The organism is Nitrosopumilus ureiphilus (genome assembly GCF_013407185.1).
GTDB classification, from domain to species: Archaea; Thermoproteota; Nitrososphaeria; order Nitrososphaerales; family Nitrosopumilaceae; genus Nitrosopumilus; species Nitrosopumilus ureiphilus.
The window spans coordinates 1,078,112-2,000,857 of sequence record NZ_CP026995.1 but is presented as its reverse complement, the minus strand read 5'-3'; the positions used below and the strand labels follow the sequence as shown (position 1 = coordinate 2,000,857).

Annotated in this window: 1092 protein-coding genes, 15 tRNA genes, 2 rRNA genes and 7 pseudogenes (2 of these 1116 only partly in view); 618 read left to right on the top strand and 498 right to left on the bottom strand. The window is 33.9% G+C overall.

What is annotated here, in order from left to right; translation table 11 throughout:
• The 3 genes in view from C5F50_RS11910 to C5F50_RS11900 are tightly spaced (at most 57 nt apart) and all read left to right on the top strand, a layout consistent with a single transcriptional unit that may run on beyond the window.
• Positions 1–48, top strand: the end of a protein-coding gene (locus C5F50_RS11910; RefSeq protein ID WP_179371522.1) for an acyl-CoA thioesterase. 441 nt of this gene lie to the left of the window's left edge; 48 of the gene's 489 nt are visible here — the last part of the coding sequence; its start codon lies off the left edge, out of view; it ends in the stop codon at positions 46–48.
• A gap of 52 nt (positions 49–100) precedes the next feature.
• Entirely contained in the window at positions 101–511 is a 411-nt protein-coding gene (locus C5F50_RS11905; RefSeq protein ID WP_179371521.1) for a hypothetical protein, read from the top strand.
• Positions 512–568: 57 nt separating this feature from the next.
• Positions 569–730, top strand: a complete 162-nt coding sequence (locus C5F50_RS11900; RefSeq protein WP_246282062.1) for a hypothetical protein — start codon at positions 569–571, stop codon at positions 728–730.
• Between the two features lie 144 nt (positions 731–874).
• Here C5F50_RS11900 and C5F50_RS11895 read toward each other — a convergent pair whose 3' ends face one another.
• Positions 875–1,288, bottom strand: a complete 414-nt coding sequence (locus C5F50_RS11895; RefSeq protein ID WP_179371519.1) for a hypothetical protein — start codon at positions 1,286–1,288, stop codon at positions 875–877.
• 48 nt (positions 1,289–1,336) lie between these two features.
• Between C5F50_RS11895 and C5F50_RS11890 the strand changes: the two genes are divergently transcribed.
• Positions 1,337–2,095: a hypothetical protein gene (locus C5F50_RS11890; RefSeq protein WP_246282061.1), complete on the top strand. Its 759-nt coding sequence runs from the start codon at positions 1,337–1,339 to the stop codon at positions 2,093–2,095.
• Positions 2,096–2,106: 11 nt separating this feature from the next.
• On the opposite strand, the gene C5F50_RS11885 is transcribed toward C5F50_RS11890, so the two are convergent.
• The gene (locus C5F50_RS11885) at positions 2,107–2,790 is read right to left on the bottom strand and encodes a hypothetical protein (RefSeq protein WP_179371518.1); all 684 of its coding nucleotides are present in this window, start codon (positions 2,788–2,790) and stop codon (positions 2,107–2,109) included.
• Positions 2,787–3,170 carry a hypothetical protein gene (locus C5F50_RS11880; protein ID WP_179371517.1) on the bottom strand — a complete coding sequence of 128 codons (384 nt, stop codon included), beginning with the start codon at positions 3,168–3,170 and terminating at the stop codon, positions 2,787–2,789. Before C5F50_RS11880 ends, C5F50_RS11885 begins: the two co-directional genes overlap by 4 nt.
• A 143-nt stretch (positions 3,171–3,313) precedes the next feature.
• On the opposite strand from C5F50_RS11880, the gene C5F50_RS11875 reads away from it, so the two are divergent.
• Positions 3,314–4,372, top strand: coding sequence for a DUF5679 domain-containing protein (locus tag C5F50_RS11875; RefSeq protein ID WP_179370584.1), 1,059 nt, complete (start codon positions 3,314–3,316; stop codon positions 4,370–4,372).
• A 34-nt stretch (positions 4,373–4,406) separates the two neighbouring features.
• On the opposite strand, the gene C5F50_RS11870 is transcribed toward C5F50_RS11875, so the two are convergent.
• Together C5F50_RS11870 and C5F50_RS11865 are read right to left on the bottom strand one after the other, a co-directional pair.
• The gene (locus C5F50_RS11870) at positions 4,407–4,883 is read right to left on the bottom strand and encodes a hypothetical protein (protein WP_179371516.1); all 477 of its coding nucleotides are present in this window, start codon (positions 4,881–4,883) and stop codon (positions 4,407–4,409) included.
• A 222-nt stretch (positions 4,884–5,105) separates the two neighbouring features.
• Positions 5,106–5,384 (bottom strand): hypothetical protein, encoded by a 279-nt coding sequence (locus C5F50_RS11865; RefSeq protein WP_179371515.1) that lies wholly within the window; start codon positions 5,382–5,384, stop codon positions 5,106–5,108.
• Between the two features lie 105 nt (positions 5,385–5,489).
• Here C5F50_RS11865 and C5F50_RS11860 point away from each other — a divergent pair, with 105 nt between their 5' ends.
• The gene (locus C5F50_RS11860) at positions 5,490–5,699 is read left to right on the top strand and encodes a hypothetical protein (protein ID WP_179371514.1); all 210 of its coding nucleotides are present in this window, start codon (positions 5,490–5,492) and stop codon (positions 5,697–5,699) included.
• A 297-nt stretch (positions 5,700–5,996) separates the two neighbouring features.
• Here the strand turns inward: C5F50_RS11860 and cyoE are convergent, their stop codons facing one another.
• The 3 genes from cyoE to asd form a co-directional block, all read right to left on the bottom strand.
• The gene (gene cyoE, locus C5F50_RS11855) at positions 5,997–6,926 is read right to left on the bottom strand and encodes a heme o synthase (RefSeq protein WP_179371513.1); all 930 of its coding nucleotides are present in this window, start codon (positions 6,924–6,926) and stop codon (positions 5,997–5,999) included.
• 2 nt (positions 6,927–6,928) lie between these two features.
• Complete coding sequence (locus C5F50_RS11850) at positions 6,929–7,336, bottom strand: Lrp/AsnC family transcriptional regulator (RefSeq protein ID WP_246282225.1); 408 nt, start codon at positions 7,334–7,336, stop codon at positions 6,929–6,931.
• Between the two features lie 131 nt (positions 7,337–7,467).
• The gene (gene asd, locus C5F50_RS11845; protein ID WP_179371512.1) at positions 7,468–8,544 is read right to left on the bottom strand and encodes an aspartate-semialdehyde dehydrogenase; all 1,077 of its coding nucleotides are present in this window, start codon (positions 8,542–8,544) and stop codon (positions 7,468–7,470) included.
• A gap of 83 nt (positions 8,545–8,627) precedes the next feature.
• On the opposite strand from asd, the gene cobD reads away from it, so the two are divergent.
• The 5 genes from cobD to C5F50_RS11820 are packed head-to-tail and all read left to right on the top strand — an operon-like array spanning position 8,628 to position 12,810.
• A complete protein-coding gene (gene cobD, locus C5F50_RS11840; protein WP_179371511.1) occupies positions 8,628–9,707 on the top strand; it encodes a threonine-phosphate decarboxylase CobD in 1,080 nt (359 codons plus the stop codon).
• Positions 9,704–10,543, top strand: a complete 840-nt coding sequence (locus C5F50_RS11835; RefSeq protein WP_179371510.1) for a cobyric acid synthase — start codon at positions 9,704–9,706, stop codon at positions 10,541–10,543. Before cobD ends, C5F50_RS11835 begins: the two co-directional genes overlap by 4 nt.
• Positions 10,540–11,511 carry a cobalamin biosynthesis protein gene (locus C5F50_RS11830; protein ID WP_179371509.1) on the top strand — a complete coding sequence of 324 codons (972 nt, stop codon included), beginning with the start codon at positions 10,540–10,542 and terminating at the stop codon, positions 11,509–11,511. Before C5F50_RS11835 ends, C5F50_RS11830 begins: the two co-directional genes overlap by 4 nt.
• Positions 11,504–12,229, top strand: a complete 726-nt coding sequence (gene cobS, locus C5F50_RS11825; protein WP_179371508.1) for an adenosylcobinamide-GDP ribazoletransferase — start codon at positions 11,504–11,506, stop codon at positions 12,227–12,229. Before C5F50_RS11830 ends, cobS begins: the two co-directional genes overlap by 8 nt.
• The gene (locus C5F50_RS11820) at positions 12,226–12,810 is read left to right on the top strand and encodes an NTP transferase domain-containing protein (protein WP_179371507.1); all 585 of its coding nucleotides are present in this window, start codon (positions 12,226–12,228) and stop codon (positions 12,808–12,810) included. The genes cobS and C5F50_RS11820 overlap by 4 nt, the downstream gene beginning before the upstream one ends.
• Here C5F50_RS11820 and C5F50_RS11815 read toward each other — a convergent pair.
• Positions 12,793–12,990 carry a 30S ribosomal protein S27e gene (locus C5F50_RS11815; RefSeq protein WP_179371506.1) on the bottom strand — a complete coding sequence of 66 codons (198 nt, stop codon included), beginning with the start codon at positions 12,988–12,990 and terminating at the stop codon, positions 12,793–12,795. The genes C5F50_RS11820 and C5F50_RS11815 overlap by 18 nt on opposite strands.
• A complete protein-coding gene (locus C5F50_RS11810) occupies positions 12,987–13,268 on the bottom strand; it encodes a 50S ribosomal protein L44e (RefSeq protein WP_109877403.1) in 282 nt (93 codons plus the stop codon). Before C5F50_RS11810 ends, C5F50_RS11815 begins: the two co-directional genes overlap by 4 nt.
• A 118-nt stretch (positions 13,269–13,386) precedes the next feature.
• Between C5F50_RS11810 and C5F50_RS11805 the strand changes: the two genes are divergently transcribed.
• Genes C5F50_RS11805 through C5F50_RS11795 form a run of 3 tightly spaced genes read left to right on the top strand, consistent with a single transcriptional unit; the run spans position 13,387 to position 17,673 of the window.
• Entirely contained in the window at positions 13,387–15,102 is a 1,716-nt protein-coding gene (locus tag C5F50_RS11805) for an adenine deaminase (protein WP_179373018.1), read from the top strand.
• 44 nt (positions 15,103–15,146) lie between these two features.
• Complete coding sequence (gene thsB / locus C5F50_RS11800) at positions 15,147–16,757, top strand: thermosome subunit beta (protein WP_179371505.1); 1,611 nt, start codon at positions 15,147–15,149, stop codon at positions 16,755–16,757.
• A 49-nt stretch (positions 16,758–16,806) separates the two neighbouring features.
• Positions 16,807–17,673: an ROK family protein gene (locus C5F50_RS11795; protein ID WP_179371504.1), complete on the top strand. Its 867-nt coding sequence runs from the start codon at positions 16,807–16,809 to the stop codon at positions 17,671–17,673.
• Here C5F50_RS11795 and C5F50_RS11790 read toward each other — a convergent pair.
• From C5F50_RS11790 to C5F50_RS11770, 5 genes are read right to left on the bottom strand one after another with little or no spacing between them, the layout of a single operon-like run.
• A complete protein-coding gene (locus tag C5F50_RS11790; protein ID WP_179371503.1) occupies positions 17,670–17,933 on the bottom strand; it encodes a DUF2024 family protein in 264 nt (87 codons plus the stop codon). The two genes, C5F50_RS11795 and C5F50_RS11790, sit on opposite strands and share 4 nt — an antisense overlap.
• 14 nt (positions 17,934–17,947) lie before the next feature.
• Positions 17,948–18,301: a hypothetical protein gene (locus tag C5F50_RS11785; protein ID WP_179371502.1), complete on the bottom strand. Its 354-nt coding sequence runs from the start codon at positions 18,299–18,301 to the stop codon at positions 17,948–17,950.
• A gap of 8 nt (positions 18,302–18,309) precedes the next feature.
• Positions 18,310–19,833, bottom strand: coding sequence for a glutamine-hydrolyzing GMP synthase (guaA, locus tag C5F50_RS11780; RefSeq protein WP_179371501.1), 1,524 nt, complete (start codon positions 19,831–19,833; stop codon positions 18,310–18,312).
• A gap of 4 nt (positions 19,834–19,837) precedes the next feature.
• On the bottom strand, positions 19,838–20,413 hold the full coding sequence (locus tag C5F50_RS11775; protein WP_179371500.1) for a hypothetical protein: 576 nt from the start codon (positions 20,411–20,413) through the stop codon (positions 19,838–19,840).
• Positions 20,414–20,448: 35 nt separating this feature from the next.
• On the bottom strand, positions 20,449–21,186 hold the full coding sequence (locus C5F50_RS11770) for a 6-hydroxymethylpterin diphosphokinase MptE-like protein (protein WP_179371499.1): 738 nt from the start codon (positions 21,184–21,186) through the stop codon (positions 20,449–20,451).
• A gap of 33 nt (positions 21,187–21,219) precedes the next feature.
• Here C5F50_RS11770 and folP point away from each other — a divergent pair, with 33 nt between their 5' ends.
• The 4 genes from folP to C5F50_RS11750 all read left to right on the top strand — a co-directional run bounded on the left by folP (position 21,220) and on the right by C5F50_RS11750 (position 25,922).
• The gene (folP, locus tag C5F50_RS11765; protein ID WP_179373017.1) at positions 21,220–22,086 is read left to right on the top strand and encodes a dihydropteroate synthase; all 867 of its coding nucleotides are present in this window, start codon (positions 21,220–21,222) and stop codon (positions 22,084–22,086) included.
• Positions 22,087–22,116: 30 nt separating this feature from the next.
• Entirely contained in the window at positions 22,117–23,547 is a 1,431-nt protein-coding gene (gene guaB, locus C5F50_RS11760; protein WP_179371498.1) for an IMP dehydrogenase, read from the top strand.
• A gap of 125 nt (positions 23,548–23,672) precedes the next feature.
• Positions 23,673–25,142, top strand: a complete 1,470-nt coding sequence (locus C5F50_RS11755; RefSeq protein ID WP_179371497.1) for a hypothetical protein — start codon at positions 23,673–23,675, stop codon at positions 25,140–25,142.
• Between the two features lie 297 nt (positions 25,143–25,439).
• Positions 25,440–25,922 carry a hypothetical protein gene (locus tag C5F50_RS11750; RefSeq protein WP_179371496.1) on the top strand — a complete coding sequence of 161 codons (483 nt, stop codon included), beginning with the start codon at positions 25,440–25,442 and terminating at the stop codon, positions 25,920–25,922.
• Here the strand turns inward: C5F50_RS11750 and pheA are convergent.
• Complete coding sequence (pheA, locus tag C5F50_RS11745; RefSeq protein WP_179371495.1) at positions 25,919–26,734, bottom strand: prephenate dehydratase; 816 nt, start codon at positions 26,732–26,734, stop codon at positions 25,919–25,921. The two genes, C5F50_RS11750 and pheA, sit on opposite strands and share 4 nt — an antisense overlap.
• 3 nt (positions 26,735–26,737) lie before the next feature.
• Positions 26,738–27,289, bottom strand: a complete 552-nt coding sequence (locus C5F50_RS11740) for an exosome complex RNA-binding protein Csl4 (RefSeq protein WP_179371494.1) — start codon at positions 27,287–27,289, stop codon at positions 26,738–26,740.
• Between the two features lie 110 nt (positions 27,290–27,399).
• Between C5F50_RS11740 and C5F50_RS11735 the strand changes: the two genes are divergently transcribed.
• Entirely contained in the window at positions 27,400–28,479 is a 1,080-nt protein-coding gene (locus C5F50_RS11735; protein ID WP_179371493.1) for a zinc-binding dehydrogenase, read from the top strand.
• A 2-nt stretch (positions 28,480–28,481) separates the two neighbouring features.
• Entirely contained in the window at positions 28,482–29,081 is a 600-nt protein-coding gene (locus C5F50_RS11730; protein ID WP_179371492.1) for a tetratricopeptide repeat protein, read from the top strand.
• On the opposite strand, the gene dph2 is transcribed toward C5F50_RS11730, so the two are convergent.
• Positions 29,082–30,077, bottom strand: a complete 996-nt coding sequence (dph2, locus tag C5F50_RS11725) for a diphthamide biosynthesis enzyme Dph2 (protein WP_179371491.1) — start codon at positions 30,075–30,077, stop codon at positions 29,082–29,084.
• Between the two features lie 82 nt (positions 30,078–30,159).
• On the opposite strand from dph2, the gene C5F50_RS11720 reads away from it, so the two are divergent.
• Positions 30,160–31,488, top strand: a complete 1,329-nt coding sequence (locus C5F50_RS11720) for a tRNA(Ile)(2)-agmatinylcytidine synthase (protein WP_179371490.1) — start codon at positions 30,160–30,162, stop codon at positions 31,486–31,488.
• A gap of 1 nt (position 31,489) precedes the next feature.
• Here C5F50_RS11720 and C5F50_RS11715 read toward each other — a convergent pair.
• A tRNA-Met gene (locus tag C5F50_RS11715) sits at positions 31,490–31,599 on the bottom strand.
• 82 nt (positions 31,600–31,681) lie between these two features.
• Between C5F50_RS11715 and C5F50_RS11710 the strand changes: the two genes are divergently transcribed.
• From C5F50_RS11710 to C5F50_RS11700, 3 genes are all read left to right on the top strand, one after another.
• Positions 31,682–32,773: a PQQ-dependent sugar dehydrogenase gene (locus C5F50_RS11710; protein ID WP_179371489.1), complete on the top strand. Its 1,092-nt coding sequence runs from the start codon at positions 31,682–31,684 to the stop codon at positions 32,771–32,773.
• A gap of 89 nt (positions 32,774–32,862) precedes the next feature.
• Positions 32,863–34,017: an RNA-guided endonuclease InsQ/TnpB family protein gene (locus C5F50_RS11705; RefSeq protein WP_179371488.1), complete on the top strand. Its 1,155-nt coding sequence runs from the start codon at positions 32,863–32,865 to the stop codon at positions 34,015–34,017.
• Between the two features lie 16 nt (positions 34,018–34,033).
• A complete protein-coding gene (locus C5F50_RS11700; protein WP_179371487.1) occupies positions 34,034–35,302 on the top strand; it encodes a hydroxymethylglutaryl-CoA reductase, degradative in 1,269 nt (422 codons plus the stop codon).
• Here the strand turns inward: C5F50_RS11700 and C5F50_RS11695 are convergent.
• On the bottom strand, positions 35,297–36,157 hold the full coding sequence (locus C5F50_RS11695) for a hypothetical protein (protein ID WP_425340046.1): 861 nt from the start codon (positions 36,155–36,157) through the stop codon (positions 35,297–35,299). The genes C5F50_RS11700 and C5F50_RS11695 overlap by 6 nt on opposite strands.
• Positions 36,158–36,213: 56 nt before the next feature.
• Here C5F50_RS11695 and hisG point away from each other — a divergent pair, with 56 nt between their 5' ends.
• From hisG to hisF, 8 genes are read left to right on the top strand one after another with little or no spacing between them, the layout of a single operon-like run.
• Positions 36,214–37,191, top strand: a complete 978-nt coding sequence (hisG, locus tag C5F50_RS11690) for an ATP phosphoribosyltransferase (protein WP_179371485.1) — start codon at positions 36,214–36,216, stop codon at positions 37,189–37,191.
• On the top strand, positions 37,191–38,462 hold the full coding sequence (gene hisD, locus C5F50_RS11685) for a histidinol dehydrogenase (protein ID WP_179373016.1): 1,272 nt from the start codon (positions 37,191–37,193) through the stop codon (positions 38,460–38,462). Before hisG ends, hisD begins: the two co-directional genes overlap by 1 nt.
• Complete coding sequence (hisC, locus tag C5F50_RS11680; RefSeq protein WP_179371484.1) at positions 38,459–39,529, top strand: histidinol-phosphate transaminase; 1,071 nt, start codon at positions 38,459–38,461, stop codon at positions 39,527–39,529. The genes hisD and hisC overlap by 4 nt, the downstream gene beginning before the upstream one ends.
• Positions 39,526–40,500 (top strand): HAD hydrolase-like protein, encoded by a 975-nt coding sequence (locus tag C5F50_RS11675; RefSeq protein WP_179371483.1) that lies wholly within the window; start codon positions 39,526–39,528, stop codon positions 40,498–40,500. Before hisC ends, C5F50_RS11675 begins: the two co-directional genes overlap by 4 nt.
• 24 nt (positions 40,501–40,524) lie before the next feature.
• Positions 40,525–41,112, top strand: a complete 588-nt coding sequence (locus C5F50_RS11670; RefSeq protein WP_179371482.1) for an imidazoleglycerol-phosphate dehydratase — start codon at positions 40,525–40,527, stop codon at positions 41,110–41,112.
• Positions 41,112–41,717: an imidazole glycerol phosphate synthase subunit HisH gene (hisH, locus tag C5F50_RS11665; protein WP_179371481.1), complete on the top strand. Its 606-nt coding sequence runs from the start codon at positions 41,112–41,114 to the stop codon at positions 41,715–41,717. Before C5F50_RS11670 ends, hisH begins: the two co-directional genes overlap by 1 nt.
• Complete coding sequence (gene hisA, locus C5F50_RS11660; protein WP_179371480.1) at positions 41,714–42,421, top strand: 1-(5-phosphoribosyl)-5-[(5-phosphoribosylamino)methylideneamino]imidazole-4-carboxamide isomerase; 708 nt, start codon at positions 41,714–41,716, stop codon at positions 42,419–42,421. Before hisH ends, hisA begins: the two co-directional genes overlap by 4 nt.
• Positions 42,418–43,221 carry an imidazole glycerol phosphate synthase subunit HisF gene (hisF, locus tag C5F50_RS11655; RefSeq protein WP_179371479.1) on the top strand — a complete coding sequence of 268 codons (804 nt, stop codon included), beginning with the start codon at positions 42,418–42,420 and terminating at the stop codon, positions 43,219–43,221. The genes hisA and hisF overlap by 4 nt, the downstream gene beginning before the upstream one ends.
• Positions 43,222–43,256: 35 nt before the next feature.
• On the opposite strand, the gene C5F50_RS11650 is transcribed toward hisF, so the two are convergent.
• On the bottom strand, positions 43,257–43,610 hold the full coding sequence (locus tag C5F50_RS11650; protein WP_179371478.1) for a type II toxin-antitoxin system PemK/MazF family toxin: 354 nt from the start codon (positions 43,608–43,610) through the stop codon (positions 43,257–43,259).
• A complete protein-coding gene (locus C5F50_RS11645; protein WP_179371477.1) occupies positions 43,585–43,845 on the bottom strand; it encodes an AbrB/MazE/SpoVT family DNA-binding domain-containing protein in 261 nt (86 codons plus the stop codon). The genes C5F50_RS11650 and C5F50_RS11645 overlap by 26 nt, the downstream gene beginning before the upstream one ends.
• Before the next feature lie 102 nt (positions 43,846–43,947).
• On the opposite strand from C5F50_RS11645, the gene C5F50_RS11640 reads away from it, so the two are divergent.
• Both C5F50_RS11640 and hisI read left to right on the top strand, forming a co-directional pair.
• Complete coding sequence (locus tag C5F50_RS11640) at positions 43,948–45,144, top strand: RNA-guided endonuclease InsQ/TnpB family protein (RefSeq protein WP_179371476.1); 1,197 nt, start codon at positions 43,948–43,950, stop codon at positions 45,142–45,144.
• Between the two features lie 37 nt (positions 45,145–45,181).
• Positions 45,182–45,505 carry a phosphoribosyl-AMP cyclohydrolase gene (hisI, locus tag C5F50_RS11635; protein ID WP_179371475.1) on the top strand — a complete coding sequence of 108 codons (324 nt, stop codon included), beginning with the start codon at positions 45,182–45,184 and terminating at the stop codon, positions 45,503–45,505.
• Positions 45,506–45,512: 7 nt separating this feature from the next.
• On the opposite strand, the gene C5F50_RS11630 is transcribed toward hisI, so the two are convergent.
• Positions 45,513–46,094 (bottom strand): hypothetical protein, encoded by a 582-nt coding sequence (locus C5F50_RS11630; protein ID WP_425340045.1) that lies wholly within the window; start codon positions 46,092–46,094, stop codon positions 45,513–45,515.
• A 208-nt stretch (positions 46,095–46,302) separates the two neighbouring features.
• Here C5F50_RS11630 and C5F50_RS11625 point away from each other — a divergent pair, with 208 nt between their 5' ends.
• The 8 genes from C5F50_RS11625 (at position 46,303) to C5F50_RS11590 (ending at position 61,950) form a co-directional block, all read left to right on the top strand.
• Complete coding sequence (locus tag C5F50_RS11625) at positions 46,303–47,517, top strand: threonine synthase (RefSeq protein ID WP_179371473.1); 1,215 nt, start codon at positions 46,303–46,305, stop codon at positions 47,515–47,517.
• Entirely contained in the window at positions 47,517–48,860 is a 1,344-nt protein-coding gene (locus tag C5F50_RS11620) for a ThiF family adenylyltransferase (RefSeq protein WP_179371472.1), read from the top strand. Before C5F50_RS11625 ends, C5F50_RS11620 begins: the two co-directional genes overlap by 1 nt.
• 203 nt (positions 48,861–49,063) lie before the next feature.
• Positions 49,064–54,301 (top strand): hypothetical protein, encoded by a 5,238-nt coding sequence (locus tag C5F50_RS11615; RefSeq protein WP_179371471.1) that lies wholly within the window; start codon positions 49,064–49,066, stop codon positions 54,299–54,301.
• Positions 54,302–54,410: 109 nt separating this feature from the next.
• Complete coding sequence (locus C5F50_RS11610; RefSeq protein ID WP_179371470.1) at positions 54,411–55,382, top strand: methyl-accepting chemotaxis protein; 972 nt, start codon at positions 54,411–54,413, stop codon at positions 55,380–55,382.
• A 31-nt stretch (positions 55,383–55,413) separates the two neighbouring features.
• A complete protein-coding gene (locus C5F50_RS11605) occupies positions 55,414–59,220 on the top strand; it encodes a S8 family serine peptidase (protein WP_179371469.1) in 3,807 nt (1,268 codons plus the stop codon).
• A 43-nt stretch (positions 59,221–59,263) separates the two neighbouring features.
• Positions 59,264–59,869 carry a Rieske (2Fe-2S) protein gene (locus C5F50_RS11600; RefSeq protein WP_179371468.1) on the top strand — a complete coding sequence of 202 codons (606 nt, stop codon included), beginning with the start codon at positions 59,264–59,266 and terminating at the stop codon, positions 59,867–59,869.
• Complete coding sequence (locus C5F50_RS11595; protein WP_179371467.1) at positions 59,853–61,436, top strand: cytochrome b; 1,584 nt, start codon at positions 59,853–59,855, stop codon at positions 61,434–61,436. Before C5F50_RS11600 ends, C5F50_RS11595 begins: the two co-directional genes overlap by 17 nt.
• Before the next feature lie 52 nt (positions 61,437–61,488).
• Complete coding sequence (locus C5F50_RS11590; RefSeq protein WP_179371466.1) at positions 61,489–61,950, top strand: cupredoxin domain-containing protein; 462 nt, start codon at positions 61,489–61,491, stop codon at positions 61,948–61,950.
• Here C5F50_RS11590 and C5F50_RS11585 read toward each other — a convergent pair.
• The 4 genes from C5F50_RS11585 to C5F50_RS11570 all read right to left on the bottom strand — a co-directional run bounded on the left by C5F50_RS11585 (position 61,947) and on the right by C5F50_RS11570 (position 64,880).
• Positions 61,947–62,297 (bottom strand): hypothetical protein, encoded by a 351-nt coding sequence (locus C5F50_RS11585; RefSeq protein WP_179371465.1) that lies wholly within the window; start codon positions 62,295–62,297, stop codon positions 61,947–61,949. The two genes, C5F50_RS11590 and C5F50_RS11585, sit on opposite strands and share 4 nt — an antisense overlap.
• A 40-nt stretch (positions 62,298–62,337) precedes the next feature.
• A tRNA-Arg gene (locus tag C5F50_RS11580) sits at positions 62,338–62,412 on the bottom strand.
• Between the two features lie 358 nt (positions 62,413–62,770).
• Positions 62,771–63,613 carry a DNA-3-methyladenine glycosylase 2 gene (locus C5F50_RS11575; protein WP_179371464.1) on the bottom strand — a complete coding sequence of 281 codons (843 nt, stop codon included), beginning with the start codon at positions 63,611–63,613 and terminating at the stop codon, positions 62,771–62,773.
• 1 nt (position 63,614) lies between these two features.
• The gene (locus tag C5F50_RS11570; RefSeq protein WP_179371463.1) at positions 63,615–64,880 is read right to left on the bottom strand and encodes an MBL fold metallo-hydrolase; all 1,266 of its coding nucleotides are present in this window, start codon (positions 64,878–64,880) and stop codon (positions 63,615–63,617) included.
• A 113-nt stretch (positions 64,881–64,993) separates the two neighbouring features.
• Here C5F50_RS11570 and C5F50_RS11565 point away from each other — a divergent pair, with 113 nt between their 5' ends.
• Positions 64,994–65,206, top strand: a complete 213-nt coding sequence (locus C5F50_RS11565; protein ID WP_048115036.1) for a hypothetical protein — start codon at positions 64,994–64,996, stop codon at positions 65,204–65,206.
• A 141-nt stretch (positions 65,207–65,347) separates the two neighbouring features.
• A complete protein-coding gene (locus C5F50_RS11560) occupies positions 65,348–65,650 on the top strand; it encodes an ATP-binding protein (protein WP_007403030.1) in 303 nt (100 codons plus the stop codon).
• Between the two features lie 38 nt (positions 65,651–65,688).
• On the opposite strand, the gene tgtA is transcribed toward C5F50_RS11560, so the two are convergent.
• Together tgtA and C5F50_RS11550 are read right to left on the bottom strand one after the other, a co-directional pair.
• Entirely contained in the window at positions 65,689–67,200 is a 1,512-nt protein-coding gene (gene tgtA, locus C5F50_RS11555) for a tRNA guanosine(15) transglycosylase TgtA (protein WP_179371462.1), read from the bottom strand.
• Between the two features lie 31 nt (positions 67,201–67,231).
• Positions 67,232–67,780: an adenylate kinase family protein gene (locus tag C5F50_RS11550; RefSeq protein ID WP_179371461.1), complete on the bottom strand. Its 549-nt coding sequence runs from the start codon at positions 67,778–67,780 to the stop codon at positions 67,232–67,234.
• 74 nt (positions 67,781–67,854) lie between these two features.
• On the opposite strand from C5F50_RS11550, the gene C5F50_RS11545 reads away from it, so the two are divergent.
• Together C5F50_RS11545 and kae1 are read left to right on the top strand one after the other, a co-directional pair.
• A complete protein-coding gene (locus C5F50_RS11545) occupies positions 67,855–69,042 on the top strand; it encodes a redox-regulated ATPase YchF (protein WP_179373015.1) in 1,188 nt (395 codons plus the stop codon).
• A 1-nt stretch (position 69,043) separates the two neighbouring features.
• Positions 69,044–70,027 (top strand): KEOPS complex N(6)-L-threonylcarbamoyladenine synthase Kae1, encoded by a 984-nt coding sequence (gene kae1, locus C5F50_RS11540; protein ID WP_179371460.1) that lies wholly within the window; start codon positions 69,044–69,046, stop codon positions 70,025–70,027.
• A gap of 9 nt (positions 70,028–70,036) precedes the next feature.
• Here kae1 and C5F50_RS11535 read toward each other — a convergent pair whose 3' ends face one another.
• Positions 70,037–70,348, bottom strand: a complete 312-nt coding sequence (locus tag C5F50_RS11535) for a hypothetical protein (RefSeq protein WP_179371459.1) — start codon at positions 70,346–70,348, stop codon at positions 70,037–70,039.
• 37 nt (positions 70,349–70,385) lie between these two features.
• Between C5F50_RS11535 and C5F50_RS11530 the strand changes: the two genes are divergently transcribed.
• Together C5F50_RS11530 and rdgB are read left to right on the top strand one after the other, a co-directional pair.
• Positions 70,386–71,006, top strand: coding sequence for a KEOPS complex kinase/ATPase Bud32 (locus tag C5F50_RS11530; protein ID WP_179371458.1), 621 nt, complete (start codon positions 70,386–70,388; stop codon positions 71,004–71,006).
• Complete coding sequence (gene rdgB, locus C5F50_RS11525; protein WP_179371457.1) at positions 70,990–71,538, top strand: RdgB/HAM1 family non-canonical purine NTP pyrophosphatase; 549 nt, start codon at positions 70,990–70,992, stop codon at positions 71,536–71,538. Before C5F50_RS11530 ends, rdgB begins: the two co-directional genes overlap by 17 nt.
• Here the strand turns inward: rdgB and twy1 are convergent.
• Positions 71,516–72,544 carry a 4-demethylwyosine synthase TYW1 gene (gene twy1, locus C5F50_RS11520; protein WP_179371456.1) on the bottom strand — a complete coding sequence of 343 codons (1,029 nt, stop codon included), beginning with the start codon at positions 72,542–72,544 and terminating at the stop codon, positions 71,516–71,518. The genes rdgB and twy1 overlap by 23 nt on opposite strands.
• 194 nt (positions 72,545–72,738) lie before the next feature.
• On the opposite strand from twy1, the gene C5F50_RS11515 reads away from it, so the two are divergent.
• From C5F50_RS11515 to C5F50_RS11495, 5 genes are all read left to right on the top strand, one after another.
• Entirely contained in the window at positions 72,739–75,117 is a 2,379-nt protein-coding gene (locus tag C5F50_RS11515; RefSeq protein ID WP_179373014.1) for a thrombospondin type 3 repeat-containing protein, read from the top strand.
• A gap of 10 nt (positions 75,118–75,127) precedes the next feature.
• Complete coding sequence (locus tag C5F50_RS11510; RefSeq protein ID WP_179371455.1) at positions 75,128–77,299, top strand: thrombospondin type 3 repeat-containing protein; 2,172 nt, start codon at positions 75,128–75,130, stop codon at positions 77,297–77,299.
• An 88-nt stretch (positions 77,300–77,387) separates the two neighbouring features.
• Positions 77,388–79,559, top strand: a complete 2,172-nt coding sequence (locus C5F50_RS11505; protein ID WP_179371454.1) for a thrombospondin type 3 repeat-containing protein — start codon at positions 77,388–77,390, stop codon at positions 79,557–79,559.
• A 59-nt stretch (positions 79,560–79,618) separates the two neighbouring features.
• Entirely contained in the window at positions 79,619–80,581 is a 963-nt protein-coding gene (gene dusB, locus C5F50_RS11500) for a tRNA dihydrouridine synthase DusB (RefSeq protein WP_179371453.1), read from the top strand.
• A gap of 140 nt (positions 80,582–80,721) precedes the next feature.
• Positions 80,722–80,961: an Lrp/AsnC family transcriptional regulator gene (locus C5F50_RS11495; RefSeq protein WP_048071573.1), complete on the top strand. Its 240-nt coding sequence runs from the start codon at positions 80,722–80,724 to the stop codon at positions 80,959–80,961.
• Between the two features lie 156 nt (positions 80,962–81,117).
• Here the strand turns inward: C5F50_RS11495 and C5F50_RS11490 are convergent, their stop codons facing one another.
• Complete coding sequence (locus C5F50_RS11490) at positions 81,118–81,459, bottom strand: P-II family nitrogen regulator (RefSeq protein ID WP_179371452.1); 342 nt, start codon at positions 81,457–81,459, stop codon at positions 81,118–81,120.
• A gap of 125 nt (positions 81,460–81,584) precedes the next feature.
• Here C5F50_RS11490 and C5F50_RS11485 point away from each other — a divergent pair, with 125 nt between their 5' ends.
• Positions 81,585–81,761: a hypothetical protein gene (locus C5F50_RS11485; protein ID WP_179371451.1), complete on the top strand. Its 177-nt coding sequence runs from the start codon at positions 81,585–81,587 to the stop codon at positions 81,759–81,761.
• A gap of 105 nt (positions 81,762–81,866) precedes the next feature.
• A complete protein-coding gene (locus C5F50_RS11480; RefSeq protein WP_179371450.1) occupies positions 81,867–82,559 on the top strand; it encodes a hypothetical protein in 693 nt (230 codons plus the stop codon).
• Here C5F50_RS11480 and C5F50_RS11475 read toward each other — a convergent pair.
• The 5 genes from C5F50_RS11475 to C5F50_RS11455 all read right to left on the bottom strand — a co-directional run bounded on the left by C5F50_RS11475 (position 82,549) and on the right by C5F50_RS11455 (position 86,085).
• Positions 82,549–83,136 (bottom strand): hypothetical protein, encoded by a 588-nt coding sequence (locus C5F50_RS11475; protein ID WP_179371449.1) that lies wholly within the window; start codon positions 83,134–83,136, stop codon positions 82,549–82,551. The two genes, C5F50_RS11480 and C5F50_RS11475, sit on opposite strands and share 11 nt — an antisense overlap.
• A gap of 61 nt (positions 83,137–83,197) precedes the next feature.
• Entirely contained in the window at positions 83,198–83,419 is a 222-nt protein-coding gene (locus C5F50_RS11470) for a hypothetical protein (RefSeq protein ID WP_179371448.1), read from the bottom strand.
• Between the two features lie 36 nt (positions 83,420–83,455).
• Positions 83,456–84,019, bottom strand: a complete 564-nt coding sequence (locus C5F50_RS11465; protein ID WP_179371447.1) for a TATA-box-binding protein — start codon at positions 84,017–84,019, stop codon at positions 83,456–83,458.
• Between the two features lie 64 nt (positions 84,020–84,083).
• On the bottom strand, positions 84,084–84,539 hold the full coding sequence (locus C5F50_RS11460; protein WP_179371446.1) for an ASCH domain-containing protein: 456 nt from the start codon (positions 84,537–84,539) through the stop codon (positions 84,084–84,086).
• A 4-nt stretch (positions 84,540–84,543) separates the two neighbouring features.
• A complete protein-coding gene (locus C5F50_RS11455; RefSeq protein ID WP_179371445.1) occupies positions 84,544–86,085 on the bottom strand; it encodes a pyridoxal-phosphate dependent enzyme in 1,542 nt (513 codons plus the stop codon).
• A gap of 123 nt (positions 86,086–86,208) precedes the next feature.
• On the opposite strand from C5F50_RS11455, the gene C5F50_RS11450 reads away from it, so the two are divergent.
• Positions 86,209–86,466 (top strand): hypothetical protein, encoded by a 258-nt coding sequence (locus C5F50_RS11450; RefSeq protein ID WP_179371444.1) that lies wholly within the window; start codon positions 86,209–86,211, stop codon positions 86,464–86,466.
• Here the strand turns inward: C5F50_RS11450 and C5F50_RS11445 are convergent.
• The 9 genes from C5F50_RS11445 to C5F50_RS11405 all read right to left on the bottom strand — a co-directional run bounded on the left by C5F50_RS11445 (position 86,455) and on the right by C5F50_RS11405 (position 94,946).
• Positions 86,455–88,017 carry a vWA domain-containing protein gene (locus C5F50_RS11445; RefSeq protein WP_179371443.1) on the bottom strand — a complete coding sequence of 521 codons (1,563 nt, stop codon included), beginning with the start codon at positions 88,015–88,017 and terminating at the stop codon, positions 86,455–86,457. The two genes, C5F50_RS11450 and C5F50_RS11445, sit on opposite strands and share 12 nt — an antisense overlap.
• Positions 88,018–88,812 carry an AAA family ATPase gene (locus C5F50_RS11440; RefSeq protein WP_179371442.1) on the bottom strand — a complete coding sequence of 265 codons (795 nt, stop codon included), beginning with the start codon at positions 88,810–88,812 and terminating at the stop codon, positions 88,018–88,020.
• A 40-nt stretch (positions 88,813–88,852) separates the two neighbouring features.
• Positions 88,853–90,310, bottom strand: coding sequence for an NAD(P)/FAD-dependent oxidoreductase (locus C5F50_RS11435; RefSeq protein ID WP_179371441.1), 1,458 nt, complete (start codon positions 90,308–90,310; stop codon positions 88,853–88,855).
• Between the two features lie 188 nt (positions 90,311–90,498).
• Entirely contained in the window at positions 90,499–90,927 is a 429-nt protein-coding gene (locus C5F50_RS11430) for an RNA-binding domain-containing protein (RefSeq protein WP_179371440.1), read from the bottom strand.
• A gap of 26 nt (positions 90,928–90,953) precedes the next feature.
• Positions 90,954–91,565: a 30S ribosomal protein S3ae gene (locus C5F50_RS11425; protein WP_179371439.1), complete on the bottom strand. Its 612-nt coding sequence runs from the start codon at positions 91,563–91,565 to the stop codon at positions 90,954–90,956.
• Positions 91,566–91,605: 40 nt separating this feature from the next.
• Positions 91,606–92,871: a serine--tRNA ligase gene (serS, locus tag C5F50_RS11420; RefSeq protein ID WP_179371438.1), complete on the bottom strand. Its 1,266-nt coding sequence runs from the start codon at positions 92,869–92,871 to the stop codon at positions 91,606–91,608.
• Positions 92,871–93,113 (bottom strand): KEOPS complex subunit Pcc1, encoded by a 243-nt coding sequence (locus tag C5F50_RS11415; RefSeq protein ID WP_179371437.1) that lies wholly within the window; start codon positions 93,111–93,113, stop codon positions 92,871–92,873. Before C5F50_RS11415 ends, serS begins: the two co-directional genes overlap by 1 nt.
• Positions 93,076–94,497 carry a RecJ family nuclease gene (recJ, locus tag C5F50_RS11410; RefSeq protein WP_179371436.1) on the bottom strand — a complete coding sequence of 474 codons (1,422 nt, stop codon included), beginning with the start codon at positions 94,495–94,497 and terminating at the stop codon, positions 93,076–93,078. Before recJ ends, C5F50_RS11415 begins: the two co-directional genes overlap by 38 nt.
• Positions 94,497–94,946: a 30S ribosomal protein S15 gene (locus C5F50_RS11405; RefSeq protein ID WP_179371435.1), complete on the bottom strand. Its 450-nt coding sequence runs from the start codon at positions 94,944–94,946 to the stop codon at positions 94,497–94,499. Before C5F50_RS11405 ends, recJ begins: the two co-directional genes overlap by 1 nt.
• Positions 94,947–95,160: 214 nt before the next feature.
• On the opposite strand from C5F50_RS11405, the gene C5F50_RS11400 reads away from it, so the two are divergent.
• Both C5F50_RS11400 and C5F50_RS11395 read left to right on the top strand, forming a co-directional pair.
• Entirely contained in the window at positions 95,161–95,403 is a 243-nt protein-coding gene (locus C5F50_RS11400) for a hypothetical protein (RefSeq protein ID WP_246282058.1), read from the top strand.
• Positions 95,404–95,513: 110 nt separating this feature from the next.
• Positions 95,514–95,783, top strand: a complete 270-nt coding sequence (locus tag C5F50_RS11395; RefSeq protein WP_179371433.1) for a hypothetical protein — start codon at positions 95,514–95,516, stop codon at positions 95,781–95,783.
• 123 nt (positions 95,784–95,906) lie between these two features.
• On the opposite strand, the gene C5F50_RS11390 is transcribed toward C5F50_RS11395, so the two are convergent.
• From C5F50_RS11390 to C5F50_RS11380, 3 genes are all read right to left on the bottom strand, one after another.
• Positions 95,907–96,437, bottom strand: a complete 531-nt coding sequence (locus C5F50_RS11390) for a hypothetical protein (protein ID WP_179371432.1) — start codon at positions 96,435–96,437, stop codon at positions 95,907–95,909.
• 38 nt (positions 96,438–96,475) lie between these two features.
• On the bottom strand, positions 96,476–96,790 hold the full coding sequence (locus C5F50_RS11385) for a hypothetical protein (RefSeq protein ID WP_179371431.1): 315 nt from the start codon (positions 96,788–96,790) through the stop codon (positions 96,476–96,478).
• 97 nt (positions 96,791–96,887) lie between these two features.
• Positions 96,888–97,457: a methane monooxygenase/ammonia monooxygenase subunit B gene (locus C5F50_RS11380; protein WP_179371430.1), complete on the bottom strand. Its 570-nt coding sequence runs from the start codon at positions 97,455–97,457 to the stop codon at positions 96,888–96,890.
• 254 nt (positions 97,458–97,711) lie between these two features.
• On the opposite strand from C5F50_RS11380, the gene C5F50_RS11375 reads away from it, so the two are divergent.
• The 4 genes from C5F50_RS11375 (at position 97,712) to C5F50_RS11360 (ending at position 100,555) form a co-directional block, all read left to right on the top strand.
• Positions 97,712–98,275 carry a methane monooxygenase/ammonia monooxygenase subunit C gene (locus C5F50_RS11375; RefSeq protein WP_048097271.1) on the top strand — a complete coding sequence of 188 codons (564 nt, stop codon included), beginning with the start codon at positions 97,712–97,714 and terminating at the stop codon, positions 98,273–98,275.
• A 118-nt stretch (positions 98,276–98,393) separates the two neighbouring features.
• On the top strand, positions 98,394–98,756 hold the full coding sequence (locus C5F50_RS11370; protein WP_179371429.1) for a hypothetical protein: 363 nt from the start codon (positions 98,394–98,396) through the stop codon (positions 98,754–98,756).
• Positions 98,757–98,904: 148 nt separating this feature from the next.
• Positions 98,905–99,555, top strand: a complete 651-nt coding sequence (locus tag C5F50_RS11365) for an ammonia monooxygenase family protein (RefSeq protein WP_179371428.1) — start codon at positions 98,905–98,907, stop codon at positions 99,553–99,555.
• A gap of 139 nt (positions 99,556–99,694) precedes the next feature.
• Complete coding sequence (locus tag C5F50_RS11360; protein WP_179371427.1) at positions 99,695–100,555, top strand: DNA adenine methylase; 861 nt, start codon at positions 99,695–99,697, stop codon at positions 100,553–100,555.
• 1 nt (position 100,556) lies between these two features.
• On the opposite strand, the gene C5F50_RS11355 is transcribed toward C5F50_RS11360, so the two are convergent.
• Positions 100,557–100,630, bottom strand: a tRNA-Thr gene (locus tag C5F50_RS11355).
• Positions 100,631–100,721: 91 nt separating this feature from the next.
• Between C5F50_RS11355 and C5F50_RS11350 the strand changes: the two genes are divergently transcribed.
• Positions 100,722–100,843, top strand: a tRNA-Leu gene (locus C5F50_RS11350).
• Positions 100,844–100,848: 5 nt separating this feature from the next.
• Here C5F50_RS11350 and C5F50_RS11345 read toward each other — a convergent pair.
• Positions 100,849–101,235, bottom strand: coding sequence for a hypothetical protein (locus tag C5F50_RS11345; protein ID WP_048115112.1), 387 nt, complete (start codon positions 101,233–101,235; stop codon positions 100,849–100,851).
• Between the two features lie 114 nt (positions 101,236–101,349).
• Between C5F50_RS11345 and C5F50_RS11340 the strand changes: the two genes are divergently transcribed.
• The gene (locus tag C5F50_RS11340; protein WP_179373013.1) at positions 101,350–102,243 is read left to right on the top strand and encodes a helix-turn-helix domain-containing protein; all 894 of its coding nucleotides are present in this window, start codon (positions 101,350–101,352) and stop codon (positions 102,241–102,243) included.
• A gap of 7 nt (positions 102,244–102,250) precedes the next feature.
• Here C5F50_RS11340 and C5F50_RS11335 read toward each other — a convergent pair.
• Together C5F50_RS11335 and C5F50_RS11330 are read right to left on the bottom strand one after the other, a co-directional pair.
• Positions 102,251–102,325: transfer RNA gene (locus tag C5F50_RS11335), tRNA-Ile, on the bottom strand.
• Positions 102,326–102,358: 33 nt separating this feature from the next.
• Positions 102,359–102,913: a thioredoxin family protein gene (locus C5F50_RS11330; RefSeq protein ID WP_179371426.1), complete on the bottom strand. Its 555-nt coding sequence runs from the start codon at positions 102,911–102,913 to the stop codon at positions 102,359–102,361.
• Positions 102,914–102,993: 80 nt separating this feature from the next.
• Here C5F50_RS11330 and C5F50_RS11325 point away from each other — a divergent pair.
• The 5 genes from C5F50_RS11325 to C5F50_RS11305 all read left to right on the top strand — a co-directional run bounded on the left by C5F50_RS11325 (position 102,994) and on the right by C5F50_RS11305 (position 106,703).
• Positions 102,994–103,067, top strand: a tRNA-Ala gene (locus C5F50_RS11325).
• A gap of 307 nt (positions 103,068–103,374) precedes the next feature.
• Positions 103,375–104,442, top strand: coding sequence for a hypothetical protein (locus C5F50_RS11320; RefSeq protein ID WP_179371425.1), 1,068 nt, complete (start codon positions 103,375–103,377; stop codon positions 104,440–104,442).
• Between the two features lie 91 nt (positions 104,443–104,533).
• Complete coding sequence (locus C5F50_RS11315; protein ID WP_246282057.1) at positions 104,534–105,265, top strand: phosphopantetheine adenylyltransferase; 732 nt, start codon at positions 104,534–104,536, stop codon at positions 105,263–105,265.
• A 52-nt stretch (positions 105,266–105,317) separates the two neighbouring features.
• On the top strand, positions 105,318–105,647 hold the full coding sequence (locus tag C5F50_RS11310) for a hypothetical protein (RefSeq protein ID WP_179371424.1): 330 nt from the start codon (positions 105,318–105,320) through the stop codon (positions 105,645–105,647).
• Positions 105,648–105,719: 72 nt separating this feature from the next.
• Positions 105,720–106,703 (top strand): CxxC-x17-CxxC domain-containing protein, encoded by a 984-nt coding sequence (locus tag C5F50_RS11305; RefSeq protein ID WP_179371423.1) that lies wholly within the window; start codon positions 105,720–105,722, stop codon positions 106,701–106,703.
• A gap of 146 nt (positions 106,704–106,849) precedes the next feature.
• Here the strand turns inward: C5F50_RS11305 and C5F50_RS11300 are convergent, their stop codons facing one another.
• Positions 106,850–107,131 carry a hypothetical protein gene (locus tag C5F50_RS11300; RefSeq protein ID WP_179371422.1) on the bottom strand — a complete coding sequence of 94 codons (282 nt, stop codon included), beginning with the start codon at positions 107,129–107,131 and terminating at the stop codon, positions 106,850–106,852.
• Positions 107,128–108,240 carry a tryptophan--tRNA ligase gene (locus tag C5F50_RS11295; protein ID WP_179371421.1) on the bottom strand — a complete coding sequence of 371 codons (1,113 nt, stop codon included), beginning with the start codon at positions 108,238–108,240 and terminating at the stop codon, positions 107,128–107,130. The genes C5F50_RS11300 and C5F50_RS11295 overlap by 4 nt, the downstream gene beginning before the upstream one ends.
• A 51-nt stretch (positions 108,241–108,291) precedes the next feature.
• On the opposite strand from C5F50_RS11295, the gene pheS reads away from it, so the two are divergent.
• Positions 108,292–109,680 (top strand): phenylalanine--tRNA ligase subunit alpha, encoded by a 1,389-nt coding sequence (pheS, locus tag C5F50_RS11290; RefSeq protein WP_179371420.1) that lies wholly within the window; start codon positions 108,292–108,294, stop codon positions 109,678–109,680.
• The gene (pheT, locus tag C5F50_RS11285; protein WP_179371419.1) at positions 109,671–111,314 is read left to right on the top strand and encodes a phenylalanine--tRNA ligase subunit beta; all 1,644 of its coding nucleotides are present in this window, start codon (positions 109,671–109,673) and stop codon (positions 111,312–111,314) included. The genes pheS and pheT overlap by 10 nt, the downstream gene beginning before the upstream one ends.
• On the opposite strand, the gene C5F50_RS11280 is transcribed toward pheT, so the two are convergent.
• Positions 111,285–111,545 (bottom strand): hypothetical protein, encoded by a 261-nt coding sequence (locus C5F50_RS11280; RefSeq protein ID WP_179371418.1) that lies wholly within the window; start codon positions 111,543–111,545, stop codon positions 111,285–111,287. The genes pheT and C5F50_RS11280 overlap by 30 nt on opposite strands.
• Before the next feature lie 314 nt (positions 111,546–111,859).
• On the opposite strand from C5F50_RS11280, the gene C5F50_RS11275 reads away from it, so the two are divergent.
• The 3 genes from C5F50_RS11275 to C5F50_RS11265 are packed head-to-tail and all read left to right on the top strand — an operon-like array spanning position 111,860 to position 113,147.
• On the top strand, positions 111,860–112,279 hold the full coding sequence (locus C5F50_RS11275; RefSeq protein WP_179371417.1) for an EVE domain-containing protein: 420 nt from the start codon (positions 111,860–111,862) through the stop codon (positions 112,277–112,279).
• Between the two features lie 43 nt (positions 112,280–112,322).
• Positions 112,323–112,562 (top strand): Lrp/AsnC ligand binding domain-containing protein, encoded by a 240-nt coding sequence (locus C5F50_RS11270; protein ID WP_014963852.1) that lies wholly within the window; start codon positions 112,323–112,325, stop codon positions 112,560–112,562.
• 18 nt (positions 112,563–112,580) lie between these two features.
• Positions 112,581–113,147: a hypothetical protein gene (locus tag C5F50_RS11265; protein WP_179371416.1), complete on the top strand. Its 567-nt coding sequence runs from the start codon at positions 112,581–112,583 to the stop codon at positions 113,145–113,147.
• Positions 113,148–113,160: 13 nt separating this feature from the next.
• Here the strand turns inward: C5F50_RS11265 and C5F50_RS11260 are convergent, their stop codons facing one another.
• Positions 113,161–113,793, bottom strand: a complete 633-nt coding sequence (locus C5F50_RS11260; RefSeq protein WP_179371415.1) for a hypothetical protein — start codon at positions 113,791–113,793, stop codon at positions 113,161–113,163.
• A 156-nt stretch (positions 113,794–113,949) separates the two neighbouring features.
• On the opposite strand from C5F50_RS11260, the gene C5F50_RS11255 reads away from it, so the two are divergent.
• From C5F50_RS11255 to C5F50_RS11235, 5 genes are all read left to right on the top strand, one after another.
• Positions 113,950–116,214, top strand: coding sequence for an aconitate hydratase (locus C5F50_RS11255; protein ID WP_179371414.1), 2,265 nt, complete (start codon positions 113,950–113,952; stop codon positions 116,212–116,214).
• Between the two features lie 768 nt (positions 116,215–116,982).
• Positions 116,983–117,120, top strand: a complete 138-nt coding sequence (locus C5F50_RS11250; protein WP_179371413.1) for a ribbon-helix-helix domain-containing protein — start codon at positions 116,983–116,985, stop codon at positions 117,118–117,120.
• A gap of 219 nt (positions 117,121–117,339) precedes the next feature.
• Positions 117,340–117,540, top strand: coding sequence for a hypothetical protein (locus tag C5F50_RS11245; protein ID WP_179371412.1), 201 nt, complete (start codon positions 117,340–117,342; stop codon positions 117,538–117,540).
• Positions 117,540–118,769 (top strand): tyrosinase family protein, encoded by a 1,230-nt coding sequence (locus tag C5F50_RS11240; RefSeq protein ID WP_179371411.1) that lies wholly within the window; start codon positions 117,540–117,542, stop codon positions 118,767–118,769. Before C5F50_RS11245 ends, C5F50_RS11240 begins: the two co-directional genes overlap by 1 nt.
• The gene (locus C5F50_RS11235; protein WP_179371410.1) at positions 118,760–120,310 is read left to right on the top strand and encodes a glyoxal oxidase; all 1,551 of its coding nucleotides are present in this window, start codon (positions 118,760–118,762) and stop codon (positions 120,308–120,310) included. Before C5F50_RS11240 ends, C5F50_RS11235 begins: the two co-directional genes overlap by 10 nt.
• A gap of 642 nt (positions 120,311–120,952) precedes the next feature.
• On the opposite strand, the gene C5F50_RS11230 is transcribed toward C5F50_RS11235, so the two are convergent.
• Positions 120,953–121,132: a hypothetical protein gene (locus C5F50_RS11230; protein WP_179371409.1), complete on the bottom strand. Its 180-nt coding sequence runs from the start codon at positions 121,130–121,132 to the stop codon at positions 120,953–120,955.
• 407 nt (positions 121,133–121,539) lie between these two features.
• On the opposite strand from C5F50_RS11230, the gene C5F50_RS11225 reads away from it, so the two are divergent.
• Positions 121,540–121,740: a hypothetical protein gene (locus C5F50_RS11225; protein ID WP_179371408.1), complete on the top strand. Its 201-nt coding sequence runs from the start codon at positions 121,540–121,542 to the stop codon at positions 121,738–121,740.
• 76 nt (positions 121,741–121,816) lie between these two features.
• On the opposite strand, the gene C5F50_RS11220 is transcribed toward C5F50_RS11225, so the two are convergent.
• Entirely contained in the window at positions 121,817–122,062 is a 246-nt protein-coding gene (locus tag C5F50_RS11220; RefSeq protein WP_179371407.1) for a hypothetical protein, read from the bottom strand.
• A 295-nt stretch (positions 122,063–122,357) separates the two neighbouring features.
• Here C5F50_RS11220 and C5F50_RS11215 point away from each other — a divergent pair, with 295 nt between their 5' ends.
• On the top strand, positions 122,358–122,798 hold the full coding sequence (locus tag C5F50_RS11215) for a response regulator transcription factor (RefSeq protein ID WP_342448754.1): 441 nt from the start codon (positions 122,358–122,360) through the stop codon (positions 122,796–122,798).
• 481 nt (positions 122,799–123,279) lie between these two features.
• Here C5F50_RS11215 and C5F50_RS11210 read toward each other — a convergent pair.
• Positions 123,280–123,433: transfer RNA gene (locus tag C5F50_RS11210), tRNA-Trp, on the bottom strand.
• A gap of 90 nt (positions 123,434–123,523) precedes the next feature.
• Between C5F50_RS11210 and C5F50_RS11205 the strand changes: the two genes are divergently transcribed.
• The 5 genes and pseudogenes from C5F50_RS11205 to C5F50_RS13125 all read left to right on the top strand — a co-directional run.
• Positions 123,524–124,057 (top strand): hypothetical protein, encoded by a 534-nt coding sequence (locus C5F50_RS11205; RefSeq protein ID WP_179371406.1) that lies wholly within the window; start codon positions 123,524–123,526, stop codon positions 124,055–124,057.
• 30 nt (positions 124,058–124,087) lie between these two features.
• Positions 124,088–125,056, top strand: a complete 969-nt coding sequence (gene pdxS, locus C5F50_RS11200; protein ID WP_179371405.1) for a pyridoxal 5'-phosphate synthase lyase subunit PdxS — start codon at positions 124,088–124,090, stop codon at positions 125,054–125,056.
• Positions 125,053–125,670, top strand: coding sequence for a pyridoxal 5'-phosphate synthase glutaminase subunit PdxT (pdxT, locus tag C5F50_RS11195; RefSeq protein WP_179371404.1), 618 nt, complete (start codon positions 125,053–125,055; stop codon positions 125,668–125,670). Before pdxS ends, pdxT begins: the two co-directional genes overlap by 4 nt.
• A 58-nt stretch (positions 125,671–125,728) precedes the next feature.
• A complete protein-coding gene (locus C5F50_RS11190) occupies positions 125,729–126,886 on the top strand; it encodes a hypothetical protein (RefSeq protein WP_179371403.1) in 1,158 nt (385 codons plus the stop codon).
• Positions 126,887–127,311: 425 nt separating this feature from the next.
• Positions 127,312–127,578: pseudogene (locus C5F50_RS13125) on the top strand (peptidase); the annotation flags it as partial.
• A 2-nt stretch (positions 127,579–127,580) separates the two neighbouring features.
• Here the strand turns inward: C5F50_RS13125 and C5F50_RS11180 are convergent.
• The 3 genes from C5F50_RS11180 to C5F50_RS11170 form a co-directional block, all read right to left on the bottom strand.
• Positions 127,581–129,899, bottom strand: coding sequence for a valine--tRNA ligase (locus C5F50_RS11180; RefSeq protein WP_179371401.1), 2,319 nt, complete (start codon positions 129,897–129,899; stop codon positions 127,581–127,583).
• 7 nt (positions 129,900–129,906) lie between these two features.
• A complete protein-coding gene (locus tag C5F50_RS11175; RefSeq protein WP_179371400.1) occupies positions 129,907–130,722 on the bottom strand; it encodes a 6-pyruvoyl trahydropterin synthase family protein in 816 nt (271 codons plus the stop codon).
• A gap of 69 nt (positions 130,723–130,791) precedes the next feature.
• Positions 130,792–131,070: a 4a-hydroxytetrahydrobiopterin dehydratase gene (locus C5F50_RS11170; protein ID WP_179371399.1), complete on the bottom strand. Its 279-nt coding sequence runs from the start codon at positions 131,068–131,070 to the stop codon at positions 130,792–130,794.
• 73 nt (positions 131,071–131,143) lie between these two features.
• Between C5F50_RS11170 and C5F50_RS11165 the strand changes: the two genes are divergently transcribed.
• The gene (locus C5F50_RS11165) at positions 131,144–131,899 is read left to right on the top strand and encodes an asparagine synthase C-terminal domain-containing protein (RefSeq protein WP_179373010.1); all 756 of its coding nucleotides are present in this window, start codon (positions 131,144–131,146) and stop codon (positions 131,897–131,899) included.
• Here C5F50_RS11165 and purB read toward each other — a convergent pair.
• From purB to C5F50_RS11150, 3 genes are all read right to left on the bottom strand, one after another.
• The gene (purB, locus tag C5F50_RS11160; protein WP_179373009.1) at positions 131,892–133,253 is read right to left on the bottom strand and encodes an adenylosuccinate lyase; all 1,362 of its coding nucleotides are present in this window, start codon (positions 133,251–133,253) and stop codon (positions 131,892–131,894) included. The two genes, C5F50_RS11165 and purB, sit on opposite strands and share 8 nt — an antisense overlap.
• A 152-nt stretch (positions 133,254–133,405) precedes the next feature.
• Positions 133,406–133,630, bottom strand: coding sequence for a hypothetical protein (locus tag C5F50_RS11155; RefSeq protein WP_246282054.1), 225 nt, complete (start codon positions 133,628–133,630; stop codon positions 133,406–133,408).
• Between the two features lie 6 nt (positions 133,631–133,636).
• Positions 133,637–134,098: a CBS domain-containing protein gene (locus C5F50_RS11150; protein ID WP_179371398.1), complete on the bottom strand. Its 462-nt coding sequence runs from the start codon at positions 134,096–134,098 to the stop codon at positions 133,637–133,639.
• A gap of 114 nt (positions 134,099–134,212) precedes the next feature.
• On the opposite strand from C5F50_RS11150, the gene C5F50_RS11145 reads away from it, so the two are divergent.
• A complete protein-coding gene (locus C5F50_RS11145) occupies positions 134,213–134,638 on the top strand; it encodes a universal stress protein (protein ID WP_179371397.1) in 426 nt (141 codons plus the stop codon).
• 27 nt (positions 134,639–134,665) lie between these two features.
• Here C5F50_RS11145 and C5F50_RS11140 read toward each other — a convergent pair whose 3' ends face one another.
• The gene (locus C5F50_RS11140; protein WP_179371396.1) at positions 134,666–134,806 is read right to left on the bottom strand and encodes a hypothetical protein; all 141 of its coding nucleotides are present in this window, start codon (positions 134,804–134,806) and stop codon (positions 134,666–134,668) included.
• A 76-nt stretch (positions 134,807–134,882) separates the two neighbouring features.
• The gene (locus C5F50_RS11135; protein ID WP_179371395.1) at positions 134,883–135,083 is read right to left on the bottom strand and encodes a hypothetical protein; all 201 of its coding nucleotides are present in this window, start codon (positions 135,081–135,083) and stop codon (positions 134,883–134,885) included.
• 130 nt (positions 135,084–135,213) lie between these two features.
• Here C5F50_RS11135 and C5F50_RS11130 point away from each other — a divergent pair, with 130 nt between their 5' ends.
• The 3 genes from C5F50_RS11130 to C5F50_RS11120 are packed head-to-tail and all read left to right on the top strand — an operon-like array spanning position 135,214 to position 137,386.
• Entirely contained in the window at positions 135,214–136,662 is a 1,449-nt protein-coding gene (locus C5F50_RS11130; protein WP_179371394.1) for an RtcB family protein, read from the top strand.
• Positions 136,659–137,078, top strand: coding sequence for a DNA-binding protein (locus C5F50_RS11125; RefSeq protein WP_179371393.1), 420 nt, complete (start codon positions 136,659–136,661; stop codon positions 137,076–137,078). The genes C5F50_RS11130 and C5F50_RS11125 overlap by 4 nt, the downstream gene beginning before the upstream one ends.
• Positions 137,075–137,386, top strand: a complete 312-nt coding sequence (locus C5F50_RS11120; protein WP_179371392.1) for a hypothetical protein — start codon at positions 137,075–137,077, stop codon at positions 137,384–137,386. The genes C5F50_RS11125 and C5F50_RS11120 overlap by 4 nt, the downstream gene beginning before the upstream one ends.
• Here C5F50_RS11120 and C5F50_RS11115 read toward each other — a convergent pair.
• Positions 137,383–137,889: a 30S ribosomal protein S11 gene (locus C5F50_RS11115; RefSeq protein WP_179371391.1), complete on the bottom strand. Its 507-nt coding sequence runs from the start codon at positions 137,887–137,889 to the stop codon at positions 137,383–137,385. The two genes, C5F50_RS11120 and C5F50_RS11115, sit on opposite strands and share 4 nt — an antisense overlap.
• A 116-nt stretch (positions 137,890–138,005) precedes the next feature.
• Between C5F50_RS11115 and C5F50_RS11110 the strand changes: the two genes are divergently transcribed.
• Positions 138,006–138,326 (top strand): hypothetical protein, encoded by a 321-nt coding sequence (locus C5F50_RS11110; RefSeq protein WP_179371390.1) that lies wholly within the window; start codon positions 138,006–138,008, stop codon positions 138,324–138,326.
• Here C5F50_RS11110 and thiL read toward each other — a convergent pair whose 3' ends face one another.
• Positions 138,327–139,277, bottom strand: a complete 951-nt coding sequence (gene thiL / locus C5F50_RS11105; protein ID WP_179371389.1) for a thiamine-phosphate kinase — start codon at positions 139,275–139,277, stop codon at positions 138,327–138,329.
• A complete protein-coding gene (locus tag C5F50_RS11100) occupies positions 139,261–140,559 on the bottom strand; it encodes a phosphomannomutase (protein ID WP_179371388.1) in 1,299 nt (432 codons plus the stop codon). Before C5F50_RS11100 ends, thiL begins: the two co-directional genes overlap by 17 nt.
• A gap of 53 nt (positions 140,560–140,612) precedes the next feature.
• On the opposite strand from C5F50_RS11100, the gene C5F50_RS11095 reads away from it, so the two are divergent.
• Positions 140,613–140,686: transfer RNA gene (locus tag C5F50_RS11095), tRNA-Thr, on the top strand.
• A gap of 208 nt (positions 140,687–140,894) precedes the next feature.
• Here C5F50_RS11095 and C5F50_RS11090 read toward each other — a convergent pair.
• A complete protein-coding gene (locus C5F50_RS11090) occupies positions 140,895–141,083 on the bottom strand; it encodes a hypothetical protein (protein ID WP_179371387.1) in 189 nt (62 codons plus the stop codon).
• Between the two features lie 61 nt (positions 141,084–141,144).
• Here C5F50_RS11090 and C5F50_RS11085 point away from each other — a divergent pair, with 61 nt between their 5' ends.
• Complete coding sequence (locus C5F50_RS11085; RefSeq protein ID WP_048115211.1) at positions 141,145–141,357, top strand: hypothetical protein; 213 nt, start codon at positions 141,145–141,147, stop codon at positions 141,355–141,357.
• A 3-nt stretch (positions 141,358–141,360) separates the two neighbouring features.
• On the opposite strand, the gene C5F50_RS11080 is transcribed toward C5F50_RS11085, so the two are convergent.
• On the bottom strand, positions 141,361–141,621 hold the full coding sequence (locus C5F50_RS11080; RefSeq protein WP_179373008.1) for a winged helix-turn-helix domain-containing protein: 261 nt from the start codon (positions 141,619–141,621) through the stop codon (positions 141,361–141,363).
• 104 nt (positions 141,622–141,725) lie between these two features.
• On the opposite strand from C5F50_RS11080, the gene C5F50_RS11075 reads away from it, so the two are divergent.
• Complete coding sequence (locus C5F50_RS11075) at positions 141,726–142,316, top strand: hypothetical protein (protein ID WP_179371386.1); 591 nt, start codon at positions 141,726–141,728, stop codon at positions 142,314–142,316.
• Here C5F50_RS11075 and C5F50_RS11070 read toward each other — a convergent pair.
• The gene (locus C5F50_RS11070; protein ID WP_179371385.1) at positions 142,313–142,480 is read right to left on the bottom strand and encodes a hypothetical protein; all 168 of its coding nucleotides are present in this window, start codon (positions 142,478–142,480) and stop codon (positions 142,313–142,315) included. The genes C5F50_RS11075 and C5F50_RS11070 overlap by 4 nt on opposite strands.
• A 164-nt stretch (positions 142,481–142,644) precedes the next feature.
• Entirely contained in the window at positions 142,645–144,396 is a 1,752-nt protein-coding gene (locus tag C5F50_RS11065; RefSeq protein WP_179371384.1) for an AIPR family protein, read from the bottom strand.
• A gap of 141 nt (positions 144,397–144,537) precedes the next feature.
• Here C5F50_RS11065 and C5F50_RS11060 point away from each other — a divergent pair, with 141 nt between their 5' ends.
• A complete protein-coding gene (locus C5F50_RS11060) occupies positions 144,538–144,882 on the top strand; it encodes a cupredoxin domain-containing protein (protein WP_425340058.1) in 345 nt (114 codons plus the stop codon).
• Positions 144,883–144,992: 110 nt separating this feature from the next.
• Here the strand turns inward: C5F50_RS11060 and C5F50_RS11055 are convergent, their stop codons facing one another.
• Positions 144,993–145,214: a histone family protein gene (locus C5F50_RS11055; protein WP_179371382.1), complete on the bottom strand. Its 222-nt coding sequence runs from the start codon at positions 145,212–145,214 to the stop codon at positions 144,993–144,995.
• A 96-nt stretch (positions 145,215–145,310) separates the two neighbouring features.
• Here C5F50_RS11055 and C5F50_RS11050 point away from each other — a divergent pair, with 96 nt between their 5' ends.
• From C5F50_RS11050 to cgi121, 3 genes are read left to right on the top strand one after another with little or no spacing between them, the layout of a single operon-like run.
• Complete coding sequence (locus C5F50_RS11050) at positions 145,311–146,066, top strand: TatD family hydrolase (RefSeq protein WP_246282052.1); 756 nt, start codon at positions 145,311–145,313, stop codon at positions 146,064–146,066.
• Positions 146,067–146,097: 31 nt separating this feature from the next.
• Positions 146,098–146,565, top strand: coding sequence for a hypothetical protein (locus C5F50_RS13120; protein WP_246282051.1), 468 nt, complete (start codon positions 146,098–146,100; stop codon positions 146,563–146,565).
• Positions 146,566–146,605: 40 nt separating this feature from the next.
• Positions 146,606–147,379 (top strand): KEOPS complex subunit Cgi121, encoded by a 774-nt coding sequence (gene cgi121 / locus C5F50_RS11040; RefSeq protein ID WP_179371380.1) that lies wholly within the window; start codon positions 146,606–146,608, stop codon positions 147,377–147,379.
• Here cgi121 and C5F50_RS11035 read toward each other — a convergent pair.
• The 5 genes from C5F50_RS11035 to C5F50_RS11015 all read right to left on the bottom strand — a co-directional run bounded on the left by C5F50_RS11035 (position 147,371) and on the right by C5F50_RS11015 (position 149,958).
• The gene (locus C5F50_RS11035) at positions 147,371–147,892 is read right to left on the bottom strand and encodes a THUMP domain-containing protein (RefSeq protein WP_179371379.1); all 522 of its coding nucleotides are present in this window, start codon (positions 147,890–147,892) and stop codon (positions 147,371–147,373) included. The two genes, cgi121 and C5F50_RS11035, sit on opposite strands and share 9 nt — an antisense overlap.
• Positions 147,889–148,485: an L-threonylcarbamoyladenylate synthase gene (locus C5F50_RS11030; RefSeq protein ID WP_179371378.1), complete on the bottom strand. Its 597-nt coding sequence runs from the start codon at positions 148,483–148,485 to the stop codon at positions 147,889–147,891. Before C5F50_RS11030 ends, C5F50_RS11035 begins: the two co-directional genes overlap by 4 nt.
• A gap of 153 nt (positions 148,486–148,638) precedes the next feature.
• Positions 148,639–148,926: a winged helix-turn-helix domain-containing protein gene (locus tag C5F50_RS11025; RefSeq protein ID WP_179371377.1), complete on the bottom strand. Its 288-nt coding sequence runs from the start codon at positions 148,924–148,926 to the stop codon at positions 148,639–148,641.
• A 120-nt stretch (positions 148,927–149,046) separates the two neighbouring features.
• Positions 149,047–149,688 (bottom strand): hypothetical protein, encoded by a 642-nt coding sequence (locus C5F50_RS11020; RefSeq protein WP_179371376.1) that lies wholly within the window; start codon positions 149,686–149,688, stop codon positions 149,047–149,049.
• A gap of 60 nt (positions 149,689–149,748) precedes the next feature.
• Positions 149,749–149,958, bottom strand: a complete 210-nt coding sequence (locus C5F50_RS11015) for a hypothetical protein (protein WP_109876949.1) — start codon at positions 149,956–149,958, stop codon at positions 149,749–149,751.
• A gap of 77 nt (positions 149,959–150,035) precedes the next feature.
• On the opposite strand from C5F50_RS11015, the gene C5F50_RS11010 reads away from it, so the two are divergent.
• Positions 150,036–150,317: a Fe(2+)-trafficking protein gene (locus tag C5F50_RS11010; RefSeq protein ID WP_179371375.1), complete on the top strand. Its 282-nt coding sequence runs from the start codon at positions 150,036–150,038 to the stop codon at positions 150,315–150,317.
• Here C5F50_RS11010 and C5F50_RS11005 read toward each other — a convergent pair.
• Entirely contained in the window at positions 150,314–150,775 is a 462-nt protein-coding gene (locus C5F50_RS11005; protein ID WP_179371374.1) for a hypothetical protein, read from the bottom strand. The genes C5F50_RS11010 and C5F50_RS11005 overlap by 4 nt on opposite strands.
• Before the next feature lie 80 nt (positions 150,776–150,855).
• Between C5F50_RS11005 and C5F50_RS11000 the strand changes: the two genes are divergently transcribed.
• Genes C5F50_RS11000 through C5F50_RS10990 form a run of 3 tightly spaced genes read left to right on the top strand, consistent with a single transcriptional unit; the run spans position 150,856 to position 153,314 of the window.
• Positions 150,856–151,857 carry an adenylosuccinate synthetase gene (locus C5F50_RS11000; RefSeq protein WP_179371373.1) on the top strand — a complete coding sequence of 334 codons (1,002 nt, stop codon included), beginning with the start codon at positions 150,856–150,858 and terminating at the stop codon, positions 151,855–151,857.
• 49 nt (positions 151,858–151,906) lie between these two features.
• Positions 151,907–152,593, top strand: coding sequence for a hypothetical protein (locus tag C5F50_RS10995; protein ID WP_179371372.1), 687 nt, complete (start codon positions 151,907–151,909; stop codon positions 152,591–152,593).
• On the top strand, positions 152,574–153,314 hold the full coding sequence (locus C5F50_RS10990; protein ID WP_179371371.1) for an orotidine 5'-phosphate decarboxylase: 741 nt from the start codon (positions 152,574–152,576) through the stop codon (positions 153,312–153,314). The genes C5F50_RS10995 and C5F50_RS10990 overlap by 20 nt, the downstream gene beginning before the upstream one ends.
• On the opposite strand, the gene C5F50_RS10985 is transcribed toward C5F50_RS10990, so the two are convergent.
• From C5F50_RS10985 to C5F50_RS10970, 4 genes are all read right to left on the bottom strand, one after another.
• Positions 153,294–153,713, bottom strand: a complete 420-nt coding sequence (locus tag C5F50_RS10985) for a bis(5'-nucleosyl)-tetraphosphatase (RefSeq protein WP_179371370.1) — start codon at positions 153,711–153,713, stop codon at positions 153,294–153,296. The genes C5F50_RS10990 and C5F50_RS10985 overlap by 21 nt on opposite strands.
• The gene (gene uppS / locus C5F50_RS10980; RefSeq protein ID WP_246282050.1) at positions 153,710–154,483 is read right to left on the bottom strand and encodes a polyprenyl diphosphate synthase; all 774 of its coding nucleotides are present in this window, start codon (positions 154,481–154,483) and stop codon (positions 153,710–153,712) included. Before uppS ends, C5F50_RS10985 begins: the two co-directional genes overlap by 4 nt.
• A 102-nt stretch (positions 154,484–154,585) precedes the next feature.
• Positions 154,586–155,731, bottom strand: coding sequence for a DUF373 family protein (locus C5F50_RS10975; protein ID WP_179371369.1), 1,146 nt, complete (start codon positions 155,729–155,731; stop codon positions 154,586–154,588).
• 70 nt (positions 155,732–155,801) lie between these two features.
• Positions 155,802–156,302, bottom strand: a complete 501-nt coding sequence (locus tag C5F50_RS10970) for a hypothetical protein (RefSeq protein ID WP_179371368.1) — start codon at positions 156,300–156,302, stop codon at positions 155,802–155,804.
• A gap of 250 nt (positions 156,303–156,552) precedes the next feature.
• On the opposite strand from C5F50_RS10970, the gene C5F50_RS10965 reads away from it, so the two are divergent.
• The 7 genes from C5F50_RS10965 to C5F50_RS10935 all read left to right on the top strand — a co-directional run bounded on the left by C5F50_RS10965 (position 156,553) and on the right by C5F50_RS10935 (position 161,928).
• Positions 156,553–156,699: a DUF5679 domain-containing protein gene (locus C5F50_RS10965; RefSeq protein ID WP_179371367.1), complete on the top strand. Its 147-nt coding sequence runs from the start codon at positions 156,553–156,555 to the stop codon at positions 156,697–156,699.
• A 67-nt stretch (positions 156,700–156,766) separates the two neighbouring features.
• Positions 156,767–157,189, top strand: coding sequence for a translation initiation factor IF-2 (locus C5F50_RS10960; protein WP_179371366.1), 423 nt, complete (start codon positions 156,767–156,769; stop codon positions 157,187–157,189).
• On the top strand, positions 157,189–157,485 hold the full coding sequence (locus C5F50_RS10955; protein ID WP_179371365.1) for a DUF424 domain-containing protein: 297 nt from the start codon (positions 157,189–157,191) through the stop codon (positions 157,483–157,485). Before C5F50_RS10960 ends, C5F50_RS10955 begins: the two co-directional genes overlap by 1 nt.
• Positions 157,486–157,580: 95 nt before the next feature.
• Complete coding sequence (locus C5F50_RS10950; protein WP_179371364.1) at positions 157,581–158,393, top strand: serine protein kinase RIO; 813 nt, start codon at positions 157,581–157,583, stop codon at positions 158,391–158,393.
• A complete protein-coding gene (locus C5F50_RS10945; RefSeq protein ID WP_179371363.1) occupies positions 158,390–158,962 on the top strand; it encodes a KH domain-containing protein in 573 nt (190 codons plus the stop codon). The genes C5F50_RS10950 and C5F50_RS10945 overlap by 4 nt, the downstream gene beginning before the upstream one ends.
• Complete coding sequence (locus C5F50_RS10940) at positions 158,949–160,823, top strand: DNA topoisomerase VI subunit B (RefSeq protein ID WP_179371362.1); 1,875 nt, start codon at positions 158,949–158,951, stop codon at positions 160,821–160,823. The genes C5F50_RS10945 and C5F50_RS10940 overlap by 14 nt, the downstream gene beginning before the upstream one ends.
• Positions 160,810–161,928 (top strand): DNA topoisomerase IV subunit A, encoded by a 1,119-nt coding sequence (locus C5F50_RS10935; protein WP_425340044.1) that lies wholly within the window; start codon positions 160,810–160,812, stop codon positions 161,926–161,928. Before C5F50_RS10940 ends, C5F50_RS10935 begins: the two co-directional genes overlap by 14 nt.
• Here the strand turns inward: C5F50_RS10935 and C5F50_RS10930 are convergent, their stop codons facing one another.
• On the bottom strand, positions 161,929–162,387 hold the full coding sequence (locus C5F50_RS10930) for an Hsp20/alpha crystallin family protein (protein WP_179371360.1): 459 nt from the start codon (positions 162,385–162,387) through the stop codon (positions 161,929–161,931).
• A gap of 249 nt (positions 162,388–162,636) precedes the next feature.
• Here C5F50_RS10930 and C5F50_RS10925 point away from each other — a divergent pair, with 249 nt between their 5' ends.
• From C5F50_RS10925 to C5F50_RS10900, 6 genes are all read left to right on the top strand, one after another.
• Positions 162,637–163,323 carry a DsbA family protein gene (locus C5F50_RS10925; RefSeq protein ID WP_179371359.1) on the top strand — a complete coding sequence of 229 codons (687 nt, stop codon included), beginning with the start codon at positions 162,637–162,639 and terminating at the stop codon, positions 163,321–163,323.
• A 120-nt stretch (positions 163,324–163,443) separates the two neighbouring features.
• A complete protein-coding gene (locus tag C5F50_RS10920) occupies positions 163,444–163,824 on the top strand; it encodes a hypothetical protein (protein ID WP_218843332.1) in 381 nt (126 codons plus the stop codon).
• Positions 163,821–164,783: a DUF7482 domain-containing protein gene (locus C5F50_RS10915; protein ID WP_179371358.1), complete on the top strand. Its 963-nt coding sequence runs from the start codon at positions 163,821–163,823 to the stop codon at positions 164,781–164,783. Before C5F50_RS10920 ends, C5F50_RS10915 begins: the two co-directional genes overlap by 4 nt.
• Positions 164,784–164,873: 90 nt before the next feature.
• On the top strand, positions 164,874–165,044 hold the full coding sequence (locus C5F50_RS10910) for a hypothetical protein (protein ID WP_179371357.1): 171 nt from the start codon (positions 164,874–164,876) through the stop codon (positions 165,042–165,044).
• On the top strand, positions 165,044–165,454 hold the full coding sequence (locus C5F50_RS10905; protein WP_179371356.1) for an SRPBCC family protein: 411 nt from the start codon (positions 165,044–165,046) through the stop codon (positions 165,452–165,454). The genes C5F50_RS10910 and C5F50_RS10905 overlap by 1 nt, the downstream gene beginning before the upstream one ends.
• A 368-nt stretch (positions 165,455–165,822) precedes the next feature.
• Positions 165,823–166,134 (top strand): hypothetical protein, encoded by a 312-nt coding sequence (locus C5F50_RS10900; RefSeq protein ID WP_179371355.1) that lies wholly within the window; start codon positions 165,823–165,825, stop codon positions 166,132–166,134.
• Between the two features lie 399 nt (positions 166,135–166,533).
• Here the strand turns inward: C5F50_RS10900 and C5F50_RS10895 are convergent, their stop codons facing one another.
• The 6 genes from C5F50_RS10895 to C5F50_RS10870 all read right to left on the bottom strand — a co-directional run bounded on the left by C5F50_RS10895 (position 166,534) and on the right by C5F50_RS10870 (position 173,094).
• Positions 166,534–167,244, bottom strand: coding sequence for a hypothetical protein (locus tag C5F50_RS10895; protein ID WP_179371354.1), 711 nt, complete (start codon positions 167,242–167,244; stop codon positions 166,534–166,536).
• Complete coding sequence (locus tag C5F50_RS10890) at positions 167,237–168,823, bottom strand: glutamate synthase-related protein (protein ID WP_179371353.1); 1,587 nt, start codon at positions 168,821–168,823, stop codon at positions 167,237–167,239. Before C5F50_RS10890 ends, C5F50_RS10895 begins: the two co-directional genes overlap by 8 nt.
• A 98-nt stretch (positions 168,824–168,921) precedes the next feature.
• Positions 168,922–169,356: a DoxX family protein gene (locus C5F50_RS10885; RefSeq protein ID WP_179371352.1), complete on the bottom strand. Its 435-nt coding sequence runs from the start codon at positions 169,354–169,356 to the stop codon at positions 168,922–168,924.
• A 60-nt stretch (positions 169,357–169,416) separates the two neighbouring features.
• Complete coding sequence (locus C5F50_RS10880) at positions 169,417–169,806, bottom strand: ArsR/SmtB family transcription factor (RefSeq protein ID WP_179371351.1); 390 nt, start codon at positions 169,804–169,806, stop codon at positions 169,417–169,419.
• Positions 169,807–169,850: 44 nt separating this feature from the next.
• Positions 169,851–171,764, bottom strand: a complete 1,914-nt coding sequence (locus C5F50_RS10875; protein ID WP_179371350.1) for an NAD(P)/FAD-dependent oxidoreductase — start codon at positions 171,762–171,764, stop codon at positions 169,851–169,853.
• 4 nt (positions 171,765–171,768) lie between these two features.
• A complete protein-coding gene (locus tag C5F50_RS10870; RefSeq protein WP_179371349.1) occupies positions 171,769–173,094 on the bottom strand; it encodes a pyridoxal phosphate-dependent aminotransferase in 1,326 nt (441 codons plus the stop codon).
• Positions 173,095–173,207: 113 nt separating this feature from the next.
• Here C5F50_RS10870 and C5F50_RS10865 point away from each other — a divergent pair, with 113 nt between their 5' ends.
• From C5F50_RS10865 to C5F50_RS10850, 4 genes are all read left to right on the top strand, one after another.
• Positions 173,208–175,298 (top strand): cupredoxin domain-containing protein, encoded by a 2,091-nt coding sequence (locus tag C5F50_RS10865; protein WP_179371348.1) that lies wholly within the window; start codon positions 173,208–173,210, stop codon positions 175,296–175,298.
• Positions 175,299–175,353: 55 nt separating this feature from the next.
• On the top strand, positions 175,354–175,992 hold the full coding sequence (locus tag C5F50_RS10860; RefSeq protein WP_280924458.1) for an NAD(P)H-hydrate epimerase: 639 nt from the start codon (positions 175,354–175,356) through the stop codon (positions 175,990–175,992).
• A 61-nt stretch (positions 175,993–176,053) separates the two neighbouring features.
• Positions 176,054–176,335 carry a DUF427 domain-containing protein gene (locus C5F50_RS10855; RefSeq protein WP_179371346.1) on the top strand — a complete coding sequence of 94 codons (282 nt, stop codon included), beginning with the start codon at positions 176,054–176,056 and terminating at the stop codon, positions 176,333–176,335.
• A gap of 395 nt (positions 176,336–176,730) precedes the next feature.
• Entirely contained in the window at positions 176,731–176,991 is a 261-nt protein-coding gene (locus C5F50_RS10850) for a hypothetical protein (RefSeq protein WP_179371345.1), read from the top strand.
• Here the strand turns inward: C5F50_RS10850 and C5F50_RS10845 are convergent.
• From C5F50_RS10845 to C5F50_RS10825, 5 genes are all read right to left on the bottom strand, one after another.
• Positions 176,974–177,834 carry a sulfite exporter TauE/SafE family protein gene (locus tag C5F50_RS10845; RefSeq protein ID WP_179371344.1) on the bottom strand — a complete coding sequence of 287 codons (861 nt, stop codon included), beginning with the start codon at positions 177,832–177,834 and terminating at the stop codon, positions 176,974–176,976. The two genes, C5F50_RS10850 and C5F50_RS10845, sit on opposite strands and share 18 nt — an antisense overlap.
• Before the next feature lie 342 nt (positions 177,835–178,176).
• Positions 178,177–178,317 carry a hypothetical protein gene (locus C5F50_RS10840; protein ID WP_179371343.1) on the bottom strand — a complete coding sequence of 47 codons (141 nt, stop codon included), beginning with the start codon at positions 178,315–178,317 and terminating at the stop codon, positions 178,177–178,179.
• 226 nt (positions 178,318–178,543) lie between these two features.
• Positions 178,544–179,308 (bottom strand): alpha/beta fold hydrolase, encoded by a 765-nt coding sequence (locus tag C5F50_RS10835; protein WP_179371342.1) that lies wholly within the window; start codon positions 179,306–179,308, stop codon positions 178,544–178,546.
• A 30-nt stretch (positions 179,309–179,338) separates the two neighbouring features.
• Positions 179,339–179,773, bottom strand: coding sequence for a hypothetical protein (locus C5F50_RS10830; RefSeq protein ID WP_179371341.1), 435 nt, complete (start codon positions 179,771–179,773; stop codon positions 179,339–179,341).
• A 388-nt stretch (positions 179,774–180,161) separates the two neighbouring features.
• A complete protein-coding gene (locus C5F50_RS10825) occupies positions 180,162–180,563 on the bottom strand; it encodes a hypothetical protein (RefSeq protein ID WP_179371340.1) in 402 nt (133 codons plus the stop codon).
• Positions 180,564–180,680: 117 nt separating this feature from the next.
• On the opposite strand from C5F50_RS10825, the gene C5F50_RS10820 reads away from it, so the two are divergent.
• Entirely contained in the window at positions 180,681–181,169 is a 489-nt protein-coding gene (locus C5F50_RS10820; protein WP_179371339.1) for a hypothetical protein, read from the top strand.
• Here the strand turns inward: C5F50_RS10820 and C5F50_RS10815 are convergent.
• Both C5F50_RS10815 and C5F50_RS10810 read right to left on the bottom strand, forming a co-directional pair.
• On the bottom strand, positions 181,156–181,692 hold the full coding sequence (locus C5F50_RS10815) for a hypothetical protein (protein ID WP_179371338.1): 537 nt from the start codon (positions 181,690–181,692) through the stop codon (positions 181,156–181,158). The two genes, C5F50_RS10820 and C5F50_RS10815, sit on opposite strands and share 14 nt — an antisense overlap.
• Before the next feature lie 74 nt (positions 181,693–181,766).
• Positions 181,767–182,111 carry a winged helix-turn-helix transcriptional regulator gene (locus C5F50_RS10810; RefSeq protein WP_179371337.1) on the bottom strand — a complete coding sequence of 115 codons (345 nt, stop codon included), beginning with the start codon at positions 182,109–182,111 and terminating at the stop codon, positions 181,767–181,769.
• 228 nt (positions 182,112–182,339) lie between these two features.
• Between C5F50_RS10810 and C5F50_RS10805 the strand changes: the two genes are divergently transcribed.
• Entirely contained in the window at positions 182,340–182,750 is a 411-nt protein-coding gene (locus C5F50_RS10805) for an ArsR/SmtB family transcription factor (RefSeq protein WP_179371336.1), read from the top strand.
• 39 nt (positions 182,751–182,789) lie between these two features.
• Here the strand turns inward: C5F50_RS10805 and C5F50_RS10800 are convergent, their stop codons facing one another.
• A complete protein-coding gene (locus C5F50_RS10800; RefSeq protein WP_179371335.1) occupies positions 182,790–183,308 on the bottom strand; it encodes a hypothetical protein in 519 nt (172 codons plus the stop codon).
• 123 nt (positions 183,309–183,431) lie between these two features.
• Here C5F50_RS10800 and C5F50_RS10795 point away from each other — a divergent pair, with 123 nt between their 5' ends.
• A complete protein-coding gene (locus C5F50_RS10795; protein WP_179371334.1) occupies positions 183,432–183,878 on the top strand; it encodes a hypothetical protein in 447 nt (148 codons plus the stop codon).
• A 244-nt stretch (positions 183,879–184,122) separates the two neighbouring features.
• Here the strand turns inward: C5F50_RS10795 and C5F50_RS10790 are convergent, their stop codons facing one another.
• A complete protein-coding gene (locus tag C5F50_RS10790) occupies positions 184,123–184,548 on the bottom strand; it encodes a hypothetical protein (RefSeq protein ID WP_179371333.1) in 426 nt (141 codons plus the stop codon).
• A gap of 306 nt (positions 184,549–184,854) precedes the next feature.
• Here C5F50_RS10790 and C5F50_RS13420 point away from each other — a divergent pair, with 306 nt between their 5' ends.
• Together C5F50_RS13420 and C5F50_RS10780 are read left to right on the top strand one after the other, a co-directional pair.
• Positions 184,855–185,778: an IS5 family transposase gene (locus tag C5F50_RS13420; protein ID WP_425340043.1), complete on the top strand. Its 924-nt coding sequence runs from the start codon at positions 184,855–184,857 to the stop codon at positions 185,776–185,778.
• A 287-nt stretch (positions 185,779–186,065) separates the two neighbouring features.
• Positions 186,066–187,355: a DUF7482 domain-containing protein gene (locus C5F50_RS10780; protein WP_179371331.1), complete on the top strand. Its 1,290-nt coding sequence runs from the start codon at positions 186,066–186,068 to the stop codon at positions 187,353–187,355.
• Positions 187,356–187,559: 204 nt separating this feature from the next.
• Here the strand turns inward: C5F50_RS10780 and C5F50_RS10775 are convergent, their stop codons facing one another.
• Both C5F50_RS10775 and C5F50_RS10770 read right to left on the bottom strand, forming a co-directional pair.
• Positions 187,560–187,763 (bottom strand): hypothetical protein, encoded by a 204-nt coding sequence (locus C5F50_RS10775; protein ID WP_179371330.1) that lies wholly within the window; start codon positions 187,761–187,763, stop codon positions 187,560–187,562.
• A 40-nt stretch (positions 187,764–187,803) separates the two neighbouring features.
• Complete coding sequence (locus tag C5F50_RS10770; RefSeq protein ID WP_179371329.1) at positions 187,804–187,962, bottom strand: hypothetical protein; 159 nt, start codon at positions 187,960–187,962, stop codon at positions 187,804–187,806.
• A 171-nt stretch (positions 187,963–188,133) separates the two neighbouring features.
• Here C5F50_RS10770 and C5F50_RS10765 point away from each other — a divergent pair, with 171 nt between their 5' ends.
• From C5F50_RS10765 to C5F50_RS10735, 7 genes are all read left to right on the top strand, one after another.
• Positions 188,134–188,586: a hypothetical protein gene (locus C5F50_RS10765; RefSeq protein ID WP_246282049.1), complete on the top strand. Its 453-nt coding sequence runs from the start codon at positions 188,134–188,136 to the stop codon at positions 188,584–188,586.
• A 56-nt stretch (positions 188,587–188,642) separates the two neighbouring features.
• A complete protein-coding gene (locus C5F50_RS10760) occupies positions 188,643–188,861 on the top strand; it encodes a hypothetical protein (protein WP_179371328.1) in 219 nt (72 codons plus the stop codon).
• Positions 188,862–188,895: 34 nt separating this feature from the next.
• On the top strand, positions 188,896–189,249 hold the full coding sequence (locus C5F50_RS10755) for a helix-turn-helix domain-containing protein (RefSeq protein WP_179371327.1): 354 nt from the start codon (positions 188,896–188,898) through the stop codon (positions 189,247–189,249).
• 22 nt (positions 189,250–189,271) lie between these two features.
• Positions 189,272–189,670, top strand: coding sequence for a hypothetical protein (locus tag C5F50_RS10750; protein WP_179371326.1), 399 nt, complete (start codon positions 189,272–189,274; stop codon positions 189,668–189,670).
• A gap of 8 nt (positions 189,671–189,678) precedes the next feature.
• A complete protein-coding gene (locus C5F50_RS10745) occupies positions 189,679–189,963 on the top strand; it encodes a hypothetical protein (RefSeq protein WP_179371325.1) in 285 nt (94 codons plus the stop codon).
• Positions 189,964–190,180: 217 nt separating this feature from the next.
• On the top strand, positions 190,181–192,745 hold the full coding sequence (locus tag C5F50_RS13115; protein WP_246282048.1) for a CFI-box-CTERM domain-containing protein: 2,565 nt from the start codon (positions 190,181–190,183) through the stop codon (positions 192,743–192,745).
• Positions 192,738–193,427, top strand: a complete 690-nt coding sequence (locus C5F50_RS10735) for a tetratricopeptide repeat protein (protein ID WP_179371324.1) — start codon at positions 192,738–192,740, stop codon at positions 193,425–193,427. Before C5F50_RS13115 ends, C5F50_RS10735 begins: the two co-directional genes overlap by 8 nt.
• Before the next feature lie 6 nt (positions 193,428–193,433).
• Here the strand turns inward: C5F50_RS10735 and C5F50_RS10730 are convergent, their stop codons facing one another.
• From C5F50_RS10730 to C5F50_RS10705, 6 genes are all read right to left on the bottom strand, one after another.
• Complete coding sequence (locus tag C5F50_RS10730; RefSeq protein ID WP_179371323.1) at positions 193,434–193,652, bottom strand: SHOCT domain-containing protein; 219 nt, start codon at positions 193,650–193,652, stop codon at positions 193,434–193,436.
• A gap of 106 nt (positions 193,653–193,758) precedes the next feature.
• Complete coding sequence (locus C5F50_RS10725) at positions 193,759–194,250, bottom strand: tyrosine-type recombinase/integrase (protein ID WP_280924490.1); 492 nt, start codon at positions 194,248–194,250, stop codon at positions 193,759–193,761.
• Between the two features lie 60 nt (positions 194,251–194,310).
• Positions 194,311–195,102, bottom strand: coding sequence for an S-methyl-5'-thioadenosine phosphorylase (locus tag C5F50_RS10720; protein WP_179371322.1), 792 nt, complete (start codon positions 195,100–195,102; stop codon positions 194,311–194,313).
• Positions 195,102–195,614 carry an adenine phosphoribosyltransferase gene (locus C5F50_RS10715; protein WP_179371321.1) on the bottom strand — a complete coding sequence of 171 codons (513 nt, stop codon included), beginning with the start codon at positions 195,612–195,614 and terminating at the stop codon, positions 195,102–195,104. The genes C5F50_RS10720 and C5F50_RS10715 overlap by 1 nt, the downstream gene beginning before the upstream one ends.
• 39 nt (positions 195,615–195,653) lie before the next feature.
• Positions 195,654–197,783, bottom strand: coding sequence for an alpha-2-macroglobulin family protein (locus tag C5F50_RS10710; protein WP_179371320.1), 2,130 nt, complete (start codon positions 197,781–197,783; stop codon positions 195,654–195,656).
• A 98-nt stretch (positions 197,784–197,881) separates the two neighbouring features.
• A complete protein-coding gene (locus tag C5F50_RS10705) occupies positions 197,882–199,975 on the bottom strand; it encodes an AAA family ATPase (RefSeq protein WP_179371319.1) in 2,094 nt (697 codons plus the stop codon).
• Between the two features lie 103 nt (positions 199,976–200,078).
• Here C5F50_RS10705 and C5F50_RS10700 point away from each other — a divergent pair, with 103 nt between their 5' ends.
• From C5F50_RS10700 to C5F50_RS10690, 3 genes are read left to right on the top strand one after another with little or no spacing between them, the layout of a single operon-like run.
• Positions 200,079–200,540, top strand: a complete 462-nt coding sequence (locus C5F50_RS10700) for a hypothetical protein (protein WP_179371318.1) — start codon at positions 200,079–200,081, stop codon at positions 200,538–200,540.
• A gap of 55 nt (positions 200,541–200,595) precedes the next feature.
• The gene (locus C5F50_RS10695) at positions 200,596–201,318 is read left to right on the top strand and encodes a helix-turn-helix transcriptional regulator (RefSeq protein WP_179371317.1); all 723 of its coding nucleotides are present in this window, start codon (positions 200,596–200,598) and stop codon (positions 201,316–201,318) included.
• Positions 201,315–201,908: an RlmE family RNA methyltransferase gene (locus C5F50_RS10690; RefSeq protein WP_179371316.1), complete on the top strand. Its 594-nt coding sequence runs from the start codon at positions 201,315–201,317 to the stop codon at positions 201,906–201,908. The genes C5F50_RS10695 and C5F50_RS10690 overlap by 4 nt, the downstream gene beginning before the upstream one ends.
• Here the strand turns inward: C5F50_RS10690 and C5F50_RS10685 are convergent.
• Positions 201,898–203,046 carry a tRNA (guanine-N1)-methyltransferase gene (locus tag C5F50_RS10685; RefSeq protein ID WP_179371315.1) on the bottom strand — a complete coding sequence of 383 codons (1,149 nt, stop codon included), beginning with the start codon at positions 203,044–203,046 and terminating at the stop codon, positions 201,898–201,900. The two genes, C5F50_RS10690 and C5F50_RS10685, sit on opposite strands and share 11 nt — an antisense overlap.
• Before the next feature lie 61 nt (positions 203,047–203,107).
• Here C5F50_RS10685 and rnhB point away from each other — a divergent pair, with 61 nt between their 5' ends.
• The gene (gene rnhB / locus C5F50_RS10680) at positions 203,108–203,728 is read left to right on the top strand and encodes a ribonuclease HII (RefSeq protein WP_179371314.1); all 621 of its coding nucleotides are present in this window, start codon (positions 203,108–203,110) and stop codon (positions 203,726–203,728) included.
• On the opposite strand, the gene C5F50_RS10675 is transcribed toward rnhB, so the two are convergent.
• Entirely contained in the window at positions 203,725–204,435 is a 711-nt protein-coding gene (locus tag C5F50_RS10675) for a fibrillarin-like rRNA/tRNA 2'-O-methyltransferase (RefSeq protein WP_179371313.1), read from the bottom strand. The genes rnhB and C5F50_RS10675 overlap by 4 nt on opposite strands.
• Positions 204,386–205,867: an NOP5/NOP56 family protein gene (locus tag C5F50_RS10670; RefSeq protein WP_179371312.1), complete on the bottom strand. Its 1,482-nt coding sequence runs from the start codon at positions 205,865–205,867 to the stop codon at positions 204,386–204,388. Before C5F50_RS10670 ends, C5F50_RS10675 begins: the two co-directional genes overlap by 50 nt.
• Before the next feature lie 43 nt (positions 205,868–205,910).
• Between C5F50_RS10670 and C5F50_RS10665 the strand changes: the two genes are divergently transcribed.
• The 4 genes from C5F50_RS10665 to C5F50_RS10650 are packed head-to-tail and all read left to right on the top strand — an operon-like array spanning position 205,911 to position 209,659.
• Positions 205,911–206,864 carry a dihydroorotate dehydrogenase gene (locus C5F50_RS10665; RefSeq protein ID WP_246282047.1) on the top strand — a complete coding sequence of 318 codons (954 nt, stop codon included), beginning with the start codon at positions 205,911–205,913 and terminating at the stop codon, positions 206,862–206,864.
• Positions 206,848–207,660 carry a dihydroorotate dehydrogenase electron transfer subunit gene (locus tag C5F50_RS10660; protein WP_179371311.1) on the top strand — a complete coding sequence of 271 codons (813 nt, stop codon included), beginning with the start codon at positions 206,848–206,850 and terminating at the stop codon, positions 207,658–207,660. Before C5F50_RS10665 ends, C5F50_RS10660 begins: the two co-directional genes overlap by 17 nt.
• Positions 207,661–207,711: 51 nt before the next feature.
• Positions 207,712–209,436: a B12-binding domain-containing radical SAM protein gene (locus tag C5F50_RS10655; protein ID WP_179371310.1), complete on the top strand. Its 1,725-nt coding sequence runs from the start codon at positions 207,712–207,714 to the stop codon at positions 209,434–209,436.
• Between the two features lie 40 nt (positions 209,437–209,476).
• Positions 209,477–209,659, top strand: coding sequence for a 30S ribosomal protein S30e (locus C5F50_RS10650; protein ID WP_048115322.1), 183 nt, complete (start codon positions 209,477–209,479; stop codon positions 209,657–209,659).
• Between the two features lie 364 nt (positions 209,660–210,023).
• On the opposite strand, the gene C5F50_RS10645 is transcribed toward C5F50_RS10650, so the two are convergent.
• The 4 genes from C5F50_RS10645 to C5F50_RS10630 form a co-directional block, all read right to left on the bottom strand.
• A complete protein-coding gene (locus C5F50_RS10645) occupies positions 210,024–210,587 on the bottom strand; it encodes a hypothetical protein (protein ID WP_179371309.1) in 564 nt (187 codons plus the stop codon).
• Between the two features lie 17 nt (positions 210,588–210,604).
• A complete protein-coding gene (locus tag C5F50_RS10640; RefSeq protein ID WP_179371308.1) occupies positions 210,605–210,847 on the bottom strand; it encodes a hypothetical protein in 243 nt (80 codons plus the stop codon).
• Between the two features lie 172 nt (positions 210,848–211,019).
• The gene (locus C5F50_RS10635) at positions 211,020–211,535 is read right to left on the bottom strand and encodes a GNAT family N-acetyltransferase (RefSeq protein WP_179371307.1); all 516 of its coding nucleotides are present in this window, start codon (positions 211,533–211,535) and stop codon (positions 211,020–211,022) included.
• A 4-nt stretch (positions 211,536–211,539) separates the two neighbouring features.
• On the bottom strand, positions 211,540–211,683 hold the full coding sequence (locus tag C5F50_RS10630; protein WP_179371306.1) for a hypothetical protein: 144 nt from the start codon (positions 211,681–211,683) through the stop codon (positions 211,540–211,542).
• A 376-nt stretch (positions 211,684–212,059) separates the two neighbouring features.
• Between C5F50_RS10630 and C5F50_RS10625 the strand changes: the two genes are divergently transcribed.
• Together C5F50_RS10625 and C5F50_RS10620 are read left to right on the top strand one after the other, a co-directional pair.
• A complete protein-coding gene (locus C5F50_RS10625) occupies positions 212,060–212,221 on the top strand; it encodes a hypothetical protein (RefSeq protein WP_179371305.1) in 162 nt (53 codons plus the stop codon).
• A complete protein-coding gene (locus C5F50_RS10620) occupies positions 212,218–212,454 on the top strand; it encodes a hypothetical protein (RefSeq protein WP_179371304.1) in 237 nt (78 codons plus the stop codon). The genes C5F50_RS10625 and C5F50_RS10620 overlap by 4 nt, the downstream gene beginning before the upstream one ends.
• On the opposite strand, the gene C5F50_RS10615 is transcribed toward C5F50_RS10620, so the two are convergent.
• Entirely contained in the window at positions 212,455–213,567 is a 1,113-nt protein-coding gene (locus C5F50_RS10615) for an IS6 family transposase (protein ID WP_246282046.1), read from the bottom strand. It lies immediately after the preceding gene.
• 75 nt (positions 213,568–213,642) lie between these two features.
• Here C5F50_RS10615 and C5F50_RS10610 point away from each other — a divergent pair, with 75 nt between their 5' ends.
• From C5F50_RS10610 to C5F50_RS10595, 4 genes are all read left to right on the top strand, one after another.
• On the top strand, positions 213,643–213,786 hold the full coding sequence (locus C5F50_RS10610) for a hypothetical protein (protein WP_179371303.1): 144 nt from the start codon (positions 213,643–213,645) through the stop codon (positions 213,784–213,786).
• Positions 213,787–214,152, top strand: a complete 366-nt coding sequence (locus tag C5F50_RS10605; RefSeq protein WP_179371302.1) for a hypothetical protein — start codon at positions 213,787–213,789, stop codon at positions 214,150–214,152.
• Positions 214,145–214,444 carry a hypothetical protein gene (locus C5F50_RS10600; RefSeq protein WP_179371301.1) on the top strand — a complete coding sequence of 100 codons (300 nt, stop codon included), beginning with the start codon at positions 214,145–214,147 and terminating at the stop codon, positions 214,442–214,444. The genes C5F50_RS10605 and C5F50_RS10600 overlap by 8 nt, the downstream gene beginning before the upstream one ends.
• A gap of 99 nt (positions 214,445–214,543) precedes the next feature.
• Entirely contained in the window at positions 214,544–214,729 is a 186-nt protein-coding gene (locus C5F50_RS10595) for a YjzC family protein (protein ID WP_179371300.1), read from the top strand.
• A 44-nt stretch (positions 214,730–214,773) separates the two neighbouring features.
• Here C5F50_RS10595 and C5F50_RS10590 read toward each other — a convergent pair whose 3' ends face one another.
• The 3 genes from C5F50_RS10590 to C5F50_RS10580 form a co-directional block, all read right to left on the bottom strand.
• Positions 214,774–215,430 carry a hypothetical protein gene (locus tag C5F50_RS10590; protein ID WP_179371299.1) on the bottom strand — a complete coding sequence of 219 codons (657 nt, stop codon included), beginning with the start codon at positions 215,428–215,430 and terminating at the stop codon, positions 214,774–214,776.
• On the bottom strand, positions 215,423–216,196 hold the full coding sequence (locus C5F50_RS10585) for a hypothetical protein (RefSeq protein ID WP_179371298.1): 774 nt from the start codon (positions 216,194–216,196) through the stop codon (positions 215,423–215,425). Before C5F50_RS10585 ends, C5F50_RS10590 begins: the two co-directional genes overlap by 8 nt.
• Before the next feature lie 90 nt (positions 216,197–216,286).
• The gene (locus tag C5F50_RS10580) at positions 216,287–217,405 is read right to left on the bottom strand and encodes a DDE-type integrase/transposase/recombinase (RefSeq protein WP_246282045.1); all 1,119 of its coding nucleotides are present in this window, start codon (positions 217,403–217,405) and stop codon (positions 216,287–216,289) included.
• A gap of 99 nt (positions 217,406–217,504) precedes the next feature.
• On the opposite strand from C5F50_RS10580, the gene C5F50_RS10575 reads away from it, so the two are divergent.
• Genes C5F50_RS10575 through C5F50_RS10565 form a run of 3 tightly spaced genes read left to right on the top strand, consistent with a single transcriptional unit; the run spans position 217,505 to position 218,608 of the window.
• A complete protein-coding gene (locus C5F50_RS10575) occupies positions 217,505–217,720 on the top strand; it encodes a hypothetical protein (RefSeq protein WP_179371297.1) in 216 nt (71 codons plus the stop codon).
• A complete protein-coding gene (locus C5F50_RS10570) occupies positions 217,707–218,072 on the top strand; it encodes a hypothetical protein (protein WP_179371296.1) in 366 nt (121 codons plus the stop codon). Before C5F50_RS10575 ends, C5F50_RS10570 begins: the two co-directional genes overlap by 14 nt.
• Before the next feature lie 5 nt (positions 218,073–218,077).
• A complete protein-coding gene (locus tag C5F50_RS10565) occupies positions 218,078–218,608 on the top strand; it encodes a hypothetical protein (RefSeq protein ID WP_179371295.1) in 531 nt (176 codons plus the stop codon).
• A 587-nt stretch (positions 218,609–219,195) separates the two neighbouring features.
• On the opposite strand, the gene C5F50_RS10560 is transcribed toward C5F50_RS10565, so the two are convergent.
• Positions 219,196–220,308 (bottom strand): DDE-type integrase/transposase/recombinase, encoded by a 1,113-nt coding sequence (locus tag C5F50_RS10560; protein WP_246282044.1) that lies wholly within the window; start codon positions 220,306–220,308, stop codon positions 219,196–219,198.
• 84 nt (positions 220,309–220,392) lie between these two features.
• Between C5F50_RS10560 and C5F50_RS10555 the strand changes: the two genes are divergently transcribed.
• The 9 genes from C5F50_RS10555 (at position 220,393) to C5F50_RS10515 (ending at position 226,168) form a co-directional block, all read left to right on the top strand.
• Positions 220,393–220,563 carry a hypothetical protein gene (locus C5F50_RS10555; protein ID WP_179371294.1) on the top strand — a complete coding sequence of 57 codons (171 nt, stop codon included), beginning with the start codon at positions 220,393–220,395 and terminating at the stop codon, positions 220,561–220,563.
• The gene (locus tag C5F50_RS10550; RefSeq protein WP_179371293.1) at positions 220,536–220,799 is read left to right on the top strand and encodes a hypothetical protein; all 264 of its coding nucleotides are present in this window, start codon (positions 220,536–220,538) and stop codon (positions 220,797–220,799) included. The genes C5F50_RS10555 and C5F50_RS10550 overlap by 28 nt, the downstream gene beginning before the upstream one ends.
• 461 nt (positions 220,800–221,260) lie before the next feature.
• Positions 221,261–222,535, top strand: coding sequence for a DNA repair and recombination protein RadA (gene radA / locus C5F50_RS10545; protein ID WP_246282043.1), 1,275 nt, complete (start codon positions 221,261–221,263; stop codon positions 222,533–222,535).
• 93 nt (positions 222,536–222,628) lie between these two features.
• Entirely contained in the window at positions 222,629–223,684 is a 1,056-nt protein-coding gene (gene rlmN / locus C5F50_RS10540; protein ID WP_179371292.1) for a dual-specificity RNA methyltransferase RlmN, read from the top strand.
• Positions 223,685–223,741: 57 nt separating this feature from the next.
• On the top strand, positions 223,742–224,041 hold the full coding sequence (locus tag C5F50_RS10535) for a 50S ribosomal protein L21 (RefSeq protein ID WP_179371291.1): 300 nt from the start codon (positions 223,742–223,744) through the stop codon (positions 224,039–224,041).
• A 1-nt stretch (position 224,042) separates the two neighbouring features.
• Complete coding sequence (locus C5F50_RS10530) at positions 224,043–224,369, top strand: RNA polymerase Rpb4 (protein ID WP_179371290.1); 327 nt, start codon at positions 224,043–224,045, stop codon at positions 224,367–224,369.
• 20 nt (positions 224,370–224,389) lie between these two features.
• The gene (locus tag C5F50_RS10525; protein ID WP_179371289.1) at positions 224,390–224,956 is read left to right on the top strand and encodes a DUF655 domain-containing protein; all 567 of its coding nucleotides are present in this window, start codon (positions 224,390–224,392) and stop codon (positions 224,954–224,956) included.
• Positions 224,953–225,660 carry a 16S rRNA (adenine(1518)-N(6)/adenine(1519)-N(6))-dimethyltransferase RsmA gene (gene rsmA, locus C5F50_RS10520; protein WP_179371288.1) on the top strand — a complete coding sequence of 236 codons (708 nt, stop codon included), beginning with the start codon at positions 224,953–224,955 and terminating at the stop codon, positions 225,658–225,660. The genes C5F50_RS10525 and rsmA overlap by 4 nt, the downstream gene beginning before the upstream one ends.
• Entirely contained in the window at positions 225,635–226,168 is a 534-nt protein-coding gene (locus C5F50_RS10515) for a HemK2/MTQ2 family protein methyltransferase (protein WP_179371287.1), read from the top strand. The genes rsmA and C5F50_RS10515 overlap by 26 nt, the downstream gene beginning before the upstream one ends.
• On the opposite strand, the gene C5F50_RS10510 is transcribed toward C5F50_RS10515, so the two are convergent.
• Entirely contained in the window at positions 226,169–227,200 is a 1,032-nt protein-coding gene (locus C5F50_RS10510) for an isocitrate/isopropylmalate dehydrogenase family protein (RefSeq protein ID WP_179371286.1), read from the bottom strand.
• Between the two features lie 90 nt (positions 227,201–227,290).
• Here C5F50_RS10510 and C5F50_RS10505 point away from each other — a divergent pair, with 90 nt between their 5' ends.
• From C5F50_RS10505 to C5F50_RS13335, 7 genes are all read left to right on the top strand, one after another.
• Complete coding sequence (locus C5F50_RS10505) at positions 227,291–227,647, top strand: hypothetical protein (RefSeq protein ID WP_179371285.1); 357 nt, start codon at positions 227,291–227,293, stop codon at positions 227,645–227,647.
• Between the two features lie 306 nt (positions 227,648–227,953).
• Positions 227,954–229,810 carry a serpin family protein gene (locus C5F50_RS10500; protein WP_179371284.1) on the top strand — a complete coding sequence of 619 codons (1,857 nt, stop codon included), beginning with the start codon at positions 227,954–227,956 and terminating at the stop codon, positions 229,808–229,810.
• Positions 229,811–229,813: 3 nt separating this feature from the next.
• Positions 229,814–230,002 (top strand): hypothetical protein, encoded by a 189-nt coding sequence (locus C5F50_RS10495; protein WP_179371283.1) that lies wholly within the window; start codon positions 229,814–229,816, stop codon positions 230,000–230,002.
• Between the two features lie 641 nt (positions 230,003–230,643).
• On the top strand, positions 230,644–231,390 hold the full coding sequence (locus C5F50_RS10490; protein WP_179371282.1) for a metallophosphoesterase family protein: 747 nt from the start codon (positions 230,644–230,646) through the stop codon (positions 231,388–231,390).
• A gap of 197 nt (positions 231,391–231,587) precedes the next feature.
• The gene (locus C5F50_RS10485; protein WP_179371281.1) at positions 231,588–232,022 is read left to right on the top strand and encodes a universal stress protein; all 435 of its coding nucleotides are present in this window, start codon (positions 231,588–231,590) and stop codon (positions 232,020–232,022) included.
• 4 nt (positions 232,023–232,026) lie between these two features.
• Complete coding sequence (locus C5F50_RS10480) at positions 232,027–232,461, top strand: universal stress protein (RefSeq protein WP_179371280.1); 435 nt, start codon at positions 232,027–232,029, stop codon at positions 232,459–232,461.
• A 16-nt stretch (positions 232,462–232,477) separates the two neighbouring features.
• A complete protein-coding gene (locus C5F50_RS13335; RefSeq protein ID WP_280924457.1) occupies positions 232,478–232,612 on the top strand; it encodes a hypothetical protein in 135 nt (44 codons plus the stop codon).
• 37 nt (positions 232,613–232,649) lie between these two features.
• Here the strand turns inward: C5F50_RS13335 and C5F50_RS13330 are convergent, their stop codons facing one another.
• Complete coding sequence (locus C5F50_RS13330) at positions 232,650–232,772, bottom strand: hypothetical protein (protein WP_280924456.1); 123 nt, start codon at positions 232,770–232,772, stop codon at positions 232,650–232,652.
• 179 nt (positions 232,773–232,951) lie between these two features.
• Between C5F50_RS13330 and C5F50_RS10475 the strand changes: the two genes are divergently transcribed.
• The gene (locus C5F50_RS10475) at positions 232,952–233,380 is read left to right on the top strand and encodes a bifunctional nuclease family protein (RefSeq protein ID WP_179371279.1); all 429 of its coding nucleotides are present in this window, start codon (positions 232,952–232,954) and stop codon (positions 233,378–233,380) included.
• Entirely contained in the window at positions 233,377–234,252 is an 876-nt protein-coding gene (locus C5F50_RS10470) for an ATP cone domain-containing protein (protein ID WP_342448763.1), read from the top strand. The genes C5F50_RS10475 and C5F50_RS10470 overlap by 4 nt, the downstream gene beginning before the upstream one ends.
• 61 nt (positions 234,253–234,313) lie before the next feature.
• Here C5F50_RS10470 and C5F50_RS10465 read toward each other — a convergent pair whose 3' ends face one another.
• Positions 234,314–234,745 carry a universal stress protein gene (locus C5F50_RS10465; protein ID WP_179371278.1) on the bottom strand — a complete coding sequence of 144 codons (432 nt, stop codon included), beginning with the start codon at positions 234,743–234,745 and terminating at the stop codon, positions 234,314–234,316.
• Between the two features lie 139 nt (positions 234,746–234,884).
• Here C5F50_RS10465 and C5F50_RS10460 point away from each other — a divergent pair, with 139 nt between their 5' ends.
• Positions 234,885–235,520, top strand: coding sequence for a cysteine hydrolase family protein (locus tag C5F50_RS10460; RefSeq protein WP_246282041.1), 636 nt, complete (start codon positions 234,885–234,887; stop codon positions 235,518–235,520).
• 50 nt (positions 235,521–235,570) lie between these two features.
• On the top strand, positions 235,571–235,765 hold the full coding sequence (locus tag C5F50_RS10455) for a hypothetical protein (protein WP_179371277.1): 195 nt from the start codon (positions 235,571–235,573) through the stop codon (positions 235,763–235,765).
• 226 nt (positions 235,766–235,991) lie between these two features.
• On the opposite strand, the gene C5F50_RS10450 is transcribed toward C5F50_RS10455, so the two are convergent.
• Complete coding sequence (locus C5F50_RS10450; RefSeq protein ID WP_179371276.1) at positions 235,992–236,237, bottom strand: hypothetical protein; 246 nt, start codon at positions 236,235–236,237, stop codon at positions 235,992–235,994.
• Positions 236,238–236,367: 130 nt separating this feature from the next.
• On the opposite strand from C5F50_RS10450, the gene C5F50_RS10445 reads away from it, so the two are divergent.
• Both C5F50_RS10445 and C5F50_RS10440 read left to right on the top strand, forming a co-directional pair.
• Positions 236,368–236,454: transfer RNA gene (locus C5F50_RS10445), tRNA-Ser, on the top strand.
• A 36-nt stretch (positions 236,455–236,490) separates the two neighbouring features.
• Entirely contained in the window at positions 236,491–236,652 is a 162-nt protein-coding gene (locus C5F50_RS10440) for a hypothetical protein (RefSeq protein ID WP_179371275.1), read from the top strand.
• Between the two features lie 484 nt (positions 236,653–237,136).
• On the opposite strand, the gene C5F50_RS10435 is transcribed toward C5F50_RS10440, so the two are convergent.
• Positions 237,137–237,466 carry an ArsR/SmtB family transcription factor gene (locus C5F50_RS10435; protein ID WP_179371274.1) on the bottom strand — a complete coding sequence of 110 codons (330 nt, stop codon included), beginning with the start codon at positions 237,464–237,466 and terminating at the stop codon, positions 237,137–237,139.
• A 95-nt stretch (positions 237,467–237,561) separates the two neighbouring features.
• Between C5F50_RS10435 and C5F50_RS10430 the strand changes: the two genes are divergently transcribed.
• Positions 237,562–238,494: a cupredoxin domain-containing protein gene (locus tag C5F50_RS10430; RefSeq protein ID WP_179371273.1), complete on the top strand. Its 933-nt coding sequence runs from the start codon at positions 237,562–237,564 to the stop codon at positions 238,492–238,494.
• A gap of 444 nt (positions 238,495–238,938) precedes the next feature.
• Here the strand turns inward: C5F50_RS10430 and C5F50_RS10425 are convergent, their stop codons facing one another.
• The 3 genes from C5F50_RS10425 to C5F50_RS13325 form a co-directional block, all read right to left on the bottom strand.
• Positions 238,939–239,472 (bottom strand): cupredoxin domain-containing protein, encoded by a 534-nt coding sequence (locus tag C5F50_RS10425; protein WP_179371272.1) that lies wholly within the window; start codon positions 239,470–239,472, stop codon positions 238,939–238,941.
• A gap of 321 nt (positions 239,473–239,793) precedes the next feature.
• Positions 239,794–240,084 (bottom strand): hypothetical protein, encoded by a 291-nt coding sequence (locus C5F50_RS10420; RefSeq protein WP_179371271.1) that lies wholly within the window; start codon positions 240,082–240,084, stop codon positions 239,794–239,796.
• Positions 240,085–240,209: 125 nt separating this feature from the next.
• On the bottom strand, positions 240,210–240,338 hold the full coding sequence (locus tag C5F50_RS13325; protein ID WP_280924455.1) for a hypothetical protein: 129 nt from the start codon (positions 240,336–240,338) through the stop codon (positions 240,210–240,212).
• Between the two features lie 154 nt (positions 240,339–240,492).
• Here C5F50_RS13325 and C5F50_RS10415 point away from each other — a divergent pair.
• Positions 240,493–241,082, top strand: a pseudogene (locus C5F50_RS10415) (hypothetical protein).
• A 9-nt stretch (positions 241,083–241,091) separates the two neighbouring features.
• On the opposite strand, the gene C5F50_RS10410 reads toward C5F50_RS10415, so the two are convergent.
• Positions 241,092–241,421, bottom strand: coding sequence for a winged helix-turn-helix domain-containing protein (locus C5F50_RS10410; RefSeq protein WP_179371270.1), 330 nt, complete (start codon positions 241,419–241,421; stop codon positions 241,092–241,094).
• A 303-nt stretch (positions 241,422–241,724) separates the two neighbouring features.
• Positions 241,725–242,558 (bottom strand): CBS domain-containing protein, encoded by an 834-nt coding sequence (locus tag C5F50_RS10405; protein WP_179371269.1) that lies wholly within the window; start codon positions 242,556–242,558, stop codon positions 241,725–241,727.
• A 125-nt stretch (positions 242,559–242,683) separates the two neighbouring features.
• On the opposite strand from C5F50_RS10405, the gene C5F50_RS10400 reads away from it, so the two are divergent.
• On the top strand, positions 242,684–243,592 hold the full coding sequence (locus C5F50_RS10400; RefSeq protein WP_179371268.1) for a CBS domain-containing protein: 909 nt from the start codon (positions 242,684–242,686) through the stop codon (positions 243,590–243,592).
• 251 nt (positions 243,593–243,843) lie between these two features.
• Positions 243,844–244,014 carry a hypothetical protein gene (locus C5F50_RS10395; RefSeq protein WP_179371267.1) on the top strand — a complete coding sequence of 57 codons (171 nt, stop codon included), beginning with the start codon at positions 243,844–243,846 and terminating at the stop codon, positions 244,012–244,014.
• On the opposite strand, the gene C5F50_RS10390 is transcribed toward C5F50_RS10395, so the two are convergent.
• Both C5F50_RS10390 and C5F50_RS10385 read right to left on the bottom strand, forming a co-directional pair.
• Positions 244,011–244,829 carry a SirB1 family protein gene (locus tag C5F50_RS10390; RefSeq protein WP_179371266.1) on the bottom strand — a complete coding sequence of 273 codons (819 nt, stop codon included), beginning with the start codon at positions 244,827–244,829 and terminating at the stop codon, positions 244,011–244,013. The genes C5F50_RS10395 and C5F50_RS10390 overlap by 4 nt on opposite strands.
• 5 nt (positions 244,830–244,834) lie before the next feature.
• Entirely contained in the window at positions 244,835–246,028 is a 1,194-nt protein-coding gene (locus tag C5F50_RS10385; protein ID WP_179371265.1) for a hypothetical protein, read from the bottom strand.
• A 91-nt stretch (positions 246,029–246,119) separates the two neighbouring features.
• On the opposite strand from C5F50_RS10385, the gene C5F50_RS10380 reads away from it, so the two are divergent.
• Positions 246,120–246,989: a methyltransferase domain-containing protein gene (locus C5F50_RS10380; RefSeq protein WP_179371264.1), complete on the top strand. Its 870-nt coding sequence runs from the start codon at positions 246,120–246,122 to the stop codon at positions 246,987–246,989.
• 5 nt (positions 246,990–246,994) lie between these two features.
• Here C5F50_RS10380 and C5F50_RS10375 read toward each other — a convergent pair whose 3' ends face one another.
• The gene (locus C5F50_RS10375) at positions 246,995–247,471 is read right to left on the bottom strand and encodes a cupredoxin domain-containing protein (protein ID WP_179371263.1); all 477 of its coding nucleotides are present in this window, start codon (positions 247,469–247,471) and stop codon (positions 246,995–246,997) included.
• A gap of 186 nt (positions 247,472–247,657) precedes the next feature.
• On the opposite strand from C5F50_RS10375, the gene C5F50_RS10370 reads away from it, so the two are divergent.
• Positions 247,658–247,837 carry a hypothetical protein gene (locus C5F50_RS10370; RefSeq protein WP_246282040.1) on the top strand — a complete coding sequence of 60 codons (180 nt, stop codon included), beginning with the start codon at positions 247,658–247,660 and terminating at the stop codon, positions 247,835–247,837.
• 276 nt (positions 247,838–248,113) lie between these two features.
• The gene (locus C5F50_RS10365) at positions 248,114–248,413 is read left to right on the top strand and encodes a hypothetical protein (protein ID WP_179371261.1); all 300 of its coding nucleotides are present in this window, start codon (positions 248,114–248,116) and stop codon (positions 248,411–248,413) included.
• A 15-nt stretch (positions 248,414–248,428) separates the two neighbouring features.
• Here C5F50_RS10365 and C5F50_RS10360 read toward each other — a convergent pair whose 3' ends face one another.
• Positions 248,429–249,292, bottom strand: coding sequence for a prohibitin family protein (locus C5F50_RS10360; protein ID WP_179371260.1), 864 nt, complete (start codon positions 249,290–249,292; stop codon positions 248,429–248,431).
• A gap of 110 nt (positions 249,293–249,402) precedes the next feature.
• On the opposite strand from C5F50_RS10360, the gene C5F50_RS10355 reads away from it, so the two are divergent.
• Both C5F50_RS10355 and C5F50_RS10350 read left to right on the top strand, forming a co-directional pair.
• Entirely contained in the window at positions 249,403–249,831 is a 429-nt protein-coding gene (locus C5F50_RS10355; protein WP_179371259.1) for a hypothetical protein, read from the top strand.
• A 113-nt stretch (positions 249,832–249,944) separates the two neighbouring features.
• A complete protein-coding gene (locus tag C5F50_RS10350) occupies positions 249,945–250,820 on the top strand; it encodes a transcription initiation factor IIB (protein WP_082051966.1) in 876 nt (291 codons plus the stop codon).
• Between the two features lie 268 nt (positions 250,821–251,088).
• Here the strand turns inward: C5F50_RS10350 and C5F50_RS10345 are convergent, their stop codons facing one another.
• Positions 251,089–251,247 carry a hypothetical protein gene (locus C5F50_RS10345; protein WP_179371258.1) on the bottom strand — a complete coding sequence of 53 codons (159 nt, stop codon included), beginning with the start codon at positions 251,245–251,247 and terminating at the stop codon, positions 251,089–251,091.
• 423 nt (positions 251,248–251,670) lie between these two features.
• On the opposite strand from C5F50_RS10345, the gene C5F50_RS13320 reads away from it, so the two are divergent.
• Together C5F50_RS13320 and C5F50_RS10340 are read left to right on the top strand one after the other, a co-directional pair.
• Positions 251,671–251,802, top strand: a complete 132-nt coding sequence (locus tag C5F50_RS13320; RefSeq protein WP_280924454.1) for a hypothetical protein — start codon at positions 251,671–251,673, stop codon at positions 251,800–251,802.
• A complete protein-coding gene (locus C5F50_RS10340; RefSeq protein WP_179371257.1) occupies positions 251,799–252,065 on the top strand; it encodes a hypothetical protein in 267 nt (88 codons plus the stop codon). The genes C5F50_RS13320 and C5F50_RS10340 overlap by 4 nt, the downstream gene beginning before the upstream one ends.
• Positions 252,066–252,122: 57 nt before the next feature.
• On the opposite strand, the gene C5F50_RS10335 is transcribed toward C5F50_RS10340, so the two are convergent.
• The 3 genes from C5F50_RS10335 to C5F50_RS10325 all read right to left on the bottom strand — a co-directional run bounded on the left by C5F50_RS10335 (position 252,123) and on the right by C5F50_RS10325 (position 253,482).
• Entirely contained in the window at positions 252,123–252,542 is a 420-nt protein-coding gene (locus C5F50_RS10335) for a hypothetical protein (RefSeq protein WP_179371256.1), read from the bottom strand.
• A 4-nt stretch (positions 252,543–252,546) separates the two neighbouring features.
• Positions 252,547–252,720 (bottom strand): hypothetical protein, encoded by a 174-nt coding sequence (locus C5F50_RS10330; RefSeq protein WP_179371255.1) that lies wholly within the window; start codon positions 252,718–252,720, stop codon positions 252,547–252,549.
• Between the two features lie 345 nt (positions 252,721–253,065).
• Positions 253,066–253,482 carry an ATP-binding protein gene (locus tag C5F50_RS10325; protein ID WP_246282039.1) on the bottom strand — a complete coding sequence of 139 codons (417 nt, stop codon included), beginning with the start codon at positions 253,480–253,482 and terminating at the stop codon, positions 253,066–253,068.
• Positions 253,483–253,842: 360 nt separating this feature from the next.
• Between C5F50_RS10325 and C5F50_RS13315 the strand changes: the two genes are divergently transcribed.
• The 3 genes from C5F50_RS13315 (at position 253,843) to C5F50_RS10315 (ending at position 257,793) form a co-directional block, all read left to right on the top strand.
• The gene (locus C5F50_RS13315; RefSeq protein WP_280924453.1) at positions 253,843–253,971 is read left to right on the top strand and encodes a hypothetical protein; all 129 of its coding nucleotides are present in this window, start codon (positions 253,843–253,845) and stop codon (positions 253,969–253,971) included.
• A gap of 127 nt (positions 253,972–254,098) precedes the next feature.
• Positions 254,099–256,753, top strand: coding sequence for a DEAD/DEAH box helicase (locus C5F50_RS10320; protein WP_179371254.1), 2,655 nt, complete (start codon positions 254,099–254,101; stop codon positions 256,751–256,753).
• A gap of 203 nt (positions 256,754–256,956) precedes the next feature.
• Positions 256,957–257,793, top strand: coding sequence for a hypothetical protein (locus C5F50_RS10315; RefSeq protein ID WP_246282038.1), 837 nt, complete (start codon positions 256,957–256,959; stop codon positions 257,791–257,793).
• A gap of 246 nt (positions 257,794–258,039) precedes the next feature.
• Here C5F50_RS10315 and C5F50_RS10310 read toward each other — a convergent pair whose 3' ends face one another.
• Positions 258,040–258,840, bottom strand: a complete 801-nt coding sequence (locus C5F50_RS10310) for a helix-turn-helix transcriptional regulator (protein WP_179371253.1) — start codon at positions 258,838–258,840, stop codon at positions 258,040–258,042.
• A 1,051-nt stretch (positions 258,841–259,891) separates the two neighbouring features.
• Between C5F50_RS10310 and C5F50_RS10305 the strand changes: the two genes are divergently transcribed.
• The 3 genes from C5F50_RS10305 to C5F50_RS10295 all read left to right on the top strand — a co-directional run bounded on the left by C5F50_RS10305 (position 259,892) and on the right by C5F50_RS10295 (position 260,726).
• Positions 259,892–260,047 (top strand): hypothetical protein, encoded by a 156-nt coding sequence (locus C5F50_RS10305; protein WP_179371252.1) that lies wholly within the window; start codon positions 259,892–259,894, stop codon positions 260,045–260,047.
• Positions 260,048–260,163: 116 nt separating this feature from the next.
• Complete coding sequence (locus C5F50_RS10300) at positions 260,164–260,526, top strand: hypothetical protein (RefSeq protein WP_179371251.1); 363 nt, start codon at positions 260,164–260,166, stop codon at positions 260,524–260,526.
• Positions 260,523–260,726, top strand: a complete 204-nt coding sequence (locus C5F50_RS10295) for a hypothetical protein (protein WP_179371250.1) — start codon at positions 260,523–260,525, stop codon at positions 260,724–260,726. Before C5F50_RS10300 ends, C5F50_RS10295 begins: the two co-directional genes overlap by 4 nt.
• A 168-nt stretch (positions 260,727–260,894) precedes the next feature.
• On the opposite strand, the gene C5F50_RS10290 is transcribed toward C5F50_RS10295, so the two are convergent.
• On the bottom strand, positions 260,895–261,386 hold the full coding sequence (locus C5F50_RS10290) for a hypothetical protein (protein ID WP_179371249.1): 492 nt from the start codon (positions 261,384–261,386) through the stop codon (positions 260,895–260,897).
• 651 nt (positions 261,387–262,037) lie between these two features.
• Here C5F50_RS10290 and C5F50_RS10285 point away from each other — a divergent pair.
• Positions 262,038–262,340: a hypothetical protein gene (locus C5F50_RS10285; protein ID WP_179371248.1), complete on the top strand. Its 303-nt coding sequence runs from the start codon at positions 262,038–262,040 to the stop codon at positions 262,338–262,340.
• A gap of 141 nt (positions 262,341–262,481) precedes the next feature.
• Here C5F50_RS10285 and C5F50_RS10280 read toward each other — a convergent pair whose 3' ends face one another.
• Complete coding sequence (locus C5F50_RS10280) at positions 262,482–262,646, bottom strand: hypothetical protein (RefSeq protein WP_246282037.1); 165 nt, start codon at positions 262,644–262,646, stop codon at positions 262,482–262,484.
• Between the two features lie 99 nt (positions 262,647–262,745).
• Positions 262,746–262,901 carry a hypothetical protein gene (locus tag C5F50_RS10275; protein ID WP_179371247.1) on the bottom strand — a complete coding sequence of 52 codons (156 nt, stop codon included), beginning with the start codon at positions 262,899–262,901 and terminating at the stop codon, positions 262,746–262,748.
• A gap of 239 nt (positions 262,902–263,140) precedes the next feature.
• Here C5F50_RS10275 and glnA point away from each other — a divergent pair, with 239 nt between their 5' ends.
• The 6 genes from glnA (at position 263,141) to C5F50_RS10245 (ending at position 270,032) form a co-directional block, all read left to right on the top strand.
• Positions 263,141–264,586: a type I glutamate--ammonia ligase gene (gene glnA, locus C5F50_RS10270; RefSeq protein ID WP_179371246.1), complete on the top strand. Its 1,446-nt coding sequence runs from the start codon at positions 263,141–263,143 to the stop codon at positions 264,584–264,586.
• Positions 264,587–264,693: 107 nt separating this feature from the next.
• Positions 264,694–264,891 carry a hypothetical protein gene (locus tag C5F50_RS10265; protein WP_179371245.1) on the top strand — a complete coding sequence of 66 codons (198 nt, stop codon included), beginning with the start codon at positions 264,694–264,696 and terminating at the stop codon, positions 264,889–264,891.
• 46 nt (positions 264,892–264,937) lie between these two features.
• On the top strand, positions 264,938–266,365 hold the full coding sequence (locus tag C5F50_RS10260; RefSeq protein WP_179371244.1) for an SIMPL domain-containing protein: 1,428 nt from the start codon (positions 264,938–264,940) through the stop codon (positions 266,363–266,365).
• Positions 266,366–266,383: 18 nt separating this feature from the next.
• Positions 266,384–266,902, top strand: coding sequence for a hypothetical protein (locus C5F50_RS10255; protein WP_179371243.1), 519 nt, complete (start codon positions 266,384–266,386; stop codon positions 266,900–266,902).
• 3 nt (positions 266,903–266,905) lie between these two features.
• The gene (locus tag C5F50_RS10250; RefSeq protein ID WP_179371242.1) at positions 266,906–267,385 is read left to right on the top strand and encodes a hypothetical protein; all 480 of its coding nucleotides are present in this window, start codon (positions 266,906–266,908) and stop codon (positions 267,383–267,385) included.
• A gap of 409 nt (positions 267,386–267,794) precedes the next feature.
• A complete protein-coding gene (locus C5F50_RS10245; protein ID WP_179371241.1) occupies positions 267,795–270,032 on the top strand; it encodes a beta-propeller domain-containing protein in 2,238 nt (745 codons plus the stop codon).
• 148 nt (positions 270,033–270,180) lie between these two features.
• Here the strand turns inward: C5F50_RS10245 and C5F50_RS10240 are convergent, their stop codons facing one another.
• Entirely contained in the window at positions 270,181–270,324 is a 144-nt protein-coding gene (locus tag C5F50_RS10240) for a hypothetical protein (RefSeq protein ID WP_179371240.1), read from the bottom strand.
• Between the two features lie 55 nt (positions 270,325–270,379).
• Between C5F50_RS10240 and C5F50_RS10235 the strand changes: the two genes are divergently transcribed.
• Complete coding sequence (locus tag C5F50_RS10235) at positions 270,380–270,565, top strand: hypothetical protein (RefSeq protein WP_179371239.1); 186 nt, start codon at positions 270,380–270,382, stop codon at positions 270,563–270,565.
• A 129-nt stretch (positions 270,566–270,694) separates the two neighbouring features.
• Here C5F50_RS10235 and C5F50_RS10230 read toward each other — a convergent pair whose 3' ends face one another.
• The 3 genes from C5F50_RS10230 to C5F50_RS10220 all read right to left on the bottom strand — a co-directional run bounded on the left by C5F50_RS10230 (position 270,695) and on the right by C5F50_RS10220 (position 272,360).
• Positions 270,695–271,123 carry a universal stress protein gene (locus C5F50_RS10230; protein WP_179372996.1) on the bottom strand — a complete coding sequence of 143 codons (429 nt, stop codon included), beginning with the start codon at positions 271,121–271,123 and terminating at the stop codon, positions 270,695–270,697.
• Entirely contained in the window at positions 271,116–271,493 is a 378-nt protein-coding gene (locus C5F50_RS10225) for a hypothetical protein (RefSeq protein WP_179371238.1), read from the bottom strand. The genes C5F50_RS10230 and C5F50_RS10225 overlap by 8 nt, the downstream gene beginning before the upstream one ends.
• A gap of 447 nt (positions 271,494–271,940) precedes the next feature.
• Positions 271,941–272,360, bottom strand: a complete 420-nt coding sequence (locus C5F50_RS10220) for a secondary thiamine-phosphate synthase enzyme YjbQ (protein ID WP_179371237.1) — start codon at positions 272,358–272,360, stop codon at positions 271,941–271,943.
• A gap of 207 nt (positions 272,361–272,567) precedes the next feature.
• On the opposite strand from C5F50_RS10220, the gene C5F50_RS10215 reads away from it, so the two are divergent.
• The 3 genes from C5F50_RS10215 (at position 272,568) to C5F50_RS10205 (ending at position 275,761) form a co-directional block, all read left to right on the top strand.
• A complete protein-coding gene (locus tag C5F50_RS10215) occupies positions 272,568–273,053 on the top strand; it encodes a hypothetical protein (protein WP_179371236.1) in 486 nt (161 codons plus the stop codon).
• Positions 273,054–273,135: 82 nt separating this feature from the next.
• Positions 273,136–274,581, top strand: a complete 1,446-nt coding sequence (locus tag C5F50_RS10210) for an RtcB family protein (protein ID WP_246282036.1) — start codon at positions 273,136–273,138, stop codon at positions 274,579–274,581.
• A 982-nt stretch (positions 274,582–275,563) separates the two neighbouring features.
• Positions 275,564–275,761: a dodecin family protein gene (locus C5F50_RS10205; RefSeq protein WP_179371235.1), complete on the top strand. Its 198-nt coding sequence runs from the start codon at positions 275,564–275,566 to the stop codon at positions 275,759–275,761.
• Positions 275,762–275,829: 68 nt separating this feature from the next.
• Here the strand turns inward: C5F50_RS10205 and C5F50_RS10200 are convergent, their stop codons facing one another.
• The 3 genes from C5F50_RS10200 to C5F50_RS10190 all read right to left on the bottom strand — a co-directional run bounded on the left by C5F50_RS10200 (position 275,830) and on the right by C5F50_RS10190 (position 278,144).
• Positions 275,830–276,162, bottom strand: coding sequence for a hypothetical protein (locus tag C5F50_RS10200; protein WP_179371234.1), 333 nt, complete (start codon positions 276,160–276,162; stop codon positions 275,830–275,832).
• Positions 276,163–276,296: 134 nt separating this feature from the next.
• On the bottom strand, positions 276,297–276,791 hold the full coding sequence (locus C5F50_RS10195) for a P-loop nucleotide/nucleoside kinase family protein (protein WP_179371233.1): 495 nt from the start codon (positions 276,789–276,791) through the stop codon (positions 276,297–276,299).
• A 39-nt stretch (positions 276,792–276,830) separates the two neighbouring features.
• A complete protein-coding gene (locus tag C5F50_RS10190) occupies positions 276,831–278,144 on the bottom strand; it encodes an alpha/beta fold hydrolase (RefSeq protein WP_179371232.1) in 1,314 nt (437 codons plus the stop codon).
• Between the two features lie 100 nt (positions 278,145–278,244).
• Between C5F50_RS10190 and C5F50_RS10185 the strand changes: the two genes are divergently transcribed.
• The gene (locus C5F50_RS10185; RefSeq protein ID WP_218843330.1) at positions 278,245–280,977 is read left to right on the top strand and encodes a cation-transporting P-type ATPase; all 2,733 of its coding nucleotides are present in this window, start codon (positions 278,245–278,247) and stop codon (positions 280,975–280,977) included.
• A 2-nt stretch (positions 280,978–280,979) separates the two neighbouring features.
• Here the strand turns inward: C5F50_RS10185 and C5F50_RS10180 are convergent, their stop codons facing one another.
• Both C5F50_RS10180 and C5F50_RS10175 read right to left on the bottom strand, forming a co-directional pair.
• A complete protein-coding gene (locus tag C5F50_RS10180) occupies positions 280,980–281,411 on the bottom strand; it encodes a universal stress protein (protein ID WP_179371231.1) in 432 nt (143 codons plus the stop codon).
• Positions 281,412–281,594: 183 nt separating this feature from the next.
• Positions 281,595–282,035, bottom strand: a complete 441-nt coding sequence (locus C5F50_RS10175) for a universal stress protein (RefSeq protein ID WP_179371230.1) — start codon at positions 282,033–282,035, stop codon at positions 281,595–281,597.
• A 59-nt stretch (positions 282,036–282,094) separates the two neighbouring features.
• Here C5F50_RS10175 and C5F50_RS10170 point away from each other — a divergent pair, with 59 nt between their 5' ends.
• A complete protein-coding gene (locus C5F50_RS10170; RefSeq protein WP_179371229.1) occupies positions 282,095–283,513 on the top strand; it encodes an SLC13 family permease in 1,419 nt (472 codons plus the stop codon).
• A gap of 28 nt (positions 283,514–283,541) precedes the next feature.
• Here the strand turns inward: C5F50_RS10170 and C5F50_RS10165 are convergent, their stop codons facing one another.
• The gene (locus tag C5F50_RS10165; RefSeq protein ID WP_179371228.1) at positions 283,542–283,916 is read right to left on the bottom strand and encodes a hypothetical protein; all 375 of its coding nucleotides are present in this window, start codon (positions 283,914–283,916) and stop codon (positions 283,542–283,544) included.
• 190 nt (positions 283,917–284,106) lie between these two features.
• On the opposite strand from C5F50_RS10165, the gene C5F50_RS10160 reads away from it, so the two are divergent.
• From C5F50_RS10160 to C5F50_RS13310, 7 genes are all read left to right on the top strand, one after another.
• Entirely contained in the window at positions 284,107–285,066 is a 960-nt protein-coding gene (locus C5F50_RS10160; RefSeq protein ID WP_179371227.1) for a zinc metalloprotease HtpX, read from the top strand.
• Between the two features lie 46 nt (positions 285,067–285,112).
• The gene (locus C5F50_RS13110; RefSeq protein WP_246282035.1) at positions 285,113–285,346 is read left to right on the top strand and encodes a rhodanese-like domain-containing protein; all 234 of its coding nucleotides are present in this window, start codon (positions 285,113–285,115) and stop codon (positions 285,344–285,346) included.
• 132 nt (positions 285,347–285,478) lie between these two features.
• A complete protein-coding gene (locus tag C5F50_RS13105) occupies positions 285,479–285,652 on the top strand; it encodes a rhodanese-like domain-containing protein (RefSeq protein WP_246282034.1) in 174 nt (57 codons plus the stop codon).
• Positions 285,653–285,912: 260 nt separating this feature from the next.
• Entirely contained in the window at positions 285,913–286,113 is a 201-nt protein-coding gene (locus C5F50_RS10150) for a hypothetical protein (protein ID WP_179371226.1), read from the top strand.
• A gap of 20 nt (positions 286,114–286,133) precedes the next feature.
• A complete protein-coding gene (locus C5F50_RS10145; RefSeq protein ID WP_179371225.1) occupies positions 286,134–286,289 on the top strand; it encodes a hypothetical protein in 156 nt (51 codons plus the stop codon).
• Between the two features lie 291 nt (positions 286,290–286,580).
• Positions 286,581–286,961, top strand: coding sequence for a hypothetical protein (locus C5F50_RS10140; protein ID WP_179371224.1), 381 nt, complete (start codon positions 286,581–286,583; stop codon positions 286,959–286,961).
• 1 nt (position 286,962) lies between these two features.
• Positions 286,963–287,091, top strand: coding sequence for a hypothetical protein (locus tag C5F50_RS13310; RefSeq protein WP_280924452.1), 129 nt, complete (start codon positions 286,963–286,965; stop codon positions 287,089–287,091).
• Positions 287,092–287,294: 203 nt separating this feature from the next.
• On the opposite strand, the gene C5F50_RS10135 is transcribed toward C5F50_RS13310, so the two are convergent.
• Entirely contained in the window at positions 287,295–287,522 is a 228-nt protein-coding gene (locus tag C5F50_RS10135; protein WP_179371223.1) for a hypothetical protein, read from the bottom strand.
• A gap of 313 nt (positions 287,523–287,835) precedes the next feature.
• Between C5F50_RS10135 and C5F50_RS10130 the strand changes: the two genes are divergently transcribed.
• Entirely contained in the window at positions 287,836–291,162 is a 3,327-nt protein-coding gene (locus C5F50_RS10130) for a FecR family protein (protein ID WP_179371222.1), read from the top strand.
• 18 nt (positions 291,163–291,180) lie between these two features.
• Here C5F50_RS10130 and C5F50_RS10125 read toward each other — a convergent pair whose 3' ends face one another.
• Both C5F50_RS10125 and C5F50_RS10120 read right to left on the bottom strand, forming a co-directional pair.
• Positions 291,181–291,321, bottom strand: coding sequence for a hypothetical protein (locus C5F50_RS10125; RefSeq protein ID WP_179371221.1), 141 nt, complete (start codon positions 291,319–291,321; stop codon positions 291,181–291,183).
• Positions 291,322–291,330: 9 nt separating this feature from the next.
• Positions 291,331–291,729 (bottom strand): hypothetical protein, encoded by a 399-nt coding sequence (locus C5F50_RS10120; RefSeq protein WP_179371220.1) that lies wholly within the window; start codon positions 291,727–291,729, stop codon positions 291,331–291,333.
• A gap of 147 nt (positions 291,730–291,876) precedes the next feature.
• Between C5F50_RS10120 and C5F50_RS13100 the strand changes: the two genes are divergently transcribed.
• Complete coding sequence (locus C5F50_RS13100) at positions 291,877–292,692, top strand: CFI-box-CTERM domain-containing protein (RefSeq protein ID WP_246282033.1); 816 nt, start codon at positions 291,877–291,879, stop codon at positions 292,690–292,692.
• A 292-nt stretch (positions 292,693–292,984) separates the two neighbouring features.
• On the opposite strand, the gene C5F50_RS10110 is transcribed toward C5F50_RS13100, so the two are convergent.
• The 5 genes from C5F50_RS10110 to C5F50_RS10090 form a co-directional block, all read right to left on the bottom strand.
• Positions 292,985–293,212 (bottom strand): hypothetical protein, encoded by a 228-nt coding sequence (locus C5F50_RS10110; protein ID WP_179371219.1) that lies wholly within the window; start codon positions 293,210–293,212, stop codon positions 292,985–292,987.
• A 45-nt stretch (positions 293,213–293,257) separates the two neighbouring features.
• Positions 293,258–293,372, bottom strand: a tRNA-Met gene (locus C5F50_RS10105).
• A gap of 73 nt (positions 293,373–293,445) precedes the next feature.
• Positions 293,446–295,107: a DNA topoisomerase I gene (locus C5F50_RS10100; RefSeq protein WP_179371218.1), complete on the bottom strand. Its 1,662-nt coding sequence runs from the start codon at positions 295,105–295,107 to the stop codon at positions 293,446–293,448.
• 73 nt (positions 295,108–295,180) lie between these two features.
• Positions 295,181–296,011 carry an SDR family oxidoreductase gene (locus C5F50_RS10095; RefSeq protein WP_179371217.1) on the bottom strand — a complete coding sequence of 277 codons (831 nt, stop codon included), beginning with the start codon at positions 296,009–296,011 and terminating at the stop codon, positions 295,181–295,183.
• A 42-nt stretch (positions 296,012–296,053) separates the two neighbouring features.
• Positions 296,054–298,564, bottom strand: coding sequence for a DEAD/DEAH box helicase (locus C5F50_RS10090; RefSeq protein WP_179371216.1), 2,511 nt, complete (start codon positions 298,562–298,564; stop codon positions 296,054–296,056).
• 95 nt (positions 298,565–298,659) lie between these two features.
• Here C5F50_RS10090 and C5F50_RS10085 point away from each other — a divergent pair, with 95 nt between their 5' ends.
• Complete coding sequence (locus C5F50_RS10085) at positions 298,660–299,436, top strand: DNA-methyltransferase (protein WP_179371215.1); 777 nt, start codon at positions 298,660–298,662, stop codon at positions 299,434–299,436.
• Here the strand turns inward: C5F50_RS10085 and C5F50_RS10080 are convergent, their stop codons facing one another.
• Complete coding sequence (locus tag C5F50_RS10080) at positions 299,437–299,781, bottom strand: Sec-independent protein translocase subunit TatA/TatB (RefSeq protein WP_179371214.1); 345 nt, start codon at positions 299,779–299,781, stop codon at positions 299,437–299,439. It abuts the gene before it with no gap.
• A 130-nt stretch (positions 299,782–299,911) separates the two neighbouring features.
• On the opposite strand from C5F50_RS10080, the gene C5F50_RS10075 reads away from it, so the two are divergent.
• Positions 299,912–300,226, top strand: a complete 315-nt coding sequence (locus C5F50_RS10075; RefSeq protein ID WP_179371213.1) for a P-II family nitrogen regulator — start codon at positions 299,912–299,914, stop codon at positions 300,224–300,226.
• Here the strand turns inward: C5F50_RS10075 and C5F50_RS10070 are convergent.
• Genes C5F50_RS10070 through C5F50_RS10060 form a run of 3 tightly spaced genes read right to left on the bottom strand, consistent with a single transcriptional unit; the run spans position 300,223 to position 302,839 of the window.
• Positions 300,223–301,377 carry an MFS transporter gene (locus tag C5F50_RS10070; protein WP_179371212.1) on the bottom strand — a complete coding sequence of 385 codons (1,155 nt, stop codon included), beginning with the start codon at positions 301,375–301,377 and terminating at the stop codon, positions 300,223–300,225. The genes C5F50_RS10075 and C5F50_RS10070 overlap by 4 nt on opposite strands.
• Positions 301,374–302,063 carry a class I SAM-dependent methyltransferase gene (locus C5F50_RS10065; protein WP_179371211.1) on the bottom strand — a complete coding sequence of 230 codons (690 nt, stop codon included), beginning with the start codon at positions 302,061–302,063 and terminating at the stop codon, positions 301,374–301,376. The genes C5F50_RS10070 and C5F50_RS10065 overlap by 4 nt, the downstream gene beginning before the upstream one ends.
• A gap of 50 nt (positions 302,064–302,113) precedes the next feature.
• The gene (locus C5F50_RS10060; protein ID WP_179371210.1) at positions 302,114–302,839 is read right to left on the bottom strand and encodes an archaeal proteasome endopeptidase complex subunit alpha; all 726 of its coding nucleotides are present in this window, start codon (positions 302,837–302,839) and stop codon (positions 302,114–302,116) included.
• A gap of 106 nt (positions 302,840–302,945) precedes the next feature.
• Here C5F50_RS10060 and C5F50_RS10055 point away from each other — a divergent pair, with 106 nt between their 5' ends.
• Positions 302,946–303,329, top strand: coding sequence for an ArsR/SmtB family transcription factor (locus C5F50_RS10055; protein WP_179371209.1), 384 nt, complete (start codon positions 302,946–302,948; stop codon positions 303,327–303,329).
• A 69-nt stretch (positions 303,330–303,398) separates the two neighbouring features.
• On the top strand, positions 303,399–304,673 hold the full coding sequence (locus C5F50_RS10050; RefSeq protein ID WP_179371208.1) for a Glu/Leu/Phe/Val family dehydrogenase: 1,275 nt from the start codon (positions 303,399–303,401) through the stop codon (positions 304,671–304,673).
• Positions 304,674–304,675: 2 nt separating this feature from the next.
• Here C5F50_RS10050 and C5F50_RS10045 read toward each other — a convergent pair whose 3' ends face one another.
• Entirely contained in the window at positions 304,676–305,053 is a 378-nt protein-coding gene (locus C5F50_RS10045) for a toprim domain-containing protein (protein WP_179371207.1), read from the bottom strand.
• Between the two features lie 50 nt (positions 305,054–305,103).
• Here C5F50_RS10045 and C5F50_RS10040 point away from each other — a divergent pair, with 50 nt between their 5' ends.
• The 3 genes from C5F50_RS10040 to C5F50_RS10030 are packed head-to-tail and all read left to right on the top strand — an operon-like array spanning position 305,104 to position 308,744.
• Positions 305,104–305,787 carry a type 1 glutamine amidotransferase gene (locus tag C5F50_RS10040; RefSeq protein WP_179371206.1) on the top strand — a complete coding sequence of 228 codons (684 nt, stop codon included), beginning with the start codon at positions 305,104–305,106 and terminating at the stop codon, positions 305,785–305,787.
• A 42-nt stretch (positions 305,788–305,829) separates the two neighbouring features.
• The gene (locus C5F50_RS10035) at positions 305,830–307,947 is read left to right on the top strand and encodes a 3-hydroxypropionate--CoA ligase (protein WP_179371205.1); all 2,118 of its coding nucleotides are present in this window, start codon (positions 305,830–305,832) and stop codon (positions 307,945–307,947) included.
• Between the two features lie 35 nt (positions 307,948–307,982).
• Positions 307,983–308,744, top strand: a complete 762-nt coding sequence (locus C5F50_RS10030; protein WP_179371204.1) for an enoyl-CoA hydratase/isomerase family protein — start codon at positions 307,983–307,985, stop codon at positions 308,742–308,744.
• 62 nt (positions 308,745–308,806) lie between these two features.
• On the opposite strand, the gene C5F50_RS10025 is transcribed toward C5F50_RS10030, so the two are convergent.
• Positions 308,807–309,331: a cupredoxin domain-containing protein gene (locus C5F50_RS10025; RefSeq protein ID WP_179371203.1), complete on the bottom strand. Its 525-nt coding sequence runs from the start codon at positions 309,329–309,331 to the stop codon at positions 308,807–308,809.
• A 114-nt stretch (positions 309,332–309,445) separates the two neighbouring features.
• Positions 309,446–309,577, bottom strand: coding sequence for a multicopper oxidase domain-containing protein (locus C5F50_RS13415; RefSeq protein ID WP_425340057.1), 132 nt, complete (start codon positions 309,575–309,577; stop codon positions 309,446–309,448).
• 386 nt (positions 309,578–309,963) lie between these two features.
• Here C5F50_RS13415 and C5F50_RS10015 point away from each other — a divergent pair, with 386 nt between their 5' ends.
• The 5 genes from C5F50_RS10015 (at position 309,964) to C5F50_RS09995 (ending at position 313,373) form a co-directional block, all read left to right on the top strand.
• On the top strand, positions 309,964–310,305 hold the full coding sequence (locus C5F50_RS10015; RefSeq protein ID WP_179371202.1) for a helix-turn-helix domain-containing protein: 342 nt from the start codon (positions 309,964–309,966) through the stop codon (positions 310,303–310,305).
• A gap of 27 nt (positions 310,306–310,332) precedes the next feature.
• Entirely contained in the window at positions 310,333–310,938 is a 606-nt protein-coding gene (locus C5F50_RS10010) for a hypothetical protein (RefSeq protein ID WP_425340056.1), read from the top strand.
• Positions 310,939–311,030: 92 nt separating this feature from the next.
• Complete coding sequence (erpA, locus tag C5F50_RS10005) at positions 311,031–311,381, top strand: iron-sulfur cluster insertion protein ErpA (protein ID WP_179371200.1); 351 nt, start codon at positions 311,031–311,033, stop codon at positions 311,379–311,381.
• A 157-nt stretch (positions 311,382–311,538) separates the two neighbouring features.
• Positions 311,539–312,681, top strand: coding sequence for a DNA primase DnaG (gene dnaG, locus C5F50_RS10000; RefSeq protein WP_179371199.1), 1,143 nt, complete (start codon positions 311,539–311,541; stop codon positions 312,679–312,681).
• Positions 312,682–312,689: 8 nt separating this feature from the next.
• Positions 312,690–313,373 (top strand): DUF120 domain-containing protein, encoded by a 684-nt coding sequence (locus tag C5F50_RS09995; protein WP_179371198.1) that lies wholly within the window; start codon positions 312,690–312,692, stop codon positions 313,371–313,373.
• Here C5F50_RS09995 and C5F50_RS09990 read toward each other — a convergent pair.
• The 13 genes from C5F50_RS09990 to C5F50_RS09930 form a co-directional block, all read right to left on the bottom strand.
• Positions 313,370–313,990, bottom strand: coding sequence for an FAD synthase family protein (locus C5F50_RS09990; protein WP_425340055.1), 621 nt, complete (start codon positions 313,988–313,990; stop codon positions 313,370–313,372). The genes C5F50_RS09995 and C5F50_RS09990 overlap by 4 nt on opposite strands.
• Before the next feature lie 41 nt (positions 313,991–314,031).
• Entirely contained in the window at positions 314,032–315,069 is a 1,038-nt protein-coding gene (dph5, locus tag C5F50_RS09985; protein ID WP_179371196.1) for a diphthine synthase, read from the bottom strand.
• Complete coding sequence (locus C5F50_RS09980) at positions 315,069–316,154, bottom strand: M20/M25/M40 family metallo-hydrolase (protein WP_179372992.1); 1,086 nt, start codon at positions 316,152–316,154, stop codon at positions 315,069–315,071. The genes dph5 and C5F50_RS09980 overlap by 1 nt, the downstream gene beginning before the upstream one ends.
• Before the next feature lie 42 nt (positions 316,155–316,196).
• Positions 316,197–317,039 carry a lysine biosynthesis protein LysX gene (gene lysX / locus C5F50_RS09975; RefSeq protein WP_179371195.1) on the bottom strand — a complete coding sequence of 281 codons (843 nt, stop codon included), beginning with the start codon at positions 317,037–317,039 and terminating at the stop codon, positions 316,197–316,199.
• Entirely contained in the window at positions 317,036–317,203 is a 168-nt protein-coding gene (lysW/argW, locus tag C5F50_RS09970) for an alpha-aminoadipate/glutamate carrier protein LysW (protein WP_048115651.1), read from the bottom strand. The genes lysX (C5F50_RS09975) and lysW/argW (C5F50_RS09970) overlap by 4 nt, the downstream gene beginning before the upstream one ends.
• A 22-nt stretch (positions 317,204–317,225) precedes the next feature.
• Positions 317,226–318,392 carry a LeuA family protein gene (locus C5F50_RS09965; protein ID WP_179371194.1) on the bottom strand — a complete coding sequence of 389 codons (1,167 nt, stop codon included), beginning with the start codon at positions 318,390–318,392 and terminating at the stop codon, positions 317,226–317,228.
• 117 nt (positions 318,393–318,509) lie between these two features.
• A complete protein-coding gene (gene lysM, locus C5F50_RS09960; RefSeq protein ID WP_179371193.1) occupies positions 318,510–318,929 on the bottom strand; it encodes an HTH-type transcriptional regulator LysM in 420 nt (139 codons plus the stop codon).
• Positions 318,916–320,097 carry an aspartate aminotransferase family protein gene (locus tag C5F50_RS09955; RefSeq protein ID WP_179371192.1) on the bottom strand — a complete coding sequence of 394 codons (1,182 nt, stop codon included), beginning with the start codon at positions 320,095–320,097 and terminating at the stop codon, positions 318,916–318,918. The genes lysM and C5F50_RS09955 overlap by 14 nt, the downstream gene beginning before the upstream one ends.
• Entirely contained in the window at positions 320,090–320,893 is an 804-nt protein-coding gene (locus tag C5F50_RS09950; RefSeq protein ID WP_179371191.1) for a [LysW]-aminoadipate/[LysW]-glutamate kinase, read from the bottom strand. The genes C5F50_RS09955 and C5F50_RS09950 overlap by 8 nt, the downstream gene beginning before the upstream one ends.
• Positions 320,894–320,895: 2 nt before the next feature.
• Complete coding sequence (argC, locus tag C5F50_RS09945) at positions 320,896–321,942, bottom strand: N-acetyl-gamma-glutamyl-phosphate reductase (protein WP_179371190.1); 1,047 nt, start codon at positions 321,940–321,942, stop codon at positions 320,896–320,898.
• A 28-nt stretch (positions 321,943–321,970) separates the two neighbouring features.
• Positions 321,971–322,828 (bottom strand): lysine biosynthesis protein LysX, encoded by an 858-nt coding sequence (gene lysX / locus C5F50_RS09940; RefSeq protein ID WP_179371189.1) that lies wholly within the window; start codon positions 322,826–322,828, stop codon positions 321,971–321,973.
• On the bottom strand, positions 322,828–322,995 hold the full coding sequence (gene lysW/argW / locus C5F50_RS09935; RefSeq protein WP_109876771.1) for an alpha-aminoadipate/glutamate carrier protein LysW: 168 nt from the start codon (positions 322,993–322,995) through the stop codon (positions 322,828–322,830). The genes lysX (C5F50_RS09940) and lysW/argW (C5F50_RS09935) overlap by 1 nt, the downstream gene beginning before the upstream one ends.
• The gene (locus C5F50_RS09930) at positions 322,992–324,191 is read right to left on the bottom strand and encodes an argininosuccinate synthase (protein WP_179371188.1); all 1,200 of its coding nucleotides are present in this window, start codon (positions 324,189–324,191) and stop codon (positions 322,992–322,994) included. Before C5F50_RS09930 ends, lysW/argW (C5F50_RS09935) begins: the two co-directional genes overlap by 4 nt.
• A gap of 132 nt (positions 324,192–324,323) precedes the next feature.
• Here C5F50_RS09930 and C5F50_RS09925 point away from each other — a divergent pair, with 132 nt between their 5' ends.
• Genes C5F50_RS09925 through C5F50_RS09915 form a run of 3 tightly spaced genes read left to right on the top strand, consistent with a single transcriptional unit; the run spans position 324,324 to position 326,877 of the window.
• A complete protein-coding gene (locus C5F50_RS09925) occupies positions 324,324–325,349 on the top strand; it encodes an ABC transporter substrate-binding protein (RefSeq protein ID WP_179371187.1) in 1,026 nt (341 codons plus the stop codon).
• Positions 325,349–326,113 carry an ABC transporter ATP-binding protein gene (locus tag C5F50_RS09920; RefSeq protein ID WP_179371186.1) on the top strand — a complete coding sequence of 255 codons (765 nt, stop codon included), beginning with the start codon at positions 325,349–325,351 and terminating at the stop codon, positions 326,111–326,113. The genes C5F50_RS09925 and C5F50_RS09920 overlap by 1 nt, the downstream gene beginning before the upstream one ends.
• Positions 326,114–326,118: 5 nt before the next feature.
• On the top strand, positions 326,119–326,877 hold the full coding sequence (locus C5F50_RS09915) for an ABC transporter permease (protein WP_179371185.1): 759 nt from the start codon (positions 326,119–326,121) through the stop codon (positions 326,875–326,877).
• 11 nt (positions 326,878–326,888) lie between these two features.
• Here the strand turns inward: C5F50_RS09915 and C5F50_RS09910 are convergent, their stop codons facing one another.
• Positions 326,889–327,989, bottom strand: a complete 1,101-nt coding sequence (locus C5F50_RS09910; protein ID WP_179371184.1) for an MFS transporter — start codon at positions 327,987–327,989, stop codon at positions 326,889–326,891.
• A 112-nt stretch (positions 327,990–328,101) separates the two neighbouring features.
• Between C5F50_RS09910 and C5F50_RS09905 the strand changes: the two genes are divergently transcribed.
• On the top strand, positions 328,102–329,064 hold the full coding sequence (locus C5F50_RS09905; RefSeq protein ID WP_179371183.1) for a homocysteine S-methyltransferase family protein: 963 nt from the start codon (positions 328,102–328,104) through the stop codon (positions 329,062–329,064).
• 32 nt (positions 329,065–329,096) lie between these two features.
• Positions 329,097–331,595 carry a methionine synthase gene (locus C5F50_RS09900; RefSeq protein WP_179371182.1) on the top strand — a complete coding sequence of 833 codons (2,499 nt, stop codon included), beginning with the start codon at positions 329,097–329,099 and terminating at the stop codon, positions 331,593–331,595.
• Here the strand turns inward: C5F50_RS09900 and C5F50_RS09895 are convergent.
• Positions 331,592–332,329, bottom strand: a complete 738-nt coding sequence (locus C5F50_RS09895) for a 5,10-methenyltetrahydrofolate synthetase (protein WP_179371181.1) — start codon at positions 332,327–332,329, stop codon at positions 331,592–331,594. The two genes, C5F50_RS09900 and C5F50_RS09895, sit on opposite strands and share 4 nt — an antisense overlap.
• Before the next feature lie 73 nt (positions 332,330–332,402).
• On the opposite strand from C5F50_RS09895, the gene C5F50_RS09890 reads away from it, so the two are divergent.
• The 4 genes from C5F50_RS09890 (at position 332,403) to C5F50_RS09875 (ending at position 335,346) form a co-directional block, all read left to right on the top strand.
• Entirely contained in the window at positions 332,403–332,951 is a 549-nt protein-coding gene (locus tag C5F50_RS09890) for an NUDIX hydrolase (RefSeq protein ID WP_179372991.1), read from the top strand.
• A 37-nt stretch (positions 332,952–332,988) separates the two neighbouring features.
• Positions 332,989–333,147, top strand: coding sequence for a 50S ribosomal protein L39e (locus C5F50_RS09885; protein ID WP_012215647.1), 159 nt, complete (start codon positions 332,989–332,991; stop codon positions 333,145–333,147).
• On the top strand, positions 333,148–333,768 hold the full coding sequence (locus tag C5F50_RS09880) for a 50S ribosomal protein L31e (RefSeq protein WP_179371180.1): 621 nt from the start codon (positions 333,148–333,150) through the stop codon (positions 333,766–333,768).
• Between the two features lie 378 nt (positions 333,769–334,146).
• On the top strand, positions 334,147–335,346 hold the full coding sequence (locus C5F50_RS09875; protein WP_179371179.1) for an RNA-guided endonuclease InsQ/TnpB family protein: 1,200 nt from the start codon (positions 334,147–334,149) through the stop codon (positions 335,344–335,346).
• Position 335,347: 1 nt separating this feature from the next.
• On the opposite strand, the gene C5F50_RS09870 is transcribed toward C5F50_RS09875, so the two are convergent.
• The 3 genes from C5F50_RS09870 to C5F50_RS09860 form a co-directional block, all read right to left on the bottom strand.
• Positions 335,348–336,292: a cell division protein FtsZ gene (locus C5F50_RS09870; protein ID WP_179371178.1), complete on the bottom strand. Its 945-nt coding sequence runs from the start codon at positions 336,290–336,292 to the stop codon at positions 335,348–335,350.
• Between the two features lie 73 nt (positions 336,293–336,365).
• A complete protein-coding gene (locus tag C5F50_RS09865; RefSeq protein ID WP_179371177.1) occupies positions 336,366–337,634 on the bottom strand; it encodes a tRNA (N(6)-L-threonylcarbamoyladenosine(37)-C(2))-methylthiotransferase in 1,269 nt (422 codons plus the stop codon).
• 3 nt (positions 337,635–337,637) lie between these two features.
• Positions 337,638–338,999: an aspartate ammonia-lyase gene (locus C5F50_RS09860; RefSeq protein WP_179371176.1), complete on the bottom strand. Its 1,362-nt coding sequence runs from the start codon at positions 338,997–338,999 to the stop codon at positions 337,638–337,640.
• A gap of 128 nt (positions 339,000–339,127) precedes the next feature.
• Between C5F50_RS09860 and C5F50_RS09855 the strand changes: the two genes are divergently transcribed.
• From C5F50_RS09855 to C5F50_RS09845, 3 genes are all read left to right on the top strand, one after another.
• Entirely contained in the window at positions 339,128–340,531 is a 1,404-nt protein-coding gene (locus C5F50_RS09855) for a multicopper oxidase domain-containing protein (protein ID WP_179372990.1), read from the top strand.
• A 68-nt stretch (positions 340,532–340,599) separates the two neighbouring features.
• Positions 340,600–341,532, top strand: a complete 933-nt coding sequence (locus tag C5F50_RS09850) for a D-2-hydroxyacid dehydrogenase (RefSeq protein ID WP_179371175.1) — start codon at positions 340,600–340,602, stop codon at positions 341,530–341,532.
• A 129-nt stretch (positions 341,533–341,661) separates the two neighbouring features.
• Positions 341,662–342,630, top strand: coding sequence for a hypothetical protein (locus C5F50_RS09845; RefSeq protein WP_246282032.1), 969 nt, complete (start codon positions 341,662–341,664; stop codon positions 342,628–342,630).
• On the opposite strand, the gene C5F50_RS09840 is transcribed toward C5F50_RS09845, so the two are convergent.
• The 3 genes and pseudogenes from C5F50_RS09840 to C5F50_RS09830 form a co-directional block, all read right to left on the bottom strand.
• Positions 342,627–343,142 carry a thr operon leader peptide gene (locus C5F50_RS09840; protein ID WP_179371173.1) on the bottom strand — a complete coding sequence of 172 codons (516 nt, stop codon included), beginning with the start codon at positions 343,140–343,142 and terminating at the stop codon, positions 342,627–342,629. The genes C5F50_RS09845 and C5F50_RS09840 overlap by 4 nt on opposite strands.
• The gene (locus C5F50_RS09835; protein WP_342448753.1) at positions 343,139–343,813 is read right to left on the bottom strand and encodes a hypothetical protein; all 675 of its coding nucleotides are present in this window, start codon (positions 343,811–343,813) and stop codon (positions 343,139–343,141) included. Before C5F50_RS09835 ends, C5F50_RS09840 begins: the two co-directional genes overlap by 4 nt.
• Before the next feature lie 255 nt (positions 343,814–344,068).
• Positions 344,069–344,458 (bottom strand): annotated as a pseudogene (locus C5F50_RS09830) (CFI-box-CTERM domain-containing protein); the annotation flags it as partial.
• Between the two features lie 1,285 nt (positions 344,459–345,743).
• Between C5F50_RS09830 and C5F50_RS09825 the strand changes: the two are divergent.
• Entirely contained in the window at positions 345,744–346,046 is a 303-nt protein-coding gene (locus C5F50_RS09825) for a hypothetical protein (protein WP_179371172.1), read from the top strand.
• A 298-nt stretch (positions 346,047–346,344) separates the two neighbouring features.
• Here the strand turns inward: C5F50_RS09825 and C5F50_RS09820 are convergent, their stop codons facing one another.
• Positions 346,345–346,674, bottom strand: a complete 330-nt coding sequence (locus C5F50_RS09820; RefSeq protein WP_179371171.1) for a helix-turn-helix domain-containing protein — start codon at positions 346,672–346,674, stop codon at positions 346,345–346,347.
• A gap of 557 nt (positions 346,675–347,231) precedes the next feature.
• On the opposite strand from C5F50_RS09820, the gene C5F50_RS09815 reads away from it, so the two are divergent.
• Genes C5F50_RS09815 through C5F50_RS09805 form a run of 3 tightly spaced genes read left to right on the top strand, consistent with a single transcriptional unit; the run spans position 347,232 to position 349,442 of the window.
• Complete coding sequence (locus tag C5F50_RS09815; RefSeq protein ID WP_246282031.1) at positions 347,232–347,897, top strand: transcription initiation factor IIB family protein; 666 nt, start codon at positions 347,232–347,234, stop codon at positions 347,895–347,897.
• Positions 347,894–348,856: a ParB/RepB/Spo0J family partition protein gene (locus C5F50_RS09810; protein WP_179371170.1), complete on the top strand. Its 963-nt coding sequence runs from the start codon at positions 347,894–347,896 to the stop codon at positions 348,854–348,856. The genes C5F50_RS09815 and C5F50_RS09810 overlap by 4 nt, the downstream gene beginning before the upstream one ends.
• Positions 348,840–349,442: a hypothetical protein gene (locus C5F50_RS09805; protein WP_179371169.1), complete on the top strand. Its 603-nt coding sequence runs from the start codon at positions 348,840–348,842 to the stop codon at positions 349,440–349,442. Before C5F50_RS09810 ends, C5F50_RS09805 begins: the two co-directional genes overlap by 17 nt.
• 99 nt (positions 349,443–349,541) lie before the next feature.
• Here the strand turns inward: C5F50_RS09805 and C5F50_RS09800 are convergent, their stop codons facing one another.
• Together C5F50_RS09800 and C5F50_RS09795 are read right to left on the bottom strand one after the other, a co-directional pair.
• Entirely contained in the window at positions 349,542–350,018 is a 477-nt protein-coding gene (locus C5F50_RS09800) for a hypothetical protein (RefSeq protein ID WP_179371168.1), read from the bottom strand.
• Positions 350,019–350,020: 2 nt separating this feature from the next.
• Complete coding sequence (locus C5F50_RS09795; protein WP_179371167.1) at positions 350,021–350,479, bottom strand: archaellin/type IV pilin N-terminal domain-containing protein; 459 nt, start codon at positions 350,477–350,479, stop codon at positions 350,021–350,023.
• A gap of 62 nt (positions 350,480–350,541) precedes the next feature.
• On the opposite strand from C5F50_RS09795, the gene C5F50_RS09790 reads away from it, so the two are divergent.
• The gene (locus tag C5F50_RS09790) at positions 350,542–352,218 is read left to right on the top strand and encodes a type II/IV secretion system ATPase subunit (protein WP_179371166.1); all 1,677 of its coding nucleotides are present in this window, start codon (positions 350,542–350,544) and stop codon (positions 352,216–352,218) included.
• On the opposite strand, the gene C5F50_RS09785 is transcribed toward C5F50_RS09790, so the two are convergent.
• Positions 352,169–353,293 (bottom strand): hypothetical protein, encoded by a 1,125-nt coding sequence (locus C5F50_RS09785; RefSeq protein ID WP_179371165.1) that lies wholly within the window; start codon positions 353,291–353,293, stop codon positions 352,169–352,171. The two genes, C5F50_RS09790 and C5F50_RS09785, sit on opposite strands and share 50 nt — an antisense overlap.
• A gap of 66 nt (positions 353,294–353,359) precedes the next feature.
• Entirely contained in the window at positions 353,360–354,286 is a 927-nt protein-coding gene (locus tag C5F50_RS09780) for an archaellin/type IV pilin N-terminal domain-containing protein (RefSeq protein WP_179371164.1), read from the bottom strand.
• Between the two features lie 57 nt (positions 354,287–354,343).
• Between C5F50_RS09780 and C5F50_RS09775 the strand changes: the two genes are divergently transcribed.
• From C5F50_RS09775 to C5F50_RS09760, 4 genes are read left to right on the top strand one after another with little or no spacing between them, the layout of a single operon-like run.
• Complete coding sequence (locus C5F50_RS09775) at positions 354,344–356,083, top strand: type II secretion system F family protein (RefSeq protein WP_179371163.1); 1,740 nt, start codon at positions 354,344–354,346, stop codon at positions 356,081–356,083.
• Positions 356,083–356,538: a hypothetical protein gene (locus C5F50_RS09770; RefSeq protein ID WP_179371162.1), complete on the top strand. Its 456-nt coding sequence runs from the start codon at positions 356,083–356,085 to the stop codon at positions 356,536–356,538. Before C5F50_RS09775 ends, C5F50_RS09770 begins: the two co-directional genes overlap by 1 nt.
• Positions 356,532–358,868, top strand: coding sequence for a hypothetical protein (locus C5F50_RS09765; RefSeq protein ID WP_246282030.1), 2,337 nt, complete (start codon positions 356,532–356,534; stop codon positions 358,866–358,868). The genes C5F50_RS09770 and C5F50_RS09765 overlap by 7 nt, the downstream gene beginning before the upstream one ends.
• Positions 358,865–359,455, top strand: coding sequence for a hypothetical protein (locus C5F50_RS09760; RefSeq protein ID WP_179371161.1), 591 nt, complete (start codon positions 358,865–358,867; stop codon positions 359,453–359,455). The genes C5F50_RS09765 and C5F50_RS09760 overlap by 4 nt, the downstream gene beginning before the upstream one ends.
• Before the next feature lie 35 nt (positions 359,456–359,490).
• On the opposite strand, the gene C5F50_RS09755 is transcribed toward C5F50_RS09760, so the two are convergent.
• A complete protein-coding gene (locus C5F50_RS09755) occupies positions 359,491–359,649 on the bottom strand; it encodes a hypothetical protein (RefSeq protein WP_179371160.1) in 159 nt (52 codons plus the stop codon).
• A gap of 81 nt (positions 359,650–359,730) precedes the next feature.
• Here C5F50_RS09755 and C5F50_RS09750 point away from each other — a divergent pair, with 81 nt between their 5' ends.
• Together C5F50_RS09750 and C5F50_RS09745 are read left to right on the top strand one after the other, a co-directional pair.
• Positions 359,731–359,949: a CbtB domain-containing protein gene (locus C5F50_RS09750; RefSeq protein ID WP_246282029.1), complete on the top strand. Its 219-nt coding sequence runs from the start codon at positions 359,731–359,733 to the stop codon at positions 359,947–359,949.
• A gap of 9 nt (positions 359,950–359,958) precedes the next feature.
• A complete protein-coding gene (locus tag C5F50_RS09745) occupies positions 359,959–360,696 on the top strand; it encodes a CbtA family protein (RefSeq protein ID WP_179371159.1) in 738 nt (245 codons plus the stop codon).
• Positions 360,697–360,786: 90 nt separating this feature from the next.
• Here the strand turns inward: C5F50_RS09745 and C5F50_RS09740 are convergent, their stop codons facing one another.
• Positions 360,787–361,107 carry a hypothetical protein gene (locus tag C5F50_RS09740; protein WP_179371158.1) on the bottom strand — a complete coding sequence of 107 codons (321 nt, stop codon included), beginning with the start codon at positions 361,105–361,107 and terminating at the stop codon, positions 360,787–360,789.
• Positions 361,104–361,340: pseudogene (locus C5F50_RS09735) on the bottom strand (DUF6659 family protein); the annotation flags it as partial. The gene C5F50_RS09740 and the pseudogene C5F50_RS09735, both read right to left, overlap by 4 nt.
• An 873-nt stretch (positions 361,341–362,213) precedes the next feature.
• Between C5F50_RS09735 and C5F50_RS09730 the strand changes: the two are divergent.
• From C5F50_RS09730 to C5F50_RS09720, 3 genes are read left to right on the top strand one after another with little or no spacing between them, the layout of a single operon-like run.
• Positions 362,214–363,092: an electron transfer flavoprotein subunit beta/FixA family protein gene (locus C5F50_RS09730; RefSeq protein WP_179371156.1), complete on the top strand. Its 879-nt coding sequence runs from the start codon at positions 362,214–362,216 to the stop codon at positions 363,090–363,092.
• Positions 363,092–364,276 carry an electron transfer flavoprotein subunit alpha/FixB family protein gene (locus tag C5F50_RS09725; protein WP_218843329.1) on the top strand — a complete coding sequence of 395 codons (1,185 nt, stop codon included), beginning with the start codon at positions 363,092–363,094 and terminating at the stop codon, positions 364,274–364,276. Before C5F50_RS09730 ends, C5F50_RS09725 begins: the two co-directional genes overlap by 1 nt.
• 3 nt (positions 364,277–364,279) lie before the next feature.
• Positions 364,280–366,154, top strand: a complete 1,875-nt coding sequence (locus tag C5F50_RS09720; RefSeq protein WP_179371155.1) for an FAD-dependent monooxygenase — start codon at positions 364,280–364,282, stop codon at positions 366,152–366,154.
• A gap of 4 nt (positions 366,155–366,158) precedes the next feature.
• Here the strand turns inward: C5F50_RS09720 and C5F50_RS09715 are convergent, their stop codons facing one another.
• A complete protein-coding gene (locus C5F50_RS09715) occupies positions 366,159–366,833 on the bottom strand; it encodes an HD domain-containing protein (protein WP_179371154.1) in 675 nt (224 codons plus the stop codon).
• Positions 366,834–366,965: 132 nt separating this feature from the next.
• Between C5F50_RS09715 and C5F50_RS09710 the strand changes: the two genes are divergently transcribed.
• Positions 366,966–367,457: a 4Fe-4S dicluster domain-containing protein gene (locus tag C5F50_RS09710; RefSeq protein WP_179371153.1), complete on the top strand. Its 492-nt coding sequence runs from the start codon at positions 366,966–366,968 to the stop codon at positions 367,455–367,457.
• 52 nt (positions 367,458–367,509) lie between these two features.
• On the opposite strand, the gene C5F50_RS09705 is transcribed toward C5F50_RS09710, so the two are convergent.
• Positions 367,510–368,328, bottom strand: coding sequence for a CBS domain-containing protein (locus C5F50_RS09705; RefSeq protein WP_179371152.1), 819 nt, complete (start codon positions 368,326–368,328; stop codon positions 367,510–367,512).
• Positions 368,329–368,641: 313 nt separating this feature from the next.
• On the opposite strand from C5F50_RS09705, the gene C5F50_RS09700 reads away from it, so the two are divergent.
• From C5F50_RS09700 to C5F50_RS09690, 3 genes are all read left to right on the top strand, one after another.
• The gene (locus tag C5F50_RS09700; protein WP_179372985.1) at positions 368,642–369,097 is read left to right on the top strand and encodes a 50S ribosomal protein L15e; all 456 of its coding nucleotides are present in this window, start codon (positions 368,642–368,644) and stop codon (positions 369,095–369,097) included.
• Between the two features lies 1 nt (position 369,098).
• Complete coding sequence (locus tag C5F50_RS09695) at positions 369,099–369,647, top strand: hypothetical protein (RefSeq protein ID WP_179371151.1); 549 nt, start codon at positions 369,099–369,101, stop codon at positions 369,645–369,647.
• 80 nt (positions 369,648–369,727) lie between these two features.
• A complete protein-coding gene (locus C5F50_RS09690; RefSeq protein ID WP_179371150.1) occupies positions 369,728–370,090 on the top strand; it encodes a hypothetical protein in 363 nt (120 codons plus the stop codon).
• A 92-nt stretch (positions 370,091–370,182) separates the two neighbouring features.
• On the opposite strand, the gene C5F50_RS09685 is transcribed toward C5F50_RS09690, so the two are convergent.
• Positions 370,183–370,848: a peroxiredoxin family protein gene (locus C5F50_RS09685; RefSeq protein WP_179371149.1), complete on the bottom strand. Its 666-nt coding sequence runs from the start codon at positions 370,846–370,848 to the stop codon at positions 370,183–370,185.
• A 305-nt stretch (positions 370,849–371,153) separates the two neighbouring features.
• Between C5F50_RS09685 and C5F50_RS09680 the strand changes: the two genes are divergently transcribed.
• Together C5F50_RS09680 and C5F50_RS09675 are read left to right on the top strand one after the other, a co-directional pair.
• Complete coding sequence (locus C5F50_RS09680; RefSeq protein WP_179371148.1) at positions 371,154–371,642, top strand: HEAT repeat domain-containing protein; 489 nt, start codon at positions 371,154–371,156, stop codon at positions 371,640–371,642.
• A gap of 1 nt (position 371,643) precedes the next feature.
• A complete protein-coding gene (locus C5F50_RS09675) occupies positions 371,644–372,285 on the top strand; it encodes a plastocyanin/azurin family copper-binding protein (RefSeq protein ID WP_179371147.1) in 642 nt (213 codons plus the stop codon).
• On the opposite strand, the gene C5F50_RS09670 is transcribed toward C5F50_RS09675, so the two are convergent.
• A complete protein-coding gene (locus C5F50_RS09670) occupies positions 372,282–373,025 on the bottom strand; it encodes an HFX_2341 family transcriptional regulator domain-containing protein (RefSeq protein WP_246282028.1) in 744 nt (247 codons plus the stop codon). The genes C5F50_RS09675 and C5F50_RS09670 overlap by 4 nt on opposite strands.
• A gap of 65 nt (positions 373,026–373,090) precedes the next feature.
• Here C5F50_RS09670 and C5F50_RS13305 point away from each other — a divergent pair, with 65 nt between their 5' ends.
• The 3 genes from C5F50_RS13305 to C5F50_RS13090 all read left to right on the top strand — a co-directional run bounded on the left by C5F50_RS13305 (position 373,091) and on the right by C5F50_RS13090 (position 373,642).
• Positions 373,091–373,219: a hypothetical protein gene (locus tag C5F50_RS13305; RefSeq protein ID WP_280924450.1), complete on the top strand. Its 129-nt coding sequence runs from the start codon at positions 373,091–373,093 to the stop codon at positions 373,217–373,219.
• Between the two features lie 118 nt (positions 373,220–373,337).
• Positions 373,338–373,487: a DUF7220 family protein gene (locus C5F50_RS13095; RefSeq protein ID WP_246282027.1), complete on the top strand. Its 150-nt coding sequence runs from the start codon at positions 373,338–373,340 to the stop codon at positions 373,485–373,487.
• Positions 373,466–373,642, top strand: coding sequence for a DUF7220 family protein (locus C5F50_RS13090; RefSeq protein WP_246282026.1), 177 nt, complete (start codon positions 373,466–373,468; stop codon positions 373,640–373,642). Before C5F50_RS13095 ends, C5F50_RS13090 begins: the two co-directional genes overlap by 22 nt.
• 203 nt (positions 373,643–373,845) lie before the next feature.
• Here C5F50_RS13090 and C5F50_RS09660 read toward each other — a convergent pair whose 3' ends face one another.
• From C5F50_RS09660 to C5F50_RS09640, 5 genes are all read right to left on the bottom strand, one after another.
• A complete protein-coding gene (locus C5F50_RS09660; RefSeq protein WP_179371145.1) occupies positions 373,846–375,249 on the bottom strand; it encodes an MBL fold metallo-hydrolase in 1,404 nt (467 codons plus the stop codon).
• Between the two features lie 129 nt (positions 375,250–375,378).
• Positions 375,379–377,799, bottom strand: coding sequence for an AAA family ATPase (locus tag C5F50_RS09655; RefSeq protein WP_179371144.1), 2,421 nt, complete (start codon positions 377,797–377,799; stop codon positions 375,379–375,381).
• Entirely contained in the window at positions 377,789–379,042 is a 1,254-nt protein-coding gene (locus C5F50_RS09650; protein ID WP_179371143.1) for a metallophosphoesterase family protein, read from the bottom strand. Before C5F50_RS09650 ends, C5F50_RS09655 begins: the two co-directional genes overlap by 11 nt.
• Before the next feature lies 1 nt (position 379,043).
• Positions 379,044–380,627 carry an ATP-binding protein gene (locus C5F50_RS09645; RefSeq protein WP_179371142.1) on the bottom strand — a complete coding sequence of 528 codons (1,584 nt, stop codon included), beginning with the start codon at positions 380,625–380,627 and terminating at the stop codon, positions 379,044–379,046.
• Positions 380,627–381,724, bottom strand: coding sequence for a DNA double-strand break repair nuclease NurA (locus C5F50_RS09640; RefSeq protein WP_179371141.1), 1,098 nt, complete (start codon positions 381,722–381,724; stop codon positions 380,627–380,629). The genes C5F50_RS09645 and C5F50_RS09640 overlap by 1 nt, the downstream gene beginning before the upstream one ends.
• A 297-nt stretch (positions 381,725–382,021) precedes the next feature.
• Here C5F50_RS09640 and C5F50_RS09635 point away from each other — a divergent pair, with 297 nt between their 5' ends.
• From C5F50_RS09635 to C5F50_RS09620, 4 genes are all read left to right on the top strand, one after another.
• Complete coding sequence (locus C5F50_RS09635) at positions 382,022–382,666, top strand: hypothetical protein (RefSeq protein WP_179371140.1); 645 nt, start codon at positions 382,022–382,024, stop codon at positions 382,664–382,666.
• A 1-nt stretch (position 382,667) separates the two neighbouring features.
• Positions 382,668–382,739 (top strand) — tRNA-Leu (locus C5F50_RS09630).
• Between the two features lie 336 nt (positions 382,740–383,075).
• On the top strand, positions 383,076–384,191 hold the full coding sequence (locus C5F50_RS09625; RefSeq protein ID WP_179371139.1) for an IS6 family transposase: 1,116 nt from the start codon (positions 383,076–383,078) through the stop codon (positions 384,189–384,191).
• A 2-nt stretch (positions 384,192–384,193) separates the two neighbouring features.
• On the top strand, positions 384,194–384,418 hold the full coding sequence (locus C5F50_RS09620) for a hypothetical protein (RefSeq protein ID WP_179371138.1): 225 nt from the start codon (positions 384,194–384,196) through the stop codon (positions 384,416–384,418).
• A 190-nt stretch (positions 384,419–384,608) separates the two neighbouring features.
• Here C5F50_RS09620 and C5F50_RS09615 read toward each other — a convergent pair whose 3' ends face one another.
• A complete protein-coding gene (locus C5F50_RS09615; protein ID WP_425340042.1) occupies positions 384,609–385,586 on the bottom strand; it encodes a hypothetical protein in 978 nt (325 codons plus the stop codon).
• Between the two features lie 120 nt (positions 385,587–385,706).
• Here C5F50_RS09615 and C5F50_RS09610 point away from each other — a divergent pair, with 120 nt between their 5' ends.
• Positions 385,707–386,288, top strand: a complete 582-nt coding sequence (locus C5F50_RS09610) for a PEFG-CTERM sorting domain-containing protein (RefSeq protein ID WP_246282025.1) — start codon at positions 385,707–385,709, stop codon at positions 386,286–386,288.
• Positions 386,289–386,311: 23 nt separating this feature from the next.
• Positions 386,312–387,130: an aspartate dehydrogenase gene (locus C5F50_RS09605; RefSeq protein WP_179371137.1), complete on the top strand. Its 819-nt coding sequence runs from the start codon at positions 386,312–386,314 to the stop codon at positions 387,128–387,130.
• Positions 387,131–387,180: 50 nt separating this feature from the next.
• On the opposite strand, the gene C5F50_RS09600 is transcribed toward C5F50_RS09605, so the two are convergent.
• Complete coding sequence (locus C5F50_RS09600) at positions 387,181–387,324, bottom strand: hypothetical protein (protein WP_179371136.1); 144 nt, start codon at positions 387,322–387,324, stop codon at positions 387,181–387,183.
• Between the two features lie 143 nt (positions 387,325–387,467).
• On the opposite strand from C5F50_RS09600, the gene nadA reads away from it, so the two are divergent.
• Both nadA and C5F50_RS09590 read left to right on the top strand, forming a co-directional pair.
• On the top strand, positions 387,468–388,424 hold the full coding sequence (gene nadA, locus C5F50_RS09595) for a quinolinate synthase NadA (protein ID WP_179371135.1): 957 nt from the start codon (positions 387,468–387,470) through the stop codon (positions 388,422–388,424).
• On the top strand, positions 388,411–388,833 hold the full coding sequence (locus C5F50_RS09590) for a tetratricopeptide repeat protein (RefSeq protein ID WP_246282024.1): 423 nt from the start codon (positions 388,411–388,413) through the stop codon (positions 388,831–388,833). Before nadA ends, C5F50_RS09590 begins: the two co-directional genes overlap by 14 nt.
• Here the strand turns inward: C5F50_RS09590 and nadC are convergent.
• Genes nadC through C5F50_RS09575 form a run of 3 tightly spaced genes read right to left on the bottom strand, consistent with a single transcriptional unit; the run spans position 388,830 to position 390,478 of the window.
• A complete protein-coding gene (gene nadC / locus C5F50_RS09585; RefSeq protein WP_179371133.1) occupies positions 388,830–389,648 on the bottom strand; it encodes a carboxylating nicotinate-nucleotide diphosphorylase in 819 nt (272 codons plus the stop codon). The genes C5F50_RS09590 and nadC overlap by 4 nt on opposite strands.
• A 43-nt stretch (positions 389,649–389,691) precedes the next feature.
• Positions 389,692–389,880 carry a transcription elongation factor subunit Spt4 gene (spt4, locus tag C5F50_RS09580; protein WP_109876714.1) on the bottom strand — a complete coding sequence of 63 codons (189 nt, stop codon included), beginning with the start codon at positions 389,878–389,880 and terminating at the stop codon, positions 389,692–389,694.
• A gap of 1 nt (position 389,881) precedes the next feature.
• On the bottom strand, positions 389,882–390,478 hold the full coding sequence (locus C5F50_RS09575) for a DNA-directed RNA polymerase (protein WP_179371132.1): 597 nt from the start codon (positions 390,476–390,478) through the stop codon (positions 389,882–389,884).
• Between the two features lie 147 nt (positions 390,479–390,625).
• Between C5F50_RS09575 and C5F50_RS09570 the strand changes: the two genes are divergently transcribed.
• The 4 genes from C5F50_RS09570 (at position 390,626) to C5F50_RS09555 (ending at position 393,766) form a co-directional block, all read left to right on the top strand.
• Positions 390,626–391,738 (top strand): Mrp/NBP35 family ATP-binding protein, encoded by a 1,113-nt coding sequence (locus C5F50_RS09570; protein WP_179371131.1) that lies wholly within the window; start codon positions 390,626–390,628, stop codon positions 391,736–391,738.
• A gap of 41 nt (positions 391,739–391,779) precedes the next feature.
• A complete protein-coding gene (locus C5F50_RS09565) occupies positions 391,780–392,244 on the top strand; it encodes a GTP-dependent dephospho-CoA kinase family protein (protein WP_218843328.1) in 465 nt (154 codons plus the stop codon).
• A gap of 147 nt (positions 392,245–392,391) precedes the next feature.
• Positions 392,392–392,547 (top strand): hypothetical protein, encoded by a 156-nt coding sequence (locus tag C5F50_RS09560; protein ID WP_179371129.1) that lies wholly within the window; start codon positions 392,392–392,394, stop codon positions 392,545–392,547.
• Between the two features lie 40 nt (positions 392,548–392,587).
• The gene (locus C5F50_RS09555) at positions 392,588–393,766 is read left to right on the top strand and encodes a CBS domain-containing protein (RefSeq protein ID WP_179371128.1); all 1,179 of its coding nucleotides are present in this window, start codon (positions 392,588–392,590) and stop codon (positions 393,764–393,766) included.
• Between the two features lie 259 nt (positions 393,767–394,025).
• Here C5F50_RS09555 and C5F50_RS09550 read toward each other — a convergent pair whose 3' ends face one another.
• The 7 genes and pseudogenes from C5F50_RS09550 to C5F50_RS09520 all read right to left on the bottom strand — a co-directional run bounded on the left by C5F50_RS09550 (position 394,026) and on the right by C5F50_RS09520 (position 400,082).
• Complete coding sequence (locus C5F50_RS09550; protein ID WP_179371127.1) at positions 394,026–394,445, bottom strand: universal stress protein; 420 nt, start codon at positions 394,443–394,445, stop codon at positions 394,026–394,028.
• A gap of 136 nt (positions 394,446–394,581) precedes the next feature.
• Positions 394,582–395,631: a hypothetical protein gene (locus tag C5F50_RS09545; RefSeq protein WP_179371126.1), complete on the bottom strand. Its 1,050-nt coding sequence runs from the start codon at positions 395,629–395,631 to the stop codon at positions 394,582–394,584.
• A 223-nt stretch (positions 395,632–395,854) separates the two neighbouring features.
• Complete coding sequence (gene thsB / locus C5F50_RS09540) at positions 395,855–397,495, bottom strand: thermosome subunit beta (protein WP_179371125.1); 1,641 nt, start codon at positions 397,493–397,495, stop codon at positions 395,855–395,857.
• Between the two features lie 142 nt (positions 397,496–397,637).
• A pseudogene (locus C5F50_RS13410) lies at positions 397,638–397,951 on the bottom strand (bifunctional nuclease family protein).
• A gap of 26 nt (positions 397,952–397,977) precedes the next feature.
• Positions 397,978–398,190, bottom strand: coding sequence for a hypothetical protein (locus C5F50_RS09530; protein WP_179371124.1), 213 nt, complete (start codon positions 398,188–398,190; stop codon positions 397,978–397,980).
• Positions 398,191–398,408: 218 nt separating this feature from the next.
• Positions 398,409–398,630, bottom strand: coding sequence for a hypothetical protein (locus C5F50_RS09525; protein WP_179371123.1), 222 nt, complete (start codon positions 398,628–398,630; stop codon positions 398,409–398,411).
• Between the two features lie 252 nt (positions 398,631–398,882).
• Positions 398,883–400,082 (bottom strand): methionine adenosyltransferase, encoded by a 1,200-nt coding sequence (locus C5F50_RS09520; protein WP_179371122.1) that lies wholly within the window; start codon positions 400,080–400,082, stop codon positions 398,883–398,885.
• Between the two features lie 99 nt (positions 400,083–400,181).
• On the opposite strand from C5F50_RS09520, the gene C5F50_RS09515 reads away from it, so the two are divergent.
• Positions 400,182–400,604 carry a universal stress protein gene (locus C5F50_RS09515; protein ID WP_179371121.1) on the top strand — a complete coding sequence of 141 codons (423 nt, stop codon included), beginning with the start codon at positions 400,182–400,184 and terminating at the stop codon, positions 400,602–400,604.
• A gap of 15 nt (positions 400,605–400,619) precedes the next feature.
• Here the strand turns inward: C5F50_RS09515 and C5F50_RS09510 are convergent, their stop codons facing one another.
• Positions 400,620–400,889 carry a hypothetical protein gene (locus C5F50_RS09510; RefSeq protein WP_179371120.1) on the bottom strand — a complete coding sequence of 90 codons (270 nt, stop codon included), beginning with the start codon at positions 400,887–400,889 and terminating at the stop codon, positions 400,620–400,622.
• 429 nt (positions 400,890–401,318) lie between these two features.
• Between C5F50_RS09510 and C5F50_RS09505 the strand changes: the two genes are divergently transcribed.
• On the top strand, positions 401,319–401,516 hold the full coding sequence (locus C5F50_RS09505; RefSeq protein ID WP_179371119.1) for a dodecin family protein: 198 nt from the start codon (positions 401,319–401,321) through the stop codon (positions 401,514–401,516).
• Positions 401,517–401,629: 113 nt separating this feature from the next.
• Here C5F50_RS09505 and C5F50_RS09500 read toward each other — a convergent pair whose 3' ends face one another.
• Entirely contained in the window at positions 401,630–402,100 is a 471-nt protein-coding gene (locus C5F50_RS09500; protein WP_179371118.1) for a universal stress protein, read from the bottom strand.
• A 661-nt stretch (positions 402,101–402,761) separates the two neighbouring features.
• Here C5F50_RS09500 and C5F50_RS09495 point away from each other — a divergent pair.
• Together C5F50_RS09495 and C5F50_RS09490 are read left to right on the top strand one after the other, a co-directional pair.
• Positions 402,762–403,139 (top strand): hypothetical protein, encoded by a 378-nt coding sequence (locus C5F50_RS09495; RefSeq protein ID WP_179371117.1) that lies wholly within the window; start codon positions 402,762–402,764, stop codon positions 403,137–403,139.
• A 36-nt stretch (positions 403,140–403,175) separates the two neighbouring features.
• Positions 403,176–405,215: a sodium-translocating pyrophosphatase gene (locus tag C5F50_RS09490; RefSeq protein ID WP_179371116.1), complete on the top strand. Its 2,040-nt coding sequence runs from the start codon at positions 403,176–403,178 to the stop codon at positions 405,213–405,215.
• Here C5F50_RS09490 and C5F50_RS09485 read toward each other — a convergent pair.
• Both C5F50_RS09485 and C5F50_RS09480 read right to left on the bottom strand, forming a co-directional pair.
• On the bottom strand, positions 405,212–405,400 hold the full coding sequence (locus C5F50_RS09485; RefSeq protein ID WP_179371115.1) for a hypothetical protein: 189 nt from the start codon (positions 405,398–405,400) through the stop codon (positions 405,212–405,214). The genes C5F50_RS09490 and C5F50_RS09485 overlap by 4 nt on opposite strands.
• Before the next feature lie 55 nt (positions 405,401–405,455).
• A complete protein-coding gene (locus C5F50_RS09480) occupies positions 405,456–405,713 on the bottom strand; it encodes a DUF2024 family protein (protein WP_179360374.1) in 258 nt (85 codons plus the stop codon).
• 48 nt (positions 405,714–405,761) lie between these two features.
• Between C5F50_RS09480 and C5F50_RS09475 the strand changes: the two genes are divergently transcribed.
• Positions 405,762–406,151 (top strand): cyclophilin-like fold protein, encoded by a 390-nt coding sequence (locus C5F50_RS09475; protein WP_179371114.1) that lies wholly within the window; start codon positions 405,762–405,764, stop codon positions 406,149–406,151.
• A 1-nt stretch (position 406,152) separates the two neighbouring features.
• Here C5F50_RS09475 and C5F50_RS09470 read toward each other — a convergent pair whose 3' ends face one another.
• On the bottom strand, positions 406,153–406,545 hold the full coding sequence (locus C5F50_RS09470; protein WP_179371113.1) for a M67 family metallopeptidase: 393 nt from the start codon (positions 406,543–406,545) through the stop codon (positions 406,153–406,155).
• Between the two features lie 2 nt (positions 406,546–406,547).
• Positions 406,548–407,639, bottom strand: a complete 1,092-nt coding sequence (locus C5F50_RS09465; RefSeq protein WP_179371112.1) for a cupredoxin domain-containing protein — start codon at positions 407,637–407,639, stop codon at positions 406,548–406,550.
• Positions 407,640–407,737: 98 nt separating this feature from the next.
• On the opposite strand from C5F50_RS09465, the gene C5F50_RS09460 reads away from it, so the two are divergent.
• Positions 407,738–408,625, top strand: coding sequence for a heme o synthase (locus C5F50_RS09460; protein ID WP_179371111.1), 888 nt, complete (start codon positions 407,738–407,740; stop codon positions 408,623–408,625).
• A 3-nt stretch (positions 408,626–408,628) separates the two neighbouring features.
• On the opposite strand, the gene C5F50_RS09455 is transcribed toward C5F50_RS09460, so the two are convergent.
• The 6 genes from C5F50_RS09455 to C5F50_RS09430 form a co-directional block, all read right to left on the bottom strand.
• Positions 408,629–408,925: a hypothetical protein gene (locus C5F50_RS09455; protein ID WP_179371110.1), complete on the bottom strand. Its 297-nt coding sequence runs from the start codon at positions 408,923–408,925 to the stop codon at positions 408,629–408,631.
• A 2-nt stretch (positions 408,926–408,927) separates the two neighbouring features.
• Complete coding sequence (locus tag C5F50_RS09450; protein WP_179371109.1) at positions 408,928–411,096, bottom strand: CDC48 family AAA ATPase; 2,169 nt, start codon at positions 411,094–411,096, stop codon at positions 408,928–408,930.
• 8 nt (positions 411,097–411,104) lie between these two features.
• Entirely contained in the window at positions 411,105–411,386 is a 282-nt protein-coding gene (locus tag C5F50_RS09445) for an elongation factor 1-beta (protein WP_179371108.1), read from the bottom strand.
• A gap of 3 nt (positions 411,387–411,389) precedes the next feature.
• Positions 411,390–411,518, bottom strand: a complete 129-nt coding sequence (locus C5F50_RS09440) for a zinc finger domain-containing protein (protein WP_246282220.1) — start codon at positions 411,516–411,518, stop codon at positions 411,390–411,392.
• 105 nt (positions 411,519–411,623) lie between these two features.
• Positions 411,624–412,760 (bottom strand): NAD(P)/FAD-dependent oxidoreductase, encoded by a 1,137-nt coding sequence (locus C5F50_RS09435; protein WP_179372982.1) that lies wholly within the window; start codon positions 412,758–412,760, stop codon positions 411,624–411,626.
• Positions 412,761–413,123: 363 nt separating this feature from the next.
• Entirely contained in the window at positions 413,124–413,564 is a 441-nt protein-coding gene (locus tag C5F50_RS09430; RefSeq protein ID WP_179371106.1) for a hypothetical protein, read from the bottom strand.
• Positions 413,565–414,254: 690 nt separating this feature from the next.
• Here C5F50_RS09430 and pth2 point away from each other — a divergent pair.
• The 4 genes from pth2 (at position 414,255) to C5F50_RS09410 (ending at position 417,751) form a co-directional block, all read left to right on the top strand.
• Positions 414,255–414,608, top strand: coding sequence for a peptidyl-tRNA hydrolase Pth2 (gene pth2 / locus C5F50_RS09425; protein ID WP_179371105.1), 354 nt, complete (start codon positions 414,255–414,257; stop codon positions 414,606–414,608).
• A 48-nt stretch (positions 414,609–414,656) separates the two neighbouring features.
• On the top strand, positions 414,657–416,258 hold the full coding sequence (locus tag C5F50_RS09420) for an NHL repeat-containing protein (RefSeq protein WP_179371104.1): 1,602 nt from the start codon (positions 414,657–414,659) through the stop codon (positions 416,256–416,258).
• Complete coding sequence (gene truD / locus C5F50_RS09415) at positions 416,255–417,451, top strand: tRNA pseudouridine(13) synthase TruD (RefSeq protein WP_179371103.1); 1,197 nt, start codon at positions 416,255–416,257, stop codon at positions 417,449–417,451. The genes C5F50_RS09420 and truD overlap by 4 nt, the downstream gene beginning before the upstream one ends.
• Before the next feature lie 69 nt (positions 417,452–417,520).
• Positions 417,521–417,751, top strand: coding sequence for an Lrp/AsnC ligand binding domain-containing protein (locus C5F50_RS09410; RefSeq protein WP_179371102.1), 231 nt, complete (start codon positions 417,521–417,523; stop codon positions 417,749–417,751).
• On the opposite strand, the gene C5F50_RS09405 is transcribed toward C5F50_RS09410, so the two are convergent.
• Entirely contained in the window at positions 417,748–417,957 is a 210-nt protein-coding gene (locus C5F50_RS09405; RefSeq protein WP_179371101.1) for a hypothetical protein, read from the bottom strand. The genes C5F50_RS09410 and C5F50_RS09405 overlap by 4 nt on opposite strands.
• Positions 417,958–418,061: 104 nt before the next feature.
• Here C5F50_RS09405 and C5F50_RS09400 point away from each other — a divergent pair, with 104 nt between their 5' ends.
• On the top strand, positions 418,062–418,748 hold the full coding sequence (locus tag C5F50_RS09400) for a hypothetical protein (RefSeq protein ID WP_179371100.1): 687 nt from the start codon (positions 418,062–418,064) through the stop codon (positions 418,746–418,748).
• Position 418,749: 1 nt separating this feature from the next.
• Here C5F50_RS09400 and C5F50_RS09395 read toward each other — a convergent pair whose 3' ends face one another.
• On the bottom strand, positions 418,750–418,998 hold the full coding sequence (locus C5F50_RS09395) for a hypothetical protein (protein WP_179371099.1): 249 nt from the start codon (positions 418,996–418,998) through the stop codon (positions 418,750–418,752).
• A 121-nt stretch (positions 418,999–419,119) separates the two neighbouring features.
• Between C5F50_RS09395 and C5F50_RS09390 the strand changes: the two genes are divergently transcribed.
• Entirely contained in the window at positions 419,120–419,620 is a 501-nt protein-coding gene (locus tag C5F50_RS09390; protein ID WP_179371098.1) for a hypothetical protein, read from the top strand.
• On the opposite strand, the gene C5F50_RS09385 is transcribed toward C5F50_RS09390, so the two are convergent.
• Positions 419,610–419,843, bottom strand: coding sequence for a hypothetical protein (locus tag C5F50_RS09385; RefSeq protein WP_179371097.1), 234 nt, complete (start codon positions 419,841–419,843; stop codon positions 419,610–419,612). The genes C5F50_RS09390 and C5F50_RS09385 overlap by 11 nt on opposite strands.
• 222 nt (positions 419,844–420,065) lie before the next feature.
• Positions 420,066–421,100, bottom strand: coding sequence for an alcohol dehydrogenase catalytic domain-containing protein (locus C5F50_RS09380; protein WP_179371096.1), 1,035 nt, complete (start codon positions 421,098–421,100; stop codon positions 420,066–420,068).
• A 73-nt stretch (positions 421,101–421,173) separates the two neighbouring features.
• Here C5F50_RS09380 and C5F50_RS09375 point away from each other — a divergent pair, with 73 nt between their 5' ends.
• Complete coding sequence (locus tag C5F50_RS09375) at positions 421,174–421,407, top strand: hypothetical protein (protein WP_179371095.1); 234 nt, start codon at positions 421,174–421,176, stop codon at positions 421,405–421,407.
• A 43-nt stretch (positions 421,408–421,450) separates the two neighbouring features.
• Positions 421,451–423,478, top strand: coding sequence for a thioredoxin domain-containing protein (locus tag C5F50_RS09370; protein WP_179371094.1), 2,028 nt, complete (start codon positions 421,451–421,453; stop codon positions 423,476–423,478).
• On the opposite strand, the gene C5F50_RS09365 is transcribed toward C5F50_RS09370, so the two are convergent.
• Positions 423,475–423,795, bottom strand: a complete 321-nt coding sequence (locus C5F50_RS09365; RefSeq protein ID WP_179371093.1) for a hypothetical protein — start codon at positions 423,793–423,795, stop codon at positions 423,475–423,477. The two genes, C5F50_RS09370 and C5F50_RS09365, sit on opposite strands and share 4 nt — an antisense overlap.
• A gap of 360 nt (positions 423,796–424,155) precedes the next feature.
• Entirely contained in the window at positions 424,156–424,473 is a 318-nt protein-coding gene (locus C5F50_RS09360; protein WP_179371092.1) for a hypothetical protein, read from the bottom strand.
• Positions 424,474–424,547: 74 nt separating this feature from the next.
• Between C5F50_RS09360 and C5F50_RS09355 the strand changes: the two genes are divergently transcribed.
• Positions 424,548–425,006, top strand: a complete 459-nt coding sequence (locus C5F50_RS09355; protein WP_179371091.1) for a hypothetical protein — start codon at positions 424,548–424,550, stop codon at positions 425,004–425,006.
• Here C5F50_RS09355 and C5F50_RS09350 read toward each other — a convergent pair.
• Positions 424,969–425,727, bottom strand: coding sequence for an FxLYD domain-containing protein (locus C5F50_RS09350; protein WP_179371090.1), 759 nt, complete (start codon positions 425,725–425,727; stop codon positions 424,969–424,971). The genes C5F50_RS09355 and C5F50_RS09350 overlap by 38 nt on opposite strands.
• A 163-nt stretch (positions 425,728–425,890) precedes the next feature.
• On the opposite strand from C5F50_RS09350, the gene C5F50_RS09345 reads away from it, so the two are divergent.
• Positions 425,891–426,142: a hypothetical protein gene (locus C5F50_RS09345; protein WP_179371089.1), complete on the top strand. Its 252-nt coding sequence runs from the start codon at positions 425,891–425,893 to the stop codon at positions 426,140–426,142.
• Positions 426,143–426,239: 97 nt separating this feature from the next.
• Here C5F50_RS09345 and C5F50_RS09340 read toward each other — a convergent pair whose 3' ends face one another.
• From C5F50_RS09340 to C5F50_RS09315, 6 genes are all read right to left on the bottom strand, one after another.
• A complete protein-coding gene (locus C5F50_RS09340; protein ID WP_179371088.1) occupies positions 426,240–426,587 on the bottom strand; it encodes a hypothetical protein in 348 nt (115 codons plus the stop codon).
• Between the two features lie 113 nt (positions 426,588–426,700).
• Entirely contained in the window at positions 426,701–427,390 is a 690-nt protein-coding gene (locus C5F50_RS09335; RefSeq protein ID WP_179371087.1) for a hypothetical protein, read from the bottom strand.
• Positions 427,387–427,677: a hypothetical protein gene (locus tag C5F50_RS09330; RefSeq protein WP_179371086.1), complete on the bottom strand. Its 291-nt coding sequence runs from the start codon at positions 427,675–427,677 to the stop codon at positions 427,387–427,389. Before C5F50_RS09330 ends, C5F50_RS09335 begins: the two co-directional genes overlap by 4 nt.
• 72 nt (positions 427,678–427,749) lie before the next feature.
• Positions 427,750–428,079 carry a YnfA family protein gene (locus C5F50_RS09325; protein WP_179371085.1) on the bottom strand — a complete coding sequence of 110 codons (330 nt, stop codon included), beginning with the start codon at positions 428,077–428,079 and terminating at the stop codon, positions 427,750–427,752.
• Complete coding sequence (locus C5F50_RS09320) at positions 428,067–428,432, bottom strand: YnfA family protein (RefSeq protein WP_179371084.1); 366 nt, start codon at positions 428,430–428,432, stop codon at positions 428,067–428,069. The genes C5F50_RS09325 and C5F50_RS09320 overlap by 13 nt, the downstream gene beginning before the upstream one ends.
• A 10-nt stretch (positions 428,433–428,442) precedes the next feature.
• Positions 428,443–428,808 (bottom strand): winged helix-turn-helix transcriptional regulator, encoded by a 366-nt coding sequence (locus C5F50_RS09315; protein ID WP_218843327.1) that lies wholly within the window; start codon positions 428,806–428,808, stop codon positions 428,443–428,445.
• A gap of 52 nt (positions 428,809–428,860) precedes the next feature.
• Here C5F50_RS09315 and C5F50_RS09310 point away from each other — a divergent pair, with 52 nt between their 5' ends.
• Positions 428,861–429,598: a hypothetical protein gene (locus C5F50_RS09310; RefSeq protein ID WP_179371083.1), complete on the top strand. Its 738-nt coding sequence runs from the start codon at positions 428,861–428,863 to the stop codon at positions 429,596–429,598.
• A gap of 173 nt (positions 429,599–429,771) precedes the next feature.
• Here C5F50_RS09310 and C5F50_RS09305 read toward each other — a convergent pair whose 3' ends face one another.
• From C5F50_RS09305 to C5F50_RS09290, 4 genes are all read right to left on the bottom strand, one after another.
• Entirely contained in the window at positions 429,772–430,005 is a 234-nt protein-coding gene (locus tag C5F50_RS09305) for an Lrp/AsnC ligand binding domain-containing protein (protein ID WP_179371082.1), read from the bottom strand.
• A gap of 52 nt (positions 430,006–430,057) precedes the next feature.
• A complete protein-coding gene (locus C5F50_RS09300) occupies positions 430,058–431,377 on the bottom strand; it encodes a DEAD/DEAH box helicase (RefSeq protein ID WP_179371081.1) in 1,320 nt (439 codons plus the stop codon).
• A gap of 102 nt (positions 431,378–431,479) precedes the next feature.
• On the bottom strand, positions 431,480–432,286 hold the full coding sequence (locus tag C5F50_RS09295) for a DsbA family protein (RefSeq protein ID WP_179371080.1): 807 nt from the start codon (positions 432,284–432,286) through the stop codon (positions 431,480–431,482).
• 897 nt (positions 432,287–433,183) lie between these two features.
• Positions 433,184–436,732 (bottom strand): zinc metalloprotease, encoded by a 3,549-nt coding sequence (locus C5F50_RS09290; RefSeq protein WP_179371079.1) that lies wholly within the window; start codon positions 436,730–436,732, stop codon positions 433,184–433,186.
• On the opposite strand from C5F50_RS09290, the gene C5F50_RS13300 reads away from it, so the two are divergent.
• On the top strand, positions 436,731–436,865 hold the full coding sequence (locus tag C5F50_RS13300; protein WP_280924449.1) for a hypothetical protein: 135 nt from the start codon (positions 436,731–436,733) through the stop codon (positions 436,863–436,865). The two genes, C5F50_RS09290 and C5F50_RS13300, sit on opposite strands and share 2 nt — an antisense overlap.
• Before the next feature lie 88 nt (positions 436,866–436,953).
• Here C5F50_RS13300 and C5F50_RS09285 read toward each other — a convergent pair whose 3' ends face one another.
• The 6 genes from C5F50_RS09285 to C5F50_RS13405 all read right to left on the bottom strand — a co-directional run bounded on the left by C5F50_RS09285 (position 436,954) and on the right by C5F50_RS13405 (position 438,563).
• Positions 436,954–437,241, bottom strand: coding sequence for a hypothetical protein (locus tag C5F50_RS09285; protein ID WP_179371078.1), 288 nt, complete (start codon positions 437,239–437,241; stop codon positions 436,954–436,956).
• Positions 437,242–437,296: 55 nt separating this feature from the next.
• Complete coding sequence (locus C5F50_RS09280; protein WP_179371077.1) at positions 437,297–437,488, bottom strand: hypothetical protein; 192 nt, start codon at positions 437,486–437,488, stop codon at positions 437,297–437,299.
• A gap of 286 nt (positions 437,489–437,774) precedes the next feature.
• Positions 437,775–437,936, bottom strand: a complete 162-nt coding sequence (locus C5F50_RS09275) for a hypothetical protein (RefSeq protein WP_179371076.1) — start codon at positions 437,934–437,936, stop codon at positions 437,775–437,777.
• Positions 437,926–438,063, bottom strand: coding sequence for a hypothetical protein (locus tag C5F50_RS09270; protein WP_179371075.1), 138 nt, complete (start codon positions 438,061–438,063; stop codon positions 437,926–437,928). The genes C5F50_RS09275 and C5F50_RS09270 overlap by 11 nt, the downstream gene beginning before the upstream one ends.
• 39 nt (positions 438,064–438,102) lie before the next feature.
• Positions 438,103–438,180 (bottom strand) — tRNA-Thr (locus tag C5F50_RS09265).
• Between the two features lie 113 nt (positions 438,181–438,293).
• Positions 438,294–438,563 carry a zinc ribbon domain-containing protein gene (locus C5F50_RS13405; protein ID WP_425340041.1) on the bottom strand — a complete coding sequence of 90 codons (270 nt, stop codon included), beginning with the start codon at positions 438,561–438,563 and terminating at the stop codon, positions 438,294–438,296.
• 2 nt (positions 438,564–438,565) lie between these two features.
• On the opposite strand from C5F50_RS13405, the gene C5F50_RS13400 reads away from it, so the two are divergent.
• Positions 438,566–438,754, top strand: coding sequence for a zinc ribbon domain-containing protein (locus tag C5F50_RS13400; protein ID WP_280924489.1), 189 nt, complete (start codon positions 438,566–438,568; stop codon positions 438,752–438,754).
• 39 nt (positions 438,755–438,793) lie between these two features.
• Here C5F50_RS13400 and C5F50_RS09255 read toward each other — a convergent pair whose 3' ends face one another.
• Entirely contained in the window at positions 438,794–439,072 is a 279-nt protein-coding gene (locus C5F50_RS09255; RefSeq protein ID WP_179371073.1) for a hypothetical protein, read from the bottom strand.
• 85 nt (positions 439,073–439,157) lie between these two features.
• On the opposite strand from C5F50_RS09255, the gene C5F50_RS09250 reads away from it, so the two are divergent.
• Positions 439,158–439,385, top strand: a complete 228-nt coding sequence (locus tag C5F50_RS09250) for a hypothetical protein (RefSeq protein ID WP_179371072.1) — start codon at positions 439,158–439,160, stop codon at positions 439,383–439,385.
• Positions 439,386–439,475: 90 nt separating this feature from the next.
• Positions 439,476–440,027: a pyruvoyl-dependent arginine decarboxylase gene (locus tag C5F50_RS09245; protein WP_179371071.1), complete on the top strand. Its 552-nt coding sequence runs from the start codon at positions 439,476–439,478 to the stop codon at positions 440,025–440,027.
• Here C5F50_RS09245 and C5F50_RS09240 read toward each other — a convergent pair whose 3' ends face one another.
• Entirely contained in the window at positions 440,028–441,185 is a 1,158-nt protein-coding gene (locus C5F50_RS09240; RefSeq protein WP_179371070.1) for a hypothetical protein, read from the bottom strand. It abuts the gene before it with no gap.
• 431 nt (positions 441,186–441,616) lie between these two features.
• Between C5F50_RS09240 and C5F50_RS09235 the strand changes: the two genes are divergently transcribed.
• Positions 441,617–442,183, top strand: coding sequence for a hypothetical protein (locus tag C5F50_RS09235; RefSeq protein WP_179371069.1), 567 nt, complete (start codon positions 441,617–441,619; stop codon positions 442,181–442,183).
• A 119-nt stretch (positions 442,184–442,302) separates the two neighbouring features.
• On the opposite strand, the gene C5F50_RS09230 is transcribed toward C5F50_RS09235, so the two are convergent.
• Complete coding sequence (locus C5F50_RS09230; RefSeq protein ID WP_179371068.1) at positions 442,303–444,075, bottom strand: M3 family oligoendopeptidase; 1,773 nt, start codon at positions 444,073–444,075, stop codon at positions 442,303–442,305.
• 77 nt (positions 444,076–444,152) lie between these two features.
• Between C5F50_RS09230 and C5F50_RS09225 the strand changes: the two genes are divergently transcribed.
• Complete coding sequence (locus C5F50_RS09225) at positions 444,153–444,350, top strand: hypothetical protein (RefSeq protein WP_179371067.1); 198 nt, start codon at positions 444,153–444,155, stop codon at positions 444,348–444,350.
• Between the two features lie 13 nt (positions 444,351–444,363).
• Here C5F50_RS09225 and C5F50_RS09220 read toward each other — a convergent pair whose 3' ends face one another.
• Both C5F50_RS09220 and C5F50_RS09215 read right to left on the bottom strand, forming a co-directional pair.
• Positions 444,364–444,618: a UBP-type zinc finger domain-containing protein gene (locus C5F50_RS09220; protein ID WP_179371066.1), complete on the bottom strand. Its 255-nt coding sequence runs from the start codon at positions 444,616–444,618 to the stop codon at positions 444,364–444,366.
• Position 444,619: 1 nt separating this feature from the next.
• On the bottom strand, positions 444,620–445,159 hold the full coding sequence (locus tag C5F50_RS09215) for an inorganic diphosphatase (RefSeq protein ID WP_179371065.1): 540 nt from the start codon (positions 445,157–445,159) through the stop codon (positions 444,620–444,622).
• Positions 445,160–445,263: 104 nt separating this feature from the next.
• Here C5F50_RS09215 and C5F50_RS09210 point away from each other — a divergent pair, with 104 nt between their 5' ends.
• On the top strand, positions 445,264–445,410 hold the full coding sequence (locus C5F50_RS09210) for an NADPH-dependent FMN reductase (RefSeq protein ID WP_179371064.1): 147 nt from the start codon (positions 445,264–445,266) through the stop codon (positions 445,408–445,410).
• Positions 445,411–445,426: 16 nt separating this feature from the next.
• Positions 445,427–445,768: an NADPH-dependent FMN reductase gene (locus tag C5F50_RS09205; protein ID WP_179371063.1), complete on the top strand. Its 342-nt coding sequence runs from the start codon at positions 445,427–445,429 to the stop codon at positions 445,766–445,768.
• A 60-nt stretch (positions 445,769–445,828) separates the two neighbouring features.
• On the opposite strand, the gene C5F50_RS09200 is transcribed toward C5F50_RS09205, so the two are convergent.
• From C5F50_RS09200 to C5F50_RS09185, 4 genes are all read right to left on the bottom strand, one after another.
• The gene (locus C5F50_RS09200) at positions 445,829–446,251 is read right to left on the bottom strand and encodes a hypothetical protein (RefSeq protein WP_179371062.1); all 423 of its coding nucleotides are present in this window, start codon (positions 446,249–446,251) and stop codon (positions 445,829–445,831) included.
• A gap of 58 nt (positions 446,252–446,309) precedes the next feature.
• Complete coding sequence (locus C5F50_RS09195; protein WP_179370583.1) at positions 446,310–446,465, bottom strand: hypothetical protein; 156 nt, start codon at positions 446,463–446,465, stop codon at positions 446,310–446,312.
• Positions 446,466–447,136: 671 nt separating this feature from the next.
• A complete protein-coding gene (locus C5F50_RS09190) occupies positions 447,137–447,574 on the bottom strand; it encodes a transcriptional regulator (RefSeq protein WP_425340054.1) in 438 nt (145 codons plus the stop codon).
• A gap of 477 nt (positions 447,575–448,051) precedes the next feature.
• On the bottom strand, positions 448,052–448,615 hold the full coding sequence (locus tag C5F50_RS09185; protein WP_179371060.1) for a methane monooxygenase/ammonia monooxygenase subunit C: 564 nt from the start codon (positions 448,613–448,615) through the stop codon (positions 448,052–448,054).
• 262 nt (positions 448,616–448,877) lie between these two features.
• Here C5F50_RS09185 and C5F50_RS09180 point away from each other — a divergent pair, with 262 nt between their 5' ends.
• From C5F50_RS09180 to C5F50_RS09160, 5 genes are all read left to right on the top strand, one after another.
• Complete coding sequence (locus C5F50_RS09180; protein WP_179371059.1) at positions 448,878–449,192, top strand: helix-turn-helix domain-containing protein; 315 nt, start codon at positions 448,878–448,880, stop codon at positions 449,190–449,192.
• Positions 449,193–449,367: 175 nt separating this feature from the next.
• Complete coding sequence (locus C5F50_RS09175) at positions 449,368–449,700, top strand: hypothetical protein (RefSeq protein WP_179371058.1); 333 nt, start codon at positions 449,368–449,370, stop codon at positions 449,698–449,700.
• 218 nt (positions 449,701–449,918) lie between these two features.
• A complete protein-coding gene (locus tag C5F50_RS09170; protein ID WP_179371057.1) occupies positions 449,919–450,077 on the top strand; it encodes a hypothetical protein in 159 nt (52 codons plus the stop codon).
• 522 nt (positions 450,078–450,599) lie between these two features.
• Positions 450,600–452,069: a thrombospondin type 3 repeat-containing protein gene (locus C5F50_RS09165; protein ID WP_179371056.1), complete on the top strand. Its 1,470-nt coding sequence runs from the start codon at positions 450,600–450,602 to the stop codon at positions 452,067–452,069.
• Between the two features lie 358 nt (positions 452,070–452,427).
• Positions 452,428–454,086 carry a zinc metalloprotease gene (locus C5F50_RS09160; protein ID WP_179371055.1) on the top strand — a complete coding sequence of 553 codons (1,659 nt, stop codon included), beginning with the start codon at positions 452,428–452,430 and terminating at the stop codon, positions 454,084–454,086.
• Positions 454,087–454,092: 6 nt separating this feature from the next.
• Here the strand turns inward: C5F50_RS09160 and C5F50_RS09155 are convergent, their stop codons facing one another.
• The 3 genes from C5F50_RS09155 to C5F50_RS09145 form a co-directional block, all read right to left on the bottom strand.
• Positions 454,093–454,332, bottom strand: a complete 240-nt coding sequence (locus tag C5F50_RS09155) for a type II toxin-antitoxin system RelE family toxin (protein ID WP_179371054.1) — start codon at positions 454,330–454,332, stop codon at positions 454,093–454,095.
• Between the two features lie 16 nt (positions 454,333–454,348).
• Complete coding sequence (locus C5F50_RS09150) at positions 454,349–454,582, bottom strand: hypothetical protein (protein ID WP_179371053.1); 234 nt, start codon at positions 454,580–454,582, stop codon at positions 454,349–454,351.
• Between the two features lie 729 nt (positions 454,583–455,311).
• Positions 455,312–455,635, bottom strand: coding sequence for a hypothetical protein (locus tag C5F50_RS09145; RefSeq protein WP_179371052.1), 324 nt, complete (start codon positions 455,633–455,635; stop codon positions 455,312–455,314).
• 62 nt (positions 455,636–455,697) lie between these two features.
• On the opposite strand from C5F50_RS09145, the gene C5F50_RS09140 reads away from it, so the two are divergent.
• From C5F50_RS09140 to C5F50_RS09075, 14 genes are all read left to right on the top strand, one after another.
• Complete coding sequence (locus C5F50_RS09140) at positions 455,698–455,967, top strand: hypothetical protein (protein ID WP_179371051.1); 270 nt, start codon at positions 455,698–455,700, stop codon at positions 455,965–455,967.
• A 103-nt stretch (positions 455,968–456,070) separates the two neighbouring features.
• Positions 456,071–456,268: a hypothetical protein gene (locus C5F50_RS09135; RefSeq protein ID WP_179371050.1), complete on the top strand. Its 198-nt coding sequence runs from the start codon at positions 456,071–456,073 to the stop codon at positions 456,266–456,268.
• Positions 456,269–456,340: 72 nt separating this feature from the next.
• A complete protein-coding gene (locus C5F50_RS09130) occupies positions 456,341–456,532 on the top strand; it encodes a hypothetical protein (RefSeq protein ID WP_179371049.1) in 192 nt (63 codons plus the stop codon).
• 483 nt (positions 456,533–457,015) lie between these two features.
• Positions 457,016–460,831: a LodA/GoxA family CTQ-dependent oxidase gene (locus tag C5F50_RS09125; protein WP_179371048.1), complete on the top strand. Its 3,816-nt coding sequence runs from the start codon at positions 457,016–457,018 to the stop codon at positions 460,829–460,831.
• Between the two features lie 23 nt (positions 460,832–460,854).
• Entirely contained in the window at positions 460,855–461,949 is a 1,095-nt protein-coding gene (locus C5F50_RS09120; RefSeq protein ID WP_179371047.1) for an FAD-dependent oxidoreductase, read from the top strand.
• A gap of 2 nt (positions 461,950–461,951) precedes the next feature.
• Entirely contained in the window at positions 461,952–462,353 is a 402-nt protein-coding gene (locus tag C5F50_RS09115) for a hypothetical protein (protein ID WP_179371046.1), read from the top strand.
• Positions 462,354–462,394: 41 nt separating this feature from the next.
• The gene (locus tag C5F50_RS09110) at positions 462,395–462,775 is read left to right on the top strand and encodes a hypothetical protein (protein ID WP_179371045.1); all 381 of its coding nucleotides are present in this window, start codon (positions 462,395–462,397) and stop codon (positions 462,773–462,775) included.
• A gap of 602 nt (positions 462,776–463,377) precedes the next feature.
• Positions 463,378–463,563 (top strand): hypothetical protein, encoded by a 186-nt coding sequence (locus C5F50_RS09105; RefSeq protein WP_179371044.1) that lies wholly within the window; start codon positions 463,378–463,380, stop codon positions 463,561–463,563.
• Between the two features lie 330 nt (positions 463,564–463,893).
• Entirely contained in the window at positions 463,894–467,448 is a 3,555-nt protein-coding gene (locus tag C5F50_RS09100) for a hypothetical protein (protein WP_179371043.1), read from the top strand.
• Positions 467,449–467,532: 84 nt separating this feature from the next.
• Positions 467,533–467,904, top strand: coding sequence for a hypothetical protein (locus C5F50_RS09095; protein WP_179371042.1), 372 nt, complete (start codon positions 467,533–467,535; stop codon positions 467,902–467,904).
• Between the two features lie 107 nt (positions 467,905–468,011).
• Positions 468,012–468,548 (top strand): hypothetical protein, encoded by a 537-nt coding sequence (locus tag C5F50_RS09090; RefSeq protein WP_179371041.1) that lies wholly within the window; start codon positions 468,012–468,014, stop codon positions 468,546–468,548.
• 320 nt (positions 468,549–468,868) lie between these two features.
• Positions 468,869–469,591 (top strand): hypothetical protein, encoded by a 723-nt coding sequence (locus C5F50_RS09085; RefSeq protein WP_179371040.1) that lies wholly within the window; start codon positions 468,869–468,871, stop codon positions 469,589–469,591.
• Positions 469,581–470,102 carry a hypothetical protein gene (locus C5F50_RS09080; protein ID WP_179371039.1) on the top strand — a complete coding sequence of 174 codons (522 nt, stop codon included), beginning with the start codon at positions 469,581–469,583 and terminating at the stop codon, positions 470,100–470,102. Before C5F50_RS09085 ends, C5F50_RS09080 begins: the two co-directional genes overlap by 11 nt.
• On the top strand, positions 470,099–470,281 hold the full coding sequence (locus C5F50_RS09075) for a hypothetical protein (RefSeq protein WP_179371038.1): 183 nt from the start codon (positions 470,099–470,101) through the stop codon (positions 470,279–470,281). Before C5F50_RS09080 ends, C5F50_RS09075 begins: the two co-directional genes overlap by 4 nt.
• Here the strand turns inward: C5F50_RS09075 and C5F50_RS09070 are convergent.
• Together C5F50_RS09070 and C5F50_RS09065 are read right to left on the bottom strand one after the other, a co-directional pair.
• On the bottom strand, positions 470,263–470,739 hold the full coding sequence (locus tag C5F50_RS09070; RefSeq protein ID WP_179371037.1) for a Yip1 family protein: 477 nt from the start codon (positions 470,737–470,739) through the stop codon (positions 470,263–470,265). The two genes, C5F50_RS09075 and C5F50_RS09070, sit on opposite strands and share 19 nt — an antisense overlap.
• 242 nt (positions 470,740–470,981) lie before the next feature.
• On the bottom strand, positions 470,982–471,176 hold the full coding sequence (locus C5F50_RS09065; RefSeq protein WP_179371036.1) for a DUF2283 domain-containing protein: 195 nt from the start codon (positions 471,174–471,176) through the stop codon (positions 470,982–470,984).
• A 97-nt stretch (positions 471,177–471,273) separates the two neighbouring features.
• Here C5F50_RS09065 and C5F50_RS09060 point away from each other — a divergent pair, with 97 nt between their 5' ends.
• The 5 genes from C5F50_RS09060 to C5F50_RS09040 all read left to right on the top strand — a co-directional run bounded on the left by C5F50_RS09060 (position 471,274) and on the right by C5F50_RS09040 (position 473,326).
• Complete coding sequence (locus C5F50_RS09060) at positions 471,274–472,347, top strand: hypothetical protein (RefSeq protein WP_179371035.1); 1,074 nt, start codon at positions 471,274–471,276, stop codon at positions 472,345–472,347.
• Positions 472,337–472,510 (top strand): hypothetical protein, encoded by a 174-nt coding sequence (locus tag C5F50_RS09055; RefSeq protein WP_179371034.1) that lies wholly within the window; start codon positions 472,337–472,339, stop codon positions 472,508–472,510. Before C5F50_RS09060 ends, C5F50_RS09055 begins: the two co-directional genes overlap by 11 nt.
• A gap of 1 nt (position 472,511) precedes the next feature.
• Positions 472,512–472,739, top strand: coding sequence for a hypothetical protein (locus C5F50_RS09050; RefSeq protein ID WP_179371033.1), 228 nt, complete (start codon positions 472,512–472,514; stop codon positions 472,737–472,739).
• 30 nt (positions 472,740–472,769) lie between these two features.
• Positions 472,770–473,048 (top strand): hypothetical protein, encoded by a 279-nt coding sequence (locus C5F50_RS09045; RefSeq protein WP_179371032.1) that lies wholly within the window; start codon positions 472,770–472,772, stop codon positions 473,046–473,048.
• A gap of 65 nt (positions 473,049–473,113) precedes the next feature.
• Entirely contained in the window at positions 473,114–473,326 is a 213-nt protein-coding gene (locus C5F50_RS09040) for a hypothetical protein (RefSeq protein WP_179371031.1), read from the top strand.
• A 184-nt stretch (positions 473,327–473,510) separates the two neighbouring features.
• On the opposite strand, the gene C5F50_RS09035 is transcribed toward C5F50_RS09040, so the two are convergent.
• Positions 473,511–473,605, bottom strand: a tRNA-Val gene (locus tag C5F50_RS09035).
• A gap of 97 nt (positions 473,606–473,702) precedes the next feature.
• On the opposite strand from C5F50_RS09035, the gene C5F50_RS09030 reads away from it, so the two are divergent.
• On the top strand, positions 473,703–473,951 hold the full coding sequence (locus C5F50_RS09030; protein ID WP_179371030.1) for a hypothetical protein: 249 nt from the start codon (positions 473,703–473,705) through the stop codon (positions 473,949–473,951).
• 2 nt (positions 473,952–473,953) lie between these two features.
• Here the strand turns inward: C5F50_RS09030 and C5F50_RS09025 are convergent, their stop codons facing one another.
• The 6 genes from C5F50_RS09025 to ileS form a co-directional block, all read right to left on the bottom strand.
• Positions 473,954–474,121, bottom strand: coding sequence for a 50S ribosomal protein L40e (locus tag C5F50_RS09025; RefSeq protein ID WP_179371029.1), 168 nt, complete (start codon positions 474,119–474,121; stop codon positions 473,954–473,956).
• 31 nt (positions 474,122–474,152) lie between these two features.
• The gene (locus C5F50_RS09020) at positions 474,153–475,070 is read right to left on the bottom strand and encodes a succinate--CoA ligase subunit alpha (protein WP_179371028.1); all 918 of its coding nucleotides are present in this window, start codon (positions 475,068–475,070) and stop codon (positions 474,153–474,155) included.
• Positions 475,067–476,173 carry a succinate--CoA ligase subunit beta gene (locus C5F50_RS09015; protein ID WP_179371027.1) on the bottom strand — a complete coding sequence of 369 codons (1,107 nt, stop codon included), beginning with the start codon at positions 476,171–476,173 and terminating at the stop codon, positions 475,067–475,069. The genes C5F50_RS09020 and C5F50_RS09015 overlap by 4 nt, the downstream gene beginning before the upstream one ends.
• A 40-nt stretch (positions 476,174–476,213) precedes the next feature.
• On the bottom strand, positions 476,214–476,543 hold the full coding sequence (locus C5F50_RS09010) for a hypothetical protein (protein ID WP_179371026.1): 330 nt from the start codon (positions 476,541–476,543) through the stop codon (positions 476,214–476,216).
• 112 nt (positions 476,544–476,655) lie between these two features.
• Entirely contained in the window at positions 476,656–477,243 is a 588-nt protein-coding gene (gene dps, locus C5F50_RS09005) for a DNA protection during starvation protein (protein WP_179371025.1), read from the bottom strand.
• Between the two features lie 52 nt (positions 477,244–477,295).
• A complete protein-coding gene (ileS, locus tag C5F50_RS09000; protein WP_179371024.1) occupies positions 477,296–480,493 on the bottom strand; it encodes an isoleucine--tRNA ligase in 3,198 nt (1,065 codons plus the stop codon).
• A gap of 86 nt (positions 480,494–480,579) precedes the next feature.
• Here ileS and purD point away from each other — a divergent pair, with 86 nt between their 5' ends.
• A complete protein-coding gene (gene purD / locus C5F50_RS08995; protein ID WP_179371023.1) occupies positions 480,580–481,842 on the top strand; it encodes a phosphoribosylamine--glycine ligase in 1,263 nt (420 codons plus the stop codon).
• Here the strand turns inward: purD and C5F50_RS08990 are convergent.
• A complete protein-coding gene (locus C5F50_RS08990; RefSeq protein ID WP_179371022.1) occupies positions 481,833–482,396 on the bottom strand; it encodes a 5-formyltetrahydrofolate cyclo-ligase in 564 nt (187 codons plus the stop codon). The two genes, purD and C5F50_RS08990, sit on opposite strands and share 10 nt — an antisense overlap.
• Positions 482,380–483,249, bottom strand: a complete 870-nt coding sequence (locus C5F50_RS08985) for a bifunctional 5,10-methylenetetrahydrofolate dehydrogenase/5,10-methenyltetrahydrofolate cyclohydrolase (protein ID WP_179371021.1) — start codon at positions 483,247–483,249, stop codon at positions 482,380–482,382. Before C5F50_RS08985 ends, C5F50_RS08990 begins: the two co-directional genes overlap by 17 nt.
• Before the next feature lie 102 nt (positions 483,250–483,351).
• Here C5F50_RS08985 and C5F50_RS08980 point away from each other — a divergent pair, with 102 nt between their 5' ends.
• Both C5F50_RS08980 and C5F50_RS08975 read left to right on the top strand, forming a co-directional pair.
• Positions 483,352–483,627: an antibiotic biosynthesis monooxygenase family protein gene (locus C5F50_RS08980; protein ID WP_246282021.1), complete on the top strand. Its 276-nt coding sequence runs from the start codon at positions 483,352–483,354 to the stop codon at positions 483,625–483,627.
• A 1-nt stretch (position 483,628) separates the two neighbouring features.
• Entirely contained in the window at positions 483,629–483,949 is a 321-nt protein-coding gene (locus C5F50_RS08975) for a cupin domain-containing protein (RefSeq protein ID WP_179371020.1), read from the top strand.
• Here C5F50_RS08975 and purN read toward each other — a convergent pair.
• On the bottom strand, positions 483,946–484,563 hold the full coding sequence (gene purN / locus C5F50_RS08970; RefSeq protein WP_179371019.1) for a phosphoribosylglycinamide formyltransferase: 618 nt from the start codon (positions 484,561–484,563) through the stop codon (positions 483,946–483,948). The genes C5F50_RS08975 and purN overlap by 4 nt on opposite strands.
• 184 nt (positions 484,564–484,747) lie before the next feature.
• Positions 484,748–485,065 carry a hypothetical protein gene (locus C5F50_RS08965; protein ID WP_179371018.1) on the bottom strand — a complete coding sequence of 106 codons (318 nt, stop codon included), beginning with the start codon at positions 485,063–485,065 and terminating at the stop codon, positions 484,748–484,750.
• An 88-nt stretch (positions 485,066–485,153) separates the two neighbouring features.
• Here C5F50_RS08965 and C5F50_RS08960 point away from each other — a divergent pair, with 88 nt between their 5' ends.
• The 4 genes from C5F50_RS08960 to C5F50_RS08945 all read left to right on the top strand — a co-directional run bounded on the left by C5F50_RS08960 (position 485,154) and on the right by C5F50_RS08945 (position 489,382).
• On the top strand, positions 485,154–485,309 hold the full coding sequence (locus C5F50_RS08960) for a ribbon-helix-helix domain-containing protein (RefSeq protein WP_179371017.1): 156 nt from the start codon (positions 485,154–485,156) through the stop codon (positions 485,307–485,309).
• Between the two features lie 292 nt (positions 485,310–485,601).
• Positions 485,602–486,498, top strand: coding sequence for a hypothetical protein (locus tag C5F50_RS08955; RefSeq protein ID WP_179371016.1), 897 nt, complete (start codon positions 485,602–485,604; stop codon positions 486,496–486,498).
• Positions 486,499–486,931: 433 nt separating this feature from the next.
• The gene (locus C5F50_RS08950; protein WP_179371015.1) at positions 486,932–487,840 is read left to right on the top strand and encodes a hypothetical protein; all 909 of its coding nucleotides are present in this window, start codon (positions 486,932–486,934) and stop codon (positions 487,838–487,840) included.
• A gap of 579 nt (positions 487,841–488,419) precedes the next feature.
• On the top strand, positions 488,420–489,382 hold the full coding sequence (locus C5F50_RS08945; protein ID WP_179372979.1) for an MBL fold metallo-hydrolase: 963 nt from the start codon (positions 488,420–488,422) through the stop codon (positions 489,380–489,382).
• On the opposite strand, the gene C5F50_RS08940 is transcribed toward C5F50_RS08945, so the two are convergent.
• A complete protein-coding gene (locus tag C5F50_RS08940; RefSeq protein ID WP_179371014.1) occupies positions 489,375–489,614 on the bottom strand; it encodes a hypothetical protein in 240 nt (79 codons plus the stop codon). The two genes, C5F50_RS08945 and C5F50_RS08940, sit on opposite strands and share 8 nt — an antisense overlap.
• Before the next feature lie 528 nt (positions 489,615–490,142).
• On the opposite strand from C5F50_RS08940, the gene C5F50_RS08935 reads away from it, so the two are divergent.
• From C5F50_RS08935 to C5F50_RS08920, 5 genes are all read left to right on the top strand, one after another.
• Entirely contained in the window at positions 490,143–490,550 is a 408-nt protein-coding gene (locus tag C5F50_RS08935; RefSeq protein WP_179371013.1) for a hypothetical protein, read from the top strand.
• Positions 490,551–490,685: 135 nt separating this feature from the next.
• Positions 490,686–491,360: an adenylate/guanylate cyclase domain-containing protein gene (locus C5F50_RS08930; protein ID WP_179371012.1), complete on the top strand. Its 675-nt coding sequence runs from the start codon at positions 490,686–490,688 to the stop codon at positions 491,358–491,360.
• A gap of 550 nt (positions 491,361–491,910) precedes the next feature.
• Positions 491,911–492,228: an ATP-binding protein gene (locus tag C5F50_RS08925; protein ID WP_179371011.1), complete on the top strand. Its 318-nt coding sequence runs from the start codon at positions 491,911–491,913 to the stop codon at positions 492,226–492,228.
• Positions 492,229–492,327: 99 nt separating this feature from the next.
• Positions 492,328–492,462 carry a hypothetical protein gene (locus C5F50_RS13295; RefSeq protein WP_280924448.1) on the top strand — a complete coding sequence of 45 codons (135 nt, stop codon included), beginning with the start codon at positions 492,328–492,330 and terminating at the stop codon, positions 492,460–492,462.
• Positions 492,463–492,502: 40 nt separating this feature from the next.
• The gene (locus C5F50_RS08920) at positions 492,503–492,802 is read left to right on the top strand and encodes a hypothetical protein (RefSeq protein WP_179371010.1); all 300 of its coding nucleotides are present in this window, start codon (positions 492,503–492,505) and stop codon (positions 492,800–492,802) included.
• A 181-nt stretch (positions 492,803–492,983) separates the two neighbouring features.
• On the opposite strand, the gene C5F50_RS08915 is transcribed toward C5F50_RS08920, so the two are convergent.
• From C5F50_RS08915 to C5F50_RS08890, 6 genes are all read right to left on the bottom strand, one after another.
• On the bottom strand, positions 492,984–494,261 hold the full coding sequence (locus C5F50_RS08915; RefSeq protein WP_179371009.1) for a glycerate kinase type-2 family protein: 1,278 nt from the start codon (positions 494,259–494,261) through the stop codon (positions 492,984–492,986).
• A gap of 396 nt (positions 494,262–494,657) precedes the next feature.
• Positions 494,658–495,233, bottom strand: a complete 576-nt coding sequence (locus C5F50_RS08910) for a hypothetical protein (RefSeq protein ID WP_179371008.1) — start codon at positions 495,231–495,233, stop codon at positions 494,658–494,660.
• A 3-nt stretch (positions 495,234–495,236) separates the two neighbouring features.
• The gene (locus C5F50_RS08905) at positions 495,237–496,313 is read right to left on the bottom strand and encodes a hypothetical protein (protein WP_179371007.1); all 1,077 of its coding nucleotides are present in this window, start codon (positions 496,311–496,313) and stop codon (positions 495,237–495,239) included.
• A complete protein-coding gene (locus tag C5F50_RS08900; RefSeq protein WP_179371006.1) occupies positions 496,310–496,978 on the bottom strand; it encodes a hypothetical protein in 669 nt (222 codons plus the stop codon). The genes C5F50_RS08905 and C5F50_RS08900 overlap by 4 nt, the downstream gene beginning before the upstream one ends.
• A gap of 93 nt (positions 496,979–497,071) precedes the next feature.
• On the bottom strand, positions 497,072–498,073 hold the full coding sequence (locus C5F50_RS08895) for a hypothetical protein (RefSeq protein ID WP_179371005.1): 1,002 nt from the start codon (positions 498,071–498,073) through the stop codon (positions 497,072–497,074).
• Between the two features lie 156 nt (positions 498,074–498,229).
• The gene (locus C5F50_RS08890; RefSeq protein WP_179371004.1) at positions 498,230–498,661 is read right to left on the bottom strand and encodes a winged helix-turn-helix domain-containing protein; all 432 of its coding nucleotides are present in this window, start codon (positions 498,659–498,661) and stop codon (positions 498,230–498,232) included.
• 64 nt (positions 498,662–498,725) lie between these two features.
• On the opposite strand from C5F50_RS08890, the gene C5F50_RS08885 reads away from it, so the two are divergent.
• Positions 498,726–499,007, top strand: coding sequence for a hypothetical protein (locus C5F50_RS08885; RefSeq protein WP_179371003.1), 282 nt, complete (start codon positions 498,726–498,728; stop codon positions 499,005–499,007).
• A gap of 3 nt (positions 499,008–499,010) precedes the next feature.
• On the opposite strand, the gene C5F50_RS13290 is transcribed toward C5F50_RS08885, so the two are convergent.
• Together C5F50_RS13290 and C5F50_RS08880 are read right to left on the bottom strand one after the other, a co-directional pair.
• The gene (locus C5F50_RS13290) at positions 499,011–499,133 is read right to left on the bottom strand and encodes a hypothetical protein (RefSeq protein ID WP_280924447.1); all 123 of its coding nucleotides are present in this window, start codon (positions 499,131–499,133) and stop codon (positions 499,011–499,013) included.
• Between the two features lie 103 nt (positions 499,134–499,236).
• Positions 499,237–499,785 carry a hypothetical protein gene (locus tag C5F50_RS08880; RefSeq protein WP_179371002.1) on the bottom strand — a complete coding sequence of 183 codons (549 nt, stop codon included), beginning with the start codon at positions 499,783–499,785 and terminating at the stop codon, positions 499,237–499,239.
• A gap of 122 nt (positions 499,786–499,907) precedes the next feature.
• Here C5F50_RS08880 and C5F50_RS08875 point away from each other — a divergent pair, with 122 nt between their 5' ends.
• Positions 499,908–500,495 (top strand): hypothetical protein, encoded by a 588-nt coding sequence (locus C5F50_RS08875; protein ID WP_179371001.1) that lies wholly within the window; start codon positions 499,908–499,910, stop codon positions 500,493–500,495.
• Positions 500,496–500,525: 30 nt separating this feature from the next.
• Here the strand turns inward: C5F50_RS08875 and C5F50_RS08870 are convergent, their stop codons facing one another.
• The gene (locus C5F50_RS08870; protein ID WP_179371000.1) at positions 500,526–500,726 is read right to left on the bottom strand and encodes a hypothetical protein; all 201 of its coding nucleotides are present in this window, start codon (positions 500,724–500,726) and stop codon (positions 500,526–500,528) included.
• A 146-nt stretch (positions 500,727–500,872) separates the two neighbouring features.
• Positions 500,873–501,208, bottom strand: a complete 336-nt coding sequence (locus C5F50_RS08865) for a helix-turn-helix transcriptional regulator (protein ID WP_179370999.1) — start codon at positions 501,206–501,208, stop codon at positions 500,873–500,875.
• Between the two features lie 12 nt (positions 501,209–501,220).
• Here C5F50_RS08865 and C5F50_RS08860 point away from each other — a divergent pair, with 12 nt between their 5' ends.
• The 8 genes from C5F50_RS08860 (at position 501,221) to C5F50_RS08825 (ending at position 506,192) form a co-directional block, all read left to right on the top strand.
• Positions 501,221–501,490 (top strand): M12 family metallo-peptidase, encoded by a 270-nt coding sequence (locus C5F50_RS08860; protein ID WP_179370998.1) that lies wholly within the window; start codon positions 501,221–501,223, stop codon positions 501,488–501,490.
• Positions 501,490–501,627 (top strand): hypothetical protein, encoded by a 138-nt coding sequence (locus tag C5F50_RS08855; RefSeq protein ID WP_179370997.1) that lies wholly within the window; start codon positions 501,490–501,492, stop codon positions 501,625–501,627. The genes C5F50_RS08860 and C5F50_RS08855 overlap by 1 nt, the downstream gene beginning before the upstream one ends.
• Positions 501,628–501,725: 98 nt before the next feature.
• Positions 501,726–502,526 carry a hypothetical protein gene (locus C5F50_RS08850; RefSeq protein ID WP_179370582.1) on the top strand — a complete coding sequence of 267 codons (801 nt, stop codon included), beginning with the start codon at positions 501,726–501,728 and terminating at the stop codon, positions 502,524–502,526.
• A gap of 142 nt (positions 502,527–502,668) precedes the next feature.
• A complete protein-coding gene (locus C5F50_RS08845; RefSeq protein WP_179370996.1) occupies positions 502,669–502,953 on the top strand; it encodes a hypothetical protein in 285 nt (94 codons plus the stop codon).
• Between the two features lie 200 nt (positions 502,954–503,153).
• The gene (locus C5F50_RS08840; RefSeq protein WP_179370995.1) at positions 503,154–503,486 is read left to right on the top strand and encodes a hypothetical protein; all 333 of its coding nucleotides are present in this window, start codon (positions 503,154–503,156) and stop codon (positions 503,484–503,486) included.
• 273 nt (positions 503,487–503,759) lie between these two features.
• Complete coding sequence (locus tag C5F50_RS08835) at positions 503,760–504,704, top strand: iron-containing alcohol dehydrogenase (protein WP_179370994.1); 945 nt, start codon at positions 503,760–503,762, stop codon at positions 504,702–504,704.
• A 91-nt stretch (positions 504,705–504,795) separates the two neighbouring features.
• On the top strand, positions 504,796–505,902 hold the full coding sequence (locus C5F50_RS08830; RefSeq protein WP_179370993.1) for an LLM class flavin-dependent oxidoreductase: 1,107 nt from the start codon (positions 504,796–504,798) through the stop codon (positions 505,900–505,902).
• A gap of 59 nt (positions 505,903–505,961) precedes the next feature.
• Positions 505,962–506,192 carry a hypothetical protein gene (locus C5F50_RS08825; protein WP_179370992.1) on the top strand — a complete coding sequence of 77 codons (231 nt, stop codon included), beginning with the start codon at positions 505,962–505,964 and terminating at the stop codon, positions 506,190–506,192.
• Here C5F50_RS08825 and C5F50_RS08820 read toward each other — a convergent pair.
• Positions 506,187–506,606, bottom strand: coding sequence for a hypothetical protein (locus C5F50_RS08820; RefSeq protein WP_179370991.1), 420 nt, complete (start codon positions 506,604–506,606; stop codon positions 506,187–506,189). The two genes, C5F50_RS08825 and C5F50_RS08820, sit on opposite strands and share 6 nt — an antisense overlap.
• 209 nt (positions 506,607–506,815) lie before the next feature.
• Positions 506,816–507,040 carry a hypothetical protein gene (locus C5F50_RS08815; protein ID WP_179370990.1) on the bottom strand — a complete coding sequence of 75 codons (225 nt, stop codon included), beginning with the start codon at positions 507,038–507,040 and terminating at the stop codon, positions 506,816–506,818.
• A gap of 77 nt (positions 507,041–507,117) precedes the next feature.
• Between C5F50_RS08815 and C5F50_RS08810 the strand changes: the two genes are divergently transcribed.
• The 4 genes from C5F50_RS08810 to uvrC all read left to right on the top strand — a co-directional run bounded on the left by C5F50_RS08810 (position 507,118) and on the right by uvrC (position 514,322).
• Positions 507,118–507,750: a pyridoxamine 5'-phosphate oxidase family protein gene (locus C5F50_RS08810; protein WP_179370989.1), complete on the top strand. Its 633-nt coding sequence runs from the start codon at positions 507,118–507,120 to the stop codon at positions 507,748–507,750.
• Positions 507,751–507,977: 227 nt separating this feature from the next.
• Positions 507,978–509,933: an excinuclease ABC subunit UvrB gene (gene uvrB / locus C5F50_RS08805; RefSeq protein WP_179370988.1), complete on the top strand. Its 1,956-nt coding sequence runs from the start codon at positions 507,978–507,980 to the stop codon at positions 509,931–509,933.
• Positions 509,920–512,739 (top strand): excinuclease ABC subunit UvrA, encoded by a 2,820-nt coding sequence (gene uvrA / locus C5F50_RS08800; RefSeq protein WP_179370987.1) that lies wholly within the window; start codon positions 509,920–509,922, stop codon positions 512,737–512,739. Before uvrB ends, uvrA begins: the two co-directional genes overlap by 14 nt.
• Positions 512,736–514,322, top strand: coding sequence for an excinuclease ABC subunit UvrC (gene uvrC / locus C5F50_RS08795; RefSeq protein WP_179370986.1), 1,587 nt, complete (start codon positions 512,736–512,738; stop codon positions 514,320–514,322). Before uvrA ends, uvrC begins: the two co-directional genes overlap by 4 nt.
• 20 nt (positions 514,323–514,342) lie before the next feature.
• Here uvrC and C5F50_RS08790 read toward each other — a convergent pair whose 3' ends face one another.
• The 3 genes from C5F50_RS08790 to C5F50_RS08780 form a co-directional block, all read right to left on the bottom strand.
• Positions 514,343–514,957, bottom strand: coding sequence for a cupredoxin domain-containing protein (locus C5F50_RS08790; protein ID WP_179370985.1), 615 nt, complete (start codon positions 514,955–514,957; stop codon positions 514,343–514,345).
• A 435-nt stretch (positions 514,958–515,392) separates the two neighbouring features.
• Entirely contained in the window at positions 515,393–516,253 is an 861-nt protein-coding gene (locus C5F50_RS08785) for a Fic family protein (protein ID WP_179370984.1), read from the bottom strand.
• A 401-nt stretch (positions 516,254–516,654) separates the two neighbouring features.
• Positions 516,655–516,996 (bottom strand): hypothetical protein, encoded by a 342-nt coding sequence (locus C5F50_RS08780; RefSeq protein WP_179370983.1) that lies wholly within the window; start codon positions 516,994–516,996, stop codon positions 516,655–516,657.
• Positions 516,997–517,098: 102 nt separating this feature from the next.
• On the opposite strand from C5F50_RS08780, the gene C5F50_RS08775 reads away from it, so the two are divergent.
• The 4 genes from C5F50_RS08775 to C5F50_RS08760 all read left to right on the top strand — a co-directional run bounded on the left by C5F50_RS08775 (position 517,099) and on the right by C5F50_RS08760 (position 520,088).
• Positions 517,099–517,839: a hypothetical protein gene (locus tag C5F50_RS08775; protein WP_179370982.1), complete on the top strand. Its 741-nt coding sequence runs from the start codon at positions 517,099–517,101 to the stop codon at positions 517,837–517,839.
• The gene (locus tag C5F50_RS08770; RefSeq protein WP_179370981.1) at positions 517,839–518,939 is read left to right on the top strand and encodes a hypothetical protein; all 1,101 of its coding nucleotides are present in this window, start codon (positions 517,839–517,841) and stop codon (positions 518,937–518,939) included. The genes C5F50_RS08775 and C5F50_RS08770 overlap by 1 nt, the downstream gene beginning before the upstream one ends.
• A 1-nt stretch (position 518,940) precedes the next feature.
• A complete protein-coding gene (locus tag C5F50_RS08765) occupies positions 518,941–519,549 on the top strand; it encodes a hypothetical protein (RefSeq protein WP_179370980.1) in 609 nt (202 codons plus the stop codon).
• A gap of 353 nt (positions 519,550–519,902) precedes the next feature.
• The gene (locus C5F50_RS08760; protein ID WP_179370979.1) at positions 519,903–520,088 is read left to right on the top strand and encodes a hypothetical protein; all 186 of its coding nucleotides are present in this window, start codon (positions 519,903–519,905) and stop codon (positions 520,086–520,088) included.
• A 52-nt stretch (positions 520,089–520,140) separates the two neighbouring features.
• Here the strand turns inward: C5F50_RS08760 and C5F50_RS08755 are convergent.
• The 3 genes from C5F50_RS08755 to C5F50_RS08745 all read right to left on the bottom strand — a co-directional run bounded on the left by C5F50_RS08755 (position 520,141) and on the right by C5F50_RS08745 (position 523,798).
• Positions 520,141–520,215, bottom strand: a tRNA-Ile gene (locus C5F50_RS08755).
• Between the two features lie 135 nt (positions 520,216–520,350).
• Complete coding sequence (locus C5F50_RS08750) at positions 520,351–521,607, bottom strand: hypothetical protein (RefSeq protein WP_179370978.1); 1,257 nt, start codon at positions 521,605–521,607, stop codon at positions 520,351–520,353.
• Between the two features lie 4 nt (positions 521,608–521,611).
• Positions 521,612–523,798 (bottom strand): DNA cytosine methyltransferase, encoded by a 2,187-nt coding sequence (locus C5F50_RS08745; RefSeq protein WP_179370977.1) that lies wholly within the window; start codon positions 523,796–523,798, stop codon positions 521,612–521,614.
• A gap of 155 nt (positions 523,799–523,953) precedes the next feature.
• Between C5F50_RS08745 and C5F50_RS08740 the strand changes: the two genes are divergently transcribed.
• Positions 523,954–524,358 (top strand): very short patch repair endonuclease, encoded by a 405-nt coding sequence (locus tag C5F50_RS08740; protein WP_179370976.1) that lies wholly within the window; start codon positions 523,954–523,956, stop codon positions 524,356–524,358.
• A 613-nt stretch (positions 524,359–524,971) separates the two neighbouring features.
• Here C5F50_RS08740 and C5F50_RS08735 read toward each other — a convergent pair.
• The 3 genes from C5F50_RS08735 to C5F50_RS08725 form a co-directional block, all read right to left on the bottom strand.
• Complete coding sequence (locus C5F50_RS08735) at positions 524,972–525,658, bottom strand: hypothetical protein (protein WP_179370975.1); 687 nt, start codon at positions 525,656–525,658, stop codon at positions 524,972–524,974.
• A 114-nt stretch (positions 525,659–525,772) separates the two neighbouring features.
• Positions 525,773–526,051, bottom strand: a complete 279-nt coding sequence (locus C5F50_RS08730) for a hypothetical protein (protein ID WP_179370974.1) — start codon at positions 526,049–526,051, stop codon at positions 525,773–525,775.
• A 31-nt stretch (positions 526,052–526,082) separates the two neighbouring features.
• Positions 526,083–526,409 carry a hypothetical protein gene (locus C5F50_RS08725; protein WP_179370973.1) on the bottom strand — a complete coding sequence of 109 codons (327 nt, stop codon included), beginning with the start codon at positions 526,407–526,409 and terminating at the stop codon, positions 526,083–526,085.
• A 278-nt stretch (positions 526,410–526,687) separates the two neighbouring features.
• Here C5F50_RS08725 and C5F50_RS08720 point away from each other — a divergent pair, with 278 nt between their 5' ends.
• Together C5F50_RS08720 and C5F50_RS08715 are read left to right on the top strand one after the other, a co-directional pair.
• Positions 526,688–527,332 (top strand): prepilin peptidase, encoded by a 645-nt coding sequence (locus C5F50_RS08720; RefSeq protein ID WP_179370972.1) that lies wholly within the window; start codon positions 526,688–526,690, stop codon positions 527,330–527,332.
• A 54-nt stretch (positions 527,333–527,386) separates the two neighbouring features.
• Positions 527,387–529,099, top strand: coding sequence for a hypothetical protein (locus C5F50_RS08715; protein ID WP_179370971.1), 1,713 nt, complete (start codon positions 527,387–527,389; stop codon positions 529,097–529,099).
• A gap of 427 nt (positions 529,100–529,526) precedes the next feature.
• Here C5F50_RS08715 and C5F50_RS08710 read toward each other — a convergent pair whose 3' ends face one another.
• On the bottom strand, positions 529,527–529,829 hold the full coding sequence (locus C5F50_RS08710; RefSeq protein WP_179370970.1) for a hypothetical protein: 303 nt from the start codon (positions 529,827–529,829) through the stop codon (positions 529,527–529,529).
• 53 nt (positions 529,830–529,882) lie between these two features.
• Here C5F50_RS08710 and C5F50_RS08705 point away from each other — a divergent pair, with 53 nt between their 5' ends.
• Positions 529,883–530,377: a hypothetical protein gene (locus C5F50_RS08705; protein ID WP_179370969.1), complete on the top strand. Its 495-nt coding sequence runs from the start codon at positions 529,883–529,885 to the stop codon at positions 530,375–530,377.
• A 42-nt stretch (positions 530,378–530,419) separates the two neighbouring features.
• Here C5F50_RS08705 and C5F50_RS08700 read toward each other — a convergent pair whose 3' ends face one another.
• The 3 genes from C5F50_RS08700 to C5F50_RS08690 form a co-directional block, all read right to left on the bottom strand.
• On the bottom strand, positions 530,420–531,472 hold the full coding sequence (locus C5F50_RS08700; RefSeq protein WP_179370968.1) for a hypothetical protein: 1,053 nt from the start codon (positions 531,470–531,472) through the stop codon (positions 530,420–530,422).
• 292 nt (positions 531,473–531,764) lie between these two features.
• Positions 531,765–531,992 (bottom strand): type II toxin-antitoxin system HicA family toxin, encoded by a 228-nt coding sequence (locus C5F50_RS08695; protein ID WP_179370967.1) that lies wholly within the window; start codon positions 531,990–531,992, stop codon positions 531,765–531,767.
• The gene (locus C5F50_RS08690) at positions 531,976–532,194 is read right to left on the bottom strand and encodes a type II toxin-antitoxin system HicB family antitoxin (RefSeq protein WP_218843326.1); all 219 of its coding nucleotides are present in this window, start codon (positions 532,192–532,194) and stop codon (positions 531,976–531,978) included. Before C5F50_RS08690 ends, C5F50_RS08695 begins: the two co-directional genes overlap by 17 nt.
• Before the next feature lie 176 nt (positions 532,195–532,370).
• Here C5F50_RS08690 and C5F50_RS08685 point away from each other — a divergent pair, with 176 nt between their 5' ends.
• A complete protein-coding gene (locus C5F50_RS08685; protein ID WP_179370966.1) occupies positions 532,371–535,514 on the top strand; it encodes a type IV secretory system conjugative DNA transfer family protein in 3,144 nt (1,047 codons plus the stop codon).
• A 5-nt stretch (positions 535,515–535,519) separates the two neighbouring features.
• On the opposite strand, the gene C5F50_RS08680 is transcribed toward C5F50_RS08685, so the two are convergent.
• Positions 535,520–535,912, bottom strand: a complete 393-nt coding sequence (locus tag C5F50_RS08680; RefSeq protein ID WP_179370965.1) for a hypothetical protein — start codon at positions 535,910–535,912, stop codon at positions 535,520–535,522.
• 97 nt (positions 535,913–536,009) lie between these two features.
• On the opposite strand from C5F50_RS08680, the gene C5F50_RS08675 reads away from it, so the two are divergent.
• Together C5F50_RS08675 and C5F50_RS08670 are read left to right on the top strand one after the other, a co-directional pair.
• A complete protein-coding gene (locus tag C5F50_RS08675) occupies positions 536,010–536,306 on the top strand; it encodes a hypothetical protein (RefSeq protein WP_179370964.1) in 297 nt (98 codons plus the stop codon).
• A gap of 39 nt (positions 536,307–536,345) precedes the next feature.
• On the top strand, positions 536,346–537,341 hold the full coding sequence (locus C5F50_RS08670; RefSeq protein WP_179370963.1) for a hypothetical protein: 996 nt from the start codon (positions 536,346–536,348) through the stop codon (positions 537,339–537,341).
• Between the two features lie 33 nt (positions 537,342–537,374).
• Here the strand turns inward: C5F50_RS08670 and C5F50_RS08665 are convergent, their stop codons facing one another.
• Entirely contained in the window at positions 537,375–537,815 is a 441-nt protein-coding gene (locus tag C5F50_RS08665; protein WP_179370962.1) for a universal stress protein, read from the bottom strand.
• Between the two features lie 664 nt (positions 537,816–538,479).
• A complete protein-coding gene (locus C5F50_RS08660) occupies positions 538,480–538,668 on the bottom strand; it encodes a hypothetical protein (protein WP_179370961.1) in 189 nt (62 codons plus the stop codon).
• Positions 538,669–538,724: 56 nt separating this feature from the next.
• On the opposite strand from C5F50_RS08660, the gene C5F50_RS08655 reads away from it, so the two are divergent.
• Together C5F50_RS08655 and C5F50_RS08650 are read left to right on the top strand one after the other, a co-directional pair.
• Positions 538,725–538,877 (top strand): hypothetical protein, encoded by a 153-nt coding sequence (locus C5F50_RS08655; protein ID WP_179370960.1) that lies wholly within the window; start codon positions 538,725–538,727, stop codon positions 538,875–538,877.
• Positions 538,878–539,114: 237 nt separating this feature from the next.
• Positions 539,115–539,255 carry a hypothetical protein gene (locus C5F50_RS08650; protein WP_179370959.1) on the top strand — a complete coding sequence of 47 codons (141 nt, stop codon included), beginning with the start codon at positions 539,115–539,117 and terminating at the stop codon, positions 539,253–539,255.
• Between the two features lie 16 nt (positions 539,256–539,271).
• On the opposite strand, the gene C5F50_RS08645 is transcribed toward C5F50_RS08650, so the two are convergent.
• Entirely contained in the window at positions 539,272–539,508 is a 237-nt protein-coding gene (locus tag C5F50_RS08645; protein WP_179370958.1) for a hypothetical protein, read from the bottom strand.
• A 223-nt stretch (positions 539,509–539,731) separates the two neighbouring features.
• Here C5F50_RS08645 and C5F50_RS08640 point away from each other — a divergent pair, with 223 nt between their 5' ends.
• From C5F50_RS08640 to C5F50_RS08620, 5 genes are all read left to right on the top strand, one after another.
• Complete coding sequence (locus C5F50_RS08640; protein ID WP_179370957.1) at positions 539,732–541,558, top strand: VirB4 family type IV secretion system protein; 1,827 nt, start codon at positions 539,732–539,734, stop codon at positions 541,556–541,558.
• Positions 541,555–542,223 (top strand): hypothetical protein, encoded by a 669-nt coding sequence (locus C5F50_RS08635; protein ID WP_179370956.1) that lies wholly within the window; start codon positions 541,555–541,557, stop codon positions 542,221–542,223. The genes C5F50_RS08640 and C5F50_RS08635 overlap by 4 nt, the downstream gene beginning before the upstream one ends.
• A 33-nt stretch (positions 542,224–542,256) precedes the next feature.
• Entirely contained in the window at positions 542,257–542,658 is a 402-nt protein-coding gene (locus C5F50_RS08630) for a hypothetical protein (RefSeq protein ID WP_179370955.1), read from the top strand.
• Between the two features lie 208 nt (positions 542,659–542,866).
• A complete protein-coding gene (locus C5F50_RS08625) occupies positions 542,867–543,463 on the top strand; it encodes a hypothetical protein (RefSeq protein ID WP_179370954.1) in 597 nt (198 codons plus the stop codon).
• Positions 543,432–544,007 carry a hypothetical protein gene (locus C5F50_RS08620; RefSeq protein ID WP_179370953.1) on the top strand — a complete coding sequence of 192 codons (576 nt, stop codon included), beginning with the start codon at positions 543,432–543,434 and terminating at the stop codon, positions 544,005–544,007. The genes C5F50_RS08625 and C5F50_RS08620 overlap by 32 nt, the downstream gene beginning before the upstream one ends.
• On the opposite strand, the gene C5F50_RS08615 is transcribed toward C5F50_RS08620, so the two are convergent.
• Positions 543,994–544,554, bottom strand: coding sequence for an ArsR/SmtB family transcription factor (locus tag C5F50_RS08615; protein WP_179370952.1), 561 nt, complete (start codon positions 544,552–544,554; stop codon positions 543,994–543,996). The genes C5F50_RS08620 and C5F50_RS08615 overlap by 14 nt on opposite strands.
• Before the next feature lie 63 nt (positions 544,555–544,617).
• The gene (locus C5F50_RS08610) at positions 544,618–544,890 is read right to left on the bottom strand and encodes a hypothetical protein (RefSeq protein WP_179370951.1); all 273 of its coding nucleotides are present in this window, start codon (positions 544,888–544,890) and stop codon (positions 544,618–544,620) included.
• 204 nt (positions 544,891–545,094) lie between these two features.
• Between C5F50_RS08610 and C5F50_RS08605 the strand changes: the two genes are divergently transcribed.
• The gene (locus tag C5F50_RS08605; RefSeq protein WP_179370950.1) at positions 545,095–545,301 is read left to right on the top strand and encodes a hypothetical protein; all 207 of its coding nucleotides are present in this window, start codon (positions 545,095–545,097) and stop codon (positions 545,299–545,301) included.
• Between the two features lie 2 nt (positions 545,302–545,303).
• On the opposite strand, the gene C5F50_RS08600 is transcribed toward C5F50_RS08605, so the two are convergent.
• Positions 545,304–546,467 carry a citrate synthase gene (locus C5F50_RS08600; protein WP_179370949.1) on the bottom strand — a complete coding sequence of 388 codons (1,164 nt, stop codon included), beginning with the start codon at positions 546,465–546,467 and terminating at the stop codon, positions 545,304–545,306.
• A 550-nt stretch (positions 546,468–547,017) separates the two neighbouring features.
• On the opposite strand from C5F50_RS08600, the gene C5F50_RS08595 reads away from it, so the two are divergent.
• On the top strand, positions 547,018–547,869 hold the full coding sequence (locus C5F50_RS08595) for a ParB/RepB/Spo0J family partition protein (protein ID WP_179370948.1): 852 nt from the start codon (positions 547,018–547,020) through the stop codon (positions 547,867–547,869).
• Between the two features lie 16 nt (positions 547,870–547,885).
• Here C5F50_RS08595 and C5F50_RS08590 read toward each other — a convergent pair whose 3' ends face one another.
• On the bottom strand, positions 547,886–548,425 hold the full coding sequence (locus C5F50_RS08590) for a histidine kinase (protein WP_179370947.1): 540 nt from the start codon (positions 548,423–548,425) through the stop codon (positions 547,886–547,888).
• Positions 548,426–548,540: 115 nt separating this feature from the next.
• Between C5F50_RS08590 and C5F50_RS08585 the strand changes: the two genes are divergently transcribed.
• Positions 548,541–550,850 (top strand): sodium:solute symporter family transporter, encoded by a 2,310-nt coding sequence (locus C5F50_RS08585; RefSeq protein ID WP_179370946.1) that lies wholly within the window; start codon positions 548,541–548,543, stop codon positions 550,848–550,850.
• Here C5F50_RS08585 and C5F50_RS08580 read toward each other — a convergent pair.
• A complete protein-coding gene (locus C5F50_RS08580; RefSeq protein ID WP_246282018.1) occupies positions 550,819–551,211 on the bottom strand; it encodes a hypothetical protein in 393 nt (130 codons plus the stop codon). The two genes, C5F50_RS08585 and C5F50_RS08580, sit on opposite strands and share 32 nt — an antisense overlap.
• An 83-nt stretch (positions 551,212–551,294) precedes the next feature.
• Entirely contained in the window at positions 551,295–552,335 is a 1,041-nt protein-coding gene (locus C5F50_RS08575; RefSeq protein ID WP_246282017.1) for a hypothetical protein, read from the bottom strand.
• A 231-nt stretch (positions 552,336–552,566) separates the two neighbouring features.
• Between C5F50_RS08575 and C5F50_RS08570 the strand changes: the two genes are divergently transcribed.
• Together C5F50_RS08570 and C5F50_RS08565 are read left to right on the top strand one after the other, a co-directional pair.
• Entirely contained in the window at positions 552,567–552,728 is a 162-nt protein-coding gene (locus C5F50_RS08570) for a hypothetical protein (protein WP_179370944.1), read from the top strand.
• Between the two features lie 73 nt (positions 552,729–552,801).
• Positions 552,802–553,545 carry an urease accessory protein UreH domain-containing protein gene (locus C5F50_RS08565; protein WP_179370943.1) on the top strand — a complete coding sequence of 248 codons (744 nt, stop codon included), beginning with the start codon at positions 552,802–552,804 and terminating at the stop codon, positions 553,543–553,545.
• A 2-nt stretch (positions 553,546–553,547) separates the two neighbouring features.
• Here the strand turns inward: C5F50_RS08565 and C5F50_RS08560 are convergent, their stop codons facing one another.
• From C5F50_RS08560 to C5F50_RS08545, 4 genes are read right to left on the bottom strand one after another with little or no spacing between them, the layout of a single operon-like run.
• Complete coding sequence (locus C5F50_RS08560; protein ID WP_179370942.1) at positions 553,548–554,474, bottom strand: urease accessory protein UreD; 927 nt, start codon at positions 554,472–554,474, stop codon at positions 553,548–553,550.
• Between the two features lie 3 nt (positions 554,475–554,477).
• Positions 554,478–555,134, bottom strand: a complete 657-nt coding sequence (gene ureG, locus C5F50_RS08555; protein ID WP_179370941.1) for an urease accessory protein UreG — start codon at positions 555,132–555,134, stop codon at positions 554,478–554,480.
• A gap of 17 nt (positions 555,135–555,151) precedes the next feature.
• On the bottom strand, positions 555,152–555,853 hold the full coding sequence (locus C5F50_RS08550) for an urease accessory protein UreF (protein WP_179370940.1): 702 nt from the start codon (positions 555,851–555,853) through the stop codon (positions 555,152–555,154).
• Positions 555,843–556,328 carry an urease accessory protein UreE gene (locus tag C5F50_RS08545; protein WP_179370939.1) on the bottom strand — a complete coding sequence of 162 codons (486 nt, stop codon included), beginning with the start codon at positions 556,326–556,328 and terminating at the stop codon, positions 555,843–555,845. Before C5F50_RS08545 ends, C5F50_RS08550 begins: the two co-directional genes overlap by 11 nt.
• A gap of 89 nt (positions 556,329–556,417) precedes the next feature.
• Here C5F50_RS08545 and C5F50_RS08540 point away from each other — a divergent pair, with 89 nt between their 5' ends.
• The 6 genes from C5F50_RS08540 to C5F50_RS08515 all read left to right on the top strand — a co-directional run bounded on the left by C5F50_RS08540 (position 556,418) and on the right by C5F50_RS08515 (position 561,910).
• The gene (locus tag C5F50_RS08540; RefSeq protein WP_179370938.1) at positions 556,418–556,720 is read left to right on the top strand and encodes an urease subunit gamma; all 303 of its coding nucleotides are present in this window, start codon (positions 556,418–556,420) and stop codon (positions 556,718–556,720) included.
• Between the two features lie 5 nt (positions 556,721–556,725).
• Complete coding sequence (locus C5F50_RS08535) at positions 556,726–557,094, top strand: urease subunit beta (protein WP_179370937.1); 369 nt, start codon at positions 556,726–556,728, stop codon at positions 557,092–557,094.
• On the top strand, positions 557,091–558,803 hold the full coding sequence (gene ureC, locus C5F50_RS08530; protein WP_179370936.1) for an urease subunit alpha: 1,713 nt from the start codon (positions 557,091–557,093) through the stop codon (positions 558,801–558,803). Before C5F50_RS08535 ends, ureC begins: the two co-directional genes overlap by 4 nt.
• 155 nt (positions 558,804–558,958) lie before the next feature.
• Entirely contained in the window at positions 558,959–560,962 is a 2,004-nt protein-coding gene (locus C5F50_RS08525) for a sodium:solute symporter family protein (protein ID WP_179370935.1), read from the top strand.
• Complete coding sequence (locus C5F50_RS08520; protein ID WP_246282016.1) at positions 560,959–561,483, top strand: hypothetical protein; 525 nt, start codon at positions 560,959–560,961, stop codon at positions 561,481–561,483. Before C5F50_RS08525 ends, C5F50_RS08520 begins: the two co-directional genes overlap by 4 nt.
• Position 561,484: 1 nt before the next feature.
• On the top strand, positions 561,485–561,910 hold the full coding sequence (locus tag C5F50_RS08515; RefSeq protein ID WP_179370934.1) for a universal stress protein: 426 nt from the start codon (positions 561,485–561,487) through the stop codon (positions 561,908–561,910).
• Positions 561,911–561,916: 6 nt separating this feature from the next.
• On the opposite strand, the gene C5F50_RS08510 is transcribed toward C5F50_RS08515, so the two are convergent.
• Positions 561,917–562,105: a hypothetical protein gene (locus tag C5F50_RS08510; RefSeq protein ID WP_179370933.1), complete on the bottom strand. Its 189-nt coding sequence runs from the start codon at positions 562,103–562,105 to the stop codon at positions 561,917–561,919.
• A 525-nt stretch (positions 562,106–562,630) separates the two neighbouring features.
• Positions 562,631–562,798 (bottom strand): hypothetical protein, encoded by a 168-nt coding sequence (locus C5F50_RS08505; protein ID WP_179370932.1) that lies wholly within the window; start codon positions 562,796–562,798, stop codon positions 562,631–562,633.
• A 312-nt stretch (positions 562,799–563,110) separates the two neighbouring features.
• Here C5F50_RS08505 and C5F50_RS08500 point away from each other — a divergent pair, with 312 nt between their 5' ends.
• Together C5F50_RS08500 and C5F50_RS08495 are read left to right on the top strand one after the other, a co-directional pair.
• On the top strand, positions 563,111–563,542 hold the full coding sequence (locus tag C5F50_RS08500) for a Fic family protein (RefSeq protein ID WP_179370931.1): 432 nt from the start codon (positions 563,111–563,113) through the stop codon (positions 563,540–563,542).
• A gap of 223 nt (positions 563,543–563,765) precedes the next feature.
• Entirely contained in the window at positions 563,766–563,906 is a 141-nt protein-coding gene (locus C5F50_RS08495; RefSeq protein ID WP_179370930.1) for a hypothetical protein, read from the top strand.
• Between the two features lie 119 nt (positions 563,907–564,025).
• Here C5F50_RS08495 and C5F50_RS08490 read toward each other — a convergent pair whose 3' ends face one another.
• Positions 564,026–564,226, bottom strand: coding sequence for a hypothetical protein (locus C5F50_RS08490; protein WP_179370929.1), 201 nt, complete (start codon positions 564,224–564,226; stop codon positions 564,026–564,028).
• Positions 564,227–565,000: 774 nt separating this feature from the next.
• Here C5F50_RS08490 and C5F50_RS08485 point away from each other — a divergent pair.
• A complete protein-coding gene (locus C5F50_RS08485) occupies positions 565,001–566,335 on the top strand; it encodes a multicopper oxidase domain-containing protein (RefSeq protein WP_179370928.1) in 1,335 nt (444 codons plus the stop codon).
• 948 nt (positions 566,336–567,283) lie between these two features.
• Positions 567,284–567,736 (top strand): hypothetical protein, encoded by a 453-nt coding sequence (locus C5F50_RS08475; RefSeq protein ID WP_179370926.1) that lies wholly within the window; start codon positions 567,284–567,286, stop codon positions 567,734–567,736.
• A 212-nt stretch (positions 567,737–567,948) separates the two neighbouring features.
• On the opposite strand, the gene C5F50_RS08470 is transcribed toward C5F50_RS08475, so the two are convergent.
• The 7 genes from C5F50_RS08470 to C5F50_RS08440 all read right to left on the bottom strand — a co-directional run bounded on the left by C5F50_RS08470 (position 567,949) and on the right by C5F50_RS08440 (position 573,371).
• The gene (locus C5F50_RS08470; protein ID WP_179370925.1) at positions 567,949–569,118 is read right to left on the bottom strand and encodes a chymotrypsin family serine protease; all 1,170 of its coding nucleotides are present in this window, start codon (positions 569,116–569,118) and stop codon (positions 567,949–567,951) included.
• A 77-nt stretch (positions 569,119–569,195) separates the two neighbouring features.
• Positions 569,196–569,813 carry a winged helix-turn-helix domain-containing protein gene (locus C5F50_RS08465; RefSeq protein WP_179370924.1) on the bottom strand — a complete coding sequence of 206 codons (618 nt, stop codon included), beginning with the start codon at positions 569,811–569,813 and terminating at the stop codon, positions 569,196–569,198.
• A gap of 249 nt (positions 569,814–570,062) precedes the next feature.
• Positions 570,063–570,764 (bottom strand): hypothetical protein, encoded by a 702-nt coding sequence (locus C5F50_RS08460; protein ID WP_179370923.1) that lies wholly within the window; start codon positions 570,762–570,764, stop codon positions 570,063–570,065.
• Positions 570,754–572,199: a hypothetical protein gene (locus C5F50_RS13080; protein WP_246282014.1), complete on the bottom strand. Its 1,446-nt coding sequence runs from the start codon at positions 572,197–572,199 to the stop codon at positions 570,754–570,756. Before C5F50_RS13080 ends, C5F50_RS08460 begins: the two co-directional genes overlap by 11 nt.
• Complete coding sequence (locus C5F50_RS08450) at positions 572,189–572,632, bottom strand: hypothetical protein (RefSeq protein ID WP_179370922.1); 444 nt, start codon at positions 572,630–572,632, stop codon at positions 572,189–572,191. Before C5F50_RS08450 ends, C5F50_RS13080 begins: the two co-directional genes overlap by 11 nt.
• A gap of 10 nt (positions 572,633–572,642) precedes the next feature.
• Positions 572,643–572,936, bottom strand: a complete 294-nt coding sequence (locus C5F50_RS08445) for a hypothetical protein (RefSeq protein ID WP_179370921.1) — start codon at positions 572,934–572,936, stop codon at positions 572,643–572,645.
• 153 nt (positions 572,937–573,089) lie between these two features.
• A complete protein-coding gene (locus C5F50_RS08440; RefSeq protein WP_179370920.1) occupies positions 573,090–573,371 on the bottom strand; it encodes a hypothetical protein in 282 nt (93 codons plus the stop codon).
• 288 nt (positions 573,372–573,659) lie between these two features.
• Here C5F50_RS08440 and C5F50_RS08435 point away from each other — a divergent pair, with 288 nt between their 5' ends.
• From C5F50_RS08435 to C5F50_RS08420, 4 genes are all read left to right on the top strand, one after another.
• Positions 573,660–573,851, top strand: a complete 192-nt coding sequence (locus tag C5F50_RS08435; protein WP_179370919.1) for a hypothetical protein — start codon at positions 573,660–573,662, stop codon at positions 573,849–573,851.
• Between the two features lie 46 nt (positions 573,852–573,897).
• Positions 573,898–575,004, top strand: coding sequence for a DHHA1 domain-containing protein (locus C5F50_RS08430; protein WP_425340040.1), 1,107 nt, complete (start codon positions 573,898–573,900; stop codon positions 575,002–575,004).
• 105 nt (positions 575,005–575,109) lie between these two features.
• On the top strand, positions 575,110–576,225 hold the full coding sequence (locus C5F50_RS08425) for a DUF3179 domain-containing protein (RefSeq protein WP_179370918.1): 1,116 nt from the start codon (positions 575,110–575,112) through the stop codon (positions 576,223–576,225).
• Positions 576,222–576,710: a hypothetical protein gene (locus tag C5F50_RS08420; protein WP_179370917.1), complete on the top strand. Its 489-nt coding sequence runs from the start codon at positions 576,222–576,224 to the stop codon at positions 576,708–576,710. Before C5F50_RS08425 ends, C5F50_RS08420 begins: the two co-directional genes overlap by 4 nt.
• Here the strand turns inward: C5F50_RS08420 and C5F50_RS08415 are convergent.
• The 4 genes from C5F50_RS08415 to C5F50_RS08400 all read right to left on the bottom strand — a co-directional run bounded on the left by C5F50_RS08415 (position 576,697) and on the right by C5F50_RS08400 (position 580,190).
• Positions 576,697–577,065 carry a PPOX class F420-dependent oxidoreductase gene (locus C5F50_RS08415; RefSeq protein WP_179370916.1) on the bottom strand — a complete coding sequence of 123 codons (369 nt, stop codon included), beginning with the start codon at positions 577,063–577,065 and terminating at the stop codon, positions 576,697–576,699. The two genes, C5F50_RS08420 and C5F50_RS08415, sit on opposite strands and share 14 nt — an antisense overlap.
• Entirely contained in the window at positions 577,058–577,906 is an 849-nt protein-coding gene (locus tag C5F50_RS08410) for a PEFG-CTERM sorting domain-containing protein (protein ID WP_179370915.1), read from the bottom strand. The genes C5F50_RS08415 and C5F50_RS08410 overlap by 8 nt, the downstream gene beginning before the upstream one ends.
• A 448-nt stretch (positions 577,907–578,354) precedes the next feature.
• Positions 578,355–578,810, bottom strand: a complete 456-nt coding sequence (locus tag C5F50_RS08405) for a RidA family protein (RefSeq protein WP_179370914.1) — start codon at positions 578,808–578,810, stop codon at positions 578,355–578,357.
• A 219-nt stretch (positions 578,811–579,029) separates the two neighbouring features.
• A complete protein-coding gene (locus C5F50_RS08400) occupies positions 579,030–580,190 on the bottom strand; it encodes a TrmB family transcriptional regulator (protein ID WP_179370913.1) in 1,161 nt (386 codons plus the stop codon).
• Between the two features lie 159 nt (positions 580,191–580,349).
• On the opposite strand from C5F50_RS08400, the gene C5F50_RS08395 reads away from it, so the two are divergent.
• The 5 genes and pseudogenes from C5F50_RS08395 to carB form a co-directional block, all read left to right on the top strand.
• Positions 580,350–580,907 (top strand): hypothetical protein, encoded by a 558-nt coding sequence (locus C5F50_RS08395; protein ID WP_179370912.1) that lies wholly within the window; start codon positions 580,350–580,352, stop codon positions 580,905–580,907.
• On the top strand, positions 580,895–581,395 hold the full coding sequence (locus C5F50_RS08390) for a hypothetical protein (RefSeq protein WP_179370911.1): 501 nt from the start codon (positions 580,895–580,897) through the stop codon (positions 581,393–581,395). Before C5F50_RS08395 ends, C5F50_RS08390 begins: the two co-directional genes overlap by 13 nt.
• 9 nt (positions 581,396–581,404) lie before the next feature.
• Positions 581,405–582,598 carry an AAA family ATPase gene (locus C5F50_RS08385; RefSeq protein ID WP_179370910.1) on the top strand — a complete coding sequence of 398 codons (1,194 nt, stop codon included), beginning with the start codon at positions 581,405–581,407 and terminating at the stop codon, positions 582,596–582,598.
• A 165-nt stretch (positions 582,599–582,763) separates the two neighbouring features.
• A complete protein-coding gene (carA, locus tag C5F50_RS08380; protein WP_179372974.1) occupies positions 582,764–583,879 on the top strand; it encodes a glutamine-hydrolyzing carbamoyl-phosphate synthase small subunit in 1,116 nt (371 codons plus the stop codon).
• A 91-nt stretch (positions 583,880–583,970) separates the two neighbouring features.
• Positions 583,971–587,129, top strand: a pseudogene (carB, locus tag C5F50_RS08375) (carbamoyl-phosphate synthase (glutamine-hydrolyzing) large subunit); the annotation flags it as partial.
• Between the two features lie 13 nt (positions 587,130–587,142).
• On the opposite strand, the gene C5F50_RS08370 reads toward carB, so the two are convergent.
• Positions 587,143–587,889 (bottom strand): metallophosphoesterase, encoded by a 747-nt coding sequence (locus C5F50_RS08370; RefSeq protein ID WP_179370909.1) that lies wholly within the window; start codon positions 587,887–587,889, stop codon positions 587,143–587,145.
• A gap of 35 nt (positions 587,890–587,924) precedes the next feature.
• Between C5F50_RS08370 and C5F50_RS08365 the strand changes: the two genes are divergently transcribed.
• The 3 genes from C5F50_RS08365 (at position 587,925) to C5F50_RS08355 (ending at position 589,803) form a co-directional block, all read left to right on the top strand.
• Positions 587,925–588,227: a hypothetical protein gene (locus C5F50_RS08365; protein ID WP_179370908.1), complete on the top strand. Its 303-nt coding sequence runs from the start codon at positions 587,925–587,927 to the stop codon at positions 588,225–588,227.
• 73 nt (positions 588,228–588,300) lie between these two features.
• Positions 588,301–589,497 carry an RNA-guided endonuclease InsQ/TnpB family protein gene (locus C5F50_RS08360; RefSeq protein ID WP_179370907.1) on the top strand — a complete coding sequence of 399 codons (1,197 nt, stop codon included), beginning with the start codon at positions 588,301–588,303 and terminating at the stop codon, positions 589,495–589,497.
• A gap of 54 nt (positions 589,498–589,551) precedes the next feature.
• Complete coding sequence (locus tag C5F50_RS08355; RefSeq protein ID WP_179370906.1) at positions 589,552–589,803, top strand: hypothetical protein; 252 nt, start codon at positions 589,552–589,554, stop codon at positions 589,801–589,803.
• Here the strand turns inward: C5F50_RS08355 and C5F50_RS08350 are convergent, their stop codons facing one another.
• Positions 589,804–590,103, bottom strand: a complete 300-nt coding sequence (locus tag C5F50_RS08350) for a hypothetical protein (protein WP_179370905.1) — start codon at positions 590,101–590,103, stop codon at positions 589,804–589,806.
• 89 nt (positions 590,104–590,192) lie between these two features.
• On the opposite strand from C5F50_RS08350, the gene C5F50_RS08345 reads away from it, so the two are divergent.
• The 3 genes from C5F50_RS08345 to lsrF are packed head-to-tail and all read left to right on the top strand — an operon-like array spanning position 590,193 to position 592,438.
• Positions 590,193–590,486, top strand: coding sequence for a V-type ATP synthase subunit F (locus C5F50_RS08345; protein ID WP_179370904.1), 294 nt, complete (start codon positions 590,193–590,195; stop codon positions 590,484–590,486).
• Positions 590,487–590,526: 40 nt separating this feature from the next.
• Positions 590,527–591,555: a zinc-dependent dehydrogenase gene (locus tag C5F50_RS08340; RefSeq protein ID WP_179370903.1), complete on the top strand. Its 1,029-nt coding sequence runs from the start codon at positions 590,527–590,529 to the stop codon at positions 591,553–591,555.
• Positions 591,545–592,438 carry a 3-hydroxy-5-phosphonooxypentane-2,4-dione thiolase gene (gene lsrF, locus C5F50_RS08335; protein WP_246282013.1) on the top strand — a complete coding sequence of 298 codons (894 nt, stop codon included), beginning with the start codon at positions 591,545–591,547 and terminating at the stop codon, positions 592,436–592,438. Before C5F50_RS08340 ends, lsrF begins: the two co-directional genes overlap by 11 nt.
• Position 592,439: 1 nt before the next feature.
• Here the strand turns inward: lsrF and C5F50_RS08330 are convergent, their stop codons facing one another.
• Positions 592,440–592,844 carry a YybH family protein gene (locus C5F50_RS08330; protein ID WP_179370902.1) on the bottom strand — a complete coding sequence of 135 codons (405 nt, stop codon included), beginning with the start codon at positions 592,842–592,844 and terminating at the stop codon, positions 592,440–592,442.
• Between the two features lie 163 nt (positions 592,845–593,007).
• Here C5F50_RS08330 and C5F50_RS08325 point away from each other — a divergent pair, with 163 nt between their 5' ends.
• The 8 genes from C5F50_RS08325 (at position 593,008) to C5F50_RS08290 (ending at position 614,064) form a co-directional block, all read left to right on the top strand.
• Positions 593,008–594,894 (top strand): sensor histidine kinase, encoded by a 1,887-nt coding sequence (locus C5F50_RS08325; protein WP_179370901.1) that lies wholly within the window; start codon positions 593,008–593,010, stop codon positions 594,892–594,894.
• Between the two features lie 95 nt (positions 594,895–594,989).
• Positions 594,990–597,587 (top strand): hypothetical protein, encoded by a 2,598-nt coding sequence (locus C5F50_RS08320; protein WP_179370900.1) that lies wholly within the window; start codon positions 594,990–594,992, stop codon positions 597,585–597,587.
• A 41-nt stretch (positions 597,588–597,628) separates the two neighbouring features.
• Entirely contained in the window at positions 597,629–598,777 is a 1,149-nt protein-coding gene (locus C5F50_RS08315; RefSeq protein ID WP_179370899.1) for a hypothetical protein, read from the top strand.
• Positions 598,778–598,957: 180 nt separating this feature from the next.
• Positions 598,958–609,163 carry a fibronectin type III domain-containing protein gene (locus tag C5F50_RS08310; protein WP_179370898.1) on the top strand — a complete coding sequence of 3,402 codons (10,206 nt, stop codon included), beginning with the start codon at positions 598,958–598,960 and terminating at the stop codon, positions 609,161–609,163.
• 157 nt (positions 609,164–609,320) lie between these two features.
• A complete protein-coding gene (gene ilvB, locus C5F50_RS08305; RefSeq protein ID WP_246282012.1) occupies positions 609,321–611,009 on the top strand; it encodes a biosynthetic-type acetolactate synthase large subunit in 1,689 nt (562 codons plus the stop codon).
• Positions 611,010–611,018: 9 nt separating this feature from the next.
• A complete protein-coding gene (ilvN, locus tag C5F50_RS08300) occupies positions 611,019–611,501 on the top strand; it encodes an acetolactate synthase small subunit (protein WP_179370896.1) in 483 nt (160 codons plus the stop codon).
• Entirely contained in the window at positions 611,498–613,012 is a 1,515-nt protein-coding gene (locus C5F50_RS08295; RefSeq protein ID WP_179370895.1) for a 2-isopropylmalate synthase, read from the top strand. The genes ilvN and C5F50_RS08295 overlap by 4 nt, the downstream gene beginning before the upstream one ends.
• 32 nt (positions 613,013–613,044) lie before the next feature.
• Positions 613,045–614,064, top strand: coding sequence for an isocitrate/isopropylmalate dehydrogenase family protein (locus tag C5F50_RS08290; protein ID WP_179370894.1), 1,020 nt, complete (start codon positions 613,045–613,047; stop codon positions 614,062–614,064).
• A 4-nt stretch (positions 614,065–614,068) separates the two neighbouring features.
• Here C5F50_RS08290 and C5F50_RS08285 read toward each other — a convergent pair whose 3' ends face one another.
• Positions 614,069–614,344, bottom strand: coding sequence for a hypothetical protein (locus C5F50_RS08285; protein WP_179370893.1), 276 nt, complete (start codon positions 614,342–614,344; stop codon positions 614,069–614,071).
• A gap of 163 nt (positions 614,345–614,507) precedes the next feature.
• Here C5F50_RS08285 and C5F50_RS13285 point away from each other — a divergent pair, with 163 nt between their 5' ends.
• Positions 614,508–614,639 (top strand): hypothetical protein, encoded by a 132-nt coding sequence (locus tag C5F50_RS13285; protein WP_280924446.1) that lies wholly within the window; start codon positions 614,508–614,510, stop codon positions 614,637–614,639.
• Position 614,640: 1 nt separating this feature from the next.
• Here the strand turns inward: C5F50_RS13285 and C5F50_RS08280 are convergent, their stop codons facing one another.
• From C5F50_RS08280 to C5F50_RS08270, 3 genes are all read right to left on the bottom strand, one after another.
• Entirely contained in the window at positions 614,641–614,886 is a 246-nt protein-coding gene (locus C5F50_RS08280) for a hypothetical protein (RefSeq protein ID WP_179370892.1), read from the bottom strand.
• Positions 614,887–615,225: 339 nt separating this feature from the next.
• Complete coding sequence (gene aspS / locus C5F50_RS08275; protein WP_179370891.1) at positions 615,226–616,512, bottom strand: aspartate--tRNA(Asn) ligase; 1,287 nt, start codon at positions 616,510–616,512, stop codon at positions 615,226–615,228.
• A gap of 2 nt (positions 616,513–616,514) precedes the next feature.
• On the bottom strand, positions 616,515–617,027 hold the full coding sequence (locus tag C5F50_RS08270; protein WP_179370890.1) for a transcription elongation factor NusA: 513 nt from the start codon (positions 617,025–617,027) through the stop codon (positions 616,515–616,517).
• Positions 617,028–617,072: 45 nt separating this feature from the next.
• Between C5F50_RS08270 and C5F50_RS08265 the strand changes: the two genes are divergently transcribed.
• A complete protein-coding gene (locus tag C5F50_RS08265; protein ID WP_246282011.1) occupies positions 617,073–618,044 on the top strand; it encodes an ABC transporter ATP-binding protein in 972 nt (323 codons plus the stop codon).
• A gap of 5 nt (positions 618,045–618,049) precedes the next feature.
• On the opposite strand, the gene C5F50_RS08260 is transcribed toward C5F50_RS08265, so the two are convergent.
• Both C5F50_RS08260 and C5F50_RS08255 read right to left on the bottom strand, forming a co-directional pair.
• A complete protein-coding gene (locus C5F50_RS08260; RefSeq protein WP_179370889.1) occupies positions 618,050–618,334 on the bottom strand; it encodes a hypothetical protein in 285 nt (94 codons plus the stop codon).
• Between the two features lie 143 nt (positions 618,335–618,477).
• Positions 618,478–618,858: a hypothetical protein gene (locus tag C5F50_RS08255; protein ID WP_179370888.1), complete on the bottom strand. Its 381-nt coding sequence runs from the start codon at positions 618,856–618,858 to the stop codon at positions 618,478–618,480.
• 89 nt (positions 618,859–618,947) lie between these two features.
• Between C5F50_RS08255 and C5F50_RS08250 the strand changes: the two genes are divergently transcribed.
• Complete coding sequence (locus C5F50_RS08250; RefSeq protein WP_179370887.1) at positions 618,948–619,580, top strand: VTT domain-containing protein; 633 nt, start codon at positions 618,948–618,950, stop codon at positions 619,578–619,580.
• Here C5F50_RS08250 and C5F50_RS08245 read toward each other — a convergent pair.
• The 3 genes from C5F50_RS08245 to C5F50_RS08235 are packed head-to-tail and all read right to left on the bottom strand — an operon-like array spanning position 619,577 to position 622,142.
• The gene (locus tag C5F50_RS08245; protein ID WP_179370886.1) at positions 619,577–620,137 is read right to left on the bottom strand and encodes a DNA-3-methyladenine glycosylase; all 561 of its coding nucleotides are present in this window, start codon (positions 620,135–620,137) and stop codon (positions 619,577–619,579) included. The two genes, C5F50_RS08250 and C5F50_RS08245, sit on opposite strands and share 4 nt — an antisense overlap.
• Positions 620,127–620,720, bottom strand: coding sequence for a uracil-DNA glycosylase (locus C5F50_RS08240; protein WP_179370885.1), 594 nt, complete (start codon positions 620,718–620,720; stop codon positions 620,127–620,129). Before C5F50_RS08240 ends, C5F50_RS08245 begins: the two co-directional genes overlap by 11 nt.
• 3 nt (positions 620,721–620,723) lie before the next feature.
• Positions 620,724–622,142, bottom strand: coding sequence for a TldD/PmbA family protein (locus tag C5F50_RS08235; protein ID WP_179370884.1), 1,419 nt, complete (start codon positions 622,140–622,142; stop codon positions 620,724–620,726).
• A gap of 315 nt (positions 622,143–622,457) precedes the next feature.
• Between C5F50_RS08235 and C5F50_RS08230 the strand changes: the two genes are divergently transcribed.
• Positions 622,458–624,278, top strand: a complete 1,821-nt coding sequence (locus C5F50_RS08230; RefSeq protein ID WP_179370883.1) for a PINc/VapC family ATPase — start codon at positions 622,458–622,460, stop codon at positions 624,276–624,278.
• On the opposite strand, the gene C5F50_RS08225 is transcribed toward C5F50_RS08230, so the two are convergent.
• Positions 624,265–624,729: a metal-dependent transcriptional regulator gene (locus tag C5F50_RS08225; protein WP_179370882.1), complete on the bottom strand. Its 465-nt coding sequence runs from the start codon at positions 624,727–624,729 to the stop codon at positions 624,265–624,267. The two genes, C5F50_RS08230 and C5F50_RS08225, sit on opposite strands and share 14 nt — an antisense overlap.
• A gap of 134 nt (positions 624,730–624,863) precedes the next feature.
• On the opposite strand from C5F50_RS08225, the gene C5F50_RS08220 reads away from it, so the two are divergent.
• Genes C5F50_RS08220 through C5F50_RS08210 form a run of 3 tightly spaced genes read left to right on the top strand, consistent with a single transcriptional unit; the run spans position 624,864 to position 626,428 of the window.
• Positions 624,864–625,214 carry a hypothetical protein gene (locus tag C5F50_RS08220; protein WP_179370881.1) on the top strand — a complete coding sequence of 117 codons (351 nt, stop codon included), beginning with the start codon at positions 624,864–624,866 and terminating at the stop codon, positions 625,212–625,214.
• Positions 625,215–625,252: 38 nt separating this feature from the next.
• Entirely contained in the window at positions 625,253–625,744 is a 492-nt protein-coding gene (locus C5F50_RS08215; RefSeq protein WP_179370880.1) for a DUF192 domain-containing protein, read from the top strand.
• Positions 625,745–625,786: 42 nt separating this feature from the next.
• Positions 625,787–626,428, top strand: a complete 642-nt coding sequence (locus C5F50_RS08210) for a hypothetical protein (RefSeq protein WP_179370879.1) — start codon at positions 625,787–625,789, stop codon at positions 626,426–626,428.
• A 20-nt stretch (positions 626,429–626,448) separates the two neighbouring features.
• Here the strand turns inward: C5F50_RS08210 and C5F50_RS08205 are convergent, their stop codons facing one another.
• Positions 626,449–626,850 (bottom strand): zinc ribbon domain-containing protein, encoded by a 402-nt coding sequence (locus tag C5F50_RS08205; RefSeq protein ID WP_280924488.1) that lies wholly within the window; start codon positions 626,848–626,850, stop codon positions 626,449–626,451.
• Between the two features lie 108 nt (positions 626,851–626,958).
• Here C5F50_RS08205 and C5F50_RS08200 point away from each other — a divergent pair, with 108 nt between their 5' ends.
• The gene (locus C5F50_RS08200) at positions 626,959–627,732 is read left to right on the top strand and encodes a sulfite exporter TauE/SafE family protein (RefSeq protein ID WP_179370877.1); all 774 of its coding nucleotides are present in this window, start codon (positions 626,959–626,961) and stop codon (positions 627,730–627,732) included.
• Positions 627,733–627,817: 85 nt separating this feature from the next.
• Here C5F50_RS08200 and C5F50_RS08195 read toward each other — a convergent pair whose 3' ends face one another.
• Positions 627,818–628,270: a hypothetical protein gene (locus C5F50_RS08195; protein WP_179370876.1), complete on the bottom strand. Its 453-nt coding sequence runs from the start codon at positions 628,268–628,270 to the stop codon at positions 627,818–627,820.
• A gap of 2 nt (positions 628,271–628,272) precedes the next feature.
• Positions 628,273–630,042 (bottom strand): SDR family NAD(P)-dependent oxidoreductase, encoded by a 1,770-nt coding sequence (locus C5F50_RS08190; RefSeq protein ID WP_179370875.1) that lies wholly within the window; start codon positions 630,040–630,042, stop codon positions 628,273–628,275.
• Between the two features lie 96 nt (positions 630,043–630,138).
• Between C5F50_RS08190 and C5F50_RS08185 the strand changes: the two genes are divergently transcribed.
• Together C5F50_RS08185 and C5F50_RS08180 are read left to right on the top strand one after the other, a co-directional pair.
• Complete coding sequence (locus C5F50_RS08185) at positions 630,139–630,375, top strand: hypothetical protein (RefSeq protein ID WP_179370874.1); 237 nt, start codon at positions 630,139–630,141, stop codon at positions 630,373–630,375.
• A gap of 2 nt (positions 630,376–630,377) precedes the next feature.
• On the top strand, positions 630,378–630,755 hold the full coding sequence (locus C5F50_RS08180; protein ID WP_179370873.1) for a hypothetical protein: 378 nt from the start codon (positions 630,378–630,380) through the stop codon (positions 630,753–630,755).
• Here C5F50_RS08180 and endA read toward each other — a convergent pair.
• The 5 genes from endA to fbp all read right to left on the bottom strand — a co-directional run bounded on the left by endA (position 630,752) and on the right by fbp (position 635,518).
• Entirely contained in the window at positions 630,752–631,288 is a 537-nt protein-coding gene (gene endA / locus C5F50_RS08175) for a tRNA-intron lyase (protein ID WP_179370872.1), read from the bottom strand. The genes C5F50_RS08180 and endA overlap by 4 nt on opposite strands.
• A 95-nt stretch (positions 631,289–631,383) precedes the next feature.
• Positions 631,384–632,037 (bottom strand): DUF47 domain-containing protein, encoded by a 654-nt coding sequence (locus C5F50_RS08170; RefSeq protein WP_109877250.1) that lies wholly within the window; start codon positions 632,035–632,037, stop codon positions 631,384–631,386.
• A 66-nt stretch (positions 632,038–632,103) separates the two neighbouring features.
• Positions 632,104–633,870, bottom strand: coding sequence for an ATP-dependent DNA ligase (locus C5F50_RS08165; RefSeq protein ID WP_179370871.1), 1,767 nt, complete (start codon positions 633,868–633,870; stop codon positions 632,104–632,106).
• A 36-nt stretch (positions 633,871–633,906) separates the two neighbouring features.
• Positions 633,907–634,317, bottom strand: coding sequence for a hypothetical protein (locus C5F50_RS08160; protein WP_179370870.1), 411 nt, complete (start codon positions 634,315–634,317; stop codon positions 633,907–633,909).
• A gap of 64 nt (positions 634,318–634,381) precedes the next feature.
• Positions 634,382–635,518, bottom strand: a complete 1,137-nt coding sequence (gene fbp, locus C5F50_RS08155; protein ID WP_179370869.1) for a fructose-1,6-bisphosphate aldolase/phosphatase — start codon at positions 635,516–635,518, stop codon at positions 634,382–634,384.
• Positions 635,519–635,648: 130 nt separating this feature from the next.
• Here fbp and tuf point away from each other — a divergent pair, with 130 nt between their 5' ends.
• From tuf to C5F50_RS08140, 3 genes are read left to right on the top strand one after another with little or no spacing between them, the layout of a single operon-like run.
• A complete protein-coding gene (gene tuf / locus C5F50_RS08150; protein WP_179370868.1) occupies positions 635,649–636,947 on the top strand; it encodes a translation elongation factor EF-1 subunit alpha in 1,299 nt (432 codons plus the stop codon).
• A gap of 11 nt (positions 636,948–636,958) precedes the next feature.
• Positions 636,959–637,267 carry a 30S ribosomal protein S10 gene (rpsJ, locus tag C5F50_RS08145; RefSeq protein ID WP_008299200.1) on the top strand — a complete coding sequence of 103 codons (309 nt, stop codon included), beginning with the start codon at positions 636,959–636,961 and terminating at the stop codon, positions 637,265–637,267.
• Between the two features lie 29 nt (positions 637,268–637,296).
• The gene (locus C5F50_RS08140) at positions 637,297–637,506 is read left to right on the top strand and encodes a TFIIB-type zinc ribbon-containing protein (RefSeq protein ID WP_179370867.1); all 210 of its coding nucleotides are present in this window, start codon (positions 637,297–637,299) and stop codon (positions 637,504–637,506) included.
• Between the two features lies 1 nt (position 637,507).
• On the opposite strand, the gene C5F50_RS08135 is transcribed toward C5F50_RS08140, so the two are convergent.
• From C5F50_RS08135 to C5F50_RS13280, 3 genes are all read right to left on the bottom strand, one after another.
• Positions 637,508–637,639 carry a hypothetical protein gene (locus C5F50_RS08135; protein ID WP_280924487.1) on the bottom strand — a complete coding sequence of 44 codons (132 nt, stop codon included), beginning with the start codon at positions 637,637–637,639 and terminating at the stop codon, positions 637,508–637,510.
• A gap of 68 nt (positions 637,640–637,707) precedes the next feature.
• On the bottom strand, positions 637,708–638,118 hold the full coding sequence (locus C5F50_RS08130; protein WP_179370865.1) for a hypothetical protein: 411 nt from the start codon (positions 638,116–638,118) through the stop codon (positions 637,708–637,710).
• 466 nt (positions 638,119–638,584) lie between these two features.
• Positions 638,585–638,707 (bottom strand): hypothetical protein, encoded by a 123-nt coding sequence (locus C5F50_RS13280; protein WP_280924445.1) that lies wholly within the window; start codon positions 638,705–638,707, stop codon positions 638,585–638,587.
• Between the two features lie 74 nt (positions 638,708–638,781).
• On the opposite strand from C5F50_RS13280, the gene C5F50_RS08125 reads away from it, so the two are divergent.
• The gene (locus tag C5F50_RS08125) at positions 638,782–639,291 is read left to right on the top strand and encodes a TIGR00725 family protein (RefSeq protein ID WP_179370864.1); all 510 of its coding nucleotides are present in this window, start codon (positions 638,782–638,784) and stop codon (positions 639,289–639,291) included.
• Here the strand turns inward: C5F50_RS08125 and C5F50_RS08120 are convergent.
• Positions 639,281–640,420, bottom strand: coding sequence for a 3-hydroxyacyl-CoA dehydrogenase (locus C5F50_RS08120; RefSeq protein WP_179370863.1), 1,140 nt, complete (start codon positions 640,418–640,420; stop codon positions 639,281–639,283). The genes C5F50_RS08125 and C5F50_RS08120 overlap by 11 nt on opposite strands.
• A gap of 54 nt (positions 640,421–640,474) precedes the next feature.
• Here C5F50_RS08120 and C5F50_RS08115 point away from each other — a divergent pair, with 54 nt between their 5' ends.
• From C5F50_RS08115 to C5F50_RS08105, 3 genes are read left to right on the top strand one after another with little or no spacing between them, the layout of a single operon-like run.
• A complete protein-coding gene (locus tag C5F50_RS08115) occupies positions 640,475–640,642 on the top strand; it encodes a hypothetical protein (RefSeq protein ID WP_179370862.1) in 168 nt (55 codons plus the stop codon).
• Between the two features lies 1 nt (position 640,643).
• Positions 640,644–640,922: a hypothetical protein gene (locus tag C5F50_RS08110; protein WP_179370861.1), complete on the top strand. Its 279-nt coding sequence runs from the start codon at positions 640,644–640,646 to the stop codon at positions 640,920–640,922.
• A gap of 37 nt (positions 640,923–640,959) precedes the next feature.
• Positions 640,960–641,367 carry an HIT family protein gene (locus tag C5F50_RS08105; RefSeq protein WP_179370860.1) on the top strand — a complete coding sequence of 136 codons (408 nt, stop codon included), beginning with the start codon at positions 640,960–640,962 and terminating at the stop codon, positions 641,365–641,367.
• Here C5F50_RS08105 and C5F50_RS08100 read toward each other — a convergent pair.
• From C5F50_RS08100 to C5F50_RS08085, 4 genes are read right to left on the bottom strand one after another with little or no spacing between them, the layout of a single operon-like run.
• Positions 641,364–642,044 carry a DnaJ domain-containing protein gene (locus C5F50_RS08100; RefSeq protein ID WP_179370859.1) on the bottom strand — a complete coding sequence of 227 codons (681 nt, stop codon included), beginning with the start codon at positions 642,042–642,044 and terminating at the stop codon, positions 641,364–641,366. The genes C5F50_RS08105 and C5F50_RS08100 overlap by 4 nt on opposite strands.
• Before the next feature lie 57 nt (positions 642,045–642,101).
• Positions 642,102–642,464, bottom strand: coding sequence for a cupin domain-containing protein (locus C5F50_RS08095; RefSeq protein ID WP_179370858.1), 363 nt, complete (start codon positions 642,462–642,464; stop codon positions 642,102–642,104).
• A 5-nt stretch (positions 642,465–642,469) separates the two neighbouring features.
• Entirely contained in the window at positions 642,470–642,925 is a 456-nt protein-coding gene (locus C5F50_RS08090; RefSeq protein ID WP_179370857.1) for a cupin domain-containing protein, read from the bottom strand.
• 1 nt (position 642,926) lies between these two features.
• Entirely contained in the window at positions 642,927–643,313 is a 387-nt protein-coding gene (locus tag C5F50_RS08085) for an SHOCT domain-containing protein (RefSeq protein ID WP_218843325.1), read from the bottom strand.
• 75 nt (positions 643,314–643,388) lie between these two features.
• Here C5F50_RS08085 and C5F50_RS08080 point away from each other — a divergent pair, with 75 nt between their 5' ends.
• Positions 643,389–644,102 carry a hypothetical protein gene (locus tag C5F50_RS08080; RefSeq protein ID WP_179372970.1) on the top strand — a complete coding sequence of 238 codons (714 nt, stop codon included), beginning with the start codon at positions 643,389–643,391 and terminating at the stop codon, positions 644,100–644,102.
• 51 nt (positions 644,103–644,153) lie between these two features.
• Here C5F50_RS08080 and C5F50_RS08075 read toward each other — a convergent pair whose 3' ends face one another.
• From C5F50_RS08075 to C5F50_RS08070, 3 genes are all read right to left on the bottom strand, one after another.
• Positions 644,154–644,975 (bottom strand): tetratricopeptide repeat protein, encoded by an 822-nt coding sequence (locus C5F50_RS08075; RefSeq protein ID WP_179370856.1) that lies wholly within the window; start codon positions 644,973–644,975, stop codon positions 644,154–644,156.
• A gap of 184 nt (positions 644,976–645,159) precedes the next feature.
• Positions 645,160–645,489, bottom strand: coding sequence for a transposase (locus C5F50_RS13075; protein ID WP_246281986.1), 330 nt, complete (start codon positions 645,487–645,489; stop codon positions 645,160–645,162).
• Positions 645,452–646,381: an RNA-guided endonuclease InsQ/TnpB family protein gene (locus C5F50_RS08070; protein WP_246281985.1), complete on the bottom strand. Its 930-nt coding sequence runs from the start codon at positions 646,379–646,381 to the stop codon at positions 645,452–645,454. The genes C5F50_RS13075 and C5F50_RS08070 overlap by 38 nt, the downstream gene beginning before the upstream one ends.
• A 169-nt stretch (positions 646,382–646,550) precedes the next feature.
• On the opposite strand from C5F50_RS08070, the gene C5F50_RS08065 reads away from it, so the two are divergent.
• Positions 646,551–646,910, top strand: a complete 360-nt coding sequence (locus tag C5F50_RS08065) for a hypothetical protein (protein WP_179370855.1) — start codon at positions 646,551–646,553, stop codon at positions 646,908–646,910.
• A gap of 3 nt (positions 646,911–646,913) precedes the next feature.
• Here the strand turns inward: C5F50_RS08065 and C5F50_RS08060 are convergent, their stop codons facing one another.
• Positions 646,914–648,206: an aspartate aminotransferase family protein gene (locus C5F50_RS08060; protein ID WP_179372969.1), complete on the bottom strand. Its 1,293-nt coding sequence runs from the start codon at positions 648,204–648,206 to the stop codon at positions 646,914–646,916.
• 371 nt (positions 648,207–648,577) lie between these two features.
• On the opposite strand from C5F50_RS08060, the gene C5F50_RS08055 reads away from it, so the two are divergent.
• Both C5F50_RS08055 and C5F50_RS08050 read left to right on the top strand, forming a co-directional pair.
• Positions 648,578–650,048, top strand: a 16S ribosomal RNA gene (locus C5F50_RS08055).
• A gap of 146 nt (positions 650,049–650,194) precedes the next feature.
• Positions 650,195–653,191: ribosomal RNA gene (locus tag C5F50_RS08050) — 23S ribosomal RNA — on the top strand.
• The 16S and 23S rRNA genes sit together here, the layout of an rRNA operon.
• A gap of 1,118 nt (positions 653,192–654,309) precedes the next feature.
• On the opposite strand, the gene C5F50_RS08045 is transcribed toward C5F50_RS08050, so the two are convergent.
• Positions 654,310–654,795, bottom strand: coding sequence for an RDD family protein (locus tag C5F50_RS08045; protein ID WP_179370854.1), 486 nt, complete (start codon positions 654,793–654,795; stop codon positions 654,310–654,312).
• 97 nt (positions 654,796–654,892) lie between these two features.
• Here C5F50_RS08045 and C5F50_RS13275 point away from each other — a divergent pair, with 97 nt between their 5' ends.
• Positions 654,893–655,024 (top strand): hypothetical protein, encoded by a 132-nt coding sequence (locus tag C5F50_RS13275; RefSeq protein ID WP_280924444.1) that lies wholly within the window; start codon positions 654,893–654,895, stop codon positions 655,022–655,024.
• Between the two features lie 41 nt (positions 655,025–655,065).
• On the top strand, positions 655,066–655,899 hold the full coding sequence (locus C5F50_RS08040; protein WP_179370853.1) for a methyltransferase domain-containing protein: 834 nt from the start codon (positions 655,066–655,068) through the stop codon (positions 655,897–655,899).
• Between the two features lie 275 nt (positions 655,900–656,174).
• On the opposite strand, the gene C5F50_RS08035 is transcribed toward C5F50_RS08040, so the two are convergent.
• On the bottom strand, positions 656,175–656,336 hold the full coding sequence (locus tag C5F50_RS08035) for a hypothetical protein (protein ID WP_179370852.1): 162 nt from the start codon (positions 656,334–656,336) through the stop codon (positions 656,175–656,177).
• A 142-nt stretch (positions 656,337–656,478) separates the two neighbouring features.
• Here C5F50_RS08035 and C5F50_RS08030 point away from each other — a divergent pair, with 142 nt between their 5' ends.
• The 3 genes from C5F50_RS08030 to msrA all read left to right on the top strand — a co-directional run bounded on the left by C5F50_RS08030 (position 656,479) and on the right by msrA (position 658,460).
• Complete coding sequence (locus C5F50_RS08030) at positions 656,479–656,862, top strand: DUF6659 family protein (protein WP_179370851.1); 384 nt, start codon at positions 656,479–656,481, stop codon at positions 656,860–656,862.
• A gap of 86 nt (positions 656,863–656,948) precedes the next feature.
• Positions 656,949–657,965, top strand: a complete 1,017-nt coding sequence (locus C5F50_RS08025; RefSeq protein WP_246282008.1) for a hypothetical protein — start codon at positions 656,949–656,951, stop codon at positions 657,963–657,965.
• A gap of 39 nt (positions 657,966–658,004) precedes the next feature.
• Positions 658,005–658,460 carry a peptide-methionine (S)-S-oxide reductase MsrA gene (gene msrA / locus C5F50_RS08020; protein ID WP_179370849.1) on the top strand — a complete coding sequence of 152 codons (456 nt, stop codon included), beginning with the start codon at positions 658,005–658,007 and terminating at the stop codon, positions 658,458–658,460.
• Positions 658,461–658,462: 2 nt separating this feature from the next.
• Here the strand turns inward: msrA and C5F50_RS08015 are convergent, their stop codons facing one another.
• Positions 658,463–658,894 carry a universal stress protein gene (locus C5F50_RS08015; RefSeq protein ID WP_179370848.1) on the bottom strand — a complete coding sequence of 144 codons (432 nt, stop codon included), beginning with the start codon at positions 658,892–658,894 and terminating at the stop codon, positions 658,463–658,465.
• A gap of 126 nt (positions 658,895–659,020) precedes the next feature.
• Here C5F50_RS08015 and C5F50_RS08010 point away from each other — a divergent pair, with 126 nt between their 5' ends.
• The 3 genes from C5F50_RS08010 to C5F50_RS08000 are packed head-to-tail and all read left to right on the top strand — an operon-like array spanning position 659,021 to position 660,694.
• Entirely contained in the window at positions 659,021–659,812 is a 792-nt protein-coding gene (locus C5F50_RS08010) for an alpha/beta fold hydrolase (protein ID WP_179370847.1), read from the top strand.
• A 34-nt stretch (positions 659,813–659,846) separates the two neighbouring features.
• Positions 659,847–660,272: an AbrB/MazE/SpoVT family DNA-binding domain-containing protein gene (locus C5F50_RS08005; RefSeq protein ID WP_179370846.1), complete on the top strand. Its 426-nt coding sequence runs from the start codon at positions 659,847–659,849 to the stop codon at positions 660,270–660,272.
• The gene (locus C5F50_RS08000) at positions 660,269–660,694 is read left to right on the top strand and encodes a hypothetical protein (RefSeq protein ID WP_179370845.1); all 426 of its coding nucleotides are present in this window, start codon (positions 660,269–660,271) and stop codon (positions 660,692–660,694) included. Before C5F50_RS08005 ends, C5F50_RS08000 begins: the two co-directional genes overlap by 4 nt.
• Before the next feature lie 28 nt (positions 660,695–660,722).
• On the opposite strand, the gene phaC is transcribed toward C5F50_RS08000, so the two are convergent.
• Both phaC and C5F50_RS07990 read right to left on the bottom strand, forming a co-directional pair.
• The gene (gene phaC, locus C5F50_RS07995) at positions 660,723–661,787 is read right to left on the bottom strand and encodes a class III poly(R)-hydroxyalkanoic acid synthase subunit PhaC (RefSeq protein WP_179370844.1); all 1,065 of its coding nucleotides are present in this window, start codon (positions 661,785–661,787) and stop codon (positions 660,723–660,725) included.
• A complete protein-coding gene (locus C5F50_RS07990) occupies positions 661,777–662,277 on the bottom strand; it encodes a poly(R)-hydroxyalkanoic acid synthase subunit PhaE (RefSeq protein ID WP_179372968.1) in 501 nt (166 codons plus the stop codon). Before C5F50_RS07990 ends, phaC begins: the two co-directional genes overlap by 11 nt.
• A 152-nt stretch (positions 662,278–662,429) precedes the next feature.
• On the opposite strand from C5F50_RS07990, the gene C5F50_RS07985 reads away from it, so the two are divergent.
• Positions 662,430–662,822 carry a DUF6659 family protein gene (locus C5F50_RS07985; protein ID WP_179370843.1) on the top strand — a complete coding sequence of 131 codons (393 nt, stop codon included), beginning with the start codon at positions 662,430–662,432 and terminating at the stop codon, positions 662,820–662,822.
• Between the two features lie 37 nt (positions 662,823–662,859).
• Entirely contained in the window at positions 662,860–663,270 is a 411-nt protein-coding gene (locus tag C5F50_RS07980) for a phosphoribosyltransferase (protein ID WP_179370842.1), read from the top strand.
• Here the strand turns inward: C5F50_RS07980 and C5F50_RS07975 are convergent.
• The 3 genes from C5F50_RS07975 to C5F50_RS07965 form a co-directional block, all read right to left on the bottom strand.
• On the bottom strand, positions 663,267–663,563 hold the full coding sequence (locus C5F50_RS07975) for a GIY-YIG nuclease family protein (RefSeq protein WP_246282007.1): 297 nt from the start codon (positions 663,561–663,563) through the stop codon (positions 663,267–663,269). The two genes, C5F50_RS07980 and C5F50_RS07975, sit on opposite strands and share 4 nt — an antisense overlap.
• Positions 663,556–664,467 (bottom strand): transcription initiation factor IIB, encoded by a 912-nt coding sequence (locus C5F50_RS07970; protein ID WP_179370841.1) that lies wholly within the window; start codon positions 664,465–664,467, stop codon positions 663,556–663,558. The genes C5F50_RS07975 and C5F50_RS07970 overlap by 8 nt, the downstream gene beginning before the upstream one ends.
• 121 nt (positions 664,468–664,588) lie before the next feature.
• Positions 664,589–666,025, bottom strand: coding sequence for a M57 family metalloprotease (locus tag C5F50_RS07965; RefSeq protein ID WP_179370840.1), 1,437 nt, complete (start codon positions 666,023–666,025; stop codon positions 664,589–664,591).
• Positions 666,026–666,145: 120 nt separating this feature from the next.
• On the opposite strand from C5F50_RS07965, the gene C5F50_RS07960 reads away from it, so the two are divergent.
• Entirely contained in the window at positions 666,146–666,481 is a 336-nt protein-coding gene (locus C5F50_RS07960) for a hypothetical protein (RefSeq protein WP_179370839.1), read from the top strand.
• A 2-nt stretch (positions 666,482–666,483) separates the two neighbouring features.
• Here the strand turns inward: C5F50_RS07960 and C5F50_RS07955 are convergent, their stop codons facing one another.
• Both C5F50_RS07955 and C5F50_RS07950 read right to left on the bottom strand, forming a co-directional pair.
• The gene (locus C5F50_RS07955) at positions 666,484–667,491 is read right to left on the bottom strand and encodes a biotin--[acetyl-CoA-carboxylase] ligase (protein ID WP_179370838.1); all 1,008 of its coding nucleotides are present in this window, start codon (positions 667,489–667,491) and stop codon (positions 666,484–666,486) included.
• A gap of 36 nt (positions 667,492–667,527) precedes the next feature.
• Complete coding sequence (locus tag C5F50_RS07950; protein WP_179372966.1) at positions 667,528–668,046, bottom strand: hypothetical protein; 519 nt, start codon at positions 668,044–668,046, stop codon at positions 667,528–667,530.
• An 86-nt stretch (positions 668,047–668,132) separates the two neighbouring features.
• On the opposite strand from C5F50_RS07950, the gene C5F50_RS07945 reads away from it, so the two are divergent.
• Genes C5F50_RS07945 through C5F50_RS07935 form a run of 3 tightly spaced genes read left to right on the top strand, consistent with a single transcriptional unit; the run spans position 668,133 to position 670,154 of the window.
• A complete protein-coding gene (locus C5F50_RS07945; RefSeq protein ID WP_179370837.1) occupies positions 668,133–668,543 on the top strand; it encodes a CoA-binding protein in 411 nt (136 codons plus the stop codon).
• The gene (locus tag C5F50_RS07940; RefSeq protein WP_179372965.1) at positions 668,540–668,905 is read left to right on the top strand and encodes a hypothetical protein; all 366 of its coding nucleotides are present in this window, start codon (positions 668,540–668,542) and stop codon (positions 668,903–668,905) included. Before C5F50_RS07945 ends, C5F50_RS07940 begins: the two co-directional genes overlap by 4 nt.
• Positions 668,906–668,939: 34 nt before the next feature.
• The gene (locus C5F50_RS07935) at positions 668,940–670,154 is read left to right on the top strand and encodes a redox-regulated ATPase YchF (protein WP_179370836.1); all 1,215 of its coding nucleotides are present in this window, start codon (positions 668,940–668,942) and stop codon (positions 670,152–670,154) included.
• A 352-nt stretch (positions 670,155–670,506) separates the two neighbouring features.
• Here C5F50_RS07935 and C5F50_RS07930 read toward each other — a convergent pair whose 3' ends face one another.
• Complete coding sequence (locus C5F50_RS07930) at positions 670,507–671,427, bottom strand: cobalamin-binding protein (RefSeq protein WP_246282006.1); 921 nt, start codon at positions 671,425–671,427, stop codon at positions 670,507–670,509.
• Between the two features lie 53 nt (positions 671,428–671,480).
• Between C5F50_RS07930 and C5F50_RS07925 the strand changes: the two genes are divergently transcribed.
• From C5F50_RS07925 to C5F50_RS07910, 4 genes are all read left to right on the top strand, one after another.
• Positions 671,481–671,582 (top strand): zinc-ribbon domain-containing protein, encoded by a 102-nt coding sequence (locus C5F50_RS07925; protein ID WP_179370835.1) that lies wholly within the window; start codon positions 671,481–671,483, stop codon positions 671,580–671,582.
• A gap of 66 nt (positions 671,583–671,648) precedes the next feature.
• Positions 671,649–672,806 (top strand): Nre family DNA repair protein, encoded by a 1,158-nt coding sequence (locus tag C5F50_RS07920; protein WP_179370834.1) that lies wholly within the window; start codon positions 671,649–671,651, stop codon positions 672,804–672,806.
• Between the two features lie 276 nt (positions 672,807–673,082).
• Complete coding sequence (locus tag C5F50_RS07915; RefSeq protein ID WP_179370833.1) at positions 673,083–673,832, top strand: DUF432 domain-containing protein; 750 nt, start codon at positions 673,083–673,085, stop codon at positions 673,830–673,832.
• Entirely contained in the window at positions 673,832–674,656 is an 825-nt protein-coding gene (locus tag C5F50_RS07910; RefSeq protein WP_179370832.1) for a mechanosensitive ion channel family protein, read from the top strand. Before C5F50_RS07915 ends, C5F50_RS07910 begins: the two co-directional genes overlap by 1 nt.
• Before the next feature lie 5 nt (positions 674,657–674,661).
• Here C5F50_RS07910 and C5F50_RS07905 read toward each other — a convergent pair whose 3' ends face one another.
• The gene (locus C5F50_RS07905; RefSeq protein ID WP_179370831.1) at positions 674,662–674,946 is read right to left on the bottom strand and encodes a hypothetical protein; all 285 of its coding nucleotides are present in this window, start codon (positions 674,944–674,946) and stop codon (positions 674,662–674,664) included.
• Positions 674,947–675,072: 126 nt separating this feature from the next.
• Here C5F50_RS07905 and C5F50_RS07900 point away from each other — a divergent pair, with 126 nt between their 5' ends.
• From C5F50_RS07900 to C5F50_RS07890, 3 genes are all read left to right on the top strand, one after another.
• Positions 675,073–675,954: a tyrosine-type recombinase/integrase gene (locus C5F50_RS07900; RefSeq protein WP_179370830.1), complete on the top strand. Its 882-nt coding sequence runs from the start codon at positions 675,073–675,075 to the stop codon at positions 675,952–675,954.
• Between the two features lie 91 nt (positions 675,955–676,045).
• A complete protein-coding gene (locus C5F50_RS07895) occupies positions 676,046–676,231 on the top strand; it encodes a hypothetical protein (protein WP_179370829.1) in 186 nt (61 codons plus the stop codon).
• A gap of 43 nt (positions 676,232–676,274) precedes the next feature.
• Positions 676,275–676,994: an HNH endonuclease signature motif containing protein gene (locus C5F50_RS07890; RefSeq protein WP_179370828.1), complete on the top strand. Its 720-nt coding sequence runs from the start codon at positions 676,275–676,277 to the stop codon at positions 676,992–676,994.
• A 150-nt stretch (positions 676,995–677,144) separates the two neighbouring features.
• Here C5F50_RS07890 and C5F50_RS07885 read toward each other — a convergent pair whose 3' ends face one another.
• Complete coding sequence (locus tag C5F50_RS07885) at positions 677,145–677,474, bottom strand: hypothetical protein (protein ID WP_179370827.1); 330 nt, start codon at positions 677,472–677,474, stop codon at positions 677,145–677,147.
• An 841-nt stretch (positions 677,475–678,315) separates the two neighbouring features.
• Between C5F50_RS07885 and C5F50_RS13070 the strand changes: the two genes are divergently transcribed.
• The 4 genes and pseudogenes from C5F50_RS13070 (at position 678,316) to C5F50_RS07870 (ending at position 682,023) form a co-directional block, all read left to right on the top strand.
• Positions 678,316–679,677 (top strand): CFI-box-CTERM domain-containing protein, encoded by a 1,362-nt coding sequence (locus C5F50_RS13070; RefSeq protein ID WP_246282005.1) that lies wholly within the window; start codon positions 678,316–678,318, stop codon positions 679,675–679,677.
• A 74-nt stretch (positions 679,678–679,751) separates the two neighbouring features.
• Positions 679,752–679,823, top strand: a pseudogene (locus C5F50_RS13425) (zinc-ribbon domain-containing protein); the annotation flags it as partial.
• Between the two features lie 6 nt (positions 679,824–679,829).
• Positions 679,830–680,570 carry a tetratricopeptide repeat protein gene (locus C5F50_RS07875; RefSeq protein ID WP_179370826.1) on the top strand — a complete coding sequence of 247 codons (741 nt, stop codon included), beginning with the start codon at positions 679,830–679,832 and terminating at the stop codon, positions 680,568–680,570.
• Positions 680,563–682,023, top strand: coding sequence for a hypothetical protein (locus C5F50_RS07870; protein ID WP_179370825.1), 1,461 nt, complete (start codon positions 680,563–680,565; stop codon positions 682,021–682,023). Before C5F50_RS07875 ends, C5F50_RS07870 begins: the two co-directional genes overlap by 8 nt.
• A gap of 92 nt (positions 682,024–682,115) precedes the next feature.
• On the opposite strand, the gene C5F50_RS07865 is transcribed toward C5F50_RS07870, so the two are convergent.
• The 6 genes from C5F50_RS07865 to C5F50_RS07840 all read right to left on the bottom strand — a co-directional run bounded on the left by C5F50_RS07865 (position 682,116) and on the right by C5F50_RS07840 (position 687,614).
• On the bottom strand, positions 682,116–683,363 hold the full coding sequence (locus tag C5F50_RS07865; RefSeq protein ID WP_179370824.1) for a tetratricopeptide repeat protein: 1,248 nt from the start codon (positions 683,361–683,363) through the stop codon (positions 682,116–682,118).
• A 123-nt stretch (positions 683,364–683,486) separates the two neighbouring features.
• The gene (locus C5F50_RS12990; RefSeq protein ID WP_218843324.1) at positions 683,487–684,023 is read right to left on the bottom strand and encodes an SHOCT domain-containing protein; all 537 of its coding nucleotides are present in this window, start codon (positions 684,021–684,023) and stop codon (positions 683,487–683,489) included.
• 83 nt (positions 684,024–684,106) lie between these two features.
• Positions 684,107–684,871: a DUF5906 domain-containing protein gene (locus C5F50_RS07855; RefSeq protein WP_179370823.1), complete on the bottom strand. Its 765-nt coding sequence runs from the start codon at positions 684,869–684,871 to the stop codon at positions 684,107–684,109.
• A gap of 98 nt (positions 684,872–684,969) precedes the next feature.
• Positions 684,970–686,361, bottom strand: coding sequence for a cysteine--tRNA ligase (cysS, locus tag C5F50_RS07850; protein WP_179370822.1), 1,392 nt, complete (start codon positions 686,359–686,361; stop codon positions 684,970–684,972).
• A gap of 3 nt (positions 686,362–686,364) precedes the next feature.
• Positions 686,365–687,156, bottom strand: coding sequence for an NAD+ synthase (locus C5F50_RS07845; RefSeq protein WP_179370821.1), 792 nt, complete (start codon positions 687,154–687,156; stop codon positions 686,365–686,367).
• Positions 687,157–687,311: 155 nt separating this feature from the next.
• Positions 687,312–687,614 (bottom strand): Rieske (2Fe-2S) protein, encoded by a 303-nt coding sequence (locus C5F50_RS07840; RefSeq protein ID WP_179370820.1) that lies wholly within the window; start codon positions 687,612–687,614, stop codon positions 687,312–687,314.
• A gap of 75 nt (positions 687,615–687,689) precedes the next feature.
• On the opposite strand from C5F50_RS07840, the gene C5F50_RS07835 reads away from it, so the two are divergent.
• The 3 genes from C5F50_RS07835 to C5F50_RS07825 are packed head-to-tail and all read left to right on the top strand — an operon-like array spanning position 687,690 to position 691,374.
• Complete coding sequence (locus C5F50_RS07835) at positions 687,690–688,931, top strand: adenosylhomocysteinase (RefSeq protein ID WP_179370819.1); 1,242 nt, start codon at positions 687,690–687,692, stop codon at positions 688,929–688,931.
• 38 nt (positions 688,932–688,969) lie between these two features.
• Positions 688,970–690,628, top strand: a complete 1,659-nt coding sequence (gene metG / locus C5F50_RS07830) for a methionine--tRNA ligase (RefSeq protein WP_179370818.1) — start codon at positions 688,970–688,972, stop codon at positions 690,626–690,628.
• Positions 690,625–691,374: a DUF726 domain-containing protein gene (locus C5F50_RS07825; protein WP_179370817.1), complete on the top strand. Its 750-nt coding sequence runs from the start codon at positions 690,625–690,627 to the stop codon at positions 691,372–691,374. The genes metG and C5F50_RS07825 overlap by 4 nt, the downstream gene beginning before the upstream one ends.
• Before the next feature lie 710 nt (positions 691,375–692,084).
• On the opposite strand, the gene C5F50_RS07820 is transcribed toward C5F50_RS07825, so the two are convergent.
• Positions 692,085–692,645 carry a TATA-box-binding protein gene (locus C5F50_RS07820; protein ID WP_048116017.1) on the bottom strand — a complete coding sequence of 187 codons (561 nt, stop codon included), beginning with the start codon at positions 692,643–692,645 and terminating at the stop codon, positions 692,085–692,087.
• A gap of 21 nt (positions 692,646–692,666) precedes the next feature.
• Entirely contained in the window at positions 692,667–693,587 is a 921-nt protein-coding gene (locus C5F50_RS07815; RefSeq protein WP_179370816.1) for a transcription initiation factor IIB, read from the bottom strand.
• A gap of 273 nt (positions 693,588–693,860) precedes the next feature.
• On the opposite strand from C5F50_RS07815, the gene C5F50_RS07810 reads away from it, so the two are divergent.
• The 3 genes from C5F50_RS07810 to C5F50_RS07800 all read left to right on the top strand — a co-directional run bounded on the left by C5F50_RS07810 (position 693,861) and on the right by C5F50_RS07800 (position 696,234).
• On the top strand, positions 693,861–694,781 hold the full coding sequence (locus tag C5F50_RS07810; RefSeq protein ID WP_179370815.1) for an EF-Tu/IF-2/RF-3 family GTPase: 921 nt from the start codon (positions 693,861–693,863) through the stop codon (positions 694,779–694,781).
• A gap of 34 nt (positions 694,782–694,815) precedes the next feature.
• Positions 694,816–695,346 (top strand): nicotinamide-nucleotide adenylyltransferase, encoded by a 531-nt coding sequence (locus tag C5F50_RS07805; protein WP_179370814.1) that lies wholly within the window; start codon positions 694,816–694,818, stop codon positions 695,344–695,346.
• Positions 695,347–695,814: 468 nt separating this feature from the next.
• Positions 695,815–696,234, top strand: a complete 420-nt coding sequence (locus tag C5F50_RS07800) for a hypothetical protein (protein WP_179370813.1) — start codon at positions 695,815–695,817, stop codon at positions 696,232–696,234.
• Here the strand turns inward: C5F50_RS07800 and C5F50_RS13270 are convergent, their stop codons facing one another.
• The gene (locus C5F50_RS13270) at positions 696,235–696,360 is read right to left on the bottom strand and encodes a hypothetical protein (RefSeq protein WP_280924443.1); all 126 of its coding nucleotides are present in this window, start codon (positions 696,358–696,360) and stop codon (positions 696,235–696,237) included.
• Between the two features lie 237 nt (positions 696,361–696,597).
• Here C5F50_RS13270 and ilvC point away from each other — a divergent pair, with 237 nt between their 5' ends.
• Positions 696,598–697,611: a ketol-acid reductoisomerase gene (gene ilvC, locus C5F50_RS07795; RefSeq protein WP_280924486.1), complete on the top strand. Its 1,014-nt coding sequence runs from the start codon at positions 696,598–696,600 to the stop codon at positions 697,609–697,611.
• 9 nt (positions 697,612–697,620) lie between these two features.
• Here ilvC and C5F50_RS07790 read toward each other — a convergent pair whose 3' ends face one another.
• On the bottom strand, positions 697,621–698,043 hold the full coding sequence (locus C5F50_RS07790) for a cobalamin B12-binding domain-containing protein (RefSeq protein WP_179370812.1): 423 nt from the start codon (positions 698,041–698,043) through the stop codon (positions 697,621–697,623).
• Between the two features lie 128 nt (positions 698,044–698,171).
• Here C5F50_RS07790 and C5F50_RS07785 point away from each other — a divergent pair, with 128 nt between their 5' ends.
• The 5 genes from C5F50_RS07785 (at position 698,172) to C5F50_RS07765 (ending at position 700,417) form a co-directional block, all read left to right on the top strand.
• Positions 698,172–698,435, top strand: a complete 264-nt coding sequence (locus C5F50_RS07785; RefSeq protein WP_179372961.1) for a hypothetical protein — start codon at positions 698,172–698,174, stop codon at positions 698,433–698,435.
• A gap of 76 nt (positions 698,436–698,511) precedes the next feature.
• On the top strand, positions 698,512–698,640 hold the full coding sequence (locus C5F50_RS13265; protein WP_082052029.1) for a CxxC-x17-CxxC domain-containing protein: 129 nt from the start codon (positions 698,512–698,514) through the stop codon (positions 698,638–698,640).
• Positions 698,641–698,780: 140 nt separating this feature from the next.
• Positions 698,781–699,065 (top strand): AlbA family DNA/RNA-binding protein, encoded by a 285-nt coding sequence (locus C5F50_RS07775; protein WP_179370811.1) that lies wholly within the window; start codon positions 698,781–698,783, stop codon positions 699,063–699,065.
• An 11-nt stretch (positions 699,066–699,076) separates the two neighbouring features.
• Positions 699,077–699,997, top strand: a complete 921-nt coding sequence (locus C5F50_RS07770) for a transcription initiation factor IIB (protein ID WP_179370810.1) — start codon at positions 699,077–699,079, stop codon at positions 699,995–699,997.
• Between the two features lie 90 nt (positions 699,998–700,087).
• Positions 700,088–700,417 carry a winged helix-turn-helix domain-containing protein gene (locus C5F50_RS07765; RefSeq protein WP_179370809.1) on the top strand — a complete coding sequence of 110 codons (330 nt, stop codon included), beginning with the start codon at positions 700,088–700,090 and terminating at the stop codon, positions 700,415–700,417.
• 15 nt (positions 700,418–700,432) lie between these two features.
• Here the strand turns inward: C5F50_RS07765 and C5F50_RS07760 are convergent, their stop codons facing one another.
• On the bottom strand, positions 700,433–701,020 hold the full coding sequence (locus C5F50_RS07760) for a hypothetical protein (protein ID WP_246282002.1): 588 nt from the start codon (positions 701,018–701,020) through the stop codon (positions 700,433–700,435).
• Positions 701,021–701,204: 184 nt separating this feature from the next.
• On the opposite strand from C5F50_RS07760, the gene C5F50_RS13260 reads away from it, so the two are divergent.
• From C5F50_RS13260 to C5F50_RS07750, 3 genes are read left to right on the top strand one after another with little or no spacing between them, the layout of a single operon-like run.
• Complete coding sequence (locus tag C5F50_RS13260) at positions 701,205–701,333, top strand: hypothetical protein (protein ID WP_280924442.1); 129 nt, start codon at positions 701,205–701,207, stop codon at positions 701,331–701,333.
• A gap of 56 nt (positions 701,334–701,389) precedes the next feature.
• Positions 701,390–703,891: a M1 family metallopeptidase gene (locus C5F50_RS07755; RefSeq protein ID WP_179370808.1), complete on the top strand. Its 2,502-nt coding sequence runs from the start codon at positions 701,390–701,392 to the stop codon at positions 703,889–703,891.
• Complete coding sequence (locus tag C5F50_RS07750; RefSeq protein ID WP_179370807.1) at positions 703,884–704,291, top strand: hypothetical protein; 408 nt, start codon at positions 703,884–703,886, stop codon at positions 704,289–704,291. Before C5F50_RS07755 ends, C5F50_RS07750 begins: the two co-directional genes overlap by 8 nt.
• 17 nt (positions 704,292–704,308) lie before the next feature.
• Here C5F50_RS07750 and C5F50_RS07745 read toward each other — a convergent pair whose 3' ends face one another.
• Positions 704,309–704,680: a hypothetical protein gene (locus tag C5F50_RS07745; RefSeq protein ID WP_179370806.1), complete on the bottom strand. Its 372-nt coding sequence runs from the start codon at positions 704,678–704,680 to the stop codon at positions 704,309–704,311.
• 120 nt (positions 704,681–704,800) lie between these two features.
• On the opposite strand from C5F50_RS07745, the gene C5F50_RS07740 reads away from it, so the two are divergent.
• From C5F50_RS07740 to C5F50_RS07725, 4 genes are all read left to right on the top strand, one after another.
• Entirely contained in the window at positions 704,801–705,133 is a 333-nt protein-coding gene (locus C5F50_RS07740) for a hypothetical protein (RefSeq protein WP_179370805.1), read from the top strand.
• 58 nt (positions 705,134–705,191) lie between these two features.
• The gene (locus C5F50_RS07735; protein WP_179370804.1) at positions 705,192–705,572 is read left to right on the top strand and encodes a hypothetical protein; all 381 of its coding nucleotides are present in this window, start codon (positions 705,192–705,194) and stop codon (positions 705,570–705,572) included.
• Between the two features lie 231 nt (positions 705,573–705,803).
• Positions 705,804–706,721, top strand: coding sequence for a methylmalonyl Co-A mutase-associated GTPase MeaB (gene meaB, locus C5F50_RS07730; RefSeq protein ID WP_179370803.1), 918 nt, complete (start codon positions 705,804–705,806; stop codon positions 706,719–706,721).
• 4 nt (positions 706,722–706,725) lie between these two features.
• The gene (locus C5F50_RS07725) at positions 706,726–708,327 is read left to right on the top strand and encodes an acyl-CoA mutase large subunit family protein (protein WP_179370802.1); all 1,602 of its coding nucleotides are present in this window, start codon (positions 706,726–706,728) and stop codon (positions 708,325–708,327) included.
• A 39-nt stretch (positions 708,328–708,366) separates the two neighbouring features.
• Here the strand turns inward: C5F50_RS07725 and C5F50_RS07720 are convergent, their stop codons facing one another.
• Entirely contained in the window at positions 708,367–709,185 is an 819-nt protein-coding gene (locus tag C5F50_RS07720) for a class I SAM-dependent methyltransferase (protein WP_179370801.1), read from the bottom strand.
• 640 nt (positions 709,186–709,825) lie between these two features.
• Between C5F50_RS07720 and C5F50_RS07715 the strand changes: the two genes are divergently transcribed.
• On the top strand, positions 709,826–710,200 hold the full coding sequence (locus tag C5F50_RS07715) for a hypothetical protein (protein ID WP_179370800.1): 375 nt from the start codon (positions 709,826–709,828) through the stop codon (positions 710,198–710,200).
• A gap of 59 nt (positions 710,201–710,259) precedes the next feature.
• Here C5F50_RS07715 and C5F50_RS07710 read toward each other — a convergent pair whose 3' ends face one another.
• Positions 710,260–711,141, bottom strand: coding sequence for a CBS domain-containing protein (locus tag C5F50_RS07710; RefSeq protein ID WP_179370799.1), 882 nt, complete (start codon positions 711,139–711,141; stop codon positions 710,260–710,262).
• 179 nt (positions 711,142–711,320) lie between these two features.
• Here C5F50_RS07710 and C5F50_RS07705 point away from each other — a divergent pair, with 179 nt between their 5' ends.
• On the top strand, positions 711,321–711,467 hold the full coding sequence (locus C5F50_RS07705; RefSeq protein ID WP_179370798.1) for a hypothetical protein: 147 nt from the start codon (positions 711,321–711,323) through the stop codon (positions 711,465–711,467).
• 267 nt (positions 711,468–711,734) lie between these two features.
• On the opposite strand, the gene C5F50_RS07700 is transcribed toward C5F50_RS07705, so the two are convergent.
• Complete coding sequence (locus C5F50_RS07700; RefSeq protein WP_179370797.1) at positions 711,735–711,887, bottom strand: hypothetical protein; 153 nt, start codon at positions 711,885–711,887, stop codon at positions 711,735–711,737.
• Positions 711,888–711,954: 67 nt separating this feature from the next.
• Between C5F50_RS07700 and mce the strand changes: the two genes are divergently transcribed.
• The 4 genes from mce (at position 711,955) to cas1 (ending at position 715,200) form a co-directional block, all read left to right on the top strand.
• Positions 711,955–712,353, top strand: a complete 399-nt coding sequence (gene mce / locus C5F50_RS07695; RefSeq protein ID WP_179370796.1) for a methylmalonyl-CoA epimerase — start codon at positions 711,955–711,957, stop codon at positions 712,351–712,353.
• A 326-nt stretch (positions 712,354–712,679) separates the two neighbouring features.
• Complete coding sequence (locus tag C5F50_RS07690) at positions 712,680–713,096, top strand: hypothetical protein (RefSeq protein WP_179370795.1); 417 nt, start codon at positions 712,680–712,682, stop codon at positions 713,094–713,096.
• A 359-nt stretch (positions 713,097–713,455) separates the two neighbouring features.
• The gene (locus C5F50_RS07685; RefSeq protein WP_179370794.1) at positions 713,456–714,181 is read left to right on the top strand and encodes a hypothetical protein; all 726 of its coding nucleotides are present in this window, start codon (positions 713,456–713,458) and stop codon (positions 714,179–714,181) included.
• A complete protein-coding gene (gene cas1 / locus C5F50_RS07680; RefSeq protein WP_179370793.1) occupies positions 714,178–715,200 on the top strand; it encodes a CRISPR-associated endonuclease Cas1 in 1,023 nt (340 codons plus the stop codon). Before C5F50_RS07685 ends, cas1 begins: the two co-directional genes overlap by 4 nt.
• On the opposite strand, the gene C5F50_RS07675 is transcribed toward cas1, so the two are convergent.
• Positions 715,193–715,837, bottom strand: coding sequence for an AbiV family abortive infection protein (locus C5F50_RS07675; protein ID WP_179370792.1), 645 nt, complete (start codon positions 715,835–715,837; stop codon positions 715,193–715,195). The two genes, cas1 and C5F50_RS07675, sit on opposite strands and share 8 nt — an antisense overlap.
• A gap of 79 nt (positions 715,838–715,916) precedes the next feature.
• Here C5F50_RS07675 and C5F50_RS07670 point away from each other — a divergent pair, with 79 nt between their 5' ends.
• A complete protein-coding gene (locus C5F50_RS07670) occupies positions 715,917–717,569 on the top strand; it encodes a tetratricopeptide repeat protein (RefSeq protein ID WP_179370791.1) in 1,653 nt (550 codons plus the stop codon).
• A 2-nt stretch (positions 717,570–717,571) separates the two neighbouring features.
• Here the strand turns inward: C5F50_RS07670 and C5F50_RS07665 are convergent, their stop codons facing one another.
• Together C5F50_RS07665 and C5F50_RS07660 are read right to left on the bottom strand one after the other, a co-directional pair.
• Positions 717,572–719,428, bottom strand: a complete 1,857-nt coding sequence (locus C5F50_RS07665) for a DNA polymerase (protein ID WP_246282001.1) — start codon at positions 719,426–719,428, stop codon at positions 717,572–717,574.
• Positions 719,425–719,802, bottom strand: coding sequence for a hypothetical protein (locus C5F50_RS07660; protein WP_179370581.1), 378 nt, complete (start codon positions 719,800–719,802; stop codon positions 719,425–719,427). The genes C5F50_RS07665 and C5F50_RS07660 overlap by 4 nt, the downstream gene beginning before the upstream one ends.
• Positions 719,803–719,911: 109 nt before the next feature.
• Between C5F50_RS07660 and C5F50_RS07655 the strand changes: the two genes are divergently transcribed.
• A complete protein-coding gene (locus C5F50_RS07655) occupies positions 719,912–720,811 on the top strand; it encodes a PadR family transcriptional regulator (RefSeq protein ID WP_179370790.1) in 900 nt (299 codons plus the stop codon).
• A 7-nt stretch (positions 720,812–720,818) separates the two neighbouring features.
• Here the strand turns inward: C5F50_RS07655 and C5F50_RS07650 are convergent, their stop codons facing one another.
• Positions 720,819–721,085 (bottom strand): hypothetical protein, encoded by a 267-nt coding sequence (locus C5F50_RS07650; protein WP_179370789.1) that lies wholly within the window; start codon positions 721,083–721,085, stop codon positions 720,819–720,821.
• 103 nt (positions 721,086–721,188) lie between these two features.
• Here C5F50_RS07650 and C5F50_RS07645 point away from each other — a divergent pair, with 103 nt between their 5' ends.
• Entirely contained in the window at positions 721,189–722,925 is a 1,737-nt protein-coding gene (locus tag C5F50_RS07645; protein WP_179370788.1) for a tetratricopeptide repeat protein, read from the top strand.
• Positions 722,926–723,038: 113 nt separating this feature from the next.
• Here the strand turns inward: C5F50_RS07645 and C5F50_RS07640 are convergent, their stop codons facing one another.
• Genes C5F50_RS07640 through C5F50_RS07615 form a run of 6 tightly spaced genes read right to left on the bottom strand, consistent with a single transcriptional unit; the run spans position 723,039 to position 730,382 of the window.
• Complete coding sequence (locus C5F50_RS07640) at positions 723,039–723,596, bottom strand: CBS domain-containing protein (protein ID WP_179370787.1); 558 nt, start codon at positions 723,594–723,596, stop codon at positions 723,039–723,041.
• A gap of 37 nt (positions 723,597–723,633) precedes the next feature.
• Positions 723,634–726,312 carry a pyruvate, phosphate dikinase gene (gene ppdK, locus C5F50_RS07635; RefSeq protein WP_179370786.1) on the bottom strand — a complete coding sequence of 893 codons (2,679 nt, stop codon included), beginning with the start codon at positions 726,310–726,312 and terminating at the stop codon, positions 723,634–723,636.
• 27 nt (positions 726,313–726,339) lie between these two features.
• On the bottom strand, positions 726,340–726,996 hold the full coding sequence (tpiA, locus tag C5F50_RS07630; protein ID WP_179370785.1) for a triose-phosphate isomerase: 657 nt from the start codon (positions 726,994–726,996) through the stop codon (positions 726,340–726,342).
• A gap of 44 nt (positions 726,997–727,040) precedes the next feature.
• A complete protein-coding gene (locus C5F50_RS07625) occupies positions 727,041–727,325 on the bottom strand; it encodes a SemiSWEET family sugar transporter (protein ID WP_179370784.1) in 285 nt (94 codons plus the stop codon).
• An 8-nt stretch (positions 727,326–727,333) separates the two neighbouring features.
• Entirely contained in the window at positions 727,334–729,892 is a 2,559-nt protein-coding gene (locus C5F50_RS07620) for a DNA-directed DNA polymerase I (protein WP_179370783.1), read from the bottom strand.
• 4 nt (positions 729,893–729,896) lie between these two features.
• Complete coding sequence (locus C5F50_RS07615) at positions 729,897–730,382, bottom strand: deoxycytidylate deaminase (protein WP_342448762.1); 486 nt, start codon at positions 730,380–730,382, stop codon at positions 729,897–729,899.
• A 176-nt stretch (positions 730,383–730,558) separates the two neighbouring features.
• Here C5F50_RS07615 and C5F50_RS07610 point away from each other — a divergent pair, with 176 nt between their 5' ends.
• Together C5F50_RS07610 and C5F50_RS07605 are read left to right on the top strand one after the other, a co-directional pair.
• Positions 730,559–730,747 (top strand): hypothetical protein, encoded by a 189-nt coding sequence (locus tag C5F50_RS07610; protein WP_179370781.1) that lies wholly within the window; start codon positions 730,559–730,561, stop codon positions 730,745–730,747.
• A gap of 295 nt (positions 730,748–731,042) precedes the next feature.
• Complete coding sequence (locus C5F50_RS07605) at positions 731,043–732,551, top strand: DEAD/DEAH box helicase (RefSeq protein ID WP_179370780.1); 1,509 nt, start codon at positions 731,043–731,045, stop codon at positions 732,549–732,551.
• A gap of 100 nt (positions 732,552–732,651) precedes the next feature.
• Here C5F50_RS07605 and C5F50_RS13065 read toward each other — a convergent pair whose 3' ends face one another.
• From C5F50_RS13065 to C5F50_RS07585, 4 genes are all read right to left on the bottom strand, one after another.
• On the bottom strand, positions 732,652–732,810 hold the full coding sequence (locus tag C5F50_RS13065; RefSeq protein ID WP_246282000.1) for a hypothetical protein: 159 nt from the start codon (positions 732,808–732,810) through the stop codon (positions 732,652–732,654).
• Between the two features lie 255 nt (positions 732,811–733,065).
• Positions 733,066–733,344 carry a peptidylprolyl isomerase gene (locus C5F50_RS07595; RefSeq protein ID WP_179370779.1) on the bottom strand — a complete coding sequence of 93 codons (279 nt, stop codon included), beginning with the start codon at positions 733,342–733,344 and terminating at the stop codon, positions 733,066–733,068.
• Positions 733,345–733,483: 139 nt separating this feature from the next.
• Positions 733,484–734,260, bottom strand: a complete 777-nt coding sequence (locus C5F50_RS07590) for a histidine kinase (RefSeq protein ID WP_179370778.1) — start codon at positions 734,258–734,260, stop codon at positions 733,484–733,486.
• A gap of 78 nt (positions 734,261–734,338) precedes the next feature.
• Positions 734,339–734,836: a HEAT repeat domain-containing protein gene (locus C5F50_RS07585; protein WP_179370777.1), complete on the bottom strand. Its 498-nt coding sequence runs from the start codon at positions 734,834–734,836 to the stop codon at positions 734,339–734,341.
• Between the two features lie 87 nt (positions 734,837–734,923).
• Between C5F50_RS07585 and C5F50_RS07580 the strand changes: the two genes are divergently transcribed.
• The 3 genes from C5F50_RS07580 to C5F50_RS07570 are packed head-to-tail and all read left to right on the top strand — an operon-like array spanning position 734,924 to position 737,069.
• Positions 734,924–735,529, top strand: coding sequence for a hypothetical protein (locus tag C5F50_RS07580; protein ID WP_179370776.1), 606 nt, complete (start codon positions 734,924–734,926; stop codon positions 735,527–735,529).
• Positions 735,530–735,589: 60 nt separating this feature from the next.
• A complete protein-coding gene (locus C5F50_RS07575) occupies positions 735,590–736,657 on the top strand; it encodes a DMT family transporter (protein WP_246281999.1) in 1,068 nt (355 codons plus the stop codon).
• 31 nt (positions 736,658–736,688) lie between these two features.
• Positions 736,689–737,069: a response regulator gene (locus tag C5F50_RS07570; RefSeq protein ID WP_179370775.1), complete on the top strand. Its 381-nt coding sequence runs from the start codon at positions 736,689–736,691 to the stop codon at positions 737,067–737,069.
• 25 nt (positions 737,070–737,094) lie between these two features.
• On the opposite strand, the gene C5F50_RS07565 is transcribed toward C5F50_RS07570, so the two are convergent.
• Both C5F50_RS07565 and C5F50_RS07560 read right to left on the bottom strand, forming a co-directional pair.
• Complete coding sequence (locus tag C5F50_RS07565) at positions 737,095–737,493, bottom strand: pyridoxamine 5'-phosphate oxidase family protein (protein WP_179370774.1); 399 nt, start codon at positions 737,491–737,493, stop codon at positions 737,095–737,097.
• Positions 737,490–737,768: a hypothetical protein gene (locus C5F50_RS07560; RefSeq protein ID WP_179370773.1), complete on the bottom strand. Its 279-nt coding sequence runs from the start codon at positions 737,766–737,768 to the stop codon at positions 737,490–737,492. Before C5F50_RS07560 ends, C5F50_RS07565 begins: the two co-directional genes overlap by 4 nt.
• 72 nt (positions 737,769–737,840) lie before the next feature.
• Between C5F50_RS07560 and C5F50_RS07555 the strand changes: the two genes are divergently transcribed.
• A complete protein-coding gene (locus C5F50_RS07555) occupies positions 737,841–738,242 on the top strand; it encodes a DUF2203 domain-containing protein (RefSeq protein ID WP_179370772.1) in 402 nt (133 codons plus the stop codon).
• A gap of 178 nt (positions 738,243–738,420) precedes the next feature.
• On the opposite strand, the gene C5F50_RS07550 is transcribed toward C5F50_RS07555, so the two are convergent.
• Entirely contained in the window at positions 738,421–738,609 is a 189-nt protein-coding gene (locus C5F50_RS07550) for a hypothetical protein (protein ID WP_246281998.1), read from the bottom strand.
• Positions 738,610–738,713: 104 nt separating this feature from the next.
• Between C5F50_RS07550 and C5F50_RS07545 the strand changes: the two genes are divergently transcribed.
• From C5F50_RS07545 to C5F50_RS07525, 5 genes are all read left to right on the top strand, one after another.
• A complete protein-coding gene (locus C5F50_RS07545) occupies positions 738,714–739,598 on the top strand; it encodes a prenyltransferase (protein ID WP_179370770.1) in 885 nt (294 codons plus the stop codon).
• A 38-nt stretch (positions 739,599–739,636) separates the two neighbouring features.
• Positions 739,637–740,737, top strand: a complete 1,101-nt coding sequence (locus C5F50_RS07540; protein ID WP_179372959.1) for an aldo/keto reductase — start codon at positions 739,637–739,639, stop codon at positions 740,735–740,737.
• A 72-nt stretch (positions 740,738–740,809) separates the two neighbouring features.
• Positions 740,810–741,175, top strand: a complete 366-nt coding sequence (locus C5F50_RS07535; RefSeq protein WP_179370769.1) for a DUF6659 family protein — start codon at positions 740,810–740,812, stop codon at positions 741,173–741,175.
• Positions 741,176–741,241: 66 nt separating this feature from the next.
• Positions 741,242–741,436: a hypothetical protein gene (locus C5F50_RS07530; RefSeq protein WP_179370768.1), complete on the top strand. Its 195-nt coding sequence runs from the start codon at positions 741,242–741,244 to the stop codon at positions 741,434–741,436.
• 102 nt (positions 741,437–741,538) lie between these two features.
• Complete coding sequence (locus C5F50_RS07525) at positions 741,539–741,685, top strand: YHS domain-containing protein (RefSeq protein WP_179370767.1); 147 nt, start codon at positions 741,539–741,541, stop codon at positions 741,683–741,685.
• Here C5F50_RS07525 and C5F50_RS07520 read toward each other — a convergent pair.
• Positions 741,682–742,623, bottom strand: a complete 942-nt coding sequence (locus tag C5F50_RS07520; protein ID WP_179372958.1) for an asparagine synthase C-terminal domain-containing protein — start codon at positions 742,621–742,623, stop codon at positions 741,682–741,684. The genes C5F50_RS07525 and C5F50_RS07520 overlap by 4 nt on opposite strands.
• 109 nt (positions 742,624–742,732) lie before the next feature.
• Between C5F50_RS07520 and C5F50_RS07515 the strand changes: the two genes are divergently transcribed.
• Entirely contained in the window at positions 742,733–743,149 is a 417-nt protein-coding gene (locus C5F50_RS07515) for a transcriptional regulator (RefSeq protein WP_179370766.1), read from the top strand.
• Here the strand turns inward: C5F50_RS07515 and C5F50_RS07510 are convergent.
• Positions 743,146–743,460, bottom strand: a complete 315-nt coding sequence (locus C5F50_RS07510) for a ribonuclease P subunit p25 family protein (RefSeq protein WP_179370765.1) — start codon at positions 743,458–743,460, stop codon at positions 743,146–743,148. The two genes, C5F50_RS07515 and C5F50_RS07510, sit on opposite strands and share 4 nt — an antisense overlap.
• A gap of 51 nt (positions 743,461–743,511) precedes the next feature.
• The gene (locus C5F50_RS07505) at positions 743,512–744,024 is read right to left on the bottom strand and encodes a DNA-directed RNA polymerase subunit K (RefSeq protein WP_218843322.1); all 513 of its coding nucleotides are present in this window, start codon (positions 744,022–744,024) and stop codon (positions 743,512–743,514) included.
• A 43-nt stretch (positions 744,025–744,067) separates the two neighbouring features.
• On the opposite strand from C5F50_RS07505, the gene C5F50_RS07500 reads away from it, so the two are divergent.
• Positions 744,068–744,463: a cyclophilin-like fold protein gene (locus C5F50_RS07500; RefSeq protein WP_179370763.1), complete on the top strand. Its 396-nt coding sequence runs from the start codon at positions 744,068–744,070 to the stop codon at positions 744,461–744,463.
• Here C5F50_RS07500 and C5F50_RS07495 read toward each other — a convergent pair.
• Positions 744,445–744,756, bottom strand: coding sequence for a MarR family transcriptional regulator (locus C5F50_RS07495; protein WP_179370762.1), 312 nt, complete (start codon positions 744,754–744,756; stop codon positions 744,445–744,447). The two genes, C5F50_RS07500 and C5F50_RS07495, sit on opposite strands and share 19 nt — an antisense overlap.
• Before the next feature lie 123 nt (positions 744,757–744,879).
• Here C5F50_RS07495 and C5F50_RS07490 point away from each other — a divergent pair, with 123 nt between their 5' ends.
• Entirely contained in the window at positions 744,880–745,092 is a 213-nt protein-coding gene (locus tag C5F50_RS07490; protein WP_179370761.1) for a hypothetical protein, read from the top strand.
• Between the two features lie 9 nt (positions 745,093–745,101).
• On the opposite strand, the gene C5F50_RS07485 is transcribed toward C5F50_RS07490, so the two are convergent.
• Positions 745,102–746,169, bottom strand: coding sequence for a homospermidine biosynthesis protein (locus tag C5F50_RS07485; RefSeq protein ID WP_179370760.1), 1,068 nt, complete (start codon positions 746,167–746,169; stop codon positions 745,102–745,104).
• A 113-nt stretch (positions 746,170–746,282) separates the two neighbouring features.
• On the opposite strand from C5F50_RS07485, the gene C5F50_RS07480 reads away from it, so the two are divergent.
• Together C5F50_RS07480 and C5F50_RS07475 are read left to right on the top strand one after the other, a co-directional pair.
• Entirely contained in the window at positions 746,283–746,618 is a 336-nt protein-coding gene (locus tag C5F50_RS07480) for a hypothetical protein (protein ID WP_179370759.1), read from the top strand.
• Positions 746,619–746,706: 88 nt separating this feature from the next.
• Positions 746,707–747,333 carry a hypothetical protein gene (locus C5F50_RS07475; RefSeq protein ID WP_179370758.1) on the top strand — a complete coding sequence of 209 codons (627 nt, stop codon included), beginning with the start codon at positions 746,707–746,709 and terminating at the stop codon, positions 747,331–747,333.
• Positions 747,334–747,537: 204 nt separating this feature from the next.
• Here C5F50_RS07475 and C5F50_RS07470 read toward each other — a convergent pair whose 3' ends face one another.
• From C5F50_RS07470 to C5F50_RS07450, 5 genes are all read right to left on the bottom strand, one after another.
• On the bottom strand, positions 747,538–747,711 hold the full coding sequence (locus C5F50_RS07470) for a hypothetical protein (RefSeq protein ID WP_179370757.1): 174 nt from the start codon (positions 747,709–747,711) through the stop codon (positions 747,538–747,540).
• 117 nt (positions 747,712–747,828) lie between these two features.
• Positions 747,829–747,972: a hypothetical protein gene (locus tag C5F50_RS07465; protein WP_179370756.1), complete on the bottom strand. Its 144-nt coding sequence runs from the start codon at positions 747,970–747,972 to the stop codon at positions 747,829–747,831.
• Positions 747,973–748,125, bottom strand: coding sequence for a hypothetical protein (locus C5F50_RS07460; RefSeq protein ID WP_179370755.1), 153 nt, complete (start codon positions 748,123–748,125; stop codon positions 747,973–747,975).
• A gap of 1 nt (position 748,126) precedes the next feature.
• Positions 748,127–748,360, bottom strand: coding sequence for a hypothetical protein (locus C5F50_RS07455; RefSeq protein WP_179370580.1), 234 nt, complete (start codon positions 748,358–748,360; stop codon positions 748,127–748,129).
• A 188-nt stretch (positions 748,361–748,548) separates the two neighbouring features.
• Positions 748,549–749,115 carry a hypothetical protein gene (locus tag C5F50_RS07450; protein ID WP_179370754.1) on the bottom strand — a complete coding sequence of 189 codons (567 nt, stop codon included), beginning with the start codon at positions 749,113–749,115 and terminating at the stop codon, positions 748,549–748,551.
• Between the two features lie 33 nt (positions 749,116–749,148).
• Here C5F50_RS07450 and C5F50_RS07445 point away from each other — a divergent pair, with 33 nt between their 5' ends.
• On the top strand, positions 749,149–749,490 hold the full coding sequence (locus C5F50_RS07445; RefSeq protein WP_179370753.1) for a hypothetical protein: 342 nt from the start codon (positions 749,149–749,151) through the stop codon (positions 749,488–749,490).
• Positions 749,491–750,321: 831 nt separating this feature from the next.
• Here C5F50_RS07445 and C5F50_RS13255 read toward each other — a convergent pair.
• On the bottom strand, positions 750,322–750,450 hold the full coding sequence (locus C5F50_RS13255; protein WP_280924441.1) for a hypothetical protein: 129 nt from the start codon (positions 750,448–750,450) through the stop codon (positions 750,322–750,324).
• Between the two features lie 139 nt (positions 750,451–750,589).
• Positions 750,590–751,000 carry a hypothetical protein gene (locus C5F50_RS07440; protein WP_179370752.1) on the bottom strand — a complete coding sequence of 137 codons (411 nt, stop codon included), beginning with the start codon at positions 750,998–751,000 and terminating at the stop codon, positions 750,590–750,592.
• 727 nt (positions 751,001–751,727) lie between these two features.
• Here C5F50_RS07440 and C5F50_RS07435 point away from each other — a divergent pair.
• The 4 genes from C5F50_RS07435 to C5F50_RS13250 all read left to right on the top strand — a co-directional run bounded on the left by C5F50_RS07435 (position 751,728) and on the right by C5F50_RS13250 (position 756,583).
• Complete coding sequence (locus C5F50_RS07435) at positions 751,728–752,084, top strand: response regulator (RefSeq protein WP_179370751.1); 357 nt, start codon at positions 751,728–751,730, stop codon at positions 752,082–752,084.
• Between the two features lie 4 nt (positions 752,085–752,088).
• Positions 752,089–753,159, top strand: a complete 1,071-nt coding sequence (locus C5F50_RS07430) for a two-component system sensor histidine kinase NtrB (protein WP_179370750.1) — start codon at positions 752,089–752,091, stop codon at positions 753,157–753,159.
• Between the two features lie 980 nt (positions 753,160–754,139).
• Entirely contained in the window at positions 754,140–755,240 is a 1,101-nt protein-coding gene (locus tag C5F50_RS07425) for a two-component system sensor histidine kinase NtrB (protein ID WP_179370749.1), read from the top strand.
• Positions 755,241–756,460: 1,220 nt separating this feature from the next.
• On the top strand, positions 756,461–756,583 hold the full coding sequence (locus tag C5F50_RS13250) for a hypothetical protein (RefSeq protein WP_280924440.1): 123 nt from the start codon (positions 756,461–756,463) through the stop codon (positions 756,581–756,583).
• 478 nt (positions 756,584–757,061) lie between these two features.
• Here the strand turns inward: C5F50_RS13250 and C5F50_RS07420 are convergent, their stop codons facing one another.
• The gene (locus C5F50_RS07420; protein WP_246281996.1) at positions 757,062–757,256 is read right to left on the bottom strand and encodes a DUF1059 domain-containing protein; all 195 of its coding nucleotides are present in this window, start codon (positions 757,254–757,256) and stop codon (positions 757,062–757,064) included.
• Between the two features lie 552 nt (positions 757,257–757,808).
• Here C5F50_RS07420 and C5F50_RS07415 point away from each other — a divergent pair.
• On the top strand, positions 757,809–758,192 hold the full coding sequence (locus tag C5F50_RS07415; protein WP_179370748.1) for a hypothetical protein: 384 nt from the start codon (positions 757,809–757,811) through the stop codon (positions 758,190–758,192).
• Between the two features lie 321 nt (positions 758,193–758,513).
• On the opposite strand, the gene C5F50_RS07410 is transcribed toward C5F50_RS07415, so the two are convergent.
• Together C5F50_RS07410 and C5F50_RS07405 are read right to left on the bottom strand one after the other, a co-directional pair.
• A complete protein-coding gene (locus tag C5F50_RS07410; protein WP_179370747.1) occupies positions 758,514–759,206 on the bottom strand; it encodes an archaellin/type IV pilin N-terminal domain-containing protein in 693 nt (230 codons plus the stop codon).
• Positions 759,207–759,331: 125 nt separating this feature from the next.
• On the bottom strand, positions 759,332–759,916 hold the full coding sequence (locus tag C5F50_RS07405) for a hypothetical protein (protein ID WP_179370746.1): 585 nt from the start codon (positions 759,914–759,916) through the stop codon (positions 759,332–759,334).
• 881 nt (positions 759,917–760,797) lie between these two features.
• Between C5F50_RS07405 and C5F50_RS07400 the strand changes: the two genes are divergently transcribed.
• Positions 760,798–761,070, top strand: coding sequence for a hypothetical protein (locus C5F50_RS07400; protein WP_179370745.1), 273 nt, complete (start codon positions 760,798–760,800; stop codon positions 761,068–761,070).
• Positions 761,071–761,316: 246 nt separating this feature from the next.
• Here the strand turns inward: C5F50_RS07400 and C5F50_RS07395 are convergent, their stop codons facing one another.
• The gene (locus C5F50_RS07395) at positions 761,317–761,787 is read right to left on the bottom strand and encodes a response regulator (protein WP_179370744.1); all 471 of its coding nucleotides are present in this window, start codon (positions 761,785–761,787) and stop codon (positions 761,317–761,319) included.
• Between the two features lie 52 nt (positions 761,788–761,839).
• Positions 761,840–762,685: a matrixin family metalloprotease gene (locus C5F50_RS07390; protein WP_179370743.1), complete on the bottom strand. Its 846-nt coding sequence runs from the start codon at positions 762,683–762,685 to the stop codon at positions 761,840–761,842.
• Between the two features lie 32 nt (positions 762,686–762,717).
• On the opposite strand from C5F50_RS07390, the gene C5F50_RS07385 reads away from it, so the two are divergent.
• Positions 762,718–763,569: a hypothetical protein gene (locus C5F50_RS07385; protein WP_246281995.1), complete on the top strand. Its 852-nt coding sequence runs from the start codon at positions 762,718–762,720 to the stop codon at positions 763,567–763,569.
• Between the two features lie 29 nt (positions 763,570–763,598).
• Here the strand turns inward: C5F50_RS07385 and C5F50_RS07380 are convergent, their stop codons facing one another.
• Entirely contained in the window at positions 763,599–765,893 is a 2,295-nt protein-coding gene (locus C5F50_RS07380) for an Ig-like domain-containing protein (protein ID WP_246281994.1), read from the bottom strand.
• Positions 765,894–766,018: 125 nt separating this feature from the next.
• On the opposite strand from C5F50_RS07380, the gene C5F50_RS07375 reads away from it, so the two are divergent.
• Complete coding sequence (locus tag C5F50_RS07375) at positions 766,019–767,827, top strand: tetratricopeptide repeat protein (protein WP_179370741.1); 1,809 nt, start codon at positions 766,019–766,021, stop codon at positions 767,825–767,827.
• A 30-nt stretch (positions 767,828–767,857) separates the two neighbouring features.
• Here the strand turns inward: C5F50_RS07375 and C5F50_RS07370 are convergent, their stop codons facing one another.
• Positions 767,858–768,667 (bottom strand): TrmB family transcriptional regulator, encoded by an 810-nt coding sequence (locus C5F50_RS07370; protein WP_179370740.1) that lies wholly within the window; start codon positions 768,665–768,667, stop codon positions 767,858–767,860.
• A gap of 223 nt (positions 768,668–768,890) precedes the next feature.
• On the opposite strand from C5F50_RS07370, the gene C5F50_RS07365 reads away from it, so the two are divergent.
• The 25 genes from C5F50_RS07365 (at position 768,891) to C5F50_RS07245 (ending at position 790,344) form a co-directional block, all read left to right on the top strand.
• Positions 768,891–769,571, top strand: a complete 681-nt coding sequence (locus tag C5F50_RS07365) for an archaellin/type IV pilin N-terminal domain-containing protein (protein WP_179370739.1) — start codon at positions 768,891–768,893, stop codon at positions 769,569–769,571.
• A 126-nt stretch (positions 769,572–769,697) separates the two neighbouring features.
• Entirely contained in the window at positions 769,698–770,534 is an 837-nt protein-coding gene (locus C5F50_RS07360; RefSeq protein ID WP_246281993.1) for a cupredoxin domain-containing protein, read from the top strand.
• 70 nt (positions 770,535–770,604) lie between these two features.
• Entirely contained in the window at positions 770,605–771,324 is a 720-nt protein-coding gene (locus C5F50_RS07355) for an archaellin/type IV pilin N-terminal domain-containing protein (RefSeq protein WP_179370738.1), read from the top strand.
• Positions 771,325–771,435: 111 nt separating this feature from the next.
• The gene (locus C5F50_RS07350; protein ID WP_179370737.1) at positions 771,436–772,155 is read left to right on the top strand and encodes an archaellin/type IV pilin N-terminal domain-containing protein; all 720 of its coding nucleotides are present in this window, start codon (positions 771,436–771,438) and stop codon (positions 772,153–772,155) included.
• A 122-nt stretch (positions 772,156–772,277) separates the two neighbouring features.
• Positions 772,278–772,982 (top strand): archaellin/type IV pilin N-terminal domain-containing protein, encoded by a 705-nt coding sequence (locus C5F50_RS07345; protein ID WP_179370736.1) that lies wholly within the window; start codon positions 772,278–772,280, stop codon positions 772,980–772,982.
• A 242-nt stretch (positions 772,983–773,224) separates the two neighbouring features.
• Entirely contained in the window at positions 773,225–774,178 is a 954-nt protein-coding gene (locus tag C5F50_RS07340) for a hypothetical protein (protein WP_179370735.1), read from the top strand.
• Complete coding sequence (locus C5F50_RS07335) at positions 774,178–774,657, top strand: flagellin (protein ID WP_179370734.1); 480 nt, start codon at positions 774,178–774,180, stop codon at positions 774,655–774,657. Before C5F50_RS07340 ends, C5F50_RS07335 begins: the two co-directional genes overlap by 1 nt.
• An 11-nt stretch (positions 774,658–774,668) precedes the next feature.
• A complete protein-coding gene (locus C5F50_RS07330) occupies positions 774,669–775,178 on the top strand; it encodes a hypothetical protein (protein WP_179370733.1) in 510 nt (169 codons plus the stop codon).
• Between the two features lie 79 nt (positions 775,179–775,257).
• Positions 775,258–775,959 carry an ATPase domain-containing protein gene (locus C5F50_RS07325; protein ID WP_179370732.1) on the top strand — a complete coding sequence of 234 codons (702 nt, stop codon included), beginning with the start codon at positions 775,258–775,260 and terminating at the stop codon, positions 775,957–775,959.
• Positions 775,960–775,967: 8 nt separating this feature from the next.
• On the top strand, positions 775,968–777,638 hold the full coding sequence (locus tag C5F50_RS07320; protein ID WP_179370731.1) for a type II/IV secretion system ATPase subunit: 1,671 nt from the start codon (positions 775,968–775,970) through the stop codon (positions 777,636–777,638).
• Entirely contained in the window at positions 777,635–779,119 is a 1,485-nt protein-coding gene (locus C5F50_RS07315; RefSeq protein ID WP_246281992.1) for a flagellar assembly protein FlaJ, read from the top strand. The genes C5F50_RS07320 and C5F50_RS07315 overlap by 4 nt, the downstream gene beginning before the upstream one ends.
• Before the next feature lie 65 nt (positions 779,120–779,184).
• Entirely contained in the window at positions 779,185–779,859 is a 675-nt protein-coding gene (gene ribB, locus C5F50_RS07310; RefSeq protein ID WP_246281991.1) for a 3,4-dihydroxy-2-butanone-4-phosphate synthase, read from the top strand.
• Between the two features lie 5 nt (positions 779,860–779,864).
• Positions 779,865–780,647: a GTP cyclohydrolase IIa gene (locus tag C5F50_RS07305; RefSeq protein ID WP_179370730.1), complete on the top strand. Its 783-nt coding sequence runs from the start codon at positions 779,865–779,867 to the stop codon at positions 780,645–780,647.
• A gap of 112 nt (positions 780,648–780,759) precedes the next feature.
• The gene (locus C5F50_RS07300) at positions 780,760–782,151 is read left to right on the top strand and encodes a methyl-accepting chemotaxis protein (protein WP_179370729.1); all 1,392 of its coding nucleotides are present in this window, start codon (positions 780,760–780,762) and stop codon (positions 782,149–782,151) included.
• 3 nt (positions 782,152–782,154) lie between these two features.
• Positions 782,155–782,835, top strand: a complete 681-nt coding sequence (locus C5F50_RS07295; RefSeq protein WP_179370728.1) for an FAD-dependent oxidoreductase — start codon at positions 782,155–782,157, stop codon at positions 782,833–782,835.
• Between the two features lie 74 nt (positions 782,836–782,909).
• The gene (locus C5F50_RS07290) at positions 782,910–783,560 is read left to right on the top strand and encodes a chemotaxis protein CheW (protein WP_179370727.1); all 651 of its coding nucleotides are present in this window, start codon (positions 782,910–782,912) and stop codon (positions 783,558–783,560) included.
• A 110-nt stretch (positions 783,561–783,670) separates the two neighbouring features.
• Positions 783,671–783,919: a hypothetical protein gene (locus C5F50_RS07285; protein WP_179370726.1), complete on the top strand. Its 249-nt coding sequence runs from the start codon at positions 783,671–783,673 to the stop codon at positions 783,917–783,919.
• A 128-nt stretch (positions 783,920–784,047) separates the two neighbouring features.
• Complete coding sequence (gene cheB, locus C5F50_RS07280; protein ID WP_179370725.1) at positions 784,048–785,103, top strand: chemotaxis-specific protein-glutamate methyltransferase CheB; 1,056 nt, start codon at positions 784,048–784,050, stop codon at positions 785,101–785,103.
• A complete protein-coding gene (locus C5F50_RS07275) occupies positions 785,093–786,646 on the top strand; it encodes a chemotaxis protein CheA (protein ID WP_179370724.1) in 1,554 nt (517 codons plus the stop codon). Before cheB ends, C5F50_RS07275 begins: the two co-directional genes overlap by 11 nt.
• An 8-nt stretch (positions 786,647–786,654) precedes the next feature.
• A complete protein-coding gene (locus C5F50_RS07270) occupies positions 786,655–787,467 on the top strand; it encodes a chemotaxis protein CheC (protein ID WP_179370723.1) in 813 nt (270 codons plus the stop codon).
• Complete coding sequence (locus C5F50_RS07265; protein WP_246281990.1) at positions 787,464–787,976, top strand: chemotaxis protein CheD; 513 nt, start codon at positions 787,464–787,466, stop codon at positions 787,974–787,976. The genes C5F50_RS07270 and C5F50_RS07265 overlap by 4 nt, the downstream gene beginning before the upstream one ends.
• Positions 787,976–788,788: a CheR family methyltransferase gene (locus C5F50_RS07260; RefSeq protein ID WP_246282213.1), complete on the top strand. Its 813-nt coding sequence runs from the start codon at positions 787,976–787,978 to the stop codon at positions 788,786–788,788. Before C5F50_RS07265 ends, C5F50_RS07260 begins: the two co-directional genes overlap by 1 nt.
• Positions 788,789–788,987: 199 nt before the next feature.
• Positions 788,988–789,365 carry a response regulator gene (locus tag C5F50_RS07255; protein WP_179370721.1) on the top strand — a complete coding sequence of 126 codons (378 nt, stop codon included), beginning with the start codon at positions 788,988–788,990 and terminating at the stop codon, positions 789,363–789,365.
• A gap of 8 nt (positions 789,366–789,373) precedes the next feature.
• On the top strand, positions 789,374–789,976 hold the full coding sequence (locus tag C5F50_RS07250; RefSeq protein WP_179370720.1) for a chemotaxis protein CheC: 603 nt from the start codon (positions 789,374–789,376) through the stop codon (positions 789,974–789,976).
• An 80-nt stretch (positions 789,977–790,056) separates the two neighbouring features.
• Positions 790,057–790,344 (top strand): hypothetical protein, encoded by a 288-nt coding sequence (locus C5F50_RS07245; RefSeq protein ID WP_179370719.1) that lies wholly within the window; start codon positions 790,057–790,059, stop codon positions 790,342–790,344.
• A 55-nt stretch (positions 790,345–790,399) separates the two neighbouring features.
• Here the strand turns inward: C5F50_RS07245 and C5F50_RS07240 are convergent, their stop codons facing one another.
• Positions 790,400–791,041, bottom strand: coding sequence for a hypothetical protein (locus C5F50_RS07240; protein WP_179370718.1), 642 nt, complete (start codon positions 791,039–791,041; stop codon positions 790,400–790,402).
• A gap of 71 nt (positions 791,042–791,112) precedes the next feature.
• Here C5F50_RS07240 and C5F50_RS07235 point away from each other — a divergent pair, with 71 nt between their 5' ends.
• Positions 791,113–791,547, top strand: coding sequence for a response regulator (locus C5F50_RS07235; protein WP_246281989.1), 435 nt, complete (start codon positions 791,113–791,115; stop codon positions 791,545–791,547).
• Between the two features lie 36 nt (positions 791,548–791,583).
• Here the strand turns inward: C5F50_RS07235 and C5F50_RS07230 are convergent, their stop codons facing one another.
• Positions 791,584–793,032 (bottom strand): sensor histidine kinase, encoded by a 1,449-nt coding sequence (locus C5F50_RS07230; protein ID WP_246281988.1) that lies wholly within the window; start codon positions 793,030–793,032, stop codon positions 791,584–791,586.
• Between the two features lie 113 nt (positions 793,033–793,145).
• On the opposite strand from C5F50_RS07230, the gene C5F50_RS07225 reads away from it, so the two are divergent.
• From C5F50_RS07225 to C5F50_RS07210, 4 genes are all read left to right on the top strand, one after another.
• Positions 793,146–793,535 (top strand): response regulator, encoded by a 390-nt coding sequence (locus tag C5F50_RS07225; RefSeq protein WP_179370717.1) that lies wholly within the window; start codon positions 793,146–793,148, stop codon positions 793,533–793,535.
• Between the two features lie 24 nt (positions 793,536–793,559).
• Complete coding sequence (locus C5F50_RS07220; protein ID WP_179370716.1) at positions 793,560–794,057, top strand: response regulator; 498 nt, start codon at positions 793,560–793,562, stop codon at positions 794,055–794,057.
• A 71-nt stretch (positions 794,058–794,128) separates the two neighbouring features.
• The gene (locus C5F50_RS07215; RefSeq protein WP_179370715.1) at positions 794,129–794,605 is read left to right on the top strand and encodes a universal stress protein; all 477 of its coding nucleotides are present in this window, start codon (positions 794,129–794,131) and stop codon (positions 794,603–794,605) included.
• A 124-nt stretch (positions 794,606–794,729) separates the two neighbouring features.
• The gene (locus tag C5F50_RS07210) at positions 794,730–795,191 is read left to right on the top strand and encodes a hypothetical protein (RefSeq protein WP_179370714.1); all 462 of its coding nucleotides are present in this window, start codon (positions 794,730–794,732) and stop codon (positions 795,189–795,191) included.
• On the opposite strand, the gene C5F50_RS07205 is transcribed toward C5F50_RS07210, so the two are convergent.
• Positions 795,192–796,553 carry an NAD(P)/FAD-dependent oxidoreductase gene (locus tag C5F50_RS07205; protein WP_246281987.1) on the bottom strand — a complete coding sequence of 454 codons (1,362 nt, stop codon included), beginning with the start codon at positions 796,551–796,553 and terminating at the stop codon, positions 795,192–795,194.
• Between the two features lie 242 nt (positions 796,554–796,795).
• On the opposite strand from C5F50_RS07205, the gene C5F50_RS07200 reads away from it, so the two are divergent.
• Positions 796,796–797,137 carry a KH domain-containing protein gene (locus tag C5F50_RS07200; RefSeq protein WP_179370712.1) on the top strand — a complete coding sequence of 114 codons (342 nt, stop codon included), beginning with the start codon at positions 796,796–796,798 and terminating at the stop codon, positions 797,135–797,137.
• A gap of 61 nt (positions 797,138–797,198) precedes the next feature.
• Here C5F50_RS07200 and C5F50_RS07195 read toward each other — a convergent pair whose 3' ends face one another.
• The 3 genes from C5F50_RS07195 to C5F50_RS07190 form a co-directional block, all read right to left on the bottom strand.
• Positions 797,199–797,840 carry a hypothetical protein gene (locus C5F50_RS07195; protein WP_179370711.1) on the bottom strand — a complete coding sequence of 214 codons (642 nt, stop codon included), beginning with the start codon at positions 797,838–797,840 and terminating at the stop codon, positions 797,199–797,201.
• A 657-nt stretch (positions 797,841–798,497) separates the two neighbouring features.
• Positions 798,498–798,827, bottom strand: a complete 330-nt coding sequence (locus C5F50_RS13060) for a transposase (protein ID WP_246281986.1) — start codon at positions 798,825–798,827, stop codon at positions 798,498–798,500.
• Entirely contained in the window at positions 798,790–799,719 is a 930-nt protein-coding gene (locus C5F50_RS07190; protein WP_246281985.1) for an RNA-guided endonuclease InsQ/TnpB family protein, read from the bottom strand. Before C5F50_RS07190 ends, C5F50_RS13060 begins: the two co-directional genes overlap by 38 nt.
• A gap of 514 nt (positions 799,720–800,233) precedes the next feature.
• On the opposite strand from C5F50_RS07190, the gene C5F50_RS07185 reads away from it, so the two are divergent.
• The gene (locus C5F50_RS07185; protein ID WP_179370710.1) at positions 800,234–802,381 is read left to right on the top strand and encodes a methyl-accepting chemotaxis protein; all 2,148 of its coding nucleotides are present in this window, start codon (positions 800,234–800,236) and stop codon (positions 802,379–802,381) included.
• A 1,251-nt stretch (positions 802,382–803,632) separates the two neighbouring features.
• Positions 803,633–804,034: a hypothetical protein gene (locus tag C5F50_RS07180; protein WP_179370709.1), complete on the top strand. Its 402-nt coding sequence runs from the start codon at positions 803,633–803,635 to the stop codon at positions 804,032–804,034.
• Between the two features lie 1,056 nt (positions 804,035–805,090).
• On the opposite strand, the gene C5F50_RS07175 is transcribed toward C5F50_RS07180, so the two are convergent.
• Entirely contained in the window at positions 805,091–806,194 is a 1,104-nt protein-coding gene (locus tag C5F50_RS07175) for a sensor histidine kinase (protein ID WP_179370708.1), read from the bottom strand.
• A gap of 425 nt (positions 806,195–806,619) precedes the next feature.
• Between C5F50_RS07175 and C5F50_RS07170 the strand changes: the two genes are divergently transcribed.
• The 4 genes from C5F50_RS07170 (at position 806,620) to C5F50_RS13245 (ending at position 810,211) form a co-directional block, all read left to right on the top strand.
• Positions 806,620–808,485: a threonine--tRNA ligase gene (locus C5F50_RS07170; RefSeq protein WP_179370707.1), complete on the top strand. Its 1,866-nt coding sequence runs from the start codon at positions 806,620–806,622 to the stop codon at positions 808,483–808,485.
• Positions 808,486–808,488: 3 nt separating this feature from the next.
• Positions 808,489–809,364 carry an agmatinase gene (gene speB, locus C5F50_RS07165; RefSeq protein ID WP_179370706.1) on the top strand — a complete coding sequence of 292 codons (876 nt, stop codon included), beginning with the start codon at positions 808,489–808,491 and terminating at the stop codon, positions 809,362–809,364.
• A 93-nt stretch (positions 809,365–809,457) separates the two neighbouring features.
• Positions 809,458–810,030, top strand: a complete 573-nt coding sequence (locus C5F50_RS07160; protein ID WP_179370705.1) for a CDP-alcohol phosphatidyltransferase family protein — start codon at positions 809,458–809,460, stop codon at positions 810,028–810,030.
• 52 nt (positions 810,031–810,082) lie between these two features.
• Positions 810,083–810,211: a hypothetical protein gene (locus C5F50_RS13245; protein WP_280924439.1), complete on the top strand. Its 129-nt coding sequence runs from the start codon at positions 810,083–810,085 to the stop codon at positions 810,209–810,211.
• Between the two features lie 50 nt (positions 810,212–810,261).
• Here C5F50_RS13245 and C5F50_RS07155 read toward each other — a convergent pair whose 3' ends face one another.
• A complete protein-coding gene (locus C5F50_RS07155; protein WP_109877128.1) occupies positions 810,262–810,549 on the bottom strand; it encodes a 30S ribosomal protein S26e in 288 nt (95 codons plus the stop codon).
• 500 nt (positions 810,550–811,049) lie between these two features.
• Between C5F50_RS07155 and C5F50_RS07150 the strand changes: the two genes are divergently transcribed.
• Positions 811,050–811,919: a PfkB family carbohydrate kinase gene (locus C5F50_RS07150; protein WP_179370704.1), complete on the top strand. Its 870-nt coding sequence runs from the start codon at positions 811,050–811,052 to the stop codon at positions 811,917–811,919.
• 54 nt (positions 811,920–811,973) lie between these two features.
• On the opposite strand, the gene C5F50_RS07145 is transcribed toward C5F50_RS07150, so the two are convergent.
• The gene (locus C5F50_RS07145) at positions 811,974–812,183 is read right to left on the bottom strand and encodes a hypothetical protein (RefSeq protein ID WP_179370703.1); all 210 of its coding nucleotides are present in this window, start codon (positions 812,181–812,183) and stop codon (positions 811,974–811,976) included.
• 127 nt (positions 812,184–812,310) lie between these two features.
• Here C5F50_RS07145 and C5F50_RS07140 point away from each other — a divergent pair, with 127 nt between their 5' ends.
• Together C5F50_RS07140 and C5F50_RS07135 are read left to right on the top strand one after the other, a co-directional pair.
• Complete coding sequence (locus C5F50_RS07140) at positions 812,311–812,511, top strand: hypothetical protein (protein ID WP_179370702.1); 201 nt, start codon at positions 812,311–812,313, stop codon at positions 812,509–812,511.
• Between the two features lie 97 nt (positions 812,512–812,608).
• Positions 812,609–813,607, top strand: coding sequence for an NAD(+)/NADH kinase (locus C5F50_RS07135; protein WP_179370701.1), 999 nt, complete (start codon positions 812,609–812,611; stop codon positions 813,605–813,607).
• A gap of 223 nt (positions 813,608–813,830) precedes the next feature.
• Here C5F50_RS07135 and pyrG read toward each other — a convergent pair whose 3' ends face one another.
• Positions 813,831–815,432, bottom strand: coding sequence for a glutamine hydrolyzing CTP synthase (pyrG, locus tag C5F50_RS07130; RefSeq protein WP_179370700.1), 1,602 nt, complete (start codon positions 815,430–815,432; stop codon positions 813,831–813,833).
• 48 nt (positions 815,433–815,480) lie between these two features.
• Here pyrG and C5F50_RS07125 point away from each other — a divergent pair, with 48 nt between their 5' ends.
• The gene (locus tag C5F50_RS07125; protein ID WP_246281984.1) at positions 815,481–816,329 is read left to right on the top strand and encodes a plastocyanin/azurin family copper-binding protein; all 849 of its coding nucleotides are present in this window, start codon (positions 815,481–815,483) and stop codon (positions 816,327–816,329) included.
• A gap of 181 nt (positions 816,330–816,510) precedes the next feature.
• Here C5F50_RS07125 and trpA read toward each other — a convergent pair whose 3' ends face one another.
• Genes trpA through C5F50_RS07090 form a run of 7 tightly spaced genes read right to left on the bottom strand, consistent with a single transcriptional unit; the run spans position 816,511 to position 822,514 of the window.
• Positions 816,511–817,317 carry a tryptophan synthase subunit alpha gene (gene trpA, locus C5F50_RS07120; protein ID WP_179370699.1) on the bottom strand — a complete coding sequence of 269 codons (807 nt, stop codon included), beginning with the start codon at positions 817,315–817,317 and terminating at the stop codon, positions 816,511–816,513.
• Positions 817,304–818,494 (bottom strand): tryptophan synthase subunit beta, encoded by a 1,191-nt coding sequence (gene trpB, locus C5F50_RS07115; RefSeq protein ID WP_179370698.1) that lies wholly within the window; start codon positions 818,492–818,494, stop codon positions 817,304–817,306. Before trpB ends, trpA begins: the two co-directional genes overlap by 14 nt.
• A complete protein-coding gene (locus C5F50_RS07110; RefSeq protein ID WP_179370697.1) occupies positions 818,491–819,267 on the bottom strand; it encodes an indole-3-glycerol phosphate synthase TrpC in 777 nt (258 codons plus the stop codon). Before C5F50_RS07110 ends, trpB begins: the two co-directional genes overlap by 4 nt.
• A complete protein-coding gene (gene trpD, locus C5F50_RS07105; RefSeq protein ID WP_179370696.1) occupies positions 819,267–820,307 on the bottom strand; it encodes an anthranilate phosphoribosyltransferase in 1,041 nt (346 codons plus the stop codon). The genes C5F50_RS07110 and trpD overlap by 1 nt, the downstream gene beginning before the upstream one ends.
• Positions 820,304–820,543: a hypothetical protein gene (locus C5F50_RS07100; RefSeq protein WP_179370695.1), complete on the bottom strand. Its 240-nt coding sequence runs from the start codon at positions 820,541–820,543 to the stop codon at positions 820,304–820,306. The genes trpD and C5F50_RS07100 overlap by 4 nt, the downstream gene beginning before the upstream one ends.
• Positions 820,544–820,562: 19 nt before the next feature.
• Complete coding sequence (locus C5F50_RS07095) at positions 820,563–821,168, bottom strand: anthranilate synthase component II (protein WP_179370694.1); 606 nt, start codon at positions 821,166–821,168, stop codon at positions 820,563–820,565.
• Complete coding sequence (locus C5F50_RS07090; RefSeq protein WP_179370693.1) at positions 821,165–822,514, bottom strand: anthranilate synthase component I family protein; 1,350 nt, start codon at positions 822,512–822,514, stop codon at positions 821,165–821,167. Before C5F50_RS07090 ends, C5F50_RS07095 begins: the two co-directional genes overlap by 4 nt.
• Positions 822,515–822,620: 106 nt before the next feature.
• Between C5F50_RS07090 and C5F50_RS07085 the strand changes: the two genes are divergently transcribed.
• Together C5F50_RS07085 and C5F50_RS07080 are read left to right on the top strand one after the other, a co-directional pair.
• Positions 822,621–822,875, top strand: a complete 255-nt coding sequence (locus tag C5F50_RS07085; RefSeq protein WP_246281983.1) for a hypothetical protein — start codon at positions 822,621–822,623, stop codon at positions 822,873–822,875.
• Between the two features lie 25 nt (positions 822,876–822,900).
• Positions 822,901–823,065: a hypothetical protein gene (locus C5F50_RS07080; RefSeq protein ID WP_179370692.1), complete on the top strand. Its 165-nt coding sequence runs from the start codon at positions 822,901–822,903 to the stop codon at positions 823,063–823,065.
• Between the two features lie 686 nt (positions 823,066–823,751).
• On the opposite strand, the gene C5F50_RS07075 is transcribed toward C5F50_RS07080, so the two are convergent.
• On the bottom strand, positions 823,752–824,300 hold the full coding sequence (locus C5F50_RS07075; protein ID WP_179370691.1) for a hypothetical protein: 549 nt from the start codon (positions 824,298–824,300) through the stop codon (positions 823,752–823,754).
• A gap of 105 nt (positions 824,301–824,405) precedes the next feature.
• On the bottom strand, positions 824,406–824,645 hold the full coding sequence (locus C5F50_RS07070) for a hypothetical protein (RefSeq protein WP_179370690.1): 240 nt from the start codon (positions 824,643–824,645) through the stop codon (positions 824,406–824,408).
• A gap of 117 nt (positions 824,646–824,762) precedes the next feature.
• Between C5F50_RS07070 and C5F50_RS07065 the strand changes: the two genes are divergently transcribed.
• Together C5F50_RS07065 and C5F50_RS07060 are read left to right on the top strand one after the other, a co-directional pair.
• Positions 824,763–826,640, top strand: a complete 1,878-nt coding sequence (locus C5F50_RS07065) for a sensor histidine kinase (RefSeq protein ID WP_246281982.1) — start codon at positions 824,763–824,765, stop codon at positions 826,638–826,640.
• A 53-nt stretch (positions 826,641–826,693) separates the two neighbouring features.
• Positions 826,694–827,059, top strand: coding sequence for a response regulator (locus C5F50_RS07060; RefSeq protein ID WP_179370689.1), 366 nt, complete (start codon positions 826,694–826,696; stop codon positions 827,057–827,059).
• Between the two features lie 32 nt (positions 827,060–827,091).
• On the opposite strand, the gene C5F50_RS07055 is transcribed toward C5F50_RS07060, so the two are convergent.
• Entirely contained in the window at positions 827,092–827,952 is an 861-nt protein-coding gene (locus C5F50_RS07055) for a hypothetical protein (protein ID WP_179370688.1), read from the bottom strand.
• 52 nt (positions 827,953–828,004) lie between these two features.
• On the opposite strand from C5F50_RS07055, the gene C5F50_RS07050 reads away from it, so the two are divergent.
• The gene (locus tag C5F50_RS07050) at positions 828,005–828,175 is read left to right on the top strand and encodes a hypothetical protein (protein ID WP_179370687.1); all 171 of its coding nucleotides are present in this window, start codon (positions 828,005–828,007) and stop codon (positions 828,173–828,175) included.
• 392 nt (positions 828,176–828,567) lie between these two features.
• Here the strand turns inward: C5F50_RS07050 and C5F50_RS07045 are convergent, their stop codons facing one another.
• Positions 828,568–828,960 (bottom strand): DUF6659 family protein, encoded by a 393-nt coding sequence (locus C5F50_RS07045; protein ID WP_179370686.1) that lies wholly within the window; start codon positions 828,958–828,960, stop codon positions 828,568–828,570.
• 387 nt (positions 828,961–829,347) lie between these two features.
• On the opposite strand from C5F50_RS07045, the gene C5F50_RS07040 reads away from it, so the two are divergent.
• The 4 genes from C5F50_RS07040 (at position 829,348) to C5F50_RS07025 (ending at position 834,695) form a co-directional block, all read left to right on the top strand.
• Positions 829,348–830,655, top strand: a complete 1,308-nt coding sequence (locus C5F50_RS07040; protein WP_179370685.1) for a helix-turn-helix domain-containing protein — start codon at positions 829,348–829,350, stop codon at positions 830,653–830,655.
• A gap of 61 nt (positions 830,656–830,716) precedes the next feature.
• Positions 830,717–832,027, top strand: a complete 1,311-nt coding sequence (locus tag C5F50_RS07035) for a hypothetical protein (protein WP_246281981.1) — start codon at positions 830,717–830,719, stop codon at positions 832,025–832,027.
• Between the two features lie 85 nt (positions 832,028–832,112).
• Entirely contained in the window at positions 832,113–833,759 is a 1,647-nt protein-coding gene (corA, locus tag C5F50_RS07030) for a magnesium/cobalt transporter CorA (protein WP_179370683.1), read from the top strand.
• A 132-nt stretch (positions 833,760–833,891) separates the two neighbouring features.
• The gene (locus C5F50_RS07025; protein WP_179370682.1) at positions 833,892–834,695 is read left to right on the top strand and encodes an ion transporter; all 804 of its coding nucleotides are present in this window, start codon (positions 833,892–833,894) and stop codon (positions 834,693–834,695) included.
• Between the two features lie 45 nt (positions 834,696–834,740).
• Here the strand turns inward: C5F50_RS07025 and C5F50_RS07020 are convergent, their stop codons facing one another.
• Positions 834,741–835,670, bottom strand: a complete 930-nt coding sequence (locus C5F50_RS07020) for a cation diffusion facilitator family transporter (RefSeq protein ID WP_179370681.1) — start codon at positions 835,668–835,670, stop codon at positions 834,741–834,743.
• A 2-nt stretch (positions 835,671–835,672) separates the two neighbouring features.
• Positions 835,673–836,584 carry a hypothetical protein gene (locus tag C5F50_RS07015; protein WP_179370680.1) on the bottom strand — a complete coding sequence of 304 codons (912 nt, stop codon included), beginning with the start codon at positions 836,582–836,584 and terminating at the stop codon, positions 835,673–835,675.
• Positions 836,585–836,749: 165 nt separating this feature from the next.
• Between C5F50_RS07015 and C5F50_RS07010 the strand changes: the two genes are divergently transcribed.
• The 6 genes from C5F50_RS07010 to C5F50_RS06985 all read left to right on the top strand — a co-directional run bounded on the left by C5F50_RS07010 (position 836,750) and on the right by C5F50_RS06985 (position 840,723).
• Positions 836,750–837,775, top strand: coding sequence for a hypothetical protein (locus tag C5F50_RS07010; protein ID WP_179370679.1), 1,026 nt, complete (start codon positions 836,750–836,752; stop codon positions 837,773–837,775).
• 659 nt (positions 837,776–838,434) lie between these two features.
• Positions 838,435–838,590 carry a hypothetical protein gene (locus C5F50_RS07005; RefSeq protein ID WP_179370678.1) on the top strand — a complete coding sequence of 52 codons (156 nt, stop codon included), beginning with the start codon at positions 838,435–838,437 and terminating at the stop codon, positions 838,588–838,590.
• The gene (locus C5F50_RS07000; protein WP_179370579.1) at positions 838,587–838,736 is read left to right on the top strand and encodes a hypothetical protein; all 150 of its coding nucleotides are present in this window, start codon (positions 838,587–838,589) and stop codon (positions 838,734–838,736) included. The genes C5F50_RS07005 and C5F50_RS07000 overlap by 4 nt, the downstream gene beginning before the upstream one ends.
• A 206-nt stretch (positions 838,737–838,942) precedes the next feature.
• Positions 838,943–839,596: a GNAT family N-acetyltransferase gene (locus tag C5F50_RS06995; protein WP_246281980.1), complete on the top strand. Its 654-nt coding sequence runs from the start codon at positions 838,943–838,945 to the stop codon at positions 839,594–839,596.
• Positions 839,593–840,393 carry an amidohydrolase family protein gene (locus C5F50_RS06990; RefSeq protein ID WP_179370677.1) on the top strand — a complete coding sequence of 267 codons (801 nt, stop codon included), beginning with the start codon at positions 839,593–839,595 and terminating at the stop codon, positions 840,391–840,393. Before C5F50_RS06995 ends, C5F50_RS06990 begins: the two co-directional genes overlap by 4 nt.
• Positions 840,394–840,555: 162 nt before the next feature.
• Positions 840,556–840,723, top strand: coding sequence for a hypothetical protein (locus C5F50_RS06985; protein WP_179370676.1), 168 nt, complete (start codon positions 840,556–840,558; stop codon positions 840,721–840,723).
• A 152-nt stretch (positions 840,724–840,875) separates the two neighbouring features.
• Here C5F50_RS06985 and C5F50_RS06980 read toward each other — a convergent pair whose 3' ends face one another.
• Positions 840,876–841,139 (bottom strand): histone, encoded by a 264-nt coding sequence (locus tag C5F50_RS06980; RefSeq protein WP_179370675.1) that lies wholly within the window; start codon positions 841,137–841,139, stop codon positions 840,876–840,878.
• Between the two features lie 320 nt (positions 841,140–841,459).
• On the opposite strand from C5F50_RS06980, the gene ggt reads away from it, so the two are divergent.
• The 8 genes from ggt (at position 841,460) to C5F50_RS06940 (ending at position 849,259) form a co-directional block, all read left to right on the top strand.
• Positions 841,460–843,091 carry a gamma-glutamyltransferase gene (ggt, locus tag C5F50_RS06975; RefSeq protein ID WP_179370674.1) on the top strand — a complete coding sequence of 544 codons (1,632 nt, stop codon included), beginning with the start codon at positions 841,460–841,462 and terminating at the stop codon, positions 843,089–843,091.
• A complete protein-coding gene (locus C5F50_RS06970; protein ID WP_179372945.1) occupies positions 843,082–843,879 on the top strand; it encodes an N-formylglutamate amidohydrolase in 798 nt (265 codons plus the stop codon). Before ggt ends, C5F50_RS06970 begins: the two co-directional genes overlap by 10 nt.
• Complete coding sequence (locus tag C5F50_RS06965; protein ID WP_179370673.1) at positions 843,870–845,654, top strand: cation:proton antiporter; 1,785 nt, start codon at positions 843,870–843,872, stop codon at positions 845,652–845,654. Before C5F50_RS06970 ends, C5F50_RS06965 begins: the two co-directional genes overlap by 10 nt.
• Before the next feature lie 91 nt (positions 845,655–845,745).
• The gene (locus tag C5F50_RS06960; protein ID WP_179370672.1) at positions 845,746–846,210 is read left to right on the top strand and encodes an SHOCT domain-containing protein; all 465 of its coding nucleotides are present in this window, start codon (positions 845,746–845,748) and stop codon (positions 846,208–846,210) included.
• Between the two features lie 2 nt (positions 846,211–846,212).
• Positions 846,213–846,386 carry a hypothetical protein gene (locus C5F50_RS06955; protein WP_179370671.1) on the top strand — a complete coding sequence of 58 codons (174 nt, stop codon included), beginning with the start codon at positions 846,213–846,215 and terminating at the stop codon, positions 846,384–846,386.
• A 132-nt stretch (positions 846,387–846,518) separates the two neighbouring features.
• Positions 846,519–846,941 carry a PRC-barrel domain-containing protein gene (locus C5F50_RS06950; protein ID WP_179370670.1) on the top strand — a complete coding sequence of 141 codons (423 nt, stop codon included), beginning with the start codon at positions 846,519–846,521 and terminating at the stop codon, positions 846,939–846,941.
• Positions 846,942–847,060: 119 nt separating this feature from the next.
• A complete protein-coding gene (locus C5F50_RS06945; protein WP_179370669.1) occupies positions 847,061–847,312 on the top strand; it encodes an Lrp/AsnC ligand binding domain-containing protein in 252 nt (83 codons plus the stop codon).
• A gap of 339 nt (positions 847,313–847,651) precedes the next feature.
• Positions 847,652–849,259 (top strand): cation:proton antiporter domain-containing protein, encoded by a 1,608-nt coding sequence (locus tag C5F50_RS06940; protein WP_179370668.1) that lies wholly within the window; start codon positions 847,652–847,654, stop codon positions 849,257–849,259.
• A gap of 19 nt (positions 849,260–849,278) precedes the next feature.
• Here the strand turns inward: C5F50_RS06940 and C5F50_RS06935 are convergent, their stop codons facing one another.
• Entirely contained in the window at positions 849,279–850,595 is a 1,317-nt protein-coding gene (locus C5F50_RS06935) for a dicarboxylate/amino acid:cation symporter (RefSeq protein WP_179370667.1), read from the bottom strand.
• 97 nt (positions 850,596–850,692) lie between these two features.
• On the opposite strand from C5F50_RS06935, the gene C5F50_RS06930 reads away from it, so the two are divergent.
• The 4 genes from C5F50_RS06930 to C5F50_RS06915 all read left to right on the top strand — a co-directional run bounded on the left by C5F50_RS06930 (position 850,693) and on the right by C5F50_RS06915 (position 853,261).
• Positions 850,693–851,130: a potassium channel family protein gene (locus C5F50_RS06930; protein ID WP_342448750.1), complete on the top strand. Its 438-nt coding sequence runs from the start codon at positions 850,693–850,695 to the stop codon at positions 851,128–851,130.
• Between the two features lie 87 nt (positions 851,131–851,217).
• Positions 851,218–851,664 carry a universal stress protein gene (locus tag C5F50_RS06925; RefSeq protein WP_179370665.1) on the top strand — a complete coding sequence of 149 codons (447 nt, stop codon included), beginning with the start codon at positions 851,218–851,220 and terminating at the stop codon, positions 851,662–851,664.
• Positions 851,665–851,765: 101 nt separating this feature from the next.
• The gene (locus C5F50_RS06920) at positions 851,766–852,764 is read left to right on the top strand and encodes a hemolysin family protein (protein ID WP_179370664.1); all 999 of its coding nucleotides are present in this window, start codon (positions 851,766–851,768) and stop codon (positions 852,762–852,764) included.
• A gap of 65 nt (positions 852,765–852,829) precedes the next feature.
• Entirely contained in the window at positions 852,830–853,261 is a 432-nt protein-coding gene (locus C5F50_RS06915) for a hypothetical protein (protein WP_179370663.1), read from the top strand.
• 327 nt (positions 853,262–853,588) lie between these two features.
• On the opposite strand, the gene C5F50_RS06910 is transcribed toward C5F50_RS06915, so the two are convergent.
• A complete protein-coding gene (locus C5F50_RS06910) occupies positions 853,589–853,789 on the bottom strand; it encodes a hypothetical protein (protein ID WP_179370662.1) in 201 nt (66 codons plus the stop codon).
• A gap of 67 nt (positions 853,790–853,856) precedes the next feature.
• On the bottom strand, positions 853,857–854,282 hold the full coding sequence (locus C5F50_RS06905) for a hypothetical protein (RefSeq protein WP_179370661.1): 426 nt from the start codon (positions 854,280–854,282) through the stop codon (positions 853,857–853,859).
• Positions 854,283–854,372: 90 nt separating this feature from the next.
• Between C5F50_RS06905 and C5F50_RS06900 the strand changes: the two genes are divergently transcribed.
• The 4 genes from C5F50_RS06900 to C5F50_RS06885 all read left to right on the top strand — a co-directional run bounded on the left by C5F50_RS06900 (position 854,373) and on the right by C5F50_RS06885 (position 859,341).
• Positions 854,373–854,807, top strand: coding sequence for a hypothetical protein (locus C5F50_RS06900; protein WP_179370660.1), 435 nt, complete (start codon positions 854,373–854,375; stop codon positions 854,805–854,807).
• Between the two features lie 58 nt (positions 854,808–854,865).
• Positions 854,866–855,513, top strand: a complete 648-nt coding sequence (locus C5F50_RS06895; protein ID WP_246281979.1) for a PD-(D/E)XK nuclease family protein — start codon at positions 854,866–854,868, stop codon at positions 855,511–855,513.
• A gap of 290 nt (positions 855,514–855,803) precedes the next feature.
• The gene (locus C5F50_RS06890) at positions 855,804–857,972 is read left to right on the top strand and encodes a M20/M25/M40 family metallo-hydrolase (RefSeq protein ID WP_179370658.1); all 2,169 of its coding nucleotides are present in this window, start codon (positions 855,804–855,806) and stop codon (positions 857,970–857,972) included.
• A 25-nt stretch (positions 857,973–857,997) separates the two neighbouring features.
• Positions 857,998–859,341 carry an NAD(P)/FAD-dependent oxidoreductase gene (locus C5F50_RS06885; RefSeq protein WP_179370657.1) on the top strand — a complete coding sequence of 448 codons (1,344 nt, stop codon included), beginning with the start codon at positions 857,998–858,000 and terminating at the stop codon, positions 859,339–859,341.
• 739 nt (positions 859,342–860,080) lie between these two features.
• Here C5F50_RS06885 and C5F50_RS06880 read toward each other — a convergent pair.
• Complete coding sequence (locus tag C5F50_RS06880) at positions 860,081–860,431, bottom strand: hypothetical protein (RefSeq protein ID WP_179370656.1); 351 nt, start codon at positions 860,429–860,431, stop codon at positions 860,081–860,083.
• Positions 860,432–860,500: 69 nt separating this feature from the next.
• Between C5F50_RS06880 and C5F50_RS06875 the strand changes: the two genes are divergently transcribed.
• Positions 860,501–860,737 carry a hypothetical protein gene (locus C5F50_RS06875; protein WP_179370655.1) on the top strand — a complete coding sequence of 79 codons (237 nt, stop codon included), beginning with the start codon at positions 860,501–860,503 and terminating at the stop codon, positions 860,735–860,737.
• Between the two features lie 136 nt (positions 860,738–860,873).
• On the opposite strand, the gene C5F50_RS06870 is transcribed toward C5F50_RS06875, so the two are convergent.
• The 10 genes from C5F50_RS06870 to C5F50_RS13240 all read right to left on the bottom strand — a co-directional run bounded on the left by C5F50_RS06870 (position 860,874) and on the right by C5F50_RS13240 (position 865,915).
• On the bottom strand, positions 860,874–861,266 hold the full coding sequence (locus C5F50_RS06870) for a hypothetical protein (RefSeq protein WP_246281978.1): 393 nt from the start codon (positions 861,264–861,266) through the stop codon (positions 860,874–860,876).
• A 43-nt stretch (positions 861,267–861,309) separates the two neighbouring features.
• The gene (locus C5F50_RS06865; protein ID WP_179370654.1) at positions 861,310–861,465 is read right to left on the bottom strand and encodes a hypothetical protein; all 156 of its coding nucleotides are present in this window, start codon (positions 861,463–861,465) and stop codon (positions 861,310–861,312) included.
• A 36-nt stretch (positions 861,466–861,501) separates the two neighbouring features.
• Positions 861,502–862,542 carry a hypothetical protein gene (locus C5F50_RS06860; RefSeq protein ID WP_246281977.1) on the bottom strand — a complete coding sequence of 347 codons (1,041 nt, stop codon included), beginning with the start codon at positions 862,540–862,542 and terminating at the stop codon, positions 861,502–861,504.
• A gap of 380 nt (positions 862,543–862,922) precedes the next feature.
• Positions 862,923–863,396 (bottom strand): hypothetical protein, encoded by a 474-nt coding sequence (locus C5F50_RS06855; protein WP_179370653.1) that lies wholly within the window; start codon positions 863,394–863,396, stop codon positions 862,923–862,925.
• Positions 863,397–863,514: 118 nt separating this feature from the next.
• Complete coding sequence (locus C5F50_RS06850) at positions 863,515–863,748, bottom strand: hypothetical protein (protein ID WP_179370652.1); 234 nt, start codon at positions 863,746–863,748, stop codon at positions 863,515–863,517.
• A gap of 460 nt (positions 863,749–864,208) precedes the next feature.
• Positions 864,209–864,424: a hypothetical protein gene (locus C5F50_RS06845; RefSeq protein ID WP_179370578.1), complete on the bottom strand. Its 216-nt coding sequence runs from the start codon at positions 864,422–864,424 to the stop codon at positions 864,209–864,211.
• 2 nt (positions 864,425–864,426) lie between these two features.
• On the bottom strand, positions 864,427–864,732 hold the full coding sequence (locus C5F50_RS06840) for a hypothetical protein (protein ID WP_179370651.1): 306 nt from the start codon (positions 864,730–864,732) through the stop codon (positions 864,427–864,429).
• 43 nt (positions 864,733–864,775) lie between these two features.
• A complete protein-coding gene (locus C5F50_RS06835; RefSeq protein WP_179370650.1) occupies positions 864,776–865,114 on the bottom strand; it encodes a hypothetical protein in 339 nt (112 codons plus the stop codon).
• Positions 865,115–865,147: 33 nt separating this feature from the next.
• Positions 865,148–865,738 (bottom strand): hypothetical protein, encoded by a 591-nt coding sequence (locus tag C5F50_RS06830; RefSeq protein WP_179370649.1) that lies wholly within the window; start codon positions 865,736–865,738, stop codon positions 865,148–865,150.
• 42 nt (positions 865,739–865,780) lie between these two features.
• Positions 865,781–865,915, bottom strand: a complete 135-nt coding sequence (locus C5F50_RS13240) for a hypothetical protein (protein WP_280924437.1) — start codon at positions 865,913–865,915, stop codon at positions 865,781–865,783.
• Between the two features lie 131 nt (positions 865,916–866,046).
• Between C5F50_RS13240 and C5F50_RS06820 the strand changes: the two genes are divergently transcribed.
• The 4 genes from C5F50_RS06820 to C5F50_RS06805 all read left to right on the top strand — a co-directional run bounded on the left by C5F50_RS06820 (position 866,047) and on the right by C5F50_RS06805 (position 868,961).
• Positions 866,047–866,301, top strand: a complete 255-nt coding sequence (locus tag C5F50_RS06820; RefSeq protein WP_246281976.1) for a hypothetical protein — start codon at positions 866,047–866,049, stop codon at positions 866,299–866,301.
• 209 nt (positions 866,302–866,510) lie between these two features.
• Complete coding sequence (locus C5F50_RS06815; protein WP_179370647.1) at positions 866,511–867,413, top strand: matrixin family metalloprotease; 903 nt, start codon at positions 866,511–866,513, stop codon at positions 867,411–867,413.
• 812 nt (positions 867,414–868,225) lie between these two features.
• Positions 868,226–868,762, top strand: a complete 537-nt coding sequence (locus C5F50_RS06810) for a hypothetical protein (protein WP_179370646.1) — start codon at positions 868,226–868,228, stop codon at positions 868,760–868,762.
• A 55-nt stretch (positions 868,763–868,817) separates the two neighbouring features.
• Positions 868,818–868,961, top strand: coding sequence for a hypothetical protein (locus C5F50_RS06805; protein WP_179370645.1), 144 nt, complete (start codon positions 868,818–868,820; stop codon positions 868,959–868,961).
• A 2-nt stretch (positions 868,962–868,963) separates the two neighbouring features.
• Here the strand turns inward: C5F50_RS06805 and C5F50_RS06800 are convergent, their stop codons facing one another.
• From C5F50_RS06800 to C5F50_RS06790, 4 genes are all read right to left on the bottom strand, one after another.
• Positions 868,964–869,224 carry a hypothetical protein gene (locus C5F50_RS06800; RefSeq protein ID WP_179370644.1) on the bottom strand — a complete coding sequence of 87 codons (261 nt, stop codon included), beginning with the start codon at positions 869,222–869,224 and terminating at the stop codon, positions 868,964–868,966.
• 88 nt (positions 869,225–869,312) lie between these two features.
• The gene (locus C5F50_RS13235) at positions 869,313–869,444 is read right to left on the bottom strand and encodes a hypothetical protein (RefSeq protein WP_280924436.1); all 132 of its coding nucleotides are present in this window, start codon (positions 869,442–869,444) and stop codon (positions 869,313–869,315) included.
• A gap of 158 nt (positions 869,445–869,602) precedes the next feature.
• Entirely contained in the window at positions 869,603–869,845 is a 243-nt protein-coding gene (locus tag C5F50_RS06795; protein WP_179370643.1) for a hypothetical protein, read from the bottom strand.
• A 62-nt stretch (positions 869,846–869,907) separates the two neighbouring features.
• The gene (locus tag C5F50_RS06790; RefSeq protein WP_179370642.1) at positions 869,908–870,225 is read right to left on the bottom strand and encodes a GIY-YIG nuclease family protein; all 318 of its coding nucleotides are present in this window, start codon (positions 870,223–870,225) and stop codon (positions 869,908–869,910) included.
• 93 nt (positions 870,226–870,318) lie between these two features.
• On the opposite strand from C5F50_RS06790, the gene C5F50_RS06785 reads away from it, so the two are divergent.
• Positions 870,319–872,004: a helicase C-terminal domain-containing protein gene (locus C5F50_RS06785; protein ID WP_246281975.1), complete on the top strand. Its 1,686-nt coding sequence runs from the start codon at positions 870,319–870,321 to the stop codon at positions 872,002–872,004.
• Positions 872,005–872,296: 292 nt separating this feature from the next.
• On the opposite strand, the gene C5F50_RS06780 is transcribed toward C5F50_RS06785, so the two are convergent.
• The 4 genes from C5F50_RS06780 to C5F50_RS06765 all read right to left on the bottom strand — a co-directional run bounded on the left by C5F50_RS06780 (position 872,297) and on the right by C5F50_RS06765 (position 875,172).
• On the bottom strand, positions 872,297–872,644 hold the full coding sequence (locus C5F50_RS06780) for a hypothetical protein (protein WP_179370641.1): 348 nt from the start codon (positions 872,642–872,644) through the stop codon (positions 872,297–872,299).
• Between the two features lie 169 nt (positions 872,645–872,813).
• On the bottom strand, positions 872,814–874,022 hold the full coding sequence (locus C5F50_RS06775; protein WP_179370640.1) for a hypothetical protein: 1,209 nt from the start codon (positions 874,020–874,022) through the stop codon (positions 872,814–872,816).
• Between the two features lie 127 nt (positions 874,023–874,149).
• Complete coding sequence (locus C5F50_RS06770; RefSeq protein ID WP_179370639.1) at positions 874,150–874,368, bottom strand: hypothetical protein; 219 nt, start codon at positions 874,366–874,368, stop codon at positions 874,150–874,152.
• 183 nt (positions 874,369–874,551) lie between these two features.
• Positions 874,552–875,172: an ArsR family transcriptional regulator gene (locus C5F50_RS06765; protein WP_179370638.1), complete on the bottom strand. Its 621-nt coding sequence runs from the start codon at positions 875,170–875,172 to the stop codon at positions 874,552–874,554.
• Between the two features lie 92 nt (positions 875,173–875,264).
• On the opposite strand from C5F50_RS06765, the gene C5F50_RS06760 reads away from it, so the two are divergent.
• The 7 genes from C5F50_RS06760 (at position 875,265) to C5F50_RS06730 (ending at position 879,357) form a co-directional block, all read left to right on the top strand.
• Positions 875,265–875,414 (top strand): hypothetical protein, encoded by a 150-nt coding sequence (locus C5F50_RS06760; protein ID WP_179370637.1) that lies wholly within the window; start codon positions 875,265–875,267, stop codon positions 875,412–875,414.
• A gap of 99 nt (positions 875,415–875,513) precedes the next feature.
• Positions 875,514–876,503 (top strand): hypothetical protein, encoded by a 990-nt coding sequence (locus C5F50_RS06755; protein ID WP_179370636.1) that lies wholly within the window; start codon positions 875,514–875,516, stop codon positions 876,501–876,503.
• Positions 876,493–877,173: a hypothetical protein gene (locus C5F50_RS06750; protein ID WP_179370635.1), complete on the top strand. Its 681-nt coding sequence runs from the start codon at positions 876,493–876,495 to the stop codon at positions 877,171–877,173. The genes C5F50_RS06755 and C5F50_RS06750 overlap by 11 nt, the downstream gene beginning before the upstream one ends.
• A gap of 17 nt (positions 877,174–877,190) precedes the next feature.
• On the top strand, positions 877,191–877,334 hold the full coding sequence (locus C5F50_RS06745; RefSeq protein ID WP_179370634.1) for a hypothetical protein: 144 nt from the start codon (positions 877,191–877,193) through the stop codon (positions 877,332–877,334).
• Complete coding sequence (locus tag C5F50_RS06740; RefSeq protein ID WP_179370633.1) at positions 877,324–877,638, top strand: hypothetical protein; 315 nt, start codon at positions 877,324–877,326, stop codon at positions 877,636–877,638. Before C5F50_RS06745 ends, C5F50_RS06740 begins: the two co-directional genes overlap by 11 nt.
• Before the next feature lie 91 nt (positions 877,639–877,729).
• On the top strand, positions 877,730–878,401 hold the full coding sequence (locus C5F50_RS06735) for a CDC48 family AAA ATPase (RefSeq protein ID WP_179370632.1): 672 nt from the start codon (positions 877,730–877,732) through the stop codon (positions 878,399–878,401).
• 401 nt (positions 878,402–878,802) lie between these two features.
• The gene (locus tag C5F50_RS06730) at positions 878,803–879,357 is read left to right on the top strand and encodes a hypothetical protein (RefSeq protein WP_179370631.1); all 555 of its coding nucleotides are present in this window, start codon (positions 878,803–878,805) and stop codon (positions 879,355–879,357) included.
• A gap of 18 nt (positions 879,358–879,375) precedes the next feature.
• On the opposite strand, the gene ilvD is transcribed toward C5F50_RS06730, so the two are convergent.
• Positions 879,376–881,049 carry a dihydroxy-acid dehydratase gene (gene ilvD / locus C5F50_RS06725; RefSeq protein WP_179370630.1) on the bottom strand — a complete coding sequence of 558 codons (1,674 nt, stop codon included), beginning with the start codon at positions 881,047–881,049 and terminating at the stop codon, positions 879,376–879,378.
• Positions 881,050–881,148: 99 nt separating this feature from the next.
• Between ilvD and C5F50_RS06720 the strand changes: the two genes are divergently transcribed.
• Positions 881,149–881,340, top strand: a complete 192-nt coding sequence (locus C5F50_RS06720; RefSeq protein ID WP_179370629.1) for a hypothetical protein — start codon at positions 881,149–881,151, stop codon at positions 881,338–881,340.
• Between the two features lie 10 nt (positions 881,341–881,350).
• Here C5F50_RS06720 and C5F50_RS06715 read toward each other — a convergent pair whose 3' ends face one another.
• The 3 genes from C5F50_RS06715 to C5F50_RS06705 form a co-directional block, all read right to left on the bottom strand.
• Complete coding sequence (locus C5F50_RS06715; protein WP_179370628.1) at positions 881,351–881,947, bottom strand: protein-disulfide isomerase; 597 nt, start codon at positions 881,945–881,947, stop codon at positions 881,351–881,353.
• Positions 881,948–882,133: 186 nt separating this feature from the next.
• Entirely contained in the window at positions 882,134–882,970 is an 837-nt protein-coding gene (locus C5F50_RS06710; RefSeq protein ID WP_179370627.1) for a DUF6036 family nucleotidyltransferase, read from the bottom strand.
• Entirely contained in the window at positions 882,967–883,878 is a 912-nt protein-coding gene (locus tag C5F50_RS06705; protein ID WP_179370626.1) for a hypothetical protein, read from the bottom strand. The genes C5F50_RS06710 and C5F50_RS06705 overlap by 4 nt, the downstream gene beginning before the upstream one ends.
• Before the next feature lie 391 nt (positions 883,879–884,269).
• Here C5F50_RS06705 and C5F50_RS06700 point away from each other — a divergent pair, with 391 nt between their 5' ends.
• Positions 884,270–884,713 carry an HIT domain-containing protein gene (locus C5F50_RS06700; RefSeq protein ID WP_179370625.1) on the top strand — a complete coding sequence of 148 codons (444 nt, stop codon included), beginning with the start codon at positions 884,270–884,272 and terminating at the stop codon, positions 884,711–884,713.
• Complete coding sequence (locus C5F50_RS06695) at positions 884,710–885,045, top strand: hypothetical protein (protein WP_179370624.1); 336 nt, start codon at positions 884,710–884,712, stop codon at positions 885,043–885,045. The genes C5F50_RS06700 and C5F50_RS06695 overlap by 4 nt, the downstream gene beginning before the upstream one ends.
• Here C5F50_RS06695 and prf1 read toward each other — a convergent pair.
• The 3 genes from prf1 to C5F50_RS06680 form a co-directional block, all read right to left on the bottom strand.
• Positions 884,957–886,234 (bottom strand): peptide chain release factor aRF-1, encoded by a 1,278-nt coding sequence (gene prf1 / locus C5F50_RS06690; protein ID WP_179370623.1) that lies wholly within the window; start codon positions 886,232–886,234, stop codon positions 884,957–884,959. The two genes, C5F50_RS06695 and prf1, sit on opposite strands and share 89 nt — an antisense overlap.
• A gap of 65 nt (positions 886,235–886,299) precedes the next feature.
• Positions 886,300–886,944, bottom strand: coding sequence for a DsbA family protein (locus tag C5F50_RS06685; RefSeq protein WP_179370622.1), 645 nt, complete (start codon positions 886,942–886,944; stop codon positions 886,300–886,302).
• A 35-nt stretch (positions 886,945–886,979) separates the two neighbouring features.
• Positions 886,980–887,609: a DUF4443 domain-containing protein gene (locus tag C5F50_RS06680; RefSeq protein ID WP_179370621.1), complete on the bottom strand. Its 630-nt coding sequence runs from the start codon at positions 887,607–887,609 to the stop codon at positions 886,980–886,982.
• 90 nt (positions 887,610–887,699) lie between these two features.
• On the opposite strand from C5F50_RS06680, the gene C5F50_RS06675 reads away from it, so the two are divergent.
• The 7 genes from C5F50_RS06675 to C5F50_RS06645 all read left to right on the top strand — a co-directional run bounded on the left by C5F50_RS06675 (position 887,700) and on the right by C5F50_RS06645 (position 895,436).
• Positions 887,700–887,915 (top strand): CbtB domain-containing protein, encoded by a 216-nt coding sequence (locus C5F50_RS06675; protein WP_179370620.1) that lies wholly within the window; start codon positions 887,700–887,702, stop codon positions 887,913–887,915.
• 12 nt (positions 887,916–887,927) lie between these two features.
• Complete coding sequence (locus tag C5F50_RS06670; RefSeq protein ID WP_179370619.1) at positions 887,928–888,659, top strand: CbtA family protein; 732 nt, start codon at positions 887,928–887,930, stop codon at positions 888,657–888,659.
• A gap of 71 nt (positions 888,660–888,730) precedes the next feature.
• Positions 888,731–889,060 (top strand): helix-turn-helix domain-containing protein, encoded by a 330-nt coding sequence (locus C5F50_RS06665; protein ID WP_048116142.1) that lies wholly within the window; start codon positions 888,731–888,733, stop codon positions 889,058–889,060.
• A 9-nt stretch (positions 889,061–889,069) separates the two neighbouring features.
• Positions 889,070–889,411: an ArsR/SmtB family transcription factor gene (locus C5F50_RS06660; protein ID WP_179370618.1), complete on the top strand. Its 342-nt coding sequence runs from the start codon at positions 889,070–889,072 to the stop codon at positions 889,409–889,411.
• 72 nt (positions 889,412–889,483) lie between these two features.
• A complete protein-coding gene (locus C5F50_RS06655; protein WP_179370617.1) occupies positions 889,484–891,043 on the top strand; it encodes a PEFG-CTERM sorting domain-containing protein in 1,560 nt (519 codons plus the stop codon).
• Between the two features lie 93 nt (positions 891,044–891,136).
• Positions 891,137–893,326, top strand: a complete 2,190-nt coding sequence (locus C5F50_RS06650; protein ID WP_179370616.1) for an FTR1 family iron permease — start codon at positions 891,137–891,139, stop codon at positions 893,324–893,326.
• Complete coding sequence (locus tag C5F50_RS06645; RefSeq protein ID WP_179370615.1) at positions 893,316–895,436, top strand: hydantoinase/oxoprolinase family protein; 2,121 nt, start codon at positions 893,316–893,318, stop codon at positions 895,434–895,436. Before C5F50_RS06650 ends, C5F50_RS06645 begins: the two co-directional genes overlap by 11 nt.
• Positions 895,437–895,470: 34 nt before the next feature.
• Here the strand turns inward: C5F50_RS06645 and C5F50_RS06640 are convergent, their stop codons facing one another.
• The 3 genes from C5F50_RS06640 to C5F50_RS06630 are packed head-to-tail and all read right to left on the bottom strand — an operon-like array spanning position 895,471 to position 896,959.
• Positions 895,471–896,550: a formate--phosphoribosylaminoimidazolecarboxamide ligase gene (locus C5F50_RS06640; protein WP_246281974.1), complete on the bottom strand. Its 1,080-nt coding sequence runs from the start codon at positions 896,548–896,550 to the stop codon at positions 895,471–895,473.
• Positions 896,525–896,734: a hypothetical protein gene (locus tag C5F50_RS06635; protein ID WP_179370614.1), complete on the bottom strand. Its 210-nt coding sequence runs from the start codon at positions 896,732–896,734 to the stop codon at positions 896,525–896,527. The genes C5F50_RS06640 and C5F50_RS06635 overlap by 26 nt, the downstream gene beginning before the upstream one ends.
• Positions 896,735–896,785: 51 nt before the next feature.
• Positions 896,786–896,959, bottom strand: coding sequence for a hypothetical protein (locus C5F50_RS06630; RefSeq protein WP_246281973.1), 174 nt, complete (start codon positions 896,957–896,959; stop codon positions 896,786–896,788).
• A 115-nt stretch (positions 896,960–897,074) separates the two neighbouring features.
• Between C5F50_RS06630 and aspS (C5F50_RS06625) the strand changes: the two genes are divergently transcribed.
• The 7 genes from aspS (C5F50_RS06625) to C5F50_RS06595 all read left to right on the top strand — a co-directional run bounded on the left by aspS (C5F50_RS06625) (position 897,075) and on the right by C5F50_RS06595 (position 905,172).
• Positions 897,075–898,385: an aspartate--tRNA(Asn) ligase gene (gene aspS / locus C5F50_RS06625; protein WP_179370612.1), complete on the top strand. Its 1,311-nt coding sequence runs from the start codon at positions 897,075–897,077 to the stop codon at positions 898,383–898,385.
• Positions 898,386–898,394: 9 nt separating this feature from the next.
• Entirely contained in the window at positions 898,395–898,664 is a 270-nt protein-coding gene (locus tag C5F50_RS06620) for a hypothetical protein (protein ID WP_179370611.1), read from the top strand.
• Positions 898,661–900,106, top strand: a complete 1,446-nt coding sequence (gene gatA / locus C5F50_RS06615) for an Asp-tRNA(Asn)/Glu-tRNA(Gln) amidotransferase subunit GatA (RefSeq protein ID WP_179370610.1) — start codon at positions 898,661–898,663, stop codon at positions 900,104–900,106. The genes C5F50_RS06620 and gatA overlap by 4 nt, the downstream gene beginning before the upstream one ends.
• Entirely contained in the window at positions 900,103–901,512 is a 1,410-nt protein-coding gene (gene gatB, locus C5F50_RS06610) for an Asp-tRNA(Asn)/Glu-tRNA(Gln) amidotransferase subunit GatB (RefSeq protein WP_179370609.1), read from the top strand. Before gatA ends, gatB begins: the two co-directional genes overlap by 4 nt.
• Positions 901,509–901,772, top strand: a complete 264-nt coding sequence (locus tag C5F50_RS06605; RefSeq protein WP_179370608.1) for a hypothetical protein — start codon at positions 901,509–901,511, stop codon at positions 901,770–901,772. Before gatB ends, C5F50_RS06605 begins: the two co-directional genes overlap by 4 nt.
• A gap of 45 nt (positions 901,773–901,817) precedes the next feature.
• Complete coding sequence (locus tag C5F50_RS06600) at positions 901,818–903,743, top strand: AMP-binding protein (RefSeq protein WP_179370607.1); 1,926 nt, start codon at positions 901,818–901,820, stop codon at positions 903,741–903,743.
• A 70-nt stretch (positions 903,744–903,813) separates the two neighbouring features.
• A complete protein-coding gene (locus C5F50_RS06595) occupies positions 903,814–905,172 on the top strand; it encodes a pyridoxal phosphate-dependent aminotransferase (protein WP_179370606.1) in 1,359 nt (452 codons plus the stop codon).
• Positions 905,173–905,537: 365 nt separating this feature from the next.
• Here C5F50_RS06595 and C5F50_RS06590 read toward each other — a convergent pair whose 3' ends face one another.
• The gene (locus tag C5F50_RS06590; protein ID WP_179370605.1) at positions 905,538–906,770 is read right to left on the bottom strand and encodes an ornithine cyclodeaminase, nickel-pincer nucleotide-dependent; all 1,233 of its coding nucleotides are present in this window, start codon (positions 906,768–906,770) and stop codon (positions 905,538–905,540) included.
• A gap of 57 nt (positions 906,771–906,827) precedes the next feature.
• A complete protein-coding gene (locus tag C5F50_RS06585; RefSeq protein WP_179370604.1) occupies positions 906,828–907,175 on the bottom strand; it encodes a hypothetical protein in 348 nt (115 codons plus the stop codon).
• A gap of 77 nt (positions 907,176–907,252) precedes the next feature.
• Here C5F50_RS06585 and C5F50_RS06580 point away from each other — a divergent pair, with 77 nt between their 5' ends.
• On the top strand, positions 907,253–907,552 hold the full coding sequence (locus tag C5F50_RS06580; protein ID WP_179370603.1) for a hypothetical protein: 300 nt from the start codon (positions 907,253–907,255) through the stop codon (positions 907,550–907,552).
• Here the strand turns inward: C5F50_RS06580 and C5F50_RS06575 are convergent.
• The gene (locus C5F50_RS06575; protein ID WP_179370602.1) at positions 907,549–907,773 is read right to left on the bottom strand and encodes a hydrolase; all 225 of its coding nucleotides are present in this window, start codon (positions 907,771–907,773) and stop codon (positions 907,549–907,551) included. The two genes, C5F50_RS06580 and C5F50_RS06575, sit on opposite strands and share 4 nt — an antisense overlap.
• Before the next feature lie 7 nt (positions 907,774–907,780).
• Entirely contained in the window at positions 907,781–908,299 is a 519-nt protein-coding gene (locus tag C5F50_RS06570) for an HD domain-containing protein (RefSeq protein WP_246281972.1), read from the bottom strand.
• 99 nt (positions 908,300–908,398) lie between these two features.
• Here C5F50_RS06570 and C5F50_RS06565 point away from each other — a divergent pair, with 99 nt between their 5' ends.
• The 6 genes from C5F50_RS06565 to C5F50_RS06540 all read left to right on the top strand — a co-directional run bounded on the left by C5F50_RS06565 (position 908,399) and on the right by C5F50_RS06540 (position 910,420).
• Entirely contained in the window at positions 908,399–908,935 is a 537-nt protein-coding gene (locus C5F50_RS06565; protein ID WP_179370600.1) for a cob(I)yrinic acid a,c-diamide adenosyltransferase, read from the top strand.
• Between the two features lie 43 nt (positions 908,936–908,978).
• Positions 908,979–909,052: transfer RNA gene (locus C5F50_RS06560), tRNA-Phe, on the top strand.
• A gap of 146 nt (positions 909,053–909,198) precedes the next feature.
• Positions 909,199–909,486, top strand: coding sequence for a hypothetical protein (locus C5F50_RS06555; protein WP_179370599.1), 288 nt, complete (start codon positions 909,199–909,201; stop codon positions 909,484–909,486).
• Positions 909,487–909,520: 34 nt separating this feature from the next.
• Positions 909,521–909,760, top strand: a complete 240-nt coding sequence (locus tag C5F50_RS06550) for a hypothetical protein (RefSeq protein WP_179370598.1) — start codon at positions 909,521–909,523, stop codon at positions 909,758–909,760.
• Complete coding sequence (locus tag C5F50_RS06545; RefSeq protein WP_179370597.1) at positions 909,754–909,972, top strand: Lrp/AsnC ligand binding domain-containing protein; 219 nt, start codon at positions 909,754–909,756, stop codon at positions 909,970–909,972. The genes C5F50_RS06550 and C5F50_RS06545 overlap by 7 nt, the downstream gene beginning before the upstream one ends.
• 34 nt (positions 909,973–910,006) lie before the next feature.
• Positions 910,007–910,420 carry a VOC family protein gene (locus C5F50_RS06540; RefSeq protein WP_179370596.1) on the top strand — a complete coding sequence of 138 codons (414 nt, stop codon included), beginning with the start codon at positions 910,007–910,009 and terminating at the stop codon, positions 910,418–910,420.
• Between the two features lie 82 nt (positions 910,421–910,502).
• Here the strand turns inward: C5F50_RS06540 and C5F50_RS06535 are convergent, their stop codons facing one another.
• The 3 genes from C5F50_RS06535 to C5F50_RS06525 all read right to left on the bottom strand — a co-directional run bounded on the left by C5F50_RS06535 (position 910,503) and on the right by C5F50_RS06525 (position 911,740).
• Positions 910,503–910,835 carry a hypothetical protein gene (locus tag C5F50_RS06535; protein WP_179370595.1) on the bottom strand — a complete coding sequence of 111 codons (333 nt, stop codon included), beginning with the start codon at positions 910,833–910,835 and terminating at the stop codon, positions 910,503–910,505.
• Between the two features lie 37 nt (positions 910,836–910,872).
• A complete protein-coding gene (locus tag C5F50_RS06530; RefSeq protein ID WP_179370594.1) occupies positions 910,873–911,259 on the bottom strand; it encodes a hypothetical protein in 387 nt (128 codons plus the stop codon).
• A gap of 70 nt (positions 911,260–911,329) precedes the next feature.
• Positions 911,330–911,740: a hypothetical protein gene (locus tag C5F50_RS06525; RefSeq protein WP_246281971.1), complete on the bottom strand. Its 411-nt coding sequence runs from the start codon at positions 911,738–911,740 to the stop codon at positions 911,330–911,332.
• Between the two features lie 105 nt (positions 911,741–911,845).
• Here C5F50_RS06525 and C5F50_RS06520 point away from each other — a divergent pair, with 105 nt between their 5' ends.
• Complete coding sequence (locus C5F50_RS06520) at positions 911,846–911,992, top strand: hypothetical protein (protein WP_179370593.1); 147 nt, start codon at positions 911,846–911,848, stop codon at positions 911,990–911,992.
• A 15-nt stretch (positions 911,993–912,007) separates the two neighbouring features.
• Here C5F50_RS06520 and C5F50_RS06515 read toward each other — a convergent pair whose 3' ends face one another.
• Positions 912,008–912,811 carry an adenylate/guanylate cyclase domain-containing protein gene (locus C5F50_RS06515; protein ID WP_179370592.1) on the bottom strand — a complete coding sequence of 268 codons (804 nt, stop codon included), beginning with the start codon at positions 912,809–912,811 and terminating at the stop codon, positions 912,008–912,010.
• Positions 912,812–913,015: 204 nt separating this feature from the next.
• On the opposite strand from C5F50_RS06515, the gene C5F50_RS06510 reads away from it, so the two are divergent.
• Both C5F50_RS06510 and ilvA read left to right on the top strand, forming a co-directional pair.
• Positions 913,016–913,852, top strand: coding sequence for a hypothetical protein (locus C5F50_RS06510; RefSeq protein WP_179372938.1), 837 nt, complete (start codon positions 913,016–913,018; stop codon positions 913,850–913,852).
• 178 nt (positions 913,853–914,030) lie between these two features.
• Positions 914,031–915,239 carry a threonine ammonia-lyase gene (gene ilvA / locus C5F50_RS06505; protein WP_179372842.1) on the top strand — a complete coding sequence of 403 codons (1,209 nt, stop codon included), beginning with the start codon at positions 914,031–914,033 and terminating at the stop codon, positions 915,237–915,239.
• A gap of 2 nt (positions 915,240–915,241) precedes the next feature.
• On the opposite strand, the gene purE is transcribed toward ilvA, so the two are convergent.
• Positions 915,242–915,817: a 5-(carboxyamino)imidazole ribonucleotide mutase gene (purE, locus tag C5F50_RS06500; protein WP_179372841.1), complete on the bottom strand. Its 576-nt coding sequence runs from the start codon at positions 915,815–915,817 to the stop codon at positions 915,242–915,244.
• Between the two features lie 109 nt (positions 915,818–915,926).
• Here purE and C5F50_RS06495 point away from each other — a divergent pair, with 109 nt between their 5' ends.
• From C5F50_RS06495 to C5F50_RS06480, 4 genes are all read left to right on the top strand, one after another.
• Positions 915,927–917,072, top strand: coding sequence for a 5-(carboxyamino)imidazole ribonucleotide synthase (locus C5F50_RS06495; RefSeq protein ID WP_179372840.1), 1,146 nt, complete (start codon positions 915,927–915,929; stop codon positions 917,070–917,072).
• 70 nt (positions 917,073–917,142) lie between these two features.
• Entirely contained in the window at positions 917,143–917,529 is a 387-nt protein-coding gene (locus C5F50_RS06490) for a hypothetical protein (protein ID WP_179372839.1), read from the top strand.
• A gap of 137 nt (positions 917,530–917,666) precedes the next feature.
• Positions 917,667–917,903, top strand: a complete 237-nt coding sequence (locus C5F50_RS06485; RefSeq protein WP_179372838.1) for a hypothetical protein — start codon at positions 917,667–917,669, stop codon at positions 917,901–917,903.
• Positions 917,904–917,939: 36 nt separating this feature from the next.
• Positions 917,940–918,608, top strand: coding sequence for a nucleotidyltransferase family protein (locus C5F50_RS06480; protein ID WP_179372837.1), 669 nt, complete (start codon positions 917,940–917,942; stop codon positions 918,606–918,608).
• A gap of 9 nt (positions 918,609–918,617) precedes the next feature.
• On the opposite strand, the gene C5F50_RS06475 is transcribed toward C5F50_RS06480, so the two are convergent.
• The 3 genes from C5F50_RS06475 to C5F50_RS06465 form a co-directional block, all read right to left on the bottom strand.
• Positions 918,618–918,764, bottom strand: coding sequence for a hypothetical protein (locus C5F50_RS06475; protein ID WP_179370591.1), 147 nt, complete (start codon positions 918,762–918,764; stop codon positions 918,618–918,620).
• Positions 918,765–919,005: 241 nt separating this feature from the next.
• On the bottom strand, positions 919,006–920,115 hold the full coding sequence (locus tag C5F50_RS06470; RefSeq protein ID WP_179372836.1) for a nucleotidyl transferase AbiEii/AbiGii toxin family protein: 1,110 nt from the start codon (positions 920,113–920,115) through the stop codon (positions 919,006–919,008).
• Positions 920,112–920,747: a type IV toxin-antitoxin system AbiEi family antitoxin domain-containing protein gene (locus C5F50_RS06465; protein ID WP_179372835.1), complete on the bottom strand. Its 636-nt coding sequence runs from the start codon at positions 920,745–920,747 to the stop codon at positions 920,112–920,114. Before C5F50_RS06465 ends, C5F50_RS06470 begins: the two co-directional genes overlap by 4 nt.
• A gap of 320 nt (positions 920,748–921,067) precedes the next feature.
• Between C5F50_RS06465 and C5F50_RS06460 the strand changes: the two genes are divergently transcribed.
• Entirely contained in the window at positions 921,068–922,033 is a 966-nt protein-coding gene (locus tag C5F50_RS06460; protein WP_179372834.1) for an LLM class flavin-dependent oxidoreductase, read from the top strand.
• 1 nt (position 922,034) lies between these two features.
• Positions 922,035–922,746, top strand: the 5' portion of a protein-coding gene (locus tag C5F50_RS06455; RefSeq protein ID WP_179372937.1) for a thiolase family protein. The gene runs 398 nt beyond the window's last position; 712 of the gene's 1,110 nt are visible here — the first part of the coding sequence; its start codon is at positions 922,035–922,037; the stop codon falls past the right edge of the window.

Below are 922,746 nucleotides of genomic sequence, written 5' to 3'. Positions count from 1 at the left end.
GAAGGTAAAATCAGAATGGAAAAACGTCTACGAAAACGTCAAAAATAAACTTCTAATTTCTATAGATCCATTTAAGAATGGCAAAAACTATCTTTAGTTGTTGTCTGAACAAGATAAAAGTAATGAATGGGATTCTTTATGGCAAGAATATACAAAATCACTTGACAACTGGAAAACCGTTTATGAACAAATACAAAAAGCAAGTAGTGACATGCAAGAAAAATTCAACCAAGTATGGGATAAAGCAACTGTTGAATCTAGTACTGAAACCATGAAATTATTTACTGAAAATTGGCAAAAATCAATGGCTGAAGTCGGAATGAATTCTTTCAAAGAATTTACTGAAAACTGGCAAAAAGCCCTGAGTGATTCCAATGCTGCCACTTTCAAGCAATTTACTGAAAATTGGCAAAAGACTCTCAGTTCATCTGGACTAGAACAAATGAATGCATATGGTGAAATGATGAAGAAATTTGCTGAAACTTGGAGTTCAATGTGGCCAAAATCTTAATTCATTGAATTGAGACAAAAATTACTCTTTTTTTGTGGTTGTACTGCTATAGAAATAATGACTGTCATTGGAGTAACAACATATTTGTTTTATCTTGGCGAATCTATCTTAGCATTAATCTCAATGGTTGTTTTTGGCAAACTAATTATTTTTCATTTTGTAATGGAATACCTTGATAAACAAAATCTAAAAAAAATTCAAAATATTTCAAAATATTGAGTTTTTCAAGATTCTATTTCTAAAAGTCACTAATACTATTTCCAGATCATAATAACATTTCAAAATTTTGAGTTTATGAAAACCTGTAATTTTTAGCTCATTAATCAAATGAAAAGTAGAAAATAAAAAGAAAAATCAATCACACTAGTTTTTCTGTGTGATAGGATTAATCCAGGATTGGATTGTGTTTTTATTCAATTCAGCAAATGCGTTTATGTTATCGTTGAATGTTTTGATATTTTGTACGGTTGCATCAATTGTTGTTTTAACAAATTGATTGTTTACTGTACTTGCTTGAACAATTTGCTTGTTAGTATCTATAATTGCAGTTTTTGCAGCATCAGGAATATCAGAAACAATTCCAGTTTTTTTAGCAAATTCTTGTTGTACAGATACAGATGCATTGATTGTTTTTTCACAGGTTTTCATACATTCTTCTTGCAATTGTGTCATAGCTTGAAAATACTGTGGGGTTATTTTTGAAATATTTTCAAAGTATTTTTGCACATTTTGCTTGTACATTGAATATACATTGTTTGATTGAGTTTGTGTACTCATGCTATCACATTTTTAGACTGCTATATATACTATCGGTAATAATTGGTAATGGGTGGTAATAATTGGTTAAGAATTTATCATTACAGCCTGATAAAATCCATCAGTGCATTCAAAAGAATAAAACATAATCCATCCATAATTTTACGTATGGAAGTTACTCAGAATGAATGTTTTATTGAATTATCTAGTTTTGATGATTTAGCAAGATATGCTTGTGCATTTCAAGAATATCCTAGAAGAGTATATTCTCAAGAACTAGACGGTTCCAGAATCATTTCAAGTAGTTTGTCTCTTGCAAATACTTTGTTGATTTTTTATGCCCCCATGTCAAAAATTGGTAGATATATTTCATATCAAGTAAAAGTGGATAAGGAAATTTGTGATATTGTGGAATCTACAAAAAATATCTCAAATTATGCCCCTATTGTTCATATGGAATCAGAGATCTCACCTCTTCCAACAAAATCAGAAAAACTCTCAGATCAATTTCATCCAATTCAAGTAAAAGACTTGGGAAGTTTAGCACGATTAACATATAATCCTGAATTTCCAGATGAATCCAATCTTACTCTGTATACACTACAACACAAAAAATCTTGGGTTGTGGGGTACATCACATCATTGGAAATGGATGAGGTATACTATAATTTTAATTATGTCAAATTAGATTCTGAGCCTTCAAAACATTTTCTAAAATATCAGGGAAATCAAGGAAAAGATCCAGAATTTTCTAATAGTATTGAACATGGATTCTCATATTTACCAATTATCAAAATTAAGACTACGCCATCAATTTTTGGATTTTAAAATTACTTTGATTATTTCCATGTTGTGAGTTCTTTAATTTTTTTCCTCGATTCGTCAACTAATCGTTTCATAACAGGAATGTATATTTCAGATGCATATGCAATTTCAATGTCTTTGTGACCCTCAATATCTAAAAATGCTGATGCCTCTATTTGATTTTCACCTACTTTGGGCTCATTTTTTTTACTTCTTTTATGATTTATAATTTCTAAAAATATTGGTAATTGTCTTTTTATTTCAATATCTAATTCTTCTTTTGATCGTAGTTTTTCTTTACTCAAATTAACTTTGATTTGTTGATTAATGTCACCTTTGTAGCGGTTTGATGCTCTAATCATTATTTTAATCTCAGGAATATTTTGTGATTTACTCTTAAATTTACATATTTTTTTCATAAAATTTGGATATGGGTTTTCATGTTCCTGATTAAATTTTTGTAAAAACCACTCTGAAAATCTTATTGCATTTTGATCATTTTTCATTTTTGCTTTTTCATCAAACTTTTCATGTGAAATTTTTCCTAAAATAAATAAGCCAAAATCCCTGTTTGCTTCTTCAAAAATGCCATCATAAGTATTATTTACTGAATTAATGTATTCATTAAAAAAATGATTTACATAGAATGGATCAGGATCATATTTTTTAATCTGTTTTAGATAAATTTCACAATTTTTTATCTTTTCTTCAATATTCATTGATCTTTGCCAGATTCAAGGTTTACATATTTTGATTGAGCTTTCAAACTTGTTGCCAATTCTTTGAAAATTTCATTCACGCTTACATCTACTAGATTTATGGTTGCATTTTCCTTTACAATTTGTTTTTCAAATTTTTCTTTAATTGCAAAAGACACTGATGACCAATGAAGAACTCCTTTCAATTGCTCTTCAGCTGTGACATTTGTTGTTGGAAAATTTGCTGGTGAAAAGACAATTCCATTTGTCCACTGCATTGTAGGTATTCCTCCACCTGATGATCTTGTACTAAATGCTATTTGTTTGACCCAATCATCAAATTTGTATTCAATTACTTCATGAATTATCAATTTTTTCCATGGTTCTATTGATATTTCCATTTGATTATATGCACTCTCAACCAATTATAATCTTATTTCTTCTTCTTTCATTTTTTCAAAATTTACTTGTAAAATAATTAGAACTTTGGAATTATCTTAATTGAAATTGCTTATTTACTAGACATCAATCATTATTTTTTATAATGGATAGGTGGGCTGACTATTTAATTTCTGAAGTCAGTTATGACTCTGAACATTTAATCACTGTTGCTTTACGTCATCAAGAAACTGAACAAGGTATTACTAAAGGAAAACCCATAGATCGTTTAACCATCGCATCTGATATTAAGAATGGATTAATCTACATTACAATTTACAGTGGAAAAAATTCCTGGAAAAAAGGACATAAAATTCAGGCATTTTCAATTGAAGGTACACCATACCTAAGAATCGATGGAAATAGAGTAAAATTGGATTATCTTGGTGACATACAAGAATTACCAATTCCTAAATCTGAATTAACCAAAAAACTAGAATCACATCAAGAACCAATAACAGAACCCGAAGCTCCTTCCAGTCCTAGAGGCTCATTACCAAAAGATTCAACAGAAGAGCTTCCTCAAGAACTAGATCTTACGCCAGAACCAATCACAGAACCCGAAGAAGAAGCAACACCTGAACAATTAGCTAGATTAGAACAATTAGAAAAACAAATTGAAAAACTAGAATCACATCAAGAACCAATAACAGAACCCGAAGAAGAAGCAACACCTGAACAATTAGCTAGATTAGAACAATTAGAAAAACAAATTGAAAAACTAGAATCACATCAAGAACCAATCACAGAACCCGAAGAAGAAGCAACACCTGAACAATTAGCTAGATTAAATGATCTACAACAACAAATAGATGAGTTGGAAAATATTCTATCAACTAAACTAAATCCATTTAAAGATAACCCTACCCAACTAACTCCTAAAGTTAACAAATCAGAAAAACCATTCGATATTGAAATTGAGCAAAAAATTATTCACACATTACAAAATCAAAAACTTGATGATATTGAGAAAAAACTTCATAAACCAACAACTGAAAAAACTATTGAATCTAATCCACTTGATGCATATTGTGTAAAATGTAAAACTAAAAGAAATATTGAAAATCCTGAAGAGACAACTATGAAAAATGGTAGACCTGCAATTCGTGGAATATGCTTTGTTTGCAAGTGTAAAGTTTTCAGGATTATTAAAATGAAAAAATAATTAAATTACTTGTTAATTGGCAATTTTTATCAAATTACATCTGACCCGATTGCCATGCTTGATTGAATCTCTTAATGGCTTCCTGATATGCTGTAATTGAGTCATCACCTGATGTTGAAAGAAATTTTTCCCACTGTTCATTAAATTTTTTAATTGATTCAATATTGGTTTCTTTGAAAATACTTTCAATCATCTTTGTTTGTTGTTTGATATATTGTGGACCAATTTCTTCCCAAGTATTTTCCCAGCTTGAACTTACTTTTTTTAATAATTCTGCATCAGATTCTAATGCTTTTTGACATGCATCATGATATGTCATCAAAGTTTCATTGGTGGCTTTCTGCCATTGTGCAAGGGATTCTTTCCATCCATTTAATGCAGAATTGTATTCTTTCCATGCTTTTTCAAACTCTGGTTTCTTTGCTGATGCAGGTTTAACTTGTTTTTTTGGCTTGGAATCTGTCTTTTTTACTGGCTTCTTTTTAGCGATTGTTTTCCCACGTGTCGCCATATCTTAGTTAGAAAATAGTAGATGTTAAATCTTTCAATAATCTCAGGATCAAAAAACCATTAATTTTTCATTAAACTTTTGATGCCTTGGTAAATTTTGGAAGATATTTTTTATCTTTATTTTTAAATAATTCATAGTGCTCTCTGCAGAGATTTCTTGTTTCCCTAAAACTTATACTAATTGTCTCTATTGCTTTTAGTTTACATTCTGAAATACTGCATTTCAATATGATGGATTGTCCATAATTAGTAGTGAACTACCACTCGCTAAAGCATCGTGGCTTCTTCCTGCTTCATCGAGCCTCAAAGTTGCTTTCGCAGACGTTTGTGGTTGTGGCTCTCGCATCCCTTGGTCGGGGATTGTCTTTTCAGACTCAGGCGTTTGTATTTTGATGATTCCCACAGTTCCTGCGGTATCATATGTCATTGGTTTTCTTACACATGTATTGTATTTGAATATTTGATTGTGTTTTGCTTTGAGTTGTGGTGTGCTCGCTTTCATCCCAACCCTGAAGGGTTTGTGGTTTTCCCGCCCACATTCCATAAAACTTTGAAATTATGTTATTACCACTGCTAACTTTTTATCATTGCAAACTGCCAAAAAAATATGAATGATGATGAAAAAGGCAAGCGTTTTTTAGAATTGATTGATGAACAAAATAATCTTCAATGGAGTGTCATTGCAAAACTATCTTCCTTAATTAATTCAAAATGGAATTCAACTGAACTTCAAAACGAACTTGAAGCATTGGTGGAAAAGCATTCAAAGATCACTAAAGAACTTAACAGTCTTGATGAAAATAACAGTATTTTATAGATGTGAGCGGAAAAACCACAAACCCTTCAGGGTTGGGATGAAAGCGAGCACACCACAACTCAAAGCAAAACACAATCAAATATTCAAATACAATACATGTGTAATCAACTGCATGTTAGAGTTTAGGCAAATATGGTCGTATCATTGATATGAACATGTACCATTTGTTACGTAAAGCCGAAAATGGATTGTGTTCAGACATACTACTGCGGGAACCGCAGGAATGCACGCCTGTGGAGATCAGAAACTCGGTCGTTGAAGCAGGAAGAAGCCAATTGACTTTAGTCATTGGTAAGTTCACAATGCTGAATCTACCATTAATGCAATAAACAATACTGCCAAATATGGACTTGAAAATTTAAACAAAGTCCATGAAGCCTTTTCCATAGGCTTGACTATTACCCAAGTTGATAATGCAATCATTAGCGCACCTGATGCTATTGCAGTCCATAGATATATACTACCTACCATTGCATCTCCACTTTCTGTAGTTATGAAAAATGGTGCAATTGAAAATAATACCATCACCGCAGTTGATCCTGCAATAACTCGTGCAGATGTTTTTTCAGATTGTACTGCTGTTAGCATTGGAACATTTACTTTGTTATAATCATCTTTGAAATGCAATGTCAAAGCCCATATGTGCATTGGAATCCAAATGAACACTAATCCTGCCATTGCAAGTCCCATGGTCCATAAATCTGACATGCTAACAGCTACCCATCCAATCATTGGAGGTGAACCCCCACATAATCCTCCTAAAATTATGTTAGTTCTTGAATTTCGTTTTAATGCATATGAATAAATTAGAATATTATTTACTAATCCAAACGCAATGAATGCAGTTGCCCATGCACCTTGTTCTAAAGTAGTAGTAAAAGAAATTCCAAATGCTAAAACTAATGATATCCCCGCTAATGCTAACCCAAAATTTCTTGCTTTTACAGCAGGGTAGATTCTTTTTGATGGAAGGGGTCTGCCTTTTGTTCTTTCCATGATGGCATCAATATCCCTATCATGATAGTTTGTCAACGTATTTGCAGCAGCTGAACCTGCAGCAACTGAAAATAACACAAGTAACCAAGTTGCTGGAGAAATTTCAATATCATAAATGTTAGATGCTGTTAATGCTGCACCAAATGCAGTAAACACAAGTAGATACCAGATTTTTGGTTTTGTTAATTCATAATATACTGCAACTCGGGATTCAGATTTTTGCTTTTGCAATATTAATCACTACCCTTTGATGGCATATATGGCATTGCTTTCATTCGTGATTTCATCTCAATAAAGGATTCTGAAGACTGTATACCTTCAATTCTACCAATACGTTCAGATACCATCTTGTGCATCTGATCCAATGATTTTGAATACATAGTTACCAAAATATCAAATCTTCCCGTAACTTCTGCAACTTCTCTCACTCCGTCAATTTTGAATAATTCTTCAATTATATGATCGCGTTTTTTTGTATCCATATTGATTCCAGTTAGTGCTTTTACATTATATCCAAGTTCAGCATCATTTACATCAATTGTAAAGCGTTCAATTAATTTTCTTTTCACTAATCTTTTAATTCTTGAATATACGACTGATGAATTCACATTAATTTTCTTTGATAATCGTGGGACTGAAATTGATGCATCATTAGATAATTCTGATAAAATTTGTAAATCTAAATCGTCTACTTTTGCCGTTTAAAACACCTGAATCGATCTAGATTTTTGGTTCTTATAAAGTTATTATTGTAAAAATTACAAAAAATTATCTAAATCTTGCCTTTTTTGTATAGCATTTCTGCAAGTAACACTGCGCCTTTTGCTGAACCCATTTTTTTGTTATGTGAAAATAACATGTATTTGAGACCATTATCAAAGAGTTCTTCTTTCTCAACTCTTCCAATTGTTGTAGTCATTCCATCACCTACTGTTCTTTCCATTCTTGGTTGAGGTCTTGTAGGATCTTCATGGAATGCATAGTAATCTTTTGGAGCAGAAGGTAGTCCTAATACGGAGATGTCTTTGTTACATTGATTGTAGGTCTCTTTTGCTTTAACAGGATCAATTGCTTTTGTGGTTTCAACAAAAACAGATTCAGTATGTCCATCTATTACCGGAACCCTAGTACAAGTACAACTTATTCTAATGTCTGCTTCTTCAATTTTTCCATCTTTTAGTTTACCTAAAATTTTTCTTGTCTCCAGTCTTACCTTTCCTTCTTCTTTTGGAATGTATGGAATTATGTTATCTGTAATTCCCATTGCAGACACGCCTGATTTTCCACCGCCTGAAATGGCTTGCATCGATGTCATCATAACTTTTTTTGCACCATATTTTTCAAGTAATGGTTTTAGTGTAATTGCTAAACCTGTTGTTGTACAGTTTGGAAGAGGTGCTACCCAACCTTTCCAATTTCTGTTCTTTTTTTGAATATCAAGTAATTCTGTTTGCTCATCATTAATTCCTGGAATTAGTATTGGGACATCATTTTCATATCTATAAGCTGAACTAGTTGAGATTACGGGCAAATCAGCTGCCATTTTAGTCTCAATGTCTCTGGCAGCTTCTGATTCAACTGCAGAAAATACCAAATCTAGTTGTGATACATCTAATTCATCAATTGACTTTACTGTCATTTCTTTGATATATTCAGGGATTTCTCCTCCAACATCCCATGCTACAATTCCACTTGAATCCTTTATCGCATCTAGGTATTTCTTACCTGCAGAACGCTCAGATGCTGCAATCTGAGTCACTTCAAACCATGGATGATTGTTTAATGACTGTACAAATTCCTGACCGACAGAACCTGTAACTCCAATAATTGCAACTCTTTTTTTAACCATAATTTGATAGTTGACACCTTTCAATTAATAATCGTTTTCTGAATCACCACAACATACTAAATCGGCTAATTCTATTTGGAACTGTGAAAATAAGAACAAAATCTTCCATAATTAGACATATTCCAGTGATTCATGGTGGAAGAAATCCTTTGAAAAGTTTTGATCCACAAATATTGGATTTTAGTTCCAACATCAATCCTCTTGGCATTCCTAATTCTGTAAAAAAAATCCTCAAAAAAAATTTTGATACTATTCAAAACTATCCTGATTTAGCTTCGTCTGAATTAATCTCTAGCCTAAAGAAATACACACACTTGGATAAATCTAACCTGGTGGTTGGCAATGGTGCAATTGAGATAATCTATAATTTTTGTTTTGCATTTTTATCAGAAAAAAAAGTATTGATTCCTATTCCCACATTCCAAGAATATGAAACGGCGGCAAAACTAAACAATGGAAAAATATCATATTTTAGAACATTGAATTTATCTGAACATATCGATTCATTCATTTCACAAATCCCAAAAAACGGATGTGTCTTTATTTGTAATCCTAATAACCCAACAGGAAAACTTTTATCAAAAAAACATTTGCTTAAAATAATTCAAAGAGCACAAAAACTTTCTTCTTTTGTATTTGTTGATGAATGTTTTATTGAACTAGTCCCTGAATCAAATGAATCTATGATTTCATATGTGAAAAAATATGATAATCTTTTTGTTTTACGCTCTTTGACTAAATCCTTTGGATTTCCAGGATTGAGAATTGGATATGCTGCAGCATCAAAACAAATGGTAGAAATTTTAAAGAAAATAAAAATTCCTTGGAGTGTTAATTCTTTAGCACAAGATGCAGCAAAAATTTCTCTTAAAAATAAATCTCATCTAACAAAATCCAAATTAATGATTAAAAAAGAATTGAACTATCTAAAAAATAAAATTGACAAATTAGATGGTTTTGATTGTCATGATTCCTCTACAAATTTTATTTTGATCAAAACAATTCATGATTCAACAAAATTACAAAAAAAGTTACTCAAAAACAAGATCCTAATTCGTGATTGTAAAAATTTTAGAGGATTAAATAACCATTATTTTCGTATTGCTGTGAAATCTCATAAGAATAACCTAAAACTAGTAAAAGCATTGGAGAAAATTACATGAAATCATTAATGATTCAAGGAACATCTTCAGGTGCTGGAAAAACAACACTGGTTGCAGCTCTTTGTAGAATTTTTTCAGATAAAGGATTCAGCGTTGCACCATTCAAATCTCAAAATATGTCAAATTTTGCATATGTCACGCCTACATTTGAAATTTCTCGTGCTCAAGCTATTCAAGCAATTGGTGCTAGATGTGAAATTACACCTGACTTGAATCCTATCTTGCTTAAGCCTTTAGGAAATTACAATAGCCTTGTATACCTAAACGGGAAACGCTACAAAAAAATGCATGCCAAAGATTACTATAAAAAATTTGTAAATTCTGAAGGAATCAAAATTGCCACAAGATCATTGAAGACTCTGCAGAAAAATTTTGATTTGGTAATTATAGAAGGCGCAGGATCGCCTGCTGAAATCAATTTACAAAAATTTGATATTGCGAATATGAGAATTGCACAAAAAGCAGATGCCTCTGTATTACTTGTTTCTGATATTGACAAAGGTGGCTCTTTTGCAAGTATTGCGGGCACAATGGTCTTAATTGACAAAAAATATCAAAAACTTGTAAAAGGTTTCATATTTAACAAATTTAGAGGAGACCTTAATGTGCTAAAGCCAGGATTCCAAAAACTCAAAAATATTACAAAGATTCCTGTTATTGGAACTATTCCATTAATCACTTTGGATCTACCTGAGGAAGATTCTCTTCATGCAAAACCTAAAGATATTGCATGGACTAGGAAAAATCTTTCAAAAATTGATAATGAATTAGAGAGATTGGCAAAAACTGTCAAATCAAATATGGATATCAAATCAATTGAGAAGATGATACAATGATTCTTGAATCTCTATTTATCATTGGATTCGCAATTTTTATCGATTTAACATTTGGAGATCCCAAAAACAAGTATCATCCTACTGCTTGGATGGGACGATTAATTGCAATACTGACACCTATTGCAAAAAACCAAAACCCCACAATTGAAAAAGCTGGGGGAATTTTAATCATAACTCTTACATCCATCATTGTAATTTCATTACTTTTGATTTTGAATGTTGGAATATCTATGATCTCATTTGATTACATTTCAATAATTGCATCTATAATTATTGGTGGGTTATTACTAAAAACCACAATTGCTATTCGAGGTATGGAAAAACATGCTAAAAAAGTTCTAGAATCACTTGATCAAGATAACCTTGAGAAAGCAAGAACAAATCTATCTATGATTGTTAAGAGAAATACTAAGAATCTAGATAAAAATCACGTAATTTCAGGCGTGTTAGAGAGTATTAGCGAAAATACCGTTGATGGAATTACAGGTCCTTTGTTCTATTTTTCAATTTTTGGTTTACCTGGAGCATTTGTTTACAGAGTTATCAATACTGCAGATTCAATGATTGGATACAAGACGGATCTCTTCAAAAATGTAGGGTGGTTTACCGCAACTTGTGACACCATTGTAAATTATATTCCATCTAGACTCACTGGATTAATTATGATCATTTCAGCTGCTATACTGCAAAATAATTGGAAGGAATCATACAAAATAATGATTCGTGATGGCAAAAAAACTGAAAGCCCTAATGCAGGATATCCAATGGCTGCACTAGCAGGAGCTTTAGAAACAAAATTTGAAAAGATAAATCACTACAAGTTAGGTGACGGAGAAATTACACTAACAAAAGAGCATGTGTGCTCGGCAATAACAATGATGAAACTTACTTCAATTCTTTTCTTTGGAATTGTGACCATTCCAATTATTACTATTTTATCATTAATTGGATGGTGGATTTATGCTTAAAGAAATTGGATCTGTCTTTTCCTTCTTGACAATATTTCCTTCCTCAAATGCAACTTTAAAAAATATTGCAAAATCCATGTATCTTTTTCCTATTGTTGGAATTGCAATTGGTCTTTTAGTTGGTTCTTTTGGTTATGGTCTATCTTTCTTTTTAGAACCATTACTAGTTAGCTTGTTGGTGGTATCCTCAATTGCTATTGTAACTGGAATTCATCATGCAGATGGTTTGGCTGATTTTGCTGATGGACTAATGGTCAAAGGAAGTAAAGATAAAAAGCTAAAAGCAATGAAAGATCTTTCTACTGGTTCTGCTGGGATTGTTGGCATAGTATTATACCTAATTGGCCTAGTCGTTACAATTTCCCTTACTAGTGGATTTGATTTGTTTAAAGCGATTTTGATTAGTGAAATTTTAGCAAAATTCTCAATGGTACTGATGGCAAGTCTAGGAAATTCCGCATCCTTAGGCTCAAATTCACCTTTTGTAGAAATAATGAAAGATAAGAAAAAACTTACTGTTGCATTCATAATTATGCTTATTCCGGTGATTGCTATTGGTGAAACTACTGGGCTAGTGATGCTCGGAGTAACTGTCACTCTAACTATTTTTCTTTTAGCCATATCTACTCGTAGTTTTGGTGGAATTACTGGTGATGTACTTGGTGCAACAAATGAACTTACAAGATTGGCCTCATTGATGGTGTTTGTATCAATATGATTGGTATTGTTATGGCCGGTGGTAAAGGTACTCGCATGAATTTAGATGATGAAAAACTTTTACTCAAATACGAAAAGCCTATCATACTACACGTAGTTGATTCATTAAAAAACTCAAATCTCTTTTCAAAAATTTTAGCAATTACTAGTACAAATTCTCCTAAAACAAAAAAATTACTAGAAGAAAATAATATTGAGATTTTTAACACACCTGGAATTGGTTATGTTGAAGATCTAAATTTAGTACTAAAATCAATAGATGATGCAGTTTTGATTACTTCTGGTGATTTACCTTTACTTGATGAAAATATAATTCAAAAAATTGTTAATCAATGCGAGTCTCACAAGACATGGACTAGTATTCTTGTAACTAAAAATTTTTTATCTTCACTTGGACTTGAATCTGATTATCCAGTAAATTTCAATGATCAAATATGTCATTACACTGGAATTTCTTTGGTAAATTCAAAAAAAATCACATCACTAGAAAATTTAGAAGAGAATTGTATCATAATAGATGATAAAAGAATTGCATTTAATCTAAATTCAAAACAGGATTATGATTTACTCAGCACTACCTGAGACTTTGCCATTTATTTTGGCTTTTGATCCTGTTGCCTCTGCTATAGCATTTCCACAGGAATTACATGCAACTTGTGTTGATGCATGAGAATAAACTACCTGTAATTCTCCACATTCATTACAGTTGACTTTTTGGAATTTACTTGCTGGTTTTGGAATTTCAATATGATCTTTCTTCATGCTGCCACCAACTCAAATTTCTTAATTCTAACGCCCACTTTATTGTATTTCTTTTTACAAACAGTACATGTCATAATAGGAGTAACTTTCTTTGTAACTTTGGCTGGTTTTGCTAATTTTGGAAATTTCTGTCCGCCATATCCCTTTTTACGCTCTGCGTGTCGGCGTTCACCTCTAGCAGAGCCACGTCTTTTTCCAGCTTTGTAAATGGAGACCTTTTGTTCTGTATGTGTTTTACATTTTGCACAATACTTTCTGATCACCTTAGGAATGTTCATATCAAAAAAACCTCTTCAACCGTAATTTAAGCATTGAATCTATAATAGGCGCAAAATCCAATTAACATCTGTGACTTCGAGCCTAGCAACTTCGATCTCTTCATTGAATTCAGTAGCAATGGGTGACAAAAAAGCCGATCTTATTTTAAAAAATTGCAATTTATTGTCAGTCTACACCCGAGAAATACTCCCAAAAATTCAGATTGCAATAATTCATGATAGAATTGCATATGTTGGTCCTGATGCTTCACATACACTAGGTCCAAAAACAACTGTCATCGACGTAAAAGACAAATATGTTTCTCCAGGATTTGCAGATCCTCACTTACATATTGATCAATTTGTATTACCGTCTGAATTTGTAAAAAAGGCGCTTCTTTGTGGTGTTACTTCTTTGTTTTCAGATCCAATTGATATTGTAAGTGTTGCAGGTTACAGAGGTTTTCAAGAGTTTCTTAAACTTGGAGAAGATTTACCAATAAGAATTTTCCAAGTTGTACCTGGAGGTCTTCCTGTTGATGTAAAATTTAGTAACAGCAACTCACTTACATTGTCACAAGAAAAATCTGCAGTAAAGCATCCACATGTTCTTGGTTTGGGTGAAGTTTTTTCATGGACCAAAGTAACTCTTCGTGAACCCAAAACAATGAAATCTATTTCATCTATGCTAGAACGTGATTGTATAATTAATGGCCATACTGCTGGAGCAAGTGAAAAAAAACTTAATGCATATGTTTCCTCTGGCATACTCTCATGTCACGAACCAATCAATTTTGATCAAGTATTAGAAAGATTACGTCTTGGAATGTGGATTATGATAAGAGAAGGATCCATAAGGCGAGATTTGAAAGAAATCATCCCACATGTTTTATCTCATGGCACATATCTTAATCGTTTAATGTTTTGTTCTGATGGTCTTGATCCACTTGATATTGCAAAATTTGGTCACATTGATCATTGTGTTAGAGAATCAATACAGCTTGGCCTCAAACCAATAGATGCTATTTCTATGGCATCAAAAAATAATTTTGATTATTATAACATGGGAAAAGATCTTGGTGGAATAGCACCTGGAAAATTAGCAGATATCCTAATCTTTGATGATCTAAAATCAATAAAGCCAAACAAAGTCTTTGTGGGGGGAAAACTGGTTGTAGCTAATGGAAAAATTGTCACATCTATCAAGAAAAAAACAATATCTCCTTGGTTCAAAAAAACTGTTAAACTAAAAAAATTCTCAAAAAATGATTTTCTTATTAAATCAAAAAAGAAAGACGTCCTTGCAAATACTATTTTTATGCAAACTGAAATTATTACCAAAATAGGTTCTACCGAACTTCATTCAAAGGAAGGTCAAATCTCTGCCTCTTTAGATTCTGATATCTGGAAAGTCGCTGCCTTTGATAGAATTCATGGTACAAATCAGCATTCTATTGGATTTCTTGAAAATTTTGGAACTGATATAGGCGCATTTGCATCCACTTGGAGTTTTCATGAAAATGATATGATTGTAATTGGTTCTGATGATTCTGATATGGCTATTGCATCAAACCATATCATTAAAAATCAAGGTGGACTAGTTGTAGTAAAGTCTGGTAAGATTCTTGCATCTTTGCCTTTACAATTTGCAGGAATTATTTCTACAGATTCTTTTGAGAAAGTTTCATCAAATTTTGAAAAAATCAATAATACAATTGTTGATTTAGGATGTAGGTTCTCTAGACCCCATCTGATTCCGTTATTTTTACCCTTCTTGGCTTTACCTTCTGTTAGAATTCTCTCAGGTGGAATTGTTGATGTGAAAAAACGAAGTTACATTCAACCGATCAACTAAGTAATGTTAAAAAGGGGGATTCAGGGGATTGAAGCTGAATCTAAATGGCATCAATTCAACAAGGACCAAATGGACCCGTTTTAGTTCTCAAAGAAAGTGCGCTACAGCAAAAAGGTAAAGATGCACAGCAGAACAATATTGCTGCAGCAAAGTTAGTTGCCGAGTTAGTAAAAAGCAGTCTTGGACCTCGAGGCCTTGATAAAATGTTAGTTGATTCCCTAGGTGATGTTACTATTACTAATGATGGTGCTACTATTTTAAAAGAAATTGATGTTCAGCATCCAGCAGCAAAAATGATAGTTGAAATATCTAAAACAGTCGATAATGAGGTAGGTGACGGTACAACTTCCTCAGTTGTTTTCGCAGGTGCCCTGTTGGCCCGTGCAGAAGATCTTCTAAAAAAAGATGTTCATTCATCAACTATTGTAGATGGTTTTCAAGCAGCTGCAGACAAAACTCTTGAAATTTACTCTGAATTAGCAAAGAAAGTTCTTCCTGATGATAAAGAATCTCTTATAAAAATTGCAACAACAAGCATGCAATCAAAATTAATCTCTGAAGATAGTGACATACTATCAAAAATTGTAGTTAACGCAATTCTTAGTATTGCTACTAAGAAAGGTGATGCGTATTCTGTCGATCTTGAAAACATTAAGGTTGAAAAGAAATCAGGCGGTTCAATTCAGGACACACAAATTGTACAAGGAATTGTTTTAGATAAAGAAATTGTTCATAGTGGAATGCCTACAAAAATCGAAAATGCACATATTGCATTAATTAATTCAGCATTAGAAATTGAAAAAACTGAAATGAGTTCTGAGATTAGAATTACTGACCCAACTCAAATGCAAATGTTCCTAGAAGAAGAAAATAGAATGATAAAGTCTATGGTTGATAAATTACACGATATTGGTGCTAATGTTTTGATTTGTCAAAAAGGAATTGATGACATTGCACAACACTATCTTGCAAAATATGGTATTATGGCAGTTCGCCGTGTTAAAGAAAGTGATATGATTAAACTATCTAAAGCAACAGGTGGTAGAGTAATTAGTAATCTTGATGATCTTTCAGAAAATGATTTAGGTTCTGCAAAATTAGCTCATCAAAAGAAAGTTGAATCTGACAAATGGGTATTCATAGAAGGTTGCAAACATCCACAATCTGTTACCCTGTTAATTCGCGGTGGCTCTCAAAGAGTAATTGATGAAGTTGATCGTTCTATTCATGATTCTTTAATGGTAGTCAAAGATGTAATTCAAAAACCTGAAATTGTTGCAGGTGGAGGTGCACCTGAGGCCTACGCGGCATCATTACTCAAAGATTGGGCCGACAATTTTGATGGAAAAGAGCAACTGGCTATCAAAAAATATGCAGAAGCTTTGGAAGTAATTCCATTAACTATTGCTGAAAATGCAGGAATGGATCCAATTGATACTATGGCAAATCTACGAGCAAAACAAAATCAAGGCCGCAAATGGACTGGAATAGATGCTAGAAATACACAGATTACTGATATGATGGCAATTAATGTTATAGAACCAATCGTAGTTAAAGAGCAAATAATCAAATCAGCTACTGAGGCAGCATGCATGATTCTTAGAATCGATGATGTAATTGCTACATCTGGTGCCCCAGGTGGCGGCATGCATTAAATGTATAATTTAGTTAAAACTAAAACCTTCTAATCTTCATAAATTACTGATGTACAAACTTGGTGTAGATTTAGGTGGCACTAAAACAGAAGCAATCTTACTTGATGACAAACTCAATGTTTTAGAAAGAAAAAGAGTCCCAACACCAAAAAATGATTATGAAGAAATAATCAACAATATCTCATCCTTAGTTTTAGAACTATCTGAAAACATTTCTGATTTTTCTATTGGTGTTTGTACACCTGGTGCTATTTCTAATCAAACTGGATTAATTAAAAACAGTAATACTCAATGTTTGATAGGGAAATCCATAAAAAAAGATCTAGAAAATAAGATCGGAAAAAAAATTTTGATTGAAAATGATGCTAATTGTTTTACTATGGCAGAAGCTAAAATGGGTGCTGCTATGGATTATGGTTTAGTTTTTGGTGTAATTATCGGTACAGGTGTTGGTGGTGGTATTGTAATTGATAAAAAACTTCATTCTGGTAGAACTAATATTGCTGGAGAATGGGGGCATCATGTCTTACATCGTAATGGAAATTCATGTTATTGTGGAAAAACTGGTTGTGTTGAGACTTACATCAGTGGTCCATCCTTAGAAAGACAATGGACAAAACAAACTGGCAAATCTCTGACTCTAACTGAGATTCTTTCAAATATTGATAATGAAATTGGAAAGAAATGGAAAGATGAATTTCTAGAAAATTTTGGGTATGCTCTTGCTAATGTTATTGACATTTTAGATCCAGATGCAATTGTTATTGGTGGTGGTTTGTCAAATATTGATTTTTTATACACTGAAGGAAAGAAATCAGTTTATGCTAAAGTATTTTCAAATTTAGTCGATACGCCGATTTTGAAAAACAAATTGGGTGATTCTGCAGGCGTCTATGGTGCTGCCCTCTTAACTTAGTCTTCTGGGCATCCGTCTATTTTTTGAATATAGTAACCATTAGTCATAATCTCAATTTCCATATCTTCTGGAACTGATTGTGTGTGACAAAATCTACATTCTTCTGTGCTTACCTTTGCTGATTCTTCTCCGATTCCTTCTAGCCATTCTTTTGCAAAAGAAATTGCTTTTTCTGTATCGCTTTTGTCAGTTACTACATCAAAATGCATTGTATGACCATCTTTTGCTTTGATATATGTATCAAAAACATGAAAATCCATATCAATCACAAATTTTAGGAATATTTATTTTTAATTTTTAAAATTTTATCCACGATCTCATTAACGTCTACATCTAACTCAGTGCTAATCAAAATCAGTCCTGCTCCTCCAATAGGAATTGTAATACGAAATATTTTCTCATATTTTGCTAATGCAAAAATTGGTCTGCCAATTTTTTCTGATGTTTTTTTACGTGTAGACCATCGATAAACTGCTTGAGATAATGATATCTCGGTTTCTTCTCTTGATAAATGACTTTTTAGTCCCTGCTTCATCTTATCATATAGTTCACCATAATCATAAATTCCAACATATCTGATTTTTCCATCACATTCTAAAATCTCATCACAAATTTTATCATATTCCAAAATTATCCCTACTGAGGTTCAATTGTCGCTGGTGGTTTACTTGAAATTGTATATGTTACCCAAGTAACATCTTCAATCTCATTTGTTATTCTATTACTCATCTTTTCTAAAAGACCATGTGGGAGTCTAGTCCAATCTGCTGTCATCGCATCAATTGAATCTACCACTCTAATCATTACGATGTTGCCATATCTTCGCTCATCGCCAACAACTCCTACTGCTCTATCGTCACCTACAGCAGCATAAGCTTGCCACACTTTATCATACAAGTTAGCCTCTAGTAATTCGTCCTCAACAATTCTACTTGCTACTTTTGCAATTTTTAGTTTAGTTGGAGTAACTTCTCCAATTATTCTAACAGCTAGTCCTGGACCAGGAAATGGATGTCTCATGAAAAGTTTTTCTGGAACTGCAAGGATTTTTGCAATTTTTCTTACTTCATCTTTATACAATTCTCTTAATGGCTCTAAAATTTCTAAATTGAGCCAATCTGGTAATCCACCTACATTGTGGTGAGATTTTATTACTGCTGCAGGTCCCTTTGAGACTCCACTTTCAATAATATCTGGATATAATGTGCCTTGAGCCAACCATTTGAAGGGTCCATTTTTTTTTGCAAACTCTGTAAAAACATGAATAAATTCTTCCCCTACAATCATTCTTTTCTTTTCTGGATCTTCTATTCCTTTGAGTTTTCCAAGAAATTGATCTGTAGCATCAATTGAAGTGAAATCTACTTTGAAATTATCTTTGAACATCTCCTCAATCTCTTTTTCTTCATTTAGTCGTAATAGTCCATTATTTACAAAAACACACTTTAGTCTATCTCCTATTGCTTTGTGAATAAGTAGTGCAACTACTGTGGAATCTATACCTCCACTAACTCCACATAGTACATTTCCTTCAATTTTAGAAATTTTCTCTACTGCAGTATCTATGAATCCCTCCATAGTCCAATCTTGATTTGCGCCACAAACTTTCAAAACAAAATTCTTAAGAATTTCCGTACCTTGTTCTGTATGTACTACTTCGGGATGAAATTGAATTCCGTAAATTGATTTGTCTTCTGATGCTATTGCCGCAGCTTTTGCGCCTTTAGTATGTCCAATCACCTGAAATCCAGGCGGAATCTGTTCTGCTTCATCACCATGACTCATCCATGCTCTAACTGATTCTCCAATTCCATTTAGAAGATCTTTATCATTATCAATTGTAAGTAACGATGATCCGTATTCTTTGTTTGCTCTTTTTACTTTACCACCGTACTTGTTTACAATTAGTTGGTGTCCATAACAAATTCCAAGCAGTGGTAAATTCATTTCAAAGATTTTATTTTCGGGAACTGGAGCATCTGAACTATAAACACTTGATGGACCTCCTGAAAAGATTATTCCCTTTGGATTAAGTTTTTGTAATTCCTCATAACTAATATCATACGGTACAAGTTCTGCATAAACTGAAAATTCTCTAATTCTTCTGCAAATCAAATGGCTATATTGTGAACCAAAATCTAAAACTACAATTTTATCCATATCATCACTTTTTGATATTTTCAAGCATTCTAGTTAATGACCATCCTGCTGTATTGATTAACTCGTTGACTCTTTCCTTTTGTCTATAGTTTTTAATTATGATTTCTCTAATGTCTGTCCCATTTTTGTTTATTATATAATCAATAATTGATTCCCTTTGGATTTTTCCATTCTCTGCTTCTTGAAAATCCTTCTTTTTCATTTCCCCAATTATTCTGTCTAAGAAGAACGATTTGAAGGGTGGTGTATCTGCATTTATCTCAATTTCATTGTCTAAAACTATGGACAGTTGTCCTGGTGTGACATATGCATTGGCAATTATTTTGCCATCATTTACTCTTTTAATTGGAATTGAATTTTCCACAGGCTTTTCTATAATTTCTGGCTCGGCTTGAATTTCAACCTCTTTTTTAATTTCTAACTGAGAGGCTTTTGTAAAACTAGAATCTTTTAGGAATGAATCTAAAACTGTAATGTTTTTTTCTAACGTTTCAATGGATTCTTGATGTTTATTGATTTGCTCGATCAAACTTTCTTTCAAAGCAACAATTTCCTTTACCTGCTCCTCTGAAAATTTCATAATTTGATTAATGGGAGATGGGTATTAAATGCATTCTAGGTAATTATAATATCAAGTTCTTTGTATGATATTTTTTTAAATCCTTTAATTGACTTTGATGTGGTAAATAATTTTGATTTTGTGATAGTTGATAACCATTCTAAAAGAGATTCCCCTTTTTTTAATTTCATCATTTTTGTTTTCCTTTCTATTTTTTTTGTATTTGAGAATTTACCAATTCTATTCCCAAAATCCATTCCAAATAAAATAATTTTTTTTGCCTTAAAATGATTGGCAAGAAAAACCCCTCTATCTCCATCAGTAAATCCTCCAAAATTTTGAATCTTGCTAAATGGCTTTGATTGTGTTGTTCCAATACAATTTTTAAATTTCTTTGCCAATTGCAGTTTTCCGATATTATCACCATGTGCATGTACAACAAATATTGATTCTGTTTTTGCAATTTTTTTTAACGTACTTTCATCTCCATCTAAATCCGTAATTATGATGTCTGGAATAATTCCATTTTCTACAAGTGGTTTAAGTGCACTATCTGCGGCAATTTTTGTTGGTATTTTGTATTTTCTTAATATTGGAATTGCAGTTGATAATGATGGACCTGAACCAATAACAAAAACAGTTTTTCCTTCAATTAAGGGGATTATTTTTTGTATAGTGTTTGATTTTTTTAAAAGTGAGTTTAACTGAATAGCCGACTCTATATCCTTTTTTTCGCTATAGTTGAATTCTTTTAAAATATCAGAGTATTTTTTTTTCCAACCCAAGACCATCATATGACTCAAATTGCATTAGATTTGATAAACCATGTGGCAAAAATTGCAAGTGTAGGCGTAGGTGGAAAAAATCCTGTACGTATAATGGGAATTTTAAACACAAGCCCTGAATCGTTTTACAAAAAATCAGTTCATACAAGTACTATTCAGATAAAAAACTCAGTAAAAGAGATGGAAAATAATGGTGCTGATTTTATTGATGTCGGTGGTATGTCCACTGCACCATATCTATCTACTATGGTATCTGAAAAAATTGAGTCAAAAAGAATTCTTTCTGCAATTAAAATAATTCAAAATGTTTCTAATCTTCCAATCTCTGTTGATACATGTAGGGCTAAAGTAGCAAAAGATGCTTTGGAAAATGGTGTCGAAATAATTAATGACATTTCAGGATTAAAGTATGATAAAGAAATGCAAAAAGTCGTATCAGAGTTTTCACCATCTTTAATTTTATGTGCATATGACTTCAAAACAGTTTTGGGCAATCATGTCACAGCAATAAAAAAACTTTTTAGAGAAAGCTTGAAAATTGCCAAAAATTCTCATGTCTCATCTGAGAAAATTGTTTTAGATCCTGCTATTGGATTTTTTAGAAAAACAGGACAAGGACCGTTTCTTACCAAAATTAAATCAGATTGGGTAAAAAGGGATCTAACAGTTATTCAAAACTTGAACTCTCTAAAACAAAATTTCCCTATTTTGATTTCAGTCTCTAACAAATCTTTTCTGGGAAATATTTTGGGAAAAGAAAATCCTCCTGATCGATTATTTGGTTCCATTGCAGCAGAGGCTATCTCTGTAATTAATGGGGCTGACATTATTCGTACCCATAATGTGCAGGCAACTAAAGATGCAATAACTGTAGCATCTAAATTATCAAAACAACACAAAGGCTTATAATCAATATTCAACTTTCTTAACAAGGTTTCATTGGAATTCAAAGAAGGATTAACTTTTGACGACGTTCTTCTTGTACCCAAATATTCAGATATTACAAGTAGGAGTCAAACCGATCTAACTACAAAATTATCTCGAAATATCTCAATTAACATTCCTTTTGTGAGTGCAAATATGGATACAGTAACAGAGTCTACCATGGCTGTAGTCATGGCTCGTGCTGGTGGTATTGGAATAATTCACAGATTTTTGACAATTGAAGAACAAGCACACGAAGTTCTCAAAGTAAAACGTTCAGGAAGTATAATGATTGAAAACCCATATTCTATTACTTCTGACAAGAGTGTTCAAGATGCTATTGATTATGCCAATGACATGGAAATTTCTGGTCTTTTAGTAGTTGACTCAAATTCTAAACTAATAGGAATCATAACTGAGCGAGATCTACTATTTGCTGATCCTAAACTTCGAATTGAGGATATTATGACTAAAGATGTTGTAACTGCAAAATTTGGCGTTTCTCTAGATGAGTCTAAAGAAATTCTGCATAAACATAGAATTGAAAAATTACCAATAATTGATGATTCAGGACTTATCAAAGGATTGATTACAAGTAAAGACATTACAAATAATGCGGATTTTCCAAACGCATCAAAAGATAAGAAAGGTAGTCCATTAGTTGGGGCAGCAGTTGGTGTAAAAGGTGACTTTTTAGAAAGAAGTGAATCTCTTTTAGAAGCAGGTGCAGATGTACTTGTCGTAGATATTGCACACGGTCATAGTGAAAATGCAATGAGTACAATTCGTAACATCAAAAAAGCATTTCCAAACTGTGAACTAATTGCAGGAAACATTGCAACTGCTCAAGGTGCTGAAGATTTAATCAAAGCAGGAGTTGATGCAGTAAAGGTTGGTGTAGGCTCTGGCTCTATTTGTATTACTAGAGTTATTACTGGTTCGGGTGTTCCACAATTGACTGCAGTGATGGATTGCGCAAAAGTTGGAAAGGAATACGGCATTCCAATAATTTCTGATGGTGGTACACGAACTTCTGGTGATGCAACAAAGGCATTAGCTTCTGGTGCTTCATCTGTAATGATTGGTAGCATGCTAGGAGGTACTGATGAATCACCTGGCACAGTTTTGACTAAAAATGGAAAACGTTTCAAAGTTTATCGTGGAATGGCTTCTTTAGCTGCATCAATTGGTAGAAAATCCAAAGAAACAGGATTAATCTCACTTGATGATGATCTTAATGATTATGTCGCAGAAGGAGTTGAAGCCATGGTCCCTTACAAAGGCACCGTTACTGATATTCTCAAGCAACTGACTGGTGGAGTACGTTCTGGTTTGAGTTATTGTGGTGCACATACAATTACACAAATGCAAGAAAATGCAGAATTTATCAAAATGTCAAGAGCTGGATTTGCAGAAAGTCAACCTCATGATGTTTCTTTGATGTAGTAAACCATCGACTCTCAGGCCAATCATGAAGAATGGCATAACTTGCGCTATGGAAATAATTTCATATAACGTCTACGCGGCCCCATAAACGTATTATTTAAATACTAATTTATTATGTTAATATTATGCATAATTCCAAATTATCTGCTTCATTGTTTGTTTTAACATCTGTTTTGTTTACTATTGGCTTTGTTCCATATCTGACTCTAGATGCCTTTGCAGCACAACCAACGATTTCTGCCTATGTTGCAAACGACCCTGATGATGCAGACACTGTTTTTAGTGCTGGTGATACTCTCACAATTACCACAAATATAGCAACAAATGCTACAGTTGGTGCTGTTACTTCTGCAGCTTTTGTAACTGGTAATTTTACATTTGCATCACCTGATCCTCTTGCCTCTCTAACATTTACAACAGATTGGACTGCTGAATGGACTAATAATCAAAACCTAGTGATTACTTTTATCAATATCAATAACGTACCAGTTGTAGGCGCTTCTACTGTAGATGTATCAGGAACAAATAGTATTGGTGATTTGATAACTGAGGATCCTGATCCTGGAATGGCAGCTGGATCACAAACTCTATCTGGAGACTTTGGATTATTCGTTGCTGCCACTGTTACTACTAATGGAGGTAGCGGATGTAACGGTGACTGCGAAGAACCAACATTGGGAGTTGACAATGACGGAAGAAGAATAGTTGATAATGGTTTTACATACAATGGCAATCCTATTGATGTTGAGCGATACTTTACACCATATCCACTAGTGACTGTTAATGTAGGAAAACAAAACGTTGCTGAATTCAAAATTTATGAAAATCTGGGCCCTGACAAAATATCCCATTTTGAGTTGGCATTTGGTCTTGCAAAAGGGGAATCCATTGGAATGAGCAAAGCAGTAATTAACTGGGATAAGACCTTTGATGGTATTGAAACAGTCACATTAGATGATCCTGAAAATGTACTAGATAAAATCAGCGTCACTACCTCAGAAGGTTATTGCTCAGACGAGTCCCAAACAAAATGCCTCATTGTCAAAGTAGCGCATACTTTCAGAGCACCACTTGACTTTAACATTCTTGGAACCAATGTCTGGGATGCAGAACATAACGCATGGCAAAACTATTACAATCATGGAATTGAAGTAGTTGGACCATCAATGAATCCACCAAAAGAATATGATGGAATCAACAAAGGTCACATATACCACTTGACTGAAACAAGCAAAACTAGTGCAGTCGATGAGTTTGGTAATTCTTGGTCACTAAAATATGATCAATGGGAAATGGATTATGTTTTACCTGACAAAATACAAGATCCTCCAACTCAGATTATGACTAGATTGCATTCAGACTTCACAAAATACAAAGAAGATCAAATCCCTAATGCGATTGAACAATTGCTTGTGCTATGTCCTACCTGTCTAACATCTTATGCTGATTTTGAAGATTCATTTAGCTTTGAATTACCTGAAAGAATCAACAAACTAGACAATCCTGAGATACAGTCGAAGATGAAATTTGAATCTGAAAGGGCTCAACAAGTAATAGAGCATTTACTTGCTCCCTCATTACATCACCAACAATAAGATGTTTTAAATCGCTATTATTTTTTCTAGTTCTAATAATTAGTGAATCATAATCCTATACATCTATGTAAAAGTCTGTCTTTGCTAGCATCAAAAGAATGTTCGTAAAGGAGGTAAGATCCAGGAATAGACTCAACATGATTCAAGAATTGATACTGAAACTATCGCTGTACAACAAATTTGTGACAGCATAACCTGACAGGAGAATTAGTAGAAAGTGTGGAATTATTTGTATTTGTGCGACAGAGCAGGTTAAATGTAGATAATTTTTTAAGCGGTATTCAAGGTTGTTATTTTATGTTATCTAAGAGAACTATAATCGGAATAATTGTAGGAAGTGTAATTATTGCAATCGGTGGATATTCTCTAATTTCATCAATAGGATTCCAAACAGTAAATGTAAACGAAACCTTTGATGTTGGAAAATCTACTTCATATCAAATTTCTGCAAATACTGGAGCCTCACAACATATGAAAATTACTGGTGAAAAATTTAATCTAAAATTATCTAGTCCTGGTTCAGGATTGCAAATCCCAACAGAAGGTGATTCATTTGTTACTCATGAAAAAGAAGTAATTGTTGATTGGATTCATTTAGAAGATGGTGTTACTAGAATCCAACTTCAAAATCTTGGTTCTACTGAAATGACTGTTGAAGCAAAACTGAATGTTACAACTGATCCAATTCTATTTTCTTATCATTTTATTGTAATTATTTCTGGAATGATAATAATTGGATTTAGTATGGGTTTTACCATCAGAAAACCAAAAGGATTTTAGCTTAGTTTTGCAGAAGGATAAGAACCTAAAATTTTCAGAAACAGAGTATCTTGTTTTATCTTTTCGAGCATTTCTAAAATCTTTGAATCCTCCTTATGTCCTTCAAAATCTACATAGAAATTATATTCCCATGTGTTTGTTTTTGTTGGTCTTGATTCAATCTTTGTGAGATTGACATTTTTTTTGTGAAAATTCTCTATGATTCTAAATAATGAGCCTGGCTCATGCTTTATAGAAAAAATTATTGATGTCTTGTCATTGCCTGTTTTGGAACTATTTGTTTTTGACAAGATTAAAAATCTGGTATAATTATTTAGATTATTTGCAATATTGTTTGAAACAATGGGCATTTGATAAATTTCTGCTGCATCCTTGCTAGCAATGGATGCACAATTTCTATTGTTTAATTCTTTAACAATTTTTACACTTCCAGCAGTATCATATGCTGGAATTGTTTTCATATTGTGCTCTTCGATAAATTTTCTACACTGACCTAAAGCTTGTGGATGTGAATAAACTGTATCAATTTCATCTAATGTACCAATTCCAATTAAACAGTGCTCTATTCTATGATAAATCTCTCCTATTGCATTTAGATCTGTTAAATACAATAAATCATAACTTTCCCCCACACTCCCTTCTAGTGAATTCTCTATGGGTAAAATTGCATATTCTGTTTTATTCATAGATGTATTTTCTAATACTTCGGCAAATGTAGCTAGCGGAATGGTGTCAATTTCTTTGTTAAAAAATGCTCTTGCAGCAGCTTCACTATATGCCCCTCGTTCACCTTGGAACGAAACCTGAATCATTTCTTACTCTCTCAACTTTATGAAATCACTATTGCCAAAATCAGAAGAAAGTTTTCTCTCATCAATCCATGCACATTCTGTACATTTTATAGCATCACGCATTGGAACAACTTTTCCTCCACATTTTCTACATTTTGTGAATAGAATTCCCAAATCTGGTTCATTAATTGCTGCATGAATTGTACCATTAAGATGATTCAGAATTTTTAATTTTACTATGTCATTAACCAGAGCCACATTTCTTATTCTCAAGTTTCGCGTTGAACAAACACATTCTACTTTTGATGTAGTTGGTTTTCCATTAATGTAATCAATTGAAACTGCAATCATAGATGACATTACTGCTGCAACTGTTCCAATAATGATGTCCCCTACTTGAGGAATTGATAGAAGTTTTGGATGCTTAATGTTGGCAGTACGCGTTTCCTTGTCAATGTCTTTCTCGCCTACAGTTGCTGCTCTGACCATGTCTCCATCATCAAAGGTGTTGTGCCCAGCCTCGTATTCTTCAATAGAAGCTATTTTGTCCCCTGGAAATGTTGCGTTTTCAGACATGCTGAGATTTTTGTTTTTATGATTATAATTGTTTGTGGTCTGAAATTACTTTGTCTGTTATCCTGAAATTACTTGGTAAATCATATATCTTCAAAAATCTCAAAAAAATCATGAAAGCCCTAGTATATGATGAATATACTACTGATGATGATTTTTCTAAAATCTTAAAAATTAAAGAAATACCATTACCTAAACCAAAATCTAACGAAGTAATCTTCAAAGTAAAAGCGGCAGCGCTAAACTATGATGATATTTGGGGTATGAGAGGCAAACCGTTGGAAATACCATTACCTCACATTTCTGGAACAGATGCTGCAGGCGAAGTAGTTGAAGTTGGCAGTGATGTAAAAAACATCAAGGTTGGTGATAGAATAGTATCCCATGGAAATATGTCTTGCAGAGTTTGTAAAGCATGCACTGATGGACGAGAATATGATTGTAGAAAGCGAGCAATATGGGGTTTTGAAACAGGCCCGCTTTGGGGTGGATATTGTGAATTTGCCCATCTTCCAGAAGTTAACGTTGTAAAAATTCCAGAAAGTGTTTCATTTGATGAGGCAGCAGCTGCATCAATGACATTGTTGACATCGTGGCATATGCTAGTTGGCAGGGCAAAAATTCAACCTGGACAATTAGTTTTGATAATGGGTGGCAGTTCAGGTGTTGGAAATTATGGAATCCAAATTGCAAAACTATTTGGATGTACTGTAATTGCAACTGCTAGCCCTGATAAATTAGATCAACTATTAGAACTTGGAGCAGACTTTGCTGTAGACCATAGAAAAGAGGATTGGCATAAAAAAGTAAGATCAATTGCAAAAAAAATTCCAAAACAGTATGGAGATGTTCCTGGTATTGATGTAATTTTTGAACACATTGGTGGCTCTCACTGGAATAAAGAACTAACACTACTAAATTATGGTGGAACCATTGTCACAACTGGTGCAACTACAGGATATGATGCAAAAACTGATCTACGTCATATTTTCTTTAAAGGGATTAACATTTTAGGCTCAACTCAAGGAACTAGAGCTGAATTGGAACAGGGTCTCTATTGGATGTCACAAGGAAAAATAAAATCTATAATTGATTCAGTATACTCTTTAGAGCAGGCAGCAGAGGCTCACACAAAAATGCTTACAGGTAAAGGACTTTTTGGGAAAATCATCCTGAAACCAAATTCTGATTGAAAATGTCCGATCCAAAAATAAATTCAATTTTGGATGAGGGAAATAGATTATTTTTACAGGGAAAATTAAAAGAAGCAATTTTATATTATGATGAAATTTTAAATGAAAATCCATTACACCTTAGTTCCCTTAACAATAAGGGGTATGCACTAAGTAAACTCAAGGATTTTGATAATGCTATGAAATGTTATGATTCTGCATTACAAATATGCCCTGATGATCTTTCAGTATTGGTAAACAAAATTTCATCATTTCGTAAACTAGGAAATTTCATTGAAGCATTGTATTTATGTGATAAAATTCTAAAGAATAACCCAAAATACAACATTGCATTATACCATAAGGAACGAATTTTGTTTTCCATGGAAAAATTTGATGAATCCATATCCTGTTGTAACAGTATATTGCATGATTATCCTGATAATGGTGATGTATTGTTTGATAAATCCTGTAATCTTGTAATGCTCTCAAAAATAGATGAGGCACTTGATCTACTTGAGCGTGCAATATCTCAGGGATTACAATACAAAATCAAGGCAAAAAAATCAAAATACTTTGAAAAATTATCTGGCAATTCTAGATTCAAAAATCTAATAATATAATTACAGCCAGTGGGGAATTTCTAGATATTCTTCGATACTTTCATTTCGTAAAATTTTAAGAAGCGCATTTGCTTGTGGTGTGGATAAAACTGGCTTGTCAAACTGATTATCTGTAGATATTCTTGGACATGCGACTTGAACAAATGCATCAATTCCTTTAAGATTTTGTAATCTGTCATTAGTAATGTCAGTTAATCCAAATAACTGCACTTTCTTTCCTTCTTTTTCCAATTCTTTTTTGATTTTCAAAGCAAATACTTTGGATAGCTGACCTTCTTTGAGTCCAACAATCACTCCAAATGTTTTAGCTTCAGCTGCTTTGTATATTGCAAGAGTTGCTTTCTTTTTTAATTTCTGAGCAAATTCAGTAATTTCTCTTACTTCGTTAAAGTAAGGATCTAAAATGTATGTAGGCAAATTAGTAGATAATGCAATTCCTGCTGCATGAAAATTACTTTGTCCTAAAAACACATAGGCATCTACTTCTTTTTTTAGTTGTGATGCAGGATAAAACTCACAACCAAATACTTGACCGTCGTTTAATTGCCCTTTACCTTTTCCAATTTTGACTTTGATTCCATTCTCTGTTAAAATTTTTTCAACTTTGTCTACTTGGTGTAAATGTTGGCTATCTGTAACTAATGAAATGGTTTTACCTTTCAATATTTCTGGGCATTTTTTTGCAACACTGTCAAACTCTACATCATCAAATGCATCAATTAAAACAAGATTTTTTTCTAGTGATTCTGTGTTAATTGTGTGTCCTATGTTGAATTGAATTTCTGCTCCAAGAACTTTGGAGCCATTTGTATTTAGATCACATGTTCCCCATGTGGTATCTGCTAAAACATAAGCTGGAATTCCAAATTTCTCTGAGATTTTCATTGCAGTTTCCTGAACTTGTGGTAAAATTCCGTCTGGACCATTTAATGAAACTGATGCTGGATTTTTATTCTCAATTTCTTTGAAAATCCTCTCTTCATCTATTATGATCAATTCAGCTTGGAATATGACTTTATTAATTTAAATCAACTGAACCGTGCAACAACTAAAAATGTCTTAATTATCAAAATGAATTGTGAAAAAAGAAACTATTCTAAATATTGGATTTGATGATACTGATTCACCAAAGGGAATGTGTACTACATTTCTAGCCTACAAAATTGTTGATTTACTTCAAAAACAGAAAACTGAATTTCTTGATTTTCCAAGATTAATCCGATTCAATCCTAACATCCCGTGGAAAACTAGAGGTAATGGTGCAGTGTCCATAAAAATCAAGACAAAAAATCCATCAAATGTAAAACAACAAGTAAAAAATCTTGTTTCAAAGTATTCTGATGTTAAAAATGGCGCAAATCCTGGATTAGTATTTTTTGAAAGTGATTCAATTCCATCTGATTTTATTGATTTTAGTAATTTAGCTTTATGGAGATTAATTAATAGAAATAATGCAAAAAAATTTGCTAAAAAAAATAACCTTGAATTTTTTTACAAAGGTAATGGTCAAGGATTAGTAGGGGCTATTGGTGCAATAGGGTATGATTTTCATGATCACACATTAGAACTTTTGAGTTATCGTAAAAAATCAAAATTTGGAAAGGAACGAAAAATTTCTAGTAATAGTGTAAAAGTTATGCAAGAAAAAACTTTTCCGAATACGTTTAACAGTTTTGATACAAAGAAAGGACGAATTCTAATTACTCCACATGGACCTGATCCTGTTTTCTATGGTGTCCGAGGAGAAAATGTCGATTCACTGCTTTATGCAACTAAGATTCTAAAAAGTGAAGAAAAGTTAGATGGATACATGATATTCAAATCAAACCAGGGAACCGGAGATCATTTGAAAAATGAATTGAATTTTGAAAACATGTTGCCTTATGCTTCAGGAAAAATCACTGGAATGGTATCCAATACTCCTAAAATTGTTAAAGGAGGACACGTATTTTTCAAAATTAATTCAAATAACCATGAATTTTGGTGCGCCGTTTACAAAGAAACAGGAATCAATACTGTTGCTTCACACTTGATTAAAGGAGATAAGATTTGTGTGGGAGGTGGAGTTAGAAAGGCATCAAAAAATTTTCCACGAATAATTAATCTTGAATTTGTTGAAATTATCCATCTTGAAAAAAACCTTTCAACGTCAAATCCATTTTGTAAAAAATGTAATAAAAAAATGAAGTCCAAAGGCAAGAATCAAGGATTTCAGTGTATACGTTGTGGCAAAAAAGCAACAAGTAAAACTAGTAATGAAATTTCAAGAAAAATCAAAAAACAACTGTATGTTCCAAAAATATCTGCACATAGACATCTAACTAGACCTTTGCAACGAGTAGGTATAATCAACAAATCCACAAAATTTGATAAATCTCTTTTATGGTTTTGCGTTTATAGAAACTAAGTAGCGGGGAGTAGACTTTCAGGAGATTAACTCCATTTGAACTACTGAACTGCGGGTTATGAGCCCGCCGGGATGACCTAGCCCTAATTAGTCTGGCTTCCCCACCCCGCTGAACATAAATGAAGTTCAGCCGTATATACGCTTTATCAAATTCTTGAAAGTAATTAATAGGATTTGAAAAGATTACTTTTTTGTGGATAAAAAAATTCAAATCATTGCAATTGTTGGTGCTATAATATTTTCAGTATTGGTTTTGACATCGCCTTCTGATCCTATACCATTACCAAAACCCACTTTGAATTCTCAAAATGATTTTGTAACTATTTTAGCTGAAAATCTTGACAAACCTCGTGCAATTGCAATTTCAGACAATAGAGTTTTTGTAACTGAAAAAGATGGATTCATCAGAGTTATTGAAGATGGAAATCTATTAGAATCACCACTTGCTGCATTTCGTCCTGCAAATGTTTTTGATGGTGGATTACTAGGCATTGCACTCCATCCAGATTTTTCAACTAATCATTACATCTATGTATTTTTGACATATGAAGAGGATGGAAAACTATGGAATAAAATTCTGCGAATTACTGAATCAGAAAATAAATTGCAAGATGCCAAAACAATATTTGATAAAATTCCTGGATCTTCATTTACTAATGGAGGTTTTATAAAATTTGGGCCTGACAGAAAATTATATGTTGGTACTGGAACGGTTTCAGATGCATCACATCTTCCCCAGGAACTTGATTCTTTATCCGGAAAAATTTTAAGATTAAATGATGATGGAACAATTCCTGTTGATAATCCATTTTCTAATTCACCTGTTTTCTCTTTAGGACACAGAAATCCTCAAGGAATGACTTGGGATAATGATGGTAACATGTTTGTGGCAGAATTTGGACCTGAAAAAAATGATGAAATCAATATTATTCAAGCAGGAAAAAACTACGGTTGGCCTAAACAGCAATGCTCAGGTGATGAAACTTTTGAAGATGCCATCATCTGCTATGATCCAAGTATAGAGCCTGGAGGTATCTTGTTTTATTCTGGCGACAAACTTGATTTTGAATTTCCATTTATTATGGCCTCCATGAGATCTGCCAATCTCTATCAGGTAGATTTTGAGCAGGGACTAAGTTCCCAAAAATCTATTCTTAGTGGAATTGGGCGAGTTCGTGATGTAGTTGAGGGAAATGACGGAAGTCTTTATGTAATTACTTCAAATACTGACGGAAAAGGTTTTCCAGATAGAATGGATGATAAATTATTGAGGATATTGAAATAAGGTTCTGTCAAGTTATAGTGACATAAAAATACTATATGAGTATTACACTATAACCTGTAATAATTTAACATAGTATACATGAGTTAATAATGCTGCATACTAAATGTGTTTGGCAGTTCCATGACAAAAGGGAAGAACTGGCAGATGTCTTTAATTATTTCAGATTGTGTACAAATGAGGCTATTCGTATCTCAGATGAAAAAAATCTAACTTCACGCAATACAATGCACCACGAACTGTATGAACATCTCAGGAATAATTCACAATATTATGCAAAATATGTTCATGGCTCCATATCTGTTGCAAAGGCAAGACTCAAACTATACCGTGCAACCAAAAAGAAAAAACCAAATGCAAACAGACCATACATGAAAAGAAACATGATAACACTTGACAATCAAACATACAAAATAATTGACAACCATTTAAGATTCCCAATCAGGGCAAAACAGTACATCTACATCAAACTTGCATCATATGTACTGCAAAAACTAGAATCTGCAAAACTCGGCTCAATAACAGTAACCCCTGAAAAACTAGTCATTTCATACTCCATGGAGATACAACAAAAGAATCCACACTCGTATGTAGGAATTGATAGGAATCTGGACAATGCAACGTCCTTTGATACAAACAACAAGTTCATGATATACAATCTAAAAAAGACAAATGATATCAAGCAGAAATATAGGCAGGTCAAATCTCACTTTAAAAGAAATGATGCAAGGATTAGAAAGAAATTATTCACAAAATACGGCAAGAAGGAGAAAAACAGAGTACATCAACTGCTTCATAATGTCTCAAAGAGGATCACATCACAGAATCAGGGAATCATTCTAGAAGACATAAAAGGAATCAGAAAATTGTATCGTAAGGGAAACGGTCAGGGTAAAAAACATCGTGGTAAAATGAACACATGGAGTTTTTATGAATTGCAGAGACAGATAGAATACAAAGCTAAATGGAATGGGTTGCCCGTTCAGTATGTAAAGGCACATGGCACATCATCAAAGTGTGCGGTATGTGGGATAAAACTAGTACCCGAAGAGCACCGAGTGATGAGATGTACCGTGTGCAAAATTCTTATCGACAGGGATGAGAATGCAGCCAAAAACATTTTGGCCAGAGGGTTGAGGTTCGGCCCCAACGCACCGCAAGTTGAAGCAATGAAGCAGTTCCAAGATGCAGAGTCGATTGTGGCGAGTCAGGAAGATGGACAAATAATTAATATCCCTATGACTTGACAGAACCTGAAATAAAATGCCCGATTCATCAATTTCAAAATTGTTTGAAAAATCAAGAAAGGAAAGATTAGACATTGTTGCAAAATTTGCCAATCTTTCTAGTGATGAAATTAATATTTTACAAAGTGAAAATGGAGGAATTTCATTTGATAAAGCAGATAAAATGGTTGAAAATGCTATTGGTACATTCTCATTACCATTGGGAATTGCAACAAATTTCAAGATTAATGGTAAGGATTACATTATTCCGATGGTGATTGAAGAGCCATCAGTAATTGCTGCAGCTTCAAAGGGAGCAAAAGTTGCACGAATTAAAGGTGGATTTAAAGTTTCAGCAATTGAATCTTACAGTATTGGTCAAATACAAGTTTTGGATGTTAACATTCCTGCTGCAATCAAACAAATTAAAAATTCTGCCAATGAAATTTTAGATTTGGCAAATTCTAAAAGCAATACTTTGTCTAAAATGGGAAAAGGCGCAAAAGAGATCTCTTGTAAAGAAATTGATGCACCTTCTGGCAAAATGCTAATTATTGAACTCTTAATTGATGTTGGAGATGCAATGGGTGCAAATGTAACAAATACAATGTGCGAGGCTGTTTCACCCTTAATTGAAAAGCTCACTGGTGGCAGAACACTACTTCGTATATTATCCAATTATTCCACTAGAAGAATTGCAAAGGCAAAAGCAGTCTTTGAAAAAGAAGCAGTTGGAGGAGAAAAAGTTGTTGACAACATTATCCTGGCGTTTGAATTTGCTGATAACGATGTTTATCGAGCAGTTACTCACAACAAAGGGATCATGAATGGAACTATAGCAGTCGCAAACGCTGTTGGTCAAGATAGCAGAGCCATTGAGGCTGCAGCAAACGCATATGCTGCAGAATCTGGCAGATATCGTTCTCTTAGTAAGTGGAGTAAAGATAATGAGGGAAATTTGGTTGGCACTTTGGAAATTCCACTGTCAGTTGGAATTGTTGGAGGAATTGCAAATGTCCACCCCGTGGCTAAAATTTGCACAAAGATTCTTGGAGTTACATCTGCACAAGAACTTGCATGTGTTATGACTGCTACAGGATTAGCTCAAAATTATAGTGCTATTCGTGCTCTTGCAACTGAAGGAATTCAAAAGGGTCACATGCGTCTTCATGCTAGAAATCTTGCAGCAGCTGCAGGAGCTACTACTGGACAAATTGATGATATTGTTCAAAAAATGATTGAAGAGAAGAAAATTTCGCTTGATAGGGCAAAAGAACTATTATCACAATCTAAAAATGATTCATAATTCTTTAATGGTCTTTAAAAATAATTCATCTTTCCAAATTATCTGTTCTGGATAACAATTTAACATAAAACCATTTGATATGGGATAAAACTCCCAATTATTACATTCAGTATCAAATTCATAAGGATGTGTATTCTCATTTTCCCAATCAAAACCATTTTGAATTTCTGAATTAGGATAACCATGTCCACGAATTAATGTTATTTTGTTAGTAGTGATATCAACTTCAACTTTGCCATACAAAGAATTAGGATACAAAAAAATCACATTATCATGAGATGTAATTGCATCAAACATTGTTTGTGAGACATATTCATTATGTAGTACTATGACCTTGTCATAATTTTTTAAAATATCAGGATTATTATGTAATTCTAAATCTGATACTGAATCATATCCCAATAGTTGTAAAATTTTTACAGAATTTGCACTAGACTTGTAATCTAATTTATCTATGGTAACTATTTCTGCAGTTAAACATTTTTCATTACATTTTTCATTGTAAAAATCATAAAATCCATTTTCTAAATATGCACTCGCAGTAAATGTTGGAATAATAAAGACTGATTTTTTATCTTCATCAAAAACACCGATTTTATTGTATGTTTGGGCTAATTCTTTTTTTAAATCAAATGTGGCCTTTAGTGGAATTGTTACTCCATCAATTACTATAAGATCATCTGGGTCTACTAAAACTCTGAACAATTCTTCAGAATTCCATTCAATTAATCCGACTTCGTCATTTTGATTTTCTTCTAAATTATTCAGTAAACTTCCTTCATCTGCAAAATAGAGTGCAGATACTGTAATTCCTATAATCACTACACTAACTATTGCAATTTTACCCAAGTTCATGCTATTAATTTTAAAGTTAAATTGAGGCTTTTATACAGTTTCTTTGATATCTCAAAATGACTGAAGTAAAATTTGCTATTCCTAAAGGAAGTTTAGAAGAGGCTACTTTCAAATTATTAGAAAAATCTTGGACTAAAGTTAATCGAAAGAGTAGAACCTATCGAGTGTATTTGGATGATCCAAATATCATTGTAAAGATGCTCCGTCCCCAAGAAATTCCAACTCTAGTTGCAGAAGGACTGTATGATGTAGGAATTACAGGCAAAGATTGGGTGGGGGAAACAAATTCTGACGTTGAAGCTATTTTGGATTTAGAATATGGAAAAATCAGACTAGTAATAGCTTTTCCTGATAAATATCATTATAAAACTCTCGATGAAATGATTGCAGATTACGGAAAAAAGAAAAAAACACTTCGTATCTCTTCGGAATATCTTACAACTGCATCTAAATTTCTAAAACAATCAAAGTCTTATAAAAAATATCATGGTTCCAAAGATCCACTAATTGTAACACCTTGGGTTAGATTGGGAACAAACAAAAATGTTCAAATTCATTTATCATTTGGTGCAACTGAAGCAAAACCTCCTGAAGATGTAGATGCTATAATGGATGTAACTGAAACTGGAACAACATTAAAACAAAATAAACTAAAAATTGTTGATGAAGTACTTACATCCACTGCACATTTGATTGTAAACAAAAAATCGCTAAAAGATCCAAAAAAACGTGAAAAAATATTTGATATTGTTACTCTTATGAGAGGTGCTGTTCATGGTAGAAAATATTTGCACATTTACCTAAATGTAGAGGAAAAAAATCTAAAGAAACTTTTAGCAGAGATGCCTTCACTCAAAAGACCTACTGTTAGTCCATTAAGTGAGGAAGGATGGTTTGGAATAAACACAGTCATAAAAAAAGAAGAATTTCACAAACTCATTCCTAAACTCCGAAAGATTGCTCAAGGTCTTGTAGTTCATGAACCACGACAAATTCTTGAGCTTGAGGAGATCAAACGTGACGAAGAAAATTGATAAGAATAATCAAAGTAAATAACATTGAAAAGTTTGCATCTGAAATTCTTCCAAAACAGCCTCAAAAAAACAAATCCATCGTTGAATCCATTTTAAAGAATGTAAAAAAAAATGGTGATGATGCATTACGAAAATATGAAAAAAAATTCAGCAAGGCAAATATCTCTTCATTACGTTTATCTCAAGTTGAAATAAAAAATGCATATTACAAGATATCAAAATCTGAACTTGATGCTCTATATTTAGCAAAAACAAGACTAGAAAAAACAGAATCTGCTATCAAATCTCTTTTAAAAAATAAAACAATTAACAATGATGGAATAAAGATCATCAAAAAATTTGTTCCAATTCAAAGTACAGGATGCTACATACCAGGAGGATTGGCAAGATATCCAAGTTCTGCAATAATGTCTATAGTTCCAGCAAAAGTTGCAGGAGTTCCTAGAATTGCAGTTGTATCTCCTCCAAACTCTGATGGTAAAGTTGATCCATTGACAATTGTTGCTGCAGATATTTGTGGCGCAAATGAAATATACAAAACAGGTGGTGTGCAAGCAATTGCTGCGCTATCATTTGGAACAAAAACTATTTCCAAAGTTGATAAAATAGTTGGTCCTGGTGGTACATTTGTTACTAGTGCAAAATCTCTAATCAGTGAACAAACTGGAATTGATATGCTTGCAGGTCCTACAGAATTAGGAATTATTGCAGATAATTCAGCAAATCCAAAATTTATTGCCTTGGATTTAATTTCTCAAGCAGAACATAGCAGTGATACTTTTTGCTATCTTATTACTACTTCAGAAAAACTTGCAAAGTCAGTAAGTAATACGATTTCTGAATTATTGCCTCAAATTCAAAGAGCAAATTTTGTAAAAGCAAGTCTAAAAAATAATGGATTTATTGCAATTTGTAAAACACAATCTGATATGGTAAAACTTGCAAATCTCTTGTCTCCTGAACATCTACAAATAATGACAAAAAATCCTGAATCAATTTCCTCCAAAATAACTACTTCAGGTCTTATTTTACTTGGAAATGATACTCCTTCTTCTGCTAGTGACTATGTTTTAGGCTCAAATCACATCCTTCCTACCAGCGGATTTGGAAAAATTCGTGGTTCACTTTCAGTTTTGGATTTTATGAAAATTAGTACTCAAGTTAAATGCTCAAAATCATCATTGTCAAAACTTTCAAAACATCTACAAGTTTTAACAAAAGCTGAAGGACTATTCAATCATTATGAATCAGTTAGAGGTAGATTGAAATGAAAAAAAATTGGTTTGATGAAAAAATTAAAAAATACTCTTCTATTGGAGGTTACAAAAAACCTGATCTTCTTAAAGATGCCGTAAAACTTGATTCAAATGAAAACTATGTAATTCCAAAACAGTTTCAAAATGACATACTTTTATCAGCAAAAAAAAAATCTGACGTACGAGAATATCCACTAGGTGGTGTAGAGCGATTAATTGACATGATATCTAAATTCATTAAAATCCCTTCCTCAATGATAGGTATTGGAAATGGTTCTGATCAAATTTTAGATTTGATCCTTTCTAATTTTGCATCAAAAGAAACCAAAGTTCTTACATCAAATCCTACATTTGGATTTTTTGAAGAGCGCTGTAAACTATATTCAATTCCTTTGATTGCAATTCCATTTTCAAACACTATGAAACTAGACATTAAAGATTTCATAAAACAATCCAGTGATGCAGAAATTCTTTATCTTGACTCTCCCAATAATCCTACTGGATTTCAATTCCCAAAAAATGAATTACAAAAACTCGTGAAATCTTTTGAGGGTCTTGTGATAATTGATGAGGCATATGGAGAATTTGGTGATTATTCTCTTGCCAACATGGTAAAAACCCATGAAAATTTGATTGTTGTACAGACTTTATCAAAATCATTTGGATTGGCAGGACTTAGATTGGGATATTTTATTGCAAATAAGAAATTCACTGATACTTTTATGAATGTACTACAATATCCATATCCTCTAAGTACTATTACTATTGAAGCTGGAATTTCAGCTTTAGAAAAAGCAAATCTAATGAATGATGCAGTAAATATCATCAAGACTGAAAGAAAAAGAATTATTGAAACTCTACGGAAATATGATTCCTTTGAAGTCTTTGATTCCAAGGCTAATTTTGTGCTTTTTGATGCTCATGGTTCCTACAAACGAGTATTTGCAGCACTTGCAGAGCAAGGAATCTCAATTCGTAAATTAGGGAAAATTGGTAATCATGAAGGATGTCTTAGAGTTTCAATTGGTACTAAAGAGATGAACTCAAAATTCTTATTGGCAATTCGTGATTTGTTGGGATGACTTTAACAAACAAATCTGATGGGATTTACATTGATAACTCATGCATTGATGTATTGGATGAAATTGATGCTGTAATATTTGATTGTGATGGTGTCTTAATTGATATTACAAAATCATATGATTTGGCAATCATTAAAACTACTAAGTACATCTTGGAGACTTTTGCAAAAATTAACGACTCTATAGATGTTGATTTTAAAATAATTGATGGATTCAAATCTACTGGTGGATTCAATGATGAGGTTGATCTCACATATGCTGCAATAATCTCTCTAGTGGCAGCAAAAAAGTTACAAAAAGATCCGTCCAGTTTTATTTTTGATATGATAAAAAATTCCGATTCCACTGGTATTGAATCTGTAGAAAAACATCTGAAAAACCTAACTGATGTCTCTGAAATCAAAAAACAATTATCCTATCCTGGTCCACATCATGAAAATATTTTGTATCAAATTTTTGATCAAATTTTTTATGGACCAGAATTGTATTACAAGTTATTTGGAAAACAATCAAAATTCAACGCTCCAGGGTTAATAGAACAGGACGATGTGATTTTAAATGATTTTTTACTTGAAAAATTGCAAAATAAATTTGATTCAAAAATTGCCATGGTGACTGGTAGAGGAAAAGAATCAGTTAGTTACTCATTAAAGGAATTATTGCAAAAATTTGATTTAAAAAATTCAGCATTCCTCGAAGATGAATCACGAGAACTTGCAAAACCTAATCCTAAATCCCTTCTAGACTCCATTATTGGAATGAATAGTATCTGTACATTATATGTTGGAGATTCAATGGAGGATTTTATAATGGCAAAAAAAGCCACTGATTTGGGCCACAAAACAATTTTTTGTGGAATTATAGGTACAAGTAAAAATCCTCAAGAAAAACTTGAATTATTTGAGAGAAATGATGCTATCCTAGTATTGGATTCTATTGACTTACTTCCAAAGGTATTAAATTTAGAATAAAGCACATTATAGTCTGAGCAAAATATGGCCTCCAGAAAAGCATCAATCAATCGAAATACCAAAGAAACTAGCGTTCAAGTATCTGTAAACATTGATGGATTTGGAAAAACAAGCATCAAAACCGGCATTAGTTTCCTTGATCATCTGATTGTATCTTTTGGGAAACATGGTATGATGGATTTGAAGATTAATGCAAAATCAAATGATGGAATTGAACACCATCTCATTGAGGATACTGCAATTACACTAGGACAAGCAATTGATAAAGCACTGGGGTCAAGAATCGGAATTACAAGATTTAGTTATGCATCAGTTCCAATGGATGAATCTCTAGCTGAGGCATCAATTGATTTGATAAAGCGCCCGTTTTGGAAATCAACTCTGTTAATTAAGCGAAGTAAAATCGAAGATGTCTCTAAAGAAGATCTTGAACACTTTTTCCAATCATTACTGCAAAATCTTAACAGCTGCATTCACCTTACTGTAAAGTATGGAGATAATGATCATCACAAAGTTGAAGCTGCCATAAAATCACTTGCTGTTGCATTTCGAAATGCATCCACATTAGATAAAAAACAAAAAGGAATTCCAAGTACTAAAGGTTCAATGTAATGGTTAGTGTAGCAATTTTTGATTACGGGGCTGGAAATATTTTCAGCTTGAAAAATTCCTTAGAAAAAGCAGGAGCTACAGTTGATGTCATAACAAACTTTGATGAACCCAACAACTACTCAGGTTTACTACTTCCTGGTGTGGGAAACTTTGATCCTGCTATTAATAGTATTAGAAATTATTCTAAAACTGAATTCAAAGATTATGTAGGGGATATGCCTGTACTTGGAATTTGTCTTGGAATGGAAATGTTTTTTGAAAATAGTGAAGAAGGACAAGAAAAGGGATTAAATGTAATTGATGGTAAAGTAATTGTACTGCCACCATCTCTAAAAGTTCCTCATATGGGGTGGAATGATCTTGAAATTAAAAGACCAGGTAAAATTCTTGAAGGTGTTGATGATGGTTCATGGGTTTACTTTGTACACTCTTACAGAGTTAAACCAAGTTCTGATAATGTGATTACTGCTGTTTCTGATTATGGTATTAAAATTCCAGCAGTAGTTGAACAAGATAATTTTATTGGTACTCAATTTCATCCAGAAAAATCAAGTTCTGTTGGAAAGATAATGATTAAGAATTTTCTTGATGTGTGTAAAAAATGAAAATTATACCTGCAATTGATCTTATGGGTGGACAAGTGGTTCGACTCTACAAAGGTGATCCAAAACAAAAAACCGTATATAGTGACAATCCTGTAGAAATTGCAAAAAAATGGGAAGCAAATGGTGCTGATATGCTGCATATAGTGGATTTAGATGCAGCTTTAGGATTGGGCTCTAACATTTCCATAATTAAAAAAATCTTGGAACAAGTAACAATACCAGTAGAAGTTGCTGGAGGTTTAAGGGATGAATCATTGATTTTAGATATAATCAAAATATGTGACAGAGTGATAATTGGAACTCTGGCATTTAAAGACCAAAAATTGTTAAAAAAATTACTCTTATCTTTAGGTGCTAAGAAAATTGTAATTTCTGTAGATCACAAAGATGGTGAAATTGTAATACATGGATGGCAAGATAAAACTGGAATAAACTTGATTGATTCTATCAAAGAATTCCTTGAAATGGGTTTTACAGAATTTTTACTAACAAATGTAAGTCGTGATGGGACTATGGAAGGTCCTGACTTGGAATTTTTGGAACAGGCTTGTAATCTAGAGAAAACAAATGTGATTGCAAGTGGTGGAATATCAAATATTGGTGATATTAAAGATGTTAAAGAAAAAGACCCGTATGGAGTAATACTTGGAAAGGCTCTTTATGAAAATAAGATCACAATAGAGGAAGCAAAAAAAATAGCATGACCTTAACAAAACGAATCATTCCCTGCCTTGATGTAAAAAATGGCAGAGTAGTAAAGGGACTTAATTTTGAATCAATTAAAGATGCAGGTGATCCAGTTGAATTAGCTAAAAAATATAGTGATGAAGGTGCCGATGAATTAGTATTTTTAGATATTACTGCATCTGATGAGCAAAGAGAAACAATCAAAGATTTAGTTAGAAGTGTTGCATCCGTAATTGACATTCCATTTACAGTTGGAGGTGGTGTTAAATCATTGGAGGATGCAAGAAACATTTTACTTAGTGGTGCTGATAAGGTGGGTATCAATACTGGAGCAATAAAAAATCCTCAAGTTATTACTGAACTAATGGAATTGTTTGGCCGTCAATGCGTTGTAGTTGCAATTGATGCTAAAAGAAATTATTCTATCAAAGAAAATATCACTATATTTTCAGAAGATGATAAAAAATTCTGGTTTGAGGTTTACATTTATGGTGGAAAAGAGGGAACTGGAATTGATGCAATACAGTGGGCAAAAAAGGTAGATGGTCTTGGTGCTGGAGAAATTTTACTTACCAGTATTGATAGAGATGGCACAAAAGACGGCTATGATATTTTACTTACAAAATCAATTGTTGACTCTGTATCTGTTCCCGTAATTGCATCTGGTGGTTGTGGGAAACCGGATGATATGGTTGATGTATTTAAAAAATCAAATGTAGATGCAGCTTTGGCAGCTTCCATTTTTCACTATGAAACTCATGGTGTAAAAGGAGTCAAAACATTCCTAAAAGAAAAAAAAATCCCTGTAAGATTGTAAGTCTGTCTTATCACTACGTCAAGTGTATTGATCGATTACCCAAGTAACAAAAAAAGTGATGACTTTACAGATTTTAATATTTTTGAATTTACACTGCCAACTTTTTTTATGATCAATGTTTTTTCTAAGGTAAATATCTTGTTGAATTTTATTCTACTCTTTTTTGGAATGGTTCCTTCTTTCATGTCTTTTAGATCTAGTAAAACGGAATGATCTTTGTTACTCAGATTTGAAGTAATACCGCAGCATACAAAGTCTGATGAAGATCTATTGTATGTTCTATTTGACAGTATGAAAACTGGTCGTAGTTTTGTCTGTGACATATTAGTAAATGGAAACGGAACAAGTACAATATCTCCAGACTCAAAAACTGTTCCAGATCTCGTCATCTTTATTGTCCCACAGTTTTTTTGCAGTTTGTTCAGACATTTTTGTCAAAGGTCCAAAATCCACCTCAATTTGTTTTGCAACTTTTGTAGCTTTTTGAATCAACAGTTTTTCATTTTTTGCAGTAAGCACTAATCTGTCTCCTTTTTTGATTCCAAGTAGTATCTGAATCTCTTTTGGTATTGCGATTTGACCCTTTTCAGACACACTCACTGTTTTCAGTGTAGATTCGCTCATACGTAAAGTAAGAAATTTCTTACTTATAAACAATAATCAAATGGGTTCTGTGAAGTTATGGAAACCTGAAACCTTAATTAAAATAATAAATAATGATAATTGTTGAAGGCAATCAAGTCAATAAAACAGAATGTTCCACAAAACCATGATTTAGATTCCATGATGGAAACATTCCGTAAAATGGTAAACCATTGTATCAGAATTGGATTAGAAAACAACTGCTCTACACTGAAAAGACTTTCCATGTTATCATACCATGAGCTATCCAGATATGATATTTTATCATCCTACAAACTAAACGCCATATCACAAGCATGTGGCAGGCTCTCACAAATGAAACAGTCAATCAAGAGAGGCAGAAAAACAAAGTCACCATTTGTCAGAAAGCAATATCTGACAAACTGCTATGGAATAAAAATTAACGGTTCATTATTGTCAATCCCATTCAAGTATCATCAGTCTGTAAACATCCTGCTAAATAATCACACTCTAAAAATACTGTCAGACCCAACCATGACTGTACATTCATTCTCACTGACTACCCTCAACATCAGTCTATATATCTCAAAAGAGATTGAAGAGATAGAATGTACCAAGATAGTTGGAATAGACAGAAACCTAAGAAACGTAACATGTGGCAATGACAGTCTAGTAACATTCTACAAGACAAACAAGTTACTCTCAATCAAACAAAACACAATTCATGCCAGAGCAGGATTCAAAAGAAACGATCACAGAAAGAAGAGACAATACTACAAGAATCTGCAACAAAGACTGCAGAATAGGACAAGACAGTTCATCCACAAAATCTCAAAAGATATTGTGAATCATGCAGTAAAGACAAAATCTGCAATTGCTTTTGAGGACTTGAAGGGAATCAGAAAACTGTACAGAAAGGGAAATGGTCAGGGAAACAAGTACAGAAGAAAGTTAAACGGCTGGCAGTTTTATGAACTGCAGAGACAGATGGAATACAAGGCATTGTGGATTGAAATCCCAGTTGTCTTTGTTGACCTAAAACGCACAAGCAAGCTGTGTCCAATATGCGGAAAGAGAATCCAAGAGGACAGGCAAAACAGACGTAAATTATTGTGCACTAATTGTGGCAAGAGCATGGACAAGGATGTAGTTGCATCCATGAACATTGCCCACAAGGCGTGGTCTAGGTTTAACCATGCTAGAGGCGATACAGGTGAAGCGACAAGTGAACTTTTCTCACGAATGATGGAACCCAAATCATTAAACTATGATGGTGTGGAAATCCAGATAGTAGATGTATCAAAGTCGAGGTCTCCATGACTTCACAGAACCTAAAACACAGAACCGAATTTACGTCATGAAAAAATCTATTGATGATATTGATTTTGAGAAAAGCGGAGGCTTGGTTCCAGTAATAGTTCAAGATGCAAATACAAAAGATGTCCTGACTCTAGCATATGCAAACAAAGAATCTTTAGAATTGGCAAAAAAAACTGGTAACTCTTGGTTTTGGAGTCGCTCTCGAAACAAACTCTGGATGAAAGGCGAAGAATCAGGAAATACTCAAAAGATTAAACAAATTTTAGTTGACTGTGATTCTGATGCTATAATTTATCTTGTAGACCCTTCAGGCCCCGCGTGTCACTTGGGTGAAAAAGTTTGTTTTCATAATTCATTATAAAAATAAATTAACATACAGGTTCATAATCCTCTTCATCTCCTGTAAGAATATCTTCTGTAATCTTAAATTCTAAGTTTGGATAGTCTGTTCCTCTAAACACTACCCTCCATTCCCCAACAAAATCATCTGCTGTGCAATACCCAAGTCTTTTTGATAGCTGTGGCTGCAAATAATAATTGAATGCTGATTTTTCTGCTCCATCAAATGGAATGGTCCAATAAACAGAATAATGTGTGCCATTTAGTGGCCTAAGAAATGCAACTTGTCCTTTTTCTTCGCTAGTTAATCCTCCAATTCTAAGAAAAATTTTTTCTCCAAGTACATATTCACTACGATCAAGTTGAAATGGTCCTGAAGTGATCCATTCTCTTTCTTTAGGTCTATACTCATTTTCCAAATTTATTTTTTCTAACTCATCTAACTTCTCTTGAATCTCTGGTATGGCCTCTTCTTCTGGCAAAATTTCTTTATCCATCGTATCTTCAACTTCTATTATGTTTGGTTCTTCATTGATTATTACAACAATTCCAATAATTACAATAATTATTCCAACTATGATTGGGATTACGGTTTTATTGTCCACAACCATTCGTTTTCAAAAATATCTAAAAACCTTACTCATAATTGAAATTTCTGTCAAAAGTTTGTTTTTTCAAAATTTTCATCGATATTCTTTCTATTCTAATGATTTTCTCTATTTTTCGTTATTTGTTATTATATTTTTTACCCATCAAATTAAGTATTACTTAACTTGATATTAGGATTTTTTATCTATCTTTTCAAAGGAGGAATTGATCTTGACTAGAACATCATTGCAATGTAGAGAATGTAAAAAAGATTATGATGATGCTTTCAAGTATATTTGTGATAAGTGTTTTGGGCCACTTGATGTAAAGTATGATTTTCCTGCAATTACTAAGAACACATTTACCAATCGTGACCACACCTATTGGAGATACTTTGAATTATTACCCATAGAGAACAAATCCAACATTGTCAGCATTGGTGCTGGAATGACCCCTCTCATCAAGGCTGACAATCTCGGGGAAAAATTAGGATTAAACAATCTTTACATCAAAAATGATTCTGTAAATCCTACGTTTTCATTCAAAGATAGACCTGCAGGAGTTGCAGTATCCAAAGCAAAGGAATTTGGATTATCATCTGTTGGTTGTGCATCTACCGGTAATTTGGCATCAGCTACTGCAGCACATGCAGCAAAAGCTGGATTACCTTGTCATGTTTTTGCTCCAAGTAATATTGAGATGGCAAAAATAACACAGGCATTGTCATATGGTGCAAATTACATTGCAGTTGATGGAACATATGATGATGCAAACAGAATTGCTGCACAAATTGGCGATAGTAAAAGTATTGGAATAGTGAACATCAACATGCGCTCTCATTATGTGGAAGGCTCTAAAACATTTGCATATGAAGTTGCAGAACAACTAGAATGGCAAGTACCAGATCAACTAATCATTCCAGTGGGGAGTGGTGCTATGCTTAATGCAATTTGTAAAGGATTTGAAGAATTACAAAGCGTTTCGTTACTTGATGACGTCTCTAATATGCATATGATTGCAGCACAACCACATGGTTGCGCACCAATAGTTGATGCATTTAAGAGAAATTCCAAAGAAGTAATCCCAGTGGAGAATCCTGACACTGTTGCAAAAAGCTTAGCTATTGGTGATCCTGGTGATGGTAGATATGTTCTAAAACGTTTAGCACAATACAATGGTTTTGCTGAAGAATGTAACAACAGAGAAATCCTTGATGCAATTTTACTACTTGCACAAACTGAAGGAATATTTACAGAGCCTGCAGGTGGAGTCTCAATATCAGTTCTTCAGAAAATGGTAGAACAAGGAAAGATTGATGCAAATGACAAAGTGGTGTGCTATGTTACTGGTAATGGTCTAAAAGCAACTGAATCAATCATGAAAGTCTTAAAAAAGCCTGATGTGATGAAAGCAGACATATCTGAGATATCGGCGGTAGTAAACTAGTGGCAAATATAACATTCACAATACCTTCTGTTTTGAATCAAAGTGGAGGCGAGAAAAAAACTGAGATTTCAGCTGATTCATTAACTGATGCATTTGCAAAAATCTCTGAATTAATGGGTGATGACTTTAAGAGACGTGTCTTGGAAAATGATGGTACTCCACGTTCATTGATTAACATCTACATCAATGGAAAGAACGCAAAATTCTCTGATGGTATGCAAACTACTCTTAAAGATGGTGATGAAATTTACATTTTACCTGCAGTAGCTGGCGGTTCAGAAGAACTATCTCCAAAAGAACTAGACAGATTTTCACGACAGGTAATGCTTGAAGAGATTGGCTATAATGGACAACTGAAATTAAAAAATTCTAAAATCTGTGTTGTTGGTACTGGCGGCTTGGGAAATCCAATTACATCAAGATTAGCTGCAATGGGTATTGGAACATTAAGAATTGTTGATAGGGATGTAATTGAATTATCTAATTTACATAGACAAACTATGTTTGATGAAGATGATGTAGGTCAAGTTAAAGTTGAAGTGGCTGCAAAAAAATTACAGAAACTAAATCCTGATTGTAAGATTGAGCCTCTGGCTATTTCGGTTAATGACTATACTGCACTTGAAGTTGTTGAAGGATGTGATGTTGTTATTGATGCACTTGATAGCGTTAATGCCAGATATGCTTTAAACAAAGCGTGTGTCCAATTTGGAATTCCTTTTGTGACGGGAGCTGCAGTTGGAGTTTCAGGACAAGCATTTACAGTTTTACCAAAAGAAAGTGCATGTTACTATTGTATGTTCCCTGATCTAAATGAAGATGCAATACCAACATGTAGTATTGAAGGAGTTCATCCATCAATACTTTCGATAGTTGGTGGAATTGAAGTTGCAGAAGCTGTAAAAATCATTATTGGGAAAAAACCAAGTCTATCAACAAGAATACTTCACATTGATTTGGAAAATCTTGATTTCAATAGTGTCAGAACATTCAGAGCTGAGGAATGTCCAATTTGTGGAACAGGAAAACTTAAAGTTGTCAAAAAAGAAGAATTAATTTTAGAAGAACTGTGTGGAAGAAACAGAGGAAAGCGCACATACTCTATTACCCCAACTGATACTTTTGATATTGATGAAAATGCTATATCTAGCATTGCAAAGAAAAAAGGGTTCATTGTTGAAAATCAAGGAGGACTGGGATTGTCGATGAGAACTGATGAATTATCTGTAAGCCTTATGAAGAAAGGCTCAGCAGTTATTGTTGGACCAAAAGATGAGTCAGATGCCATTGCATTGTACAAAAGTCTCTTAAACAAAGAAACCAAGACACAAAATAGCCTGTAATATTTACATAAATCCTTAGAAAAAAATAGAATTTATACAGATCAATTTATCAAATTAAGCACTAAATGTAATTTTTATCTAATTATATTATAGAAAATACATAAAATTTTAAAATATAATGAAATTATCACAAGATCTGTCCTGATTGTGGACAAATTGTCCATTAGGCTTAAATACAAACTTTAAAGAAAAATACTAATAACATGAATAACGAAATAGGACGAAAAATAACTAGTCTTACATTAATGACAATTATGTTAGCCGGTGGTATGACAATTGTTGCTCCATCTATGATGCCAGCAGCACATGCAGCCAACGCTAACCTATTTGTTTCCGCAGAAAACTCACAGTTTGATAATTACATGTCAGGACCTCAAGTAATTGAAGTCGTTGTAATTGATAGTGATATTGATGATACAGATCAAGGCAAAGGTGAACCAAAGGTTTCAGTAAACGGCAAAAAGCTTAGAATGGCTCAAGCCGTTGATGGTAACTGGTATGGTTACTTTGCAGACAGAGATCAAGCACAAATTGCAGATTCTACAACCTCCTCCCAAGCAAAAGGTGAAGGTTTAGACTTTGGTACATTCTGTGGTTCCTCTGATGCAAATGTTAAGAACTTTCTTGGAATTTCAGTTTCAGATTCCGTAGGTGTTGCAGTTCCATTCTATAACAATACTAATGGAACAATACAATCTAATTCTGCGGGATTTGGTGTCAACGGTTCTTCAACCGGTGGTGCAATTACTGCAGTTTGTAGTACAATCAGTGTTGATGGTGGTACCAATGGTACTTTAGCAATGAATGTACTAAGAGAAACAAAAGAGCTTAACATTCAAGGTGCAAGTAGCACAGTAGGAATTGGACAAATTGGTATCAATGGTACCAAAGGTGTCTCAACAAGTACTGCTGCATTCTGGCCTTTCATCCAGCTATATCCACTTAGCGTCGGTGGTAACGTCGTAGTACAATACGACAAAGGTGGTGGTGTTCAATCAACAACACTTACTTTTGATACCGTCGAAGCATATGCAGGCGCAAGCTTGGATAGAAGTGTATATACACGCAATGCTCAAATCCACCTAACTGTCACTGACTTATGGTTAAACATAGACCCAACAGATGAAGACTCTTGGACCTTTGGTACACAAAAGTCCAACGCTACATCATTTGGTACCTATTACCAAGTCTTTGATGAGAACGGTGGACAGACAGGTGATGCAGTTGCAAACGGTGTAATTAACATCAAGCCAAAATTGAGTGCTTTGATGGTAGAGACCAACGGTTTACTCCGTGTCAATGCAAATACACAAGGCGCAACAAACCCAGTACTCACTATACAAGACAACGATGATTCTCAACTCATATGTTCGACTGCTAATACTGCAACCAGTTGTGTAACAACAGGAAACTCTTTGGCAGGAAACGAGCTACGTAGAGGATCAGTTCCAGTTACTATCACTGAGCAAGGACCTAATAGCGGTGTCTTTGGTACTTATGATGAATCAGATAAATCTGTTCTCAAAATTACCTCAAACGCAGCTAGAGGAACCTCTGCTACAATTGATTATAATGAGACCCCTGTAACTGTTCTAGCCGGATTCGGCTTTGCAACTATTGACATTCAGCCAATTGATGATGAATGGAGCTCTGGTGAAGAGATTCCAGTAGTCTTAGTTGACTCTGATGCCAACAAGAATAGCAGAGCAGATGAAGACTTGGACTTGCAATCAAATAGTACATCTCTATTGCCAACATTGAAAACCGGAACTCCATTCACATTGGGTGTTAGTTCTGCTCCAACTGCAATGTATACCAGTATTACTGGTTTAGATGCAGATGCAGACGATGTAGGTAATGCAGATGTATCTTTCACATTTGGTGAAAATAGAACATCTGTAAATTTCAAAGTAGAATCATTCAGTCAAAGAGCAATATTTGAAAATGCCACTGCAGTAACTGGTGATAAAACAAGTAATGCATTATTGATTGACTTGAACACTACTATTGAAAAATTACGAGATTCTATTGGTGATACAAGACCTTCTGCAACTAACCGATTACATGGATTTAACTTCCTCAACTTAGGACTGGATGCAATAAATTCAACTGCTGGTACAGTAGATGTCTATATTGTTAATGGTTCACTGACAACAACTACCGTATCTCCCGGCGCCAATCAAGCCGCAATTATGGTAGCAAATGATGTTGATGCTAGATCAATTACTAACATCAATAATACAAGTCTCAATTTGAGATTGTTTTCAGAACAAGCAGCCAATGCACCAATCAGCTTGCTGATTGTTACAAACAGTTCCTTTATTGATGATACAACTCCTGATCCATTCGTAATTGACTTCTTCTCATTCGGATTTAGAGATGATGGTGCACAAGCATCCGAAAGGGTTGCTAACCAAATCATTAGATTGGAATTAGAAGAAACTGGTGATAACACCAGTACGTTTGAAGGTACATTAGAGTATGTAATGTTGAATCAGCTAAACATCCTTGACGTAACTACTTACGAATCTCTATCTCCAATTGACGATGAAGCAACCTTTATCGTAATTGAAGACTTGACTGATGAGGATGCACCAAGAGTCAATTATCTTGACTTGGGTGCAGACGGCGTAAGTACACAAATTGCAGATCAGGAAGAAGCTCCAACACACTCTGGTGTAGTATCATTTGATTCAAGCAATTACAAAGTTGCTGATACTGTTACAATTACTTTGGAAGACTCAGACCTTAATACTGATTCAGATTTATTAGAAATCTATACAACTGTTTCAACAAGTGGTGATCCTGCCTTCGATACCGTCGGTAGATCTGGCCAACCAACATTTGGTTTTGGCAATCTTGGACAATTGTTAGATATCACATTTGATGATGAAAGATGGCTCAACTCTGCACAAGGTTCCGTTACATGTGGAACCCCAGTAGATGCAGCCATTGATGACGGTCTTGATGAAACTGGATTCACTTTAGTAGAAACTGCATCTGATTCAGGTGTATTTACTGGTGCTTTCCAAATTCCAACAAACTATTGTAAGAGATCTGGATTTACTGGCACATCGGGAGTATCAACTTCCGTTACCGGTACAGACATTGAAGTAAACTATCTTGACTTTAGAGATGCATCTGGTGAAATTATTGAAGTAGGCGATGCTGCAGGCATTAGAGCCAATACTGGTTCTATTAGCCTTGACAGAACTGTATACCCAGTTCCATGGGGTACAGTCGCTGACTTTGGTGGTACCACTGGTGCATCCACACCTAACAGTAAATCTGTATTCCCAATCCACGCAACTGGTATTGGTAATACAAGTATTGATAGTGATGCTAAAACACTAGGAAATGGTGACTTGACTATACACATAAGAGTCAATGATCCTGACTTTGACATTTCAGCATCTGGTGAAGATACTATTGCACAAAACGTTGATTCTTCTCATGCCTTTGGACCTGTAAAGATTACAGTCTCAAGAGGCGCTAACTCTGTTCTACTTGCTCATGCAGGTGGTACAACAACTAGCACTACACAGAGAATTAACGTTGCTAACAATACTTCAGGCACAGGTGGAACTGGAGATGTTCGAACATTCGGTCCAATCACTGAGATTGCTCCAGATGCAGGCATCTTCGAGTTTGACTTTACCATCAGATATACTGATGGTCCTGCCTCAACTCAATGTCCAGCAACTACCGTCTTCACAAGCTTAGACGGTGATTCAGGAACTTCCGAATCAGATAGATTTGATACAGCATCCGCAGCCGGTGCAAACTATTGTATTTTACAAGGTGATATTATCACAGTAGAATACAGAGATCCAACCGATGCCTCAGGTGATGTAAACACAGTAACTGACTCTGCAACATTCGATCTTCGAAATGGTGTTTTGCAGTCAGACAAATCTGTCTATATTATCGGTAGTGACATGATACTAACTATTATTGAACCTGACTGGGATCTTGACAACGACTCAGCAGAGACCTATGACATCGATGTAATCGAGTGGGACTCTGATGCAGCAACCACAACTATGGGTGACAAAGCAATCTCCGGTGTAACTGCCGCAGACTTTGATCCTGAACCATCAGACTTTAGAGAAACAGGTGACTCTACTGGAATCTTCCAGATTGTCATCGAAATTCCTAAATCATTGAATAATGATAACCTCGAAAGAGGAGAGGAAATAGTTCTCGAATATACTGACTGGGGACCAAGTGGAGCTGACTTTGTTGGACAAGAAGATGAAGATGTCAACTTGACAGTCTTTACATCAAACTTCGGCGCAACTGTTGAACTCGACCAAAAAGTCTATACTTGGACTGATAAAGTCTACATCACAATCGTCGCACCTGATCACAACTTCGATTCTAACTTAATTGATGAGATTGGAAACACTAATTCAGATCCAATAAAGATCTCAACTAGAGGATTCAACCTTGACACATACAAGTTAGTCGAGACAGGTACTGACACAGGCATATTTACTGGTGAAGTAATACTCACCGGTTTCAGCCATGATGCAGACGGTGATCTCACTACAGGTACAGCAACTAATGGTTTCGATACTAATCCAAGAACAGGTGATGCTTCTGGTAACAACAAAAATACCAGAGGCCCAACTGATGGATTCCTACAAACTGATGATGATGACGGACTTACAGTATCCTTTGAATTCTCAGAGGATGAAACTGTAGTTGGTTCAGCACTTATCAGATGGAATATCGGTGAGGTACAGTGGCTTGAAGCAAGCTACCCAGCTAGCGGAACAGGTGTTGTAAGAGTAATTGATCCAGACATGAACTTAGATCCAGAATCAGTCGACAACTTCGATGTCGATGTGTGGTCTGACTCCGACGCCGGAGGTATTGACCTTACTGTAACTGAGACTAATGAGGCAACCGGAATATTCGAGGGCACTGTGTTCTTCACAGTAACTGACGAATCATCTGGTCACAGACTCAGAGTCGCAGAAGGTGACACTGTCACCGCAGAATATGAGGACAATACACTACCTGATCCATACACAACTGCAGATGAACTTGATATTACTGCCACTTCACTAATCGGTACTGTTGTACCACCTCTCGAGAGAGCACCAGCTGCTAACTTGAGAACAGTTGACGCATTCGGTAACAGTTTAGATACTGTTGCAGTTGATCAACAGGTGCAAATCAGTGCTGACTTAGCAAATGGTCAGGATAGAGAGCAAGCATTTGCATACTTGGTACAGATTCAGGATGGTAACGGTGTTACAGTCTCACTAGCATGGATTACAGGTTCACTATCTAGCGGTCAATCATTCAGCCCAGCATTATCATGGATTCCAACTCAAAGTGGTAGCTACACAGCAACCGCATTTGTATGGGAATCAGTAGATAATCCTACGGCATTATCACCACCAGTTAGTACAACAATAACTGTACAGTAAGAAAACTAGTTCACATTTTCCTTTTTTCTTTTTTTGAATCTTCTTTAACGTAAGTTATGGACAAATTTTCCAGAAGTAATATCTAGGAGAACATTGACAATTAATTAAAATGAAATCTCAAATTGTATTTTCTGTTCTGATTCTTTTATTATTTGTAAATTTTCCTAATTCATTTTCAGAAGAACTGGAATTATTCACAAACAGCAAAGTCTACGCCCCGGCACATACTCTACAAGTTTATGGAAAAGGATTGCCTGAAGAAAATCTGATCATACGAATTTTTGCTCCTGATGAATCTATTGCAAAATTTGACCAAATAACTACTCTGTCTGACGGTTCTTTTAATTATGGACTGTTAACCTGGCCTCAACCATCAACTAATTTTCCATATGGAACATATACTGTGGAAGTAATCAGTACTGAACAAAATGGCGTCTCACAAAAAATCGATGTAAAATTTTCATCTACGACAGAATTACTTGATGTACCTGTTGAAAGAATTGTAAATACTCTAGTCTTTGCACCTGAAACTGCTGCAATAAACCACCCAATCAGAGTATTTGTACAAACTACTAGTGATGGTCTTTTAATTGGAAATGAACCTTCAAAATTATTGGGAACTACTCATGTTCACTTGCCCTCTGGAATATCTGTCCCTTTATCAAATTCATTTAAGACACTACATCAAGGATTATACTTTGTTGATTATGTTCCAAGAGAAGAAGGCACTCACGTGTTTCATGTTGTTGCCTTTAGTCAAGGAACCACATCTCATGGCTCTGCAGCTACAAATGTTCTAAGTCAAGATCTAGGAGGAATTTCAGACCAAATAATTACACTAAATTCTATTTTAGGTGAGACATCAGAGGAACTCAATGTACTCAAATCTGAAATTGAAGGATTTGATACAACTTTAGGCCGTGCAAGTGTTCAGATTGATGAAAATATTGGAACAATTTCAACATCTGTCAAATTCATTAGTGAGGCTTCCTCTCAACTCAATGCATTGATGCTACCAATTATTGCATCAATTGGATTAATTGTTGCATTGCAAGTAGCAATTCTTACTAGACGAAGATAGTTATAATAATACAATAAAAACAAATTAACTAATGCCCAAAGCGGCTATTCTCTTTTCCATGCTACTTCTTTCATCTGTATTGACAAATTCTTATGCATTAACTCCTGGAGATTTAGTTTTAGATGATGTCAAAACTCCGATGACATTTGATTCTGAAATATTAGATGTTGATTCTGATTTTTTTATAGAGAATGATTTTAAAAGATATTTAATTTTTGGAACAAATACACAAGACATTGATTTTTTAAAAAATAATTCATTATATGGAATTCAATCTGATACAGGATTTTTTTATATCTCTGTTCTTTCTGAACAATCAGCTTCCAACCTTATCTCCCAGGGTTACTATGTCATTGAAGATTCCAAATTAGATTTTCATTTGTCTGATAATATAATTTCAGATTCTTCAAGAATTGGTGAGATCACTGGTTCAAGCGTTGCTAAAAAAAAATATGGTGCATCAGGTAATGGTACTGTAATTGCAATTATAGATACTGGTGTTGATTTCTCAAATCCTGATATTCAACACTCAGTTGCACGAGATAAAATAAATCATCCTATAATGCTTGATCCTGATGGACAGGGCATTGTTCTAACAAATGCGACCTTCTTTGCATATATAGATAAAAATGACATCATTAGAAATTACAGTAAACCAATTCCTCCAGACATGACTTCATCAGCATATGTGAATAAAGATGGCGTTTTTCTTGATGTATCCCAAGGAGGCAAAGGCAGTAAAATTCCAATTTATAATTCATTTTTTCCACAGCTTGGTTCATCACCAATTTTTGAAGGAATACTAGACAAAGATATGAAAATTGGAAACGATAATAGAAATTACATAAAATCAAAAAGTGGCGTATACCATCTTGGTGTAATCTACCAAGGTGGATTACAGGGACCTTTAGCTAGAATACAAGTTGTACCAGTTCTTGTAGTCGATTCATTTATTTCTGGAGTTTATGACACTATGATTCCTGATCTTAGTACCTCTTGGGAAGATTACACTAGATTTGATCTAAAATCAGGTCAAAAGCCAAATTATGACTTTGATTTTACTGATGAAAAACCAATTGTGCTGGGAAGTGGCAAAGAGTTTCTAGTCTATGATTCAAACAATGATGGAAAAAATGATTATAGTGCAGGAACATTTGGTGCACAAGTTCTTGATGTTTATGGTGTAATTAAAAATAATGTAACTGACATTGATGATTCATTAAAAGCAATTAATGGTACATTGTTACCCGCATTAGATTCTGATGGTAATTTTTTTGGTATAATGAGTGATTTTATGGGTCATGGAACTTCTAGTGCGGCATCCATTACTTCTCGAGGTCAGGAGATATATGATATTTACAACAATACCAAAAAACATACTATTGTTGGTGTTGCACCTGATGCAAAGATTGTGCCCGTAAAGGCATTATGGTTTGGCGATACAGTTTATGGCTGGTTGTGGTCTGCAGGATTTGAAAACAAAGATCATACCTGGAAATTTTCAGGCAAACCCAAAGTCGACATAATTTCTAATAGTTGGGGCGTATCAAATTTTCCATCTTTTAGTGCATCACCTGGAATGGATGTACTGTCATTGATTCTAAGCGTACTTGTAACTCCTCATTCATTAGATGATGATTATCCTGGTATTACAATAATCTCCAGTGCAGGAAATTCTGGACATGGATATGGAACAATTGGATTGCCAAATGCATCACCTTTTGGAATTTCAGTTGGTGCAACAACTAACAACATATTTGTTGGATATGGTCCGTTCAAAGATCAACCGCGATTTGGGAATACTACAACTCACCGTGATCAGGTTGTAGATTTTTCAAGTAGAGGTCCAGGCTCCATCGGAGATCCAAAACCTGACATAATGAGTATTGGTGCTCACGGTTTTACTCCATCAAATGTTATAAAAATTAAAAAAGATTCCAAAGATGAATCTTTTTCATTATTTGGGGGAACCAGTATGGCTGCACCACTAGTTTCTGGAAGCGCTGCAATCTTGATGGAGGAGATGAGAAAACAATCCCAAGATTATGATCCATTTTTGATTAAAAATATCCTAATGTCTACTGCAACTGATCTACAAAACGATCCTTTCACTCAAGGTTCTGGTTTAGTAAATGTTGAATCTGCTTTGAATTATGTTCATGGAAATGATGGTGTTTTCATTGTGTACAATGATGCATCATATGACAATATCAAAAAGATTCTTGAACCTGCAATTGAAAATATCAATTCAACTGCAATAGGATTTGATCAATTTCAACTTTCTTCAAATTCTCTTCCTATGACTAGTTGGTTTGGAGGTCAACTGAATCCAGGAGATAGAACTACTGCCACTTTTACAATTAAAAATCCAACCAATGACACCCTCTCTATTAATGTGAAATCACAGACCTTGTCATTAATCACAAAAAATCAATTTGATGGGAAAACCGTTGTACGACAACAAGATTCTATTTTGAATAAAACTGATACATTCATTCCGAACTATGTTAGACTATCTGATGTGACCAATCATGAAACCATTGGCGATTTTTTTAATGAACAAAATCCAATTCCTGACGAGTCATCACTAATGATAGTAAATGTTAATTTTCCATTTAGTGATTTCATGAATAGTACATCTGATGTATATGCTGATGATCTGAAAATTTCTTCGTTATATCTTTATGATTGGATTGACAACAATAATGATACAAAAATTACAAGCGATGAATTATCCATGGTTAATAGAGCTGGTTCTTGGGGAACAGTTCAGGAATTAAGAATTTCAGAACCTCATGAAAAGTTTGAAGGCGTTCCATTAGTTGGAGTTTATCCAGTACCTACGAGATATTCATACTGGTTAGGTGACACAAAACAAAACTCAACTTCTATGGACTATACAATTTCTGCAAGTTATTATAAAAAAGATAATTGGTCCATGTTGTGGCCAGAATCTGAAATGATATCTGTACCGCCAAAAGACTCTGCCACAATTAATGTGACGTTGATTACTCCTAATGATTTGCAGACAGGAGTCTATCAAGGATTTTTAACTTTTGAAAGTGATAGACATACTGTAAACGCCCCAGTATCTTTTGTGATTAAACAACCTGTAACTGAAAACGAGACAACAATATTGATTCAAGGAAAACAAAGTGATGACGTACTTTATGGAAATGGATATACAAAAGGTGCATTTGATATGGTTAATCGATACATGGCAGGTGACTGGAGACAATATTATTTTGATATTCAAAATGAATCAATTAATTCTGGAGCAATTGAACTATCCTGGATTAGCGATGATACAAATCTTGCAGTATTTGTAATGGATCCATCAGGGAAAATAATACAAACCAATGTTCCTTCAGGTGTATTTGGACATTTTCTAAAATGGCCTTCTCTTGATTGGTTGGGTAATTCTCTTTTCAGTCAAGGTGGTGGTTTTTTCCCAGTAAAAAACAAGGATGATACTTCAACTGTTCTTTTTGTTCCAATAAACCAAACAGGAACTTACACACTTTTGACTCATTCAACATTGTTTGGCGGAAATTCAACAACTGAACCAATTACACTTGCAGCTAAATTTACAAATATTTCGCCTGAAATGTTGTCTTACAATGAACAAATCCAAATTGAATCTGAATCTATGATTTCTGACTTGAAAGACAATGCCACAACACCTGTAAAAATCCCTGAAACTACAATTAGAGACAAGTCTGATTTATCTCTAGAATCAGATTCATCTTTTAGTGCTGGTATTGCAATTGGTGTTGTTATCGGAATTGCGATCGGAATACTGTTTATTTTTATCAATAGACAAAAACCTCCCAAATAATTGAACAAGGTTTATAAGCAATTTGGCGAGTACGTCAGCTTGAATGTCAGAGCTTGGGACAAAAAAGTCTGGCGGATTATCCAGAAGAGACTTTCTAAAGTTAATGGGTGCCGCAGGAACAGGATTAGCATTTGCTCCCTTTGTCCCATTTGGTAATTTCATGCCAAATCCAAACCAGGCATCTCTTGAAAAAGTTCCAGTAATTTTACCTGATGGCACTCAGGCAAATATCAATACTTATCCAATTAATCACGGCGAAGTAATCACATATCCATCAACTGGCGATACTGCACTGGATGCTGAAGCATTTCGAAAGTGGCAATTCATTAGACTTCCTGAAGAATTAGGGGGAGGAAAAAAAGATACAACTGCAATTCGAGCCTATAGTATGATATGTTTGCATCTTTGGTGTTTGTGGAAATATTGGCCAGATGAAGGTCGAAAGAGAGGCGAATGTCCTTGTCATGGTAGTATGTATGATCCTGTTACTGGAACAGCTTTTCTTGGTCCTGCATCAGTGCAAGCTGCCCCATCAAACACACTAGCTCAATTGACTCTTGAAATTGATTCTGACGGTTTTGTATTTATTTTACCACCAAAGTTTAACGCAAATGAAAATGGAGTAATTGGATATGGCCGCTTCGCTTGAAAGAAGAACTGGAGCTGTTGGCTTCTTTTACTGGCTTTGGGATGGCGTAGATAGAACTATCTTTACTGCAATCAAGTTTTCATTTCCTGCAAGATTTGTAAGTCCTTTTGGATTTTTGGGAATGCTAACATTTACTGTGTTTATCATCCTTGGAGTATCAGGAGCGCTTCTCATGTTTTACTATCAACCAATGTTAGATAGAGCGTGGGATAGTGTTCAATTCATTAATGATGAGGTCCCATTTGGTTTTCATATTAGAAATATTCACTATCATGGTTCCAATGCAATGGTACTCTTAGCTGTTCTTCACATGTATTATCAATACTTTAGTGGAAGATACAAAATCAGAAACGAAGTTTTGTGGATGACTGGAGTCATTCTTGGTGTTGTTACAATTCTTGAAGCATTTACTGGCTATGATGTTATCTTTAGTGAAAGAGCAGAACTTGCAATTAGTATTGCAGCATCTCTGACAACATCAATTCCTGTGGCAGGACCGACAATTCGTGATGCGGCATTAGGTAGTGGGTTCTCAGACTTTGTATTGAGATTCTATGCACAACATGTCTTTTTGTTACCTATTGTAATGCTTGGACTAATGGCAGTTCACTTCCCAAGATTCTTAGTCTTTGATGTACCAATGGTAATGGCAATAGGCGGTGCAATTCTGATTACTGGCGGTGTTTTCCCTATTGACATGGGATTCAAATTTGAACCCACGGTACCGCCTGGTGTAACTGTACCTGAATGGTATCTTACAGGAATTTATGCATTCATGAGAACACAGTATGACAAGTTTGTAACAGGTCTGTTGTGGCCTTTGTTGTTTATCATATCATTAGTGCTAATACCATTCATAGATAGATACAAGAAATTCTCCTGGAGAGACAGACCGATCATTACAGCATTTGGTATTACTAGTCTTGCTCAAATCATGGTTACGACTTATTGGGGATTCTATATTTCACCGGATGTATCAGTTCCATTAGTAGAGCGTTTGGTAATTGATCCGATATTCTTCTATTCAACAATGATATTGATGGTGCCACTAGGCTTTGGATTTACTTACATGATGATCAAACTTGCAAATGAAGCTGAAAGAAAATCTAAACTTGCAAAAAATACTGGTCCAAAGAAGGTAGCAACTATCAATCTTTCTGAAAAATGGATTAACTGGTTACTAGTTGCACTATTGGCATTCCAAGTATTCCTCAACATTGCAGCTTACAATGCAGCATTGATTGGAATGAAGAACATATCATTATTCTTTATTGGAATTATTCTGTTAGTATTTGCAGCATTCTTCCATATCTACAGATATGCCCTAAGTCAAGAAAAGAATGCACCACCAGCACCTGTTCCAGTGCAAGAAGAAAAACCAAAACTTGCAGAACCTAAAGTATCCGTTGAACAAAGTAAACTTCCTGAAGGTGACTCTTTACCTGAAGGAAAACCTGAACCAAAAGAATTGGCACCTGAGGTTCCAACATCCAAGACTCAAGCAGATTTAGGAGTTGGTGCTAATAACAATCTAAATCTTGGTTCTGGAGACCTTCCAAAACCATGATCTCAAAAATTCTAAATAAACTTTATAAGAACTTGAGAGGCGTAAAAAAATTATGAGTGCTCCGACATCTAGTCATGCTTATGGGATTGGACTAATTGCACTAATAATTGGCATGTCTGCAACTGTTGTCTTTTACACTTCATTTTATCTTCCAGAATCTTTGGCAAAACCATCAGTATCAGAATCTATCTTAAATCCTGAAGAGGAATTTGTAATAAAAATTGTTCCAGGAGCTGTAATTGAAGGAAATCAAAACTATGTACCAAACCAAGCAGATGTCTTGTTATCTGTCAATAATCTAGTAACTTGGCAAAACGATGACGATACTGCCCATACGGTAACTCCTGATCACAGAACAACTGATAGTTATAGTGGAGACTTTGGTTCTAACGGTGTACTCAAGCCTGGTGACACATATGAATTCCTATTTACTGAACCACAAGAGGTTCCTTATCACTGCCAACCACATCCATGGATGAAAGGAAAAATCATTGTTGAAGTAAGTAGATTCTAGTTAGAATACTTTGCAAAAATTATTTGACTCTCAATTTCCTTGTGTTGTTCAATGATTGATGCCCTGAATTTTACTTCATGTTCTTGTTTTGGATCAAACTTAATTAATGCTGTAAATTCTGCTTTATTTTCTGGCATCACATCTTTGTTGATAAATAATCTTGAAACATTTTGTGATATGTTTTTTCCATTGTATGATTTGTATACAATGTGCTCATTTGAATCTAAAATCTGTGTGTTAATTACAACTCCATCATATCTTCCAGGATATGAAACCAAAATTGTTCCTTTAATTTCTGAATTTGGATGAATCTCAGTTGAATCAAGTTTGAATTCTATATCTTTCACAAAACATCACATGCAAATTAGAATAAATAATTTTGTTAAATGGGCCCAAAGGGCTTCGATCCCTTGACCATTGGATTAGAAGTCCAACACTCTATCCATGCTGAGCTATAGGCCCAAAAACCTAGCAATTAATTGCCATTTTAAGGGTTTATTCGAACATACTGATTAGTTAAATTCTAGTGCATTACTCGGCATCAGCTGATGGTAAAACAGTACTATGATGTAATTGAGAACTTTGCAAAAAAAGATTATGGCATTACAATCAAAAACCAATTCAAAAAATGTTTATCAACATTACATAAAGTGGTGCGGCCCCTCTAGAATGAGAACACTTCAAACTATACACTTTTCAGATGATATTGGGGAGTCACACTCATGAGAATAAGCAAATTTACCTATTCAGAGAAGCTCATAGTCATGTAAACTCATTGAACAAGGAATCTTAGGACTAGAGTCGTAAGTAATTCACGGGTTTAGAGCCACTTTTTTTGATAATTCTCTCTTTCCATTTTAAAGAGAAATTGTTGTGAATAACCTGCATATGGTCCGAAATGTTTTACAATTTTTTCATGTAAAACATCGTATTGTTTTTCCGTAATTGTTGTAGTATCTATTTGAAATTTGTTTGAATAATATTTTTCCAAAACTCTAATCATCCATCTATCTAGTGGGAATGCTTCTAATTTTTCTAGTGAAAACAACATTACACAATCTGCAACTTTATTTCCAACTCCAGGAATTGTGCGAATATTCTCTTTGGTTTCATGATAATTGCAATTTTTCAAGAATTCAAAATCAATTTTTTTAAATAAAATCATCTTTGCTGCTTCATTGATAAATTTAGCCCTATACCCAACACCGCAGCTTTTAATTTCATTAATTGATGCTTTGGCAAGTTTTTCTGCCTTTGGAAATAAAAAAAACTCTTCATTTTCATATTTTGCTTTTACTCCGAACTTTTTTGATAATTTTTCTAAACTCATTTTGATTTTTTGTATATTAGAGTTTGATGATACAATAAATGAAATTAAGCATTGAAAGGGATCTTGCCTGAGAATTCTTAACCCTGAATATTGTTTTAGAGCCCTTCTTACAGTTTTGTCTTTTGAAACGGATTTGATAATGTCATCTAAATTGTCATTTTTTCTAAAAAAATCTACTTTTGAATTTTGAAAAGAGTTGATTATTCCATTTTTATCAACACGCAGAATATCTTGACCATTTATTCCATACCAATAATCTCCATTTCTTTTCCAAAGAAATACCTGACCGCTGTTGATTGAATTTTCAACATTTATTGTACGATTTTTTTGCATATCAGACAGTTATTTCTTCATTAACTGCCGGTGAAAATGCCTCTAAACCAAATTTTTCATGAATCTCTTGTGCAAACATATCACATGATTCAGAATCACCATGAACAGTCAATACTTTGGGATTTCCCTTAATTTTTTTGATCATGTCAAATAATTCTTTTTTGTCGGCATGTCCTGAAAATTCAAACTGTTTTACTTCTGCCTCTACATTAAGATCTTTTCCTCTAGCTGAAACCTTTCCAGTATCTAGTAATTTTCTACCAGGTGTTCCATCTCCTTGATAGGAAACAAGAGCTATTCCATTTTTACTATCAAAAGACAATTGCTGCAAATAATATACTGCATTTCCCCCAACTAGCATTCCCGCTGGTGATATAACAACACATGGTTCTTCCATTGCTTTCTTTCTATCTGCATGTTCTGTAATTGAAGTTGCACTCTTTATTGCATCTGAAAATATTTTTGGATCTCTGAGATATTCTGGATATCTAAACATTATCTCATTTACTTTTAATGCCATTCCATCCATTATGATTTTATGTTTAAAATTTGCACTCCTTAAAACACATGCAATCTCTTGAGAACGCTCAACTGAAAATGATGGAATAAATAATATTCCTTTTCTATCCATTACTTCATTTGCAAATTCTATTAGTTCTGCTTCTGATTCTTTTCTAGGTTTTTGTTCCTTTTTTGCGTATGTGCTCTCAGTAATCAGCAAATCAATTTCTCCGATGTCTAAATCCATCTCTCGAAGCATTCTTGAACCATGAGTCTTGATATCCCCCGTGTAAAAGAGCCGTTTTTTCTCTGATTCTACCAAAACTGTACTTCCACCAATCACATGGCCTGATTCCCTTAACTCAAAAGTTGCGTTACCTTTAGTAATTTTTTGCTTAAATCCAATCTCTTTTGCATTTTTCATCATATTATTTACTTCAGGTAGGTCAAATGGATGAGAATTTTTTTCAATCTTTAGCATATCTTCAATTAATAATTTTGATAAATCAAATGTTGGCGGAGTGGCATAAACATCGGTATTGCCACTAACAAACAACGATGGCACGTTTCCTGAATGATCTAAATGAGCGTGAGTGATAATTATTGCATCCAGATCTTTGGGTTTTACATGAAGTGGATATTGTGGCGGTGATCCTCTTCTGCCAAATAATACTCCGTAATCTAGTAAGAGATTTGTTCCATTACAATTAGCTAAGAATCCCGATCTGCCAACTTCGTTTGCAGCTCCCAAAACTTTAACATTCAAGAATTATGATGACTTTTTATCGACGTTAAAACCTTCTTAGAGCTTATCCGATCATTATGCCTGTCATAGAATCTACACAAGCTTTAATTAGTGTAAGCTAAGATTCGATCCTCATGGGAAGAAGCTTCCAAGAATGGTTAGGACAACAAGATCAAGCCGTCGTCGCTAAAACACGTGCTGGTGACGAAGCAAACAAACCACTCCTAAACCAACTTAACTGGATTTGGGTTAACAATCTGATGAATCAGAAAGCAGATCTAAATCCTTCATCTGCAGAATTACTTGACTGGGTTACTTCTGGTCAAATAGACGCAATGAGAAAATAAACGTGCAAAACACGTTATCTTTTTGTTTTTTAAATTTTTTAATCTAAATTCTGCGCACATGTTTTGACTCGATCTTTTTCATAACAGAGTTATGAATTTCGATCATGGTTTAAATAGTGATCAACCAATATTAATTTTGTAATGCCAATAGCAATACTTCCAGACATTGATGAACAAAGATGTATCGGATGTGCACTATGTGTAGAAATCTGTACGACTCTTGGTCCTGATGTCCTTAGAGTAAAACCAGTTGAAGGCTGGAAGAGAGGTAAAGCATTTGTTTTCTACCCAGAAAGATGTATTTCTGATGGTGCATGCATCGGTGTATGCCCAACAAAATCAATCTTTTGGATGAGACCAATGAATTACACTGCTGGACAACCAGTACCTCTTCACAAAAACGGTATCTTCATCAAAGGTTGGGCAGAAGACGCAGCACTATAAGCTGAATCTTTTAGCACATTCTTTTTTCTTATTTTTAATCAAGCAGTTGATTTTCGCTTGATTTCTTTTGGAATAATTTTTACAAAATATTTTAGAAACTCATCCTTTTTGTCATAATGTATCTCTGAAAACTTGTTGTTAGCAAAAAACTCATTCCATGTCTTTTCAAACGTGGGAAATTCTTTTGGTTCAAAATCAATTCTAGCAGTTTCATGATGTGCTGCAGGAAATATGTCTGAAATCTCAATTGGAATTAATCCCAATATGGGATTATATTGGCACACTTGGAATGAATCAAAATCTTTGAATTTTCTTTTTAATCCAATATACTGATTAGACAAATATCCTGGTTTTGTACTGGATTCTTTTGTAATGACTAACTTCTTTTTCTTTGATTTGAATTTTCTAATCATTCCATGATATGATTGAACTTCTGGACGATACTGATCTTCTTTAGAGAATAAGAAAATGGCTTTTTTCTTAAATTTTGGCGTACTCAAACCAAGAAATTCGTAGTTTTCAGTCATTACCTCAATCATTTCAAATAATTTGGGGTGGGCCCTTGCTTTTTTAATTACATATTCCCATAATCTCCCCTCATGGATTGCCTGTTTTACTTTATCTACTTCAAGTTTAATTGCATATAGGTTATGGACTGCCAATTCATTGGTTTTCTCAACTTCATCAAGCTGGCGTAATTCATCTGGTGAATATTTTGAACATATTTCACAATTGCAAGGAAATGCCATGATATCTGACAAATATCTAGTTCCATCATCTGTAATGTATCTTGATTGTTTTGCATAAAGCATGTATGAGGCTGAATCAAAAGTGTCGCATCCCAATGCTATGGCAAATGGGATTGTTAGAGGGTGCCCTGCACCAAAAAGATGCAAAGGTATTGAATGCGGCATCTGTTTTTTTGCAGCCACAATCATCTGTGCTAATAATCTGTACTCATATGACTCCATAAACTCAACAGGGCTTCCTAAGGCCAGCATTTGAAAACCAATCTTGACTAAACTCTTTGTAGATTTTGCAACAAGTTCAAAATGTTCTCCACCCTGAATGGGACCAATCCAAATTTGACCGTTCTTTTCACCGTTCTCAAGTGTTTGTTTTGAAACTTCTAGAGTATGCTTCACATATGCTTCTGCTTTTTTTATTGGCATTCCAAATCCAGTTGGTTTATCAAGTGGAATTGCAAAATCAGTCAAGATTCCTTTTTCAAAGTTTGCCATTTCAGGTGGTGAAACTTTGACATCACCGTATTCTAAAACTTGATAGCCCCCAGAATCCGTCATTATTCCACCGTCAAAATCTATTATTTTGTGTATTCCTTTTTTTATGGCCTCATCACCATAATTGTTTCTTGTAATGTAGGCATTTGTAATAACTAAATCAAAACCAATATCCCGGATTTTTTTTGATGGGACTGTCTGTTTTACTGGATGAATTACTGGAACATAAGCTGGCGTCTCAATCTTACCATGATTTGTATAAAGAGTTCCAATTCTTCCCGCCAAATCTGTTTTAGATATTTCAAACAAGTAATTTCACAATCTCAAAGGCGTTATTTAATCAATCAGCAAAAAATTTTCTTAAATCATTATTTTTTGTAACTAAATCAAGCCAATCCACTTTTTCATTTCCTTCATTACTGGAAATCAGAGTAATCACTTTTTCTACTCCTTCTTGAATGGTTTTCCCTGTAATGTTAATTTGAACTGTCTTTTCTTCAAATCTGCTAATTGTATCATGTACAATAATTCCCAATATTTCACTACCTGTGTTCTCTTTAATTTTTGCATCTGGATATTTTCTATTTTTGTAGACTGTAATTAATTCATATGGACTTCTTCTTAAAACAATTATTTTCTTTACTTGGTTTTTTTCTAACACATATGGTGCTAAATGCCCTACAATCAAATTATTTTCAGAAATTCTCTGTGCAAGGATTTTCTTTAGTTTTTCAGTATCAACATCATTTGCACCCTCATTTTCTTCAAACATTCCTGCATCTTTTGCAATTTTATTGATATCAATAATGGATAATCCTAATATCTGAGCAATTTTTTCTGCAACGGTGTGTTTCCCAACGCCTGGATTTCCAGTGATTACTATTGACATAATATAAAATCATGATGGACTAGATTAAACGATTTCTGCAATACTAATTAAGTAGAATTGAGTTTTTGACAATATTGCAAATTGGTTTACTAGGTAAAGCAAATGTTGGAAAATCAACATTTTTCTCTGCTGCAACTGAAACTCCTGTAGCATCAGGTAATTTCCCTTTTACCACTATTGAACCAAATGTTGGTGTGGCATATGTTAAAGCAGATTGTGCATGTAAACACTTTGGAATAAAACACGAAAATGAGTTTTGTGTTAATGGAATTCGTCTTATTCCTGTAAAACTCATTGATGTTGCAGGACTAGTTCCAGGAGCTCATGAAGGAAAAGGATTGGGAAATCAGTTTCTTGATGATGCAAGACAAGCTGAGGTTTTGATTCATGTAGTTGACGTTGCAGGAACTACTGATATTCAAGGACAACCAGTTCCAGTTGGAACTCATGATCCTTTAGAAGATGTAGCATTTGTTCAAGATGAGTTTGATCAATGGTTTGCAGAGATTCTCAAAAGAGAATGGGATAAGATTGTCCGTGAAATAGATCAAAAAAGAGCAAAACTTACTGACGGTATTGCAAAACGATTTACTGGATTGGGGATTAAAGATTTTCAAGTACAAGAGGTATTACAAAAACTAGGACTTATGACTAGAAATCCAAAGGAATGGCAAGACTCTGATATCCAAACCTTTGTCAAAGAGTTAAGAAAAAATACAAAACCCATGATAATTGCTGCAAATAAAGCAGATCTGTGTCCTGATCTTGGCATCCTTGATAAAATATCTGATTGTGTAATTCCTTGTAGTGCAGAAACTGAATTATTATTACGAAAAGCATCAAAAGCTGGAATTGTAAATTATTCTTCTGGTGATACAAGTTTTACGATTGTTGATGGAAAAGAAATTCTGCCTCCACAACGAAAAGCACTTGATTTAGTAAAGTCTATCTTTTCTAAAATTCCATCAACAGGAATTCAAAAAATTCTAAATACTGCAGTTTTTGATTTATTAAAATTCATCGTCGTATATCCAGTTGAAGACGAAACCAAGCTAACTAACAAAGATGGTGCGGTTTTACCTGATACCAAATTACTTCCTCTGGATTCCACTGCAAAAGATTTGGCAAGTTTAATTCATGCAGATATTGCAAAGGGGTTTCTACATGCAATTGATTGTAAAACTAAGCAAAGAATTAGTGGTGATCAAAAACTAAAAAATGGCGACGTCATCAAAATTGTATCTACATTAAGTCGTGGATAATATGTTGGGTTTGGGTATTGAAAGCACGGCTCATACATTTTCCTGTGCAATAATTGAAAAAAAAGGGAAAAATGGGAAAATTCTCTCAGATGTTAGAAAAATTTACCGCCCTGCTGATGGGGAAGGAATTCATCCACGTGAGGCATCGCGTCATCATATAGAATACAGTTCTTCAGTACTATCAGAATGTCTTAAAGAAGCAAAAACATCCATCAAAGATTTAGATGTTATTTCTTATGCTGCAGGACCTGGGTTAGGTCCCTGCTTGCGTGTAGGTGCAGTTGTTGCAAGATCTTTGTCTTCTTTTTATAAAATTCCAATATATCCTGTAAATCATGCAATTGGACACATTGAATTAGGAAAATTGCTTACTGGTGCATCAAATCCTCTGGTACTTTTGGTATCTGGAGGACATACAATGCTTTTGGCATTTCTAAACAAACAATGGAGAGTTTTCGGTGAAACTTTGGATATTACACTAGGTCAACTGCTTGATCAATTTGGAAGATCTATGGGATTTGCTTCTCCATGTGGAAAAAATATTGAAGAGTTGGCATCTACGTCGTCAAACTATGTTACATTGCCATATTCTGTAAAAGGAAATGATGTTTCGTTTTCAGGTTTATTATCTGCAACAAAAACTGTTGCAAAAAAAAGCAAAGTCGATGCATGTTACTCTATTCAGGAAACTGCTTTTGCAATGATCAGTGAAACAGTAGAACGTGCATTGTCATTTACACAGAAAAGAGAATTAATGATAGTGGGTGGTGTTGCAGCCAACAAAAGATTGTCTGAAATGCTTCAAGATGTTTGTAAACGTCACAATTGCAAGTTTTTTGTAGTTCCGTTACGTTATGCAGGTGATTGTGGAAGTCAAATATGTTGGACTGGACTTTTAGAATCTCAGGTTAAATCTGGTTCTTCTCTTAAAGATACTTTTGTAACACAATCTTGGAGATTAGATACAGTCAAAGTTAATTATTGATTTTCGTTTTCAACTAATCTGTTTTTCAATGGTTTTAGTCCAATCCTTTGTGTTAAAAACTCCAAACTTGAAAGTTTGTTCGCCATCATTTGTTTTTGCAGTAAAACATACTTTTTTCATTAGTAATCCCTCTTTCCAAACTTTTGTGACATCATCTAATTTAACATCCATTACAGTTTCTCCAAAATGTTTTGAAAAATCCATTATTCTTGCATTAGTTTTATCAAATGCTAATCTTTTATTTGTTAATGTTAAAATTCCTGCTCCTAAATTATCTTCACTACAATCCTCTTGTTTTATTCTATTTTCTCCTTTTTCCATGATTAATTTTTATTGAATTCCTCTGGATATAACGTTAATGAAATTAATCAAAAAAGGTGCAGAAGCTGACATTTATCAAACTAAATGGCAAAACTCTAAAGCAATTCTTAAAATTCGAAAAGTAAAAAATTATCGCAATTCTTCACTTGACTCAAAAATACGTAAACAAAGAACAATTAAAGAATCTCAAATGATATCTCATGCTAGAACATTTGGAATACCGACACCTCTAGTTTATTTTGTAAATTTAGAAAAATCATCTATTGTAATGCAAGAAATTCCTGGAACACCGGTTCGTGATTTATCTGAATCCAAAATTATTAAATTGTCAAAAGAAATTGGAAAATTAGTTGGAATGCTGCATAAAAATGGAATTATGCATGGTGATTTAACGACTTCGAACTTTATTCTATTCAAAAATATGGTCTATGTCATTGATTTTGGATTGTCTCAAAATACAATGAAACCTGAAGATCATGCAGTTGATTTGAGGCTAATCAAAGAAATTCTTAACAGCGCTCACGCTAAAATAATGCAATTTGCTTGGAAAAATTTTCTACTGGGTTACAAATCTGTAGTTGGAACTTTCTATTATACAAAAATCACTAAACTAGTTTCAGAGATTGAAAGTCGTGGTAGATATGCCGAAGTCGTTTGATCTATACTTTGTATCTTCAAATGATCACAAATACCTAGAAGCAAAAAACATTCTAGAAACTTTTGGGATCAAACTTGGTTTTTTAAAATCAGATTTAGAAGAGATTCAATCAAATTCACTTGATGATGTGGCATTAAGAAAAGCAAAAGATGCATTTTTTAAATTTAAAAAACCTGTAATCATTGAAGATGATGGATTATTCATTAAATCACTAGGGGGTTTTCCTGGACCTTATTCGTCATATGTTTTCAAAACAATTGGTAATGATGGAATTCTTAATCTCTTAAGAAATAATAGGCAAGCAAAGTTTGTCTCGATCATTACTTATTGTGATAAAACAATTCTGCAATCCTTTGATGCAAAACTAGATGGAATAATATCAAAATCGCAAAAAGGAAAAGGATGGGGATATGATCCAATCTTTGTTCCAAAAAATTCAAGGAAGACGTTTGCTGAAATGAATGAGAAAAATAAATTATCTCACAGATACAAAGCATTGAAAAAATTTTCTAATTGGTATTTGCATAAGTAGGAATAAAACGATCAATACATCGCTCATTATTTTGTAAAATTGAAATTCTTGAAACTATACTTTCATCCATCACTGAAAATATCTTGCTTTGTTTTGCAATTTCTTCACTAAATTTTTTTACTTCTTCCATTTCTAACATATTTGCATGCTCTAATCTATTTGTAGAACGTCCAATGTGCATGTATGATTTTATTTCAATAAAGTGTGGACTTGCTTTTCTAAACATTTCTGCAAATGCTGGAATTACTTCTTTTTGATCGTTATAATTTCTGATTAATGTGACTCTTAGTACTGTTCTTGTGTTTAAATCCTTTAACATGTCTAGAGTTCTATTCCACCTCTCCCATGAATCATCGTATTTTGGCTTGTTTATTCTCATAAATGATTCATAGTCTGCAGCATTTGTTGACAAATACAACTGAGTTGGTAATGCATCTTTGTCTTGTAATTTTTGAATCATGTCTGGCTCTTGTCCATTTGTTACAAGGAAAATTGATTTTGTTTCCTCTAGTGAATTTAGATATTTGATTAGTTCTGGTAGTTTTGGATACATTGTTGGCTCACCAGACAATGAAATTGCATAATGACTTGGTAACAATGATTCATCCAATCTTTGTTTATCATTTCTAGAATCTCCATAATATCCGTTGATCAGTTTTTTTCTTTCAGCCATTAACTTTGTTAGAATTTCTTTTGGTTCTGCAACCTGTTCTGGCTCCATCTTCATTGAATCATAAAATTCCATTGGTCTCCAACAATATACGCAGCGATTCTCACAATGCATGCCAGCTGGAGAAAACTCCATGCATCTGTGAGTTGAAATTCCATAAAACTTGTGTTTGTAACAACTCCCTTCATGTTTGAATGATTTTTTTGTCCAATGACATAGTTCTACTGTTGAGTGATCAGCAACACCGTATTTTGCTTTTTTTAATTGCTCAGATATTGCAGGCTTGATCTGTATTAATCGATCATCTTCTTTGACTATCTCACCTGAGCAACTCATGGTTTCAAATCTTGTTCTGGTTTACTTAAATTGATCGAGTTTTTCTCCAAGATGGAAAATATTTCCAAAATAATTAAAAATCTGAGCCAATTTCAGAGTGAGGTTTAATTACTGGATCCTCTGGGTAATTTTAGGCATTGAAAAAAATACATATTTTACCATTCCTATTGTTGTTTGTAACTACATTAACTAGCATGCCTCTCAGCCCAGCTTTTGCTGATGATGACTTGGATAAAGATGGAGTTGATGATTCAATTGACGCTTGTCCGAATTTACGAGAAGATTATGAAGGTGTAATAGATGGATGTCCGTCTAATTTTGTTCCATGGTATGATGAAGACTTTGATGGAATAGAAGATCATCTTGATCAATGCCCAACTCTTAAAGAACGATACAACAAATTCCAAGATGAGGATGGTTGTCCTGATTTATCACCAAGTGGTGGACCTGGTGGATTACCTGATTCTGATGGTGATGGTTTTACTGACTTGGTAGATAAATGTCCAAATCAACCAGAAACTTTCAATGGTATTTTAGATACTGATGGATGTCCTGATGATTTTGGTGCAGGTGATAGAGATAGAGATGGAGTTCCAGATAATTTAGATAAATGCCCACTAAGTGCTGAGACTTACAATAGATTCCAAGATGAGGACGGTTGTCCTGATTCTGTTAATGATTTTACTTTTATTGATACTGATAACGATGGTTTACAAGATAAAGTTGATTTATGTCCAAAAGAACCTGAAGTGTACAATGGTTATAGGGATACAGACGGTTGTCCCGATGTTTTACTAGATACTTCATTTAGTGATAAAGATGGAGATGGAATTGCAGATCAATTTGATATTTGTCCAAATCAACCAGAAACTTTTAACCGATTTGCTGATTATGATGGTTGTCCAGATTCAGCTCCATCATTTGATGGTACATTAAATGATGCAGATGGTGATAGAATTAAAGATGTTAATGATGTCTGTCCATTAGAACCAGAACGATACAACGGATTCCAAGATGAAGACGGTTGTCCCGATATTCCTCCTTATTCAAGTGATGTTGATTCAGATCTTGATGGAATTCCAAATAGTATTGATCAATGTCCACAAGTAAAAGAAACTTACAATAGATTCCAAGACAATGACGGCTGTCCTGACTTTGTTAGTGTTGATAAAGGAATGCCAGACACTGACGGTGATGGCATAAATGATTATGTAGATCTTTGCCCTAATCAACCAGAAACTTTCAATGGTATATTTGATAGAGACGGTTGTCCTGATACACTATCTACACAAGATAGAGATAGAGACGGAGTTCCAGACGGTTTAGATAAATGTCCAACCGCTAAAGAAACTTATAATGCCTATCAAGACGATGATGGTTGTCCTGATAGTGTTTCTTCATTATCATCATTTGACTTTGATAGAGATGGAATTTCTGATTTGACTGATAAATGTCCTCTACAACCTGAAACTGTTAATGGTTATCAAGATTTAGACGGTTGTCCTGATGTTGCAGTATTAGATTCAGATGGTGATGGAATTAGAGATGATTTAGACAAATGTCCTACATCCTCAGAAACTTGGAATAGATATCAAGATCATGACGGTTGTCCTGATAATCCGGCAGAATCTGATTCTGACTTTGATGGTATTTTAGATTCAGTAGACCAATGCCCACTTGATAGAGAACGATATAACGGATTCCAAGATGAGGACGGTTGCCCTGATTACCCTGATTATATTACAAGCTTAGATTCAGATTATGATGGAATCATTGATTCAAAAGATCAATGTCCATTAGCACCAGAAACTTACAATAAATTCCAAGATGAGGACGGTTGTCCTGATTCTGTTGCAGATAACAAAGGAATTCCAGATACTGATAAAGATGGAATTAATGATTACAATGATCATTGTCCAAACCAACCAGAAACCTATAATGGAATTCTCGATAGAGACGGTTGTCCTGATGATTATATTGGAAAGAATGATCGTGATCTAGATGGCATTCCAGATGCAATTGATGCATGTCCAACTGCTAAAGAAACTTACAACAAATTCCAAGATGATGATGGATGCCCTGATACTGTGAAAAAATCATTTGTAATTGATACTGATAACGATGGCATCAATGATGTTAAAGATGATTGTCCACTAGTTGCTGAAAATTATAATGGATTCCAAGATGAGGATGGTTGCCCAGATGTTGATGACATACAACCTGATACTGATGGTGATGGTGTTCCTGATGTAATGGATTTATGTCCAAAACAAAATGAAGTTTGGAATAATTATGTTGATTATGACGGTTGTCCTGATACATTACCAACTGGAAATCTAAGGGTCGATAGTGACGGAGATGGAATATATGATGATAATGATTTATGTCCTAACCAAAAAGAAACTTGGAACAAGTATCTAGATAGTGATGGTTGCCCAGATATTTTACCGGAACAATCAAGGTACAAACATGATTCTGATTTAGATGGTATAATCAATGAAAATGATTTCTGTCCTCTTGAACCTGAAGATTATGATGGTGATGCTGATTCTGACGGATGCCCTGACCCATAGGTGCTAAAGAATGAATAAACAATTTCTTGTAGGATTTTTGATTTTACTTACTTCAACCATTGGCATGTTTCCTAGTGGTGTTTATGCAGCTGAAGGAATTGATACTGATGGAGATGGAGTCCCCAATAATATAGATCAATGTCCTAATCTTAAAGAGGATTATGATCCACAATATGGTAACAACATAGACGGCTGTCCAGCTGATTTTGTTCCCTGGTATGATGCTGACTTTGATGGAATTGAAGATCATATTGATAAATGTCCTACTGTAAAAGAGACTTACAACAAATTCCAGGATGAGGACGGTTGCCCTGATTTAACTCCTGAAACTGGTAAAGTGATAGCTGATACTGATAATGACGGTTATCCAGATTATATGGATTCCTGCCCAAACCAGCCAGAAACATTCAATGGAATTGATGATAAAGACGGCTGTCCAGACAAACAAGCATCTAAAATTGATACTGACGGCGATGGAATTCTAAATGTTTTAGATGAATGTCCTCTAGAACCTGAAACTTACAACAAATTCCAAGATTATGACGGCTGTCCAGATACTGTAGACTCTACATCTCTACAATACCAATTCCCAGACACTGACGGTGACGGAATAGAAGATAGATGGGATGCATGTATTGATGTGCCTGAAAACTTTAATGGTTATCTGGACAAGGACGGTTGTCCTGATGTACCTGGTATTACTTCTCTAGAAGCACCTGATGCTGATTATGATGGCATTCCAGATGATAAGGATGAATGTCCGTTAGATCGTGAAAATTACAACAAATTCCAAGATAGCGACGGCTGTCCAGATACCTTACAAATTATGATAACTGGTGACATTGATGGTGATGGCATTCCAGATCAAAATGATTCATGTCCTTACAGTCCTGAAACTTACAATAGATATCAAGATTCAGACGGCTGCCCTGATTATGTTGCAGACAACAAATTTGCTTTTGATACTGATGGTGATGGCATTATTGATAATCTAGACTTGTGTCCAACTCAGCCTGAAACTTACAATGGATTCCAAGATAGCGATGGCTGTCCGGATACTTTTGATTCTAAGCTTGACTTTGACATGGATGGAATTCTAAATGTTTTAGATGAATGTCCTCTAGAACCTGAAAATTACAACAAATTCCAAGATTATGACGGCTGTCCGGATACTGTAGACTCTACATCTCTACAATACCAATTCCCAGACACTGACGGTGACGGAATAGAAGATAGATGGGATGCATGTATTGATGTGCCTGAAAACTTTAATGGCTATCTGGACAAGGACGGCTGCCCTGATGTTAAAGGAACAACTGCAGGCGATATGCTTGATGCTGATTACGATGGTATAGCAGATCACTTAGATGAATGTCCAACAATAGCTGAACGATACAATAAATTCCAAGATGAAGATGGTTGTCCAGATAGCGTTGACTTTCAAACAGTTGGTGATGCTGACTTTGATGGTATCTATGATGATTTAGACCAATGCCCTCTTGCTAAAGAAACTTACAATAGATATCAAGATTCAGACGGCTGCCCTGATTATGTTGCAGACAACAAATTTGCTTTTGATACTGATGGTGATGGCATTATTGATAATCTAGACTTGTGTCCAACTCAGCCTGAAACTTACAATGGATTCCAAGATAGCGATGGCTGTCCAGACAAACAAGCATCTAAAATTGATACTGACGGCGATGGAATTCTAAATGTTTTAGATGAATGTCCTCTAGAACCTGAAACTTACAACAAATTCCAAGATTATGACGGCTGTCCAGATACTGTAGACTCTACATCTCTACAATACCAATTCCCAGACACTGACGGTGACGGAATAGAAGATAGATGGGATGCATGTATTGATGTGCCTGAAAACTTTAATGGTTATCTAGATAAAGATGGTTGTCCTGATGTACCTGGAGCTGAATCAACTGTTCCTGTATATGCAGATTCTGATCGTGATGGATATCCAGATTCAATCGATTCTTGCCCAAACCAACCTGAAACATGGAATAAATATCTAGATGGCGACGGCTGTCCTGATATTGCACCTGAACAACAGAGATTTGTCCATGATGATGATCTTGATGGTATTATTAATGATGAAGATCTATGTCCTAAAGATCCTGAAGATTATGATGGTGACAGAGATACTGATGGCTGTCCAGATCCCTAAACATACTTTTCTTAATTTCTGATTTGTTAGAAGAATCTATTTAACGTGAGATTTAATAAATACTTGATAATAGCGAAAGTCAGAGATAATGAAAAAACAATATTTTCTAGGATTTTTACTTTTGCTTACTTCTACTATTGGTATGTTACCAAGTAGTGTTTTTGCTAATGAAGCAATTGATTCAGATGGAGACGGTGTGCCTAACAGTATTGATTTTTGTCCTCATCTTTTAGAAGATTATGATCCACAGTATGGTAACAACATAGACGGCTGTCCCGCCGATTTTGTTCCCTGGTATGATGTTGACTATGATGGAATTCAAGATCATATTGATAAATGTCCTACTGTAAAAGAGACTTACAATAAATTCCAGGATGAGGATGGTTGTCCTGACTTAACTCCTGATGTTGGAAAAGAAATTGCTGATTCAGACGGAGATGGATATCCAGATTACATGGACTTGTGTCCTAATCGTCCTGAAACATTCAATGGAATTGATGATAAAGACGGCTGCCCTGATGATGCATCTAGCTTAAGAGATTCTGATAGAGATGGAATATCTGATACATTAGATTCATGTATACTGGAACCTGAAACTTACAATTTTTACTTGGACACAGACGGCTGCCCTGATTCTATTGATGCTGTAGATTCTGTATATAATTTTCCAGACACTGACGGCGATGGAATTGATGATAGATGGGATCAGTGTTTAAATGAACCTGAAAATTATAATGGTTATCTAGATTGGGATGGATGCTCAGATGTACTTGGTGCTTCTTCTAATGGTTTAATTGATTCTGATTATGATAGTATACTTGACTCAGTTGATGCTTGTCCATTAGATCGTGAAAATTTTAATAAATTCCAAGATGAAGACGGCTGTCCTGATGAAATCGAATATGCAATATCTGGAGACACTGATGGTGATGGAATTTTAAATCAATTTGATGTTTGTCCATATAATAAAGAAACTTACAACAAATTCCAAGATGAAGACGGCTGTCCTGATTCTACTGTGAATAACAAATCTACTTATGATTCTGATGGTGATGGAATAGTTGATAATTTAGATCACTGTCCAAACCAACCAGAAACATTCAATGGTATTTTGGATTCAGACGGCTGTCCTGACAATCTTAATTCCACACTTGACTCAGACATGGATGGCATTCCAAATATTTCCGATGATTGTCCTCTAGAACCTGAAACTTATAATTTTTTCAAAGATGGTGATGGGTGTCCAGATGCCACAGACCCAATTACTTCATCATATCTATTTCCAGATGTTGACGGTGATGGAATAGATGATAGATGGGATGCATGTCTTAATGAGCAAGAAAATTATAATAATTATCTGGACAAAGACGGTTGCCCTGATATCCCGGGAATCTCCAAATCTGCATTGTCTGATATTGATTATGATTTAATTCCTGACATATTTGATGAATGTCCCACAATCGCTGAAAAATATAATCAATTCCAGGATGAGGACGGCTGCCCTGATACTATAGCCTATGACTCATTTGGTGATTCAGACTTTGATGGAATTCCAGATAATATAGATCAATGTCCTAATGCAAGAGAAACTTTCAACAGGTATCTTGATGATGACGGCTGTCCTGATCTAATTGCCGATAACAAACTAACATCTGATTCTGATGGTGATGGAATTGTTGATAATTTAGATTCTTGTCCAAACCAACCTGAAACATTTAATCAATTCCAAGACAAGGACGGCTGCCCAGACAAATTTGTATTTACATTGGACTCAGACATGGATGGCATTGTAGATGTCTCTGATGCATGTCCTCTAGAGCCTGAAACTTACAACTATTATCAAGATGAGGACGGCTGCCCTGACTCGACTGGCTCTAATGTTTCATCATACACTTTCCCAGATTCTGATGGCGATGGAATTGATGATCGAAAAGATGCATGTGTTGATGAACAAGAGAACTTTAATGGATATTTGGATTGGGACGGTTGCCCCGATGTATTAGCTGCTCAATCCACCACTCCAACAAGAATTGATTCTGATGGTGACGGATATCATGATGCAATCGATTCTTGTCCAACTGAACCTGAAACATGGAACAAGTATAATGATCATGATGGTTGCCCCGATATTGCACCTGAACAACAGAGATTTGTCCATGATGATGATCTTGATGGTATTATTAATGATGAGGATCTATGTCCTCTAGATCCTGAAGATTATGATGGTGACAGAGACACAGACGGATGTCCGGATAATTAGTACTATAATTTAACACAAATTTTGATATAGTAAATATATTCATGCTGTAAAGTTACCTCATGCTTCCCAAGTTCTCCAGCAGAGCGTTTTTAGCTCCTATGGCAGGGGTAAGTGATCCCGCACTCCGATTACAATGTAAACAAATGGGATCTGGATTAGTTGTCACCGAATTTACAAATATTCACAGTATCATTGCCAAAGAAAAACAACTCAAAGAAAATATGAAAACAATTCAAGAGTTTATTGAGTATTCAGAAGAAGAACGTCCTTTATCAATTCAGTTGTTTGGATCTGACCTTGTCGCATTAGAAAAAGCTGCAAAGATTGTAGAACCTTATTTTGATATTATTGATTACAACATGGGTTGTCCCGCACCACATATTACTCGACAAATGGCAGGAGGAGCTCTTCTGCAAGAAGTAAATCTAACTCAACAAATTTTCAATACTCTTGTTAATGCTGTAAAAAAACCTGTAACATTAAAGATTCGTTCTGGTGTGACAAATGCGAGTCAATTTCTTTTTAGAGACATTGCTGAAATTGCAGAAGATGAAGGAATTCAAATGATTACTCTACATCCAAGGACTGTAAGTCAGGGATATTCTGGAAATGCAGATTGGAAAATGATCAAAGAACTTAAAGAGATTTCTAGCATTCCGATTGTTGGAAATGGTGATATCACTACCCCTGAAGATGCTAAAGAAATGATTGATGAGACAGGTTGTGATTATGTAATGATTGGTAGAGGTGCAATGGGAAATCCATTTTTATTTGAACAAATCAATGATTATCTCAAAACAAACTCGTATCATGAATATTCTTTCAAAGATAGGCTAGATTCTTTTTTTGATTATCTGCATCTAACTGTTAGATACAAAATTAAATTTACCAACATCAAGAGTCAGGCAATGAGGTTTACCAAAGGAATGAAAGGAGGTTCCAAATTACGTTCCAAAATTACTCTCTCAAAAAATATTGATGAATTAGAAAAAATTATGAATGATGCGTATTCTATATCTTAGAAATTTATAAAATTATTCTATTTTACTTTACATTTGTTCATGATTCAATCATAATTAGTATTGAATTTTTAAGCAATTTGGACTATTCTTATATATTTCATGATAGCATTTTATGTATGAAAATTGGAGTTGAATCATAATTGGCAACAGCTTATGTTCTCATAAACTGTGAGCTTGGTTCTGAAGAAGCAGTAATTTCAGAATTGAAATCCATTGAAGGTGTAGTTGAAGTACATGGTACATTTGGTGCATATGATATACTTGCCAAAGTTGAATCTGGTCAAGTTGAAGCATTACGTGAAACCATTACTTGGAAAATTAGGAAAATTCCAAAGATCCGTTCTACTCTGACCTTGATGGGAATTGAAGGCCAACAATAGGTCTCAAACTCTTTTGCTTTTATACTTGGATTGCAATACAATGTATCCCTTCAAAAAGCATGTCCCCCAAAGGGATACCACACTGAGAGGAATAGTTAAAACCTCTCAGTAGTTCATTACAAATCAAATATTTTTGAATTTTAGAAAAGAAAATGATTAGAGGGCTTCAGTACCGCTCTTTTTAGTTGCTATGTTCAATACACTTTCGATATTGGATACAACAATAATTCCATCTCCGCCCTTTCCTGTAAAAGCTGCATCAGCAATTGCGTTTGAAACCTTTTCTACATCTGAGTCATCAACAATTATACTGACAGTTGCGACTTCGTTGTATTCTTTAGTGACTGAGCCTGTTCCTCTGCTTGATCTGACCTGCTGTCTCTTTCCGGAACCTCTACCATTTCCTTCCAGAATAGTAAATCCTCCGACTAGGTCATTAATTGCCTCAGTTACAACTCCCATCTTCGTTGCTTGAATAGTTGCCTCAATTCGTTTCATTTTCATTTGTTTTTTACTATTGTTTAAAAAAGATCATATGTTTTTATTCTTATTTTATGATACAATGGAATTATTGGTTATTTTATTATCCACTGGGCTTTTTAGTGTTAGAAAAAAGTAAGATTATGAAAAGCGATGAAAGGAGATTTCATAGGCTCAATTATCTTTTAAAATACTATCTGACTAATCCTACAGAAAATGATCTTTATCTGAGGGCTAAACAGATGGGCATATCTGATTCTACTGCCAAGGATTACATTAGAACAGTCATTATTCAAGCCCAAAAAACCTACTTACAATAAATTCTAAAAATATATTCAAATTTGAAATTCCTGTATTTTCATGAAGAACTTAATCAAAATCTTAAACAAGGTATTCATAAATAATCAATAGGAGAGAAAATACACATGAATAATTCTTTGCTTGATGATGTCAAGGCACTTTTAGATAAAGACTTTGGAGATGACAGGATTCTAAAGCAAATTTGTAGAGCTTGTGAAAATAATGAAGTAATTAGTAATTATGAAAGAAATTATGTTCAAAAACTTGCCGAAAAGCATCTAGGAAAAAGACCTGAAGTAATTCAAACCCAATCAATAGAAAAAAAACCAAAAATTCCTGATGTTGTAATCCCTAATACTCCATCTATTCAAAAAATGCAAACATTTCAACCCCGAACCATACGAACTTTTAATTCAAAAAATTCAAAAACAATACTGGGAATTGCAGCTGTTGCTTTGATAATAATTATAGCATCTGCAGTATCCTTTAGTGGCGTTCTTGATGTAACTCCAAAAGTGGAAAACCCAAAAAATTCTATTCCAGTTACATTATCTATACAATCTGACTTATCATCTTATAACAAAAAAGATTTAATTTCAATTAGTGGTACATCTAATACTTCAGGAACTGTAAACTTATCAATTGAAAATCCAAAAAATGAACTTGTATGGGCAGAACAAGTATCTCTAAAAAGTAATGGTAAGTATTCTACATTAGCTATTGCTGGTGGACAAGGGTGGGAAAGTTCTGGCACTTATACAATCAAAGTAGACAATGGCAAAGAAACAAAATCTATCCCATTTTCATTTAAAGGGTAATTTTTTCAAACTCTTTCCAATGTGAGTCAACCAAGTCTCTTAGTTTTTCTACACTAATTTCATCCATATATTCCCGATAAACAATGAATTTGTTTTTAGTACTTGCTTCTTTACTGTAAATGTCACTGGTATTTTTAGGAATTATTCCTGCATTCCATTGACCCATTTCAAAAATCCACACTGTTGAATCTGGATTTGAAAAATCAATATCGTCGCATCCCACAACATAAAGATAACATTTAGTAGTTTGATTTAATTTTTCATGTAATTTTTCATACGCTATCATTTGGCCTTTGGCAATGTTGATCTTATCGTTGTGAAACCCCTTGAATTCCAAGATGACAAAACCACCTTTGTGCTCAATTAGCCAGTCAATATCCGTTCCACCTGAGGCAATCATTCCATGAACAATAAGATCGCCTAAAACCTCTCTTCCACGAGTAAATTCTGACTCATCAAAAATCTGATATTTTGCCTTTGGACTTTTACGAATAATTCGTTGAGGAATATTTTCAGATTGAATTGAATTATCTTTTTCATACAATGTATCAATTAAATCACTAGTCTCATTGGCCATGCATTTGAAAGTTTTAAACCAAATGATAAGAGAGTTTGTAAAATTTAGTACAGTATCTGATTTATCTGCAGAAAAATTCTTCTCCTGTTCCCTTGTACAAAACAAAATATTCGTCTGGATTTTTTCTATCTTTTTTAGCATTTAGTGCATCTTGATACATTTCAAAATGCTCTACCAAATACAATTGATTACCAGGTTCTGCAAAATAATCCATCCCAACTAAGTTAAATCCAGTTTCAGGAGTCAACTTTATTTTTTCATTTTTAAATTTATCTTCAGTCAATTTCTACTTTTTTAAAATATATGAATTGTGAAAAAATCATTGATCATAAATCATTAGATTCTTTTCTTCTAATAACGCATGTAAATTATGAACAGAACGATAGACATCTGATTCTTTTTTTGCACCAGTACACACCAATTTTCCAGATGCAAATAACAAAATTACTGTCTTGGGATCTAGCATTCTGTGAATAAGTCCTGGAAATTGTTCTGGTTCATACATACTTCTTGGTAACGTTCTTGCAGCTTTTTCTAAGTGAATTTTTCCACCAAGATTGATTGCAGCAACAATATTTTGAACTGTGATAACTGCATCTTTTTTTATCTTGATTTTTCCCTTTCTTAATTTTTGAACAACTGTGTTTACAGCTTTAATTGCCATCTCTTCAGATTTTGCACCAGTACAAACCATTTTTCCTGTCCTGAAAATCAATGTTGCAGTCCTAGGACTCTTTAATCTGAAAACTAGTCCTGGAAATTGTTCTGGATGGTATTCTGTATCAGGAAATTTTTTTGTAATATCATTAAGATCAATTTTTTGGTCTACTGATGCTGAAGCAACAACATTTTCAACACTAACAATGGGCTTTGTTTGAGGCATAACGAGGGACTTTAAATAGCGCCTTTATATATACTAGTCATATTTTTTTGAATCTTTGCGAGTCTTAATGATGACCTATCCATTGGTAACGATATTCCTCATCAATTATGTCTGATACTATCTCTGCATTTTTGATTTTTATTTTTGGTAAATTTACATCAAAAAATCCTAGTTGACCTTTCCACGGAATTGGAATTCTCAATGATTTTGCATTTTTTAATCTAAATCCAAAAGTTCTGTCATGAAAATTTTTTGATGCTAAATATAATTTTTGATCTATTTTTACTTCTTTAATTGAACTGTACTTTTTTACATCATAAATTTCAGCTTTTCCTACAATTGCGCCAGTGACAAATTTCTTATTCATCTTTAGTCTCTTACAATCCTCTATTCTGATTTTCAATGGTGCATGAATCAAAAATTCTCCGCGAAAATTAGTATTCCATTTTCGTAATTCAATAGTTTTTTTTCCAGAAATTATTAAATCAGCAAATGGTTGAGAGACTGAAAGACATTTCAAGATATTATTCGGTAGCTGCTTTAATGAATTCACCGGGATTTCTGCCTCTTCCTTCAGGCAAATTTGTTATTCCTCCAGTCAAACTTTGGGTAATTATTCCCTTACTGGCCAAAACTTGTGCCGTCATAAGTGACGTATTTCCAGCCATACATACTAACAATGACTTTCCTTTTGTTCCATTTAGTTCCTTTTTTAGATCTTCTGGAACCTGTTGTGTTGATAATAGCTGATTAATAGTCCTCGCTTTAGGAACAGAAATTTTTGATTTATCAACACCTAATGATTTTGCAATCATTTCAATGCCCTCTTCTTTAGGAGTGTATTGAGTATGAACCCAAATTATCCTGTCATAATCTTCTGCAATTGATGATGCGTCTTCTAAGGAAATTGTCATTGGAATTTGCTTTTTTGATATTTGTTCAAAATTCTTTTTGTATTTTCCAATTCCATCAGCTACAATTACTACAAATTTATTATAATTTCCTGAATTTGCCATCTGCATTACAGAAAATAATGCAAGAGCTGTACTTTCTCCTATATCATGACCTTTATCGACAAAAAATTTCAAAAGGAATTTTGCCTTTTCATAATCTATTTCATGCTCTGCAGCATAGATTTCAGGTTTGTATAGTGTTAATCCTGTAGCTTTGGCTTTTGTTCTAATTCCTGCAACATCTTGACCTGGACTAGGAAAAACAACATGTACTGATTTTTTATCATATTTTTCAGCCATATGTTGACTCAATCCTCCAGAAGTTCCACCAGTACCAAATGAACAAACTATCTGATAATCTTTCAACGAGTCTCCATTTTCATGTAATTGTTGATCAATCTCTACAGCAGTCACAGTTCTATGAATTTCTATATTCAATTCATTGTCATATTGTTTTGGACAGAATAAATCATAAATTTTTGCAAGAACTCTTGCTAAATTTATGACGTCTTGTTTAGCTAATAATGTTTCTATCTCTTGAATATTATTATCAAAAATTTCAGGATCAAATCCAAGATCTGATAACTGTGATCGAATATTTGCTGCAGTTGCTTTTGCAGCTAACTCATCTGCTTTATTCTCCATTCCTGGTGCTGGACAAATATCCATATCCAAATCCATAATTCGAATGTTCTCGTTTCTTAATTCTTTAAAGACTCCTTCTTGTAATTTTCTAGATACAAGTGCAACTACATTTACTCCTATTTTTGATAATTGTCCAAGTGCTATTCCAAAGTTTCCTGAAGTAGCTTCAATCACTGTTTGATTTTCTTTTAATTTTCCAGAAACAATTGCGTCATGAATGATATGAGCAGCAGCTCTGACTTTGATTGAACCGCTAAGTAATGTTGAATCAAACTTTCCATAAATTTTCAAATCTTTATCGCCAAGATCTAATTTGTAAATGCTTTTAGCACATTCTTTCAGATCTTCTGTTAGATCAACTAGTGGTGTTGGATTTACTATTTTATTTTCTTCTAGATGAGGTATTTTATTCCATATTTCATCTTCAAATTTTTGCAATAGCATATTGTTACTTTGATTTTTATCCATCTTTATCCCTCTAAATCTTCATCATTTGTAATCTCATATAAAATATCTCATAAGAAAAATAGTGTGAATTGAATTTTTGATTTTAGAATGTGAGCGGGAAAACCCAAACCCTTTAGGGTTGGGATGAAAGCGAACACACCACAACTCAAAACAAAACACAATGAAATATTCAAATACAATATGCGTGTAAGAAAACCAATGACATATGGTATCGCAGGAACTGTGGAAACCATCAAAATACAAACGCCTGAATCTGAAAAGATAGACCCCGACACAGGGTTGGGAGAGCCACAACCACAAACGTCTGCGAAAGCAACTTTGATGCTCGATGAAGCAGGAAGAAGCCACGATGCTTTAGCGAGTGGTAGTTCACACATCTAAAATGCTAATTACCTTACTTGGAATGTCTTTTAATCTACTTACGGCCATAGTTTTTTCATAACCTAAATGTTTTAGATTATTTGCAATGGTGGTTGCTCTTACGGTATTTGGGCCAAGACCCAAAGATACCATATTGATGCCTAATCCTTTGAATGATTTGATCATTATTCTTACTGCATCAGGATCTGAAGGTTCTCCATCTGTCAATGTCAAAAAAATATCTGGTCTTTTTGATTGTAAAATTGGAAACATCTTATCGTATACTTCTGCTAGTGGTGTAGAGCCATTGGCTACAATCTGAGCTAATCGTTTTGCAGTAATGCTATTCCATTTTACATTATCTGGTTTTACGGACCAACAAACCACTGATCTATTTTCTGTACTAAATGCATATACTGCAAATTTTACTTTAAGATAAGATAAAACTTCACAAAGAGCAAGCGTTGCTTTTTTATATTCTATGGAATCTGATGCAATACTTGAAGAATGATCTAACAAGATCACAATTTTAGTTTTTATAGATTTTTTTACATCTGTAAAGAATGGTTCGTTACCTTCAATGTAATTTTCCTCATCAAACTCATCTCCAGTTCTTAGATGTTGCTCTTTCCAACCTGTTTTCCATTCTTTAAATTTCATTTTTAATCCGTTTATCAAACTCATATCATAAATTATTGTTTCATCAACATTTTTTGTAGAAGGAACTTGAACTCCTATTGCTTCTGGATTCAATCCTTTGTTCTCTGTTTTTTTATTTTCATCTAGTAATACTTTGTATTCATCATAAACATTCTCTCCCCTCATTATAGCCGCAGGATCTATTGAACCAAAATCACCTTCTTTATTTTTTGAAATTATCTTTAGAACTTTTAGTAATTCTTGTTCAGATAGTGCCATCCCTGCTTTCATAAAAGGTAAGGACACAGGTATTGTTAAAAGTGAATCAATTTCTAGAATTTTAATTATTTCACTTACATTTTCTTCAAGCCATTCAGTTTCATAATTTTCATCTATTGCTTTATTGACTATTTTTTTTGCAAATGCTGTTGCCTTTTTAATTTGTTCAAATTGGCTTGACTGAATTTCTCCTTTAATTATACCAAACATGAAATACTGATAAAATGCTTCTACAACCCTTGCTTTTCCATAAACTGTATGTAGTTGTGGCCTTGCAACAAGCATGTATGTATAATTAAAGATGATTTCATCATCCATTCCTTTCCAAATTTCTCTACCTAGCCTTTCTACTCTTTGTGTTTCCAATGTATTGAGAATAAATCCAAATGCATGATCATTACTGAGAATTTTTTTACAAAATTTCACTCTCATTGCTTCATACCATAATGATGTCCTAAATTGACGGTATTTCTGAAAATCATTTCCAATTCTTTTTTCTAGCGGTGTTAAGATTACTTTATTTTCATTTAATCTTGTTTTTGTTTCAACCTTGTCTGAAATTTCAACAATCATATTTTCTTTTTCAGACCACCTTCTTACAAGAAAAGTGGCAATCTCTACAATGGATTCTGTTTGCAGTTGAATTGTTTGCATTTAATTACCAAACATCGACGTAATGATGTCACTTACCTTCTGATATTCTATATTTCCCCATTGTGTGTAAACATTACCAAAAACAAATTTTGCTGCTTTTTTTGCAGACATGCCTTTATCTAATAATTTTGCAAAAGCAATGGTTTCTCTCAAGCTAGGTGAGTAAAATAATTCTTCAACAGCAGCTGCTTGTCTTAATATGTTTGCTAATTTTATTGCTTGAATAATTTCTGATTCATGTTCTCCAGAAACATGTTTTTTTACAATTTCTAATTCTATCTTTTCTGGAGGATATTCTAATCTAATTCGTACTGGGAATCTGCTTAGTATTTGAGGTGGTAGTTCTTTTGTTCCACTATGAGTTAATGGATTTATTGTTGCAATCACAAACCAATTTTCTTTTGCCTTGATTAACTCTCCAGTTGATTCTTTTAAAACAATTTGTCGTCTATCATCTAATGCTTCATCAAGTCTGAGTAAGACATCTGCTTCAGCCGCGTTAATCTCATCCAAGTATAACATATTTCCTTCTCTCATTGATTTTATCAAAACTCCTTCATCAAAGGTCACAGTTCCATCAGTAAGCGTTTTTGAGCCTACCAGATGACTCTCTCTAGTTCTAAGGCTGAAATTGATTGATTGTAGATTCCCATTATTGTTTTTTGCAAAATCTCTGACAAGTGATGTTTTTCCAGTACCTTTAGGTCCAATAATTAGAACAAAAAGACCCGCTTCAAATGCTTTGTTTAGAATCTGAGTTGAATTATTCCAATCAAGATATTGAACTTCTTCCAAAGTACGTTTTCATTGATTTAAACAATATTTAATATTAGATCTATTTTCCAAATGCTTCTACTTTTGTAAATGCTTCATCAAGTCTTTGATGTAATGTTTTGTTCCATTCATCAAAACCTGCAGGATCTTTAGGATAATTATGGTAATGCTCTACTAACCATTGATTTTGTTTTGATGTGTATCTTAATCCATCTGCAACTGTCTTGTTCATTGCACCTCTTATGATCATTCCGATTTTTCCTAATCCTGTAAAATCTGGATGCTCACCTTTACTAATTGCTTCAACATCAAGATTTCCCAAAAAGTGTTTCATTCCATAACTAATTTGTTCATTAGTCATTTGTTGCACTAGTCTTCTAAAGAGTTCGAGACCTGCAGTTTTGTATCCATATTCTTTGATATAATCAAGATTGTATTGCCAAAGATTAGCTTCTGAAACATCATTTGCTTGTAATGCTTGAGCTACATTATTTCCTAAAATCGTTCCGGCAATTAATGCAGGTCCTATTCCTCCTGCATCAATTGGTTTTGGCATCCATGCAGAATCTCCTACCATCATATATCCGCCTGAAACCATGCAATCATTTTGTCTTCTAACTGATACCTGGAAAACCCCGGAATTATTGTTGATATCTTGAGGATCTTCGGACAATCTTGGATTTTTAATAGCTACATTTCTTGCAAGATATTCTTTCATTAACGACTCGACATTATCTTTTTTACCTAATCTCTTGTTTCTTTTATCTAAGAGTGATTTCTCTACTCCTAAACCAATATTGACTTTGTTTTCTGCTTTAGGAAATACCCATCCATATCCTCCTGGTGCAATGTCTTGATCTAAATGAATAATACAATAATTAGGATCAAATTCTGAAAGATCTTTTTGTCCTTGATCAAAATACATGATGTATCTACCTGTTGATTCCAAATCTCGTCTATCGATTCTCTTTTCTACTTTAGTAGAATTTTGAAGCCCATTTCTGAGCATAGATGTTACACCTGTTGCATCAATTACGATTTTTGATATTTTCTTAAAAGGCTGTTTGGTTTTATTATCAACTCCTTGAACTCCCACTACTTGTTGGCCATCGTAAACTAGACCTGTGAGATTTATTTCATACTTAAATTCAATTCCCATCTTTCTGCATCTTTCATTTTGAATTTCAGGAAGCTTTTGACGATTCAACATGAATCCTGCACCATCAAACGGAATCGCAGTTTCCCTGTCTGGTGAAAATGCCATGACTCCTTTTACATCATGTTCGATTTCTGGTCTAGTCCATTTGACCTTGATTCGATCTGACATATAGTCTACTGCTTCTTTAGAGCATGCGTCTCCACATACCCATCCAGCTAATGATTTTCGACCTGGTAAAAATTCTGTATTTCTATCAACGACCAAAATTTTTGCATTTTGGTTTGAATAGTGAGAAATTGCTTGTGCTGTAATTGTACCTGCAAGACCTCCTCCTGCAACTATAACGTCGTAATCTACCACGATAATCCGGTTCGTCTATCCGTATTTAAAATAATACCATGATGATATGTGTCAATCTCATGTGCCTGGATTGTTGATCGATTAAAATGGGGTCGGTTCGTCGCGGCGTCTTCATAGCTTTAGCTCAGACTGGAGCGGCTGTTATTTCCTCATTCCCAAATTGAATTGTTCTCTTATTCCTATTTAATCTAGTTGGCAATTTGAAAAATTTCTGTAAATGTTTTGACAGTATCTTTTTTGTTGTAAATTGGTGTGTGAATTCTTATTTTTATTGTGTCTTTTTCTCTAATAATGAGATTTCCATTGATTAGTTCTTGTTTATCTAGTCTCATATGGAATCTGGAATCTACTGTTCTTTCTTCAATCTCTTCAATTAACTCGCTGATTTGTTGATTGGAGAGCAATTCTAAAAGTTTCTTCATAAACTTTCCAGCCTGTTTTTTTACAATTTTTACATTTAACATGATAATTGGATTTTCAAAATATCCTGTAGTTTCATGAACTGTAAACTCTTCTTTTTTTAGTCCTAGTAAGTCCTCAAATGATTGGAAGATCTTTGAAATATCTTCTGTTGCATGAACAATTACATCAATTGTAACTTCAATCTTATCAATCATGATTGTAAAAGAATAACTTACGTCACTTATGCTTCAAGTAACACTGTTTCTTTATCTGCAGTTCTGATGAGTTTTACTTTCTCAAGACCAACATGTCTTACTCTGATAACTTTCTTGAATGCTGCCATGATATCTGAATTGATCTTACTATAACAAGTTGCTTGAACAAACTGCTCAATTGTCATCTCTGGGACTGTTTTATTGATTACATCTCTTGCAATTAATCTTAGAGCATGTTTTCTGGATGTATTTAGTTGTCTATGTGTTAGAGCAATTACTTTGATTCTAAAGATGTATCCGTCTTTAGTTTTGATATCTATGATGAAATTGATTTTTGATGAACCACGTCTAACTAAACTGCGCAAAAATTCCTTTGAATATTCGAATCTCTTGAAGATTGTTGTTGCCTTATCGCCATCAACCTTGTCAATTTGGAAATAGATTTTGTATTGATGCTGCGAAGGATCTCCTTTTAGAATGTCGTAAAGTGTGACTTCTAAAACCCTACCTGATGCATTTTCATCATCAGTTATTGGGACATAAGCAATTGGTACATTGTTAAATGAATCTGGAGCATTAACTGTGACCCAGCGTTTCTCTCTCCACTTGTCCTTTACTCGACCCTTTCTACGTGCCAATTATTATCGACCTTTGAACCCAAAATATAAGGGTATGTCACTAGATCTCTTTCTGATTTCCCATGTAACTCTGTAAAACATGAGGAATTTTGATGTGTCCATCTTTTGTTTGACCATTCTCCATTAATGCTACCAAAATTCTAGTTGTGGCAATCAAAGTACTGTTGAGTGTATGCAGGTATTGAGTATCTTCATTTGTTTTATCTCTAAATCTTATCTTCAGTCTTCTTGCCTGATAATCCAAACAATTTGAACAAGATACTATCTCTCTGTAGGCATTTTGTCCTGACATCCATGCTTCAATATCGTATGTTTTTGCCGAAACTTTTCCCATGTCTCCAGTTGACAGTAGCATTACTCTGTACGGAATTTCCAAACTCTGATAAAATTCTTCAGCAACTGATATCATTTTTTCATGCTCATTCCAAGAATCTTCTGGTCTAGAAAATACAAATTGTTCAATTTTGTCAAATTGGTGTACTCTGAAAATTCCTTTCTGATCTCTTCCATGTGCTCCTGCTTCTTTTCTAAAACATGGACTGACTCCTGCATATCTTAAAGGCAAATCTTTTCCCTCGATGATTTCTTTAGAATGCATTGCAGCCATTGCATGCTCAGATGTACCAATCATGTAGAGATCCTCCTCCTCAACTTTGTAAATGACTTCTTCAAAATCATCTGCTATTACTGCTCCTTCCATTGATTCCCGATTAATCATGTAGGGTGGTTGAACTAGGGAATATTCTTTTTTTGCAAGGAAATCCAATCCATAATGAATTAATGATTGATTTAGTCTTACAAGGTCATTTTTTAGATAGTAGAATCTGGCACCTGCTACCTTTGCGGCTCTTTCCAGATCCACCAAGTCTAAATTTTCAGAAATATCGATGTGATCATTTATTTTAAAATCAAAATTTGGTATATTTCCCCATCTTCTAATTTCGATGTTGGAACTTTCATCTACTCCTACGGGAACTGATTTGTGAACAAGATTTGGAATTGTTAGTGCTAATTTCAAATATGATTTTTCAATGTTTTCTTGTTCTAATTCTAATTCTGAAAGTTTAGCTGAAACATTCTTCATCTCTTCTAAAATTGATGATGTGTCTTCTCCTTTCTTCTTTTTCTGTGGAATCTCTAGTGCTACTTGATTTTTCTTTTTTCTCAATTCATCTGTTTTAATGATAAATTCACGTCTTTTTTGATCAGCTTCTATTAATCCGTCTAAATCAAATTCTACTGATCTTGCTTTGAGCATATCTTGAATAATCTGTGGATTTTCTTTGATTAATTTTGGATCTAGCATCACTCAATCACCTTTAAGGCTACTTGGATATGTTCCAATACTTCATCAATCGTTCCAATAAGATGTTTCATGTTCTTCTTACTTTCAAAATTAAAAACTAGCTTGTTATCAATATTTTCAACATAAAGACTCAATCCTTCTGGAAAATTTACATTGTCCGGTTCTAGTGCTTTTTTGACGGTCTTGGCTTTTTCTTTTGATATATTATTGAGAACTACTTGTACTTGACACGTTAACGACATTTACTTCTAAATAATTGAGAAATTCGTCCAATTTGTCTTTAGTTATTTTTGCTCCTGCTGCTGCATTGTGCCCTCCACCAATACCGTCAAATTTCTCAGCTCCTGCCCTCATTATTTCGCTGAGATTGATGTCTGAATTACAACCAAAAGATTTTCTTGAAGAGAACTTTATTGTGTTTTCTTCTCCCTTTGTTCTCAAAATTACGATTTTTCCTGAATTTTTGGGAGAACCTGCAATTAATGATGATATAGTTCCAGTCATTGTTTCTGGTACTATGTCTTCCCCATTTACCATGATGCAGGTTTCACTTTCCGAAATTCGCCATCTTTCATTTGATAATATGCTCATGTATTCTCTGATCATTTTTCTATAATCTCTTAGTATGGTTTCCCCCTCTCTTAGTATCTTGTTTCTGTCTCCCATACATACTGCCATTCCAACACCTGAACGATTAATTCTTCCACAGGAATTTAACATGGTTGAAAATTCTCTTCCATCACGTAGGAAGCTTCTGTTATCTTCTCTTGGAAATGTATAGGTATATCCAATAAGTTCTGACATTATCTCAGTAGCATTTTTGCCTGATGTGAATTTAGTAATTGATTCGATTACCTGTCTTTTTTCTTCCTCGTTTAACTCTGCTGGAACTCTCCATCTTCCTTCTTCCTTTAGCTTAATTCCTGATGAATTTAGAAGAGAAAGACATGCATCTCTATTCCAAGTCAGACCTTCTATAAATGGCTGTGAAGTAAATGCAAGTGCATCTGGAAGAGGTCTAGTTTCTCTTCCCACTAATAATAAATCTAGATCAATGTCTACCAAACCTTGTTCTTTTGCAGTATTTGCAATCTCGAAATTTTTTCCAGTAAATGATTTCCTTTCTCCCTGATCTTGTCTGTCTCCTAATGCCGAAACAATTGCAATGGCAGACAAGTCTGAATTTTTTTCATCAAGTGCCATTGATGCAAGATATGTCATTCCTCCTGCACAAACCTCAACTCCTCCATCAATTCCATATTTCCAGGCATTTATGACATTTTGATTATCAATCTCTTTATCTGGAATTTGATGATGATCTAATACAATCCAATTATCTCCTAGAGTTGAATCAAGTTCGCTTGCAAAACCTCCTCCTAGATCTGTAACTATATGAAAATCCCTAGAATCTGTTTTGAAAGACTCTACTACATTTTTACTAAATTCTTTTGATGTTCTAACAGTACAATTTGCACCTGCCCTGATTAGAGCTTTGGTAATAATACTTCCAGACGTAAGTCCATCACAATCAATATGGGTCGTTACAAAAATTGATTTTTTTGATTTAATGCAATCTAAAATTTTATCTTTGAAATATGAAAGTGACTCATCAAGTGATTTTGTCATTATTCTAATTGAGCAACCACGGATTTATATTTCCAGGTTTTAGGAATTCTTTCAATTCTTTTGTAGTAAACAGATAATCTGTGGACTTTGGCTTCGATTAATTCCAAAGATCTCACATTTCTATTGTCACCTTTGTTTTCCTTCAGATGCTTTTGAAGACCCACTGCTTTTTTGACCATGTTTTCAAGATCTTCTGGCATTTCTGGTTTCAAATCATTTTCTTCAAGAATTTCACCCATACTTTTTTTGGTAATTGGTTTGATTAGGGGAATTGAATGTTGATCTCTTAATTTAATTCCAATCTGACTTGGGGTTAAACCATCTTTGGAGTACTTTACAACTAATTCTTCAATTTCTTTAGGACTTTGTGAAATCCATGAGGGTGCACGTAATGTAGCTGGTCTAATAGAATGTGACTTTCCATGTCTATGTGTATGCATTCGTCCCATGATTTGGCTGATTAAAGTACAGAATTAAACGTTACTTATACTGATCTCGTACATTATATCGAAATTTGGGGTTTAGAATAAAAGTTAAATAACTCACTGGCTTCAAAACGAGCAGGTAAACGGTATGAATACAAAAATACTATTAGCAGCATCCTTAGTTGCTGTCTTCACTATAGGACTCTATGCAGAAGATGCAATAGCATTTGCACAATACATGGGTAACGTTGGTAGTGAAGGAGAAACCGGATCGTACACCTTAGAGGAAGCACTTGAAATTCAAAGAAGAAGAATTGAAGCTGCTGAAGCAAACCCCGCCTCTGGCTCAGGAACTCCATATCTTGATGCAAGTGGTGTAGTTGGTGCCTCAGTTATTGCAGGTGCAGTGTTCGGTGGTATTGCAGGAGCATTCTTCATTAGAGGAAGATCTGGCAAATACGCAGCAATGGGCAGAGGATAATCAAACCTCACTTTTCTCTTATTTTATTATCTATCTCTTAGTGGATACTGATCTCGTACTTTCTGATAATAAAAGAAATGTATATATCGTACAAATAGAGCCAAATTATCATGACTCCTATCGTAGGAACTTTCCTAAGCATCCTGTCATCAATTACAGGACAACTGGGACCAAACTATGATCCATTATTCTATGATGTAATGATTTACATCTTCGGAACCATGATGTTCACAATATTCCTTCTTGGAATTATCTCATTCTGGTTGCGTGTACACGGATGGGCTTACAAAGACAACCGTGAGAGATGGGTCGATGAGTTGGACAGACACTTTGAAAGAGAAGGCATTGGTCTGATTCCAGACAACGGTAAATACTGGTAAAATTACTTCCTTTCTTCTTTTCATTATTTTTAATATCTTTTAGTGAAAACTATGGTGTTTTAAAAAATTCAAATTTTTCAGAGTTCTTTAATTGGATGTTTTTCTAATTATGGAACAAAGTCTTCAATCACTAGTTTTCAGTTCTGGAAGGAAGTCTTTGTCTTTAGATGAATCATAATCCTTTGAGGTAAGTACTATTTTGTAGTGAAGCCCATCTTGTAAAGGATGATGGGAGAAATGGGGTGATTCTTTATCGTTGACGTAAATAGACGATTTTGTTTGATCCATGTCTTTGAGAGGAATTTTGAAAATCCACATAAAATGACCAATTTCGAATTCCGGATCTTCAGTCCATTCTGCATAAACTGTGCCGTCATCACTTAGTGTGTAAATTGCTCTTTGGCATTCATCTGTAATTCCAACATTTGCGGGAATCGGGACTTTGAGATTATCTACAATTATTTCTACAGTAAATTGAATTTTCCAATTTGTGTCTATATCATTAATACAAGCACTTCGTGGTTGTCCAGCAATGAATGGATTTACCACTAACAAGGTAAACATTACAGCGACTATTCCTATCCCTGCAGTAATTGCAAGAAATTTGAAGGTTTTTTTCCTCTTGTACGGATCACTGGTACCAGGCCATATCATAGTGATGAATTCAGATAGTTTCCTTAAAGTCCTTTCTCTTATTCCAACATAATCTCAATTGTATCAAATTGGTCTTGATGGTCTGCAAGAAAATACGTTATTTCGTCTGAGTCAATTTCTAACCATTCTGATTCTCCTCTGTAAGGGAGATAATCTTCCACAAACAAATCATCAGGTCCTGTCATTCTGACAATAACTTTCTCATTTTTTGATTTTATTTCAAAAGGTAATTTGAGAACTTTGCCTCTTCTCTGATTTTGTATGTTGACTTTGAATATGTCAGAACGAAATTCAACTTCTCCAAAAAAATAACTTTGAAAAATATCTAATTTGATTATCTTAAAACTTAACATGTTTTCAATACTTTTTTCTAGAACATAAAACTTGATTTAAAATAATTATACTATTCGTAATGACTAATTAAAAATGAAAAGGAAAAGGTTGGGTTGTTTAGATTACTTGCCAGGGTCGTGTTGCAAACGTAATGACATATCCAACACCTATCATAATTGATTGATATGCGATGTTAGTATATGGGATTGGTTTGATAATTGGTTCTCCTTCAACGACTACTGTTTGACCTGGACCCAGTCCTGGACCAACTTTTGCTACATTGAGTTGGGTGTGTACGTGATATACCCCTGCTTCAAGTGCTTTTGCAGATAGTGAATAATCGACGACAGCGTTACCTGGAATGTCAAAGACGTTTCCTGGTGGATCTCTTGCTAACATCTCCCATCTGTTACCTGCGTTGGTTGACTCTGTGAATATTGAGAGCCATCCTCTTAGGTCTCTTTCTACAAGACTGACTAATGTTCCTTGAACTGTCAAGGTTTCGCCAGTTTGTAAGGATTGTCTGTTAAAGGTTTCATCCTCAATTCTGATGAAACGACTCTGGAGTTGTGCTTGAACACCGTGTGCATCTGCAGTTGGAATGACGGATTCAACCCAGTTGAAACCTAATGTTCCTAGTGCAAGTACTACAGCTAGTCCAAATACGAAAATTCTTTTTTCGACCATAGTTATCCCTAATATTGAGGAAATAATACACATCGTTATATGTTTTACCTTAATCACGAGGATCGATGTTTGAATATATGTTAATCATTGATGTTATACAATGAAAATGGTAAAAAAATCTTAAAATAATTTTATATTATTATTCAAAAATGACTGAAATTTTGTTAATTTTGTAAATAATTTGTAAATAATTTGATAAAAATTCATCCTCTTCAAACTCTTACTTTATATTCTGAATTCACATCACTAATGTCATGGCACAGATGCCCGCATTAATCCCAAAAGAAGTTGAGATTCAGAGACTTAAAAAAATCTGGCTCATCGTTATTGCTATGGGATCCACTGCAGCATCAGTCGAAGTAGACAACTTCGTTGATGGTTCTCTACATCAGACTTCTATCAGAGATAGTGCATTTACACCAGCACACTGGTGGTTGTATTCCCACTTCATCACATTACCACTTGGATGGGGAGCAGCAGCAATCTATGATAGAAAAGTTCCAGTTCTTAGAGGTCCTAATAATTCAATGAACACAGGTTTGAAGATGACCATTCTTGGTTACCTTGCAACTATGTTTACAATTGGGGTCAATGAGATGTGGCACTTCTGGTTTGTAGAAGAAATATTTGCGGTTCCAAACCACTGGATGTTTAACATGGGTGTAGTAGTTGCATTCATGGGCGCACTTGCATACGTAGTCAGAGTATATGCTAGACTCGTAGAATTAGGTGCAGAAACTCCAGGAGAGAACCCATATGTTGCAGAGATGTACAAGATGGCCTTAGAAGGCAAATTGTACAGCAGATCAATTCCATAGACAAATTGTGCAAAAGCACACTTTTTTCTCTTTTATTATTTTTAAAAAAAGACGTGGATCGTACTAACCTTCCAGTTTAAGAAAGACTTAAAAGAATCTGAATTAGAATAATTCCAGAATGACTCTTCCTAAAGGATTCGGTTCTGGCGGCACTGGTGGATCATCAAGTGCCGATATAGAACGAATGATTGGCAGACGCGTTGAAAACATGACTGGTATGATAACAATTTCATTCTGGGCAGCAATATTAGCTACTTTTGGTGGTACTGCGGCTGGATACTTCTATTATCCATGGGCATATCCAACAGCAAGTGGTCACTTTGCATTCATCGTCCTTACAATCATTGAGGCAATAGGTTACATCTTCTGTGTTAAAGTCATGGAAGAAGGTTCCAACAAAAATAGTAATGGTATAGTTGGTGCTAGTGTTGCAGGTGCAGCCGCATTCGTACTATTCGTATCACTATTCGTTGGTTGGTAATCAGAAGGAAACCCTTCATTACACTTCTTTTTCATTTTAGTTTAATTCAATGACCTACGTTGCGTTTTTTACTGTTTTAACCAAGTCAAAAACGACGATCTTCTGCACACTCTAAAATTTTATATACTGACCGTTTCTTTGACTTCATATGGTCTGGTTAAGACGATGTACACACTACTTATTCATAGTAGTAGTTGCAGTTAACTCAACACTGTTAACAATTAATGCAGGAGACTACATCTTCTACACTGACTGGGCTTGGACTTCGTACACGGTATTTTCAATATCGCAAACGTTGATGCTAATTGTGGGTGCAACATATTACCTAACATTTACAGGCGTTCCAGGCACAGCAACGTACTACGCTCTAATTATGACAGTATACACATGGGTAGCAAAAGCCGCATGGTTTTCGCTAGGATATCCATATGACTTCATTGTAGTTCCAGTTTGGTTACCATCAGCAATGCTGTTGGACTTGGTATACTGGGCAACAAAGAAGAACAAGCACTCCTTGATACTGTTTGGCGGCGTACTGGTAGGAATGTCATTACCATTATTCAATATGGTAAACCTGATAACAGTTGCAGACCCACTAGAAACGGCATTCAAATATCCAAGACCAACATTGCCACCATACATGACACCAATAGAACCTCAAGTTGGAAAGTTCTATAACAGCCCAGTGGCTTTAGGTGCAGGTGCGGGTGCAGTATTGGCATGTACTTTTGCAGCATTAGGTTGCAAACTGAACACTTGGACATACAGATGGATGGCCGCTTGGTCAAAGTGGGACTAAATCCAACCTTTTCCTTTTCATTTTATTATATTTCCTTAGAGTAATCTCTAAATTTCTGAAAACTTGATTAAAAAATATTGCACAGCTTGTGATCTTTTATTGTCTATTTTGACAATATGTAATCTTGTGATAATAACTATTGAAACAGCAATATGATCAGATTCTAGTTACACCAAAACCATTTGTAAAATGGGCTGGTGGAAAACGTCAACTAATACCAATCCTAAATGAAAATTTACCAAAAACTTTTGGTACTTATTTTGAGCCATTTCTTGGAGGAGGTGCATTATTGTTCAATATGTTAACTGAACGAAATGATCAAAAATGTAGCATTTCTGATCTTAATTCTGATTTAGTTTTATCCTATACAACAATTCGCGATAAAATAGATGATCTAATAAATTCCCTAAAAAATCATGAAAAACACTATCAAAAAAATTCCAAGAAATACTATTACTCTATTCGAGAAAGTAATCCTAGAAGCCAAATTGAAAAAACATCCCGATTGATCTTTTTGAATAGAACATGTTTCAATGGATTATACCGTGTAAACAGTAAAGGAAAATTCAACGTTCCTTTAGGAAAATACACCAATCCAAATATTGTAAACGAAGAAAATCTTTGTTCAGTTAGTCGCATTTTACGTTCAAGTAAAATCTCGATCAAATGTCGTGATTTTGAGGCCGTTCTAAGAGATGCCAAAAGAGATGATCTTGTATATTTTGATCCGCCCTATCAACCAGTGAGTGATACATCTAATTTCACTAGCTATACAAACAAGGATTTCACATATGATGATCTTAGCAGATTGGTAGAACTTTGTATGAAATTAGACTCAAAAGGATGTAACGTTCTTTTATCGAATTCTAACTCTCAAAAAGTGGCAGATATGTTTACAACCAAACCTTGGAAAATATTCAAGATTAAGGCAAATCGTTCAATTAATTCAAACTCTAAAAAGAGAACAGGTCACTTTGAATTATTGATAAAAAATTATTAGAAGCTTCGAACGGGATCTGAACCCGCGACCTTTACATTACCAATGTAACGCTCTACCAGGCTGAGCTATCGAAGCACAAAAATTCTCTGTAGAAAATCCTTATAATTCTTCATTCTGACCAATATTCTTCTAAACTGTTAAATTTCACACAGATTTCTACACTTTTGGAGGAGTAATCAAGCCTGGCCAAAGTAAGCACTTTGTGTTTTTGGACATGCAGGACTTAAGATCAAATAATGGGTGATCCTGTCTCTCAGGAGTTCGTGGGTTCAAATCCCACCTCCTCCACTTTTCTATTTTGGATGTTTTATTCCTCTAGAGTTAAGGACTTCATACACATCTGGCAGTGAGAAAACAAACCCAACATGTACACAATCTTTTTCATCACATAATTGACAGAACAACTCCCCTTTTTGAACTGCAACTTCTGCGATTCTATTTTTAATATTATCTTTTAGAATGACACGATCATCATCAACAGAAATTTTTTCAATCTTGGGAGCATATCTTGCAAAAGTTTTATCTTTCTGCATCATCTCCTCAAGCATGTAAGTTACATAGCCTGAAAAACTATTGACCCCTTTCATTGTAAGGTCGTCTTTGCTGTTTTGATAAACTTGATGGAATTTATCATAAACTGTTTCTGAAACTGTAATTGATTTGAATCCTGCTTTTGGCAATTTACTTTTCCTTACCGTACAATAAAGTACTTAGTATTTAATGTTTTATTTTAAAAATAGCCTCACATGTAAATGAAAATTAGTCTTTATACAATACCATCATGCAAAAACATCATGGGCAGAGGTTATTCCACAGAATCAATTAGAGAAAAACTGATTTCATCTTTAGAAGATTCTGATACTGGAATGTCTGGAATGGAGATTTCTAAAAAAGTTGGTATCAATAGAATTACAATGTCTAAATATCTCAAAGTTTTTGCAGCTGAGGGATTACTCCGACAAAAAAATATTGGAAATGTCACTTTGTGGTTTTTAGAACCAGGCCAAGAATCTTTCAACTTCCCTGATGATTATTTCAAAGTAGCCCCTACCTATCTTGAATATTTAGTAAAAGGTACAGATGGACAAGCTCATTCTCTAATTCGAAATTGTTTGCATTCTGGAGCAACCCCTAATCGTTTAATTCTTGAAATAATTTTTCCTGCTGTTGACTATGTGCAAAATTTGTATGATGCAGGAAAAATTGGAGCTTCAGAACTTAATCTCTTAAAAACTACAATTTCAAAATCATTTCAAATATTCAATCAAATTCAGGTCGTATCTGATCCAAAAAAGAATGTAGTGATAATTGCAGCTGATTCACAAAGTGTCCTGATTTCTGAAGCTGCGTCTGCAGCATATCATTCCAATGGCTGGAAGGTCTCTCATCTTGGTGATATGTCTTCAGCAATTGATGTCTTATTTGATCTAGATTTTCAAAAATTGGTTGGAAAAATCTGGAAACAAAAACCCGGAATTTTATTAGTGATAATATTCTCTCATTCTAATGAAGGGTTAAACTTTTTTGCGAATTCTATTAATCCCAGTAAAGAAAAATCTGGAAAAAATATGAAATTGGTACTTTGTGGTAAAACACCTAAAAAATCAAAAATTAATTCTGATCTACTATCTGATCAACTAGATGATATATTACAATGGTCCAAAACAATTTCTGAAAATCTAAAATGATGAAAAATGGGCCCGATGTGATTCGAACACATGACCTTTCGATTATCAGTCGAACGCTCCAGCCAAGCTGAGCTACGAGCCCACGAACAAATCTCTAGGCAGGACTCATTTAAGTTTAATTTTCTTTCCACTTGATTGAACAGCCAATTGATGGGTCAAAATCTTTTTCAATTTTTTCACCAGACAATAATTTTTGCATATTGTTGATCATTGTCTTTTCAGTAGCGGCATCATCGGGTTTCATAGCGTTGTCGATTCTTCCATGAAAAACCAATTGTTTTTGACTATTGAATAGGAAGGGATCTGGAGTACACATTGCACCATACTTCTTGGCAACTTCTTGTGTTTCATCTACTAGATAATCAAACTTGAATCCTTTTTCTTTTGCTGTCTTTTTCATTGCTTCAAAACTATCTTCTGGATAGTCTGTAGAGTCATTACTGTTAATTCCTATTATTGCAATTTCATTTCCAAATTTTTCATATAACTCATTTAATGCATCAACCTTGGCTTTAACATATGGGCAATGATTACACATGAAAATTACCAAAATTCCTTTGTAATTACTATAATCAGATAGTGAATGTTTTTTATCATCAATTCCCAATAATTCAAAATCTGGTGCAATACTTCCTGTTTTTAGTTTGACTTGAGACTCTAAAAGTACCATAAAGAAACAACCTTGTTTTCAAATAAAATTCTTGCCAAGAAGACAACAATTAAAATCCACACGATATCCAATCTTCATGTGGGCCGGTAGTATAGCCTGGTAGTATACCCGCCTTGCACGCGGGGGGTCACGGATTCAAATTCCGTCCGGTCCACTTTTTACTAATCCGATCTATGCTGAATTTCAGACTGCTGGATGGATTTAAATAGGATAAGTTTCCGTTTTTTCTTATGACAAGTGCAGCAGACGCATGGCCGGTATTTATTCCACTCATTGTCGGTTTGACTCCAGGTTTGATTTACTGGTTAGCAATTACCGCAAAGAGAAAATAAAATTACATCTATTTTTTAATCTCTTTTTATTCTTCTATTTTTAGTGTCAACTAGGTGAACCGATGTTACCTTTCTTGTTCACTATATGTTATGTTAAATGAAATTAATCTCTTTTAGCAAAGACATTTGATGCAAAAACTTGTTTTGGGTATGTTTTTGATTTTACTTTTAGTTCCTTTATCCCAATCTTACTCTGAAGAAAAATCTGACACATTACCTACTCTTTCTGTATCTCTAACTAGTGAGACTCCTTTTGTTTATCAGGATTCAGAGGGTTATACTGTTGTTGTTGGAGCAGTTGAAAACAATGATTCATTATCTTCTGTAACCAATGTACTAATTCAAGTGAAATTTTATGATGATTTGGATCCTATTCCTTTGGAAGTCATTCAAGGTCATACAACACTTAAAGTAATTCCAGCAAATGGAAAATCTCCATATGCAATTCGTTCTCAAACTCCTGACCCTAACATAACTCAGGCATCTGTCTCTCTTTTGGGATTTGATCCTTCAGAAGACAAACAAAAGGGATTGTCAGTTTATTCAAGTGAGATATTTTTGGATACATCTTTAAGATTTTCAGGAGTACTCCAAAATGGAGGAGCTCCTAATACTGATGCTAATGTTTACCTTGCATTTTATGATGGTTTTGAGCCACCACGAATTCTTGGGGTTTCTGCCATTGAACTAGGTAATGTAGAGCCAAACACTGAAGTACCTTTTGAGATAAATGAAGAAATTGATCCTAGATCTGTAGGATTTTTGTTATTTGCAGAATCTAATATTTTTAATTCTAATTTTGTTGATGTAAAAATTCCTGCTCCTCAATCTATGACAAAATTAGTTTCAATTTCTAATGTTTCTGTAAAAGATACAAATGGAAACAGTCTCTCTGAAATTAAACTAGGCTCAACTGTAAACATAGAAAGTAAAACTCTGGTGGAATTTTCTGGCAAACAAATTCCTGCTGAAACTCCATACACATACTATGTGCAAATCAAAGAATCTGGAGAACCCCCATATGTTGAGTTTATTGGAAAATTTGATGGACGATTTATTGGAAATGGGCCTCAGTCCCAATCAATAGATTGGATTCCAGAAAAAAAGGGATTATTTTTCATTGAAACATTTGTTTGGGATAGAAATAATATTCCAATATCAGAACAGGGGCCATTTGTTCTAATCCTGATAAACTAAATTAGAATAATCAAAAGTATTCTACCGTTTAAACGCAGCAAGAATTGTTGATGGAATGTGAGCGGGAAAACCCAAAACCCTTTAGAGTTGGATGAGAGCGAACACATCACAACTCAAAGCAAAACACAATCAAATATTCAAATACAATATGCGTGTAAGAAAACCAATGACATATGATACCATAGGAACTGTGGGAATCATCAAAATACAAACGCCTGAGTCTGAAAAGACAATCCCCGACCAAGGGATGCGAGAGCCACAACCACAAACGTCTGCGAAAGCAACTTTGAGGCTCGATGAAGCAGAAAGCCACGATGCTTTGGCGAGTGGTAGTTCACACATATGCATGTCTAAATTTTCTCTTGTTGCAATGGGTGGAACTTTCGATATTATACATAAAGGACATTTAACGCTACTTTCAAACGCATTTGATATTTCAGATAAAGTGATTATTGGATTAACTAGTGATGAACTTGCTGAAAAAAAGGGAAAGCTCCCACTTCACAAATATGAAAAACGACTTGAAAATTTGACCACCATACTTTTAAAAAAATATCCGAGTAACTCTTTTCAAATTAGTAAACTGAATAATGATTTTGGACCTGCAGTTTTAGAAAAAAAAGTTCAAGCATTAGTTGTTAGTGATGAAACTAGCAATCAAGGAAATATTTTAAATAAATTAAGGGCAGAAAAGAATCTTCCACCTGTTCAAATTATTACGGTTCCTATGTTTTTGGCAAAAGACGGAAAAAGAATCTCTACTACTCGAATAAAAAACTCTGAAATTGACATTGAGGGAAACTCGCTTTCAATTGACAAGTAGCTTGTCTAACTTTGAGTAATCGTAATAAAACAAAATTATTGGATTGAGCCTCATGGCCATCATCAACCACATGATGAAAAAAATTGATACTGATGTATCAAATCTTAAACAGGGACTGCATCCACAAAATCTCTCATATTGGTATGATAAAATTATCAAAGAAACAATTGAGATGGCCCCTCCATGGCTTCAGGATAAAATCAAAGTACATCAAGATCCTATTCTTTCAATGAAATTTAATTTAGATATATCAAAACGTGCAGTTAGATATTTCATGATTGCAGTTGACAATAATTTAAATGAAATGCCTTATTCTACAAAACTCTATTTTCTTAAAGTTCAAGAAATAATGTCTACTGAAATGGATAAATCCCTAGTATGAAGTGATTTTTTATTTTAGGCACAAATTTAATCCGTAAGTATCTATAATCAAGTAACATTACTTTAGTATATAATGGAACTTTACAAATCAAAGTATTCAGATAAAAAAAATTCGCGAACTTCAAAAAGAGACAATGGGCCATATCGTTCTTTTAGAAACTCTAGTAAAGATAGATATTCCAGAGATGATAATCAAGGAGAATCTACCACTGTAACATGTGCGGATTGTGGAACTCAATGCCAAGTTCCATTTGTACCAAGAACTGACAAACCTGTTTACTGTAATGACTGTTTCAGACAAAACAAACCACAAGATTCAGGAAATTCAAGATATTCCAGAGATGATAGAAGTTCAAGATATTCCAGAGATGATAGAAGTTCAAGATATTCCAGAGATGATAGAAGTTCAAGATATTCCAGAGATGATAGAAGTTCAAGATATTCCAGAGATGATAGAAGTTCAAGATATTCCAGAGATGATAGATATTCCAGAGATGATAATCAAGGAGAATCTACCACTGTAACATGTGCGGATTGTGGAACTCAATGCCAAGTTCCATTTGTACCAAGAACTGACAAACCTGTTTACTGTAATGACTGTTTCAGACAAAACAAACCACAAGATTCAGGAAATGATAGATATTCAAGATCTTCTAAAGCTCAAGAATCATTTAGAACTGATTCCAGATCTAAAAAATCAAAAGGTGATAAATTTTTAAAAAAACAAGAGAGTTTCTATTCTGGTGGTTCAGAAAAATTCTATGCTACTCTAAAAGAAAAATTATTTGAAATTTTGGGTGGCAAAACCTGCTCTAGTTGTGGATTTAAAGATGAAAGAGCTTTAGGAATTAGCCACATATTTGATGATACTTCAGACAGTCTTGGACGTGGTGGTGCTGCGTCTTCATGGGGAAAATATATTTCTGAACCTGATCTTGCTAAGAAGGAACTTAGAGTTCTATGCTTAAACTGTAACGAAATAAGGCAACCTGTATCTAAACCAAAAGAATATTCTTCAAAACCTAAACCTAAAAAAAGTAGATATTTTCCTAGATGATCCTAAAATCATTCTTGATAATTTATTAACACTTTAATTATAATTATTTTAGAATAATACCATGAATGGCGATTTTAAAGCACTGGGAATTTCTTTGATTATAGTGGTTGGTATAGTAGCACTCTATACTGCATTTGGTTCTAAGATTATTCCTTAATAATTTCTATATTGAATTCATTGACTTTGGTAGAAATTATTTTGTGTTCTTTATCAAGTACTGATTGAATAAAATCTGCAAATTTTTCCACATTTTCCTCATTTTTGAACAAAATACTATGAGCTGATTTATCTTTCAATGAAATAACCAATTCATTTTTTATGATATTCAGAATTGATGTAATGTATGTCTCTTTTCCTTCTTTTATAAATATGAGACTTGCAAATTTTTGAACCTCATATTTGTCATCAAATGTAATGTTGATTTTCATTTATTCTCCAAAAGAAATTCATGAATCTTGTCTTTTGCTTTTTCCCTTTTCTCTTGATGAACTAATAGAAAACCATTAATTTTCTCAATTAAAATTGCCTTTAATTCTCCTGAGAGTAATTTTCCAGATTTATAATCTTCATAAATTGATTTTAATTTATTATCATCTGGTTCAAAAAATATTCTCAAGTATTGATATGAAACATCGATATCTGGATTTCCACCAATCTTTCTATGCTGTTCAACATCTGGTTGACCTCCCGAAAATGCATGTTTGTTGATTTTTTTCTTTACCACATTTGGTGCATCAGTCGTGTAAATCGTTCCATTATCTGCCGAAGCTGACATTTTTCCTCCAGGACCTTCTAATGCAGGAATCATTATGTTGTGAATTAATGCGGGTTTTGGCTTTCCAATTTTTGGGGCAATATCTCTTGTTAATCTAAAATGAGGATCTTGATCCACTCCTAATGGAATCAAAACTGGTTTATCTTCAATGAAACATGGTGCTGATTGCAATGATGTGTAGAAAATCATTCCGATGTTTGTTTCATTTGTAAAACCAAATGTTGCTTTTGTATTAGAAAAATTAATTTTCTTTGCAACTTGAGCTGCAATTGGATAAAGTGTTTGAATATTTTCAGTATTGATGATGATTTTTGTTTTATCTGGTTTGAAACCTAATGCAATAAAATCAAGAGCATTTTCATAAGCGAATTTATGCGTCTCTTCTAAAGTTAGATTGGGTTTTGAAAAAAATTTCTCATCATCTGTAAGCTGAAAATACATGTTAACATCAAATTTTTCCTGAAGCCATTTTGAAAATACCCATGGCACTAGATGCCCAATATGAGTATGACCTGAAGGTCCTCTTCCTGTGTATAGAAAAAATTTAATTCCCTTTTGATAGTCATCCAAAATTCTGTTCATTTCTCTATGTGAGAAGAAAATACCTCGTCTGAGCATGAAATGATCCTCTCCCGCTACACTCCTGATTCTTCCTAGTAAATCAGATGAAATTTTTTCAGTCCCAAATTTCTTGATTAGTTTATCATAGTCAATATCTCCTTCAACATGCCAAGGAGTCACAATAAAGTCATCAGCTGACATTCAATTTGACTTAGGTTAAGGTTTAAAAAGTCTTTTTCGAACTTTCTGCTATTGTCACAAGTTTTTCATGATATTGAAAAAAAAATTATCAGTTCTCTAAAAGATAATCCAAAACAAACTCCTGAACTACTTGAAAAATCAACTAAACTTTCACCAGATCAAATTCGACGAGGAATTGAATGGTTAAAACTCAAAGAATTAGCAATTGTAGATGAATCAAAAACAAGTATAATTAGTTTAGGTAAAAATGGAATTGAATCTTTTCAAAAAGGATTGCCTGAAAGAAGGTTACTAAATTTACTAAAAGATGGACCTAGAAAATTATCTGAACTACAAAAAGAGCTGGGATATATTTTTGGACCTGCTATAGGATTAGCTAGAAAAAATAATTGGGTTCAAACTTCTTCTGAAGAAATCTCACTTCAAAATTTGCCATCAGAACTTCCTGGTGAAAAAACTCTCAAGCAAATAGGTGCTAACCAAATACCTCTAAATGAAATTGATAAAAATGATCTATTAGGACTTTTGAAAAGACCTGATTTTATTATTGAGGATGTTATTACAACTAAAGAAATAACTCTGACTGATTCGGCAAAATTATTAGAAATTTCAAATTCCTCGGGAGCAATAGATGTTGAAGCCAAAGTTCCCCAAGTGTTTGTCGCAAGAACTCATCCTTTAAAAGACACAATTGATGAAATACGTGAAATTTTTGTCACTTTAGGATTTTCAGAAATTATAGGGAATATGACTCAATCTAGTTTTTGGAATTTTGATGCATTATTTACCCCACAAGACCATCCTGCAAGAGAACTACAGGATACATTTTATCTTGATGGTGTGTCTGCTAAAAAAATTGCAAATTCTGAACAAATAAAAAAAGTGTCTGAATCTCACAAAAAGAATTGGCGTTATCATTGGGATATTAATGAGGCACGCAAAATGGTTTTGAGAACTCATACTACTTGTGTTACTATTAAACATCTTGCAGAAAATAAACCCGATGAGGCAAGGGTTTTCTCATTGGGACGTGTATTTAGAAATGAAAAAGTTAGTTACAAGCATCTAGTAGAATTTAATCAAATTGAGGGTGTTGTAGTTGGAAAAGATGCCACTCTAAGAAATTTAATGGGAATTCAACGAGAATTTTACAAACGAATAGGAATTACAAAAATCAAATTTTGGCCAACATTCTTTCCATATACAGAACCATCTCTACAAACTATGGTGTATAATGAAAGATTAGGAAAATGGATTGAATTGTTTGGAATGGGAATTTTCAGACCTGAAGTAACAAAACCCCTTGGTATATCAAAATCTGTTTTGGCTTGGGGTGGTGGTATTGAAAGAATTGCAATGCTAAAATATGAGTTAGATGATGTTAGGGAATTTTACAATAATAATTTGAATTGGTTAAGGAGTGCTACGAAATGCCAGTAGTTGAATTATCTTATTCCAGTCTTCAAAAATTAGTTGGCAAAGTTACAAAAAAACAAATTTCTGATTCTTTACCCTTTCTTGGATTAGATGTTGAATCTGAAGACAAGGATTTAGTCCGAATTGAGTATAGTCCCAATAGACCTGACTACTCTACTGATTTTGGAATTGCACTAGGTTTGCAAGGATTACTTGGAATCAAAACAGGTGCAATTAAACTAAATATAAAAAAATCCAACAAGTATAGAATTTCTGTAAAACCCTCAGTGTCAAAAATTCGACCTTTTGTAACTGGTATTGTTGCAAAAAATGGAAAAATTGATGATAAAATTATCAAACAACTTATGGTGATGCAAGAAGATCTTCATTTTGGAATTGGGAGAAAAAGAAAGAAATCTTCAATTGGAATACATGATCTAGATAAAATCACTTTTCCTCTTGTTTACACAACCACCAATAGAAATCATAAATTCGTTCCATTAAATTCTGATACTGAGATGTCTATTTCTGAAATACTAAACACTGTTTATGTAGGAAAAGAATATGGGTCAATTCTTGGAAGTTCTTCACAAGTGCCTCTAATTTTGGATGCAAATCAAAAAACTGTTTCTTTTCCTCCTATTATTAATGCAAATATAACAACAGTTACTACTAAAACAAAGAATCTCTTTGTTGAAGTAACCGGAATCCATAAAGAAGATGCTGAAGATATGCTTTCAGTCATTGCAACCATTTTACAAAGTGCTGGATTCACTTTAGAGAATGTCCAAATATCTGGTTCGAAAAATTCATCTCCAAAATTTGAACCAAAGAAAATATCTATTAATCCTGATTTAGCCAATCAAACACTTGGCTTGGATCTTAGTACATCAAAAATTATCTCATCTCTGAAAAAATCAAGATTGAATGCTGTATCTAAGGGTAAAAACATTCTTTGCACAATTCCTGCATATAGATTTGATATATTTGGGCCAATGGATTTGGTAGAAGAAATTGCCCTGGGGTATGGAATTCAAAATCTAGAGCCAACATTCTCACCTTCACAAACTATTGGTCGAATAAACCCTGTCTCAAATAAATTGAAATCCCTTGATCAGATCATGATTGGTCTTGGTTATCTTGAGGCATTGAATTCGAGTTTAACAAGTAAACGAGTATTATATGATATGACTGGACGAAATCCTTCAAAAATTCTTTCAGTACTTGATTCAAAAAGTCAAGAGCACACAATTTTACGCAACTCTATTCTCCCTGGATTATTAGAAAATCTTTCTAGAAATATACATGAATCTTATCCTCAAAAATTATTTGAAACTGGTAGTGTGTTTTCATTAGATGATCCCATTTCTGAAAAAATTAATTTTTCTGGGATTAGTGCACATAAAGATGCAAATTTTACTGAAATCAAATCCATATTACAATCTGCATTAAAGATTGGATTCGGAACTGATCTTGAAACAAAGACTTCGTCTGATTCTTTATTTGAAGAAGGACGATGTGCAACAGTTATTGTAAATAATGCACCTCTAGGGGTTATTGGGGAAATTAATTCAAAAGTTATTGAAAATTACAAAATTCAATCTAAAGTAGTTGGATTTGAAATCTCTCTATCTGACTTCCTTTTCAAATCTTCTTAGTAATGATATAATTAGTAACAAAATACCTAATGCTAAAATTACTATTCCAATAGAAAATTCAAAAATCAATCTTTGATGAAAATCCTTCTTTTCTTCATTCATCAAGTAATATGACTCTGTATCCATCTTTTCAAAAAGCTCGATTTGTGGATAATCAAAAATAATAATCAATAATCCTAAAATCAAAACTATAATTCCAATAAAAAAAATTCCTGTATTTTTGATTTCCATACAAATTCCGTATTTCTTAGAAATTTATTTTTAATTTTAAAAAATTATTTTAATATAGTAATTCACTAAATGGTTTTTAGTAGGAATAGTTCCATTATAATCGCCCAAGAGCAGGCACGCAGACGGATTAGGATGATGTCGATCGTTATGATACCAATGATTTCTAATTCACCCAGGCGTGCTACATTATGGGCAACCCCGGTTTCAGAACGCGAGGAGGCTTATGGCTATGTACCCATGATTTTGTGCGAGTCAGAACCGGGGAACATTAATTTTTTTAAAAGATAAAACATCCCTTGATACAGAAAAATCAAATGATACACTATTGGTTGGCAAAACAAGAACCCAGCGGCCCAAGAGGATACAACTTTGAGCAACTAAAAAAAGAAAAAATAACCGTATGGGATGGAGTTCATAACAATCTTGCATTAAAACATATGAAAGAAATGAAATCTGGTGACCTTGTTTTATTTTATCATACTGGTGATGAGAGACAAGCTGTTGGAATAATGCAAATAACATCAAAACCTTATCCGAACCCAAAAGAGGATAATGAACGTTTTATTGTTGTAGATGTAAAATATAAAAAAACATTGAAACGTCCTGTAACATTAGATGAAATGAAAAAAGATAAAAAATTCAAAGATTGGGAACTAATTAGAATTTCTAGATTATCCGTAATGCCTGTTCCAAAGCCACTTTGGGATGCTATCTTAAATATTTCTCAAAAATAACTCCAATCGGTTTATTGATATAGTCGATTTGTTTAACGAAAATATGGCAACAGCTTATGTTTTAATAAACTGTGAACTAGGCTCTGAGGAAGCTATTATTCAGCAACTCAAAGGCTTAGAAGGTGTGAAGGAAGTTCATGGAACTTTTGGTGCATATGATATTTTGGCCAAAATTGAATCTGATACTGTAGAAAAACTAAGAGAAACAATTACTTGGAAGATCAGAAAAATCGAAAAAATTCGTTCAACTCTTACCCTAATGGGTATTGAAGGCCAAACATAAACACCCTTTTTTCTTATTATGATTTTACATTTTATTTTTGTTGTAAAAGAAGAAGATCGTGAAAAACGAAAATTTGAATTTGAGTATATTAAAAAAATGAGCCAATTTTACAAATTATGGATTAAAAAAAAATTTGGTATAGATTATGAAGTTCAATGCGACGAATTGATTACAAAACCAAGAAGTGTTCTTCAAAGACTAGATACTCATACATTTGTACGTGATCACGAACAAAGAGGAAAAGACATCTATCATTTTTACCTTACTCATTTCAAACCATTATGGACTGATTGTACCTGTGATGGATATCATGCTGAAAATTTTGGATTGGTATTTTGGCAACCTCCTAAACAAGCAAATGATATGTTGTTTCTTGCAGAAAAAAACTGTACTACTGTATCTCATATTTTACTCCATGAGTTTTTACGAAAACTTGGACACAAAAAATTCATCCAAGAAGTTCATGATATTTGGACAAAACATCTCTTTGAACAATTAGAATTTGAGCAGTATGGTGAAGACTTTCAAAAAACTAATGGTAAACCTATGTTTCTAACAATCGATATTTCTCAATTAAATTTGTAAATAATTTTTAAAATTAACACTTTGTAACTGAATAGATGTTGTTTTCAAAGTTTGCTGTTTTGAAATCTAATTTATTTTCAGGATCATTTGTTCTTGACTTGCTCAAGTTCTCAAGCTCAACTAATGCATCTCCTCTAAATCCTACTGAAGAACCATAAATTGCATCAGCTAGCATTGTTCCATGATCTCCTTTTTTAATATCGTCTACCATTTCATAAAATCTATTAGTTTCTTTTTTGTTAACAGGATTGCCCGTTGCTTTGTTATATGCAACTGAAATGTACATTCCATTATTTTTTACTGCAACAGGAATCTTGTGATTTTTTCCTGATGCCCCAGGAATTGTTTCGTTAACCAGAACTTCACATTTATGATACATACTTGATACATATGCATAGAATCTATACTGTGCGTATTTTCCTGCATCATCTTCCTCACAACCCACAAAAACTTTGTGTAGTAATTCTAAGGCATCATCATTCATACTTTGTAATCTATCATCAATTCTGCCTCTTTCAAGAAGATCTGATTTACATTCTTTAGCAATTAAAACTAGAATAAAATCTGGTAAATTGTAATTCTTTAATGCTGCGACAAAAGCTCCGGCCTGTGACATTCCAAATTTTGGAAAACCTTTATTGACCATATTTGCAAATCACTCCTAAAAACATACTACTCCCCAACAATGTAATAAAACATGCTTTTCGCTTATAATTGTTAAGGAATTTGGTGGATATCTTGCTATTTTTCTCCAATCTTTAAATTGTAAATTATTAAATCTAGGAGAAGCTCAATGTTTTCTGTGGATATAGATACTACCCCTGAACTTGTTTCAAATGTCTATTCAAAAATTAAAGAAAATGTTGTAAAATATAGAAACGTCACTGGAAGACCTCTTACGCTTACTGAGAAAATTTTATCTGGACACCTTTATGAAATTCCTGACAAAACTCTTACTGGCGGAAAAGATTATGTTTTTCTTAAACCTGACAGAGTTGCATTACAAGACGTAACAGGTCAAATGGTAATGCTTCAATTTATGCAAGCCGGACTTAAACAATCTGCCTTGCCAACAACTGTCCATTGTGATCATCTGATTAGAGCTGAAGTTCAAGGTGATGTTGACATGAAGGTTTCCCTTGATGAAAATAGCGAGGTTTTCAAATTCTTGCAATCTGCAGCTGCAAAACATGGGTGTGGTTTTTGGAAACCTGGGGCTGGAATCATTCATCAGGTAGTTCTTGAAAATTATGCATTTCCAGGAGGCCTGATGATTGGTACGGATTCTCACACTCCAAATGCTGGTGGACTGGGAATGATTGCAGTTGGTGTAGGTGGATTAGATGCAGCTGAAACTATGGCAGGACTTCCTTGGGAGTTACTTTACCCAAAAAAAATTGGTGTTAAATTAACTGGAGAACTTAATGGATGGACAGCACCTAAAGATATCATACTAAAAGTTGCAGAAGAATTAACGGTTTCTGGAGGAACTAATTCTATTGTAGAATATTTTGGTCCTGGCACAAAATCTATCAGTTGTACTGGTAAAGCTACTATTACCAATATGGGAGCAGAAATTGGTGCAACTTGTTCAATTTTTCCATATGATGAAAGAATGGAAACTTATCTAAAATATACAAACAGAGAAAAAATTGCTGAATTAGCAAATCAAAGTAAAGAATTACTTGTAGCAGATCCTGAAGTTGAATTAAATCCCGAAATCTTTTTTGACAGGGTGATTGAAATCAATCTTTCTACATTAGAGCCCCATATTGTTGGACCTCATACTCCTGATTTGGCTAGAACAATTTCAGAATTAGGTGAGGATGTAAAATCAAATGATTATGTTGATCCAATATCGGTTGCATTGATTGGAAGTTGTACCAATTCCTCTTATGAAGACATGTCCAGAGTTGCAAGTATAGCTCAACAAGCAAAAGAAAAAGGAATCCAGTCTAAAGTTCCTTTGTTAATTACTCCAGGTTCTGAACAAATTCGTGGAACCATAGAAAGAGATGGCCAGATGGACTCTCTTAAGGAAATTGGTGCAACCGTTCTGGCAAATGCATGTGGGCCTTGCATTGGACAATGGAATAGACCTGAATTACAAAATGAAGAAAAAAACACCATTGTTACTACCTTTAACAGAAATTTTCCAGGAAGAAATGACGGTCATCGTAGTACTTTGAACTTTATTGGCAGTCCTGAGATGATTATTGCATTAGCTTTAGGCGGTAGATTGTCCTTTAATCCATTGAAAGATGAACTTACAGCTTCTGATGGAACAAAATTCAAACTAGACCCTCCCAAACCTGCACCAGAAGTTCCTGAGAATGGATTTATGATTCCTGAAGGAATTTTCATTGCGCCTCCTGAAAAATCAAATGATGTTGAAGTAATTATTGATCCTAACAGTAAAAGACTACAACTTTTAGAACCATTTTCAAAATGGGATGGCAAAGACTTTGTTGATTTACCAATTCTGGTTAAAGCCAAAGGAAAATGTACTACTGACCATATTTCTCCTGCTGGCGCATGGTTGTCACTTAGAGGTCATTTAGATAATTTGAGTGATAACATGCTTTTGGGAGCAGTCAATGCATTTAATGATGAAGTAGGCAAAGGTAAGAACATTCTCAATAACCAACTTGAAACATTTTCAAATATTGCAAGACAATACAAAGAAAAACAAATGAGATGGGTAATCATAGGTGATAATAATTATGGTGAAGGTAGCAGTAGAGAGCATGCTGCAATGTCTCCTCGATATTTAGGATGTGCAGCAGTAATCACCAAAAGCCTTGCTAGAATTCACGAAACGAATTTGAAAAAACAAGGAATTTTAGCACTTACATTTAGCAATCCAGATGATTATGAAAAAATTTTAGAAGATGATAAAATTAGTCTTATAGAATTAAATGAGTTGGAACCACACAAACAAGTAAAATGTATTATTTCACATAGAGATGAAAGTAAAGATGAAATTTTACTTAATCATTCATACAATCAATCTCAGATTGGATGGTTTAAAGCTGGTTCTGCACTTAATGTTTTAAGAAATAGATGACAAAATTTTACGTGGGACAACTGGAATCAAACGTTATGACTAATCAGGTTCATACACGAATATCCATGATTGGATTTACGTGATTTGGGTTAATCAAGAATAATGAGAATCTTTAGCCAATTTATGTCGAGGAGTTGGGCAGAACACTAGACGATCTAAAAAAGAAAAACATTCTGTATAATCAAAAGAAACTGGAAAATAACAAGTAGAGTTCAAACCTGCCACGGTTCACTAAACCAAACCTATTAGGGTTTGAACAAATTCTGGTTTTTTGGATATCGTAATTCTAAAATGAAGAACTCTGTAAATAACATGAGAACGATTTTCATAAATCCTATGCCTGATTATGATGAATGTTTTCCAATCTAAAATATAAAATTATGTTCTCAAAGTGTTTTGATAAATATTCATAATAATTTTTCCATATTGTCATACATTTCTCACAAATTATGATTCCTTCTGATTCATCTTCATTCATAATGAACTCTGTAAACAAAGCTCGTTTTGTGATTTCATAGATAGAAAATGTTGTGGAATAATTTTTTGAAGATATCTTATGATCACTGATTTTTAGAGAGTCTCTCAGAATGAGTTTTGTAATTTTTGAAAAATTCTTTTAGTCTAATTTCCAATTCCAAATGTTTCTTTTTCATCTCATTTTCATCATATTGATTATTAACCATTATTAATGAATATTAATAATTATTAATACTAGTTAAATGTTACTAGAAATTAATCATTCATAATTCAATGATGGAATTATGAAAAATGGAAAAAAACCCTGTAAGTATAGCACTTGAAAAAGATCAACTTGAGTGGATAGACAAAAAAATTGAAAAAAGAATATTTGCAAATAGATCGCATTGTATTCAATATGCTATTCAAAAATTAATGGATGAGGGATAAGTAAAAATTAAATTTTCATTTTTATTCTAAACATTTCATTTTAACAAACCTCGAGACTCGTACAACCAAACCTCAACAGGTTTGAACTCTCAACTAATTGTAACAGGTTTTGTTATCCTGTTTGTCTTGTTATTATTTTGTGATGGGTAATAAACAAATAAATATGATTTTCCTTGAATTGCATAATCCTTATGTATTACAGTCATACTCTACTAAATTATGTCATCAGAATCTTACAAGAACAAAATAATCAAAGCTGAATATGATACAAATGTCTTGTATATTGATGATGAAAAAATACAATGCAATTTTGATGATGACACAAAAAAATATTTTGCATATGATGTTTTACCTTATCGAGAATTTTCTACACTGGAAGATCTTGCAAAATCAATCATAGATGAAGGAGAAAACAGCTAATGCATACAAGACGAAATGCTGCAACATTGCCTGCCCCAGATAAAGCAAAACTCATGAATGCAATAATCACACTAAAGAAGACTGTAAAACCTGGGCACACTACTAATGTATATGATGAGTTTGTTGCAATTCATTATGGTGTTATTAGCAGACTGGGTGCAGCCAGTGGGGACGGCGGACATGGCGGTCCTGCATTTCTTGCATGGCATAGAGAATTCATCTTAAGATTTGAAAAGGCACTGCAGGAAGTAGATCCTGATGTTTCTTTACCCTATTGGAAGTGGGAATCTGGAGTTTCATCTGATACTGATGATGTCTTTACTGTTGATTTTTTGGGTACCATGGGATTGCAAACTTCAGGATATCTTTCTGAAGCTCCAACACCACAAAACCCTGATGGATGGCAAGTAGATCCACAACTTGATCAGGGTAATCATGGAACCACACTACTTCGAAACAATAGCATGAATCCTTCAACACTTCCTGCAACTGAGGCAAATAATTCCCTTAATGAAAATAACTTCCATGGTTTTAGACCTGCATTGGAAGGTCCTCATGGAACTGTCCACATGAGAGTTGGAGGACATATGACCCGAATGACCTCGCCTAATGATCCTATCTTCTTTTTACACCATGCAAATATTGACAGGCTTTGGGCAAAATGGCAACTGACTCATCCTGGAACTGATAACTATAATCCCAACAATACAGGTAATGTCGGTCACAAATTAGATGATAGAATGTGGCCATGGGATGGAGGGGACTCTTTTACTAACATAAGTAATGCAACGCCATTGTTGCCCTCAATTGACGCATCAGACATACGAAGACCAAGAGATGTTTTAGATATTGAAGCCCTAGACTATGTTTACGATGATGTATCTGGAAGCAGTGGATGGCCTATATCTAACCCTTCTCCAAATCCAACTCCTAATCCTTCAGGACAAAGATGTTTTATTGCAACAGCAGCATATGGTTCTGAATTAGAACCACCAGTTCAGTTTTTGCGAGAATTCAGAGATGATGTTGTATTAAAAAGTAAATTCAAAAAAACATTTGAATTTATTTTGAACATTTACTACAAATTTTCCCCTCCCATTGCAGACCAAATGAGAAAAAACAAACCATTTAAAATAATCATGAAATATTCTATCGTTCTCCCATTTGTTGCACTTGCTAGAACATCTGCATTTTTGTTGTCACCATTTACAAAAAGACGATGGAAATAGATCATCAGAATGCTACATATGAAGTAGAATCCATAGCTGTACATCTAGCACTTTTACGAACTGGAAAAGTATTGTTGTTTTCTGGTGATCATGAAAATATTTGGAACTGGACAAAAGGTGAATCTAGTCTATGGGATCCTGAAGATCCACGTAATCCAATTAATCCAAAACTAGGAAGGAATTTGTTTTGTTCTGGTCATTGTTTTCTTCCGGATGGACGATTGTTTGTTGCAGGTGGCCAGTCCACATATAATCATCCTGCAACAATTGTATTGTCTCTACCAGGATTTCTGCAATTAGTGTTAAAAATTATAAAAAAACCTGCAGCAGATCATGATATTCATACTTTTGATCCTAATCCCGATATTGATCCTAATCAACGATGGCAAAGATACAAACCAGGAATGCCAAAAGCAAGATGGTATCCCACATGTGTTACATTACCTGATGGCAAAGCATTGATAGTATCAGGCACGTATTCACATGCACATCATGCATTATTTGGTGCCATGAATTTAGATTATGAGATATTTGATCCTGTAGCCAATAAACTCTCAACTCCTGTAAAGTTTATTGATGAAATCAAAATGTATCCATTTTTGCAGGTTTTGCCGGGTGGAACTCTTTTTGTGCATTCAGAAGAAACTACACATATTTGGAATATTGCAGAAAAAAAATTTATTACTGATGCCAAATTTAAAACAGAAACTCCAGGAACCCGAACATATCCTGGAATGGGCTCCTGTGTACTTTTACCCCTTGAACATGAAACAGATACTGCCAAGATACTACTTGTTGGTGGAAGTACCAAGTTACATCCTGATAAAAATACAGATGCAACACAAACTCCCGAAATATTTACAGCTGATCTAAATAATCCTGCTAATTCTTCAGGTTGGAAAAAAACAACTGAACATATACGCCGCTTTTTGTGTGATTCCATACTTTTACCTGATGGGACAGTTTTAGTTACAAATGGTGCTGCAAAAGGACAAGCTGATGATAATGATATTGCAGTAAGGGAAGTTCACTTGTTTGATCCACGTAATGAAACATGGAAAGTTGTGTCATATCTAAAAAGAGATAGGCTGTACCATGGTTCTGCAGTTCTTTTACCAAGTGGAGAAGTAGTGGTTGCTGGAAGTACAGGTCATAATTGGGTAAGATCCGTTTTTGCACCAAAAGAGAATTTTGAGCACAATATTGAAATTATAACTCCTCCAAAACTACAATGTAATCCTACAAGACCCAAAATTCAGGATATAGAACTACCTACAATGTCTTACAATAATAATTATGAAATACATACAGATGATGCATCAAGTATTCAAAAAGTTTCTTTGATAAAGATATCATCTACAACACACAACAACAATATGGATCAACGCTGTCTTATGTTGCCAATTATAAATCAAACAGCAAATATCTTGACCGTATCTAGTCCAAAAAATAACACATTTGCGCCTCCGGGGTATTACATGTTATTCATTCTTGACGGGAATGATGTTCCGTCTGTAGGAAAATTTGTTAAAGTTGGTTAGTGGTGAGATAATTAAATAAAAAATTTAATTTGTGATTGTGAATAATTATTCTGTTTATTTGCTGACAAAAATAAACTGTATGTCTCATTAATAGTAAAGCATATCATTTGGTGATACTTCTAAAAATAATTGAACCCTTTACTTATTCCATGTTTTAGAACATTCTTTCCTATTACGGGTGGTTCTGGAGCGTCTGATACATTTTTGTCCTAGGCGATTGCGTTGAGCGTTGTATATGTCATTGCAAAAACACTAGCGGCTATTATTGTCAGTGCAATTGTAAAAACAGTATATTTTCTGGATGTCATTGCATGAAAAAAATTACTAGTATTGTATTAGGCTACTCTTTTATTATCTTCTTAGAATATTTTTTCATTTCATAACATTAAAAAAGCAACATGAGAATATTATGAAAATGGATAAAAAAACAATAGTTATAATTATTCAGTGTCGTGATAACGATTATTCTATCTAATTTTGTAATTGTTTATGAAACTCCAAAAAATGTAGATCCGAGGTCACCAGTAATAGTTACTGATGTGAATCTTGATTCCCTAATAGAATCCCGTGTAAAGTCTAGGCTTATCGATATGAGCATTATAGAGCGAAATGAGACTAGCACCTGTACCGCCTAAATGATCATCAATATCTTTTTTCATCAATAATTTTGCAGTATTTTACTATCGGAATCTCCTTAAGGTTCTCATATTGCTCCATAGTGAGATACTCTCTGTAGATAGTCTTGTCCAACTTGAATTTCCATTCCACCTCTACTAATGGTCCTAAAACCTCTTCCTCAGTATCTCTTTTAGAATTGCTCATTTTATCTTATGTTCATACATCCGTGTTACTGTATATTACTGTGTAGTACTATGTATCACTCGTTTATAAAAATGAGCCTGTATGAATTCATCTGTTACGCATGGTTTGTGATGATTTCAGTTCCATATTTGGAATAATTCGCATTGGTATTAATCCACAAGTTGGCAGGAGTTTAGAGTGAAGAAGGAGAAATTTTCAGTGTCAATTGATGCGGATCTTATAAAATGGATTGACGATGGAATCAAGAAGAAAAGGTTTGCCAACCGTTCACATGCATTGGAGAATCTAATAGCCAATGCTAAAGAAAAAGATCACTAGCTGAAAAGATTGGAAAATATTTTCGTCAGAGAATCAACAAAGCTCCATTCTATTTTAGAATCATAAATTAGAAAAATATGACAAAATAAATGAAACTATTAGCTTGCTTCGTATGGAACACAAAGGGGCATAGAGATTATGATGGAAATTTGGAAAGTAAATCATCATCTAAAATTCCCGAGTGGGTAAAGAACATCTTTGTATGGTATGGACAAGATCAAGTTTCAGAGAATGAATTGCTTAATGCAATCAAATACTTGGTTCAACAAGGAATTGTAAAATTAGATTAAATTCATAGTTAGCCGCATAGATTTTGCACTAATTCTCCAAAAAAACCTAAATCGCGACAATTCAAGAATTTATGTTCTAATCTTGTCTGAAATTCATATCAAGACCAGGGATAACAATTCCTTGCTGAGGATGATTCGTATCCACATCTTTTGTTGCCTTGCGTATTTTTTCTATGGTGTAAATTGACGTCTCAAAGAATTTGCAATTTGAGCCCACAGAATTTGCAATCTTACATTTTCCTTGAGCTTCTTCTAAATCTTCTGCAAAATCAACTATGGCATTGCTATTGAACTCAAAGATTACAAAGGATGGGTTTTTCATATATTGAAGTTCATTTAATGCGTTTAGATGCATGTTTGTAGGCATGTGATTAATTTTAAATTCTATCTTTAATTTGTATTATTTGAATTCAAATTGTTTGAAAATATGATTCAAAACCCACGAAACCTATGTGATGATTGCTTTAGGATGAAATGTGTAGAAGAATGTGTAGAAGAATGTGTATGTGACTGTCATGAAATAAAATATCTGGTTTCAAATTGGTTTTACATAAATTTCAGTGATTGTTTAAAAAAGTCAAACTGCTTACTAAATTATTTAAAAATAATTATTAATTATGCGAAAATATCCGATTATTTTAATAATTGACGATTCTAAAGTATTTAGATCATTTTGTCATGATATAATTAAGAAATCTGTACGACTTGCTCGAATTTGTGAAGCAAAAGATGGAGTAGAGGGATTAAAGTTATATGTAAAATATCGGCCGGATTTGATTTTATTGGATTATGTGATGCCAAATCTTGATGGTTCAAAAGTTTTAGAATATATTCGAAAAAATGATAAGGATACAAGAGTGATTATGATTAGTGCTTGGAAAGATGATCAAACCACAATCAATTATCTGATGAAATTAGGTGCCTTTAGCTTTATTTCAAAACCTATGAACCGTACAATTTTGATGAAAGTAGTTACTGATGCTTTACATCAAGGTAAGATTACAAGTAATTCTAATCGAATATCTAAATCAGTGGTATTAAGTGAATATTATCCCTGAGAATATTTTTTAATTTTTTTACACATAAATTCATTATTTTTAGCAGATCATGTGTTTTTAATTGAAAAAATTTGAAATAAGTTTTTTTGTAGTATAATTTGAATTAAACCTAATTTTTTGATATTTTTTAAAACGGAAAGTCAAAAAGAACATTTTATTTTACATATTACGATCAAGATTTGAAATTAAATTCTCTCGAGGGGCTTTTTCTAATCAGTTCAAGTCCCTACATTTTTTTGTGATGTAAATTGTTATCTTTGTGCTTTGATTTCCACATAGTTTTCACTAATGGTCAAATGAGAGGGGCTTGTCTATACCCCAATAACATCATGCTCTCATTACAATTTGAACTCTAGATACAATAAAATCAAAAACTAGTAATTTTTGCATAACAATTTTTTGGTGAATTTTAACCAAGATTTTTGAAGATTATGTTCTAAAAATAAATTCTAGCTTTTACCATATGAACCCGTATAGTACGTGGGGCCGACCGGAATCGAACCGGCGACCTACGGGTCACTACAGCTCCAAACTTACATCATCCGTGAGTCAGTTTAGCTTAGTTAACCTTTGGAGCCCTTAGCGGTGATCTTTTTCGTAGACACTGTCGCCCTACCAGGCTAGGCTACGACCCCACAAACAAGAATGAAAAAGACTTGAATTTTAAGTTATTTTTAACCAAGATTTATTTGCAATCAACATCAATTTGTATTTGTTAGTTAATCATGGTGAAACCAATTTACTTGGCATTAGGCGCAATTCCTGTAATTGTGGCGATTTTAATTTCAGTTCCATTACTTACTAAAAATGAAATCCCAACTTCTGCGGCAAATTCTGCTGATAAAATAGAAATTGAATATACGAAACACCAGTTAAAGAAAATTTCTTACGGTATTACAGAGAGAGTTGGAGCACAAAAAACTGAAATTCTTTATATTAAAAATGATGGTGATATCAAATATTCGGTAACCGAACAAGGATACCTCCAGCCTGATATTCGTTCAAAACTTGATAAAGAAAAACTAGAGAAATTAAAAGCACTAATTAAAGAAACTGGTTTTATTGCTATTCCATCTGAATCATTTTCAATTCTAGAAAATGCAACTGAGTATCAGAAATCAAATGTAAAAATTACTCTCAACGGTCGTGTAAATCAAATTCATTGGCCTGAACAAAACGCTACTTCAGATTTTATTCCTCCAATAATTATTATGGTTCAATCTGAACTTGATCAGATTATTTCTGAAATTAGTGAATAGGTACAAATAGTCTTTAGTAAAAATTAGAACATGCTTCCGTTATCTGGTGAACGATTAGATGCCAAAGGAATAGTTTCAGATAAAATAAACTCTATTGATACCTTGCGTGGTTCTTCTACCGTTAAACGAGGTTTTGCTCATATGCTAAAAAATGGAGTAGTAATGGATGTTACAACTGTAGAGCAAGCTCAAATTGCTGAAGAGGCTGGGGCAGTATCTGTAATGGTTTTAGACAAACTTCCATCAGAAGTCAGAAAAGCTGGTGGAGTTGCACGAACTGCAAGTATTAGAATTATTGAAGATATAATGGATTCTGTTACAATTCCAGTTATGGCCAAATGTAGAATTGGCCATGTGAATGAAGCATTAATTCTTCAAGAAACTGATGTTGATATGATAGATGAATCAGAAGTTCTTACACCTGCTGATGAATTTCATCATATTTGGAAATGGGATTTTACAACACCTGTTGTTAATGGTGCTAGATCTTTAGCTGAAGCTTTAAGAAGAATTGAGGAAGGTGCATCAATGATTCGAACAAAAGGAGAACCAGGTACTGGAAATGTTGCAGAAGCAGTAACCCATATTAAAAAAGTAAATGATGAATTAAGAATAATAAAGGCAATCTATGATTCTGGCGATAATCAAGATTTAGTTAGAATTGCACGAGAATTCAAAGTATCTTATGATATTGTTCAACAAACTGCAAAACTTGGAAGATTGCCTGTTGTAAATTTTGCAGCTGGTGGAATTGCAACGCCTGCAGATGCTGCATATTTGATGTCTCTTGGATGTGATGGAATTTTTGTAGGTTCTGGAATTTTTAATGCAGATGATGCAAAAGAAAGAGCAAGAGCAATAGTTTTGGCTACGACTTTTTGGAATGAATCTGACAAAGTAAAAGAAGCACAAAAAATGATTGATGAAAGACAATCTATGATAGGCTTGGATGTAAAAACATTAGAGTTACGTATGCAAGATCGTGGTGGCTCATCATGAGTCTTGATGTTGGTGTTTTATCAATCCAAGGAGATGTTCAAGAAAATATCTTATCTGCAAAAGCTGCAATAGATGAATTGGGAATAGACGGAAAAGTAAGATCCGTTAAAACTCCTGAGGATATCTCACAGTTGGATGGTTTGATAATTCCTGGTGGTGAAAGTACTACTATAGGCCAACTTTCTTTGGTAAATGGATCACTAAAGGTTCTAAAGGAAAAAATTGAAAATGGGATGCCAGTACTTGGAATTTGTGCTGGAATGATAATACTATCAAATACTGCAAGTGATCGTATTGTAGGTAAAACTGATCAACCTCTTTTGAATATACTTGATATTAAATTAGAGAGGAATTCATTTGGACGACAAAAAGAATCATTTGAAGCTGATGTTTCTTTAGATTCAATTAATATCCCAAAATTCAATGGAGTGTTTATCCGAGCACCATCTGTCTCTGATGTTGGTTCTGATGTGGAAATATTAGCAAAATTCAATGATCGTGTTGTTGCAGTGAAAAAGGGTAATGTGATTGGAACTGCATTTCACCCTGAACTCACAAAAGATATTTCACTACACAAATATTTCATCAATCTTGTAAAATCTTTCAAAAATTAACCCAAAATGATGATTTGTAAGCAATTCTTTTTAATGATTATCTAGCCGAGCTAATAAAATGGACAAAAAATTTGTGTTATCTGGTATTTTGACCTCAATTTTGTTAGGAGGGATTCTTGGACAATTTTCAATTGAAGATTCTTTTGCAGATGATAATCTTTCTGTAAGTAGAGAAGATTCAGATGCATATCAAAAACAAATAGAAAAAGAAGAAGAGAAAAAACAAAAAGCTGAAGAAAGAAAACAAACACTAAAAGAAAAAGAAGAAGAGAAAAAACAAAAAGCTGAAGAAAGAAAACAAAAACTAGAAGAAGAGAAAAAACAAAAAGCTGAAGAAAGAAAACAAAAACTAGAAGAAGAGAAAAAACAAAAAGCTGAAGAAAGAAAACAAAAACTAGAAGAAAAGAAAAGAAAGCTAGATTTTGATAGAAAAAAACTTGCGGAAAAATTATCTGAAAAAATAAATAAATATGAAGAGAAATTAAGAGAAATTAAAGAAAAATATCAAAATAGAATTGAATCTGATTTTTCAGGAGATGCTGAAAATCTTTCAACTGATGTCCCAAAATTAACAGATAAACTTGGTAAAAAATCAGAAGAAATTCGTAAAAAACTTGAAGAAAAACAAGAAAAATTAGATTATAGAACACAAAAAATTCTTGATAAAATTAATGATGGTGATTATTTAGGTGATAAAATTGGTGCATCAACTACAACTGAAACATATAATCTTGTTTTTGATTCAGTTGAGGCAACAGAAATCCATGATAAAACTCAATCATCTACTCTTGAAGGTTTTATGAATTTCAATACATTTGACAAGAGTAAATCTAATCTAAAATTGGAATTACAAGATTGTTATATTTCTGTAGATGGTATTCCTTACAATTGTGGTTTTGGAAAAGCTAGAACTGCAGGAAATTCTGGAGCAAAAGATTCACTTGTAATTCTTGCATTCCTAGAAGATGATGTTCTTGAAGAAGTACATTCTATGCTTAAAATTTCATTAAATGCTGATTTCCCTATAGGTGATATTGAAGATTCCACTAAAGTTTCAATTTTAGGACCTCAAAGTAAAATTTCTGGTTTGTGGTTTTTAGATGGAACTGGAACTTTAACTAGAACCGTTTCATCAACAGATGACTCACCAGATAATTCTACTGGTAATGAAATAACTGTTGAATTAACTGAAGATGTCGGCATTAGCGGGAATTAATAATGATCACGAAAAATAAATTTTTCTTATACGGTTTCATTTTTTCAATTCTTTTGTTTTCATTTCCTTCTTTCTCTTTTGGTGAGATAGGTTCTGTTTCTGTTGATTCGTTTGATGTTGATTATAATATTGAAAATGGGATTCTTGAATCGATCTTCTTAGATCCTGATTTTATTGAATTAATCATAACAATGGATACGACATCTGATGGGACTATTGAAATTACTATTCCAAGGAATCTATTAGATGCAAAATTTGATACGTCAGATGATGTATTTTTCATTTTAGTTGATGGCTTTGAAACTGATTATGCAGAAATAAATTCAAATTCAAATTCTAGAACACTTGTAATTCCATTTTTTTCTGGTGATTCAGTAATTGATATTATAGGAACCGATGCATTAAATACATTTTCAACGGAATCTGAAATTCCATCATGGATTAAGAATAATGCTGGATGGTGGGCTGATGGACAAATAGATGATGTGGCATTCATTCAGGGAATCCAATACTTGATTATTGAGAATATTATGACTATTCCTCAAACAGAATCAGGAGAATCATCTGGAAGTGGGATTCCATCATGGATTAAGAATAATGCTGGATGGTGGGCTGATGGACAAATAGATGATGTGGCATTCATTCAGGGAATCCAATACTTGATTACTCATGGAATTTTAGAGATCCAATAAGCTCAATCCAACAAATTATGCATGGATTTCAAATCTTTTTTGAATGGTTCTAGAATAGCAGGAATTTCAATTTTAATTGAATCTTTTAATGATAGTCCTTGATCTTTTTTCTCATTCCAAACTTTCGAATTAAATTCAGTAATTTCTTTAGTGATGTTACTTTGTTCTTCAAGATTTTCAGAATCAACTTGTTTTTCTTTATGAATACTTTTTTCTGAATACAAAATCTTCCATAAATATTCGGTAATAAACGGAGTGATTGGAGCTAGAAGTTTTAAAACTGTTGATAATGTTTTATGCAGTGTAAATATTGCTCCGTCTCTCTCTTCATCAGTGAAATCAATTCCATAAGCTCTTGCTTTTACCATCTCGATATAATGTGCTGCAAATAAATTCCATGTGAATTCTCTTATTGCAATTGCAGGAATGAAAAAGTTGTATTCATCATATCCTTTCTTGCATTCTTTTACTAAATTATCTAATTCTGATAAAATCCATTTATCTGATGCTGTAATATTTCCTGATTTAATTACAGGAAAACTAGACAAAAATCTTGATACATTCCATAATTTACTGAGAAATTTTTTACTTGATTCAATTTTTTGTTCATTACATCTAAAATCATACCCGTGATTAATTTCACTTGCACTCCAGAATCTAAAAGTGTCCGCACCCAATTTTTCAATTACTGGTAATGGATCTATTGCATTTCCTTTACTCTTGCTCATTTTCATTCCTTTTTCATCTAAACCATATCCCATAATCCATGCTTCAGACCATGGTTTTTCCCCTGTTAACTGCTCACATCTTAGAAGTGTATAGTATAACCATGTTCTAACAATATCTTTTGCTTGAGGTCTAATCGAGGCTGGGTATACTTTTTTAAAAAATTCTTTATCTCTGTTAAATTTGCAAATGAAGAGTGGAGATACACTTGAATCCATCCATGTGTCAAAGGTTCGTTCCTCACCAATAAATTCAGTAGAATCACATTTCATACAATTGCTAATTGGACATTTTTCATTCCAAGGTCTGTAGTACTTTCCAGGCTCAGGAACATGGGGCTCTGAGCAATTTTTACAGTACCAAATTGGGATTTCAGTACCATAATACCTTCTTCTTGAAATTGGCCAGTCAATATTAATAGATTCTAACCAATTCATCAGAATCTGTTTATGCATTGATGGATGAAATGTTATTTCTTGCCCTAATTTTTTGATTTTTTCAACTGCTTCTTTTTGCTTTAGATAATATTCTTCCATTGGAATAATTTCAATTGGAATCTTACTTCTCTCCGAAATTGGTGTTCTGTGAATAATATCTTCAATTTTTTCTAAAAATCCTTTAGTTTCTAAATCTTCTATGATTTTTGTTCTTGCTTGTTTTGGTTTTAATCCTGCATATTCTCCTGCAACTTCTGTCATTTTTCCATCTAATCCAATTGCGACGATCTCATCTAGTTCTAATTCTCTAAACAATGCCACATCGTTTTGATCACCATAACTACATACCATAACAGCTCCTGAACCAAATTCTTGCTTTGCAGAGTGATGTGTTTTTAATTCAACCTCAACATTTGTTATTGGAACAATTACTTTTTTTCCAATATACTGTATGTATCTCTCGTCTTCAGGATTGACTATGATGGTTCTACATGCACAAAGTAATTCCGGTCTTGTACTTGCAATAATTATTTCTTGATCTGTGTCTTTTATTTTGAATTTCATGTATACTAGTTTTGTGGATAAATCTTCGTATGTAATTTCTGCATCTGCAATGGTTGTGCCTGAAACCCAATCATAATTATTAGGTCTGTTTGCTAGATACACTTGTCCTTTTTTCCATAACTCGATGAATGTTGATTGTGTAAGACTCCTATATTCTTCCGAATCTGTTCTATAGTAATTTGCAAAATCACCACTAATTCCCAAACTTTTCATAATGAGAATCATTTCAGCTTCCAAATCATCCAGTGCTTCTCTACAGAGATTTAGAAATTCGCCTCTTTCTGTTTCCCTCATTCTAATATTGTGTTTTTTCTCAGTGTACAGTTCAACTGGTAATCCATTTCTGTCTATTCCTATAGGAAAATAGACATTTTTTCCAGTCATTCTTGCAGTACGTGCAATCATGTCAATTTGAGAATAATGAGCAGCTGCTCCAATATGCCATGGTCTGCCCGAAGGATATGGAGGTGGAGTATCTATTGTATAATTATTCTCTTGGGGTGTAAAATCATAAATCTTTTCATCTTCCCATTGTTTTAGAATTTCCTTTTCTAATTCTGGATTCCATGCTTTTTCTGATATTCTAGGTTCCATTTCTTACTTATCTTGAAATATTTGAAATAATATGAGATCCTTTATTGTAACCTTCATAGATGTAAACACCAACTGCTTCTACATTTGATGGCATTTTTGGCGCTAATAATTTTATAATTTCACTTGAGAGATTCTCTACGGTGGCTTCTCCTTCTAAAAGATATGTGGTATTTTTTGGAACTTGTAAATCAAACATTCCTTTAGGACCTTCGAATTGAATGTAGTAATGAGAATCATCTTCTTTCTTGAGATATTTTCTATTGATGAAAAATTTATGATCAAATACATTTACAACTTCTTTGATAATTTTTTTAGCCTCTCCAAAATCTAAAAGTAAATTATCTTTCATCTGTCCTACGAGTTCTACCATTACCGAAGATGTATGTCCGTGTAATATCGAACATTTTTCAACTAATGGAAGGATATGTGCATAATCAAATGAGAATGACGCATCTTCTAAAAATATCGAACCTGTTTGTGGTGTTTTATCATAAAATACAATATCTTGCAATTCTTTAATCTGTGCAACGTATTTTGCATGTCCTATTGCCATTACTTTATCTTGAGGAAAGTCTTCTTTGATTTGTTTATATTTTTCAATATCTTCATCAGTATCAATCACTTCGATCAATCCTTTTTCTGTTTTAAAATCAACTAAGACTTCATTTCCATTCTTCAATGTGATCTTGTGATTGTATTGATATTCTCGTTCAAGAAATGTTAACATTTGTGCTACTGTCAATTCTGTTCTGGTTTTGAGTAAATTCCCCTTTTTATCGATATAGCGAAAATCTGAATCTAGAATTGTAGGGCTTGTTGCCATTTGAAGTCATTTGACTTTGGATATAATATAAATTCTGTAATGGATATGCCTGAAATGCTTCATTTACAACTATGCCAAAGAATTTAGAATTTTGGCAAGATTAACATCATTTTTTGTGATACCTCCAGCATCATGAGTTGTTAGTTCTATAGTGATTCTATTGTATACATTAAACCATTCTGGATGGTGATTCATTTTTTCAATCTCCATAGCTGCTCTAGTCATAAAACCAAAAGCCTGGTTGAAACTTTCAAATTGAAATTCTTTGTGAAGTTTTTCGTTTTCAACACTCCATCCAGGTAAATTCTTTAATTCTTCATCAATATCTGCTTTGGATAATCGCATCATATTGTTTAAGATATAATGTTAAATTAAAAGATTGATTCATTACATTTCTATGGGATTTCTGATGTGAAAGATGATGGATAAGTCAAATAAAAAATTGCTTGAAAATATCAAAAATTCTATTTCAGAGACTGTTAAAGAAAAGAAAATTGGAATTGCTTTTTCTGGGGGGGTGGATAGTACATTAATTTCAAAAATATGCTCAGACATGAATTTTGATGTTACCCTGTTGACTATTGGATTTCCTGATTCACATGATATTTTATTTGCAAAACAAATCAATGAATATCTAAAGTACCCTCACCATGTTTTAGAGATTGATTCAGAGACTTTTTCTGCTGTTTCTTCAAAAATAAATCAAAAAATTCAAACTGAAAATTTATCTTGGAATGAAAACTGTATTGCTTTTTATTATGTTTCTAAACTTGCAAACAGCTTAGGACTTGATACAGTAATTACAGCTAATGGAATAGATGAATTATTTTGTGGTTACAATGCCTATCGTGAAGCATTTTCTGGAGGCGAATCTCAAATTCTTAAAGTAATGAAATCTAAATTAGACAATGAATTAAAAATGATGAAGTCTGTAAATCTTGTTGCATCTGAATTTGGAGTAAAAATTCTCCAACCTTTATTATCTCAAAAATTTATTGAATATGCAAAAACTATTCCTATCTCTGAAAAAATTCATGATTCTGAAGATTTGTATCGTAAACATATTATACGAAAATTAGCTAGTGACATCAAAGTTCCAGAACTTTCATGTACAAAACGAAAGAAAGCATTACAATATGGTTCAAAAATTCACAAAGCTTTGCTAAAATCTAGATAAATTTTTTTACTGTATTTTGAACAGATTTTTGTACATTATTTATAATTGTAGAAGATGCACCAAGGTGTTTTTCCGGTAAAAATATTGAATCAATTTCTTTATCTGTTAAGTTTAAAGAACATGCTTTATCATTTTTGATTGCATCGATGTACTGAATTCCTTTATCATTTGCCTCAAATGCAACTCTTTGGACATCTTTGTATGCTACAAACCTTGGTATGCCTTTTCTGATTAGTGCTTCTAAGACAAATTCCGCAAATATTTGTCCCTTTGTGATGTATAGATTCTCTACAATTCTTTTCTCATTAACCATCAAATTTGAAACAATTCTGGTCATGGTCTCAAGCATTTCATCAACCAAAATCGATACTGTTGGGATTACAAATCTCTCGTTGGCTGAATTTGAAAGATCTCGCTCATGCCATAATGGAATGTTCTCAAAGGAAACTGCAACTTGGCTTCTTACTAATTTAGATAATGATGATACCCGTTCACTTTTGATTGGATTTCTTTTTACCGGAACTGCACTGCTTCCCATTTGTCCTTTTTTGAATTGTTCTGCTACTTCTGCAATCTCTGTTCTTTGTAAATTTCTAATCTCTATAGCAATTTTTTCTAAAGTGGAACCAATTAATGCCAATTCGAATACATATTCAGCATATCTTTCTCTTGGAACCACTTGTGTTGTTACTTCTGCTGGAAATAATCTCAATCGTTTCGATGCTCTTTTTTGTACTTCGAGTGATTTTGCACCCATTAAAGAACCTGTACCTACAACACCTAGTGTTTTACAAATCAAAATTCTCTTCTTAATTTCCTCGATTCTTTCTACATGTTTTGCCATTTCCGCAGCCCAATTTGCAAATTTTAATCCAAATGATATGATACTTGCATGTTGACCGTGAGTTCGGCCAACAGCTGGAATCTTTTCATATTTTACTGCTTTTTTTACAAGAATTGATGCCATCTTTGCAACTTTTGGTTCAATAATTTGTAATGCATCTCTCATTTGCATTGAATTACTAGTATCTACTAAATCATTACTTGTTAATCCATAATGTATCCATGGTCTAGCGCTTTTACTACATTTCTCACTTAATGATTCTACAAGAGCTGCAGTGTCATGATCACTTTTTGCTTCTAACTGTTTGATTCTTTTTGCAGTTATTTTTCCAGACATTGCAGCTTTGAAAATTTCTTTACCGACACTTTTTGAGATCATTCCTATCTCACTTTGGGAGATTGCAGCAGCTCCTTCGATCTCTAATTGATAATCAACTTTTCTCTGTTCACTAAAAATATCCATCATTTCTTTGGTGCCATAACGACCACTGTCAATAGGTAAAATTGCCAACATTGCTACTATTTTTACACGGAAAATAAATCTACTTGTGGAATTCTAATTTACTCTATCTCGTAATTCATGACAATCACACAGACATCCTTTCTGACAATTCATTCTCTTACAGTCAGAACACACTTTTTTGTTCCAATATGGTGCCGTATTCATGCTAATATCTCTGGGTTACCTTGAATGTACCTTTCTTTATCTGGAAAAGAATTTTGATTAAATAGTGTCCAAATACCCATTAAAATAAAATATAATGTACTAAAGTCAGGCTGTTCTGATATTCTCTCCTGTTCGATCTCTTCAGGTTGATCAAATGGTGTTACATATGCAATTCCTAATAAAACTGGAATTCCAACTAGTAAAATTATTGGTATTGCCATGATTTTTTAATTATATGGACTATAATTTGTGAAAATTTTTGCTACAGAATGAAAGTACATGTTTCTCATATCTTCTTCTACACAAACTGCCAACAAATTAACAATATCTGTTGCAGTAATCATTCCAACTACTTTATCGTCACTAAGTACTGGTAGCTTTCTTACTCCTCGTTCATGCATCAAGTCAGCTGCATTTCTCACTGACTCATCTGAATTTATTGATAATAGTGGAGATGACATAATTCGCTTGATGGGTGAAGAAATTTCATATGCATGAGCTGCTGCTTTTACAGCAAAATCTCTGTCTGTTACAATTCCTATTGGTGTATTATTCTCCATGATGATGACTGCTCCGACTTTGGCATCTTCCATCATTTTTGCGGTTTCATTTATTGTCATTGACGCATCTGCAGAAATTACTGATTTTGTCATTACATCTGCAATTGTGATAGTTTTAGCATTTTCCAATTTACTATTTTATTATGTCTATAGTATATTTTATAGTCTTTTAGAATATCAAACTTGAAAATCATACTAGATAATCTCAATCGGCTTTAAATTGAAAATTGATTAGTTTTGCTTATGGTAATTAAAATTAAGAAAATTCTTGTTCCATTAGATGGCTCACCTAATTCATTTCGAGGTCTTGATGTTGCAATTCACATGGCAAGAGAATCACAAGCAACAATAACTGGTTTGTATGTTGCAGGAATTGTTAAACCTAGAACTAGTGATCCGATTACTCCTTTAGAGAAAATTCTATTGGATCATGCCCAAAAAATTATGAAAAAAGCAAAATTAAAGGCAGCACAAAAAGGAATTTTATTCTTTGACCGAGTATCTTATGGTGATGATGGACAAAGAATTGTTGAAGTTGCAGAAAAACAAAACTTTGATCTTATTGTTATTGGTTCAAGAGGAATGGGTGCAGCAAAAGAGCTTTTCCTTGGCAGTACATCAAATTATGTACTTCATAAATCAAAGAAACCTGTACTCATAGTGAAATAGTGTGAAAACAGTAAAAATTCTTAGATTCTAAACATCTGTGCCTGTTATTATCCATTCTAGCGCTCTAAGAACACCTTGATAATACTTCATTGCATCCATTGATTCAGTTTCTACAAGTCTTTTTTCTATTTCTTTTCTGTATTTTTCTATTTCTTTTTCAGTCTTCATGAATAAATAATCCAAAAATATTGGATTCATTAATCTTTAGATTTTAAATAGTCATTTTTTAAATATTGAAAGAATTCTAACTTCTTGTTCTCTTTCGCACAGCTGCAATCTTCTTTGATGATCTGGCTTCTTTTGCCTTTGCATTTGATTTTGTTACCTTTCCTTCTGGTTTGATACTTTTTCCACTTCTTCTGGCAGCACGAGATGCTTCTACTCTAATTTTTTGTTCTTCTTTTTGCTTTTCTATTTCTTTATCTGTTAGCTTTTTTCTTACCACACATGATAAAACTATTTTATCATAGATAAATTAGATCATAAATTTCATGTTTGGTTGTTCTCATCCAAAATTATTTTTTCTATTCTTCTGATGGTTTAAATTGGATTGAAAGGAATTTTTACCGATACCCATGTCTTCTAATACCCCCAAAAAAATCGGAGAAAACCAATATCAAATTGATGCTGATTCTGATCTTGGAATGAAAGTACCTGTGAGAATTTACGCTGATGAACCATTATTACAAAAAATGCTGTCTGATAGAACAATCATGCAAGCACGAAATGTTGCATCAATTCCTGGAATAGTTAGTCATAGTGTTGTTTTGCCTGATGGGCATGAGGGTTATGGTTTTCCAGTAGGTGGTGTTGCAGCAATGGATGCTGAAGAAGGAATGATTAGTCCTGGTGGTGTTGGATATGACATCAATTGTGGTGTGAGACTACTTCGTTCAAATTTAGATGAACAAACAGTTCGTTCCAAACTAAAAGAACTTGTAAATGATCTGTTCAGCTCAATTCCTTCCGGAGTTGGTTCTAAAGGTGCAGTAAAACTTAGTCATTCAGAACTTGATGAGGTTTTGGTAAAAGGCGTAAATTGGGCAATTGATCATGGTTATGGCTCATCAAATGATTCAGATGTTTGTGAAGAAAATGGTCAAATTCAAAATGCTGATCCAAACAAAGTTTCTGATAAAGCAAGAAAAAGAGGTGCACCTCAACTTGGTAGCTTAGGTTCTGGAAATCATTTTCTAGAAGTACAAAAGGTTGCAGAAGTTCATGATGAAGAAGCTGCAAACAGAATGGGAATTAAAGAAGGAACCATTACTGTTTTGATTCATTGCGGCTCTAGAGGTTTTGGTCATCAAGTATGTAGTGATTATCTTAGAGTTTCAGAACAAGCAATGGAAAAATATGGTATATCTTTACCTGATAGAGAACTTGCATGTGTGCCAAACAATTCTGAAGAAGGTGAATCCTATAGAAAAGCAATGTTTGCAGCATTAAATTTTGCATGGAGTAATAGACAGATGATAACTCACTGGACTAGGAATTCTTTTGAACGTGTATTTCATCAATCAGAATCTGATCTTGATATGAAATTAGTTTATGATGTTGCTCATAATATTGCTAAAGTAGAAAAACACAAAGTTGATGGAGCAGAAAGAAAACTTGTCGTACATAGAAAAGGTGCAACTAGAGCATTTCCTGCAAACCGTGATGAAATCCCTTCCAAATATCGTGATTTGGGCCAACCTGTTTTGGTTCCTGGCTCAATGGGAACTTCAAGTTGGATTTTACTTGGTAAACCCAATTCAATGAATTTAAGTTTTGGTTCTACAGCTCATGGTGCTGGAAGAACAATGTCTAGATCCAAAGCTAGAAGAAATTACACTGAAAATGATGTAAAAAAATCTCTTAATGACCAGGGGATCTTTATCAAAGCATTAACAAGAGATGGGGTTGTCGAAGAAACTCCTCAAGCATACAAAGACGTTGATGCTGTAGTTAATGTGTCTCATAATCTGGGAATAGCCACAAAAGTAGCAAAATTGGTGCCTATTGGTGTGATTAAAGGTTGAGCGAAGAAGATTTTGAACTTGAAAGATTAAAGGCAAAGCGACTAGCTGAAATGCAAAAAAATATTTCTTCGAGAGAGGAAATTAAAGAATCTGTTGAATCACCCAAAGAGAAAATCACTGTAAACCCACGTGCTTCACTTGTAAATATTCTTGGATTTAGAGGATTAGAAGTTTTGAAAAATGCTGAATCACAATTTCCAAACGAAACAAAAATTATTGTAGAAAAATTATTTGAATTAATCAAGACTGGTGAAATAAATGAAACTATAGATGGTGGAAAGTTATTGATGTTGTTTAGATCAGTTGGACTCAATGTTAGAATGGAAACTAAAATCAATGTTGAACAAGACGGAAAATTTGTCTCATTAAGTGATAAACTTAGTAAGAACTCATCTGAAAATAGTGATGAAGAATGAATGTTGTATTAGAAGTCGGAACAAAAAATTACGCTGATGATCTGCTATCTATAAAAAAATCTCTTTCACATATGGAGAGTCTTCTAGGATGTTATAATGGATATGTGCTTAGCGAACCATCAACAAAATTTGGATGGACATTTTTTAAATTGGCTTTTAAACCTGAGTTGCAAACTGGTATTGAAGAAAAGTTTTCTGACATGATAGAAAAATATCAATGGAGTGATCAACCACAAAAATTTGTTAAATTTGTGACAGATTATTTTCTTTCTAGAGGTTGTAATGTTAAAATAAAATTGTCTGACTAGACTCTTCTTCCTCTTTTTCCACCTTTCTTTCTAGTGGTATCATGGGGAATAGGTGTTACATCATCAATTCTTCCAATCTTAAATCCGCCCCTTGCCAAAGCCCTGATTGCAGCTTGTGCTCCGGGACCTGGTACTCTGGAGCCGACTCCGCCTACTGCACGAACTCTTATGTGAAATCCTGTAAATCCTTTTGTTCTTGCAGATTCTACAACTGCATTTGCAGCTTTCATTGCAGCAAATGGTGATGATTCATATCTATCAGCATTAACATGGATTCCGCCAGAACTGATAGCTACAGTCTCTGCGCCAGTAAGATCAGTCATATGAATAATTGTATTATTGTAACTACTGTAAATATGGGCAATGCCCCATTTGTCGGGTCCTTCTTTCTTAGCCTCTGGCTGAGCTTTGGTTTCTACTTTAGCCTCAGTCTCTACTTCCTCAACTGGCGTTTCTACCTCTTCTACTGAAACTTCCTCAACTTGGGCTTCAATTTCTGACAATGTTACTCACACCCTAAAGGGTTTAAAAAACATTGATTTTCTAACTTTGCCTAAATTTGACCACTTTAGTTCAAAATGATGATTGTTCATATACTATTTCAAACTGGACTCTTTTAATGACATCAATCCTTTTGTTGGCAATTGGAATTGCTGTAGCGGTTGCTTTAGTTGGATCTGCTGCATTTCAATTTCTGACACCGATCAATGATGATGTTCTATCACCCCTTGAAAAAAAATGTCAACAAATTGCTAATGAAGGATATAAAATTCACTCACTTTACCCTGATTCAAATCCTGAAAATCTTCTTGAAGATGATATGAAACGATTGCTATATCTTGATGATCTATGGATTAAAGACTGCGTTTCTGTTCTTACTGCAGATTCAATATTCAGTATTGTAAATAATGTGGAGCGAGATTTTTTTTACGGTGAATAACTATCCAAAATGTTTCCATCCTAAATCTCTTAAATTGATATAATTTTTCTCCTCTTTAACAAATACTCCTTTACCTGAAGTCACTTGTCCTATTTCTATAATCGGTGTTTTAAGTAGGTTAGCACTTTTTTTAATTATTTTTTTATATTTTTGGGGAACTGTAAACACAAACTCGTATTCTTCTCCTCCATGAAAAACTAAAGCAATCAAATTCAATTTATGGGATTTTGCATACTTTTCTAAATCCTTTCTAACAGGTATGTTGTTTATGATGAATTTCTTTTTACTTTGTTTTGACATTTCATTTAAAGTAGTAGATAATCCATCACTAGAATCCATAGATGATGAAAAATATTTTTTATTTTTTAATCCAAAACTAATCTTTGGTTTTGGATTAGTAACTGATTTAATTGCTTTTTCAGCAAATTTTCCTTTTTCTTTTATTTTACCAAGAAGTAAATCTAATCCAACTGTTGTATATCCAAATGGACCTGTTACAAATATTAGATCCCCATTTTTGGAGCCTTTTCTTGTAACTATCTTGTTTGAATTCCCGAAAATACTTATGTTAAACACAATCTCCTTACCTGCATTAGTATCCCCTCCCAAAATTGTAATGCCATATTCAGTAGAAGCCTTTTTGAAACCTTTTGCAACATCTATAATTTTTGAGCGTGAAATATTCTTTGGTAGATTCACCGAAATAATTCCATATTCTGGTTTTATTCCTTTTGCAGCAAAATCACTTACACATGCAGCAATACTTTTTCTTGCAGCATCTTCCAATCTCATTTTAGATGGAATATCGGTACTTTCTACAAGTGTATCTGTTTTAGCAACGATTCTGATTTTTCCTAAATTGAATATCTCTACATCTTCAGAAACAAATTCTTTGTTTCCTAATTCCGTCTGAAAAATTTTGATTATAGTGGATTCATCTAACTTTGTCATAACTTTGTTTCACTACTTCTAATGTGTCCTTTGTAATTTTTTTACATCTTTCTTCATTATTTGATTCTGCTGAAACCCTTATGATGTCTTCAGTATTTGATTTCCTAATCAAAACCCAACTATCATCATCAATGATTCCTTTAATTCCATCTTGTGAATCTATTTCCGAATATTCTTTTGAAAATTTATTTTTTATTTCTTCTATTACTTTGTCATGAAAATTAGAATCTATTTCAGTTTTCTCTCTAATTTGGAAATATCTTTTCATGTAATTTAAAATCTCATCAAATTTTGAAGTTCCTAACATAGATGCAATTAAACCGCTACTAAGAATACCTTCTCTACAATAATTGAATTCAGGTAAAATAAAACCCCCGCTGCTTCCTTCTCCACCTGCTTGAGCATTTGTTTTTAGCATGAGTTCTATTACATTTGCTTCTCCAACTTTTGATCTTTTAACAGTGCCCCCCTTTTCTTTGATGAATTTTTCAATTGATATGCTTGTATCTGTGCTTAAAACAAATTCTTTGTATCCCAATTCTAGAGATTTTGCAACCCCTAATCCCAATGTTACATCTGGAGTTTGTTTTTCTCCTTTTCTTACCACAACTAAGCGATCTCCATCTAAATCAAATGCAAACCCGATTTCTTTTTTAATTGATGCTGAAATCAATTCAGATAACTCATCAGATGTAGGATCTGGACCTCTAGAACATTGTGAAAGATCTTCATTTAGTACTTCTACATTACACCCTGATTCCCTCAACAAATCTGGTGCAAATCCCCTTGCAGCACCACCACCAATATCCACTACTATATCCGGTTTATTTTCAATGTCTCCTATGATTTTTTTTGCATCTTCGATGTATGATGAGGTAATATCATATTCAGTCCCAATTTTTGATTTTAAATTTTCTTGATGTTCAATAATTTGGGGAAGTTCCTGTTCATTAATTCCTCTTCCTTCAATAATGAATTTCATCCCATTCCACTCTATTGGATTATGCGAAGAAGAAATAACGAGTCCTGCCCCATATTTTCTCGCTTCTCTAAAAACTACGGGGGTTGGTACCGTTTCTAAATTAAAAACATCAATTCCATTTTTCATCAATTCTGCACTGGCCACATTTTTTATCATATCTCCTGAAGGTCTAGTGTCTTTTCCAATAACACATTTTTGTGATTTGATTAAACTTGAAAAGTTATTACAAAATTCTAACACGTCTTTCAGGTTGAGATCTTCTCCAAATACTCCTCTAACTCCAGAAATAGTTTTCTTCAATTAATCCAACTCGGAAAGGCTTTTTATTAACTCTGATGGATTTATCCAAAAGTGCCTTGGTAGCTCAGCCTGGTAGAGCGAACGCCTCGTAAGCGTTAGGTCGTGGGTTCGTACCCCATCCAGGGCTTTGATTTGTAAAATTTTTAAAATTATTTGTATTTTAGTTATTTATTCATCGAAGGTTTCAATGTCGATTTCTAATTCTTTTCCTAAACCTTTCCACCATTGTTTTGATTGTTCTGCCATACTCCCCTCATAAATTACGTTGAATCGTCCTTTATAGATCTGTCGGTTGAATAAAGACTGATCACTTCTTAACGATTTCTCAAATATCTTTACTCTTCTTTTTCTTCTCGTTTTCTTTTCATTTTTCTGTATATGATTATCAAAAGTATGCCTCCTGCACATCCCCAAAATAATTCTGATGTGCCATTTTTTATTCCATATGATTCGAATAGACCTACAAATCCTAGCGACATAATTGCTACAAGAACTAATCCTACCATTTCAAGTATTTTTACCATGATCTTCTGTTGTCAACATGTAATTTCAAAAAGATATATGGTTTTGTAAATAAATCCATTTGTGGACAAATACCTTCTAATAATCTTGATCTTTATGGTTGTGACTATTCCTATAGCATTTGTTGAACCATCTTCAGGGGAATTTCGAGATCCACCTCTTATTCCACTATTTTATGCAGCTATTGCAGGAATAATCATTATTTTAGTTTACAGCTCCTACAAAGAAAAAAAAGAACGACAAAAAGCTAATGCTAAAAGAAGATCTAGAAAATAGATTTTAAAGTTCTAATCCAAACGATTCTGCAATACTGGAAAAGTTTGCATAAGACTCCAAATACTGTCTTCCTTTTGGTGTAATTACAAAAGTATTCTTTCCATCAAATTCAATTTTGTTAATTAACCCTGCACCGGTTAAATTCTGTAAGAATTTAGATAATCTTGAATGTGATAAATTTGCCTTTGTTAGAAGTGAAGTTGTTTTGATGCCTTCCTGTCCAGACTGTTCAGTAGCAATAAGCAAATCTGCAACTATTTGCATACTAGTTCTATAGGAAACCATACGTTGTTAATTTCAAACTCAGATATAAGGGTATTACCATTCATTCAGATCAGATAAATAAGCTCTAGGCTGATCTGTCTGCATTGCCTTCCCAATCTTCAATTCCCTGGTTTGATGACTTTGTAGGTGTTGCTTATAGATATTATGACCTTAGAATGAATGTAGTCCCTTTGTTTACTGACCGAAAAGAGTCTGCATCTATTTGGCATGATACTATTCATTGGTGGGTAGATCCATCCATTAAAATCAGATTTGTAGAAATTGATGATAATTATTGGTTCATAATGGGTTCAGATTCTCAAAAACCTGAAACCAATTTATCATTTTTCAAAATATTACCAAAGTCTGAAAATTATGAACGATTTAAGAAAGGACATGATGGTGAGGCATATCTTAGATTAGGGGTGTATACAAAAAAGTCACTTAGTGATGTAAAAAAGGATGCTTTGTGTAATTGTAATCATGAAGCCCAAGATCATGATGAGAATGATAATGATGTGTGTCTTTTCAATGAATGTGATTGTAAACAATTTTCTAGTTTTCAAATAAATTTATTGAAAAGAAAAAAAACAACAACTGATATTAAATTTTTAGAAGAAAAAGATGTAAAAGATGATCCACTTGCATGGAATTGTCTTAATGCAAATAAGTATTCAAAACCAGAAAAAACCTAATCCAAGTGTTTGTTTACTCTAACGTGTTCTCCTGGATAATGCTCATTAATTTTTTTTGAATAGCAATTTCCACAAATCGAACCTTCTATTCCCCATTCATCCATTGGATTGTAACGAAATTGGATTTTTTCACTACAAATAGCACATTTTTCTTTTGAAACCAAAGTGCTTTTGGTCTTTTTAATCGATATAAAAAACATTCTCGTAGAAAATACAAATCATAATAATTATGTTAAATATCACTGGGTTTTATTAAATTTAGGTAGATAGTCTGACCAATGTAAACCTCCTGCAAGATTTTTACTTGGTTGGACTACTGCCTTTAAAATTAAAATAAACTATTTGCTAGTTTTTTTAATGATATGATTTCATCATCTTCTTGCCTGATTTTTTTATCAATTACGCGCAACATTGTATCATTCCAAACATGTTGGGAAAAGAAATTATGTTTGGTGTTGGCCAATTCAATTTCATCATCCACTACCGTATCTTCAAGAAATTTGGTCACAATGACATCAGTAATCTTTAAAATCCTAGAATTCAGTTTGAAACTACGAAAAATAGGTTCCAATTTTCTAATGTCTACTTTATAATCTCCTTTTGATTCAAGAATTTTCTTATGGAGTATTCTAAAGTAAACAGCCACAAAAAATAATGTTGCATATCTTTTTGTTTTATGTCCTCCCTGTTTTCCATACTTTAATGATTTTTTTGCAAATTCTTTGACAAGATATGGATATAGTAAAAGTCTGTAATCATCTTTTAGATTGTCATTGAAGATATCGTCATATTTACTTCCTCTTGGAAGAAACTGAGCTGGTGAACTGTATGCTTCTGTTGGCCTTTGTTCAATTCCTGCAACCAGTGATTGAATTGCATCTTTGGCAACAATTACTTTTTTATGATTATCTGGAAGATAATTATTATAAATTAAATCCCCTTCATATTCACATTGTTTAGATTTTGATTTGCTATCAAAAGAACCTGCTTGAATTTCATAAAAATAACCACAATTTCTTAACTGTGATTTAATTGATTTGTGAAAATCCATCAAAGAAACAAGATCTTTTCCTCTTACCGAATTTTGAGAATTCCTGTATTTTGTAATGTTATTTTGTTCTTGTTCATCATCTGCTTTGATTATTGTAACTGTCATGGAACCATCCATATTTTTTGTTCTCTTTGAATGATCAAGAATTGAATTTGATGTCTGAGCTCCATTAACAATTTGAGGTGCATGAAGCTCAATCAAATTCTCTCCCAACTCTATAAAGTCACTAACTACAATAGTAATTCCGTTATTATAAAAAAAGAATTTATTTGGATTACTTTGTAATGTTTCTCTCAATCCTTTGTTAACTGTAGTCTTGAATTGCATCCATTGTCTGATGTTTGATTCAAAAACATAATCTCTACTCTTATTTACAAATTCCGTTAATTCTCGTAATTTTAGAATGCCTAAAATTGTATTTTCATGTCTAAGCATTCTCTCTAGTTTAATAGATGATTTTTTCCCTGCTGCTGGTTTTTTGATCCGATCCCATAATTTTTGAATTATTTTTTCTTCATCTATGATTTCAACTAATTCATCTTTATATTCTACTTTCTGATCGGTGACATAACAACACTTTATCTTTAGATTTTTTTCTTTAATTTTTGTAACAAGCTGAGCCAACTCAGGTCTCATTTTTGTAACATCTTTTGCTAGTAATCGCTTTGTATCTTCTTTGAATTTTGCAATTGCTTCTAATGAATGAGACGTACCATATTTTGATTGAAATAATCTAATTGTATTGTCTGAAAAATCTACTGGTAGATATGCATCTATCCCAAGATCATTTGCTCCATCAACAATTGCATCAGCTGCATCATCCTCTGTAGCCTCAAAAACTCTTGTTAGAACCCATTGAAGAAAATTATTCCCTTTTTCAACATCATTTTTTGAATTTTCAGCATATTCATGAATGCTTCCTCGAATATTTTCGGCAAACCCTTCTAGAGGAGGACTGGAATTTTTTTGTACTAGAAGTGTATGAGAACCTGGAATGTATTCTAACAATCCATTTTCGTTGTGAATCAATTGGACTTTCTAATATGTTATATATTTAGAGAATTTGGTAATTATGTAATAACTCTGTTTTGGATGTGATGTGTTTTGATAAAAAAAATAACTATGATGAGCGTAGTTGGAGTAGTTTTAGTTATACTTTTGGCATTATCTATGCCGAGTAATTCTGATAAGAAAAATACAGAAACATCAGATTTGATTGTAAAAGGTGATGTTATAATGCCTACAAAAGTTTCGCGTCCAGGATGTGAGGTGCTAGATATTTGTTACATTCCATCTTCAATTATCGTTGAAAAAGGGAAACAAGTAACATGGGTAAATCAAGACTCTGCATTTCATAGTGTAACCTCTGGTTTTTACGATGAGCCTACTGAACTTTTTGACAGTGGTCATTTAGATCCCTTTGAATCATTTTCTCTTACTTTTGATGAATCAGGAAAATATGATTATTTTTGTACTCTTCATCCTTGGATGAAGGGACAAGTGATAGTAGAATAAGGTACCCGAGGGAGTCGAACCCCCTTGTATAAGCTTTGCAGGCTCACGCATAACCGTTCTGCCAGAGTACCGTTTTAAAAAACACAAAATGAACAATTAAACTCTTTAGATTAGAATTTGTTAAATGGTTTTGAAGCCAACTTTACATCTTCCCCTTTTACTGTTTTCCTTCCTGCATGAGAAGCCATATCGATTGCACTTTTTGCGATACTATCTGCAATCTCTTCAATCACTCTTCTTAATTCATCTGCTGATTCATCGCTAACTCTTTCAGCACCAGCTTTTTTCAAAATTCTATACATTGCAGATAATCCAAGTTCTGATGATCTCATGAAATCTGTTTTAGTTTTTTCCGAAAAAAGATAATGAGTGAAAAAATATCACCAAGGAATCGATTTATACAGACTATTTTAAGAATTGATAAAGAAATGACCTGGTATATTGATTCTCACATACATTTGTCAGATCCCGCATATAACTCTGATATGGAATTTATTTTAAACGAAATGGAATATTTGAAAATTAAAGCATGTTGTGTATCTATGGATGTTGAAAATTCTCTCCAAACTTTAAAGTTGGCACAACAAAGTAATCTTGTTTTGCCTTTTATTGGAATTCATCCAGAATGTGCCAATGGTGATCTTGAAAAAATGACTGACTTGATAGAAAATAATCATACACATCTTTCTGGAATTGGGGAAGTTGGATTAGATCCAACATATGTACACAATACTGATGATGCTAAAAGACAAAGACATGTTTTTGAAACATTGTTGTCATATGGGGAAAAATTTAACAAACCCGTTTCTATTCATTCAAGAAAAAGCCTTGATGATGTTTTTGAAATAATGACATCCTATAGCACTAAACATGCATTACTTCATTGGTTTGATGGTAGTAAAAAACAACTACGAAAAGCAATGGACATGGGATTTTTCGTGTCTTATGGCCCTGTTATGGTTTATGCAAATGATAAACAAACTTTAGCCTCCATTACAGATGAATCAAAAATTCTTGTTGAAACTGATGGCCCTGTTAAATTTTCTAGATGCTTTGAAATGAAATCTGGACAAATTACCTTTATTCCTAGCGTGATCTTTTGCATCTCAAAAATTCTAGGAAAAACGTTTGATGAAATGGCTTTTTCATTGGAAAAAAATACAAATTCATTCCTTGGAATATAGGTATAAAATACCCTCATTCTTAAAACGAATATTGGACAGAATCAAGCGTCTTTCATACGAGGTTTTAGTAGATCATAAATCTAAATTTGGTGAAGACTTTGCTAATAACAAAAAGGCTCTTGATCAAATTTCTATCATTCGCTCCAAAGGTTTGAAAAACGAAATAGCTGGATATATTACAAAATTCATCAAAAAAGAGATTCGAGAGGAAAAATTCAAACAATCTAGAATTGAGTCTTCACGTATTGAAGAACAAGCAAATGAAGAAATTCAAGTAGCAACACCTGAAACTGTTACAGAAGCAACACCTGAAACTGTTACAGAAGCAACACCTGAAACTGTTACAGAAGCAACACCTGAAACTGTTACAGAAGCAACACCTGAAACTGTTACAGAAGCAACACCTGAAACTGTTACAGAAGCAACACCTGAAACTGTTACAGAAGCAACACCTGAAACTGTTACAGAAGCAACACCTGAAGAAGAGAAAACAGAATAATCAATTAAATATTAATTTTATAATTTCCAATTAGATTAGAATGATTACTGTAAAACTAGTAGGTGGTGCCAAAAAATCTTTTTTCACAGAAAATTTACAAATTGACAGATCTGATATCTCTATTCAAGAATTATTAAAACTATTGTTGGAACTAAAACCTGCTGACTCGCCAAAACTGGATATTGAAAATATCCTAATTGCAATAAATGGCGTAGATTCGTCTGCTATGGATGGTAGATCTACAATGATAACAAACAACGATCTTGTAAGTATTATCCCAGTTATTCATGGAGGTACATCAAAAAAAATCACTTTCGAGATATCCTCAAAACAAATTCAAGTAATTGAAATAAAAGGTCAAACAACAATTGACGTAAAATTTATTGATAATTTAAGAAAAAAATATCCAAAAATTCAACTTCAAGCTGTTTCAAGTAGTTTTGTTATGAATCCGTATCATTTGAAAAAAATCTTATCTCTATCTTTTGAATCTAAAAAAAATAATATCTTACTTTCAAATAAACTTGAAACAGATATTTTGATGCGCTTTGCATTGACAAAACAAATATCTGATGCAATAATGACAGTTGGAATAAAACCCAAATCAAATTTTATCTTAATCGCTATTGGAAATAAAAAAATTTTAAATTCATTGTATGCAGATTTGTTACCACTATCTGTAAATTTATTCGTAAAGAAAAATGATTCATTTCTCAAAAAACATTTTAAAATTACTCAAAAACAACTTGATGTTGTTTACTCTAAAAATCCCTTGGAAGACATTTTGGTAGAAAAAGCAGCAATTCTACTCTGACATACTGCGTTTAGTTTTTTCAACGCTTAGTATATCTGATTTTTTTAATATAGAAATTCCTGTCTTATTTCCTAATATTTCAATTAAAATAATTTTGTCAGGAAATTCAAGTGATACTTTGTTTTTTATTTTATTTGCAATTTTTGAAATAATTTCTTGACTGGATATGTCTGAATTTCTTTTTTCTATTGAAATTCTATATGTTTCTCCATCTAAAATCTGCTTTGAATCTTCAGTGATTATTTTTTCTATTTCTTCAATTTTTGTCTCAACAATTCTCTGAATTGGTATTATTCTTAAGCAATATCTAATACTCCATGGCTCATCAAGAAGCATTTCTTTCATTTTTTTTACTACATCAATAGGATCGAGTTTTGTTTCGGCAGTCAAAATTCCTGACATATTTGTAATTACGATACTTGCATCTGAGTCACCATATTCCTCTAAAATACCTCTTAATTCTTCTTCAGTTTCTGGTTCAAGATGCCTTGCACATGTAATTATCAAATTCATGCTTCTAAAATCTCCTCTTTAGTCAAAGAACCTTCTCGAAGAATTTTGATCTTTCCATTTTCTATTTCAATTATTGTTGATTCTGCTTTGCTTGTAATTGTTCCACCATCAACAAAAATATCATAATCTTCTATATTTCTAGAACATTCATCAGGGTTTGTAAATGGTGGATGTCCTGAAATATTTGCACTTGTACCCACCAGAAAGCTGCACCTCTTCAATATTTCTAAAGTACATTTATGATTTGGAACTCTGATAGCAATTCTATCATTTAAAAATAATGATCTTTTCAAATTTTCATCTATTAATTTTAAAATTATTGTAAGTGGCCCTGGCCAAAATTTGTTAACAATTTTTTCTGTAACTTCATCTAAAACCACTATTCTTTTTGCAATCTCTGCTGAATAGACTAGAACTGGTAATGGTTTAGAACCATCTCTAGATTTTATATCATAAATTTTTTTTATTGCTTCTTTGTTATACGGATCACATCCTATTCCATAAACAGTATCTGTTGGATAAACTACAATCCCTCCACGATTGATTATTTCTAATGCTTTTTCAATTCCTTTTTGATCACATTTTACTTTCATATCTAATTCTATTTTTTTTGTTTAATTATCATTTACTTTTGAATACATTTTTAATAGTATAATGTTTCTTTTGTGAGATATGTCTAATCCTTCTGATTATGAAGATACAGAATTTGAAGATGATTTTAATGATGAATTTGATGAAGTAGAAGACTAGATATTTAATCCAAAATTATCTGCAAAATTTGTAAATGTATTATATGCTTGAAGAAATTCTCTACCTGTTTGACTAATTCTGTATTTGTTTGAACCTTGAGAATCTACTTGTTCTAAAAGTCCTTGCGATACTAGGGTTTTTAGAATTCTCGAAATTCGAGAATGTGAGATGTTTGCTTTTCTAATAAGATATGTTACTGTTGCTCCATCTTCATCTTGGAGATCATCTCTAGTTGTTGATAAAATATCCCCAATAATTTTCATATGTGTTCTGTATTCTGCCATTTCCTCAATAGAATATCTTTCTAATTTCTATGAGAGTACGTTGATATTTTCCAATATACTAAAAAGATAAAAGAATTTGACAATTTTTTAATTCCTACTTTTTCTGAGCCTATGCCAAAATTATTCAAAATCATCATCAAATTTTATCTTAGTTAATGGGACTTTGCTCACTGGAATGAATAATGCTACTAATCCCCCAATTTTGATTGTCATTGATGCTGTGTATAATATTGATTCTGGAAATACAAAAGAGTACCATCCTAAAAATTCCCCCAATGCTAAAAGTCCCAAGCCGACAGCAACCGAAATAGCTCCTTTATTCTTACTTTCAAAATATGATAACATTGTTTCAATCGCACCATATGCTAACAAAATGAATGAGACAGATCTGAAAATATGCTCTAATTGAACTGAAGAAACTAAGAATAATGGTAAAATTCCAACTGATCTAAAATAACTTGATTTTGGAAAAAATGATTTTATGCTATGAGAAAATGCAATGAAAAAATATCCTATTGTTTGAATTGCAATCCCTAATGTTTGCACCCATCTTTCTATATTTCCAGATTTTATCACAAAGTCCTCTATTGTATAGCCCATCCATATTACAAAAAATCCAAAACTAATTGACAAAAATGCAATTGATAATCTAAACAATGTCGGACTTCCAGTGTTTCTAAATCCTATAATTGACATCGCCCCAATGGCTAATCCTACCAAAAATCCTACAAGATTAAGTATACTTTCTAATAAAAATTCCAATGATGTTTAGAAACTCTTTGAACTAATTATTTTAATCTGATGAATGATTTTACCATGTTGTTAATCCCATTCATCCAATGATCCTGAAGTGTGGCCCTCTGTACTTCCAGTATAGTCTCCAAGAATATCTGAATATTTAGATTCGTTATGTGCTACAAATTTAACGTATTCTCCATAACTCATATCAAAATCACATGAACCACATTTTACAACAGAAAAATCCATTGCTAATTCTGCATCCTCTTTGCATTTTGGGCATTTTATCTTCATAATGGCTTTGGTCTTTGTTAATTATTATTACTTTAGATTCAAAAAAAGATAAAAGGAGTTCAATATTGATAATTTCTATGAGTCGCATATGCACCAAATGTAAAAACACTATTCCTGATACTGAACAACTAAGTGTTGTAGCTGAGAAGTACCCTACATGTAACAAATGTTGGGCTGAATGGAAAGAATATCAAATTATGGTGATGAATGAAATGAAACTAGACATGTCAATGCTTGATCATAGGAAATTATTGAAAAAACATGAAAAGATCTTTGTAGGTGTGCTATCTCCTGAAGGAGAAGTCATAGATTACACAAATGAGGATAATAGGAAACCTGATGAGCCTACAGGCGTCTAAAATTTCAAGTGTTTTTTAGCATTATCTGGTACAACTAACATAACTTTTCTTTTTGAATTTTCATCCAAACCGTTGATTATTCTTTTTACTGTATTGGCAAGAATTTCTTTTTCATTTTCTTCCAATGTCAAAAATACTTCCAAAATACCATCCAAATTAAAAGCAATTAATTTTTGAGGCATCTTTGAGACTTCTACAATATATGCTGAGAATAATCCTTCTCTTTGTTCTTCTGAAAGAGTAGTTAAAATTTTGAGCCATGTTCTAAAAAGCTTTGAAAAATTTGGAAATGGGATAGTTGGACCTGCTTCCAATGCGTTGTTTATCACTTCTTTTTGATCTGATTCAGGTAAGGAAAAAAATTCCATCATTCTTTTTTTAAGAATTGGATTTCTTAGAAAATCAGGAAGATTAGCTAAATTGATTATGATGTTTCCAGCAAAATTTTCTCCTACCATCGATCTAAACGAATTATTGCTGAATATAAAATCATGTGGTAATACTTTAGCTTAAATAAACGAAATAGAAATTGCATAATATGACATCAACTGTAGTTGTTGGCGGATTTTTCGGTGATGAAGGCAAAGGAAAAATCATTTCTTATTTAGCAATTAAAGATAATCCTACAATAATAGTTCGTGGTGGAGCTGGTCCTAATGCTGGTCATACCATTAGAGATGGTGATAAAGTGTATAAAGTAAGAATGCTCCCAAGTGGTTTTTTGAATAAAAATGCTAAAGTAATGATAGGACCCGGAGTTGTAATTAATCCAGAAGTTCTTAAAAAAGAAATTAATGATTTTGAAGTTTCTGGACGTGTATTTATTGATAAACACTGTGGAATTATTGAGGAAACTCATCTAGTAAGAGATTCTAAGGGAGAATTAAAAGATAAGATTGGTAGCACTGGTTCAGGTACGGGACCTGCTAATGCTGATAGAGCCATGAGGGTTTTGAATCTTGCAAAAGATTTTGATTCACTCTCTTCTCTCATCATTGATGTTCCTCAAGAAATCAACAATGCACTATCTAAAAATGAGCATGTTTTAGTAGAGGGTACTCAAGGAACTTTTCTTTCTTTGTGGCATGGAACTTATCCATTTGTAACCTCAAAGGATGTTACTGCTTCTGGCATTTGTGCAGATATTGGTCTTGGGCCTACAAAGGTAGATGAGGTAATTGTTGTTTTCAAATCATATGTTACCCGTGTAGGCACTGGCCCTCTCGAAAAAGAATTGTCTCTAGAAGAAGCTGAAAAAAAAGGATGGTCTGAGTTTGGTACTGTCACCGGTCGTCAAAGACGAGCTGCAGATTTTGATTTTGATTTAGCTAGGCGTGCAATTATGCTTAATGGCGCAACACAAATTTCTATTACAAAATTAGATGTCCTCTTTTCAGACTGTGCAGGAAAAACTTCCTTTGATGAATTATCTGATGGTGCAAAATCATTCATAAAAAATATTGAAACTAAATTAAACACGCCTGTGACAATTATTGGAACAGGTCCATCTGTTAATGATGTCATTGATAGAAGAAACTAGGCTCCAAAATTTAGGATAAGTTTAATTTGATAATCTACAACAAACATCTGTGGATAAATTACAAACAGCTACCATTGATAAATTACCCCGCTACATTCAAGTACATTCAACTTTAGAATTCACTAGGCTCGTTTGTGCACTTGAGCGTGCACCGCGTGTATCTTTTTTGCATGATCATAATGGGAAAAAAATTTTATCAGTACAGATGGATATTCTAAAAGACAAACCCATTGTATATTATACTCCTTTAGAACATAATGGCCATTATCTTTGTTATGGACTAAAAGGTGGAAAGGAGGAATCTGAAATTGTAGATACTACTTCTGATGCAAGCAAACTTTATTCTCCCATTGTTAGAATTAAATCTCTTCCAAAGTCTTTGCAACCCGGAAATGGGACTCTTGATAGGTATCAGCCAATTGAATTAGAAGATATGTCTAGTCTTGCAAAACTTACTTGGGGTTTTGAAGAGACTCCTTTTCCTCTATTCTTGTTCCCATGTAATGATAAATGGTTAATTGGAGTTTTTATGAATTTCAATGATGAAGGAATATCTTATTTCTGTCATGTGGTATTGGATTCTGATCCTGAAAAACCATTTCTAAAATTTTCAACAACAAATGGAACGTTACCCACCTTTGCAGAAAACCCTTCAGAACATGGTTACTCTTATATCAAAATTATAAAATTAAAAGACACTCATCCCTTAGTTGATTATGGCCACCTTCAAAACTAGACTTTCCAAGATCGCAAAAACCAATGGAAAAGTAATCCTTGCAAATGATTATGATTGTTCTGTAAAAAATCTTGAAGCAAAATCCATTCAAAATATTCAAAAATTGCATTCTTGTCTATGTGGAATCAAGTTAAATTTTCATTTACTTTTGCCCCTTGGAGCTAAAGAAATTCTCAAAATCAATAAAACAGCTCATAGATATGGTTTACAAACAATTGCTGATATCAAACTAAATGATATTGGAAACACAAATCGTGTTACTGCTGAACATCTTTGGAATTTGGGATTTGACGCCGTAATTGCAAATCCAATAATGGGTCTTGATAGTTTAAAAAATCTGGTTAAATCATCCCACAAAAATGAAAAAGGTGTTATCACTTTATGTCACATGAGTGCTCCTGAAGCAGCATTATCTTATGATATGGAGATTAAAATGGAGAAAAAACAGAAACTTTACCAATTATTTTTGAATTGGGCTTTAACTGCAAAGGTTGATGGAATTGTTGTTGGAGCTACTTTTCCAAAAATTATACAATATTGTTCTAAAAAAGCTGGAAAAAAATTAAACATATTTTCTCCTGGCATTGGTACTCAAGGCGGGAGTACAAATCAAGTAATTTCATCTGGAACTGATTATTTGATTGTAGGTAGGACCATTCTAAATTCTAAAAATCCTGTAAGGGTGGCAAAAGAATTACAACTACAAAGCTTTGGAAAGTAACATTTGGGCTCTTGTTAAAACTGTTTTAGCATTGTCAAATGTTGTTTTTTCCATGGCTGTGTTATAATCCATCCATATATAATTTTGATGCTCATGTGAAATTTCAACTTCTTTAGTTCTTGTTTCAGCCAAGAAGAATACCACTTTTTTATGAATTAATTCTCCTTGATATTGAAAATTATATTCAATCTCCTCTTCAAAATTTTCTACAAATACTATGTCTGTTATCCCTGTTTCTTCTTTTGTTTCCCTGATTGCAGTTTGATGAGTTGTTTCACCTACTTCCATTTTTCCTTTCACAAAATCCCAGTGTCCTGTTGGATAATGCAATAGTAAAAATAAAATTTTTGAATCTTCTTTTCTAAATATCACAATTCCTGCTGATGTCTCTTCAATCATTTTCCTAACCTTCTTTTTCTTTCTTGAAAAGTTCTAATTGCTCTCATCAAATCAATTTTTCTAAACTCTGGCCAAAAAATATCCATAAATACCAATTCACTGTATGCACTTTGCCACATGAGAAATCCACTCAATCGTTGTTCTCCTGATGTCCTCAATATCATGTCGGGGGATGATTGTGGTAAATGTGATGTGTAAAGGTTTGATTCGATCTCTTTTTTATTTATGTCCTGCACGTTCAATGATCCATCTTTGATTTTTTCTCCTATTTTTTTAACAGCATCTAATAATTCGTATTGTCCTCCATATGCTAATGCTATGTTTAGAAAATGATTGTCATAATTTTTTGTAGCATCATCTAATTTTTTTAAAATCTCTTTGATAGAATCTGGAAGTAGTTCAATTCTGCCAATCCCCTTAACTCTCATTTTACATCGATGAATTCTAGGATCATTGTATAATTTTTCTAGTCTCATACGAATTAATTCATAAAGATACTCTAGTTCCTCATCTTTTCTATTCAAATTCTCTGCTGATAATGCATATAGTGTTACAATCTTGATGTCAAATTCTTCACACCAATCAAGAAGATTTTCTACCGCATCAGCTCCCTTCCAATGACCTTTTTTTGGCACTGTTAGGTGTCTTTTAGCCCATCTCCTATTCCCATCTAAAATTAAGGCAACATGATTTGGGATATCTCCATTCTGGATTTCCTTTTCTAGTCTTTTACCGTAGATCTTGTAAAGTCCAGACAGTTGAAAAATCACTTCTTTTATTTTACTAATGTCCAGTCACCTCTTCATTAGTAAGCAATTGGAGATATCAGTGTTATTCAGAAATTCCACTTTAAAGCTACTAGATGTCTTAATTTAGTCTGAAATCATCTCTTGATCTTTATGTTTTCTATATTTTTTGAAGAGAATCGTGGCTGAAACCAAAGTTGCTGCCAATCCCCCCAACAAAGGTGGAATCAATGTAAACGAACTTTCTTCATAAATCATTATGTTGGTAAATTGTGCTACCGTAGGATATAATGAAATTAGGACAATGATTCTCAAGCTATCACTAATTTGTCTTGGAATTCCTCCTATCCAATTACTAAGCAATGTTCCAGCAAAAATTGCCCCCACACCAATCCATAAAATTGGAAGTGCTCCTGCTACAAATTGTCCAATTATCCTCTTATCTGTAATCTTTGAAATTATTTGTGTGTCTGCTTCAATTAACTCTGAATCAACAGCACTGATTCCTGCAGGAACTGATGAAAGTATCAGTAGTATTCCTGCTACCATTGTAAACATTCTGATAAAACCCATCGGAGTTGGTTTTGACCAATTTGATAATGCTCTATCAATATCAAATGCTCTGATCAAAAATGCTCCTCCCAAAATACTTACAAGAACTGCAAATATTTCTGCAGTATAACCAAATGCGGTTGCAATTCCACCAATTAACAAAAGAATTCCAGGAACTCCTAAAAAGAATTTTGAATATTTTGAATCATAAGCAAGCATTTTAAGATATTTTCCAAAAACTGCATAAGAATATTCTACACTTCTGCTTACTTTCATTACTACACGTTGCACGGATACAACTGGTAGGACATTTTGAATTACTGGGATGACACTCTCATCATCTTCTCCATCAGAAACAATTACTGCTCCATTTGCAGAAAAGTTTTCTAAAACCTTTCTTGTCTCAGAAAGAATTTTTTCATCAGCTTGAACTCCTCTGTCTTTTACTCCTGCAACAGTTATCACTTCAACTTGGTATCCCTTACTGATCAAATCTTCATATGTTTTGATAGCTGCAAAAATTGAATTTGAATCTGCATCTTCAGGATCTTCTAATGCCAATCTTTGGGCTGCTTCTATACACGCATCTCTGCCTATTACTGGTGTAGAAATTCCTGCTTTTTCTCCTACATCGTTATCTCTGTCAATACAAATTACAAGTAATCTATTAGCTGTAGATGCATTGACATCTTTTTCCACTTTGTCAGATTGCTGAGACATTCTATTTCTATTATGGAATTACTTTTTAACGATTTCCAACAATTATGATTAGTAAAATTGGGTTTTGAGCCTAGTTAGGTCTTTGCTCTTCAGAATTCTTGGCATACTCCAAAGATTCTTTTTTCATTGATTCTATTCTCTCTATGACTTTGTCCATTTCTGCATCTGTGCCTCCTTTTTCAATTAAATTTGCCAATATCTTAGTTTCACCAATATATGAATTGAATTTCTTCATTGCGTTCATGTAACTGATGTAACTATCTTGCCATGCTTCTGGAGGTTTTGATGTGACAAATTCGCTAATTTGAGTAGTTATTTGTGATGATGTTACTTCAGCTATCACAATATAATCTTGTGGAGAAATTTCACCATTTCGGAGATTTTGATATTCAATTTCCATTGATTCTTGTAATACTTCCTGGATGTTTTTTACCCCATCAAGATAATTCTCATAATCTGACACTACGAAAGTAGTTTGATCTTCTTGTGGAACTAACCATAACAAAAAACTTGCACCTGTAATTGCAGCTAAAATTATGGTAGTTGTTGCAATTCCTTTTTTTGAGACCATTTTGTAATTTTATGTTCAAGGTGTTTATAATTGGTAATATTTTAAATAATTATGGTTTACATACAAACATTTGAAAAAAAATGTTATTACGATACATTTGACATAATTTTTTTATAAATTTGTTACATTCGATGAATTTTTCAAGAATTTTCCCTTTTTGAAGCCTAAAAAAATTTACGCGTATCTAGCCTATAGTTAAATAAATTTCACAGCCTCTTCCTAAATACCCGAATGATTGACAAATTTTAGAATGGTTCAAGCATATTGCGTAAAATGCAGAGCAAAAAGGGATATTAAAGATCCTGTAGAAACTAAACTAAAAAATGGACGTCCAGCTGTAAAAGGTACATGTCCTACATGTGGAACTAATGTCTTCCGTATAGGAAAGATGGAATAATACAAACAACATCCACACGATTCTCTTTTTCAAAACCCATATAGGGTATACTGTACATTATTTTTTAGTGACTAAAGCAGAATATGAGAGTCTACTCAAACGCATTCGGGATAAACTGGGCGATAACAATGAAGATTCTCCAACTAGATTTGAACTTCCTGTTGTAGATGTTATGTGGGAAGGCCAAAAAACTTTTCTGCGTAATTTTTCAGAATTTCCAAAAGTTCTTCGTAGAGATCCCGACAAAGTTCTTCAATATCTCTCAAAAGAATTTGCTGTTCCTGCAGAAAGACTTGGTGATAAAGCAATGTTTGTGGGAAGACGGGCTCCTGATGATTTTACAAGACTATTTCAAATTTATGTAAAAGATTATCTTGAATGTCCTACATGCAAAAGTCCTGATACTAAAATCCTTAAAGAAAATCGCATCTCATTTTTAATCTGTGAAGCATGTGGTGCAAAATCTACTTTGAAGGGTAAATATGCGTAATGCAGTTTTCAGTACGTGTAACTGAATATCAAAAAAATACTATGCTCAATATTTGTGATGCTGAATTATTAGGAAAAAAAATCATTCAAGATGAATTAAACATACATATCAGTGAAAGCTACTATGGCGAACGATTTGTTGAGAAAGAAGAAGCAACAGATTTACTGAAACAATCCTCAATCATCAATATGGTTGGAAAAGAAACTATCTCTTTATCTATTCAACTTGGAGTCGGTTCTGAAAATGGGGTTAAAACAATTTCTGGCATTCCATTTTTAATTGTTTTTAATATGTGATATCTTGATTGATTTGATTTTTGATTCTTGCATTGCTTTTGATAAAAGAAATCTCTTTTATCTAGTGTCTTCAACAAAATCTATTGTCCAATGATATGAATTCTGATGATATAATGTCCGATGATTTACTCTTTGATGATTTGAGTAGAAAGTTAGAATCTAAAGTTGATAAAAAATTAATTTTTAAATCTAAGCGAGGGGGTTTGAAGGATGGTTTCAAAAAAGGCAAAGTCATCAATGAAGTTTTAGATAAACCTACTGTGATGACTCTTTACAAAATGATTACAGATCATATTATTGCATATGTTAATGGTGCTATAAGTGCTGGAAAGGAATCTGTTCTTTTTTGGGGAGTTGATGAAAATGATGTTGATGTTGCTTTGAAAATCTACTTGGTAAGTACATCAAATTTTAAAAAACGTGAGCCCTATATCTTAGGTGATCCTAGATTCTCTCATATCAAAAAAGGCACAAAAAATCTGGTTTATCTATGGGCAAAAAAAGAATTTCGAAATTTATCTCAATGCTATGAGGCTGGAATTCCAGTTCCAAGGCCCCTACATCTTACAAAAAATGTACTTGTTATGGAGTTTGTAGGAAAAGATGGAGTACCGTGCAAATCATTGCTGTACTCAGAAGTAAATGAAGATGATTATCTTCAAGCAATTTCAATCATTAAAGATCTTTACAAAAAAGCAAAATTGGTGCATGGTGATTATTCAGAATATAATATTTTTAAAACAGAAAATGGGTTGATAGTTTTTGATCTGGGATCTGGAGTTGATCTTAGACATCCCAATGCTCAAGAATTTCTTAAAAGAGATATTAATAACATTACAAAATTCTTCCATAAAAGAGGAGTTTCTGTTGAAGATCCAGATAAATTATTTGAGGAAATTATAAAATGAGTTTTGAAAAACTAATTCGTATTCCAAATGATAGAATTGCTGTTTTAATTGGAAAATCAGGTAATGTAAAATCAAAAATTGAAACAACATGTCATGTGTCTTTGGACATTGACGGTCAAACTGGAGAAGTTTTTATAACATCTCAAGGTGATGTTGAAAAAATTCAACCTTTCAAAGCAATGGAAATTGTTACAGCTATTGGTAGAGGTTTTTCACCTGAAAATGCTATGACTTTACTGCAAGGTGAAAATGCATTGCACATAATTGATCTAAGAGAATTTGCTGGAAAGTCTAATGCAAATGTTGAAAGGATAAAAGGGAGGATTATTGGAGAGGGTGGTAGAGCTAGACGAAATATGGAAAATCTTAGTGGTACTCATATCTCGGTTTATGGAAAAACTGTTTCAATTATTGGTGATTCAAGTAAATTACGATTGGCAGTAGACGCAATATCTTCTATTTCAAGTGGTAGTATGCATGGAGCAGTTTACACTAAATTAGAAGCTGCAAATCGAAGAGATAAACAAGAAAAAATGAAATTATGGGAAGATCAAGATGTCTTTGATTAAAGAAAAATTCAACCAAATCTCGCCTAGTGAATTCTTTTACAGCAATCGTGATTTAGCCGGTTTTAGTAATCCTACGCGTTCTCTCTATACTGCTGTTAGAGAATTTGTTGAAAATGCATTAGATGCGTGTGATCAAAAAGGAATTCTTCCAGACGTTCATTTAATAATTAAGGCTGTTGACCCTGAGAAATCTGATCCAAAGCACTACATCTTGACAGTAAAAGATAATGGACCTGGTATAGATCCTGAACATATTCCACTTGCATTTGGAACTGTACTGTATGGTTCGAAATTTGGACTTAAACAAGCAAGAGGCATGTTTGGATTGGGTGCAACAATGGCAATTTTGTATGGCCAAATTACAACTAACAAGCCTGTTACGGTGAAGAGTTCCGTAGATGGACAAACTCAAGATGAGTTTGAATTGTTACTTGACATTCAAAAGAATAAACCTGTAATTGTAAAACACAATACCAAAGAAGTTTCAAAAAAAGGCCTTTCAGTTAGTATTTGTTTAGAAGGAGATTATTCAAAAGCAGGAAATAAAATTAGAGATTATGTTTATGAAACTTCTTTAATCACTCCTTATGCATCAATTACTTTTGATGATCCAAAAGGAGAAAAATTTTCCCATCCACGATTTGTAAAAGATATTCCTCCGCCCCCAACAATAATTAGGCCTCATCCTCACGGAATTGATGTAGAAAGAATACGAAGAATGATAGTTGAATCCCAATTTGAAATTCCAAATATTGATGATGCAATGATTGAAAAAGTTCGAAAAGATTTAGGTCTATCTGTAAAAAATCTTAGCTTTACGGTAATCATGGAAAAAGCAAAGAAAAAATGGAAAACTCTTTCACGTCAAGTTAGAGTAGTTATTGCTTTGATGTCATTTCTAAAAATGGATTTTGAAAAACTAAACAAAATAAAAATTGAAGACATTGATATGCCTAACAAAAAATTATTTTATTGGGATTTTGGAGACTCGCAATCAAAATCCGTAGACATGGATTCTGAAAGTCAATATTTCAAGCAATTAACTAATACTGTACAGGGAGAACCTATGACCACATTTTTAACTAAACGATTTCAAAGAATAGGTCCAACTACCGCATCAAAATTTGCAGAATTTGCAGGATTCAAACCTGAGAAACGAATGGGCACTATGACAAATCAAGAATTAGTAAATCTTAGCGATTCCCTTCAAAAATTTGAAGATTTTCTTGCACCAGATCCAAGCTGTCTTGCACCATTAGGTGAAGAACCATTAGAAAAAGGAATAAAGAAATTCTTTAATCCTGACTTTGCTGCTGTAGTTCAACGCCCTGCATCTGCATACTCTGGATTTCCTTTCATTGTAGAAATGGGAATTGCATATGGTGGTGATATTAAAACTGGCGGGCCACATGTTTACAGATATGCCAATAGAATTCCTTTACTTTATGATGAAGGTAGTGATGTAGTACTCAAAGTTGTCAATGATACTGATTGGGGTAGATACAAGATTAAAGGTGACCCCCCATTCATAATTGTGTCTCATATTTGTTCTACTAGAATTCCATATAAGACTGCAGGAAAAGAAAATGTTGCTGATAGACCTGAAATAGAAAGGGAGTTAAGATTGGGGTTACAATACTTGTCTAGAAAATTAGCCGCATACATGTCTAAAAGAGGCCAAGCTGATATGGCAAAAAAGAGAGCAAATCTCTATGCAAAATACATTCCTTTAATTGCAACATTTGCTACAGAGCTTGCTGGTAAGAAAAAAGAACCTAATTTCAAGAAAATTCTAGAGATTGAAAATGTGGATGAATCTAAAAAAACAGTAGTGGAGGAAAATGAAGTTGAAAACAAATAAAGAAAAAAGTAAGATAAAAAATCGAAGCAAGAAAGCTGATGAAAAACAAAAGAATGTTCTTGAGATGCTTAAAAGTCATGGTGCAAAAATATATGAGGACTTAGATAATGGACAATTTCCAAAATTCTCAATACCCAGTAGATCTGTGAGCAATATTGTTTATGATAAAAAACTAAGACAATACATTCTAGGAAGTAATTCCGCGGTTAGAAGTTCAAGAAATTCTTCTCAGTTAAGATCCTTTACACAATTGATGTGGCTTGCATTTTTTGCCAATAGATTAACTCAAGAAAAAAAATCATCCACTTTAAGAGATGTTTATTATTCCTCACAAGCTTTCGCTATTGAATTTGAAGACCAGTCAGAATCTGATAACATCATTGTTGATTTAGAAGCTGTAACCTCAAAACCCAGAGAAGATTTTCACATATTTCCTGAGGAGAGAAGCTCCATCTTTGGTGATCTGAATATTGAATATACCATTCCTGGATATGAAGGAAAAACTATGAATTTATCTAACCATCCTGACGGTTATTCTATTGGTCCTAGTTTGACTACTGCAGAATTAGTTGACACTAGTGCTGAAATTGTAATTGCTATTGAAAAAGGTGGTCTTTTTACCAGATTTGTTGAAGAACAAGTTGATAAAAAATTTAAATCTATTATCATTAACACTGGTGGTCAAGCCCCTCGTTCAACTAGAACTTTATTAAAAAGACTTCATGAAGAAATGAAATTACCTGTAATTGTTCTTACAGATGGAGATGTGTATGGAGAACATATTGCAATGGTCATAAAATCTGGTTCTGCAAATGCAGCACATCTAAGAGAGCTAACAGTTCCTGATGCAAAATGGGTAGGAGTTTGGGCTACTGATATTGAAAAATATAAACTCCCTACAATTCCAATGACTGAATCTGATATTAAGAGGTGCTATGATCTACAAAAAGATCCTAGATATGAAGATGGAATTTGGAAAAAAGAACTTGATGTCTTTTTAAGACTAAAAAGAAAAGCTGAATTGGAAGCTTTCTCAAAATATGGTCTTACAAATATTACCGAAAAATATCTGCCACAAAAATTAGAATTAGCAAAAAGTCTTTAGTTATTTTATTCTTAGTGTTAATACGCCGTTTCTATATTTGAAATCAAATATCTGCATATCATTTGCTCCTTCGATTGGAACTTCTTTTGAGAATCCTGCAGTTCCACGAATGTATAAAATCCCATCTACTAATCTTACTGCAATTTTATCTTCTGGTCCTGGTACTTCGGCAACAAAAACAAATTCTCCTTCCCCTTTGATCAAATCATAAACCCAATTTTTTGTTTCTTGTTCTCTTGCTTGAGTGTATAGTGGTTTTTGATCCTTTGTCATTTTCTTTAAAACTTTAACCCAATAAAACATTGTTAAAGCAGCAGCACCAATTAAGATAAAACTTACAAAACCTGAATCAGCTCTTTGTGTCATAATATAGATTATTCCTAAAAATAGGATTACAATAATTGGTATTACAAAATTTAATGATTGCTCATTTGAATATGCACCCTTGTAACTTGCCAAACAGTAAAAATTTGAGTTTACCAAATATAAAGTATCTATGTACTTTATCTATCTCATTAATTGATTTGACTTGTTTGGAGAATTTATCTAATAATCGCTGCTCAATGTCTGCAAAACCAGTTACTTTTTCTTGGAATTACATGGGATGTTGAGACATTTTTTACAATTGTAAAATTTCCAATAACAGGAAATTGAAAAATAATCTAAATTGGAAAAAGACGTAAATGGTTAATGGAAATGCTGTAATTAATGAAAAAACCTTTGATTGTAGGAGTGATTGTATCTGTAGTCATAACAGCTATAGTAGTGTCTACTACAAGTTTCACTACTGAAGATACTAATATAGAAAACTCAGGAACCGGTTCCTTAATTTCACCATTATCCTTTTCAAATCTTGTCACTTCTGACACGCCTCTCAAAGGAGATCCGTCTGCTCCTATTACTCTGATTGAATTTGGAGACTTTCAATGTCCAAACTGTGGACGATTTGCAAGAGATACCAGCCCACAAATTGAATCATCATATGTAGAATCAGGTCAAGTGAGTATGGCTTTTAAACACTTTTCTGTCATTGGCCCAGATTCAAAAACTGCTGCGATGGCATCTCAATGTGCAAACGAGCAAGGAATGTTTTGGGAATTTCATGATGAATTGTATGGCAACCAAGGTCCTGAAAACTCTGGATGGGTAAGCAAAGTCAATCTAAAACAAATTGCATTAAACATGGGATTAGACAAACAAAGCTTTGATTCATGTCTTGATAGTAACAAATACCAATCATTAGTGGAAAATGATCTAAATCTTGCAAAACAAATCCAATTCACAGGAACTCCGTCATTTTTAATTCTTAAAAATGATGGTTCAAAACCTCAAGCACTAACTGGTGCATATCCATATGCAACATTTCAAAAGATATTTGATGAGAGTCTAAACTAAAAGTGATGACAAATGATACTGTCTTCATTTAAAGTGGTTTTTAATAATAAATTCTATATTTTTCTAGCATCTGCAATTTTTGTTTCATTTTGGATAGTGTTTAGTGTTTTGGGTGAATTATTGTTCTTTGCCCCTATTCTTGTATTTTATCTTCCTTCAGATGCAATTCCTGTTTTTGTGTTATCAAATATGATATCTGCATTAATGGGAATTGTTCTAAGCATGAATGTCTATGTTCTAAAAAACACAAAAGTAAAGATGAATAAATCCTCCTTTATGGGCTCATCTGTTGGACTGGTGGCAGGTGGATGTGCTAGTTGTTCATCGTTGGGATTTATACTCTTGACTAGCTTTGGTACTGCAAGTGTTGCTGTGTCTACTTTTCTTTCAGTATACCAAATTCCACTTTTGATAAGCTCAATTGGATTGTTATTATGGTCATACTATTCCATTCATAATAAATTAACAAAAAGTTGTGTGTTAAAGGAAAATATGGCATGACATCAACTATAATCACTGTTAGTATTGGTGTAGGATTACTTTTTGCAGGATTCTTGGGGGGTTATGTGATTGCAGAGCAAACATACAGTCCAAGAAATATGATGATGAATGATCCACAAACAACAACACAATGGATGGATACAATGATGGGAACAATGATGAACGATCCTGGATTGCGAGAACAAATGATAAATGAAATGGTTAAAAATCAACAGTTTATGCAAGATATGATGCAAAATAGCCAAATGATGGAAATGATGAGTAACATGATGGATTCTAGTATGATGAGTCAAAAAATGCAAGGGCAAGACATGATGAATGGTATGATGACAGGTTCTGAAATGCCATTTAATCCTGATGTACAAATAACAATTCCAATGATTGATGGATATTATAATGGAGAGAAGGTTTACTTTATTCATACAGAAATATCTGACAAAGACATGGCATCTATGATGTCTATGATGGTAAACTTTCCAACATTACATGTTTCTAATTTGAAAAATATTTCACCAGAAGAAACATCTAGAGTCTATGTGTTTACTAATGGCATTTCTGGTTCTGGACCATATGGTGGTGGACCTTTCATGTATCAAATTGATGTTTTTGATTCAATTCCAGAACAAATAGAATATAGTCAATTTAGAGTGCCACATCTAGTCACATGGAATGACAATTCTACTCCTAGACTTTTGACATCAGTTGAAGAAATTTTACAAGCTGAATCAAATGGTGAATTAACAATTCAACAAACTGAGAATGTTGTAAATGCTCCAACGATCGTATGGAAATCTGGTGGTATGGAACAAAGAGCTTCTATGATACAAAGAATGTTTGAAAGCATGCCTGAAATAGAAAGTGAGGTAACAAATGTGGATGTTGATAATTATGTTGTAATGTTAAAGATGCATTCTCAAAGCAGTATGGCAATGATGGAGAAAGAAGTGGTGAATCCATAATGTTTCAAGTAAAATGTTCTTATTGTGGCTGTTTTCCTTCTGAATGCAAAATTAGTATTTCTACTGAAGATTGTTCTAATTGTACTTTGGATGAATGTTGCTGTTGGAAAACAATTAATTCTTGATTTATCTTTCAAGAGTAAAGGATTAAAACACTTTATAGATTTCTTAATTCCATCCATTTCAAATTCAAAATTAAATGATGGATTTGGATACAATTTGGGAAGATCTTCAAATACTGTTTTAGAAATCATAACTTAATGTTGATTTCAGAAAAAATAACAATCAATGCATCATCTGATGATGTTTGGAATCATTTACAATCACTTCAGGGAGCGGAACAGTACATGCCAGTAGTCACAAAATCTGAGGTAAAAGGCACTGGATTGGGTACCACTAGAACCTGTGATGTTCAGATGGGTGATCAATCATTTCAGCTTATGGAAACCTTGGTAAAACTGGATGATTCTCAAAAATCACTCACTATAGCAATTGACAATGCACCTCCACCAATGAAAGGTCTGCTGATAGATTTCTCAATTCTTGGAGATGATAGTTCTTCAGAATTACAAGTCAGTACACAATCAGAGCAAACACCAGAAAATGTAAAGATGATTGAAGGAATTCTCAATATGATTTGTAGTGGATTGAAGCAATTTCACGAAAAATAATGATGTGTAATGTCTAGTACATTTGATTGAAAGAAATCCTTGATTAATTCCATATCTGAATCAATGCCTGAAATTGAGTATTTGATAATAATTAACAGTATTGGAGGTGTGATGGAGCGTGAACTTACCAATGACTAAAGTCAATTGGCTTCTTCCTGCTTCAACGACCGAGTTTCTGATCTCCACAGGCGTGCATTCCTGCGGTTCCCGCAGTAGTATGTCTGAACACAATCCATTTTCGGCTTTACGTAACAAATGGCACATGTTCATATCAATGATACGACCATATTTGCCTAAACTCTAACATGCAGTTGATTACACATGTATTGTACTTGAATATTTGATTGTGTTTTGTTTTGAGTTGTGGTGTGTTCGCTTTCATCCCAACCCTAAAGGGTTTGGGTTTTTCCGCTCACATCTATAAAATTGCAGAGCATCACAAGAATGAAGCAGATTATAAAATACTTGAAAAAATGGCAAGAAAAGTATCACTTCGATTTAAAATTGTAGAGTTTGATGATGATTTTGGAGGATTATCCATGACAATTAATGTTTTAAAAAGAAATACCATGATAGTAAAATCTTTGACTCCTGAATACACTTTGATCTTATTGTTGGCAAAAGGGATCAGTATAGACAAGACCTTGAAACTCTTCTCTGATACCAAGATAGATTATTAAAGTAATTATTTTTTATGATCTTTTCTTCACATCAGTTTCTTGATTCCTCTATTATGGGCTAATACAGGAATAATACACGTGGGGCACCCAATTTTAGATGTGAAACAGCAACAAAGACATTCGCATTCTCCTTTAATGTGATTGCACACTCCTTACATGACATATTTTTTACTCTTAGGTTTTGAACGAAGTCTAATCTTGCAGCAGGGACATGTAAATTCTTCAGTATGGAAAAACAATGTACAATGCGAACAATATTTTTGTCCAGAACCATATCTCAATCGTTCATAGCTAGTATGGTGAGTAGACTTTAATCTGGTGCATATGCCTTTACATGATTGTGCCAATGATTTTGTTTTTTTATAATCTATTTAAAAAAATCCCCAGATGTTTACAAATCTAATGAAATGATTTTCTAGCAATAAAAAATAATTCAGTCAGTTTTTCTGCAGCATCTTTTGGAGTTAATTGTACCAGTTCATCCCATTCCACTTTGATCCCCTTCCATCCATCAGTATGCCACGTTCCTATGGGGAGTGATTCTTTGATAATTTTTTCTTCAAAAGGCCAAGGATTCATGTATAGATATGGTTTGGAGTATTGCTCGTCGACTGGAGAAATACCAGTTCCAATCTGTTCATCGTTGTTTCCTGTAAACCATTCTAAAGAAAAATCAAAATGATGTGGCCATAAATGAATCAGAGTAAAGTTATCACGCAGATTCATTCTAAATAATTCTAGTATTTGTGATGCTTTTTTTGCAAAATCATGATAACTTGATAGTTCTTGCTCAGTTACATTGTTCAAAGACTCAGCTGAGATCTTTACATTTTTACTAGATGAAATTGATTGTAATTTTTCTAAAACATTATCCTTTTTCAAGTCAATGAATGATCCAACCTCATTTTCAAAATATAGTAATTGTCCAGTTAAAAGATTAATTTTGATCTCATTTTTATTGTTCATTAATCCCGTTGTTATCTCATCATTTTGTACAAACAACCCGTGATGTCCAAAATGGGGTAATTCCTCTACTAGTTGTTGTTTGATTTCGCCAACTGCCAAGCAGATTTCTTGCAAATTTTTTATTTTAATCTCTGAACTAGGCATGTTCTATCCCCGTTCCTGTTGAGATATCCATATCAGTTGTAATCAAATCATCATATCCTAGAGAATGCACATCATTTTTCCCTGTTGCACGAGTTATTTCATCAATTTCCATTTTCAAAATGAATATGTAGTTTACAAATCTTGCAAACGAGTCATCTATACTGAATCTATCTCTCAAATTTTGTTTTTGTGTTGCAATTCCGACTGGACAATTTCCAGTATGACATGTTCTATATTGCTGACAACCAATTGCAATCATTGCAGATGTGGCAATTGCTACAGCATCTGCACCCATTGCAATACTTTTACAAATCTCACCTGATGTTCTGTATCCACCTGTCATGACAAGGGATGCTTGGTTTTGATGTTTGTCCAAAACTTTTCTAGCTCTGGCAACAGCATATACTGCAGGCATTGCAAAATTGTCTTTAACAAAAACAGGAGCAGCACCCGTTCCACCTCCTCTTCCATCAATGGTGATAAAATCAGGTTCTGCATACAGTGCATATTCCAAATCTCCTTCTACATGTCCTGCTGCAAATTTTATTCCAATTGGCCTACCGCCAGTAATGTCTTTGAGCTGTGACACATAGTCTTTGAGATCTTGTTTGCTATTGATTTCAGTATTTCTTGCAGGGGAAATTTGATCCTTATCCATTGGGATGCCTCTTAGTTTTGCTATTTCAGGAGTTATCTTTTCTTTAAGCAAGTGACCTCCCAACCCTGGTTTTGCAGCCTGACCAATCTTTATTTCAACTGCATCAGCGGATTTTATCCATTCTTCATTTCTAGTAAATTTTGGAGTGCTAATTTCATAGATGTATTTTCCAGCATTATCAAATTCTCTTTGGTTTCGTCCACCTTCTCCTGAACAGGTTGCAATATCCATTTTTTTGGAACCCTTCGCAAGAGCCGTTTTTGCCTCCTCTGATAGTGCTCCAAATGACATATGGGATACATAAACAGGCATTGAAATCTCAAGTGGAATTTTTGCTGTTTTTCCAATGATTGTTTTCAGGTTTACATTCTCTTCTTCTAAAAGAGGAGTTCTGAATAGTTGAGCTGCTTTGAATAAAATATCGTCAAACATTGGAACGTGTTTAAGAGTGCCCATAGGTGCAATCTCTTTTACTTTCCACTTTGCTTTAGCAGCAATGTCATCCATTTCAGGCATTGTTTTATCATGTGTTCTCTCAAATCGTTGCTTTGTATTGTGATCAAATCTTACCAGATAGTCTTTGTTTTTTCCAAGTTCTAACAATTGATCCTGATTAATAAAAATAGAATCACCTCTGACATTTAATTCAAAAGTAGGAACCGAATCCTCATATCCTTCAGGTCCTTTTCCAGTTTCCAAATCAAATTGCCAATTATGTAATGGACATGTAAGATATCCAGAGCCATCCACAGAACCGTCGCCCAGGGAGCCTCCCATATGGGGACATTTGTTATACACTGCATTGAACTTATTGTTTTGATTAACAACAACAAACTCAATGTTGTGTATATTGAAAACTTTCATTTTATTTTCTGAAATATCTAAAATATTGCAAAGTTTAACAAAATTTGATTCTGGCATTTGTATTCTATTAAAAAATTAGAATGATGGTATTTATTGAAATTCCCAATTTCTATCATTTAGAATTCTCTTTGAAAAAATTAAAAAAAGAAAGTGTTCTATTTTTTTCCTAGTTTTCTTGAAATCAATGAATCAATTCCAAATTTGCCAGAGCCATAAATAGTAAGGCCTATGGCAACTCCCAACATTGTTGGGTCTTTCCAGATTGCAGGTCCAGTGGTAAAATCAAATCCAAACATAATCATGGCACCAATTAGGATAATTGTTTGAAATATTGCTGCAGGCCTTGTCAATAATCCCGACAAAACAAGTGCACCAGATACTATTTCTAAAATTCCTATCATCATGGCCATACTGATTGCCATTTCAGGTTGGATGCCTGCCATGTTTTGCATCATCATCCCAAATCCTGCGGGATCAGACACTTTATCATAACCTGCCCAGAAAAATGCAAAAGACATGCCTATTCTTATCACAAGCAGACTTGCTGCAGATTTATTTTCTGAAACTGGTTTTGCAAATACTATTGACATTACAAAATACATCTGTAAACTGTATTTAATGAAATTCCCAAATTGTATTTTGATTAAAAATTAATCAATGTATTTTTTTTCTGCTCTATCTAGTTTTGATTCTACTTTTCTAATTACTGCATACAATGTAGCCAAATTTGAAGATAATAATTCAGATGGAAAAAACATATCTCCGTATCCTTCGCCTTTTCGTACTATCAAATTATTTTTTTCTAATACTTCAATGCTATGCTGTATTGTTTTGTAATCTAGACTCAATTTTTTTGAAAGTTCCATGGCATTCATAGGATCTTCGGTGATTGCACAAATAATTCGTAATCTGGTATATCTGCCGCCCATTCCAGTAAAAACAGTAGAGAACAATTCTTTCATTTGTTTATCTACTTTGATGTTTTCATAACTTGGGACATCTTTGAAGATTATATTTTTACATAATGACTCAAAAGGCATAAAAAAATATTCTTTATTTTGAATATAAACTAATTTTTGATCGGTTATTTTTTTTCATCAAAAATACTTGATAATCTCGTAATGTCTCTTGGAAAAAATAAATCAATAAACCAATCAAGACCAACACGAATTTTCTTCTCATTTGTTGGAAGAGTAGAAAGATAGTATTGTTTCCAGATTAGCCATGCAATAAATCCCCTAAATTCATGCCCTAGTACCAGTGCAACCCCGTCTTTTTTGCCAATTTTGGCCATTGAGCCTTTTGTGTCATAGATGAAATCATTCTGAATTCCTACACCATTGATTTTATTTTCAAGATTTTCGGCAACTGTTTTTGCCTGTCTAATTGCATGTTGAGCAGTTGGTGGATATGGATTTCCACTGCGAGGATCTGTTGAAAACGCACAATCCCCTAATGCAAAAACTTCAAGATGATCTTCAAGTTTGAGTTGTCTGTTCACAATCACTCTTCCTGATTTATGGTGCTTGGTGTTTATTTTTTCAATGACGGACTCTACCGTATTTCCTCCTGCCCATATTACAGTCGCAGTTGAAATTTCTTTTTTGTTAGTCAAAATTGCTATTTCATTTGAAATATCTTCAAGTTTTGTGTTTGTGTAAATTGTAACTCCATCTTTTTCCAATGCCTGCCTGGAATATTCTCCCAAGTTTCCAATTTCTGGCAATATCTTGTCTCCTGCAGCTACTAAAATTATTTTGATATTATCTTGATGAATATTTCGATAAAATTTTTTGGCTGATTCTCTAACAAAATCATTTATCTCTCCAACTGTTTCTACTCCTGAAAAACCTCCTCCCACAACAACAAATGTCATTATCTTTTTTTGTAGATCTAGATTTGTTTCTTGATCTGCATCTTCTAGCATACTAATTATGTGATTTCTGATCTTTATTGCATCATCTAAACTTTTTATTGTCAATGAATTTTTTTCAATATTAATATTTCCAAAAAAGTTTGTCTTGCCACCCATTGCTAAAACCAAATAATCATAGGATAGAACTCTTTGAGATTTATCAGTCATTCGTTGTATGGTAACTTGTTTTGAATCTAGTTGAATATCTACAACTTTGGATTGATGAAATTGTGCCCTCTTACAGAATCTTCTTATTGGTGTTGCAATATGTCTTGGTTCTATAGTTCCTGTGGCCATTTCTGGCAGCATTGGAGTATGTAAGAAAAAATTTGATTCGCTAACAAGTTCTATGCTTACATCTACATTATTTTCAAATGATTTCTGAATCTTGTTCAAAACTCCAACTCCTGCATACCCTCCGCCTAAAATCAAAATTTTTTTCATTTTGGGAGATGGATTTTCATGAACATTTTTTGTGTGGTGTTCATACGTCTTAATATTTGAAAATTCAACGTTACAAACATGACATAGATAATTTGCACCAATTTTCCTTGTCAATACTGAGCTTATTATGCCTAAAGTGACACCCCAGACTAAATGCATGAATAATGAATTAATCATCTGATTTTGAAAATTCTCTTTGACTTCTTGAGTGATTTGCAGAGGACTCACCTCTGGATTTATTTCAGATAGTATTTCAATTGTATTTGGACCTAAAAATATCTGAGATACTGGAATTGCAAACACTACAAAAACTACTGTGCCGGAAATTACCCCATATGTCAATCCCTTGGGAATTCGAGAAATATTAAACCGTAATACTTTGTGTAGAAATATTCCAGTAACAATGCCAATTATTGTTGCAACAAAAAAATGCAATGCCAAACCAATTTCAGGCTGTGAAGAATTTACTATCCTAGCTGCAGTCAACAACCATATCTGATAGGATGAACTGCCAAACAAATCCGAAAATATTATTGGTAGATGCATTGTAAATGCTCCAACAATGGATCCAACTGCAACAAAAAACACTTCTTTTCTTAATGAAAAATTTACAATTGGCTGTATGTGACGTGTGTCCATTTTTTTAATTAGTTTTAATGTATTTGACCCATTCTTTTAATGAATTAACTGAACGAACCATCAAAGGAGCATTACGTAGAACAAACTCTTGTTCATCTGAGGTATTTTGTGGCTTTTTGTTTTTGTAATCATCAAATGTTTTTTTGCCATCATAATCTACAAAAGCAATTCTTGCACCATAGTTATCTGGTTCTAGCATACATGCGTCACCTGTGACTACTGCAATATGAAATGGACATGATATCAGTGATTCTCCAAGTTGATTAGAAGTCATTACGTTTTTTCTTTTAAGATCCTCTGCAAGTTGATTAAAATTTGCAAAAAAGTAAAATGCCCCCTGTGGTTTTGTTGTAGTTACTCCTTCAACTTTACCCCATTCTTCTGAGAGATATGTTCCCATGATTCTGTGAATGTCTCGAGTTATGGAGATGTATTGATCAATTTCTGAATTAGATTCATAGGCCTTGATTGCAGCATATTGAGTAGGAGTGGAGACATTAGTGTATACGGTAGCTGCTACTTTCTTGTAATCTGAAGCTAACTTTTCAGATGATGTTGTAGGTAGGATACATGAACCTAGTCTGTATCCTCCTGCTGAACGATCCTTTGATAACCCATTTGTCACAAATGTGCCTTCTGGATACACTATTCCCATGCTTGTAAACTCAGAAAAATCATATGTATCTAGTGCATAAATCTCATCAGCTAGAACCAAAACATTGTGTTTTCTACAAACATCTGCAAGATTTTCAAGTTCCTTCTTTGTGTATAGGGAACCTGTGGGATTATGGGGGTTGTTTAGAACTAGAGTGTGCTGTTCCTCATGTAATTTTGATAAAAATTCCTCAAACTCTTCAGGATTAATTTTGTAATCATGTTCTGGTTTTAAGAAAAATGTATGAAAATGCTTGTTTAACAAATGAATTTGTGGGCGATAACCAATCCAAGAAGGAGACGGCAATATCACATCACCCTTAATGATTCCAAATAATGTATTGATGATGTCTTTAGTTCCTGGACCAACAACTATTCTTGATGGCTCAACATCTAGTTTGAAATGTCTTTTGTTAAAATCCGAAATTGTTTCTCTTAGTTCTAAAATTCCTTCTGCATCTGAATAGTGTCCCTTTTCTGTAGATTCTGACAATGCTTTTGCTAAAACAGGCAGGACATGAAAAGGGGATTGACCAAATCCAAGTCCGTAGAATTCTTCAAAACAACCACCAGAAGCACATTTTTTTCGTTGTTCTGTAACCATCAATCCAACTTTAAGATTATCAGGCATTACTACTTCATCTACTTGACTTTCAATTTGAATTTCATTAATCATGTCCCATGGAAATGATTGGATAAAATGTTAAAAGGCTTCTCCCAAATGTACCAAATCATTTGGAATCAATTTGGGAATCTGCTTAAATACATTTTTTCTAGACTTGTACCAATATGAAAAAAATTATGTTGATTACTATTACTGCTATGTCTTTAATGCTTCTTGCAATGTTTATTCCAACTAATTCAGTACATGCAGCAGAACTACCAGAATATTGCTCTGATGCTACTGGAAGTGTAGTTTGTGAAATTACTATTTTACCTTACTCTCAACCAGGATCTTACTCTCCTGAAATAGCTGAAATTCCTGAAGGTGCTTCTGTTGTGTTCATAAATTCTGGACCTGAAATCCATACTGCGACTAGTACTGATGCTTCACCCGATGCATCCCCTGCAGATGCAAGTTCTATGGTAAATGGAATCTTTGATACTGGAATTGTAGGAATTGATGGTGTTTCAGAACCTATTATACTAAATGACAATGGCATTTTTTACTATTATTGTGCAGTTCACCCAGATATGATGGGAACTTTGATTGTTGGCGATAAAGTAACTGCTAAAGCCACATCCACAAGTACTACTGAGACATCTGCTGATTCTGCAGACTTGGAATTTAGTGCAAATGCATCTGGTGACACGTCAATTACTGGTGGTGAATTACCATTAACAAAAATAAATTCAGTTGGAAACACTGCATACATCATTGATGGTACTACTCCAAAAGGTGGTCATGATGCATTCAGTTATGATGGTTCAGGTCACAAAAAGATCACTGGAAATGTTCAAGTTGATTTAGATCCTATTACTAACACAGGACGCATTACTGCTGAATGGACTGACCCTGAAGGAAACAATTGGACTTACAAACAAACAAAGTTTGCTGGAGGTAATGAAATGTATATTGGCGAAACAATTGATGGTGTCACTCAAACCAAATTAGATTTAGATCCTGTTGCAATTAATCACTTTGAACACGGAACAACTGGTGCTGGTCCAACAATAGAGCCAACACTATTTGTATATCTGGCGTCTTGGGGACCAGCTGAGATTACTAAAAACGGTGTGTCTCAAGGAGAATTTGAAGGTCACATGATGGTAACTGACGGTGCAAGAAATACTGAAACTGGAAAAATCGTACAAAGTGACGGTACCACTCCATACTCTCCAATGATGCCTGATAACTCTCTAGTTAACCGTAACACTGCACAATTACACTTGGTATATCATACCGCTCCTGCACCTGAGATTACTGCTAATTTCCCTCCACCATTTGAAACTTTTAACCACTTGATGTTTTACGAATTAGACCCATTTGTGCCAGTAACACATGTTATTGGAACTAATACCTATGTTGTAGATGGCGTCACTCCAAAAGGTGGTCATGATGCATTCAGTTATGACGGAAGTGGTCACAAGAAAACAAGCGGCCAAGTAGAGATTGACTTGGATCCTGTAACTAACACTGGGAGTATATTATCTGAATGGGTTGATGAAGATGGAAATGATATGAAACTTGTACAGACTAAATTTGGTGGTGGTAATGAAATGTATATTGGCGAAACAATTGATGGTGTCACTCAAACCAAATTAGATTTAGATCCTGTTGCAATTAATCACTTTGAACACGGAACAACTGGTGCTGGTCCAACAATAGAGCCAACACTATTTGTATATCTGGCGTCTTGGGGACCAGCTGAAGTATTCAAGAACGGTGTATCTGAAGGAACTTTTGAAACACACATGATGCTTACAGAAGGTGCAAGAGATGTTGAATCTGGTAAAATATTCCAAAGTGATGGAACAACCCCGTATTCTCCAATGTCTCCTGAAAACTCTGCAGTAAATCACAACACTGCACAAATTCATCTAGTGTACCATACATCTCCTGCACCTGAGATGACTGCTAATTTCCCTCCACCATTTGAAGTCTTTGAGCATACAATGTTTTATGATATTGATGTTTTACCACCAACCATAAAACCTGTTCAGTTAACAGAACCTGATCATAAACAAAGTACTACATCTGATGCGGCTTTGTTAAAGATGTCTCCATATGCACAAATGAAACATGGTGTTGATCCTGTAGATGTCCAATGTCGTCAAACCTTTGAACTTGTAATGAAAATTTCAGACGGTTCAGCTGCTTGTATACATTCAAATTCTGTTGAAAAATTAGTTCAACTTGGTTGGGCTAGTCAATTTTAGACTATGATTTTTATTTTTAAAAAAAAATACTTTGAATAAATTGTATATTCGTTATGTGTCAGTTAAACAAATGAAGAAAATCGATCAAAATGCAGTCACATATGGAATGCCAATTGAATTGATGATGGAAAATGCAGGGAGGGAAATTTGCAATGAAATGCTAAAAAAAATCAAGAAATACAAAATCAAAAAAATTCTAGTTGTTGCAGGAAATGGAAATAATGGAGGGGGAGTAATTGCTGCCTCTCGTCATCTTTCCATATATGGAATTTCTCTAAAATTAGTCATTTTAGGCACAAAAAACTCCCTTAGCACCCCAAGTAAACTCCATTTATCTCTAATTAGAAAGAATCCTAAAATCCAGATTATTTACAGTTCTAAAAATTTAAAGAAAGTTTTATCTGAAATTCAAAATTCTGAATTGATAATAGATGGAATTTTTGGTATTGGAATTAATCGTGATGTTATTGATCCGCATTATTCAATCATTTCTGCAATCAATGATTCAAATGCATATGTGATCTCCAATGATGTACCATCTGGAATTAATGCAGACTCTGGAAAAATATACAACATTGCAGTAAAACCAAATTATCTTGTTGTTTTGCATAAACCAAAAAAATGGATGATGAGGCCTAAAACTCTTAAGTTCATTGTTGCTAACATAGGAATTCCAATTGAAATAGATAACTGAATTTAATTTCTTGATATAATTTGGGATAAATTTTTTATTTTAATATTTAATTTCTTAACTCATGAAAGCAGTTTGGAATGATGTTGTATTGGCTGAAAGTGATGATGTTATCACACTAGAAGGAAATGTCTATTTTCCAATGGATTCATTAAATAAAGAATACTTTGAAGAAAGCAAGTCGACATCACTGTGCATCTGGAAGGGCAAGGCCAATTATTTTTCTGTAAACGTAAATGGTGAACCAAATAAAAATTGTGCATGGTATTACCCAAAGCCATCATTTTTAGCAAAAAAGATCAAAAACCGTGTTGCATTCTGGCAAGACGTTCAGATAATTAAATAAATTCATCATGATTCTGCCCAGTTAACCCCACATTCATCACATTTGGCTCTAATTCCATTATATCGTGATTCCCAATATGGCTGTATTTCCTGATTACATATGGGACATTCAACTAATTGATGATCATATTTGTTCAGATGCAGAATTTTTCCATTAGACGTAATATTTATTTTTGAATTAAATGTCAATACATGTTATTTTACTTTAAGAATTTAACAAATTTCCCAAGTTTTCTTTAAATATTTCTTTATTCAAAATTATTTTTTTGATATGAATCAAGCACTCATGCGTAAAAAGTTAATTGTGACAACGGATTTAGGCATGGATCTTGATACATATTTTTTTTGAATTTTATGGAATGTGTGCGGGAAAACCCAAAACCCTTTAGGGTTGGGATGAGAGCGAACACACCACAACTCAAAGCAAAACACAATCAAATATTCAAATACAATATGCGTGTAAGAAAACCAATGACGTATGATACCACAGGAACTGTGGGAATCATCAAAATACAAACGCCTGAGTCTGAAAAGACAATCCCCGACCAAATGATGCAAGAGCCACAACCACAAACGTCTGCGAAAGCAACTTTGAGGATCGATGAAGCAGGAAACCACGATGCTTTAGTAAGTGGTAGTTCACAAGAATACTATTGAAATCATTGCAATACCAATTACTCCAAATAACCCTGCAAACACTTTTTCCATTTTTTCAGCTGAGAATTTTCCCTGTAATCTACTTCCAATTTGTCCTCCAATTATTACTCCTGGAACTGTATACAAGACAAGATGCCAAGGAACTGCATCTACTCCTCCTTCAGAAATCAATGAGTATATGTGAGTTCCAGAAGCTGCAGCAACAGTAAGTATAATCACAAAAACAGATGTAGCGGCGGCAACAGATACTGGCATTTTACATTGTTTTACTAGTTGAGGCGTGACTATCTCACCTATCCCAACTGACATTAATCCTGTAATGAATCCGCCAATTCCTGTAAATGCCTTACCTTTTCCAGGATGACATAGATGATATTTGAAAGAATTGGCTTCGTTATCTGTTATGGTTCTTTCATGACCAATATGTTCAAATTTGCCTGCTAGGGTATCTTTTGTAATTTTCTCTTTTTCTTTAGTTGATGGCCTTCTTAACATGATATAAGTTAGAATCAGCATTAAAGCACCATACATGATTTTTAACATGTCAGGGTCTGCATACTGAGAAAGAAAAGAGCCTACAATTGCTGAAGGCACTGCAATGATGATGAGTGACTTTGCAATTTTAAAGTCTATTAAATGTCGTCGTAGATACCCGATTAAACCTGAAGAAAATCCAAATGCTTCAGTAAGTAATGCAACACCAATAGCTGCAACTGGCCCTGCTATTGCAAACTCTGGGCCCAATAATGGAAAAACAATTAAGAAAATAGGCATGAACATAGCAGCTCCCCCAATGCCTCCAAGCATTGCACCAGTAGCTACTAATGTTGAAACAGGTAACATGAACCAGTACATTGTAAAATCCATTTTAACCACTATTTTTTTCTAAGTCCAAATGGATATGAACAATTTTCTTACACAACACGTTTCAAACCGATTTCTAATGTATTGTTAATAATTTTAGAGAAACTGATACTGTTAGAAGAATTTCTAATTTTATCTGCTTGAAGTTTTCTTAATTTCATCATGATTTTATTATCTAATACTATGGTGACCCTACAATTCATAAAATTAAAAGATTAATTTACTATTTATTGAATTTCCCAATTTCATGTCATATTCAATTAAATGAAAATCAAGTAAATTTTCTAAATATATTACTGGACGACGAGATATTTTTTTAAATTATCTTTCTATTCTTGATTCGATTTCTTTTTCATAGATGTTGATTATTGCTAATGCCTTTTGAATCACATTCTCAAGAGTTTCAAATTCTTCATTCATTTCCTCAAAAAAACATTCAAGATCATCATTCTTATGATTCATCAGTAACATACTAATAGTATGATGAAATTACATTTAACTAATTTCCCAATTTTGATCCTAATTTAATTATGATAAACTGAAATTAAAAATAATGTTCGATGATATCTTTGTTTACTGCAAGGATTTCAAAATATTGTTCTAAAATGTTCAAAAAATCGTATTTGATGATGACATCATAATTACATAGAACATTTAGGAAAAGAAAATAAAATATTTGCCAAAGGCATTAACTTTTCAAAAATTTAGATACGATTTCAGAAAACTCCCTTGGTTTTTCTACAAAAGGTACATGACCGCATCCTTTCATCAAAGCAAAATCACAGTTCTTAATCGAAGAAACAAAAATTTTTGCATATCTAAGTGTAATAACTGGATCATCGTCGCCCCAAACCACAAGAGAAGGACACTTAATCTCAGATAGTTTTTTTGAAATGTCTCTATCTCTAAGATTAATGAGAATAGATGTTGCTACCATCTTTGCTTTTGGTTGTTGCATCCTAGTGATGAATTCCTCAACTAATGCCGAATCTACATTATTTTTTGAACCATTCAACATTTGAAAAACCTCCTTAATCCTTTGTTTGTTTGGGGAGAACATAGCCATAGAGTACTTTTTCATAAACGGAGTAAGGCGAGGATTTATTCCTGAAGGAGACACCAAGACCATCTTCTTTATGTTATTACCATGAATGACAGAATATTCTGCAACTATTTGACCTCCAAACGAAGAACCAATAATGTCAAATTGTCCTACTTTGATGGCATCTACAAAATTCTGCAAAAATTGTACAAAAAACTCCATGGTATAATTTACGTTAGGTTTATCGCTGTCTCCAAACCCAATTAGATCAGGTACTATCAAATGAAAATTTTTCTCTAAATAAGGAATCACAGATAACCATCTGTCTGCTGAAGCCCCAAGACCATGAATCAGTATCAATGTGAATCCATCACCTCCTTCAAGATATCTTATTTTCTGATCATTCACCATGACAAATTTTTCAACAGTCATTCCCAAAAATTACTTGAATTGTTTTATGTACTCATTATATTGTGAAAGGTTTTTTGCATATGACTCCATCAAGACATGAACATAATTATCAAAAGATTTTATTGCATCTATTCTAATCTTAGTGTATGCATTAAAAAAATTTGTTGACATGTCTATACCATCCAGATAAGTTTTTTTCAAAATATCAAAATTCCTTTTTAACTCTTTTAGCATTTTCTGATCTAAGTTTAACTTGTCAAAAAATTCTTTTTCTGCCATATAACATGTTCCAAAAAGATCATCATACATGTGAAGATATTCAGTATACCAATCTGAAAAGTTTTGAACAAATGTGGGCACCTGTGATTCTAGTTTCTGAGTTATCTCTGATGTTCCATCTTTCATTACATCGCAAATAGAAATCCTGTTTTCTTCATGTGTGGTGCTCTCATTTTTGTTTTCCATAATACAAAACAGTGTTACTGAGATTTAACTAGTTTTCCAAATTAATTACATGACAGAACTACCAATTTTATAAATGATTTATCGGATACTTTTTTACAAAAGTATTTTTAAATTATATACAATTATGTATAAAATATTATTTTTGTTAACTGAACACTATTGTATTTTCTTTTAAAAAATTATGATTGAATATTAAATGGGAATGGGATTTTCTACCTTTTTGTTAGAATGGATTTTTATTCTGTAGGATAGTTGATCTAGTACATCAGGTTTTGGGTCATCACACTGGCCACACATTGGACGAATAACTTGGGCGTCAAAATCGATTTCACCAACTACCTTGTCACATTGCACACAACGAATTGTTTTTGAATCATAAAGATTCAATCTAGGATTTAACCTCCAGAATATTTTTATCTAGATCTTGTTCATTTCTTCTTACCATCTCGATGATGTTTAGAATCACATTATTCTGATTAGACTCTTTGTCAATTACAGCTAAAATTGTGTTTTTATCAGAAAGTGGAATTGTAATGAATTTTTTATTTCCACGTTGGGTCATGCAATAATCTACATGACCTAAATAATCATCAAAGTCTCTTTGCATTGAATTTCGAAGTGCAATTTTCATAAAGAACATTTCTCTGCTGCTTTGTGGCATATCAATACAATCAATCCCAAGAGAGTCAACCAATCTTCCTCTTGTATTAATTAGACAGATGAATTCTATTTCAGATGACATTATTTCTCTGGAAAGAATTCCTGATTCCTCTGAAACAATAACTGACATTACATCAAATTTGTTTTAATAGTTATAAATCCGTGCAAACAGTTGCAATTACTTCTTTGCAGATGTGGGTATATCTTTTTATGATAAATAATACTATATTTTATTTGGATTTAAAAATTGACTAAACATGAAATTAAATCAAATGAACAGGAAAAAACTGTAGATCTTTTAAAAGAAGACTATGCAAAAAGTATAGATGAGATAGATAATCTCACAAAGAGAGTTTTCGGTATGTGTGGTCAGGTAAGTTCAGAATTTTTGTATGGATCTCTGAACGTTATACAGCATAGTTTAGAATTACAAAATAAAATGTCAAATCAATATGGTTCTCTACTAATTCCACATATCCCTACAGGAATTGTAAAGCAAAATACCACTGCTTGGATCCATTTAATCCAAAATATAGATACTCTATATGTTGAGAGTTTAAAGAATTTGAAAAATAATATGAGGTCAATTAATAGTAATGCCGTTTTATACATTCAAGCATTGCAAAGAGGATGTGATTTTTTTGAAAACACACCAACAATCATTAAAAATGAATCAGAATCTAAAATAACACAAAAACAGTCAGACATTCATGAAATAAATGCTAAAAATCAGTAGTGACTTTTGCAATCACTGTTGTTTTAGTCAATTCAGTTTCTATTTTTTTCCTTGTTAATTCCCAAAATATTTTGTGTGCCAAATCACTGATTAAAATTGAGGCATTTTGGCCTAGATTGTGCATGATAACAAATGATCGTACTCCATTTGAAACACGATCTTCTATTGAAACCCCTACCATTCTACAGTAAACCTCAAGTGTATCTAAACAAGAGAATATGTCAAATTTTTTCTTTGATACTAGTGTCCAGTCGCGTATAATGTTGAAGATAATGTCAACTGCTTCTCCTCTTCGTACTTCATCAAGATGTAATAAAATATGTTGCAAACTTTCTCCTGGCACTCGAAACATTGTAATCCTATCTTCGTATTTATCCCATGATGTATACTGCGTTAAGATCTGATTGATTAATCCATTTGTGGAGATTAGTTTTGTTTTTGCCACTTTTTCAATTTCATGAAGAACATCTTCTGGAATTCGAAATGAAACGGTACGGGTTTTAATTTTTGAATCTTTTTCCATTTGACGCTCTTACACATAAATAATGATTTTTAAAGAATTGCCCAAAATCTGTTCAAAACTTCTATACTACAAAATTATGTAGTTCTTTTATCTACCATTATCCATTTTTTTAATGGTGTTATTGCATGCAAAAGATCTTCCCCTCTTTGTAATAACGAATATTCTGTTCTTGGAGGGATTTCATTAAATTTTTCTTTTTTGATAATTTTCTCCATCTCAAGCTCTTTTAGTACTGAACTTAATGCAGTAGGACTAATACCTTCAAACATGGATGCTATATCTTTGTATCTTAATTGTTTTCTCTTATCAATTATATTTATTATTTCTAATGACCATTTTTTACAAATTATTTTTCTTATTCCATCGGTTCTAAAAAATAGATTCTCCATGTTTTTATCTATTCTTTTTCTTTCATTCATAATTAATTTACGTAAGAATTACGTATAATCAAATTGCCATATTACTTCCAAATGCATTGTTGTTCACTGCAAGACAATTTTTTTTCTATTTCCGAGAATTACGATTCATCGTTTTTTATATCCGTATAGTGTCTAGACTTCATCATATTTAGTTGGATTTATCTAAATTATCAAATTATATTGCAATGCATTGCAATACTTTATCATACATTATGACATGACAATATTATGATTAGACATAATGATGATGTTGTTTGTAGTTTGGTAGGGAATGGATTTTCCAAATTTATTTCTAAATATTTTACAATTGATGAACAAAACCCAGATCCATATGCAATGAAATTATTTATCGAAGTCTTCACTGGAATGAGTGGAAGATACACCAGACTGAAAATCATCAAAATATTGATTGAAGAGCCATCCAACATCAATCAAATATCCCAAAAATTAGGAATGGAGTACAAAGGAATTCAGCACAACATGAAGATTTTACATAAAAATAACTTGGTGGATACTTTTGGAGAGAAGTATGGGAAGATGTATTTTGTATCCGAACTATTAATGAAAAATCTAAATGTATTAGATATTGTTTTGAAAAAAGCAGACAGTAAAATAAACCAAAAGAAAACCTATCTCTAAAGAATCAAAAACACTTTTTTGAATATACTCAAAAGAAGCTTATCCACACTTACAACTTTTGTATTCTGGCTCTTTTTCTAACAAAGATCCGCCTATGGGAACATCAATTTTAGAATTCTCATCATATATTTTTTCTGTGATTAATATGACATTGTATGACCAAATTTTTATCGTAATATTGTTGGTTAGTTTATTCCCATCAAAGGTTCCTATGTTTATCATTTGATCTGTATTTGAATCAATTAGCCATGCATCCATTATTCTATGTTGGGTGTAATCATCAAGTGATGCTAATATCTTTACATCATTAACATTTACAATAATGGTAAAATCCCCAATAATATCTCCCCCATAAGATTTTTCTTGAGTTTTTTCACTCAAGTCCCCTCGCATGTAAAATGTTTGGGGTGTTTTTTCTAATTGACCTGATTGTTTGTAGCCATCTGCCTCTGTTAAATATGCTGCAATGAAAATTACAAAGAGAAGAAGAATTACGGTTATAATTCCAATATGTTTTTCAGTCGATGTACCTTTACTTTTGGTTACTGATGAAACCATACCCTTATTTAGACAACATTTGATTTAATCCAATTCCCACATTATATCCAATTGCAATGTATCACAAAGCAATTGGAATGAATCTGGGAATTTTGATAAATTGTATTTTCTATAATGTTAATTATGAAACAAGAAACAAAATACATTGGATTGGTTGCTATTGTAGCAATATTTGCAATTGCAACCATATCTGGAAGTATTGATGAGGCAGATGCAAAATTAGTCAGGGACAGACATGTTGTATTAGATGAACCAGAACCCGATGTGGACTTGAGTCTAATCCAAGTTACAGAACCTCAAAAAAGTTCTGAGGTTTCAGTTAAATCAACAAAAGGCTATGTTCCAGCAAGCGCAGATTCTGATGCAATAACCTATCGAATTGTTTACAGAATCCAAAATGATGGCACAACTGATGTGAAAAATATACTGATAAGTGTACATTCTGACACGGAGACTGTTGATGCAAAACTTTCAGGTTGGCTAGATATACAACACTCTACCATCACTGTTTTGGTTAAAGCAGTTGATCCTGCCTTAATTGATGCCAAAATTATGGGATATGAAGTGTAAATTTATTCCAAATATCCCAATAATTTTTTTATTTCAACACACAAACAGATGTTATGATACTGAATAAATTCTATTTTGTGAATAAAAATTGGGTGAATTTTTCCATTAAAATAATAATCTAATAAGATGAGCAATTTTAGACATTTGGAATAAATCTGGGAATTTTGTAATGTCAAATTACTAGGATAAAATAGACCTGATATCTTCATCTTTACTTTGAATAATAAAAAAGAAAAAAATCACACTAGTTTCTTGTTTGTGTGAATGTAGAAATCCATGATTGAAGAATATTTCTATTCAAATCAGAAAAAACACTTGCATTATCATTCCATGTTTTGATGTTTTGTTGGATTGCTTTGCCTGCTGCTTGTATTATCTGGCTTTGCACAGATCTTACTTTAATGATTTGTTTGTTGGTGTCTATAATTGCATTTCGTGCTGCTTCTGGAATGTCAAGATTAATTCCTGTCTTTTTTGCAAATTCCTGTTGCAAAGAGATTGCCGAAATGGCCGTATTCTTACAAGTCTTGCACCATTCTTCTTCTATACCTGTTAATGATTGAAAATATTGTGGTACAGTACTTTCTACACTATCAAAGTATTTTTCTACATTTTGTTTGTAGACATTATAGATATCAACTGTTGATTCTGTTTGGATTTGTTTGCTCATAAACCACGAATAAAATTTTTTGATATATAAACTAAGTTTTCTGTTTGCAATGTATTGCACTTTAATATTATTCTAAAATCATAGAATGAAAAAATCACATCATCGGATGTTATTACATATGTTCTTAATAAAATAATTATAATTCTAAAATGATTCATATCAATATACCTATTGGGATTTGAACAGTAATAATCATATTAAGTCAAATATGAAATAATGGCTCTGTAGAAACCATCTAATTTTAACAAACTTGTAGATCCGATTCCATAGGCAGATCTAAAGCTAACCACATCGTTACACGATACCATGAAGTCATCTCGATATGTGAGAATGGCTCGTAGCATGATGAGTATAATCAAAAGGGCAAGAATACCACCATACCTTCACAAACGTTCCAACCATGTGTATACGGTATGGCAGCACCTTGTCTTGCTTGTACTGCGTCAGTACGAGTCTAAGAGTTACCGAAGATTCGTTGATTTTTTACATGAATGTTTTGGTGTACAACAATTCCTTGGATTGTGTAAAATCCCACACTACACCACGCTGCAAAAGGCAGCTGCAAGACTGACACACGGCATGCTGCAGAAAATCCTGGAATCATTTGTGATTCATGCCAGAATACGCAAAATGTTTGCAGGAATCGATTCAACAGGACTCTCGCACGGTCAGTCATCATATTACTACACCAAACGTGCCAGACTGCGAAGGAAGTTTGTCAAAATCTCAGTTTGCTCGGACATGAAACGACAGCTTGTTTGTGTAGTTAAGATACGGCATCGCAGGAGACACGACAGCGTTGATTTTGTCTCGTTACTGCAATGTGCTGCCAAGATAATCCCAGTAGAGACAGTCGTTGCAGACCGCGGCTATGATTCAGAGCAGAACCACGTCATGACAAAAAATCTGGGAATACAATATACCATAATACGTCCCAAACATGAGACGCTACAAATCTACAAGACCAGGGGATTCCACAGAAAGAACATGAAGAGACGTTTTGACTGGGATACGTATCACCAGAGAAGCAAGACAGAGACAATATTTTCTGTGATAAAGAGGATGCTAGGCGAGTACGTGATGTCCAGACACATCATTACGCAGAACAGGGAGGTAATGTATAGAATGATTGCGTATAATTGTTACAGGATTACTAGGGATAGTTTGTTAGTTTGGCATGGTTTCTACACGGCCAATCAACAATCCTATATCAAAATATTCGTATGCTAATATCTTTTGGACAGTATAGACGTAAATTTTAGTTATAATTTTCTAAAGTTTGATTTATTTCTCTATTGGTGAATCTAAACGATATCGTATTTTCTTTGACTAATTTTGTTTCTTTATTACAAATTTTTTTAGGATATTTTCATCACGAGTTATTGTATTCTTTTAGCAATTACTGTAAATATTATTTTAGTATTTAACTTGATTCCCAAATTACTTTACACCTTTCATTTGACACTTTTTTTTGATCTGGAAAAACTCTTTTTAATGAAAATTCAATCTTATAATCAATGAATAAGAGTCTAAGATACATAGCAATACTGGCTCTGATACCTTTGTTTACAGCAGGAATGGCTTCAAATTATTTTACTGAAGCTGATGCAGCTAAAAGTCAAGGTAGTAATGCTCCTGGACGAATAGGTACTAACTCATATGGTTCTGCCAATAATGGTGTTGTTTGTGGTGACGTTCTCTGTAAAGACTATCCTGGCGGTAAGGCAGGATGGGAAGCAGATCAAGGAAAAGTTACAGCCAAAGTTCCTCAACCCACTCAAAAAACAACTACAAAAGCAGAAACAACTACTGAAACAACAGATGTAACAGAAAAAGATCTAGGTTCTGTTCTTAGATTGTCAAGAGCAAATATTCCAACCGAAATTCCAATGCATAAGGGATTCTACAACGGTGGTGAAGTATACTATATCATTACTGATTCTAGTGATGCCACACATGCAGACACAATTTCAAAGAACCAAGGTTGGAAAGTAGAACTTGCTCCTATTTTGGCAAAAGCACCAAAAGCTGCACTATCAAAAACATACATGTTTGTAAATGGTGTTAGTGGTGACGGTGTTCATGGATTCCAAGGCGAAGTTTTCACCAGTACTCCTGCACAAGCAGATGTGTACAGTGCACTAACTTCACACGTACATGTTACATGGAATGATGGAGCACAGCCAAGAGTACTTGATTCTGAAGCAAAGATTCAATCTGCATCTGAAAGCGGTGACGTCACACTTACCGAAATCTCTGTAGTTTTGAACATGCCTCAGATAGTTTGGCCTGATGGTCAGATGACAGTCAAAGAAGACAAGACACTGACTGATGAAACACCGTACGGTGGTGGACAAGTCCTTGATATTGACAAAAAGAAAAAGACTGTAACGTTTATAGCTCATCGTGGATGGGGTCCTGATGGTAGGACCATCTATTACATTGTAACAGATGCAACGCCAAGTGGTCCTGCAAATATGATGGGAGTTACAAGTGCACCAACGTCAGCTAGTTTGATTGCCAATGCAGCAGCTGTGGATTTGTATCAGTTCAAAAATGGTCTGAAAGGTTCTGGTCCTCTGGGATTCCAAGCAGGAATTGCAGCAGGAGCTCCAGGTGATGCAAACTATTCACCTATGTGGCGAATCTTCATGATAGGATGGAATGATCCTTCTAGTGCACAATTGCTAGAAACCATTGATGACATGAATGCATACAAGAAAGCTGGCTTGATTGACATCGGTATTGCTAGACCAATGGATAGTGACCATATTGTTAACTGTCCATTTATTGATCCATTCCAATAGGATCACAAATTCTTTTTTTCTATCTTCGTGTATGTATTACTTTTTGTATCACAACACATACACGAATGAACAATTGTCTAGATAGATTCGTACCAATCTAGTATACTAAATGTAATTTAATAGCATTTAACCAAATATCCAAAACTAGGTAATTTCGTTTGATAATATTTTTACAAATTTTTTAGATATTGGAAATTTTTAAAATTAAGAAATTTGGTTACAACTGCCACAACCATTTTTCCTAGTAGCAAACCAGATTAATCCTGTTGGCATAACAACATAAAGTAAAGTGTCATTTGAAATTCCTAATAACGAAACACTTCCTGTAATGTATCCTGATATTACCACTGCTAACATTACAAGAACTGCAATTCCTGAAATTTTGTTGATTCTATCTTTGTTGTTCATTACTATTTTCACCAACTATTGATATTTGTTAAAACCTCGATCAATTTTTAAATCCACATGAATCACAATCAAATCTCTTTTTAGGTTTATGGGCTTTTTCAATATGACGTAAAGTTCTTTCAGGATCTGAAAATTCCATATCGCATTTTGGACAAATATTTCCTATAATGACTTCTTTTTTACGTGAAAACCAGCCCATTCTTTTTGTAAATCCTGAAATGATAAAACAATTTATCCAATTTGGAAAATAAATTCTTGGTTACAAAACTATTGTTGAGATAATTTTTGAAGATTTCTATTGTTTTGTCTTACAATGTATTTAATTTCAATTTGGGAATTTAGTTAAACGCATTATTGTCTATATTATGGTGTGAGTAAAACTGATGTCCCTCAAAAAGACACTTCTAAGGAAAAAATCTCTATCTGTGATATAATGAAAAATAATTCTTCTCAAATTATTCAAAAATTAGAGTCACAAATACCCTCAAGAGTTCAACAATATTCTGATCTTTATTCCACTTACCTTTACACTTTGGATGATGCAATTGGTTCATGTTGTGTGTCTGAAAAGGAATTTTTTGATAAACTAAACATTGACCAAAATATTTTGAAAACATTTCAAAAACTAGCACAAACACCAACACAATCATATCTAGATCAAATTGACATGTATGCAAAATATGGGCAAGAAATTACTCAAATACAGATATCTGGATTGAAAACATATGATAATTTTTTACACATAATGATGGAATCCTATGCAACAGCATTATCTCAATTCAGTAATTTTACAAGTTCTCAGAAAAATCAAGTAAAAAATTAGGACAATATTTTCTGACTAATCTTTGGTTTTTATTACCATTTTTCAAATTTTTACCATTGACAGGTAATGAGTCCTCTAAACTTTCAATTCGTGATATTGCCTTAAAAGGAACCATCATTGCCTTGATTGTTACTATTCCATCACTTTCTACTTTTGTTCTAGTGTGGATAATTCTTGATGATTTATTTTTAGGAGTGATATTGGGTGCTTTTGTTCATTTTATTGCTATGGGGTTCTCTTTAAAAATTTCTAAGAAATTATCAGTCAAAAAATAGATCATTTATTTCATTGTGACTTATTTTCAAAATAATGGATTTCTCAAAAATTGAAAATGATTTGATCTCTGAAATTAAATTACAACCTGTTCAAGCCAAAGTGTATTTACTAATTACATGTCATGGAAAAATGTCTGCAGCAAAAATTGCTGAAAAATTAGACATATCTCAAGGAGATGCTCAAAAAGCATCTAAGGATTTAATGATTCTGGGAGCTTTTATTGATATTACTGAAAGTGAATTTGAGGCAATGCATCCTAGATTTACTGCAGTTAATATGTATAGAAGAATGTGTGAGCGAGAAAATATTGCCTTTGGACGAAATAAAATTGTTGATAATATAGGGGTAATTTTAGAAAAGCCTTACGATGATGCAAGAACTAAATAATACTAATGATGGATGACCAACATTGAGTATTGCCACTGAAACCTGTAAACATCAGCCAGTTTACTTTGGAGTAGTAAACATCAACGTGGATGAGAGAACTATTGGTTCTGTTGATGTTTGGAGATGTGGTGTTTGTAAGAAAAGATTTTGTGAAGAAAAACAATTGGGCATTGAAGAAATAGCTGATCTGGTAGGAATGCCAAAAATCGATCCTGATGCAAAATGGGCAGTAACAATATGCAAATTACAACAAGGAAAATACAAATGGAAATTAGTGAGACTAAAAGAAAATGGAGAAATAAAGCATGAATGCTTAGATGAGCAAATTATTCCACTCAAAATAAATAATTTCAAAATTGAAGATGACAAGCATTGGAGCTTTTTAATTGATGATAATATTAACAAGGCAGTAGAAATTTAATTTCTAAAATGGATCTTAAAGTTCACATTAACAATGTTCATGGAAGCCAGATGGCTGCAAAAATTACCGGAAATTTTACTCTGGATGGTAATGAATTTCGTTTTACTGCAATTGCATTTGGTAGAATAGGTGGGCAAAATATTGGTGCAAAAATTTCAAAAAATACTGAGAAAGAATTAGAAAAATTAGGATATGATGTTGAAGACGTAATTCTTTTGCTTCAGAAGAATTTACTTCAAGGAGATCTGACACTCCCAGAGGGTCTCAAAAAAGAGTCATTTGTTGATGACTAAATAAACTTTGTAGTAATTTTATGTAGATACTTTAAAATTCAATTGTGATTTTATTTTCCACTGAACCAATTCCGTATGGTCTTCAAGCTTTGAGATTCTACTTTTTGAACAGTATCAAAAGGAAATTTCTCTTAATTAGATTTTAAATTTATCTAATAATCAGAGACACGCTTAAGTCTATCTGCTCTATAAATCATTATTGGCTACGGGTAAAATAATGGATAAAAAAATTACATCATTATTCTTCGTTTTCATTTTGCTGTCTTTGATCACATTATCTCCTCCAGTTGAAATTTTTGCCCAGTCTCCAAAAATTCCATACAAACAATTAGGTTGGTCAAATTTTCAGGGAACACCTGGTGTGTGGCCTGAAAACTATAAAGGAGAAAAAAGTGATTTTTCAGCTTTTACATGGACAAATTTATCTGGAAACTGGAAATTTAAGAAAATAGACTCTGGTAGTTGTAGGTATGAAATTACCCAAGTTGACGGCACTGCATCATTTTATCCTACTGATTCTTGGGTGAAAGAAGATGCAAAAAATAGTAAGAATAATCAGTATCTGTTAAATCACGAACAAAGACATTTGGATATAACAGAAATTCAAGCAAGAGGATTTGAACACGACTTGCTAGGTAAAACATTTTCATGTCCAGATGGGGTTTTTGACAGTGAAAAAATAAATAAAATTACAGTTCAAATTTTTCAAACATATGTAGATGGTATGACAGACATGAATGCACTTTATGATGATGAGACAGGACACAGCACGAATAAAAATAAACAAGAAGATTGGAATTTAAAAATTGATTGCATGTTGCAAAACAACGGTCCAACAAATTACTGTTTAAGCCTCACCTCCGATGAGGAACAAGAAATACAAGTGCCACAACCAATAGAGCCGATACCACCTAAGGCTGAACCAATACCTGCTCCATCTGAAAAAATAACTGGTAATCTTGTTCTAAATGATAATTCATTTACAGTTTCAAGGACACATACCTCACAAGTTACCGTTTCAGGAGAAGTTGAATCTTATGAAAGAGGCACTCCTTTTGTTTTGACAATAACATATCCTGATGGAACACAAAAAACTCAAGGAACAGTGGTAACACGAAATGGTGATTTTCAATCTATTCTTCTTACGCTTGATCATAATTCACAACAAGGAACCTATTCTGTAAAAGGTTATTATGGAAATGAACGATTCAACTCTGTCTCATTTACTGTGACCACTAAACCCCCTCTATCTCAGAGTACCGTACAATTACCAAAATCTCTACAGTCTTTTCAGACTTTTACAAGTGATGAATATGAGTTTTCAATTGACTATCCAAATAATTGGTTTGTAAATGATCAAATTTATCACGATGAAAATTGGGTGGGAATAGTTTCGTTTTCTCCAACCCTGGAGGGGGATGCATTTTTTGGCGTTTCAATAATAGATGATACGTATAGAATTACTGGTCTTTCGGGTAATCAATATCTAAATGATCTAATACAAGAAGAAAAACAATCATGTGCATCGCTTTCAATCCAAGAAGATGGATTATCATGCAGCGATTTTGAGTTAATCCAGTCAGATATTTTAACAGAAGATGGACTTTCTGCATATGCTATTGCCTTTTACTATTCTACTTTAGATTCTGTGGGGGTTATGGAAGATCGCATTTATCTTGAAACTGAAATTCCAATTAATAATCAGGCTTGGCAATTTGTTTATGATTCATCATTAGAGGAGTGGGATCTTTACAGTGAACTATATGCAGAAATGATTGGTTCTATGAATATTTTTGAATTAGAACAAGAATCAACTTTGCCCACAGATACATTTACTACGTATGAAAGCAATTACGGTTTTTCGATAAATTATCCATCTGATTGGTACGTTGATGATGAAGTTATACAAGACGAAAATTATTTCACCTATGTTTGGTTTACTCCTGAATTTAATAACTATGATACTCAGATTTCGGTATCAAAATACGAAAATGACTTGGATTATAGAGGATTAAACACTAAGCAATACATTGACAAGCTTGACGATGATTATCAAAGTAAATGTAACGAGGCAACTTTAGATACTGATGGATATACTTGTAAAAATTTTTCTTTACTTGACAAGGGCAGTACTATCACAAACAAAGGTCAAACAATGTACTATATTGTTTATTTTCAAGATGAGACATATTCAGACGGTTCTACTTTTAATGCAGCTTCTGCAAGATATGAAATTCTAGATAATGCCGATACTTGGGAGATTGGTTTGTTTACCGCTAAAGATGATTTGTTAAACATGCCTCAAGAAATTCTAGAAAACGCAATCACTTCATTTTCAGTAACAAAAAAACCCTCTACAATGTCTCAGCCTAAATCAGATAAAGGTGGTTGTCTCATTGCCACTGCAACTTATGGCTCAGAACTAGCACCACAGGTTCAACAACTACGAGAGTTAAGAGATAATTCATTATTACAAACGGAATCAGGAATTTCATTCATGGAAACATTCAATGATTTCTATTATTCATTTTCACCAATAATTGCTGATTATGAACGTGAAAATCCATTATTCAAAGAAATGGTCAAGATTACAATTACTCCAATGATTTCTAGTTTGTCTATTTTGAATTATGTGGATATGGATTCAGAGATTGAAGTTTTAGGTTATGGAATTAGTTTGATATTACTTAATGTTGGAATGTATTTTGTCACACCTGCTATTGTAATTGTCATGTTTAGAAAGTTCTTTTTTAACAAATTATCCACAGATGAACATGGATGACATAAATGAACAAAAAATTGATGTATTAGTTGATGAAGGTTATGCAGCCGAACAACAAGGAGATTATGCCAAAGCTTTAGAATGCTATGAAAAAGCCTTAGAGATAAAACCAAACGATATCTATGTTATGAATATGGTTGGATATGCATTAACTGGAATTGGAAAATACCCTGAGGCAGTAGATGCTTTTGATAGGGTATTGAGAATTGATCCAAAAAATATTCATGCACTTACATCTCAAACAGAGGCTCTTGTAATGTTTCGAGATTTTCATACTGCACTTTACCAAATTGATAAAGCCCAAAAAATAGAACCTAATAATATTGACGTGTTATTCTTGAAAGGAATGACATTAGCCGGTTTAAAAAAAGACAAAGAAGCTATACACTTCTATGATAAGGTTATCAAAAAATCTCCAAATCATTATGGTGCAATGTTTAGAAAAGGAGTTTCTCTTTATCGTTTAGAAAAGTATGGTGAATCTACAAAGTATTTTGATATGGTGCTAAATCATAATCCTGAATTTATTGAGGCTCTCATGTTCAAAGGATTGGCATTACGTAATAGGGGAATGTTTAAGGGTGCTCTGAATTGCTTGAGACAAACTCTTGAACTTAATCCAGATACTCCAAATATTCAAGAAGCCATAAAATCATGCGAAGAAAGAATGAATTTTCAATAACATCATCTACTTTCCATTTTGCAACTCTTTTTTCATCTTTTCATATTCGTTTCTAGAAATGTCTCCCTTAACAAGTTGCATTTTTAGAACATCAAGTGGATTATTTTCATCTACCAGAAACCCCCAATCCTTTGAGCCACAATTTGTACAAACTAATTCTTCCATCATGACCAGTTTTGGACTATCACATTTGTTACATTTTAACCGTAAATATGAGTCTGACATAATTCTACTTTGTTTTTGAATTTCTTATTCTTTTCTCTATATTTTGTAACTGTTTTGATAACGAATCAACAATTCCTCTAAGTTCTTGATTGCTTCTTTGCATCTCTTAATAATTATTATCAATCTTTTCAGTTTCTGCAATTGTCAGTGCATATTCCACATCAAGATATGTTTGTGCTCTATCTTTATCATTTTGGCAATAATACACTAATTTTAGAGACTTGTGATCCATCAATGCTTCTGCAAAATCAGATTGATGTGCATCCGTCACCTGTGTTTTAAACCATGCACGAAGGGCATGAAAATAGATAGAATTTCTACCGTTCTCATTTTTTTCAGAAATCTCAGGAATGTTCTTCAATACTGTTGATAACTGCTTTTCTAGATTATGGCATGTTGATGAACACTTTTGACTAGTCTTTTTTTTGAGAATCTCCAGTCCGTCTCCGTGTTGGAATAAAAACAAATATCTTTCATTTTTTATCTCTATTTTCTTTCTAGATAGATAATCTCTAAGAGCACTTACTGCTTCAGATGAGATATGAGTAATTCTAGTCTCTCTTGTCTTGTAGAGTCTGCGCTTGCATTGATTTGGTATTTTTTTCTGAATTACTTAAAGACCGATGAAACAAAGTCACTATACACTAGTTATTGATGACTAAAATTCTGCTTCTTCTAATGCCTTTGCACAGGAACAATTTCTAGTTTTAGGGATTTGATCAATTAATTCTGTTAAGACTCTCTTTGTTTTCTCTACATTTTTTGATAGTGTCTCTAAAACTTCTTTGGCAGTAACGGGTTTTTCTGCCCATACATCATAATCTGTTACAGTTGAAATTGATACATAACACATTTGTGCTTCTCGTGCTAGCTGGCATTCTGGAACGAGTGTCATTCCAATAATATCTGCTCCAGTCGTTCTGTAGAATTTTGATTCTGCTTTGGTTGAAAATCGAGGACCCTCAATGCAGATATAAGTACAATCTTTATGCATTTTCAAATCCTGATTTTCTATAACTTGAAGAATGGATGATTGTAATTCTGGACAAAAAGGATCTGCAACAGAAATGTGGATAACTCTTCCTTCTTCTGAAAACGAACCTTTTCTAGATTTTGTAAAATCTAGAAATTGTGATGGCAATGCAAAGTGTCCTGGTTCCAATTCTTCTTTAAGACTTCCAACTGCAGACGGTGCGATGATTCTTGTAACTCCTAATTCCTTGAATGCCCAAATGTTTGCCTTGAAATTAATCATATGTGGGGGAATTGTGTGTTTTTTTCCATGTCTTGGAAGAAAAGCAATTTTTCTTCCATTAAAAATTCCTACAGTGATAGTATCTGAAGGCTTTCCATAAGGTGTAACAATATCAATCTCTTGTGCATTTTCAAGTAATCCTGAATCATAAATTCCTGTTCCTCCAAAAATCCCAATCTCTACATCTTTTTCCATTAATACTTCACCAATGATTTACAATTGTATTTGCTAATTCCTTTAATTCCATTTAATTCTGTTAATTCTATGATGAATGCAAAACCCGCAATTTTACCCCCTACTTTTTCAATTAATTTTGCTGAGGCTTTTGCTGTACCTCCTGTAGCCAGTAAATCATCGCAGATTAGCACCCTTTGTTCTTTCTCGATAATGTCTTTTTGAATTTCAATGGTGTCTTTTCCATATTCAACAGTATATGCCAATTTTATAGTCTTTCCAGGTAATTTTCCTGCCTTTCTAATCATCATCATTCCTTTGTTGTATCTTGAAGCTAAAATACATGCAAGAATGAATCCACGTGATTCAATTCCTGCAAATACATCAATATCTTTAGTATGAAAATACTTTGAAAACTCATCTGCAATTTCAGATAATGCTGACGGATCCTTCAAAATTGGACTAAAATCTCTAAATAAAATTCCTTTTTTAGGAAAATTTGGATATTCTGCTATTTTATCTTTTAAATTCATGACTATCTGTCTTCTGAAGTGAAATAAAATTGTTTGATACTATTTTATCTCAAAAGTAGTTTCAGCTGAATTAAACGCATCTTTTGCTTTTATTGTATATATTCCAGGTTCAGTATCTTTAGGCACGATCCATGGTTGCTTAATTTCTCCTGATTTTGATGCAGGAAATGATAATTCTTCAATCACATTATTATTTTCTCCAATAATTTCTATTTGTACTGTTTGTTGAGCTCCTACTATGGAGATATTTACTGTCTTTCCATATCCTGGAATATCTGCTCCTTCTGTAATTGAGACTATCATTCCTTCTGTTGCAACTGCTTGAACTTCGATATCTGTATTGTCAAAATTTGAACCACTTGTTGCCTTTAGTGTCCATGTTCCTGATTTACCATCTGAAGGGATCCTAAATGAACCCTCAGAAATTTTCCCATTTTTGTTTGAAAATGTCTCTTTTGTTTTTACTATCTTCCCATCTGGATCAGTCATAGTTACAGTTAGAAGAACATTTGGTGCTGTATTGCCTAAAATCAAAATTGGATCACCTGTATGATAACTTAGTTTTGTAGTGTTGATATTGATCTCTCCTGAACCTGTTAGCAAACCAACTGTGAAAATTTCTTCACTTTGTTCTCCTCCTTTACTAATAACTGCAGTGTATACTCCTGTCGCATACCCTTTCAAATCAAGAGTGATACTTGCTCTTCCATCAGCTGCCAGTTTAATGGATTGGGATTCTCCTTTTGGTTTATCCGAGGGATCAATAATTAACAAATTAATGATTTCTGATGCCTTTCCTGTTAGTGAAATAATGGCACTGTCCCCTGATTTATAATTTAATTTATCAAACTCCAAGTTAACTGGAATTGTGGGTAACTGCCCTAATCCTACAAAAATTAATTCTTTCTTTTTTTCTTGCGTTGCAATTAATGTGTAAGTTCCTTCTGCAGTGCTTTGAGTAGTTGGAAATTCAAACTCTATACTTCCTGATTCATCAATTTCAATAATATCTGAAAATATTTCTGTTCCTAAAGGATCTTCTAATACTAATTCAATTGATTTGTTTGGTAGTGCGGTTCCATTAAATCTAATAATTTCCCCTGGTTCAAATTTCAAACTAGTGGGTGTAATGATGATTACTTTGTCTGATTCGATTGTCCAGCTAATCGATTCATTTTGCTTTCCATCTGAAATAACACCCATGTATTTGCCAAAGGGCCTATCCAATGGAACTAAGAGTGGTTCTAATTCCCAGTTTCCTTTACTATCAACTTCTGTTGTTCTTGTCCTGATTACTTCTCCATCTGGTGAAGTGATCGTTATTGAAATTCCTTTGCCTGGAGAACCTGTTCCAAAAATCTCTAATAAATCTCCCCTATGCACAATATTTGGAATACCTTGTACTGTGAGTTTGATATTTTCTGGTGGAATTCTATTTGGTATCTCACCTATTCTAAGACTGAGTTTTTTTTCTTCACCTTCTTTATCCTTGATAATAAAATCTGCTCTATCTGCCTTTTGCTCCTCTGGAATTTTCATTGTAGTCATAAAGTGTCCATCTTTATCTGTCACAAAACTTCCAATCTTTTTTGAATTGATGTAAAAATCAAATTCTTGGGATACTCCAAATTTATCTCCTGTAACTCTAATTGATGAACCTATGTTTGGTTTTTCTGGAACTATTCTAAAGATTGATTCTGCAGAAATGCTGGGCCCTGTACTTTTTTCAACTTGACCATTATCTGGATTTTGAGTCACTTTTGATAATTCTTTTGGTAATACTTTACCTGTGTCAATTTGTTTGTTTTTACTGTCTAATGCTTTCCAATTAATTCCTGAATTTACTTTATCTGTTTTAACACCAAATTTCACAGATTCGCCTTTTTTGATTGGTTCAGATGATGTGAAAACAATTACTCCTTGGGGTGTTTTCTCTCCTACCCACCCTTTTTCAGTTTTAAAAGATTTGAAATTAAAATCACTACTAACCCAAATTCTGAAAGTATTGATATCCTCATTTTGTTCATTTGTTAATTCAATAATTGTAGTTTCTTCTAAAGCGATACTTGTTACATCAATTTCCTCTGCATAAGATGGAACAACTGTAAATGTTATTGAAAGTAATACTGCAATTGAAAGGACGATTCCTCTCACTGAGGATTTGTGCATGTTCACCAAATTATCCATCTCTCTCTTAAACCTTAGAGATTTTTCCCTGCTCTGCTATTTTTTAATTCAGTATCTTTCATAAGCAAACTTCTTAAATCTTAAGCCTTGGCCTTTTGAAATTTACTAGGGTCAGGCTTGGCAGCTATATTCTGATATTGTCTTATTCTTTCAGCAATTAATCTGTATAATGATCTAAATTGATCCTTGGTTTTATCTGTAAGAAAACTAGTGTCTTCGAGGGCAATTTTTTCACATATGTATCTAGTAATTTCTTCATTATCAAATTCCCCCCAATCATCTTCTCTGTGGTCTTGCCATATTTTTTTCAATTTTTCTAATACTCCTTTGCCTTCTTTAGATGCAACCTCTTCAGGAGTAAGATTTGAAAATCCTTCGCGTCTTAACTTTATCTCATAAGTCTGATTCACTGGATGCAAATAATCTTCAAGTGCAATATAGTCTTCAATTGATTCTAGTTTCTTTCCTTCCTTTTCAAAGAAAATAGTTTGAATGGATGAAAATTCATTTGATACTAACTGGGCAGAAATTTGCTTTGACTCTTCAGAATTATCTAATAATACAAATGTTCTGTAGCCATGATTTCTGTAGAAAATCGCTAGCGGTAAAACAGAGTTTTTGTTATAAGCTGCAACAACATTGAGAGGGTTCATTGAAATATTTGGATCCTGTAAAAATTTGTCAAAAGCATTAAGATACATCGCATCTGACATCGTCTCCACAATAATTATTGGTCTGGAGTTTGTTCCAATTTCCCTATCTACAATAGATTCAACTTGTCCTCTAGATAATCCATACAAAATTGGTGTTAATGTTTTATCGTCTGCATTCCAATAATCATAAAAGATTCTACTGAGATGTTTTCTTCTGTCCAATTCTACGACTAGCAAGTTGCCTGGTGTATAATCAAATATCATAAATGGGGAATGTGTTGCATACAAAACTTGGTTTGATCCAGCTAAATTTTTCAACAAGTCTGAAATTCCCATTTGTTGAGTTGGATGAAGATTTCTTGCAGGTTCATCTAAAAGTAATAATGCTTCTTTTAATTCTGCTCTTTGCGTTTCAGCTGCAAAGTTTACAATAAATGAAAATGTCCATTTGAATCCCTCTGCTCTTCTGTTTAGTAATCCTGTGTTTGTTATTGTTCCATCTTTGTGAACATCTGAAATTACCACACTCATGATATTACCTGGATTGTATCTCAAATCTACGTGGATGGGATCTCCTTTCCATGCTGGATTCAGTTTATTGGTTAATCTGTTGCTTGCAGCATTTAGAAGTTTGATGCATTTTGAAGGACTCTCTTTTATTTCATCTAGTTCTTTCATATCAAGTTCCGCAAGATAAAATAGATTTCTTACAGTCTCTGCTTTATCAAATTCTTCAATATATTCAATCGAATCTGCTCTTTCTCCTCTCTCTTCTCTGAGAAATTCATTAAGATTGATGTTGCCATAGATTTTTTTATAATCTGAAAAATAGACAAATCTTGGATGCAAATCAGATGCAATAAAATTCTCCAAGGCAGTCTTTATGCTTTCACCACTTAGCAAATTTGAAAATTGATTCTCTGGATTTTCATAGATTTTTTCCCACTCTTCAATAACTTTTGGTTCTTGAATTGCAATTACGTGAAACTGATTACTAAATTCTGCCATCCCACTATCAAAAGTCTCTTGATTCTTTGGAACTGGTCCTTCAAAGAATTTTGTATTAATTTGTATTCTCAGATGGTTTGGAATGGTATCTAAAAATCCTAGAATCTGTCTTGAGAAATTTTCCCATGAATTGATTCCTTGACTTTCATCTTCACTAAGTTCAATGTCTTCGAATTCGTATTGAACTTTTGGTCTTCTGTTTGTCCTAATTAATTTAATTTTTTTAATTTCCGGTAAACTTGGGAATTTTTCTTTTATCAACTCTCTTTCATGCTGATTTAGATCAAATTCTCCTTCTGCTAATCTAATTTCTTCTTTGAGCTCCTCATTCATTTCATCACAAAGATCTAACTCTGAAACCTGCTCATCTCTGTTTAACAAGGTTAACGCTTGAAGAATGGTGGTTTTACCACTTTCATTTCTACCAACAAAGGCAGCTAAATCTCCAACTGTAATCTCTCCAGAATCATGAATACAACGATATGCCCTAACTCTGAATTTTCTAAGTCGCATCTAGCGATATTTAGTCGGCTACGATTTAACTCATTCGTCAAATTGATCTGAAGTTTCAAATTTTGCTAAATAGATATAAGGGAATCATAGGTCTTAAAACAAAATGGTGTCTAAAAGAATTTTTGTAGTATTTGTCTTACCTGTAATCTTTTCAGTAGTATTTGGTTCTGCTGTAATGAGTGATATCTTAGAAAAACCTGGCAGGGAATTAAACATGTGGCCAATGTCTTCCTCAGAAGGATTTCCAACCCATAAATCTTCAATTGAAATAATCGGTCTTGCTAAACAATATTCTACTTCAGTACCTGTAGAAATTCAAATTAAAATCGTCGACTCTTCTTTTGATTGTGGCGATCTATATATCACAATTTACTCATCTGCAAATGATGCGGTTACTCAAGGTGGCTTTTTTGAGCAATGCTTTGAAAAAGGAAATTCAATCATTCCTATTAATGATAAATTTTCCAAAGTCATTGACACTCCAGGCTCATATGAAATAGTCGCAGAAATGGTTTCAAAACAATTACAGAATATCTCAACAAGAGGAACATTTACTGTTAAATAGGCATGAATTTTTCTATGATAAATAAGAACTTGAATTTAAAAAATAAGGTGATTTAATGGCAAAGAAAAAAGATACTCTAACTGATGAAGCTGCAAAAATAAAGGCAGAACTGGATGAATTAAAAAAGAAAAAGAAAGTTCTAGATTCATCACCAAAGAAAAAAGCTAAAGTAAAACCAGCAAAGAAAAAAGCTAAAGTAAAACCAGCAAAGAAAAAAGCTAAAGTAAAACCAGCAAAGAAAAAAGCTAAAGTAAAACCAGCAAAGAAAAAAGCTGAGCCAAAGCCACCAAAAGAGAAAAAATTAACTAAAAAAGAATTAGAAGAAGCAAAGAAAGAAGCAGAAAAAACATTGGAAGAAGAATTAGAAGAACAACTTTCTGATGAAGAAATTGAAAACTTTCAAATCGAAAAAGTTGACATGGAAAGACTAACTAACAAAGTTTGTGATATTCTAGCAGAACGTGAATCTGATGGAATGTTTCAAAGTGAACTTTGGAAAAAACTTAAACTTACAAGTCGTGATGGTTCACGTTTAGCATTAAAACTTGAAAGAATGGGAACTATTACTAGGGAAAAACTTCTAGAGAAAGGACGCTGGACTTACAAATTAATTTTAAAGAAAACTCCGATTAGTACTCAATCAATTGAAAATGCTCCATGTTTGGTATGTCCTGTTGAACAGAAATGTTCACTTGAAGGTGAAATTAGTCCTAGGAACTGTCAATTCATTGAAGATTGGGTCATTGCTGAGATGAAAAAACCTACGAAGATCAAATGAAATTAATTGATGCTCGCAAAGATCATTACCGCAGATTAGCTCATGAACAAGGTTATCGAAGTAGAGCTGCATTCAAACTACAAGAATTAAACAAATCTTATCGTATTATTGGTCCTGGATTTTACGTACTTGATCTTGGATGTGCTCCTGGTGGTTGGACTCAGATGGCTGTAAAATTAGCAGGAAATCAAGGCAAAGTAATGGGTGTTGATTTATCTTATGTTGAAGAGATTCCAGGTGCTCATATTATTAGAGAAAATATTGAAGATGAACATGTAATTGATGAGGTCATGACCTATTTTGGGCGTAAAGTCAATGCTGTAATTTGTGATCTTTCTCCTCAAGTTAGTGGAAATTGGTCAGTTGATCATGCTAAACAAATTTCATTAAATTATGATTGCACCAAAATAATGGACAAAGTTTTAGCAAACAAAGGTAATGCTGTATTCAAAGTTTTTGATGGTGAATACTCTATGGAATTTAGAGACTATGTTAAGAAAAAATTTGCTAGAATAAATCTTACAAAACCTAGTGCAAGTAGAAAACAAAGTAGTGAATTATACCTTGTTTGTTTAGGTTTTATTGGCTAGTCTGAAAAATCTTAATTATTTCATTAATGTTAGCATTTGTCCTAAATCCTGTTGGACAAAATGATGTGATACTTGCTAAAAAATTATTTTTTTGTAAATTTAATATTGCATTTTCAAGTTTAGGTGGTGAAGATTTCATTTTTGATGCAATCTCATCTAATGTAAAATAAGTTCCTGGCATTTCTGATTCTGCAAGACATTTGGCAAGTATTTTCTCACAAATCTTGTCTACTTGTAAATTTGGAATTTCTAGAATCATATTTTGAATAAATTCTTTATCAAAAATTTTCCCTATCCATAGAGGCCCTGCAATACTAATTTTCTGACTGCATAAATCACATTCTTGTTCTTGCTCTAATGATATTTTTCTATGACCACAATTTTTACAATGTAAAATATATCCTATATTTTCTTCCTGATCTGGTCTGTTTAGAACTTTGACATAAGTTCTATAGTAGTGCATTTCACTTTCAACAAATAATGGAATAATTTCTACACCTAATCTTGCAGCAACGCCTCTAAGACAACCTAAGATTAACCTGATTGCTATTTCGTTTCCATACTTTGCTCTTACTGGAATTCCGCCGTATTTTCTTTTGCATGCACTCTGAAAGAGTCCGTTTAGAACTTGAAGATCTGTTGCAGCAGTAGATAAAATTCCCCCATGCATGGTTGCTCTAATTCCACAATCAAAAAATGCTGCAGGTGAGCCAAAGGGATCAATATCTACAATCGAGCCTCTTTGGCCTTTTTTTGAATATTTGCTCAAAAATCTACATACTTCTTTTTTAGAAAATTCTATATTTTCTAAATTATTTAGATTAACTGAATATTCTGCCATTTTTAGAGCACTTGGATTTAGATCATTGATCACTATTTTTTCTACTTTTAACTCATTTCCAACTCTTAATCCTCTTGCACCAATTCCTGATAACCCTTCCAAGAGAATTTTTGGACCGTGAAAATTTTTTAGAAAAGCAGCATACGCAATTATTGAAAAATCTCTATTCAATTTTGCTTTTGGATTAAAGAATGCAGGTTTTTTTGGTGGGACTTTTTCTATTAGTGATTTTTTTGGTACTAACAACTTTGTTTTACCCTCAATAATTTCTTGAAAAGAATCATTTGGAATTTCCAACTAACTTTCAATTTTTTCTAAACGTATAACGGTTTAATACTTGTGGATTAAGACACAATTCGTGCAAATTTGCGGTATTGATGATGCTGGACGTGGTCCTATGTTGGGACCATTGGTAATAGCTGGAATTTCATTAGATAAAAAAAATATAAAAAAATTAAGCGCTTTAGGTGTAAAAGATTCAAAAAAACTCACTCCTAAATTACGTGAACATCTCTACAAGAAAATTATTGAAATTGTCGATGATTACTATATTGCAAAAATTTCTCCTAGATTAATTGATGCTAGTGTAAAGAAACATTGTTTGAATGGTTTAGAGGCAAAATACATGGCAAAAGTAGTTTCAAAATTAAATCCTGATATCTCATATGTTGATTCATGTGATGTTGATCCAACTCGATTTGGAAGAGAAATTTCTAAATTGTCTGATAATCATAAGATCAAATCATATCATCGTGCAGATAGTAGATTTGTAGTAGTTTCTGCGGCATCTATTCTAGCTAAAGTTAGTAGAGATAGGGCCATTATGAAATTAGGAAAAGATCATAATTTAGGCAGTGGCTATCCATCTGATTCTGTAACTGTAAAATTTGTAAAAAAATATTACAAAAAACATCATGAAATGCCTAAATTTGTGCGTAAAAGTTGGAAACCTGTTCAGAAAATAATGGGAAATAATTAGTTTTTATATTTTGCAATTACCATTGCATGATCTTTGTCGTATGGGTACAAATCAATAGATTGTAAAATATCGAAATTTGCTTTTAGTTTCTCTGTTTCTTCTTCAATAATTCTTCTTGGTGATTTTGTCACATCAATACTACGTGTTTTAATTACTAAAAAGAAATAACCTCCTTTTTTTAGATACATTTCACAATTGTCCAACGCAATTTGTGTTTGATCTGGTTGTGCTATATCCACATACACTATGTCAACTTTTCCAAATACTGAAAAGTATTCTTTTGGTTTTCTTGCATCTTGCAATATTGGAATAATATTTGATCTGTATGATGCAACTCTATCAAGAAAATCTCTTGCTACTCTGCTGGCATGTTCAACTCCAAAAATTATTCCACTAGGGCCGACAATGTCTGAAATGTGACTTACAGTAGTTCCAGTTGATGCTCCTAAATACAGTACTTTACTTTTATTTTCAAATGGAAAATATTCCAGATCATTCATTATGGCTGCTGCTAATTTACTTCTAAAGGCATCCCATAATCTGTATTCTACTCCTTTTTTGATAATTAGTTTTTCTTTATACACTTGATTTCCAGGAACTAGATTTTCAGTAGCTAATTTTTTTTCGCCTTCTGATTTTATCCAAAAATATGATTGATTATCTTCTTCCAAACTTCTTTCTCTTTTTATTTGAATCTGGTCTTTCATACTTTGAACTACCACCTTCTCTTCTTCTATCACCACCTTCTCTTCTTCTATCACCACCTTCTCTTCTTCTATCACCACCTTCTCTTCTTCTATCACCACCTTCTCTTCTTCTATCACCACCTTCTCTTCTTCTATCACCACCTTCTCTTCTTCTATCACCACCTTCTCTTCTTCTATCACCACCTTCTCTTCTTCTATCACCACCTTCTCTTCTTCTATCACCACCTTCTCTTCTTCTATCACCACCTTCTCTTCTTCTATCACCAAAGTTTCCACCTTCGCGTCTAAATGATTGAGGTTTTCTGATGTCTTTTTCAGTTGGATTTTCATACTTTTTGCCAATCTCATTAACTCTGATGTTGAGTTTTTCAAGAAGTGTTTGGTTTAGTCCTTCACCATAGACATCTACTCTTGCAGCAATCACTGCCTTGGCAGCAACTGCTCGTGCAATTTTGCCTCTTTGCCATCTAGGGGCCGCATGAACCATTGCATGTTGAAATAGCAATCCGTGTTTTGGTGGTTGAGACCCTGTCTTCAATGATCTAAACAATGCTTTTTCAGCTCCTAGGACTTGTATTGTACTAGCAGGAAGTGAAGCTAATCTTTTGAGACTTCCTGCTCTTCCTAAAATTCTTGCACCTACTGCACTACCAAGAATTGCTGAAAGATTTGGTGCAATTTCTTGCATTGCGGTTTCAACATGCTCTTCAAGTTTTTTACGTAATTCATGAAAATCTAAAATTTGTTTTGCAATTGATTGAACTATAGCTAAATTGACATCAGAAATATCTCCACCTCTACTTTTTGAAGAAATTAAAGATAGCATCTCCACTTTTGATTCTGGAAATCCTGCATCTTCAAAGACTTGTTTTGTTAATGATTCTCGTTTTCCAGCAAGTACGATTTGTGCATATCCGTTAATACTATCAATAATGTTGTCTAATTCGGGAAAATGTAATCCGTACCATTCTCGAAGTCTTGAACTTAGACCATTTGCAATCTTGTCGATTTCGTCTAATGAATTGATTGCTTGAATGATGTGTAGGTCTGGACTTTCAGAAACTTCGGTAACTTTAGATGATGATAGTCCTAAAGCAAACTCTCTTAGTTTTCCTAATGTATCCTGTAAATTAGAAGCAAATCCTGAATCGACAATAATCTGTGGTTTTGTTGCTTGAATGTTATCTAACTCTGAGGATTCCATCAAGTAACAATCAATAGAATATTTTTTTAAAATTACAAGTAATGATTCATCACTTACAGAAACTCCTCTTTGAATTGAAGCTAGATAATTGATTAATTCATTTAGTTTTGATTCTTTATTTTTTACTAAGAGATATTCTTTAACTGGATTTGAGAATGGAAATGCTTTTTCAAGCTTTCCTTCATTGAAAATTGAGATTCCCAATTCTGTTAATATCACAGAATACATGACTAGTTGATTCTAAATCACCTTTAAAAAAGGTACCAGAATCGTGAATCAACTATTATATTCGAAACTAAGTTCATTATTCAAAGTGGAACCCAGTCTTGCAACTTCCATAGGCCAAATTCAATTAGATAGGCCTGTAATGCTGGCATCTGGAATTTTAGGTATATCCTTGGATGTTTTTAATCGATTATATCGCTCAGGTGCAGGTGCAGTTGTAACTAAATCACTAAGTACAGAACCATGGGAAGGCTATCCAAATCCAACTATCTTCAGTGTGAAAGGTGGTGGCTGGATAAATGCCGTAGGTCTCTCAAATCCTGGAGCTCCTAATTTTGCTAAAATGATTGAACCTAACCAAGAAGTTCCAATAGTAGTTAGTCTAGTAGGTTCAATCCCTGAAGATTTTGAAATGATGATACAACAGTTTGAAAATTGTAAAGTTATAGCATATGAGCTTAATCTCTCCTGCCCTCATGTTGCCAAAGTTGGTTTAGAAGTTGGTGATGATCCAGAATTAGTTAGGAAGATTGTAACTATTGCAAAAAACACTACTGATATTCCTATAATTGCAAAAGTAGGTCTGGGCACCACGCATTATCTTAACACTGTAAATACTGCAATAGATTCTGGAATTGATGCAATAACTGCAATCAATACAGTTAGAGCAATGGCCATAGATGTTGAAACACAACGACCGATTCTTAGTAATAAATTTGGAGGATTATCTGGAACTCCAATCAAACCAATTGCATTGAGATGTGTGTATGAGATTTCTTCAAAACATGACATTCCAATAATTGGATGTGGTGGTGTTTCTACATGGGAAGATGCAGTAGAATTTTTCTTAGCAGGCGCTTCTGCAATTCAACTTGGCAGTGCAGTGGGTAATGATTGGATTGATGTTTTTAGTGAAATCAATAACGGAATATTACAATACATGAAAAGAAAAAATTACTCTTCAATAAAGGATATGGTGGGTCTTGCAAAGAAATCATAATCATACAACAATTGTTACAATTGAAAAAGTAATTGATGAAACACCTACTGTTAGAACTCTGATTTTTTCAGATGATAGGATGTCCAATGTTCTTCCTGGGCAATTTGCGATGGTTTGGATTCCGGGCGTTAATGAATTACCTATGAGTGTGATGATTTCTAAAGAACCTGGAAAGGCTGCATTTACTGTAAGAAAACATGGTCCGGCTTCAACTGGTTTGTTTAATGTTAAAGAAGGACAACAAATTGGAATTCGTGGCCCATATGGAAACTCATTTGATCTCAAAGAAGGAAAACTTTTGTTAGTTGGTGGTGGAACGGGTCTTGTTCCAATGATGCGATTACTTTCTTTTGTAAAATCAACAGATGATGTTACCGTTCTAATAGGTGCAAAATCAAAAGACGAAGTATTCTTTGAAGACTTGGCAAATAATATGTTGAAAAATAATCCTCACAAAGTAATAGTTTCAACTGATGATGGAAGTTACGGTGAAAAAGGATTTGTCACTGATCTAGTTGAAAAACTTGTTAATGAATCTAATTTTGATGGGGTGTATGCATGTGGACCTGAAATAATGATGTACAAAACTGTGCGATCAGCTCATTCCAGGAATATGTTTGTTCAAGCAAGTCTTGAGAGAATGATGAAATGTGGTGTTGGAATTTGTGGAAGCTGCTGTGTTGGGGAAGATCTAGTATGCAGGGATGGAACTGTTTTTGATGGAGACCATCTTTCTTCAAACAAGGAATTTGGTCATTTTTACAGGAATAAGGCTGGAATTTTAGAAAAATACTGAATTTTACTAGCAAGGTTTAAAATAAATCACAAAATTATTTCCATGACGGATATGGGAACTCCAAAAATTGTTTTAACTGCAGATCGAACTTTGATGTCTCCATATAGAGGTCTTTCACTGGCAACATTTTTTGGATGTGCGCCAGCCATTGATCCTAATCGAGATAAAAGCAGTTTTTGGTACAAAATACTTGGAAAACAAGTAACTCCAAAAATTCTATTTGATTTTATCTGTAATTATATTCCACACACAAACGGTGTGGCAAACTATGCGCCATATGGCTTGAGAAAATTGGAAGCCGGTTTACTCCGAGATGGATTTAGTAGACAAGATGTAGTCGTTGCCCATCCTGATCACATTGAGCAATTCATTGGCCCTCAAACTGAAGTCGTTGGAACATATGAAATGGATCCTCTTGGAATGGGTCCTGTAACTATGACATTTACTTATGGTAGAAAACAAACATCCTATGATGAATTTTACAATACTGAATTACATCATAGAATCAAAGCTGCTAAATTAAAAACTGGAAGTAAAGCCAAAGTAATTTCTGGGGCATCAGGAACTTGGCAATACAATTATGATCCGGGAAAAATTGAAGAATTTGGAATCTATGCAATTCTAGAAGGAGAATTAGGTGGAATCGCACCTGAAATTGATGGACATGCTGGAAGATTCTTCAACTATTTGATTAACGGTGACTTTGAAAATATGGATCCTTTCAGAAAGAGAAGTGACTTTAAGGTTAACATTAAAGAATTTGAAAGAAATGGCAAAAAAATCCATGGACGATTTGTTAATTTCTGGGATAGGCCTGAACTTGAAGAAATTCCTGACATTGTAGAACCAAGTATGCATGGAATGGTTGAGGTAATGCGTGGTTGTGGTAGAGGTTGTAAATTCTGTGATGTTACATTAAGATCATTGAGATACTATTCTCCTGAAAAAGTCAAAAGAGAAATTGAAGTTAACATAAAGAAAGGTGGTTCTAAATCTGCATGGATTCACAGTGATGATATTTTCGTTTATGGAATGGATCCTAGAACTGCAAAAGGAATGGAACCAAACAGAGAAGCACTAGAAGAATTATTCACAGCAATCATGTCAACTGGTGTTGAACATACAAACCCAACACACGGTACTTTGGCAGGAGCAATTGCTGATGAAAAACTAATTCCAAATCTTTCTAAAATTATTAAATCAAGTCCTGATAACATGATTGGTATCCAAGCTGGATTTGAAACTGGCAGTCTTAGATTGATTGGCAAATACGCTGATAGAAAACTTGCACCATATTCTCCTGATGAATGGCACTGGGTTGTAAAAGAAGGTGTCAAGACATTGAACCAAGACTATTGGATTCCAGCATTCACATTAATCATGGGTCTTGACAATGATGAAACTCCTGAAGACTCTTGGGAGACTATACGTTTGCTCAGTGAATTAGAAAATGAGCAGCCTGACTCTATGTTTACAGCTACTGCACTAACCTTTGTTCCTATTGGATTGTTGGAAAAATCTGATTTCTTTAACATTGGAAATGAAATGACTCCTGCTCAACTAGGTGTTCTTTACAAGACTTGGCAGCACAATTTCAAATATGGTATTCAAAAATTCATGACCAAGACTGGTTCAAAAGGTCCTCAAAGATACTTCTTTAATGCTATAGCAAGATCTCTTGGCGGTGTTCCTCTTGGTGCCATGGAAAGGTATGCTCGTAGAAAGAGTAAGGAACACGAAAAAGTAATTGAGACTGTTAAAGCAAAGTACTGGTAGTCATACAAATACATAAATTCACTAATTCCTATTTTAAAACATGGCAACACACGGTTCACTTACCAAAGCAGGTAAAGTAAGAGGACAGACACCAAAAGTTGAAGGACGAAAGATTGTGGGTACTAGTTCTAGTCTTAGAAACAAAAGTAACTTCAAAAAGAGATTTGTCCTAGGTAGATTTCCTGGTCAGAACAAACCAGGACAAAGAAGAAAGAGACGTTAATCGACTCTTGTTAAAATTTTATCATTTTGCGATCATTTTTTAAAACAGATTCTGTCAAGCCTACAGTTGGTATTTCAGGCGTAAAGAATCGGTTGATATGATTTTTCCAGTATCGCACTAAATTTCATTCCTAAAAATCATAGCCATGAAGATCAAAACCTGTTTTTAGGCACACACCCGTTTGAGAGTAAAATTGGTTAGTTTCTTGAGTTGTTCTTCTGTTATGTTTTCGTGTGTTTTTATATATGCTTTAACCATATTTGCCTATTAGGCATGTCCTGTATTGGAGAACTATTCAGCAGATCAACCTAAGGTTAACCGGTGGAATTTTTTACCGTCAAGTTGACAGAACCATCTTTATGTGTCAGAATTCTTTGATTGTCTTCAACAAAGAGCCGTCATAGGTCATTAACTGCTCAGGATAACAATTCAGCATTATTCCGTTATTAATTGGGTAGAATTGTATGTTTTCACACGTTGAATCGTACTCCATTGGTGTATTATCAAATTCCCAGTCAAAGCCGTTTGCGATTGTTGTTTCAGGGTATCCATGACCACGAACCAGAGTGATAGTATCTGAGTTCTCATCATATGTTACCTTCCCATACAGTGCATTTGGATAGAGATAGATTACTTTTGGGTGTGATGTGATTACATCAAACTCTTCCTGTGTGACATATTCATTGTGCAGTAAGATTACCTTGTCGTATGTTTTCAGAATGTCTGGATTCTTTGCTACATGTGTGTCTGCAATAATGTCATAGCCTAGCAGTTTCAAGACTTGTGCTCCTGCACCTGAAGCTTCTGATCTTACGTCATCCCTTATCGGTACTGTTAGACATTCAAAACTACATTCCCCCTTATAGTATGAATAGAATCCGTTGTCTGCATAAGCTGATGAGGTAAATATTGGAAATATTACAACCATGTTTTGAGGATTATCTCTTAGTAGATGTCGTTTTTTTCAGGGTTTAGTGCATATTTTGCATTGAACATTGTGATTGAATTTCCATCATCATTGTAATCCAGGGTGTCAAGATTAATAATGTCAAATAACAGGTTTTGTGAATCTATCAGGTCTGACAGTTTTTGTTTCTCTGCAGCATCTTTTTCTGATGATGAATATCCTACATATGCAAGTGCAATGATTACAGCTATTGAGATTCCAAGAATTGTAATTTTGTTCATGTATTAACTTGTGAATGTCTGGTATTTATTTTAACGGGAGCTGTGAGTCTCAGCACAATTACATCAGACCTCATAGTGCATTAGATGGACAAACACCTAGTGAGAAATGCGGTATGGAGATTAAAGGAGATAACAAATGGTTGACACTGATTCAAAATGCAAGTAAATAAAACTAGGATTGTTTTTGTAAAAGATCAAAATACATAATGTCTTGTTTGTCTTCTCTTTTAATTAATTTAAATTTAAATTTCTCTTGATACCACGGTATAACTTCTTGTAACGGATGCAATGCAACAGTTCTACACCCTATCTTCTCAGAATATTGTTTGGCTTGTGCAAAAGCCCATGAAATCATTGACGAACCTATGGAATTACATTCATAATCTTTATGAGTTGCAATTTGACCAATTAGCAAAGAAGGTATTGTACTGTATGGATATTTTGATCTTTTTTCTTTGATTATTTCCTTTCTGTCAATTGAAAACATTGCAAGAGAGATATATCCTACTGCGATTTTATTGTCATAAACCCAAACCCATGTAGTGCCTACTTTTTTCTCTTGATCACGTAATGCATCTTCTTTGATATGTTTAATCATGTCGAGATTTTTATTGTCAAAAGAATTTATCCCAATAGTGTTATCACTAAGCTTAGTAACAACTATCTTATCAAAATCTATTACTGACAATTAATTACTGAGAAATTTTTAATTTACTTGCATGCTCAAGAGAATTTTGTAAAATCTTCATTTGTTCTTCTGTTTGACCCTGTTCTAAATCACTGATTAGGGTGTTCCAATCTTTCTCATCTAATGGTTTGATTTCTCTTAATGCCATGTTATACGTATAACAGAATCCAGATTTAACAGTTATGTTGCTTAAATATTCTAAACAAGTTTTGGCGGTTAAATAGACGCTAACCTCAAAAAGGTCTATCGACGTATCTGCCGCTAGTCATGAATCTTTCAGTGGTAAGTGGCTTACTATCATTCAAAATGCAAGATATGTGCCGACACTTGACACGGAGAAGAATTAGGGAGATGTGCTGTAGATTTGACAGAACCTCGAAACAGGTTCTGTCAAGCCTGCGGTTGGTGTTTCAGGCGTAAACAATCGGTTGACGGTATTTAGGCGGTACCGTACTATTAAGTATGAATGATCAGGCAATCATACCATATTATTATATAATCGATATGTCGATATATCGATATACATGGAAACTCAAGAATGGTTAAATCAATGTAAATATTGGACACCAGCAGATGACATATTATATGATGAAGGTATGAAAAGTGGCACTGCAATAAATCCAGAAACCAACCAACCATATACAATGGAAGATATAAAACAGATTGTACAATCACTTCCTTATTGAGTAATGACGAACCAGCGTTTGAACCTTCAAACGAATTTATAAAAAAATTATCTAGTTTGCCAAATAGGGCGGATGGTATTTTGATAGAACAGTTAATGTCCTTGATTAATAATCATAATCCTCCACGTGTTACAGAATGTGGAGATGAGAAATTCATTGCCTATGATGAAGAATGTAAAATATTGTATGATAGAAAAATATGGAAATTCGTTAATTTTGATTTAAGACCATAATTATTTTTCTCTACTTGCATTTTGAATCAATGTAATCCATTTGTTATCACCGTTAATGGTAATTCCGCATTTTTCACTTGGTGTCATGTTGTCTAATGCACTATGAGGTCTAATGTAATTGTGAAACAGTTGATAACCTGTTAGTGTTACAGAATCCATTTTCTTTATTCCTCTCATTGTTTTCTCTCTATCACGAATTTCTCCATTCAGTCTTTCCATCTTGTTGTTGTTCATGTCACCTTGTAAGTGAATGTGTCTGATGTGTAATGTCCTGTGTTGTCTTTTCAATGTCCAAAATTCTTTTTTGTATGCTTCATGGTATGATCCTAATCCATCAGTAATGAACACTTTGGGTTTTGTCTGTGTAACTTGTTTTGATTTTTGTAATAACGTACTTGCATCATGTCCTTCCTTTCTGTCTGCGACTTCTTGTGCAATCCAGAAACGAGTTTCATCGTCCATCATTGCAAATACATATTTCAACTCACCACGAATCTTGACATAAATCTCATCTGCTCTCCAAGCATCTCCAACATGTGGAACTATCTTGTCTAGGTATTGATTCATGAGTTTTGTGTATTTGTTAATCCAGTTGTAAACTGTTTGGTGTGTTACATCCATACCCAATAACTTCAAAGATTTAGCCACGTTTCTTAATGACTCGCCTGAAAAGTATAGTTGCATGGCAGTAGTGATTCCTTTAGGATTGTGTTTCATCTTCTCAAAGCCTAGATTCATTGAGAATGTCTTGTGACAATCAGAACATGAGAATCTCTGAATTGCCGTGTGTTTGTTTCTTCTGATGCCGTATTTCTTTAGGTTCTTTGAATGGCAGAATCTACATGAATCCACACTTACAGGCTCGATTGTTACCTTGTTTCTCTCCCTCACTTCCTCTCTGATTTTGAGTGAAAATTCTATTGCGTGAATGTGCTTACAGCATACCTTTCTGAAAGTGTGATCGGCACAGTTGCAATGCCATTGATTGTATATTTTGATAACATCATAATCCCTGTTTGTAGTCTGGGAATGTACATGATAATGATAGTCTGATACTCTGATTAGATCGCTTTTGAGTGCAATTTGTTTTCCTTTTGTTTCTCTTTGATTCATACTACTAGTAGTATGTAATACTATTACTTAAACACTGTTGAAAAATATTATATACTATGAGTAGTATTATATTATATGGCTAAAGTAGAGAGAACAACTACATCGATCAAGATTAGACCCGATGTGTGGAAAAAGGCAAAGATTGAAGCTATCAAAGAGGACATTGATTTGTCTGTATTGGTTGAAAAAGCACTAGAACGTTACACGAGGGGAAAATAAATGACGACATATCCTGAAAATTTTATGAAAGATGTAATGGGTTTTTCAAAAACATTAAGCAATGAAAACTGGCAAAAAATGCTAAATGGAATGAATAATGATGAAGCAATATCTAAAATACAATATTACCTTATTGATGTACAAACTGCAATTAAGATATTGTATGTTGTAATAGAAAATGAGATGAAAGAAACTAACAGAATTAGAGTCTTATTGGATAAACTACCTGATACTAAAGAGTTTGAAGCAGTAAAACACGAATTAGCCCAACAACGAAAAGAATCCATTGAAACACTTCTTCCTATCAAGAAATTATCTGAGGCTCTAGAAGAATCCAAAAACAGGAAGGTTGACTATATTGGATAACTCTGATACTTACATTGAGAAGTCAGCTCTTGAAAAACTCAATTATGCCTTAGAAGTAGAAAAATTAACATATGAATTATCAGAGCATCTTGCAAATAGTGTTAAATGGTTAAATCATTATTGCAAGACAAACAACATTCCATTACCAGATCAAGATAAGATTAATGAAATCGTGGATAAAGCAGTCAAATTAAACGACGATTTCAACCGAAAATTTACAGAAGACGGTATACACCGTAGACTTTACAGAGCCTCGAAACAGGTTCTGTCAACTTATCGTCAGATATTCTAGGTGTCAAAATTCGTCGGGTGGGGTTTTGAGCAGTACCGTACTAATTGAGTTATTATGTAATTACCCTCTTTTCTATATCTGAAAGTTTTATTGATATGTATGACAAAAACTGGCGAAACTTGCACTTTGCCTGGACATTACAAATTTGCAGGTCACACTGATGGAAGTATTGGTTGTCATCCTACTTCTAATGAAGGTGATATTTCAATGGTGAAAGGAAATACGTTTCCACCGATCAAATCATGTGGTAAAGGTGCATATTGGACTTATGTACGACCACTCTGATCTTTTTTTGTTTTTTAATAAAACAGTTCTTTTAAAACTTGTTTCTAATCATAATGACCTTCTAATGTTTTTTCCAATTTGTAAATTATAATTTTGATGTTTACATTAACTTGATAATCTAAATCTAAAATATCTGTTAATCGTTCCAGAAGATGATCATATAAAATCCACCCTACAACAAAAAGAATTATTCCAGTTGCCAATCCAGCAATTATGTTGATGAAATTGTTTAATGTTGGATCATAACTACTTGTGAAAAAACCTATCAAAATCCATGTAAGAAACCCTCCAATGATAATACCTTGTTTGAGAATCTTATTATGAACTTCTTTTGCAATATCTTTTTGTTCATTATAATCTGGTTCAAATCCCTTTTCATGTTCAATGTCTCTCTTTAATTCTTCTGAGATGTTAATTTTTTTTATTTCCGACAATAATATCATTTTTTTAAAATTCTCGGAATGTTCAGATCTTGCTTTGATTATTTCTTTTGAATGATCATGATATTTTCCAATATAGTAAAAAGTAACCACTCCTAACACACCAAAAATAATTCCTACCCCCGCCAATATGCTATCTTGATATTCCAAATATTGTTCAAATGGTTGTTTTTCAATAAATCTTGTAATTAGATAAATTACAAAATATCCTACAACGATGGGAATAGTTCCCCAAGTACATAATTTGCATGTGTCAGGCATTGTTTTTCTCCATTTTCAATATTGTGCCTTTTCTATCTACTTCCATTCCACTTGGATATACTGTTACTCCATCTTCTCTAACAAAAATTTCTTTTTTTATTTTATTACTTTGGTTTGAAACTCCTTTGTATGCTAAAATAGGCTCTGTTTTTAAATCGACCCAAGAAATATTTTGTTTTACATTTATCATATGTTCTTTAATTATTCTACATGCTTCTAGTGAATTTGTAATGTAAAGTGAAATTTTTTGTCTCAAAATAGATATTCTTTGATTCATGTTTGTGTTTTGAAAAATTTGAGTTAGAACATCATTAGAAAATACTCTAAATGATTCATCTTGCATATTTCTTATTTGAGAAACCGAATTATGTGTTGCATTAACAATTCTCAATTCATCTGGTTTTAATTTCATTAAATTTCCACTAGAAGTTATCGTGTCCCAATAAGTGAAGTATCCTAATTTGACTCCCATTGCTACAATTAAATCTCTCATATTGTTTAGATCTGAAACATACAGTGTTGCAATTTGATCATTTTTGGCTATTACATCATTCCATTCTTTTAGGCTTTTTTCGTAGTTTGTAATCATTCTATTAATCAAGGTATAATCTGCATTTAACAAATATCTCATTTTTTCCATTACTTCATTTTCTTTTCTTTCTTCTTTTCTGTCAGAAAGATGTTGACCAATCCAAATACCACTTAACACACCTACAACTCCAACTACTGAGGGAATAACAATTGACCAAATTTCATGAAAGGTCATAACTCATTTTCTAATCTATGAAAGTAATAACTTAAACTAACCAATCCACAACTAACCAAGCACATTTCACGCCTAGTTTGGCTATTTTCTTTATCTTCTGCTTGCGTTCTGAATCAGGGTTTTCCATTTGTTACTTCCTTGAATCTCTATACCGCAGGCTTCGGCAGGCGTCTTGCCGTCTAGCCCCATATGTGGTCTAACATAATTATGATAAATCTGATAACCGTCAATGATTGCAGTATCTTCCTTTTTGATTCCTCTAACTACTTTTTCCCTGTCTCTAAACTCACCGTTCAATCTCTCCATCTTGTTATTGTTCATATCGCCTTGTAGGTGAATGTGTTTGATATGTAGTGTTCTATCTCGTCTCTTTACTGTCCAAAATTCCTTTTGATATGCTTCAGCATATGACCCTAGACCGTCAGTGATGAAAACTTTGGGTTTAGTTCCAGTAACCTCTTTGGCTTTTTGTAAAAGACCTCTTGCGTTGTGTCCCTCCTTTCTGTTTGCGACTTCCTGTGCAATCCAGAAACGAGTCTCATCATCCATTACTGAAAAAACATAACACAATTCACCTCTAACCTTTACAAATACCTCATCAGCACGCCAAGCGTCGCCGACTTCGGGAGTAATCTTGTTTAGATGTTCTTTGAGTAGTTTTGTATATTTTACAATCCAATTGTAAACTGTTTGGTGTGTTACTTCCATACCGATTAATTTTAGTGCCTTTGAAACGTTGCGTAATGATTCACCACTAAAGTATAACTGCATAGCCATCGTAATTCCTTGAGGGTCATGCTTCATTTTTTCAAAGCCGATGTTAATTGTAAAGTAACTGTTACAATTCTTACAGAACCATTTCTGAATGTCGCCTTTTTTGTTGTGGCGTAATCCGTCTTTGACAATGTTACTAGATTTACAATGAATACAATCCTGTGAGGTAATTGGAGATATGGTTATTTTATTTTGCTTTCTTACTTCCTCTCTTATTCTGATAGAATATTCAATGGCGTGAATGTGTTTACAACAAACTTTTCTAAACTTGTGATCAGGACAAGTACAAGTCCAGTTAGAACCAACTTTGATTACGTCATAATCTCTGTTAGTAGTTTGGGAGTGGACATGATAGTGAATATCTGATACTCTAATCAAGTCAGATTTCAAAGCGATTTGTTTTCCTTTTTCTTGTCTTGGGTTTGTTTCTGTCATATTACTTCTTACGTTTACCTATTAGGTAAATCATTATATTAACTTTACTTGTTAGGTTAACTGAAAGTTTATACGTAATGATGATTCTTAGTATATTAGATGGCAGTAATAGAAAAGCAGGCATATCGTTGTGATAGATGTAGTCATGAATGGTATCCTAGATTGCAAACTGAAGAACTTCCAGCAATTTGTCCAAAATGCAAAAGTGCGTATTGGAACAAACCTAGACGAATTGACCTCGCAAAAAATGAGGTTGAACAAGCTAGAGCATCTATGATGTTAAAAAAGAAGAGGAGATCTCATGACGAAGTATAATTCTACAAATCAAATTTTTGGTTCTCGAAATAAACATGATTCTTTCAATATAGATCAAATCGAGAATGAAGAGAACATTCATTTCAATTTGTCTGCATTACTCAAATACCCACATACCAGATCCCAAATTCAAAATATACAACGTAACAAGAATACAACATTATCTAATTTGGCAGTAACTTCGCTTGAATCTAAAAAAACGATCAAAAATAATACACATGTAGAAAATAGCTATGGTGCTATGATGCAACATATTCAACACCTTGAAAACATTATTAGAAAATATGAACCTGATATCAAACATCTACATGATATGAATAACTACAACGCCTCTGATGTTACTGAGGAGTAAACTTTTTGCCTACACTAACTGACGAACAGTGGGAATATTTCAAACAAGTAGGTCTGGAAAATGAAGATTTTCTTAAGAATATTCCTGAAGAATTAGATCTTAAAATAACCAGAAAATTAATGCAAGACCCATATGCAATACCTCTTCTATTTGATGGGATAAGACGTGATACAAAAGACAAGATTAAGGTTTTAGATGATATGGAAGAAAATATTTCTCATCTTAATACCAGTAATGAGATAAAATATTTGTATAAGATGTTGTGTTTTTTTATAAAATATGAAAGAAAAGAGGATATGGATCAATGGAATTATCTTGAAGCCTTAGCACTTAATCAGGTAGAATTTCGTAAAGATGTTAGTAAAATTATAAAATCTATTCAAAAAACTAAAGAAAACTCAAAAGTTGTTTCAAAATTACAGAATAAGTTAAAACAACAAGATGAAGATTTAAAAGAATTCCGTAAAACGAAAAATTATATCAAATTCACAAAGAGATTTTTTGACGAACGTCAGGAACATAAAGAATTTGACTAGCGAAATTGATATTTTACGAAAGGCAATTGAAAAATATGATGATGCGATAAGATTAAAGAAGTTAAATGAAAATTTGTATGAACATCTGATCGGTTCTTTGTATTATTTAGTTAAACATTCTGAAAAATTTGGTACTGTCTTGCCCAAAAAGGGGGAATTGATAAGAATGCTTGAGAAAGCAGATTATCTTATTGATCAATTTGACAAATCTGATCCGACGGATTTTGACAGTGAGAAAAACCGACGTAGATTTGACAGAATCTCGAAACAGGTGCTGTTACCTCTTAGGTTGAAATTGTTAGTGTTACCTGTTGGTTGGTATAACTCATTCATAAAACTGGGGTTCATTCAATCCCATCTTTTTGGATATTTCACGTATCCTATCTTTCATAGAAACACCATTTTCTGTTTTACATCTAGGACAATGATAACTAGATTCAATAGGTATTCCGTTTTCATCAGTAAATCCAACTTGATCCCAAACAAATTGACATTTTTTACAGTTACATCGCACGTTATAGATTAGAAAAACCAAGTAATAACTTTGATCACAGTAGCTATCTTGTACCCGTACTCTACTGCGGATTTTACAAGCTTGCGTTTTGAATTAGCGTCATCCATTTGTTATCTCCTTTAATGTCAATACCGCAAAGATCAGCTGGTGTCTTGCCCTCTAGTGCCATGTGTGGTCTTACGTAGTTGTGATATAGCTGATAGCCATCGATAATTACAGAATCAACCTTTTTGATTCCACGTACTACTTTTTCCCTGTCTCTAAATTCACCGTTTAATCTCTCCATCTTGTTGTTATTCATGTCACCCTGCAAGTGGACATTACGGATATGGATAGTTCGATTCTCTCTTTGTACAGTCCAAAACTCTTTTCGATAAGCTTCCGAGTAAGAATGTAATCCGTCAGTAATAATCACTTTAGGTTTTGTCTGTGTAATCTCTTTGCCAAGTCTGAACAAGCTTGAAGCATCAGCTCCCTCTTTCCTGTTTAGAACTTCCTGTGCAATCCAGAAACGTGTCTCATCATCCATTAGAGAAAATACGTATTTCATCTCTCCTCTAATCCTTGTGTAAACCTCATCAGCTCTCCATGCGTCACCGACTTGTGGTGTAATCTTGTTTAGATGTTCTTTCATTAGTCGGGTATATTTTACAATCCACTTGTAGACTGTCTTGTGAGAGACATTGACTCCCTGCAATTTCAAGAATTTCTGAACATTGCGTAAGGATTCTCCTGTAAAGTAAAGTTGTAGTGCGTTTGTAATTGCCTCTGGACTATTCTTCATCTTTTCAAATCCAAGATTGATTGAGAATGTCTTTTTACAATCTTGACATGAGAATCTTTGAATATCACCTGATTTGTTATGTCTAATTCCAGCTTTGGCGATACTCTGAGAATGACAGAATGAGCACGAATTGACAGTTATTGGTGATAGGATAACCTTGTTTTGCTCTCTTACTTCTTTTCTATACTCCAAGCTGAACTCTACAGCATGAATATGCTTACAGCATACGTGACGAAACTTATGATCTGCACAGTTACAAGTCCAGACAGTTCCAGTCTTAATTACATCATAATCTCTGTTAGATGTCTGTGAGTGTACATGATAATGATAATCAGAAAGGCGGATAAGGTCGCTTTTGAGTGCGATTTCCTTTCCTTTTTGTTGTCTTTTATTTTCTGTCATGTGACTTACCTATTAGTAATATACTACTAATCTAAATAAACATTACTCTTAGTGCTTATATACTGGTAGGTATATAGTGTAATTATGCCAGAAATAACATTGAAAGGTTATCAATGCATTAGATGTAACCATACTTGGGTTCCAAGAGATGCAGGTAAACCAATGGTGTGCCCAAAATGTAAATCTCCATACTGGGACAAGCCAAGACAATCAGATAAGAACCAAGATTGGAAACAAAAAAAGAGGATGAGATGATGGTAGAGAAAGAATTTGGTTGTGATAATTGCGGTCGTAAGCTGATTGCAATTTCACCAGATGACAGTTACACTAATTTTTTCATGAAAACCTGTTGTGGAGAAAGTATTGAAAGAAAGATTGAATGTGATAATTGTGATTTTAGAAATGTTCGTTATTGGTGCATACGTCACTCATTTGTCGTAAGTGCTGGTCTTTCAAAAGATGATTTGGATAGAGAGTTATCGGATTATTAATCCGTTGGATACAAAAAACTCAAATCCGTCTATCTTTTTCAATCCTTCAATCAGTTTCATTAGTTGATCTTCTGTTAGATTGTCCATTGTTTTGATATTTGCTTTTATCATATACCTAATAGTAATATACTAGTATAGAAGAACTATAACTATGACAAATGAACCACGAAAATTTTCGTGTATTAATTGTGGTCATCCCTATGATGCGTATCCGCCAAATGATGTATTTCATATAGCACAAAACAAACAATGTGATGATAATGATTGTATAGAAATCAAATATGAGTGCAATAACTGTAACAACAAAAACACCATTTTTTGGGATCAGAAACACTATGGTGCTTATGGGATTAGCTAGAGGATACTAACCAACCGACAGGTAACAGTAGCATTTCCCACCTAAGAGGTAACAGAACCTCGAAACAACACTCTTATAAAGTACTGGTACCGTATCATACGGTATGGTAGAAGATTTAAGATTAGATAGTTTAGAGGGCGTAGGTCCTGTAACTACAAGAAAATTATCCGATGCAGGTGTCCACAACGTCATGGATCTCATCGTCAGAGGCCCTGTAGAAATTGCAGAAATAACTGGAATGGAAAAGGACACTGCTGAAAAAATTGTCAATAAAGCCCGACAACATTTAGTTGATGGGGGATTAATTGCTAAACACTTTGTTAGTGCAACTGAAATTTACAAACACCGACAAAGTATTGGTAAAATTACAACCGGTACAAACTGTCTTGATACATTATTTGACGGTGGTATTGAGACTCAAGCATTAACAGAAGTCTATGGTGAATTTGGTTGTGGTAAAACACAATTTGCCCATACAATGTCTGTGATGGTTCAAAAAACTAAAGAAGAAGGTGGCCTTGAAGGAAGTGTTTTGTACATTGATACTGAAAACACTTTCAGACCTGAAAGAATTGTATCTATTGCCAAAGCTCATGACATGGATCCAGAAAAAGTTCTAGATAACATCATAGTTGCACGTGCATATAACAGTGCACATCAAGTGTTAATTCTTGAAGAAGCCGGTCCTATAATTGAAGAAAACAATGTTAAACTAATTGTTGCAGATTCTGCAGTTGGATTATTCCGTGCTGAATATCTTGGAAGGGGAACATTGTCTGTTAGACAACAAAAACTAAATCATTTTGTTCATTTGCTATCCAGAATTGCAGAGACATACAATTGTGCTGCAATTGCAACCAACCAAGTTATGGCATCGCCTGATGTCTTCTTTGGAGATCCAACACGACCTATTGGTGGAAACGTAGTTGCACATACAAGTACCTATAGAATCTACTTTAAGAAATCAGGTAAGAAACGAATTGCCAGAATGGTAGATAGTCCTCACCACCCTGAAGAAGAAGTGATCTTTGCTCTAGGTGAAGCAGGTGTTATAGATCCTGAAGACGCTGAGAAAAAGACGAAAAAGACTACCAAAAAAACAAAGGCAGCAAAAGAGCCTGAGGTAGAGGCTACAGTAGAAGCACCTGAGGTAGAGGCTACAGTAGAAGCACCTGAGGTAGAGGCTACAGTAGAAGCACCTGAGGTAGAGGCTACAGTAGAAGCACCTGAGGTAGAGGCTACAGTAGAAGCACCTGAGGTAGAGGCTACAGTAGAAGCACCTGAGGTAGAGGCTACAGTAGAAGCACCTGAGGTAGAGGCTACAGTAGAAGCCACAATAAATGATGAATCAGAAGATTCAGAACCAATTGAAGAGTAATCCTTCTCCTTTCTCTTCATTTCTTTTTGAATTTTCTTTTATTTTCAATACTATTGATTAAATTATAATATCATTTGAGACTATCAATACATAATGACAGATCTCTATCGATTACTTCCAGAAGAGATGGAACAATTAGTAATTGATATGGGTTACCCTAGATATCGTGCAGATCAAATTCTACTTCCATTATATTACAAATTCCCTAAAGACATTGATGACATACCACAACTCCCAAAAAAATTAAGAGAAGAACTGACTAAAGCTGGATATACTATTGGTTCTGCAAAAGAAACTCATAGAGTTGTAAGTGATGACGGGGAGACAACTAAACTTTTACTTAATCTAAATGATAACAATGCTGTAGAGACAGTTCTTATGCAATACACTTCATCCAAGATTGGAGGTCATCCAAGATCAACGATTTGTGTTTCTACTCAAATTGGTTGTGCCATGGGATGCGTATTTTGTGCAACAGGGCAGATGGGTTTTAAAACAAATCTTACTGCAGAACATATTGTATCTCAAGTAATTCATTTTGCAGAAATTTTGGAGAAACGAGGAGAACATGTAACAAATTTGGTATTTATGGGAATGGGTGAACCAATGGCAAACTATGATGAGATGATTAGGGCCATACGAATTTTAACACATGATCGAGGATTTGGACTTGGTCAACGACACATAACAATTTCTACCATAGGTATTGTATCTGGAATTGATAAACTTGCTGAAGAAAATTTACAGATTGGTCTTGCCATCTCACTTCATTCTCCAAACAACAAATTAAGAAAAGAACTTGTCCCAACTGCAGGGCCAAATTCAGTCGAAGATATTATTGAGGCAGGAAGACGTTATTTCAAAAAAACTGGAAGACGTGTGACGTTTGAATACGCTCTGATGGAAGGGATTAATGACTCCCCTGAAATTGCAGAAGAACTAGCTAGACTTTTGAAAGGTAATGGCTCTCATGTCAATCTAATCCCAATTAATCCCACTGCAGGGGATTTTAAACGTCCATCAAAAAATAGAGTACTTGGATTTGAACGAATTTTATCTAATGCAGGGGTAAATTGTACTATAAGGGTGGAAAAAGGAACTGAGATCTCAGCTGCTTGTGGACAACTCAGAACCGACATTATTGGCTAGTTTTTAGTAAATCTTGTTCTAAGTCTTAAAATAGGGCTTTTGGAGATTTTACACTTAATGGCAACTAAGAAATCTCATGGTCGTTCACATGGATTTAAACACAAATCTCGATCTGTTATGAAGAAAAAGGCCCCTAGAGGAGTCTCATTCTTGTTACGTGAATACCAAGAAGGACAACAAGCACTTGTCATTATTGATCCTAGACAGCACAAAGGATTGCCACACAGAAGATATCATGGTAAAGTAGGTGTCATTACAAGTGTTGGTAGACGTGCAATCACACTTGATGTGAAATTAGGTGAAAAATCGAAAACCTTAATCACTAGATTGGATCACATTAAACCATTCGGTGTATAACATGGAAGAAGTACAAAAGAAACAAGCCATTTCACTTTCAGAAGTTAAAGAAATCTTAGGTAAAGTTGATCCTGAAGATATGGATCAAATCCAGCGATGGACCTATGATTATGTTTCAAAATTTGCATCAATTGAACCAAAGGATGCAAAAGCAATGAAAAAACAACTCATCAAAGAATGTGAATTAACAGAAGACGAAGCTGTTGAAATTGTTAACATTAGACCTACAAGTTTAGCTGAACTACGTTCATTTACATTCGGTTGGAAAAAACTAATTCTTGCTGAAACTCTAGAAAAAATGCTCAAGATAATCAAGGGGCAATCGTAAGTTTTTCGGAGAATTTAATTTTGTATAGGGCACAATCCCCACCTAGAAAATATGAGGAACATGCATATGTTCTAGATTTTAATCCTAGAGGGAAATCATCAACGGTAAGAGGAAGAGAAGGAATTATTGTAACTGCAATCGGAGAAGATCGTCTTACTCTTTTAGAAGTTCTTGGAATTCCAAATTCTACTTTTGAAATAGGTGAGAAAATCTATATCGGAAAAGATGGAAGAACTAAAGTTCTCTCTGTTTTAGGAAAAATGGAATATGAAAAAATCTCATCATCTGCACAAAGTGAATTGCCAACAGTTGTAGAAAACATTGTAACTAATAATGAATCCAAATTCGTAGAATACCTAAACAAAGCACAACCATTAACACCACGAATTCATGCTCTTGAATTAATTCCTGGGATTGGAAAGACCTACATGAAAACAATGTTGGAGGAACGAGAAAAGAAAAAATTTGAAAGTTATGCTGATTTACAAGAAAGAGTTGGATTCAAAGAACCAGTTAAACACATTTCAGAACGAATCATGGATGAAATCACTGGCGAAAGCAGGATGAATCTCTTTGTCAAGAGATGATAAAACGAAAACGATTTGGACAACACTTTCTCAACTCAAATTCAATAGCAAAATCTATTGTTTCTGAGGCTAAAATTACAAAAAATGATGTTGTTTTTGAATTAGGAACCGGATTGGGCATCTTAACCCCATTACTATGTGAGAAGGCAAACAAGGTAATCTCAGTTGATGTAGACAAGCAACTAATTGAAAATGCAAAATCCTTGTTCTCAAACATAGATAATTTAGTTTTAAAATCAGGTGATGGCTTTAAGACAAAAGACTCATTCTCGATTTTTGTCTCGAATCTTCCATATTCTAAGAGTAAAAAAGCAATAGAATGGCTTGCCGAATCTTCTTTTTCACATGGAGTGATTATGGTTCAAAAAGAATTTGCTGAAAAATTACTTGCAAAATCATCAAAAAAACGCAAAGCAATAAGTGTAATAGCTGATCATGCCTTTGAAATTAAAATACTTTCTAATGTGGGAAAAAATAATTTTTCGCCTGTTCCAAAAGTTGACTCTGTGATTTTAGAAATAATCAAAAAAAATCTCATGAACAAAGATCTAATTCATACAATTAACAAAATTTTTTCGTATAGAAGGAAAACTGTCAGAAATATTTTAAAACAACTCAATAAAGAAAGTGTAATAGATAAAAGAGTGGATGATCTTTCTGGGGATGAAATAATTAATCTTGCAAACCAAATTCTTGAAAAATGAAGAGTATCCTCCTTCTGAGGATACTTTTTTCATAGTAAACAATATTGAAAATGAAAAAGGAAATTTTGCTTTGGATATTGGAAGTGGTTCTGGATATCTGACAAAATTACTTTCAGAGAATTTTTCTTTTGTAGTTGGTACTGACATCAACTATAAAGTCTTAAACGATCAAACTTACAAAACAAAAAACCTTGTTTGCTGTAGTGGTTCTGATGCATTAAAAATAAAATTTAATTTTATTGTATGTAATCTACCATATCTTGCAACTGACGAAATATTGGATATTGCAACAGATGGTGGTGCAGAGGGATTTGAGATTCCAAAAAAAATCTTTGATTCTGTAATTAATAATATTGCAGAAAATGGAAAATTTGTATTTGTGACATCATCCTTGTCCAACTATCAAAAATTAATTGATTATGCTCAAAAATTGGGTTTGAAAACACGAATTATGGCAAAAAAGAAACTTTTCTTTGAGGAATTAATTCTGGTAGAGGCTACTAACTAACTATTTTCTTAGTTTTTCTTTTGCATATGTGATAATTGCATCTGTCATTTGTGTAGTTGATGCATTACCTCCGATGTCCCAAGTTACTGTTTTTCCCTCATTAATCACTTGATAGGTTGCATCAAAGATTGCATCTCTAATTTCTTTCTCGCCAAGATATTCTGCCATCCAAGCTCCTGATAGAACAGTCGCAGTAGGATTTACTTTATTTTGTCCTGCAAATTGTGGTGCACTTCCATGTGCAGCCTCAAACATTGCAAAACTATCTCCCATGTTTGCAGAATAAATCAATCCAATAGATCCCACTAATCCAGAAGCTAATTCAGAAATTATATCCATAAACAAATTGGTACTTACAAGAACTGCGCCGTTAAATTGCTCAGGGGCTACTACCATTTGTTGTGCCATGTTGTCAATGTAAATCTCTGATAATTCTACATCTGATCCTTCAACGGCTTTTTGAGCAGAGCTCCAAAATATTCCGTCTGTCTCTTTTAGAATATTTCTTTTGGTAATTGCAACCATTTTTTTCATATTGTGTTGTTTTGCCCATTTCATTGCAGAATTTAAGAATCTATCACAACCCTGCCTTGTAATTTTTCTAATTGCAATTGCTACATCATCTGTAATTTTTGCTTCAAAACCAGTGTACAATCCTTCAGTTGCTTCTCTAAAACATACACAGTCTAATTTTCTATCTGGAGTTAATCTATCATAAGTTTTAGTTGGTCTAATGTTGGCATATAATTCAAATTTTTGACGTAAAGTAACTGCTACACTTTTTGGAGCACCTGGTACTGGTATTGTTGTAGTTGGTCCCTTAAAACATGCATCGGATTCTTCTAAAATCTTAATTGTCTCATCAGGAATGTATGATTTGTCTTTTCTTCCATTTTTATCCCATTGCTCAGAGCCTGCTTCACATAGGATAATTTCTGATTGGGCATTGCATTCTTTCAAAACTTTGAGCATTGACTCTACTACTTCAGGGCCAATGCCATCTCCTTTCATTACTGCTGCTTTTTTACCCAAAACTGAATGATTTTGAGAAGTTTATTATTTAATTCTAACTTGCCAAAAATGGCATATGCTTATCTAAGTTGTTAGTATGTAGTTTAAGAAATGGGTTATCTGAGTGATAAGTTAACAGAAGAACAACTATTCAAACTAACATTTGATAAAGGAAAATCAAATGATTCTGTTCAAGTTCTAAAGTCTGCATTGTCAAACTTTGAATATTTTACCCAGGATCAATTCAAAAAACCACGGTTAGAAGTGTTAAATGATTTATCTAATGAATTCAAAAAGAACAGAGATACTAGAGCACCAATCATACTATTACATAGATTTAGAGAATGGATTAGTGAGGATCATCTTGAAATTCGTACTGTTAGTGGAAATGGTGCCGGACGACCACTAAAGGCCAAACGAGGGAAATCTCAAAAAGATTACTTGTCCCTCATGTACCTATGCTTTTGATGTTGTTGAATTAACAACATACATCTCACAATCATATGATAGTGGTGCTCCATATACCAACACAACAAAAAACACATTTTATGGAACCCATAAAGGACAACATCAATCTACATTCAATTCAATGTTCATCCCTTGGGAAAACATTAAAAGTTCAACCACAGGTATAGGTCCCTTCTAACTGAAGGATACCTCTTTTTTCTTTTTTATATTAATAAAAAATTTAAAATAACTTTGTTAACTGGAAAGATTATTTATTATGAATATTACTGAAAAAAGAAAATGAACCGTAAATTTTTATTCATAATTGTGTTGGTATTCACTCTGTTAACTCCCAATGCATTTGCAGAATCTGATATAACTAACACTCAAGAAACCAAAGGTGGTTTTCATGAGGGAATTGTTGAATGGGTAAGCCGATGCAACATGACTGGTTCCGATATTACTATCAGGATAACTGACTATGACATGAATAGAGATCATGAAAAAATTGAACAATTCAATATTAACATATGGTCTGATTTTGATGTAGAGTCTGATTTTGAAAATAGAGTAATTGATTACATTGTAACTGAAACTGGTAAAGATACGGGCATATTTGAGTCAAATGTATTTTTCACAACTACTGATTCAAGTCCAGGTAAAAGAATACGTACAATTGATAATAGTATTGTATTTGCAAAGTATGTAGATTACACACTTCCAAATTCTGATAAAATTGATGTTGTTGATACATTTGTCATGTCCGGATTAGCAGTGTTGGAAAGAAATGATGACGGTATAATATCAAAAATAATCTATGACCCATGTGCCCTGGAACTTTTTGATAAAAATATGGATCGGTTCAATCAAATGGATGTCTTTTACCCTGCTCCATTAAAACAAATTAAATCTGGATTGTATTCATTTGAGATAAAATGCAAGAATGAACTTGAACTAATTTTAAAATATTCAAATAATTTCCCTGCATGTGTAACCCCAGAATCTGCCATAGCATTATACGAACGCGGTTGGACTCTAACTCGGCATATTGCTGTAAATCAAGAGGCCCCAACTGTATATCTTGGCCCTACTGATATTCCAAGTGCAAACAACCAATTTGCATTGAATTTTTATTCACATGTGACGCAAGACAAAGAAAGTAATGTCTTTTTCTCGCCAACAAGTATTTTCAATGCATTTGCAATTGCGTATGAAGGTGCAAAAGACAACACTGCAACTGAGATGAAAGAGGTGTTTGGGTTTGAGTCTGATGAGTCAAAAAGAAGAATCGGTTTTGCAGACATGCAAAAACAACTCAACATGAAACAGCAAAATAACACCATATCACTTGCAAATGCATTGTGGGTTGCAAAAAATTTTGAAGTGTTGCCTGAATATGTAGACACTGCAAAGACCTATTATGGAAGTGAGATAGAGTCAGTTAATTTTTCCTCAAAGGAAAAAGGAGTCGATATTATCAATTCGTGGGTAGATGAGAAAACACATGGAAAGATAGAAAAAATATTTGATGAATTAGATCCTGCCACAAAATTGGTAATTACAAATGCCATTTACTTTAAAGGCATTTGGGAAGACCCATTTGACAAAACAAAAACAACTGTGGGTGATTTTCATGTGAGTTTAGATAATACAGTTCAGGTGCCTATGATGGAATCAAAGACAACTTTTCCAAACATTGCAGTAAATGATCTAGTGCAAATTGTGGAACTGCCATACGAGGGAGAAAACTTTTCCATGCTTATCCTGTTGTCTAGGGATGTTGATGGGATGAATTCTCTGGAAGAATCTCTTTCAGTCGATAACCTGAACAAATGGAAAGGAGAATTACAAAAAATGAAAACCAAAGTGTATATGCCAAAGTTCAAACTTGAGACAGAATATGATCTAAAATCAGTGTTGCAAGAGATGGGTATTCATGATGCATTTAACAATGCAGACTTTACTGGTATCGCAAATTCTGGTTTGTACATTGAAAAAGCAGCTCACAAGGCCTTTGTTGAAATAAATGAGGAAGGAACAGAGGCAGCTGCAGCTACAGGTATTGCCATGTTGCAATCAGGTCCATTTGAATTCATGGTTGATAGACCGTTCATCTTTATCATTCAGGACAATGAAACCGGAAGCATTTTGTTTATTGGTAAAGTTGTAGACCCATTACAATAAAAAATGAAAACTAGATTTTTGATAGTTGTTGTGATGATGGCTCTTTTTACTCCTTTAATTTTTGAAAATGTTTATGCTTTAAGTGATGAATTGTCTTGGTATTTCCTTATTGTTGCTTATTGGCCTCTGACTGTACTTATTGTAGGAATAATTCTAGTAATTATTTTCAGTGTATGGAAAAAGAGAAAATGAAATCAATCAAATGTATTTTGGGTTTTCATGATATGAGTAAAGGTCATTGTCGAAGATGTGATTTTACTGATTTTGGTCATTGGTCAAAATTTTAGAAAAGAACGATGCGAAAATGACAATTATAATTCAAACTCACTATGATCCACATAACCAAACCTATTGGGATTTGAACCAAAGATATGTTTGAATCACTTTAGGCACTAACACATTCTATTAGTCGGGAAGAATGTTCTGTTAATTGATGATGCATGTCAGCGTAGGATTCTTCGGTAAATGACAGATTACAACGGTAACACTTCCATGCATTCATCATGTTAATTCTAGGTAAATTTTGTATTTAACCACAATGAATGATTTGTCTTTTTTATGTTATTGTTGAAAATAAAAGATATTGAATCTGCATGTATCAAAATAATTATCCTATTATTTCGTGATACCTAAAACACCATTTTGGTGTACGAAGTATGGTGTTTTGATGGTATACTTTGCAGAAAAAATAATAGAACCTTTTTTTATTCATAAATCTAGTTAGAAATAATGCGTAATTCTTGACAAACTAGTTAATTCTACCTTGCACTTGAATTATTTTCTACATATTTTCTATAGAGATGATTTAATACCTAATTTGCCAAAGTAATCTCATGCAGATAGTTCAAATCTCTGATCTACATGTTGGCTCTCAATTTTTACAAGACAAATTTGACACTCTAGTTACTGAAGTTAATGAACTAAATCCTGATGTGATTGTAATTACTGGTGATTTGACAAATGAGGGCTTGATGAAAGAATATGAACAATGTAAATCTATGTTAGAAAAATTCAATACAAAAAAAATTATTGCAATTAGTGGAAATCATGATTACAGAAATACGGGTTATTTATTATTCAAAAAATTCTTTCCATTCGAAGCTGTAAATGAACTAGATGATGATGTTGTTTTAGTTACAGTTGGAACGGCTAGGCCTGACAGAAATGAAGGTGAAGTAGGTTACAGACAAAATTTGTGGTTGGAGAGAACCATGAAAAAATACAAAGATAAAGTAAAGATTGTTGCTATGCATCATCATTTAATTGCAATTCCTGATACTGGATCTGATCAACGAACTGTTGTTGATGCAGGAGATGTACTAAGAACTGTTTTGGATACAAAAGTTGACGTAGTTTTATGTGGACACAAGCATAGACCATGGGCTTGGAATTTTAGAACTTTGACTGTGGTGAATGCTGGAACTGCCACATCTGAGCGTGTTCGTGGTTTTTTTGAAAACACCTACAACATTCTAACTACATCTGACAAAAAAGTTCACGTGGATCTCAAAATAGTAGGTGGAAAAAGACTCCCAATTGATGAAATCGTGAATAATTATAGCCAATTTACCGACGAGTGAATTTATTTACAGAATTAGTACCTAGAAATCCTGAATTTTGAGTTTACTTTCAAAATTAACGCATACTATTTTTTACAATCTTATGATTAAAAAACCATAATTCTCAGAAATGAATTTGGTAGGGCAATATTCTTACACAATTTTCATTCATGATAATCTTCTATCCCCCTTTAATTGGAATTAACATGAGGTGATATGTGGTTTTTAATAATATTCTAGTAGCATATGATTCTTCAAGCTTTTCAAACAGGGCTTTCAAAAGTGCTTTGGATGTTGCAGAGTCAAACAAAAGCAAAATCACAATAGCTTCTGTTATTACCGGAGTATACCAACCCTCTATTGGATTTACAATGAAATACAGTGAGAAAATGCTAGAAAAGTATACTAAAACTCTCCAAAAAACATTTTCAACCTTGGAATCTTTAGCAAAGAAAAAAAACATTAAGATTTCATTAAAACTTTTACAAGATCCATCCGTATCAAAAGCAATTGTAAACTATGTCAACTCACACAAATTTGATTTAGTTGTGATAGGTTCTCATGGTAGAACCGGTCTGAATAAAATGATCTTGGGCAGTGTTGCAAATAGCGTTACACAAAAAATAAAATGTCCGGTAATGGTGGTAAAATAGAGAAATGGCAATAACAAAAATTCTTGTACCTGTTGATGGGTCAACATATTCACTAAAAGCATTTAGAATAGCACTTGATATTGCAAAAAACAATAACGCCAAAATCAATGTCTTAACATGTTTAGAAAAGGAAGATGTTGGTGCATGGTACATTGATAAAAGAACAAACAAAAAGATAATGAACGATGCCAAAAAGTTTGCAAAAGACTTTCTTTCAAAATTGGAAAAGCCTGCAAAAGATGCAAACATTCCAATTTCGTTAAATATTCTTGAAACAAAATCTGTCTCGAATCAGATAATTACATTTTCAAATTCAAATAAAATAGATCTAATTGTTATTGGATCCCACGGCAGAGGCGGATTTAACAAATTTCTTTTGGGTAGTGTAAGCAATAAGGTAAGTCAAATGGCTAAATGTCCCGTTATGATTGTAAAATAAAGGGTGATTCTTCGCATTGAGAACTTGTAAAAAATGTGATGTTCCAATGAATATCAAAAACCCACAAGAAGAGAGGAGAAGTAATGAACAAATTAACATGCCAACTGAATACTATTGTCCAAAATGCGATCATTCAGAGTTTGATGAGTGAGACTGAAAATTCTCAAGAAAGTGCTGGATTCTAAACTCTAGTCTAAAGGTAGTTTTCGATACTGTTCAGATAGGCGTTCTTTATTCGATTCAACGAATTTTTTTCTAAGATCTGAAATTGTATCTTCAAAGATTTCTAGTTTTTGTTCTTTTGTTATCATATTGTAATAGACAGTTCATCATACATAAAGAAGGCATAAATCCGAAATTTCAAAACGCTTAAGTTCATTTTTGAAAATAATACGTGGGTTTAAGTTCATAATTGTTGCAAAATATTCATGGGGTTGTTTGGAAAATCAAAATCAGATGAAGAAAACCAAAAAGTGATGAAAGAATGCCAATGAAAATTGATGAAATAGATACTGATTACGAGACAGTTAAGGTAGACCAAATTGGAATTGTTGATTCACATACAGGCGCAGTATTACTCAAAGATGAAAAAGTTGAATTCGTAATGTCTGGTTTTTCATCTGAAGTTGCAAAGATTATCTCTGATTTTGTTGATGGAAAACGTGATGATCCACCAACGATATACCGATTAGTTGAGCAAATTTGTGAGGAAAATGAAATCCTTCTAGTCCGAGTCAAAATCTATGAAAGTGGAGGGATTTTCAGAGCAAATCTGTATTTTACTGGAAAAAAGGACATGGTGTTTAGAAATTTCAGGGCATCTGATGCCATAGCATTGGCAACTTACTACAACATTCCAATTCTTGTAAGAAAATCTATGTTGAAAAGTATAGAAAAAAGTGAAATTGAAAAAAACTGATTCTACAAAGTAAAAGATTAATCACATCAAAATCAAGCCAAGTTATAACACCTAGAAAATTCTTTATCTACAAATCTGATGGAAGAAGAGTCAAATTCAATGAAAACAAGATTCTCAGCACATGCATTAGGGCAGGAGCTAGTAGGCATACTGCAAAACGGATTTTAAAAAAAGTCAAATCTGAAGTATACAGAGACATGACCTCAAATGACATTTACAAAAAAGTTCTTCAAGCTATTTCTGAAGAAAGGGGACTCAAAGCCTTGCATCAGAGATATCAATTAAAAGATGCAATTATGAGAATGGGTCCTGCAGGATTTGCATTTGAAAATTATATTGCATCTATATTGGAATATTATGATTATCGAGTAACAGGCATAAGATCAAAAATTCATGGAAAATGCGCAACTCATGAAATTGATTTGATAGGAAGTAAAGATGATAGAGAATTTCTGATTGAATGCAAGTATCATTCCCTCCGTGGAGCATATGTTGGTCTAAAAGAATCATTATACACACATGCAAGATTTCTTGATCTGCAACCAAAATTTTCAGGTGAGGTAGTTTTTTGCAACACCAAAATCTCAAATCATGCAAAAAAATATGCCAAATGTGTAGGACAGCAAATATTCTCTTGGAGATACCCTGCAACAAACAGTCTGGAAAAAATAATCGAAAAACACAATCTTTACCCAATCACAATTCTTAATTTGTCTCAAAATGAACTGGGAATCTTTTCTGAGTGCAATCTGATGATTGCAAAAGATCTTTTGAGATATGATGAAGCCAAGATTGCAAGAATGACTGGAATCTCTAAAAAGAGAATAAAAAACTTACAAAAATTGGTTGAAGGGATATTTTATCCAAAATAATCCTAACCATATCAATAAAAAATCAATAATCTCTTTAAAGGTTGTAATTATAACTCGACAATTATTTCACTATGGTTACAGGAGCCTTTGCTTTATGTAAGACAAAGTTTGATGTACTTCCAAAAAATAACTCTTTTGGAAATCCCATTCCTCTTGATCCTATAACAATTTGATCAATCTTGTTTGCAGGATTGTTAGCAAATGTGGTTAAGTCAATCCCTGAAGTATGCCCTCCAATAACAATTCCTTCAAATTTAATTTTATTTTTCTCTACTTTTTTCTTTGCAACATGTATCAATTCTCTCACTTCATTTGTCCATTTTTCCTCTGGGAGTATAGGTGTACGAACAGCAGAAAATGCACTGAAACTTGTATCACTATGAACGCCAAGAATCATTGCATCTGATTGTTTTGCAAACAAAATTGCCGCATCTAATCCTCGTAGAGAATTTTTTGAACCATCCAAACAAACCATAATTTTCTCAGCACTCATAAAAAAACAGAAGATATGCTTCATATTTATTTCAAAAGGTGATTGTTGATCTTGAAAATCAACTCTATCAAAGAAAAAAAAAATTTGAGATTACACATACACATTAGTATGAAAAACAAATATCATTATTAGTAGTGTTTTGACTGAACCTGAATGGCATGTAGATGTAAAGACTAGTTCAAAAATAACACTAGTGGTTGTAGATATGCAGAAATTGTTCTTGACTGAAAAAAAATCTCCTTGGATGAATAAAAAATTATTATCCATAATTCCAAATATTGAAAAACTAATTAAAAATATTGGAATACAAAATGTAATATTTACTCGCTTCACACCTCCTAGGAATTGGGAACATGAACAGGATTCTTGGCAAACATACTATAGAATAAATCAAAAAATCACACCAAATATTCTGGGAACTGAAGCATTAAATTTAATTGATGATTTTATCCCGTACATTCCAAATTCAATTGTCATCAGTAGAAAAAAATCGGCATCAATATTCATGGCAGGCAATTTTCACTCTAAAATAAAAAAGAGATCTACAAAAATCTTGGTTTTTACAGGTATCGAAACTGATTATTGTGTTCTTTCAAGTGTGTTAGATGCCATTCATTTAGGATATTATGTGATAGTAGTAATGGATGCATGTGCAAGCAGTAAAAAACAAGGTCAAAAACATGCAAGAGGAATATTTGATAGATTTCCAGAACAACTCTGGATTGTCTCTACAAATGATTTGATAAAGCATTTTCAAAATCACGTCAAAGATTAGATTCTAAACTCTAAATGTTTAAGTTCATAATTCTTGTAGGGAATTTGTAATTGAGTCATTCAAAGGATTTCAAAAAATTAACAGACCGATGGCTAAGCCTTAGAAGTTATGATTTAAGACCTGAAGAAATGGTTCAAAAATGTACTGAATTAATTACAGAAATACAACATACATTTGAAAATGAAGAACTAACAAAAGATGAAGATAGAGAAATTCAAGATTACAACACGAAATTATTCGCTTAAGATATACAAAAAATAAAAATCATGAAGTAGGTGATGTTTTTGATAGAACAGAATTTGATAATTAGATTCTAAATCTCTTTTTCGTAGCTGAGTAGTTAATTCAGTCCTTCCTAATGGATATGCAAACTCACACCACTACGATACTATACTATGCACTATCTGTCTAATAGAGTAATCACATTCTGGATGTTCTTTTATCAGTTTCTTAGATTCTAAACTCTATTTTCTAAAATGTCCCAATAATATTTTCATAATCATCCAAGATTTTCCCATATGCAATTGGCAGGGGTTCTTCAGACACAGGTTCAACAATAATTTTAGATTCTTCCAATTCTAATTCTTCTTCATAATCTTCAGTATCCATTTTCAGTAGATCCCGTAATCCTTCTGAGATACATTTTCCATCATGATTGCATATTTCTTGGAATTTCTCATAGTTTTCTGAAGATAATTTAGTTGACACTGTTTTCATGTGATATAATTGACATTACTTAGCTAAAAGACTTGTGGTACACCGCGAATAGACTTGAGTATACTGGTAAACTGCAAATAATACCTAACAAAGTTTGACTTATTTACAGATTAAATCTAGGCATCTTTATGCGGGGGTCGCCTAGCCTGGTAGGGCGTAGGATTGCTAATCCTATGTCCGCAAGGACACGGGGGTTCAAATCCCCCTCCCCGCGCCATTAAAACTTAATAGACCGATTTGAGAAGTTTTTTCAATGGGACGAAGAAAAACACAAAAAATTATTCGCACTGGTCCAAAAAACGCAACTACTGGAATGTGTCCTGTTTGTAAAACAATTGGCAAAGTATTCCTTTTAGGTCCACCTGGACAAGAGAGAGGAAAATGTGAAAAATGTCGCCAAGAATTTGAATTATAGTTAAAGTTGTCAAATACACTAATTATATTTCATATATCTCTCCCATTGCTAGATATTGACGATTTATGAAGTTCTCAAAAAATTTTATTTAAAGAAATAAAATTGAAATTTAAGACCAACAACGTTTTGTTGTCTGGTGATAATTTCAATAACCGCGTATTTCATCTCTAAGTGAAATATAGATCTAAAGTCAAAAAATGATTGGCTATTTTGCACATACAACAATCAATAAAGCAATTTGATCTAGTATTGTTAACATCAATAAACTCTCAAAGACTATCGTATCCTTTACGACTCCACGCTTTGAGAGATTTGATGTTTTTCTGTTAATGTGACAAAATTTTATTAGATTAACTGATCATTGTATTTTCGAAAGCTGGCTGACATCTATAAATTATGACTAGATATTCACAATGATTATTCGCTGACCAAGCCATCCTCCGATGAAGGATAATCAATCTAGCTTCCAAAATTGAATCTGAATCTATTTTTTGTAATTCACACAAGAATAGATTCCATCTGCTATGTCTTCTAACACATCATCTCCTTGTTTGAGAAGTTTGGCAACTCTTTTGTTCCCTATACTATAAAACCTATTTTTGCCATCTTTTCTGCTTTTGACCAATCCACATTCTGAGAGACATGACAGATGATTAGAAATATTTGACTGACTCTGTTTCAACTCTTCTGAAATTTCAGTTACTGTTTTTTCTTCATCAGATACTGACTCTAGTATGGATAGTCTTGTAACATCTCCAAAACCACGAAACAGTTTAGCTTTTAGTTCGAGTTTGTCTGATTGTTGACTTAACATATCATCAATTAATGATATGATTATATAAATACATAATTATGTCGTTTGAAAATAAACATTAAATTTAATAAGATAAATTTAACTTCCTAAATATTATGGTAAGTCAGGGTATTTTGATTGGTATTGCAGTTGGAGTATTTTTTGCAGGTTTAGGTATAGGATATACAGCATTACAATCAACAGCAACACCCATGATGATGACTCCTCAACAGATGCAACAAATGATGAATGATCCTGCATCTATGAATCAATGGCATAAACAAATGATGCAAAATCCACAAGCCATGAATCAGTGGATGGGAAACATGATGAATGATCCTCAAACAATGCAATATATGCATGACATGATGATGTCTAATCCTCAACACATGAACCAAATGATGAACCAAATGATGAACCCTGTGATGAATAACATGATGAATGACCCACAGATGCAACAACAAATGATGGACATGATGATGAACAATCAAGAAATGATGAATTCTATGATGAATAATCCAGACATAATGAACATGATGGGTGGAAACATGATGGGAAATAACATGATGGGTGGAAACATGATGGGAAATAACATGATGGGTTCTGGTATGATGATGGGTGGAATGTCTACACAAAGCTCAGCATCATTGGCAGATTTGCAATCATCAACTGGGCCTCAAACAAGAACATTTGATATTATTTTAGATGAAGTTAAATTTTCTGCTGAAGTAGAAAATGAAGAGGGCCAAGAAACAACTTCTCTTGTGGAGCTCCACCAATGGAATCCAAATCTTATTGTTGTAAATGAAGGTGATACTATAGTATTAAATATCTCAAATCCACGTAAGCACACTCATACATTTACAATTCCTGAATTTGGTGTTAGCACAAAAATTCTTGAGCCCAGAATAGGTAGTGAAACAATTCAGTTTGTTGCAGACAAAGCAGGAACTTTTACATTTTCCTGTGGATTGCCATTTAATTCAGCAACTGGACAATGTGATGCAGATCATCCAATGATGACTGGAACTTTGATTGTCTTAGGGTGACAATCCAATTCTAAATGGATTTTTGTCCTCTTCACAAAGATGTGGAATTATTACATACAAAATTACCTGATGGTAAAAGCAAAGACTATTGCCCCAAATGCCTGAAATTGTTTGGAGAAAAAATATGATTTCAGAGGATAAATCCTAAAACTTTTGATAATTAGAACTGAGATCAAAACTGATTATGTACTTGGTGAGAGTCCCAATTGAATACAATATGGCATTTTAGTATTTAGGGAATACTGATGATTCCTATGAATTATTTGTTCATTAGGGTTTTAAGTAAATTTTGTAACTATATGTCATGTCAAATGATTACACATCTGAATCTTGGGAACAACTACTGGGACTGTCTTGGGCAATTCTTGATGAAGAATAATCCTGAAGATCAGAATACTTTAGGATCTTGTTGTTTATCTAATTAAATCCTAAATACTCTGTAATTCATTTAGGGTTTTTTTCTAAATATCTGCGTCTTAAATTGATGATAATTATGGTACCTACAATAATTACGATGATGGTACTTATCGTCCCAATTAGAGCATAGCTTATTCTAATGTCTTTGATTTGAACACCTGGCTCCAATACAGTAATGCTTCTTTCCACCCAAGGATGAATTATGCATGTATATTCAAAAAATCCTTTTTCTTTGAATGTAAATGACCATGATTTGCCTGGCAAAATTACTCCACTATCAAAATAACCGTCTGGTTGTGCCTTGTCTGTTTCAGGATCGCCTAAAAACCCAATTCCTTTGCCGCTTGTAACAGTATGTCCTGTTATGTCATCATTTTTCCAAGTTACTACATCTCCAATTTCTACATCGTGATTAATTGGAACATACCATTCAATTACTGTTTTTAATTCTCTGGTGTGATCCCCTTGAGGTATTGTAATGATCATCTCTTCAGCATAAACTGTGGAAATTGAAAAAATAATCGACCATACGGCTATTCTAATTAATATGATTTGAATCAATGATGTTAATTGGGAGTCATTATTAATATGAATCAGTCCTAATTATCATGTCTGACTTTGATTTTTTTTTGAGTCTGATTTTATAATTTTGAGGCAAGATGACTGCCGTACTTGATGTGGATGAATCGCCTACTTTTCTTGTTCTCTGATGCATCTCTTAACAGTCTATGCAGATACATGCCCTGCAGTTCTGACATAATATGACGAACTCCACAACTTTCCTTTCCACATTTTTTGTTAGTTCTGGAGATGATAGACAACAGTCTTCTGAACATAGAAAGATTCCAAGATCAAACGTTGACTCGATCACTCAAATCATTTTCATTTCAGTTGGCTGTTATCCATAATGTGTATGTAATAATCATGTGAACTACCACTCGCCAAAGCATCGTGGCTTTCTGCTTCATCGAGCCTCAAAGTTGCTTTCGCAGACGTTTGTGGTTGTGGCTCTCGCATCCCTTGGTCGGGGATTGTCTTTTCAGACTCAGGCGTTTGTATTTTGATGATTCCCACAGTTCCTGTGGTATCATATGTCATTGGTTTTCTTACACGCATATTGTATTTGAATATTTGATTGTGTTTTGCTTTGAGTTGTGGTGTGTTCGCTCTCATCCCAACCCTAAAGGGTTTGGGTTTTCCCGCTCACATTCCATAAACACATGATCAAAATTATCATATCTGATACCAGGATCAAAAAATAGAAATTTTTTTAAATTGTGTTAAATTTTATGTATAAATTATTTCCAAGGATCTGCTTCTTCAGTCCATGTTTCTGCACCTTTTGATGATTTGTCCAGAGACTTGCTATTCTTAACATCTGATAAAAGACATTCATCAGAGCAATGTGTGGCACTGATATTCTTCATTAATCTTCCACATTTTTTGCAAAATTTGCCCATGTTCCAATTATAGAATTGAAAAATATACTTAATTCGCAGATTATCATATTTGATAACACATGTTGCTAATATCCTGAATATGTTGATTTTAATTTAAGTATGATCTTAACATTGTAGAATCATGGATGTCTCTACAGTAAAAACAAAATCCACCATTACAAAAAAGGAAAAAACAAGAACCGTCACTTATCGACTACCAGAAAAATTGGTTTCAGAACTAGAAAACGAAGCAATCCAAAAGGGAATATCTCATAATGTTTTGGTAAAACAAATTCTTGAAAAATATAACCGATGGGATAAATTCTTAGATAAAATTGGGATGATGCCTGTTCCAAAAGGAATCTTGACATCACTTGGAATTGATTTGGAAAGCCGGGATATCAACATGATAGTAGACATTCTAAAACCTGTCATCAAAGACAATGTAATGTTCATGAAGGGAAAATATGATCTAAAACGTTGCATGGAAACACTTGAGGATTACATGATGGCATCTGGAATGAAGTCAGACCCCACCGAACAGAAGGATCTTTGCATCACTTTATCATACAACACGGACTTGGCATGAATTGGTCATTACTTGCTGAACAACTCCTAAAGGAGATATTTCATGAATTCTTGCCAGAACAAACCGTCAAATCACAATTAACTGAAACTACAGTAATTATCACAATTGCATTAGGTGATGACTTTAACGAACATGAATATTAGAAACAAAAATTAGTTGTTGAGTATTAACTCAACTTCTGTTTTTCCATCATTGAATCTGCTTTGAATTCCTTTTATCTTGCTTTTATACAGGAATAGTCTCTTTCCGTCGTCTGTAATGATTCCTGATGTTTTGACCAAGTTATTGTCATGAAGTGTTTGGATTCTTCTATATACAGTACTCATTGGTATGTTGGCCTCGGCTGTTATTTCTATTGCAGATTTTGGCTTGTGCATAATAGATTCTAAAATGATCCTGCAATACTTGTCAGATAAAATCTCAAGTATGCCGTCTTTTCTTTCCTGTTCTTCAATTTTGAAGATATGTTGTAAAGTTTGCATACCTTGTATTCGTTTAATTTTGATATAACTATTGAGTACACACTGTCTTACAAATACAATATGTCATTTACCATAGAATTTCTCTAATTTTTTTAAAAATTAATGAAAATATAATACTTTGAACTTTTTCATGCAAAATTCTCACTATGTCTAATTCCTACAACAAAATTCGCTAAAGTGTAACATCTATGCTCTTGATTATGTTCTCCAAGTCATTTCTAGTGGGATGAGTTTGAATCCACTAAGATATTTGAGAATATCTGTGAATCTAAAATCCATCCATTAAAAGAAATAGTCAATATTTCATTTTACTACGTATTCTGTAATTTCTGGAGACAGTAAAACCTTGCAAATATCCCACGGTGTTACAAGCCAATCTTTGTAAATAATAAATGGATGAGCCATATCATGCATCATAGATGCCACTTCATTAATTTTCAAATTATCGCCAATTACTTTTGCTTCTTCTAAATCTACAATGTCGACTGATTCATTTAGAAAGTCATCTGTCTCTTTTAGATGCTTCATTTTCTCTGAAATGGCTTCAATAATCAATCTGTCACTAAGATACTTGTTGGAACCTTCTAGCAAAATCTTTCTTGCTTTGTTATCAAACATTGAATTAATGACGCTGCCAAACGTATCTCCTTTTTTGAAGGTCACTGGTTTCTTTTTTGGCAAGTCTTCAATTGTAAGGTTAGTTTTACATCTCTTGCCAATCTCTAGAATTTTTTGTGCAGAAATTGCAGAGTAAAACCCCCACTCATTAGGAATTACAGCATAAGCTCTTCCTCTCTCCTTCCAAAAATTCATCAAATCTTTGTATTTTGTTTCCTTTGAGACAGTAACTGGATTTGGCTCCATAATGTCTTCCACTTTGGTTCCATAGAATAAACTCAAAGTTGGATTCTTTGACAAATTCTCCATGATTTCTTTTCCTCCAATTGTGCCAATTGGATTGTGTTCCTTATCTCTTACAATGATTGAATCTGTGGCTGATTCCAAGTATTGAACCAGCATTCCAGTTACAACCCACACTTCTTTTCCTTTGTCAATATGGACACATAGTGACCATGTCAGTCTTTCTGGAAGTAATTCACCAAGTGTTCTTTCTGCTATTGGAATGTTCTGTGGCATATACTATAGTTGGTTTTGTTACATAAAGCAGCAATCAATAATTATCACATTTGATAAGATCTACTAAAAATTAGGTTATTCTCATTACGAATAATCAAAAAGCATTTGAAATAGCATTAATGTGTGTGCATAATATTGTGAGGCCTTGGATATCCCCTCCAAAATATGATATTTCTGAATTAACCCTAGAGCAAATATTTTCTGACAGTTTGACTGACACTCCATGTGTATATCTAAACAAAGAACGTGAAGTGTACATAGCTACTGAAATGTGTGTTCAATATCTTGAATCCTCAGTCGACTCGATTGTAATTAGAGATGATGATCATAATCCCATAGGGATGATTGGTGGTTATGATTTATTAAATTACATACGAGCAAATCCTACTAGTAATTCTCAATATGAAACCAAAGTCCAAGAAATTATGTTTAAGGATTTACTTATTGTAGAAAAAATGATAACATTCCAAGATTTGATGGATAAATGGAAAGCCTCTAGACGAGCTTTTGCAATTACCCCTAATTCTTTTCAAGGATATTCACCCATTTCGGCAAGAAAAATGTTGGAAGTTGGAATAAGATGCAAAACTAATACTTGTATTTCTTCAATGCCAAAAAAGAAAATGATCACTTTTCAACCCGATGATTCATTGAGAACCATTGTTGAATTAATGTTTAAACATAATACTCGAAAGATTCTGCTGGAATTTTCGGATCAATTTATCAGTGATCGATTAATACTAAAAGAAATTTCAAAAATACTGAAATTTAATCCTGATGTTGACAATTTTTTAGATATCCAAATTAATCAAGTAGAATTAGAGAATGTGGCCGTAATCAAAGAAGATCTGAATATTAGACAGCTTTGTACAATGATGTATGAAATGGATCACCCATATGTTGTTTATAAGGACATTTCAATTACTCCTTGGGATGTTTGTAATGTCTTAATGACTGAGAGGATAGCCGAATCATATGAACTAGAATCTGAAAAAACAATTTGTCCTCATTGTGGAAAGAATATTGATGTCTAAACCCATTATAGTCAAACTTCATAATCCCTAATAATATTACAAAACTTCTGTGATGTCCATGAATAATCCATCTGACTCTCAAAAATGAAATTTAACGGCCTGAAATAGCTACTCATTAAAAGAAATAGTCAAATTTCCTATGTTAACTATATGTGAATACAAAGAGAAGGAATTATAGTTCAAAAAGCTAACCTCACCATCAAAATATTTACCCATAACTTTTTAAGACAATTTTTTCTTGATAGATAATCATGAGTTCAGAAGCTGAAACCATCTATGAGCGAGTTGCAAAACTTGAAGATGAAATTGCATTACTTAGAAGCGAAGTAGATATTCTCAAAAAAGCATTTAGAAATAAAATCGCTCGTCATGAAATATCTATGATTAAGAAAGGCAATGATATAGATTCCATCATTGATTAATTTTTTGATTTTATACTTCTAATTAATTCTAAAATAAAATCTACATCTTCTGCGTTTGGATTAATTTCCAAATATTTATTCAAATATTTCAATGCAGTTTCCGAATTTAGCATTCTTTCTTCTAAAATTCCTTTATCTCTGATGTCTTCTGGGGATTCAGGTTCTATTGCTAAAACCATGTTGACACATAGTAATGCTTTATCATAAACAAATGATTGCACATAGGAGTTTTTTAAATTACGAGTCATTCTAACAAGAATTTGTTCTGGTTTTACCTCATCTAGATATTCTGGTTGAAATTCTAATTCTCCTCCAAAATTAACATCCAAAATTTCTTGCAAGTCATCTACATCTACAAGGCGACCATCATAAAATGGATCTAAAATCATTTCTTCATTATATTTTACTAGTACGTGACCTGGAAATCCCACTATCTTAAGATCTAGTCCTACAAACTTTGCAACTTCTACATATAGAATTGATAGTGTGATTGGGATTCCTGATTTTTTATCAATCACTTCATTTAGGAAATTATTTTTCGGATTATAGTAGTCATCATCATCTCCACTAAATCCTAAATTTTCAAAGAGATGTTCATTTAACATAGAAATTAGATATGTTGGATTTTTAACATCATTGATTGACTCTTTGAGAGACATTCCTATTTTACTAATTTTTTTGATGTAATCATCTACATTTAGATCAGGATATTCTAGAATCTGAGCAAATTTTAGACATTTTTCTACCAAGTTAAAATTTGGATTTTTTACAAATGCAAACCATTCTGCAACTAATGGATCAAATTTTTCTTCCAATGGTACTAACTCAGTTTTTTTAGGTATAATTGGGGATCTTTTAGCTCTCTTGTGCTTGGGGGGATCTCGATCATTTTTTTGAAGGTATTCTTGCCTAATTTTTCATAAATTGCTTTAGTGAAATCCTTTCCCATGCTCTTTCTTACCTGGTATGATGAAAAATCTGTTCCCATAAATGTCGTGAGATAATTCTGAAAGTCTTGATCTTCTTTTAGAATATTCTCAATTGCAAATCCTGCCATTCCTTCCATTGCAGTAAATGCTGCATGGTGTTGTTGAATTGGAACTAACCATCTTTTGTAAATGTCTAGTAGTTGTGGAATTGATTCTCCTATCTTTGGATCAATTTCTACATGTGTGAATGTCATTACATCTGGTCCAATTTGCTCAATTAGGAAATGATCTGGATTCAAAAAGAAAAATAGATTTGCTTTTTTTGCAAAAGGAAAATCATCTGGAACTGCTTGTAGCTGGCAATACTCTGAAAGTTTGTTTACAGTTTCAGTATCTAGTGATAAAATTATCTCTGCTAGTTCTTCGTTGATTCTGTTTACCTCCATTGCAGCATTCTTGTTTATTTGGTGCAGATTTCCCTGAGCTGAATGAATTAATTCTTCGAGCACTGTCATCTTTACTGCACCAAGATAACCTGAATTTACATTTTCAAATCTTGATTCGTATGGCTCTCCTTGTTTGTGGAGAATTATCTGTGGATATCTTGACAAAATGAATTTGTTTAGATAAATTACTGAATTAAGGTAATCGCCATATGTAGTTGTAATTTTAGAAATGTATTGAATTGCGTATGTTGAATATACCAAGTATTTTGCAGTGTTTTCTTTCATGAGTTCTGCAATATTTTTTAGATCTTCTTTTGCAACTGCATTGAATAATTTTATGACAAATTCCTTTGATTCTGAATCTGCAAATACCTTCTCTCCTTTCAATCTTTTCAAATCTTCTAATTCTGGAAATTTTAACTGAAGATCACTTGGAACTTTGACTCCAAGAAAATCTTCTGCCTTTTCTTTGAAAATAGGAAATATCTCCTTTGCAATCTCTTCTAATTCACTGAATTGTACCTTTCCTGCAATGTCTTCTTTGGCTTTAATTGCAAGCTGCATGATTTCTCTTTCTTCATCAATTTCAACTGATAATTGGCCAAATAGGGCCTCAGCAAACTCTTCGAATTCTCCCAATTTGCATAAAATCAAAAAATACTACATTTAACATTATCTTGATTTTGACATCAAAGAAATTATTAGTTCATGATTCTCTGACTTAACAGAAATGCTAGGATCTACTCCTGAATTCTTGAGATGTGTCAAATGTGGTTCTAAACTAGAACTAGATGCATTCAAAATTAAAAAAGAAATTGAAGAAGGAATTTTAGAATGCAAAAAATGTAAACTTGTATGCCCAATTATCGAGAAAATTCCTATTCTTTGGGATGATTTTTCAAATTATCTCTCTTATCGAAAAGTTTTGGGTGGGAAACTCTATCAGTTAGCAATCACTGAAAAAATGAAAAGTTTTTTGAAATCATCCTTGTCAAAAATTATTTTTGTTGATGATAGAACTTTACTTGAAGAAAGATGGTCAAAAATATATCAAAACAGCAAGCATTCAAAATTCTATTCTTTAATAAAAAATAATCTCGGTACATTATCAAAATCAAATTTTGTATTGGAACATGGTTGCTCAATTGGAATTATGGCTTCGTTTCTTGCTGATTCCAACAAAATGGTTTTTGGAATCGATAGATCATTTAGTGCATTAAGGTTTGCCAAAAAATCTTACAAAAATAATCTTGATTATGTTGTAGCTGATTCATTATCTCCTGTATTTGGAAACTTGCAATTTGATTTGGTAATGGCACTAAATATTTTAGAATTAGTAGAACCTATAGAATTACTAAAGCATGTATCAAAACAAATCTCTTCTGGATATTTTGTAATCTCTGATCCGTATGATTTTGATAGGGGTGCAAACTCTGTCAGAAAATCCTTGGACGAATCTCAATTGCGCACAAATTTAGAAAAATTTGGATTCAAAATTTCTGCCAAAACAAAAAATCCGTCTTACATCCCATGGAGTTTAAAACTCAATTCCCGTGCGACTCTGACATATAAGGTGGATTTGATTATTGGAAAAAAATAAAATCCTTAAATCAAATCCCTCCAAATTCCTTGAAACTCATCACTTGCAACCACTGTCACAATTTTGATCTTACCCAGTGGCATAAGATCTTGTCTTTTGTCATAATATGCAAATTCTCCTTCTTTGTTAGGATAAATTGTGATTATGTCTTGTTGTCCTGGTTCTAGTAGATCTGTTTGAACATTAAATCCCTCGATGTAAAGTCTATGATTTGTTGTTCCGTTATTAATCACAGTTAGTACGTATGCAAATGATGTACGTGAAAGTAATGTGGGATTGACATCTCCTGCAACGCCTTTTATTGCTCTGATCTGAGTTTTTCCATCAATATCTTCAAAGATTATGGTATGTTCCACTTTTTCTGGCCAGAAAATTGTTACATGTCTGACATTTCCTTGTCCAATAAATCCTACAATTACTGCTAATGCCACCATTCCGCCTACCAAGGCTACAATAATCAAAATTTTATCATTTGACTGCAATATTGTACTACTTTGTTTTTCTCCTTAAAGAAACTACATGATTATTCTCAATAAAAAATTTGGAAAAAGAAAAACCAGTTAATTTAAGAATCCCAATGCGGTAGTTTTTCTATCTTGGTTCATTACTTTATCAATAAAATAAAGCGTGTATCGAATAGACCTTCCAAATGTGTCAATTGTGGTGGATTGGACATTAAATGTGATGCAGTTTTAGCTACAATTGGTCCTTCTGAAGCAAATGCTGACTATGTTCCATCAGTTCTATGTCTTTCCTGTGAAACTTTGATGGTAATCACTACTCATTCAGAATTGATTATTGGAATCCATCATACAGTAGGAAATCAGGTTTCTATGCGTAGTTCTTAAAATACGTTGGAATTATCTACATAGATAGTACTGAATCAAATTATAAATAAAAAAATGAGGTTTCAAAAGATTATTTCTTTTTTGAAGCCTTTGCTTTTGTTGTTTTAGCTGCTGCTTTTTTCTTGGCTGCCATATAATGCATGTTATTTTGGTAGAATTTCTACTGGTTAAATTAAAAAAAATACACAAAATGGGTATTCTTTGGAATACAATTTACTAGTAAAATTCTATAAAAAAGAACAAACAATGAAATAGTAAAATCATGTGTCATAATACATGGCATCTATCATCATAATCCCAATCATCATTGTTGCAATTATAGGGCTCTCTGGTTATCTTGCTTACAGATTTTTAATTTACGATTTGTATTGCAAAAGATCTGTTAATCAAACACTTTTAAAATATAATATTAAAAAAACTCCTTCTGAAATTATTAAAGAGTATTATCATAACAAAGGAGAACAAATCTCTCATAAGGAAATTCAACTACTTGAAAAAAATTACAGGCAAAATGAACCCGAACAATTTCTTGCAATGTATGATGCAATAAGGGATAAATCTAAAAATAAAGAATAGTTTTCTCTAAACGATTTAAGGCTTAACTGGAATTTGAATAAATGGTGTTCCGCCTTCGCCAACTACAAGTGGTAGTTTTCCATCCCATGCTTGCGTCTTTAACCAATCCAAATAGTTTGGATTCTCGGCTAACGCTCTATTGATAATTGCTATGGCCTCTGCCTCACCTTTGGCTTCTGCAATGTTTGCATTTGCTAAACCCACAGCGTTTGCCTCAGTTTGTCTGGCCTCGACTTCAATTCTTCTCAAGTCATTTTCTGCTCTTAGTGCATTTTGTTCTGCTTCTACTTTGGATTCAATTGCCTGAGCAAATAATGGTGAGAATTCAAAATCAGTAATTGAAATTACGTCTGTAACTACTTCAAATTGATTTAATCTTTCGGTAATTGCTACTTCTATATCTTGTTTGACTAGCGGTCTTTTTGTAATTAGTTCTTCGGCATTATATTTTGCAGTAACTTGTTTTACTGTTTCTTCAATTGCTGGTTGAATAACCCTATTTTCATAATCAAGACCTAAATTCTTGTATAATCTATGTACTGCCTCTTTATCTGGATGGTAGTTTACTGTTACAGTTGTCTCTACTGTTTGCAGATCTCTTGATGCACTACGAGCATCACTTGCATACTTTAGTGTACGAACTTCAATATTGACTACTTCATCTTGGAATGGAATCACAAAATGTAATCCTTCATCAAGTGGGGGTTGTGTCAGATCAACTGCATTCCAATGCAATAGAACCCCTCTGTGCCCCGCATCAACAATTTTTACAGAAGCTGTTGCTACTACTCCAATAATTATAAGAAGAACAATTGCTACTGCAACCCCTTTTGCTGCACTCATATTCACATTAACTTTGGGTGATTGGTACTTTGACAATATTACTGGTCTATTCTTCCTACTATTATACCAATCATATTCAAAATATGTTTTGACACTAGGATTTTAGTCACTCAACAAATTTAAGACATCTAATCCTATCGCAATTAATGGCAGAACCTAATTTTTCATGGATTTATCTGATAATTTTCTTAGCAATTCCACTATCAAGAATTATTCCTCGATTATTGGCTAAAAGAGGAATTAGGTTTAATCCCTCTCAAACAATCAAAGAAAGACAATATCCTCCAGGTTTTGACAATTTTTCCCAAAATCCTTCAATGAAATCTTCAAAACCTGAAATTGATCCCTTAAAACCTCAAACAAAATCAATGTTAGTTTTAGGAGAGTTAAACAGAGGAACAAAATACTTTGAAAATATTCAAAAAAACACTGGACTTGATAATCAAGAGCTTGAATCAATTCTGGAAGATCTAGAAAATAATGGAATGCTAAAAGTACATCAAAAACAAGGATTATTTGGTCTCAAAACTGAATTACTCCCCACAGATAAGGGGTTTAAGGAATACTATTCTTAGAAATATGCGTCATACTCGGTTTAAATTAGCGAGTAGTGGTAATTCTACATGATTCACATTGGTGGAAAAATAGGTGAATTTGTTTGGTAAGTTCAAATCAAAATTCTAGTTGTATGAGATGTGGGAAAAATTCTATGCTAACTGATGATACTACCGGTGAACAATTTTGCTCAAAATGTGGATATGTTGTCTCTGAAAAAACCCAAGAATCAGGTCCTGAATGGAGATCGTTTCAAAAAGATGGAGGTGCAGATCCTGCAAGAACTGGTGCTCCATCATCACTTCTAATGCATGATATGGGGCTATCCACTGTTATCAATCCCTTGAACAAGGACGCTTCAGGAAAACCACTTTCTACATCGATGAAGAGTACAATTGAGCGTCTTAGAACTTGGGATAACAGAAGTCAAGTTCACGAACCTGTTGATAGAAACTTGAGGCAAGCTCTTGGCGAATTAACTAGATTAAAAGACAAGATTGCAATTTCTGCAAATGTTCTTGAAAAAGCAGCTTACATTTACCGAAAGGCATTGGAGAAAAAACTTGTCCGTGGCAGATCTATTTCTGCAATGATTGCTGCATCTCTTTATGCTGCATGTCGAGATACTGCAACACCTAGAACACTAAAAGATGTTGCAGATGCTGCAAATGTAAAACGAAAAGATATTGCAAGATGTTATAGATTATTACATTATGAATTAGAACTAAAAATGCCCGTTGTCGATTCAGTTCAATGCATTGCAAGAATTTCAAGCAAACTCGATATTACAGAAAAAACAAAACGATTTGCAATTAAGGTACTCAAAGAGGCCCAAGAACGTGAAGAATCAGCTGGAAAAGATCCAATGGGTCTTGCAGCATCTGCATTATATCTGTCATGTGTACATAATGGCGCATCTGTAACTCAAAGAGATATTGCCGAAGCTGCTGGTGTAACAGAAGTTACCATAAGAAATCGATACAAGGGATTGAAGGCTAGTCACTCATAATTATTTTTGAAAAAAATAAAAAAATCAACTCTGGATCGATACTAATTTTCACACGATACTTAATCCCTGTACTGATTGTTATTGTTTTATGGATTGTAAGAAAGGATTTATTCATAATTTTGCATATTTCTTAATTCTAGACACAAGACGATGCATCAATTGTGGTATTGATGAAAAAAATATCTCATAAACATTTTGAGTCATTTAAAAAATTTTGTCAAAAATTAATAAAAAATAGAATTTTGCACAAAAATTTGTGCAAACATTTCTAACTTTTTAGCATTATTAGTGCTGTATATTGGACTTTGTTATCTGACAATACAACAGCTGTCAATTTTATGTCTTCAACATTTCGATCTTGAATACATGAATTAACCAGACTGTCAAGTTCGGATTTTGTTTCAGACTGTACTATTTCTACTTTCATTGTTCTGGACATATTGATTATTTGTATGTCTTAAGAATTCCTGCGTTGAATCTTTGGAATTTTTTTAAATTATGAATTTTTTTCTTGATAATCCTAATTGTATTATTTATTCTAAATTCTAGATTATGTAGAAAAGATGGTAATGTTTCAATCATGCTGTTTTCACCTTCTAAGATAACTGATCTCAAATGTATGATTAAACTAAATATGAATTGATTATGCTCAGAATATTATCAACTATCTCTTTGTTTATTATTTTCAAATCTTCAATTTATAATCACATGGCGAGAAGATCACCGTACTTGTACGGTGGATGAATCGCAAACTAACCACATTCTCAAATATGAATAAAGCCATACATTGTATAATGACATGTGGTACCGCAGGAACTGCGGGAACCATCAAAATACAAACGCCTGAGCTGTGAGAACAGCAGTCCCCGACCAAGGGATGCGAGAGCCACAACCACAAATGTCTGCGAAAGTAACTTTGAGGCTCGATGAAGCAGGAAGAGGTCACCCAACTTGTTGGGTGGTAGTTCACAGACTAAAATGACTTACATTGCAAGCAAGTGTCCTTACTGTGATAATGGAAAACAGATTACGGCAAATAGAACATCTTGGTTGATCCCTCTTTCTGGCCATAGGGAAGAAATAATTGAATACCTTACTGATACATCAGAATCCTGTGAATTCTGTTCTTATCTTGAACTATATGTGAACAAAAAACATGCTTCTTCACATTATAGATGGGATCATCAAAAAAGTACTTTAGTTAACTGGGCCTTGGACAAACTTGAAAAACAGATTCTTGTCTGATTTTTTTTAAAAAAATCCCATTTAGAATTTCTCTAATCTAATAAAAAAAGAAAAAAATTATGATCTAGATGGATTCAAAGATGGCCATATTTCTATGATGTTTCTGTTAAGTGCTGCAAATTCATTGGAATTTGTATTCATTGTACTCAATGTTTGCTTTGTAGCATCAATTGAGGCAATTGCAACCTTATTTTGAACATCAATTATTTTCTTTGATTGATGTTCTATATCATGTGCAATTTTCAATGTCGCATCTGAAAGATTTGGACTTATGCCTTTCTTTGTCGCAAAGCTTCTCTGGATATCAATTGAAGAACATGAGATATTTTTCCATGCTTCAATATATTCCTGGGCCAGATTTGTGATTGATTGATGATATTGTGGGATGGCCTTTTCAACATATGTGTATATACTGTCTGTATATCCTTTCCACATTCCATAGAAATCAATTGGTTTTTCTGTATTTGGATTGTTCAATAATTTAACACCTCCTCTTGTTATTATCTAAGTATGATTCAGGATAATCTAAAATCATCCATGATAGTCCCATCATGTCTGAACCAATGTATACTGAACTGGATGCCGGTGTGTTTTTGACATCGCCATTTTCCAGTATGAGTACATTGCTTGGGGTTTTTTCCTTTGCAATTTGCATGATTTGACTCATGATATACTATTGTTTTGAAATTATTAAACATGGGGAGTTTTGATTTCGTATAGTTCAAAGTCAACTCATGTGTAATGCAACCATTCGTTTGAAACTCTACCTTAAAATCATTAAACTAGTTTTTTCAAAACATCAATGAACTAATTCTTTTTTTACCTAAAGTTTCATGAATTATTGAATAAAAAATGAAAAAAACCTCTAATTAGTTACCTGTGACTAAATCCCAAATAAAACCAAAGATTTCTTTTATCATAGAATTCTTTGTTAAAAAAGCTAGTTAATTCCAAATCTGAATATTCATTGACAAAGACTGTACATATTTTAATCAAATTGCTATGATTGTTCGTAATCCTTTTTTACAATTAACTCGTCAAATCCCTCTCCAAGAACTGGTGTCTCCAGTTCGTTGATTTGCTTGTAAATTACAGGTAGAGGAAATGGATCCCGTCTACTCCCTTGTCTTTTTTCAAGTAGTGCTCTGGATGTATTCATGAAAATTCCTCTTACTTTTGCATTGTATTTTTTTGCAAGATCTATGTGTTTTTTTCGTATGGCTTCTGTAAGGTTTGTATCATCTATTACGATGTTTCTTCCTTGAGCAAGACAATTTTCTATGTATTCTAGTTCCTTTTTTCTATTATTGTCAAAAAATGACAAAGAAATTCGCTTGTGTTCCAAATTTGATTTAATGTACGTAGTTTTGCCACTTAATGCCACGCCGATCATTAGGACATACTCTACTTGTGACACATCATTTTTGATATAAATCGTACTTTAAAAACTGATTTTGAATTAAAACCCTGTTTGTTTATTTGAATCAACTTAATTTCTTAATCTCATCATGAATTTGGTAAACATCATGCCTACAGTAATGATAATCTATGATGACTAAGAGACTGCAGAAATAAATGTCAGACCTCATAGTCTTTGATCCATTGCGGTTTTGGTATTAGGGTATAATGGATTAGGAACAGTTGAATTGTATCAAAAACATTCACCTGACATTGTTATGATGGATTATTGGATACCTGAATTTGATGGACTCAAGTATTCATAATGTTGATTCTGATGCTAAAGTGATAATATTGACAGATAGTCCAGATCATGAATGTGACAAGACTGCTTGAATCAAATCCATCTGCTATAATTCAAAAACCATTTGATACCAATAAACTAGTTGCATTAATTGACAAGATCTTATTAGGTGATGTTGTTAAATTAGATGCCAAATCACAATAAATCTTAAACTGTTTTTTAAAAATCCGTAGTTACAATTTATCACAAAATTCTTAAATGAAAATTGATCTGATGTAAACAACAAATTAATCATATATTCATTAATGGTAAATTATTCAAAAACATATTCATGAAATTTTGTTCAAATTGTGATACTAAACTCTCACAAAATTTTGAAGATGTTGGCGGTCCATGGATTTGTCCAAAATGCAATCCTGAAAAAGTAATTTCAAGAAAACCAACTTATGGGATAAATTATTCTGGAAACACAAAAACCTGCTCCAAAGGATGCGGTGCTCAAATCTATTGGGATGATGAATTCAAATCAGATAGTGGAAAATTCATTCCTATTGATTCACGAACAGATGAGCCCCATAGATGTAATGGTCCTACAGAATCTGAACCATACTATCCTGATGAAATAAAAAAATACGCCAAACAAAAAGAGAATAAACCTGAACCAAAAATTCCTTTACCTGCAGAAATTTTATTTGATATTAATAAAATCCCAAAATCTCTAGTTGATGATGACGAGATAATTCATGAGCTAGTTCAAGGTCACAAAGAAGAGTCCTTAGGAATTATACACTATGAGAATATGCTCGCACCAGAACCTGAAAAGATTCCAGTTCCTAGCCTAAAAGATGTTTTATCGGAAAATATTCTAAAAGGAATTGAAAAATATGGATTCTCAGGATTACTCCCATTTCAAGAAGAGTCAATTCGCTCAATTCTAAAGGGAAATAATTCAATAATTTCCGCACCAACTGGGTCTGGAAAGACTGAGGCATTTTGTATTCCGATATTGCAAAAGATCTCTCAGGAAGAACAGCCAGGGGTATTTGCACTTTTTGTGTATCCGCTTAATGCACTAATTGATGATCAAGTATCCAAGATATCGCAGCTAATTGATAGATGTGGGTTGAAAAGTAAAGTTGCTGTATATTCAATTCATGGTGGTCAGAGTTCTGAATACAAAGACATGATAATTTCAGATGCTAGCAAAAAATCACTCATCATTGCAACAAACTTTGATTTTATCAATTACCATCTGATACTACAAGACAAAAAATGGAATGAATTATTCAAAAATGCCAAAATAATTGTTATGGATGAGGCCCATTCTTACACTAGCTTTCATGGTTCAAATGTCTATCATGTATTAAATCGAATGAAGCGATACATGGGAGAAATTCAATTCATTGGTTCTTCAGCTACTCTGGATAATTCTAAAGAATTCTTTTCAGACATGTTTGATTTACCTCAAGAATCATTTTCATACATCAAAAGTAATGTTCGACGAAAACACAACATGCACATGTTTTTCATAATGCCAAGAAAATATGGGCAGCGTGCTACTATGGAGATGCTAGCATCAATTTGCTACAGAAATAAATCCACACAGTTAATCTTTAGTAATTCCCATAATGATTCAGAATTTCTTGCATCAAATATGGAGGATGCAAATGATGGTATTAGAATTCAGATTCATCGAGGTGGTCTTGATCAAAATAACAGGAAACTATACGAGTCTCAGATGAAAGCAGGAGAATTAGATGCATTATCTTGTACACCTACATTGGAGCTTGGAATAGATATTGGTCATGTGGATGTGGTAATCTCTGCATTCAAAAATGAGTATGACTCTTTTGTGCAAAGAATTGGGCGTGCTGGTCGCATGGGACAAAAATCCTATGCTATTTGCGTGTTTGATCCTGATGATGCTGCATGCCATTACTTTGCTCGTCATATTGATGATTATCTATCACAAGACCATGTCATCCCAATAAACAAGAAAAACCCAATAATTTCTGACAAGCACACAGAGTCAATTGAAATTGAAAACGAGGCTGCAATTGAATCTGATAAATCACAATTTTTTGATTTTGCAAATAGTATCAATTTACGAGGAACATCAGGGGAGATTGCAATATACTACAATTCTCAAAAAATTGGAACTCGTGGTGTGCCTGTAGGATATTATCAACTGCATCAAAATGCGATTTATCACTTTAACAAACAAAACTATGAGGTCACCTCTCTAATAAAATCACAAAATGGTGCAAGAGCATATCTGAAGAGATCATATGAAAAACAAAAAAGAACAATCCCAATTGTTAGGACTTGCATTCTTCAGACATCTGAAAGAAATGCAATACATCGAGAAATTACTGTAAAATCTAAAAAACTTGCCTTGCGTTATGGTATCATTGAGCTGAGTAGAACCATTACAGGGTATGTTAAAGGAAACTATAACGAGTCATCAGAAAACTTTGAAACTCACAATGGGGCCAGTATTCCATCTTGGAGAAATTTTAATTGGAAATCAAAACATTCTTCAATAAGTATCACTATTCCTTCAGAGTTTATTTTAAAATCAGACTCTGAATCAAAAAGCCAGATTGCAGCAGATTCTAAAATCCATACTATTACACATGTATTTATCAATGCTGCAAAAATTATCACAAAATCTGAATCAAATGATATTGATGCATATTATGAAAACGGAGTAATCTATCTTTATGATAATTCCTCAGATGGGTTCAATGGGTGCAGCAAAATAATTTATGATGATTTTGAAAAAATTCTCAATACTTGCTATTCACTGCTTCATGATTGTGATTGTCCCGTAGACCCTAAACAAAAAAAATTAATCAAACAAGGTGAGAAATGGGGTGGATGCCCAAAATGTACCTTTACTACAAATTATTGTGTTACAAAAAACAAAGATCTATCAAAAAATGATGCACGCGACTTTTTTTCTATTTTTTCTAAGCCTATTTAATTTTCAAAACATTCCATTTCCCTTATGCTGATGCTTTGATTGATCTAATTATGTGATTTTTATTTTAGAATCATTTTTCTTTATTTGCTCAAATCTGGGTTCAGTTTTACCCCAAATTTTGAGGTAATATTAAAACTATCAGTATGACTGATTCTAATAATTTCTACGAATTACTCTTAAGCAATTTTTTATTATTCTGCTCAATGATGAAACTACTGTTTGCCTCAATTATTGCTGCTGTAATGGTATTGTCTGCATTTACTCCTAATGTATTTGCACAATCTGATTTTAAAAAAATTGAAGGCAATGATATACAAAACAATCCTATATTCCAAGACATACTCGAAAAAATAGAATTCTCAAAAAAACAGTATCTCAAATCACAAGAGACTAAAAATACGCTTGATGCACAGCAAAAATTAATCGATGAACAACGAACTGCGGCTCAAGAATCTCTAAAAAAAGAACTTCAAAGGATGGAAAAAAATTATGAAGACTTTACTCCTAGAAATGCATTTACAAAATATGTCTCACAACTGAATACACCAAATCATGATATATTCTGGGATCAATTTGACTATCTTCAAGCAAAAATATCTCTAGCAAAAGATGCAAGAGATTCAGTTCTTAGTCAAGGGGGTACATATTTTGATGCCATGAAAAAGTATGTAGAATTTGCAAAGATGCCAAAAATTGAAATGCAAAACATTGTTCAAGAACTCAACATAAAACACAACCTTGCACAAAATGATATTCAGTCATATTTTGACGTTAATGGCAAACTACCTAGATACGAAAATGATCTTGAATCACCATGTTATGGCTGTACTGCAAAAATCTCTAAAGTACAAATTGATTCAGAGAAATCAGTTCCTCTAAAGCGAATCTTTCTTGAACAAAAACCTACAAAAATAGCTGAGCTAAGAGAATCTCTTTCTGAACTACAAAATGAATTCTTGAAATCAAAAAATGTCATAGAACAGAAGAAAATGGTATTTGAGATGAATGAAATAGTCAAAAATATTCAAGAACTCAAATGATCATTGTTCTTTTATTCTTCACTACTACCCACGTCTATTTTCATCCTCCATAGGGAGTCATGTCCTTTACGAATCCTTTCTTTGATGGGATCAATGTTTGTGATTTTTTATACAGCTATCACAAAATTCTGAACCACATTGCTCACAAGATATCAACTGGCCTGGACGATAGCCTGTAAAGCAATTATCACAACTAGTTCCATGCATAGAATTTCTTAATAACAACAAAATAAAAACATAAACAAATTATTCTTTTAGTTTACTTTCTCTAAAAACATCCGAACCATACCAGCAATACCTGAAATAATCAAGACACCATTCGTGGAACATCAAGTCGTCTGAATAAAACATTTCAGTAAGATCTGATTCCCCATCAAGTGTAGGAAACATTATGCAAGCCTCTTTTTCATTTAGAATTACTACTGTTTGAACATTTTTTTCCATCTTTCTTTCAATTAGTCCTTTTTCAATTAATTTGTTAAAGCCAAGTTTTTTTAGTAGCGCTTTTCGTCCTTTTGGAACTACTGCTGATTCTGAAAATATGTAATTGAATTTTACCCCTTTTTTGACCTGCTTTACCAACGGCTCTATCAAATCAAGAGGAACTTCTGATAATACCTCATAGATGTATTCATTTGAATTTTTGTAAATATTCTTCCACTGTTCAAGTACTTTTGAGATACCCTTGATGTATTGACCATTAGCAAGTTGACCGCAACGCATTTGGAATTTATGTGGAACTTCACCAAAATCATGCTCTTCAAAATATTTCCTATTTTGTGAAATGAACACAAGAGATGGTACCTGCGTGCATACAATTTTACCAAATGTTGTTAGTGTGTACTTGCCGTCTGTTTTCTTTTCAATTAATCCACGTTCCTCTAATCTAATGAAATTTCGATGGACTTCCTGTTTTGTCGCATCAATTTCTTTTGCTAAAGCTGTAGGAGTGGAATTTTTTTCTAACAACTTGAATAAAATTTGCATCCTTTGCGGACTGGCTAAATCCAACACATAGTTTGCAGTCTCATCAAACAGATCTGTCATTAATAGCACTACTCAATACTGGATAAAAGTCATTACAGAAGATCATTCGATTACTTTGATAAGTTCTTTTAGTTCTACTTTTCCCGTAGATTCTTTTTAAAAAATTTCCACAAGGTTTTCTAATTCCTTTTCTTCAAGATTGACCCATCTATGTCATCCTTATTTGCTTCTTTCCAAACCCGTCTATGACCTTTCTTTGATGGTGTGATGGCTCTACTGTTTAAAATTGCATATTATCAATCATGGCTAGTTATTATAAAAAAGAAGTTGTTGCTAGCCGATTAAACCGCTAGCGACAAGATAGGCTCCTACACCCATTCCAATTACTGCGCCGATACCCATGCAGAGAAGATCGAATTTTACGACCTTTTTGAAAGGGGCATGAACCATTTTATCCCAGTTTGAGATTTGCTGTGTTTTCATGATTATAGTATAGTGTTAGTTCTTCATAGAGTCTGGTAAATTCTCAAGATTACCAGTAAGCTGAATAGCTGACCAAGGTATATTGTTAAAAATTACATATGAATACCATGCGAGAACTATATTGCTCTAGACCAGTAAAGACCTGTGAATTTTTTCACGGGGTTCTCGCTGTTTTTACAAAGGAGACATTACAATGATTCAAAATAAACAAAAATCACAATTAATGCCGCCACGTAACAAAAAGGCATTCATTGGTTTCTATGCCTTTGCTGTAATTTCTGTAATTATTTTGTCAGCGGTGTTATAGGAGAAACATAAAATGAGAATTGATTGTTGTAGAAAATGTGGTACTGTTTTGGAAATCAAACAAAAATGCTCAATTTGTACAAAACCCATAAAATTTGATTGTAAAAATTGTCATTTTGAATCCGACGAACAAATTCATTCAATATGTGGACTAGTTGACATTAATTACAAACTGCCAATATCAGAGGCGGCCTAGTTGTCTCGAAATTCAGGATCATGTCCATTATGTGTGAAAAAATGCAAAGAATTCCAAGCGCAAAACCCACAAGTGGGGAAAAGGTACGAACTAGGTCAGAAAAGATATCCGAAGTGTAACCCATGGGTGGGTACTATGTCTGGTGTTTGGTGTCCTTGCTGCAATAACATCTTAGAAGTTCTAAAAACAGAACTTGATCAAATCAAAGAAGAGATCCGAAATGATCTCAAAGAACAAGATTTTGAATTAAAAAATGGCATGCCACAACTTGATGGATATTAAGATATAATTCATCTGTCTAATGTACTTGGCGAAAACGTAAGAGGTTTGACATATCTCTTGGATCCCCTCGAATCCTGATAGTTGCCTCCTTACGTTTCACCAAAAAAGGAATCAATATGAAAAAATCAGACTCAGAAAATAAAAGATTTGGATTGCTTTTAGTGACCGTATTGGTTGTGTCTCTATTTTCTACAACTGCTTACGGTGATGCTCCAAAAAATCCTAATGTTAATTCAATAAAGGTACAATATTTGGCAAAAACATCAGAATCTATCTATTACATCCAATTCAAAACATGCATTGGACAAGAACATGTACAAACTCCAACATTTACGATTACATCTGATCTTGGCTCTAAAGTTGTAAAATATGATAAATTACAGTTAGCAAATTCGTGTAAAAACTATGAAACATCAGTTGATGCAAAACACGGAAGCAGTATTTTGATACACATGCCTATTGAGGTAATGACAAAATGAATCTTTATGATACAAAATCTGTGATTTGTAGTAGTTGTAAATCTGTTATTGGGGAGATTGAGTATGATGCAAAAGTAATACTGCCACTTTGCGGAAAATGTGCAAATCCAATGCCTGAAGGAGATGACATACTCTATACTGCAAGTTATTTTCAGAATAACCCTCCTTTGAAAAAATCAATGATAGTTCAAACTTCATGAATTTTCAATGGATTCATGAATTTTTGATTTGCCCAAAATTGTTACTTCATTAAATTTTTTATTTGGAATGAACATCTGCATATCTGATTTATCGATATCTATGATTGTTTTTGCAAGTCCAATTTGAGAAATAACTCCAAACTTTCCATCAAATTCATTTTTTAGATCTTAAACCTGTATTTCTTTTAATGCCCCTCTTGCAACATTTCTAGCATTTTTTAATGCCCTTAGTGCTTTTTCTGTTTCTTTTTCAGCAACCTTGGCAGCATGAATTGATCCTGCAATTTGAGTGTCGTATGTTTTTTGATATTTTTTCTGCATCTCTGAATTTTTCATTTTCTTTGATGTTTCAAGTGCAGCATCTGCTGTTTTTCTAGATTCTATGGCTGCATATTTTGCATTTTTGGTATGGTCTACGATGATTTTTTTCGCCTTTTTTACTGCGATGAGCCTTGATTTTGCTCTTGATCCAGCAAGTTTGACTTCTCTGATTGCTTTGTCTGTACTGTCTATGACATTCTGCATGATTTGACTCAGCTCTTTAATATCGTCAGGCTGAATATTTGATTTAACTCCCAAAATTTTTCTCGATGTTTCTTTGACTGCTTTTGCATTGTGAATAGCTTTGTTTGTATGTTGTATGTGTGACTCTAAACCCATGTTGATTTCATCCTCCTTAGTTATTTTCCATATTTGATGAAAAAAAATGAATCAATAACAAAAATTTTACAATTATGCTATTTTTCGAAATTCATCTTCTGTCTTTTTTAATAATTTGGTATTTTCTAAAATTTCATTTATTGTTTTTTTTGTTTTATTTAGTGCTTGTTCTCTTTTGATTTGAATTGAACTAATGGATGAATCCGAAAGATTCTGTAAACCATCTATTGATATTCGAAATTGATCTGCTTTCTTTATCTCGTCTTTGAGAATTTTTTATAATTTCCTTTGTTTTTCTTTTTGTTTTTTAATTTTTTTTACTTAGATTTTCTTTATTATTCAATCCTAACATCTCTTTAGATTTTGGTCTCTTTATACCCTCACCGATTTTTGTTTCCCTCCACGTCTTCATTATTTTATATTGCTTGTTAATGCATATAATCTTTGTATTTTTTAACCAAATTTTTTCTTTACACTGTGGATTTAATAGCCCTGAGCAGATCATTGAGGATAACTCTTAAAAAATATGTTGTGATTTGCTCGTAACTACATTTATTATTATATTACTTGTCCAATGTCTAACAAGTGAAGGACACGAGCAATTTTACTTCATTTAGAATCAGTTTAATAGTGAATTGACTGTATTAATTTATGTCAATACGTAAACCTGTAATTAGAAAACCAAAGATTCCTAAAATAAAAAAACCATTGATTTCAAAACGTAAACGTGTTATTAAGAAATCTCCCTCACTTTCATTGGGTAGAATTAAAACAACGCTAACTTCCAAAAAACCAATCATACGTAAAAAAATTAGTCCTAAAAAACATCTAGGAACTTGTTACCTAGAAAAAAATTGCAAAGGTGTTCTTTCTAAGAAAGTAACTAAAACACATTGTAAAAGTCAAGGTGGAAAAAGTTGGAAGAAATCTGGCGGAACGTGTGAAATATTATAATTTGTCTCTATTTTAGGCATAGAATTGTCATTTTTTATTGAATTTCTAAAGGTATCTTAAACCGTGTGAATAATTCCACAAAATTACTCGTATGTTTTATCCAATTTTAAAGGGAATTGCATGAAAAATATCAAAGGTAGTTTAGAGGAGCATCTTGAATTCCCTTATTTTTTTCAGTGAGTTTTTTACTTGTTCTTGCAATAATTCATTTTTTGAGCCATCTGACTTTATCTGTTCATATTCTGCAAATAATTTTTTATATTTTTTTTGTAGGTTTTCATAATAATCACTCATCTTTTTTATCATATTCAGTTTGCGTCAACATAATTCAATAATTTTTTTATTTGAAATATATTATTAACAAAAAAAATTGTTAAAGGATAAATTTTTTTCAAGATGTAATTGTTATTCTATGCCTGCTCCGCCAGTAGGATTTTTCTTAAATTCTTGTAATTTTTTTGAACATGCAAGCATTTCTTCATTGGTGTGTTTGCTTTTTGGACGCCTACACATGGAACAAATTTCATCTCCAGATGATGGTTTTGGTGGTTCCGTCATCATAACATGTATCTAGGTAATCATCGTTTATAATATTTTTTAATCATGATTATTTAAAACCACTCTATGAAACACATATGATTTGAAGTTCATTTGAACAATTCAATATTTACCAGTCATAAAATTTTTGCAAGTGTGTTTTTTCTAAATAAAAAAATACACACATTCTGAATTAACCTGACTAACTTGACAACTCTGGCTTACAAAGCAACATTAGTAAACTGATTTACTAGGAATGTTCATTGAATGCAGAACAAGTGTTACAAACTATACAAAATGAAAATATATCATTTATTGATTTTTGGTTTGTAGATATTTTTGGCGAACTTCATAATGTGGGTATGCCAAGCTATGCAATTGATAAAGATAGTTTTGTTAATGGTCTTGAAAAACTAGATGCGAGTTCGATTGTAGGATTCAAATCCGTTAATCATTCAGACATGATTTTGTTACCTGACCCAACTTCGTTTAAAATTCTTCCAAATGATTATGATCCAGGTAATAGGAAAAATGCCAGAATATTCTGTGATTTGTATGATGGCAGTACTAACAAAGAATCCAGATTTAATCGAGATTCTAGAGGTATCGCACACAAGGCATCACAAAAACTAACAGAATTTGGATTAACTCATACTAATTGGGGTCCTGAAATAGAATTTTTTGTATTTGATACCATCAATGTTTACCCCTCTCCATATGCTGCAACCCATTCGTATGGGGGCTCAGGATATTCAATAGAATCTAAAGAATCCCCCTGGGCTAAAGGAAATGTAAGTACTGCCATAGACCTCAAAGAAGGATATTATCCATCACAACCTAAGGATACTCTTGAAGGATTTCGAAAGGATGTTTGTGATGATCTGTATAATTATTTTGGAATAAAAATAGAGGCAGAACACCATGAGGTTGCAACTTCTGGTCAATGTGAAATCAATTTAGTATATGATGAAATGATTACAATGGCAGATAATGTAATTGCAGTTAAAAATTTGGTAAAAGTCAAAGCTAAACGAAAAAATAAAGTTGCAACTTTTATGCCAAAACCCATTTTTGGCGATAATGCATCAGCTATGCATACTCACCAAAGCTTATGGAATGAAAAAACGAATGTAATGTATGAAAAAGATGATGAGCAGGCCCAGATGAGTCAAATTGGAAGATATTATGTTGGTGGAATTTTGAATCATGCATCAGCTTTATGTGCAATCACAAATCCCACTACAAATTCTTACAAACGACTTGTTCCAGGTTTTGAAGCGCCAGTAAATGTTTGCTGGGGATTAGGAAACAGATCTGCTGCAATAAGAGTTCCAATGTATAATAGAAATCAAGAAAAAAGTAAAAGAATTGAGTATCGTGTACCTGATCCAACTGCAAATATCTATCTCTTAGAATCTGCATTATTGTTGGCAGGATTAGATGGAATAAAAAACAAAATTGATCCTGGTGATCCTATTGAAGAAAATGTTTACAAACTATCCACAGAAAAGAAACGAGAGTACAAGATTGGCTCTTTACCTGTTTCTCTGAAAGGTGCACTTGATTCTTTGGGAAGTGATTCAAATTTCTTACAGAAAGTTTTTACAAAAGACTTTCTTGATGCATATACGGAGATTAAATACAAAGAATACACATCATTTGCACAAACCCCTACAGCTTGGGAAGTCTCAATGTATGCTGATGCGTAGGTGAATCTAATTAGCTGAATTTAATTTTCATAAGTTTTTTAAATTATTTTTGTGTATTATTTTCATGGAAAATAAATATTGTAAAATCTGCTCTTCCAAATTGGAAATTGAGAATCCATCATATTGACAGTAATTCTTGCAAATGGATTGATTCTCTTGAAGCAGTAACATACATTTGTTTTGAGGCAAATCCTATGGTGCAGAACTGGTATTTTGGTCCTTATTATTTTGATAATGGCACTAGTCATCTTGATACACAAAAATGTGAATGGGACGAGCACATATCTCCTGAACAAATGAACTGATCAATAGGATTATTTATCTAGTCTTGATTTTTCATACAGTGTGAAAGTGAAACCCAACTCAAAATTAATGATTGCCAGTATTGCAATTGTATCTGTACTTGTATTTTCTCTTACCCTCTCTACATCTTATTCCCTAAGCAACCCACTTGAATTCTCTGAAATAATGAAGCAAGAGTCAGGATATGCCTCAATCACAGTTAGTGGTGAGAGTTCTACTGCTTTACCTCCTGATGTCGTAGTAATGACACTTGCAATAAACAATCCTCCGACAGATCTTCAAGATGCCGTAGAACAATACAACAAAAATGTCAAAGACATATCTGAAGAACTACGGCAAGAACTCAAAGATTATGATGATGTAACAATATCTTATATCCAGACAAACTTTGATGGAAACAATTTCCGTTATGGTGGTTCTGGATCTGCCGCTGATTCGTACATTGCATACATGTCATTTCCAGTAAAAGTCGATATGAACAATTATCAGAACATCACACAAGAGATAACAAATCTTGGACTGCGAATAGAAGACATTAGAATATCTCAAGTACCAATAGAGGATCCTGATGTAGAAAAAAATACTGAATCTACTCCGGTCAAAATTTCAGTTCCATATGGCACATCTGTGCCGGAATGTGAGCAATTCAATGAATGCTTTTTGCCTGCAGATATTACCGTAGATACTGGGACCGAAGTAATCTGGTCAAATGATGATCAGGCAGCGCACACAATAACAAGCGGAACGTCTGAAGATGGACCTGATGGAATCTTTGACAGCGGCCTGTTTATGGAAGGGACAACATTTTCTTTTGATTTTAACTCCGTCGGAAAATATCCTTACTTTTGCATGGTTCATCCATGGATGACTGGCTCTGTAACTGTTTTGGGAGATGCCGATGTAAGTTTGGGATATACACTAGAAGCTACACTCAATGTACGATTTGAAACAAAACCTGACACGATGGAAAACACACTATCTGCATATGCTGAAACACTTGATGAATTGTCCACACTATTAGAAGAAAATGGTGTGTCAGGCGAAATTCCACGAAGTACAATAAACATCAATCCATCTTACTATCAACAAAAAACCTATGACAGTTATCAGACATATTCAAGATGGACTGTGAAAACTAGTATGGAAAATATTGATGGAGTCTATAACATTTTATCAAAATATGGCGGCATTGAACGTATGTATATGTCATATTCAAAATCATCAATTGATACCGTCAGACAAGAGTTGACACAAGAGGCACTTGATGATGCAAGAAAAAACGCAATGGAGATTACAAATCCAATGAATCTGGATGTCAAGGGAATCAAAACCATAAAGATAAACCAAGATTTTGATCAACAACGCAACCCTCAGATGCGTTACGATGGTGTGCTTGTATCATATGATGAATGGAATAACATTCGAGATGGGAATATCTCAGTAATAGTTGATGTAGAGTTTGAAGTCGGGCGTTAACTCTTGTTTTTCTAGAAAATGAAGACTAGATTTCAGAAACAATCACGGGAAAGCAAGATTATCTATTTTGTTGTTGGTTTGTTTCTTTTGAATGCTTTTGGAATGATTCCTGTGGGGATAATGGGTGCATATACTGCAGAACCCATGAAAATCACTTCTAGTAAAATACTGGAAGATGGAAGCATAGAGGAAGTAACTAGTATGATGTATTATCATGAAAGATTATCTGAAGGAGTTCAAAATCATGTCTATGAATTTTTCAGATACTCACTTCCAGTTACTCTGACGGGATATTTTCTTGTTATCGTTCCTGATTTTTCATATGATTATGTTGGAATTCTAGTGTGGATTTTATCTTTCATTTCAATTCCTCTTGTGATGAAATATACTTCAAAATTCCCAATTTGGAAAAGATTTGTATTTGTTTACTTTATTGCAGTGCAGATATCTGGAATGTGGGCACTGTCACATGTCAACTTTGAATGTATTTCTTTTATTGATTATCCGATAAGGCCTGGACCTCCGTGTGGAGTTTAGAAAATGAAAACTAGAGAACTAATCCTTGTTTTAATTATAGTTGGATATCTTTTGGCAAACCTCTCTTTTCTTGTAATTGAATATAGTATTACATTTGAAAATAATAAAGACAAACCAATACAGATGGTTGAGCTGTTTGGTAATGGAACAACAAGAAGTTTTGAAATAGAAAACCCATCACCAGATCCGGATGTATTTACAAGTATTTTTGCGGCTGGGATGAGAGTTGCATTTGCATTGCCGTTTGCTATTGCAGGACTTGGACTAATATCTGCCCCAATAGGTTTTCTTCAAACTCGTTTATTTGTGCCGCCAGAAGGATTTCATGTATTGGTTTTCTGGATAATGGCAATGATTACAATTCCAATTAACTATATGTTTACAAAAAATATTCCATTATGGCGTAGAATTCCTTACATCTATCTTTTAGCAGCAATAATTTCTGGAACTCCAATGCTATTGAACGAGAATTTTGGAAGATAAAAGAAAATGAAGACTAGAACTATGATTACTATTGGAATGCTTGGAGGATACTGTAAAATTTACGGTTAGTTATTAGTAGAAATTATACCTGGTCAACCGTAGATTTGACAGAACCTTGTTGCAATATCTTAATAAGCTATCCAAATTCTAGGTGAATGTTCAGTGAAAATATATGAAAGACAAAATTTTTTTCGTAGTTAACTTTGTTTCAATATTTATTGCAATCGTGGGTGTTTCAGGTCTCTTTATGCCGTTGGGTAGCCTAATTGCTGGCCAACGCATGAATCCACAAGACATACAATTTGTGGTCCTGTTTGGACTGATTTTGGGATTTGGAGTTTACATGAATATGTACATTAGAAACAACAGAGAATCCTGATTGCAACAAAGAAGATATTGAGAAGGTTTTATGTCTGTTAAACTGGTATTATTTTCTGCACTGATAACACTTTCAATAATTGGTGCCATTGGACTTTATTCTGTAATATATGCAGATCTGCAAAGCTTGGATGCACAGCAACAAAGATTGCTCCCAGACATATCCGTCTTTGATGAAACTGCCATGCCCTTGGAGGTTTTTGAGGGAACGCAGCAACTCAAACAATTCTCATCTGACGACGAGGTAAGAGAATTTCTTCTAAAGATAAGATCCTTGGATTCTTACGTAAATTATGATGATTTCAGAAGTACGGAATGGGATTCTGATTCTTCCCTGATGTTTGCTAGTTCTGGCATGCGGGCTCAGTTGCAGAGTAGTTCTCCTTCTTTTGCTCGTGATTGGAGTACATCTGCCGGATCAGGAACACCTTTTTTTGATACTCGTGTAGACGAAGAGGCCTATAGTGGAGACAATCCTGCTTTTTCTTCTACAAACGTACAGGTTACTGGAGTCGATGAACCAGATTACATAAAGACAGATGGTAAGTACATCTATGTTTTGCAAGACCGTACACTTAGAATCATTGATGCATATCCTGCAGAAACTGCCAAAATAATCTCAAAAACAACGTTGGATATAAAACAGCAAGAACTGCACAACATGTTTCTAAACGGCTACAGACTTGTGATATTTTACACTTCATCAAACTCTGAGAAAAGAATTGAAGAGTTGGACAATCCAACAAGAAGAGATATTGTAACACATGCAATGATCCTTGACGTATCTGATCCAATCTCTCCGAAGATTCTCAAGGACTATGAAGTTGACGGGGATTTCCACGATGCAAGAATGATTGGAGACTATGTGTACTTCATCTCTACCATGAGGGCTCATCATAACAATCCTGTCATGCCGTATATCACAGTTCATGGATCATCAGGAGTGGTACTTGATCCGGATGTGTTTTATTTTGACAACTATGAATCCGATTACAAGTTTAACACAATCACAGCAATTAACATTTTTGATGAAAACTTTGTAAATGCTAAAACATTCCTAATGGGTTCTACAAACACAATTTACACATCACAAGATGGATTATACATAACATACAAGAAAAGCATAAGCTCTGCACACCATGAGGCAATCAAAAAAGACAGATTCTTTAATACTCTGGTTCCATTATTATCAAAATCTGTTCAGGATAAAATCAATGAAATAAGAAATGATTCCTTGATTGATTCTTCTAAAAAACATACTCTTGTCACTGATATTTTGGTAAATGCATATGACAGTATAGGATATGTCGATAAAAAAACACTGTTCTCTAACATTGGTGAGCAGCTAGCAATATATGACTCAAAAGTTCAGCAAGACCTCAAAAACACGGCAATCCATAAAATTAGGATATCTGAAGGCAGCATAGAACATCAAGCGCAGGGAGGAGTTCCAGGATGGTTGCTAAACCAGTTCTCCATGGATAAATACAAGGACTCATTCAGGGTTGTTACAACATATGACCACTACGATGGAAATGGGCTAACCACACGGTACAATGCCGTATATGTGATGGATGATGAGCAACTTGACACAATTGGAAATCTTGATGGCATTGCACCAAATGAGAATGTCTTTGCTTCAAGGTTCATGGGTGAAAAACTGTATCTTGTCACATTTGAGAGAATAGATCCTTTTTTTGTAATTGACTTGTCTTCTGATACTCCAAAAATACTTGGCGAGCTAAAGATTCCGGGATTCTCAACTTATCTGCACCCATTTGATGAAAATCATATTGTTGGAATTGGACGTGATGCCGATAATTTTGGAATCCAGCAGAGTGGCGTAAAGATTGCACTCTTTGATGTCTCAGATGTAAAAAAACCATCAGTGGTAGACGATGTTGTTATTGGCAATTCTCGAGCAGCTGGATCAGAAGCACTTGATGATCACAAGGCATTTTTCCTGGATACAAACAGAGGAATCCTTTCTATTCCTATTTATGACAAGACAGATACGCCATCTGAAAATAATTCACAGAATACTTGGAATGGATTCTATGTGTATGGTCTTGATCCTCAAAGCGGGTTTGATCTGGAAGGCAAAATTAAACATTCTGGATCAAAGTATGTGCATTCCCAAACAGGTTACCGCACATTTTACATTGGTGATGCATTATACACTGCATCTCCAAGTGCAATTAAGATCAATGCTTTGGATGACATTCAAAACGAGATAAACTCCATCAGATTTGATTATCCTTTAGAGTAAAACCAATTCATCATGCATTACGACAGCTCTAAAAACCCAAAATGTATTTGCAGTGATCCTGTTTACCAAAAAGCTTTGGATGAAAAATGGAATTCTGAACATTGATTCACTACTTTACATATGTTCAAACCTGTTGAGATTTGAACCGTCACTCTTCTTCACTTTCTTTTAATTGTCTAACCGAATATTGTATGGCATGAGAATAATTTGCAAATCTGGAAGTCTTTATCTGGGCTTCAATCCAATCAAGAAGATCTTGATCTATTGCAATACTGAGTTTTTGCTTCTTCACGATTCAGAGATATTCAGTAAGACCTATTAAGAAGGGGTACGAATGATTCTTACTGATGGCGACTAATTTAAATAATTATTCAAAGGAAATACAAAATAATCTATCATGGGATGAAAAAATCATCAAAGCACAGCTAGAACAATGGATAATAGATATACAGAAAAAAGCAGACCTTGAACAAAGACTGCAAAAGGCATTTGAAAACAGCAAGAGTCATGTTCAATCCCTGAGTGACATGTAGAAATCAAATTTCTGGGATTGTAGAATTACCAACACATTATAACAAAAATTGTATTATGTACTGATCCATATTTTTCGTTCACATCCACACTTGCAAGGACATTTTTTGTTCATCCTTTTTTAATGCAATCTATTTTACTATTAGAACAGGAATTTTGGATTTATGTAGAACATAATTTGAGGTGCTTCCTAGAAAAATTTCTTTAACAGATCTCATTCCCCTAGAACCGATAATAATTAGATCAAAATTCTTATCATGTGCAAATTTTACTATTCTTGTTCCTTCATCTCCATACATGATTTTCTCATAAAACAAAATTCCATTTTGTGCTGAACGTATCTTTGCTTTTTTCAAAAACTTGTTTGCATTTTTTAAAAGATAATTCTTGAGGTATGATTTTTGTTCAACTGATGCAGGAGGATTAAGCGGTGTAACATATACTCCCGTAATGACTGCATGGCAGTTTCTTGCAATAATGATTGCTTGATCTAATCCTCTGAATGAATTTTTTGAACCATCTAATGGAACTAGAATTTTTTTAATTTTTGTTTTAATCATTTTTTTCATACATGAAAGGTTCTTGCTCCTTTAGCTTTTTTCCTATTTTGTTAATTAATCGATTGTAATCTTCAATTGGCTTTATCTTCATTAAAATCATATAGTCGCCATAATAAAAAGTCAAACGAATTGCTTTTTCATACTGTGTAAAAGAACACCGCGGTTTTCCCAAATTATGACTGAGGCTAAGACGTGCATATAATCTTGACTTGGCTCCATCTGCAAGATCTTCGGATTGTGCTTCGAGTTCTCCTTCTCTTGATTTAAAATATTTACAAATAGTTTTATCATCATTCTTAAAAATTCCAACATATTGAATTGCTTCATGAAAGTGTAGCAGATCAGAACCTACATCTTCAATACTTCTCATTTACAAACTATTGTGACTGATGAATTATAATGATTTGTAAAGGTATCAATTTTGATAATAAAGAAAATTGCAACAGTATTGTTTTACATATAGAAAAAAAGTGGAAAGAATACTTGAAAAAGAAGAGCGAATTAATTATTAGAACACTGTCATCTGGAGAAAATGAGCAGCGGATATAAAATTTCAATAATGGGCATAATTTGATATTAATTACTCTTGTTTAATGGAAATTATGCATTCCTCAAATAAATTAAAACACAAACTCAAATTTTCTTTCTTTGCTATTTCATGATGTTTTTCCAAAGTTTTGACATGAGTGGGCTCAAACTTCATCATCTTGTATGATGTATGAAACTGCAAAAAATGAATGATGAAAAAGGAAAAAATCAAGCATACAAACTTTTCATCCCAACGAACATCAAGAATAATCCTTCGTGAAAGGAGACTTTAATTCCCAATAACTTGTAATATTATATTTCGTTCTCTTCTTCGTGTATCTAGTTCTACAAAAACAATTTGCTGCCAAGTTCCCAACAATAGATTTTCATCATTAAATGGAATTGTTAGGGAGGGGCCAATTAATGATGCCTTTACATGAGAGCGACCGTTTCCATCATGCCACATTTGTTCGTGTTCATAATTTAGATCATTTGGAGCAATTCTAGATAGCATATCTGGAAAGTCTTTCAACAAACCAGGTTCATATTCAATCGTAGTTAACGCCCCAGTAGAACCCGTTACAAAAACGGTTACAATTCCACTAGAAATTTGTGATTCCTTAATTTTTGCAGAAATCTTGTCAGTAAGATCAATGATATCATTTTCGCCTTCAGATTGTATTTTAATAGATTTTGTAATTACAGTCATCTTTTATTAAATTAAAACACAAACTCAAATCTCTTTCTATTGAATAAATTATCTTTAGTTTTGACTTGTAAGTCATTTTCATAAAGTAAAATTTGAGTCATAACTCTTTTTGTAACTAATAATCAGATTTGAAAAATCTCTATTTTTTCTCTAACTTATTCTGATAATCACAGATATGCTTAAGTTCATAAAATTATTTGAAATGTTATGCAACTTAAAATTGGTAGATGGACTGCAAAAGCAGACAAATGTGCTTCTATTTACCAAGGAAATACATCATTATCATTTAACATAAGAGGCCCTGGAGACATTACTGTTTATCACGATGATAAAGTGACTAAATTTTACAAAGATGGAACAGTTTCGGGGAAAAAAATCAAAATCAAAACTTCTTCCTATACTTGGATTTCAGGAACATACATTGGTCCTTCAGATACTATGGAATTTGAACAAGAATGGTTTGCAAAATCTGGAACGTGGCAAACAGTGTATAACGGAGAAAAGGCCAAATTATATAGAATTTTGGGTCCTACTACTCAAAGGGATAGTGATATTCTTGTCTCAGTTGATGGATTACAGATAGGATGTTTTCTACCCAAATCTCAAAGCGTCGATGTAAAAGGTAAACACATCAAGATAAAGAAAAGACGTGGTCCCTCTTTTGTTAGTGGCTTTGCTTATTCGTTAAAATAAAAAGACAATCATCCTTTCAAGAGTCATTTTTCAATACTAGAACTGATGAAAATTATAAAAGTTCATGAAAAAACAATCAATATTGAAAACTCCAATAAAAATATCTGATCTAGAATACAGAATAGAACCCGATGCAGAATATGGAATGAAGATACCTGTTGTAATCTATGCAAATGAAAGTTTACTACAAAAGATGATTTCAGATAGAACCATAGAACAAGCAGTTAATGTTTCTACATTGCCTGGAGTCCTAAAACAAGTCGTAGTTTTACCTGACGGTCATCAAGGTTATGGATTTCCAGTGGGAGGCGTTGCAGGGATGGATATTGATGAAGGTGTGATTAGTCCTGGAAGTGTAGGATATGACATCAATTGTGGGGTGAGACTGATCAGAACTAATCTTACTGAAAAAGAAATCAGGCCAAAACTAGTAGATCTTGTTGATCATCTTTTTAATTCAATTCCATCAGGATTGAATCCTAAAGAAGGATGTGTAAAATTAAACACAACTCAGTTAGATGAAGTCCTTGTACAAGGTGTAAAGTGGTTAGAGACAAACGGATATGCCTCAAAAGATGATCTTGATGTTTGTGAAGAAAACGGACATATTGTAAATGCTGACCCTGATAAGGTTTCAGAGTTGGCCCGTAGTAGAGGCGCTCCTCAAGTTGGGAGTTTGGGCTCTGGAAATCATTTCTTAGAGATTCAAAGAGTGCAAGAGATTCATGATGAGCAAGCTGCAAAAGTCATGGGAATATTTCCCGGCCAGATCACAATACTGATTCATTGCGGTTCAAGAGGACTAGGACATCAAGTGTGCACAGACTACCTAAAGATTTGTGAAGCAAGCCATCAAAAATATGGCATAGAATTGCCTGATAGACAATTGGCGTGTGCTCCCAATACTTCTGAAGAGGGAATTGCATACAAGCAAGCAATGAATGCCGCGATGAACTTTGCATGGAGTAACAGGCAGATGATTACTCATTACACAAGAAAGTCTTTTGAATCTATTTTGAACCAATCTGAATCCGATTTGGAGATGAATCTTGTTTATGATGTGGCTCATAATATTGCAAAAGTTGAAAAACACAAAATAGATGGTAAGGAAAAATCAATTGTAGTTCATAGAAAAGGAGCAACAAGAGCATTTCCTGCAGGCAGTATAGACATTCCCAAAAAATACCAAAAAATTGGTCAGCCAATTTTCATTCCCGGTTCAATGGGCAGTGCAAGTTGGATTCTTTTAGGACACAAAAATTCATTGAATCTCAGTTTTGGCTCTACTGCACACGGAGCTGGAAGACTGATGTCTAGAACTCAGTCCCATAAGCAATATAATTACAAACAGATTCTTGAAGAAATTCAAGAAAAGGGTATTGTATTAAAATCAATGACACGCTACGGTGTAGTAGAAGAAGCCCCGGAAGTTTACAAAGATGTAGATACAATAGCAAACATATCGCATGATCTTAAAATGGCTACAAAAGTTGCAAAACTTGTGCCGATAGGAGTAATCAAAGGATAATTTTTTCAAACATGCTTTACAAATGAATCTAAAAATTATGTCTTCTAATCACTAAATGAAATTTAATTGCCGTGTGGTTTATCACAATTTTCACAATACCAAATTTCATCAATTTCTTGTTTGAGCATCAATCTATTACATTTGGGGCATTTTTGAGCTTCTAAATCATCTACTTCATCCATAATTATTCACATCATTTTGTAACTATTGCATGGCAATGAATCTTTTGGCTAAATGGATAAAACACTATTCAAATATCTTAGATTCAAATTCATCCTCTGACTCTATTTACTTTTTTTGCGTTTTAGAGCCTATCTTGCCATGATGTGATGGGTAGTTTTTTTATATTTAATGCATATGTGTTGCTTTTTCCTATTTTGTAGTGGCTCTTTTGCAGTCTGTTTTATTATTGAAGCCCAAAAACCAATCAACTGTTTGTTAGTGTCTTCAAAAGTTTTTGAATTATTATTGAATGGTTGTATGTTTTTAGAAAGGGTATCCGGGGAATTTAAGTATAATTTGATTTTGAAGTGTCAATGTTTTTGCAGTTTATTCTATTTTTTTGATTTTACAACAGACATTTTGTGTATTACCATATTATCATATGATCTATAAAATGATGATCCTGATTCCTAGAATCAATAATGCAATTATTGAAAATAATTTTGTACATATGTAAAGACAAATATTTTGAGGAACAGATAACAGTCTTCCAGACATAGAATGACCCAAAGATCAAACACTGATCTGATTGCTCAAATCATTTTCTTTCTAGTTGGCTATTATCCAAAATAGTTTACGTGAAAATGATATAAACATATGATCAAAATTCTCATGTCTGATACTAGGATCAAACATTGAAAATTTCACAATTATGTTAGAATTGTTTACAAATTATTATCAATTACCAACAATGAGATTTTACATCCTTTTCTTTATTGAACTTGATTCTAACTTGTTTTGAGAAAATGGAGGTGATAAATTGGTAGTAAAATTGATAGAACTTATTGGAACATCGTCCAAAAGTTGGGAAGATTCCGTAGAATCAGCCATTAACAAAGCCGGTGAGAGTCTGAAAAACATTCATGCAGTAGATGTACTTGGTTTCAAGGCAAAAGTAGAAAATGGAAAGATTTCAGAATATCGCACAAATGTAAAAATTGCTTTTGTTATTGAATAGCAATAAACCTATTTTTTTATTTTTCATGTTTGAAATATTGCAAAAACATTCTTCTCAAGTTTTGAAGATTAGTTGTGTTGAATGTCTCTAATTGCCTTTATGCTATTTTTTGTCGAATCCAGAATTTCTTGATCCGAATTCAATTCATCTTTGATTTTTTTCACTCTAACATTTTTTATCTCTGGAGGATCACATACCTGTATGAATTCTCTTGAATCTAACTTGTACCATCTAAAGAAAATCTTGAGAATCTTTTTGTGATCATAAGAATAGTGTGTTTCCTGACCGTTCTCATCTGCAAACTGATCCATTACTTTGAAAATCAATTCATCAATGTCATCTTTTGTTGTCTCTTCCCAGTTTTTGTTTAACAGTCTTGATAGTGTAAGTAGTGTTCTCAAATGCTTTTGTCTTGTTGCAATTGCAGACTCTACTGTAATACAGCTTCTTGTCTCAATTTATACTGAATTGGCTTTTCTTGAATTGGTTGAAAGATAATTGACAATTGTAAAATATGTTTCTCTAAAGAATTACATTATTTCCCAGTAATGAATTTGTAAATTAGTTTAACATTATAATCTGAATCTAGAGATGTATCAATGGTAATATGCTTGGATGTTATAGGTTCATAGATTTTTTTCATTTGTCGATACACAAAAATATCTGCATCAGAATAATCATCTTTTCTATTTTCAAGTCTAGATAATATTATTTTTTCAGGACAAATACATTCTACTACAAAAAATTGGTCTTCAGAAACTTTAAGATCATTTTTTACTTGATTTCTAGAATATTCTTTGTTAAAAGTTGCATCTAAAATGCAATTTTTATCAGCTGAGTGGAGATATTTTGCAAGCAAAATCATTACATCAAAAATTAATGCTCTTTCTTCTTTTTGATAAGTTGGATTAGGAATTAACTCCTTTCTAATTTTATCTGTAGATAAAACAATGGCATTAATTATTGGAGCTAGTTTTTTTGCAATAGTGGTTTTGCCAGTTCCAGGCAATCCACAAACAACCACAATCATTATAGTCAATCATAGATGTGCATATAAAAAACGAACAGGTCAATCTGAATGCTCTTTGAGCCATCTACCAACTTCAGGCCACAGCTTTTTGTGAGCTGTCTTACTAATACATAATCCGACATGTCCTGTTGGAAATTCTAAAGTTTGTTTGTCTTTGCTAGAAATTACATCTGTAATTGTTCTGCTTGACTCTGCTGAAACCAGATCATCGTTAGTTCCAACTATGTTCAGTACGGGCATGGTGATTTTTTTTAAATCAACAAGATTTTCTCCAAGCATCATCTTATTTTGAATTAGTAGATTTTTTTTGTAGATGTCATTTATGATCTGCTCAAATGCTTTTCCAATAATTGGTACACTGTCATAAAGCCAAGATTCTACTGCTAAAAACTGCATAATTTCCTTTGAGCTTCTTGGCTGGCTAAAATAAAATGAATATTTTAAAACAGCTTCTAAAGGATTACGCAGCCAAAATGCGATATTTAGAAATGATGAAGGCACATTTCCAAACGTATTTACAAACTTTTTTACATCTAGTTCTCTTATCCATGATTCAAGTACTGTTGGTGATTTATCAAAATCTGCAGGAGTTGCGTGTAAAATCAGACTCTTTACATTATCAGGATATAATGTAGAATAAATCAAAGACAATATTCCGCCCCAACAATACCCAAACAGAATCACATTTCTAGAACCTGTAATTTCTTCTACTCTATCCACTGCATTTTCAAGATAGTCATGGGCATAGCTTGCAAGTGACATGTTTTCATCCTTGATTGTAGGCATCTTCCAGTCTGTGGCATACACATCAAATCCCAATTGCTGAAAATATCTAATTATGCTTGTTTCTGGAAGTAGATCCAAAATGTAATGTCTGTTAATCAGAGAACCTACAACCAAAATTGGTGTTTTGAATTTTTGTGGTGAATTTGTCTTATAGTGATGAACCTCAAATTTTCCCTTCATTGGAATTACCTCCGATTGTGTTCGATTAACAGCATCTCGAATAGGCTCTATCAAAGTATCATAATTGTTGATTGTGCTTTCAAGTTGCCTAAACAATTTGTCATGATGTATAGATGATGCAAATTCGGTGTATGAATTAATAAAATTTGATAGGGTTTTTGAAAAATCAGGTTTTTTCAAACTGCTTCTTATCTCAGTATCAAAAGAACTTCTAATTTCATCTTGAATCTTTTTGCCAGTTGGATCATCTAACTTGGAAACAGATTCTAAAGCTTTGGACCAAGAATGAAAAAGTGTCTTACCATACTGCATTTGAAAGTCAAATGATTTTAGCAAAAAATCATTGTAAAGAGTAAACGCATTGGAATCTCTTTTTGAATCTTTCAATTCTTATGTTGTCCTGAATTGTCATATAATGTTATTTCTCATTATTACGTTTGACTTTCATTTAATAATCTAATAAATCCAATTCTTACAGAATATCAAATTGCAAGGAACATCAAAAACAGCATGGCATTCCTTAACCTCAGAACAGGTTACAGCAATGTTGGAAGTTATTCCTGAAAAGGGCTTAAGCTCAACTGAGGCTAGCAGTAGACTGCAAAAGTTTGGAGAAAACACCATATCTGTAAAAAAAGAAAAAAGTTCCATTATTTCATTTCTTTTGCAATTCAAACAACCACTAGTTTTGATTTTGGTAATAGCTGGTTCTATAACTGCAATGTTGCAGGAATGGGTTGATACTGGAGTGATATTTGGTGTAGTCATAGCCAATGCAATTATTGGGTTTATTCAGGAACACAAAGCAAACAAGGCAATTCAGGCTCTTGCGCGAATCGTAAAAAGTGAAAATGTTGTTGTAAGAAACGGCGAAAAGACCAGATTGTTCTCACATGAAATTGTCCTAGGAGATGTAGTTCAGTTGCGTTCAGGAGACAAAATCCCGGCTGATATGCGTCTATTACATACAAAGGATCTGAAAATTGATGAGTCTGTGCTAACAGGAGAGTCAGTCGCAGTCAAGAAACAGACAGGAATTTTTTCATCAAGTTCAATGTTAGCAGAACGAAAGAACATGGCTTTTGGTGGAACTTTGGTCACCAACGGATATGGTGTTGGTATAGTTGTACTAACTGGCAATGAGACTGAGACTGGAAAAATATCACAAACTATGCGCAAGGCAGAGGAGCTTGAAACACCACTAACTAGGAGAATCTCATATTTTAGCAAAAATCTACTTTTTGTAATACTTGGTTTGTCTGTGTTGACTTTTGTTTTTGGAATTTTAGTTACACAAAGATCACCAACTGAACTATTCATGGAAATAGTTGCCCTTTCTGTATCTGTGATTCCTGAAGGATTACCCGCCGCGATGACCATTACACTTGCTATAGGAGTAGGATACATGGCAAAGAGAAACTCAATTATTAGAAAACTTCCTGCAGTAGAAACACTTGGAAGTACCACCATAATATGCTCAGATAAAACAGGAACTATCACAGAAAATCAGATGACTGTTTCAGGGATTTATGCTGGTGGAAAGTTTTATGATGTGTCAGGTACTGGCTTTCAACCAATAGGCCAAATTAAACACAATCAAACCAACGTTAATCTTAATGAACATAAATCATTAAGACAATGTCTCATTGCAGGATTGTTATGTAATGATTCGGATTTAATTCAAAAAGAGAATCGTTGGGATGCTAAAGGGGATCCAACTGAAGTGGCATTAATTACATCGGCCTACAAAGCAAATCTAAAACAAACTCTAAGAGAATCATTAAACAGGATAGATGCAATTCCATTTGAATCCCATCTCCAGTTTATGGCTACATTACATGATGATGCAGGTGATAAACTAATCTATGTAAAAGGTTCTGTTGAAAAGATTCTTGCAATGTCTTCATACCAACTAAATGATAATGCAGAAACTGAACACTTGACAGAAACCAATATTACAAAATTACAAGAAATATCAGACAGTCTGGCATCAAAGGGTCTAAGAGTTTTGGCATTTGCCAAAAAAAAGATTCCTAGGGAAAATCATAGTGTTCAAGTTTCTGATATGAATAGTGAACTTGTTTTTTTAGGATTTCAAGCAATGCTGGATCCTCCTAGACCTGAAGTGATTGAAGCCATAAAGGAATGCCAGAATGCCGGAATACGTGTCAAAATGATAACTGGAGATAATCTAAAAACTGCAGTAAGTATAGGCATGCAAATTGGCCTAAACCGTACATCAAAAAACAAGACGGAAATTATTGCTATCACCGGCAAAGAATTGCAAGAATGCTCGGAGAGAGATTTGGTAGAAGTTGCAAACAAGACTGATGTGTTTGCAAGGGTACTTCCTGAACAAAAATTTTCCCTAGTAAAGGCACTGCAATCAAGAGGAGACATTGTTGCAATGACTGGTGATGGAGTAAATGATGCACCTGCCTTAAAGCAGGCAGATGTTGGAATCGCAATGGGAATTACTGGAACAGAAGTTGCAAAGGAGGCAGCAGATGTGATTTTAACTGATGATAATTTCGCATCTATCAAGTCAGCAGTGGAAGAAGGAAGGAGAATCTTAGATACGCTGATCAAGTTCATCACTTGGACTCTTCCTACAAACTTTGGAGAAGGTTTAGTAATTTTAGCATCTATTTTTACAGGAATTATTCTGCCCATACTACCAGTTCAAATTCTTTGGATAAACATGACTACTGCTCTAGCATTAGGAATGATGCTGATCTTTGAACCAAAAGAAATGGACATTATGAAACGACCTCCAAGAAAACCCAACACTCCAATCCTTACATTGGATATGATTATTCAAATATCTATTGTAAGTGCAAGTATTCTTCTTTCAGTATATGGTTTGTTTGACTGGCATCTTAATGACGGGTATTCAATTGACGAGTCAAGAACTGTTGCAGTAAATACAATTATCATGATTGAAATATTTTATTTGCTTAATTGTAGATCACTTACAAAATCTATTTTTAAAATAGGCTTTTTCACAAATAAATTTATCTTTATTGGAATTGCAATAATGCTTTTACTTCAAATATTTTTTACATATTCTCCAACAATGAATGAAGTTTTTCACAGTCATCCTATCGGCATAGAATCATGGCTGAAAATTATCTGTGTATCTTTTCTTGTTTTAATTATCATTGAAATTAAAAAATTCACATTGGTCAAATTGAAAATATTTTCAAAAGATCATAATTGAAATTATTTTACTATCAAAACAGGTACTTTTGAATTATTTACTATTCCGTGTGCGACACTACCAACATAATTTATTTTAGGAGATCCTAGTCCTCTTGATCCAATTATCACAATATCAAATTTGTTTTTATTGGCAAACCCCACGATAGTATCTACTGTATTTTTTGATGAAGCAATTTTTTCATTAAACTCTATCCCGTGACGAGCTGCACTGATCTTGGCAGTATCCATAAATTTTTTTCCAACCTTATTTATTTGTGCTCTGTATGTTTTGAGGTTTATTTCATAAGATGGTGGAAACTCTGGTAATACGTGTATTCCAGTGATCACTCCTTGAGATTGTCTTGCAAGAGATATGGCCTGATTTAATCCACGTATAGAATTTACAGATCCATCAATTCCAACCAGAATTTTCTTGAATCGATTTTGAAGCACAGTAATCAATATCTTTTGTAGAATAATAACATAAACACAAATTTCAATATTGAGATTAACTATAAAATTAAATCATAATACAAGCAAGATGTTGTAACGATGGAGAATTCACATTATGCATAATCTAAAAAAAGGTTAGAATAAGTCATAAGTGTATTTTATATTTTTTCAGAAAAATTGATTTTATAATTTTGCAGGTTTGACTATCAATACAGGGCAACTAGCTTTTGTTATTACTTGAGACGCTACACTCCCAAGCACCATTTTTTTAAAACCTGATCTGCCATGAGATCCCATTACAATCAAATCTGTGTTGTTATTCTCTGCAAAAGATAGAATGCCATCTGAATTAGAAGGATTGTGAACTATTTCAATTGAAATTGGGACATTTTCCACCACATGGGACTTTTTTATTTTATTCAAATCCTCTCTTGCTTTATTCTCAGATTCATCATGTATCTCTTGAGCACGGCCCCAAGACATTCCAGATGTATCAATATCACTTCCAATTACAGTCAATAGGGTAAGTTTCGAATCAAATTTTTTGGCAATCTCCATTGCTTTTTCGAATGCTAAATCTCCAAAATTTGTAAAATCGTAAGGAACCAAAATATTACTTATCATACCATGTACGTACTGTTTTCAAATATTAACATATATTGAAAAAATCGTACATACCATCAATGTTTAATATACGATTATTTGGTATGGCGTTAGGTCCTGCATTATTTTTCCTGATTCTGTTAATGCCGACACCTGAAGACATGACAGTACCTGCAAAAGCTGTATTTGCAATTTCTGCATGGATGATTACTTGGTGGATTACAGAAGCTATACCGGTGTATGCTACTGCATTACTTCCATTAGGTCTGATACCTGCACTAGAAATTCTGCCTGTAAAGGACGTTGCATCAGAATACATGCATCCAATTATTGTTTTACTTTTGGGGATGTTTATGATAGCATTAGCTATTGAAAAATCGGGGCTACATAAAAAAATCGCATTTGAGTTGATATCTATTTTCGGGTATTCTCCAAAGAGAATTATTTGGGGCTTTATGATTACCACTGCTTTGTTATCTACAGTTGTAATGAGTACAACAGTAGTTTTAATTTTATTACCTGTTGCATTTGTAGTGTTATCTTCACTCTCAAAATCAAATTCTATAAACAATACAAAATTCAAAGTAACATTCATGCTTTCAATCGCATATTCATCATCAATTGGAAGTGTGGCAACTTTGATTGGAGCCCCACCAAATCTACTATATGCTGCAACTGTAATGGAAATGTTTACACACAAAGTAACGTTTGTTGAATGGTCAATGATCGGAGTGCCTTTATCAATATCTATGCTGGTTTTATGTGGTTTGTATATGTCAAGTAAAGTTGGAAAAAATTCCATCGAAGTCAACACAGAAATCAAAAACACATTGATTCTTGAAAAATCTCAAATGGGAAACATGACTAGTGAACAAAAAACAGTACTAGTAGTATTAATCGGGGTGTTAGTTTTGATGTTTACATCTCCTTTGTGGCAATCTGAAAACTCGTACATTACAAATTCAGTGATTGCTATTTTAGGTGGAATTTCATTATTTGTATTGCCTAAAACACGTTCTGAAAGTTTAATGAATTGGGCGGGGATTGAAAGACTTCCTTATGGGTTATTGTTTTTGTTGGGAGGTGGGTTTGCCCTATCTTTAGCATTTGTTGATTCAGGTCTTGCAAATTGGATTGCTCAGTCTTTTGGATTTGTTAGTGATTATCCATTTGAATTAGTGGTGATTATTCTAGTTGCAATGATTATGTTTCTAACAAATGTCAAATCAAATACTGCGACAGCAGCAATTTTTATTCCCATAGTGGGCACAATGGCATCCCTTTATGGCTGGGCACCATTACCTATTTTGGTTGCAATTACAGTTGCAACATCCTTTGCATTTCTATTGCCTATGGGAACTCCACCAAATGCACTAATTTATGAAAAAGCTCAAATTTCAATCAAAGCAATGGTAAAACATGGCATTGTTCTCAACATGATGGCAATAGGATTAATTTCAGCATTTACAATACTTGTTTCAACAAAAATCCTGATTTGAGAAACATAGTGATGTTTCTAAAAAAACATTATTTCAGACGTCTATAGATCTCTTTGAATTCAGATGATAGATTATATGCGATGTTTAACATATGTGTTAATTGATTCATTGATGTCTTTCCATCCCCGATTTGTCTTAGAATTGTTAGAGCTTTTTGTGGAGAAGTTGCAGATGGAGGCTTTTGACCAGTCCATGTTTTAAAAGAATCCCCCACATCTAAACAAAAATTCAAAACAAATTCCTTCCAGTTTTCCATTTCATTTAGTTTCTTTTTTCCTAGAAATGCCTGTGATAATTCTCGAAATTCATTTTTTCTATCTATGTATAATTTTTTAAGGGCTTCATGAATTTTTTCTTCAGTATATTCTGGAAGATTTAGCATGTACAATCCTTCAATACTCATGATTCTAGGTTAGTCCTGTAGATAATTAAACTAAATAGAAATTCTCACATATGAAAATACTATGATTAAATAATTGACGTTGCTGCTGGCAAATAGGATAATCCCTTTTTTTAAGTTCTTTCAGATTTGATTCCTAACAAATTAACTTTTTTTCGAACAATTATATCTCAACAAGAATTGATGAATTGGTATGAACAAAGGACTTGTAGCATCAATGGGTCTTACAATGGTCTTAGTTTTTGGTTTACTTTTTGCATTACTTGCTGGTTTGAGTTTTTATTTTGATCTGGGAATTTTTGTTACGGTAGGTTTAGCAATAGGTTTAGGTTTGTTCCAGTGGGCAATTGGACCATCAATAGTCCGATGGAGTACAAACATGAGTCCATTAAACAAAGATGAATTTCCTTGGATTGAAGAAACAACTCATGAAATTTGCATAAAAAATAAAGTAAAGATTCCAAAAATAACAATAGCTAATACCAGTATGCCCAATGCATTTGTATTTGGTAGGACAAGTAAATCTGCAACACTAACTCTAACTCGAGGATTGTTAAACACATTGACAAAAGATGAAGTTAGAGGAGTAATCGCACATGAGATTGGCCACATAAAACATAACGATATGGTTGTGATGACGATTATCTCAGTGATTCCAACTATTGCATATTTTATTGCGTTATCCACTATGTTTGGAGGAAGATCAAGAAATCAAGGAGGGGCTGTGGTGTTAATTGGACTTGGAGCATTTGCAGTGTATTTTATAACAAATCTTTTGATTCTGTACTTTTCACGTCTTAGAGAATTTTATGCAGATAATTTTGCAGGAAGACAAGTAAAACCATCAATACTTGCAAATGCGTTAGCAAAGATCACCTACGGATTAAGTTTACAAAAACAAGAAGCAAAAAATTCCACATTACGTTCATTTTATGCAGTTGACCCTATTTCATCAAGTTACGAAGTTACAAAATTTTCTTCATATTACAAGGATCAACATATTTCAGAAGATGAAGTGAAAAAAGCCATGGATTGGGAACGAAATAGTAGTTTTGGTAAGTTTGGTGAGATTTTTAGAACACATCCTTTAACCTACAAAAGAATTGATAAATTATATCAAATGGAAAAAGATTCTTCTTCAAATCAAATTTGAGAATTATGGTTTCATATTTTATTTACAATGGTGCTGGAATTTAGATGTGGGACAAACAAACCTGGAAATATCCTCTGAACATCTAAAAGAAAAATTATCTCAAAAAAAGGCTATGCTTTTATTTGATCTTAGATCAAAGGATATTTTTAAAAAATTTCATGTAGATGGCTCTGTTCATGCAGTATGTGACACCCATGCCAAAGAACAGATCATGCCAAAAATTCCAAAAAATATCAATATTGTACTTATTTCTGAATCTGAAAATATTGCAAAAAAATAGCTGAGGTGATGACTTCATTTGGTCTTGATGCTAATTATTTAGAAGGGGGGTTTTCTTAATGGGGTGGAAAAATCTCACATTCTCATACAGGAAAAACAATTTTGCCTGATGAACTGACTCAAATTTCAAGATGTGTTTCTATTAGATGTAAGAAACATTGATGAGTTTTCAGAATATAGAATTCCTGGAAGCGTAAACATTCTGTTGCATGAACTTTTTGATTTGAAGACCATTGAAAAAATACCTAAAGGCAAAGAAGTTGTAACTATCTGTCATGGGGTATTGCCTCGTCAATATCTTTTATGATTTCATATGCTGTCATTTTTTATTCACCTCCGATGGAATCTTTAGAAAACAGGTGATAATCAAACGTGATTAATAATTGGTTTATCTGTGAAACCTATTTTTCTTACCTGTTTTCATTTTTGTGTATTGGATTTTGACCTCCAAGGAGAGTGTGTGCAATCTTGCTTATTAGATCTAGATCAATTGATTTTATCTAGAATGAAATCATTTTCCTTCATTCTTAATTATCTATTCCATGTAACATTACATAAGGTGAAAAAATGAATATCTATGATACAAAGACCATTTCCTGTAAAAACTGTGGAAAATCTATTGGTGAGATTGATTATGATGCAGAAGTAATTCTTCCACAATGTGGTCAGTGTGCAGATCCAATGCCTGAAGGAGATAAGATTCTCTATGCCTTGAGTCCATTTAGAAACAACGCATTACAACAATTGGTATTAAAAACGAGTAAATAATTTACGTTAAGGTGTAATCAATGCAAATAGAAACAGTTCAAACTGAAGAGTTGGCTCAGCTAGACAAGCTTGTTAATGAGATAATAGAGCGGAGAAATGTTGTGGATATTAAATTGACAACAACTGTTTTTCAAGAAAAAATATTGTATACTGCACTAGTGCTTTTGGATGATTAGTGTTATTATGAGATTATCCTTAGAAAAAGAATTCAGCTGTTTTTATTAATTTTGGTTTTTTGTGTGTTCATTGAAATATCTTCAAAAATTTTGTTAAATTTTTCTACATCCAACAGAGTGAATTCAATGAAGGCAGACCTACACTTTTAAGGGAGCGTGTAGCTGTCTTATCACGAATTCACTTAGATAGTATGCCACTTTCAAATTATTAAGGTATGAATCATTTGATTTCAAGCACAATGGAATCAACTCTTAATTCCTTTAATTATCACATTAACATGATGTGCTCTTATGGAACAACTAAAACTGGTGAATCAAGAAAAATTCCTAAACAGTATCATGAATGTGTCTGGAAATATACGATATGTGATGATTTATGATTTAAAGGGAAATGAAGTCTATAAACGAAAAATGGACGGAGTGACGGATTTACTGACTGAAAAGGAAAATAAAATTGCTCTAAAACATACACTTGACTCATGGAATTTTAGAAATACAATTTCAGAAAAAATTGGTAATGCAAATTATACACTACAGGTATATGATAACTTGATGAGAGTTCTCTTTCCATTTGGCAATGAAATGCTTCTTGTAGTTACCTTGGATAACTCAGGTAACCCAAATGACATTATTCAAAGAATTCAAACGATACTATCAGGACATTTGAAGTAATATGACTGAGCCAAAAAAGAAAAAAGCACCTCAAAAAAACAAGAACAACAAGACAAAGCCTGAGAACCTGATGAAAAAAGAATATTTAGAATCATTGGAAAAATTAAAAAAAGAGATTAAGGAAAAATAACTTTTTAATGATTTTACTCTTATCTGCGTCATTTTCATCCTATGATATAGTGAGTTATCTCTTTGTGTTGAACTCCATTGCGGTATCAAACTAAAGATGTGATGCCCATTTGATAGTTTTAGGCATATTCAGACTCAACTAGTAGTCCTTTAATGTAGGCATCCAAAAAAGTATCAGGATAGAATGAAGAATGGAAATCTGTATTATATGAATTGCAATATGGTTCTCTGAATTTTTTCTTTGATATCTTCTCTTACTTGCTGTAAAAATGAATTTGATACTGTAGTAAGATTTTCCAAATTTTGATTTGAAATGTAATCAAATCTATTCTCAGATGATAGTTCTCTTTGAATCTGGTCATTGATTTGCTTCATCCTTGATCTGTAATTGTGAATGTCAATTCTATGTCTTGATTCGTGCCTAGTATTCAATGACTATACAGTAGGTCGGGGAGGGGGAGTAAACTAAGTTATGTGTGCCGGGGGCGAGTTTTGTGAAACTAGTTAGATGCCGGCCCATTTTGTTTATAAAGAAAATTCGATTTTTACAATTCTACTTGGAAGTGACTTGAATCAAAATATGGTAAGGGTGTCAAACTAAAATCGTAAATCCCTTTGACAGAACTAAAATAATTCCTATAAATGGTTCAAGCATCTCTGGATTCATTTCAAAATCTACTCTAAAACAGAGATTTAGACACGAAATCCTTGATCATTTTATTACCTTCTAAAACAATATGAGAATATGATGCCCACTGTTGTTATTGCAATTATTATAGTTTGTTTAATGACTATTGGTTTTTCATCATTTGAAATTGCAAATGCTACTCATGGTGATTGGGCAGAAGCCGCTTATCCTGGAAGAGCAGGAACAGTTTGGTGGGTGGATAATACACTTCACATTACATCTGATCTGAAGAAAGGTGCTGATCTGGGAATTTGGGGAACAGTCAATGATCCAGAAATCCACAGTGTAAATATTTCATTTAAAGATCCATGTGGAAATGTAGTAACAACAACTACTGGTAGAATGTCTGCGATAAACCCTCCTGACAGATTCATTGATGACAAAGGTAGTGGAAGTAAAGCTGGAAGCAATTGGTATTTCTCTGGAACATATGTTGCATCTTCTACTCATAATGGAAAAACTTTAGCAACTGCTAGTGGAAATTTTAATGGTGATGGATCACATATTTCTTCTCCATCTGATCCAAAATGTTCAGAACCAAGGACGTCAAATCAGAATACTGGAAACACTGTGGCAAAAAAAATTGCCACAAAATCTAATAGTGGAATAATCGAAATTTCTGGAAATTCAAAAAATGGGAAATTTAGCTATTCTCAATATGCTGAGATTTATTATGAAATAAATTCTGGAAAAATAAAACTTGGAAAGGGTGATGGTGCAGTAAGCGTTTCTGCAAAAGCAATATCTAGTCCAGGTTTTAAATGCACACAACAAAAATCTATTACCACATCATTTGATGTTAAAGGAGGGATTGACAGTAACGGAAAATTATATTTTACACCATACAATGTCTCCCCAAAATCTATCCAGGTCCCAATTGATTGTGGAAAAAATACTTTTGAGTCTGGTGGATTTGATTATGTATCCAATCCGTTTAATTTTGCTGAATCTATTAGCGTTTCTCACTCTAAAGGAGCCACTATTTCAAAATCAATGTCCTTTTCACAAGGCTCTTCAAACTGGAATGCAAAATTAACTAAAGCAGCATCTTCTGGAACAGGAACAAGTAGTAGCTCTGATATCGGAAAAAGTTGTCCTCCTGGTGTAGTGTGTATTGATATCCCAAAATCTATAGATATTTATGATTTCAAAGTGGATGTTCCTTTTTTTCTTACTGTCAAACAAGGTGAGAAAAGTAAAGTCCCGGTAAAGGTGTCAACAATTAAAGGAAATCCGCCGCTTCTTACTATAAGCTCAACACAATTTTTTACTTCTGAAGTAAAATCAGGTAGTTCGCTTAAAGAATGGAATCAACCAGAACAAGGTCATTTTACTACTGTAAATTCTTGGATATCGACAACCTGTAATACTCCTTTGGGGGACTATCGAGTATCGTTTACTGTTTCACCAAAATCCGGTTCTTTTCGGTCTAGTCTTGATTCGGTGACAGTCACAGTAGTATCCTCAGACAAGTGTTCTGGAAATAATAATTCCTCATTTTCTCCTAATGTAATTCAAATTCCAAAAATATCTGAACCGTTTGTTTGCAAGAATATAGATAGTAGAATACAATTAGACAAAAAATCCTATTCTCTTTCTGATAAAATTTTTGTAACTGCTGTTGCACCAAATGAAAATAAAAATAAAAATTCAATTGATTCCATAAAAGTAACATTTTCAACTATTGAGAAAGATACTGGATTTGCAAAGGAATTCACATCACATGAAATCATGGAAACAGGAAAGTCAACAGGTATTTTTTCAGGAGCAATAGTAAAATCCATCCCATCAAACATAGATAGAATACATGTTGGTTTTACTGATAGTTGCAAAGATGACTTTGTTTTTATTCAAGCAAACGTTGAATCACAAACAAATAACCAACAACCCAATATAGATAATCCAACAATTGATGAATCCGAACCAATAATTCCAAAAACAGGAGTAGATAAACACTCAGGATTAACAATAAAATACATTGAAGATGCTTCAATTTTAGATTCAGATGACAATTTAATTGTACATGAAACATTTGATTATGATCTAAAAAAAGATGTAACCATCATTACTGAAACAAAACATGTTGAATTACAAGATCTTGATAAAATTGAAGAATTAAAAATCGCACCAAAATCAGAAGTCAAAATAAAAAAATCTAAATCAGTAATTGAATTAATTACAGGAAAAATAAAACTTGTTCATAATATTGCAAAATGTAAAGAAAAAGGAGCTGATGTAACATTCAGAGATGGAAAATTCTTTTGTACAATTACAACTCCCGAAGGATTTGCAGTCACTGTAAGGGGAACTGAATTAATTTTAGATCACAACTCAAATACGAAAACTTCTACATTGTTACTAAATGACGGTTCTGTTTCTATAACTACTCCTGAAACTAAAAAAATAATTTATGCAAAAACAATCACGATATATCAAAATGGAGAATTATCTACAATACCGCTCTTGAAAGAAGATTGGAATTCTGTAAATGGTGGAATGTCTCGGAATTTTGATAACGTTGAAAATATAATTAAAGAAAAAATAAAGTCAGAAGATAAGATTATTGATAAAAAACAACCCAAATTTGATGTACCAGTACAAAAAGAAAGGCAAAAAGTACCTGATTGGGTAAAAAACAATGCAAAGTGGTGGACAGATGGTCAAATTGGTGAGTCTGATTTCAAAAATGGTTTATCTTACTTGATTAAAGAAAACATCATTTCAGTTCCAGAACAATCGGCAAAAAGCACAAATGAAAAAATTCCTGATTGGGTAAAAACTCAGACCCAGTGGTGGGCAAGTGGGCAAATCTCAGAAGATGAATATCTTAATGCAATTGAATTTTTGGTAAAAAATGGCATAGTTGGAGTATCTAATGAGGATAGTTTAGAAGAAAATATTCCTAAACAAGAATCTATTATTGACCAAGTTTGTTATGAATCTGCATTAGGAATTACAGTGACATATCCTGGAGATTGGACTTGTTTTAGTTATGATGATATACAAAATCGTAAAATTTTGGCACTTAGTCCCCAAAATTGGGATTTAATTCCAGCAATGACATTGAAAAGTTTGTACATAGAACCAGGATATACTTGGAGTGATGAAATTTCTTATTTTAGAGACTATATGCAACAAGAAGTTGATTCGGGAAATATATCGTTAATTAATATTGAAAAAGAATTTCAAGTTGATGGACATGATGCTTTTATTATCGAGTATGAATGGAACAATCCTGAAACTTTTGAAATAATGAAATCACGTAGCATTTTGATTTTGGATAACGACAGAATTATTCATTTTGATATTGGAACTGATTTGAAAATTTTTGATAATTATTCATCTGTATTTGATCAAATTTTAGATTCAATCAAAATTGATTAGTATTTGAAAAATTTAAAATTAATCTCCCCCATGATGAAACGTGCCTTGAATTATTCTATCCATGCCAATTACTAACCCAAGTAATAATTGCCTATCTGCCCAAAGATCCTTCACCTCTAAAACAATAGTCTTTTCATCATCAGTTAGAGTCCATTGCAAAAATGTTCCTTATTGCATTGAAACCATTGCAATTGGTTCTTTATTGTTTTTAATTAGACATTGGTTTTGTTTAACATCAATTTTTACAATAATTTTTCCAATAGTTTCAATCTCAAAAAATACTACAAACATCTCAGATCTATTTCCTTTAATTTTTCCTAATGTCTCTTCATTCTTATCCTCAATGTGAAGTTCTCTATCTAAAGCATGCCCACTTTTTTTAATATGTAAAACAGATTCACTATTTGAAAGTTGTACTAATAGATGGTTTGCATTTGGTTCTGTTCCTGGCATTATATTTCCTAAAAGATTGTCATTACCATCAAAAATTTTTCCATGTCCATAGTTTTGATAATTTATCTTTATGATGTAACGATCTATCTTCTTATCAAATAAATCAAAAACCATTTTTTTGCTTTCTCTTACTTTAAGATAAATCATATGAAAATCTAATCACTTAAAATCAATCAAAAATCTGGACAATGATTTTTTTAACTTGTAATAAAGACGATGATCACCAAAAAACATTTAATCAAAAAATGACTTTATAAATTTATGAAATACCTTATTGTGATTTTATTTACCTGTATTTTTTCGTCTGCTTTTGCTCAAAGTGAAATTTCTAGAAGTACTATCTATGACGGATTTTATGAAGCAACAATTTTCTTTGAAGAATATGATGATAAACAACGAGCTCCAGAACAACAAACTGTTTCATTTGAAGTAAATGACGGAATGATCAAAGATGATAGTCCTTACATGTTAGGCAGTATTGTTGATGATGGGAATGTGAATTTGGAATTACAGTTTTCTGGAGGTGAATGTTATCCGAGTGGAACAATGACTTCCTCTGAATCATTTACAGTTGAAGGTGATTGTACTTTTGGTGATGTAAAAATTGTCGCAAATTTAATTTCTTCAGAAATAGTACCTGAATTTTCTTGTCCTCCCAATGGGGCCTACAATCATCAAACAGGTAAATGTGAATTTGAAGAATCAGGAGGAGGTTGTCTTATTGCTACTGCAACATACGGTTCTGAATTAGCACCACAAGTACAACAACTAAGAGAACTCAGAGACAACTCATTACTAAACACAGAATCAGGAACTTCTTTTATAAACACATTCAATGATTTCTACTATTCATTTAGTCCTGTAATTGCAGATTATGAGCGTGAAAATCCAGTATTCAAAGAAATGGTAAAAGTTGCAATTACTCCAATGATTAGTTCATTGTCAATTCTAAATTATGTTGATATGGATTCAGAATCTGAAGTATTGGGATATGGAATTAGTTTGATTCTATTGAATGTAGGAATGTATGTAGGAATTCCAACTAGTGTGATTGTTGGCATTAAAAAGGAATTCTAAATTCATTCTCATCTGCGTCCATTTCTGTCCCCAAAATGGTTTAGGTGAATCCCCGTGGAGTTGAACCTATGATACATTTTGGATCTATTCTAGGCTAAAATCATAAGGGTGTCAAACTACTTTTACAAATCCCGCCGAGGGAAACAATGAAGCATCTAAAACTCCATTGCGGTATCAAACTAAAGATGCGATGCCCATTTGATAGTTTTAGGCATATTCAGACTCAACTAGTAGTCCTTTAATGTAGGCATCCAAAAAAGTATCAGGATAGAATGAAGAATGGAAATCTGTATTATATGAATTGCAATATGGTTCTCTGAATTTTTTCTTTGATATCTTCTCTTACTTGCTGTAAAAATGAATTTGATACTGTAGTAAGATTTTCCAAATTTTGATTTGAAATGTAATCAAATCTATTCTCAGATGATAGTTCTCTTTGAATCTGGTCATTGATTTGCTTCATCCTTGATCTGTAATTGTGAATGTCAATTCTATGTCTTGATTCGTGCCTAGTACTCAATGACTATACAGTAGGTCGGGGAGGGGGAGTAAACTAAGTTATGTGTGCCGGGGGCGAGTTTCGAACTCGCGACCTCCAGATTATGAGTATTGCCTTAGTTGGAGAACCGTTAGAGATTACCAAGCGAACTGGCACTCTAACCAGGCTGAGCTACCCCGGCATACTATATGCCTAAAAATTTGGGAAATTAAATGATTCTAAAATATGTGCAATTAATTGTTAAATGAATATTTTTACTTTAAATCAATCCACTTTACATTTTCATTTTTAACCCAGAGGAATTTCTTTTGTAATGCAGATGTGTACAATTTCTCCCATTCAGCACCTACTTCATCTGTCCATGCCTTGAATACACGAGGATCAATGTAGTTCCTTAATGACGTTCCAATGTTATAATCTTTAGTTTTTTCAGACAAGTCAATTTGTAATTCTAATTTCTGTAATCTTTCTTTGTGTTTCTTCTTTTGTTTTTTGATTTGTTCATTTAGTGTCTTGATTCGTTTTTCTTTGTTCTTCTTCTGTGTATCTGTCTTTGGTTGAGATGTCTCTACTTTTTTAAGCGTCTCTTGGGCCTTCTTCCAAGATTCATCTTTCTCTACTTTTTTGAGAGTATCTCGTTTCTTTTCCAATGATTGCTCAAATGTCTTTGGAATTGTTCTTTTATGATTACACATCATAGCTGCCTCAAGGTTTGCCAATTTTGCATGGTATAGTTTCTCAGTTGCTGTTTTTCCTTTCATGTTGTCATGCTCTACAAGATATTTTTTGACAACTGTTGTTGCCAAGTATGTTCTGAATACCTTTGCAGTTAGACCCTTTACGATACTGGAATAATATGCATTGACATGTCTTGAGGTAATGTCATCAAAAATCTCGTCTTTTGGTTTTTTCTTTTCAACTAATTTCTTTAGATTTTCTTGAAATTGTTTATCATGTCCTTCTGCCACTACTGTCTCTTGCCATCTAACACTGTCTTTACCTAGAAAATCAAATTCAATAGCATTTCCAGATATTTTGATGTGTTCTTTTCTAAGGGTTGTGGCACCTACAGTATCTGCCTCATCTGGATCTTTTTCGTCTCCTACTCTCATTGCGGTTCTATAAATCAAATAACAAGCCGTTGCAATTCTGCTGATTTTTGGATCCTTGCTCTTCATGTCTTTTACAATTCTATCTTTGATTTTGTCAATCTCTTTTGCAAGCTTTACAGCTTTTTCGTACTTTTCCTTATCTCTGTCTTGTTTTAATCCCGCAGTATCTGCAAGCCATACGTATTTTCTTTTTTGTGTGAGAAAATCCATCCAACTTGCTAGCCACATAGAGTCCTTATCATGAATAATTTTGCCCCAATTGCCTTCAGGTACTTTGGCTTCTTTACCAAGATTTAGCGTGACATCTTTTGCAGTCACTCTAGGCTTCCATCTTCCTCTTAGTGGATGTTCCCCTCTTCCAATGAAGATTCCAGGCGGTTCTGCCATGTAATTTCCAACTTCAACTTCCTTTCCATCCATGATGGCAATTCCATACTTTGCTTTCAATTTTTCTCGTAGCTCTTTTCTTTTGGCGGCAAGTGATTTTTTCTCTTCCTTTGTCATCATCTCTTTAAGATCTTTTTCTTTGTCAACTACTTTGTACGCGTTTGAAAAATCAATGTCTTCATATGATGTTTTTTTAAATTTTGAATCTAGAGTTTTAGAAAAATCTGCTGTAAAGTTTTTTTGAAAAACTTTGTCTTGAACATATGGCGTGTCTTTCTTTTTTGCCCACTGGTATACCATTTCTTCTTGGTTAAGATCTAGCGGTACCTTTTCGCCTTTGATCTTGATTGTAATACCTTGAGCCTCATATTCAGGAGGGAATAAGATTCCATTATGTTGTAGCGTTTTCCATTTCATTCTTTTCACTTTAAAATTGAGGACTTTGACAAAAACTCTATTCTATGTGTATATCAATTTAACGTGTGCTATTTCAGCCTGGAAATAGCTCTTTACTCAGATATTTCTCAAATTCTAAGTCTGTTTTTATCTTTTTTGCTTCCATAAACATTGCCGCATCAGTTCCTACAATGTATCTTGGCAGCATCTCATCGTCATGAATTGCTTTTATTATTACTTTGGCAACTTCCGATGGCGGTGTTCCCATTTGTACCATCATCTTTAATCCTGAAAGAATGTGATCAGTGAGCTCTTTGTATTTGGGATCCTTCTTCGAATCTGGAATCTTCATTGATTCAAAAAAGTTTGTTTTGATCACTCCTGGTTCAATTAAAGTAGTCTTTATTCCAAACTGCCCAAGTTCATATCGTAGACATTCACCTAGTCCTTCAAGTGCAAATTTTGAACTGATGTATGCCGGAGATCCTGGCAGACCCATTCTTCCTGCAACTGAACTAATGTTTATGATATTTCCTGACTTTTGCTTTCTCATTATTGGGGCAACTTCTTGAATTATTCTTACAATGCTAAAGAAATTAGTTTCAAACTGTTTTCTAAAATCATCAACTAAAACATCTTCTGTACATCCAAATTGACCATATCCTGCATTATTTACTAGAACATCTATTCTTCCGCAATCTGAAATTATTTTCTTTATTGCAGAAACTATTGATTTTTCTTTGTCGACATCTAATTCTATAATTTCAATTGAAAGTTTTTCCTTTTTTGCAGCTTGCTCTAATTCGACTGCTTTTTTTGTATCTCTCATACTTGCAAAAGTTTTGTATCCGTCTCTTGCAAGTGCTAATACTGTTTCTAACCCAATACCTGAAGAACTACCTGTAACAAGAGCTACTTTTTCCATATTATTGCTAGATTTTTGGTCTATTTATCCCATTTTGATTTGTTATACTAATGGCCTGTCTCCTTCAGTAGGGTCTACCAATTCTGTTTTTTCTCCTTTGTTAATTCTCTCAAGAATTTCTAATGCTGAATATTTGTGAAGAAATTCATTGTTGTTTCCACATCTATATGAGAATGTACATCGTGGGCATCCTGACTCATTTGTGCATGGACATTCTTTTACGATATGCATGCTTCTCTCAAGTGCTTTTTCAAATCTGTCGTACAATGCTTTACTGGCACCGCTTCCACCAATAGCTCCATCATAGATGAAAATCAAGCCTGAGGTGCCTAGTGATATTCCGCCCAAATCTTGAGAAACTCCTCCTGTTATCATGTTGCTTCCTTCAATTACAACGTGTTCTGTCGCATGATATCCACTGGCTTCTGCATAGTCTTCATCTTCTGCTTTTTCTATAACTTTGAGAGGCCTTGGTGCATGAAAGACAATTCCTTTGGTTACAAAATCGTACTCCAATGGTGCATCTAACATCACTTTTTCCCCTTGAGTAATTTCTTGTCCTAACTCAATGTTGACATATCCGTAAACTTTCTTTTGAATATGTAATTTACAAAATGCAACTTCTACTCCATTTGCAATCCTTTTCTCAAAAACGGTTTCAACTGTTGGCCATTCTTCTGTAAGTGATTTTGTATAATATGGGTAGTCTCTTGAAATTCTTTCCAGTCTTGCAATATTTTTTTTAGGATAATCAAATTCTTTTACCCTGTAACGAATACCTGCCAAAAAATAGATTGCATCTTTATGTAATTCTTCTAATGCGATTGGTAGCACTCTGTCTCCAACTTTTCTATCTGATAGGAAGATGTCAATGGATTTACCTATTCCTCTTATGCTGTATTCATTTAACATGGAATTTATTTTATCGAAATTGGGAACAACTCTGCTGTTAAATATTTTCAGATTTTCTTTGATAATGTGGTGCTCAATAATTTCTTGGTGTTCTTTTAATTCATGTTTAGATATTGGTCTATCGCATGCCATTGCCAATACTTGAAATTCTTCAACAAATGGATTCTTTGGATCTATGTATGTTTTTTCAATATCTTCAAAATAATCATCAGGGTGATTTTTATAGTATTGAGATATCGGATCATTTCCCAATGCCAAAAATGCATATCCTCTTTGCCCTTTTCTTGCAGCCCTTCCGATTCTTTGGATTAGTCTATTCACTGGAATAGTAGATGATATGACACAATCAACATTCCCTACATCTATGCCTAATTCAAGCGTGGGGGTACAAGAAATAGCTTGTAATTTGTCCTCTTTGAATTGCCTCTCTACTGCAGTTCTATAGTTTGTCATTAATCCTGCCCGATGAACTTTGATGTTGACTTTTTGCTTTTTTGCTTGTATTGCTAAAAGCTCTGAGTTTAGATGAGAGTTGTTAAACACCATGGTCTTGTGATTTTTTTCTGTCAATTTCTTTACCAGTTCTACCATGAGTTTTCTTTGAGTTCTAAGTGATGGAAATAGCATTACAAAATCTGTTTGGCCTTTTTTTCCAGAACCGTAAATGATTTGCATTTTCTCTCCAAACAATAGCTCGCAGAATTTTTTTCCATCATCTAATGTGGCTGATGCTGCAACAAATTGTATTTTGTTACTGCAAATTCTTTTGAGTCTTTTAATGATGTAATGTACATTAGATCCAAAAATCCCAGAATACACATGTGCTTCATCTACAATTAGAATTTTAGTGGAAGACAATAACGATGAAAATTTTGTCTGATGCCACATATGGTAATGTAGTACATCAAAATTTGTAACTAAAATCTGAGGAGGCTCATCAATAATGTCTCTTCTCTCTGGAACTTTGGTATCTCCATCAAAAACTTTGACATTGACTCCAATCTTTTCTGCAAATTTTTGAATTTTTGGGAATTGATCTCGTGCTAAAGCTTTTGTTGGGTAAACAAAAATAGCAAAGACATTTCCCTCATTTGCTTCCTTTTTGATTCTTTGAATTACTGGAATCAAAAATGCTTCTGTTTTCCCAGATGCAGTAGGTGCCTCAATAACAACATTTTCTCTAAATGTTATTTCTTGAATTGCCTCTTCTTGAAATTTGTAAAATTGTTCAATCTTTAATTCTTTGAGATGTTCAGTGATAGATTCATCCAATCCCATTTCTTCAATTTTGGAGCCCATTTCAGGCTCAGGATTCTTCAAAACTTTGTATTGTGAAATATAGTCTTTCTTTGAAAATAAAATTTCTTCAGTAATTTTATCTGGCTTGTTATTTCCTATCATCTCCTTGATTTCATTTTCTGCTCTGATGATTCCTTCCTCCTTTAGCCCTTCTGATAGTCCAACGCTAGTAACTAAACCCTGATCAAAACGAGAGAGAAATTCAAGAAATACCTCATCAATGTTTTTTGAAAATTCTAGTAGATCTTCTATGCCGCATTTTTCACAAGAAACATGCATTTTTTTGTTAAATGTTTTTTGTATCTCTATCTTTGATTTGCATTTTGGACATGAGAATTTCAAGATCTACTTGATTGCTCTTACTTGGTGATTTATTGTTTAATCATAACTAAAGATCCATGACATTATTAAGCTAGAAAATAGTCTTGAATTTAAAAATGAAAAAAATTGAAATTAACAAAATTTACAATCTGAACTGTATTGAAGGAATGAATTTAATTCCTAAAAATAAGATTGATCTTGTAATTACTGATCCTCCGTTTGCCATAAATTTTAAGGCAAAAAAAGCAAATTACAACAGAACTTCATCCAGAGTATTATCGGGTTACAATGAAATCAAACCTGAAGATTACTATGATTTTACATTTGCATGGATGAGCGAGGTCTTTCGAATTTTAAAAGATTCTGGAAGCATGTATGTTTTTTCTGGATGGAATAATCTTAAAGATATTCTACGGGCATTAGATGATGTTGGATTTACCACCATAAATCACATAATCTGGAAATATCAATTTGGTGTGGTCACGAAAAAAAAATTCGTTACCTCTCACTACCACTGTCTTTATGTCTGCAAAGATGATAAGAAACGAAAATTTTTTCCATTTACCAGATTTCAAAAAGATGATAAAACAAAAGATGGACGAAGTCTTCATTATAAAGACAAAGAAGATGTGTGGGATATCAAAAGAGAATACTGGACTGGCGATGAAAAAACTCCTACTAAGCTTCCTTCTGAGTTAATCAAAAAATTATTGGAATACTCTAGTGAAAAAAAAGATATTGTGTTTGATCCATTCCTTGGCTCAGGACAAGTTGCAGTAGTAAGTAAATCTCTTAATCGATGTTTTCTAGGTTTTGAAATTGTTCCTGATTACTACAAATTTGCAAAAAAACGACTTGATAAAAACATGTACCGAATTAAAAAATCAAATTAATTATTTCTTTTCTGGTTCATCAATTCTTTTTTGACCTATTTTGTCTGAGATGCTTTTTCTGAGTTCTTCATCTGTCTTACCTTCTACTTTAACTCCTGCGGATCTTGCAATCATTTCTAACTTTTCTCTTTCTGTTTCTACAGGTCCTGAGATTTTTGGTGACTCTTCAGTAACCTCTTTCATATGATCTTGGATTTCATTTTTTGCCTTGTTGTATTCATTTACTGCTTTTCCTAGTTTTCTTGCAGCTCCTGGAAGTTTACCCGTTCCCAAAATCAACACAAGTGCCACAAAAATTATGATTAACCATTCACTTCCCCCTACATTTAGTGAATGTTCTAGCATATTCTGATATGCTGAAATTTGAAATTAAACGTAATGTTGAAGATTTATGCCTAGAAATCAGATCTTCTCATTGAATATCATACATGAGAAGCACTTATTGATTTAAATAAATTCATAACCGTTGACTTTTATGAAAAAAATTGAAGCTATCGTTCAATCCAGTGCAAAAGATGCAGTTGTTGCTGCAATCAAAAAAATTGGTGTTGGCGGTGTAACTATTCATCAAGTTCAAGGACAAGGCTCACAAGATCCTCCTCTTGTTGGACAATACTTTAGTCGAGATATGATCATCTGTGTTGTAGACGATCCTAAAGTTGATGAAATTTTAGATGCAATTGCAAATGCTGCATGCACTGGAACTAAAGGTGATGGTAAAGTCTTTGTCACTCCAGTTGATGATGCACTTGATATCTGCTCCAAAAAACGTGGAACCACCTCTATCTAATTTAGAACTCTTTGTGGTTCTAGTTTATTTCTAGATATTATTGCAAATACTGCAACTCCGATTCCTATTATACAAAATAAGACATATGGTGTTTCATTTCCAAATGATTGCGATATTGGGCCACCAATAGTTGGTCCTATTGCCCAACCCATTCCAAAAATTGTTTCATACGCCCCAATCATTTTTCCTGAAATTCCTTTTCTAGTCTTACTCAAAACTATTTCCAACGTAAGTGGGAAGAAAATACTGAATCCAAATCCCATCAAAACTAATGCAATACCGAAAGTAATGATTGAATCTGCAAAAATTGATATTGCTAATCCCATTGAAACTGCAATTGTTCCGGCAATCAGAGTTTGACTTGTATTTCTTGCAAACTTTCCTACAAGAGATAGAGATGCAACTCGTGATATTCCAAAAACAAAATACAACAACAAGATGTCTGCTGCTGTCATACCTTTGTCATTTAGAAATGCAGGATAAATCGTCAGAATTATTCCAAATGAGGATGTACAAAAAATCAACAATATTATGACTTCGGGAAATTTTCTCATCTCCTTAATTGATGAAAAGGAAAATCCCTCATGATGATTTCTGACACTTTTTCTTGAGGCTACAAGTGAAGTAATTATTCCAGCAGCCAGAATAAATGCTGCAATTTGGAATAGAATTCTATATGTTATGTCTAAACCCTCTAGGAATACTGTTCCAAGTAAGGGCCCTACCATAAATCCAATCACAAAAAACATTGTAAACCAAGAGATATTTCTGACTCTATTTTTCTCAGTACTTTCATTAGATATTATAGACTCACACGGTGGCCAAAAAAATGCGTGAGCTATTCCTGTCATTATCCTAAACCCCATAATTTCTGGAACTGATTGTGCAATTGATAGAAGATAAATGGATGCAGAATTGATAGCAGCCCCTAATGCAAGCAAATACCCATTGTTAATTCTGTCAAGAAGAATTCCAACAAACAATGGGATGAACATGTAGGGAATGAAATTTGTTAATCCGATTAATCCAAGCTCTGAATATGTTGCACCAATGATGTTCTTTGCAAATACTGGTAAGATTGGACCATGCAGTCCATATGAAATCCCAATGATTAGACCTGTGATGTTGACTAGTATCAGAACTCTGTTCATTTGTATGCGGCAACCATTATTGCCCCGCCCATAAGATCTTTCTCAAATTCAACTCTGGAAAATTTTTCTAGTAATAATCCTTCAAGCTTTTTGTTTGCAGGCCATCTCTTGAATGTTCCGTATAAAGTTCCAAACTTTAATCCTAATCTTCCTCCTGCGATAAATGCAAGAATTGGTAGAACACATCTAAGATAAAATGAAACTCCTGCTCTGATGAAAGCCTCATCTGGTTTTCCTAAATCTACAATTACAAACCTTCCCTCTTTTTTTAACACTCTGTGAATTTCAGAAATTGCAATTCTCAAATTGATTGCATCTCTTAATGAATATCCGCACAAAACAGCATCAAATTCTTCATCTCTAAATGGAATGTGCTCAAAAACTCCATTTGCCATATCTGGTGATTTATCAAAATGACTGCCTGTATTTTTTAACATGGGAACAAGAGGATCATAAAGTGTAATTGAAATTTTACCGTCAGTTAATTTCAAAGCAGTCTTTGACATGTTGCCAAAACCAGAACCTGCATCAAGAATCTTATTTCCCGGAAGCACTCTGCCTGTTATTCCGCGATTTCTATGTTCAACATCTTTTCCTAACGAAATGATAGAATTTACTTTGTCATAAACTGGAATGATTTCCCGAAGTACTTCCATTACTTCGCCCCAATAACTTCCTAAACCCATAATTTATCGTCTCAGTATACTATGTTGAATAGTTTTCAAATCTAAAACTTTTATTGAGTATCAAACTTTGATGTGTTTTTAGAATAATTTTCCAAGTCTGATTCAGAAATTTTCTCAAAAACTTTTGACTCTGCTGTTATCTTTGCCATTTTTACATTGTTTGCACCGTCTTTTTGATCTGACTTTAAATTAATTGCTGCAATAGCTAATGAAGCTGCATCCTCCAAACTCATGTCTTCCTTGTAGAATTTTTCCAAAAATTCATTGACATCTTCTGCACCTGCACCAATTGCAACTGCTGAATATTGTAAATAAGTTCCACTTGGATCTGTTACATAGATTGATTCCCCTTTCTGATCAATTCCTGCAATAATCATTGAAACTCCATTTGGACGTACTCCGCCATACTGTGTAAATTGATGTGCTTGATCAGCTAAATGTTTGGCAACTGTTGCGACTTCAACTGACTCATCATAGGTCATTCTGTTTCCCTGTGAAAAGAATCTTGCACTATCTACTTGAACACGTGCATCTGGGATGTATCCGGCCGCTGCAACTCCAATATGATAATCTACCTGAAAAATTTTCTGCGTAATGTTTTTTGTTTGTAATGGACGTGGTTTTTCCTCTACTGCTAAAATAACTCCTTCTTTACTGATAATACCGATTGCTATAGTGCCTCTTTTTACAGTCTCAATTGCATACTCTACTTGGTAAATTCTACCATCTGGAGAATACATGGTTGGAGTCATATCGTAACCACGTGATGCCATCATGTTATCACGAGTTCATCCTAAGTCAATTTAAGGGTAATTGTCTTGCTTGAATGTGGAAAAGATCTGGAAATAGGGTTTTAAGCAAAATTCACTATACTTTTAGTAGATGACAAATCAACTCCTAGAATTCAAAGAAATTATTAGATCAAGACAAGTTTCTCAACAAAGAAAACCTGATAAGCAGACCCGAAAATTACTGCTTTACTTATTTACAAGCACCAGGGGGGGATTCACTCGATTACGAATAATCATACATCTGCTTGATAAGCCATACAATACACATCAATTAGCACAAACACTTGATCTTGATTACAAGGCAGTTCAACATCATATGAAAGTACTTGAGAACAATAATTTGGTTTCAAAAATTGGTGAAAAATATGGTGCAATTTTTCATCTCTCAAACTTCCTTGAACTAAATATTCATACTTTAGAGGAAGCAATAGACAAGCTAGATAGAAAAATGAATCAGAAAAAAGTATACATGTAATTTTATCATTTAGCGATCTGAAATTTCGAATGAAACTTAATATAATATGATTAAATTGTAAAAATCATCTTGGTCAAAAATGATCCTTTTGTAAATGCAACCAAGCAAGTCAATGATGCGTGTGATCTTCTTGGAATTAAAGATCAAGGATTGCGTGAATATCTTGCAATGCCAAACAGAGTTTTGAGAGTAAAAATTCCAGTAAAGATGGATAATGGAAAAATTAGAATTTTCACAGGTTTTAGAAGTCAGCACAATAATGACAGAGGTCCATACAAAGGAGGTATCCGTTACTTTAACCCAGAAGGTGGAGTTGAATACATGGAACGTGAAGTTATGGCACTTTCATCTTGGATGACTTGGAAATGTGCCATTGTTGATATTCCATTAGGTGGAGGAAAAGGCGGTATCTATGTTAATCCTAAAACTGAAAAAATTAGTGAAGGCGAACTAGAACGACTAACAAGAGGATTTGCATTCAAAATATTTGAAGTAATTGGACCTGGAAAAGATATTCCAGCTCCTGATGTTTACACAACTGGAAAAGAAATGACACAAATCATGGACACTTATAGTAAACTAACTGGTAACATATCTTCTCCAGGAGTCATTACTGGAAAACCTCTCTCTATGGGGGGTTCTCTTGCAAGGAATGTTGCCACTGGTTTAGGTGCAGCATATTGTGTAAGGGAAGCTGCAAAAGCAATTAAACTAAATCTAAAAGGTGCTAAAGTTGTTTTACAAGGATTTGGAAATGCATCAACATTTGCAGGTGAATATCTTGAAAAAATGGGTGCAAAAATAATTGGTGTTAGTGACTCTAAAGGTTCTATATCCATTCCAGGAAGTGCCAAGGTTAGTAAAATCATAGAGTATAAACAAAAACATGGTTCTGTTGTTGGGTTTCCTGGAAGCAAAAAAATCACAACTGAAGAATTACTTACTACAAAATGTGATATTCTAGTTCCAGGTGCACTTGAAAATCAAATCAATGCAAAGATTGCAAAGAATCTCAAATGTAAAATTGTTGCAGAAGCTGCAAATGGTCCAACATTGCCTGAAGCAGATCCAATTATCTATCAAAAGAAAATTTTAGTTATTCCCGATATTTTGGCAAACTCTGGTGGTGTGTGTATTTCATACCTTGAATGGGTTCAAAATAACATGGGCTACTATTGGACATTTGATGAGGTTGCAAATAAGATGGAACAAAATATCACTAAAGGATTCAAAGATGCTTATGAAATGTCAAAGAAACATAAAGTTGACATGAGAAAGGCTACTATGGCTTTGGCAGTTGAAAGAGTTGTAGAGGCATTTAACCAAAAAGGTATTTGGCCTTAATCTTAAACCAGAAAAGATTCGTAACAAACTAGTTGTTCAATAAACATGATCTTACCTTTTGTAATCAATCTGAGTTTTCTTTTATAAGAAAGATCGACATTTGTTCTTCTTTGTAATAATTGAATTGTTTTCCCAGTGAGATGCCTTCCTTTTTTGTCTCTGTCAAAGAGTATTATGATGTTTTCAAACTTTGCAGCATAATCTGTAAAGTCTATCATTCCTTTAAATTTGTGAAATTCTAAAACTTTTCCAGAATAACCTAGTTTTCTTAATGCATTGCAATCTCTTTTTCCTTCAACAACAACTATGCTATCTTTCTTTGAGTTTAATTGAAAAACAAAATTCTTCAACTCTGTAATTTCTTGTTCGGAAACTAGCATACTATGTAAGTTGTTTTAACATATTAAGCGCTTTTGGCAAATAGAAAATAATGTCTGATGTTTTACTAATACAAAATACTAGAATTGAAGGTTCGGGATACCTAGGCGAACTCCTCAAAAAAGATGGGTTTGATATTGCCTCAGTTAATGCAAAACATGAAGAACTTCCTGAGAAAAAATTTTCCCTAGCTATAATTTTAGGTGCTCCTGAAAGCGCAAATGATGATTTACCATATCTTAAGGCAGAGCAGAAACTTATCAAAAATTACGTGGAAGAAAACATTCCTGTTTTAGGAATATGCTTGGGTTCTCAACTAATTGCAAAAACTTTTGGTGCTAAAGTGTATACGGGACCTAAAAAAGAAATTGGATTTTACAATGACTTGAAAATCTCAGATGACTCTTCATTTTTTTCTGGTTTCAAAAATCCATTCACTGTATTTCATTGGCATGGTGATACCTTTGATTTACCTAAAGATGCTATTAGATTAGCCTCATCTGAGCATTATCTTAATCAGGCATTTCAGTACAAAAGTGCAATCGGGTTACAATTTCATTTGGAGGTAAATGAGGAGATGGTTAACTTGTGGCTCGACAATACGGAGAAAAAATTACAAAAAATCTCATATGTCGATCCAAAAAAAATTCGCTTAGATATTGCTAAAAATATTTCAACTGTAAAATCAAATATGAGAGATTTTTACAGCAATTTCAAAACGTCATTCAACCTTTGACCAAAGTTTAATATACTTAGATTTGATTCCATCGATCGAACGATGACTGCCGTGAAGAAAATTTTTGAAGATACAATCAAAACCGATCACAAAGTCATCACAGAAGAATTATCAAAAAATATTCTCAAAAGTTATGGTGTAAAAGTTCCACCTTATGCACTTGCCACTTCTGCAGACGATGCAGTAAAGCAAGCAAAAAAAATTGGTTTTCCTCTGGTAATGAAAGTTGTATCTCCACAAATTTTACACAAGACTGATGTTGGTGGAGTTAAAGTTGGAATTGATAATGTCAATGATGTCAAAAAGACATTCAATGACATGTATGGCCGTCTTTCTAAAAAGAAAGGTGTCGATGTTAAAGGAATTCTTTTGGAAAAAATGGTTCCAAAAGGTGTTGAACTAATTGTAGGTATTCAAAATGATCCACAATTTGGCCCAATGATTATGGCTGGATTAGGTGGAGTGATGACTGAGGTCTTCAAAGATGTTGCATTTAGAATGTTACCAATTTCTACTTTTGATGCAAAATCAATGTTAAACGAACTCAAAGGTTCCAAACTTCTCAAAGGTTTCAGAGGAAGTGAACCAATTGATCTTAACATGGTAGCAAAAATGTTAGTAGATATTGGAAAATTAGGTGTAGAAAATGCCGATTACATTAACAGTATTGACTTTAATCCAGTAGTCGTTTATCCAAAATCACACTTTGTAGTTGATGCAAAAATTATTCTTAATGATAAATTAAAAAAGAATTCAATCTCAAAAGCAAAACCAAACATTGCCTCAATGGAGTCATTCTTTACTCCAAAGTCAGTTGCACTTGTTGGTGCATCTGCAACACCTGGCAAGATCGGTAATTCTGTATTAGATGCACTTGGAAAACAAGATTACAAAGGTAAAGTATATCCAATTAATCCTAAACAAAAATCAATTCTTGGAATCAAATGCTATCCATCATTAGAAGAAATACCTGCAAAAGTTGATCTGGTTGTTGTCTGTATTGATCTTTCAGCATGTGGTCCAATTATGAAAACATGTGCAAAGAAAGGAATTCATAATGTTGTAATCGTTTCAGGTGGCGGTAAAGAGCTTGGTGGTGACAGAGCTGCAATGGAAGCTGAAGTAAAAGAATTGTCTCTAAAACACAAAATCCGTGTAGTTGGTCCTAATTGTATTGGAATGTTCAATGCTGCAAATCGTCTTGATTGCGCATTCCAAGGACAAGCAAGAATGGTACGTTCAAAATTAGGAAATGTTGCATTTTTCTCACAAAGCGGAACCATGGGAATCAGTATGTTGGAAAGTGCTGATGTGTTTGGTTTATCTAAGATGATTAGTTTTGGTAATCGTTCTGATGTTGATGAGGCAGACATGATATGGTATGCTGCAAATGATCCTCAAACAAAAGTAATTGGATTATATGTTGAAGGATTTGGTGATGGCAGAAAATTCATCAATACTGCCAAACGTGTAATGAAAGAGAAGAAAAAACCAATCGTCATTTGGAAGAGTGGGAGAACTGCTGCAGGTGCAAAACAAGCTGCATCCCATACGGGTTCACTTGGAGGCTCAAATGCAATGATTATGGGTGCCTTCAAACAAGCAGGAATTATTTCAGTTGATAGTTATCAAGAACTAGTTGGAGTCTTAAAGGCACTTGCATGGCAACCTACTGCAAAGGGTAATCGTGTTGCCATGACTAGTAATGGGGCTGGTCCGATGATTGGTGGAATTGATCAATTAGAAAGATTAGGTCTCACAATAGGTAAGTTATCTCCACCTATTCTCAAAAAAATAAAGGCCCGTTTTCCACCAACTGTTCCTATTCATAATGGTAATCCTGCAGATGTTGGTGGTGGTGCAACTGCAGATGACTATAGATTTGTCATTCAGCAATTCCTTGATGAAAAGAATATTGACATTGCAATGCCATGGTTTGTCTTCCAAGATGATCCACTTGAAGAAACAATTGTTGGTTATCTAGATGAACTCTCAAAGAAAAAGAAGAAACCAATTCTCGCTGGAGGTAATGGTGGTCCATATACTGAAAAAATGATAAAACTGATTGAGAAACATAATGTTCCAGTTTACCAAGATCTTCGAACTTGGGTTGCAGCTGCAGCTGCATTGGCCCAATGGGGAAAACAACTAAAAAAATAGATAACATTTAAGTTTCACATTACTTGGCAAATCACATGTCACTAGTTACCACATCTACTTCTGATGGCATTTGTACTGTCAAAATTAACCGACCTGACAAACTTAATGCTATGAACATAGATGTTGCAAAAGAACTAATCAAAACTTTTGAAGAACTCAATCATGATGATGATGTCAAAGTTATCATCTTGACTGGTGAGGGAGAAAAGGCATTTTCTGCTGGTGCAGATATTGAATACATGTCAAAAATATCTGCCGATGAATCCGTTGATTATGCAAAAACTGGTCAACTTGTAACTTCAACTGTTGAACTGGTAAAACAACCAACTATTGCTGCAATCAATGGTTTTGCTTTAGGTGGAGGTTGTGAACTTGCAATGTCTTGTGATATTAGAATAGCTGCAGATACTGCAAAGTTGGGCCAACCAGAAGTAACAATTGGAATCCCTCCTGGATGGGGCGGGACTCAAAGATTGATGAGAATTGTGGGAATAGCAAAAGCAAAAGAACTTGTTTACACAGGTAAAATGGTCAAAGCAGATGAGGCAAAAGAAATTGGTCTTGTAAATCAAGTAGTTCCTCTTGCATCATTACAAGAAGAATCTTTGAAAATGGCACAACAAATAGCTGGAAACTCTACAATGGGTGTTCAAATGTCTAAAGTTGCAATTAACAAAGGACGAAATGCAGATCTTGACACTGGTCTTGCAGTTGAACTTCTTGCTTGGAGAAATTGTTTCACTCATCCTGATAGAGAAGAACGCATGACGGCATTTGTTAACAAGTCAAAGAAATAGTTATTTCCAATTTCCTTCTTATTTTATTTAATTTAAAAAATAGAGTTAGAGTTTTTTCTACTCTACTTTACGGTAACTAAGCCAATTCTCCATGGATGGAATGAACAATAATATTTGTATACTCCAGACTCCTCAAAAGTAAATTCAAATTTATCTCCCGTATTCAATGGAGAACTGTTAAACCAGTCAATTACATTTCCAGATGCATCTAGACTTTGAATGTTATGTAGAACCGAGTCGTCATTAACCCATGTAACTGATGTGCCTTTAGAAATTTCTAGATTTAGTGGCAAGTAAAATCCAATACTTGCTATGTCTGAGTTTCCGTTAGGAATTGTTACTGATGCTTGTAGAATTTTGGATGATTCTGAATTTACACTTTCAATAGTAATGACCTCATTTTCAATCAAAAATTTAACCATGTTTAGAAATTCTTGTTCTGAGATAATTCCTTCACCATACCACAAAGCTGTATTTTTTACCCATTCTGGAACTGATTCGGCATTTGCAATATTTACTGATGATGAAACCAGTAAAATTGAAAACACCATAATTGGAATAATTGTTTTTTTTGGAAGATATTCCATATCTAAAATTGTTTTAATATATTTTAAGTAACTGTGTAAATTTTCAGGTGTGATTTTTACTTTTTGACATTAAAACACCATAATTTTTATAGTTTAATATGAAAAAATATCGAGTTATTCTTCTATTGTGAATAGTCCTATCATCTCTGCATCTGCATGACTTACGACATGACTGTGATACAACCACATTGCTGGCTTGTCCGGAGTTACAACAAATGTTTCAAGTGCGCCCTGTACTAATGGTATTGTAGTGCCCTGAATGTTTGTTCCTCTGCTTGAACAATTTGTGGTTACTTATCAGAGTTTGTTTCTTTTTGAATACTTAGATCTGGAAAAATCTGAATACTGCCTGATACTCTAATTAATAATGCAAGTAGAATCAGAATTCCGACCAGACCAAATTTTTACTCATAAATCAAACCAAAATCACATCCCATTAAACTAAAACAAGTATTTCTCTGATTAGGATTTTGAAGAATGATTATGTTCACTAGAACTATAATCTTAGTAAGTAAAATTTTCCATTTTGGTAATTTCTGATTACATTGTAATTTTTTATCGTTTTGTTGGTATAATACACTGTCTTGCAGTGCAATCAAATTTGTTATATTCAATTTCTATTTTTTTAATGTATGCAAGAATTAATTCAATCTCAAAAAATAGTAGATGATGAAAGAAAGCAGGTCATTTTAGAAATACTTGCTGATAAATATTGTAAACAAATTCTACATAATACTTTAGAAAAACCAAAATCTGCCATGGAAATTTCTAATGAAAAACAGATTCCAATCAGTACTGTGTATAGAAGGTTACAAACTCTATATGATGCAAAATTACTAGCAATTTCAGGTTCAATAAATCAGGATGGGAAAAAGTATTTTCTATACAAAAGTAAGGTAAAATCCATTTCTCTAAAGTGTGATTTGGAAATTACAGTAGTTGAACTAATTCCAAACACATCCCGTGCGGATTAATTTTCTAGAATTTTTGTTGAGGCAAAAATTTTGGAAAAAAACTTAACATCAAAACGACAAATTCACACAGCAAAAAAGGAATCTACAAGAAGTATTACATATAGACTTCCAGAAAAACTTGTAACTGAATTAGAAACCGAGTCAACCCAGAAAGGAATATCTCAAAATGTATTGGTCAGACAAATTCTTGAAAAGTATATTCAATGGGATAGATTTTCCAGTAAAATTGGAATGATTCCAGTTCCAAAAGGTATCTTGGAATCTTTAGGAACAGAGTTAGATGAAAAAGATATTGATGAAATAATTACTTTGATGTTTCCTGTGATTAAAGATACTGTCCTATTTATCAAAGGAGGATATGATTTGAAAAGATGTATCGAAACACTTGAAGATTACATGCGAGCATCTGGAATGAATTCTGATCATAGAGTTGAGGGTGACATGCACATATTTTTAATTCAACATGAGTTGGGAATAAAATGGTCCGTATTTACAGAACAACTACTAACTCATGTTTTTAGAAATTTCTTGCCTGAGAAAGAATTGCGATTTCAAACAACTGAGACAACGGTAATTTTGTCTGTCTCTTTAGGTTCTGATTTTGATGAACATGATTATCATACAGATCCTTAGAGAAATATGGAAAAAACCTGATTAATTCCTGAATTACTAGTGTGTTGGGTGGGAAAAGCTTATTATAATTTGAGGCGGCTTTTTTATTTATAATGGCAACTGAGCAAACACAAAAGATGATCACAGTTAGTGCAAAAGCAGCTGAAAAGATCAAAGAATTCATGAAAGAAGAAGCAGAATCACCTGAATATCTTCGAGTATATGTTCAAGGTGGCGGCTGTTCTGGTCTATCTTATGGAATGGGCTTTGAAAAGACACCAGAAGAAGATGACATCATCATGGAAGAAAATGGAGTAAAACTCCTAGTTGACAGTTACAGTGTTGACCATCTACAAGGTGCAAACGTAGACTATATTGAAAGTCTAATGGGTTCTGGATTTAAAATCAATAATCCAAACGTTACAAAATCCTGTTCATGTGGTCACTCATTTAGTACTGAATAAACAACTATCATTATTTTTCATTTTTAGATTTTCTTAGCGGTTTACTATGCCAATCTATTTCTTGAAAAATTTCATATCTTGCTACAATTTTTTTGCGATACCCTCATATATCGAAGGTAGAAACCAAAATTATGATAATAAAGGAGATGAATAATTTATGCCTCAATCAGGAATTGTCAAATATCATGTTAAACTTTCCTATGAAGTTGATGGGCTCGTTGAAAGAGCAGATATAATCGGAGCCATCTTTGGCCAAACAGAAGGACTGTTAGGCCCAGAGATGAATCTGAATGAACTGCAACGAGTTTCTAAAGTAGGACGTATTGAAGTTAATACAAAATCTACTGCAAACACTACTGCAGGTGATGCCTTGATCCCAATGAGCACTGATATTGATACATGTGCATTAATTGCTGCAGGAATAGAAAGCATTGACAAAGTAGGACCGTTTGATTGTAAATTTAGATTAGAAGCCATTGATGATGTACGAGCTGCAAAGAAAGATGATATTGTAAGACGTGCAAAAGAAATCAAGCAAAAATGGGCTACTAAAACTGTTAGCGAAGGAGAAACAATGCTAAATGATGTTCATCAGGGCGATGCTGGAAAACTAGCAACTTATGGACCATCAAAATTAACATGTAGTTCTGGCGTCTTTGATTCTAATTGGGTAATTCTAGTAGAAGGGAGGGCAGATGTAATCAATCTTCTAAGAGCAGGATATGATAATGTTTTGGCAATTGAAGGTGCAAAAATTGATGAGTCCATAAAAGAGCTATGTAATAATAAAGACACGGTAGTTGCATTCCTTGATGGAGATAGATCAGGCGGATTTATTCTCAAAGAACTCAAATCTGTTGTTACTTTAGATTATGAATTACAAGCAGATACTGGTGTTGAAGTTGAAGAACTAACTCCACAAAGAATTGATGAAATTCTAAGACCAATTGCCGATGAAATTAAATCTGGAAAACCAACCCCTGCTCTCAAAAGTGAAGACGATAAACCTCTTGCAGATGTCGCATCAAAGGTTTTTCCAAATCTGAATGAAACTCTTGAAGCAGTTGCGTTAGACGGTGATCAAAATGAAGTTTTCAAAGTTCCAATCAGTGAAGTAGTAAACAAACTATCATCACAATCTGGAATCAAATATCTTCTACTAGATGGAATAATTACTCAGAGGCTTTTGGAAGGTGCCAAAAATGCAGGTGTTGAATGTGTTGTTGGTCACAGAGTTGCTAAACTTTCCACCTCTGATGGAATGACACTAAAAACATTCAGTGATTTAGGCGTATCTTAGGGAACTAGATGACTGAACTAAAAATTCAGCACATCTTAACACTCTCATATCTATTATCCAAAGGTGCAAGACACAACTATGTCACTATAACAACTTCCTCTCTTGGAAAAAATATTAAAAAATCTCAACAATCTGCATCAAAACACCTCTTAGAATTAGAACAAAATCAATTCATAGAGAGAATAATTAGTGGTCGCAACATTTCTGTAAAAATTACTCCTAAAGGTTTCAGTGAAATGGTAAAACTCTCTGCAATACTGCGAAAAAGTTTGGATTCTTCAACATCTCACGTTGAACTCAAAGGAACTTTGGTTTCTGGAATGGGTGAAGGTGCATACTATATGGGATTAAAAGGATACACAAAACAATTCCAATCTAAAATTGGATATGTTCCATTCCCTGGAACTCTTAATGTGAGATTAGATCAAAAAATCCATCAAGAAGCAATTAAACAATTTGAAACTTTGAATGGTGTAAAAATTAAGGGCTTCTCGGATGGGAAGAGAACCTATGGATGGGTAAAATGTTTTCCAGCCAAATTAAACAATTCAGCAAATTGTGAATTAATTATGCTTGAGCGAACACATCATGATGATTCAATTATTGAATTAATCTCTAAATCCTGTTTGAGAAAAACTGCAAAACTTAAAGACGGTTCAAAAATTTCAATTAAAATTCAAATTAATTCCTAGATCCCGTGAATAGATTTGCCATACTCTTTTTCAATTTTAGAGCTAGATATATCTGGAATGGGGGATTGCAATCTTGCAACTTTTGCATCAAGCTTAATTTTTTTACATCCTTCCGTGATGAATTTTTCTTGATGAACCTGATCATAACCCAACGCAATAATTTCTGGTCTTACAAGATTGACTGTCTTGAAAATATCATCTTCTTGTCCAATTAGACAGAGATCCACCATTGATAGTGAATTTACTAATTCCTGTCTCTGTTTTTGACTGTGAATTGGATTTCTTTTTTTCATCTTTACTGCTGTGTTGTCTGTTGCCACAACTACTACTAGTACATCCCCTAATGCCTTTGCTGCATTTAGGGTGTAGATGTGACCTGGATGAATAATGTCAAAAACTCCGCCTGCTAATACCACTCGTAATGAACTTCGACCCATTTCTGTAAGCGTGCTCCTATCTTCATTTACAAATTGGTTTTTTATCAATTCATCAATCTTTGAATTTATCATGTCTTCTGATAACATGCTTTTTTTCATAATTGTCTGCGTTAATGGTCTCCCGTCAATTTGAGATACATACATGACTGCAAGAATTAGTTTTTCACTTTGTTTCAATATTTTTTCTATTTTTGACCCTCTCTTTAATTCATCGCTAAAAGTTACATCTTTGGATCAAGACCTTTAGCCAATCTTAATGCATCAACTAGGCCATCTGCGTACCCAATACTTAAAATCGCTACCTCGTCTTGACCGTCTTCTAGAAATTTCTCTGCATCTTTAATGTATAACTCTGCATTTTCTAAAATCCCTTGAAATTCTTTTTGATCTTTATAATGAGGCTCAATTTCTTCTAATGCTTCTCTGACCATTGGAACGTATTTTTCCATCATTTGAATTGAAATTTTCTTTGTCTTTTCAGAATTGTCAAATGGCTCATCAATACATTGACCTAATATCTTCAATGCATCTGATTCTGTAAAATGTAATCTACCTGGAATTATTATAGTATGTGGTGGCTTTCCAAAATCTTTTTTCTTTAAACTAGAAATTTTTCCTGAAATAATTAATTGATCTTTGAATCCTATTCTTGATGCAATTATTGCATATGTATCTAAACTAATGACATTCCTTTTTTGTCCTTTCTCTGTTTCTAACAATCCATTTAGTGCATCTTTCGGATCTAAGAAAAAATCCTTATCTTGATTATACTCTAAAAGAAGAACTGTGTGATTACCTTCAATAATGTTTTTGTAACTTACATAATAAGGGGTTGTAAGTGATTTCATTTCACTCATTATTGTCGCAATTCTTCCAACTTTGTAAAAATGTAAACCGCACTCTCCAATCATTGAAGTAAGAGATGATGAAGCATGAATAGAATATGTTTTAATTTTTTCTTCAATTGCTCTTGTTCTTAATTCGATGTGTGTTGTTGCAATGTATGGATCTCCATATGAGAGTAAAACAACTTTTTTTTTCTTTGCATTTTTTAGAATCTCATTTCCATCTTCTACCAGCCATCTTTTTGCTGGTTTGAATTCTCCTTTTGTTGCATTTTTGATTTTAATTAAATCTGATTTTCCAATTGGACTGGTAAATTGTTCCAAGTATACGATGTCTGCCTTTGATAAAACATCTAATGTTTCAATGGGAATTGATTTGAATCCCGAAATTCCTAAACCTACAAACCAAAGCATTACTGCATCTTTCTATCATGAAGTCTTTTTAAATGCTGTAGAGTTTTCTTTAAGATTTCTATTCCCTTTAGGTATTCTTCAATTGATACTTTTTCATCAATTGTATGCGCTTCATGAGGATCTCCTGGACCATATGTGACCACAGGAATCTCCCATTGATTTCCTAAAACATTCATGTCTCCAGTGCCTGTTTTTCTGATTAGTGTTGCTCTTGATTGTGTTTCTTCTAGAATGCCTAATGTCAATGCTCTAACTAGTGGTGAATTATGAGGTGCCTCAAATGGTTCTGTCTCATCAAGAATTGAATAAAATGCCTCCACCTCTCTTTTTTGAGAAATTTCTTTAACTAACGTTGCAATCTTTTGTTCAATTGTTTTACAGTTCATGTCTACTGGAATTCTAATATCGAAAGTTGTTTCACATTCTTTTGGTGTAATGTTATGACTAGTACCTCCTCTAATTTCAGTCATTGATGAAGTTAACTGCATTCCTTTGGATCTATCTTCTTGATTTTCTTCTAATCTTTCTTTGAGTTCTCTTGCAAAAATCATTGATTCATGAATGGCATTTTTTGAAAGCCATGGTGCACTTGCATGTGAACTATCATCTACGCTAATTTTGAGATTAATGGCTAATCTCCCTTTGTATGCAATTGTTACTTGGTTGATTCCACTAGGCTCTCCAAAAATTGCATAATCAATTCCCATTTCTTTTTTAACGAGATTTTTAATTCCTGTTGCATTTCCTTCTTCATCAACAGCTCCGACAAAAATTATAGTTCCATTGTTATTTTGAATTGATGCTGCTGCAAACAACATTGCCATCAATGGTGCTTTTGCATCTGATGCTCCTCTTCCATAAAGTGAATCTCCTTCTTTTCGAACTTTGACTTTTCCTGGTACCACATCCATGTGACCACATAACATTATTTTTGGAGATCCTGTGCCTTTCTTTGCAATAACGTTCCCAACTTCATCAATTTCTATGTCTTCAAATCCCAAGTCATCACACTTGTCAGCTAAAAATTCTGCTAATGGTTTTTCGCTAAGTGATGGTGTGTAGAGTCTGAGTGCTTTCTCTAGCATCTTTACTGCAAATCTTGATTCTGATAGGTGATTGGTCAATTCTTATTTTTCAATATTTAGAGCATAATTTAGCATTAATGATGGAATGTCTACTTGACAAACTCTGACTGTGTTTTTGTATTCTGTAGTGTTATTTACTTCGTGTACAACCAATCCTTTTTCATCACTTTCCATCAAATCCACACCTACAATATCTCCTTGAACTGCATTTTTTGCCTTTATGCACATCTCTTCCATTTCTGATGTGACCTTGCATGACTCTGCTTCTCCGCCAAGTGCCATATTTGTCTTCCAATGTTTTGAATTTCTGTATATTGCTGCAACTATTTTATCTCCTACCATTATGGCTCTGATGTCTCTTGGTGGTCTTTTTACAAATTCTTCTAGATAATGTATTTGGTATATTGGATACATGTTTTCTCTACTTTCAATAATGCCTTCGGCTGAATCTCTGTCGTTAAGTTTTGAAATTAACCTTCCCCAACTTCCTACAGTGGGTTTGATAACTTTGGGAAATCCTTGTGTTTCTAATGCTTCCAAGGCTGCCTCTTTTGAAAAAGCTACTGTCGCATCTGGTGTTGGAACTCCAAATTTCTTTAGTAACATATGTGTAAATAATTTATTTCCTGCAAAAACCCCTGTGTTGAGACAATTGATAACTTTGACTCCTAATCCTTCAAGAGCTGCAGTTGAATGTAAATTCCTGTAATAGCTTACACATCTCTGAATAACTACTCCGTAATCTTCAGGTTTTTTTTCTAAATCTAATGCTAGCTTCTTACAATCAACCATCTGGATGTTGATGTTATTTTTTTTACCTGCTTCTAGTAGGGCCTTTTCTTCCCAACGGATGGTATCGTAAAGAATAGTAACGTCAGGACTCACTGTCCCCAATCCTCGCCAACCGTTTGGGCAGGCTTTAGTTGGAAACCGTCTGAACTTTTTTCTAATTCAAAACTTGCGCCACATTCCGGACATGTTACAATTTCTCCCTCAAGTGCATCACTAGGGATGGAAATTTCTGCATCACATTCTTCACATTTTGACATATCTTCTCTTCTACAATCCTCTTTATTTATCATTAATTATCTTTTTTTCAAGTCTATCTTCGAGTGGTATTTCTATAAGATCTCCCATTCTGAGACCCTTTAATCCAGCTGCTACTGCTTTTGCACTATCATCGTCTTTCTCAAGTCCTAATAATGACATCAAATAGGCAGCACCTGTCTTTCCTGCAAGTTCTCCAAAGACAATTCTTCTTCGATTTCCAACTGCCCTGGGTGGAATAGGCTCATATGCTGCTGGGTTTCTGAGAATGGCTGCAAGATGTGTTCCTGCCTTATGTTTGTATGCTGATGAACCAACAATTGGTTTTGAGTCATATGGTTTGATTGTTGTATATTCTTCAATCAATCTTGAAAGATCTAGTAACATATCCAATCTGAAATCATTTGGCGATTTGTATAGATATGTCAATGCAACTGCTACTTCTGCAAGGGGTGGAATTCCTGTTCTTTCCCCAATTCCATCAATAGTAGTGTGAATCTGATCCACTCCTGCATCACATGCTGAAAATGCATTTGCTACTGCAAATCCAATATCGTTATGAACATGTGCATCTAATGGGACGTCTATTACATCTCTTACTTTCTTAACAAAATTGTACATTCCAATTGGACGCAATATTCCAACTGTATCTGGAAGACTAATTCTGTCAACACCTGCTTCTTCAATTGCTTTACAAACTTTGATTAAAAATTCCGGTTCTGCTCTACTACCATCTTCAACTGTAAATCTAATTTTTAGACCATGAGATTTTGCATACTCTACTGTTTCAACTGATCTTCTTAGTGCTTCTTCTCGTGAAATACGTAATTTGTCTTTTAGATGAATATCTGAAATTCCTAAATAAGCTGCACACCATTTAGCATCACAATCTAATGAAATGTCAATGTCTTCTTTTAGTGCACGTCCATGAGAAACAATATCTGCCTTTAATCCCTGTTTGATGATTGTCTTAGTCGCTTCTTTGTGATCCTTTGAAACAACTGGTGATATTTCAATTTGATCTACTCCAAAATAATCTAACATCCACGCAATCTGAATTCTTTGTTTGTTTGTAAACGATACCCCTGGATGTTGTTCTCCTTCTCTTAGAGTACTATCTAATACTCTGATCTTCTTTGGATTTTTGTCATATGCATTGTAGATGTTTGCATAGTGATTCGGATCTTTCATTACTGAAATCGTTGACATAAATTGATGATATAAACATATTCGTACTATCTTCGTTGAAAAAAACTATTAATGATCCTAAATTAGTTATGAAATAATTTTTTTTTACGAAAGTCGTCTTTAGACTATTTTTCTCAAAATTATCACAGTATTTGTATCAACGACGCCTGGAATCTTCCTTAATGCGTCAATGGTGTTGTTGATTTCAGCAATACTTGATGCGCTCATAATTGTTGTAATGTCGTATTGACCAGTTATCTCATAAACTGTTTTCACTCCTTCTAGTTTTGCAAGTTTTAGAGAAACTTTTGACGTGTCTGTAGCAGAATCAACTGATACCAAAACAATTGCGCTTGTTGCATTCTCCTCGCCAAGCTCCAAAGTAAATTTTTTGATTGTTCCGCTATCTACCAGATTTTTTACTCGTCTTCTAACTGCTGATTCAGAAAGCTTTAATTTTTTACCAATATCTACAAACGATTCTCTAGCATCTTCTTTTAGATATCCGATTATCTTCTCGTCTACTTTATCCTTGTACATCTTTTTTTTGCTCCTCTTCACTAAGTACAGAATCTAGAGCATGTAAAACTTTTGTTATGTCTTCTTCAGAAATCACTAGCGGTGGAAGAATTCGTAGAATGTTCCTTCCAGAATATAACATCAGAACGCCTTTTTTCATCAACCCCATAAGTATGTCTTTAACTTCAAATTTCATCTCTATTCCTATCATTAATCCTTTACCGCGAATTTCCCTAATCATGTGGTGATTCTCTTTTAGTTTCTCTAAGCCTTCTCTGAATATTTTACCCATCTTTTCTGAATTCTCAACTAAACCATCTTCTGTCAATGCTTTGAGTGCTGCAATTCCTGCTGCACATGATAATGGGTTTCCACCAAATGTTGAAGAGTGTTCTCCCTTGCTCATTGAAGCAAGTATGTCTGGTCTTACAAGCGTTGCGCCCATTGGAACGCCGCCTGCAATTCCTTTTGCAAGACACAAAATATCTGGTGCAGTATTCCAATGTTCACATGCCCATAATCGTCCGGTTCTTCCTAAACCAGCTTGTATTTCGTCAAAAATTAACAGAATTCCTTTTTCATCACAAAGTTTTCGTACATCTTGCAAAAATCCCTCTGGTGCAACAATAATTCCGCTTTCACCTTGTATTGGTTCTAAAATTACAAATGCTGTGTCATCATCAATTGCTGAACGAAGTGATTCAATGTCTCCAAAAGACGCAAAAGAAACTTTCTCAACTAGTGGTTCAAAAGCTTTTTTGTATTTTGGATTAAATGTTAATGATAACGCACCAAATGATTTACCGTGATAGGATCCCTTCATTGCAACCATTCCTTTTTTACCAGTAAATTTTCTTGCAAACTTTATTGCAGCTTCTATTGCTTCTGCACCACTGTTGTTTAGGTGAACTTGTGTAAGTCCTTTAGGAGCTAATCCGATTAATATTTTCAAAAATTCTTCTCTTGTCTTATTGTATAAAGAACTGTGAACTGTAATAATTTTATCAATCTGTTCTTTGATTGCATTGTTGATTCTTTGATTTTGATGGCCTACTAATGCGACTCCATATCCTCCCATACAATCAATGTATTCTTTTCCGTCTACATCCCATACATGTGATCCTTTTCCCTTCTCAACTGTAACTGGAAATCTCTGATAGAGATTTCCCATAAATTGATCTTCACTCATGTTCAATCACCGTACAATTATCATGTGCAATTGCCGCAGAGATTGGATTTTCTTTTTGACCATTTGCAATCAATGCTTCTTTTACACCCATATCTAATGCTTCTGTAGATGCTAAAATCTTTTTTTCCATTCCAGGTCCTATTTTTGGTCTGATCTCTTTTGCTTCTGCTAATGTTAACTTTGTAACAAGTTTGTCCTCCATTAGTAATCCATCTACATTTGTAATGAATAATACTTTGTCACTGCCAACTTTGCCTGCCACGTATGCTGCAGCTCTGTCTCCATCAACATTGAGAAATTCTGATTCCTCGCTTATTGCAATGGGTGAAATAACGGGTGTTAATCCCTGCTCTAATAGTAATTTGATGAATTTTGAGTTGATATCGGTAATTTTGCCTGTATATCCGCCGTCAATTGCTTGTTTTCTGCCTTTTTCGTTAACTATGAGAAGCTTCTTTTTTCTGTCTGCTTGAATGATTTTTGCATCAACTCCTGAAAGGCCAATTGCATTAATTCCATTTTTTTGAAGCATTTGTACAATGGTCTTGTTTATTCTTCCAGACATTACCATCGTAAAAATCTCTGCAGTTTCTTTATCTGTATACCTGCTTTTGATTCCACTTGGGGATGTAACAAATTTTGGTTCCTTTCCAAGTTGTTTACAAACTTTTGTAACTTCTTTTCCTCCACCATGAACTAAAATGACTCCTTCTGACTCTGCAACTTTTTTAATATCTGCAATTGTAGATGGGTGTAAATTATCTACTACACTTCCGCCAATTTTGATTGTGATCATTTCTAAACAGGAGTTAGTGGTGTGTTTCTGAGTCCATCCATTTCATCAAAACCGCACATTACATTCATGTTTTGAATGGCTGAACCTGCTGCACCTTTCATCAAGTTATCTGATGCAGATAATGCAATTAATCTATTATTGTCTTCATCCAAATCAAATCCTATATCACAAAAGTTTGAACCAACTAAGAATTTTGGATCTGGGAATTTGTATAGTCCTTTTTTATCTCGAATTAATCTGATGAATCTTTCTTCACCATAAGTTTGTCTATATAATTTCCACAATTCTTTTTCATCAATATCTTTTTTCAAGAATGTGTGATTTGTACATAAAATTCCACGAACTACATCTACTGCATGTGGGCTCATTGAAACACGAATTTTATGTCCCGCAATTTCGCTTAGTTCCTGTTCAATTTCACCAGTATGTCTGTGTTTTGCGGGTTTGTATGGTCTAATTACTCCTGCTCTCATTGCATGTGCAGTTCCAGAACCAGAGCCTGCACCAGAAGAACCAATCTTGGAATCAACTATAATGTGTTCAGTATCAATAATGTCATTTCGAATTAATGGAGCAAGTGCTAACATCGATGTTACTGCCATGCATCCTGGGCAAGAAACAAGCTGTGCTTTTTTAATTGCTTCTCGATGTAATTCAGGTACTCCAAAAACTGATTTTGCTAAATAATCTGGATGTGGGTGTTCCCAGCCATACCATTTGTCATATGCATCCTGATTGTGTAATCTATAATCTGCGCTCAAATCAATAACTTTGATTCCTCTGTCATAGAGGGCCTTTACAATTTCAGTTGCAGTTCCATGAGGAACAGCAGTGAAAACTAAATCACACTGATCAGTTAGTTTATCATAATCTAATTCAGAAAACATCAGATCGGTAAATCCTTTCAAACTTGGTTGGACTCTATGGAGATATTCTCCAACATGTTGTCTTGATGTAACCATGGCGATCTCAACATCTGGATGATTAACAAGCAGACGAAGTGTCTCCCCACCTACATAACCTGATGCTCCAACAACACCTACCTTCATGATAAGTCTCCTCGTAAAGGAGTATAATTTATTTCCTAACGTAGTTTAGAGCAAATTCTACCATTTCTTTTGGTATGTTTCTTTGTGAGACTCTTGCCAATCCCTTGAATTCAACTGTATTGTTCACTTCGTGCACCACTAGTCCTTTTTGATCGTCTTCCATCATGTCAATGCCCAATATTCCTCCGCCCATTGCTTTTGATGCTTTAACTGCCATATCCTCCATCTCTTTTGTGATCTCACAGAGTTCAGGATCTGCACCAAGTGCAATATTTGTTTTAAAACCGCCTGAAGATTTTCTATACATTGCAGCAATAGGCTCATCTCCTACTGTAATTATCCTGATGTCTCTTGGTGGTCTTTTGATTAATTCTTGCAAATAGTAAATTCTGTCATGTGGGCTATCAGTAATGTCTCTAATTTCAAAAACTGCCTCCATGGTATCTTTGTCTTTTAATGGCATTACTCCTCTTCCCCAACTTCCTATTACCGGTTTGATGACTAGAGGGAATCCTACTTTTTCTAAATTCTCAGCTGCACTCTCACTTGAAAATGAAAAATATGTTTTTGGTGTTGGAATGTTATTTTTTTTTAAAAGTAGAGTCATAAACATTTTGTTTCCACAAATGTTTGCAACTTGAAATTTATTTAATACCGGAACATCTAAAAATTCTAAACTTGCAGTAAAGTGAAGCCCTCTGAAATAACTGACACATCTTTCTAGAACAACATCGCCCAAGTCATAGTCTTCTTTTTTACTATCTGTGTTTATTTGAGTAATTTTTGCATCAAGCATTACTGTATCATGTCCAAGATCTGATGCTTCTTTTTGGAGCATCTTCTCTTCCGCTCTTAGGCGATCAAATACGATACAGACTTTTGACATTACTCTCCCCAGTCTTCGCCTACACTTTCTGCTTGTTTAAGCTCAACATTTGATCCGTCTTTTTTTGAGATTTCAAAGTCAGCGCCACAATCAGGACAGGAGACAATTTCTCCAACTGAGGCATCGTCTGGGATGTTTAGTGTTGCATCACATTCTGGGCAGTTCATGTTTTTGTTGACCTTTTCTTTTGTAATTTATTAGCTTCTGTTGACTGCATTCCCCATAATTCTACAAATCCTTTGGCCAATCTTTGATCAAATGTCGATTCTGTACCATATGTGGCAATTTTATGACTGTACAATGAATTATTTGATTTTCTTCCAACAACTCTGAGACTTCCTTTGAACATCTTGAGTTTCACTGTTCCAGAAACTGGTTTTTGTGATTCCTCAATAAATCCATCTAGATCTGCTCTTAGTGGATCTTGCCAAAGTCCGGAATATACCAAATATGCCCATTCATCATCGATTAATGATTTGAACTTGTTTTCATGTTTTGTGTGGACCATTTTTTCTAAATCTGAGTGAGCTTCAATTAGACAGACAGCAGCTGGAGTCTCATACACTTCTCTGGATTTGATTCCAACAACTCTATCTTCAATATGATCAATTATTCCAACTCCTGCATCACCTGCTTTTTTGTTAATGTATTCGATGAGTTTTTGAGATTCTAATTTTTTTCCATCAACTTCAATTGGAATTCCTTGTTCAAATTTAATTTCCAAGTATGATGGTTTATCAGGCAAATTTTTTGTTTTAACCCAAATGAATGCATCATCAGGTGGTTCATTGTATGGATCTTCAAGTACTCCTCCTTCTATTGCACGTCCCCATAAATTTTGATCAATGCTGAATCTTTTTGCAACAGCATCAATTTCTATCCCATGTTTTTTTGCAAACTTTAGTTCAGTTTCTCTATCCAAATTTTTGTCTCGTATAGGAGCTATGATTGGAAGATCTGAACCAGAACGTAATGTGATGTCAAAACGAACTTGATCATTTCCTTTTCCTGAACATCCATGTGCAAGTGAAGTTACTTTTTCTTTTTTTGCAATCTCTAACACTTTTTCTGCAATTAATGGTCGCGCAAGAGCTGTTGCAAGACAATATTTTTTCTGATAAAGAGCGTTTGCTTTAATTGATGGAAAAATGTAATCTCTTACAAATTCTTTTCTAGCATCAATGTTGTAGTGTTTTTTTACGCCAAGCTTTTTTGCTTTGGCTGCAATTTTTTTACTGTCATCACATTGTCCTACATCCACTGTTACTGTAATGACATCCATGTCATGTTCTTCTTGCAAATATTTTACAACTACTGAAGTATCAAGTCCTCCAGAAAATGCAAGAATTCCTTTTTGAGTCATAAAACAACTTTTCCGTCATATTTTGGAATTTATCTTTTGTGATAGCCTGGAATCCAAATATTTTTGAAAAATTTCTGACTAGCTTGAGCTAAAATTCGATGATTATTTAACCGCCAAATATAACGCTGTTTTATGAAAACGCGATCGATTGTTTCAGCAGGAATTGCAGGAATAATTTTGATAGTAGCAGTAGGAATTGCTGCTAGTTCTAGCGATGTCACACCTGAAAATAAACTTCGTATAGCATATTTTCCAAACATTGGTCATGCTATCCCGATAGTTGGGATGGAAAAAGGCTTTTTTAAAAAAAGCATAGGTGATGAAATAAAAATTGAAACACGCATTTTTGATAGTGGTCCACAAGCAATAGAGTCTCTATTTGCAAATTCTATTGATCTTGCATATGTTGGACCGGGCCCTGCAATTAACGGATTTTTAAATTCAGAGAATCACAATGTAAAGATTCTTGCAGGTGCTGCAAGCGGTGGTGCAAGCTTTATTGTTCATCCATTATCTGAAATTAAATCTGCATCTGACTTTGCAGGCAAAAAGATTGCTGCACCTCAAATTGGAAATACTCAAGATGTTTCACTACGAAACTATCTGTCTGAAAATGGTTTGAAGACTGCAGAAAAAGGTGGTTCAGTAATTGTTTATAATATTTCAAATCCTGATATCTACACATTATTTGTAAAAGGGGATATTGATGGTGCATGGGTTGCAGAGCCTTGGGCCACAATTTTAGAAACTGAACTTGATGGAAAAAGATTATTCCATGAGGAAGAATTATGGCCAAATAATGAATTTGCATCTGTTCTTTTAATTGGGAATGTAGATTATGTTAAAAAAAACCGTAAACTAGTTTCTGAACTGTTAGTTTCTCATTATGAAACTGCAGATTGGATTAATGAAAATCCTATTGAAACAAGAATTATTTTTAATAATTTCCTAAAAGATCATTTGGGGCAATCATTGTCTAATGAGGTTGTAGACATTGCATTATCTAATCTTGTAATCACTGCAGATCCACTTCTTGATTCCGTTTATTCTTTTGCTGAGAAAGCTGATACGTTAGGATATTTGGGAAGAAATGGATACGATTTATCTGGAATTTTTTACCACTTTGATTCAAATTCTATTCTGGAGGAAAGTACGTAATGACTAAACTTGAGGCAAAAAATATTGTAAAATATTTTAGTCATGATTCTCATAAACTAAAGGCACTAGGTGGGGTTAACCTCAAAGTTGAGGCTGGTGACTTTGTATGTCTGGTGGGTCCTTCGGGATGTGGAAAATCGACATTTTTACGCATAGTTGCAGGCTTGGAATCCCCTGATGAGGGACAAATACTGTTTGATGGTCATCCTGTTGCCGAAACCGGACCTGAGAGAATAATGGTCTTTCAAGAAGGTGCTCTATTTCCATGGCTTAAGGTTCAAGATAATGTGGAATTTGGATTAAAGATGGCAGGTATTCCAAAAGAGGAGAGATCAAAGATATCTCATAGATATCTTGACATGATGCAGCTTACTAAATTTGCAGATTCCTATACTTTTCAACTTTCAACTGGAATGAAACAGCGTGTAGCTATTGCAAGAGCACTAGTTATGGATCCTGATGTGTTGCTAATGGATGAACCATTTGCAGCACTTGATGCACAGACTCGTGACTTGTTGTTAGTTGAGATGCAGCTAATTTGGGAAAAGACAAAGAAGACAATTTTATTTGTAACTCACAATGTTGCAGAAGCTGCAGTTCTTGGAACAAAAGTTGCAATCTTTAGTAATCGTCCATCAATTATTAAAAAAGAAGTTGATAATAATTTTCCACGACCCCGAGTTACTGAAGATGAATCATTACTAAAATTTCAACGAGATATTTTGACAGAATTAAGACCTGAGGTAAAGAAAAGTAAAGGATGATTATCATGGCCAAAAATTTTACACCTCACAGAATTGCATTTTACATTGGTATAGTTGTTGTTTGGCAAATAATTGCAATGGTTGGAATCTGGCCTGATAATATTTTTCCATCTCCATATGAAGTGGCTGAAGACTTGGCATATGGCGCATCAGATGGTAGTCTGTTTTATGGAATTGCATCTAGCCTGTGGAGATTATCTGTTGGTTTAGCAATTGCAATTGTTGGTGGTATTGTATTGGGAATTTTTATGGCCAGGATGGAAATTATAAATCAAACAGTTGGCTCTCTAGTTTTAGGATTACAATCAATTCCATCAATTGCTTGGGTTCCTTTGGCAATACTCTGGTTTGGCTTGACAGATGGTGGGATAATTTTTGTCACAGCAATAGGAGCTATTTTTGCAGTTACAATAAACACTTACACTGGAGTCAAAAATATAGATCCTCACTTTATTGAGGCCGCACGAAATATGGGTGCAAAGGGCAGCCAGCTAATTACTGCAGTATTGATTCCTGCAGCATTCCCATACATGATTTCGGGATTCAAGCAAGGCTGGGCATTTGCATGGAGAGGTGTAATTGGTGCTGAGATACTATTCTCATATCTAGGATTGGGTTTCTTGCTTAATGCTGGACGTTCCCTTACTGACGTATCGCAAGTCATTGGGATAATGCTTGTGATCATGGTAATCGGTCTTGCAGTTGATGGTGTTATTTTCAAAAGACTAGAAAATAAAGTAATGTCTCGTTGGGGATTAAGGTAGATTTTACTTTTCTATTTTTTAATTTTTAGTGATACTGCAAATGCACAAATGATTACTCCGATTGCAAAATACATTACTGCAATATAGTCAAATAGAAATGCAAGACTTCCTGCAATGACGGGGCCTGCTACTGTTGCAATTGATACTGTAGAGCTAAAGATTCCAGTTGATGTAGAACGTGGATTGTTCTCCATTAAATGGAAATTTCCACCAATAAATAAAAATGCCCAAGTGCCGCCAACAAGTGCCATAAATGGCATTGTCATCCACCATTCTGTTACAAATGACAATCCTACAAACACAAATGTGGTGCATCCTATTCCTATTTTGAATTTAGTTACATTTGAGAGATTGATTTTACTTGCCATCACATTCATCAAGATAAATGCCGTGAGTGTATTTGCAACATACACTATTGAAATTTGATAAAGTTCAGCACCCCATTTCTCCATTAACAATATTGGAAGGATGGTCCATACTGCAGCTGCACCAATATGTCTTAGTAATAATGATAGAAATAGAAATTTATTTTTTAAAATAACTTTTCTCATAGTTCCAGGTGTTAGTTCCTTTACTTGTTCTGGATTTGGTAGTTTTATTGTAAAGAGCAAACCAATAACAAATGAAGCTGAACTGATCAGGAAAATTAATCTAAGATCATTTGCAAATCCGGCAGCTGCAATTCCTGCAAGCCATCCTAATGCATGAAAAGAGATTACTGTTGCTGCTCTCTTTTTGTCAACATTTGACTCGTAGGTATATGCGATCATTGCAGGAATCATAATTCCACTTGCTACTCCTGCAGCAATTCTTACTAGGAAAAACATGGTTAGATCATCTGCAAAATAATGCAATCCAAAGGCTATTGCACACCCAATGAAGCCAATTCTGATGAATTTGAGCCTAGTTCCTTTCTTGTCTGAGTATCTTCCAAAATAAATCTCAGATAAAATCTGGGCAAAACTAAATGAGGCTACTAGTAGTCCAATCTCAAAAACCGATTCTGTAACACCCTTTGCAATAATGGGCATGAAGACAAAGATAATGGATATTCCAGCATGCTGAAAAAAGGTTGCACTTCGGACTAGGTTGTTTACTTGAAGTTTTAGCATAAATCTATAGAAAAATATGTTTCACCTAATTTCAACATACGTATCATTCCCACCAATGCTTGGGGAATTTTCTGAAAAGAGTTAAACTATCTAATTGTATTTTGAAATTGAATTGTCTGAAAAAGAACCATTTCTGAATGCACTGCAAAAAAAAATATTGCTTTTTGATGGTGCAATGGGAACTGAGATTCAAAAATATGATCCAAAACCTGAAGACTTTCCAAATAATCAAGATGGATTCAATGACGGTTTAGTTATTACACATCCCGAATGGATTAAACAGATTCATAGAAATTATTTGGCTGCAGGTTCTGATTGTATTGAAACAAACTCTTTTGGTTCAAATAAAATAAAACTAGATGAATATGGTTTTGGTGATCAGACAATTGAATTTAACAAAAAAATTGCAAAACTCGCATGTGAAGTATGTGAAGAATATTCTGACAAACCACGTTATGTGATTGGTTCTATGGGGCCAACAGGTTATCTTCCAAGTTCAAATGACCCTGATTTAGGTCAAAAACCTCTTGATGAAATAAGAGAAGCATTTGAGTTACAAGCTGAAGGATTGATTCTTGGCGGTGTTGATGCATTACTCATTGAAACAAGTCAAGATATTCTTGAAGTAAAATTAGTAATTGAAGCATGTCACAATGCAATAAAAAAGACTGGCAAAAAAGTTCCAATAATAGCTAACACGACTTTAGATCAATATGGAAAAATGCTGCTTGGTACAAACATCCAATCTGCATATACCACAGTTTCTGATATGGGCATTGATGTATTTGGATTGAATTGCTCAACTGGCCCAATTGAGATGAATCCCAGTGTGCAGTGGCTTGATGAGCAAAATGAACACAACATACTGGTAGTTCCAAATGCCGGAATGCCTGAAAATGAAGGTGGACAAGCAGTTTACAAAATGACTCCTGATAAAATGGGCAAAGCACTAGGCGATTTTCTTAATCAATACAGCAAAGTACGAATTATTGGAGGTTGTTGCGGTACAAATCCTGAACATATTCGAGCACTAAGAAAAGTAATTGACGAAAAAGCCAACTCTGTCGAGGGTTAAGTATTTACAAAAACAATGGTGATTTTCCAACGTTGACAATTCCTAGAGTAAGTTCTGCATTAAAGGCAGTAGAACTAAAACAACTCCCAGCACCACTAATAATTGGTGAAAGAATTAACACTCAGGGTTCTCGAAAAGCAAAACAACTTGTTCTAGCAGATGATTTTGACGGATTGGTGGATTTGGCAAGAATGCAAGTTGAAGATGGTGCTCATTGCCTTGATGTCTGTGTTGCAACTACAGAACGCTCTGATGAACGTAACTTTATGCTAAATCTTGTAAAAAGATTAAGCTTAGAAATTGATGCACCGCTTGTAATTGATTCTACAGATCCTGAAGTAATTGAAGCTGCAGTTACTCAAATTCCTGGTAGGCCAATAATTAATTCGATTAATCTTGAAGGTGATGGTAGTAGATTCGTAAAATTAGCGCCACTGATGGCAAAATACGGTTTACCTGCAATTGCATTGTGTATTGGTCCTAAAGGAATGGCAAAAACCCCTCAAGAAAAACTAGAAACTGCTGAACTTCTCTATGAAACTGGAAAAAAATATGGATTAAAAATTGAGCAGTTTATTTTTGATGTTCTAACATTTACTTTGGCAACAGGTGAAGATGAATTTCTGGATGCTGGAAAAAATACTCTGGAGGGAATCCGTCTAGTTAAAGAAAAATTCCCAAATTCCTTTACTACATTGGGTCTTAGTAACATTAGCTTTGGACTAACTCCTTATGCTAGAAAAATACTAAATTCTGTATTTTTATATCATGCAGTTAAAACTGGACTAGATACTGCAATTGTTAACGCAAAAGAGATTATTCCTTATGGTGAAATTGATGAGAAAGAAAAAAAATTAGCAGAGGATCTAATCTTTAACACTTATCCCAATGCTCTATCTGATTTGATAACTTATTTTGAAAAAACAGGAAAACAAGGAATTACTGCTTCAAAAAAAGTTGATGTTGATCCTTCTTGGCCTCCTGGAAAACGAGCAAACTTTAGGATTGTAAACAGACTCAAAGATGGAATTCAAAATGATGTTGTTTCTGCAATTGCCGAAAAACTTGGAAAGAATGAAATCATCAAGAATAATGATGGTGTTTTATCATTAGATGTTGCACAAGAAATTACTCATGATGGTGCAATTAGAACTCTAAATGAAGATCTTCTTCCTGCAATGAAAGAAGTTGGTGACAAATTTGGTGCAGGCGAACTAATCTTACCCTTTGTTCTCAAATCTGCAGAATGTATGAAGGCAGCTGTTGGAGAACTTGAAAAATATTTGGTAAAGAAAGAGGGATCAAGTAAAGGTAAACTTGTTTTGGGAACTGTTTATGGTGATGTGCATGATATTGGAAAGAACCTTGTAAAGACAATCTTTCAAAATAATGGTTATTCAGTATATGATTTGGGAAAACAAGTGCCATTACAAAAGTTTCTAGAAAAAATCGATGAAGTAAATCCTGATGCAATAGGTCTGTCTGCGCTATTAGTTTCCACATCAAAACAAATGAAGTTTTTTGTAGAGCATGCAAGAAAAAATAAAATGAATGTGCCAATACTTTGTGGCGGAGCTGCAATTAACAGCAACTACATAAACAGAATTGCAAAAGAAGATGGAATTTATGAACCTGGTGTATTTTATTGCAATACTATGTTTGAAGGTCTCAAGACAATGGATATTCTAATTTCTGATCAAAAACCAAAACTATTGTCTGAATGGAAGCAAAATTTAGAAAATTGGAAAGACAAATCCACTGCACCCATAGATCCTACAACTCTTCCTAAAAGTGCGATTAAGCCTGTTGTTCCTCCAACGCCCCAAATTATTGGAGAGCCTATTCGCCTAAAATTAGACCAAATCAAAATGGATGAGGTTTGGTCAATGATTGACAAAAGATCTCTCTTCAAATTATCTTGGGGACTAAGGGGAAAAGCTGGTTCTGAATCCGAGGCAGATCATGAACAATTACTTACAGAATGGAAAATTAGAATAATTCGAGAAAAACTCTTTGAACCGGAGATTGTTTACGGTTATTTTAGATGCCGTAACAAAGACGGAAAATTATTAGTTGAGAATCCTTCTGGTGAAAATGTTGAATTTGATTTTCCTCGCTCTACAAAACCTGAGCATCTATGTTTGACTGATTATTTTGGTGAGGATGATATCGCAGCATTTCAGTCTGTAACTGTAGGAAATAAAGTGGCAGAAATTATCGAACAATGGAACAATGAAGACAAGTATACTGATGCCTACTATCTCCATGGATTAGCAGTTGAAGTAGCCGAAGCTTTAGCTGAATGGGTAAATCAAAAAATAAAATCTGAATTAAATTTAGAAAAGGGAGGATTGCGATATAGTTGGGGTTTTCCTAGCTGTCCTGATGTCTCACAACATCATCTAGTATGGAAACTTTTAGAACCTGAAAAATCTGGAATGACATTGACTGAATCTGGCCAAATTATTCCTGAACAATCCACAGCGGCAATTGTAGTTCATCATCCCAACGCACAATATTTTGTGCTTTAATTAGAAAATCTTTCTAAAAACTCATTCAAGCCATTAAAATCACTGGGAGATGTAATCAATACGTCTCCTGTAACATCGTGAATTTTTTTTACAAATTCCTCAAATCCTTGGCCATATGACGCTAAATCTAAATTCAAAAATTTTGCAGATTTTTCATTTTTTTCAGAAGGAAACAATATGATTGGAATCACTAAAAATCCCTTAAGGCGGTCTGATAAATTTTGAACCTGCTCTATGTTTTGAACTACCTGAGTCATGAATCCTTTGGGTTTTGATTCTAATTTTTTTCCAATTTTGGAAAAATTTGGTTTGTTTGAAATAGAAAGATACAAATCAATTTTTGAATCTAGTCCTTGTTCTCTTAACTTCTTGACAATATCACTTGGAATTTGACCTGAATCCTTCTTTCCTGACTGTGATGGATCTCCCATTAGAACGAGAATTCCTGAAAAACCAATTGCAATGCAATTTTCTACAAACTCTGAGATTTCATTTTCATTTTTGTCTCTAACTCTAAGACTGACTGTAATTGGTAAATCTGGAATTTCTTTCCTAATAATTTTCCCAACCTCTATTGGTGATACTCGTTGAAATCCTAATACATTCTCAGTAAGATGAATTGCATCACATTTTTTTGAAATAATTTTTATTTTTTCTATAAATTTTAGAATGGATTCATTTGTATCTACATCAGGTAAAATTTTTGGCGGATTTGCTTCGTATCTGATTGTCATATTCTCATTTCTTTCAACCTTGGTTAAAACCTTTGAATACCAAAACCCATATGGAATTATAGGAAAGATTGAAATGAATTTAGATGAACTAAAATCTGTACTCTCCAAACCTGTAAATCCAAAAATTGATTATGATGAAAATTATCGATTGGCATCAGTACTTGTTGTAATTTATGGAAAAGAACCAATAATTGTAATGACTGAAAAGCCTAAACATATGAAATTTCATGCATGTGAAATCTCATTCCCTGGAGGTAAATCAGAAGATGATGATTCCGATCTTCTTCATACTGCATTGCGTGAAACTAGTGAGGAGATTGGACTGGAAATTTCACGAGAGCAGGTAATTGGTCAACTTGAACCTGTTGTGACTTTGAATTCTGGATTTTTAATTTTACCGTTTATTTCAATCATTGACCAGATTCCACCTCTATTGCCTAATCATGAAGTTGAAAAAATTTTTCATATTCCATTTGAACCATTTTTGCATACTATGGCTAAAGATCCAGATCCTTCACATAATATCATACAAGAAATGTATACGTTTGAGTATCAAAATCAAATAGTCTGGGGAGCATCTGCAAGAATTCTCAAGCAGATTCGAAATCTCCTCAAATTTTGAGATTCATTTAAAAAGAGCTCTTCGTGCCTGAAAAACTATGGCTGCACGTAAGTCATCTCCAAGAAAAATCCGTCTTCTAAAAAAGACAAAACAAGCATCACCTGTACCAGCTTGGATTATTCTCAAAACAAAGAGAAGTGTTAGAACAAATCCAAAACGTAGAGCTTGGAGATCAACTGATGTGGAGGTAGGATAGATGTCTCAAGAATTAGAACGCGTTTATACAATTAATTTAGGTAAAGCTTTACTTTCACAGTCTCAACACAGAGCTGTTAGAGCAATCAACATGATCAAAGAATTTGCTCGTCATCATATGAAAGTAGAACAAATCAAAATTGAGGAAGAACTGGCTCATCAGATTTGGGCAAAAGGTGTTAGAAGTCCTCCAAGAAAAATTAGAGTTAGAATGAGTAAAACCGATGAAGGATATGTTCTTGTTTCCCCATATGCCGATGAAGTAGAATCTTCAGTAACTCCTGAAAAAGAAACTAAAAAAGTTCCAGATAAAGTAGCAGAACCAGCTAAAGAAGTAAAAGAAGCACCAGCTAAAGAAGTAAAAGAAGCACCAGCTAAAGAAGTAAAAGAAGCACCAGCTAAAGAAGTAAAAGAAGCACCAGCTAAAGAAGTAAAAGAAGCACCAGCTAAAGAAGTAAAAGAAGCACCAGCTAAAGAAGTAAAAGAAGCACCAGCTAAAGAAGTAAAAGAAGCACCAGCTAAAGAAGTAAAAGAAGCACCAGCTAAAGAAGTAAAAGAAGCACCAGCTAAAGAAGTAAAAGAAGCACCAGCTAAAGAAGTAAAGAAAGAATCAAAAGAATAAACTCTTTCAAAAAATTATAATTTTAAAAAAATCATTTTATGATCTACATGCGAGAAGACCACCGTACTTGTACTGTTCATGAATCGCCTACTTTTCTTGCTCACGAATGTATCTCTCTATGAGATACATGTCTGGCAGTTCTAATGTAATATGAAGGGCTCTATAATTTACCTCTCCACATTTGTCTCAATTTTGAAAATATTTTGAACGCCTTGTTTGCAATCTCTGCGTCTAAGAATTTTTTTTAAATTGTCAACTAATCTTTTTGCGATACTTGGAACACTACACCAAATGATAATTGATATTGTATACAGCTGAGATATCAGTTTTTTCCATGACAAATAATTTAAGTTTGTATTTGTATATTACAACCAAGTAATGGTATTAACTAGAAACTACAAATTCAGACTATACCCAAATGTCATCCAAGAGAAAAAACTACAAAACAACCTTGCAGTGTGCAGATGGATCTATAATCACTTTGTGGATCTGACACAAAACGGATTCATTACAAGAAATGACTGCAATTACATACTTACTGAAATCAAACAACAAGAGTCTTGGCTGTACCAGTATCATTCTAAAATGCTCCAGTCAGTATCTGCACAGATTAATGGAGCCCAAAAGGCACTGATTGAAAAATCCAAACAAAGACACAAGACAGGATCTTTGAGATTTTGTAAATATCACGACTATAGAACATTCACATATTCTCAGAGCGGATTCAAGCTTGAGAGGAAAGGAACAACTGATTTGCTGTACCTCTCAAAGATTGGAGATATGGAAATCAGACACCACAGGGAAATTCCATACAATGCAAACATAAAACAAGTAATAGTTACAAAGTCAAAGTCTGGAAAATGGTTTGCATGTGTTACTGTGGATATAACAGAACCGCTAATTGGAATACCAAAGATATCGTTTAAAAATTCAGTTGGAATTGATGTCGGAATCAAATCGTTTGTGCATGATTCAAACGGTTTCCAGACTCCAAACCCTAAAAATCTGCAAAAGATGCTAAAACCACTAAAGAGAATCCAGAGAAAGGTTAGCAGAAGAAAGAAGGGATCTAACAACAGACTCAAGGCTGTTTTACACATGCAAAGGATTCATGAAAAGATAGCAAACATGAGAAAGGATTTTCAGCACAAGATATCAACACAGTATGCCAAGAACAATGATGTCGTGTTTGTTGAAAAACTACAGCTAACAAACATGGTAAAGAATCACAGACTGGCTCAAAGCATAGCAGATGCAAGCTGGGGAGCTTTCATACAAAAATTAGAGTACAAATGCAAGATGCTAGTAAAGGTTGATCCTAGAAACACTACTATTGACTGCTCACGTTGTGGCAACAAAGTACCAAAGAGTTTGGCAGTCAGAACTCATAGATGTAATGTTTGTAATTTGGTCCTGGATAGAGATCACAACGCATCACTTAACATCCTAAACAGGGGATTGAACATGTCGACTGGAGTCGACTATAAACTACCGCAGGAACTGCGGGAAGTAACGCTTGCGGAGAGTGCAATGCATTCAATGAAGCAAGAAGAGGCCACCCAACTTGTTGGGTGGTAGTTCACTCTAATTGGTACAAATCTAGTTTGCAATCAATACTGCAATCTGGGGTAGACCAATCAAGTGTGTCTTCCTGTGGAATCATTCCAAGAGGATCATAGTTATCAAATTTTGTCATTCCTTGAATTGATGACAACATTACGACTTTAGATTCATCCGAAGTTGAACCCATATCTATCTGTGAGTTACTATCGTTTAGAATTCCACTTGTAAGGTTAGTAATTGAATTTATTATTCCTACCGGGATGTTGTTACCTCCAACTACATACAACATAGAGCGTTTAACTGAATTTGGTGGGGCATTACCATATAGCATTTTTAGTGAATCTCTTAAGGAGTCTTCAATATTTTGTCCATCTTTACTTGTTGTGAGAATGTTTGTTTCATTAGATATTTCTGATGAGCCTAGTGATTCTACTACATGTATAATTGCTGAATTTGCAATATCGTAGCATGTTTTTGGACTCAAATCTGGATTACTTTCAAGTAATGAGTCATTATCTAATACAACGGTACATTCTGAGTTTTCTCTGATTCTTTTTAGAGATACGCCTGAATTGAAAATTCTGTCTTTTTCATATTTGAAAGGCATAATTGCAAATGAAACAAGTCCTTTATCTTTACACATTTCTGACACAACAGGGGCAATAGCTGAGCCTGCTTTGCCTGCCAAGTTACTCATTAGAATAACTGTGGAATATCTGGCAATCTTTGATTGAATTTCATCTGATACATTGTAAGTTGAGCCTCTGATTAATTGAACAGATGGATTGATTACTCCCTTTGTAGAAACATGAATCGATGGATTTTCTGCAGAGAAATCTTTTTCATCATTACTGATTAGTAAATAATCTGAATTAAGAGAATCTTTTGCTTTAATTGCTAATTTTGAGCCTACCCCACCCACGCCTATTACCAAAATTGGTTCTTTTACTTGAAAACTCATTTCTAATCTTATTTTCTGATTTACATAAAAAACCTTCTTACGTTTTTTTAATCAAATTTTAGATCTAAAAAATTTAGCTTGCGATCTTTCCAACAAGTCTCTTTACAGAGGCATCTATGATTTCAACTATATGTGATTCACCAATGTTTACTTGGTCTACAACTGATACAGGCTTGTAAGCAAAGTTTCTGCCTTTAACACCCTCGTCTGTAATTTCATCAAATAGAACTATTCCTTTCCAGCCGATCCATTTTTTGTTGGACTCTATTGATAATTTACTGATCTGCTCAAAAACTAGCTTGCTTCTTCGTTTAACTTCCGCTGCATCCAATTGTTTCCACTGGGCTGCATCTGTACCTGGTCTGGCACTGTATCTGGATAAATTTACAACATCTGGCTTTGTTTCATCCAGCAAAGAAACTGTTTTCTGAAAATCTTCTTCAGTTTCTGAAGGGAATCCAACTATGATGTCTGTTGAAATAGTAAATTGACTAAATCTCTCTCTAGCTTTTTTTACTATTTCTCTAAAAGTTCCTGCTGTGTGACCTCGTTTCATATCGTGGAGAACTTTATCACTTCCACTTTGTACTGGAATGTGAATGAATTTGAAGACTTTGTCATTATCATAAGATTCAATTAATTTGTCTTTTATTCTTGGCATGTACATTGGATTCATCATGCCCACCCTTACCATAAAATCATCTGGAATCTCTACAACTGTATTGATTAATGATGGTAAGTCTGTCCCAATGTCAAATCCATAACATCCATTATCTGTAGATGTTAACCATACTTCTTTACATCCATCTTTGATTTCTGTTTGGACTTGTCTTACAATATCTCCCAGTCTATAACTTGAAAGATCACCCTTGGATAATTTGGTTTGACAAAATGTACATTCACTCATACATCCACTTGCAATCTCTACAATTCCAACTGCTGGATTTAGTCTGACTTTGGGAAGTCCGATTTTTGATAAATCTGAATCTTCTAACGCAATTTGCTTTCTTCCATTTAATGTTGAATTAATTATCTGAAGTGTTTTTCCTAGTGAATTAGGTCCTAAAAGACTGGCTTTATCTGCAAATTTTTCAACATTAGTTTGCTCAGCTTTTGGAAGGCATCCTGCAACAATTAGTGGTTTTGATTTTAATGATTTTATTCTATGAATCATTTTATTTGCAGTAGCATCCTTGACAGAACATGTCACTACTATGTTGAGATCTGATTCTGCAGAATTCTCTACTAGCGTGTGTCCACTATTTTGTATCAATCCTGAAATCATCTCAGAGTCTCCAAAGCTTGCAGAACATCCGTAAGCTTCTACGAAAATTTTTGCCATGCTCTATCCGAAAAGAGAATCAATCTCTTTGTTACTCATTAGTTTCTTTGAAACAACAAGTTCTCTGATAGTTTTTCCTGTTTTCAGTGATTCTTTGAAAAGTTCTGCAGATTTTAGATATCCAATTTTTGGAGTTAGCAATGTAACAATCACCGGACTATTCTCAATATCTGCACGTAGTTTTTCTTTGTTCGCACTAAGTCCATCAATTAGATTTACAGAAAATATTGGCAAGAAATTTTTCAGCATGTCCGTTGACTCTAACATGCATTTTAGCATTCCAGGTAACATAACATTTAGTTCAAACTGTCCACTTTGTGCTGCATAAGATACTGCTGTATCATTTCCAATTATGTTAAAACAAACCATGTTCATGCATTCAGCCAAAGATGGATTCACTTTTCCAGGCATGATTGACGAACCTGCATGAACTGCGGGAATTCCAAGTTCTGCCAATCCTGCAATTGGACCTGATGCCATGAGTCTTATGTCATTTGCAAGTTTTCCAATTTCCAATGCCAAGTTTCTTAAAGCACTTGATGCATTTGCAACTGCGAATTTACTTTGCAAACCATACTGCATATCCTTTTCTGGTTTTAATGCAAGTTTTGAAATTTTTGAAAGTTCTGATATTGCAATCTTTCTATATCCTTTAGGAGTATTTGCACCTGAACCAACAGCTGTTCCGCCTAATGCAATATTTTGTAATTCTTTTTGTGAAGAAATAATTTCATTTCTTGCTTTAGTAATTGATGTTACATAAGCTGCAAATTCACTTCCCAATGTAACTGGTAATGCATCCATAAGGTGTGTTCTTCCAATTTTCTTAAATGATGAAAATTGTTTTGCCTTTTTTGATAATGATTTAATTAAAATGTCAATTGCTCGAATTGTTTCTTTTAAGTTCATCAAAATTGCAACATGCATTGCAGTAGGATAAGTATCGTTACTTGATTGTGACATGTTCACATGATCATTTGGATGTAGGAACTCGTACTGTCCTTTCTTTTTGTGTAATACTTCGAGTGCGATATTTGCAATGACTTCATTAGAATTCATGTTAAATGCAGTACCTGCTCCAGAATTGATCATATCGACTACAAATTGATCCACATACTTTCCAGACAATATTTTGTCACATGCTGAAACTATGGCCTTTCCTCGCTTTGCATCTATGGCCTTAGTCTTCATATTTGCAACTGCTGCCGAGCGCTTTATCATTACAAATGACTTTATCAAATTCTCGTGGCTTTTATTTCCCGTAACATGATATTGCTTGATTGCTCTTCCTGTAAATGCTCCATAATATGCATCAGATGGGATTTTGACTTTTCCAAGTGAATCTTGATCTAGTCTAAATTTCATGTTGATTTTACTCAATTTTCTCCCATTATTCATTCTTTTTCTGAAAACTTCATAATTTCACAACATTTCAATGGGAATTATTATATAGGAATCGCTAGTCATCGTGCTTAATGAATAAGCGTGTTAGTATGCTCTTTACAATTGCAGCAGTAGCTGTAATGGGAGCAACCTTATTCGGAAGCACATACACACAAACCCAAATTAGCGGACAGTCACTTGACATGACTCAAATGGATGTCGATGTGATGGATCAAATCCGTCAAATGGGCGGTTTACAGCTTGTAATGCCTCAAGCATTCGCAGAAACTGATTGTGGTGTTTTGTCAAACTCTGGACGAAAAGTCGTAGAGTTTAATTTGACTGGTGAAAGTGTTGAACTTCCAATTATGGGAGGAAAAACTTACAACGCCATGACCTTTAGTGGACAAGTCCCAGGACCAACACTAAGAGTTACACAAGGTGATGTTGTAAAAATGACACTTTCAATTCCAGCAGATGAAGTTACTGGACACGGTAACGACATGCACGCCTCACAAATTTCTGCAGGAGCTTTTGAGTCTGTCAATCCTGGCGAAACAAGTCAGTATTGTTACATTGCAGAAGCTGCTGGTGTCTTCAAATACCATTGTTCTGGTGTCAAACTAATTGGTATGGACCAACACGTCCTTTCCGGCATGTACGGAATCGCAATTGTTGATCCTGTCGATGGATACAAGAAATTAATGGTAGAGAAGACAAAAGTTAACGCTGGCAAAGTATCACTAGATAGAAAGTTCTATAATGCAGATGCATTAGAGTTCCAACTCCAATACAACCAATTGTACCTAACAAAAGATGGCAACTATGATGCCGGAGCAATGTTCAAGCATCAAAACACTGCAACAGTTGTTAACGGAATGCAATTCGGTTATGTACCAAACATGGCTCATAACTTACTCGTCAATGGCGATGTAAACAAGAACATCTTTGTTGCACAACCATGGAATGGAATTGAACACAAGCAATACCAATCACAACTCTTGTTTGTTGAAAATAATCAACACGTGAGACTCTTTATCGAAAACCACGGTAACGAACCAGTATTCTTCCACATTGTTGGAGAAATCTTGGACAGAGTTACTCAAGGTAACAGAGTACAATCCGGAGCAACTGAAACATGGTTACTCGGTGGATCACAGAACATGATTGTTGACTTGGTCTTTGATGAACCAGGTGCATACGCAGCAGTAAACCATGATTATGCAGCAATTTACACTGGCGCAGCTACAGTATTTGTAGCAGGTGACCCATTCGGCTTGAACCCAGTTCTAGTTGAGAAAGGAGTTATCCCAGCACCAGTAGCATCTTATGCATATGCTTTAGGCAATCCAAGTGATGCTGTCCCACCAATGGGAAAGAACAGTATTGCTCATCCTGCACTAAACATTCACGGTTTGTACACTGATGAAGTAGCTTCTGAAATGCAAGCAAGTGGCGATTATGTCGCATTATGGGAAGTAATTCCTGTAGTGGCAGAAATGTTAACTTCTTGATCTTTTAACATCTTTTTTTCTTTTTATTTTCTTAATGAATTATATTCCGTAGATCATTTTCTGATATCATGGGATTTGACGATTCAGTATTGATATGTGATGAAGTAGATCCTATTTTGAATAAAATTTTACAAGATAATGGACTCAAAATATCTTATGAACCAGAGATTACTCCTGAACAAATCGTAGAAAAAATTTCAAATTTCAATATTGTAATTGTTAGAAGCAGAACTACCATCACAAAAGAGATGATCGAAAAAGCAGATAATTGTAAAATTATCGCACGTGTTGGAGTTGGACTTGATAATGTAGATCAAGAAGCTGCCAAAACAAAAAACATTCGTGTAATTAATGCAGTAGAAGGAGCAATGAATGCAGTAGCTGAATTGGTCTTGGGTTTGATGCTTTCTCTTGCAAGACAAACAACAAGAGGTGATAGAGCAATTCGAAATGGACAATGGCTCAAAAAAGAACTCAAGGGAACCGAACTGAGAGGTAAATATCTGGGAATAATTGGTTTAGGAAATATTGGAAAAAGATTGGGACGACTTGCACGTGCACTAAACATGAATATCATTGGATATGATGTAATTCCAATTGATGAAGAGTTTTCAAAAGAAGTGGGGTTGATGAAAGCTGACTTGGATACTCTTTTACAAAGTTCTGATTATATCTCAATTCATGTTCCATTGTTGGATTCTACACATCATCTTTTAGATGCACAAAAAATGTCAACAATGAAAAAGACTGCAAAAATCATCAATACTTCTAGAGGGGGTGTTGTAGATGAGGATGCACTGTATAATGCTCTCAAAAATGGAACGCTAGGTGGTGCAGCATTAGATGTATTTGAAAAAGAGCCTGCAATCGGAAATAAATTGGCAGAATTAGATAATGTAATCTTGACGCCCCATATTGGTGCTCAAACAAAAGAGGCGCAATCTTTGGCTGCAAATGTTATTGCTGAAAAAATTATTCAGATTCTTCGTGGCGTCATCTAGAAATTCTCGTATAATTTCTGCCTGAACTTTAAAAATAAGTAAAAAAGTTGACTTTTACGTGATTTATTGTCGGCTCTTCATTTTTAACGTCTATCTAGAGGTTAAAATATCGTAATGCAAAGTATGAATATGGATAAATTGCAATCTGACAGACTAAAGCATTTTCCTAATGTTAATTCTTTATTGAAAATCTCACTTGGACTAATTCTATTTACAATAATTGCTACTGCATTGGTATATGCTGAAACAATCTCTGTTGATGTTGAAGGAACTTCGTATGATGTTGATTATACTGCAACTGGGATGACTCTAAACAGCATTGAGGCTGATGTGGCTTTTACTTCATTAATCATCTCTGTTGATGTTCCTGCTTCTACAGGTGTACTTGATATTACTTTTGAGCGCTCATTTTTTGATTCGACGTTTGATGGACTAGATGAAGATTTCTTTGTTTTAGTTGATCAGGATGAGGGTACCTTTACTGAAACTGAAACTACTACTCAAAGTAGAACACTTAGTATTGATTTACCAACCGGGACTGAAGAAATAGAAATCATCGGTTCATCTTTTGGTGAGTCTATATTAATTTCAACTGCGGATCCAAACGAAGCAGCAGACAAAGCAGCAGCAGACAAAGCAGCAGCAGACAAAGCAGCAGCAGACAAAGCAGCAGCAGACAAAGCAGCAGCAGACAAAGCAGCAGCAGACAAAGCAGCAGCAGACAAAGCAGCAGCAGACAAAGCAGCAGCAGACAAAGCAGCAGCAGACAAAGCAGCAGCAGACAAAGCAGCAGCAGACAAAGCAGCAGCAGACAAAGCAGCAGCAGACAAAGCAGCAGCAGACCTCATACCTAAAACTCAGTGTGGACCTGGAACTATTCTCAAAGACGGAGCATGTGTTCTTGATGAAAGATGTGGACCTGGAACTATTCTCAAAGACGGAGCATGTGTTCTTGATTCAACTCCAAAACCATCTGAAACATCTACACAAGGAGTAGGTAAACAAATGGTGATTTCAGTAATTGCAGCATTTATTATTGCAGGTACTATCGGATTAATTTTGGCACTTATCTCTAAAGCAAGTAAAAGTAACGATTAATCACAAGACAAATTTTCTGCATTCATTATCTTATCAAAATCAAATCCAGAAATTTGAGTTGTAGTTGAATAGGGAATTATTCCTATAATGGGCGTATCTGTTTGTATTAGAACTGTGAACTTATTAGGATCAAGTCTAATGTCGCCCCCATCAAACTCAAAATCCAATGTCATGAAGATATGCTGAGTGGCTGCAATCTCTTCTGATGAAAAAATACCTTCTTGTACTTGCGATGACAATGGATTGATTGTTAATGGATTCACTGCAAATGAGCCAATGTGCTTTGAATCATAGAATGTTATCGCCTCAAATTTTTGAAAACTAGTCCAGAATGGTATTGTATTGCAAAATTCCACCTCTCCATGATTGGACATCGTAAAGAAACTAAATTCTCCAGGACTACTCCATCTATATTCTAACGTCTGTGCTCCAATAATGTTTAATCCTGAAACAGCAAAAGGAATCACAATTACAATTATTGCAATTCCTGTGATGATTGAATGTTTGTTCATATTCCGTCACTAATTTCTGATGAAAAGGAGATGATTTTTTTATCAATTAAATAGTTTAGAGTATTGCCCAAGTCTTCATCAGATATTGCTTCTTCAATCCACCAGTATCCTACATTTTTTACCCATTCTGGAATAGTCACATTGTAAACATTATTCTCATTAATCTCAATAGGAATATCTACTAATTTCTTGTCTACATATTTTTCAAATGCATCCATGAGAAATCCATCTGAAATATTTCCAGAAAGCCAGTTGGCCATTATGGGTTTGATTAACTCTGGAATACATATTGAATTTGAATCAATTAAATTAAATTCTGTAGTAACCTGTGCTCCGGAATATTCTACATCTATGAAATATTTTCCTAATGGAAATATTTCTTTTTCAAACGCAATCAATGATGGAACTGGAGTTTGTAAACTTGTTATTGGAATCGGAATTGCACTGCTCCCTTTACCTGTTTCATCTCTAATGTGAATTATTGCAGTCTCTCCTGTGATCTCTGAAACCTCAATTGTGTAGAATAATTTTTCACAATAACTGTATGTAGTTTTTTCCATTGTGATATCAACTGAAGGTTCTGCATGAATATCTGGCAAAAATATCGCAAAGCTCAATGCCACTAATATTGAGAATAAAGCACTTTTTCTCTTCATCGCTTGCTTTTTCATACTGTTCAATAAAAATCTCAAATAAATGCTGAGGAATGCTTTTTAACAACTTGGAATTAGTTGAATTATCGAGTTTTCTGCGGAAGCAAAATCTTTGAGTGAGTGAAATTCGTTCACTCAAAGCAATTTTTACTGCTTAGCGGTGCTTGGAATAATTATTTGATTTACAGTTAGAAAGTGGCTTTCTTGACCTTTTAATAGCAAAATTGGTAGTCTTCACCTGAAATACAAAGTTCCTTTGAAGACCTGATTTACTTATCCTCTTGATTTGAAATGTTTTGAAATCTTAAACCCTGCAAATGCGGGTGCTGCAATATACATTCCCAAGTTGAGAGTGATTACAGAAATTCCCAGTCCTAAAACTTCAATTTCTGAACCATTATCAACCAATGTCATAATTGATAATGTTGAAATCATTGGAGTAATGAAAGTCTTAACTGCTTCTTGGAATAGGGGATTTTCTCTTTCATAATCAGCAATTATTGGTGAAAATGAATAATAGAACTCGTTAAATGTATTCATGAATAAAGTTCCTGATTTTGTATTGAGTAATTTACCATCACGTATTTCTCTGAGTTGTTGAACTTGTGGAGCTAATTCCGAACCATATGTCGCAGTTGCAATCAGGCAACCGCCACCTTTACTATAAGAATTATCTTGAGTTTCAGAAACAGGTTGAATAGAAACACCATCTGCCAATTCAAGAGGAGATAATTCAGGTACGATTTTAGTGGCAGTTTTCAGTTTCTTTAGAATCTGATCAATTAATTGATTAACAGTTACTGGGGATTCGTTGTTTCTCATCATTTGTTGTAATTCTTCACGTAAAGTAATTTCAATATCGTCTTTTAATTCTTCATCATAAGCGTCAATAGGATCTTCTAAGTATTCATAATTGTCGATATATGCCTCCATGGCTAATCTCTTGGCCTCAGTTACATTGTCATTTGCATATTCATATTTTGCATCATTGAGAAGTTGCACCATATTATCTACATAGACATCAAGATCAGATTGTGGAAAAGATGATGGTATCGGTAAAAAAAACACCAACAAAATAAATAGAATTCTGAGGTCAAACAACTTATTTTTTTATAAGATTGTTATTTATGTAATCCAATGATTATGGGTTATTGTTTCAAGAAACTGATTCAGGATTATGTGGAAAACTATTGAGGAATAAAATAGAATTTTCACTAGTTATTAAAAAAATGTCTTTTTGACTGTAAATCCAATAACATATGGTTATCCAAAGAGGTTCACAGTAGGATTGGAGACGATTTCGTATGGGAGAACCTCCAAAGAACATTATTCCAAGTTCTTAAAATAACATAATGTAATGCCAATTACGCTTAAATGCAAGTAATTAGTCTAAGCTAACAAGTCATTGACCTCATTATGCTTTTCATAGTCTGGAAGGTTCTATTGGCGTAGTTACAATTGAGGTCAATGATGCTTTCACTTACATGTTCATTCTCTAAATGACAAAACTCTATAACTTTTGAGCTAGTTCAATTTGTAATTTATATTGCACTGAGATATGTGGTATGCATAATTCCAACAGTTCTAAACACTAGTTCTTCTTTGATTTTTATTCACAAAAAAGAAGAGCACTGGAAAACTGGCTTGCTGACCTTAATGCCAATAGAAACACTCCCATGATCGGTTAGGATGAATTACTATCGTGTCTTCCAATTTTTCCAATGACTCTTGGTCTGCAATGATTTGTAAAGGAAATGATAGACCAAGCATGCAAGACCATTATGATTTGGCTTTTTTAAATTATTATAGATGTCTGAGATTTTATGATATTATTTCAAGATGCTAAATCATGATTAAGGGATTCTTCTCTTTTTTATTGTATTACATAATTATAATAAAATCATGTATTCATCATTATGTTTAATACCAAAATTATACAAATCACATTATGAGTCAACAAGAAGCAAAACCTTGGGTATTGGTAACTAACATTAAAGAAAAAATCAATCCACAAGATTTAGAACATGTTGCATCACAAATATCTACTCTAATTGATGAATGGCAATCACAGGGTAAGATAATGTGGTCAGGACCATTTGATAATGAGCAATCATCCATGGCAGTATTTGAGGCAACAGAAGCCGAAGCAAAAGAGTTTTTCAAAAAATACGATGATGCTTGTTCAAAAGTATTGACTAGTCACTTGTATCAATGGGGTGCAATGCCACTTCTTTCAGTTCTGTCAAAATAACTGAATATTTTTTTCATTTTTTGGGTGATTGAAATCAAAGAACTATTGTGTACCTGTCACAATACTGCACTTAGAACAAGCGCAAATCTGAGAAAATAATATCATGTTTTTAATTATTGTTTTCAAATACATGTTTAATAAATAATGTTTCCTTATATCACGGTATGGTGTTAATTGCTACCGTTCGCATTTGTAGTACATGTAATCATGTTTTTACAGTAAACATTCTCAAAAAGAAAATACAATGTCCTATGTGTAATGATTGTAATATTTAGACTAAATTATAAACCATTCAACATTAATTCTTATTTTTGATTAAAATTAATTTGGGCTCTTGTTTTGAAATTGATATGTCTATTCCCATAATCCTACTTTTGTAATATTTTGTGTTTCTGGAGACATTTTCATTCATTTTTTCAACATAAACCAAGGATAATTCTTCAAGATTCTGTAATTTTTGGTATACTGTGCTTAGTGGAATTTTAGTTGTCATGGATATATCTGCAGTATCTTTGGACTCTTTTATTATCGAAAACAACACTATTCTTGATTCCAAGTTAGTCAATTCATGAATAATTTTCTGATTTATATCGTATTTTTTTGTTTGACTTGGGGTTAGTTGTTTCAATTTCTTTTCACATTATTAATACCATAAAACAATTCTTCATTTTTAGTGAAAAATTTGAAATTACTATATTCTTGACAAATTGTTGGGTATGGTTATCCCAATAATGATCTTTTTCTGCTTTAATCGTTAGTTTATCCGCAATGATGGTGATTGTTTTATTGAAAGAACGAATCATTTTTCATCACTAAAAATTATTGAATACTGACTGGTTGGGAAGTGCTTTCAATAAATCTCTCAATGAAAAATGATTCGGTTTATGAAGACTGGTATATTCTTTCAATAACATAAATCAAAGTTTTTTGCTATAATATATGTCGGTGATTTTAATTTTACATTACTAAAGAATATTCTAAAACTCTAAAACAATATCCAAGACAGATAAATGATTAGTTAAATTAAAAAATCACGTTTTAGTGAATTTTTGTCATAGAACAAATAATTAAAAAAAATTACATTTTGATGTTTGATAAACATAGAATCAAATCATAAGCTAAGAAATGAAAATAACATTCTAGAATTCACACTTGTTTTAAATTAATCCTCATTAGGTTATCCTAATGTTGTCACTAACAATCACTACATGTAAACATCATGTTGCCGATATTGAGGGAGAGTTTGTTTGCAAAGATTGTGGAAAAGTTTTAGGATATAGTGAAGTTGCTAGTGTAAACGATAAAAATACACACAGTATTGGAATGTTTGGACTTTCAGAACATTATGCAATTGCAGCAAGACTGGCAAAAAATTTAAACTTGCCACAATTTGCTATCCAAACAATAGTACAAACATCAATTAAACTTTGCAAAAAAAACATTTCAAAAAAATACGCAATACTTTTTGCAACAATCTATGCTTGTAGAATCCACGAAATACCCAGGCTTCTAGAAGATATATTTTTAGAATTAGAAAATAGCTCCGGCAAGAAAATAAGACGCTCAGAAAAAGCAGTACTACGATCATTAAATAAAATTTCAAAAAAGATTGATGAGGAACAATTCCGCATTATTTCTCCTACAAAATATCATTACCATCAGGCATATTTGGCAAAAATTCAGCACATTATAATCAATGAAGCTGGAAATGAGTATTTTGAAACCATCAGAACTCGCTCATATAGAATGCTGCAAAGTATTGACACAGATCCCAGTTCTTCTGCAAAGGAAGCAATTCTTAGCAGCACTACAAGTATTATGAGACCAAAAATTCGTGAGATTCTGGCATGAAATCTATGTTGAGACTAGAAATCAAAAAGATTCAGGAGAATCCATGGCATTTTAGATTGATGTACCAAAGTGACTTTGACTCTATTGTAGAATCAATAAAAAATGCTGGGGTTGAATCCGTACCATATCCAATAGTTGCCCAGATTAAGAAAAAATTTTACATCGTAGATGGACATTCGCGTATCAAGGCTGCCCTGAAATCTGGGGAAACAAGGATTACCTGTCAATTATTTACAAATATCAAAGACCTTCATGATTTGAGAATAGCATCTTTTCAAATGAATAAGGAAGGATATTCCAATCCCCTTTTACTTTCAGACATGTTCTACGAAGAAATACAGTCAGGCTCAAACACCGACAAAGTTGCCCAAGAATATAATGTAAACAAAAAATATGTTTCAACTTTATTGAAGATTAGATCTCTGCATGATGATACAAAATCAGTAATTAATAAAATATTGGAGAATTCGAAAAAGAAATATCAATTTATTTTAAATCAAATCACACCTGATCATCTTGCAAGTATTGCAGATTTACCTCCTGAAAAACAAACACTGGTAGTAGATTGGATCTTCAGAGACATTATGTATGGACCTACAGATGAAACACTTGTTTCTATTCCAAGTGTACACGAAGTTCTAGAAGAGATTGAAAAAATTTCAGAAACCAAACAAAAAAAAACATACAAGAAAAGATCCCTTCAAAATAAAGTAAAGGAATTCCCACTAACATGTAGATGTGGTTTAAGATTTGACATCAATATAAAAAACAATACTGTGTATGAACATATTGAACAAAATAATGTAATCATAAAGAAAAAATTTGAAAGAGGTACAGATGTTGATGTTTTCTCTTCAAAATTTTATCCAAAAGAAGAACTTGTCAGCTTGATAAAAAATGCAAAATTTGATGTTACCATAGTCCTAACAAAGGGAATTCTTAATGAAATTAGGGAATAATGAAAAAATAGTACTTGCCATTTTAAAAAAATATCCAAATATTGATGAAAAACAACTTGGTGGTTTGTTTTCAATCGTTTCTAAAAAAAGTGGTCGAATAGATACAATTACTCATTCATTGAAAATAAAAGGATTCATGACAGACAGCGATTATTTCTCTGTTAATAAACAAGTCATAAAAAATATTGATTTGCCTGAAATTATCATAAATAAAGAACAGGTACGAGATCTAAAACATATTGATGAGATAAAGCTTGGAAAACTGGGGAAATCAATTATTTACATTTTAGAAAGAACAGAAAAGTCCTCATTACAGTTTTTGAGTACTTTTTTCCAAAAACCTACAAAAAATATCTATGCGATTATGCAGAGATTAGATGAAAAAAACATCGTCATAAGTTACAATTCTAGAATAAGAAGATTCAATTCTGCAGGAAGAAAATATCATCCAAAATACTACATTCTAACAGACATTGGAAAGTTATGGCTAGAAATTAATGAGAATAGAATTGAAAACAAGGACCAGATAGACACACTGCTAAGAAAGCCTGAAGAAGAAATTCAAGAATATAATCTAAAGATATAGAACATGATAACATGATGTTATGTTTTGATGCAAACAAAAACCTTCAAACAATATCTGATGGAAGTAAACTAAATTAAAATATCAATCAAAAAAGATTTTTCAATTTGTGTTATTTGTGAACTGTATAATTTTATCAGAGTCTGTCTTAATCACAATATTTGAAATTCCTTCAGTGATAGGAATTCCAAAATCCAAAACAATTTCACTTGTTTTTCCTACTTGGAGTGTTTTGTTGTTTGGAAATATGACCGATCCTGTGATATTTTGAACATGAAAAGATCTTGGGCTTTCCCCCATATCCATAGTGCCATTGACAAATAATTTTGACATTGTAACATTTTTCAATCCAAAATTATGTACAAATACGCTTATCTTATCTGTGTTAGTTACAAACATGCCGACATATTCCAACATTTCTGAGACTCTGTCATCTTGTTGTTGAATTGTTTCTTTCACTGATAGTGTATCGCCCAAAATTCGTTGTTGCGAAAGACTAGTGTAAATTCCAAGTCCTGCCACGACTACCGTTATGACAATAACTGCGCCAATAATCTCACTTACTGCCCGTCTACGCATATCTAAGAAACAGCCTCAATTTTCAAAGCCTTGATTGTACTAAATTTAGAATCAGACGACGTAGCATTAACAAATACCGAATAAGTGTTAGACCTAGTAAAATTACCACATTCCAAATTAGAAGATTCTAAAAATTCAAAATATTCTGTCGAATTTCTAGGAACTAGTTCCCCCCCAAAATTGTTAATTTTTCTTACAAAATCCTCGCCACTATCCAATGTTGTTTTTAGAGAAATTTCTTGTATTGATTCTGATCCTGAATTATAAAAAACAGTTTGAAAATAACATGAATTATTTACATCTTTTTCTAATTTTAAATCAATAATTCTAAGTTCAATTGATGAAAGCCCTGCCACCATAACCTGATTCTGTATGCCATATAGTATACTTCCTCCCATTATTGTAATTGCCATAAGAATAATTCCAGAAAGAATAGGGGTGATTGCTCTTCTATTCCTCATCAATCTATTAAATCTCATAATTTTGCATATAAGCAAAAGAAAACAATTCTAATTGAGAAAAGATGGGCAAAATAAACATCGATGCCAGAGGAAATGATTCAATTTTTGAAAAGATTTCATCATTCTTTTCTCCTTCCAGCGAAACAAAATCAAAATTTATTTTTCAGCTTGTAAATCTTTCAATAGAAAATATTCTAGATTATGAAATCTTTGCAAATTATAATGTAGGACTATGTAGGGTATACATCGGCAAGGATAAGAAAGGTAAGATGCATTATCTTATCGATGAACCACAAATAGATAATGTTGGTAAGGCAATTTATACAAAAATTATGAAATTTCTTTACATTTCATTGCCTTCTGAAATTGGAAATGATCTATCAACTAGAATATATCTAAAAAAGAAAATAATTGAAATAGCAAAGAAGATGAAATTGGAAAAACATATCATTCCAATTCTGGATACATTGTTGTACTATGTAATGAGAGATGCATTTGGTTATGGTATAATTGATGTGTTGATGAAAGATGATAATTTAGAAGATATTCTTGAGGAGAATTTTGACAGTCCAGTTGGAATAATTCATAAAAAATTTGGTGAATATAGTATACTTGATACCAACATTAGTTTTGGCAGTATAGAGGCTACAAACTCTTTTGTCCAAAAACTTGTTCAAAGAACTGGAAAAAGTATGACTGCAGCAGTTCCCTATATTGATAGTATGACAAAAGAAGGACATAGAATAGCTGCCACATTTGGAAAAGAAGTATCTTTGCCAGGACCTAATTTTACAATACGTAAATTTGGTAAAAAACCACTAACAATTACAAAATTACTGCAGATGGGAACATTAAACCCACTTATGGCAGCATATGTTTGGACATTATTAGATTCTAAAGCTTTTGTTTTAATTATTGGTTCGACTGCTGCTGGAAAAACAACAACCATAGGCGCACTCACTTCTTTGATTAACCCACAAATGAAAATAACTACCATTGAAGACACTCCAGAACTTAGAATGGGGCATGTTCATTGGCAACGTCTAATCACAAGAAAGGGTTCTAGCATACTTTCTGACAAATATGAAGTTGCAATGAATGAACTTGTCAGGCTATCGCTTCGATCACGTCCTGATTATATTGTGGTAGGTGAGGTAAGGGGAGAAGAAATTTCATCACTCATTCAAGCAGTAGCTACAGGACACGGAGGGTTGACTAGTTTTCATGCATCAGATGCAAGTGCAACGCTAGTTAGGATGAAAAGTCCCCCAATGAATGTACATCTGAGTGGTCAGATGTTGATTTCAAGCATTGTGCAACAAAATAGACTTGTTACACCAGATGGAAAGATTGTCCGACGGGTTACTGAAATTACAGAAATAGTGCCAAGAGATGACAAAATTGAGCTAAAAAAAGTCATGGGTTGGGATGCATCAGAGATGCAATTCTTTCCTGAGGGGGTAGAAGAGCTTGTGAAAAACTCAGAGAGACTTCGCGAGGTTTCAATGATAAATGGATGGACAAAAGAAGATCTTACCAATCAATTAATCACCAGAATGTGTTTTCTTATGAGAATGGTACAAAACAATATTACAGAATTTAGTAAGGTTTCAGAAGAACTTGAAAAATTCTATTATGATCCATTAGAGAGATATGTATCTGTACTAGCTACAAAATCTTTAGGCGAACTCAGTAATGAAAAAATTTCCGCGAAACAACTGTCAAACTTAGGCCCATAATAATAGCTGAGAATATCATGACCATTGGAAACTCCGGTACATTTACCAGTAATGGAAATTTTTCTATGATGAACCCACTATCATTTACTCCAACTACATATAGATTTGACATGTCATTTCTAAGGAATTTTATGTCATAATCTGTTACTGTGGAGATGTTATATTTTGTATTGTTACTAAAATTTAACAAATGAATGATTGAATTATTTTGTGTATTGTTTACCAAGAACAGAAAATCCCCATAAACTCTGTATGGCCCATAAGATACTCTATCTTTAGAAAGAGGGGATGTATTCTCAAATTCGGATTTTGTTTCCACAGAATTATTGAAAAAAGTCTTTAACTCTGTAAATTCCGCAATAGTGCCTCTAGTGGGCATGATTGAAATCTCATTCCAATGCAAAATACCATCTTCCACTCTAAGATCATAGGGGATCTTTAGATTGGCATCTATTATTCTGGGCTCCTCTTCATTTGTAATTCCCAGTATTCTGTTGTTTTGGTCCTCAATTTCTTCAATCCAATATGCCGAATTTCCATGAGCAGTAATATCCATGATGATGTTGTTTCCACTATAAAGTAATTTTTTTTCATGTCCGTCAAGAGAAATTTCCCAAATTTTCCCATTTGATTCAGACACAAATAATTTTTTATCATTTAATGAAATGTGGATGGCTGATTTTAAATCCATCACGATTTTTTCAAAACTTCCATCAGTCTTTGACATTTTAATTATATCTTGGTAATCACAAATTGTTATACCCAAGCATTGATCTGATAGGGTAGCAAAGTAAAGATCATTTTCAAAATCGTTTAGCTCAGTTGGATAGATAAATAATGATTTAGATGCTTGGTTGATATCTTTTCCTTCACTCTTCATGATGTATGTGTCATAATTCCATGTTGAAGAATCATTATTTGGTTGGTATTCAAAAAAATAAATAGCAGAATTAGAAACAATTAGATCATTAATCCTTCCTAAATCCTCTCCTATCATTTCTCCATAAATAGTTGGAAATGAATATGTAGAAATCATAAATGATAATATAAAAAATACTGTTCTTTTTTTGTTCATTTTTAATCCGGACATAATTCTATAAATTTATTCAGACTAGTCATTATTAAAAAATAAAAAATAGGGTTAGACACCCGTTACTTTGATTATGGTTTGCACTCTAGTTTCTCCTCCATCTGCATTTGTCGCAAAGATGTTGGCCACTAAGTTATCTCCTACTCTAACTACTTGGTTATTGAGACCAGTAATTTCATTAGTAAAGACATCTGCATAAAAGTAGACTGACTGACCTGTACCTATGGGACTACCTGTGATGTCTTGATGAGTATATGCTTTACATTCACCATCAACCGAATCTGAGGTTAATTTACAGGCAATATTGCCTCCCACACTAGAATCCAATTCCTTGAGAGTTGCAGTACATCCATTACTCCATGATGAAGTTAATGTACATGCTGTAAGATCCCCTGTGTATGTTGCTGATGGTGCTTTTACCCCAAATGCTTCACCTACAGAGGTCCCATTCAATATTTTGATGGTTCTATAGCTGTCTTTTGGTTCAAAAACAAGTTTTCTTCCTGCTGCAATACCTTCACCTTTATCGGCCTCACCAGTGGTTCCACCAGTTTTATCAAGGGAACCTAACCATTGAGCTCTCATAGGATTGTCTCTTTCTTTGGCATCTCCCTCTGCACAATTGCCACTTGCATCAGGTGTTCCATCACATCCTTGGAAAACCTCGTGCAGTGATTCGTAAAGAATTGGCTCACTGAGTTCAGATTTTGAAACAGTCATTTCTATTTTGGTCCATGGTTGTCCTCCTGCATTTTTGACAGTTGCAGTAATGTCTGCATGACCTGTACCTTTTATTGCCTGAACATTTTGGATAGCAATAACATCTGCTGAACTTGCTGTAGTTGCAGAAGTTGAGAAGACTGAAAATACTAGTCCTCCTGCTACTACAGTAATTCCAAGTAGTACTATCACTGCCAAAATTGGACTAATGGCACGACGTCTTTTGAGTGCGAACTTTTTTTGTTCGTTGTTTGTCATTATTAGTTTATTATCTGTAATTTTCCTTATAACGAAAATTTAGAGTCTATGTATTGAATGAGTCAAAAAATTCAGAAAAAATCATCATTAAAAATTAGTATAAGTTCTGCATGGGATTCTGTTTTTGAGGATATCAACAATGATGTGTTGTTTTCAGGAAAACCTCTTGACACACTGCTCTTTCTTGAAATACTAAGAAAATCAATTATTATTTCTGCAATAGTTTTGGCCCCAGTAAGCATATTTCTTTACATTATATTCTCCCCAATTTTTCTTGCACTTAATTTAGTCTCAATTTTGATTTTTGCATATCCCAAGATTCAACAATCTAGTCTAAGTAAAGAAAGAAAGAAAAAAGTAGAGGAGGAACTACCGTCATTTGTTATATTCGCATCTGTTTTGCAAAATGTTGGAATTGGCATGTATGATAGTTTCCAATTATTTGGTCAAACAGGACTATTCAAATCAATAGAAAAAGAGGCATTTCTTCTAAAAAGAAACGTAGAACAATTCGGTGTTTCTCAAATGGAAGCGTTAGAAGAGATGGGCCGAACTCATAAAAGTATCCAATTCAAAAACCTGCTTTTGGGATATACAAGTATCTGGAGAAGTGGAGGTGATCTTTCCTTGTATGTGGAATCAAGAGCAGAAGAATTTTTTACAAATCTAAAAGATAGATATCAAGCGTATACAAACAATGTTGGTACAATAGTAGAAGTTTTGGTGACCTTGTTGATAATTTTACCAATCATGATTATGGTTTCATCTTTCGTGTTGCCTGGTGGTTCAATGGAACAAGTTACTATTCTTGCAACAGTTGGAATTCCTCTTTTTTCAATACTTATGGGAGTTGCAATTTCATCAATGCAACCTGCCAGCTTCAATGTGCTTGGTCTTCATCCGAGAACAACCGTATTGCTTGTAGTGATAGGAATTACAACAGGCACTCTTACATACCTTATTTATGAACAAGTATGGCTTGCAATTGCACTTGGATTGTTAATACCTTCAATCATCAGTGCTATAATTGTTGGAAGGCAGACAAAGGAGATTGGCGGTTCTGAACAATCACTGCCACAATTTCTTAGGGACATGACCGAATACAAGAAAATAGGATATGACATCATTCTTGCAATTATTCATCTATCAAAAGAAAATCTATACAATTCCACATTCAACAAGAGATTAGGTGAGGTCAGTCTATTATTAGATAATGGAATTGCACCTATTGCAAGTGTAAAAGCAGTACAGTTTCGCTCTTGGTTTACCAAAATTTCCTTTTACTTGTTAGGATATGTGGCAGAATTTGGAGGTGGAAATCCAAGAACATTAGAAACAGTAACTCGATTCATTACAACAGCAAAGCAAGTTGTCAAGGAGGGTAAATCATCAATCTCTATGCTCACAATAGTGATATTTGCAGCTCCTGTAATAATGGCATTTACTGCATCCATGATTTCAGGAATTGTTGATTCATTTGATACCTCATCATTTGCATCATCAAGCAAGATTGGAAATCAATTTGTAGATACTCCTGGATTAAATACAAACTTTGCAGAACTTGTAACTATAACTCCTCAATTCCTAGAAATGACAAAAACCTTGATCATAACAAGTAGTATGTTATCTGCTTTTGTCATATCAAAAGCTATCGATTTCTCATTTTACAGTACCTGGAGAGTAGTTGTAATTGGAATAATAGCAATTATTTCCGTAATCATGATGGATAGTTTTTCTGGAATTGATTTGAATCTTGATAATATTTTTAATAATATTCTTGGAGGAATTAGTTTTTGATGAATTTTAAAAAAAGACGAGCAGTGGGAGGCTTGATTTCATTAATTGGAATAATAATTGTTTTTGGTATTGTGTCAGTTGCATATCTGGAACTTAGCTCTGCACAAACAAATCTAATTAGCACATCACTTGTTGCCAATCAAAAAGTTTCAGATAAAAACAATGCACGATTAAACTTTACATCTACACCAACTTTGACTGATGGTCAATATGTTTTACCAATAGATAATATTGGAAGCGATACAATTTCGATACAGTCTTACATTGTATACAATAGTACTCATAATATTATTGGAAAAGGAGAAAAAAATAGTTCAATTAACGCAGGTAACAACATTTCGTTTGTTACTGATGCTATTGACATTACAAATTCAGATTCAGACATTATTTTAATTGTTACAGATCTTGGAAAAAAATGTGTTATACCTGCGGATGTGAGTTTTAGAATATGTTGAAGGTAATTACCATTTTATTATTGGTAATATTTGTATTTACAGGATATGCAAATTCTGTAAATGGTGAACTTCAAGCAACACTTTGGGCACCTGATGAAATATTACTTAAAGAAAAATATCCCGGTATAATAATTTTGGATACTGTAACTAATGAAAACACTACATTTGATATCATAACTGACAATGAAGAAGTTTTAAAAATTATCACAGAAACAATAACAATTCCTCAAGGAAAACATCATGGATTAATCCAGTTTGAAACCACCGGTTCAGGAAATGCAAAGATTTTTGCCATATCTCAAGACATTTTGTTAGAAGAACATGTCAATGTCGTAGAGTCTGCTGATACCCCTACAGAACTTGATCTTATTTTGCCATCAGAATTAGTCAATGTTTTGGCTGATGATAATATTCATACAGGTTACGTATTCTTACTAAATGATTTTGAAAACCCAGTGACTGCAAAAGAAAGTGTTCCTGTGATGTTGACTAGTAATGGCGAAATAGAACTCCCGACAAAATCAGTTACAATAGAACCTGGAAAACATTATGTAAAATTCCAATTCAAGGCTCAGGGAGAAGGGTCTATCTCTGCATCAGCACAAAATCTACTTCCAGATGAAGAAGAGATAAGCCTGGAAGACCTTGATGAAATAGAACTCAAAATTGCTGTGGGTCCAGATCCAATTCCGACAGATTCTTCTGGAGAAATCTACTTTTGGCTGGAAAGAGACAGTAAACCATACATTCCATCACACGATGTTAAAATTACAATATCTATTGACAAAAGCTCAAATCTTTCATTTGATTCTGCAATGAAAGGAGCAATTGTTTTGACTCCTAACACATCTGGGGAGAGGCGTACATCATCATCTGATGCTAAAGAAATTATCACCAGGACTGAATCTCAACTCTCACAAGATTCTCAAAGAACATTCACTCTAGAAAAGGGAAATCATTATGGAAGACTGACGGCATATTCTAGTTTTGACTCTGTGGGAGGAATTAAAATCAGTGGTTTGGCAGAAAGCATATCCTCAGATGAAGAAGAAGAGACTATCAAAGCATCCAATATATTTTCAACAAGTACTGAAAAATCAACTAATGCACGTACGACTGAGACCAAAGTATACGCGTTTCCAGATCCTGCATACAAAACTGTAGAGATAATTGTTTCAAGTTTCTCTGATGATGGTCCAGTGATAGAAAAAGATGGTGAGGAGTTTACATTGTTTTCAGACAATAAACTACAATTAGAAAAAAGTACAGAAATCATAAATTCTGACAAAAATTATAAAATTATAAAAGCAAAAGTAATGGATTTTGGAAATGCTGTAGTTTTTGCTGAAAGAAATGAGGCTGAAAGTAAAGAAATTAGCATCGAAACATCAGGTAAATATGTAAAAAATCCTGAGCTAAACATTGTAACACTACCAGTAATATTTGATACAGAACAAGACTTGTTTTTGATAAGCTCTTCTCAAGAGAAGATCATTACTAATGCAGAAGAAGAAGGGAATCTCATTAGTATTACATCACGTCCGTCATTTGATTTTGAAGTGATAAGAGAAAGTGAATCTGTAATTACTATTAAGGGGAAAATTTCAGAACTGTTGGAAGATGAACCCAAAATACATGTTGCATCAAATGCGTTTACAACAGAAGACACTTTGGAAATTTATAATCCAGATAGAAAGATTCTAGTTTCATACCATCCTAGAAATGTCTATCCGGGAGAAACATTCCCAATTGTAAATCATATAGATGATTTGAATTCAAATCCTGTGAGAAAATCCACCCTAAAGGTTTCATCAATTGCCAACATGGGGACTTTTGATGATTTGTTTTATTTTAATCAGACAGGAACACATGATATTATCTTTTATGACAAAAACTCAGTTCCAATAAAATCCACAATTACAGTAAAAGGGGCACCAATCAAAACAAATGCAAATGTGCAAGAAGAGATAAAACCTGTCATTTTCACATATACCGTTACAGTTCATGAAGGTCAAGGTTCTGGTAGTTATGAGGAAGAAGAGGAAGTCCGAATCAGTGCAGAGCATACAAAGGACGATTATATCTTATTCAAAAAGAAATTGGTAGGGTGGGAAAATCTTCCCTACAAGGAATCAGAAGTCATTTTTAATGTGGATGATAACATAGAGACTCGTCCCATTTATCAAGATGATTACACTGTGTTGTTTCTGATTGGTGGACTATCTGTAGGTGGAATTGCCTTTATGACAATTAAAAAAAGAAAAAAGGCTGAAAACAAAGTAGAGGAAAAATCAGATGAAGATAATCTGTTGGAGTTACTTAAAGAATGATTAATCTTGGAATAAAATTATCAAAAGGATTGGAGTTTTTTTCAAAAAAAGAAAAAAAACAAGATAAAACACAAATTTTAATTCAAATTCTCGATAGAATTGAAAAAGACAATCCAGACAATGAGGAACAATTACAAGACATAAAAATTGATCTAGCAGAAAACATTCCTCTCACAAATGAGAAGAAAATATATTTAAAAAAAGTAGTCGATTCATTTAAAATTGCTAAAAAAAATCCTAAACAAGAAATGGAAAAACAAGTTTTCAAAACAATATATAAAATTCCTGAATTTGAAAACAGCATAAATTCATGTGCTACATTAATTGATACACTAAAACAAATAATCAAAAAGATTGAAGAAAATGTAGATTCATTATATCAAGAAATAGATGCAGCAGATGGTGAAAATAAAATCTGGCAGCTAAAAGAAAGAAATGATATGTTTCGGAACAATCTAAGGCAAATTATATCAAACCTCAATATTACAAATACTGAAGTTCTAAATCAAATTAGTAAAGCAAAATCTGTTCAAACTAAAATGGCAATTTTAGATAATGAATTGGATTTGAAGAACAACTGTCTGTAACTATCTATGCACAATTTACAGTTTTTTTGGACTCATTAACTTGAAAAACATACTTGTTGTTTTTTATGTTTTGAATAGATATTTGCATCAATTAGTTGTGATGTTGATTTTACCAGTTTGTAAAAATGCCAAAATCCAAAAATTTTTTCTATGTTGATAAAACATAATCGTGGAATTACTTTCTTTTTTTTCATATCTTCATAAATTTCATGCCTATACCTTATTAATTGGATAAAACATCCAACAGTATAAGTATTGGATGTTAATTTACATCAATGTTGTCACAATCAAAAGAGATTGCAGTTTCAAAATCATCAATCCCAATTTTTGCAATAGTATTTTTGGCAGCAATTTTTGTATTCGGATTATTTTTTGTAGGTTATGATCAGGGGCATATCTTCAGTATTGTTTTAGGTGAACAAGCATTTGAAGATCTTTACATTCATGAACTAACTCATGATATGCGACATGCAGCAGGATTTCCTTGCCATTAAGTGATTAATATGAACACATTGATCTTTTTAGCAATTGTTTTGGTTTCTGGTGCCTTAGCAGGAACCATTCATGGAATGGCAAACCTTGCCATAGTGGAGCCATATCTTGATCAAGCCATTGGAATTGAAAATCAAAATCTATTTGCATCAGGTGAAGAAGAAGACACTCCACAATTTTGGGTAGAATATGATGGTTATCGTGATTGGCAAAAAGGCGGACAGGTTTTAGCTGGTGCAATATTAGGAACATCGATGGGGGCATTGTTTGGAATAGTTTACGCACTCTCTAGAAATTCATTACCTGGAAGAAATGATCTAAAAAAGACTTTTACACTTGCTGCAATAATGTGGTTGTCTATCTACTTTATTCCATTTTTGAAATACCCTGCAAACCCTCCAACTGTTGGAGATCCTGAAACTGTAGTGTTAAGGGCAATACTGTATCTATCCTTTATTGCAATTTCTGGATTTGGAGTAGTTGGATTTTATCAACTATACAAACGTCTCAAATCAAATTCCAAAGTTTTGGCCTTTGCAGGTTATGCCGTTTTTATTGGAATCGCATTTGCATTAATGCCTCAAAACCCTGATGAGATAACTGCTCCGATGGAATTGGTAAATGGATTTCGAGCAATGTCAGTTATTGCAGTTAGTGTTTTTTGGGTATCTATAGCTGTCATTTTAGGAATATTTTGGCATAAATTTAGACCGGATTCTCAGATTTCTGAAACGGTCAAAAGAAACTAAATTTTTTAATTTTGTTCTAAATCTACAAATTTCGTTCTAGTTTTTAATGAATGAATAAATCTACCCAAAAAGATTCGAGCCTCGAAGGATTCAATCTGCATATTTGATTTTTGTAATACGAACAATTTTCTCTTTTAATTTTTTTTCAGAAAGTTTTGGATATTTTGCATGAATTAATTCATGAATTATGGTATCTTCAAGTTCTTCTTGTGTTCCATTCTTCTTTAAATTTATAAAAACTATGTTTTGAGGAGTATGAATTGATCCCCAAACTTGTTTTGAGTTAAATCTGATCTTTATTCCCCCTAGTTGTTTCCATATTTTAAAATCCGTAGTCCAAAATACAGGTTTTTTGATAAACAATCGTGTCTTCCATTTTCTAATTGTTCTGTCAATGAATTGAGCATTCATAAAATCACTTTTGAGCTTCTTTGATTGTTAATCGTTTGAATGATTTTGAGAGGTAGTTCTATTAAATTTACATTAGGCTCTGTTGCAACATACAGAAAATCTGTTTTTATTGGAAAATTCATCCCAATGTTGCCTTCTCTTACTGTCATAGAATACTTTACTTTGCCTAAACGATCTTCAAACTCTTGTCTCATCCTAACTCGTAAAGCCAATTCCATAAACAACATTTCTTCATCTTTTTGGTTGACAAGATGTACGTGTTTTTTTAATTTTAGATGCTACTAATCTTCCTCTCTCATTTATTACCCCTACAAATTTAATTCTCTTATCTAAATTTTTTACATCTTGGCAGAGTCTATGATAATTATAGATTATGTTAGACAATATGTCTAATCCTCGCATCTCGATTTTATGTTACCGCAGTTTTTACACTGGATTTTATTATTAATTATAATGATATTTTCTGAACCACAATTCAAACAAATCTGAATATCCTGTATAGCACAACTTATTGCATCAAATTCTTTTTCTTCTTTTTGTAACAATACCCAATCCATATTTCTAGTATACAAGAATGACCTTTAACCTCGTTTCCAAATCTTTTCCAAATGCATTGTCATGCAGTGTCTTACAAAAGAATTTCAATTTGGGAATCATGCTAAGTATTTTTTTGACTATTAACATGATGAACGAAAAATTAAGAGAATCTAGTTTGTTGGTCATACTTCCCTTGGTGTTAACTGCATTTAGTTTGGATGTTATCTTTTCATTGTAAGAGGACTAAGCTCACAATTACATTTTTCTCTTTTGCCGCATCTGGGACAATTACAATCACAATTTAACAGTGGCGTTTTACATTCGGAACATCTAGTATATTCTGCAAAATCATCTCTCAATTCAATGCCTCAGATAATTAGTGCGCTAGTAGAACTTAACCATACTAAAAATTTTCTAAAAATTTGTTAAGGTTTGAATTATTTTTTAAACAAATATCGATGATTATTTTTATCATTAAACAGATTTAAAGAATAGGCATGAAATACACCCGTTAACGATTTCCATCATTTCTGTTAACTTTAAGTGAGGATCGCCTCTCAGATTCGGTTATGGGTGGGCTAAATATTGCTGTAATTATAAAACTAGAACCTGATTTTTCAGAGGGTAATGTTAGCTATAATCCAGATGGCACTCTAAATCGAGCTGAGACCAAAAATACTTTGGGTCCACATAGTGCAATAGCTGCCCATGCTGCATTTTTTGGTAGAGTAATGTATGATGCCGAAATCTCGATTGGAACAATGGGACCACCAATAGCAGATCTTGCACTTCAACAAGCTCAACAAATTTCTGATGCAGAGGAACTTTGCCTGTATAGTGATAGACTATTTGCAGGAGCTGATACTTTGGGAACTGCAGAAGTTTTGCGAGTTGGAATTGAAAAGATGCAAGAAAAAATGGATATTGTATTTTCAGGACACAGAGCATCTGATGGTGAAACTGGACAGACAGGACCTCAAACTGCATGGAAATTAGGATTTACATTTCTTGGCAATGTGATTAGTTATAGTGTAGATTTGGAGACTAGAATGGTTCGTGCAAAACGTCTGATTAGTTTACAAGGTTTTCCTAGTGTAATTGAAGAAGTTGAAGCACCATTACCAGTATTCATCTCTATTGATCCTACATACAAATCAAATTACAATACTGTTTCACAAAGATTAGCATTTCAAAAATACCAAAAAGAAGCTACACAACGTGCAGAAAATTACAAAGATTATTTTAAAATATTTAATGCAAAAGAACTTGGTGTTGATGAAACTCTTGTTGGTCTTCCTGGCTCTCCAACCATAGTGTATAAGGTTGAACGAGTTCCCAAATCCACTGCTACAAGAAGTGCTGAAGTAATTGATGGCTCTGATCCTGAACAAATCCGTAAAGTTGTTTCAAAAATGAAAGAAGCATTAGCAGCTATGGTGATAAAGTAATGGCAGAAAAATATCGACACTTGTATGTTGTAATTGAGCACGAAGATGGAGAATTTCTTCCAGTAAGTCTTGAGATGGTTGGGGAGGCAAGACGATTAATGGATAGTTTTAACACAAAATATTCTTCAAATGAAAAAGTAGTTGCAGTGATTTTAGGACATAATGTCCAAGATCTCTCAAAACAATTAATCGAATATGGGGCAGATGCTGTAGTCTACGCTGATAATCCTGAACTAAAAGACGTAAGAAATACAATTTACACTAAAGTAATTGGCCAAATTGTCCAAGATACAAAATCACTAGGGGAAATAGAGCCTGAATATGCAAGTGACATAAAAAGACCCAGATACATGTTCTTTGCAGCAGACAGTATAGGAAGACATCTGTCTTCAACCACATTAGTAGAATTAGAATCAGGATTAGCATCGGACATCAACAAACTTGTAATTGAAGACATTGAGATGTCGCATCAACAAAAAACAGGTGGGACAAAAGAGACATATGCCAAAACATTAGAAATGTATCGACCTGATTTCTCAGGTTTTTTGTGGACTACAATTCTTTGTCTTGATAATAGAAATCCTGCTTTTAAGAGAGATTACCATCCGCAGTCTTGTAGTATAATTCCTGGAGTCTTTGAGCCATTAAAACGAGATTCTTTGCGAGAAGGAAAAATCATAGAGTTTACTCCAACTATTGACCCTCAAGATCTCAAAGTAAAAGTACTTGGTCGTGAAATAATAAAAAGTGAAGTTGATTTTGAAACTCCAAGAACTATTGTTAGTTTTGGCCGAGGAATAAAAGATGATCCAGAACAAAATATCAAACTAATAGAAAATCTAGCAAAGGAATTGAATGCAGAGATTGGAGTTACACTACCAATGTCGAAAAAACCATACCAAATCAGTCAAGCATTAGATTCTAAATATATGATTCCAGCTAGAGTGATAGGAACTAGTGGACACAAAACTAGTGCAATGTTGTATGTTGCTGCAGGAGTTAGTGGTGCGATGCAACATGTTATGGGAATGAAAGATTCAGGATTTGTTGTAGGGATTAATCCTGATGAGGATGCACCAATAAAAAATGAATGTGATGTTTTCATTAAAGGACGAATGGAGGATGTGATTCCTTTACTGATTGAAGAAATTAAAAAACAGATACAAATTGTTGAGGTACAGTAAATTTTGGAAAAATATGATGTAGCAATAATTGGTGGAGGCTCTGCAGGTCTTGCTGCTCTAAAACATCTCTCGCATCTTGGAAAACAGGCCATTCTTCTAGAGGCAGGCTCAAAAATAGGCTCAAAGAATCTATCTGGAGGTATTCTTTATTCTAAAAAGCCCAAAAAAGGGCAAATAACAAATGTAGAGCAATTATACGAAAATTTCCTTGATGATGCACCCATTGAGAGAAAAATTACAAAATACATCCTACATTCAACATCTCAAGACAAAGTCTACTCCATGGATCTCACTGCAGCTCATGACTATCAAGCAAATTTTGGATGTTCAGTTTTATTGAGTAAACTCAATTCTTGGTTTGCAAAACAAGCAGAAGAGTCTGCTACAAAACTTGGTGGTGGAATTATTCCTGGCGTTCACGTAAAATCAATTACATGGAATGAGCAAACTGGTACATCAATTATTCAAACTGATGAACTAGATGAGTTTGAAGTCAAGGCAATAATTGCAGCAGATGGAGTAAACTCTGAAGTTGCAGAGATGGTTGGTGCTAGAAAAAAATTCACGCCAGAACAGCTATACCAAGGAGTCAAAGTTATAGTAAAATTGCCTGAGGACATTATCAACAAAAGATTTGGAGTGTCTTCAGATGAAGGTGCAGCACATCTTTTTGCAGGAGATGTTACTCTAAATCATATTGGTGGAGGATTTCTTTATACAAATAATGATACTCTATCAGTAGGGGCTGTCTATCATTTTGATTCACAACTAACAAACCCAACAACACCATACGACTTGATTGATGCTTTGCTGAAAAATCCCATGGTTAGTGAATTCATCAAGGATAAGGTTCCAATTAAACCGGAGATTGATAAAAGTCTCCCACAAGAAGAGCAGCTTAGAATTCGTTTCGCAGTTGCAAAATTAATTAAAAATTGGTATGAGATTAGAGAAGCATCTCTATCTTCTGATGGACGAAATAATTTGATTAGTTCAGGTAAATACAAAACAGTTGAAGACATTGAGAAAAGAGTATCTGCAATTGAAGAACAATTGACTGAGAAATTTGGTCTTACTTTTGGAGATGACTATCTTGAGGATGAATATGGCGCAAAGTTAGTTCCAGATGGAAAGAGATGTAGAGTGAAAAAACCGTTCTTTAAGAATATCTTATTTATTGGGGATGCAGCAGGAAGAGGTGTTTTTGTTGGTCCTAGAATTGAGGGTCTTAATGTTGGAATTGATGATGGTATAAGAGCTGCCAATGCAGTGGCACAGGCTCTTGATAAAAATGACTTTTCTGAGAACAGTATGGGGCAACATTATTCAAAATCAGGAGACGAGAGTCCATTTACTACTGATATGAAACAAATTGACAAGGATTATCTGAAGATCTTCCTTGATGCTGCAAAAGATGTGCCAAAAGACATTATCGGTTCTCGTTATGGGCCGATTTTAAAAATGATGTCTAGTGGAACGATGCGTGGTATTGCTGTAAAGTTTGCAAATATCCTTGGATATGATAAACTACTACCAATGATTGAATCAGAAGATACCTATGTCAAAGTACCAATTCAGTTGGCAGAAAGATTGGGCAAAACAGTTTCATCTTCTTATTCTCCTAGCACCCCGTCTATTGCAGACAGAATTGCAAACTTGAATTACAATGATGATGGTCTTGCACACATTAAGGTTCTAAATCCTACAAGTGAATACATGAAAAAAATGGTAATTCTATGTCCTGCAAAATGTTACAGTGAAGAAGGAGGAAAAGTCATAATTCAGCATGAAGGATGTGTGGATTGTGGAACATGTTCGCAAGAAACAGAGTGGAGACATCCCCGTGGTGAAAAAGGAATTCATTACAAATACGGATAACTACTCAGACTGTAACTTTAATGCGTTTTAACTCGTCATAAGCTTCTCTCATTTTACTGTAAAACTCACTTACAGTTGGAGGAAAGATTGAAAACGCTATGTAAAAGTCCTCAGCTTCTCTAAGGTATCTCTTTATTTTTCCCTGTTCTGAAATTTGAGATATAAATTTCATGTTGTTTAGTCTATCAGCAAGCTTGATTATCTTTACATCATATGCAGATTTTGTTAGATTAGTACAATATTCAAAAAATCTTGCAGTTTGTCTTTGTTCATTATTTGTACCAAAATAATTTTCCAATGGCTTTGTTTTCAAAGTCATGGCTATGTTGTAAACATACTCTCCAAATCTGTGTCTAAAATATGCCTCAAATCCATATGCTTTAGAAGCGTTCAAATCTAAAATTTTCTCATTGTCTTCCATTACATCATGTAAAATAGCTGAAACAATTTGCAGTGTTGTAAGTAATTTGTTTACTTTCTGATAATGTTGTATCACATCAATAGTTACAGGCCAAACATGTGTTTCTAAAAATGATGATTTTCCATCTTCTCTTTTTACTCCTGAATGAACTTCCTCTGCTAATTCTATTGCCCCTTCGACAAAACTATCTATCTTAATCTTAGCGTCATTTTCAATAATATTCAAAAGATCTTCTTTTGTTGCAGAATGAACTTCCATAGTAACTATATCACTGCATCATTGAAAAACATGATCTTACAAACTTTGATATGCATAAATACCAAGTGTAAAAAAATTAGAATGTCAGTGTGTTTTACTTAATTTAAATAATAATCCTGTATTTCATACATTGTGCCTATAGCAGAGAATTTCCCTGAAGGTCTAAAGCCAATAGGAAAAATTAATCATTCAGATGGGGAGCATTTTCATTGGATTTGGGGTCCTGGAAAAGCAGATGGTGAAGCATCTAAAGATGAAAACGTGATTAAAGCATATGAAGCACACGGAGAAAAACAAATTCCTCTAGGGGTTAGTGGAACAGCAGTAGCCGTTGACTGGGACTCTTGTGTTGCAGATGGTGCCTGTATTGAAGCATGTCCAGTTCAAGTATTTCAGTGGTATAGAACAGAAAAAGACATTCCCGCAAAAGATGTCATTGATCAAACTTTTGAAGGGACAGGAAGTAGAGTTAAAGATGAACGCAAAGACTATACTGACAAAGCAGATCCAATCCTTGAGCATGATTGTATTTGGTGTATGGCATGCGTGTCTGTTTGTCCACCACAAGCAATCAAAGTAGATCAAGGCAATGTTGAAGCACACGAAAATGCATCATTAACATAATCTTCAAACTTTTAATCCGTCATGTAAGTACAAATTCAAGAACTGTTCAAATTTAGTTTAGTGTTGCAATTGCTTTGACTATGTCTGTCTTACTTAAAATTCCAACCAAATCCCCTTTATCTGATAAAACTCCCACTCCGTTGATTTTATTATCAAGAAGTAATTGACATGCTTTTGACATATCTTCATGATAATTAGAAGTAATGATCTCATTTTTCATCACTTCTTGGGCTTGAAGAGTTTTACCCAATCCTTGTTCTGATTCAAAACTTTTTGGAAATGCTACATCCCTTTGAATTCCCATAGAAATTACAAGATTGAATAAATCTCGAAATGTAATAATGCCAATGGGGATCTCCTCCTTATTTCTAACAATCACACGAGATATTTTATTCTCTGACATTTTTGAGACAACTTTGCTTAGATTGACATCAGAATAAACCCAAAAATAATGTGCAGACATGTATTCCCCAACTATTTTTTTATTCTGATGGTTTTTTGCAAAATCTTTTACCAGATCTGTTTTTGTTATAATCCCAACAATACCTTTATCATCCGAGACTATTCCAAGTGAACCGATATTTTTTTCAAGCATTATTTTTGCACACTCTTGGATCTCTGTGGATTGAGAAGTTGTTATGATTGGCTTTGACAATTCGCTTAATGGTATTTGTTGTAACGTTCTGTCTGATTTGTCCTTTAGAAGAAATAATCCTAGATCTTTTTCTGTAACAATTGATGTTATTTTTTCATTTTCTGTAACTAAAACTCTGCTTATTTTTTTTTCAAGCATTATTTTTGCAATATCAGCTATTGTGGACTCTATACCTGTAGTTATCGGACTATTCATTAATTCTTCTAATTGTGACACTATTTGCCTGAATCTGATTTGGTAATAATAAATGCTCTTCAATTACCATGATCGATTCTGGGAAACTCTAGTGTGTTTGAAATTACCAAAATTGCTCAAGAAACAGTATTTTGTTTAAGGATGAATGCCGTAACTAATCATGAACATAATCTGGGAATTATTTGTTGTGAATTTGCAAGCCTTCTTTGTAGATTCTTGGTGAATTGCTTTGAAGAATTTCTGATTAGTAACCATGAGGGTTGTTGCGCCTTGTAGTTAAAGGGAGTAATTCAACTGATTTACAGTTATTAAAGGGAATTTTTTTATGCCTGATATGCCTAGTCATCAAGACAAAATATGGATCAGTCTTTGGAAAGAGAATGCCCCTGAACTACGTGAACGTATAGTTGGATGGCGTAAGCAAAACGCTATTACTAGAATTGACAAGCCAAGCCGATTAGAAAGAGCTAGGAGATTAGGCTACAAAGCAAAACAAGGAATCATTGTTGTTAGAATGAGAGTTGGTACTGGTGGTATGAGAAAACAAAGACCTACTGGTGGTAGAAGACCAAAACATCTCGGTGTTACAAGAATCAAAGCAGATGACAACATGCAAACTGTCGCAAACAGAAGAGTTCTTGAAAGATATCCAAACATGAAGCTTTTAGGATCTTATTTCATCTACAAAGATGGAAAACATTATTGGTTTGAAGTTATTTTAGCCGATCCGCAACACCCACGAATTGCTCAAGATAAAGAATTAAACAGACGAATTCCTCAAACTGCATAAGTTGAAGATAATATTTTTACTCTCACTGATTTTACTTTTTGTAATTTCTCCTGTATATGGACAGTCACTGTCTGATGCAACAGGATTAGTAAATAGACTAGATGTTCAAACTGGCGGATATGCTTTTGAAATTGAAACTATATCTAATTTCAATATACATGATTATAATTTTGACAAGGATGAGAAAAGATTGTCTCTATTCATTAACAGTGGGTTAGAACATAATTTGGGTGAGATACTAATCCCCCAAACCCTTTTGGGTGGAAATTTTACATTTTATCTAAATGATCAACAATATTTTCCAAAAATTAATTCTAATGAAAAAATTTCTTTCATTACATTGAATTTTACAGGCTCTGGTGAAAATAAATTAGAAATTTTTGGAACTAGTTATCTTGATGGTTTAGCAGACAAAGAAATACCTCAAATAGAATCACCTGCTCTACAAAAAGGAGAAATGTTATCTGATTATTTTGGATGGCTTGCATTGCTTGGATTTTTAGCAGTTGTTATGGCATTAATTGTAGTGAAAATAAGGAATAAAAAATAATTCATCTGATTTTATTATTTTCTCAGCAAAACTAATTCTAATACAAAAACTCTAATAATTTGAGATGTGCCATACAATCAATGGATTATGAAAAATTTTGCTCAGAAATTTTAGATGCAGATCCTAAAATTCGATTTGCCACAGTGTATGATGAATGGGCAGTTCGTGTAGCAGGTGGAATTAGACCGGGAGTGGAAAATTTACTTTCTCAGCATGCTGAAAACGAATTAGTTAATCTTTCAATTATTGATTGGAAAGCACGTAAGGATATGGCAAAATGGTTGGGGATGACAAAATACACTCTAGGTGAATATGATAAAGTCAAGCGATTTTCATTTTATCTTGGTGATGAGCATTTACTTTTAGTTAGTGCTGAAAAAGATTCAGACACTAATGTTGTAGTTGACGAAGTAATCAAACTCTATTATCAAAACCAAACCTGATTGATCTCCTATGGATAATCCAAAAATTGCCCTGATTGAAGGATTTGTTGTAGTTGTTGCTTTATCAATTGCTCTTGTTTTGATTCTTTGATTTAATCTTCAGCGAGTAATTTTTCAATAATTGATTCAATATGCCCAGTTTGACCAAATGACACATCTCTGAGAATTCCTTTTCTGTCCACTATTATTGTTGATGGGGTTCCCTGTAATGCAAATTTTTCAAATGTTTCAGCAGAGTATTCCTTTGACTTCATATACTCTTTGACTCTTTGAATTATTTGATTTTTGTAATCCTCCGGCTGTGAATCAAAATCAGGAATTTGTGGATAAATGAACTGCATGATTTTTTCTTGGCTTATTTCACCTGAAGTCTTGGTTAAATTATCCATCCCTAATGGAAATGGAATTTTGTAATTTAGTTTGTTTCCGTCTTTTAATTGTCCATGCATTGATAGTGCATTCTTTGTTTCTCCAATCACTTCGCCAGTTTCTGCAAGCATCTTCAAATTCTCTAATGTATTTTTATCAAAATCTTCAAATGCTGTCGCAAGACCTAAAACTCTGACCCCATCATCCTTGAATTTGTTGTAAATGTTGATTGCCTCTGGGAGTGCATGCATAAAACATCCTGGACAATTTACTTGAAAGACTTCTAATACTACAATGTGGTCTTTTTCCTGGTCGAAATTTGTTGGGGCGCCCTGCACCCATTCTGAAACCCTGAAATTTGGCACTTTTTGCCCTATTACTGCGCTCATAATACAATCTCATATTTTTTCCATTAAATACTAACTGCTGAATGCCTCTTCTTTATACTGAATTTCTGTCTTAAATCATTCCTAGATTCTAGCAAAAGATCAATCCATAATTTTTGATTGTTGAAATAAACAATTCGATAAATTCCTTGGAAATTTATTGTATCTGTGAGAAAGTTTCCGATAATATTGATGAAAAGAAAAAAACACTTCGTGACAAAAGGACTTCGACTTCTTTTGTGTTGAATCAAAATTACTAGATTTTTTTCAAGTAACCTAATATAGGACACACAAAGTTTCAAAACAAATTGCAAGTAGTAACTGATGAACGATTAGCACTTTTTGCTGAAATGGAAGGAAAATATGAGCAGAAAGACACTGATTATTTTGTCTCTCTTTTAGAGCATCCTGATTATGTAGTTAGAACAAGAGCTACTTGTATTTTGGTTGATTTTGGTGGAGAAGATAAAATTCCATATATTGCCAAAGTTTTAAAAAATGATGACAATGAGTTGGTAAGACATGAGGCTGCATTTTCTCTAGGTCAGATGAGCTACTCTAGTGCAATTCCGCCCTTAATTGATGCGACACTTCATGATCCAAGTATGTTTGTAAGACATGAAGCTGCAATCGCATTGGGTGTTGTTGGCAACCTGGATGCAAAAGACGCTTTGGAAAAGGCATTAAACGATCCAGACAAACCAGTCGTAGAATCTGCAGTTGTTGCATTATCTAATATTGAGTTTATGGAAAAGTTAAGTAAGAACGAAAAGTTTGCAAAGTTAACGGGTGGATGAGATGAACTTTTCAGTTGGAATTATAGCAATAGTTGGTGTTCTTGTTGCAATTTCTATTGGATTTATTGCAATGAATCCTGATGATGTAATACAACCAAGAATGGTTTCAGTTGAAGAAAAACCAACTCCTTGTACTTTAGATTATACTCCCGTTTGTGGAATTGATGGAGAAACTTATGGTAATTTATGTATGCTAAAAGCTGCTGATGTTAAATTAGATTATTCTGGTGAATGTAATATTGCTAAACCTGAACCCGTAGTTGAAGCAACACCTGAACCCGTTGCAGAACCAGAACCTGTAGTTGAGGTAACACCTGAACCAATTGCAGAACCAGAAAAAATGCCTATGGCTATAGTTTCAATTCCTGCAGGTGCAGCAGTTCCAGGATGTGAAGAAACATTGGAATGTTATTTGCCTTATGAAGTTTCAGTATCTGTTGGTCAAACAGTTACTTGGAGCAATGATGATTCTGCAGCACATACTGTAACTAGTGGAACTCCTGATGCAGGATTATCTGGAATGTTTGATTCTGGATTATTCATGTCTGGTTCAACTTTTCCATTTACATTTGATGAAGCAGGAACATATGACTATTTCTGTATGGTTCATCCATGGATGACCGGAATTGTAAATGTTAACTAAAGTAAAAACTCTGCCGCGTTACTTCCTTCTTCAGTAATTTTTATCCATCTATTTCTTCCAATTTTTTCTACTACAATGAACCCCCATTCTTCTAATGGCTGTATGATATTTTTATCTAGGCTTGCAAATCTTGCCATGGAATGATTTTTCTCTTTTGCGTTAATTGTGATTATTTCTTTATTTTCAGCAAGTGTTGCCATCTCTTTTTTAGTTAATTTACCGCTATGTTCTGAAATGATTTGCAATGCAGAGATTAATTTTTGATCAGGTATCTTTATCGAATATGGTGGAACATCGACAATCTCTTTTATTCCAGTAGATAGTGGTTGCTTTGTATCAAATCCTGGATAGTGTTGTGCCTCTACATAAAATGGATGGATGTTTGAATCATCATTGAACATCATACATGCCATCATTGTTCCAATTGCCTGGATCTTACTACCAGATGCTAAATTTACATAGATTTCATTTCCCTTTTCTTGCTCTATGATGTTTTTTATTGCACGAATTATCTTAAAGAGGTCCTGTCTATCATGAGATTCTTGAACTGTTTCAATCTGTAACTTTTCTAATTGCTTTATGATTTTTGTAATAAAAGGAACTGCCTTGTCATTACTTTTGTTCTCATGGACCAATAACCATACCTTATCTGCTCTTTCTTGCTTTGCAGGAAGGATTATTCTATCCACTTCATAGCCTACAGGGGCAATATGGATGCGTAATTTTGCAATTTTAGCCATAATAGTATGTGCAGTATGCATACTATTGACATGTTATATAATAATTCTGGTCGCAAAGATACTCTATGAAATCAATCATACTATTACACAAAAGTCATCTAGTGGGAGAAGAGTCCACAAAACCCACTTTTTTTCCAAGAATAATTCGAGAGTTTGATGATAATGAAAAACCAATGATGTATGGAGATGAATAAATGAAAATTACAAATGGCTTGAGCAAAGATGGTGGGATTCAAAATGGCATGATCCAGGCACACTATTCTTTTGGCCTTACAACTTGAAATGATTTGGAATTTAGGGAAGAGCGCCTATATGAAAAACGAACCAAAGCAATCAATTGACTCTCACAAAAAGAGCCTGTCTGAAGCATTTGTCAACTCATTTGGAGGATATCCAATAGGATATGCACTTGGAATTGTTATTTTACCACTATCTATGGGATGGATTCAAGGGACCCACTAGTTGCAAATTCACTCATTACATTTGTCTATGCTTCTGTTTCATTTACCAGAAGTTATTTTTTGAGACGAGTCTTTGAGAAATTTGGAATAGATGATAATTTCATCAAATTGGGAATAAAACTAAGAAAAATGCGTTGGAGAAAAAATAATGGTTGAAAAATGTAGACATTGTGGTAGCAAAAAAGAATTAAAAAATGGATTTTTTGGGAAACCCATATTTTAGTATACTGTCATCTTCAAATCTCAAATTCCCGTGTAAATGTATTGCATGATGTTTTTAAATTACATAAATGGGTTGTTGTAAATTGCTGTTATCCTATTGTTTGATAATTTCTTGATAAAATCTTTCAGAGATTCCTTCAAACATTGTATTTTTTATTTAATTCTACAATATTGATTTTGTTTGTGACTCTGACGTATTCAGTAGGATATTCTGTATGAACTGGAAAAAGTATTTTGGCATCAATCTCTTTTACCATGCTCATCAGATCTTCACCTTTAGCATGACCTGAACAGTGAATCTGATGATGCTCCATTTGAAATTTTTCAATCCAATTTTTAAGTCGTTTTGTGCTTAAAACTTGTTCTTCGTTGTATGCTTCACTTGCCGAATGTATGTAAACTGCCCCCGACTTTGGTTTCATGTCTATCAAAGCATTAAAACTGAAAAACCCCATGGCACAGAGATATTTGTCTGGATGTTGTGCAATTTCAGCTGCAGTTAATGCATTAGGTGCAGTTGCAAATACTCTATCATCGCCATAATAATCTGAATCAGAATATGTTCCTGTTCGATATTTTGCCTTGTAAATTGCAATATGCTCATCATCCCAGTTTGGTAAATTTAGATTAGGATCAGAGGCCAAATGTTTTAGAAAATAAGCATCTTTTATTTTGATTACAAGTTTTCTACCATTTTTCTTTGCAACATTGTAAAAAGTTTGAACTCTGTCAACATCTTTGAAATTAAAATCAGTAAAAACTAGATTTTTTGTTTTTTCAGTCAAGTTATTTGATTGATCATATACTAATTGTTCGTTCTCATTGGTCGGCTCATCTTTAATTCTTGTTCCTTCTGCAATCAACGCAATTGGTTTTACCTCTTTTGCTTTTGCAATAAATTCTTCAGTCATTTGTGGTTTTGAACCATGTCGTCTCAAGTCTCCAGTATATACTACAGGGCCTTCAGATGTGTAAATGATAAATCCATATGCTCCAGGAATGGAATGGTCTACGTGAATTGGCTCAATTTCTAATGAACCAACATTGAATTTTTCTCCAGTACGAAATGTGTTTACAGTTCTTGCAATTTTTGGTTCTCCTCGTTTTGCACCTGTTAATTTGAATTCTAGAATCTCTCTATCAATTGCACCTGATGAGCGTTCTTGAATTGCTCTGATCATGTTTTGTGTAGTTTGTCCCATGTAAAGTGGAATATCTCTATGCAGAAATGATGCATAATCTACATGGTCTGAATGGGCATGAGAGATTAGTACTGCATCAACATCTGGGTCTTTGATTTCACGGCCTGCTCTGAGCATCAAATCATCTCGATAAATTCCAGGGATGTCCGGCACTAAACCCATTGTAATAAAGTCTAAAATTCCATTTGATGAACGTGGTGCCAAATATTCTTCAAAATATTTGCCTAGAGATGTGAATCCTTTACCAAAATCTAAGAATATTTTTGTGTCTTTGTCTTGGAGTAAAATTTTGTTTCCTCCAATTTCATTTACTCCGCCATAGAAAGTTAATGAAGTCATACTCAAATAAATAATAACAACTTAAAATATCAATCTGTGAATTCTAAAGTAACAATGAACATATTTTTATTAAATAATTTAAGATCTTGGAATGATTCTAATGAGCCTCATTATTTGTCTTTGAAATATCTAATTCATTTTACTAATTTTTGAAACTCCGTTTTGCTTTGAAATTTGGAAAATATTATCCACGTATGCCTCTAACTCTTTCTCATGTGAGACCAGCACGATTTGTTCTGATTTTAATTCGTTTAGTAGTTCTCTGACCTTTCCTAATTGGTTCTTGGAAAACCCATCAGTTGGCTCATCTAAAATCAACAAATTAGATTTCATTGATTCTGTTTCTTTCCTCATTAGAGAATTTAGAGTCAATCTATAAGCTAATGCAATACTTGTCTTCTCACCACCTGACAGATATCCAATTTCCTGGTCATATCCGTCCTGATTTACAATTGGTGTAAAGTTCTCATCAATTCTGGATTCTTTTGTAGGATCTTCAACTAGAATTGAATACCATCTAGTATAGGTTTCATTAAAATTCTGCAAAATTGATAACAACACCTGTTTTTCAATTTGTGATATCGTTGGAATAAAAAACATCTCTAACCATTCTTTGAATTGAGCAAATTTCTTGTATTTTGTCTCCCATCTTTTGGATTCTGCAACTTTGGCTTGATTTTCTTTAATTTTCAATTTCTCATTGTCTTGTTTTTCAGCAGATGCTGCAATCACACTTGAAACTTTGGTAATCTCTTTTCGAAGTAATCCAAGATCATCATCAATATCTGAAATTTCCTTGTCGGTTTCTTCAAATGTTTCAAGTTCTGTTTCTATCTTTTTTAATTCTGATTCTCTTTGCAAAATTTCTGATTCTGTTGTCTCTGCTTCTTTTTGATGCTCTACAATTAATTTTTCAACTTTATTTCTTGCTTCAATAATTTGCTTGATTTGCTCAGAAGCATTCTCATATGCAACTAGTTCATCTTTGAGTTCTGTGAGATGCTCTACGGGATTTCTTCCTTCAAACTCTGATAATCTCTTGTCCAATTCCTGGATTTTAGCCTCAATTTCTGATAATTTTGCAGATTTTCCTTCATACTCTTCAATTCCTGGGATGATTCTCTGAATCTGCAACATCTCTTGCTGGTATGATTCTATCTTTGATTGAATCTCTTTTGATTTTTTATTTGATTCAAAAAATGAATCGATGATTGTTTGCAATTCACTACTCAATACATCAACTTCTTTTTTCTTTTCATCGACTAAATCATGATGACGTTTCTCAGTAATTTCTTGCTTGCATGTAGGACACGCATTTCCTAATGCTGAAAATTTAGCAATCTCGTCTTCTAATCTTCTTTTAAGAGTCTCTTTTTGTACTCTGGACTCTTTGACTAGGTCTAGATTTTCTTTAATCTCTATTGCAAACTTTTCTAGTGATTCTTTTTCTTGCTCTAAATCATTTAATGCATTTTGCATTACTTGTTTGTCTGAATTTATCTTCTCACCTAGATTTTCTTTTAATCTTGCAATGTCCAATGCAATACTGTTCTTCTCAGACTCTAGTCTGATTGAGTCATTATTGATTTCCTGGAATTTCTTTATCTCTAATGTTAAATCAGATGCACTTTTACTAGTTTCTGGTCTTTTTATCTCAATTAATTTTTCCATCTTTTCATTATTTCTTTTTAATTCAATTTCATACTCTCCAAATTGAGATTCAATGGTTTCAATTCGTATCTTTCCTGTCTCTATCTTCTCTTCCAAATTCTCTTTTTTTGATTCTAGCTTGACTTTGTCATTGTTTTTTTCACGCAATTTTTTTAATTGAGTGTTTTTCTCAACTTCTTGGATCTCAAGTGTTTTTATCTGTGATCTTTTTCTTGCAATCTCTGATTCAATCTCTGAAACAAATTTTTCTGACTGGTTAATTTGCAACTCCAACTCTGTTACATCACTGAATTTCTCCTGCAAAACTGCAACCTTGGTTTTAATTTCAGATAGTACTTCAAGAGCATTAGATTTTGCAATGCTGTAATCCTCAATTCCAAATGCCTTGCGAATGGTCTCAAGACGTTTTCCAGAGTCAAAAAGCACTTCCTTCATGGCTTCCTGAGGAGTAAATATGGCATATCGAAATATTTTACTCTCAGCTTTAGGATCTGCAGGCTCATTAAACTTGAGAATCTGCAAGACTCGCTGTTTTAATTCAGATGGGGATAGTGGCTCTTTGACTCCTTGAATCTTTATCCAGGAATGTCTAGGATCCTGATTGACTCCATATTTTTTTCTCAAAAGTGTTCGTTTAATCTCATACTTTTCACCATCCACTGAAAAATCCAAAATCACACTACCCGAATCTGACTTTTTTGCCAAAAGTGATTCTGCTTTCTGAGATCCCAATCCAAATAATGCAAACTCTATTGCCATGAGTACCGTTGATTTTCCTGAACCAATGTCTCCTTCAAACAAAGAAATTCCTTGAGGAAATTCTATCTCTTCGTGCTCATAACTTCGAATATTATCAATGATTATGGAATTAAGAATCATCCTTATTCAATCCTAAAATGGCAAATGCATTATCACGAATTCTTGGAATGTATTCATTCTTTTTCTCATTGATTAATGCAGGCTGTCCTAATTCTCGAAGTAACTTTTTTGCAAGTTTTATTCCTTCATCACCTAGCAACTCTTGATATTCAAATCGTAATTGTCCAATGTTTTCTGAAAATACATTTGTTTCAATCTCTTCTTTGTTATTCCCCTTGGCTTCTGTAATGGAATATTCCTTTGATGTTAAACCGTTCTTACTTACATTTACTACCATTGCATTACGTGAATTTAGATTTTCTCTGATTGTAGAAATATCCACATCTGCAGTCTTGCCTGATGTCAACTCTCCTTTGACCTTTATTATTACAACCTTGTCTGTAGGATCGATGTCTTTTGTTTTATCTAGTAATTCCTGATTGATTGATTCTGCTTTTCTATTATTTGCATCAACTTCAATAATTTCATAAGCAGTATTTTGTATCTCTATAAATTCAACTGATTTGACATCTTTCTCAAACTCGACTAGCACAAATCCACGCTTTTGTCCATTTGCATTGTCCTCCAAATCTGCATGATATCCTGCAAATAGAGTTCCAGGATATATGACATTAGAATACCCATCAAATGACTGGTGATTGAACTTGTGCATGTGACCTCCTGCATAGTATGAGAATCCTTTAGGTAGCAAAGATAGAGGCATATGGTCGCCATCCATGCCTGATTCGGTCTTCATATCTGAAATTCCGCCATGAAATAGGAATATCTTAAAACCTGATTCTGACTCAAAAGTCCTATCTAGTTTTTCATACCATTCCCTGTCTTTTCCAACCTTCAAGCCAGAAAGTCCTGCAATCTTGGCACCTGTCTTCTCATCAATTAAAAATTTCAAAGAAATAGTGCCATCCTCATTGCTTGTAGCTCGAGTGACTTTAGTAATGTAGCCTACTTCAGCTAGCAAATCAATTACAGAATTTGACACTGGAGAAAAGTCATGACTCCCATAAACTACATAGACTGGAATTCCCGCATCATACACTTGACGAAACTTTGCAAATGCATACTTTTGGACTCGCATCTCTGGAATATTCACATGAAACAAATCCCCTGGAATTAAAATGAAATCAATTTTACGATTAATGCATTCATCCATTGCTTTTTCAAATACTTGCTGTTCTATTCTCTGCAATGATTCATGTTTTTGAAAGCCTAGATGGATATCCGATAAATGCGCAAAGTACAAACTAGAACACCTTTGTCTTGCCAGATTCAGGTATTATCCCTTTATCTTTTACAATATCTTCAAACAAAGGAACTTTGATTGGCATCGCAAATGGCACAAAGATGCTAGTAATAATTGCCTCGCCCTTATCCAAGCTTGCAATGTTCTTGTCGTCTTCAGATAAATCTTGAGATGCAGAAGCTATAATTGCCTCTCTTTCTTGCTTCATCTCGTTTCCTAAAATGATTTTAGTATTCATGTTTGCAAGAATTGTTTTTGGAATGACACTACTGAGTTGTGTAATTGCAGTGAGTCCTACTTTGAATTTGCGCCCTTCTTTAGCAATTGTAGAATAGATGTTGTCATTTCTTGATGTCAATACATCCACACCAATGACGCGAGGTGCTTCTTCAATTACTATGGTAGCTACGGGCTTTCTTTCTAATTCCCCACCGGCTTTGGCGTCTTTGTATTTTTCAAGTAACTTTGATGCAATGATATTTCCAACTAGTAATTCTGCCTCATCACCTAATCGCGATGTATCCAAAACTACAACCTTTCCTTGCTCGATATCTTTTACAATACCATCTACTGTGTTCAGACCCTTTGTTGTACTATCAAATACCTCATGTCTTGAAAACACGACACCTTCTTCATCTTTTTCCAGGCTCAAAAGCAGACGTAATTTCCTCTGAACCACCATCATTGTGGCTGCTGCAAATTCGCCTCTACTCTGACTGCTGCTTTCCATTCCAGCATCTACTGCATCAGTTAGCATCAAATCCCGAATCCAATTTTTTCGAGATTTTCTAAATGCCATTCTAATTGCTTGAAATTGTGGATCTGAAAAATCAGCAATCCCTTCAAAGTGCTCAGGTCTAATTGATTGCAAATTAACTGTTAAACGATTAGCACCAACTGGTGGATTTGATGGTGTGTAATACATCAAATTATCTTTGGCTTTGGGATGGTCTTTTAATCCAATTCCACCTCGTCCAAAGTATTCATCATGTGCATCTAATACCAATGCACCAACTTTGTTTGTATCTAGTACATGCCATAGGATTGTTTTTACCAGATTTGATTTGCCTCGACCAGTAGTTGCAGGAATTAACATGTGGTGTGAAAATACATCTTCTGCTGGCAGCCAAACCTCAGCTTCTTTGATTACTTTACTTCCACTTCTAATGTATCCTACAAATATCGAATCTTTCTCCTTTTGCAAGAATTTCAAATCGTCCTTACTGATCAATCGCAATTTGTTAAAAAACGAAGGTAGTGATTTTGGAATTTTAACATCATTGTTTTCTTTGTACACTCGTGCCAATGGCTTTATTCGAGCCAAAACATAATTTACAAAATCAGGCTCGTAAAAATGTGCATCAACTACGCCTTGTTCCAAATTAACACCTGACATCATCTGCTGCATCTTGTCTTGAATCTGAGAGCCATACTGTAGTGCAAAGACTTGTAAAATCAAAAAAGAACCATTCTCTTCTGAAACCATCAAATCACCAATCTCCAAATCAGTTCCCGCCTTTTGTCGAATTACTATATCTCCAAAGCTTCCGCCAACTACTTGACCGACTACAGATAACTCGTCCATTAACTGGTCACTCCATTAAGATCATCATGTGCTCCCAGACTTGCACTGTACTTTTGCAATCTCTTCCATTCGGGATGGCGGAGCTTCTCAGATAGAATGAATCCCTGATACATTCCCAATTCATCACGCCTAACTTGGGCAAATCTGTCTGCGTCAATTGCCCCATATGGATAGCCAATCATGGCTACATCCTGGGAATTCTCAGCCAAACTACCAAGAACTGAATTTAACTCCTCATCACTCATCTTTGAGAACTGCTCTCGCAGAATCTCAAATCTAAATACAAATTTTGATTGTGGATGAAACTTTACTGCCAACATGAATCCTCTATCGTCAGCTGATACTTCTTCTGCAATTTTTACATACCATTTTCCAAATGAAACATCTTCAGAAATTTCTGCAACTCTTGCAAGTAACGGGTGACCGGACTCTGTGATTAATCTGCTAGTCTTTGCCAGACCGCAAACAATCACTCCCTTACTCTTTGCCAAGTCATACAATCTATTTGCATACTTTGACTCATTTTTAAAATGCGTCTGCAGAGAACCATCCATTACTATCATGTCATCTCTTTCTAATTCTGATTCGACTACATGAATTGCTAATTGCCATTCAGCGAACCTGCGACCCAAGGAATTCAGTCTTGCGCCTTGAAGTACTGTGGTACTTTCAGTGTTAGATGTCAAATCAGATTCGGCAGGCAAGAATTTTTTATCTTCTGTAGTGTGTGGAAATAACTTTGTATCGTAACTGACAGTTTTCTTTCCATTGATGGTTTGAATGTTTGATGTAACACTGGAGAAAAACTGAACTCGTGGATTGGCTCTAGGTTTTATTCTCTTTTTGCCCTGGAACAATGAATAGTATACTCGATTAATTGTTATCAAAAAGTTCGGTGACTCTTCTAGTGGTCCATCACCACCATCTACAAATGCAATTTTGCGAGGTGAATCAATTGGCTTTATTTCTGCAAATTCAGATGGTGCAATGAGAAACTGCTTTCCATTCCCATTGTTTAGGACAATATCTGAGTGCTCTTTTTGTGAAAGATGAGCACCAAGATCTGCAATCAAACTTTTTACTGGATCTTCAATCATGTGTATTTTCTCCCCTCTGAGTGGTATGATATTTTCCTAGAGTAATAATCTGACTGTTAGTTATCAGAGTTTCCACTTGATTTATAGAATGTGAGCGGGAAAACCCAAACCCTTTGGGGTTGGGATGAAAGCGAACACACCACAACTCAAAACAAAACACAATGGGTTCTGCTAACTTGTCGAGACCTGAATTAAATGTCAAAAAGACGATATTGTCAAAGATCTGAATATGGGTTGTTATATAATACGTCAAAAACCTTTTAAGCAATTTTGCCGTACAGATAAACGAGAATAGCATTGGAAACCGATAGAGGATTAATAAGTAATCCACCTTTTACCATACGATTTGGCGATAGACGCATAGACATCTATGATGATGAAGTTAAAGAATTGTATCAACAACTAAAGAAAAAATTTGAATATGAAGAAAAATTACAACATGAAACAAAAATTGATAAACTTATTCGTAGATCAACAACGTTAGGTTATGTAGAATATGAGGATACATTAATTCCAGTAGGATACAAACTCATTTCTATTAAAGAATCAAATCCTAAGAATGGAAAATCAATTCATTATTACCACTATTTCAAAGATTCAAGAGGAAATTTTGGATTTTTAATAAAAAATGGTATGACAAAACCATTTGCAAAGATAGGAAAGATTGAAGATCCTAATTCAATTTTATGGAAAGTGTTACACGTATTTCCTACAACTAAATCAATCCCAAAAAGTTTTTTTGTAAATAAAGGAGTAGTTAGCAACAATCAAAGAATTAAAGCTATCATAGATGTATTGTTGTTGGAAGGTTATCTAAGAGAAAAAAGAAAACCAAATTCAAAAATTATCCATTATCTTGTAACACAAAAAGTAAATGAGTTGGAGTTTGAGAATAGCATTGAACCGTTAAAAGTTCAAAACTCTCCAACTCGTACAAGATAATGGGGATGTAGGCTAACTGGTAAACCAGCTCCTTCAGACGGTGCAATATCGGGTTCAAGTCCCGACATCTCCACCCACTACTTGTATATTCTATACACACAACATTCACTTAAAAAAGCAACTTCGGCATGACGACATGGTACGGTACCATGACGTAACTAGCTACCTGTGACCACTATACGCTTGCCTTGAATAACAAACTTGATTCCTTCAGGCTCTCCCAGTAATTCCAGTATGGGTTTGGGTATCCTGCACGTCATGCTGTTAGTTCCGTCAAACGACAGTTTTACTGGAAATTCTGTCTCATCTTTTTTCCATCTTGTCAATAGACTAACTGTTTGATTCATGTATAAAAATCATACGTACGTATAATAATTAAATATAAATATACGTACGTATAATATAATATATGAATTTGAGAGAACAAAGAGCAAAACAAATGATGGAATCAACAGGTTATGCAACACAGTTTGAATCAACCAAATTCAAGGTTCGTTCACAGACAAATCCAGAGAAATTCTATATCGTATCACGAACTGGAAACGGTCTAATCTGTGAGTGTATGGATCACATCACAAGAAAAGCAGATTGTAAGCACATCAAGATTACATTGGAACTAATCATGAAAAACAAGTGTTATAGAAACAACATCTTTAGAATCATGGAACGCTCAGCACTTAACCTTTGCAAGTATTGTGACTCTGGCAGAATAACCAAAAAGGGAACTAGAAAGAACAAGAATGGAAACGTGCAGATTTTCAAGTGTCTTGACTGTAAAAAGAAATTCTCAACAAACTATGGATTTGAGAAAACAAGGTTTGATGTAAATACGATTACAGGTGCGTTACAAATGTACTATTCTGGAATGTCCACACGTGACATTTCAAACCATTATGAGATGATGGGAATTGAGGTATCATGTGTTACAATATACGAATGGATTTGCAAATACTCTACAATGGTTTCAAAGTATCTCAATGAGATAGTTCCTAGAACTGGAAATTGGGTAAGGGCAGATGAGGTTTGGATTAAAGTGAATGGAGAACAAAAATATCTTTTTGCTTCAATGGATGATGATACTAGATATTGGTTGGCTTCTGACATGGCAGACACCAAATTTCAGCACAATGCAGACAATTTACTAAAACTCACTAAAGAAGCAATAGGAAAAAATCCCACTCAGTTCATTACAGATGGACTCCCAGCATATAAAAAATCATCAAAGAGAATATTTGGAAAAAAGACACAACATACTAGACATATCCACATTCAAGGTGATATGAACAATAACAAGATGGAGAGATTAAACGGTGAAATTAGAGACAGAGAAAAGGTATTCAGGGGTCTAAAAAAAATAGACACTCCTATTCTTGACGGAATGAAAGCATACTACAATTTTACAAAAAAGCATGGTGCATTAAAGGGAAAGACCCCATCAGAGGAAGCATTGATAAAAGTTGATGGCAAGAATAGATGGAAGACAATAATCCAAAACGCTAGCCTACACAAGGCAAATTCCAACTAGGTATGAAATTCAATCTAGAGAAGATCCGTATTTCAGGTCTCGACAAGTTAGCAGAACCACACAATGAAATATTCAAATACAATATGCGTGTAAGAAAACCAATGACATATGGTACCGTAGGAACTGTGGGAACCATCAAAATACAAACGCCTGAATCTGAAAAGATAGAGACCCCGACACAGGGTTGGGATAGCCACAACCACAAACGTCTGCGAAAGCAACTTTGAGGCTCGATGAAGCAGGAAGAAGAGCCACGATGCTTTAGCGAGTGGTAGTTCACAGCTCAAATGAAACTAGTATACTGCAGATACTGTCCAGCCTCAAAATCTCCTATCTGTATAATTTTCAGGTCCAATCCATTGTCTTCGTCGACTAGTATCTTCTCAGTGAATCTTGAATACCTCTGAATCGTCTTCTTTATCCAATTTTTCCTTTCAAAATAATCTTCTCATCAGTTCCCGAAGGTGTACTTCTGTCTATGTATCTGATTTCATATTTGTCTCCAATGTGAATAACTTTGCCGTCTAATTCTCTTGGAATCTTAATCTTTACTTCAAACGTGCTTGTATTGGGACCTGTCTCAATTAATGAACTGGAATTTGCATCAAATTTAGGGTTTGCAAGTGTTGTTCTAATGCCGCCGTCACCTCTGTATTCAAAAGAACTCAGTGGAATTTTGTCTTCATCTTTGGAGTCCCTATTTGCATCAGGCTCGTAAATTCTTAATGTAAATTCGTGACCAATCCTGGAACCGCCACCAAAAGTTTCAACTTTGGCAAATGTAGATGTTAATGGAACTGATTTTACTAGAATTCTTCGCTCTCCGGCAAAATCCGATTCATCCAAGTATTTTATGAGAACAATATCCTCTTGACTTAATGGTTTTCCATTGATTGTTTCTGGCAACTCCAATCTGACATAAAATTCACCCGTGTTGGGTCCTGTCTCAATCATTTTTTGAGGACCGTTAATTTCAATTCCGTTAATTGTAAATTCAAACAATCCTTGTGTTGATATTACTTCAACACCATTGTGTGCCACATTCAAATCTTGATCCTTTATGTAGAAGTTTACAATTGACATGCTTGATGCAGGAACTGTATCAATTTCTTCTTCTGAGGCAGAAACTGATTTGAACTCTTTTTCCAAATCTGTAAACTTTATTGGAATGATTAACATTCCTATTTTTTGCATCTTATCTGCAGTATCTGGTCTTACACATGCTGCAAACCCATTTGTTCTGATTACTAGTTCTAATCCTGATTTGCAAATGACATCTTGAGCTAGAGTACCTTGCTCCATTTGTTTTCTAGGTGATTCCAAGTCGCCATATGATGGTTGAATTACTAGGAGAAAAAGACTGCAAATTATTGTAATTTGGGAAAAATTCATCATAAATTTTTGAATTTCTTTACATAAATAATTTGGTGATAAATCATACTTGAATTCAAATTAGAAAATCAAAATTGAGAATTTACTCTTTTGTTATATGCGTTAGAATTATACTGTTATTGCTTGATTCGTTATGTTTTTGTATTTCTTTTGCTTTTGATAATACCTTCATCCAGTCATGCCTTTGCTGAGCACATATTCAATTCTGATGCATATGCTCAGTACCTTGACATCTCTCAATTAGAATCTGAAAAAGTCACTTTTGAGTATGATGAAAAATCCTACGATGTTTACTATGGGTATCATGGAAGCTTTGATGCTATGGGTTCTGATGATCCCATTCCAGTACTGTCTTCTATGAAAATCAATGAAGAGAGAAAATCAATTGAAATTATTATGGATGATGTTCCTGAAAAGACTGATTTCTGGGTAAGAGCTCCCACTGATGTAATTTCTGCTAAAGGTGAAAAATTTACAGTTTTAGTTGATGGCGTTGATACTAGATATGATTTGATGAAATTTCCTAATGATTATGTGGTTGGTTTTATTATTTCAGAAGACACTAAAAATATTGAAATCATTGGAACCCGTGTCATTCCAGAATTTGAAGGATTGTCAATTTTGATTCTTGGAATTCCTATAATGGCAATAATTTACGTAGCACAAAAGAACCCTCTTGTAAGAGATTGGACTAGAATTAATTAAGTGACCTTTTCTAATAAATTCACTTGAAAAAAATTGGTTTGTTGGGTTGTGGTGCAATAGGTACTCAGATTGCACTTGCAATTGATTCAGGAAAGATACCTGGCATGCTTACCCATGTTTATGACGTATCAAAAGAAACCGCAATTGAGCTTGTCTCAAAATTAAACTCAAAACCTGAAATAGTTGAAAACTCGCATCTCTTGTCGTCTCATAGCGTCAACATCATAGTCGAAGCTGCATCTCAAGATGCTGTTAAAGACGTTGGACTAAGTGTATTGCAGAATAAACGTGATTTGATGATAATGAGTGTTGGTGCATTATTAGATGAATCAATCTATGCTATTTTATCAGATGCCTGCAACCATTTCAAAAAAACTATCTATCTTCCTTCTGGTGCAATTGCCGGTTTGGATGGAATTAAATCTGTCAAAGATGAATTAGAGTCTGTATCTATTACAACAACAAAACATCCACATTCCCTAAAGGGTGCAAAGTTTTTTGAAACTTCTCAAATTGATTTGGATGCTATTTGTTCTCCTACAACAATCTTTGAAGGAACTGCAAAACAAGCAGTTTCTTTATTTCCTGCAAACATCAATGTTGCAGCCCTTCTTTCATTATCTGGAATAGGAAGTGAAAAAACAATTGTGAAAATTATCGCTGATCCTGATACTGACAAAAACACCCATCACATTGAGGCTGAAGGAAAATTTGGAAAGATGAACTTTACAATTGAGAATTTTCCTGATTCTAATAATCCTAAAACAAGCAGATTGGCAATTTTGTCTGCAATTGAAACTCTAAGAAAATACTGTTCTGATGATATTCAGATTGGTACATAGTATAACAAAATCATATTTGCTGATTTCAATTGAATATCAACCGTTTGTAATTATTTCATACTGTTACGTAATGCTTCATTTAAAACCCTGGAGAAACTCACTGACTCTGAGGACTCTTTGATCTTCTTTGCTTGTTTTTCACGAAGTTTTTTTACAATGCCATCATCTATTATTACTGTAATTCGCTTTCCCATAATTGGTTAATTTTCTACCTTTGTTTATATCATGAGGTAGTAATCTGAAAAGGGGAAATTCTTGCCACATTAGCTATCTTTTTAGAGAATTCTGGACTACTTCCCATTCTTTAAATCCTCACAAACGCAAAATTTTGTGGTCTATGTTAGTTCAACAGTCATCCCAGCTTAAAGAAGAGATTCTAAAACTCAAGAAGGAAAAAGACGTAGTAATTTTGGCACACAATTATCAGATTCCTGATGTACAGGATATTGCTGATTTTACAGGTGACTCTTTAGGTCTTTCAAGGCAAGCTGCTACTGTAGACCAAAAGACAATTTTGTTTTGTGGTGTAAACTTTATGGCTGAAACTGCTGCCATTATTAGTCCTGACAAAAAAGTACTACTTCCTGATTTAGAGGCTGGATGCTCATTGTCTGATTCAATCACTGTTGAAGAATTGCGTAATTGGAAAAAACAACATCCTAATGCAATTGCAGTAGGTTATGTTAATACCACTGCAGAAATTAAAGCCGAACTTGATTATTGTTGTACTTCATCAAATGCAGTTAATGTTGTAAAGGCAATACCTGAAGAAAAAGAAATATTATTTTTGCCTGATATGTTCCTTGGTTCTTATGTTGCAAAAATGACTGGAAGAAAAAACATGCATATCTGGGCAGGAGAATGCCATGTCCATGCAGGAATTACTCCTGAAGATGTAACTGAAAAATTAAATTCTATGAAAGATGCAGAATTTGTTATTCATCCAGAATGCAGTTGTACGACTCCTATGATGTATGATGTTGCAGATGGAAGTTATGATGGCAAAAAAGTTTCAATTCTTTCCACAGAGGGAATGCTAAATCATGTCCATCAATCACAATCAAAAAACTTTGTTGTTGCAACAGAGACTGGTATCTTGTATAAAATGAGGCAGCAAAATCCTGGAAAAACATTCATCCCTGCATCAGAGAAAGCTGAATGCCAATACATGAAGATGATTACCCTTGAAAAAGTATATGATGCGCTGGTAAATGAAAAAAATGTTGTCACCGTTCCAAAAGAGATTGCCGATAAGGCGCGTTTAGCAATTAATAGAATGCTTGAAATCAGCTAAGATTGAGTGGACTATTTTGGTTGGATTATTTAGTAGAACTCCAAGAGATCCTCAAAAGAAAAAAAACATTGAAAAACTCAAAGAGATAAAAAAACTAGTTAAAGAAAAAAAATATGACGCTGCCTTAAAATCAGGTAAAGATTTTTTGCACAAAGTTCCGCATCATCATGATATTTTGTTTACTATGGGCGGAATTTACCATTTGCAAAACAAATACAAAACTGCAATATCTTATTTTGATAAAGCACTCGAAATCGCTTCTTATGATGTTGAAGTTTTATTGCTCAAAGCATACTCTCATCAGAAATTAGGTGAGAATAAAAGGGCAATTCAGTGTTGTGAAAAAATTCAAGAAATTGATCCAAAAAACAAGGCAGTACTTGTTTTACTAGAAGAATTGAATTCTTAAATTTCCAAACTCATATCAATTCCTTTGACAGAATTTGTAATACTTCCAACTGATATGATGTCTACTTTTGTTTTTCCATAACTTGCAATATTTTTAGAATTAATGCCGCCTGATGCTTCAAGTAATACTTTGCCTCGCAATTTCTCATTTCTGAGTACTTGAATTGTTTTCTTGATTTGTGCAGGTAAGAAGTTATCTAGCATGATTATTGTTGCTCCCTCTTTTGCTGCAAGAACTGCATCTGATGTATTTTCAACTTCCACTTCAAATTTTTTGTATTTTTTCTTTGCTTTTTTAATTAATGATAATAACGAGCCCTCAACTGCAATATGATTGTCTTTGATCATCACCATTTCATCCAGTCGTAGTCTGTGTTTTTTGCCTCCGCCTATCTCTACTGCCTCTTTATCAAAATATCTAAGTCCTGGAGCTGTTTTTCTAGTTGCATACAATTTTGTTTTTGTTGGGATCTTTTTTACAAGTTCATTTGTTTGAGTTGCAATTCCGCTCATTCTTGTAAGGAGATTTAATACAGTTCTCTCACATGTGAGAATTTTCCCTGCGTCCCCACTAATTGTCATTATAGTTTGATTGGGTTTTATTTTAGAGCCATCCTTTCTAACAATTTTTACATTACATCCTTTTAATTTGAAAATCTCTTTTGCATAAACTACTCCTGCTACAATTGCATTTTCTCTTGAAATTATTTTAGCTGAAATCCTTTTCTTTGGTAGAAGGACACTTGTTATATCTCCAGATCCTATGTCTTCTGTAAGAAATTGTAGTAATTGTTTTTTAGAATTAAATGACAACATTATTGTTAGAATGTTAATGTGATTTTAAAGATTTAGAAATATTCTATGTTACTTTGATTGCATACTTGCCTTTTTGAGTGATACCTAGAGTTTTTGAAATCTCTGAATTTGTTGGATCAACTACAAGTACAATTCCGCTCCAGTCCGGTGTCAAATCCGATGATTTGCAACCAGGACAAACTTTGCCTGTTGTAACAAACTTGCATTTTCGGCATGCCATCTCTCGTGCCATCTTAACTTGCCTCTACTTCAGCTTCTTTTGCAGGTTTATCTGAATCCCCTGTGGATTTTTTAATCTCTTCTGCAATCCAGGCATCTGCTCCAAGGAATGGTTGTCTACATGTGATTCCAATCTTGCCCATTGCAGCAGCTTTTCCTAATGATACGGCAGTAATTCTTGCACGAAGTGTAGAACCAACTTTTAATGTTCTACCACTTTGATTAGCTAAAATCATTCCCGACTTTACATCACTTTTAAGATAATCATCCATCACTTGTGACAAGTGAAGTAATGCATCAGTTGGACCAATTCTTACAAATGCTCCAAAGTCTGTAATATCTACAATTTCTCCTTGAACAATTTCTTGTAATTTTGGATAAAATGTTAATGCTTCAAATTGTACTCTATGGAATGTGCCGCCATCTCCTGCAATCATTTTTCCCATTTCGTCAACTTTGGCATCTAAAATCATAATGATGTATCCTAAATCTGCATTAATCATGCTCTCGTATTTCTCTTTGAGGATGTTTACAGCTGCCTTTTTGAGAGTAGTTCCAAACAGGCTAGGAGGAATCCTAACAACATCAACTAGAGTGGATATAGAAAACAATTATGTATTTTTCTTGAATTTCAATTTATGAATCTTTGGGTGATTTACTCATAATTCTCCAAATATTTTACTGATTTTTCAAAAAAATGACAATTTTTTTTGATGTCTGACTTATGTTTAAATAATGTAGACTGGCTTTTTGACGCAATGGTTGGAATAGATCAGGTTCTGGAAAAACTTGGCACTGTCATTGATCCTGATTTGAAAAAAGACATTGTATCTATGGGTATGATTAAAGACTTGGAACTAAATGATGGTAATCTCAAATTTACTTTGGAATTAACAACTCCTGCATGCCCTTTCAATGTCGAAATTGAGGATGATGTAAGAAAAGTAATTGGTGAAATTACTGAATTGAAAAATTTTGATTTGAAAGTAACTGCAAAAGTAATGGAGGGCCGTTCACTTGATGCAGACACTGGAATGGCATCTGTCAAAAACATTATCGGTGTTGCAAGTGGAAAGGGGGGTGTTGGAAAATCAACTGTTTCATTAAACTTGGCATTGGCATTATCTGAATCAGGAGCTAAAGTTGGCTTGCTGGATGCTGATATCTATGGTCCTAGCATTCCGTTAATGTTGGGAATGAAGGACGGATTCATGGAAGTAGAAGAAAACAAACTTCAGCCTGCAGACTCTCATGGATTAAAAGTAGTATCCTTTGGTTTCTTTGCAGATCAATCCAATCAGGCAGCAATTTACCGTGGTCCTATCATTTCTGGAATCTTAAAACAATTTTTAGTTGATACTAATTGGTCTGACTTGGACTATCTTATTGTAGATCTTCCTCCTGGTACTGGTGATATTCCACTAACACTTGCTCAAACAATTCCAATTACTGGAATCCTCGTTGTTACAACTCCACAAGATGTTGCAAGCAATGTTGCAGTAAAAGCTGTATCCATGTTTGAGAAGCTAAATGTTCCAATTATTGGGGTTGTTGAAAACATGAGTCACTTTATCTGTCCAAACTGCGATGAAAAACATTACATCTTTGGTGATGGTGGTGCAAAGAAAATCAGTGAACAGTTTAACATGCCTTTCTTAGGTGAGATTCCATTAAACTCTGGAATCATGGAAGGCTCTGATTTGGGAAAACCAATTATGATTACAAATCCTGATTCTCCAAGTGCAACGGCTTTTAGAAAGAGCGCAAAAAATATTGCAGCACAATGCAGTATTCTTGCAGCAAAACTACAAGATGAAATGGCATCTGAAAGTTCTGGTGAAGAATCTGCACCTGAGGCAAGTACTAGTTAGTCACGATTAATGTGAAATTACCTGATTCTTTAAGAGACCAGTTGAAAATTCCTTTAGGATTGCTTTTACCTGAAAGCCAAGCTGATAAAACAAATATTCAAAAACATCTCTCCAAGAATTCCTACATCATTACTGTTGGTGATAGAACCACTAAAAAGATGATTGAATTTGGTCTTGTTCCTTCATTACAAATTATTGATGGTCAGGAAAAAAGAGAAAAAAAAGAACCACCAAAACTGGAAAATGCTATTGAATTGACTGTTAAAAATCCTGCAGCAGAAATAACTACTCCCAGTATTGATGTGATTAAGAAGGCCTTTACTATGCAGCCTCCTGTGAGACTTTTTGTTGATGGAGAAGAAGATCTTTTAGTTCTTCCAGTTTGCATTCATGCTCCTGAAAATGCAATTGTTTTGTATGGTCAGCCAAACGAGGGACTAGTTATAGTAACAATTACTCCCGAAATTAGAAATAAAGCGCAATCACTTCTTGATTTAATGGAATAATTGGGGTGTGATGAGACGGTGGCTGTATGATTGATGATTACTCTACTAAACCTTCTGACCCTATTAATTCATATTTTTAAAGAATGAAAATACACCAAACTTCTCACAACAATTGACATTGTTTAATACATGGATGATACATAATACATGGAAAAAGTCAATGAGAAAACCAGAAAGAACCTGAAAACATCGAGAGATGAAAACAAGTCAGATCAGGAATTTCCACCACCTAAGGGAATGCATAAACAAGCAAAACCAATCACAAAAAATAAAAAAGCAAAATCACACAAGGCAATACAGTAAAGATGATAAATAGATCTTCTGGACGTTAAGATAGAATAAAATGATTACAGATACAATTTATGAGCATCTAAGAGACATACAGACTGCCAAGGTAGAGCCATTAATTTCTAAAGCAACTACAATTGATCCATCAGATACTGTTTCCAGTGTTATTAACAAAATTATAAAAGATAATGCATACGATGTTTTCTATTTTGATGGAAAATCTACACTTTCAACTAACATCAGGGCACTGTTAAATGCAAAAAATATCACACAAATGAATATAGACCCATTCCTTTATCCAATCCCCCACATATCTCCAAATGACTCTGTTCAAAAAGCTGCAGATATTCTCACACATTATAGAATTCGTGAAGTTCCCATAGTTCAAAAAAATCAGATCATCGGAGTAGTTACTGCAAAACGAATATTGGAAATCCTTTCAACTAAAGACAACAGATGGATCAAGGCAAACTTGATTTACACTCAGAACCCAATAACGATTTCTTCAGAAGAACTACTTGGAAATGCTAAAAAAATAATGACTTCAAAAAGACTGGATCATCTACCTGTGGTGAGTCAGGGAAAAATCAAACAGGTTCTCACATCTGCACATATTCTGGAGTATATTCTACCGCAAGAAAGACAGGGAAAAAAATCATTTAAAGGCAAGACAACCCATAAACTAGAATTTAAAATTGGAAATATTGGAAGTACAAGAATTCCACAATGCACACCTAATGATGACTTGAATAAAATCGTAGACTCTATGTTAAAAACAGATACTACTTGCTGTTTAGTAAATCTCTGGGAAAATCTACAAGGAATCATCACATATAGGGACGTTCTGGAGTTATTAGTATCAAAACTAGAGGCAGCAATTCCGTTATACGTTGTTGGGTTGCCAGAAGATCAAACAAATATCAATTTGATTAGTAAGAAATTTGAGAACACTCTCAAAAAAGTACAAAAAGTATATTCTGAAATACACGAGGCCAGGGTTTCAATTAAACAACAAAGAACTGGAGATAAAAAAGAAGGAAAGTATGAAGTGACTATAATAGTTACAACTTCTCATCATGCCCCACTAATTTTCAGTTCAGTTGGATTTGATCTCAGTGAGGTTTTGGATGAATTAGGACAAAAACTACTAAGGTCTCTATCCAAACATACCAACAGATATGATAACAAGCGTTCTAGAAAAAGCATTAGAAAAATGAGACATCCTATATTCTAGTTTTAAAACGAAGTGGTTTTTCTATCATTGAAAATTTCAAGTATGACCTGATCAATAATCTTAAAAATAATTTGTATGGTAACTACAAACATCTAACAATGTGTAAAGATGTCCAAACTATATAGGGATTCGATGTAAAGTATTATTGTCGAGATTAATTTTCATTGGGAACGAAATACGGATATTTTTGAAAAGGTACTTGCATATGAAAAAACTCGTAAAAAATCAACCAGATATAATCACACAAACAATGATTGTATTATTTTATCACAGTTACCGGTGTCTTTGTAGTTTGAACAAGATAGTTAGAAACACTTCCTAAAAAGAGACGCTTCAGAGTACTCTTACCCTTTGCACCAATCACAATCATATCATGTTTGTATTTACGTGCAAATTGCTCAATATCATATGGAGGATCAGAACCATAAATCAATTTGGTTGTGGATTGAATGTTTTCATTGATACACCTGTCTTCTGCATCTTTGATGAATTTATGAGCTTTTTTTGCCAGTGATCTTTTTACTTTATCTAAAGGGTGACCAACTACATGTATTGGTGGAAGCATGGCAACATGAAGCAACGTGATAGATGAATCTGTTTTTCTTGCAAGTTCTATTGCTTTTTCTAATCCTCTAACAGAATTAGGAGAGCCATCAATAGGAACAAGAATTTTACCCATGTAAACAAAATACTTGTTCTAGAATTTATACTAGTAATGCAATTTTCAATTTAGAATATCTTACAAATACTAGTGAACTTAATGTTGGTCATGTATTTTGTACAAAATAAGTTTTAGTTAAAAAATAAAAAAAGGGTTACTTTGGTATAGATTCCAGAGTTACCGTGTATGATATGGTAAATGGTTTCTTGTTCATGCTATGAAATGCAATCCCATTTCCAGAAAATTCCCATGTACCACTAGTCTTATCTGCTTTGATGAATGTAAATCCATACTTTGTTTTTCCATCCATAGTCCATGTTGGTTGACCTTTGTTATCTCCAGGACCTAGCGGGCCTGTTAAAGATACAAACTGTACTGGCTCTGATGCAACAAATGTTACTCTACCACGGTAAAACTCATCACTTGGTGGTAAAATCATTGCAATGTTGTGTCCTTCATGTCCTAAAGCGGGACTGCTCATAGATGTCATGCTTTCAGAGTATATTTTCTTTGAAGGAATCATTTCCTTGTATGTTACAGAATATGTCACTGTGAATGGTTCAGAATTCATAGAATGAATTGCCAAAGCTTTCCCACTAAATGTCCATATCCCAGAATCTGATTTTTGATCAACTAGAGTCAAGCCATACTTTGTCATTCCATCAAGTGTCCAAAACAGTTGTCCCTTGTCTTCACCTTTCTTAAGAGGACCATGCAAAGAAACTAACTGAACATTTTCTGATGCAGAATATGTCAGATGACCTTTGTAGATTGTCTTTCCAGGTGGAAGGAGTATTGCTAATTGGTGCATTTCATGTCCCTTTCCAGGATCTGTATCGGATGTAATAGTTCTAGAAATTGTCTTCCAAACAGGTTCTTGAAGACGTTTTTCAGCATATTCTTTGGCTTCTTCCTCATGAGATTCTGTTGGATCTTTCTGAATTTCAGATTTTGCAGCTTCGGCTTTGATTTTTTCCTGAGCCTTTTTTTCAGATTTTATCTCCTCTTTCTTTTTTGTTTCTGTTTTTGATTCTTTTTGAACTTCAGAGCAAAGTCTGTCTCCACAAACTTTGTCAGAACCGGTAACTGAGTTTGGTGTTCCTTTGCTTTTCACTGCAAACGAAGTATCAACCAAATTTGATGTCACAGTTACACTTAGCAAAAGAATTGCCATCAAAGATAATACTTGAATAATTTTTGTCATTGTGGTAATTTTTCAATAATTCTATTAAAAGTAATAATGTCATTGTCGATTTTGGAATTGATATGTATGGAATTCTAAGTATTTCTGAATTTCAAACAACAAATGAACATCATATGTTGGATACAAATTACATAAATCTGTACATTATTTTTCTCTATTGGATTACACATGTTCTAATTTTAAACATTAACAAATAATCATTTTCAGGTTTTTCTGATCTATTTTACCCCATATCCATTCCAGGCATTCCTCCTGGTGTGGGCATTGCAGATCCTCTTGATGATGCAACTATATTATCAATTCGTAGAATCATGTTTGCCGTCTCTGTAGCTGATTTTATTATCTGTTCTTTAACCTTGACAGGTTCCATTATTCCCAATTTCTCAAAATCTGCAACTGTTCCATTAATTACATCTACACCCGTATATTTTTCACCCTTACTTTGTTTCGATCTTAGCTGTGTGATTGTATCAATGGGATTCATTCCAGCATTTCTTGCAAGTGCAAGCGGAATTGACTCCATGGCATCAGCAAACTTTTCAACTGCAAGTTGATCCCTTCCAGAAAGAGACTTTGACCAGTCTCTGAGTTTTAGTGCAATAAATGCCTCAGGAGCGCCACCACCATAAACTATCTTTGGCTTTTCAATTACATCCTTTACAACCATTAACGCGTCATGTAATGATCTATCTGCTTCGTCAATCACTCTTTGAGTACCACCTCTTAACAATATGCTGATGGCTTTAGGATTCTTGCACCCTTCAATAAACACCCAATTGTCCTCCTCTACTCTTTTTTCCTCTACGTTTTCTGCCAAACCAAGATCTCCCTCATTAAGATCATCTACTCTCCCCACTATTCTACCACCAGTAGCTTTTGCAAGTTTTGTCATGTCGCTTTCTTTGATTCTTCTGACTGCAAGTATTCCATCCTTGCTTAGATAATGTTGAATGACATCATCTATCCCCTTTTGACACAAAACAACGTTGGCACCTGTAGATTTTATCTTGTTTACCATATCTTTGAGCATCTGGTTTTCTTCTTCCATGAATGACTTTATCTGATTGGGGTTGGAGATGTTTAACTTTGCTTCAAACTCTGTCTTTTTAATTTCAAGTGCCTCACTTATCAAAGCAATTTTTGCATTTTCAATTTTTCGTGGCATACCACTATGGACTATTTCCTTGTCAAGAATTATGCCGCTTACCAACTCACTGTCAGAAATTGAGCCACCTGTCTTTTTTTCTATTTTTATGTTGTCAAGATTTACTTTGAATATGTCATTTTTTTCTTCAATTACTTTCAGTGTGGCATCAACTACCAATTTAGCAAGATCAGTTGCTTCAATTGATACAAGTTTTGTCTGCATTGAGGTATTTGCAATTTTTTCAAGGATCCTCCTATCTTTTGGTTCAATGTTTATTGTGATTTCAGTTAAAAATTCCATTGCCTTTTTTGAGGCTTTTTTGTAACCCTCAGCAATTATTACAGGATGAATTTCATCATCAATTAGTGATTCTGCTTTTTCAAGTAAAGCCCCTGCTAGAACAACAGCAGATGTTGTACCATCTCCTACCTCACTATCAGTAGCTTTGGCTACTTCTACCATCATCTTCGCGGCAGGATGTTGTACATCAATCTCTTTTAGGATTGTTGCACCGTCATTTGTAATTGTAATGTCTCCAAGTGAATCTACAAGCATCTTATCCATTCCTCTTGGACCAAGACTTGTTTGGATTATTTCGGCAATTAATTTTGCTGCCCTAATGTTGTTTCTTTGGGCATCGCGACCACGTGATTGCCTTGTTCCTTCTTTAAGTAAAATTATAGGAACACCTTCGGGAGTTGTTCCAACCTGAGACATGATATACCAGTTTATTTTAGTATATTTATGATCATGATATGATTTTCATTTCTAAAACAAAAAGAACATAATTTCAAAATTAAAAATTTAATTATATTATGTTCCAATACGGTTTAAATAATTACAAAGTTTGGGATAAAAATTATTTTTTCTGAATTTTTTGTAACATCGATTTTCTCACCAGAATTGGAATGTGATAATAAGTTGCCAACGCTATCGAATCAGATGCCCTAAAATTTCTAAATATCATGTCTTTTTTCCCAGTAAAATACAGATTTGCTCAACTAATCTGTATATTGTTGGGGGATCATCACGTTTTCCTTCTACAAAACCAGAAATCATTCCTGCAACTTCAGATGAAAAACCAGACATCATAAATTCAACTTTTTCGTCTTTGAGCAACACTGCACCTGTATGTGAATCAACAATTCCAATTTGATCTAGATTATGAGACAGTTAAGGTGTATCTATTTCATTGATTTTCATGGGCATTCTTTCATCACTTTTACTATTTTTTCCTCTTCTTCAATCATTACTTGCTCGAACTCAACTCTCAGTTTATCACACTTTGTTTGTTTTTCATTTTCATCCATTTTGGAGAATCTGATATTTCTAATTTCTTCAACTATAGCAGAAATTTTTTCATTTGTTTCATACATTATCTCATCAATTTGTTTTTGTGTTAGAGTATCCATATTATCAAACAATCATCTTTGTAGTTAAACAAGCTCAAAGTTATCACATATGAAAATGTGAGTGTTATTCTTAACACATGTTATAAAATAGCAAGCACGAATAGAATTAATTGACTGGGCGAGTTTTTTTTGCCAAAGTGATTTTCCCAGTATCTGGTAACTCACAAACAATCACTAGCATGAAAATATACTATCTTTGTATATAAAAAATAAAAAGGTTAGAATTTGTTGTTTTTCACATCTGCTACAACTAATTCCTTTAGCATTACTGCATGTTTTTGTCTATCTGATTTTATTGTATTCCAAACTTTTTCAGCTTCAGAATCTCCGGCTTTCTTGGCATCTTCAACATATCTATCAACATGTGATAGGAATTCCAATGTTTTTGTAATCTGATGTACACTGTTGTAACAGTTATCATTCAAACATAGTTCTGTCATTGTGTTGTGTTAAAAAAAATCAAATTTTAAACCAATGCACGATTATCAGTTTTGGTTAATGAAAGATTTACTTAAACAAAAAATATTACAAATAGAACCAAATCATTCTTCATAATTCCAACATATTGAATTGCTTCATGAAAGTGTAGCAAATCAGAACCTATGTCTTCAATACTTCTCATTTACAAACTACACCGGTAGATGAATTATAATGATTTATGAAATTGTCAATTTTGGAAATTAAAAACTAAGTCATACCACATGATGCTTGCCTGAAATCAATTCATTGCAAAACTCATTAATCGTTTGAAGATTTCTATCGACTATTTCATTTATCTGATTTTTTTCTATGTTGTCTAGTTCTTTTCTAGAGATGGGTTGAACGACTACTGCCTGAGGCTCATTTACAGGCTTCCCAATCACATTATACATCCAAACAAACACTTCCTCTAAACTAGAAACGTTATGATGGATTTCATTTGCAATTTTAAATGAAAGAGCATTGTATATTTTTCCAATGTGACTTACAGGATTCTTTCCTGCAGTAGCTTCTGCACCAGCAGGCCTGCTTGGAGAAATTACACGGCTAGCCATATTTCCCCTCCCGACCTGACCAGAATCTGCACTGTCTGCAGAAGTACCTAGAACTGTCATATACAGACCAGAGATTCCCTTATTTTTAGAATCCAAACAATTCATGCTAGAAGTGATCTTCATACTGTGTGTTTTGTAAAGAAATTCATTAATTTCTTTAAGCATTTCATCTTTTCTTTGAAAGTATTGAGTCTCAGTTGAGATGAATCTATCCACAAAAGCCATTGCAATGGTAAGATCAACATGATCAGAATTCCTGAATCCCAACACCTTGACATCTTCTCCAGATTCTGGAAACATTTCTTTGAATTCTTTAGAGTTTATGTATTGTTCTGTGTCAAGTACAATTGATTCTGTTTCGGTGAAAGGGGCATAACCTACAAGTACTGATGTGTCATTTGATACAAAAGAACCAGGATTTTCAAAAATGGAGCGCAACTCTTTTGATGCAACACCAATTTCCACCTGATATTCAACATGTTCATCATTTACAAATCTTAAATTTTTTTCAAACCATTCCTTTGCGGTTTGTATGGCAAAATCCCCAATCGGAAGTTTTTTCTCCCCTACATCAAAAGTTGCACGATCCCCCAAAATCATCTTCATGGGTTTTGAGATTATGCCACCTCCAAAGTTGTTTTCACTTTGTCCTGCCACCAACAATGCTTTGTCCATGTTATGATGTTGAACTATACCTGTCTCTTTGAGATATAGTTTTGATAAATCTATTGATATTTGATTCATGATTAGATCACAAATCGTATCTGGATGTCCAAGTCCTTTTCTTTCTACGATTTCAAACTTTTTTTTGAATGTAGGAATGTTTTGTAAAGATTCGATGAATACTCTGTCGGACATTGAAAAACATTACAAACATGATCTTAAGTTGTATTTTATGATTTCCATGATTGATATTCATCTTGAGATTATTTATCAAAGGATTAGAATTTTTTAGTAATGGCAAAAACATTTACAAATATTCTTGTACCTTTTGACAATTCTGAAAATTCAAAGCGGGCATTAAGTAACGCAGTTGCATTGGCAAAACTGTCAAGGGGGACATTGACTGTGGTTCATGTAATTTCATATCACAATGCAATGGCCAAAATTATCCAACCCTACAAAGGAAAAATGATTAGCCACGTAAAAAAATTCCTAAAAGACGCAAAACATTCTGCATTTAAAGAAGGGCTACTTGCTAGTCAGAAGATACTATATGGTAATCCGTCTGAGGAAATTTTGAAACTGTTAAAAAAGGAAAAATTTGACATGATTGTTATGGGACGTAGAGGGACAACCAAGATAACAGGTCCATCACTGGGTAGTGTATCTAATGCCCTTGTGCAGAACTCCAAAGTTCCTGTTCTCATAATTAACTAGCACATAATTTTTGAGTCATATGGAAATATCTTTGAGTGAACTACCACTCGCTAAAGCATCGTGGCTTCTTCCTGCTTCATCGAGCCTCAAAGTTGCTTTCGCAGACGTTTGTGGTTGTGGCTCTCCCAACCCTGTGTCGGGGTCTATCTTTTCAGATTCAGGCGTTTGTATTTTGATGGTTCCCACAGTTCCTGCGGTACCATATGTCATTGGTTTTCTTACACGCATATTGTATTTGAATATTTCATTGTGTTTTGTTTTGAGTTGTGGTGTGTTCGCTTTCATCCCAACCCTAAAGGGTTTGGGTTTTCCCGCTCACATTCTATAAAATTATTGCACATAGACATGAAAATTATGACAAAAATTGTTGTCTCCAAATTGTTTTAAAAGTTATTTTTGAATAAATGTCAAGAACATAGCATTAAGGAATAGATAACAGTCTTCCAGACATAGAATAACCCAAAGATCAAACACTGATCTGATTGCTCAAATCATTTTCTTTCTAGTTGGCTATTATCCGTATTGTACTACGTGAAAATAGCATAAAGGAATGATCTAGATTGTCATATCTGATACTAGGATCAGAAATTGAAATTTTTACAATTATGTTGAGAAAGATTACAAATTCTTATCCAATTACCAACAATGATATTTTACATCCTCTTCTTTATTGAACTTGATCCTAACTTATTTTGAGAAAATGGAGGTGATTAGTTGGTAGTTAAATTGATAGAACTCATTGGAACATCATCCAAAAGTTGGGAAGATTCCGTAGAATCAGCCATTAGTAAAGCCGGCGAGAGCTTGAAAAACATTCATGCAGTAGACGTACTTAGTTTTAAGGCAAAAGTCGAAAATGGAAAGATTTCGGAGTATCGTACAAATGTAAAAATTGCTTTTGTTATTGAATAGCAATAATCATTTTATTTCTTATGTGTGAATAACTAAAAAAACATTTCTCAATTTTTGAAGATTAATTCTATTGCATACCTCTAATTGCTTTAATGCTATTTTTTTGTTTGAACTTATCCAATATTTTCTATATCAATTAAAGTAACAGGGCAAGTAACATTTTCGACAACTTTTCGTGAAACGCTTCCCAACGAAAGTAGTTTTTTTATTCCTTTGAGCTTTCTTCGTTTTGACATGACTATTAGATCGACTTTTTCTTTTTCCACTACATCTAAAATTATTTCAGCAGCATCCCCAATTTCCACTTTAACTTTGGTATCAATACCTTTTTCTTTACACTGTTGAGCATATTTTTCCATTTTTTGCTCCATATCTTTTCGCATTTCCTCATTTGCGTCTTCAATACTCTTTAGCAATCCTTCTCGTTCTGATGAAGATAATGCAAATGATGGCGGACATTGTATTGCTTCAACTATGTGTAAAATTATGAGTTTAGATGAATCCTTTGCAGCATATATTGCATGCTTTAATGCTTCATCTCCAGCTGAAGTTCCAGCATGAGGAACAAGTATTGTTTTGTACATAACCTGACCATCTAGTACTTTACAAATAAACTAACTGTCTTTTTTCAGATTAGAATTTTTGTAGAAACTAGTATTGTGAATGTCGAAATTAACCCTATTGCCATCATGTTGAGAACTAGACCGTGTTTTACCATTGCCTTAATTGAAATCTGTACCTTTTCATAAATTAGTGCATTTGGAGTTGCTCTCTTAAGCCAAAATCAACAATCTACAGTAACAAGTCATCATGATCATTACCTACACATACAAAAAACAACTTCCATTTGGATGAGTGTCCTCTTTCTAGTTTTTAACGAGGCATTATTAGAGAAAGTATCAGTTAACAAGGATTATCATTTAAAGTATGCCAGATAAGATAAGATTATCGCAAAGATAGTGACCCCAAATCCAATTGGACTTAACATGTATTCTAGTCATAAAAATCACTATTTTTAGTTCAGAGTGGAAAATGTTTGATTATCTTCAGATTTTTTGTCACTTGGCATACTGCTAAGCGCAGTTCATTTTAGTTTTTATAATTCTCGTTCATAAAATTTTTTGAATTCCTCAGGCAAACATTCAAGTTTCATTACGAATTTGTTTTTGGGGTCAAATGCGTTTCATTATGCCTATACAAAATACTGACATTTCAAGATAAACACAAATTCCTTGAGAAAGAATTATGAAACTTGATCCTGAATTAAGACTGCAAATATTAGAAAAAATTGGTATCTATTCAAATCGTTTCTCTATTTCAGAACCTCAAATTCTATTATCTACAAAAGAAGTCCTTGATGCACCAAAAGAAATGACTGAAGGTAGACGCACATCTGCATACAAGTATTATGGAGTTTCATATCTGCAGCATAATCTAGTTTTTATCAATGTACGAAAAATTCCTGATGAGAAGACTCTTGAAAATACTCTGGTCCATGAATTAATCCATATGAGATTCCCATATCTTGCACATGGCAAAAGATTCAACAAGTTGGTAAGACAAGGACTTGGAGGAAAAACATTTTTGCCATATAGAAAAAGAAGCAAGATCTCTGCTATTTGATTTATATTTCCAATACTTTGGCAAGCTGAGTATAACATGGAAATCTCCCAAATTCTGCCATTTGTTGCAGGAATTGCATCATTTTTAGTTGCTGGAGGTCTGGTTGCATGGATTTCCAAACAACCAACAGGAACAAAAGAAATGATGGATATTTCCAATGCTGTCAAAGAAGGCGCTGCAGCATTTCTAAAAAGAGAGATGAAAATTATAGTTCCAGTTGCCATAGGATTGTCTGTGATAATTGGAGTATTTCTTACACCATCAAACGGAATTGCATTTGCAGTGGGTGCCACATTATCTGCAGTTGCAGGAGTCATTTCCTTAAAAATTACAGTAAAAGCCGCAGTCAGAGCTGCCCATCTAAGTAGCAGCGGCCTTGGAAAAACATTTGCAATGGCTTTTAGAGGAGGAGCTACCGTTGGACTAGCAGTTCCAGCAATGGCTCTTTTGGCAATTACTGGTCTTTATGTAATTTATCCAGATCCGATTACTATTGCAGGTGTTGGAATTGGAGCAAGTCTCATAGCACTATTCATTAGAATTGGTGGGGGTATTTTTACAAAGGCAGCAGATATGGGTGCTGACTTGGTGGGAAAAGTTGAAGTAAATATTCCTGAAGATGATCCTAGAAACCCTGCAACAATTGCAGATAACGTAGGAGATAATGTAGGAGATGCAGCCGGAATGGGCTCTGATGTTTACGAATCTTATATTGTGACAATTCTTGCAGCATTGTTAATTGCAGCTTTAATTGGCGCTCCAAACTTTTTCCTTTATCCAATATTGATTGGCTCATCTGGGATGATTGCATCAATCATTGGTGTAGTAATTGTAGGCTCTAAGAATATCACAGATGTAATGAAGCCTCTTAATCGTTCATTTTATGTCTCAGCTGCAATTGCAATTGGATTGAACTTTGTATTCATTACACAATTTATTGGTGAATCAGCTGTAGCATATGCTTTGTTTGGATCCACTGTAATTGGTGTCATTTTGGTTCCTATAATTCAAAAAATTACTGATTACTATACTAGTTACAAACAAAGTCCTGTAAAAGAAATTGCAGACTCTGCAAAATGGGGATATGCATCATTAACTTTAATGGGAATCATCAAAGGAATGCAATCTACAGGGCCATTTATGATTGCACTAGTAGTTGCAATTATTCTATCATACACTATTGCTTCTGGAGCTGCACCTGAAGGGACAGATCCTGTATTGTATGGAATCTTTGGCACTTCGTTGACTGCAATGGCAATGTTAAGTCTTGCAGGAATTGTTCTAAGCATTGATGCGTTTGGACCAATTGCAGATAATGCAGGCGGAATCGTCGAAATGACTGGAATGGGTGAGGAAAATCGTAAAGTCACTGATGAGATTGATGCAGTCGGAAATACCACAAAGGCAGTTACAAAGGGATTTGCCATTGCTAGTGCTGCGTTAGCTGCTTTGGCTATGATTCAAGCATTTCAATTTGAGGCATCTCACATCTTTGCAGGTATTCTGATTTTGGATTACAGTTTGACCAATCCTGCAATTATAGTTGGACTACTAATTGGCGGATTGATTCCATTTATCATCACAGGCCAACTCATTAATGGTGTGTCAAGAGCTGCAGGAAAAATGGTAGATGAAGTAAGACGACAATTCAAAGCAGATTCTGGAATTCTTGCAGGAACATCAAAACCTGATTATGCTAAATGTGTAGACATTGCAACTGTTGCATCAATTAAAGAGCTATGGAAACCTGCAATTGTTGCAATTCTTGCCCCAATAATTTTGGGAATTCTGTTAGGTCCAACTGCAGTAGCAGGATTGTTAATGGGCGCAGTTGTAACTGGAATTTTATTAGCATATCACTTGGCAAATACTGGTGGTGCATGGGATAATGCAAAGAAGCTAGTGGAGATGAGAGGAGAAAAGGGTTCAGAAATACACAAAGTTGCAGTAGTTGGAGATATCATTGGTGATCCCTACAAAGACACTGCAGGACCAGCACTTAACACTGTGATTAAATTACTTAACACCATTGCAATTGTCTTTGTATCTGCATTTGTTGCAATACTTGCAATCTAGTTTTTGTCTTCAACAATTAGTGTCATATCTAATTCATCAATTTGAGCTTGAATTGCCTTTTGTAAAGTTGTATTGTGGGTATCGCAGAACTTGAAATAATTATCTGCAGTTTGAAAACATCCGCAAATCCATTTTGTTTTCTTGTCTCCTTCTACTGTCCACTTTGAATACTTGTGTTCTGACATGTTACTTGTAAAACAATTAATCTAAAAAAGTCTTATAGAAAAAGGAAAAAAATGTTTAAGGACAGCCTTCCATTTTCTGGATAAAGTAGCCTTTTTCCTTAATTGCCTGTTCTACAGGCTCTGGTGCACCTTGTGAGTGACAGAATTGACACTCATTTGTTGTCATCTCTGCTTCTCCCTCGCCGACTGATTGTAACCACTCTTTACCATATGTGATGGCTTTGTCGTGATCTTTTTCACCAGTAATTACATCAAAGTGCATGGTATGACCATCTGCTGCTTTGACATAAGTGTCGTATACGTGAATTTCCATAAATGTAATTAAAAAAAGGGATATTTAATTCAAAGATCATGTATCTTTATGAAATATTCAGTTGAGGTCAAAATTCCAAACTCATCAAACATACTTTTAGAATTAGATGATTCAAATTCCCCAAAAACTGTTAATGATTTTATTAAAAAATTGCCCTTTACTGTTGACCTTAATGTGTGGGGAGATGAAATCTATACTTTGAAATCCCCTGTATCTCAACCTGAAGAAAATGCAAAATCTCCTGTTGAACTAAATGATGTTGCATATTGGCCGACTGGAAAAGCAATATGTTTGTTTTATGGTCCGACCCCAATTGGAAAGCCTGGCGAAATTACTCCTGCTTCGCCTGTAAATGTCATTGGGAAAATTGTTTCTCCAGACAAAACTATTCTAAATGATGTTGATGGCAAACGTGCCACATTTTGCTTGAAATCCTAAATCATTCCTCTTCAATTGGAATTTCTATAATGTCTGATTCGAGTACAAATGCCCTAAAATTCTTGTTGACTCCGGAATAAATTATCCACACTACAGGATTGCTTTGCATAAATTTTTTGTCAGTGTTTGATGGAAATGCATCAGAATCTGGATGAGAATGAAATATTCCTACTACATCGAGCTCTTTGTCTTCTGCAATCTTGTAACCTTCAATTAATTGATCATTTGAGATTGTAAAATTTACTGGTGACTCTTCGATATTTTCTGTTAAAAATAAATCTAATACTTGATCCTTTTTTCCAAACAATATTGCACACGACTCATTGGGTTTCAGGTTTTCTGAATACTCTGATAGAATTTTTTTATCTGATTGTGATATTTTGATCTTCTGCAAATCTATTCTACGTTAACTGTTCCTACCATCCATGGATGCAAAATACAATAGTAATCATAATTTCCTGCATCTGTAAATGTAAATTCATAGGTATCTCCTGTAGATAGAATGTCTGAATCAAATACTCCGTCTGCTCCTGAATCTGGATTTCCTGAAGTTGCAGTGTGCATTGTGTTATCTACATTTTCCCAAAGTACTGTAGTTCCAACTGCAACATCAATTGCTTCTGGATCGTAAAAAATCTGCCCTTCTTCTAGAATTGCTGCACCTTCTGGGATTGTAATTTTTGTTGGTTCTTTTGGTGCTTCAATAATTAATGTTGCAACCATATATGGATGTAAACTGCATACATATTCATGTTCACCAATTTCTAAATCTGTTGTATCTAATGTAAAGATTCCACCGACGTCAATCATGCTGGAATCAAATGTCTCGCCAAATCCTTCTGAACTAGTAACTGTGTGCACAAGTGAATCTGCATTTGTCCATTCAACTGTATATCCTTGAGGAACAACTGCAACATCTGGATCATAATCTGGATTTCCTTGCTGTGTGGATCCTTCCAGAATTGTAATTGCAAAGATTGGCCCTGTTGATGCGATTTCCTCAATGGGTTCCTCAATTGCTACTTGCTGTGGTATCATGTATGTATCAGGACTAATAAATCCAAAAGCTACCCACATGATAATCCCTGTTGCAGCTGCTATGCCGACAATTGATCCGACAGGTTTTAGATAAGCCGGATGCTTCATTGCTAGATATGCGATGATGATTGCAGGGAATGCAATTGCCATTAAAATTCCTGCAATTGTTATTGTGTAATTTGATGTGTTCATTGTAAATGCAAACATTCCAAATCCTAGGGCTATTGAAAGAATTACCAAAGTCGTTGCTTTGGCTCTATTGCTGGTTGAAATTCCTCCATCAAGGATACCTGCTGATAAGAAAATCAATCCAACAAACATGGTAAGACCTGTTAATGCATGCAATCCATCAATGAAAGTATGCGCAATACCTGAATAAGCCAATGTAAGGCCAGCCAAGCCTATAGCTGTAAGTCCCATTCCAGGCATCATGAGGTCCCAATTACTCATTTAAGATAGCTGATAGAGCTGAGATACTTATTCCTTTTGAAATATTACAGATCATGTGGACGAAGAAATTAAATGGCTTTGGAAGAGGATAGAGTCAATTGGGATTTAATGAAATACTGGAGATATCAAAACCCAGAATTGTAGTGCTTTTAGTAATAACTGCAGTTACGTCCATGTATGCTGCAAGTAAACTAGTTCCCGGAGCACCAGAGCTTGATTATTGGTCATATTTGCACATAATTATTGCAGGTGCATTGGCATCGGCAGGCTCTAGTGCCCTGAATCACTATTATGATAAAGATATTGATCCAAAAATGACACGAACTAGTACTAGACCGATTCCTTCAGGACGAATGGCAGCATCAAATGTTTTGATATATGGAACTGTTCTAAGCTGCATTTCTGTAATCTATGGATATTTTGCATTAAACGCAGTATCTGCATTCTTTATTGCTGTTGGAATATTTTCATACGTAATAATCTATACAGTTTGGTTAAAACGTAGAAATACCTCTAATATCGTAATTGGTGGAATTGCAGGTAGTGCAGCAGCTTGGGCTGGATGGGCAGCAGCCACTGGCAGTATGGATTTGTTAGGATTCTTAGTTGGCTTTTTGGTATTTGTTTGGACGCCTTCACACTTTTGGTGTCTTGCAATGAAAATTAAAGATGAATATGCACAAGCTAAAGTTCCAATGTTGCCTGTTGTAATTGGAATGCAAAAAACATCAAAGTACATTTTAGGAAATACCTTGATTCTAATTCCATACTCTTTGATGCTCTCATTAATTCCTGATGGGATGGGGATTGTTTACACCATTATTGCAATAGTTTCTGGCGGACTGATGCTTGTATATCACTATAAACTGACAAAGAATCCTACATCTGACTTTGCTTGGAAGGCATACAAAGTTACAGCCCCCTATCTTACAATTATCTTTGTTGCAGTTGCATTAGATGCAGCATTTCACATTCCGTTGTTTTAATAATTATTTTTCAAAACCTGGAAAACTAGCTTCATAGTCTTTTTCCATCATTTCCTTATTTTGTTCTTCTACACTATCTACTTCTGCTTCAACCCTTGATATTTCTATTCTACGTTCGTCTTTTGTAATCCATGCAACCGTGATAAGACCAAGAATCTCTAAATCTAAAAGAAGTTTGTTGAATTTATCGTCTGGAATGATGAATCCATCTTTTGTCAGGCTTTTGTAAAGATCAATATCTGTTAATGAAGTAACCTCCTTAATCTTGTCATATATTGTATTTCGTAGTGGAATTGTCATTTTTATCCGTAGAATGATTTATCTCCTGTCTTTGGTACGACGTTAGATATACTTTCCTTAACAGTATTGTACCACTGATCCACTTCTTTGGTAATTGATGGTCTTATTTGCTTCAAACTATTTGCAAAATGCTGACTGGATATTTTTGATGAATTATCTCGCATTGCAGCGACTGCTGCTTCTCTACAAAGTGCAGCTAGATCTGCCCCTGTATAGTTTTGAGTAGCAACTGCTATCTCTTGTAATTTTACATCATTTGTCAAAGGCATTTTTTTTGTTAATATCTTGATTATCTCTAATCTTCCTTTTTCATCTGGAGGCGCAACATAGAGAACTAGATCTAGTCTTCCCGTTCTTAACAAAGAATTATCTACAACATCCGGCCTATTTGTGATTCCAATTACTACAACTCTTGAAGAAATACCTTCTTCGATTTCTGTTAGTAGCTGACTTAGAATAGTTTCACCAACTCCTCCTTCTCCTGATTTAAATCGTGCTAGTGAGTCTAACTCATCAAAAATAACAACGCATGGTGATGACGCTTTTGCTTTTCTAAATATTTCTCTAATTGCTTTTTCTGATTCACCCATCCATTTGGAAAGAATCTCAGGACCTCTAACTAAAATCATATTTGCCCCAGTTTCTGTAGCAAGTGCTCTTCCAAGTAATGTCTTTCCACATCCTGGAGGGCCATAAATCAAAGCACCTTTGGGTGGTCTAATTCCCATCTTTGTAAATTTACTTGGTTCTTTCATTGCAATAATTAAGTTGTCAGTTAATGCTTTTTTGATGTCGTCTAATCCCCCTACGTCTTGCCACCATACTTTTGGTCTCTCAACGTAAAATTCTCTCATAGCTGTGGGGATTACTTCATGCATTGCATCGTAAAAGTCAATTAGTTTAATCTGCATGGATTGTAACACTTCAGAAGGAATCTTTTCTGTTTCGAGATCTATTTCTGGCAGATACCTCCTGATTGATTTTAGTGCAGCTTCTCTACAAAGTGATTTAATGTCCGCACCCGTATATCCGTGTAGTTCTGATGATAAATCCTTCAAATCAATATCGTCACTTATTGGCATTCCTCTTGTATGGATTTCAAGAATCTCTAATCTTCCATCTTCATTAGGAACAGAGATTTCAAATTCTCTATCGAATCTACCTGGTCTTCTAAGTGCTGGATCCACACTATCTGGTCTATTAGTTGCACCAAGTACAATGACATTTCCTCTATCCGTGAGTCCATCCATTAGTGCTAATAATTGAGCAACGACTCTTTTCTCAACATCTCCGTATGCTTCTTCTCTTTTTGGTGCAATAGCATCAATTTCATCAATGAAAATTATGCTAGGGGAATTGTCTTTTGCCTCTTTGAAAATCTCTCTTAGCTTAGCTTCTGTTTCGCCATAATATTTGTTCATAATTTCTGGACCATTAATTGAAAACATGTTAGCTTCTGATTCACTTGCCATGACTTTAGCTAGTAGTGTTTTTCCACATCCGGGAGGGCCATAAAGTAGAATTCCACTATGTGGCTCAATTCCTAATCTTGTAAATAACTCTGGATGTTTTAATGGTAGTTCTACAATTTCTCTCATTGCTTTGACTTCTTGTCTTAGTCCTCCGACTTCTTCGTATGTCACTCTAACTTTTCTATCGACTGTAGATTCAGTTGAAATTGCAAGATTTGTGCTACGATCTATTTTTACTACTCCCTTTGGAGTAGTCTTTGTAATTTTAAAATCCATGGAATTACCTAAAATCATTACAGATATTTCATCCCCGTGTGTAATTGGTAGTCCTTTCAACCTATTTTTTACAAAATCAGTAAATTCTTTGTCTACAGTAACTGAATCATTTACCGGTGTAAGCGAAACTGCTTTTGCAAATTTTGATGTAACCTTTCTAATCTTTACAAAATCATTTAGTGAACCGCCAACATTTTTTCTTGTTTGTCCGTCAATTCTTATGATGTCTGGAAATTTTTCATCTTCATCAACTGGCCAAACAACTGCACAACTAGTTCTTGAACCCATCACTTCAATAATATCTCCTGGAGTGACTCTAAGAAAATCCATAGCTTCTGGGCCAATTCTAGCACGTTTTTTACCTACGTCTCTTTGTTTTGCTTCTCCAATTCTCATTTGCAAAGGTTCTTCTTTGCGTGCCAAAATATCACCTATTTCATGTCAACTGACATTCGACTCATGTTGAGCACTTCAAATTCACTTACTCCTTCTACTGATCTGACGGCATCTTCCAATGAATCCATTTGTCCTTCTTCATCTTCTAGAATAAATTCTGCTTTTAGAAATTCTAATCCAAAAGCCAATGGCTCTTTGGCATGTCTTTTCATTGAAATTCCTTCTTTTAGTGAACTTTTGATGGTTTCTGCTAATTTGTCCAGATCCGTCTCGGTTCCATCAGGAAGAATTTTTGTTATTAATAGTAATTGAGTCATTTTTTAAGGCCCCTGAAAATTACATGAAGAACAAGTATAGTTTCTTGCAGCTTCTCTGCAACTTTGACATCTCCAAATTAAATCTGCACCGCAATTAGGACAATTGAATTTTACACATTTATCATTAGGCATAATAGGTCTGTGACAACAACTACATGTTGGTAATGAAATAGTAGACGACATATCCCCAATTTTCTGTAAACATCATTTATACCTTGCTTAGAAATTGAGCCCGTTTTAGCTCAATAATTTTTTGAGTTCTCCGCCAATTAGAGTTTGGGCAGTTTTCAGCGAACCCTTCACTCCTAGTAATTTAATAATTGAGCCAGTGTGGAAATCAAAATCATCTTTTTCGGAAATCTCTTTTGTGATTTCCGGTGTGATTGATTCAAATAATTTATTGATTGTATTGTTGTCTATTCGCTCTAAAATTTTTCGAGCAAGTGATTGTTTTTCAAATTCTTTACCAAATCTACCCATCCATTTTTTTTGATATTCATCCAGATCTGATTTGTTATTTGTTTCTAAAAATTTCGAAATTGCTTGTCCTGCATAAATCCCGCCCATGCCACTAGTAAAAATACCTCCTGCTGTTGTTGGTTTTGCTTGTCCTGCAGCGTCTCCTACAATTACTGTTTTTCCTTCAACAAAATTCTCAATTGGACCTTTAATCCAAATTGGGGCAAAAATTTTTCTGATAACTGAATACTTTTCTCTTTCTTCTAGAATCTTGTCTAATGTTTCAGCTACGTTAATTCCTCTACCTGCCACTCCGACTTTTCCTTTACCTTCTCCTGATGGAATAATCCATGCGAAAAATCCTGGAAATTTTTCCTGATCGAAAATCACTTCAACCTTTCCTTTCTTTATCCAATTGGAATAAATCTCATATTGAGCTGATGATAAAATTCCAGTTCTATCTTTATGAATTAGAGATGAAACTCCTCTTGCATCAACAAAAATTTTACAATCGATTTTCTCTTCTTTTGTTCTAATTCCTGTGTCTGTTATTTCTTGAAAACTTGTTCTGACTTTGATTACTGCCCCGTTATTCTGAGCTTGAAAAGCTATTTGCTTGTCTAATTCCCTTCTGCTGATTTCAACTACTTTTTGTTTCTTTGAATTAATTGTAAAACTGTTTCCGTTGGGTGATTTGATTTCAGCTGATTCTATCATGTGCTCGAAAGTTTTTCTAAATGGAATTATTCCAAGTTCTTCTAAGCCTGCAATGCTGACTAGACCTCCACAATGCTCAGGAGTGCCTATTTCATAATCTTCTTCAATTACAAGTACGGAAAATCCTTTTGAAGCAATTTCTCTTGAACACAATAATCCTGCAACACTTCCTCCAGCAACTACTACATCAAAGTACACATTTTTCGTTTCTTTGTCAATTATTTGAGGGTTGGGCATAATTATTTCCATTTTTGATCAGTTTCTGAAAATAATTTGATGAAAAAAGCTAAGGATCACTTTATCTCTAGATTCATTGCTAAGATGAAAACAAAGAAGATAATCCTCAATTATCTAAAGTGGCCTGACTGTAAAAAATCAAGACTGTAATTGCAAGAGGTGGTCCTGACATTGAGATTAATTCACAAGGATTTGAATCTAAATTGAGAGTGTTAAACTAATTCTGTAAATCCCTCTGAAGGAACCATACTTGTTTCAATAACAGTATGGATCTGTGAGGAATTGAACTATCCTCAATAATAAAGAAAAGAAAAAAACATCACACTAATTTCTTGGTTGTGTGAATGTTGAAATCCATGACTGTAGAATATTTTTATTCAAATCAGTAAAAGTACTTGCACTATTGGTCCAGGTCTGGATGTTTTTTTGGATTGCACTAGTAGTTGCTTGAAAAATCTGATTTTGTACAGATTTAGCTTTGATAATTTGCTTGTTGGTATCTACGATTGCGGTTTTTGCTGCCTCTGAAATGTCAGTATTAATTCCAGTCTTTGCTGCAAATTCTTGTTGCAAAGAGATTGCAGAGCTAATTGTAGCTTTCCAAGCTTTATACCATTCTGATTGAATATTTGTCAATGATTGCAGATTCTGTGGAACAGAATCTACTGCATTTTCAAAATATTTTTCTACATTTTGCTTGTAGACATCAAAGAAGTTCTCAGATGTTTGAGTTTGTTTCTGTAATGTTTGAGTTTGTTTGCTCATGGCGCATCATACTAAATCCGTTTTATAATTCAATCATATTATAATAATTTAAGATATTTGTAATTATTCTAATTAAATATTCATTGTTTAAACAAAATAGTTTACGGATGTTTTGAAATACTAGATGAATGCTTTTTTATATAGTTATTAAAATTTAGTCTTGAAATGATGTTCTAGCTTTGTAAAACAAAGATCTTGTTTTAATTTTACAGTTACACTCATGTTTGTATGTTAATGCTTGCATCACTGAATCAATGTGGTAAATGTGGGGATATTTTTATAAATCATTTTCAAAAAGTCAACTTGTGTCCAAAATGCAAGAGATGCTTAGTTCCGTAAGAATTGACCTGCCGAGGAATTTGTGAAAGATATCGTTCTGAGAATAGAAGATACAATTATGGTGTCAAAAGATGTACTTCTTGTGATACGTATTTAGAATATGAAGGAGTTCGATGTCCCTGCTGCAGAACTCAGCTTCGCGGTAAAAGAAAAAGTAAATGAATTTTTGAAAATCTGGAAATGATTCAATTCCTATAAAATTTGAACCAATCTTACAATTCCTCCTTATGCTTTGGTATTATCTGCGAATTGGAATGAATTTGGATGGATATAATGATATTAAATAACAATTAAAGTACACGATGTAATGAAAATCAAAAGTTTTTCATTAAGCCTGTATTTGATTAGATTATGGGTGACATTAAACAAGTAATTGTTGTTCGAACTGATCTAAAAATGGGAAAAGGAAAGATAGCTGCCCAAGTAGGGCATGCTTGTGTTCTTGGCGCAGAACATGTTAGAAGATCTCATCCTGAATGGTATGGTGAATGGTGGGGTGGACAAGAAAAAATTGTACTCAAAGTATCCGGAATTAAAGAATTACAAGAAGTTAAAAGACATGCAATTGACTTGAATCTTCCCTGGTCTGAAGTTACCGATGCTGGACATACTCAGATTGCACCTGGAACAACTACGTGTATTTCAATTGGTCCTGCTCCAGAAAATTTGATTGACAAAATAACTGTTGATCTAAAATTACTTTAATTCACATACTTGGAATAAGATATAACGAGGCTTGATATTTTTTAAGATATGAAGAAAAAAGCAATACTGGTAACTGTGTTTTTTGGATTTATCTTACTATCATCTACTGTAATGATTACGCTTCCTGGCATTCTTCCAGACGGAGAAGAATCTGAAATGACAATTACAGGTACTCCTGCTGATAATTTTCCTGATGACCAACGTGCTCAGTTTTGTGGTTCAAGTAATGCAAAATCCACTGATTACATTCAAGAGTATTCTATTCCAACATTGTGTACTAATCCTTTAGCAATCGTAGCTGATTATGATGGAAATGTTTGGTTTACTGAAACAAATACTGGAAATCTGGCAAAATTTGATCCTACTACTGAAACATTTACTGAATATGACAACCCTTCTTGGCCAAAAGGAGGACGTTCTATGATGTGGGGAATTGACTATGCTCCTGACGGCACTGTTTGGTACACTGATGAAACATATGATTCTGTATGGAAGTTTTCAACCATTGATGAAAAGTATGGTAGACTATCTTATCCGTCTGAAGGAAATTCCTTGCCTCAAAAACTCCAAATTCATGGTTCTCAAATTATAATTAATGATTTCACTGGAAATAAAATTACCTTCTTAGATCCAAATCAATCTGAAGACGATGTTAATTATCTTAGTATTCCCTCACCTGTTGATGATTCGGTAACTGCTGATTTTGCAATAGATGCAAATAACAATGTCTGGTTTACAAATTGGTTATTCCAGCAAGGAGGAGTTTTAGTTAAATTTAATCAAAATGGGTATTTTGATTCTGTTTCAAATTCTGATGAAAAATCTCTTCCACTACTTGACTTTATTGAAATCTATCAATTGCCTCCAGAACTACTTACTCCAAATGGCTCAGTAGTTGCTGATGATGGAACTATTTGGTTGGCAGACACAACTACATCATATTTCTTTAATTTTGATCCTGTTACTGAAGAATTTACTCAGTACGTAACATCTGATCCGTTACCTGCCACATATGGTAATCAAACTGGAATTGTAAAAACTCCTATTTCTAGACCCTACTGGATTGAAACTGATGAACAAGGTAGACTTGTATTTAATGCACAAACTGCAAACAATATCTCTGTGATGGATCCCAAATCCCAATCTCTTGTGGAATATCATGTTCCTTCAAAGAATCCTCATTGGGGAGACTGTGATCCTGGGACTGGTTTGATGTTAGCTGATTGCGGTTTGGCCCAAATCTTTGATTTTGCAATAGATGGTGAAAAAATTTGGTTTACTGAATGGGTTGAAAATAACATAGGCGTTGTTGATACTTCAGTTTCATTGCCTCTTGAAATTCAATTTGAATCTGATTCAATAGCACTTGCACCTGGTGAAACAAAACATTTCAACTTTATTGTATCTCCAAAATCACATAAAGACTTGTTGGGAATTTCATTAATTCTGTCTCCTACTCATGATTTTCTAAATGTTGAACTTGTCAACAATTCTCCTAAAACATTCCAATTAGATTCTGATGCTCCACGTTCAATCTACACTTCTATTCATGCTTCAGAAGATGCAGTTCCTGGAACTTACAAAATTTTACTTGGTACACAATCTACTGATGTTGCAATTAGCAAATTTGTCACAGTGACAATAGAGTGATACCAAACTTAGATTCACAAATTGGTATTACTGTTTACAGTACTACTTTTTCTGGAATTGGAGGGAAAATCCGAGTTGATCCTGAGGATTTTCATGTAAATGAAATCATCTCTGAGAAAGCAAAAAACTCCATAAGTGATCAACAAGGATATGCTGTATACAAACTAAAAAAGAAAAAAATTGACACAAATCATGCACTATCTAGTATTTTTCGAAAAAAAGGAATTCGTTTAAAGTCCCTTGGCCTAAAAGATGCATCTGCCATCACAGAACAATTTGTCTGCTCTGGAAATAAAGGAAAAGCAATTGAAAATTTTTCAACTGAAAAATACTCTTTAGAAAAAATCGGTTACGTGAAAAAACCATTGTCAAAAAAAGACATGATAGCAAATCATTTCAAAATTAAAATTTCTGAATGTTCAAACGAATTGTCTTCTTTTACTGAATTTCATAAAATCTTGAATTTTTATGGCTACCAACGTTTTGGTTCAAAAAGACCTGTAACCCATCTGATTGGTAAGGCCATTTTGCAGCGAGATTTCAAAAAAGCTGTTGAATTGATACTGTCCTTCACATCCTCTTATGACTCAAAAGAAAATACTGAGATTCGTGAAAAACTTTCAGACAAGGCAAACTATGAGCAATATTTTGATCAAGTTCCAAATCAAATGGATGTTGAAAGAATTGTTCTAAAAGAAATGATTGAACATGATGATCCCATTAGCGCAATTCGAGCTATTCCATTAGCTTTGAGACGATTTTATATTCAAGCCTATCAATCTTTTATTTTCAATCAATCCCTAAGTTTATCTTTTTTAGATGGTGAAAATCTTTTTGAGGCTCAATCAAGTGATGTTTGTTTTGACTTTCATGGTATCATTGGAAAATATGTACAAGGTTTAGATCAAAGACTGGCATTGCCTTTTGTTGGATATTCATATTACAAAAAAACAAGATTTGACTATCAAATAACTAAAATACTAAAACAAGAAGAGATCACACCAAAAGATTTTTTCATCAAAGAGATGCAGGAGGTAAGTAGTGAAGGTGGCTTTAGGCAAGCTGCAATACATTGTTTTGATTATTCATCTCATGAAAATACCGTCGAGTTTTCATTATCAAGAGGCATGTTTGCAACAATTTTGTTAAGAGAGATAATGAAACCTGAAGATCCTGTGATTGCAGGCTTTTGAGATCATTTTCATAAAGATGATTTCTTAGATGTCTTTAAGTTGGTGTTTTTTTAAGAAAATTTGATTTAGATGGAAAAAGCATACATGCTAATTAGTTGTGAAATAGGTGAAGAACAATCACTTTATTCTCAATTAAAAGAAATTCCTGAAGTAAAAAATTGTTTGATAACTTATGGTAGTTATGACTTGGTAGCAGAATTTGTCACAGATACTCCTGCACAAATGAATGATATAATAACAACCAAAATAAGAAAACTCCAAAAAATTAGAAGCACTATCACACTTCGTGTAACAAACTAACCTTTTTTCATAATGATGATTGCTGTCCCTATCCCTACTGTAATCAATCCAATTATTGCAATTTGGATTCCATACGTTATCCAATCTGGGTTGGAATACATAAATGACGATTCAGGTCCTACCACTGAGTACCCTTGAAGATGAAAAATAATTCCTAAGATTCCAATGACTCCTCCTGCTACAATTATGGAAATTCCATTTTTCACAAAATACTTGTGGATTCTAGCAGTAAAAAGGGTAAACAGAATTGATAATTTGACCAAATGATTTTTCGATTTGGCCTTTAATTATATTCCTAAGAGTCCATAAAATGCACGATTGGGATGCAACCTATGAGTCTAGTAACCACAAATATTTGGGCTTGATATTGTTTGCCTCTTCTGCATCTCTGGCAATAATCCTGTTTCTAGTCTTTCATCCACAAATTGAATCTATCCACAAAGAATCCCCGATTTTGATTAATATCATGTTCCTCCCTGCCATGGCAATTGGATTTCTTTATGGGGTAAGAATTACAGAAAGAGCTGTTAGTCCCTCAGAAATTCGTAGCTCATTTAAAAGATCTGTTGTAAAAATTTTCTTGTTCTTTTTTGTTATAGGTGGAATGTTCAGTGCTGTAAACTTTGCAATAAATGGAGGTAGTATTATGCCTGATGTTTCAATTTTAAACGATGGACTTTTGCCCTGGGTAAATGAATTTGTCACGGCAAATGGTGGCGCAACATTCCTGATTATTACAAGCATTACCTTGATGGCATCTGCAACTAAACGAATTGTTGGAATGAATTCTGGATTTTTAAATAGATTGGTAACATTTGTTGGAACATTTGTATTCATGACAATTCTCGTTTTGAGTTTCACAAAATCTGATCCTACGTCTTCAGGGGTTTTCTTGTATACCTTTTATCAGGCTGGTATCGTTGGTGGAGCATTTTATGCAATGAATAAACTGACAAAAAATCAAAATATACTTGAAGATTTTACTAATGGTTATTAAATTATTTATCTAGGTCTACGTAAATTCCTGAAATTTCATTATTAATTCTATCCAAATATTTTTCACAACCTTCTGTTTTGAAATCATTTAATTTGCATTCATTGAAATGAGCCGTATTTTCTCTTTGCATGTTATCTGAAAAAAGTACATCTGAGCCGATTGCTAATGCTAAAAGACCCACTGCAGCAAGACTAGCTGAAACTAGAATCATTGCATATCCTACTTTGGCATAATTGTGAGGCTCTTTCATTTACTGAAAATCAAAAACTCTTGAATTTAATCTTTTCAAGTTTAGATTTTGCGATCAATTTACTGGAACTCGTGTGTTTTTTGGGAAAAAAAGAAAAGAAAGTTACTCTAAAAGTTCTACATTGAGTATTCAAATTCTCCAGTATGAATTTCTTGGACCAATTCCTCTTGATGAATGGGGACCTCCCATGGAAAAACTGGTATTTCTTATCCTATCCAAAGATCAAGACAAATTCAATATTCTCTATATTGGTGACTGTGAAAAGACTGATGACAAATCCTTTTTTGCCCAACACCAAGATTTCAAATGCTGGGTTCAGAAATCAGGGTCTGAAAAATCATTGTACCTTGCAATATTGCCTATGTTTGAATCAAACCAGGATCAGAGGCAAAATGTATGCAACAAGATACTGTCTAGATACAAACCTCCATGCAATTCTGGAAATGCTCCAAAAACAGAGCCTGAATATGCTGTTCGAAAATCTGAGAAAACAAATTTAGAACCACAAAAAATTTCTTGCTTGTGCTGTGGCTCTGAAATGAAGGCAGAACAAACTCTTGAAAAATCTACTGTTTATCGCTGTACTAGTTGTGGATTAAGCGATACAAAACTTAACTGTTGACTTTGTTTTGGACATCAAACAATTGTAATGTAAGCAAATCAATTGCTTTTTTCAAATGCTGAAATTCATTGATTGCGTGCATTTGACCCTCAACTAATGCCCTCATTATTTTGATTGAATTTTTTTGATAATCGTCTGACGCAACAATTTCCATTGCATTAATTTTTGATAGGAGATTATCTAGTTCTTTGATCATCTCATCAGATGGTTTGTGTTTGTCCATAGTGCTCTTAATTGATTTTACTATATGAATCGTTACAATAAATCTTCATCAATCTCTTGAATTGGATCCAAGTATTGCCGACATGTACAAGTAGGAATTTGACATTTCCCTACCTTGATAATAGAATTGCTATTCTCATTTGGAGAATGTGCTTCATCCGTATGATGGCATCTATTACAATTCATGTTGAAAAATCATATTCTCCAATATTTAATCTGCAAGTCAAGGTATTAAGACTGCTCTTGCTTCTATTTCTGAATCTTTTAATTTTTTGAGTACTTCATTTGCACTTTCTAATGGGAATACTTGGGATATGACTTCGATATTATTTTCGTCACATATTTTGATGACTTGTTCCATGTCTTTTGTAGATCCTATCAAAGTACCTCTGATTGTTTTTTCCTCAAATGCCATAAATGAGGGATTTTTTCCAACTGTAGCAATAACAATTAGTCCTCCTTTCTTTACTGATTTTATTGCAGTATCTGTTACTATATCGGCTGGTGCAAAAACTATGGCAGCATCTAACATTCCATGTTTTTCTTTTAATTTGTCAAGAAATTCTTCTTGATTTTCAGAAAACATCATTGTATCAATTGCGCCTAGTCTATTTGCAACATCCAGGTGTTTTTGGGTCCTAGAAAATGCTATGACATCACAGTTTTCAACTTTGGCAAACTGTACTGCCATGTGTCCAACTCCGCCAATTCCAAAAATTCCAATTTTTTTATGTGATTTTGGTTCAGCTGCTTTTACTGCTTTGTATGCTGTAATGCCTGCACAAAACAATGGTGCAGCATACTCTGGTTTCATATTTTCTGGAACTTTGGTTGCAAAATCTTCTGTAACTGTAATGTATTCTGTATATCCTCCCTTGAATGACTCTCCTGTAATTATTGATGATTCACAAAGATACTCTTTGCCTTCTTTGCAATATTGGCATTCTTTACATGCCTCTAAAAGTGGGGTGATGCCTGCTCTATCTCCTACTTTGAATTTTGAAACTGAATCTCCGATTTGAACTACTTTTCCAACAAGCTCATGACCTGGAACTGTTGGAAGAGTAGGTGGAATTCCAATATCTTTCCAATCCCCCTCAATTCCGTGAAGCTGAGAATGACAAACCCCGCATGCCTCAATTTTTAGTAGAATTTCATTTGGTCTTTGAATTTCATGCCTGTCAATTTCGGTTAATTTCAATGGATTTGTTTCAATTTTGGCACATTTAGAAAGCACCATCGCACGCATTTTTTCCATAATCTAGACTGTGTGGCACGAAATTTTAAGATTCGCTCATTAGAAAAATAAAGGACTAGTACTCAATTTTACCATGACTGAAATTACTGATGAGGATCGTGAAAGAGTAAAATTGTTGCAACAAATCACTTCTTCTAAAAACGAATTTAAGAAATTATCCTTAGAACAATTGCAGCGACTACAAGAGCTAGTTGAAAAAAAAGATTACAGTCATGATAAAAAGGCTCACAAATCAAAAGTAAAGTTGCTAGGAAAAATCAATGTTAGAATTTACGAATTAACTGAAGGGAGAGGGACCTGGGGATGATGTGTCCAATTAACTACTAATACTGAAATAACTTTGATTAAACGTGGTAGAAAATAATCTCATTTATGAAACCAGTCCATATTTACTTCAACATGCACATAATCCAGTTGAATGGCATGGCTGGAATGAAATTGCATTAAAAAAAGCAAAAGATGAAAACAAGCCCATTTTTCTTAGCATTGGTTATAGCTCGTGCCACTGGTGCCATGTGATGGCTCATGAATCATTTGAAAATGAAGAAGTTGCTAAATTCATGAATGAAAATTTTGTGAACATTAAGGTTGACCGAGAAGAAAGACCTGACATTGATGATATTTATCAAAAAGTTTGCCAGATAGCAACAGGTCAAGGTGGTTGGCCTCTGAGTATTTTTCTTACGCCTGATCAAAAGCCCTTCTATGTTGGTACATACTTTCCTGTTTTAGATTCTTATGGACGACCAGGTTTTGGAAGTATTTGTAGACAGCTATCTCAAGCATGGAAGGAAAAACCAAAAGATGTTGAAAAATCAGCTGAAAAATTCCTTGACGCCCTTCAAAAAACAGAAACCATTGCAGTTACAACAAAACTAGAACGAGTAATTCTTGATGAGGCTGCCATGAATCTATTTCAAATGGGTGATCCAACATATGGTGGATTTGGTTCGGCACCAAAGTTTCCTAATGCTGCAAATATTTCCTTTCTATTTCGTTACGCAAAACTTTCAGGCATCTCAAAATTCAACGAATTTGCACTCAAAACACTCAGGAAAATGGCAAAGGGTGGCATTTTTGATCAAATAGGAGGTGGTTTTTCTAGATACTCTACGGATGCAAAGTGGCTAGTCCCACATTTTGAAAAGATGCTTTATGATAATGCCCTGATGCCTGTTAATTATGTAGAGGCGTATCAAATTACAAAAGATCTTTTCTATCTTGATGTAATGAAAAAGACACTTGATTTTGTTTTACGTGAAATGACTTCTCCTGAAGGTGGATTCTATTCTGCATATGATGCAGATTCAGAAGGCGTTGAAGGAAAATTCTATGTTTGGAAGAAAAGTGAAATCAAAGAAATTCTTGGCAATGATGCTGATCTGTTTTGCCTTTACTTTGATGTTACTGATGGCGGAAATTGGGAGGGAAATAATATTCTGTGTAATAATCTTAATCTCTCAACTGTTGCATTTAATTTTGGAATAACAGAGCAAAAGGCTCAAGAAATAATAAATTCATGTTCTGAAAAATTATTAAAAGCCCGCTCTGCACGGATTCCTCCAGGATTGGATGATAAAATTTTGGTTTCATGGAATTCTTTGATGATTACAGCATTTGCAAAAGGATATCGCGTTACTAATGATGCTAGATATCTTAATGCTGCAAAAAACTGTATTTCTTTTATTGAGAATAATCTTTTTGAAAATGGTAAATTATTGCGTACTTACAAAAATGGAACAGCAAAAATCGATGGATATTTGGAAGATTACTCCTATTTTGTAAATGCATTGTTAGATGTATTTGAAATTGAACCTGAAAAAAAATATCTTGAATTGGCCTTAAAATTAGGTCATCATTTGGTGGATCATTTTTGGGACTCAAACACTAACAGCTTCTTTATGACTTCTGATAATCATGAAAAACTAATCATTCGACCAAAGAGCAATTATGATTTGTCATTGCCCTCTGGAAACTCCGTCTCTGCCTTTGTAATGCTAAGACTATATCATCTATCTCAAAAACAAAATTTCCTTGAAATTTCCACAAAAATAATGGAATCTCAAGCACAGATGGCTGCAGAAAATCCTTTTGGATTTGGTTATTTACTCAATACCATTTTTTGCTATCTGGAAAAACCATTGGAAATTATAATTATTAACACAGAAAATTCCAAACTGTGCAACTCTGTTCTAACGGATTATCTGCACAATTCGTTTATTGTAACTATTCAAAACTCTTCTCAATTAGATGTTCTTTCTGAATTTCCCTTCTTTACTGGAAAGACTTTTGAAGATAAAACTAGTGTTTTTGTTTGTAAGAATTTTTCTTGTTCCTTACCGTTACACACACTAGATGAGATAAATTCACATCTTTAGATTTTTTTCAAATTCACGTCAATCGTATTTCCAACTTGCGGTCTTCCCATGTTGTCATATCTTGATTTTGGCATAGCTATAGTAATTTGTGTTTGTTGATATGATTTGATATTAACTGTTGGTTGTGCTTGTAAGATGGCCTCAAGTAATGGCATTACTTGTTCTTTTGTTTCAGAATCAAGCTTCTTTGAAACATTTTCTATGATCATTTGTTTTTGTGAGATTGGCTCAGTTGAAACATTTTCAATTAATGTCAATTGAACCATTTGCCCATTATCTACTATCTGTGTAATCTTGAATTCATTTGTTGCTGACAATGCTTTGTTTGTTTTTTTTGATGATTTATCTTTAACGAATTGAAAAATATAGCGCAATTACTGCTGTTGCTACAGCTGCACTAACACCTAACCCAAAGATGATTTTACTACCATCGACTTTCATAATTTTATTTCATTCAATTAGAATTAAACTGTACTGGTTTTTCATTTTTCTAAATCACTTCACTGATAATTTCTACGTAAGTGTTTTGATAGAAAAATTCTATTTTTTGTTATTACGAGCCAAAAAACCGTGTTCATACCACGCGTAACAACTCTTTCCAACGGAGGAGTCAAGAAAGAGTGCCTGATTGGGTTACCTTTTTCCCATTAAAATTATGAATTACTGTATATGGAATCTTAATTATCATCTGTTTCTTTTTTATCGATTTCCAATTCATGTGGTTCTAAAATGGACTTTTTGATTAGTGGAGCTCGTTCTTTTATTATGTGGTTGAATTCTTTCATATCTTCCAAACTTGGAGTTTGTTGTTGATTTTGATATGCCTGCAAAAATCCTGAATACACACATCCTGTAATAATCCCAAATGCTGTATCTGGAACAGATTCTATTTCTGGCACAAAATTCTCTGCAATTTGTCTGTATGACTCTGATTCATTAATGTAATAATCGATCAAACTATCAACAAAATCTTTGTTCTCTTTAGAAATTGCCATGACTTTTTCTCTATTTCCTAGTTTATTTAATTGTCTTTGATTAATCGTTTATTTATTCATGAATTATTTTCTAGATGTTGTGGAAATTAGAATCTGACGAAGGTTTTTTTCGAATATATGATTCAAAAAAAATGGTTGCAGGATACTTTGATCCAGATTATGGGGAGATTTTCCCAAAAGAAAATGCCGAAGAAATTATCACATCAATGCTAAAAAACCATGATAAAATTTTAGGTGGTGTAATGATGGTTCCTCTAGTAAAGTTTGGTTTATTTGACACTGATTTGGATACTGATATCTCTACAGTAGAGCAAAATGTAACTCGAGTAAATGAACATCTGCAAAAATGGAATATTTTTTTATCTGAAACTAATCGCCAAAAACACTCCATTAGAATATCGCACACAGATCAAGATATGCTAACAATAACATTTGAAGTGAGGTTTTCAAAACCAACTCCTCTTGAAAAAAAACACTTGCTGGAAGAACTTTTTACTACTTTAGATTTACTGCAGAAATTAGGTTTGTTGTAATTCTACTTGAATACCTTGTAATACCAACATATGCCGATAATGTAACTACAAGTAAAACAAGTGTTCCTGTGGGAAATTCTGGAACTGCTGCATATTCTTCTGATTCTGCAACCAATGAGTATTCTTTTATCTGATTGTTTTGAATTTTGTCTGGTATTGTAACTAAAAAGAAAGCATTGTCATTTACTCCCAAATAATCCGGTTCTGGATGAACTCTGGAGACAGCAACTACATTGCCTTCGATGTCATAAAATGTTGCAACAATTGCTACGGTATTTGCTGTAATGTCTCCTTTATTCGTGACAACTCCTGTAATCATTAGGTTGTTGTATTTGTCAGTTGATAATTTTGATTCAGTAATATCGATCACCTGGCTTTTTGGATGGCTTAGCTCATAATTTAATTTCAGTGAATATGATTCAGTATTTTTTGCTTCATTATTGACTAATACCAGTTCAAACGGTCCCTTCATTCCAGGCATGATTGTGTTGACCAATGAATTTGCCTCCTTTACTGCAATAGGATTTTTATTTTCATCAAGCAGTGTTATTAGAACACTGATTTGGCTTAAGGGGACCTTTAGATTATTTGTGATTTCTCCAACTATGTGGAGTGATTTGTCGTCTCCAATATACTGTTGATCATTTTCAATAAATGCATCCCCAAACACAGATGGAATAATTCCTGCAAATAGAAATAAGATAATGAAAATTCTTTCCATGTCTTACTTTGATTGAATTCTTTAAAGAAGTTTATGTCAAACACTTTAACTTCTTTCTGTGAAAGCATAATTGAATTGAATGAACTCCCAAGATAATTTTGCTCGAGAAATTGGTCTTTTTAAAAATCTTATTAATGAGAATTAGCTATACTAATTAGAAATTATGGCTAAAATAAAAATACGATCTGGTAGAGGTACAAGAATAATTGAAGTTGATGACGATGCCACTAAATGGGCAGGTTCTGATTTCAAAAAAATTCAAGCTGCAAGAAAAGAAGCTTCAAAAGACAAGTATGTTACTGTTGGAAGAGGAACTGGTACAATAAAATTCGGTGACATTCCCTCAACTAAAACCACATCCACAAAAGGTATGTGGGTAAGTTCAGGACGTGGAACTGGTAAGAGAAAACTCTAGCCATCTCAAAATACTGCTAATTCAATTCATCCTTTTTGAAATATTGACATCATAAAATTACCTTATTAAAAAATAGAAAAAAATTTAGTTGTTGTGATTATTTGAAAGAGCGTACCTTTCGAACAACTTTGTTATGATCTAAGGAAGCAGTGGTAGTCACATACAAAATGTGATTCTTTCCAGCAGGAATAACTATTCTCTTGATTCTGTCATATTCCGCAACTACATATTTGCATGCGCCTAGAGATTTCAATAGTTTCTTTCTTTGTCTCCAGTCATATGCTGCTGCCTTTAATGATGCCAAACTTTGTTTCTTTGACACCAGAATGCTTACTTTCTTTGAACGTGCTGAATAAACTAATTTACCTTTTAGATCGCATACAGTTACGACTCTGACTGATGGACTTAGCTTCAATAGCTTTTCAACAGCTGCTTCAATTTCCATAATTGTATGAAAACATTCTAGATGATAAAATTTACTAAAATATTTTTGGAAGAACTTTTCAAATAATTTGAATACTATGGGGTTGAATTAATAGAAAAATTATTTTTTCTTAATTAGGGTAAATGCTCTATTTTCCATTTTTTGGCCTCATTAGTACAATTGAACCATTCGATTTCCATTTGCCCTGAATCAAATTCTCCCAATTCGTTTCTATATTTTTTGTCACATTTATTTTTCATATTTTCAGAAATTTGAATTACTTTTTGTGTGAGGCCTGTTTGTGGTGCTTCGAATTTTTCTGGCTCATCATAGTTTTTTACACCTGTTTTGGCTGAATAAAACTCAACTAGGCCTAGCATTTCATATTCTAATGATTCCTGAATTTGTGTATCTGATCGAATTTTTGCTGATTCATCTCCTGTTTTAATCCATTCAATGAACTGTGAGTCACTTTCCAGTTGAACCTCAGATGATAATTTTAACAGATCTGCTGAACTCTTGAAAATCTCTGGAGGTGATAATTCGTCATATCTGGAAATTATCTCTTCAAAATCTTTCAAATGTTTTTCATAGAATTCCAGTAACTCTTCTTTTGTAATGTCCCCTTCTTCCCATCTTGTTTTTTCAGAATAGAATTTTGTCTGCAATTCTTTCACATCTTCTTGAATTTGTTCTAATTCTGTTCCAAACTGAAGCCCTTTCTGTTTGGTCTGTTCTACTGAAAAATTGTATGCTGCAATTGCCCCTATAATGAGAACTGCTATTACTGCAATTATGATATTTTGAATTTTCTTTTTTTTCAAAGATAATCTATATAATTTCCATCTTCGTCTAACTTTAATTCTACTGTAAATTCTGTACCGCTGATAAATGAATCATTACGAGTTGTTCTAACTCTTCCTATGACTAATTCATATGGCCAAATCTCAACTACTATCGCACCTACTTTTGCAGTTGGAGTTTCTGTAATTACCATGTCTTCTCGTTTAACTCCATGCCTTTCTAGCATGTGAATGGCGTGATCTAATAGTGGTTTTGGATTGTTGTAATTTAGCACCCAAACTGGTCCTTCATAATCAATTTTTTGCAATTTGAAACAATCCTGATTTAACTCATATAACAATTAATCGCCTCTACATTTTGCCTGAATTTTTTGTATGACCTATCTTGGAAAATAAAACATGATTGCTACGCCAATTATGACAACTACTGAACCTATTATCTCAAATTTATCTGGCCTTTTCTTATCAATCCAATATCCCCAAATAATTGATGATACAACAAAAATTCCTCCATACGTTGCATACACTTTCCCAAAATTTGCAGGTTGCAAAGTCATGACAATTCCATAAGAAAATAAAATTAATGCTCCAACCAAACCAAAAATTTTTGTTTTATGATCTTTCAACCATCTCCATACAAGATAACCTCCACCGATTTCTAGCAGTGCTGCAAAAAAGAATATGCTCAGAGTAGTTGTTACTTCGACCAAATCTTCTCCCCTTTTCTTGGATAGTAAAAAATTACCAAAACTCCAATTACTGCAATTATCGTTCCAATGATGTCATAGTTGTCAGGTATTACTCCATCAATTAACCATCCCCAAAATACTGACATTACAATAAAGACTCCGCCATAAGCTGCATAGACTCTATGAAAATGAGCTTTCTGAAATGTTGGAACTATGCCATACAAAAATAATACAAAACCACCCACTGCACCTAACATCCAGCTAAAGTTTTCACGTAACCAAAGCCAAACAAGGTACCCTCCACCAATCTCACAAAGACCTGCTAAAAAAAACAGTAGGACTGAAATGAGAACATTTTTTGATTGTTCGCCCATGTCTTTTCAATTATTTTTTCAATAAACTACAATTACAATGCATTTTGAAATTACCTTTCTTTGTAGCCCATTTTAGTAGAGGGATTATTGCAATACGTAGTTCCTTACCTCGTTTGGTTAGGGTATATTCTACACGTGGAGGAATCTCATTGAATGCTTCCCTTGAGATAATGCCTTCTTTTTGAAGTTCTTTGAGCATTGATGCCAAAGTAGAAGGACTGATTCCTTTTAGCTCTTCTAGAAGATTATTGTATCTAAGAGAACCATGATTTCCTATCTCATTTACCAATAACATGGTCCATTTCTTACCTATTGTTTCAATTATTCCATCAAGTGGGCACAAACAAACTACATTACTATGATGATTCAAAGTCACTACGATCCTACGAACTTTGTATTTTAAATACTTTGAATTTTGTAGTGTTAGCGTGTCAGAAACAACTCGAAGGAAAAATAGCACAGAGTTAGGATTAACAATAATTATAATTATTCTTAGTGGGGCATCGGCAAGCTTGTTGGTACTTCCACCATTAGGAATAATTTCTTATGCATCCTTTAGAGATGTTGCAATAATTCCATCAGTCATCATAATTTTTGCAATAGGAATATTGTCACGTTCAAAGTTCCCCCGAATCACTAGTAGATTATTCAAGGGAATGGCAGCAGGAGCAATAGCATCAATAGCACTTGAAGCAATACGCATTCCAGCTTACATGTTTACAAAATGGATGCCAATGGATAGCATGATTTCTCTTCCAGGATTATTACTAACTGAGAAAATTACCATGCTATCTGAAGTAAAACAAACAATAATGCAATCAGGCGTCCCAATGAATTTGTATCATGCACCATTTGATGCATTCATTGCTGGTGGTCTTTGGCATTTTTGGAATGGAGCAACATTTGGAATTATCTATGCGTTGTTAATTGGAAAAGGAAAATGGTGGTATGGCATGATCTGGGCAGTAGTAATTGAGATGGTAATGATGGTTGCACCATATCTGATTATGATGAAAGGCCCATTTGGAATAGAGCATATGGATGGTTACAATATTTTTGTAATTACATTGATTGCTCACTTGGCATTTGGTGCAATACTTGGAATAATTGTACAGAAATGGAAAAAAGATTCTATATCAATATTTGATTTGGGAAGAGGAAAATAAATGAAATCAAAGAAAAAGCAATTTTGTGGTTATTGTCCTGATGACAAATGTCTCTTAGATTGTGAAATTTGTAATCCTAAGAAAGGAAAAAACTGTGATTGTAATTGTTAGAATTTAGTCACGATTCTTGATAGTTTTTACAAAAGAATATCTGACAATCTATCTTAGAGCAATTATTCAGGCTGAATAACATTTAGTGTCATGGTGCTGACAACTCTTGATAACTTCCTAATTGATGCAATTACTTTTTCAAATTCATCTTGATTCTGTGTTTGCACTTCTGCAACTACATCATATGCACCAAAAGTGAGGTATGCATTATTGACATCTTGCATATGTTTTAATTCGTCTACGATATATTCTTCAGCGCCAAGATCACAATTTAATAAAATGAATCCTTTGTGCATTACTATACCTTGTAATAATCAATGAAGTTCAGGTCTTTAAGTTTTACAGTGATTACCATCTACTACGTCCACCGTAGCTGTTTTTATTATCATTATCACCGTATCTCTTTCTTCCTCCTCTATCATCTCTAGGATTTCTGCTTCTATCAGATCTTCCGTATCCTCCAGAACGCCCTCCTCCTCTGGAATAGTTAGATCTTGATTGACCCCCATATCTTCTTGAAGGTGTTTGTCTTTTTAGTGGGTCTGGAATGGATATTTGAATTCCCATCTCTTGATTTAAATCTCTGAGAGGAACTTTGATTTGACGTTTAATGAGATTCCAATCTCCTACTGATGAATATGAAACAAATGTGATTGCTTTACCAAGTGCTCCTGCTCTGGCGGTTCTTCCAATTCTATGAAAATATGCCATCTCTTGATTTGGTACATCATAATTTACTACTAATTCTACTCTTGGAACATCAATTCCTCTTGATGCTACATCTGTTGCAACAAGAATGTCTGCTTTTCCACTTCTGAATTTGCCCATAGATTGCTCTCTTCTGTGCTGTGACATGTCTCCCTCAATTGCAACTGCATTGTATTTCTCTTGATGGAGGAATTTTGCTACATCTCTGGTTCTATATTTAGTTGAACAAAATACAATGGATTGACCTTTTGTTTGTTTGATAAAATCAATCAGATACTTGAATTTGTCTCGGTCTTTAATTACCAAGTATGATTGATCAATTCCTTCTCCACTAAGATCATCTGCATCCAAAAGGAATTGCTTTGGATTATTGAGGTATTCCTCTGATAATCTTAGGATTTCAGTAGGCATTGTTGCTGAAAACAATGACATTACCCTATCTTCTGGTGCTAAATCTAAAATAAATGAAATATCATCTACGAATCCCATATCGAGCATTGTGTCTGCTTCATCAAGTACAATATGGGTAATGTCTCTAAGTTCAATTGATCCTCTTTTGAGATGATCAATTAATCTACCTGGAGTTGCAACAACAATCTCTACTCCTCTATGAAGAGTATCTAACTGAATTCCCATTCCTTGTCCTCCATAAACTGTTGCTACTTTGATTCCTGTGTATTTGCCGAATTTTTTAATTTCATCACTAATTTGCATTGCAAGTTCTCTTGTAGGGGCCATGATTAATCCTTGAATACCGTTTTTTGGTTGAATCTCTTGCAGCATTGATAGCGCAAAGGCTGCAGTTTTTCCAGAACCTGTATGTGCTTGTCCTACAACATCTCTTCCCGAAAGAAGTACGGGAATAACTGCCTCTTGAATTGGAAATGCTTCATCAAATCCTAGATCAGCAATTCCTTTTAGTATCTCGTCTTTTAATCCTAATTCTGTAAATTTTGTCATTTTATTTTCTTCTCTTAAGCAATGACGAAAAGCTCATTGCTTAGACGTCATTATTCCGATAATTACAACCCTGCTGAAGGTCTAATAAACGCTTGTTATTATCTATGCCTCTAACTGAGCATCAATAATTTTTTTAAAACTATCAAATGGCTGTGCACCTTTTAGTTCTACAAATCCTATCTTTTCATTTCCTACAAAAAATCCCGGCGTGCCTGATACCCCATAATCTCTTCCATCATCAAGATCTTTTCTAATCTCTTCAATATATTTTCCACTAGATAGACATGAATCAAATGTCCCTTGATCTAATTGAATCTCTGTGGCATAATTGCTAAACAAAGAAAGTGCCTCAACAGTTTCTTGTTTGTTCCATTGATTTTGATTGTCAAATAACATGTCATGCATTTCTCTGAATTTTCCTTGCTCATTTGCACATTCTGCTGCAACAGATGCAGGTAATGCATTAGGATGAATACTCTGAATAGGAAAATCTCTGAAAACTAATTTTACCTTTCCCTGCTCAATGTATTGTTCAAGAATTAATGGAAGTGTTTGGATGTGAAATCTAGCACAAAATGGACATTGAAAATCTGAAAATTCAATTATTGTAATTGGAGCATCAGGATTTCCGATAATTGGATCATTATCTGCTGAAATTTTTACTGGGGGTGTTGGTTGTTTTGTAGGTAATTGATTTTGTAATATTTTGAGTTCTAATTTGGCAATTGCATCATCTAGATCTTGGTCTGAAATTTGATTAGAGTTTAGATTTGAAACATAAGATCCAGCAAAAAATGATGCAATTCCAACAATTACAATTAAACTAATTATTAATCCATTAAATGTTGATTTTTTTACAACCACATTTTCTATATTATTTTGACTAAATTCAGAATCCTCAGAACTCATTTTGATTTATTCCAAAACCCCGCATACTTATTCCTATTGCCAAATGTGAAATGACTCTGGGAAGATTAAACAGCCAATGTTCAAGGAGATAATGAGGGTGTGTGAGATTCATGCAAGAAAGATGGTCGCAGAGGACACCAACATCAGGATTCAGCCGTTGGCGTAAACAAATCTTAAATGAACAAATGTTCAATTCCTAAATGATCCTGTTATTATTCCAGTTTGTCATGGAACTATAAGATGATGGCGATGAGTGTTTGGAAGTGTGTTGATTGTGAGTTTACCCAGTTTTTGGAACATGGTGTTCTAGTGATATTTTGTCCCAACTGCAAGAAAAAATTGATTGAGATTTAAACACTTTTCATTAAACTAATCCAATTAAACAATCGTTCATTTTTTGTGTAGTTGATTTCTTATTTGAGTTTCACCTACAGTAAGACATGATGGGAGTTATTATCTGGAAATGCATAGATTGTGACATTTACTTTGTCCTATACTCTGATTATCCAAATCCAATATGTCCAGATTGCAGGAAAATTATGACAGAGATGAAACTCTAGTTAAAACACTTTTCATTAAAACAAATTATGAATTTTTAGAAAAAAGGAAACCTGGTCATCTGGAGTATCTTTTGGTTTGTCTTCCCATCTTCCTATGGCTAATGATGTGAGTGATGATGATCTATGTAATTGGAATGGTCAGTAAACCATTGTGGAGGTCTATAAGTAGAACAAAGCCCCAGGTCTCTACTGTCACTGTGATGTGGATTTAGTTGTTTCATGTGAAATGTAAAGCAATTTCTGCAGACATATTTTTTCTTGAATCTAGTTTTTTCTACTGCCCAAACATCAATTCGGTTAAAACGTTTACCACAATCAACACATTTCTTTTTCATTTTTAATTTCCAACCTTGATAATTCCTTGTTTGATTAGATGCTGAAGAGCACTTACAAGTTCTTTATCTGAAATTGTTCCAGTTGACCACCAACGAACATTATTTTTCACCCAATCTGGAATGTCTTTGGATCCGTCTTGAGCCTCTGCATCAGTAGGAGGAATTACAATTATTTTCTCCTTTATCAAATACTGGATAGAATTAACAAATTCATTGTCATTAATTGAGCCTGCTACCCACCAATCAGCCTGATCCTTTATCCATGCAGGTATGGTGATTTTTACATCATCTGTCACTGTCTGTTTGTATTCTACTGTATAGTCTGATGCCAATATTTGAGAATCACGTGCAGCTTCAATTCCTAGTTCTATTGCACCATCCATCCCGTCTAGTTTGTTTGTTCTAAATGCATCTTTTGCCTTTTTAATTTCTGATTCAATGTTGTCTACTTGTGATTTCACATCAGAAGGTAAATTGTATGGTGACGTTCCAGATTTTTCTAATTCCAATAATGTTCTGTAGACATTGTTTTCTGCAGATTTAACCAAGTACGTTGCAATTCCTCGTGAAATTGTTTCTTTGTCAAAGTATGTGAAATTTGTATCAACCATACCACATGGTCCCTCATCATGTAGAGAATACCAATATGCACATCCATGTAACGGACTAGAGTATGCCATGGGACTTGCAATCCAATTAAAATAATTATTAATGAAAAATTCATAATTTGATGAATATCCCATAAATGGATGCATCAATCCAACCACATGACCAACTTCATGAATTACAAGATCAGATAATCCATAACCTTCCTCCCAAACTGTTTTGTCATTTGAAATTGCAATGGCACAACAAGGCTGATTTGCATCATCTGGATGTGCAGCTGCTAATCCTACTGTTCCATAGTTTCCAATGTACCATTGATTATCCCCTTCTCCAATTACTACCAATACAGGGATGGTCCATTGAGAATTTGCCACATTCTTAAAGTCCTTAAAATTTGAGGATTCTCTAGTAGATGCCCAACTAATCAATTCCCGTGAAACATTCTCTTCATTTAATATTGAAACGATGGGACCAAAATCTTCAGAAAATGCAGGAACTTTGTTTGCAGAGTTTAACAGGTCTTTAACATCTGTAGCAAGATCTCTGCTGTTTAGTCTCTCTAGAGAGAAATTAAGTTCCCATGATGAGTGTGGAATTAATTGTTCTAATTCTGAGATGATTTTTTCTTTATCAATGAAATGATCAATTAGTACATTGTTTGCAGTAGAACTAGGCTCTGTAACAATTACTAAATCTATTAGATAATTGGTCTTGTAAACTGGCGGATAGACGTAAGATGGTGTGACTAACAGAGCAGTTGCATTATTGATGTAATTTACGAATAACTGATTCCTATCCTTTTCATCTGTAAAGTCATGAAAATTTGTATATTCATTAATTAGATTTTGATCATAATGTCCTGGAAGTCCCTGAAAATCATCCCATGGCGCTGCATAAAGATCAAAAAAGTAAGTATTGTAATTTCCACCATATCCCATCAATCCAACCGCTTTATGATATTGTTTAGTTGATGCATCTATAGACTGCAATTTGTAATTGTGTAAAAAGTCAATTTTGTCCATATCATCTGCAATGAATACCAAATTTACAGAATGAGGCAAATGAAACGACGGATTCTTTGAAATTAATTCATTGAAAATATACTCCTCTACCTTATTTGCATCAACAAGATTGTAATCTATTTCAAATCTTTGTTGAGATGGACTTGTCCATTCTGTATGATTTGTTTTAACCCAACTAGCTAAACCCCATGGATTATTATATTCATTTTCTCCATAAAACGGATTAATTCTTTCTGATTCTTTTTTCATTAGATTGAATAATCCATTAGAAAAATCATCTGAAGCTGAAACAAAGTCATACTGATAAAGATATTTTGCACCAGTTAGATGAAGTTCACTATTGGTAATTGGAATAATTGATTTGCTTAATTTACTTTGAATTTCTTTCTTTTGATTTTCTGTCCATTGATCCCCCACTAAAATCAAATTTAGATCAATTGATTGAGTGACCACTACTTCATCAGGAGACCAATTAGATGCAGCATATTTGATAGGAGTTTTATCTACAAAATTTACTGTAGCCCATGTCTGAGGGGCAGTTGAGAAACTATTTGGGGGGAATCTGCTTTTTTTGAATTCATAAAAAGTATTGTCGCTTTGCTCTATTGCAATTTTGAAATTTTTGGTTACAACAGGAACTTCTGCATAAATCTCATATCCGTCTCCTAATTTGTTAATTCTTGCATTTCCTTTTTCTCGATATTTATCATCATTAGACCACCCTTGGGATGCTGAAATCTTTTCTCCACCAAAATTATTTTTTGATATGTAGAGTCTAATGTCATCTTCAGTTAATTCTGTAAATCCATCACCTTTTCTATCTACAAAAATGTCAATTCCGTCTATGGATGACCCAGATGGATCATACACCTGACCAAAAATAATCAAAGAACTCTTGTTTTCATCATATAGCAGGTACAGATTACACTGATTAGGCTCCTTTTGCTTGAGTATTTCTATAATGTCTACCTTAAACAACACTTGGTCCTTTGGTCCATTTATTCCAAATTCCACTGCTGCTTTGTAGACTCCCCGTTCAAATGAACCCAAATCTACTAAGAAAATAGGATCCGAATCAGTAAATGTTGTACTTTTTTTCAATACGCGATTATCTTGTTGATCATAAATTGTCAGATACACTTTGATATTTTTTTCAATTGAATTAATTTTGGCAGTAATTCTTGCAACATCATTTTTTGTGTATCCTTCTTCATTACTATCTGTTACAACGTCTATGGTATTGTCTGCACAATCTATCTTGTTTTGAGATAAATTCTCAGTTAGAATTTCATTTGGCATGTGTAAAAAATCATTGATTTCTATTCTTCCGAAATTGACATTAACTAAAACATTTTCCTCTTGGACTGGATATGCTGTTCCATAAAAAAACCAATTATTTGGCCAATAACTAATACTTGAAATGTCCCAACCATCATCATCTACACCTTTTGCATCAACATATGCCCATTGAATGTAATATGGGGAATCATATGTTGGCTTTTCAAAATCAACAAAGAACTTTACATATGCTGCCCATCCATTTTCCGTTTGTTTTGTAATTACAGCTCCTGCACTACAATCGCCATCAAGTGTAAAACTTACAGAGATGTTTGGAGGTATTGATTTTACACAGCTGTTGTCGTTACGTTGTGATGTAATTACATATTCTAATTCTGCATCTAGTTCGGATTTGAAATGCATTACAAAGAGGTCAGTAAAATAATATCCATCCTCAAACTGTTTTTCAGTATCATCTTCAAAATAAAATATTCCTATAGAGTCACCGGCTCTTGTCCCTGTTGAGAGTAAGTAGATGTCTACTTTTTTGCCATTGTCTCTAATCTCAGTTGAATGAATTGTGTTTGGTAATAGGGAGTTTTGATCTTTATTGAGAAAATCTGATTGATTTGGAATTGATTTCATGTGCACTATTGGAAGAGGACTAAACTCAAAAGCATCAGCAGGTAATATGGTTGATATTGTAAAAGAAAATGCAATTAGAAGGATGATTGAAATTGAAAAAATATTCTTCATTCTAAACTTCATAATTTCATAATATTTAGTCTCATAGGCGTAAAATCAGGCGTGATTTTGGAAAAATTTTCTATATTTAAAAGCGGTCTATACTATCTCAACACTAAATCTTATTCTGAATCGTGATATTTTCCAAGTTGTTGTTTAAGGTCTTGATTCTCATCACGAAATTGACGTAATTTCTTTCCTAGTAATTCCACAGAAATATCCAATGCTTTACTGCTGAGTAGCTCGATTTTGGTTCTTACTGTTTCTAAAATTAGTTTTCCTACATTGTTTTTGATAGAATCACTTTTTGCAGTAAGAAACATCTCTTGTGAACCTTGTTTCACTAATTCAATATCCTCCCACATTATTTCAATGTAGTTTGAATAATTTGATTCAGACGAATCTCTCAAGAAACTGTTTCGTTGGTTAATAGATAATCTATCTCTATACAGTGTTGATCTATCTTTATCCTTTCTCTTTCATTTTCTCCAATACTATCTTTGGAGTAACAGAGATGTTTTCTGATTTTAGATTAAAGATTATCTCTTCTAATACATGTTGTCTTGTAACAATATCATAAGCATTTTTTTGTTGATACCGTTTCTGAGCTATTAGTAGATTCGAATGATTAGAATTTATCTCAGAATTGTTGCTCAATACATTCAGATGTATGCTCTAGGTTTTAAACATGAAATTTTGTTTTGTGTCTGGGGTTTTTTTCTTAGTATGCTATTACAACATGGACACGAAATAACTTCACATATTATTGAGTATCCACACATTGTGCAATATTTGTATCCTAGATAATACTTTGGAATTCCAAAATACTCCTTTCCTAATTGTGTACATGTACCATTACATGAACTGCTCACTTTCTTCTCCTTTTACACCTAAAATTGAATAACTTTTCATTAATTTCAAGTGGTATTCGTGGTCTATGTGATCATCTAGTTTCACCACTTCTACCATCTCCACCACTTCTACCATCTCCACCACTTAAAATTACACTATCAATTGGAAGTTCAATATTGTATTTCCGAACAAACTTCTGAACTATCTTGAAATCAAATAGATATTCTGTTCTTTGATATTTTTTATCTCCCACATTCATATTTTGTACTCTTTTTTGCTTGAAATCTCTCATCAAATAGTTTGGCTAGAAAGTTTCTGGTTACTTTCTTTGTAAAATCATGAATTACAATCTCATTTCTCTGAACCTGTTTTGTATTCATGAAATATCTACGTAAGTTATGGGCTTTAAACACAAAAGGTGGAGCCAATGACGGGATCCGAACCCACGACCTGCTGATTACAAATCAGCTGCTCTAACCAGGCTGAGCTACATTGGCACAAAGTAAAATGAAATTTTTCAGGTTTAAAATGTTACCAAGATTGTTCGATAAACTATTCTAGGTTCTGTCGGATTATCGAGACCCTGACTTTGATACATCGACTATTCGGATTACCACATCATCATAGCTGGATTCCGACATTGATTCCTCAAAAGCAGAATGCTTCGCTTCACCTGTATCATCTCTAGCATGTTAAACCTAGACCACGCCTTGTGAGCAATATTCATGGATGCAACTACATCCCTGTCCATACTCTTGCCACAATCAGTGCACAATAACTTACGTCTGTTTTGCCTGTACTCTTGGATTCTGTTTCCGCATATTGGACACAACTTGCTTGTGCGTTTTGGGTCAACAAAGACAACTGGAATGCCATCCAATAATGCCAGTCAAAGTTCCGGCAAGAAATACAACCATAAATTGTTCAAGGTGTGGCAGCATGGTTCCAAAGAGATTAGCTACAAGAATTCACAAATGTGACAAATGCAATTTGGTCATAGACAGGGATTACAATGCAAGCATTAACATTTTGCAAAAAGGATTGAACATATTCAATCAAAAACTACTGTAGGAATTGCGGGAAGTAACGCTTGTAGAGATCTCGATGAGGTCAAGGAAGCAGAAAGCCACGAGCTTTAGCGAGTGGTAGTTCACGTCTTGATAAAATTCCGCATGCCTGAGACACTGCGTTTAGTTTGTAGGATGTAACCAGTCCTTGCGAATCCAAGTCATAGTATGCCAGTGTTGATAATCGTTTCAAAGTCGAGCAGTTGTTTTTTAATCCAATCTTTATTGATTGGTTTATCATCTTTGTGAATACACTCATCATGGAATCAAGATCATTGTTATGTGGGATTTTTTGTTTGATTGACTTTGTGGCTCTCAACAACTATTATTCTCACCTGTATTATTTATGGGTCTTGATAACCCGACAGAACATCAGTTTATAATAATGTCGTATTTTGATACCTCTTATGAGATACATTGAACCAACAAGGGTTAAGGTTTTGATGATGCTGTTTTATGCCACCGGAGTGATGGGAATTATAATTGGATTGTCTGTTGCACCTCCTTCAATGACCATGATGCTTACTTTTATGGGCGTCATCAATGTTGGTTTAGGGGCATTTTTTACATTCATCTTTTTGACGCAAATCCAAAAATCCCCTGATAAAAGAAAGAAGAAAAGAAAAGGCGATTAGACAAAGAGTTTGGGAATTTTTTATATTGATTTTAAAAATTTTCTGTCTCAATTAAAGTATAAATAATAACTATCTTTCATGAATTCAGAAATGCTTGATTTAGTTGCTAAAAAATTATTTCTTACAAAAGGAAAAGGAGTACATGAAGATAGACTAACAAGTTTTGAATATGCATTAAGGGATGCAGGAATTGCTGGAACCAACCTTGTACTGATTTCAAGTATATTTCCACCTAAAGCAAAATTGATTTCAAGAAAAGAAGGTCTCAAGCAAATTAGCCCTGGGCAGATATTATTTACAATTTATTCAAAGAATCAGACTCGAGAGCCATATAGGATGTGTGCAGCTTCTGTAGGTATTGCACTACCAAAGGATAATAGCAGATATGGGTATCTCTCTGAATACGAATCTTTTGGTCAAAATGAGACTCAAGCTGGTGATTATGCTGAAGACATTGCAGCCCAAATGTTGGCATCTTCCTTAGGAATTCCATTTGATGTTGACAAAAACTGGGATGAAAAAAGACAACAGTGGTCTATTTCAGGTAAAATTTATCATACAAAAAATATCACCCAGTCCACAAAAGGTGATAAAGATGGAAAATGGACTACTGTATTTGCAGCAGCTGTTCTCTTGTTGTAATTATTTTCTATAGCCTTTAAGATAGAACATTGCAGCAGCAATTGCAACACTGGCGATGATGATTACAACAATGATTGATTCATCGAATTCTGTTTTTTCTGGTTCCTTGGTTTGTAATTGTTTGCCGCCAAGTGAAAACTCTAATTCTTTTTTGTTAACTGTTGTATCTTTGCCAAAAATATATTTTCCTTGAATCCTTTGTCCTTCTTGTGGATCAAAAACCCATCCTTTCTCTGTAATGTCTGTTGGAATATTTTCATTATCAATTATTTGTGTTGGGATGATGTTTCCTCTAACATCTGAAACTTTGGTATTTTCAGGAGATAAAACTACTACCTGAATTATGGAATTTAGAGGATAAAACCCAGATGAAAAATAGTCTGATCTATTTAGGTTCTCTACTTTTAGAAATTCTAGTGGGCTAATTTCCGAAATCTTTGATGCCGTATTTGGATAATTTACTGATAATCTTAACTGCAAAAGTGATTTTGATTCAAGTGGAATTAAAGAAAATGTCATCTTTGCATTTTCGTGAGATGATAGATTCTTTGCAGCCTCATAAAATCCTCCTGAATCTCTAATTACTTTTGGAATTAAAATTGCTGAAATTTTTTCATACATTGAATTGGTATCTTCTTGAGTCATAGTGTATACTGCTGAAATCATGCCCTTTCCAGAAATAATTCCTGAAGTTTCAAATGCTCTATTTGATTCATCATCAGTATGAATGAAAATTGAATGAAATTTTGCATCTGTATCAAATACTCGATTAATATCCTCTATGTATAATTGCGCAATCTCTTTTGTAGATCCTTGAATTGCTATGATTCCTTTATCTTCTGGATTTCTTGCAACATTTATCATAATGCATGATTGATCTACTACTCCTAGAACGCATTGATCTTGATTAGTCAAAATTATTGCCTTTATTCTCTTATCTTCTCTTATTTCTTGTTCTAATTCTGCTGGAATTTTAATCTCTTGAATACTTGTACTTTGCAATGTTATTGACGCCGTTACATTTTGGGATATGCTATTGTCTACAACTATTTGAGCTGATTCTTGAAAAGTTGCAAGACTCATTTCTTGTGAATATGCATAATTTGCTGAAATTCCAATTAATGCAACTAAAACAAATAAAAAAATTAATTTTTGCATGGTGTTCCAAATAGTAAGGAAATTATAAAATTTACTCCTATTTTGCACACTAAAACATCATAATTAGATGATTTTTACAGATGCGTGCGGAAAAACCCACACCCTTTAGGGTTGGGAAAGCGAACACACCACAACTCAAAACAAAACACAATCAAATATTCAAATCCAATACATGTGTAATTAATAACATGTTAGAGTTAGGCAAATACGGTCGTATCAATAATATGAACATGCACCATTTGTTACGTAAAGCCGAAAATGGATTGTGTTCAGACATACTACTGCGGGAACCGTAGGAATGCACGCCTGTGGAGATCAGAAACTCGGTCGTTGAAGCAGGAAGAAGCCAATTGACTTTAGTCATTGGTAAGTTCACGAAAATAGTATATCCGTTAGATAATATTCTCATTATTACAATAATCTAACTGGTAATGGCACTAATTCCTTTTCTTATTGAGACATTCAATGATCCTATAACACAACTAATTGCAATATTGGCAGTTTTTGGCATTGGTCTTATTCAAGGAATAATTCTTGGACGCTCTATTCTTGTACGATTCCCACGTCTTCAAAACCATCTAAAGACAGTATCTGTAACACTGTTTTTTTTGTTTTTAGCAAATGCCATTTTGAGTGTTCCTAGATTTGCATCTCCTGAAAAAATTGATCTCTTCAATTTACCTGCAGCAAGTACTGGTGAGATTGCTTCATCACTATTTTTGATTTTTGGAATGAATACTGGATTTCTTACCATCTTGGCAATTTCTGTTACTGTGATGACATTTGTTCTTTTGAAATTTACAAATCTTAGTGGAGTGGCAAAAATTTTTGTTTTATTTTCCAGCGTTCTTTTACTTCTACTGACTGGTTTGAGTAGATTCACAGATCTTACTCCTAGTACATTTGAAGTTCTTTTGTATTTTCTTTATCAATTAGGATTTACTATTGGCATTCTTGCTGGCACTATTAGGAAAATTAAACCAAAAAATTGGGCCTAAAATAACTTCAAACATTTAAATCAGATTGTCATTTTTTGTAGGATGACATCGAATTCAAACCGTTCGGGGAACAAGCCGGCAGTCCATGCGTTGGACTGCCGGCCCCATTAATTTAAAATCTAATTTAATGATGATAATGTTCTAACTTGTTCCCTAACATAATCAAATCCTTCTTGCCAAAACTTTGGAGATCTTATATCAAAGCCATGCTCTAAGAGGAGTTTCTCTGGTTTCTTAGAACCACCTGCAGCAAGAATTTCAATATATGATGGAACAAAGTCCTCTCCTTCCTTCTTGTATCTTTGAAATAGAGACAATGCAAGTAAATTTCCAAAAGAATATGCATAGCAGTAAAACGGTGTATGATAAAAGTGTGGAATACAACTCCACTCTATTGCAAAGTCTTCTGAAAGATTCACTGAATTTCCAAATTGCTCTTTGAGATTTTTCAGATATGTCTTTGAAATTTCATCAACAGTAGTTCCTTTTCCAATCTGCTCATGAGCATCTACTTCAAAAATTGTAAAAAATGATTGTCTGAGAATTGTTGCATAAAGATCATCTATTTTTTCAGACAACATGATCTTTTTCTCGTTATCTGAAATTTTGTCTGACAAATTATCATATAGGAGCAATTCTGAAAATGTGGATGCAGTCTCTGCTAGGGGCAATGGGGCATCTTGAACAAGAATTGATCTGTCTTGCGCAGCTTGACTGTGAACTGCATGGCCTAATTCATGAGCTAAAGTAAAGACATCCCTTGACTTTCCTGTAAAGTTTACTAGAACATATGGTGTGATTTTTGGAGTAAGAGTACTGCAAAATGCTCCGTCTCTTTTTCCTTGTCTTACTGATGAATCAATGTGATTCTCATTGAATACTTTTCTTGCAAATTCTTCTAATGTTTCACTGAATTTTCCTAGAGACTCAAAAACTAGTTTTACAGAATTGTTGTATGAATAATTTTTTTCTTTGATGTTTGCTGCTGCTGGTGCGTACAAATCATATCTTCTCAATTTTTTCATTTTCAGCATCTTTGCTTTTTGAATAAAGAATTTTTGAAATACTGGGGAATTTTTTCTACACACTGAAAGAAGAGACTCTATAGTTTTATCATCTACATCGTTTCCAATGTTTCTCATAGATATTGGGGATTTGTATCCTCTAATCTCGATACCCTCATCTCTCCAATTGAGAACAATATTTTGGTATATTTCTCCAATTACCCCCTTGTTTTCAGTATATTTTGTAAGAATTGTTTTGTAGGCAGTTTCACGAACTTTTGAATTTGTGCTTCGAACATAATTTGTAAGTTCTTCTCTTGTCATCTTTTTTGTTTTATTTCCTATCTTCATTTTATACTCGTACGCGTTTGTTATCTTGTCATAGAGTTTTACAAGTGCAGATACTCCAGTTACATCTAGGGTGTTGATTATTCTCTCTTCGGGTTCACTGAGAGCATATTTTGCAAATAGTCTCTTGTGAGAGAGATATTCTGTAACCTCTCCGGCATTTTTCATAAGCCTTTTTGCATTTTTATCATCAACTTGTGTTTTCCACCACAAATCAAAAAATAATATCTTGTTTGATATCTCAGAACCTAATTTTGACATTTTTGTCATAAGTGATGTTGCCTCATCTGATTGTGTGTCTGAGGAATATGACAAAGATGCGTACCCTCCAATCATGCTCATCTTCTCAGAGATTTCTTCTACCTGATGTAAAATATTCATAAATTTCTCAGATGGTATTTTGGGATCTAATTTGGATTTTATTTTTTCAAACTTTTTAGACTGTTTTTCTAATTCCTGAATCTGTTTTTGAAATGCGGGACTTTTTGGATCTTTTGCCAATTCTGATAGATCCCATTTTCCAAGTTGATGCTCCGTCATCAAAAATATCTTTTTGTAACTATTAAAAAATCAATATGTGCTGAAATTCTTAAATCTCAAATTCACGTATGAGATATGTGGCAACAAGAGAAGATCTTAGAAATGATATTCTAAAGGCAACAGAAGAACAGCAGAGACTGATGGCACTTCGAAAGCCTCTCTTAGGCTCAAAAGCTAACGAGGACCAAATGAATGCATTTCGAATAACTACGCAGATTATGAAATATGAGGATTTTATTCGAGATACTGAAAGACAACTACGGACAATGAACTAATCATACTAAAAAATCAATAATACTCTTCATGAATATAACACCACTTCCAAATGTCATTAGGAATTGCTTTCATAACTGGGTGTCCAGTTTCCTCAAAGTGTTTAGTGGCATGTTTTCCAATTGATGAATCACAGCATCCAACATGACCACATGTCAAACACATTCTAATTGCAACAACTGGCAAGTGTTCCTTTTCACATTCTTCACAACTTTTTGTTTTTGGAGAAACATCTTTCTCTTCAGAGAAATGTTCGCATTTTTTTGACATGTTAATATTTTTTCAAAGTATCTTTGTATCTCTTTATTGATTCAACAATTACAATTTTTGCTTCTTTGGCAGATTTCCAACCCAATATTTCTACTTTTTTTCCTTCCAAGTCTTTGTACACTTGGAAAAAATGGGCTATTTCTGAGCGGTAGTGGTCTTCAATATCTGAAATATCCGTAGTGTGTAAATATCTAGGATCATTTGTTGCAACACAAATTATTTTGTCATCTAATTTACCATCATCTTTCATTTGAAGCAATCCTATTGGCCTTGCCTCAATTAGAATTCCCGGATATGTTGAGTTTGTTACTAAAACAAGTGCATCAAGAGGATCCCCATCATCAGATAGAGATTGCGGTACAAGTCCATAATCACCTGGATAGTGAAAGGGTGAGAAAAGAACTCTGTCTAATTTTATCATGTTGTGTTTTTTGTCATATTCATATTTGTTCATTGAACCTTTTGGAATTTCAACTATGACATTAATAATTTCAGGAATGTCATTTCCTGATTCTATGTCGTGCCAAAAGTTCTTGCTCATTTTCTGTCTCTTCAACTATCTACTCAATATATGAATTCTGTGAATTTATTTTGGGTAGAGTATTTTGAAAAAATCTTTTGTTCTGTTTTCTTGCTCTGTGCTTATTGGCAAAAATTGCAGTTATTGCTGGCTCTGTTAGATCTGAAAGACATGGAATTAAAGTTGCAAAATGGATAGTTGAAAAACTACAAAACAGAGGCCATCAAGTTTTTTTGGCAGATCCTATGGAGTTAGCAACTTCCATTACTTGATAAAACGTACAAAGAAATGGACTCTCTATCTGAAAAATTACAAGAACTTCAAAAAATTATCAAAGATGCAGATGGGTATGCCCTGATTACTCCTGAATATAATCACAGTGTGTCATCTGCATTAAAAAATACATTGGATTGTTTTTTAGAAGAATATTTCTTCAAGCCTTCAGCTATTGTCTCATGTTCTGTAGGCCCTTTTGGTGGAATTCTTGCAGGAAATCATCTGCGACAAATATCTGCAGAGATGGGTGCACCTGCAATTCAATCACGACTACCAATCTCCAAAGTTCAAGAAGTTTTTGATAATGATGGAAAATTAATAGATGAAAACTATGAGAGAATAACTTTTAGATGAATTTGAGTAGCATGTTTCAGCTTTTGCAAAACAAAGAGAAATTGGGACGCCTTGTTGATTTTAAACCAAATCATTGGTATTTGGAATAACTCTGAAGATTTTCACTGTATAGTCTCCCTCAAAGATATTTACAAATTCCCCTGTGTTTGGATCAAAATTTCTTACTCTGAATTTGTATTCATATGAGCCATCCCCCTTTACATCCACTTGTGCAAAGTGAACTGGATCTTCACCACTGTAAAACTGAATGATCACAGGATATCTTTCAACGTATTCAGATGGTGCACCCTTTACAAAACCCCAAGGAAGCTTGTTGTCTTGAGGTACATTCATTGTAGTTACTGTTTTTTTCAAACTAACCTCCTCATTAATTGGTGTAACTGTAATTTCATTGGTTTGTGCAGAAACCTCTACTGGAATTATCCCAATGGATAATGATGCCAGAATTGATGCCATCAAAAATACTTTGGATTTTAAATTCATTTGATTGCATGTTTTCCAAAGTTATTTAAAAATTTTTTCACTAATTTGTTCTAGTTACTTATGGTAGTTCTTCTTCCAAATCTGAACATGCTTTGTGAACCCATTTATCTTCAGAATTTTTCAATATTTCCTTGCCTACTTTGATTGATTCTCCACACTCTACGCATTTGCCGTTGAATTTGGCCTTCATAGTATTTGTTTGAATTTGGTTCATTTTAACTAATCTTTTCTAAACTCTCAGATGAAAATACGCGCCGTTTCGTCTGGCAAGACAAATGTTTTAAGCACTTGCAGCTAAACAACTACCAAAAAGAGAAATGACGATCATGATGACAAAAAATACCGCATGGGACCAAAAAACCTAGGATGTCATAAATCCAGAAATCAATATGTCTAGATTGAAAATTAACTGTTCAAACGAACTAGAGAAACAGAATCACATCGCATACATGGATAGGAAAATGAGTATGATTAATCCACAACATCATTCCAAAATTATAGATTATTTTGGGGTGTCAAACTAAAACTGTAAATCCCTTTGAAGGAACTGAAATTAGACAATTAAAATTGGAACTTAAGACCAAAACCTATTAGGTACTTGGTGCGAGTTCCAATTGAATCTAGTATGTCATTTTAATATTTAGGAAATACTGATGATTTGTATGAACGATTTGTTCATTAGTATTTTAAGTAAATTTTGTAAATGTATGTCATGTCAAATGATTACACATCTGAATCTTGGGAACAACTAATGGGATTGTCTTGGACAATTCTTGATGAAGAATAGGGCAAACGATTAGAGCTCTTCATGATTCTCTTATTACTCTAAATTATATTGTGAATTAATTAATTTCTATTCAAACTACTTTCTGAAAAAATTAGGTTCTAAGATTCTCTAGATTCCTTAACTTGTTTGATTTTATTTCCTTCACCATCAATAATCCTACCAATTCCGGATAATCTATTTCTAAAACTATTGATTAGAGCGCCTACTTCGTCAGCCTCGTTTTCTACTTGTTGTCTCTTATTAGCAAGATCCTTGATTCCTCTGTTTTCTTCGTCTATGTATTCACTTACTTTCTGGAGTTTTTCTTTTAGATTTTTGATGTCTACTGATTCTTCTTCGATATCTTTTTCTAAATTAGTTCTCTTGTCTTTGAGATTTTTAATCATTAATCCGACATAATCTATTGCCTCTTCGAGTTTGGCACGTTTATCCATCAGTTCGCCGATTCCAATTTCACTTGAAGTGCCAGATGATGAGAAAGTGTCTACAGATTCAGATGGTTCAAATTCTCCTGATCCAGTAAACTGTTCATCAATATCTGTTTCTGTTTTGTTTTCAGTGATCTCATATTTTTTAGAGTCTTTAATCTCTTCTTCGTTTTCATTTTCAGGTATCTCATCTGTCTCTTTATTGTGCTTTTTGAATTTGTCAAACACGATTAGTATAAACACAAAGTTAGAAAAAAGAGTTCCTATGTCTAAAAGAATGAGTGAGTTTCAGAGAATGTCAATCAATGTTTTATTTTTATGTATTAATTTGAACACTTAACTAAAGGAAGCCGGTGTGATTGCCATTCCTTTGAAGTCAGGCTTGTTGGTCGGTAGACAATCCACTAAATTTGTTGAAAACTATCATCATTTTTATGGTGTGAACCAGCTTCCACCATCTTTGAGAATATTTAATCTAATAAAATTATGGTGTAATACCACTGATGAAAATAAGTCACATATGAAATCAAGTAAACGAAATTTGATTTTTAAAAAATAGAAAAAATGTGCTTTTGCACAATTTGTCTATGGAATTGATCTGCTGTACAATTTGCCTTCTAAGGCCATCTTGTACATCTCTGCAACATATGGGTTCTCTCCTGGAGTTTCTGCACCTAATTCTACGAGTCTAGCATATACTCTGACTACGTATGCAAGTGCACCAATAAATGCAACTACTACGCCCATGTTAAACATCCAGTGGTTTGGAACCGCAAATATTTCTTCTACAAACCAGAAGTGCCACATCTCATTGACCCCAATTGTAAACATAGTTGCAAGGTAACCAAGAATGGTCATCTTCAATCCAGTGTTCATTGAATTATTTGGGCCTCTAAGAACTGGAACTTTTCTATCATAGATTGCTGCTGCTCCCCATCCAAGTGGTAATGTGATGAAGTGGGAATACAACCACCAGTGTGCTGGTGTGAAAGCACTATCTCTGATAGAAGTCTGATGTAGAGAACCATCAACGAAGTTGTCTACTTCGACTGATGCTGCAGTGGATCCCATAGCAATAATGATGAGCCAAAGTTTCTTTAGTCTCTGAATCTCAACTTCTTTTGGGATTAATGCGGGCATCTGAGCCATAAGACCAATTGGTGAATTATGGGTTTAAACTCAGAGACGTTTTCGAAAAATGAAAATCAAAATTATTGTAATGATTTGCATTAAAATTTATAAAATATTCAAAAAATAATCAATATTTGGAAAAAAATGTTACAAAAATTTCTTTAATCATTTGTAAAATCCGATGTTTAACATTGATGTATAACATAAAAAATAATCTTCTAAAAGAGCATTGCAGTGCAGACATGTTGTTTTAATCAGTACAGGGTTATTTTTTTTAGAATTGTTACAATACAATCCTCATGCAGAAGAAGAAAGCATTCTAAAACTAATCTCTGATCAATGCTCAAGAAAAATCATAGACTCCATTCAGACAGAACCTAAAAATGCGGTTCAAATAAGTAATGAATTAGATGCAGAATTAAGTGCAATTTATCGCAGGTTACATAAATTCCAAAAATACAATCTGTTGAAAATTACAGTTCAAATTACAACTGACGGTAAAAAATCGTATTATTACCAATGCAAAATTAATGGAGTTGATTTGAGATATCAGAATGGAAATTTTAAAGTAATCTTATCTTTTAATCAGATATAATTTCAAAACGAGAACATTGATGAATGGCACAGATTTCCAAACTCATCAACATACCCGCACCATCAATACACCAAAAAAATAATTAAAAACATATACGTTTTGCACAAAACAAAATCAAATTAATGCAATGCAGTGCAATCCAATTCTATAAATATATTTTAGAATAAATTGTGCCATGTCCCAGGTAGAGAATCAGTATAATGAATTTTTGTCTTCAATTGGTCAATTGATTACAAATGTTGATGTCAATCTGATGATGAAGATCATGTATTTGGAGAGAAAATTACCTGATGTAGATCCTAGAGTGGAATTATATATCGACTACAAATCAGGAGTTGACCCAATGAAGAAACAAGAACAAATGAGAGGGAAATATGGATTTCCAACACAGACAAGTATTCAAGGCTTAACAGCGGTAGGACGTATGAATATTGATCTCATTGAAGAGATTTCTAAAGACCAAGACATTGAACACATTTCGGGTTCTGCAACTCCTGCATCCTACTAAACTGAATAGATATAGAACATGTTAGACTTGGATTATTATAACTAGAGCACCTGTAACATGAAATACTTGTTTTGACATAGTTAGGATAATTCTATTTCTTAACCAAAGTGTAAAAAATTACAAAAACAACACGCCTGTATTTCAATCCAAACACTCACACGTTGCTGCATTGCAGTGCAAACCATCTGTTTATTTCTTATTTGCTAATTTGTTTTAATGTGAAACCTGTAAAAGTGAAATTTGATTGGGAAGAACCAAGTATTGAAGAAAATTATGGTCACACACAAAATGAGTGGGGCAACTCTGTCTCAAATAACAAAAAAGATTCGTTTGTCATTTATTCTTATAAAATGGCATGGGAGAACACTTACGACTAGACATCATGAGTTGTAATGGAATTTGTCACAGATACAAGAATTTAGCACCTGTTGGAATTAGAAGATATCATAAGGGCAGAAAACGGTGTAATACATGTGGAATTTTCATTATATGGGATGGATTATTTTGCCCGTGCTGTAAAATGCAATTAAGAGTACAGTCTCGCTATAGAAAATATAAGGAAAAATTTCAAGAGTTCCAACGAATTTAAAATATTAAGTGATTCTTAAAGTAAATTGAACCATATTTGGAAGCCAGACTGATTATCCTTCCTATGGAATAGGGCGTTGAACTAATACTTCAAATCTCTTTAAAAGATTCAAATCGAATGGGATTTGGTCTCATGATGGTTCTTTTTTGAGTTCCACTTTATTTGAATATGTTAAATTCTAAACTTTTTGAATGCGGTGTTGCCATCCATTGAAAAAGTGAAATTACCAAATTCTAGTTATTCCATTTAAACATAAAATAATTTGTCCGGAGAGTTAAAATATCTGAAATAATAAATTGGAGAATCTCAAATGGCAACATATTTTATTAATAAAAAAATGAGACTTTTGCTTGTTTTATTAGGAATTAGTTTGAGTGTATCTTTTTTGACATGGTCTGAAATAGTTTCTTTTGCAGATTCTGACAAAGATGGTGTAATGGATTCTATTGATAATTGTCCTGTAAACTCAAATCTGGAACAGACCGACTTTGACTTTGATAAACTAGGGGATGAATGCGATACTGATGATGATAATGATGGGGTATCTGATCTACTTGATCAATTCGACACGGATCCACTAGATTGGGCTGATTTTGACTTTGATGGTTTGGGTTCTTTCAAAGACACTGATGATGATAATGATGGGATTTTAGATGACGAAGATACTATACCAATTACAATATCTGAAAAACTGACGCGACAATACATGACAGAAATTGAGAGTTGTTTTGTAGATGATGGAACTATTCGACTTCTGTGTTATGGGAATTTCTTTGATTCTTTAGTAGATCGTGATGCAAATAATGACGATCCTTTGGAGTTGGCATTGAGTCTTTCCAAAATTGGTGTTATCGATGACTGTCATTTTATATCTCATGTGATAGGACATGCGATTTTTGATAAAACTTCAAAAATTTCTCAAAATTTTGATTTTAACGGTTCATTATGTAGAGGAGGATATTATCATGGAGTTATGGGGGCATTTTTTCACAATCTCAAAGATAAGAATGAACCAATCCCTGATAATCTAACATTGATTTGCAACGATCTGATAGGAACATCAAATTACCTTGATTGTATGCACGGGGTAGGTCACGGATTAGTAAATTACTATCCTGTAGATTTAGAATTAGCAATTGATCAGTGTCATCAAATGTCTTATTTCCAATATTATGCATGTGCTTCTGGAGCAATGATGGAGTACACTGACAATAGATTAACTGAATTTGGGGAAACAAAAGAAAATCTTTCCAATATGTGTTTAGAATCAATCTTGAACAATTTTGATTTTCAAATGTGTAGTAGAAATATAGGGATAAGTTTAGCATTTCACAATAATCATGATTTTGAAAAATCATCAAAATCATGTCAAATGATAGAAAATGAACAAAGCCGAGATCTTTGCCTTGTACAATTAAAAGAAGAAATTTCAAAATACAACATGGACAAACAAATAGTGATTCCTGAAAAAGACCAGGAAAAATTCCAACCTCAATGGATTAAACAAGGGGATAAAAAATGGATAGTTGACTTTATCTCTTTAGCCATAATTTCTGACTTTGAATATCTTGAAGATACAAAGACAATGACATTTTCTTTTGATAGACCAGAGGTAATTGGAATTTATGTCTGGGACGAATTATTATCAGAAAAATTTGTAGTGACAATTAATGGAATCGAAGAAAATGTAATAATTCAACATGATGGGTTAGAACCAATAACCACCATTAGATTGTCTCCAACCACGTCCGGAACAGCATTAATTTCTCCTTTACCGTAGTATAGGGTGGGTTTAGTGAAATTAAGTTATTTTGCCAAATCTTCTACGTTTCACAACTCTGATATCCTTTAAGAATCAAAAATACTCGTAAACAACTGTCTCGAATCGTATCTTCCCGTATGCCTGCATCCCTTCATGATGAACTCCAGATAGATGGAGAATCTTTCTGCCATGTCGCATTCATCATCAACTACAATCACCTTATCTTGCAATTGCATAGGTTAAGTGTTAGTGGATTTTCCTGCAGGCTTTGCTCATTTCATTCTCCTCTATGGTATGCTACAATGAATTAAAAACAATTACAATTATGCTCATATCTTGAGAAATACTTATTTTCTATCATTCACTAAGGTATGAATTGGATTACAGAGCTATTCTGGCGATTTGGATCATTGCCATATTGTCTACTTCGACAGTATCATCTGCATACGGACATGTGTATCTTGAAGCCAAACTGGCAATCAATGTGATGCCTGGCAATGGCCAGACAGATGAGCAGATAAATGACATGGTAAAAGAGATTAACGACATACTAGCACAGTGTGGCAACATATCCCTTACTCCCGTCATAAACAGACCCGATTCATTTCCAGATGGATTCAACCACGATGCAGACAACGAGATCATATCAGACGGAACCACAAACCGCGAGATGGTAGATGCCGCTAATCCTGAAATAGAACATGGAGGATACAAGATATTCTTGGCACACAGCGTCATTGGATCTGGAGGCGGAGAGTCAAACGGCTTTACAGATGTTGGAAAGGAAATTTCCATAATCCGAGAACAAGATGGAATTAATGGAGATGGCCGAACGTGGGCACATGAGATAGGTCACGGTCTAGGATTGAGCCATAGAGATCCTGACTCAAGTGATCCAAATAACCTCATGTATCCTGACAGGGAAAGGCCTGATGGAACTCCCACAGGAACTTCACTCACAGAGGACCAATGTGAGACAATCAGACAGAATTTTCTCAATCTGAGTCCAATAGTAGAATTGACAATTGATCAGATGGGTTTGGTGCCTCCTCCCACAACAGCCCTGGCAACCGTCCTCGTTTCGGCAGAACCTGTAGATCCCACCACCGGAGAAACAGCATCGGGATTTGGATACGTTGATGCATTTGCTACAAAGTTCTTGTTTGTTGAAACAGAGAACAGAAACGAGCTGAGCTCGAAGATATTTTTGAATGGATTTCTGCCTAGGGACGAAGAGGTCAGTGCAAGATATTCTGTCTACTTTGACAACGACAACAACGAAGAAACAGGAATGTTGATCAACGACCACGCAGGCGTAGACAAGATAGTCCAGATAGACGTAGACGGAATCTATCCGTTTGATGAAGAGACTGGAACCGTGTCAGGAACCTTGATGGACACAATAACGGAGGAAACAAAGGATCTTTTACATGCAGAGGTATTCACGCATGTAAGATTGGACGTATCCGAAGAGGGAATACCGCAGGACGACAGCATAGTTTTTGATGTGTCTTTGGATGATTTTGGAAAGTTAAGCGATGTCATGATCGTCAGCATGAATCTCTTGACGACCGATGCGGTTCAGACCGTTGAGCCGTTCGAGGTTATGACCAAAGCGGATCGGCCTCAAACAGAGTCGAACCTGCTGAAGGTAACTCCTTTTACTACCGTCACGCTTAGCGGGTCGGGTTTTGCTCCTGACGATTCAGTGACAATGTACTGGAATAACAACTTTAACAAAGTTGTTACAAAAGAAACCACTGACACAAACGGTATGTTCGAGTCTGAACTAAGGATATCCGAAACAAATACTGGCAACTTTCTTCTTGACATAATAGACGGAAACCATAACATAGACATCGTGGTATACACAGTTATCGACAAACCAAGAAAACAACACTTGCAGAATATTCCTCTTGCAGAAATAGAATGCAGGCAGGATCTGGATCTTGTTAGTTCACCGTCAGATAAGCCAGCATGTGTCATTTCTCAGACAGCAAAGGTTCTCAAACAGCGCGGTTGGACGATAATCTAATAATTCTTATTTTTTGTAAATTTTTCCTCTATGATCTGTTTCTACTACAAAAATTATCATTCTGCTTTGCTGTAAATCCAAAATGACTCTGTAACTTCCTATTCTTAATCTGTAAAATGGTGAATTTGTCAATCTTGTTACACTTTTGAATGGTTCATCGGCACAATCCAAAACTGCATTAAATATGCGTTGGGCAGTTTTCTTGTCTGTCCTTTCAAGCTGCTTTACAGACTTTTCAGACCACATGACTTTCCATGTCATATCATTTTAGACCTAGTCTCTTTTTCACTTGTTCAGATGTATACACACGCCCTGCCTTGATGTCTGCTACTCCTTCCTCAATATTTTTGATGATTGCAGGACTTAATACATCGTCTTCTTGTGCATTTTTTAGTAATCTTGCAATTACTGTCTCGTAGGTTTCACCTGGATGATTCATCTGCTTTTTTAGATCATTTTTTATCTTTTTAGAAAGCTTGATTGTACTTTGCTCCATGGTATACTCTAGTATACTATGGTATATTCTAATATAAAAGCAATGCGAGTGGAACGCTTACAATATTCATATTTTTTTATTTTGAAGACATTCAAATGATTTTAGGCACAAACTAATTCAATTGGGCTAACAGAATGTTTTGTAATTTGATGATGTATCTTGACGTGTATCTCTTCTTTGAATTCTAGATTGCAGTGATAACACTTCCATGCATTCATCATATTCGTCTTTTACAAATTTTGTATTTAACCTCAATGAATGAATTGTCCTTTTACTGTTTTACTCATGCGAGCGGGAAAGCCCTAACTCTTTAGGGTTGGGATGAAAGCGAGCACACCACAAAGCAAAGCACAACAATATTGTTAAATCTATCAAAACCATACAACTGCCAATAATGTCCTGTATGGAGATCTCCTATGTCGCACCGATTCGGTCTTTAGGGAATCGCTTGAACACTCTGGACCTCTTGAAACTTCCAAAGGGAGGTTGAGAACACCTGCATTTGACGTGTAGTCATATCATGTTGAGCCACATGGTGTATCTCGATTGCATGCAGAAAGAGATGTGTGCAAAGGGAGCACTGATACCCATAGAATGGCAACGCAGCAGACGACTGTGACCATAGAACTCGGCAACCGCTGGTTTCTGCAAAACCCGCTCCGATGGCAACAGATGAGGACGGAATCGAATGAAAAGCAGAACCCACTATGCTTTAACTAGTGGAGTATGTCAGTGAGCAGGAATTGGTTCTTCTAGTGCCTTTTTCATAGATTGCTTCCCAAGTTCATTATCCAGATCTTTAAACTTCTGGATAAGTGTACTATCTGGATTTAGTGCATACAGTTGCGCCTTGCCATATTTTCTTGTAGTTTTTAAAAACTCAAACTCTAAAATTCCATCCCAGACCTTGTAGAACGTAGTTTTAGAAATACCCGTGTACTCTATAATCTCTTTTTTAGAATAGTCACTCTCTCTATTTTCCAGAAAGAAGTCTATTATTCTGAGTTTAGGGGTGTCCCCCATGTACTGTAGGAGTAGTGATTGGTCTTCCATGGTATTACTATGATTTTAAACGTATTTAAATGTGAACCAACAAAGGTACTGTAAGTGAACATATGCTAACTGACGAAGAAATCAAGGGTAGAATCATACGAAAACTCTACAGACGTGGAAACTGGGGCGCCAGTCACACATCATTTGAGAATCTCAAGAAAGGATTCACACAAAGAGATGCTGAAAAACAGGGTTCCAAAAAAGTGGACAAAATGGGAGAATCTTTGATCAAAGAGAATCTGATTTTATCAAAACCTACAGGATATGGATTAGAAGTTAGTTTGAATCCAAAGATGATTGAAAAGATACAAGAGTATTTGGAGGAAGAATGATTTGCTTACCAAAAAATGAACCAACGAAATTGTTGTTAGCCGTGAACTATCAAAAACACGGCATCAGTACTTTACATTCTCGACATCATCTGCTACCAAAAAGATGATTGCATATCTCAATGACAGGCTTGAACATGGCGAACCACTAAACGATGATTCTCCTGTTGTTGCACCTGATTATGTATACAAGACGAATCGGGGGAACAATAACAACAAACCATTCTTGCCAACACGACAGATAAGCAAAGAAGTCAGAGAGACATTCAAACCTCGTTTCAGTTGGAGAACATATGTTCTATAAGCCTACTTTGATACGGAATTACTTATTGCCGAATCAAAAGGAAAAATTGCACATGACTTTCGTGCATTCTTTATGGGACACAAGGGAACGATTGAGGCAAAATATACAACAAACAAAGGAATTCTTCCAGAAGTTCTTGTTACAGAAATGCGTAATGCATTCAAGCGCTGTGAAGAACTGCTTGATCTGGAACTAATCCAAGAAGATCCAAATGGTAAAACAAAAAGAAGAGATTCAAGACACTATTCAAAAGGCTACACCTGAAGAACTTGGTAAGGTACTAGAGATGTTTCAGACTCTGAACATCGGTAAAACAAACCAAGTCAAAAAGTAGTATCTGCTGAAGACGTAGAAGAATTCATTTCAGAATGTTGGAAATTCGTTGGTACTCTGCCAAACGGAAAGGTTGTTTTGGAGAATTATCAGAAAGGGATTTGAAACCACAGTGGGCCTGGATACCTTTTTGATTATTTTACAAACTAATGGCAGAAAGTTATTGGAATGCTTTTAAACTCCTATCAATTTTATTTTATAATATGATGATAATTAAAGATGATCCTAAAATATTGAAATATTACAAGTGTCATAAGCATTTCAGTTCTACCTCCTTATGATAATTTATGCATTAGGTATTTTTATAGTACTTTATGATATTATATACGATCATACTTAATTAATTCTTATTCCTAAAATTAACAATGCAGAATCATTGTTTATCCAAATATTTCTTATCTATAGTGATCTTTAATGTCTCTTGATGATATTACTAAAATCAAAATATATCCTGCTATTGGAATTACTAGATTGGGAAATAGCCCTAGCGAATATTTTATTGAACCTGAAATTCCTGAAGAACGATTACCTCCCGCAGATGGATTTTATAAAGACAATCAATGTCGTATCAAACGTCAAGCATCGCGTTTTAGGCTTTTTGGTTATGATCAAAATGATAACTTGGTTCAAGAGATTACAAAAGATGATGGAGCCATTACTTGGAGAGCCCATCTTGCTAACAAAAAAGCAGCAGGCAAAATATTTGCCGGCAGTACAGAGAATCCATCTTTTAGAAATTCTTGGGTAGATGCAGATCCGCAATTTACCCGCAATGATCTAAAAATAGATCCAGGTGAACGATCAGTTACTGGGCCAAATCAAATGGCTCAGTTTGATACCGGTACCTTTCTAGGCGAAAACGTGTACCTAGGAAAAATGCAAACCGATGATCTTGGACGTCTACTCGTTTTGGGAGGTCATGGAAAATCTTCTTCAGTTCCTCCTGATGAAAGTGTTTTTCATTATGCTAATAATGATAGGTGGTATGATGATGTATCTGACGGTCCAGTAAACGCTACCGTGATCCTTAACGGAAGAACCGAACCAATCGAATCTGAAAGATCATGGATAATTTGCGCACCGCCAAACTTTGCTCCAGCAATAGATACCTACTCCTCACTTTATGATATTCTTTTACAACTAGCTGAGGACAAAGGAATACCACATATCCCACGCCCTACTACACCATCATACAAAAATGACATATTTCCAATTTTAGAAAGAACTGTGAACCTAAAATGGGTAGTTTCTACAGGCAGAACAAGTCATGGAATACTAGAGAACGTCATATCTAATCCTCCTGGCTCAATGGCAGACCGTCAAATAATCTTTGGAGTGCTAAAAAATCCAAATGATTTAACAGCAGGGGGACGTATGCCTGTAGTCCGCACTGATGGATTTGATGATTCACAAGCAGTAACAAAAATTCAATACTACATAATGCAAAAGTGGGCAGCCGACGAATTTGATAATGATTGGAATAATCCACCTACAACAAACATAACTCCCGAAGGACTAGATAGGGCTGCCCTAGAGCCTTGTGTTGGAGGTCCTTTTTTTCCAGGAATCGAGTCTTCATGGTTTATTCGTGAAAGATGTAAATTCACTGAAGCGTTTCGACTTGACAATAATTACCTTGATGAAAATGACCAAGAGCAAATACTAGAACCGGGAGATATTACAAAGTGGATGGCAGTTCCTTGGCAAGCCGATTTTAGGGATTGTGTAGGGACTTGGTGGCCTGCTCAACGCCCAGATTCGGTCATCAAAGAAGGGAGTCTCACAGATCAGTTTGAAAGTTGGACTGGGACTCTAGTCAACTCTCACCGAGATATGGTGGATAATTGGCACAAGCTTGGTTTTGTTGTAAAGAAAGGAGACAGATTTGTTGAAACCGAACGTTCAGTAACCTGCAAGAAATGTTATGTCATTACAGATCGTAGTCACTTCTCTAAAGATGAAGTAGATTCAGTTTTAACCGGTGGTGTAAACCCTGCACATTTTACCCCTTCACTTTATGTGGTAGTTGAGGGTTTTCTTCCAAATGATCTAAATATCAATGCCCCGAACTTGGATCCAGCTCAGCTGGTAGGAATTGCACCTCAAATCACTTTGAGACGTACAAGCGATAATACGGTACCTGCTGAAATGAGTACTACCGTACAAGAATTATTGCTAGAGGATCCAACATTACCCGCAAACCTTCGACAGAGATTTACATTTGTCTACTCAGTTGATTTTACTGGCACCCGCGCATTTTTTGAAAATGATGGTGTTACTCCGATAGAAATTCAAAACATTCGAGTTATCGCAGAAATACAAAATGAATCTGGCGAAGGCAATGTATCGCTAATTCATCAACCTAATCCCTATATGCTTGATGGTTCTACACATTGGCTCAGTACTGACGTACGTGTATTCCAAGTAAAAGAAGGTGAAAGTCCATCGTTTAGCAATCTTATCATTGGTAATACTGCTAACGCAGCGATAAACTTTATCCAGGATTTAACAAACGATTTTAATTCAACCCCCTCTGCAAATCATCCCTTTGACATGATATCCACTGATGCTAATACCAGTAAGCTAGAGTTGTCAAGATCTGTTGATGGTAGACGTGTGTTTAATTTTGCTGTAGCAAAAGTAAGGTATAGGGGAGAAGCACTTTCAGCTGAAAACGTGAGGGTCTTTTTCCGATTGTTTACGACGGCAGCTACTAATTTTAATTATAATTCATATTCAACTTATCGTCGTTTTGAGAGAGACCCCAACAATACTATTCCTTTGCTGGGGTTAGCAGATAACAGAATTGGAACAATACCATTTTTTGCCGAATCTCGTGTAGATCCCACTACTCAATCTACAGAAGATCAGACTGATATTACAAATGTTCGTACTATATCTCCGGCAGGTGGGGGAGGTGAATCTTCAGAATACTTTGGATGTTGGTTGGATTTTAACCAAACAGAAGCACAATTCCCTGCTTTTCCATCAAATGATGGACCTTTCATATCTGGCGAAATTAAATCCATTCAAGAATTGATTCGAGGCATGCACCAGTGTTTAGCAGCAGAAGTTTTCTTTGAGTCAGATCCAATTCCACAAGGAGCTACACCATCATCAAATGATAACTTATCACAACGAAATCTGGTCATTGTGGAGTCTACCAACCCCACTGCCAATAAAGTACAACATACATTTGAGATAAGACCCTCTGAAAAGAAATCCATGTATAGACTAACTCATCGTTTACAAGAAAAGAATAACCCTCCCATAGCAAATTTTGTTGATGAGCTGATGTTCAATTGGGGAAATCTTCCACGTTCCTCAACTGTGACGCTATACATGCCTGACTTGGATGCAAATGAAATCATTAGTACTGCAGGAAAAAACTATGAATCTGAACGCTTGTTTAAAGTAGACGATCATACAATCAAATGTTTAGTAGGTGATGTAACCTATGTGCCGATACCCAACTCTCAAAGAAAAAACATTGCAGGTCTTATAACAATAGAACTTCCTCATGAAATTAAATGCGGTCAAGTGTTTGATACTGTCATCATGCAAATAAATAGAATGACTGGATCTGTTCTTGGTTCATTTCAAATTACAATCCCAATAATGACTGCCAAGACGCTTCTAAAAGATGAAATAAGAAAGCTCTCTGTCCTAAGACACATTGAAAAATCAATACCCAGTGATGATCACTGGCACTCTATATTTCAAAGATATACGGAACAAGTTGCAGAAAGAGTCAAGCTGTTTGGTGGAAACCCAATAGTCATAAAGCCATCTCCAGACGGAGATGGAGGACAGTATCACAAGATACGTTTGATAATTGAACAAATTCAGATATTAGATGATCATGATCCATTTTTAAAAGGAAAGGGTGAATTCAGGTTTAAATCCAAAATAAAAACAGATACAATAAATGAACCTGTTGAAGTACAATTCCCTAAAAAAGGTACTTATTCTATATCTGATCGTCCGGGTAAAAATATCGTGAAAATGAATGAAGTTCTTTATGAAGGAACAGCATATGAATATCTTGGAATACAAATAACAGGAATAGAGATGGATACTTTTGATCCTGATGATAACCTATGTTTCTACAAACGCGTTTTTACTGGCAATCCTGATTCATGGTATGGAACAAAAGGTCCTAAGAATGAACAGATAGAACTAGAGGATCTAGGTGACTGGAAGATATGGTACCGGATTGAAAAAGCATAGTTTTTGATAATGAATCTAAAGACTTGACACAAGATGAGAAATTTGATGTAGCAATTATTGGTGGAGGTCCTGCGGGTTGTGCTACGGCATTATCCCTTCTCAAATATGGATACTCAGTAGTCATTATGGAAAAAACCGATTACAACAACTTGAGGGTGGGGGAGATTCTTCCTCCCAAAATACAAGTGCCACTGTCTTATCTTGGAATATGGAAGAAATTTTTGAATGAAAATAATTCTTCTCCTTCTTTTACAATTCTTTCATCCTGGGGCAAAAAGGAACTACATGAAAATAATTTTATTTTCAATCCTTTTGGTAAGGGATGGCACGTTAATAGGTGTCAATTTGATGCTTTTCTAGCTCATGCATCAGAATCTGCAGGATCCAGATTATATCTTAAGGCCAAACTGGTTTCCTTTAATCTCGAAGATAATAATTGGAAGTTAAAAGTAGCATGTGATAACAAACTATATCATTTTAAAAGCAGATTTTTGATAGATGCTACCGGACATCAATCTGCAATATCTTTACAATTTAATGCAAACAAAATTGTTCATGATAAATTGATTGGAATTGTGTGCTATTTATCACCCAATTCAAAAATGACTTCCGATAATCATCTTCTTATTGAAGCAGCAGAATGTGGATGGTGGTATTCTGCAATATTGCCAGATCAAAATATTGTTGTTGCATACATGACTGATGCTGATATTTATAAACATGGAATCAAAAAATCTACAACTTTTTGGAATGATGAGTTACAGAAAACAATACATACAAAATCACGTTTATCATCGTACCCGACACAATATATCTTGAATGTGTATTCTGCATCAAGTTTTCACCTTGATAAAGTTAGTGGAAAGGGGTGGTTAGCAGTAGGTGATGCAGCAATAGCATTTGATCCTCTATCCTCACAGGGAGTGTGGAAATCTCTTCAAACTGGAATACATGCAGCAGAGGCCATAAAAAAATATCTAGAAAATAAAGAAAATCCCTTGGAGGAGTATTCTACATGGATTAACAAAATATTTTGTAATTATCTACTTGAACGCCAAAAATTCTACTCTAGTGAGAAAAGATGGCCTGATTCTGATTTTTGGAAAAGGCGAAATTAAAATTGCTTAATTTTATTCCAAATGCATTTGCAGCTGATGATTATTGGTATCTGACACAAAATCGTACAGAATGTCAATCAACAACAGCAGTTGCCTCTGGTTCAATTACAGCATATTCTAGTAGTGTTAGCTACTATGCCTATCAATATTATCCAGGATATATCTATGCAAATAGCAACTGTAGTGGAGGATCTTCTGATCTAAATGAACACGTTGTTGTAATGTGGGATTTATTCAATCCAGGTCAAGGATGCTATCATGATTGGCAAACTACAACAGGTTCAATCAATGAATCTTGTACGGGTTTACAATCTGGGGATATTGTGATCTTAAATTCAGAAGGATTCTATGAAGACAGTTTAACGTATTGGCCATATCCTATGTCTGATTCGTTCTGGCTTTAAACCCCTTTTTATTTTATATGATAAATGATTAATGAAAGGTCATGAAAAAATATTATTTTATACCTGTGATTATTTTATTGGGACTTTTACTTTATTTTGTTGTAGTGACTTCCGTCACCCATTTATCTTTTTCAAATATTAAAGAAAAATATGATAATTTTAAAGAAGTGAAATCTTTCCAAGAAACTTATCCAACACAAGGAATGTCTTCTTCGAGTATTGGATTTTGGTTAGAAACAGTAAGTTATACTAATACCGATTTTGGAAAAGAAATATTTATTGAATTAAGAATCTATCCACAAGAAAATGATCGAATGGAATTAATTTGTCATGACATCAGTGATATGAACAATCACAGAGTCATTATTACTATGGCAAATCCTACTATTGAAGATATTTTAGCAAGTCCCTCTTATTGCTAATAATTTGATAATTTTTTCTTTATTTGATAATTATCATTTAAAAATTGAAACCTAAGACCAAAACTAAATAGGTATTTGATGAGAGTTCCAATTGAAATTACATTCTCAAAATAGTATTTATGTAACACTGAGAATTTATATGAACAATTCATTCATGTTGCTTTTATTATAATTCGAACAATTCAAATCATAATAGTAGGTTGGAGGTTATTTCCAGACGTTTACTTCAAACCATTTATTTACAAAAGATTAGAACACTTTATGAATCACAATTTAGATGATTATCTACATGGTTATCTTGTATGCAATCATTGGGGCTGTAACAACTATTGGTGCCATCTTATTACGATACTATCTGGCAGAACGCAAAAAAACACCCAGAAATGATAAATTTTGTTATAATTGCAATCAAAACTTTCCAAATAATTACAACCTATGTCCAAAATGTGGGATGAAATTTGGTAGTTGAGAAAATGAAAACTAGACTTTTGATTATCTTGTGTATGTTCTTAATTTTTTCTGTCTTCCTTATCACCATTATTCCTGATTTCTGGATGAATTATTTTTCATATCCTTGAATTGATGCAGATATGGTTTGTATAATGAATGGAGGTCAATGGAATGGACTTGGAAATTATTGTGATGGCATTTTCGATATCTGTGAACGTGTTGGAGGCACTAAAATTTCATGGGATGTTACACCTGAATGTGAATCGGAGATTACAGATACTGGCGATTCTTGGTGTTCTGATGCAGGACTCATACATATTTCATGTATCTTTCCCTAATTATTATTCAAATTTTTAATTACTTAAAATCCTAAAATTTCTTCTAATTCCGTTTGAGGTTTTTCATATTTTTTAGTTTGTGTTTTTTTCTTGATGATTCTAAGGGAAATTAACAATGTTACTGTGAACGGAAATACTGTAAACATCATAACTTGAAAAAGGTTGGAAATGAAATCAAATAGCATATACTTTTCATAAATTATTGTTTTATTACTTTTTCTTGTAATTATGACACTAAATCCATGAATAAAATACATATGGTTCAAACCTGTATGGATTCACTATTTTAGTAGAACACTTTATGAACCTCCTATAATTCTTAGTTATATTATGAAATCTTTTGTAATTTTATTGGTTTTAATTGGAATGGTGGGCATTGTAAGTCATTATGATGAAGGCTATTTTGCATTTGGACATCATGAGGATGAGCAAGAGACTCGTTTTTCAAATCCATTGGTTTCAGTTCATAATGACAAAGCCAATATAATTTGGGAGTCTTATAATCAAAATAGCGGTTCAGCAATTATGTTCACGCAGTTATCTGATGGCAAAACAACTATAGCCCCTAAAGATATTGCAACTGGATCGTTTATTGGCAACATCAAAATTCTTTCACAAGAACAACATATCTTTGTATTTTATGAGTTATCCACACGAAATGGGAATGCTGTACCTCAATTCTATGTATTAATCAGTGATGATGGTAAAACATTCTCAGAACCAAAACTAATCCTAACTGTGGATGATGTGTATTATGGTATAACTAGTGTTGAATTTGTAAATGAAAAATTATATGTTTTTGGCACAATGTGGACTAGAGAAGAAAATACAAGCTATGCATTTTATTCAGTCAGTGATGATTTTGGGAATACATTCTCAGAACCATCCAAACTTTTCAATCAAGGCAAAGTACGCCAAGATATTGTAACAACTACCAGTAATGGTGTAATCTATCTACTCATGGATGATGAAAAGGATTTTGACGAAAAAGGCTCATTATATCTTAGAAAAATTTTGTCTGATGGGACATTAACTGACATTGTAAATGTCAATGGCGGCAAAACAACGGTGACTTATCCTCAATTTGCAGTATCTGGAGAAAATGTGTATGTTTCATGGAGGGACAGGGTTCACGAAAAAGGTAATTTTGGAATTACTGAAAGATGGTATCAAGTATTCACAAAAAGTCATGATGGTGGAAAAACATTTGATGATGTAATTACCTTTGATTCTGATCCTAAATCAATTGACACTGTAGGTACAGAAGGAAATTTTGTCTTTGCCCATGGAAATTCGGTATATGTTTTATGGAAATCAGAATACTATGACGGGGAAACTCAGAGTTTCAAAACATATCTAGCTTATAGCGATAACAGAGGTAAAGATTTTACAATAGAGTCAGTCCCGCTAAATGATGAGTTATCTCAACATGGATACATGATATCCAAACTAGACAAAAATAATTTTTATCAAATTGGAATGACATCAAAAAACCCTCCATTCAACGATGCTGCAGTATATTTTACATCAAGAAGTCTTGATGCAGACACAATACCTGTAGATATTCTAAAAGATATTTCGACTCAAATTGGCTGGATGCCTGATTTTGCAACAAATGAGAACAACGTATATTTTGTAACCGAGGGAAATAACGACCAAAGTTGTATCCTTTATTCGTACAGTAATGATGGCGGAAAATCATTTAGCGATGTTGTAAATATCAGTCCTAACGGAACACCAAAGACATGTCTTGGAATTGAAGATGAAATAACATCACCCAAACACCAGACTAACCTTGGAACAGATATTGAAGACATTAGATGTAATGATGATCGCACAAAGGGATACATACTTGCTTTGCGCGAACGTGATGATCAGCCAATATGTGTTACATCTGCAAGCTATGACAAATTGTCTGAGAGAGAAATAATTTCTGACCAGTCATTTGAGACAATAGCGCAAAGTGCTGCAAAAAATTATCTTTTATCTCATCCCAAAATATCTAGCATTGTAGATGATTCGCTTGTTCTGGAAATATTTATGACTCGACATTCTATTCCTCCTGCATTTGTCATTCGTGGCTCTTTTGAAACTATATCTCCAATTTATGAAAATGACTCAGACCCTTTTAATCACAGCGTTGAGATCACGCTGGTACAAAACAACAAGGTTCACCTTGCATTGATTGACGAAACATACTCTTTGTTCGAGTCTGACTTGAAAGAGGAACGACATCCAAGATTGGACACGATTGTATCACCTACTCTTAAAACAATACTGAGTCCAGGGGACAGGATAAACAACAAGGGATTGATTCCTCTGATAATTACTGAAGTTTCTCAAGGTGGATACGACAAAACAACCCACTGGACGTTTCAATCAATTGGATATCAGGGTGACAACAGGGATGAGAGATGGGGATTTTTACCTGACCAATACAGGATTACTGAAACCGTTGATGAATTTGGTAATGATGCAATAGACCGAGAAAGAATGCCTGAGAATTTTGGAATTCCGTTACCCCTGTTTACCTTTCCTGTTTTATGTGGAGATGAACGAATAGAGGGAGAGTCTGGGTGGCATTATACCTTGCCTACAAGAAATGATACGTCCATGGTATACTTTAGGTCCACAGATAAGGGAATTTATCCTGATGATAACGGGGTTTATGACATTAGGTTTGTATCCTTGTTTAAACCGGAGGTGGAATTACAACCAAATGCCAAAGTGATTACAAACGAAACTATTCTGTGTCCTCTGGAAAAAACAAGTAACGATGCAACTCATGCATACTATACAAAATTAGAGTTTCAGATAGATGATAATTGGACTGCATCGTACTATTCTCCAAAATCAAACATTGGATCAGATGATATTCATGAACATGCAACAATTTTAGCAAAAATATTTGGAGATACATTTGATTTTACACAGTCTAATTTTCAGCTAAAAAATCCGCAAATTAATTTTGAGCCCGCACAACCAAACGTAATCCACAGAACATCACAAGACGCAACAATTGGATTTCTTTTCGAGACACTTGGGATGAATCTTTCTTCACAATGTTTTGTGTTTTATGACGGAAGAGAATTTTGCAACAATGATGAGTATGAATTAAAATTTTACATAAATGATCAAAAGAGAGATGACATATCTGAGTATGTTTTATCTGAAGATGACAGAATATTGATTTCCTATGGTTCTGACAATGAACATGAGATCAACGAGCAACTATCTGAGCTTGAATCTATGGCACAATACAACTATTTTTCACTTGAGAAACTGATGAACATAGACGTGGGTACTGTAAGTGATGGTACATATGATTCTGATCTTGGATTTGAGACGGTAAAAAAACTCATTGAGTTTGACATGAAAAGACAGGAGGAAAAAACCCTTCTAGAAAATGATCTATATCAAAAACAGACCATGTATGATGAACTTGTAGAGCAAAGTAACAAGCAACTTGCTCTTGAATCAATATCTGATGAAATTAAAAAACTTGAAACTCAACTGGCTGAATTGACCAAAAATAAATTCCAATACACAACTGAGGAAATTTTCCAAAAAGTGGGCGAGATTGAGTCTGAAAATATCCTGATGTATAAACTCAGACCTGAAAAATACCAGGAATATGCAGATGCCAAAATTGCTCTTGAAGATACAATAAAAGAAGATTTTTGGAATGGAAAGTCTTTGGAGGAGAAAATGCAGGCATTTCCATTAGTTTCAGTGCAAATAAATCCCAATGACGAAAATCTTGAAGTCATGCTATCTGATGTTGTAAAATATGATGCTGAAAAAATCAAACAATTTGAATCTGTGATTGAAAATACTGTCCCTGATAATCTGTCTTGGACTATAATTTTTTCTGATGATGAATAGAAAATGAACACCAGAGTTCAAACCTGTATGAATTTGTACATAAGATAGAATGTTTTATGAATACATAAATCTGAGAAAAATAAAATGAACATCAAAGATTTTGTTAATAGCTTGATTCAAGATCCAAATCATCTAGGACTACTTTTGATAATGTTTGGTGCACTGCTTTGTTTTGTATTTGCAACAATTAACATCCCTTTATTCTTTTTTGATCCTGGATTTCAATATCAACAAATAAGTCCAAACACAATTTTTTCTGCAATCAAAACAGTGATGGGGTTTGTACTTGGATGGCTTGCAATAAAGTACAGGTGGCACATAAAGCAATTTCATGAAACGACAAACAAATATGGCAATTATGTGATAATCATGGGTATTGCAATGGTGATTTCATCATATATCGTGCCTGGAATTCTAGTTGTTGCTGGAGGCCTTCTTGTCACATACAAAAAATAATGAGTTACAATATAGACTAGGTTTGAACAGTTCAAACCTATTGGGATTTGGTGAAATTCTATTTTCATCAATCGTTATTAGTCATACATTATGAATTTTGATTACATATGGAAACATTGTCCAAAATTGCAATTTACATGGGAATGGCAATTGCTTGTTCAATTTTTATATTATTTGTCATTAGTATAATGCCTCATATTGTAAACCAAATAGAAAATCAGTGGGGTGACGTTCTTCCAGGTAAATCTGATGAGGAATTAAAGGCCATGTTTTATGAGACTGAATCATATAAGGCATTCATCAACAAATATCCTGAAAATGGGGAGTACTTTGATTCTTATGGTAATGGAGGTGGCAGACTAGAAATTAATGCAATGAATTTTGAATCATATCAAACATTACGATTAGAATTAGAGTATCATAAAAGAAACGATTCTGTAAGAGAATATGTTGAGTGTTATAGTAACACAGATAGAAATCAGTATAGTATTAGAGGTTCTTTAGCAACGCAATTCATTGAAAAAGTAGATTGCCTTGAAGGTCCAGGTCTTATTGATGCACCTTCTAATTTAATTGATGAAAATGGAAATCCAGTCCCAATTAAGGTTAATCCATCTAGAATCATAATAGATTCTGATTATTGACTATTTTGTTGTTTTGTATAGAAGAAAATGAAAACTAGAGTTCAAACCTGTATGGATTTGATAATCATTAGAAGAATTTATGAAGATGTGATCTACAAACCAAACAATGAACCATTGCAAAAATATCTGTGATGAATTTGAAAAAGGAAATAATTCCAGAGTGTATGCAGAAAACGGGTGCTTTTGCAGAAACTGTGAATATTATTTCAAAAAATTATGCCTGAGATGTCCCTGTTGTAACAGTTTGACTCGACGTAACACTAGAAACAACAAGGAACAAAGACAAATTTGCAGAATATGATCTTGGTAAAAATAGGGAAATGAAAAACAAGTTTTTGATAATTATTGGAATTTCATTGATAATCACGCTTTCTATTTTTCTCATGGCGTTTTACATCTTTGATGATAACAGTACATACAAAGTTCTTGATATAGAAATGAATGTTGTTGGAATAAAACCGATCTATGAAATTGGGGAATCTGTTACCTTTACTGTTCATGTAAATTCTTTAGGAAATACTGTGCCGTGGCCCACTCTGAGAATATATCAAAATTATGTAGATATTAGTTCAGAACCTGCTTATTCTCGAATGTACATGACTCCAATTGAATCAGTAGATAAACAAAAACCATTAGAGTGGAGAAAGAAAACTTGGAACTTTCCTTTAGATTTGGATGAACCAATTAGATTTTTTGATAAAGGAAACTATACTCTTCGTGTAGATGTTGATGCAAAAAAACATGTTTTGATTAATTTTCAAGTTGTAAACCCAACAAATGAATCTGAAATTATTGATGATTTTGGTGAAACATTTGACAGTCCAGGAAACCGCCATCCTGCATTTTTGGGATTTGACATTCCAGAAATATGCACAGAGGACATGATAAAACATCTAGTAAAATATTCATCAATGTTTGACAGAAATGTACCATATACACTAGAGTGGATTAGTATGGATAGTAGTATCAATGTAGATGATTTTGATATATGTGTAGAGGAACTGCTGGAAAGAAACCCAAAGGATCTAGAAAATGAAAACTAGACTTTTGATAATTGTTGGACTAGGTGTTTTGTCATTAATTTCATTTATTCCTCATAATGCTCATGCTTGTTCTTGTAATGGATATCCTGATTATTTGCGAACTTTGTTGGAATCAAGATCTGCATTTCAGGGAACTGTTACAAAAATCATACAAGCCGATAACTATGAAGAAATTTATTTTGATATTACTTTCCCACAAAAAGGAATTTCTTCTGGCAAATATGTAATTGAGCAGTCAAAGCGTAGTAGTTGTGCAGTAAATTACAATGTTGGTGAAACCTATCAGGTCTTTACATACAATGAAGTTGGAGCGCTTGGCACGACAAATATGTGTGACACAAAACAAATCACTGGTTTTAGTGAATATTCACATGAAGATGAGAATGGCCAAATAGAACATTACAGAGAAGATTACAACATTTTAACTCAATACAACCTTGGAACTATAATCATTCCCATATCTATCGCAATAATAATTCCAAGTTTTGTTGTTTGGAGAAAAAGAAAATGAAACCTTGGACATTAATACTCATTTCAGTAGGTGGTTTTTTTCTTATATTTTCAATTATTGTATTTGGTTTTAAAGTTGAAACAGAACCTGAACTTTCTCCTGATGTTATTACTGGCCTTGAATCTGATCTAAATTTGGCAAAATGTGCAGAAAACTTTGATCAAGTCAAACGTAGATAAAAAATGACACTAAATGAAATGTCATACAGTATCATAAACAGGTAACTGTCCGGTATTACAATGTAGATGATTCCAAATGATCTTTTGGTCTCAAAATTGTTTACTATTTTTACTGCCTTTATTGCCAGTATTACAGACCATGCAACAAAGGGCAATGCAATAAGACCAAAAATCATGGACTGTTGTAAGGCAAAGTCTAGCGCATAAGAAGGAGCAAGCCCATCATACTTCCCAGACGAATAATCATCTACAAAAACAAATTCATAAAAATTCCGGTACCAAGTGACACTTGCCGTTCCAATAATCATTGGAATCAGGCAATACGACAGAACCGAAAAGATCTTTTTGAAGCTTGAGGTTCCTCCAAACCTTTTTCCGACATAAAAGATGACTGCAAACACCAAGAGGGGAGATGCCACACCTGGACAGACTCTATTGAATATATTGCAGCACTCCATTCGTGTCTTGCCTCCTCAATCATCGCTGCAACATGGTTGGTGTATGACGAGTAAAACGAAAGACTAGCTGATATGGCAAATATCACAACAGACGAGACAAAATAATATCTAGGGTTTTCAGAAATCTCTCTGAAAGCAGAGTTTGGTCTTTTTAGTATCTGCGCGATTGTAGTTATCTTTTGTTGAGTCATTTTAATCTAGGATATTATTTCAAAGAAAGTTCCAGGATTAGTTTGAAAAAATCAGGCGTTTAGGATTACTTTTTTTGCTTCAGTTGAAATTTTGCTTGGCAGTAAGACTTCAAGGCCAATCATCTTTCCTTTTTTGTCAACGTCTAAGAACTGGTCTTTTCCAAGGGATACAGTTTTTGCAACCTTGCCTTTTGTCATATGAAAATAAAGTGCCTTTGCTTCCTCATCATATCTTACTGAAACCATTCTGTAACCACGATTTCCTCATGCCTGCGCCAAATATAACATATATCTATAGGAAAAACCTATAATATTATAGGTTTTATCTATAATAGGTGATATGATGAACGAGGCAGCATACAGGATTCTTGACATACTCTCACGAAGATTGGGCAGTCCGATATCAATCAATGAGATTACAAAAAACATAGACGAAATACATGGCAAAGCCCACTATGCCGACATACATGAAAAGATCAAGGATCTTGACCGAGAAGGAATTGTCACACTTGCAAAATCTGGCAGATCATCATTGGTGTCGCTTAATTTTGACAATTACATGATAATTGACATGCTTGCAGAAATGGAACTCAAACGCAAACAGGATTTTCTTAAAGGAAGACAAGAGATGCAGATGCTTATGCTAGAAATTGACACATGTCTGCACAGCATCCCTTTGGTGTCCTACATACTTTTGATGTATCCAGAAAAAAATGCAAAGTTAAACAAGGCAGAGATGCTGATTTGTCTAAAAGAATCCGATGACAAACAAGCAGTTGAAGAGACAAAGATTGGGGTTCATGCAATAGCAGAAACATTGCAACAGATGCACAACACAAGGATAGACTATCTTACACTGGAAAGTAAAATGTTTCTTGACTTGCTCAAATCAACTGAAAGCAACACGATTAGAGAAACACTGCACAACAAGATTGCAATACTGCATCCTCAGGACTTTTGGTTGGGAATAAAAAACGCAACAGAGAAAGGAGTCAAGATGTCTGCCATCGAACACGAGACAAACCCTGCCAAAATATCTGAAGAAGACCTCGTGTTTAATCTTGCAAGGTTCGGGTATGCAGAAATCGGACCGACAGTCAAACAAGGCAAACTGTTTTGCATAGAGTACGTAATAGCTTCAATAATGTTTCACGATGATGCAAGAAGGATTGATGCCATCCCAGTAATCATCGCAAAGAATCCAAAGATAAGTTATGATCTGCTGCTGTTTCTTGCACGCAAATACGGATTTGGCGGCAAGATACTTGGCATACTGCGTACATTACGAAACCTAGTTGCACATGGAATGAAGACAGTCGATGAGCCAATAAGATTGCTAGAGGCCATGAAGACAGAAGAGATAAAGGCAAACACCAAGAGCATCAAAGAAAAGCTGAGACTGTACAATGTCACTTGATAACACCAGACTGCTTGACTTTCTTGGGGAGATGGACAAGGAACTTCCTCGCAGAATTGTCGTGGTTGCCGTGGGAGGCACTGCAATGACGCTTGTGAATGCAAAACCCTCCACCATAGACGTTGATTTTACAATTCCAGGCAAGGATTACTCCTTACTTTAAGATGAGTCCAGCTGCATTATTCAAGACTTATGTTGGTGTTGGAGTAATAGTTGTTGATCCTCCTGGATCTGCTGGTCCGTATAATAGCTCTGTGCCATTTTCAGAGTATGCATATCCATTGACTGAATTCAAGTTGTATGGTAACACAGTAGGTTCATCATGTGGATGTACAAGTGTTTCAGCAAATACTTCAATCCAAACAAATATCGATTTAAATAATGTAACATAACATTATTTAATCAGATCTGTTTTTTTTATTATGTTACCAAAATCTTACGAAATTAGTGCTGGTGGAAAAGATACGCAAATCAAAGACATACAAATCGGCGACAAATCAGTACAAGGTGGTAAATGTATTGCTAAAATGTTAGTTGTTGTTACCGAAGAAGATTTTGATCCCATGCAAGTTATAGTTACAGCTTCGGCAGATTCTGAACACTACAATATCAAAGAATTTGAGAAAATGTGGGATGCTGCAAAGAAAAAACATATCCAATTGTTACAAAATTTTGAAAAGCTAAAAAAGAATAAGAAATAAAAAATCATTTTGATTGTTGTATGATGCATGTTGTTTAATATTAAAAAATAGTTATCATCGCAGCAGTGGTAGTTGGCGTTATAATAGCTGCAGCTAGAATCATCTATGGTTTTGCATTTGATGAAACTAACAAATTCAAAAACAATCTAGAAGAATTAATTTTGGTTAAAAACTGTGTGCCAAATACCCTTGAAAATGCACCAATGCCTGATATGCCAATTCAAAACGATACACACAAGTTTAATCTTAAAACATGTGTATGGGAACCATTTTCATGATCATGACCGAATCCATTAGGATTCGAACTATGGGTGCGGACCTGTCTTTAGGGTTCTGAACCCTTCAAAGAAATTTTTACAAAATTATTTTTCATATTGTATAATCATTTCAAAAAATTACTAACCTCTAAACAAAATTTGCGTGCCTGAAAACGGTCCGCCATTTTCTTTAAATAAAAAATCATGGACCGGATGGGATTTGAACCCACGACCTTTGCGGGAAATAACTTCCTTACGCAGTGTGAGTGCGTCATCCAAACCAAACTAGACGACCGGTCCAACGATTCTACTAAAAGACGAGTTTTTTTGTCTTTAGGTTTATCTAATTATACTGTTATTACCTTGACCTTTTCTACTGATTCTGAAAATACCCATCATGTCTCTGCAAGAATTTGATGCGTTAATTGATAGGATGAAGTTGGCATATGAGTATGCTGAAAATTTAGGACAATATGTAGAGGCAGCCAAAGTCCTTTACCAAATGAATGATCAGTTACCTGATGATCTTCAATTGATCCTAGAAGATTTGGAAAATCCAGAATCTGCAAAATCTTTTATCATAAAATACAATAACGAATTAAAATCTGCAATTGTGAATTATCGACAAAGATTGATGAATTTTTAATTCTATTTCTTAACGCCTAGAGTCCTGTTCTTTAATCTCAAGTATGGATTTCTGCATTTTCTGCATCGTGATGCACCTATGTCATTTCGGCATCCACATTTGAAGCAAATTCTCATTACAAGACGTGCTTGCTGTGCAATTCGCTTCTTTTCTGGGTCTGTGATGGGCATTTAACTGACTCTCCAATCTCTCTCTTTTATTCTAATCGGATTTTTCCATTTTTCCGGCTAATAATACTGGTACTTCAGCAGGTCTTTTTGCTACAGGAATGTTTGCCTTGTTAAACATTGAAATTTTAGATTCTGCAGAGCCATAATTTCCCATAACGATTGCCCCTGCGTGTCCCATTCTCTTTTCTTTGGGGGCTGCTCTACCTGCAATGTATGCTACAGTAGGCTTGTTAAATCCACTATCAATAATTCTTTGAGCTAACATTTCTTCCGAGTCTCCGCCTATTTCTCCAACAACTACCATTCCTTCCAAATCTGGAATGTTTTTTACCATATCAAATGCGTCAATTAGTCTTGTTCCGTTAATTGGGTCTCCTCCAATTCCAATGGTAATTGATTGACCAAACCCCGCATTAGTTAGCGCATCAGAAATTTCATAGAGCAATGTGCCACTTTTTGACAAAACTGCAATCTTTCCTGCCTTGAAGGGCATTGGTGGCATGATTCCTATTTTGATTAATTCTGGAATCATAATTCCTGGAGTATTTGGTCCAATAACTATTGCGCCTTTTTTGTTTGCTAATTCCAATGTCTCCATAGTGTCTCTAATTGGGACATGCTCTGGAATTGCAACTAACAGTTTGATTCCTGCCTCTAGTGCTTCTTTTGCAGCTCTCAGGAAGAATTTTGCTGGCACAAAAATAATTGAGATTTTCGCATTTGTTGCATCAACTGCTTCTTGCATGGTGTTGTAAATTGGCACACATTCATTCCATGTTTGACCTCCTTTACCTGGAGTGACGCCAGCTACTATGTTGGTTCCATATTCCAACATTTTTCCCGCATGCAGTGATCCATATGATCCCGTAATCCCTTGAACGATTACCCCTTTCTTTTCATAATCTGGCTCTCCTGGTTTTCCTTTTAGTAATCCAAAAATGTCAGTCATTTCTTTACTCCCATAACTGCTGCATTGATTGCCTCTTCTACTGAATCAAATATGTTGGTTCTAGAGCCTTGTAACATTTCTTTTGCTTTATCTGACTCTGTTCCCTTTAGTCTTGTAAATACTGGCAAGTCAATTAAATTATCTTCATATGCTTTTAGAAATGCTTCTGCTACTACTGTTGTTTTTACAATTCCTCCATAGAGATTAACTAGAATTCCTTTCACCCTGTTTAATTTACTAATCAAAGTTAATGCCTCATAAACTGATTCTGTAGTTGCACCGCCACCAACATCTAAGAAACATGCTGGCTTTCCGCCATTATCTGATAACATATCTAGTGTAGACATTACTAGTCCTGCACCATTTCCTACTACTGCAATGTCTCCATCCAACTCTACTAATGAAAATCCGCTTTTTTCAGCTTGCTCTTCAATCTCTGTCTTTTCTTGATACTTTTGTAATTCTGGGTGTCTAAAGTTACTGTTATCGTCTGTTACAAATTTACCATCAAGTGCCATGATTGAATCATCTTGCATGATTGCAAGTGGGTTAATCTCTACAAGCTCTGCCTCTTTTTCAATAGTAAGTTTTGATAATTTTTTCAGAGTATCTACAAATTGTTCTGCTGTATTTCCTTCCAACCTCATCTCTTTTGCAACCTGTCTTGCAAGCTCATCTGAAACTTCTCCTAACCCAACCTCTTTGATAATTTGGTTTTTCACTGATTCAATTTCAACTCCGCCTTCAGCAGATGCAATTATTGTATAGCATCTTTTTGAACGATTCAAAAATAGTGACAAATACAACTCTTTTTTGATATCTGCCATTTTTTCAAGTAAAATTGCTCGGGCTTTCTCCCCTTTGATAGTCAAATCCATGACTTGAGGATATTTTAGTTCAAATTCATCATCATTTTGACATTTTTGAATACCTCCTGCTTTTCCTCTGCCTCCAACTGGTACCTGAATTTTAATTACAAATGGATATCCTAATTCTTTTGCATGCTTTCGGCCTTCCTCGATATTTGTAGATGATATGCTCTTTAGTAGATTAATTCCATATTCTCGAAATAGCTCCTTTGCTTGAAATTCTAGTAATTGCATGCAAGAATCATCAAATTTACGGTCTTTATTAACTATGATGCTATTTTAATTGCTCTTCAAGAAAATCGATCATTTCTAAAAAACGATCTTTGCTTTTTCGCAATAATTCTTCAGGATACTCTTCAATTGTAAATACAAATTGTTGATGAAAGCTTGGAACTAAAACACCACCTGATGTGACCATCTGTTCAATTACATATCCCTTGGTAAGTGTACATACGATTTCTTCATAGGACTCTTCTTCTTCTTCTAGAGTTTGTCTGTAGAGAACAATTGGTCGGTTTGTCTTTGCAACCATGTTTGAACCCTTTTCTAACAGATTTGATAGCTGCTGAATTTGCCAAGCATCTAAGCTAATTTGTTTTACCATGTTCTTTGTGAGTGATTTTTATATTTAACCGTGATAAAACAACGCATCTTCACAACTTGTCTTCAATAAAATCACAAAATTTGTAATCTAAAAGAAAGAAAGTGATTTGGCCTCAAGCCATATCAAGTGCTCTAGAGTGTTTTCTAGTGTGTGGTCTTTCACCAGAATATTTTCTTCTCATGTGTCCTGATGGTCGTCCATAGATTAACTCTAAGAACCAAGACTCATGCTCAATCTCTTCTGCTAAGATGTCTTTTGCAATATCATATGTGGCAGGATCTTTGCCTAAAGTCATTTTGCAAATTTTATCCCAATTGACAATTGCACCCTGTTCTGCTTTGAGACATTTCTCTAGAATTGCCTTATGATCTGTTGGATTTGCTGGAAGTTGTAAGAATTCACACCCAGAAATTTTGATAAATTCTGTTGCGTCATTTGGGAGTGCTCCACCTAATTGATAGATTCTCTCAAGACATGATTCAAAGTGACTAAGATCTTCTAGTCTTGCATCTTCGATAATTCCTTTGAGTCCTTCTCCTTCCATGCCTGTACAATGTGCTCTTAGATTGGTAAAGTAATAGTATGCAGTAAATTCAACTGCTGCATTTTTGATTAACTCTTTTACCAATTCATCCACATCAAGGCCATTTTGTTTTAGAATGTTAATTCCAACAACATTTGGTGTTTTTGATTCGGACATTTGATTTTACAATTTCTGGTTGTAATAAAAATATTGCATTAAATTTCAATATCTATTCTACAGATATTCTGATTTTTTGACCGTCAATATCATCATCTTTGTATTCTTTGCAGGATTCTGTAAAATTCACCTTTTTTACTCTGACTAAAAATGCCAAGTTTTCTGCTTTGTCTTGAATCATTTCAAGTGATTCTTCGTCCAAATCAAGAATTGATGCTATCTCTAAAACATCTGTGGGGTTGTATCCTCTCTCTTTTCTAAGAGTTTGGAGTCTTCTTGCAACATCTTTAATCAACCCCTTTGCCATCATCTCCTTGTTTCGCAATGTTGAAATGAATACGATGTAATTGTCTCTTTTAGATACTGCAAAATTTTCACTTGCATCAAAATCTACAACATAGTCTTCTTTATCTAATGAAATGATTTCTCCATCAATATCAAAATCATATTTTGAATTCTCTTTCAATGATGAAACAATTTCTTCAGGATCTGTTTCTGCAAATTTTGAAACTAGTTTTCCCATGTGTTGTTTTGCCTTGGGTCCAATTCTTTTTCTTTCTAGTTCAATAATTGCTTTTACTGGTAATCCTAACTGTTTTAATTCTAAAATTTGTTCTAATCCTGAATCTTTTTCAGTTTCTATGATGGAGAATTTTTCTACATTTAATTGAGATTGCAATAAATCTGATAATGATTCGAGTTTATTCTTTTGACCTTTTTTGACACAAATTTGTGCTTCATTTAATGGCCATCTCCTTTTTAATTTTCCTTTCATCCTTGCTGCAGATGATACAGAAACCACATCTTTCATGATGTCAAATGATTCTTCGATCTCTTCATTAACAAGTGATTTTTCATACTGTGGCCATTTGTCAAGTAGAATACTTTGTTCTCCGTGAAATACAGTCTGGTATAGATACTCACTAGTAAATGGGCAAAATGGGTGAATCAAAATATCCAGAGTTTTGAGTACTTCACTGAGTACTGCGTAAATTGACAATCTTCTATTTCTCTTGTCTTCGTCCTCATCCCACAATTCTCCTCTGGTAATTGGAATGTAAATTTGACTCAGATTATTTATGATGAAATCATCGATTGCTTTTGCACTTTCATGAAATTTACATGTCTGATTTTTTTCTGTAATTTTTTGGATTAGTTTTTGCAGTTTTGATAATAGCCATATGTCCGGTGATGTAAGTAAATCATTTTGCTTTGCCCATGTAATTGTGTTTGACTGATCAAAATTGTCGTATTGGCTATTTTGTTTAAAGTATAGGTGGAGATTGAATAATGTGTTGATTATCTGGTATGGCCTTGACATCAACTCATCTGTACTGAAACTAAGTGGCTCAATTGGACTTGCCTTCCACAAAAAATAGAATCTTATCAAATCAACTGGATATTTTCGCAATAATTCTGCACCTTCCAAAACATTTCCTTTGCTTTTGCTCATTTTACCGCCATTCTCATCCAGTACATGTCCTTGAAACAAAAATGACTTGTAAGGAGGAGTAGGACTGTTGTTTAAGATTATGTTTTCTATTAGCAGGGTATATGCCCATCCTCTGGTTTGATCAATTCCTTCAGTGAAAAATGGAGCTGGAATCTCATTGGCATATTGCTCATCAGTCAACGATGAGTATGGTGCAGAACCACTGTTGTGCCATGTATCTAAAACATATTCTTCTCTTTTTGTTTTTGAGCTTCCGCATTTTTTACACTTTGTTGTAATGTTGTCAATCCATGGTCGGTGCAATTCAAAGTCAGGACCGTCAGGCAAGTTGTCAGCTGCATCAACTATTTCTTTTCTTGAGAAAAACCAGTTTTTCTCACCACAATCCTCGCAGCCCCAAACAGGCAATGGACATCCCCATATTCTTTCTCGTGAAATACACCATGGGTGTCTTTCCTTGATAATTCCCAAGAATCTGTTTTTTGGTTGTTCAAAAAAATATTCTACACTTTCTGCTGCATCAATTGCCATGTTGTCTAGTCTGTCTAGCTTGTAAAACCATCCTCTCCTTGCAAGCCATACGATTGGATGGTGTGATCTCCAACAAAGAGGATACTTGTGTTTTATTTTTCCAATTTTTACTAGTGCTTTGCACTCTTTTAGATCTTCGACAATAACCCTATCTGCATCTCTTACAAACATTCCATGGTATTTTCCTGCTTGTATGGTGAATTTTACTTCGTCATCAATTGGACTGAAAATTTTTACATTTCTTTTGTTAGCTATTTTGATATCTTCTTCTCCGTTTGCCGGTGACAAATGAACAAGACCACTTCCTGTGCTTGCATCAACAAATGTCTCTGAAACTGCAACATGAAAATTGTTTAATTTTGAGCATTCGTTTAACTCTGGAATTAGTTCAAGTAATGGGTGGATGTATTTTTTTCCTTCAAATTCAGAGCCTTTTGCAGTTTTTTCAATTTTATAATCTTCAATTTTCATCTCTGCCATGAATTCTTCCAGTCTTGTTTTTCCAACAACCCATGTTTCGTCTTCTACTTTGAGATATGCATAGTCTTCTTCAGGTTGGAAACCAACCATTGCATCAGTAACAAGGGTGAATGGCATGGTAGTCCATACTATCAAAAACGCATCTTCATCAACTAGTTTTACTTTATAGTATAACGAAGGATCCTTTACTTCTTCATACCCTTGATTTACTTCTGCATGACTAAGTGATGTCTGGCAACTAGGGCAATATGCAATTACTGTAAAGTCTTCTTCTAAAATGCCATTTTCATGTGCTTTTTTTAGCACTTGCCATTCTCTTTCAATAAATTCATCCCTAAAAGTCCAATATGCTTTATCATGATTAAATGACATGCCAAGCAGTTTGTCAACTTCTACCCATGACTTGTTGTATTTTTTTACAACTTTTTTACATTCAGTGACAATTCTCTCAATTCCAAATTGTTTTACTGCTTCAGTTTTTCCACCTGAGACTCCTAATTCTTTTTCCACCTGCAATTCTACTGGAAGACCTTGCGTATCCCACCCTCCATTAAATTCAATTTTTTTTCCTTGTAATGTATTGAATCTGTACCAAAAGTCTTTGATGACTCTGCCTCTTAGATGTCCTGCATGTGGAATGCCGTTCATTGTTGGTGGTCCTTCAATGAATCTGATTTTTTCAGGTTTGTCTGATGCAAAAATCTGTTTCTCGATATCAATAGATTTGATGTATTCTTTTACTTGAGACTCTATTGATTTTGCATCAAACTTTGCAGAAAGTTCCATCTGGATTTTGATGTGTATATGGCATTATAAAGCTAAATTGAATTTTTGAGACTTGGATTATATAATTGAGCAGAAGATGATTTTTGTTGGTAAATATACTTGTAGTCGGCTCTGGAGGAAGAGAGCATGCATTATCATGGAAATTATCTCAAAGCGATAAAGTTGAAACAGTTTTTACAGCTCCGGGAAATGGTGGGACTGAAAACAATATATCAATTGATGTCAATAACTTGGATGAATTAGCTGATTTTGCTCAAAAAAATAATTGTTTTACAGTAGTTGGACCTGAGGATCCTTTGGCTGCAGGAATTGTTGATAAATTCAATCAGCGAAATCTCAAAGTTTTTGGCCCTTCTCAAATGGCCGCACAACTTGAGTCAAGTAAGATTTGGGCCAAGAATTTCATGAAGCGCAATAATATCCCAACAGCCAGATTTGAAATATTTGATGATGCTCATAAGGCCCAGGACTATGTGAAATCACTTGATTACAACGTGGTGGTAAAAGCAGATGGTCTTGCAGCAGGAAAAGGAGTCATTGTTTGCAATAGTGCTGGGGAGGCAGTAGTTGCGATTCAAAGAATTCTTGTCAAAAAAACATTTGGTGATGCTGGAAATCGAATTATCATTGAGGAGAGAATTGATGGTGTTGAGGCATCATACATTGCACTTTCTGATGGAGAAATAGCCCTCCCAATGGCTTCTAGTCAGGATCATAAGAGGATTTTTGATGATGACCGAGGTCCTAACACTGGTGGAATGGGTGCATATTCTCCTACGCCAATTATTACAGATGTCTTGGCAGAAAAAATACAAAAAAAGATTATTGATAAAACTATACACTCTATGAAAAATGAAGGTATTCCGTTCAAGGGATTTTTGTATGCTGGAATTATGATTAGGGATGGTGAACCATATGTTTTGGAATACAATGTTAGGATGGGTGATCCTGAATGCCAGCCAATTGTAATGCGAATGGATTTTGATTTGTATAATTATTTTGTTGCAAGCATTGAAGGCAAACTGTCTGATATGCCTTTACCTACTTGGAAAAATCAATATGCTGTATGTGTTGTTTTGGCATCAAAAGGATATCCAGAGTCATATGCCCAAGATGAAGAGATTTCAGGTTTTGATTTAATTCCAAATGAATCATATGTTTTTCATGCTGGTACAAAAAAAGTAGATGGAAAAATTCTTTCAAATGGTGGACGAGTTTTAGGTGTTACGGCTTTGGGTGATAGTTTGGATGATGCAATTAACAATGCATATGCTGCGTCTGATAAAATATCTTGGAATAATAAATACTGCAGAAAAGATATTGGTAAAAAAGGATTGTCTTATCTCTGAGTCTGAAAAAATCTGTCTTCTGTCACAATCCAATCGATAATTACATCATGATCTGATTTTGGAATATTTTTCACAATTTGTTTTTCCAAAGTTAAGGCAATTGTTGCTGTATTATTTTCTGCTAGGAATTTATCATAGAACCCATGACCGTATCCTAACCTTACTCCATCTGGAGAAATACCTACAGTTGGGATTAAAATTACATCTAGGTTGTTGTCTGTTGTACAGTCGTCTTTGGGCTCCATGATGTCAAATCTCCCCTGCTCTAGGCTCGAAAAATCCTTTATTTTCCTAAATTCAATCTTCTCTCCAATTACTTTTGGTAAAAATACCTCTTTTCCGTTGCTGATTAATTCTTGAATGATGTCTTGTGTGAAAATTTCACTTTGAATTGGATAATAGGCTCCAATTTTTTTGGCATTTTTGAATGCATAAATCTTTTTTAATTTTTTCTGCATCTTCTCACTTGCAATCTTCAGTAGATCAAAAGATGTGTTGTCTCTTTTTTCCAAAAGAAGATTTCTGAGTGAATCTTTTTTAGGATTGCCTTCCAATTTGATTACTCAGTGATGCTGCAGTGATTGTATTTTTTAATAACATGGCAACTGTCATGGGGCCAACTCCTCCTGGAACTGGTGTTGCAAAAGATGCTTTTTTAATAATTTTTTCATAATCTGAATCCCCTACCAGTTTTTCTTGAAATCGTGATATTGCAACATCGATAACTATTGCACCCTCTTTAATCATCTCCGGCGTCAATGTGAATTTGTTTCTATCTCCTACTGCTGTAATGATGATATCTGCAGATTTACAAAACTCAGTGAGATTCTTTGTTTTAGAATGACATGTAATCACAGTTGCATTCTTTTCTAATAATAGGTGATAAAGCGGCTTTCCTACGAGATTGCTTCTATTAATTAGAACAATATTTTTTCCTTCCAAATCAATTTCATGATATTCAAACATCTCCATTACTCCTGATGGTGTACATGCAACAAGTGCTGCTTTTTTCATAGATAGCAATCCTGCATTGTGTGGAGTCAATCCATCTACATCTTTTAGTGGTGAGATTCTTGATGTGGTTGCAAATTCATCTAACTGTTCCGGCAATGGCAGTTGAACTAGTATTCCGTGTACCGAACTATCCATGTTTAGGTTATCAATAATTTTATTCAGTTCCATTTGAGTAATATTTGAATCAAGTTTGTGATCTTTTGTTGCAATTCCCACTTCTTTACATGCAATGTGTTTGTTTCTCACATACGTTGCAGATGCTGGGTTGTCTCCAATCAAAATCGTGGCCAAACAAGGGCTAATTCCTTGGGCTTTGAGTTCTTCTGCTGCCTTTTTGACCCTATCTTTGACTGATTGGGCAATTGCTTTGCCGTCAATCTTAATGCCTGCCATATTCTGATTTTGATTTGTAGATATTTAATTCTTGGAATTTTTTTAATAAAAGTCTTAGAAAAGAAATTTAATGGTGGTATTTCTAGTCACAATATGTTTGTAATGATGGCGGATGTTCAACTCAAAGATGGTGCTGAAGATGATTTTAAAAAATGGTTTTCAGAATCAAACAAAGTACTGGCAAACTTTCCAGGGTTTATCTCTAGACGCTTTCTAAAATCTAATGATGGGAGCTATAGGATTGTTGTAGAGCATGAAAGCAAAGAAACTTTCATCCGAATGCATAATAGCCCTGAGCATGATAAACTTCATCCTGAGGGGCATTCTTACATGAGTGCTCCACCTGCAAGAAAAACATTTTCAATTGCTGCTGAATAAATTGAAACTTGATTATGACCTGAATTCATATCTTGAAAAAATTAAAAAAAGCAATTCTTATTTTTACACTTTTATTAATCGTACTAGTCTTGCTGCCGGCATTTTGGTTTTACAGCCAGGCAAGGAAGACACTCAAGAACCCCATGATAGTGATGAAGTATACTATGTCATCTCAGGTGATGGTTTTTTGAAAATTAAAGACAAAGATTACACAGTTTCAAAAGATAAATTATTTTTTGTTGCAAAAGACGTAGAGCATTTTTTTCATGGAAACACTAAAGAGCTTAAAGTTTTGTATTTTTTTGGCGGCCCTGATTCTTAAGTGATGATGGTTTTTCTCCCAAAAACTCTGACTTTATTCCTGGCAATTAGATTTACTGCTTCGGGATAGATTCTGTGTTCTTCTTTTAGAATTCTTTTTGATAATGATTCTTCTGTATCATTTTCTTTGATTTTTACAACTGCCTGGATTATTACTGGTCCAGTATCCATTTCTGCATCAACAAAATGAACTGTACATCCTGAATACTTTGCACCATACTCTAATGCCTGTTTTTGTGCATTTAGCCCTGTAAAACTTGGGAGCAATGCTGGATGAATGTTGATTATTCTATTTTTGTATTCTTTTACAAATTGTGGACTGATTATTCTCATAAATCCTGCAAGACATACAAGTCCATTTTCTGGGGTGACTCCATATTTTTTTAGAATTGAGATAATTTTTTTGTCATAATCTGCTCTACTTCCTTCAAAACCTTTGCTCTCAATAACCTCTGTGTTGATCCCTAGATTCCCTGCAATTTTTAGGCCTCTTGCATCGGTTCTGTTTGAAATGACTACTGCTGGGTTAATTGGGATCTTTTTACTTTTAATTGACTTTAGAATATTCTCCATGTTGCTCCCACGACCTGAGATTAGAATTCCTAGATTTAGCAACTAGTCAATACTAGATCAAACCTGCAATTAATGTGTGTGGATCGTAGATTAATTGCTAACTGTGTTTTACCATAATCCAAATCAATCAAAATTTTAGAATCATCAAAGATCAATATCTCTCTCATCGGTTTCAATTTTTTTACAAGTAAACTATTTCAAGTTCAAATCTGTTGATATTTGAACCCTAAGTAAGCATGCTTAGGGTTTTGGTGTGGCTTTTACTGTTCTCAAATGCTTTCTTGAGTTTTTCTTCAAGAATTGCTTTTTTATTGATCTCCTCAATCCATGACTCTAGTTTTTCCTTGATCTCTTTCTCATCTACTGCTTTGTTCTTTATTCCTGACTGAATTCGTTTTCTTAAATCCAATTCCTTTCTTACTGTAAATACCACAAATTGTGACATGTTTGCAAACTCGCCGTTTTTCAAGATCTTTGCGATCTCTTTGGATTGTGACTTGAGAATGTTTACTTTAATCCAGTTTTCAGGCTTGGCCTTTTTCATATGATGTTATGATGTGAGACAAATTAATAAATATTGTTACATATATGTTACAAGGAAGAGAGATTAGTCAGATAACATGGATTTTTGTATGGCTGATTGGTCTGCAGTGCGTATGCCTAAAGAAATGAGCGATGAGATTGAAAAATTTCTCAATACTGCAAAGGCAAAAAGATCTGGTTATACTAGTAAGACACAGTTTGTGGTGTCTGCTGTAAGGGAATTGCTTGAAAAATACTCAAAGTAATCACATTACCCAATATTTGATCAGACGGGAATGACTTCAAACAACAGTTCGTCTTTAAAGTGTATCCTGACTCTCTACCCGTCTGACCTGAAAGTCAGGATATACAAAAGAAGAACTGACTTGCTTTTAGTGTTTTTTACAATTCTTTGTAAAAATCATTTAATTAGAATTGTATGTTTGTTAGCAGTTTCTAATAATCTAATTTCTAATATATTCATACTATAAGAATATTGCTTCAATACAAATTGAATCAATGTTTAATAACCACATACTATATGAGAATGATAATAACATGAAAAATACAAAGACAGTCAAAACAATATTGTTTGCTTCTTTGATTGCTGCAATGATCTTGCCATTTTCTGGTATGAATTTTGCGTATGCAGCAGAGAAGACAGACAAAGAATTGATTGATGAATGGAACCGATCATTTAGCAATAAAATCACATCTGGTGAAGAACCATCTGATGAGATAAAAATTGACATAATGAAAGGTCTCTATGAAGCAATGGAAAATCCAAAACCACTTACTGATGCAGAAATAAAATACTACAAAGAACAGGCAGAAGTATTAGAAAAAGCCACGGCACTTAATGAACAGATTAACAAAACATCTGATCCTGAAACCAAAAAGGCTTTGGAAGCAAAACTAAAAGCTATGAAACCTAGAATGGCTGAGGTAGGTATTTTCGCACCCGAAGACGTAGATAATGAAGAACTCTTGAAAATACAGAATGAATATCGGGGAACTAGTCTAGATCCCTTTCAATCTCCTGAAAACTTTTTTGGATTGGTTATTCAGTATGCTCATGCTGCATTAGGACAATATCAGACCTTCATATTCCTACAATTTGGATGTGGTGGATTTCAATGTGAATCAGCTAAAACTCTTGCCTATCTAGATCCAGGCGAGTCAATGAATGCATCTATTGTTGTGCCGGGATATATTGATTCCCCAATCAATACTCTTGAACATAGATACAGAGTTGGAAATCTACAAGCAAGTCAATGGCAAGCTGGTTATCATCAAGCAATTCACTATGATGCCAATTGGAACTACGTCGATGGTGATACTAGAACAAGTAATGAATGGTATCCGAGTCAACAATACTCATCACATACAGTTCATGCATCATACAACGTAGACGGCGGAGATCAAACATATCAATATCTCTACTTCTATCCATAACCTTTTTTCTTTTCTATATTAGACCTGAAAAGTAACCTGATTTAGTTCCATATTTTTTCTTAAACCATAAAATAGCAATATTCCCTTTTCATTCTCCTGAAAATCATGAAAAATATTGTATCCATATGACCACTTGAAGAATCCTTCTAACAACATGATTTATTTTTATTAAAATTAGTTATACGAATTCTTTAATCAAAAAATTCAAATGAATTTAGACTAGTCCAATTTGAAAGGATTTACTGAATATGATTTTAAAATGAAATATTGAAAAATACGCGGTATTTGTCAGAGAAGTCTTGGGAAATGAAATCAACATTTGTACAGAACATAAAATTACATTTAGAAAAATTAAATATAATTAATGCGGATCTGTGTGGATTTATACAGTCAATAGAATGTTTTATGAGTATATTCATCTAAGAAAAAGAAAATGAAAACTAGGCTTTTGATAATTATTGCAGCGTTTCTTGTATCGATTCCTTGGATTAGAGGATTAGAATTTGGCATGAATAATCAAGTTATGTGGAATGGAATTACAATCAATTCTATCATTGTTATGACACTCACCATCATGTTTTCTCTTATGTCTTGGGTTTTGTTTTCATGGGCATCAAAAAATATCAAACCAATAGGAATTCCACTAAGCATTATTACTGGCACATCATTATTGATTCCATTTAGTCAAGTTCTGGGACCGATGGCTGGAATCATTGTTGGAATTGTAGCAGGATTTGCAGCATTTATGCTTCAAAAAAAGATTATCAGTCCTGCGCAAAATACATCTCTAATAATTGCTGCAATAACTATTGTTGCGACATATTTTGTTTTGATCTTGATGATTTTAGCAATTCAGACATCATCATTTGTATGGAATACTGGAGGTGTTATTGGTCAATGTGATCTTCCTTTAATTTTTTGTACACATTTTTATGAATTCCATCTTGGAGGTGGTTCGATTGATTTAGATCCTGATTTATCTCCTAGTTATGCTTTGGATTTTGCTGGCGGTTTGTTTTACCCTATATTTTTGCAGCTCTTAGTATTATTTGGAATTATTTCATCATTATTTCTAACGCCTTATTTCATTCTAAAAAGAAAAAACACCCCAAGCAAGCCCTACCTATCTTTAATCTTATCAGGCTTGTTGTTATTTTTTGGCATACCTAGTTTTATTGCATCTTTACAGACTTTTGCAATCATATTGTCTCAACCTGAACAAATTAGAACATGGGTTTTTGATCCTCAGTTTATTTTACTATTGATGCCGATTATCGTATCAATTATTGCAGGAATTCTATTGTATAGATCCTCAGTCATTAGGAAATTGATAAAGAAATGAAAACTAGAATTCTGACCCTCAATGGTCCACTCCATCAAATCTATTGGGATTTGAACTGTCTTATGCACTAACGCATTCAATCAGTCTGGAAGAGTGTTTTGTTAATTGATGGTGCATGTCAGCGTGGGATTCTTCGGTAAATGACAGATTGCAACGGTAACACTTCCATGCATTCATCATGTTTGTTCTAAACAAATTTTGTATTTAACCTCAATGAATGATTTGTCTTTTTGCAATGGTATCCAAAATAAAAAAACACAAAAACCATTTATCTAAAAATAATTAATTCTATACTTCGTACACCTAGTTAGGTGTGCGCAGTATGGTATAATGATATCAAGACTTGTAGAAAAAAATATTCGGATCTTTTTTTAATCCATCTTTGGTAGAAAATAGCTTCTAACCAAGAAATTTTTTAGTATTAAACCCTACTTTGTATACATTACAGTATTATTCTTTCACATAATTTTATCTTGATTACGAATGTATAAAATAGATTGATCTATGGTTCACATATACTAAACCTGCAATTTATATCAAATCCAATTATCTTGATTTTCATTGTCTAGAAAAGTCAGGATTACTAAAAATGGAATCCTGTGTGAGGTCAATGAAAAACGTGTTTACTTGGATCCTAAAAACAGTGATGCAGACGGAATCAATTTTGTATCCCATGCTCATTCTGATCATCTTCCAACTAAAAACGGCGGCATCATCTTATCATCAATTGAGACAAATGAAATAGCTAATCTTCGTGGCTTTAAAATGGAAAACCATGTGGAATCACTGGAGGCTTTTTCTCTAATTGACAGTGGCCATATTCTTGGTGCCAAGGGTTTGCTTTTTGATGATATTTTCTATACTGGAGATGTTTGTACAAGGGATAGAGGTTTTCTAAAAGGCGCAAAAATTCCAAAATGTAAAACATTGATTACTGAATGCACGTTTGGATTACCTGAATTTGTTTTTCCAAAAATGGCGGAAATTCAAAAACAAGTAAATGAATTGATTTCTGAACTTTATGGTAAAGGCATACCTGTAATTTTAATGGGATATCAATTGGGAAAAGCACAAACCATCACACAACTATTTGGCCATTGGGGGCCACTTTACTTTCATGATTCTGTTAAAGATATGAATTTACTTCATCAAAAATTTGGAGTTTCATTAAAGGATGGGATTGGTCACTCAGATGCTGAAAAAAATGGATTGCTTGAGAAAAAACCATGGGTGATGGTAGCGCCAATGATGTCAAGTAAAAATAAATTCATTCAGGACATGAAATCAAAATATGGTGCAGTAACAATTGGGTTTAGTGGATGGGCTCAATCTTCTAGATTCTCTTTTGGACGAAGAACTGATTATTCAATTCCAATGAGTGATCACTGTGATTATAATGAACTTGTAGAAATGGTAGTACAATCAGGAGCAGAACAAGTTTACACAATTCATGGTTTTGTAGATGAGTTTGCCCAACAATTACGAAAAATTGGCATTAATGCTCAACCACTAATAGAGAATTCTTTAGATGACTTTACTTAGTTGAAAATTTACTGCACTCACAATTCTCAACTAGACATGTTTCAGCATTTCTGATGTGATCATGTGAAAAATGCTTGCATTTTTCATTTTTACATATCCTTCTTTGAGCTTCCTTTTGTACCACTGATTGGGCAATTGCATTTGCCCTATCTTTTGAATAACCTTTCTTATCCATGTAAAAATGAACAATACTGTTGTAGAGTAAATCTGGTTTGAATTGTTTTTCTAACATGGGATATTCTGGTTAAAATACCACTTTATTCTATAAAAACACCATGCAAAGAAGTATGTTGATTTTTGAAAATACGATAAAATCCCCCGCAACAAGGAAAACACACATCCAACATTTGGATAAATTCCTGACCTTTTTTGATGTAAAAGATATGATACACTGACTTCTATTTCTCAAGAAAAATTACAAATTATGATGGAAGACTAATGCATCTCAAAAAAACCATATCTGCAAATACTATCAATTTACCAATTGCAGCAATAAAGGCATTTTTAGATTGCAATGATGTAGAATTGAGATGTCATACAATACACTTCAATATGATAAAGAATATTTGATATGAAATATAATTATTATTTGTTTTGTTCTGATATGTAGTAAAAAATGTAAAAAATATGATCATTGATAACTGTTTTACATATTTTTTTTAATAAACTTGGATTTTTTTGTTTCTACAATAACTCCAATACTTGTTTGTAATCAAAAAACAAACAGAATCTTAATTGGATAATTCTATTGGATGAAATAATGTTTATACTCAATACAACACAAAGCAAAACAAAAAAACACATAGGATGTTTTGGTGTAGAATACAAAGTTGAAACACCGAGACTCTTCTCAATGAAAAAGACAGTCTTATTTGGAATGTTGTCTGCATTGACCATTTTAATGCTAAATATTCCATCTGGAATAGAAAACACGTACGTCTATGGAACCGAAGGAATTGAGGACAAATTATCTGGTGAAATGTCTTTGGTAAGAAATCATTTCAAAGTAGGCAGTCCAGTTCATTCCAATCAAGTCATGTATGATGATTCAAATAGAATTGCATTAGAAGAGAGATCTAATTTGAAAAACCATTTCTCATATGGACAACTAGGAATTTCTGATGGTGAATCTTCAGTAGACAACATTCATGAAAAAAGAAGAGATTAAGACTTTTATCTACTAATTTTTTATTTTTGTTTTTTTGAAAAGGGTGTTGTGTTATATAATTAGAAAAATTATGATCATGTTCGTTTAAAATGATATCCCTGTACATTATGTATCATAATTATATCAAAATGATTAATGTCAAAAGAATCATTAACAAATTTGATGTTGAAAAATTCAGAGAATATTCTAAAACAAAATATAGTTTCAGATGATGAACATGAGGAATTTCATGTCTCAGTTTTGGGAAGTCAAAAGCAATTATGTGTTGGAATTATTGACATTGTAAATTCTACAAAAACCGTAGCCAGGTTACCCCAAAACAAGTATTCCATTTACTATGAAATATTTTTAAATCATATGGGCAAGATAATTTACCATTTCAACGGAAAAATCCTCAAAACCTTGGGTGATGGAATTTTATTTTATTTCCCTGAAACTGTTAATTCTGAAAGAATATTTGGTTTTTTGGATTGCATTGAATCTGGTTTTTCCATGATCGAGTCACATGAAAAATTAAATCAATTATTAATTGTAGATTCACTTCCATCAATTAATTTTAGAGTTAGTCTTGATTATGGACAAGTAACTATGATGAAGACTTCGGAATGGATACTTGATCTTCTAGGTCCTACTATAAACATATGTGCAAAAATTAACCATTCATGTGAAATCAATAGTATGATTATAGGCAGTGATCTATATGAGCAGATAAAAGCAATACCTGAGTACAAATTTGAAAAAACAGGAAACACATCACTTGGTTTGAAACATGATTATCAGTTCTACAAAGTCAATAGAAAAAAATCATAAAAATAAACACAAATAATATTCTAAAGACTATAACCTAACATAGAACATTTGACTGTTTCTTTTAATGGCTGATGTTTGAGAAATTAGATTCCACTATGTATTGATTCGAATTATGGAATCACCTGTCATTTTGAAGGTTAAAATAAACACATATGATTTAACAAAATCTCTAGATTTAGATTAAATTTAACAACAGAATTTAATAAATTTGAAAACAATAAACTGGAAATGATTGGTAATCTTTCTTCAAAAATGGCACATGATCTGAGAAATCCATTAATCATTTTACAATCTCAAATTGAATTAATGAAGGTAAAACAAAAAAATCATGAAGATCAAGTGTTAACAAATTCCATTTTAAGTATGAGGAACCCTTTCTCACATTACAAATCCAATCAATGATGTATTGGTTTTCATCAGAACTTCTGAACTTAGAATGATTACTTGTGATTTGAAAGAAATTATAAAAAGTTCAATAAATGAGGTACGATTCCCAAGTGACATTAAATTGTATTCATCACTTGAATCTTGTGTACTTCAATGTGATGTGATGAAAATTAGGGGAATTATTACAAATATTCTACAAAATGCTGTTCAAGCAATTGGTCTTAAAGGTGAAATAAACATTAGTCTTGAAGAAGATACAGATTACGCAATAATTAAAATCACTGATTCAGGACCGGGAATTCCAGATGAAAATATTGAACAGATTTTTGAGCCAATGTTTACCACAAAAGATGAAGGAACGGGTTTGGGTTTGGCATCCTGTAAACAATTTTTAGAAATGCATAATGGCTCAATTGCAGTAAATAATAATCCCACTGCATTTACAATTAAACTGCCAAAAATTAGATCTGAATCCATCTGATTTCATTCGGAAAATTTGATAATTTGTCCAGTTAGAATTAATAATATCAAACTTGAACATTATAACTCTGCTAATATGTGGTGATTTGTAATTTATTTTATGAGTGATAAAGACGATGAAATAGCAAAAGAGTGGAAGAAACTAGAGCAGGAAGAAATGAAAGAAGAAGATCATCAACTTGAACTACAAGATAATTATATTCAGGATGAAAAATATGATGATTCTGAGGACTAAATTCTAAACTCTTTTTTAAACCAAACAAGTAAATCTCATAATGGGATTTTTATCTAATTTCAGAAAAGATTTACAAACTGAAAAAAGAAAAAAAGCAGCCCAAATTAATGGAAAAAATCTCAAGGAATTGCTGAAAAAATTCAAAGAGGAAAGAGATAGAATAGAAAAAGAGACTGGTGTAAGACCACAAATTGATGACACCACACAAATGTTTATGCAAAAAATTCTAAATGTTTGGATTGAGGCGGGAAAAGAGATTGATGAAGAAAAATTCTGGCAGGAAGTTGACTATAATAGACAATTCTCTCATCCTGTAGAGTATTATGAAATACTACGATAATTCTTGAACTTTAATTTACGATAGTTTATCTTGAATCAAAATCACAAGTCTTCAGTGATATAGTTGGATAAAGAGTGGTTACGAGTAAAAAGCGGAAGAAGCAAAGGTTGCAAAGACTGCATTACTCATAGATGCGTGCCAAACAGCTGTAGCTGTGATTGTCATAAATGAAATCTACTATTCATCTTAAAATCACACCAATGTCCATTAGATTTGTATGTGTAAAATCTGTGACAATATTTCCTTTTTGCTTTTGAAAGAATCTGCCTGAATCGCTATTTTTAAGAAATTCTTTCATCACGCTCAAATCCACTTTGATATTTTCTATAACTGCACCTGCAAATCGAGAATTCCCATCTATTCCATCTGTCCCCATTGATGCAATAACCATTTTTTTTGATTTTTGAGTGTTTTTTAAAACTCTTAAAACTAATTCTTGATTTCTGCCGCCCACTCCTTTTCCTAAAACTTTCACTGTTGTCTCGCCCCCAAAAATCAGACATGTATTTTGATTATCTGAAATATTTTCAAGAATTTTTGGTACTGCATCTTTAATATCTCCAAAAATTTGCATTGTAGATACTTTGTATCCGATATCTTCAGCTTTTTTTTGCATTGCTTCTAAACAATCCTTGTTAGTTGCAACAATGTAATTTTCAATTTGGGCTTTTTTTGGTGTTTCATTAGTTTTTTCATTTAATCCCTTTTCTAGAATCTGTAAAACTTCAGTTGGCATCTTCCATCGAATTTTGTATTTGTCAATTATTTCTAATGCGTCTGCATATGTTGTATCATCCATGTATGTTGTACCTGATGCAATAGATGAAAGATCATCTCCTTCAACATCTGACATTACCAGACTTACTCCATGACATTTCATATTCTCAATTAATTTTCCACCTTTGATTTTTGATAGGTGTTTCCTAATGCAATTGAACTCTTGAATTGTTACGCCAGTTTTTAAAAGTAATTTTGTAACATGGACTTTGTCATCTAAAGTAATTTCATCAGGCATTGCAAGAAGCGAGGATCCTCCACCTGAGACAAGAAAAATTATTAATTCATCACTTCGCTTATTTTGGACAAATTTCATTACTTCTTTTGCAGCTTTTACGCTTGTTTTATCAGGTTGGGGATGTCTGGAATTGAAAATCTGGAATTTCTTTCCTTTGATTAGTGATTTGGAACCTTTGGGAATTACGACAATTCCATTTTTTATGGGAACTATTGCGTTTAGCGCCCTTGTCATTGAATCTCCTGCTTTTCCAAATGCCACAGAATAGATGTTTGAATATTTTCCAATATTGAACACTTTGCCATTTATCTTAATTTCATTAGGTGTGACATACTTTGGAATGATATTTTGAGGATCTGCAGCTTCGAGACCTGCCTCTAAAATTTCAAGGCAGTCTTTTTTCTTATCTGTAGTTGACAACTCTTTGAAATTTTGTATAATCATGCTGAAACTCAATGCAAGATATAATATTAACAAAAGTATCAATGCTGATTACATTCTGGTATTTTATGCCTAGCTTGTATTGTGAAAAAATAACTACAATCTTGGGTATATTCTGGTTCCATCTTTAAGAATGATTTCAGAGAATATTGAATTTACTTGAATAACTGGCTCTTTGATGTTTCCTTTTGCAACTAAATTGTGGGTGTTTATCACCCATTGATTGTTTTCATATTCTCATTCCCCCAACGCAATCACGTCTGCATCTTGGATCATTTTCTCATCATCCCAAGTTAGAGCCAGTGGTTCAGGATATAGTCATCATCATATGCCATAAAAAGAAAAGATGAAACTAAAATCATTCCAGTTGCAACAACAATTCCAAGTATTATTAAAAGTCTAGTTTTCATTTTTATCAGCTAAAGTCCATTTACTAAAATCTGGTTTAACCCTTGACTTTAATATGGATTCATGAAAAGGCTCATAACACAAGTAACCGTCAATTGTAACCCATCCATTATCTAATTGCTCTTTTGTGCAATTCATATCAACTCTATCGCTGAAGCTACAACTCACTTGAGCCAGTTCCTCATTATAATAAAGATCTCCCTTTACTTTTTCACAAATATCATTTACACCTAGACATGTCCAATTAGTTGCAGTGCCGTTTAATGATCGACATAGATCACCTTCAAGTGATTTTAACATACTGCCAGTTTCAGGATACGCCATCCCTCTTCTATCATTTTCTGCTGGATTCCATAATTTGTCCCATCCATAATACGCTTTAGCAAAAAAGTTAGAAAATATATCCCCTGAATCCATACAATTTGATATCCCATCATCATATGCAGAAGGCCATATTGAAGAACATCTAGATGATGGTTCATAACTAATGGCCAAGACTAAAAGTGCCAAAAATAATACCGCAATAAACAGTATGCCAATAATTAGAATTTTGTACCTATTTTTCATTTTCTATTTCACCGTGATTGAAACTAAGAATAGGTCACTATATTCAAAATCTGGGAAATAATTTGCAATAATTTCCTTTTTCATAAATTCAAGATTCTTACCACCTACTCTGAAATTATATCCGTCCTTGATGAATTGAATTTCATATTCCTTAAATTTGTCTGGCTCGTTATTTTTCTCAAAAGCATTTCCGCCTATTCTAATTACAGTGTCACCTATTTGCCAAAACTCTGAATTTGATTTTACCAGATTTAACAAGTACTGCTGGTCTTGGGCAGTTGCCAATCCAATATCAAATGTGAGGTATCCGTACATGGATGTAAAATCAAAATATCGAAGTACAACTCGATTCCCATCAGACTGAATTTCAGACAGTGTATGCCCTGCAAAATTCAAAGGAATCAAGGGGTAATGTGGATGTGATTTTTCAAATGAATCCATTAGAATTTGAGATCCTGTACTAATTTCATCAAGTGATATTTGGCGACCTACACCAATTACACCGTTTTCATCCAGAGTCCATGTTGGTGGCTCCACATACAAAGAACCATTCTCATCAAGAGACAAATCAAGTTGAGGCAAAGCAACAGGAGTTGTATTGATGACAGGTTTTGGCCCGCCTGTCAACAATCCATCAATTGCTCTATACATGCTTCCCCAACATGGGTCCTCAATTCTTTTTCGTCCCTCATGGGGCCAATATTTTATCAGGCAATGATCACCCACAGATAATGCACTGTACGCTCTAAATGCCGAAATATCATCAGCACCACCGCCTAATTCTTCAGGAAGACGAATCAGAATAAATTTTTGAAACACGTCTCGATTTTCAGTGTCTTCAGGATTTGGATAATAGAAATATTTCATGGTGTTTGGTTTTATCACGGTAATTCCAGATAGGTCAAAACCAGTTTCAACATCTGGTGTTGCCAAAGGAAGTTCAATCAGACAGACATCGCCATTTCGTGTTCCTCCCTTCTCGGCACATAACTTGTCCAAGTTTACAGAATCAATTGCAAATACTGCAAGTATTGATACTCCAATGATAATTGCAGGAATTATCACAAATTTAGAATTCATAGTTCTCCAAAATTATGATTTAGGCTGTGTTTAATGATTTCAGGATACTTGCATTTTATTCCCGTCTCAGAATCTGCCAGCATGTGCCATGTAAGAAAATAATCAACACTGCCAATTCTTTTAACTCCAAGATATTGCACTATGGTCACGCTTGTTCCCTCATAGTTATTACATTTAGCAATAAATGAATCATATTTTTTAATTACAGATGAGAATTCAAACTTGTCAGTAATCTCGTAATCTGTTCTATCCTTGTTTCCAACACGATAGTTCTTGTCTGCAAAGGTCACAAGTGCAGTGTCACCTGAAATTCTAGTCATGTTTTTCATTGTAAAATAACCTACTCCTTGATCAATTGGATTGAAATGAAGTTCGCCATCAATTCCGTTTGGACCAATCACCGTTGACAATGGATAATCTCCATGCATTCTGGGTTTTCCATAGCAATAGAAATTCTTGTTAAGAGTGATAAAACATATAGATTCTTGATCTTGAAATATTTTTTTAAATTCTTTCATGTCTCCAAAAAAATTTGGCCCAACAACTAGACTGTTCAAAGGAACTGAAAACTCGTAAAAATCAGAAATCGCAGAATAATTTAATGAAAGTAGCATTAGTGGCACTATAATTGCACTAATAACAAATAATGTGTTTACGGCATTCATAATTATTCAAACTAAAATTAAGATGGTCATAAAGAGTTTTAATGATCAATAGCGAATCCATACAGGTTTGCACTCTAATTTTCATTTTTAAAATCAAATCCAATATGTCCCAATGATCTCAATGTCATGTGTACCTTTTGGAAACCACACAGTGATAATTCTAGCATCATCGGTAGTTTTCTCTCCATACATATTTTCTTCTCCGTCAATTAAGAGAAAAAATACGTCATCAATGTTATGTCCCATTTTTGCATCTAACAAAACTCGTGGAATTGATATTACCATCTGTCCACCTACAGAGTCCCCTAGTGTAACATGAATGGAGTTGGCATTAGCATCATGCGCAATACTTTGCAAAGTTGCACCATTTAATGAATATTGAATTTCAAACAAAGTGTTGTCTTTTTCAATAGTATGTTTTGTAGGATTTGCAAGTTCAAGGGTTTTGTTAGTAGTTGCCCATCCACGTATGGTTAGTTTTTCTACAGATTCTGGTTTGACACATTTTGGATGGGCATAAGGCATCTTTCCAACTAGTTCAAGACCATCTTTGCACTGTATATCATCATACGAAATTCCTGACCTGAATTGTTTTAATGGCGATGTAATAGACAAGAATTTTTTAAATTCATCTTGAAAATAAAATAAATTATTTTCTGTTTCTAAAATTTGGGATTCTGGAGAGTATGTGTTTATATCATTGAGATTTTTAATGTAAAATAAAACATGATCTCCAATTTCAAATCCTCTTATGGTACTCTGATAAATTCCAGCACTTACTGTTGGTTCCCTCACAGTTATAGTGTCAAAATTTTGAGGATTCTTCAAAAAACTGTTGATCTCAATTGTGTATTCATCTAAATGCATGGTATAATTTTTAACTATGTTTTTTTCAACACCATCTGTTTCTTCTGAGTATTGTATTGTCTTTTCAACATCTACTACTTGGACAGAGATCACATTACCAACAAATATTGTCTGACTTTGGGCCCATAATTCTTCAAGAGGTTGTTCTCTCCACGTCCCATATGAAAAAGATGGAATCAATAAAAATAGAAAAACAATTCCAATAATTACCAACAGTCTACTTTTCATTTTCTTTTTCTCTAAATCAGACAGTCATAAAGTGTTCTAATGAATCCATACAGATTCGAACCAATTTTAGATGTTATTTGTAACAAAATCAGGTTTAATTCATTAAAGTAGAATATCTAATTACACTATCAATAACATGTGGAAATTTATGTATCGTTATTGTGCTGGAATGGTTTTTAGATGTTCGTTTGTATATTTTAGTTCTGTTTGCAGTAATTTTTTTCTACTCATTAAAGATTCTGACGTTACTGCACTTTTTCTTATCTTCATCAATAGTTTCTCATCGGATAATTGATTGTCTGCCACCTTGTCACTCATAATTCCTACGGCATTTTTTATCATTTGAATAACGGGGTTTTTCATGTTTATCGTGTATGGTTGTGTTTTACCTATTTTCTTTGTGGTTTTGATGAGTTCTTGTTGATTTAATGCCTCAACATATTTGGTTGCAGTTGTCTTACTCATACCTACATTTTCTACTATTTCATTAATCGTAAACTCATTTGTAGGAAATTCCAAGAAAAAATCAACAATTCTCATTTGTGGAGATGCACCAAATACCTGAATTATTATTGAATCCTCACTCATGTATGAAATACATGACATATGGTATTTAATATATTACAAAGAAACGTATCCTTGGAGTACTTTAATGAAAAAAGAATTTACTGATCAAGAATTACAGGCTCAAATACTTTGGTCATTGTATGGTCATGGTAAATGGTCAGAAATATACACAAACTATGATAAATTCAAAAAAAGACTCAGTGTTGTTGTAAAAAATAATGGAAAAAATACACACAAACAAGTAAAAAAATTAGTGAATCTAAGACTAGTATTACCTAGAAAAAACTGGGATGCAATAGCATTAAACCCATATGCAAAAAACACAATAAAACAAATGATAAAGGACCATCTAGGTATCGAAGTCTAGTTCTCATTTTGTGCCACATCTTTTGCATTTGTAATATCCTGTGTCTGAAGTATATTCGCCTGGCTCTTCTATTCTTTCTTCGGAGATAAATTCAAAGTCTTCTGAACTGCAAACTTTGCATTTCATTATCTAATTATCAGCCGCCTACCACATTCATAAATAATTCCGCTAATGGTTCAAATCCCAATAGGATTGGTTTAGTGGACCGTGATGGGTTTGAACTCTAGTTTTAATTTTCTTTTTCTCCTAAAGAATAAAATTCCTTCGTACAATCATTAGGATGTATTTTGCTAAATACTACTTTTTCAGTTATTATTGGATCATAATCAGTTACAACAAAGTTTGGATAAAACCTGTTGCCGTCTTTATCAATTAATGTAGCACATAATTTGAATGGAGTTAATGACTGATCATCTGTTATCCTGTGATTTTCATAACCTTTAGGTTCTGCATATTCAATGTTTTGTCTTTGCAATTCAAATTTTATTATCTGTTGCCAATGATGTATTGAATTTGATACAATTTTTCCATCATCCATATAAGCTCTTGTTGCATAGTATGTAGCCCACCCCCTTTCAATTAACTTCTCAGCAGAATTTGGAAATACACACACTGCAAAACCACTTGTGACTTTGAAAATTTGGACTAATTCATCATTGCAGACTACAGCAAAAGGCTTAACGTTATTGTCAATTTGTTCTCTAGGCGATATTTCTGCAAATGCAGTTGATGTCAGGAACCCCATTAGAAACAAGAAAACCACAGAAAACTTCATCATACAACTAATCGAGTAATGGGAAGTTCATAAAGTGTTCTAATCTATTGTAGCAAATCCATACAGGTTTGAACTTGATAAAATAGTATTATTTATGAAGACATATCAATAGAAAAAATTGTAAATTGAAAACTTTACTACTAATCATAATCCCAATAATCCTATTTTTTGTAATTCTTACAGTCATCGTATTTGGTTTTACAAATAATGCTGAACCAGAACCTCAAGCACAATCGGATAGTTGTCCTGAAGGAATAGATTTTATTTATGCATCACGACGCATAACATCTTGTGGAGCAAATCCACCACAAACCGAATTTTCAATTTTGAAAACAGATGGCATAAATAAATGTCAGATAAACCAAGAACAGCATTATTACATGAATGCCGGAAATAATGCATCAGTCACATATAGTTATGAAATAACCGAAAACAAACAAAATCCAAACAAATTATTTGATCTAGATAACGATACTCATTTCATGTGCAAAATAGAAAACGGAGGCTACAAAACATGTACTCCGCATGGAATGCATGTGAATTATGAACTAGGTACAAAACATATTACAGAACTACCAATTATTAAAGAATGCATAGTGCTGAGGAAAAACCAAAAGAACATTGAAGCATACAAAAATGAAATGCAAAAAGCACTGGACTTGGCATTCAAAAATAACACCACTCACATCAAAAAGTTGTCTGAAACTATCTAGTAATTGATAGTATAATTGACAAATCCAAAATCATCTAGTTGTGGGATGTTTTTTTGAGGTCAGTTTGGTTTTGGAACATACTCTTGCTTTTCTTTTAACAGTTTCATTATCTTCTGGATTAACTCCAACAGTTTCTTGAGAAGTTCGTCTTTTGCCTTTACAAGATCCAACAAAGCCCTTATCGGCCTTGCAAGCTGTTGTATGAGCCTGTCTTTTTTGATCAGCAGACAAAACCTGCAGATGAATGGGAATCCACTCTAATTGATCAGGATGTGTTTACTCCACAAAAGCCTACTGATGAGCAGATAAAATTGGCAAAGATGATACGCGGTTGCTCTGATCCATAAGATAAGCCAACTTGACTCGAGTTTATTTTATCACACAGAATACAACGTACTTAAAATCGTACTCTTCTCCAGCATGCTTCTGCTAATCTTTACTTGCATTGTGACTCTGTTTTTTACAACATTCATATTCAGCCCGCGGTAAAGTGTGGTCAATTTCACTGCAGGCCTTCCACTGGTTCCTTGTATTTTTTCATCTTCTACCAACAACCCTGCATTGACTAGTGCCTCAATCTTTCTATACCCCGATGCTTGCGGGATGTCGATTTCATTTAGTATCTCTTGCGGTTTCATTGACTTGTCAATTAGCATGTCTAACATTTTTCTGTAATCATTGTCACCTAGCATCTCAAGAATAATTTCTGTCATTTTTGGATGGGTTTGTTGTATAATGATCTGTATAACAGATGGGTTGATGATACAAGACAACGACATCTTGTACATTTAGCTAGTGGCAAATCTCTGAGTGGTGAATCTGGTGTAGCTGCCCAGTTAGGAATAGCAAATCCTAAACAGAATGGATATGGCTTATCTGAACAGGATCCTAATCACTCAAGTTACTTTCGTAACACCTTGTTTGCCCATGAGATTGGACACAACTTTGGCGCAATACATGATGCACAAGGACTGTCTAACGGAGATACACCATAATGGCTACAATTCCTGAAATAGGAACCGGTCACTCATTTGAGTATTCTGATGGCAGTAAAGGAACATCATTTGACAACGCAAAAACAATTCATGAAAACGCTGAAACATACATTACATCACAATTTCCAATTGTATAGCCAAATACAGTAATGTGATGATCTCCTCTTTTTTTATTTGTCACTACATATAGAATATATAATATACATTGCAGTTATCCTCAATTATCAGAACAATTATGGTTTACAAAGTGAATATTGATATTGTTTTTCTTGTATGTGTTGCATTTCTGATTCTTGCAGTATTACCATTACAGCAATCTATTGAAGTGTATGGGCACCCAATATCTAATCTTAATTACCCGTCATTTATACAATCTGAGTCATTTTCAACAGATGAGGCACATGTGGGAGAAAACATTACAATAACTGGTAAAATCCAAAACCGTTTTGCATATGACATATACATATTCCCTGATGTCTATGTACATGATGATACTGACAGCTCATCTTCTGGTTATTCTGAATTACTTTCCAACCCGCTTTATTTTAACGTGAATTCAACTTTTTCAAACAGCACCATTATACGCCCAAATGAGATTGTAAATTTTAAGATTACACTTACCCCCTTACAATCTGGGACATATCACATTCATAGCTCCACAAATCCCAGTTCCATAGATCCTCGTCAGTGGAAAGAATCAGGACCGAGTTTTTTGGGTCCTGGAAAAACAATAGTGATACATGATAAAACAAACTCCATGAATAATATGTTTGAATCCAACAATGTCAATTCCCCATTAAAACAATACAAATCAGGAATTGCAATTAATGAAATACAATGCCAAGACAACTTGGTTTTAATCCAAAAACATGATGGCTCTCCTGCATGCGTAAAACCTGAAACAAAACAGAAATTAATTGAGAGGGGGTGGGGAGAATCATCTGAATTTTATGGTCTAACAAAATCTCAAAAAGAATTAATCCAACAGAGTAAATTTACCTGTGCAAAAGTAGTGGATTCTGAAAAATGCAAGTAAGGATTAGAAGAAAGGAAATTTTTTTCAGAGAACAAAACTTGTCTGAACCTTCCAACATATATAATGCTGAAATAATTGGGCTTGAAGACTATTATTCCGAAAAAGAACCAACATATTTTCAACATATCTGAGAGCAGAGGGGATGGATTGTGTAACTTTAGTACACAGTGTACAGGGTCCAATAAAAGAAAACAAGAAAATAGATGAGATGGTAATAAGAACAAATTGTTATCATGATCCCAATACTAACGTTTATGAATATGAGGATGATTTCAAGTTTAACACTTCTGAAAAGATAAGAGTTTTTGAGAGTGGAAAATACAAATTTGTCATAAGTGCTAATTATTTTAAAGAGACAAATTTTAGCAGAAAAGGAATTCACAATAAACTAGATTTGAAAATGAAAAGTAAAGTTCAAACCTATTAGGATTCATATATCATAGTTCAAACCTGTATGGGATTTGTACATAAGATATAATGTTTTATGAATGCCTGAATCTGAGAAAAAGAAAATGAAAAACAATATTTTGCTATTTAAAATTTCAATAATTACTGCAGGAATTGTCATGATTTCTTCTATGGTTTTTTGTATTATCCATCTTTGGATTGTGGGATGAATCCAAAATCTTGGAGGATCTTGATTCGTTTGAAATCCCCTCTAGATCAGAACAATTGCCCGAGGTTCAATTATTTTTAGAAAAATACCCCAATGCAGAAATCAGCCTAGATCATGAACGTGGTCAAGTAAAGTATGTTGAAGAAAAAACAGTCAAGACAAGATATGGTGATGAGGATAGGAGATTTTACCTACAAATCCAGTTTAACGTATTGGGGATTCCATCACCATATGTGATTGGCTGTAGTGGGAATAATGCAGGTGTTGCAGGAATAGATGACATGATGGATCAAATACAGTCTGATTGGTGTTTTAAAGGCAATCTTATATCGATAGAGGATTAGAATATGAAAACTAGAGTTCAAATCTATTGGGATTCACTCAATATCTACAAAAATAGTTAATTCAATTACTTTGTGATACATAAAATGCATTTTAGGTGTGCGAAGTATGGTATTTTAATGGTATATTTGGCAGAAAAAAATATTCGAACCTTTTTTTGATCTGACTATTTGTCATGAATTTTAGTTACTTTGTCATCTTTTCAGAGAAATTTCAAAGTATAATGCATGTTTTTGATTGCAAGATATAATAATAATCAATGATACCTTTGATTCATGCACACAGTACATATTCCAAAAGTTATCAACTTTGGAGAAAACGCACTTGGTGAAACAGAGTATCCAAAAAATGCCCTAGTTGTAACAACCGTTCCACCAGAACTTTCTGATAAATGGTTGGCAAAAATGGGAATCAAGGATTACCTCTTGTATGATCAAGTGAAACCTGAACCATCAATTGATGATGTCAATACTGTGATTTCACAATTCAAAGACAAAGATCCATCTGTCCTAATCGGACTAGGTGGTGGAAGTTCAATGGATGTCGTAAAATATGCTGCACCTGAGATGAAAAAAGAAAAAATCTTAATTCCAACAACCTTTGGAACTGGAGCTGAAATGACAACTTATTGTGTTCTAAAATTTGATGGAAAAAAGAAATTGTTACACGAAGATAGATTTTTAGCTGACATGGCTGTAGTCGATTCATATTTTATGGATGGCACTCCAGAGCAAGTCATCAAAAATTCTGTCTGTGATGCATGTGCTCAAGCTACTGAAGGCTATGACAGCAAACTCGGTAATGACTTGACTAGAACTCTGTGTAAACAAGCATTTGAGATTCTCTATGATGCAATAATGAATGACAAACCTGAAAACTATCCATACGGTTCAATGTTATCTGGAATGGGATTTGGTAATTGCTCTACAACCCTTGGACATGCTTTGTCCTATGTATTCTCAAATGAAGGTGTGCCACATGGTTATTCCTTGTCATCTTGTACTACAGTTGCACACAAGCATAACAAGTCAATCTTCTATGATAGATTCAAAGAAGCTATGGAAAAACTTGGTTTTGACAAATTAGAACTCAAAGCCGATGTTTCTGAAGCTGCAGATGTTGTAATGACTGATAAAGGACATTTGGATCCAAACCCTGTCCCAATATCTAAAGACGACGTCATTAAATGTCTTGAAGACATCAAAGCAGGTAATTTGTAAAAAATTCCTTTTTTTACCTTTTTTCTATTTTCTTGATAAACTGCGAAATTGGCAGCTTGATGAAACTTTTTATGCTAATACTCTAAGGTAATTGTACTTGGCTTCAAAGAAACTCAAATTTGGCATTCAAAACGGATTAAATGTCGCAAGAGCTGGTTACACTGAAGACCAAATTTTAACGGCTTGTATGCTTGCTGATAAAACTGGATATGACTCTATTTTCTACATGGATCATACCAATGTCCCACAATGGAAAAATGCCACTGTGTTAGATCCATGGGTTATGTTATCTGCAATAGCTGCTGTTACAAATAATGTTGAGTTGGGAACTTGTGTTACCGATGCAATTAGAAGACATCCATCTAATATAGCACTAGCTGCAATTACTCTTGATAGAGTTTCAAAAGGTAGGGCAATACTTGGAATAGGTGCAGGTGAGGCTCAAAATTTAAAAGAGTTTTGCATTCCATTTGAAAAACCAGTTTCAAAATGGGAAGAACAAATTGAAGTTATTCATACTTTGTATAACTCTACACCGGACAATACTGTTGATTATGCTGGAAAATATTATCAATTAAAAGGTGCGTGTTTGCAAGCCCCACCAATTAGAAAACCACGTCCTCCAACTTACATGGCATCAGGTGGTAAGAGAACATTAGAATTGACAGGAAAACTCGGTGACGGATGGTTGCCAATCGGTTACACTCCTGAATTATTTGAGGATCATAAAAAACAAATTGAAGTGTCAATGGATAAACATGACAGAACTCAGGAAGAAAAAGACAACTTCCAAATGGCTTTAGATATTGATGTATACTTTTCTGAAGATGCAGAGGAATCTTGGGCAAAAATGAAAGAAGCAGTAAAAGTTAGTTTATTCAAGCCAGAAGTTTTGAGAGTTCACGGATTAAAAGAAATTGAAGGCTTTGATTTTGTAAAATACTTTACAGAATATTCAATGTCTGATCAAAGCTGGATTGTAAAAATGAGGGAAGCGGCTACCAAAATCCCAGACAAGGTAGCACGTTCATCTACTGCAGTTGGAACTCCAGAAGACATCATTCCGACATTTGAGCGATTCATGGATGCTGGTGTTAACCACTTTGTAATTAGATTCTGGGGTAAGAACTACTTTGGCTCAATTGATAAATTTGCAAGCCATGTGATGCCTGCACTTCGAGAAAAAGCCAAACAATAAGGCATTCTATACCATAACATATAGAAAATAATTTACTTTACTTGTTTTAATGATGTGTGATGGATGACGAACTTTCTGAATCAGTTAAAAAATGTCTTGATATTTTAGATGAAAATATCGAAATCTTGGCAAATCTAGAATTTGATTTGGATGATGAACAGGAAGACGAGTTGATCCCAAACATGGAACTTTATAATTTGTATGATATGACTGAAGATGTTGCTGAATCCGCAAAACTCAAGCGTGCAGAATTTAATTTTTCACGAAGACAGTCTGAAGATTCTTTATGATTTGTGAGGTCTTTTGTTTTTGGCTTTTGTAAAGGCCTTTGCTCTACGTTTGTTTTTCTGTTTTTCCAATCTTTTTCGTGTACGCTCTGTTGCATTTGTTGAACCCTGAATAATTTTCGTTTTGCTTCCGTCCCTTAACATGATCTCCTTTCCTTTGAATCTAAATTCCACATCTCGGCATTTGACATGGTATTTTTTGAGGCAGAAAAATATTCTATTATTTGTTCCATGCATGTCTTTGACTTCTTTTGATTTTTTTAATTCGTTGAGAACATTTCGAAGTAAACCCTTGTCAATATCTGTAATTCTATGTATTTCTCTAAACCAGATGAATTTTGACTCTGAACCCCATTCTTCTAAGAGTTTTAGTACTTTTTGAGTAGCATTTTCATGCTCTTCATTAATTTCATTCATCTACTTTGGTGTCCTTCTCCTAAATTTAGCAATTTACATTAATGAAAAGTATGAATGGAAAAAGTCAATTTTTAGAATGTTTCTTGTTTTTGATTATTTTTTAAATGGTGTATTATGGGCGCTGAATCAAAAAATGAGTGCACAAATCTGGAATGCAAAATTTTAGAAATTAAGAAAATGGCCAAAGAATTTGATAAAGAAGAGTAGAATTACTTTTTTGATTTTCTCTTCATTTCCTTTAATCTAGATTTGGTTACTTTGACTGATTGTTTTTGATTATTTTCCATTTTGTTTGCAATCGAATCAATTTGCCTGATAATTTTTGATTGTGATTCTGTGGAATTTGCCTTTAGTAGTTTCTTTTTTAATTTTTTTAATTGGTCCGAATAATTCTTAAAATCATTTTTTAATTCATCAAGATACGGATCATCCATAATGATTTTTCATCTATCTTGTATTTTAGGCATTTTTTATGATCTGGATTTATAATATTATTTATTTTAATTAATTTATGCGACTAGTTGGAATCCTTCAGATTAGATCATATGAGAAAATAAAAGAATTTTTACATGAAGAACATGTGGGACGTCTATCCAGTATCGATGTAAATGGATTTCCTCAAATCATCCCAATGAATTTTGTATTTCTAAATGATGCAGTTTACATGCATTCTCATGTAAAGGGTGAAAAATTAGATAATATTTCTAGAAATAACAAGGTTGGATTTGAAGCAGACAGAGAACTAGAATTTTTACCCTCATATTTTGAGGATCCTCATAATGCGTCGCTTGCAGATACTCTATACATCAGTGTTGTAATAAAGGGAATTGGAATATTTGTGTCTGATAGAGACGAAAAAACACTTGCACTCAATGGACTGATGAAAAAATACCAGCCCGAAGGACAATATGATCCAATTGAATCTGATATGCGAGTTTTAGATGCTGTTAGCATAATCAAAGTTATTCCCAAAACTATTCATGGCAAGTACAAAATAGGGCAACACTTGAAGCCCAAAGATAGACTGGATCTTGCAAAAAATATTTTGAAAAAAAACTCTCCAACATCTACACAAACTCTAAAAATTATGGGTTTTGAGGAAACAACTGATGGTTTAAGAATGATTGATGAGCCCATTTGGTAATTTGGATGCTGTTTTTCATGCTTTATCTCAGTTTGTCCAAATAGAACATTGTTACTCAGATATCAACAGGGACAAAATAAAAATTCAATCCTCGATTAAGAGCCATTAAACCATCTAATTTTTTTCCAAATATTTTTTTTAACTTTGTGACTGTGAATTGTTTTTTGTTTACCTTTGGTTTTGAATTAAGAAACGTTAGCTATAAGTTCAGTTTTCAAAGATTGTAGATGTTGGAGCAAACATCTAGATTTGAATTGGTGTCTGACTATTCTCCTACAGGGGATCAGCCTCAAGCAATTGGTATTCTAGTTGACGGTGTAAAGAAAAAATCCGTTCAAACATTACTTGGAGTTACAGGAAGTGGAAAGACATTCTCTATTGCAAATGTAATTGCAATAACAGGAAAGAACACCCTTGTAATTTCTCATAACAAAACTTTGGCTGCTCAACTTTATTCGGAACTCAAGCAGTTCTTTCCAAAAAACAACGTGGGTTATTTTGTTTCATATTATGATTATTACCAGCCAGAAAGTTATCTTCCTCAAACTGATACCTATATTGAAAAAGATACTCAAATTAATGAAAAAATTGAAAAATTAAGACTAGAAGCAACTGCAATGCTTCTATCAGGAGAGCCTACCATAATTGTCTCTACTGTTTCATGTATTTACTCTCTGGGAAATCCAAAGGACTGGGAGGACTTGGCAATAACATTGAAGACTGGAGAAGAAATTAAACGAACAGAGATAATTAGAAAATTCATTGATGCAAGATATGAAAGAAATGATACTGAAGTAGCACCAGGAAACTTTAGAGTAAAAGGTGACACCATTGATGTAACTCCTGCATATTCTGAAGACCTAGTGAGAATTTCTCTGTTTGGTGATGAAATAGAAAAAATTGCATTACTTGATCATGTTTCTTTACAAGAAAAAAAGAAAGTATCTCAAATGAAGATTTTCCCTGCAAAACACTATCTTATTGCAAAAGATGTCCGTCAAAAAGCTGTTAATTCAATTAAAAAAGAATTGCAAAAACGATTGCCGGAATTAAATGAATTAGAAAAACAAAGGCTTGAAATGCGAACAAAATATGATTTGGAAATGATTGAGGAATTAGGATATTGTTCTGGAATTGAAAATTATTCTCGACATTTTGATGGAAGATCATCTGGGGAAAAAGCATTCTGTTTGATGGATTTTTTTGGAGATGATTATCTTTTGGTAATTGATGAATCTCATGTAACATTGCCTCAACTTCATGGGATGTACAAAGGGGATCACTCAAGAAAAAAAGAACTTGTAACTTATGGATTTAGACTGCCAAGTGCATATGACAATAGGCCCCTAAAATTTGAGGAGTTTGAAGAATACATCAAAAACACAATATTTGTCTCTGCAACTCCATCTGATTACGAGAAAAAAATCTCATCGAAAATCGTCGAGCAGCTTGTAAGACCTACTGGTCTACTTGATCCAATAGTGGAAATTAGGCCCACCAGGGGCCAAATGGATGATTTGATTAATGAAATCAACAAAAGGGCAGCCAAATCTGAGCGTGTTTTGGTGACTACTCTTACTAAAAGAATGGCAGAAGATTTGGCAGAATATCTCTCCAAAAAACAAGTCCGGGTCAGATACATGCATTCAGAAATTGAAGGGTTGCAAAGAACTGAATTAATCAGGCAGTTACGCCTTGGAGAATTTGATGTTCTTGTTGGAATCAATCTGCTTCGAGAGGGATTGGATATTCCTGAAGTATCACTAGTAGCAATTTTAGATGCAGATAAAGAAGGATTCTTAAGAAACTTTACCAGTCTAATTCAGACCTGTGGTCGTGCAGCAAGAAATGAAAATGGGACTGTGATAATGTATGCTGATAACAATACACAATCTATGATAAATACAATGAATGAAACAAAACGTCGAAGAGAAAAACAAATTCAATATAATCTTAAACACAATATCACGCCTAAAACTATCATAAAATCAGTACCAGAACAAGAAACTACCTTAGATGAATCTAAATTAAAATCCACACATGATCTAAATAACGACATTATTGATTTGGAAGCTCAAATGAAAAAATATTCTGAAGAATTGGACTTTGAGCGTGCAATTGAATGCAGAGATAGAATAAAAAGACTAGAAAAGGAGATTCAATTCAAAGATGGCAGAAAATAAATTAAAAATTCGTGGAGCTCGACATCACAATCTAAAGAATTTAGATATTGATATTCCAAAAAATAAACTAGTTGTAATTAGTGGTTTGTCAGGATCTGGTAAATCCACATTGGCCTTTGACACAATTTATGCAGAAGGACAAAGACGATATGTTGAATCACTTTCTGCATATGCGCGGCAATTCCTAGAAATGATGGACAAGCCTGATGTTGATTCTATTGAAGGACTGTCTCCTGCAATTTCCATTCAACAAAAAACCACTAGTAAAAATCCTCGCTCTACTGTTGGTACCACCACTGAAATTTATGATTACATGAGATTACTTTATGCAAGAATTGGAATTCCATATTGTACTAATTGTGGTAGAAAGGTATCCACACAATCAGTTGAGAGAATATGTGATTCTGTACTGAAAGATTTCTCAGGAAAAAAGATCCTTGTTTTGGCCCCTATCATTCAAAGAAAAAAAGGGACATATGAGAAATTATTTGAGCAAATCAAAAAGGATGGCTATTCTAGAATACGCCTAAATGGCGAAATTTTGAGCCTAGATGATGAGATTCCGCCACTTGATCGTCAAAAATGGCACAATATCGAGATAATCGTTGATCGAATTACCACTGAAAAATCTGAGAGATCTAGAATCTTTGAGGCAATTCAGACTGCAATAAAAGCATCAAAGGGGGACGTAATGATTGCAACTGACAAGACTGAAAAAATTTTCTCCCAAAATAATGCGTGTCCCTATTGTGGATTGACGGTTGGTGAATTAGAGCCGCGTTCATTTTCTTTTAATTCACCATTTGGAATGTGTAAAACCTGTAATGGTTTGGGGGTAAAGATGGAATTTGATGCTGATTTAGTAATTCCTGATAAATCAAAATCGATTTTAGATGGAGCAATAGTTCCATGGAGTGGACGATTCTCATCATTTAGAAGACAAGCATTAAGAGCGGTTGGAATGAAATTTGGTTTTGATTTAATGACTCCTTTGGAGAAAATTAAACCAAAACATTTTGATATTATTTTACATGGTACATCTGATTTAATTGATTTCAAGTATCGGTCAAAATCTGGAGATTCATCTTGGCAGTATACTGATGCATTTGAAGGCGTACTAGTAAATCTTCAACGAGTCTTTATGGAGACTGATTCTGAATCAAAACGAGAATGGCTAAAACAATTCATGCGCGATACTCCATGTACCACATGTGATGGTAAAAAATTAAAACCTGAATCTCTTGCAGTAAAAATCAATGAGCAAGGAATAATGGATGTCTGCAATATGTCCATTGATCATTGTTATGATTTTTTCTCCACTCTAAAATTAACTGAAAACGAACAATACATTGCAAAAGATGTTCTAAAAGAAATCAAAGAACGTCTAGAATTTTTAATGAATGTGGGATTAAATTATTTGTCATTAAATAGGTTAAGCTCCACATTGTCTGGAGGGGAATCTCAAAGAATTCGATTGGCAACCCAGATTGGCTCTAACTTGACTGGTGTTTTGTATGTTCTTGATGAGCCAACAATTGGATTGCATCAACGTGATAATGCTAGATTAATTAAAACGCTAAACAAGCTACGAAATCTAGGAAATTCTGTTATTGTAGTAGAGCATGACGAAGAAGTTATACGAAATTCAGACTGGATAGTTGATTTGGGGCCTGGTGCAGGCGTTCATGGAGGAAACGTGGTTTTTGAAGGAACTGTGAATAAAATTCTTAATGGGAGTGACTCTATTACCGGCGCATATCTAAAGGATAACTCTCTGATATCATTACAAAATAAAATTCGCAACAGGTCTGGCTCATTAATAATTAAAAAAGCATCAGAAAATAATCTTAAAGATATCGATGTGGAGATTCCATTGGGGCTTTTCGTATCTGTAACTGGAGTTTCGGGTTCTGGAAAATCCACTTTGATTAACGATGTATTGCTTAAAACCTTGGAAAGCCATTTTTACAAAACAAATGTCAGGCCAGGTAATCACAAAGAGATTGTTGGTTTAGAAAATATTGATAAAGTCATAGCAATTGATCAATCACCAATTGGAAGAACGCCCCGTTCAAATCCTGCAACCTATATTGGGGCTTTTACTCCCATTAGAGAACTATATGCAAACACGGCATTATCAAAAGAGCGTGGTTATGCTCCAGGACAATTTTCATTTAATGTAGCTGATGGTAGATGTTTTGCATGTGATGGAGATGGCGTTAAACAAATTGAAATGCAGTTTTTATCTGATGTTTATGTAAAATGTGATGAATGTAAAGGAAAAAGATACAACACTGAAACATTATCTGTGTTGTACAAGGGTAAAAACATCTCAGATATTTTAGATATGACAGTTTATGAGGCATTAAATTTCTTTGAAAATATTCCTTCAATTAAACGAAAACTGCAAACAGTATATGATGTTGGATTGGGTTATATCAAACTTGGGCAATCCTCAACTACACTTTCTGGTGGCGAAGCACAAAGAGTTAAACTTGCATCAGAACTATCTAAACGTGGTACTGGAAAAACTCTCTATATCTTAGATGAGCCAACAACAGGATTGCATTTTGCAGATGTTCAAAAATTACTTGAGGTTCTTAATCGATTGGCAAACTTGGGAAATACTGTTGTAGTAATTGAGCATAACATGGATGTAATCAAAAATTCTGACTGGCTAATTGATCTTGGACCTGAAGGAGGAGATGAGGGTGGTAAAATTGTGGCTACGGGTACGCCTCTGGATGTATCAAAGGCGCCAGGGAGTTATACTGGAAAGTTTTTGAAAAAAATTATTAAAAAATGACTTTTGATCTTTCCACAATTAACATTCCCACCAATCCTGGAATCTATCTGATGAAAGATTCTGATGAAAAAATTATCTATATTGGCAAAGCAAAAAATTTGAAAAACAGAGTTAAATCATATTTTACAAAAAATCAAAACTACAAGACACAAAAACTCGTGGAAAAAATTTCAGACATTGAATTTGTTTTAACAGATAATGAAAGTGAGGCTTTTCTCTTAGAATCAAATATGATTAAAAAATATCGCCCCAGATTCAATATTGAACTAAAAGATCAACAAAGGTACACATATCTTAGAATTTCTGATGAAAAATACCCTCGATTACTAGTTGCAAGAAGAACTAGAGATGGAAAATTTTTGGGTAAAGGAAAAACTTTTGGCCCCTTTACCCAGGGTAGCTCAAAGTTACTCACTATTGGAACTCTGCGAAAAGCATTCCAAATTAGAATCTGCAAAACTTTACCAAAAAAAGTGTGTCTTGAATACCACTTGGGAAATTGTGAGGGGCCTTGTGAATTCAATGATGCTCAGAAAAGATACGTAAAACATGTTTCTGCCTTGGAGGATGTTCTAAAGGGTAAAAATCAAACAAAAATTTTTACAAAAAAACTAGAAGAGGAGATGCATCAAGCCGCAGAACTACAGCAATTTGAGCGGGCAAAAGACATTCGTGATACTCTGGTTAGACTTGGAAGCCTTCAGACTAAGCAAAAAATGGAGTATGTTGACAAATCTGATGAGGAATATTTTGGAATTGGTATTCAAGAACAATCTGCAACTGTGATGAATTTTAGAATGATTAATGGTGTGATTCGAGACAGTGATAAATTCTTTTTTGATCTGGTGGCTGATAATTCTTTTTCAAATTTCCTTTTCCAGTATTACTCTACTCACAAAATTCCTAAATTCATTCTAGTCAGCGAGATTCCTGAAAATAAGGCGTTATTGGAATCTTTACTTTCAGAGCAAGCAGGATTTAATGTACAAATTTCCACTCCTACCAAAGGAAAAAGAAGGGATATTATTAATCTGATTTTGAAAAATATTCAATTAATTCATTCAAAGGGTGGCGATCCTGGATTAGTTGAATTAAAAGAAATTCTAAATTTGCCTGAAATCCCTAAAATAATTGAATGCTTTGATATTTCTAACCATGGAGTGGATTTTGCAGTGGGCTCGATGTCTAGATTTGTAGATGGAAAACCAAACAAATCTGGATACCGAAAATTCAAAATTAAAACTGTCTATGGAAGAGATGATTTTGCAATGATTGGCGAAATAATCAAAAGAAGATACTATCGATTACTGGAAGAAAATTCTGAATTACCTGATTTGGTAGTTGTTGATGGTGGAAAAGGTCAACTTAATTCTGCAATTAATTCTTTAGAGTCTTTGGGATTGAAACTACCGTGTATTTCTTTGGCAAAAGAAAATGAAGAAGTTTATGTCCCAAAAAATAAAAATCCAATTGTTATTTCTAGAGAGAAACCCTCTCTGAAAATTTTACAGCATGCTAGAGATGAAACTCATAGGTTTGGTGTGGCATATAATAGAACAATTAGAAAAAACAAAATAAAATAAGAAAAAAGGAAAGTTTTTGGTTAGTTCACTGTAACACTGCCAACCATCCAAGGATGTACCATACAAAAGTAATCATAGTTGCCTGAATCACTAAAGGTAAATGCAAATTCTGCACCTGCCATGACTAGACTGCTATCAAATACGCCAGATGGGCCATCTACTGGATTTCCACCAGTCACTGTATGAGCTGCTGAGTCTGCATTAATCCAATTTACTGTATCTCCAGCATTAATTGTGATGTCTGCTGGTATGTAACATGCATTAGATTCTTCACATCCTGGAACTGAAGTACCTGCTGGAATATTAACAGAATATGTTTTTGGTCCTGCTGGTTTTTCCATAGTGGATTTTTCTTTAGTTTTTTCCATGGCTGCTTTCTCTTCAACTTTTACAGATTTTTCTGCTGGTTTTTCCATCTTCTTCTCTTCAACTTTTGGAGCTTCTTGCCTTACTTTATCTGCAATATCTGCAAATGGGTCTGCTTGTATTTTTGGCTCTATTGTTTTAGTTGAAACACTTGGAGTGGAGACTACAGGTGCGGCATCTTGAGCCGCACCCAAAGAGAATGCAGCACCTACGCCTATAGCTACGATTGCAATTGAAAATGCAATTGCAGCTTTATCTATATCTGCCATAATTAATCCGTTATTTTACGTATAGTAAATAAATCTAATTATATCTGTAGGATCTCTTTCCACGCCCAGTACCTCACATCTTTTACTTTGGATGTCATGATGAAAACAAGAAAATATCGTTAATTTAGGATTATTGAATTTTAGAGTAACCTGTCTGAATATTGGCCGTATAGGATAGATATCTGATTTATTCCCAAATTTGAGAATTATGAGGCAAAAAATGGTGCTGTTCCAAAAAAATTAATAAATCCGATTGGTATACTGTAAAAATACTGTCCTGAGTGGATCATTTACTTGTAGGTTCTTTGAAAGAAGTAATTCAGAAGAATCTTACTAATTCAGAACAACTACAAAGTTCTATTCTTCAATCCATTCCAAGATAATCCATCACAAATAGATTATAAAAAATAAATGAGATTGAAAAGATAATTTGAGTCACAGATATTTTTTGTTATTTTTGATGTAGAATTTTACAAACCATTTTAGAAAATAGATCTCATCATTTCTTAGATTGCCTCTTTCAAGTGCGTCATAGTATGATGTCCTGTCTGAGAACTTTATGTTAAGTGGAGGATAGTTGTGTTTGATCAGCACATAATTCATTATCAGCCTGGAAATTCTTCCGTTTCCATCTCCAAACGGATGTATGTTTCCAAAACGAAAATGAGCCAATGCAGATAAAATTACTGGATTTGTTGTTTTTTCTGATTTTTTATACCATGAATAAAATTCCTTTAGGAAGTTTGGAACAAATTTCCAGTGAGTAAATTTGGATTCACTGTTTGTGACAAACACATTATATGTTCTTATTATTCCAGCAAATTCTTTCATAGTTTTTTCAAACATTTCTTTATGCCAGTTCAAAACAATCTTTCCATTAAACTCGGGAATATTTTTAATCATTTTTAGGAAAATCGCATGATGTAGTTTTGCCTCTATCATATCTGGCTCGGATTTTCGGTTAGGGGTAAGTGAGAATTTTAACAAATCATAAGTCTCCCTTTTCGTTAATGTAGAGCCCTCAATTTTTTGAGTGTCATGTGTAAACCCAATTGAGAACTCGTCAAGAAATTTCTGTTTTAGTGTGTCATGCTGGCTATCATACCCTTCTTTAATGGAAATTAATTCTGGTTCGTATGTTTTTTTCAAAACATCCATCTCAAAATCTCTTTTCAGAATCTCGATATTATCCGGTATCGTCTTACCAAGATACTTTTCATATTGTTTTTTTCCAGTATTGTGTATGAGATAGTGAAATGTTCTTTTTCCTTTTTTTCTTTGAATCACTGACACCATAACATAATATAACCAGTGTATTATTTAATTCTTATATAAAATCTATTAAAACACTGGGTAATATTTTTATAGATCTTGATGTATACTAACTAGAAATGAAATATAATCCGCATGTGCATGTGTCGATAGTACTCATCGATATCTGGTTCCTGTGGCTTTCTTCCTGCCCTTAAATTAACAACAGGAAAAAGCCAGGCAAATCTACTCAAGAATGAACAGTGTCAAAAATTGGAATCGATGTATGACGCCAGAAACATATCTAGTGGCAGATTGTGATTGTAACAGATTTACAAAACAGAGTTATCCGAAGAGTTTTTCACTAGGGGTGATCATGAAACTAAAATATTTCAAATTGAAAATATTTTTTGCTAAATACAAAAAGTTATTTCATACTTGAAGAATTATATCTTCTGTTTTAATTTTGCAAGTTCTGGTAATGCCCACGCAAATTGGAGATATATTGGATTCTCATCAGTACTCTTCAACTCTCCTGTTTTGTTCATCCGTACTTCTATTATCTTCCCCTTTTTGTGATCTTTGATATACAACACATTACTGGGTTCTCCTATCACTTCCAAAAATGGGGCATATCTGTGTACAAGATCATCTTTCTCAAGATTCATTGCAAGATAATCTGACACCCAGGGACTTATCTTCAATGATGTTTTTGACTCGCTGTGTTTTTTTGATATCCTGTCAAAGACTTCTTCTCGTATGGTGATAGTCTTCCATCCCTCAGGCATATGGAATATTATGGAAAACTTCCATATAAATTAATAAATATTTTATGGAATTTTATGGAATAATTCCATAAAGATAATATATTTGGAGTCATTCTGTAAATTATGAAAAATGTTTCTAGATGTGCACCTGAACAATGGTTTATAGAAAGATCCTGTTACTGTTTACCTTCAAGCCTGATAACTGATGAGACCGGTGAGATTTTCTGCAGTAAATGCGGTACAGTTCAAGGAAGAGAAATTCTTCAAGAAACACAAAATTCATCACAACTGAATCTGTATCTTGAGACAGAGCTTGGCGGTCCATCAAATGAGCTGAATATATTGAACCCCAAAATTCACATCCATTCCTCAGATGTTTCACCACTTTCAAACATATGTGACAAGCTTACAATCCCGCAGTTTATCAGAAAAGATATCTGGAAAACATACCAGGTTCTGAAAAAAGAGACAAACCTAACAAAAGCAAAAGCATCATGTCTTGCAATATTTCATACGTGTCGAAAAAATAAATTCCCTCTTATTGAAAAACAAGTGATTCAATTAATCAAACTAAACTTCAATGTGAAAAACGTCCCAAACTTTCTTAGCGTAGTATCTGAGGCAAACTCAATCATAATTGAAGGGATTCCAGTATTGCAGAAGATTGGAATCAACACTAGCAGAGACCATTCAGCAGAATACTATCTAAACTCTGCATTGATTGCAATAAAAAATGATTTCACTGCTGAACAGTTTCAAATTATTAGGACGTTTGCTATCAAGGTATTTCCTAGACTTACTGGAAATTCTGATACAAATGCCAAAAAAGCAATATTGATTGCAAAAAAGAGGATTGGTCTTTAATGCAAGAAACAGTTCAAACAATCACGGTGTCATCATTGTATACACTTCCTGCAAATGTGACAAGCCCTACAAAGAAAATCATTGATCAGTATGCAAACATTGCATCAACCTTCCCTCAAGATTTGCCTGTAATTGAGGTTGGAAAGGTTAACGGAAAACACTACATCATTACTCGTGACGAAGTCTATCGTGCATGCAAGCAGATAGGTCTAGATGACGTTCAGGTAAACATTACTGAATATGATACATTAACTGATGCTGTAGTTCAGCATGTTCGCAAAAACAAGGACCCCAGTTCATTTGATCCACTTTTGGTGCGTGATGCCATTGACTTTCTTGGTGAGCGAGGAATTGATGAAAGCAAGGCAATACGTATGTTCTTGCTAAATAATACTGAAACTGAAAAGATTCTGCGACTTCCATTGGATGAAAAAACAATCAAAAAACTAAGACAACTCAACGAGTATCTTTCAGAGAGATTGACGTCTGTTTTCATGCCTTCTTACATTCCTGCCAAGATTGCAAAAATACCAATCTCAAAACAAAGTATTGCATCTGAAGCAATCATAGCCCTAATTATGATGGAGACCATATCTGATGCAAAATTTGCATGGCCTAATCCTGATGTTATAGATGTAACGTTAAGTGAATTTGCAGAAAAGACAGAAAAAAACCAAGAGGTAAAAATTGCAGATGTTGTGAATGTTGCAGAGATATCTGAAAACCATCTCAAACAACCAGCAACCAAACCTTCCAAAAAAACTGCGCAAACAGCAGCAAGCCTTACTAAGACATTCTCAAATATTTTGTACATTGAAGGAGACAGGGAGACACGCCGCAAACCAATGATTGTAAATACAAAAACTGGCAGAGTCGCAGAAATTAAAAACAAAAATAAAGTTATTACTCTGGTAGGTGATCTTGGATCCCAGGCATTTGTGTTTCCAAATGCGGCAGCAAAACATCTTGACTTGGGAAATGATGGAAACGCCTTTATGAAAAAATTTTCTAATACAGATCAGCTTCAAACCATTCTAAACAACGCAAAAAAGAAAAAAATCAATCTAAGCGGCGTGATATTTACAAACAGCAAGCTGTAAATTGAGATACACACTCACGCAAAAAACCATAAATGAGATTGACTGCATCATTCATAGAGGCTCCTGTGTTTTCAAAGACAGCTCAACTGAGAAAATTTTGAAATATGTTTTCAAGGGCCCGGTTACCTCCTTTCCAAATAATTTTGATCTGCGCCCTCTCAAATTATTAATCAAACGTGGATTGATAACCGTTGATGGTTCTACATGTGCCCTGACTGATTATGGAAGATATGTCGTTGTTGCTGGAAAATTTGGCATTCCTTTTTTGTCATTATGTGCATTATCTGAAATTTATGTAATGCAATCAAACTTTCCAAACCCAAAAAACGGAAGTTATCCAATACCGAGATTTTTAGAAAAACTGGATGCTGTTTACTCCCAAGCTCGGCTTAGAATGGCATCAACTGTACAATTAAGAAAGAGAGGCTACGTTTGCAGGAAATCATCAAAAAAAGTCTACATCCCACATTCTGCATATTTGAGGATCAAACAGCATGATCTGATTTTGCGAGAACTGCAGAAATGGTTTGTAGAGACTTGTGAGAAAATCGATGAGCTTGTAAATTGTGATCCAAACATCATGGCAAACATTGAAAAAAATATTATCTGAGTTGTAGTACATTTAGTATCGTGACTGCTAATTGCAAAAATTCCCGTCTGGTCAAAAAGAGTTCTCAGATGATCAGGGCTTTTAACTAGTGACTGATTTCTAGATCCATTATGACATCACAAAATTGAAAAATCATATTTTGAAAAAATAATACCACACAAGATTGCGTTGTGGGGCCGTTCTTTGCAGCAGAGACTCTGCTTCAGAATAGCCTAGAATTAGCAATCAAGAAGGTGCCAGAATTTGACGCAAGGATGTAGAACGGAAAGAGGGTAATCCACTTTCATGCGTTCAGGAAATACTTCAGGACTATAGTTGGAAACGTCTGCGGTAGAGACTATGCCGAGGCATTAATGGGCCACAGTTTCTATCTTGATACGTATTACCAATTACCTGAGGGCAAGAAGAGGGAGATGTATCTTGATGCTGAGCCCCACCTTACAATATCTGACTTTGAGACAGTGGAGAAGAACATCAAGAAACTTTCTGAAAAGATACTCAGTTGGAAGAAAAATTCAATGAATTGTTACAATATTTGAGAACTAATAGTATTGAAATTCCTATCTTCTAAAATAATAAAGAAAAAACTAATGGGCCCGATGTGATTCGAACACATGACCTTTCGATTATCAGTCGAACGCTCCAGCCAAGCTGAGCTACGAGCCCCAGATAATTAAAAAAACAATCCTAATTTAATACAAATGTTAAAACGTATTATTCTCTTTTAACCCTTCAACTTTTCCAGAACGTTCTGCTCTTGCCTCGACTGTATTTCCATCAATAATTTCTGTGGAACTTTAGTCATAATTCTGGTAAAGAACAAACCTCAGTTATTTTTTTCCAGTTAAAAGAAATATCCGGCTTTCCTTTAGTTTTTTCTATTAAAGACAAAGATCTCCATAATATGAACTCATATTTGAGAAATCCTACCCTACTAGTCTTGCCGGCATTTCTATTTGGATTTCGCTTTATCATGCCCCCTTTTTCATAATCATCATTCATTTTTGATGTGATTTCTTTTGTAGTCATTTTACCTCTGTACTCGTTGCATAATCCATCGATGTCAAAAATTAAGTCCAAATGACGTCCTGTTTCCAGTACACATTTCAAGAAATAATCTTGAAATATTTTGCTGTTAGGGCCGTTCATCAATCCCAAATGATAAAGCTTAACACCGTATTCAGTTAGATTTCCAGTTGACTCAACTAATCCAACATGCTTCAAAAATGTTACGAAGTTCTTTTTTAGAGAATTATAATAATTGTCGCCAACGAATTCTGTATTGGAATCTTTTTTCAATTTTGATATTGCTTCTTTTTGTTTTTCCCCTGACAACTTTTTTGCTTTTTTCAGGTTTTTCTCTAGAAACCTAATGTTTTTGCTTCCAGCTAAAGTCTTGATTACTTCGTCTCTTATGTCCTTGACATCAGTAGGTTCTAAGGTTTTTAACGAATTTGATTTGAATAGGTAATTTTTCCAACAATCTGCAAACGCATCACCTGGTACTTTACCTATCTTCTTGAGATAATAACAATGAAGTATCAAATGGAACAATGGGATTGGCAGATCTTGGTGTTTCGCCCAGAAACGGCCTTCAGATATCTGGTTAAACTTCTTTACTTCTAACAGACTATCTACATTGTGGATCACGGAAACTTCTGATGGGTGATCATTATCATAAGCAATCAGGCCTATGGGGAGCTTGCCTCCGACCAAATTTGAAAATAAATTCTTCATATAGTCTTGTAAGTCGAAGTCTTCCAGTTTTTTAGGGATGATTAAATATGAAATGCTACTGGTTTTCAAATAAGCTATTGATTGCCCCAGGCCAGTGAGAATCCCTCTCTTATTCTCTGTTGGGGGTTTGAATTCGAATGATACCATGATCTTGTTGCCATTATCATAAAATGCTGCATCCGGGGATGGAAAGGAAGCATCTACACCAGTTCGATAGAAGTTTGTTCCAATATTGCCGCAACATTTCCAATTACCTTCCTTGAACTTTTTCAATATGGAATCTGTTGCAGTCTTGGCTAAAAGATGATGATTTACTGACATTATTCTATTTCTCCAACATGGAATATTTAGCCAAGTTGGTTGCTCTGTCTGTATTCCAGTTTTTATTTACTACGGTTCGTAATCTCTCACCAACTATTTGTGCAACTAAACATGGAAATGCGTTCCCAACCTGGAGTCCTTGTTGTACTATTGGACCCACAAATTCGAAATTGTCCGGGAATGTTTGGATTCTCGCAGCTTCCCTTATTGTAAGAGTTCTATTAAGGGTGGGGTGAACTGGAAGAGCATTGTGGCCTGGGACGATTGTGTTAGCTGGTTTGTCCCTGTGAAGCCGCCTGTAAACACCACTATAGTTGGAAATCGGCTTTCCAGTTTTTGTTCCTATTTTGAGATTATCTGGTAAAGACTCGACATTTAGTTTTTCCCCCTCCTCAATGTATGAGAATCTCTTGGAAACAACTTTTGAGTGGCTTGGAACGAAATGATTCTTGTATCTTCCAACGGTTGATTTGTTGGACAAGTCATTCAGAACTTCGCCGACCGTCCTATGTGGAAGTTGCCATGATTCTGGGTTTTCAAAAAACTTTGGTTTCGGCCACGGAATCATCAAATCGGTTTTAGTTCCAAAAAGGATGAAACGTTTTCTTTTTTGTGGCACGCCGTAATCCGCGGTATTGATGATTTTGATTTCGGTTCTATACTTGTTTTTGGTGAAAAACTTTCTTATGGCATCTATGTAGGCCCCATTGCGTGCAGACATAATGCCAGGAACATTTTCCATTATGAACCAATTTGGTTTAACATTTTTTATTATGTTGGCGTAGGCGAAAACTAAGTCGTTCCTCTTGTCTGATTTAACATCATGTTTTCTTGTGTTAACGAATCTTCTTTTTCCGAATATCGAGAATCCCTGACAGGGCGGACCTCCTACTATTAGGTCAACTCCTTCCTTTTTCAACTGTCTAGATACTATCTTCTGATTTTCCAAAGATGACAGGTCCAAATTCAAACATTCATGGTGTTTGTGATTTAATCGGTATGCAGCAACAGCATGCTCGTCATTGTCAACTCCAAGTACACACTGAAGACCGGCAGATTCCAACCCCTGTGTAAAACCACCAGCACCGCAAAATAGATCTGCAAATTTCAAGGTTGCTCTACCTGATTTTGTCGGATTGTTTTTTGCACGTGAGAATGTTGTTCCTACATGAGCTTCACCATCAGGTTCGGTACCCTCGTATTTTGTCCCCATCATGAAATTAGATACGGACTCTGCTATCTTTGCTGACAAGAGAGGAGGCACGGCATTGCCAACTAATATGCATTGGGAGCGCCTGTCCCCATCGAATATGAAGTCATCCGGGAATGTTTGGATTCTCGCAGCTTCTCTTGGGGTTAGACTCCTATTCAAGGTAGGGTGAACTGGAAGAGCATTATTTCCTGGGACAATAGTGGATGAAACATCATTTCTGCTCAGCCTTGTGTAGGTGTTTCCGAAATTCTTCCGCCTTATTTCTTTAGGCAGATTTTCGGGCTTGGGCAATTTGCCACCTTCGGGTATAAGATTATACCTTTTTACCACAACTTCACTATGGTTCAGAGGAATGTGATTTGGAATTTTCTTCCTCTTGATTAAGTCATTTATCGCTTTGCCTACATTTTTGTACGATGTTATTTTTCCAAATGGATTGGCATTAGGCTGCGGAAATTTAAATGGGCGGTCAATTTTAGACCCCACAATTATTATGCGTTCTCTCTTTTGTGGCACACCGTAATCAGAAGAGTCAATCATACTATAGAAAATGTCATATCCTATTTCTAGAAATGAATTAACTATTTTATCGAAGAACCTGCCTTCAAACATTGTAAACAGACCCTTTACATTTTCAAACACAAAACATTTCGGTTGAACAGCGTTGACGATATCAACATACTTTTCAAAAAGATAATTTTTTGGGTCGGCAGAATTCTTATTTCCCATATTGGAGAATCCCTGGCAGGGTGGACCTCCAATTATCACATCGATCTTCTGATTCCCAATAGCCTTTTTAATTTCGTCTACCCTAAGCAATCTTATGTCTTTTTTTATGAATTTTGCTTCAGGGAAATTCTTTTTGTAGGTTGATTCAGCATGGGGCATAATGTCAGATGCGAGAACACAATCGAAACCAGCCTCTTTGAAACCTAGATCTAGCCCACCAGCTCCACTGAACAAAGAGATTATTTTCATAATTATGATCCGTATCTCGGTAGTTAAATTTTAACTATCAATTACTTCACTTAATTCCTTTTCTAGTTCGGCATTTATTTTTTTAGCCTCCCCGCGCCTTTACAATAGTTCTAAAGAAGGACAAAGTATCTAGAAGAGCATTCCCAAAGAAAACCGTGACTGACATCTTTACTCCGGAAAAAAGATCCTGGATAATGTCAAGGATCAGAGGAACCAACACAAAGATTGATCTTCAGATGAACGAGATTCTCAAAGGGCTTGGATTTCCGTTTCAAATGTATCCAAAGATGTTTGGCAACCCTGACTTTGTCCTAGAAGAGAAAAGAATAGCCATCTTCTGTGACGGGGATTTTTGGCACGGATACAATTACAACAACAAGAAAAAACCGCGACAAAAATTCTGGAAAGACAAGATTGAGAGAAACATGAGACGTGATGCTAAGATCACTAGAAAACTACGAAGGGATGGTTGGTCTGTTTTGCGGTTCTGGGAGCACGACATAGAAAAAAGAACAGGCATGTGCATCGATAGGCTTATCAGGAAAATTCTAGAGAATTAAACGCAAAACTTCGTCTAAGATACATTAGACAAACAGGATTTAAGTTCCAAATTTTTAAATTATTGTTAAAAGAAAAAGAAAGTCCTGTGTTTCTTTTCTGGAAGTGATATTTTCTGATTCAACTTCCTGATCCTTTTAATATTTGAATCTATACTATCATTAATTACATCAACATGTTTGCTTTTTGATTTCATCTTCTCATATTGTTCATTTTGTTTTAATAAAAAATCCCTTTCTTTGATAGGTTGAAATCTGATTTCTAGTATTGTGTTTCTTATTTCTACAATTGAATTTGGAATATCTATGAATTTAAAATCACTAACATCTATAACCCCTAATGCAAAAAGTTTTTTCTTTTAATTTTGAATAAACATTTGAAACAAGTTCTGGAGTAGCATAAGCATTCATAAAATGAAATGAGTTTATCTTGAATTTAATATTTACAATTCAAAAATTACAAAAATATTGCAATATGCATGTTAATTTCTTAACAATTATAAGCGAAAAGCATGTTTTATTACATTGTTTGGGTGTAGTATGTTTTTGGTGATGATTTGCGAATATGGTCAATAAGGGTTTCCCAAAATTTGGCATGTCACAAGATTCCCCATGATTAAAATTCATCTTCTCCTTGCATTCTGAAGTTATTTCGTCCAAATCGTTCTCTGTTCCTGTATCTTTTTTCATTTCTATCTCTTGCCCCATCTCTGTATCCTTTTCTATATCCGTATCTTTCTCCATCCTTGAATCGTTTCATGTATTCTAATCTAATTTTTTCATTCAATTCACCAATCTCTTCCGTAATTTTCTCTATCCTTGTTTCCGCAGATAATGAATCCGTTGCATCGTCAGGCTTTTTATCTTCATCCGGCACATGCGAGCCATCTCCTTTTTTATTAGACTTGCTCATAGCGACTCCCGACAAACCAAGAGCAACAACAATTGAAGTCAATCCAAGTATTGCAGCCGCAGAACCACCAATATCAGAAAATGAAGAGCCAGCGCGACCTACAGACGAACTAATATCAGAAGGATCATTACTTGATTTTGTTTTAGCAAATTCTTCCTTGCATTGTTCCAAATCCTTTGCAATCTTGATAGAATTATCTATGATATCGGTAGAATCTTTCACAAAATTCACTGCTTCACTAACATCAGTAAAACACAGTTGAGTTCCATTGTTGTTATTTTGCAACTCTGTAGTCTTGCTTGGATAATTTTCTTGAGCATAGGCTGGTTGTAATATTATTACACTGACGATTGCAAAAAGAACACAGTACTGTGAAATTTGACTTTTCAACAAGATTCATAGAATTGAATGTTAATAGAGTTTTCTGTATTTCATAAGTTAAGAAAATAAGGTTGGAAAGTTATGAAACAAAAAAATCTCTCAGGGGGTAAAATTTTAGATTATTTAATTATCTAAAAAAATACCCCCAAGAGGGGGAAGGACTACTGGTCCTCTAAAGATCCACCTAAAGTGATCCTTCAGTTGTATCGCAGAGACATGCTTGGTACTTCCTGATACCTTGATCTCATCTACAAGTCTCAGGATCTCCCGAAGTTTCATAGTCTTCAGCGCAGTCGTCCTTGTAACGCTTCTTCTATCCGTCAACTGCGTAACAGTTACTTCCCTGTTACTTGCAATCAGCAACTTGAGAAGTTCTATTCTTTCCTTTGCAGCACTTGACATGACTATCGGCTTTATGATGGAAATGTCATCTTCAATGATGTAGTTGCGACCCTGGCAAAGTGCAAAGCCCCTTTACAAGGTTGTACCGGTATCTTGCAGCCCTTTCCGGATCCTCAATAATCGGCTCTTGGAATCCATAACTAGATCCTCCAGTTCCCTCCGTCTTATCTGTAGGGACATATCTCTTTAGTCTTGCCAAGAGTTGTGCATGTTTCACAATCTTTAACATGACGTCAGGTGACTCCTTTGACTTGTCCCATATGATTTTTCCATTCCCATCTTGTAATGGAAATGACATTACTGCATTCCAGTATTCAGCAAGCTTTTTCTTGACTTCGTCAATCTTTTCTTCATACACATCATGTTTTCCACGATCTTCTGTTGCTCCTCATCGTATGTCAGACCCAGACGAACTCTCAAGAAAAACATCTTGGGTCCCAACTTGGCAATGAAGTTCCAGATGTTCTTTGATACCTCTACTGCACCTGCGATGATTGGATATAACTATGACAGCCAAGATTGTATATGGTTATTTGATGTGATGGTGAAATCAGGCATGAAATGAATTTGTTTTGGTAAACAAAATGACAAACATCGTAGATTAAACCATTTTTATTTATCTCAAATTTTGAATCCGTGTTTGAAACAGTTAGAATTGTCTTGTTGTTAATTCTGCTTGGAATTGTGTCATATTTTGATATCAAACAAAGAGAGGTATCAGATTATTGGTGGCTAGTTTTTGGAATTGCAGGAATCGGAATTTATTTTTTTGATTGGAAGGAACATTTCTCATACGATATATTGACAATCATTATCACGCTGGTTGTTGCATCTTTGATGTGGAAATTTTTTCCAATTGGCAAGGCAGACATTCTTGCATTTGTCTGTATTGGGGTATTGCTGCCTACTCTGGGCGGATTTATAATGGTTCCAATTGTACTCCTTGCAGGAAGTGCAGTTATTGCAGGAATATCGACAGTTTCTTACAATGTAGTTCTTAACACCAAAGACGGAATTGCTATGAGACGCAGTCCATTTTTTGCATTTGATGAATCAATTATCCGAAAATTACTTGCTTTTCTTATGATTCATAAAAAAAGAGACAGAGAAAAATTTTCAATATGTGCAGAACAATTCATTGACGGAAAAAAGAAATTTTGTCTAGGAATTAAGAACCCAAAATCTGAATTTACAAAAGATGGTGTCTTTGTGGAGTGTGGTGTCCCTTTGTTGCCATATATGCTTGCAGTGTGTGTTTTGCTAGTTCTTGCAATCCTGTGATCAAATTTTTTATTTTTTGGTTCTCCTTTAATAGAAACTCAAAATTTCTTCTTGTTGGCATACGGAATTTCATTCCACAAGAGACACGGCTTTGTATTTACCATTCCCCTTATGCTTGGAATTGGCATGATAATGTTTGGTGCAGTCATTGCTATTTCACAGACTTTTGTTGAGGTTGGTGGTCCTTTAGCACCCGAACTGCTCTCTGAGATGCCTACTTTCTTTGACTATTCTTCTGACACAGAAATGGCTGATACCCATGATGGTTCCCCAAATGAGCGTCTGCAACTTTACTATCTTCTGGTATTGGTTGCAACAATAATGCTGATAATTCTTGGCATGGTTGCAGGGATTGCCTGGTTTGCCGAAGATTTCAATCTGATGCAGCCAGGAACTGCATTTAAAATCATTACCAAAGTAATTGTCTTCCTACCTTTCTTTATGATATTTCCTTATGTGTGGGATCTGTATGCTGTCTCAATTGAGAATACATCATTGTTTTTGATGGATCCCTTTGATTCAAGTGATCCTTCCACCAGATCCCAGACGTTGTGGCAAGGCATGGGATCTGTACTCCCACCTGATGCATTTGATGTCAGTGCATGGGGCGCAGCACTTGCAGACCCTGGAACCGCAGGACAGGCATTGCTCAAAAATGTCTTCTTGGCATTGTTTAGGGGAATTGCTGTAATGATGATGACTGCAATGATGTTTGTATTATCTGCCGTTCGTCTTGTGCTGACATCTGTTCTGATAATTGCATTGCCGTTAATCCTTGTTTTGTCCTTGGTGCCATTTTTCAAAAAGGCAACAACTCTTCTTACTGACAATTTGATAGGTCTCTCCATTGCGCCAATATTTTCTGCCATGGTGCTAACTGCGGGACTTGCATATCTTGATTCGACTAATCTTCCTGCAATGCAGGACTGGTTTTCGACTTTGGCAGTAGGATTCCTGGCAGTATTTTTTCCTATCTTTTTGTCACCCATGCTGGGCCAGATGGCAACACATGTGGGACAGGCCATGCAGACTGCTATGCAAAGTGCTGCAATTATTAGCGGAACTGGGATACAGGGAATGGCACAGGGAATGGCCTCTGCATCATCTGCAATGGAGGGAGCTGGAGTAAACGTGATGGGTCATGCGGCAGGTGCCGGAATAGGCGCAATAGCTGGCAATTCAGTCTCATCATTGGGTCTTGGACAAGCAACATCAGGAATGGGGGGATTTGAGAAATTCAAGACATTAGCAAAAGGCGCATTGACTGGTGCTGCTGCTGGAACTGCAGCCGGTGCAATACATTCTGCAGGCAGTATTGCTGGCAATCCTGAGATGTCAAGGTACACTGCACGCTCAGTCATGAGTGCAGGGCAGACAAAGGCATTTGAAATTGGGCAAATGGGAATGGCAAACTCTGTCGTGAGAAATGTCAATCACAACATGATATCCATGGAGACTCTAGTAAATCCCGAGATTGTATCTTCATCATTTGGTTCATCATGTGTCTCGGCACTAATGGTTTCAAACCCCGGTGGGATGATTCATAGTATGGAAACTCCTTCTTTGTTGAATCTACCTCAAACACAGCAAGAATTGCTTGCACATCAACAGCAAAGCATTGATGGATTTGATCACATGTCTCCAAAGGTTCAAGAACAGATTACTGTTAAACTGGCAGAGCAAATAAAACAACACCCACAGTCTGCAAGTCGTATGCTTAATGATGTTAAATCGGGTTCTAGTGGAAAAAATACAGATATATTTTAAGATTGTAGGATGGTTGTTTTTAATGATTAGTTAAGCCAAATTGATTTTACTATCAAAACTGACCTTATCATAATAATTAACAAAAAATTCTGTTTTCAACCAACCATTTGATAATTCCAGACAAATTATTGTAGTCATAACATCTTCCAATTGAATAGAATATGTAACAACACTGAATGAAAATTCTTTTGATGTTTTTTTATATCTTCATTTGACATATTTGATTTACTTATTACTAGTATTTTGAATTGAGGTTTTTCCCCTATCTTGACAGAATCTATTCAACAATCAAAGATCTTTCATTTAAAATAAAAATCAAAAATTTTATTTTTGAAAGACATATCAAAATTAATCAGAAAGAATTAATTGTCAAGTCCAATTTTTTATAATGTTGTATTTTTTAAAATCTAATTATTTTGTTTCGTTTTTACTCAATCTTAGATAAAATTTTGGAGATACGTTTAGGTTCATTCTCATTCATTCCAATAATATATGATGCGCCAATTTTATCAAGGTATAATACTGCCATACTTTTTCCATCATCAGAAAGCAGTTTACGTTTCACAAGTTTTTGGGCAACAGATTTGAATCCTTTCTTTATTCTGTATACTGTTGAAATTTTTTGCCAGTTGATCATTTTTGAAAACTTTTCAATAGCAACATAGTTTTTCATTCCGATTATCCCTTTGTTGTAGGCCTGCAATATTATTGCGATCTCATAGTCATCCATACTGTATAATTATACAGTAAGTATTATATAACAATATTGTATAATTATACATAATGTCAAGAACAGATCTTGTTAGTGCAACTCTACAAATAATGAAAGCCATTCAAAATGGGGAGGCATACACATTAAACAAGATAAGTAAAAAGACAGAATTAAATTTCAGAACTGTACAAAAAGCACTCAATTTGATAGAGGCATGCCAAAAACAATTAGAATCGAAAAAGATCAACATAACACACTTGGGACACGCAACCCATATTCAGATGAAATCAAAAAGTGGAATAACCTCAATGCCTATGCATATACAGAAAATGTTAATCCGTACGTCTTACTATCCTACGCCTGACCGGAATGAAGAGATACTCGTATATTTGTTACAAAATGGTGCAACAAAAAATACATCAGCAATTCAAATGAATTCTAGTCCGATCTTAGATGAATTGGTTACAGCAGAACATGTAATCAAAAAAGGAAAAAAATACTACTTGTCAGATATGGGGGCAATCACTGCAAAAGGTGCAATGTCTCTTTATCCTGAATTGATATAACAAATACAGGATATTACTGATTAAAAATAATTAATTTTATTGTTATTTTCTATGATTAATTAATTTCAGTTGTTCCATTGGAACATCTGCATATGTTCCTCTTTTTACACCCACTTCTCTTTCTCTTTCAGTCAACATCAAACCTTTTGTTCCCATACTTAACCAAGCTTCTGAAACTGTTTCATATAACACAGATTCATCATCAGATTTTGACCATAACCTGTTTGTAACAATTTCATCAGTTAGCATTTCATCAGTCATTATGGGTAGAAGATGCCATACTGGATTTCCATCTTGATCTTTAGCAATTATTGCAGAAATTCCGTATTTGATTGTAATTTTAGATTCCTCAATAATGATTCCTGATTCTTTTCCCATTTCTTTGTCAAATTGAACTTGAATGTCTCTTGTTCTAGCTTCTTTCATTTGCTCAAATCTTTTATTGAAAGTAATGTATGCCTTTCTTGATGTATCGTAATAGCAATCATTCCATACATTTACAGAGTCAACTTCTTTTGGAATTACACTTGATCTAATGATTGGCATCTCTTCAATGGTCTTTCGCTGTTGTTTTATTGCATCAATCTCTTTTATCAATGGCTCCTTTTGATAATCAAGCGCAACTTTTTGCTCTCCGATTTCAACATACTCTCTTCCACTCAGATTGTCAAGCTGTGATTGTATCTCAGAGAGTTTTTGCTCTAATGGTTCTAGTTTGTGATTGTATGGCTCTAATCTACATTGCCTTATCATTTCCTTTACATCTCCAGTCAAGTCTACGGGATGACCTTCATGATCATCAGAAAAATTTGCAGAATAATTGTGTTTTTCAGATACTGCTTTTGCAAACTCGCCTGCCTTGTCTGTTCTAAACTCAAATGAAAAACTATCCTTCTTGTTTTCTATCCAGGATACGACAACTTTGTTTCTGTTTGTGTTAATTACAGATGTGATAAATTCATGTCTTAGGTCCATATAGATTCCTCTTCCGTGAATCTCTAAAATTAATCCAATTGTTGTAACATACAAAACCCCTCTTCCAGCAGGGGATTCAACAATTACTGCTTGTTCTTGTTTTTCCCCAGATCTTGTCAAAAGCGTCATGGTATCATGCCCTCAAATATAATGTGCCCCAGAGTTTGACTGTTTTTGATGTGTGGATTTGTATCTAAAATTTCAAATTTACCTTGTAAGATATTATTCATATTCTCCTTTATGTTCATGCACAAACAGGAAAGTCGATCCCGTTTAAGATTGGGTAATTATGAAATAACCTATTTGAGAAAATTGCCATATAAACGTGGCATTTTCTACAGGTATTTGCAATCTCTCTGCTTGATTCATTGTTTGGCATTTTACACAAAATGGTCTTTCATTATTGGACAAATTAGATGTATTTTAGAAAATCATCTTTTGAGATTTCAGCTTGTTCTAGTATGAGTTTTAGTGTTGATTCTTTGATTGGAGAATGTCTTGGTACTGGAACTATGTTCCCATTTTTGTTTTGTAATATTATGTGACTTCCTCTTTGCCTGTTTACAGAATACCGAATTTGCTTAATGCCTTTATGACATCTAGCCAATTGTGGTTTTTTAGACTCAATTTGTAATCTCAATGATGATTTTTTGATCTGGTTTGGTTTTTTCCTCAATGGATTCTAGGATTAGTGAAACTACTTCTTTCATGTTTGCTTCTAATTCCTCTAATGTGTCTCCTTCACTAATTGCTGCAGGCAATTCAAGGCATCGTCCTGTGTATCCTCCCTCTGATGATTTGATTACTTGTATGGTGAATTTTCGTGTTTCCATGTTATTCATTTTCTGTGTCTCTTTTGTGTATTTATAATTTTGATGCAAAATGACCTCCCGTATTTGTCCGACAGATGAATCGTCTACTTTTCTTGTTCTCTGATATATCTGTCAACAGTATGTGCAATTACATACCATGTAGTTCCTCTTAAATCAAATCCCAAATTTGTTTGTGATTTTTCAGCATGGGTTCAGATAAATGGCGACTAGGCAATTCCAAAAAACAAAACGGCCAGCTGGACCAGACAAAAGAATTCCTGGATACCGCAAATAAACTCCGATGTTCTCTGGTAACTGTGCCTGTCTCCATTAATGAGAAAACTGCAATAATTGCAGCTGGTGGGATTGTTGGTACTGGAATTCGCTCCTTTGAATTGTGGTGGGATGGACAAAAAAGAGAACTCAGCTTGGTTCTGGTTGCAGAAAAATATGATCTTGATAGTTTCAAGCAATCATTTTCCAACATGTATCCTAATGCTGGTTTTGCAGATCTTGGAGTTGTCACTCCTAACTGGTTTGATAAAAATGAGAACTACCAAATTTTTGACATTGGGACATATCACGGTCACTATGCTGCAGTCTTTGATCAAGCCAGGGCACACGAAATAATCACTCAAATCTCAAACACAATCCAGATTTCAAAATTTGCATGGATTCAATTCACTTTCAAATACCACAACTTTACCAAATTTTTCTTAAGGCATGTTGCACGATTAAATAAAAAATTTGCAGAAATCTCAAGCAAAAAGTATGTCAGTACAAAGGATTTGATATTCAATCCATACAAGGTACCTGGCAATCACCCAGAACTTCAAAGCGATTTTTACAACAACTACAATACATTGCTAAAACATTCAACAACAAAGATGCAGGGTTCTCATGCACTGATGAGTATTAGGGGATTGATTCAAAGTGATCATGAATTGGACTTGAATTTTGATGAAATAGAATCAATGCCAGTTGAGAGCATCATCTCAAACCATGAACGTCTTACGAAATACAAATACAGACACGGTGATTTTTTCACATCAAATCCAAAAAAACAAAAACATATCAAGATTGGAAAAAACAAAACAAAAAAACAAAGAATTGATATTTTTCCATCAAGACTATTGCCTGACCCTGCCCCTTGCATCTACAATGCTCTTGATGTGTACTTTGAGAAGGGAATTTTTGGTTACCGTGACAGAAAACCACTGCCCTTTTTGATTTTGAATCCGTCAGAGATTCCGCTATTCATTCACTTACCAACTCCTACAATTCCAAACATAAAGACCACGAGAAGTGTAATGGTGCCGCAACAATGGTCTGGAAAGATGGGAATTTCACTAGGATTATTCAAAAGAGGCGATGCTACAGCATTGGGCAGAAAACTAGGGGATATTTTTGGCCAACTAGTGAAATCAAGTGATGCACATGCTTCAGTAGTTTCCACTGATGATTTTTCAAGACACATGTATGCCGTAGGTGCAACAGGCACTGGAAAGACCTCTCTGATTAGACTCATCTCAAAGCATCTTGAAATGCTGAACCTTGATGGTACATTTCCGAATTCCTTTATCTATCTGGATCCTAAAGGCGATGACTCATTCAAGTTTTTCCAGCAGTGCCAAAAAGAATCCATTGATGCAAAACATGTACATTTTCTTGATCCTAGTCTTACTAAATTTTCAATCAATCCATTGGAGTTGCCTTTACACATTCCTCAAGAAAGAGAGCAAGTAGTATCAAGATATGTGGGTTATTTTATGGAAATTGTAAAGGAATGGTACGGACAAAACCAAGTCTTTGTTCAGATGGAGAGAATATTTCGGGCCCTACTGTATTATCTTTATACTGGAAATGATGCGCCTACATTCCTTGATATCCACAACATTGTAACTCGAATACAAGAAGACGGTGAGGATATACTACAAGAGATATTTCACTCGATTGGAAAACCAGATTCTGAAATGAAGCAGGCCCTTGAATCAATAGCTTCTATGAGGGGAGATTCATTTACACCATTACTTAACAGGGTTGAACAATTTGCGACAGATCCGATACTAAAGCAGATTTTTTGTGTGCCTCACGGAACTGTGAATTTTACAGACTTGATTTCTCCTGGCCATTATACCGTTGTAAGGGTCTCTGCATTGAACATACCTCACCATGTACAGCCATTGGCAATACAGGCATTTATCATAAAATTGTGGTTTACGATTCAAGAAAGAGCTGCAAAAGTACCTGATGAAAAAGACCGAACCCAAGTAGTATTAGCTTTGGATGAATTTCAGATTGTAAAAAACTTGCAGGTATTGCCGCTAATTCTGTCTCATGCTAGGTCTTATCGTCTTGGATTGATTCTTGCACATCAGACAACAGCACAAATCAATGACAAATTATTAGAAGAGATTACAGGTAACTGTGGAACCCAGTTTGCAGGAAAAGTCTCAGGTCGTGATGCTAGAAGAATCGCTCAGATATGGGACCCTCAGTTCTCAAAAGAAATTCAGCAACAATTGGCATCCCAAGAAGACTTTCACTGGACTATTAAGATGCGCGCAGAACCTGGCATAGAGCAGCCAGCACCTGCACAATTTTGGTTGCATTACCCGCCAAAACTAAACATGGATGATAAACAAAGAGATGAGTTCATCGAAGATCAGAGGCAAAAATATGGATATGGTATAGTTGAGGGCTCATTTTTGAACAAGGCACTCTCTCAAAATATTAGGTGGTATAGGAATCTGTCAGTAGAGTTTCGAGAAAAGCCTGAGTGGTATGTCCTGTTGATTCTAAGACACGATGCACTGAACCTCAAGTCCATTACAGAGCAATATCTTGATGGAACAACTGCACGTGATCAAGTAAAGAAGATACTTCGTTCGTTGATGAGAAAGAAGCTTGTCATCTGCACTGATTCAAGAAAAACACTCTACACAATTTCAAAGCAAGCTTACTCTACATATTTTGATTACTCCTTTGAGGATATTGGAACTGCCAACGACATTGAACTATTGGCCTCTGATATTGCAGAGATGTATCTAAAGAAAAAACATTTTGTAGCTGTAGCAAATCAAAAGGTGAAAAAAGGCAAGCTACGCACTGACCTCGTAGCATATCACTATGAGTCTGACACTCCAATCTCAGTTGAAATTGAATCATACAGCGAGGTTGAGAGTCATCCTGAACATGTGTTGCTAAACATGAAAAAATGGCCCGATCTTGGTTTCAAGCGTTGCCACATATGGTCTAGAAATCCGAAACTTCAAAGAATCTATGATGCCAAACTAAGTGATAAAGAAAAAAAGTTAGTTACAGCACTAGTCTACAAACCTATGAAATGATTTTTTTATTTTTCTAGTTGGTTTATTGCATCATCTAGCTTGTTTGTTATTTCTTCTGTATTGTCATTTTCACTATGTTTTGTCTCTTCAATATGTGCATCTGTACTTTTAATTGAATGCTCTGCAGGCATATCATTTTGTTTTACTGTTCTGTGATTTTTTGCATCCTCTCTTTTCTTGATAACACATTTGAATTGATGTGGCCTGATCTCTATTCTGTCTGAGTATGCATAAACCTTGAAAAAATCTGACATAGAGTTTGATGCCTGTATGACCGTCTTTGGAATTGTGATTGTTACGGGATACTCTGATTTTCTTTTAGTTTTTTTAATGATCGTCGAAAACAATATCTTATCTTCTGCCATACTTGATAATTCTGGCTCAGTTTTAAGCCACAAAATTAGTGTGAATCCGGCAACCTGGATTATGTTTGAAATTTGAGACGGAATTTAAGAGTCCTTGCTCTTTCATGTCTCAAGGCCCATGACACCTTGCATGCTCTGTAATGCTTCAAGTGTTGCATCCATACCTAAAATCAAAACTCATGGTCACTTTATGGTGATTCATCCTATGATCAGAATTTTGATCACAGGATTATCTGTTAAAAAATGTGAGATATGGGCCAAATTGTTGAAAACATATTTTCAAGATGATTCTGCAACGCAGAAAGTCTTGCAAAAAGTTCTTACCGTTTCAAAATTTGTTTTCTTGACTCAATATCTGGTGAAACGAGTAAGTGTAATTGTAAATATTTTTCAAAAAACCACTGCCTCCACGATAACATCTATTTGATGACATCATTCCATCTTTTATTGAACTCAAATTTGCTACATGTTGGAAAAAAAGCATCCTGCCATAATTCTTGTCTCTTTGTTGTTTTTCTCAATTTCAAATTCTTTTGCAGTTGGAATTGATGACATCATTGTTTATCAAAAACAAAAGGAATGGTATGTGGGTTCCAACCTGAATCCTGGAGATTCATTTGTTTATAGAGTTTGCGATGACAAGACTTTTACAAAATCAATGTTTGCAGAAAAATGTTATGCCATCCAACTTGATTTTTACGATATCTTTGACGGACCAAACGGCAAGACATGGATTGCTCAATCATTTGTTTCCTATGATGACTTTACAAAGCCAGGTATTTTTCAAATAGATGCAGACACGTTTGAAATTACTACTGACAATTCTAATTTGGAATTTGCGCAATCTGTAGAAAATACTTTGTTCAATATTGGGAAATTTGCAAACTCAAATTTTCCAAAAATATTACAAGTTGGCCAGTCTTGGGGCACTGTCCCATCTTATCTTACAGTAGATTCAGACATGATGGTTCTAAATGAGGATGTTACTGAAATTGGTCAGGAACCATTTGAAGTGTTTGCAGTGGGATACGACATCAAGGAAAGGTCCACCTACTCCATATCGAAACAATTCCCATTTCCATTGTGGGGACAAGTGTATAGTTCTACGGTGATATATCCAGAACCTGATTTCCTGTTTTCATTTGAACTTTTGGAATATGATTTTGGATCCTTAGAAAACACCAAACTGGAAATACAACTAGATTTGGAAAACCCAGTTATTTCAAATAATCCTGCCTTGATCGATGATGATATCCCAACAGATTTTGATGAGAGTTTGACAAACTATGATGATCTTATTTGTATTCCAAATGAGTTTGTGAAATTAAATTCTACTGGTTCCATTACTGTTGATGATGCAGGATGGGCAGAGATTGAACATCGTAGGTCACTTGACGATATTGAATCTGACATCATCCATGAGATTTTTGTACGTTCAATTGATGAGGTGTTTGAAAACTAACTTTATCGTTTTGCTTATCACGTAAAGAATATTTTATTTAACAATTAAAATAGGACAACTTAAACCTCGTAAGAGATACTGTGCCATTCTTTCATGATATTTCTCTTCAGTAGGCAATATTTTGGTCTGTCCTATAACAACTAATCCTATCTTATTTTCTTCTGCATATTCAGCAATTGTATCTGGAGCAAAAGAAGATTTCAGAATAACATGTTTTAGCGGTTTTTTTAGTTTTTTTGTGTCATATTCAATATTTTCTAACTCATCTTGGATAATTTTTCTCTCTTTTTCAAATTCATCTTTTTTGTTTTTTCTAAAAAAAGATGCAAGTGACGAAGATTCAATACATGTGATTAATGTGATTTGTCCATCAATTTTTTCTGCAAGATCCATTGCAGCCATTAATCCTCGTTTTGCACCAGAGGTAGCATTGTATGGAACCAAAATAGAATCAAAACTAAAATTATCACCCATAACAAAACAACTAGACAGGTTATCTAAATTTAGACTAGAGATGATTTTCAAAATCGATAATCATATGAGATCATGAATATTGGGAGATTTTTTTCATTTTTGACCACATAAAACATTACTGATGCATCCTACGGAAAACATGGATCAATATATAATACAATTTTTGTTATAATGTTTTGATAATTCTACAATAATGTGAGATTTGATTTTTACAAATGCGAGCGGGAAAGCCCTAACTCTTTAGAGTCGGGATGAAAGCGAGCACACCACAACTCAAAGCAAAGCACAACAATATTGTTAAATCTATCAAAACCATACCACTGCCAATAATGTCCGGTATGGAGATCCCCTACGTCGCACCGATTCGGTCTTTAGGGAATCACTTGAACACTCTGGACCTCTTGAAACTTCCAAAGGGAGGTTGAGAACACCGGTATTTGACATGTCGTCGTATCATGTTGAGCCACATGGTGTATCTCGATTGCATGCAGAAAGAGATGTATGCAAAGGGAGCACTGATACCCCCAGAATGGCAACGCAGCAGACGACTGTGGCCATAAAACTCGGCAACCGCTGGTTTCTGCAAAACCCGCTCTGATGGCAACAGATGAGGACGGAACCGAATGAAAAGCAGAACCCGCGATGCTTTAGCTAGTGGAGTATGTCAGGTTTCACTCAATGATGAAACATGACTCTTTGAATTCTCAAATGCTTTTTTCAGTCTTTGTTCTAGTTCTGCTTTTTTCTTAACATCGCAAACCCATTGTTCCAGTTGTGCCTTGATGATTAGTTCATCTCGTGATGGATTATCATTGCTTGCCTTCTTAGATTTTCTAATAGCAGTATAAATCATGACTTATCCTTATCTATCGCATGAGTCCTTAATAATATTTTCTCATACTACCATTCATGCCTAAACGAAAACTCAGCATTACCATGATGTCCGAGCTTTTTGACTGGATGGAAGGCGAAATTAAGAAGGGCGAATATGCCAATTATTCTCATGCAATAGAGTATGCAATGAGAAAATTAAGAGATACAAAAGAAAACCCAGAACAATAGATCAGCGAATAATTCTAATAATTAATGATTTATGAGAATAATACTTTGGGAAACAGGGTAAAATGCAAAATCTGCAACAAGACATTGCAGGGAAAAGGTTTTCTTAGACATCACTACAAGACAATCCACAAAAATGAAGTCATTAGCTACAAGTAGTAATTTTTAAAACAACGAAATGAATTCCACAATTGGGACATTTGCTATTACTTTATATCCCATATGTTCATACTGTATTACATGAGAAAACGTATAACAATAATGATTGATGATGATCTGGACAAGAAACTTAGAACACGTCAAGCAAAAACAATCCAAAAAGAGCAAACATCATGTAGTTATTCTCAAACTCTAAATGAAGCATTGCGAAAAACTCTCTGAACATAACCGAATAAAATTATAATTGAGAATCTTTAGAATCTAAAATTATCATTTCATCATTCATCAAGACATCAATTAACTCATATCCGACCAAATCCCTTTTCAGATAGTATTCAAGCTGGGGTTTTTCTTTCTCCCATGCAGATGTGTTTCCAGAACCAATTGCTTCATTTTGCATGTGTCTTGTAACCAATTCTATTTTTTCAACATCTTCAATGTTTGGAGGAAGTGAATAATGCAAATACTGCATCATGTCCTACCATAGATTGAATCCTTCTTCGCTCACATGAGGCTCCTGGATTATGTACTCCCCATCTTTTGTAATGTAGATTGTACATTCTCCCACACAATATTGATCAATTACATCAATTGGTAATGTTTGTGAATCAATTCGTGTAATGATAAATTTTTGGAGTTTGTCTTCAGACACACATGTAAATTTTGTCGACTTTAAAAGGAACCCATAGTTTAATTTTGTGAATTTAAAGAGATTCAAATATTTTTACACTGTAACTGCGACCAATTTCATTACACTTCCTGAGGAAAAACAAGTCCGAAAACTAGGGGAATTCTTTGACATCTTGCGTGTAATTGAGAAGGAGATTCACATCATTTTCTCAAGAAAGATGCTGCCAGTTCCAATTGAGGGTGTGATAACTGACATGCCAATCATTCAGATTCAGATGTCATCCCAAGAGCCACTTGATGACATCTTTGACAGATTAAAATTTGAATACTCTATTGATGAGGAACATGCATCCTATGAGATATCAAAAGAGCATCTAAGACATTTCAGGATTCCAAACAAGACAGGTCCTGATGCATATGGTAAATGCATGACGTTGTATTCAGTTCCATCATCTCTGCCTTCTGCCTGGATTCATTCAATTTTTTCTGCATGCAGTAGAATTGATATCTACATCACACCAATCACCCAAGACAAGGCAATCAAGATAATGGATTCAAAATCCAAGATGCTCTATGAACTTGCAACCAGATCCAAAAAAATTCTTGAGGAATGCCAAAAAGTTGATGCAATAAAGACTGCGCTTCAAAAAAGCCAGACATCATTATTTCATGTTGCCGTAAACTGTACAATCATAGGTCCAACAATGAGGGAGATGAAAAAAGCTGTCAAAGACTTTAGAAAAAATGCAAGTATTGCTGGTGGAAGATTCACATCAACTCCATCAAAGCAGGCTGCCATGATTAATGGATGGGGTGCAAGACTTTCAATGGATATTGGAAGCACTGCAATTCTTTATGCGTTTGTTTCAGCAGACATGCTGGAGGTTCCAAATGGTGTGGTGCTTGGAATAAATGTCAATACAGGTGCTCCTGTAATTTATGATCCTGCAAAAAGGACAAACTATAATTTTGCAATAATTGGCAAAAGCGGTTCAGGAAAATCATTTACTGTGAAAATTTTGCTCAAAAGATTGATTGAAAAATATCCTGATTGTTTTTGTTTTGTAATTGACCCGATGGGTGAATATTACAAAATAGCATCATATCTCGGATTGGATGCAATCCAGATTACTGAGAGTAAAGAGTTTGGATTTGATCCATTTAACATGCTAGAACCCCTTGATGCTGTGGATATCTTGGGGCAGGCAACAAAGGCACCGCCAGAAGTGATAAAGCTATGGCGCAGCCTTTTGGCCCAAAACATCAAAAACATTTCTGAACTATACGAATCATCTGATGAAAACGCGCAAAGATATCTTGTTGACCTTGTAAAGGGACCACTTTCCACAATCATGAAAGGAGAGCCCCAGATGTCAGATAAAATAATCATATCAATGAAAGGAACTGGAACCGAAGAGCACACCGTCTTGATTTTGTTAATGGCATTAAGCAAGGCATGGAAGAGAATTACGGAACTCCTGCCAACCAAGAAAAAGATTCTGCTAATAGATGAGGGTTGGATGCTTTTCAAAATGCAAGGGGCTGAAAAATACATTGACATGATAGTGAGGATGGGACGAAAACTAAACGTCACATTCATCTTTGTAAGCCAGAAAGTAGAAGACCTTGCCAACGAGAAAGGAGGGTATGGCAGAATCATAGACAACATTGAAACAAAGGTGTTGATGCTGATGGAGGAGGATGCCGCTGCAAAGGCTGGAAAAATCTTACAATTGTCCCTACATGAGGTTGATCAAATAACCTCTTTTGATGTGGGCAATGGAATCTTTATCACAAAAAAGCACAGGCTGCATGTAAAGTTTGAGGCAACCCCTGAAGAGAAGGAAATTCATTTCAACACTGCACCTGAAACGGAAAACCCATCAGAGCAATGAATCTGCAAAACAAGTACTATTTCCAGTTCTTTTGCAAGGATATGGGATTGTCTGAAAAAGAATTGCAAGAGAACATACAAAAGATGAGTCCAGGAGACAAGCTTATTTGCAACAAATTAACGTTGCACTTGACATCAATTAAGGAATTTCATCAAGAGACAATGTATGTTCTAAAATTATTTGATGTAAATAAAAAATGTATCAGAAATGGCCCTGCAATCCTTACAAAACCAAAAAAACAGAGAAGAGCATTCTCCACATTTATTGCCACAATAATTTTGGTTGGAATTTCAGTTGCAGGATCTGCAATAATTCTGCCCCTTTTGACTAGTTCCACTGATACAATAAACCAAAATACTGCATGCTATTTGGTAAATGTCAAACTGTACAAGATAACGTCTGCGTTCCAAGCATATTTCATAGCAAACCTTCAGAACTCAGGCAACATCTACGTAACTGATGTCTCAATAACATTTGCTGATGATTTGAATGCAAAATACGGATTTTATGAGAACTCTTTGACACTCTTGCCTGGAACAAGTCTTGTGAAAAACCAAACCTTTGCAGGAACCATTACAAAAGGGAATTCCTACATTGTAGATGCTAATATCATTGCAGAAGATGGTTCCAAAGCAAGTTGCATTCAGGTAGTAACTGCAAGATAATGTGACCTTATTTTATATTCACATATTTTCTGTATGAACCAGATAATTGCAGCATTGCTGTTGTTTGGACTAGTGACTGCAGTAATTGTACCGATAATCATTGGATCTTGGGAAGAGATAACTTCAAACTCTGTCAGCATTGCAGAATTTATGGAGATACAGCAGACACAAAACGGCCAGATACTGCATCTGATATCGATGAAGCAGGAACCAGGATCTCTGTCACTGGACTTGATGAATGTTGGAATTTATGAAATAGGTGTTGATGTGGTATTAATTGATGGCATTGCAGCATCATACACCTTAACTGATCAAAGTCTGAATCCAATTGATGTCATTTCATTAAACAAAATTGTTCTGCTAGATGTCACAGGATCTGGAAGTACTGTTCAGATAATCTCCGAGTCTGGAAAACTGTTTGAATTTGTGTTATAGGATAATGCCCTATTATAGACTTATAATATTATTTACATAATATCCTAATTTGAATTAGTATCAATTTGAATTAGTATCAATTTGAATTAGTATCAATTTGAATTAGTATCAATTTGAATTAGTATCAATTTGAATTAGTATCAATTTGAATTAGTATCAATTTGAATTAGAGATTTTTTTATTATCTATTTGTTTTATGTTATTTTTAATGACAACAAAAACAACAACACTGCTTCTAGTTGTGACCATAATTTCAACTGGTTTAATCACAGGAGTAATGTATTCTGATGAAGTCTTTGCTGTTCCATCTCATGATCTTCCTGAACAAGTAGATGAAAGCAGAAAAAACAGAGTTCAATCAGATATAGAAATATTAGATATTTCTGAAGCTCCAAGAGGTTCAATGCCAGATAAACTCACAGATACTGAGTTAATTGGTTTCCAACAAAAAGCAATCCAAAATCCAGAAGTTAAAGTACTTTTAGGAGATAATTATGAATTCAAAAACTTCCATCATGTAGGAATCGTTGATGGTTGGAATGTTGAATTAGCGTTCTATGCAGACAACAAAGAAAACATTGTTAATGTTTTATTTGATCATGGAAGCATAATTGATACCTTCAAATACAAAACTGTACAATGGACGCACACAAAAGGAATGGCAATTGATCATTTTGATAAATCTACACAAGATGTAAACGGTTTACAAATGAGAGCAGATATTCCAAACTACAGTCATACAACAGGAACAGGCTTTACTGCCTTGGTCTTGAATGCAGAAAAAGATTGGATCAAATCCATTTAATGTTTGTACTGTTGCCAGTGCTCCTACAGATTATTGGGCACAGGCAGGAATGCAATTTGACGAATCTAATGTAAGTTTAGGATGGACAGATACTTTTGAAGGGTGTGCACCACAATTCATTTCATTAGCATTTTCAACAGGTGATGAATTAAAGTTCAGAATCTATATTGATGATGCAAATGACGAATGGACTATCTGGATTGATAACGTAGATGATGTTGCAAGTGCATTTACAAAAGTCATAAGCGTTTCAAGTAGTTCTTTGATGACAAATGATGATATCCAAACAAGTGTTTGGTTTGAAAATCAACAAGGTGCTACTCCAAACTGGCATTCAGATTTTGCAGCAGATCCGGTAGTCAATAGTGCTCATTATCAAAAACCAACAAGCACTTCTTGGTGGTTTTGGACAGGAGAAGCACAAGTACCTAATCTATGTAGTGATGGAACGGTGACTGGAACAGATCTCATGAGTGGAACTTTTGTAAATTCACCACATGATGTAACATTTGATGTGTCTGAGATAAAGTCTAGGTGTTCCTAACACCCTTTCTTTTTTTTCTAAAATAGATTATAGATAAACCAATAATTACTATAATTAGTGGAACTGTTAATGTTGTATCTGAATCAGTATATGCTCCACTCCATTTGTCTTCACTAAGATAAGAAATTTGTACAACCCAGGAAACTAATGTTGCAATTCCAATTACAGTAAATTTTATCGAATCTTTGAAAATTTTCTTCAAAAATCCTTTTTCTTCCATTTTGTCTTTTGTATGATTTGGCAGAACAAATATTCCTGGCACCATTTTGTAATGTTTGTGAAGTGTGCCTTTTTTGACGATTCTCTTTTTGTTCACAGACAAGAGGCCCAGATCCCCCATTTTTTTGAGATGGTGTGATATCAGATTGAACTGAATGCCCAGATTGTTTGCAATCTCGTTGGCATACATTTCTTTTTCAATCAATAATCTAATAATATTTCTACTTACCTGATTACCCAAAAGTTCACCAAGTAATTTTAAGGAATAATCATCATTTGTGAAAACCTTTGTAGTAAATTCTTCATCACTGTCTTTTTTGAGGGACAATAGTTATCAATTCAAATATCCAATCCTTAGTTATATCTGATTATTTTGGAAACTTGTTAAAAATTAGACAATTGCCTGATTGTGGGCCAAAACTATCGCATCTTTGATTTTGCTGACATGTTTTGAAAATACGGAAATTGACTTGATTGATTTTCCTTCTTGCTGCCAGTTCAGCAACAGATTCTGCCTTTTTGGAATGTCTACTATTCTAATTGATCTTGTATTAATTGAGAATGCTATGGCATTGCCAATTTTGCATTCCACGGCATCTTTTGATACTGTCAGTATTGCAGTCTTTCCCTTGTATTTTACCTCAAAAGGAATGGATTCGTCCATGAATAATAATTATGAATTTGATTTAAGATCAATTTCAGTGGGAGATTTGTCAGTAAATTACTTTGGTGTAATGTGTCTTGTGCTTGTATTCACGGATAAATTTTTGAAATTTTAAAATTGTTAAACGTATTTAAAAATAAAGTGACTCTTTTGTCTATATATTTTGAATCCGTCACTTATGATCAAAGATTTAAAGGTGAACATATGCTTGAATCTCACGCCTTTTTCTCAAAGATGGTCGATGAATTAGTTGAATTCTCAGAATATGATCCCGAATTAGCTGATGGAATAAAATGGCTCGATGATCAGGCTCATAAAAAAGGAATTACATTTTATGATATGGTCTTTGAAGTGTTGTACAAACATGATGTAAACTCTAAAGCAAAAGAGTGGCTTAGCACAAGAAACTAGGACTATTTTCTCAAGTCAAGTGTTTTGTATTCGCAGCCTTGAGGACCACAGTATTTTCCAACATAGACTGCTTTTGGTCTGTACAATGCAGGCTTTGGTGCAGCTTCTGCAAATTTCTCCTCAATGATGTGGGCTGCCCATCCTGCAACCCTTGAAATTGCAAATATTGGTGTATTAAGATCCATTGGGATTTTCAACATATAGTAAATTGATGCACTGTACAAATCCACATTTGGATAAATGTCTCTGCCTTTTTGTGATTTCATCTCAGAAATCGTTACCATTTCGATCTTTTCTGTAATCTCAAACCAGGGATCTTTAGTTTTTTCTGCTAATTTTCTAGATAGCTCTTTTAGAACTTGGGCTCTTGGATCATATGTTTTGTAAACTGCATGCCCCATTCCCATTATTCTTTCATTATTGTTCATCTTTTCTTTAATACATGATTCAACTTTTCCCACTTCTCCAATTTCTAGCAACATCTTCATAACTTCAGTATTGGCTCCTCCGTGCAATTCTCCACTTAATGCTCCAATTGCAGCGCTAGCTGCTGAATACATGTGAGCCCTAGTTGATGCTACTTGCCTTGCAGTAAATGTTGATGCATTAAAAGTATGGTCGGCATGAAGAATTAAACACACATCAAATATTTTTTCAACTTCGGGATCTGGCTTTTCGCCTGTCATCATGTATAGAAAATTTGCAGCATGACTAAGTGATGAATCAGGATCCACAATTTCCAATCCATTTCTAATTCTTTGCCAACTTGCAACGATGGTTGGAACTTTTGCAATGAGATTGATTGCTTTCTCATAACTGGCCTCCTTGTTTGAAAACTCCTCGTCATAGTATCCTGCAAGTGCAGATACAAATGCCTGCAGCATATCCATGGGGTCTGCATCTTTTCTCCAGTTTCCCATGTTTTTTTGCATTTGTTTTGGAATGTATCTGGCATCAATTAATTTTGCATTAAATTCATCCAGTTGGCTCTTGGTTGGTAAGTTATCGTATAGTAGTAAATATGCTGTTTCTTCAAACGTAGAGTTTTTTGTAAGATCTAGTATGTCAAATCCCCGATAAATCAGCTTGCCTTTTTCTCCATCAATGTTTGATATTCTAGTATCTGCAACCTCGATTCCTCGCAAGCCAATGTTTTTAGTTTCCATACTGAGCCTTATAGAAAACTTCTATTATATTTTCTCCAAAATTGCGTCTATGATGTTTAGTATAGTCTAATATGCAAACTCAATAGTTTACTTTTTAACATATTATTGCAAATTCCTTTCATTGCTAATCAGAAAAGAGAGATCTAGGGGTTTATAGATGAGATCTCACGAAAGGCCAAAAGGCACGCAATCCTCCCACAAGACTGTTTTGAATAATTGGGGGATTTTCTGAGGAAAAATTTCATCAAAAAGGCATCGTTCCAAAATTGTTTTACTTTGATGTCATTCTGTTCTAGCAGGAAATTTGTTGTATCCGGTGCAAGTGTTTCAAATTATGTTCTTCATAAAACAAAAAAAACCAGTTCTAATTGTAAATTAAATCAAATTATCCCCTCCTAACTTGAAGCGACACATAATTTTTTCAAAATTATTTTCAAATTTCATCAAATATTTTAAAATAATCAAAAACCATTCAATTTTTCACATAAAATTTCTATTAAAGGCTAAATACTATGTCTCTTTCAATAACATGGCATGGGAGTGTTTGTGAATGGAAATAATTGACAATTCTATAGTAGAACCTATTGAAATTCGAATGATTAGGCCATCTAATTTCCCAGTTAGATACAAACTTCCCTTAAATTCCCCCGAACTTACAAACCTAAAATCTAGCATAAAGGAACATGGACTATTGCAACCTATTGTTATCCGGCCCCTTGATCATGGGTTTGAGATTGTTGCAGGGCATCGAAGATTTACAGCATGTAAATCAATGCGTTGGAGATTTATCCCAAGTAAAATCAGAGATTTATCTGATAAACAGGCATATGAAATTCAGCTAACCGAGAATATTCAAAGAAAATCTATGGATCCTATAGAAGAAGCTGAAGCATATCAAAAATATGTGAATGAATATGGCTGGGGTGGAATAAGTGACCTTGGCCAAAAAATTGGAAAAAGCGAAGAGTACGTATCTCATAGAATGCAGCTCTTAAAACTCCCTGAAGATGTTCGAGAAAAGCTAGTTTGCAGTAATTTGAGCGTAAGTCAGGCATTGGAACTAACTAGTGTTGATTCTTCACTGAAAAGTGAATTTGTAGATGAAATAGTCAACAACAAACTAACAGTAAAACAAATCAGGGTAATGAAAAAGAAGATCAAATCTGAATCTGATCTATACAAACCAATACCCAACAAAAATTCAAAGTCGCTTAATTTGATAAAGAAAACTAATTTGTCTCTAAAAATAACACTCTCAAGAATTGATGACCTTATAGAAGATGCACATGGTATTAATCCAAAACAAAGAGTAGAGATGATTAAATTTTTGATGGGTCTAAGATTGAAAACTCATTCAATGATAGATGAAACCATCCACTTCAAAAAGAAACATTTGCAATAGTTTTGTCCTATTTTTCTTATGACCCAATAAATGGAGGTGCCCATTCTTTGAGAAACTTCTTGTATTCATCTTCAGTATATGTAAGTGCATAAATTGATGCTTCTGTCTGTGGAACAAAATCATAGACCTCATATGTCTGAATAATGTCTCCAAACAAATTTCGATAAATATCGTTTTCTTCATCTGCCATCTCATTTGACAAGAATGATTTGACTGTAATCCAATCGTATCCTCCACGTGTTCTGCCTGAAAATAAAACAAATGGCGCATCATTGAGATATTTTTTCAATCCTTCTAGTCTTTTGGGAAGTGCTTGTGATGTTCTAAATGTAACAAGATCTACACGAATGACTCTATGTGGAATTTTCTTTACATCTACAGTTATTGTATATCCTTTGATAATTCCTTCTTCCTCAAGTTTTGATATTCTAGATTCAATTTCTTCCTCTGTTAAATTATAATTAAATCCCTTTAAAAAATCCCAAATCTCAAATACTTCTTGTTTTGAATTTTGGGAAAGTGCTGAAATTATTAGCTCATCAACCTTGTCTATCAATGATAATTATTTCCAAATCATCTATTTAACAAATTTACCTATTCTTTTGTTCCAGGCTAGAATCCATCTTGCTATGCTAATTCTATTTTAATACCTGTTTTTAGATCTTTTTTACGTGGGTGTTGTTCTATCTGAGAACATAGGATATATCGTATTAATCGGAGTTGGGCTGATTATGGCATTATCCGTCACACTAATGGTAAAGGCTGAAACAAAATGGCTTGGCACTAGAAAGACATCTGAATGGTTTTACACTGCAGGACGAACCATCAAAACTGGACTAATTGCATCATCTATTGTCTCTGCATGGACATGGGCTGCAACTCTTTTGCAATCATCTACTGTGACCTATGCATTTGGATTAGGTGGTTCTTTTTGGTATGCAGCAGGTGCCAGCATTCAGGTAATCTTGTTTGCAATTCTTGCACTTGAACTAAAAAGAAAGGCACCAATGACTCACACTTTTCCTGAAATGATCTATGTTAGATTTGGAAAACATTCTCACAAAGTTTTCTTATTTTTTGCACTGATGACAAATACCATTGTAACTGCTATGCTTGTGTTAGGTGGAGCAGCAGTAATCAATTCTCTTACTGGAGTAGATACTACACTAGCTGCATTTCTAATTCCTATCGGAATAATTCTTTATACAATTTTTGGTGGTCTAAAAGCAACATTTTTTGCAGAATATCTTAATGCTACTTTAATTTTTGTTGTAGTGCTAGTCTTTGTTACTGTCATCTATTTTGCCACTCCTGAAATTGGTGGAATTTCTGGAATGTATGAAAAATTAACTCAAGCATCTATCCTAAATCCCGTTGAAGGAAATGCATTTGGAACATATTTGACACTAGCGTCTGTGGGTGCTCTGATATTTGGTATCATCAACATTGTAGGAAACTTTGGAACTGTCTTTGTTGATCAATCTTATTGGCAAAGAGCAATTGCTTCAAGACCCAAGGCTGCAACTGGAGGATTTATCTTGGGAGGTTTGACCTGGTTTGCAATTCCGTTTACTCTTGCTACTACACTTGGCCTGGCTGCAATAGCTACTGGAGTAACTTTGACAGAAAACGAGATTGGATTGGGGCTGGTTGCACCAACTGCTGCATCAAATCTGATGGGAGATTTTGGTGCCATACTTCTTCTCACAATCATCTTTACAGCAGTAACTGCTGCTGGATCATCACAACTAGTCAGCGTTTCATCTCTTGTTACCTATGATGTATTTCGTACGTATCTAAAACCCTCCTCATCAGGTCGTGAATTGATACGAATTTCCCGATTTACAATTCTTGGGTTTGGAATAGGTATGGGATTGTTAGCATCATTGCTGTTCCATTCTGGATTTAGTTTACAGTATGTCTATCTTATGATGGGAGTTCTGATAGGCTCTGCAGTAGCTCCAATCTCCTTTGCAATTTTGTGGAAAAAGACCAACAAATATGCTGCAACCTCTGCTGCCATTATTGGACTTGTATGCGGTGTTTTATCATGGCTCTGGTCTGCAAATTCAATGTTTGGCGAAATCACTCTTTCTTCAACAGGAAATCTTATTCCTCTTCTAATTGGAAATGTTGTTTCAATTACTATCAGCTTGGGAATCACACTCATTGGAAGTATGATAAAATCTGAAAACTTTGATTTTCATATAATGAAACAAAAAATCCTTGTTGTAGATGATAAGATTCGCTCTATGTTAAAGCATGATACTGATGAAGAACTCCTTCAACGCTCTTTGAAATTCTGTAAAAGAGCTGGATTTTCAATATCTGTTTTTCTTGTAATTGTTTGGCCTGCGTCTTTTTATCTGACTAAATTTGTTTTTGATGAGCAATCATTTCATCTTTGGATTTGGCTTGCACTAGTTTGGGCATTTGGAGCGGCAGGAATCATAATCTTTTTGCCGCTAATTGAGGCAAGAAAAAGCATCAGTGAAATTTTTCACAAAGCAACAATGGATTCAGATGTGATGAGGCAATCTGACTATTCTCCTTCACCCGGAGATTATTCTCCTGTGATGAAAATTCTAGTACCAATAGACGGTTCTGCACGATCATTGAAGGCACTTTACCACGCAAGCTATCTTTTCAGGGGAGCTGCCAAAGTGAGGATCTATTTGCTACATGTAATAGAGTGGACTGATGAAAATGAAGAAAATATCGACGAAGAATTAGTATCTCAGATTCAAGAAGAGGGCAAATTGATTCTTAGAAGTGTTGTCGTACCAAAACAGATCAATGACTACAAACGTATTGTTAAATTGGGAGATCCTGCTAAAAAAATTGCAGAACTTGCTGACAATCTCAAAGTAGATATGATAATTATGGGCAAAAAGGGGATGGGAAAATCTACTTCAGACTTGGGTCATGTTACTCAAAAATTACTTAAGCTTACCTCAAAGCCGATAGTTCTGTTAGGTTAGGCACAAAATCTTTGTGTTTGAATGAAAAGTCTAGACTTTTTTTTGGAATATTATCTATTTTAGCCTCTATGGATATGTTCCTGATCTCTTTGAGGATTTGAACAGTACTTTGATGCTTAGACCATTCTTCTAACAATTTATCTTGAATGCCGCCAACAATTGTATTTTCTCTAATCTCTTTAACCATGTGAAAACAACACACCATCATTAGTTGTTCCAAATCACTTTTCTCTTTTCTCTCAATAGTTTCTTTGGCAATTCCGTATAATGTATCAAGATTTTTTTCACTATTTTTACAAAATTGAATTTTTTTTGTCTTTGTAAAATTGTTACTTTGAATATGAAATTTAATCTGAATCATTATGTATATTATAAGAATATGAAAAATAGCATTTTATCTTGTAAAGTGATTTAATAAAAAAAAGTCGGACCTAGATTAATTCATTAATCTATGCCATAGTCTTTGTATGTTTTTGGACTCATCTTCATTTTGCTCATTTTCATGACTGCATCCACTCCATATTCGTCAATGTATTTTTGATAGTCATAATGATATGGTTGCATTCCAGCACAAGTGATCTCAAAATTATCTACAAGTACAAAAACAGAGGCTCTGTTGTAACTGTAGTCTTTATCATTTAGAGTATCTATTGAGTAGTTTGTAATGTCACATTCCCTGTAGATCATCTTTCTGATTGGGATATCTCCTTGTTCTAGATATATTGACATTCCAAATTCTGAGAATTGATGTTCTAATCCATATGGGCCTGTTCCTACATTAAATTCAGAATCTGCAGCTCTGTATAGGATGCTTTTGTCAATCCCTACAATTCCTTGCAAGTTGACAACAGGTTGAACCTTACCGAATCCACTTACTTGTTTGAATACATCAAAACTGTCAATTTTTACAGTACCTGAATCAAAATTGAACTCTGTCATGATGTTAACATCATTTAGACTGTTGGATGGAAGATATGCTGATCCGTTTGTTTCTTCATAATCTACTTTATAGTCTACTACAAATGGTGTATTTTTGAACGTGTGTACAGCAAGAGCATTTCCGACAAAATTCCATTCGCCAGAGGTTGAATATTCATTGACTAGAGTAATTTCGTAGTTTACGCTGCCGTCTGTTGTCCAAATGAATTTCCCTTTCTCTTCTCCAGATTCTAGTGGGCCTCTAAGTGATACAAGCTGAACAGGTTCAGATGCAGAATAGTATAACATTCCAGTATATTCTTTATCGCTAATTGGAATTATCACTGCTAACTGATGATTTTCATGTCCTATGCCCGGATCTACTTTTGAAACTAATCTATCATATCCTTCTATAGCAATTTTTTCTCCAAATATTGGATTATTTGAAAACAAACTAGTTTGTTGTTCAATTGCGTTTTTACGTTCTTGTTCTTGACTGATATTACTTTCTTCTGCAAAAGATTGAGTGAGTACAATAGATGCTAAAGAAACAGAAAGTATCGTCATGAGAAAACCGATTTTGACTTTGTCATATGTCATTGAAATGAAAATAAATGCTTGTTAGTTATGTTTGAACAATGTTTTACATCTTAAATATAATTTACAAATTGTTGTAATTGGATTATTTTTTAAGTCTAGTCGACGTCGACTATAAATCTAAAAATAGTTGTCTTGATATTTATTACTATTTTTTTCTATTAACTAATATTTTAAATCCATTCTCTCATTATCTTTGTGATGTATACTAAAAAAACAACAAAATTTTTCATGACAATAGATGATTCTGTATATCAAAAAATTAGGAGATTAGCATCAAAAAGAGGCATTACTACACAAGAATTTATCCGAGCAATAATAATTCCTGAATGGCTTGATAGAGAAAAAAAACAAAAAAATTAATTTTGATTTTTCCTAGAAATTACTTTTAAAATTCTTAATTATTCATTATTGGTTTTCAATATGATGTTTAGAATTGTTTGAAGAAATAATTTCCTCCATTGGTGATTTTACCCCTGCACTAATTATGGGATTGGGGTTGATGGTTGGAATCGAACATGCATTTGAGCCTGATCATATAGCAGCAGTTGGAACACAATTATTCAAAAGAAAGTCTAAAAATGGAATAAAAAATAAACTAAAAACTGTATTTACAAAATCATCTCTCGTAGGAATTTTTTGGGGTGCAGGACATACTACGACACTTGTAGCAATTGGATTTCTTGCATATTTCTTTACAATTAACATCCATGCTGAGATTTTTTCTGATCTTGAATTATTGGTAGGGGCAATGCTGATATTTTTAGGAATTACCACTATCTGGAAAAGAAAATTCAAGATTCACCACAGACATCCACATCAACATTCTGATGGGAATCTCCATTTTGACGCTCATGAGCACAATGATGATGATCATAAACATGAACACAAATCATATCTGATTGGTCTGATTCATGGACTTGCAGGGAGTGGGAGTCTGGTTGCTTTGGCTGCCACAACTCTTGATAATATGGAGATGGCTTTGACCTTCATTCTTCTATTTGGTCTAGGCTCCATTATTGGTATGATTGTAGTTAGCAGTTTGATCGGACTACCTATTTTGCTAACTGACAGGGTATCTATTATTAATCAATTTTTTAGATATGGAACAGCTACAATCAGCTTTATCATAGGAGCAAGCATCCTATTTGAGATTGGAATACTGAATAATTTGCAGTGATTCTAACTTTTTCTTATTTTACTAAATTCTGCCCCCAGAATTTTTTTCCTGCTAATTTCTAATATTTTGAAAATCACATCAAATACACTATTTGTCTTATTTCCTAAAACTCTAATTATTATTCCTGATTCGTCTGAAAGAATAGATGTTCCAACAGATACCCCATCTGAATTTTTGATGTATTCGTTGAGATTATTTTCTAGCTCATGCACATTATCTTTTCTAGTCAAGATGTAAACTGTTCCAACTATTTCATACTCTCCTAATATTCCAAAATTTCTCAATCTTTGCTTTTTTGGTTCAATCTTTGTATTTTCTAAAAATCTAGTTTTTTTGTCTTGGTCTTTACAGTGTGTCCTAAGATAACAAATATCATATTCAAAAGACTCTCCCATGGCAACTCTTCCTGGAGTTAAAATTTCTGAATAAACTAAAGTTGAATTGTTGTGAACATTAAGATTTACTTTTTGATAATATCTAGAGTTTTTGTATGGAATAATTTGATCAGGAATATATTCAAAATAACAATTCTCATCAACTGTAATGTTTAGAATTTGTGATGCAGAATTTGAGTTCATACTATAGATTCTAGTGGCACCTTGAGTTGTCATGTGAGCAGCGGCCTTGTTCTTTAATACAACATCTGTTCTGTATCTATCTCCTTGCAAAATACCTCCTGATGGTGAAATCACATAAAGATATGCCATTTTAGGAAGTGAGTTTTCAGGATATAGCGCTCGTTGAATTTGTAATGGAACTTGAGAAAACTGCTTTGTAACAACTGTCTTGCCTTCATCATCTGTTTGAAGTTCCAAGTCAAGAATTCCTACTTTGCCTGATTTTCCAACTCCTAATTGTTCTACTTTGGCCTCATATGCCTGAATTTCTTTTGGCATATCATCAGGTGTATAATATTCCAGTTTATTCAAAAATCACACCTTTTGTGTAATTGCTGATTTTGGTGGAGAGTCTAGCAATAAATCATGAATAACATACTCTGTTACTTTCATTATTCCTTCATCCGTTTTACAATTGATAAATTCAAAGGGTTTTTCATTTCTGATCTTTTTTGCATCTCTTCTCATAACTTCAAGATCTGCTCCAACCATTTTAGCCAAGTCAATCTTGTTAATTACTAAAAGATCACAACTCTCAATTCCTAATCCTCCCTTTCGTGGATACTTGTCTCCACCTGCAACATCAATTATGTAAATAAAATAATCTGCAAGAATGGGGCTAAATGTAGTTGTAATATTGTCTCCACCGCTTTCAATAATTATAAGATCAAGATCTGGATGTTTTGATTCCATTTCTTCTATTACTGAAAGATTCATGGATGGATCTTCTCTGACTGCAGTATGAGGACATCCTCCTGTTGCAAGACCTATGACTAAATTTTCAGGAAGCAATCCTCTTTTAGTAGCCAAATTAATTCTCATTCTATCTGCATCTTCTTTTGAAATCACATCGTTTGAGATTATGCTTACACTGTATCCCTTTTCTGCTAACATTGGCACCAATCTTTCAATAAGCATGCTTTTTCCTGAACCCACCGGTCCTCCAATTCCAATTCTAGGAATGTGAACCATGATAAAAAATCCAATTTTTATGTAATAAACATTTTAGAATCCATCTTCTCATGTGACATCTGAGAAATGTCTACTTGAGGAGCAAACTGCCACATTTCCAAAAGTGATTTATTTGAAAATTCCTTGACTGTTTGACTGATAACTGGTTTGATGCTGTGAATGATTTTTTGTCCTTCAAAATGCTGAATTAATCCCAATCGTAATGCTGCACCTACAATACCTACAGTAAAACCATACAGCATCATCATCATGCTTTTCTCCTTTTTAATTTTCAAGGCATTACAACATATTGCAAAGGAAACAGGAAAAACTCCATGTACCTTATTTTCTATAATGCTATCTTGGTACTGCTCCAAAATTTTATCATCTGCAACAAATCCTGTCACACATTTGACTAGCTGAACACCTGATCTAACCGATGCATCTCTGATTTCTTTAATTGATTTTGTAGCAAAAACAATGTTATCTGCCTCAATCACTTTATCAAAATCATGTTTGTTTGCACTATCAAATACATTTCCAAGTGCAACACAATCTGATGGTCCTATTTGCTGAGTAATGTTGATTCTAATCATCTCAATCAGGTCTGCCATTCCACGAATCTTTTTTTCTGTGAAAAGAAACTCCAATCCATTTGATGTGGCATAAATGCCTGTAGGAAAAAATGAGTCTGATAACTGCATTACTCCTAAATCTTGTTCTATCTCATCAATGTTCATGCACATCAGCACCTGTACTAGGTGAAAATACTTGCTCTTCTACTCTCATTTCTATATCATTAATAATACTCTGAAATAGTTTTGTAAATACCTCCTTTTCTGCATCTGCTTGAATTGGAAATGAAATCTCTTCTCTTTGAATGGATATTGGTCTGTGCCTATTTCCAATAATATGTCCTAAAAGCACCATTACATCAACCATGTTTTTGGTTTTTAGTCTAATGGAAATCACTTTTTCAGGTAATTGCTCTACAACAATTTTCATGTCTCCATTATTAATTACATCTCCATGACGAAGTTTTACTCCTGGATCTAACTTCAAACCAATATCTGTTCCACGATCACCCTTTCGTCTCAAAATTCTTTTTTCTAACTCCATTCGTGAAAGCTTGAGTCTTTCAAAATTCCCCTTTTTTAGCTCATCAAATCCTTCATCTAGAAAAATATTTCCTACTGGTGCATTAACTTCTAACACAAATAACTTTGTTTTTTGATAAAGTTATACTTTGTTAGATATTTTTAATATTTTTAATTATTAAATACACTAGTACCATATTCAATTCAATGATGCTTACCCCTAGAGAATTAGAGAAACTAAATGTTTTTGTTGCAGCAGAACTTGCCCGTAGAAGAAAAAGCAGAGGACTGAAACTCAATCATCCTGAAGCAGTATCTATTCTTGCTGATCATATTTTGGAAGGAGCAAGAGATGGAAGAACAGTTCCAGAACTTATGAGCTCTGGAAAAAAAGTTCTATCAAAAGATGATGTACTGCCCGGCGTTGCAGATCTAATTCATTCCATTCAAGTAGAAGCAACTTTTGAGGATGGAACTAAACTGGTAACAGTTCATGACCCTATTGTGTGAGAAATATGATTCCTGGTGAATACTTTGCAGCCGATGAGCCAATTACTGCTAATGTGGGAAAATCTACAACATCTCTTACTGTTAGAAATACCGGAGATAGACCAATTCAGGTAGGCTCACACACGCACTTTTTTGAAGTAAATAAAGCACTTGAATTTCCAAGAAAACAATCATACGGATACCATCTAAATATTCCTGCTGGAACATCAGTAAGATTTGAGCCAGGAGAAACAAAAGAAATTGAACTAACAGAATTTGGTGGAAAAAAAATTGTTTATGGTTTTAGTGGATTGGTAAATGGAAGTCTCGAAGAAAAACAAGAAGAGGCATTCAAGAAAGCTGCTGAAAATGGATTCAAGGGGATAATCCAATGACTCTAAACATTCCAAGAAAAAATTACGTTGATTTGTTTGGTCCTACCATCGGTGATAGAGTTCGTCTTGCTGATACTGATTTGATTATAGAAATTGAAAAAGACTTGATCAAGTATGGTGATGAGGCTGTGTTTGGTGGAGGAAAAAGTGTACGTGATGGATTGGGGCAAGCAAGTGGAGTATCTAGAGCAGAATCCGTTGATCTTGTAATCACTAATGCAATTGTAATGGATCCTCTTTTAGGAATAATCAAAGCCGACATTGGAATCAAAGATGGAAAAATTGTTGGCGTAGGAAACGCTGGAAACCCTAACATCATGGATGGAATTGATATGATAATTTCCTCAAACACTGAGATAATTGCCGGCGAACATACAATTTGTACTCCTGGAACAATTGATTCACATATTCATTTTATTTCTCCTCAACAAGCAATACATGCAATCTGTAATGGAACTACTACAATGATTGGTGGTGGCACCGGTCCTGCCGATGGTACAAATGCAACAACATGTACTCCAGGAAAATGGAATATTCATAGAATGATTGAATCAGTTGATGAGTTACCACTTAACTTTGGATTTCTTGCAAAAGGAAACGACTCTCTTGAAACTGCATTACTTGAACAAATTGAGGCAGGAGCATGTGGACTAAAATTACATGAAGACTGGGGATCAACTCCTGCGGCAATTAATTCTGCTTTGAGTGTTGCAGACAAAACTGACACTCAAGTTGCAATCCATACAGATACCCTAAACGAATGTGGATTTGTAGATGATACAATTGAAGCAATTGCAGGAAGAACAATCCATACTTATCATACTGAAGGAGCTGGGGGTGGCCATGCTCCAGATATTATGAAAATTGCAGGTGAAGAAAACATACTTCCATCATCTACAAATCCTACAAGACCTTTCACAGTAAACACATTAGCAGAACATCTTGATATGATGATGGTCTGCCATCACCTGAATTCTTCAGTACCTGAAGATGTATCCTTTGCAGAGTCTAGAATTCGAGGTGAGACAATTGCAGCAGAGGACGTACTGCATGACATGGGTGTATTGAGTATGATGTCTTCAGACAGTCAAGCCATGGGGCGAGTAGGAGAAGTCACAACTAGAAACTGGCAGACAGCTGATAAGATGAAAAAGATGACTGGTAGGCTCCCTGAAGATAATGTCAGAAATGACAATTTTAGAGTAAAGCGATATCTGGCTAAAATCACAATAAATCCTGCCATAACTCATGGGATCTCTGATTATGTTGGCTCAATTCAGCCTGGAAGATTAGCTGATATTGTAATTTGGTCTCCTCAATTCTTTGGAGTCAAACCAAAGATGATCATCAAAGGTGGCTTTATTGCATATTCTCTAATGGGTGATCCTAATGCTTCTATTCCTACAACTGAACCAGTACTATATCGTCCTATGTTTGGAGCACTTGGTAAAACAATACAATCTACCTCTGTTACTTTTACATCCCAACTAGCATTAGATACCGGAATTGAATCTCAAATTAAATCTCAAAAGAAACTAGTTCCCGTGAAAAACTGTCGTTCTATTGGAAAAAAAGACATGCTGTACAATGATCTAACTCCGGACATTGAGGTTAATCCTGAAACCTATGAAGTAAGAGTTGACGGAAAACTTGCAACTACAGATCCTGCAGACAAAGTTTCAATGGCACGACTCTACAACTTGTTTTAAAACTTTTCAAACTTTATTTTTTTCATCTTAATTTTGACTGATGCCGACGTCGACTAGAATTTTATTTTATCACTTGAAATTCTCCAACTTACAATTGAGTACATAAAGAACAATGTTTGTTTAATCGATAAGTAAATCCCAAAAGAATCATTTCCGTGGACAAGGCAAAATCTTTACCCTTCGTATTTACTGCATTTTTTGTTACTGTAATATTCCTTGCCGGATCTCCACAAACTGTTTTTGCAGCAGGTGCCATTTCAGAAGGATTTGCAATAGGTGAAGCTTTACCTGAGTGGATTGGTTGGGCTGTTGTTGTTGGTTTAGGTGCAGTATTTGCTGTCATCATTTCAGTTGAGGTAAAAATTGAAGAAAAATATCTCGGTGTTAACCAGACCTCTGAGATGTTTAACACTGCAGGACGAACCATCAAAACTGGTCTTACTGCTGCTGCTATTGTTTCTGCTTGGACTTGGGCTGCAACATTACTCCAATCCTCAACAGTAGCATATCAGTACGGAATTAGTGGTCCATTTTGGTATGCAGCAGGAGCATCAATCCAAGTTTTATTGTTTGGAATTTTAGCTATTGAATTAAAACGTAAAGCACCAAATGCACATACTTTCCTAGAAATCATTCGTGCAAGATTTGGTGAAGGTTCTCACAAAGTCTTCCTAGTATTTGCATTAATGACTAACATGATTGTAACTGCCATGCTTCTACTTGGAGGTTCTGCAGTTGTCAATGGCTTGACTGGAATGGATATTTCGCTAGCTGCATTCTTGATTCCTATCGGTGTTATGATTTACACTCTAGTTGGAGGATTAAAAGCAACTTTTGTTGCAGACTATATGCATACTATAATCATATTTGCTGTAATCTTGACTTTTGTTGCAGCAGTATACATCAACACTGACATTACTGGTGGTGTTGAAGGCATGTACAATAAACTAGTAGAAGCTGCAAAGCTGACTCCAGTTGAAGGAAACGCAGCAGGTGCATTCTTGACGATGGCATCTGTTGGTGGATTGATGTTTGGTATAATCAATATAGTTGGAAACTTTGGAACTGTCTTTGTTGATCAGGCATACTGGCAGAGAGCCATTGCAGCAAAGCCATCATCTACTGTCAAAGGCTTCTTACTTGGTGGTGCATGTTGGTTTGCAATTCCATTTACATTAGCTACTACAATGGGTCTGACGGCGGTAGCGCTTGATGTTGACTTGACTCCTGCACAAGTTCAATTAGGATTAGTAGTTCCAGCTGCTGCAACTGCACTAATGGGTGAAGTCGGAGCAATTATGGTACTTACAATGTTATTCATGGCAGTGACTTCTGCAGGATCTGCAGAACTAATTGCTGTCTCATCGCTGATTACTTATGATATTTACCGGACGTACAAGAATCCAAATGCCTCAGGAAAACAGCTAGTCAAAGTATCTAGGATGACAATTGTAGGCTTTGGACTTGGTATGGGTGGCTTGGCCGTAATACTATTGCACATGGGATTAAGTTTAGGCTTTGTCTATCTAGCAATGGGTATCATTATTGGCGCAGCAGTAATCCCAATTGCACTGACAATACTTTGGAGAAGAACAAACAGAGTTGCTGCCACATCTGGTGCAGTTATCGGTCTAATGGTTGCAGTAACTACATGGGTATCAGTAGCTGCATCCTTACCCGACTTTGGTGGAGAAATATCTCTTGCAAGCCTTGGTCACAACTACTCTATGCTATTTGGAAACATCGCAGGAATTTTGACTGGTGGCATAATCACAATAATTGGAAGTCTTGCTACAAAGACTACCTTTGACTGGAATGATCTCAAAAGGAAAATCACTCTTGTCGAATTAAGTGAAGCAGAATCTGCCCAAGTTACCGAAGATGAGGAGACTCTAAAGAAGGCATTCAAGTTTAGTCTAAAAGGTGGCGGTATCATGACATTGATACTAATTGTCGCATGGCCAATACCATTGATTGTATCAGGACATGTCTTTGATACATTGTCTTATAGTCTCTGGGTTGGAATATCCATAGTTTGGGTAAGCGTTGCATCATTCTTCATCATATGCTTGCCAATCATTGAGGCAAGAAAAGGAATTGCCCAAGTATTTGGTGGTAAAAAAGCAGTTACAGAAACATCAGGAGGCTACAAGAAATGACTTCCTGTACTGGTTGCAATGCAACACTGGGATGGAAAAAATACAACTTCCAAAAACAATGGCGTATTCATGGATACTTTTGTAAAGATTGCATGGAAAAAATAGGTCAAGACTTTGATGATCATGGAAAGATTACACTTCCAAAAAGAAAATGCGATTCGTGCCACCAGGAATTCTTTTTCTTTACTACAACTTGGCATAACAAACAACGACATAGATGTTGCCACGTTTGTAAAGATCTTGATTTTACTGATTCAACATCAGAAGCTGCTTTGTTGCCCCCAGTTCCTTCAAGAGTCCCAGTAATGATGGCAGTGTTTGCATCTTTTGGTATTATGTTAATGATTGGTGGATTTGCATATGTAATGTTAGTGGCACCGCAACAAGATTCTAGCATACTACATGTTATCATAGGTAGCAGCATGTCTGGTGCAGGATTTATGTTAGCAAGAAAGATGGTAAAGGTTCGAAATATGATCTTGGGCAAAACTCCACAACTTACAACGGAGGAATTAAGATAAAATGGCAAATTATAAAAAAATTCTAGTACCATTGGATGGATCAAAAAGATCAAACTATGTCTTAACAGAAGCAATCAATATTGCAAAACGAAATGATGCAGATGTAGTTGCTCTTTACGTATTACCATTTTCACCTTTATCATATCGTGATATGAAAGTAGCACAAGAAACAATGTATAAAGAAGCAAAAGAAAATCTTGCAAAATTAAAAGAAAGTATAAAAAAAAATGGTGTAGATGTTCAAACAAAAATTCTAAAGGGACATCCTGGAAAACTCATAACTAATTTTGCTAATCAAAAGAAAAACGCAATAGACTTGATAGTGATTGGTTCTAGGGATCTTAGCGGTGTTAAAGAAATGTTTTTGGGAAGTGTCTCAAATTATGTAGTACACAAATCTAAAGTTTCTACGCTGGTTGTAAAGTAATCTGTCTTATCTCAAACAGATACCTTCTTTCTCAAACAAAGTCAATCCCAAAACTGTAGCAATTGCACCAATTGTCCAAATTAATGCACTTGCCAGAAAAGTATCACTTACTGAAGGACTAATCAATTCTGCTACTCCAAACCCTATTCCTATGATCATAGAATCTACTCCCATTATGACTAGTGTTTTGTTCATGTATTCATTACGCATTTTTCGTATTTATGTTGGGCATGAAATTCCCAGAGAAAATCAATCATTTGACCCAAAATCTTACTCAAAATTTCATCTTTGAATGCTTTTCTGATTATATTTTCTTAATTCTATATCTTCAATAACACATTCCTTTGAACAAAAATCGCCTACTCTGTTCTAAAATTCTTTACCACAATTTTTGCATTTTAACATGACATAAAACCCAAAAAACCATTTGAAGATTTTTGCTCTAAATATTGTTTTAAATTATTTTCATATGAAAACGATATAAAGAAGATGGATGTAAAATACATCTGATCTGAGTTTTTATTAATTCTTAAATACATTTTTGCCTTACATAATACTATGCGAACAAGTAATCTCAAATACAGAAAATACATGTATGCATTAATGGGTGTGTGTGCTGCAGTAATATTATTGGTAAATATGTGATCTATAACTGAATATAATTTCTAATAGAGAATTTTGGCTAAAAAATAATATAAATTAAGAAAAATACTTGTATCCTTATTCTTCTTCTGCAACAGGAAAAAGTGGCACTAATTTATGCAAAGTATAATCAACTAGTTCCATAATGTATTTCATATCTACCTTTTCATGTGCATCTACGCTTACAAACAGTATGCAACCTCCTTCCAATGGCATAGAAATACGTTTGATCTTTTCATATGACACTATTGCATATCCCCCTCAATATTCCATCTTCTATTGCAAAATCTCTTCGAAAATTAAATGCTAAACGTGAGATGCTTGGATATTCTGACTTAATCAAGGCATATCAATTTTTTTAAAACATCTGAATTCTCATTGGTGATAAAATTACTGAAAATCCAGTACAATTACAGTTTGATGAATCTCGATTTAGATATGAAAATTGGTATCATAGAAAGTGTGTTTGGCATATTGCTCACTTAGTAAGATTAGAGAATTTCTTTTAATTTGATGCAAAAACAAACCTTTAGTAATTTTTGATTATACTCAAAAGAATTGGTTGATACACAATACCTGATTGATATTAACAAATTACTTGTAGAAAGATGGAATAAACTTCATCCAAAAGAAACTCCTCAACCATTAGGCATTAGACGACCTGAAATTGATGAGATTATTCCAATGGTCGAAGAATATGATAAAAGCCATATGAAATTAGAGGATTTAATCCGAAAAGCTTCCTATCTTATGGCTATAGTTTCATGGGTTCAACCCTTTTTGGATGGAAATAAGAGAACAGGCATAATCTCATCAACTAAATTTCTATACGATAATGGATTTGATTTGAATATAGAGAAAAAAGATGAGCCTGAAATTAGAAATTTATTATATGAAATTCAAGATCAACGTACAAGTCTAGATCATTCAGTCGTAACAAAGATCATTTTTTATATTACAAAAAGAATCCAGATACATGAATCAAAGTGATGAAAAAATAACAAATGAACTCATTGAGAAATATTCTGATTTGTTAGATGATCTAGGTTCTGAGAAAAAAGACGATCTTTAGTCATTTCGATAAATAACTATTTTTGATAAAAATTGCAGATTTCACTCCTAACACGTTTACTTTTTTTTCACACTGTTGTCTACTGCATGTTTTCAATCTTTCATTACTACAAGAAAACTATAAGATCAACCCGACACAGGGTTGGGAGAGCCACAACCGCAAACGTCTGCGAAAGCAACTTTGAGGCTCGATGAAGCAGGAAGAAGCCACGATGCTTTAGCAAGTGGTAGTTCACGAACAAGATTAAATACAAATTTTGTACATAATAAACATGGCAAGTAAACACGACTATTTCAAACCGGACTGCTCAAAGAACGAGCCTGAGGCAATTGCAACACATTCAAGCGGAACTGCATTTTACCGGTGCAAAAATTGTAATTATTTTGGGACAATAGAGTCATTCACAAAGCTTTACCATACTTCTGAAATATTACAACAGCATTAATCATATCTGCTATAGAATCCTCAAGATGTTTTATGATCTTGTCATAATCTTGAAGCGTTTCTTTTTCTGGTGTGATGTTTTTTCTCACCTTTATTTCATCTATTGCATCCTGCATGTTCTGCAACGCTTCAAGTATTGCATCAAGTGGATTTACCATTATTGTCTAGTCCTCTAACCCGTATTTTTCTATTTGGTACAACAAAGTCTGCAGAACACTTTATGAACCTCCTATAATTCTGTTAGTCATATCATGAAATATTTTGTCAACGTAAACCCAAACCCAAGTAATTGAGGGTTGGGCATAATTCATTTCAAAAAAACTGACTAAATTTAATTGTACAGCATACGCTTTACAATTCTTGGATTTTCCATACCCCCTTCACACAATTGTAATACACCATTAATTGATACACCAATACACAAACCAGCACAAATGATCTTCATTTTCAAATCCTCTTACAGGCGATATCCTGATATGAAATACATTCTTGACTATCTCAAAGAGCGACTCGATTGATATTTTTCTGTCTGAGTATATCCTTTGTCCTACTTTTGATTTCTCTTTATATGCGAAAACAAATTTTGTAAACAATTTGCAACGTAATTAGTCTAAATTTCTAGAATTTGGACTAGAAGATGGGAAAATACTGTGAATTCATTAATTTACAGATATAATGAATTACTACTTTTTGATCGGTAATTAAAATATTCAATGATGTAGATTATTTTATGAAATTAACTCACAATCGTTAGGAGGATTATGAGAAATTATCTAAAATTATGATTTGTTCTTGAAAAATTTTCGAGTCTTGGATTGTAATGATTAGGATCTGTATGTTCATTTTTGCTCTTGATATTCAATCTTGATATTCAATCATGATATCATCTTTATTGATTTATTACATGTAGAAAAAAATGTCACATTATCTTTATGAAACAAATGAATATTTTGTATATTGTAGTTGGCGTAATTATTGGATTTAGTGTTGCATTTGTTGCATTCATTGAATCCCCTCCTATTCAAACCAGTGATGCTGAATCAACAGATGTTTATCCAAAATTTAAAAATCAAAATCCTCAGACATTATCTTACACGTTAATTGCCCAAGATGCAGAAATCGAAGTCTCTCCAGGAGTAAGAGCAACTGTATGGACGTATAATGGGACAGTTCCTGCACCAGCACTTCGATTTACTGAAGGTGATGATGTCACAGTAAAATTTGTAAATGAAACGCCATACGCTCACACTATTCATTTTCATGGAACACATGATTCAGAAAATGACGGTGTATTTCCACAGATAATGCCTGGTGAAGAATACACATATCGCTTTGTTGCAAAAGAATCAGGACTATTCATGTATCATTGCCATGCATTTCCAACATCAGAGCATGTACGAATGGGAATGTTCGGAGCTATGATTATCGATTCTGCCATTCGTCCAATGGAGCCAGCACGAGAGTATTTCTTTACTCTAAGTGAGTTTGATCCAAATAACGCATTAGAATACTTTACAGAATATTATATGATTAACGGATATGCCAATCAATACATGGATAATCCAATCAAAGTTGTAAAGGGAGAACTGGCCCGATTTTATGTAGCAGGAGTTGGTGGAGTATTACAATCACCATTTCACGTACACAGTACTGTTTTCAAAGTGTATCCATCAGGAATTTTATGGAATGAGCCATACTTTGCACAAACTCATCTTGTTGGAAATGGAGATACTGCAATAATTGAAGCAAAATGGGACGAACCTGGAAAATATCTATTTCATGTTCATGGCATTCAAGAAGAACGTGGTTCTATGGCAATAATTGAAGTACTTGAAGATGATTCTTCACTATTAGACATTCAAACTCCTAGTAACAACAAGGGAAGTAACTCGATGATAAAATGGCAAGAAGATTTGATAATGTCTTTGGAGCAACCACAACTAATCTCTTATGAGAATTTAGGGGAAACCACAACTATTGATGTTGCAAAAGTTTTAACCAATCAAGTATCTATTGTTAAAGATTCATGGAATCCAGATGTTGTAGAGTCTTACAGTCCTTTGGCAATACAAGTTAATTCTGGAAGTACAGTTACATGGACTAATGATGACTTTGTTGCACATACTGTAACTGATGTTGAGAAATCATTTGATTCAGAATTTATTCAAGCAGGAAGTATCTGGAGTAAAACATTTGAAAAATCAGGCGAGTTTGACTACTTTTGTACATTACATCCTTGGATGAAAGGCACTGTTAGTGTAATTTAGTTTCAATATTTGGGAATAACTTTTTATCTTGTTTATGAATTTCGTAGAAAGTGAATTTATGAATAATGGCTGATAGAATACAATGTCCTCATTGTAAACTACATCTAGCAGGAGAGGGTAATTTACAGCGGCATATACGAATTGTTCATAAATCAAAGTCTTCTAAACCTGAAAAATAAATAAAAGTTCAAAAATTTGTTTTTACGCCTATCTACATTTTATTTCCAAAATGGCCGGTGAATATATGTGGAGTTGAACCAGAAAAAAGAATCTTTTCATAATATTGTACAAAGTAATTCTTGATAATCTTACTATTATGTAAAATAGGATTCAATCAGAAAATCTTGGTCTTCCACCAGGAATGCGACTACCAATAGCCCTTGCTGAATTTATTGGCGGCACAGTCCTCATCACGGGCGTTCTGACCAGGAGTTGCAGCATCGATCTTCTCAATAATTCTACTAGGTGCCATTTTCCATATTAGATGGGAAAACGGGTTCTTCATATCCGAAGGTGGGTGGAAATGGGACTTGGTCATGTTGGCAGGAGTGTTATCAATAACTGTAGCAGGACCAGGAAGAATTTCAATTTCACATATGGTAAAAAAATACCTAGATTTCTGCAGTAACATTTGATACCAACTGTTAACCAGTTAGTATTTTTCCAAAATAATTTAGGCAAATCGATATGGGATAATCCTATACAAAATTATCTGAATTTAATACGTGGTCTATAACTTAGTAAACACAATTAGGATGCATCTGCTACTTTAATCCTGTTTCAGAGTTTTTCATGACTTTCTTATGATTTCCTATCAATTCTGCCTAAACTGCTAACATTTTGCAACCCAGTTAGTCTAATCTGCAAACCTAATAGTTTACTTTTTAACATATTATTGTAAATTCCTCTTATTACTAACCAGAAAAGAGAGATCTAGGGGTTACTTTTATGGATAAGATCTCACGAAAGGCCAAAGGCACGCAATTATCCTACAAGATCGTTCTGAATAATTGGGAGATATTTTCTGAGGAAAAATTCCGGCAAAAAGACATCATACCTGACCTTAAGATAGTTGACGAAGAAACATTGTGGGATACTTTACAGTCCTGGATAAACTGGAATTCTGAAAGAGACAATATGCCCCAAACAATAAAGCACTGGTTCTCTTTGCTGAAAAAATATCTATACTATCGCGGAATAAAACTAACAAAAGAAGATGTTTCAGAAAATCTTGACTTTCCTCTAAAAATTGAAGAATCCCACTATCCTCCCTCACTTGAAGTGAGCATCTTCAAAAATATTCTAATTTGTTTGATGAAAATATCACTAAAGAAACATACGGTATATTGGAAGTCGGTTATCCGTTTGGTGTTCATAGTTGGAATATTAAAGAATGTGTAAATTATGTACTTGAGAATAGAACATTGAATAGAAAATAAAAACTAGGCTTTTGGGGCCAAAATTAAACACAACTTACATCGGGCCTTAACCGATTTGCAATTATTTTATTAAAAATGACGGTATCCAACCAATAATTTGTAATATTGTATATGATTATGAGTATTCTTGAATATTATAATTATCATACTACAGAATAAAAAGAAAAAAAGAGGTTAAAATCCCCAAACAATTCCCGCAAAGTGGGATTCAAACTTGGAGTATTTTACGTATGCTGATTGGGTATGGGCATCATTGAATGCAACATTGGTTCCCAAGAAGGCAGGATCTGCGCTAAAGGCTTCCAGTGTAGGGGCTCCGCTATCTCCGTCTTCAGAGAAATAAGTTGCTATAACGACTTGAACTAGTGTTGTACCATCCTTAACGGTAATGCTTGCACTTGTAAAGTCAACAGTTCCTGTTTGCACTCCATTCTTTTTACCGGACATTTTTACCCAGTCATTTTGTTGGGCAGTTCCGGTATGATCAGGATATATAGATACACCAAAAATTTTGGCATCTACACTTGTGGTGCTTTCAATGAATGCACAGTCACATGTTTCAAATGAAGATCCCTTATTGTAAGTCTCTTTTGTGACCTTTCCAATTACATTGGAAATAGTTGCTTGACCTACGTTATTGCCTGTTTCATTATCTGCACAGTGACCAGCAGTTACAAAGCCGGACTTGCTGTTGAATGTTGCTTTGAAACCTGTAGTACAAAAGCCATGGTTTATGACTTGCATTTGCACTCCAGCTTCAATTGAAGTGCAGTCAGAAGTTCTAGATGTACAAGTTCCCAAATTCCAATAATCTGCACCATTGTACACAACAAGATCTACATCACTGCCAAGCAAAGCACGAATCATTTGAGCGTACTTTTGCATGTTTTCTAGTGCTGCATAGTCTTGATGAATACCTACTGCCAAAGCATCTTCATTGCCATCATAGCTAATCATTGTCCAAGGAATTACATTTTCTTTACCTGTGGAAGAAATGTTCAGTCTTTCCTGGGCAATAGCATCAGTTAATAGATCAACTTTTAGCTCGTATTCTGCTTTGCGTTGTGGGTCAATTGCTTTACGTTGCTCTCTTGCTTGCTGCATTATCTTATCCATTTGATTTTGGATTTGATTTTTTTCAGCATCAGACGTTGCTTGGTCTCTTTGCTCTTCTAGCTGTTGCAGTTTTTCAAGAGTTTTATCAGCAACCTTCTGCGGAATTTCTGTTTTGAATACCGTCTTTCCAATAGATTGATTGTCGTTGATTGCCATGGCACTTATAGGAACAAATAATGTTGCTACGACTGCCAGCATCAGCGTTACTTTTACGTTTCTTGTAGTCATTGTTTGAACAAACTAATTAAAGTTTAAAGGGTTTGATTCAAAGTTCTTTGAACCAATCTAATTAATATAATACTATATTATGGCATTATTCTTTTACGTTTATATCGATTCAACAAAAATTGAACCAATAAACCAATTCCGACAACACTTAAACTAATTATAATTGAAAGATGATAATCGTCAAAAGACAATACGGGCAGTTCGTCAAAAGAGGATTCAGGTAATTCTTCACCGGACTGCCAACCACCAGGTGTTTCAAGCTCCGAGGGTTTTGTGATTAGCCAAGACACAACACCGGCCACACCTATTGATGCAAACTTCATAATATTTTTCAATGAATTTGAAAATGATTTACTTTGTTTTGCTTTTGCAGAAGCTTTTTTAGGCAAAATCACAATTCCAGATTTAGATGTATAATATTTCATCGGTTGCTTTCTACTGTTTATTGTAGTTTTACTAATTGTTACAATGCCCGATTGCATCATTTTGTTTACATGATGGATTACTAGGGATAATGACAATCCACTTGAATCTGAAATTTCATTAGCTGTCATTTCATTTTGAATTAACAGTTGTAAAATTTTCCGACTTGTATCGCTATGTAACATTTGCCCCAAAAATTTTAGCTTTTCATCATCAGTTGAATAGATGTGTATTTTGTCCATAATTTCTTTATCATCGTCTTTATCATCCATAATACATCAATTCAAATGGATTCTAAAAATATCTTGTATATGAATTGTAGTGTACTATGATGGCATTATGTTGTCGCTCACATACAATTACCACAATACAAAAACTTGTAACAGTAATTAATTGTCAATTTTTCCCAAATCTACAGATCTATAAACTATTTTCGATCTGAAAATATGAGAAAACAACAAAAGATATCATAATAACACCTGCAGCAACTATTGAAACTTTGAACAATAAGATGTTAGATTTCATTTTCTATTTCTCCAAATGATGATCCCTACAGATATTCCAACTATTCCTAACACGATTAAAACCAAATCTGTAAAATCATCGATAATGACAAATGCTTGAAGTTCTGAAATAGGAACTACAGGCCCAATGTCTCCGTTTATGATTTCATCTGATGCATCTTTGTAATCATTGCAATTTACCTCAATATCTTTTTCTGACTGTGAATCAGAATTTGCTAACTGTTCTACAAGTCTTATGGTATCAAAAGATTCAGAAAGAGGTTTTGTATTGCCACATCCTGTAACCACAGGATAGTCGCTCCATTCAATATTTTCAGCAAAAACAAGATATGATTCTCCATCAATGAATTGAAATCCTAATGGCTCCATTGTAACAAAAGGCTTTACAATTATTTTATCTGTTACATTTCCCTTCCACGAATAAAATACCTGAATGGTCACTTCAGCAGGTGTTAATGATAATGACAAGTCAGGTTCTATTGGTTCCCATTTATCATCAACTAGAAAAGTTTCTTTTGGTTCAACATTTTGTTCTAAAATATTAATTGAAATCACTTTGCCTGAAAATACATAATCAGAATCATCAAAATGATCTTCCAGTGATTTCCCAGATATGCACTGAGATGCAGATATGGATGACACAAATCCCATATGAGATATGATGACCAATGTCAATATTGTCAAAAACCTAGTTCTCATTATCTTGTCCGTAATCATAATAGTTTGGTTCTTCTAGTGTTATTGGAACATCAAACGGAATGATTGCTTCTAGTTGCTGGGTATAGTATTTTTTAGCATCAGGAATCATCTCGTAGATGGAAGAGTACAGATCTACATCAAGAGAGGGTTCACCTGCACCTAATCCAGACCAAGGAACATCAGATAATTTTGCAAAAGATTGTGCAATTTTGAGTTTTGTTTTTAATGGAAGTGAATCAGTGTCACTACCAATAACAGATATTTCTCCAGAACCTTTCATTGGCCATACAGTTGCAAATGGGATAGGCTCTCTTGCATTCCATTCATAGTGTCCTATATTTTCAAATGTCATATCACCGTACATTCCAGGCAAAATAGTCGGGCCAATCCATTTGAGATTTGTTTGCTCATCTACATCCCCGGGCCTATTCTCTTGAATTCTAATTATCGTTGGCAGATTATTTTGGAATGTTACTTTGTTTGTTTGGTTTAGGTTAATTATGACATCATAATCTGAAACTTTTGAAGGGTTGTTTGGATCAGGCGAAATTTCTACTACTGAATTATCCGAAAAATAAAAATCATTTTTATCATGAATGCCATGATCAAATTTTAATTCCCGTATCTCAAAATAGTCCCCAACTGTATGATACGCCGCAGAGCCCAATACAAGATAGGATTTACCGTCAGTGGAATTTATGACTGAATTAAAACCCAGAGAGTTTGACTGCCACCATCCTGAGAACACCTTAAAGTTGTTGTTTGTATTTGTAATGTTGTTTAGTGACAATTGTTTTTTCATGTGATCTTTTATTGCCATTCTGCTGAGTTCTTTATGGAAATTCTTGTCAGTCTTGCTGATTTGGTATAGTTCATCAGAAGAGTATTCCCTCCATTCAGACAGAGTTTTTCCAAGATATTGTGCAGTATTTTCAGATTCAAATGATACCAGTCCGCCAGTTCTAACCCCTTCTTGAATTTCAATATCGGTGATTTCTTCTTGTTGCAAGTCATACTCGGCAGTAACCAAAATATCCTTTTCATTTAGCTGAAATGTTATGCCAACGTAAAGAGGATGTGGGTATTCCTTGCCATCTAGTGTGTATGTGCAGCAATTTACCTGGTATGTAGTGTCTTTTATCAAATTCTTGAGTTGTGGATTGTCTAGCGCTGCACTTACAAGAAATTGCTTTGCAGTTCCATTGATATTTTGTGGACCTTGTCTTAGTTGAGTCAAAATTTGGTTTTTCTCTTGCTCAGAAAAATCCCCATTAGTTCTTGGTGGAACTGTGATCATTTTGGGTTCCATACATGTCCCATCCAAATTTTTTCCTTCAATGCATGAGCCTCCAAGAATACCGACATAAAACAGAAAAAATAACATTCCCACCACAGACAGAATTCCAATTAGTATCATCAAAAGCCTAGTTTTCATATTCAAACACACATGACATTCGGTAAACAGTTCCATCAAGACATACTCCACTTGTACAAGAGGGTGTGATATTTTGGGTGATGAATATTCCATCTACATTTGTACATTCCGATCCTAACCCTTCACAATCGTGATAAGTGTAATTCCAAACACCACCGTTTGACTCACACTTGTTTACAAATATTTTATCATCAAGCATCGCATTCAAATCAATTTGTTGGAAACCTAATGGTTCTGAAGTTCTGTAAATTGGTGTAAGAGTTGAATTTTCAGGCAACACAATTCCTGCACTCGGATATACTTTCCATCCATAATGCTTTCCTTTTTTAAATCCACTTCCAAAGACTATTTCTTCAAGAGAATAACACTGATCAGACAATCCTTCATTTGTAGAATTGCAGTAAAGATTGTCATTGTTACGTATGAGTCTCAAAGAGTTCCAGTCATCCGTGGATTTCCAAAGTTTTTTTTGTTTCAGATTCAGCAGCCCATCCTCTTTCAACTAGTTTTGAAATGGTTTGCTCTTTTACACATGCAGGAGAACCGTCATATTTTTGAACTAGACTGAGTCTGGGATTGCAAACTATTTCATGCCATGCAGTTCCAAATTTTTGTTGCCATAACGGTGACAACTGAGGATGTGATTCGCTTATCATTGCAGATGGGATCATCGGACCTCCATATTGTGCATAAGAACTAGGCATTGTCAACATAATTCCTACTGAAACTAAAGTCAAAAAAATTACAAAATATTTCATAATATGACTGGAGAAACGATACGAAGCTCATAAAGTGTTCTAGTCTTCAGTATTATCTGAATCTCTTCTGGATGGTCTAATTGGAATAAACATAACTGTCATGATATGACATTGTAAAATTTGCTTAAAACACTAACGAACGAATCGTTCATGCCAAATCATCAGGCAGTCACGGTAATGTCTGCCCCGCAATGTATGCAAAAATATGCCCCATTTGGAGTCCAATAATGCACCCCCTAAACCTGCTGGAAGAAGATTTTCTACATTATTGCCAGAATTTTCATATTGATCAATAGCATTTTGAAGCATAGTATATGCAGGATCTAACTCATCATTTTTTTGTTTTATTTCATTTAGAACTACTTGTGTTTGTTTACTCACTTGATCGATTTCAGAAGATTTTTCACCAGTCATTCTATTCTTTTATTAGTGTAAAATAATTAAGATTTTCTCTCAATTTTAAAATCAGGTTTAGTTATGACATTTCTTTTGGTCTGTCTATATTCCCCCACGTCATGTGTGGTAGAACCAATTTGAACCATTTTGGATAATTTATGCCTGAAATTGAAAATTACAAAGGACGTTTCGTAATATTTTCAAGTATCAAAGACGAATTTTGACAAATTTTGTAAACAATTTGCAACGTAATTAGTCTAATATGCCAACTTTTGGTCATAAATGATAATTTTTAATCAAAAATTAATGAGCCCAACGGAGCGTAAACGCCTCGAAAAATTAGATGAATTGGTACTAAACGCATCCTCTAATGAATTAAAAAAGATTCAAGAAATAGACCATCAAACTCAGATGGAAGGATTATCATTTTATGATGTATATTTAGACTCTAGTTCTTTAATCCATCAAAGCATCAAAAAATCTTTTCGGGAATCCTAAATTTCATTCTTAATTTAAATGAGGGCTATTAATTTTTCAATTCATATTGTCAGTATCTAAAACCAAAAAATCTTCAACTAAAAAGACTGTTAAAAAAACAGCAACAAAACAAGCTACTAAAAAAACTCTGGCAAAAAAAGCTATTAAAACCCCAACAAAAAAATCTGTTAAACCACAACGAACTAAAGTAATTTGTATTTCTCACAAAGAAGATTGTGATGGAATTAGTTCTGCTGCCCTAATTAGACAAGCTTTTGGCGGAGATGCAATTCTAGTTGACTACCCTGGTCAAATGGAAGCACTAAACCAAGTAGTTTTAGATGAAAAATTAAAATCATTATTTATCTGTGATCTGGGTCTAAGCAAAAAAACCCAAGATGAATTTATTGACATTATGACTATTCTGAGAAAAAACAAAGTCTCAGTTACTTACATTGATCACCATGATATTGATCCCAACGTTGTAAAGGCATTAAACAAAATCAAAGTAAAGGTAATTCACGATACCAATGAATGCACTGCAGTTTTAGCTTACACTGCCTTCAAATCAAAACTCAATGACCATGCATCATTTGTTGCAGCATGTGCTGCAATTACTGATTACATGGAAACCAGACCAATTGGCTCAAAATTATTGCAAATCTATGACCGACAATTTGCATTGATTAGTGCAACTGTTCTCACATATAATATCGTAGGACATCAAAAAGAGCCCGATTATCTATTGTATTTAGTTGAGGAATTAGCAGAATCCAAATTCCCACACGCAATACCTAATACATTTGAATTTGCACAAATTCAAGTCGAAAAACTATCTCAAATGATTGCCAAAGTAAAACAAGGAATGAAGACCATGAAAAATCTGGGTTATATGGAAATTCTTGATGCAGGTGCCAGTGGCGCTGTTAATTTTGTAATGGGGCTGTCTGGAAAAGACGTAGGTGTTGCATACAAAGAGCGCGTTGATCATGGAATTTATGCAGTATCTGTTCGTGGTTCTAAAGACTGCAAAGTACATTTGGGAAAAATTGTCAATATACTGGCAACTAGCCTTGGCGGTTCTGGCGGGGGTCATGACAAAGCATGTGGCGCTGTAATTCCAAAACCCAAAATAAAAAAATTCATAACTGAATTGAATAAAAAAATAAAATAGTCATTTAACCCTAGTTTTTTCAAAAATGTGAGGTTTCTTACAAAAATTCACCGAAATCAAATTGGAATAATCGTTTAATATTCTGAAAACAAAACTTAATCAAAATTGAATCTCAAAGTAATTTTACCAATTGTGATGGCATTTGTGGCACTTGGGGCATTAGCTATTTTGTATGAGGAAGAGTCTGCTCCACAAGCCACTTTTTCTAATTCTGACGAATCTAGCGTACTGTCCTCAGAACCCGTAATTATGGAGACTGATGGAGTAAAACATCTGATTCCACTTGATAGGATTAAAGGTGGCGGTCCTCCAAAGGATGGAATTCCATCAATTGATAATCCAATATTTACAAATGTGCGTGACTCTCAGTTCATGTCTGATTCTGACACTGTAATTGGACTGGAGATTAACGGTGAGGCAAAAGCTTATCCTATTTTTATTTTGGTCTGGCATGAAATTGTTAATGATTATGTAGGCGGAGTGCCAGTTGCAATAACTTACTGCCCTCTTTGTTATACTAATCAAGTCTTTGAGAGAGTGATTGATGGACAGGAAGTCACGTTTGGAACATCAGGAAAACTCTACAACAGTAACTTGTTGATGTATGATAGGTTAACTGAATCCTATTGGAGTCAAGCACTTGGAACTGCAGTAAAAGGGGAACTAACTGGATACCAATTGGATTTGGTTCCATTTGATGTCATTACTTGGGGTGATTGGAAGAAACTTCATCCTGACACTAAACTTTTAACAACTGATACTGGATACATTCGCTCATATGCTACTGATCCTTATGGTAATTATTACACCGAACCTCGAATCATGTTTCCCGTAGAGCATAGCGATGACAGACTGCACCCAAAAGAAATTATCATTGGATTTAATGAAGATGGAATTTTCAAAGCTTACAAACAAAATGACATTGAATCAGAAATTCTGATTAATGACTCTGTTGGTGAAACTCCTGTGATGTTGATATCATTATTTTCTGAAAACTCTCGTGCATTTGAGAGGACAATTAATGGTGATGTCTTAGACTTTGTGTATGAGGATGGAAAAATCCTAGATGTACAAACGAATTCTGAGTGGAACTATGATGGATTGTCAATATCTGGTCAACTTGAAGGGATGCAGCTAGAACGAATGCCAATTGAACCTGGATTTTGGTTTGAGTGGGTTGCATTCCATCCTGAAACTCTAGTTTACGGTGATGTGCAATGAGGCCAATCAGAAAAGCGTCCCTTGTTGGAATCATTACAATTGCAGTATATCTTACTGTCGTTGTAATTACCACCCCTGCATTAGAACCATTATCTGCAATCAGTGCTGCATTTCAACTAAACTCTGTTGTGATTATTGGAATGGGGCTTGGGATTGGATTGCAAGTCTTTCTCTCAGAGAAAAGCAAAATGCTAGGCTGCAAGTTAGATGTAAAGAAAAAAGCCTTTGGCGGAAATACTGGAAGTACTGCTGCCACATCCTTTTTTTCCTTCTTTTCTTTGGTACCTTTAGGTTGCTGCGGTTGGTGGCTGTATGCATTGTCCTTACTACCAAGTGTTGTAGGGACCGGAGTTTCAGCAGTACTGATAGAGTATAGTCAAGTTTTATCTTATGTGGGGCTGGCAATAATTTTTGGATTTGCAGGACTGACAGCTTACAAATTAAAAAGAGAGATGAAATTACGTCAATCTTTTAGTCTATCTTAATTGAAAATGCGAAAAATTCCCCCTTGCTTTTACTCAAGAATTTTGCAATCTTTGCCATAAATCCGTATTTTTGGTCTCTCATTTTTACTGCTTCTTCTGTTTCTTTGTCTGTTAAAATCTTGGCAGTGCCTGATATCCACTCTCCTGTAACTTTTCCTTTGATGGTGCATAATGCAAATTTTACTTTGAGATTATTTTGAAGACGTTTGACTTTACCTGTCTGACTTCGTGTGACTACATACAGTAAATCATCTTTAACTACAAACCAAACTGGAGTTTGGACTGGTTGATCATTTTTTCTATATGTTTCAAGTGAAATATATTTTTCTGATTTTATCTCATCTAAACTAAACATGGTTGTTTTGATGAATTCTGGAATTAATATTTGATGGTATGGCAAGTTTTGATTTTGCAGAAACAATAATTATTGAAATTATTGATATAGCTAAAACCAGTAATGCTACAACTCCAAATTCTGGTATTACTACTCCGTCTTTGATCTCAACTTTGATTGATTCGTTATACTCTGATGATGCTCCTTGGTTTGCAGTGATGCTATACATGCCATCCTCTTTCCACATTGAACCGCCTGTCTTGATTTCAATTTCAAAATCCCCCTGTGTTCCAGGTGTGACTTGATCAATTGTAATCAAGTTTCCTGCTGGTGACTTGACAACTAGTGTGATGTCTGTGTCTCTATAACTTGTATTTCCTTTAATTTTGATAATGTCTGAGCCATTTTCTGCCTCAGCTAACATGGATATGCCTCTTGTAATGTTTGATTCTTTCTCTACAATTCCTGCTGGCTCATGTGGCTGGGCCGTTGGATTTCTTGGAATCTCTTGGAAGATTACTGTGAATTGTGTTTGTGCAACTGCTTTTGTATCATCATGACTTGCAGTCACAATGTATTTTCCTGCATCAAAGCTTGGAATTGGTGGATTTAGTAATTTTCTAAATTCTCCATTGTCATCAATTACTACTTGCGGTGCAAAGACTATTGCACCATTTGGTTCGATGACTCTTAATTTTACTGGCTTGTACTGTGAGACATCGGTAATTTTGCCTGTAACCCAAATTGACTCAAGTGCCTTAATTTCATCGTCTGATGTTTGCACTTTTATGGTTGGTTCTGCAAAAGCTAAAGTAGATACCATTGATATTGTAAATAACAAAAACAATGGAATCTTTAGCATTATTACGCTGAATTTTCCTGGTATATGAATCGTTTCTTAAAATGAATAGTAATACTCTTATCTCTGAATTTAATTATCTGCATTTTTCCTTTTTCTTAAAATTTTTTTAATTTGTCTGTAACCTAAAACTGGAAGAATGCAATAGACACATCCTATCTGTGAGATTGAGCAGCAGCACAAACATTGGCATTTTCCTTTTTCATGGTTACATTCTTGGCATTTCATATTTTTTACTCCTAGGCTTTGATCGTAGTCTTGTTTTGCAACAGGGACATGAATTCTCTTCTGTGAAAAAAAACAATGCACACAATGAACACCATTTCTGACCAATTTTGTAGCGTAGATTGTTTGTAAATGAAGTTGATTTTAATCTTTCACACAACCCTCTGCACATCTGAACCATGAGTCGATTTGCTCAAAAATCTATTTAAGAAAATTGCCAAATTGTCTATTCTGAAAATTCAACTATTGCGTCAATTTCAGTCATTGAATTTAATGGCAAACTGGCTACTCCTACTGCAATTCTTGAGTGTTTTCCTTTTTCACCAAATATCTCAAAAAGTAAATCTGATGCTGGGTTGATTACTTTGGGTTGTTGAGAAAATTCTGGAACAGAATTTACAAAACCTGTTAATCTAACTATTTTTGAAACTTTGTCCAAATCCCCTAACTCTCTTTTCATTTGGGCTATTATGTTAATTGCACACATTCTTGCTGATTTTTGCGCTGTATCTAAATTGTCATCTGAGACTTTTCCTGTAAAGATTACTTTGCCATCTTCTATTGGAATTTGTCCTGAAATGAATAACAGATTTCCTGTTCTAATTACTGGTACATATGACCCTGCAGGAGTTGGTGGGCTTGGTAGTTTTATCCCTAATGACTGTAATTTTTCTTCAATCATGATGCAATTGCAATGCTTTATCTGAATTTATTTTTACCTACATTTTGAATTTTTAAAATTTTTTACAGTTTGACTAATTCATTTTTTATTGTGAATAGATCTAGATTTGCGATGCATGAACATCATATTAAATCTTGTTTGTTTGAAAACTACACTTTTTCCAATATGCTCTGTCACAATATTGAGAAAAACATTAGCAAAAATCAATAACACAAAAAATTAGTTTTTGATTATTTTGATGTGAATTTTTTCGCCTTTATTTGCATTGTTTTGATATATCGTTCTAGTTTTATATCCCTGTTTTTGAAGACATCCGTCTAAAATTGATGCCCATGGCAATGAATGCCCGCTGTTTAATTTTGATTCTACTGTGATGTTTCTTGTATTTGCCTCAAAGTAGACATGCCCTGAACATGTGATTTGCATTACTGCATCCATTATCTCAATTACATCATCTAATGATTTTGATTTGAATGATATGCCATTTTTTTCTAATAGTTTGAACATGTCTGATTCAGGTCTTTTTGATAACATTGTAGAATTTAGAATGTATGTTAAACCCATCTCATTTACTGTTTTAATTATTTTGTAAATCTCTTGGGCTTCAGTTTTTGACATATCTGCTAGTGCTTCAGTTTTTATGGCATTCTTCCAAACATTTGAAAATATTTTTTCCTGATTTGAAGATAGAATATCCGTCGATGAAAAAATTGCCCCTTTCCCATTATCGTTATTTACTAAAAGCAACTCTGTTTCATCAAACATAAAACAATTCTGAGTAATTTCTGATGCCCTGATTTCTATCCCATCCGGAATTTTTCTATATGATTCTGAACAAATTTGAGTTGGAGGAACAAGAATTTTTATATCTAGATTCCTACGTGCAACTGAAACTAATTGTTCTTTACATTCAGCTAACAATCCAAAACCCCACTGATCTGTCATAATTTTGACTGATGATTTGGAACCCTCGATCATAGTTTGGAGTTGCACTAAAACATTGTTAGCGCTGACGTGAAAATATCTTTTCTCTTCTGAACCTCTTGTTTTTCTGCTTTCCTCACTTGCTTTTTTCAAGTTAGATACCAATGAGTTCATTGCATTTACCTTGTTGATTTGTTCGTGAATAATTCCATCAAATGCGTCTTCTGGAGCAATTGCAGTACACATAATTGGTTTGCTCTTTGAAATAATGGCTAGTTTCTTGTTTTCTAATTTCAACAATGTTGGATAAATTTTCGTCCGAGGAATCTCTGAATAATATGCTAATTCGCTAGCCGAAATTGTGCTCTTTGCAATCAGGGCTACGTATGCCTGTGCTTCATATTTGCTTAATCCAAATTCTTCTAAACTTACTGTTAATACGCGCTCATTTTCCATGACTTTACTCTATTTGTTATTAGGTAAAATTGAGAGCTAAATTCCTTTACACAAATACTCAAAAAAAATCGAAATTGTATCTACAGATACGTGTAACTGTAGTTACTAAAAATATTGTGACATCGTCCTCAAATACAAAATCTAGATGAAAATATTGGTATGATGGTAAAATACGGTGAAACAGAAAATGAAAATATTTCACATTCAGTAACACTTGTTCCAAGATTATCTTACTCTGCAAATCTATTGTCTGAAATTATAGATGTTTTATCAGAAAAACTAAATGATCTGAAAAAATCTAATTGTGATTTTGTTTTATTTTTTGATGAAACTAACAAAAATCATCTTAATGCAATAGAGTTGGAGAGAATCTTGGCTATTTCTCTAGATGTTCTCTTACAAATCAAAAAAAGAATTGCAACCATCTCTGGTGTCCGCAGCATTCCTGAGGCACTCCCCTCATCTATCCCTATTATTAGAACTATCAGTGCTCAGTTGTTTAGCATTACTCCTAAATGTAGTCAAAGTTTATCTGAATTATCTGTTCATTTAGGAAGTATTGTTTTGGATTCGGCAGCTCTCACAAAAGCAAGATTTGATTTTAGCCAATCAAATCATGAATCATCGATATTTCTTGATGAAGTAAAATTGATGGTGGACTCTAAATTAAGTAAGCAGTACCCTAATGTTGATTTTTTTAAATTATGCAATACTTGATAACTCTATCCACTAAACGAGATTTTACAAAAGATATTCAAAGAATTAAAAATATTTCATCAAAAATTGATAAAAAACTCTCAGAAGTAAAACCTTCAGATGATGTAAAAATTGATAAACTGAGTTTTGAAGAACTGCAGGATTTAGATAAAATTGTTAAAATTGCTGATTTTATGATGTGTAAATACGCTGATAAAAAAGAGATGAGTTTGATTCTAAAGCATTTCACCTCAATCATCTCTGATACTGCCACCTCTCTTGAAGATCTTGATGATGAAATTTCTGAATTAATCCTTTCAGCTGAAGACTCTATTAACAAAGTAAAAGATATGCATACAAATATCTCTGATAAATCTGATTTTAAGAAGAATTATCTGAATGGTCCCGACTATGATGAAGAGGAAACAAGTGCAATTAATTTAACCAATTTTGTGACAGAGATTAACACCGTAGAATACCAACAAAATTCTCAAAGACATACTGCGTAGGTAATTGAGATGAGTTTGGCCCCCCAAGAATTAGAAAACACTGCAAGCAAATATGCTTCAGAAGCTATCAAATTTGATTCACAAGGTGCACGAGGAATGGCAATTACACATTATCAACATGCCATTGACTCTTTGGTAAAACTATTGCAATTATACCCAACAAGCAAACTTAATCAAATTTACAAAGATAGGTGTAATTCTTATCATAATAGAATCAGTGCATTACAACAGGCTCATGGTGTAGAACCTGCAGTAGACCCAAAGGCATCTGAAGACGAACAAAAGAAATCTGTTCAAAGGCAAGAGAATGAAAATGACTTTGAAGAACTAATCATGAAAGAAAAACCAGACGTTACTTGGGACCAAGTAATTGGGTTAGATGATGCAAAAAGTGCTTTACGTGAATCAATTGTTTATCCAACTAAAAGACCTGATTTGTTTCCTTTAGGTTGGCCAAAAGGTATGTTGCTTTACGGACCACCAGGTACTGGAAAAACAATGCTTGCAGCAGCAACTGCAAATGAGATGGATGGTTACTTTATCAATGTCGATGCATCTTCAATGATGAGTAAATGGCTAGGTGAGGCAGAAAAGAATGTTTCAAAATTATTTGCTATGGCAAGACAATATGCTGAAAAAGAAGGCAAACCTGTTATTTTATTTGTAGATGAAGTGGATTCATTGTTAGGTTCTAGAAATAGTGAAGTAGGTGGTGAAGTTAGAACTAAAAATCAATTCCTAACTGAAATGGACGGTGTTAACGGTAAAGGCAAACAACTGATGTTGTATGTAATTGGTGCAACAAACAAACCTTGGAGTCTTGATTGGCCTTTCCTTAGAAGATTCCAAAAGAGAATCTATGTTTCTCTTCCAACACAAGAAGCAAGAGAAAATCTGTTTGAGCAATACACTGAACCTCTAAGTAAAAACCTCAATGTAAATAATTCTGAATTGGCCAAACTATTTGATGGCTACAGTGCAAGTGATATTAAAGATGTCTGCCAAGCTGCTCAGATTAAAACGGTTCATGAAATTTTTAATGCTCCTGACTATCATGAACCAGTTGAAGGCGAAGAGCCAGTAAAACCAAGAGAACTTACCACATCTGATTTCAAAGATATTATGGCAAGAAGAAAACCCAGTGTCTCACTTGAAATGATTCGTGCATATCACAAGTGGAGCGAAGAGTTTCAGGCACTTTAGAACTTCTAATCTTTAATGTTTTGAAAAACCCACTATATGATTCTGATTTAGCGATCACTTTTTTCATTTTAATTTCCACATAAAACTTAAATTCGCTTTCTAGCGGACTTATCGAGGGTCACAATTACTACAAAGAAATCAAACCACGCAAAAAAGTTTGGAAAACTGATTTTTGATGATGGAACTGTTCTTGATGGCGAAGGATTTGGTTATTCTACTACTGCTTTTGGTGAAATTGTCTTTAATACTGGAATGGTAGGCTATACTGAAGCACTTACAGATCCCTCGTACAGTGGCCAAATTCTTACCCTCACATACCCATTAGTTGGAAATTATGGTGTTCCAGACTCTTCAATTAAAGACAATGACGGAATTCCCAAATTCTTTGAGTCTGATAAAATCCAAGTTCGGGGTCTAGTTGTTCATGAATTATCCTTAACTGCAAGTCATTGGAATCTTGCTATGACTCTTGATGAATGGTTATACAACGAAAAGATTCCTGGAATCTCCGGCATTGATACTCGCGAACTAACAAAAAAGATTAGAACTGGCGGAGTCATGATGGCCGCACTGGTTGTATCTGATTCTGAAATCAATGTTGAGGAGATCAAAAAACAGTTCGTATCTGCACCTCGTTATGATTCTGAGCAATTCATGAATGATGTATCCACAAAACAAGAAAAAATCTATGGTGATGAAAACCAATCTGTTGTAGTTATTGACACTGGTGCAAAAAATGCAATTATTAGAAATATTCGTGAGATTGGTTACAAAGTAATCCGTCTTCCATGGGATACTTCATATGAAAAAATAATGTCTTATCATCCAAAAGGCGTTGTACTCAGTAGTGGTCCAGGTGATCCACAGAAATGTCCTGACACAATTGATACTGCTAAGAAATTAATTGAAAATAATATTCCTACATTGGGAATTTGTTTAGGTGCACAAATTATTGGCATTGCAGGAAATACTGATACTTACAAACTAAAGTATGGACATCGTGGTCAAAACAAACCTTGTATTAATTTAGAAAATAATCAAGTTTATGTTACTAGTCAGAATCATGGATATGGAATTACTCCGGAATCTCTTGAAAACTCTGAATTTAATTTATGGTTTACAAATGCAGACGACAAAACAGTCGAAGGAATAAAACACAAAAAACAAAAGTGTATTGCAGTACAGTTTCATCCCGAAGCTGCACCTGGTCCTTATGATTGCAAGTTCGTCTTTGAAGAGCTACAACACCTTATGGAGGAAGGAACATCTGCCAAAGAATGAGTCGTTAAAGAAAATTCTTGTACTTGGAAGTGGGGCAATAAAAATCGGAGAAGCCGGCGAGAGTCGCTAAAACGACCGTCAATTTGACTACTCCGGAAGCCAATGTCTCAAAGCCATACGGGAAGATGGACTGAACAGTGTTTTAATCAATCCAAACATTGCAACAATTCAGACTGACACACGATTTGCAGATCAAGTGTACCTTCTTCCTGTAAACCAAGAGTACGTGGAATCTATTATCGAAAAAGAAAGACCAGATGGAATTATGCTAGCATATGGTGGCCAAACTGCTCTTAATTGCGGGGTTGGCCTAGAGGAATCTGGCATTCTCAAAAAATATGGTGTCAAAGTACTTGGAACACAAATTAAAGGAATTCAAAAAACGGAGGATCGTCAACTCTTCAAGGATTCCATGAGTGAATGCAAGATCCCTGTTCTGAAAAGTAAAACTGTCACAAATTTTGATGATGCAAAAAAGGCAGCAGACGAATTAGCCTATCCTGTAATAGTTAGAGTCGCCTATACTTTGGGTGGACGTGGTGGGGGAGTTGCATATAATGAAATTGAACTTCATGAAATTGTTGAAAGAGGTTTCAAGGCAAGCATAGTTGGCCAAGTTCTAATTGAGGAATACATTGGGCATTGGAAACAAATTGAATATGAGGTAATGCAAGATTATGATGGAAATAATGTAATTGTTTGTAATATGGAGAATGTTCTATCAATGAAAGCCCACACTGGTGATAATATTGTAGTTGCACCTTCACAAACAATTGATAATCACGAATACCATATGTTACGTTCTGCTGCATTGCGTGCAACAAAACATGTTGGAATTGTTGGAGAATGTAACATCCAATATGCACTTGAACCAAAATCTGATAGATACGTTGCCATTGAAATTAATCCCAGACTTTCACGTTCTTCAGCTCTTGCAAGTAAGGCAACTGGATATCCACTTGCATACATGTCTGCAAAAATTGGACTTGGTTACAACTTATCTGAACTAGTAAACAGAATCACAAAAAATACCACTGCTTGTTTTGAGCCATCACTTGACTATATTGTATGCAAACATCCTCGATGGGATTTTGAAAAATTTGAACTTGTTAATAGAAGACTTGGACCTACTATGAAATCTGTTGGTGAAGTCATGGCTGTGGGAAGAACATTTGAGGAATCATTTCAAAAAGCAATCCGAATGTTGGATATTGGAAACGATGGACTTGTTCTAAACCGCGCAAATGGAAAAACATACACTGAAGAGGAAATTGAAGATAAACTCTCTCATCATGACGATCACATTATGTACAATGTTGCAATCGCACTGAAAATGGGGATCTCAGTTGAGAGAATCAACAAACTTTCAACAATTGATCCTTGGTTTATTGAAAAAATAAAAAACATTGTAGATATTGAATCAAAACTAAAAACATCCGAACTTGGGGTATCTCTTCTTTGGGAAGCCAAAAAAATGGGCTTTTCAGATAAACAAATTGCTCGTGCTAAAGGATTCATTCCTGATGATATACGTAATTTACGTAAAAAATTAGGTGTCTTGCCATCTGTAAAACAGATTGATACACTAGCAGCAGAATGGCCTGCAGTAACCAATTACCTCTATCTCACTTATGGTGGCCATTCTCATGATATTGAGATACCCTCTGATGAAAAGGGAATTGTTGTACTGGGAGCTGGTCCTTATAGAATTGGAAGTAGCGTTGAATTTGATTGGGGAACAGTCAACATGGTATGGGGTCTACAGGAAAATGGTGAGAAAAGCGTCTCTGTTGTTAACTGTAATCCTGAAACAGTATCAACTGATTATGACATTTGTACCAGACTGTACTTTGAAGAATTAACTCAAGAAAGAATTTTAGATATTATTGAATTTGAGCATCCTAGGGGTATCATCACATGTGTTGGGGGGCAAACTGCAAATAATCTCACCCCTGGTCTTGCACAACATGGTGTAAATATTTTAGGAACCAGTGCACATGATGTGGATAGAGCAGAAAACCGTTCAAAATTTAGTGCCGAGCTTGACAAACTTCACATTCAACAACCACGTTGGCAAGCATTCTCAAATCTTAATGAGGCAAAAAACTTTGCACAACAAGTTGAATTTCCTGTAATTGTTAGACCTTCTTATGTTCTTTCTGGTGCAGCGATGAAAGTTGTTTGGTCTCAAGATGAATTAAAAACATATGTCAAAGAAGCCACTGATGTTTCCCCAGACCATCCAGTTGTAATATCCAAATTTATGTTAAATTCACTTGAAGTGGATGTAGATGGAATTAGTAATGGAGAAGAAGTTGTTATTGGAGCAATTGTTGAGCATATTGATAGTGCTGGTGTTCATTCTGGAGATGCTATGATGTGTATTCCGCCATGGAGACTAAGCAATAAAATTATTGAAACAATCAATGAATATACAAAAAAGATTGCACTGACCTTTAATGTCAAAGGTCCATTTAATCTTCAATTTTTGGTTCATGATGATCATGTCTATGTAATTGAACTAAACATTAGAGCATCACGTTCCATGCCATTTGTATCAAAATTAGTCAAAACAAATCTAATCTCCCTTGCAGCAAAGGCAATATTGGATAAGCCTTTACCTAAAATTCCTGAAAATAAATGGCAAAAGATTCACAATTATGGAATCAAGGTTCCGCAATTTTCGTTTATGCAACTAGATGGTGCTGATATTGCCCTAGGTGTTGAAATGCAATCCACTGGGGAAGCTGCCTGCTTTGGAAATAGCTTCTATGATGCACTATCAAAAGGGCTTACATCTGTTGGCTATAATTTACCAGATAAAGGAACAGCATTAGTTACTGTTGGCGGTTCTCAAAATAAAGAAAAACTTGTGGCATCTATTGCAAAACTCAAACATTTAGGATTCAAAATTTTGGCAACAGAGCATACTGCTGAATTCTTTGAAGAAAAAGTAGGCCAGGTTGAAATCGTTCATAAAATCTCTGAGCCTGAAAGAAAACCCAACATTGCTGATCTTCTTTATGAGCGAAAGATTGACTTTATCATAAATATCCCAAGTACTTCAACATTGGAAAAATATGTCGGGATGTTAGATGATGAATATCAAATTAGAAGAAAATCTCTAGAGCTTGGAATTCCTGTCCTTACAACTATTGAGTTGGCAGACTCTTTTGTAAAAACTTTAGAGTGGCTTAAAACAAATAAAACTACTAAAGAACCAATTGAGCCTTATGATAAATACGATTAACCCTGTCTTAAAATTACAACACTTGCTTGATGATTGATTCGTCCCCTAAAACTGCTCCTTCTAATGACACGATCTTTGCAGATGAAATCTCCAATCTTTCTATGATTGGTGAGATTGATTTTTTGTAATGTCGTTTTTGTGTGGCATAAAAATATCTGTTAAATGATGGAACAATAATTATTTCTAATTCCCCCGACTTTGATGGAAATATTTTCTGTTTTTCTGTCTTGAGTGAAATCCATACTCTCTGCCCATTCATGATTGAATCTTCTTGAAAAAACACTGGATGTATGTGCCCCATTATGATTTTATCAATATGGGAAAAGTTTTCTGATGGCATTGTATGTCCGTGTGTTAGCAATACATTCTCTTCAACCATTCCTGTTGAACTAATCATGGAAATATTTTCTGGTACTAATTTCTGAATATTTGCATCATGATTGCCTGGAATTAATATTACATCACATTTTTTTCTAATTTCTTCAAAAAATAAAGGAACTTCATTCCATTCGTTTCTTGATATGTTTTTGATGCTTGATTTTATATCTCCTAGCAGAATCACTGAATCAGGATTCTCCGAATCGATAATTTCTGATAATTCTTGAATTGTTTCATTAACTGTTGAATTTTTTCCTATAAAAATCTCGTTTGATTGCAAAGCACTCTCAAATCCTAAATGAATATCTGTTACTATGAGATTCTTTTTTTTACCTTCTAAAATTAATGCAGGTTTTGATGGGATGATTCTAGTTTGCAACATCAAAGTTATACTGTACATATCCTGATTAAATCCTTATGAGCAAAGACGTTGATAGAGTCGAAGTCCTAGTTTCTGAAAAACGTGTTAAATTACATGTTTTTGAACCTAGCCAAAGAAAAATTTGGACCGTGGTTGGAAAAGGTGAAGAACACTGGATTGATCCTGATGGAAGTTATTGCTCTTGCCCTGGATTTTATTTTGGTCAATTAAATGGGAAGCTTTCTTGCTACCATCTTGACTCTGCAAGATTAGCGCTAAAAGAAAACAAAATCGAAAAAATCATTTTTTCTGATGATGAATTCACTGATTTTCTTTCAGGATTAATTTCAGATTTGTAATTATTGACTATTCGGGTTCTGTGAAGTTATGGAAACCTGAAACCTTAATTAAAATAATAAATAATGATAATTGTTGAAGACAATCAAGTCAATAAAACAGAACGTTCCACAAAACCATGATTTAGATTCCATGATGGAAACATTCCGTAAAATGGTAAACCATTGTATCAGAATTGGATTAGAAAACAACTGCTCTACACTGAAAAGACTTTCCATGTTATCATACCATGAACTATCCAGATATGATATTTTGTCATCCTACAAACTAAACGCCATATCACAAGCATGTGGCAGGCTCTCACAAATGAAACAGTCAATCAAAAGAGGCAGAAAAACAAAATCACCATTTGTCAGAAAGCAATTCCTGACAAACTGCTATGGAATTAAAATTAACGGTTCATTATTATCAATCCCATACAAGCCAAGACAGCCAATCCATATTTTACTGAATCATCACACTCTAAAAATTCTGTCAGACCCAACCATGACTGTACGTTCATTCTCACTGACTGCCTTCAACATCAGTTTGTGTATCTCAAAAGAGATTGAAGAGATAGAATGTACCAAGATAGTCGGCATTGACAGGAATTTAAGAAACGTAACATGTGGCAATGACAGTCTAGTAACATTCTACAAGACAAACAAGTTACTCTCAATCAAACAAAACACAATTCATGCCAGAGCAGGATTCAAAAGAAACGATCACAGAAAGAAGAGACAGTACTACAAGAATCTGCAACAAAGACTACAAAACAGAACCAAGCAATTCATCCACAAAATCTCAAAAGATATTATAAATCATGCAGTAGAGACAAAATCTGCAATTGCTTTTGAGGACTTGAAGGGAATCAGAAAACTGTACAGAAAGGGAAATGGTCAGGGTAAAAAATACAGAGGAAAGTTGAACGGCTGGCAGTTCTATGAACTGCAAAGACAGGTGCAATACAAGGCATTGTGGGTTGGAATCCCAGTTGTCTTTGTTGACCCGAAACGCACAAGCAAGTTGTGTCCGATATGCGGAAAGAGAATCCAAGAGGACATACAAAACAGACGTAAATTATTGTGCACTAATTGTGGCAAGAGCATGGACAGGGATGTAATAGCATCCATGAACATTGCCCACAAGGCGTGGTCTAGGTTTACCCATGCCAAAGGCGATACAGGTGAAGCGACAAGTGAACTTTTTTCACGAATGTCGGAACCCATATGTTGTAATTACAATGATGTGGCAATCCGAATAGTCGATGTATCAAAGTCGAGGTCTCCATGACTTCACAGAACCACTATTCGAACGTGTTAATAACTAGAAATTGTATCGAAAATTATGGATGAAGAACAACAAAATTCTGAAATTGAGAAAATTGCAAATTTGATGGTTCATGATGGAATATCTCCTGATGAACAAGATGAAACAAAATTAGAAAAATACAAAAATCTAATCAAAGATGATTGCAGTCTTGATGATGATTCATCAATGAAATTGGTTTATGAAACATTACTTTACAGAAAATTAAAAAATTCTGATTCAGGTGACATTCTAGAAAAAGGTACTGATTTTGGTGCCGGATTTAGTTGATTATTTTAACTGAATAGAATCAATATCATCTTTTGACACGCCTTTCCAAAGTCCTATCATTCCTTCTGGTTCTACCTCCTCAACTTTGGTAATTTCTTGAATTTTCACATGATCTGGATTTGGAGGCATCCATAACATTGCCATATAATCTCCGACATTTCCAACTTTGTTTGGTAATGCCATGATGACTTTGTCCCTTGAGAATCCCTTTGTTGTGAGTGCATTCATTGCTTTTTCTTTAAGATCCATTCGTCCGTGCAGGAATAAGTACACGTCCTTTTGAATATCAATTTCTACCATGAATTCACTGATTTTTTAAACTAAATCAATCTTTCTTGATCTACACACTACCAAAAAGGGTTAAATTAGAATGGACAAAAATTTTAACTGTGAAAATCTTCACTGTTGGCAGCAAATCGTTTGTTACTAGTTTCCAATTAGCAGGTGTTCCAGGAATTATCTCTGAAACTCCTCAAAAGGCTTTGAATGAAATTAAGAGACTAACTGACGATTCTGATGTTGGACTAGTATTGGTAAGTGATGATATCACTGAACCAATTAATGATGAATTAACAGCACTAAGAGCAGAAAAATCTACTTTGGTTTTTGCATTACCTGCAACTGGAAGTGAAAAAACTGAAATTGATTACAGAGTTATGCTGAAAAAGATTCTTGGTGTATGATTGCTTAATCTACTTATATTCAATTTTCTAATGAGTTGCAATGAAAACTGCATCTGTTAAAGAACCATCTGTGATTTCTGTTGATGAAACTGATAAACCATCAATGGGAAATGGTGATGTTTTAGTTCAGATGAATGCTTGTGGAATATGTGGCTCTGATTTAGAAAAGGTCTTTGGCCAATATGGTCAGCCCTCAATGCGTTTAGGTCATGAACCATCGGGAATAATTTTGGATGTTGGTTCTGCAGTCACCGGATTTAAAAAAGGTGACCGGGTATTTACTCATCATCACGTTCCATGTTATGATTGTCATTTATGCAATCATGGAAATGAAACCATGTGTCCAAAATACTATGAAACAAATCTTTCTCCATGTGGATTATCTGAAGAATATGTTGTACCTGCCTGGAATGTATCTCACGGTGGTATTTTGAAAATCTCTGACTCACTAAGTTTTGAAGAGGCTGCAATGATTGAACCTTTAGCATGTTGTGTTAGGGCATGGACAAAATTTTCCTATCATGAAGGTGACTCTGCAGCAATTTTTGGGGTAGGTCCTACAGGTATGATGCATGTAATGTTGGCACATGTAAAAAAATTCTCAAAAATTTTCTGTTTTGATGTTAATGACTTTAGATTGGACTTTGCAAAAAAATTTGACATTACTGATTCAATTCACTCTATGGATGAAAACAGAAAGCAAAAAATTTTGGATGGTACTGAAGGAAGGGGTGTTGATGTAGCAATTGTAGCTACTAGTAGTCTCAAGGCACTAGAGGATGCAATAGATATGGTCCGAAAAGGAGGTTCTGTTATGCTATTTGGAGTTCCATCAAAAGGCGCACAACTAAATTTGGACATGAGTAAAATTTACTCTAAAGAAATAACTCTGGTAACTAGTTATGCTGCTTCCGATAAAGATACCAAAGAAGCACTCGAGCTAATCGAATCCTCAAAAATTGATGTCAAACAACTAATCACTCATACTTATTCCATTGATGATTCTCAAAAGGCATTTGATCATGCACGTACAGGTGAGAATGCAATGAAGATAATCATTGCAAAATAAGAAAGGCTTAAGAAAGGTATTTCGATTATTTCAAATTCGAAGAGATATGGATTGGGGATTAAAAAACAGAATTTCAAGCATCATCAAGCCACAAAATAACCGTGCATTAATGTTGGCCGTAGACCATGGATATTTTCTGGGTCCTACTGAAAAATTAGAGGATCCAAAAAAGGTAATTGCTCCTCTCTTGAAACATTGTGACTCTTTAATGGTTACAAGAGGGGTTCAAAGGACATGTGTTTCAGCAACAACTGACACTCCTATGGTATTGAGAGTCTCTGGCGGCTCAAGTATAATTGGCGAGGACCTGTCTCAGGAAGACATTACAGTATCCATTGAAGATGCAATCAGACTAAATGCCTGCGCCCTTGCAATGTCCATCTTTGTTGGTTCAAAATATGAATATCAAACTATTGTTAATCTTGGAAAATTAGTTGGTGAAGCTGAAAGATATGGGCTCCCAGTTTTGGCAGTAACTGCAGTTGGAAAAGAACTTGGCAAAGATGCTAGATATCTTTCCTTGGCATGTAGAGTAGCTGCTGAACAAGGTGCACATATTGTAAAAACTTACTATTGTAATAATTTTGAAAAAGTCGTTCAATCATGCCCTGTACCAATTATTGTTGCAGGTGGGAAAAAAATCCCTGAACGTGATGCATTACAATTAACGTACAATGCAATCAGAGGTGGCGCAGTTGGTGTTGATATGGGTAGAAACATCTGGCAATCAGAGCACCCAGTTTCAATGATTCGCGCAGTAAGATCAATAGTGCATGGAAACTCAAATGTTGATCAAGCATTCAAACTCTATAAAAAATTAGTAAGCGAAGAGTCCAAAAAGAACTCAACCACACCAAAAAAACCATTCAATCCTGAAAAATAGTTCATACGCCAATCTTTGATAAATGAATATGTGCAATTTTCCATGTTGGTTGTTTTACTAAAACAAATGTTGCTCTTCCCTCAATTGAAATATGTTCGCCTGTGTAAGCTTTGGTATCTACAAGCAATCCTTTCTGATTAATTTCCATTGCTACTACAGCTGTATTATTAAATACACTAATCTTTGTATTTTTTATCTGATAGTCATAATCTGAAATACTGACAAACTTCAACTCTTCTAGCTCAATTGTTGTTTGAAAATCTTTTAGATCAAATGGTGGAACATCACTAAAACTTGAGAAATTCGGATCGTTTAACTGTATTTTTTGTAACAATGCAAAGTCTTTTGTTTTTCCACACTCAAAAAAAGATTCAATAATTTTTATTATTGCTTCTTTATCTTCCAACTTCAGAATTTAGTGTTGTATGCTCTATATAGTTAATTGTTTTAAAATGGTGGTTTGTTATATCTGGTAATTTGATGAATTTCAATATTTTGTTTGTAGAGGATTCTCTTACTGGTAAATTTCAACTTTTAGAATATATGTGAATGAGGATCAGATAAATAAAATGAAAATTGGAATTAAAATTTTACTAAGTTTTTTTGTAATTATTGTCTCAATAGGTGTCATGGGTTTTCTTACTATTACGACTAGTCAAGAAAAAATTATTCATGAAATTGGAACTGACCATTCTGAAACCTTGTCTCAAACAATGTATTTTATTGACGATGGTATGAGGGAGAAAATCTTAGGCCTTGTAATGCTTTCTGATGAAATCTTTGTCGAGAAATTCTTAGTGGATTCCAACTCCAATTATGACGTTCCAATTGAAATGTTTACCAACAATACTGCTGATGTTGGGCCTGTATCTTTTTCTGTAAATGAAATTCTAAATAATGATCTGTCGATAAAACTACAAAACTCTGCAAGATATATTGAAAATAAATACCGATATGAACTTTACAACGAGATTGTTGTAGTTAATCCACACGGTTTCATAGTGGCATCTGTTAAACCCCTAGACGATGTTTCTGTAGACAAAAGTGATTGGTGGGATGCTGTTGTAACTACCGGATATTTTATTGGTGATGTACAGTTTGATGAAGATTCTAAAATCTACACACAAGACCTTGCGTATAAAATTTCTGATTCAGATGGAAATTTCATTGGTGTTCTAAAAACTAATGTCAAACTACAGGACATTATAATCATGATCTATGATCTTAGATCAAAAAATAAATTCTTGGATTCTGACATTTCTTTGATTGATTCTTCCGGAAAAATTCTTTATGATTCAGCTGATCCTGAGTTTGGAAATTATGTGCCACTACCTGAATATGTCATGATGTCTGAAACATCTGACTATCTTCTTAGTACTGATCAATTGGGAATAGATACCATTCATGTTTATGCTAAATCTCAACCCCAAAGAGATTTTCCAAGTCTTGGATGGACACTAGTCTTAAAACAAAATACTGATGATCTGCTAAAACCTGTGGTAGGTCTAACTAACACTATCTTGATTATATCGATTACAACCATAACCTCTGCAGTGATGGTGGCAATTTACGTCCGTTCTTCTATCTCTAAACCTTTGGTCAAACTCAAAGATGCGTCTGTCAAAATCGCTGAAGGTGATTATGATGTGGATATCGATGTTAAAACCGATGATGAGATTGGTGATCTTGCAAATAAATTTGATTATATGAAAGAAAGTATCAAATTTACAAACGAAAATCTGCGAGAACTAATAAAACTTAGGACCGATGAATTGCAAAACGCTCTTGAAGAAATCAAGAATAACCAATCATTTCGAGATGAAATGACCGAATCATTTACAAAAAAGATCCTAGCCCCAATAAGTTCTTTAGTTAAAAACATAGAGTTATTTAAAAACGAACAAAATCCAGAAACACTGCTGTTCGTAGAAAATGATCTTATGCAACTAAAGACAACCACTGATGATTTTATTGATTATTACATGACAAGAACTAATACGACACAATATGATATGACAGACACTTCCATCAACCAACTCATGTCTGAGTCAGTTGCTTTGTTTGACAAACATCCAAAATCCAGTAACATCTCTTTACACATAGATGATGATGACGTGAAAGTATTTGTTGATAAGAAAATGTTCAAACGGGCAATATTCAATATCCTTGACAATTCTTTGAAACATTCAACATCCGGTAAAATAGACATCAAAACTCGAAAGATTGGCGAAAAACAGGTTGAAATTATGATATCTGATGCTCGGGAAATTAGTCCTGATCAGTCCCTTGATAATTTATTTGAGCTGAAATCCCCTGATGCGCAAACCGGTGATGATCCAATTGGGTTGTATGTGGCCAAATCCATCATAATTGAACATGCTGGAACAATTCATGCGCAAAGTAATGATTTTGGTGGCGTGACCTTCTTCATAACACTTCCAATCTTTGAAAACTAGGCTCGAGGTATACAAAAGCGATCAGAATGGATCGTTTTTTTAATACATTTCGTGTTAATATCGGTAAATGAGATGGATCGATCCTAATGGAGCATTTGACTAGTAGGGAACTAATTGAAAAGATAGAATCTCTGATTGCCACCAGTGATGATGATACTGGTAAGTTAGAGAATATTTTATCCTCTTTGAAAAAAGATGCTCCTCTGGCTTATTCTGATTGGGCATACATACAAAATAAGTTAGAACAGGAATCTGAATTATCTGATTCTGAAGTTAATTCACAAAAATATGCTGATTTGATCTCAAAATTAATCGAACAGGGATTTGGAGATACTGACCGACTTCGATATATTCTTCATTCCATACAACAAGAAAAACCACTACACACTTCTGATAAAAATTTTCTTGAACAAACTTCAAAGTCATATTATTCCAAACAGGTAAGCCAAGATGCATCTTCTTCTGATTCTTTTTCTGAACAATTAAAATCAAAGCGGGCAGAACTGGAGTCTCTCAAAAAAACCTATGATGATTCAAAAAAAGGTTACATGCAAGAGAAGATTGAACTTGAAGAAAAAATATTTCAACAGCAGAAAGAACTGGAAAAACTATCTAAGGAAAAAGATTCTACAAAAACAGAATCCACTCAAACTGACAAAATAATTGAACATGCAAACCTTGAGGAACAAATCCAGCAACAGCAAGAAGAACTAAAACAAAAATCTCGCGATTATGAAATTGCTTCCAAACGAGCGTCACTAGAAAAAGCAAGATTGGAAGAGCAGATCAAACTACAACAAACTGCAATTGAAGAACTGGTCAATGATCGAGATGAATCACAACGCAAGATGCTTTTAGAACAAACAAAACTGGAAAAAGCAAAACTGGAAGAAAAAATTGCATCACAACAAACGGATCTTGAAAAATTAATCGTTGAGCGAGATTTACTGAAGAACAAAAATCGTACTGAACAAGATAATTTGGAAAAAGTCCGACTAGAAGAACAAATTCGTGCACAAGAAGCAGAACTTGAACAGCTGGCAAGCGATTATGAAACACTTCTAAATAAAACCGCATCTGAAAAGCTCACACTTGAAGAAAAAGTAAACACATTACAATCTGAGATGAAGTCAATGTCCTCTGAAACCCAACAACTTGAAAAAAACTTCTTAAACGAGAAGGCTACACTTGAGGCTGAGATAAAATCACAACAAGCACATCTTGAAAGTCTAAGACTGTCAGACAATTCATCTGTATTAGATGTTGGACAACAGGACAAAAACGCTGAACTAAACATGTTAGTTGAAGATTATAAACACAAATCTGCAGAGCTTGCACAAATTGCCAAAGAATACGATGAGACAAGAGCAAAGGCAGAATCTGAAAAAGCCGCACTGGAAGAGAAAGTACAATCAATGCATACCCAGCTTGAATCTCTAAAGTCACAAGACTCCTCCATGCTAGAGGCACAGCTGCAAACAAAGTCTGCAGAGCTTGCACAAATTGCCAAAGAATACGATGAGACAAGAGCAAAGGCAGAATCTGAAAAAACCGCACTGGAAGAGAAAGTACAATCAATGCATACCCAGCTTGAATCTCTAAAGTCACAAGACTCCTCCATGCTAGAGGCACAGCTGCAAACAAAGTCTGCAGAGCTTGCACAAATTGCCAAAGAATACGATGAGACAAGAGCAAAGGCAGAATCTGAAAAAACCGCACTGGAAGAGAAAGTACAATCAATGCATACCCAGCTTGAATCTCTAAAGTCACAAGACTCCTCCATGCTAGAGGCACAGCTGCAAACAAAGTCTGCAGAGCTTGCACAAATTACCCAAAAATACGATGAGACAAGAGCAAAGGCAGAATCTGAAAAAACCGCACTGGAAAAACAGGTGCAGTCAATGCATACCCAGCTTGAATCTCTAAAGTCACAAGACTCCTCCATGCTAAAATCTGAATCAATAGAAAAATCTGTAAAGGACAAGAAGCACTCATTCTTATCTAAATTACTGAAATCTGAAATAAAACAACCTCTTGAATCCTCAGATGACATCTACCACACTGACAAACTACTTGAAGCACAACTAAGAGAAGCAGTAGCAAAAGATGAAATCAACAGTACTTTACGTAATCAACAGGCCAAATTACTCGAACTTATGGAGCAGAGAGAAGCAGCAGAAAAGAAGGCTTTGCTAATCTCTCCTGTTCTTGCTAAGCAAATCAAAACACTTGAAGAAGAATTAACAAAGCTTAATCATACTAGAGAATTGGCTGAACAACGAGCATTCAAAAAGAAACAGGAATTAGAAAACGAAATCCAAATAGCTAAAGAGAGAGAATTTGAGCAAACATCTTTGGCATCATCACTTGAACTTCAAAAGACAGAATTAGAAAAAATCCGTGTGGAGCATGAATCCAGAATTATTAACCTTGGTCAAGAAGAAGCAAAATTATTAGATCAAATTAAACGAGAGAAACAACAAATACAGAACCTACTCAAAACTCAAGGGGAATTACGATCACATGTTAGTAAAAGCTCAGAGGAAATACAAGAAGAAATCAAACAACTTGAAGCACAATTATTTTCATTGGTTACTGAATATGCAGAAAAACCCATTTCTACAGAAATACTTGATACACTAGAAAACCTAAGCAAAAAATTACAGCGTCTTTTGGATGAAATCCCAAAATAACATATTAAAGTCCATATATTGGAATTGTTTTCTGAATATTTGTGAGTAATAAAATTTTATTTTTGGCAGTAGTCCCTATTGTGGTTGGTATATTGCTGGTTACTTTTCTAAACGAAGATACTCTTGATAAAAAAATACTTCCTACATATTCTGCTATTTCTTTTGGAGGGTCTGATACTGAAATATTTTTAGAAAAAACAAGTGCCATATTAGAAGAAAATCGAAGTTTACAAATGCAGGCCCAACAATATGCACAAAAAGCTACTGAAGTAGAACGACAAAAATCTGAATTAAATCAACAACTTTTAAGTCTTCAGAATCAAACCCAGGTTATTAATGAATTAAAAAAATCATCTGATGAAAGAACAGAACAATTGGAGTTTGAACTTAAAAAACTTGAAGATCAAATGGATGTTTTTAAAACAACTGCTGCTTCATCTTCAACTCCTGAACAATTATTGCAGATTGAAGAATTAGAAAAAAAATTATTGGAACTTGAAACATCTCAAAATCAAACTGATATGGATTCAATTTTTGAACAACTTTCTGGTTTTGAACAGGAGATCGTTACGCCAACTTTGTCTAAACCCCCTGTTGTTGAAATGACTGATGAAATCATCTCTTGGAGTTTTCTTGATTCTAAAAATAATAATTATTCCTTCTCTAAGGTTACTTCTCAATTCATTGACGAGGTGATAAAACTACCTGAGTCACAAGATGTAATTCCGATTGATATTGCAAGCGGTACTGTTCAAGTAAGAGACCTGTCAAAATTTGTCGTAGGCAGTATGTCTAAAGTGATGAATGAATTATATGGTAACGTTGGTTCTGATGATGAATTTATTTTTGAAGTGTGGTTTGTCGTATCTCAGTTTCATGTAACTTCATTTGAAATGCAAAATGATCCTAAGAAACCACTTGATACGTTTTCTAAAGGTGAGGGTGATAATGAAGATTTAGCCATTTTATTTGCAGACATGATAAAATCATCAACAGCAGGAAAAGACTGGCAAGTTAAATTCCTATATTTTGATTCTGACAACATATCTTTACCCCAGAAAATCAATCATGTTGTTTTGGTGATAGATAATGGGAAAAATGTCTGGGTAATTGAACCTACTGCTAAAACGATCGATGAAGCTTTTGAATCTAGAGATAGAATAAGAGGTCATGTTTTTACAATTGACTAATTGTTTTTCAATTATTACTTTTAATCCATGATTATGCGATCAAAAACATAATTTTTTTATCAAATCTCACGATCTCCTAACTATGTTATATATTGATGTCGTAATCCCACTTTTGGAATATTCGGACTTGATTTAATAATTTAAATACGATTATGACAATACTTGGTCCAAAACAAAAACATGCTTTCTAGTAAATTATTGATATTATTATTTGCTATTCTATTGTTGGTTCCACCTTTAGGTCCAATTTCAGTTAGTGCTCAATCTTCTGATCCTTTTTCTTCTAATTTTGTTGAAGTCTCTGTTCGAGTAAATGCATCATCAGATGATGCAGAAGAAGATGCCGAGGGAGGAAATTCCGGTGACATGTCTCGTACCAGCAGTGATCTGGAACTAACAGAAGATGATGGTGATAAACAAATTATTGGTATTAGATTTAACGACATTAGTATTCCCCAAGGTGCAACCATAATCAGTGCTGGCATTCAATTCACTGTGGATGAAACAGATGATGATGTAACTAATTTAGAAATTCGTGGAGAGGCTGCTGATGATTCATTAACCTTTTCAAATGTTGATAATGACATTTCTGACAGGGCGGTAACTTCAGCTTTTGTTTCTTGGTCTCCAGTAGAATGGGATACTGTAGGTGAATCTGGAGATGACCAAAAGACTCCCGACATGTCATCTGTTGTTCAGGAAATTGTAAACCGTGATGGGTGGTCTTCTGGAAACTCTGTGACCTTTGTTGTTACTGGAACTGGACACAGAACTGCGGCATCTTATGACGGTTCATCCTCACAAGCTCCGCTTCTTAATATTCAATACACGCAAGACTTGACAGTACCTGGCACTCCAACAAACCTCTCAGCTACTCCCGGCAACTCCCAGGTCTCACTATCCTGGACTGCACCAACTGATGATGGCGGTTCTGCCATACTCAATTATGTGGTAGAGTACTCTACTGATAATTTTGGTACCTTTACTACATTGACAAGTACTACAATTGCTTTGAACATATCTGATCTTATCAATGGCCAACAATACCAATTCCGTGTATATGCCGAAAACTCTGTTGGTAGAAGCAATGTATCAAATACGGCATCTGCTACTCCATCTGCACCTCCTAGTTCACCTACATCTCTTACTGCAACCCGTGGCAACTCCCAAGTCTCACTATCTTGGAATACTCCATCTGATGATGGCGGATTTGCAATCACTGATTACATAATCCAATTTAGTATCGACGAAATAAACTGGACAACATTTGCTGATGGCATAAATACTGCCACATCTGCTACTGTCACCGGTCTAACAAACGGCCAACAGTACTCATTTAGAGTCTCTGCAGTAAACTCTGTCGGAACCGGTAATCCATCTAATCTGGCCACTGCAACCCCTGCCACAGTACCTGGTGCCCCAACACAATTATTGGCAACTAGAGGAAATGAAAAAGCAAACTTGGTTTGGTTTACATCAAACAACGGTGGTGCAACCATAACTGACTTTGTTATTGAGTATAGTCTTGATGGAACAAACTGGCTTATTTTTGATGATGGCATATCATCTAAAACATCTGCAACAGTTACCGACCTGACAAACGGCCAACAATACCAATTCCGTGTTTCTGCAGTTAATGCTGTAGGAAAAAGCGTACCTTCAAACATATCTGCAACAACTCCTGCCACAGTACCTATAGCACCTACTAATCTTTCAGTAATACTGTCTGATCAAAAAGTGAATCTAAGTTGGACTGCACCAACAAATAATGGCGGTGATCCAATAAACGATTATCTGGTAGAATATAGTGTGAATAACTTTGTTTGGATATTATATCCTGATGAAGTCGTCCCTGCAACTGCTACTGAAGTTATTGTGGAGAATCTCATTAACGGCCAATCTTATTTCTTCCGTGTACGGGCAGCAAACTCCGTAGGAATTGGCTTGCTATCTGATTCTGTTGGTACAACTCCTGCCACAGTACCTGGCACACCTACATCTCTTACTGCAATCCGTGGCAACTCCCAAGTTTCAGTTACATGGTTGGCACCAGCAGACAACGGCGGCTCCAAAATAACGGATTATATCATTGAATATCGTCTTGGTAATTCTGCATGGGAAACCTTTGCAGATGGAACAAGCACCACTACATCTGCTACTGTCACCGGTCTGACAAACGGCCAGCCATACTCATTTAGAGTCTCTGCAGTAAACTCTGTCGGAACCGGTAATCCATCTAACATAACCACTGCAACCCCTGCCACAGTACCTGGCACACCAACAAACCTCTCATCTACTCCCGGCAACTCCCAGGTCTCACTATCCTGGACTGCACCATCAAACGGCGGCTCCCCAATCACTGATTACATCATACAATTCAGCAAAGATGGTGTCAAATGGAACACATTTGCAGATGGAACAAGCACCGCTACGTCTGCAACTGTTCCTAACCTGACTAACGGTATTCCTTATTCATTCCGTGTCTCTGCAGTAAACTCTGTCGGAACAGGTTCTGTTTCTAATACTACTACTGTCACTCCTGCAACTACCCCTGGCATTCCTACAAGTATTGCAACTATACCTGCAGATTCTCAGATTACATTATCCTGGACTGCACCATCAAACGGCGGCTCCCCAATCACTGATTACATCATAGACTTTTCCTCTGATGGCGGCTCCAACTGGACAACGTTTGAGGACGGCACAAGTTCAAATACGTCTGCTACTGTCACCGGTCTGACCAACGGAGTTCAGTACTCATTTAGGGTCTCTGCAGTGAATTTTGCAGGTACGGGAACTACATCTAATGTTGTCATTGCATCCCCAGTTACAGTGTCCACATTCCCTACAGCATTAACTGCTAAAGCTATCTCTTCCACACAAATTGAATTGTCATGGACTGCACCCGTTGAAACAGGAGGTGCAGAGATAACAGGATATCAAATTGAAAGACAAACCGGGTCTGCTTCATTTGAAATTCTTGTTGCAGACACTGGATCTGCAAACACTGCCTACAGCGATGTGGGTCTTTCTGCTGGAATCACATACACATACAGAATATCTGCTATAACTCCTATCGGCGTTGGAGTTCCTTCAGGTACTGCAAGTGCAACTACTCTTGCGGTTCCAGAACCTCCAACCAATATTCTAACCACTGCTGATAATGCAGAGATTACTCTAACGTGGACTCCTCCAAATGCGGGCGAGTTGGCAATTACTGATTATGTTGTACAGTTTAGTACTGATGGCTCCAACTGGACAACATTTGAGGACGGCACAAGTGCAAATACTTCTGCTACTGTCACCGGTCTGACCAACGGTCAAGAATACTCATTCCGCATATTTGCAGTCAATTCCCTTGGAACTGGTAATGCATCTGCTATAATTGCTGAAACTCCGTTCACAATCCCTGCTTCGCCTGTGGGCCTCGCCGCAAAACGTGGTCCTAACGATGCAACATTGTCTTGGACGACATCATCTGATAATGGACGCCCAATCGTTGATTATATTGCACAGTTTAGTACTGATGGCATCACTTGGAACACGTTTAATGACGGCACAAGTATCGATACATCTATAAAAATTACTGGACTTGTTACTGGAAAATCTTACAAGTTTAGAGTTGTATCTGAAAACATAGCTGGCCCAAGTCCTCCCTCTAATATTGCCACTGCAACTCCTGCTACAACTCCTGGCATTCCAATCAATCTTGTTGCAATACGAGGAGATCCAGCAATTACTCTAACTTGGAATCCACCTACGTCAAACGGTGGCTCCCCAATCACAACATATGTTGTAGAGATATCTGATGATGACTTTTTGACCAAGAAAAACATATTGAGTGCATCACCTACTTTAACAATAACTGATCTAAAAACAGGAGTCAATTTCCAGTTTAAAGTAAGATCTGTTAATACTGTTGGATCTAGTCTGCCAACATCTGCAGTCAGTATATCTGTATTTGACAGACCCGTGTTGGATTCATCTCTTAGTGCAACTGCAGGTGATAGACAAGTAAAGATTACATGGGGCAAACCTGCAAATGACAATGGCTCCCCAATCACTGATTATCGTGTGGATAGGAGAACTGTGATAAACGGAGTTCCTATAGATACTCCACTGCCATCACAAAATGTTATTTTTAACAGGGACAATCTCTCCTCACTTACTGAACTTCTTGTAATCGGACTTGAAAATGGAAAATCATACGCACTAAAAGTCATTCCAATAAATGCTGCAGGTCCGGCACGAACTACTAGTGTAATTAACGTAATTCCACACGCCACTGTTCGTGCTAATGAACCTGCACTTGTTCAAAATGAGGGGCTTGTTAATACTGAAGATATTAAAAAACTAGAGGCAAAAGGATTGAAAAATGAATATATTCCATCTTCAAGCGTTATTTCCTCTGAAAACTTTGATCTTTATGATAAATCATATAATCAGAACATGGAATTCACTAACTCTACCACTCTTGAATCCGTTGACAGACCAAAAGATCTTGTATCTGAATTTGCGGTTCAAAAATACACTCCGCCAACTGAATTGCAATCTGGAGTAGTTTGGTCTGTTCCTCCTGCAATAATAGGACTGGATGATGCATTTGAAATTACATCTCCGACCACATTTGTTCCATCTCCACCTACAAACTTGCTGACAACATCAGGCACATCTGGCGTAATACCTCTGTCATGGTCTGAACCATCTGATAATGGAAATGCTGTAATCACAGGATATCTTATTGAATATGCAATAGATGGTAATTGGTTTACTGTAAGCCCTATATCTGATACTACATCCTTCATCATACCTGATCTAGTCAATGGCCAAGAATACCGCATACGTGTATCTGCCATCAATTCTGCAGGCGTTAGTGCGCCTTCTGTTGTGTCTGTTGCAACTCCATATACTGTTCCAAAAATACCTGTTGATGTAACTATAACTCCAGGTAACTCCCAGGTACTCCTATCATGGACTGCCCCCTCAAGTAACGGCGGCTCCCCAATCACTGATTACATCATAGACTATTCCTCTGATGGCGGTTCCAACTGGACAACGTTTGAGGACGGCACAAGTACAGATACATCTGCTACTGTCACCGGTCTGACAAACGGAGTTCAGTATTCATTTAGAGTCTCTGCAGTAAACTCTGCAGGATCTGGCGCTGTCTCTGTTACTGCCAGTGACACTCCTTTTGCCATATCTACCAAACCTTATGGATTGTCTGCGACTGCTATATCTTCCACAAGAATTGATCTTAATTGGCAAAAACCCGATGATACTGGCGGATTGGAAATTATTGGATATCGTGTTGATAGAAATATTTCTGGCGGCTTTTTTGATACCATTAATGAGAATACTGGCAATGCCGATACAACATATGTTGATGCTGATCTTTCTGCAGGGGTTGATTACTCATACAAAGTGTATGCAATCACAACAGCTGGAACAAGTCAGCCCTCTGGAACTACATCTGCACGTACTTTTGATGTTCCATCACCTCCATCCAAACTATCAGTATCTGCAAGCATAGATTGTCTACAATTATCTTGGAATTTGCCTGAAAATGATGGCAACCAGCCTATCACGGGATATAAGATTGATCGTAAATCCCCTACCACATCATTTGAAACCATTGTAGATGATACAAAGAACACATCTACGATATACTGTGATGGTGGTTTGGTTGCTGGAACGACCTATACTTATATCGTATATGCAATTAATGCTGTTGGGGTTAGTGGTGCATCTGATATTGCAAGTGGTACTGCCATTGGCTCTCCTAGTGCACCCCTTTCACTATCTGCAGAAGTAAGAAAGAACAAAGTCCAGCTTACTTGGGTTGCACCCTTCAACAACGGCGGCTCCCCAATCACTGACTATATCGTACAGTATAAACAAAAAAGTGATTCATCATGGTCTACATTTAATGACGGTGTTGGAACCTCTACATCTACAGTTGTCACAGAACTCCAAAACAACATATCATATTCATTTAGAATCTTTGCAGTAAATAACATTGGAACTGGTTTGGCATCTACAGTAGTTACTGCCACTCCTTCAACACCTGGTTCTACTGCCGCATATAATATTGAATCAATCCCAAGTGGTTTGGATGTCTTTTTGCCTCACAATGCAGGTGACACACTTGATAATGGGGGAAAGATATCTGGTGTCAAAATCAAACCAAACGAAACATTAGATTCTCTATTCATGACATCTACGTTCCTCAAGAACCCTCCTTCAGGAGTTACACCATCTGCTGACATGTATCTTAAATTTGAACTTGACTTTATAACACAAACTGAGACGAGTGCGACTGTTCCTCAACGCGTAATCAACCTGTCTGCAACATCTCCACAAGCATCCCAAGTTAATTTGTCTTGGAGTGCCCCTGCTGATGGGGGTGCGTCAATAACTGGATACAAGATAGAGACAAGTACTGATCAGCAAACCTGGAATATTGTTCTTGCAAATACAAAATCTCCATCTACTAACTATATTGACACTGGAAAGAATAATGGAATTACTCATTATTACCGTGTATCTGCAATAAATGACAAAGGAACTGGGCTTCCATCATTACCTTCAAGCACTACGCCAATAGATGTGCCATCAGCACCATTAAACGTAATCACTACTCCTGACAACTCCCAGGTCTCCCTATCCTGGACTGCACCAGCAGACAACGGCGGCTCCCCAATCACTGATTATCTGATCCACTTTAGCCTTGATCGTGATTCGTGGATTCCATTCAATGACGGTGTGAATACTGCAACCAGTACTGTCATTCCTAATTTGACCAACGGCCAAGAGTACACTTTCCGCATCTTTGCAGTAAATAGGGCAGGTACTACAAACCATTCCAATTTGGTCAGTGAAATTCCACTTTCAGTTGCAGACAGACCCACGTCCCTCATCGCAACTCCGACATCATCTAGTGAAATCAACCTGTCTTGGAATGCTCCTACTGAAACAGGCGGTTCACAAATTACAGGATATGTGATTGAGCAAAGAATTGGCGATGATCCAGAATGGATAGTGCTTGTAAATGATACAAACTCTACAGAAACAACATATTCTGATTCTGATTTGTTTGCAGGTGCTACGTATTTTTACAGGGTATCTTCAATCACTGCTGCAGGTTCAAGCAGTCCTTCTGTTGCCGCACAGGCAACCACATATTCCGTTCCTGATGCACCAGTTAGGCTCTCTGTAAATACCCTTGATGCAAGAATCAGCCTCTCGTGGTTTACACCTTCTGATGACGGCGGATTACCAATAATTGATTATATTGTAGAATATAGTACCAACGGCGGCACCACATGGAAACCATGGGTAAGGGGGCAAAGTACAAACACTTCTACCACATTATTTGGAAGCGCCATTCAACATGGAGTTACATATGATCTAAGAGTCTCTGCAGCAAATTCGCTTGGAAGTGGTCCTCCTTCTAATGTTGTTCAGGCAACTCCGCTCACAGTTCCCACATCACCAAGATCACTGTCTGCTGCAACCCCTGGCCTAGGAGAGATCATTCTCTCATGGACTGCCCCCTCAAGTAACGGCGGCTCCCCAATAACTGACTATAAGATTCGATACAGCGATGATGATGGTGCATCATTTACACTATTTTCTGACGGTGTAGGCACTGCAACAACTGCCACCGTAACAGGTCTTACAGACGGCGTAACATACGTTTTTACAGTATCTGCTGTCAACTCTGTCGGACAAGGATCAGCTACCATCAGCTCTCCTGTGGAATCTGGTAGCACAGAAACTGGGTCTACTGAAGGTCTCTTTGAATCAATTGAGATTGCAGTTACAATGGGACCAATAGAAAATTCTGTTCATCCTGTAATCCCTGCTAATAGTAAGAACCCAAATATTGTGTGTCCAGACATTCAGATATTCTTTATCGACGATGACAATGAGACTGTATTTGAAGGCATCAGCGTAATAAGAGATCCTGCTGGTGACACTGCTAGTTTGTGTGCATATGTTGTTACCTTGCAACACTTTTCAGTTTATGGCATTAAACCTGTTGTGAGGACATCATCATCATCTGATGCCATCTCTACGGGGCTAGGATCTGGCAATGTACCTCTACCTCCTAATATTACCGGAATGTCAATGTATTCTTTTGAAGAGCCAACAATCAACGAAAACGGTCAGCTTGTATTTAGAAAACTTGGAAGCTATGTGCCCTTGGAAACATTTGATGATACAAAACCAACGGTATCTTTGCTGGCAAATGAGTCATCGCAATTTGCATTGAGAATTGTTGATCCTAATGGGCCTAACTTTACATCTCATGTGGGTCTTTACATGAATCTTCATGGCGGGATAGATAAGAGCCAAAGTGATACGTACATCACATGGCAAAAAGGCGACATTGTGGTAATCGAAGATGCCCAAGGATTCATGAAAGACGTTGATGTCACTACAAGACATGAGGGCAATGTTTTGTGGGTTTTATTTAATGTGGACTTTGTAAAACCGATGGATGTGTCTGACATCTTAATTGACGTGTGGAATGAACACAAAGCATCAAGTACCAAAATTGCTCGTAATGTCCTTCAAGTTGTTGATGTGATTCCGGATCTTGTGCAATTGGAAGCTGGTTCTGATGATGTGCTGCAGAGTACAAAATTCTATGTGGTAGAATCTGTAGATCGTAACTGTGATAATTGCGCGGCTCCATTTGATATTGAGATAAATAAAAACAGTATTGTATGGAAGAACGCAAGTCCTGATATTAGAACTGTTATTAGCGGAGATCAGATAAAGGGATTTGATGGTAACTTTAAGAGTTCTTTTATCCTAAAAGACAATTCATATTCTACTAAATTCTCCAAATCTGGATATTATACATACTATGACATATTAGATGACAACTTTGCTGGAACTATGATTGTTGATTTGGGCAGTGCTCCAATCACTGACTCTCGACTCTTTGAGACACCTTCAATGCCATTTGGTTATGTGCCTGCACGCATAATTGCAAGTTCAGAAAAAGGTACATTAAATGCAGATTTCACTACAGATGGAGTAATTGAACTATTTGGTAAAATACATAATGTAAATACCAGACAAGTTGTCCTGCTGGATATCTCCAAACCTGATTCATCAGTTGAGACGCTAAAAATCACATCTACTGATGAGGGACAGTATGGTTTAGTGATGGATATCTCTGAATCTTGGAAGCCAGGTCTTTACACAATTACTGCAACTACTCATGAACAACTTGGCATTCTCTATATGCTGTTTGATGGGAAAAACATTGTGCCTAAATTCACTACTGTGATATCTGATATTGAATCTCGTTCTGTAATTGATGATGTGGCTTTGTCTCCATTACATCTAAAACATGTAGAATCTCTCAGCAAAGGTGGCAAATTGCTTGAAATTGAAGGGTCACTAGATCTTGATTTTAACCGAGTTGATCTTTATCTGGAAACTCCAGACGGTGTCGTGGAAAATCATGGTGCTTTGTTAAATTCGAAGAATTACTATTGGGTACCTATAACGAAATCAGAATGGGCACCTGGAGACTATGAAGTGACCTTGGCAGTTCAAGGCAATAAGATACTCTCTGAGAGTTTTTCTGTATCTGAACCTGTGATAAGTAAAACAGACTTGGAGTTGGCATTTGAGAGTGAAAGATTGTCAAGACCCATATCTGCAATAACTACAAGTATTGAATCTGAAATAACACTTCCACGGTTTGATGTGGATGTTAGACACAATGAGGTATCTACATCTTCTGATATTGGGGAGTTTAACGTCAATATACCTGATATCAATGTACTGCGAGACTCTATGTTCTTTTCTGGAAAAGTGAATCCGTTAGAAAAACAACGCGGATTCGTAGATATATCATTGACGAGACCTAATGGTGAAATCGATCTGCTGACAACACCGATTACTCGAAATGGTAACTTTGAAACACAACTACTTGAGTCATGGCAAACTGGCGAATATCTCATTGATGCAGAATACGGTGGTAACACGATTGGTTCTGTGGTATTTTACCTTGGTGAGACTGCTGAAAAGATTCAATCTGAATTGTGTGATGGAGATAACTGTTCATCAATCACACCCAAATCCAAAGTAATCGAGTCCAAAGTGTTTGCTACAGTTGACTGGTATAATCCAATCATAGTGGACATATCTGGAATCATATCGGACTTTGATAGTGGAGGCAAGATTGAAATTTTAATCATCAAACCAGATAACACTGTTGCAAAGCTGAAAATAACCCCATCTGCAACTGGAGAATTTAATGTACCTGCATTGTACAATGAACGCTGGACAGATGGAACGTACACCGTCGTCGTTCTGTATCAGGGACATGAGCTGTCTCGAGATACATTCTCACGTTGATTTAATATCATTTATCGCGCCAAAGTTAGAATCATTTCTATACCTGCGACTCAGTTAAATTGTGTGTCTAAACAGTATATTTTTAAGCCCTTTTACTGGTTTTTAATTCCCACATATTTCACACATTAAAATTATGGATGTTAACTTAAAAAATAAAATGGAAAGTATGACTGGTGCCAAAGCCTTGATGACGGCTATGGAAAAAGAAGGCGTAAAACAAGTGTTTGGACTACCCGGAGGCGCAAACCTTCCGATGTATGATGAATTTGCCAGATGTGATATTAGACATATCTTGGTAAGACATGAACAATCAGCAGCTCATATGGCTGATGGATTTGGTAGAGTTAGTAGAAAACCTGGAGTTTGTTTTGCAACCTCTGGACCTGGAGCTACCAACATATTGACTGGAATTGCAACAGCTCAGGCAGATTCTGCACCAATGATTGCAGTCACTGGACAAGTTCCTGTTGCAATGATTGGACGAGATGCATTTCAAGAAAGCGATATAATTGGAATGGCAAACCCTGTTGTAAAATATGCATTCCAACCAAGAACAGCTGCTGAAGTTCCAGAAGCTGTAAAAAAAGGATTTTTCATTGCAGAAACTGGAAGACCAGGACCTGTATTGCTTGACATCCCAAAAGATGTTCAAACAAACAAAGCAGAGATGATATTTCCTGACGAATTTAAAATTCAAGGATATCATCCTTGGGCTGATCCTGATATTGCTAATGTTGAAAAAGCAATTGATATGCTACTTCATTCAGAAAAACCAATTATCTTAGCTGGTGGTGGAACAATTATTTCATCTGCTTTTGCTGAATTACAAGCAATTGCTGAAGCCCTAATGCTTCCTGTAGTTACAACTTTCAAAGGCAAGGGTTCGTTTCCTGAAAACCATCCTTTATCATTAGGTCCAATTGGAATGCATGGTCATGCAGAGGCAAACAAAATGATGGCAGAAGCTGACTGTGTATTGGCAATTGGAACAAGATTTTCTGATAGATCTGTGGGCACCTTTGAGGCATTTGAAAAGAGATTAAAGATTATTCATATGGATGTTGATCCTGCAGAAATTGGAAAGAACCAGACTGCACAAATTGCTGTTGTTGGAGATGTTCGAGCATCACTTAGAATCATGGTGAAATTACTTTTACAGAGAGCTATCAAAAAAACAGACGAGACTCCTTGGATCAAGCATGTTAAAGAGACTAAAGCATACTGGAAGGAAAACTTGAAACTCCATCCAGGTGAAATGGGCGCTGCTAAAATTTTACGTAAACTCCGTGAATTATTGCCAAAAGAGTCTGTTGTTACTACTGAAGTAGGACAACATCAAATGTGGGCATCATTATTCTATGATGTAATCCAACCTGGAACTTTCTTTAGCTCTACTGGTCTTGGTACCATGGGTTGGGGATTTCCTGCAGCTATTGGGGCCAAAGTCGCAAAGCCTGATGTCCCTGTAGTGGACATTGCAGGTGATGGTAGTTTCAGTATGACTGAAAATTCTCTTGCAACTGCTGTGTTAGAAGACATCCCTGTAATTGTATTTCTTTTGAACAACTCTACATTAGGAATGGTTGCTCAATGGCAGAGAACTTTCTATGATAGAAGAATGAATGGAGTTGACCAAGGTCATTGTCCTGATTATGTTAAATTAGCAGAATCTTATGGTGCACAAGGAATACGAGCACAATCCATGGATGAACTTGACCGAGCAATCAAAACTGCACTAAGCAGTGATGTTGCAACAGTCATTGACATTCCAATTGATCCTGAGGAAGACGTATTGCCATTTGTAGCGCCTGGAACTTCGCTTTCGGATATGATTTTACCATCATAGTGAATTATCATGTGGGCAATTCTTTCTATTTTAGTTGAAAACAAACCTGGAATCTTGTTTAAGGTAACTCATCTTTTCAGATCCAGAAATTTCAATATTGACAGTATTTCTGTGGGGGTGACTGAGAATCCTGAATACTCAAAAATGACTATTACCACATACGGTGATGAAAAACAAGTAGAACAAATCGTAAAGCAACTCGACAAGATGATTGATACTGTCAAAGTTGAACACTTAGATGAGCACAAAACAGTGTATCGAGAACTTAGTCTTTTTAAGATTAAACTCAGTAATGCTAATGATAGTATGGAAATTAACAAATTAGCAAATGCGTATGGCGGCAAAGTTCATGATGTAAAAAAGGATTCAATTATGGTTGAATTAACTGCCACCCCTGATCAAATTCAGGCATTTGAGGAATTAGCAAAACCATTTGGTATTATTGATGTGGCACGAACTGGAGTTGCTGCTTTACAAAGGAGCGGGGCATGAACGTTAGAATATTTGATACAACATTAAGGGATGGAGAACAAACCATTGGTGTATCATTATCCCCGGATCAAAAATTAGCAATTGCTAAAAAACTTGATGAGCTTGGCGTTGATGCAATTGAAGCTGGTTTTCCAGTAATTTCCGAAGGTGAATTAAAAGCCGTAAAGATGATTACTAGTGAAGGATTATCTTGCGAGATTGCAGGATTGACAAGAACCATGACAAAAGATATTGATGCTGCAGTTGATGCTGGATTAAATTACATTCATACCTTCATTGCAACGTCAGACATTCACTTGGAGCACAAGCTCAAAATGACTCGAGATCAAGCACTTGAAAAAGCAATTGAAGCCGTAGAGTATGGAAAATCACGCGGTCTTCAAGTAGAGTTTTCAGCTGAGGATGCTTCAAGAACAGAAAGAGAGTTTTTGAAAAAAGTATTTGGTGACGTGGCAAAAGCAGGAGCTGATAGAGTTAACATTCCTGATACTGTAGGATATTCTACTCCTGAATACATGGCAGAAATAACTAGGGATGCAGTAGAAGCTACAAAACTTCCAGTAAGTGTTCACTGTCATAATGATTTTGGATTAGCAGTTGCAAACTCATTAGCTGGAATTCATGCAGGGGCATCATGTGCACATGTTACAATAAATGGTATTGGTGAACGTGCAGGAAATGCATCCTTAGAAGAGCTTTCCATGGCCTTGAAATGTTTGCCCTATGATCAAAAATACAAAACTAACATCAAATCTGAATTAATTTATGATACGTCGCGATTTATCTCAAAGACTGTTGGTATTATGGTCCAGCCAAACAAGGCAATTGTTGGCGCTAACGCATTTGGTCATGAATCAGGCATCCACACACATGGCGTCTTGAGCAATCCTCTCACATACGAGCCAATCAGTCCTGAATTAGTTGGAAGAAAAAGATGGCTCCAAGTTGGAAAACATGCAGGCATTCATGGAATGAATGCAATGCTTGCAGAATATGGAGTAAAACCAACTGAGGCGCAATCAAAACAAATCTTAGAGAAAGTCAAAGTGTTAGGTGATCAAGGAAAACAAGTTACTGATGTAGAGTTGCTTTCCATTGCAAGTGATGTCTTGGGAGAAAAAGAACTCAAAAGAATTGTTCAATTAACTGGATTCTCAGTATCAACAGGTATTGGAACAATGCCTTATGCATTTGTAAAATTAAATGTTGATGGCCAAGATCATATTGGAACTGATTACGGGGTAGGTCCAGTAGATGCTGCACTTAATGCAATTCAAAAGATTACTGGAAAGATCTCAGAGATTAGAATCAAAGATTATGGGTTAGCTTCTATTTCAGGTGGTTCTTCTGCATTGTGTGAAGTTACAGTAAGGGTCGAAGATGCATTGGGAAATAAGGTGTCTGCAAAATCAGTTGGCGAAGACATTGTAACTACTTCAGTTAAAGCAGTAATTGATGCCATCAATAGAATCATGCTCAAAAAGATGTTTCAAGAAAAACAAGTCAACTAAATCCTAAAATTCTCTAGTTTTAATGAAGTATCATGTACAAAATATCGTTAATTACCGGTGATGGAATTGGTCCTGAATTATCCGAATCTGCAGTATCTGTATTAAATGCAATTAACGATAAACTTGATTTAAAATTTGAAATAACAAAATTATCTGCTGGAGACAGGTCCCTGGCAGAAACTGGCAAGGCATTACCTGATGAGACAATTAATGCCATTAAACAATCTGATGCATGTATGAAAGCACCTGTTGGTGAGAGTGCCGCAGACGTGATTGTTGTGTTGAGACGAATGCTTGATCTTTATGCAAATGTAAGGCCTGCAAAATCATACCCTCACATGCCTGCATTACGTGATGATATTGATATGGTAATTGTTCGAGAAAATACTGAGGATCTTTATACTGGAAAAGAGTTCAGCTTTGGAAACTCTGCAGTTGCGTTGAGAATAATTTCAGAGGATGCATCAAAAAGAATTGCAAAATATGCATTTGAAACGGCAACCCAAAGAAATTCTATGAAAAAAGTAACATGTGTTCACAAATCAAATGTTATGCGAATTACTGATGGATTATTTGCAAAAGCATGTGCTGACATCTCAAAAGATTATCCTGATATTTCATTTGAAGAAATGTATGTTGATGCATGCGCTATGAATTTGATTCGTCAACCAGAAAAATTCGATGTTATAGTCACTACTAATTTATTTGGAGATATTCTCTCTGATGAGTCATCTCAGGTTGTTGGAGGGTTGGGAATGGCACCCGCTGCAAACATTGGTGATGACTTTGCATTGTTTGAACCTGTCCATGGGGCTGCATTTGACATTGCAGGAAAAAACATTGCAAATCCTTCTTCATTTTTGTTATCAATTAAGATGATGTTGGATTGGTTAGGCAACAAACACAACGATTCAAAATGCATTGAAGTTGGTGAAAAATTAGAGTCGACAATTTTTAATTTGGTAAAATCTGGTGTTAAAACTAAAGACATTGGTGGAAATATGTCTACTTCTGAATTCACTAAACAAATAACAGACAATCTAAAACTGTAAAAAATTAATCTTTTCTCTTCTTTACATCGGATTTTGGTGGATTCAAAGACCAAAAAAATAATGCAAATCCTATTGGAATCATAATTAGCAAAGCTGCCACAAGTGAGATTGTGTAAAAAGTAGGATCTAGTCCAGGTATAAATGGTCCTGGAAATACTGCGTATAGCCACAAAAATGCAACAAATATCAGAATGACTTTATTTTTTTTGATTAATTTTTTCCATCCTAGACGTCGTTTCTGAATGTAACAATCCTTGCAACGTGTTCTATCATCTACCATACATGATGTACAACAAGTTTTTTCACAAAAATAACAAATTCTATCTCCAAATGTAGAACCACAATAATCACAGTTGTGCACTAATTAAGATCCATCCCTTTGAATTTATCTCTTTTTCAAAAATTACCAATTTTTATTAGTCGCATTTTTTAGTACATTATAAATGGCAAAATGCTGTATTTGTAAATTAGTTGAGGGCACGCTAAAAATTACTGATGGTAATCCAAAGTACAAAGGTAAACCAATCTGCCAAGAATGTCAAGGTTATAGAAAACTTCTAAAAGAAACTAAATAGTTTATTCTGTTTTAGTTTTATTTTTCTCAGCCCATTTCTCATACATTGATATCAACTCATCAACGTCCTTTCCCTCCTCAGAATATGTTACAATTACTCCAAATGTTCCTTTTTTGTCATGACCTCTTGCAAAATATCCCCAAAAAGAATCTGGAAGCTTGACAAAATTGTTTGAATCATGTGAGACTCCTATCAAATTGTTACCAACTACTTCGACTACTTTTTTTGCATCTTGAGATTCAATCATGAGTTCTCATTATTCCAATGCAATAAAAATCTGAACAAATTATAGATGTGAGCGGGAAAACCCAAACCCTTTAGGGTTGGGATGAAAGCGAACACGCCACAACTCAAAACAAAACACAATCAAATATTCAAATCCAATACATGTGTAATCAACTGCATGTTAGAGTTAGGCAAATACGGTCGTATCAATAATATGAACATGCACCATTTGTTACGTAAAGCCGAAAATGGATTGTGTTCAGACATACTACTGCGGGAACCGCAGAATGCACGCCTGTGGAGATCAGAAACTCGGTCGTTGAAGCAGGAAGAAGCCAATTGACTTTAGTCATTGGCAAGTTCACGGGCTTAGTCTATCCGGATCCCTTGGATACAAAACAACTTCACGAACATTGTCAATTCCAATTAATGTAGTCATCAGTCTGTCTAATCCCATGCCCCAACCAGAATGTGGTGGCATTCCCCAATCAAATGTTTTTAGATGGTCTTGGAATTGCATAGGATCTAATCCTTGTTCTTTGAGTCTTGCCTTTAACATCTCAGGATTGTGCAATCTGGTTCCTCCAGAAGACAATTCTAGATATCCGAATTGCAAGTCAAATGAGCGTGATAATGTGGCATCTTCGTCTTTTTCTCTAATGTAAAATGGTTTTAGTTTCATTGGCCAGTCAGTCAAGAAGAAAAATCCTGGGTGATTATCCCCAATTATTCTAAGATGAGAATCAAGCAAATCATCTCCGAACTCTATTTTTTCTCCTGCTTTTTGTAATTCTTCGACACATTGAGAATATGTGATTCTCTCAAATGGTGATTTTGGAACTTCGATTGTATGGCCAATCATCTCTTGTTCTTTTTTACAATTTTCTGAAGTGTACTTGTAGACTTTCATCACTAGTGATTCTAAGACATCCATGACGTCATTGTAATCCATAAATGCTGCCTCGATGTCTATGCTGGTAAATTCTGAAAGATGTCTGCCTGTGTGAGAGTTTTCTGCACGATAAAAATTTGAAATCTCAAATACTCGTTCTAACCCCATGGTCATTTGCTCTTTGTACAATTGTGGACTCTGGGCTAAATATGCAGTCTTTCCAAAATAATCTAGAGAAAATAAATTGGCACCACCTTCACTTGCACTACCGATAATTTTGGGAGTTGTAATCTCTATGAATTTTTTTTCAGTCAGTGTTTTTCGAAGTGATTGCAAAACATGATGTCGAAGCTTGAAAATCGAAGCTGTTTTTTGATTTCGCATATCTAGTGCGCGATGATTTAATCTGGTATCGATGTTACTTTCAACTCTACCAATAGGATCGACTGGTAATGGGTGAACTGCCTTGGCTAGCACTTCAATTTCATCTGCTTTAATTTCAAATGCAAAGTCTCGAGCTTTAGTCTCTTGTACAATCCCTTTTATAGAAACAACGCTCTGACGATTGATCTCTCCTAGATTATCATTTAATTCTCCTTTTACAATTACTTGCGAAATCCCTGTAACATCACGTAACGTGATAAATGACATTTTACCTAGCTTTCTAAAATCTTCTACCCATCCACCAAGAACTACTTGTGTTCCAATCAACTGAGTAGTTAATTCATCAATATCGTGAGTTTTTACAAAAACCATGCCTATCTTTTATCCTCAAATTCTATCTCAATGTCAAGGTTTCGGGCATTTCTTACAATTTGTATCACTTTCTCAGTATCTATTGGAAACTTTGGTGTCCATTTCCCTGATACTACAGCTTTAGTCTTTTGAACTTCTCCTGGTGCCCAAACTGCGTTGATTGATAGGATTTTGGTAGGAAAGAACAAATCTTCTATGAATCTTTTATCATTTTCATCTGCTTCTACCAGCCAAATTTTTCCTTTGAATTGATCTTGAAGCAGTCTGTAGAGTGTTCGGCTTTGTCTAATTGCCATAATATCATTTTTTGCTAATGACAAAACAAAATTCCCATCAAATTCCTTACAAGAATACAACGTAAAATTTTCAATCTCTTTGTTTGATTTTGCAGTATTTGCAAGAATGATTGATGCATCTACATCTGCCTTTGTAAGTTCTCCAGCTTCTACCTTTCCTTCACATTTTGGACAGAGAACTGCATTTTTTGCATCAAAACCACAAATTGGAAGTATCATTTGAATCGACTTTTTTCATTTCAATAATGTTGTTTATATCCCTTAGTGCAAAACAAAAATTCTAGTTTGGAACAAATAGAGTATGGTTTTTTAGACATTAGTGGATTATCTGTAAAATATCCATCATCATCCGGTCCAGTATATGCCGTGGATGATGTCGATATTCATTTAGATGATGGAGAATCGATAGGAATCGCCGGTGAGAGTGCGTGTGGGAAAAGCACATTGGGATTATCAATAATTCGAATGCTTTCTGGAGGAAATGCACAAGGCAAAATTTTCTTTGAAGGCGACTCTCTTTTGGATTTGAGTGAATCTGATTTTAATACAAAATATAGGTGGAAAAAAATCTCGATGATTTTTCAGGGTGCAATGAATGCACTAGATCCTGTTTTTACAATAAAGGAGCAATTTCTTGAAATTCTAAAACAGCACAACTTTGATGGAAATTCCAATCAATTAATTTTGGATGCTATGAATTCTGTTAGTTTAGATGAGGATGTTTTAAAAAAATATCCTCATGAATTAAGCGGGGGTATGAAACAAAGAGTTGTCATTGCAATGGCATTGCTCTTAAAGCCAAAATTTGTCATTGCAGATGAGCCTACCACTGCACTTGATGTATTAATTCAGGCTCAAATTATCAATTTACTTAAAACCCTCAAAAAAAGGGGGATGTCCTTTTTGTTAATCACTCATGATTTAGCAGTGTTGTCTGAAATTGCAGACAAGATTGGAATAATGTATGGGGGACAAATTGTTGAATTTGGTTCTTCAGAAGAAATCTACAAAAACCCAAAACATCCTTACACAAAAGGACTGTTGGAATCCATTCCGACATTAAAGGGTGGTGCTCTAAAATACATCAAAGGAATTCCTCCTAGTTTACTTGATGCTCCTACTGAATGCCGATTTTTAGAGCGGTGTCCTTTGGCAATTGAAAAATGCAAAGAACTTCCTCCAAAACTTAAAACTAAAACCGGATATGTTAGATGCTGGCTTTATGAAGACGAATGATGTTTTTATTTTGAATTTAGATATTCGCTATCAATTTTTTTTAAATAAATTTCCTGAATCTCTGTAATTTCTCTTTGTGTTGTATTTTTTGAAATCATCTTAAGGTAATTTACCACGTCTTGATTTTTCTGCATTTTTTCAAACCCTTCAATTTTTTTCAATGATTCTTGTTCAAATTTCATTATGTTCTGCAATTCCTTGCTAATTTCTTGTACTTTCATTTTTTCATAATTTTTGGACTTTGATTTTCTAAAACTAATTTCATCTATTATTTTTTCAATTTCATCCATGTTTATGCTATATGTTGTATTTTAATATTAATTTTAAATTTTTATTTTTGATTTTTCTTTTTATGCTCTAAGATATGCTTCAACCCGTCTGTCATATTTAATGAATCTAAATCGATATCACAATAAGGACACTTCAAAGTATTTCAAACGTCTGAATATTTTTTAACAATTGGTAGACATGAATCTATTATTCGTAACACTTCAGATCTAATTACTTTTTTATCAATTGATATCCAGACTCTTATTTTTTTTATTGCAAATGAAATTGTCTGGACCTTTCTTCTTTCTTCCCAAGAAAATTCAATCTCTCCCAAGTTCTTGTCAAAAAATCCTTCAAGATCTGTTTTCATGGCAATATGTGAGAATTGATACTGGGTGTTCTTTTCATCTAAAAGAGGCATCAAATCTGGTCTTCTTTTATAGGCTAATAATTCCCCACTCTCACCAATTACGCCTACAAATCTAATGTATGGACTTATTGTGGCTATGGTGTCTGATATTGATTCACAGTCTTTTTTTAACATTTGATTTTTCTCCGAAAAGATGTTATTTTAATGATATTGTGAGCAACTCTCTAGTTTTAATTAAATAAAGCCAGAAAACAGTTTGATTTGTGGATTTTGTTGACCTATTTCCATTTGCTCCGGAAGTAGGATATCTGAGTTTATCTCTTGTCAATTTCTTTGGCTCACTTGTTCCCTTTGTACCGCTACCTGGATTTTTACTACTTGCTACTATGGCAGTAGGTGATCAATTTGATCTCCATGTTTTAGCATTATTGTCTGCCGTTACTGCTACTATTGCAAAACAAATCATCTTCTATGTCAGTTATGGTGGAAGAAAAATCATCAATGAAAAGACTAGAAAAAGAATGCGTCCTTTTGAAAGATTAGTTAAAAGATATGGCGCTGGTGCTGCATTTTTTGCTGCAGCCACTCCGATTCCAGATGATCTAGTGTATGTTCCATTGGGATTGGCAAAATACAATCCGAAACGATTCTTTATTGCAACTTTAACTGGTAAAATAGTTCTTAGCTATTCCATTGTATTCATTTCACATTATCTTGGTTTGTCTTTAGTAGAACCTTTTCTTGAAAACATGGATGATGCTACTCCTATTTACATTGGAATTATGATTTTTGGAGTTATGATGACATCTGTGGTAATTTTGCTTTTAAGATTGGATTGGGGGAGAATTCTTGGGAGATTTGCACCATGGACTTTGGATGAAAATAATGAAGACTAAATTTTTTTAATGTTTATTTTAAAATTCCATAACTTCTCAGTTGCTTTTTTTATTCCTATTCTGGGTGATTCGTAGATCTTTCCTGGTTTTATTCCATCTTCAATGAATAATTTTGAATCTTTAGTTAAATCTACACCATAATGCTTTTTTGTTATCTCCAGGGCCTGTGTTAATTTTGCAGGTCCATTAGTAAGATTTTTCAAATTTGTTATTTTTCTATTCTTTTGGATTTTTTTAATTCCTTTTTCAGGCTCGATTGCACGAATTAGAACTGCACCTGCTTTGATTTTTGGATGTCTTGCAACTACATTAAAGCAATAATGCATTCCATATGTGAAATAGACATATGCGTGTCCTACTTCCTCAAACATAGCTTTGTTTCTATCTGTCTGATTACCAAATGCATGGCTTGCAGGGTCATCTACATGTCTGTATGCTTCAGTTTCAGTAATTATTCCTGAAATCTCAGTCCCATTAATTTTTCTAATTATTCTTTTTCCTAAAATGTTTCTTGCAACTGTTACTGTATCTTTATTATAAAATTCTCTAGGAAGCATACTCTATATCTACAGTGATTTCTTTTCCATTCTTTAATTCTCTTATGTTCTCAAACAGTTTTGCAATATCATTCTTTAACACATCAATTAGTTCCTGATTGTAAATTGTTGCTGCTGGATGAATAGTGAGAAAATATAACTGGTTGTCTTTTCTTACTATTTTTCCTCTGAATTTTGTTATTTCAGAACCTCCTAGAATTGAATTAAATGCTGTGTTTCCTAAAATACAAATTATCTTTGGTTTGATTATTGAGATTTCTTGCTTTAGATATTCTTGACATGTATTTTTTTCATCCGTATTTGGAACTCTATTTTTTGGAGGTCTGCACTTTACAACATTTGTAATGTATACTGATTCTCTAGAAATCCCTACTTCCTCAAGTGCGATTGATAGTCTCTTTCCGGCAACCCCCACAAATGGCTCGCCGTTTTCATCTTCATTTCTTCCAGGTGCCTCACCAACAAAAATCACATCTGATTGAAAATTTCCTTTTCCTGGAACTGAATTGGTTCTAGTTTTACAAAGATCACACTTTGTGCAATTTATGACATTTTGTTTAATTATTTCTAGTTCTTGTTTCATTTTTTAGTTAACACTCTTCACCATTGCAGTTCCACGAATTGTTGGTCCTCCATTTCCCATAATCATTGATTGCATAGGATCTCCTTTACCACAATTAGTTATTGGTCTTACTGTAAAGTCATTTCCACAAGCATCAATTGACTCAAAAAATTCCGGCGCTGTTCCCATAACAATCACATCTCTTAACAAGTCTGTGGTTTCACCATTTTCAATTTTTTGAGCGTATTGACATGAAATACTCCAATTGTATCGTTTCATATCTATTGATGGGATTTTCATATTTGAAATTAGGTATCCATTTTTGACTTCTTTGATTATTTCATCTGTATTCCTGTCTCCATTTCCAATACATGTACATGCCATACGAATCAAAGGCATGAATCTATAGTTTGTAGCTCTCATGTTTCCAGTCGGAGTGGCGTTAAAAATTTGAGCAGTTTCTCTATTTTGCATGTGATTAATTAAAATCCCATTTTCAACAAGCGTAGTTTTTTTAGTCTCAATTCCTTCATCATCAAAATAATACCATCCTAAACTTTCTTTGATGGTAGGATCATCAAACACATTTAGATTCTCTGATCCTATTTTTTCTCCAATTTTTCCTTTCCACCAAGCACCTCCCGCCCATGCCATTTCTTTTCCCAACACTCTGTCTGCTTCTGATGGATGACCCAGTATTTCATGTGTGAGCAACGATACAAAGTCGGGATTCATTACAACTGTTGTCTGTTCTTCTTTGAGAGGTTTTGCTAAAATTAATTCTGATGCCTTTTGGGAAATGTCTTTAGCTTTTTGCTGAATTTTGTCTTTATTGGTAATTTGTTCTAATCCTCCCCTTCCCCCTTCTGTGATATTTGTTGATTGTGTAATTCCTGATTCATATGCTACTGCAATCATGTCTGTCACAACATCTGTAAAATTCTGCTCAATTTTGGAGCCCTCGCTATTTACAAAATATTTTGAGTTTACTGTGTACCATGGACTGATAATTGATTTGATGATTCGTGGCGTGTCTAAAATAATTCTACTACACTCTAATCCAATTGTGACTAATTCATCAATTGATGGTTTTTTTAAAACTGGAAAATCAATTTTAAGATTGTTTGTTGGACTTGGATACTGATCTACTTTCTTTTTATTTTTTGTAGGGTGAGACGAGTTTTTTATTGCATGATTAATTTTTTCTTTGATTTCGTCAAATGATTTCGGATCTGTGATTGAACAAAAACTCCATGCTCCTTCTTTGATTAGTCTGATCCCCAAACCAGAATCGCTAAATGCTCTGATATTTTCTATTTCGTTATTTTCTATATGCACTGATTTCTTTTCTTGTTGCTCGGCCCTTATGTCACAATATTGAGCTCCCGCCTCAATAGCATATTTGATCCCTTTATCTGATAGTTCTTGCAGTACTGTGTTCATAATTAATTAGATTTAGAGAGCTTCGTAAACCTTCTGATGTTCAGTGATTTGAAATTGCAGGCATGGTGAAATAATACTCGTCCTCAAACTCATAGTCTGCCATGCCTTTCTTGCGTAAAAATTCAAAATACTCTGTACAATTTTTATAAAATTCATTGTTTTTTTGCCCTTGTTCCATGATTGCTTTTTCGAAATATGCATTTTTTTAAGAGGGTGAGTAATTTTAGCTCTGAAAGTTTGTTTTCTTTAAGCAGTCATTAAAGAAATTTTAGAAAGTAATTTAGGCAATAAACCTGGAACAAATATTTAGAAAACTTGTCAAAAATAGTAGCTGATACTAGCGTAATAATTAATGGTGAACTAATTGCTCAGATAGAAACTGGCTCAATTAGAAATTCTCAAATCATTATCCCTCAAGCCGTATTTGATGAGTTACAATCTCAGGCTTCAAATAAAAAAGAACAGGGATTTATTGGCTTAGAAAAAATTAGAAAACTCAACGAGTTATCTGGAAGTTTTGGCTTGGAGATTGTCATGAAAGGCCCTCATCCTTCTACAGATGATATCAAGTTTGCTGCTAGTGGCAGAATTGATGCACTCATAGCTGATATGGCAAAACAAAATGATGCTGTTCTTTACACTTCTGATAATGTGCAACATCTTGTTGCAGAGGCTGAAGGTATTGAAACTGTATTTCTTAAAACTAAAATCAAAGATGAAAAATTAGAATTTTTAAAATTTTTTGATTCTGAAACTATGAGTATTCATCTTAAGGAAAATCAACTTCCGTTGGCAAAAAAAGGAACACCTGGTGCTTTTTCATTAACTCAAATCAGTGATGAGATTCTTACAAAATCTTATTTGAAAATGATTTCATCACAAATATTTGATATTGCAAGTGTGTCTGATTCAAGTACTATTGAAATCTCAAAGACAGGTGCATCCGTAATCCAACACAATGATTATCGAATTGCCATAACATATCCTCCATTTTCTGAATCTTATGAAATAACTATTGTTCATCCAATCATTAAACTGTCTTTGGAAGATTATGAAATTTCTGATGAGTTAATGGAACGATTGTCTGATAGAGCTGAGGGAATTGTGATTTCAGGTGCTCCTGGCTCTGGAAAAAGTACCCTTGCGTCTGGACTGGCAAACTTTTATCACAAAAAAGGGAAAATTGTTAAAACATTTGAGTCTCCTCGTGACTTGCAAGTAGATCCTGGTATCACACAATATGGAAAATTAGATGGAAGTTTTGACAACACTGCAGATATTTTACTTTTAGTCCGTCCAGATTATACTATTTTTGATGAAGTAAGAAGACGGGAAGATTTTAGAACATTTGCTGATTTGCGATTAACTGGAGTTGGAATGGTGGGAGTAGTGCATGCAAACTCGCCATTGGATGCAATTCAACGTTTCATTGGAAAGATCGAATTAGGAATTATTCCAAACATCTTGGACACTGTGATTTTTGTAAATGATGGAAGAATCGAAAAAGTATATGATCTGGAATTAAAAGTAAAAGTACCTTCAGGAATGACCGAATCTGACCTTGCAAGACCTGTAATTGAGGTGAGAAATTTTCAAGATAATGTTTTGGAACATGAAATATACACATTTGGGGAAGAAAACGTGATTGTTCCTGTAGCAAAGCGAGTTCAAAAAGTTGGAATTGAAAAGCTTGCTGAAGATAAAATCAAAGATACTTTCAAAAGATATGATCCTGGCGCACAAGTTGAAATTTTGTCTGATAACCGAGTAAAAGTACTCGTAAATGAACAGTATATCCCATCAATCATCGGAAGGGGTGGCTCTAACATTAATGAAATTGAAAAATTACTTCAAGTCCATATTGATGTAGTGGCAAAAAATTCTGAAAACCTATCATTAACATCAAATGATCTTCCTTTTACATTCTCAGAATCAAAAACTGCATTACTTCTAACTGTTAGCAGAGAATACACATCTATGCATGCCGATATCTATGCCAATGATAAATTTCTGGTATCTGTAAGAATTGGTAAAAAGGGACAAATAAAAATCCCAAAACGATCTGATGCTGCTAGAAGTCTCATGAATGCTACATCTTCACAAAGCGACATAAAATTATATCTTAAAGATTTTTAAAATTTTCAATAATCTTAGGATTTGCTTTTAGAAAAGTAATGAATTTTCTTAATTGTCTTATTGTTTTTGGATTGAGATGATGCTCAATTCCCTCTGTATCTTGATTGGCAGTATCATATCCTACCCCTAAAATTTCAAAGAATTCCAATAAAATTCCATGGTTTTGTCTTATGCCCTCAGCTACTTGTGTACCTTTACTTGTAAGATTAATTCCGTGATATTTCTCATATTCTAAAAATCCTCCCTCATCTAATCTTTGAAGCATCTTAGTTACGCTAGGAGCACTTACATTCATGTATCTTGAAATATCCAATGTGGTGGCATATCCCTTCAATTCCACAAGCTCTGATATTATTTCTAAATAATCTTCCATTCTGGTACTTGAACGAGTTCTTTCAGTTTGGTGAGCAGCTTTTATTGAATCTAGTCTCTTGGAATTTTTAGATTTCATGTACTCTTTGTTTCTAACTTGAATCTAGTATAATTGAGTGTCTTTTAGCTAAACTTGGTTACTCTTTATTGACTTGAGTGTGATGCTAGTTGATCTTTGAATGTTAACTATTTTTTTATAAAATATATGATGGTATGGTAGACCCCCTAAAGGAACGACTAGCAAATTTACAAAAAGTCTCTGATTCAGCTAAGCGAAGAGCCAATTTGTATACAGATATTGCTAAAATTGACAGCACACATACCAATGCCTCATTGGGTGCTCTTCAGAAGGCTCCCGCACCTGGTAAAAAACTCCAAAAAATTGGGTTTTTGATGTTATGGATTCCCGAACCAACAGGTGTCACTTGTGCTGTTGGAGGTCCCATGATTGTTGCAGGAAGATACCTTGACAAGAAATACAATGGCTCTACTATTCACGATATAGGCCATGAAACAAAAAACACTCTTTCATCAATAAACGACTTTAAGAATTCCATAATGTGACACCTTTAGTTTTTAAAAGGACTGAGATAAATCAATTCATGACTACAAGATCACAAGTTCTGATTCCCATTTTTATCGCAGCTGTGATTATTGGTGCGGTTGGTTTGATGTCTATTCCAAAAGAAAGTAAGTTAGAATCAGTTGAATTTCCTAGAGGTACCATAAAGGTTGATGATGTTCCATTACAAGTGCAGATTGCAGATACTGAACCAAGACGTGTTCGTGGTTTAATGTTCCAAGATGAATTGCCCTATGATCAAGGAATGATTTTTGTATTTGAACAATCAGGTCTTTACTCTCTTTGGATGCTTAACATGCAATTCTCACTTGATATGATTTGGTTTGATGAAGACGGTAAAGTTGTACACATAGAAAAAGATATTCCTCCGTGTAAAAGTCCATTAGAAATCACAACTTGTCAAAGTATAGTGCCTGATGGCAAAGCAGTATATGTTCTTGAAGTCACATCTGGATTTGTTGAGCAAAACAACATCACAAAAGACTCTATATTGAGTATTATCTCTATTTGATTTTAAAAAAGCCTTATGTGAGATAATTTTAAAATGATTGTAATGAATAAAACTGTGTTAATTTCAATTTTAATTGGTTTTGGAATTGCTGGTTCTATTTTGTTTATTTTGATTTCTGAACCTTCTTTAGAATACAATGTTTCAAATCTTGTCTATGAAATTGATTTTACATTTAATGATGTGGAGAAAATACAAGAATCTCTTGCAGAACAAAATATTTTCATGTCTTCCCCTGTTACAATAACTGATCATACAATAGATCAGTATTGCATCTACTTTGATTCTACAAATACTCAGAGGACTGTAGAATATTGCACTACTGCTGCCCTCTTAAACTCTGATGGAAAAACTATTGGAAATCTAAACATGGGTGGGACAACTGATAGTCCTATCATGGCACTTGCAATTATAGATGCATCGCCGTTTTTGAATTCAAACGATGATGAGGTAAACATTGTTTTTCAGACTATGGTTGAGATATTAGTCTGTGATTGCTGGGAGGTGCTCCAGCCTGGAGGATTTGAATCCATTAAATCTTGGCTTGATGCTGCTGAAGAAAAATACACTGAATCCTCACAAACCACACTCAAATCAGAAATTTCAGGTTTAGATAACAAGAGATTGATTTTGGAGATTACCTCTACTGGAGAATCTTATCTGTGGACGCTAATAATTCTCAAGTAGTCTATTATGGTTCTGCCAAGTTATAGACACATAATTTGTCCATCTTCCTGACTCGTCACAATCGACTCTGCATCTTTGAACTGCTTCATTGCTTCAACTTGCGGTGCGTTGGGGTCGAACCTCAACCCTCTGGCCAAAATATTTTTGGCTGCATTCTCATCCCTGTCGATAAGAATCTTACACATGATACATCTCATCATTCGGTGCTCTTCGGGTACTAGTTTTGACCCACATGCCGCACACTTTGATGACGTGCCATGTGCTTTGACATGTTTTACTGGCAATCCAGCCCATTTAGCTTTGTATTCAATCTGTCTCTGCAATTCATAAAAACTCCATGTGTTCATTTTATCACGATGCTTTTTACCCTGACCGTTTCCTTTTCTATACAATTTTCTGATTCCCTTTATGTCTTCTAAAATGACTCCTGATTCAGCAAATCGTACTAAGAAAGGTTCACAGTAGGATTGGAGCCGATTTTGTATGGGGGAACCTAATTATATACTGCAATATTCTTTGATTGGCAAACGATGATTGATCAATTATGGTTAATTCTTTTGGGATTTGCAGCAGGAATCTTAGGTTCGATGATTGGTCTTGGTGGAGGAATTGTTGTAGTGCCTATATTGACGTTTCTTGGGTTTCCTCCCACGGCTGCTGCAAGTAATAGTCTTTTTGCTGCATTAAGTAATGCTGTTGCATCTACTATTTCATATTCTAAACAAAAAAGAATAGAAGTCTCTTTGGGGTTGAAACTTGGATTACTTTCAATCCCTGGTACTATTTTGGGCGCAATAGTTTCAACTGATGTTACGCCTGATGTTTTTAAAATTTTATTTGGTTTTGTATTGATAGCATCAGCAGCTTACATTTTTTTGCGAAAAAAAATTGAAACCAAAGAAAAAACATTATCAAAACAAATAATGATTTTTTCAATAGGTGCAAGCTTTTTCGCAGGAATCATTTCTGCGTTTTTTGGAATAGGCGGTGGGATTATCTTTGTTCCTTTAATGGTTGTTGGAATGGGAATGTCCATGAAAAGAGCAGCTCCTACGTCTCAATTGATATTGTTTTTCTCTTCTTTATCCGGAGTACTTTCACATAGTCTTCTAGGTCATCCAGATTTCATCCAAGCAGGATTTTTAGCAGTTGGCTCTTTTGCAGGTGGATTAGTTGGTGCACGTTTGTCTATTGATATCAAAGAAAGATATTTGCAAATTATTGTCTCTGTTGTGATTTTGGTTGCTGCAGGAAAATTATTTCTTGATTCAATAACTGATAATTCTGGATTTTTTGGTTTTTAACCTTATTTTTTCTTGCATTTTTATACTAATTTTATAAAACAAAATGTCTGTCAGGCCTTTTGATCTTAGTAAGCTCCTTTGTATTTTATTTTGGTGGCTCTTTCTTTATTCTGTAAATGTTTCTTTTTGAAAGAACAATTATTTTACCCTCTTGGTTAGTTCCCTCATAATCAATTCCAATCTTTCCATATTCATCATCAATGTCATCTTTTTGTGAGACTGTGAATTTTAATTTCAAAACTTGATCAGTATACAATGTCTTAAGAAATCGTGTGTTCCTGTTTTCCCATTTTGGATCTCCATCTGTTCCAACAAAAACAATGTGGTTTCCATAAATTTGATTCAGTCTTGTAAACTCTCCTTCCATTCTAGATAGAATTGCCCTTCCTGAAACTATTTTTTGTTCCTCCTTTTGCCTGTCTTCTAAGAATGCATTTCTGACTCTTGAAAAATTAAGATACTCTTCTAATTCTTTATCTGAAATACTACATGTGGAATAAAATGATTCGCCTACTCTAAATTCTGAAAATTTTTTCATTCTTATCTTGATTCATCAACACAGAAAACTATCTCTGATGATGAGGCAGCATTATCTGATACTAGAAAATTAAACGCTTCTGCAATTCTTTGATTGCTTGGTTCTGAACCAGTTATAGATCCTGGGAAAATTGTAAATATTCTGATTTTTGAACTTAGAACGTCGCTTAATTCTTGATTAACTGTAGTTGTAAATGGTCTTAATGCTCCTCTGAAAACCTCTACTTGTGCTCTTTGTGTCCCTGTAACTTTTTTTCCAATTGGTAAATCTGGCCCAATTATCATGATTGCACCTTTTGCATCTTTGTAAAGACGTGGATCTTTACTTCCACCTGGAACAAATTGTTCAAGCGCTCTTTGTGCAACTGTAGCCGGAGTTGAGATGAATTTTTCAGTTAATGCTTCCCACTCCGTCCTTGACAATTCTGTTAATTTTGATATGTCTGGAAGTTTTCCAGTTACATGAATCACGCCTAGAATATCACCAATGTTAGTTTTTGCAGTGTTTAACCATCTTGCAACTTCTTCGGGATTCTTTATGTCTACTACATGAGAGTGAAATTTACTACTGATGTATTCTTGCAATTCTGTTGATGTTGATTGAGAAATGAAACATGCAACTTTTCCTCCATTTTTCTCAACATGTTGTGCCAAAAACTCAACTCGCTGTGCATCATCTTTGTCCGTTGCATCAATTGTAAACACAACTGATTTTCCTGTAAAGTCTGGTTGATGAACACCCGGTGTGGCAGTTCCAATATGTGGTTTTACTGGATAAAATACTCTGTCTCCTGGAATTACTTTGCCGTTTATTATTTTTGCAATTTCATCATCACAAAGATTGAGTACTGATTCTGCAACTTGACCTTGTGAAAGAAATTCTCTATTTGCAATCATATGTGATGTATTATTTTGAACTTTTTCAGCAATAGTCTGTATTTTGTTTAATAGATTTGTAAATGTCTCAGTTAATTTTGAAACGTCTTTACCGTTTGCCAGTTTTGATGCTGCGTTTGCAATTCCCTCCTTGATAACATTTTCATCTTCTCCTAATAATGAAAGTAATTCTTTATTTGCTTCATCTACTTCAGTTGGTGCTAAATCTTCAAATCCACTGACTCTCATAAACTCTGCAGCAGCTTTTGGGTAGACTGTTTTGTAAATTCTGTCTGAATGTACTGGGCCTGGATTTGTTGCAATTGATATTATTCCTTTATCTGTTAATTCCCATGACATTAATTCTGCTAATCTATTTTTTGCACCTTGGGATGCAGTATATGGACTTCTAAATCTGTATGGTCTTTGCTCCAATGGCCTTTCTTCTGTAAAGAATGTTGAAATTGTAATTATCTTTCCCCCCTCTTTCATTACTTTTAGTGCCTGAACAGAGCCCCAGAATGTCCCTGTTAGATGAATTCCAATTGTACTTTTGAATTCATCAAGTGGAGCATTTGCAAAACAAGTAACAGGGCCTGAAACCCCTGCGTTGTTAATAATGTAATCTATAGATACGTTATCATTTTTTAGTGTATCAAACATGTTATTCATTGCCATTTCATCGGCAACATCAACTCCTGCAAAAATTCTAACTGACGCATTTGTGCCTTGAGGAATTTTCCCTTCAAGTTCTTTTGCTGCTTCTTCTAATGGATCTTTTCTTCTTCCAAGAATTATCACACTTGCTCCTTCTTCGATGAATTTTGTAGCAATGGCTTTACCTATTCCAGTTCCGCTTCCTGTAACTAGGGCAATTTTATTCTGGAATTTTGGCATAGATAAAGACTCAAAACTTTTGTGATATTTAATTCGATTGATCTCTATTTCTTTTTTCTTGATATCTTTATTTGTGGGTACGGTTCATGATTTTTAATGCATGATACAGAGCCAGATACATTTGTCTACCAAACATGGCCTGAGAAATTTAGCAATATGCTAAAAGAAATTGGGGTTGATTCTGAACCCAAAGAAATTGGTACTGATGATGTTGAAAAAGGTGATTACTATAGTAGATATTTTGCTCATACAGCTAGAATGATAACTAATAGAGGATGTCTTGATGTCAAGAATTCAAATATTGACACAATACAGATTATTCAAAAGGGATAAAAATGCAAGATCCAGATCCACTTCCTTGGGGCGCTTTAGATAGGTTTCAAGCACATTTCATTGTAAAAAAAGACTCTGGCACTGCTGTTGGAAACTTTGTTGCAAAAACAAAACTTACGACAAAAGGTCACTTTGCAGCAAAGACTGTTCAAAAAGTTGAATGGGTCGGAGCTGGCAGTTTATCATCAAAACTCAATGCAGATGATGAATTAAATGAGATGATTGCAAAACAATCCATTAAAGATGCAACAATCTACGTTGAACCTACTGATGGTGCAATTCGAATTAGAAATAAATGGAATAATCATTTGGCTTTTGGAATTACAAAAGAACTTTTTGACATTTATGACAGAATCGCCGGCCACATAAAATCAGTTTAGGCCTTCCACCAATCCAACGCTAGAAAATCAACTTTGTCATTTCCTTTCGGAATTGCTAAAATGAATTGTTTTCTAACAGTAGTCGCAAGTCGTCCTGCCAGAACAATTCCTGTAGCTGAAATCGATTCATTTCTCGTATAAACTTGAATTAAAAATGGCGCATGATCAATTCCCGGACCTTTCTCATACACAGCAAAATCGCAACCAAATTTTATTCCTGGATTGATGATGTATCCTTTATCACGAAAATTTTTGTAAACCCAATATTTTTTATCAAATTCATGTACTTCTTTTTTACAAATCTTGATTAATTCCTCTGCAGTAATTTTTTGTTTTGATTTTGTAATTGTGATTTTTTTATTTTCTAAAAGATATAATCCTTCAATCAGATCCAAAATTAATGGCGCATCAATTTCTTCAATTTTTGGTTTTGGAATTCCAATTGGTTTTCCATAGTATCCTTGACTGAAAAGTTTACGTGAATCCTCAATATCCCAAACGATGATTCTATTTTCAATTAATTCACTTTTCATCCATTTTCTAAAATATTCTGTGTATATGAATTCTCTAGTTTGTCCGAGTATCTTTTAAAATATTAAAAATAAAGTAAAAATTTAGAATGAATTGGTTATAGGCTCAATGCTAGTAATATGAAAGAATCTGATACTCTTTGGCACTTGTCTGACATCTCTTCAATTCCTTCTATCACGTCTTTGATTAACATCAATTCTTTTGTGGATGTTACTTCGTTTAGAAGTTTAATTGTAGCATCTCTGTATTTTATGTCGATTTCTCTTTCAATTGTCTGTGTTTCTTGAGCTAATTCAATTGCATTTGCAGTGTTTGTGTTAAGACTTCTAATGATTTCATTTAACTTGTAGACTTCATCGACAACAAGTTCGATTAATTTTGTGATGTCTTGATCAAGTTTTGAACTTTTTAGCGTAGCTGGTTTTACGTTTGATAACTTGAACGAAATACCTGTGATATAACCTGCAATTTCATCCATTGTATATGCTGTATTTAGAAGATTTTCTCTATTCATGATCAATCCTCCTACATCTGCAACTTCACGGGTGATCTTTCTTCTCAAACTTTCCACTTCTTCTTCAATGGTGGAAATTTGCTCTAACGCATTTTTGATTCCTGTCTTATCTTTTTTCATCATAAGTTCAGGAAGTGTAGCTAGTTCTCTGGCAGCATTTAGGATTCTGTTTATTTCGTCTTGTAAAACTGCTATAGCCTTTCTTTTTGCTTGAACTTCAAGCTCTCCGCTATACATAACAGAATGTAAAAAATCTTCAGGTAATTTAAATCCTCTATGATTTTTGATGTTTTTTGAGCATGTTTACATCAAATTTTTATCATGTGCCACTTTTTTCTGCCCTTTGTATAATGTGATTACTTCTTCATTAGTTGATGCATCTTCAACTGCTTTCTCAACTCTGATCTTTCCAGTGAACTTTGGAAATCTTAATGCAAGACCTGCTCCTTTTCTTATTATGTCTTTTGCAGCTTTGTGAACTGGACTGAGTGTAATTTCTGATGCAACCACTTCTATTACCAACTCTGGCTCAAACCATACATCAGCTTCCATCTCGCTTATGATGCGTGGATTTTTTTTGATTGTAACTTTTGGATGTAAAATTTGATACAACTGGTCCAGAGATTCATCTGAAAACCCTGTCCCTACTTTGCAAATACTTGGGAATGTGTCTTCATCTTCATCATATGTTGCTAAAAGTAATGTCCCGTAACTTCCTGTTCTCCTTCCTTTTCCAAAAAATCCTCCTATGACAACCAGATCTAGGCTATCCCCTAATTCATTTTGGTATTCTCGTTTTAATTTTAACCAGTAATTCCCTCTAGACCCTGCTTGATATGGTTTGTCTAACATCTTTAACATCAACCCTTCACTTCCTGCATTGATACTATTTTCCATAAAGTCCTCAATCTCATTTTCATTTTTGGCTATTGTCATTGGAATGTATTTTACAAATTCATCTTCTTTGACTACTTTTTCTAATTTCTCCCTTCTTTCTTTGTATGTTAATTCCAAACAGCTTTTTCCATTACAATATAGAATGTCAAATAAATTAACTGAAATTGGATATTGTGTAACTGCCTTTTCTATCTTGTATTTTCTTCTTCGATGCATTAATTCTTGAAACGGTAAAAACTCTCCTGTATTTTCATTCATTGCAACAGCTTCTGCTTCTAGTATGATGTTGTCTGCTTGAATTGCTTTGGGAATTTTCTCTATGATGTCTGGATAATAACTTGAAATATTCTCTAAACTTCTTGAAAACAATACCACTTTTTCACCTTCTATGTGGAGTTGCACTCTTTCCCCATCCAGTTTGTATTCTGCAGCAAACTCTTTTCCCATTTTCTCCATAGCTTCTTCTTCACTCTTTACTCTGTCTGCAAGCATTGGTCTAATTGGATTGAACAAAATAATTTCAAATTTTTCAATTCCTTCAATTCCTTTGGTTGCAACAATTTCTGCAACCTTTCCCAAGTCACTTGAAACACTATATGCGTGCTCTAAACTTTTTCTATTTTCCTTACTTCCTGTGAATGCTATTGCTAGTGCATCCATTACAGTATTCTCTGCAATTCCTAGTCTTAATGTCCCTAGCAAAATTTTCAAAATGTATCTTGCTTCTAACGGATTTGCATCATTTAGTAAACTTGAGATGTATTTCATTTTCATGTCTTGAGAACGAGATCCTTCCAAGTTTGCAATTTTGAATAGTGTTTCATAGACTCTTTCAATTGTAATGTCTTCTACGAGAAATGTTGTCTGTGTTTTCTGTTCTAGTATTATTGATGCTGCTTGTCCCAGGTCTCCGCCTTTCCTATATTCATCTTCGATTTTTTTAATTGGAATTCCAGATGATTTTGAAATTGCTCTTATTGCAAGTTTTTCAGCAACTCCTAATTCAACACCTTCAAAATCTGGCCTCAATTTTCCTTGCAACAAATAAACAATTTTCGAGATAACCTCATGTGGTGTTTTTTCAAATAATTCCACAAGAAATTGTGTTAATTCTAATCTTTTTCTAGTTGATTCCATTTTGTAAAAAGATTCAGCTAAAATAGAAAACTCCACTCTGACACTCTGCTAATCCTGAATAAAAGTTTGAATCTAGATGTATCTGAATATTGTTGGCTTGTCTGATTTTGGAAGTTTAGAAACTAGTGCAAAGTTGTATAATGGATATGCTTCTTTGTATTGTTTCATAAAACTCCATGCAACATCATGCGTTTTGAATTCAGTTCTTATTCCATCTATCTTGTTGATTTTCCCAAACACATCAAATACAACAACAGAGTACTGTTTTGGACGATTGTGAGGCTTTGCTCTAAGCAGCCATGCAAGTGCAAAAATGAAAACTGCGCCCAAAACTACATATTCTCCAGCTATCTTGAAAAATGCTAAAATAACTCCGGGTATGGTTTGTCCAAATAACACTGCTACAAAATTTGAAAATGATATTACTGCTATTGCTGTGAAAATGTATGTCTTCCAATCAAATATTTTCTGAAAAGAATTCAAAGATACAAAGTATACGCTTCTTTTTGATTTAACTATTTCCTATAATTTGCAAGAATTGATGTTGCTAATCTGGATCTTCATAATTCTCTTTTTTATTCCCGCTGGAGGATGTTTCTTCCATTGGTTTCATCTTGGCTTCAAGAACCTCCATTCTTGCTCTATACCCTTCAGCATATTCTAGTTCTGATGGAACAAGTGTTGCTGGATGGATGAATCCTTGGCTTCTGATTGCAATTGCTTTCTTTGTTGCAATCTCTCTTATGTAATCCCAATCTGGCGTTGAGAATCCATCAAATGGTCCTGTTAACTTTCCATTATGCATACTAAACACTAGTGCCTCTACAATTGGAATGCAAAAGTTGATTGTTGCTGCAGAATTCAGTTTTACAGGCATCAATGGCATATTGTGACTACCCCTAGTGTTTCCTGCAACGTAATGTGGATTATTAAAGACACTTCCTACTTCTTCTGTTGCTGGAAAATTTTTCTGAGTTCTTACTAGACAAATAGGATCATCTTTTCCAACATATGTTCCTGCAATATTGTGCAATCTATCAGTTGATGCATCCAAAATTGGTTCACCATCTTTTGTGTATACTGAATCTACAACATATCTTCCCGGGTACATTAATGCTGCTTCAATCGTTGGTTTATCCTGCCACAATTCAAGTTCTGCAATTTGTGCTTTTTCAACATCCATGATGTGTATCTTTACTCCTGCTGCAAGACTCTTGTTGACAATTAATCCTGTGTTACTTAGTGCATCTACAAACATTCTGTAAATTGGATAATTGAAAGCCCCTGGTTCTGTTTTATCTGCTGCAAAGACTGTAAAAGCTTCATTTGGTCTCTCTTCAAATTCCATTTCTGCAACTCCTGGACCCATTCCTTTTACGTTTCCTGAAAAAGAATCTTTTAGTAAATCTTGACCTGCGCCATACAGTCCTTCGTCTTTTGCAACTTGGGTTCCTGCCATGAATGCATCCCATGCTAACTTGTGAATTTTTTCATTATCTACACCATGTGTATGTGTCATTACAATGTGAGTGTCGTCCCCACAATAACCGATGTAATGATCAATAAGTAAATCTCCTGAATTCTTGACGGTGTTTCTAATTGCTTCTATTAGTCCATCACTTGGTTTTGTATGGCCTCCAACTCCACCCACATCTGCTTTGATAACGGAAACTGTAATTTTCATATTTTTTATTTTTGTCCCTTTGATTTATGTGCTTTTGACACAGTTCTGTGATCTGAAATTAATTGAATTTTTTTAATTTTTTCTTCAAAAATTCATAACAGTAATAAATGCCCTCAGATACGCTCTTGATATGGCAGATAAACCACACTTGAACCTGATTGTTACAGGTCATATTGATAATGGAAAATCAACAACTATGGGTCATTTCTTGATGGATCTTGGTGTTGTAGATGAAAGAACAATTGCAGCACACGGAGTCGAATCCGAGAAGACCGGAAAGGGTGATACCTTCAAGTATGCATGGGTAATGGATAATATTAAAGACGAAAGAGAAAGAGGAATTACAATCGATCTAGCTTTCCAAAAGTTTGAGTCTCCAAAGTACTTTTTTACTTTGATTGACGCTCCTGGTCACAGGGACTTTATTAAAAACATGATTACAGGCGCTTCTGAAGCAGATGCCGCTATCTTAGTGCTTTCAGCAAAAGAAGGTGAAACTGATACTGCAATTGCAGCAGGTGGGCAAGCAAGAGAACACGCATTCTTGCTTAAGACACTCGGTGTAAGCCAACTAATTGTTGCAATCAACAAGATGGATGCAGTAGAGTATAAAGAAGACGCATTTAACGCAGCCAAAGAGAAAGGTGAAAAATTAGTAAGATCTGTTGGTTATAAACTAGAAAATGTACCCTTCATTCCAGTTTCTGGATGGAAAGGTGACAACTTGGTTAAAAGATCTGAGAACATGGCATGGTACAAAGGTAAAACTCTGCTTGAAGCATTTGATGACTTTGCCGTAGCTGAGAAACCTGTTGGAAAACCACTACGTGTACCAATTCAAGATGTTTACACCATTACTGGTGTAGGAACAGTACCAGTAGGTAGAGTTGAAACAGGTATCATGAAAGCTAACCAAAAAATCATTGTTATGCCTTCTGGAGCTCAAGGTGAAATCAAATCTATTGAAACACACCACACAGAAATGCCATCTGCAGAAGCAGGTGACAACATTGGTTTTAACCTCAGAGGTATTGAAAAGAAAGACATCAAGAGAGGTGATGTACTTGGTACTCCTGATGCACCACCAATGGTTGCAAAAGAATTCAAAGCACAAATTATAGTTATTCACCATCCAACAGCAATTGCCCCTGGCTACACACCAGTAATGCACGCACACACAGCACAAGTCGCAGCAACTATTACTGAATTCCTACAAAAGATCAATCCAGCATCTGGTGCAGTTGAGGAAGAAAATCCAAAGTTCCTCAAAGTTGGTGACTCTGCAATTGTTAAAATCAGACCGGTGAGACCAACTTGTATTGAAACATTCCAAGAATTTCCTGAAATGGGTAGATTTGCCCTTAGAGATATGGGTGCAACTATTGCAGCAGGAATTGTTAAGGAAATTACCGAAGAGTACAAACCATAGGCGGATTTTTTATGACCCAAACCGCCCGTGTTAAACTCACCTCAACTAGTCTACCAAAACTAGATGGCGTCTGTGGTGAAATCATGGGTATTGGTAAAAAAACTGGTGTTAAAGTTAAAGGTCCAACTCCACTTCCTGTAAAAAGATTACATGTTGCTACTAGAAAATCACCTTGCGGCAGTGGTACTGAAACTTATGAGAAATGGGAAATGAAAATGCATCGCAGAATTATCAATATCAACGCTGATGATAAAGCTATAAGACAACTAATGAGATTGAAAATTCCTGATGATGTGTACATTGAATTGTCCTTGACATAATCTGGTAGCCTTAAATTATAGAAATTTTGATGATAAATATGGTTGAAGAAAACTTTGACGATGAGGAAGTAGAAGAAACTCCTGTTGAGACATTTGAAGTAAACTATTCTTGTCTACGCTGTGGAACTACAGTTTCAAATACTGAATTATCTAGATTGCCTGAAATCAAATGTATTTGTGGATTCAGAGTATTTACTAAAGTAAGACCACCAGTAGTTAAAACCGTTAAAGCAATCTAATCTATCTGTCTTTTTTGTAACTATGTTCTCTTTGTAAATGGGTTCTCATATCTTCCATGTTTGAGAAAAATTTATTGCATTCTTTGCAATCGTATAGTAAATCTTTCCCATGAATGATCTGTTTATGATTCATCACTTCTTCTTCTTTTGAAAATTTTTTATCACACACATCACATTTAATTTTTTTAAAAAATCCCACTTTTATCCAAACTCTGCTTTCTTTTCATCCCAGCATCTTCTACATAACTGCCCTTCAATCTTCCAATGTCCTTTTGGATTGTATCTGATTAATCCCATTTGCCCTGAACATAACGAGCAAAAATTTTTCTTTTTACCGTGGCTTTCTTCTTTTTTATCAAAGCATTTCTTGCATAGCAAGCCTTCCATATCCCATTGCCATCTTGGCTCCCACAGATCAGTAATTTTTTGAGTTTCTCCGCATTCTACACATGGTTGTCTAACTTTTCCTTCATAGTACTCCTTTGATTTTTCAAAATGACAGTCTCCACAAAGTACTCCTTTGATATTCCATTCTCTTTTTGGTTTGTGTTTGTGTGACAACTCCTTATTACATATTGCACAGTAAGATGGTTTTTTACTAAATAGTCCCATTGTCTCTATGAGATTTCAAATAATTTAATCTATTAAATGTAATAATGAAAAAAGATACTAGAGTTTTAGTAACCTAGTTCCTTTATTGGTTGAAATGTAGTGGCCTTTTACTTTAGGAATTGTTGTTCGGTACATTTCTGTAAGATCAATTTTGGATGTGCCTTTACTACTCACAATTTTTAAACCCTTTATTTTAGCGAGTTTTCCTTCTTGCTATATCTTGAATTCTACACATGCCCATTTAGTGGATTTTAAAGGTTGTCTGATGGTATCTGCGCCTTTACATGTGCTTCTGACCACTACTGTGTCAATGAAATCGATTCCTGACATTACTATATTATTTTCAAAAATGTAGATATGCTCTAGTTATCTTAACTGATAATATTTTAACTGGTAATGGAATCTCATGATTGGAACATAACTTTCGTTAGATAACGAAAATGAAAACAAAAATAATGAAAATTGCTTATTGGCTTAAGATTTTCTCAAGAGCCTGACTTGCACTGAGCATACCGTTTCTCTTGGCAAATTCTTCGATCATCTTGTACTGTTTTTCTGTAAAACATACTGGCATTGAACGTCTTTCCATGAAATATTGCTGCATTTTTTACTAATATCTTTTTCTCTAGGAAGATATTTCAAACCATTTTTTGTATGCTGGATGTGGTAAAAAAACGACAGATCTTAGTTATTGGACATAATACAAATGGATGTACTCCTGAGCATGAAAAAATTGCATATGATGTTGGAATGGAAATCGCAAAATCTGCCTCTGTATTGATTTGTGGAGGATTGGGTGGTGTGATGACTGCAGCAGCTCATGGTGCTCGTGATGGAGGAGGTTTGACTATAGGAATAATTCCACAAAATGATCCGGCCATGGCAAACGAATTCTGTGATGTTGTAATACCAACAGGGATGGGACTAGCTCGTGATTTTCTAAATGCATTAAGTGCGGATGGTGTAATTATTGTAGGTGGAGGTTCAGGAACTTTATCTGAAACAACTGCTGCATATATGTACAAAAAACCAATGGTTGCAATTAGAAATATGGGTGGTCCTGTTGCATCATTCATTGATGGTTTCATTGATCAGAGAGAGAATGTCAAGATAATTGGAGTTGATACTCCAAAAGAAGCTGTAAATAAAATTTTAGAATTAATTACTGCATAGATTCTAGTAATGGATCTGGTTTGTAAAACTCTCCGTGTTCTGCAGCAAGTTTGTTTAATTCATCGACAATATTTTTGATTCCAATCTCTTTTGCAGTTTCAAATAATGGTTTTTTCAGACCTAATCCTAATTTAGCTGCCTTCTCAATTTCCTCAATGTCGCTTGCACCATTAGATACAAGCCATGCTGCATTATTTAGAATATTTGCAACAATTTGAATTGGATTGCATTTTTGTGCTAGGTCCTCTGAAAGTGCAACCCTTTCGTACTTATCATCAGAATATTTGTAAAATCCTTCTCCTGATTTTTGCCCTAATTTTTTCTCATCAAACATTTTTTCAACAAGTGGGTGAGGATTGATTACTTTTTTGTCTCGTAGATGCATCTCTACTGTTGCTTTGTGAATTACATCCATTCCTGTAAAGTCTGCTAACTCAAAAATTCCCATTGGAAATCCTAATTTGAATTTGACAGCTGAATCTATTTCTTCAAGTGTTGCACCAGTTCTGTCTTTAACAAAACATGCTTCATGAACCATTGGAATGAATAGTCTATTTATGATAAATCCGGGAACATCTTTTCTGCATAATACTGCTACTTTGTTTACTGACTTTACATAGTCTTGAGTTAAATCCGTAGTTTCTTGAGCTGTTTTTTCTCCAGGAATTATTTCTACTAATTTCATTAGTTGTGGCGGATTGAAAAAATGAATTCCTATGAATTTTTCAGGTCGTGATGTTGTATTTGCAATTTCAGTAATTGGCAATGTACTTGTGTTTGATGCAAAGATTACTTTAGGTGCAGCAACTTTATCTAGTTCCGCATAAACTGTTTTCTTTAAATCCATTATTTCTGGAACCACTTCGATAACTAATTCTGTGTCTTTTACCGCCTCACCTAAATCTACTACTGGTTTAATTCTTGCAAAAATTACATCACCTTCATCTTTTGAAATTTTTTCTTTGGAGACTAGTTTGTCTAGACTCCATTTTATTTTCTCCATTGCTTTATCCAAAAATTCTTGTTTGATGTCTCTCAAAACTACATTATATCCTGCAGCAGCTGATACTTGGGCTATGCCATGCCCCATAACTCCAGATCCTAAAACTGTGATATTTTTTATTGTCACAGATTCTAAAAAGTTGAGTATCCTTTATAATGTATTTCAAAATTTTATTATTTTATGGGCTTGTTCAAACGTAAGAAAGGTGATGAAATCCAAACAAAATGCGATGTATGTGGAACGGAATTACATGATCCTGAACGTTTGAAGAGACATATGAAAAAAGCCCATGGAAACGTACCTGCAAAGAAATTAGATCCAAATGCAGGGGATGGCGGTACCTGGTAACATGGAACTAAGTTCAGGCCAGAAAACTAGTCTAGTTTTTGTTGGTGCATTTCTTGCTGCGGGAATTGTCCTATCAACTATGGTCTTCCCATTTTGGAATCTAATTCGTGAGGATGTATTTGAGGAAGTGATAATTTTGACCAATGACAATGGTGTCTGTTATGTTGAAACTTCTGATAGTATTCCTAAAACCATTGAAGATTGCACTCTAAATCCTGGGGATAAAGCCACTATCAAATTTGGTGATGGTCTTGCGTGGGCTACTGTTGTTAATCCTTAATCGATGATTTAATATTTTGAAAAATTATTAAAAACTCATGGATTGTATTTTTTGTAAAATTATTTCAGGTCAAATCCCTGCAAAAATTCTCAAAGAAACTGATGACTCAATTTCATTTTTAGATGCATTTCCGCTTGCAAAGGGTCATGTACTTGTGATTCCAAAAAACCATCATCAAAAAATTCAAGATATGAGTGAAAAAGAAAACTCTGATTTGTTTTCTCTTGTACATACAATGATTTCTAAGGTTGACTCTATTACTGGATCAACCTTACTTGCAGTACATAACGGTAAAGATGCAGGACAAGAAGTGCCACACGTTCATGTGCATTTAGTTCCAAGAAGTAAATATGATTCAGCAGGTGCAATTCATTCCATGTTTGATAATTCATTGAAATTATCTGATTCTGAAATTGATGAACTTTACACCAAATTGAAAATCTAATAAGGATACAATCTTTCTTTTGAATCTAAATTTTCTACAATGATTGCTTTTGTTGGACACGTCTCAGCTGCATTCATTATTTTGTTTACTCCTGCCCCTTTTTGATTAATTACAGAAGATTTGGGATTTGACTTAGTTTCTTTGTTAATCTCAAAAACATCTGGCGCAATCATCTCGCAACTACAACATCCAATACATCGACTTTTGTCGACATCGACGAAAAGATTTGGTTGTTTTTTAGGCTCTTGTGCCTTCTCATATTCGCCGTTTCTTCCATCTGGTCGAATACGTGCATTATACTCTTCCCAGAATTTTCGCTCATACTCTTTCCAAAAATCAGGATCACCTTCTTCAAATTCACGAGTGTATTTACTCCAATCTTGTTCTGGAATGCTTCCGTCACCTGGCGCTCCCCACTGAGGTTTTTTCCTGTATCTTGATTTTGTATTAGATTTAGTTTCTGTATATTCCTCATATGATGAATTACTAGTTTGGCTATGATTTTTCTTCAAAAAATTGTATGCTTCTGTAATTTTCTTAAATTCTAAATCTGCCCTCGTATTTTTATTTTTATCCGGATGTAATTCCAGTGCCAGCTTTCTATATGCTGCTTTGATCTCCTCTTGTGATGAATCTTGATTCACATTCAATACTTTGATTGCTTGATATGTGTTCACTGAAGATAGAGATTTGTCATATGATAAAAATAATTGCTATGGTGCGTCTAACTGTATTTATTCAAGTAAGACTTCGTTTTCTGCCTTCCAGGCAGGTTCAACAATACACAAAAATCTCAAATTACCCGAACCTGTATTTTCAATGAATTGCTTGGAATTTGGGGAAATATACGCCGAATCATCCTTTTGAAGATGATGTTTGTCTTCATCAACATTTAAGATTGCGCTACCTTCCAAAATATAATAAATTTCAGATGAGTTAAGTTTGTGAAGTTTAGATCTTTTTCCTGGCTCTAATGTGAATTGTGCAACACTGTAATTGATTCCATTTAGTGTGTTGTGTGGGTGAAAATACTGCTTGATCTTTGTTCCCTCATTTCCTTGAATTGATTGAATTTCTGAATTTTTCCGTAATGCCATTCTGTCTAAATAATTTCTGAAACTTTGGACTTGAAATCTGATTCATACCATGTAGTTTTGTATGGTGCATTTTTTTTAGACAAAATGTTTATTGCAATATGTGAAAATGCATTTTTCTTGTCAATTGAGCCGTGAGTGTGGAGTATTTTTGCTGGGATGTGCACAATATCGCCTTCATTGAGACTGATTCTTTCGGTTCGTTTGATTTTGAAATTAGCCTTAGATGCACCATATTTTTTAAAAATCTCTAGACTTCCCTTCCCTTTAATTGCAATTAACACTTGATTTCCATCATGTTGATGGAGTTTTGTTCTCGATCCTTTTTCAAAATGAACATGATAGATGTCTTGCTCTTTTACTTTGATCTTCTCAGATAATATCTTCATCCATGTTTTACCTGTAAACCAGCCTGGGTTTACTTTTCGTTGGTCTCCGGTTCCAAAAATGTTGGTTTTTTTCATTTTAAATTCGACTCAAAATTTTCTTTTTCTTTTCTTGGAATTCCTTTTCAGTAAGTACTCCGGACTTTCGTAATTTCCCAAGTTTATCAAGCATTTTCAAATCTTCTTCTGAATTTGTTGCCATTTTTTTTGCAGACAAAATTCCTTCATTAATCTTCTCCAAACTCTTTTTTTGTAAAATCTCGCCTTCTTTTTTTGCTTTTTCACTAAATTCTTTACTTGCTTTTGAAGCTTGTTTTGCAGTTATTTCTCCTAATTCAACTGCTTCATCTAAAACCTCGTCAGCCCTCTTGATTCCTTCTTGGATTGCCTTGTCGGCTTTTTTAAGAAATTTATCAATGTACCCGCCTTTTCTCGGCATTACTTTTCCTTTTTTTGACGCTCCCATACATTTTTAATAATATCAAATCTATTATTTCTTTCTTAGTAGAATTGATTTAATAGCCTGAATTTGGTATATAGAGTGATTTTGGCAAACAATGATTATGATGTAAAGACCATTGTGATAAGAAAAAACCTTGAAGAAGAGGAAGCAATGAACATTGTTGAACAAAAGAAAACTGACCCTTTCAAGTCATTATTATCTAGACCTAAAAAAGAGGACATTCATCTTGATTCTCTGAAGTTATACTATGAATCATCATTGATAGTATCTGGAAAATACTCTGCAAATTATTTTAGAAAAGCAATTCATACAATTGATGTTGATTCAAATGTGCATGGTGTTGTTATGGATGATGCTGTATTTCCAGTTCGCTCAAAATCGGGCTTGGAAAAAGCATTTGTTGGAAAAAAAGGTAAAAACAAAGTTGACTTGAACTTAGAGGAACATGTTTTTGTTGAAGAAGAAGATGAATTAACCTTTGATCATCATGGATTGGAAGTAGAATTGCCATTCAAAATTGACTCAAAAACTATAGAAAACTATCCTACAAAAATTCTTGAGGACAGTTCATCCATTGTTAAAAAACCTGAATTCTCTTATGATTCAGCAATAGATAAACTTCAAATTCATCTAAAAAAGCCAATGGATGCAGATGTAAGAGATCTAAAAGATGAATTTGTATTGCATGACATTACTGAAGTATACATTCCAATTTTTGAAGCAAGACTGTCTGGTCCTAAAAAGAAAGTTGAAATAATTAGAATTGATGCTGTAAGAAAAAAAATTCTGTAACCAGAATTTCATTTTTCATTGGTTTACTTGGTATTTTTTCATGATATCTTGTTATAATTTTACAATTCTTCTAAATTCATCATTGGTGTGAAACTTTTCAAATGTTTTTTCTTCCTTTGCCCATAAGCGAATAACTTTTGGACTCTTAGAAATTGCCTGTTTTAGCAATTCTAATGATTCAGGATACATTCCCAACTCTGCCTTGCTTCTTGATTTTGCATAAATGACGTTTACATTGTCTTTGTGTTTTGATAAAATCTGATCAAAAATCTCTATTGCTTTTTCATGTTTTCCCAACTCTGCCAATTCTATTCCTTTATGGAAGAATGCATCCATGTGAGTTGGATTGTTCTTGTAAACTCTTTCAAAACAATTCAATGACTCTTCATGTTTTTTCATTTTACCTAGAATAATTCCCTTGTAAAACATTGCGTTGGGCTTTCGTGGCTCTATGGCTATTGCTCTGTCTAATGCTTGAAGGGCCTCTTCATGTTCTTTTAGTTTATCCAGCAACACTCCTTTGTTAAAATAAGACGCTGCATATTTTGGGTCTGACTCTATTGCTTTGTCATAACATTCTGCTGCACCTTGAATATTGCCCAACTCCGCTGCTGCAATCCCTTTGTTGTTGTATGCCTGAGCATCATTTGGATTAATTTCTAGTAATTTATCAAAACATGTGATTGCATCATTGTATTTTTTTATTTGATTAAATGCTAAACCCTTGTTAAATAACGCAGATGTATTTTCCGGTTCTTGTTTTAGAGCTTTGTTAAATAATGATATGGCTCCTTTTGGTTGATTCTTTTCTAAAAGTGACATTGCATTGTATAAGAGATCCTCTAGATTCTCTTTTCCACCAAATAACCCCATAATTTCTACAAAAGGATATTGCTAATGAAAGTTTGGCTTATCCTAGTGATTTGAATTTTTTTACTGCTTCCTTTGCCATCTCTTCTTGTTCTTTTGCTGTAGTTTTTGTAGGATCATCTGTTGCATATGCATCCTTTTCTTCTTTTTTCTTTTCCATGTATTGTACAATAATTCATTTTGTGAACTACCCAACCCTAAAGGGTTTGGGCTTCTCTTTTGAGAAGGCAGTAATGACTGCTACTTCCTGCTTCATCGACCTCTTTGAGATCTTCACAGGCGTTAATTCCCGCAGTTCCTGCGGTAGTGTATTGTGATTGAATATGTTCAATCCTTTTTGCAAGATGTTGATGCTTGCATTGTAATCTCTGTCCATTGCCAAATTGCATTTGTCACATCGGTGTATTCTAACTGCCAAACTTTTTGAAACCTTGTTTCCGCATCTTGAGCAGTCTATTGTAGTGTTTCTTGAAGGTACCTCAACTAGCATCTTGCACTTGTATTCCAGTTTTTGCAAAAATGTCCCCCAGCTTGAATCCATTATACTTTTTGCCAATTTGTGGTTTTTTACCATGTTTGGAATTCTCAAGTTTTTCCACAAATACGACATCATTGTTTTTTGCATACTGTGTTGAAAGCTTGTGCTGAAAGTCTTTTCTTCTGTTTGCTATTTTTTCGTGTATCTTTTGCATGTGCAGTATTGCTTTTAGTCTGTTGTTACTGCCTTTTTTTCGTCTTGATACTTTTCTCTGAATTCTGGCAAGCGGCTTTAGCATCTTTTTGAGGTTTAGTGGATTTGGTGTTTGATATCCGTCTGAATCGTATGCAAATGATTTTATGCCGACATCGATTCCAACTGGCTTTGAAAATGAGATTTTTGGGATGATGCTGATCAGCGGTTCTGAAATATCGACAGTCGCACACACAAACCATTTCCCTGATGGTGTCTTTGTAACTATAACTTGTTTTATGTTTGCATCATCTGGAATTTCCCTGTGTTTTCTAATTTCTATATGTCCAATCTTTGAGAGATATAGCAATGTCTTGTCTCCATTAGTTTCTATTTTGAATCCTGACTGGTTGTATGTGAAAGTCCTATATTCTCCGTATCTTGCAAATCTCAATTGTCCTGTCTTGTTACCTTTCTTTGATAGTTCAATTAGCGATTTTTCTGCTGATTCGAGTTGTGTCGATACCATTTGAAGCATCTTGCTGTGATAGTTGTACAGCCATGATTCTGATTGCTTTAGTTCTGTCAAAATATAGTTCATGTCGTTTCTGGTGAGAAAATTATTTTTAGCTTGTTCTACAAATTTGTTGTATACCCACTTGCAGACATTAAGGTTGTTGTTCAGTTTGTATTCTTGAGAATCACTTGGATATAGTCTGAACTTGTAGTTTCGTTGCAATACAGGCCATTTTCACATCACATATTGTTTAAAGACGATGTTGGAATTGTTGTTAATCATGGCTCGCTCTCATCCCAACCCTAAAGGGTACCGGGTTTTCCCGCTCGCATCTCATAAAAACATGAAATTCTAAGATAAGCTTAATTTGAATTAGAAATTATTTTCTTTATTGACTGATTCTGAAATAAAGTATTTTGCTGATAAGGTATTTGTGCATAGATGGCCTCATGACACGCCACTATGGGGGGATTCTGTAAAAAAACAGTTGGATGATTCAATTAATAAAAATCCCGAAAAAAAGCAAGTCATAGTACGCGAAAAAACTATCCAAATTCAAAATATTGCATTTAGTTCATTGAAAAAAATAGGCATATCGATACCTTTCTTTAAAGATGAATGTACAATGATTTTTGAAGGTACATTTGGAAAACTTTCGGCTCATGCACACATTACCATAAAGCAAAGGAATTATCTTGATATTTTCAACCAATTAATTTCATGGCGTGAAAAACTTTTCCCATCTAAATAATATCTAAAATTCTGATGCCAAAACCATCTTCTTGATATCTTGCTTTGTATGGGCATAAGATATTGCGCCTAATTTACCTGGCAAAAAGAATATTCCGTCATGTGCTATCATCTTAAAATGATAATCATGCAGTGCTTTTGTATCGCACTTTGATGCTTGAGCAGCATTTGTTATTTCTGTAATTCCATTTTTCACAAAATGAGTCATAAACAAAGAACCCTTACCTGTAATGATGACTTTGCCATCAAATACTTTGTTTAGTTCCTTTCTTGCATAATCCCCTAACGAATTAATTGTTGAGTGAATAGATTTGTTATTTTTTAAAACTGAAAGTGTCGCAAATCCTGAAGTCATTGATGTGGGGTTTGCAGAAAATGTTCCGCCTCCAACATAACTGCGCTCTGATTTTTTCTTTCCAGTGATATCTGCATATTCCATAATCTCTTTTTTTCCACACATTACACCAATTGCCATTCCTCCACCTACAATCTTTCCCAACGTTACAATGTCTGGTTCTAGCTTCATTGTAGGATATAGACATCCATATCTAAATCTAAAACCTGTAACTATTTCATCTAAAATAAATAATGAATTATTTTTCTTACAAAACTCTTGTATCCCTTTCAAATAATCCGAATCAGCTGAAATGCATCCGCCACCGCCTAAGACTGGCTCTATAATAACACCTGCCAAATCATTTGAATGTTTTTTTAAAATCACCAAAGACTCTTCCAAATCATTGTAAGGAATTGACACAATTTTTTCTTCATTTACAATCCCACTACTTTCTGATTCAGAAAATGGCCAGTTTACTGATTTCAGTAAATCTGAAGTATAGCCATGCCATCCGCCGTCAATCTTTGCAATTATTTTTTTCCCTGTAACAGAACGTGCTAGTCTTACTGCATACATTGTAGCTTCAGTTCCTGATGTGACATATCGAATCTTTTCAGCTACTGGAACTGCCTTTGAAATTAATTCAGATAATAAAATCGTCTGCTCATTGACTGTCCCATACATCCAGCTTTTTTCAATCTGTTTTTTTAGAGCGTCTTTAACATTTTTTTGCCCATGTCCTAAAACCAGACTCCAGTGACCCATCCAGTAATCTGTGTATTTGTTGTTATCCACATCAATCAAATTTTTTCCAGATGATTTTTTTACAACAAATGGATATGGTTCATAAAATCTTATGTTATGACTAACACCATTAACATGAAGTTTGGATGACTTTGCAAATATTTTTGCAGATTGTGGAGTCTTTTTCTTGTACTCTTGTGTGTAATCCAAAACCAAATTCACCTATCTTCACTGCCATTTTAACCATCAAGCATTCTCAATTGAGCCTATTTTGCGAGTAAACTGTGCATGAGAGGAAGGGTCAAAACTAAAAGATGTAATTTTTACAAAAAATCACCCCGATCAGGCACAATTTCACGTATGGTTTATATGGATTCTGCATACTTCACCTTCTGCATACGTAACGCAATAGGCGGCGCTTGTGATGAAGTTTGGCAATATGCCATTTTGTGATTCATGGGCCTCCAGTTACGCATACAAAATGAGGATCTGATCAAAAGATCAAATCTGAAATGTGAAGATTATGTGCATCCGTCAATTCCAAATAAAGTACAAATGTACTTCAATAATCAAAATTAAAAATTCAGAATCCGGTTGATCCTGCCGGACCTGACTGCTATCGGATTGATACTAAGCCATGCGAGTCATTGTAGCAATACAAGGCAGACGGCTCAGTAACGCGTAGTCAACCTACCCTATGGACGGGAATAACCTCGGGAAACTGAGAATAATGCCCGATAGAACATTATGCCTGGAATGGTTTATGTTTCAAATGATTTATCGCCGTAGGATGGGACTGCGGCCTATCAGTTTGTTGGTGAGGTAATGGCCCACCAAGACTATTACAGGTACGGGCTCTGAGAGGAGTAGCCCGGAGATGGGTACTGAGACACGGACCCAGGCCCTATGGGGCGCAGCAGGCGAGAAAACTTTGCAATGTGCGAAAGCACGACAAGGTTAATCCGAGTGGTTTCTGCTAAAGGAACCTTTTGTCAGTCCTAGAAACACTGATGAATAAGGGGTGGGCAAGTTCTGGTGTCAGCCGCCGCGGTAAAACCAGCACCTCAAGTGGTCAGGATGATTATTGGGCCTAAAGCATCCGTAGCCGGCTCTATAAGTTTTCGGTTAAATCTGTACGCTCAACGTACAGGCTGCCGGGAATACTGCAGAGCTAGGGAGTGGGAGAGGTAGACGGTACTCGGTAGGAAGGGGTAAAATCCTTTGATCTATTGATGACCACCTGTGGCGAAGGCGGTCTACCAGAACACGTCCGACGGTGAGGGATGAAAGCTGGGGGAGCAAACCGGATTAGATACCCGGGTAGTCCCAGCTGTAAACTATGCAAACTCAGTGATGCATTGGCTTGTGGCCAATGCAGTGCTGCAGGGAAGCCGTTAAGTTTGCCGCCTGGGAAGTACGTACGCAAGTATGAAACTTAAAGGAATTGGCGGGGGAGCACCACAAGGGGTGAAGCCTGCGGTTCAATTGGAGTCAACGCCAGAAATCTTACCCGGAGAGACAGCAGAATGAAGGTCAAGCTGAAGACTTTACCAGACAAGCTGAGAGGTGGTGCATGGCCGTCGCCAGCTCGTGCCGTGAGATGTCCTGTTAAGTCAGGTAACGAGCGAGATCCCTGCCTCTAGTTGCCACCATTACTCTCAGGAGTAGTGGGGCGAATTAGCGGGACCGCCGCAGTTAATGCGGAGGAAGGAAGGGGCCACGGCAGGTCAGTATGCCCCGAAACTCTGGGGCCACACGCGGGCTGCAATGGTAATGACAATGGGTTCCAAATCCGAAAGGAGGAGGTAATCCCCAAACATTACCACAGTTATGACTGAGGGCTGCAACTCGCCCTCACGAATATGGAATCCCTAGTAACTGCGTGTCATTATCGCGCGGTGAATACGTCCCTGCTCCTTGCACACACCGCCCGTCGTTTCATTGAAGTGAGCTTTTAGCGAGGTGACGTCTGATTGGCGTTATCGAACTTGAGGTTCGTGACAAGGGAAAAGTCGTAACAAGGTGACCGTAGGGGAACCTGCGGTCGGATCACCTCCTTAGACATGGAAAGTGTACGGATGCACTAATCTTCACATTGAGTCATCGATGCAATGCATCACGAAAGTGATGTATGAAGGATGTAGCAGGTCTCTGCCAGGAGCTTGCAATGATCGTCGTGCATAGTCGTGTAATATGTGGCTGAATTTGCCGGTGTAAAGACGGCAATAGGTGGATTGCTAGGCTTGAGGAGAGATGAAGGACGTGGCAAGCTGCGATAAGCTCGGGGTAGGCGCACGCATCCTATGATCCCGAGATGTCCGAATGAGAATCTTACACATTTGTGTATTCCAGTACACTAGTATTGGAAGTCGAACCGTGGGAATTGAAGCATCTTAGTACCACGTGGAAAAGAAATCAATTGAGATTTCCCAAGTAGAGGCGATCGAAAAGGAAAGAGCCCAAACTGAATCCTTCGGGAGATGTGGTGTTTTGGTATGATAATATGGAAACTTGGAACACAGCTGAAATGATCTGAAAAGTTCTGGCATAGAGGGTGATACCCCCTTAAGCGAAGTGGGAAGAGTCCTATTCATACCCGAGTAGTTGTCCTTGGTAGTGGGCAATGAATATGGGTGAAAGTAGCATCCGAGGCTAAATATCTCTCAAGACCGATAGTGGACTAGTACCGTGAGGGAAAGCTGAAAAGTACCCCGGAAGGGGGGCGAAAAGTGCATGAAACCTATTGCTTACAGACGTGCGTGGCATGGAAGGTGATTTTTTCAGATTGGAGATTCTAGCAATAGAGTTGAAGATTTGATGTTCGAATCATCAGTGTCACGCGTTCCGTCTCGAAACACGGGCCAAGGAGCTAACCGTCATGGCAAGCTTAAACCTGTAAAGGTGCAGGCGAAGGGAAACCGAGCTCTCGCAGCTTCGCAAGAAGTCAGGAGAGGCGTGTGAAAGTGCGTAGAGTCATGGCGGCTAGGCTAGAAGCCAGTCGATCTATTCCTGAGCTAGACGAAGGCGGGCGAAAGCCCGCTGGAGGTCTTAAGACGTTCTGACGTGCAAATCGTTGTTGTGACTTGGGAATAGGGGTCAAAAACCAATCTAGACTGGCGCTCGCTAGTTCCAACCGAAGCGTCTCGCAGGGCGTGCTTTGTGGAGATAGTGTTTCCGGTAGAGCACTGATAGAGAGGCGCGGGGGAGAAATCCCTCACCTCTCATTCAAACTCCGAACGGATACACATCGTAGAAGCAAGGACACGGGTTCATGTGGCGTAAGGCTCATGACCGAAAGGGGTTTAACCCAGACTGAAGTTAAGGTCCCCAAATTTTTGCTAAGTGTCAAGCTAAAGAGCGTATTCTCGCCAAGACAGCAGGGAGGTAAGCTCAGAAGCAGCTATCCTTTAAAAAGTGTGTAACAACTTACCTGCCGAGGGGGGATGCCTCAAAAACGGACGGGGCTAAAGCAAAATACCGATACTTTAGATAATCATCAGTAGATGATTCGTGGTAGGTTGGCGTAGTGATTGGGTCGAAGCAGGGCGGTGACGTCCTGTGGACCGGTTTCTATTGCAGATCTTGGCGGCAGTAACAGCATAGTATAGTGAGAATCTATACCACCGCAAGCGTAAGGGTTTCCAGGCAATGCGTTATCAGCCTGGAGGTAGTCGATCCTAAGGTTTGCCTCAAAAGAGTAAATCGAATGGGAAACTAGTTAATATTCTAGTACCTTACATGGAGCGTTTGAGCTATATGGTTCGCTTTCGGATAGGGGGTGTACAACCATCGTTGTATCTAACTATTCAAGGATTGGGGAGTGTCGTAATGACGAGAACCAGTCCGAGGTAGGAATGGCTTCGCGTTAGCGAAGTTTTCTCGAATCCAGGAGACCATGAAAGATCGTGTAGTTAGCAAAATGTAAGTTCGTACCCAGAACCGACACAGGTGCGCTGGCTTAGAAAGCTAAGGTGCTACGGGTATACCGTATGGCGAGGGAATTCGGCAAATTAGTCCTGTAGCTTAGGTATAAGGGATGCCTGCAATCTTCATGAGGAATGGGGATCGCAGGTTGCAATGACAAGGGGGTTTCGACTGTTTAATAAAAACACAGGCGACTGCTAGTCCGAAAGGATTTGTATAGTCGCTGAATCCTGGCCGGTGCCGGTACCTAAAACTTGGGTTCAACCGAGCTAAGGGCCGGTTAACGCCGGGAGTAACTCTGACTCTCTTAAGGTAGCCAAATGCCTTGTCGGGTAAGTTCCGACGCGCATGAATGGAACAACGAGAGCCCCACTGTCCCCGCCTACAACCCGGTGAAGCCACATAAGGTGGACGAACAGTCCATCAACTTCCATCGGGGAGAGAAGACCCCGTGGAGTTTTACTGCAGCTTGTGCTTGTGGTATAGTAAGAATTGCACAGGGTATCTGGGAGCCATGCTTAACATTCCCCGGGATGTTAAGAAGCAACGATGTAACACCAGACTCTTTTTGCAGTACCACTTATCCAGTGAAGACCGGAGACACGTGCAGGTGGGCAGTTCGGCTGGGGCGGCACCCCTTTGAAAAGATATCAAAGGGGCCCAAAGTTGAGTTCAAACGGGGCAGAAATCCGTTGAAGAGGGCAAAGCCAAAAACTCGACTGAATGGATTTCCAAACGCACGGAATTCATAGACGAAAGTCTGGCTTAGCGATCCTTCGTGTGCCCACTATTGGGGCCCGGAGGTGACAGAAAAATTACCCCAGGGATAACAGGCTCGTCGCGGGCGAGAGCTCCTATCGACCCCGCGGTTTGGTACCTCGATGTCGGCTTTTCCTATCCTGGTCCTGCAGCAGGGGCCAAGGGTGAGGCTGCTCGCCTATTAAAAGGGAACATGAGCTGGGTTTAGACCGTCGTGAGACAGGTCGGTCTCTGCCTGATGGAAGCGCGAATAACTGAGGGGAAGTTGCTCCGAGTACGAGAGGAACAGAGCAGCGTGGCCACTGGTTTACCGGTTGTCTGATAAGGCAGGCCGGGCAGCTAAGCCATTTAGGCTAAGTGCTGAAAGCATCTAAGCACGAATCCTATCCCGAGACAAGTTATTCTTTCGTAAGATGAAGGTCGGCAGCAGAATACTGCGTTGATAGGAAGGTGGTGTAGATCACAAGCTTCGGCGAGTGGTGAGCCAGCCTTTACTAATAGACCAACACATCGGTTCAGCCACTTACATAGAGACTATGCGCGATGAATCATTTCATTCATCAAGTGGAAAAATATACACGACTTGTACGATGATTTTATTTTTAATCACTATATCTAATGCTATGCATTTTTTTGTGATTTGAAATCTCTTAGTGGACACTATACACGACAAAAAATAATATTTCTTGGCACATTAAACGATTTTAATTAATTTTGAATTGGAATGAACTTTACAAATTCATTATTTGCAATGTTTTTCAACAAAGCATTGCTTGCAAATTTTACTTCCAACTCTAGTCTTTAAGAATGAAATCTGTTCAGAATTTAATCTACCATGTTGTATTAAATTAATTAATTCTTCAGTTTCAATAACTTCAAATATTTCTTGACAATTGCATTCTATACATTCACAATTTATTTTTTCACCCATTACTTTACACTCTCCAAGTATCTTAAAAATAATGTGTGGACATTGAAATAATATTTTAATATCTGATTATTCTTTTTTCATTTCAACTTGTTTCTCTATTGTTTTCATACAATCATGACAAATCACAGATTTGTCTGATAAATTACATATGATCTCATTGTTTTGAAATTCTGAATCATGTGTTGCACCAATGATTATCTTGTTAGTCTATACTTGATAATCTTCTTTATTTTTTCCACAAACAAAACAATTCCTAAATCTTCTCTAAAAAGAATGAACTTAAGGATGTTGCTAAAGTTTAGGTAGATTTCCTGATTTGTCTAAATTTGATTTACAAACTTTACAATAAAGTCTAACTTCTGTTGATGGAAATTCTGTTCCACAATTTTTACAAATGTAAAATTTCCTTTCACTCACAAATTTCTTAAAAGAAGAATGAACTTAAGCTTATGGATAGAGTTTGAAATGAAGAACTAGAAAGTATTCTGTAAATAGCAATCATGCTACTTTTGCCGTAAAATTGCCCCTTTAACACGCGCAACTCTAGATGTTATTGTTCTAATTCTATGTCCTTTTGAAGTTCGTTTGGCAATCCAACCCACCATTCTTTTTGATTCTCAGACATCAAGCAAAATTGATCTAAACTTGCTAATAGATCTGTTGGTTAAATCTTCAAAGTAATTATTCAAGAAAATCTGACAAAATCTAGTCTTTCAAATATTTTACGTCTGAAATATCATTTATTTCTTTGATTTTTACAATCAATGTATCTCCTAATTTATTAAAAATCCGTTGACGTTTTTCATTAGTCAAAAACCATCCTAAAATAACATCTATTGGTAAAAGAAATGCTTTACCAAAACTACTGATCATAATTCCTTTCAAATTTGGTTTTCTTCCATCAATATTGACTATTTTCAAATTCATGATTTTTTTCCCGATTGTTTGACCTGTTTTGTATTCTAAAATAGTCCAATAAACAAAAAACAAAACACTAGTTGGAATGTATTGTATGTTTTCCATCCAAAATGAATCCTCTTCAAATTCATAATTTATTGAACCCAATGAAGCAAAAATTATTGCCGTTGAAATACTTGAAATAATGATAAAATCAATTAGCCATGCAAAGAATCTGTCAGTCCATTTTGCTAAAACTATCTTAGATGATGTGTCTGAATTTGATTCATTCATGAGTCATCTTTCCATTTCAAATTAATAAAATGTGTTAATCTTTAGCTAATACTCATTCAAACACAGGTGATTTATTCAAGAATAGTGGTGAATATTCATGAAAGCAAAGTTTGCCACATCTTGTATTTCCTGTGGAGATAAAATTCAACCTGGAAAAGAGATCTCAAAAAATAAAGATGAGTATTGGGTTCATAAGCACTGTGCTGAGGATTCAGAAGGATTGCCCTAGAAATTAATATCCCTCATTTTTAAATAAATTTGAAATTATTTTTGGTGTCAATTAATCCTCTCCAAGTGTTACTGTGGACATTTCGTAGAAATGAAAAAGATGTAGTGAATCTTTACACCACTCTATCACCTGTCATGCAGATTGCAACTGGTGGCTCTATGCTGAATTTTGGTTATTGGTCATCTGACCATGCAGATCCTATTTCTGCTCAAAAAAATCTATGTATGATTTTTTCAGAATTGGCAGAATTATCTTCTGCAAAACATGTAGCAGATATTGGCAGTGGATTATCTGCTCCCTCTAAACTATGGAAAGAAAATTTTCCAAACCTTGATTTGTATGATGTAAATATTAATTTCAACCAACTATGTTTTCCTGGAATTCAGAAAAACATAGAATTCTTGAACGCCACTTCTACAAAACTGCCCTTTTCTAATGATTCAGTTGATCGTGTCTTGGCATTGGAGTCTGCACAACATTTCAAACCATTATCTGATTTTATCTACGAGTCAAAAAGAATATTGGTGAAATCAGGATTACTTGTAATTGCAATTCCTATAACAACTGAAAAATCATCCTTTGGAAAATTAGGTGTTTTAAAATTTACCTGGTCATCAGAGCACTATACTCTGAATTATTTGAAACATCTTCTAAAATCTGCAGGTTTTACCATTTCTGATGAACAACTCATTGGTTCAAATGTTTATCCTCCTCTTACTGATTATTATCTTGAAAATAGAGAACGACTAAAAAAATTAATTTTAGAAAACTATCCTCAATATGTTGAAAAAATTCTTTTTAAATCTCTTTTGAAAATGAAAAAATCATCTGAAGAAAAAATAATTGATTATGTCTTGCTGAAATGTCGACTCTAGTTATACGCTGATGATGTTGCGGGAAATTAATTCCCCATTGTTTGCAAATACTCTGATTCTGAAATTCGTTCATTCAGTAATCCCACTGCTGTTTTTTACACCAATCTGAAATTACAATATGTCTTTTTGATATAACTTGAATCTTCTAAGCATTTTTCAATTTCAACAATTACCACAATATCTCTTGCTTGATGAGTACTATTTCATGCAACATAATTATACAAAATTACACATGCCCTTAGATTTGGAAAATGTGGGTGCTGTAATGTTAAATTCTATGTGCTGAGTAATTGGTATTTTTCATAAAAAAACTCACAAAATTTTAGAATGTCTTCTGTGGTGCTCATTTCAAAGTCTGGACTATGGGCAAAAGTGCTTTGAGCATTAAAACTAGTTGTTATAATATTTGCAAAAATTCCAAAAACTACTGTTTTCAATAATCAACTGTCTCTAGTTTTTGCTTATTAATTCCATGTAGAAAATTCTTAAACATGAAAGACCAATTTGGAATCTTATTCAAAAAACAACTATCTTGAAATTGACTAGGTTTTTATTTTTGATATCTAAATTGATATTATCATGTCAAATCCTGACACTGCATTGAAACTATACGGTGAAAAATGCAAAGAGTTACTTCGTGAAGCCGAGATCCGATTTGCAGGCATTGTTGATAACAATGGCCAATTAATTGCTGGTGGATTTAAGGAAGGACTTGTGCCTCATGAAGGAGATGAGACTAGATTGCAGTCATTTTTAGAGTTTGTCTCTAAAGCCTCTATTCGAAAAGAATATGATGAGAGTTTAGGACCAATTAATTATCTTGCAGCAAGACGAGATAAGGCAGTTTTAGTAAGCTTTCCATTCCCTATAACACAAATCCTCTTGTTGATATCTGCAGAACCTACTGCTAACATTGAAACTCTGGCAAAAAAAGTTGTTGAAATATTCACCGATGTTACCTAAATCTGGCAGAACTATTTGTAGAATTGTTTAATTATGTCTGATCAAATTAGCATTTAAATATGAAATGTTATTTTTTACTGTTTTCAGTGTTACTTCTTATTCCATTTGGCCTGAATCCTTCTTTTGGAACCGTCAATAATTTCACAACTGATAAATCCCTGTATCATCTGGGGGACTCCATCAAAATTACTGGCAATGTTAATTATGATTCTGCAATCCCATCAATAATTATTCAAATTATAACTCCAAGTGGAAGTGGCTTGGCACATGTTGACAGCGTGATTCCAAAAAATGATGGTACTTTTACTAAAATTCTTCATGCAGGTGGACCTACTTGGAACGAAAATGGAAAATATATTATCAAACTTTCTTATGCCGGAAATCTTGAAAAATCAATTGATTATGAAAAATTATCCAGCAATTCACAATCAAATCCTGCATTACCTGTTGTACCTGAAAAAAAACCCACACCATTACCTGTTGTACCTGAAAAAAAACCCACACCATTACCTGCTGATGATGAATCTGATATTTCTTTTACAGAAAACCCTAAAATGAGAATTTTGGGGTTTCCTTCATTTGATAAATCTCCACAATATTATATCGACAGATATAACACCGAACCTCAATACCAATCTTGGTTTGATTCACAATTTCCATTGTATCAAATTGATGATGTTGTAGGATATGGCGCTACTCACATTGAAAATTTTCCTTCATTTGATAAATCTCCACAATATTATATCGACAGATATAACACCGAACCTCAATACCAATCTTGGTTTGATTCACAATTTCCAGGAAAAACCATTTATGACATATTGGGATTTTCTACTGACATTCCTGATTGGATAAAAACATATGCAAAAAATTGGGCTACTGGTGAAATATCTGATTCTGAATTTATTTCAGGATTAGATTTTATGCTACAAAACAAGATCATTGTAATTCCAAATGTTGACTATGTTCATTCTGCTATTGACGATGTCCCTTCTTGGTTTAGAAATACTTCACATTGGTGGTCTAATGATTTAATTTCTCAACAAGAATTTGTTAATTCTCTAAAATTCCTTATTCAAAAAGACATCATTTTGATTGAATAATTTAGAATGGTTTTAATTCTATATTGAACAATCCATTTTATGAAAGCAACCTTTGGTGCAGGATGTTTTTGGCATGTTGAAGATTTACTAAATAAAACTAAAGGTGTAAAATCAACCCAAGTAGGATATATTGGTGGCCAACTACCAAATCCTACGTATGAAGAAGTATGTGCTGATAAAACAGGTCACGCAGAAGCTGTAGAAGTAGAATATGATCCTGAAGAGATATCTTATGAAGAACTCCTTGATGTGTTTTGGAATAACCATAATCCTACAACTTTGAATCGTCAAGGACCTGATGTTGGTCATCAATACCGTTCTGCAATTTTTATTCATAATGAAGAACAAAAAGCTATTGCAGAAAAATCTAAACAAGATCTTGAGAAATCAGGTAGATTTGAAAATTCTATAGTGACTGAAATAGTTCCAGCTCCAACATTTTACAAAGCCGAAGAGTACCATCAAAAATATTTCAAGAAACACGGATTCTCTTAAAATTACTTTACAATAACTACAGGAATCTTGGATGCGTGTATTACATAGTTTGATGTACTGCCAAAGAATATCTCCTTAGCTGAACTTCTTCCTCGCGATCCCATTACTATCATGTCGAATTTTTCTTTCCCATGGGCCATCTTGATAATATTGTATCCGATTTCACCTCTCATCAATTTTTCTTTAAATACAATTCCGTGTTTTGCTGCTAGGATCTTGGCTTCTTCCATGATTTTTTCTACTTGCTCATTCAATGCTTTTTCAACTGAACCTACCCCTCTGAATTCTGAATGTGGTGGTGCGTAAATGGAATACACGCCGGTAATAATTGCCCCACACTGTCTAGATAAAGTAATGGCCATCTCAAGGCCTCTAATGGAGTTTTTTGATCCATCTAGTGGAACTAAAATTTTTGAAATTTTCTTCTGTATCACACAAACCTCATATTCTTGAACTTAAAAAAGCTAATCCACATCATTAGTTTAAAAATTTAAAACTAGTAAATTGGCCTGATCGCTATTTTCATTAAACTTATCTAGTGATATAATTGAGCAAAAACAGTGGAAGAAAAATTTCTTCAAATCGATGAAAACAAAATCCGATATCTAGAATCTGGTAATTCTAAAAAAACACTTGTGCTAGTTCATGGTTTGGGTGCATCAGCTGAAAGATGGAATCCAGTCATCCCTATTTTCGCAGAAAACTATCATGTATTGGTTCCTGATCTTATTGGCTTTGGATATAGTGACAAACCATTAGTAGATTACACTCCTGATTTCTTTTCAGATTTTTTAAAAAAATTTTTCACTGCAACCAAAACTGAACGCGCCAGTGTAGTTGGTTCTTCATTAGGGGGTCAAGTATCTGCAGAATTCACAATATCTCATCCTCAGGATGTCGAGAAACTAATTCTTACATCTCCAGCTGGGGTGATGGAGCATTCTACTCCTGCACTAGATGCATACATTATGGCTGCTTTGTATCCTAATGAACTAAATGCAAAAAAGGCATTTGAACTAATGGAGGGTTCTGGAGAAGAGGTTCCTGAAGAGATTGTTAGTGGTTTTGTAGAGCGAATGAAATTACCTAATGCAAAACTAGCCTTTATGTCCACTATCTTAGGTTTAAAAAATTCAAAACTCGTTTCATCAAAACTTGAATCTATAATTACTCCGACTTTGGTAATTTGGGGGGTTGATGATCCAGTAATCCCAATTGAAAATTCTGAGATTTTTATCTCCAAAATTCAGGGCTGCCAACTTTTTAAAATGGAACATTGTGGCCACACCCCATATGTGCAAGATCCGCATACTTTTTCAAGTAAGGTTTTAGAATTTCTAACCGATCCCTAGATCATTTAAATACAACTATTTCCTATGATTACCAATGAATGGTAATCAAAACCTATATGATCCTAGTGAAATGTTCAAATCTTGGATCCAAAAAAGTGGACGTGCTCAAGCAGAATTTATGAAAAATTTTGGTGCATTGATGACAAATCAACCTGGCCAAACATTCAATCCTTTAGAAACACTCAAAGGAGTTTCTGAAAGTACTCGAAAAGCTCAATCTAGCATTATGGAGAACGTAGCATCAATGCAAAGTAAAAGCATGGATACAATGTTTAACATCGGACAAATGCTTCCCTCCTTCATGAATTGGGGTGCATACAAAACTACCATTAGCAGCAATGGACGAATCTCAATCCCTGAAGCTGAACGTAATGCACTTGGTTTGAGTGACGGTGACTTGGTTCAAGTTATCATCCTACCAATTGCAAAAAAATCAAAAAATAAGGAGGTGAAACAATGAGTAAAAACGAAACAACCGGAAATTCAAAAGATCTATTTTCTACATATCAGGAAAATGTAGACAAAATCTTCAATGGTATCAAACAATCAGTACCTCAGTATCATCAATCAATTACTAATGTACAACAAGAATACCTACAAGCATATGAAAACGTAGTAGATTCAACTATCACACTACAAAAGGAATATGCAAAGAAAGCAGGTATAGCAGCAAATATTCCTGAAGCAACACTAAAAGTAATTCATGATACGACAGAAGAATTTGTAAAGGCAGCTTCAATACAAAATCAAGTAGCACTTGCAACTATTGATGCAACACAACAAAACATCAAAACATTCAACGATAATGCAAAGTCATTTGCTGACCTAAACAGAAACATTCTACAATCTTGGATTTCTGTCTTCACTACAAAGAATAACTAGAAAGAATTTTTTTATTCTTTTTCTTTTTTTATGATCTTTCAGCTAACCATTGTCCCAGCTCAGGTAACACCTTCTTTTGTGATAATGAGCTAGCAATCATTCCTACATGTCCTGTTGGATACATTCTCAATGTTTTGTCTTCGCTTCCAATGGCATAATGTAGAGGCATACTACACTCAGGTGATACAAGGTGATCTCCTACTGCAACTTGCGTAAATACTGGCATGTCTATTTTTTTCAAATCAATTCTTTGCCCCTCTATGTACATCTTGTTTTGAATCAGTAAATTGTCTTGATAGATGTCTTTAATCCACTGTTTGAATAATTCTCCTGGGATTGGAGGTGTGTCTCCTAACCATTTTTCAACTCTAAGGAAATTGTCTACGAATTTCTTGTTATCTATATTTTTGAAAAATTTAACATATTTTTCAATTCCCTGTTCAAATGGTTTAAGAACTGAAAAACAATAATACATGAATTCAGGAGGCATGTTTCCTATGATTTCGACCATTTTCTCTACATCCATGTGCTTTGCAAGATTACTAATTACAGTTGTATCACGCCATCCATCAATTACAGGAGCAGTTGCGATGTAATTTTTTACACTTTCTGGATGCAAAGATGTGTAAGCTGTAGCAATAGTTGCTCCAGTACAATACCCTTGCAATGAAATTTTCTCATTAGATGATTCATTTTTGATATATTCTACATACGAATCTAAATATCCATTAACATAATCGTCAAAATCCAGATACTTGTCCATACTGGTAGGTGTTCCCCAATCTAACATGTAGATATCAAATCCTTGTTGAAGTAGATTTCTAACCCAGCTTTTTTCTGGTTGAATATCAAGTATGTGGTATCTGTTAATCAATGCATATGAAATGAGTAATGGTGTTTTGTGTTGTTTCTCAGTAAGTGATCTATAATGTATTAATCTTGTTTTGTCCATCATTTGTACCGTATCATGAGGAGTTACTTCCAAAACGATCTCATCAGGCGCTGCGACTAATTTTGGCGCATTAATTACATTTTTGCTAAATTTTAAAATCTCTTCAATGATTTTTGGATCTACTCTTGACTCACTTTGCATTTTTTACAATCTCCTTTTTCTTTAATTCTAATTCTAGTTTCCCCACTCTTTTTTTTAATGAATGAATCTCTTTGTATACTTCATCTATCTCTTCTTTACTTGGAAGATTCACTGATTGTAAAATTACATTAGTTATATTATTCCAGTGTTTAGTTAATTCAAGTTCTTTTGATACAAGTTTTCCATAATTCTCACCAAATTTATCCGAATCAAATAATTCTGTAAAGTCATTATCAAAAATGTCAATCCAAATTCGTTTGAAAGCCTCTATTTGTTCTACATCCTGAGGGATTTCTGGAGCTTTCAGATTTACTTTTTTTTGAGCAATTCCCCAGGCTTCTGAGAGCTGCTTGTAGTACTGAGTTAGATACTTGTTGAATTCCATCAAATCCTCATTAATTTCGATTAATTCAGTTGAAATTTTCTTAGAGTTTGCAGCAAATGCACGCATTGGGCCAATTGATGTGAGTGCTTGAGGCTTACTTGCCATCAAATGCATAATATCTGTCCAAAATAGTGACAGATGCTTGAATTGATCTGATATTTCTTTAGTTGGCTCTGCTTTGTCTTTAGTTTGTTCTGGCTGCACAGATATCCATTATCACAGCTCGCAATAAATAGATCGCTTGTAACTTTAGACTAGTGGATAATGCCGAAGAGCTTGAAAAAATCTGTCAAAAAATCATAAAACTGGATCCTAAGATGCGTTCAGCCAGATTCATCAATAGCAGAGGACATCTAGCTGCTGGGGGCATGAAGAAAGGTGTCTTTTCACTTGAAGCCCAAAAACAAGATGAAATGATGTTCATGGAACTAGCACTACGTGTTAGAATGAGAAGGGAATTTGATCATGAATTTGGTGAAGTTCATTTTTCAATGTCTTACAGAGATAAGGTGATTGTAATGAGTTTTCCACTAAATAATGATGATGTGTTACTTTTGTCCTGTGAAAAAGAAATAGATTTTGGAAAACTGCCATTTAAAGTTCTTAAAATCATTGAACCTTTGAAAAAATCTCCAACAAAAATATTCTGAGCATAACTACTTAATTCAGTATTCTGAAATCGCAATTATGACATTAAACCAAGATGTTGATTGGAATGAAATAGACTCATTGGTGAAAATACTCTCAAAAACTATTTCAAAATTACCGCGAACTTTTTCAAGCATAACTACTCTTAGTAGGGGTGGATTGGTCCCTTCACGTTTACTTGCAGATCATCTTGGAATTGGAAAAATTCTAGTTGACAAAAACAAGATATCGTCAGATTCTTTATTTATTGATGATATTTTTGACACTGGTGATACTTTTAACAAAACTGTTTCAAAGGTTGATGATCCGTCAAAACTTGTATTTGTTACATTATTTGCAAGACGTGGGAAAAAATATCCTAAACAACTAATCTATGCGAAAAAAACAGACAATTCTGCATATGTTGTTTTTCCATGGGATAGATTAGAGTTTAAAAGATCTCAGAATTAATTCATGCATTGAGGGATATTGCCTTCATGTCTTTTTTTGTAATCTACAATTAATTCATTTTTTATTTCATCAAAATTCACTTCTTCTCTAAATCTAATTCTAGTTGCTTTTGAAACACATTTTTTTTCTAGCGCTTCAGTTATGGATTTTTTCATGTTTTGAGAACCGCCAATAAATAATATTTTCATGGCTGCATGCATCATATACACACCAGGTTTTTCAGGTATTTCAGAAAGTACTTCTTCAGTGTTGTCTAGCCAATCAGACCATTTGTTTTCTAACATTTCAATCATTAAGCATTTTTCTTAATCCTGCACATCTATTTCTTATGGTGACTTCTGTCACTCCTGATGCCACAGAGATATCTTTCTGAGATTTCATTTCTCCTGTACTAATACAAGCTAAATATAATGCAGCAGCTGCGATGCCCATTGGATCTTTTCCTGCTACAATGCCCATTGTTTTAGCCTGGTTTAAAATCTCAATTGCCTTTCGTTTACTCTTCTCACCTAACTCTGCAATACTTGCAATTCTTGAAACTCCTTTGATAGGATCAACTACTGGCATTTTTAATTCCAGTTCTCTGAAAATTAATCTATAACATCTTGCAACATCTTTTCTTCTAATGTTGATTCCTTTTGCAATGTCATCTAGTGTTCTGGGGGTTTCTGTATTTCTACATGATGCATAAAGACATGCTGCAACCAGTCCTTGAATTGATCTACCTCTGACTAATTTTCGCTCCATAGCTTTTCTGTAAATATAAGCTGCTTTCTCTACTACTGCATCCGTTAATGCAAGTTTATCTTTTAACTTGTCCATTTCATTTAGAGCTTGTCTTAGATTTCTGTCTGCAGATGAATGTGCTTGTGTTCTACTGTCCCAAGTTCTTAATCTTTCAATGGAACTCTTTACACTTGCAGATAGTGGTTTTCCTGTAGAGTCTTTGTTAGCAGCTCCAATCACTGTTGATAGTCCCATATCATGCATTGTCAACGATGTTCCAGCTCCTACTCTGGTTCTATTTGTCTCATCATTTGAAAAAGAACGCCACTCAGCACCTGTATCTGCAATCTTGTCTGTGACTACAAATCCACATTTACCACAAAACAATTCTCCAGTGTCTTGATCTGTAACTATTTTTGGATTTCCACAAGATGGGCATTTTGGCCCTGAAATCATTGTATTTTTAAGCATAATGAGAATTAATTATCTAATTACCTTATTATCCATTTTACCTAATTTCTGCAGGTTAATTGTGTGTAGGTTAAGCTAATATTTATTCTCATTATTTAGAACATGAATGTGTATTTTGAATTTAACTTAATAGACAATATGCATATGATGGCGTGTAAGATGGATACATTATGTTCTTTTGATCCTCTACGTGTTTCAAACCTATTGAATGCCCTAATTCATGTGTCATGATTGTCTCCACACTTTTTACATCATACAATTGAAAACTTCCATCACAATTATAATCTCCCAATGTCACTTCTACTACTCCCTTTCCAAGATGAGCATGGCCTAAAACTCCTTCACCAATATCTCGAACTACCCATGTTACCCATACATTTGCTTTATATTTTTGATTTGTTATTTCGAATTTTATTTTGGCTTTTTGATCATTTGTATTCAATTCTTGATTCTCCCAAAATGCTAATGAGTTCTGTAATGTGTTGACATGATCTAATGGAAGTCCTGTTGGCTGTTCATTGATGAATACTTTGTATAAAATAATGTATGTTTCATCAACTATCTCGTATGTAGGATCTGGGAAACTACTGGATGCTTTAGCTGCTTCTGCCTCAAAATTCCATTTAACATAGTCTCTAAGGAATTTCTTTATTACATCTTGACTGGGATTTGGAAATTCAATGTATCTTTTTTCCTTGGCAATATTGTTTGATATGTTTCTTAGATATTTCTCAAACAAGTAAAATTCATGGTCTAACTCATCTTGTGATTTTTTATTTATGTCTTGAAGATTTACTGTGACTATACCTTGTTCAATCATGTATTGAATTCCTGAAACAAATGCATCATCATCTATTTCACCCTCTGCCCACCATCCTGCATTATTTTTAATCCATTTTGGAATTTCATTTGAGACATTCTGTGTTTCTACAGGTGGGATTTGAATAATTTTATTATCAATAAGGTATAGTAATGCTGAAACAAATTCTGCATCCTCAATACTTCCTTCAGACCACCATTTTGCTATTGGTTTTACCCATTCAGGAATTGATGTGATGAACTCTTTTTCTAACCCCTTTGGTTTTTCTGTTGGTGTGTATGGATATTTTGAAATAACCTTTTCGATAAATTCTTTATAATTATTAACTACTGTGCTATTTGGTTTTTCATTATGTGCTCTTTTGATATATGATATGGCTTCTTGATATTCTCCTAAATTTCCAAATCCTACTCCCATCCCAGTCAATGCAAGTGCATCTTTTGGAGACTGTTGCAAAACTTTGAAAAACTGTTTTAATGAATTTGTATGATCCTCGAGGTTACTCTGTGCTATTCCTTTCATCTTTAGTGTTGAAATGTTATTTGGTGCAATCTCTAAAATATCGTCATAAATTGCTATTGCCTGCTTATAATTTCCGTTAACAAATAGATCTGTTGCTTGATTAAACCTTGTTTCTGCTTCTTTTTCTGTTTGTGCAAAAGCAGTCACTGTGACAATTGATGAAATAAACAAAACTATGACTAGAAAATTAAGGATTGACATTGTATCTTTTTTCATATTTGTCATTTTAGATATAATTTATTTCTATTTTATATCACGTATGCCCTGTTATTTTACATAATTGGACTTTGTTATTGTTAGAAAATCTTTAATTTATTCATAGATACGTCTTTTGTATTGACAAAAGTTGGAACGGGAGAAATAATATATGATCTACGAAAAAAGATACAAAAAATCAAATATGATTTGAATCAATTGAGTGAGCCTCCCTCTGAACTCCCCGAAATGATTACTTCTGCAAATTTGCTGCGTTCAAACGAATTCCTATCAAAAGAAAATGAAAAGAAAACTGAATTAGTTTCTGCTTATGAGCAGTATTCTGAGGCTTTAGAGGAGATGCTTTCATCTGTTTTTGAGATACAAAAAGATCTAAAAGAGATTCTCAAAACACAATCCTCTATGATCGCTGCCAAAAAAAAGAAACCCTCAAAATCAAAAAAGACTAAAAAATAATCCTATTTTGATAGATAAATGATATCGCCTGCAATTACTTTGCTTGTTTTGTTTTTCTCTGATACAATTAATGCTCCGTCATCATCAATTTTGATTGCGTCTCCTTTAATTTTACCCTCTATTGTATTGAGTTCTACTTTCTTTCCAATTGTCGATGATCTTTTTGTCCACTCTGAAATGATATCTTTTGTTTGCTTTGTATTTAGTAATTCATAAATTTTTTCTAATTCTGCTAAAAATGTCTGAACTAGTATTCTTGGTTTCACTTTCTTTTTCTGTTCACTTAGTGAAACCACTCCATAAAAATTGGGTGTCCCTTTGAGCGTTTTTTCAATCTGTTTTACATCCACATCAAAATTAATTCCAACTCCTAAAACTAAACTTTCGATCTTGTTTGATTCTAAGGATACGTCAACTAACATTCCTGCAACTTTTTTGCCCTTTATTGTCAAATCATTTGGCCATTTTAATTCCGGTGTAATTTTGAATGTTTTTTCTATGGCATAAGATAATGCAAGTGATGATGCAATTGGAAATAGAGTTGTAATTGAAATATCAAATTTTGGTTGTAAAATTATTGAAAACCAAATACCTCCTTTAGGCGAGATCCATTTTCTTCCCAATCTCCCCTTTCCCTCTGTCTGCTTTGCTGCAATAATTATGGTCCCATCATTTATAGGATCTTCTGACATTTTTACCGCTTGGCTCTGAGTGGAATCTAATGAATCAAAATAATATGCCTTCTTCCCAATCTTTTTTGTTTTTAACCCCGATGTAATCTCCCAAGGTAAAAGAGCATCAGAATTTGATGTAAGCTTGTATCCTAATTTTTGTTTTGATTCAACAGTGTATCCTAACTCTTGAATTTTTTTTATGTGCTTCCATATTGCAACTCTGCTAATTCTTAGGACATCACTCAAATCTTGACCTGACAAATATTCGGTGTTGTGTGTCTGCAAAAATGTTAGTACCTTTACTAATCCTGGACTGTCAAATGAATTGTAAATCAATTAAGTTCTGTTTTAATCCCGAGTATAAAATATGAACTAGAATCCAATGTCGATATCGAATCCACCATCATCCACACCGCCGTCCATACTTCCATCATCCATTCCTGTATCTCCGCCATCTGGCATACTTTCTGCTGGAACATAATCTGACATTGCCATGCCCATCATACTAAACATCATTGAAAACATCATCATATCCATCATTCCAAAGAACATCATTGTTGGTAAAAATGACTTATTCTCCTCCATGCATTGTTTCATTTTTTCCTTATTCCCTGTTTTGTAAATTTGAGACATTTCATTCCATCTTGTTTGTAATTCGTGAACGCGTTCATCAACTTCTTTAGAACCTTTTTCGGTAATATCCATCTCTATTTTTTTTCCTAGCCAACCTTTTCTCTCTATAACCTCGATTAACCCTCTATTTTCTAATTGCTCTAAAATTTTATTCAATTCTTCAGCTTCAATCTGGGTAGTTTTTTGGATTTTTTCAAATTTCTTAATTCCGTGTTTTATTGCACCCAAAACTATGGTGTCTTTTGGCTCTTCTTCCATTACTATTTTCATTTTTTCATGGCTAAAAAATTCTTTGCTTTAAGTAAAATTTCAAAAATTATATTCTTCAACTGTGTCCTATTTTTATGGAACAAGATGAGCACACTGACGAACAAATCCGTGATTTTCTTTCAATGAGAAAAGTTGCAGTTATTGGAATGTCTAAAAATTCATCTAAAGCAGCACACTATGTGCCAAAATACCTTTCTGAGAATGGATATGACGTTATTCCTATAAATCCTACCGCTGATGAAATATTGGGTAAAAAATGCTATGATTCTGTTTCAGAAATTGACGAAGTTGACATTGTAGATATTTTCCGACCATCAGATCAAGTTTTATCTATAATACAAGATGCAATCAAGAAAAAACCCAAAGTAATATGGCTACAAGAAGGAATCCATAATTCTAAAGCAGAAGAACTAGCTCGAAAAGAAGGAATTGATGTTGTCTTCAATAGATGTATGCTTGCAGAACATCAGAGATTGATGAAATAATGGCCTTTGAAAATTTTTATAATGATTTACTTGATTTGGCAAAAAAATATGAAAATCAAAACATTCCTTTAAAGATTGAACAAGATCTTGAAAATAATATTATCAAAATCTTTGGTGAGAAAATCAACTCTCTGACAAGAGCAAAAAACGGTCTCAATGATGTAACTGAACTTGCATATGCTACAGCTGAGCATCACCCATATTGGAATATTCTTTACAATTCTTCTGAAATTGCAAATAGTGTGTTAGATAAGTGGAAAAGTACTCTATCTGAAGATGATTTGTCTGATATTGACTGGGCATTAAAAGAACTTGAACAAACACTTGAAAAAATTAAAAATCAACAATCTCCCAATTCCTAGGCAGAGATAAATATTCTCTTCTCAGAATTACATCATGACTATCAAACTTGGTTTAATTGGCAAAACCAATACTGGAAAAACCACCTTCTTTAATTCTGCAACATTATCCTCTGAAGAAATTTCATCTTATCCATTTACTACCAAAGCACCTGTGTCTGGAATTGCACATGCCATTACATTATGTGTTCATCCAGAATTTAAAATTCAAGATAACCCAAACAATTCGAAATGTCTTGATGGGTGGCGATACATTCCAATAGAATTGATAGACTTGCCAGGACTAATCAAAGATGCTTGGAAAGGCAAAGGACTGGGAAACCAATTTTTATCAATTGCTGCTCAATCTGATGCTTTACTTCATGTTGTAGATGCATCTGGTGGAGTTGATTCTACTGGAAAAATTACCGAAGTTGGAACTGGTGATCCAATATCTGATTTTGCAGATATTGAAGAGGAATTAATCATGTGGTACCATAAAATTTTGGAAGGTAATAGGGAGAAGGTATCAAAACTAATCAGAACGGGAACTGATATTTCTGATGCCATAACTGATTTGTATCGAGGAATTGGGGTAAACAAGAATCATGTTAAAGAAACATTTTTGGCAACAGGATTGGAGGAAAAAGACTTTGATAATTTTGATATGGTTGATAGCAAGAAATTTGCATCTCATCTGAGAAAAATTTCTAAACCTACCTTGATTGTAGCAAACAAAGTTGATGTCGAAGGAGCAGACAAAAATTTTGTAAGACTGAGAGAGCGCTATAATGACTCTATAGTTATTCCAGTTAGTGGAGACAGTGAATTCAGTTTAAGACGTGCAGAACAGAAAGGATTGATAAAATATTCTCCAGGATCTGAGCAATTTGAAATAATTAAATCTGAAGATCTAAATGAGAAACAAATCAATGCACTCAATTTCATCAAAAAAGGTATAATGGGCGAATACATGAGAACTGGAGTTCAATTTGCAATTAATGTTGCAGTATTCAAACTGCTCAAAATGAACTCAATTTATCCAGTGGCCAATGAGACAAATCTGACTGATAAAAAGGGACGAATTCTACCCGATTTGATATTGCTAAAAGACGGTGCGACAATAAGTGATCTTGCCAAAGAAATCCATACTGATTTGACTAAGGGACTTCTATATGGCAAAGATTTGCGATACAACCTAAGGTTGCCTGTTGATTATCAACTAAGAGATAGAGATGTTGTATCTCTAGTTAGCGCAGGAAAAAACAACTAGTCTTTTTTCTTGCTTCTAGGTTTTGTTCTCAAAACTGCTTTTGCAGCAAATACATCTAGTGTCATCAACTGACAAACATGTTCCACAAAATGTACATCTTTTCTGTCCTATTGCTATCTAATTTTGTTTGGAACTGCCTCTGCTCTATGCATATTCCTCTACATGTTCTACCCATTAATCTCACCAGTGCAGTAATTTGTGATAAAATTCATCGTTCTGATTTTCTTTGATTTCTAAATTCTTCAATCATGTCTAATTTGTGGCTTTAAATTATTTAAGGTGGGTATTTTTTTCCTAGTGGTAATTCCAGATGTTTTTATATATTTTTGTCAAATCATGCCTAAATTTTCGTCTAAGCAATTTGTGAAAAGGATTCTTCTAAAACTTGAAGATTGCCAAATTCATCTGGTTGAATAATTTTTGCTAGGATCTCTAATCCGCCTATTGTTCGTATGCTTGGTTTGCTGAAAAATGAATCTGCATCAACTGCAAAAATTTGATTATTCTTTACTGCTTTGAGTGAATTCCATTTTTCATTTCCTTTTAGAATGTTGTTGTATTCTGATATTGTGCGTTTTCTATCAAAACCGCATGGCATTACAATAATTATATCAGGGTCTGCTTCAACCACTTCCTGAAAATCCATACGTCTTGAATGCTCTCCTGTTTTACTAATCATGTTGATTCCTCCTGCAATCTCTATCATCTCAGGAATCCAGTGCCCTGCAGTAAAAAATGGCTCAATCCATTCAATTGTCACAACTTTTGCTTTTTCATTATTATGTTTCATTTTGATATTCTGAACTCTTCTTTCAAGGGACTCTGTGATTTCTCTGGCTTTAGATTCTCTGTGTAGAATTTTTCCCAATTCTATAACTGATTGAATAATCTCCTGTATGTTATGAGGATCCATTGTATGAAGAATTGGTTTTGTTTGAAGAATTTGTAGTGCTTTGTTTACTTGATTTGTATATGCTGCACAAACTTCACATGTTTTTTGAGAAATAATAAGATCGGGATTAGCTTTTTTTAGATTTTTTTCATCAATTGTAAAAATATCTTTCCCGTCATTTAGTAATTGACAGGTCATTATATCAATTTCATTGCTTGTTAATTTCTCTGAATTAATTACTGAATTGATAATTCGTGGCTTTGTTTTTGCATCATGAGGAAATCTGCATTCATGTGTGACTCCATACAAATCCTCCTGTACTCCAAATTCATATAGTAATTCTGTCGCACTAGGCAAAAACGAGACTATTCTTTTAGGCAATAATGATACGATAATTTACAAGTTCTTAAATCCAATCCTGTCATAGTTATCCCATGAAACTCGAATCTTGTAGAAACTGTGGAAAAGAATTATGGCAAAATCAGACGATTTGTCCACACTGTGGGCGTGAAAGGGAACAAGAGAATCCTGAATAGATGCCTTACAATCAGTCCATATCCTAATCAGGCAAGTTAATAGGCTCAATTCTGGCATAAATTACAGTGTCCTCTAATTCTCAAGATATTAGACGCGCAATTTTATCTAAATGGCATGAGACGCTTTCAAAACATGGTAATCTCTTTTCGTCTGATTCGATAAGTGGAACTAGTCCCCCATCTGTCTTTGTTGGGTCTTATAATTATCCCAAAGTCTTTGTTGGTCCAATGGTTCCACCAATTCATGGTGATACTAGTCTGCTTGATAGTCCTGAAAGATGGAAAGAAAAATCATTAGAGGACATTGTGAATTTTAGATTGAATTTAGTTCGTGGAATACAAACCACTTCTATTGATCAAACTGAAGGAAGATACATTGAAAACCTTCAAGAGATTGCAATGTCTTCAAAACCAATTGATTCTGATTTAACATTTGAAAAATCAACATCTTCTCATGTTTCTCTTGATGGAGAAAGTGCACCATTTGGTCCAATTGGGGTTATTGCTACTGCGAAATTTTCTGGAACAACTTCAGAAAAATCAATTGAAAAAATATTCTATGATAAAGATTTGAAAGCACAGGATGCTGTATTGAATTTGTATGATTCTGGAATCGAAATTTCAAAAATTCAAAAATGTTTCAGTATTGGAATGCTCGGTCAAAAAAGAAAACTGGTTCCAACTAAATGGAGTATTACTGCAACTGACGATATTATTTCAAAATCACTGGTTGGCAAAATTTTAGATTATAACCTTATTGATTCATGTAGACTTTTTTCCTATGAACATTTAGGAAATGTCTTCACCGTTATTTTGTTTCCCCATAGATGGATCTATGAAATGATTGAGGCTTGGTATTCTAATGGTGTTTTAGGATTTGGCTCTGATTATGAGGATGCAAGAGGAATTGATCATCCTCCTGCAATAGCTGGAGCCTATTTTGCAGCAAAATTAGGTGTTTTGGAATTTTTGGTAAAACATAAAATTCAGGCAGGAGTTGTAATATTGCGAGAAATACGGCCTGAATATGCCATCCCCGTTGGTGTCTGGCAAGTTCGTGAGGGTATACGTGAAGCAATGAAACAAAATCCAGTGTTTGCTGATAATTTTGATAGTGCGTTGGCCTTGGCATCAAATAAAATGAGTATTAGTAAATCAGAATGGCTTTCACATGGAAATATTTTAAAATTAATGCGGCAGAAAACGTTGTCTGACTTTTTTTAATTTTTTCAAATTATTTGTTTGCTAAAATCTGAAATAAATTCCCTGGTGATTCTAGAGAATTTAACATTATTTTTGGACCAAATATTGGATATGGTGGTACAGAATTTGAGTATGATCCTTCAAAGACCTACTATTTTAGAATCAATGAGAACTTTGGTAGCACAAACATTCTTCTAGAATTTGAGTGATTCATTCTTTTTCTACTGGTTATTCTCTTAAATTATTATTTTTTATAATGATAGAGATTAAATGATGGATTTTAAATAATAAATAATCATGAGTGATTCTGATTCCTCTTTTTCTAATTATGGTATTTACACTATTGAGGATAACACTGAATTTTCACTCCCTAACGTCATTATCAAAATTGAAAAAATCGGGGATCATGTATTTTCTTACATTAGAAAAGATGTTGAGGATAACATTGTTAAAAAAATAATTCCTGTATCTTCATCGAAACTTACAATTGAACTATCTCCAGTTAGACCATTAAATTATCCTGCTAGGAGAACCTCCTACATGTATTTGGATTTTGAAACACCTATTTTTCTATCAGAAGGTTCAGCTGCCAGTGTTTTTGTTCGATGTCCTATCGAAATAGGCATATTCCTAATCCATGATGGACACAAAGATTCTCTGGATTGGGTTGATTGTGAACCATTAAACTCAAGATTTTGTCTATATGGGACCCCCGAATCTGGAACTCTTTGTAAATATGCACCATCAGAAATAGTTGAATCTTATGATGATTCAATCCCATTTACCAATGGTGTTTTAAAAATTGATATTAAAAACGATTTAGATAAAGGATTGACAGTCTCCAAAATCGTTTTCCCAATAACTGATAATTCTGTATATTATAAAAATTCAAAAGCAATTTTTGATTCATTGAAGGCTGTACTAAAGAAAAAACTCACTCTTGAAATTCTTGATGTTACTAGTCAGTCAATTGAAACTGATTGGACAAAATCCCCAACATATGAACGAGTTGAAAGTATAAAACGAGTGGACCTGAGTGTTGAATAATGGTATTTGAATTCCTTCAAAGTTTGGAAACAATAGAAATCACTGGTGGTTTAACTTTTCTTTCGCTACTTATTGGCGGAATAATTATGGGTGTTGGAATAATTATTGCAAGAACATTCAGGCTTCTTTTTACAAAATATTATGCGCCAAAGCTTCCACAAGATTCTGCAAAAAACTTTGGCAAGTTAATTTATTTTGGAATAATAATTCTGTCATTTTTGGTTTTTACATCAACTACAGGTGTTGATTTTTCTGGTTTACTTATTGCAGGTGGAATATTTGGAATTGTGATTGGTTTTGCAACACAGTCAGTTGTTTCAAATTTAATTTCAGGTATTTTCTTGATGATTGAAAAACCTGTTAAACAAGGAGACAAAATTGACATTCCTGGCTCTGATATTTCTGGAACTTTATTGGACATTAATACATTCTCAGTTCGTGTAAGGAGATTTGATGGAACTATTATTCGAATACCTAATGAGTCCTTTTTTACATCCAACATTCGTTCCCTTTCGTCAACACCAGTAAGAAGATCTGAGGCAATAATTGGAATTGCCTACAAGGAAGACCTAGATGGTGCTATTTCCGTAATTGAAAAACAAATCCGTAAATCTATGTCCTTTGTTTTGACACTGCCCAAGCCAGAATTTAGAATTAAAGAATTAGCTGATTCCAGTGTCAATATAGAAATTCTTGTATGGCATCCTAGAGATGATTGGGATCAAGTAGGCCCCCATTTACTTAAAGTTGCTAAAAAAGCACTGGATACTGCTGGAATAGAGATTCCATTCCCTCAGCGGGTAATCTGGCAACCAAAGGAATAGAGAATCTATTTTTCAATAACGCTAATTTGATTTTTACTATTTCTTTGTTTTTTAATTAAAGCAAACATTATCATTCCAACATTAATGATGGAAATTATTTCAATCAAATCAACTCCATACAAGAACCAATCAATAACTGGATGTACTCTTGATACAATTCCTGCTTCTAACATGATATCTGCGTTCCACACCATATGGGGAACTTGGATGAATTGAATTATTGCAATAAGAATAACACTTCCTAATATTTTATTTTCATACCAATTCCAAAATTTATTCCATGCATTCATGTATTGATTTTCTTTTTAATTATAATAAAGACTATGAAAATTAGATACAACTAATTAGACTGGACTAAGTTTACTTTCATTCTAAATTAGTCCTCGTTTTATTAATATACAATGGATAAATTAGGTATGAGTTTAGAACTATTTACAGATGAAGATTATTTCAGTCGAATGTTTAGAAAATCAGAATCAAAAAGAACAGAACATTCAGCCCGAGTATCTCTAAAAATCTTTGATATTTTTTGCAAACATCAAGGAACAACAATTAACGAGATGATAGAGATGTACCAAAAATTATCTAAAGAATCTGATATTCGAAGTATCTGTCTATCTTTGGATAAGTTTGTGAATTTTCTTGATCAAGACCATGAAGGAATATCAAAAAGAAAAAGCCCTAAAACCATTAAAACTTACTTTGGTTTTGTAAAGTCATATCTCAGAATCTGTCACGGTGTCAAGGTATCAATAGATGATGTAAAAGATTACATTCAATTCCCAAAACCGAGAAAAGTACCACGTAAAGCCATACCCATCAAAGTCTTAAAACTAATTTGTAATAATGCTAGTCCGCAAAGACGTGCATTATACTATACCCTCATATCATCCGGTATGCGATTAGGTGAAGCGTTATCTCTAACAAAAAAGAACTTTCATACAAACGAAAATCCGGTAAGAATCACAATAGATGCTGAAAACACAAAGACTAAAGAAAGCCGTGAAACCTTCATCACATCAGAAGCTTTTGAGAAAGTACAGCCTATCTTAGAATCAAAAGGCGATGATGAGTTCGTGTTTACTGAATACAAAGATAACATTCAGGCTGTGATCAATGAAGATCAAGTATTTGGTGATCTAAGAGTTAGACTTGGTTTAACTGAAAGATACATTGAACAATACTTTGATGCAAAACATATCAATCTTGAAGAACTTGCAGTAAAATACGGATTAAAAGAACAAAGAACAATTCTATTACCTTGTAAACAACCAGACTTTAACGAGGTGTCAAATTGATAAAATATTACAAATGTCCGTATTGTGCAAGGGCTTCTTTACATGTAGAAGTATTACGTGAACATCTTCAAAAAAGACATGGTGTTTTAGAATGAATATGTGTAAACGTTGTGGATATAAAACAAAAACTGAAAAATGGATGATTAAACACCTTGCAGAAAAACATGGAATACATCTACCAATAGGCCTTGATGAATCTCTTTTTGATGGTGGAATTGAAAAAATTAAAGAGGAATTTAAGGGTAAATTGTATAGAAACGGTGAATTTTACAACTAAATAATCTCAAAATGCTTAAGTTCATAATCTGTTAAATCGTTTTATGAAATCTATTGCCATTCTGTCAATTATTCTCCTTTTATCTATTACAATCATTCCTAGTTTTTCACAGACAGGTTCTAGGGATATAATGAGTGAATACTGTCAGGATAATTGGCAACATGATCCGGTTAGATGTGCAGATTTTATACCTGAGGGATATGGTGAACGAGTAGCCGAAATTACTCAAAATAAATTTACATCAGAAGATGAAATGAGACGACAACAATTAGCACAGAATCCTGATTTGAAATGTCCGTCTGGAACATATTATGGATTAGATAATCAAGGAAATCCTGCATGCAGAGATACTCAAAGTAACCAAATTGTTGATCCCAATACAGGAATGAGATATGATTCACAAACAGGTGATGTTGTTCTTCAAGATGAACAAATTGGATATGTTGTGATAGGTGTAATCATTTTCATCATAATTATTGCAGTAATTGCAAAAACTTCTCAATCAAAATCAGAACCAGAATATACAGAAAAACAATCTAGACGTTCATTTGGTAGAGAAATTGAATCACAAACTTTGAGAAAACAAGATAATAGGTGTAATGATTGTGGTAGGAGAATAGGTCTAGTTAATGGCAGATTAGTTTACTTTGACTATGATCACATAGATGGCCGTTCTTGGAATACTGATCCTAGTAACTGTCAAGCACTTTGTAAGAATTGCCATACGCATAAGACAGAACGAGAAAGAAATTCCAATCCTTGAACCGTTTGTACCTAAAAATAATTCAAATTCCTCAAAACGTCCTTCTAGGCGTAAATGTTATGAACTAACTTAGATTTAATTCACAATTAGACTGGACTAACTTGTAAGAAAATACTAAGTATTCTAGATTCATGTGTAATGCCTATGTTCTTAGGTTTGAAAATAATATCTCTGAGTATTTTTTGTTGTTTTACTTTCTGAAAATATTGCTAATACTAATGGTAAATTTATCTCAAAAATATGAACTTTTGATATTAGAATTTCTGTTGGAACCTGAATTTCTTTTGTGTATGTGTTTTCTTCACCCTCATTGAAAGTCTTCGAAACTGACATCCTACAATGATTGCATTGATATGTTGATTGGTCTTTCAAAGATTGTTTATATTTATTTGAACTGATTGTTACCAGATATTCATCTCCTAGACAACCATTAAGAGAATACAATGCTGACCGAGCTCCTGAATAATCTTTGCGATTCAAAGAGTTAACTGCAAAATTCTTAAAAAACCCAAAGTTTTTTGAGATATCCGGTAAGTGCCCACTCTTAGGCAATTACTTTAAACCCTCCCATTTGTGACAGGTTTCTCTTACTACTACAAATTCAATTATCATACAAAATGCACTTGATTTAAAATAATAAAGAGAAGATTTTATGACTGAAAATATTATTTCATTAGTTTCTCATTGATTGTTTTCATGACTGAATAATAGAAATTAGTATTTGCTAATTATCTATTACAATATTTTAAAAAATAGAATTGAACGTTACTTAGTTGTGTACTTTTTGTTATTTAGGATGGTAAATGCAATTTTATATTCTAGTGAAAAGATCATTGTAAGTTATGATTGATACAATAAAAGACGTCTTGGAAGAAATACCTCTATGGGCTTGGATTCTCATTGGGTATGTTGGTATTGTTTCATATTATGTCGGGGATAATCTGCTGTAGTTCCTGACACATTATGATCAAAACTTTACTCTTTTAGATTTGAGATTGTCAATAGAAGAAAGTTCAAAACTAGAAGTGTCAGGATTTGTGCCTAAATCGTCTCTTCAACATACGGTATAAATGATTTCTATCGAATTTGAAATTTTTGTTTCACGGATTTCAAATCTCGGAGAATGATTTGTCAGATCACATTGACACTCTAACTAGGGTTGGGCATGAAAGATATTGGAACCAACCGTATGTGCTCCGTAAGCGGTATTCAGTAAATTGATTTACACTGTATTAATTCAGTATTGGTTTTGCATTTATAGTAATAATTGTTATTATTGTAGTTATCGTGATTAAAAGAAGATGATGTTAAATTATACAAATTGAATTTATTCATAATCTTTTTTGCAGTTATGGGATTAATTGGAATAACTACAGGAATTGAAGCCTTTGAAACAATATGTTCAGATTCAGAAGATATTGAATTAGATTACACCGTCACTCACGGAAAAGTCTTAGAGTCATGTATTGATGAATTTACTCCTACTGTTTTTATGACTGTAGAATCTGATACGGCTAGTCAAATAACGGTAGAAATTCCAAGAACAATGGTGTATTCAATAAATCAAGGTTGTGAATCTCTAGATTTGATGATAGTAGTACTAGTTAATGGAGAAGAAACAGATTCGACAATTCAAACCACTCCTTCTAGTAGAATTTTTACATTAGATTTTCCAGCAGGTTACAATGCAATAGAGTTTATTGGCACTTTTACGCTAGGGGATGATGTTCATCAATACTGTGGTGTAATTTATGGATATGATTCTCAATATTTACCTCCTGAAATACAAGTAGAAAAAGGAAGAGTCCCAGAACATGTTAGATGTAATGAAGGATTAGAATTGACAGTAATTGATAATGTTCCTATGTGTGTTGTGGACCCAACTCTAAAAAAACTTGTAACAAATGAGTATGATGGCATCTATGATCTCAGTTTTGTTACACCGATTATGAAGGGTGAAGTTGAAAAGTATGTCATCATTGGTGAATTAACAATAGAAAATGGAATTATTTCTAGTGTAGAACTGGAAGACCATTATCTAAAGTCGTATCCTGTAAAATATAGTGGTTCTGTATATAATGATGATACAGCACATCTTACAGGTCCCTGTATTGAAGAAGGAGAAGGCCATTATGATTCTCTACAATTTGTTGATGGCAGATTTGTGGGTGATGTGGAATGTGACTCTTCAATTCCAATACCTGGTGCAAGAGTGACTCTCATTCCTACTGGAGGAGATTTTTTAGGATTCACAAAAGTATCTCTGATAAAAATTATTGCTGAAGATGAAGTAAGAGATTATGATGATCAAGGAGGTGGTTGTTTAATTGCAACAGCCACATTTGGTTCAGAACTAGCATCACAAGTACAACAATTACGAGAACTTCGAGACAATTCATTATTGCGATCAGAATCGGGCACAAATTTTATGGAATCATTTAATCAATTTTACTACTCATTTTCTCCAATGATTGCAGATTATGAACGTGAAAATCCCCTATTCAAAGAAGCAGTAAAACTTGTAATAACTCCAATGATCAGTTCACTTTCTATTCTAAACTATGTTGATATGGATTCGGAGGAATCAGTATTGGGATATGGAATTAGTTTGATTCTTTTGAATATTGGGATGTACTTTATAGCCCCTGTAATTATAATTCGTATGGTATGGAGTAAGATTTGAATATTAAATTTATATTTTTTATTAACAGTGATACAATTCATGTCTAGAAAGGATGTGTTTTTAGAGGATTAAGGATGAATAATTTTTTTTGTGGCCAATGTGGTACAAAAATATCTACACCTTCTAAGTTTTGTAAACATTGTGGTTCTTTATTGGTCCCTCCTTCTGGGAAACATACTTCCTCATCATCTGATCAACTTGATGAAGAAAAACAAAACAAAGTCTCTTGGTTAAATAATAAAGGAATTTCTTTTTTATATGCTGGAAAATATTTGGAAGCGACTTCCTATTTTAACAATGCATTAAAAATTTCCCCTAATGATGAAATTGCACTTAGTCATAAAGGCGATGTACTTGCTTCTGTAGGAGTCTATAAAGATGCAATACTTTGTTATGATAAAGCATTGGAAATTAATTCTAAAAATGTTCATGCCTTACATAATAAAGCAAAGGCTCTTGCCAATTCTGGTGAGGATAAAACTGCAATAGATTGGTTCAACAAAGCATTGGAAATTGATTCAACTAATCCATTCATCTTATGTAATAAAGCAAAAGCGTTAAGTAGAATCGACAGTCAAAAATCGGCATTATCTTGTATTGATGATGCACTGAATTATTCACCTGACAATATTGATATTCTATACATTAAAGGAAATATTCTTTCAAGATTAAGTAATTTTCAAGATGCATTAGACTGTTATAACAAAGTGTTAGAAATTAATCCAAAGAGAACAGATGCTCTTATTTGTAAAGGCAATGAACTTACTAATCTTGGTTTACATCAAGATGCAATATTATGTTATGATCAAGCATTAGAGAATGACCCTGATAATCCATTTGTAATAGAAAACAAAAATCATGTTCTAGCAAAAATGGAGAAAACTAATGAGTGATTTTGGTGATGTTCCAGATATTGGTCCAAGTGGACCTGTTGGAGATGTACCGGTAGATGATGTGTATGGGGATATTACTGATCAGGGAGATTTTATCTATGGCCCTGCGAGTGATTACGTTGGAGGGGAAGACCCATCTAGTGCAGACCTCTCAGAAGATGCAGACCTCTCAGAAGATGCAGACCTCTCAGAAGATGCAGACCTCTCAGAAGATGCAGACCTCTCAGAAGATGCAGACCTCTCAGAAGATGCAGACCTCTCAGAAGATGCAGACCTCTCAGAAGATGCAGACCTCTCAGAAGATGCAGACCTCTCAGAAGATGCAGACCTCTCAGAAGATGCAGACCTCTCAGAAGATGCAGACCTCTCAGAAGATGCAGATGGGGGCATAGTTGAACCAAAATCACAAGTTTCAAACGAGAATCTTTCAACAAATAATAGTTCTTACAAAACTAATTCCTATGAGCATTCTCAAATAGAATCCACCACTACGGATAATACAGCATATCACCCGATACCCCCCAATTGGATTCCTTCACAAGAAAGTGATTCAATAAATCTTCCTGAAATTCACGGAACATTGCCTGAAAATTCCGAAAATCTTGAAGAGGCATCACAAAATCTAATTGATTGGTGGCATAATCCCGACATTGAAATAAACTATCCGCCATTAGAAGGAATTACAGATATCACAAATCAATCATTTAGCAATAGTGTGGTTGAAGTTTCAGAAAACACTTCATCTGAATCTCATGATCCTTTCGTTGAGTCTAATCTCAATTGGACACAACTTGGTTCATTGTATCTTCCGCTTATTGCAATAGGAATAATGGATACGAAATGGGGAAGGCCAAAACTCCTCAGAACTGAAGACATTAAAGACAAAGTACCAGTTCATATGCCTTGGACAGGAATGGTGGAAACACCAAAATCCATTGCAGATTTGTTTAAAGAAAAATGGGATAATTTCGTAATATCAAATACTGGAAAATTTTTTGAGGATGTTGGCTATTGTATAATGGAGAAAGGTGGAGCACTACATACCCAAAAAGCTTGGGTAGACAAATCGAAAGAATTGCTTGGAAAAGAAATACTAAAAAAACTAGGACCAAAGAAAGCTAGTGCAAACATTTTTGTTGATTTTGCTGCAGACAAAGGATACACACGAAGGGAAATTGACGCAATTGTTCAAACATGGGCCAAACAAGTTGCGTGGGACTTTGCAAAAATATCCTATAAAGGAACCAAAAGTGCACCACACTTAGTAATTTTGAAATTTCTGGTTGACAATTTTGGAAAGAATATTTCTGTGAGCTATTCCTGTCTTTGGTCACATTTACAAAATTTACCCACATTTCCTCATGAGGATATTGAAATCATGAAAGATCACGCAATCGATATTGCATCTGGCATAATTCCACCTGAATATCTTCCAGATAAATCGAGAATGTAATTACTCAATACTTTGTGTAATGTTGGGTTGTCAAATCGCAAAGAAGATCATGAGTTAGAATACAAAAGATGATCATTCATCTTAAATTTTCTTCAATGCTTTGAAAGTGCTATTTTTTTGAGTTCTAGTGCTCTTAAATTATTAGGTTCAATTGATAATGCTTTATCAAAATACGGTAGAGAGTCTTTGATTTTTCCTTTTAGACTAAGGGCTCTTCCCTTATTACATAATACAATAACATCATCTGGATTTTTTCTAAGAATCTTATCAAAACATGTTATTGCCGTTTTATACCATCCACCATATTTTGTATTCAGATATGCATCTCCTTTATTGTTTAATGCAATTCTATTTTCTGGTTCAATTTTTAGTACTTTGTCATAACATTTGATTCCATCTCTAAATGACCAGCCTTTGTTTTCTCCTAATGTTTCTAACAAGCAATACGCATCTCCTTTTCTGTTTAGTGCATCTATGTTATTTGAATTGAATTTTAATGCTTTATCAAAACATGTTATTGCTTCTTTGAATTTGGCACTTTGTCCTGATTGAAAGGCGGTTCTTAATCTAGGATGTTGTGGTGTCTTTTGATGTAATACTTTTTTCATTATTGTATCTCCCTTCTCTATCCACACAGAGGGATTTTTAGAATTAATGCCCAAAGTTACATCAAAAATTAAAAGTGCTTCATCATATCTTTTAATTCTACTTAACACTTGTCCCTTATACTCTAAAACTTCAATGTTATTTGGTTCTAATTTTAAAACTTCATCAAAATAGGATATTGATGATTTGAATTTATTTAAGTAATAAAGTGATTTTCCTTTCAAAATTAATAAATTGATTTTTTTAGGCTCTATGCTTAATGCTTTATCAAAATACTTTGTTGCCTCTTTGTGTTGACCATGATTAAATAATTCCATTCCTTTTTTTAACAAACTTTCAAAATGTACTTTGTTTTTTTTAATTTTTGATGAATACTGTTGCTGCTTTTCTTGGAATTCTACAGGAGTGATTTCTCCTTTTGCTAACTGAATTTTTAATTTTTTTAAATCAATTTCTGATATTTTATTAAGAATTGTTACTGATTGTTTTTCTTTTTTTGATGTAATTACTGCGTTCATTTTTCCTGATTTTATCAATTTTAGCTTTTCTTGGAATTCTACAGGAGTGATTTCTCCTTTTGCTAACTGAATTTTTAATTTTTTTAAATCAATTTCTGATATTTTATTAAGAATTGTTACTGATTGTTTTTCTTTAATTGTATGAAGTTTACTACCACATGTTGTACAAAATTTTGAGTTAGGCATATTTTCAGCAGAGCATTGTTTACAAAACATTTTCTTTGTATTGTATTTTAGGTTTAAATACATTTTAAATTTTTTTTAGAATTACAATTGATTCTTCACCAATACTCTGATAATATACACTAATTGAAATTAAGTAAAAATGGAGTAAAAAATTTACATCAAATCTTTTTTAATGTCATCAAACTCTTCTTTGGTTATTTCGCCTTCTGCATATCTTTTCTTAAGTATGTCTAAAGGTTCAGCATCATCTGTTGAAGTTGATGGTGGATGAAGATTAGACTCGGAAGAAAAAGTAGATTGAATTGATGTGCCATCAAAATATTCTTTCACATGTTGTTTTCTCAAATAAATAATAATTATAATATTAACAATAATAGACATAATGGCGGCTGGACTCTGTGCCATCAAAGAAATTACCCCTAGAACAATAGTGGCAATTACTAAACCTATTATAGCTTTTCTTCCCTTCCCAGAAAATATTAGACCTGCTATTACAAAAAATAAAATCATAGTAATAAATAAAAAAAACCAAACCATTCCAAGAACACTATCTCCATCAGACCATAATTTTGTAGCCTGATAGACTCTAAATGTCTCCATAGCCGAAACGAAATTTGTAATTGCAGTTATAATGTAAAGAATTCCTAAAACAGTAAGACCAGTAGGACGTTTTGGTTTGGTTTGTGACAATTTATTCTATTAGTTTTTTCCTTTTAATAAAGTCGTCTGTCCCAACAGAGGGAACTGAATTGGCCCATTCCAAGTGGGGTTTCTCATATCTCATAACAATAATTTTTGTAGAATTGATATGTCTCTCGTTTAGTTCTATTACATTCGCTGTCAATAATGCAGTTGGTGTAAAACTGTTCTAATGGGTTTGCATTTTCATTCCACATTTTTTGAATGACTTTATAATCTTTGGTATGAGTAAATCTTCCAACTTTGTTTAACCGATTGGCAATTGTAACAAGATTGGAAAAGACTAGATTTATTTCTGATTTATTCTCAATTAATTTTTCTTTAAGATATTCAATTCTTTCAGGATCGTTTTCAAAATTCCTATCCCATTTTACAATTATCCATCTACGAAAAAATCCTTGAGATTGATCATGACATTTAGGAAAACGATTACATGAAAACATTAACTTACAAAATGTCTTTATTCTAAATCCTTGTTGGTATTTTTTCTCAACTTCAATTCCCTCAGAAGATATTATCGCCTTGATTTTTCCTAAATATCTTAACTCCTTCTTTTCTAAATCCGTAAAAATGTTGGCTAATTTTCCTACCAAGTTAGCTCTCAAAAATTTATTTTCTGCTATGTCTTGTTCTACTTCACTTTCTTTCTCGGGTTTAAACCATTTTTGATATCTCTTGATCATGTCCTCTCTTGTAACATTTTGACTTTGACAAAATAGGTCAAAAGATCTCAAGGGTGCTTTTGCTACTACAACAGTTCTCTCTGATTCTGACGAATTGAATAAATCCTCTAACCATTCTAATTCACTGTATTGTTCTTTCACGATTGTTTCGCTCATGTTTAATTAATAAAATGAAGACTAAGTGATACTTTTCTATCAGTTAAACTAGACTAATAACTTCAGGCATAAATTTTTTGAAATTATCTAAATCTTTTTTATTTATTTTCAGCCTTTATGCATTCTTTTTTCACCCAGATTGTTTTTCCCTTGTGATCAATTAATTCGATATTCATCTCATTAAGTTTGTCTCGAATTTTATCTGCATCTCCAAATCTTTTTTCTTTTCTAAATTGCTCTCGGCTTGAAATCAGATCATCAATTTCTTGTTTTTCGATTTCTGTCATTTCTGGAATTTGCAATCCTAAAATTTCAAGCATCCTTCCAAATTCTTTTTTGATAATTTGAGCATCTTCTCTACCGAGCCGCTCTTCAGCTGCTAATCTGTTAGTCTCTTTTACTAGTTGAAAAAATGCAGATAATGCAAGATGTGTATTAAGATCATCATTTAGTGCATTATCAAAGTCTGTGCCTATCTTCTCAATTACTGAATTAATTTTTTCACTATTTTCACTATTTGCATGAATTAACTCATAGTAGCATGTCTCTATCTGTCTCCATTTAGTGAGATTTTCCTTGAGTAATTCTTCAGAATAATCAATTGGTTTTGAATAGTGCCCTGAAAGACAGAATAATCTGATGATGTTTGGACCCCAGTTCTCTAAAACATGCTTGATTGATTTGATATTTCCAAGTGATTTTGACATTTTTTCACCATTGATTGTCACCATTCCAACATGCATCCAAATCTTTGCAAATTGAGTACCAGTACATGATTCGGATTGGGCAATCTCATTTTCGTGATGTGGAAAAATTAAATCTCGTCCACCACCGTGAATGTCAAAATTTTCTCCAAGATACTTTATGCTCATCGCGGAGCATTCTATATGCCACCCTGGACGACCTTTGCCCCAAGGACTATCCCACACAGGCTCCTTGTCTGAGAATTTCCACATTGCAAAATCTAGTGGATCTTTTTTAGCTTCGTCTACTTCTATTCTTGCACCTGATTGAAGTTCATCTATTTTTTTCTTTGACAACTTTCCATATTCAGAAAATTTTGATACTGCAAAATACACACCATTTTTTGTAGTATACGCAATTTGTTTTTCAATTAGTTTTTCAATAAATTTTACAATGTCTTCAATGTGCTCTGTTGCTTTGGGATAGTTTGTCGCGCGCTTTACATTTAATCCATCAAAATCTTTGAAATAGTTTTCAATGTATTTTGTACTGATCTCTTCTGCTGTAGTGTTCTCTGAATTTGCACGATTGATAATTTTGTCATCTACGTCTGTAAAATTCTGAATAAATTCAATTTCCACATTTTTACTTTCTAAATATTTTCTTAGTACATCAAAAACTATGATGGTTCTTGCATGACCAATATGTGACTCATCATACACAGTAACACCGCAAAGGTAAATTTTGACCTTTTTAGAAATATCTAATTCTTGTTCTGAATTCAGTAATGTGTCTTGAAGTTTCATCCCTTAGCCTCTATCTGGTTTTTGTGCAGGCAATCTTTTATGTTCACTGTTTATGTTTTGTTGGTAGACCTTCTCTACCATTGATTTATCAATTTGAGTTAATTCCACAGTTTCATCAACTGATAGTTTCTTTTCAAATAAACAGTACAATGTAGAATCAATCTCCTCATATGTTGCTCCTAATTCGTCTTCTGCCTCATGCTCTTTCCACAAGTGAGGGCTACTCTTTTTTGAAATGACATTTTCAGGAACTCCTAGATATTTTGCAATCTCTCTTATCTGTAGTTTGTAGAGTAAAATAATTGGTGTAATGTCTGATGCACCATCACCGTATTTTGTAAAATATCCTAGCAAGTACTCACTTTTATCGCTAGAGCCTAAAACTAGATAATTTTTGGAATTTGCATAATAATACAAAATATTCGTTCTAATTCTTGCACGAAGATTTCCCTTTGCCTGATCATTGGGTTCTAGATACATCGAATATTCATTTACAATTGGTTTTATGTCAATCAGTTTGTATTCTATTCCTGTAAGTGAAATCATTTTGAGAGCGTCATCTGTTTCAGATTTTGGTGTGATTGAAGTATCTGGCATAATCAATGCAACTGTTTTCTCTTTGATTTGTCTTTTACAAAGATAAGCTAAAACTGCGGAATCAATTCCTCCACTTAATCCTAGAATTACCCCCTTTGCATGATTTTTTTCTATTTGATCTGATAGAAATTTCTCCAATGTCTGTGTTATTGAAGCATAATCCTGATTTTTAATTTCATTAATAATATCTTGATTCAATGATTAGTTTTGATTATTTCTGAGGATAAAAATTCTCCTTAATTTGAAGGAAAATCAATTCATTTTGAACCCACAATAGTGATTACTTCGTCTAACTTTACAAATAACCCAATAAATAATTTTTTTAAATTTATGATTAGAAAATCAGTGTTTTTTTATACATCCACGTAGATACCATCGTCTCTGGCCTCAACTTTGTATGTTTCTAGTTTGACATCTTTGAGATAATCGGTTAGTTCTCCTGTCTTGATATTGTAATGCCAAAAATGTAATGGGCATTCTACAATGTCGCCATCTAGTTTCCCAGGAGCAATTGATCCGTCTTGATGGACACATAGATCGTCTATTGCGTGGTATCCGTCTTGATTAAAGATTGCGATTTGTTTTCCTTCGATTTTGAAGGCTTTGCCTTTTCCTGCTATTACTTCGCCTTTTTCTGCAATCTTTTTCCAAGTCAATAATATTCTGACATTTTTGTCATTTATTTAGATTCGCATGATAGAATTTTATAGTGTACCTTGAGGGTTTGATTATTGAGTAAAGTAAAGTCTAGTTCTAAATTAATCAAAGAGGGCAAACTATCCTATGAATGGGCCAGATCCCACATGCAAATTCTAGATAATACTATTAACAGATTTAAAAAATCAAAACCACTAAAGGGCATAACCCTTGGATTTTGCTTGCACATTACAAAAGAGACTTCTGTCTTACTAATGGGTGCAAAAGAACTTGGTGCAACTGTTGCATGTTGTGGTGGAAATCCATTAACTACACAAGATGATATTGCTTCCTTTTTAGCATCTCAAGGAATACATGTCTATGCATGGCATGGTCAATCTGTCAAGGAGTATGATTGGTGTATTGATCAGGTATTAAAACACAAACCTACAATCTTAACTGATGATGGAGCAGACATGAACATCAAAGCACATTTTGATAAAAGATTCAGCACTATGAAAATTCTAGGAGCTACTGAAGAAACTACTGCAGGTGTTACTAGAATTAGAGCTGTGGAGAATCAGGGCAAACTTCGCTATCCTGTAATTTTGGTAAATGAAGCATACACAAAGCACATGTTTGATAATCGATATGGGACTGGACAAAGTACCATTGATGGATATCTTCGTGCAATGAACTTACTTATGGCCTCAAAACGTGTAGTTGTAATTGGGTATGGTTGGGTTGGTCGTGGTGTTGCATCCCGATTCCAAGGAATGGGTTCCAAAGTAATTGTAACTGAGATTGATCCTGTAAAAGCACTTGAAGCTCACATGGATGGATTTGAAGTAATGCCTATGGCTCAAGCTGCAAAGATTGGTGATATGTTTGTCACATGTACTGGAATGACTAGTGTAATTAGAAAAGAACACATCATGCAAATGAAAAATGGTGCAATCATGGGCAACGTAGGTCACTTTGATGTAGAAATTGACAGTAAATTCTTGTTAAAACAATCAAAATCTGTAAAAGAAGTAAGGCCAAATCTTGATGAATGTACTCTAAAAAATGGTAAAGTCGTTTATCTAATTGGGCAAGGTAGACTTGCAAACTTGGTCGCAGCTGAAGGACATCCTCCAGAAGTAATGGCACAATCATTTTCAAATCAAATTTTGTCTGTTTTGTATATTCTTAAAAATCACAAAAAAATGGAAAACAAGATCATCAATGTTCCTGAAGAAATTGATAAGCAAGTAGCAGTTGATGCACTGGCTGCAATGAATGTTAAAATCGATAAACTTACACCAGAACAAGTAAAATATGCAAACAGCTGGTAAAACTTCTTAACCCCAATACAGTTCTTGACAAGTATCTGATGAACAACAAAGCCATCATTACAAGTGCATTGCCATATGCAAATGGTGAAATCCATTTGGGACATGTTGCATCTACATATCTTCCAGCCGATGTAACAACTAGATTCCTAAAACTAAATGGCGTGGAGGCTTACTATGTCTGTGCATCTGATGATTTTGGAACTCCCATCTTAATTCAGTCTGAGAAAGAAGGCAAGACTCCAGCAGAATATGTTGCTCATTGGAATAAACGTGATTATGATGATTTTTCAGCATTTAACATTCAGTTTGATTATTTTTACAAGACTAGCTCGCCTGAAAACATTGCTTTTGTTCAGGATGTCTTCAAAAAACTAAATGATGCAGGCCATATCTATGAGCAAGAAATAATTCAATTCTACTGTAATAATGATAAAAAATTCCTGCCAGACAGATATGTCAAAGGAACGTGCCCTCATTGCAAGGCAGAGGACCAATACTCTGATCTTTGTGAGAGTTGTGGTCGTGTTCCAGAAGAGATTGCTGATCCTAAATGTTCTCTTTGCGGTCAAGTTCCAACTAAAGAAAAAACAAAACATTATTTTTTCAAACTCAAAAATTTTGGTGACTCTTTAACTAAATGGCTGGAAGAGAATACACATCTTCAAAAAGATGTGAAAAAATATGTTCAAAACTGGATTAAATCTGGTTTAATTGATTGGGATATTACTCGTGATATTACTTGGGGAGTTCCAGTCCCGCTAGATGATGCAAAGGACAAAGTATTCTATGGTTGGTTTGATAATCACCTTGCATACATTTCAACCGCATTAAAATTTCTAAACGATAAAGGAATTGATGGAAAAGAATTTTGGAATTCTGCAGACATTTATCACTTTATTGGAAAAGACATTGTGTATCATCATTATCTTTTTTTACCTGCAATGCGATTGGGAATAAATAGTGAATACAAACTGCCTGACTATATTCCAACACGAGGTCACCTTACTCTTCAGGGAAAGAAAATATCTAAAAGTAGAAATTGGTATATTGGATTAAAAGACTTTTTAGAATTTTACCCTGCTGATTATCTTAGATATTATCTTGTGTCTATCAATCCGTATTCTCAAGATGATTTGAATTTTGATTGGGATGACTTTACAACACGAATCAATTCTGAACTGATTGGAAATCTAGGAAACTTTGTAAATCGGGCATTGGGGTTTACAAAAAAAGCATTTGATGGAAAGGTCCCAAAAATCGAATCCTTTGATGAAAAAGATTCTGAAGCAGAAGAAAAAATAAAGAATCTTGCTTCAGAACTTGGCTCTCTTTTGGAGCAGAATCATCTTGATAGGGCTTTGAAGAAAATAATGGAGTTTTCATCTTTTTTTAACACATATTTCCAGCACAAAGAACCTTGGACAAAAGGACCTGGCACTGCAAATTGTGTGTATCTTTCAGTGAATGCCGCAAGAAGCATTTCTATTGCTATTTTCCCATTTTTGCCCGAATCTGCACAAAAAATCTGGACGCAGTTGGGACTATGTGGTAACGTCAAAGATTCTTCTTGGAGTGGCATCTCTGAGTTTGGCGTGCCTGCAGGACATACTTTGGGGGTTGCATCTCCTTTGTTTGTCAAAGTGGAAGAATCTGATATTGAACAGCACAAAAAACAGTTAGGATCATTTGAAAAATGAGGCCAATTCCACGAATTTCCACTAGGGGATACTATGATCTTTCTAATGGAAACCCCCTCAAAACCAATTCATATTATCTTTATCCAAAAAAAGATTTTAAAAAATTGGTTAATTCTAAAGACCTCACAATTATGATTCATGGATTGAGAAACGATGGCGCAGGAGCTGTTGCCAAGGTACTGTTGGCAAAAAATCGTTTGCGTAAATTGGGATACACTAATCCTGTAATTGGATTTAGTTATGATTCAAACACAACAGGAGCCCATTTGATAAAACATGCAAAACATGCACTTGCTGTAGGACAAACAATTGCAAAGAAAAATGGCCGTAATCTTGGTCTGTTTATTCAGGACTTTAAGCAATCAAGTCCAAACACAAAGATTAGGTTGATGGGTCACTCTTTAGGTTCTCAGGTAATATTGAGTACGTTGGAATATCTTTCAAAAAAGAAACAAAATATTGGATTAATTGAAGGTGTTTACTTTTTTGGTGCATCTATTACTGAAGATGTGCCTTCTAAAAAATACGGTAAAATTCTTCAAAGCATTGTAAACAAAAAAATTGTAAACTACTATGCACCTTCAGATAAAGTACTTGGTTGGGCAGATAATGAAAAATATGTTAAAGGTCCATTGGGTCTTAATGGTGCAAGTGGAAAACCAATTAGTAAGTATCATCAAAAATTGGTAAAACCAAAAAATCATAGGTTTGCAAGTTACGCTGTAGTGCTGAATTCATTTCCGTAATTTTGCAAACATCCTGGTGTAGTATGATTCGTACGTTACTCTTTTATAGAAAAATGACATTCATAACTCATTATGAAATCCGGCACATCTTGTGCTCAAAATAATAAATCCATTTTGTATCATTTGCATATTCTGGATGAAGAATACGATGATGCCGATGATCTTTTCGAGTATCCGTGTTAGAACACAAAAAATTCAATTTTGTGTATTTGAATCATCTATGTGGGTAATTATTAGTGATATGCTTCTATATGTCTGAATTCATAGAAAATCTATAGGGGAATTAGGCATAAAACTCAGAAATTAAGCCGGTATATATCTAGGATAAACTAATTAGAGTATGTTCAAAAAAATAATTGGAAAATTGAAATTTGGTTCTACAAAGGCCAAAGTTTCAGATGATGTAGATGCATTCAAAGAATCTGAAAAAAAGAAAGAGGGATAATGAAATAAAATGAAATATCAATGTAGAATTTGTAATTTTCATTGGGAAGGAAATTCTGACACCTTTTCTAAAGTGTTAATCCATGAAAAAACTCACAAAAAAAAGGTTTCAGCATAATGCTTACTTGCAATAAATGCTACAATAATCATCATGATCAGTGCATGGGAAAAGCTGGAATGTATGATTGTGGTTGTGATTGTTTTAAAAAATAAAATCAATTATTTACAATAAAATTTACAATCTTTTTGTTTACCTGTTTTTTAGTTTAGTCATAAACCATTAAATTTTTCTCTTCAAGTAAGCTATGAATCTGATTGACTGAGCGATGGATGTCTTTTTCAATTCTTGCACCAACACATACAAGCTTACCTGAGGCAAAAATTAGAATTACTGTTTTTGGATCAAGCATTCTGTGAATTAATCCTGGGAATTGTTCTGGTTCATACATACTTCTTGGAAGAGTTCTAGCTGCTTGTTCCAAGTTTACTTTGCCTCCCAGATTAATTGATGAGACGATATTTTGAATTGTAACTATGGGTTCATTTTTAATTTTGATTTTTCCCTTTCTTAGATTTTGAACAACAATGTTCACTGCTTTAATTGCCATCTCTTCAGATTTGGCACCTGTGCATACCATTTTTCCTGAGCCAAAAAGCAGTGTTGCAGTTCGCGGGGTTTTAAGTCTGAAAACAGCTCCTGGGAATTGTTCTGGATGATACTCTACATCTGGAAACTTTTTTGTTATATCTACAAGATCTAATTTCTGCTCAATTGTTGCAGATGCTACTACGTTAACTATTGCTATCACTGGTTTGGTTTCTGTCATGTCTTTTTCGTTATTTCTTGACTATATCTCCGTATCTTGGTCTAATCTGAGGCCTTTGTATCTATTTCTAATGGTCACTTCTGTCACATTTGAGGCTTCTGCAATGTCTCTTTGTGTTCTATCCTCCCCATTTTTTACACATGAGAGGTACAATGCGGCAGCTGCTAACCCCATAGGATCTTTTCCTGCAGATTCCTCATGCTCTTGAGCAATTTGAAGAACTTTGGCAGCATAGCGTTTTGTTTTCTCAGAAATATCCAGTTTGCTTGAAATTCTTGCAATACACTGAATCGGATTGACTACTGGCATTTTTAGCTCTAATTCTTGATGTAAAATTCGATAACATCGTGAAATGTCTTTTTTCTTTATGTTTCCGGCATCTGCAACATCTTTTAGAGTTCTAGGAGTTTCAGTATCTCTGCATGCCGCATAGAGTGCCGCAGCAATTAGTGCCGAAATGGAGCGACCTCTTACTAGACCTTTCTCCAATGCTTTTCTGTAAATGTATGATGCTTTTTCAATTACAGAATCTGAAAGTGATAATTTGTCTTTTAGTGTTGATAACTGACTTAGTGCTTGTCGGAGATTTTTATCTGATGATGCATTTACTTTGCTCCTGCTATCCCAAGTTCTGAGTCTCTCAATTGTGCTTTTCATAGATGCAGAAAGTGGTTTTCCAGACGCATCTTTATTCATAGGGCTGATAATTGTAGCAAGTCCTCTATCGTGCATAGCAAGTGATGTTGGAGCACCAGTTCTTGTAGGATCTGTACCGCCATCTTTTGAAAATGATCTCCACTCAGGCCCTGAATCTTGTAATGTCTCAGAAATCACAAAACCGCATTTGGAACAAAATCTTTCACCTGTGACATTGTCTGTCAACATGGATTTTTGTCCACAACGTCTGCAGACACTATCTGCATTGATAATTTCTAAAACCAAAAATATGACCACTATTGATTACTTTGTTTCCTATAATAACCATTTATTTTGTGAATTTATTCCAAAATACCTGTTTTTTGATTTTTTAGGCACTATATTCTGTGAAAATAAAATGCTTTTCTCACAATAGTAAAGCACCCAGCGCTTGGGCAAGAATTGCTATAATTCCAAATATTACAATCTTAATTCCTAATTTCATATTTTGTGTGAACTGCTCATATCGTATAAGCATTACAATAACCTACATTAACCCAAATTTTTTATTCAAAACTAATGGTATTATCTGTAAACTTTGTTGTTTTAGGCAAGCAAGATATTGCATCTGGATTTGGGAAAAAAGGAACCGTAACTGATCTTTCACTTTATGACCGAAAAGAGTCTGATGTAATTAAAACTTGGGTTACTCCAAGTGGATTTCCAGAAAAAATTCAGCCACTATTTCAAGCAATCAATTTGGCAGAATATGTCATACTTTTAGTGGATAAATTAGATAAATTTACTGGGGAGCAAATCATTGCATTGGACTCCCTAAAAAAAGAAAAAGGTATTCTATCGCATACGTTTGATGTTGATGAATCAAAGTTAGATGCAATGATCAAAGGTACTGTTGTAGAAAATTATACAAAAGTTGAACATGATAAAATTAAAGAAGAAATGGATAAACTAGAGCCTTTGTCAAATGATGATCCTTCTGAGATGGTAATTGATCATTGTTTTGATGTAAAGGGCGTTGGAACTGTAATTTTGGGTAAAGTAACACATGGGAAAATAAAACAATATGATAACTTGAAACTGTACCCTGCAGGAATTGATGTGCTGATAAAATCAATACAAATGCACGATGATCCTGTTGAAGAATCTGTTTGTCCTGCAAGAGTTGGACTTGCAGTAAAGGGTGCAAAGCCTGATGATGTAGGACGAGGTGATGTAATTTCTAAAGAAGGCGTCGTCGATGTAAAAACAGAGATTGAACTTGATTTTCAAAAAAGCCCCTTTTACAAAAACGAAATTGCAGAAAATCAGGGTTGTTTGGTTAATGTTGGACTGCAAATAAAGGCTGCAAAATTCACATCCATCTCTCCTCTGAAACTAACATTTGAAAAACCAATTGTATGCAAAAAAGGTCAAATTGCTGTAATTCTAAAACCAGAGTCTTCCACAATTAGAATTCTTGGAAGCGGTCCAATTCAATAGACTAATTTAATTAAATCAAAATTAATCATTAATTATGCGAGGATTGATGATGGGAAGGTTTCAGCCTTTTCATTTAGGACATTTGGATTTGGCAAAACAAATTCTCAATGAGTGTGATGAGGTAATTATTGCAATTACTAGTTCTCAGTTTAATTATTTGAAAAAAGATCCTTTTACAGCAGGTGAACGAATCGAAATGATTCATAATTCTCTAAAGGAATCCTCACTTGATCTTACACGATGTTTTGTCATATCTATAGAAAACCAATTCAATGTTGCTACATGGGCATCATATCTAAAATCTGCATTACCAAATTTTGCTAAAGTGTATAGCGGGAACACTTATGTTTCAATGTTATTAGGAGATTCTGGCATTGATGTTGTTACTCCTGTGTTTTTAGACAGAACTCAATTCAATGCAACTAAAATCCGCTCAATGATTGTCTCTGATGAAAACTGGAAGGACTGTGTTCCCAATGCCGTTTATGAATTGCTGACAAAAATTAATGCAAAAAATAGGCTTGCAGTAATTTCTAAATCCGATACAAATCCTACTGAGCACTAATGAAATCTATCCGAGCTTGCCCTGTTTGTCCTAAATGCGGTTCTAAGAGATTTGTCAGGCTTGCCGGCAAAAAAGTCACTGTAAAATGCCGTTCTTGTAATAAAATAATTGAAATCTAAATTTCATAGTTAATATTTGCTGAAACTGCCAAAATATAGTTTTATAACAATCTACGAAAAGTTATCCTATGAATCCTAGATTATTGCAAGCAACAACTAGGCGAAGTTTTGAAGATAAAATAGCAAAGAAGAAGGAAGGATAGTTATCATTTTAGAGGGATACTGATAAAACCAAGAAAAAAATTCTAAATTAAAAGAAAGATTTAGAGGAAAAGATAATCTACAATAAAATTCCTAGTGTTTCAAACCTATACTAATTTAATTTTTGATCAAAATTATCCATCATCTTGATCTTTTCACAATTAATAACGCATAAAGTTTAACTTAATCCATTAATCATAATTTTTGCATGTCTGATATGTTCACTGGAAATGTAATTGAAAACATTGTAGCATTGAATAAATTAATAGTTGAACAAAGGGGTGAATCTTTTGGGTTAGATGATATTGAAGTATTTTATGGTACATTTAGACATGTTAACGAGTTTAATCCAATTCCTGATCCTCGTATTCGTATAATAAAAAAAGCATCTATCTTGCTATCAGGTTTAGTATGGGGTCAATCTTTCAAAAATGGTAATAAAGCAACCGCTACAGCAGTTACTAAATATTTTTTACAGAAAAATGGATTTGATTTAAAGTTTGCAAACAAGAGGGAAAAACAAGAATATTTCAAACTATTAGAAGATACTACATACAAACCTGAAGGTGATCCTTCGATTTATCCTGACATTGAAACTTATCTAATGAAAAAGGTTGTTAAAAAATAATCACTCAAATTTTTCTTTGGCAAAAGCCTCGTAGAGATCTTTGTCTTGATCGATTATCTCTTGGATTTCCTCTAAAAATTGAATTCTGTTTTCTGACATTTCTACCTGTCGGGTAGTTTCAACCATAACAATCCAAATTCATAATTTCGTTATTTAAGACTAGCTATTGTTTTCTAAACATGATTTGAAAGTGTAATATTTTCATTTTACGCCTATTGAGATATTGAACATTACTCAAGAGTTAGTACTAGCGCGTACTCTCGAATCAAAATATCCACATAATTTGTAATTCGAAGAAAAATCGGTAATTGTTATAATTTTGATATAATAATACTATGATTTGATTTAGTTAATATTTGCAGCATTCTTGAAAAAATCATGGCAAAAACATGGAAGGATAACGATATCAGCCTTGATCCTATTAAAGATCAAACAGTATCTGTAATCGGTTATGGAATCCAAGGTGACGCACAGGCTAACAACATGAAAGACTCTGGTCTGAATGTAATAATTGGTCTCAAAGAAGGTGGTAATAGCTGGAAAAAGGCAGAAGCTGATGGTCACAAAGTAATGTCTGTTGCAGATGCAACAAAACAAGGAGACATTATACACATTTTGATTCCTGACATGATTCAAGGTCAAGTATACAAGGATGAAATCGGACCGAATCTTTCTGAAGGAAAAGCATTGTCATTTTCTCATGCAGCTGCAATCTATTGGAAATGGATTGAAGCTCCAAGTAATGTTGACCTGATTATGGTGGCCCCAAAAGGACCAGGTTCTAAAGTTAGAGAAACATATCTTGACAATTTTGGAACTCCTGCAATTGTTGCAGTTGAACAAGATTTTACAGGAAAATCTTGGGATAGAACATTGGGAATTGCAAAAGCAATCGGAAGTGCAAGAGCTGGATTGATCAAAACTACTTTCAAAGAAGAAGTAGAAACTGATTGGTTTGGTGAACAAGCAGACCTTTGTGGTGGTGCAGCTTCTATGGTGACAAATGCATTTGAGACTCTTGTTGAAGCAGGATATCAACCTGAAATTGCATATTTTGAAGTTTTACATGAGCTCAAACTCATCGTAGATATGATTCAGAGATATGGAATTAATGGTATGTGGAGACGTGTAAGTGAAACCGCAAGATATGGTGGTCTAACACGTGGGCCAATGGTGATGGATTCTGCAAATAAAGAAAACATGAAAAAAGTTCTTACCATGATTCAAGATGGTACGTTCAACAGCGAGTGGATTTCTGAATATCAGAAAAACGGCAAAGATGCATTTGACAAATACATGAAACAATATGACGAACACCAAATTGAAAAAGTTGGTAAAGACATGCGTAAAATGATGTGGCCTGATTCCACAGAATAATCTTTTTTCTTATATTTTTCTTAATTTGGATACACCAGTTGTAATGTGGCTGATAATTGTTGGCAATGGTGTGCCTGGACCAAACACATGATCTACTCCAGATTTAATCAAATCTTTGTGGTCTATGTCTGGAATTACTCCTCCACCAACGATGAGGACATCATTGATGCCTTTCTTTTTTAATGCCTTTACTACTCTTGGAAAAAGAGTTCCATGTGCACCATTTAGCAAACTCATTGCAACAGCATCTACATCTTCATCTTCTGCAATCTGTGCAATTCTTTCTGGGGTTGCAAAAAGACCTGAATAGATTACTTCCATGCCTGCATCCCTGAACGCTCTGCAAAGTACTAGTGCTCCTCTATCATGACCGTCAAGACCTAACTTGGCAACCAAGATTTTGATACTTCGTGATGCGGTCTTTTGCTTCATAATTAATTCTATGTTTTGTGTGTTTTAAAGGGTTTATTTGATTTTCGTCAATCTGTTTTTTAGGTGCTATGCTCTAATCTCTTCAAATATATTGATTCAAAAATTAGGCTATGTCAGAAATAATAGGTATGACCGAAGACATATGTGATTTTTGTAAAGGAATTGGCGCCTCTGGTCCAAATACTTGTGTGTACTGTAATGGGACGGGAGAATGGAATAATGCCGCTCAAGCATATGTGAAAAATCATATTTGTCAGTGCATTGTACTTGATAGAAAATTCTGTCCTGTTTGTAACAAAGCATGTCATCATGATACAACACTGAATCCTAAGCAAAAAATTGATCCAGGCTATGGTGGAATGCCTAGTCCTGAAATTACTGTTATTGCATAAATTCTAACAATTTCAATATTTTGTGATTTTTTCTAAATTACCTACCGTTCTTATAGTTGAGAAATTCAAGTTAATTATGTCCGAAGATAGAAAAATGTACAAATGTACATGTTCTGACTGCGGCAAAGAATCTGAAGTTCCTTTTGAACCAAAAGCGGACAGACCAGTCTATTGCCGAGAATGTTTACCAAAACATCGTAATTGATGAATTTAGACTAGTTTCGTTTAATTAATTTTGAACTAAATTATTTCCAAGTAATCAAAAATCTTTTTTTCTTTTTTTTGAGAGAATTTGCGACTAGTTGCATATACTCAGTTTAAATTATGCGCCAATACGAATGCAATATGTCAAACAATTCTAAAGATACGATTTTCATTGGAAAAAAACCATTGATGACCTATGTCACATCAGCAATCATCCAACTAGCTACTATGCCAATAGTCACAATTAAAGCCAGAGGGATGACTATTGCACACGCAGTGGATGTAGCTCAAATAGTGTTGCAGAAAACAAAACCTGCATTTGTTATTGGCGATGTTAAAATTGGCTCAGAATCACTAGTATCTCAAGATGGCAGAAACAGAGACGTTTCATCAATTGAGATTTCCCTAAAAAGGGCAGAAGCATAAGGTTATCCTACATGGTTACGACAAATCAAAATTCTCTTTGTTTGCGTTGCGGAAAAAATTCTTTACTTACTGATGATACAACTGGAGAAAGATTTTGTGGTAAATGCGGTTTTGTGATTTCTGAGACATTACAAGATTCAGGGCCTGAGTGGAGATCATTTTCAAAAGAGGGCGGCACAGATCCTGCTAGAACTGGTGCTCCATCATCGCTGATGATTCATGATATGGGGTTATCCACTGTGATCAATCCAATAAACAAGGATGCGTCTGGAAAACCACTTTCTACATCTATGAAAAGTACAATTGAGAGACTCAGAACTTGGGATAGTAGGAGCCAAGTTCATGAGCCAATTGATAGAAATCTCCGACAAGCACTAAGTGATTTAAATAAATTAAAAGACAAGGTTGCAATTCCTGCAAATGTTCTTGAAAAAGCATCATACATTTACAGAAAAGCATTGGAGAAAAAACTAGTACGTGGAAGATCAATTGCTGCAATGATTGCAGCATCACTATATGCTGCATGCAGAGATACTGAAACTCCTAGAACTCTAAAAGATATTGCAGATGCTGCAAATGTAAAGCGAAAAGATATCGCAAGATGCTATAGATTACTCCATCATGAATTGGAATTAAAAATGCCTGTTGTAGATTCAATTCAGTGTATTGCAAGAATTTCAAGCAAACTGGATATTTCTGAGAAAACAAAACGTTATGCAGTTAAGGTGCTTAAAGATGCACAAGAGCGAAAGGAATCAGCAGGAAAAGATCCTATGGGACTTGCAGCAACTGCATTATACCTGTCATGTGTTCATAACGGAGTCGCAATCACTCAACGAGACCTTGCAGAAGCTGCAGGCGTCACAGAGGTTACAATCAGAAATCGATACAAGGGATTAAAAGCAGATCAAACTACAAAATCTGAACTTTAATTTATTATTCTCATATTTCCATAAAGTTTGTCTTGCACTGCACAGAACTGTCTACTCACTAATTATATCTAAAAATTACCTAAAGACAATATGCAAATCTTGAACCAATTAAAAATTGAAGAGCCAGAAAGAAAAGAAGTTTTTCTTGAAATCCTTTCTGACAAGTATTGTAGATTTATTCTCGAATCAATAATGGGTGCTCCAAAATCTGCAATTGAGATATCTCGTGAAAAAGATATTCCGCTGAGTACTGTGTATAGACGAATTCAACAACTTCATGACTCTCACATGATTCGCACTTCTGGAATAATCACTGATGAAGGTAAACGACTCTTTTTGTATAAGAGCAAAATTAAAGAAGTCAATACCCAATTCTGTGATGGAAAACTTGCTGTTGATGTGGTTTTTAACAAAAATTAATCTTTTTCTAATTTTTTAATAATCATGTTCACTAAAATCTTCACCTAATACAATTGATGCGACAACAGTTGATTCAGTTGTTTGAGATTTCATTTTTGTATCAGGTAAGAATTCATGGAATATTTCTTGCAGTAATTGTTCTGTAAAAATTGACCAATTACTTCCAAGCTCATGTTGAATAACAAAATGATGTATTGTTCCTTCTACTCTGTGATCTGATTTCATTCCTGATGCTCGCATATAATCTTCTAATGTCTCAATACATCTTTTCAAATCATACTCTCCTTTGATAAATAACACTGTGTCTTTAATTATTGGCTTTATCACATTGATGATTTCATTGATGTCTTGTGAATTCATTTCCACTCCGAAGATATCTAGAATTTTTTTTGGTACTGGAATGATGCCTATTTTTTCTGTATATCTGTCCCATCGAATGTATTTTTCTAAAATTTGTCTTGCCATAACATTGTGTGATATGTTGTGATTACTAGCTTCGGTCTCTATTTCTTCAACTAATTTTACTGGTAAACGATAAGTCACACTGCGTGTTTTTTCTTTTTTTGGTGGATGCTGCTGTGATTTTATTGTTTTTGAATCCAATTAACAAAATCAAAGTTAGATATCATATAAGTTGGATCTATTACTCTTAGAGCATTTGTTCTCAGAAATGATAATTGTGGATTATTTTATAGTCTGATTCTACTCTTAAAACCCTAATGGAAATAGTGCAAAAGCATTAGTGAATTGAGAAATGGGCCAATACTGTGAAAACTGTGGAAAATTCATGAAAATTTCAGAGCTAACTCATTGCTCAGATGAATGTCTGCTTTTGGGCATTCGTGATAGTGTTTCACTATCTGAAAATGAATTCAATGCAGTTTCCTGGGATGAGAGATCTGATCCATGGACATGATCTCTGAAAATCGAAGATGGAAAATCTACTTAAAGCCTAAGTAAAGTATCTCAGTCGTGGACGTTATTCCAATTAACTATGCATTAACTTTTGAGCCTGATCTTAAAAAATTCACATTTTCTGGAACTGAATCAATTACTGTTAATTGTAAAAAGTCGACAAGTACAATTTCCATGAATTGTGCTGAGATAAGAATTACATCGTGCAATGTAAAATTTAGAGGAAATCTTATCAAATCAACTCCAGTATTAAATGAGAAAAAAGAAGAATTACAAATCAAATTAGGTGAAAAAATCAAAGGTAAAGTTGTCATCAACATTGAATTTCAAGGAATTTTAAATGATAGACTTCTTGGATTTTATAGAAGCCAGTACCAACAAAGTGGCAAAACAAAATATCTTGCTACAACACAATTTGAAGCAGCAGACGCTAGACGTGCATTTCCGTGCTGGGATGAACCTGAAGCAAAGGCCACATTTGAAATTTCAATAATTGCCGACAATAAATTTTCAGCAATATCTAACATGCCCGTTAAATCAAAGAAAAAAATTGGCAGTAAAACAATTTACAATTTTGGAAAGACACCGATTGTTTCAACATATTTGATCTATCTTGGTGTTGGGGAATTTGAGTATCTTACAGGTAAAATTGGCAAGACTCAGATTAGAGTTGTCACAACAAAGGGAAACAAATCAAAAGGGAAATTTTCCTTAAAACTAGGAAAAAAACTTCTAATATCTTATGAAAAATATTTTGGAATAAAATATCCTTTACCTAAACTTGATTTAATTGCCGTACCTGACTTTGCAGCAGGCGCAATGGAAAACTGGGGTGCAATTACATTCAGAGAGACAATCCTGCTTTATGATCCTAAAACATCTTCAACTAGAACAAAACAATTCATTGCAGAAGTAATCTCACATGAGATTGCTCATCAATGGTTTGGAAATTTAGTTACTATGAAATGGTGGAATGATTTGTGGCTAAATGAAAGCTTTGCAACATTTATGGCTACAAAGTTTGTAGACAAATTTTATCCTGAATGGGATTTGTGGGATCAATTCATTGAGGATGCAATGAATGTTGCAATGGGTCTTGATTCACTAAAAACAACACATCCAATTGATGTTACAGTAAACTCTCCTGCTGAAATTCGAGAAATCTTTGATGCGATTTCTTATGATAAAGGCGGCTGTATTCTGCGAATGCTTGAGTATTATGTTGGGGAACCAAATTTCCAAAAAGGTCTCAAAAAATATCTGTCTGATTTCAAATACAAAAACGCTGAAGGACAAGATTTGTGGAATGCAATTGGAAAAGCATCTGGAATGCCTGTTTCTTCAATGGTTAATACGTGGCTAAAACAGCCTGGATTTCCATTAATTGAAGTTAATCAAGATGGAAATATACTCAAACTAAAACAGAAAAGATGCTTGCTTGAATCTGATAAAAAATTCAGCAAGGGCTTGTGGTCTATTCCGTTATCTTTAGGATTAGATGATGAAATTTCTAAAAAACTCTTTACAAAAAAATCAATGTCTATAAAATTGCCTAAAAATACAGTGGGCTTTGTTGCTAACTATGGACGAAAAGGTTTCTATCGTGTAAAATACGATGAAGGAATTCTTCTTGATTTGAAAATGTTAGTAGATGAAAAGCGCATACCTGCAATTGATAGATGGGCAATTCAAAATGATTTGTTCTCCCTTTGTGTTTCAGGTGATGAACAAGTCCGAAATTATCTGGACTTTTCTGATGCTTACTTTGATGAAGATAGTTATCTTGCATCAGTCAACGTTGCACACAATCTGACTTCTTTGTATTTCAGAGCATTTGATGAAAAATTCGCAGAAGAGATTAGAAGTTATGCTGTAAACTATTTTAGAAAAATTTTATTTAATTTAGGATGGGAACCAAAAAAATCAGACAAACACACTGATGTGCTCTTACGTTCTTTTGTAATTTCTGCATTGGGAAAAATGAATGATGATGAGGTTACAGATGACGCTCTTAGGAGATACAAAAAATTCCTAAAATCTCCTGGTTCTATCTCCCCTGATTTAGTAGAACCAATTTGCTCTATTGCTGCATGGAATGGAAATTCAAAAACTCATGTAGAATTAACAAAACTATACAAGAATGCAAAAACCATGGAAGAAAAACTTCGATTCCTTGGTGCCATGTGTGGATTCAAAGACAAAAAACTCTTACTCAGATCACTTGACTTTTCTCAAACTCCAAGTGTTCGTTCACAAAATATGCAATTACCAATTATGAAAGTTGCCGCAAATCCATACGGTGATAAGGTTCTGTGGCCCTGGTTGAAGAAAAATTGGAAAAAATTAAACAAAAAAGTGGGACATGGAAATCCTTTGTTTAATAGAATTGTGGCCAGTATCTCTTCTGTGGCAGATGACTCTATGGAAAAAGAAATCAAAGCATTCTTCACAAAAAATCCTACGCCTGGAACTGAGAGGACTCAAACACAAACACTGGAAAGAATTAGAATCAACTCGAAACTCCTTAGACGAATGAGACAAGAATTCAAAGATGGCTAGAAAACTTGCCCCTCCAATTTTTCTTGGAATCTTTACGATTTTAGCAATAGTTTTCCTGATTGGTGGTGGAACAGACGACAAAGATGAACTACGTCAAACATTTCAGGTGGATGCAGTATACTATGATACTGGACATGTGGAGATTTCCTACTATGATAAATCTGAAAAAACAAATTCTGTTGTAATGGAAATTCTTGGAATGGAGCAATCTTTTCAAAAAACGTTTTCTGATTCTCAATTTATTGAAATTGTACCATTTCCAAATATGCCAAAATATGGATGGGCAATTCATCCAATTGTATTGGAAATTGATCATGAAGAATTGGGACATGTACAACTAAAAACTGAGATTCATTTTCTTGATGACCCTGCACCTCCTGTAATCTATTCTAGACCTTAGATCAGAGACAAGATTTTCTACTCAAATACTATGCCTTTCTCAATATTTGGGTCTGATGACTCATAGCTTACTATGTTGTTCTTTATTGGCATGAGTAAACTTGACAATATTATCCCTACTAAAAAAATGATATTTGATGTAGTGTCAAGATCATTTAATGCAATTATTGAAGAAAAAATTATGATTATGAAAGAAAGTCCAAAGTTTTTAAAATTAATGTGTTTATGTCTATTGTAGATCTTATATTTTTGAATTAATATCGCACTTACTGTGTCTCTAATATCTCCTTTTTTGTATTTGTGGATTTTATGACCATTCTCACATGTTATCTCTTCTGTAAATTCTAAAAACTCTATTTTTTCTCCACATGATTTACATGGATCATTCATCGATTCTTTTGCTTATCATGTTCTAATATTATATCTAGGTAATTGTGATATTGCCAATTGACTTGGATTGTAATTAATTCCAACTCTGATTTTTTATACTGCTGTTAACTGGTATCTATTGTGAAATTAAGGGCGGTCCAAGATAATTTTGTAGATGTGTTTGATAAATTATCTGATGGCCCAATTAAGACTGCTATAAATCAAGCAATTGCTGACCTAAAACAAGACAAAATAATTGGTGAACATGTTAAGAAAAAACAGATTCCAAAATATTATGTCACAAAACACAATATTTCGATTCTTTACAGATATGCTCTTCCAAACAGATGGCGATTAATCTATTCTATTATTGAATTTGAGGTAAAGGGTGAACTTAGTATTTTGTTACTTGAATTGATGAATCATGATTCATACAACAAACGATTTGGTTATTACAAGAAAAAATCTGCGTAATTGCTAGTACATATAAGTCCAGTACGTATAAGTTATATACTTTGTAGTATATGGTAGAATGATGTCTGTAGAGACAAAATCAGGTAAAATTACTTTTTCAAAAAACACTACTCCCGAAACAAATTCTGTATCTAAAACAACTGTCAGACATTATACTATTGATGTTAATTTTAAAAAAGACTTGGATGACTATAATCCTACACTAAAAAGTGTTTTAAAAATAGAAGAACTATTCCAAAAACATGGCGAGTTTGATTCTAAAAGTCAGTTATCCCGAGCACTAGGTGGAAGCATGAAGATGCCCGTACTTACTGTTATTCTAAAATATCTGAAATCCCTTGGAAAAATTTTAGATAATGATGATGGTTCCTGGACTTGGATATTTGCCAAAGACAACAAAAAGTTAAGAAAAAGCTGGGATCATGCAGTAGAACTATAATTCCTTGTGATATTATTAGCATGTTTACTATCTTTGACCAATCTTTATTTTTAATATGCAAAGTATACTTTAATTATTAATCAATTCGTACTAGAATTATTGCCTGATTCAAAAATAATTGCGTTGGCAGCATAGATCAGTAATTGACAACAAATACAAAACATGCCTATTATCTGTTAAAAAAATAAATTTACACAAGATTTTATTGCACCTCTGAAATCTATCTGTGTAATGGAATTGCTTGCAGATTTAAAAAAAGGAAAACGTGGGGCCATTGCTAAGGCAATTACCATTATGGAAAATGATCAAAAGGAAGCAAAAAAAATCATAAAGAAAATTTTCAAAGATACTGGCGATTCAATTATTATTGGAATCACAGGTCCTGCCGGTGCTGGAAAAAGTTCCTTGATTAACAAAACATCCGTCGAGATGAAAAAATTAGGCACAAAACCTGCAGTTCTTGCTATTGATCCCACTAGTCACGTCACTGGTGGTGCTATACTTGGTGACAGAGTTAGAATGACTGAATCAACAGATTCTGGAACTTATATCCGAAGTATTGCGTCACGGGGTGCTACAGGTGCGGTTTCTCGTTCATTACGAAATAGTATTAGAATTTTAGAATATGCTGGATTCAATCCAATAATAATTGAAAGTGTTGGTGCAGGACAAACAGAAGTTGAGATTTCTAATATTGCAGATATTACAGTTGTAGTTTTTAATCCAAATACTGGTGATAGTATCCAAACTATCAAAGCTGGCTTAACTGAAATTGGAGATATCTATCTTGTAAACAAAAGTGATCTTGCTGGAACAAATCAATTATTTGATGCAGTAAGGGACTTTATTGGAGATTCAGTGAGAAATCCTACAATCCTTAAAACATCTGTCAAAAAGAATTCTGGAATTGCATTATTTGCAAAGACCCTCAAAGAGATGATGATATCTAAAAAGAAATTCAAGAAGGAAAAAGATCAAAAACGACTTGAAGCCGAACTAAAGGATATTGTTTTAAATAACATCAAAGAAAAGATGGATCATATGCTGGATTCTGATAAATCATTCTCAAAATATCTTAAAAAATTACAAACAAAAAATATCGACCCATTTTATGCAGGAGATAAAATTACAAAATCTTTGTTAAAGTGATAATTTGGCCGCAAAAAAACCAACAAAATCAAAAAGTCCTGAAAAGAAAATTTTCACAGATTCTTCTTTTCCTGTACAACGGATTTATCAAAAATCCCCTAAAAAGAGACCTGTTGAGGATGCAGGAAAATATCCTTTCACAAGAGGTATTCATCCTGAAATGTTCCGTGAACGATTTTGGACTATGAGACAGTATTCTGGATTCGGTGATGCTAAACTTACAAATGAACGATTCAAATTCATGCTTGAAAAAGGACAAACTGGCCTTAGTATGGCTTTTGATCTGCCAACTCAAATTGGTTATGATTCTGATTCTCCTCAAGCTGAAGGTGAAGTGGGAAAAGTCGGCGTATCAATTACATCCATTAAAGATATGATGACAGCATTTGATGGAATTCCTCTTGGGAAAGTTAGTTCTTCAATGACAATTAATTCCACTGCATCAACATTACTAGCATACTACATTGCAGTTGGAGAAGCTCAAGGGTTCAAAAGTCATGAACTTCGTGGAACCACTCAAAATGATATTCTAAAAGAATACATTGCAAGAAATACCTACATTTATCCTCCTCAACCCTCAATGCGATTAATTGGTGATATGATTGGCTATTGTGCAGAAAAAGTCCCTTCATGGTATCCTGTATCAATTTCAGGATATCATATGAGAGAAGCAGGATGTACTGCAACACAAGAAGTTGCATTTACACTGGCAAATGCTATTGCATATATTCAGACTTGTTTGGATAAGGGTTTGAAAATAGATGACTTTGCCCCACGTCTTTCATTCTTCTTTTGTTGTACCATTGAATTCTTTGAGGAGGTTGCAAAGTTTAGGGTCGCAAGAAAAGTTTATGCAAAAATTTTAAAAGAAATGTTCCATGCAAAAAATCCTCGCTCACTGCAGCTTAAGTTCCACACTCAAACTAGTGGTGAATCATTAACTGCACAACAGCCTGATAACAACATCGTTCGAGTTGCCATTCAAACAATGGCAGCTGTTGCAGGTGGTACTCAATCACTTCACACAAACTCTAGAGATGAGGCATTGGCGCTTCCTACTCAAGAGTCTGCAAAAATTGCTCTTAGAACACAACAAATTGTTGCGCATGAAAGTGGAATTACAAAAACAGCAGATCCTTTGGCAGGTTCCTACTATCTTGAAGAATTATGTGACCAAATTGAAGACGGTGTATGGAAATATCTTAAAAAAATACAAAAAATGGGTGGTTCTGTTAAAGCAATTGAGAAAGGATTCTTCCAATCTGAAATCAGAGCTAATGCATATCGTTTAAAGAAAGAAATCGATGATGGTAAACGAGTTATCGTTGGCATGAACAAGTATTCTGAAGAAGAAAAACAACCAGAATTACTTCGTATTGGTGGTGATGTTGAAATTCAACAGAAAAAGGCACTCAAAAAATTACGTGAATCAAGAGACAAAAACAAATGGGAAAAAGCACTTTCTGCAATGAAAAATGCTGCTGATACTGATGAAAATCTGATGCCTTACATAATTACTGCTGCTAAAGCATTTGCTACTACTGGCGAAATTAGTAATACATTCAGAGAAGTATTTGGTGAATATCGCCCAAAAGAGGTCTTTTAATTAGACCTTTCATGAATTTATTTTCAAAACTGTACTGAACTAATTTTTGGATTTTGCAATATAAAAGTCGGCGTAGAAATTACCATCGTCTTCATATTTTTTAGTATTAATTCCCATGTCGTGTAATAGAGAAATAGTCTGTTCTTTTTCTTTAGGATCAGAAAAATTTCTTTGACGTATTGGTTTTATGTCGCTTTTTACAATAGAATAATCATACATTTCAAAAACTTCTTCAATGTCCTCCATATCAAACATTCTAAGAACAGAGAATGCAAAGATTGGAGCGACATACTCTGTTTCAGATTCGATTGAATTAGATTGTCTATTTTTAATTACTTTTAGTAGATTTGAAAATGCGTTGTGTCCAATATAGCCAACACAACCAGTTGCAATCACCACATCTATTTTCGGTAATGATTCTAATAAATTTAATTTTTCAGCTTCAAGATCAACATTTATGCCTCTTTCACACAAATCCATCTCTTCGGAGAATTTTAGAGCCTCTTCTGAAATATCTATTTGATAGAAATTCATGTTGTCATTACTTGTGCATTCCTCGTAGAATTGTTTAGTCTCTTTTTTTGTAGGTTCAGTTCCATTTAAAAAGAAATTACTCAATTCTGACATTGTTAAATTATATTTCATTAATGATGAGTTGATACCGTATGAACTTCCTAAATCTAATACATTAATGGGTCTAGATAACGTCTCTTCAAGTTGTTCTATGATGGAGTTGTACAACGGTTTTGTAGAATCTGATATAGAATATTCCAATCTATCCATTTCCTTTAGATATCTATATGGAGAATCTTGCGTGTAAATACCTGTAAAATCTTTTTTTACTTTTAATTCATTCATCTTGGAGTAATGATACTGCTCCGCTCTTAATAAAACCTGTACAATGATCTAGTCATGAACTAAAATTTTGATTATTTTTTATATTTTAAAATAAAATAAATCCATTAATACTATAAGTTGGTGAGGTCTTTTAATTAGACTCTTTTTTGATTTTGTTTTAATTATAAATTATAATCTGTAGCCAATTCTTTTTCTAAATTTTTAGATGTATGTCTCTAGTATTATATTTGAACTATAATTTAACATGTGAAATATTGACTGTTTCTTTTAACGAGTGACTATTTTAAAGTCATTTTAATCACAAAATAGTTGTTTGAGCATATAAGCGCATTGATAGTTTGGAATCTAAGAAACGATAAAAGAAAATCTAGGAAAGTGATTACTCTATTAGACAGATCATGTATAGTATCGTAATGGTGTGAATTTGCATATCCATTAGGAAGGACTAAATTAACTAAGATACGAAAAAAAGAGTTTAGAATCCTATTAGAATTGTAATTGCAATAATTTCAATTTCAACATAATCCACTATAAAATTATGAATTAACGATAAGTTAAAAGATTTTTAAAATTATACTGTTAAAGAATCAAATATGGTGATTTTGAATTAGTTTAATTATCCACATGACTGCTTAAAATCATGAGTATTGAAGGATTGTATATGCTAAATTCTCCAGAATATACTGAAGAAAAAATCCATGAAGCCCTTAAAACATTATACACAGATAGAAAAAATGAATTTAGTGAATTATCACAAGTGTTTCTAGGAAAAAAGAAACTAAATGAAATGGAAAACTGGAAGGAATTTGTTTTGAATTTTTGTTTGGATGTGGGGGACTCTTTTAAAACATGGACTGGTCAAAAACCCCCTTCTGCAACTTCTCCACAAAAAGCTCTAACTATTCTAAGACAAATCGGTAATGGAAAGACATCAATGAATCAATTAACACATGTGTTAAACATTGCATACAATCTATCTGCTGAATTCAAAGAGATCTACCGACGTCTGAAATAACGTCTTTTTAGAAACTTTACTGTGTACAATAGTTAATTTCATAATTTTTACAGGATATGTTAATTGATATTTTTCCCACAATGTGGACATGTTTTGGTCATCTCAAGTTTGACATCAGATTTCTGTATGCCCTCAGATGACAAAGTCAAGCATATGTCCCATGGACTAACAACTATGTCTTTGTAACAGACGTAAGGATGTTCCATTCTATCCATCACTGTGCAAAGTTTATCAAATGGAATATCTTCGGTGATTACTTTGATGTGATCAAAGGTAAATTTGTTTATTGGAACATCTAAGAAATTTTCAACATCCTTTTGAAATTTTGTAATTCGTGACAGTCCTTCAAGAATTGTCCTATCGCTAATAAACTGATTAGAATTTCCCAATAGAAGTTTTCGTGTTTTGTTATTAAACATTAAATCAATAATGTCCCTTAATGGTTCATCACCCTGAAATGTGATAATTTTCTTTTTAGGCATTGAAGATATTGTGAGATCTGTTTTGTATCTTTTCCCAACCTCTAGCATTTTTCTTGCAGAAATTGGTGAATAACTTCCTGATTTGTTTGGAATTATAGCAAATGCCCTTCTGCTATTTTTCCATGTATCCATCAAATCTTTGAATTTTGTTTGTTTACTAACTTGAGGAACATCTTTGAACATAATTTCCTTAGTTTCATGTTGGTATTGAGAATCACGTGTAGGGTTTTTTCTCAGGTGATCTAGAATGTCATACCCACCTACAATTCCGATGGGTTTACCATTGTCTTGAACTACAAGTGCATCTATTGTAGACTCTAAATGTTGAGCACACATTTCTGTAGCAATCCAAACCTCTCGTTCCTTATCAACAAAGACACAATTTGTACCAGTTAATGTATCTGGAAACAGTTCTTCCAAGGTCAATTCAGAAAGACTATCTTTGTTTACAGATTCCATTTTTTCTTATTATTGTCTTGTGAATTTAGTATATTAACTAATTCTTTATTATTGTGTTAGAAAATCACAAGAATTTTCATGTAATTCTAATGTTATGTCTTTTTCTAAATAATTGAGTATATCTTGTCATTTTTGAGAATTACAGTAGTTGTTTTCTGCGATAAAATCCATAGCAAAACATGTTACAAGATGTTCCAGCATCAAAGAGAATTCTCGGAGAATTGCTTTCAGAAAGACTGACATGGTCACTATGTATCCATATTGACAAAGGAAAAGAAGTGTGGGTTGTCACTAGAATGCTGGTTCAATATTTGGAGTCTACATAACATTCAGTTTAATTGAGATTTTCTTTTCTCAATGATAAGTTACATTAATTTTATTTATTTATTTTTACAAGTCAGATTATAAATTAACTCTGGAAGTGTTTCTTAAATTAATATTTTGGTTGAAACAAGTATTATAAATGCAGAAATTAGCCCTATTGCCATCATATTGAAAACAATGCCTGTTTCACCATTGCTTTGATTGAAATTTGAGCTTTTTTATAAATAAGTGCATTTGGCGGAGTTCCAATAGGGTAATAGTGTTGCATTTTATGTTCTTTCTTTGACAAATTTTCTTGTCTCAAAGGAGTATCCCTTCTCTAGTGATGATATAACTTTTTTACATTGTTCTGTGATTATGCCTGTATGAGTAGGGCCAGCGTCATTAATCGTCTTGATTACAGTATATGTGGTAGTTTCCATGATGGGGAAAACTCATTCTGCATATTAAATAAAACCCATAAAATATCTACAGTGAGAGGTCTTTTAGATGAAAATTGATCATATTGCAATTGCAGTAAATGATGTAGAGGAATCAGCCAAAGTGTATCAACAGGCATTAGGTGTAGATAGTGTCGAATTTGAAACAGTAGAAACTGAAGGAGTCAAAGTTGCAATTATTCATTTAGAAAACGGTCGTGTTGAATTAATGCAGCCAACAAACGATTCTAGTCCCATCAAAAAATTTCTTGATAAAAAAGGTCCAGGATTACATCATATGGCATTAGAAACTGATAACATTGAAGGCGAAGTAGAACGAATGGAAGGGTGTGGAATTCAATTCTTGGGTCAAATAAGGCCTGGTTCGGCAGGAACTAAAGTTACTTTTATTCATCCAAAATCTCTTCATGGTGTATTGGCAGAACTTTGCTCTCATCCTAAAGACTGAATTAAAATAATCGCTCTTATCTAGTTGAACGATGTTTACATTTCAATTTTGGTTCACAATTCTTTTAGCTGAATTAATAGTTGATATGGGGAGTTTTTTTTATATCATTGACTCGACTTTACAATCCAAAAAGAGACGACTAGGTGATTTGTTAGCATAGTAAAAACATTGACTTAAGATCGGTTTTGTGAAAAATCCGATGACAGCCTTAATTTTTACTATTATCTTATCTCTCAAGATTGAGCCTATAGAGATATGTCTGTTCAAAATGATCACACATATAGACACATGTCAAGTTGACATGTCCCAAGACAGGTAAGGGTACAATGAGTAATAAACAGATTTACCAAAGTGATGTAAAGGCAGAAAAGAATAATTCAATTTCGGTATGTGATCTGTTAAAGAACAACACTACAAAAATAATTAAGAAATATGAAACCCAAACTCCTATCTATACACAGCTATACTCTAATTTTTATGATGAATATCTTCATTCACTTGAAGATATTTTTGGAACATGCTATCTTTCTGAAAAGCATTTCTTTGACAATCTTGGAATAGATAAAAAAACTTTGGATGCTACAGACAAGTTTTGGAGAGGTTACACCGAAACTACCATCTCTAATATTGACATGTATACCAATTTTCGAAAAGCACAATTTGATACGATGGTATCTTTTATGAGATCTTATGACCATTTTGTTCATTTGGGGATGGATTATTGTGCAAACATATTTTCGTAATTCAATGTCAGGTCATGATATCTTCTTTTGAGCAAGGAATATGCCCATCTTCATTAACTTAGGTATTAAGTCAATTTATTGTTGTCAAAAAAATCTATTTTGTTGCACAGAAAATTAAAAGGAAAAATATTCATTCAAAGTAAAATCTTTAAAAAATCTAAAATCCTAAGAACAATTTTTTGTTCTAATTATTTTCAACAATCTTTCGTTATGATTTAGGTTATATCACACTTTTACTGCCTAGCAGTGGGGCTTTCCCTTTTTACTGATAGTCGATAAAAATGGTATCCCCCCAATTTGGGAAGGAAAACATGCTGTGTTGTCGTAATGCTTTTTTGCATAGATATTTTTCATAAGTTATGACGGTAGAAGAAGAAACGGGCGTAATTGTAATTCTTGATGCATTAGGAACTAAGGGGATATGGAATAGAGTAAAAGATGTCAAAAAATATGTCGAATCATGGGAAGAACTAACAAGTAGTTGGAAAGAAAATTATGAATCACCTGGTGAGAATGATGATTTTCAAAATAAACTAATTGCATTTTCAGATACAATAATAATTAAAAATACAGGAAAAAATCTGAGTTCAGTTTTAACAGCTGCCGCACATAATGTTGCATTAGTTATGTTAGAGGCTATTTCACAAGGAATCTATTTACGAGGATGTATGAGTGTAGGTCAGATATTTTCAAGTGATAAAATGATTATCGGTAAAGCTATAGATGAAGCAGCAGAATATCATACAATGCCAAATTGGGCAGGTATTTCTGTTAGTCCTAGTGTTTACAACATGGTTAAACAAATGCGAAAAGAAAAAAAATTAAATGGAAAATATAATGAGACAATTTTTACAGATTACGATATTCCATTAAAAATTGGTGTGGAGAAAGGAATTGCAATTAATTATCCGAGTAGATTAGATTTGGGATGGGGTAAGAATGTCTATAAAGAAAATTTTGGTGTTTCAAAAAAACATGAATTAGTAGAAATTTTTGAGAATGAGTTGAATTCAATTACTGATCTTGGAGCATCTTTAAAGATAAGAAATACTATTGAATTTTTAAAATACGTATCTTGTAAATGACATTAAAAAACAAAAGAAATCATTACAATGTAAAACTACTTCGAGGATATGGACATTCCATTTCTGTAAAAAATTCAAAACTAATTCTAAAAAATGGCAGACATGACATTACAGGAGAACAAGAATCAGAAGTGTGGTTTGTCAAGAACATGCCATATGAGAAAATAATTCTTTCAGGAAAAGGCTATGTCTCTACTGAAGCCTTATCACTACTTTCTCAAAATAATCGAAATGTAATTCTAGTTGACACATATGGCAAACCTATAACATATTGCAATTCCATGATGGATTCTCTTACTGGAACAAAATACAGAATTGCACAGTATGATACGTTCAGAGATCCTACAAAATGCGAATATCTAACAAAGCAAATTCTAACTGCTAAAAAAGAATCTCAACTAAAACTACTCAAGTTAATTGGCAGTGATGTTGTATCATTACCAGAAAAGGAACATCTTGCAAGCAAAATCCACTTTGCAGAATATGCCAAATTCATTCCTGAAAGATATGGGTTTAATTCCAGAAATCAGTCATTTATCCGCACCAGTAAGAACAATGCAACAGATATCATCAATGCCTTGTTAAATTATGGCTATTCTGTATTGGCAGGGGAGATTTCCAAATTTGTTTGTGGGTTTGGTCTGGATCCTTACTTTGGATTCATGCATCGTTCCCACACAGGATTTCAACCATTAGTTTATGATATTATTGAACCATTTCGATGGTTAGTAGATTATTCAGTTTATTCCATAGCAAATAATTCAAGTAAAAGACATAGAATCAAACTCAAAGAATTTGTTCATACCAGAGATGGAAATGTTGTGATGGATTCTTCTCTGATCAAGAGATTTTTGGAGATGTTAGATAGACAGTTTCGCCAAGAAAGAAAATATGGTTTTCGACATGGTAAGAAGACAAAATCAGGTTTGAAATCAGTTCAAGAAATTACAATTGTAAAGATTGCTTCTCAAAATCTTGCAGAATATTGTTCAGGAAAAGAAAAAGAGTTTGTCATTTAATACCCTCTAATTCAATTCTGAATTTTTGAATCATTTTTTCAACTGCTCCAACTCTTACCTCTGCATAATGTTGATTCATCGGAGTTCCAAGGGAGGAATCTCCAGTTTTATGATCAAATGATACAAATGAATCTTTGATTCTCATTTCAGCCCCTTTTTCCAAGTGAATTTTTAATTCATCATCATACAGATTCTTGAATTTGTCTGCTGTCTCTTTACTCATGGACTCCTGTGCAAACAATCTCATTTTTTCTGCTTCATCATTTTCAAATACCCTTCCTGCAACAGGACTAAAAAATGGAAATCCTTTCCATACATCTTGTAACCAATTTTTCTTTTCATCAGAAATTTCTAATTCATTTCTGATTTTATCAATACTTTTTTGATGTTTGTACAATCCATCATAGTTATTCAGTTCAATTTCTTCTGCAGTGTTTTTTAGTTTATCAAGGATTATTCTACAAGAACCTAGCTCTTCAATAGCAAAAATTATTGGAAGTGAAATGTGGTGAAATCTCTTGTTTTCATACATTAATTTTGCATCTTTTAGATACTCTTCTGCATTGATTAGTAGATTGGCAATTGCCTTTTTTGCTTGTTCTCTACTTTGTTTAAAACTCCAATCCCCATTAGTCATGGAAGTTTATTAAAATTTATGAACTTAAGTATTTCAAAATTAAATATCACTTTATTATGAAGTCCAACAAACTAACAAAATGCCATTAAAAGAAATCAGAGTTCAATTTAATGTACCATTTCAAATTGACCTTCCAGATAATCCATATTCTGTCAAAAATTCAAAATATTCATGCATGGTATATCTTGCAAAAAAGATCTCAAAAGATAATGCTTCAGGATGGTATGGGAATCCAAGGATTTCTGAAGATAGATTCGGACACACCAATTATAGCAGATGTGTTACACGATTTGTTTTTTCAAACCCAGTAGAATTTGAAGAGGAAAAAATTCAAAAAATATGTACTAAATATTCCCTTGATGCGTTAAACAAAATTCTAAATACGTGTAGATGGAAATCAAATGAATTTTTCAATCATGACATACTTCGAAAAGATGTAGTTGCTATCAAGTATCGTTATTTTGATGAAAATCACAATGAATTAGGTGGCTGGACTTTTTCATCCAAAGGAGCAATAAAGATTGGAGGAAAGTCAAATCTATCAGATGCGGAAATAGGTTCAATCAAAGAGAGTTTAATGAATGAAAAATCTTTTCCATTTGTTAGCGAACTAGCCAAAAATTCAATTGATTACTTTGGATTCAGAAATTTTAGATTAGCATGTGTTGAAATTCAAACTTCAGCTGAAATAATTCTATCAGATATTCTTAGAACGTATTTGAATGACTTGAATAGTACTGATCCGTCATCCGTACAGGCATATCTTGACGCTGCTAATGTGAATAATCCTTCAATTTCTGAATTTCCACGATATCGCTGGGATGTAATAAAACCAGTATTACGTGCAGCAACATTTGATACTATTACTGGTGAATCAACATGTCAAAACTGGAACAATAAATGTAAGGAAACAAGGCATCGGGTAGTCCATGCAGGACACCAACCTGATCAACAAGAAACCATTGATGCCCTCAAATCAGGATTAGATTTTTTGAATTTGTTAAAAAATTACAAAACTACTGATTATGATTATTCTAATGAAAATTTTGATTCAAACATAATAGACAAACTGATAGATGATGAAGAAATAGATGAAGAATTTGCTAAAACATTATCCTTTGAAGAAATTCAAAAAATAGATGAAAGTAAAGTAGAAGAATTTTTGAAGAAAGCACAAGAATATATTAAAAACAGAAAAGTTAATGATGCCATAAAAATTTTTGACGATACACTTGTGTTAGATCCGTTGAATTTTCAGGTATTAGGAAACAAGGGAATTATTTTAGAAAACGAAAAAAAATATGAAGATGCCGTGAAATGTTTTGAAGAAATTCTTCTATTTGAAAACGAACATCAAATGGCATTATTACATAAAGCCACTTCTTTAATTCAATTAGATATTAACAAAGCAATTCAAACTTTCGACGAACTAATTAAATTAAAACCTGATCATTTGCAGGCATTAGGTCGTAAGGGTGATGCATTATGTAGATTACAAAAATATGATGAAGCACTTTGTTGTTTTGATTCTGTTTTAAAATACAACTCAAATATTCCTGAGGCATATTTCAAAAAATCATTGATAAAATACATTCAAGGCAATACTTCAGAATCAATGGAATTGTTAAAGAATTCAATAGAAAAAGATGTGAATTACAAAGAAAAAGCAAAAAAAGCAAAAACATTTTCTGCATTACTCGAAAATGAAGAATTCAAGAAAATTACAGGATAATTTCATAATTCACTTTCAGGTTCATACTTTTCATCGTCATACCATTCCAAATCCTCTTTTCCAATCAATTCCCCTACCAAATCTGCAGGAATTGGAAGAGAATCACACATCATTTTACTATTCAGAGATTCTAAATCTGAATCCCATAGTCTTTTTTTATCTGAATTCAGCCCAATTTTCTTCTCATATGATTCAATTTTACCCACTTTTTTGAGCCTGTTATACAAAATCCCTGACTTTATGTGGGTGGTTCTAGTGGATTTCACTCCGATGTATAACTGACCGTCTTTTTTGACTCTGGTTTCTAAATGCTCAATCTCTATTTTTCTTTCGTTGTCATATCCTATACCACGATTCTTCCAGATTCCATTGAATTTGTAGAATCCGTTTGAGAGAAAAATCACATCATCTGCCTGTTTGTCAAGTTTCATTTTTCCTAGTTTTTTGCTGTCAAGGTTTTTTATCTTCTTTTGACATGCAACAGAATCTGTTGCATATGCCACAACAAAGTTATCAAGTTTGTTTTTCTTTGTAAATTCATAGAGTTGTCGTCTTGTGTATCCTGTAATGTAAGATGCAATTACGGGATTGAATAAATTCCCGATAACATTATTGGTACGTTGTGCCATCTTACCATATATGGAATTCAATACTATCTTGATTGCTTTCTCTAATGGATTGTTCTCTTCTTTTAGTTCTAATCTTTTGTAGTATTGTTTTTTGATAAAGTTCTTGAAAGGATATGTGCAATTATTCCTTGGAATGAACTGCCATGAATCTAATATTTTATAATTTATTTCAGGATCTCCTTTTACCATGAGTAATTCATCTAGTGTAACATATGTCTTGAATTTACCAGAAGGATAGCAAATGGTTCTATTCTTTTTTACAAATGGAAATGGTGCAATCTTTACTTTGTCTGAAATGTTTGCTTCAATGAAAAAGAAGCCAATCTTTGATTTTGGATGAATCTTTTTTGATTCAAACCACTTTCCTTGAGTGATGTCAGGCATTGTAGTTAGTGCATACGGATATGCAGAGTTTAGATCATACAGGTAACATTCTCCAATGTATCCTCTTTTGATTAACTCAAATCGTCCACCATAAAACGAACTTCGGGCAATCTCTTGTATTGGGTATTGCAATTCATTGAATAGAGGAATTGGAATGTCATTGTTAATCAGAACCTTTTCTGCCAGATACCCTGCTGAAATCCAGTTATTGGGATAAAATGAGAATACTGTCTCAAATATCCCAATCCAATATTCTGATAACTCCTTTGTAAGCCTACAATCTTTGATACAGTAGGCACGAATTTGACGTTTGTTTCGAGAATAATAGAATTTTGAGAAAATTTTTCTGTTTTTCTTCAAATCCAAATATTCTTGATCAAGGGATAATCCAACAGATTCTGATGCAACATCAAGTGATTTGTTGTCATAGTATTGTGCTATATCGTAACAGGAAATAGAGTGATTCCCTTTGGATATTGTGAGTTTCTTTCTATCGATATAATGAATTTTATATTTTTTGTATTGGAATCGTAGTTCTTTTTTCCATTTGTACTGTATCAGTATTTCTTCAGGGAGTAACTTTAGAATACATTCAGCGTCATAAGATAAATTGTAAAAGAAAATCCATTCATATTCATGTCGGAACAGAAACTCTGCTATACCATCAAATGTTATTTTTCCATCAAGGTAATTTCCATCAGAATCTGCAATAAGAAAGATATCTCCATTCTCAGTTTCAGTATCTATCCCAACTACATATCGAGGATCTTTTGAAGAATTGAGATTTCGGTTTTGTTTACGCATTCTAATGCCATCAAGTGTTTTGGCGTTTGATGTTGGAATCATGGGCTAGGATTCCTCCATGCAACGTCTGATACATCGTTGTCTAGTCCTTGCCTGTGTTTTCTTAGTGATGTTCTGATTTCTTTGAGAGGTTTTTTAGGATAATAGTTTTTTTGAATTGATTTGACATAGTTCCAGACTCGTTTGTTCTTGGAACTTCTATTTCTGTTTGCAACTGTTCTTTTTTGTTGTCTTTGTTTTTCTTTTTCTGCCTTGGTTTGAGTTGATTTTTTTATTTCAGATAAGATATTACTTTTCTCTCCTTCGAGTTGACGCTTGAATTTTTTTAATGCTGATGTTTCTCTAAATTGTAATAGTCTACCCAATTCAGTTTTTACGGATTCCAACTGCTTTTGTAATTTATTTATTTTTTTCAAATCAAAACAATTTTCAAATTAAAAAATATAACTTCCTAAGGCACTTTAGAGTAAAATAGGTACTATGTTCCCGAAGTCTTTCATAGGTTGTCGTTTTTGATATACTTAGTTGCCAGCAAAGATTGAATCTCCCTTTATGGAAGGAATTCCATCAAAAATCTATTGGGCTCTTTATGTTAAACCAGTTAATGGTTATGAATTGGCAAAAATTGTATACGGCAAGAAAAAAAACCCTTCAACTGCAAAAATATACCAAAATCTTAGGAAACTGGAAAATCAAGGATTTATCATAAAAAATGAAAAAAATGTTTATTCTGTAAATATTGAACCGTTGATCACTTATCTTGAAGGAATTCTAAAAATACACCACAAAAAGTTAGATGATTCTATAAAATTTTACTTAAGATGCACTCTGGAATCTGAATTATTCAAGAAAGTCTTTTCCCATTGGTGCAATCCGTCAATTTTATCAAAAATACCTTATAATCAGGTACATTTTGGCGATAATTTGACTGGATTATTATCACTTTATGCATCTGTTGTACAGACTAGAATCCATGAAGGGAAGATAGAACCTGACAGTTTAACGGATCTTTATAGAGAAATTATACAAGATTACGAAGATGAGTTTTTAGAAAAAATTTCAAAGCCATTCACCAAGAAAAAGGTTTTTGAGAGACTCGTGAAATGTTTTGATTTTTTTTCAAATGATCCAAAATTCATTAAATCTTATGAAATATGGGATAAGGAAATACTTGATGGGTTACAAGAAGGTTTTCAATCATACCAAGATCTTCAAGAGTCCATACAAAAAAAGTTTAATGGACATTATTCGTCATCTGAAGAAACAGATTTTGAATCTTATTTGTGGATACTTCTCTGCACTTGGATTCCAAAACAGGTCTTAGACACAATGGTGTCTCTAAATCCACAGGGTTCCACAGTTGTTTCCATGTTTGATACTGTTTCTAAAATAAATCAAGCAGTGGAAGAATCTGATCAGAAATGATCAATAGTCATTCTAAACAATTAGGACAGTCCAGTTCTTCTTTGTGTGATTTTACCAAACCTATAAAGAAATTATCACATTCTGCACACCAATACTTTATTCTCTTTCTTTTCTGAGTCTTGTAAAATAATGCTTGAAAAAAACTGACTCGTTTTGTTTTGAAATTTCCTTCCTCATCATAATAGTAAATGTGCCATTTCTTCTTTGTAGATTTTTTGTGTCTGTGATTTCCTCTATGAATATAGGTTTTTGATACTGAAACGATGTATTTCATGATACCTCTATGATACTTCACGTGAAACTTAGCTAAATAGATAACGGTGCGGATTTAAATTTTAGTTGATTGTTAGAAAGATATGAAAATTCGGTTTGTTTGCTTGTTTTTTCTACTACTAATTCCCACAGGTTACATATTTGCTCAGTCTGAACCAAGTTTGGAGGAATTGTTACAACAAGTTAAGGAGTTTGAAGAACAAGAAAAATACTATTCAGGATTATTAAAAATTGAAGAGATTATTGATAAATATCCTAAAAATGTGGATGCAAAATCTATGAAATGTCTATTTCAGTTAAATGCAAATTTGCCGTTGAATGAAGTAAAGAGTTGTCTGGATAATTTACCTTCGGAAGTTTCCGGAGATCTACTTGTTTTGCTTACTTTAGGTTCATATCATGCTAAAAACAATGATCTTGAAAAATCAAAATATGCTTTTTGGGAAGCATTTACCCTATATCCAAAAAGTGAAAAAGCTGAATCCAGATATGTCACAATACAACTTGCATTAGATCCAAATAATGAAGAATTGTTTCAAAAACTGCAAGTTCTTTATGAAAAAAATAACGATTTTCAAATTTTAGAAAATGTAATTGCATTACATAATGAACGTGAAGAATATGATAAGTCGCAAAAACTATTGGATATTGGATTTAAGGTTGACGCAAATAATCCAAATCTTTTAACCCACCAAGGTGTTTTGTATGCAAAACAAGGTGAATTAAAAAAAGCTGAAGAATTTTTTGTGAGAGCCGTCAATGAAGAACCTGATAATATCCAATCATTACTCAATCAAGGTTTACTGTATCTGGAATTAGGAGATAAAGAAAATAATCTAGAATATTATAAAAAATCACGCGATAGTTATCGAAATGTTTTAGAAATAGAATCTGATAATCTATTTGGGAAAACCACTGTAAATTATTTAGATCAAAAAATTGGTGAAATACAATCCTTTCTAGTCTTTGTTGGATTAAGTATTCTATTAATTGCAGTTATTGGAATTGTAAGTCTAACATTATACATTAGTTATAACAACTATAGAAAAGATCAAGATGATGAAGAAACAGAGCCCGATCCTACTAAGAAAGAGAAATTAGGAAAAAGAATAATCCATTCCAAAATTTTCATGGTATCCTACACGGGTTTTTTTGTTATTTCATTAACTCTGTTAATTGTCCCCTTATTAGCAAATGAAATGTCTGTCTGGGATGGAAATGACATGGCGAATTGGAGTACAATGATTGTGGAAATAGGAATTGGAATTATCATAGTAGGGTTAGTTTGGATTTTTGATGATTCAAGAAATAAGAAATTCAGTAAACAACAAAAAGAAATTTCTAAACAAACAAAGGAAATCGATAAACAAACTAAGAACATTGAAGGAATAGCATCCGAAACAAGTAACACATTGACCCAAATTAAAGAAGAGAGATTAAAACAAGAAAACTATACACTTCTAAGTTTACGTTTTCAAATCGATAGATTGCAAAAATTATTCCCAGATATTGAGAAATTTGTTGCAATTTACAACGACCCCAATAAAACCACCATGGAGGAACCATATGTGGAGGATTTGAGTAAAGAAGTGGGGTATAGTGCTCTAATTAGTCAAGCTGAGTCTTACAAAGAATTACTGGTAGAGACAATTGAAAGAAATATCAACTTGTCCATAGGATTTTTAGATCCACAATTACGTGATGAGATTCTTGAATTATGTGTAATATTAAAACAAAGATCTGTTTTCAGCAATCCGGAAAAAGCTATCATCCCCTTACATACAAAAAAGGCTATTGAAAAAATAGATGAAATTTTAAAAAAATTAGACTTAAAAAAATAGTTTAGATCTTAAGCATTACGACAACACAGCATGTTTTCCTTCCCAAATCGGGGGGATACCATTTTTACTGATAGTCGATAAGCTCGTTTTACTTAACTAATTCTAAAGAATAATTACTCCATCATTTTTAGAGTGTCAGAAGCTGTGATTATTCCGACAATCTTTGATTTCTTTGTAACTAGAATACACTTTGAATATCTGATTAATGGAACTAGAACATTTGCTGGTGTGTCAAAGTCTACTATTGGTGGGACAGGATCCATAGTGTCTGCAAGTTTTGCTTTTTTCAGTTCTGACTCTCCAACATCTGCTAGGTGTTTGACAATGCCGTCTTCTGATACCACTCCAACAACTTCTGAATTACTGAAAACAGGAATTTGACTAATTGATAATTGATGCATTTTTTTGATTGCGTCATGAAGCGTGTTAGTCGGTTTTAGCTTTACAATATCTTTGCTACAAAAATCTCCGGCTGTATGTGATGATGACTCTCCTTCTAGTTTTGCAAGACTGTCAAAAATTTTCTTTGCCGTTTCATAACTTGGTTGGCTTCTCCCTGACTCAATTTGATTAATCATCGAGGTGCTAACCCCTGTCATTATCGCAAGTTTTTTTTGAGTAATGCCAATTTTCTGTCTTATCTGTTTTATAGAATCAATTCTAGGCAGCAATTCATCTAGTGCTGATTCTAGCTGGCTTTAAAATGTATTATTTTCTCTTTGTTTTTGCCTTTTTTGGCTGCTCAATTACAGCTTGTGCTGCAGCAACTATTGCAATGGGAATTCTATGTGGTGATGCACTAACATAACTTAGACCTGCACCATGGCAGAATTTAATGGAACTTGGATCTCCTCCATGCTCTCCACATATTCCAATCTCCATGTTTGGTCTAACGCCGCGTCCTCCAGATATGCCGATTTTAATCAGGCTTCCTACACCGTTGACATCAATTGATTGGAATGGATTTCTCTCAAGAAGTTCTTTTTCCATATATTCTGGAAGGAATTTTCCTTCAACATCTTCTCTGCTAAAGCTAAATGTTCCTTGAGTTAAATCATTGGTACCAAAACTAAAGAATTCTGCAGTGTTTGCAAGCTCATTTGCAGTTAATGCTGCTCTTACTACTTCAATCATGGTTCCAAAATTAATTTTTAATTTCATCTTGTGTTTTGCCTCCATCTCTTTTTTGATAGAATCATAAATTTTCTTTATGTGGTTTAGTTCTGCAATACTGCTAATTTGTGGAATCATAATTTGTGGATGGGCCTTTACTTTTTTCTTTGTTAATTCCACTAGTGCATCAAACACTGCACGAATTTGCATCTCATAAATTTCAGGATACGTAATTCCTACTCTGACACCTCTATGCCCCATCATTGGGTTGACCTCTGCAAGTTCTCTTGCTCTTTTTAAAATAATTTCTGTTTTGTTAACTCCATCTGTATCTCCACTTGCTTTTAATTTTTGAATTCTTTCAACTAATTCTTCTGGATTGGGTAAGAATTCATGTAGTGGTGGATCTAGTAATCTGATAGTTACCTCGTATCCTTCCATTGCTTGTAGAATTTCAATAAAATCACTTTTTTGTAATTGACCTAATTTGGTTAAAATTTTACTTCGCTCTTCAATATTTTCAGCCATTATCATTTCCACAAATAAATTAATTCTGTCACTACCGTTGAACATCCTTTCTGTCCTACATAATCCGATTCCCTGACCTCCAAATTTCCTTGCAAGTTTTGCTCCCTCTGGAGTATCTGCATTTGCTCTAATTCCTAATGTTTTGGTTTTTTGTGCCCAATCTAAAATTTGCTCAAAGTCTTTTGTCATTTGTGGCTCCACTGTTGGGACTTCTCCAATAAAGACAGTACCTGCACTGCCATCAATGGTGATTGTGTCTTTTTCTTTGATAGTTATGCCATTTGCAGTACATGTGTTATTTTCATAACTGATTTTTAATTCTGAACATCCTACAATACATGGTTTTCCCATTCCTCTTGAGACAATCGCTGCATGGGATGATTTTCCTCCCAAACTAGTCAAAATCCCTTCTGATGAAAAGAATGCTGGAACGTCTTCTGGTTTTGTCTCTTTTCTTACTAGAATTACTTTATTTCCAGCATCGCCTAATTCTATTGCTTTTTTTACATCAAATACTACAATCCCACTTGCAGCCCCTGGTGATGCTGCAATTCCTTTTGCTAATTGTTTATGATTTTTAATTTTTGATTCATCTATTGTTCTATGAAGTAATGCTTCTAATTGTTGAGCAGGGATTCTTGCAAGTGCATTGTTTTTGTCAATTAATCTTTCTTTTACCATGTCTACTGATGTTTTTACAAGTGCACTTGCGCTCATTTTTGCAGTTCTTGTTTGCAATAAGTAAAATTTTCCTTGTTCAATAGTAAATTCAATATCTTGTGGTTCTCTGAAATGTTTTTCTAATTTTGCACAAGCGTTGCTTAATTCTTTGTGTGATTTTGGCATGTCTTTTTTTAGAAATTCAATATTCTTTCCTGTTCTTACTCCTGCAACAACGTCTTCTCCTTGAGCATTGATTAGATATTCTCCCTCTAACTCCTTTTTACCATTATTACCGTTTCTTGTAAATACCACCCCTGTTGCACTATCGTCCCCCATATTTCCAAATACCATTGCAACAACATTTACTGCAGTACCATTTGCAATATCTTTTGTAATGTTATTTTTTTCACGATAAACTATTGCTCTTTCTCCCATCCAACTTTTAAAAACAGCCTCAATCGATAACACTAATTGTTCATTTGGCGTATCTGGAAATTTTCTTTTTGTATGTGCTTCACAGATTTTTTTGTATTCTGATACGATATTTTTTAATGATTCTACATTTAGTTTACTATCATCTGTAACTCCTTGTTTTGTTTTTGCAGAGTTTAAGACATGATCAAATTTTTCATCATTTACTCCAAATACCACTTTTCCAAATAATTGAATGAATCTTCTATACGAATCCCATGAAAAACGTGGATTTTTTGTCTGTTCAGCAAATCCTTCAACTGTTTTCTCATTTAACCCTAAATTCAAAATTGTATCCATCATTCCTGGCATTGATATGGCTGCACCAGAACGAACTGAAACTAGTAATGGATTTTTTGTTGAATTCCATTTTTTACCTGTCTTTTTTTCCATTTTTGCAATATTTTTCATTACTGCAGGCATAACATCTTTGGGGAGTTTCCTATTGTTATCGTAATACTTGTTACAAACTTCAGTTGTGATCGTAAATCCTGGTGGAACAGGTAATTTTAGCCGGGTCATCTCGCTTAACCCTGCTCCTTTTCCACCCAGCAGCATCCTCTTTTTACTATCTGCCTCCTCAAATGCATAAACTGGCTTTGTTTTTACCATGCAAAATTTCGTAAATTTTTTGGCTTTTTAAACTAATGCCTTGGCAAATTCTGAAATTATTTTATTCCAGTCTTTTGCTTTAATTATTCCACTTGCAACTAAGATGCCTTTTGATCCTAATTCTATAGCTTTTGCTACATCTTCACCAGATACAATACCTGCACCACAAAGTAGTTCTGTTTTGTTTTTTGAATTATTTATTATGTTAGCAGCTTTTGAAATCAATTCTGGTTGTTCTTTAGATACTGCTTTCCCTGATCCAATTAATTCTGGAGGCTCTATTGCAATATAATCTGGATTTAATTTAACATATTTTTTTACTTCTGCAACATCTTTGACACAAAGAATTGATATCATCTTCAATTCTTTTAGTTTTAAAATTAATCTTTCAATCTCTTTACTTGAAATTCTATGCTCACTGTGATTAATTAGAGATCCTTTTACTTTGGATTTCTTTAACAACTCTGGAATAATAAATCCTGTCGTACTTCCAATTTTAGAGTCATCAATATGTTGAGCAAAAATTGGAATTGAACTATTTGCAACTAATCCGATTAAATGTTGAGGTGGGGATATTGCAATTTTCACTTTGTATTTTTTTGATATCTTTTCAGCAGTTTTTACAAATTTGATTATTTTATCTCCTGAAATCTCTTCATAATTTTTACAATTAATGACAAACATCTTTCTTTGGAATTTTTTGTATTGTATTTAATTCTTCATTATGATTAAGATGCATTTGCTCTAATGTCGTATCTTTTTTTCATTCCTAGTACAATAATCATTAGAATTAATCCTGACATGTTAGTGCCAATAATGAATACATCTGAGATTATGATGCCATAAACTAGCCATAAAATCGACCCTGCTGCAATGAAAATCATTAAAAATTTTGAAACATCTTTGAGTCTTTTAGTCTTGTATCCTTTGTAGATTTGCTCAACCCATCCCATTAGAATCAAAATTCCAGCTGATACGCCTAAAATAGTAAGTAATGTACTGTCAATTTCCATTTTTTATACTAGCTCCAAAAAAATTCATCTAATCCTGTCTGTTTTGGCTTTCCTAAAATTGTATCAAAATCCAAATCCATCGACGATGTAATTTGTTCTAATGTTGACTCCATGAATTCCATGTATTTTTTTGAATCAATCTCTTCTTTTTTTGCCATTTCTACAGGTTTCACACCTGGTTTGTTTAGGATTTTGATATATGATATTCTATCTCCTTTTTTTATTTCTCTGATTGTTTCTAATTGTTTTGCAGCTCTGATGTGTTGAGGGATGGTCTTTGTGTATTCAGATGGTGCTTTGCTGAGCATTACATTGAATGTTAAATCTTCTAGTGGTATTTCTTTTGCTTCTACTTTTTTGCCGCATGTTGCAATCTTTTCTGAAATTTGTTGTTTTGCTTTTACAAAATCCTCTACTGTCTGAACTCTTGATAAGACCTCTAACAATTCATAAAATAATTTTTTGATAAATGGTGGCGTATGTGATTTCTTTCCTGTAAGTCCTTTAACATCCACATTTCCATCTTTTGTTACTCCGAGATAGTTTTTCTTTCTATTACTTAGCACACAGTATCTGTATGTTTTATCAATCTCTAAATCTACGCCATGATCTCTTTTTGCTTGTTCAATTACTGTTTGAATTTGTTCTTTTGTTGGTTTTTTGATAAATAATGAATCTGTATCGCCGTATAATACTTCAATTCCTGCTGCCTCACATTTTTTAATTGTCTCCAAGATTGTATGTCTTCCAATTGCAGTGGTAGCTTCAGCTACTGGTAGAAAATACAATGGAAAAATCTCTGCACCCATAACACCATAACTGGCATTTAGTATGACCTTAAGCGCTTGGCTGACAACTGTGTATTGTTGTCTTTGTTCATCAGTAAGAGTCTCTTTTTTTGATAAACTCTTGTAATAGTTCACCCTCAAATCTCTCAATGATCCAATGATCATTGATGTCAGTCCGTTTCTTTTAGAACATGTCCAATGATTTGTCTGTTCAATAATATTTTTTTTACATTCTTCATGAGAGCACCTTACTGTCTCATATGAGAGATTTCTTACTTTGATGATGCTTGGATACAGACTTGCAAAATCCATAACCACTACATCAAAATGAATTCCTTCTTTTGGATCAACGACCAAGCCCCCACGATATTTTTTATCTTTAATCACTGCATCTGATAGGACTCCTTCTGATCTTCTCTGCAATTCTTCTCTTTTTGGAATTAGACAATTTCTTCGCCTATGTTCATAATATAGAAGACTTCTAATCCACTGTGATACTCCCATTCTTGCAATATCGTCAATAGGCATTCTGCCAATTCTTGCAATGATTACAAGGAGCTTCATCAACAAATCATTATTGAAACTGGTAAGCTCAAATGTTAGTAGAGCGTCATTATAACAATAATTTGCAGTTTGGTATAGTGATAGTTGGTCAAACTCTAAACCATAATCTACCTTTTCTTTACCAAGTAGGGCCTTTGATACACTGTTTAAAGAAAAGTTGGTGTATTTTTGGCTGAATGCATAAATTTGAAATGAACGATTAGAAAGAGTTCTATACAAATCAAGATGAACTCCTTCTTTTAGTGTTGCGGAATCCCTCATCATGTAAAATGGGTTTTCAGAATTTTTTATTCCAAGTCTTTCTGCCCTGTTGTAAAGATATGGCAAGTCAAATTCATCTCCATTGTATGTTACCACAAACGGGAATTCCCTGATAATTTCAAATGCATCATATATCATCTCTTTTTCCTTGTCTAATTCATAGAATGTAATTTTGATATTTTGATCTAATTCATTTTTTCCTTCCTCTGTTCCCTCTGTCTTGAGAACAAAAATTTGATCAAACCCATCTGAGCCTTTCATTCCAATTGCAGTCACTTTTTTTTCCGCAATTTTTGGATCTGGTATTCTTCCAACTTCTGCTTCAACTTCAATATCAAGGCTGAGTCTTTTTATTTTTGGAATTGGCTGATTTAGTAAATCTGCCCATTCTGTAATGTATTTTTTAAATTCTTCAGAATCGACCATACTTTCACTGTCTACTTTGTCCCAAAGCAAACTTTTCAATGCAATTTTCACTTCGTCGGAAATTTCCAAATCATGTGGTTTTAGATTTTTATCGACAATTTCATAATATTTTCCAACAATTAACTTTCTATCATAAAGATAGTTTTCATAATATTTGATATCTGATTCCCATGTCTCAATTATGTTTCTGATACTTTTGTCTCCTGCTGTTCCACCAATTGCCAACGGATCTGCCACTGTGATTTTTGACATGTCGATTTCTTTGTCAGTAATTAGATCATGTCGTTGAACAGTTTTGATTTCAAGAACATCTTCTCTTTCTTGAAGAAAATCTAATTCATCTGGTGATAATCTAGAATAGCAGTATGGTTTGTGTCCTGTTTCATCTTTCCATAAGATTAGTTTTTGCGATTCAGGGTTGTAGAATTTCAAAATTGCTGATTTTGAATTATTGTCATATGTGGCTGACACTAGCATTGATGGGGACATTGATTCTACTTTATCAGTATTTGTAACATTTACTTGCATTTTCTTACACAGAATTCTCGTATTTTTTGACTAGCCTACTTGCCCATTTTGAAATTTCATTTTTGTCCAGTTGAATTACTTCCACTCCTGCCTCCTTTAATAAATCGTAATCGGTTTCTGGATAAGAGTCAAGACAAACAAATTTTTTAATTCCAATTGTAATTGCCATTTTTGTACATTCAAGACATGGGACAAATGTTGTATACAATACTGCTCCCTTTATTCCTGCTTCAATACCCATAATGGCACAATGCATTATTGCATTTGCTTCTGCATGATTGCAAAGACATCTATCAAGTGACGCTCCTGATTCTATCTTACCTTCCATTCTGAGTTGGCATCGCTTGCATCCTCCTTCAAAACAATTTTTGATTCCAGGTGGTGTTCCATTATATCCTGTTGCAAGCTGTCTGTGGTTTCTAACAATTACTGCCCCTACCTGTCTTGTCATGCAGTTTGAACGAAGCTTTGCCAATTCTGCTTGAAGCATAAAGTATTCGTCCCATCCAGGTCTGTCAAAAGAATCGCTCACACAGATTGTGTTTACCTGCTCAATATATGGATCACGTTAATTCTAGTTTTATTTGCGATCAATTTTAAAACGATTTGAAATATTTTGATAATGTATACATAAACTACTTTAATCTCATATGGACTATCGATTCAATGGCAAGCTATTCAGCACAAGTAAACGTCATTCACAAAAAATTTCAAAATGCTGTTAAAAGAGCAAACACAAAACAGGCTCTAAACAAAGCATACAGCGTTCACAAAAAAGATCATGAGCGCTTGTTGAAAAAACATCTACGTGAAGAGACTACGATGATTAACAAAGCAAAGAAAAAACTAGAATGAGGTAGTTTTTTCAATTTTTATTTTTCTTATTTTGTGATGTTTTTTGTATATTTTCTCATGTATTTTTTTAAATCTGAATTCTTCTCTCCTGAGGAAATTCTCCAAAGTCTAATTTCTGTGAAATTTTGAATTTTTATGCATTATCTAGGCTCAGTTTCCTCTTCCAATTTGAAATTTTACTATTTGTAGATGAGTTGAGTCTTATCCAAACCCGGCAGCTGTTCATATTTGAGCATTGGATAGTATTTTGCTACACGAAAGCATAAAATCAATAAATTGTGATGATTATTTTAGATTGGAACAATATCTTGAGAAAAAATATGTCCAAAAAAACTCTATAGAGAGACGTGATTATCAAGTAAATCTTGCAAATCAAGCAATCAAAGAAAATTGCATTGTTGTTTTGCCTACTGGACTGGGAAAGACTGCAATTGCATTACAGGTAATTGCAGAATATTTGTCAAGAGGAACAGGAGGAATATTGTTTCTGGCTCCAACTAGAGTTTTAGTAAATCAACATTATGAATTCTTAAAAGAAAATCTTACTTTGGATGATATTTCGCTGATTACCGGCGAGGACCCAATTCAGAAACGAACCAAACTCTGGAATAATAGCGTAATTTGTGCTACTCCTGAAATTGCTAGAAATGACTTGAATAGGGGAATTATAACTCCTGATCAATTCGGCCTTGTCATCTTTGATGAAGTTCACAGAACAGCTGGTGATTATGCATACTCTGGAATTGCACAAAGTTTTGAAAATTCTTCTGCAAGAATTCTTGGGATGACTGCAACTCTTCCTAGTGAAAAAGAAAAGGCAACAGAGATTCTGACAAAGCTTAGAATTTCAAGTGTGGCTGAAAGAAGAGAAGATAGTCCTGATGTAAAGCCTTACACTCAAGAAACTCACACTGAATGGATTAATGTGGAACTGCCACCTGAATTAAAATCAATTCAAACCTTGCTGAAATTAGCATTAGATGAAAGATATGAGGCTCTGAGAAAAAATGGAATTCGTATGGCAGAACAACGATCTCTGTCTGCGCTACTGAGAATCAGACAATTTGTATTAAATCAGAATAGGCGCTCTGCAAAGCCTCTCTTTACTGGAATTAGAATTCATTATGCTCTAAACATACTAGAAGCACATGGAATTACACCATTTCTAAAATTCTGCGAACGTGCACAGGCAAAAAAGGGTGTGGGAATCAAAGAACTTTTTGAGGTGGATCCTAATTTTACAAGGGCAATCCATCTTGCAAAGGAAGCACAATCACGTGGAATAGAGCACTCTAAAATTCCAAAATTGAAAGAAATTCTTGAATCTGTTCCTGGCAAGGCTCTGATATTTACCAGCTATCGTGATTCAGTTGATCTAATTTTCAATAAATTAACTGAGATGGGAATCTCGGCTGGAATCTTGATTGGAAAAGCAGGGGATGCTGGTTTAAAACAAAAAAAGCAGATTGAAACAGTACAAAAATTCAGAGACGGTGTTTTTCAGGTATTGGTGGCAACACGTGTTGGTGAGGAGGGACTAGATATTGCCGAAGTTAACCAAGTTATCTTTTATGACAATGTGCCAAGTTCAATTAGGTTTATCCAAAGAAGAGGGAGAACTGGAAGAAAAGATACTGGTAAACTAGTAGTACTAATTGCTAAAAATACTATTGATGAGACATACTACTGGATTGGAAAAAGAAAGATGACTGCAGCAAAATCAATGGGTGACAAAATGACCAGAGTGTTAGAAAAAAATCATGAAACTGAATCTCAAAAAACAGGATTGGATGCTTTTCTCTAGATTTTATATTGATTTGAAATTTGCTCCAAAATCTTTTGCCTTCTCTGAATAATTTTATTTTTCATTCCTGATTCTAAGTGGTGAATACTGCTTTCTTTTGCTACAAGAAATTCTCAAGTCTTGATTCAAACTGGTTTTCCAGAAAACCCTTTACTCCCTCAATTTCTAAATTCTCAAATGTTTCTTTTGCTAGATTAATAATTGATTTTTCCAGATATGTGAGAATCTCTTCTAATGTTTTCTCATTTAGTAAAACCATGAGAGATTTTGTTGTACTGTCCCAAAAAATGTTGTGTATTTTATTTTGGTTTTAAGTGTGGAAATTGATATTGTTCTTCTAAACTATTTTTTGATATGACTCTATGTTAGCCTCAACTCGAACAAAATCAAATGAAATGAAAAAACTATTTCAAAAAGAAAAAAATTACACGGTCAAATTTGAGCTGATTTTTTTTAAGAAAATCAGTCTAAAAATTGATGATGTTGATAAAGTCAAAATCTGTGTTGATTCAAATCACTCAAATCTTTTGATTATGTGATATCCGAATTCTGTTTTAATTGGCTTGGAAATCTCTCCAATTTGTAGTTTGAATGCTTCTTCTTCAAATGGTTTTACCATCATACCTTTAGTGAAATAGCCTAAACTTCCATCTTTTTTTGCACTTCCTGAATCAATTGACAATTCTTTTGCCAATTTTCCAAATTTTTCACCATTTTTAATTCTCTCTAAAATTACAAGTGATTCACTTTGTTTTGCTACGAGTATGTGTGAGCATTTTATTTTAACTGCCATTGTTGTTTACTCTATTTTCTATTTCTTAATTGTTTCTTCATTTATAATTTATCTGAATTTAATATTTTCTTTAATTTCATAATTGTTTTTAGATTATTGTTGGATGAGTTGTCAAATATTACTGACTTTCAAAATCTTTCTAAATGATTTTTTTATGTTTATACAATGCGTAGATGATTATCCATGCTCCGCTATACCAAAATAGATTAACTGGATCACTGAGATCATATTCTCCGATAAGCTCAAGATAGTAATACCATATGTCGCCAATAGTTATTGTCAAAATGCCAATTACTAGTATCATCCAAGCTTTTCCTAGAAGCCCATCTCTGAATATTGTTGCTCCTAGAATTGAGAATGCTAATAACACTCCTGCAGATGAAACAAAAATTAATCCATAATAGAAATCAAATCCTGCTTCCCCATATTCATTTAATGCATTGATTGAATAGCTTATCAAAATTATGCTGGGTAAAATGATTACCCATGCTTTGTATTTGTTTGAAAATGAAGAAAAAAATCTGATGTTTAAAATCACATATACTAATGTCAATGGATATTGTAAGAAAAAGAAAACATCTGCAATTGAAGGATAAGGATCAATATCTAAAAATAAATCGTAAATAAGATAAGTTATCTCTCCAAGAAAAATCATCAAATATGCAAATCCTAATGATATGCTTGCTTTTCGATAAACCCCTGCATCGATATATTTTATCGCTACAATGAACGATGCTATTGAAACTGCTAATGGATTCAAAAATGAAAAAATTGAAATTATTGTTTCAGAATCATCAGCAGTAGAAAAATAATTTACATAAATATGGAAAACTATTACTGCACAAATGATTCCTAGAATTATCTTATAATTTATGTTGGTATTTAATTTTGATGGGACTATGTCTGGCTCTGTCATTTTGGTTAATCAAAAATTCCTGTAACTGCTAATAAACATAATTTTGACCCATTTTCATATGATTTACTTTTGTATTTTTTAGAGTATTTCTGACGGTGTATATTCCCCAGAGTTCCGTAATCTTTTGAATCTTTTGAGAATAAATTCAGCTGTTTCTCTAACATCTGAACTGGGATCCTTTAATGCTAATTTAATATCCTCTTCAACTTCAAATGCTCTCATCAACCCTAAAGACTCGATTGCTTCATGTTTTGATAAAACACTTTTGTCATTTAATGAGATTTCTACTAAAAGAGGAATTTTTTCCCTCAAGTTTCTTGCTGCAATCTGAAAACTTGCTTCATGTTTTACCACTCCATTAGAATCATTTCTTAATACCCATTCCATAAGGTCTGCAACTTTTTGACGTATTCTGTGGTTTTCATTAATATTTTCAGCTAATTCTCCTACAAGCCAAACTGCATCCCATCGCCTTGATTCATCATCGTCATTTTTTAGTATATTTTCACAAAAATTGAATCTTTCTTCACTGGGCATTTCCCTGATATTATTTTCATCAAACAATTGTATGGCCAATACCCAAAATTGGGAATGACTATTTATTAAAAATATCTATTATTCCCATAAAAAAAACTAATAAGCAAGAAGTAATATGAATATGTGATGTCTGGATTAGATCATTTACTAGTAAGATCACTAAATGAAGTTATTGAAAAGAATTTAGGTTCAAAAACTGTAGAGAAAATTAATGATAGACTTTTTGAAAAATTTGGAATTTCACTTACTCAGGCAATTGAGGAATTTGATAAGCTTGATCTTGTTTTGCGAGAATTTTTTGGAAAAGGTGCTGATGGAATTGAGAGAAAAATATTTGAAAATATTTTTCAATCCAAACCAAGAAAATCAAAAGAGCATTGGTACACTCTTTCAGATTCGTATGTAAATACTATAATTTTACAAGCGTATGGTGATATGGAAAAAAAGAAAATTATTGAATCTGTTTCCGAGTCTCCAAAAATCATACATGATATTTTAAAAGATTGTCAATTACCGCGAACATCAGGTTACCGTAAAATCAACAGTCTCATTGATGATGGTTTAATTTATCAATTCGATCAAATTGTAGTTGATAATAAAAAAATTAACAAATATGCTTGTGCATTTACCAATTTGAAAATAAATATTGAAAAAAACAAATTGACTGTAGATGTCCAATTAAGTGATTCAGATATTGCTAAAAGTTCTATATTTCAAACTATTCCAATTTAATTAATTGAACCCATAGATCATACTATTAAGGTAGACTGTTGATCCCAATTATGGGATTAATTGAAGATTAAACTAGATGGGAAAAAATCACGCTTTGGATATTATTTTATTATACTTGCTGCTGCTCTTTCGTCCCTTGTACATGTCTTATCAAAACCAATGCTGGAAATGGGGGAAAACATAATTGAAGTAAATCCTATTTTTATGACTTTTTTAATTTATATGATATGTACAGCGTTTTTTACCCCTATAGCGCGAAAAACTGATCCTGTTAGCAAGTTTTCTCAAAGAGATATTTTGTTTATGGCTTTAATTGGATTATCTGAAGTAGCAGCATTAACTACCTATTTTTTCGGATTGCAAAATTCCTCTGCAGTCAATGCTTCTATTTTTAGTAATGGTGAAATCCTTTTTTCTTTGATACTTGCAATGGTTATTTTCAAAGAACGAATTAACATAAAAGAATGCATTCCATTTTCCATGATCATCATTGGAATGATGATAATCCCAATTGGTAACAATATTTTTCAAAATGGAATGAATATAGAAGAAATTGCAACAGGTGATCTATTGATAATTATTTCTGGACTTCTTTATGCTGCTGATATCACAATATGCAAGTATGTTGGTGACAAATATGATACAAGAAGAGTTACTCAGATAACTTCGTTTTTTTGTGCAATAATTGCATTATCATTTTTAATTTTACTTGAAATCCCGATGGATTTTGATATACAATATCTTCCAAACATCGTGATTATATCCATTTTGGGAACAGGGATGTCTACCCTGTTGTTTTTAGCAGCATTAAAATTAATTGGTGCCGTGCGAACTGTATTATTATATTCGACCACTTCTGTTTTTGGAATAATTTTTGCTGGGATATTTCTATCTGAAACAATCACGACTGTTGATTTAATTTCTCTTGGATTAACCTTGACTGGAATATTCTTTTTGAGAAATAAATTAGCTGAATCTGAATTAGACGGGACTGCCAAATCTGATAGCAAAAATTTCATTCCTCATTTAAATCAAAATCTGATGAATAAATCTCAAAAATTGACTTTTTTAAATAGTGTATTGTCTGAAAAAACAATCTCTTTTATACATAATAAGAGATTAACTTAATACTTAGTTATCAATACCATATTTGGGATTGATGATCAATACTTGTGTAGTTGTAGATGATGATATTCAAATCACTGAACTATTTTCTGAATTGTTGACTATCCAGGGCTTGGAAATTTTAGGCATTGGCCATAATGGGATGGATGCAATAAAACTTTTTGCCAAACACAAGCCTGACATTTTATTTTTGGATGTAGAGATGCCAAAATTAAATGGACTTGAAGCGCTAAAAGAAATCAAAAAAATCGATTCAACTGCTAAAGTGATGATTGTAACTGGAAATACCTCTGCTGAGCTTCAAAAGGAATTAAAAGAATGGGGGGTTGCTGCAATAATCCACAAGCCATTTAATATACGAAAAATCAATCATGTAATTGAATCTCTCAATAAATCTGTTTCAATGTATGCCTAATCAAAAATTATTTTTTTGAATTTTTTTAACTAAATCCCCAACTTACTTTGTTTCTTGGTATCATCTTCAAAAATGGCGCTTCGTTTTCATTCCATGGATCTTTTTGAACCCATTCAAATTTTTTATAAAAAATATCGTATAGTTTTTTAAATTCTGGTCCGTTTTCAACAATTTCTGTTTTTCCTTGAATGCAGATTGCTTTATGATTTCCTGATTTGTATGCATCAATTACAATTCCTGTGTTTGGATTTGATTTTATGTTTGAAAATGTTCGAGTATTGTAATCTGTGGCAACTACAATGACATTGTCACAGAATACAAATGATACTGGTTTTACATGTGGAATGTCATTGTGAGAAGTTGCAATCCTTGCTTCTTCTAGCGATTCTAGAAAATCTATTTCTTTTTGATTAAATTCAATCAATTGAATATTCGTTCTCTTATCTCTGGTATGTGTTTGTATACAATGTCTCTTATTTTCATCTGATCTTCTGTAGTTGGTACTTCTTTTTGAGCACTCAGTATTGCACCGCCCATGCCAAGGGCCATGCCCATTACTATTCCATATACAAATTCTTGAGGGTTTTCAACTTTGAGTGTATCTTTATTTTCCTTAATATCCTCTAGGTAAGCTGGAATTGTTGATACTGCTCCATTAATTACTTGAATTATGATTTCTTCTAATGGGTCTTCGCTCATGTTGCAGTTTCTATTAGAATTCTTAATAAATTTGTGCCTAAGATTTTTAATCCAGCCTTCCTGAGAAAGAATATGTTCTCACTTTTTACTACTAATGAGGCAAATGCTGCACTTCCTGATGTAATAAAAAAATTTGAATACGCTCTTTCCAAAAAGAATGAAGTGTCAAAATTGGAGCAACAACTCCAGATGAGTCTTTCAACTACAAATTCATTTAAAGAATTTATCACATTAAAGCAGAAATTAAATTCAGCAGTAACAAAATTCTATGAAGCAGTAGAAATCCTAGAAAACACTGGTGTTTCAGTTAAAAGTATTGAGCAAGGATTACTTGATTTTCCTTCAAAGAGGTTTGATGAGGAAGTTTGGCTGTGTTGGAAATATGGTGAGACAGAAATAAAATTCTGGCATGAAAAAGATTCTGGTTTTATGGGTAGAAAACCAATTGAAGTTAACGATGAGTCCTTAGTGTGATTATTCCTCACTTGTTTTTTTGATAAAATTTTTGACATCAACTGATTTGGAACTACCTAAATGGCTGTTTATCTTGTAATTGGCGGAATTTTAATGATGGGAATTGCAATGTTTATCTTCTTAAAGTCTGAGGCCAATTTAGAAGGGGGATATTTCCTCTCCCTCTTCTGATGATTTTTTATTTTTCAACTCTTTTCTTGTCTCTGCAAACTCCACAAAGATAATTTCGCTTAAACTCTTCTAATTCTATCTTAAAACCATCTGTTTGAAAATATGATTCTCCAGTTTGTAGTCCTCCTGGAACTGACATTCCACAATCATTACAATGAATCTTGACATTAAATTTTACTCTTTTTTCATTTTCCAAAATTCTTCCAATTATCACGGTATAATCTATTCTTTAGATTTGATATAAACAATGGTTTACCTCAAAACTCATGAATATTATACTGAAAAATAGTCCATATTATTATGCTCTCAGTATGGCTTCGTGTGATTAGAGTCCGATTCCTTCTTGCATCAGTAATTGCAGTTTCTGTGGGATTGGCGCTAAATTGGTGGCAAAACTCTTCACTAGACTTGCTTGATGCATTATTGACATTTGCAGGTGTAATGGCACTTCATGCAAGTGTGGATTTACTAAATGATTTTTGGGATTTTAAACGAGGAATAGACACTAAAACAAAACGAACCAAGATGAGTGGTGGTACTGGGGTATTGCCTGAAGGTTTGCTCAAACCATCTTCTGTTTATCGTGCAGGAATTGCATTTTTAATTATTGGAACACTAATTGGTGGCTATTTTGTAATCACTGATGGGATACTAATTGCAATGATTTTGGGATTTGCAATTTTGTCTATCTATTTTTATTCTACAAAAATTGTTGATTCTGGTTTAGGTGAATTTTTTGTAGCAGTAAAGGGCTCAATGATTGTAATTGGCACTTTCTTTATTCAATCAGGCCAAATTAACATAGAATCCATTCTTGGAGGAATTGTTGTCGGCTCTTTATCTGCATTAGTTCTTTTCATTGCATCATTTCCAGATCACGATGCAGACAAATCAAAAGGTAGAAAGACTCTAGTTATTACAGTTGGAAAGAAAAAAGCATCAAAACTGTTTTGGATTTTTCCATTAATCTCATATGGTGCAATAATTGTCGGTGTATCTGCAAATCTATTTCCTTTGTTTTCTTTGATTAGTCTTCTAAGCATGCCTTTAATGATAAAATCTGGATTGGGCTTGCAAAAAAACTATGACGCTGTTGAGAATTTGGTACCTTCAATGTCCTCCACCTTGTTGTTTGGTCGAATTACTGGTGCCTTGTTTGTGGCTAGTTTCTTGATTGACATTTGACGATTTAGACATAAATTTAGCAGTTGATTATGATTAACATGATTTCGGGCTTTGCGACTCTGGAAGGAACTAAAAAATTTGCTCAAAATTCAGGCGTAAATCAATCAAATTTCAATGATTTTGCAAATCTAACTCTTTCAAATGTTGGGATTGGAACGTATCTTGGTGATCCCGATTCTAGAACTGATGAATTAGTAACAAATGCTGTAAAGCAATCAATATTATCTGGAGTAAATGTAATTGATACTGCAATTAATTATCGTGCTCAAAAAGCAGAACGTTCCGTTGGAAAGGCAATTTCTGAATTAATTCAAGAAGAAAAAATATCTCGTGATCAATTGTTTCTAAGTACCAAAAATGGTTACGTTACAAATGATGCAGATGTTCAATTGGGTTTTTGGGAATATGTCAAAGAAGAATATTCTCAAAAAGGAGTTATTAAAGAAGGTGATGTCACGTCTGGATATCATTGTATGACTCCTACTTATCTTTCAGATCAACTAGATCGGAGTTTGAAAAATCTAAACATGGGCTGTGTTGATTTAATGTATCTGCATAATGCCGTAGAGGGACAAATTAAAGATGTTGCCAAAGAACAGTTTCTGGAGAATTTAAAATCTGTTTTTGAATTATACGAACAAAAACGCGATGAGGGCAAAATTAAATTCTATGGAATGGCAACATGGGAGTGCTTTAGAGTTACAAAAGACAACTCCCAATATCTTTCCCTTGAAGACACCATTAATTTAGCTAAAAAAGTCGGTGGTGAAGATCATGGATTTAGATTTATTCAATTGCCATTTAACATGCATTATGATCAAGCATTATTGGGGAAAAATCAAATGATTAATGATACACAGGTTTCAGTTTTGGAGGCAGCGTCATTATTAGGAATTGGTGTCTTCACTAGTGTTCCATTTATGCAAGGACGCTTGTTGGCCCCTGGTGTAATGCCAGAATTTGACGACCTAAAACCATCATTGCGCGCTTTGCAATTTATTCGCTCATCTCCTGGTATTTTGGCTCCGTTAGTTGGGCAAAAATCTCCTGAACATGTATCAGAAAATCTTGAAATTATGAAAATTCCCCCAATCCCTGAAGACGAATTTTTAGCCTTGGTCAAAAAACTTACTTCGTGAGCACCTTTTTCATTCTGACAGGAAAATCTTGTGGAAAAATAATAAATGAGCCATTATTAGGCATTAGAGTACTTGTCTGCCAAGATTTATGATTACACAAAAATCTGTGAATCTGTTTTATTAATAGACCCTAAAATTCGATTTGCGGGGGTAATTAATGAAAGGGGCCGATTAGTTGCAGGTGGAATGCGAGAGAACGTTGAACCCTTAGAAAGTGAAAAAGATGACGAAATGATTTTCATGGAATTGGCTTTGCGTGTCAAAATGAGAAAAGAATTTGACAAACAACTAGGACCTGTAAATTTTGCTATGGCCTCACGAGAACGTGCTTTAGCAATTAGCGTGTTGATTAATGAGGATATTCTTTACGTAGTGTCAGAACCTGATTCTGATTATGGTGTTTTACCTAAAAAAATTCTTAAAATAATTCATGCATAGAATCTATTTTTACTTTTAGGAATTTATGATCTTATTAATTAGCAATCAAAACTCATTGTTTCTAACATGGTCGCAAATAGCAAATTAGATTCTAATTATTTGGCAATAACAGAATTAACTTTTGAAATTAATTCAATTGTCCAAGAATCTCTTGATAATGTGCATAAAGAATTATCTTCATCTGATGTCGAGTACATCTTAAAAATTATTTTTGATATGGCCTATAAAATTAGACTGCCCCTCAAAGAATTAACTGTATGATTATCCAAACTTGTCTTATTGATAGACAAATTACTCCTTTCATTCATCATAAAGATGACTTTCTAACTGTATCTATAAATAGAAATTAAAAAGACAAAACTTGTGCCAGTAGATCCTGTATGTGGAATCGAACTTGATGAAGATCTAGCATTACTTCATGAATATGATGGAAAAAAATTCCATTTTTGCTGCAATGGCTGCAGGCGTATTTTTATCAAAAAACCTCGAAAATACAAAAATAAAAACTAGATTGGAAAAGCTCCGCACATTCTACAAAATTTAGAATTTTTTACTTCATGTTTGCAATAGGGGCATCCATTCTCTGTACTTTTTTTAGGAATGCCAAACCATTTCTTGTAAATTTCATAGTAATGCATTGACTCTCTACTTCTGATGATTACACTGTCTTCTTTCTCTGTAGTTAGTTTTTTTTCTACATATTTTTCTTCATTAATTATCGATTCAAACAAATTAGTTAGCCCTGCAGTGCCTGATCCGTCTTGCATTGGCGATTTCTCTCTCCATGTGATCTGTCGAGGCAGATATTTCTCAAATGTTTTACGAAGTATCCATTTTCCGTATCTTTGTTCTTTTTCGTTTCTTACTTTCATATCTGCCGGAATTTTTTTTGCCAGTTCCACAACTGAGTCTTTTAGAAACGGTGATTCTACATCTATTCCTACTTCTTTACCGATCTCTTGTGTTGGAAAATGCATTACTGAGCAAACCCGATTTATTTCTGCTTCTAATTCATTTTCAGGTTTGTTGATAAGAAAGCTATACCCTGCAAATAATTCATCTGCACCGTCCCCTGTGATGATTGATTTTTCTCCATTGTCTTTTGCCCATTTTATTGCCAGATACATTACAACATTATTTCGAATCTCAATATCGTTGAAATTCTTTAAAATTTTTATTGTCTCTTCCACTGCTTCAAGAATCATGGCAGTTTTAACATGATAAATTGTAAGAGGCAAATCCATCTCCTTTGCGATTCTTTGGCAATATGTTAGATCTGTTGAAACAAAGTCTTCTGCAATAACTGCAATAGCTTTTGGTTTTCTATGTTTTAAGAAATATGCTATGATGGAACTATCTAATCCCCCAGATAATGCTATCAAATTAGACTTGCATGAATTGCAGGAATCTTCTAAAACTTTGTAGAGATCCTTGGAAACATTATCCAATACAACCCAGTTTGCTCTGAAATTAAAATATCTATGCCTAATCAAGTCTCTTTGATTGCTCTTGTATTTCATTGCAAACTTAAAATATGTTGTAGGGCTCTTGGGAATTATGCTTCTTCCTGCTGAAATTGAATCTAAAACTCTAATTCCTGCATTACGTGCAATACTTGCCAAGAAACTTGCAGAAGATCATGATATTCGAGAAGATGAAATTTCTAAAATGTTGGGAGTCACCCAAGCGGCCATTAGTAATTACATTCGCGGAACAAGAGGTGACCCATCTCTAATTGCAAAACTTTTAGCAGAAAAACAAGTTGCAATAATGATTGATGAGCTCAGTGACAGTCTTTCATCAGACATGGCATACACTCCATCTAGCCTTTCTAAATTCATCGGCCTTTGTAATTATATCAAATCTAGTCTACTAATTTGTGAAATACACCACAATCTAGAATCAAACATTGATGAACAAGTATGCAAAGAATGTGAAAACATGCTTCTCAAAGGTCCTGGAAGCGTTTACTAGATTTTATTTAAAATAATTTCAATTGTTGATGTCATGCTGCCAATTCCAGGAGCTGCAACTGTGTCTAGGGTAATCTTTTGAATTTTGGAATTACCTTTTAGCATTTTTTCGGTGATTATGTTTGCAACTGCAACTGCGTTTGGAATTGCGTTTCCTCTTGATTTTAAAATAACTTGATGTTTGCTTCCTAATATTGATAATACATCTATAGCTGATTGCATTACAGGATCATTTCCAATGTTTATAATGGTGCCATCAGACTTTTCGGTCTGCTCTTGACCATACGGTTCAGTTGTCTCTTCCATGAGCATTATTCAACAATCAGCAATTTTTTGTTCTTTTAAGTTTTATCGACCAATGATTCATTTTTCAAAGTAATCAATTGGAATATTTTGAAAATCTCCGTTTGGAAGTACCCTTCTAATTGTAATTGGGATCACTCTTTGTTCAAGTTCTTCCATTGCAATATCTAATGAAATTCTTGCAGTTGTTGGAATTGGAATGAATGGTGGTGCGCCTAATGATAGCTGTAAAGCTCTTGCCCCCATAATTCTTGCTTTTTCAAATCTTGTAAGTGTTGGTGGGCCAATTGTGATTTTACCTTTCTCACATGGAATTTCTTTTGGTTCATGTTCTTCAATTTTTTCAACAACTTCTCTATTCTCAATCTCTTTGATTCTCTTTTCAAGATTTTCTTGATCTTTTTCACTTAGCGGTTCTAGTCCGCCTTTTTTCTCTATTAATTTCCGATAAGTATCGAGTGCTTTGTTTAGTCCGGCATTTTCTTCTGGTAAAATATCTACTTCAGATTCTGGTGTTTCTAAAACTTCAGTTTCAGGTACCTCTAACAATGGTGCTTCTTCGACATCAGGCAAGTACCAAAATTTTCTTAAAACGTTATATAATCTAATCATTTTAATGTACGAATTGAGTACATCATCAGTTTCCAGAAAACAACTTATTTTAGAAATTCGAGGAAAAGCAAAAATTTCATGTGATCTAAAACGTCACTTGTCTCCACGCACTGTTGGGACTATAATGAGATCCTTGCCCTTGGAGGGCAATGCCCATCTTTTAGGAAAAAGTATTTTGTATTTTGAAACTAATGTTGATTCTGGAACCGAAAGGGCAAGATCTGAATTCAAAAAAGGCGATGTGGCGTTTTTATCATCCTCTGGAAGCATTTGTTTTTTCATAAACGATGTAGTGTCTGGAAAAACTATGACGCCAATTGGAAAATTAGGTGACGATATTGATGCACTAAAGGATGTTAAATCTGGAGATGTATTGTGTATCTATGAAGAAACTGCTTGATACAAATGATGTCCTGAATAACCTCCAACTCTTTTCACAGTTCCTTTGATTGCAGAATTTTTTAGAAATGCATTTGCTGCAGAAATTTTGACTCCTGTTTGTCTTGCAAGATCTTGGACTGTAACTACTTTGGAGTTTTGAATAATTTTCATTGCCTGTTGCTCATTTACCATCACTGTAATTTCTGCTTTCTTTGGACCACTTTCACCTTTGTCTTTTTTACTCTTTTTTGTGTCCTTGCTTCCAGCTGATTTGTCCTTACTTGCAGCAGTTGGCTTTTTTGCTCCACCCATAATTCTAGAAAAAAATATTCCTCTTATAAACGATGAAGAAATCTTGTGTATGATATTTTTATAAATTATTTAAAAATTTCAAACTCTTTTCAAGTATAAATAACATCTTGTCTATCATAAGTTATGGGCATTATATCCAAAGGCGCAAAATGCAATGTTGAAGGGTGTGACCAAGACGGTACTCGTTCTTTAAACACTGCAAAGGTAGAAAACGCAGGTCTCCGAGTAAATTCATCTGGTAAAAAAACAGTCCTTTGTAAAGAGCACTATAAGGAATGGAAAAAAGAATCTAAAGACGATCGTGATCTTGAACGCGCCAGATTTGACAAATTTTAGTTTTCTTGATTAATTTGAAGGATTTTTCAAATAATCATCTCTGAGTTTCTCATATAGTTTATCTAATTTCTTATAGAGTCTTTTTGGTTCCCTCTTTTTCTGATTGCTCAAAACATATAATGCGAGAATTGGAAATGCGATTGTCGCATCAGCGTATACTGTAACCATTCCATTGTGTGCATCTTGAACTTTGCCCCAACTCTTTCCTTCTTGTAATGTTGCGCCAGACAAACCTCCTGTATCTGGACGTGCATCTGTAATTTGAATAATGTAATCTTGTCCTCCGTCATCTCTTTTAAGAATTTGATCTAATAGCGGTCCTGTTTGCTGAGCTGTATTTTTTGGAACTCCTCCACCTAATTCTAAAATTCCTGATTTCTTTGAATCATAAAGAATAGATGCCTGCTCTATTATCTCTCTTACAAAATCCAAATTGTATATTTTGTCTTTTAATCTATGTACTACTAAATTCAAGGCCAATGACGAATCCTTTATTGTTGAAATGTATACTGGTACATCGTATTCGTATGCAGATGTGATGAAGCTTTTTTCAGGATGTTTTGCTTTTTCTTTGCTAATTTTTCCCATCAAATTACAAAACTCTGCAGTTGTAAATGGCTTGTCTGGAAAATCCTCTCCAAACATTTTTTGAATTAATTCGTCTTCTGCCTCTAATGTTTCATGAAATTTGATGTATACATCTCTGATTCTTACAATTTCATTTTCATACAATTTCATGTCGTCTACATCAAAACTTCCTTGCTTCACAGGTAATCCCCAAGCAAAATGATCTTCATGGTATACATTTGCCCCAGTTGTAATAATCCAGTCAACAAATCCTCTTTCAATAAGTGTTTTAATTATTCCACCAAATCCCACTGGTGTCATTGCTCCTGAAACTGTAAGACAAATTGTAGCATCTTCTTCAATCATTTGAGCATAAAGTTTTGCGGCATCTCCAAGCTGTCGTCCATTATATCCTGTACTTGCAAAGACATCCACTAAATCTTCTATCGTCATATCTGGGTCTAGTTTAATGTGAGGAATGTCTTTGCCATGAAATTCGTGTGGGTCCACTTTGAAAAACAATTTTTTATTCTAAATAATACTTGCGGAAAGCGATTATTTTGCATAATTCTGACTTTACACACAAATATTACTTAATTAGGAATGATCTGAAATGATACCAAATGAAAATAATTGATTTGCATGATCCTCAAAGAGTAAACAAATTTCCTGATGATTTTGAAATTTTGATGTCTTCAGGGAATTTTGTCCAAGATGAGTTTATTATTTCCAAAGTAGAATTACGTCTTTACAATGAACGAGTTGATGATAAATTAGGGACATTTTCTCTAATTACCTCATTTGTAGAAACTGACAAAGGTTCTGTAGAAATGATTTATGATGAGGGATTTCGCGGTGAAAATCCTCTGAAACGAACCAAAGACTTTCTAATTTCAAATTTGGGTATATCCGGTTTGATTCTACGCTCTATTATCTGCCTACGTGAAAAAACTCAATAATTTTTAGAGTCGTCTCTTTCTTTCACTGAGGATTCTTACTGATGAATTCTGCTTGTTCCTTAAGTAGAAAATTCTGTTTTCTTTTCATATGAAACAAAATACCAAAAAACATTCACTGTTATTGGCACTACCTGTGCTTGCTGCGCTTGTTTTTGGAACAATTGGAACCTCCAATGCTTTTGCAGATGTAGACATTGGATTTGTACCAGATAATGTTTCACTTGAAAAATCTGATGCATTTTTGAATGTATCAACTGAATCACCAGTAGACAAAGATATAGTTCAATTCAGAGGCGGTACTGATGGATGGGCAATCATAGGCGGTCAAGCATATGATTCTAAAATCGGAATGACTGGAAAAGCTGTTCATCAAGGTAATGGGGTTTGGAAAGTAAAATCTCTAGCTGACATTACTGTAGAAAATAGACATGCTACTTTAGAATTGAAAGGCAAAGCAGTAGATGGAAAACTTCGACTACATGGAACTGGAACATTAGATGGGGGAGAGCCATTTAGAATAATTCTAAGAGGAAACTATGCCCCAATCTATGATCAACCAGGAGATTTCGTTCTTGACTGGTCTATGGCTAAAATACAAAACATGGAAAATGGACTTAGAATTCCATTAGCACAAGATGGTGTTATTCATGTAAAACCACTAATGTCCGTTGAGGAATTAGATGATTTAGAAAGTGAACTAAACATTGAGGAGTAATCCTCTCTTTTTTATTTTATTGAATATTTTTAATAATTTTTAAAATATTTAATTATTGCATTTCTAAGGGATGTGTGAAATATTTTTCTTCACATTCTTTAGTGCAAAACTCACTTATGAATAGATCAAAATTCTTTCCACAGTTTTTACATTTAGATTCCATATTGCATTGCAGTTAATTCAAAAATATTCTCATCTTTAATTTTATTTGAGGCAGTGCTTACAAGGAGAAAATTTTTCTTTTACTGCTTCTTCAAGAATATCTGGAACAAAGTAGATTTTATCCTCTTTTTTAACATAGTAAATTTTGCAATCTGGAACCATAGTGGCCAAGTGATGAACAACCATGTCTGATTTATTTCCAAGATACCCTACCATATCTAACATTCATCCATTTTACATAGTCGAAATATCGACACATTGACTAAACTCTTTATCATCATTATGCTGATTTGTTCTCTTTGTCCTATAAACTAGATGAAAAATTGACTAAACTTACTTTGATTTATTTTCTAAACATGCATTACATAATGTTTCAAATGTCATACTTTTAATGGGCTTGAATTTACTCCCACAATTTTCACACGTATTTTGTAAAATCAATTTTTCAACTGTATTCTCATTTTGTGATTCAGTCAATTATCTTCCTTTACTAAGAACCATGTCTGATTTATCAAGTTCATTTTTTAAAGAATTTTCAAATTCTTTGATTTCTTTATCGATTTTATCAATATCTTCTAATGATAAGGAGATCTTTAATTCCTCCTTTTTTGATGATTCTACTTTGGACATTTTATAATGGCTCGACATGCTTTACAATCCAATCTTGCACCGCCATATCTGTACGATGATCTTGACATCGTACATGAGGACATGGAATTAATCGCTGACAACTTTCGTCCTCACATTTTCGATAATTTCCAGGAATATTGGTGCCTTTGGGTGTTATTTTCAAATTAAGAATTCCATTTAGTAATGTGACAATACTTCTGCCATTTTGTTTTAGTATGTTTTTGATATTTGTCAATCCAATTCATTATCATGTTCTTTAAGAAAAAATACCCGTTTTTTTACAGGCAGATCTTTTATCCTTTGAAATTCTGGGCATAGTTTATTCAAATGCACTCATGACTTTCAACGTCTTCATACTAATTAAGTGTCTATAAATCATCAAGTATAATTAAACAGATTTCTAACAAACATTATGAAAGTTGGCTATTTGTAAATTTTAAAAGATATACTGTCCGTGGTCTTTACAAAGTTCTCTGATTTGATATCTAGTTCATCAAAAATTGATTTAATCATTGTCTCAAAGTACAATGTCCACTTGTCTCCAAGCTCGTGATGTACGATAATTTTTGTACTCTCTTCATTTATTATCTTTCTACATGGAATATTTGAGACATCAAACCATGAATCCAGAGTCTTTATTACAGAATTTCTATCATAATTACCATAAAGGTATAGTGCAGTCTCCTTGAAAAATTCCTTGCATGATGTTTGAGAAGTCTGTTTTATACAAGAATCAGATAACTGATTAAACAGAATTTTTAGCAATGACTTTCTAATTGACATAAATCCAATGTCTCTGTATAGTGTACCACGTTCTACATGTTTTGCTAGAATTTGACTAATCAGAGAATTCAATGTCGTATTTTGAAGATCACTTTCTTCACTTAGTTTCTCTTTTATCTTTTGGTCTAGATTCCAACAGTTGATTTCCTTGATACAAAAATCATTAACATCATAAAAGATGATTTTAATGAACTGTTTGTAGCACATCGAAAACAAGTCCCTCTATCTGAGATTGCTTTTTTGACTAGTCAGATACCAGATAAATTGGGATTGGATTATACTGCAACTCACGAGTTATCAAAATCAGTCAATCCAGTAGTACACTTGAAGAAGGTCAAATATTCAAACAACTTGAGGATGTTGGAACTACACGGAGAAAGATTTGATACCAATCAAAAGATGACAATAGAATATTTCAGTCCAATATCAAAAAAGATAGAGATGATTAATGCCACTAGTACGTCTGATGGAAAAATTGCCATACAATTTGAGTTTGTTGATGATTCCTTTGATGAACAAATAATGTTCTTAATTACGATTAACGAGGAGGATGCACTGTATGAGATATTGTCGGTGGAATAATGTGAGACGTATTACATGAAATACTATCTAATCAAATCATCGAATTTGATTGTGTTTCTTTCCTGTAAAGAATCTATAATGTATGTCTTATGATTTCAGATCAAGATTCAAAAAATTATCTTTGTTGGATATGTGGTACTAATATTGTTGAATATTTTGAAATAAAATATGCTGGTACAAGAGGAAAATGCCTTATTTATGAAATTGACTTTCTATTGGATTAATGATTTTAATCTTTATTCTTTGGTTTGTTCTAAAATATATTGAAAAATTCTTTACTTTTTCTACGAAACTGAATTCAGTAAAGACTGTCAAAATGAAAAACAGAAAACCTAAACTCCGTTCTAAGGATTTTACGCTGAATCATGTTGAATAAACTAGATACAATATCTCAATGATAATTTTGACTCAATTCTTTTCGCCTATTCAAATTCACTGTTTTTGTGCCTGAGTATGTTTAACAAACTTAGCTGAATACTTTTGATATGATTTGCAGAAAATCATTTTTTAAAATCAAACTTTTAGGTGCTTTGACATTCGCACTTTTGCTGTTTTTCAAATCTAGGATATTTTAGCTTATGGCATACATCACAGTATAGTTGATTTGACACATCTATCAATTACTGATTTGCGTATTAAGAGTATTGCATGATTCATCTACACTAAAAATTACATTTTTCATGTTTTAGGATCATTGATTTTGTGGTGTACTTACATTACCATTTACGTCAAGTATATTTCCGCATGTCTGACATTCCCATTCCCCATTGCAACTTATTTGGTTTGCATTTATGCCACTAGATGTATTGCAAACTTTACAGCGTAATGACATTATTTTTTATCCTCACTAGTTTTTACATTATTTTTTTCTAAATGTATTTTTTCATGTTCTCGTACTTTGTCAAATGTATCAACTGTTCCTACCCAGTGAAAATCACATTCACTGCATTGATATTTCATTTTATTTTGTCACATCTTTTTGCTGAATTTGATATCTTTTTATTTTCAAAGATTCAAATTTCAATTTAATGATATTTTTTATCATACTTTTAATGGTGTTCCTTTGATATATACCGGCGTAATTCTTAATAAAAAAAGTCTAGTAGCCTTCTTCTCCAGGGAAAAGAAGACACCAATAATTTGCGTTGTTCTTTGCAGATTTTTTCTGACCTATTTTACATGGTCCGAATACCTTTCCAGCAGATAATTCTGACTGGTAACTGGGAACCCTTTGAATCTGCTTAACTATTGCAGGTGTTACAAAAAATGATCTTACCACTTGATTATTTACCTCAAATGTCTCCACAGTATCGATGACATTGTAATCTGTCAATCCGTCATCCCCAATCGAATCCTTTGGTGTATATGGCGATGGTTTGCCTCTATTGGTCTGAAAGTCTTTGATGTTGATTTTAGGCAAAATCATCAAGCCTATTCTTACTGCTTTGGTTTGTTCCTGTGGCTTGTTGTAATCACCCAAATTTATCTGAGTTTGTGTCGTTTCATTCATTTGTGATTCGCTTTAATTGGCAACAAATTCTAAATGAGTTGTTTCATTTATGATCTGATGACATCAAGTCAACACTTATTCAACATATTCTCAAACCGTTTTAAATCAAGTGTGATTTCTTGGGGGTAAACCTGATAATATTTTCTGAAATTTCAACAAAATACTAAGGATTTTAAACTTTGAATAATTGATTTGAATATATGTTATGATTAAAGTCTAAAAGTTCGAATATTGAATTCAGATAAATAGCAATTTTGAGTTTGAATGTGGGATAATCTTCAAACTTTGCCCAAAAACGGTTCATGCCTCTAATGGCTCATATTAGCATTTTTTTCCAAACAAGTGTTTGAATCTCATAGCCTTGAATCTTTGAAAAGTACCCTCAAGTGCATCAAATTTTTCAATAATTATTAAGACTATTTTAGTAAAAAAGAGATTCTAGTTTTGATTCTCTCTGATATCTTTTTTTTTAACTCTTCATAAGTCTCTGTGTGTTCTTTTTTTAATTATATTTTCTGGCTTTGTTTTGTTGTGTGTGTTTGTGTATTAAGTAGCAGTGTATCGTAATTGATGATGTGTATGAAAAACCCAAGACAGGTAAAATGCATTTTAGGAACCTGAATATTTTCTTTGGAAATGTTTATGCCCAGACCTCAATTATTTTACAAAATAATCCGTTTTGGAATAAGTTAAAACTTTTTATCCTACTGATTTTTTTTGTACGCCATTGAGTATCATTTCAGGAATTATAGTCGATGATGAACAAGATATTGTAGATGTTGTATCTCAATTCCTTGAACTTAAAGGGTATGCTATCTTGGGAAAAGGGAATAATGGTTGTCAGGCAGTAACCATGTACAAAGAGCTAAAACCAAACTTTGTTATTTTGGATATGAAAATGCCTCAATATGATGGAAACTATGCCATCAGAGAGATAAAGAAAATAGATCCTAATGCTAAAATTTTTATAATGACGGGATATTCAAAATATGAACATTTGGAAAATGATGTCAATGCAGTCTTCACCAAACCTTGTGATATGAAAAAACTTGTGGAAACAATTGAGTTTAGTTGTTTAGTGTGATAATATGGAAAGTTCCACGTCTCCATATTTGTTAGATATTTCACATAATGAAATTTATCAATTAATCTATGAAACATCTCTTGATTTATGTAGAACAGTTAACCTTGATGGAAAAATTCTCCTGTGTAACGATGCTTATGCAAAAAATTTAGGTTACGAATTAGATGAAATTATTGGGAAATCGATTTTTGATCATGTTTCTGAAGATAGTTTTGATGATCTGAAAAACACTTTCGAGAGATGGCAAAATACTGGTAAAATTACAAACATTGAGATATGGTTGAAAAGAAAAGATGGCTCAAAGTTTCCAGTTTTACTTAATACAAATAATCTATATGATAATACAGGTAAACTTGTTGGAAGTAATACGAACCTTAGAGATATTTCTGAAATTAAAGAAATAAGAAAAGAAGTTGATAAACTTAGAACAAAAAGACTGGCAATCATAGGGACATTATCCTCTAGAATAGCTCATGATTTACGAAACCCTCTTGCGATTATTAGGACCTCCATTCAACTATTGGAATCTTTTGAAGATCCTACTATAAACAAATACTATGAAATTTTTCAAAAAATTGAAAACGCTGCCATGAGGATTTCTCATCAGGTAGATGATGTCATGGATTATGTGAAGCCTAAACCTCTTCATCTCGGCCAACATTCTTTGCAATCAATAATTATCAATGTTGTTCACAAAATACCTCATAGAGAAAATGTCGAAATTGTTACACCGAAGAACGATATAGTAGTCACATGTGATGATGAAAAAATTGAAATTGTTTTGATAAATTTAATTTTAAATGCTATTCAGGTAATGGAATATGATGGAACAATAAAAATTCGAATAACCGATGATGATCCAAATGTAATTGTTGAAATTAAGGATTCTGGTCCTGGTATACCTGATAAATTTAAAGATATGATCTTCGAACCCTTATTTACCACAAGACAGATTGGAACTGGTTTGGGTTTACCTAGTTGTAAAACTATTGTTGAAAAACACGGGGGTTCAATCTCATTTACCTCTGCTCTGGGAAATGGCACAACATTTTTCATATCACTTCCCAAAAAATAAATCCTTATTGAAATTTCATAGCCCTATACACGATTACGAATAACTCATACTTTATGTCTCAAGAGTAAAAGATTGGAATACTTTATGACTATCTCATATGGAGAAAAAGAAAATGAATCTTCACAAACTATGTCCAATTAATTGTAGTGGTAATTCTGTGATTACTTCTTGTGTGTCTCGTAGTTTGTTTGTAACACACTTTATTTCTTAATTCAATCTAGTTTTACAATAACAATGAAAAGAACTTTCGAATTTGACATGTATGAGAAATTGATTGAACGAGAATTTGGATTTGAGGTCTGATCATATGTATTCCAAAAATGGAACTATTTCATGTAGAAAATGCGGTAAAACTCGATACTAAAAATTTCTATAGGTATAATGAAAAATATCCTGTCATCTGTTAGTTTAGATGAGAATTACTTTTCAATATAAAATACTGTTCATTGAAATCAAATATTCCCTGTTTTATTATGCCATAGTAAAATTGTATGTCTCAGATAATGAATACTCTATTTGGTTTTATTGTTGGAAGTTTAATGACGATAACTGTAATTCTGATTATCGTTTTCTCTGTTCTGGGAGAGGGAATTTACTTCTCAAGCCTCTGAAAAATCCATCATAAAAAATATGAATTCTGCATTAAATCTTAACGAACTTCAAATGTGTATGAATTTTGATGACTATCAAAACTGTATTAGTAATTTTGCATACATGAAAAAATCCAGAAACATGTATCTCATTTACCGAAGATGAAAAAACAGTATGAGTGTCTAAGCAAATTTTTTCGAAAATATAACGGGAAATTTTGTAATTATGTAAGTAGGAATTATTATGCGAACTGTATTGCTGAAATCTAACATGCCAACAATTGATTCTAGTATTAACTTGGCACAATCATAAGCCCATATCTTTAAATTCATAATAATTATTTTCAAAACATCTTTTAAAAAATGAATCAAAACAGCCTGGAAAACTTATTGACAAGAGAATCACTAGACATCTCACATCTGGAAAATGCATTAAATTCTCACATTTTGCTCTCAATTACTGACCTGGAAGGAAAAATAATTTATGTAAATGAAAATTTTGCAAAATCATTAAACTTTTCAAAAGACGAAATTCTTGGAAAGACTCATAGAATTTTTAAATCAAATAATCATCCTGTTCAGTTTTATCGTACATTGTGGGACACTATTAATAGTGGTAAAGTATGGAGTGGTGCAATTTTAAACAAATGTAAGGATGGAAAAACAATTTGGTTAAAAACAAAAATTTTTCCTGTTTCTAAGGCTGGAAAAATCACTCATTTTATTTCAGTCAGAACCGACATTACTGAAAATATACATTATGCAGAAATGTTACAAGTGGCTCAAAACTTACTGCAAAAACAAAACATGGATCTATTTGAAGAACTTGAAAAAAATAAAATTGCGATGAAACATCATCGCTTTTCAGTTATTGGTGAAATTGCCTCCAAAATGGCCCATGATTTACGCAATCCTCTTAGTATTCTAAGAGCAAGTCTTGAAAATATGCAGCTATTATATGGCTTCATCCCAAGTTCAGAAAAAATTTTTGTGAGAATGGATAATGCAATTGATAGAATTGCACACCAGGTGGAAGATGTTCTTGATTTTATAAAAAGCAAAGAACTGGAAAAAGAATCTTCTAGCATCGATGATCTGATCTCAGAGTCACTCTTACTGCAAAAAATTCCTGAGAAAATCATGATAAAGAAAAATTATGATGATTTTTCAATAAATTGCGATTACATCATGATGTGTACTACAATAAAAAATCTTGTTCACAATGCAATTCATGCATGTGGCGAGCAAGGTGTAATTGAAATAATTGCAAGTGAAAAAAATGATTCTGCAATTATTTCAATAACTGATTCAGGTAGTGGAATTCCTGATGAAAATATTCAGAAAATATTTGAGCCATTATTTACTACAAAACAGAGAGGAACTGGTTTGGGTCTGGCTTCTGTGAAAAATACTATAGAGCGACATGGTGGGAAAATATCTGTCAAAAACAACCCGACCACATTTACCATGATATTGCCCCAAAATGATTAATTTTGTGCATGGCTATTTATGTAAATTGCATGTTGAAGTTATAACAAATACAATATTACACACAAAACGCCATAAAACCAATTAAAAACATCTCAAATATGACAAACAGTAATCTGATGAACATGAATAGCATTTTGTTACATTTTCTGCCAAGGATTCTAAATTAGGATCTGCCTCTTTTCCAGAATCTTCAAAATAAACTTCAATATTGTTTTCATTGTTAATAATTTTTATCTCTACATAATATCCTCATTTTGAATGGAATCTATGGCGTTTGTTAGCAGATTCATAAATACTGCCTCTAATTTTCTATGATCACATAAAATCTCAACACATCTCCTTCTACTTTTAGATTAATTGATGATAGAACATTAGTACAATCAATTGAAGAATTCAAAATAGTTTTCAAAAAAATTCTCTTTTAAATCCAATTCTTACATTCTTACAAATTCTAAAACATCTTCAATAGTATGTGTCATTTTTGTAATGTTGTCACTTACTCTTTGTTGATGTTTTATTTTTTCTAAAATTTTCATATTTAGCAATTCACATAAAATGTAATGAGACATTTCTAGTTTAGATCATGGCTTTCTCATATAGTAGATTAACCTTGATGTAAATTGACCCCTATTATTTACCATTTTTTCTATTCTTAACATCTCTTCTGACTGCTCATTAATTTTCTTTTCTAGAAATACTTACTTTATGAATATTCCTTTTTTGATCACTTTAGAAAGATCTTCTTTTAGCAACCCATTAAATTTGTGATAATTTGTTTTTTCAACATTTACTGATTTTAGTTCTTTTTCTAGACGTATGTTTTTTTTGAATTGATTTAGTCATATCTTCTACAAAAGAAATTTTCTCTTGAAGTTAATGATTTACGCGAGACATCTTTTCTACACTTTCATTTGCCAACCGTCTATCTCCTTCATTAGAAAGTCATATTCCTGTAACTCTTTTTTTGCAAGTTCTGGATCTTTTAACGCATTAATGGTGACTCAGTCAAATCTCTTAAAACAGGATCTTTTTCTAAAGTATTACTAAGCACAAATTTAAGTAAAAATTGTCATATGTTATAAGAGGTTTGTCCATTTTCGAATGCTCCTTGAAATGCAGGCAAGACCCAACTTGAATTTTTCCCCAATTAAATACATTCTATGAATTTGTCAACCATTTTTGTTTGCCATGTTTTCATATTTGAGCTCATTAAGCTAGGCATGAATTCATCTGTATCGATATCAAAAAATATTGAAAAATCTCTTAAGCAAAGTGCTCCTGAGATACTAGATTCATACCAATCATTTCTAGAAATTCTAGAAGACATAGAGATCAAAGACTAATTTTCAAACTCTTAATTTGAGATGCCAGTTTGTTTGTAAAAAACAAGTGTCTAAATAAAATAGATTTTGAATAATTTGATTGGCACCTACAGTAATTGTTATAACTAAAAAAAGTAAAATCATTAAAATTGAACATCAATCATATATGTTATGTTTCAGGAGCTTATGATGTGCCATTAGTAATAGATACATTATTACAAAAAAAGATATTGACGGTGTAGTTACACTCGGTGCAATTATCAAAGGTTTTTGATATTTTAATAAAAGATATGTTAATGAATGGGTAGCAGAATGTGCAATTATTTCATCCTGTTTTGTTTGTCCTTTCTCTTTAGGAATTACAAGACCTGACATGCAGAAAAAACATGCATATTCTAGAATTCGATCTGTTGCAAAGAGGACTGTTGATTCTGTTTTACAAATCAAATACGAACTTGAAACAATAAAATAAATACAAATCAAAAACAGTTCATATTTTTCAATTTTTCATTCGAAGAAGTAATTTCATCAATCCTTCCATGCTATATTCAATTCCATGTGCATCAATAGAATGTTTTTGAAATTTTTCAATTACTTCTGAAGCATCTCCGATGACTTGAAAGACACAATCAAAACCATACTCTGCACATAATATTTTTACCATGATGTTGTTTTCAGTAATAGAATAAATCATATGGTTTGTTCAAATAAAACAAATGGACTATCAATAAAACACAAAATAATTTAATTAATGTATTTTCTCTGTTCTCATTTAGAAAACCTTCAACTTTTAGGGTTTTATTTTTTATATTCTGGTTTAAGTTCAAACCCCCCCCCGAGAGGGGAGTCGCAAAGGACGCGACATCCCTTCGAGAGTTATCGATGACACAAAATACTCCATAAATTAGTTTATTGGGTGTTGTATGTGCAAAAAATTCACTCTGTTTAAATTTTAAAAAATTTCCGTCATGATATATGTCATAATGATTCAAAACTGTTCAATACGATGTTTGTCTTTTAGGGTTTAGATGCAATACATGTACCTTTCAGGTGTTTATGGGTATTTTGTACAATATCGCCGTATTCTCTACAAATCTTATACATTTAATGAAAAATCAGTGATAAACACATGCCAATTTGGAATAAAACTAGGAAAACAGGAGTAAAACCAATGTTAAATTTGTACATTATTTTAAAAATTTGAGAAAATGAAAATCATATTAATAGAAAATTTTCATTATTGTCTATGAAGGATCAGGTATATGGTGCAGAAAAAGGAAATGGTGAAAAAGTCGTATCCTGGTTAAATGAACAAGCACAATCTATTGGGTTGAAACTTGAGATCTACCTTGGGAGTGATCTTCTATTGACTCAAAATTTTGGAGATTTTGAACTATTCTCATTGTCTGATGATTCAATTCCTGTTAGAAAATTGATTTACAAGGCTGGAAAAAGATTTGACATTAAGATGATTGAGGGTGGGTATAATGAAAAAGCAAGAATCATTCGTAGGAAAAAATCTGATTATGCAAAGGTGCTGAAAGGCGATAAGGTAATCGGGCATTTAGAATTAGAATCCCTCCGATTTGGTGCAAAAAAATGGGAAATCAAATCTGAAGAAAGACGTTGATATAATTTTGAAAAATAATTCATATTGTTTATCTTGCTAAAACCTCGATTTCTTTTGCATTTAGAAATTCAACCCTGATTTGTTATATCTGAATTATAATCAATTGTGATTATTTTAACTACTGTATTACTTCTTTTTGTTTGGCAATTCTGGTGAATTGGGATATTATGGTGTTCTTATATTTTTTAGAAGTTTTACTGAATATGTTATAGGGTTATTTTGTACATTAATTGTACCCTGTATACTCATGTCGTTTGGTGCAATTATTTCTCTGAAATCTGATCTCTCAAACCATTTTCATTGAAATTTGTTTTGGTTTTACTATGAAAAATCTACAATTTTGCTGGTAAGATTTGGAATTGTACGTTCGACTGTAAGTGTAGTTCCAGTAGACAAAACAATCTCTGTTACTATGGTCTCTAGCGAAGATGGTCTTTCAAAATCTTTGAATATGATTACCATAAATGCATGCTCTCCTGAATCTATTAGAAAGTTGTTATTTCTATTAATTGTAAAAAATAAAATTGCCTGGGTATTTTCAGTTGCAGCAGTTTGATTAATGGGGTTTTTTTGTAACAACCCGTCTGAAACTGCTTTTTGCATTGCATCTTGTAAATTTGAATATATTCCATCAACAATTGTATGTGTGTAAATGTCTCCGTGCTCTATGTCTTGATTGATGTATCTGACGGCAGCATTTTCTGTATTGAGATTAATTGATTCTCCACCTGATATTGCCACTTTGATAGGAATTGCAGTTACATTTAGTTTGTTTTCTCCAACCGATGCTACTCCCACCAGTGCTCCTGATATAGCCAAACTACTTCTTGATTCAATAACTCCTGCCGAAATGAAATTTTTTGTCTTTTGGACTGTTGAAAAACCTGTATTAAACACTACATATAACAATGCAGCAGATATCATGACCGATGCAATCATTATGAGTGCAGTTTCTACTCCTATTATGCCTCGATGAACTTCTTTTTTCTCTAGATTCACATTATAGTTTGTCATGCAAAATGGTATATTGGAATGTACGTTTGATTTGAACGAATACTGAAAATGATACTAAACATATTTGTTGAGTTTGAAATGTATTTTTAACTGCCAATAACTCCTGTGTTCAAATTTATTTTTACTTAACCTTCGTCATTAAACATGGATGGAAGAAATTTTCTGTATTTGTCATATTCTGAAATCAATTCCCAGTCATTCTCAGGCGCTCTTGAATTTTCAAATTCTCTGATTTGAAACTTCATGTCATTTAGTTCTTTTAACATGGAGTTTTTGAGCACAAGTATGTCTTCTTTACCTATGTAACTATTAATGGCTGTCATAAATTTTTCATATTTTATTCTGTATTCGTATACTTTTATAATGTAATCTTTGTAAGAAATCCGCTCAGCTGAAAACTCGTATACAATTCTATTGTATGCATCTGTTAGTCTTACCCCTCTCTCTAAAATTTCTTCATTATTTGCAAAACTTCTTGCATCGTTTAACACTTTAACTTCGTCAATATCGATGACGTTTCCCAACATCCTCCCTTTGTACTCTTCAATTTGATTATTTGATGCTAAACTGATAAATTCTTTTCCAATTTCTAATGTGGATGATTCTTCGTTTAATTTTGAATTGAACTTTTCTTTGTTTTCTTGAAAGGTCCCACTCAAAAATACCATGAAAACGGCAATTGTCGAAATAACTATTATCCATTTTTTCAATTATTTACCATATTTTATTTTTCTTTGTTAATTATAAGATCAAGTTGATGCAAATCAAAGAACAGGTGTTTATTAAGAAAGTTAATGCATCTGAAACGCCTTTTCTTTCGTCTGATTTCATTCGTTCGTATGCGCCTTAAAATTAAGACATCTATTTTTAATAAATTGTATTTTAAAAATTCTAAAATAGCCTTTTGTTCAAGAGTTTGTTAAATTATCCATGATTTTCAAAACTTGTTCTGTCTGGTTACATGAACAATGGTTTTTACTATTCTGGATGCATTGTACTGGTTGATTTGTACTTTTGTGTGTTTATCATACTTTCCACTCTGAATGACTATTTTTGCATCATGGCATGTATCACTTTTTTTAACATACAATTCATAGACTCATAATATAATAATATCCAATACATAATCACACCTAAAAAAATTAATTTGAGATTTTGTGGGTTGGCAATCCCTTAATTCTAGTCATAAATACAATTGAATTAGTTTTTCTTTAATTTGATTAAATCATGAAATGAAAGAATACTTTCTGCTGTCATCGTAGAGATCCTCTCATCTTAAATAGACTTCTTTTTTGAAAAATTACAATCAGGACACAAAGCATGTGTGATCAAAAAAATCACACACAACAATACGTGATACTCGCTCATAATGGAAATGACTGCCACCAACACTCCCCGTAATGGCAAGTCTATAAAATAAGACAAATGTCAGTGTCTAAAATGAACTGGCATTCAGTCTTATTTATATTCAAAAATCACTGAGTAGAAATTCTAGATGTTGATTTTTACTTTCATATCTAATTCAGTTGGATGATTTGTATTTCTTGTTTTATGGAATATGAGCGGGAAAACCCAAACCCTTTAGGGTTGGATGAAAGCGAGCACACCACAACTCAAAGCAAAACACAATCAAATATTCAAATATAATATGCGTGTAAGAAAACCAATGACATATGATACCACAGGAACTATGGGAATCATCAAAATACAAACGCCTGAGTCTGAAAAGACAATCCCCGACCAAGGGATGCAAGAGCCACAACCACAAACGTCTGCGAAAGCAACTTTGAGGCTCGATGAAGCAGGAAGCCACGAGCTTTGGCGAGTGGTAGTTCACAACTGTGCATATACACTACATTTTTGACAAATGTGAATTTATCCCAAAATACTTACAATCTCTATTTTTGATTAGCAATGATGCTGTGAAATCTTGCGAATTTGAATTTTGTTAATTTCTTTTTGAAAAGAAATCATCTTCAAAAAGTATTGATGGTTTTTGTCGATAAATCAATACACAAATTACATCTGTAACGATGTCTATGTGATCAAAATAATCATTATATATATGGATTAATTAAAAAAATTGAAATCTCTCATTTGTAATACAAACTCATCGAACAGTTTCTGGATTCTGAGTGGAAGTCATTACATTATTTTCTTGATTTGTTCTTTTTATACTTGTAAATGATTTAGGCTCTATTTTCTTTAGTAAAAATTCTAATGAAAAAGGTTTTTGCATTATTTGAAGAGACCCTTCTTTAGAACTCTCATGGGATTTTAGAATATTTTGGCCATATGCGGACAAAAATATAATTTTTTGCTCTGGACACTGCCTGTAAATTTTTTTAGATACTTCAGCACCGCTCATTTTTGGCATATCATGATCAAGCAATACATAATCATACGGTGGTGTTTTGTCTTTTAATACAATTCTTTTATATTTTAACTCACTTGCATACTTTTCAAGACATTTTGCACCGTCATTGAAGACTGTGACCTTGTACCCATTTACATCAAAAAATTTTTTATATTGTATTGCTGTGAATTTATTGTCTTCTGCAATCAGTAATTTTCTAGCCATTTATTTTTCAATCTTTTTTGAATTTATCAAGACTTGTTTGTAAAAATCAAGCTCATTTTTCACAGGTTGTGGTCCCGTCTGAGTTTCCGTTGTATAGATCTGAAATAGCTGCAACATTGCAATAAGAAATGTATGGGTAGGTCATATCGATAGTAGGTGCCATTAGGTCCTCTGATGCACTTGAATGGCCTAATCCCAATGCATGACCAAATTCATGTCTCATTATTGTTTCAAGTTGATTGTTTGAAAGTGCATTTACATCATAGATGGTAATGAATACCTTGACAATTTGCTCGCCTTCTAGAACTGTTTTTGTGTATCCCGTATTGCCTGATCTGTCCTTGATATTTGAAAGTATTATGATAATGTCTCCATCTGATGTTTGCAAGTTGCTAATCTTAAAATTTTTAGGGATTGGAATCTTTGTTTCCGGTGTTGCCTCTAGAGCACCCTTCCAACCTCTATAATAAGTGGAAAAAGAATCTTTTGGATCTTTATACATTAACGAATCATCCATCTCTATTACTTCTGTTGATGTGATGGTATTTTTTATGATTTCAATAGATTCATTGGACATTGAAACCGGATTCAGAATGTTTACACTAAGAGATGTACTGGGTGATATCTTCCAGTATTTGGATAAACCTGTGGTGTCGTCTCTTAGATTTTCTACGACATACTCACTATTGAAAAGACCAATTGGATTTAATATCTCAGAATGACCTGAGAACGTTGGCAATCCCACAAAGTACCCTCCAAAGAAAAGCAATATTCCAAACTGAGCCAAAAGAATCGCTTTGTGATTTCCAAGTTTTGGTAATTTTTGCTCAAATCTGGGATTTCTTTTTATAATGTGTTTGGACTTTAGGTGATCTCTAATAATGATTCTTCCAAACATTTGAAATTATTTAGAAATTTGGTGTCGATATATTGCAGTCTGTTCATGGTGAACAAACCTTTGTAACTGTTTACATTGAACAGAATGCTCTTTTTGTATTTACTTTGAGAATTCAATGCATGTTAATTCAAAAAGTATTGATGGTTTTTTCAATGGTGATTATGTTATCGATAATTATTGTTTTGAAAACTGGCTCTTCAGATGCAATTAATGTGTCTGAGGACTATGATTACTATAGAATTTCACAAATGCCTGAAACCCAATTTTTTGAACAATACGAGGAACTAAGTGCTCCTGTAAAAACGGTTGTAGTGTATCCTATACTTACTCAAAGTGCATATTCGTGGGGAGGTATACATGATTTCTATTCTGGATATTGTGAAACATGCTATGTGGTTAACATCGATGAATTTTACGATCCTATTTTTTCAGTTGGCGCCAAAAGCTTTAGAATTTTAGAATTTCTGGGTTATGATGTAATTGATGATATTGATATTGATCAAGATCCACAAATTTTAAACAAGTATAACTCTGTGATTTTACTTCACAATGAATTTGTTACTCAAAATGAATTTTTGGCAATCACATCTCACCCAAGTGTAGTTTATTTGTACCCTGGAATTTTCAATTCCAAAGTTAAAATAAATTATGATGAAAAGTCAATGACTTTGGAGAAAGGGCCTTCGTTTCCACACTCTGATATTAAAAACGGCTTTGATTGGGTTTATGACAACTTTGACATGTATGATAATACAACGTGTGCAGATTGGGAATTTTATAAAATTGATAACGGATACATGTTAAATTGTACACCCGAATATGCCATTCAAAATAGTGATGAGATGTTAAGAGAAATAAAAAGGCTGGCAGATCCTGGTTTTTAGCATTAAAATGCATAAAAAATGACTTTACATTACTTTGATTTTTTCTTCATGTAAAATACAATTCCTCCAATCACTCCTGGAATTAGAATCCACACAGGATCGAATCCTCCCATATCTGGCTTTTTAAACGAATTTTGTGGTTCAGATTCTTCAAGAACTTGTTGAGTGGTTGCATTTACTTTGATTATTTTTGAGGCAAATGCTGATTGAATAGGGCCGTTATTTATGCTCGTCAAAATCTTTACTGATTCATCAGAGGTGGCAATGATTGATGCTACAGCCTCTCCTGTAGAGCCCGTTTTTTCATCATATATTGTTGATATGCCTCCAACAAAATCCCACGTCACGTCTACATTTTGTAGAGGTGCCCCATTTTGTTTTGCAAGAATAGAGACAATGAATGACTCTCCTTCATTAACAATATCGCTTCCAGTGATTTGTATTGTTGGAGTCACATCTTCTATGGTGATTTCCTCTGTGACTATTGGTAATCCTTCAGAAACCAAAGATACTTCAACACTTCCTGACTTGTTTGGTGTTGCGTATAATTTAACAAAATTTGATTTCTGAGAAATGACTACGTTCTTTGGAAAATCTATCACAGAAGGATCTGATGAAAATATTTTGATTTTGACATCCTCATCTATCTCTACAGGCAATCCTTGAGAATCTAATATTTGAATAACAAAAGAATCTTTGATTCCATTGAATAATTTTTTAGAATAATCCAAGTTTAGGGAACCTGGTTTTAAGGAAATGCTTGAGATGACAACAGACGTTTCAAATTCTCCACTGCTTATCCCCAAGGCTTCTACTCCTGTATCTATGGCAGTAATTGGAATTAAGACAAAATATGGAAAAATTTCAATTTTGTCTTTATCTACTTGAAAAATTTCGGATTCGGATATTTCTATTTGTTGCCCCTCTGGAATTCTAAATAAATTACCATCTGAGGATTCCATGAAAACTATCATCCATTGCTGTTCATCCTTTAGAAAAATATCTGAAGACAGATGCGTTTTGATACTTACAGAGTCTTTACTAAATCCATGCATGTCAAGTTCAATTGGTTTTGAGTTCTGAATCTTTGGTGCAATATTTTTATCAGATGGTACAAAATATCCTACATTTCCATAGACCAATGCTGAATTAAATCCTTTTTTTATTATCGATGTCTCAATTAAAACTGATTCATCTGATGCAGTAAATGGTACAACAATGTCTCTGCTTGCAATAACAGGGTGGCCATTTTCATCTTCTAAATAGATAATTCCAATAAGTTGTCTTTTTCCATCAGCCAGGATGCTCAAAGAAGAAAATTTTATTTCTTTATCTCCATACAGTTCCACATTCATAGTATCAAATCCTTCTTCTACTGATATCAAAGGATTTTGAGATGTTCCAGTAATTGTATATGATTCTATTACTCCCTTTTGAATTGAAAATGTTGTATGCCCCCATGATTGTCCTTTTTTGATTTGAAAATATCCTGCTGGATTTAAGGAATTCGTCTCTAAACTTGTATTGATAACTTCTGAATCTGAGGAAATCTCAAAATATACTGTAATGTCTTCGGTTGCCTTGATTAAGCTCCCCCCTGAAAATAATTGGGCAATTAAATGTCCGTTTGCATTATTTGATGAACTTATTTTATCTGGGATTACTGCGATTTCTATTGTTCTTTCAGGTTTTTCATCTACTGTTATCGATTCTGAGGATTCAAATTCCTCTGATTTTGCTGTGATTGTCACAGTTCCTGATTTAATGCCAGAAAATATCTGTTTGATTCCAAAATCTCCTTTGGAAATAATCATGTTGAATTCTTCAAGCAACACTACTCCTGATTTTGAGGTACTAAGTTTTACCAGATAATCTTTGTCAGCTCTTGTTGGAATTCCATTTTCATCAGTCAACAATAAAGACAAGACACCTTGATGATTGTCTTTGGTGTCAATAATGTTTGGAAATATGTCTAATGAGATATGTTTAGGAAAGTTATTTCCATGTACTGTAACTGGAATTTCTAATGACTGTGATCCTTCAGTAAAAACATAAAGAATTGTTTCTCCCTCACTTTTTGCCTTGAGTTTTACAAGAACTTTATAATCATGTGTTTCTTCCAAATCTACAACATCTATTATGGATTTGTCAAGAGATTCAACTTTTAGTTGACTACTTTTTTCTAAAAGTACTTGACCTCGTACAGTTTTGTACACTTCAAGCAACACTGTATCATTTTCGTGAATTTTTTTAGGCAGTATATTGTATTCTAGTGTTGATTCTTTTTCAATAGCATATGCATCATCCACAATTGTGAAAAGCATTAAGAATATCAACCCAAAGAAAAGAAATTTCAATATAAAAACAAGCAAAACAAATCATATAATCTGCAGTTCACCCAAATTGAACGTACAGAATGCTATTAAACGTATTAACCTCATAATTTCAGATGTCTGCAAGTTCTGCATTGGTTAAATTCAAGATGGTGAATGGCCTCATAGGCAGTATTTTGGATGAAAATAACATTTCCTTAAAGTCATTATTTCCAAAATTGCCTCCAATAGATACTGAAACCAGATCAAAAATTGAAAAATTACTGGAATCCAGAGAGAGGATCAAAATGGAGATGGATGAGGATAATTTTGATGATTTTGCAGATGATCTAAATCTTGCAAATTATTTTCTTGCAAGCCGAAAATTTATTGATTCATTAAGATACTATGATAGTGCTTGGGTAAAAAACCCCCAATCTTACTCTGCCCTGTGCAATAAGGGATTGTGTCTTTACAAACTCTCAAGATTAGATGATGCACTTGATTGCTATAATAAAGCTCTCAATACCTACAAGAATATTCCAGAAGCCTTTTTTATGAAAGGGAAAATATTTTTTGCAAAACAGAATTTTGTCGAAGCTATAAACCAATTTTATAGTGTCTTAAAACTAGAACCTGAACACATTGAGGCAAAATATTATCTTGGAAAATCTCTTTTAAAATCAGAAAATATTGAAGATGCAAAAAGCATTTTAGATTCAATTATTGCAAAACATGATCACATAGACTCACTATTGATGTTGGGACAAATTTTCACAAACGAGAATAACTATCAAAAGGCTATGTCATATTTAGATAAACTATTGGAACTTTCTCCAAATCACATAGATGCCCATCTTCTCATGGGGAAATCATATGTGTCAATCGGCAATATTGGTAAAGCAATTTCACACTTTGAGAACATTTTGAGTACCTCTCCAAATCACATTGAAGCCCATCTCTTACTGGGACGAACTCACATGGATATCGACAATACCAATGAGGCTATTTCTCACTTTGAAAAAATCTTGGAAATATCTCCAAATCACATAGATGCACTAAATTCGAAGATTGTGTTATTAGAAAAACTAGATAAAATTGATGAGGCAGTAGAGTGCTGTGATCATCTTGCATCATCATTGACTGATCCTACTGAGCAAATACTAAAGAAGGGAATCTTGTTGTTTAATGGAAATAGATATGGTGAGGCCCTGGCAAACTTTAATGAGATTTTGGAAAAATCTCAGACAAACAGTGTGGCATTACTATACAAATCTAAAATTTTTGAACAAAAACGAGAGTTTCAAGAAGCATTGTTGTGTATAGACACAATTCTTAAATCAAATCCTAAAAATATAGATGCATTAGAAAGCGGGGCTCAATTATCACTAAAAGTGGGAAATTATGAGAATGCATTGTCTTATATCGAACAAATCTTATCTCAATCTCCACTATCTGATCCTCTTTTGGAGACAAAATCTCGTTTACTTTCTCTTCTTGGACGATATGAGGAATCTGGACAAATTTGTTTGGAAATATTGCAACATGACAAAACAAATGTACAAACTCTCTATGAATTAGGTAAAATCCATATGATTTTACACAATTATGAAAAGGCTATTAATTTCTTTGATGGTGCACTTGGAAAAAAGCCACTTGACTCAAAGATCATTTTTGAAAAATCTATTGCATTTTTTGCTCAACAGAAGTACGATTTATCCATTCTTTGTTTAGAGCAAATCTCTGATTCGGATCCTCTCTATGATTTTGCACAATATCAAAAATCTAAAATCCACATGATTCAGGGAAACATAAAGCAATCACTTGAAATTTTATCCAGGGTAATAAAATCAAATAGTGCCTTCAAATTTATTGCTTCAAATGAAATTCTCTTTGAAAATGTAAAAGACACGTTTCTGTTTGAACAAATAATTACTACAAATTAATTTAATTTTTAAAATAAAAATAAGAAAAAATTAATTAGAGGAAATCATTTGCATTGGTTTTGATTTCTTCCATAAGTGAGTACACAGACTAAACATATTGTCGACCATTTCATTTGAGTTGGTATACATGATTGAATCTACATCATCATTCAGGTCCATTGAGTCTTTCATTGCTCCTGACATGATGAGTTGACGCTGATTTTCAACAATCATTCTACTCTTTGATGGCAGTTTTCCAATTCTGATTTCTGATGCTCCTAATTGGTCAATGATTTCCATGGATTTAGAATCACAAGAATTTGTGATGATTCTGACTTCTACTCCTGCATTAACTTGAGCATAGATTTTTTCTGGAATTGATGTGTGATACATTCTCATTAAATCTTGTGATGTTGTTACCAAGAATATTTTTTCTGAAGCTTCTTGAACCAACTTTCCAATTCTTGTATAGATGTTAGACCTTCCTTGGATAATTGAAAATGATGATAAATCAGTTGGTGTTGAATTCTTTTCATAATTCTTAAGGTTTTCAACAAGTCCCCTTGCTACCTTTTGCAACATCACTATCTCATCTTCTTTTTTCTGAATCACACTGGTAAGTGCTTCAGATGGTTCTACAGCATTTACTATTGTGGGATTTGAAAATGTTGTAGATATCACTCCCATGTTTCTTAGTTTGTTCAAAGATCTGTATGCTTTTCCTCTATCCACATCAAGTTTTTGTGCCATTGTACCGACTGTTACAGACCCCATTTGAAGTAGGCCTACGTAAATTTTGGCATCAATCTCTTCTAATCCAAAATGAACTAGTGAAGAATAAATCTCATCTTTATTTACCATGTCTTTTCTCCTCTGTAATTTTGGACATATTTAATCTTGTTCTACTCGTTGTTTGGATTTTGTATGAAATAAATACTTGCTGTTTTGTCATCAGAGATTTTTCATATTTGATGATAATAGATTCCTGTCTGTATTTTGCAAACAAACACTTTATTGGATTTCGTGTTGTACGATCACAGTAAACACACTCTAGGATATACCTATATACGAAATTTACAAAGTAATGAAATTACAACGAAAGGGAACGCGACATTCTCATCGTGGAGTCATCGGTGTAGAGTCTGCAATAGTTATGATTGCATTTGTAATCGTTGCTGCAGCACTCGCATTTGTTGTACTTAACATGGGATTCTCTACTACACAAAAGACAAAAAATGCCATAGTCTCAAGTGCTGATGAAGCAAGCAGTGCATTAGAAATTGCAGGCAAAGTCATTGGTTCAGGACATGTCGCTGCAGGTAAACTCAACGCTACTGCTATTCCAATCAAGATTGTATCTGGAGGTGCATCAATTAACCTCAATCCTGCAAATGCTGCTATACGTTACATAAGTAACAGTGTAGAGCACGGAAATATCTATGCCGGTGCATTATCTACTGGAACTCATGACACCTTGGCAAGTGCAATGCAGCAGGCAGTAACTGATGGTTATATCAATAGCAATCCCGTTAATGTTACTTCTCCAGTAGAAACAAAGGCAATATTCTATTTCAATGTAAATAGAAATAACAATTTCATCTTGGATCAAGGAGAACATGGAATGATGGCAATTGCATTCTCTGATGCTGAAAGACCCCAATCTCTTGATATCATTAGAGCAGAGGTGATTCTTCCAACAGGTGCACCATTGACAGTAGAGCGTACAGTTCCAAACATATCTGCATCCGTAGTAGATCTTGGTTAATCTCAGAGTTTAACCAAGTTTCTTACTTTTTTATTTTATTCATTCTGATCAAACAATATTATAAATGCTGAGATCCTTGTGAAACTAATAATGGGTATGATATTACAGTTACTTTTTGGATTCTTTTTGGTCTCAACATTTCTTTCGATTTCTGTTTACGCTGAAGAAAACACTTGGAATGTTTTTTTAAAGCCCTATGACGGATTATCTAAAAAGGAACTGTTCAAACCTATCGAACTTCCGATATCTTCTGGCGATAAAGTTACGTGGAGAAATCATGATTCAACTGCACATATGATTGTAAGTGGTGTGCCTGAACACCCTGATTATTCTGGAGAGTTTTTTTCTACTAGTGTTTTATCTCCTGGAGAAAACTTTTCTGTTAATTTGGACTTTGAGGGATATGCAGCGTACTATTATTTTTGTGAAATTCATCCATGGTATACTGGGAAAATCTTCTTTGAAGATAATCCTAACATGTACCAGTCTACACTAGATATCTCGTATGAGACTCAAAATCCAGACACGCTTAAGATTAATGGTTTGGTAGAATCTGATTTGGGCTCTACTGGATATGAAATATTGATATTTGATAGCAAAAACAATCTCGTTTTTCAAAAAGTTGATTCATTTAAACCTGATGCGACTTTTGATGAATTCATAGATATTTCAAGTTATATGTGGAGTCATGATAAAAACTATGTATTAAAACTAGTATATGGAATTCCAAGTGAATCCACTACACTTTCACTCGAAATTCCAATTGATGGTGTAGATGATGATTTAAAATCAAAGTCCTTGAAAGTTTGTCAAAATTCTGAGCCTTCTGATTTTCTTTTTGAAGGAATCTCATTACCAAATTGGTATAAAAAACCACTATGCTGGTTTAGTGATGGGTTTTTTACTCAAAAAGAGCTTTCTGATTCTATAGTTTTTTTCCGAAATCAGCATCCTCAAAATTGATTCTCTGAAACATGTTTGATCACCACAAACACACTCTATGATATACCCACACACCACTCTTCACTAAGTAATGAAATTACAACGAAAGGGAACGCGACATTCTCATCGTGGAGTCATCGGTGTAGAGTCTGCAATAGTTATGATTGCATTTGTAATCGTTGCTGCAGCACTCGCATTTGTTGTACTTAACATGGGATTTACTACTACCCAAAAGGCAAAGACTACTATCATTTCTGGACTTGATGAAGCAAGTAGCAGCATGCAAATTGCCGGTAAAGTTACTGGTGTAGGTTGTACCTCATCTTCAAGTGAAACCGCTTGTGCTACAACCTCTAAACTCAACGCTACTTCATTTCCAATAAAGGTCACCTCTGGTGGTGATTCAGTTGATTTGTCCTTGGCAACTACTGCTGTGAAATACCTCAGCAATAGTGTAGAGTATGATGATATCTACTCTGGTCCAATCACCGCAGCAGAACACAGATCATTAACAATTGCATTTGAACAAGCAGTTACAGATGGTTTAACAGGATTTTCAGGTGCTGTCAATCCTGTAAATGGAACTGTTGCCAGTCAAACTGCCGCAATTGTCTATTGGTCAGTTCAGTCTAACACCAATTCAATCTTGGATCAAGGTGAACACGCTGTATTGGCTATTGCATATGGCTCCTCTGACAGACCTTCATCATTGGACACAATCAGGGCAGAACTAATTGTTGCAACTGGAGCTTCTTTGACAGTAGAAAGGCAAGTGCCTGTCATCACCACAAGTGTAGTAGACTTGGGCTAAACCACTAATCTGGTTTCTCCTTTTTCTTCTTTTTTATTTTTTACAAATTAGTTTTGTTTGTTTACAATATACAGACTTTAGAATATACTCTTACAAGCGTCCTACAATGCATTGAAATTACAACGAAAGGGAACGCGACATTCTCATCGTGGAGTCATCGGTGTAGAGTCTGCAATAGTTATGATTGCATTTGTAATCGTTGCTGCAGCACTCGCATTTGTTGTACTTAACATGGGATTTACTACTACCCAAAAGGCAAAGACTGCCACTCTTTCCAGTCTTGAAGAATCTAGTAGTACTATGAAAATATCTGGAACTATTACTGCAGTTGGATGTATTGATATTGATGCTGGTTGTACTTCTATTCAAAGAATTAATGCAACTACAATCCCTCTTAAAATTTCTCAATCTGGAAATGCTGTAAATTTCTCTCCTGAGTTAGTATCTATTAGTTATTTAGGAAAATCCATTCAATTCAATAATATTTATGCTGGACCTATCACTGTAGATACTTTTAGACAATCAGTTCTAGCATTCAGACAAGCTGATCTAGAGACTGATTCCACTTTTGATGCATTTAATGGAGCAAATCCCGTTAATGGTACACTTCCTAGTGAAACTACTGCCTTTGTATATTGGTCCAAGCGACAAAATCTAAATCAAGTTTTAGAACTTGGTGAGCATGCTACATTGGCAGTGGCATTTGCATCTGATGATCGGCCTAGAGCATTGGACAAAATCAGTTTGGAAATAATCGTTTCAAATGGTGCAACCCTAACTATAGAACGTCACATACCAAATATTACTCATAAAGTAGTAGACCTGGGATAAACACACACTTGATTTTTTACATGTTATAGAATCATTTATGATTCATTCTAAAATTCATACTCTGTGTTTGATCACCACAAACACACTCTATGATATACCCACACACCACTCTTCACTAAGTAATGAAATTACAACGAAAGGGAACGCGACATTCTCATCGTGGAGTCATCGGTGTAGAGTCTGCAATAGTTATGATTGCATTTGTAATCGTTGCTGCAGCACTCGCATTTGTTGTACTTAACATGGGATTTACTACTACCCAAAAGGCAAAGACATCTATCATTTCTAGCTTGGATGAAGCAAGTAGCAGCATGCAAATTGCCGGTAAAGTTATCGGTTCTGGTGATACCACCGTAGGAAAATTGAATATGACTGCATTTCCAATCAAGATTGCATCTGGCGGTGCCAATGTCAATCTTGACGCAAAGACTGCTGCAGTCAAATATGTCAGCAATTCTATAGACTATGATAACATCTACGTAGGAACTCTATCAGGCGAATACAAAAGTCTATCATCTGCAACTGCAGCAGCTGTATCTGCTACTTCTACTGGATTTGAAACATTTTCAGACGTTGATGTAAATCCATTCCTAGGTGTTTCACATCCATCCAACACTCGTGCATTCATCTATTGGTCACAAGAAAGTACCAGTAATGATATCCTCGAACAAGGTGAAACAGCAGTTCTTGCAATTGCTTTCAAAGCAAATGAAAGACCATCAGCTTTAGATAAAGTAAAAGCTGAGATAATTGTTCCAACTGGCGCAGCCTTGACAGTAGAAAGACAAGTTCCAACAATTACAAACCAAGTAGTAGATTTGGGTTAGGTGAGTTTATGCTCCCCCCAACAACTATTTTTTCTAAATTTGATTTAAATGAAAGTAATCTAAAAATCATCATTCTTTCTGCATTTGCAATGTATTTTCTTATTTTATATGAAATGTACCCTTTTCTTATTTTTGGAGGGCAAAACATTTTGTTTACATTAATTCTACCTTTGGTGGTAGTGATAATTGGATTAAATAGAAAAAAAATACCGCTAAAATCTTTTTCATTAAAAAATAATTCTATGTCTAAAAAAAATGTGGATACTAATTCTATTGAAAATCTGATATCTGATTCCTCTGATGAATCCATTAATTCTGTGGTTTCAGATTCTGATCCTTCTGGGGATTCTGAGATTGAATCTTTGTTAGCAGGAATTTCTTCTGATAAAGAAACGGGGGAAAATTCTGAGATTGAATCTTTGTTAGCAGGAACAGACTCTACTATGTCTGAAATAGATCAAAACTCTTTAGATGACACTGATACAAATCTGTTGATTATGGAAAAAATGGAGCCTTTAGAAAACGACATACAGACAATTAAAACAGATTTTGATCAATTCAAGCAGGATCTTACTGTTGTAAAAGAAGAATTGGATATTCTCTCAACTTCTTTTGAAACTACTCTGACTGACATCAAATCACTTGTTACTGATCTTAACAATCCTCTAAATTTTATGAAAGATGATTCATTTAAGAAAAATATCCAAACAATTAACGTAGATGAATTAATTAAAGATCCTACTTCGCCTATACATAAATCTGAACCAGTACATGAAACCACTGAACCAGTACATGAAACCACTGAACCAGTACATGAAACCGCTGAACCAGTACATGAAACCGCTGAACCAGTACATGAAACCGCTGAACCAGTACATGAAACCGCTGAACCAGTACATGAAACCGCTGAACCAGTACATGAAACCGCTGAACCAACGGAATATGAATCTCTGAATTTACCTGAGGAAGTTATCACTTTGGTGGATGAACTATCCAAAGATTTTGTACCTGAACAAGTGTTTGAATTAACCAAAATTCATTGTAAAACTACCAAATTAGAACTGGATGAAAAACAATTGATATTCTTGATAGATAAAAAAAATAATTCAGATGTTCTAACAAAAAAATTTAGTAAATCTGAATCGGAACTATCTTCAGAATATTCTCAACTTCAAACTGTAAGTATGGGATCATAATGGCATCTGGAATAATCAGTGAAAGCATTTTGATTATTGCATCTGTAATCATAGCTGGAATGATTACTGGTATGGTAATAAGTAAAGTGGGAACTTTTGAAGGATATTACACTGCAACATCGGAGGCACAAAAAGAAAAAATGTTAAGTAAATTTGAAATTATTCACGTAAATAAATTTAATAACACATCTGTAAATATTTGGATAAAAAACACTGGCCTTACCCCCATACAAGAATTGGATTTAGTTGATGTTTATTTTGGACAAATAAACTCAATAGATTCTATAGGATATTCACAAGGCTCTACTCCACAATGGGCTTTTGAGGGGAACATTACGACAAGCTCTATATGGTCTGAAGGCGAAACCATCCAAATTCGATTACAGGATGATTCTGCATTACAAAGTAGTACTTCATATCTTATCCAATTTACTATCTCAAATGGCGTGTCTGATGACTATATTTTTTCAATATCTTGAGGTGATTTTCTATGGGTCTGAGTAATGCCATTAGTGGAGGAATTGTTATGTTTGGAATAACATATGTGCTTTTTACATTTGCAGGATTGACTGACAATATTGCATCTTTTTCCGATGTTTCTTCTGAAATATCTAATATGGAAAATAAATTGGTAAAAACCTCTATTGATGTAACCATTGTTAATCCTCCTGGAACTGATGCAACATTCAGTTTTGAAATAATCAATACCAATTTAGAAAAATTTTGGGAATTTGATAAATTTGATGTAATAATTACTTATGATAATAATGGAATAACATACACTCAAACTATGATTTATGATTCTACATGCCCTCCTGTTGCTGGTCAATGGTGTATCAAAACTTGGACTAATGATGTCTTAGATCCAGGAATTCTTAATGAAGGTGAAACAATATCTATTGATGTTGAGGTAGATAACAACCTCCAAATTAATAGAGATTTGATAGTTGTTGTTTCTACTCCTAATGGGATTATTGCAAGTGCAACTACTACAGTATGAGTTCTGTTCAAAAAAATCAAACATTTTCTTAAATAAAAATTTTTCATAGTTTTGTTTGTTTCAAAATTGAGGTGTACTTATGATTAATACTATTTCAACAGGAAATGAGGAGATTGATAGACAATTTGGTGGAGGTATACCTACCCCATCCTTTGTATTCATAGAAGGAGATCATGGTACTGGCAAAAGTGCAATTTCGGCTCAAATAATGACTGGATTGCTTGCATCCAAAGAAAATCTACTTTGTGTTATTGAAAACACAGTTACACAATATATTCAAAAGATGAAATCTATCACTTTTAATTTTTCAAAACCCTTTGTACGAAATCAATTGATTTTTGTACCAATTTATGTCAAAAATGCCAGGTGGTCTGAGAAAAATACAGAGAAAATTTTACCTATAATTGAAGAATTTATTTTAAAAAAATTAGATCTAGTAGATGGGGTAATTATTGATTCTATTTCTCCTCTAGTGATTAATTCTAATAATGAATCTATACTGGGGTTTCTTTCATTTTGTAAAGAGATTGTTACAAAGGGCAAAACAATTATCCTTACAAGTCATTCTTCTGATTTTTCTAAATCTACAAACACAGCTCTTGTTGGTGCTGCCGATGTGTATCTTAAACTCGGAACAGTGGTAGTCGGTGATAAAGAAGTAAAAACTCTAAAAATCATAAAACTGTTGGGCGCTAAAGACTCCCCAGAGGCCGGATTTGCATTTGAAGTAGACATGATTTTTGGAATAAAGATCGTTCCTGTGTCTATGGCTAACGCGTAGGTGAGGAAATGGTCTTTGATATCTCTTCAATTAATGACAAAAATTTTGTCCAGAAATTAAATGAAAAGCCTTATTTAAAAAATTATTTAGAAACATACCAAATAAGAGGAAACCCACTCCCTCTTTTTACTGATGAATTAAAGTCCGAACACAAAAAACTAAAAGATCCTAATTTGATTTATTCAATTACATCAGACACTTTCATCCATATCAACCCGCACACCACTTCTGATGATGGTTATAATGAATATGTCATTATTGAGCCTGATGAGCCTGATCGTGAATTAATGGAATTTGCAGATAGGGTATTTGCTGCAAAAGCAGGGGGATTAGATCCTCCTGTGGAAATAACTGAGAGATTTAACATGGTTGACACATATCTGAATGAAACATTGATATCCTCTTCTACTCCTGTAAATTATTCAAAATTAGAAGATCCTTTCAAAATTAAGAAACTCCCTGTTCATTCAAGAGATTTGTCTAATCTGAAATACCATTTCTTACAAAAAAGGGCAGGAACTGGTCTTTTAGATCCTTTCCTGAATGATCCAAATCTTGAAGATATTTCAATCATTGGTGCAGGAAATATGTATATTATTCATAAAGCATTTGGAACATTAAAGGTACCTGTTTTTCTTAGCGTTGATGCAATAGATGAACTGATTGTTAGTTTGTCTGAACAATTTGGAAAAACAATATCTCATGCAAAACCTGTAGTTGACGCAACTCTTCCTGATGGCTCTAGAATCAATATTGTATTTGGTAAAGATATCAGCAGAAAGGGAACAAATGCAACAATACGAAAATTTGCAAGTACCCCGTTATCTATCATACAGGTTCTTACATCCGGTGTCATGAATTTTACCGAAGTAGCATATTTGTGGATGATGCTAGAAGCTGGAATGAGTCTTTTTGTAAATGGAGAAACAGCATCTGGAAAAACAACTACTCTGATGGGGTTGACTGCATTTATTCCATCAAATTGGAAGGTAGTTACTATTGAAGACACTCCCGAGTTGACATTGCCTCACAACAACTGGATTACAGAAGCTACCCGAGATACTGGAAACTCTGCTTCAAGTGTAACAATGGATGATCTTCTAAAAGCAGCCTTAAGACAACGACCTAATTACATACTTGTAGGAGAAATCAGAGGTGCAGAAGGAAATGTCGCCTTTTCTGCCATGCAGACTGGTCACCCCGTAATTGCAACATTTCACGCAGCGGCGATGGTTCCACTCATACAAAGATTATCAAATGCCCCAATTAATATTCCAAAGACATACATGCCAAATCTTAACTTGGCATTATTCCAGGCAGCAGTTCTCAACCCTGATGGAAAAAGAGTTCGTCGTGTATTATCAATAAATGAAATTTTAGGACTTTCAAATGATGGTAATGTAATGTTTATTCCCGTTTTTGATTGGGATGCAGGAACTGATACTGTCAGATTCAAAGGACGAGGAAGTAGTGCTCTTTTCATTTCAAAGGTTTTAGAAAAAAGAGGGATGAAAAGAAAAGATGAGGGGCTTTTATATGAAGAATTAGAATTACGTGCAAAGATATTAGAAAAAATGTTGGAGAAAAAAATCTTCAACTACTATGATGTTTTTAATGCAATATCTCATTGTAGAGAAATTGGTCTAGAAGAATATCTAAGGGAACTTGATATACAATGATTGCAAAGACTATTGCAAATTCAAAGGCACTCCTTGCTTCTGGAAGTAAAATTGATGAGAATTTTGTTTACTTTATAGCATTTCTATACAGCATATCCACTGGTGAAATTGGAGCAATTGATCTTTTCAAAACAGGAAAAGATTCCAAATATGGAAAATATTCTACTGCATTTAGAAACACATACAGACTAGGTGTTGGATGGTCATACGGTCTTGCATCTGCATGTGAGATGATTGGGCGTAAAGTTTCTGATAAAAAAGATGATCCGCTAAAATTACTCCTAGTGAAACTATCCCAAGTAATAAGATTGGGAGATGATATGAAGATGTTTTTTAGAGATGAATTAAAAAATTCTCTGCTGACTTATTCCATAAAATACGAAGCAAATCTTGAAACCCAAAAGCTATTTTCAGAAATGTTTTACACATTGATGTCGACTGCATCATTCATGATTGCTGCAAACTCTATTATGAGTATGTTGATGGGATTTGGAGATTCAGGACAGATTCTAATAATTTCTATGATGGGTACTGGTTCTGGAATGGCAGTTTTTGTTACAATGATGTTTTTTATGTTCCCTAGAGACAAATTAGCATATACTGATAATGATATAGAAAAAAAATTTAGAATGAAAATTTATCTTGGTATAGGGGCAGCACTGGGAATTTCTTCTGTACTGTTGATTTCAAATATCGTACCACCTGTACTTGCAGTTGGGTTGGGAGGTATCCCTCTGCTTTATCCTGGATTTGTTGCAAAAAAAACAGAATCAAAAATTGCTAGTCTTACAGAATGGTATCCTACATTCATTCTTCATTTTGGTCAATTGTATTCTACTGTGGGTTCTATGGGTCAAGCATTACATGCAGTGATGAGAAGTAATTTTGGACCTCTTCAAATTTTTATTGATTCATTAAAAAACAGAACCAAAAACAGAATAGATCAGATACTAGGTTTTGAACTGTTCTCGATAGAAACTGGGAACCATCTTATTGCAAATGGAAACGCCATTTTTTCCACATCTATTGACAAAGGAGCAGATATGAATATTGTGGGAAACGTCATCTCAGACGTCACAAAAAAAATCAATGAGTTGAGGGGAAAAAGAACTCAAAATGCATCCACATTTCAATTAGTGGTGGTGATTTTACATGTTCTTTCTCTTTCTATTTTTGGATTGATGAATAAACTCACTGAATTGTTCAATGATCTATCTGGTGGTGATCTTTCTAATGCAGCATTTGAACTGACTCCGATAGATCCTGTTCTCATGAGTGCTCTTATGCCTATTTTAGTAATAATGACTTCGATTATTAGTGGTTTTTCAATAAAAATTATTCAGGGAGGATTATACAAGACAGTATTTTACCATATTGGATTACTGCTTGCAGTTGGAGGAATCTCAATGTATGCCATAAACATATTCATGGCTGAATTCTTGGATAGTATCATATTTACTGCACCTGTACCTGGAATTTAATGAATTACATGTTTGTTTAATTCAGACAAATCACTTCTTAATACCAAAACAACTCAAATTCCATCATGTTAGATAAAGCATTGGACTATCTAAAAAGAGGTCACTTTATTTTACTTCATGACTCATCAGATAGAGAAAATGAAGTAGATATGGTAATTTCTGCAAAACATGTTACTCCAGAACATATTGCACAAATGAGACAATTTGCAGGTGGTCTAATCTGCATAGCAGTTGATGATATTATTTCTAGAAATTTAAAATTGCAATACATGCATGAATCTCTTCAACAATACTCTGTTGACGAACATAAAGATATGATATACAACAGTACAAAGTATGGTGATCATCCTTCCTTTTCAATGTGGATAAACCATACAGAAGTTAAAACAGGCATTACTGATTATGATCGAGCATTAACTGCAAATGAAATGGCAAGAGTTGCAGAAATGCCTGAACCTTACCAAATTAATTATTTTAAAAGAATGTTTAAAGTTCCAGGGCACATTCCGTTGTTAAAATCTGCCCCTGATTTGATTAAAACCAGGCAGGGACACACCGAAATGTCCACCTATTTGCTAAGATTAGCAGAGATGTCTCCTGTATCTGTGATTTGTGAGATGATGGATTCAATTACTCATAAAGCATTGAGTTTGGATAAAGCCAAAAAATATGCTGATTCAAACAGAATTCCGATGCTTGAGGCTAGCGAAATACTAAATCATTCAAAAATTTACGCGTGATAATTATGGTTCAAATAACTTTGTTGACTATTGATAATTATGGTTCCTGGACTCATACACTTGGAAATGATAGAGAACACAAACTTCAGATGTATCAATCATCATTGTATGAGGCCACTCAGAACATGTTTTCCGTGTACGGGGGATTAGTTTTTGCAAATAGATTTGATGAATTTTTTGCAATAACTGATGGGATTTCTTATTCTACCCATCTTGAAATCAAAACAAAACTACAAGATCTTTTCCCCTTTGAAATTTCTATGGCAATTGCAAATGCTAAATCTCCTTTCTTGGCAAATAAACAGGCACACTTGGCTCAAATTTCTATGGATTGCAGTAACTTGATTAGTGCTGCAATAAGAAAGGACTCTGTTAATGATGGAGTTCATTTGATTCATCTGGATATAGAAGGAATTACTCAGATGAGAAAAAACACATCTCCCTACGAAATTACCTTGTTAGTTCAAGCAACTCATCAAATAATTTCATATTATTGCTATGACAATAACCTATTGGGATTTTTTATGGGTGGAGACAACTTTGTAATTGTCTCTGACAGTCAGACACAAACACATTCAAAAAATTTGGCCGCATTGATTCAAAAAAATCTCAACATTGTTGTGAATTGTGGAATTGGAGCAGAAAAAACAGCAAGAATAGCCATGGCAATGGCTACAAAAAATCTCGATGAGATTAGAAGGTTGAGAGGATTAGGATGTGACTTTCCAAGAATTCTTGATAACAACACTGCTGTAAATGAATTTAGCAACCTGCCAATTAGAAACTAAAAAATCAAAAATCATTTGATTTAAGTCTGAAATCACTGTTACTATTTTTTTAGTTGGTTTGTTCTATCTGATCAGACAAATCATTATCTAGAAAATAACCTTTGATTTTATCATGACAATACAGACAACCAAAATCGTCGACAAAAAAACAACCAAAAATAAATCCATGTCCCCTACTAATGCTTCTTCAGGAGATGAAACACTAACCACAAAGGTCCTCAGATCATTTGATGAGGCTGTGGCAGTATCTGAACAGCTTAGTGGCACTGTTGCTGAACTTGAATCTGCAACAAAAAGTCAAACCAGTGGTATTGAAGAGATATCGCAATCCATTCAATCCATCGCAACTGCAATTCAGGGTGTGGCATCTAATGCCACAAAAGCCATGGAAATGATGCGTCAATCCGAACAAATTACCCAAACTATCAGCACTGATGCTGAAAAGGGAATGAGTAAGATGGATAGCATGAAATCTATTGTTTCAGAATCATCAAATGATGTAAAGAAACTAGCAACAGAATTGGCTAAAGTTGATAATATGACTGGTTTTATTACTCAAATCGCTGAACAAACAAACCTTTTGGCACTCAATGCAGCTATTGAAGCTGCAAGAGCAGGAGATGTTGGAAGAGGATTTGCTGTTGTTGCAGATGAAGTAAGAAGATTGGCAGAAAATTCCAAAAAAGGAGCAGAAGACATCTCTGAACTTATTAGTTCCTTGAAAGACTCTTCTGACAAAACAACTGATAGCATTGAAAAAGGTAATTCCGTTGTACAAGATGCGTATGATGTAATTACAAACATTCTGGCATCCATCAAGGATATCGCCACATCAATCACTGAAGTTGTTTCCCAAATGCAAGAAATTTCAGCTGCAACCGAACAAGTATCAAGCGGCACTGAGGAAGCAACTGCTGCAAGCGAAGAAATTCTATCAGTTGCACAAACCAATCTTAAGAGTTTTGAAGAAATTGTTATAGCAAAAGACAAAGAAACACAAACTCTTCATGATGCAAATTCCTCTGCAAAAACACTAGCTGAAATCACTGATGTATTAGATACTTCCGCAATTGTATCTATCACTGATATAGACGGAATGATCAACTACATGAACAAATTCTTCCTTGATGTAGCAAGATTTCCTACAGAAGAACTCATGGGTGAAAGCCATAGAATTCTCAAATCCGGATGGCATGATCCTGGTCTCTTTGATCTGCTGTGGAAAACAATCTCTGGTGGAAAAATGTTCCAAGGATATGTCAGAAACAGAGCAAAAGATGGATCTATTTATTGGGTCAAAACCGCAATCAGTCCTACTTATGATGAAAACCATAACATCAAAGGCTACGTAGGTGTAAGAACTCCTATCACTGAATTGATGGTGATGATAGGTGTTGAAGGTGCATGTCGTGACATGGAAGCAGGAAAACCAGTTAAACCTCATCTAAAAGCAGTTGTTGAAAAACTACGTGTAGGTGACTACCAAATAACCAACAACGTTTGATCCATGGCTATCACAATTAATGTGCCGATAGTTCAAAGACGTCAACTCCCAGGAGGGATACTTGAAGTTACTTGTCACCTGAATGGAAATGAATTTCCTTTTAAGGCAGGACAACATCTCCAAGCCACCCTGCCCTTTCTTCTTTTTAATGATCCTAAAGGAAAAACTAGAACATTTAACATTCTTTCATCTCCTAATAATTCTGAATACATTTCATTTGCATTTTACATGTCTGATAGTGGTTTTAAAAAATCAATTAAGCAACTTCCAGAAAATTCTGAAATTCAACTAAAAGGTCCTTTTGGATTGTTCACACTGCCTGATGAAAACAAAAATCTTGTATTTGTTACAGAAGGTATTGGAATTGTTCCAATAATTGGAATTGTTTTGTATGCTACTGAAGAAAAGTCTAGAAATAATATCATAGTTCTTCATTCTGGAAATAAAGATATTCCTTATGATGATGACCTTTTATCTATAGAAAAAATAAATAATAATTTAACTGTCAAAACTAAAATTGGTTCTATTGATGCTTCTCTTATAAAAAATAATGTAAAAGATTTTGAAAATACCTTGTTTTTTATTTCTGGAACTTCTGAAACCATCTCAAAAGTAAAACCACTTCTTATTCAAAATGGTGTGACTCTAAGAGATCTAAAGATTGAAGAATTTAGTGGATACTGATTTTGATAATACAAGATTGTTGATCATTGTGAACAAACTAATAATTATCTTCTTTTTATTTAATCATTAATTTAATGTCAACCGAAACAGTACTAAGCGATACGATGCAGGTAGTAACCTTCACTATTACCGAAAAATCCGCAAAGAAAGGTAACTATGCAGTACCCATTGATCAAGTCAAAGAAATTAGGACAGTAGATGCAATCACAAAAATACCAAAATCAAAATCCTATGTGAAAGGAATCATGAATCTTAGAGGAAAAATTATTCCTATCATAGATGTAAATGGTAAAATTGGTTTGTCTGATTCTAAACTCTCAGATAATTCAAAACAAAGAATTCTGGTAGCTGATGTCAATGAAGCTCTTACAGGGTTATTAGTTGATGAGGTAAATGAAGTAATGCGATTGCCTACAAAAGATATTGAATCTGCCCCACAAAGTGCATTTGAAGCCAATAGCTACATCAAAGGAATAGCTAAAGCCAACGAGAAACTTATTGTTCTCCTTGACGTTTCTAGGTTCCTGAAAGACTCTGCTGATGATATTGACGATGCAGTCTCTATTTCTCCACAGTTAACTAAGGCTCAGACAAATTCTGAATCTATTGAAGCCCAAACCTCAGAACCTACTGACGAATTGGAATCAAAACCCGCTATTGTTAATAATGATGAAGGTGTTCTACCTGAAATCGAGGAAATAATTAAACAAGAAACACAAAATTAAAGATCGTTTCAATCAATCATCCTCTCTATTTTTACCATTTTCCAATTTTGGCAATAAAAATTTCCAATTTTTTACAATCTTTTTTAATTTGAGTGTTGTAATGATATGTAATGACTCCTTATCACTCGGATCTCAATTCAATGTGGGATAAAATTGATCTAAGATCAAAACAAGATGTTGAAAAAGAGGGGCATCTATGGGGTCTGCAATACTTGGATTTGTTGATTGATGAATTAGTTGAATTAAAAATTAAAGCAAAAAAAGAAAACAATCCTATTTTGTACAATCAACTTCGAACTTCTTTAATGCGTGCCCATGAAGTTCAAAGTGAACTAAATGAAAAACTAAAACCCCATTAATTTCCGCTTACTCGTCTGTTCGACACAAACACACATCAAATTATTATTCTTTTTTTAAATTAAAAAACCATGCTTTATTCTGCTGTCAAAAAACATATGATTTTCATTTCAGGTGGTATGAATTTTCCGTGTTAGACCAACAGCTAAAGCCAATCAAAGTTTGTATTGTAAATGATTCTAATCTTGTGCGAAAATATTTATCTGATTTGATTTCTCTTGATGGAATTGAAGTAATTTATACCGCAATAGATGGTGAAGATGCATTATCTAAAATTTCTGCAAAAAAACCAGATGTTATTTTATTAGATTTAGAAATGCCAAAAATGGATGGCTTAACATTCATTGAAGAAATGGTGAAATCTGGAACATTATTCCCAACAATAATTGTGAGCAGTTTCTCACAAGATGACTCTAAATTAGTTTTAGATGCATTAGAAAACGGTGCAGTTGATTTTGTATCCATTCAGGAGGGTTCACAGAATGAAAAAAAACTACAGAATACGCTAATAACAAAAATAAAAATTGCTCACAAATCTGATCCTTTTCAATTAATTCAACAAAATATTGGCTCACTAAAACCAAAACGAAAAATCATTCCAAGAACTGACACTTCTGAACGATTGGTTGTGATTGGTACTTCAACAGGTGGGCCTGGTACTGTTCAAAAAGTTTTAAATGATTTATCTACTGAAATCCAAGCTGGAATTTTACTTGTTCAGCACATGCCAAAAGGATTCACAAAACAATTTGCTTATAGATTATCAAAAAATACTGGTTTTATAGTTAGAGAGGCAGAGGAAGGCGATATAATAAAAGACGGTGAGGTTCTTGTTGCTCCTGGAGATTTTCATATGGTTGTACAACCAAATAGGAAAATTCATCTTGATTCAAGTGAAAAAAGATTTGGCGTAAGGCCCTCTGTCAACATGACAATGATCTCTGCATCTGAAGTTTATGGTGCAAATCTAGTTGGTGTGATTCTTACTGGGATGGGTCATGATGGTGGATTTGGAATGAAATCCATCAAAAAAAGAGGTGGACATACTATAGTCCAAAACAAAGAAACCAGTGTGATCTTTGGAATGCCAAAGGCGGTAATTGATCTTGATGCTGCTGATCATGTTTTGAGCTTGGATGAAATACCCGGAAAAATTTTTGAGGAGGTGCAAAATCTTGTCAGATAATAATTACCGTGAGATGTATGTGTCTGAGGCACTTGAACATGTTGAAATAATAAATCAGACACTTTTGCAACTTGAAGAAAAGCCCGATGATAGACCCTATCTTGATCAAATATTTCGTTCAGCTCACACCATCAAAGGCATGGCATCAACGATGGGGTATGATGATACAAGAGAATTGTGCAAAAATATTGAAAACATATTTGATACTCTTAGAAATGGTGAAGAAAAACTAACCCATCATCTAACTAGTGCACTTTTTGCATGTGTTGATCTTTTACAACAAATGATCTCTGATGAAAAATTAAAAGTTGATTTGACGCCATACTTGAAAAAACTGGAAAATCCTGAAGAAGAAATTGATAATATTCCTATACGTGAATCCTTTGTTACAACTACCTCCCCTACAATCAGAGTTAAAATGTCCGATCTTGATTCTCTGGTAAATCTAGTTGGTGAATTATTGATATCTAAAATGAGATTAGAACAAACAATTCAAAACGAAAACCATGAAGAATCAAAACAAGTCTTGATGGAAGTAGATCGTCTGATAACTGATTTGCAATATCAGTCTATGCAGGTACGTCTGGTTCCAATAAATCAAGTTTTCAGCAGATTTAGTAGAACCGTACGTGATACATCTCAAAAACTTGAAAAGAAAATTAATTTGAATATGAATGGTTCTGGAATTGAACTTGATAGGAGTGTCTTGGATTCTATTACTGATCCACTTTTGCATATTCTTAGAAACTGTGTAGATCATGGAATTGAATTCCCTGATGAACGATTAAAATCTGGAAAATCTGAAACAGGAAATATTACACTCACTGCTGCTAGAAAGGGCGAAAATGTTCTTATCTCTATAATTGACGATGGTAAGGGAATTGATGCAGAGAGGGTTAAAGAAAAGGCTGTAGAAAAAGGAATCATCACTCAAGATGAAGCAAACAGAATACCTCATCAAGAAGCAATTCAGTTGATTGGTGCCCCTGGCTTATCTACTGCAAAAGAAGTAACTGATGTTTCAGGTCGAGGAGTAGGGATGGATGTGGTGATCTCTCAGGTGGAATCAGTTGGTGGTTCTGTCAAGATTTTAAGTGAAAAAGGAAATGGTACAACTATGGTGTTGTCTTTACCTTTGAGTCTTTCAATAATTAGAGGTCTGTTAATAGTAGTCTCTGAACAACGATTTGTGCTCCCTCTATCAAGTATAATGACTACTCTCCAAATAAAACCTGAAAAAATATTTCCAATACATGGAACTGAAGTGATTAAACTAAGAGACAAAATCATTCCATTAATTCGACTCAATAAATTATTGGATATAGAAAGTAAGAAAATTGATGATTCTAAATCCACTACTGTTATAATTATTGAAAATGATGGTAAAAATTATGGATTGGTAGTTGATGAATTTGAGAGAAATCAAGACATTGTGATTAAAAAGTTAGATAAAAGCGAATCTTCGAATTTATTTTCAAACGCAACAATACTTCCTGATGGGAAAGTTGCATTGGTAATAGATCCCTCGTTGCTAATTCATTAGGTGATATGATGAACTTACAAGAAACTGAAATTCAAAAATTAACAGGAACCTTCAATGATTTTATTACAGAAAAAACCTGCAATGCTTTGTCTACTCTACTTGGTGAACCAATTCGACATAAATTGACTATGCTTGAAAACGATGTATATTCTACTGAAACAGTATGTTTGCCCTCTGATGAAATTAAAATGTGCTCTGTTCGATTAAATGGAAAAGGTGATCTTCACATTGAATTACTGTACACTACGAAATTAGCACATGCAGTAAAGATTGCATCAAAATTGCTTGGAACGGAGGTATATGAAATTGATGAAATGGGTACATCAGCATTACAAGAAGTTGCCAACATCTTGACTGGTTCTTTCTTTAATGCCCTTTCTGAAAACACTGGATTCCGTGTTGATCTTTCCACCCCTTCGTTTAAGGAAGGAGAGTTACAAGATTTGCTGTTAGAACCTGCATGTGATGTTATAACTCCTTCAAATGATGCAGTTATCACTGATTCTCTACTCTGTGGAAAAAACACAGGAATTGAAATTCATATGTTAATTATCCAACATCCTGAACATGCAAGAAAACTAATTTCTCCTGAAGCAGGAAACTCCAAAAAAATAAGATATGAGGACTCTTCAAATACCAATTTGTTAGGTGGAGAAAATTTTGCAATTGATGATTTATTGGCAAATTTTGATTCAAAGGCAAAACCATCTGAAGAAAACTCTGAAATTGAATGCCTATTAAATGGAGTTTCATCTCAAAATGAAGAAAGCAACTCTGAAATTGATTCTCTTCTAAAAAAATTTACAGAGGATAATCGATGATGTTTGCAAACAATTTAGTAGAAACTACAAAAGAAATCTCTGTTCCTATGGCTGGGCTTGAAATTGTAAGTGGAGATTCTATTTTACGAACTTTTGTTGGCTCTTGTGTTGCTGTGTGTATATATGATAAGGAAAAAAAAATCGGAGGAATGGCACATATTATGTTACCCAAAAACAATACTGGGAATTCAACAAAAGGTACAAAGCAAGAAGGAAAATTTGCAGATGAGGCAATTGATGTGATCATTGAAAAACTCAAAAACATTTCTCCATCTCTCAAATTACAAGCAAAAATTGCAGGTGGGGCAAAAATATTTGCTCACGAAAGTGAAACTGGAACACTAAATATTGGAAATAAAAACATCATTGAAGTCCGTTTAATTTTACAAGAAAAAAAGATACCTCTGATTTCTCAATCAGTTGGAGCAAAAAATGGCAGATGGGTGACATTTCACTGTGATACCCAAAAAGTAATTGTAAAAGAAAATAATGGTGAAAAAATAATTTGATGGAGCCAAAAATAATTCATAAACTAGACCCTGTGATTTCTGAGGTAAAGAAAAAAACTGGAATAAACATTGATAATTTCAAACCTACATTTTTAGAAAGACGAATACTCTTCAGAATGAGAACCGTTGGAATTTTAGATTATGATGAATATGTAAAACTACTTTCAACTAGTTTTGATGAAGCAAAATCTCTTTACACGGCTTTTTCAATTAATGTGACAAAATTTTTTAGAGATCCTCATGTTTGGGAGAAATTAGAAAACGACATTATTCCAAATTTTCTCAAAACGACTAGATTCTCTCCAATCCGTGCCTGGAGCTGCGGTAGTGCATCTGGAGAAGAACCACACAGCATCTCGATTTTGTTAAATGATTCTCTAAAAGAAACTAGAATTGGTTATCAAGTTTATGCAACTGATATTAGTGCTGATGCCATCACTCATGCCAAAAAAGGAATTTATCGAAATGAAAATTTGATTAATGTCCATCCTGAAAGGCTAAACACTCACTTTGAAAAAACATCTGAAGGCCACTATCAGGTAAGCTCTGTGATACGTAATAGAATTGAATACGAAAGATTAGACATGCTAAAAACCACTGGAAAATTATTTGATATTATTTTCTGCAGAAATGTTTTGATCTATTATGACAAGGATGCTCATGAACAAATTTTCAAAAAGTTTGCAGACGTGCTAAAAAAAGATGGCATTTTGGTTCTTGGCCAAGATGAATCAATGATTGGAACAAAGGGATGTAATTACTTTGAATTACCCTGTCCTAAAGAAAGAATCTATCAAAAAAAATCTCAATAATCCTCTAAAATTTTATGTGTCTTTTTTTATACGACATTACCATTCGTATTTTTCTTGTTTGTATGTTCTAGACATACTCTTAGATATTAACATACACAAATTATATCATACATGAAAACTTTGATTGCAAAACAACGAAATATGAAAATTATTGAAAATCCTGAATCTTCTACAATTTTAATCCTGGAGGATTTTTAAAATGGGTGATGGTGTAAAAATCTTAATTGCAGATGATGCATCTTTTATGAGAACAGTTCTCAAAGATATTTTAAAATCAAATGGACTTGCAACAGATATTATTGAAGCACCTGATGGAGTAGAGGCTGTACGACAATATATTCAGCATAAACCCGATTTAGTAACCATGGATGTCAATATGCCAAAGGCTGATGGAATTCAAGCTCTAAAGGGAATTATGAAGGTAAATCCAAACGCTCGTGTAATAATGGTTACATCTGTTGAACAAAAACATATTGTTCAAGATGCCATGAAATCTGGTGCAAGAGATTACATAATAAAGCCATTTGATAGAGGAAATGTGGGATTAGTATTGAATAAAGCACTAAGGACAAAATAGGTGTTATCTTGCAAGTCAGTCAACTATCTCAAAGTGATTTACAAAAATTAGATAAAGTCATTAGTGCATTTATCAATAAAAAAATGGTTCCCTCTTTATCTGCGCTAACCAATGATGAAGTAAAGTTTTTGTCAATCAAAACTAGCGAACTGGGTTTAGATGAAATATCTACGATTGTTCCGCAAACAGAATTTCAAGAAAATGATGTTGGAGTATATATTACATGTGAGGGTGATATGAAGCTTGGAATTTTATTTCACTTGCCGTTAGGGGATGCAAAAAAATTGGCATCTATGTTACTTGGTTCTGAAGCAAACTCTGATCTGTCCTTAGAAGGAAAATCATCTTTAGCTGAAATTGGAAATATTCTGGCTGCATCTTTATTCAACGCAATTAATGAAAAGACAGGGTGTAAAATAATGTCATCTGTACCTGGATTGGCAATTGATACTGCTGAAGTCCTGTTAGAATCTCCTATTATTGAAACTGCCGTTTCAAATACGTTTATCCATATCTATGGAGAATTACATTGTACAGGTTCTCAACTAATAATCTCTGCTTCCATATTCCAAGATCCTGTTGAGGCAAAAAAAATCATAGGTTTGAATTAAAGGAACTAGCCTAAATACTTCCTAACAAAATGGAAAGCATGATTGTAAAAGATCTGATTTCTATAAATGATCGAAACTCAATGACTTCTCAAATTGTTATTGATTCCAATCGTCATTTAGTATTTGTATCTGATAAAATTTCTGGAATTCTTTCTGTCATATCTGGAAACAAAAGAAAAGTAATTGATTTGTTGGATGTCGGAGTGAGCGGAAAACTAAACATCGCAATGATGATGGATGAGAGAATTCCGCAGTATCCGACGATATCAAAACAAGGAGGTGATAAATTGATTGATCTTGGAATTGATGTTCACAAGAAAAAATGTATTGCGACAATCAAGGCAAATTCTACAACAGACGACATTTGACAATGTAATTCTATTTAAAATTTAGATTAAAATTTTACCCCTCTATTGCTTTATCCTAATTTTTTTTGTTGATGACTAAGAACGATGTTCCAATAATTCCTAATCCTAAAACAACTACTAAACCAATTGCAGAAGTATATACCAGTGGAGGTATTATTTTTAGTAAATAATCAAACTCTGTTTGATAAAGCGAACTTGTGGAAATTCCTATAAACATTAGAGACATTGTAATCATATTCCCAAATACATTGGTACCGCATAGGTGAATCCATGATAAAATATTACTAAATTTTGTAAATCTTTTATCCAAATTTATTTCAATGTAATTGTAGAATAATCCTATAGTTGCCAACCCTGCAGTCAATCCAATTTGTAGAATGTATCCAAAAAAGAAAATCCCTAACTTGTCTGTAAATGCAAATTCAAACATGTTTTCTACATTTCCATTAAAAACAAGAATTTGATTAAGGAAAAGAGCAATTGTTAATCCAGCTACAATTGCACCTTGTATCATTGCAGATATGATAAATCGTTTCCCGAATTTCCCTGCTTTGAATTCATCAGAAGTCTCAAGGAATTCACGTTTTGATATTTTTTTTTCTAAATTAACATAATCATTGAATTTTTCCAATAAATGAGCTTCTTCCTTAGAATCATATTCTAATCCATCATGATTATCGGAATTAAAAATTCTCATACTTATACTCATTGATCTTTTGATAATATGGTATAATGTGTGTCAATTGAACGAACTATTTAAAATTAAATATGCATACAAAACTTGTTTGGCTTGAACAAACAATATCTGATAAACAAGTAATAAAAATAAAAAACATGGGCAAAAGAATTTTGGTGGCAGAAGATAACAAATTTACTGCCATACAATATGCAAAATTACTTGAAAGCAAGGATCATTTGGTAGAAATAGCATCTGATGGTGATGAATGCATTCAGAAATATTCAAAATGTATTGCTGAAAATTCAAACGAGAACAAATTTGATGTTTTAATCCTAGATCATTCAATGCCAAAGAGAAGTGGTGCTGATATAGCAGCTGATATTTTATCTTTGAATCCTGATCAAAAAATCATTCTTGCATCTGCATATGCATTATCTACTGAAAAAAATTATTCAAAATTGAAAAATAAAATCTCATTTTTACAAAAACCTTTTCACCTTTCGAAAATTCTAGAATTGATATAAAATTATGTAATTGACAATTATAAATTCTTGCTGTTTTTAAATAGCTGTTTGCAACTTTGACGATTCATCTCTTTTTCTATTAATCTGAAATGTCACTAAAGGCAATGTGATCTCAAAAACAGGATGTTTATTCTGATTATATGCTGAAATTTCTCCATTGTGGGCATCTATTATTTTTTTTGAAATGTATAATCCTAGACCAACACTTGAAATATTGCCATTGCCATGTGTGACAAATTTTTTGAAAATTCTTGGCAAAATTTCTTTTGGGATTTCAGGACCTGAATCAGTACAGAAGATCTTTAGTGATTTTTCCTCTTTTAGTAAATGCGTATGAATTTTAATCTCCCCTGACTCTGTAAACTTAATACAATTATCTATGATATTTCTAAAAACTTGTTTGATTCGTGTCTTGTCTAGACTTAGTACAACATCAACATCTAGTTTTGTTTTAATTGGGACCTTTTTTTCGGGATTGAAATTTTCAGAATTAACTACTTCCTGTATAATGTCATTGATATTGCACTTTTCATGGTATAGCTCCAATTCATTATTTTCAATTTTTGTAAGATCTAACACATTGTTTGCTATGTTCTCTAAATTAAGAGCCACATTAGCAATACCTTCTAATGCTTCATGTTTAGATATTATCTCTGTTTTAGCCAGTTCGACAAAGCCAAAAATCGGTTGAATGGGGCCTTTTAATTCATGGGATGCTATTGAAATGAATTCTTTTCTTTTACTGTCTATTCTTCTTAATTTGTTATTGAGTTTTTGAAGATTTTTTGTTTGAGATTTAATCTCTAATTTCAGATTTGCACTTATCTGATTCAAAAAGAAAACTAGCATTGTGGTGACAATTCCTACAATTACTGTCATTGTCAATTGTAATATCTGAAAATTATTAATTATGTACTCTGTTGATAATTTAGAATAAATTGGAATTATTTGTAATATTTGCTTGATCTCTTCATTTTTTTCTAATAGTTCTAGATGTAAAGATTTTACAACGTTATACTCACGTATAAATTCTGATTGATTTCCTTCGTAAAAATATTTCAATAGTTCTGATGCACTGTTTTCATAAGTCAGATGTAGCTCATAATAGGAAAGAACTTTTTTTTGAAGTTCTAAAGATTTTTTTCCTGTGAGATATTCGTCGATTTTTTGGTTTTTCATGACAAAATCATTAAAATCCTGTAGATCTGTTTTTATCTCTGTATTGTATATCCAAAAACTGCCTCCCTCGACATATTTCTTTTCTGAACTCATTATTTCAAAAATTCTCATCTGTTTTTCATATTTTGATTTCATGCTCTCAAAATTTGATAATTTTTGAACATATTCATCATGATAATTAAAATTATGATTTATTTCCTCCATTGTTTTGACAGTAAAAACTATGACTATTCCTAGCAGCAAAATTATTATTGATATGCATACTGCAATTCTAAATTGCGAGTGACTTTTGATCTCTAACAACATTTTTTTTAAATTAAAACCAAATTGAATTACTGGTTGTCTGTATTAAACAGACACCTGTGTTTGTACAAAATTTTCAAACACTCTTTTTTGATGTAGATAGAAGTTATGTGAACATGACAAATGTCATTGTAATTGATGATGATTTTGACACCATGGAAGTCTTTTCAGAATTTCTTATGTTACGAGGTATTGAAGTAATAGGTAAGGGGGAAAATGGTTTGGAAGGTGTAATATTATATGAGGAAAAGCATCCCGATATTGTATTTTCAGATATGTGGATGCCTGAGTATGATGGTTTTTATCTCTTAAGCACACTGAAAAATGCATATCCTGATTCAAAGGTGATTATGGTTACCGCAGATCTGACTCAAGAAACAAATAGAAAACTAAAAGAATTAAATGCAGATGGAGTGATTTTCAAGCCTTTTAAAATTGAGCATATTATGGGGGCAATAAACAAGGTTTCAAATAATGATAAACAAATTGTTTCTTGTAGATTATAAATAATACTATGGTGAGTGGTTATCATGGAAATTTTGATTGTTGAGGATGAGGTTGATTTACTTGAAGAATATAAGATTTTTCTTGAATCTCACAATCACGTTGTAACTCTGAAAGAAGATGGGGAGTCTGCTCTTAAAACATATTTCTCAAAACTGGATTCAGAACCTAATTCAATTCCTTTTGATCTAGTTGTTTTGGATTATCAATTGTCTAGAAAAAATGGAATGCAAGTTGCAAGTTCAATTTTATCAAAGTGTCCTAAACAAAGAATTTTGTTTGCATCGGCATATGTTGAAGACACATTAAAAGAATCTATAAAGACGCTAAAACAGATTGTGGAGCTTTTACAAAAACCATTCAGTCTTAAAACATTATTGGATATTATTGAAGACACTTCTGTCTATGATGAATTAGGAAAACTTAATGTTGATATTAAAAATCTCAAAGATCTAGAGCCTACCCATTCACAAATTACCACATATTTAGATATAATGAAAAAACTTCATGATAAATATAAATAATTTCATCTCGTCTTTATTTTGTTTAAACTAACCACACACCATTCTTTAAAATTTGATTAATATCTTTGTTTATGCAGATACGGCCTAAATTTCAAAAAAAATCACCTGCACCAATTTTTAGAAATATTTTGATTCCTTTTGATAATTCGAATCTTTCTTCTAGATCTTTTTGGCATGCACTCAATTTAAACATGAATCACAAAACTGAGATTCTAATTCTTTCAGTTTTTCAAAGTGATCTTTTATCAAGATCATTTTTAGATTATAATACTCATCAGACAATACTGGAGCAGAAAAAACTAAATCAAATTAAACTAAGACACAATGAATTAAAAAAAATTGCAGCAAAATATGAGATTCCATGTCGATCTTTTTTGGCAATTTCTTCCTCTATTGCAGAATCTGTGATCTCTTACATTTATTCTACAAAGGCAGATTTGGTTATAATGGGAACAAGAGGAAACGGAACAGATCGAAAACTGATGCTTGGAAGCGTTTCACTTGAGGTCTCTCAAAACTCTCCAGTTCCAGTGTTGTTAGTAAAGTAGCATGCTGAGATAAATTTTTCATGTTTGATATTACTCTATTCTGAAATCTATTAAAAAATTAAATTATGTTTGTCTAAACACGACACACATATGGTAATAATTGGTTTAATTAAAAATGATTTGTTTGTATGAGAAATTAGTAAAAAATTCAGCCGAATCAACAGTTGATGAACTGTTAAAAGACCGTCTATTCCATGAATTTGAAAACTCAGTTAATAGCGCACCTATACATGATCCTAAAAAACCAGTACTTGGCTCTATTGAAAAAATCCTACATAACACTGTTCAAAATGCAATTAACAATGTCGTTTCTTATGTGAGTTGTAATGATCCCTCATTATCAACTCCAGGGACTGTTACAAAGGTTATGTCATCAATTCAAAAGTTTTTTCAGGATTCTGATTTTGGAACATTTGAATACCTGCAAAAAACTGGGAGGGCTCTCATTAGAATTGAGCATTCTCAAGGATTTATTGGAACCGAATTTTTAAAAAAATTTTTCGAAAAAATATTTAAAGTCTGTTTAAAAGACTACTCGTTTTATGTTATTTCAACTGAAAGTTATGTCTGTGTAATGTTTAGGTAATCATCCCAAATTTGACGATAACTGTTGTTTTATAGATGGAACATTATCTGTGATATGTATGAAATGAATCTTTTTCTTTTTAATGGTACCAATCAATGTTATGTCTCGTGTTAAAAGAAAGTCTGTTGCCCAATCCACAGATATTTTTAATTTTTTTCCTAACGTGGGAATTTTTGCCAAGTAATATGCCCTCCAAATTAGCCACGCAGTAATTCCGATAATGCTGTAGCCTCTAATGGTAGCTATCCCCGTTCTGTTTCCAATTATGGCCATTACTCCAATACTGTGAAAAGAGAATTTTTTCAATTTTTTTTCATTTTTAAATAATGCTTTCAGATTTTCTACTATCAGTTTTCCTTCTCTGATTGCATGTTGTGCAGTTGATGGATAGAAACTATCTAAATTTGAATCCTTTATCAATGCACAATCTCCCAAAACAAAGACATTTTCTCGGTTTTTCATTCTCAATATTTCATCAACTACAATTCTACCGCTCTCTCCGTGCTCACATTTTAATTCCGAAACGACATTATTCATAGTGATTCCTCCAGTCCAAATCAATGTAGCACAAGGCAATTTTTCTCCATTATTTAGCATAACAAATTCCTCGCCTGCATCATCTGCTCTAGTATTTTTCAATATGTTTATCCCTGCTTTTTCCATGGATTCCCACGCCTTTTTTGACAATTCTTCATTAATTTCAGGTAGAATTCGTTCTTTTGATGAAATCAAAACTATGTTAATATTTTTTGGATTAATACTTGGATAGAATTTTGAAATTGAATGTCTGACAAAATGATTAATCTCACTAATCGTTTCAACTCCTGCAAATCCTCCTCCGACTACAACAAACGTCAATAACATTTTCTGCAATTCATAATTTCCTGTCTGTGCAGCATGTTCTAGCATTAAGATGATGTGATTTTTGACTGCAATTGCATCTTCAATGCTTTTCATAGAAAAGGAGTGTTTTTCCAAATTATGATTTTTAAAATAATTGGTGTTTCCTCCTAATGCTAATACCAAATAATCGTATTCTAATGCACGCATTTTATTATCAAATGATCTTTGAATGGTAACTAGTTGCTGATCCAAATCAATTGACTCTATAATAGCTTGTAAAAATTTTGCTTTTTTGCAAAAATATCGTATAGGTGTAGATATGTTGCTAGGATGCAATAACCCTGAAATCACTTGAGGCAGCATTGGAGTGAACAAAAAATAATTTTCATCAGAAACTATTGTAATTTCAACTTTGCTCTTTTTGAAATTTTTTTCAATTTCACGTAATACTGTTATTCCTCCAAACCCTCCTCCTAAAATTAAAATTTTTTTGATAGATGTCGAATTACTTTTATGCACAGTTAAGTAATGAGAATAATAATTTGATTCTGAAGAAAACACGTGATTGCAATTGTTGCAATTGATTGTGGACATATATAATTAAAAAAGAACCTGCTAAAAATTACCTGTATGTTTAATTTATACAAAAATCCTGTATTGTAAGAAATTTATGATTGTAAAAGATGTTTAAATAAAATAAACAAACTGTTTGTTATACCTTAGGTTTGAATTAGCATATTGTGGAAACCAAATTTTTGATCATGGCTGTTGTTCTTGGATTTTTTTTGATTTTAACTCCTACCACATCTTCAATTGATGCAACACATAATTCAAATAACAATAAAGAAGCAAGGAAACAATCTGAAGCCACGTCTAAAGAAATAAACACACAAAAAATTGAAAGAAAAAATAAAATCGAACTCGCTTTTAAAAATTATAGGGAAGCATTTACTTCTTGGAAAATAATTAAAGATACTTGGAAAATTGTTAAAAATTCTGGTGATGCAGAAAAGATTTTACAGACAAAAAATCTCTTAGATAAAGCAATAAATGTCAAGACTACTACATGGAATGAATATTTAGTTGCTAGGAATTCAAAATAATTGATTAATTATTATGATTTCATCGTTATTAATCGAGTAATTTTTTAATTTTCTAAATATTTCATGACTTTAAAAAAATTTTTCTGGTTATGCTCAAAAATACTGAAACCTCAATTATTTCAATCAATACTACTTGCCAAAAATACATCACCCACCCTCCCATCAAATTATCAGTAATGGCCAATATCGCTGAAAAAATTTCAAAGTTTTGTATTATCAGGAGAGGCAATGCAATAACAACTTCTACTTGTTGTTTGAGGGGGATTTGGGAAGAAATCTGTTTGATACCTTCGTAATTTAAACTCGACTCTGTAATGCCCTGCCTGTGAAATTCTGTGATTATCTGTTCTTTTAAAATGTAATATTCATTATTTCCCATATGTATGCTAAATACTGTTAAAATTCCTATTGATAGAAACAATGCAGTTTGAATATACATGAACCATTTTCTCTTCCCTTTATGATTTTTGATAATTTGCCTGATGAACATTTTTCCGAATCTTCCAAGTTTTTCTTTTTTTGACAAGAATAACATCATTCCTAGTACGATGGAAATCAACCCTAGAGAACCTAAAAGTTCTTCTTCAAAAATTATTTTGGATATGATTCTAAGTGGAATTAAAATGGCAATTAGGGATAAAGAGACAATTAAAAATTCAATAAATGGTGATGCCCCATGATAATTTTTTTTAAATAGGGCCATGTTTTGAAATCATTCTTGATTTTTCTATTTCTTTGCTTTTTGTGGTTTTGAGTGCGCCTTTAACATGTGTCTTAAAGTCCTTTCAGATTCTAAAAATTCCATTTTACATATTTTACATATTGTGCTTAGATTTTGAGATTTTCTACTAAATATATTCATAAAAAAATAATACTTTTTTTTGATATAACCAACAGTGTGATCAAAACGTACAATTAGATGATCAAAAAAATCATCTTCTGAAAATCAGTCAGCTTAAAAAAACAGACAAATATTTATCTCATAATAACCCGAGTAAACAAGTCTGAAAAAAGATAAACGTTTGCAAGAACATATTGTTTTGACAACGTTATTGTAAAAATTGAAGGTGGCGATGTTACAGAAATCATGCCTCCATCTTGTTTCTACCATGTCTTTTCGCAATGTTTCTACCATGCTAAAATTATTATTTTAACGGGAAACGTGACGAATTCATTATACAAGAAATCGGGACATATGATATACTCAAAGTAATTGAAAAACCTTTTTTGGTCAAGCAATCATTAGCAATGTTAAAATCAATTAAGCAGTCATAAATCTCTCATAATACTAAGTGTGACTATGAGTCAAATGTTTCCAAATAATAAAGATCTCATCTAGCTTCAATTACACAATTGTGAACTACCCAACCCTAAAGGGTTTGGGCTTCTCTTTTGAGAAGGCAGTAATGACTGCTACTTCCTGCTTCATCGACCTCTTTGAGATCTTCACAGGCGTTAATTCCCGCAGTTCCTGCGGTAGTGTATTGTGATTGAATATGTTCAATCCTTTTTGCAAGATGTTGATGCTTGCATTGTAATCTCTGTCCATTGCCAAATTGCATTTGTCACATCGGTGTATTCTAACTGCCAAACTTTTTGAAACCTTGTTTCCGCATCTTGAGCAGTCTATTGTAGTGTTTCTTGAAGGTACCTCAACTAGCATCTTGCACTTGTATTCCAGTTTTTGCAAAAATGTCCCCCAGCTTGAATCCATTATACTTTTTGCCAATTTGTGGTTTTTTACCATGTTTGGAATTCTCAAGTTTTTCCACAAATACGACATCATTGTTTTTTGCATACTGTGTTGAAAGCTTGTGCTGAAAGTCTTTTCTTCTGTTTGCTATTTTTTCGTGTATCTTTTGCATGTGCAGTATTGCTTTTAGTCTGTTGTTACTGCCTTTTTTTCGTCTTGATACTTTTCTCTGAATTCTGGCAAGCGGCTTTAGCATCTTTTTGAGGTTTAGTGGATTTGGTGTTTGATATCCGTCTGAATCGTATGCAAATGATTTTATGCCGACATCGATTCCAACTGGCTTTGAAAATGAGATTTTTGGGATGATGCTGATCAGCGGTTCTGAAATATCGACAGTCGCACACACAAACCATTTCCCTGATGGTGTCTTTGTAACTATAACTTGTTTTATGTTTGCATCATCTGGAATTTCCCTGTGTTTTCTAATTTCTATATGTCCAATCTTTGAGAGATATAGCAATGTCTTGTCTCCATTAGTTTCTATTTTGAATCCTGACTGGTTGTATGTGAAAGTCCTATATTCTCCGTATCTTGCAAATCTCAATTGTCCTGTCTTGTTACCTTTCTTTGATAGTTCAATTAGCGATTTTTCTGCTGATTCGAGTTGTGTCGATACCATTTGAAGCATCTTGCTGTGATAGTTGTACAGCCATGATTCTGATTGCTTTAGTTCTGTCAAAATATAGTTCATGTCGTTTCTGGTGAGAAAATTATTTTTAGCTTGTTCTACAAATTTGTTGTATACCCACTTGCAGACATTAAGGTTGTTGTTCAGTTTGTATTCTTGAGAATCACTTGGATATAGTCTGAACTTGTAGTTTCGTTGCAATACAGGCCATTTTCACATCACATATTGTTTAAAGACGATGTTGGAATTGTTGTTAATCATGGCTCGCTCTCATCCCAACCCTAAAGGGTACCGGGTTTTCCCGCTCGCATCTCATAAAAAAATAGGTCAAATGAGTTTTTTCCAGCACCATATGTGTACCCAGTGGCCTCTAAAAAGAGTGCTCTGTCTTAACCCTAGATCCATATCTTTTTGACAAAAATAACAGATCTGATGCATTTCGGATTTACTCAATTCTTTGGGTTGTGTTTTAAAAAAAATCATATTCCCACTCTTTTCTTAGATTATATTTTTGTTCAAACTGAATCATACTCAATTTACAAAAATCATTTTTTGATAAAATACATTTGTATGTTCAATTTTACTAAACAGAATTATATGTGAAAAATTTTGGGATAAAAAAATTATCATAATACTAGAACAAAAGATATGATATTATTGTTTTGTTAAAATTGAACAAACAAGTAATTTAATGCAATTATATAATTTTTATCTCGTGTCTCAAATTTCCAAATCTGAAGATGGTACTGAAAAGAAAAAAGATTTTTTCAAACAAGTTGTAGACCACATATCATCTATTGGTAACGAGATTAATGATGCCTTAAAATCAACTAAAGTAATTAACAGGAGAACACACATGCTTTCCACTACTGCAAAAATCGAGGCAAATCGTACAGGTGATGTTGGAAGGAATTTTTTAATCGTATCAAACTCCATTGAGGAATTAGGCACTAAAACAGACAATGCAGTCGATAAAATGAAAAAAGAAACACTTCAAGAAATAGAGGCATTATCGGCAGTAATTGAGAATAAATCAATCAGCATACAAGGAAATCGACTTGCAAATCTTGCCTTGACAAACATTAGGCTTATTGACAGAAATTTGTTTGAAAGATCAGCTGATATCCGTTGGTGGGCAACTGACGATATTTTGGTAAAATCTCTTGTTGAGAACAGTGTTGACGGATTCCAGAATGCAGAAAGCAGGCTAGGTATTATTCTAAAATCATACACTGTTTATTATGATCTGATATTATGTGATGTTGAAGGTAATTGCAAGGCATCTGGTGCAGGAAAATTTGGCCTTTCAGGAAGAAACTTCTCAGATAAGACATGGTTTAGAAAAGCCATGGATACTGTCAATGGGGCCGAATACGGATTCCAAACAGTCCATCATTCGCCTAGAATAAATGATGATTATACTATTGTCTACTCTTGCAAGATTCATGAAGACGGTGATCCTGAAAAAAAAGTTATTGGAGTTTTAGGTGCAGTGTTCAAATGGAGAGATCTTGCCCAGAGAATTGTTAATGAAACTCCTTTGTCTGATGAAGAAAAATCAAAAAGCAGAGTGTTACTATGTGATGAATCAGGAAATGTTTTAGCAGATACAAAAGAAAAAATTCTTCAGAATAGTATAAATTTTCATGGTAAAAACGAATTATTCCAAAAAGAAAAAGGATTTTCTGTAGTAGATAAAAATGAAAAAACTCAGTTGATTTGTCATGCATTATCCACAGGATTTGAAGGATACAAATCTAAAGACTGGCATTCATTAATCATTCAAGATATTGACGTTGGTTGTCACAATCAAAATTTATCAAATGATAATGATGAATCATTAGATTCAGTCATAGAATTTATTTCAAAATTATCCGAGGAAACACAAAAGGCAATTGAGGAAATTAACAAAATTAATGATGAAACACAGGTATTATCCCTTAATGCGGCAATAGAGGCCGCTCGTGTAGGTGATGCAGGAAGAGGGTTTGGGGTGATATCAGGATTTATGGGAGATTTATCCAGAATGACTGCAAAAATTACGACAGATATGGATTCAAACATACAGAAAAAAATCAAAGAGTTAAACTCTCTCATCTCATCAAATTCCAGACAAATTAAAGGGGATAGGTTGGCCAATCTTTCTTTTACTAATATAGATTTGATAGATAGAGTACTGTATGAAAGGACAGCTGATGTCCGTTGGTGGGCAACTGAAAATAGCATAATGAAGGCTCTGAGTCTGAAAACACAAGAGAATAAGGATTTTCTTTCAGCCCGACTTAGGACCATTCTTCAGTATTATACAGTATATGAAGATCTAATCGTTTGTGATATGAATGGAAATGTTTTGGCAAATGGTCACTCATCAGACAACATTGGAGAAACTAATATGGAAAGTACCTTATGGTTTCAAAATGCATTGAAAACTCGCAATGGTGAGGATTATGGATTTGACATAATTCAAGAAAATAAAGAAAATGGCAAATCAACAAGTTTGGTATTCTCATGTAAAGTACATAGAAACGGTGATATTTCACGGGATGCAATAGGTATTCTTGGAATTGTATTCAAATGGGAGCAATTTGTTAGAGGCATATTCAACGAGACTCCTCTTAATGGAACAGAAATTGATTCTAGCAGTCTATTCATATTAGATTCTAATGGTAGTAAATTAGCTGAAAATAACAAACATGGCGACAGCATCTCTCAAGAAAATGTAATGCCTTTACTAAAAGAAAAGAAAAACTTTCAAACAATTACCGTATCGGATTCAAAAATGTTGTCAGGACATGCCCAATCTGTTGGCTATGAAGGATTTTCCACAGGTTGGCATGCACTAATTATTCAATCACAAAAATAGCCAATACAATTTTGTCTATTTCAAACATCCTATTTGATAACTGTTACAAAAATTGACAAAAATCAAACTAGAAGAATGTTAATGGTAAAAACAAATCTTTTGTTATCTTTACTTGAAAATAAAACTGACAGAATAATTTTATCTTTATTGAAAAAACACTCTTACCCAAAAGAGGATTTTGATTCAAAAAACAATTCTTTCAAATACACCTCTAAACAAACAATTAAGAAAACTTGAGAACTGGAATTTAATTGAAAACAATAACATATTTTTCTTCAAGTACTAAAGGGAAAACCCCTGTTCAAAAAATCTCTCCGTTTGAATTTCTCTTCAAACACAATATCTTTTTTCAAAGCATCACTTTAGAGAAACACCTTTGTCATCTGTAATGAGTATTTTGTAAAGTGGTGTCATGGTTTTTTTAGTTGCAAATGGGATTTCCGCTGAGCCTTTCTCATGATTATGAAATTATTGAAACTTTTAATGCTGCAAAGTGAGCAATATGTTTACTAAAAATTAAACCAATACTCAAGGATGATTGCTTGCAGAATTTTCTCTAGTCCTTTGTTTATTACCCTGATTTGTTTGTCTCATTTTGTTTGCCATGTAAATAGTCAATACCATAATTTTAGAATAAAGCCAAAATATAAGAAATAAAGTATGTTCAAAAAAAAAACACAACATTTCCAGTTGTTGTAAAAAAAGATTCATGTATTTACTATCTCTTAATAAACAAATTATGCCAAAATTTTGCGCCTAAATTGGATAAGATGTTGGCGGTTTTCAAAAACTAAAATTATTTTCTATGTGTTTGAAATAATCACAACTGGAAAAAAGACTCCTTGATCTTAGTCACAAAGGTCATGGGTTCAAATTGAATTGTGTCTATCAGATAACACTATCAGATTCCACATATTTTTTAATCAAATATAACAGAAGAAAGAAATTACCTTTATCAAGACAAAGCCATCGACTGCAAACATCAGGCAATTCTTGTCATAGGAGAGGTGAATTAGCATATGGCGAAGCAGCAGTTTGAAGAAGGCCTCTTGGACAGACTTGACACGATGGCAAAAGTAATACTGCAATCCTGATGAGAATGTCTCCAAACATACTATTGAGACGTTTCTTTGAAAAAGAGTTTCTATATGTTCTCTAGTTTAGTGTTATTATCTTGATTCTAAATTTTTTTACCAGATGTTCATTTTAAACAAACAATACCATTTAGACAATTTACAGTATAACTATTAGTTGAATAAATCCAGTGCAGAAAAAATAATTCCAATAATGGTAGTCAATATTATGTTGATTACATTACTGATATCAAATGCAAATGCTGATCATCAAAAAGAATTTTTCCAAGATGCTATAAGAAATCCTACAACAGATAATGCCGGAGCAATCTTTTCGGATACAATACCTAATGAATTAGAAAAAGTCATTGAAACATCCGTAAATGGAATGGATGTTCATACAGATTCAGAAGATTTAGCAGATGATGTATTGTTTGGTATTTTTGATACTGTCGAAAATCAAATTTTTGGAGATAACATAACTAGGGTATCTGAAAAATTTGGTGATAGAATTTTTCAGCTAGTAACTAATATTATTTCAAAAGCAATTGAGGCAAGTCTAGACATATTTAATCCCTGATTCTATTTTCAATATAATTAGAACATTTTTGCGTAATCATAATACGGATTACAAAGTATCATAGGAAGGTTTTGCAATATTGTTAATGGATTTCAAAATTTGTTCTAGTTATCTAAGATGAGGGTTTTTCTAATACTTTGATTACATTGAATGGTTTAATTTTCTGTTTAATGATTTCATCATAATTTCCAGTCAGTATCTCACTTTTCCATCTAGGCTAAATCTAGTTTTGAGGGATTTTCTATACCAAACTATTAGGGAATTTATGGAACTAGAACATATCAAGAGAATTGGCCCTTATCCTTCATACAGTTGAACTGCCTCCAACCCTTATGACAAGATCCTACGACATTAAATTCCTTGAGTTTAAGATATTCGGAGATATCTTCTAAAAGTTCATCATTGTGATCCACAATCATACATAGCCAGGCATTTGTATTTGATCAATGCTAAAATTTCATAATATGTAACTAGATGTCATTTTCTTGACATACACTTCATAAAATCATAGCGTCCTAAATCATATGGGTATCAGATAAAACAATCACACATAGGAAAAATGGCAGATGATGTGGACTGAAAGTTTTGTGGATTCATTGATGATAATTTTAAATTAAGTAGATTGATTAAACTTCAATATGATGGAGTAATGGATGAAAAATAATCTCTTACCTTAATCGCGTAGAGAATTCATGGAAAATAAAATTATTACTTAAAGAATTAAAATCAAAACATAAAGTTTACAACAAATAACATATGCAAAATTATTCATAATCCAACTACAAATTACAACATTTTACAATTTAAAATTTAAAAAATGATTTTGTTGGAAAATCATGATATAACTAATGTTCTCCTGATTGCTGATGTAAAAAAAGATTGTATCAAAATTTAAAAATAGAACATTAGTAATTCCCAGAATCTTACGTAATCTCTATAATGATTATGAAAAAAGGTTCGCCAAAAATTTCTAGTAATTTACTCAGTGAATTCTTGTATAATCTCTCTAAGGATGTTATTATGATAAATTTTGAACGATCCGTTCAGATGTCTTTACTATTTTGATGAAATTATCTGATTTTTTGGCAATTCAATCATAAAAATTGTTGGGGGTGAAGTTACTGAAATACTGCCTCTATGTGCCTCAATAATTGACTTGACACTGGCCAACCCAAGACCGGTTCCCTGCTGTTTTGTTGTAAAGAGAGGCTCAAAAATGTCATCAACCTTATCTTTAGGAATTCCAGAACCTGAATCCTCTATTTCGATAATTATTGAATCGTTTTTTTCATTAATGCTTAATGACACCATTCCTTTGCCTTCAATGGCTTGAATTGAATTCAAAATTAGATTATCCAGAGCTATTACAAGTTGTTTTTTATCACAGATTAATTCAACATCGTTTTTTGGAAGTATTAATTTTATGTTTTTTGGTATGTTTAGAGTGTCTAGAGATTCACTTATTATCTCAGTCATCTTAGTTTTATCTAATGTGAGAGGTCGCTCTCTTACAAAATCTAAAACTTCATCAACCTGATGAGTGATTCTATCGATTGAACGTTCAATCTTATCAAATAATTTTTGTTTTATGTCATCTACCTCATACATCTCTTTTAGATTTTCAAGACTCATACTAATGATGGACAGAGGATTTCTCAGGTCATGAGCCATTCTTGATGCAAGGTGACCAATGGCGATGAATTTTTCTTCTTTGAGTTGTTTCTCCAATATGGCAAGACGTCGTTCTAATTCAATTATCTCTTTTACTGGTCTTGATACAATTGGAGAGTCTGATTCTTTTTTGCAGTGTTTGACAAATTCTTCAAGACCGCCTGTCAGAATCTTTCTTTGTTGAATATATTTTTCGCTGTCCAAAAGATCGATTGCATACTTGGGTTTAGAGTCATTTACAAAATCAATTACAGCATGCTCCATTTTGACCAGTTTCTGGTTTGTCGCATACATCTTAGAAAAAAAGTCCTTGTTTGCAGCACCCTCTTTTTTTATTGCATCTTTTAGTAACCTGTCAGATATTGGCTCTGTTTCTCTGTATATTTTCTCCCATTTCTTATCAGAAGTAAATGCATAGTTTCTAGCTGATTGTGCCAAGACTTCATCATAATACTGTATCACCTCCACACGATAGGAACTATTGCTCATATTCTGCAAAATGGTTAAGATATAACGGTAATATTATAATTCTGTTTTGTATCAAATGTGATTTTTTAAAATTATTACATCCAGATGTGATGCCAAAAAGTGTGTATCTGTTTGTATTTCCGTGAGTTGATTGTACCTGCAAGGTGATTCATGATACTTGTTCTCATGATGCAAAAGTCCAGATGGCAGGATTCAAGGATATGTACGAATGTACACGTTGTCGCAAATTCATCCCTCCTGATTGAATCACAAGAGATTGATCATACAGCTCCACAATATTTGGAAAATAGTTGGGAAGATGATTGAAAAATCATTTAGATTCTACTTCTATATTCATCTGCGTCCATTTTTGTCCTCCCTTAGTAGGTGAATCCCCGTGAGCCACACCCCAAGAATTTTAAACTCAAACTATAGAATTCTTACTTATGCGAATATTGCAACTTCATTGTGATAGTATAGAGTACACCCCGACAAAAAAGGAGATCAAATCTGCTGAAGAAATTGAAAATACAGAAACTCAAAGACTAGAAGAACTAGTAGTTGTATTTGTTGCAATAGAAGATGGTGATGATTCTTCTGTTGTCCAAGATGCCATTTCCCAAATTAAAAATTCGATGGAAAAAATCGGCTGCAAAAAATTATTACTATATCCATATGCTCATCTAAGTTCCAATCTTGCAAAACCATCAGTTGCCATTTCGTTACTCAAAGAGATGGAATCTAGTGCATCTGATCTTGAGGTTTCTCATTCCCCATTTGGATGGACAAAGTCCTACAAACTCCAAGTAAAGGGACATCCATTAGCTGAAAGCTCCAAAGTCGTAACAAAAGATTCTTCTAGTTCACAAACTGAAGAGCTCACTTCAGATGCATTAAAGGGAGAATCAAAAATTAGATCCATTTGGAAGATAATGTCCCCTGATGGAAAAATGTCTAACATTGGGGATTTTGATTTTTCAAATTATAAAAAACTAGAATCTTTAGCAAAATATGAATCAGCAAAACAGCGACGTGTAGATGAGCCTCCTCCACATGTTGCATTAATGAAAAAAATGGGAATTGCAGATTATGAACCCGCATCTGATTCTGGAAACATGCGATTTTATCCTAATGGTAGATTGATAAAATCTCTGATTGAACGCTATGTCACTGATAGAGTAAAAGAATATGGCGGATACGAAGTTGAAACACCAATCATGTATGATTCTGAACATCCAAGTATGGTTAGTTACTTTAATCGATTTCCTGCAAGGCAATACAACATTGATTCAGAAGGCAAAAAATTATTTTTAAGATTTGCAGCTTGTTTTGGACAATTTTTAATGGCTAATCAATACCAAATGTCTTACAAGAATCTGCCCTACAAACTATATGAGCTCACAAGATATAGCTTTAGACGAGAACAGTCAGGAGAACTAGTTGGTCTTAGACGTCTTAGAGCATTCACAATGCCTGATTGCCATGCATTCTGTAAAGACATGGAACAAGCAGTTGACGAGATTAAGGTAAGATTTGATTTGTCTCAAAGCGTTCTCACTGAGCTTGGAATTGACGGGACTGAATATGACATGGCAATTAGATTCACTGAAGATTTTTACAATGAAAATAAAACTGCAATTGAGGAATTAGTAAAGAAACATGGAAAGCCAGTATTAGTTGAAATGTGGACTGAAAAATTCTTTTACTTTGTTCTAAAATGGGAGTTTAACTTTATTGATGGCCTGGGAAAAGCTTCTGCTCTCTCTACTGACCAGATTGATGTGGAAAATGGTGAAAGATACGGAATTGAATTCATTGATGAAAACAATACTCCACAGCATCCAATAATCTTGCACAATTCCCCAAGCGGAGCCATTGAGAGGATAATTTATGCTCTACTTGAAAAGGCCGCAAAAGACTCCAAAGAAGGAAGAAAACCACAATTCCCGTTATGGCTGGCACCAACACAAGTGAGAATTATTCCGCTAAATGCTGAATTTAACGAGTTTTGTAAAACACTAAGTGATAAAATATCTGTAAATAATATTCGTGTAGATATTGATGACAGAAATGAAAGTATTGGTAAAAGAATTCGTGAAGCAGAAAAAGAATGGATTAGATACATTTTGGTAATTGGTGAAAAAGAAGCAAATTCTCAAAATCTCAGCATTCGTGATAGACAGACTGGCGATGTTCGTGAGATTTTCTTTGATGATTTCCTCAATGAAATAAATGAGCAAACAAAGGGAAAACCTTTCACAGGTTTGAATTTGCCAAAATACCTCTCAAAGAGACCACAACTAATGGTGTAAAAGATGAGCTTTTTTGATTTATACATGAATAGGAATCCTCTCATCACATCTTCTGATGATGACACAGAACCAGTAGCTACAGTCTTTGGAGTTCCATTTGATTCAACCCATTCTTACAAACCAGGTTGCAGATTTGGGCCTGATTCAATTCGTGATTCTTTTAACAACATTGAGATTTTCCATCCTGATCTTCAAGTTAATTTAGAAACTGTAAATATTGAGGATCTTGGAAATACTCGTCATACTGTTGTTGCATCTGAAATGATTGACATGGTAAAGAAAATTACAACTGAACTTGTTGCAAAACAACGCCAACTTTTCATTTTGGGCGGTGAGCACTCAATAACTTATGGTACATACACTAGTTTTCCAAAAGAAACAGGTTACATTGTATTTGATGCTCATTATGATTTGCGAGATGAATTTGCAGATATCAAACTGAGTCATGCATCGTACCTTAGACGAATTGTTGAGGAGAGAGGTTCTGAAAATATTTTGCATGTTGGCGCTAGAGCATTTGTAAAAGAAGAACTAGAATTTCTTAAAGAAAATAACATCAAAACAATTTCTGATAGGGAAATTAGAGATGGAAAAGGACCTCGATTAGTCAAAGAATACGTGTCTACTTTTGATTCCATTTATTCTAGCTTTGATCTTGATGTCTTAGATCCTGCATTTGCCCCAGGTGTTGGTAATCCTGAGGCCGTAGGAATTACATCTAGGGAACTGTTTGACATGATTTACCCATTCCAAGAAACGAAGGTAATTGGGGCCGATATTGTGGAATTGAATCCATATCATGATAATGGCTCCACTGCATCACTGGCAGCAAAAATAATTTCCACTTTAATTGCCATGAATCTTTCTCCCAATCAATAAAACTCACTTTCATGAAATTCATTAAATTTGACTCTGTGTTTCCTCATTTTTGTCGGTATTGCCTTTATTAGATAGTGCCGTTGGGATTATCACGTGTTAAATAATCTCCGAGAAACACTTCGACCCGTACTTGAAAAAATTGGAAAAGGGTTTGCTTCTACAGGACTATCTCCTAATTTTTGGACAGTTGTTGGTCTAGCATTTGCACTGATTTCAGCTATAGTCTATGGTCTTGGAATTGAATTTGGATTGATTATTGGAGGAGTGTTGTTACTTGTTTCAGGATTCTTTGATATGGTTGATGGTCAGGTTGCAAGAGTTACTGGACAAACGTCCAAAAAAGGATCCTATCTTGATTCAATGTTTGATAAAATTGCCGAAGTTGCAATATTCTTGGGAATTTTAATTGGTGGTTATGCAGAACCATATCTTGTATTACTTGCAATTACTCTATCATTATTGGTAAGTTATGCTAGAGCAAAATCTGATACAATAAACATCAAACTTCAAGGAATTGGAATTGGCGAAAGAGCAGAAAGACTATTGGTAATTGCAATAATTGGTATTATTGATTTTATGGATATTGCAGTTGTAATTGTCGTAATAATTGCAGGAGTAACTCTGATTCAAAGAATGATTGTTACTGCAAAAAACATTCAAGAATAAAAGAATCCTAAACTCCAATATACTTAAGTTTCATAATTCCTGTTGAAAATTCATGCCTTGTTTTAGATGTGATGGGAAAGGTAAGTTCAAGAATGAATTTGGCATAATGGAGAGATGTGAATTATGTCAAGGAACGGAAATGACTTTTGAAAAGATATCTAATGATCCAGATGAAGCATAGATTGTATTTTGATTACTTTAGTGTCGAAAGTTTGAGCTTAAAGAATAACTCTAACGAAGTTTTCCACGTTTTCTTCTACTGTCTTCTGATCTAATTTTGAGAATTTTAAAGTGAATTGCACATGAAATACAGTACCATTTCAAAACTGTTGGGGATGCAATGTATGCTCCTTGTGCACGTAGTTCTTTTGCCAATGTATGTTCAACCAAATTTAATCTGGATGTGACCTTTTTTGCTTTGTCTTTTGGAACTGTTTGACCACAGTTTGTACATTGTACTGTACCTGATGATCCTTTTCCTCCTTTAGTACGTCCTCTACTTGCACGCTTAAGTGGCATGAAAATAAATAATTTTGCCTACTTATATTCTTGTGGACAAAAATAATGCCTGCTTATAGGAACCTTTGTTAATTAGAGATCTTGGAAAATCAATTCTTCAAAAACTGTTCATTTTGAACCTATTTTCCCTATTGCCTTGAGTGGCAATAATCTACGATTGATCATTTTGATTGGCATTAATACAAAATTCATACTAGATTTAATGCCAGAACAGGGATAAAAATTTCAAAAAGAATGAATTAGGAATTATTTTCACTTGAGAAACTATTTGTAATTTTTCCAATCACAAATTCTCAAAATTACGCTTAATTTTTAACAAAATGGATCCATGTTTTAATTCTAGATCGAGTAATTTCAAATGATAGTAATGCATGGGCTTTGTCATAATTGCTTTAGGTCAGGCGTTGAATTAGTGGTAGAAAAGGGTGCGATTCTATGCAAAGATTGCTTTGATAAAAAGAATGCAAAAAACTAAATCTCTAATCTCTAAAATCAAAAAAATGAAATTAGCCGTATTTGCACACTGTGCAATTGATACAATTACTATTGATGGTTCAAATTATGAACAAATTGGAGGCTCTGCTTGTTATTGTGGGATAACTGCAAGACAATTCAAATTCGATGTTGATTTGTTTACAAAATTTGGCTCTGATTTCCCAAAACAATATCTCATAGAAAATAAAATAAATTTTGTAAATTCAGAATCAGAAAAAAACACTACTAAATTTGCAATTACTATTAATGGTCCTGATAGAACGCTTAAAGTTGAAAATGACTGTGATCCTATATCTTATTCTAGAGTAGATGCTGATGGACATCTAGTTAGTCCAATATTCCATGAAATACCTGATGATGTTTTTAAAAAAATTAAAAATGATTCAAATTTTCTCTTCGTTGATCCTCAGGGATTTTTGAGACAAAAAGATGCCCAAAATAATATTTTTTTAAAAGAGACTGATCTTGATTTGTCTGATGTTAATGCAATCAAGATTAATCCTGAAGAGGGAAAGTGTCTTGTTAATGGCACTCATGATGAAATGATGTTGGCATTACAAAAAAAAGGAGTTGAACATGTACTGTTAACTAATAAAACTGATGTCTCTCTTTTGGTAAAAGATAAAATTTACTCTATCACTCTTCCAAACAAAAATCTTCACGATACAACTGGGATAGGTGATATTTTTTGTGCTACATTTGCATGTACTATGCTAAAGGAAAAAGATTTTTTGTGGGCTCTATCCTTTGCTGGAGGTGCTGCTCAGGCTGCCCTTGATTCAAAAAATGTTGGTTTGCAGAAAATACCCTCAAAAGGCATAGTTCAAAATAACGCATCATATTTTTACAATTTAATTAAATTCCGAGATTTGTAATTCTTATCTCTCCAAAAAATTCCATGTATTGGACTTGAATTTATTTCAAAATTTTCATGGATTCAAATTCTTAAAATCTAAGCATTTAGGATCAAACTCATTTAGGTATCTTGGTTTTTTAGTAAAAGTATCGTCAACCCAAATTTCACATGTTTCAGCATCTATGAATTTTCTATCTGAATCATTACTGGCAAATTGTAATACAAGAATACCTAAAAGTATCACAATCAAAATTATTGGTAATTTTTTTGAAGAAATATCCACAAATTTGCTCTGTAAATTTTTAAACTTAAGCCTATTGATTAGAAAAATATCTTGTTACTTGAATGTGGTTCTACAAATAATTGAAAACCAACAAAGACAAATATTGAAAAATCATTAAATTCAAAGCATGGAGGGCCCATCAGAAATTAATTCAGTATATTGGGATGAACAAACAAAATCCTGGCAATACAAGATGATTAAGGTTGAGGAATATCATGGATTTGTAGAGTGTCAGCATTGTCGAAAACCCATGTCTCATAATGTAAAATCTGATGGGGAATACCGGGTAGTTTATGTTAAATGCGGTTGCACCAGAGGTGGACGATAAACTCATTGATTTCTGTTTTAATTAATTCCAAAAATGTGAAATTCCACGCATAATCTGTTGAATATTCTTTTATTCTACTGAATTGATTGTTTCTTCTGTGCAAATAGGTATCTATGGTTCTGGAACTGCAGAAAATGCAGCAAAGACAATCAAAAAAATTTTGGATGAAAATGGCATCAAATCATTTTCAATAACAAAATCAAAAGGCAAACCAGCTGATTGTGTTATTGTATTGGGTGGAGATAAGGGGGTCAGAAATTATTTTCATAGAACTTTTGATTCGACTTCTCCTGTCTTAGGTATTAGTGAAGGTGAAGCAAGCGGATTTTTAGCACAGATTGAACTTAGAGAATTCTCCTCGTTTGTTGGCATTTTAAAAAAACAAAATTATACTGTTGAAGAAGTTCCTCGGCTTGGTGTAAAAATTGATGGCAAAAATGTCTATCCTGTTTTAAATGACGTAGCTGTGTTTTCATCAAAGAGTGCTATGCTGATGGAGCATTCATTGAGAGTAAACGGTGAGGAAGTATGGCACGACAATAGTGATGGAATCATTGTTTCTACCCCAATTGGCTCTTCTGCATATTCAATGTCTGCTGGAGGACCTGTTTTATTCCAAGATTCTGCAGTATTTGAAATAATTTCTGTAAATTCACTTGATGTAACACGAAGACCAATTATTGTGTCTAATGAAAGTCTGATTGAAATAGACGATGTCTCTGCAAGATTACATTGCGAAGCTATTCTTGATGGTCTAGATAGGTTCAAAGTAGACAAAACTGTAGAGTGTACTCAATTCTTTCCCCCAGCTAAAATCATTCGTCTCAAAAAAGATTCTACTGCAATTTCTGCACTGGCAAAAAAAGTTCATTTGGCTGAAGAATTACTGAGCATGCCACCAAGCTCAAAATTACTTTTAAAGACATTAGAATATGAAGGTGCCTTAACACAAAAGGATCTAGCAAACAAGACCTTGCTCCCAGATAGAACTGTTAGATTGGCATTAAGCCACCTCTTGAAAAAAGGATATGTCAAAAAGAAAGTTTCAATCAGGGATGCAAGACAGAAAATTTATGAAATATCAAAAATTGAATGATTAACTAAGATTCATCTCTGGAGATTTTTTTGTATGTGATGCGTCGTTTTCTGTTGCTTCGTTGGTTCTTTTTTAAATATTTTTTTAAAAGTTATCAAAACAAAAATCTTTAATTCACACCTCGTAATCATTGCCGCATTCCTTGCACTTTTTCATGATTTCACTCTCTACTTGGTAAAGATCCAAATTCACAATCTTGGAATTCTGTCCTGTCCTAAATATTCTATTTTTTAGACGCTGCTTTTACAAATGCTGCAAAAGCTTCTTCTGGATATCCAGGTCTGCTGTTGAACTCTGGATGGAATTGAACTCCTAGATAGAATTTATGAGATGGAATTTCTAGCATTTCCATTCTTTTTCCTCCATCACTATCAGCTGAAAATACCATTCCATTTTTTTCAAATTCTGGAATGTATTTTTTGTTAATTTCATATCTATGTCTATGTCGTTTATTTATAGAATTTGTGTTGTAAATTTTATACGCATTTGTATTTTCTTTAATTTTTACTTCATTTGCTCCTAACCTAAGAGAGCCACCCATATCTGAAATATCTTTTTGTTCTGGAAGTAAATCTACAATTGGATTTTTTGCATCTGCTTTAATTTCAGTAGAATTTACATCTTCTAAATTCAATACGTTTCGCCCAAACGCAATTGCTGCCAACTGAAATCCAAAACATATCCCAAGATATGGTATATTTTTTTCACGTGCAAAGTTTGCAGTATTAATTATTCCCTCAGATCCTCTGGTGCCAAACCCTCCAGGAACTAAAATTCCATCATACTTTGATAGTATATTGTAATCTGAAATTGATTCAGAGTCTATCCAGTCTATGTCTATTGATTTTCCTATTTTTGCACCTGCATGTTTTAATGCATGATTTACGCTCACGTAACTATCTGCAAGTGTCACATATTTTCCAACCATGGCAATCTTCACCTTTTGGTCTTCATGATTTACCATGTTTTGTGCAATTTCATTCCACTTGTCCCAATTGGCTGACGCATTAACCATTCCAACCTTACCAAATTTTGTAAATATCGAATCCATTATTCCTTGATCATAAAGCATCTGTGGGACTTCAAAGATTGAATTTGCATCATGACATGATAAGACATCATTTGGTGTGACATTGGTAAACATTGCAATTTTCTTTTTCGTTTTTTCTTCTAGGGGTAATGTGCACCTAACTGCTAAAAAGTCTGGCTGAATACCAATTCTTCTAAGTTCTTGTACGCTGTGCTGAGTAGGCTTTGTTTTTTGCTCTCCGACTACATCCAGTGATGGTGCCAATGTTACATGAACAAAGATTACGCCCTGAGGGCCTTCTTCAACTCTTAACTGTCTGAGTGCCTCTAAAAATGGCAATGATTCAATATCTCCCACTGTTCCACCACACTCTACAATCAAAAAGTCTAGTTTTTCATCTTCGGCTATCTTTCTAATTCTATTTTTTATCTCATCAGTCACATGTGGAATTATCTGTACACATGCTCCTAGGTACTCTCCTTTCCTTTCTGCCTCAATTACTGAAGAGTACACCTGAGCAGTTGTAATATTGTGACTTTTTGGAATGTTTTGATTTAGAAATCTTTCATAATTGCCAATATCCATGTCGCACTCTCCTCCGTCTTCTGTGACAAAGACTTCTCCGTGGGCTACTGGATTCATTGTACCTGCATCATAATTTAGATACGGATCTATCTTGATGCATGATACTTTTTGGTCTGCTAGTTGTAATAATTTTGCAATCGATGAGGTAGTTACGCCTTTTCCAAGGCCTGACATCACACCACCTGTAACAAAAATAAACTTTGTCTGCACATTAATGAAACGAACATCTAGTTTTTGTATGTTTTGACGATCATCATAATGATTGAAATAATAGATTATAGTATCCCCGTTGTGAGACTTGCTGTTTTTGCTTTACCAATTATAGTTGCATTTGTTCTCAGTTCTGACACTCTAGCTTTTGCAGAAACTAACTATGAAATCAAGATTCCTTCAGGCGCATCTGATCCCGGAGCCCCATTCTTTTGGTCTGAAAAAACAACTGGAGTAACTACGGGTATAATCACCATCTATCCTGGTGATTCTGTAACCTGGAAAAACGCTGATACCGCATTTCATACAATAACCTCTGTTTCCCAGTCAGGTGAAGAAAACGGTCTATTTGATAGTGGCCTTTTCACAGCAGGTGATTCTTACACTAGGCAATTTAACGAACTAGGCGATTTTTATTATTACTGTAATCTTCATCTTTGGATGAACGGTGTGGTCCATGTAATAAAAAATCCTGGAAGTGTTCAATCAATTTTCCGTGTTGCGTCTGGATACAGCGATGATGGTCTGGGCTTTGAGGTAAAATACATCTTAGATACTCATCTTGCAGACACAGTTCATGTTGATCCTAATGGACGTTCTTTGACCTTTACAATTCCTGAAGATACTGAAAATGAACAAATTACGATGATTTTACCTCCTAAATTAATTGAAAATCCTAACACTGTTTGGGTAGACGGCGAAATGGTAAATATTGAAATCGAAGAGACTGCAACTGGTTCGAAATTAATTATTCCAATCAAACCTCATTCAAAGGAAATCAAAGTCATGGGATCATACGTAATTCCAGAATTTGGATTTTTGACCATGACTGTTTTGAGTATTGGGATTTTCTCAACTCTCTTTGTTGCTCGCTCGAAATTTTCTTTTCTTAGATAATTATACATTCATACAAAAATTATTAATTTTTTAAACAAGTTTTAGAAATTATAGACGAGCATTTTTTATTTTTCTTGATATATACATTATTGATGACTATCTAGTTTGGTGGTCATAACTGAAATCGAGTTCCCCCTCCGTACAGTTTGAGTACTTGGCCACCATATCTATGACGGTTCCGTTATTGTTTGAGAATTGTATGTTTTTTGAGCCTTTTTGTAAATGATGCAATCTTTGTTTCTAATTTGTTTTGAGGCGTTTTTTCAATCAATTTCAGATATGCGCTTCCAACAATCACTGCGTCTGCTCCTGCACTGATGTATTTTTTTACGTCATCTGGGGTTGAAACGCCAAATCCAACTCCTATGGGAATTTTTCCCTTTGTTTGTTTTTTGACATCTTTGATTGCTTTTAGTGTATAATTTTTAATTCCTGTTTTGATTCCAGTAGTACCAAAAACTGCAACAAGATACAAAAATCCTGTTGAAATTTTTGAAATCTTTTCTATTCTTTTCTTTGTAGTATTTGGGGAAATTAAAAATATTGTATCTGCATTGTTTTTTGCTGCATCAATATACTCTTTTGATTCTTCAATAGACATGTCTGGAAGTATGAATCCGTCTATTCCTGCTTTTTTTGCATCCTTGATAAATTTTGAATATCCTTTGTGATACAAAATATTCGTATATGTCATTAGTACCAATGGAATGTCTGTCTCTTTTCTGATTTTTTTAACTAGGGTGAAAAATTTGTTAATCTTTGTTCCTTTCTCTAGTGATACAGTACTTGCATTCTGAATTATCTGACCGTCAGCTAGAGGATCTGAAAATGGAAATCCTAATTCTATAATGTCTGTTCCTCCTTTAACAAGCCCCCTTACAGTTGAAATTGTGGCCTTTTCATTTGGAAATCCTGCCATGATATATGATATCAGGGCTTTTTGATTTTTCCTCTCTAATTCTGCAAATTTTTCTTTAATCTTCGACATTTTTATTCAAATAATTTTGTACTTCTTCTACGTCTTTGTCCCCTCTTCCAGAAAGTGTCACTACGATTGATTCTGAATTCTTTCCTTTCCTTGCTACTTTGATTGCTTCAGCAATTGCATGAGCTGATTCAAGAGCTGGGATAATTCCTTCTGTTCTTGTAAGCATTAGAAACGCATCAATTACTTCAACATCTGTTGCTGAATGATATTTTATCCTCTTTGTATCTTTATAATATGAGTGCTCAGGACCGACACCGGGATAATCAAGTCCTGCTGAAATACTATGGGTTTCAGTAATTTGTCCTTCCTCATCTTGAAGTAGATATGTCATCATTCCATGTAATACTCCTTTGGATCCTGCAGAGAGTGTTGCTGAATGCAATTTCGATTTTAATCCTTGACCTGCAGCCTCGACTCCTATAATTTCAGCATTAGTGTCTACAAGTGGATAAAATGTTCCTATTGCATTGGAGCCACCTCCAACACATGCAATTACACTATCAGGTGCTTTATTGTTGATTTTTTTCATTTGCATTTTGATTTCCTTACCAATTACACTTTGAAAATCTCTTACCATTACTGGATAAGGATGTGGGCCAACAGCTGAGCCAAGAAGATAGTATGTTGTCTCTACATTTGTAATCCAATCACGAATTGCTTCATTAATTGCATCTTTGAGTGTCTTTGATCCTGATTTCACTGGATGAACCTTTGCCCCTAGTAAATTCATTCTAAACACGTTAAGCTTTTGTCTAATCGTATCTTTGTATCCCATGTATACTTCTGCTTTCATTCCCAAAACTGCACATGCCATTGCTGTTGCAACACCATGTTGTCCTGCACCAGTTTCTGCAATGATTCTTTTTTTGTTCATTTTTTTTGCCAGCAATGCTTGACCTAATGTATTGTTGATTTTATGAGCTCCTCCATGTAGCAGGTCTTCTCGCTTTAGATAGATTTTAGATCCTCCAAGTTTTTCTGATAGATTCTTTGCATAGTATAATGGAGTGGGACGCCCTGCATACACTTTGAGATAATAGTCTAATTCCTTTTTGAAATTTTTGTCATTTTTGAATTTAAGATAGTTCTCTTCTAACTCCTCAATTGCAGGAACGAGTGTTTCTGGAATGTATTTTCCACCAAACTCTCCAAATCTGCCATTCTTAGGGTATTTCAATATGCATTCACCAAATTTTTTACCTGTTCTTGAATGTTGTCGCTTTTCATTATGCTTGAACCAATCAGAAATGCATCAGCACCACACTTTTTTAGATAATTGATGTCATCTGAAGTTTCAATTCCACTCTCAGATAGAATTACTCTTGATTTCTCATATCCTTTAAGTACTCTCTCTGTGGTTTTTAGATCGATTTTTAATGTGTCTAGATTTCTATTGTTAATTCCAATAATGTCAGCTTCTGTCTTTAGGGCATTTTCAAATTCTTTTTTTGTGTGAACTTCAAGGAGAATTTCAAGTCCTTGTTTATGGCCATAACTGATGAATTCATCAATACCTGTGAGGAATTTTTGGTCAAATAATGATTGAATTACTAACATATAGTCTGCACCTATCTTTTTTGCCGCATCAATCTGAATTTTATCAATCATGATATCTTTCATTAATAATGGTGCATCAACTGCCTGTCTTACCTTCATGAAAAATTCTGGCGAGCCGTTAAACAGATGTGGTTGAGTTAGAATTGATAGCGCTTTAGCACCTCCAGCAATCATCTGGTTTGCAATGCTTACAGGATCTGATGTCGTTCTGATTTTTCCAAGCGAAGGTGATGCAAATTTAATTTCAGTTAGCAATGTTACATGAGGATTTGTCTTTATTATTTGTACAAAGTCTTTGCTTGATTTTTGTAAATCTGCATCAACCTCGTACACCCCATCATCTATTGCCATTTGAGAATTGTTTACTAGTTTTCTTAGGATATTTTCTGCCATTATACCATCTCTTTTAATTTTGAAATGTCTCCAGTATCTGCAACAAATTTCTCTAATAATGAAAATGCCTTTCCATCTTTAATTGTCTTTAGTGCCATCTCTACTCCTTCCTCAAAGTTATTTGCAATGTTTGCAACAATTAATCCTCCGGCTGCGTTAAGTGCGGTAGTTTCAATCATTGCTTGATTTGCAGTGTTATTTAGAACTCCTACAAATGATTTTATCGCGTCATCTTTTGTTTGAATTTGTATGTCTTTTAGTTTTGATTTATGTAATCCTACCACTTCTGGATCAATTGCATTCATCAACACTTTATCCTTTCTTAAAATACATACACGATTTACTGCACTAGTAGAGAATTCATCCATTCCGTCATCTGAACGCACTGTCATGATATTTTCTGCTCCCTTTCTTTTTAAAATTGCAGGTAGTCTGTCTAGATATTTTATGGAAAAAACTCCCACAAGTTGATTTTTTACCCCTGCAGGATTTGATAATGGTCCTAGAAGATTAAATGCAGTCCTTTTTCCTAACTGTTTTCTTGCATTTGATACATGCTTCATTGCAGGATGGAATTTTTGTGCAAACATAAAGCAGATGTTATGTTTTAGCAAAATTTCTGAAATTTGTGCAGGCTCTAGGCTCAAATCATACCCAAAATACTCAAAAATATCTGCACTTCCTGAAATTCCTGAACTTGAGCGATTTCCATGCTTTGCAACAATTCCGCCGGCTGCTGCCACTACAAATGATGCCGTAGTTGATACGTTAAATGTCTGAAGCTTGTCTCCTCCAGTACCACACATGTCAATTATGGTTCCTTTGTTTTTTGTATCAACTTTGAGTGAAAACTCTTGCATTTTATCAAGCATCCCTAATAGCTCATCATCTGTTTCGCCTTTTTCTGCAAGCTTTGATAGAAATTCTGCATTTTGTTCATCATCTGTTTTTCCTGAAAGAATATCAGTCATGACTGAATTCATCTCATCATAATTCAGATCTGTCTTTTGTTGTAGTTTTGCAATAATGTCTGAAATCATTTTTTATCTCCTGATTCTGGCTTTCGCTTTGTTTCCTCAATAACTGTCTCTGAGAACTCTGGTGTGTCTTTAGGAATTTTTTCAAACTCTTTTTCTGAAAAACTCTCATAAAATACCTCGTCATCAAATTTTTTCACATATTTTTGAAAATCAAATGGGGTATTTTCATCTGAATAATATTTTGTAAATCCATACATTGAAACAAGTTTTTCTCTGTCAGAAAGTAATTCTGTCATTATAATAATCTCTCAGGCTCTATTTTGAGCGTGATTTTTTCTCCTTTACTTGATTTATGAAATTCTCTAGGATCTTTTTACCCTCTTCAGTCATTATGGATTCTGGGTGAAATTGAACTCCTTGAATTAGATATTTTTTATGTGTGATTGCCATAATTTCTCCATCGTCATCAGCTGTGGCAGTCACTTGCAAAATCTCTGGAATTACCGTTTTGTCTCCAACCAGACTGTGATATCTAGTTGCTCTAAATGGATTCTTTACATTTTGGAATAACTCTGAATTTGTATGCTTGACAAGACTTGTTTTGCCATGTCTGACACATCCTGCATTAGTTACTTTGCCACCAAATACATGAATGATCCCTTGGTGTCCCAAACAAACTCCGAGAATTGGAGTAGTTGGTCCCATGTCTTTAATTACATCTGCACAAATTCCAAAGTATTTTTTGTCCTCTGGAGTTCCAGGACCTGGGGAAATTATTATTCCGTCATAGTTGTTTTGTTTAATTTGCTCTAGTGTAATTTTGTCATTTCTTATCACCTCACAACCTACTCCTAACTCCCCTAGATACTGTGCAATATTGTATACAAATGAATCATAGTTATCAATAATTAGAAATTTCATTTTGATGCCTCTCTTAATGCTTGAAGCATTGCCCCCGCTTTGTGTTCTGTTTCTTTGAATTCATTTTCTGCAATTGAATCTGAAACAATTCCTGCACCTGACTGGACAAATCCATCATTTCCTTCAATGAATATGCTTCTAATTGCAATTGCAAAATCACAACAGCCATTGTATGAGAAATATCCTACTGCTCCTGCGTATGGTCCTCTAGCTTCTGTTTCTAATTCATCAATAATTTCCATTGCACGAACCTTGGGGGCACCTGACACTGTCCCTGCAGGAAACACTGCCTGAAACGCATCAAACATGTCATTTTCAGGTGCTAACTTCCCTACAACGTGACTGACTATGTGCTGAACATGGCTGAATCTTTTTATCTGCATTAATGATTCTGGATGGACAGTTCCGTATTTGCAAACTCTACCAATATCATTTCTGCCCAAATCAACAAGCATTGTGTGCTCTGCTAGTTCTTTTTCATCATGGATTAGTTCGTCTGCAAGCTGTTTGTTTTTTTCTTCATTGTCTGTAATTTTTCTAGTTCCTGCAATTGGGAATGTTTCTACTTTATCCTTTGTAATTCTTACTAACATCTCAGGAGATGCACCGATGATTGTTTTTGTATCTTGTTTTAGATGATACATGTATGGAGATGGATTTAGATTTCGTAATGTTTTGTATAGTCTTAGATTGTCTCCTTGATTTTTAAACGAAAATTTTCTAGATAAGACAACCTGAAATATGTCACCATCATGAATGTATTTTTTTGCCTTGTTTACAATTTCTGAAAACTTTTCTTTATTCATGTTCGGTGTTACTTCACTTGAATGAAATTCTCCAAATGTGTCTTCATTCATAATTAATTTGTCAAATCTATTTTCATCATGATAAAAGTAGAATAGTTTTTTGTGTAAATTATCATAAAGTATCCCATCATCATAAATTCCAAACTCCATTAATGGTTGTTTTGAATTGTAAGAATCTGCAATATTTTCTACCAATCTTATTGCATCATAGTTTACAACTCCTACTGCTCCTCCTAAATATCGATAACTTTGATCATCTGATTTTCCCAATAGTTTTTTTAGTTCTGAAAATGGATCCATAGTTTGAATGATTTTTGTTTTTCCATCCGAGATGATTTCTACTTTATCGGAATATCCTTTGAGAATTATTTTTGGTTCAAATCCCATTACTGATGTTTCAGCTAAAACTTCAGGACCAGTAAGAGATTCAAAGAGAAATGAATGAGAATAGTTTCTTGAGATTTTATTGTAAATTTGAAATTGGTTTTCAGATAAATCTAGGGGTATTACTTTTGCTTGAGCATTTCCAAAGGTGTCCACCCATAGACAAAATTTCAGTTCTTTATTATTTAAATTGATGAGTGGGTTTTGATGGTGCAATTTTTGTTTAAAATAATTCATTTCTCAGGCATGGTATAATTACCGTATGGTACGGTACCTTTATATCGTATTTGAACGTATGCTAGTTACCATGCAGGGAGTAAATCAGACTATGATGCATAATATGCACAGTCTACAAAAATCACAAATCACACAATCCTCAGTTTCTAAAGTTGAATGTTATGTGTGTGGCAAGGGATTAGAAGATGGTCATTGCATAACTGCCAAGACGTTGCCTAATGGAACAGTTCTATTCTGTGATATTCATTATTCATTACAAGATTTACTTGGAAAAGTTTAATCACCTACTATAATCCTATTTTAATATGGTCGATCTTAAAACATATGAAAAAATAAATGAAGATATTAAATTCACTGAAGAAGAAACAGTAGAACTTTTGAAATTAAGTGAAAAGGAAATACTAGTTCTGATTCTTTCAGAATTGAAAAAGATAACAGAAAATACCCATGAATCTAACAAAAATTCCTAAAATGAAAAATAGGTTCAGCAAAGTAGTCAATAATAATGGAAAAAATGTTGAGAAAAAGGTAAAAGAACTTTCTAAACTTGAGTTGGGTAATTGTTCTAAAACATGGCGACACTATCTCATTGAATCCGATCTATGAGTTGGTCATCAAAACATATCGAGATACGTGCCTTTCTTGAAGGCCAAAAATAATCGCGCAAAATTTACCTTATTCATTGTAATGGGATCAATGTTGCACTCCGATAATTTGTTTTTTCATACGTTTAATTCCTCTGTACTTTTTTTTTGAAATTGTATTTCCAAATGATATCAAAATTTTACAGGATTCATGATATCTGGTATCGATAGTCATATCACAATTTGTACAACTTCGTAAAGATGGCCTTTTGCAAAAGATACAGATTGATATTGGAATTAATGCTCCGTCGCATCTATTGCAGGCATAAAAAATACTCTTTGAGAGAATTATATCATCATTAGAATTTATGGGCTGATTACGAGAAACAAAGAGAGTGGTTTTTTCTTCGTTATTTTGACTCTTGATGAAATTTGTATCTCTCAAAGAGTTCATGAACCAAACTAACAACTTTTGTTATTTGACAATTACTTTTAATTTGTGGCATGCCTTTACCTTTTTACCTATGATTTTTAATCCCATTTTTCAGTTTTTAGAAAAGTTTAGTTGATAATTACCTGAATGTCTTTCTAATTTTTAGTGATTTTTCATTTCCTGTATCCCATGATATTGTGATTGAATCAACGTTTCCAGAAACAACCTCAGTCCAAAAATAAGTACATTGATTTGGTGCTAGATATTTGGGAAGGATAATTAAGGATTTTTCAGAACTTGATTGAAATAATATTTTCTGTTTTGTTTTTTCTTCGTTATTGCAAACTTGGTATTTTATAATATGATATTTTTCCCCAACTAATTTATCATATATCATTTTAAATGATGTGTTACTATTTTTGGTAATGATTACTTTTGAGGGATCAAAATAGAGTCCAGATTTTGAATCTTTGAATAATTTTATGCAATTATCTACTACTCTATTGTTCTTGTATCTTTCTTTGTAATTTATTTCACCAAGTTTGATGTAGTTGGGAAGATGGTTTTTACATCTTATTTCAGTAATACTTAGTTTCACTCCATATGCTTCAGACAAAAGATTTGGAATGAAAAATGATGACATCAAAATTAATGCTAAAATTAAACTATTCTGTTTACACCAAGTCATCCCAAAAAAAACAGCAAAAACAATGTTATTTAATCAAAGATTTTGGATTGTGGCATGCCTACTACAAACCTGTTCTTTTTAGTTTATTTGTTTGACTCAAATATTTTATTTTGTTGTCTCTTGGTGATGTTTTTTATGTAATGATTGTTGGTACTTGCTTAACATCCAGTACATTCCTATTTCTATATTTAATCTAGTTTGATGAAAAATAGATTCTATTTGTAGTGTTTTTTCAGGCATTGATTGTATCTGCAAAGGATTTTCTCTTTCTTCTACTGGTATTCCTTCAACCAGATTATTTGTAGCCTCAGAATGGCTTGTTTTTTTGCTTAATAGCAGTTGCATGCTATAGAAATGTGAAAAAAGTATTTGTCGATAGCGGAAAAATTGTGGCATGCCTTTTTTCATTTAAATTAGTGAATGTTTAAATTCACAATTAATTGATCTTGGCTAGTTAATCCCTTGAAAATATCTTTTCTAATAATTGCAGTCATGTTTGGAATATCTCTTACTTTTACGATTACAGGATTGGTTACTTTTGATTTGACTGTACAGGAAATCAAAAAACTCCTGGGCTCCAGAAATGAAGGATTTGCATTTAATATGATTCAAAATTTGGATAGGCATATAGAAAGCAGAATATCTGATTTTCAGGAATTATCAAAGACAGAATTGCTTCGTGATACATTATTGGATTCAAATAAAGAATTTGAAAAACTTGAAAATATCAAAGCGTATTTACAAATAAAAGAACAGGAAATAGAATTTACAGAAGATAATCCTTTCATAGGAGGTGTATCTGATGTTGCTCTAACAAGAGATCTTTTAGAAACAATAGAGTTCTATCAAGATGAATATGGCTATGATGTTGTAGAAGAACTTTTTGTTACTAATGCTTATGGTGCCAATGTTGCTTTGGCTTCTGGAATATCAGATTATTCACAAAGTGACGAGGAATGGTGGCAACAAACAAAAGAAAATGGACAATATATTGGAAAACTTCAATTTAATGAGACCTATCAAAACTATTCTATAGAGTTTGCATACAGTGTCATGGATACAGACGGAAATTTTATTGGAATTTTAAGAGTCTTGATTACACTTGATGATTTATTAAATGATTTTATTCAAGAATCTGCCCTTCTTACCATTCCAGGAAGGACTGTTTTGTTACTAGATCATGATGGAGCACAAATTTTCTCAAACAAAGAAATTTTCTTGAATGAGTCTCCGATTTCCTATTTTAGAACTATACAAAAAGGGAATGACGTTGGATTTTTTGAATTAGGTGATGATGATGATGTAGATAATTTTCGTCTTGTCTCTTATGCACAATCCACTGGATATAGAACTTTTGAAGGATTTGACTGGATAGTTGTAGTAGAGCAAAACAGTTCATCTATTGTTAATGAGTTTGTTGAATTACGAAATTCAATCATCGGAGTATCGATTTTAGGTATGATTGCATCAATCATTGGTGCATTTTTAATTTCCAGTACTGTTTCGTCTCCATTAAAACATTTGGCAATAACTGCTAATTCAATTTCTAATGGTGATTTTAAGACAACAAATACAAAAACAAACAAAATTGATGAAATCAACACAATTAGCAGATCCTTTGATGATATGGCAAAAAATCTACAAAAATTGATCAATACAGAAAAGCAGTTGGCAGAGGCCAATGTCAAAATAAAAAATGAGAGGCTTACAGCTATTGGAGAAGTTTCAGCAAGCATGGCTCACAACATAAAAAATCCTTTAGCAACTGTGAAGAGCTCAGCTGAAATATTGCAGAAAAATTCTAAAAATGATGATGAAATAAAAGACGTTGTCAGACGAATGAATCGTTCTATTGATACAATATCGCATCAAATTAATGATGTGTTAAATTATGTCCGTGTTACACCATTAGATGTAAAACTAATTAAAATAAGTGACTTAATGCAATCTGCAAAAAATTCCATAGAAATACCTCATAACATTTTACTAGAAATCCCCGAAACTGAACTTCAAATAACTGGCGATTCTGAAAAATTGGAAATTGTTTTTATCAATATTTTCCTTAATGCAATTCAAGCAATTGGAAAAGATGATGGGAAAATTTCATGTATGATAGAACAAAAAAATTCTAATATAATAATAAAAATCCAAAATTCTGGTTCTAATATTCCTGAAGAGATATTATCACATATTTTTCAACCACTTGTAACATCTAAACAAAAGGGAACCGGGTTGGGTCTATCTACATGCAAAAATATCATTGAACAACACAAGGGAACAATTTCTGCCCAAAATAATCCCACTTGTTTTATCATAACTATGCCTATCTCATCAGAATAAATTATGGATGATTTTTCCGAAAGTTTTATCATAATGACTTCTTTGTTTGATGTATGTCATTGAAGAAAACTATCTTGCTAGTAGATGATGATATAGATCTGCTAGAAAATACATCTTACATGGTTAGGAGTATGGGATATGATGTGGTTACTGCTGAAGACGGACAAGACGCTGTATCCAAATACAAAGATGTTCGCCCAAACTTGACAATTATGGACATAAAGATGCCCAAAATGGATGGATTTGATGCTTTTTTTAAAATGAAACAGTTTGATCCAGAAGCAAATGTCATCCTAATTACTGCATTTTCTATGGATGAGAAAAAACACCTAAAGGCAAAAAGTATGTCACTAATCACAACAATTCACAAGCCATATTCTTTTGAACAACTAGAAGAAATTGTTGGCCAGTATGCATAATTATGAAAATGAACAAGGCTTTATCATTTGTTTTATTTTTCTAATTTTTTTAATTTATTAAAGCGATTATTATAAAATTTTATGGCTTCGTTTACAAATTCATAATACCATTTTTTTATGGTTATGTCATCATGAATAATTTTTGTCCATGGCTTTATCTCTAACGATGAACGTTTTCCAGAGGATCTAAATCTTGTTGGTACAAGCAAATTAGTATAAAACCAAAAAGATATTTGATTTGCCAAATCTTTTTCTTCTATCTGTTCAAAATTATTCTGATATTTCACATTCAAATATGTCATCAACTCATAAACCGGAAAGTTTGAAATCTTTGCAATTTGAATATTATCCATAAACAACCCTCCTGCTAGATTCTTTAATCTGTACACCTCTTTTCCTATGTTTGATTTTAGATATTCCCATTTCCCAAAAACCATTGGAAGTACTTCTGCATATTTTTCAGCAATTGTATCAATTTGTTTATCTGTTAAATCTAAAACATCCAAACAATACAAAATTCCATGTAATGATAATCTATATTGATCTGCAGGTGCTTTCACATATCTTTTTCCATTTTTTACCACCAATCCTGATTCCAACAATCCTATGGTGTGTTTTCCTCTTGCCATTCTGCCAACAAGAAGTCTTCTGTATTCTTTTTCTTTAGTCCTAATCCCACCGGAATCATCGAGATGTGTTTTTGCCATTCCCCATGTAGTAAGTGTGCCATTCAAAGCTAGAATCTCTAACGCTCTTTGAGCATTTTCGTGATGTTTTATTCCTTGCTTTTTTCTAAATGAGTAAGTTCCAAAAAGACGTTGTGCTGTGGGTCTTGTATACATTTTGTATGCATGTAAATTTCCATAAATCGTTCCTTGTTCCATAAAAGGCATGCCACAAATTGTTGGGCATAGTCAAATAATAATTATTCTTTGATTCTACATAATGCAAAGTTTAACTTTGAAACCAAGGCAATCTGAGCCTACAAAAATTCTGGTCGAAACACCAGTAGAAGAAAGAGAAAAAATTCGCCCTGAAATAATATCTGGACAAAATACTTGTGCAATGGATGTAATGGGATTGTCCTGGATATTTGTTGAGGATGATTACTCTTGATTCAAAGAATATTGTCTTCAATATCCAAAAATATGCGAAAAGACAGTTCGATAAAATTTGATCCTGAAATACTGGAGGCATTCAAATGAAGCATCTTACAACTTTAAGATGTCGGCAATAAATTCAGAAGGTTCTGGTAAAGAACCCATATCTACAATACCTAAATCCTCTGATACGCCAACTGAAAATTCTTCAATGGATCAAGGTTAATACCGAGGCGGTGGGCCGAAGGCAGCCTCTCTGATTCTGAAATGTTCAAACAATAGATATCTGATTAGTCAATGAATTGTAAAAATAAAATAATTTAATTATGTTCTTATTTTTTAATTTTTGTATATGATATATAACTTAAGATAATTTTTAAAGAATTATTTAAAACAAAATTTGTAATTTTAGATTGTTTTAATTGTAATGTCGTCAAACAATTCTTCTGCTTTTTTGATAATTAATTTATCATCTGCATCAGGTTCAGCTGAAATCAGTACTAAATTTTCTCCAATTGGCACGCTAATGATCAATTGCTTAGTTCTTCTTGATGCAATATAATCTATTGGTCCCAATACGTCATCTAACTCTTTTCTCATTTTAAAATCTAATTGCATCTGCATGTATGTCATGGAAATTTTCTCATCTTCTAAAAGTGGTGATTTTCCTTTTTTGAATCCACCTGCAACTAATCTTCCAAGCTCATTAATCACACCCACATGTCTTACTTTATCTTCATTAGATAATATGCCACATGCATTATCTAATTTTTTAATTTCATCAGCTGTTAATAATGCCATGATGGAATTTTATTTTATACTCTAATTTTAGGATACTCTTCTTCATCATCATCGTTGAAGAGTTTCTTTTTCTTACCTGATATTCAACTTCCTTCGCCTTTTATTATATTCAAAATTTTCTTTATGAATACACAAAAAACTTCTCCTTTTGGTGAAAGTTTTGTAATTTATTGTCAGTGTACTTGAAGGGGGGGGGGTGGTGGTTCTAGAATCACGGTGCTTATCTTAATGAAGAATCTGGATATACTCATGAAAAATTATAATTTAATTTTATTTTAAGTATATGAAATTTTGATTTAGATGAAATTTCCCTATAATTATTTTCATGTAAATCTAGTCATGTAGTTGTCTTAGTACGCATAAATAATCAAATAATCTCATATGTGTATGGGGCTCTCTAATTCTACACTCATGGGACTAAAAGTTTTTGAACCCCGTTCTATTCACGGCACGTCTTTAGAGTTTTTTGAATTTCTAAAATATGAAACAAAACCATTTCGAACTTACTCTATTGTGCCAAAAGATAATGTGTTCAAGGCAATATCCAAAAGTGTCAAAATTAAACAAACAACAAAAACAAAATCTCAAACAATAAAACAATTCGAAGAATTCTTGCAGAATCTTGACAAAACTCTGTTCGTCAAAAATTCTCAAGATGAACTCTCTGAGATAAAATGGGATGAAATAGATCATTTTTGTAGTTTATTGCGATTAATTGAAAGAAGTGATGAAAGAAAGGTAAGATGGGCTTTATACAATCAATATGTTTCAGGCAATCTTAAAATTTCAAATGTTAAGTTGTCTAATGTTTTAAAAGAATTCAAAATTAAAAATTTAGAAAAAATTCTAATTAAAATCCTGAAAGCAGAAACATCCTCTGGACTAGATGCTGAATTTGATGGAACAGTATTTACAATTAATCATCAACCTGGTGATAAACTTGTATCTCATTATTTAGCTGATGCAATTGAAGAGCCGTCAAGGCGCTCTCCAGGTGATCTAGAAAAAGAAATTCTAGAATTAATTGATGAAGGTTCATATTCTAATCAAGAAATCTCCCAGGCTCTATTAATTGATGAAGGACTTGCATCAAGAACAATTTCTAAATTACGTGATCAAGGAAAAATCATTTTATCTAGTTTTGGTCAACGTGGAATACGATATTTTACTACAAATTGTGACAATTGTCCATTTGGAACTACAAAATCTTCATGCAGAAAAGAAGCATTATCTTTTATTATTTCTGCATTTATGAACGACTTTAAAGTTAATCTTACTGCAAATGATTTTGATTCCGTTGATACCAATCAAGCTCTTCTCAAAATTAAACGAATTATAATGATGGCAAGAAAAGAAAAGAATACAAAACTTGAGCGCAATCTAAGCGAGAATCTTGATAATGTTCTTTCAAAAGTAGTTGATAAATTCATTGACATTGAATCTCCCAATAAAAAATCCCCTGATGTTCCTGAAATTAATCTGGAAGTATCATCAAATCTCTCCAATCTTCCTCTGTTGTATCAATTAGGTCTACGAAAGGGAGCTCAGAGCGGGATTCATCTCATGGATGAGATCCTACATCAGGCATCAAAATCCATCAATAAAGAAGAACGTGTAAAAATAAAAAAACATGCCTTAATTGAGGCAAACAAGTTTCTCAAAAATCTGGGATTAGATAAAAAGGACACAAATTGATTTAGTTGAAATTTGACTCAATCAAGTTCTAGTTTTTATATGTGAAATTATGAGAATTTGTGTGAAATTAACTGGTTTACTGGCCTTTTTCTTAACTGTTATATTATTTTCGGGTCCATTAACATCTCAAACTTTTGCTGATGTCATTTCTCCCAAACAACAAATGAAACTTGATTTTACTGCAGAGCAAATAGTCTGCAGTGAAGGATTAGTAAAGATCATAAAAGCTTCTTCTGGAAATGCATCTTGTGTAAAACCTGTCACTGCTGAAAAATTATCTCAAATGGGATGGGCAAAAAAACTTACAGAACAAAAAATAGGAGAAATTAAAACAAAAAAAGTTACCAAAGGCGAACCTGCTGGAACAATTAAAAAAATATTTACCGTTAAACAATTAACCCCATCTAAAACTGCAGCTACATCCTCTAGCATTTCTGGCTATGCCTATATTTTTGATGCATGTGCTAAAGCTAAAGTAATTCGAGCACCTGAGATTTTTGTAACTTCTGACAGTGAAACAAAACAAGTAAAACTTGGAAGTATGATACAGCCAAACTCTTGTTATATAAGCTCTGTAATTATTAAAGCTGCAGATCCTGAATCTATTTCTGCAATATTATTAAACCAGGGCGGAATCTCTGAAAAAATTTCTTCGCTAGAAACCCAAATAGCTGATTTGAAATCTCAAATAAAAACTGCAAAACAAAGCCTTCCAAAAACTGATGAAATACCAAACCCTGAAACCATAAACAATATTATTTCACTCAAAAAAGAACTTAATGATCTTCAAGACCAACTAAGAAGATATTTACTGGTATTGTATGTTCCTCCAAATGTCAAAGTATCTGAGATTGATTTTCCAAAATCTATTACAGGCCAACCTCTTACTGGAATGAATACTAATCTCATATCTGTTACAGAATCTGTTGTAAAACCAGTTTCTAGTAATCCTGATTTGATGAGATTCAATGTTGTCTTTGAAGCATGTTCTGGTGCAGATAGCATACGTGTTCCACTTATTACAATAAGTTCCGATTCTGACTCTGTTGATATTAAACTAATTGATAGAATCATTCCTGAATCATGTCAAGTTGGTATTGGAAAAATTAACGCTGTAGATCCCCAATCCATAATGACTAAGATTAGTGAAAATTCAAGTGTTTCATTGCAAATTTCATCTCTTGAAAAACAAGTTGATGAACTACAAATACAGTTAGGTGAAAAAAGAAGCAGTTTGAGATTATTGGTCTCAAAACAACTTGATTCTTCAGGTGAAGAAGCAGCTGTACAATTAGCATTAGATATTAGTGATTTGAGAAAAGAATTGTTAGAGACTAGAGCAAAACTTTATGGTTTAATGCTAGGACTCTGATTATAATCAAAATCGAAGAGGTCATAAAAAATAAACCAACATCAATTAGAATACACTAAACTTTAATGAAAATAATGGGTGGAAATTGAGAGATCAAATTGGAATCATTGTCAATAGACTAGTTTATGGGTTTACTTTTGCCTTTTTGTATCAAATTGTTATTGGAATAGCTACATCTTTACTTTCATTACCTTTAACTGGTAACATTCAAGATCTTATTTCTGGAGTTGAACAAATAGACTCCCAACAGGGACCCTGGCTTGTTACATGGTGGATAATTTCCACTTTAATTATCACAGGTATGGCATTAATGATAATCCGATACAAAAAGTATCTTTCTCCTTACAAGGGTGAAAAAAATATTGAAGTTCCACCAAGAATTACTGTAGTCACTGCAATCATAATTGGCTCTTTAATTTCGTTCCTGTTTTTCTTACTTGACTCTGTTATTGGATTGGTTGCAAAAGCAGGAACTGCCACTGATGTAGAAGCAATCTATCAGGCTGCAGTTGTCGGTGATTTTACTCCACTAGTAATTAGCATAATCTTTTCAATAGTTGCAGGGTTCATTATTGTTGGAGTTGCAAGCAAGACATCAAAAGTTAAAGAAATTACAAAAGATTTGGGATTGCAAGATATTACAAAAATTTCCCAGATTATAAACAAAACAAAAACTCAAAAAATTTCACTATCTGATACAATTGGACAAAGTCCAGGAGCTCTGATTCATGTTGGAGAAAAAAGAGTAGAAAACATTCGAATAGATATGATGGAATATGATAATGAAACAATTAGTGAACAAAATAATGTAAAAATTGAAGAATGTTTAGAATCTAAGGACAAACCAAATGTTTCATGGATTAATGTCATTGGTATACATGATCCAAAAATCATTGAAGCATTTGGAAATAGTTTTGAAATTCATCCACTTCATCAGGCAAATATTATGAATACTGAATTGCGACCTTCAATTGAAGTTTCTGATAATTATGTTATGATAATGTTAAAAATGCCTCATTATATTAATGAAACAGGAAAGCTAGAATTGGAACAAATTTCAATAATTCTGGCAAAAGATCATGTCATTACATTTCAAGAAATTGAGGCTGATTTTTTTGATCAAATTAGAAAACGACTGAGAAACAAAACAGGTGCAATTAGAAATCTTAAAAGTGATTATCTATCTTATGCAATAATTGATGCAATAATTGATAGTTATTTTCTAGTTATAGAAAAAATTGGAGACATTACCGAGGAATTAGAAGAAGAATTGATGAAAAATCCCACTGCCGATACTATGCAGACAATTCAAACATTAAAACGTCGAATGATCTCTTTGAGAAAATCAATTTGGCCTGCTCGTGAAATAATAGATTTTCTTGGACGTGATTCAACAATGCTGATTTCTGATAACACTAGAACTTATCTGAGAGATGTTTACAATCATGTTATTCAGGTAATAGACACTATAGAGGGACTGCGCGATGTCATTGGTGGTATGCTAGACACTTACCTGTCGAGTGTAAGCAATAGAATGAATGAGGTGATGAAGACGCTTACAATAATTGCATCTATTTTCATACCCATTACATTCATAGCTGGGATATATGGAACAAATTTTGTATATGTTCCAGAATTGCAATGGGAAGGAAGTTATTTTGTCATGTTAACTGGAATGGCAGCTATCTCGGGAATTATGATTGCGTGGTTTAAACGAAAGAAATGGCTCTAAGTCAAAAATTATCAAAAATAATTCTTCTCTGACTTTTTGTAGATTTTTTTGAATTCAATTGTATTTTTAAAGAATTATTAAAAACCTAATGAGAACTGTTTAAAACTAAACATTATCAAAGATGAATATCAAGTGACCAATAAAGCAATGCAACGAGCATATGAAATTTTAGAAGGTACTACTAATGACAAAATTACAAAAAGTTTCCAAATTTTCATAATTATACTAATTGCTGTAAATGTACTAGTTGTAATTATTGAAACAGAAGAATCTGTTTTGGATGAATATGGTTATTTATTTACTCCTTTTGAAGTATTTTCAATAATTGTCTTTACAGTAGAGTATGCAGGAAGAATAACCGTTTGTAAATTAAATCCAAAATACCAACATTCCAAATACAGTATAATTCGATTTTTGGTCACGCCCATGATGCTAATTGATCTAGCTGCAATATTGCCATTCTTTTTGCCATTTGTAGTAACAGATGTGAGATTCATTAGAATAATTCGACTCTTGAGGCTATTTCGATTATTCAAACTTGCCCGATATTCTGAACCCATGCAGACACTAGGTGATGTATTCAAATCAAAAGCAGGTGATTTGGCCGTAGCATTTTTCATTCTATTTATCGTGCTGATCTTTGCCTCTAGCTTAATGTATCATGCAGAGCATGAGGCCCAGCCTGAATTATTCTCCAGTATTCCATCGTCAATGTGGTGGGGTGTTATCACACTTACAACTATAGGATACGGTGATGTGTATCCTGTAACCATAGCTGGAAAAATAATTGGTGCTGGGGTTGCAATACTTGGAATTGCAGTATATGCAATTCCTACAGGAATTATGGCATCTGCATTTACAGAAGAATTGAGGAAAAAAAGAGATCAAAAAAATAATACTTGCCCACATTGTGGAAAAGATTTCACACATACCTAAATTGAAAAATAATTAATCTTGAAAAGACAATTTTGATTTAATAAATTAGCGTTCTATCTCTACAAAAATATATTCTTTTTTTGACCGTGGCAAAACTGTCATTATTTGCTGTTCAATTTCATCTGTGATAGTTTCTATCTTGTCTGTGTCTAATCCGTCAATTAGATTGACTTCAATTCCAACAATCACTGTTGTTGGACTAAGGTGCATAGTTTTCATAGTGACCACTTTGTGAACTTCAGGTATTGTGTTCACTAAAGATAAGATCTGTTTTTTCTGTTCATCAGAAATTGATTCACCTAACAATAATCCCCGATTTTCTTTTGCCAAGAAAAATGCAAAAGACATCAATAAAGCTCCAATGATGATGGAGCTAATTGCATCATATTGTGTATTCCCTGTAATGTCTGTAAGAAAAATCCCAACTGCTGCAACACCGATTCCCAACAAGGCAGCAGTATCTTCAACTATGACTGTTAGAATGGATGTATCCTTACTGTTTTTGAATTCTTTATACAAATTTGAAAAACCAGCTTTATCTCCACGTTTAACAATTGGTTTTTTGAAATGACTAATTGCGATTCTTAATGCATTTCCCTCAAATCCTGCCGCTATTATCAATACTATGTAATTGATTATAGGGTTTTCAAATTGGTGTTCTTCACCTAACAAAGATGAAAATCCTTGCTCTAATGACAAAATTCCTGAAATTCCAAAGATCATGGTTGCTACAATAAATGACCAAAAGAATTGCGATTTTCCATAACCAAATTGATGTAAATCTGTTTCAGGTTTTTTGCTTAATCTAATTCCTAATAACAGGAGAATTTGGTTTGCCGTATCTGATGCAGAGTGATAGGATTCTGCCCACATTGAGGCACTGCCAGTCATTGCAGCTGCCACGAATTTTGTAACTGCAATTCCAAGATTCCCAAAAAGTGCTGCATAAACTGCTTTTGTTGAGCCTCCTGCCAAAATTATTTCTTCTTTCCATCCTGGCTTGAATTATTTTCTTTCTCAATTTTCTTCTCAATCTCATCTGTTTCTTTCTCAATTTTCTTCTCTAGATTCTCTTGTTTCTCTTCAATTTTTTCTACATGTACTTTTATTTTTTCATTAATCTGCTCTTCAATTTTCCCTTCAAGTTTTTCATCAGCTGCTGGCAAAATCTTTCTTTTCACTAAAAATAAAATCCGTAAAATTGCTTCAACTATTATCGCATATGTTACAAACCCAATAATTTTTCCCAAAAATGGAATGAAACCATAAGCTCTATCTATGATGTCATTAGGTGTAAAGAAAATATTACTGGTAAGAAAAATACCTAATAATGCAAAGGGGATTAATTTTGCAAAATCTTTTGCAAGATCTTCTTTATAATATGCTGAGATTCTAACTGTAACTACAAGCGATATTACTATTAAAAAAACATGTTCTGTGGGAATGTCTGGGGCCATAAAGAACAAAAATGTAGAATAAACAACAAACCAAACTAAAACAACCAGCGGAAAGACTATGACGTATTTGAAAATATATGCAATAATCGATGTAATTTTTTTCCCATCTGTTTGATATTTTTTAAGACCTAATGGAATCATTTCACGTCTTGCAAGAAATCTGTAGAAATTCCAAATGAAAATTCCATAAATGACCATTCCAATTGAGTATGCAATCAGTTCAGTAAATGATACCTCAATCCCAAACTGACTAGTAATATTTTCAATATTTGTAAGCGCAGCAATCAGACTGTCGTCAATTGAAATACCTCCAATAGTGATAAATGCACCTGGAAAATCTATTAGGTTCTCACCCGATATTCCGTGGACTATTGGAATAAATGGAATAAAAAATAACATGAATATCCAATACTGTACTCTCAAAATGTTCATTCTAATTTCTCCTCAATATGTAAATACTTTGTTTATTGAAATTTCAAAAGATGTATCTTAAAAATTTGATATTAATGCTAGTTGGTTAAATTGAGGCTAATTGATTCAATTCAGCACAAAGCCCTACTCTTTACACTTATTATGTTCATCAAAAAAAGAACACTAATGACCAAAACAATACTTTTAGCAATTTTCACAGTTGCTGTATTACTTACAGGAACAATTGCCACTCCATTGGGATTAATTGAATCAGCTGACGCTCTAAAAAGCAAAGGCACTGCAGCCAGTGCAATTAACTCAAAGAAGGTTTGTGGTGATAGACTCTGCTCTGAATCTCAAAAAGAAGTAAAATCTGAGGCAAAAAAGAAAGAAGAGGTAAAATCTGAAAAGAAATCAGAATCTGCTGAAAAAGCTAAAGAAGTACCAAAGAAAGACGCAAAAGCTGAAACGATGGAGAAAGCTAAAGAAGTTTCAACCCTAAAAGTTCCAAAGACTGTTACTGGAGTTATAACATCAGTTCAAGACCCTGGTCAAGGACATGAAGGACATCAGCTTGCAATAATTCTTCCACCAAGTGAAAACACTTATCGTGGACATGTAACATATTCTGCATCTGAAAATGTTCAGCTTGTAGCATTGCATGGCCCACTAAAAGATGGAATGGCAAAAGGACAACCTATATGGACTATGGATGGCAAAACTAAATTTGGATTAACATTCATTGACAGAGAAACCTCTTCAGGCGTTTGGCAGTTTTCAGGAAATGCAATTGCAGTTCATACTAAAAATATGGAACCATTCACTGTGACCTACTCTGTAACATACACAGAGCATTCTACATCAAGTGATAAACTGATTAAAGGAACTGTAACTTCAAAACAAGATCCTGGAGTTGGACATGAATCACATCAGCTTGCAATCTTGTTGGGACCAAGTGAGAAAACATATTCTGGTCACTTAACATGGGATGCATCAGAGCCTGTTCAAATTGTAACTTTGCTGGGGCCTATGACTAAAGGTGAACTTAGAGGACTTCCTTATTGGACTGCCGATGGTGAAACATTCTATGCACTCATATTGGTTCCATCAAAAGCATCAGGCTCTACAATGTTCTCAGGAAATGCTTTGGCACTTCATACCATGAATGATACACCATTCACTGTAAGCTACTCTCTAGTACTTACAAAATAATTTTTTTCTTTTTTGAAACCCTAAATAGGAATAATTTTTAATCCGAACTTGAAAAATTATTATCTAATATGAAAAACTAATTTTGTATCTTTGGTATGAATACGACTTTGCAGGAAGCAATTTACTATCATCAATTCTAAAACAAAACCATTCATGGTGATATTCAATGGGGTCCTAGTTGCACATATTCTATAGATAAACACAACTGGCGCTTTACATTTTTCACATAATGAGTAATTTAGTGAATACTCCCCATACTTTCCACATGATTCATCAGGCATAAAAATCACCTTTTAAATTCAAGAATAATCATACTTTTTTTTCTTGCCATGATTTTGAGAAATTGACGCAAAAAATCACACATTCGAACAATACTTTCCAGAGTTTTCCTCAATAATACTTTCACACGCAGGACACTGTTCACTGTGCATCAACATACCTCTCAAAATTTGAATAGTGATTCAATGCACATTCAAATGTACAATAATCACTAGCCCTGTTATCAAACAGTTGATGACATCTTTTACAACGTTTTTGTAACACTGAATATCTATTGTAAAACACAAATCTAATTATTTATACTACCATTGAGTTGATTTCATTTTAGATGAAATCAATTATGTATTGTTTTTTAAACAATTTGTTAGTATAAATTACAGTTGCTAAACTATCACGAATCAATATCTGATAAAACACATTATGATCCATCAATTCATTGTAATTATTGTGGTGGCAAGTTAGAAATTAATTCGGATTATTGTTCTGACTCATGTAAAGAAAAAGATTCAGTTTGGCACAACGAGGATAATGTGTGAGTTTTATGGACTTTTCAAACTATGATGCTAATGAAGGAGTTGAGCAGCGTTTTGCAAAACTATATCCTGAATATGACTATTCTTTAAAATCGTCTTCTAAAGAAAAGGATCAACGAAAAAAGAAAAAGATGAAAACAATGTATTGAAATTAAAATGAATCAAAAATTATTCTAAATATGCTTATTCATCAGATTAAAATAACCCTAATCACAATTCTTTATAGAAATTTAAACTGGGGTAAATGATACGTTAAAAAAATTTTATTCAATATTTATGAACAAATCTATTTCTAAGAAAATGGTTTTTGATCATAAGATATTAGGTCAATACACATGAGGAAATAAATAGTTCAATGTCAATTCAATCTAGACACAGTCATGTGATAATACGAAACATGAGACAGGCAGATATACCTAAAGTAGTTGAATTACAAAAAGCTGCTTTCCCTGTTATGGCTGCAGAAGGAGTCTATTGGAAACCTGAACAACTTAAAGTACATTTACAGATTTTCCCCCAAGGTCAATTTGTCGCAGAATATAATAAAAAAATTATTGGTTCCTGTAGTAGTTTGATAGTTCGCCTAGATCCAGAGTATAAAGATCATACCTGGAAAGACGCATGTGGAGATAGTTTTTTAAAAAATCATGACCCAAAAGGGGATTCACTATATGGTGCTGATGTGTCATCCCATCCAAATCATAGACGATTGGGGGTTGCAACAAAGTTGTATAGTGCAAGACAAGCCTTGGCAATAAAACTAAACTTGCGAAGAATTATTGCTGGAGGTAGATTGTTCAACTACTGTGACTTTGCAAAAGAACTCTCACCAATAGAATATGTTGTCAAAGTAAAACGTCATGAAATAAAAGAACCTGTTTTAACTTTTCAACTCCGAAATCATTTCAAATTTGTCAAAATATTGCCTAATTACATGAAGGATCCTAGATCACTTAACTATGCAACTTTTATTGAATGGAAAAATCCACATTTTGAAGAAAAATCATGATTATTGACTGCCATGTTCATGTAAACCAATATGAATTAACACAACACATTCCGTTATTAGAAGACAGATTAGAAATGCTTCAAACTGAAATGACTAGTAACAATGTTGATTATGCAATAATTTTGTCATCATACAAGGTTAATGCTGAAAGACCATCCACTGAACAAATTATTGAGGGAATTAAAAAATATGATAATCTTGGTGTTGCAGCTGGATTTACAATTGATCACCACACTGATGATGATCTGAGAAATTATAAACAATTGATTAAAGATGGTAAAATTAAAGCCATGAAAGTTTACTCTGGTTATGAACACTATTACCCTTATGATGAAAGATATCAAAAGGTCTATGATATTTGTATTGAATTTGACATTCCAGTAATGTTTCATACTGGAGACACATATTCTGAAAAAGGAAAATTGAGATATTCAAGACCTCTTAATTTAGATGATGTAGCTGTCGATAATCCTGAATTGAAGATTGTAATGTGCCATTTAGGAAATCCTTGGATACAGGATGCTCAAGAAGTAATTTATAAAAATAAAAATGTCTATGCGGATGTATCTGGATTGGTTGTTGGATCCTTTGATCACTTTTTTGAAAAAATGATGAAAGACAAAGTTGCAGAATTGATAAACTATGCTGGTGAACCTAGATATCTTTTGTATGGCACAGATTGGCCAATCAGTACTATGGATTCATATCTTAATTTTGTAGCAAAACTAAACATCAAAAAAGCATTTCGAGATAATTTTATGTACAAAAATGCAAAAGCATTATTCAAAATTTCATAATTAAAAAATTATGATCAAATGTTTCATCTCATTTTATTCAATTATTTGTGATTTAATTTTATTTTAAATAATTAAAAAAATCAATTGATTTCATGTTGATTTTAGTCATTTAGAGATTTATTTATTAGAAAGTTAAACCAAAAGTCTGACTAGATATAAAAAATGAGGTGTGCAAATTGTGGAAATCAAGCAAGCTGGAGAGATCCTGATTGTAACAAATGTGATAAACCACTACATCAAAAAAACTGTAAAGGAAAATCTGCTGACTGTAAATGTCATACAATAAATGAGCAGGCATGGTCACAGAAAAAGCCTGCAAATACTCAATGAATTCCAAAGAGTAACGACTATCGTATTATTTTCAATCATCAACTATTTTTACTAAAATTCTAATTAAAAAAGGAAAAATAGGAAAAAGACTCAATGTTAAAGTCCTTTTCTAGTTTTTTTACTAAAAAATCTAGAAAGGGCTTGATGTCTAATTATCGTTTTCTTCCTTTGGATTTTACTGTAGTTTTCCTTTTTGGAGCGGCTCTGCGTTTTACTGCAGTTTTTCTCTTTGGAGCACTACGTTTTGAAACACTACGCTTTTTTACTGCAGTTGTAGATCTTTTCTTGGTTGCTACTGTTCGCTTTCTTTTGGAAGCTGTTTTTGCTGCACCTTCTGCTTTTAGCTTTGCATTTCTTTTTCTAGTTCTTGCTGCTTTTACTGCAGCAGCACTTCTTTCTGCTTTAGTTTGTACCATTCTAAATTTCCATAAATCTACTGTATCTTATAGTAGAACAGTGAAATATTTTTAGGCAAAAATACCTGTTTTATCTTTTTCTCTATCAATCAAGATCAGTATTTGTACTAGTTTGAATTGAAATAATTGTTGAAAATTAGAATTATGTGTCTTGAAAATGTATCTGATGATAATATTCTTTTTAATATTTTTCGTTTGCAATCTAAAAACAATGAACACAAATCAGTTCAAATCTTAACCAAAGTACTGTGGAAAGTAATACGTTTTCAGCCATTTTCAAATAATTTCTTTTACATCTTATCAAAGGAAGAAATATCAAATTGAACCTCAAGCAAATCGAAAATTCGTTCAGACCAACTCAAAACAAAAAATCATCTATTGCAAAAAAAGGGATGGTTTCATCTGCATTTCCAGATGCAACAAAAGCAGGAGTTGAAATGCTCAAAAAAGGAGGTAATGCTATTGATGCTGCATGTGCTACAGCCATCGCACTAGGCGTATGTGAGCCTCAATCTTCTGGAATCGGTGGACAATCCATGGGCATCATTTATCTAAATGGAAAATCATATGCTATAGATGGGTCTAGCCGTTCTCCTTCATTGGCACATTCATCAGTCTATAGTAAAAAGAAAAATCGTCGACTTGGATACAAGGCAACAACTGTGCCTAGTACTCTGGCATTAATTGGATTTTTACATGAACGATTTGGTAGATTAGAATGGCAAAAGATTGTTGCACCCTCAATTCATATTGCAAAAAAAGGATACAAAATTACTCAACTTCAGCATTCCTTACAGGAAAAAGAATTAGAAAATTTTCTTTCAATAAAATCAAAATCTGGTGCAAAATATTTCCTAAAAGATGGTCTTGTTCCGTATGATGTGGGAGATAGATTTGTTCAAGAAGATCTGGCTAAAACCCTTACTGCCATTTCTGAATATGGATACCGTGTGTTCTATCAAGGGAATATTGCTAAAAAAATTGCCCAAGACATGAAAAATAATCATGGTTTGATTCGTGAAGAAGATTTAGCATTCATCCCAGAACCACTAATTCGAAAACCAATTAGTAGGAAATACCGCCATGTAACAGTATCAACTTTACCTCCGCCAGCAGCTGGAAGAACATTACTTCTCACACTAATGATGTTAAATCATCTCCCATCCAAGTTTCTACGTAGCTCAAAACCTAGCTCATACCATTTTGTTGCTGAGACATTTAGAAAAGCATTCTTGCATAGAGTACAACGACCATTTGATCGTCATACATATGATCAAATTCAAGATAAATTACATCTACAGAGAACTTTTGCAAAACAGATGGCTGATTCTATTCATAATTCCATGGATGCAACATTGCCGATGATTGATCCTGATTTTGGAGGGGAGGATACTACACATCTTTCAACTATGGATGATGAATGTAATGCTGTAGGAATTACCCAGTCTGTAGAACTGGCGTATGGATCAAAAGCAGCTGCTGATGGATTAGGATTTCTTTACAACAACTACATGTCTGCATTTGAGTTTACTACTCCAAATCATCCCTACTATATTCGACCAAATGCAATACCTTGGACTTCGGTATCTCCTGCTTTGATTTTTAATAATTCGAAACTTTGGATGGTAGTAGGAAGTCCTGGAAGTCAGAGGATATTTTCAACCATTACACAGTTTCTATCGAGAATAATTGATGGTAATTTATCTATGGATCAGGCAATTGAGAGACCCCGTTTTCATTGTTCAATTGGAGGCAATGTCAGTATAGAGGATGGAGGATTTAGAACTGAAATTATTGACCATCTCAAAGAAATGGGATATGACATTTCTATTAAAGAACGATATTCATTTTATCATGGAGCAATTCATGCTACAATGAAACTTCAAACACAAGATGGATTTCAGGGTGTTGCTGAAGTTAGACGTGATGGGATAGCAGAGGGATTAAATTAGAAAAATTACCTGTTTTATTATCAATTCCACATGGTGGAAGAAAGAAACCTGTAGAACTTGATGGACATCTATGTATTACAAATAAAGATCTTTTTGATGATTCTGATCCTTTTGTAATTGAAATGTATGACTTGGGAGATAAAGTTCAACGTGTTATTAAATCAAATATTGCAAGAGCATTCGTTGATCTTAATCGCTCACAAGACGATTTACCTCCTGCAAATCCTGACGGTGTGATTAAAAGTACAACATGTTACAAAAAACCAATTTATCATGAAAGGAAAGAACCCGATGATTCTCTGAGAACATTGCTACTTGAATTGTATTATTTACCTTACCATAATTCAATTCAAAAAAGTCTTAAAGAATTAGAATTACGATTGTGTTTGGATTGCCATTCAATGGCATCAGTTGCACCAGGAATCTCCCCTGATGCTAAGAACAATAAAAGGCCAAAATTTTGTTTGTCAAATAATGATGGACAGGCTGCATCTCAGGAAATGATGGAATTGTTGGCTTTAAGCATCTCAGAATCATATGGAATTGAAAGAAATGACATCTCATTAAATGATCCATTCCATGGTGGCCATATTACAAAGACATATGGAAACAATCCTGTTCCTTGGATTCAAGTCGAAATGAATAGGAATTTGTATCTAACAGATCCTTGGTTTGATAAAGAAACATTGTCAGTAGTCCCTACACATCTACAAAAATTGAACAATCAGTTTGAAAATACATTAAATCTTTTTTTTAAAAAATTTGATGGGGCAGATTCTTGGAAGTAGAAGTTACACAATTTCTTGCGCTTTTAGCATTACTGCTAGGTGGAGGAATGATTGGTGCAGGAATAATGAAAAAGATAAAGTTTCCAACAATTATTGGATTTATTTTAATTGGAATGATTGCAGGACCCTATGGGCTTGGAATTGTAGATGATGTAGAACTAATCAACCTTTTAGCAGAATTAGGAATAATCATCCTTCTTTTTGTTGTTGGATTAGAATTCAGTCTACAAAAATTACGCAAGGCTGGCATGAAAGCAATCACAGTGGGTATGACTGAACTATCAATAATGTTTTTTCTGGCATACATTGGAGCCTTTTCATTTGGATGGTCCCATTTAGAGGCGCTATATCTTGCAGGAATATTGTCAATTAGCAGCACAGCAATTTCTCTACGAATAATGCGAGATCTCAAACTAGTCAAAACAAAAGAATTTGATACTATAATCACAATTTTAATCGTTGAAGATCTTGCAGCAGTATTACTCTTAGTGATTTTGGGTAATGCATCTGATGGTGCACAATTAGATTTTACAGGAGTTGGAATTTTGATTTTACAAAGTTTGACATTTTTTGTCATCGCATTAGCTCTTGGAATTAAATTAATTCCTAAACTATTAGAGAAAATACATAGATTGGATATTCCTGAAGGCCCTTTTATCACAGCACTTGCTTTGGGATTTGGATTGGCAGTTTTGGCACATTTTCTTGGTCAAAGTTCTGCAATTGGTGCATTTATCATGGGAATGATAATTGCATCATCAAAACATTCTGAAAGTATTACAAAAAAAGTTCTTCCTCTAAGAGACTTTTTTGGTGTAATATTTTTTGTATCTATTGGAATGTTGGTAAACATCATGACAATTCCTGATGTTGCTTTGATTTCAATTCCGATAATAATTTTGGCTGTTATTGGAAAATTCATTGGAAATTTCTTTGGTGCATCAATAGGAGGTCATGGAATGATCAGTTCTTCTACAATTGGCTCTGTCATGGTTCCTAGAGGTGAATTCTCGTTTATAATGGCAAAACAGGCAGTAGATAGCGGCTCTGTTAGAGATTCACTGTATCCTGTTACAATGCTTGTTACATTGGCTACGATGTTTTGTATGCCTTTATTGCTAAAAATATTGCCAACACTTGCAGATAAAACAAGTCATATACCAATAAATATTCTAAATCCAATTTACATCGTTGGCAAATTCTTTAACAATCTGATGAATACTCCTGATGATAACAATCAATTTAATAAGATTCTAAAAACACATGGACCAAAATTCTTTGTCAATCTAATGATCGTGATTGCAATTCTTGCTCTAATAGATTACTTTAATGATGATATAGTAATTATAATTTCAACAATTGGAATTCCACTTCCAATCGAACCTGAAATCCTTTTGACTATAATCAGCATATTACTAATTGTATATCCTGTAATTGCAATGCTTGGTAAAATAGAAAATTTAGTCACAAATATCTCCGACATATTATCTACAAAACTAATTCCAGCTGATACACAGCAACTAGAAGAAAAACCCCTTCATAGGTTACTCCGAAATATTTTCTTTACAGGTTTTGTTTTGATAATTATTGCGGTAATTCAACCTTATTTGGGAGATATCATGATCTTGCCATTTTTACCATTCATAATATCTGGCGTGGGTCTAACCATTGCAATAATTTTGATAGCTGACTCGGTGTTTGTATTCCAAAAATTATCTCATGGTCATATTATGGAAAGTTTGATGAAAGAAGATGAAAATCCTGAGCCTGAATAATTGCCTTGGTTTTTTAGAAAAATTAGTATCTCCTAAGAATCAAGATGTTAAAATAATCGATTTACATTAATGTTGTAGATATTGAGAATTTATGGTGACTGAAAATAAGAAATCTGAAAGCGACAACAAAGCAATTAAGAAAAAACAAGAAAAAATCATTGACACGCTAGCAAAAAACTATTCTCAGACTCTAGAACATACAAAAAACTTTGGAAAAGAATCATTAGAAAAGATAGCAGAGGTAAGTTCTACCGGTACTGATTTTCTAAAATCAAAACCTTATTGGGATTCACTGAAAAGTGGTTCTCAAAAAATCCGAGAAAAAACTTCAGAGCATGGTGCAGAATTTAAAAAAAATAGTCCTGAATTTTACAAGAAAATTAGTAATGCATTTTTTAATTTTTTTGAGACAATTATTGGTAGAATAAAACTTGGCACACAATATGGTACTCCTAGTCTTGAGATTTTAGAAAGATTGGCTAAACTCAAAGAGCTTGGAATAATTACTAATGATGAATTTACCAAGAAAAAGAAAAAAATCTTAGAGAGAATCTAACCATGGCTAAAAATCTAATTATTTCTACGTTAGTAATTCTTATTGCAATTTTAGTAGGTATTTTAATTTTGACTAATTATGACTGGTTTTCCCAAGAATGGTTAATTGGATTGGGTATTGTAATTGGTGGTGTGGTCGCCCAGGGTATTTTGATTTATTCTAAAATTAGAAAATGAACATCAGAGTATGTCTTGTGTCAATTATCATTGATTTCAGTTTTGATTAGCAAAATTTTCTAGTTAATTTCATGATATGTATCGAGTTTGTTGCTCTGCAAAATGTGCGGGAGAAATTTCTTGAGATTTAAAATGACTGTGCAAAATACACCATTTTCAAAATATTGGAATCTTCGACAATTTATTGGAAAAACTGTTTTTGATAGCAAAGGGCAGGATTGTGGAAAAATTAAATCCGTTCTAATTGATCCGCAGAAATTTTCAATATCTGGAATTTTGGTAAAAAAAAGACTATCAAAAGAATACTTTTTGTCACAAGACTATTTTGAGGAATTCAATGAAACCGGACTAAGTTTAAACTCTATTCCAATAAAACCTGGAGATAAAGTTGCAGATGTTGATGGAAAAAACATAGGCAGGGTAATCAAAATAAATCTAAATACTGACACAAACAAACTTGAATCACTTGAGATAAAATCTGGGTTTAAATCAGAAATTGTTCCTTCTGATAGAATAATTGCAGTTGGAGAAAAAATCAAAATTAAATTATTCTAAACTGGGTTTTCTTTTCTAATTTTTGAAAAATTCGTGATTTTAAATATGCTTTTCAGGTCTCGACAAGTTAGCAGAACCGCTTTTCATTATCTTTATTTACTTTAAACATGATTTACTGTATGCAAGCATACATTCTGATAAATTGTAATACTGGTAGTGAAACTACGCTAATTTCTGAATTGAAAGAATTGTCTGAAATAATTGAAATTAATGGCGTATGGGGGAAATATGATATTTTCATTAAAATTTCTACCTCTGATCCTAATGGGGTTGAACAGATTGTCAAAAGATTACGAAATCATCCTGATGTTGTAGATACCTATACCATGCATGTACTATATGGTCAAGGTGGAACAATCGATAATGAATGAGGAATCAACTAGAGAAATAATTGATTTTATTAATGTCATGTATCATGAACAATTCTTGGATCAGTAAAATTTGTAGTAAAAAGAAAAGCAAAGAAAATTGAAAAATTAACTCTTGGTGATTTTCCTGAATCATTTAGATCTTGCACTGTTGAAGAATTAATTCTAATCCTAAAAGGTGCTCATGATAAAAAACTCTTAAACTTCTAAAATTAGATTTTTGTCTCATTAAACCAACTCTTTTTTAGTATGTCTTGTTGTCTTGGAATGTCTCCGTCAATAACTACTTGTATGGGAAATTTCTATTAATTTCTGAAATTAATCAGGAGATTTGTTTGAGAATTGGCTTTTGAATCTATTTTGTATATTGGAATTTTACTCCTATCTGCTAAATTATTTGGTGAAATTCTGCATAGGATTAACCAACCTACAATTTTAGGAAATGTTCTTGGAGGAATAATAGTCGGTCCGGCCCTTTTTGCACTTGTTCAGCCAATTGATGAAATAGAACTTTTTGTCTCAATTGGTGTATTTTTCCTATTTTTTTTGATAGGTCTTGAAGAAATTGATTTACCTGGATTATTCCGCGTAATGAGAGGTAGAATCTTTGCAGGTTCTGTAGTTGCATTTTTGATTCCTTTCATAGTTGCTGGCTTTTTTGGATTGGCCTTAGATATGGATTTTATTAAATCATTTGCGATTGCTAGTGTTATTGCGGCATCTAGTTTGGGTGTTACTGCTAAAGTTCTAAGTGATCTTGGAAAATTAAAATCCACAATTGGTCTTGAAATTTTCACAGTAGCTGCGATTGTGGAATTCATTGCAATTATTGTTACAAGTATAATGATTCAAATCAATACTAGTGAGACTCCTGTGTTTTCAGAATTTATTTGGTTATTTGCAAAAATGATTATTTTCTTTGTAGTAGCAGGACTTGTCTCAGTATTTATTTTACCCAGATTTTTCCGTTTTATAAAAAAACATCTTCAAGTTACCCAAATTTATTTTGGAATCGTAATTGCAGTGATATTACTTGTTGCATATTTTGCTGAGATTAGTGGGGTTCATGGTGCAATCGGTGCGCTTCTTTTAGGAATTGCAGTTTCAAGGATGAGTAAAGAGGAATTTAACGAGATTTCAAAAAATGTTCATGCTGTGGGATATGGAATCTTTATCCCGATCTTCTTTGCAGGAATAGGACTTCATTTTAGCACTGCATTTCTTGATTTAGAATTGTGGGTAATAGTTGGTTTTCTTGTAATAATGATAGGTGTGAAATTTCTCAGTTCTTACATTGCAGTACGTATTGCTCAGATGAGACCCGCAACGACTGTTGCATACGGTGTTATGTCTAAAGGTGCCGTGGACTTGGCATTGATGTTGTCATTGTTGCAAGTGAATATTTTGAACAATAGCCTGTTTTCACTTTTGGTTCTTGGAACTCTTATGACTATGATTATTTCTAGTGTTGAGCTTCAGCGCAAACTAAAGAAAATCATCCATTTCAAAGTAGGAACGATAGAAATGGGCTTAGTTCCTGGCTATTTTAGAAGAGTAGTATCAGACATGACTGCTATGACGGTAATCAATACAGCATTTCTTAAAACAACAAAGAATGTTACAATTAAGGACTTTCTTGAAAATAATGAACTAGACAAAAGACCCTTTTTAGTTTTTGATGAAAAAGATGTTCTAGTTGGAATTGTCTCAAAACGCGAAATCGATAAATCTCACAAAAAAACTCGTGATATCACAACCATTGAAGATATAATGTATGAAAAAGTCCTCACTGTCTTACCTAGTGAATATCTATATTCAGTAATTCAAAAGATGAACTCTTATCCGTTTGACATGATACCCGTAGTTGATCCTGAAGACAGAAAAAAAATAATCGGCATAATTTCAAATCATGACATACTGAATTTACTAGTAGAGCCAAAAAAACCCTAGTTGAAAATAATATTTTTCATTAATCTTCTGGAATGTCATCTGCCTTTATCCTCTTATCAAAAACCAAACATGCTGTAAGATCCCCTGTGACATTGACCATCGTTCTTGTCATATCTAAAACCCTATCAACACCAAGTAAAAGCACCACTGCAACAGGTGGAATTCCAGCTGTTATCAAAATTGTTGAAAGTATCACAATGCCTGTTCCAGGAGCTGAAGGTGCACCAATTGATGCAGCAAGAGCAGTTAGTGTGATTAAAAGTATAGTTGTAAATCCTAAATCAATACTGAATAATTGTGCCAAGAAAAATACTGCTATAATTTGATAGAGAGCTGTACCATCCATGTTGATTGTGGCCCCCAACGGAATGATAAACTGAGAAACCTTGGGCTTTACTTTCATTCTCTCTTCTGCTGTTTTAATTGACAATGGCATTACTGCTGCAGAACTAGAAGTTGAGAATGCTAAAAGTTGAGCGTCTTTCATCATTGCAAATGTGGAGGATATTGGTCTCTTTGCAAAAAATTTGATGATTAACATGTACACCAATATCATTACAAAAAGACCAATCACCACTGTTATCATATATGCTCCAAGAACTGTAAGTGCAGAAAGACCTACCTTGGATGTAATTCCTGCAATTAATCCAAATGCAGCAAATGGTGCAAGACGCATGGCCCATGAAACAACTTTCATGGTAATTTTTTGTATAGATTCTAACAAGTCAAGAATTGGCTGTGAGCTCTGTTTAGGTAATGAAATCATCGAAACCCCAACAATTAAGGCAAAAATAATTATGCTTAACATCTCTCCGGACATAAAAGATGCTAATGGGTTGCTTGGAATTAGCCCTACAATGCTTTGTGGAATATCTTGTATGCTGAATTCTGCTTTTTCAACTGGCTCTGCATCTTCAATTCCAAAACTTTCTCTAATCAAAGAACTATCAATAAAATTTCCTGGTTCAATTGCTGATACAATTAGAATTCCTATTGTTAATGCAATAATGGTTGTTGCAACAAAATATACTGATACACCTAATCCTAATTTTTGTAATTGCTCCATACTGCCAGAGGACGTTATTCCTCGAATGATTGATGCAAAAATCAACGGTATGATTATCATCTGAATGATCTTTAGAAACAGATTGGCTGGAATTGATAACCAATCTGTAATTACTTCTGCAGTATCCTTTTCAACAAATCCTATTTCTGGTCCTAAAATAACTCCTACTATCAATCCTAAGAATAAAGCAAAAAGAACTTGAGCCCAAAGTTTTTTCTTGACTAGATACGTAATTTGAGGAATGGGGTATTTGAAAGACTCGATTACCAATGCTTAACCGTTCAAGTCTTATGTAATAAAAATAGGTCCATGTTCTCGAACTTGAAAATCTTATTTTGGTTTTTAGTAGTCAATACTTGAATAATTTTTGTTGAAACTTTTAATTTCTCTCCTCGTGATTTCAGTATTGGTGATTGGCACAAGTGGAATTGGAATTTATTTAATCGAATCCCCTCATGAAGATGCACAAATTACAAATCTTATTGATGCTTTTTGGTGGGCTTCTGCAACAGTCACAACAGTAGGATACGGAGATGTTGTTCCAGTTACAGAACTTGGACGATTAATGGGAATTGTTTTGATGTTTGTAGGCATATCTATTATTGGTACTTTTATCTCCGCATTAGGTGCATTACTTATTGGTTCTAGATTAAAAAAACATGAATCAGTAGAATCTTCTACAAAATCATTGATTATTAAAAAAATTAACGATATTGAAAATTTGGAGAAAAATGAAGTAGAATTGTTGATTTCTATGGTAAAAGACTTGCATGATGAAGCAAAAACTAATCATAAAAAAAACTAGTTTGAGTTTATCTCTATTTAATGTGAAAATCTGTTATTGTAATCATGCATTAAAAAATCCTATATGTGTGAAAATTTATTCATTATCATGAAGGCCAATAAAATCAAAACAATTGCTATCCCATTTGATGGTTCTATCCATTCAAAACATGCATTTGATATGGCGTTAAGCCTGGCTCAAAAATATCATTCAAAACTAATTCTAGTTACATGTGTTGAAAAGATCAATGGAAGTTGGTATGGAAAAGAATTTACTCCAACATATAATCAAGATGTAAAAAAATACAAAGAAAAAATACTCCGTGAAACTTCAAAATTGGAACAAATTTCAAAAAAGAAGAATATCAAAACAATCACAAAAATATTTGTTAGTGATTCAATAGTGGAGCAAATACTATCATTTTCAAAATCCAGTAAGGTGGATATGATTGTAATAGGATCTCATGGGAGAACAGGCATTGATAAATTGATTTTGGGTAGTGTTGTAAATGGTGTTGTTCAAAGATCTAAAATTCCTGTTTTAGTTGTACAATAATCTACAAAAAGAAAAATCCAACTCTGAATGATATCTATTGTTTATTTTCAAGAATGATATTCTAAATACCCTTTAATTTTCTAAAAAATAGTGTTGTTTGTATGGACTTTATTGAAATTGAGATTGTTGTAATAGCGATGTTGGTGTGCTTTTATGCTCTTTTTAGTGGACTTGAAATTGCAATAGTTGGGGTTAGACGTTCTAGAGTTATTCACTTGTATAGAAAACGTGTTCCTGGTTCTTCACCACTCTACAAATTAAAAATGAATCCTGCAATGATGACCTCCAGTGTCAATTTGGGAAATACTTTGGTTAATGTGGCATCTTCTGTTCTTGCAGCTGATGTTGCGATAAAATTGCTTGGAAGTCAAGGCGTGGGAATAATAATTGGAATAATGACATTTGTGATTTTGATTTTTGGTGAAATATTGCCTAAAACATTTTGTAACGTAAATCCAGAAAAAGCATCTCTGAAATTTAGTAGAGTACTACTGATTTTCACTTATGTGATGTATCCTTTTGTTAAATTATTAGAATACATTGCTGCAACAATCTTGAAACTTTTTGGAGGTTACTCTCCAAGACCAAAACCCATTACGGAAGAGGAGATCAAAGAAGTCATCGATTTGGGTTATACAGATAAAGCAATTGAAAAAGAAGAACGTGATCTTGTACGTAATGCATTAGAGTTTGATGATAAACCAATTAAAGATGTAATGACTCCCAAAGAAAATATTTTTTCATTGGAGGGAAACCTAACATTATCCAAAGTCATTTCAAAAATTGATGATAAAGGATTTTCCCGAATTCCAGTTTTTGAAAAAATATCCGACAATATTGTTGGAATATTGCACATATGGGACATATCACGACTGCCTGAAAACAAATTTTCTGCTACCAAAATAAACACCCTGGCCCGAAAACCATTCTTCATCTATTCCAATGATCGAATTAGTGATCTTCTCATTGAACTTAAGAAAAAAGATATGCATATGGCAATTGTTTTAGATAATGATGATAAATTAGTTGGAATAATTACTGTTGAAGATTTGTTAGAAGAAATTGTAGGTGATATTGTCGGTGAGGCAAAAAAACAATAAAATGATATTGGAATCAACTGATTTTATACCCACTATTTAAATTCCTCAAAACAAGAAATCTTATAATGACTGAAAATGCTGAAAAACCACCAAATGATGATTTTGCAATATTTGATAAAGTCAATCAAAGGTATTTTTCAGAAATAGAGCATTCGGTACCTCATTTTCAGCAAACACTGTTTGATTTACAAAATGAGTGTTACAAATCATGGAAAAACATCATTAATGCAAATGTCGAATTACAAAAAGAACTTTTAGGTAAATCTGGATTTAATTTTGCTTTGCCCAAAGTAATCCAGAAAATAATTGACAATACTGGTGAAGAGATTATAAAATATAGGATGGCTTGTATCAAGATTGCAATTGCAACAATAGAATCTGATACAAAAAATGTGAAAACATGGAATGATAATGCAAATACATTTGTTGATTTGAATCGAAAAATCATGCATAATTGGCTGTCACCATTCATTTCAAAGTTAGATGTTAAAAAATGAAAAAATCATCCATTGGTGTGATAGTTATTGCAGTTTCAGTTGTAGTTTTTTATGGCCTCATGAGCTTATTGTGGCGACTCTAAAAATATGTATATCTTCAAAAATATAGATGGGTTTTTCACTAAATGCAAAATGTATTATTAATAATCAATTTCTGATATTGCATTAATTCATTAAGTTGTTGATGAACTTTTTATTTTTCTTCAGGTTCGTCAGCTCTGTCTCTAACCTTTTTGAGGATACAAAATTTGCTTAATTTCTTGAGAAATCCCATTTGGTATAACTGGGAATTAGAGCCTTATGTGTGTTGAAAAATTGACACAATCACTAGTTTTCATCGATCTTTTTATTATATTCATCTATTTTGCAATTATACTTTTCAATCTCTCTGTTTTCATCATCGATATCTCCTTCAAATAACTCGGGGTTTTCTTCTTGGGCCCGTTTCATAAGTTTCTCGAATGTGTCTGGATCATCCCTTTGAAGTTCTAACAATATTTTTCCAATCGAGTCATCCAGATTACTCATTACTATAACTTCTCAAATCATGTATTTTTATTGTTCTGAATTCAGAATAAAACAATGAAATTTCGTCCTATTTTTCCCCATTTGTTGAATAATCATAGAGCATTCTTGCTTCTTTCCATTGATACCAAACAAAATTCCAAACTAAATCATCTATGGATTGTCGCTCTTCCTCCATGATTTGTCTGTCTCTTAGATTGTAAATTATTTTACTTCTAATTGTTCCTAGTCTAAGCCCCAACATCACACTCTCTCTGTTGTTATTTGGAAGTTCTTTGCCTCTGAAATTGTTAGACTTTGAGTCAAAAACATCAAAATGTTCTTTATGCCACTTGAATTTTGATTTCTCAAAAATTTCAAGAATCAATGCTACTGTGTCATAATCTAATTTTTTCTTATCAAGTTTCTCTTTGATAATTTGCTCTGATTTTTCTTTTCTTTGACTGCTAAATTTTTTCTCTAAATCTTTTAGTTCTTTTGATAGTTTCCCTTCCATGAATTCAACCTTGTGTATGATGATAAATTATCTCTTAATAACTCTAAAAAAAGTTAAAAAATTATTAATGAAATTGCTTTTCTTTGAAATATGCCATTAGACAAAATGCCTGATACAGAGCAATACGTCCCATCGCACAAATCTACTGTTTTACATGTTAAAGACAAACCAGCTGCATGCATAATTGATAGTGATCCGAATAATGACTCACGTTTTCAAACAATATCTAAAAATGACACTCTAAAGGCAAGTCTGATTGGTTTTCTAAACAAACATGATGATTTGGGTCTTTTAATGGGATTCAAATTAAAGATTCAAACAAATTTTGATTTCTTTGAATATACCGTATACCCCAATGAAGAGTTTATCGAAACTGTGATCTTCGATGAATCTATTTTTATTATAAATGATAAATTGGAAAATCTTTTTTCATTGAGAAAAATTGTAACTGATCAATTCATAAAAACTAAAACAGAGTTTGACAAATTTCAAAGACTAATTCCTAAAAATCCCGAGAATTTATAATTTCCAAATATTCAATAAATGCCAAATTCTAAATTTTTTTATGTCTAATTTTTTGCAAATGTTAAAGATCAGAGAACCTGAATTATTAGATCGTGAAGATGGTCATTGGTATAAAACAAAATTTGATAAAATCTATCCATCAATAAACACCATTTTGTCCGCTACATCTTCTGATGACAAACAAAATAGTTTGGAATCTTGGAGAGAAAATGAACCTGCACATGAATACATTACTGCACAAGCCCAAGAAATTGGAACTCAGTCACACAAGATTATTGAGAATTATCTGAGTAACAGTTTATCTTTAGACGAGTTTGACTTGCTTCCTATTGCCCATTTTAATAATTTAAAACCATATTTAGAAAATATTTCAGACGTTACCTCTATTGAACAAAGAATGTACTCTGATAACCTAAAGGTTGCAGGTACCAGTGATTTGATTGCAGAGTATGATGGAGAATTATCCATTATTGATTACAAGACAAAAAGAAAACCTCAGATGGACGAATACATGTATGAGTATTATCTGCAAACTACATGTTATGCTCAAATGTTTCAAGAAGCAACTAGTCGGAAAATCAATCAAGTAGTGATTTTAGTTAGCAGTGAAAAAAATACTCGTCAGGAATTCATCAAGTCATGTGATGACTATATCGAGCCCCTCAATGAAAGAATTAAAAAATACTATCTGAATAGTCTTAATTGACCATATCTGTCAAGATCGCAAAACAAACGCTTCTATAGTGTCAAAAAGACTAGAAAGAGAACATGAAATACCTGTGTAGAACCTGCAAGAAAAAATGCGATGATATTCCAAAGCATATGATAACTGTTCACAATTTCTCAAAAACAATAGTGGAATCTCAGCTTAAAGCCAATCCAAATTGCTATAAAAATTCCTTTGAAATCCTAGAATAGACAAACAATAATTTTTATCACTATTATTAATTTGACATAAGTTTAACTATGTGATAATTTCAACTAGGTTGAATTCTTTTGAAAGTTGCTTTAATCTATAATGAAAATATCATTGATCCTAATGATGTCATCAATGTTTTTGGAACGAGTACAAAAGAACATTACAGTTCAAAGGCTGTAGAAAGAGTTGCAAGAGCATTAGAAAAAGGTGGACATACAGTTAAAGTTGTTGAAGGCGACATCCATCTTGCCGATGAACTAAAAGAATTCATGCCAAAGGTAGTTGCAGGTGAAAATCCCGGAATGGTTTTCAACATGGCATATGGTATACAAGGTCATAACAGATACACACACGTTCCTGCAATGATGGAAATGCTTGGCATCCCTTACATTGGTTCAGGTCCAGCAGGACATGCAATTGTTCAAGACAAAGTGATGACAAAGATTGTTTTGCAAAAAAATAACATTCCAACCCCTGGGTTTTGGGTGTTTCGGACTCCTGAGGATACTTATGATGATTTAGTTTTCCCTGTAATTGTCAAACCAAAACTAGAGTCCACCTCAATGGGAATGGAAGTGGTGGATAATTGGAATGATCTTCGTGCTGCAGTAAAAGTCCAGATTGAGAAATTTGAGCAAGATATACTGGTAGAACAATTCATTTCTGGCCGAGAATTTGCAGTAGGACTGCTGGGCAATAGCCCTGACATAGATGTTCTTCCAATAGTTGAAATTAATCTTGATAATCCAGATCAAATACAAACTATTTCTGATAAAAAGAAAATGGGTGGTGTTGAAAAAACATGTCCTGCAAAATTATCAAAAGAAAAAGCAGAAGAGATGAAACAAATGTGCAGAAAGGCATTTAGTTGTTTGGGACTCAATGATTACAGTAGAGTTGATTTTAGAATGGATAAGGATGAGAATCTTTATATTCTTGAATTAAATTCCATGGCTAGTCTTGGAACTGGCGGCTCTTTTTATTATGCTGCACAAACTGCTGGATACACTTATGATTCGTTAATCAACAAAATTTTAGATGTTGCTGTAATTCGATATTTCGGTTCTTCAATACAACAACAAGATGCTGGTGTTGATCTAACTCAACCATTACGTGTTGTTGCTAGAACCTATCTGAGAGGCCATCTACAGAGTCTCAAAGAAACATTGAGGGGTTTTGTGAATCTAAATACACATGTTTACAACATTGAAAATGTCAATCAATTAGGAACAACAATCTCCAAGCGATTAAAACATCTTGGATTTAGTGAGCATATTCACAGACAACATGATGTTGGAAATTTCTATTATTTCAAAAATCACTCTGAATCCGAAAACGATGTTCTGTTAGTCTCTCATCTTGATACTCATTATGGACCCGATGATTTAATCAGCTTCTATGAAGAAAATGACAAAATTCTTGGTTCGGGCACTGCTGAAAGTAAAGGTGGATTGGCAGTAATGTTAGGTGCACTACATGCATTAAGATTTGCAAAAAAACTCAAAAAAATAAGATGTGCGATATTACTTACAACTGATGATAGTTTGGGAGGACGATATAGCAAGAGATTTGTTAAGGAATACTCTAAAAAGTCACGATATATTCTTGGATTAAAATCTGCAAGTAAAGATGGTGGAATAATTACAACTTGCTATGGGAGAAGCGATTATCAGATTAGATTTACTAGTACTGCTGAACAATCCGGTTCTGATATTCATGGGATAATACCAGTTTTAGCAAAAAAGCTATCTGCAATTGAAAAGCTTTCAAAAGATGAAAAAGACTATCGATTAAGAACTACATCTATTATTTCAAAAGGCTCTCATGGGCAGACTCCAAATTTTGCCACATTAACCCTGATATGCAGTTACAAAACAACTAAATTTGGAGAATCACTTGATTCAAAAATCCAAACAATCATGAAAAAAAGGGAAGCCGGTTCTCCAAAATTAGATGTTTCAATTAATAAAATTCAAACTAGGCCTCCGGTGTTAGAAGAGCCATCAGATACAAAATTTTATGAATTAGTAGAAGATCTTGCTAAAAAACACGAGATAAAAATTAAAAAACACTCTCAACTAATCTCTTCAGATATTAGTAATGTCCCAATCAAACTTCCCGCATTAGATGGATTCGGACCAATTGGCCATCATTATCGCTCAACAAAAGAATACATTCTTCATGACAGTATTGTCGAACGCGCAGCATTATTGGCCTCTGTCCTATTCAAATGTGCTGAGAAATAATTTTATTTCTGATTTTAAATATGTCATGTCTGAAATCAAGAAAATTCTCATACTGGGTGGAGGATTTGGAGGAGTTAATGTTCTTAAATTAATTCAAAATAAATTCAAAAACAATCCCAATATTCATATCAATTTGGTAAGTCAAGATAATTATTTCCTTTATACTCCGATGTTGCCCCAGGTTACTTCTGGATTAATTCATCCAAACGATATTACTATCCCTATTCGTAAATTATGTAAGCAAGCAGAATTCTATCATGCATCAATATCTTATATTGATGTAAAACAAAAATTAGTTACAATTACCAGAGAATTTGATGGCAAAGTACATGCACTTGATTATGATTATTTGATTGTAACTCTTGGTAGTAGTACAAACTTTTTTGATAACGAAAATATTGAAAAGTACGCATTTGCAATCAAAACAGTAGAGGATGCAATTTCAATTAATTCTCATGTAATCCATATGCTTGAAAGTGCTGCTCAGACTTCTGATATGGATTTCAAAAAAGAGCTAATGACATTCACCGTGGTTGGTGGCGGATTTGCAGGTGTGGAAACAATGGGTGAAATTAACCAACTTGTCAGGGATTCTACTAAAAATTTCTATCCTAGTATTGGTGATGAAAATATTTGTATGAATTTAGTTGCTTCAAAAGACTTCATTTTGTCTGAACTTGGCACTAAACTTGGTAGAATGGCTACTAAATATCTGAAAAATACAGGAGTAAATGTGATTACAAATACAAAGGCAGTTAATGCAGGTGAAGATTTTGTACAATTAGATAATGGTAAAACAATTCCTGGCATGACTCTCATTTGGGCTGCAGGGATAGATATTGATCCTGTCATTTCAGAATTAGAATGCAATCATCATAAATCTGGGAAACTCAAAGTCGATAAATATTTACGGGTTCTTGAACATCAAGATGTTTTTGCACTAGGAGACTGTGCATTCATTATAAATCCTGAAACTGGAAAAGAATACCCTGCAACTGCTCAAAATTCCATTCATCAAAGTATCACAGTTGCAAATAATTTACATTCAATAATTACTGGTAAAACCAAACTTCGAGAATTTTCTTTTAAGAGTAAAGGCATGATGACTACCTTGGGCAGAAAAGTAGCCATAGCCGTGGTGTTTGGTTTTCCTATAACTGGCTCTATTGCATGGTTGATTTGGAGAACATATTATTTGTCTAGATTGCCATTACTTGAAAAAAAATTTCAGGTTGCAACAAGTTGGCTTGCAGATTTGTTATTCAAACGTGACCTTACATTCATTGGATTAATCAAAAACAAATATCTTACAAAAGTTGATATAAAATCTGATACGTCCTCTGTCAAAGATTTTTTTAATGAAAATTAAATTGAAAATATTTACAACTTGATTATCTTCTTGTTTTTCCAAATCTTTTAATTTCTTAGAACAAATTTGAATCTCTGCAATTATGTGTAATTTTTTTGGCCTGTTGTGTATTGGACAAATATTCTTTCCTCTAATATTTTCAGGAGGACGTTCAACTGACAGTGGAATTACTGGATTTTTTGTTCCTTATTTAATCACTATCTTATTCAAGAGACCGTGTAGACATCATCCTAATATTATCAAGTTATTCCTAGTAATCCTATAGCAATTATGTGCAATCATTACATGTACTTTCTCTCAGTTCTGTGTTAGAATTATCTGGACATCACGTACACTCCATGCATTCTTTTTATCACAGAAAATATTGTCTCTACCTTGCTTCTCTGGTGATGTGTATTCCAGTTATAATGTCTCTTCGTGTTCTTTTGGTGGATTATCTCGATTTGCAAGACATGGGAGAATTACAAACAATTCTTCTGGTGATGGAGTCAAAGAACACCTGGATTGTCAATCTAAATGAATAATGTAAGGATGCTATTTAATGCCATTCACGAATAAACGTATTTTCACCATCGACAAAATTACCACAAGTTTCACAAAGCCAAAGTGTTGCATTCTCATCTTTCATCCATTTTGGAAGTCTTCGATTATTGCATGTTTTACAAAATAACGACATAGTTCCTTGTATTTTTACTTCTATTTGTACCGACGCTATTTTTTAATTTGCAAAATTTGAGATTTATTCATTCCAGATTGATTGTGTCTTTAACCATACTATCAAATCTTTATACAGTTTACTTTTTTGCATGTTTAAAACTCCAATTTCTAAATTAGTTGATGATTTTACAGTTTTTGTATAAGTTTCATAAACTGCAAAAATTATCTTGTCTAGAAACATCTCATTTTGCATTTCTTTTTTAGCTAATTCTTCAGACTCTGTCATGGCAAAACTTGCAAATAAAACTCCATCAACCCAATACGCATTTGCTGCCTCTAAAGATGACATCATTCCAATTAGGTCGTCTAGATTTAACTTGATCATGTCTCGAACATATATTCTGTCATATGGTTTGTGTACAAATTCTGTCATGAAATTCCTTTTTAATAGAGTCTAATGAGTATTTGGAAATTTTATAACTAGTTTTTCTATAATTACATCATGAGTAAAAAAACTGATGATTTGTCTGATCATGATCTATTTGTTACAGAGTTTCCAAAACAAAATTTTGGAATTGTGGACTATCTACAGGGTAGGGTTCATTTTGCTCTACTTGATCAAATGAAACTCATGAGTACTTCTGGTATGACTAAGATACAAATCAAAGAAACAATCATTTCAACTGTCACTGAAATTATAGATAATTTTGAGCCTCAAGAAGAATCAAAAAATTCTTGAATCCATCTTTCCTGATTCTGCCATTATGATTTTGTGGCATTGGCAATAGCAATTTGTGTGTGGCATGTCATGATCATTTCTGTATTTGCATTCTTTAGTATGCTCTATCATTGACAATTTTTAGGAATCCTTTAGACTATGCTTTTGTAGGATCACGGCTTAGTATGTTTAAGACATGCTCAACAATTTGTTTTTGTCCTCCTTCATGAACATCTGTTCTTACTGAATCAGAGCCCATGCTGACAAAAATCAAATTCTCTTCCCCTAGTGGAAAAGTCATTCTAGTAATCTTTTCAAATGCTGCTACTGCATACTGTCCCTTTCCAATTTTTGGACTCAATGCTTTCCTACCCTTCCATGCCGCTGCTGCTCTTTTCAATGATGCTTCAGTTTCCTCTTGAGATAGAAAATTTGTAATCCCGTCTCTATGGCTCGTAGCAAGTATGTTTCCTTCCGTATCAGTAACTATACTGTGTCTGATGTTGATATCTGAATCCATTATTCTCTTTAAGAGATTTTCAAAATTCATGTCAATTATAACTCAAAATATTACTTAAGTCATTCTGATAATCTTATCCTTGATTTTTATATTCAAAATAGTCTAAGAATGCCTCATTGAGATTCTTTAGTAGTGTTTCATCCTTAAATTCCGAATCTTTCAACTCGTTCCACTTTTTTTCTATTTCTTTTTTTAAAACATACAAGGTTCTTTTATCATCACAATGCATACTGGATATATCACAATCTCAAATTTATGGGTGTCTTCAAATCCCCGATTCTACTGGAATTGAGATTTTCTTTTTAGCAATTCTTACCGATATCCATCCCATCATTGCGCCAGGGATACTCATCACTCCCAAAATAATCCCAAGTGTTTCAGAAAATTCTGGTAGTAGATTATATCCTGAAACTCCGCTAAATATGTAAAATTGGATATATGCCATACCAATTAATGGCATGCTGAAAATAAGAAAGACTGATCCTACAAGTGCTCCTGCAATGCTCTCCCCATATTTTCTAATTTTGATTCTGTTAGAAATGATTGCATCTGCCACAATTGCAAAAATCATTGGTAATGCAAACCATGGAAGATATATCCAAAGAAATTCTGTAGGGATGATGTTTGATGTAACATTTAGAGTGATGAATACTGCAGTTACTAAAGTTGCACCTCCAAACATTCTCAATGATTTGGCAGAAGTCCAAAAAATCAATACACTGAAGAAAGGCATTGTACTTGCAGCAATAATTGCTGCCGCATATGGGTCAGGATCTAAATCTAATGTGTCTCCTGTTGATATTGGTAATGTGAATTGAAAAATAAATCCAATTGTGATAAACCATAAAACTCCAAATGCCAAAATTAATGCTGGTTTTACTACTTTGAAGTTAAATGGAATTAACCTTGCCAATCCAATAACCACCCCAACAGTTTGAATTAAGATTCCAGTAATTAGCGTCAAGTGTGTGGGGCTAAGTAATCCGTCTGTTCCAAACATTTCATGCCAGTAATAATCACCAGGCCCTGCTGTTATCTGAAATAAACTTCCAAGAATCACAAGTTTTAATCCTAGTGCAAATGATTCCTTTCTCAATTCTTTATTTTTTAATAGAATAAATGCTGCAATAATGGCTGAAATCAATCCTATCCCAACTCCGGAGTATAATACTCCATGAGGTGGTGTGAAAAATGTCTCAGGATCACCTAATTGATGACTGGTAATGTCCCAACTGCCGCCCCATGTCTGTAAAATTGTTCCAAACAAGGCAATTATTAGAATAATTATGATGAATTTTGATGACAATACTACAATTTTCTTAAAAAATTACTTTATGAATTTTATGAATGAAAAATACGACTTTAGACGTTCTAAAGTCCTTCATCAACTACTGATTTTTGCTTACACCAACAGTTAGAACTGCATGTGGAAATCATTCTTGACATTTCAATCGTCTGAAATGAGCCAGGAGATTCCAATTGCTTCTTCCCATGATGATTGGTTATTGTTATCTTGCATACTATGGGATTGTATATTTTCTATTTAACACAGATGAATGATTTATCAGTATCAATACTATGTACAAATTAGTAGTGATTCTTTATATCTGAAATACATTATTTTTAATACCCGACCATAGATGGTGAGACATTCAAATCTATTGAGTTTTGAATCTCACCATCTTCTTAATCTTGATTTTGTAAACTGGCAGTTTTTTCGTAAAAGTATTCTTGTTTTTTTAATTCTTTTTCAGAAATTATTCTACATTTTCTCATTGGGACTAACCTCGAAATTTGCTCATATGTGTTCATATCTCTGACATCTGCAGCATAGGCAATTTGCAGTAAGGGGGATTTTTCTTCAATCATTGGCTTTGCTTGCTCATATCCTCCACTTTGCCTCATTCCTGTTCTAAAGAGTCCTACATGTGTAATGCTTTTTGAAATCTGAGGATCCTCATAGCAGCAAATGGCAAACTCGTCATCATCTTTTTCAATTATTGTTAGTCTGGTAAATTTGTCACTCCAATCTTCCACTTCTTTGGCAATTAGCATGGCCTCTTTTTTATCCTCAAATACTGTTGAAACTACTAGTCTGTCTTTTTCATATGCCCACGAAATTCCATAGAAATTTCTGTACCAATCAATATCAAAAGACATGTTTTTCATCTGAAAATTATCAAATTAATGCTTTCGAATTTTATTTGTAGGCTACTTTCTGTACCTGTATTCTGTGCCAATGACGATCAATAACTAATGACACACATAAAAAACTCAACTAGCACATTTTTCCACATTCACATTGTCTGTTTGTAAACAAATTTTTGAACGTTTCAAATCTTGATTGGGCTATTGATGGTTTTTCTCTTCCAACAATTTTGAACAAATTGATTCCAGTCTCAGCGCTAGTTCCTTTGAGTGCCCATGAGCCATTCTTCATAAGATATGGTTGTGGGTTTTTCATTGATACTTTTTTTCGTGCTTTGATATCATATGCCTCTATTACTGACATGTCCTATATTTTCATAGTAACTATTACTGATTCAGAGTAAATTTTTTCACAGTTTTTAGCTTAAAATTAATTTTTACTCAGGCATAATCTATGCTGTTTTTCAAAATTCTACAAAAATAAGATTGGATGTGAGTTATAGCGGTTTTATCTCACATTTGCACTTTCCACAAAATAGGCAATTACAATCATAATAAATCAACGCTTGATTGCATGATGGACATTTTTCGTATTCTGCAAAATCTTCTCTCAAAATAACTGCCCTCTTATGATAACTATATTGCTCAAAAATTGATAAATCCCTTGACTTGATTTTTGAAAATTAGTTTTATTTTTTGATTTGAATTAAACAAATGTTTGAAAACTTCTTCAAATTTCTTTTATATCTTGAGCATGAGATAATATTGACGCCTTCGTATAGTGGTCTAGGCATGCTATAAACGATCACTATTCCAAGACGTCTTTAATCTCGTTTTTTTAATAATGCATCTTCTGGTGTTTTTTCTTTATTGTATTCCCAATGCCAACTGTGATGTTTCTTCCAATGGCTTTCTAGTTCTTCATTGGTGGGTTCTTTACCAAATGGAGTTCCGCATAGTTTACATTGTTTCATTTTCTTTTCCTTTTTTGCTTTAATTATTGGGTGACATTGCACAGGAAGATTTTCATCATTATCCATGGTTAGTCTAATCCTGCATTGTGTGAACTACCACTCGCTAAAGCATCGTGGCTTCTTCCTGCTTCATCGAGCCTCAAAGTTGCTTTCGCAGACATTTGTGGTTGTGGCTCTCCCAACCCTGTGTCGGGGTCTATCTTTTCAGATTCAGGCGTTTGTATTTTGATGGTTCCCACAGTTCCTGCGGTACCACATATCATTGGTTTTCTTACACGCATATTGTATTTGAATATTTGATTGTGTTTTGCTTTGAGTTGTGGTGTGTTCGCTCTTATCCCAATCCTGAAGGGTTTGGGTTTTCCCGCCCACATTGTATAAAATTAAGAGTTTGTTATGTGGATAATTCTTAAATTTTCATTTCTTTTTTGAAATTGGCTTTTTCTTTTTTACAGTCCTGTATTTTTCTTTTCTTCTTCTTTTTTCCAAATCCATAATCAGATAAATTTTTCCAGTTTCACACAACTTCATCTCACCTGTAAATTCATCATGGATTGATTCTAGTGAGCCACTTGATAGTAATTCCCCAACAATATTCCATGCAGTATCTTCTGAAATTTCAAATTTGTAAGGAATTGTTGAAACTTTGGTAAAATAACCATTCTTTGAATTTCTTAAAATGAATTGTTCTATTTTTTGTTCTGTTGTTAATGATGGTTCTTTTTTGAATCTTCTAAATGGTCTTCTTTCAGACAATATTTTTTCCAGTATTTTCTAGTATTTTAGTAATCATTTGGCGTTGATCGTATCTGGATCATTATTCCCTGGCAAATATTTGTCACCTAAACGCTCTTTCATTTTATAATCAAATTCTTCTTGTAGTCGTGTAAGGTAGATTTCAGCTTCTGTCTCATCATCAGGAATTCCTGTATCTACATTATAATTGAAACCTGTTGCTAGATGATAAAATTCCTCAAAGAATTCTTTGCAGTCAATCACATCTGCATTGGAATCTATTGAAACTACCAAGCAACTGTCTTCAATTCTAAAATTTAGACAAATTTCTTCTTCTATCATAATATCTACCATTACTGCCATGAGATATGGGATGTATTGATTTTCAAGCCTTCCTTGGGCTTTGTTTGCTATCCATAATTCGTTTCTATCTATCAAATTATCAAAAGTTTGAACAGTTACATCCCTGATCTCAGAATCAGTAAATGCTAATTTTGATTTCCATGATTTTGCACCATAATTTCCTGGTTCGGCATAAACAACATCAAATCTTAGATTTTCATTTACCTGCTCAAATTCCCATACTTGTTTGTTAGTCCACATGGGTGAAAACTCTCCAATTAATTTTCTTGTTCTCTGATCCAATGAATCTTTTTTTATTATTCTGATGTTTATTCCTATCTTAAACTACCTAATCCCTGATTTGAGGTATTCTAGTGTGCATTCGGCAAGTTCTTTGTCTGTATGCTTTTTTATACCATGTTTGCAATTTAGGCAATTTCCTGTTTGTTCTTCATCAAATTCGTCTCCAACTTGTTTCATACAGCATTCCATTAATTCTGATGTGGAGTGAGATTCCATCAAAAGTTTACATGTGGGACATTCAGTCAATTACAAATTTTCTCTTTATTTGATTATTAATAAATTATATTTGATTTTTCTGGAGAATTTCTGTGAATCTGGTTGATAAATTCAAAAACAAATTGCAATGTACTTGTAATGATGTGGTCGCTTTTGAAATAATTGATGATATTGAATGTGATTGGGGAAATCATGTGGTAATACAATGTCCTAACTGCGAGGAACTTTTTAGTATCGATAATCAATGTCCTGCATTTCAAAATATCTCAAAATTAGTAAATTCTAACACAGGGTTGTATTCAAAAGATGAAATTGAAAATTATGTCTCTAATTCTCATCACAATTGAAATTTTTTGGCCACAGATGACTTGGTAATCAATGTCGTATCGGATTACCAACATCCCAGCTTATCTGTGGCAATGTTTTTGATTTGAAAGTATACTTAAAATAAAAAAAGTATATGAAAATTGATTCATACAATCAAAAATTTCAATCTTTGAATTTACTGATTTCTCCATAGAAAGTCTTAGGTATTGATATGATTCTTGCCTAGTTATTGAAAGGAATTTTTGCAATTCTTGTAATTATAGGCATGATTGGATATACATGGTACGCTGATATTTTACCATTTGGCACAGCAAATAACTCTGTCAAATTAACACCTACAGTTGAAAATATCTGGCAAATTCCCAATGTTTTGGTTTCAAATGAAAATCAGATCATTTCTTATTCATTCCAGTCTGTACCTGAGATTCCCGACAAAGAAATTCCAATTAATGCATTAGAAAAAGCAATTGCCACATGGGAGTCTAATAACCCTCAATTGAAATTTGTTGAATCAGAAAACTCCAATATTGAGATAAAATGGCAAGAATATTCCTCTCCTACACATACTGGGCTTGCAACTTGTAATTCTGTTTTATTTGGAATTCTAAGTCACTGTGTGTTGAATATCTCAGTTGGTGCTGTTGATTGCAATGATGATTTTATTCAAAATGATGAGAATATGGTTGCAAATATTTTGATGCATGAAATTGGCCATGCATTAAAACTAGGACACACAAATGAAACGGGCCATTTGATGTACTCATACGAGTCTCCTCAAAATTCATTTGATAATAGAGGATATGGGATTCCTCAAAGATTTGAAGAACTATACATTGGTCAGAAACTATTACTAGAACAAGAAAAAGAAATGAGAAATGAAATTGAATCACTTGGCAAGAAATTATCTGATGAAAAATTACTATATGATAAACATCTTAAAGAATATCAATACTATGAAGATAAAACCCTGTCATCAGTCGAATACCGAACTGCTACAACATTATTTGAGAATTTAAAAGGAAAAACTGATAAAATAAATGACATTATCAAACAACAAAACAATCTAATTGACAAAGTAAATGAAATTGTTAATCAATTAGGATGCAATCCTAACTTCAAAATCTCACAATAATTATCCAAATAATAAAATAAATCCCACTGCCAAAGCTGCAACTGAGATGCCCATAGTGATGTAAAATCTAGTATTCATCGATTATGCTAAATTCTTCTAAAATTAATAGTTTAGAATATGAAAGCAAGCATGTTTGAAATCCTTTTGCATCGACTCTTTGGGAGTTACGGTTAGATGTCAAACAAGCAACCATCTTGCTTTCATTATTTCTAATAATCTTAATCCTCAAAAATTCTTAAAATAAAACATGTCTTGAATTTTAATCAAAATGGGTTGAAAAAATGATCTAATTTACATTTTTTCAAAAATTGAGCCTGTATTTACTGATTATACCACATCAGGCATGAGGGTGTTCAAACTGCACGTACTGTTTCTTTTAGTCTTCTACACCTATTGTATATCGAGTTATCTGTTTGGCGGTATTCCTATGTTGTCTTAATCGACCATGCCCCTAGAATTCGTTTGCTGTCAAACATTTTTCTTTAACAATAAATTTTTCAGTCTTGGAATCTATCTATAATTAGTTGATCATCAAATGCAAGGGAGTCCAAAAAAATCACAAATTTGAGAATTGTGAGTTTATTCATGCGGGAAATTGGGGTGATTCAGAATTAATTGATCATCAAAAATTTCACAAATCTTTGGAGAATGATGGGTATTCTTGGTTTGGCTTTGATGCATCCCAGCCATTTGGTAAATTCAGCGGGCGTGATGGGAAGCGAATTTGACGCTATTTTATGATCGTTTAATTTTATTATTATATTATAAGCAAAAATCTCAATAATTTTATCCTCAGATGAAAGTGGTATATTGTGAGTGAAAGTGATGTTGTTGTTTGGGCACATAAGACATTTCTCAAGTGGTCTGATTTTAAAGCAGAATCTAATCCTGCAGCATTTGAAGATTCTCACAGTGTAATAAAATATCGATTTACATGGACAATTAATTCTGAAAAAATTGATGATCAAATATTGTTTCTAATTGAAGATATTCGTCTTTCTGTAGAATTCTTTCCTTGTCTCTCTTGGTTTAGAATTTCACAAAATACAGAGAATTTATTAAAACATGAACAAGGCCATTTTGATCTAGCAGAATTAGTAAAACGTGAAAATATTCATAATTTACAGAATGCATTTTATGGTAAATGTTTTCCTACGAGAGGTCAAAATGAAGACCAGCAAAAACAATTTGCAAAAGAAGATTCCGGAAGAATGATTGCAGAAGAAGTTGAAAAATTAGAGAAGATTTTGGATAAACGGCGTGAAGAATATGACGCTCAAACAGAATTTGGTCAAAATGTTGAGAAACAACTAAAATACAATCTAATGTTTGATAAATTAAGATTTTAAATTGCCATGCACTGCAAACTTCATTATTATTAACATCCTTTTTCAATTATAATTAATGGATACTGCAAAATTGCCTAAATTCAATTGGAGTGAATTATCTGAACTAAATTCAGGACATACTCCTGATGAATGGGGAATTCAAAAGAAAAAATCTATGCCTAAAACCTTTGTTTCTTATACAGTTTCATGGGATTACTAGGTTTATCTTTCAAAAATTTTATTTTCGGGTATGGAATTAATGTAATTTACTAAACTTCGATAATATTTCAGATGAAAATCCAAATCTCTAATTTCTGTTTGTTTTAATTCTTCTAATTCCGGACCAAAATCTCTGCCATCTGTTTGAATTTGGTTTAATGTATTTTCATTTACCTCTATCATATGAAATAAACTGTGTAGGACTTCACCTTTAGTGAGTGTTCTATCACATGATTTTTTCAATATCATTTCTATCCAATCCATATTGAATGAAATTAAAATAATTATATCTGCCCATGAATTGGATAAATTCTGACCTTTACTCTATTTTTTTTACTTTAGGCTTGAACAATTATTTTTTCTCTGCTTTCTTTTTTCTTTCCATGATTTCTTTATTTCGTTCAATATCTGAATGAACTTCAACATGCTCGTATAGCTGTTCTTTTGATTCGAATAATTGTTCGCAATAATAACATTGATGCATTACAATAATTGATCAATCTTGAATTAATTGTTTTCTCTAAAATTGAATAGAACCATTCCTAAAAAATGAAAAATCTCTCATATTTTGCATATTTGAAATATAGTTGATTCTAGAATGATGTTTTAAAATTAAATAAAAAGGAAATAATCTAAATTAGATTATCTTCCGTTTTGTTCTTTAATTTTTTGTGCAAGGTCACCAAATGGATCTTCATGCCATTTTTCCTTATTCAAATCAGCCCCCAAAGCTCCTGTTTTTGGTAGTAGGCCTTGCTCTGCTGCTTGAGACAAGACTGCATCTTCTGGAATATAATTTTGCTGGTTAGCAGTACCGTATGCAATAGCACCTGCCATTGCTACAACACCAACAGCAATTCCTACGTAAATCATTGCATTAGACATACCGAATTTTTACAGTTTTCATATTAATCAACTAGGACTTCAGTGCAATGCAGTGCACATTGTCAATGTGTTTCTAACTGAATCTCAGAATTACATGAAGGAAATTTGCCTGTTTCATTTTTGAAATCTTCCATTAATTTCAGTTGGAATTCTTTGGGATTCTCTGTAAATACTCTCTGGTATGACTGTGTTTTTTGCTTGCATTCATTTCCTTCAAAATCAGTATCAACATATTTTGTAAATGTTTGCTCTAAATTGTCAGTTTCCCCAATGTATATTGGCTCTTTACTTCTGTTGTAGAGAACATATACTCCTGAATTTGGTTTTACAAATTTAGCACTTTCAAGCCAAACTCTCATTTTATCCTCTAATAACTCCATGACATGAGATAGTTTTACTAGATATTAAACTAGATTACTAAAACTAGGATATTACAAGAACCTTCATGCTTTTAATATTGAGAAAAAATAGATTTGATCCTGTCTCTTTTAGAAAAATTTCCTACACAGTTTACTCCACGTGAAATTCAAAAAGAGATCATTTCAAAAATTGAAGAGAATCTGAAATCTGGCTATAAAAAAATTATTTTGTGCGCACCTACAGGTGTAGGCAAATCTCTTGTAGGGGCCACTGTTTCAAGTTATTTTGATAGCTCTTTTACTGTTACTGCATCAAAACATCTTCAAGATCAATACATCAAAGATATCCCGTTTCTAAAACCTGTAAAAGGAAAACAAAATTTCCCATGTCTCAAATTAATGGATGCAGAGAAAGTTGATAATGATAGGAAGGCTATGCGATGGGGTCTGTCATGTGATAAAGGAGTGTGTCAGGAGAGGATTAACAAAAACGGAAAAGAGGTAGTTAGTGTATGCAAATACAAGCCTACAATAAAACAAGTTGAAGAAAAAACTCAGGATTCTCAATCTTGTCACTATTATTTACAAAAATATGATGCGCTAACATCAAAGCATTCTTTGTGGAATTATCATGCATTTTTTACAATTATGAAATTTAACAAAAAACTTTTTGAAGATTATCTTGATAGAAAGGTTACTGTATTTGATGAGGCACATAAAATTGAGGATCAAATAATTCAGTTTGTTGGATTTGATATTTTCAGTGGGCAAGTTGATGAGTGTAATCTAAATTCTGAAAAGTATGATTTTACAGATTTGGACTCTGTGATCAAATTAACTGATGATATGGCATATTCTTATGCCAAGAAAATAAAAGATATCAAAGAAAGTTCTGTATTTCAAAAAGAACCCGACTATGAATTGATAAGTGGATTGGAAAGGCGTTATAATAGATCTGCTCAAGCAAAAATAGACATCATGTCTGATAAAAATAACTTTGTTGTAAATGATCCTGTTAAAGATTTTAATGGAAATTTCAGAACTATATCGGTAAGACCTATAGATGTTTCAAAATTTGCTAATGAATTCTTTGAAACAGATTATCAGTTATTCATGTCTGCCACAATTGACAAATCCAGTTTTTGTGAAAATATGGGATTAGAAAAAGATGACGTTGCACTTGTAGATACTGAAAAATCACCATTTCCAATCGAAAATAGAAAAATCGATCTTCTTAATGTTCGCCGATTAAGTTATGGGTCTACTGATGAGGATGAACTTGAAGTAATCAAAACAATAGATAGGATTTTAGGTGAACATTCAAATGAGCGAGGTTTAATATTGACATCCTCTATTCCGAGATGTCGAAAAATTCTTCAACACCTTTCCCCAAAAAATTCTTCAAGAATTAGAATTTGTCATAGCAGAAACAAGGATGGAAAATCACAGGATGATATAATTTCAGAGCATGCCACTGATCCCACCGGCGTATTGTTGTCGTCATCACTTTGGGAGGGAGTTGATCTAAAGGATGATTTATCAAGATTCCAAATCATTGCAAAGGTGCCTTATCCAAACTATACTGAAAAGAGAACTAGGGCAAAAATGAATAAATTTCCTTTATGGTATACATCTCAAACTCTCATAAAGATATTGCAAGGATTTGGGCGTTCAATTAGAAGTGATGATGATTGGGCAAAAACTTACGTTTTAGATACTGCTATAAACAATGTTCTTTTTAAAGGTCAGCAGATGATTCCAAAGGCATACTATGATGTTTTAGGGATAGAAAACCTGTAGTGGACTGAAGTATGCAAAAAAGTTTCTTGCAGTATTCATTACAAACTAGATATTTCACGCGATAGATTCAAAGGAGTATTTGTTGGTAACATTGAAACAACATGTACTGGTGTACAAATCATTGGTACTCAAATGTTCCTTCAATGTGAATCTGAGAAGCAGATGATTCCATTACGGTAAGAATGACTTGGATGTAAATACTAAAGTTCAAACCCGTAAAAATCAACTACACCAAATCCATTAGGATTTGAATTATACTGTGTAGACCCTTTACTATCCAACAGTATGTGGTCTAGGATAATTGTGGCTGCTTTTGTACAGAATAATCCATATACAAAGTTTGCTGTATTGTAAATAACCGAGTGATACCAATCATCATGACAACAATTCCAAGACATCCTGAAATCATTCCAATTACAAAATAGTTATTTTGAAAATCTACAGACGTAGGTTCATCTAATCTATAATAATCCATTAAAACAGGTATTAGTAAAGCCGCAGAAAAAATCCAAAGCGGTATTGCGGTAACCATCATTATTTTTCTAAGATTTTTTATCTTTTCAATTTCCTTTTTGCGGTCTATCGGATTTGATTCGATTAATTTAAACTCGGGCTTTATCCAATCAAACCAAAAATACATCATAAAATATTGTGATTTATTGTATTTAACAATAGAAATCAGTAGTTTCGTATGGTTGATGAATATGAATTTGCACAGTTCAAACCCATTAGGATTTGAGCCTCATAATATTATAGAAGATTATGAAAATACAGAACGCCTGATTTTGGAATTTATCCCATCTAAATTATCAAAGAATAATTTTGAATTCCCATGGGCCCTCTAATACTGAGAGTGTAGGGTGAGACTCAGTCATTTGTCCCATATTTGGAGGAGTCGTAGGAGTTGGCATATCTCTACGATTTCTTTTTATCCACATTATCTCTTTTACAATAATTGAAATCTCTTTTGCTTTAGGATTCAGTGTTGAGTGGAATCTATATTCTCCCGAATGATCCAAAATCATTTCATTTGTAGTAGGATCAGGACCACTACTTCCTCCACCCCCAATAGAAAGTCCATCTGCATAGACATTTCCAAGATCATCTCTAATTTCAATTGTTAATTCAGCTGACTCGTGACTCATCTGCATGGTTATCTCATTTGCCTTTGAAGGATTTGAAAAAATATTTTCTGGTAGCTTTATTCTTTGAAAGGAATACCATCGAAGCTTCATGGTATTTTCAAAAACTTCTAAGGATGTGAAAACAATTTCAGTATCCAGTACATGGAACTTGTGTGGAATTGGAATTGTCTTAAGAAAAGATAAAGCCTCAGGTTTGGTTGCTTTACCTTTAAACTCATCCATGGGAATGTCTTGAAATTCAAATTTTGTATTTTTTGTGACAAGCCAAAAATTATGGTCTTCTGGTTTTACATTAATAATTATGGATGAAAAATTTGGAGGATGGGAACGTCCACCTCTAGAAGTTCGTTGGTGTTTTTGTGCAAAGTCAGGGAAAAATGATGTGTTGACTCTTTCTTGTTTTTTTACTATTTGTCCAAACAAGGATGAAAAATCAATATTGTCTTTATATCCTGGCATTGCATTTTCTGCAAATTTCATTGTTCCAAATGTAACAATATTGGCCTCTGGAATTTGGTTTTTGAAATCACTAGTAGAGAGTTTTTCCAATTTTATTAATCTTAATCGTCCTGATGGACATGCATTACAGTGTACGGGACTGCTCATGATGACTCGTGGGTATTCAATCTCCTCATGGTCTGGATTCAAATACTCTATTGGAAGATCTTGTGATTCTGCTTTTTCAAGTTCTTCTTGGTTTAATGAAAAACAAAATGCCATGGCACTATCTTTACCTGTAACCTTAACAATATCGCCTTCTTTAATTCCCAATCTATCCATGTAATCTGATTCAATTTTTACAATGGTTTTACACCGGTCATCATTTTCAAAGCCATATGATCTAAAAATAATCGAATTATCTTTTTCTTCCATTTATTGAAAGTGGAAGGGGTTTTGTTTTTATGGGTTTCTCTAAATAGTTCAGTAAGATCCGAATTTTTTTATTTATTATTCGTAATCATAGTAAGAGTACGAAGTTCAAACCTATTAGGATTTGAACTTATAATCTGCAATATTCACATGGCCACCAAAGCATACGATGTCCAAATTGAATGATGTATGTGCTTAAAATAGATATTGCCAATAAGATAAATCCAATTTGTTTATCTTTGAAAATCAAAATCATAGAGGCTATTGAAATAATAATCTCAATTCCAGTAAATGTTCGAATTACCTCATCAAAGTATCTGATACCGAAAAGAATCCCTTCTCCAACCATAAAAATAGTGTTCAATAAAAATAAGTGAAGGCTAATACCTACAGAACAACCAATTTTTTTTATTTTATTATTCATTGTTTGACTAAGTCCCTAATACTGTATTCATAAGTTCATCTATGTTTTATGAAACTATTAGATTTAGTACAATACAGTTCAAACCTGTGTGAGTTTGAACTCTAGTTTTCATTTTCTGATTTGTTTAATGATGTAAGGAATCACAAGTCCTGCAACTATTACACTTGCTGTCATTACAACTGCAAAAACAAAATCTCCTGACTGTGGTTCTATTGGAGTCATGTATGGAGGTAGCGTAGGACGCGGGTACTTGAATGCAGAATCAAGTGTGTGATTCGATGAGCTTGCAAGAATCCAAGTGAACACTCCTGCCAATACAACAGATGCAAATCTGGTAATTTTACCTAGTATGTGTTGCAATGACTTGCTTTTGATAGCACGATTTGCTGCATCTTTTGATAGAATAACTATGGCAGGCTTTGCACGATAAGACCTCAAAGGACGACCTCTGCTGTTTTTGGATTCTTTTGTTATGATGACAATGTCTGAATCAATCATTTTCTTTAAGTGATGGATAACCAGATTGGGTGAAAGTCCTGATACTTTTGAGATATTCATTATGGTCAATTCTCTTTCTAATAGAAGAGTCAAAATTTTTCTGCTTGATTCATTGCTAAAAATTTCACCTAAAAGTTTTAATCTGTCATCGTCTGTTGGAAAAATCTGCACTCTGTTTTTTGTATATTCGGCATGAGTTTGTCTGTCTGTAATTTTTTTGTCCGTGTTCATGGATTATGTGGTTTAGTCGGATTTGCTTATAACCTTTGGTTCAATCCTGATTGTAGCAAATTCTTATTTACAAAACATTACAACCAAATGATATGAGCCAAATGATAAATGAAAACATACTCAAAGACAGCACAGAGCAATCAGATACAGAACCATGTTCCTGTGAAAAGAAGACATGTGCAATAGGAATTGCAAGTGTTGCGATAGGAATTGGGGGATTTGTTCTAGCATATCTTCTCTGAATCAACCACAAATCTGTCCGATTAAGAGGGTGGACCTGTATAGATTCACTACTAATCATTAGAACACTATGAGTTTCCTATAATTTCTCTAGTTGTATTATGAAATATTTTGCAATCCTCTTAATTCTAATCGGGTTTACAGGAATTGTATTTGCAGAAGAGATTCCAATTGAAATTCAGACTCAAAATGATATTAATTTAATCATTTCAGGAACTATCCTGAACTACAAAGATGATCAAAGAATTTCAATATTGATAAAAAATGAATTGGATAAGCCAATATTTGTTTCGCAACTAATTACAAATCAAACTGGATATTTTTCTCTTAACGTTACCAGACAAGGAATATTGTGGGATACTGCAGAATCATTTACAGTAAAAGCATTTAGAACAAGTATCCATGATGAAGTAACTCCATTAGGATTGATGAAATCAAACAGTACCAAAATAATTGCTCCATTGAAACAAATCAATTTGGGACTTGAATCATATGATGTAATGTGCAACAGTAACTTGTTATTAATCCAAAAATATGATGGTTCTTCTGCTTGTGTAAAAGAACAAACCATTTTAAAATTAATCAACAGAGGATGGACTGCTGAATCTGAAACAAAAAAACTTTGGAAGTCAACAGATGATTGGAATTCTTTGAGACTAGTACGTAACACTGATGATCTTTACTGTAATTCTGTAAATGAAGAATTGTTTGATCAGTGTTATTCTCTTGAAGAAATAGTCTTTGGAAATGGATTTAAAAGAGGAAAACATTATGGGTGGAAAGTATATCCTAGTGCAGGAATTATATTGCCTAAAAACTCTACACTCATACCAATTTACAGAACTGCAGAACCCTTAGGTTTTCAACAAATTGATTTGAATGCAATGCTTGATGATAAAATATTTGTAAACAAGTGTGAATCAAACGGTGGTGTTTGGAATTATACTTATCACGATTGTGAAGGTATTTGGGAAATGTGTCAAGATGTAAACGGAGTATCTGTTGCGATGAATATTTTCCTGCCTTGTACTGGATTGTGTCTTGATCGTGGAGTTTACAGGTTAGCATGTGTGTTTGAATATGAAAACTAGGCTTTTGATTTTAATTCCAATAATTATTGGCTTGGCAATGTCATTTCCGTTTCTGTTAGAACAATCTCGCTTATTTTATTCAAACTCTAATGATACTTTTAGGTATGATATTGAATCTAATTCAGAAATTAATCGAAGCTGCATGACATTAGATCAGAGCAAAGACATAGCACCATTTTTCAAAGTACCTGCTTACTTGCCTGAAGGCTATTCGATCAAATGTTCAATGTCTGGCATGCCATACGAATCTTACATCCTAATTCACAACAAGGATGTATCTGATAAGTGGATAGGAAAAATGCATATGTACATTGAGGATGGTGCAATTTTCATTCTTCAAACCGATGAAAGAAATCTTGTTGGAGAAGAAAAATTTGAAACTCTTGGTACCGCAGAACAGAGGATTCAGGAAACATATGATGATGTAATGGAAAACAATCCTTCCCTAAATCCACAATTGATAAGAATTAATGGAATGTTGGCATACGCAGTTGATTCCTGCCCTGATTGTGGCATACAAATCGTAGATTTTCCAGATGGAACCTCCATTCAAACATCTACTTCTACAGAAACTAAAATTAAATTCAATGATGAATCTGGAGTTTCCTATATGCTTAAAACAACTTTGCCATTAGACGAATTGATCTTAGTGACTGAATCGCTTCAGTGATGTAATTGGGGAAAAATATGAAAACTAAATCTTTCAAATGTGAAAAATATACTATGACATTTGATACTGAGATTAGATTACAGAAACACTTTATGAAAACACATCCTCCAAAAAAGAACATTATGAACAAAAATGGTATTGGGAAAATAAATGAAAACTAGGCTTTTGATTATCTTGAGTATGTTCATAATTTTCTCTCTCTTACTTGTTATCGCAATTCCTGATTTATGGATGAATTATTTTTCATATCCTCAAGTTGATGCAGACATAGTTTGTAAAATGAATGGTGGTCAATGGAATGAGAATGGAAATTATTGTGATGGTATTTTTGATATTTGTGAACGTGTTGGGGGTACTAAAATTTCATGGGATGTTACACCCGAATGTGAATCTAAGATAACTGAAACTGGTGATTCAGTTTGTTTGGATATGGGTTTGATTCACATTTCATGTACATTTCAATAAATCTATATACAGTACTGGTTCAAATCTGTATGGATTCGCTACAAAAGATTAGAACCACTTATGAATATCAGGTATGACTTTTAGTTAGAAAATGAAAAATAATGACTTGGATTTCAAAGTATTAGAGGCGTATACTAGAGACATAGGAAGAGGGATTGCAAGAATAGATCAAAACACTATGGATACTATGTCCATTACAATCGGAGATATTATTGAAATTTCAGGAAAACAAAAGGCAGTTGCAAAATGTGCACCACTATATCCTGCAGATGAGAATAAAAAGATAATACGATTTGATGGTCTTATTCGAAACAACTGTAAAACTGAAATTGGAAATCAGGTGTTTCTTCGAAAAATTAAGACAGCAAAGGCAGAGACAATAACTGTGATTCCAACCGAATCCATCCCAGCAATTAATGAAGATTATCTTGCCGATGCTTTGGAAAGTGTTCCGCTTATTTTGCAGCAAAATATCATGGTACCATACTTTGGAGGAAGGTTGACATTTCAAGTAGCTAGTGTTATTCCATGTATTGATGACAATATGGAGGCAGTAATAGTAACTCAGAAAACAATATTTCACATACAGGAGAGTAAGATATCGTTTCCAGAGGAGGGAGACATTAGTGCCAAAAGACAATTCATACTACATCAGTTTTGGAGATTAGAAGACTTGGATAAGGAAGAATTTGATGATTTGATTTCAAGAATGAATAGATTTTACAAAGAACTGAAAAACAAAAAAGATCTAGGAAAACCATGATCAATTCAAACCCATACAAGTTTGAACTATGATGTGTGGATTATGATAGATTCAACTATTCATGCTCTTGAAAACTAATGGACTCTGCAATTTTTGCCAACTCCTCCAAATATGAGAACTATGTCTTCTTCTAATCATAGATTTGCTATTTTAGAAGGACCGTGGGAATTCAAAATAATTCTTTGATGGATAAAAAAATCTTTTTCTGTCATCAAATAACTACATGAAGATATCTATCTATCGTAGACAATAGTAATTTTATAGCATAATGTTATTTTTCTTTCCTGTTGTCTCTATGAATAATTGTTGATCGCTGATCTATAAACCTTGTGAACAAATTGATCATTACTTTTCTGAAAATCTTCAAAATCCTTAATTGATTATTGTTTTATCTTTGGTTCATGAGCCTCCCAAAATACATTGCTAGTATCAAGAGAAAAAAAATATCTCCAAATATCAGACTATATGTTATTGACAAGGACAAGCATTATTTTCTAAATGACGGTTTAATCAAAAAGGGGTTTGATTCAAAATTAATAATATCAAAAAACAGAGACAGTGTTTTATCTGCATTCTCAAAAATGGCTTTTTTATTTGATGAAATAATCCGATTAAGAATAATAAGATATTCTAATCAAAGTGATAGCACTGAACTTCTTTACTTGTTAAATTTAGTTCCAATTAATAGAAAAATTCGAACATTTCTGGATTGGAAAGTCTTCGGCCCTGAATTTACTAGAGTGATGTCACGATTATTTGAAGTAAGAAATGACACTACCCATTGTATTTCTTTAGACGAAGTAAGATATAATCCAAAAAACAAAATTTCGTTGGCAAGTGCATCTGGATTTAAGAAATTTTCATTAGACTTTCAAAAAGCATGGACAGTATTATTAAAAATCTATGTTGAACAACAAAAGAAAATTGATTGGAATAAACTAGAACAAGAAATTTAATTTTATTAGATAGATGTTTTACAGAATTGGCTTTGTAATTGCACCTTGTGCTGCAGAGCCTACCAATGATGCGTATTTGGCAAGTGCTCCATAGGTATAGTTTGGTGCAGGTTTATTCCATTGCTTTCTTCTAGCTTCCAGCTCTTCTTGTGATATATGAAGATCAATTATGTTGGTTTCTGTATCTATTGTAATTTCATCATCATTTTTTACTAGGGCAATTGGACCGCCAACATATGCTTCTGGTGCAACATGTCCCACCATGAATCCACGGGTTCCTCCAGAAAATCGTCCATCAGTTACCATTGCAACTTTTTTGCCTAATCCTTGTCCCACAAGTGCTGCAGTTGTTGCCAACATCTCCCTCATTCCTGGACCTCCTTTAGGCCCTTCATATCTGATTACCACTACTTGCCCTTCATCTATTTCGCCTTTTGCAACGGCATCAAATGCATATTCTTCTCTATCAAAGACACGTGCCTTTCCAGTGAATTTTGTCATCTCTACTCCGGCAGTTTTGATTACTGCTCCATCTGGAGCTAGGCTTCCTTTGAGAACTACTGCAGTTCCTACTTGATGAAGTGGATTTTCAACGGATCTGACAATATGTTGTTCTACATCCGGAATCGTAATTGACATAAGATTTTCTTTGATTGTTTTTCCTGTAACTGTCATGCAATTTTCATTTAACAATCCTTTTGCAAGCAGTTTTTTTAATACAAATGGAATTCCACCAATCTTGTCAAGTGAATTCATTACATAATTTCCTCCAGGCTTCATGTCTGCTAAATGAGGTGTTTTCTTTCTTATTCTCTCAAAATCATCATATGTCAAATCAATATTTACTTCATTTGCAAGTGCAAGCAAATGTAAAATTCCATTAGTTGATCCACCAACAGAATTCAACATAGTTATCGCATTTTCAAATGCTTCAAAACTCAAAATCTCTTTAGGTCTAATATTCATCTCTAACAATTTTGCACATGCAACTCCCGTGTCGTACACCATCTTGTCTCGTCTATTATCTTCTGCAGGTGGACTGGCACTTCCAGGTAATGCAAGTCCTATTGCTTCAGAAATTGATGCCATTGTATTTGCAGTAAACATTCCTCCACAAGAGCCAGAATTTGGACATGCTGTGTTTTCAATATTTTTTAGTGATTCAAGAGATAATTGTCCAGAGTCATATGCGCCAACTGCCTCATACACATCAACTATTGTTAGTTCCTGTCCGTCAAGCATTCCTGGCATGATAGTTCCTCCATAAACAAATACGGATGGAACATTTAGTCTGGCCATTGCCATCATTGTACCAGGCAAACTTTTATCACATCCTGCAATTCCCACTAGTGCATCATATTGATGTGCTCTGACCATCAATTCAATTGAATCTGCAATAACTTCACGTGATACCAGTGATGATTTCATTCCTTCATGACCCATTGCAATTCCATCACTAACTGCAATGGTTGAAAATTCTCTAGGTGTTGCACCTGCAGCTGTTACACCTTCTTTTGCTTTCAGAGCTAATCTTGGAAGATGGATGTTACATGGTGTTGCTTCGTTTCCTGTATGACACACACCGATAAATTGTTTAGATAAATCATCATCATTTAGTCCCATAGCTTTGTACATTGCTCTTTGGGGTGCTCGAGCAGTTCCTTCTACGACATTTTTGCTAGAAATTTCCATGATATGTAAAAACCACCATTGGCATAATTTAGACTTTGTTGAGAATATTAATTGAAAAAATTTCATTGAGTTTAAATTGTAAACGTTTTTGAGAAATTTGTGGAACAAAAAGCATTAGAATGCCCCGTTTGTAAAAGTAACAAAGCAGCAATAGCCGGAGAAAATGTAAAATTAAGTGGGCGATTTGAAGATAAGGAATTTCTTACAACCGAACTCACTGTATTGCGTTGTACTAAATGTGGATATTACATGTTCTTTGATAAAATGGCTCAATTTACAACAAAAGAATAATCCGAAAGATCTACTTGGCTAATTCTCTGTTTTCTAATTTTAGCAAAAGCGCATCTATTTCTTCAGGGGTCTCAGCACCATATGCGATTAGAATTTTGTCGTCTTCTTGGATTTCAAGATCTCTAATATCTGGCAGTTGTTCTCCGTTTACGTAGAATACTAGTTTGTAATCCTCATTCGTACAGAAACTTCTTCCATCTTGGAATACAAAGCATTGATCATCTAGACCTAGAGATAGCGTGTCAAATAGATATCCTAATGTCACTCCTGTTGCATGTTTGTGGATTGTAGTCCCATCTCTTCCTTCAAAATGAATCCAACTTGATTTTATTTGATAAGCAGGAGCTGAAAAATCAAATTCATCACCAAAAATCGAAACAATAATTCCTGCATGTGCATGTTCACTGCCTAATGCACCTGCATTTTCTGGACCGCCTGGTACGTTGTCTGTCATATTGACAAATATCCATCCGGCATATCCTACAATAACTGCAATAACAGATAACACTCCAACTGCAATGAGCGTCTGTTTTCTTTTTTCTGCTGAATGCCTAGTAGCGTAATTGTCTCGTTTTTGTTCACGCTCTCTTCTTTCTTTTCGACCCATAGGATGTTTTGCGTTTGAAAATTGCCCTAATTAATCATTCGAAGACAGGGAAGGCCATACGTGTATCTTTGAAAATGGAACTGAAAGCTTCTCCTGCTGGCTAGAGTTTCAAATTCCAACGCTGAATTTCTTGATAAACTAAAGTCATCAATCTCCTTTCTAGAAGAAAATTAACAAAATCGAATGCTAGTTACCTTTCTTGTTTATTGAATATAGGTGGGGTTTTCCGATTATTTTTCTTGTCACAAAATTTCTCTCTTCAAGTACTTTCAATTGTTTTCTTGTCCAAGACGCCGAATAGTTGTACTTTTTCTTCACTTCTTCTATGATTTCATCTGTTGTCATTTCTTTCTCTCCGATTACTTTTGAGAATGCAACCTCAAGAACGTAGACGTTGCCGTGCTCTGCCATTGTCTTTATGATGGGTGAATCAATGCCGTATTCTGACTTTAATTCCAATAACTTACTTGCAAGAGCATCTGCCCATCTTCCTGCTTGCTTTTGAGAAAAACACTCACTTTCCACTGTCTTCCAGTCTATTCCACCTTCTGCCAATATTCTCATGTCCTCAAGATCATCTAGCCTTTCTGTAATTCCCTTGAAAAGAAGGATGTCTTCCGGTGACATAAGATAGACCTTAAGATTTCCAAATTCCTTGTAAAACTCAGCCCTTGATTCCATGGTGTCGCTTATCTCCAAGGCATTGCATACTATCCTGTCGAAAATGTCAAACCGCATCCCGTCAGGACGCTCCATTACCATCCAGGCACCAAGACTTCTGTAATCACTTCCAATGTCCTTGACATTCTCAAATCCTACCGCCTTCATTGCTTTGACCAGTGTTTTTACCTCGTCGGTTGATTTGACAACAATGTCTATGTCCTTGGTAGCTGCTTTAGTACCACGGAATGTCATGGAGCAGCCTCCTATCATGTTGACTCTTGCTTTCTTTGCAAGTTTTGATCCTATGCTATCTAACGCATCTACAAGCTCTTCTTCACCGAATCTGTTTCTATCACTCATACTCTTAATCCATATTCTTTGGCTTTAGATGCAAACTCTTTCCATGTTGGAAAATACTCTGGCTTGTATGCTCCTTTAGTTTCAAAATACTTGTATACTTCATCTATACGATTCTTTGTTCCATATTTTTCTGCTGTGTTATACAGATACTTTTTATTCATTTTTTTCTCATTCTTCTTCCAAACAAGCAAAACAGGCAAAACTACTCTTTGCGACAATGGTATCAAGAATGTGTGTATTATGGATTTTTCAAGCCCTCTCTGTTTTTCTCTTGGAGAATGATAATGATATGATGATGTCATGAATAATTTTATTCCAAATTTTCCAAAAACTGAAGGGCCAGTTAGATGAAAGTTTCCCTCATCTCCTTTTTTTGTGCTACTTTCTATTATGAACACGTCGTTTTGCTCCCATAGTATCACATAGTCCTTGCTGAAATTCTTTGCAGACTTTGTATTCATATAGTGTCTGAATTCTATCACAAAGTCTTTCAATCTTTCAAATCTCTGAGAAATACTGTATCCTTCCTCTCTCTTCTGTACGACCCCTAGTTTTCTTAATTTTGATATGGTTCTTGCAGCAGATGGTTCTGATACGTTGCAGTTTTGGTGAATTTCTTTTATTGTTGCAAGTTTCAAAAAACCAATTGCTGATAGAACCTCTAAAACAGAACCAGACAGATACTTTTCAAATTTTATGTGTTTGAATTCTAATGACATGTCTCTGAAGAGGAGGGCGTGTTTTGAATCGGATAATGCTATTTTCTTTGTCTTTCCTGATCTGGATATGTTGACAAATCCTTTTTCTTCAAGTGATGCCAAAGTCTTGCCTATCATAGGTGCTAAGATCTTGGTTTTATCTGCAAGATAGATTGTGGTAGTGACTCCCTCTGTGCTTATAGTGCTCATACATTTGATTTCACTTTCGGTCATGATTAGTTTGGTCATTTTCATCATCTCTTATTCTATATCAAGATAATTAATTATTATTTAAATAATTTAATGTTTTTGATATAAAATGTAAATAATTATCTTATGTTGCCTGCAAGGTCGTAACTCGAACTTAAATTAAGGGCCTTGAACTAACTTGACAAGTTCCCTCAAGGGTCTTTATTAACAGGGGTGGCATGTTTTTCTCACATTCAGGCGATACGTGTTATTTTTGATTATCCTTATCAATAATGTGTGTGCGGTTTAACATTAAATTGTAAAATCTACCTTATGAGAACCAAACTATGCTCAATCTACATAGATTCCATTCGATAAAAACAATAAATAAAATCACAAAATGCTGATCATTATGGGTTGTATTTTTTGTGACATCTTGAATGGAAAAAGAGATGGACATTTACTCTATGAAGATGATTCTCATATTGCGTTTTTAGATAAATATCCAATTGATATAGGTCATAGTTTGATTATTCCTAGAACTCATCATGAAAGAATTACTGATATGGATTCAGAAGATGTGGGAAAAATCTTTTCACTTGTTCCAAAAATTGCAAATGCTATTTTAAAAGCAACAGGTGCTGATGCATTTAGTCTAGGTCAAAATAATGGTAGGGCTGCAAAACAGATTATTCCTCATGTTCACATACACATTATTCCAAGATATAATAACAAAGGGACAGTTTGGACTAAACGACAAATTTCAAGCGAAAGTGAACTTGTTGAGCTTTCAAAAAATATTCGTAGTTTTATGGAATGTGGGCGGGAAAACCCAAACCCTTCAGGGTTGGAATGAAAGCGAACACGCCACAACTCAAAGCAAAACACAATCAAATATCCAAATACAATATGCGTGTAAGAAAACCAATGACATATGATACCACAGGAACTGTGGGAATCATCAAAATACAAACGCCTGAGTCTGAAAAGACAATCCCCGACCAAGGGATGCGAGAGCCACAAACGTCTGCGAAAGCAACTTTGAGGCTCGATGAAGCAGGAAGAAGCCACGATGCTTTAACGAGTGGTAGTTCACTAGTTAACCGTGACCTGGATTATATCTCAAAATTGCACCAATTTTTCCCAAACTTGCAAGCATATTGCCATGTTCTGCACTTCCTGAAATAACTTCTAACTGAGAACCCGTCTTTGCAGCCAACAATTCTAGGTAATCTACAATGTCTTGTTCGTTTACTTCTACTTCCATCGCATTACATCCTGGACAAGGATTATTTGCAAATTCTGTTTTTTTAGGAATGACTTGTGGTCTTTCCACAATTTCTTCTTGAAAGTGTTTACATCTTTTACATCTCCCTTCCACTCTGTGCAAATTCGTGTTATCTGTAATTAGTACAACCTTAACAACATTGTTTTTTAGATATTCTACTACTTCTTGTAATCCATATGATCCTTTTCCTGAATTTGTGTTTATCTCTCTAAACAAATCTTCTACTAATCTTTTTTCTTCTACCATCCTAAAGTCCCCTAGAATGTCTGATGATTTTGCAAAAGCTTCTCTAATTCCTTCGGCCCCTGAATATGATGCATCGATTGTGTTGATGATCATGTTTTGTAATCTGTATTCAAGATAGTTTCCATTAATGAAATCCTCTTTTGTTGGACCTGGGCCTGAAATTACCAATCCTTTGATTGGATAAATATCAATGAAGTATTCTCTAGTAGTTTCAGCAACTCTGTTAAAATAATATGTTAGTTCCATCTCTCTGAGTTTTTGAAATCTTTTTGCAGACTGTCCTCCTTGTCTGTGCTTTCCTGCAACTCCTGAGCCTGTTTGAGCTAAAACTTCTATTTTGTCTCCGTGCAACAATCCCCACCCCGCATCTTTTGCATCAATTGCCAAGAATCCGATTAGATTGTCATCTTTTAGCATGTCCTTTAGGATATCTACATGAAAATGATCATCACATCGATACAAATACTGATTCAGATCTTTTGGTGGTTCAATCTCCCAGACTGTCACAACTTCACTTCCTAGTGGACCTCCGCCTTCTGGCGGTAACGCTCCACAAAAAACTACTAATCCTTTTTCTGGTGTTTTTTTGTACATTTTTAATCTCTGAACAACTTTACCTAACGAATCAACTACGTGTGATCTTGTAAGATCTGATTTGATATTATCAGCAGTTCCTTGCTCTTGCTGAAGCGAGCCAATAATTTCGTGAAGTTGCTTTCCTTTAGGAATGTATACTGTAATTAGTTCAGTTCCTCTTCCAGATTTTTTTGATAATTCTTCTAATGTTTTTCTAATTTTATAGAGTTTAACTGAATCTTGTTTTTCTACGTCAATTTTCTTCATTCGTGCTTACTCCAGATCATGCGAATATTAATTTTGATTGTATTCATTCTGACTTTTTTTCCAAATTATAATTCATCAAATGTTTTTAGAAATACTTCGAGTGGTTGATTCCCTCTAATTTTGATTATTTTTTGATCATTGAATACCAAAAATGATGGTGTTGCATCAATCCCTATCTCTTTTCCAAATTCGTGCAGAGCAATGACTTTTTCTTGGTATTTTTCATCATCTAGACATTTGTTAAATTCTTTTACATCTAAATTGGTTGAAACCGCAAATTTATCAAGAGATTCTCTTGTAATCCATCCTGTTCTTTCTCCACCCCAATTTTTATACAACTCATCATGGTACATCCAATATTTTCCTTGATCATTTGCACAATATGCTGCCTCTGCAGCTAAAAATGAATCAGGACCATTTAGTGGAAAATCTTTGAAAACTAGTTTTACTTTGCCTGTTTTGATAAAATCTTCATTGATAATACCTAATGTATTTTCATGAAATTTGTAACAAAAAGTACATTGATAATCACCCCATTCTAAAATTGTTATTGGTGCATTGGATTCCCCCATTATTGGTGAGCCATTATTGATCAATTTTGAAATTGTGAATAATTTTGAATCGTTTTCAGTTTCAGGAAAAAATACCATTAACATTCCTGTGATAATTCCTATAATTACAGGAATTGCTAACAGATAGAGTTTTGTCATATTTTGAGAAACATTTCTGCAACTAAATATCTTCGCTAATTCGTAGCCAAAGTCCACAATGCAGAATTCTTTGCAGAAATTTCTGCAACAAAAGGATCGTCTGATGATGAAATAATTATTACGTCTCCTTCTTCTGGGGCCAGATTTTCTAAAATGTGTTTTTTCGTTTTTTCATCTTTTCTAAAACAATCTCTATTGTCTCCAGGAAAAACAAATCTGTTCTCCTTAAACAAAATTGTTGTACATCCTGAGGAACCATACAAAACAGCATAATCTCTTTGCTCTAAACCCGATTTAATTGAAAAATCATAGTTTTTTAGAATTATTGCATGATTATTTTTCCCGATAACTAAATCGCATTTTTTAATTTTACATTCATTTGGAATGACCTGTTGAATTTGTTTAGATATCTTTTCACCTTTCTCCGTAAGGAAGCTTCCTGATTTTGTAGTCTCTATCATTTTTGCTTCCTTTAGATGTGAAATTAGGGTTTTAACTGCACCTTCACCTAAATGAATCTCTTTTGCAAATGTTGCCCTGCTGACAAATTTCTCTTTTGATAATAACTGAAGTGCTTTGAATACATGTGGTATGCTAAATGTTAGAACTTTACTTGATCCTTTCCTTGAAACGATGTTTTGTAAAATTTGAATATTTTTTTTCAAATCTTTTCTGATCAAATATCTAGTCTAAATTATTTATAAATTGGACAAATTATCCAAGTGCTTAAATAGATTCAGATGTTGCTTTGATTCATGTCTGAATCAAGACAAATTAATGTGTCCAAGACTGGTATTTCAAAACTAGCAATAGTTGCGCTAGCTATAATCTTTGCAGCAGGATTATTTGTTGTAGGATTTGATCAAGGACACATCTTTAGTTTAGTTTATGGTGATCAAGCCTTTACTGATCTTTACATCCATGAACTCACTCATGATATGAGGCATGCAGCAGGTTTTCCTTGTCACTAGGAGTTCATTTTCATGAAAACATCTCTTTTTATTATAATCGTATTAATTTCTGGGGCTTTTGCAGGATTCATTCACGGAACAGTTAATTTTGCAATTGTTGAACCCTATCTTGATCAAGCCATCGGAATTGAAAATCAAAATCTTTTTGCAACTGGCGATGAGGAAGATACGCCAGAATTTTGGGTAGAATATGAAGGGTATCGAGTTTGGCAAAAAAGTGGGCAGATACTTGCTGGAGTGATTCTGGGAATATCTGTAGGTGCATTATTTGGAATTGTATTTGCATTATCTCGAAATTCATTGCCTGGAAATAATGACCGCAAAAAGGCACTAGTATTAGCTGGAGTTATGTGGTTTACTATTTACATAATTCCATTTCTCAAATATCCTGCAAATCCACCTACGGTGGGTGACAGTGAAACTGTAGTGATAAGAGCAATTCTGTATCTTTCTTTTATAGCAATATCTGGAATTGGTGCAGTTGTTTTTTACAAATTGTCAAAGAAATTTCAAAACAAGAAAAAACTTGTATCTTTAATTGGTTACGCTGTTTTCATTTCTGCGGTTTTTTTTGTAATGCCAGAAAATCCAGATGAAATTACTGCCTCCATGAGTCTGGTTAATGAGTTTAGATTGATGTCTGCACTGGGTGTTACTTCATTTTGGGTATCAATAGGTGTCATTCTTGGATTCTTGTGGAATCGATTTGAATCTCATAAAGAAACAACACCTCATTATAATTGAATGTTCTAATTCTTTAGAATGAGAACGGAAACATCTCGTTTAAATACCTGAAAATAATTTTTGATATTTGCATGTCAAGAAGAATAACTTTGCCACAATTGAAAAAATATGATATTACTCAAAAAGTAATTGAAGCGTTGGCAGATTCTGAATCTAGAGCAATTTTGTTTTCCATAATTAAAAAAGGCAATACAGCTGCAGAACTTTCCGTTAAACTCAAAATTCCTCTTAGCTCCGTTTACAAAAAATTAGGAGATCTTGAAGAGCTTACATTAATTGAAGTTGAAAAATGGCTGTTATCTGATAAAGGTAGAAAATACAAAGTTTACCGAAGCAGAATAAGTAAAGCAGATATCTCTATTAGAAAACCTGAGCCTACACTTACATTAGTCTCAAACTGAGTGGGTTTAATGTCAAAACCTAACATCATTCAATTATCTGAATTTGACATAACTCAAAAAATTATTGAATCTCTTAGTAATGTTTGTACACGAGCAGTATTGTTTTCTGTTAAAGATACTCCAAAAGATGCAACTCAACTTTCTAAAGAATTAAGCATATCACTATCTACAGTATACAAAACACTTTCTAACTTGGAGGATCTTGCCCTAATTGAAGTTGATCAATTCATAATATCTGGAGAGGGCAAAAAAATAAAACAATACAAAAGTCGTATTGGAAAAGTTGAAATCACGTTGACTGAACTTGAACCTGTTTTGAATTTATATCCTAACAAAAACACTAATGATTAATGTTCTAACGATTTAGAATAAGATAATGGAATCTAATAATAGTTCTAATACATAATCATCTTTTGAAGAGGTGTGAATAACTTAAAAATTATTTTGGGAATAGCCGTGATTAGTTTATTGATTTCTGGAATTCCTCCAGGTTATTCATTTACATTGGGTGAAGAATGGGCATCAATCAAGTCATTACTTTCTGATGCTGAAAAATCATCTCAGATTAACGATGCACTAGATAAAGTAAATCAAGCAAAGTCAATATATGAAAATAATTTCAAACAAGCCGCATTAGAATCAGATCCTGCAAGCAACACTTTGATTGAAAATGCATTTTCAGATATTATTTCTAATCTCAATTCTGGTGATGTTTCTATGGCTGAATTAAACCGACAAATTGTAGATAAGACCATTTACACTATAGCATATTTGAAAATTGATCAATCCATAAAAACACAAAATTCAGAACAACTTTTGAATTGGTATTCTGTAATGGAAAAAAAATTCAAAATATCTGAAAAAGAATCATTTGTAACTAATCATGCCATTGAAGAGATCACTGCTGATGCTGATGAAATTGAAGAGTATGGAGATGTAATACGAAATGAATTGTTGGGAATTTTTAAATTAAAAATAGTTGAAGAGCTGGAAGAAGCAGTTGGTGCACTAGAGAAAGAAGATGTTGCCAGTGCTAAAAAATTCACCTATGAGGGATTATACTATTATAGAACACTACACCCATCTGTAATTGAAAAATTAGGTGAAGAAACTGCATCAGAATTATTGCATGAAATGGAAGAATCTGTTGCAACTACATCGAGTGAGACTAGCATCCTTGAAATGAAAAATAAGCTTGTTCAGATTACTGAAGGGGTTGAATTAATTGTAAGAGAATATGAAGGACAAGATCTTTCTAGTGTGGGGTTGGCATTATCTGCAATCAGGGATAGATTGAATCTTGTAGATGAAGAATATGCTGATGCTGTTGATGGTGGAAAAATAATTAATCAGGAGGAATATGATGAGACCCTTGTATTTTTGAATAAAGCAATCACCTTATTTGAGACTCATTATGATTCTTTCAATGAAATCTCAAATACCGATACTGAGGCTTTGAAGAATAATCTAAACCAAATAAAATCCATTATTGATTCTAAAGGAAATCCATCTGAAATTGGCATCCTTGTTGCCAAGTCTCAAAATAATGTTGCACAATTAGCTGAATTGTATGGTGGTGTTGAGGAAATCACTTCTTTAGAATATGTAGCAAAAATTAAAGATTTGTTAAATGATGTCAAGGAACATTATGCTTTAGGACATAATGATATGGCATTACAATTTGCAACTACTGCATATCTTGATAATTATGAATTCATTGAGGGTGATCTAGGATATCATGATCCTGAATTAATGGAAAAAATTGAACATGATCTAAGGGAAGAATTAAGAGAGATGATCAGGACTGGGGCGCCTTCTGAAGATGTAAATGCTCATGTAGATATGATTCTTGAAGATTTAACTATCGCTGAAAAAATTGTTCCAGAATTTGGTACAATTACACTGCTTGTTTTACTGGTATCCATTACCACTGTCGTTATATTTTCAAAAAAACTTAATCTTTCAATAATCAAAATACCCTGATTCTATACCTTTAGAATGAAAATCTGGTTTATAAGTTGAGTTAAGAGATTTCTTACATTGATCTCCAGTGGGCATTTTAGGATCATATTTTTTATGATTTTAGTGTCATCGTCAGTGCCTAATTTGCCAATATTTGCAGAAACTTCGGATGTTGATACCGAAGTACTTTTCATAAAAGAGTTTTTGTCGGTTTCAGTTTCCTTGATTGAACAAAACATAACAGATGGAAATATCGATAATGCCAAGAATATTTCAAAAATTGTTTCAGAGATTTTCCCCCATAGTTTGTCTTATCTAAGAGAATATGATTCTGAACTTACTGATGAAATCCATGTAATACTATTAGACATGCATAGCCAAATTGGAAAAACTGAACAAACTATTTTGCTACAAGATATTTCTAATTTGCAAGATCTGGTAGAAGATTATAATCCACAAAATCCAAATATTGGTAAAGTTGTTTCTAAACTATTAACAATAGTTGACGAACAATATCAAATTGCATATATTGATAATAATGATTCATCGTATTCACTTTCTACCATTCTAGTAAATCATTCATCCGATTTGTTTGAATTAACTAATTATAATGACCGATTAAGTTTGGAGGTGAAATCATTTCTTGATGAACTAAAATGGAAATTAGAAAATAAAGATGATTTTGTTTCTATAGGAACTCTCATCACCGCAATTAATAGAGATCTTAATGGTACTGAGACAGTAGTTTATGACAAACAGAATATTTATCAAACAATTCATGAACTCTATGATGAACTAGTAATATCATTGAATGGTGGTGATTATCAAAGAGCTGAAGAGCTTGCCATAGAAGCATATTTAGAAAATTTTGAATATCTAGAAGCCGACATCGAAGTAGTTGATTCAGAACTTCTTTATAAATTAGAAATTGATATGAGGGAGGAACTTCGTCAGATGATAAAAAATAAACAAGATTCAGATAGGATTATCCTCTTTATAGAAAAATCCATTTTACCTGATCTTGAATTGGCCGAACAAAAAGTGTCTGACTCTGATATCTTTGAATTGACAATTGAAGCTAATGCGTTTTCTGATAAAAATTTGAAAGAAATGGGTGATGCCTCCGAAGATGCAAAAACAGGAGTAAGAAATGAAATAGATTTCATTCGAGATACTTTGGAAGTATTACTAATTCAATATGAAAATGGAGACTATGAATCAGCATATACATCCGCAAGAACCGCTTATCTTGATAGCTATGAATTTGTTGAAATTCCATTACGTGCTATTGATCCTGATTTTACTTTAGAAGTAGAATTTCAATTTGCTGAACTTCGAAATTCTATAAAACAACAAGCAGATTATGAACAAATTCAAGAATTAACTATTGCAATTAAAAGAAATCTTGATGAATCTGAGAGAATTGTAAGTGGGACAGGTACTTTGGCCCCTTCAATTGCTTTCACATCCTCATTTGCAATTATATTCAGAGAAGGTTTAGAATCTGTTCTGATTTTAGGCGCAATTGTCACATACCTTGAGGCATCCCGAAATACTCAATACAAAAAATACATCTATTATGGAATTCTGGCAGCAATTGGTGCAACAGCTGTTACTTGGGTAATTGCTTCATATATTATTGATATTTCAGGCGTTAATAGAGAATTAATTGAGGCAATAGCAGCATTATCTGCGACCGCTGTTTTGTTTTATGTCAGTTTCTGGGTTCTGAATAAAATTGAACATAAAAGATGGATGGAATTTGTAAAAGCAAAAGTTTGGCAAGCAACTACTACTGGAAGCGTTATGGTTTTTGTCATGTTGTCTTTCTTTACTGTGTACAGAGAGGGGTTTGAAACTGTCCTATTCTATCAAGCAATGTCTGGATTTGCAAAATACATGGAGGTTTATGTCGGACTAGGATTTGTTTTAGGAATTGCTTCTTTACTTGTTCTTTATTTCATAATGAAAAAATTAGGCAAAAAACTGCCATTACGAGCATTATTTGGATTGACTATGGGCGTAGGCGCATATCTTTCAATTGCATTTTTAGGTAATGCAATTCGTGAATTACAAATTATTGAAATTATTCCATATACAGGACTAATTGGAATAATTCCAAGATTGGATATCAACTTGGCAGCAATGACAGGCATTTATCCTACACTTGAAACAATAGTTGCCCAGATAATCTTGTTTGGGATTTATTTAGTTGCATCAACATATGTCTTGATAATGAGACCTAGAAAAGAAAATCAATTGGCTTCTATGAGAAAATCTAGAGGGATTGCTAGTGATACCTAAAAAAAGAATTAGAGTGGGAATTGATGTAGGCGGAACATTTACCAAAGCAGTTGCAATTGATGCAAAAACCGGAAATATTTTGGGGAAATCAACTGTTCCGACAACACATGTTTCTGAAAAAGGAGTCTCTGAAGGCATTGTTTCTGCATTAACAAAACTTCTTGCAGATACAGGAATTCATATTGATGAAATTGAATTAATTTCACACAGCACTACACAAGCAATTAATGCATTACTAGAATCTGATACATCAAAAGTGGGAATTATAGCCATGGGTGTGGGCCCTTCTAAAAAAGATGTGATAAAACGAACTAATTTGCAAGATTCCTCAATCAACACTAATCAAGATATCAAAACTGTATATGAATTCCTAGATACATCTCATTTAATTACTGAAGAAGAAGTCGAAGAAGCAATTTCACGTTTAAAGGATAAAGGAGCAAAAGTAATTGTTGCAACAGAAGCATTTGGTGTAGATGATCCATCAAATGAATTATTTGTCATGAATAGATCGACTAAACAAAATCTTCCTTCTACTGCATCTCATGAGATTTCTGGTATCTATGGATTAGAAATTCGAACATTAACTGCTGCAATTAATGCAAGTGTTTTACCTAAAACATTCCAAGTAGCAAATTATGTGGAAGATGCAATACGTAAAACAGGAGTTACTGCACCATTAATGATAATGAAGGGGGATGGAGGAGTTTCCAGTATGAACACCTTTAAGAGAAAGCCAATTCTTACTGTTCTTTCAGGACCTGCCGCTAGTGTTGCAGGTGCACTTTTACATCTTAAAATAACAAATGGAATTTTTGTTGAAGTTGGAGGAACTAGTACTAACATATGCATTATAAAAAATGGTAAACCTGAAATTCGATATGTCACTGTGAAGGATCATCCTACATGTATTCGTTCAATGGATGTCAGAATTTTAGGAGTTGCAGGAGGAAGCATGGTTGGTTTGGACAAAAACAGAATATCTCATGTTGGTCCTAGAAGTGCCCATATTGCTGGTTTGAAATATTCATGTTTTGCAGATCCTAAGGATATCAAAACAGGAAAAATCATTTTGGTAAAACCAAAACCACATGATAAGGCAGAATATGTTGCTATAGAGTGTAATCAAGGTACATATGCAATTACTAACACGTGTGCAGCCAATGCCTTAGGAATGATTGAAGAAGGTGATTATTCTCATGCTAATCAAGAATCTGCAAAAATTGCTTTGAAGATACTTGCAGAACATGTTGGTGTATCTTACCATGAAATTGCGATGTCTATTATTCAAACTGCATCATTTGAAATTACAAAAACTATTAGTAATATTTTAAAAGAATTCAAAATGAATTCTTCAACCACTAAATTAATCGGGGGTGGCGGTGGTGCTTCAGTACTAGTTCCTTTTGTTGCAAAACAATTAGGAATAAAATATGAACTTGCAGAACATGCCGAAGTAATTTCTTCTATAGGTGTTGCATCTTCAATGCTTCAAGAGGAAATAGAACAAACTATGATTGAACCAACTCCTGAAAGAATTTCTCTAGTTCATAAAAAAATACATGCTATGTTAGTTGACAAAGGCGCAGTACCAGAATCTATTGTTATCGATAGCAAATACATTTCAGAAAAATCACTATTACGTGTAACCGCCGTTGGAAATGTTGAATTGGACAGTGTTGAAACATCCAAGAATATTTTTACATTAGAAGATGCCAAAAAACGAGCTAGTGAAATTATTGATCTTTCAGTAGATCTGATTGATTTAAGCTATGAAACTGATCATTATTTTGTATTTACAGGACATATAGAAGTCAAGAAATTATTTAGCAAAAAAAATCAACATCATATTTTAGTTTTAGATAGGTATGGCAAACTGAAACTTTCTATAAAAAACGGAAAAATTTTCCAAGGTGGAAAGATTTCTGTATTAGAAGAATTAGATGAATTCTTAGAATCTCGACATTCCGACATTGCACCTCAAGTGTACCTCCTCAATGATCTGAAATTAGTGGACTACTCTAGTCTTACTTCACCTTCACATATTTTGGATGGTGTCAGGTTAGAGTTAGAAGAGTCTGAGAAAGCTGCAGTATTGATAGAACTGTGAGTGTTCTTGAGGATTTTTTTAAAACTTGAACAGTTTAGGTAGTAATTTTTTCTAACTGATTGTTTGCTAATGCCATCTTTATTTCACGGGCAATTCTTTTCCCCATACTCATAGACTCATTAAACAGTAATGAGTAATATGGCGAACCATCCATGTAGATATTGGTTCCTGCAACAATTCTTGCTGAAAACTCAAAAGATGTGAATTTTGCATTTTCATTATAAACACCCTCTATACAAAATGGGCCATTCATTCCAGGTGACACCATTCTCTTTGATGCCTCTACAAAATTTTCTCCCATGTTGTAAACCTCCTCTAAAAGTGATTCTCTTAAAACCAGAGGGCTATTACCGATTACGTTGAACGATGGAACTTTGTTTGATTTTAATTGTTGTTCTGAGGGAATTCTAGCAATACCTTCGATGTCTGATTCATGTCTTTGATCAACACCAAAAAACTCCAACTCTTCTTTTAATGGAGAGTAAAAGAATTGCAAATATGCCAGCACACCTGCTGCATATTCTTGAATGTAAAGTGCTTCATCCTTTGAAATGACTCCATCTGCAATCAATTGATTTCTTTTTGTATTGTAATCTTCTTCATTTGCTGCCATAAAGTACCCTTTTCCACCTGCAGCACCTTGTCTTTTGACAATCACTAATTTGTTAATGTCTTTAGGATCTGTTACTGGTTTTGGTACTGGAAGTTTTGCTTCTACCATCAGTTTTTCTTTCATTTCCCTGTCTGATTCCCATCTCAGAATCCATTTGTTTCCAAACACAGGAGTTTTGATAGATTCAATTTCCTCAGAACTCATTTGTGCAATTAACGTACCGTGTGGTATCAAGACAGCTTGATTTTCTTCCAAAATTGATTGACATTTCTGCTCTAAAATCTCTTTAAAAGAGTCTACCAGAATTAATTCATCGATAAATGGGAATCTTCGATACAGTTTTTCTCGCTTCTTTTCACAAACAAGGATAGTTTTCATGCCTTCATCTTTGGCACCTTTGAGCACTTGTAAAGCACAGTGAGATCCTAGTGTTGCTATGGCTGTCATTACGATGTTAACAATAATATTTTGTACCTTATGAACTATGTGCGGATGTGACATATTGGAACACCTCGTCTATTAGTTCAATGCTCAATTCTGTCTTGATGTTTTCTGGAATTACTTTTAGAATGAAATCATACATGGTTGTATTTTTAGGAAGACTGTCCCTTTCTTGTAAAAGTGAAAAAACAGCAATTCCATTTGAAATAATTGCAACCATTTTTTCTTTGTCATTTAATGGCATAACCTTCTAGGAGAATAATGGTAATTTAATGTAAATCTAATTTAAAAGAAATTAGATGACTACTTTGAAAATTACGGTATTTTGGAGTGTTTGAATTATTCCTGTATTTTCATTTAGTAATTCTAATTCTATGTTATAACCCTCCGCCTCTTCTACTGGTTGCTGCATTGCGTGATATCCAACATATGCTGCAGTAATGATAAACATTGCAATAACGAGTCCCATTAGAATATTCATCTTATTTTGATGTGGAATTCCTACCGGCTATAAGCATTATGAAAATTATTGATTTTTTGGTGTAAAAATTAATTACACCATCAAATATGCAATAAAGTAAATTATGATAGAAACTGAATTAGGAAATTTACGTAGATCTCATTATTCTGATGAAATTACTTCCTCCATGGATGGCAAACAAGTTACCATAATGGGGTGGGTTTTGACAATTCGTGGTCATGGGAATATCAGTTTTGCAACTATTCGTGACAAAAATGGAGATATTTCAATAGTGGCCAAAAAAGGAGATTGTCCTGATGAAATACGTGAAACTATCTCTTCACTAAAAGCACATTCTTCTGTTGCCATTACTGGAAAGGTTAAATCTTCAGAAAAAGCACCTAGTGGGTTTGAAATAATTCCTACAGAACTTAGAGTGTTCTCAAATGTTGAAAAAATTCCACCTTTTGAGCCAACTGCAAAAACCGTCAAAAATATTGATACTAGACTTGAAGTAAGGCCAATTGATCTTAGACGAAGTACACTGCAACATATTTTCAAAACTAGGAGTCTAGTTTTAGAATCAATTAGAGATTATTTTGCTAATCAAAAATTCATTGAAATCAATACTCCTAAAATGATTGCAACAGCTACTGAAGGTGGTGCTGCACTATTTCCAATATTTTACTATAACAAAGAAGCATTTTTAGCTCAGAGTCCCCAATTGTATAAAGAACAATTAACTATGAGCTTTGAAAAAGTATTCGAGATTGCTCCGATTTTTAGAGCAGAACCCTCTAGAACTAATCGACATCTTGCAGAGGCAATATCTATTGATTTGGAAGAGGCATTTGTTGATTACAATGATGTGATGAATAGGATTGAAGAAATCATAAAGATTTCAATTCAGACTGTGAATAATTATGTTGAAAGTAATTCTGATGTGGGATTTACAACACCATCCATCCCTGGAGTAATTCCAAGATATTCTTATGATGAATTAGTTGACAAAATGCAAAAAGCAGGTGCAAAAACAGAATGGGGCGATGATCTATATCCCTCTAATTTGAAGAAAATAGGTCTTGAAGGATTCTATTTTATCAAAGATTGGCCCCTTGCACCAAAACCCTTCTATGTGAAGAACAGTAAATCCAACCCCAAAGTTTCTGAATCTTTTGATTTAATGTTTGGAGATTTGGAATTATCATCAGGTAGTACAAGAATTGAAAAACGTGATGAACTAGCTGAAAGAATGAAGAATAAGGGAATGAATACTGATGCCTTTGAATACCATCTGGGAGCATTTGATTATGGTGTGCCTCCTCACGCTGGTTGTGGAATCGGTCTTGAGCGGTTAATTATGGCACTTACAGGCACAGAAAATATTCGAGATGTAACATTTTATCCAAGAGATGTTGACAGATTAACACCGTAGGTGTATTGAATGGTTACTGAAGAAGAAATAGAACATGTTTCAAAATTAATGAAAATAGATATTGATGATCATAAAGAATATGTTGAGAAAGTTCATACGATGATTGATTATTTTGACATTTTAGATTCTGCAGGCGTTGAATCTGAGGAAATTTCCATGCAAGAAATTTCAATTTTAAATTTACGAGATGATGAATATATTCCATTTACTGAAAAACTAATTGAAAAATTAAAACACTACAAGGGAACATATGTTCGTGCACCAAAGATGTCTTCATGAATCTAAAAATCTCAGCTCTTGATTATATACAAGAAGTAAAAAATGGAAATATTTCTGCTGAAGATTTTGTTGCAAAAACTATTGAGCAAATTAAAAATGTTGATGAGAAACTACATGCTTTTTTATCCGTAAATGAACTGGCAGTTGATCAAGCAAAAGAAATTGATAAAAAAATAAAATCTGGTGAAAAGGTTGGTGATTGTTTTGGAATGCCCATATCAATTAAAGATAATTTATGCATCAAAGGAAGTAAGACTACGTGTGCATCAAAGATGCTTGAAGACTTTATTGCGCCCTATGACGCAACAGTTATCAAAAAATTGAAAATACAAGATGCAATATTTGTTGGAAAAGTAAACATGGATGAATTTGCAATGGGCCTTACCACGGAATTTAGTGCATATGGTCCAAGTAAAAATCCATGGAATGCGGAATATGTTCCAGGTGGTTCTTCAGGCGGTAGTGCAGTTTCTGTTAGTGCTTTTGAATGTGTGGCTTCCCTTGGTTCTGATACTGGTGGTTCGGTTAGAAATCCTGCAAGTTTTTGCTCAACTGTAGGATACAAACCAACGTATGGTTTGATTAGTAGATTTGGCTTGATTTCATATGCCAATAGTATTGAGCAAATTGGTCCACTTACTAGAACGGTAAAAGACACGGCATTTATGCTAAATCTAATTTCAGGAATAGATCCAAATGATAACACTACAATAGATAACAACAATGAAGATTATCTTTCAGGCATAGATTTAGGAATTGAAGGGAAGAAAATAGGCATTATTAAGGAAATGATGGGGGAAGGAATAGACCCAGCAGTATTGAGTGCGACAAAAGATGCCATATCAAAACTTGAAGGTTTGGGGGCAATTTGTGAAGAGGTATCGCTGGACATGGTGAAATATTCTGTAGCAGCATACTATACCATTACTGCAACAGAAGCTGGAAGTAATCTTGCAAGATATGATAATCTAAGATATGGTTATGATTTTCCAGTTGAAGGATATGAGTTTAATTCTTACATCTCAAAAGCAAGACGTAATTTTGGTCCAGAGGTTACAAGAAGAATGATACTTGGTGGATTTGTTCCATCTGCAGGTCATGCAGGAAAATATTTTCTAAAGGCATTAAAAGTGAAAAGTAAACTTACAAAAGAAGTTAATGAGGCATTTAAGAAATTTGATCTATTAATTGCACCAACAGTACCAGTACTTCCATTCAAGTTAGGCGAAAAAATTAATGATCCTGTTTCTTTATTCCTAGTTGACATTAATACTGTAACTGCAAATCTTACAGGAAAGCCTGCAATCTCAATACCTTTCTCATATTCACATGGATTGCCAATTGGAATCCAACTTCTTGCAGATTCAAAACAGGACAAACTATTACTTAGAGCAGCTTATGCTTTAGAACAAACTGTCAGTTTACCTGAGGTACCACTATGACCATGATTGGTTTAGAAATTCACTGCCAATTAACAAATTTACAAAGTAAGTTATTTTGTTCATGCAAGGCAAACTATAGGGAGTTTGAAATCAATGAAAACATTTGTCCTATTTGTATTGGATTGCCTGGAAGTTTACCCAGATTGAATAAAGAAGCTGTGAAAAAAGCTACAATCATTGCCATGGCACTAAATTGTTCTACTCCTGAAAAAATTGCTTTTTTTCGAAAAAATTATTTTTATCCTGATCTTCCAAAAAACTTCCAAATAACACAACTTAACATTTATGGAGATACTAGTGTTGGAGGTCCGGGTTCCATCATGGTTGGAGATAAAAAAATTAGAATTACAAGAATCCAATTAGAAGAGGATCCCGGTAGGCTGATTTACGAAGGAAGTTCATCAAAAAATCAAATCACTCTGGTAGATTACAATCGTGCAGGCACACCATTAGTCGAAATTGTCACTGAGCCTGATTTTGAGACTCCAAAAGAAGTACGAGATTTTCTAAATATTTTATCAGATTTACTAGAAAATTTGGGTGTTGCAGATCCTAGTTTAGAGGGTGCAATGAGGGCGGATGCTAATGTTTCAATTAAAGGAGGTAAAAAAGTTGAAATTAAAAATATTGGTTCTTTTCATGATTTAGAAAAAGCTGTGCATTTTGAAATAACTAGACAAGAGAGTTTGAGTTCTCGCAACATTCCCATAATTCAAGAAACACGTCATTGGGATGATAAGCGAAAAATTACTGTCTCCGCACGTTCTAAAGAAGAAGAACTTGATTATCGTTACTTTTTGGAAGGAGATATTCCCTGGATCAAGATTGATCCTCAAATTCAAGAACAATTAAAATCAGAAATGCCTGAAAGCATAAGCTCTAAAAAAGAAAGATACGTTTCCAAATACAACATTCCATCTCAAGTCGCAGATGTATTGTCATCTGATAAATTCTATTCGGATTTATTTGAAGAATCTCATACTGAAAAAACTGCTAAAGAAATTGCAAATATCATCACCACTGATTTAATGGGACTAGTTGACACGAGAGAGAAACGTGAATCATCAAAACTTACTGCAACTCATTTGAGAGAATTATCTGAGTCTATTCAATCTGGAAAAATTTCTAGAAGTTCTTCTAAAAATGCATTATATGAAATTGTAAAAACTGGAAAAGAACTATCCACAATTATTTCAGAATTAGATCTAGGAAATGTCTCTGATGCTTCAGAATTATCTGGAATTATACAACAAGTAATTTCTGAGGAGCCGCAGGCAGTGGAACAAGCAAAAACCAATCCTCAAACGATCAACTATTTGGTAGGAAAAGTTATGCAAAAAACAAAAGGAAAAGCAGACCCTGCGTTAACGTTGGATTTGTTGAAAAAACAAATTGATGTTCCATGACTAAACTATCTTTAGAGGATATTGAATTTATCAAAATTCTTGCAAATTCAGATGCATCTGTTCTTCAGCAAGGCATGAATGATGTTACTAGGCGTAGATTAGATCAACAAATAGGCGTGATTTTGAGAGAATACTACTTTGAAAACACCATGAAGGCTGAAACTAATTGGACAGAAAAATTTCTAAAAGCCGGAATTACTGAAGATGTTGGAAAATCAGCAATTGCATGTGCTCGACGTTTGGGAATAGACATATCGTAAATCTAAAAATCTTTTTACACTCTTTAGGTCTCTAAAAATTGAATATTGTCTAATTTTGAATTTATTCCAAGTGAAAAGCAAATCAAAGAATCAAATATTTTTCAATTCATGCAAAAGCATGAGATATCTTCATTAGAAGAATTGTCTCAAAAGGCAAAAAATAATTTAGAATGGTTTTGGGAATCAGTTGATCAAGACATTGGAATAGTTTGGGATGAACCATATACAAAAACATTAGATGTTTCAAAAGGTATTGCATGGTCAAAATGGTTCGTAAACGGTAAGACAAACATTTACAAATCCTCGGTAGAAAAATTTGCAAAACAAAATCCACAAAAAATTGCATATTATTTTGTATCTGAAGATGGATATACATCCCAAATTTCATATTCTGAATTAGATTCCAAAGTATCAAAACTTGCAAATGCTCTAAAATCACTTGGGGTAAAAAAAGGCGATGTAATTGCAATTTATCTTCCAATGATTGAGGAAGCAATATTGGCAATTCTTGCTGCATCGAAGATTGGGGCAATTCAAACTACTATTTTCTCGGGATATAGTTCTCAATCATTACATGTACGTCTACAGGATTGTAAAGCAAAAATCATATTTATCTCAGATGGGTTTTATCGAAAAGGAAAACCAATTTCTCAAAAAGAGATTATGGAAACTGCGATAAAAAATACCAATGTTGAAAAAACAATACTTGTGTCATACAAGGGAATCGATGAACACCCAGAATCTAAAAATATAATTCCATTTGAAGATATCATGTCTTCTCAGGATGATTTATGTGAAACAGAAATAATGGATTCAGAAGACCCATTGTTTATCCTCTATACCTCGGGAACTACGGGTAATCCTAAAGGGGTCATTCATAGCCATGGAGGATTTTCAGTTTTTGCAGGACATCAAGCAGCATATCTCATAGATACGCATGAAAATGATATCATACTTTGGCCGGCAGATATCGGTTGGATTACTGGACAGGTGTGGAATGTCTATGGGCTATTGATTATGGGTGCTAGTGCTGTGATTTATGATGGTGCATTGGATTTTCCAACATCTGATAGAATCTGGAAAATGTTATCTGATTACAAGGTATCTATTTTTGGAATATCGCCAACTGCAGTACGATTGTTTAAGAAAAATAATGCAGAACCTCTAAAATCATATTCGTTAGATAAAATCAAGAATATTCCAACCACCGGTGAACCTCTTGATGAAGATTCATGGTGGTGGCTATTTGAAAAAGTTGGTAATAAAAAAATCCCCATAATGAATTTGTCCGGAGGAACAGAAATTGGCGGTGCAATGTTGTCTGTATTTCCTGGAATGAAATTAAAACCATCCAGTGTCGGAATTCCTGTTCCTGGGATGAATCTTGATGTCTTTGATGATGATGGGAACTCTGTAAGAAAACAAAATGGATATTTAGTTATAAAATCACCATGGCCTGCAATGACTCGAGGATTGTTAAATGATGATGCCAGATATGTTAAAACATATTGGTCCCGATTTGAAAATATCTGGTTTCATGGTGATTATGTCTTTGTTGATGAAGATAATTTGTGGTATATGCGTGGCAGAACTGATGATGTGATCAACATATCTGGCCATAGGATGAGTACTGCTGAAATTGAACAAACTGTAATTTCAAACAAAAAAATATCTGATGCTGCCTCTATTGCCATTCCTGATGAAATAACAGGCGAAGCAATTGTGATCTTTTTTGTTGCAGACAATAAATCTAAAACAGGGTTAGAATTAGAAATTTCAAACTATGTATCTGAAAAAATTGGCAAAGTTGCAAAACCAAAATTTGTCTTTCAGATATCGGATTTGCCAAAAACTAGAACAGGAAAAATAATGCGTCGTTTATTGAAATCAAAATTATTGGGACATGAACTTGGAGATTTATCGTCCCTTGAAAATCCTGATGTATTAGATGAAATTCCAAAAATAGGTTGATAAAATCTCACTTGTTGATATTTACTATTTCACGCTTTGTATCTAAATCTGATTCTGATGAGGAAAATTAATGAAATTTGTAGTTGATCAGCAGATAGAGGACATTGAGATGCCTGAGAATCTCAAATTAAACACGTTTTTACAAGAATTTCATTCAGATTGCCCTCATCCTGAGTGCAATTTTGGATTTTATGGTTTTGCATTTGGTCAATCACCATTTCCAGTACCTAAACTAATTCAAGAAGCACTCGTTAAAAATGCTGACAAGGGAGCATATGCCCCCATTTCTGGAATTCCAGAATTACGTAATGCCATATCAAAATACAACAAACATTATTTTGGAATGGATGTGTCTCCTGAAAGAATTCATGTCGGGCCTGGAACAAAAGCGTTGATCTTTAATCTGTTGGAGATTTTACATGGAACTGTAATTTTGCCAACGCCTGCATGGTTAGGTTATCTGCCTCAAATAAGATTTTTAAAGAAAAATTATCATATGCTGCCAACTCGTTCAAACAAAAAAATATCTCCAAATAATTTAAGACGATTAGCATTACGATTGCATGATAGACAAAAGATTCTGATTCTTAATAATCCAAATAATCCTACGGGATTACTTTATGACAAATTAGAGCTAGAAGAAATTTCGGACGTGTGCAGAGAACAAAATATCACAGTTATTTCTGATGAAATTTATGCACAAACAACATATGATTTTTCAAAATTTGTTAGTATGGGAAAAATTTATCCTGAAGGTACATTTGTGACAAATGGTTTATCAAAATCACACGCTGCAGGTGGATATCGTTTAGGTTATGTGGTTTTTCCACAACATGCAGTAGACCTTAAAACACAATTCAAAAAGATTCTTGCCACAGAATACACCGCAGTTTCAACTCCAATTCAGCATGCTGCAATAGCAGGATTTGAAATAAGTAAAGACATAGAAGAGTATTTTGAGGTAACTCGCAACATTCATCAAATCATGGGCGAATACACATACAATGCATTATCATCAATCGAAGGAGTAATAGCTACAAAACCTAATGCAACATTTTATCTTTTAGCTGATTTTAATCACTATGCAACCGATTTACAGAAATCCGAAATTTTTACATCTCAAAAATTGTCTGAATCATTAATTGTTCATCCATATCATACTGCAATTGTGGGTGGCGATAGTCTTGTTTTAGAAAGAACAGATTTTAGTGCAAGAATTGCATATGTTGATTATGACGGTTCTAAAGTTTATCAAAATTATCTTAATAACAAACCAAAATCTGCTTCCGAGAAATTAGAATTTGTAAAAAATAATGCACCTAAAGTTGTTGCAGGAATTGAGATGATCACCAAATTTTTCGAAAATGTTAAAAAAACATCTTTGAATCTTTCACAAACTCAAAAAAATTCAATGATGACTCCAAGTTAATCTAGTTTAGATTTTAATTCTTTATATTCTTCCAAAGTAATTTCTCTCTTAACTAATCTTGTTTGTAAAATTTCTTTGGAATTTGTTTCAATGATTGGCTGAATGAATTTTTTTTCTAATGGTGTCCTTGTTAATTAAAATTTACCTTAAATTAGTATCTGCTTTTTTCTTTATTCAATTACTGCTCAATAATATTCTAATCCTGTTATTGCAAGTGAAATCTCTGCAATTTCTGAATTATTGCTTGGTTTTTGTGTGTCTTGAACTATGGATGATGCTTCTGCCTTAGGCATGATTTTTTTTATCGATTAATTTTTGTACTGCTGAATTAATTTGATTTTCTTGATTTACTGCATCTTAAACTTTTACCTTGATTTTTTCTTTTTTCTAAGTTGTTGTGCCACTAATGGTAAAAATGCACCAACATCTGAAACAATTCCTAAAGCTTGCCATGTTCCTCTATCCATAAGTTTTGTAACCGTTGGCTGATTGATGTCCACCACTATTACTTTGACATTTGCAGGAAGCATGTTGCCAGTTGCAATTGAGTGAAGCATTGTTGAAATCATGATCACCATACTTGCATCTTTTACAATTTTTTTGTATTCTCTTTGTGCTTGAGCAACATCCGTAATTACATCTGGTAATGGGCCATCATCACGGATTGATCCTGCCAACACAAATGGAACTTTATTTTTTATGCATTCATACATTATTCCTTTTTTCAGTTTCTTGGTTTTCACCATGTTTGCAATAGAGCCTGCTTTGAAAACTGCATTAATTGCAGCCATGTGATTTCTATGACCATGATATGCCAAAGTAGCATTATGAACATTCATGCCCAAAGATGTCCCCAAAGTCGCATACTCTATGTCATGAACTGCAAGAGCGTTTCCAGCTAATACTCCGTCGATATAGCCTGATCTAATTAATTCTGATACTGCATCGTCTGCACCCGTATGGACTATTGCAGGACCTCCAACAATGACAATCTTGCCCCCATTCTTTTTGGTATTAAATATGTCATCTGCAACTTGTTTTGCAATATGTTGTGTTGGCCGTTCGCTAGAACTTGAGCTTCCCATGAATTCAAAAACATTGACCCCTTCTCTTGGACGTTCAGGTGGAGTGATTTTTATTCCTTTTTCTCCAACAATTATCTGATCTCCTTTTCTTACATCTCTAACTGGCACACAAAATGCTCGGTTTTGTTTTACAACGATGCACTTGTCCATCATCATGTTTTCAACTTGAATCCATCTTTTTTTATAAAAAACTTGTGTGTGATTGTTTGTTGTGCTGTAAAAATTATCTGGCATAACATAGTTTTTTGGTGACTTTTTTAATGTAATGTCCTGTTGTATTTTTGATACTGCTCCTTCTCTATACACTGTTTCCAAAATATCATCCAGGTGTTTCTGATTTTTTCCTTTAACAAGTAATCTCGCATACGACTGATCTTTTTTTCTTTTACCGATGTTGATTTCTTCTACTTGAAATTCCCCATGAAGGTCCATAATTTTATCAAAGATCTTAGTTAGTATGGAAGAATCAATCAAATGCCCACTAACTTCAATTTCTTGAGAAAATTTACTCATTTTATTTTACTCTACATTATGATAACTAAAGGTTACGTTTTTTTTCAAGGCTATGGATCATACTGGTAGAATTACCTTGCCCTCAAATTTTGAGATATTGTCTTCCTTGAATGCTTTTTCTAAATTTTCTTTTTGTTGCTGTGTGACTCCTTGAACAATAGTTTTGGAAGAACCTGTTTTGTCTACCAAAGCAAGTATGTATCCGCTATTATCAGTTAAAACAAACCCTGCAGATTCATCTACAAAAGCATATAGATTTTCCTCACCCACAGGTTGCCATACATTTGATTTCGTATCTGCCAAGGCTAATGCAGGCATTGCACGACCATCTGTTAATTTATTAAGATATTCTCTTGCTTTAGCAACTCTTTTTTGTCCTAATTTCAAGGCCTGAAAATATTGCATGTTCTCAAATTATTGATTTGTTATAAAAACAATTTCTCCTCAAAAGATAGTTATAGAATACGAGTTTTTTTGATAACATGCCTTTAACAAATAATGTCATCATAAAATTAAATGAAATTACCACAATGGTTGAAGACAAATCAAAATTAACAGAATCCGATGTTAGAGAGATCAAATCTATTTTTCAAAAACTTGTTAAAAATAACGAGAGATATAATATTGATGAAATTGAATTTTGGTTTGAAAATGAAGGCAGTTGGAATACTCGAGAATCTAGGATCAGAATTGTTAATCTTTCAAGTTATATTCAAGATAAATACCAACAAACCGCACATCTAAGAATTATTTCTGATGATGATTGTGACTGTGGGCATTAAATTTCTAATTCTTTTAATAATCTTCCAACAATTTCTGCGTTCTCTGTTCTCTCAACTATGATTTCATTAAGACGAGTTTTATTTTTACTATCTTCTGATATTATTTGAAAATACTCTTCATCAAGATCATTGTTTGCTTGTAATCTTTTAATCACTTCAAACAAAACTCCTATTACTTGTTTTTGTGCCTCAATTAATTCATCTTTACTTCTCTCAGACATTTTCTATCTAATTGTCATCTATAATCTTTGTAAATAATTCTTTTAATTTTGGATCATCTATATCTTTTTTTGCAGATTCAAAAAATGATTCAAGTTTTTTTTGTGAATGACCTTCTTTTTGATATGTTTTTGCTTGAAGTGCCATCTCTAATCTATCAATTTGATGTACTAATTTAGATTCTGCAGAAATGTTTTCCTGATATTCTTTCCAGATTTGTAAATATTGGGATTTGATATTTCCAGGTAAATCTCCTATTATCTCATTAAATGCATTGTTTTCTAATTTTTTCTTTTTTTCTCCACTTAATTGATTGGGAGTTAAATCTCCAATTCTTGCTTCGGCCAAATCATGAAGTAAAACCATTTTGAGTATTTTTTCTGAATCACATTTTCTCATATCAGAAATCACCATGCTCATTATTGCCATTGAATACGAATGATCTGCAACAGATTCAGGATGATTCAAAGATAGTTTATCAATCCATCCCTGTCTAGAAATTTTCTTGAGATTTGCAGCAGCTTTCAAAAAATCCAACATCATATTATAATGTTATACGTTATTTTCTCCTAATGAATTTTCATATTGTTCGAATAACATAATAGTTAATTCCAATATGAAATGTTGTTGAAAATTTATACTAAGACAGGAGATGATGGAAATACAGGAGTTCAAGGAAACTTGAGGATATCAAAATCTCATCCTAGAATTATTGCATATGGAACAATAGATGAGGCAAATGCTGCATTAGGGATTGTCTTGACAAATTCATTGGACAGAGATATTATCGATCTTTTGACAAAAATACAAAATGAGTTATTTCTAGTAGGGGCGGATCTTTCAAATCCTAATCTAAATGATATGAAAAACAGAGTTTCATTGGACATGATCCAAAATTTAGAATCCTTAATTGACAAATTTGAATCTGAACTTTCACCTTTAACCAATTTTATCTTGCCTGGAGGCGATATCGCAGCTGCACAATTACATTATGTAAGAACAATTGTAAGAAGAGCAGAAACACATGTGGTTCAATTAAGTGAAAAAGATGAAATTAATTCAAATTGTATGATATATCTCAATCGATTATCGGATTTATTTTTTGTAGTAGGTCGTTTAATCAATAAACGAAAAGGCAAAGACGACATTCTTTGGAAGATCTAAAAAGACAAACTTTAATTCCTCAATTGATTGCATTTTTCTCAGTGCCAGGGTAGCTCAGCCTGGGAGAGCACTCGGCTGAAGACCGGGCTGTCGCGCGTTCAAATCCCGCCCCTGGCATCTTTTAAATCCATATACTATTTTTTGTCATTTTAAAAATGAGTAATATCAAAAATAATTTCAACCATATCTCATGAACCTTTCTCAAAGTTATTCAATCATACAAAATCTTTAAAAACAAGGCAAACTCTTGTTTTTCGACATTCATGGCTGAAAAAAGGGCTGTAAAAAAAGACGCAAAAAAAGCACCAGTAAAGAAAACAACCACTAAAGCAAAAACAACAAAATTAAAAACAGATAAAGCAAAAACTGGAAAAACTTCTAAACCAAAAGCAAAAACTACAAAATCAAAGAGTAAAAAATCAAAAGAAGAACCAATCAGTGACATGGGAATTGTCATAGTAGATGATGATATTGAAATTGATCAAGAGAAGGTAAACGAAGAAAGAAGAGCCTATCTTGAAGAAGCAAGATCCCAAGAAGCCTTTGACTAGGAATCTTTATCCGATCCTATAACATACACTAAGTATGCGTGCATTATGTCTAATTACTGTAAAACCAGGCAAGGTTGATTCTGTTGTCCAAATATTAAAGAAAAAACGGAAGATCATCAAACAAATCATGGTTGTTACAGGAAGGGCAGACATTAGCGTAATTCTACAAGGAAATATTGATGAAATTAATGGAATGGTTATTGATTTTAAAAAAATAAAAGACATTGTTACCACTGAGACCCTAATTGAAGTGGAGGTTAATCTAGGATGGTAAGGGCAATAATTTTGGTAAAATCTCCCAAAAAACTCATTGCTGCCAGACTAAGAAAAATACCATCAGTTTCTGATTCATTTCCTACAAGCGGTCAATTTGACGCAGTTGCCATTATTGATGTTGAGCAATTGGGCCAGATAAAAGAAGTAGCTACACTTATTCAAAAAATTAGCGGGGTTGAAAGGACTGAAACCATGGTGGAAGTTCAATGACAATGGATTTAAACAACTTTGAGGTAGGGTATCTGTGAATATCAAAAAAGTTGGAAATGTCATATTGGCTGTAAAAGATATAGACAAATCCATACAGTTCTATCATGAACTCATCGGACTTCCAATCAAAAATCAAAGAAGGTCCTGGGTTGATTTGGGCACTTCTGGAGCCATGTTGAGTTTACATCCAGCATCATTGACGGCACAACATGTTGGAAGTTCCATTGATAATGGAATTACAATAGGATTTCTTGTTGGCGATGTAAAATCTGCAATTGATGAATTAAAAGAGAAAGGTGTAAGAATTCATCGGGACATTGTAGAAAGAGATGCAGGAAAGAATGCAGTAATTTTAGATCCTGATGACTATCTGATTTCATTGTTTGAACCAAACTTTGAGGATAAGGCTCAGCAGACAGGCGGATATCACGGATTTACACCTTCCTAGGTTATCTTTTTAATAGAAAGAATAATCTGAATCTTTTATTTTTCATGAATTTTCAAATTAAACGTATTTTATTTTGAGATGTTTATCTTCCAGGTCTTTTGAACCCCTGTTTGATGTTGCAATTTGATGCAGAAGAATTTTGAAATTTTTTATCTGAATTTATTCTTTTATTTTTTGATTTTTCAGCAAAGTGAATTTTTTCAATTTTGAAAATTTTTTCAGCATGTGATTTAATTTTTGGTTTATAGTCATAAATAATATTTGTAAAGGAAGAATTTTGAAATTTTTTATCTGAATTTATTCTTTTATTTTTTGATTTTTCAGCATTTACTGGATTTTTCATTGTCCATACGATATTTCTAATGTTACGTGAAGAAGATTTTTCTATATTATAATCTCCTAAAGATTTATTCATATTATCCAAAGCATTGAATCTTATTAAAAGACAACTATCAGATTATCTTTTTAATCGAAGAAAGAATTTTTTCTAAGCCTTTTTCTTTTCTGTCTAATGAAACATAAAATGTCACATCGTTTTTTTGCAATATTACAATTGTGACTTTTTGATGTTGTAAAATTACATGTTCTAATTTTCCAACTGTACTTACAGTCTCTTTTCTTAGTGACATTAATGTAGATATGATGAAAAATTCATTCTTTACTTGTTCCGATTTTAACAATGGTTTTAGATTGGGTTTGAGCATTCCCGTTAACGTTCTACCATACGCGTTAACAACTCCTACATATCGTATACTATTGGATAATTTTAGAATGCTTTGACATTGCTTCCTGTATTTTACTACTGTATCATTCCATTTGTCAGCAGGAGTTTTTACCATAAAGCGACTTGATTTATGAAACTAATAAGGATTCTTACTGAAAAAATTTTAGAATAAATAAATTATTTTTTTAATGGTTTTTAGGTTTTGATTCTTTATCTAATTTTTTCTTTAATTCCAAGTTTTCTTTTAATAATTTGTCATTTTCATTCTGAAGTGTTTCTACAGAATTATGTCTAGTGTATAGTGGGTGTCCTGGAGGAATTATTCCAGAACTCATTGTTAGCAATCCTGCTGCATGTTGTTGATACATTTGTTGGAATCCTTGAAGTTTTTGGGTTATTGTTCCGGCATTCTTTAAAAATTGTTCTTTCATAGGATTTTCATAAATTTTGAACATAGGATTTGTAAGACCTGGAGGCAATCTTGGAAATTGAAATGCCATGTGAGGAATATTTGGATTTAATCCATAAAGGTCTTGTAGGTGTTTTATTGCTAAATTATCCAACATGATTGGTTCAAATTTGCCATATTTCTGCATTGCTTTAGGCGTTTGATATAGTGTTTTGTAAAACCTCAGGCGTTTTTGCTCAAATTGAGCTGATCGCTGATCCTTATAGATTCGACATTTAGATCGCTTATACGCATGATTGATTCGAAAAAAACTTGTCTGAAATGTAAAAAAGACATCGAAGAAAAAGATCTACATAAAATTGTAATTTATGTAGTTCAAGAAAAATTTACAGAGCATCACTATGAACATGTTGAATGTCCCGACAAATTTACTGTTTAGAATCTATCGACAAATTTATCCTTTTAATTCATACACTTTGTAAATCTCTCCAGTTAATCTTGATCTGTATCGCCATTCATTATTCTTCCAAATGATTTCGAGGAATTGTTTTTGAGATGTAGGGTGTAATTTTTGATACACATCACTTCCAATTAAAATCTGATTAGGTTTTGCCATGTTTTGAATTTTTGCTGCAATATTCATAGCAGGCCCCATCAAGTCTACATGAGAATGTTCTGCATCTGAACCATATCTTACAACAATGTTTTGTCCAAAATCGATTCCAATCTTCACCATCAAGTCTGGATAATCATATTGATTTAGTATTGGATTGATCCCTTTTTGAATTACAGATATCATTGATTTTGCACAATTTACAGCATTATCCGCTGCCAATAATGAATTACCTTCTGCAACAAAATACCCAATCACTGCATCGCCTACAAATTTCAATACATACCCTTGATGGTGTCTGATAACGGATGCCATCTCTTGTGAGAATGAACTGACAATAATGGCAATTTTTTCAGCAGGCATTTCTAAGGTCATAGTAGTTGAGCCCACCAAATCTACATACACGACAACCATATCTAATTTTACAAATACATTTTTTCTTAGAAATTTTTCAGACTCATCGGCCATTCCTGAATACTCGTAACCTTTTTTGAGAGATCCCCATACACGTTTTTGAGTTTCTAAAATCATAGTTTCAAAATCTACTGTTTGATCTTCGTTTTTGCTTAGCAGCATATCTACCACATCATTATTTTGTACAGGTGTTTTATTGGATTCTTGGGTTTTGTCAATATTTTCAGTCATCTTAATATCATCACTCTAGAGGAAAATCAATCTCATAGATTAGACATTTGTTTCTAATACCCTTATACAGTTTATCATAATATTCAGTAATTTGCTTATTACAATGGATGCATGAGATAGGAGTTTCAGCCATGCCTAAAATACCCATTTTGGATATTTAGAGATTGATGAAGGTTTAAGGAGAGCAATATTTTGTTAATTTTTGTGCGTTTAGGAACAAGATCTCCCAATGAATTCATTCAATTATTAAATCAAAAAAATGAAGGGATTCAAAAAAAATGCCTGGAAAAGATTACTCATCTAACAAAAATGATTGATACAAAAGTGATGTTGGGAGATGCCACCATTACAGAACAAAAAACATTCGATCCTAAACTAGTGATGGGTTATTTACAAAAAATCAATGATTCACTTAAAGATTGGTCTGTACATGATGTATCGATTTCAAATAATGAGGATCTAAGAAGAATTTTTACAAAATTTGAGATTATGGAAGGTAGTTATTTGATATCAGGACATATCTCTATACAATTTCACGTTTTATTATATTACAAACCAGATCAAAGGGTAATTGATTGTCAAAAAGAATTGGCAGAAATTGTGGATTTGACAAAAAATAAAGAACGAGAACTTTCAGATAATAGTGATCAATTTGTATTAAATAAATTAAAAGAAATGGGCTACAAAGATTTTGATCATCAAAAATTATTTGAGGTATTTTATGAAAACGATGAGTTTAGAGAAAAGGTATATGCTGAAATTGAAAAAGATGCAGGAGTGGATTTTAAAGAATTATCAGAAAAAAAGACAAAATTGTTCAATGAATTAGATTCTCTTTTAATAGAAACATATCAAACAAGTCCTGTTTTGATAGACGATGCAAGATTAGTTTCAGGTGAAGAAGGTTGTTTATGCACAATTGATTTAGAATTTGTAAAAAATGAAATTAAGGAAGGATTGTTTGATCCTAGAAAAATGTCTGATCCAGTTAAAAAAAATATTTTAAAACGTTTAGACGAATTTGAAAAAATTATAAATTAAGATCAAGGAACCGGAAAATGAGAATTTTCTCAAAGGGGAGTTCCGATCCCTTGATATAATTTGAACCATATTTTTGAACTATTTAGACATTCCTGCAAATTTAGGCATGAAATTTGACTAAAATTGTAATTTTTCTATAGAAGAAGTCAAATACAGCATTTTATTAGCAACATTTCCAATGAATCCATCATATGATGAAGTTGTAAAGGCAAATTCATTACGAGGTAATGAAATTAGAAAGACCCCACTAATACATTCAAGTACGTTTAGTGAGTTTACAGAATCGGATGTTTATCTAAAAGCAGAATTTCGACAAAAAACTGGATCATTTAAAATTCGTGGAGCATATTACAAGATTCAATCATTATCATCTGAAGAGAAAAAATACGGCGTTGTTGCTGCATCAGCAGGTAACCATGCCCAAGGTGTTGCATTTGCATCAGCATTAGAAAAAATACCATGTACTATTGTAATGCCAAAAAATGCATCCCCTGCAAAAGTATCTGCTACAAAAGGATATGGTGCAAAAGTGATCTTGGAGGGAACAAATTATGACGAATCATCTGCCAAAGCAAAAGAGATAGCAAAAGAAACAAGAGCTACCATGATACATGCTTTTGATGATCCTCAGATAATTGCGGCGCAAGGTGTGATAGGATTAGAGATTCTAGAAGATTTACCTGATGTTGATGAAGTTTATGTTCCAATAGGCGGTGGCGGATTAGCTGCAGGTACTCTTATTGCAATAAAAGAAAAAAACCCAGACATCAAAGTGATAGGCGTTCAATCAAGATCATTTCCTTCAATGTATGATTCATTAAAAAAAGGTTCAATTACTGCAAGTGGAGGTGCACGAACTATTGCAGATGGAATTTCTGTTAAAGTTCCAGGTCAGTTAACTTTTGGAATAATCAAAGAACTAATAGATGACATTGTTCTTGTAGATGATACTGAAATTACAAAAGCAATGTTTCTGCTAATGGAGCGTATGAAGTTTGTTGTAGAGCCTGCAGGTGCTGTAAGTTTAGCCTATTTAATTTCAAAGAAACCGTCTCCGGGAAAGAAAGTTGTAGCAATTTTAGCAGGGGGGAATGTAGACATGTATCTTTTAGGTCAAATAGTAGACAAAGGATTGGCAGCAATGGGAAGATTACTAAAATTATCCGTATTACTCCCAGATAGGCCAGGAGCGTTCAAGGAAATTGTAGATGAAATAACGCTTGCAAATGCAAATATTGTTGAAGTGGTTCATGACAGACTCAGTTCAAATGTTAATGCAGGCTCAGCAGGAGTAACACTAAGTCTAGAAACACAGGGTCAAGCACAAGCAGATTCGTTAATAGAGTCATTAAGGAAAAAGAACATTCAATTTATTTTAATGACTTAATTTCATTTGAATTTTTTTTTGGCAAATTTAGAAAGCCCCTCTTTCTTTAATTGCTCAGATTCTTTAATGACCGAGTCATGTTGATTGGATTTGTGTAGTTCTAGCTTCTTTTTTAGTTCTGGAAATTCATTAGCAATAATTTTCATTGCATAAATTGCAGCATTTCCAGCTTTGTTTATTCCAACTGCAACAACTGGAGAACCTGATGGCATTTCAGTGATAGACAACAATGAATCTAATCCACCAAATGCTGAAAATTTTGAAGTGTCATTTTTTTTCGGATGTTTGTCATTATAGACTAGAATTGGAACTCCAATCACTGGAATTACTGTGTGCGATGCAATCATTCCTGGTAAATGTGCGGCACCTCCCGCACCTGCAATAATTACACTAAATCCCATTTTTTCTGCATGCTGCGCATATTCTGCCAATCTCGAAGGAGTACGATGTGCAGAAACTATTTGATCTTCATGTTTAATTTTAAATTGATCCAATATTTCTGATGCTCCTTGCATGACTCGGCTGTCTGAACTAGATCCCATAATTATTCCAACTAATGGTTTTTTGGAATATGTCATAATAATAGAAAAAACATGAGAGTAATTATCTATAACTATTAGAAAACCCCCAACAAAATTGTTCAAATCAACATTAGCTATTTTTAATCGATGATTGATGATTGTTGTGATGGCAAAAATTCTCGGCATTATTGGTGGAGGACAACTTGGAATGATGATTACGGAGGCAGCAAAAAAAATGCCAGAACACATATCAAAAATTATTGTTTTAGACCCTACTGAGAATTGCCCTGCATCACAAGTAGGTGCTGAACAGATTGTAGCCGATTTCAAAGATAAAAATGCCATTATTGATTTGGCTAATAAATCCGATATTATCACTTATGAAATTGAATCAGGGGACAGTACAGTGCTAAAGTCTGTAGAAAAAAATGCAGATGTTAATCCCTCACCTGAAACACTAAGAATTATTCAGGACAAATTTTTACAAAAATCTTTTTTGAAAGAAAATAACATCCCAGTTCCTGAATTTATAAAAATAGATGCTATGGAGGATTTAGTAAATGGGTTGCAAGATTTTGGATATCCGGCATTACTCAAAGCAAGAAGAGATGCCTATGATGGAAGAGGTAATTTTAAAATTAATTCAGAAAAAGACATTGAAAAAGCATTTGACTATTTTAAAGGACAGAAACTATTGTTGGAGAAATTTATGCAATTTAAAATGGAAGTTTCAGTCATAGCTTCAAGAAACACTAAAGGACAAATCAAAACATACCCTCTAGTTGAAAACATTCATGAAGAAAATATTTTACGTGAAACTATTGCACCAGCAAGAGTATCCCAAGAAGTTACAAAAAAAGCAGAGCATATTGCTGAAAAAACAATGCAAGTTCTGAGAGGTGCAGGAATTTTTGGAATTGAGATGTTTGTAACACAAGATGACGATGTTGTAATAAATGAGATTGCTCCCAGAGTTCATAATTCAGGACATCATACATTGCAATCAAGTAAAACATCCCAATTCGAACAACATCTACGAGCAATTTTAGGACTTGATCTTGGAGATACTGAACTTATACATCCTACAATAATGTACAATATTTTGGGAGATGTATCATTTGAAGGAAAATACTCACCAGTAAATATCTCAGATGAAAATGTTTTTTTGAAAATGTATGGAAAAGAAATTTCAAAACCATTAAGAAAATTAGGTCATTTCAATTTAGTTGCAAAACAAGGAGAAACAATAGATCAATTGCTAAAAAAACTTGAGACTCTAAAAGAAAAAGTCATTGTTAAACCTCGGTCATAAATTTACTAGTAATACCTAGTGCCAATGCAATCATTATAGGTTTATTAATTAATGAAAAATTACGACAAGCATGGTATCTGTCCCACATGTATTATCCGGAATTTCAATTATTCTTTTAGTAATTTATGGTGCTGATGTAATGGTAGGAGGGGGCGGAGCTGGTGATGGATTCTTACCATTTGATGCTATGGCACGAGGCATTGGATTTGGGATGCCTCCAATAATTTTATCATTTATTGCATTTTTCATTTCTAAGAAACCACCATTCAAGGGATTAGGAATAATGTTGATAATTACAGGTATTTTGATCATTATTGGCGGTGCAGTATCTATGGCCAGCGCAGGTGAATCTGAAAACACTGCAAGAATGGCAGGTGAAGGCGGCGGATTAATTGCAGTTGGTGCAATAATTACTGCATTAGGCGGAATAAAGATAAAAAAATCACTTTCTTCATAATTTGTCCATGGCCATTTGTACAAAATGCAATAATAAAGTGCCAAAAGTATATGATTGTGATCATACTGATTTTGAAGAGTATTGCGTAGAATGTTATACTGAATTACACTACTATCTCACAGAAAAGGAATAAGATAATGCCAACAGATAGAGAAATTGCAATTTATGCACTAGGTAAAACAGAAGGAGTTCACTCAATTGCAGAAACCCTTGGAAAAGGTTTGGATGATGAAAAATACATCGAATCCTGGAAGAAAACAATGAAAATGCTTGGAATAGATGTATCTCTGAAAGATCTTGAAAAAATTTACAATGAATTTGCAAAGAAAATGGAAGAGGTTGTAAAAACAGATGAAATTAAAAAACCAAAATAGAGAATTTTCATATACTCTAAAAATAAGCCAATAATATTGAAAGCAATAATTTTGGCAGGAGGACGGGGAAAAAGACTAAGACCAATAACAGATTATGTGCCAAAACCTCTAGTTCCAATAAGAAACATCCCGATAATTGAATGGCAAATTAAATATTTAAAAAAATTTGGAATTGATGAAATAATTGTATGTACTGGATACAAGCAAGAAACTATTGAAAATCATCTGGATGTAAAAAAAATAGGAACTAAAATAAAATTCTCAGTTGAAAAATCACCATTAGGTACTGGTGGTGCAATTAAAAAAGCAGGAAAAATGATCAATGAAAAATCTTTTTTTGTAATTAATGGGGATACTATTACAAATATAGATTTGAATGAACTTGCAAAAAAATCAAATGCAATAGCATCAATTGAACTACGAACTAATTTTGGAATTTTAGAAACTAAAGATGACAAAATAATAAAATTTAGAGAGAAAAAAGAAATTATTGATTGTTGGATGAATGCGGGAATATATCATCTAGAAAAAGGAATTCTCAAAGATTTGCCCAGTAAAGGCGATATTGAAAAAACTGTTTTTCCAGACTATGCCAAAAAAGGTAAACTCAACATTGTCAAATTTAAAAATGTGAAATGGTATTCAATTGATTCATTCAAAGATATGGAAGAGTGTTCTTTAGAAATAGAAAAAATAATAAAATAAGATATAATTTTATGCTCCGGTTCTATGGAGTGTAACCATCATGTATGCTACTTCTTCAACAAATGCTTCATCTTTGCTAATTGACGCATATTTTGTAGCATCATTCCAAAATGTCGACTTTTGAGGGGTTTTTTCAACAAAGGCGTGTTCAGTCAATACCATCAATCTTTTTTTAATCTCATAATACTCCACCTCAATGAAAATTAACTCATTACTAAAACAGAAGTACCACTAATTCTAGTCTCGCTAAATACCACATTTTGCGGTCATTCATGATTAATTTAGTCTTCAACTGGTTTTGATTTTTTTGATTTTAAGTGCAAACTAAGAGCTTTGAAAGTACAAATTATGGCTAAAATGAACTAATTTTCTATTGTTTTGAAAATATTACTTGTCTTTAGTAAAATCCAGGCATTGCTTGCATTGTTCCAACTAATCCACATTTTGGGCATTTTTCTTTAGTTAGATCAATATTTGTAAAATTTTTTCCTCCTGAGTTAGTAATTTCTACTTTATGTGGAGCTTTGTCTGCACCCCCACCGCCACTACATACAGCTGTTATTGATAAAAAGTACAACATGCTGTGATATTCTTTTGGAATAATTTCGTTAAGGAATTTGGCTAAATCATTATTAAAGGAGTAAAATTCTTGCTCATTGATTTTTTCTAGAAGAATATAGTTTTCTTCCCCTATTTCAAATAGTTTACCTGTTTCTATTTCTATTGCTTTTTGTTTTAAATTTTCTTTATATTTTTCATATGTTTCTAAAGAAAATTTTATCTTCTTCTTTGCATTAGACTCAATGTCTTCTAGTTGGATTCTGAATTTTTTACAGATTTGATAAACATCTAGAAAATCTCTAGCCTTTGTGCCTTTTTGTGTTAAGATTGCCCTTATTTTTTCACACAGAATCTCAGGAATGTCATAAGTCGGGAAATCTATTTCATTTAGATATTCATGTCCTTCTGAAAACAGATCTTTAATTTTGGCATCATTTGTGCCTAAACTTTGAAGTTTTTGGTCTTGTATAGAATACAGCAAGATCTCTACAAAGTTTATCTGGACTTTTAGAAATGATTTTGTGTCAGAAATTTCAGAATCATACCACAGTTTGAAGGTGCACATTTTATTGCTGCCTCCCAATTCAACATAATTATCATCACTTTTATCACATTTGAAATCTAGATTTCTTGATTTAGAAATAGTTTCAAATATTTTGCCTGTTTTATCTATCAATTCAGATAACTTGGTACGTAATTTTTTTGAAGATAATTCACTGAATTCTTTCTGATTTTTCCATGTAAAATCCATATCTTCAGAAAATCTGTAATATCCAATATAGGTTTTAACTAAACAAGTTCCACCTTTGAAAATAAAATTTTGAGAAAAAAATGCTTCAGAGGATAAATCATGTAGTATTTCATGTATTATCATATCTTTTTCAATCATAGTTTGTTGAGATGTTCTAAGTATTCTTGAAATCTCATTAACTTGACTCTTTCTCATTTCAATATCATCTTGATTATTTTTCTTGTTGAATTAGGATAGCGTATAGAATATTTTTTGACACGTGTTTCTGAAATTTTTGATGTCCATTCAGATACATCAGCCAATATTTTTTCGTTTGATATTCCGTTGTAACTCCAGATATAGATAAAATCCAAAATAGTTTTTTCAATATCGGAATATTTGATATTATTCTCTTTTGTTATTCCAAAAGATAATAGTTTTGGAGAAAGCTTATAAAATTTGAATTTATGATCTGCAATCAACATTGACTTGGGTCTAGAGATTGAATCGTTTATGACATCTCCAGTTGTATAATATTCATGTGTGAGGTTATTGAGTTTTAGTGCAGTATGAAATCCAAAGTACCAATTTTTTATTCCTTTTAATTCTAATCCTTTAGAGATTAATTCTAAGACATTGTGGCTTAATCGTTTTGTTGCTATTTCTTCATGGGATTTTACATAAAAAATTCCCCTGAATATTCTAATTAGATATTTATGTTCTACAAGATATTTTACTGCATAATTATAATCGAATTTAGTTCCCTTACAAAATCTTCTAAGATCTTCGGCTTTCAAGAATTCTTTGTTTTCAATTCTTGCTTTTGTTAATAAATCAGTTATTTTCATTTATACTACAATCTCCTATTTTCTAGGATATTATGATATATATTATAATTTCCCATATAATAGGATATTATAACATAAACGAAAGCATCCTATTCATGAAATAATGGATTTCGTAATCATGTAATAGATGGTACTATAGTATGTGCACAAAGGAATGAGCACACTGAACATGTGGATGAGGTGGTACCCCCTAGTTGTCTCTAGGAATGTCATAGTAGAACTATCCCATATCGCCTAAAGAAGCATCCAGAGGCATTAGCGAGGAGTTCCAGTAGCACGGAAACAGATACACTAGAATATCAATTTTACATAGTCTTTTCATGCGTATTGGGTGCAGCCTGGGGTCATTGTTATCAATAAACAATGTTTTGAAATGCTCAGAAATTCTTTCAAAAACTAATGTAGACACCATTTGGGTGCCTGAAACATGGGGTATGGAAAATTTCTCGATGCTCAGTGCAGTCTCAAATAGAACAAATACTCAAAAAATAGGATCCTCGATTATCAACATCTACTCAAGAAGTCCTGCAACTATTGCAATGGGAGCAGCAACAGTAGATATGCTATCTGACGGAAGACTAATTCTAGGTCTTGGAACAAGCAGTTTGCCAATCGTGGAGGATTTTCATGGGAGTAAATTTGAAATGCCATTACAACGAATGAAGGAATATGTAGATATTATCAGATTAGTTTTATCTGGAAAGTTAGTAAATTACAAAGGCAAAATTTTCAATTTGAAAAATTTTACATTATTAATAAAACCAAAAAGGGAATCAGTTCCCATCTATTTAGCAGCTGTAAATCAAAAAATGGTGGATTTAGCATGGACTACTGGTGATGGCGTGATTTTTTATTTAAGACCAATAAATGAAATGAAAGAAACCATTTCAAAAATGCAATCAAATAAAAAAATAGATGTTGCATGCCAAATAATTACTAGTGTTACAAAAGATTCAGATGATGCAATTAAACGAGCAAAAAAAACATTGGCATTTTATGTGTCTGTCGGTAAAATATACAGAGATTTCTTAGCAAAAAATGGTTTTAAAAATGAAACAGAAGCTGTATATGATGAATATAAAAAATCAGGTTTCAAATCAAATCACGAATTTATTTCTGATTCAATGTTACAATCACTTGCAATAGCTGGAACATCTGAAGAATGTAGAAAACAAATTACAAACTTTAGAAATTCAGGTATAGATTTACCGATAATTCAATTCAATCCAGTAGGCAATGTATCGGAATCTTTTAGTTTATTCAAAAAAACATTTCTGGATGAGTGATATGAAAAAAGTTGGAATAATGGCATATGGGATAACGCCTTTTACAAAAGAGGATCAAAAAATAGAATCAATTTTACTCAAATCTGCAAAAAATCTTTTCAAAAACAATCCTCAAATTAATCGAAATGATATAGATGCAGTTTTAGTCTCTACAAATAATAATTCAAAATACCTATCTCCTGTTTTATCAGAAATGATAGATATTCAGCCCAAAATTGCACATTCGATTGAAAGCTTGTGTAATTCAGGCACAAATTCAATAGTTTCAGCATATTCATATATTGCATCCGGTTTGGCAGATATGGTCCTCATTTCAGGGGCTGAAAGATATGACAGCCCAGGACAAATTTTAGAATGGGACAATTCCAGAGGAGAATACAAACATCCAATTTTTTGGGCATCAATTTTTACAAAATCATACAAGCGTGAATTCTCAATTTCGGAGGAAGATCTAGCAATAGTACCAGTAAAAAATCACAAACAAGCTAAAGAAAATCCAAATGCAATATCAAATAAAATTTTTTCAATACAAGATGTAGTTAATTCTAAAAAATTAACAGAAGATATCAGGTTATTGGATTGCTCAAGACCATGTACAGGTAGCGCGTCAATTATCCTTGCTTCTGAAGCAACGATTAGAAAAAACACGGATGAACCAGTGTGGATTGCAGGAATTGGTCAAAAAACAACTTCTGCAGGTTTTACTAAAAATA

Bases quoted from the DNA above. Each gene is read 5' to 3' on its own strand.
- C5F50_RS11900 (WP_246282062.1), top strand. From the start codon at position 569: ATGACTGTCATTGGAGTAACAACATATTTGTTTTATCTTGGCGAATCT.
- C5F50_RS11895 (WP_179371519.1), bottom strand. From the start codon at position 1,288: ATGAGTACACAAACTCAATCAAACAATGTATATTCAATGTACAAGCAA.
- C5F50_RS11890 (WP_246282061.1), top strand. From the start codon at position 1,337: ATGGGTGGTAATAATTGGTTAAGAATTTATCATTACAGCCTGATAAAA.
- C5F50_RS11885 (WP_179371518.1), bottom strand. From the start codon at position 2,790: ATGAATATTGAAGAAAAGATAAAAAATTGTGAAATTTATCTAAAACAG.
- C5F50_RS11880 (WP_179371517.1), bottom strand. From the start codon at position 3,170: ATGGAAATATCAATAGAACCATGGAAAAAATTGATAATTCATGAAGTA.
- C5F50_RS11875 (WP_179370584.1), top strand. From the start codon at position 3,314: ATGGATAGGTGGGCTGACTATTTAATTTCTGAAGTCAGTTATGACTCT.
- C5F50_RS11870 (WP_179371516.1), bottom strand. From the start codon at position 4,883: ATGGCGACACGTGGGAAAACAATCGCTAAAAAGAAGCCAGTAAAAAAG.
- C5F50_RS11865 (WP_179371515.1), bottom strand. From the start codon at position 5,384: ATGAAAGCGAGCACACCACAACTCAAAGCAAAACACAATCAAATATTC.
- C5F50_RS11860 (WP_179371514.1), top strand. From the start codon at position 5,490: ATGAATGATGATGAAAAAGGCAAGCGTTTTTTAGAATTGATTGATGAA.
- asd (WP_179371512.1), bottom strand. From the start codon at position 8,544: ATGGTTAAAAAAAGAGTTGCAATTATTGGAGTTACAGGTTCTGTCGGT.
- C5F50_RS11835 (WP_179371510.1), top strand. From the start codon at position 9,704: ATGAAATCATTAATGATTCAAGGAACATCTTCAGGTGCTGGAAAAACA.
- C5F50_RS11830 (WP_179371509.1), top strand. From the start codon at position 10,540: ATGATTCTTGAATCTCTATTTATCATTGGATTCGCAATTTTTATCGAT.
- cobS (WP_179371508.1), top strand. From the start codon at position 11,504: ATGCTTAAAGAAATTGGATCTGTCTTTTCCTTCTTGACAATATTTCCT.
- C5F50_RS11820 (WP_179371507.1), top strand. From the start codon at position 12,226: ATGATTGGTATTGTTATGGCCGGTGGTAAAGGTACTCGCATGAATTTA.
- C5F50_RS11815 (WP_179371506.1), bottom strand. From the start codon at position 12,990: ATGAAGAAAGATCATATTGAAATTCCAAAACCAGCAAGTAAATTCCAA.
- C5F50_RS11810 (WP_109877403.1), bottom strand. From the start codon at position 13,268: ATGAACATTCCTAAGGTGATCAGAAAGTATTGTGCAAAATGTAAAACA.
- C5F50_RS11805 (WP_179373018.1), top strand. From the start codon at position 13,387: ATGGGTGACAAAAAAGCCGATCTTATTTTAAAAAATTGCAATTTATTG.
- thsB (WP_179371505.1), top strand. From the start codon at position 15,147: ATGGCATCAATTCAACAAGGACCAAATGGACCCGTTTTAGTTCTCAAA.
- C5F50_RS11795 (WP_179371504.1), top strand. From the start codon at position 16,807: ATGTACAAACTTGGTGTAGATTTAGGTGGCACTAAAACAGAAGCAATC.
- C5F50_RS11790 (WP_179371503.1), bottom strand. From the start codon at position 17,933: ATGGATTTTCATGTTTTTGATACATATATCAAAGCAAAAGATGGTCAT.
- guaA (WP_179371501.1), bottom strand. From the start codon at position 19,833: ATGGATAAAATTGTAGTTTTAGATTTTGGTTCACAATATAGCCATTTG.
- C5F50_RS11775 (WP_179371500.1), bottom strand. From the start codon at position 20,413: ATGAAATTTTCAGAGGAGCAGGTAAAGGAAATTGTTGCTTTGAAAGAA.
- C5F50_RS11770 (WP_179371499.1), bottom strand. From the start codon at position 21,186: ATGATGGTCTTGGGTTGGAAAAAAAAATACTCTGATATTTTAAAAGAA.
- C5F50_RS11755 (WP_179371497.1), top strand. From the start codon at position 23,673: ATGCATAATTCCAAATTATCTGCTTCATTGTTTGTTTTAACATCTGTT.
- C5F50_RS11750 (WP_179371496.1), top strand. From the start codon at position 25,440: ATGTTATCTAAGAGAACTATAATCGGAATAATTGTAGGAAGTGTAATT.
- pheA (WP_179371495.1), bottom strand. From the start codon at position 26,734: ATGATTCAGGTTTCGTTCCAAGGTGAACGAGGGGCATATAGTGAAGCT.
- C5F50_RS11740 (WP_179371494.1), bottom strand. From the start codon at position 27,289: ATGTCTGAAAACGCAACATTTCCAGGGGACAAAATAGCTTCTATTGAA.
- C5F50_RS11735 (WP_179371493.1), top strand. From the start codon at position 27,400: ATGAAAGCCCTAGTATATGATGAATATACTACTGATGATGATTTTTCT.
- C5F50_RS11730 (WP_179371492.1), top strand. From the start codon at position 28,482: ATGTCCGATCCAAAAATAAATTCAATTTTGGATGAGGGAAATAGATTA.
- C5F50_RS11705 (WP_179371488.1), top strand. From the start codon at position 32,863: ATGCTGCATACTAAATGTGTTTGGCAGTTCCATGACAAAAGGGAAGAA.
- C5F50_RS11700 (WP_179371487.1), top strand. From the start codon at position 34,034: ATGCCCGATTCATCAATTTCAAAATTGTTTGAAAAATCAAGAAAGGAA.
- C5F50_RS11695 (WP_425340046.1), bottom strand. From the start codon at position 36,157: ATGAACTTGGGTAAAATTGCAATAGTTAGTGTAGTGATTATAGGAATT.
- hisG (WP_179371485.1), top strand. From the start codon at position 36,214: ATGACTGAAGTAAAATTTGCTATTCCTAAAGGAAGTTTAGAAGAGGCT.
- hisC (WP_179371484.1), top strand. From the start codon at position 38,459: ATGAAAAAAAATTGGTTTGATGAAAAAATTAAAAAATACTCTTCTATT.
- C5F50_RS11675 (WP_179371483.1), top strand. From the start codon at position 39,526: ATGACTTTAACAAACAAATCTGATGGGATTTACATTGATAACTCATGC.
- C5F50_RS11670 (WP_179371482.1), top strand. From the start codon at position 40,525: ATGGCCTCCAGAAAAGCATCAATCAATCGAAATACCAAAGAAACTAGC.
- hisH (WP_179371481.1), top strand. From the start codon at position 41,112: ATGGTTAGTGTAGCAATTTTTGATTACGGGGCTGGAAATATTTTCAGC.
- hisA (WP_179371480.1), top strand. From the start codon at position 41,714: ATGAAAATTATACCTGCAATTGATCTTATGGGTGGACAAGTGGTTCGA.
- hisF (WP_179371479.1), top strand. From the start codon at position 42,418: ATGACCTTAACAAAACGAATCATTCCCTGCCTTGATGTAAAAAATGGC.
- C5F50_RS11650 (WP_179371478.1), bottom strand. From the start codon at position 43,610: ATGACGAGATCTGGAACAGTTTTTGAGTCTGGAGATATTGTACTTGTT.
- C5F50_RS11645 (WP_179371477.1), bottom strand. From the start codon at position 43,845: ATGAGCGAATCTACACTGAAAACAGTGAGTGTGTCTGAAAAGGGTCAA.
- hisI (WP_179371475.1), top strand. From the start codon at position 45,182: ATGAAAAAATCTATTGATGATATTGATTTTGAGAAAAGCGGAGGCTTG.
- C5F50_RS11630 (WP_425340045.1), bottom strand. From the start codon at position 46,094: ATGGTTGTGGACAATAAAACCGTAATCCCAATCATAGTTGGAATAATT.
- C5F50_RS11615 (WP_179371471.1), top strand. From the start codon at position 49,064: ATGAATAACGAAATAGGACGAAAAATAACTAGTCTTACATTAATGACA.
- C5F50_RS11610 (WP_179371470.1), top strand. From the start codon at position 54,411: ATGAAATCTCAAATTGTATTTTCTGTTCTGATTCTTTTATTATTTGTA.
- C5F50_RS11605 (WP_179371469.1), top strand. From the start codon at position 55,414: ATGCCCAAAGCGGCTATTCTCTTTTCCATGCTACTTCTTTCATCTGTA.
- C5F50_RS11600 (WP_179371468.1), top strand. From the start codon at position 59,264: ATGTCAGAGCTTGGGACAAAAAAGTCTGGCGGATTATCCAGAAGAGAC.
- C5F50_RS11595 (WP_179371467.1), top strand. From the start codon at position 59,853: ATGGCCGCTTCGCTTGAAAGAAGAACTGGAGCTGTTGGCTTCTTTTAC.
- C5F50_RS11590 (WP_179371466.1), top strand. From the start codon at position 61,489: ATGAGTGCTCCGACATCTAGTCATGCTTATGGGATTGGACTAATTGCA.
- C5F50_RS11575 (WP_179371464.1), bottom strand. From the start codon at position 63,613: ATGCAAAAAAATCGTACAATAAATGTTGAAAATTCAATCAACAGCGGT.
- C5F50_RS11565 (WP_048115036.1), top strand. From the start codon at position 64,994: ATGGGAAGAAGCTTCCAAGAATGGTTAGGACAACAAGATCAAGCCGTC.
- C5F50_RS11560 (WP_007403030.1), top strand. From the start codon at position 65,348: ATGCCAATAGCAATACTTCCAGACATTGATGAACAAAGATGTATCGGA.
- C5F50_RS11550 (WP_179371461.1), bottom strand. From the start codon at position 67,780: ATGTCAATAGTAATCACTGGAAATCCAGGCGTTGGGAAACACACCGTT.
- kae1 (WP_179371460.1), top strand. From the start codon at position 69,044: ATGTTGGGTTTGGGTATTGAAAGCACGGCTCATACATTTTCCTGTGCA.
- C5F50_RS11535 (WP_179371459.1), bottom strand. From the start codon at position 70,348: ATGGAAAAAGGAGAAAATAGAATAAAACAAGAGGATTGTAGTGAAGAT.
- C5F50_RS11530 (WP_179371458.1), top strand. From the start codon at position 70,386: ATGAAATTAATCAAAAAAGGTGCAGAAGCTGACATTTATCAAACTAAA.
- rdgB (WP_179371457.1), top strand. From the start codon at position 70,990: ATGCCGAAGTCGTTTGATCTATACTTTGTATCTTCAAATGATCACAAA.
- twy1 (WP_179371456.1), bottom strand. From the start codon at position 72,544: ATGAGTTGCTCAGGTGAGATAGTCAAAGAAGATGATCGATTAATACAG.
- C5F50_RS11515 (WP_179373014.1), top strand. From the start codon at position 72,739: ATGCCTCTCAGCCCAGCTTTTGCTGATGATGACTTGGATAAAGATGGA.
- C5F50_RS11510 (WP_179371455.1), top strand. From the start codon at position 75,128: ATGAATAAACAATTTCTTGTAGGATTTTTGATTTTACTTACTTCAACC.
- C5F50_RS11505 (WP_179371454.1), top strand. From the start codon at position 77,388: ATGAAAAAACAATATTTTCTAGGATTTTTACTTTTGCTTACTTCTACT.
- dusB (WP_179371453.1), top strand. From the start codon at position 79,619: ATGCTTCCCAAGTTCTCCAGCAGAGCGTTTTTAGCTCCTATGGCAGGG.
- C5F50_RS11490 (WP_179371452.1), bottom strand. From the start codon at position 81,459: ATGAAACGAATTGAGGCAACTATTCAAGCAACGAAGATGGGAGTTGTA.
- C5F50_RS11485 (WP_179371451.1), top strand. From the start codon at position 81,585: ATGAAAAGCGATGAAAGGAGATTTCATAGGCTCAATTATCTTTTAAAA.
- C5F50_RS11480 (WP_179371450.1), top strand. From the start codon at position 81,867: ATGAATAATTCTTTGCTTGATGATGTCAAGGCACTTTTAGATAAAGAC.
- C5F50_RS11475 (WP_179371449.1), bottom strand. From the start codon at position 83,136: ATGGCCAATGAGACTAGTGATTTAATTGATACATTGTATGAAAAAGAT.
- C5F50_RS11465 (WP_179371447.1), bottom strand. From the start codon at position 84,019: ATGCCTCAAACAAAGCCCATTGTTAGTGTTGAAAATGTTGTTGCTTCA.
- C5F50_RS11455 (WP_179371445.1), bottom strand. From the start codon at position 86,085: ATGGATAAAAATCAAAGTAACAATATGCTATTGCAAAAATTTGAAGAT.
- C5F50_RS11450 (WP_179371444.1), top strand. From the start codon at position 86,209: ATGAAAGCGAACACACCACAACTCAAAACAAAACACAATGAAATATTC.
- C5F50_RS11445 (WP_179371443.1), bottom strand. From the start codon at position 88,017: ATGCAAACAATTCAACTGCAAACAGAATCCATTGTAGAGATTGCCACT.
- C5F50_RS11430 (WP_179371440.1), bottom strand. From the start codon at position 90,927: ATGATTGATAAGATTGAAGTTACAATTGATGTAATTGTTCATGCAACA.
- serS (WP_179371438.1), bottom strand. From the start codon at position 92,871: ATGCTAGATCCAAAATTAATCAAAGAAAATCCACAGATTATTCAAGAT.
- C5F50_RS11415 (WP_179371437.1), bottom strand. From the start codon at position 93,113: ATGTCGTTAACGTGTCAAGTACAAGTAGTTCTCAATAATATATCAAAA.
- recJ (WP_179371436.1), bottom strand. From the start codon at position 94,497: ATGACAAAATCACTTGATGAGTCACTTTCATATTTCAAAGATAAAATT.
- C5F50_RS11405 (WP_179371435.1), bottom strand. From the start codon at position 94,946: ATGGGACGAATGCATACACATAGACATGGAAAGTCACATTCTATTAGA.
- C5F50_RS11400 (WP_246282058.1), top strand. From the start codon at position 95,161: ATGGGTAACGTTGGTAGTGAAGGAGAAACCGGATCGTACACCTTAGAG.
- C5F50_RS11395 (WP_179371433.1), top strand. From the start codon at position 95,514: ATGACTCCTATCGTAGGAACTTTCCTAAGCATCCTGTCATCAATTACA.
- C5F50_RS11390 (WP_179371432.1), bottom strand. From the start codon at position 96,437: ATGATATGGCCTGGTACCAGTGATCCGTACAAGAGGAAAAAAACCTTC.
- C5F50_RS11385 (WP_179371431.1), bottom strand. From the start codon at position 96,790: ATGTTAAGTTTTAAGATAATCAAATTAGATATTTTTCAAAGTTATTTT.
- C5F50_RS11380 (WP_179371430.1), bottom strand. From the start codon at position 97,457: ATGGTCGAAAAAAGAATTTTCGTATTTGGACTAGCTGTAGTACTTGCA.
- C5F50_RS11375 (WP_048097271.1), top strand. From the start codon at position 97,712: ATGGCACAGATGCCCGCATTAATCCCAAAAGAAGTTGAGATTCAGAGA.
- C5F50_RS11370 (WP_179371429.1), top strand. From the start codon at position 98,394: ATGACTCTTCCTAAAGGATTCGGTTCTGGCGGCACTGGTGGATCATCA.
- C5F50_RS11365 (WP_179371428.1), top strand. From the start codon at position 98,905: ATGGTCTGGTTAAGACGATGTACACACTACTTATTCATAGTAGTAGTT.
- C5F50_RS11340 (WP_179373013.1), top strand. From the start codon at position 101,350: ATGGGCAGAGGTTATTCCACAGAATCAATTAGAGAAAAACTGATTTCA.
- C5F50_RS11330 (WP_179371426.1), bottom strand. From the start codon at position 102,913: ATGGTACTTTTAGAGTCTCAAGTCAAACTAAAAACAGGAAGTATTGCA.
- C5F50_RS11320 (WP_179371425.1), top strand. From the start codon at position 103,375: ATGCAAAAACTTGTTTTGGGTATGTTTTTGATTTTACTTTTAGTTCCT.
- C5F50_RS11315 (WP_246282057.1), top strand. From the start codon at position 104,534: ATGAGAGCGAACACATCACAACTCAAAGCAAAACACAATCAAATATTC.
- C5F50_RS11310 (WP_179371424.1), top strand. From the start codon at position 105,318: ATGGCCATCATCAACCACATGATGAAAAAAATTGATACTGATGTATCA.
- C5F50_RS11305 (WP_179371423.1), top strand. From the start codon at position 105,720: ATGGAACTTTACAAATCAAAGTATTCAGATAAAAAAAATTCGCGAACT.
- C5F50_RS11300 (WP_179371422.1), bottom strand. From the start codon at position 107,131: ATGAAAATCAACATTACATTTGATGACAAATATGAGGTTCAAAAATTT.
- C5F50_RS11295 (WP_179371421.1), bottom strand. From the start codon at position 108,240: ATGTCAGCTGATGACTTTATTGTGACTCCTTGGCATGTTGAAGGAGAT.
- pheT (WP_179371419.1), top strand. From the start codon at position 109,671: ATGCCAGTAGTTGAATTATCTTATTCCAGTCTTCAAAAATTAGTTGGC.
- C5F50_RS11280 (WP_179371418.1), bottom strand. From the start codon at position 111,545: ATGGAAATCAAAAATACAGGAATTTTTTTTATTGGAATTATAGTTTTG.
- C5F50_RS11275 (WP_179371417.1), top strand. From the start codon at position 111,860: ATGATACACTATTGGTTGGCAAAACAAGAACCCAGCGGCCCAAGAGGA.
- C5F50_RS11270 (WP_014963852.1), top strand. From the start codon at position 112,323: ATGGCAACAGCTTATGTTTTAATAAACTGTGAACTAGGCTCTGAGGAA.
- C5F50_RS11265 (WP_179371416.1), top strand. From the start codon at position 112,581: ATGATTTTACATTTTATTTTTGTTGTAAAAGAAGAAGATCGTGAAAAA.
- C5F50_RS11260 (WP_179371415.1), bottom strand. From the start codon at position 113,793: ATGGTCAATAAAGGTTTTCCAAAATTTGGAATGTCACAGGCCGGAGCT.
- C5F50_RS11250 (WP_179371413.1), top strand. From the start codon at position 116,983: ATGGAAAAAAACCCTGTAAGTATAGCACTTGAAAAAGATCAACTTGAG.
- C5F50_RS11245 (WP_179371412.1), top strand. From the start codon at position 117,340: ATGTCATCAGAATCTTACAAGAACAAAATAATCAAAGCTGAATATGAT.
- C5F50_RS11240 (WP_179371411.1), top strand. From the start codon at position 117,540: ATGCATACAAGACGAAATGCTGCAACATTGCCTGCCCCAGATAAAGCA.
- C5F50_RS11235 (WP_179371410.1), top strand. From the start codon at position 118,760: ATGGAAATAGATCATCAGAATGCTACATATGAAGTAGAATCCATAGCT.
- C5F50_RS11230 (WP_179371409.1), bottom strand. From the start codon at position 121,132: ATGAGCAATTCTAAAAGAGATACTGAGGAAGAGGTTTTAGGACCATTA.
- C5F50_RS11225 (WP_179371408.1), top strand. From the start codon at position 121,540: ATGAAACTATTAGCTTGCTTCGTATGGAACACAAAGGGGCATAGAGAT.
- C5F50_RS11220 (WP_179371407.1), bottom strand. From the start codon at position 122,062: ATGAAAAACCCATCCTTTGTAATCTTTGAGTTCAATAGCAATGCCATA.
- C5F50_RS11215 (WP_342448754.1), top strand. From the start codon at position 122,358: ATGCGAAAATATCCGATTATTTTAATAATTGACGATTCTAAAGTATTT.
- C5F50_RS11205 (WP_179371406.1), top strand. From the start codon at position 123,524: ATGGTGAAACCAATTTACTTGGCATTAGGCGCAATTCCTGTAATTGTG.
- pdxS (WP_179371405.1), top strand. From the start codon at position 124,088: ATGCTTCCGTTATCTGGTGAACGATTAGATGCCAAAGGAATAGTTTCA.
- pdxT (WP_179371404.1), top strand. From the start codon at position 125,053: ATGAGTCTTGATGTTGGTGTTTTATCAATCCAAGGAGATGTTCAAGAA.
- C5F50_RS11190 (WP_179371403.1), top strand. From the start codon at position 125,729: ATGGACAAAAAATTTGTGTTATCTGGTATTTTGACCTCAATTTTGTTA.
- C5F50_RS11180 (WP_179371401.1), bottom strand. From the start codon at position 129,899: ATGGAACCTAGAATATCAGAAAAAGCATGGAATCCAGAATTAGAAAAG.
- C5F50_RS11175 (WP_179371400.1), bottom strand. From the start codon at position 130,722: ATGGCAACAAGCCCTACAATTCTAGATTCAGATTTTCGCTATATCGAT.
- C5F50_RS11170 (WP_179371399.1), bottom strand. From the start codon at position 131,070: ATGATGCGATTATCCAAAGCAGATATTGATGAAGAATTAAAGAATTTA.
- C5F50_RS11165 (WP_179373010.1), top strand. From the start codon at position 131,144: ATGGATAAGTCAAATAAAAAATTGCTTGAAAATATCAAAAATTCTATT.
- C5F50_RS11155 (WP_246282054.1), bottom strand. From the start codon at position 133,630: ATGGCAATACCAATAATTTTACTAGTTGGAATTCCAGTTTTATTAGGA.
- C5F50_RS11145 (WP_179371397.1), top strand. From the start codon at position 134,213: ATGGTAATTAAAATTAAGAAAATTCTTGTTCCATTAGATGGCTCACCT.
- C5F50_RS11140 (WP_179371396.1), bottom strand. From the start codon at position 134,806: ATGAAGACTGAAAAAGAAATAGAAAAATACAGAAAAGAAATAGAAAAA.
- C5F50_RS11130 (WP_179371394.1), top strand. From the start codon at position 135,214: ATGTCTTCTAATACCCCCAAAAAAATCGGAGAAAACCAATATCAAATT.
- C5F50_RS11120 (WP_179371392.1), top strand. From the start codon at position 137,075: ATGAATGTTGTATTAGAAGTCGGAACAAAAAATTACGCTGATGATCTG.
- C5F50_RS11110 (WP_179371390.1), top strand. From the start codon at position 138,006: ATGACATCAATCCTTTTGTTGGCAATTGGAATTGCTGTAGCGGTTGCT.
- thiL (WP_179371389.1), bottom strand. From the start codon at position 139,277: ATGACAAAGTTAGATGAATCCACTATAATCAAAATTTTTCAGACGGAA.
- C5F50_RS11090 (WP_179371387.1), bottom strand. From the start codon at position 141,083: ATGGTAAAAATACTTGAAATGGTAGGATTAGTTCTTGTAGCAATTATG.
- C5F50_RS11080 (WP_179373008.1), bottom strand. From the start codon at position 141,621: ATGCAAATAGTTGCAGATTTGCTTATTGCTACTGAACAGTCTGGACAG.
- C5F50_RS11060 (WP_425340058.1), top strand. From the start codon at position 144,538: ATGCCGAGTAATTCTGATAAGAAAAATACAGAAACATCAGATTTGATT.
- C5F50_RS11055 (WP_179371382.1), bottom strand. From the start codon at position 145,214: ATGAGATCATCAGAACTTGGATTATCTGCAATGTATAGAATTTTGAAA.
- C5F50_RS11050 (WP_246282052.1), top strand. From the start codon at position 145,311: ATGACCTGGTATATTGATTCTCACATACATTTGTCAGATCCCGCATAT.
- cgi121 (WP_179371380.1), top strand. From the start codon at position 146,606: ATGATTACTGTAAAACTAGTAGGTGGTGCCAAAAAATCTTTTTTCACA.
- C5F50_RS11035 (WP_179371379.1), bottom strand. From the start codon at position 147,892: ATGAATTTGATAATTACATGTGCAAGGCATCTTGAACCAGAAACTGAA.
- C5F50_RS11030 (WP_179371378.1), bottom strand. From the start codon at position 148,485: ATGAAAGTAAAATGTGATCAAAAAGGAATTGAAAAAGCATTAGAAATA.
- C5F50_RS11025 (WP_179371377.1), bottom strand. From the start codon at position 148,926: ATGGCAGAATACAGAACACATATGAAAATTATTGGGGATATTTTATCA.
- C5F50_RS11015 (WP_109876949.1), bottom strand. From the start codon at position 149,958: ATGAAGATAAAATGCCCAAAATGCAAAGAGGATGCAGAATTAGCAATG.
- C5F50_RS11010 (WP_179371375.1), top strand. From the start codon at position 150,036: ATGAGTCGCATATGCACCAAATGTAAAAACACTATTCCTGATACTGAA.
- C5F50_RS11005 (WP_179371374.1), bottom strand. From the start codon at position 150,775: ATGGTAGGAGAAAATTTTGCTGGAAACATCATAATCAATTTAGCTAAT.
- C5F50_RS11000 (WP_179371373.1), top strand. From the start codon at position 150,856: ATGACATCAACTGTAGTTGTTGGCGGATTTTTCGGTGATGAAGGCAAA.
- C5F50_RS10990 (WP_179371371.1), top strand. From the start codon at position 152,574: ATGGCCACCTTCAAAACTAGACTTTCCAAGATCGCAAAAACCAATGGA.
- C5F50_RS10985 (WP_179371370.1), bottom strand. From the start codon at position 153,713: ATGATTGAAGAGACATCAGCAGGAATTGTGATATTTAGAAAAGAAGAT.
- C5F50_RS10975 (WP_179371369.1), bottom strand. From the start codon at position 155,731: ATGTCTCAGCAATCTGACAAAGTGGAAAAAGATGTCAATGCATCTACA.
- C5F50_RS10970 (WP_179371368.1), bottom strand. From the start codon at position 156,302: ATGGTCTCAAAAAAAGGAATTGCAACAACTACCATAATTTTAGCTGCA.
- C5F50_RS10965 (WP_179371367.1), top strand. From the start codon at position 156,553: ATGGTTCAAGCATATTGCGTAAAATGCAGAGCAAAAAGGGATATTAAA.
- C5F50_RS10955 (WP_179371365.1), top strand. From the start codon at position 157,189: ATGCAGTTTTCAGTACGTGTAACTGAATATCAAAAAAATACTATGCTC.
- C5F50_RS10950 (WP_179371364.1), top strand. From the start codon at position 157,581: ATGAATTCTGATGATATAATGTCCGATGATTTACTCTTTGATGATTTG.
- C5F50_RS10945 (WP_179371363.1), top strand. From the start codon at position 158,390: ATGAGTTTTGAAAAACTAATTCGTATTCCAAATGATAGAATTGCTGTT.
- C5F50_RS10940 (WP_179371362.1), top strand. From the start codon at position 158,949: ATGTCTTTGATTAAAGAAAAATTCAACCAAATCTCGCCTAGTGAATTC.
- C5F50_RS10925 (WP_179371359.1), top strand. From the start codon at position 162,637: ATGAAAAAACCTTTGATTGTAGGAGTGATTGTATCTGTAGTCATAACA.
- C5F50_RS10915 (WP_179371358.1), top strand. From the start codon at position 163,821: ATGACATCAACTATAATCACTGTTAGTATTGGTGTAGGATTACTTTTT.
- C5F50_RS10910 (WP_179371357.1), top strand. From the start codon at position 164,874: ATGAATGTTGCTGTTGGAAAACAATTAATTCTTGATTTATCTTTCAAG.
- C5F50_RS10905 (WP_179371356.1), top strand. From the start codon at position 165,044: ATGTTGATTTCAGAAAAAATAACAATCAATGCATCATCTGATGATGTT.
- C5F50_RS10895 (WP_179371354.1), bottom strand. From the start codon at position 167,244: ATGCCTAGTTCAGAGATTAAAATAAAAAATTTGCAAGAAATCTGCTTG.
- C5F50_RS10890 (WP_179371353.1), bottom strand. From the start codon at position 168,823: ATGCCAGAATCAAATTTTGTTAAACTTTGCAATATTTTAGATATTTCA.
- C5F50_RS10885 (WP_179371352.1), bottom strand. From the start codon at position 169,356: ATGTCAATAGTATTTGCAAAACCAGTTTCAGAAAATAAATCTGCAGCA.
- C5F50_RS10880 (WP_179371351.1), bottom strand. From the start codon at position 169,806: ATGCCTTTTGAGTCATTATGTAAAAATATAATCTTCAAAGATGTCCCA.
- C5F50_RS10875 (WP_179371350.1), bottom strand. From the start codon at position 171,764: ATGGACACACGTCACATACAGCCAATTGTAAATTTTTCATTAAGAAAA.
- C5F50_RS10870 (WP_179371349.1), bottom strand. From the start codon at position 173,094: ATGATTAATGAAATTCAAATTGAAAGTCAAGTAGATGAAGTAGTAATG.
- C5F50_RS10865 (WP_179371348.1), top strand. From the start codon at position 173,208: ATGAAAAAAATTATGTTGATTACTATTACTGCTATGTCTTTAATGCTT.
- C5F50_RS10855 (WP_179371346.1), top strand. From the start codon at position 176,054: ATGAAAGCAGTTTGGAATGATGTTGTATTGGCTGAAAGTGATGATGTT.
- C5F50_RS10850 (WP_179371345.1), top strand. From the start codon at position 176,731: ATGAGAGCGAACACACCACAACTCAAAGCAAAACACAATCAAATATTC.
- C5F50_RS10845 (WP_179371344.1), bottom strand. From the start codon at position 177,834: ATGTTACCTGTTTCAACATTAGTAGCTACTGGTGCAATGCTTGGAGGC.
- C5F50_RS10840 (WP_179371343.1), bottom strand. From the start codon at position 178,317: ATGAATCATAAGAATGATGATCTTGAATGTTTTTTTGAGGAAATGAAT.
- C5F50_RS10835 (WP_179371342.1), bottom strand. From the start codon at position 179,308: ATGGTGAATGATCAGAAAATAAGATATCTTGAAGGAGGTGATGGATTC.
- C5F50_RS10830 (WP_179371341.1), bottom strand. From the start codon at position 179,773: ATGGAAAACAAAAATGAGAGCACCACACATGAAGAAAACAGGATTTCT.
- C5F50_RS10825 (WP_179371340.1), bottom strand. From the start codon at position 180,563: ATGTCAGTTATTGTTTCAGAGGAATCAGGAATTCTTTCCAGAGAAATA.
- C5F50_RS10815 (WP_179371338.1), bottom strand. From the start codon at position 181,692: ATGGAAAAAGATTCAAAAATTAAAACCCGTACCGTTTCATTTCGAATT.
- C5F50_RS10810 (WP_179371337.1), bottom strand. From the start codon at position 182,111: ATGAATGAAAGAAAAAGAATAGATAAAAACATGGAGAATCTATTTTTT.
- C5F50_RS10805 (WP_179371336.1), top strand. From the start codon at position 182,340: ATGATTAGACATAATGATGATGTTGTTTGTAGTTTGGTAGGGAATGGA.
- C5F50_RS10800 (WP_179371335.1), bottom strand. From the start codon at position 183,308: ATGGTTTCATCAGTAACCAAAAGTAAAGGTACATCGACTGAAAAACAT.
- C5F50_RS10795 (WP_179371334.1), top strand. From the start codon at position 183,432: ATGAAACAAGAAACAAAATACATTGGATTGGTTGCTATTGTAGCAATA.
- C5F50_RS10790 (WP_179371333.1), bottom strand. From the start codon at position 184,548: ATGAGCAAACAAATCCAAACAGAATCAACAGTTGATATCTATAATGTC.
- C5F50_RS13420 (WP_425340043.1), top strand. From the start codon at position 184,855: ATGAAGTCATCTCGATATGTGAGAATGGCTCGTAGCATGATGAGTATA.
- C5F50_RS10780 (WP_179371331.1), top strand. From the start codon at position 186,066: ATGAATAAGAGTCTAAGATACATAGCAATACTGGCTCTGATACCTTTG.
- C5F50_RS10775 (WP_179371330.1), bottom strand. From the start codon at position 187,763: ATGAACAACAAAGATAGAATCAACAAAATTTCAGGAATTGCAGTTCTT.
- C5F50_RS10770 (WP_179371329.1), bottom strand. From the start codon at position 187,962: ATGGGCTGGTTTTCACGTAAAAAAGAAGTCATTATAGGAAATATTTGT.
- C5F50_RS10755 (WP_179371327.1), top strand. From the start codon at position 188,896: ATGGATTTCTCAAAAATTGAAAATGATTTGATCTCTGAAATTAAATTA.
- C5F50_RS10745 (WP_179371325.1), top strand. From the start codon at position 189,679: ATGGATCTTAAAGTTCACATTAACAATGTTCATGGAAGCCAGATGGCT.
- C5F50_RS13115 (WP_246282048.1), top strand. From the start codon at position 190,181: ATGGATAAAAAAATTACATCATTATTCTTCGTTTTCATTTTGCTGTCT.
- C5F50_RS10735 (WP_179371324.1), top strand. From the start codon at position 192,738: ATGGATGACATAAATGAACAAAAAATTGATGTATTAGTTGATGAAGGT.
- C5F50_RS10730 (WP_179371323.1), bottom strand. From the start codon at position 193,652: ATGTCAGACTCATATTTACGGTTAAAATGTAACAAATGTGATAGTCCA.
- C5F50_RS10720 (WP_179371322.1), bottom strand. From the start codon at position 195,102: ATGGAAAAAGATGTAGAGATTGGGATTTTTGGAGGAACAGGAATTTAT.
- C5F50_RS10715 (WP_179371321.1), bottom strand. From the start codon at position 195,614: ATGAATTTAAAAGATAAAATAGCAGAATATCCAAATTTTCCTAAAAAA.
- C5F50_RS10710 (WP_179371320.1), bottom strand. From the start codon at position 197,783: ATGCACAAATCCTCAGTGAGAGGAATCGTCCTTTCAATTGCAGTATTA.
- C5F50_RS10705 (WP_179371319.1), bottom strand. From the start codon at position 199,975: ATGCGACTTAGAAAATTCAGAGTTAGGGCATATCGTTGTATTCATGAT.
- C5F50_RS10700 (WP_179371318.1), top strand. From the start codon at position 200,079: ATGGTGTCTAAAAGAATTTTTGTAGTATTTGTCTTACCTGTAATCTTT.
- C5F50_RS10695 (WP_179371317.1), top strand. From the start codon at position 200,596: ATGGCAAAGAAAAAAGATACTCTAACTGATGAAGCTGCAAAAATAAAG.
- C5F50_RS10690 (WP_179371316.1), top strand. From the start codon at position 201,315: ATGAAATTAATTGATGCTCGCAAAGATCATTACCGCAGATTAGCTCAT.
- C5F50_RS10675 (WP_179371313.1), bottom strand. From the start codon at position 204,435: ATGAAAGACCAGATTCAAATAAAAAGAGAAAGAAGTTTGGAAGAAGAT.
- C5F50_RS10670 (WP_179371312.1), bottom strand. From the start codon at position 205,867: ATGTATTCTGTGATATTAACAGAATTGGGAATCTCAATTTTCAATGAA.
- C5F50_RS10655 (WP_179371310.1), top strand. From the start codon at position 207,712: ATGGGAACTCCAAAAATTGTTTTAACTGCAGATCGAACTTTGATGTCT.
- C5F50_RS10650 (WP_048115322.1), top strand. From the start codon at position 209,477: ATGGCAACACACGGTTCACTTACCAAAGCAGGTAAAGTAAGAGGACAG.
- C5F50_RS10645 (WP_179371309.1), bottom strand. From the start codon at position 210,587: ATGGTTGTAATATTTCCAATATTTACCTCATCAGCTTATGCAGACAAC.
- C5F50_RS10640 (WP_179371308.1), bottom strand. From the start codon at position 210,847: ATGAACAAAATTACAATTCTTGGAATCTCAATAGCTGTAATCATTGCA.
- C5F50_RS10630 (WP_179371306.1), bottom strand. From the start codon at position 211,683: ATGGCATTAAGAGAAATCAAACCATTAGATGAGAAAGATTGGAACACC.
- C5F50_RS10625 (WP_179371305.1), top strand. From the start codon at position 212,060: ATGGAAACTCAAGAATGGTTAAATCAATGTAAATATTGGACACCAGCA.
- C5F50_RS10615 (WP_246282046.1), bottom strand. From the start codon at position 213,567: ATGAATCAAAGAGAAACAAAAGGAAAACAAATTGCACTCAAAAGCGAT.
- C5F50_RS10610 (WP_179371303.1), top strand. From the start codon at position 213,643: ATGGCTAAAGTAGAGAGAACAACTACATCGATCAAGATTAGACCCGAT.
- C5F50_RS10605 (WP_179371302.1), top strand. From the start codon at position 213,787: ATGACGACATATCCTGAAAATTTTATGAAAGATGTAATGGGTTTTTCA.
- C5F50_RS10595 (WP_179371300.1), top strand. From the start codon at position 214,544: ATGACAAAAACTGGCGAAACTTGCACTTTGCCTGGACATTACAAATTT.
- C5F50_RS10590 (WP_179371299.1), bottom strand. From the start codon at position 215,430: ATGCCTGACACATGCAAATTATGTACTTGGGGAACTATTCCCATCGTT.
- C5F50_RS10585 (WP_179371298.1), bottom strand. From the start codon at position 216,196: ATGACCTTTCATGAAATTTGGTCAATTGTTATTCCCTCAGTAGTTGGA.
- C5F50_RS10580 (WP_246282045.1), bottom strand. From the start codon at position 217,405: ATGACAGAAACAAACCCAAGACAAGAAAAAGGAAAACAAATCGCTTTG.
- C5F50_RS10575 (WP_179371297.1), top strand. From the start codon at position 217,505: ATGGCAGTAATAGAAAAGCAGGCATATCGTTGTGATAGATGTAGTCAT.
- C5F50_RS10570 (WP_179371296.1), top strand. From the start codon at position 217,707: ATGACGAAGTATAATTCTACAAATCAAATTTTTGGTTCTCGAAATAAA.
- C5F50_RS10560 (WP_246282044.1), bottom strand. From the start codon at position 220,308: ATGACAGAAAATAAAAGACAACAAAAAGGAAAGGAAATCGCACTCAAA.
- C5F50_RS10555 (WP_179371294.1), top strand. From the start codon at position 220,393: ATGCCAGAAATAACATTGAAAGGTTATCAATGCATTAGATGTAACCAT.
- radA (WP_246282043.1), top strand. From the start codon at position 221,261: ATGGTAGAAGATTTAAGATTAGATAGTTTAGAGGGCGTAGGTCCTGTA.
- rlmN (WP_179371292.1), top strand. From the start codon at position 222,629: ATGACAGATCTCTATCGATTACTTCCAGAAGAGATGGAACAATTAGTA.
- C5F50_RS10535 (WP_179371291.1), top strand. From the start codon at position 223,742: ATGGCAACTAAGAAATCTCATGGTCGTTCACATGGATTTAAACACAAA.
- C5F50_RS10530 (WP_179371290.1), top strand. From the start codon at position 224,043: ATGGAAGAAGTACAAAAGAAACAAGCCATTTCACTTTCAGAAGTTAAA.
- rsmA (WP_179371288.1), top strand. From the start codon at position 224,953: ATGATAAAACGAAAACGATTTGGACAACACTTTCTCAACTCAAATTCA.
- C5F50_RS10505 (WP_179371285.1), top strand. From the start codon at position 227,291: ATGGGTTATCTGAGTGATAAGTTAACAGAAGAACAACTATTCAAACTA.
- C5F50_RS10495 (WP_179371283.1), top strand. From the start codon at position 229,814: ATGAAAACTAGATTTTTGATAGTTGTTGTGATGATGGCTCTTTTTACT.
- C5F50_RS10490 (WP_179371282.1), top strand. From the start codon at position 230,644: ATGCAGATAGTTCAAATCTCTGATCTACATGTTGGCTCTCAATTTTTA.
- C5F50_RS10480 (WP_179371280.1), top strand. From the start codon at position 232,027: ATGGCAATAACAAAAATTCTTGTACCTGTTGATGGGTCAACATATTCA.
- C5F50_RS13330 (WP_280924456.1), bottom strand. From the start codon at position 232,772: ATGATAACAAAAGAACAAAAACTAGAAATCTTTGAAGATACAATTTCA.
- C5F50_RS10475 (WP_179371279.1), top strand. From the start codon at position 232,952: ATGAAAATTGATGAAATAGATACTGATTACGAGACAGTTAAGGTAGAC.
- C5F50_RS10465 (WP_179371278.1), bottom strand. From the start codon at position 234,745: ATGAGTGCTGAGAAAATTATGGTTTGTTTGGATGGTTCAAAAAATTCT.
- C5F50_RS10450 (WP_179371276.1), bottom strand. From the start codon at position 236,237: ATGAAAACAGTGTCAACTAAATTATCTTCAGAAAACTATGAGAAATTC.
- C5F50_RS10440 (WP_179371275.1), top strand. From the start codon at position 236,491: ATGGGACGAAGAAAAACACAAAAAATTATTCGCACTGGTCCAAAAAAC.
- C5F50_RS10435 (WP_179371274.1), bottom strand. From the start codon at position 237,466: ATGTTAAGTCAACAATCAGACAAACTCGAACTAAAAGCTAAACTGTTT.
- C5F50_RS10430 (WP_179371273.1), top strand. From the start codon at position 237,562: ATGGTAAGTCAGGGTATTTTGATTGGTATTGCAGTTGGAGTATTTTTT.
- C5F50_RS10420 (WP_179371271.1), bottom strand. From the start codon at position 240,084: ATGAGAGCGAACACACCACAACTCAAAGCAAAACACAATCAAATATTC.
- C5F50_RS13325 (WP_280924455.1), bottom strand. From the start codon at position 240,338: ATGAAGAATATCAGTGCCACACATTGCTCTGATGAATGTCTTTTATCA.
- C5F50_RS10410 (WP_179371270.1), bottom strand. From the start codon at position 241,421: ATGCAAACTTTACAACATATCTTCAAAATTGAAGAACAGGAAAGAAAA.
- C5F50_RS10405 (WP_179371269.1), bottom strand. From the start codon at position 242,558: ATGCCACAGAACATTCCAATAGCAGAAAGAACACTTGGTGAATTACTT.
- C5F50_RS10395 (WP_179371267.1), top strand. From the start codon at position 243,844: ATGAGTTCAGAAGCTGAAACCATCTATGAGCGAGTTGCAAAACTTGAA.
- C5F50_RS10380 (WP_179371264.1), top strand. From the start codon at position 246,120: ATGCTAGGATCTACTCCTGAATTCTTGAGATGTGTCAAATGTGGTTCT.
- C5F50_RS10365 (WP_179371261.1), top strand. From the start codon at position 248,114: ATGGCATCTATCATCATAATCCCAATCATCATTGTTGCAATTATAGGG.
- C5F50_RS10355 (WP_179371259.1), top strand. From the start codon at position 249,403: ATGGCAGAACCTAATTTTTCATGGATTTATCTGATAATTTTCTTAGCA.
- C5F50_RS10350 (WP_082051966.1), top strand. From the start codon at position 249,945: ATGAGATGTGGGAAAAATTCTATGCTAACTGATGATACTACCGGTGAA.
- C5F50_RS10345 (WP_179371258.1), bottom strand. From the start codon at position 251,247: ATGAAAGTAGAAATAGTACAGTCTGAAACAAAATCCGAACTTGACAGT.
- C5F50_RS10340 (WP_179371257.1), top strand. From the start codon at position 251,799: ATGACTTACATTGCAAGCAAGTGTCCTTACTGTGATAATGGAAAACAG.
- C5F50_RS10330 (WP_179371255.1), bottom strand. From the start codon at position 252,720: ATGCAAATTGCAAAGGAAAAAACCCCAAGCAATGTACTCATACTGGAA.
- C5F50_RS10320 (WP_179371254.1), top strand. From the start codon at position 254,099: ATGAAATTTTGTTCAAATTGTGATACTAAACTCTCACAAAATTTTGAA.
- C5F50_RS10315 (WP_246282038.1), top strand. From the start codon at position 256,957: ATGATGAAACTACTGTTTGCCTCAATTATTGCTGCTGTAATGGTATTG.
- C5F50_RS10310 (WP_179371253.1), bottom strand. From the start codon at position 258,840: ATGACAGATCTGTTTGATGAGACTGCAAACTATGTGTTGGATTTAGCC.
- C5F50_RS10300 (WP_179371251.1), top strand. From the start codon at position 260,164: ATGAAAAAATCAGACTCAGAAAATAAAAGATTTGGATTGCTTTTAGTG.
- C5F50_RS10295 (WP_179371250.1), top strand. From the start codon at position 260,523: ATGAATCTTTATGATACAAAATCTGTGATTTGTAGTAGTTGTAAATCT.
- C5F50_RS10290 (WP_179371249.1), bottom strand. From the start codon at position 261,386: ATGGGTTTAGAGTCACACATACAACATACAAACAAAGCTATTCACAAT.
- C5F50_RS10285 (WP_179371248.1), top strand. From the start codon at position 262,038: ATGTCAATACGTAAACCTGTAATTAGAAAACCAAAGATTCCTAAAATA.
- C5F50_RS10280 (WP_246282037.1), bottom strand. From the start codon at position 262,646: ATGATAAAAAAGATGAGTGATTATTATGAAAACCTACAAAAAAAATAT.
- C5F50_RS10275 (WP_179371247.1), bottom strand. From the start codon at position 262,901: ATGATGACGGAACCACCAAAACCATCATCTGGAGATGAAATTTGTTCC.
- C5F50_RS10255 (WP_179371243.1), top strand. From the start codon at position 266,384: ATGAAGACTAGATTTCAGAAACAATCACGGGAAAGCAAGATTATCTAT.
- C5F50_RS10250 (WP_179371242.1), top strand. From the start codon at position 266,906: ATGAAAACTAGAGAACTAATCCTTGTTTTAATTATAGTTGGATATCTT.
- C5F50_RS10245 (WP_179371241.1), top strand. From the start codon at position 267,795: ATGTCTGTTAAACTGGTATTATTTTCTGCACTGATAACACTTTCAATA.
- C5F50_RS10235 (WP_179371239.1), top strand. From the start codon at position 270,380: ATGGCGACTAATTTAAATAATTATTCAAAGGAAATACAAAATAATCTA.
- C5F50_RS10230 (WP_179372996.1), bottom strand. From the start codon at position 271,123: ATGATTAAAACAAAAATTAAAAAAATTCTAGTTCCATTAGATGGTTCA.
- C5F50_RS10225 (WP_179371238.1), bottom strand. From the start codon at position 271,493: ATGAGAAGTATTGAAGATGTAGGTTCTGATCTGCTACACTTTCATGAA.
- C5F50_RS10220 (WP_179371237.1), bottom strand. From the start codon at position 272,360: ATGACTGTAATTACAAAATCTATTAAAATACAATCTGAAGGCGAAAAT.
- C5F50_RS10215 (WP_179371236.1), top strand. From the start codon at position 272,568: ATGCAACTTAAAATTGGTAGATGGACTGCAAAAGCAGACAAATGTGCT.
- C5F50_RS10195 (WP_179371233.1), bottom strand. From the start codon at position 276,791: ATGATTGTGGTTGTTTGTGGATTGCCTGGAACTGGCAAAACCACTATT.
- C5F50_RS10175 (WP_179371230.1), bottom strand. From the start codon at position 282,035: ATGATAAGTAATATTTTGGTTCCTTACGATTTTACAAATTTTGGAGAT.
- C5F50_RS10170 (WP_179371229.1), top strand. From the start codon at position 282,095: ATGTTTAATATACGATTATTTGGTATGGCGTTAGGTCCTGCATTATTT.
- C5F50_RS10165 (WP_179371228.1), bottom strand. From the start codon at position 283,916: ATGAGTATTGAAGGATTGTACATGCTAAATCTTCCAGAATATACTGAA.
- C5F50_RS10160 (WP_179371227.1), top strand. From the start codon at position 284,107: ATGAACAAAGGACTTGTAGCATCAATGGGTCTTACAATGGTCTTAGTT.
- C5F50_RS10150 (WP_179371226.1), top strand. From the start codon at position 285,913: ATGAATATCTATGATACAAAGACCATTTCCTGTAAAAACTGTGGAAAA.
- C5F50_RS10145 (WP_179371225.1), top strand. From the start codon at position 286,134: ATGCAAATAGAAACAGTTCAAACTGAAGAGTTGGCTCAGCTAGACAAG.
- C5F50_RS10140 (WP_179371224.1), top strand. From the start codon at position 286,581: ATGGAACAACTAAAACTGGTGAATCAAGAAAAATTCCTAAACAGTATC.
- C5F50_RS13310 (WP_280924452.1), top strand. From the start codon at position 286,963: ATGACTGAGCCAAAAAAGAAAAAAGCACCTCAAAAAAACAAGAACAAC.
- C5F50_RS10130 (WP_179371222.1), top strand. From the start codon at position 287,836: ATGATGCCCACTGTTGTTATTGCAATTATTATAGTTTGTTTAATGACT.
- C5F50_RS10120 (WP_179371220.1), bottom strand. From the start codon at position 291,729: ATGGTTTTTGATTTATTTGATAAGAAGATAGATCGTTACATCATAAAG.
- C5F50_RS13100 (WP_246282033.1), top strand. From the start codon at position 291,877: ATGAAATACCTTATTGTGATTTTATTTACCTGTATTTTTTCGTCTGCT.
- C5F50_RS10100 (WP_179371218.1), bottom strand. From the start codon at position 295,107: ATGAAATGGAAAACGCTACAACATAATGGAATCTTATTCCCTCCTGAA.
- C5F50_RS10095 (WP_179371217.1), bottom strand. From the start codon at position 296,011: ATGGAAAAAGTAGCTCTTGTTACAGGTAGTTCTTCAGGTATTGGGTTA.
- C5F50_RS10085 (WP_179371215.1), top strand. From the start codon at position 298,660: ATGAAAAAAATTGAAATTAACAAAATTTACAATCTGAACTGTATTGAA.
- C5F50_RS10080 (WP_179371214.1), bottom strand. From the start codon at position 299,781: ATGCTAGAACATTCACTAAATGTAGGGGGAAGTGAATGGTTAATCATA.
- C5F50_RS10075 (WP_179371213.1), top strand. From the start codon at position 299,912: ATGAAAAAAATTGAAGCTATCGTTCAATCCAGTGCAAAAGATGCAGTT.
- C5F50_RS10070 (WP_179371212.1), bottom strand. From the start codon at position 301,377: ATGAACAGAGTTCTGATACTAGTCAACATCACAGGTCTAATCATTGGG.
- C5F50_RS10065 (WP_179371211.1), bottom strand. From the start codon at position 302,063: ATGGGTTTAGGAAGTTATTGGGGCGAAGTAATGGAAGTACTTCGGGAA.
- C5F50_RS10060 (WP_179371210.1), bottom strand. From the start codon at position 302,839: ATGATGGCATCACGTGGTTACGATATGACTCCAACCATGTATTCTCCA.
- C5F50_RS10055 (WP_179371209.1), top strand. From the start codon at position 302,946: ATGACAAATCAACTCCTAGAATTCAAAGAAATTATTAGATCAAGACAA.
- C5F50_RS10045 (WP_179371207.1), bottom strand. From the start codon at position 305,053: ATGCTAGTTTCCGAACAAGAAATTACAGAGTTGAAGAATTTTGTTTTT.
- C5F50_RS10040 (WP_179371206.1), top strand. From the start codon at position 305,104: ATGTCTGATGTTTTACTAATACAAAATACTAGAATTGAAGGTTCGGGA.
- C5F50_RS10035 (WP_179371205.1), top strand. From the start codon at position 305,830: ATGACTGCCGTGAAGAAAATTTTTGAAGATACAATCAAAACCGATCAC.
- C5F50_RS10030 (WP_179371204.1), top strand. From the start codon at position 307,983: ATGTCACTAGTTACCACATCTACTTCTGATGGCATTTGTACTGTCAAA.
- C5F50_RS10025 (WP_179371203.1), bottom strand. From the start codon at position 309,331: ATGGAATATCTTCCAAAAAAAACAATTATTCCAATTATGGTGTTTTCA.
- C5F50_RS10015 (WP_179371202.1), top strand. From the start codon at position 309,964: ATGCAAGAATTAATTCAATCTCAAAAAATAGTAGATGATGAAAGAAAG.
- erpA (WP_179371200.1), top strand. From the start codon at position 311,031: ATGGCAACTGAGCAAACACAAAAGATGATCACAGTTAGTGCAAAAGCA.
- dnaG (WP_179371199.1), top strand. From the start codon at position 311,539: ATGCCTCAATCAGGAATTGTCAAATATCATGTTAAACTTTCCTATGAA.
- C5F50_RS09995 (WP_179371198.1), top strand. From the start codon at position 312,690: ATGACTGAACTAAAAATTCAGCACATCTTAACACTCTCATATCTATTA.
- dph5 (WP_179371196.1), bottom strand. From the start codon at position 315,069: ATGCTTTGGTTTGTAGGTTTAGGAATTTCGGGATTCAAATCAATTCCC.
- C5F50_RS09980 (WP_179372992.1), bottom strand. From the start codon at position 316,154: ATGCTAGAGAAAGCACTCAGACTCTACACACCATCACTTAGCGAAAAA.
- lysW/argW (WP_048115651.1), bottom strand. From the start codon at position 317,203: ATGTCAAAATGTGAAGAATGTGATGCAGAAATTTCCATCCCTAGTGAT.
- C5F50_RS09965 (WP_179371194.1), bottom strand. From the start codon at position 318,392: ATGAAAGATCCGAATCACTATGCAAACATCTACAATGCATATGACAAA.
- lysM (WP_179371193.1), bottom strand. From the start codon at position 318,929: ATGTACAAGGATAAAGTAGACGAGAAGATAATCGGATATCTAAAAGAA.
- C5F50_RS09955 (WP_179371192.1), bottom strand. From the start codon at position 320,097: ATGAGTGAAGATCAATTTATGGGAAATCTCTATCAGAGATTTCCAGTT.
- C5F50_RS09950 (WP_179371191.1), bottom strand. From the start codon at position 320,893: ATGATCACAATCAAAATTGGCGGAAGTGTAGTAGATAATTTACACCCA.
- argC (WP_179371190.1), bottom strand. From the start codon at position 321,942: ATGAAGGTAGGTGTTGTTGGAGCATCAGGTTATGTAGGTGGGGAGACA.
- lysX (WP_179371189.1), bottom strand. From the start codon at position 322,828: ATGTCAAAAGTCTGTATCGTATTTGATCGCCTAAGAGCGGAAGAGAAG.
- lysW/argW (WP_109876771.1), bottom strand. From the start codon at position 322,995: ATGAACTGCCCAGAATGTGATGCAACACTAAACATCCCAGACGATGCC.
- C5F50_RS09930 (WP_179371188.1), bottom strand. From the start codon at position 324,191: ATGACTCAAAAAGGAATTCTTGCATTTTCTGGAGGACTTGATACTTCA.
- C5F50_RS09925 (WP_179371187.1), top strand. From the start codon at position 324,324: ATGAAAACGCGATCGATTGTTTCAGCAGGAATTGCAGGAATAATTTTG.
- C5F50_RS09920 (WP_179371186.1), top strand. From the start codon at position 325,349: ATGACTAAACTTGAGGCAAAAAATATTGTAAAATATTTTAGTCATGAT.
- C5F50_RS09915 (WP_179371185.1), top strand. From the start codon at position 326,119: ATGGCCAAAAATTTTACACCTCACAGAATTGCATTTTACATTGGTATA.
- C5F50_RS09910 (WP_179371184.1), bottom strand. From the start codon at position 327,989: ATGCTAAAACTTCAAGTAAACAACCTAGTCCGAAGTGCAACCTTTTTT.
- C5F50_RS09895 (WP_179371181.1), bottom strand. From the start codon at position 332,329: ATGACAATCAGATACGAAGCAAATCCGCCAAAAATTTTACCTGATGTA.
- C5F50_RS09890 (WP_179372991.1), top strand. From the start codon at position 332,403: ATGAATTTAGATGAACTAAAATCTGTACTCTCCAAACCTGTAAATCCA.
- C5F50_RS09885 (WP_012215647.1), top strand. From the start codon at position 332,989: ATGGCTGCACGTAAGTCATCTCCAAGAAAAATCCGTCTTCTAAAAAAG.
- C5F50_RS09880 (WP_179371180.1), top strand. From the start codon at position 333,148: ATGTCTCAAGAATTAGAACGCGTTTATACAATTAATTTAGGTAAAGCT.
- C5F50_RS09875 (WP_179371179.1), top strand. From the start codon at position 334,147: ATGGTATTAACTAGAAACTACAAATTCAGACTATACCCAAATGTCATC.
- C5F50_RS09870 (WP_179371178.1), bottom strand. From the start codon at position 336,292: ATGAGTTTTCAAGTAAAAGAACCAATTTTGGTAATAGGCGTGGGTGGG.
- C5F50_RS09865 (WP_179371177.1), bottom strand. From the start codon at position 337,634: ATGGCAAAAATTTTCGTAGAAGCTTACGGATGTTCTGCAAGCTTTGGA.
- C5F50_RS09860 (WP_179371176.1), bottom strand. From the start codon at position 338,999: ATGAAATTTAGACTAGATCAAGATTCACTTGGAAAAGTCAAAATCCCA.
- C5F50_RS09855 (WP_179372990.1), top strand. From the start codon at position 339,128: ATGCTCTTTACAATTGCAGCAGTAGCTGTAATGGGAGCAACCTTATTC.
- C5F50_RS09850 (WP_179371175.1), top strand. From the start codon at position 340,600: ATGGGATTTGACGATTCAGTATTGATATGTGATGAAGTAGATCCTATT.
- C5F50_RS09845 (WP_246282032.1), top strand. From the start codon at position 341,662: ATGGATAAATTGCAATCTGACAGACTAAAGCATTTTCCTAATGTTAAT.
- C5F50_RS09840 (WP_179371173.1), bottom strand. From the start codon at position 343,142: ATGAACAAACATTCAATCATCACAGGAATTGCAATAATTGTAATTGTG.
- C5F50_RS09835 (WP_342448753.1), bottom strand. From the start codon at position 343,813: ATGAAAAAGCAAGCGATGAAGAGAAAAAGTGCTTTATTCTCAATATTA.
- C5F50_RS09825 (WP_179371172.1), top strand. From the start codon at position 345,744: ATGAGTCAACAAGAAGCAAAACCTTGGGTATTGGTAACTAACATTAAA.
- C5F50_RS09815 (WP_246282031.1), top strand. From the start codon at position 347,232: ATGTTGTCACTAACAATCACTACATGTAAACATCATGTTGCCGATATT.
- C5F50_RS09810 (WP_179371170.1), top strand. From the start codon at position 347,894: ATGAAATCTATGTTGAGACTAGAAATCAAAAAGATTCAGGAGAATCCA.
- C5F50_RS09805 (WP_179371169.1), top strand. From the start codon at position 348,840: ATGAAATTAGGGAATAATGAAAAAATAGTACTTGCCATTTTAAAAAAA.
- C5F50_RS09800 (WP_179371168.1), bottom strand. From the start codon at position 350,018: ATGCGTAGACGGGCAGTAAGTGAGATTATTGGCGCAGTTATTGTCATA.
- C5F50_RS09795 (WP_179371167.1), bottom strand. From the start codon at position 350,479: ATGAGGAATAGAAGAGCAATCACCCCTATTCTTTCTGGAATTATTCTT.
- C5F50_RS09790 (WP_179371166.1), top strand. From the start codon at position 350,542: ATGGGCAAAATAAACATCGATGCCAGAGGAAATGATTCAATTTTTGAA.
- C5F50_RS09785 (WP_179371165.1), bottom strand. From the start codon at position 353,293: ATGAACAAAAAAAGAACAGTATTTTTTATATTATCATTTATGATTTCT.
- C5F50_RS09780 (WP_179371164.1), bottom strand. From the start codon at position 354,286: ATGACAAACAACGAACAAAAAAAGTTCGCACTCAAAAGACGTCGTGCC.
- C5F50_RS09775 (WP_179371163.1), top strand. From the start codon at position 354,344: ATGAGTCAAAAAATTCAGAAAAAATCATCATTAAAAATTAGTATAAGT.
- C5F50_RS09770 (WP_179371162.1), top strand. From the start codon at position 356,083: ATGAATTTTAAAAAAAGACGAGCAGTGGGAGGCTTGATTTCATTAATT.
- C5F50_RS09765 (WP_246282030.1), top strand. From the start codon at position 356,532: ATGTTGAAGGTAATTACCATTTTATTATTGGTAATATTTGTATTTACA.
- C5F50_RS09760 (WP_179371161.1), top strand. From the start codon at position 358,865: ATGATTAATCTTGGAATAAAATTATCAAAAGGATTGGAGTTTTTTTCA.
- C5F50_RS09755 (WP_179371160.1), bottom strand. From the start codon at position 359,649: ATGAAAAAAAAGAAAGTAATTCCACGATTATGTTTTATCAACATAGAA.
- C5F50_RS09750 (WP_246282029.1), top strand. From the start codon at position 359,731: ATGTTGTCACAATCAAAAGAGATTGCAGTTTCAAAATCATCAATCCCA.
- C5F50_RS09745 (WP_179371159.1), top strand. From the start codon at position 359,959: ATGAACACATTGATCTTTTTAGCAATTGTTTTGGTTTCTGGTGCCTTA.
- C5F50_RS09740 (WP_179371158.1), bottom strand. From the start codon at position 361,107: ATGAATGCTCAATTCATTGACAGAACAATTAGAAAATGGAAGACACGA.
- C5F50_RS09730 (WP_179371156.1), top strand. From the start codon at position 362,214: ATGGGTGGGCTAAATATTGCTGTAATTATAAAACTAGAACCTGATTTT.
- C5F50_RS09725 (WP_218843329.1), top strand. From the start codon at position 363,092: ATGGCAGAAAAATATCGACACTTGTATGTTGTAATTGAGCACGAAGAT.
- C5F50_RS09715 (WP_179371154.1), bottom strand. From the start codon at position 366,833: ATGGAAGTTCATTCTGCAACAAAAGAAGATCTTTTGAATATTATTGAA.
- C5F50_RS09700 (WP_179372985.1), top strand. From the start codon at position 368,642: ATGCCTAGTCATCAAGACAAAATATGGATCAGTCTTTGGAAAGAGAAT.
- C5F50_RS09690 (WP_179371150.1), top strand. From the start codon at position 369,728: ATGGATTATGAAAAATTTTGCTCAGAAATTTTAGATGCAGATCCTAAA.
- C5F50_RS09685 (WP_179371149.1), bottom strand. From the start codon at position 370,848: ATGAGCGCAGTAATAGGGCAAAAAGTGCCAAATTTCAGGGTTTCAGAA.
- C5F50_RS09675 (WP_179371147.1), top strand. From the start codon at position 371,644: ATGAACTTTTCAGTTGGAATTATAGCAATAGTTGGTGTTCTTGTTGCA.
- C5F50_RS09670 (WP_246282028.1), bottom strand. From the start codon at position 373,025: ATGGCTAAAATTGCAAAATTACGCATCCATATTGCCCCTGTAGGCTAT.
- C5F50_RS13305 (WP_280924450.1), top strand. From the start codon at position 373,091: ATGAAATCAATCATACTATTACACAAAAGTCATCTAGTGGGAGAAGAG.
- C5F50_RS13095 (WP_246282027.1), top strand. From the start codon at position 373,338: ATGAAAAACGAACCAAAGCAATCAATTGACTCTCACAAAAAGAGCCTG.
- C5F50_RS13090 (WP_246282026.1), top strand. From the start codon at position 373,466: ATGGATTCAAGGGACCCACTAGTTGCAAATTCACTCATTACATTTGTC.
- C5F50_RS09660 (WP_179371145.1), bottom strand. From the start codon at position 375,249: ATGACTTCATTAACTTTCTATGGCGGAGTAAATGAAATTGGAGGAAAC.
- C5F50_RS09655 (WP_179371144.1), bottom strand. From the start codon at position 377,799: ATGATTCTTAATTCCATAATCATTGATAATATTCGAAGTTATGAGCAC.
- C5F50_RS09645 (WP_179371142.1), bottom strand. From the start codon at position 380,627: ATGGACGAGTTATCTGTAGTCGGTCAAGTAGTTGGCGGAAGCTTTGGA.
- C5F50_RS09640 (WP_179371141.1), bottom strand. From the start codon at position 381,724: ATGATTGAAGATCCAGTAAAAAGTTTGATTGCAGATCTTGGTGCTCAT.
- C5F50_RS09625 (WP_179371139.1), top strand. From the start codon at position 383,076: ATGAATTTGAGAGAACAAAGAGCAAAACAAATGATGGAATCAACAGGT.
- C5F50_RS09620 (WP_179371138.1), top strand. From the start codon at position 384,194: ATGAAATTCAATCTAGAGAAGATCCGTATTTCAGGTCTCGACAAGTTA.
- C5F50_RS09615 (WP_425340042.1), bottom strand. From the start codon at position 385,586: ATGATGAATTTTTCCCAAATTACAATAATTTGCAGTCTTTTTCTCCTA.
- C5F50_RS09600 (WP_179371136.1), bottom strand. From the start codon at position 387,324: ATGGGAAAGCGAATTACAGTAATAATAGATGATGGCATTGTAAAAAAA.
- nadA (WP_179371135.1), top strand. From the start codon at position 387,468: ATGTTAGTTCAACAGTCATCCCAGCTTAAAGAAGAGATTCTAAAACTC.
- nadC (WP_179371133.1), bottom strand. From the start codon at position 389,648: ATGTTGTCATTTAATTCTAAAAAACAATTACTACAATTTCTTACAGAA.
- spt4 (WP_109876714.1), bottom strand. From the start codon at position 389,880: ATGGCACGAGAGATGGCATGCCGAAAATGCAAGTTTGTTACAACAGGC.
- C5F50_RS09570 (WP_179371131.1), top strand. From the start codon at position 390,626: ATGGTTGGAATAGATCAGGTTCTGGAAAAACTTGGCACTGTCATTGAT.
- C5F50_RS09560 (WP_179371129.1), top strand. From the start codon at position 392,392: ATGGAAAAAGTCAATGAGAAAACCAGAAAGAACCTGAAAACATCGAGA.
- C5F50_RS09555 (WP_179371128.1), top strand. From the start codon at position 392,588: ATGATTACAGATACAATTTATGAGCATCTAAGAGACATACAGACTGCC.
- C5F50_RS09550 (WP_179371127.1), bottom strand. From the start codon at position 394,445: ATGGGTAAAATTCTTGTTCCTATTGATGGCTCTCCTAATTCTGTTAGA.
- C5F50_RS09545 (WP_179371126.1), bottom strand. From the start codon at position 395,631: ATGACAAAAATTATTCAAGTATTATCTTTGATGGCAATTCTTTTGCTA.
- thsB (WP_179371125.1), bottom strand. From the start codon at position 397,495: ATGTCTCAGGTTGGAACAACTCCCGAAGGTGTTCCTATAATTTTACTT.
- C5F50_RS09530 (WP_179371124.1), bottom strand. From the start codon at position 398,190: ATGGATACTCTAACACAAAAACAAATTGATGAGATAATGTATGAAACA.
- C5F50_RS09525 (WP_179371123.1), bottom strand. From the start codon at position 398,630: ATGACAGAACTATGTTTGAATGATAACTGTTACAACAGTGTACATCAG.
- C5F50_RS09520 (WP_179371122.1), bottom strand. From the start codon at position 400,082: ATGTCCGACAGAGTATTCATCGAATCTTTACAAAACATTCCTACATTC.
- C5F50_RS09515 (WP_179371121.1), top strand. From the start codon at position 400,182: ATGGCAAAAACATTTACAAATATTCTTGTACCTTTTGACAATTCTGAA.
- C5F50_RS09510 (WP_179371120.1), bottom strand. From the start codon at position 400,889: ATGAAAGCGAACACACCACAACTCAAAACAAAACACAATGAAATATTC.
- C5F50_RS09500 (WP_179371118.1), bottom strand. From the start codon at position 402,100: ATGTACAAAACAATACTTGTTCCTCATGCTGGAACTTCAGCTGGAGAT.
- C5F50_RS09495 (WP_179371117.1), top strand. From the start codon at position 402,762: ATGAAACTTGATCCTGAATTAAGACTGCAAATATTAGAAAAAATTGGT.
- C5F50_RS09490 (WP_179371116.1), top strand. From the start codon at position 403,176: ATGGAAATCTCCCAAATTCTGCCATTTGTTGCAGGAATTGCATCATTT.
- C5F50_RS09485 (WP_179371115.1), bottom strand. From the start codon at position 405,400: ATGTCAGAACACAAGTATTCAAAGTGGACAGTAGAAGGAGACAAGAAA.
- C5F50_RS09480 (WP_179360374.1), bottom strand. From the start codon at position 405,713: ATGGAAATTCACGTATACGACACTTATGTCAAAGCAGCAGATGGTCAT.
- C5F50_RS09475 (WP_179371114.1), top strand. From the start codon at position 405,762: ATGAAATATTCAGTTGAGGTCAAAATTCCAAACTCATCAAACATACTT.
- C5F50_RS09465 (WP_179371112.1), bottom strand. From the start codon at position 407,639: ATGAGTAATTGGGACCTCATGATGCCTGGAATGGGACTTACAGCTATA.
- C5F50_RS09455 (WP_179371110.1), bottom strand. From the start codon at position 408,925: ATGACAATTCCACTACGAAATACAATATATGACAAGATTAAGGAGGTT.
- C5F50_RS09445 (WP_179371108.1), bottom strand. From the start codon at position 411,386: ATGACTCAATTACTATTAATAACAAAAATTCTTCCTGATGGAACCGAG.
- C5F50_RS09440 (WP_246282220.1), bottom strand. From the start codon at position 411,518: ATGCCTAATGATAAATGTGTAAAATTCAATTGTCCTAATTGCGGTGCA.
- C5F50_RS09430 (WP_179371106.1), bottom strand. From the start codon at position 413,564: ATGAGCAAACAAACTCAAACATTACAGAAACAAACTCAAACATCTGAG.
- pth2 (WP_179371105.1), top strand. From the start codon at position 414,255: ATGGGTGACATTAAACAAGTAATTGTTGTTCGAACTGATCTAAAAATG.
- C5F50_RS09420 (WP_179371104.1), top strand. From the start codon at position 414,657: ATGAAGAAAAAAGCAATACTGGTAACTGTGTTTTTTGGATTTATCTTA.
- C5F50_RS09410 (WP_179371102.1), top strand. From the start codon at position 417,521: ATGGAAAAAGCATACATGCTAATTAGTTGTGAAATAGGTGAAGAACAA.
- C5F50_RS09400 (WP_179371100.1), top strand. From the start codon at position 418,062: ATGCACGATTGGGATGCAACCTATGAGTCTAGTAACCACAAATATTTG.
- C5F50_RS09395 (WP_179371099.1), bottom strand. From the start codon at position 418,998: ATGAAAGAGCCTCACAATTATGCCAAAGTAGGATATGCAATGATTCTA.
- C5F50_RS09385 (WP_179371097.1), bottom strand. From the start codon at position 419,843: ATGGACAAACACAAACCATCTGATGAGATGATCAAAGAACTAGATAAT.
- C5F50_RS09380 (WP_179371096.1), bottom strand. From the start codon at position 421,100: ATGGAAAAAATGCGTGCGATGGTGCTTTCTAAATGTGCCAAAATTGAA.
- C5F50_RS09375 (WP_179371095.1), top strand. From the start codon at position 421,174: ATGACTGAAATTACTGATGAGGATCGTGAAAGAGTAAAATTGTTGCAA.
- C5F50_RS09360 (WP_179371092.1), bottom strand. From the start codon at position 424,473: ATGGCAATTTCTAAAGAGAACAAAGATTTTGTTGATAGTTTGATCGAT.
- C5F50_RS09355 (WP_179371091.1), top strand. From the start codon at position 424,548: ATGTTGTGGAAATTAGAATCTGACGAAGGTTTTTTTCGAATATATGAT.
- C5F50_RS09350 (WP_179371090.1), bottom strand. From the start codon at position 425,727: ATGGAAAGAATTTTCATTATCTTATTTCTATTTGCAGGAATTATTCCA.
- C5F50_RS09345 (WP_179371089.1), top strand. From the start codon at position 425,891: ATGGCTAAAATAAAAATACGATCTGGTAGAGGTACAAGAATAATTGAA.
- C5F50_RS09340 (WP_179371088.1), bottom strand. From the start codon at position 426,587: ATGGAAATTGAAGCAGCTGTTGAAAAGCTATTGAAGCTAAGTCCATCA.
- C5F50_RS09320 (WP_179371084.1), bottom strand. From the start codon at position 428,432: ATGGGCGAACAATCAAAAAATGTTCTCATTTCAGTCCTACTGTTTTTT.
- C5F50_RS09305 (WP_179371082.1), bottom strand. From the start codon at position 430,005: ATGCACAAAGGATTCATTTTATTAAATTGTGATCTTGGCGCTGAAGAA.
- C5F50_RS09300 (WP_179371081.1), bottom strand. From the start codon at position 431,377: ATGACAAAATTTACAGAATTAGGATTAAAAGACGAGATACTAAAAGGA.
- C5F50_RS09295 (WP_179371080.1), bottom strand. From the start codon at position 432,286: ATGAGTTCTGAGGATTCTGAATTTAGTCAAAATAATATAGAAAATGTG.
- C5F50_RS13300 (WP_280924449.1), top strand. From the start codon at position 436,731: ATGTGCACTATTGGAAGAGGACTAAACTCAAAAGCATCAGCAGGTAAT.
- C5F50_RS09290 (WP_179371079.1), bottom strand. From the start codon at position 436,732: ATGAAATCAATTCCAAATCAATCAGATTTTCTCAATAAAGATCAAAAC.
- C5F50_RS09270 (WP_179371075.1), bottom strand. From the start codon at position 438,063: ATGAATACAAAACAGGTTCAGAGAAATGAGATTGTAATTCATGATTTT.
- C5F50_RS13400 (WP_280924489.1), top strand. From the start codon at position 438,566: ATGCCAGTCAAAGTTCCGGCAAGAAATACAACCATAAATTGTTCAAGG.
- C5F50_RS09250 (WP_179371072.1), top strand. From the start codon at position 439,158: ATGAGATACATTGAACCAACAAGGGTTAAGGTTTTGATGATGCTGTTT.
- C5F50_RS09245 (WP_179371071.1), top strand. From the start codon at position 439,476: ATGCTTGATTTAGTTGCTAAAAAATTATTTCTTACAAAAGGAAAAGGA.
- C5F50_RS09240 (WP_179371070.1), bottom strand. From the start codon at position 441,185: ATGCAAAAATTAATTTTTTTATTTGTTTTAGTTGCATTAATTGGAATT.
- C5F50_RS09235 (WP_179371069.1), top strand. From the start codon at position 441,617: ATGGCACTAATTCCTTTTCTTATTGAGACATTCAATGATCCTATAACA.
- C5F50_RS09230 (WP_179371068.1), bottom strand. From the start codon at position 444,075: ATGACGGAGCATCAACTTGGAAAATGGGATCTATCAGAATTGGCAAAA.
- C5F50_RS09220 (WP_179371066.1), bottom strand. From the start codon at position 444,618: ATGTCAAAAAAATGCGAACATTTCTCTGAAGAGAAAGATGTTTCTCCA.
- C5F50_RS09215 (WP_179371065.1), bottom strand. From the start codon at position 445,159: ATGAGCAAGAACTTTTGGCACGACATAGAATCAGGAAATGACATTCCT.
- C5F50_RS09205 (WP_179371063.1), top strand. From the start codon at position 445,427: ATGGACTCTCTATCTGAAAAATTACAAGAACTTCAAAAAATTATCAAA.
- C5F50_RS09200 (WP_179371062.1), bottom strand. From the start codon at position 446,251: ATGAATTTAAAATCCAAAGTATTTTTGATGGCATCAATTCTGGCATCA.
- C5F50_RS09195 (WP_179370583.1), bottom strand. From the start codon at position 446,465: ATGAACCAAATTCAAACAAATACTATGAAGGCCAAATTCAACGGCAAA.
- C5F50_RS09185 (WP_179371060.1), bottom strand. From the start codon at position 448,615: ATGGCTCAGATGCCCGCATTAATCCCAAAAGAAGTTGAGATTCAGAGA.
- C5F50_RS09175 (WP_179371058.1), top strand. From the start codon at position 449,368: ATGTCCCAGGTAGAGAATCAGTATAATGAATTTTTGTCTTCAATTGGT.
- C5F50_RS09165 (WP_179371056.1), top strand. From the start codon at position 450,600: ATGGCAACATATTTTATTAATAAAAAAATGAGACTTTTGCTTGTTTTA.
- C5F50_RS09155 (WP_179371054.1), bottom strand. From the start codon at position 454,332: ATGTGGTCTGAAAAGTCTGTAAAGCAGCTTGAAAGGACAGACAAGAAA.
- C5F50_RS09150 (WP_179371053.1), bottom strand. From the start codon at position 454,582: ATGGAGCAAAGTACAATCAAGCTTTCTAAAAAGATAAAAAATGATCTA.
- C5F50_RS09145 (WP_179371052.1), bottom strand. From the start codon at position 455,635: ATGGAAGACCAATCACTACTCCTACAGTACATGGGGGACACCCCTAAA.
- C5F50_RS09140 (WP_179371051.1), top strand. From the start codon at position 455,698: ATGCTAACTGACGAAGAAATCAAGGGTAGAATCATACGAAAACTCTAC.
- C5F50_RS09135 (WP_179371050.1), top strand. From the start codon at position 456,071: ATGATTGCATATCTCAATGACAGGCTTGAACATGGCGAACCACTAAAC.
- C5F50_RS09130 (WP_179371049.1), top strand. From the start codon at position 456,341: ATGGGACACAAGGGAACGATTGAGGCAAAATATACAACAAACAAAGGA.
- C5F50_RS09125 (WP_179371048.1), top strand. From the start codon at position 457,016: ATGTCTCTTGATGATATTACTAAAATCAAAATATATCCTGCTATTGGA.
- C5F50_RS09110 (WP_179371045.1), top strand. From the start codon at position 462,395: ATGAAAAAATATTATTTTATACCTGTGATTATTTTATTGGGACTTTTA.
- C5F50_RS09105 (WP_179371044.1), top strand. From the start codon at position 463,378: ATGAATGGAGGTCAATGGAATGGACTTGGAAATTATTGTGATGGCATT.
- C5F50_RS09100 (WP_179371043.1), top strand. From the start codon at position 463,894: ATGAAATCTTTTGTAATTTTATTGGTTTTAATTGGAATGGTGGGCATT.
- C5F50_RS09095 (WP_179371042.1), top strand. From the start codon at position 467,533: ATGAACATCAAAGATTTTGTTAATAGCTTGATTCAAGATCCAAATCAT.
- C5F50_RS09090 (WP_179371041.1), top strand. From the start codon at position 468,012: ATGGAAACATTGTCCAAAATTGCAATTTACATGGGAATGGCAATTGCT.
- C5F50_RS09085 (WP_179371040.1), top strand. From the start codon at position 468,869: ATGAAAAACAAGTTTTTGATAATTATTGGAATTTCATTGATAATCACG.
- C5F50_RS09080 (WP_179371039.1), top strand. From the start codon at position 469,581: ATGAAAACTAGACTTTTGATAATTGTTGGACTAGGTGTTTTGTCATTA.
- C5F50_RS09075 (WP_179371038.1), top strand. From the start codon at position 470,099: ATGAAACCTTGGACATTAATACTCATTTCAGTAGGTGGTTTTTTTCTT.
- C5F50_RS09070 (WP_179371037.1), bottom strand. From the start codon at position 470,739: ATGGAGTGCTGCAATATATTCAATAGAGTCTGTCCAGGTGTGGCATCT.
- C5F50_RS09065 (WP_179371036.1), bottom strand. From the start codon at position 471,176: ATGGTTTCAGTAAGATATGATGAGGAAGCAAAGGCACTTTATTTTCAT.
- C5F50_RS09060 (WP_179371035.1), top strand. From the start codon at position 471,274: ATGAACGAGGCAGCATACAGGATTCTTGACATACTCTCACGAAGATTG.
- C5F50_RS09055 (WP_179371034.1), top strand. From the start codon at position 472,337: ATGTCACTTGATAACACCAGACTGCTTGACTTTCTTGGGGAGATGGAC.
- C5F50_RS09050 (WP_179371033.1), top strand. From the start codon at position 472,512: ATGAGTCCAGCTGCATTATTCAAGACTTATGTTGGTGTTGGAGTAATA.
- C5F50_RS09045 (WP_179371032.1), top strand. From the start codon at position 472,770: ATGTTACCAAAATCTTACGAAATTAGTGCTGGTGGAAAAGATACGCAA.
- C5F50_RS09030 (WP_179371030.1), top strand. From the start codon at position 473,703: ATGTCTCTGCAAGAATTTGATGCGTTAATTGATAGGATGAAGTTGGCA.
- C5F50_RS09025 (WP_179371029.1), bottom strand. From the start codon at position 474,121: ATGCCCATCACAGACCCAGAAAAGAAGCGAATTGCACAGCAAGCACGT.
- C5F50_RS09020 (WP_179371028.1), bottom strand. From the start codon at position 475,070: ATGACTGACATTTTTGGATTACTAAAAGGAAAACCAGGAGAGCCAGAT.
- C5F50_RS09015 (WP_179371027.1), bottom strand. From the start codon at position 476,173: ATGCAATTACTAGAATTTCAAGCAAAGGAGCTATTTCGAGAATATGGA.
- C5F50_RS09010 (WP_179371026.1), bottom strand. From the start codon at position 476,543: ATGGTAAAACAAATTAGCTTAGATGCTTGGCAAATTCAGCAGCTATCA.
- dps (WP_179371025.1), bottom strand. From the start codon at position 477,243: ATGTCCGAATCAAAAACACCAAATGTTGTTGGAATTAACATTCTAAAA.
- ileS (WP_179371024.1), bottom strand. From the start codon at position 480,493: ATGGAACTTTCTGCAAAGTTTGATGCAAAATCAATAGAGTCTCAAGTA.
- C5F50_RS08985 (WP_179371021.1), bottom strand. From the start codon at position 483,249: ATGGCAGGCATTAAGATTGACGGCAAAGCAATTGCCCAATCAGTCAAA.
- C5F50_RS08980 (WP_246282021.1), top strand. From the start codon at position 483,352: ATGATGGCGGATGTTCAACTCAAAGATGGTGCTGAAGATGATTTTAAA.
- C5F50_RS08965 (WP_179371018.1), bottom strand. From the start codon at position 485,065: ATGAAAAAGGCCAAGCCTGAAAACTGGATTAAAGTAAACATTCTCAAG.
- C5F50_RS08960 (WP_179371017.1), top strand. From the start codon at position 485,154: ATGGCTGATTGGTCTGCAGTGCGTATGCCTAAAGAAATGAGCGATGAG.
- C5F50_RS08955 (WP_179371016.1), top strand. From the start codon at position 485,602: ATGAAAAATACAAAGACAGTCAAAACAATATTGTTTGCTTCTTTGATT.
- C5F50_RS08950 (WP_179371015.1), top strand. From the start codon at position 486,932: ATGAAAACTAGGCTTTTGATAATTATTGCAGCGTTTCTTGTATCGATT.
- C5F50_RS08940 (WP_179371014.1), bottom strand. From the start codon at position 489,614: ATGTTAGAAAAACAATTCAAACCAGATTTACTCTACAACAGTATTGTT.
- C5F50_RS08935 (WP_179371013.1), top strand. From the start codon at position 490,143: ATGTTTATACTCAATACAACACAAAGCAAAACAAAAAAACACATAGGA.
- C5F50_RS08930 (WP_179371012.1), top strand. From the start codon at position 490,686: ATGTCAAAAGAATCATTAACAAATTTGATGTTGAAAAATTCAGAGAAT.
- C5F50_RS08925 (WP_179371011.1), top strand. From the start codon at position 491,911: ATGAAAATTAGGGGAATTATTACAAATATTCTACAAAATGCTGTTCAA.
- C5F50_RS13295 (WP_280924448.1), top strand. From the start codon at position 492,328: ATGAGTGATAAAGACGATGAAATAGCAAAAGAGTGGAAGAAACTAGAG.
- C5F50_RS08920 (WP_179371010.1), top strand. From the start codon at position 492,503: ATGGGATTTTTATCTAATTTCAGAAAAGATTTACAAACTGAAAAAAGA.
- C5F50_RS08915 (WP_179371009.1), bottom strand. From the start codon at position 494,261: ATGATTATACAAAATTTCAAAGAGTTGTCAACTACAGATAAGAAAAAA.
- C5F50_RS08910 (WP_179371008.1), bottom strand. From the start codon at position 495,233: ATGAAAAATAGGTACAAAATTCTAATTATTGGCATACTGTTTATTGCG.
- C5F50_RS08905 (WP_179371007.1), bottom strand. From the start codon at position 496,313: ATGAATTCTAAATTTGTGATAATTCCTGCAATTATCATTGGAGTATCA.
- C5F50_RS08900 (WP_179371006.1), bottom strand. From the start codon at position 496,978: ATGAATGCCGTAAACACATTATTTGTTATTAGTGCAATTATAGTGCCA.
- C5F50_RS08895 (WP_179371005.1), bottom strand. From the start codon at position 498,073: ATGAAAAGTAGACTGTTGGTAATTATTGGAATTGTTTTTCTATTTTTA.
- C5F50_RS08890 (WP_179371004.1), bottom strand. From the start codon at position 498,661: ATGAGTGAGGATTCAATAATAATTCAGGTATTTGGTGCATCTCCACAA.
- C5F50_RS08885 (WP_179371003.1), top strand. From the start codon at position 498,726: ATGAAAAAAGAATTTACTGATCAAGAATTACAGGCTCAAATACTTTGG.
- C5F50_RS13290 (WP_280924447.1), bottom strand. From the start codon at position 499,133: ATGAAATGCAAAGTTTGCAGTTCAGAAGACTTTGAATTTATCTCCGAA.
- C5F50_RS08880 (WP_179371002.1), bottom strand. From the start codon at position 499,785: ATGATGAAGTTTTCTGTGGTTTTCTTGTTTCTAATGGGGTTCCTGACA.
- C5F50_RS08865 (WP_179370999.1), bottom strand. From the start codon at position 501,208: ATGACAGAAATTATTCTTGAGATGCTAGGTGACAATGATTACAGAAAA.
- C5F50_RS08855 (WP_179370997.1), top strand. From the start codon at position 501,490: ATGGCTACAATTCCTGAAATAGGAACCGGTCACTCATTTGAGTATTCT.
- C5F50_RS08850 (WP_179370582.1), top strand. From the start codon at position 501,726: ATGGTTTACAAAGTGAATATTGATATTGTTTTTCTTGTATGTGTTGCA.
- C5F50_RS08845 (WP_179370996.1), top strand. From the start codon at position 502,669: ATGGATTGTGTAACTTTAGTACACAGTGTACAGGGTCCAATAAAAGAA.
- C5F50_RS08835 (WP_179370994.1), top strand. From the start codon at position 503,760: ATGCACACAGTACATATTCCAAAAGTTATCAACTTTGGAGAAAACGCA.
- C5F50_RS08825 (WP_179370992.1), top strand. From the start codon at position 505,962: ATGGATGACGAACTTTCTGAATCAGTTAAAAAATGTCTTGATATTTTA.
- C5F50_RS08820 (WP_179370991.1), bottom strand. From the start codon at position 506,606: ATGAATGAAATTAATGAAGAGCATGAAAATGCTACTCAAAAAGTACTA.
- C5F50_RS08815 (WP_179370990.1), bottom strand. From the start codon at position 507,040: ATGGATGATCCGTATCTTGATGAATTAAAAAATGATTTTAAGAATTAT.
- C5F50_RS08810 (WP_179370989.1), top strand. From the start codon at position 507,118: ATGCGACTAGTTGGAATCCTTCAGATTAGATCATATGAGAAAATAAAA.
- uvrB (WP_179370988.1), top strand. From the start codon at position 507,978: ATGTTGGAGCAAACATCTAGATTTGAATTGGTGTCTGACTATTCTCCT.
- uvrA (WP_179370987.1), top strand. From the start codon at position 509,920: ATGGCAGAAAATAAATTAAAAATTCGTGGAGCTCGACATCACAATCTA.
- uvrC (WP_179370986.1), top strand. From the start codon at position 512,736: ATGACTTTTGATCTTTCCACAATTAACATTCCCACCAATCCTGGAATC.
- C5F50_RS08790 (WP_179370985.1), bottom strand. From the start codon at position 514,957: ATGGCAGATATAGATAAAGCTGCAATTGCATTTTCAATTGCAATCGTA.
- C5F50_RS08785 (WP_179370984.1), bottom strand. From the start codon at position 516,253: ATGGTGTCAGTGATTCAAAGAAAAAAAGGAAAAAGAACATTTCACTAT.
- C5F50_RS08780 (WP_179370983.1), bottom strand. From the start codon at position 516,996: ATGCCTGAGGGATGGAAGACTATCACCATACGAGAAGAAGTCTTTGAC.
- C5F50_RS08775 (WP_179370982.1), top strand. From the start codon at position 517,099: ATGAAAAATGTTTCTAGATGTGCACCTGAACAATGGTTTATAGAAAGA.
- C5F50_RS08770 (WP_179370981.1), top strand. From the start codon at position 517,839: ATGCAAGAAACAGTTCAAACAATCACGGTGTCATCATTGTATACACTT.
- C5F50_RS08760 (WP_179370979.1), top strand. From the start codon at position 519,903: ATGGGCCACAGTTTCTATCTTGATACGTATTACCAATTACCTGAGGGC.
- C5F50_RS08750 (WP_179370978.1), bottom strand. From the start codon at position 521,607: ATGTCAGTAAATCATCATCTTTTAGCCAAGACTGCAACAGATTCCATA.
- C5F50_RS08745 (WP_179370977.1), bottom strand. From the start codon at position 523,798: ATGAAAATAATCTCTTTGTTCAGTGGAGCTGGTGGGCTAGATCTAGGT.
- C5F50_RS08730 (WP_179370974.1), bottom strand. From the start codon at position 526,051: ATGTCAAGTGCTGCAAAGGAAAGAATAGAACTTCTCAAGTTGCTGATT.
- C5F50_RS08710 (WP_179370970.1), bottom strand. From the start codon at position 529,829: ATGGATGACTATGAGATCGCAATAATATTGCAGGCCTACAACAAAGGG.
- C5F50_RS08705 (WP_179370969.1), top strand. From the start codon at position 529,883: ATGTCAAGAACAGATCTTGTTAGTGCAACTCTACAAATAATGAAAGCC.
- C5F50_RS08690 (WP_218843326.1), bottom strand. From the start codon at position 532,194: ATGAATAACATGGAAACACGAAAATTCACCATACAAGTAATCAAATCA.
- C5F50_RS08685 (WP_179370966.1), top strand. From the start codon at position 532,371: ATGGGTTCAGATAAATGGCGACTAGGCAATTCCAAAAAACAAAACGGC.
- C5F50_RS08675 (WP_179370964.1), top strand. From the start codon at position 536,010: ATGCTCTGTAATGCTTCAAGTGTTGCATCCATACCTAAAATCAAAACT.
- C5F50_RS08670 (WP_179370963.1), top strand. From the start codon at position 536,346: ATGTTGGAAAAAAAGCATCCTGCCATAATTCTTGTCTCTTTGTTGTTT.
- C5F50_RS08665 (WP_179370962.1), bottom strand. From the start codon at position 537,815: ATGGGTGATAATTTTAGTTTTGATTCTATTTTGGTTCCATACAATGCT.
- C5F50_RS08660 (WP_179370961.1), bottom strand. From the start codon at position 538,668: ATGATTTATACTGCTATTAGAAAATCTAAGAAGGCAAGCAATGATAAT.
- C5F50_RS08655 (WP_179370960.1), top strand. From the start codon at position 538,725: ATGCCTAAACGAAAACTCAGCATTACCATGATGTCCGAGCTTTTTGAC.
- C5F50_RS08650 (WP_179370959.1), top strand. From the start codon at position 539,115: ATGAGAAAACGTATAACAATAATGATTGATGATGATCTGGACAAGAAA.
- C5F50_RS08645 (WP_179370958.1), bottom strand. From the start codon at position 539,508: ATGATGCAGTATTTGCATTATTCACTTCCTCCAAACATTGAAGATGTT.
- C5F50_RS08635 (WP_179370956.1), top strand. From the start codon at position 541,555: ATGAATCTGCAAAACAAGTACTATTTCCAGTTCTTTTGCAAGGATATG.
- C5F50_RS08630 (WP_179370955.1), top strand. From the start codon at position 542,257: ATGAACCAGATAATTGCAGCATTGCTGTTGTTTGGACTAGTGACTGCA.
- C5F50_RS08625 (WP_179370954.1), top strand. From the start codon at position 542,867: ATGACAACAAAAACAACAACACTGCTTCTAGTTGTGACCATAATTTCA.
- C5F50_RS08620 (WP_179370953.1), top strand. From the start codon at position 543,432: ATGCAGAAAAAGATTGGATCAAATCCATTTAATGTTTGTACTGTTGCC.
- C5F50_RS08610 (WP_179370951.1), bottom strand. From the start codon at position 544,890: ATGGACGAATCCATTCCTTTTGAGGTAAAATACAAGGGAAAGACTGCA.
- C5F50_RS08605 (WP_179370950.1), top strand. From the start codon at position 545,095: ATGCTTGAATCTCACGCCTTTTTCTCAAAGATGGTCGATGAATTAGTT.
- C5F50_RS08600 (WP_179370949.1), bottom strand. From the start codon at position 546,467: ATGGAAACTAAAAACATTGGCTTGCGAGGAATCGAGGTTGCAGATACT.
- C5F50_RS08595 (WP_179370948.1), top strand. From the start codon at position 547,018: ATGGAAATAATTGACAATTCTATAGTAGAACCTATTGAAATTCGAATG.
- C5F50_RS08580 (WP_246282018.1), bottom strand. From the start codon at position 551,211: ATGATTCAGATTAAATTTCATATTCAAAGTAACAATTTTACAAAGACA.
- C5F50_RS08575 (WP_246282017.1), bottom strand. From the start codon at position 552,335: ATGACGATACTTTCTGTTTCTTTAGCATCTATTGTACTCACTCAATCT.
- C5F50_RS08570 (WP_179370944.1), top strand. From the start codon at position 552,567: ATGTATACTAAAAAAACAACAAAATTTTTCATGACAATAGATGATTCT.
- ureG (WP_179370941.1), bottom strand. From the start codon at position 555,134: ATGGTTCACATTCCTAGAATTGGAATTGGAGGACCGGTGGGTTCAGGA.
- C5F50_RS08550 (WP_179370940.1), bottom strand. From the start codon at position 555,853: ATGAACATTGATGAGATAGAACAAGATTTAGGAGTAATGCAGTTATCA.
- C5F50_RS08540 (WP_179370938.1), top strand. From the start codon at position 556,418: ATGATGCTTACCCCTAGAGAATTAGAGAAACTAAATGTTTTTGTTGCA.
- C5F50_RS08535 (WP_179370937.1), top strand. From the start codon at position 556,726: ATGATTCCTGGTGAATACTTTGCAGCCGATGAGCCAATTACTGCTAAT.
- ureC (WP_179370936.1), top strand. From the start codon at position 557,091: ATGACTCTAAACATTCCAAGAAAAAATTACGTTGATTTGTTTGGTCCT.
- C5F50_RS08520 (WP_246282016.1), top strand. From the start codon at position 560,959: ATGACTTCCTGTACTGGTTGCAATGCAACACTGGGATGGAAAAAATAC.
- C5F50_RS08515 (WP_179370934.1), top strand. From the start codon at position 561,485: ATGGCAAATTATAAAAAAATTCTAGTACCATTGGATGGATCAAAAAGA.
- C5F50_RS08510 (WP_179370933.1), bottom strand. From the start codon at position 562,105: ATGAACAAAACACTAGTCATAATGGGAGTAGATTCTATGATCATAGGA.
- C5F50_RS08490 (WP_179370929.1), bottom strand. From the start codon at position 564,226: ATGGTAAATCCACTTGATGCAATACTTGAAGCGTTGCAGAACATGCAG.
- C5F50_RS08485 (WP_179370928.1), top strand. From the start codon at position 565,001: ATGAAACAAATGAATATTTTGTATATTGTAGTTGGCGTAATTATTGGA.
- C5F50_RS08475 (WP_179370926.1), top strand. From the start codon at position 567,284: ATGGATAAGATCTCACGAAAGGCCAAAGGCACGCAATTATCCTACAAG.
- C5F50_RS08470 (WP_179370925.1), bottom strand. From the start codon at position 569,118: ATGACTACAAGAAACGTAAAAGTAACGCTGATGCTGGCAGTCGTAGCA.
- C5F50_RS08465 (WP_179370924.1), bottom strand. From the start codon at position 569,813: ATGGATGATAAAGACGATGATAAAGAAATTATGGACAAAATACACATC.
- C5F50_RS08460 (WP_179370923.1), bottom strand. From the start codon at position 570,764: ATGAGAACTAGGTTTTTGACAATATTGACATTGGTCATCATATCTCAT.
- C5F50_RS13080 (WP_246282014.1), bottom strand. From the start codon at position 572,199: ATGAAAACTAGGCTTTTGATGATACTAATTGGAATTCTGTCTGTGGTG.
- C5F50_RS08440 (WP_179370920.1), bottom strand. From the start codon at position 573,371: ATGACTGGTGAAAAATCTTCTGAAATCGATCAAGTGAGTAAACAAACA.
- C5F50_RS08435 (WP_179370919.1), top strand. From the start codon at position 573,660: ATGAGCCCAACGGAGCGTAAACGCCTCGAAAAATTAGATGAATTGGTA.
- C5F50_RS08420 (WP_179370917.1), top strand. From the start codon at position 576,222: ATGAGGCCAATCAGAAAAGCGTCCCTTGTTGGAATCATTACAATTGCA.
- C5F50_RS08415 (WP_179370916.1), bottom strand. From the start codon at position 577,065: ATGTTTAGTTTAGATGAGATAAAATCAGAAAAATATATTTCACTTGAA.
- C5F50_RS08410 (WP_179370915.1), bottom strand. From the start codon at position 577,906: ATGCTAAAGATTCCATTGTTTTTGTTATTTACAATATCAATGGTATCT.
- C5F50_RS08405 (WP_179370914.1), bottom strand. From the start codon at position 578,810: ATGATTGAAGAAAAATTACAGTCATTAGGGATAAAACTACCAAGCCCA.
- C5F50_RS08400 (WP_179370913.1), bottom strand. From the start codon at position 580,190: ATGGAAAATGAGCGCGTATTAACAGTAAGTTTAGAAGAATTTGGATTA.
- C5F50_RS08395 (WP_179370912.1), top strand. From the start codon at position 580,350: ATGATGGTAAAATACGGTGAAACAGAAAATGAAAATATTTCACATTCA.
- C5F50_RS08390 (WP_179370911.1), top strand. From the start codon at position 580,895: ATGCAATACTTGATAACTCTATCCACTAAACGAGATTTTACAAAAGAT.
- C5F50_RS08385 (WP_179370910.1), top strand. From the start codon at position 581,405: ATGAGTTTGGCCCCCCAAGAATTAGAAAACACTGCAAGCAAATATGCT.
- C5F50_RS08370 (WP_179370909.1), bottom strand. From the start codon at position 587,889: ATGTTGCAAACTAGAATCATCCCATCAAAACCTGCATTAATTTTAGAA.
- C5F50_RS08365 (WP_179370908.1), top strand. From the start codon at position 587,925: ATGAGCAAAGACGTTGATAGAGTCGAAGTCCTAGTTTCTGAAAAACGT.
- C5F50_RS08355 (WP_179370906.1), top strand. From the start codon at position 589,552: ATGGATGAAGAACAACAAAATTCTGAAATTGAGAAAATTGCAAATTTG.
- C5F50_RS08350 (WP_179370905.1), bottom strand. From the start codon at position 590,103: ATGGTAGAAATTGATATTCAAAAGGACGTGTACTTATTCCTGCACGGA.
- C5F50_RS08340 (WP_179370903.1), top strand. From the start codon at position 590,527: ATGAAAACTGCATCTGTTAAAGAACCATCTGTGATTTCTGTTGATGAA.
- C5F50_RS08325 (WP_179370901.1), top strand. From the start codon at position 593,008: ATGAAAATTGGAATTAAAATTTTACTAAGTTTTTTTGTAATTATTGTC.
- C5F50_RS08310 (WP_179370898.1), top strand. From the start codon at position 598,958: ATGCTTTCTAGTAAATTATTGATATTATTATTTGCTATTCTATTGTTG.
- ilvB (WP_246282012.1), top strand. From the start codon at position 609,321: ATGGAAAGTATGACTGGTGCCAAAGCCTTGATGACGGCTATGGAAAAA.
- ilvN (WP_179370896.1), top strand. From the start codon at position 611,019: ATGTGGGCAATTCTTTCTATTTTAGTTGAAAACAAACCTGGAATCTTG.
- C5F50_RS08295 (WP_179370895.1), top strand. From the start codon at position 611,498: ATGAACGTTAGAATATTTGATACAACATTAAGGGATGGAGAACAAACC.
- C5F50_RS08290 (WP_179370894.1), top strand. From the start codon at position 613,045: ATGTACAAAATATCGTTAATTACCGGTGATGGAATTGGTCCTGAATTA.
- C5F50_RS08285 (WP_179370893.1), bottom strand. From the start codon at position 614,344: ATGGTAGATGATAGAACACGTTGCAAGGATTGTTACATTCAGAAACGA.
- C5F50_RS13285 (WP_280924446.1), top strand. From the start codon at position 614,508: ATGGCAAAATGCTGTATTTGTAAATTAGTTGAGGGCACGCTAAAAATT.
- C5F50_RS08280 (WP_179370892.1), bottom strand. From the start codon at position 614,886: ATGATTGAATCTCAAGATGCAAAAAAAGTAGTCGAAGTAGTTGGTAAC.
- aspS (WP_179370891.1), bottom strand. From the start codon at position 616,512: ATGGTTTTTGTAAAAACTCACGATATTGATGAATTAACTACTCAGTTG.
- C5F50_RS08270 (WP_179370890.1), bottom strand. From the start codon at position 617,027: ATGATACTTCCAATTTGTGGTTTTGATGCAAAAAATGCAGTTCTCTGT.
- C5F50_RS08260 (WP_179370889.1), bottom strand. From the start codon at position 618,334: ATGGATGAAATTGAAAAAATAATAGATGAAATTAGTTTTAGAAAATCA.
- C5F50_RS08255 (WP_179370888.1), bottom strand. From the start codon at position 618,858: ATGTTAAAAAAAGACTGTGAATCAATATCAGACACCATAGCCACAATA.
- C5F50_RS08245 (WP_179370886.1), bottom strand. From the start codon at position 620,137: ATGCTTCCTAGAGAATTTTATAATAAAGATACAGTAACAGTTGCAAGA.
- C5F50_RS08240 (WP_179370885.1), bottom strand. From the start codon at position 620,720: ATGAAACAAGAACTAGAAATAATTAAACAAAATGTCATAAATTGCACA.
- C5F50_RS08235 (WP_179370884.1), bottom strand. From the start codon at position 622,142: ATGAACACAGTACTGCAAGAACTATCAGATAAAGGGATCAAATATGCT.
- C5F50_RS08225 (WP_179370882.1), bottom strand. From the start codon at position 624,729: ATGAAATCTAAAAATTCCAAGAGACTAGATTCAATAAAAGCTGCTCAC.
- C5F50_RS08220 (WP_179370881.1), top strand. From the start codon at position 624,864: ATGGTAGACCCCCTAAAGGAACGACTAGCAAATTTACAAAAAGTCTCT.
- C5F50_RS08215 (WP_179370880.1), top strand. From the start codon at position 625,253: ATGACTACAAGATCACAAGTTCTGATTCCCATTTTTATCGCAGCTGTG.
- C5F50_RS08210 (WP_179370879.1), top strand. From the start codon at position 625,787: ATGAATAAAACTGTGTTAATTTCAATTTTAATTGGTTTTGGAATTGCT.
- C5F50_RS08200 (WP_179370877.1), top strand. From the start codon at position 626,959: ATGATTGATCAATTATGGTTAATTCTTTTGGGATTTGCAGCAGGAATC.
- C5F50_RS08195 (WP_179370876.1), bottom strand. From the start codon at position 628,270: ATGAAAAAATTTTCAGAATTTAGAGTAGGCGAATCATTTTATTCCACA.
- C5F50_RS08190 (WP_179370875.1), bottom strand. From the start codon at position 630,042: ATGCCAAAATTCCAGAATAAAATTGCCCTAGTTACAGGAAGCGGAACT.
- C5F50_RS08185 (WP_179370874.1), top strand. From the start codon at position 630,139: ATGCATGATACAGAGCCAGATACATTTGTCTACCAAACATGGCCTGAG.
- C5F50_RS08180 (WP_179370873.1), top strand. From the start codon at position 630,378: ATGCAAGATCCAGATCCACTTCCTTGGGGCGCTTTAGATAGGTTTCAA.
- endA (WP_179370872.1), bottom strand. From the start codon at position 631,288: ATGAAAAGTGAATTAATTGAAAATAGAATCATCGTTTGGGATATTGAG.
- C5F50_RS08170 (WP_109877250.1), bottom strand. From the start codon at position 632,037: ATGTATAGCGGAGAGCTTGAAGTTCAAGCAAAAAGAAAGGCTATAGCA.
- fbp (WP_179370869.1), bottom strand. From the start codon at position 635,518: ATGAAAATTACAGTTTCCGTTATCAAAGCAGATGTGGGTGGAGTTGGA.
- tuf (WP_179370868.1), top strand. From the start codon at position 635,649: ATGGCAGATAAACCACACTTGAACCTGATTGTTACAGGTCATATTGAT.
- rpsJ (WP_008299200.1), top strand. From the start codon at position 636,959: ATGACCCAAACCGCCCGTGTTAAACTCACCTCAACTAGTCTACCAAAA.
- C5F50_RS08140 (WP_179370867.1), top strand. From the start codon at position 637,297: ATGATAAATATGGTTGAAGAAAACTTTGACGATGAGGAAGTAGAAGAA.
- C5F50_RS08135 (WP_280924487.1), bottom strand. From the start codon at position 637,639: ATGAATCATAAACAGATCATTCATGGGAAAGATTTACTATACGATTGC.
- C5F50_RS08130 (WP_179370865.1), bottom strand. From the start codon at position 638,118: ATGGGACTATTTAGTAAAAAACCATCTTACTGTGCAATATGTAATAAG.
- C5F50_RS13280 (WP_280924445.1), bottom strand. From the start codon at position 638,707: ATGGAAAGACGTTCAATGCCAGTATGTTTTACAGAAAAACAGTACAAG.
- C5F50_RS08115 (WP_179370862.1), top strand. From the start codon at position 640,475: ATGGGCTTGTTCAAACGTAAGAAAGGTGATGAAATCCAAACAAAATGC.
- C5F50_RS08110 (WP_179370861.1), top strand. From the start codon at position 640,644: ATGGAACTAAGTTCAGGCCAGAAAACTAGTCTAGTTTTTGTTGGTGCA.
- C5F50_RS08105 (WP_179370860.1), top strand. From the start codon at position 640,960: ATGGATTGTATTTTTTGTAAAATTATTTCAGGTCAAATCCCTGCAAAA.
- C5F50_RS08095 (WP_179370858.1), bottom strand. From the start codon at position 642,464: ATGGCATTACGGAAAAATTCAGAAATTCAATCAATTCAAGGAAATGAG.
- C5F50_RS08090 (WP_179370857.1), bottom strand. From the start codon at position 642,925: ATGAAAAAAACCAACATTTTTGGAACCGGAGACCAACGAAAAGTAAAC.
- C5F50_RS08085 (WP_218843325.1), bottom strand. From the start codon at position 643,313: ATGGGAGCGTCAAAAAAAGGAAAAGTAATGCCGAGAAAAGGCGGGTAC.
- C5F50_RS08075 (WP_179370856.1), bottom strand. From the start codon at position 644,975: ATGGGGTTATTTGGTGGAAAAGAGAATCTAGAGGATCTCTTATACAAT.
- C5F50_RS08045 (WP_179370854.1), bottom strand. From the start codon at position 654,795: ATGAATGAATCAAATTCAGACACATCATCTAAGATAGTTTTAGCAAAA.
- C5F50_RS13275 (WP_280924444.1), top strand. From the start codon at position 654,893: ATGAAAGCAAAGTTTGCCACATCTTGTATTTCCTGTGGAGATAAAATT.
- C5F50_RS08030 (WP_179370851.1), top strand. From the start codon at position 656,479: ATGTCAAATCCTGACACTGCATTGAAACTATACGGTGAAAAATGCAAA.
- msrA (WP_179370849.1), top strand. From the start codon at position 658,005: ATGAAAGCAACCTTTGGTGCAGGATGTTTTTGGCATGTTGAAGATTTA.
- C5F50_RS08005 (WP_179370846.1), top strand. From the start codon at position 659,847: ATGAATGGTAATCAAAACCTATATGATCCTAGTGAAATGTTCAAATCT.
- C5F50_RS08000 (WP_179370845.1), top strand. From the start codon at position 660,269: ATGAGTAAAAACGAAACAACCGGAAATTCAAAAGATCTATTTTCTACA.
- phaC (WP_179370844.1), bottom strand. From the start codon at position 661,787: ATGCAAAGTGAGTCAAGAGTAGATCCAAAAATCATTGAAGAGATTTTA.
- C5F50_RS07990 (WP_179372968.1), bottom strand. From the start codon at position 662,277: ATGGCAAGTAAGCCTCAAGCACTCACATCAATTGGCCCAATGCGTGCA.
- C5F50_RS07980 (WP_179370842.1), top strand. From the start codon at position 662,860: ATGACATTAAACCAAGATGTTGATTGGAATGAAATAGACTCATTGGTG.
- C5F50_RS07975 (WP_246282007.1), bottom strand. From the start codon at position 663,563: ATGATTGAAATGTTAGAAAACAAATGGTCTGATTGGCTAGACAACACT.
- C5F50_RS07970 (WP_179370841.1), bottom strand. From the start codon at position 664,467: ATGCTTAAAAATACAATGATTTCAGGGCCAAAATGCCCATCTTGTGGA.
- C5F50_RS07965 (WP_179370840.1), bottom strand. From the start codon at position 666,025: ATGAAAAAAGATACAATGTCAATCCTTAATTTTCTAGTCATAGTTTTG.
- C5F50_RS07950 (WP_179372966.1), bottom strand. From the start codon at position 668,046: ATGGAAGAAGAGCCAAAAGACACCATAGTTTTGGGTGCAATAAAACAC.
- C5F50_RS07945 (WP_179370837.1), top strand. From the start codon at position 668,133: ATGGAACAAGATGAGCACACTGACGAACAAATCCGTGATTTTCTTTCA.
- C5F50_RS07935 (WP_179370836.1), top strand. From the start codon at position 668,940: ATGACTATCAAACTTGGTTTAATTGGCAAAACCAATACTGGAAAAACC.
- C5F50_RS07925 (WP_179370835.1), top strand. From the start codon at position 671,481: ATGAAACTCGAATCTTGTAGAAACTGTGGAAAAGAATTATGGCAAAAT.
- C5F50_RS07915 (WP_179370833.1), top strand. From the start codon at position 673,083: ATGAGTGATTCTGATTCCTCTTTTTCTAATTATGGTATTTACACTATT.
- C5F50_RS07910 (WP_179370832.1), top strand. From the start codon at position 673,832: ATGGTATTTGAATTCCTTCAAAGTTTGGAAACAATAGAAATCACTGGT.
- C5F50_RS07905 (WP_179370831.1), bottom strand. From the start codon at position 674,946: ATGAATGCATGGAATAAATTTTGGAATTGGTATGAAAATAAAATATTA.
- C5F50_RS07900 (WP_179370830.1), top strand. From the start codon at position 675,073: ATGAGTTTAGAACTATTTACAGATGAAGATTATTTCAGTCGAATGTTT.
- C5F50_RS07895 (WP_179370829.1), top strand. From the start codon at position 676,046: ATGAATATGTGTAAACGTTGTGGATATAAAACAAAAACTGAAAAATGG.
- C5F50_RS07890 (WP_179370828.1), top strand. From the start codon at position 676,275: ATGAAATCTATTGCCATTCTGTCAATTATTCTCCTTTTATCTATTACA.
- C5F50_RS07870 (WP_179370825.1), top strand. From the start codon at position 680,563: ATGAGTGATTTTGGTGATGTTCCAGATATTGGTCCAAGTGGACCTGTT.
- C5F50_RS07865 (WP_179370824.1), bottom strand. From the start codon at position 683,363: ATGTTTTGTAAACAATGCTCTGCTGAAAATATGCCTAACTCAAAATTT.
- C5F50_RS07855 (WP_179370823.1), bottom strand. From the start codon at position 684,871: ATGAGCGAAACAATCGTGAAAGAACAATACAGTGAATTAGAATGGTTA.
- cysS (WP_179370822.1), bottom strand. From the start codon at position 686,361: ATGAAACTTCAAGACACATTACTGAATTCAGAACAAGAATTAGATATT.
- metG (WP_179370818.1), top strand. From the start codon at position 688,970: ATGAACAACAAAGCCATCATTACAAGTGCATTGCCATATGCAAATGGT.
- C5F50_RS07825 (WP_179370817.1), top strand. From the start codon at position 690,625: ATGAGGCCAATTCCACGAATTTCCACTAGGGGATACTATGATCTTTCT.
- C5F50_RS07820 (WP_048116017.1), bottom strand. From the start codon at position 692,645: ATGACAGAAACCAAACCAGTGATAGCAATAGTTAACGTAGTAGCATCT.
- C5F50_RS07810 (WP_179370815.1), top strand. From the start codon at position 693,861: ATGGTATTATCTGTAAACTTTGTTGTTTTAGGCAAGCAAGATATTGCA.
- C5F50_RS07805 (WP_179370814.1), top strand. From the start codon at position 694,816: ATGCGAGGATTGATGATGGGAAGGTTTCAGCCTTTTCATTTAGGACAT.
- C5F50_RS07800 (WP_179370813.1), top strand. From the start codon at position 695,815: ATGTCTGATATGTTCACTGGAAATGTAATTGAAAACATTGTAGCATTG.
- C5F50_RS13270 (WP_280924443.1), bottom strand. From the start codon at position 696,360: ATGGTTGAAACTACCCGACAGGTAGAAATGTCAGAAAACAGAATTCAA.
- C5F50_RS07790 (WP_179370812.1), bottom strand. From the start codon at position 698,043: ATGAAGCAAAAGACCGCATCACGAAGTATCAAAATCTTGGTTGCCAAG.
- C5F50_RS07785 (WP_179372961.1), top strand. From the start codon at position 698,172: ATGACCGAAGACATATGTGATTTTTGTAAAGGAATTGGCGCCTCTGGT.
- C5F50_RS13265 (WP_082052029.1), top strand. From the start codon at position 698,512: ATGTCCGAAGATAGAAAAATGTACAAATGTACATGTTCTGACTGCGGC.
- C5F50_RS07775 (WP_179370811.1), top strand. From the start codon at position 698,781: ATGTCAAACAATTCTAAAGATACGATTTTCATTGGAAAAAAACCATTG.
- C5F50_RS07770 (WP_179370810.1), top strand. From the start codon at position 699,077: ATGGTTACGACAAATCAAAATTCTCTTTGTTTGCGTTGCGGAAAAAAT.
- C5F50_RS07765 (WP_179370809.1), top strand. From the start codon at position 700,088: ATGCAAATCTTGAACCAATTAAAAATTGAAGAGCCAGAAAGAAAAGAA.
- C5F50_RS13260 (WP_280924442.1), top strand. From the start codon at position 701,205: ATGAAAATTTCAGAGCTAACTCATTGCTCAGATGAATGTCTGCTTTTG.
- C5F50_RS07750 (WP_179370807.1), top strand. From the start codon at position 703,884: ATGGCTAGAAAACTTGCCCCTCCAATTTTTCTTGGAATCTTTACGATT.
- C5F50_RS07745 (WP_179370806.1), bottom strand. From the start codon at position 704,680: ATGAATGATCCATGTAAATCATGTGGAGAAAAAATAGAGTTTTTAGAA.
- C5F50_RS07735 (WP_179370804.1), top strand. From the start codon at position 705,192: ATGATGTCTGTAGAGACAAAATCAGGTAAAATTACTTTTTCAAAAAAC.
- meaB (WP_179370803.1), top strand. From the start codon at position 705,804: ATGGAATTGCTTGCAGATTTAAAAAAAGGAAAACGTGGGGCCATTGCT.
- C5F50_RS07720 (WP_179370801.1), bottom strand. From the start codon at position 709,185: ATGAATGAATTAAAAGTAAAAAAAGATTTTACAGGTATTTACACGCAA.
- C5F50_RS07715 (WP_179370800.1), top strand. From the start codon at position 709,826: ATGAGTATTGAAGGATTGTATATGCTAAATTCTCCAGAATATACTGAA.
- C5F50_RS07710 (WP_179370799.1), bottom strand. From the start codon at position 711,141: ATGGAATCTGTAAACAAAGATAGTCTTTCTGAATTGACCTTGGAAGAA.
- C5F50_RS07705 (WP_179370798.1), top strand. From the start codon at position 711,321: ATGTTACAAGATGTTCCAGCATCAAAGAGAATTCTCGGAGAATTGCTT.
- C5F50_RS07700 (WP_179370797.1), bottom strand. From the start codon at position 711,887: ATGGAAACTACCACATATACTGTAATCAAGACGATTAATGACGCTGGC.
- mce (WP_179370796.1), top strand. From the start codon at position 711,955: ATGAAAATTGATCATATTGCAATTGCAGTAAATGATGTAGAGGAATCA.
- C5F50_RS07690 (WP_179370795.1), top strand. From the start codon at position 712,680: ATGAGTAATAAACAGATTTACCAAAGTGATGTAAAGGCAGAAAAGAAT.
- C5F50_RS07685 (WP_179370794.1), top strand. From the start codon at position 713,456: ATGACGGTAGAAGAAGAAACGGGCGTAATTGTAATTCTTGATGCATTA.
- cas1 (WP_179370793.1), top strand. From the start codon at position 714,178: ATGACATTAAAAAACAAAAGAAATCATTACAATGTAAAACTACTTCGA.
- C5F50_RS07675 (WP_179370792.1), bottom strand. From the start codon at position 715,837: ATGACTAATGGGGATTGGAGTTTTAAACAAAGTAGAGAACAAGCAAAA.
- C5F50_RS07670 (WP_179370791.1), top strand. From the start codon at position 715,917: ATGCCATTAAAAGAAATCAGAGTTCAATTTAATGTACCATTTCAAATT.
- C5F50_RS07665 (WP_246282001.1), bottom strand. From the start codon at position 719,428: ATGATTCCAACATCAAACGCCAAAACACTTGATGGCATTAGAATGCGT.
- C5F50_RS07650 (WP_179370789.1), bottom strand. From the start codon at position 721,085: ATGAAATACATCGTTTCAGTATCAAAAACCTATATTCATAGAGGAAAT.
- ppdK (WP_179370786.1), bottom strand. From the start codon at position 726,312: ATGGTAAAAACAAAGCCAGTTTATGCATTTGAGGAGGCAGATAGTAAA.
- tpiA (WP_179370785.1), bottom strand. From the start codon at position 726,996: ATGTTTGTCATTAATTGTAAAAATTATGAAGAGATTTCAGGAGATAAA.
- C5F50_RS07625 (WP_179370784.1), bottom strand. From the start codon at position 727,325: ATGGAAATTGACAGTACATTACTTACTATTTTAGGCGTATCAGCTGGA.
- C5F50_RS07620 (WP_179370783.1), bottom strand. From the start codon at position 729,892: ATGCAAGTAAATGTTACAAATACTGATAAAGTAGAATCAATGTCCCCA.
- C5F50_RS07615 (WP_342448762.1), bottom strand. From the start codon at position 730,382: ATGCTTCAAGCAGAATTGGCAAAGCTTCGTTCAAACTGCATGACAAGA.
- C5F50_RS07610 (WP_179370781.1), top strand. From the start codon at position 730,559: ATGGCAAGCTATTCAGCACAAGTAAACGTCATTCACAAAAAATTTCAA.
- C5F50_RS13065 (WP_246282000.1), bottom strand. From the start codon at position 732,810: ATGGTTTTACTAAATGAGAAAACATTAGAAGAGATTCTCACATATCTG.
- C5F50_RS07595 (WP_179370779.1), bottom strand. From the start codon at position 733,344: ATGGCAGTTAAAATAAAATGCTCACACATACTCGTAGCAAAACAAAGT.
- C5F50_RS07590 (WP_179370778.1), bottom strand. From the start codon at position 734,260: ATGACAGAGCCAGACATAGTCCCATCAAAATTAAATACCAACATAAAT.
- C5F50_RS07580 (WP_179370776.1), top strand. From the start codon at position 734,924: ATGTCTGGATTAGATCATTTACTAGTAAGATCACTAAATGAAGTTATT.
- C5F50_RS07570 (WP_179370775.1), top strand. From the start codon at position 736,689: ATGATCAATACTTGTGTAGTTGTAGATGATGATATTCAAATCACTGAA.
- C5F50_RS07560 (WP_179370773.1), bottom strand. From the start codon at position 737,768: ATGAGCGAAGACCCATTAGAAGAAATCATAATTCAAGTAATTAATGGA.
- C5F50_RS07555 (WP_179370772.1), top strand. From the start codon at position 737,841: ATGTTCTCACTTTTTACTACTAATGAGGCAAATGCTGCACTTCCTGAT.
- C5F50_RS07545 (WP_179370770.1), top strand. From the start codon at position 738,714: ATGCTCTCAGTATGGCTTCGTGTGATTAGAGTCCGATTCCTTCTTGCA.
- C5F50_RS07540 (WP_179372959.1), top strand. From the start codon at position 739,637: ATGATTTCGGGCTTTGCGACTCTGGAAGGAACTAAAAAATTTGCTCAA.
- C5F50_RS07530 (WP_179370768.1), top strand. From the start codon at position 741,242: ATGGTCGCAAATAGCAAATTAGATTCTAATTATTTGGCAATAACAGAA.
- C5F50_RS07515 (WP_179370766.1), top strand. From the start codon at position 742,733: ATGCTTCTTCCTGCTGAAATTGAATCTAAAACTCTAATTCCTGCATTA.
- C5F50_RS07510 (WP_179370765.1), bottom strand. From the start codon at position 743,460: ATGCTCATGGAAGAGACAACTGAACCGTATGGTCAAGAGCAGACCGAA.
- C5F50_RS07500 (WP_179370763.1), top strand. From the start codon at position 744,068: ATGTACGAATTGAGTACATCATCAGTTTCCAGAAAACAACTTATTTTA.
- C5F50_RS07495 (WP_179370762.1), bottom strand. From the start codon at position 744,756: ATGGGTGGAGCAAAAAAGCCAACTGCTGCAAGTAAGGACAAATCAGCT.
- C5F50_RS07490 (WP_179370761.1), top strand. From the start codon at position 744,880: ATGGGCATTATATCCAAAGGCGCAAAATGCAATGTTGAAGGGTGTGAC.
- C5F50_RS07480 (WP_179370759.1), top strand. From the start codon at position 746,283: ATGAAAATAATTGATTTGCATGATCCTCAAAGAGTAAACAAATTTCCT.
- C5F50_RS07475 (WP_179370758.1), top strand. From the start codon at position 746,707: ATGAAACAAAATACCAAAAAACATTCACTGTTATTGGCACTACCTGTG.
- C5F50_RS07470 (WP_179370757.1), bottom strand. From the start codon at position 747,711: ATGGTAGGGTATCTTGGAAATAAATCAGACATGGTTGTTCATCACTTG.
- C5F50_RS07460 (WP_179370755.1), bottom strand. From the start codon at position 748,125: ATGTCCAAAGTAGAATCATCAAAAAAGGAGGAATTAAAGATCTCCTTA.
- C5F50_RS07450 (WP_179370754.1), bottom strand. From the start codon at position 749,115: ATGTGCTACAAACAGTTCATTAAAATCATCTTTTATGATGTTAATGAT.
- C5F50_RS13255 (WP_280924441.1), bottom strand. From the start codon at position 750,450: ATGAAATATCAATGCAGTGAATGTGATTTTCACTGGGTAGGAACAGTT.
- C5F50_RS07440 (WP_179370752.1), bottom strand. From the start codon at position 751,000: ATGAATGAAACGACACAAACTCAGATAAATTTGGGTGATTACAACAAG.
- C5F50_RS07430 (WP_179370750.1), top strand. From the start codon at position 752,089: ATGGAAAGTTCCACGTCTCCATATTTGTTAGATATTTCACATAATGAA.
- C5F50_RS13250 (WP_280924440.1), top strand. From the start codon at position 756,461: ATGAATTCATCTGTATCGATATCAAAAAATATTGAAAAATCTCTTAAG.
- C5F50_RS07420 (WP_246281996.1), bottom strand. From the start codon at position 757,256: ATGATTTATTCTATTACTGAAAACAACATCATGGTAAAAATATTATGT.
- C5F50_RS07415 (WP_179370748.1), top strand. From the start codon at position 757,809: ATGAAGGATCAGGTATATGGTGCAGAAAAAGGAAATGGTGAAAAAGTC.
- C5F50_RS07410 (WP_179370747.1), bottom strand. From the start codon at position 759,206: ATGACAAACTATAATGTGAATCTAGAGAAAAAAGAAGTTCATCGAGGC.
- C5F50_RS07400 (WP_179370745.1), top strand. From the start codon at position 760,798: ATGAAAGCGAGCACACCACAACTCAAAGCAAAACACAATCAAATATTC.
- C5F50_RS07395 (WP_179370744.1), bottom strand. From the start codon at position 761,787: ATGGCTAGAAAATTACTGATTGCAGAAGACAATAAATTCACAGCAATA.
- C5F50_RS07390 (WP_179370743.1), bottom strand. From the start codon at position 762,685: ATGTTTGGAAGAATCATTATTAGAGATCACCTAAAGTCCAAACACATT.
- C5F50_RS07380 (WP_246281994.1), bottom strand. From the start codon at position 765,893: ATGCTTTTCACAATTGTGGATGATGCATATGCTATTGAAAAAGAATCA.
- C5F50_RS07375 (WP_179370741.1), top strand. From the start codon at position 766,019: ATGTCTGCAAGTTCTGCATTGGTTAAATTCAAGATGGTGAATGGCCTC.
- C5F50_RS07370 (WP_179370740.1), bottom strand. From the start codon at position 768,667: ATGGTAAATAAAGATGAGATTTATTCTTCACTAGTTCATTTTGGATTA.
- C5F50_RS07365 (WP_179370739.1), top strand. From the start codon at position 768,891: ATGAAATTACAACGAAAGGGAACGCGACATTCTCATCGTGGAGTCATC.
- C5F50_RS07355 (WP_179370738.1), top strand. From the start codon at position 770,605: ATGAAATTACAACGAAAGGGAACGCGACATTCTCATCGTGGAGTCATC.
- C5F50_RS07345 (WP_179370736.1), top strand. From the start codon at position 772,278: ATGAAATTACAACGAAAGGGAACGCGACATTCTCATCGTGGAGTCATC.
- C5F50_RS07340 (WP_179370735.1), top strand. From the start codon at position 773,225: ATGTCTAAAAAAAATGTGGATACTAATTCTATTGAAAATCTGATATCT.
- C5F50_RS07335 (WP_179370734.1), top strand. From the start codon at position 774,178: ATGGCATCTGGAATAATCAGTGAAAGCATTTTGATTATTGCATCTGTA.
- C5F50_RS07330 (WP_179370733.1), top strand. From the start codon at position 774,669: ATGGGTCTGAGTAATGCCATTAGTGGAGGAATTGTTATGTTTGGAATA.
- C5F50_RS07325 (WP_179370732.1), top strand. From the start codon at position 775,258: ATGATTAATACTATTTCAACAGGAAATGAGGAGATTGATAGACAATTT.
- C5F50_RS07320 (WP_179370731.1), top strand. From the start codon at position 775,968: ATGGTCTTTGATATCTCTTCAATTAATGACAAAAATTTTGTCCAGAAA.
- C5F50_RS07315 (WP_246281992.1), top strand. From the start codon at position 777,635: ATGATTGCAAAGACTATTGCAAATTCAAAGGCACTCCTTGCTTCTGGA.
- ribB (WP_246281991.1), top strand. From the start codon at position 779,185: ATGTTAGATAAAGCATTGGACTATCTAAAAAGAGGTCACTTTATTTTA.
- C5F50_RS07305 (WP_179370730.1), top strand. From the start codon at position 779,865: ATGGTTCAAATAACTTTGTTGACTATTGATAATTATGGTTCCTGGACT.
- C5F50_RS07300 (WP_179370729.1), top strand. From the start codon at position 780,760: ATGACAATACAGACAACCAAAATCGTCGACAAAAAAACAACCAAAAAT.
- C5F50_RS07295 (WP_179370728.1), top strand. From the start codon at position 782,155: ATGGCTATCACAATTAATGTGCCGATAGTTCAAAGACGTCAACTCCCA.
- C5F50_RS07290 (WP_179370727.1), top strand. From the start codon at position 782,910: ATGTCAACCGAAACAGTACTAAGCGATACGATGCAGGTAGTAACCTTC.
- C5F50_RS07285 (WP_179370726.1), top strand. From the start codon at position 783,671: ATGACTCCTTATCACTCGGATCTCAATTCAATGTGGGATAAAATTGAT.
- C5F50_RS07270 (WP_179370723.1), top strand. From the start codon at position 786,655: ATGAACTTACAAGAAACTGAAATTCAAAAATTAACAGGAACCTTCAAT.
- C5F50_RS07265 (WP_246281990.1), top strand. From the start codon at position 787,464: ATGATGTTTGCAAACAATTTAGTAGAAACTACAAAAGAAATCTCTGTT.
- C5F50_RS07260 (WP_246282213.1), top strand. From the start codon at position 787,976: ATGGAGCCAAAAATAATTCATAAACTAGACCCTGTGATTTCTGAGGTA.
- C5F50_RS07255 (WP_179370721.1), top strand. From the start codon at position 788,988: ATGGGTGATGGTGTAAAAATCTTAATTGCAGATGATGCATCTTTTATG.
- C5F50_RS07245 (WP_179370719.1), top strand. From the start codon at position 790,057: ATGACTTCTCAAATTGTTATTGATTCCAATCGTCATTTAGTATTTGTA.
- C5F50_RS07240 (WP_179370718.1), bottom strand. From the start codon at position 791,041: ATGAGAATTTTTAATTCCGATAATCATGATGGATTAGAATATGATTCT.
- C5F50_RS07235 (WP_246281989.1), top strand. From the start codon at position 791,113: ATGCATACAAAACTTGTTTGGCTTGAACAAACAATATCTGATAAACAA.
- C5F50_RS07230 (WP_246281988.1), bottom strand. From the start codon at position 793,032: ATGTTGTTAGAGATCAAAAGTCACTCGCAATTTAGAATTGCAGTATGC.
- C5F50_RS07225 (WP_179370717.1), top strand. From the start codon at position 793,146: ATGACAAATGTCATTGTAATTGATGATGATTTTGACACCATGGAAGTC.
- C5F50_RS07220 (WP_179370716.1), top strand. From the start codon at position 793,560: ATGGAAATTTTGATTGTTGAGGATGAGGTTGATTTACTTGAAGAATAT.
- C5F50_RS07215 (WP_179370715.1), top strand. From the start codon at position 794,129: ATGCAGATACGGCCTAAATTTCAAAAAAAATCACCTGCACCAATTTTT.
- C5F50_RS07200 (WP_179370712.1), top strand. From the start codon at position 796,796: ATGGCTGTTGTTCTTGGATTTTTTTTGATTTTAACTCCTACCACATCT.
- C5F50_RS07195 (WP_179370711.1), bottom strand. From the start codon at position 797,840: ATGGCCCTATTTAAAAAAAATTATCATGGGGCATCACCATTTATTGAA.
- C5F50_RS07175 (WP_179370708.1), bottom strand. From the start codon at position 806,194: ATGAGCAATAGTTCCTATCGTGTGGAGGTGATACAGTATTATGATGAA.
- C5F50_RS07170 (WP_179370707.1), top strand. From the start codon at position 806,620: ATGCGAATATTGCAACTTCATTGTGATAGTATAGAGTACACCCCGACA.
- speB (WP_179370706.1), top strand. From the start codon at position 808,489: ATGAGCTTTTTTGATTTATACATGAATAGGAATCCTCTCATCACATCT.
- C5F50_RS13245 (WP_280924439.1), top strand. From the start codon at position 810,083: ATGCCTTGTTTTAGATGTGATGGGAAAGGTAAGTTCAAGAATGAATTT.
- C5F50_RS07155 (WP_109877128.1), bottom strand. From the start codon at position 810,549: ATGCCACTTAAGCGTGCAAGTAGAGGACGTACTAAAGGAGGAAAAGGA.
- C5F50_RS07150 (WP_179370704.1), top strand. From the start codon at position 811,050: ATGAAATTAGCCGTATTTGCACACTGTGCAATTGATACAATTACTATT.
- C5F50_RS07140 (WP_179370702.1), top strand. From the start codon at position 812,311: ATGGAGGGCCCATCAGAAATTAATTCAGTATATTGGGATGAACAAACA.
- C5F50_RS07125 (WP_246281984.1), top strand. From the start codon at position 815,481: ATGATTGAAATAATAGATTATAGTATCCCCGTTGTGAGACTTGCTGTT.
- trpA (WP_179370699.1), bottom strand. From the start codon at position 817,317: ATGTCGAAGATTAAAGAAAAATTTGCAGAATTAGAGAGGAAAAATCAA.
- C5F50_RS07110 (WP_179370697.1), bottom strand. From the start codon at position 819,267: ATGGCAGAAAATATCCTAAGAAAACTAGTAAACAATTCTCAAATGGCA.
- trpD (WP_179370696.1), bottom strand. From the start codon at position 820,307: ATGATTTCAGACATTATTGCAAAACTACAACAAAAGACAGATCTGAAT.
- C5F50_RS07100 (WP_179370695.1), bottom strand. From the start codon at position 820,543: ATGACAGAATTACTTTCTGACAGAGAAAAACTTGTTTCAATGTATGGA.
- C5F50_RS07095 (WP_179370694.1), bottom strand. From the start codon at position 821,168: ATGAAATTTCTAATTATTGATAACTATGATTCATTTGTATACAATATT.
- C5F50_RS07085 (WP_246281983.1), top strand. From the start codon at position 822,621: ATGGTACGGTACCTTTATATCGTATTTGAACGTATGCTAGTTACCATG.
- C5F50_RS07080 (WP_179370692.1), top strand. From the start codon at position 822,901: ATGGTCGATCTTAAAACATATGAAAAAATAAATGAAGATATTAAATTC.
- C5F50_RS07075 (WP_179370691.1), bottom strand. From the start codon at position 824,300: ATGACTTGGTGTAAACAGAATAGTTTAATTTTAGCATTAATTTTGATG.
- C5F50_RS07070 (WP_179370690.1), bottom strand. From the start codon at position 824,645: ATGCAACTGCTATTAAGCAAAAAAACAAGCCATTCTGAGGCTACAAAT.
- C5F50_RS07060 (WP_179370689.1), top strand. From the start codon at position 826,694: ATGTCATTGAAGAAAACTATCTTGCTAGTAGATGATGATATAGATCTG.
- C5F50_RS07055 (WP_179370688.1), bottom strand. From the start codon at position 827,952: ATGCCTTTTATGGAACAAGGAACGATTTATGGAAATTTACATGCATAC.
- C5F50_RS07050 (WP_179370687.1), top strand. From the start codon at position 828,005: ATGCAAAGTTTAACTTTGAAACCAAGGCAATCTGAGCCTACAAAAATT.
- C5F50_RS07045 (WP_179370686.1), bottom strand. From the start codon at position 828,960: ATGGCATTATTAACAGCTGATGAAATTAAAAAATTAGATAATGCATGT.
- C5F50_RS07040 (WP_179370685.1), top strand. From the start codon at position 829,348: ATGGGGCTCTCTAATTCTACACTCATGGGACTAAAAGTTTTTGAACCC.
- C5F50_RS07015 (WP_179370680.1), bottom strand. From the start codon at position 836,584: ATGAACATTTTGAGAGTACAGTATTGGATATTCATGTTATTTTTTATT.
- C5F50_RS07010 (WP_179370679.1), top strand. From the start codon at position 836,750: ATGACCAAAACAATACTTTTAGCAATTTTCACAGTTGCTGTATTACTT.
- C5F50_RS06995 (WP_246281980.1), top strand. From the start codon at position 838,943: ATGTCAATTCAATCTAGACACAGTCATGTGATAATACGAAACATGAGA.
- C5F50_RS06990 (WP_179370677.1), top strand. From the start codon at position 839,593: ATGATTATTGACTGCCATGTTCATGTAAACCAATATGAATTAACACAA.
- C5F50_RS06985 (WP_179370676.1), top strand. From the start codon at position 840,556: ATGAGGTGTGCAAATTGTGGAAATCAAGCAAGCTGGAGAGATCCTGAT.
- C5F50_RS06980 (WP_179370675.1), bottom strand. From the start codon at position 841,139: ATGGTACAAACTAAAGCAGAAAGAAGTGCTGCTGCAGTAAAAGCAGCA.
- C5F50_RS06960 (WP_179370672.1), top strand. From the start codon at position 845,746: ATGGTGACTGAAAATAAGAAATCTGAAAGCGACAACAAAGCAATTAAG.
- C5F50_RS06955 (WP_179370671.1), top strand. From the start codon at position 846,213: ATGGCTAAAAATCTAATTATTTCTACGTTAGTAATTCTTATTGCAATT.
- C5F50_RS06950 (WP_179370670.1), top strand. From the start codon at position 846,519: ATGACTGTGCAAAATACACCATTTTCAAAATATTGGAATCTTCGACAA.
- C5F50_RS06945 (WP_179370669.1), top strand. From the start codon at position 847,061: ATGCAAGCATACATTCTGATAAATTGTAATACTGGTAGTGAAACTACG.
- C5F50_RS06925 (WP_179370665.1), top strand. From the start codon at position 851,218: ATGAAGGCCAATAAAATCAAAACAATTGCTATCCCATTTGATGGTTCT.
- C5F50_RS06920 (WP_179370664.1), top strand. From the start codon at position 851,766: ATGGACTTTATTGAAATTGAGATTGTTGTAATAGCGATGTTGGTGTGC.
- C5F50_RS06915 (WP_179370663.1), top strand. From the start codon at position 852,830: ATGACTGAAAATGCTGAAAAACCACCAAATGATGATTTTGCAATATTT.
- C5F50_RS06910 (WP_179370662.1), bottom strand. From the start codon at position 853,789: ATGAGTAATCTGGATGACTCGATTGGAAAAATATTGTTAGAACTTCAA.
- C5F50_RS06905 (WP_179370661.1), bottom strand. From the start codon at position 854,282: ATGGAAGGGAAACTATCAAAAGAACTAAAAGATTTAGAGAAAAAATTT.
- C5F50_RS06900 (WP_179370660.1), top strand. From the start codon at position 854,373: ATGCCATTAGACAAAATGCCTGATACAGAGCAATACGTCCCATCGCAC.
- C5F50_RS06895 (WP_246281979.1), top strand. From the start codon at position 854,866: ATGTTAAAGATCAGAGAACCTGAATTATTAGATCGTGAAGATGGTCAT.
- C5F50_RS06885 (WP_179370657.1), top strand. From the start codon at position 857,998: ATGTCTGAAATCAAGAAAATTCTCATACTGGGTGGAGGATTTGGAGGA.
- C5F50_RS06880 (WP_179370656.1), bottom strand. From the start codon at position 860,431: ATGACAGAATTTGTACACAAACCATATGACAGAATATATGTTCGAGAC.
- C5F50_RS06875 (WP_179370655.1), top strand. From the start codon at position 860,501: ATGAGTAAAAAAACTGATGATTTGTCTGATCATGATCTATTTGTTACA.
- C5F50_RS06870 (WP_246281978.1), bottom strand. From the start codon at position 861,266: ATGAATTTTGAAAATCTCTTAAAGAGAATAATGGATTCAGATATCAAC.
- C5F50_RS06865 (WP_179370654.1), bottom strand. From the start codon at position 861,465: ATGCATTGTGATGATAAAAGAACCTTGTATGTTTTAAAAAAAGAAATA.
- C5F50_RS06855 (WP_179370653.1), bottom strand. From the start codon at position 863,396: ATGTCTTTTGATATTGATTGGTACAGAAATTTCTATGGAATTTCGTGG.
- C5F50_RS06850 (WP_179370652.1), bottom strand. From the start codon at position 863,748: ATGTCAGTAATAGAGGCATATGATATCAAAGCACGAAAAAAAGTATCA.
- C5F50_RS06845 (WP_179370578.1), bottom strand. From the start codon at position 864,424: ATGGATAATGATGAAAATCTTCCTGTGCAATGTCACCCAATAATTAAA.
- C5F50_RS06840 (WP_179370651.1), bottom strand. From the start codon at position 864,732: ATGTGGGCGGGAAAACCCAAACCCTTCAGGATTGGGATAAGAGCGAAC.
- C5F50_RS13240 (WP_280924437.1), bottom strand. From the start codon at position 865,915: ATGAAACAAGTTGGAGACGAATTTGATGAAGAACAAACAGGAAATTGC.
- C5F50_RS06805 (WP_179370645.1), top strand. From the start codon at position 868,818: ATGGATACTGCAAAATTGCCTAAATTCAATTGGAGTGAATTATCTGAA.
- C5F50_RS06800 (WP_179370644.1), bottom strand. From the start codon at position 869,224: ATGGATTGGATAGAAATGATATTGAAAAAATCATGTGATAGAACACTC.
- C5F50_RS13235 (WP_280924436.1), bottom strand. From the start codon at position 869,444: ATGCATCAATGTTATTATTGCGAACAATTATTCGAATCAAAAGAACAG.
- C5F50_RS06795 (WP_179370643.1), bottom strand. From the start codon at position 869,845: ATGTCTAATGCAATGATTTACGTAGGAATTGCTGTTGGTGTTGTAGCA.
- C5F50_RS06790 (WP_179370642.1), bottom strand. From the start codon at position 870,225: ATGGAGTTATTAGAGGATAAAATGAGAGTTTGGCTTGAAAGTGCTAAA.
- C5F50_RS06780 (WP_179370641.1), bottom strand. From the start codon at position 872,644: ATGTATTTTTGGTTTGATTGGATAAAGCCCGAGTTTAAATTAATCGAA.
- C5F50_RS06775 (WP_179370640.1), bottom strand. From the start codon at position 874,022: ATGGAAGAAAAAGATAATTCGATTATTTTTAGATCATATGGCTTTGAA.
- C5F50_RS06770 (WP_179370639.1), bottom strand. From the start codon at position 874,368: ATGGTTGGAGAAGGGATTCTTTTCGGTATCAGATACTTTGATGAGGTA.
- C5F50_RS06765 (WP_179370638.1), bottom strand. From the start codon at position 875,172: ATGAACACGGACAAAAAAATTACAGACAGACAAACTCATGCCGAATAT.
- C5F50_RS06760 (WP_179370637.1), top strand. From the start codon at position 875,265: ATGAGCCAAATGATAAATGAAAACATACTCAAAGACAGCACAGAGCAA.
- C5F50_RS06755 (WP_179370636.1), top strand. From the start codon at position 875,514: ATGAAATATTTTGCAATCCTCTTAATTCTAATCGGGTTTACAGGAATT.
- C5F50_RS06750 (WP_179370635.1), top strand. From the start codon at position 876,493: ATGAAAACTAGGCTTTTGATTTTAATTCCAATAATTATTGGCTTGGCA.
- C5F50_RS06745 (WP_179370634.1), top strand. From the start codon at position 877,191: ATGAAAACTAAATCTTTCAAATGTGAAAAATATACTATGACATTTGAT.
- C5F50_RS06740 (WP_179370633.1), top strand. From the start codon at position 877,324: ATGAAAACTAGGCTTTTGATTATCTTGAGTATGTTCATAATTTTCTCT.
- C5F50_RS06735 (WP_179370632.1), top strand. From the start codon at position 877,730: ATGAAAAATAATGACTTGGATTTCAAAGTATTAGAGGCGTATACTAGA.
- C5F50_RS06730 (WP_179370631.1), top strand. From the start codon at position 878,803: ATGAGCCTCCCAAAATACATTGCTAGTATCAAGAGAAAAAAAATATCT.
- ilvD (WP_179370630.1), bottom strand. From the start codon at position 881,049: ATGGAAATTTCTAGCAAAAATGTCGTAGAAGGAACTGCTCGAGCACCC.
- C5F50_RS06715 (WP_179370628.1), bottom strand. From the start codon at position 881,947: ATGGGTCGAAAAGAAAGAAGAGAGCGTGAACAAAAACGAGACAATTAC.
- C5F50_RS06710 (WP_179370627.1), bottom strand. From the start codon at position 882,970: ATGAGTGATAGAAACAGATTCGGTGAAGAAGAGCTTGTAGATGCGTTA.
- C5F50_RS06705 (WP_179370626.1), bottom strand. From the start codon at position 883,878: ATGAGCACTATAAGCACAGAGGGAGTCACTACCACAATCTATCTTGCA.
- C5F50_RS06700 (WP_179370625.1), top strand. From the start codon at position 884,270: ATGGGTTGTATTTTTTGTGACATCTTGAATGGAAAAAGAGATGGACAT.
- C5F50_RS06695 (WP_179370624.1), top strand. From the start codon at position 884,710: ATGAAAGCGAACACGCCACAACTCAAAGCAAAACACAATCAAATATCC.
- prf1 (WP_179370623.1), bottom strand. From the start codon at position 886,234: ATGAAGAAAATTGACGTAGAAAAACAAGATTCAGTTAAACTCTATAAA.
- C5F50_RS06685 (WP_179370622.1), bottom strand. From the start codon at position 886,944: ATGACAAAACTCTATCTGTTAGCAATTCCTGTAATTATAGGAATTATC.
- C5F50_RS06675 (WP_179370620.1), top strand. From the start codon at position 887,700: ATGTCTGAATCAAGACAAATTAATGTGTCCAAGACTGGTATTTCAAAA.
- C5F50_RS06670 (WP_179370619.1), top strand. From the start codon at position 887,928: ATGAAAACATCTCTTTTTATTATAATCGTATTAATTTCTGGGGCTTTT.
- C5F50_RS06665 (WP_048116142.1), top strand. From the start codon at position 888,731: ATGTCAAGAAGAATAACTTTGCCACAATTGAAAAAATATGATATTACT.
- C5F50_RS06660 (WP_179370618.1), top strand. From the start codon at position 889,070: ATGTCAAAACCTAACATCATTCAATTATCTGAATTTGACATAACTCAA.
- C5F50_RS06650 (WP_179370616.1), top strand. From the start codon at position 891,137: ATGATTTTAGTGTCATCGTCAGTGCCTAATTTGCCAATATTTGCAGAA.
- C5F50_RS06640 (WP_246281974.1), bottom strand. From the start codon at position 896,550: ATGTCACATCCGCACATAGTTCATAAGGTACAAAATATTATTGTTAAC.
- C5F50_RS06635 (WP_179370614.1), bottom strand. From the start codon at position 896,734: ATGCCATTAAATGACAAAGAAAAAATGGTTGCAATTATTTCAAATGGA.
- C5F50_RS06630 (WP_246281973.1), bottom strand. From the start codon at position 896,959: ATGGGACTCGTTATTGCAATGTTTATCATTACTGCAGCATATGTTGGA.
- aspS (WP_179370612.1), top strand. From the start codon at position 897,075: ATGATAGAAACTGAATTAGGAAATTTACGTAGATCTCATTATTCTGAT.
- C5F50_RS06620 (WP_179370611.1), top strand. From the start codon at position 898,395: ATGGTTACTGAAGAAGAAATAGAACATGTTTCAAAATTAATGAAAATA.
- gatA (WP_179370610.1), top strand. From the start codon at position 898,661: ATGAATCTAAAAATCTCAGCTCTTGATTATATACAAGAAGTAAAAAAT.
- gatB (WP_179370609.1), top strand. From the start codon at position 900,103: ATGACCATGATTGGTTTAGAAATTCACTGCCAATTAACAAATTTACAA.
- C5F50_RS06605 (WP_179370608.1), top strand. From the start codon at position 901,509: ATGACTAAACTATCTTTAGAGGATATTGAATTTATCAAAATTCTTGCA.
- C5F50_RS06595 (WP_179370606.1), top strand. From the start codon at position 903,814: ATGAAATTTGTAGTTGATCAGCAGATAGAGGACATTGAGATGCCTGAG.
- C5F50_RS06590 (WP_179370605.1), bottom strand. From the start codon at position 906,770: ATGAGTAAATTTTCTCAAGAAATTGAAGTTAGTGGGCATTTGATTGAT.
- C5F50_RS06585 (WP_179370604.1), bottom strand. From the start codon at position 907,175: ATGCAATATTTTCAGGCCTTGAAATTAGGACAAAAAAGAGTTGCTAAA.
- C5F50_RS06580 (WP_179370603.1), top strand. From the start codon at position 907,253: ATGCCTTTAACAAATAATGTCATCATAAAATTAAATGAAATTACCACA.
- C5F50_RS06575 (WP_179370602.1), bottom strand. From the start codon at position 907,773: ATGTCTGAGAGAAGTAAAGATGAATTAATTGAGGCACAAAAACAAGTA.
- C5F50_RS06555 (WP_179370599.1), top strand. From the start codon at position 909,199: ATGGCTGAAAAAAGGGCTGTAAAAAAAGACGCAAAAAAAGCACCAGTA.
- C5F50_RS06550 (WP_179370598.1), top strand. From the start codon at position 909,521: ATGCGTGCATTATGTCTAATTACTGTAAAACCAGGCAAGGTTGATTCT.
- C5F50_RS06545 (WP_179370597.1), top strand. From the start codon at position 909,754: ATGGTAAGGGCAATAATTTTGGTAAAATCTCCCAAAAAACTCATTGCT.
- C5F50_RS06535 (WP_179370595.1), bottom strand. From the start codon at position 910,835: ATGAATAAATCTTTAGGAGATTATAATATAGAAAAATCTTCTTCACGT.
- C5F50_RS06530 (WP_179370594.1), bottom strand. From the start codon at position 911,259: ATGGTAAAAACTCCTGCTGACAAATGGAATGATACAGTAGTAAAATAC.
- C5F50_RS06525 (WP_246281971.1), bottom strand. From the start codon at position 911,740: ATGCAGAAATATGGCAAATTTGAACCAATCATGTTGGATAATTTAGCA.
- C5F50_RS06520 (WP_179370593.1), top strand. From the start codon at position 911,846: ATGATTGATTCGAAAAAAACTTGTCTGAAATGTAAAAAAGACATCGAA.
- C5F50_RS06515 (WP_179370592.1), bottom strand. From the start codon at position 912,811: ATGACTGAAAATATTGACAAAACCCAAGAATCCAATAAAACACCTGTA.
- ilvA (WP_179372842.1), top strand. From the start codon at position 914,031: ATGAATCCATCATATGATGAAGTTGTAAAGGCAAATTCATTACGAGGT.
- purE (WP_179372841.1), bottom strand. From the start codon at position 915,817: ATGACATATTCCAAAAAACCATTAGTTGGAATAATTATGGGATCTAGT.
- C5F50_RS06495 (WP_179372840.1), top strand. From the start codon at position 915,927: ATGGCAAAAATTCTCGGCATTATTGGTGGAGGACAACTTGGAATGATG.
- C5F50_RS06490 (WP_179372839.1), top strand. From the start codon at position 917,143: ATGGTATCTGTCCCACATGTATTATCCGGAATTTCAATTATTCTTTTA.
- C5F50_RS06485 (WP_179372838.1), top strand. From the start codon at position 917,667: ATGCCAACAGATAGAGAAATTGCAATTTATGCACTAGGTAAAACAGAA.
- C5F50_RS06470 (WP_179372836.1), bottom strand. From the start codon at position 920,115: ATGAGAAAGAGTCAAGTTAATGAGATTTCAAGAATACTTAGAACATCT.
- C5F50_RS06465 (WP_179372835.1), bottom strand. From the start codon at position 920,747: ATGAAAATAACTGATTTATTAACAAAAGCAAGAATTGAAAACAAAGAA.
- C5F50_RS06460 (WP_179372834.1), top strand. From the start codon at position 921,068: ATGCGTATTGGGTGCAGCCTGGGGTCATTGTTATCAATAAACAATGTT.